The sequence below is a fragment of the Enterobacter sp. N5-15 genome (genome assembly GCF_057221635.1).
The window spans coordinates 688,616-1,611,361 of record NZ_CM170150.1 but is presented as its reverse complement, the minus strand read 5'-3'; the positions used below and the strand labels follow the sequence as shown (position 1 = coordinate 1,611,361).

Sequence of the window (922,746 nt, the reverse complement as noted above, 5' to 3'; positions counted from 1 at the left end):
GGATAGGTTTTGGCGTTTAATTCGCCAGGTTGGTCTGAAGTTTGAGGTGGTTCACAAAGTTCCCAAAAATACATATTTAGTTACACATAATTTCTTTTAGTTACTTAATCTCGAGAATTGTAGCACTTTCAGGCTAGCGAAACGCTTCGCCGAATGGAAAGATGCCTGTCAGATACATAAAGACACCAAACTCTCATCAATAGTTCCGGAAATATTTATTGACAGAATTTATTGACGGCAGTGGCGAGTGTCATAAAAAAACCAATGAGGGTAATAAATAATGATGAAGCGCAATATTCTGGCAGTGGTAATCCCTGCCCTGCTGGTAGCCGGTGCAGCTAACGCTGCAGAAATCTATAACAAGAACGGCAACAAACTGGACTTCTACGGTAAAGTTGTGGGTGAACACGGCTTCACCACTTCTGGCGAACATAAAAACGCTGACTCCTCTTACGGCCAGATCGGCTTTAAAGGCGAAACTCAGATCAATGATCAACTGATCGGTTACGGTCAGTGGGAATACCGTGCGAAAGCTGGTGCAGCCGAAGGCGACCAGACTAACGTAACTCGTCTGGCATTCGCGGGTATCAAAGTTTCTGAAGCAGGTTCTCTGGACTACGGTCGTAACTACGGTATCGTTTACGACGTAGAATCCTACACGGATATGGCTCCGTCCTTCTCTGGCGAAACCTGGGGTGGCGGCTATGTTGATAACTACATGACCAGCCGTTCTACTGGCCTGCTGACCTACCGTAACAACAACTTCTTCGGTCTGGTTGATGGTCTGAACTTTGGCGTTCAGTACCAGGGTAAAAACGAACGTAGCGATCTGCGTAAAGCGAACGGTGACGGCGTTGGTCTGTCCCTGGGCTACGAGTTCGGCGAAGGGTTCGGTCTGATCGGTGCATACAGCACTGCAAACCGTACTCTGGATCAAAAAGCAGATGGTAAAGGCGATAAAGCTGAGTCCTGGGCAGTTGGCGCGAAATATGACGCGAACAATATCTACCTGGCGACCGTTTACGCTGAAACCCGCAACATGAGCATCCTGGGCGATAGCACAGAGACTGTGTACGACGTTGCTAACAAGACCCAGAACTTCGAAGTTATCGCACAGTACCAGTTCGACTTCGGTCTGCGTCCTTCCGTTTCCTACGTTCAGTCCAAAGGTAAAGACCTGAACGGCATCGGCGACCGTGACCTGGCGAAATACATCACCACTGGTGCGACTTACTACTTCAACAAGAACTTCAACGTGTACGGTGACTACCGCTTCAACCTGCTGGACGACAAAGATGCGTCCACCAGCTGGGTTGGCTCTGACAACCAGGCTACCGTTGGCGTAACCTACCAGTTCTAATCAGTACACCACTTTGTTATATGATTAATGAACAGGGCTTCGGCCCTGTTTTTTTATGCGTGACAGAAAATAATGGCGACTTTTGAAAAGCCGCACGCTTTTCGTCGCAAACGGTTGGCATTTTGTAAATCTACCGTTAACCTGATAGCGGATTTCACTTCTGTAATCACAATGGAACTTCGTCATGTTTGAGAACATTACCGCCGCTCCTGCCGACCCTATTCTGGGCCTGGCCGATCTGTTTCGTGCCGACGACCGCCCTGGCAAAATCAACCTGGGTATTGGTGTATATAAAGATGAAACCGGCAAAACTCCGGTACTGACCAGCGTTAAGAAAGCTGAGCAGTATCTGCTGGAAAACGAAACCACCAAAAACTACCTCGGTATTGATGGTATCCCTGAATTTGGTCGCTGCACCCAGGAGCTGCTGTTCGGTAAAGGCAGCGCAATTGTGAGTGGCAAACGTGCCCGTACAGCACAGACCCCAGGCGGTACCGGTGCGCTGCGCGTGGCGGCGGATTTCCTGGCGAAAAACACCTCTGTTAAGCGCGTATGGGTAAGCAACCCAAGCTGGCCGAACCACAAGAGCGTGTTTAACTCTGCGGGTCTGGAAGTGCGAGAATATGCCTACTACGACGCGGCAAACCACTCTCTCGACTTTGACGGCCTGCTGGCGAGCCTGAGCGAAGCGCAGGCAGGTGACGTGGTGCTGTTCCACGGTTGCTGCCACAACCCAACCGGTATCGACCCGACGCTTGAGCAGTGGGAGCACCTGGCGAAGCTGTCCGTAGAAAAAGGCTGGCTGCCGCTGTTTGACTTTGCCTACCAGGGCTTCGCCCGTGGTCTGGAAGAAGATGCCGAAGGCCTGCGCGCGTTCGCAGCCGTGCATCAGGAGCTGATTGTCGCAAGCTCTTATTCCAAGAACTTCGGTCTGTACAATGAGCGCGTAGGTGCCTGTACGCTGGTTGCAGCTAACGAAGAGACCGTCGATCGTGCGTTCAGCCAGATGAAATCGGTTATCCGCGCTAACTACTCTAACCCACCGGCACACGGTGCGTCTGTTGTTGCCACCATCCTGAGCAACGATGCGCTGCGCGCTATCTGGGAACAAGAGCTGAACGATATGCGCCAGCGCATTCAGCGCATGCGCCTGCTGTTTGTGAACACCCTGGCTGAAAAAGGCGCGGACCGCGACTTCAGCTTTATCATCAAACAGAACGGCATGTTCTCGTTCAGCGGCCTGACCAAAGAGCAGGTTCTGCGTCTGCGTGAAGAGTTTGGCGTGTACGCCGTAGCGTCTGGCCGTGTGAACGTTGCAGGCATGACGCCTGACAACATGGCGCCACTGTGCGAAGCGATTGTCGCCGTACTGTAATTTGCGCCCATAAAAAAAGCCTGCGTTATGCAGGCTTTTTTTTATTGGTTACCAGACAGGCATTTCATCCTGAAGGAACGGGTTATGGAGCCGTTCATAGCCCAGCGTCGACATCGGACCGTGTCCAGGGATAAACGTAACGTCATCACCCAGCGGCAATAACTTTTGTTTAATCGACTGAATCAGCTGCCCGTGGTCGCCGCGCGGAAAATCGCTGCGTCCTACGCCACCTTTGAAGATCACATCGCCGGAAATCAGCAGACGGGACTGGCCATCAAAGAAGACGATATGGCCTGGCGTATGCCCAGGACAATGCAACACCTGTAAAGTCACATTCCCTACGTTAACGCGCTCTCCCTCATTTAGCCAGCGATCGGGCGTCAGGGGCTGACACTCATCAAGGCCAAACATGCGGCTTTGGGCGGGTAACCCCTGCAGCCAGAACTCATCTTCTTTTTCCGGGCCGATCACCGGCACACCGTAGTGTTCAGCCAGTTCAGCGGCAGCACCTACATGGTCAAGATGACCATGCGTGAGCAAAATCTGCATCAGCGTGACGCCGCTTGCTGCGACTTCCTGCTTGATTTTCTCAGCGTCACCGCCGGGATCGACAAGCGCGGCCAGTTTAGTCTGTTCGCACCAGATCAATGAACAATTCTGGGAGAACGCGGTAACCGGAATAATACGATAGTTCATACTGCTCCTGTGTTTCGTTATTACCAGTGCCGAACCGGACCGGTATCAATATGCACAAAGTTGCTGCTGGGGTAATATCCTACACCACCTGCGCGCATAGATAACGCGGCTTTGCGAATATTGGCTAACGAAACGCCTTCAATATGGAAATCCATTGCCTGTCCCTTCGTGTGATAGCTTTTTTTCGCTACCCCGCGGCTGTGGGCGCGCAGTTCATTGTTGGTATCAATCGAGCGATAGCCAGAGATGAGCTGAACCGGCTTGCTGGTGCCCAGCAGGCCCTGAAGGCGGAAAATCTGATCAAACAGTCCTGGATCGATGGCTTTTATTTTATTCGCGCGGAAATCACGGAAAAAATGGTTAAGTCTTGCTAATTCATCCTGAATATAGCCTCTGCCATCGAAAAACTCCGCTTTTAGCGACTCACCGGTATGAAGATTGTTGAGCGTTAAAACTCGCGGACGAGGTGTCGAGAGGGTGGCAAATGCTGGCGTCGGCAGGATGGCCGCTGCGCCGAGCGCAACGCCACCTAACGCCAGCAGTTTGCGGCGATTAGCGTCAAATTTGTCCATGATAATCAGGTCTACAGGTAAAAGAAATCGTAATATGCTTAGCGCACGAAGGGCACCATAACTGGCAAAACCAGGTACGTCAAGGCGCCCAACCCCAGTGAATATGCGGCTTGCAGCGATATAGCCCCCTATTCACCATAACTTACGACAATCATTTTTCCCGAACTACTTCATTTACCTGATTAATTGTTCCGCTTTTGGCAAAATTTGTGCGCCGGATCGCGCGGTGAGATCATAATTGTAAATATCTGTACGATACTGAGTACGCCCGTCTTCGCCCACAAACGCCGTCAGATAGTAAAGATTGACCGGAATATTGTGGCGAATATTAACATAACGCGTATCCCCCTGTTTCAGGGCATCCGAGATGCGCGTATCGTTCCAGCCCGCATCCTGCAGCAGCATATTGGCCAGCTCCGAGGCTTTGTTCACGCGCACGCAGCCAGAACTCAGCGCGCGAGTATCTTTCTGGAACAGGTTGTGGTTCGGCGTATCGTGCAGATAGATAGCTTCTGAACTCGGCATATTGAATTTGTAGCGCCCTAAAGAGTTGTGCGCCCCAGGAGCCTGCTGGAAACGGAACGGCAGATTCGACGCTGTGATCGTCGACCAGTCGACCATATAAGGATCGATGGCCTCTTTACTGTTCCATCCACGCATCACCGTATAGCCATGACGCTCCAGATAACCCGGATCGTTCCAGACCTTCGGCAGAATGTCTTTACGCGCCAGGGTCGGCGGTACGTTCCACGGCGGGTTAACCACCACGTTATTCAGCGCACTGCTCATCATCGGTGTTTTACGATCCGGACGCCCGACAATCACGCGCGACGCCAGCTTTTCGCTACCATCCTGATAATAGACCAGGGAATACGCCGGGATGTTAACCATAATCCCGGTAGAGAGCGTTCCCGGCAGCAAGCGCAAACGCTGGATATTGAGCGCCAGCACTCCTGCCCGCTGCGCAGGCGATACGTTCAGCCAGTCGCGCGTCGTCTGGCCAATGACGCCATCGGCCCCTAGCCCCTGAGCGGCCTGGAATTGCTTAACGGCCGCAACCAGCTCGCGATCGTAAGCCGCAGGTTTGCTGCTCAGGACATCGGCTTTCTTCTCTTTCACGGGAGCTGACGGGCTGACGGCGACGCTTTGTGGATCATCACCCGGAAGTGCAATCTTTGGCCCGCCTTCCAGAATACCGGATCGCACCAGGATCTCGCGCAGGGCGGGCACATCGCTGCTCCACTGCCCCGGACGCAGCGTCGCGGTACCGCGCATTTGCGGCCATGGACGCGAGTCCCCCACCAGCGCGAGGAGCGACTGGTGCAGAGTGGCATATTGTGGATGCGCCGGTGCGAGGCTGGCGATAAAGCGCGGCAGTTCGCCGTTATCCAGCGCTAACTGCCATTGGTTAATCACCGACAGCGCCGGCGTCGCCAGCTTGTACGGCTTATCGCTGTAGAGCCAACGGCTGCCATTGACCGGAATACCCGCCACGAACTGCAGGTAGCCCATCATGGCATCGGAAAGAACCACGTCCCGCGCCTGCCCGGTGACGGCAGGATCGGTTAACAGCTCAACCCACTTTGTAAACTGCGGCTGAAATCCTGCAATCGCGACCTCCGCCAGCTGCTGCTGGAAGGCGCGCACCGCATCGCGGTTTTCCCACATCGGTTTCATATCGCGGGCAGCATAGAGGAGCGTGAGCTGATTGATATAGACAGGCGTGTAGCCTGACGGCAGCTCCGACTGCAGCTGCTGACTGAGCGATTCGGCGTCGATGCCTTCCGGCAGCGGTTTAATACCGGCCATGATAGCCGTTGCCGGAGACTGGTCCAGCGGCTGGGACAACGACGTTGGCTGCGCGCCTGTCGTTGCCGAGCTGTCAGTCGGCACAATTTCAGGCTCGTCGGCCTGGGCGGTTAACAGCGGAGCAAACATCACTGCCAGGCATAAACTCAGCGCAGACAGCTGACGACCACATTCTTTCTTAAGCAACATCCCTTGCCCCCTGTTTTCACGACATGCCCATCACGTTGGGGCTTTCTTTCATTATAGGTAGACGGCTAAGCTGTTGCCTTACCTTATGTAAAGAAGTTTAAAGATAACGCAGCCCTAAGCACAAGTTAAGTTTAAAAAAAAAGCGGCGCCAGTGCGCCGCTTCGGGTCAGAAGACGCGTCAGGAAGCGTCCGCCGTGGTTTCCGGCAATGACTCCGGCGGCTGCGGCGCAAAGCCACGCAGCCCCACAACGTGAACGTGTTCGCTGTTCTGGAACACTTTACGCACCAGTTTGTAGGTAGTGCCCTTCTCGGGGCTGATGTTCTCCGGCGCCGCGATAATGAGCTGCATATCGAGACGTTCGCAAAGCTCGAAAAGCGTGGCAATTGAGCGGGCATCAAGACGCGCCGCCTCATCCAGGAACAGCAGTCGGCATGGCGAGATGTCTTTGCCGCGCAGGCGGCGCGCTTCATCTTCCCAGCTCTGTACGACCATCACCAGAATTGACATCCCGGTGCCGATCGCTTCACCGGTAGAGAGCGCCCCGGATTCCGCACGCAGCCAGCCGTCGGAGCCACGGTTTACCTCAACTTCCATTTCCAGGTAGTTACGGTAGTCCAGCAGCTCTTCACCGATGGTTTGCGGCGTACGTTGCCCCATATCAATCTGCGGGTTCAGGCGCTGATACAGCTTCGCCAGCGCTTCGGAGAAGGTCAGACGATTGCTGTTGAACAGATCCTGGTGCTGCTCGTGCTGCTCAGACAGCACTTCCAGCAGCGTCGCGTGGGCTTCACGCACGTTGACGTTGAGGCGCACGCTGTTCACCTGGCCAAACGACACGCTCTGCAGACCCTGGTTCAGCTGGCGAATACGGTTCTGTTCGCGCTGAATGGTTTTACGAATGATGTTCGCCACGCTGCGGGAGCTGATCGCCAGCTTCTGCTCGCGGGAGGTCAGCTCTTCCGTCAGGCGACCCAGCTCGATTTCCATCTGTTCGATGGCTTCAACCGGATCGTCGGTACGGATGATGTCCTGACGAATACGCTCGCGCAGGTGCTGGTAAACCGCCACGAAGAACTGGATTTTACGTTCCGGACGTTTGGGATCTTCCGACATACGCAGCACGTCGCGCAGGTGTTCGTTATCCGCTACCGCCAGACGCAGCGCACCCAACGCCTTATCCGACATGGAACGCAGCTCATCGGCAGAGAGGTACGCCAGCTCGCGACGGTGCAGACGACGCTCAACGTTATTGTCTTTCACCATGCGCATCACCGCGCACCAGCCCGCCTTGGCGGTCACGACCTGCTCGCGCATCTCAAAGTAGTCGCGCTCCAGCTTGCGCAGGCGACGGGTCAGGTTATCCATTTCCGCTTCGCAGAAGGTCAGCGCTTTTTCCAGCTGATTACGACGCGCGCGGTTATTGCTGAGCTGAGAATGCAGCTCGTCACGACGAATACGCGCGCGCTCTTCAGCCCCGCTGTCGGCACGCACGCCGATGTCCTGAAGCTCTTTCTGCAGATCGTTTAACAGCTCTTTCTTGGTATCAAAGGAGCTTTTCAGCGAGGCCAGCACCTGGTTGTACTGGTTCAGTTGAGCGGAGTGGCTGCGCATTGCTTCGCGGGCGCGAGTACGTTCCGCTTCCGCCTGCTCAAGGCGCTGACGCAGTTTTTCGTTCAGGTCGCTGTTACCGCTCAGCATTTCAGCCGAATCGGAGTAGCCAAAGTGGGCCCGACGCTGCACCACTTCCGTCAGGGCAAACGCCTGCTGACGCGCTTCGCGCTGCACCTGCTGCGACCAGGCATAATCTTCTTTTAACTGCTCGAACTGTTCCGGGTCGCTCTGCAGTACAGACACGACGGGCTCCAGCTTCGCCAGCTGATTGCCGTGCTGCTGAACGAAACGCGCGGCTTCCTGCGCTTCATCCAGACGCTCCTGGATTTCATCCACACGGTCAGCCAGCGTGTCGTCCGCCAGCAGGTTCAGGCGCGGCAGAATGCGGTTAAGGGCAGCGACGCCCTCTTTCGCCTGTTCAAACTGAACGCGACTCTGCTGGTTATCACTTTCATGGCTGGCAATGGCACGTTCCAGCTCGCCGCGACGGGTATTGAGCTTGCGGATTTCGGCTTCCGGATCCGCGTCAAACGCCACGGCGAGATGGCTGCCGATAAAGCGGCTGAACGCCTGGTGCAGACGCTGGGTTTTCTGCACGTCAAACGACAGGGTCGCAAAACGTTCAGACAGCGTCTCACGCTCGGCGTGCAGACTCTCGATGCGGCTTTCGCGCGCGGCGCGGCCAAACAGCGGTAGCTCAGGGAAGCGGGAATAACGCCACTGACGGTCGGCGATTTTCACCACGACCGCTTTTTCCAGCTCGTCGACGCTGAATACGCTGTCATCGAACGACTGCGGATCCCCTTCGATCAGGTAGAGATCTTCCGGACAATCTTCCAGTCCGGCAAGCTGTTCAGAAATCAGCGACAGATCCGGGACCACGATCGCGTTGCGGGATGGACCGTACAGCGCGGAGAAGTACGGGGCATCGTCAAGGCCAACGTCGTCATAAATCTCGGACAGCAGCACGCCGCCAAAACGCTCGGCTAGCGCATTCAGGCGCGGATCTTCTGACCCGCCCGGCTGGCTTAGGCGCTCAATTTCTTCATCGACGTCGCGCTTGCGGGCGCCCACTTCGTCACGCTCAACAATGGCTTCGCGCTCGCGCTCCAGCAGCTGCTGCAGGTATTCGGTCACTTCCTGGCCGGATTCGAACTGCTCGCCGCACTGCTCGCTGAGCTGATTCAGGCTGCTTTGCGCCGCCAGCCAGACCGGCGCTCGCTGCAGGAGCGTCTTCGAACGGGACTGAATCTGCTCCAGTTCCTGACGCAGCGTCATACGCTGTTCGCTGGCGTTTGATACGGTATCGGACAGGGCCGCAATACGCGCTTCCAGCTCCTGATGCAGGGCCTCAAGCTCGTCGAAATCGTAATTTTTTCCCTGACGCTTGCAGAATTCCGCCAGCAGACGCTCGGCTTCCTGCTGCTCGCGCAGGCGCTGCTCCAGCTCGTTCAGACGCATACGCAGCGGCTGTACCTGCTCGGCCAGATGGCGCTGGTTCACACCGTCGCGCAGCAGTTCACGGGCAACGTCCCAGGCTTCGCTACGCGCCAGCGGGCCGTTAATTGCGACCACCAGCTGATAAGCCTGCTCAAACTGGCTGTGCGCCGTTTGCGCGACGCTCATTTTCTGTTCGAGGGAGAGCAGTTTCTCGGTGGCTTCCTGCTCTTTGGCCTGGAAGGTATCCAGCCACTCGTCGGCGCTGTCCGGCGTCAGGTCAGGCAGATGGCACAGCTCTTTCGCACGCTGTAATGCCTGCAATGCCTGGGTGTACTGAATCGCTCGCGTTTGCTGCACGTCAAGTGCCTGCTGGTAATCAGCAAGCTGGCTTTTCAGCTCATCCACTTCCAGCTCGGCCGCTTCGGCGCGGGCTTCGTTCTCTTCCTGCATGTCGGCGGCTTCGGCCACCACTTCATTCTGCTCTTCGAGACGAATCTGCAGTTCATCGAGATCCGCTTCATAGCGCTCGATTTTTTCCTGCTGACGCAGCGCGGTCTGCACCAGGTTCAGGTGATCGCTGGCGGCCTGGTAATCGGCTTCCAGGTCGCCTTCAGCACCGTTGTGCTCGCCCAGCTCGCGCGCCATTTCGACGTGCTTGTACTGCTCGGCCACCAGCTGTTTACGGGAGGTAAACAGCTCGCGACGGTATTCTAATGCCTGATCGAGATGCACCCGGCGCTCGTTGGCGTGGCGCATGTAGTCCGCCGCCACGTAGTTGGTGGCTTCGCTGATCAGGTGTTTAAACAGGTCGCGGTCAGACTGGGTAACGCGAATCGCTTCCAGCGTCATGCGGTTTTCGCGCAGCGCCGCTTCCATATCCTGGAAGGCCTTACGCACGCCGCTGTTTTCCGGCAGCAGGTAGTCGCGCAGGGAGCGGGTAATCGCGCTGGAGATACCGCCGTACAGAGACGCTTCGATCAGGCGGTAGTATTTGCTACGGTCTGATGCCGTGCGCAGACGACGCGCCACCACGCCCAGATCGAACATCAGCGAGTGGTAGTCGGTAATGGAGTTGAACTGCTTGAACTGCACGCCTTCGATGGCTTCGAGCTTGTCCTTCAGCTCCTGCAGCGTCAGCACGCGCGCCTGACGTTCGTTCAGGGTTTCCGTCAGCAGCGACGTCGGCTGCACGGAGGTTGGCAGACCCTGGATCGCAAACGGTTTGATATCCACTTTACGGTCGCGGCCGGCGACCTGCTGCAGGCGCACGCCCACCACCACGCGCTGATGACGGGAGTTAATGACGTCCAGAACCGAATAACAGACGCCGGCCTTCAGCTTACCGTGCAGACCTTTATCGCGGGAGCCGCTTGTTGCCCCCGCTTCGGTGGTGTTACGGAAATGGAGCAGCGTCAGATCGGGGATCAGCGCCGTAACAAAGGCCGCCATGGTGGTGGATTTACCCGCACCGTTACCGCCGGAGAGCGTCGTGACCAGCTCATCCAGATCGAACGTTCGGGCAAAGAAGCCGTTCCAGTTAATCAGCGTCAGTGAGCGAAATTTACCGCGTTCAATCATTACTCTTCCTCCCCGCTATCCGGCAGATTCTCTTCATGCTCATCATTGAGCTGCAAATGGTTTTCCACCGGCATCGCTTCACCGTCGCGGATCATGCGAAGCTGCGCTTCACGCGCGTCATCGCCCGCACGCACGTCGGCGCCGAAGCGGAAGACAGATTCCGTGATGCGGAATTTGCTGCTGTCGTGGCCCATAAACCAGACCATCCCCAGACGACGCAGACGGTTCAGGGAAGAGCGAACCTTTTCCTGTAATTTCTGACGGTCAAGATCTGACCCCGTAGAGCGGTTGTTCACCAGCTTGAGCAGCTTGCTCTCATCAGCCAGCGTCAACAGCTCATCGTAAAGTTCCTGCTGGGTGAAGATCCCTTCATTCGCCAGACGTTCCGGGCTGAGGTAGAGGTAGCAAAGAATTTTGCCGACCATCATATCCAGCTCGGAGAGCACGGAACGCGGAATCAGCGTCGTGGAGCGCGGGCGAAGGTAGAAAAACCCTTCCGGCGCGCGGATAAGCTCCACGTTGTAGCGCGCGTAAAACTCTTCCAGGTACTCCTGAAAGTCCATCAAAAAGGCGTGATTATCCAGCTCGTCTAAGCCAATGTGACGACCGGCACGCAGCTGGCTGTCCAGCGCCGGAAATAACGGATTCGCCAGCGCCTGTGCCAGCTTAACCGGCATCACTTGTTCAATATTTGTCAATGACATGCGCCTGTACCTTGGCTCCGTAATCGTTAATTGGCTGCCACTTCGGCGGCAGTCCGGTGAAATCTGCTTGTGCGACGCCCAGGCGCACCGCCTGGTCTACCACAATGCGGGCAATGTCGAAGTGGCGCGCGCGTGGATATTGCGCCAGATAGTCGCGCACCACGAGACCAAGATCCAGCGGCACTTGTCTGGTTTTGTAGACAGCAAGCTGTTCTTCGATCATCGCCGCAAGCTGCTCGCGAATTTCGTTAAATTCTTCGTATTCCAGATCCGGCGGCAGTTCACCGGTCACCTCTTCATCGCGCAGCGCCATCTCTTCGTCGCGCATATCCAGCAGACGATCGGCACTGGCGTAGGTCAGCGCCCACGGCGCATCGAAATAGGTCTGCACCGACTGACGCAGACGCTGAGCAAAGACGCGGTTTTTATCCATATCAATCGCGGTACGGATAAATTTATGCACGTGTCGGTCGTAGCCGATCCACAGGTCGATCGACTGCTGGCCCCAGCTGATAATGCGGTCGAGTTTGCTCTGCAGATCGAATACCAGACGGTCGATAAAATGCAGATCGTCATGCGCCAGCGTCGCGTCCTGGATGCGCAGCAGGTTAGCCTGCAGCTTGTCCCCTGCGGCTTCCAGCGTATCCTGGAGCTCGCGCAGCGTGCCGGAGGTTTCTGACAGCAGAAGTTCACAGCTGGAGATGGCCGCTCGCCAGTCTTTATTCAGCAGCTGCGCGATATCGTCTTTCACCTGCTGCTGCTGTTCGTCCATCAGGCGCTGGGTGAGATCAATACTGTCGAAAATCTCGGCCACCGAATATTTCAGCGGCGCGTAGACGTTACGGTGCCAGTGGAATTCGTCACCGTTTTCATCCGCCGCGTCGGCGGCGCGCTTAAGCTCACCCGCCACGATCGAGAGCTGCATGGAAAGGCGCAGCGTGGAAAATTCACGCTGGCGGATGTAGTAATCGGTGATGCCGATGCCCAGCGGCGTCAGGCGATAGATGGCGTTTCCTTCCGCCTGCTCGCTGGTAAAGCGGTTCAGCAGACGTTGACGCACCATATCGTTGATCGCGTTGTTGGCACGCACGCTAATGGTTTCGCTGGTTTGCTCAAACGCATCACTGACATGGCGGAACGCATCCACCAGTTCACCCTCGCTCATTTCACCATCCAGCCGTTCGCCGTTAAGCGTGGCAACCGCCAGCAGGAAAGAGAGTCTGTCTACCGGCAGCGAGATGGAGAAATCGTTTTTCCTGGCCCAGGCAACCAGTTCGGGGACTGTCTGGGAAAATTCACTCATAGGTTATCCTTGCATCTGCGGCTTGTGCGCGGTGACGTGAATATAGCGGCCAAGGCTGATAAAAGGCTCCTGACGGCAATACCGCGTTTCTAATTCTGTTAAGGTGTCAAAACAGTCACGCTGTTTGTGTTTTTCACGCAGATAATCATGAAACACCCTGACGCCCGTCTTCCCGACGATCTGCCAGCCAATCGCTTCCAGCCAGCCATAAACCTGCTGTGGATCGCGCGGATAGTCCGGGGAAAGCGTGCGCTTTTTCTTTTTGGGCATCCCGACCTGAACATAGTCGAAGTTTCCTGCAACCATGTTGTGCATCAGGAAGCCGTTAGCATTGTAGAACATCAGCGACAGCGTGCCGCCCGGGCGTAACATCGACCACAGGGTTTGTAACACGCTTTGCGGATCGGCAACCCACTCCAGCACCGCATGAAACAATATCAGATCAACCTGGGTTTCCAAATGCTGCGCGATGTCCTGAGCGGCGCATTGTATAAAATGCATGTTGTCGCTCACACCTTTCTCTTCAGCAGCACGCGTCGCGCGGGCGACCATTTCAGCAGAAAGATCGCAAAGTGTGACGTGATGACCGCGCTCGGCCATTTTTATCGCCGTCTGCCCTTCACCGCCACCGGCGTCCAGCACGCGCAACGTTTGACCACCAAAGGTGGCCAGAATGGTGTCCAGATCCTGCCAGAGGATCGTCTGACGAAGCTGCCCTTTCGTGGTGCCATAAATGTTGCGCGAAAACTTTTCCGCGATGTCATCAAAATTGCGATCCCGCATTGGGAGAGTTCCACTCGCTAACTGCAAAACCGCTATTTTGTCACACCCGCGCGGAGAATGAACCTCTCTGGTGTAATATCACGGGTAATCACCTGCTATATGGTCAAAAAAGGAACCAAAAAGGATGCTTTTTACCCTTAAGAAATACATTGGAGGGATGATGCTTCCCCTTCCGCTGCTGCTCATCATCATCGCGCTGGGGCTGGCGCTGGTGTGGTTCAGTCGCTTTCAGAAGAGTGGTAAAACGCTTATCACGCTCGGCTGGTTTGTCCTGCTGCTGTTGAGCCTGCAGCCGGTCGCGGATGGTCTTTTACGCCCTATCGAAAACAAGTACCCAACGTGGCAGGGAAATCAGAAAGTGGCGTACATCGTGGTGCTGGGCGGCGGATATACCTGGGATCCTGACTGGGCCCCCAGTTCAAACCTGATCAACAACAGCCTGCCACGACTAAATGAAGGCATTCGCCTCTGGCTGGAGAATCCGGGATCAAAAATGATCTTCACCGGCGCGGCGGCCAAAACGAACCCGGTGAGTACGGCTGAGGCAGGTGCCAGAGTCGCGGAATCACTCGGCGTGCCGCGCTCCTCAATTATCACTCTGGACAGCCCAAAAGATACCGAAGAAGAGGCTGCCGCAGTGAAGCAGGCGATTGGCGATGTCCCGTTCTTACTGGTGACCTCCGCCTCACACCTGCCGCGCGCGATGATTTTCTTTGAGAAGCAAGGCCTGCATCCGCTTCCCGCACCGGCAAACCAGATGGCCATCGACGCGCCGCTCAACCCGTGGGAACGGGCGATCCCCTCCCCGGCGTGGCTGATGCATAGCGATCGCGTCGGTTATGAGACGCTCGGACGCCTCTGGCAGTGGCTGAAAGGATCGTCAGGCGAGCCAGGGCAAGAGTGATTTAGTTGCCAGATCGAAGTTTGCGCGATTAAAACGTCCGGTATTCACCAGCTGCGCGACTTCGTCCCAGAGCAGATAAAGCCAGCGCCGCCAGAGAAACGCCTCTGCAACGGGCGCGCGTTGAAGGTAGTGCCACAGCAAACCTTCCGCCGCCCCGCTGTCGCTGAGCCTGAACAGCTCGTATTCGCGCGGAGCCCAGAGCATGATCCCCGGCCCCAACATCGCCAGAAGCTGATCGCTGCGGGAGTCTTTGAGCATGCTGCGCAGGGTGAAATTACCGTGGATCAGCACGCAGTTGTCATTAAAACCGTCGAACAGCGCCGGCAGGCACTCGCGGGTGCGAAACAGAATACGCTTATCCTGCATGGTTAAACCGGTATTGTTGAACTGGTTGAGCGTCCCCCACAGGACCTCAACCCGCTGGCGATACCACAGCGGCCACAGGTTTTCCTGGGTGCTGTCGACCGGACCGACAAGTCCGCGGCTATCCTGACGGTGCCAGGCCAGCAGCGCCTCGACAATCTGGTCTTTTAACTGCTCCCAGCGTTCCGGCGTGCGCGCGGGCGCTTCAACGGGCACGCCGCGCAAGCGCTCAATCAGCAGCACATCCGGGCCGGGGTGTTCCTCGTGCGTCATCACGCCGTACACCGTCGGCATACGGACGGTTCCCTCCCGCGCCAGCATCGACATTTTCCATGCAAGCTGCCTGGCAACGCCCGGCGAGGTGAAACTTCTGGCCATCAGCGGCATAGGGTTGCCCTGACTGTCATACAACGACCAAAGCGCGGTATCGGCCTTTTCACTCACGCATTCGACCCGGCTTAATTTCTCACCCAGCAGATGGCTAAGTTCGGCACGCAGCTGTTCCATATGAGATTACCCCCATTAAGACTACTGCTTTTATAATGAGCGTCCTGAAGGAAGATGTCACCCGGAAGAGATCAATTAGGGAAAAGAAAGGGGAATTAACAGGGAGAGAACATCCCCCCGTCAGGAGGGATGCAGGCGGTATTAGCGCAGCTCGGCGCGGACGCGCTCAAGATCTTCCGGCGTATCAACGCCCGTTCCAGGCACTTCGCTGGCAACGGCAACGTGAATTTTTTCGCCGTACCAGAGCACGCGAAGCTGCTCCAGCATTTCGATATGCTCCAGCGGACTCGGCGCCCAGGTAACATATCGACGAATAAAACCGGCCCGATAGCCGTAGATCCCAATATGACGCAGGAAGGTATCACCGATGGTCTCTTTAGAGAGCGCAAAGCGATCGCGATCCCAGGGGATCGTGGCGCGGGAGAAATAGAGCGCATAGCCTTCGGCATCCATGACCACCTTCACCGCATTCGGATTGAATGCCTCTTCAGCGTGGTGAATGGGCACCGCGAGCGTCGCCATACCAACCTGACGCTGAGCCAGGTTTTCTGCCACCTGACGGATAATCACCGCCGGGATCATCGGCTCGTCACCCTGCACGTTAACGATGACCGTATCATCACTGAAACCACATTTCTCAACCACTTCCGCCAGACGCTCGGTGCCGGACTGGTGATCGGCGCGGGTCATGCATACCTCACCGCCTGCCGCCTCAACCGCACGGGCGACGTCAGGATGATCGGTAGCAACAATCACGCGATCGGCACCGGATTCACGCGCACGCTCAAGAACATGCACAATCATCGGCTTGCCGTTGATATCCACCAGCGGTTTACCCGGCAGACGCGTTGAGGCATAACGCGCAGGAATAATGACAACAAAACTCATGGTTTGCTCTCTTCTGCCACCAGGGAACGAGCTTCATTTTCCAGCAGTACCGGAATGCCGTCACGCAGCGGGAAAGCCAGGCTGTCCAGCTTGCAGATCAGCTCCTGTTTGTCCTGGCTGTAGTAGAGTTTGCCGTTGCATACCGGGCAGGCAATAATTTCAAGTAAACGGTGATCCATAGTTCCTCCGTATGGGTAATCGCTAAAGCTTAACACATTCCCTTTTCAGGGAGTGCCTGTTTCCCAGCCACTTCGACAGGTTGTAAACAGTCCGTCGGGTACCCGGCCCAGCGTCACGTCGCGGGCGCCCTGCCAGCGCGCGAATTCGCTAATGGCGAACGTTAACCCTTTTTCCAGGCTCACCGTTACCCTGACGCCCTCTTCCAGATAAAGCGCAATGATTTCAAGCGTGCCGGTCTTGCGGTGCATTTTGGCGTCCATGCGCCCGACCAGTTGCCCCTTATGCAGCAGCGGGAGAACAAAGTAACCATACTGGCGCTTTGGGGCCGGGGTATAACATTCCAGCCGGTAGCTAAAATCGAACAGCTGCTCGGCGCGTTTTCTGTCCCAGACGACCGGGTCGAAAGGCGACAACACCGCACTGTGGGTTGCCTGAAGTTTCCCCTCCAGGGCCTGAGGCAGTAGCGGGAGGAGATCCGCATGCAGCCACATTTCGCCCAGCGTTTCCACCGTGACGGGGATAACGCGCTGTTCGCGTTGCCATATGTCCAGCAGCGGTTTCAGCGCGGGCTGGCGAAGGCGATAATAATCTGCCAGCCATTGGGTGCGAAAAATCCCCAGGCTGCGGGCGCTGTTCTCCAGCATGATGGCCTCGGCCGCCTCCTGGGTAAGCAGATCACGCTCGTCGTCCCAGTGCGGCATCACGCGATGCGTCAGGTCGTAGACGCGTTGAAAATTACGCCGCTCAATCACCATGACTTTGCCAGAGGTAAACAGCCCTTCGAGATGACGCTTATGCGGCTTCCACTCCCACCAGCCGCTGGTGCCTTTGCGCGGGTGTTCAAAATCGGCGGAGCGTACGGGACCGTTATCCTGAATATGCGCGATTAGCTGCTCAATTTCGGCCGCATGTTCCAGCATCCACGCCTGTCGGTATTTCCAGCCCATCTTTTCCGGGGCAAGCATACGGTGGCGAACCAGGGCAAAATCGCTGCGGGGCAGGAAGCAGGCTTCGTGCGCCCAATACTCCATTAACGCCCCCTTGCTGAGCGCCTCATCCAGCCACTGCGAAGGATAATTTCCGAGGCGGCTAAACAGGACCAGGTAGGGGCTACGGGCCACAATGTTAATGGTGTCGATTTGAAGCAGCGACATGCGCTGGACGGTAGAGAGAATATCGGCAGGCTGCGCGCGGCGGCGGGGCTTTTTAAGCAGCCCCTGCGCGGCAAGGTGTAAATGACGTGCGGCTGAAAGCGAGAGTTGCGGTAAAGACATGCGTTTTCCTGTCAGTCAAAGCGCCACCAGAACCGCGTAAGCCTTTACTGCACCAACGCAATCAGTTCCTGGAGCAAGTGTTCCGGCTGCTCGCCGCTGAGTTCAGCGTCAACCGGCAGATACCACCAGTTATCTTTCGCAAAGGCACGGCATTTCACCGCATCTTTTTCGGTCATGATCAGAGACTGCCCGGGTACAGTCAGGGCGTCTACCTGCCCTTCCACCAGCGCCTGATGGTCGGCCAGCGGAACGCGTTTTTCCAGCCGGGCACCACACTGTTCCAGCGTCGCGAAGAAGCGCGGCGGATGGCCAATCCCCGCCATCGCCACCAGTGAAGGCAGCTCAGCAACCGACCGGCGTTCCCCCGTCACCAGGTTGACCGCAAGACCCGGCTGCAGGTGCATCGGGATTTCACCCGCGCTTGCTTTACCACCGTTAACAATCACCGCATCAACGGACTTAAGACGCGAAGCGCGTTCGCGCATGGGTCCGGCCGGCAGCCACCAGCCGTTACCGAAACGGCGAACGCCGTCGATGACCACAATCTCTTTATCACGCGCCAGGGCGTAATGCTGCAGGCCATCGTCAGTGATAATGATTTGTACCGCGTGTTCGGCAAGCAGTGCCTGAACGGCGTCGCTGCGCACCGGGGAGACCGCAACCGGTGCGCCGGTACGCTGGAAAATCAATACCGGTTCATCACCCGCTTCGGCGGTCGTGGTTTCCGCCGTCAGCAGCAGCGGATAACGCGCCGCTTTACCACCATATCCGCGCGATACCACCCCCGGGCGGATACCGCGTTTTTGCAATTGCTCCACCAGCCAGATCACCACCGGCGTTTTACCGTTGCCACCCGCCGTAAGATTACCGACAACCACAACCGGAACCGGCGCGCGCCAGGCACGCTTCAGCCCCAGGCGGTATAGCAGACGGATAGTGCCGCTCACCAGGCCATATAGCCAGGAGAGCGGCAAAAGCAGCAGCCACAGCAGAGATTCACCGGACCAGATGCGTGCAATCATTGTTGGCCAAACTGCATCTTATGAAGCTGGGCGTAAACGCCGCGGTGTTCCAGCAAATCGGCATGGCTTCCGCGTTCAACAATGACGCCATCCTCAACCACGACGATTTCATCAGCCTGCTCGATAGTCGACAGTCGGTGCGCAATCACCAGCGAGGTACGGTTCTTTTGCAGCTCATCCAGCGCGGACTGAATAGCGCGTTCAGATTCCGTATCCAGCGCAGAGGTCGCTTCGTCGAGAATCAGAATCGGGCTGTCGCGCAGCAGCGCACGCGCAATGGCGATACGCTGACGCTGACCACCGGAGAGCAGTACCCCGTTCTCACCGATTATGGTATCCAGACCGTTATCCATCTTGTTGATAAAGTCCATTGCGTAGGCCATACGCGCGGCGTTCTCAATCTGTTCGCGGCTGTACTCATCCGTGCGCGCATACGCAATGTTGTTAGCCACAGTATCGTTGAACAGGTGCACGTTCTGGGAAACCAGCGCCACCTGGTTACGCAGCGACTGCAGGGTATACGCCCGCAGGTCATGACCGTCTAACAGGATCTCACCTTCGTTAATATCGTAGAAACGGGTCATCAGGCTGGCAATAGTCGATTTACCCGAACCAGAACGGCCCACCAGCGCAACGGTTTTACCCGCCGGAATAGACAGGTTGATATTACGCAGCGCCGGTGTTTCACGTCCAGGATAGGCGAAAGTGACATTGCGGAACTCAACGTCGCCGCGGGCGCGCTCAATCTCGCGTGTACCTTCGTCTTTTTCCTGTTCGGAATCCAGAATGCTGAACAGCGTCTGACAGGCGGCCATCCCGCGCTGGAACTGGGCGTTGACGTTCGTCAGTGATTTCAGCGGACGCATCAGCGCAATCATAGAGGAGAAGACCACGGTAATAGTACCCGCCGTCAGCGTCTCCATGACGCTCGGGAAGCTTGCCGCATACAGGACGAATGCCAGTGCCAGGGAGGCAATCAGCTGAATAATCGGATCAGAGATGGAAGAGGCCGAGACCATTTTCATCCCCTGAAGACGCATTTTGTTGCTGACTTTATCAAAGCGTTTGGTTTCGACGTCCTGACCGCCAAAAATCAGAACTTCTTTATGCCCTTTCAGCATCTGTTCCGCGCTGGTGGTCACCTGCCCCATCGTATTCTGCATCGTCTTACTGATATTGCGGAAGCGTTTTGAGACGACGCGGATGGCAATAGAAACTATCGGCGCCAGAACGATAAGGATGATCGACAGCTGCCAGCTGTAATAGAACATCATCGCGAACAGGCCAATGATTGACGCACCCTCACGCACAACGGTGATCAGCGCGCTTGAGGACGAGGAGGCAACCTGCTCTGAGTCGTAGGTAATACGGGACAGCAGCGTCCCGGTAGACTGCTTGTCAAAGAACGAGACCGGCATGCCCATCATGTGGCTGAACAGGCGACGGCGCATGGTCATCACCACTTTCCCTGATACCCAGGAAATACAGTAGCTTGAGATATAGCTGGTGATGCCGCGTAAGATCATCAGTCCGATAACCACCAGAGGCATCCATAGCAACACTGAGCGATCCGTTTTACCAAAACCGTCGTCCAGTAACGGTTTGAGAAGCGATAGCATAAAAGTATCGCTGGCTGCGTTGAGGATTAACGCTACTCCCGCCACGATCAGGCCTGTTTTAAAGGGCGCAATCATCGGCCAGAGTCGGCGGAAGGTTTGCCACGTGGAGAGATCTTTGTCGTTATGCATTCAAAAAACCAGCATTCGTTGAAATAGCCGCATATTCTACCCGTTATCGACGGGCGCGCCAAACCACTGATGATACCAAACGGGTAAAAATTGCTCTCGCAAGCGGCGGATTTGCCAGTGATGTTGCGAGAATGTCACCGATATTTGTCCAGAATGAGGGGTATCGTGCCAGATATACCCCTCTTTTCGATAACGTCGGACAACTTTTGCCGACGGGAATCGCCAGGCGTTATACCGGGCCGCTGAATCCAGGGCGATCTGACCTTCTACCCGCTGCACCAGCGGCAATGAAGACGAAGTATTGCTGCCATGATGGGGCACCTGTATGAGCGTGGACGTCAGATAACGCCAGTAATGGCTAAGCATAGCCTGTTCCGCTTGCGCTTCAATGTCCCCTGTTAGCAGCACACTCTGCTCGCCGTCGTCCACCTTTACCACGCAGGAACGGTTGTTTCCCTGAGCCGGGTAATTTTCAGGAGGCCAGTGAACGGTGAAGGTGAGTCCCTGCCATCGCCATCTCAGCCCGCGAAAACAGGGACGATGTCCCGCCTGGCGCAAGGGGCTTCTGACCCACACGTCAGGCCACGCTTTCTGCAACGATACGAGGCCTCCCGCATGGTCGAGGTGTTCATGACTGAGAATCACGCCTTCAGGCCTCAGGTGATGCCAGCGAAGCCACGGGATAATTAACCGCTGCGCGCTATCCCCGCCCGGCCAGGCGAGACCGGTATCATAGAGAATAGCTTTCCCCTGCCGTTCAATGACCATCGCCAGGCCCTGCCCTACATCCAGCATATGCAGCGTCCAGCTCTCGCTTTTTGCCGTTCGCCAGAGAGGAAATGTCAGTAAGACACTTCCTGCCAGACACACGGCTGGAAGGGTTTTCCAGGCACGAAAGCGCCAGCCAATGATGATAAGCCAGGGCAGTAGCGTCATGTACTGCCAGCGTTGATCGACACTCTGCCAACCGTCAGGCAGGCGCATGAGGAGCCAGAACAACCCCGCAAGTGACCTATCGGCTGCGAACCAGACGACGCTTTCCAGAGCCGCCAGCGGTAACAGGTGAAGGAGCATGCCGAGCAGGATCAGCGGCACGGAGACAAACGTCACCAGGGGAACGGCAAAGAGATTCGCGACCAGGGAGGAGATGCTGAAGCCGTGGAAAATCAGAACCTGTAACGGCATGAGCTGCATCAGCATGCCGAGCTGCAGATAGAGCAGGTTCAGTAGCGGCCGAATACGTCGTGCCCGGTGCCAGTCAGGAAGAGGCAGCCACTGAAACCAGAAAATCAGGGCGGCGACGGCAAATGCGGACAGGGCCAGACTCTGCGAAAGTACGGCTAAGGGATCGCTTATCAGGATCGCCGCGATACAGCATACCCATACCTGCCATGGAGACCACTGGCGGGCAGCGATCCGCAACATGGCAAGCACAGCAAGCGCGATGACCGTTCGTAGCGCAGGAGGTTGCAGACCGGTAAGCCAGGCGTAGAAAGCGGCAAAGCATAACCCGGCCAGGAGAGGCATTTGCCAGTGGACCCGGTGGCTGGGTAATAAAAACTGGAGTCCACGTGCGAGTAACCAGACGAGGGATGCCGCCAGCGCGATATGCAGACCCGAAATCGCCATCAAATGCAGCGTCCCGGTTTCACGCATCAGGTCTTTTATTTCCCGGGGCACATCCAGACGTTCTCCCATTCCCAGTCCCAGGATAACCGTCCCCCAGCGGTAAGCCGAAAGTCGGTTTTGCAGTGACGTCAGGTATTGTGCCCGCAGGCTGCAGCGTCCATCGACGAGTTCAGCACGGGTGAAGCGCCCGCTTAGCGTTTGATGTCGGGCAAAAGCGCTGCGCTGAGAATCATATCCGCCATCGTTCAGTTCGCCGTGGGCAGGCCTGAGCCTGAGCGTCATGCTCCAGCGCTGACCAGCACACGCTTCCTGTGGCAGATAATTGCCATACAGCGTTACGCCGGTGGAGGCCCACCAGCGCCTGCCATCTACGCTGAGAATGTTTCCCTGATGCAGCGTTGCGCCATCTGTGGCGGTGAGCTCCACCTCAGCCTGCACAGCACCCGTGGTTAAATGCTGCATCGGCCAGACGCTCTCCTGCGCGGCAAGCATACCCCATGCACAAAATAACAACGCGATCCCGACATACTTCAGTCTTACGTTTCGCGTTGCGGCTAGCGCTATCCCGCCAACAATCATTAGCCAAACGGTATGACGTGATGGCAGTTCAGGTAACCAGAGTAACGGGGCTATTGCCAGAATGACGCAGACGCTAAGAGCGGGAATTCCCATTGCTACCTCCCTGTTTCAGGAGAGCAGTATGTAAGCAGGCAGAGCGAGCTGTCAGGCGAGAAGAATGTGTTTTACGGCACGCGCTGTGCTGTTTTTATCGGTTTGCAGAAAATGAAACGAAAAATGCGGGGCACATTCAGAATGAAAGCGACAGAGGCAAAAAAAGCACCCGCAGGTGCTTTCTTTCGAACCCAGTTTAACCGGCTGGCTAAACTCAGTTGCCGTAAATATTGGCGCGATCGCGCAGTTCTTTACCCGGCTTAAAGTGTGGAACGTACTTACCTTCCAGCTCGACTTTATCGCCAGTTTTCGGGTTACGCCCGGTACGTGGAGCACGATAGTGCAGAGAAAAACTACCGAAACCGCGGATTTCAATGCGCTCGCCCTGGGCAAGAGTGGTGGCCATATGCTCCAGCATCTCTTTTACGGCATCTTCCACTGCCTTGGCAGGGATATGCGGTTGCTGACTGGCAAGTCTTTCAATCAATTCTGACTTGGTCATGATTCCTCCGGTTCCTTTCAAACCAATTAGCTGAACAGCTCATTAAACAAGGGCAGCCGTAGCCGCCCTTTGTTATTGATTACAGGACGAATCCTGCAATCTGTCAAGTTTGCTCCTCATCCTTCGCGCTGTAAATGCGTTACAGCGCAAATGATGCTGAGAACCTGATATTACTCGCCTTTAGCTGCTTTGAAAGCTTCAGCCATTGCGTTGTTAGAGAAGTTTGCATCTTCCTGTTTGTTAACAGTTGCGATTGCATCTTTCTCATCAGCTTCGTCTTTAGCACGAACAGACAGGCTGATTGCACGGTTCTTACGGTCAACACCGGTGAACTTAGCTTCAACGTCGTCGCCTACGTTCAGAACCAGAGTGGCATCTTCAACGCGGTCACGTGAAGCTTCAGAAGCGCGCAGGTAACCTTCAACGCCGTCAGCCAGTTCTACGGTTGCGCCTTTAGCGTCAACTGCAGTCACTTTACCGTTTACGATTGCGCCTTTCTTGTTCAGTGCAACCCAGTTGTTGAACGGATCTTCTGCGAGCTGTTTAACGCCCAGGGAGATACGCTCACGCTCTGCGTCAACCTGCAGAACAACTGCAGCGATTTCGTCGCCTTTTTTGTATTCACGAACTGCTTCTTCGCCTGCAACGTTCCAGGAGATGTCAGACAGGTGAACCAGGCCATCGATGCCGCCGTCCAGGCCGATGAAGATACCGAAGTCAGTGATAGACTTGATTTTACCTTCAACACGGTCGCCCTTGTTGTGGGTTTCCGCGAACTGCTGCCATGGGTTGTTTTTGCACTGTTTCAGGCCCAGGGAGATACGACGACGTTCTTCGTCGATATCCAGAACCATCACTTCCACTACATCACCAACGTTAACAACTTTGGATGGGTGGATGTTTTTGTTGGTCCAGTCCATTTCGGAAACGTGCACCAGACCTTCAACGCCTTCTTCGATTTCAACGAAGCAGCCGTAGTCAGTCAGGTTGGTTACGCGACCAGTCAGTTTAGTACCTTCTGGGTAACGCTTAGCGATAGCTACCCATGGATCTTCGCCCAGCTGTTTCAGGCCGAGGGATACACGAGTACGCTCGCGGTCGAACTTCAGCACTTTAACAGTGATTTCGTCGCCCACGTTCACGATTTCGCTTGGGTGCTTAACGCGTTTCCACGCCATGTCGGTGATGTGCAGCAGGCCATCAACGCCGCCCAGGTCAACGAATGCGCCGTAGTCAGTGAGGTTCTTAACGATACCTTTGACTTCCATGCCTTCCTGCAGGTTTTCCAGCAGCTGATCGCGTTCTGCGCTGTTTTCGGATTCGATAACGGCACGACGGGATACAACAACGTTGTTACGCTTCTGGTCCAGCTTGATTACTTTGAACTCAAGCTCTTTGCCTTCCAGGTGCAGAGTGTCACGAACTGGACGAACGTCTACCAGAGAACCTGGCAGGAACGCACGAATACCATTCAGCTCAACAGTGAAGCCACCTTTAACTTTGCCGTTGATAACACCGACCACAGTTTCAGCTTCTTCGTAAGCTTTTTCCAGCGTGATCCATGCTTCGTGACGTTTAGCTTTCTCACGAGAAAGCAGGGTTTCACCGAAGCCGTCTTCTACTGCGTCCAGAGCAACGTCAACTTCGTCACCTACCTGGATTTCCAGCTCGCCCTGGGCGTTTTTGAACTGCTCTGCCGGAATGGCGGACTCAGATTTCAGACCGGCGTCAACCAGTACTACGTCTTTGTCGATAGCAACAACAACACCGCGAACGATGGAACCCGGGCGGGTTTCGATTGTTTTTAAGGATTCTTCAAACAGTTGAGCAAAAGATTCAGTCATGTTTAATCTTCAGGTTAATATTAACGTCCACCTGGCTCCGTGCCGGATGGGGTTGTTTCACATACCCGCCGTCAATCCATTGCAGCGGGGGTACTACTAAATCGGTCGCGATTACGCGAGTGCCAGTTTTTGGCGCGCATATTGTAGCGCTTTTTCAATCACTTGCTCAATAGTTAAACTGGTTGAATCCAGAACTAATGCATCTTCTGCAGGAACAAGTGGGGCGACGGCGCGGTTACGATCGCGGTCATCGCGCTCTTTTATCTCGGATAAAAGGCGATCAAAGTTAACACTAAACCCCTTTTCCTGCAACTGAAGCATGCGGCGTTGAGCACGTTCTTCCGAAGAGGCGTCAAGGAAAATTTTCACAGGCGCATCAGGGAAGACCACGGTTCCCATATCGCGTCCGTCAGCGATCAGACCTGGGGCTTCACGGAACGCGCGCTGACGACGCAGCAGCGCCTCACGAACGCGCGGGAAGGCCGCAACCTGGGAGGCCGCATTCGCCACTTCCTGCGTACGGATTTCGCCGCTCACGTCTTCCCCTTCAAGGATGACTTCCAGGTTGCCATCAGTCGACACGAAACGCACATCCAGATGCGCAGCCAGCGGAACCAGCGCCTCTTCAGACGCGACATCCACGTGATGATGCAGCGCGGCCAGCGCCAGCACGCGATAGATTGCTCCCGAATCTAAAAGATGCCATTGCAATGCTTCCGCCATCGCTTTGCACAGAGTACCTTTCCCTGCGCCACTCGGCCCATCAATGGTGATTACCGGGGCAACTGCCGTCATCTTTTTCTCCTTAAATAAGGCATACCGTTTACATGAACGCCGCGCATTATACGCGCCAACGTGCGCAACTGTTACCTTTGCGTGCAAATTACGGAATGATTGAAGCAGAGTGTAGAAGAAATGAGCGGAGGTGTTCGTAATGAAGCGTAAGCAAATGCCGCATCGGACGATGCGGCAAGGCGTTATCAGGCCAGCGTGCTAATGCGTGCCAGCTGTTCGAAGTAGTCCGGGAAGGTTTTCGCGGTACATTTCGGATCAAGAATGGTGACAGGCGTGTCTGACAGCGCCACCAGCGAGAAGCACATCGCCATACGGTGATCGTTGTAGGTTCCGATTTCCGCAAACTGCAGTTTTGCCGAAGGGGTCACGCGAATGTAGTCTTCGCCCTCTTCCACCTCGGCGCCGACTTTTCGCAGCTCTGTCGCCATTGCGAACAGGCGGTCCGTCTCTTTTACGCGCCAGTTGTAGATATTACGCAGCGTGGTCGTGCCTTTGGCAAACAGCGCCGCCGTGGCAATGGTCATCGCCGCATCCGGGATATGGTTCATGTCCATGTCGATGGCGTTCAGCTCGCCGTGGGTACAGGAGATGAAGTCATCGCCCCAGGTGACAGTAGCGCCCATTTTTTCCAGCACGTCCGCAAAACGGATGTCGCCCTGCACGCTGTTACGGCCAATACCGGTCACTTTTACCGTGCCGCCTTTAATCGCCCCCGCGGCCAGGAAGTAGGACGCGGATGACGCATCCCCTTCAACCAGGTAGTTGCCCGGAGACTGGTACTGCTGCGCCCCGCGCACCACGAAGCGCTGATAAGACTGGTTTTCCACCTCAACGCCGAAGGTTTTCATCAGGTGCAGGGTGATATCAATGTACGGTTTGGAGACCAGCTCACCTTTAATCGTGATAACCGTATCCTGCGGTGCCAGCGGCGCGGTCATCAGCAGTGCCGTCAGGAACTGGCTGGAAACGCTGCCGTCAACCTCGACGTGACCGCCGGTAAAACCGCCGCGCAGACGCAGTGGCGGATAGTTTTCCTGCTCCAGATACTCAATCTGCGCGCCGCCCTGACGCAGGGCATCCACCAGATGACCAATTGGACGCTCTTTCATGCGCGGCTCGCCGGTCAGCACGATGTTGTTGCTCCCCAGGCACAGGGCCGCCGCCAGCGGGCGCATCGCGGTACCCGCGTTGCCCAGAAACAGTTCAAGCTCTTCGCCCGAACGCAGCGCGCCGCCGTTGCCGGTCACTTCGCAGCGGGTACGATCGTCAGAGAGAGTGTAATGAACGCCCAACGCTTTCAGCGCATTGAGCATATGGCGCACGTCATCGCTGTCCAGCAGGTTTGTGAGGACGGTGGTGCCGTTTGCCAGAGCTGCCAGCAGCAGAGCGCGGTTCGAGACACTTTTTGAACCAGGCAGATTAATGGTGCCATCTACCCGCGCGATAGGTTGTAACGTCAGGGATTCCATGAAAACTAAACTCTCAACTCAACATAATAAAAACCCCGCAGGGACGCTGCGGGGGTGAAAAACAGCAAATTAACCGTGACGACGTTCGAAGTCGATCATGAAATCCGTCAGGGCTTTAACGCCTTCCAGCGGCATCGCGTTATAGATGGAGGCACGCATGCCGCCAACGACACGGTGACCTTTGAGCGCATGCAGACCTGCCGCGAAGGACTCTTCCAGGAACACTTTGTCCAGGCTGCTGTCCGCCAGCTGGAACGGTACGTTCATGCGGGAACGGTTAGCGTTCGCCACATCGTTGCGGTAGAAATCGCTCTTGTCGATCACGCCATACAGCAGTTCGGCTTTCTGCTGATTCACCTTGTCCATCTGCGCCACGCCGCCGTTTTGCTTCAGCCATTTGAAGACCAGGCCGGAGAGATACCAGGCAAACGTTGGTGGGGTGTTGAACATAGAGTCGTTATCGTTCAGCACGGTGTAATCGAGAATCGACGGGCAGGATTTATGCGCTTTACCCAGCAGGTCTTCACGCACGACGACGATAGTCAAACCGGCCGGACCGATATTTTTCTGCGCGCCCGCATAGATAACGCCGTAACGGCTGACATCAATTGGCGCAGACAGAATGGTGGAGGAAAAGTCGGCGGCAACCACGACATCGCTGCCGAAGTTTGGCGTCTCGTCGATGGCAATCCCGTCAATGGTTTCGTTCGGGCAGTAGTGCAGATACGCTGCGTTATCAGAAAGCTGCCACTCACTCATTGGCTTCACGGCGCGCAGACCGTCAACGGTCACTTTGGCGTCGATAACATTCGGCGTGCAGTATTTATGCGCTTCTTTAACGGCGCTTGCCGCCCAGTAACCCGCGTCAACGTAGTCAGCCGTCGTTTTGTCACCGAGGATATTCAGCGGAATGCCCGCAAACTGGCCGCGTCCACCGCCGTGACAGAACAATACTTTGTAGTTCGAGGGAATATTCAGCAGATCGCGAAAATCCTTTTCTGCCTCTTCCGCCACCTGAATAAACTCTTTACCACGGTGGCTGATTTCCATCACCGACGTACCGAGACCGTTCCAGTCACAAAGTTCCTGTTGAGCCTGTTTAAGCACGTCTGCCGGTAACATTGCCGGACCTGAACTGAAATTAAAGACTTGAGCCATTTCCCCTCACCACGCTAAAAGCCATAAGTTATAACTGTGGATATCGGTTTTATCATTCAGTGACACGCGCCGCAATGTCTAAAACTTATGACCCGTGAAATGTGCCCCGCGTCACACAAAACAATCTTCCGCCTCGCTAAGACAAAACCGACAAAATGGCTGTCAGGTGATGCGTTTGGCCCGGCTAACCTTCGTCCATTCCGGATTTGCACAGCGGGGGCATAATTGGCGATCCCCTGGCTGCATCGCGACTACATGGCTACATCTTACGCAAGCATACTCGCCCGATTCCGGTACCGTTCTGAAACGCTCAATGAGCATATCCGGCAGGATACACAGTCCCGGCTTCACCTCGTCGTCAGAATAGTAATAGACGCTGATCTGCCCGTTGGTTTCCATGATCGCCAGACGCACCTGCCCGAGCTGTTCAACGCTGTTCAGGCGTAGCTCCATAAAGAACTCAAACTCGGTCATATTGGCGCTTTGTACATTTTCCCAGGCCAGCTGTCCGTCCTCGACGATAACGACCGGCTTGCCTTCAAGCAGATCTTCCAGCTTTTCGCTTTTCGACATCAGCCACATGACAAGACGGTAAAGTAGCGCCAGTGAGACAAAAACGATAAACACCGGCGCCATCGGCACATCGTCATAAAAGGCGACGTCTCCCGCCGCTGACCCCAGCGTCAGGATGATCAACACCTCAAAGAGGGACATCTGCCGCACGCCGCGACGGCCGGTGATTTTAAGAAACAGGAAGACAAGTACGAAGGTATACAGGCTGCGCAGCGCCACTTCGCCCAGAAATTCAGGAGGAACTTTATCAAACGCCATCCGCTGGAGATCAAATGCTTTCATTTTTCTATGCCTTAACAGTCAGTTACTGCCACTAAGCATAGCCCAGCCTTTTATTTTCGCCGAAGATAGCACCCGTCACGCAAAACCCGTATCATTGCGCGCTTTACGTACGATAAAAGTGAACGCCATGACTCAAACGTTTATCCCCGGCAAAGACGCCGCTCTGGAAGATTCCATCGCTCGCTTCCAGCAGAAACTGACCGACCTGGGTTTTAACATCGAAGAAGCCTCCTGGCTCAATCCGGTGCCTCATGTCTGGTCCGTGCATATTCGCGATAAAGACTGTGCCCTGTGCTTTACCAACGGTAAAGGCGCGACAAAAAAAGCGGCACTGGCCTCTGCGCTGGGTGAGTATTTTGAGCGTCTGTCCACCAACTATTTCTTCGCTGACTTCTGGCTGGGCGAGACCATCGCTAACGGTCCGTTCGTTCACTATCCAAATGAAAAATGGTTCCCGCTGACCGAAGATGACGAACTGCCGGAAGGTATTCTCGACGCGCGCCTGCGTGCCTTCTACGATCCAGACAGCGAACTGACCGCCAGCATGCTGATCGATCTGCAGTCCGGTAACGAGGATCGCGGTATCTGCGCCCTGCCGTTTACCCGTCAGTCAGACGAGCAGACCGTTTATATCCCGATGAACATCGTCGGCAACCTGTATGTGTCCAACGGTATGTCCGCCGGTAACACCCGCAATGAAGCGCGCGTGCAGGGTCTGTCTGAAGTCTTTGAGCGTCACATCAAAAACCGCATCATCGCCGAATCCATCAGCCTGCCTGAAATTCCTGCCGACGTGCTGGCGCGCTACCCGGGCGTAGTGGAGTCCATCGCTAAGCTTGAAGCCGAAGGTTTCCCAATCTTTGCCTATGACGGCTCGCTGGGCGGTAAGTACCCGGTTATCTGCGTCGTGCTGTTTAACCCGGCCAACGGCACCTGCTTCGCCTCCTTCGGCGCGCACCCTGACTTCGGCGTGGCGCTGGAGCGTACCGTTACCGAGCTGCTGCAGGGCCGTAGCCTGAAAGATCTCGACGTCTTCACCCCGCCAACGTTTGACGATGAAGAAGTGGCCGAGCATACCAACCTTGAAACCCACTTCATCGACTCCAGCGGTTTAATTTCCTGGGATATGTTCAAGCAGGACGCCGACTATCCGTTCGTGGACTGGAGCTTTGCCGGTACCACGGAAGAAGAGTTCGCCACGCTGATGGCGATCTTCAACGCGGAAGATCAGGAAGTTTATATTGCCGACTACGAACACCTTGGCGTCTACGCGTGCCGCATTATTGTTCCAGGCATGTCCGACATCTACCCGGCTGAAGATCTGTGGCTGGCGAATAACAGCATGGGCGCGCACCTGCGCGAAACGCTGCTGGCTCTGCCGGGCAGCGAATGGGAGAAAGAAGATTATCTGAACCTGATCGCCCAGCTGGACGAAGAAGGCCACGATGACTTCACCCGCGTACGCGAACTGCTGGGTCTGGCGACCGGTAAAGACAACGGCTGGTATACCCTGCGTATCGGTGAGCTGAAAGCGATGCTGGCCCTGGCGGGTGGCGATTTGGATCAGGCTCTGGCCTGGACCGAGTGGACCATGGAATTCAACCAGTCGGTCTTCTCTGCCGAGCGCACCAATTATTACCGCTGCCTGCAAACCCTGTTGCTGCTGGCACAGGAAGACGATCGCGAGCCGCTGCAATACCTGAACGCTTTCGTGCGTATGTACGGTGCTGAGGCCGTAGAAGCAGCCAGTGCGGCCCTGAGCGGCGAAGCGCCGTTCTATGGCCTGCAGGCTGTTGATAGCGATCTGAAAGCCTTCCCGGCGCACCAGTCGCTGCTGAAGGCCTATGAAAAGCTGCAGAAAGCAAAAGCCGCTTACTGGTCAAAATAAGCGCACATAACATTACCAGCAGTAGGCGTATTCAATCGTCTGGGCTATATTACGGGGCAATTTCATTGCCCCGTTTTTTATTTTCTTCGGCAATGACTGTTGATTGTAATAATAAAGTTAAACCTGGGTAAATATAATAATATTTACCTGGGCTTTACTGTTACTTTTTATGGTAAATACTCCATACTAATTAACTGTCTCAGAGGTGGCTGAACGAAAAAATTCAACTCTTTTCATAACTTTTAAAATTTATTTTTATACGGATAATCAAATACTTACTCCGCATTTGTCGTAAAACCATACACACTGCGGGCCTATAAGCCAGGCGAGATATGATCTATATCAATTTCTCTTCTATAATGCTTTGTTAGTATCTCGTCGCCGACTTAATAAAGAGAGAGTTAGTGTGAAAGCTGACAACCCTTTTGATCTTTTACTCCCTGCTGCGATGGCCAAAGTTGCCGAAGAAGCAGGTGTCTATAAAGCAACGAAACACCCGATGAAGACGTTCTATCTGGCGATCACGGCTGGTGTGTTCATCTCTATCGCTTTCGTCTTCTACATCACCGCCACCACCGGTACTGCCGGAATGCCTTTCGGCATGGCCAAACTGATTGGCGGCATTTGCTTCTCACTGGGTCTGATTCTCTGCGTCATCTGCGGCGCCGACCTCTTCACCTCAACGGTGCTGATTGTCGTGGCAAAGGCCAGCGGAAGAATTACCTGGGGTCAGCTGGCACGTAACTGGCTTAACGTCTACGTGGGAAACCTGGTTGGCTGTCTGCTCTTTGTTTTGTTGATGTGGCTTTCTGGCGAGTACATGACCGCCAACGGTGGCTGGGGCCTTAACGTCCTGCAAACCGCCGACCACAAAATGCACCACACATTTATCGAAGCCGTTGCTCTCGGCATCCTCGCTAACCTGATGGTCTGCCTGGCTGTATGGATGAGCTACTCGGGTCGTAGCCTGATGGACAAAGCCTTAATTATGGTTCTGCCGGTTGCGATGTTTGTTGCCAGCGGCTTTGAGCACAGTATCGCGAATATGTTCATGATCCCAATGGGCATTGTCATCCGCGACTTTGCGAGCCCGGAGTTCTGGACCGCAGTTGGTTCATCCCCGGAAAGTTTCTCTCACCTGACTATTATGAATTTCATTACTGATAACCTGATCCCTGTCACTATCGGGAACATTATCGGTGGGGGTCTGTTAGTTGGGTTGACATACTGGGTCATTTACCTGCGTGGCGACGATCATCATTGATGGTTTTCTCAGGCAGTAAATAAAAAATCCACTTAAGAAGGTAGGTGTTACATGTCCGAGCTTAATGAAAAGTTAGCCACAGCCTGGGAAGGTTTTGCGAAAGGTGACTGGCAGAATGAAGTAAACGTACGTGACTTCATTCAGAAAAACTATACCCCGTATGAAGGTGACGAATCCTTCCTGGCTGGCGCAACTGACGCGACCACCAAGCTGTGGGACAGCGTAATGGAAGGCGTTAAACTGGAAAACCGCACTCACGCGCCAGTTGATTTTGACACCTCCGTTGCTTCCACCATCACTTCTCACGATGCTGGCTACATCAACAAAGCCCTTGAGAAAATCGTTGGTCTGCAGACTGAAGCACCACTGAAACGCGCAATCATCCCGTTCGGTGGTATTAAAATGGTTGAAGGTTCCTGCAAAGCGTATAACCGCGAGCTGGACCCAATGCTGAAAAAAATCTTCACCGAATACCGTAAAACCCACAACCAGGGCGTATTCGATGTTTACACCAAAGACATTCTGAACTGCCGTAAATCTGGCGTTCTGACCGGTCTGCCAGATGCGTATGGCCGTGGCCGTATCATCGGTGACTACCGTCGCGTTGCGCTGTACGGTATCGACTTCCTGCTGAAAGACAAATACGCACAGTTCGTTTCCCTGCAGTCTGACCTGGAAAACGGCGTAAACCTGGAAGCGACTATCCGTCTGCGTGAAGAAATCGCTGAACAGCACCGCGCGCTGGGTCAGATCAAAGAGATGGCTGCTAAATATGGCTGCGATATCTCTGGTCCTGCGACCAACGCTCAGGAAGCTATCCAGTGGACCTACTTCGGCTACCTGGCCGCGGTTAAGTCTCAGAACGGTGCAGCAATGTCCTTCGGTCGCGTATCCACCTTCCTGGATGCGTACATCGAACGCGACATCAAAGCAGGCAAAATCACCGAGCAAGACGCTCAGGAAATGATTGACCACCTGGTCATGAAACTGCGTATGGTTCGCTTCCTGCGTACCCCTGAATACGATGAGCTGTTCTCTGGTGACCCAATCTGGGCGACAGAATCCATCGGTGGTATGGGCGTTGACGGCCGTACTCTGGTAACCAAAAACAGCTTCCGCTTCCTGAATACCCTGTACACCATGGGTCCTTCTCCGGAGCCGAACATCACCGTTCTGTGGTCTGAAAAACTGCCTCTGAACTTCAAGAAATTCGCGGCTAAAGTGTCTATCGATACCTCTTCTCTGCAGTACGAGAACGATGACCTGATGCGTCCGGACTTCAACAACGACGATTACGCTATCGCTTGCTGCGTAAGCCCAATGGTTGTTGGTAAACAAATGCAGTTCTTCGGTGCGCGTGCAAACCTGGCGAAAACCATGCTGTACGCAATCAACGGCGGCGTTGATGAAAAACTGAAAATGCAGGTTGGTCCTAAGTCTGAGCCGATCAAAGGCGACGTTCTGAACTTCGACGAAGTGATGGAGCGTATGGATCACTTCATGGACTGGCTGGCTAAACAGTACGTCACTGCACTGAACGTTATCCACTACATGCACGACAAGTACAGCTACGAAGCCTCTCTGATGGCGCTGCACGACCGTGACGTTGTCCGCACCATGGCGTGTGGTATCGCTGGTCTGTCCGTTGCTGCTGACTCCCTGTCTGCAATCAAATATGCGAAAGTTAAACCAATTCGTGACGAAGACGGCCTGGCTGTAGACTTCGAAATCGAAGGCGAATACCCGCAGTTTGGTAACAACGACTCTCGCGTTGATGACATGGCGGTTGACCTGGTAGAACGTTTCATGAAGAAAATTCAGAAACTGACGACTTACCGTAACGCTATCCCGACTCAGTCTGTTCTGACCATCACCTCTAACGTTGTGTATGGTAAGAAAACCGGTAACACCCCAGACGGTCGTCGTGCTGGCGCGCCATTCGGCCCAGGTGCTAACCCAATGCATGGTCGTGACCAGAAAGGTGCAGTTGCCTCTCTGACCTCCGTTGCTAAACTGCCGTTTGCTTACGCGAAAGATGGTATCTCTTATACCTTCTCTATCGTGCCAAACGCGCTGGGTAAAGACGACGAAGTGCGTAAAACTAACCTCGCGGGTCTGATGGATGGTTACTTCCACCACGAAGCGTCCATCGAAGGTGGTCAGCACCTGAACGTGAACGTCATGAACCGTGAAATGCTGCTCGACGCGATGGAACACCCTGAGAAATATCCTCAGCTGACCATCCGCGTATCTGGCTACGCAGTACGTTTTAACTCCCTGACTAAAGAACAGCAGCAGGACGTTATCACCCGTACTTTCACTCAGTCCATTTAACTGGAATTGACTGAAATCACGCGTTAAAAAGCGTACAATAAAGGCTCCACGTCAGTGGGGCCTTTTTAGCACCCTCTCCACCTCAGTCTCTTTTGTCCGCTATCTATACTTAATGGATAACAGCCAAAACAGACTTAACACAGCCGGCTTTGAGCTGTGCATACACAGGCCCCGGACGGGCCGATGCTGGAGATATCACCGCAATGTCAATTATTGGTCGCATTCACTCCTTTGAATCCTGTGGCACCGTCGATGGCCCGGGCATCCGCTTTATCACCTTTTTCCAGGGCTGCCTGATGCGCTGCCTGTACTGCCATAACCGTGACACCTGGGATACGCACGGCGGTAAAGAAGTGACCGTTGAAGAATTGATGAAAGAGGTGGTGACCTACCGCCACTTTATGAACGCGTCCGGCGGCGGCGTCACCGCATCCGGCGGCGAGGCGATTCTTCAGGCGGAGTTTGTGCGCGACTGGTTCCGTGCCTGCCGCAAAGAAGGCATTCATACCTGTCTCGATACCAACGGCTTTGTACGCCGCTACGATCCGGTTATTGACGAGCTGCTCGAAGTGACCGATCTGGTGATGCTCGATCTCAAACAGATGAACGATGAGATCCACCAGAACCTCGTTGGCGTCTCAAACCACCGCACGCTGGAATTTGCTAAATACATTGCCGATAAAGGCATTAAAACCTGGATCCGCTACGTGGTTGTGCCCGGCTGGTCAGATGATGATGACTCCGCGCACCGCCTCGGGGAATTTACCCGCGACATGGGCAACGTCGAGAAAATCGAGCTTCTGCCCTATCACGAGCTGGGTAAACATAAGTGGGTGGCAATGGGCGAAGAGTACAAACTCGATGGCGTGAAGCCGCCGAAGAAAGAGACGATGGAACGCGTCAAAGGTATTCTTGAACAGTACGGCCACAAGGTGATGTATTAATGAAAGGCCCGGTGAAAACCGGGCTTTTTTATATTCTATTTAAAGACGCCGTTAATAACGGACGTCACAATAGCTGTACTCAGCGCAATTAAGACCAGGTCGTCACCCACTACCCGCCACTCATAGCCTGGATAGGAAGGAAGCTGACCCAGCATAGAGGCCGGCACGGTCTTCTTCGCAATGCCCGGAGGCAACGGCTTACCGCGCGCCAGGTTTTTCGCGATACCCGGAGGCAGAGACTTATAGCCCGTTAGGCCATAATTCAGCGCCAGATGGCGGGCATGATCGAAACTCACGCGAGCGTCGACATCGTTACCGACATCTTTACTGCTCTTAACGCTCTTATCCGATTTTCCAGGGTTATCCTGACCGTTATTTTGCTTATTGCCATGGTTACCAGAATTCCCGTTACCATGACTGCCGCTGTTACCCTGTCCGCCACCGTTTCCGTGACCATTACCATTCCCGTTTCCAGGATTAGCCATGACCGGAGCCGTTGCAAACGTTAAAGACAACACTACGGCAAGCGCGGTTGTGGAAAAACGACGAATAGACATGATTGATGCCTTATAGTGGTAGGACTCACATGAATTATCGTCTGACGCAATAAACAAACAATAAGTAAAACTCTTAGTTGTGACAGGGACAAAAAAGCCTGTCATCGACAGGCTTTTAATTAATCAGGCATGAGCCACAGGCGTTGGATGTTCACCCACTTTGCGCAGCAGCATTAAGAGATAAATAAACGATACGCTGGCGATCATGATAAACAATAAATTATCAGAGTAATTCTGCATCAGCATCGCGGTAAACGTCGGCCCTAATAAACTGCCGATGGTATAGCTCAGTAACAGCGCCTGGTTCATTGCCACCAGCTGGTGATGTTCCACTTTCTCACAGGCCCAGGCCATCGCAACCGGATAGAGCGTAAAGCCGGCGGCCCCGAGAATAAACAGCGCAGGCGCCATTGCGGCATTGCTGAGCATGGCAAGGCAGCCCATGATGACCACGAAGACCTGAACGCGCAGCACCAGCAGACGACCGAAACGGTCCGCCAGACGACCAATCGGCCACTGCCCGACGATGCCCGCACTCACCATGACCGCCATCCAGAAGCCAATTCCGGAATCGCTGACGCCCTGATGATTCAGATAGAGCGGCATCAGGCCGTAGAGCGAGCCCAGTACAATTCCCGAGATAATGCAGCCGTTAACGCCCAGACGCGCCTGACGGAGTCTGAGCATTGGCCAGACGTGGGTCGCTTCCTGATGCTCGCTGCTCTGGTTCACAATGCGCGTGAAGAGCAGCGGCAGGATCGCGGCCAGCACCATGCCCGTGACCCACGGCAGAACGCTCATCAGGTCGGTTGGCAGCTTGCTGACCATCAGTTGACCCAGCACGGTGCCCACGTAGTAAACCATCATATAGGCCGCCAGCAGGCGTCCGCGGTTGCGGGAGGTGCCGCTGCACATCAGCGCACTTTCAACCACCACCCAGATCATCGCGCAGCCTACGCCAGCGATAAAGCGCCATGCCATCCAGCTCCAGAAGCCGACCATCAGGCCCAGCCCGGCACACCCGGCGGCGAAAATCAGCGAAGCCAGATAATAGCTGCGATTAAAGCCAAAGCGCTTAATCAGGCTCCCGGTGACCAGCGTCCCCAGCAGGTTGCCGGTAAAAAAGGACGAGCTGACCATACCCACCTGCCAGGTCGGTAAGTTTTCATGGGCGAGCCACAGCGGGACGAGCGTATTTAACACTGCGATCGCCAGGGTCAACAGAAGCAGGCCACAGAGCAACAGAAGCACTGGGCGGGTATAGGTGGTCATGGATTAAAAACCGTGAGGAAGTTCAGATTTCGTGCGCATCATGCCACTGGCAAAAACAAAGTCAATCCACTGATTTAGCCGCCTCGCACAATATGTTCCCTGTCGATTTAAAAAACTTATCCTGCTAATGCCACGCCTGCTATAGATATTAATTATGTATCTGTTTTTATTTATTAATGGGCGAAATTAAAACAAAACGACAGTCGAAAAATTTCATGATCGAAAAAAGAAAAAGCCGGGCGCTCAGGCCCGGCTTGATATAACGAAATACAACGCTAGCTGGCGATAGCCATACCAACGGTCATATGCAACCCGTAGAACACGCCGCGGCCAATCAGTTCGCCCGCCAGTACCAGCACAAAGGCCAGTGACAGCAGCGGCAGCGCGGGCTGATAACCTTTAAGCTGAGGCGCGATCCAGAATACCAACGCCGCGACCAGCAGAACGATGCGCCAGGCCATCAGAGAACCGTAGTCCGGCACCAGGGCAGAAGCCTGCTGGATAGAGCTGTGAATGGTTGCCAGTTCGGCACCCTGCATAAGGGCGACCATCGCACTCACCACCAGCGCCAGCAGCGAAACAGCGGGCAGCAAACGCATTGCCCACCCGTCTACGCCCGCCACGCGCAGCAGCAGGTAGCCCAGCAGCGGCCCGCCGATAAACATCGTCAGGAAGAAGCTCATCGGCGTCCAGACGCTGTACCAGGTTGGAACGGTATCGATAGTGTTATAGACGCGCACCATCATCCACACGAACACCACGCCCAGCACCATGGTCACGATCAGCCACAGGCTGCGTAGACCCGCAGGCAATTTCTTCATCGCGGCCAGCAGCCAGCCCAGCCCACCGACGGCAAAGAAAATTGCCCCGCTGGCAATCTCGTTACTGAGGGATGAGGCCCCCACGCGGTTCAGAGAGTTAAACGCGCGCATCGGTGAACCCAGGTGCAGCGTGGAGGCGATAAAGCCAATTCCCATCAGCACCCACAGGCCAAACATGCTCAACACTAAACGCTGCTGCTGTTCGGCATTGAGGTTCCCTTTTAACAGCGCCAGCGCGAGCACAATGAAACCACCCGCCACGCACTGACCAAAGACCGTGAAGATCATCAGCGGCCATTCATGCCATCCACTTCCCATCTCACACCTCCTTCGGATTTGCCAGGTAGCCGGTGGTGTCACCTGTAGGACGGCTGTTGGCGTTAGGTTTAATCACAATGCTCGGCTTCGTGAAGTGCGCAGACGGCAGCGGTGCAACGGCGGCAAGCTGACCGTGTTTTTGACGAAGCTCTTCAATCGGGCCGAAGTCCAGCGCGCGCAGCGGACAGGACTCGACGCAAATCGGCTTTTTGCCATCCGCCACGCGGGTGTGGCAACCGTCGCATTTGGTCATATGACCTTTGGCGGCGTTGTACTGCGGCGCGCCGTACGGGCACGCCATATGACAGTACCGACAGCCGATGCAGACATCTTCGTCCACCACCACAAAACCGTCTTCACGCTTGTGCATCGCCCCGCTCGGGCAGACCTTGGTACAGGCCGGATCTTCACAGTGGTTACAGGCAATCGACAGGTAATACGCAAAGACGTTCTGATGCCAGACGCCGTTATCTTCCTGCCAGTCGCCACCGGCGTATTCGTAAATACGGCGGAAGCTGACGTCAGGAGTCAGGTCTTTGTAATCTTTACAGGCCAGCTCGCAGGTTTTGCACCCGGTGCAACGGCTGGAATCAATAAAAAATCCATACTGGGTTGTCATCGGCTACTCCTTAAACCTTTTCAACCTGGACAAGGTTTGTGTGGGATGGGTTGCCCTTCGCCAGCGGCGACGGACGCTGCGTGGTCAGCACGTTAATACTGCCCGCCTGGTCGATGCGGTTGGCATCGGGGCTGTACCAGGCCCCTTCCCCCAGCGCCACCACGCCTGGCATCATGCGCGGCGTCACTTTGGCCTCAATGTGCACCTCGCCGCGACCGTTGAAGATACGCACGCGATCGCCATTGCCGATGCCGCGCGCTTTGGCATCCATCGGGTTGATCCACATCTCCTGACGGCAGGCGGCTTTCAGTACGTCGACGTTGCCGTAGGTGGAGTGCACGCGCGCTTTGTAGTGGAAACCGGTCAGCTGCAGCGGGAATTTCGCCGTCAGCGGATCGTTGTAGTTTTCGAAACCTGGGGTGTAGATCGGCAGCGGATCGATAACGTCCCCTTCCGGCAGCTCCCAGGTCGACGCGATTTTTGCCAGATCTTCGGAGTAGATTTCGATTTTTCCCGACGGCGTGGTCAGCGGGTTCGCCTGCGGATCTTCACGGAACGCTTTGTACGCCACGTGGTGCCCTTCCGGATCGCGCTGTTTGTACATACCCTGCTTGCGGAAGGTATCGAAATCCGGCAGGTCAGGGATCGCCTTACGGGAAAGTTCATGCAGATGGCGCATCCACCCTTCCTGAGTACGTCCCTCGGTAAACTGTTGCTCAACGCCAAGACGTTTCGCCAGCTCAGAAGTCATCTCATAGATGGTTTTGCACTCGAAGCGCGGTTTGATGGCCTGGTCGGTGAAGATCACGTAGGACATGTTGCCGCAGGAGGCGTCCAGCGCGAAATCCATCTGCTCAGAAGCGGTGCAGTCCGGCAGCAGGATATCGGCATATTTCGCCGAGGAGGTCATGTGGCAGTCAATCACCACTATCATCTCGCACTTCTTGTCATCCTGCAGGATTTCATGGGTGCGGTTGATTTCAGAGTGCTGGTTGATGAGACAGTTACCGGCATAGTTCCAGATCATCTTGATCGGCACGTCCAGCTTGTCCTTGCCGCGCACGCCGTCGCGCAGGGCGGTCATTTCCGGGCCGCGTTCGATCGCATCGGTCCACATAAACATGGAGATGCTGGTCTGAACAGGGTTATCCAGCGTCGGCATACGTTCAAACGGCACTTCATACGAGCCTTCACGCGCGCCGGTGTTACCGCCGTGAATGCCCACGTTACCCGTCAGAATAGAAAGCATTGAGATCGCGCGGGTCGCGATTTCGCCGTTCGCATGACGCTGCGGGCCCCAGCCCTGGCTGATATAGGCCGGTTTGGCTGAGCCAATCTCACGCGCCAGCTGAACGATACGCTCCACCGGAATACCGGTGATGGTGGAAGCCCACTCGGGCGTTTTCGCCACGCCGTCGCTGCCCTGACCGAGAATATAGGCTTTGTAATGCCCGTTAGCCGGCGCGCTGGCTGGCAGGGTTTTCTCGTCATAGCCGACGCAGTATTTATCCAGGAAAGGCTGATCGACGAGGTTTTCGGTGATCATCACCCACGCCAGCGCTGAAACCAATGCCGCATCGGTACCCGGACGGATTGGGATCCACTCGTCTTCACGTCCGGCACCGGTGTCGGTGTAGCGCGGGTCGATGATGATCATGCGGGCATTGGATTTTGTGCGGGCCTGTTCCAGGTAGTAGGTTACCCCGCCGCCGCTCATGCGGGTTTCACCTGGATTGTTACCGAACAGGACGACCAGCTTACTGTTTTCGATATCAGACGGGCTGTTGCCGTCCGCCCAGCCGCCGTAGGTGTAGTTCAGGCCAGCAGCGATCTGCGCCGAGGAATAGTCGCCGTAGTGGTTGAGATAACCGCCGCAGCAGTTCATCAGGCGCGCCACCAGCGTTTTACCAGGCGGCCAGGAGCGGGTCAGCGTGCCGCCAAGCGTCCCGGTGCCGTAGTTCAGGTAGATGGATTCGTTGCCGTACTCTTTGATAAGACGCTGCATATTGGTGGCGATGATGTCGTAGGCTTCATCCCAGCTAATGCGCTCGAACTTCCCTTCCCCACGCTTACCAACGCGCTTCATCGGGTATTTCAGGCGGTCCGGGTTGTACACGCGACGACGCATGGAGCGACCGCGCAGACAGGCACGAACCTGATGTAACCCTTCGTAGTTATCGTCCCCGGTATTGTCGGTTTCGACATATTTAATTTCACCATCCACCACATGCATGCGCAGTGGACAACGGCTACCGCAGTTTACGGTACAGGCACTCCACACCACTTTTTCCGGCGTGGTGGCCGGGGACAGTGCATCTGCCGCCGACGCCAGTCGGGTAAAAGGGAGCGTGAAGGCACTACTGGCTACGGCCAGGCCGCCAATTGCCGTGGTTTTCATCAACCCACGGCGAGTGACCTCGGCAGCCATTAATGCTTCAGGCGCGTTGATTTTCATAGAGACTCACTTTGGTTGCTCACAAAAAAAAGAGAGGCGGCGCATACCGCTATGTAGTTTTATATATAACGAATTTCTTCGTTATCAGCTTTTTATGCTGACTTTCATTCGGAGGAGTATTACTACTTTAGAGGGAGAGGTTATTGCTTCGTATCAAATCAAAGGCATAAAAAAAGCGCCCTGAGGCGCTTTTTTGTTTTAAGACAAATTATTAGCCGATGTACTGCTGGCCTTTCATGTACGGACGCAGCACTTCAGGGATCTCAATACGACCGTCCGCCAGCTGGTAGTTTTCCAGCACGGCAACCAGCGTACGGCCCACGGCCAGACCAGAACCGTTCAGGGTATGCACCAGACGGGTTTTCTTGTCAGATTTGCTGCGGCAGCGAGCCTGCATGCGGCGCGCCTGGAAATCCCAGACGTTAGAGCAGGAAGAGATCTCACGGTAGGTATTCTGCGCAGGCACCCACACTTCCAGATCGAAAGTCTTGCAGGCGCCAAAGCCCATATCACCGGTACACAGGGCCATACGACGGTACGGCAGACCCAGCAGCTCCAGCACTTTCTCAGCGTGGCCGGTCATCTCTTCCAGCGCGTCCATGGACTCTTCAGGACGGACGATCTGCACCATCTCAACTTTGTCGAACTGGTGCATACGGATCAGACCGCGCGTGTCGCGACCGTAAGATCCTGCTTCAGAACGGAAGCACGGAGAGTGTGCAGTCAGCTTAATTGGCAGGTCGTCTTCATCGATGATCTCATCACGCACGAGGTTAGTCAGCGGCACTTCAGCGGTTGGGATCAGCGCGTAGTTGCTGCTGTCTGCTTCCTCGTCCAGCGGACGGGTATGGAACAGATCGCCGGCAAATTTCGGCAGCTGGCCCGTACCGTACAGCGTATCGTGGTTGACCAGATACGGCACGTAGGTTTCGCTGTAGCCGTGCTGCTCGGTGTGCAGATCCAGCATGAACTGCGCCAGCGCGCGGTGCAGATGGGCGATCTGGCCTTTCATCACTACGAAGCGAGAGCCGGTCAGCTTAACCGCCGCAGCAAAGTCCAGGCCCGCGTGCATTTCGCCCAGCGTTACGTGATCGCGTACTTCGAAGTCAAACTCACGAGGCGTACCCCAGCGTTTCACTTCAACGTTGTCGTTTTCATCTTTGCCGACAGGCACGCTGTCGTCAGGAATATTCGGGATAGCCAGGGCAATATCACGAATTTCGGCCTGAAGAACGTCCAGCTCAGCTTTCGCCTGATCCAGTTCTTCACCCAGTTTGTTCACTTCCAGGCGTAATGGCTCAATATCTTCCCCGCGCGCTTTCGCCTGGCCGATGGATTTCGATCGAGAGTTACGCTCTGCCTGCAGATTTTCAGTTTGTACCTGCAGTACTTTACGACGCTCTTCAAGAGCGCGCAGCTTATCTACATCCAGCTTAAAGCCCCGGCGTGCCAGTTTTTCAGCGACTGCGTCTGGCTCATTACGCAGCAGATTGGGATCGAGCATGCTTATCCTGTGCTTATCGAATTAAAATAGGAAAATGTGACCACAGCCTGCGGCCACAAGGTTATACCCTAAATAATTCGAGTTGCAGGAAGGCGGCAAGCGAGCGAATCCCCAGAAGCATAGAAAACTATGTGACTGGGGTGAGCGAGCGCAGCCAACGCACATGCAACTTGAAGTATAACGGGTATACATTGCCAACATTACCGCAACGATTGAACTAACGGTAGCGTTTTATAGGGCTATTTTGATCCTGTCCGGCGAGCCAGGTGAGCTTTTCACCAATCTTGCCTTCAAGACCTCTGTTTGTGGGGTGATAATAGCGCGTTTGTGCCATCTCCTGCGGGAAATATTCCTCCCCGGCAGCGTAGGCATTGGGTTCGTCGTGAGCGTAGCGATACTCCTGCCCGTAACCCATCTCTTTCATCAGCCTGGTCGGCGCGTTACGCAGATGAACCGGAACATCGTAGTCCGGGCGTTCGCGCGCGTCGGACATCGCCGCTTTGAAGGCGGTATAAACCGCATTGCTTTTCGGCGCGCAGGCCAGGTAGACAATCGCCTGCGCTATGGCACGTTCGCCTTCCGCGGGTCCAACGCGGGTGAAGCAGTCCCAGGCCGAAAGCGCGACCTGCATAGCGCGAGGATCGGCATTGCCGACATCTTCTGACGCAATCGCCAGGCAGCGACGCGCGACATATAGCGGATCGCCGCCCGCAGTGATAATGCGCGCGTACCAGTAAAGCGCCGCATCCGGCGCGCTGCCGCGCACGGACTTATGCAGCGCCGAGATCAGGTCGTAAAAACGGTCGCCTTTGTTATCGAAACGCGCGCTGCGCTCCCCGGCAATTTCGGTGAGCAGCTCCTGCTTCAGCACCCGCTTTCCGGCATCGTCGACTTCGGCCATATCGGCCATCATTTCCAGCGTATTCAGCGCCCGACGCGCATCGCCGTTGACCAGCTCGGCAATCGCACGACGCGTGTCGTCAGGCAGAACGATATCCTGCCCGCCGTAGCCCCGCGCTCTATCGTCCATCGCCTGGGTGAGAACCTTTTCGATATCCTCGGTGGTCAGCGATTTGAGCAGGTAAACGCGCGCGCGGGACAGCAGCGCCGAGTTCAATTCAAACGACGGGTTTTCGGTGGTCGCACCGATGAAGAAGATCGTGCCGTCTTCAATATGCGGCAGGAAGGCATCCTGCTGGCTCTTGTTGAAGCGGTGGACTTCGTCCACGAAGAGGATGGTGCGCCGCCCGGCGTTACGGTTCTGCCGCGCACGCTCGATCGCCTCACGGATCTCTTTCACGCCGGAGGTGACCGCCGAGATGCGTTCAACGTCCGCGTTGGCATAGCGGGCGATCACTTCTGCAAGCGTGGTCTTGCCGGTGCCAGGGGGGCCCCAGAGGATCATGGAGTGCAGATGCCCGGCCTCAATGGCGCGCGGCAATGGCTTACCGGCAGCCAGCAGGTGCTGCTGGCCGATGTACTGCGCTAAATTTTCTGGCCGCATGCGAGCGGCCAGAGGTTGAAACGCGTTATCTGAAAAATCGAGCGACAGATTGCCCACTCACGCCTCTTACTTATTGCGTTGGTCGTCCACCGTTACGCCCTGCGGCGGGGTAAAGGTGAATTTCGATGCATCAACGGCGCCGTTCTGCTGAGATTTAAGCTGGTAGCTGCTGCGCTGATCGTCCTGCTCAACCGCGCCGAACTGATTAATGGTACCGTTGGTGCTTACGTTAATGGTGAACTGCTTCAGGTTGCCGTTGCTGCCTTTCGGCGTCAGGACAAACTCGTCACCCGTCTGTTTAATATTATACTGCTGCCAGTCGCTGGACTGGTTACGGGCAATCAGCATAAACGGCGTATTGCTGGTGGCATCTTTCAGCCAGGTCGCCGTTGCCTGCTCAACGAACGGGTTGAAGAACCATAAGGTTTTGCCGTCAGACACCAGGATGCTCTCATCCGGCTGGGTCATGTGCCAGTTGAACAGATTGGGACGTTTTACCCACAAATCTCCCTGGCCTTCCTGCACCGCGTTGCCGCTGCCGTCAGTCACTTTTTGCGTGAAGCTGGCGTGGAAGCTGCTTACTTTATCCAGTCGGCTTTTAAGGTCGCTGGCCGCATCAGCCCAGACGCTGCTGGCGACAAAACTGGTGAGTAATGCACAGGCGATGGCGATTTTTTTCATTGTTATTCCTTAAAATACGTCTTCCCGATATGGGGTTTCCGTCTTCTATTCTGGACCTGCCCGAAGGCAGGCGACAGAAGAAAATGCTTAATTTTGGCTGATTTACCCTTCTTTGCAATCGCTGAAGGTTAATCAAACGGCGGCGGTGCCAGCACCTCGCGGTTACCGTTATGCCCCTGCTCGCTCACAATGCCCTGCGCTTCCATCTGCTCGATGATACGCGCTGCGCGGTTATAGCCGATGCGGAACTGGCGCTGCACGCCAGAGATGGACGCTTTGCGTTTTTCGGTAACGAAGTTAACCGCCTGATCGAATAACGGATCCAGCTCTTCGCCGCCGTCGAAGCCACCGCCGCCGCCTTCGCTTTCCGTATCGCTGGTGATGCCGTCAACATATTGTGGACGACCGCGCGCTTTCCAGTCCTGCACGACGGCGTGTACTTCCTCATCGCGGACGAACGCACCGTGGACACGCACCGGAGAGGTGGAGTTCGGGCCGGAATAGAGCATGTCACCCATACCCAGCAGCGACTCTGCGCCGCCCTGATCAAGAATGGTACGGGAGTCAATTTTACTGGATACGGTAAAGGCGATACGCGTCGGGATGTTCGCTTTGATAAGACCGGTGATAACGTCCACGGAAGGACGCTGGGTCGCCAGCACAAGGTGAATACCGGCCGCACGCGCTTTCTGCGCCAGACGGGCAATCAGCTCTTCCACTTTCTTACCGACGGTCATCATCAGGTCAGCGAACTCATCGACCAGCACGACGATATAAGGCAGCTTTTCCAGGACCGGATGCTGGGCATCCATGCTGTCACCCGGCTTCCAGTAAGGATCCGGGATCGGACGTCCCATACGCACCGCCTGGGCGATTTTCTCGTTATAACCGGCCAGGTTACGCACGCCCAGCGCAGACATCAGCTTGTAGCGACGTTCCATCTCATTGACGCTCCAGCGCAGGGCGTTGGCGGCGTCCTTCATGTCGGTGACCACTTCGGTCAGCAGATGCGGGATGCCTTCGTAGACCGACAGTTCGAGCATTTTCGGGTCGATCATGATGAAACGCACATCTTCCGGCTGCGCTTTATAAAGCATGCTGAGGATCATGGCGTTCACGCCGACAGACTTACCGGAGCCGGTAGTACCCGCGACCAGCAGGTGAGGCATTTTCGCGAGATCAGCCACCACCGGATCGCCCGCAATATCTTTACCCAGCACCACGGTCAGCGGGGATGGGTTATCGCGGAACTTGGTGTTATCCAGAACTTCACGCAGGTAGACGGTCTGACGTTTCTTGTTCGGCAGCTCAAGGCCAACGTAAGGCTTGCCCGGAATCACTTCCACCACACGTACCGCCACGGTCGACAGAGAACGCGCCAGGTCACGGGACAGGTTCGAAATACGCGCGGCTTTAACGCCTGGTGCCAGGTTCAGTTCAAAACGGGTGATAACAGGACCCGGCGAGTAGTTCACCACGTCCGCCTTAATGCGGAAGTCAGCCAGACGGGCTTCCACCAGACGCGCCATTTGTTCAAGCGCGAAGGTATCGACCGGCTCCACTTCTGACGGCGGCGGCGTTAACAGATCCAGAGATGGCAGCGGCGTGCTTGGACGCTGCAGCGGACGGCTGTCACCGTTACGCATCAACAGTGGGTGAATCAGGCTCTCCTGCGGCTGAGGCGCAGGCTGCTGGAACTGCGGCGGCTGTGGTGGCTGCTGCGGTTGCGCATACGCTTGCTGAACAGGCTGATGCGGCTGCGCGTAGGCCTGCGGCGCTGGCTGCTGGCGCACAGGCTCTGCTTCCGGCATCACGCTCGGGGTAAATAAAGGCTCGCTCGGGCCATCATCCACCAGATCCTTCATCGGAGAGAATTCAAAATCTGACAGCGAGAACGGATTTGCACCAGCCGGTTGTTCACCGGAATAGCGCTGCTGCTGGGTGGCGGCAAACTGGCGCGCCAGTTCTGCTTCAGCCGCGTCCTCTTCGTCTTCCAGCACCGGTTCATCGTGCTGGTATTCTTCACCGTAGCGCTGATTCTGCTGCGCAGCGAACTGGCGGGCCAGCTCGTCCTGCTGCATTTCATCGGCGTCATCTTCGTACTCAGGCTCGCGCGCTTTCTCTTCGGCCATACGCTGGGAAGGCAGCTTGATACCATAAGAGGCAAGCTCACGGCGGGTTGGAACGCGAACGCGGTTAGGGCGAGGCAGTTGCGGACCAATCCCCTCCTTCACCTGAGGACGTGGCGCGCCCCCTGTTGCCAGACTAAAGACTGGTGCCGCTACGGCAGCGGCCACGGTAGCCTGCTTCACGCTTTCCGCTACGGGTGCAGCTGCTGGCATCGGGTCGATCGGTGGAACCGAAACAGCAGGCGCTTTCGTCACCGGCTCCTGGACCGGTTCAGGCACAGGCTGGTACCAGGCCGCCAGCTGCTCGCGTTCACGCGCACGACGCTCTTCAACTTCTTCAAAATAGTACATAGGTGGACGAGAGGGTTTTACCTCTTCCACGATTTCCGGTTCAGGCTGCGGCTCAACATAAGGCTGCGCAGGTTCAACCGGTTCAGGCACATACTCCTGATAAGGTTGGGCCACAGGCTGTTCATAGTGCGGGTAATCTTGCGGTTCATACGCAGGCTGCGGCGGCTGATACGGCTGCTGCCACTGCTCCTGCTGTACAGGAATGTAGCTTTCAGGTTCAGGCGCGATAACGGGCTCCGGCGTGTGAACGCCAGGCGCTGTCTGCCAGTCAACCTGAGGCTGCTGAATAACGGATTCCGGCGGCGAAACCGGCGCGGATGGCATCACGGCGTCGACAGGTGCGGCATACGCCTGCGCAGCGGTCGTCGCGGCGGCGGCGGCTGCAACCGGCTCGGTAACCGAGTGGCCATTTAACAGCGGATCGTATTCGTCGAAGTCACCCGGCGTGGCCCGGCTGCCGGAGAAGAGCACATCGTCAGGATCGACGGCGACACCCGCCGCGCGATACGCCACCTGCTCGTCTTCATCCATGCGTTTACCGGAGAAGAGCGCCGCATCGGTTTTACGGCCCAGCGGGTTGGCAAATTTCTCAGCAACACGCTGGCGACGCGCCAGCGCGCCGCGCAGAATACGCGCTCGACGAGACTCGCGACGCTGCACAGGCGCGTCATCTTCCTCTTCATCTTCGTACTCGTCTTCATCAACCCACGTATCGTCGCGGCGGGTACGGTTGCTGGCGAAGGTCAGAATGGTGAGGATAAAACTGCCAATTTTCTCGGCAATGCTCACCCAGGACCAGCCGGTGAACAACGTCAGCCCGGCCGCCCAGATGCAGAGCAGCGCCAGCGTGCCGCCGCTGCTGTGCAGCATCGGCTGTAGCGCAGAACTGAGTAAGCTGCCAATCACCCCGCCCGAGGCGAAGTACCAGATATCATCCGCATTTATCGCTGCCAGCCCGCACGAGGTGAGGATCAGCGCCAGCGCGCCAATCAGGCGCAGCGACACGGCGAAATAGTCGATGTAATCATCGTTCTGACGATGACGCCACGCAAACCAGCATCCGCCAATGATAATGACGGGAAGGGTGTAGGCCATCACACCGAAAATGAAAAACAGCGTGTCCGCAAGCCAGGCACCGGGAACACCGCCTAAATTATGGATAGGCTCATGCCATGCAGTTTGTGACCAGCTGGGATCTGAGGGGTTGAAACTGAGTAAGGCTGCCATCAGCCAGACGGCAAAAAGGGCAATAACAATCAGCAAAGCCTCGAGGAGACGACGTCCGCTGCTTAGCTTCGATAGTGTGACTTCTTTGTCTTCAGTGTATTCCTGGCTCAAGAAAGGCTCTCCAGGTATCAGGCATATCCTGCCTGTTTGCTAAAACGGACAACAGCGCCGGGACTCCCCGGCACTGTTGCTGTATGGATTAACAGGAGTGTAATCAAACTACGCTGATTTTGCACCTGTTCCGTGTTAGCGCGTCTTAATAACCAGACGATTGCTCTGTTTGACCTCTTCCATCACCACATATGTACGGGTGTCGTTCACGCCCGGCAGACGCAGCAGGGTTTCCCCCAGCAGCTTACGGTAGGCGGACATATCAGGCACACGGGTTTTCAACAGGTAGTCGAAATCACCGGATACCAGGTGACACTCTTGAATTTCTTCAAGTTTTTGTACAGCGGAGTTAAATTGCTCAAACACATCCGGCGCACCACGATTCAGAGTAATCTCAACAAATACCAGAAGTGAGGCATCCAGATAATGCGGGTTCAGCAGAGCCGTATAGCCCTGAATAAAACCCTGTCTTTCCAGTCGGCGCACACGCTCAAGGCACGGCGTCGGGGAAAGTCCCACACGTTTTGAAAGCTCGACGTTGGAAATACGCCCATCCTTTTGCAATTCATTAAGAATGTTACGATCGATACGGTCGAGATCTTTGCCAGGGCGCTTCTTGCTATCTACCATTATTATTGTCTCTCTGTATTCCTTCCCTACTCCTGCCTGGACCCTGTGCACATCACTGTTCAGAGCCTGTACCCGTTAGTCATCACATCGCCTGATTATGTATTAGACGCGATGCGGATTCGGGTTCTGTTGGTAAGAAGACCGTTGCCCGAAGGCAGTCACCGACATCACGTATGGCGTCTGTCCACGCCATGCGTAGATTTCACTGACCCGGTAAAAATGGCATTTACGTGCATGCCTATGCGGCATACGGTTAACGCGGTTTTTTTTCTTCCTTGAATGTTTTCGCAAAAGCGCAGGGGATTGTCAAAGCAAAACATCGTTTTTTAGTACAACATGCCGGATATTCATTACGGCAGGGTATTAATCCTCATTTTATTGCCTTACAAACGAGCGATTTTCAGGAGAAAGCGTGATGTTATAGCGCCTCATTCATCGTCCGTGGCTATTACACAGATTGATATCAAAATTGCTGCGCTCTTTTTTTACGACAACAAATTCCCTACAATCCAGCCAAATGTCTGCCAACAACAATGGGGATCTCATGGGCACGGCCAAACACAGTAAGCTGCTAATCCTTGGTTCTGGACCTGCGGGATATACCGCAGCGGTCTATGCTGCACGCGCTAACCTGCACCCGGTACTCATTACCGGTATGGAAAAAGGCGGTCAGCTGACCACCACCACCGAAGTGGAAAACTGGCCAGGGGACCCGAACGACCTGACCGGGCCGCTGCTGATGGAACGTATGCACGAGCATGCCGCGAAATTCGAAACCGAAATTCTGTTCGACCACATCAATAAAGTCGATCTGCAGAACCGTCCGTTCCGCCTGACGGGCGACAGCGGCGAATACACCTGTGACGCGCTGATCGTCGCCACCGGTGCCTCTGCCCGTTACCTCGGTCTGCCATCCGAAGAAGCGTTCAAAGGCCGCGGCGTCTCTGCCTGCGCAACCTGTGACGGTTTCTTCTACCGCAACCAGAAAGTCGCGGTCATCGGCGGCGGCAACACCGCAGTGGAAGAAGCGCTCTACCTGGCGAACATTGCCTCTGAAGTGCACCTGATCCACCGTCGCGAAACATTCCGCGCGGAGAAAATCCTGATCAAACGTCTGATGGATAAAGTGGCAAGCGGCAACATCGTCCTGCACACCAACCGTACCCTCGAAGAGGTGACGGGCGACCAGATGGGCGTTGCCGGTCTGCGTATCCGCGATACCCAGAACACCGATAACGTCGAAACGCTTGAAGTGGCGGGTCTGTTTGTGGCGATCGGTCACAGCCCGAACACCGCGATCTTCGACGGTCAGCTGGAGCTGGAAAACGGCTACATCAAAGTGCAGTCCGGCATTCACGGTAACGCGACCCAGACCAGCATCCCGGGCGTGTTCGCGGCTGGTGACGTGATGGACCACATTTATCGTCAGGCGATTACCTCTGCGGGCACCGGCTGTATGGCCGCGCTGGACGCTGAACGCTACCTCGATGGACTGGCTGAACAAGGTAAATAATCTTTACAAGTCAGTAACAAACGTAAATAAAGGCGGCGATAAGTCGCCTTTATTGTCTCCCCGTTGTAACATTGCGCTGCCCAATTTCTAATAACGTCACCTGCAAAGTACGCAATGGAAAAAACCCGTCAACAAGAGTTAACACGCTGGCTGAAACAGCAAAGCGTTATTTCCCGCCGCTGGCTTACGATTTCCCGTCTCCTGGGGTTCGTTAGCGGTCTGTTGATTGTTGCCCAGGCATGGCTGCTGGCCCGCATTCTTAATCACATGATCATGGAGAACATCCCGCGCGAGGCACTCCTGCTGCCCTTTATTGTTCTGATCCTGATTTTTATCCTGCGCGCCTGGGTGGTGTGGCTGCGTGAGCGCGTCGGTTTTCACGCCGGACAGCACATCCGCTACGAGATCCGCCGTCAGGTGCTCGATCGCCTTCAGGAAGCCGGGCCCGCGTGGATCCAGGGTAAACCGGCCGGTAGCTGGGCGACGCTGATCCTTGAGCAGATTGACGATATGCACGACTACTATGCGCGCTATCTGCCGCAGATGGCCCTTGCCGTCTTCGTTCCGCTGCTGATCGTGATCGCCATCTTCCCGGTGAACTGGATGGCTGCGCTGATTCTGATGGGCACCGCCCCGCTGATCCCGCTGTTTATGGCGCTGGTCGGCATGGGGGCAGCGGATGCCAACCGCCGTAACTTCCTGGCATTGGGTCGCCTGAGCGGCCATTTCCTCGACCGTCTGCGCGGCATGGAGACGTTACGCATTTTTGGCCGCGGTGAAGCGGAAACCGAAAACATTCGCCAGGCATCGCAGGACTTCCGTCAGCGCACCATGGAAGTGTTACGCCTCGCCTTCTTGTCTTCCGGGGTACTGGAATTCTTTACCTCACTGTCGATTGCCCTCGTGGCGGTCTACTTTGGCTTCTCCTACCTTGGCGCGCTGGATTTCGGCCATTACGGCACGGCGGTGACCCTTTCTGCCGGGTTCCTGGCGCTGATCCTGGCCCCGGAGTTTTTCCAGCCGCTTCGCGATCTGGGGACCTTCTATCACGCCAAAGCGCAGGCGGTTGGCGCAGCCGATAGCCTGAAAACGTTCCTGGAAACGCCGCTGGCACACCCGGAGCGCGGTGACGTAACGCTGAATGCTAAAGACCCCGTGACCATTGAAGCGCAGGACTTTTCCATTCTGTCCCCGGAAGGCAAAGTGCTCGCGGGTCCGCTGAACTTTACCCTGCCTGCCGGACAACGCGTGGTGCTCGTCGGCACCAGCGGTTCCGGGAAAAGTTCTCTGCTGAATGCGCTATCCGGCTTTATGGCCTACACGGGTTCACTGCGGATCAACAAAACCGAACTGCGCAACCTCGATCCTGACGCCTGGCGCAAACAGCTCAGCTGGGTGGGCCAAAACCCGCAGCTTCCAGCCTCTACGCTGCGTGAAAACGTCCTGCTGGCGCGCCCGGATGCGCGTGAAGATGAACTGCAATCGGTTCTCGACCGCGCCTGGGTCAGCGAGTTTCTGCCCCTGCTCCCGAAAGGAGTAGATACCGTGGTCGGCGACCAGTCCGCCGGGCTGTCAGTCGGACAGGCGCAGCGTGTGGCGGTTGCCCGCGCGTTGTTGAATCCTTGTCAGCTGATGCTGCTGGATGAGCCTGCCGCCAGCCTGGATGCCCACAGCGAACAGCGCGTAATGGAGGCCCTGAACGCCGCCTCCCGGCAGCAAACCACCCTGATGGTCACCCATCAGCTGGAAGGCATTGCCGACTGGGACCAGATCTGGGTCATGGAGAACGGCCGTCTTGTTGAGCAAGGCGATTACGCCTCTCTCGTTGCCGCGCAGGGGCCGTTTGCCGCCCTGCTGGCGAACCGTCAGGAGGACATCTGATGCGTGCTCTGCTGCCTTATCTTGCGCTCTATAAACGCCACAAATGGATGCTGACGCTGGGGATTGTGCTGGCGATTGTCACGCTGCTCGCCAGCATCGGCCTGCTCACGCTTTCCGGCTGGTTCCTGTCGGCCTCGGCCGTCGCGGGCGTTGCCGGGTTATACAGCTTCAACTATATGCTCCCTGCTGCCGGCGTTCGCGGTACCGCCATCACCCGTACTGCCGGACGCTATTTCGAACGGCTGGTCAGCCACGACGCCACTTTCCGCGTGCTGCAGCACCTGCGCATCTACACCTTCAGCAAGCTGCTGCCCCTCTCCCCTGCCGGGCTGGCGCGTTTTCGTCAGGGTGAGCTACTCAACCGTGTCGTTGCGGATGTCGACACGCTGGATCACCTGTACCTGCGCGTGATCTCCCCAATCGTGGGCGCGTTTGTGGTGATTGTGGTGGTCACGCTGGGGTTGTCTGTTCTGGATGTTCCCGTTGCGCTGACGCTGGGCGGGATCATGCTGCTGACGCTGATCATTCTGCCGCCGCTGTTTTACCGTGCCGGAAAATCCACCGGGGAAAACCTGACGCGTCTGCGCGGGGACTACCGACAGCAGCTAACCTCCTGGCTTCAGGGGCAGGCAGAGCTGACCATTTTTGGCGCCAGCAAGCGCTACCGTGCCCGGATGGAAAGTACGGAGCTGAACTGGCATGAGGCCCAGCGCCGCCAGTCGGAGCTGACGGCCTTCTCTCAGGCGCTGATGATGTTAATCGGCGGCGTGGCGGTGATTGCCATGCTGTGGCTGGCCTCCGGCGATGTCGGGGGAAATTCACAGCCGGGTCCTCTTATTGCCCTTTTCGTCTTCTGCGCGCTGGCGGCGTTTGAAGCGCTGGCCCCGGTGACGGGCGCCTTCCAGCATCTGGGTCAGGTCATCGCCTCTGCCCTGCGCATCACCCAGATTGCCGAACAGGAGCCTGAAGTCACGTTCAGTGCCGGGCAAACTGCGGTACCAGAGCAGGTTGCGCTAACGCTTGAAGATGTCACCTTCGCCTACGACAAGCAGGCGCAGAACGCGCTGGACGGTATCAACCTTTCTGTTAAGGCAGGACAGCGGATTGCGATCCTCGGCCGTACCGGCTGCGGTAAATCGACGCTGCTGCAGTTGCTGACCCGCGCCTGGGATCCGCAGCGCGGTCAGATTCGTTTTAATAATACGTTGCTGACTGATTTCAGCGAGCAGGCCCTGCGCAAGACCGTGAGCGTGGTTCCACAGCGCGTGCATCTGTTTAGCGCCACGCTGCGCGATAACCTGCTGCTGGCCGCGCCAGAGGCCTCTGATGATGCGCTTCGCGCCGTACTGGAGCAGGTCGGACTGCAAAAGCTGCTTGAGGACGAGGGATTAAACAACTGGCTTGGCGAAGGTGGCCGTCAGCTCTCCGGCGGCGAGCTGCGCCGTCTGGCCATTGCGCGCGCGCTGCTGCACGATGCGCCGCTGATGCTGCTCGACGAGCCCACCGAAGGGCTGGACGCCACGACAGAGAGCCAAATCCTTGATTTACTGGCGAATGTTATGACCGGCAAAACCGTGCTGATGGTTACGCACCGCCTGCGCGGACTGGCGAGCTTTGATCGGATAATTGTGATGGACAACGGGCACATTATTGAGCAAGGTAATCACACAGAACTGTTGGCAAAACAGGGTCGCTACTACCAGTTTAAACAGCGTCTGTAGACTATATTTGTAGCGTCCTCACTCGCGTACTGGAGTTTTGCTGTCATGCGCCTGGTCCAGCTTTCTCGTCATAACATCGCGTTCCCTTCTCCGGAAGGGGCGCTGCGTGAGCCCAACGGGCTGCTGGCCCTTGGCGGTGACCTCAGTCCCGCTCGACTGTTAATGGCGTACCAGCGCGGTATCTTCCCCTGGTTTTCCCCAGGCGATCCGATTTTATGGTGGTCCCCCGATCCGCGTGCCGTGATGTGGCCAGCGCAGTTTCACGTGAGCCGCAGCATGAAGCGTTTCCATGCGAAATCACCGTACCGCGTCACCCTCAACCACGCCTTTGGTCAGGTCATTGAAGGCTGTGCCGAAGACCGCTATGAAGGGACATGGATAACCCGCGATATCATTACCGCCTACCACCAGCTCCATGAGCTTGGCTACGCCCACTCCATCGAGGTGTGGGAAGGCGGAGCGCTTGTCGGCGGCATGTACGGCGTGGCGCAGGGGACGCTGTTTTGCGGCGAGTCGATGTTCTCTCGTGCGGTTAACGCCTCGAAAACCGCGCTGCTGGTCTTCTGCGAGGCGTTTGCCCAGCGCGGCGGACGCCTGATCGATTGTCAGGTACTCAACGAGCATACCGCCTCCCTGGGTGCCGTTGAAATTCCGCGACGCCAGTACATCGAACAGCTGGACGCCAGCCGTCAGGAGAAGCTCCCGCGCGACTTCTGGATACCGAGAACGCTCTTTATGCCCAATGCCTAAATGTTTTCCGCATATTTTTTGTGAGGGTGTTATAATTATGCCGCAGAGTAGCTTCTGCCTGTTGCCCCGCCGCCGTTTGGGACCCTCGCTTCAGATAACGTCCTGACGTTTATCCTGTCGTCTCCCCTTTACGAATGCGCTTCCTGTTCGGTTGTACCGTGACGCTTGGGCAATGCGCCGAAACTGTTTTGCTGCGTTTTAATCGCGCAATTCTTTACTTAATTGATGAATTTCGGCATTATCTTGCCGGTTCAAAACTTGGTAGTGATACCCCAGAGGATTAGATGGCCAAAGAAGACAATATTGAAATGCAGGGTACCGTACTTGATACGTTGCCTAATACCATGTTTCGCGTAGAGCTGGAAAACGGTCACGTGGTAACTGCGCACATCTCCGGTAAAATGCGCAAAAACTACATCCGCATTTTAACGGGCGACAAAGTGACTGTTGAACTGACCCCGTACGACCTGAGCAAAGGCCGCATTGTCTTCCGTAGTCGCTAATTGTTTTCGCCTGTAATGGCAGATGAATATTTAAAAGGTCGGGATAATCCCGGCCTTTTTTATTTATGGCTTTAGTGTTGCTGCATCGGAAGATGTATTGTCATCCATGGTTGGACAGGAGCGATTAAATCCCCCGCCATAGAATGAGCCATGTCATGGAGTAATCCCGTAAGGTGCGGCAACATATCGCGGTCAAAATGCGACACCAGCAGCACATGGTTTAACGCCCGGCAGTAGTCGCATTTCGTTTCTGTATCTTCAAGCAACCACTCTTTTTGTCGCGGCTGTTCCGCTTCATCCTCAAATTCCACCACCTGAAAATCACGCATTGATTCTGTAAGGCCAGTTTTCACCTCTTCCAGGTAAGTTCCGAGACAGCGGCAAACGGGCTGCGTTTGCGGGAGTGATTTGCAGTCGAGGAGGATTTCGGTGAGCAGTTTGCAGCGCTCGGCCAGGGTTGGGAGATCGGGGTTGAGGGAGAGTTCGCTGTAAAGTTGGGCGAAATTATTAATATCAGTCATATGTGATCCTTTATGCACGTAAGATTGTTTGTGCACACTTTCAGGACGCCAATCCCGGCACCTGATTTTGCAGGTGCGCCGCCATTTTATTACTGTGGATTTATCCAGCAACTGACTTCGAAAGAAACTGGAAAGCGCCTCGCAAAATTCCTCTGCGGTCTGTTGCCCTCACCCCAATCCTCTCCCACAGGGAGAGGGAGAAAACAAAAAAAACGGCAACCGAAGTTGCCGTTTTGCTTTTACCTTACAACTCAGTGAGCCGCTTCCGGCTTGTGCTTCGCCGCACTCTGGAAATCGTACGTCAGTTCGTTCTTCGCCTGGTCCAGCGCCACGGTCACCTGGCCGCCGTCCACCAGCGAGCCAAACAGCAGCTCGTTCGCCAGCGGTTTCTTCAGGTTGTCCTGAATCACGCGCGCCATCGGACGGGCACCCATCGCACGGTCATAGCCTTTCTCGGCCAGCCAGTTGCGGGCCTCCTGGCTCACTTCCAGCGACACGCCTTTCTGATCCAGCTGAACCTGCAGTTCGACGATAAACTTGTCCACTACCTGATGGATCACGTCGGTAGAGAGGTGATCGAACCAGATAATGTTGTCCAGACGGTTACGGAACTCCGGCGTGAAGATCTTCTTGATCTCCTCCATCGCATCGGTGCTGTTATCCTGGTGGATCAGGCCGATGGATTTACGCTCGGTTTCACGCACACCGGCGTTGGTGGTCATCACCAGCACCACGTTGCGGAAGTCCGCCTTGCGCCCGTTGTTGTCGGTCAGCGTCCCGTTGTCCATCACCTGCAGCAGGATATTGAACACGTCCGGGTGCGCTTTCTCGATTTCATCGAGCAGCAGGACCGCGTGCGGATGCTTGATCACCGCGTCGGTGAGCAGGCCGCCCTGGTCAAAGCCCACGTAGCCCGGAGGCGCACCAATCAAACGGCTGACGGTATGACGCTCCATATACTCGGACATATCAAAGCGCAGCAGCTCAATGCCCAGCGCTTTGGAGAGCTGAACCGTCACCTCGGTTTTCCCCACGCCGGTCGGGCCAGCGAACAGGAAGGAACCGACAGGCTTGTGGTCATGCCCCAACCCGGCGCGGGCCATCTTGATCGCCTCGGTTAAGGCCTCAATGGCTTTATCCTGACCAAAGACCAGCATTTTCAGGCGATTGCCGAGGGTCCGCAGCGTGTCGCGGTCGCTCTGAGAAACGCTCTTCTCAGGGATACGCGCGATACGGGCCACCACGGACTCGATATCCGCCACGTTAACGGTTTTCTTACGCTTGCTGGCCGGCATCAGACGCGCACGCGCCCCTGCCTCGTCAATCACGTCAATCGCCTTATCCGGCAGGTGACGGTCGTTGATGTATTTCACCGCCAGCTCCACCGCCGCACGGACCGCTTTCGCGGTGTAACGCACGTCGTGGTGCGCTTCGTACTTCGGCTTCAGGCCGTTGATGATCTGCACCGTTTCCTCGACGGACGGCTCGGTCACGTCGATTTTCTGGAAGCGGCGCGCCAGCGCACGGTCTTTCTCAAAGATGTTACTGAACTCCTGGTAGGTCGTGGAGCCAATCACGCGGATCTTGCCGCTGGAGAGCAGCGGTTTGATCAGGTTCGCGGCATCCACCTGGCCACCGGAGGCCGCTCCTGCGCCGATGATGGTGTGGATCTCATCGATAAACAGGATGCTGTTGGTGTCCTGCTCCAGCTGTTTTAACAGCGCCTTGAAGCGTTTTTCAAAATCGCCGCGGTATTTGGTGCCCGCCAGCAATGAGCCGATATCCAGCGAGTAGATGGTGCAGTCGGCAATCACTTCCGGCACGTCGCCCTGCACAATGCGCCAGGCAAGACCTTCGGCAATCGCGGTTTTACCCACGCCTGACTCACCCACCAGCAGCGGGTTGTTCTTGCGGCGACGGCACAGCACCTGGATCGCGCGCTCCAGCTCTTTATCGCGACCAATCAGCGGGTCGATACCGCCAACGCGAGCAAGCTGGTTGAGATTGGTGGTGAAGTTTTCCATACGATCCTCCCCGCCTGCTTGCTCTTCATTGTTATTGACCTGATTGCTGGAATCCGATGCCTGGTTAGGCTCGTCTTTGCGCGTTCCGTGAGAAATAAAGTTAACCACGTCGAGGCGGCTGACTTCGTGTTTGCGCAGCAGGTAGGCAGCCTGTGACTCCTGCTCGCTGAAGATGGCGACTAAGACGTTTGCGCCAGTCACTTCGCTACGTCCGGAAGACTGGACGTGGAATACCGCGCGCTGCAGCACGCGCTGGAAGCTGAGCGTCGGCTGCGTGTCGCGCTCTTCTTCACTGGCTGGCAGCACCGGTGTGGTTTGTTCGATGAAGGCTTCGAGTTCCTGACGTAGCGCCACCAGATCCACGGAGCAGGCTTCCAGCGCTTCGCGGGCAGATGGGTTGCTAAGCAGTGCGAGCAGTAAATGCTCGACGGTCATAAACTCATGTCGGTGCTCACGCGCTCTGGCGAAAGCCATGTTTAAACTGAGTTCCAGTTCTTGATTGAGCATAGGCACCTCCCCCAATTTTATGCCTTATCAGGCCTTTTCCAGCGTACACAGCAACGGATGCTCGTTCTCCCTCGCATAGTCGTTCACCATCGCCACTTTGGTTTCCGCCACTTCGGCTGTGAAGATGCCGCAGATAGCTTTGCCTCGATAATGAACGGTAAGCATCAGTTGCGTTGCACGTTCTACATCATAAGAAAAGAACTTTTGTAGCACGTCAATAACAAATTCCATCGGCGTGTAATCATCGTTCATTAACATAACTTTATACATAGATGGCGGTTTTAGCGCGTCGCGCACTTTATCTTCCGCCAGCTGGTCAAAATCCAGCCAATCGTTGGTCTTACCCATTATGCATAACCACTTTGAATCTACCTCAGATGTTAGATAACAATCATCTATTACTGTCATCCGCGATGTCTGTCACAAACTGTTGCAATAGCGTTAACTGCTTCAAACTTTGGTTGATTATTGTCCCATCTCCAGCGCCAAACGCTTGACGACTTCTTTCGTTTCTCTAAATTGTACAAGCGTGAGTTGGCGAGGTTTTGAACAGCCCCCACTCCACCACCGGTTCATTCCATCTTAACTTATAAGATTTACGAAGGATGTCGAAGCATGGAAATGGGTACTGTTAAGTGGTTCAACAACGCCAAAGGGTTTGGCTTCATCTGCCCCGAAGGCGGCGGCGAGGATATCTTCGCTCACTATTCCACCATTCAGATGGATGGTTACAGAACGCTCAAAGCCGGGCAGTCCGTCCGGTTCGATGTACATCAGGGTCCAAAAGGCAATCATGCAAGCCTAATCGTACCCCTTGAAGCAGAGACGGTTGCATAGCTCTCTGTTTTATTGTGTACATCCCGCAGTCAAAATGCCAGCCCGATCGGCTGGCATTTTTATTTTCGGGTTATTCCCGAGCCAGCGCGTCCACCGGATCCAGCCGCGCCGCGTTGCGGGCGGGCAGCCAGCCAAACAAAATGCCGGTAAAGGTCGAACACAAAAATGCGGTAATAATGGCAACCGGCGAGAAGCCAATCTCCCACCCGGGTAAAAAGAGCTGGAGCGCAAAGGCGATCATCATCGAGAGCGCAATGCCCATCGCCCCGCCGACCAGACACACCAGTACCGCTTCAATCAAAAACTGCTGCAGCACGTCGCTGGCCCTGGCCCCGACCGCCATGCGGATGCCGATCTCCCGGGTGCGCTCGGTTACCGACACCAGCATGATATTCATCACCCCGATGCCGCCGACGACCAGCGAGATCACCGCCACCAGCGTGAGGAACAGCTGAAGAGTACGTGTGGTCTTTTCCGCCGTTTTCAAGAGGCCGTCCATATTCCAGGTGAAGAAATCTTTCTTCCCGTGGCGCAGGGTTAACAGCCGCTCAAGCTGCTGTTCGGCGAGCGCGCTGTCGTAGCCCTCCTTCACGCGCACGGTGATGGAGTTGAGCCAGGACTGCCCCATAATCCGCCCTGAGATGGTGGTATAGGGCAGCCAGACGCGCAGGATCTTGCTGCTGCCGAACATCGACTGCTTCTCTTCCGCCACGCCGATGACCGTGGCAGGCATGTTGCCGACCAGAATCACTTCGCCCACCACGCTGGCTTTATTGGGGAAAAGCTGCCTGCGCGAGTTCGCGTCCAGCACCACCACCTGCGCCCTGCCCGCCAGCTGCTCGGCGTTGAAGGTAGCGCCTTCGCTGAAGGTCATGCCGTAAACGTTGAAATAGTCTCCGCTCACGCCGTTAGCGCTGGCGGCCACGTCAACGTTGCCCACGCGCAGACGCAGGTTCTGCGAAACCGCAGGCGTGGCGGAGTTCACCCACGGCTGCTTCTGAATCGCCGCCAGATCGTCATACTTCAGCGCCTGCTGATACTGCGGCTCGTCGTCGCCAAAGTCTTTGCCGGGATAGACGTCAATGGTGTTGGTGCCAATGGCGCGAATATCTGCCAGCACCAGCTGCTTGGCCGCGTCGCCCACCACCACAATCGACACCACCGAGGCGATACCGATAATGATGCCAAGCATCGTCAACAGGGTACGCATTTTGTTGGCCGCCATCGCCAGCCAGGCCATGGTCAGCGCTTCACGAAAGCCGCTGGAGAACTGTCCCCAGCCGGTTGATGCCGGTAGTACTTCTTTCGGCGCCGCGGCCCTGGACTCACGCGGCGGCGGATTGCTGACCAGCTCGCCGTCGTGGATCTCAATAATGCGTTCCGCCTGCGCCGCCACCTGCGGATCGTGGGTAACGATAATCACCGTGTGCCCCTGATCGCGAAGCTGATGGAGGATCGCCATCACCTCTTCGCCGGAATGGCTGTCGAGCGCGCCGGTCGGTTCATCCGCGAGGATCACCTGCCCGCCGTTCATCAGGGCGCGGGCAATACTCACGCGCTGCTGCTGGCCGCCGGACAGCTGCGAGGGCTGGTACTCCACCCGCTCCGCCAGCCCCAGACGCGTCAGCAGCATCTTCGCGCGCTCAAGGCGCTTTTTACGCTCGACGCCCGCATACACCGCGGGCACTTCCACGTTCTGCGCCGCATTCAGGTGAGAAAGCAGATGGTAACGCTGGAAGATAAAGCCGAAATGTTCCCGGCGCAGCTTCGCCAGCGTGTCGCCGTCCAGCGTGGAGACATCCGTCCCGGCTACGCGATAGGTACCGCTGGTCGGTTTATCCAGGCAGCCGAGAATGTTCATCAGCGTCGATTTACCGGAACCCGATGCCCCAACAATGGCCACCATCTCGCCCGCCTCCACGCGCAGGGAGATGCCCTTCAGCACCTCCACCGGGCCGTCGCCGGACGGATAGCTACGACGAATGTTATTCAGCTCAAGCAGCGCCGTCATTTGGCGGCTCCGGGCAGGCTTTCGCTGACAACAACCTCCTCGCCCTCTTCCAGCCCTTTCACCACCACCACGTCGGTGTCGTTGCGCGCGCCGATCGCGACCTCGCGCTCGCGCGTTTCGCCGTTGCGCAGCACTTTCACTTTATAACGGCTCTCCCCGGCGGATTCGCCGAGCGCAGAGAGCGGAATGGTCAGCACGTTCTTCACGCCGGTCAGCTGGATATGCACCTGCGCGGTCATATCCAGACGCAGCACGCCCTGCGGGTTTGGCACCTCAAAGCGGGCATAGTAGAAAATAGCGTCGTTCACTTTTTCCGGCGTCGGCAGAATGTCTTTCAGCACGCCTTCGTAGCGCGTCTGCGGGTCGCCCAGCACCGTAAACCAGGCGTTCTGCCCCGGCTTAAGATGGATCACATCCGCCTCGGAGACCTGGGCTTTAACCAGCATGGTGCTCATGTCCGCCAGCGTCAGAATGTTTGGCGCCTGCTGCGCGGCAATCACCGTCTGGCCCTGCAGCGTGGTGATCTGGGTCACTTCGCCCGCCATCGGCGCGACGATTTTGGTGTAGTCGAGGTTGGTTTTTGCCGTATCCAGCGAGGCCTGATTGCGTTTGATCTGCGCGTCAATCGTGCCAATCTGCGCCTGTTTCACCGCCAGTTCAGTGGTGGCAGTATCGAGATCTTGTTTCGAAATAGCCTGGGTTTTGGCCAGCGCCTGCTGACGGGTCAGCGTTACCTGGGCCAGGTTACGTTCTGCCAGCGCCTGCGCACGCTGCGCGCGCAGCTCCATCAGCGTGGCTTCCACCTCGCGGATCTGGTTCTCAGCCTGCTCAGGATCGATAACGCCGAGCAGCTGGCCTTTTTTCACCTTGTCGCCAATCTCAACCGACAGCGTTTTCAGCTGGCCGCTGACCTGAGCGCCGACGTCAACCTTGCGCAGCGCGTCAAGCTTGCCCGTCGCGAGGACGTTTTGCTGCAGTTCGCCCGGGCGAACAATCAGCGTCTGATACTGTGGCACCGGCGCATTCAGCACCTGCCATAGCCAGTACCCACCGGCTAAAACCACGACCGCCAGCAGCAGAAACAGCGTTCTGCGTTTTCCCTTGAGGTTCATAAATATTCCAAATAAATGTTCTGGCAATGATAAGTGTTGATTCTAACTAAACGACTCTTCAACGAAAGCCCTGTTATCCGAAATCGTCCTAATTTGTTTACGAGATGTTGACATTTCTCCTGTTGAAATAGCGATATTCCAAAAGGATCAGGATCTACCATGTCTTCTATCGTCGATACATCACTTTCAAACCTGCCGCAGCCAAAATCCGGCTGGCAGCTCTTCAAAAACCTGGCTTTCGGTGAGATCGCACCCGGGCTGGCATGGGAAAAAACCGCCTACCGACGTAAGTTCATGCTGCGTTCACTGGCGACACCGCTCAGCACCGCGCGTCTGCTGTCCGAGCTTGCAAAAAATCCTCACCTGATGCAAATGCTCCAGGTTCAGCCGGGGCTGCCCTGCCGCCTTCATCGTCCGTGGTTGACGGTCAATATGGATCGACAGCGTGCGCTGGAATCGCTGTCCTGGCACTATCAGATCATGTGTCGTCAGCTGCCGGCGACGCTGGCTCATGGTTACCTTTCAGAGCAGGGCGTGACTCTGCTGACCTTAACCGGAAAAGATGAACAGCAATTTACCGTTCGCCTGTGTGCCGACGCGTTTATGGATAAAGAGGGAGAAGCTACCCTCGTTTTCTGTGACGGTCAAAATACGGCGCTGGCGGAGATGACCTTTACGCTATGCCCGTTTGAGGGAAAACAGACGCTGTTCATTGGCGGTTTGCAGGGCGCAAAAGCGCATGTTCCCCATGAGCTGATCCAGGGGGCGACGAAAGCCTGCCACGGTCTGTTCCCGAAACGCCTGCTGGTCGAGGCCGCAATGACGCTTGGCGCCGCGTTCCCGGTAGAGCAGATTGTCGCCGTCAGTAACGATACCCATATTTATCGCAGCTGGCGCTACCGCAAGAAAAAAGAGGGCAAACTGTTGGCCGATTACGACAGTTTCTGGCTCTCCATCGGCGGTGAAAAGCAGGATAACGGTAACTTTATGCTGCCGCTCGTCATGCCGCGTAAACCGATGGAAGAGATCGCCAGCAAAAAACGCTCCGAATATCGCCGCCGCTACGAGCTGCTGGATAGCCTGATTCAGCAGGTGAAACAGGCGACCCAACGCTAATCCGCTTTCCCGCGTGCCAGCCACAGCACGCGGGAGAACATCTTCCGCAGCAGGGTCGGTACCGCCTCCACGCCCCGCCTCCCCGCTTCCGTCGCCACTTCAATGGCTAAATCCGGTTTTGACGAACGATGAATGGCTTTGGCGATCACGCGCCGCATGTTCATCGGGACATCGACCGGCACCATGGCAATGCGGTGGAAGACGTCGTCGAACCCCTGACGATACATAAAGTGTTCCATGTCCATCGCAGGGAGCATGGTTAAATGGTCGCGCTCTTCCTCTCGCTCGTTATTCAGCAGGCTCCGCACGGTCGAGGCATATTTTTTACCCGCCTCATCACCGTCTACCAGCACGTGCCACTCGATCCCCATCCGGCGGGCAAATTTTATCAGCGGCTTTAATCCCGACTGGGCGAATTCAATCACCTTAATGCCTTCCGCATCAAAATGGTGGCCGCACTGGCGCGCCAGCTCGTTGATGACCCAGGTTTCCGTCTCCCCCTCCACCAGCAGCCAGCAGCGGGCAAAGAGCGACGACGCGCGGTTAAAGCGAATATGAAACGCGATGCGCCGTCCGTCTTCCGCGTTCAAACCGCCCGGCCCAAGGCGGAAAGCGGAGACGCGGGAGGATTCACGCACCAGGCGACAGACGTGTTCTACCGGCGTCAGCGATAATAGCTCCCCGGAATTGGTGGTCGTAATGCGCTGGAGCGGCAGCAGATTCAGCAGATGCCATGCAACTGAGAGCATGATGGGATGCAGGCGCGTTTCCGGGTCTTCCACCAGCAGCAGCGGCCGGGCGTCCCGATCAAGACGAACGGTGCCTTTGGCCTGCAGAAGCGTTGAAAACAGCCCCAGCAAAATCACCCGATGGGTACGACCGCCGGGCCGGTCGATCATCCGGTTAATGATGTCGAGGTATCGCCAGCTTCGCTGCTCATCATGAGAGCGGCGGCGCATCAGACGATGGCGCGACGCCGAGGTTCCCTGCTCGGAAAAATAGTGTTCCAGGAGTTGCACCATTGCGGACAACCCCTGACGGATTTGACCATCAGTCAGATTCTGCGGACGCGACACCAGCTCTCTTGCCAGAAAATCCAGCTCGCGGGCGGTGACCTCCACTTCCGGCATATTCGGTACGGTCCCGTTACGAATACGCCGCATAAAGCGCGCATCGCGCAGGCGTAACACCGGCGTCAGGCGGATCAGGTGACGGGCCAGATCGTCGATATTGTCCAGCGGGATCGGGTTGGCTTTCTCATCGAGAAAATCACGCAGGGTGAGTACCCCCTCGTTCTCCGCCATCTCCCCTTCCAGCCGATAGAAAATCCGGTGGAAACCGTCATCGCACGGCACCCAGCAGGGTGACAGCGGGCGGAAGCGACGCACGCGATGCCGTCCGGGCTCGGATTCGCGGAACGTCAGGATGATATGCAGGTGCTTCTCGCGCCCCGTCACGTCGCCGGGCGGGAACCAGAAATCGTCGCGGACGAAGTGATACAGATCGTCTTCGGGCGAAAGCAGTAGCGTCAATGCATCCAGCAGGCTGGACTTACCCCACGCGTTCTCGCCGATCAGGACGTTGTTCTGCTCCAGCTGCAGCGACAGACGGTTAATACCGCGAAACCCGACAATTTCCACACGTTCGAGAAGCATAAATCCCCCGACAAATGATCACTTTTTCCTTCAAGTTATCAGCAGTATAGCGGGAGGCGTTCTGTCACGACAGCACAACATTCACCCTTGCGAGAATTGGTCTATGCTCTATTTACCGCTGATTTGAACAAGGATTGACATCGCATTGCCCAAAATCAAACCAACAGAATTTATTTAAGTGGCGAAGGGGTGTTGTTATTTTTTAGAATAGAGGCTCTTTGAGTCGTCATCCCTTTATGACGATATATCCCGCGCGCGGGAAAGCGTGCGGATAATTATTTGAGGTGGTTATGTTTAGAAAATTAGCAGCAGAATGCTTTGGTACATTCTGGCTGGTATTTGGTGGCTGCGGTAGCGCCGTTCTGGCAGCAGCATTCCCGGAATTAGGCATTGGTTTTGTCGGCGTCGCGCTGGCGTTTGGTTTAACCGTATTAACCATGGCGTTTGCCGTGGGACATATTTCCGGTGGTCATTTTAACCCGGCAGTGACATTAGGTTTATGGGCGGGCGGTCGTTTCCCGGCTAAAGACGTGATTGGCTACATTGTGGCGCAGGTAGTTGGCGGTATTATTGCAGCGGGCGTTCTGTACGTCATTGCCAGCGGTAAAGCCGGGTTCGACGCGGCGGCAAGCGGCTTTGCCTCTAACGGCTTCGGCGAGCATTCTCCGGGCGGCTACTCCATGCTGTCTGCCATCGTGATTGAAATTGTGCTGACCGCGGGCTTCCTGCTGGTGATCCACGGCGCAACGGACAAACACGCGCCAGCCGGTTTTGCCCCGATTGCCATTGGTCTGGCGCTGACGCTGATTCACCTGATTTCGATTCCGGTCACCAACACCTCCGTTAACCCGGCACGCAGCACCGCCGTCGCCATCTTCCAGGGCGGCTGGGCGCTTGAACAGCTGTGGCTGTTCTGGGTGATGCCAATTATCGGCGGTATCCTGGGCGGCGTGCTGTACCGCACCCTGCTGGAAAAACGCGATTAATCTTCCCCTCCCTCTCCCCGTGGGAGAGGGCCGGGGTGAGGGCAACAGGCCGCACACCCCACATAGACACAAGCCGGGTAAGCGTTAGCGCCACCCGGCTTTCTTTTGCCGCTTTACTGAACAGCCTTTATTGGGTAGTGTCTCTGGCGCTCAACAGATACTAAAAAGGACCGGCTGTTCATGTTTTCAGGACTCCTCATTATTCTGCTGCCCCTGATTGCGGGCTACCTTATCCCGCTGCATCAGGAATCCGCATTACGGCTTATCAACCGTTTTCTCAGCTGGATTGTTTACGTCATTCTTTTCTTTATGGGGATCAGCCTGGCCTTCCTGGATAACCTGTCGGCGAATTTACTCTCCATCCTCCATTATTCTGTCGTCACCGTGGTGGTTATTTTGCTGTGCAATATTGCCGCGCTGCTGTGGCTGGAACGCACTATTCCATGGAAAAATCACCACCATCAGGAAAAACTCCCTTCACGAATTGCAATGGCGCTTGAATCATTAAAATTATGCGGCGTCGTGGTGCTCGGTTTTCTTCTTGGGCTGACCGGTTGGGCATTTTTACAGCACGCAACAGAGGCCAGCGAATATACGCTGATCTTCCTGCTGTTCCTGATTGGTATTCAGCTGCGAAATAATGGCATGACGCTGAAACAAATTGTCCTCAACCGTCGGGGAATGATGGTTGCGGTGATTGTTGTCGCCAGTTCAATGGTGGCGGGCGTCATTAATGCCCTTATTCTCGATCTGCCGCTGAAAACCGGCCTGGCGATGGCGTCAGGTTTTGGCTGGTACTCCCTCTCCGGTATTCTGCTGACCGAATCATTCGGCCCGGTGATCGGCAGCGCCGCTTTCTTTAACGATCTGGCACGCGAGCTGATTGCCATCATGCTGATCCCAAGCCTGGTTCGCCGCAGTCGTTCTACCGCGCTGGGCCTGTGCGGCGCGACGTCGATGGACTTTACCCTGCCGGTACTACAACGCTCCGGAGGGCTGGAGATGGTGCCCGCGGCTATCGTGCACGGCTTTATTTTAAGCCTGCTTGTTCCGGTCATGATGGCCTTCTTCTCTGCCTGATACTTCTTTGGCGGTAGGTTTCCTGCCGCCAAAATTGCGCTAAATCAATCTCCCTCTATTTTGTAGCAGAAAGCCCTTTTCTCCGTTCTGGCACAGGCATAACCTTAAACATGTATATCAAATATAACTTTAACAGGTGTGATTATGTTTTGTGTGCAATGTGAACAAACCATCCGTACCCCGGCAGGCAATGGCTGCTCTTACGCACAGGGTATGTGCGGCAAAACCGCAGAAACATCTGACCTGCAGGACCTGCTGATTGCCGCCCTGCAAGGCCTTTCCGCATGGGCGTTCAAAGCCCGCGAATACGGCATTGTCGACCACTACGTCGACAGCTTCGCCCCGCGCGCGTTTTTCTCCACGCTGACCAACGTTAACTTCGATTCCCCGCGCATTGTCGGCTATGCCCGCGAAGCGATTGCCCTGCGTGAAGCGCTGAAAGCACAGTGCCTGAAGGCAGACGCCAGCGCCCGCGTGGAAAACCCGATGTCAGAACTTCAGCTCGTCAGCGACGATCTGGGCGACCTCCAGCGTCAGGCGGCAGAATTCACCCCGAATAAAGATAAAGCGGCGATTGGCGAGAACATTCTCGGCCTGCGCCTGCTGTGCCTGTACGGCCTGAAAGGCGCTGCGGCCTATATGGAGCACGCGCACGTGCTCGGTCAGTACGACAACGAGATTTACGCCCAGTACCACAAAATCATGGCGTGGCTGGGCACCTGGCCTGCCGATATGAATGCCCTGCTTGAGTGCTCAATGGAAATCGGCCAGATGAACTTCCGCGTGATGAGCATTCTGGATGCCGGTGAAACCAGCACCTACGGCCACCCGACGCCGACTCAGGTCAACGTGAAAGCGACCGAAGGCAAGTGCATCCTGATTTCCGGTCACGACCTGAAAGATCTCTACAACCTGCTGAAGCAAACCGAAGGTACCGGCGTTAACGTCTATACCCACGGCGAAATGCTCCCGGCGCACGGCTACCCGGAGCTGCGTAAATTTAAGCATCTGATCGGCAACTACGGCAGCGGCTGGCAGAACCAGCAGGTGGAGTTCGCCCGCTTCCCTGGCCCTATCGTGATGACCTCTAACTGCATCATCGACCCTACCGTGGGCGCGTATGACGACCGCATCTGGACCCGCAGCATCGTCGGCTGGCCGGGCGTGAGCCATCTTGAAGGTGACGATTTCGGTCCGATTATCGCCCAGGCGCAGCAGATGGCGGGCTTCCCGTACAGCGAAATCCCGCACCTCATTACCGTCGGCTTTGGTCGTGAAACCCTGCTGGGTGCCGCTGATTCGCTGATCGATCTCGTCAGCCGTGAAAAGCTGCGCCACATCTTCCTCGTCGGCGGCTGCGACGGCGCGCGCGGCGAGCGTAACTACTTCACCGATTTCGCCACCAGCGTGCCGGAAGACTGCCTGATCCTGACCCTGGCGTGCGGCAAATACCGTTTCAACAAGCTGGACTTCGGCGACATCGAAGGTCTGCCGCGCCTGATCGATGCGGGCCAGTGTAACGATGCTTACTCGGCCATCATTCTGGCGGTCACGCTGGCGGAGAAACTGGGCTGCGGCGTGAACGACCTGCCGCTGTCTCTGGTGCTGTCCTGGTTTGAGCAGAAAGCGATCGTCATCCTGCTGACCCTGCTCTCATTGGGCGTGACCAACATCGTGACCGGCCCGACCGCGCCTGGCTTCCTGACGCCGGACCTGCTGGCGGTGCTGAACGAGAAATTCGGTCTGCGTTCCGTGACCAACGTTGAAGATGATATGAAGCAGCTGCTGAGCGCGTAAGGAGTTATTCATGACCATGCCAACCTCACAATGTCCGTGGCGGATGCAGGTTCATCACATCCATCAGGAGACGCCGGATGTGTGGACGCTGTCGCTGCTGTGCCATGACTACTATCCGTACCGTGCAGGTCAGTATGCGCTGGTCAGCGTTCGCAACTCGGCGGACACCCTGCGCGCCTACACGATCTCCTCAACGCCGGGGGTGAGCGAGTACATTACGCTCACCGTCCGCCGCATTGACGACGGCGCGGGCTCGCAGTGGCTGACGCGGGACGTGAAGCGCGGGGATTATATCTGGCTGTCTGACGCGCAGGGGGAATTCACCTGTGACGACAAGGCAGACGACAAATTCCTGCTGCTGGCGGCGGGCTGTGGCGTAACGCCGATCATGTCGATGCGCCGCTGGCTGGCGAAAAATCGCCCGCAGACCGACGTGCAGGTGATTTTCAGCGTACGCTCTCCGGAAGATGTGATTTTTGCCGGGGAATGGCGTGATTATCCGGTGACGCTGGTGGCGGAGCACAACGCAACCCACGGCTTTGTGCCCGGTCGCCTGAGCCGCGAGCTGCTACAAAGCGTGCCGGATATGGCGAACCGCACCGTGATGACCTGCGGCCCGGCGCCTTACATGGATATCGTCGAGAAAGAGGTGAAAGCGCTTGGCGTGACCCGCTTCTTCAAAGAGCAGTTCTTCACGCCGGTGGCGGAAGCGGCAACCAGCGGCGTTAAGTTCACCAAGCTGCAGCCTGCGCAGACCTTCTTTGGTCGCGTGGGTACCACGCTGCTGGAGGCGCTGGAAAGCAACAAGGTGCCGGTAGTGGCTGCCTGCCGCGCGGGCGTGTGCGGCTGCTGTAAGACGAAGGTCGTTTCCGGGGAGTATACCGTCACCAGCACCATGACGCTGTCCGACGCGGAAATTGCCGAGGGTTACGTGCTGGCGTGCTCATGTCATCCGCAGGGAGATCTCGTCCTCGCATAAGCGTTAAACGTTCGATCGTAGGCCCGGTAAGCGTCAGCGCCACCGGGCTTTTTGTCGGGTGGCACTACGTTTACCCGACCTACAACAACCCTACCGCCATGCGGGCGCTTTCCCTACCGCAAACCGCCCTGCGCCTAAAAACGCGATAGCCAGCGAGCCGATAAAGAAGTACACCAGGCTTTCAATCGCCCATGCGCCTACCTTATCGAGGGCGAGCGTTTCTCCCATTCCCACCATCAGCCACGCCACGATCATCGTAAACGCCAGCACCAGCGCGGCCGGGCGCGTAAAGAGCCCAACAATAATCAGGATCGGTGCCACCACTTCGCCAACCAACACGCCGTAGGCGATAAACCCCGGCAACCCTTTCTCCACCAGCATGCCGCTGATAAAGCCCACGCCGCCAAAAAGCTTGTGCAAACCGTGAAAGAGCATCAGCCCGCCGACGGCAAGTCGTAACAAGAGTTTGCCAAGATCGTCGCACGATAGCTTTTCATTTACAGCAATTAACAATGATTTAACCATTTGAAGTTATTCCTGTTTTCACCGAGGTATTGCCAGATTATGCCGAATAATTGCGCGTGAAAAGCACCTTTTAATTAGGGGGAGATGACGGGCAATACGGAGACTTTCTTCTAAGCTTGTAAGCGATATCACAAAAAGGAGACGGACAACCATGAAACAAACCGTGGCTGCATATATTGCGAAAACGCTCGAACAGGCTGGCGTGAAACGTATCTGGGGCGTAACCGGCGATTCCCTGAACGGACTCAGCGACAGCCTCAACAAGATGAAGACTATCGAATGGATGCCTACCCGCCATGAAGAGGTTGCCGCCTTCGCCGCAGGCGCGGAAGCACAGCTCACGGGAGAACTGGCCGTGTGTGCGGGCTCGTGCGGTCCCGGCAACCTGCATCTGATCAACGGGCTGTTCGACTGTCACCGTAACCACGTGCCGGTGCTGGCCATTGCCGCCCATATCCCCTCTTCCGAAATCGGCAGCGGCTATTTTCAGGAGACGCATCCGCAGGAGCTGTTCCGTGAATGCAGCCACTATTGCGAGCTGGTTTCATCCCCGGAGCAGATCCCGCAGGTGCTGGCGATCGCCATGCGCAAGGCCGTGCTGAACCGCGGCGTTTCTGTGGTCGTTATCCCGGGCGATGTGGCCCTCAAGGCAGCGCCGGAAGGGGCTAGCACCCACTGGTATCATGCCCCACAGCCCGTGGTAACGCCTGCGGAAGAAGAGCTGAAAAAGCTGGCGCAGCTGCTGCGGTACTCCAGCAATATCGCCCTGATGTGCGGCAGCGGCTGCGCGGGCGCGCATAAGGAGCTGCTTGAATTTGCCGGTAAGCTGAAATCGCCGATTGTCCACGCCCTGCGCGGCAAAGAGCACGTCGAGTACGACAATCCTTACGACGTGGGGATGACCGGGCTGATCGGTTTTTCTTCCGGCTTCCACACCATGATGAACGCCGACACGCTGATCCTGCTCGGCACCCAGTTCCCGTATCGTCCGTTCTACCCGGCGGATGCCAAAATCATTCAGATTGATATCAACCCGGCCAGCATCGGCGCGCACAGCAAGGTCGATATGGCGCTGGTGGGCGACATCAAATCTACCCTTGCCGCCCTGCTGCCGTTGCTGGAAGAAAAAACGGACCGCAAGTTCCTTGATAAGGCGTTGAGCGACTATCGCGATGCCCGCAAGGGGCTGGACGACCTCGCCAAACCGAGCGACAAAGCCATTCACCCGCAGTATCTGGCGCAGCAGATCAGCCATTTCGCCGACGACGATGCCATCTTTACCTGCGACGTGGGCACGCCAACCGTCTGGGCCGCGCGCTATCTGAAGATGAACGGCAAACGCCGCCTGCTCGGCTCGTTCAACCACGGCTCGATGGCCAACGCCATGCCGCAGGCGCTGGGCGCAAAAGCGACAGCCCCGGAGCGTCAGGTGGTGGCGATGTGCGGCGACGGCGGGTTCAGCATGCTGATGGGGGATTTCCTGTCGGTGGTGCAGATGAAGCTCCCGCTGAAAATCGTGGTCTTTAACAACAGCGTGCTGGGCTTCGTGGCGATGGAGATGAAGGCCGGAGGCTACCTGACGGACGGCACCGAGCTGCACGACACCAACTTCGCGCGCATCGCCGAGGCCTGCGGCATCACCGGCATTCGCGTGGAGAAAGCCTCAGAGGTGGATGAAGCCCTGCAGCGCGCCTTCTCCATCGACGGTCCGGTGCTGGTGGATGTCGTCGTCGCCAAAGAGGAACTGGCGATCCCGCCGCAGATCAAGCTGGAACAGGCCAAAGGCTTTAGCCTGTATATGCTGCGCGCCATCATCAGCGGGCGCGGCGATGAGGTGATCGAACTGGCAAAAACCAACTGGCTCAGGTAAAACATCTGGCATCGCCTTTTTAATAATAAGGACATGCCATGATCGATTTACGCAGTGATACCGTAACCCGCCCGAGCCGCGCCATGCTCGAAGAGATGATGGCCGCCCCGGTCGGGGACGACGTCTACGGCGATGACCCGACGGTCAACGAACTGCAGCGCTACGCGGCTGAACTGAGCGGCAAGGAGGCAGCCCTGTTCCTGCCCACCGGTACGCAGGCCAACCTGGTCGCGCTGCTCAGCCACTGCGAGCGCGGGGAAGAGTATATCGTCGGCCAGGGCGCGCATAACTATCTGTATGAAGCAGGCGGTGCCGCGGTGCTCGGCAGCATTCAGCCGCAGCCGATTGACGCCGCGCCGGACGGCTCCCTGCCGCTCGATAAGGTCGCGGCGAAAATCAAAGCCGACGATATTCACTTCGCCCGCACCAGGCTGCTCAGCCTCGAAAACACCCACAACGGCAAAGTGCTGCCGCGCGAGTACCTGAAAGCAGCGTGGGAATTCACCCGCGAGCGCGGGCTCGGCCTGCACGTGGACGGTGCGCGTATCTTCAACGCCGTGGTGGAGTACGGCTGCGAGCTGAAAGAAATTGCGCAATACTGCGACTCGTTCACCATCTGCCTCTCAAAAGGTCTGGGCACGCCGGTGGGCTCTCTGCTGGTCGGTAACGCAGACTACATCAAGCGCGCCAACCGCTGGCGCAAAATGACCGGCGGCGGCATGCGTCAGGCGGGTATTCTGGCGTCTGCCGGGCTGTTTGCCCTGAAAAACAACGTGGCGCGCCTGAAGGACGACCACGACAACGCCGCGTGGATGGCTACGCAGCTGCGCGAGATTGGCGCCGACGTGATGCGTCACGACACCAACATGCTGTTTGTTCGCGTAGGCGATGACCACGCCGCCGCGCTGGGTGAATTTATGAAATCACGTGGCGTGCTGATCAACGCCTCACCTGTCGTCCGACTGGTCATGCATCTTGACGTGAGCCGTGAACAGCTGGCGGACGTGGTGAAACACTGGCAGGCGTTTTTACAGCGATAAGGAGCATCACGTGCCGCAACGCATTCTGGTGCTCGGCGCCAGCGGGTATATCGGTCAGCATCTCACCGCGGCGTTAAGCCAGCAGGGGCACCGGGTGCTGGCAGCGGCACGCAACACCGAACGGCTGCAAAAACTCAGCTTGCCCGGCGTCACCTGCCACAGCGTTGACCTCAACTGGCCGAAGGAGCTTCCCGCGCTGCTCGAAGGGGTCGACACGCTTTACTACCTGGTGCACAGCATGGGCGAAGGCGGGGATTTTATCGCCCACGAGCGACAGGTGGCGATGAACGTCCGCGATGCCCTGCTGCAAACGCCGGTGAAGCAGGTGATTTTTTTAAGCTCGCTCCAGGCGCCTGAACACGAGCAGTCCGATCACCTGCGCGCCCGCCAGCTGACGGCTGACACCCTGCGCTGCGCCGCTATCCCTGTTACCGAACTGCGCGCCGGCATCATCGTCGGCGCAGGCTCCGCCGCCTTCGAAGTGATGCGCGATATGGTCTACAACCTGCCGGTACTCACGCCGCCGCGCTGGGTTCGTTCGCGCACCACGCCGATTGCGCTGGAGAATTTACTGCATTATCTGGTGGCCCTGCTGGATCATCCGGCCGAGCAACACCGCGTGCTGGAAGCCGCTGGCCCTGAAGTCCTGAGCTATCAGGAGCAGTTCGAACATTTCATGCGCGTCAGCGGCCGCCGCCGCTGGCTGATCCCCATCCCCTTTCCAACCCGCTGGATTTCGGTGTGGTTTTTGAATGTGATCACCTCGGTACCGCCGACGACTGCCAAAGCGCTGATCCAGGGGCTGAAGCACGATTTGCTGGCGGACGATCGCGCGCTGCGGGCACTCATTCCCCAGGACCTGATCCGCTTTGATGATGCCGTGCGCAATACGCTGAAAGAGGAAGAGCAGCTGGTGAACTCCAGCGACTGGGGCTACGACGCCCAGGCGTTTGCCCGCTGGCGGCCGGAGTACGGCTATTACCCAAAACAGGCGGGCTGCACGGTGAAGACTTCCGCCAGCCTCGCAGATCTGTGGGAGGTCGTGAACCAGATTGGCGGCAAAGACGGTTATTTCTTCGGCAATATCCTCTGGCAAACGCGCGGGGCAATGGATCTGCTGGTGGGGCACAGGCTGGCAAAAGGCCGCCCGGCACGCCCGTATCTTGAGGTGGGCGATGCGGTCGACAGCTGGAAGGTGATCATCGTCGAGCCGGAAAAGCAGCTGGCGATGCTGTTCGGCATGAAAGCGCCGGGGCTGGGGCGACTCTGCTTTACCCTCAAAGACAAAGGCGATCATCGTGAACTGGACGTCCGCGCCTGGTGGCATCCGCACGGAATGCCGGGTCTGTTCTACTGGCTGCTGATGATCCCCGCCCACCTGTTTATCTTCCGGGGGATGGCGAAACGCATTGCGCAACGGGCAGAACAAAAGATGAAAATTAGTTAATAAAACCCTTTTTCTTTCACCTTTCCCATTGCATAGCGTCGTAATTCACGAAAGAATGCGCACGAAATTCTTTTCAACACAGTGGATAGATATGAAGGTACTGGTTACCGGGGCGACCAGCGGCTTAGGCCGAAATGCGGTCGAATTTCTGCGCAAAAAAGGCATCAGCGTCAGGGCTACCGGTCGCAACGAAGCGATGGGTAAGCTGCTGCAAAAAATGGGCGCAGAGTTCGTCCATGCTGACCTGACGGAGCTGGTCTCCTCTCAGGCAAAAGTGATGCTCGCCGGTATCGACACGCTGTGGCACTGCTCCAGTTTCACCTCCCCGTGGGGTACCCAGGAAGCCTTCGATCTCGCCAACGTGCGGGCAACCCGCCGTCTGGGCGAATGGGCCGTCGCCTGGGGCGTGCGTAACTTTATTCATATCTCGTCACCGTCACTCTATTTTGACTATCACCACCATCGTGACGTGCAGGAAGATTTTCGCCCGGCTCGCTTTGCCTGTGAGTTTGCCCGCAGCAAGGCGGCCAGCGAAGAGGTGATTGACCTGCTGGCACAATCGAACCCGCATACCCGCTTTACCGTGCTGCGCCCCCAGAGCCTGTTCGGGCCGCACGACAAAGTCTTTATTCCGCGCCTGGCGCAGATGATGCACCACTACGGCAGCGTGCTGCTGCCGCGCGGCGGCGATGCGCTGGTGGATATGACCTATTACGAAAACGCCGTCCACGCCATGTGGCTGGCAAGCCAGACGGACTGCGATAACCTCATTTCCGGTCGCGCCTACAACATCACTAACGGCGAACCGTGCACGCTGCGCAGCATTGTGCAGCGGCTGATCGACGAGCTGCAGATCGACTGTCGTATCCGTTCCGTGCCCTACCCGATGCTGGATATGATTGCCCGCAGCATGGAGCGTTTTGGCAGTAAATCGGCCAAAGAGCCAGCGCTGACGCACTACGGCGTATCGAAGCTTAACTTTGATTTCACGCTGGATATTTCGCGGGCGGAGAACGAGCTGGGGTATAAACCGGTTGTGACGCTGGATGAAGGGATTATGCGCACGGCGGCGTGGTTACGGGATCACGGGAAGTTGCACCGGTAAGCGTCCAGCCTCATGTAGGCCGGGTAAGCGCAGCGCCACCCGGCAAAAGACAGAGTGTGCGGCCTGATGCCCTCACCCCGGCCCTCTCCCACCGGGAGAGGGTGCAAACACTAAAACGGCAACCTTTCGGTTGCCGTTTGCTGTTTATAATGCCGTCCAGGCGTCAGACCATGCCAGGCCTGCACCCGGTTCATAGTATGCCGGGGCGCTGTTACACCAGCCGCTGTACGGGAACGGTTTGCACTGGAACAGTTTACCGTGGTTATTCACGATATCACCTGCGTTGTACTTGCTGTTCGCGCTCCACGCCGCGTAAGACGCGTCGTCTTGAGATGGCGTAGCCGCTTTCGCCTTCACGTTCAGCAGGTAAGAGGTGGTGCTGCTCAGTTCACCATCGCTAACGGTCAGACTCACTTCAACCTGCTGAGCCGTCGCCGCTTCTGGCGCCTTGAAGGTCACAACCGCTTTATCCTGACCGGTGACGGTCTGACCATCCTGTGAACGCCAGGTGTAGGTCAGCTTGTTGCCATCCGCATCGGTAGACCCTTCCGCGCTCAGAGAAACCTGCGCACCGGCGTCAACCGCACCGATTGGACCCGCGATATGCGCAACCGGTGCGTGGTTCACCGCCGCTGGCTCAGCCGGGGTTTCATCCGGTGTTGGCGCTGGCGCAGGTGCCGGAGTCTGATCTTCCGCTGGCGTCGGCGCTGGCGTTACCGGCGTTTCGTCCGGGGTGGTGGCAGAGCCGTCGTCGTTCACGATGTTAACTTTGAAGAACTTCTGCACGCACTTGCTATAGTCACCGTCTTTAAAGGCGCTGAACGGCGTCTGGTAGCCCACCAGCTGGCAAGAGTAGGTTTCGCCGCTTGGCGTATCCGCGCTCCATCCCCAGTCCTGCTCCCAGTAAATCTTCAGCGCGCCTGCTCCGCCTTCGTCGAACTGCTTCATGTTGGCGCAGCCCAGCACTTCATTTGCCGGAACAGGCACTTTCAGGTAGTTCGCAAACTCTTTGTAGTACTTGATACGGTTCTGCGACTGGGCAATTTCAGTCGGACCGCCGCACTCTACGCCGCCGTTGATGATCTGGGTGGTCACGCCAAAGCCCGGTACCAGACCGTTGGCCTTATCATGATCGTTTGGCTGCCACGTGCCGTCGATAACCTGCAGCATGCTTGGTTTTGGCGGCTGCGGGTAGGCGAAGAAGAAGATCGCGCTCGCCAGGTTCAGCCAGGTGTCCGCCACCAGCTCAGGTTTGTCGAGCAGAGTACGCACGTCGCCGTACATCGCTTCAGAGAACGGACCGTAGTTGTAGTTGTAGGACAACTGCTTCGCACCGCGACCAAAGTAGCTCAGGAAGTCACCGTCTTTATCTTTACCGCACGGCCAGGTCTGCCCCTGCCAGACGTCCGGGTTACATTCGCCGTTATAGCCGCCCTTCTGACCTTCGGTCCAGCCCATTTCACGCACGTGAACCAGCGCCTGACGCCATTCGGCTTCCGGACGCCAGCTTTCGTGGCCGCCGGTTTCCTGGGCAAAGTGGGCAAACATGGTTGCCAGCTCTTTACGGCAGATGGCGTCGCTGTCGCGACCGTCGTTGTAGGTCTTACAAAGCGCCGGGAATTTACCCACCGCTTTCAGGAAGTTGCTGTAGGTGTAGGCCTGCGCGCGCATCGGGAACAGGTATTCCCAGTCGCTGGCCTTCACGATCCCTTCTACGCGCTTCACGTTGTCCGGGTTCGCCGCACGGCCTGGCTCAATCATTTCTACCTGAGCATTGTCCAGCGTCTGGATGGTCTCTTTTACGGAGGCCATCAGCGGGAAGCTGGTCAGCTCTTTTTCCTTCTTCGCCAGATCGCTGGCTTTCATGGTGTACGGCTCACTGGTGGTCGCTTGCAGCGACGCAGCCTGTGCCATAAAGGGGGCTACGCACGCGCCGGCAACCAGTACACTCAGTAACGTCCTTTTGTTCATTTCAGTATTCCTGTTAATTGAAGTTAAATTTAAAATCCCGGCTTATGTATTAATCCGTTAATAAATAAACCACAGATGGCTGTTTTCACTTTTCGAAGAACACCCTTGGGAATTCTTCAAAAATAAAAAACCTTAATAACGTGCCTCTAATTTCAACTGCTGATATTTTTTCCAGACCTTGTGGGCATACACCATTCGCTGCGGATAATTCTCTTTTTTTAATCCGGCGTTATAGGCGCCTACTGCCTCCCAGTTATAGCCATAGACTTTAATCATTCCGGACAGGATGGACGCACCGACCATAATGGAGGTACAGGGCTCGGTCATCAGCCGGTACTCATCAATCCCCCTGCTCTCCAGCTCCGTAAAATGAGAGCTGTTTATCTGCATCAGCCCGACATCGCGCGTGCCGTCGTGGTTTTGCCCAACCGCATACGGGTTCATCCCGGATTCAACGTTAGCAATGGCATACAGTAAATAGGGATCGACATGATAATAATGCGCCGCTTTATCCCAACAGTTGGCCAGCGCGCTTTGGCTTATTATCAATAACAACAACATTAATTTTTTCATTTTTACCTGCTGACAGTTTCGGTTATTTCTCCTTGCCCACATCCTGTAAAATGAATTTTTGAAACGCTCACCACCCTCGCAAGAGAGCGGTGAGCGTTTATCGGGTTAGATTATTTGCAGTCTGTTGCTGCGCCTTCTTTCACCCATACGTCGCTGTTAGCCGGGTTATCACCGCGGGTCCACCATTTGGCACGGTAAACGTTGCCCTGGTAAGTGGTGGTTTCGCCGCCGTTGTAAACCAGGTCAGAGCGCCAGTTCATCTTCACGTTGCTCACCATTTCCCATGCTTCGGCACCGAAGCCAGGCTGGTTACCCTGCGTCCAGTACTTCGCTTTCCACACCAGATGGTCGAAGCTTACGGTATCGCCACTGTTGTAGACTTTGCTGGAATCCCACGCAGCGTATTTGCTGGCGTTAGCATCGACAGGCGCGTCGCAGCTGCCGGTTGCCGTGCCTTCGTCAGATGGCGGCGTAACCTCGTCAGACGGAGGAGTCACTTCATCAGACGGTGGGGTCACCTCATCAGCAGGCGGTGTTACGTCTGCTGGTTTCGGATTTACCGTCACCTGCACGTTTGACTGCACGCTGGTTTTGCCGTCGGTCACGACAACGCTCAGGGTGTAGGATGAGGCGTTGTTGACCTCTGGTGCAGTGATGCGAACGTTAGCGGTATCGGTACCCGTTGCGTTCATATCCGCCGGTACGCTCCAGCTATAGGTCAGCGCGTCGCCGTCTGGATCGGTTGCCTGTGCATGCAGGGAAATCGCTTCACCGGATTCAACGGTGACGGCTTCCATGGCATTGATCACCGGAGCCTGGTTCGCTTTCGGCGCTTTGTTCACAACCTGAACATCAATCGCGTTGCTCAGACCCTTCGCGTCAGTCACGGTCAGACGGAAGACCAGATTCTGGTCGCTGGTGACGGCCGGTACGCTGAAGCTGGCTTTCGCCTTGGTGCTGTTTGCCAGCGTCACGGTCGCACCGGACACCTGCGTCCACTTGTAGGTCAGCGCGTCGCCGTCCTGGTCGCTGGAGGCAGAGCCGTCCAGGGTGACGGTTGCCGGGCCGGTTACCGTCATATCGGTAGCAGAAGCCACTGGCGCATGGTTGGTCACAACAGGCTCAACAGGCGTTGAACTGCCGCCCAGCAGGCTTTCGTTCATCGCGTTCAGGATATCGCCGTTGTCGGATTCGATAGACCATGCGAACAGACCACCGAGGTTTTTGTTCTGTACGTATTTGCCTTTCGCCATCACGGAACGGGCGTTGTCGTAGGTCACCAGTTCGCCGGTAGACTTGTTAAACACGTACGGCGCTTCTGCCGCTTCATCGTATTTGTATTCCCAGCCTGGTTTGCCCAGCATCTGGTTCACAATCTGACGATAGTCGACAATGCCGTTTTCCCATGTGCCTTTGATTGGGCCCGTTGCCGTACCGGTAAACGGATTATCGCCGGTATAGCCGTGAACGCCCGTCCAGCCGCGGCCGTACATGCCTGCACCCACCACGATCTTGCCAGGCTTAACGCCCTGCTCCAGCATCGCTTTCACGGCGTTATCGGTGGTGTAGTTGGTATCCGGTTTCCAGGACGCACCGTACAGCGCGGTCTGGTGGCCGAGATCGGTATTGCTCCACGCGCCGTAGAAGTCATAGCTCATCAGGAAGATATGGTCGATGTACTGCTGCGCGGTGTTGTAATCCACGTCTTCGATCTTATCTTTGCCCGCACCGATTGCGGTGGTCAGCTCGTAGGTACGGCCCGTTTCTGCAGAGAGTTCGTTCAGCATCTGACGCAGGTCGTGCATCAGCGCGGTGTAGGTCGCTTTATCGGTCTGAGGGTTACCCAGTTTGGCATTCTCACCGCCGCCGCCCGGGAATTCCCAGTCGATATCCACGCCGTCGAACACCTTCCAGGTCGTCAGGAAGTCTTTCACGGAGGCCACGAAGCGATCGCGCAGCACTTTGTTATCCATCTGATAGAACGGATCGGACAGCGTCCAGCCGCCTACGGATGGCAGAATTTTCAGGTCAGGATGGGCTTTTTTCATCGCCATCAGCTGGCCGTAGTTGCCTTTGTACGGGTCGTCCCAGCCGTTCACGCCCTGCTGCGGTTTCTGCAGCGCAGCCCACGGGTCGTGGATCGCCACGGTGTAGTCCGGACGGCCCTCGCAGGCGCGCTTCAGGGATTCCAGCGCGCCGGAAGATTTAGCGCTGTCGTTAATGCCGTCGCCGCCGCAGATTGGAATGAAGCCGTACAGCAGGTGGTTAATGTTCGCCACCGGGATTTTGTCCGCCGAGAAGTTACGGTCATACACGCCCCACTCAGGGAAATAAGCACCGACCACTTTGTCGGTGTGCTGCGCAAAGGCTTTGTTGTTTTCCAGCAGCGGGGTATTCAGCGGCAGCAGGTGGCTACCGTCGGTATCCGCAACGATGATCAGCTTGCTGGCGCTCTTGGTGCAGCCGCTGTCGTTACAAAGCTCAACCTGCTCCTGATAACGGCCACCTTTTTTCACTTTAAAGGTCGCAGAGCCTGCGGCGCTGCCCGCGCCGGTCCAGACGGTCTGGCCGTCCAGCAGCACTTTTGCAGAAGTCGGTGCGTCGCCGCTCCAGACGTTCCACTCAACCTTCACATCCACGCCATCTTTGTGCACTTTGATGAGGTTGTTATAGTCTTGTGCCGCCTGGTCTACTTCTACCAGCGCAAATTTATCATTGCCTGACGTAATAGAAGGCGTACCCGGTGCCGCTGCAAATACTGAGCTTGTTGCAGCTGCAACAAAAAGCGCCAGATATTTAGGCTTCATAAATTTCATTTTTATTTCCTGATAAATTTATTCGTAACGTTAATAATCCATGTCTTCCGTGAGAACATGGATGCGTTTCGCATAATGCGTATTTAACCAACCTGAAAACCGTGACAAAAAAACGTATTGCTGCGTTGTATTCCTCCATAAAAAGATACAAGCCCAAATTCCGTGTAGCTTATATCCTTTACGATACACTGAGCGCAAAGAGACGTCCTTCTCTTCCACCGTCGAAAAAATTGATAAAAAATCTTGACCTGAATATTTAAAACATGAAGGCAAACTGCTGCGCAATAAACACCACTATTCCAGCAAATGAGAGATACGGTCCGAAAGAAATAGTGAGGTTATTTTTATTTAAATTATTTAGCGTGAAATAGCCGATAATACCGCTCAACGCGGCGATTAATTCCAGCGAGGGCAACGCCTGCCAGCCGCACCAGGCACCTAAGGCCGCCAGCAGCTTAAAATCGCCATATCCCAACCCTTCCCTTCCGGTGGTCAGGCGAAACGCCCAGTAGAGCAGCCAGAGAGACAGATAGCCCGCCACGGCACCGAACAGCGCATCGCACAGCGGCAGCCGGTGGTCAACCGCGTGAAGCAGTAATCCCACCCACAGCAGGGGTTGCGTCAGGCAGTCCGGCAGCAGCTGGTGCCGCCAGTCGATCGTTGCAAGGGGCAACAAAAACGCCGCCAGCAGCCACAGTGAGAACAGTGCCTGCACGTCGGGCATGCACCAGGCGGTGATACCAAAAAACAGGGCGGAAAAAAGTTCGATTAAAAATATCCGCAGCGGAATAGCGGTGCCGCAGCGGCTGCAGCGTCCGCGTAAAATAAGCCAGCTAATGAGCGGGATATTCTCCCAGGCGGCCAGCGCGTGCTGGCACACCGGGCAGTGCGAGGCCGGGAACAGCAAATTGCCGCCGCCCTCTTCGTTCATCACCATGCCCGGTACGCGCTCGGCGACGACGCCCAGAAAGCTCCCCACAATGCCGCCTAAGATCGCACTCATTATCGGGAACCCGACCGGGTAAACCTCCCGCATCAGCGCGAAGGTGTTCATGCGGTTTTGCTCCAGGTAAGCTGCACCTCTGCCTTGACGTCGCTGAGGTGATCGACCGGCGTGAGGTTCATTTTTTGCAGCCTGACGCCGGAGGTCTGGTTAATTTCCCGCAGCCAGCTCTTTAATTCATATACGTTTACGCGATTCACGACGAACGATAGGGTTTGTCCATCCTGACGCACATCCGTCAGCGCAAGATTAATTTCCTGCGCGCTGCTCTCGACTACCGTGCGCGGGTTATTCGTTTTGATAATCTGGACCTGGAGATGGTTTTTATCTATTTCACTGCGCATCCAGTTCAGCGTCTCTTTTTGTCTGCTCAGCGTGGCTTTACTGTTTTGAATCATATTATCCAGCGGGATCACGCCTGCGTAATAGATGGCTGCCCCCGCCAGGGCCACGGCACATATTTTTATAATGACTTTTTCCCTGGCGCTGTAATTCTGATAACGAGACTTAAGCTGCGCGATTCGCTCTTTCATTTATATTTCCCTGCGATCATGGCGGTATAAGGTGCAGCGGTGGAAACAGGCTGCAGGGTGAAGTCAAAATTCTCCCCGGCCTGATTCACAAACGTCTGCAACGCGGTTGGGTTTTGCGCACTGACGCTCAGCGTCAGCGTGTTCTGTTGGGCGTCATATTCCAGCAGATCGATTTCCATTGCCGGCACGGCCTGTCTGGCTTTCTCCAGCTCTTCAAGCTGCAAAAAGACCCCTTTGGTCTGCTTCTTCATGTTTTGACCAAAGTGATATTTGATGTTGGTCTGCTGGCGCATGCTGGGGAAATGGTGCTGATAAACCTGAAGGATCTCCTGCTGAACCTGGTTTTCCTGCTGCACCAGCATCCAGGCCATGGCGACGCGCGGCCCCAGCAACAGGCCGAGAGAGAGCAGCCCCGCCGCGGCTATTGCCGCTTTGATGCCCTTAGACGCTTTACCCGAGCCCGCTTTCGCGCTGAATTCACCGTGCAGGAGCGTGACGCGGCAGGCGTGCCACTGCGGCTGGATCAGGACCAGCGGATGCTGCCAGGGGTGCCCGACGTCAACGTCGACGCCAGCGGGCGCGTCGCCGTAGCAGCACACGTCCCCCTCTCCGGCTTTTTGCATCAGCAGCGGCAGCAGGCTCGCCTCCATTTCGCCAGCGACATGCGGCGATAAACGCAGCCAGTAGCCGTCGTCCAGGGCGACAAGCGTGCTTCCGCCCGCCGTCACGGGCAGCAGCCACGCATCCGGCAGCGCCTGAATGACCTTTAATCCGGCCTCCTGACAGCGGGTTAACCACCCGCGCAGGCAATCGGCGTCGATGGCCACCGCGTCAACCTCGGCGCCCTTTTTGTTGAGCACCGTCCAGTGGAGATTATCCACCTCGCCAATCAGCGTCTCTTCCGCCATCCACGAGAACGCCGTCGCCTGCGAGGCAATTTTCTTCGGCAGCGTAAAGTGGCGGAAGATCATGCTGCTGGCGGGCAGCAGCAGGCAAACGCGGGCGGCCAGAGGATGGTCCGCCAGCGCGTCCAGGCTCTCCAGCACCTCAACCTGCTCGCTGCCGGAGACACACCACATTATTTTCCCGCCCTCGCGGCTGTCGGGACGAACAAAAAGGACCTGTTTCATAGCGTTCTACTTTTCTTATTCAATCATTCGGTAACGACGTTGCCACGTCACGATCTCACCGGCTTCGTTATTCACCTGAAGCTGGCTTACCACGCGAAGCGTTAATTCATCGGTATTGCCGGTATAGTTCACGCGGAAATACCGGCTATTAATGGAGAGATAGTCGGCCACCTGCGGGAGGTCGTCTTTTAACTGCGGGAAGGTCTGCTCCAGCGCTTTGCTGAAGGTTTCCATATTTTCCCAGCCGGTTTCAGGACGCGATTCAATCAGGCGAGCGGCATCATCTTCATTGAGTTTTCCGGGGAACAGGGCGGCCAGTAAGGCGGCCTGCTCCGGTTTCAGGGTGTTCACATCCACCCTGCTGGCGGAGTCCGGCAGCGCGCACAGCAGCTTGCTCACCTTCGGATAAGCGGCGGCCGGGAAGGCAGGCAGCAGCTTGATCTCGGCAATAGTGCGCATCATCTGGTTCGCCGGCTGGCGAGCGGGCACCGCGCCTGCCCAGGCATCGGTCTCTGCGCCCTCTTTGGCCGTTGTCGTGTCGCCATCGAGATAGTCCACCAGCTGCTGATACACCTCTTCCGCGTTGGTCTGGCTCACGCCGCTCTCCGTCAGAAGCTGTTCAACAATCTGCTCTCTGCGGGGCTTTTCCGGCACCGCCGGGGCGGTTTGCCCCTGGGCAATTTTTTCGACCGCCAGCAGGTTGTTGACGTTAAAGCAGTCCTGCGCGTCCTCCACCTGGCTGACCACCGTGTAGTTTTCGCCCCGGGTTTCCAGCGGCTGATGCCAGTCGCCGTCGAGGGAGAGCGCTTTGCTTTCCCCGCTGGCGTCGGTCTGGAGCCGGTCTTTCACCACCTTTTCCTGGGCCTGCATCGTCCAGCGCAGCTGCTGCTGGCTCACCTGGTAATGCGTTTTTTGCAGGTTGCGGCAGAACTGCTGGCTGATTTTGGCGGCCAGCGCCGACATCATCACCAGCAGGATCAGCACCACCAGCAGGGCAACGCCTTTCTGTTTCTGTAATCGGCTCATGGCTTCACTTCCGGTGCAGGCTGCGGCGCTGGCGCAGCGGCCTCAGGCAGATCGCCCGGGGTCGTAAAGACCCAGCGCCAGGTATCGCCGTTTTCCATGGTCAGCGTCAGCTCCACGCCGTCCGGCAGATGCGCCGGGTCGCTCCAGCTTTTCTGCCAGCCCTGACGGTAAAAACGCCACTGCAGCGATTTCACCTCGCTGACAATCGGCACCTCGTCGGGTTTGGCGTCCGCCGGGCCGTCAATCACCGGCCAGACGTCGCGATACAGACGCCCCTCTTCCAGCCGCCAGCGCACGCGCTCCAGCTGGACCGTTCCGCTCACGCCGTTCAGCGTGGTCAGCTCAAGCGCATCGTCTGTCTGGCGGAACAGATCCGGCTCGTTGCGCGGCGCGCGCGCCTGCAGCTGGTAGAAATCGCGCTCCATCAGGTTCCAGGCACGCTGGAGCTGATTGAGCTTCGCCGCGCTGGCGTCGGTGGCCGAACTGGTACGCATCGCGCCGTCCAGAATTTGCCAGGCCAGGGTGCTGATCACCGCAAAGATGGTCAGCGCAATCATGATCTCCAGCAGGGTAAAACCGCGCTGGCTTCGGGTGTTCTTCACTTGCTCTCTCCCGGCGGAGCGATCTGCAGCGAAATAACCGGCTGGCTGTCGTCGCCTTCCGCATACACGCGGATCGCGTTAGCCCAGCCGCTGTCGGCGGTTTTGACCCGCTGCTTGCGCCAGTTCCAGCTGCGCCCGCCCATGATTTCCGTTCCCTGCTGCTCAGCATCCGGGAAGTCGGTTTTCGCGAGCTGCGCTTCTGCCAGCTGATTCTCCGCCACCCAGCTCGCCTGCAGCGTGTCGGCCAGCCCGTGGGTGAAACGCACGTTCAGGGAGACCGAGTTCATCAGCGCCAGCGCGGCGGTGGAGAAGATCACCAGCGCGACCATCACCTCCAGCAGGGTCATACCCTTTTGCTTAACGTTGCCTTTAGTCATCGTTTTCTACCGATACCGGGGCCGCGCCTTGCGACACCACGCGGAAATGGTGCTGTTTGTCGTAGCTTTGCAGCGTAAGCGTGAAGCGGCTGATTTCGCCGTCCGGCAAAAAGAGCACCTGCGGTTCGGAGGCGACCGTTGCAGCCAGGCGCTGGGGAGAGAGCGAAACGTGCATCTCCTCCGGGAAATCGCCCTTGGTGGTAATACGCCCAGCGGATAACGGCACCCAGCGGCGCTCGCCGTTTTTATCTTCAAGCGTCACCAGCTGATAGCTATCCGTGGTCATCACCAGCCCCACAATATTTCCGTCCATTACCGCACGGTCAGAACCATAATCAACGAGGGCTTTTAATTGCTGGCCAAGTATATCCGCACCGCTGCGCGAGGGTATTGTTGACACCACCATCATGGCGCAGCTGGCAAATATCACCAGCGCCAGAATAATTTCCAGCAACGTAAAGCCGCGTTGACGTTTCATTATTTCTCTTTCTTATCCAGAGACCAGTTCGTAATATCATCGGCGGTATTGGCTTCGCCGTCCGGACCGGCCGAGAAGACGTCAACCGCGCCGTGTTCGCCCGGGCTCACCAGGATATAATCCCCGCCCCACGGATCCTGCGGCAGGCGGCGAATATAGCCGTCGGCGCGGTAGCCGTTCGGGATGGGCGCGATTTCAGGCTTGGTCACCAGCGCCTGCATGCCTTGTTCAGTGGTTGGGTAGCGGTGGTTATCCAGCTTGTACATATCCAGCGAACCTTCGAGCGCGACAATATCGCTGGTCGCTTTTTGCGTATCCGCTTTTTCTTTATTGCCCATTAAGTTTGGCACCACCATACTCGCTAAAACGCCGAGAATAACGATCACCACCATTAATTCGAGCAACGTGAAGCCCGCCTGGCGAGCCAGGTGTTTTCTTTTTATAGCCATGATTTAACCTACCATATTATTAAGTTGCAGAAGCGGTTGTAATATTGACAGCACGATGAATAAAACAATCGTCGCCATGGATACCACCAGCGCCGGTTCAAATACCGACAGCGTTAACGTAATGCGGTGCTGTAATGCCGATTCCTGGTTTTCCGCCGCGCGGTCCATTAAATTGCCCAATTCCCCGCTCTCTTCGCCGGAGGCAATCATGTACAGCATGGTTGGGGGGAATAATTTCGCCTGCTCCAGCGCGGCATATAACGAGGCCCCCTGGCGCACGGTATCCGCGGCCTGCTCCAGCACTTGCCGGGCGTAGAGGTTTTCGATACCGTCCATGGCGATATACATCCCCTCCAGCAGCGGCACGCTGCTGGCCTGCAGAATGCTCAGGGTGCGGATGTAGCGGGCGCTGTTGATGGCGCACACCAGCTTTTTAATCGGCGAGCCGTTCACCAGCCAGCGGTTCCAGCGAAAGCGGTTTTTGGCATTTCTGAGCCAGGTTTTAAAACCGACAAACCCACCGCCCAGGATCCCGACGATATAGATACCGTAGGCCTGCAGGAAATCGCTCACCGCAATCAGCGTGCGGGTGGTGATCGGCAGCTGCTGCTTCATGTGGGTGAACTGCTCGATCACCTGCGGCACCACCGCCACCAGCAGAATGCTGATGACCGCGATGGCCACCACCGTCAGGGTGATCGGGTAGACCATCGCCTGCGTCAGCTTGCTTTTCATCTTCTGGCGCTGCTCGTTGTACTCCGCCAGCTTCTCCAGCACGTCGCCCAGGTGGCCGGTCTTTTCACCGGCCATCACCAGCGTGCAGTAGAGCTTGTCGAAGGTGCGCCGAAACTGGCTGAAGGCGTCAAACAGCGTGTGCCCTTCCACCACCTTTTCACGAATTTCCACCACCATCGCCGCCAGCTTTTTGTCTTCCGTCTGCTTCGAGATGGCCTTCAGCGCGCTCTCCAGCGGCAGCGCGGCGTTGACCAGCGTGGAGAGCTGGCGGGTAAACATCGACAGCACCGGCGTGGAGAGCTTAGCCCCGGTTTTTGCTTTCCCGGACGCCGCCGCCTCGCGGGTTTCGGTGATGCTGACGGGCATCAGCTTTTGCTCGCGCAGCATCTGGCGAACCTGCTTTTGCCCCTCGGCCTGCAGGGTGCCGCGCCGGGTTTTGCCCGCCGCATCCGTCGCCGTCCAGGCGTAGAAGGCCATTACGCATCCCCCCCGCGCTCGGCGGTGACGCGCATCACCTCTTCCAGAGAGGTTACGCCGCTAATCACCTTCAGCAGCCCGTTTTCGCGCAGGCTGTAGGCCTGCTTAAAGAGCTGCGTTTCGATGGACATCTCGTCCTTATCTTCATGGATGGCGCGGCGCATGGTGCTGTCCACCACCAGGAACTCATGAATACCGGCACGCCCCTGGTAGCCGCTCTGGCGGCAGTGCTCGCAGCCCACCGCGCGGTAAATCGCTTTGGGCGGCGCGTCCATAAAGCTGAACAGCGCTTTTTCATTGGCGTCCAGCGGACTGGTGGTCCGGCAGTGGGTACACAGCCGACGCACCAGACGCTGGGCAATGACACCGAGCAACGATGAACCGATTAAAAACGACTCCAGCCCCATATCCCGCAGGCGGGTAATCGCCCCTGCGGCGCTGTTGGTGTGCAGCGTAGACATGACCAGGTGACCGGTGAGCGACGCCTGCACCGCAATTTGCGCGGTTTCGCCGTCGCGAATTTCCCCGATCATCACCACGTCCGGGTCCTGACGCAGAATGGCGCGCAGCCCGCGGGCAAAGGTCATGTCCACGCGCGGGTTAACCTGCGTCTGCCCCACCCCTTCCAGCTCGTATTCAATCGGGTCTTCAACGGTCAGGATGTTGCGTTCATGGCCGTTCAGCGCCGAGAGAATGGCATACAGGGTGGTACTTTTGCCGGAACCCGTTGGCCCGGTGACCAGGATAATGCCGTGCGGGCGGTCAATCAGCCCTTTTAACTTATCCAGCTCTTCATCAATCAGGCCCAGCTTGTTGATGTCGGGCTTCAGGTTGCTTTTGTCGAGCAGGCGCATGACTACGCGCTCGCCGTATTGGGATGGAATGGTCGACACGCGCACGTCGATCGCCTTGCGGCCAATGCGCAGGGAGATACGACCATCCTGCGGCAGGCGCTTCTCGGCAATGTCGAGTTTCGACATGACCTTGATGCGCGACACCAGCAGCGGCGCGAGCTTACGCGCTGGCTGCAGCACCGGGCGCAGCACGCCGTCGACGCGAAAGCGGATGCTCAGCGTGCGCTCGAAGGTTTCGATATGAATATCCGACGCGCCGTCTTTCACCGCCTCGCCGAGAATGGCGTTGATCAGGCGGATCACCGGGGAGTTTTCGTCGTTATCGAGCAGATCCTCGTTGTCCGGGATCTCCTCGGTTAACGCCATCAGGTCGATATCGGCGTCCATATCGTCCACCAGCTGCTGCGACACGCCGCTGCTCTGCTGCCAGATTTTGGCCAGCAGCTCGTCAAAGGCTTCCGGCGTCAGGGTCACCGGAACGAACGCGCGTCCCAGCACCCGGCGTACCTCCAGCAGTGCAAACGCCGGGGTGTCTTCACGGATATAGACGTCGTTGTTATAAAACAGAACGCCGTTATCTTTTGCGTAGCTGCTGCTACACAGGGTTTTAGTCAGTTCGTCCACGGTGCCCTCTCCGCCCTAGTGCTTAAACGGATTGCGCGGTGCGCTGGCGCTGGTTTTTACCGGTGCGGCGCTGGCGTCAACGGGAAACGCAGGCAGTACCGCGTTATCCGCTGGTTCGATAATGCCGAGCTTTTTCTCTTCCACGCGCTGCTGCTGGCGGGCGCGGATCTGGTCATATTTCTCTTTCGACGCCGCGCTGTAGTTGTCGTCGTCGCGCAGGACGGTGGTATGGATAAATACCATCAGGTTGCGCTTAGACGTATCCTGCGAGGTGTAGCGGAACAGCTGGCCGACCAGCGGGATATCGCCCAGCAGCGGCACTTTGGAGACCGACTGCTTGGTGACGTTTTCCATCAGGCCGCCGAGCACCACCGTCTGCCCGCTGTGCACCATCACTTCGTTGTTGATGGTACGGGTGTTAAAGGTTGGGCCGAGGCTGGCGTCTTCCGTCGCGCTGTTGTCGACGCTGGAGACTTCCTGCTCAATCTTCAGGTGGATCATGTCGCCGTCGTTGATTTGCGGCACAATTTTCAGCTTGGTACCGACCGTCTTACGCTCAACGGAGTTAAAGACGTTGTCGCCGCTGGTGGTCTGGGAGCCGGAGAGCACCGGCACGTCCTGACCGACGTTGAACGACGCTTCTTTGTTATCCAGCGTGACCACGCTTGGCGTGGAGAGAATGTCGTTTTTCGCCCCGGTGGAGAGCGCGGTCATCAGCGCGCCGAAATCACCGTTAAAGAAACCGGTGGCCATCCCCGTGAAGCTAGCACCTTTAATTACGCCATTCTTCACCTGGCTGATAGGCAGTCCGGTGGAACCGAACTGCACGCCGCCGTGTTTGCCGGTCCACTGCACGCCGAGATCCAGGCCGTTACCGTCCTGCACTTCAGCAATGATCGCTTCCACCAGCACCTGCGGACGGCGAATGTCGAGCTTGTCGATCACCTTCTCCAGAGAATTCATCACGTTAGGCTGCGCGGTGATCACCAGCGAGTTGGTTGACTCGTCGGCGCTGATGTTCAGATCGCTGGACGCGGTGGCGGTTTTCGCCTTCGGCGTGCCGGCCTTGTCTTTCAGCTGTTCGCCAATCCCGGTCAGTACCGGCACCACCTTCGTGGCGCTGGCATATTTGAGGTAGAAGACGCGGGTATTCCCCTCGTTGTTCTGCTCGCGATCCAGCTGATGGATCAGGGAGCGGGTGCGCATGCGCGCATCTTCCGAGCCGCTGATCACCAGGCTGTTGGTTTCGTCATCCGCCACCACTTTGGTCGCCAGCTGCGGCGCGTTCTGCCCCTTCTGCTCCTCGTTGTTGAGGTTGTTCAACATGTCCGAGAGATCTTTGGCGGAGGCAAAGCGCAGCGGCACGATCTCGCGGCGCTGAATACCGTCTTTATCGACGCGCTGCACCAGATCCACCAGGCGGTTCACCACCGAGGCTTTACCGGTTAACAGCAGCACGTTGGAGGGCTCGAAGTGCACAACGTTGCCGATGCCGGTGGCATCGTTGAGCTGGCGCAGCAGCGGGGCAAGTTCGCGTACCGGCACGTTTTCCATGCGCACCACGCGGGTGATGATCTCATCGCCTTTGCCCGGATTTTTGCTGTCCGCCAGCGGCGCGCCGGCGGTGCGGGCGACGCTTGAGCGCACCACTTTCACCATGCCGTTGTCCATCGGGATCACCGACAGGCCGTACAGGTCCAGCACGCTCAGGAAGAACTGGTAATACTCATCTTCCGTCAGCACGTTGTAGGTTCGCACCGACACCGAGCCCTGAACGGACGGGTCGACGAGAATGGTTTTGTTGAGATTGCGGCCTACCGTATCGATAAACTCGCGGATATCGGTATTTTTAAAGCTCGCGCTAAAGTTGGCTGCAAGCAGCGAACTCGAATATAACGACAATGCGGTCAGCGCCACGCACGCCCAAGGAAATTTCTTCATGTCTGTACACTTGTTAATTGTTTAGAACATTAACCCGAATATTTTCAAGGTGAGCGTGACGTCTGACGACGACCTCCGCTTCTTTCATTTTCGACCAGTTGGCAATAATACTTTTTGCCTTAGCTTCGTCGGTCATATCGACAGCATTCACTTTTACTGCCACGTCACCCTTTTTCAGCCCTGAATGGCTGTAGAAGGAGGAGGCATTCCTTGGATTAATGTTGTAACCTTCCAGCTGGCCCTTTTCGATTAACGGCTTTAACACCAGATAATCATTCAGATGCACGCTTTCCGCGCCTGCATCTTTCGTCGATTTGGTTACCGGGCTGCTGTCAGCGCCGCCCTTAAAATAATCAGGTTTATTTAACGCCAGTACCTGCGTAGCACCTTCGTAATTAACCACCACATTGTCTTTGTTTATTTCCTGAATAAAGGCATCGTTAAAACCGGTCAGCGCCTCGCCTTCACGGTAGCTCTTCTGGCCGCCCGGCGTTTTGATAACCGCGAAGGAAAGCCAGGCGTCATCGCTGCGCACGATCCCTTCGATCTCCGCTGCCAGCGGGGCTTTTACCGCTGTCGGAACGTTATCCTGACGAACTGCTGCGGTAAAAAGCGTGAATGTCTTTTCGTTACGAGGCGTTTTCAGCGGCTGCGCATCAGAATTAGCCAACTTATTCGTAACTTTTTTATAATCTTTAAACGTCAGATACCCTTGCTGGCCGCAAAAAATTAACAGCACGAACATAATGCAAGGCGTTATCCACCGTGACAGAAATGAGAACCTCATTTTTCATCTGGCCTTTAACAAAGCGAAAATAAGCAGCGTCGTGCTGCGCCAATATGTGAGCAAAGAGTAATTTCCCGCTGTAAAAACAACCACTGACTTTGCCGCTAACTTTCATACAGAAAAATATTGACCGTATAAAATCCAGATGTTAGGCCTCACCGGCAGGATATTTTTACCCTGTGCGCAAATTGACCACCCTATAGCGTTGCTTTACTTTCTCGTCCTGTTGCTATTCCTAATCAGAGACGGTAAGTCGTTATGTATCAGAGCCACTTTAATTTTAAAAATCCGCCCTTTCGGAAAATAACCCGGTTATCCGGGGATTTTCTGGTGCCTTATCATCAGGACGTGTTCAACCTGCTGAAAGAGAAAACCCAACGGGCGGGGATTACCGGGCTCTTTGCTGACGATGCTCCGCTGCTGGGCCAGTTCAGCGATGCCCTGAAATCTGCAAATCCTGGCGTGCTTGCCATCAACGCGTTTCCAAAACTGAGTGCCAGTAGCCTGCTGTACAAACTCAACCCGGGAACGAAAGAGAGCAAGAACCGGCTTCAGGCGGTGGATGCCGTTCTGCACCAGTGGCAAGGGGGGAAAACCAGGGCGAAAGTGCTGGTGATTAGCCATACCGAAGCCATGAAGGACACCTGTCGGGAGGTGCTGGCGATGCTGCTGACGCGCGCGCAGGAGCTGGAGTTTCGCCTGTCCATCGTGCTGATGGGGGCTGCTGCTCAGGACGCCGTCCTGATGCAGCAACCTGAGCTGCGCGAATATGCTCATACCCGTCACACCCTGCGTCCCCTTACCTGCCGGGAGTTTCTCAGCTACGTACAGGCGCAGTGTGAAGAGCACGGGTGCGAGAACGCGCCGCTCACCCCGGCGCGCGTGCGCAAGATGCATGCGCTGACCAAAGGGAATATCAGCAAGCTGAACGAGGTGGCGCACCTGTCGATGCTGGCCGCCTGGACCGAACGCGCAGCCCAGGTCAGCCCGCGTCATTTACGGCTGGCGGCGGGCGAGACGCTGCCCGCGAAAAAACACGGCAAGCGCCTGGCTACCGTCGGTTTATTCGCGTCCGTGCTGTTTGCCGCCTGCGGCTGGTATTTCACCTCCTCGATCGGTGCAAGACTTCCGGTTCAGCTCCCTGTACCGGTGAGCTGGAAACAGCAGACGCCACGCGTTCAGGCCCCGGTGGTGCCGGTTATCGACAACGAGGTAGTGAATCAGCCGGATGCGATGCATCAGCTCTATCTGATGTGGGGGTATGACGCCTCGGCGGACGATGCCCTGTGTCAAAACGCCGCGAAGGTGAACCTGATGTGTAAGCAGGGGAACGCCTCACCGGACGCGCTGGCGCAGGAAGGCTATCCGTGGGTGAGTGAGCTGAAAACCGGCAACCACCTCAACTATGCCGTTGTCGCCCGCGTCGGAGATAACTCTCTCGACCTGCTGATGAACAACCGCACCTGGCAGGTAAGCCGCAGCTGGTTTAACCAGCATGCCACCGGGAACTACACCCAGCTGCACCGCCTGACGCCGGATGGCAAAGACGCCATCAGCGCCGCCAGCGATGCGAAAGACATGGCCTGGCTTGACCAGCAGCTGAGCGTGGCCCTTAACCAGCCGGAAACCCATGCCCAGACCTGGACAGCGGAGATGATGAAACGCACCCGTGAGTTCCAGCAAAAAATGCGTCTGCACGTGGATGGCATTCCAGGGGAAGATACGCTGATGCAGTTAATGCGTGAAACCCATTCCACGCCGAGCGTATTAATACAGGCCTCGCGCTCCACACCGGACGCGAAAAAGCAGGAGAAGCATTCCTGATGTCTACCATCTGTCTTGCTGCCCAGCGCAGCTACACCACCGGGGAGGCGGTCTGGTTTTCGTACCGCCTTCCCAGCCTGAGAAAAGTCTTCGGCAACGCCTTTTTATGGACGTTGGGCCTGTGCGCCATGCTGATGGCCGGCGTGTACGCGCATACTTACTGGAGCCTGCGTCATCCTGCGCCGGAACCGGTAAAAAAAGCGAGCGTCGCGAAACCCGAAACGCAGCTTTCCGATATGCACTATGTGTATGTGAGCAAGCCGTTCCCGCATCCTCATCCGAAACCGGCCCCGGTGCAGGCCGAGGTCCCCGCCATGCAGGATCTGCCGATTAACAGCGACGATGCCGACTGGCAGCAGGCGCCCGACGGTGCCGAACCGCACGATACGTCGCGGGATACGTTACCCGGCACCGAAGCGCATGATGTCGCTCCCGCCAGCGCAGGCAGTGAGGATGCCTCGTTAACCGAGCTGTTTAAGCAGGCGTTAAAAGAACAGGAGCAAGATTATTCGCAAGGCAAAATTCCCGCGCCGCCGGTGGACGAAACGCAGGATAATTCACAGTCGAGGGTGCTACATAAGGTAGATAACCGATCGCCCTTGAGTCAGAAAGGCGACCGGCTGGAGTAATTAATATTTTTCTGGCAACGTTGTCAGGTTAAGGAGTCGTCCTTTTTCCACAACAATATATTGACCTTTTTTCAAATCGGAGAGGATTTTAATAATGGTACTGCGCGCCAGGTTGGTGTATTCCTGAATATAATCGTAAATATTAATATCGCGCTGATGATGAACAATCAGTTCATTAATCTCGTACAAGAATTCACGCACAACGGCGTAAGCGCTGCGGGCAACCAGCACATCGTCACGTTTGCTCAGCATGCAGATGTACCAGGAGAGCACTTTAGTCAGCTCAGGCCATAAGTTTTTATCGGTCATCAGCTGGGCGAAGACCTCTTTCTTAATCGAGCGCACCACGGTGTTGGCGCGAACGAGGCCGTACATATGGGTTGCGCTGTAGTACATAGACGAGAGACCAAAAATGCACTGGCCCGTGACCGTGAACATGCACAGTTCGTCGGATTCGCGTCGGAATTCAACTTCGCCGCTGACGATAATATGAATGTATTGTGAATCAGACGTGGATATTTTCTGCCATTTCTTTAAGGTTTTTTCTTCAAAGCCTGAGGTTGCCGAAATAATGGCTTCCATTTCATGTTGCGGACGTAATTTTTTTGCATAGATGCTTAACATTGTTATACCCGATTTAAGATGTGAATTTTAAAAAATGCAGGCGCAAGGCAAAAATAAGCCTCACCCCTCGAATATTTTCCTGATGGCGTTCTCAAGGAGAAAAATAAAGAGTAAATGCGATATATTTATTTGCTGCATTACTTAGCAAGCTATGTGTCTATCTTAAATCCGGATAATTTTAAGTCAATTAACTAAAAATGAATTGAGTTTGTACTTAAGATTAATCTGAAGAGGGTCAGGATGAACTAAGGCATTCGGGGGCGTCCGAAGGATCACCCCTGCCCGTACTTCTCTAGTAGCGCTTCGGCAATGGCCATCGTTTCGACGTCCGCGACGCCGTTCCACAGGTCAGGCCGGAAATGCATCTGGAACGCCGTGATAACGCGCTTTTGCTGCGCCGGGGTGCTGTCAGCCGGCACCTCATAGCCATACCGCGCGAGGAGATCGAGTAATGCTCCGGTATCCACCTGCTGATAGCGCGGACGACCGTTTATATAGAACGCGACGCGCGCCTGATCGGGCCACGCGCCAATGCCCTGCAGAGCAAGCTGGTGCCACGGGAACAGCGGGCCGGGGTCGTCTTTGCGCTGCGGAGCGATGTCCGAATGGGCCACCACGTTTTCAGGCCTGATGTTGTAGCGGGTAATAATGTCTCTGGCGAGCGGCACCAGCGCCGCAATTTGCGCAGGCTCAAACGGGGTAAAGTGCTTAACGCCGGAGGTTTTTTGCCAGCCGCGGTTCTCCAGCTCAATGCCGACAGACGTATCGTTGATGCGGTTGGTGCCGCGCCAGAAGCTGATGCCCGCATGCCAGGCCAGTTCGCTTTCAGGCACCAGCTGCCAGATGCGCGGCTTACCGTCCGGGGCCGGGGGTTTAGCCGGGATCAAATAGTGAGAGCTGACGTTCTTATCCGTCAGCGTGGCCAGCGAGCTGTCAAAATCATCCGCGGTGTAGTGGATAACCAGTACCTTGATGCGCGGGTAAGCCGCCTGCGCCTGATGACGCGTATCCAGCTCGTAGGCGCCTTTGTCGATGATCCCTTTTTCGGTGGCACACCCTGCCAGCAGCAGCGCCAGCAGGAGTGTCGCAAGCGAACGCCTCATCGGAGGGTTTTCACCGCCGTACCGCTTACGCTCACCATCAGCATGCTGGCGTCTTTCCCGACCGTTTCGTAGTCGATATCAATCCCCACGACCGCATCGGCGCCGAGGGCTTCCGCCTGCTCGCCAAGCTCTTTAAAGGCGATTTCGCGCGCTTTACGCAGCTCTTTTTCGTATGCGCCCGAGCGGCCGCCAACGATGTCGCGGATACCGGCAAAAAAGTCACGGAAGATATTGGCACCGAGGATCGCTTCGCCGGTAACCACACCGCAATACTCGGTTATTGTCTGCCCTTCCAGGGTTGGCGTTGTTGAAAACTGCATGGTTTCTCTCCTTCTTTAGCGTTCAATGCCTTAGGCACAGCATTATCGGTTCGTTACGCTATGATTGAAAGGATAGTTAATAAATAAGGAAATCAACATGCGCTATTCTGCTTTAACACTTTTCGTGCCCTGCGCGCTGGTGCTCAGCGCCTGTACCACCACGGTCACGCCAGCCTTTAAGGATATCGGTACCCGCAGCGGCCCCTGCATCGAGGGCGGCCCGGACGCCGTGGCGCAGCAGTTCTATAATTATCGCATTCAGCACCGCAGCAACGATCTCACCGGCCTGCGCCCGTATCTGAGCGACGGCCTGGCAAAACTGCTTAACGACGCCACCCGCGATGCGCAGCACAACGCCCTGCTGAAATCCGATCCGTTCTCCAGCCGCGCCACGCTGCCGGACAGCGCCGAAGTGGCCAGCGCGTCAACCATCCCGAATACCGATGCCCGCAATATTCCGCTGCGCGTGAAGCTGACGCAGGGAACCCAAACCTGGCAGGATGAAGTGCTGATGATCCGTGAAGGACAGTGCTGGGCGGTAGACGACGTGCGCTACGTGGGCGGCAGCGTTCATGCCCCGGCAGGCACGCTTCGCCAGTCGATTGAGAATCGCTAAACCCGCCGATACCACCTGGTTACCCCCGTAAAATGTGCGGCATTTCATGCGGAATGCCGACATTTATACTCGCCGACCTTACCGTTCGCTATTTTGTGCTATGTTTAAGAGGAAACGCGGGTTATATTTAACTTTTAACGCATAAATATTGCATAACTATTCTGTCAACGGTACTATCTGCGGCCTCAATTGCTATAGATTGCCTGGATGAGTAAAGACTGCCCCGATGAGTATTAAACTAAACGGCATTAACTGCTTCTACGGCGCACACCAGGCGCTGTTTGACATCACGCTGAACTGCCCAGAAGGCGAAACGCTGGTTTTGCTTGGCCCAAGCGGTGCAGGCAAAAGCTCCCTTCTGCGTGTCCTTAATCTGCTTGAAATGCCCCGTTCAGGTACGCTGGCGATTGCCGGTAACCATTTTGATTTCGCGAAAACGCCGTCTGATAAAGCGATTCGCGAACTGCGTCAAAACGTCGGCATGGTCTTCCAGCAATACAATCTCTGGCCGCATCTGACCGTCCTGCAAAACCTGATTGAAGCGCCGTGCCGCGTGCTGGGGTTAAGCAAGGATCAGGCGATCGCCCGTGCCGAAAAGCTGCTGGATCGTCTGCGTCTCAAGCCTTACAGCGACCGCTATCCGCTGCACCTTTCCGGCGGTCAGCAGCAGCGCGTGGCCATTGCCCGCGCGCTGATGATGGAGCCTGCGGTACTGCTGTTTGATGAACCCACCGCGGCGCTGGATCCGGAAATCACCGCCCAGATCGTCAGCATCATTCGCGAGCTGGCGGAAACCAATATTACGCAGGTTATCGTCACCCACGAAGTGGAAGTGGCGCGTAAAACCGCCAGCCGTGTGGTCTACATGGAAAACGGTTATATCGTTGAGCAAGGTGATGCGGGCTGCTTCGCGAACCCGCAAACCGATGCCTTCAAAAACTATTTATCTCATTGATTGTGTCAGGGGAAATATAATGAAAAAAGTATTACTTGCCGTGCTGCTTGCTGGCGTTACCCTTTCTGCTACCGCAGCCCAGACCATTCGTTTCGCCACGGAAGCCTCTTACCCTCCGTTTGAGTCGATTGATGCGAACAATAAAATTGTTGGCTTCGACGTGGACCTGGCTAACGCCCTGTGTAAAGAGATCGACGCGACCTGTACCTTCAGCAACCAGGCGTTCGACAGCCTGATCCCAAGCCTGAAGTTCCGCCGTATCGACGCCGTGATGGCCGGTATGGACATCACCCCGGAGCGTGAAAAGCAGGTGCTGTTCACCACCCCTTACTACGACAACTCCGCCCTGTTCATTGGTCAGAAAGGGAAATTCACCTCTGTCGATCAGCTGAAAGGCAAAAAAGTCGGCGTGCAGAACGGCACCACGCACCAGAAATTCATCATGGATAAACATCCGGAAATCACCACCGTTCCGTATGACAGCTACCAGAACGCGAAGCTGGATCTGCAAAATGGCCGTATCGACGGCGTATTTGGTGATACCGCGGTCGTGACCGAGTGGCTGAAAGCCAACGACAAGCTGGCGCCAGTGGGCGACAAAGTGACCGATAAGGATTACTTCGGTACCGGTCTGGGGATTGCCGTTCGTCAGGGCAACACTGAGCTGCAGCAGAAATTCAACGCTGCGCTGGAAAAAGTGAAGAAAGACGGCACCTACGAAACCATCTACAAAAAATGGTTCCAGAAGTAATTCCTGATGAATGAAATTTTTCCTTTAGCAAGCGCCGCCGGGATGACCGTCGGCCTTGCCGTTTGCGCACTGATTATCGGCCTCGTGCTGGCGATGTTCTTTGCGGTGTGGGAATCCGCGAAATGGTTCCCCGTCGCCTGGACAGGCTCCGCGCTGGTCACCGTGCTGCGTGGGCTACCGGAAATTCTGGTGGTCCTGTTTATCTATTTCGGCTCTTCGCAGCTGCTGCTCACGCTGTCTGACGGCTTCACCCTCAATCTTGGCTTTGCGCAGATCCCGGTGCAGATGCAGATTGAAAACTTCGACGTCAGCCCGTTCCTGTGCGGCGTGATTGCCCTCTCCCTGCTCTACTCCGCATACGCGTCGCAAACGCTGCGCGGTGCGCTGAAAGCCGTGCCGCAGGGTCAGTGGGAGTCGGGTCAGGCGTTAGGCCTGTCGAAGTCAGCCATCTTCTTCCGTCTGGTTATGCCGCAGATGTGGCGCCATGCCCTGCCGGGCCTCGGCAACCAGTGGCTGGTGCTGCTGAAAGATACCGCGCTGGTGAGCCTGATAAGCGTTAACGATCTGATGCTGCAAACCAAAAGCATCGCCACCCGTACCCAGGAGCCTTTTACCTGGTACATTGTGGCGGCGGCTATCTACCTGGTGATCACGTTGCTCAGTCAGTACATCCTCAAGCGTATTGACCTGCGTGCGACGCGCTTTGAACGGAGACCAGGCTGATGCTTGAATATTTCCCCGAGTTGATGAAAGGGCTGCACACCAGCCTGACGCTGACCGTGGCGTCCATTATCGTGGCGCTGATCCTGGCCCTTATCTTCACCATCATCCTGACGCTGAAAACGCCGGTGCTGGTGTGGATTGTGCGCGGTTACATCACCCTCTTTACCGGTACGCCGCTGCTGGTGCAGATCTTCCTGATTTACTACGGCCCGGGCCAGTTCCCGTCGCTGCAGGAGTATCCGGTTATCTGGCATCTGCTCTCTGAACCGTGGCTGTGTGCCCTGATTGCCCTTTCGCTCAACAGTGCGGCCTATACCACCCAGCTGTTCTACGGGGCGATCCGCGCCATTCCTGAAGGACAATGGCAGTCCTGCGGGGCGCTGGGCATGAGCAAGAAAGACACGCTGGCGATCCTGCTGCCGTACGCCTTTAAGCGCGCGCTCTCCTCTTACTCCAACGAAGTGGTGCTGGTGTTCAAGAGTACCTCTCTGGCCTACACCATCACCCTGATGGAGGTGATGGGTCACGGACAGCTGCTCTATGGACGCACCTATGACGTGATGGTGTTCGGTGCGGCAGGCGTGGTTTACCTGGTGGTTAACGGTCTGTTGACGCTGATGATGCGCCTGATCGAGCGTAGAGCGTTAGCGTTTGAGCGCAGAAATTAACTACGCGAGTGCATAAAACGGTATTTATGGAGCGGGTAACCTGATGGGTTATCCGCTTTTTTTTGCCACGCAACAATACTTAATCATTTTTATTGCATATAAATTCATTAACTGGCATTGTACATCCATGCCGCAGACACGGCGCATAAATAAGACAGACGGGAGCATTACAATGAAAAAGTTAGTTCTGGCCGCATTACTCGCCACCTTCGCCGCTGGCGCATCCGCAGCAGATAAAATCAATTTTGGCGTGTCCGCCACCTATCCGCCGTTTGAATCGCTGGATGCCAGCAACCAGATCGTGGGTTTCGATATCGATCTGGCGAAAGCGCTGTGCAAACAAATGCAGGCCGACTGCACCTTTACCAACCATGCCTTCGACAGCCTGATCCCGTCGCTGAAATTTAAAAAATACGATGCGGTGATCTCCGGGATGGACATCACGCCTGAGCGCAGCAAGCAGGTCGCGTTTACCGACCCGTACTACTCCAACTCTGCGGTCGTGATTGCGAAGAAAGGCGCTTATACCTCTTTCGATCAGCTGAAAGGCAAACGCATCGGAATGGAAAACGGCACCACGCACCAGAAGTATCTCCAGGACAAGCATCCTGAAGTGAAAACCGTAGCCTATGACAGCTATCAGAACGCGATTATCGACCTGAAAAATGGCCGCATCGACGGCGTGTTCGGCGATACCGCGGTGGTGAATGAATGGCTGAAGACCAACCCGCAGCTGGGCACCGCAACCGAGAAAGTGACCGATCCACAGTACTTTGGTACAGGCCTCGGCATCGCGGTACGCCCGGATAACAAAGCCCTGCTGGAAAAACTGAACGGCGCGCTGAAAGCGATTAAAGCAGACGGTACGTACCAGAAAATTAGCGAGCAGTGGTTCCCGCAGTAACGTTTTTTGCCGGGTGACTCGGCCTACGGGGGTGGTAGTCTGTAGGCCGGGTAAGGCGAAGCCGCCACCCGGCACTCTCTCACAGCGGCACAAAGAACCTGAACCGCGCCCCGCTCGCCGACTCCATCAGCCTGATCCCGCCGCCGTGCAGCTCCAGCATGCGTTTCACGATTAACAGCCCCAACCCGCCGCGATTCTCCCGCGATGCCTGGGTATTCAACGCCGATGGCCGCTGGAACAGATCGTCGCGCAGCGAGGCGTCCACGCCCGTTCCGCTGTCCGCCACTTCGACCTGAAGCCGTTCATTCTCCTGCCAGACAGCCAGACGAATTTCCCCGCCGCCTGGCGTATGGCGCATCGCGTTATCGAGCAGGTTGGTCACCACGCGTTCGATCATCGACACATCGGCGTTAATCAGCGGCAGCGGTCCCGGCACGTCAATATGCAGATTCACTTCCCGCGTGCGGGCGGTGAGCTCAAACTTCTGCGCCACGTCGGAAATCAGCTCCCCCATCGCGAAACGCTCGCGCTGCGGCTTAATGCCGCCGTGCTCAAGGCGCGCCAGCTCAAACAGCTGCTGCGAAAGATGGCGGACTTTTTGCCCCTGACGCAGCGCGGTGGCGAGATACTGCTGGTGCTCCTGCGGCGTCAGCGTGGCGGATTTTAGCGACAGGGTTTCCAGATAGCCCAGCAGCGAGGTTAGCGGCGTACGGAGATCGTGCGAAATATTCGCGATAAACTCCCGGCGCTGGCGATCGCTGTCGGCCAGCTGGTCCCACTGGCGGGTGATTTTGCGCGCCAGCTCGATAAAGCTGTTGCGCAGGATAGCCACTTCATCCTTTGCCGCCGCGTCCGACGGCTGAGCGGCCAACTGCCTGATAGCGCTTATGCTGTCCTGCTCCAGCCCGGCCACTTCGACCGTCAGCTGTTTTACCGGGCGCGTGACCCAGTACCAGACCAGTAAACCTGCCAGCAGGCCAAATAGCGCAACCCACAGCAATGACCACAGCACCGTGCTCCACAGCGCCTTATGCCAGGCCATCTCCGCCAGCGCGTTGGACTCCTCGCCCTGCAAAATAATGTACAGGTAGCCTTTTAGCTCGCCGTCCTGCCGCAGCGGCGTGGCGCTAAAGACCTTTTTATTTTGACTGCGCGGGTCGTCGCCCAGGACCGGTATGGCAGTACCGCTCAGGAAGGTCTGAACCGGCGCCAGGTCGATTTTTTGCCGCTGAATATGCCCCGGCGGTGCGGCATCGGCCAGGATATCGCCGTCCGGGGAGACGACGTACAGCTCAACGCTCGGATTAAAGGTCATCAGCCGGTCAAACAGCGGCTTGAGAGCCGTTCGATCGACCCTGCCCTGCGCGTCCAGAATCGCTTCACGCTGAACGATCTGCTGCGCCAGCCCGCCCGACAGCCGCTGCACCATCGCGTTACCGTACTGCGTACTGGTGTAGAGCTGTACCGCACAGGCGACGGTGGCGCAGAGCATCATCAGCAGGATGAACAGCAGCGTCAGGCGCTGGCTCAGGCTAAAGCGGCGCATCATGATTTGGCTCCGCAAATTTATAGCCCTTGCCCCAGACGGTGCGAATAATCTCCGGCTCGGCGGCGTCCTTCTCAATCTTGATGCGCAGGCGGTTAATATGGGTGTTAACGGTGTGCTCATAGCCTTCGTGCTGGTAGCCCCAGACCTGCTCCAGCAGCGCCAGACGCGAAAAGACCTCGCCGGGATGACGGGCAAAAAAGTAGAGCAGCTCGAACTCCCGCGGGGTGAGATCCACCACCTGGCCGTGAAGCAGCACGCTGCGCGCCAGCGGATCGATGGTCAGACCGTGGGCCTGAATTTGACCGTCGGTTTGCGCCTGCCCCATCGCCTGCTGGCGGCGGAACAGCGCCTTGATGCGCGCAATTAATTCCTGCACGGAGAACGGCTTAGCCAGATAATCATCGGCACCGGTTTCCAGCCCGGTAATGCGGTCGGTTTCGCTGCTGCGGGCGCTGATGATGATCACCGGCAGGTAGCGCGTCATCTGACGGATGCGGCGGCAAATCTCCAGACCGTCAACGTTGGGCAGCATCAGGTCGAGGATCACCGCATCCCACGGCTGTTTTTCAAGGCGCAGTAAGGCGTTGCCCCCGTCGGGCTCGTGGGTGATGGCGTAGCCTTCGTCTTCTAAATTGAGTCGCAGAAGCGCCGCGATATCGTGGTCGTCTTCCACCAGCAGGATCTGCTTCATGGGTAAGCCTTTATTCATGTCTTATGACGTAAGCTTACCTGATTTCGAGCGGGGGAAGAGTTCACATTTTGTTGAACATTGTGCGGGGTTCATGCCGGGTGGCGGCTACGCCTTACCCGGCCTACGGGTTAACAACGTCAACACTTCATAATGCGCGGTATGCGGGAACATATCGAAAAGCTGCACGCGTTCAATGCGGTAGCCCGGCAGGCTGGCGATATCTTTCGCCATGGTCTGTGCGTTACAGCTGGAATAGACGATGTACTCCGGTGCCATCTGGCTCAGGTAGTCGCACAGCGCGTTCCCGATGCCGCGGCGCGGCGGGTTGACCAGCACCAGTTCCGGCACGTTGCCCTGGCCGGTCGCAAACTGCGTGGAGTCCAGCGCCTGGAAGTGCAGATTCGTTAACCCCAGCTCGGCGGCGGACTGTTTCGCGCAGGCAATCGCTTCGGCAGAGATCTCAATTCCGGTGAGCTGCATTTCTGGCGTGGCGCAGTGCAGGCCAAAGCCGCCCACGCCGCAGAAGAGATCCCACATATGCTGGATGTTTAACGCACGGACCCAGTCGCGGGCGGTAGCGTACAGGCTGCTTGCCACGGTCGGGTTAGTCTGGAAGAAGCTTTGCGGACGGATCCACAGCGGCACGCCGTTGAAGCTTTCGGCCAGCGCATGCTGCTCGGAGAAGAAAATCTCTTTCTCCCCTTCCATGATCGCCATATGCACCGGCTGAATATTCGCCGTAATGACCTTAAGCTGCGGAAGCTGTTCCTGAAGCCACGGCAGCGCCGCGCGCAGCTGCTCGAGCTTGGCTTCCGAACGCAGCACGAAGCGCAGCATCATGCCGCCGTCTTTCTGGCTTTCGGTCAGCAGAAGGTATTTCAGCTCGCCGCGCCTGCGGGCGACGTTGTAAGGCGTTAACCCTGCACGCGCAATAAAGGGTTTCAGTGCGGCAAAGACGGGCTCAAACGAGGCGGGATACAGCGGGCAGTCGGTTAAGTCTTCCGGCGTGCCGTCGCGGTGCAGCATCCCCAGCAGCGGTTTTTCAACGCTGCCGCTGACCACCATTTTGGCTTTATTACGGAAACCCTGCTCCGGGCCGCTGACGGGTGCGCACCACTCGCCCACCGCGTGCGCTGCCAGCAGCTGTTGCAGGTCGGCCATTTTGGCGGTGAGTTGTTGAGAGACCGGCTGTTCTATCCACTGACAGGAGCGGCAGCGTCCGGCGTCATAGAGTGCGCACTGCATATGAAAACCTTAAGGATCACGAGGGCTGCGATTATACACATTATTGCAGGCGGAAGAACCGCCGACTGGAGGCGGGGATAAAAAGCAGAAACAGAACCAGCATGTCCGGGAGTTTTTGCATAAACAGCGCGCGCAGGATCTCGCGTTTGGATTCACCGGCAATGCTGAACAGCTCCGGGTAGCCGTATCCCAGCGAGGCGGCCCACAGATAGCTGGCGGCGGTAATTTGCGTCAGCAGATAGACCCAGCGCGCCCAGTTGCGCCCTTTGACCAGCGAAAACGCGCAGTAGATCTCGATAAACACCAGCACCAGGCTGCTCAAAAAGACCAGCGTCAGATTCCACGTCTGTACGCTGCGGTGAATGAATTCACCGATGCCGCGCACGCCCAGGGTGTTCAGAATCATCAGCACGTCCAGGCAGCGGATCATAATAATGGCGAGCGCCGCCACCTGAACCAGTGCAGGTACGTTAGGCCGCGCGTGCGTAGTACGTGATTTTTTTAATAATCCCAATGTTTTACTTCCCTGAAAAACAGTGCCGCGTCATGCGCGGCACATCACTGGAAATTTTAAATCCTTCAGCCGCGTCTTGCACGCTGGATATCGCGCACGCGCTGCTTTTCCGCGCGCGCCATCAAATACCAGGCGATAAATCCGACAATTCCGACCACGCCGAGGATGATAGAGGCCAGGGCGTTGATCTCCGGGTTGACCCCCATGCGCACGCTGGAAAAGACCAGCATCGGCAGCGTCGTCGCGCCCGGTCCGGAGACGAAGCTGGCGATAACCAGATCGTCCAGCGACAGCGTAAACGCCAGCAGCCAGCCGGAGATCACCGCCGGCATAATCATCGGCAGGGTGATGATGAAAAAGACCTTCAGCGGCGTCGCGCCAAGATCCATCGCCGCCTCTTCAATGGAGCGATCCAGCTCGCGCAGGCGCGAGGAGATCACCACCGCCACGTAGGCCGTACAGAAGGTGACGTGCGCCAGCCAGATGGTGAGCATGCCGCGATCCGCCGGCCAGCCGATGGCGTGCGCCAGGGCCACAAACAGCAGCAGCAGCGCGAGACCGGTGATCACGTCCGGCATGACCAGCGGCGCGGTGATCATAAAGGCGAACCCGTTCGAGCCGCGAAAACGGCCGAAGCGCACCATCACCAGCGCGGCGATCGTGCCCAGCACCGACGCCATTGTCGCCGCCAGGGCGGCAATGGTCAGGCTCAGCCCTACCGCGCTCATCATCGCATCATCGTGGAACAGCTCGCTGTACCAGCGCGTCGACCAGCCCGCCCAGACCGTCACCAGCTTGGAGCTGTTGAAGGAGTAGATCACCAGCATCAGCATCGGCGCATACAGGAAGGTAAAGCCGACAACGAGGATCGCAATTCGCCACGGGGAGCGCACTACCGGTAAGTTGTTCATCCGTGATCTCCCATCTGTTTCTGCTGATGCTTGTGGAACCACATGATCGGCACGATCAGCAGCAGTAACATCACAATCGCCACCGCCGAGGCCACCGGCCAGTCGCGGTTATTGAAGAACTCCTGCCACAGCACGCGGCCAATCATGATGCTGTCCGGGCCGCCGAGCAGTTCCGGGATCACAAACTCCCCGACCGCCGGGATAAAGACCAGCATTGACCCGGCGATAATGCCGCCTTTGGTCAGCGGGACAATGACGCTGAAGAAGGTTTTTAACGGGCGGGCACCGAGATCGAGCGACGCTTCCACCAGCGAGTAATCAATGCGCGTCAGCGCCGTGTAGATCGGCAGCACCATAAACGGCAGATAGGCGTACACAATGCCGATATAGACCGCGAGGTTGGTGTGCAGGATCGTCAGCGGCTGATCGATAACCCCGAGCCACATGAGAAAGTTATTCAGCACGCCGTTGTTTTTTAGGATCCCCATCCAGGCGTAAACGCGGATCAGGAACGAGGTCCACGACGGCAGGATAACCAGCAGCAGCAGGATGTTACGCGTCGACGGCTTGCTGTGCGCCACCGCCCACGCCAGCGGGTAGCCCATTACCAGGCAGCAGAGCGTCGAAATCGCCGCCACCTGCAGCGACTGCAGATACGCTTCGAAATAGAGCGGATCGTCGGTGAGCTGCAGGAAGTTGCCGAGATTGAGCGTCAGCGTCAGCTGCCCGTCGGCCCAGTCCAGCAGGTTGGTGTAGGGCGGGATCGCCCGCGCCATTTCCGCTAGGCTTATCTTGAAAACAATCAGGAACGGCAGCAGGAACAGCAGGATCAGCCACACGTACGGCATGGCGATCACCAGCTTGCGGCCGTGTTTCATCTGCATGCGCGTCAGTAAACCGGCAAAGCCGCCCGACTTTTCTACGCGAGCTGAAGGTTCAAGTGTGCTCATGATCGCTCCTTATACCGTCAGCACGACGCAGCTGTCAGCGTCCCAGCACAGGCGCACTTCGTCACCCCAGGTCGGCTGCCCCTTGCGATAGCGATGTTCGTTCTGTAGCTGCGCGCTGAGCATCTGCCCGCTTTTCAGGCGCACGTGATAGATGGACAGATCGCCCAGATAGGCAATGTGCACCACTTCGCCCACGGCAAAGTTATAGCCATCGGCAGGCGGATCCTCGCAGAGCATGATCTTTTCCGGACGCAGCGCGACGTAGACCGGCACGTTATCCACCACCGAGTTATCAGGATCGACCTTAAGCGGATGCTGCAGCCCCGGCGATTCGATGACCAGCCCATCCTCCTGACGATCTTTCAGCAGCCCTTCGAAAACGTTAACCGAGCCAATGAACTCCGCGCTGTAGCGGGTGGTCGGGTGCTCATAAATCTCTTCCGGCTCGCCAATCTGCACGAACTTCCCGCGGTTCATGATCGCAATACGCCCGGCCATGGTCATCGCTTCTTCCTGGTCGTGGGTCACCATCACGCAGGTCACCCCCACGCGCTCGAGGATATCCACCACTTCGAGCTGCATACGGTCGCGCAGTTTTTTATCCAGCGCACCCATCGGCTCATCGAGCAGCAATAATTTCGGCCGTTTTGCCAGACTGCGGGCCAGGGCCACGCGCTGGCGCTGGCCGCCGGAGAGCTGGTGCGGCTTACGCTTCGCGAACTCCTGCATGTGCACCAGGCTCAGCATTTCGGCCACGCGCGCGGTAATTTCGGCCTTCGGCAGCTTGTCCTGCTTCAGGCCAAAGGCGATGTTCTGCTCCACCGTCATGTGGGGAAACAGCGCGTAGGACTGGAACATCATGTTAATCGGGCGCTGATACGGCGGCACGCTGGAGAGATCCACACCATCGAGCATGATTTGCCCGGCGGTGGGCTGTTCAAAACCGGCCAGCATACGCAGCAGGGTCGATTTACCGCAGCCAGAAGCCCCCAGAAGGGCAAAAATTTCGCCTTTATAGATAGTCAGGCTGACGTCGTCCACGGCATGCTGGCCATCGAAAGATTTGGTGAGGTTACGAATTTCAAGAAGCGGGGTCAGCGCTTTACGGACTTTCGCCTGCGGGCGGGGGATCGCGTCATTCACGGGGTGTTCTCCGGCATAGATCAATACTGGTGCAAACGCACCGTCAGGGTGCGCATCGCCGGGCGGCGCTAACGCTTGCCCGGCCTACGGGTTGTAGAGGCCCGGTAAGCGTTAGCGCCACCGGGCAACAATACCCAACGCCGTTATTTACCGCTTTTCACCTTGGTCCACGCGCGGGTACGCACGCGGTCAATTTTTGGATCCTGAACTTTCAGGATGAAGAGCTTGGCGAACACATCCGCCGGCGGATAGATAGCCGGGTTGTTACGGATTTCTTCGCTTACCAGCGGCACGGAGGCCTTGTTACCGTTCGCGTAGTAAACGTGGTCGCTAATGTGGGCGATCACGTCAGGACGCATCAGGTAGTTGAGGAACTGATAGGCTTCGTCTTTGTTTTTCGCATCAGCTGGCATCGCGAAGACGTCGAAGAACGCCAGCGCCCCCTCTTTCGGAATGAAGTAAGAGACGTTCACGCCGTTCTTCGCCTCTTTCGCGCGGTTAGCCGCCTGCCACACGTCCCCTGCCCAGCCGATCGCGACGCAGATGTCGCCGTTCGCCAGGTCGTTGATGTACTGAGACGAGTGGAAGTAACGAATGTTTGGACGCAGCTTCAGCAGCAGATCGGTCGCCGGGCCGGTGTAATCATCGGCTTTACTGCTGTTTGGGTCTTTGCCCAGGTAGTTCAGCACGGTCGCGAAAATCTCTTCCGGCGCATCGAGGAAGGAGACGCCGCAGCTTTTCAGCTTCTCAAGGTTTTCCGGCTTCAGCACCACGTCCCAGCTGTCCAGCTTGACGTCCGGGCCCAGCACCGCTTTGACTTTATCAACGTTGTAGCCGATGCCGGTAGTCGCCCACAGGTAAGGCATGGCGTATTTGTTGTCCGGGTCATGCTTAGCCACCAGCTTCAGCACTTCCGGATCGAGGTTTTTCCAGTTCGGTAGCTTGCTCTTATCCAGCGGCTGGAAGACGCCTGCCGTCAGCTGACGCTCCAGGAAGCTTGCAGAAGGCACTACGAGATCAAACCCGGTGCTGCCCGCCATCAGTTTCCCTTCCAGCACTTCGTTGGAATCGAAAACGTCGTAGACCACTTTAATGCCGGTCTCTTTTTCAAAATTCGCCACCGTGTCCGGCGCGATATAGTCAGACCAGTTGTAAACGTGCAGCGTTTTTTGTTCCGCAGCGAGCGTGCCGGCAGAGACGGCCATCAGAGCACCCGCAACCAGACCCGATAACCATTTTTTATTCAAGGCGATCATATCTTTATTCCTTCTGAAAGCTCGTTAACAAACGAACTAAAACTGTGCAATCTGAAGATATGCAATAATCATGCATAGTTTGTCGCTCTGCCCAAAATAAAAAGAAACCTCTTTACCCGGCAGTTTCCGCTCGCTTTTTTAAGCACCGCAAGAATAACTGTAGCCCGTGTCTCCGGCTATAGCCCAGACGAAAAAACGCCTTTTATCAATTTTTTATGCAGGTTATGTCTACGTGATAAGCCGAAACGGCCTTCAGGGAGGTGAAAAATTCTTTAAAGAAAGGTTAAAAGCAGCAGAAAAAATGGCCTTCTGCAGCCGCTATGGCAGCGACTGCGCAAAAGTCAGACAGGCTTAGTGAAGAAAATTGGGAGATGCATCATTATTCTCTGCATCATCTTCCGCGCTATACAGCAGATGGTGTGCATTGGCTTCCATCATGACCATGGAAATTTGCTCTTCACTCAAGCGCATAAACGCGGAGAACTGCTTGAATGACAGCCCGGCACCGGAGAATAAAGACTGGCAAACGACCAGTTTTGGCAGATTATCATCCTGTATGTCGAGAAATGCTTTCACCGTCAAAGAACTGGCGTTGATCGCTGACAGGTCGGAGGCCAGCGCCAGCAGCGCAGACGGCTTCACTTCGGCCAGCGCGGAGAAAAGGATCACGTCGTTAATGAGATCGATTTTGGCATCGAAGATGCCGTCGAAATTCTGCATATGAGGCAGATGCAGCGCCTGGCAGGAATCGCATTCGAAGAACGTAATTCCGGCATCATCAAGCCATTGACGTAACGTATCCAGTGTAGGTACGACCTGTAAATCCATCGCTGTGCAGCCTCTTAAATAAAAACTTCGCATAGATTACGCAAAAAGTGCGTTCAATACCATTTAACCGCCCGTTTTCAGACAGTAACCCGGCGTGGCATGACGCTCGATCCATGAGATCATTTTACCCGCAATATCGACACCTGTGGTTTTTTCCACGCCTTCCAGCCCCGGCGAAGCATTTACCTCCATGACCAGCGGCCCGCGCGTCGCCCGCAGAAGGTCTACGCCCGCCACGTCCAGCCCCAGGGTTTGCGCCGCTTTGACGGCAATTTCCCGCTCCCGGTCGCTGATATCAGCAATTCTTGCAATGCCGCCGCGGTGAAGATTAGAGCGGAAGTCGCCCTCTTTCGCCTGCCGCTCAATGGCCGCCACCACTTCATTGCCGACCACGAAGCAGCGAATGTCGCGCCCTTTCGCCTCTTCGATGTACTCCTGCACCAGAATGTGGGCATTGAGGCCCCGAAAGGCGTCAATCACGCTCTCCGCCGCCTGGCGCGTCTCCGCCAGCACCACGCCAATGCCCTGCGTACCTTCCACCAGCTTGATGACCAGCGGCGCACCGCCCACCATGTCGATAAGATCGCTGGTGTCGTCCGGTGAATGGGCAATACCCGTGACGGGGAGATCGATCCCCTGACGGGCGAGCAGCTGCAGCGAGCGCAGCTTGTCGCGGGCGCGGGATATGGCGACGGATTCGTTGAGCGGATAGCTGCCCAGCATCTCGAACTGGCGCAGCGCGGCGGTGCCGTAATAGGTGATCTGGGAGCCGATGCGCGGGATCACCGCATCAAAGTGCGGCAGCTTGCGGCCTTTGTAGTGAATCGACGACGCTGCCGGGTCGATGTTCATATAGCAAGACATCGGGTCGAGGATCTCAACCTGATGCCCGCGTTTCGCCGCCGCCTCACGCAGGCGCTTACATGAATAGAGCGTTCCATCCCGGGACAATATGGCAATTTTCACCCTGCACCTCTCTGAAGACATGGAAAAAGCCTGCGTATCATATACGCAGGCAAGCGCAGGAGGAATGGACTATCGCGTCGCCCATCCCTGTTTGTGGAGGTAATCAAGAATAAACGGGCGATTTTCTTTAATGATGGTGCGACGAATATGGTCAGTCCAGGTATCACGGCGGTTATTGCTGCCGCGCGTCATGTAGTAGTTCGCCAGCTCTTCATCATATTGATTCAGGACGTCCTGATCGACCGGCTGGTAGTGGTTTTCGTGCACCAGCATCGCCGCAGGAATGCGCGGCTTGAGATCCGGGTTATCCGCAGGCCAGCCGAGGCACAGGCCGAACAGCGGCAGCACGTGTTTTGGCAGCTTCAGCAGCTCGGTCACGCTTTCGATGTTGTTACGCAGGCCGCCGATATAAACGCCGCCTAACCCAAGCGACTCCGCCGCCGTAAAGGCATTTTGCGCCATCAGCGCGGTATCTACCACGCCGAACAGCAGCTGCTCGGCCAGCCCCAGCTCGGCTTCAGGGCAGATTTGCAGGTGGCGGTTAAAGTCGGCGCAGAACACCCAGAACTCCGCCGCCTGAGCCACATGCTTCTGCCCGCCGGTCAGCGTGACCAGCTGTTCACGCATGGCCGGGTCAGTGATGCGGATGATGGAACTGCACTGCAGAAAGCTGGAGCTGGAGGTCGCCCTGGCGCTGTCGATAATCGCGGCACGCTGCGCCTCGGTAATCGGCTCATCGGTGAAGTGGCGAATGGAACGGTGGGAACGGAGCAGGTCAATCGTTGGTGTCATCTTGTCTCTCTTTGTCTTGCTTAAACCTTATGCCAGCCAGTATAGGCAATGATTTACGTGATGTAATTGGCGAAACATAGCCTGACTGTATCAAAGCGACAGGCGAAACCTTCTTTAATGGCGGCAGGTTATCGGGCACTATATGTCCTATTCGCCGTCAGGCTTGTTTTTTGAGGAGAGAGAAATGTTTGCAGTAATTTTTGGTCGTCCAGGGTGCCCTTACTGTGTGCGCGCGAAAGAGCTGGCTGAGAAACTGACCGAAGAGCGCGATGACTTCAACTTCCGCTACGTGGATATCCACGCGGAAGGCATCACCAAAGCGGATCTCGAAAAAACCGTCGGCAAGCCGGTTGAAACCGTACCGCAGATCTTCCTCGATCAGAAACACATCGGCGGCTGCACTGACTTTGAAGCTTACGCCAAAGAGCATCTGGGCCTGTTTGCCGCTCAGTAATGCTAAGACGCCCTCACCCTGAGGGCGTTTTTAATTGTGGTGCCGTCGATGCTTAATCAGACTGCACACAAACAAATAGCACAGCGCGCCAAGGGCGCACCAGAAGACGCCGCTCAGCAACCACGCCAGCTCCTGCCAGAAACTTCTCGTCGACACATACAGCAAGCGCATCAGCAGCAGACACAGCGGTGCGGCCAGCATGGCGCCCAGCAGCGGTTTCGCCACCTCCCCTTTACGGGAGAGAAAGCTGGCTGCGGCACCCGGCAGCGTAAAAAAGAGCAGCCCCAGCTCCGGATGGCCCGACGCCCTGAATGCCCCTTTCACATTAAAAGCGAGCGACATGCACACGACGGTGAACAGCAAAAAGCAGCTGATCACCCCCGCCCAGTTTCGTTTAATGTTCAAACTATCCTCCTGACTTATCTCTATCAAATATACCTTCGTCGGGTAGACGCCCAGTCAGATAAAGCAGTGCGGCAATCCTTGCCAAAGTACGCACAGGGTGATGCGATAATCAGTAGCTGTCAGTAGCTAATGCGATTAAACTACACGCCAGCTAATGTTTTAGGGAATAAAGCAGGAAACAGGGAGCGTTAACGCCTTTCCCTGACCCAGAAAACAGTAGCCCAAAAAGTCCTTTCATTCAACAACTTACTGGTAAACAAGAAGTTAGCCTCCGTGAATATAAACGTCGCAGACTTGTTAAATGGGAATTACATCCTGTTATTATTTGTGGTACTGGCGCTGGGTCTTTGCCTGGGTAAATTGCGCCTGGGTTCAGTTCAACTTGGTAATTCCATTGGCGTTTTAGTCGTCTCCTTATTATTAGGCCAGCAGCACTTCAGCATTAACACGGACGCGCTCAACTTAGGTTTTATGCTGTTTATTTTTTGTGTTGGCGTGGAAGCAGGACCGAACTTTTTTTCAATTTTCTTCCGCGACGGCAAAAATTATCTGATGCTGGCGCTGGTGATGGTCGGCAGCGCGCTGCTGATCGCGTTAGGGCTGGGTAAACTGTTTGGCTGGGATATCGGGTTAACGGCCGGTATGCTGGCAGGCTCCATGACCTCCACCCCCGTGCTGGTGGGTGCCGGTGATACCCTGCGCCATTCCGGCATGGCCGGCGCGCAGCTCTCTACCGCGCTCGACCACCTGAGCCTGGGCTATGCCCTGACCTATCTGATTGGTCTGGTGAGCCTGATCGTTGGCGCACGCTACCTGCCAAAACTGCAGCACCAGGATCTGCAGACCAGCGCCCAGCAAATCGCGCGCGAGCGCGGTCTCGATACCGACTCCAAACGTAAAGTCTATCTCCCGGTGATCCGCGCCTATCGCGTCGGGCCAGAGCTGGTGGCATGGGCTGACGGCAAAAACCTGCGCGAGCTGGGGATTTACCGCCAGACGGGCTGCTATATCGAACGTATCCGCCGCAACGGCATTCTGGCGAACCCGGACGGCGACGCGGTGCTGCAGATGGGCGACGACATCGCGCTGGTGGGTTACCCGGACGCCCACGCCCGTCTCGACCCGAGCTTCCGTAATGGCAAAGAGGTGTTCGACCGGGACCTGCTCGACATGCGTATCGTCACCGAAGAGATCGTGGTGAAAAACCATAACGCCGTTGGCCGCCGTCTGGCGCAGCTGAAGCTAACCGATCACGGCTGCTTCCTCAACCGCGTGATCCGCAGCCAGATTGAGATGCCTATCGACGACAACGTCGTGCTCAACAAAGGCGACGTTTTGCAGGTGAGCGGCGACGCGCGACGCGTGAAAACCGTTGCCGACCGCATCGGCTTTATCTCCATTCACAGCCAGGTCACCGACCTGCTGGCCTTCTGCGCGTTCTTTATCGTTGGCCTGATGATCGGGATGATCACCTTCCAGTTCAGCAACTTTAGCTTCGGCATCGGTAACGCCGCCGGGCTGCTGTTTGCCGGGATTATGCTGGGCTTCCTGCGAGCGAACCACCCGACCTTCGGCTACATTCCCCAGGGCGCGCTGAACATGGTGAAAGAGTTCGGTCTGATGGTCTTTATGGCGGGCGTCGGCTTGAGCGCGGGTAGCGGCATTGGCCACAGCCTGGGCGCCGTCGGCTGGCAGATGCTGGTTTCCGGCCTTATCGTCAGCCTGGTGCCGGTGGTTATCTGTTTCCTGTTCGGCGCCTACGTGCTGCGCATGAACCGCGCCCTGCTCTTCGGGGCAATGATGGGCGCGCGTACCTGTGCGCCTGCGATGGAAATCATCAGCGATACCGCGCGCAGCAACATCCCGGCGCTGGGGTATGCGGGCACCTATGCTATCGCTAACGTGCTGCTCACGCTGGCGGGTACGCTGATCATTATCATCTGGCCGGGACTCGGATAACTCCTAAGTTTGCGCGTGGTGAAAATTATTTTCGTTACGCGCAGAACTTTTTTATCAGGGGGCAGTCATAACTAGTGCCACTGCTTTTCTTTGATGTCCCCAATTTGTGGAGCCCATCAACCCCGCCGTTTTGGTTCAAGGTTGATGGGTTTTTTGTTGCCTGAAATTCCCTCACCTCTCATCTCCGCTTCTATCCTGCAATCAGAACATATATGATTAAACATATATAAATTATTCCACCTGCAGGAACACCCATGCTCCACCCACTCCAGCTCTTCAAAACCCTCTCCGACGAAACGCGGCTCGCCATCGTCATGCTGCTCCGTGAAGCCGGCGAACTGTGCGTCTGCGATCTCTGCGCCGCGACCACCGAGTCGCAGCCTAAGGTCTCACGCCACATGGCGCTGCTGCGCGAGTCCGGGCTGGTTATCGATCGTCGCGAGGGGAAATGGGTCCATTACCGTCTCTCTCCCAACATGCCTGCGTGGGCGGCAACCGTTATCGACACCAGCTGGAACTGCCTGCGGGAAGAGACGCGCATGAAGCTTAAAAACCGACTTTCAGGCTCGTGCTGATAACAACACATTCACAAAAACAGATATAACGGAGTAAGCGATGTTTCTGGCAGGGGCTATTTTTCTGTTTACGCTGGTGCTGGTTATCTGGCAGCCCAAAGGGCTCAGTATCGGCTGGAGCGCCAGCATTGGCGCCATGCTGGCGCTGGCCAGCGGCGTGATTCACATTAACGATATACCTGTCGTGTGGAATATCGTCTGGAACGCCACGGCAACGTTCATTGCCGTCATCATCATCAGCCTGCTGCTGGATGAGTCCGGCTTTTTCGAGTGGGCGGCGCTGCACGTTGCCCGCTGGGGGAACGGTCGTGGACGATTGCTGTTTACGTATATCGTGCTGCTGGGCGCAGCCGTGGCGGCGCTGTTTGCCAATGACGGTGCGGCGCTGATCCTGACGCCTATCGTTATCGCCATGCTGCTGGCGCTGGGGTTCAGCAAGCAGGCCACGCTGGCGTTTGTAATGGCGGCGGGTTTTATCGCCGATACCGCCAGCCTGCCGCTGATTGTGTCTAACCTGGTCAACATCGTGTCGGCAGACTTCTTTAAGCTGGGGTTCAGCGAATACGCCTCAGTGATGATCCCGGTAGATATCGCCGCGATTGGCGCAACGCTGGTGATGCTGCATCTGTTCTTCCGTAAGGAAATTCCCCCGGAATATGACCTGGCAAAACTCCGCGAGCCCGCGCGGGCCATTCACGACCTCCCGACGTTCAGAACGGGCTGGATCGTCCTGCTGCTTCTGCTCGTCGGTTTCTTTGTGCTTGAACCTCTCGGCATTCCGGTCAGTGCCATAGCAACCGTCGGCGCCCTGATTTTATTCGCTGTCGCAAAACGCGGGCATGCGATAAACACCGGGAAAGTGCTGCGCGGCGCGCCGTGGCAGATCGTTATCTTCTCGCTGGGGATGTATCTGGTGGTGTATGGCCTGCGCAATGCCGGGCTGACGGAATATCTCTCAGGCGTACTGGATAGCCTGGCCGGACACGGGCTGTGGGCCACCACGCTGGGTACCGGGTTCATCTCCGCGTTTCTGTCATCCATAATGAACAATATGCCCACGGTGCTGATTGGCGCGCTCTCCATTGATGGCAGCACGGCGACGGGCTTGATAAAGGAAGCGATGATTTACGCCAACGTGATTGGCTGCGATCTGGGGCCGAAAATCACGCCTATCGGCAGCCTCGCCACCCTGCTCTGGCTCCACGTGCTGGCGCAGAAAAACATGACGATTACCTGGGGCTACTATTTCCGGACGGGCATCGTTATGACGCTGCCGGTCCTGTTTGTGACGCTCGCCGCGCTGGCGCTACGTCTCTCCTTCACACTGTAATGAGCCAATGATATGAGCCACATCACCATTTACCACAACCCCGCCTGCGGAACCTCGCGCAACACGCTGGAGATGATCCGCAACAGCGGCACGGAGCCAGAGATTATCCTCTATCTGGAAACCCCGCCGTCGCGCGATAAGCTGACCACCCTGATTGCCGATATGGGCATTTCGGTGCGGGACCTGCTGCGTAAAAACGTGGAGCCCTATGAGCTGCTTGGCCTTGCTGAAGATAGCTTCACCGACGACCAGCTTATCGATTTTATGCTGCAACACCCTATCCTGATTAACCGTCCGATCGTGGTAACGCCGCTGGGTACCCGCCTGTGCCGCCCGTCTGAAGTCGTCCTCGACATCCTGCTCGATGCGCAGAAAGGGGCGTTTACGAAAGAGGATGGCGAAGCCGTGGTGGACGCCAGCGGGAAAAAAATCTCGCCAAAGTAACCCGTTGATAATGGCGCAGTAAGGCCTGCCAACCGCATACCGCGCCCACCTGCCGAGTTGCAACAGCCGAAACCCGGCACATACTTTTGAGGGTTAATCCTGGTGAGGGTATGCAGGTATGGGCTTGAAAAACAAAACCGCCGTCATCTTCGGCGGCAGCGGCGCCATCGGCAGTTCAGCGGCGCACGCTCTGGCGCGTGAAGGGGCGGATGTGTACCTCGCCGCGCGCGACCACGCCAGGCTGGAGCGGGTCGCCAGCCGAATTCGCGCCGCCGGAGGGTCTGCCAGCACGTTTATTTTCGATGTGCTCGATGACTCCTCGCAGCTCCCGGATCTTGCCCGCATTGATGTCGTCGTCAACGCCACGGGCTTTATGCACGATCAGGGTAAACGCCTTGAGGCGTTAACGCTCGGCGAGTTCAGGCAGGGTTTCGACCCCTTCCTGGCCGCGTACTTTAACATTGCAAAAGCCGCGTCGCCCCGCATGGGCGGCGAGCATGGCGGGACCATAATTACCGTCGTCGCCCCCGCAGCCACTATGACAATGGCGGGCCACCTCGGGCATATCGTCGGCTGCGCGGGAACGGAAGCCTTGACCCGAGCCCTTGCGGCTGAGCTGGGGACACACAATATTCGCGTGCTGTGCGTGCGTTCACACGCGATAGCCGACGCGGTGCAGGCGGGTTCGTATGTGGGGACCATTTTCGCCGCCAAGCCGCAGGCGATGGGGATTACGGTTGAGCAGTTTCTCGGCGGTGCCGCGCAAAGTACCCTGACACATAGCCTGCCTACGCTGGCACAGGTGGCAGACACGATTACGTTTCTGGCCTCAGATGCGGCAGGCGCCATCACGGGAACCACCGTCAATATGACCGCGGGCGCAACCTAGCGGCCGCTCTCGCCCGCAATCCTGCCCACCATCGCCCGGATCTCTTCGCGGGTTAACGGCGCCCGGTCGGTGACATAGTGTAGCGTCATCCCTTCGATAAACGCGTCCAGCGCGCGGGTGGTGACCGGGTCGAACCACTGCTCCAGCGTGGTCTGGCTCATCTTCATCCAGTCCTGCATCACCGTTTTGAGCGCCGCGCTGCGGTGCATAAAGGCGTAGAGCTGATACATCAGCGCCATGTTGTGCGGCGTGGTCACCTGCGAGCTGTGGATCAGCGTGGTGATAGATTCGCACGCCATTTCCGGCCCGGTGACGCCGGCAAAGAAATCCCGGTACTGCTGCGACATCTGCCGGGTAAACCACGTGAAGGCCTCCTCCAGCAGCGGCTCCATGCCGTCGAAATAGTAGGTCATCGACCCCAGCGGCACGCCCGCGCAGGTGGCGATTTTACGGTGCGTGACGGCGTGAATACCGTGCTCGGCGATGGTATCGAGCGTTGCCTGCAGGATCTTCTCCCGCCGATGCGGATCGTTCGGTGGTCTGCTCATAAATTCCTCACGTTGTTTGTGTACAAATGTACACAAACTTGCTAGTGTTGTCGCTATTGTTGTACTTCTGGTGCTACCCCAATGACGCTGACCTCTCCCCGTAAAGCCCTGCAGCTACGCATGTGGGCGCTGTTTATGTTCTTCTTTATTCCCGGTCTGCTGATGGCCTCCTGGGCCACGCGCACCCCCGCCATTCGCGATATTTTGTCCGTTTCTACCGCTGAGATGGGCATCGTGCTGTTCGGCCTGTCGATAGGCTCCATGAGCGGCATTCTCTGCTCCGCGTGGCTGGTAAAACGCTTCGGTACGCGGGCGGTGATCCGCACCACCATGTGTGTTGCCGTGTTCGGGATGGGGATACTGAGCGTGGCGCTGTGGTTTGCCTCGCCGCTGCTGTTCGCCCTGGGCCTGACGGTATTTGGCGGCAGCTTCGGTTCGGCTGAAGTTGCCATCAACGTTGAAGGGGCGGCGGTCGAACGTGAGATGAACAAAACCGTGCTGCCGATGATGCACGGTTTTTACAGCCTCGGCACGCTGGCCGGTGCGGGCGTGGGGATGGCGCTGACGGCCACCGGCGTGAGCGCGAATCTGCATATCCTGCTGGCGGCGCTGGTGTGCATCGTTCCGATTCTGACCGGCATCCGGGCGATCCCGGACGGCACCGGTAAGAACTCCGCTGACGAACAGCACTCAGCCGAAAAAGGGCTGCCCTTCTACCGCGACTTCCAGCTGATGCTGATCGGCGTGGTGGTGCTGGCGATGGCGTTCGCGGAAGGTTCCGCCAACGACTGGCTGCCGCTGCTGATGGTAGACGGTCACGGCTTTAGCCCAACCTCCGGCTCGCTGATTTACGCCGGGTTTACGCTGGGGATGACCGTGGGTCGCTTCACCGGCGGCTGGTTTATCGACCGCTACAGCCGCGTGGCGGTGGTGCGCGCCAGCGCCCTGCTGGGCGGCCTGGGTATTGCGATGATCATCTTTGTCGACGTGGACTGGATTGCCGGGGTCTCGGTGATCCTCTGGGGACTGGGCGCGTCGCTCGGCTTCCCGCTGACCATTTCAGCCGCCAGCGACACCGGCCCGGATGCCCCGACGCGCGTCAGCGTGGTGGCAACCACGGGCTATCTCGCCTTCCTGGTCGGGCCGCCGCTGCTCGGCTTCCTCGGCGAGCACTACGGGCTGCGCAGCGCCATGCTGGTGGTGTTAGGGTTAGTCATTATCGCGGCGCTGGTGGCGCGCGCGGTGGCAAAGCCGGAAACGAATCAAACGACACTGGAGAAGGGATATGAGCGTTAAACTGATCGCCGTCGACATGGATGGTACTTTTCTGAGCGATGCCAAGACCTATAATCGGCCGCGCTTTCTGGCGCAGTACGCCCGCATGAAGGCGCAAGGCATTCGCTTCGTGGTCGCCAGCGGCAACCAGTACTACCAGCTGATCTCCTTTTTCCCGGAGATTGCGCATGAAATTGCCTTCGTCGCCGAAAACGGCGGCTGGGTCGTGAGCGAAGGTGAGGATGTCTTTAATGGCGAACTGTCGAAAGCCCATTTCGAGACCGTCGCGAACGTCTTAAACGACGTTCCGGGCATTGAGATCATCGCCTGCGGCAAAAGCAGCGCGTACACGCTGAAATGCTATGACGAGGGCTTTAAGGATATCGCGGCGAAGTACTATCACCGTCTCGAAATGGTCAGCGATTTTGACAACCTGAACGATATTTTCTTCAAGTTCGGACTTAACGTGTCTGACGATGAAATTCCGCGGATTCAGGCGCTGCTGCATGAACGGCTAGGCGATATCATGGTGCCCGTCACGACCGGTCACGGCAGTATCGACCTGATCATCCCCGGCGTGCATAAAGCCAACGGTCTGCGGATCCTGCAAAAGCGCTGGGGCATTGACGACAGCGAAGTGGTGGCCTTCGGCGACAGCGGCAACGACGTGGAGATGCTGCGTCAGTCCGGGTTCAGCTTTGCGATGGCGAATGCCAGACCGCATATTAAAGCGGTGGCGCGTTTTGAAGCGCCTCACAATAACGATGAAGGCGTTTTAAACGTGATTGAGAAGGTGTTGAACGGGGAAGCGCCGTTTAACTGATACCGTGCGGTCTGGTGCCCTCACCCTGGCCCTCTCCCACAGGGAGAGGGGACCGTCCCGAGCTCACCCACAGGGAGAGGGAATAAACAGGTTAAGGTTGCAGGGCGTTTCCGACGCGCTTGTCTTTCAGGAACACCACCATCAGTCCAACCCACAGCGCGCCGTTGGCGAGGTTAAACAGGCTGAACAGCCCGTTGCCGCCCATCGCGTAGGCATGCTTGCTCACCTCGATACCGACGGTAAAAATCAGCATCTGCAGCATCCCCATCGCCGCGGACACCGTGCCTTTACTCATCTCGCTGGCAAACAGCGTCAGGCGCACCAGCCCGGCGTTGGCCACGCCAATTCCGAAGGCATAGAGGCTGAGCCCCGCCGTCATCCACAGATAAGCGTGGGATGACGCGACGGTCGCCACCGCAGCCAAAATCAGCCCTGCCGCAATCGGCCAGCCGCCCATGATAATCAGTGAACGCACGGTGCGGCGTGACGTCAAACGTGCCAGCACCAGGTTCCCGATAATCAGCGCGCCAAAGATCGGCACCTGCAGCAGGCCATACTCGTAGCTGCTGAGCTTTTCACCGCTGATGATAATGACCGGCGACTGCGCAATCCACGCCAGCAGCGGCAGGCTAACGAACCCGGTCGCCAGCGCGCCCGCCACAAAGCGGCCATTCTTCAGCACCTCTTTGTAATCCCGACCCAGCTCTTTCAGCGAGAGTTTCTCTCCGATGCGGGTGGCCGTTTCCGGCATCGCACGGTGCAGGCCAAAGAACGCGAAGGCGGCGAGAAGCGCAAAGAGCACAAACATCCCTTCCCACGGCGCAACGTGCACCCACGCGGCCCCCACCAGCGGCCCGAGTAAGGGGGCGATCAGCGCCACGTTCGCCATCAGCGCGGTAATCTTGATACACACCGCCTCTTCAAACGACTCCTGAATGGCGGCATACCCCACGGCGCCGATAAAGCACAGGCTCACCCCCTGCAGGAAGCGCAGCAGGGTAAATTGTTCAATGTTTTGCGCCAGCAGCGTGGCGAGACAGGTGACGATAAACCACACCACGCCCGTCAGCATCACCGGACGGCGGCCAATACGATCCGACAGCGGCCCTAACAGCCACTGTAAAAACATGCCGCCGGCCAGATAGGCGGTCATGGAGGTCGGTACCCACTCAATTCCCGCGTTGTACTGCGCCACAACGGTCAGCATACCGGGCTGGATCATATCGTTGCCGATATAGGTAGAAAATTCGTAGAGCACCAGACACAGGGGGAAAAGCAACGCCTGACGACCCAGACGTGAACCAGAAGAAGAACGGTTTAACATGCAATCTCTTAATAATGACAAAATCGCGACGAGTTTAATGAAATGCCGCAGCCCGAGATAGTGATTTATCGAGGGTAAACAGAAATAAAGCACATATCGTCTTCGTTTAAGGTTTCCTTAATTTGACAGATTTATGATACCCCCATTACTCGTCAACGACCCCAAATTATGGCACTCACCTCCAGCCGTTCAGAATTGTCTAACTTACAGACAAATAAGACAAAACGACTTTACCGCTTGCCGACCCGCTTTTATGGTTATCAGCTTTTCGTACTGATCGCCCTTGCCGTGCTTTTCACGTGGCTATCGCGCAATGAAGCGCTCGACAGGTGGATCACCGGCTTTTGGTATGACGCGGCAACGCAGAGCTTTCCGCTGCAGAAAGATCATCTGCTGGATCTACTGAACCACCGTCTGGCGAAATACATTGCCATCGCCTTAGGCGCCGTGGCGCTGTTTTACGGCGCCTACAAGCGTAACGCAAGGCTGGTCACGGCGGCGCTGCTGATGGGCGTTGGCGCGCTGGTGGTGGGCGTGCTGAAAAGCGTGAGCCATCACAGCTGCCCGTGGGATCTGGTGGAATATGGCGGTAAGGCTATGTCTTATCCCCTGTTCAGCGCCGTCCCTGCTGACAGTGGTCCGGGGCGCTGTTTCCCCGGCGGTCACGCCTCCAGCGGCTTTATGGTGATGGGGCTGTTTTTTGCCTTCTGGCGCGAGCGTCCGCGTCTTGCCTGGTGCTTCGTCGCGCTGGGCGTGGTGTTAGGTCTGGCGATGGGCTACGGCCAGGTCATGCGCGGGGCGCATTTTTTCTCTCACAACCTGTGGGCCGGGTGGTGGGTCTGGTTTTCCCAGGTGGTGGTCTACGGGCTTGTTTCCACCCGGTTTGCTAAAGAGTGATAACGCTATGTTAGAGAATCTGAATTATCAGCTGTTTTATCTGATCAACGCCACGCCGGCCTCGCCTGAGTGGACGATCGATTTTGCTACCTTCCTGGCAAAGGATCTGATTAGTATCGTGCCTGCACTGGCTGCGATTCTCTGGCTGTGGGGCCCCCGCAGCCAGGTGAAGGCACACCGCCAGCTGGTGATCAAAGTGGCGATGGCGCTGGGCGTGAGCATTCTGGTCAGTTTCGCACTGGGTCATGTGTTCCCACACCCCCGTCCTTTTGTGGCTCACGTGGGCTATACCTTCCTGCACCACGCGCCGGATGACTCGTTCCCGAGCGATCACGGTACGGTGATCTTCACCTTCGCGCTGGCGTTCCTGTTCTGGCATCGCCTGTGGTCCGGTGCGGTCCTGATGGTGGCGGCCCTGGCAATCGCCTGGTCTCGCATTTACCTCGGCGTTCACTGGCCGCTGGATATGGTGGGCGGTTTCCTGGTCGGGCTGATTGGCTGCGTGAGCGCGGCTATCCTGTGGAGCCTCTTCGGTGAAGCGCTCTACCGCACGCTGTCTTCACTCTATCGCGCCATTTTCGCTATCCCGATCCGCAAAGGCTGGATACGTGACTAACCCCAACCTGACAGGTTACACTTGAACCCCCGCCCTGCGGGGGTTCACTTTTTTATCCCGAGGAACTATGGAAACACGTCGCGATGACCGCATTGCTCAGCTGCTACAGGCGCTGAAGCGCAGCGATAAGCTGCATCTTAAGGAAGCCGCCAACCTCCTCGGCGTCTCAGAGATGACCATTCGTCGGGATCTAAACAGCGAAAGCGCGCCCGTCGTGCTGCTGGGCGGGTATATTGTGCTTGAGCCGCGTAGCGCCAGCCATTACCTGATCAGCGACCAGAAGACGCGCCTGGTGGAAGAGAAACGCAAAGCCGCACGGCTTGCGGCCTCACTGGTACAGCCGCACCAGACGCTGTTTTTTGACTGCGGAACGACCACGCCGTGGATTATCGAAGCCATCGACAGCAGCATCCCTTTCACCGCCGTGTGCTATTCCCTGAACACCTTTCTGGCGCTTCAGGAGAAACCCGAGTGCCGGGTGATCCTCTGCGGCGGTGAATTTCACGCCAGCAACGCCATCTTTAAGCCGCTTAACCTGCAGGACACGCTCAGCAATCTCTGCCCGGATATCGCGTTTTATTCCGCCGCAGGCGTCAACGTGCGTCAGGGCGCGACCTGCTTTAATCTGGAAGAGCTGCCGGTGAAGCACTGGGCGTTAAGCGCGGCGCAGTATCATGTGCTGGTGGTCGATCACAGCAAGTTTGGCAAGGTGCGTTCGGCGAGAATGGGCGAGCTGGCGCAGTTCGATGCCATCGTCAGCGACTGCCGCCCGGACGACGAGATCGTGGCCCATGCGAAGGCGCAGCAGGTGAAGTTGATGTATTAAGAGGGGTGCGGCCTGATGCCCTCACCCCGGCCCTCTCCCACAGGGAGAGGGAGAAAATCCATAAGGTTTAGCTAAACCAGCTGCCAAACCACCCGTGGAATTTCATCATAACGAAATCCCACATCCGGCTGAAGAAGCCGCCCTCTTCCACCGCTTCCATCACAATCAGCGGACGCTGTTCAATCGACTTACCGTTTAGCTGGAAATCAATCGTCCCGACCACCTGGCCTTTTTTCAGCGGAGCCGTGAGCTGCGGGTCGGTCAGGGTAAAGCTGGCCTTCAGGTTTTTCAGCTGACCGCGCGGAATGGTCACAGAGCCGCCTTCACCGGCGCCCAGATTCACTTCGCTCTTGTCACCGAACCAGACGCGCTGGCTGACGAACGTGGCATCCGGTTTAATCGGCGTCACGGTTTCATAGAAGCGGAAGCCCCAGGTCAGCAGTTTTTCTGACTCATTAAAGCGAATACGGTCGGTTTTGGTGCCCAGCACCACCGAAATCAGGCGCATGTCGCCCTGGGTCGCGGAGGCCACCAGGTTATAGCCTGCGCCCGCCGTGGTGCCGGTTTTCATTCCGTCCACGTTAACGTTGCTGCTCCACAGCAGGCGGTTGCGGTTCGGCTGGCGGATTTTATTGAAGGTAAACTCTTTCTCTTTATGGATGGCGTATTCATCCGGCACGTCGTGGATCAGCGCTTTCCCCAGCATCGCCATGTCGCGCGCGGTACTGAACTGTCCCGGCGAATCCAGACCGTGAACCGTTTTGAACGTGGTGTTGGTTAAGCCCAACTTCTGCGCATAGCCATTCATCAAGCCAATGAAAGAATCCTGACTGCCGGCAACGTAATCGGCCAGCGCGATGCACGCATCATTTCCCGACTGAATAATTACCCCTTTGTTCAGATCGGAAACGGAGACCTGATCCCCTGGCTTCAGGAACATCACGGAAGACCCGCGCAGCGCCGGGTTGCCGGTGGCCCAGGCATCCTTCCCGATGGTGACCATATCGTCCAGCTTGATCTTGCCCGCTTTCAGCGCCTGGCCTACCACGTAGCTGGTCATGATTTTGGTCAGGCTTGCCGGATCGAGTTTCTCATCCGCATTCCCTTCCGCCAGCACTTTACCGCTGGAATAGTCCATCAGGATCCAGGCGCGCGCATCCACAGGCGGCGCTTCGGGCGCAGCCTGTTCAGCTGCATAGAGAGTTGGTGCAAACAGGAAAAGGAGCGCAGAGCCTGTCGCAAGGCTGCGCAGAGAAGTCATTTTACGCGTCATAAATGCCACCCGAGTGTCCATTCAAAAATTACGTCACATCACCGTGTCGCAAGAAGCGATGAGTAATAGCGCACTAAAACGGTTAAAGAAACCCAACGAGGGTAAAGTTATTAAAGTTTATGCAATAACATTCAGATACGCTTTGATTCAGACGATTTTTTTGTCTTCTGTTGCGTAATTGTTAGGTTTATCTCACCATGGCGAAAGCTGACCCGGATTCACATCTCATCAGGAGTAAATATGATTACGCTTTGGGGCAGGAACAACTCGACCAACGTTAAGAAAGTGCTCTGGACGCTCGAGGAGCTGGATTTACCGTTCAATCAAATCATGGCTGGCATGTCGTTCGGCGTAAACAAAGAGGCCGACTATCTGGCCATGAACCCGAACGGCCTGGTGCCGCTGCTGCGCGATGATGAAACAGACGCGACGCTTTGGGAGTCCAACACCATTGTCCGTTACCTCGCCGCCCAGTACGGTCAGGGCCGCCTGTGGGTAGAGAGCCCGGCCCGGCGCGCTCAGGGCGAAAAGTGGATGGACTGGGCGAACCAGACGCTTTCGCCTACCCACCGCGTGATCCTGATGGGGCTTATCCGTACGCCGGAAGCCGAGCGCGACTATCCGGCCATTCATGCCGCTCAGGATGCGTGCGAAAACCTGTTTGCGATGATGGATGACGAACTGGCGAAGCACGCCTGGTTCTCCGGTGAGGCCTTCGGTACAGGCGATATCGCCGTGGCGCCGTTCGTCTGGAACCTGACCAATATGGGCCTGAAGTGGACGCCGCGCCCTCACCTTGAGCGCTGGCTAAAACAGCTGAGCGATCGACCGGCATACCGCAACGTGGTGATGATCCCGGTCACCTGATTACGCACCGGACGGGCTGACTTTTAACAGCTGCCCGTCCGTCTCGTCGGTCAGTACATATAAATAGCCGTCCGGCCCCACCCGCACATCACGAATACGTTGATTCCGGTCGCCCAGGATTCGCCCGTCTTCCGTCACCTTATTGCCCTCCACGCTCAGCACGATCACGTCCTTTTCCTTCAGCGCCCCGATAAACAGCTTGTTTTTCCACTGCGGGAAAGCGTCGCTGTTGTAGAACGCCATGCCGCTCACGGCAGGGGACACTTTCCAGACGAACAGCGGTTTTTCGGTTCCCTCAACGTGCTCGCCTTTAGCTTCAGGAATTTTCAGACCGCTGTAGTTAATGCCGTGCGTCGCCAGCGGCCAGCCGTAGTTCTTTCCTTTCTCCGGGATGTTGATCTCATCCCCGCCGCGCGGGCCGTGCTCGTTCAGCCACAGCGTGTCGCTCCAGGGGTTCATCGCCATCCCCTGCGGGTTGCGAATGCCGTAGGACCAGATTTCGGGTCGCGCGCCGGGGGTATTCACAAAGGGGTTATCCGGCGGCACTTTCCCGTCTTCGGTGAGGCGCACGACTTTACCCTGCAATTTATCCAGATCCTGCGCCGTCGGACGCTGGTTGTTCTCGCCGAGTCCGATAAAGAGCGCGCCTTTGCCGTCGAACACCAGTCGCCCGCCAAAATGGTTTCCGGTCGAGAGTTTCGGCATCTGGCGGAACACCACCTGGAAGGCTTCAATCCGCGTCAGATCGTCGCTCAATCGGCCATAGCCCACCGCCGTTCCGGCCTTGCCGTCGCTCCCTGCTTCGGCGAAGCTCAGCCAGATGCGGCGCGATTGTTCAAAATCCGGGGCGAGGACCACGTCCAGCAATCCTCCCTGACCGTTTGCCCAGACCTTCGGCACGCCGACAATCGGATCGGACAGCCCTTTTCCTGCCTGCCAGCGTTTGAGCTGACCGCCCTTCAGGGTCACCAGCAGGCCTTTATTGTCCGGCAGAAACGCCAGGGACCAGGGGTGATCGAGTTTATTTTGCAGCACCTCGACCTTAACCGCCTCTGGGGCAGCAAGAAGCGAAAACGGAATGAACAACGCAGGCAGGGAAATTAGCGAGGATCGAGGCATAACGCGCTCCTTTATCGGCATATGGCATAAAGGTTAGCCACTGCATCCGGGCGTGTTACCACTTTTACAAAAGCTTAATCAGAAGGGGGAGTTGCCTCCCCCTGGGCTCAGTGCTGTTCAAGCTTCTCGTGCTCGTTCAGGCACATGATGCATAGAGAGAGCGTGGTCAGGCAGTTTTCAAGCTTCTCCGCGTTAACAGCGATAAAATTCGGGCAGTCGTGGCGTCCATTCATCAAACATACCCCAGCGATGGAGAGCACCTCAGCGGCGCGGCGCAGGGCGATTAGCTCACTTTCGCCGTATTTCGCCTTCAGGGTCGGTGCTTTTTCACGCATGAAATTGCAAAGTTCAAACAGGTTATCACGCAGATGTTCGCTTTCGCTGACTGACATATACCCTTTTGCCTTCCTCAACTGCAGGTACGCGGCCAGGTCGATTCGGGCGTTGATCAGCTTGTTAAGCAGATCGCGTTTTAGTCTGTCAACGGTCATGCTCTTTCCTCCTCTGTCAGCCATTGTGCATATTCAGGATAAGTACATTTTTTGTACAGTTTAATGCCTGGGATCAATTTTTATTAACTGATTAACATTATTTACAATGTTACAACCTCTGACCGGCGCATCCGCCTTGCAAAGAGTGTATAAATCCCCCGCGATACGCTGTAAAATCCCGCCCTGATAACTCCATAATTGATGAATTTTTAACCTATGAGCAATGTTACGCACCAGCCGAAAATCGGCTTCGTCTCCCTGGGCTGCCCGAAAAACCTGGTGGATTCAGAACGCATCCTGACTGAACTGCGCACCGAGGGCTATGACGTGGTGCCAAGCTACGACAACGCCGATATGGTGATCGTTAACACCTGCGGGTTTATCGACAGCGCGGTTCAGGAGTCACTGGAAGCCATCGGTGAAGCCCTGACGGAAAACGGCAAAGTGATTGTTACCGGCTGTCTGGGCGCGAAAGAAGACCAGATCCGCGAAGTGCACCCGAAGGTGCTGGAGATCACCGGTCCGCACAGCTACGAGCAGGTGCTGGAACATGTTCATCACTACGTGCCAAAACCAAAGCACAACCCGTTCCTGAGCCTGGTGCCGGAACAGGGCGTGAAGCTGACGCCGCGCCACTACGCTTACTTAAAAATTTCCGAAGGCTGCAACCATCGCTGCACCTTCTGCATCATCCCGTCCATGCGTGGCGATCTGGTGAGCCGTCCGATTGGCGAAGTGCTGGCGGAAGCTAAACGTCTGGCCGACGCGGGCGTGAAGGAGCTGCTGGTCATCTCCCAGGACACTTCAGCTTACGGCGTGGACGTTAAGCACCGCTCCGGTTTCCACAACGGCGAGCCGGTGAAAACCAGCATGGTGGGCCTGTGCGAGCAGCTGTCCAAGCTCGGTATCTGGACGCGTCTGCACTACGTCTACCCGTACCCGCACGTTGACGATGTGATCCCGCTGATGGCGGAAGGCAAAATTCTGCCGTACCTGGATATCCCGCTGCAGCACGCCAGCCCGCGTATCCTGAAGCTGATGAAGCGTCCTGGCTCCGTTGATCGCCAGCTGGCGCGCATCAAGCAGTGGCGCGAGATCTGTCCGGATCTGACCCTGCGCTCCACCTTCATCGTCGGCTTCCCGGGTGAAACCGAAGAAGACTTCCAGATGCTGCTCGACTTCCTCAAAGAAGCCCGTCTGGACCGCGTAGGCTGCTTCAAGTACAGCCCGGTAGAAGGCGCTACCGCCAACGAGCTGGCGGACCAGTTGCCGGAAGAGGTGAAAGAAGAGCGCTGGAACCGCTTCATGCAGCTGCAGCAGCAGATCTCTGCCGAGCGTCTGCAGGAAAAAGTGGGCCGCGAGATCATGGTGATCGTTGACGAAGTGGACGAAGAAGGCGCGATTGGCCGCAGCATGGCGGACGCCCCTGAAATCGACGGCGCGGTGTACCTGAACGGCGAAACCAGCGTTAAGCCGGGTGATATTATTCGCGTGAAGGTTGAAAACGCGGATGAGTATGACCTGTGGGGTAGCCGGGTTTAATCCCCCCACTCCGCTTTTGTAGGCCGGGTAAGGCGTAGCCGCCGCCCGGCACATTTCACTGCACTACCCCTTAATCCTCGGATCCAGCGCGTCGCGCAGCCCGTCCCCCAGCAGGTTAAACGCCAGCACGGTCAGAAAAATCGCCAGACTCGGGAAGATCGCCACGTGCGGTGCAATTACCATATCCGCCCTCGCCTCGTTCAGCATCGCGCCCCACTCCGGCGTTGGCGGCTGTGCCCCTAACCCCAGAAACGACAGGCTGGCCGCCGAGATAATCGACACGCCGATGCGCATGGTGAAATAGACCACGATGGACGACACCGTACCCGGCAGAATATGGCTGAACAGGATCGTGGCGTCGCTGGCTCCCATACTGCGGGCGGATTCGATAAAGGTCTGCTGTTTCAGCACCAGCGTGTTGCCGCGCACCAGACGAGCAAACGCCGGTATCGAAAAGACCGCGACCGCAATGATGACGTTCGCCATGCCGCTCCCCATGATCGCCACCACGGCAATCGCCAGCAAAATGCCGGGGAAAGCAAACAGCACGTCGCAGATACGCATGATGATGCGGTCCCACCAGCCTTCGTAATACCCGGCAACGAGACCCAGCACGGTGCCGATGGCCGCGCCGATCAGCACCGCGAACACCCCGGCGGCAAGCGAGATCTGCGCCCCCACCAGCACGCGGCTAAAGATATCGCGCCCGAGGGAGTCCACGCCAAACCAGTGCAGCATCGACGGTCCGTCGTTCAGACGGTCGTAGTCAAAATAGTTTTCCGCATCAAACGGCGCCACCCACGGCGCAATCACCGCCACCGCAATCAGCAGCAGCACAAACAGCCCCGCGGTCATCGCGACCGGCTGGCGGCGAAAACGCCGCCAGAATTCAGACCACGGGGTGCGGACGTGGTCCGGTTTTAGCCCCGGCATCGCGTTTAAAACGGCCTGACGTCGCCAGTTCAACAATCGCATCTTACTTGTACCTGATGGCCGGGTTAATGGCGGCGTAGAGCACGTCCACCACTAAGTTGATAAGAATAAACTCCAGCGAGAAAAGCAGGACTTCCGCCTGAATCACCGGGTAGTCGCGCATCTCGACGGAATCGACCAGCAGGCGTCCCAGGCCCGGCCAGTTGAAGACCTTTTCCACGACGATAGAGCCGCCCAGCAGGAAGCCAAACTGCAGCCCCATCATCGTCACCACCGGAATCATCGCATTGCGAAAGCCGTGCTTGAGAATGACCCACTTCTCGCTGACCCCTTTCGCCCGCGCGGTGCGAATATAATCTTCGCTCAGCACGTCAACGAACGAGGCGCGGGTAAAGCGGGCCATCACCGCCGAAACGGCAGCCCCCAGCGTCATGGAAGGCAGGATGTAATGCTTCCAGGTATCGGCCCCGACGGTCGGCAGCCAGCCCAGCTCGACGGAGAAGATCTGCATCAGCAGCATCCCCAGCGCGAACGCCGGGAAGGAGATGCCGGTCACCGCCAGCGCCATGCCGAGCTTGTCCGGCCAGCGGTTGCGCCAGACGGCCGCGACAATTCCGGCGCCAAGCCCAAACACCACCGCCCAGCTCATGCTGGCGATCGTTAACCAGAACGTCGGCATAAAGCGGCTGGCAATCTCCTCCGACACCGGACGGCGCGACACCATCGAAATACCAAAATCGCCCTGCAGAACGTTGCAAATGTAATGGATGAACTGCATATACAGCGGCTGGTCGAGGCCAAGCTGCTTACGCACCAGGTCAATAACGGTGGCATCCGCTTCAGGCCCGGCAACCAGACGCGCCGGATCGCCCGGCAGCATATGGACAAACAGAAATACCAGGACCGCCACAATCAGCAGCGTCGGAATAAGCCCCAGCAGGCGTTTACAAACATAATTCAGCATGAGGTTTATTTTAAATCCGCATCGTCAAAGCTAAAGCCCGTGTCCGGCATGATGTAGAACCCGGTCAACGCTTTGTTATGGGCTGACACCAGTTTCTCCACCACCAGCGGCACCCACGGTGACTCTTTCCAGATAATATCCTGCGCGTCTTTGTAGAGGCGCGCTTTCTCTTCCGGTTTGGTGGTTTTCAGGGCATCGGCCAGGTCTTTGTCCACCTGCGGATTGCTGTAAAACGCGGTGTTGAACAGGGTTGGCGGCCAGTTCTGCGAGGCGAACAGCGGCGACAGCGCCCAGTCGGCTTCACCGGTCGAGGCCGTCCAGCCGGTATAGAACATCCGCACCCCGCTCTCTTTCTGCCCTTTCCCCTCCACTTCTGCCGCACGCTGTCCGGCATCCATCGCGGTCACCTGCGCCTTGATGCCGACCTGCGCCAGCTGCTGCTGGGTAAACTGCAGCACCTTCTGGGCGGTGCTGTGCTTATGCGACGACCACAGCGTGGTGCTGAAACCGTTCGGGAAGCCCGCCTCTTTCAGCAGCTCGCGCGCTTTGGCCGGATCGTACGGCCACGGCTGATAGCTTTGCGCATAGGCGATTGCCGGCGGCAGCACGCCGGTCGCCGGGGTGGCATAGCCCGCAAAGGCAACCTTCACCAATGCCTGACGGTTAATGGCGTAGTTGATGGCCTCACGCACCTTCGGGTTATCGAACGGCTTTTGCGTGACGTTCATGCTGATGTAGCGCTGCATGATCGACGGGCTGGCGACCAGCTCCAGCTTGCTGTTTTTCTGCAAAATGGCGGCCTGCTCATATGGGATCGGGAAGGCAAACTGCGCCTCGCCGGTTTGCAGCATCGCCGCGCGGGTGTTGTTGTCCACCACCGGACGCCAGGTAATGGTATCGAGCTTCGGCAAGCCCTGCTGCCAGTATCCGGCGAATTTCTTCACCTTCACAAAATCGGTCTGGTTCCAGGTGAGCAGTTCGTAAGGGCCGGTGCCAACAGGGTGGAAGCCGATCTCCTTGCCGTATTTCTTCAGCGCGGCAGGGGAAATCATCGCCGTTGCCGGATGCGCCAGAATATTGATAAACGCGGAGAACGGCTCTTTCAGGGTGATTTTTACCGTCGCCGGGTCGACCACCTCGGTGCTGGCGATATTTTTATACAGGTTATAGCGCTTGAGGCTATTTTCCGGATTGCTGGCGCGATCGAGGTTAACCTTCACCGCCTCCGCATTGAAATCTGTCCCATCCTGGAACTTCACGCCGGTTCTGAGCTTAATGGTATACACCAGCCCGTCGTCGGACACGGTGTACCCCTCCGCCAGCACGTTTTTGAGCTTCATCTCTTTATCCAGGCCGAAAAGGCCCTGATAGAACGATTTCGCCACCGCCTGAGAGAGCGTATCGTTGGCGTCATACGGATCGAGCGTGGTGAAATTCGAGCCGACGGCAACCACCACATCTTTGGCAGCGAACGCGGGGGCAGCGGCCAAGGCTGCCGTCACGCTCGCGGCTAACAACCATCTACGCGCTACAAATGTAACCATTCTGTTCTCCTGCCTGTTGTAAGTTATAACCGCGAAAACGCATTGTCCTGACGCGGGGGAGCGACGAAATGCCCCGGACCGACCTCGCGCAGCGTCACGCGCTCTACGGCCTCGCCGCGTTTACGAATATTGCTCGGCATTTCATCCTGCAGCAGCACGCGCTGGCCGTGACGATGCGCGGGATCGGCAACCGGGACCGCCGCGATAAGCTTGCGGGTATACGGGTGCTGCGGGTTCTCAAACACCGCCCTTCGCGGCCCAATCTCCACAATTTGCCCCATAAACATCACCGCCACGCGATGGCTGATGCGTTCAACCACGGCCATATCGTGCGAGATAAACAGGAAGGCAATGCCCATATCCCGCTGTAAATCCAGCAATAAGTTGATGATCTGCGCCCGGATAGAGACATCCAGTGCCGAGACGGACTCATCGGCAATCACCACTTTCGGGTTTAGTGCCAGCGCGCGGGCGATGCAGATACGCTGCCGCTGTCCGCCGGAAAACTCGTGCGGATAACGCCAGGCGTGTTCCGGCTTCAGGCCGACGCGCTCCAGCAGCCAGGCCACGCGACGCTGTGCCGCTTCGCCGTCGAGCAGGTTATGTACCCGCAGCGGCTCCATGATCGAATACCCCACCGTATGGCGCGGATCGAGGGAGGCATACGGATCCTGGAAAATAAACTGAATATCTCGCCGCACCGCCTGCAGCCTGCTGTCCGGAAGGGTATCAATGCGCTCACCGTTAAAGGTAATGCTGCCTTCCTGTGATTCCACCAGACGGAGCAACGCGCGCCCGGTGGTGGATTTACCGCAGCCGGACTCCCCCACCAGCGCCAGCGTTTCGCCCGGCCAGAGATCGAAGCTGACGTTTTCCACCGCGTGCACTTCGCGCTTTACGCGGTTCAACACGCCGCTGCGCAGCGGAAAACGGGTGACCAGATCGCGCACTTCCAGAATGGGCTTACCCGGCACCACGGTGTCCTGCTCGCGCTCATCCTCCTGCTGCTCGGACGCCTCGAGAGAAATCAGAGGGAAGCGGCGCGGCAAATCGCTGCCGTTCATCGCTCCCAGGCGCGGAACCGCCGCCAGCAGCGCTTTGGTGTAAGGATGCACGGGCGCGTGAAAAATCTGCTCGACCGGGCCGGTTTCCACCGCGCTGCCCTTGTGCATTACCAGCACCCGATCGGCGATATCGGCGACCACGCCCATATCGTGGGTGATGAAAATCACCCCCATCTCCATCTCCTGCTGCAGCACTTTGATGAGCTGCAGGATCTGCGCCTGAATCGTCACGTCCAGCGCCGTCGTCGGTTCGTCGGCAATCAGCACCGCCGGACGGCAGGAGAGCGCCATGGCAATCATCACCCGCTGGCGCATGCCGCCGGAAAGCTGATGCGGGTAGCGCCCCAGAATGGCCTGCGCCTCCGGAATACGGACCAGCTCCAGCATCCGTCGGGCCTCGTTGAGCGCTTCATCGCCGCTCAGCCCCTGATGCAGGCGGATGGACTCGGCGATTTGTTCCCCGACCGGGAAAACCGGGTTCAGGGAGGTCATCGGCTCCTGGAAGATCATCGCAATATCCGCCCCGCGCACGCCCTGCATCTGCGAACCGCTTAGCTCAGTTAAATCAATGACCTGACGGTTGCGGCGGCGCAGGAGCATTCTCTCGCTGCTGATTTGCCCGCCCGTCTGTTCCAGCAGGCGCATCAGTGCCAGCGCGGTGACCGATTTACCGGAGCCGGACTCGCCAACAATCGCCAGCGTCTCGCCGCGCCTGAGCGTGAACGATAAATTCTGTACTGCGGGGATGAACTGCCGCTCTTCCTGAAACGCAATATTGAGCTGATGGACAGCCAGCACTTCGCGGTTGTCCAGTTCTTCACTGTGCGGCACGCGCTGCCCCCTTATTCACGATAGATGCCCGTGCTCGGTTCATCACCGGCATAACCCCAGGCGCGATACATGCCTTCGCTGTTGAACGGCAAAGCCACGTTGCCCTCACGATCCACCGCAATGAGCCCGCCGACGCCGCCAAGCGCAGGCAGTTTCTCCATCACCACCCGCTCGCAGGCTTCGCTGAGGCTTAAACCGCCGTAATCCATCAGCGCGGTGATGTCGTAAGCCGCGAGGGTGCGGATAAACACTTCCCCGGTTCCGGTACACGACACCGCCGCCGTCGCGTTATTGGCATAGCAGCCAGCGCCCGGCAGCGGGCTATCGCCGACGCGCCCGGGCAGCTTGTTGGTCATCCCGCCCGTTGAGGTCGCCGCCGCGAGGTTTCCGGCCTTATCGAGCGCCACCGCGCCGACCGTGCCCATTTTGGTGGTTTCATCCAGCGGCGCACTATGGTCAAGCTGCATCATGCCCGCCGAACGGGCTTCCAGCAGCTGCTGGTAGCGCTCCTCGGTGGAAAACAGATCCGGCGATACCGGTTCCATTCCGTGCTCGAAGGCAAACGCCTCTGCCCCGGCCCCCGTCAGCAGCACGTGCGGACTCGCCTCCATCACCAGACGCGCGGCCAGCACCGGATTGCGCAGATGACTCACGCCCGCCACGGCGCCCGCTTTCAGGGTAATACCGTCCATCACGCAGGCATCCAGCTCGTGCGTTTCATCCCGGGTAAAGACCGAACCGATACCCGCATTAAATAACGGGCACTCTTCCAGCAGGCGCACCGCCTCGGTGACCACATCCAGCGCGCTTTCGCCCGCTTCCAGCATTCTCTGGCCCGTTTCCACAATGGCGTACAGCGCGTCGATATAGCGCTTTTCCTGCTCGGGACTGAGCTGTGCTCGGGTGATTGCCCCGGCGCCACCATGAATTGCGATTACCGCATTAACCATTCGCATCACCCGTTAGCCTGATTTGCGGCTTTTTCTATAAATATCATTATCGTCGATGAAACTTCAGATGATTTTTGAATATAGAAAGACGTAACTGTGATGTAAAGCGTACACCCATCGGGTCATACAGTTAGCCGCACTTTTCTGCCATAATGAGCGCTTTCGTTGTTACTCCGCAGGAGCCCACCATGGATTTTACCGCCGGACTGATGCCGCTTGAGACGGCACTCACGCAGATGCTTGACCGAATTTCCCCGCTGCATGACGTTGAGACGCTGCCCCTCGTGCGCTGTTTTGGCCGTATTGCCGCGCGCGATATCGTCTCTCCGCTTAACGTGCCGGGGTTTGATAATTCCGCGATGGACGGTTACGCGGTACGCCTGGCGGATCTCCAGACGGGTAACGCCCTGCCGGTGGCAGGTAAAGCCTTTGCGGGTCAGCCGTTTAGCGGTGAGTGGCCTGCGGGCACCTGCGTACGCATCATGACCGGCGCGCCGGTTCCTGCCGGCTGCGACGCAGTGGTGATGCAGGAAGAGACAGAACAGACCGACGACGGCGTGCGTTTTACCGCGAACGTTAAAGCGGGCCAGAACATCCGCCGCACGGGCGAAGATATCACGCTTGGCGCAACGGTCTTCGCCGCCGGACAGAAGCTGACGGTAGGTGAACTGCCGGTGCTGGCGTCGCTTGGCGTTGCTGAAATCGACGTTATCCGTAAAGTGCGCGTCGCCGTTTTCTCCACTGGCGACGAGCTGCAGCTTCCTGGCCAGCCGCTGCAGGAGGGCCAGATTTACGATACCAACCGCCTGGCGGTACACCTGATGCTGGAGCAGCTGGGCTGTGAGGTGATTAACCTCGGCATTATTCCTGACGATCCGGAAAAACTGCGCGCCGCGTTTATCGAAGCGGATAACGCTGCCGACGTGGTTATCAGCTCCGGCGGCGTCTCCGTGGGCGAAGCGGATTACACCAAAACCATCCTTGAAGAGCTGGGCGAAATCGCCTTCTGGAAGCTGGCTATCAAGCCGGGCAAACCGTTCGCGTTTGGCAAGCTGCAACACAGCTGGTTCTGTGGCCTGCCGGGTAACCCGGTCTCGGCGGCACTCACCTTCTACCAGCTGGCGATCCCGCTGCTGGCGAAGCTTTCCGGCAACAGCGCCAGCCCGCTGCCCGAACGCCAGCGCGTGCGCGCCGCCACGCGCCTGAAAAAATCACCGGGCCGTCTCGATTTCCAGCGCGGCATTCTGGCGCGCAACGCGGACGGTGAGCTCGAAGTGAGCACCACAGGGCACCAGGGCTCGCACATTTTCAGCTCCTTCAGCCAGGGCAACTGCTTTATCGTGCTGGAGCGCGAGCGCGGCAATGTGGAAGCAGGCGAGTGGGTTGAGGTAGAACGTTTTAACCACCTGTTCGGAGGCTGACATGACGGTGGAGCTGAGCGACCCGGAGATGATGCGCTACAACCGCCAGATTGTGCTGCGCGGGTTTGACTTCGAGGGCCAGGAAGCGCTTAAAGCAGCAAGCGTGCTGGTTGTTGGTCTGGGCGGTCTGGGCTGCGCCGCCGCGCAGTACCTTGCGGCGGCGGGCGTGGGCAGAATGACGCTGCTGGATTTCGATACCGTATCGGTGTCCAACCTGCAGCGCCAGACGTTGCACAGCGACGCGACGGTTGGCCAGCCGAAGGTGGACTCTGCCCGCACGGCGCTGGCGCGCATCAACCCCAACGTTCAGTTCACCCTGATTGACGCAATGCTGGATGACGACGCGTTGTCCGCGCAGATTGCGCAGCACGACCTGGTGCTGGACTGCACCGATAACGTCACCGTCCGTAACCAGCTGAACGCAGGCTGTTTTGCCCGCAAAATCCCGCTGGTCTCCGGCGCGGCGATCCGCATGGAGGGGCAAATCACTGTTTTTACCTACGCTGAGGGTGAACCCTGCTACCGCTGCCTGAGCCGCCTGTTCGGCGAGAACGCGCTGACCTGCGTTGAGGCGGGCGTGATGGCGCCGCTGGTCGGCGTGATTGGCTCACTGCAGGCGATGGAAGCGATCAAAGTCCTGGCGCACTACGGCACGCCTGCCGCGGGGAAAATCGTAATGTATGACGCGATGACCTGCCAGTTCCGCGAGATGAAGCTGATGCGTAACCCGGGGTGTGAGGTTTGTGGAGGTTAAAGCAAACGGCAACCTTCAGGTTGCCGTTTTAGTGTTTGCTCCCTCTCCCTGTGGGAGAGGGTTGGGGTGAGGGCATCAGGCCGCACCCGTCAGATAGACGTCCGTCCAAACGCGCCCTGCCAGTCCTGCTCAAACTTCACAATCGCCGCATCCACGGCCGGAGAGGTAATAAACTGCTGCGCCACGTCCAGCGGCAGCGTGATGGACTCGCATCCTGCCAGCAGGCAGTCCAGCGCCTGACGCGGCGTTTTAAAGCTCGCGGCCAGCACCTTTGACTGCGGGGCGTGCAGCGTCAGCAGCTGCTGCAGTTCAACCACGGTCTGGATCCCGTCCCCGCCCTGCGCGTCCACGCGGTTAACGTAAGGAGCCACATACTCTGCCCCCGCCAGCGCGGACAGCATCCCCTGCGCGGCGCCGTACACCGCCGTGCCCAGCGTCGGGATCCCTTCGGCTTTCAGCATCTTGATTGCCGCCAGCCCTTCTGCGGTCACCGGCACTTTCACCACCAGGTCGTTAATGATGGCGCGCAGCTTGCGCGCGTCATCCACCATCCCTTCGGCGGTGGTCGCCATCACCTGGGCGAACAGACGGCCTTTGCCGCCCAGCGCGTCGTGCAGCTCTGGCAGCAACACGTCCAGCGGCGTTTTACCTGCCGCCACAATGCTTGGGTTGGTGGTCACGCCCGCCAGCGGGAAGATACGCGCCAGCTTTTTAACTGCCGCAACGTCAGATGTGTCGAGATAAAGTTCCATGATGTCACCCTCAAAAATAGCCTGCACTTACCCTATCACGACAAAACCTGCTCAGTAGTTGACCTGCATCAAGATAACTTTCATTCGAAAGTACTTTAATCTTCATATGCAAGATGAGAGGCAAAATCATGATCTTCAATATTCAGCGTTACTCTACCCATGATGGCCCCGGTATTCGAACCGTGGTGTTCCTGAAAGGCTGCTCGCTGGGCTGTCGCTGGTGCCAGAACCCGGAAAGCCGCTCCCGCAGCCGGGACGTGCTCTTTGATGCGCGTCTGTGTCTGGACGGCTGCGACCTGTGCCAGCAGGCGGCGCCGGGCTGTATCGAACGCGCGCTGAACGGGCTGGTCATTCATCGTGAGAAGCTTGATGAAGCCACGCTCGCTGCCCTTACCGACTGCTGCCCGACGCAGGCGCTGACCGTCTGCGGTGAAGAGCAGCAGGTCGAGGAGATCATGGCGACCGTACTGCGCGATAAACCCTTCTACGACCGCAGCGGCGGCGGGATCACCCTCTCCGGCGGCGAGCCGTTTATGAACCCTGAGCTGGCGCACGCCCTGTTTAAAGCCAGCCACGCACAGGGGATCCACACCGCCGTCGAAACCTGCCTTCACGTGCCGTGGCACTATATCGAGCCGTCATTACCCTACGTCGATCTGTTCCTCGCCGACCTGAAGCACGTCGACGGTGAGGTGTTCAAACAGTGGACGGACGGTTCGGCTAAGCGGATCCTGGACAACCTGAAACGCCTTGACGCAGCCGGGAAAAAAATCACCATCCGCGTGCCGCTGATCCAGGGCTTTAACGCCGATGAAGCGTCCGTAACCGCCATCACCAACTTCGCCGCCGACGAGCTTGGCGTCGAGGATATTCATTTTCTGCCGTATCACACGCTGGGCATGAACAAATACACCCTGCTCGGCCAACCCTACTCTGCCCCTGACAAACCGCTGGATAACCCTGCCCTGCTGGACTTCGCGCAGCAGTACGCCTGCCAGAAAGGGTTAACCGCGACCTTACGAGGATAAACCTATGACAACCATGAATCTCAACACCCTCAGCGAGCGCATTAAAGCGCACAAAACGGCACTGGTGCATATCGTTAAGCCGCCGGTCTGTACCGAGCGCGCGCAGCATTACACCGAAATGTACCAGCAGCACATGGACAAGCCGATCCCGGTGCGTCGCGCCCTGGCGCTGGCGCATCACCTGGCTGAACGCACCATCTGGATCAAACACGACGAGCTGATTATCGGTAACCAGGCAAGCGAAGTGCGCGCCGCGCCGATTTTTCCGGAATACACCGTCTCCTGGATTGAGAAAGAGATCGACGATCTGGCGGACCGCCCGGGCGCGGGCTTTGCGGTGAGCGAAGAGAACAAGCGCGTGCTGCATGAGATCTGCCCGTGGTGGCGCGGCCAGACGGTGCAGGATCGCTGCTACGGCATGTTCACCGACGAGCAGAAAGGCCTGCTGGAAACCGGCATTATCAAAGCCGAGGGCAACATGACCTCCGGCGACGCGCACCTGGCCGTTAACTTCCCGCTGGTGCTGGAGAAAGGCCTCGACGGCCTGCGCGCCAAAGTGGCCGAGCGCCGCTCGCGCATCAACCTGACGGTGCTGGAAGACCTTCACGGCGACCAGTTCCTGAAGGCGATTGATATCGTGCTGGAAGCGGTGAGCCTGCACATCAAACGCTTTGCCGATCTGGCGCGTAAAATGGCCGCGGCCGAAACCCGCGCAAGCCGCCGCGACGAGCTGCTGGCGATGGCGGAAAACTGCGACATCATTGCCCACGAGCCGCCAAAAACCTTCTGGCAGGCGCTGCAGCTGTGCTACTTCATTCAGCTGATCCTGCAGATTGAGTCCAACGGCCACTCCGTCTCCTTCGCGCGTATGGACCAGTATCTCTATCCGTACTACCGCCGCGACGTGGAGCTGAACCAGAGCCTGGATCGCGAACACGCCATCGAGCTGCTGCACAGCTGCTGGCTGAAGCTGCTGGAAGTAAACAAGATCCGCTCCGGCTCGCACTCCAAGGCTTCCGCCGGTAGCCCGCTGTACCAGAACGTCACCATCGGCGGCCAGAAGCTGGTCAACGGTGAGCCGATGGACGCGGTGAACCCGCTTTCCTACGCGATTCTGGAATCCTGCGGTCGCCTGCGCTCCACCCAGCCGAACCTGAGCGTGCGTTACCACGCGGGCATGAGCAACGACTTCCTCGACGCCTGCGTGCAGGTGATCCGCTGCGGCTTCGGCATGCCCGCGTTCAACAACGATGAAATCGTCATTCCGGAATTCATCAAGCTCGGCGTTGAGCGCGACGATGCCTACGACTATGCGGCCATCGGCTGCATCGAAACCGCGGTGGGCGGCAAGTGGGGCTATCGCTGCACCGGCATGAGCTTTATCAACTTCGCCCGCGTGATGCTCGCCGCGCTGGAAGGCGGGCGTGACGCCACCAGCGGCAAGGTGTTCCTGCCGCAGGAGAAAGCGCTCTCAGCCGGTAACTTCGACAATTTCGACGAGGTGATGGCGGCCTGGGATAGCCAGATCCGCTACTACACCCGCAAATCCATCGAGATTGAGTACGTGGTAGACACCATGCTGGAAGAGAACGTCCACGATATTCTCTGCTCGGCGCTGGTGGACGACTGCATCGAGCGTGCGAAAAGCATCAAGCAGGGCGGCGCGAAGTATGACTGGGTCTCCGGCCTGCAGGTCGGCATCGCCAACCTCGGCAACAGCCTGGCGGCGGTGAAAAAGCTGGTGTTCGAACAGGGCACTATCGGTCAGCAGCAGCTGGCGGCCGCCCTGGCGGATGACTTCGACGGGCTGACCCACGAGCAGCTGCGCCAGCGTCTGATCAACGGCGCGCCGAAGTACGGCAACGATGACGACAGCGTGGATATGCTGCTGACGCGCGCCTACCAGACCTACATTGAAGAGCTGAAGCAGTACCACAACCCGCGCCACGGCCGCGGCCCGATTGGCGGTAACTACTACGCTGGCACCTCCTCGATTTCCGCAAACGTGCCGTTTGGCGCGGCGACAATGGCCACCCCGGACGGACGTAAGGCGCACACCCCGCTGGCGGAAGGGGCAAGCCCGGCTTCCGGTACGGACCACCTCGGCCCGACGGCGGTGATTGGCTCGGTGGGTAAACTGCCTACCGAGGCGATTCTCGGCGGCGTGCTGCTGAACCAGAAGCTGAACCCGTCAACGCTGGAAAACGACAGCGATCGCCAGAAGCTGATGGTGCTGCTGCGCACCTTCTTCGAGGTGCATAAAGGCTGGCATATTCAGTACAACATCGTTTCGCGCGACACGCTACTGGAAGCGAAGAAACATCCTGACCAGTATCGTGACCTGGTGGTGCGCGTGGCGGGCTACTCGGCGTTCTTCACCGCCCTGTCGCCGGATGCGCAGGACGATATTATCGCCCGTACTGAGCATACGCTGTAACGGTGTGTCCCTTAAGGGGAAATGCGCACGCTGATGCCCTCACCCCGACCCTCTCCCACGGGGAGAGGGAGAAAACACTAAAAACGGCAACCCAGGTTGCCGTTTTGCTTTTACTTTCGAATGAAATTAAATTTGTGCTCCCCGTCACCTTGTTATTAGAATGTTTCAAAACGAAGTGACCCAGGAGCACAGTATGACCGTTAAAGTTATCGTCACCGATATGGACGGAACTTTCCTTGATGATGCCAAGCAGTACGATCGTGACCGCTTCCAGGCACAGTTTGAACAGCTTAAAGCCCGCGACATTGAATTTGTGGTCGCCAGCGGCAACCAGTATTACCAGCTCATCTCCTTCTTTCCGGAGCTGAAAGACAGGATCTCCTTCGTGGCGGAAAACGGCGCGCTGGTGTTCGATCGCGGCGAACAGATTTTCCACGGCGAGCTGACGCGGCATGAATCGCAGATCGTGATTGGCGAACTGCTGAAAGACAAAGGGCTGAACTTCGTGGCCTGCGGGCTGGAGAGCGCCTACGTCAGCGACCAGGCCCCTGAAGAATTTGTGGCGCTGATGTCAAAGCACTACCACCGCTTAAAGCGCATCAGCGATTACCGCGACATTGACGACGTGCTGTTTAAGTTCTCCCTGAACCTGCCGGACAGCGATATCCCGACGCTGGTGGATAAGCTGCACGTCTCGCTGGACGGCATCATGAAGCCGGTCACCAGCGGCTTTGGCTTTGTGGATTTAATTATCCCCGGCCTGCACAAAGCCAACGGCATCAGCCGCCTGCTGAAACGCTGGAAAATCTCCCCGCAGGCGTGCGTGGCCATTGGCGACAGCGGCAACGATGCCGAGATGCTGAAGCTGGTGAAATATTCCTTTGCGATGGGCAACGCGGCGCAGAGCATCAAAGAAATCAGCCGCTACAGCACCGACGACAACAACCATCAGGGCGCGCTGAACGTCATTCAGGCCGTGCTCGACAACCATTCCCCGTTCGACGCCTGATCCTCTCCTCGCCGGAGCCTCGCTCCGGCCTCTCACTCTTTTTCCGTCCTGTGGCTTGCGTCAAGTTTTTAAACTTGCATTAACTTATTTTTAACTTAAAGTATCACTTGTAGACATTTTTACTTTCGAATGAAAGATGCGAGGCGGTTATGACCTTTACCAGTGAAACTTTGCCAGCGGATCACAAAGCGGCGATCCGTCAGTTGAAACGTGAGCTGCGCGCGCAGATCGGCGACGTGCAGGCGGTGTTTAATAAGCTCAGCGATAAAATTGCCACCCGCGTGGCGGAAATCAACGCCCTTAAGAACAAAGGCGAATCCGTCTGGCCGGAGATCCCGTTTGCGGACGTGAAAAACGGCACCATTACCGACGCACAGCGCGAAGCCGTTAAGCGCCGCGGCTGCGCGGTGATTAAAGGTCATTTCCCGCGCGAGCAGGCGCTGGCGTGGGATCGGTCGATGCTCGACTACCTCGATCTGAACAAATTTGACGACGTGTACAAAGGGCCAGGCGATAACTTCTTCGGCACCCTAACGGCCTCCCGCCCGGAGATTTACCCGATTTACTGGTCGCAGGCGCAGATGCAGGCGCGCCAGAGCGAAGAAATGGCGCAGGTGCAGTCGTTCCTGAACCGTTTATGGACATTCGAGAGCAACGGCAAGCAGTGGTTCGACCCGGACGTGAGCGTGATTTACCCGGACCGTATCCGCCGCCGTCCGCCGGGAACCACCTCGAAAGGGCTGGGCGCGCATACCGACTCCGGCGCGCTGGAGCGCTGGCTGCTTCCGGCCTATCAGCAGGTCTTTGCCCGTGTGTTTGACGGCAACGTCGACAAGTACGATCCGTGGAACGCCGCGCACCGTACCGAAGTGGAAGAGTACACCGTCGATAACACTACCAAATGCTCGGTGTTCCGGACCTTCCAGGGCTGGACGGCGCTGTCGGATATGATCCCCGGACAGGGGCTGCTGCACGTGGTGCCAATCCCGGAAGCGATGGCCTATATTCTGCTGCGTCCGCTGCTGGACGACGTGCCGGAAGACGAGCTGTGCGGCGTGGCGCCGGGGCGCGTGCTGCCGGTTTCCGAGAAGTGGCACCCGCTGCTGATCGAGGCGCTGACCAGCATTCCGGCACTCGAGGCGGGCGATTCCGTGTGGTGGCACTGCGATGTGATCCACTCCGTCGCGCCGGTGGAAAATCAGCAGGGCTGGGGCAACGTGATGTACATTCCTGCCGCGCCGATGTGCGAGAAAAACCTCGCCTACGCGAAAAAGGTCAAGGAAGCGCTGGAAACCGGCGCGTCGCCGGGAGACTTCCCGCGCGAGGATTATGAAAAGAGCTGGCAGGACCGCTTTACCGTGAACGATCTCAACATCCACGGCAAGCGCGCGCTGGGCATGGCTTAACTGTCGTACAGCCCTTCCCGCTCCACGGCGGTGCGTCGTTTCCCCTGACGTATCCGCCGTACCGATTCCCGCACGGCCAGCGTGCCGTTTAGCAGCAATGTTCCCACCGGCGCGTCCGGGCGCATGAGCCGCTGCTGGAGCATATAAACCGCTTCTGTTCCCAGCTCATCGCGGGGAACATGCACGGCCGTCAGAGGCACATCCTGGATTGCCGCCAGGTTAAAGCCGTCAATGCTCATCACCGACACGTCCTGCGGCACGCGCAGGCCGTGGTTTTGTAAGGCGCTAATGGTGCCCGCCGCCATAAAGTCGCCGCCGACCAGAAACGCCGTCGGCAGGTCTTTTCCCTTCTGCTGGTTAAGCCACTCGCTGACCATCTGTTCCGTTTCGCGCGCGCTGAAGCTGGGCACCACCAGCAGATCGCGTTTATCGTTGAATTTCAGGTTGTGAGACTGCCACGCGTCGCGGATCCCCGCCAGGCGCAGCTCCATGGTGTAGCGACGCAGGCACAGCACGTTCATCACCTCACGGTGTCCCATTTCGAACAGATATTCCGCCGCCCGCTCGCCGATGGCGCGATGATCCGGCGCGACGGCAGGCAGACGCATGTGCCGGTCGCGGCAGTTAATCAGCATGCAGGGTTTACCGACGTCCACTGCCAGATCGTGGATATGGGGATCGTCGATGCCAAGAAGGATTGCCGCCTGAGTGTCCGCTTCGTTCATGCGTGCCAGAAACAGCTGGGCGTCGCTGTCGTTCTCCTCCAGCGCGCAGTAGCGAAGGCGTACATCGTATGAGGCCAGGCCTTTACTCACGCTCTGGATCACGCGGTAGTAAAAGATGTCGGACCGCTCGTCAAACGCCCGCTGTGGGGCAAAAACCACCAGGCTATTGAGCAGCAGACGCCCTGCCGCCATGCCGTCCATCACCCCCAGCTCCCGCGCGCACGCCAGCACCTTCGCGCGCGCTTTTTCACTGGTATTCGCTTTCCCCGCCAGCACCCGCGACACGGTGCTGATAGATAGCTGCGTCCGGGCCGCGATTTCGGTGATTTTTAGCCTTTTGTCCATTTTGTGATCTGGCTCCATTTGCCAAATGAAAAAATTTTCATAGCGTATTGGTCAGGCAATAGCTGACATAAAGGCCATCATGCCAGAGGGTTTATGTCAGTTATGAGAAATTTTGCACAAAATCCACTTTTGCCCACTCATTTTCTTCCTTAAGGTGAACTTGTCACACAACTTCCATACTAGTTGTATACCAACTTAAGCATTTTAAACGGATAGAAATCAAAGGCATAAAAATCCGTGTGACACCTGAACCTCCGTCCCCTTACCGTCCGTCTTGTGGAGAGTAAAATGAGTCAGGACATCAATAACACCGTTGCGGCAAGCAAAACCCGTCGCGTCATTAAGAACCTGCGCTGGTACGTGCTGGTGCTGTTCTTACTTGGCGTCACCGTTAACTACATCACCCGAAACTCACTCGGGATCCTCGCCCCGGAACTGAAAGAGAGCCTCGGGATCACCACCGAGCAATACTCCTGGATCGTCGGCGCGTTCCAGATCGCCTACACCATTTTCCAGCCCCTGTGCGGCTGGCTGATTGACGTCATCGGCCTCAAAATTGGCTTTATGGTCTGCGCCGGGATCTGGGCGCTGATGTGTATCTTCCACGCGGGCGCCGGAAGCTGGCTGCACCTGGCTATTTTGCGCTTCTTTATGGGTGCCTCTGAGGCCGCCGCGACCCCGGCGAACGCCAAAACCATCGGCGAATGGTTCCCGAAATCAGAACGCCCCGTTGCCGCCGGCTGGGCGGGCGTGGGCTTCTCCATCGGCGCGATGCTGGCCCCGCCTATCATCTACTTTGCTCACGCGTCGTTCGGCTGGCAGGGCGCGTTTATGTTTACCGGCGTGCTGGCGCTGCTGTGGGTTCTCCTCTGGTGGGCGTTCTACCACAACCCGGAGCAGCACCCGAACCTGAGCAAGGACGAGCTGGCGTTTATCAAGCAGGATAATGAACCGCCAGCGGTGAGACTGCCCTTCCTGACCGCGCTGAAAACCGTCTCGAAAAACAAACGCTTCTACGGTATCGCCATCCCGGCCTTTATGGCGGAACCGGCCTGGGCGGTGCTGAGCTTCTGGGTGCCGCTGTACCTTGCCAAAGAGCACGGCATGGATCTGAAGCAGATTGCGATGTTTGCCTGGCTGCCGTTCCTCGCCGCCGACCTCGGCAGCGTGGCGAGCGGCTACCTGACGCGCCTGTACACCCGTCTGTTCGGCTGCTCGCGCGTGAACTCGGTCGTTGCCAGCTCCGTGACGGGCGCGTTCCTGATGATCTCGCTCGGCATCGTGGCCATTACCCGCGACCCATATATCACCATCGTGCTGATCTCCATCGGCGGCTTCGGGCACCAGATCATCTCCTGCATGCTGAGCGCCCTGGTCGTGGAGTCGTTCGACAAAGGCCAGATGGCGACCGTCAACGGCATGCGCGGCTCGGCGGCGTGGATCGCCAGCTTCCTGTTCTCGCTGTTAATCGGTGTGACCGCCGACAAAATCGGCTTTAACCCGCTTTTTATCGCCATGGGCTTTTTTGACCTGATTGGCGCCGTCTTCCTGGTAGCATTTATTGCTGAACGTCGCGCCAAGCGCGCCTGATAGTGGATGTATTGCATATGAAAACCCTGAAAAACTGGACCGTAGATAAGCAGTCGGCAAACCATCTGGAACTGCTGGTCGATAACCAGCACCGCCTGTGCCTGTACGTGCTGGAAGAGAACCTGTTCCGCGTGCTGATCAAACGCAAAGGCGAGCTGGCGCTGGACCGCACCTGGAGCATCGCGCCGGAAAAAGACGTGCCGTGGGAAGGCCGCCGTCGTGACGATATAAGCGGTTTCTCCTGCCCGGCCTGGACCCTGACGCAGCAGGATGAGACGCTCACCGTGGCAACCGAACGGCTGCGCGTGACGGTCCACCAGCCGCTGTGGCTGGAGTGGCACTACCGCAATGAGGCGGACGAGTGGCAGCCGCTGGTCAACGACCGTCCAACCAGCGCCTACCTGCTGAACGCCCACGGCGACGGCGTGGCGCACTACCTCAGCCGTCGTAAGGACGAGCGTTTCTACGGCCTGGGCGAGAAAGCGGGCGATCTGCAGCGCAACGGTAAGCGTTATGAGATGCGCAACCTCGACGCGATGGGGTACAACGCGGCCAGCACCGACCCGCTCTACAAGCACATTCCGTTCACCATCGCCCGCCGCGACGACGTCAGCTATGGCCTGTTCTACGACAACCTGAGCAGCTGCTGGCTGGATCTGGGCAACGAAATCGACAACTACCACACCGCCTATCGTCGCTGGCAGGCGGAAGCGGGCGATATCGATTACTACATCTTTACCGGCAAGCGCGTGCTGGACGTCACCAAAGCCTTCGTGCGCCTGACCGGGAAAACGCTGTTCGGACCGAAATGGAGCCTGGGCTACAGCGGCTCGACCATGCACTACACCGACGCGCCGGACGCACAGAACCAGCTGATGAACTTCATTCGCCTGTGCGAAGAACACGCCATTCCGTGCGACTCGTTCCAGCTCTCCTCCGGCTATACCTCCATCAACGGCAAGCGCTACGTCTTTAACTGGAACTATGACAAGGTGCCGCAGCCGAAGGTGATGAGCCAGGCGTTCCACGACGCGGGGCTGAAGCTGGCGGCCAATATCAAGCCGTGCCTGCTGCAGGATCATCCGCGCTATGACGAAGTGGCGGAAAGCGGCCTGTTCATTCGCGATTCAGAAACCGATGCGCCGGAACGTTCCAGCTTCTGGGATGACGAAGGCTCGCACCTCGACTTTACCAACCCGCAGACGGTGCAGTGGTGGCAGAACGGCGTCACCACGCAGCTGCTGGAGATGGGCATCGACTCTACCTGGAACGACAACAACGAATACGAAGTGTGGGACGGGGAAGCGCGCTGCTTTGGCTTCGGCAAAGAGATCGCTATCAAGCACATTCGACCGGTGATGCCGCTGCTGATGATGCGCGCCTCGCTGGAAGCGCAGCAGCGTTTCGCGCCGGAAAAACGTCCGTATCTCATCTCCCGCTCCGGCTGCGCCGGGATGCAGCGCTACGTTCAGACCTGGAGCGGTGATAACCGCACCAGCTGGGAGACCCTGCGCTATAACATCCGCATGGGGCTGGGCATGAGCCTGTCCGGGCTGTTCAACGTCGGTCACGACGTCGGCGGTTTCTCCGGCGACAAACCGGACGCCGAGCTGTTCGTGCGCTGGGTGCAGAACGGCGTGATGCACCCGCGCTTTACCATTCACTCATGGAATGACGATCGCACCGTGAACGAGCCGTGGATGTACCCGGGCGTCACCCCGGCCATTCGCGGCGCGGTTGAGCTGCGCTACCGCCTGCTGCCGTACCTCTACACCCTGCTCTGGCAGGCGCACGCCGACGACGAGCCAATGCTGCGTCCGACCTTCCTCGATCACGAGCACGATGCGCAGACGTTTGAGGAGTGCGATGACTTCCTGCTGGGCCGCGATCTGCTGGTGGCCAGCGTGGTCGAAGCCGGGCAGCGCGAGCGCCGCGTCTGGCTGCCGGATAACGCCACCGGCTGGTACGATTTTTACACCCACGCGTGGTTCGCTGGCGGCCAGTCAATCGTTCTCGACGCACCGCTGGAAAAACTGCCGCTGCTGGTGCGCGCCGGTGCCGCTCTTCCGCTGAGCGAACGCATTACCCACGTGTCCGCTGAAAAAGACAACACCCGCGAGCTGAAGTTGTTCCCGGTGAAGGGCGTCGGCACGACCACCGGCATGCTGTTTGAAGACGACGGCGAAAGCTGGGGCTACCAGAACGGCAATGCGCTGTGGGTGGAATGGGAAATGGTATGCGATGGCGCAACCATCAACCTGAAGGTCAACGCGCGCGGGGATTATCGTCCGGCGTGGAAAGCGCTGAAGGTGTCGCTGCCTGTAGGGGAAAAACGTACGCTGCTGGTGAACGGGGCTGAAGGGGGTGAGTGGGTGGTGTAGTGCGGCCTGATGCCCTCACCCTAACCCTCTCCCACGGGGAGAGGGAATAGAACGTAGGCCGGGTAAGGCGAAGCCGCCACCCGGTTTTTTTTAGTTCTCGATACCTTTACTGCGCAGGTAATCTTCGTAATTACCGGTAAAGTCTACTACGCGCTCTGGCGTAATTTCGATCACGCGGGTCGCCAGCGAGCTGACGAACTCGCGGTCGTGTGAGACGAAGATCAGGGTGCCCTGATACATCTCCAGCGCCATGTTCAGGGATTCGATAGATTCCATGTCCAGGTGGTTAGTCGGTTCGTCCATCACCAGGATGTTTGGTTTTTCCATCATCAGCTTGCCGAACAGCATGCGGCCCTTCTCGCCACCGGAGAGCACTTTAGCCGGCTTTTTGATGTCGTCCTGGCTGAACAGCAGACGACCCAGGATGCTGCGCACCGCCTGCTCGTCGTCGCCTTCCTGCTTCCACTGGCTCATCCAGTCGAAGACGGTCAGATCGTTTTCGAACTCGTATTCATGGTCCTGCGCGTAGTAGCCAATCTGCGCGTTTTCAGACCACTTCACGGTCCCGTTGTCCGGCTGCAGTTCGCCGACCAGAGTTTTCAGCATGGTGGATTTACCCACGCCGTTGGCACCGAGGATGGCAATCTTCTCGCCCACTTCCAGCAGCAGGTTGAATTTTTTAAACAGCGGGCCGTTCTCAAAGCCTTTTGCCAGGGCTTCCACTTCCAGCGCGTTACGGAACAGTTTCTTGTCCTGCTCGAAGCGGATGAACGGGTTCTGACGGCTGGAGGCTTTGACTTCGTCCAGCTTGATTTTGTCGATCTGACGCGCACGCGAGGTCGCCTGACGCGACTTAGAGGCGTTGGCGCTAAAGCGGCTGACGAAGGACTGCAGGTCAGCAATCTGTGCTTTCTTCTTGGCGTTATCCGCCAGCAGACGTTCACGCGCCTGGGTGGCCGCCGTCATGTATTCGTCGTAGTTGCCCGGATAAACGCGCAGCTCGCCGTAGTCCAGATCCGCCATGTGCGTACAGACCATGTTCAGGAAGTGACGGTCGTGCGAGATGATGATCATGGTGCTGTCGCGATCGTTCAGCGTCTGCTCCAGCCAGCGGATGGTGTCGATGTCCAGGTTGTTCGTCGGTTCGTCGAGCAGCAGGATGTCCGGGTTAGAGAACAGCGCCTGTGCCAGCAGCACACGCAGCTTCCAGCCTGGCGCAACTTCGCTCATCGGACCGTAATGCTGTTCAACCGGAATGCCTACGCCCAGCAGCAGCTCGCCCGCGCGCGCTTCTGCAGAGTAGCCGTCCATCTCGCCGTACTGCGTTTCCAGCTCGGCCACTTTATAGCCGTCTTCTTCACTCATTTCGGCCAGCGCGTAGATGCGATCGCGCTCCTGCTTCACTTCCCACAGTTCCCCATGCCCCATGATCACGGTGTCGAGCACGGTGAACTCTTCGAAGGCGAACTGATCCTGACGCAGCTTACCGATACGCTCGTTAGGGTCGAGCGATACGTTGCCGAGCGTCGGCTCCAGGTCACCGCCGAGGATCTTCATAAAGGTGGATTTTCCGCTACCGTTGGCACCAATCAGGCCGTAACGGTTGCCGCCGCCAAATTTGACGGAAATGTTTTCGAACAGCGGCTTACTGCCAAACTGCATAGTGACGTTGCTGGTAACTAACACGGGGAGATTCCTGCGAAAAGTGTGATAAACACGGCATTATGCCACAATTCCGAATTGAGATCCCGTGTTGCGGCAATCCACTAAACTTTAACAAAATCGAAAAAAATGTGATTTCGTACACATCTGAATTCCCTGTGAGCGGGAATGCACATATAATGCGCTCCCATCACAGATTCAGACTTATCAACTCATCGCCAGAATGGCTTAGATACCTCGCACAACATGAACATGAAATTAACAACGCTTTTTGCGGCGGCGTTAGCCGTAGTAGGTTTTTGTAAGACCGCGTCTGCGGTGACGTATCCCCTGCCAACAGACGGTAGCCGTCTGGTGGGCCAGAACCAGGTTGTGACGGTACCAGAAGGTAACGCTCAGCCACTGGAGTATTTCGCTGCGCAGTACCAGCTGGGCCTCTCTAACATGCTGGAAGCGAACCCGGGCGTTGACCCGTACCTGCCAAAAGCGGGTACCGTGCTGAATATTCCTCAGCAGCTGATCCTGCCGGATACCGTTCATGAAGGTATCGTGATTAACAGCGCCGAAATGCGTCTGTATTACTACCCGAAAGGCACCAACACCGTTATCGTGCTGCCAATCGGTATCGGCCAACTGGGTAAAGACACCCCGATGAACTGGACCACCAAAGTTGAGCGTAAGAAAGCGGGTCCAACCTGGACGCCGACTGCCAAAATGCACGCGGAATACATCGCTGCGGGCGAACCGCTGCCAGCCGTTGTGCCGGCAGGCCCGGATAACCCAATGGGTCTGTACGCGCTGTACATTGGCCGCCTGTACGCTATCCACGGTACCAACGCCAACTTCGGTATCGGCCTGCGCGTAAGCCACGGCTGCGTGCGCCTGCGTAACGACGACATCAAATTCCTGTTCGAAAACGTGCCGGTCGGCACGCGCGTGCAGTTCATCAACGAACCGGTGAAAGCGACCTCTGAGCCAGACGGCAGCCGCTACATCGAAGTGCACAACCCGCTGTCCACCAGCGAAGACCAGATCAACAATAACGAAATCGTCCCTGTTACGCTGAACAGCGCGGTGCAGGCGGTGACCTCTCAGCCAGACGTAGAAACGGCGATTGTTGACCAGGCCGTGCAGAACCGCTCCGGTATGCCGGTGCGTTTGAACTGATAAAGAAGCATTAAAAAAGCGGGCCTCGTTGCCCGCTTTTTTTTATCCGTTATTCACGATCACGATCCCGCCGTGATCGTACCGATAGTGGCAGTGGGCATACTCCAGCGGCGTGCCATCCTCCAGATAAATCACCTGCTCTACTTCCAGTACGGGATCGGTCTGCTCGCAGACCAGATGCTCCCTGTCCAGCGCGTTGGGCTTAAGCGCCCGCACCACCCGGTATGACCCCATAATTTTCAGCCCCAGCGTCTCCTGCACGTACTGGAACACCGAACCTTCAAGATGATTTTTTGTCAGGCCCGGCACCAGATTCATCGGCATCACCGTGGAATCCAGCGACATGGGTTCGCCGTTCAGCAAACGGAGTCGAATGAAGTCATAGATCGGCGCATCGGCGTTAATCATCAGCGACGCCTGCTCTTTTTCGTTCGGAAAGCGCAGCTCGAAATGCACCACCCGGCTGGTCACCGTGCCCAGATGTTCCCAGGTTTTGGTCGCGCCGAAGTAGTCGCTGCCGGAAAGATCCCACTGCGAGAGCTGGAGAAAATTTTTACGGATGAACGTGCCCTGCCCCTGGCGGGTATAGACCAGACCTTCGACGATCAGCTGGCGCATCGCCTGCTGAATGGTCATCCGGCTGGAGCTGAACTCCGCCGCCAGCGCAAACTGGTCCGGCAGGGGTTCGTTGGCGGCGTACTGCTGGCTGATAATGCGTTTCTTAATTTCCCGCGCTATGGTGATGTACTTCGCCGCCATCGTCCTTCCTTTCAGTTAGTTTTCTATCCCGCTGTTTTTCAACGCCACTCTCTCGGCAATCTTGAGGAAAGGCAGGTAGAAGAATACACCAAATACAATGATTGCCAACTGCACCACCACCGCCCGCCAGTCCCCCGCCGTCGCCAGCCAGGCGCTGAGAATTGGCGGCGTGGTCCAGGGGATCATCACCACGCAGCGCGACATTAACCCCAGCGTGGTACAGAGCCAGGCGAAGTAAATGCCGATGGCGGGCAGCAGCACAAACGGGATCATCAGCGGTAGGTTAAACACGATCGGCAGGCCGAAGATCACCGGCTCGTTGATGTTGAATAAACCGGGCGCCAGCGAAAGACGCGCCACCTGCTTCGCCGATTTTTGACGGGAGAAGATAAAGATGGCGATCAGCAGCGAGATCGTGCTGCCCGTGCCGCCGACCATGCCAAACGTCGGCACGAAGATGTTGTTGATGATGTGCGGGATGGGCTGTCCGTTGGCGAAGGCCAGCATGTTCTCGTTGGTGTTGATCAGCAGGAACGGCTCCAGCACCACGCTGTTCACCACCGACTGATGAATACCGAGCGTGAACAGGAAGTTACCGAAGCTGTAGATGAAGATCGTCCCCGGCAGGCTGGTGTTGATCAGCCGCAGCGGCTGCTGGATAAAGGTGGTAATAAGATGGATCAGGTCCGTGTGCAGCACGTTTGCCAGCACGGCCGCCAGCACCGCGAACAGGGAGAGCGTGAGGATGGTCGGGATCAGCGCGGTAAAAGATTTACTCACCGCCGGAGGCACGTTTTCCCCGAGGGAAATGTGCAGCGCCTTCAGGCGCGAAATAGCGATAAACAGTTCCGTTGAGAGCAGCCCGATCAGCACCCCGGCGAAAATCCCGGTTGAGCCAATATTGGCGAACGTCAGCACCTGAGTGACGTTCACCGCGGCGTCGCTGCCGACGGGCGTAAGCTGCAGGCGCATCGGCATCATGATGATGAAGCTGCTGACGGCGATAACCACTGCCGAGACCGGATTGTCGAAATCTTTGTTGCGCGCCAGCGACCAGGCAATCATCGGGGCCAGCAGCAGCGCGGCGATGTTCAGCGTGCCGTTGATTATCGCCTCACCCCACACCTTAAACTGCGCGAGCGTGTCGCCGTGAAAAACCCACGGAAATACCACGTTGTTCACCAGCACCGCCAGACCGGCGAGGATGAAAATGGGCATCACCGTGGCGAAGGCGTCGCGCAGGGAGCGCAGGTGCACCTGGTTTGCCAGGCGCGCCGAGAACTCAACAAACTTATCGACAAAGGACTGCATGTGCGGTGTTATTTTTGCTTCAGACATAGCGGATAGTTCCCATCAATCAGTCACAAAAACGGCCCGGCAGCGTACGGCTTACATCTCGCGCCCGTTGGTATGGATAACCTGTTTTAACCACGCGTAGCTTTTCTTCGGCACGCGCTTCAGGTCTTTCAGGTCGTGGTTTTCACGGTTGACATAGACCACGCCGTAGCGCTTACGCATGTCGCCCTGCGAGCTGAGAATGTCGATCAACCCCCAGCCGAGGTAGCCAATGACCTCCGCACCGTCCTCGAACATCGCCTCCTTCATGGCCTCGATATGCGCCCGGTGGTAGTCGATGCGGTAGGCGTCATCAATCGGGTTCACGCCGTCCCAGGACTCAATCACCCCGATGCCGTTCTCGATCGGGAATACCGGCAGGCGCCAGTCGTTGGCGTAGCGGGTGATGATGGTGCGAAAGCCCAGCGGATCGATCTGCCAGTTCCACTCGGTGGCCTTCAGGTACGGGTTGTTTTTCTCGCCGTGCAGCAGGTAATAGTTCACAGGCGTGCCTTCCGGAATCGCATCGCTGTCCAGCGTTTTGCTGGCGTAGTAGCTGAAGGCCATATAGTCGTTTCTGGTGCGCGCCAGCAGCGCTAAATCCTCGGCGCGATAGATATCACCAAAGCCCTCCTGCTCCACCACCGCCATCACCGCCGGGCTGTAGCCCTGGCCTGCAAAGACGCGCAGCAGGTTCTGGTTGAGGAACTCGTCGTACTGCTGGGCGCAGAAGATATCGCGCGGTTTGCAGGTGGCCGGGTAGATCAGCTGGTGCGCCAGCATCCCGCCCATCAGCTGGCCCGGCCTGGTCTGGTGCAGATACTCGGTCAGCGCCATGTGCGCCACCATCGTATGGTGCTGCAGCTCGTACAGCTCGCGCAGGGTTTTCTCGCCTTTCATATACCCGGAAATGCGGAACGCCTCCGGCATGTGGAAAATGTTCTGCTCGTTGAAGGTCAGCCAGTACTTCACGCGGTCGCCATAGCAGTCGATCATCTTTTTGCCGTAGCGGATAAAGGCGTCCATCACGCGGCGGTCGTTGAAGCCGTTGTATTCCTGCGCCAGCGCCAGCGGCATATCGAAATGGTAAAGACAAACCATCGGCTCGATGCCGCGGGCGATCAGATCGTCGATAAAACGGTCGTAAAACGCGATGCCTTCGTCGTTGAACGCGCCGTCGCCCTGCGGGCAGACGCGGCTCCATGAAATCTGGAAGCGGTAGCAGTTCATGCCCAGATCCTGCATCAGGTCGAAATCTTCCCGGTAGCGGTGGTAGGAGTCGGTCGCGACTTTCCAGTCGGAGATATTCTCCCCGGCTTCGCGAATGTCGTATACCGACATGCCTTTCCCGCCCTCGTTCCAGGCTCCTTCCGTCTGCATGCTGGACACCGAGTTGCCCCATAAAAAGTTGGTCGGCAGTGAATTGTTCATGGTCTCTTCCTATATGACTAGTCATTTAAAATTTCATGACTAGTCATATAGGCGAAGATTAAATTTGGATCAAAGAGGAGGATCGTTTTTTGTGAGATGGATTGAAATAATGACCAGGGAAAGTAGCCCCGGTAAGCGAAGCGCCACCGGGGAAAAGGAGGGTTACTGCTGCGCTAGCTGATTACGACGATACTCCCCCTGCCGCTCCAGCATCCAGCCCGGATACTCGCGCGGCAGCGCGCTCACCGCATCAAGCTGCTTAAGCTCGTCTTCGCTTAAGCGGATCCCGGTCGCTGCGATATTGTCGTCCAGCTGATCGACGCGTTTCGCACCAATAATCACGCTGGTCACGGCCTTTTGATGCAGCAGCCAGGCCAGCGCGATTTGCGCGACGGAGACGCCCTTGCTTTCGGCGATAGTGCGCATTACGTCCACGCAGTCGAAGGCGCGATCTTTATTCACCGGCGGGAAGTCGAACTCCAGGCGGCGACCACCGGCTTCACTCTGCCCGTCGCGGCCATATTTTCCGCTCAGCAGGCCGCCCGCCAGCGGGCTCCAGACCATCAGCCCGACGCCTTCGCTCTGCATCATCGGCACCAGCTCGCGCTCCAGATCGCGCCCGGCAATGGTGTAATACGCCTGCAACGACGCGAAACGCGCCAGCCCAAGACGTTCAGAAATACCGAGCGCTTTGGCAATCTGCCACGCCGCCCAGTTCGAGACGCCGATGTAGCGCACGTGGCCGTGCTGCACCAGGTTATCCAGCGCATAGAGCATCTCTTCAATCGGCGTTGCGGGGTCGAAGCCGTGAAGCTGGTAGAGATCGATATGATCGAGCTGCAGGCGGCGCAGGCTCTCCTTCACGCTGCTGATGATGTGATAGCGCGAGCTGCCGCGCGAGTTCACCCCTGCCGTTCCCGTTTCGCCGAACACTTTCGTGGCGACCACCACGTTCTCGCGCGGGATTTTCAGGTTTTTCAGCGCCTGACCGGTGATCTCCTCCGAGCGCCCTTCCGAGTAAACGTCCGCGGTGTCGATAAAGTTGATCCCGGCATCCAGCGCGCGGCCCACCAGCTGCTCGGCTTCACTTTGCTGGAGCTGGCCAATCTTGCCCCACATGCCGCCCTCACCGCCGAAGGTCATGGTGCCGAGGCACAGTTCAGAAACAAACAGACCGGTGTTGCCCAGTTTTTGATAACGCATAAGTTATTCCTCGCATGTCGATTGGGTACCCGATAGTTATACCCGCCCCTCAGCCATCGCGAATGTGGCGTTCCTGTCCGTTTCTTGCCCAATCCTCTGAATTTATCCGCGCGGGGCGTCGCCAAAGACGCTGTAGTCCGGTAACTGCACCTGCTGATACGGCTCCCAGCCGCCGCCGAGCGCCTTGTAGAGCGCCACCAGATCGAGCGCGCTCTGCACCTGCGCCTGTGCGCGCTGCTGCTGGGCCTGCGCCAGCTGACGCTGAGCGTCCAGCACGTCGATAAAGCTGGCAATCCCCTGCCGGTAGCTGTCGCTTGCCAGGTCAAAGGCGTTTTGCAGGGCGTCGATCGTTTTTGCGAGACCCGCTTCACGCTGCTGGTCGGTGCGATAGCTCACCAGCGCGTTTTCCACATCCCCGAGCGCGGTCAGCACCGTCTGGCGATAGTCCAGCACCGCCGCCCCCTGCTGCGCGCGCGCCACCTTCACGCTGGAGACCAGTCGACCGCCCTGGAAGATGGGAATAGAGACCTGCGGGCCGAAGCTGTAGAAGTGGCTGCTCCAGTCGGTCAGCCAGTTGGTTTCGCTATTGCGCAGGCCAAACTGCCCGGAGAGCGTAAAGCTCGGGAACAGCTCCGCCACCGAGACGCCGATTTGCGCCGTCGCGGCGTGGAGGTTAGCCTCCGCTTCGCGCACGTCCGGCCGACGGCGCGCCAGCGTGGACGGAATGCCCGTTTGCACAATATCCGGCAGGGCAGGCATCGGCTGCACGCTCTGCAATTCCGCATCCAGCGCCCCCGGCGGCTTGCCGAGCAGGATCGCCAGGCCGTTCATCGCCTGCCGCTCCTGCGCCTGATATTGCGGAAGCTGTGCTTCAAGGTTGCCTAACTGCGCCCGGGCGTTTTCCACATCCATCTGCGGCGACAGCCCGCCCCGCTGGCGGCTTTCGGTCAGATCCAGCGTCTGCTGCGCGCTTTTAATCTGGGTGTTCAGCGTGGCGATAATGCTCTGCGCCCCGCGCAGCTGGAGCCACGCGCGCGCCACTTCGGCTTCCAGCGACACCAGCGCGTCGTTACGCTGCTCGATAGCCGCTTTCTGCTGCGCTTCGGCGGCTTCCACCTGACGACGCACCTTGCCCCACAGGTCGATTTCCCACTGGGCGTCGAAGCTGCCCTGGTAGAGGTTAATCGGCTGCGTCAGCGGCCCCAGCGCGCCTTTCAGATTGGGATCGATGCTATCCACCTGGTCGTACACGCCGTGGGATTTCAGCTCCCCTTCCAGCCCGAGCTGCTGGCGCGTCGCCTGCAGATTGCCGTTCACCGACGGATAAAACGCCCCGCCCGCCTGATTAATCTGTTCACGCGCCCCGGCGATGCGCAGCACCGTCTGCTGCAGCGTCAGGTTTCCGGCGATGGCGCGTTCAACCAGGCTGTCGAGCTGCGGTGAGCCGAAGGTTTTCCACCAGCGCGGGTTGGTCGCGGCTGAGGTGGTTTGCGACTTCACCGCGCTGTCGCCCTTATCGTTCCAGTGCGTAACGGCGGGCGGTGCGGGCTGCTGGTAGTCCGGCCCGACGGCGCAGCCCGCCAGCAGCATCATTATCATCAGAGGGTGTAAACGTCTGTGTATCATCAATGTGCTCCTGCACTCCCCTCGCTCTTAACCGGCGAGAGCAACAAACAAAACGGAATCAGTAACAAGGCCACCGCGCTCAGAATGGTGAAGACGTCGATGTAGGCCAGGATGCGCGACTGCTCAATCATCGTCTGGTACATGCGTCCGGTGGCAATGCCGGTGGGATCGCCCACCTGGGTGGTGAAGTTCTGGATCGCCTGCGCGCCTTCGCGTATCGCCAGCTGGAACTGCTCGTTAAACGGCGAGGCGTGGTACGCCAGATGGGCGCTGTGCGCCTGCGAGCGCTCGGTGATGGCCGCCGTCGAGAGCGATATGCCAATCGATCCCGCGACGTTACGGAACATGGTGAACAGCGCTGCCGCATCGGCGTTGAGCCGCCTCGGAATCGAAATAAAGGCAATGGTAGTCAGCGGCACAAACAGGAACCCCAGCCCAATCGACTGGGCGCTGCGGAACAGCACCAGGGTTTCGAAGTCGATATCCGGCGTGAGCGTGCGCGACCAGAAGAACGACACCGCCAGACAGGTAAAGCCAAAGGCAATAATCCAGCGCGTCTGCACCACCGGCATCAGCTTCAGCACCAGCGGAATGGTTAACACAATCAGCACCGCCCCGGGCGACAGCACCAGCCCGGACCAGGTGGCGGTATAGCCCAGGTCCTGCTGCGCCAGCTGCGGGATCACCACCGAGCTGCCGTACAAAATCATCGCCATCCCCGCCATCAGCAGGCTGGAGATGGTAAAATTTCGATCCTTCATGCAATGAAGGTCAACCACCGGCTTTTTGGCATACATCAGCCAGTAAATCGCACCAATGATGCCGATCAGCGTTAATACCGCGAAAGTGCGGGTAAAGTTCGAGTTAAACCAGTCCTCATCTTCCCCCCGGTCGAGCATCACCTGCAGACAGCCCAGCCCCAGCGCGATCAGGCCGATCCCCGTCCAGTCGATGCTCAGCTTCTCTTTTGATTTGCTCTCCCACGGCGGATCTTCCAGCAGCTGGTAGATCGCCAGCACCGTCACAATCCCCACCGGAATGTTGATAAAGAACACCCAGCGCCACGAGTAGTTATCGGTGATCCAGCCCCCCAGCGTCGGGCCGAGGACCGGCGCAACGATAATCGCAATGGAGGACAGACCAAACGCTTTGCCCCTGTCTTCGGGTTTGAAGTAGTCGAGCAGCACCGACTGCTGCGTGGGCTGCAGCCCGCCGCCAAAGAAGCCCTGCATCACGCGGAACAGGATGATCTGCCACAGCTCCGTGGCGATGCCGCACAGGAACGAGCAGACGGTGAACATGACGATGCAAATCAGGAAGAACTGCTTGCGGCCAAACACCCGGCTCAGAAACGCCGAGATGGGCAGCACGATACCGTTCGCCACCAGATAGCTGGTTAACACCCACGTCGATTCGTCATAGCTGGACGAGAGCGAGCCGGCCACGTGGGGCAGCGCCACGTTGACGATGGTGGTGTCCAGAATTTCCATAAACACCGCCAGGGTGACGACAATCGCCACCGCCCACGGATTACTGGCGGGTTTCCAGCTGTCGTGGCTGCGATCCGTCATTCCACCGTCACCTTCGGTGCAACCGACAGCCCCAGCGGCAGCGGTTTGTTCGGATCGATGCCTTTATCAATCACGATTTTGACCGGCACGCGCTGCACAATTTTGACGAAGTTACCGGTGGCATTTTCTGCCGGGAAGGCGGAGAAGCGTGAGCCGCTGCCCTGCTGAATACTGTCTACGTGTCCCTCAAGCTCCATATCCGGCCACGCGTCGACGGACACGGTGACTTTATCGCCCGGCTTCATGCGCTCAAGCTGCGACTCTTTAAAGTTCGCGACCACCCACACGTTCGGGGAAACCAGCGAGAACAGCGCCGTTCCCGCCTGCACCAGCGTGCCGGGCTGCACGTTGCGTTTGGTGACAACGCCGTCGAACGGGGCGCGGACTTCGGTGTAAGAGAGGTTAAGGTTGGCGGTTTCCAGCTGCGCTTTAGCCTGATCGACCTGACGCTCGCGCGCTTCAACGTTGGTTTCCTGCTGGCGAATCTGCAGCTGTACCTGCTCCGCCACTTCCAGCTGCGCCTGGGCGCTGGCCAGTCCGGCCTGGGCGCTGCGCAGCTGAGCGTTCGCGGAATCAATGCTTTGCTGAGTGGTCGCACGCGGGTCAACGCCGCGCTGACGGCGGTACTCCGCCTGCGCGTTTGCCATATCGGCCTGCGCTTTCAGCACCTGCGCTTTGGCTTCGTCACGCTGGGCGGGATATTGCACCTTCGAGAGCGCCAGCTGCGCCTGCGCCTGATGCAGCTGAGCAAGCGCCAGCCCAAGCTGCGCCTGAGCCTGATCGCGCTGGGCCGTGGTATCACGCGGATCGATAACCACCAGCAGATCCCCTCTCTTCACGCGCTGGTTATCGCGCACGCGCAGCTCGGTGACGTAGCCCGCCGTCTTGGGGGCAATCGTCACCACGTCGCCGTCGGTAAAGGCGTCGTCGGTCGTCTCTTCGTTACGGGTTAAAAACCACCACACCAGCGCCACGACGACCATTACCACCACGACAATGCCGAGGATAATTATCGGTTTCTTGCCCGGGCGCTTACGCTCATTATTGTTTTTTTCCTGCTCGTCAGCAGGCGGGTTTTGATCTTCAGCCATAGGTCAGCAACGGTCCTGTCAGTGAGCGGCATCACACTATGCCGTTCACTAAAGCTAGGACGTTGCTATACGTTTGCCAGGAAAAACTGACAAATTGCGCACTATATGAGAAGGAATATTCCGAAACCGATCGCCGCGGCCCAAACCAGCATCGGAATCGACCAGACGTGGAAACGCCACCAGATACGACGGTCGTTTGCCATGCGCAGGGCAATCAGGTTTGCCAGCGAACCGGGCAGCAGCCCAAACCCGCCGATGTTCACCGCCCAGGCCAGGAGCCTATCGGGCGGAACATAGTTGAGCAGCAGAATGGTGGACGGCACGTTGCTGATAAACTGCGACAGGCCAATCGACGTCAGCCACAGTCCCGGCTGAGACAGCGTGCTGACGCTGTGCAGTACGTTTTGCAGCACCGGAAGCTGGATAAGGAGATGCACATCAATAAACATCGCCATAAAGACCAGCAGCAGCGTCCAGTCCACGCTCACCAGCACGCGACGCGCCAGGACGACAAAGCCCGCGGCAACGAGCAGGACGCCCGCCAGCTCATACTTCAGCTCCAGCGCGAACAGAAAGACGATGTATAACCCGAGACAGCTCCACACCAGACGAGGCTGCCACTGCGGGCCCGTTGTGCCGCTGTGGTACTGCAGCTTTTTATCCGGAAACGCAAACCAGCACACCGCCATCAGCGACAGCATCATCACCAGCGCCAGAGGGGTCATCTGCCAGGTAAAGGCGGCGAACGACAGACCGGACCGTCCCCAGAGAAGGATATTTTGCGGGTTGCCGATTGGCGTCAGAAGCGAGCCGGCATTGACGGCCAGCGCTTCAAAGATGATCAAGCGGCTAACCGGGATCTCGCACAGCTTACGCAGCGTGAGCGTGAGGGGCACGATGATAAACAGCGCCACATCGTTGGTCAGAAACGTCGACAGCACCGCGGCGGAGAACACCATAAACAGGGACAGCCTGCGTTCGGTGGCAAAGCGGCGCACCATTTTACGTCCCAGGACGTCAAAATAGCCGCTCAGCTCGACCCCTTTGGTGAGCATCATCAGGCCGCTCAGGGTAATGATGGTGCGCCAGTCAATCGCGGCGGGCCAGGCCCGTGGGGCAAACGGCACAAAGAGGCTTAACGCTGCGCCAATAATTAATAAGAGATGGAAGAAACGATCGCGTGCCAGGGCCTGCAGTCCAGGGATTTTCATTCAGCGGAGGGACCATATTTAAGCGTAAATTCACGAAACTTCACCAGCGTCTCTTCGCTAACGTGGTGTTCCATTCCTTCCGCATCCCGGCGGGCGATCTCCGGGCTGACGCCCAGCACCAGTAAAAAATTCTCGACGAGCTGATGACGCTCGCGGCTCTCCTGCGCGAGCTTCTCCCCTTCCGGCGTCAGAAAAACACCGCGCCATGGGATCATTTCAATTAAGCCCACGGAGGCCAGGCGTTTTAACATTTTAGCGACAGTTGGCTGTGAAACCCCCAGCCTGGCGGCCATATCGACCTGGCGCGCTTCACCAACCTCACGGATCAGATCGGAAATGAGTTCAACATAATCATCAATCAGTTCACGCCGGTGCGCTTCACGGACCTGGCGAAAACCTTCGACATGTTCTTCAACATTCACCAGTTGCGTCGTTTTCCTTATTGTCGGATGACCTGCGCGACGGTTCATTGTACTTCCTCAGTGGGGTGACGCTTCCAGCGCCCGGTTTGGAGAGCGCACATTGTAAACCATAGCTCCGCAAGCACAAAAAATTAACGAAATAGCCATAGCTATACAATATAGCCTGTGCTATATCTGTATGTAATGCAGTCACCCTTCACGGATCGAAGGGATCAAAACTCAGGAGGTCTTATGAACGAATTCAAGAGGTGCATGACCGTGTTTACCCACTCTCCTTTTAAAGTGCGCTTAATGCTGTTGAACATGCTGTGCGATATGTTTAACAACAAACCGCATCAGGACGACAAACCTTCCCACTAAGCGGCGTTGCGGTACGCCGCTTCATTTTCCCGTCACAATCTCGCTGTAAACTGGCTTCCAGCCGCCTTATTCCCGATCTTTTTTACGGATTTGCAATCCCCTTCGCAAAACATCTGCTTAGCAACTGTTGATATTATTTAGCGCTCGCACTATCTTCTTGCAGCCCTGCACAATTTGCGGCTCGCTGAAGCGGACCCTCATTCCCTCTCCACGCACTGTCAGGCAGGTTATGACCCTTGACGCCAGGGTGAGCACATGGCGTTTTCATCCATGATAGTGACCTATGAATGTAACCCTGATAGATACCGTTGTGACCCGCAGCCGGGCCTTAAGCCCGTGGACGGGTTTTTACTTTTTGCAGTCATTACTGATTAACTTTGCGCTGGGTTATCCCTTTAGTCTGCTCTACGCGGTGGCGTTCACCTGCGTTCTGCATGTGCTGTGGCGAGCCGCACCGCGCGTGCAAAAGGCGTTAATCGGGATCTGTTCGCTGGTTGCTGCACTCTATTTCCCGTTTGGTCAGGCTTACGGCGCGCCAAACTTTAATACCCTGCTGGCGCTGCACTCGACCAATATGGAAGAGTCGACGGAGATCCTGACGATCTTCCCGTGGTACAGCTACGTGGTCGGGATCTTTATTTTCGCGCTGGGCGTTATCGCCATCCGCCGTCAGTCGGGCGAGAAAAAATCCTGGGGTAAAATCGAAATACTCTGTCTGGTGTTCAGCATTGCCGTGGCGTTTGTCGCCCCCATCCAGAATATTCCCTGGGACGGTAAGCTAAGGCTCATCAATATCGGCTATCCGGTTTTCCGCTTCGTGAAAGACGTCGTTGTAAATAATAAAGAGGTTCTCGACGAACAGGCGCGCATGGCTGAGCTTTCCAATATGAAAGACACCTGGAACGTGCTGGCCGTTAAGCCGAAATATCACACCTATGTGGTGGTGATTGGCGAAAGTGCACGTCGCGATGCAATGGGAGCCTTCGGCGGACACTGGGATAACACACCGTTTGCCAATTCGGTCAAAGGCACGCTGTTTACCGATTATGTCGCGGCCAGCGGCTCGACGCAGAAATCGCTCGGCCTGACGCTTAACCGCGTCGTCGACGGCAAACCTCAGTATCAGGATAATTTTGTCACCCTGGCAAACCGCGCGGGTTATCAGACCTGGTGGTTCTCCAATCAGGGGCAAATTGGCGAATACGATACGGCCATCGCCAGTATCGCCAAACGTGCCGACGAAGTGCAGTTCCTGAAGAACGGCGACTTTGAAGCCGACAAAAACACCAAAGACGAAGCGCTGTTGAAAATGACGGCCCAGGTCTTCGCCACGCCGCGCACCCAGCCTCAGCTGATCGTCCTGCACCTCATGGGATCGCACCCGCAGGCCTGCGATCGGACCGGCGGGAAGTACGCGGAGTTTGTGCAGTCCAAAGAGACGTCTTGCTATCTCTATACCATGACGCAAACCGACGACCTGCTGAGCAAGCTGTACGATCAGCTACGCAATACGGGCGACAGCTTCTCCATGGTCTATTTCTCGGATCACGGGCTGGCGTTTAAAGAGCGTGGTAAAGAGGTGCAGTACCTGGCACACGATGACAAGTTCCAGCAGAACTTCCAGGTGCCGTTTATGGTGCTGTCGAGTGATGATAAAACGCATCGCGTGATTAAAGCGCGTCGTTCGGCAAATGATTTCCTGCAGTTCTTCTCGCAGTGGACGGGGATTAAGGCCGAGCAGATAAAAACGGCTTACCCGTTTGTCTCTAACAAGAAAGCTCCCCCAGTGTACGTTACCAACTTCAAGTTACAGAAAGTTGACTACAACCATCTGGGTACGGATATTTTTGATATTAAGAGTAAGTAATTGCCGTCTCGTGCGGACTGATGCCCTCACCCTAGCCCTCTCCCACGGGGAGAGGGAACAAACACTAAAAACGGCAACCTGGGGTTGCCGTTTTGCTTTTACCTTCAAAAAAAAATCCGCCACATTGGGCGGATTTTTTATTTAATCACCGGAGTGATTAGAAGCGGTAACCTACGCCCGCGATCCAGGTGCCAACGTCAACGTTGCGGATACGGCTCTGCTCATAGGAGAAGTCCAGAGCAACGTCCTGGATTGGGTTGAACTGCAGGCCTGCGCCATAGGAGAAACCGTAGTCGCTGTTGCTTGCAGTGCGGCTTTCGCTCTGGTTTTCAGTCTGCTGGAATTTACCGTAGCCAACACCTACAACACCGTAGATGCTCGCCCAGTCATTCAGACGGTAAGCTGGACCAGCGGTGATACCGTAGTACTGGCCTTTGTTGTATGCGCCGTTTTCAGAACGATCTTTCTCGGTGTAGGTGAAAGAACCGATCACGCCCAGTGGGTTGTTATCCTGCTCGTAGCGATACTTCAGGTTGAAACCGTTAGCTTTGTTCATCACGCCCTGATAGTCGCTCTGAGCGTAACCACCAGTAACAGTAGAAGTAGCAGCTACAGCGGTACCTGCGGAAACAGCCAGTACAGCGGCCAGTGCTGAAAGACATGCAATTTTTTTCATAACCACCTCAAATGTGCTTCAAGTAAGTCCGTAAGTTTTAAATATATCAAAAAAATTTGCGAAACTCTTTGTGATTCGTGATGTCTAATGAAACCTTTCCTGTAACAGAACGTTTCCAGCGTCAGCTATCTCTTTCAAATCACATGCAATTTTCACTACTAAATGCGCATAGTGCGCGTACGCGCCGTTACATTCATCCAGATTATTCCTAATCTATCAGGCGATAAATCCACCAACGCTTAACCATTTTACGGATTTCACATGGTTTTTTTTCAACAGCGCCTCAACCGTTGCCGCTTATTTCCTTTACACTGCAACCTTTACCTCATTTGACATAAGCTGACAGGAGAAAGGATGCCTGGGTTATCCCGCACGTCGTCGGTCTGGTTGCCGGTCGCAGTCATACTCATTGCCATGTTGTCCATTCAAAGCGGTGCTTCGCTTGCAAAATCGCTTTTCCCGCTGGTTGGCGCGCCTGGGGTCACCGCCCTGCGTATCGTGCTGGGCACGGCGATACTGGTGGTCATTTTCAAACCATGGCGTCTGCGCTTCAAAAAGGAGCAGCGTTTACCCCTGCTGTTTTATGGACTCTCCCTGGGGGCAATGAACTATCTGTTCTACCTCTCTATTCAGACGATACCGCTGGGGATCGCCGTCGCGCTGGAGTTTACCGGCCCGCTGGCGGTGGCGCTTTTCTCCTCGCGACGTGCGGTCGATTTTATCTGGGTCGTGTTAGCCGTGCTGGGGTTATGGTTCCTGCTTCCCCTGGGCCAGAGCGTCGCTGAGATTGATCTGACGGGCGCAGCCCTGGCGCTGGGTGCAGGCGCCTGCTGGGCCGTCTATATACTCACGGGCCAGCGTGCGGGAGAAGAGCACGGTCCGGCGACCGTCGCGTTGGGGTCACTGATCGCTGCCATCGTCTTTGTGCCTATCGGCATGGCGCAGGCTACCGAATCTATCTGGCAATGGTCCGTCATGCCCATCGGGCTGGCGGTCGCGATTCTCTCTACCGCACTCCCCTACTCTCTGGAGATGATTGCCCTTACGCGTCTGCCGACACGCATATTTGGCACCCTGATGAGCATGGAGCCTGCGCTAGCCGCCATTTCCGGGATGGTGTTTCTCGGCGAAACCCTCACATTGACCCAGACGCTGGCGCTCTGCTCGATTATCGCGGCATCAATGGGCTCGACGCTCACCATGCGCCCTGAACCTAAAGTTGAGAAAGTGGATATCAGCTAAGGCCATATATTCTGCATGGCTTCCACGCCATGCAGAATAAAGGCCAGAAAGACAAACGTTATAATTTTTTACATAATTTGCACTATTCTCGAAATATCCCTCTGCGTTTACGCCCCCCTCGAGCAATTAAGATTGATCTGTATCATTTTAAAAAATATTTATCAATTTCAATAACTTAAATTATCAACACCCTTCTCGCTATTAAACCGATAGGCACAGCCAAACCGCAGGCAAAAAATCCGGTGCTATACTTAGGTCCGTAATTACCTGGGACATAAACATCAAGAGGATATGAGATTATGAGTACCGCTAAACTGGTGAAAACGAAAGCGTCTAATCTGCTTTATACCCGTAACGATGTATCGGATAGCGACAAAAAAGCGACTATTGAGTTGCTGAATCGCCAGGTGATCCAGTTCATCGATCTTTCGCTGATCACCAAACAGGCCCACTGGAATATGCGCGGTGCAAACTTTATTGCCGTTCATGAAATGCTAGATGGCTTCCGCACAGCACTGGTTACCCACCTCGATACGATGGCTGAACGTGCCGTTCAGCTAGGCGGCGTGGCGCTGGGTACCACGCAGGTGATCAACAGCAAAACGCCGCTGAAGAGTTATCCGCTGGATATCCATACCGTTCAGGATCACCTGAAAGAGCTGGCGGACCGCTACGCGATTGTGGCCAATGACGTGCGCAAAGCGATTGGCGAAGCCAAAGACGAAGATACCGCAGACATTTTCACCGCCGCATCCCGCGACCTGGATCAGTTCCTGTGGTTTATCGAATCTAACATCGAGTAATTCATACGAATTTGCTATCAAACCCTCGCCCTCCGGTGAGGGTTTTGCACATCTATGGTGCACAGTTTTTGTCTGCACACCTGCAAAAGTGAACGAAATGTAATAATCACTTCACACAACCGTTAACGGAAGATTGTTTTTTCGTCAGAATTTACGCTAAATATCTCCCCGTCAGTTGAGCCAAACGAAGCGCACCAAAACAGTGCTCCACTTTGGTGCAATAAAACCTCATTGCCCCATTTATTGTGCAATGCATGACATCATCCCCTTTGCAAAACAACAGCTTGTAAAGTTGGCACGATTTTTTCATTGTGCCACCTGTTCTCGCAGGGGATCGCCCCGTGGATATAAAAGGAAATGCTATGAAGTCTGTATTAAAAGTTTCACTGGCTGCACTTACCCTGGCTTTTGCAGTGTCCTCTCAGGCTGCCGACAAACTGGTTGTGGCGACCGACACGGCGTTCGTTCCGTTTGAATTCAAACAGGGTGATAAATACGTTGGTTTTGATGTGGATCTGTGGGCCGCTGTCGCAAAAGAACTCAAGCTGGATTACACCCTGAAGCCGATGGACTTCAGCGGCATCATCCCGGCACTGCAAACCAAGAACGTTGATCTGGCGCTGGCAGGCATCACCATTACCGATGAACGTAAAAAAGCGATCGACTTCTCTGACGGCTACTACAAAAGCGGCCTGCTGGTCATGGTCAAAGCCGATAATAACGACGTAAAAAGCGTGAAAGATCTCGACGGCAAAGTGGTGGCAGTGAAGAGCGGCACCGGTTCTGTTGATTACGCGAAAGCAAATATCAAAACCAAAGACCTGCGTCAGTTCCCGAACATCGACAACGCGTACATGGAACTCGGCACCAACCGTGCTGACGCTGTTCTGCACGACACCCCTAACATCCTGTACTTCATCAAAACAGCCGGTAACGGCAAGTTCAAAGCCGTTGGCGAGTCTCTGGAAGCACAGCAGTACGGTATCGCGTTCCCGAAAGGCAGCGACGACCTGCGCACGAAAGTTAACGGCGCGCTGAAAACGCTGAAAGAGAACGGCACCTATAACGAAATCTACAAAAAATGGTTCGGTACCGAGCCTAAATAATAAGACGTAAAAATGACGTTCACTCGGGGGCGACCTTTCGCCCCTGCTATTTTTGAAACACGGTAACAGTAACAGGAAATTATCATGCAGTTTGACTGGAGCGCCATCTGGCCTGCCATTCCACTCTTGCTTGAAGGCGCTAAAATGACCCTGTGGATTTCGGTCCTGGGTCTGGTTGGTGGGTTGATTATCGGTCTTGTCGCCGGTTTCGCTCGCACCTACGGCGGCTGGATTGCAAACCACATCGCACTGGTTTTCATCGAAGTGATCCGCGGCACCCCTATTGTCGTGCAAGTCATGTTCATCTACTTCGCCCTGCCAATGGCATTCAATGACCTGCGCATCGACCCGTTCAGCGCAGCCGTCGTCACCATTATGATCAACTCAGGCGCCTATATTGCGGAAATCACCCGCGGTGCGGTGCTGTCGATTCATAAAGGTTTCAGTGAAGCCGGTCTGGCGTTAGGTCTTTCTCGTCGCGAAACGATCCGCCACGTTATTCTGCCGCTGGCGCTGCGCCGCATGCTGCCGCCGCTCGGTAACCAGTGGATCATCAGCATTAAAGATACGTCGCTGTTCATTGTTATCGGCGTGGCCGAGCTGACCCGTCAGGGTCAGGAGATCATTGCTGGCAACTTCCGCGCGCTGGAAATCTGGAGTGCGGTAGCCGTTGTCTACCTGATCATTACTCTGGTTCTGAGCTTCGTTCTGCGTCGTCTTGAAAGAAGGATGAAAATCCTGTGATTGAATTTAAAAACGTTTCCAAGCACTTTGGCCCAACCCAGGTGCTGCACAATATCGATCTGAACATTAAACAGGGTGAAGTAGTGGTCATTATTGGGCCATCCGGCTCCGGTAAATCCACCCTGCTGCGCTGCATCAACAAGCTGGAAGAGATCACCAGCGGCGATCTGATCGTCGACGGCCTGAAGGTGAACGACCCGAAAGTGGATGACCGTCTGATTCGCCAGGAAGCGGGCATGGTGTTCCAGCAGTTCTACCTGTTCCCGCACCTGACGGCGCTGGAAAACGTGATGTTTGGCCCACTGCGCGTGCGCGGTGCCAGCAAAGCGGCGGCGGAAGCGCTGGCAAAAGATCTGCTGGCAAAAGTCGGCCTGGCAGAACGTGCGCACCACTACCCTTCCGAGCTGTCCGGTGGTCAACAGCAGCGTGTGGCGATTGCCCGCGCCCTGGCGGTCAAGCCGAAAATGATGCTGTTTGATGAGCCTACGTCCGCACTCGACCCGGAGCTGCGTCACGAGGTGCTGAAAGTCATGCAGGATCTGGCAGAAGAAGGGATGACGATGGTGATCGTGACCCACGAAATCGGCTTTGCTGAGAAAGTGGCGTCCCGCCTGATTTTTATTGATAAAGGCCGCATCGCGGAAGACGGTAACCCACAGGAGCTGATCGCGAACCCGCCGAGCCAGCGTTTGCAGGAGTTCCTGCAGCACGTCTCCTGATCGTTAGCTTCACACGTAAGCCGGGCATGCCCGGCTTTTTTACGCCAGATTGTTCTCAAAAATCCCCCTCCTCGCCTCGACCTCTATACTTATCATTTTGTTCGACATTTTCACCGGAGGACGCCGTGCCGTGGATCCTGTTGCTGTTGATTAGCCTGTTTAGTGCGCCATCGTTCGCCGTCGCGATCCCCGGTGTGACCACCGGAACAACCGCCAGCCAGCAAAGTACGCCGCCTCCGGAGCCGGATGTTGAACAAAAAAAAGCGGCCTACAGCGCGCTTGCTGACGTCCTCGAGAACGACACCTCCCGACAGGAACTCATTGGTCAGCTGCGGAAAGTGGCCGCCACACCGCCGCAGGCGTCGGTGCCAACCCTCACACCTCCACAAGTGGAGGAGCAAAAAACGGTGCTGGAAAACGTCACCGACGTGAGCCGCCACTACGGGGAAGCCCTCTCCTCGCGTTTCGCTCAGCTTTACCGCAACCTGATTGGCTCACCGCATAAGGCATTTAATCCGCAAACGTTCACCGCCGCCGCCACGCAGTTCCTGATGCTGGCGGGTGCGGTATTCCTTTTTTACTGGCTGGTGCGCCTGTGCGCGTGGCCGCTGTACCGCAAAATGGGGCAATGGGGACGCAGGAAGAATCAGCAGAAAAGCAGCTGGCTGCACCTGCCGTTGATGATAGCCTCAGCGTTTATCATCGATTTACTGCTGCTGGCGTTGACGCTGTTTTTAGGCCAGATGCTGGCCGACAGGCTGAATGCAGGCAATAAAACCATCGCCTTCCAGCAATCGCTTTTCCTGAACGCCTTTGCCCTGATTGAGTTCTTCAAGGCGCTGCTGCGGTTACTCTTTTGTCCGCACGTGCCGGAGCTGCGTCCATTCTCCATTCGGGATGCGAGCGCAAAGTACTGGGCGCTGCGCCTGAGCGTGCTCAGCGGGCTGATTGGCTACGGTCTGCTGGTTGCCGTGCCGATCATCTCCAACCAGGTGAACGTCCAGTTTGGCGCGCTGGCAAACGTGCTGATCATGATCTGCATTACCGTCTGGTCGCTGTACCTTATCTTCCACAATAAAAAAATTATTACCCAAAGCCTGCTGAATCTGGCCGATCGCTCCCTCTCGTTCTTTAGCCTCTTTATTCGTGCGTTCGCACTGGTGTGGCACTGGCTGGCAAGCGCTTACTTCATCGTACTGTGCTTCTTCTCGCTGTTTGACCCGGGCAATAGCCTGAAATTTATGATGGGGGCGACGTTCAAAAGCCTGGCCATTATCGGCATCGCGGCCTTTGTGTCGGGGCTGCTGTCGCGCTGGATCTCGAAAACCATCACCCTGTCGCCGCAGGTCCAGCGTAGTTACCCGGAACTGCAAAAGCGGGTAAACGGCTGGATGTCGGTATCGCTCAAAGTGGCGCGCATTCTTACCGTCTGCGTGGCGATTATGCTGCTCCTGAATGCGTGGAGCCTGTTTGATTTCTGGAACTGGCTGCACAACGGTGCGGGTGAAAAAACGGTCGATATCCTGATTCGCATCGCGCTGATTTTGTTCTTCTCCGCCGTCGGCTGGACGCTGCTGGCGAGCCTTATTGAGAACCGTCTGGTCTCGGATATTCACGGCAGGCCCCTGCCCAGCGCGCGGGCAAGAACGCTGTTAACGCTGTTCCGCAACGCGCTGGCGGTGATTATCAGCACCATCACCATCATGATCGTGCTGTCGGAAATCGGCGTGAATATCGCCCCGCTGCTGGCGGGTGCCGGTGCCCTGGGGCTGGCCATCTCCTTTGGTTCGCAAACGCTGGTGAAGGATATTATTACCGGCATCTTTATCCAGTTTGAGAACGGGATGAACACGGGCGATCTGGTGACCATCGGGCCGTTAACCGGCACCGTGGAGAGGATGTCCATCCGTTCGGTTGGCGTGCGCCAGGACACCGGGGCGTACCACATCATTCCCTGGTCTTCGATCACCACCTTCGCCAACTTTGTGCGCGGCATTGGTTCCGTTGTGGCGAACTACGATGTGGATCGCCACGAGGATGCGGACAAAGCGAAGCAGGCGCTGCGCGATGCGGTAGAAGAACTGATGGAGATGGAGGATATTCGCGGGCTGGTGATCGGAGAGCCGTCATTTGCCGGCATCGTCGGGCTGACGAACACGGCGTTTACCCTGCGCGTGTCGTTCACCACCCAGCCGCTGAAGCAGTGGACGGTGCGCTTTGCGCTCGACAGCATGGTGAAGAAACACTTTGATCTGGCAAACGTGCGGATGCCCGTGCAGACCTATCAGGTATTGCCGCCGCCCGCATCGCCGCTCCCTCCGCAGGAGCCGACGCTGTAACCTGGTTGCCGGGTGACGGCTTCGCCTTACCCGGCCTACGACGGAGTGCTATTTACGACGTTTGTGATTGTCCATGAACGTCCAGGCGATAAAGCGGCTCTGTTTCTGGCCCTGCGCCATCTCTTTTTTCACCACTTTTACGGCGCCCGCTTCGGTCAGCGCGCGGTAGAGCGGTGGCAGGTTATCTCCACGGGAAACCAGCGTCGTAAACCACTTCACCTGACGGCCAAACTGTTTGCTTTCCGCAATCATTCGCAGGATAAACGCGACTTCGCCCCCTTCACACCAGAGCTCCTGCTGCTGACCGCCGAAGTTCAGCGCGGCATCCTCGGCCTGGCCCAGGTTACGGCGCTTGCGCTCGCTGCCCGCACGGGCCGATGCCGCCGAATCATGGAACGGCGGATTGCACATCGTGGCGTCATAGCTTTCGTTTTTGTGAATAATGCCGTTGAAGATCGACACCGCGTCTTTCTGACGGCGCAGGCGAATGGCGCGGCTTAATCCCGGGTTAGCGCTGATAATCGCCTGAGCACTCGCAAAGGCCTCGTCACCGATTTCGCTTCCGGTAAAACGCCACTGATATTCGTGCGCGCCGATCAGCGGGTAAATCAGGTTCGCCCCGGTGCCAATATCCAGAATGGTAGCCTGCTGTGGAACGACACCCTCATTGCCTTCGGCAAGAAGGTCGGCAAGGTGATGAACGTAGTCAGCGCGGCCCGGTACAGGTGGACAGAGAAAGCCTTCCGGAATATCCCAGTGAGCCACACCGTAAAAATGCGCCAGCAGGGCTTTGTTCAGCATTTTAACCGCCTGCGGGTCAGCAAAATTGACCGAGGGTTCACCCGCTGGGGTCTGAACAAGATAGTCCTGCAGCGGCGGGCAGCTCAGGCACAACGCGTTCATGTCGTAGCGGCTGCGGTGGCGATTTCGCGGGTGCAATCCCGGCTTTTGGGCAGTCATGGCATTCTCCTTTAAACAGCGGCGTAAGATACCCTTTGCAGGCCCAACGGTAAATCTTTCTCTGCGACGCTCAAAAACTCGCCATAAATCAAATACCTTTATATCTATGATCCGTCAGCGAATTGTCAATTTATATCGTTCAAAAAATAAGCAGATCATCATCAAATATTTGCGCTAAGTCACATTCGTCAGGCTTCTAAACTTAAAGGGAATCACCTGTTGTTTCCTCATGAGGATGTGATTATGAAAAAGTACCTGACCCTTGCTGTTATCGCAGCCGCCCTGGCGACCGCGTCCTTCTCTGCCATGGCCGTTCAGTCACTGACCCAGAGTACCGATACTAGCCAGCTACGTCCTGCGGGCACCGTTTCGGTAAGCCGTGCCAGTAACCTTGACGATCTGCAGGCTAAGCTCGCCGAAAAAGCCCGTCAGGAAGGTGCAAAAGGATTCGTGGTGAACTCCGCTGGCGGAGATAACCATATGTACGGCACTGCGACCATTTATAAATAACCTGTCTCTTCCACAAGACTGCATCTGCCCAACGGGTGCAGTTCTCTTCTCCCTTCGCCTTGTTTGTTCATTTTTTAACCCCATAGTAAACGTATGGCCTAAACCGATATCAGGAGGACGCTATGGCTTCCGGCTGGGCAAATGACGACGCTGTTAACGAACAGATCAACAGTACAATTGAAGATGCGGTTGCGCGTGCCCGCGGTGAAATTCCGCGCGGCGAAAGCTTAACGGAATGCGAAGAATGCGGAGAACCCATTCCGGAGGCGCGCCGAAAAGCCATTCCCGGCGTGCGGCTTTGCATTACGTGCCAGCAGCATAAAGATTCAAAAAATGCATCACACTCGGGATATAATCGCAGAGGTTCGAAAGACAGCCAGTTACGTTGACTTTGCTTTACCAAAGTTAACCGAGCCCGCGCGTTCCTTTACGCTCACGGTTTTTAGCCGGACGCGTAGCAAAACGTGCCCTTCATCTCGCTTCTGTAAAGCGCATCCGCAAGAAGTGTAAAGCGGTGCTTTGAATTTATTAATATTCAATAAGTTATTTGTCATTCAATTTTTTTGAGCAATCACGTCAATTCTCTTCGATTTTATCACTCGCGAAAAACCGTGATACTTATCACATCGACGGAACATCGTCCCCTTAACAGAAACACCTGCGAGAGATTAATTATGAAAACCATCAAATATGCTGTAGCTGCTGTTGCCCTGTCCGCTCTGTCTTTCGGCGCTTTCGCCGTAGAGCCAGTCTCTTCTACTCAGGCACAGAACATGAACAAAGTCGGTGTGGTCAGTGCTGATGGCGCCACCACCCTGGACGGTCTGGAAGCCAAACTGGCTGAGAAAGCCGCTGCTGCCGGTGCAAGCGGATACACCATTACCTCCGCTAACGGCAATAACAAGCTGAGCGGTACCGCGGTTATCTACAAATAATCGACTGAATGAATGCTGTACCCTCGCCATACCCTCTGGTGAGCTGCTCCACCCTCATTGACCCTGTTGTTGTTACCCTTGCTTGCCCGTCCGCCACTGGACGGGCTTTTTTTTGTCTAAAACGCCTGCGCCACGCGTTCAAGCCCGGCCTGGACGGATTCCACTTCTCCGGTTGCCAGCAAACAGCAGGCCATCTGCAGCTTGATCGAATGCGGAACAGGAACATTTCCGGCAAGGCACTGCTCAATCCAGTGGGCTGTAGTATGGGGATCTTTTGCCTCAGGCAATATCACACCGGTATTCTCTTCCCCGCGTTCCAGAACGGCGCGCGTACCGGCAGAATCGATCAGCATCACCTGCGGGCAGCGCTGCGGGTTCGCATAAACCTCGCCTTCCGTGCCGTGCATCAGCAACGCCCTGCCGCCAATGGCCTCAAAGAACTGCCCCACGCGCGCCACGTATTCCGGGTGCGAAACGCTGGAGAGACGCAGGGCGGCATCTTCGCCAAACGGCGTGGCCAGTTTCGCCAGCGTGTGCGCGCTGTTGCGCACGCCCATGCGCCAGCGCATATCGAGCTGCTTTTCCAGCGGCGGGCAAAGTGTGCCGACCGGGATATAAACAGGCTGATGACCATCCAGCTTCGCCTGCGCCTGACCTGCATGACGCGTTGGCTCGATGCCCAGCATACCGAAAATGGTCTCCGTCAGCACGCGGGTGGGATCTTCACTTACGCCGTGCACCACCACCGGGAACCCCAGCTTGTGTAATAAGATAGCGAGCAGCGGGGTTAAATTTGCCTGCTTGCGCGCGCCGTTGTAGCTCGGGATGACGATCGGCATCGGCTTTGCCACGGGCGGCGTTAAGCGCAGCGTTTGCGCCTGCATGGCTTCATAGAACCCGCGCATCTCCGCCTCACCTTCCCCTTTGATACGCAGCGCGATCAGAATGCCCCCCATCTCCAGGTCGGGGACGTCGCCCTCAAGCATGCGGGTATAAAGCGCACGCGCGGTTTCATGGTCCAGATCGCGGGCATGATTTTTCCCGCGCCCTACCTCTTTGATAATTTTGCGATAATCCACGACATCTCTCCTGACAGCATCATCTTGTTAACAATATAGCCCTGATGATTGCCTGGCCGTTAGTGTTTTATCCCCGAACCCAACACGCTGTTTTAATGAAAAAAAATAAACACAAGCAATTTTTCAATTATTTGTGATTTCTATAGAAGATTCTTAGTCATACATTTTTTGATTAAATAGCCACCGGAAAGTCATTAAAGGTCAACGGTGAAAACGTCCAGGCAACGTTCGCACCCGCAACATACCAGGATTCACTATGAACAAGGTTGCTTTAGGTTTATTCATCGCCGCAGCGGTGGGGTGTTCTGCATCCGCATTTGCGGCAACAAACGGCGAAGGTCAGATCAACTTCACCGGGGAAATTATTGATTCAGCGTGTCAGGTGGTTAATGGGTTAAGTAATCCGTTAAACGTTCAGTTAGGCAAAGTCTCTAAAACGGTATTTACCGGCGCAGGCTCCACCAGCACGTTAACGAAGTTCGATATTCAGTTAAAAGACTGTCCGGAAACCGTTACCTCCGCCGCGATTAACTTCGGCGGAACGCCGGATGCGAATAACAACGCTACGCTGGCATTAACGCCGGACGTGGATGCGGCAACGGGTGTAGCTATTCAGCTGGTTGACGCGTCCGAGCAGCCGGTGAGTCTGTACACCCCTTCTCAGCAATATCCGTTAGCCTCCGGTACGGCGGTTAACGACCTGATATTCGGTGCCCGCTATATTCAAACCGGGGCCGCGATTACCGCAGGTCCGGCTAACTCCGTTTCGACCTTCACCGTTATCTATAACTGATATTATCAATCCTGAGATATTAACGCGTTTATACGCGTTAATATCTCTTCTATTATTGAGAAATATTTATGCGCCACGCTTATTTACTGAGCACGCTTTTACTGGCGGCCGCCACTGCACACGCAGGTGTCATTATTAATGGCACACGTCTGGTCTACCAGGGAGATAAAAAGGAATCGTCTCTTGGTCTTTCAAACCCGGATACAACGGATTATCTGGTACAGTCCTGGGTCGACTCTGGCGGTAAAAACCTGGCCAAAGCCCCTTTCCTGATCACCCCCCCGCTTTTTCGCCTGGATGCGAAAGAGGATAACGTTCTGCGCGTGGTGCGCACCGGCGGTAATTTACCGGAAGACCGTGAATCCTTGTACTGGCTGAATATCAAAGCCATCCCTTCGTCTAAGCACGTTGACGGGATGAATACCCTGCAAATAGCCATTAATACGCGTATTAAATTGTTGTATCGCCCATCGGCGGTGAAAGACAAACCGGAAGATGTCGCCAATAAACTTGAGTGGCATCGCGAGGGTAACGATCTGGTCGTTAATAACCCGACGCCTTTCTATATGAATTTCCAGAAGGTGACGCTGAACGGCCAGAAAGTGGATAAAGCCACCTGGGCAATTCCGAAAACGGAAACGCATTTTGCCTTACCGCGCAACGCCAGCGGTTCAACCATCGCGTATTCCATTATTACGGATTACGGCAGCATCAGCCAGACCTGGTCGAAATCAGTCCACTAATATCACACGCAGATAATTACGATAATCATGTACAGCCATAAAAAGCCGTTCACCTGCCGAATTTCATCCCTGCTGGTCATTCTCTGTGGCCTGGCAATGATTTTTTTTGCGCAGCAGGCTATGGCTGATGATTATTTTAACCCGGCGCTGCTGGATATTGATAATCCGCAGCAGGGTAAGACCGATCTGTCGGTTTACGAAAAAGGGCCTGGGCAGGCACCGGGTAAATATCAGGTCGCTATCTTTATTAACAATAATAAAATTGATACCCGCGACGTCACGTTCACATTGCAAAAAGATTCACACGGCAGCAGTTCGCTCCAGCCCTGCTTTAGCCTGAGCGATTTAAAAAGCCTTGGGATCAAAACTCGAAAATATCCGGCGCTGATGGCAAAAGGCCAGTGCGCTGATTTAACCGCCATCCCGGCAGCCTCCGCGTCGTTTCACGTTCGCAATCAGCAGCTGCTGCTCAGTATTCCACAGCTGGCCCTGGGCCAGGTTCCACGCGGCTATATCGACCCGAAAGAATTCGACGAGGGGATCACCGCAGGCATTCTCAACTACAGCGCGACCGCCAGCCAGAGCCATGCGCGTCAGCCGGGCGAGGAGGATAACAGCAGCCAGTACGTTAACCTGCGTCCCGGTTTTAACGTCGGTGCCTGGCGCGTACGCAACTACTCCACGTGGAATCGCAGCACCCAGGGCAAGGAAGAGCAGCAAAAATTCTCCTCCGTTTATACCTACGCCCAGCGCGATATCGTGGCGATGAAGAGCGATCTCACCGTTGGGCAAAGCTCTTCGCCTTCTGATGTTTTTGACAGCGTACCCTACACCGGCGTGGAGCTTAAATCCGACAGCGACATGCTGCCGGACAGCGAGAAAGGCTATGCGCCGATCATTCGCGGCACCGCACACAGCAACGCGCTGGTGATGGTTCGCCAGAACGGCTACGTCATTTATCAGAACACGGTCGCCCCCGGCGCGTTTGAAATTAACGATCTCTACCCTACCGGCAGCAGCGGCGATCTGCAGGTCACCGTGAAAGAGACCGACGGCAGCGAAAGCCATTTCGTGGTGCCGTATGCCTCCGTGCCGGTACTGCAGCGTGAAAAAAACCTGCGCTACAGCGTGACCGCCGGGCGGTACCGTTCTTACGACAAAGACGTCGAGAAGACGCCGTTTGCCCAGGGCAGCGCGATCTACGGCCTGCCCTATGGTTTCACCGCCTACGGCGGCGTTCAGCAGAGCAGCCACTATCAGTCCCAGGCGCTCGGCGCCGGGAAAAACATGGGCGATCTCGGGGCGTTCTCCATCGACGTCACCCGCGCGAAAGCCCTGCTGAAAAAGCAGCAGTCCAGCAAGGGCCAGTCCTGGCGCGTGCGCTACAGCAAAGATTTTGCCGGTTCAGGCACCAACTTCTCGCTCGCGGGCTATCGCTACAACAGCAAAGGGTTTTACACCCTGGAAGACACCATGGAGTCATATACCCGCTCTGACGACTGGTCTGCCCCCCAGCAGCGCCGCGCCCGAGCCGAGGCCACCGTCGACCAGACGCTGCCTGAAGGCTGGGGATCCGTCACCCTGAGCATGGTGAAAGAGACTTACTGGAGCCAGAACCAGGACATGACCTCCATGAGCGTCAGCTACAACAACAGCTGGCACGGGGTGAGCTACAGCCTGAGCTACAGCATGAACAAAAACACCAACGACAGCGATGAAGACGGTAATCAAGTGACGAACGACAACCAGTTCTCGTTGAGCGTCTCCGTTCCGCTGGATCGCTGGATGCATAACACCTGGGCCACCTACAACCTGAACAATACCAAAGACGGCACCACGCAGAATATCGGCCTGAACGGCACGGCGCTGAAGGAAGACAACCTGAACTGGAATATCCAGGAGGGGCTGAGCAGCACCAGCAGCGGTAACTCGACCAGCATGAACGCCGACTACAAAGGCACCTACGGCGAAGTGAGCGGCGGCGTCAGCCAGGACAAATATCAGCAAACCCTGAATGTCGGGCTGCAGGGCGGCGTGGTTGCCCACGCGAACGGCATCACCCTGAGCCAGCCGCTGGGGGAAACCATCGCGCTGGTGAAAGCACCCGGCACGCACGGAACGCATATTGCTAACCAGACGGGCGTGGAGACCGATTTCCGCGGCTATACCGTCGTGCCGTTTGTTACCGCGTATCGCCACAACACGATTGCGCTGGATACCGAAACGCTGCCGGACAACGCCGACGTGACGCACGCGGCGCAGGTGGTGACCCCAACGCGCGGCGCCGTGGTGCGCGCCAGCTTTAGCACCCGCGTGGGCAGTCGCGTGCTGATGACGCTCACCCGCAACGGTAAACCGCTGCCCTTCGGCGCAACGGTGACCACGGACGATAAGGACAGCGAGTTTATTGTCGGTAACGACGGGCAGACCTACCTCTCAGGTTTGCCACAGCAAGGGCATCTTGCCGTCTCCTGGGGACAGGATGCGAGCGAGCACTGCGTCGCTGACTATGCGCTAACGGATGAGAAAGAGAAAACCAGCATCATTAACGCTGCCGCGCAGTGTCACTGATCCACCGTTCAGGCGAAACATTATGCAAATGATTAAACAGTGCTTTTTCTTACTGGTTCTCGGAACCGCCGCGTTATTTATGCCGCATGCCAAAGCGACCTGCACCTCGCCGGATATGCCGAAAATGATTAACGTGGCCTCGATCTCCGTCCCGACAACGCTTGCCGTTGGTGAGACCATCCCCGGGACGGAGCAAACCGTTCACGTTGCCGGTAATTGCGATCAAAGCGCCGACAAAGGTCTTGAGATTGTCTCTTGCTATTACGGTTCGGGAGCGGAAATTCCGGGGCTGAAGGGCGTATACGATTCTGGCGTGCCGGGTATTGGCGTGGCGTTGATGAATGAAGAAGGTCAACGTATTAGCGGCGCTGGCGGAGTGCAGTGCGATTCGCGCGGAACGCCGATTGGCTACGTCTCTTCCGACGGGTCACAGTCGTTTAGCTTTCAGGTCACGCTTGAGCTGGTCAAAACGAGCGATACCGTGTCATCCGGCACGCTGGTACAAGCCCAGACCCGGTTCGGTATTGGCGTTTTTGGCCATGAAGGGATTGGCAATCCAAACGATATTGCGTATTCCGGCAACGTCATTCTTCATCAGGTCACCTGCTCCGTCCTGCCAAGAAATCTGACGGTTGATCTGGGCGATTTCCCGGTCAGTACGTTTGTGAGCGTGGGAGCACTCTCTTCTCCGGCGCAAAATTTTGACGTCACGGTGAATTGTGACACCACCGTGCAGCCCGAGGTAAAAGTGACAAGCTCAAACGGATATGAAACGGCGTTCGAAGGCGTGCTGAAACTCACCCAGCAGACCGGCATGGCAACGGGCGTCGGCGTACAAATGGTTTTCGACAACAATATCGCCACGTTCGATACCTACGTAAACACCCAACGCGAAGCGGTGGCCAACGAAACGCTGGTCATTCCGTTCAGCGTTCGCTACGAGCAGATCAGCGATATGGTTACGCCCGGACCGGCCAACACCGTTGCCACCATCACCCTCGCCTATAAGTGACCAATATGAAAAAAATCATTGCTCTCCTGGCGCTTGGGCTCATTGCTCAGGCACGCGCCGACGATATTCAGATTCAGATGACGGGGAATATTTACGCCAACACCTGCGTCATCGACAGCGCCAGCCGCAACCTGACGGTGGATTTAGGCCAGGCGGTGTCGGGCAATTTTAAAGACGTGGGGGATACCGGGGAGTGGAAAGACTTTTCCCTGTCGGTGTCGCACTGCCCGGCCACGCTGGCGCTTGCCACCGCCTTTTTCTACGGCCAGGCAGACAGCGCGCACCCGACAAAATTCGCCAATACCGGCAGCGCGAAAGGGCTGGCGCTGGAGCTGGCTGACCGTCAGGACAAGATCCTCATTGCCCCACAGGCAGCCTTTAACGTCGCCATTAATCCGAGTGACCACACGGCGACGTTTCCCCTCTCCGCGCGCTATTACGCCACCTCTATGCCCGTCAGTGCCGGGACGTTCAGCAGCGTGATTCAGGTGACCTTCACTTACCAGTAGGACCGCGCCCCTTAGCACGGATGCTTTTCTTACGCCCGGCGGCCAGTTTTGCCGGGCGTTTTTTTACCTCCGGCACCTCCGGCTGTTCGATCGGGAAAATCGGCAGGGCGTTCAGGAGCCGCTGGCCGTAATTTTTGGTGAGCAGACGTTTGTCATAAATCACCACCTCTCCCCAGCAGCCGTGGCTACGAATCAGACGCCCGACCTGCTGAATCAGGTTAAACGACGCCGCGGGTAAACTCTGCACCTCAAACGGATAGCGGTTGAGGCTTTTCAGCCACTCCCCTTCGGTGATCACCACCGGGCTGTCGATGGGCGGGAAGGCGATTTTATGGATATGCACCTGCGTCAGGTAGTCCCCTTTTAAATCCAGACCTTCAGCAAACGACTGCAGCCCCACCAGCACGCTGCGCTCGCCGCTATCAATGCGCTTACGGTGGGTTTCCACCAGCCTGTAGCGCGGCTGATCGCCCTGCACCAGCAGGAGTAAACGCAGATCGGTGACGTGCTCCAGGAAACGCTGCATCGCCCGCCCGCTGGCAAACAGCACCAGCATGCCGGGGTACTTTTTACTCTCGACCTGTTCGCGGAAGTAGGCCGCCATCTCCGCAATGTGCTGCTCCTCGTTGTCGATGAGCGGCTCAAACGTCATGCGCGGAATAACCAGCTTGCCCTGCTCGCAGTGGTTAAACGGCGAGTCCAGCGCCACAAAACGGTCGCCCGCTTTCTCTTTGAGCCCGCTCATCTCCTGCAAACGAGAAAAACTGTTCAGGGAGCGCAGCGTGGCAGAGGTGACAACCACGTGCGGCACGCTGCGCCAGATCAGCTTTTCCAGCTGATCGGCCACGCGGATGCCCACGCAGTGGAAAAAGAGATGGACCTGCCCGTCGCGCACGTCGCGGGTCGCCCATTTGGTGACCGGCGCGCCGGACGCCTGCGCCATTGAGGCCAGCCGCCAGAGCTTGCTCTGCGCTTCGAACATCCCCAGCGCGCGGTTCATCTGCAGCAGAATGCGGTGCAGACGCACCACGTCATGCGAGCCGGTTTTCTCGCTCAGGTCGTTTAAGAACATCTCCGCCAGCCCGCGCAGCTTTTCCAGATGCTTCGCCAGCTGCTGGCAGATCTCCATCACCTCTTCCGGTAGCTCTCCCATCGCAAAGCGGTGTTCGGCTTCCTGGGTTTGTGGGAGATAAAGATTCAGGATGTTGTTCAGCGATGAGATCAGGCCGTAAACCTCTTCGCAGTGGTCGCTCAGCCTCTCGGGCACCGCCAGCGGCGGCGTGGTTTTCGGGCGGAACTGCTCCATGCAGGTCGCTACCAGCTTGCAGAAGAGATCCAGCTGCAGGCGGAACCACGGGGCGGTAATTTCGGCGCTCATCTCCAGCGCGTCCCGCGCCACGTCCGGTAGATGATGGCCTTCATCAAGCACCAGCAGCAGGTTTTTAGGCTCCGGCAGCACCGCTTCGCTCTCAAGCGCGGCCATCACCAGAGCGTGGTTTGCCACAACCACCTCCGCCTCCTGAATTTCGCGTCGGGCGACAAAGAACGGGCACTCGCGGTAGTAGTGACAGTTGCGGTTCAGGCAGCTGGCTTTGTCGGTGCTGAGCCTGCGCCATAGGTCGTCGCTGATGGCCTGGCTGGTGTGATCCCGCAGGCCGTCCCACTTATAGCCGTCGAGCTCGGCTTTGAGTTTTGCACACTGCTCCTGCTCGGCCTTATTGTTTGGCGTTAGCTCGTCATCCAGAAACGCGAGCAGATCCTGTTGATTCGGCTCGCTGCTGGCAAGCGCCGCCAGGTTACGCGGGCACACGTAACGCCCGCGCCCAAAGGCTGCCGTAAACCGCAGGTCGGGGATGATTTTGCGCAGCAGCGGTAAGTCTTTACTGAAGATCTGATCCTGTAGCGCCACGTTGGCGGTGCTGACCACCAGCGTTTTGTCCTCTTCCCGCGCAATCGCGATGCCGGGAATGAGATACGACAAGGTTTTCCCGACGCCGGTCGGCGCTTCAATCGCCAGATGTCGCCCGTCGTCCCCGGCGAGCGTTTTGGCCACGTCAGCAATCATCTGCCGCTGCGGCGCTCGGGGGATAAAGTCGGGGATCTGCTGTTGTAGCGCCTTGTACCATGCGCCAATTTGCGCCTTAAGCGCAGCGGTTAAAGCCATTGGAAAACCTGAAATACTGTATAAACAGCCACTATTGTGGCACTTTCTCTTCGCTCCCGCAAAAAGAAAAGCCCGGCTTTACGACCGGGCTTCCAGATTACTGCGGGTTAGCAGGTTTACGCGGGCGGCGTCGACGCTGCCCTTCCCCTGCCGGTTTCCCTTCGCCGCTGCGCCACGGGCTTTCACCCGCCGGTTTGCTGTCGTTGTTGCGACGCGGCGGTTTGCCGGATGATTTCGGCGCGCCGCCTTCGGCACGACGCGGCTGCTGACCGCGACCGCCGCCGCCCTGACCGCGTCCACCGCCGCCCTGACGACCGTTCTGAATCGGCTCGGCTTTGATTGACGGATCCACTTCGTAACCCGGGGTTTCGATGCGCGGGATCTCTTTCTTCAGCAGACGTTCGATGTCGCGCAGCAGCTTGTGTTCATCCACGCAGACCAGAGAAAGCGCTTCACCGGTTGCCGCCGCGCGGCCGGTACGACCGATACGGTGAACGTAATCTTCCGGCACGTTTGGCAGCTCGTAGTTCACCACGTGCGGCAGCTCTTCAATGTCGAGGCCACGGGCAGCGATGTCGGTCGCCACCAGCACGCGGATGTCGCCGGATTTGAAGTCCGCCAGCGCACGGGTACGCGCGCCCTGGCTCTTGTTACCGTGGATCGCCGCGCTGCGGATGCCGTCTTTATTCAGCTGTTCCGCCAGGTGGTTGGCACCGTGCTTGGTGCGGGTAAAGACCAGCACCTGCTGCCAGTTACCCTGGCCGATCATCTGGGAGAGCAGTTCCCGCTTGCGCTTTTTATCAACAAAGTGAACGTGCTGCGTCACCTGCTCAGAGGCGGTGTTGCGACGCGCCACCTCAACTTCCAGCGGGTTATGCAGCAGCTTTTCCGCCAGCGCCTTGATCTCGTCGGAGAAGGTCGCGGAGAAGAGCAGGTTCTGACGACGCGCAGGCAGCTTGGCCAGCACGCGACGAATATCGTGGATGAAGCCCATGTCGAGCATGCGGTCGGCTTCGTCCAGCACCAGAATTTCAACCTGGTCCAGCTTAACCGCGTTCTGATGCTCCAGGTCCAGCAGGCGACCTGGGGTAGCAACCAAAACGTCAACGCCGCTGCGCAGCTTCATCATCTGCGGGTTGATGCTGACCCCGCCGAAGACCACCAGCGAGCGAATGTTGAGATAGCGGCTGTACTCACGCACGTTCTCACCAATCTGCGCCGCCAGCTCGCGGGTTGGGGTCAGGATCAGGGCACGAACCGGACGACGGCCTTTCGCGTGCTGCTGGTTTTTTACCAGCAGCTCTAACAGCGGCAGCGTAAAGCCCGCGGTTTTACCGGTGCCGGTCTGGGCGCTGGCCATCAGGTCACGGCCCTGCAGGACGGCAGGAATAGCCTGCTGCTGGATTGGGGTTGGCTCAACGTAGCCCTGCTCTGCGATCGCGCGCAGAATTTCCGGGTTCAGGCCAAGGGAATCAAAAGACATAAAAACTCCGAACCGCCCCGACCATCACAGGTGTAGTTTTCAGGGAGATATAACGAATAGGGGAGGACAAAAACCACAATGTCGCGAAGGAGCGGAGTGTAGCAGCTTTTGTGACGTGGCGCATAAAATATCCCTCCGCATTCCCTCGACGTGAGCGTAAATCAGGCATAATCTTAATCAATCGATTGATTAATTCTTAATGCCGCCATGAATACAACACCCACAACAACCAAAGGTGAACAGGCCAAAAATCAGCTTATCGCCGCCGCGCTGGCGCAGTTTGGTGAGTACGGGCTGCATGCGACCACGCGCGATATTGCCGCGCTGGCCGGGCAGAACATTGCGGCGATTACCTACTATTTTGGCTCAAAAGAGGATTTATACCTCGCCTGCGCCGAGTGGATCGCCGATTTTATCGGCACGCAGTTTCACCCGCACGTTGAGGAAGCCACCGCGCTGCTCGGCCAGCCGTCGCCCGACCGCGCCGCCGTTCGCCAGCTTATTCTCAACGCCTGCCACGATATGATCCGCCTGCTGACGCACGACGATACGCTCAACCTGAGCAAGTTTATCTCCCGGGAGCAGCTCTCCCCGACGGTCGCCTACCAGCGGGTACACGATCGGGTAATTGAGCCAATGCACTCGCACCTGACCCGGCTGATCGCCGCCTATACCGGGCGGGACGCCAGTGATACCGAGACGGTTTTGCATACCCACGCCCTGCTGGGTGAAATCCTTGCCTTCCGTCTGGGCAGGGAAACCATCCTGTTACGCACCGGCTGGACACAATTTGATGAGGATAAAGCCGCGCAGATTAGCAAGGTGATCGCCTGTCACGTCGATCTGATCCTGCAAGGCTTAACGCAAAGGAGCCTGAAGTCATGAAAAAACCTGTCGCCATCATTCTGGTGGTTGTTGTTTTGCTTGCCGCTGGAGTCGGTGGATGGCTGTGGTATCAGAGCCATCAGGATAAAGGCCTGACGCTGTACGGTAACGTGGATATTCGCACGGTGAACATGAGCTTCCGCGTGGGCGGACGTCTCGCCTCGCTGAACGTTGACGAAGGCGATGCCATCAAAAGCGGGCAGACGCTGGGGATGCTGGACAAAGCGCCCTATGAGAATGCGCTGATGCAGGCCAAAGCGGGCGTGTCAGTCGCCCAGGCGCAGTATGACCTGATGCTGGCAGGCTATCGCGACGAAGAGATTGCCCAGGCCGCCGCCGCGGTCAAACAGGCGCAGGCCGCCTATGACTACGCGCAGAACTTCTACGCGCGCCAGCAGGGGCTGTGGAAAAGCCGCACCATTTCCGCCAACGACCTGGAAAATGCGCGCTCGTCCCGCGACCAGGCGCAGGCCACGCTGAAGTCCGCGCAGGATAAGTTAAGCCAGTACCGCACCGGTAACCGCGCGCAGGATATCGCCCAGGCGAAAGCCAGCCTTGAACAGGCGCAGGCGCAGCTGGCTCAGGCTGAGCTGGATCTGCACGACACCACCTTAATCGCGCCGTCTGACGGCACGCTGATGACCCGCGCCGTGGAGCCGGGCAGCATGCTCAGCGCGGGCAGCACCGTCTTGACGCTCTCCCTGACCCGCCCGGTGTGGGTGCGCGCCTACATTGACGAGCCAAATCTCGGCCAGATGCAGCCGGGCCGCGAGCTGCTGCTCTATACCGACGGCCGCCCGGACAAGCCGTATCACGGCAAGGTGGGCTTTGTCTCCCCTACCGCCGAATTCACGCCGAAAACCGTTGAAACACCGGACCTGCGTACCGACCTGGTGTATCGCCTGCGCATCATTGTGACCGATGCGGACGACGCGCTGCGTCAGGGCATGCCCGTCACCGTAAAAGTAGACAGCGGGGAACGACATGAATGACGCGGTTATTCAGCTCAACAATCTGGTCAAACGCTTCGCGGGAATGGACAAACCGGCCGTCGCGCCGCTGAACTGCACCATCCAGAAAGGCTACGTGACCGGGCTGGTCGGCCCGGACGGCGCGGGGAAAACTACGCTGATGCGGATGCTGGCGGGGCTGCTCAAGCCGGATGAAGGCACGGCCAGCGTGCTTGGTCTTGACCCGATCGAGGACGACGGCGCGCTCCACGCCATGCTCGGCTATATGCCGCAGAAGTTTGGCCTGTACGAAGATCTGACGGTGATGGAAAACCTGAACCTGTACGCCGACCTGCGCAGCGTCACCGGCGAAACGCGGCAGAAAACCTTCGCGCGCCTGCTGGAGTTTACCTCCCTCGGCCCGTTCACCGACCGGCTGGCGGGCAAGCTCTCCGGCGGGATGAAGCAGAAGCTGGGGCTGGCCTGCACGCTGGTCGGCGAGCCGAAAGTGCTGCTGCTGGACGAGCCCGGCGTCGGCGTAGACCCGATTTCGCGTCGTGAACTGTGGCAGATGGTGCACGAGCTGGCGGGCGACGGGATGCTGATCCTCTGGAGCACCTCCTACCTCGACGAAGCGGAACAGTGCCGGGACGTGCTGCTGATGAACGAAGGCGAACTGCTTTATCAGGGCGAGCCGACGACGCTGACGCAGAGCATGGCCGGACGCAGCTTCCTGCTGCACAGCCCGCAGGAGTCCAACCGCAGGCTGCTGCAGCGGGTGCTCAGGCTGCCGCAGGTCAGCGACGGGATGATCCAGGGCCGCTCGGTGCGTATTATCCTCAAAAAAGAGGCCACCGCCGACGACGTTCGCCAGGCGCAGGGGATGCCTGAGATCGAAATAGAAGAGACCGCACCGCGCTTTGAGGACGCGTTTATCGACCTGCTGGGCGGCGCGGGTACGTCAGAGTCGCCGCTTGCCGCCATTCTGCATACGGTGGAAGGCACGCCGGGCGAAACGGTCATTGAAGCGAAATCGCTCACCAAAAAGTTCGGGGATTTCGCCGCCACTGACAACGTCAATTTTGCGGTGAAGCGCGGCGAGATTTTTGGCCTGCTCGGGCCGAACGGCGCGGGAAAATCGACCACCTTCAAGATGATGTGCGGCCTGCTGGTACCGACGTCCGGCAAGGCGCTGGTGCTGGACATGGATCTGAAGGTCAGCTCCGGCAAGGCGCGCCAGCATCTGGGGTATATGGCGCAGAAGTTTTCCCTGTACGGCAACCTGACGGTCGAGCAGAATCTGCGCTTTTTCTCCGGCGTGTACGGCCTGCGCGGGCGCGCGCAGAACGAGAAAATCCGCCGCATGAGCGACGCCTTCGCGTTAACCAACATCGCCTCCCACGCCACCGACGAACTGCCGCTCGGCTTTAAGCAGCGGCTGGCCCTGGCCTGCTCGCTGATGCACGAGCCGGATATTCTGTTTCTGGATGAACCGACCTCGGGGGTTGATCCCATTACCCGCCGCGAGTTCTGGCTGCACATCAACAGCATGGTGGAAAAAGGGGTGACCGTGATGGTGACCACCCACTTCATGGACGAGGCGGAGTACTGCGACCGCATCGGGCTGGTCTATCGCGGCAAGCTGATTGCCCACGGCACGCCGGACGACCTGAAAAACCAGGCCGCCGACGATGAGGTCCCGGACCCGACCATGGAGCAGGCGTTTATCACCCTCATCCACGACTGGGATAAGGAGAATGCCCATGCGCAGTAATGCCCTTTCCTGGCGCCGGGTGCGCGCGCTGTGCGTTAAAGAGACGCGGCAGATCGTGCGTGACCCCAGCAGCTGGCTGATAGCGGTGGTGATCCCCCTGCTGCTGCTGTTTATCTTTGGCTACGGCATTAACCTGGACTCCAGCAAGCTCCGGGTCGGGATTTTGCTGGAGCAGCAGAGCGAAGAGGCGCTGGACTTCACTCACGCCATGACCGGCTCGCCCTACATTGACGCCACCATCAGCGACAGCCGGCAGGAGTTGATCCAGAAAATGCAGGCCGGTAAAATTCGCGGTCTGATCGTCATTCCGGTGGATTTCGCCGCCAATATGGCGCGGGCAAATACCGATGCGCCGATCCAGGTGATTACCGACGGCAGCGAGCCGAACACCGCCAACTTCGTGCAGGGCTACGCGGAGGGGATCTGGCAGCTCTGGCAGATGCAGCGCGCGGAAGACCGGGGCGAGACGTTTGAACCGCTCATCGACGTGCAGACGCGCTACTGGTTTAACCCCGCCGCCATCAGCCAGCACTTTATTATTCCGGGCGCGGTGACGATTATCATGACGGTAATCGGCGCGATACTGACCTCGCTGGTGATTGCCCGCGAGTGGGAGCGCGGCACGATGGAGGCACTGCTCTCTACCGAAGTGACGCGCGTCGAGCTGCTGCTGTGCAAGCTCATCCCCTACTATTTCCTCGGCATGCTGGCGATGCTGCTCTGCATGCTGGTGTCAGTCTTTATCCTCGGCGTGCCGTATCGCGGCTCGCTGGTCGTGCTGTTTTTTATCACCAGCCTGTTTTTACTCAGCACGCTGGGCATGGGTCTGCTCATCTCCACCATCACCCGCAACCAGTTTAACGCCGCGCAGGTGGCGCTGAACGCCGCTTTTCTGCCGTCGATTATGCTGTCCGGGTTTATCTTCCAGATAGACAGTATGCCTGCGGTGATCCGCGCCGTGACCTACATCATCCCGGCGCGCTACTTCGTGAGCACCCTGCAAAGCCTGTTCCTGGCGGGGAATATTCCGGTGGTGCTGATTATCAACACCCTGTTTTTGATGGCGTCGGCGGTGATGTTTATCGGGTTGACGTGGATGAAAACCAAACGGCGGTTAGATTAAGGAGCGCGCATGTTTCACCGTTTATGGACACTGATCCGCAAAGAGCTGCAATCCCTGCTGCGCGAGCCGCAAACCCGCGCCATTCTGGTCTTGCCGGTGCTGATCCAGGTTTTACTGTTCCCGTTTGCCGCCACCCTTGAGGTGACCAACGCCACCATCGCCATTTACAACGAAGACAACGGCAAACATTCCGTCGAGCTGACGCAGCGCTTTGCCCGTGCGAAAGCCTTTACCCACATCCTGCTGCTGAAAAGCCCACAGGAGATCCAGCCCACCATCGACACGCAAAAAGCGCTGCTGCTGGTGCGGTTCCCGGCGGATTTCTCCCGCAATCTGGATACCTTCCAGACCGCGCCGATGCAGCTGATCCTCGACGGACGCAACTCCAACAGCGCCCAGATAGCGGCCAACTACTTGCAGCAGGTGGTGAAGGATTACCAGCAGGAGCTGATGGAGGGCAAACCGAAGCCCAACAACAGCGAGCTGGTGGTACGCAACTGGTACAACCCGAACCTGGACTATAAGTGGTTCGTGGTGCCGTCGCTGATCGCCATGATCACCACCATCGGGGTGATGATCGTGACCTCCCTGTCCGTCGCCCGCGAGCGCGAACAGGGCACGCTGGATCAGCTGCTGGTCTCCCCGCTCGCCACCTGGCAGATTTTCGTCGGCAAAGCGGTGCCGGCGCTGATTGTCGCGACGTTCCAGGCCACCATCGTGCTGGGAGTCGGTATTTGGGCCTACCAGATCCCGTTCGCCGGTTCGCTGGCGCTGTTTTACTTCACGATGGTGATTTACGGGCTGTCGCTGGTGGGGTTTGGACTGCTGATCTCGGCGCTCTGCTCGACGCAGCAGCAGGCGTTTATCGGGGTATTCGTCTTTATGATGCCCGCGATTTTGCTCTCGGGTTATGTTTCTCCCGTCGAGAACATGCCGGTATGGCTACAGGATCTGACGTGGGTAAATCCGATTCGGCACTTTACGGACATCACCAAGCAAATCTATCTGAAGGATGCGAGTCTGGATATTGTCTGGGGAAGTTTGTGGCCGCTGCTGGTGATTGCGGCCACGACGGGCTCAGTGGCGTACGCGATGTTTAGACGCAACATTGCGTAGCTTTTTCTCTTTGGTCAGCAACGAGACGACCGCAGGCCCTGCGAGGATTGCCAGACCCGCCAGGGCCAGCAGCAGGTTGTTTTGCAGCACGCGCGACAGCAGCCAAAGCACAATCATCGCGGCACCAAAATACCAGGTGGTGGTGAGCTCTTCGAGCACATCACCCACCTCGCGCCAGCGCGCTTCGTGGTGGCGCTGTAAGAACAGCATCGACAGCACGGTGACGCCATAAAGGACGCATAGCCCCAGGCCAACACGCACCAGCGTGCCGCTCATCCAGCCCATCACCAGTACGGCCACGACCAGTAAATGCAACATTATCTGCCAGCAACTCAGGCCAGTTGCGACACGAACACGTTGTTGCCACTTCATGGCTTCTCTCCTGAAGGATTTTTCTCTGCTTAATCAGACTACCGCACTTTACGGAAAATTCCGTAACGCCGCATCTTTTTGTGACGCCGACTACACTTTATTTTCATTGGGATAGTCACTCAGGAAGGAGCTTATGACTCAAAAAATGCAGCATTTCTCGCTTAAGGTGCTGACGATAAACATTCATAAGGGCTTCACAGCATTTAATCGCCGCTTCATTTTACCGGAGCTGCGCGACGCGGTTCGCACCGTCAGCGCGGATATTGTCTGCCTCCAGGAGGTGATGGGCGCACACGAAGTGCACCCGCTCCACTTTGAGAACTGGCCCGACACGCCGCACTATGAATTTCTGGCCGACACCATGTGGAGTGATTACGCCTATGGCCGCAACGCGGTCTACCCGGAAGGGCATCACGGGAACGCGGTGCTGTCCCGCTACCCCATTGAACATTATGAAAACCGCGACGTTTCCGTCGGGGAAAGCGAAAAACGCGGCCTGCTTTACTGCCGCATTACCCCGCCCGACCTCGAGCGACCTGTGCATGTCGGCTGTGTTCATCTGGGCCTTCGCGAAGCCCATCGTCAGGCGCAGCTGAAAATGCTGGCCGAATGGGCCAACGCGCTTCCCGAAGGTGAACCGGTGGTCGTGGCCGGCGATTTCAACGACTGGCGACAGCGGGCAAACCATCCGTTAAAAGTGGATGCCGGACTGGAGGAGATTTTTACTCGCGCCAACGGCAGGCCTGCGCGCACCTTCCCGGTCCGTTTCCCGCTGCTTCGGCTTGACCGCATCTACGTGAAAAATGCCCACGCCAGCAGCCCGACCGCCCTGGCGCTCCTTAACTGGCGACATCTTTCCGACCATGCCCCGCTCAGCGCGGAGATCCACCTATGAAATGTTCCTGGCAGGAAGGCAACCGGATCACGCTGCTGGTCAACGGAGACGAGTACTACCCGGCCGTGTTTAAGGCGATTGATAACGCGCAGCAGAAGGTGATCCTCGAAACCTTTATCTGGTTCGAAGACAATGTGGGCAAGCAGTTGCACAGCGTGCTGCTGCGCGCCGCCCGGCGCGGCGTCAAAATTGAAGTGCTGCTTGATGGCTATGGCTCGCCGGATCTCAGCGATGCGTTTGTCAATGAGTTGACCTCCGCGGGCGTGGTGTTCCGCTACTACGATCCCGGCCCTCGCCTGTTCGGCATGCGTACCAATCTTTTCCGCCGGATGCACCGCAAAATTGTGGTGGTGGACGAGACGGTGGCGTTTGTCGGCGGCATTAACTACTCCGCTGAGCATATGTCCGACTACGGCCCGGAGGCGAAGCAGGACTACGCCATTCGCATTGAAGGCCCGGTGGTGCAGGACATTTTGCTCTTTGAGCTGGAGAACCTGCCGGGTAAAGAGGCCGTTCGCCGCTGGTGGAGACGCCGCCATCGCCCGGAAGAGAACCGGAAGCCCGGCGAAGCGCAGGCCCTTTTCGTCTGGCGGGATAACGGCGAGCACCGTGACGACATTGAACGTCATTATCTCAAGATGCTCGCCAACGCGAAGCGCGAAGTGATTATTGCTAACGCCTACTTTTTCCCGGGCTATCGTCTGCTGCACGCCATGCGCAATGCGGCCCGTCGCGGGGTACGCGTGAAGCTGATTGTGCAGGGCGAGCCGGATATGCCGATAGTCAAAGTCGGCGCGCGGCTGCTGTATAACTATCTGGTGAAGGGCGGCGTACAGATCTACGAATATCGCCGCCGACCGCTGCACGGCAAAGTGGCGCTGATGGACGATCACTGGGCAACCGTGGGCTCCAGTAACCTCGATCCGCTGAGTTTATCGCTCAACCTTGAAGCCAACCTGATCATTCACGATCGCCAGTTTAACCAGACCCTGCGGGATAACCTGCAGGCGTTGATCGTTAACGACAGCGTGCGCGTGGACGAATCCATGGTCCCCAAACGTACCTGGTGGAACCTGGGCATCAGCGTGGTGGTGTTCCACTTTCTGCGTCATTTCCCGGCGATGGTCGGCTGGCTGCCGGCGCATACGCCTAAGCTTGCGCAGGTGGACCCGCCGGTACAACCTGAAATGGAAACCCAGGACCGTATTGAAGCGGAAGATGGAGGCAAACCCTGATGTCGAAATCGCATCCGCGCTGGCGGCTGGCAAAAAAGATCCTGACCTGGCTGTTTTTTATTGCGGTCGCGGTTCTGCTGGTGGTCTACGCGCAGAAAGTTGACTGGGAAGAGGTGTGGAAGGTCATCCGCAACTATAACCGGATGGTGCTGCTGGGCGCTGTAGGGCTGGTTATCGTGAGCTACCTGATGTACGGCTGCTATGACCTGCTGGGCCGCGCCTACTGCGGCCACAAGCTGGCCAAACGTCAGGTTATGCTGGTGTCGTTTATCTGCTATGCCTTTAACCTGACGCTGAGCACCTGGGTCGGCGGCATTGGCATGCGCTATCGCCTTTATTCGCGGCTCGGCCTGCCGGGCGGGACCATCACGCGCATTTTCTCGTTAAGCATCACCACCAACTGGCTGGGCTATATTCTGCTCGGCGGGGTGATCTTCACCATCGGCGTGGTGCAGCTGCCCGCGCACTGGTATATCGACGAGGCCACGCTGCGCATACTGGGCATCGTACTGCTGCTGATCATCGCCGTTTATCTGTGGGCCTGCGCGTTTGCCAGACGCCGTCACATGACCATTAAAGGGCAAAAGCTGGTGCTGCCCTCATGGAAGTTTGCGGTGCTGCAGATGGCCGTCTCCAGCGCCAACTGGATGGCGATGGGGGCCATTATCTGGCTGCTGATTGGCGAGGACGTGAACTACTTCTTCGTGCTGGGCGTGCTGCTGGTGAGCAGTATTGCGGGCGTGATTGTGCATATTCCGGCGGGGATCGGCGTGCTGGAAGCGGTATTTATCGCCCTGCTGGCCGGGGAGCATGTCTCTCAGGGCACGATTATCGCGGCCCTGCTGGCATACCGCATGCTGTATTACTTCCTGCCGCTGGCGCTGGCAACGGTCTGTTATCTGGTGCTGGAGAGTCGGGCGAAGAAGCTGAGAGCGAAGAACGAAAAGGTAATGGCGAAATAAAAGAAAAACGGCAACCTTGTTGCCGTTTTTAGTGTTTGTTCCCTCTCCCGTGGGAGAGGGTCAGGGTGAGGGCACCAGACCGCACCCCACCCGGCAAAACAACCCTAGCGACGGTTGCCGAAAATCCGCAGCAGCATCAGGAACAGGTTGATGAAGTCCAGATACAGCGTCAGCGCGCCCAGGATCGCGTATTTGCGCAGGTTTGAGCTGTCGCGTACGTCAATCTGCTCGCCGATGTTTTTTAGCTTCTGGGTGTCATACGCCGTCAACCCAACGAAGATCACCACCCCGATGTAGGTCACGGCCCACATCAGCGCGTCGCTCTTCAGCCACAGGTTTACCAGCGACGCCAGCACAATCCCAATCAGCCCCATAAACAGCATGCTGCCTAAACCGCTCAGATCGCGCTTCGTGGTGTAACCGTAGAGACTCATCACGCCGAACATCCCGCCGGTCACCACAAAGGTGCTGGCGATGGAGGAGTAGGTGTAGACGATGAAAATACTGGAAAGCGTCAGCCCCGTTAGCGCCGAATAGAGCATAAACAGCGTGGTCGCCATTCCGGCACTCAGCTTTTGCACCAGACCCGAAAGCACAAACACCAGCGCCAGCTGCGCGATAATCAGCCCAAAGAAGGTGATTTTGCTGGAGAAGATAAACATCATCAGTTCAGGCGTGTTCGCCGCATACCACGCGATAAACGCGGTAAGCAGCAGGCCAACCGTCATCCAGCCGTACACCTGAGCCATATACGTCTGCAGGCCGCTACGGGTCTGCTGTACTATTGAATCGGAACGCGGAAATCGGTCCATGATTCACTCCTGATTAAGATTAAGTAGACACACACGTTAAGATTAACACATCCATGTAAACCGACTACCAACGGCTGGCGGCTTGTTTATCGCTGTCGCGCGATTCCACCCAGCGGTCACCTTCCGGCGTGGCTTCGCGCTTCCAGAACGGCGCTTTGGTTTTGAGGTAATCCATAATGAACTCCCCTGCCGCAAACGCGCTGCCGCGGTGTGCGCTGGTCACCCCGACGAAGACAATCTCCTCGCCGGGCCACATCTCGCCGATGCGGTGAATCACCGTGACGCGGCCAAGCGGCCAGCGACCCCGCGCCTCGTCGACAATCTCCGCCAGCGATTTCTCGGTCATCCCAGGATAGTGCTCCAGCGTCAGTGCCTTCACGCTGTCGCCGAGGTTGTGATTGCGCACCTTGCCGGTGAAGGTGACGACAGCGCCGTCTTCATCGCGTTCCGCCAGCCAGCTGTATTCGGTCCCCACGTTAAAACGCTCGGGGCTCACCAGAATTCGGGTTTCAGCCATCTTAGCCCCCCGTTACCGGCGGGAAGAAGGCCACTTCATCCCCTGCGTTCAGCGGATGGGTGAACTCCACCAGCGTCTGGTTAACGGCGGCCAGCAGCTTGCCTTCGTCCAGCGCCAGCGCCCAGCGGTCGCTTTGTGCCGCCAGATGCGCGCGCAGGGCAGCGACGTTTTCAAAGGACGCATCCAGCGTCAGGCTGTCGGTATTCACCAGCTCGCGCACCTGCGCAAAAAAGAGCACCTTAATCATGGCTGTCCACCTTAAAATCACCGGATTTGCCGCCGCTTTTTGCCAGCAGGCGAACCGGGCCAATCACCATATCTTTCTGCACCGCTTTGCACATGTCATAAATGGTCAGCGCGGCAACTGAGGCCGCCGTCAGCGCTTCCATCTCTACGCCGGTTTTGCCGGTTAAGCGACAGAGTGACTCAATGCGCACGCGGCTCTGCTCCGGCTGCGCCTGCAGGCTCACTTCCACCTTGCTCAGCATCAGCGGATGGCACAGCGGAATAAGATCCCAGGTGCGTTTGGCGGCCTGAATACCCGCGATGCGCGCGGTGGCAAAGACGTCGCCCTTATGGTGGCTGCCGTCGATAATCATCGCCAGGGTCTCCGGCAGCATAGTGACGAACGCTTCCGCGCGCGCCTCGCGCACCGTTTCGGCTTTGGCGGAAACATCCACCATATGCGCTTCACCGGCGGCGTTAATGTGGGTCAGTTGTGACATAGCTTATTTCTTTAAATGGGGATGAAAATTACACGGACGGGTACGGGCATCCAGCTGCGGGGCAATGATGTTTTCCCACGCGGTGCGGCAGGCTTTGGTCGAACCCGGCATGGCAAAAATCAGGGTTTTGTTAGCCACCCCGGCAACGGCGCGCGACTGAAGCGTGGAGGTACCAATCTCTTCAAAGGAGAGCATGCGGAACACTTCGCCGAAGCCTTCCACCTCGCGGTCAAACAGCGGGATAAGCGCTTCGGGGGCCTGATCGCCTGCGGTAAAGCCGGTGCCGCCAGTAATCAGCACCACCTGCACCTCATCGCTGGCAATCCACTGCGAAACCTGAGCGCGAATGGCGTAGCGGTTCTCCTTCACGATCGCTTTATCGACGATGCTATGCCCCGCGTCATGAGCCGCCTCGCGCAGCCAGTGGCCGGAGGTATCATCCTCTTCGCCGCGGCGGTCGGAAACGGTAAGGATAGCAATGCGTGTCGGGATAAATTCTGCGCTTACCTGACTCATATTCTGATTCCTTCTTAAGCCTGATTACCCGCCGATGTAGGACAGGTTCTGAGTAATGCCGGTATTGCCCTGATGCAGGAAGTGGGTCTGTTTTTTATGCGTCAGCGCTTCAGAAATACGTGCTTCAAGCGCGTCCTGCTGCGCATCGTCTTCAAGCAGATCGCGAAGGTCTACGCCGCCGTCGCCAAACAGGCAAAGATGGAGCTTGCCAACGGAGGAGACGCGCAGGCGGTTGCAGCTGGCGCAGAAGTCTTTCTCATAGGGCATGATAAGCCCAATCTCACCTTCGTAATCCGGGTGGCAGAAGACCTGCGCCGGACCGTCGCTGCGCTGGCGGATCTGGTGGATCCAGCCGCGTCTCAGCAGCGCGTCGCGCAGCACCATGCCGGAGATGTGATGGCGACGGAACAGCTCGCTGCCCTCGCCGGTTTCCATCAGCTCGATAAAACGCAGCTGTATAGGGCGGGATTTGATCCACGCCAGGAAGGTGTCCAGCTGATGATGATTCACATCACGCATCAGCACCGTGTTGACTTTTACCTTCTCGAACCCGGCCGCAAATGCCGCGTCGATACCGTCCATGACCTGCTGAAATTTATCCTGGCCGGTAATGGCGTGGAACTGACGGGCGTCCAGGCTATCGACGCTGACGTTGATCGCCGTCAGCCCCGCATCGCGCCAGTTCGCCACGTCACGCGCCATGCGGTAACCGTTGGTGGTCACGGCAATCTGGCGGATACGTTCGTTTTCACGCACGGCGGCGATGATGTCGGGAAAATCACGGCGCAGAGAGGGTTCACCGCCGGTCAGACGCACTTTTTCGGTGCCGAGCTCAGAGAAGGCGCGCGTGACGCGGCGCACTTCATCCACGGAGAGAAAGCCGTTATTGGTGACGCTGCCCGGTTTGTAGCCATCGGGCAGGCAGTAGGTGCAACGGAAGTTGCACACATCGGTAATCGACAGACGTAAGTAATAAAACTTACGCGCGAAAGCATCAGTAAGTTGTGAAGCCATGTACACCTTTCCAGATCGGGAGGCACAGTCATTTCTTTCTGTACCCTGGTGGCAAATTCGCCACGGCCAGAGCGCCATATCTTTCGACACAGGCACAAGGGCTAGAGTGTATGTTTTCAATTTTGAAAACGTGGTTAGGGCGATAGTAGCGCGGAAATTCTGACGACGCCATTATCGCTTTTCGCTATATAATTATCTATATAGCGATTCAATCCTGCATTTTCGCTACAGAATACCTAAAAACCGCATTTTCACATTGATATACGTCATTTTGCGTCGGGTGAGGCATCGTCTTTTAGGGGTAGTTAGGTTACTGTTACGCGATCGAACGTGATAAGGAATACGTATGCGCAATCGCACTTTTGCGGATCTTGACCGAGTGGTCGCTCTTGGCGGAGGACACGGCTTAGGCCGGGTTATGTCCTCTTTGTCGTCACTCGGCTCAAGACTGACCGGGATAGTGACCACCACCGATAACGGCGGCTCAACCGGGCGCATTCGTCGTGCCGAAGGCGGCATTGCCTGGGGAGACATGCGCAACTGCCTGAACCAGTTAATTACCGAGCCAAGCGTCGCGTCGGCGATGTTTGAGTACCGTTTTGGCGGAAATGGCGAACTTTCCGGGCATAACCTCGGAAATCTGATGTTAAAGGCGCTTGATCACCTGAGCGTAAGGCCTCTGGAAGCCATCAACTTAATCCGCAATCTGCTCAAAGTGGATGCATTCCTGATCCCTATGTCCGAACAACCGGTTGACTTGATGGCAATCGACGCCGAAGGGCATGAAGTTTACGGCGAGGTGAATATCGACCAGCTCATCCTGCCGCCAACGGAGTTAATGACCTATCCGAGCGTACCCGCCACGCGAGAAGCGGTGGAGGCCATCGGGGAAGCGGATCTTATCCTGATCGGTCCAGGCAGTTTTTACACCAGCCTGATGCCCATTCTGCTGGTGAAAGAGCTGGCGCAGGCGCTGCGCCGCACCCCTGCCCCGATGGTTTACATCGGTAACCTGGGACGTGAACTGAGCCCGGCGGCGGCGAGCCTGTCGCTGGCAGACAAGCTTGAAGTAATGGAGCATTACGTCGGCAAGAAAATCATTGACGGCGTAGTCGTGGGCCCAAAAGTGGATGTGTCATGGATTGGCGATCGTCTGGTGGTGCAGGAGCCGCTGGAGGCCAGCGATATCAAGTATCGCCATGACCGTCACCTGCTGCGCGAGGCGCTGGAGAAGGCGATTCAGGCGCTGGGTTAGTTTCGTTTTGTGCGGCCTGATGCCCTCACCCCGGCCCTCTCCCACGGGGAGAGGGAGAAAACAACGCTTTACTCACGATGCCGCGATGAAAAGATCCCGCAGCTGATGAAGCTGGTCGCGGATCTGCGCCGCCTCTTCGAACTCCAGATTCTGCGCGTGCTGCATCATCTGCCCTTCCAGCTCGTGGATTTTCTGCTGCAGCGCTTTCGGCGTCAGCACGACGGTATCTTCTTCCACCACTGAACGCGCCTTGCCGCGGCCTTTCGCTTTGGTTTTGGCGATGTTCTGACCCAGCGCCAGAATATCCACCACCTTCTTGTTCAGCCCCTGCGGCGTGATGCCGTGCTCTTCGTTGTAGCGCTGCTGCTTCTCGCGGCGGCGCTCCGTTTCGCCAATCGCTTTTGCCATCGACGGGGTGATTTTGTCACCGTACAGAATCGCTTTACCGTTGACGTTACGCGCCGCACGGCCGATGGTCTGGATCAGGGAGCGCTCAGAACGCAGGAAGCCCTCTTTGTCCGCATCCAGAATCGCCACCAGCGAGACTTCCGGCATATCCAGGCCTTCTCGCAGCAGGTTGATCCCCACCAGCACGTCAAACTCGCCCAGACGCAGATCGCGGATAATCTCCATGCGCTCCACGGTATCGATATCCGAGTGCAGATAGCGCACCTTCTCGCCGTGCTCTTCCAGATACTCGGTGAGGTCTTCCGCCATGCGCTTGGTGAGCGTGGTCACCAGCACGCGCTCGTTGATGGCGGAACGGGCACGGATCTCAGAGAGCAGATCGTCCACCTGAGTGGCCACCGGACGAACTTCAATAATCGGGTCAAGCAGACCCGTTGGACGCACAACCTGATCGACAACGTCTTCACCGGATTTCTCCAGCTCGTAGTTGCCCGGCGTGGCCGAGACGTAAATGGTTTGCGGCGCGAGCGCCTCAAACTCTTCAAACTTCATCGGGCGGTTATCCAGCGCCGACGGCAGGCGGAAGCCGTACTCCACCAGCGTCTCTTTACGCGCGCGGTCACCGCGGTACATCCCGCCGATCTGCGGGATCGTGACGTGGGACTCGTCGATCACCAGCAAACCGTCTGCCGGAAGATAGTCAAACAGCGTCGGCGGCGGCTCGCCCGGCCCGCGCCCGGAGAGGAAGCGCGAGTAGTTTTCAATGCCGGAGCAGTAGCCCAGCTCGTTCATCATCTCAAGGTCGAACTGGGTACGCTGGCTGAGGCGCTGCTCTTCCAGCAGCTTATTGTTCGCCAGCAGCACCTTACGGCGCTCGGCCAGCTCCACTTTGATCTCTTCCATCGCCTGCACGATACGCTCGCGCGGCGTCACGTAGTGCGTTTTCGGGTAGATGGTGAAGCGCTGGATCACCGACTCAATGTGTCCGGTCAAGGGGTCGAAGAGCGACAGCCGTTCAACCTCTTCGTCAAACAGCTCGACGCGCAGCGCCATATCGTCCGATTCCGCCGGGAAGATGTCGATCACCTCACCGCGTACGCGGAACGTCCCGCGCTGGAACGCCTGATCGTTACGGGCATACTGCAGCTCCGCCAGACGACGAACGATGGCGCGCTGGTCGATGATCATCCCCTGCGTCAGGTGCAGCATCATTTTGAGATAGAGATCCGGATCGCCCAGACCGTAGATCGCGGAAACCGACGCGACGACGACCACGTCGCGACGCTCCAGAAGCGCCTTAGTGGCCGACAGTCGCATCTGCTCGATGTGTTCGTTCACCGAGGCGTCCTTCTCGATGAAGGTGTCAGAGCTCGGCACATAGGCTTCAGGCTGGTAGTAATCGTAGTAGGAGACGAAATACTCCACCGCATTTTCCGGGAAGAACTCTTTCATCTCGCCGTAAAGCTGCGCGGCCAGGGTTTTATTGGGTGCCAGCACCATCGTTGGGCGCTGGAGATCCGCAATCACGTTGGCGATGGTGAAGGTTTTACCTGACCCCGTCACACCTAATAGCGTCTGGTGCGCCAGCCCATCTTCCAGCCCCTCTTCCAGACGACGGATCGCCTCAGGCTGATCGCCAGATGGACGGAAAGCAGAATTCAATTTGAACGGTTTACTCATGGGCGACAACCTGATGACGTTAAAAGCGGCAGGTGAGTAATTTTACTCGTTGTTGCCAGGAATGCCAGTAAAAAACACTGGATGAAAAACCAGTGGCATGTCAGGATATTTAGCATAGCGCCTGAAGGATTGGTGCGATAACGGCCAAAATTTGGGCTGTGACAATATAAAACACCAGTCAGGTCAGGTTATCCCCAGAACTTTTTCTTTTTTAACATTTGTCAAGCCAGGTAATGATAGTTTTGTGGCAACGGGTGACACTTTCATGACGGGAATTGCTTTTATCTAAGCAGTTAAATAATAAACGATATTTTCTAAAGCCGCGTTTCGCGTCAATTTGGGCGTAAGCCGCGTCTTCTCTCGCTTATCGCATGTTTTCTAACTCTAATGCACATGGTTATCCACAGGAATAGTGGATAACTGCTTCCAGCCCATACAGCGTGGCGCTCGGCAAATTCCCGGATTTTCCCACGAGACGGCAGTAAAAAATTTTTATAGCTCTTTTTTGATGATTAACAGTTGTGTCATTCATAACCAACTGATGAGATCTTGCTCACATTTTCATCATTTCGGGCACTGCACCACAACTCAACACCGCCAGCACCGTCGATGTGCAATCCCTTTTTTTCTCTGCCCCTCTCCGGTGACTTATTCCTAAAAAAGCCGTTTTTTTAAACACTTTTCGGGTTCTGGCAGGGGTTTTGCACACTCAATCACGAGCCTCACCTACACACATTTTTAAGGAGAGAAAGATGTTGAGTCTGCGTGCTGTGAATCAGTTTTACGGAAGCCAACATACGCTATGGAACGTGAATTTGGATTTTCCGCAAGGGATGTGTACAGGCGTCGTTGGCCTGCCGGGAATGGGGAAAACCACCCTCATGAATTGCATCGCCGGGAGAGTGCCCGTCGAAAGCGGCAGCATCATCTGGCATGAGGCGGGCGCGCCGCCGCGTGATTTGCTTAACCTACCGCCAGAACAGCGTTCAGGACCGGGGATAGGCTATGTCCCGCAGGACAGGCGGATCTTCTCCCAGCTAACGATTGAGGAGAATCTGCATATCGCCATGCGGGCGATGGGGAAACCCAACCCGGAAGCGAAAAGTGACGTTTACGACCTGTTTCCGGCGCTCTACGCATTGCGACAGACCCGCGCCAACACGCTCTCTCCGGACGACCAGTACCAGCTGGCGCTGGCTAATGCGCTGGTGAACCGCCCGCACCTGCTGATCCTCGATGAGCCCCTGCACGGCGCAGGACACAGCTTCGCCCAGAAGCTGGGGCAGCTGCTGGTGCGCTTAAACCGGGAGTTAGGTATGACGGTGCTGTTAGCGGAGCAGCAGCTGTCGTTTATCCGCCGGGTTGCGGACCGTTTCTGTATGCTCTATCGCGGGCGTAACGTGGCGCAGGGCCACGTTAACGAACTGGATGACGAGCTTATCGCGCACTGGATGTCGCGGGAAGCAAGACGCTGAGATCGAGATAACGCCCGGTTTCGGCATTTTCCGCGCCGTCAGCAAGCCAGGGAATTTCCCCGAGGCACGGGGCGGAAAGTACGCGCCTGAGCGTCGCCAGATACTCCAGGTGTCGTTTCCCCGGCGCAACCACGTCGTTGGCTATCCAGCCCGCCAGACGCAGCCCGGCCTGCTGCACGGCCTGCGCGGTCAACATGGCGTGATTGATGCAGCCCAGCTTGACGCCGACGACCAGAATGACCGGAAGCTGCTCGGCCTGCACCCAGTCGGCAAACGTCTGCGCGTCCGAAAGCGGCGTAAACCAGCCCCCTGCACCTTCCACCAGCACCCAGTCGGCCTGGCCTTCCAGCGTCCGTAACCCGGCAGACAGCACCGCGAAATCAATCGGACGACCTTCGTCAGCGCTGATGATGTGCGGCGAGGTCGGCTCGGCAAAGGTGTACGGATTGACCGCTGAATAGGCCAGTTCAATCGTGCTGTTACGCTGGAGCGCCAGCGCGTCGGTGTTGCGTAACCCTTCCGGCGTCATCTCGCTGCCGGAAGCAACCGGCTTATATCCGGCGGTGTTTTTCCCAAGCTTCCTTGCCGCCTGCAGCAGCGCCGAGCTGGCAACCGTTTTGCCCACTTCCGTGTCCGTGCCGGTAACAAAATAACGTTCAGTCACGTTCGATAATCCCATGAAAAAGTTGATAAGAGAGCGGGAAATGCCCCCGCTGCTGCGGCCAGGCCAGCTCCAGACGCTGCAGCTGTCCCCGGGTCAGCGGTTTTCTCTCCCGTCCGGCATGCAGGTGCGTGGCCCCGATGCCCTTCAGCGAGCGCATCGCGCTGAACGCATCGCTAAAATTGAGGGTGATGGTCTGCACCGTGCTGCGGTAGCGCCAGCCTGCCAGCGCCTGCGTCACCTGGTCATGCGATAAAAAGCGGTTAGCGTGCGGCTGCTCATCCACCGCTTTCCACGCCTGATTCAGCTCCGGCAGCGAACTTTCCAGCAGGGTGGTAAAGGCCACCTTTCCGCCCGGTCGCGCCACGCGATAAAGCTCGCGCAGGGCCTGCGGCAGGCTGCTGCACCACTGGACCGCCAGATGACTCCAGACCAGATCGAACTGCGCATCCGCCAGCGGGATCGCCTCGATATCGGCCAGCAGATAGCGATCCGCTGCCTGCCGCTGACGCGCCTCGTCGAGCATCTGGTCTGAGAGGTCGATAGCCGTGACCTGGCTTCCCGCTCCGCGCCAGTAGCGGCTGTTGCTGCCGGGACCACAGCCGGCATCCAGCACCTGCGGAAAGCGGTTCTCGCCAAGCGCGGCCAGAAGCTCCTGCGCGCTCTGACGCTGCAGTTCGTCGTGCTGCGAATAGCTGTGCGCGGCCCGGCCAAATGCCGCCGCAACGGCCTGTTTATTCACCGGCAATATGGAGCGCCTCCAGCAGCGTCTGGATATCCCGTGCTTCATGCGCCGCCGTCAGGGTTAAGCGCAGCCGCGCGGTACCCGGCGGGACCGTTGGCGGGCGGATGGCGGTCACCCACATCCCGCGCTCGCGCAGCGCCTGTGCCAGCGCCAGCGCGCGGCCGTTTTCGCCGACAATCACCGGCTGGATAGCGCTCTGCGAATCCGGACTGTGGAAGGGCAGCGCCGCTAGCCCCTGGCGGAAGCGTGAGATATGCTCTGCCAGCCGCTGACGACGCTCATCCCCTTCTGCGCTGCGGATCACCGACAGCGACGCAGACAGCGCCACGGCCTGCGCCGGGGGCATGCTGGTGCTGTAGATCAGGTGTCGGGCAAACTGCAGCAGATAGTCGGCGACGGACTCGCTGCACAGCACGGCGGCGCCGCTGACGCCAAAGCCTTTGCCGAAGGTGACAATCAGCAGTTCCGGCTTCACGTTTTGCTGATGCGCGCTGCCGCGACCTTCGTCGCCCATCACGCCAATGCCGTGGGCATCGTCCACCAGCAGCCAGGCGTTTTGCCGCTTTGCGGCCTCGTGCAGCGCGGCAAGCGGTGCGCTGTCGCCGTCCATGCTGAACACCCCTTCCGTGACCGCCAGCTGCTGTCCGTCGCAGGGTTTATCCAGCAGCACAGCAAGCTGCCCCGCATCGTTATGGGCGAAGCGGCGCAGCTGCGCCGGGCTTAAATTTGCCGCCTCCAGCAGCGAGGCGTGGCTCAGGCGGTCAGCAACAATGCGGTCCTCTTTTTCCATCAGGGCGGTAATGACCGCCTGATTGGCGGCAAAGCCGGAGATAAACAGCAGCGCGCGCGGGTAGCCCAGCCAGTCGGCAAGCGCCTCTTCCAGCGCCTGATGCGCCGTGGTGTATCCGCTGACGTGTCCCGAGCCGCCGCTGCCCACGCCAAACCGCTCCGCCCCCTGCTGCCAGGCCCGGACGATGGCCGGATGCTGGCTCAGCCCGAGATAGTCGTTGCTGGAGAAATTACAAAACTGCCGCCCGTCGCGGGTAAGAAGACGGCCCGCGCCGTTTTCCACCACCCTGCGAACGCGAAACGCCTCTGCCGCCCGGCGTTCGTCCAGCGCGGTATTGACTCGTGCCTGCCAGGTCATACGGCTGCCGCGTTGTAGAACTGGTCGGTGTCGGCGTTGAAAATCTGCTGCTCCAGCTGCTGCTGTTGCTCGTTATCGCCCGTCAGCACCTCGGTCTGATGCGGGTTAAGCCCCAGCTTGCGGAACAGCTGAACGTCTTTGTCCTCTTCCGGGTTCGGCGTGGTCAGCAGCTTGCAGCCGTAGAAGATGGAGTTGGCTCCAGCCATAAAGCACATGGCCTGAGTTTGCTCACTCATCTGCTCGCGACCGGCGGAGAGGCGCACGAAAGAGGTCGGCATCATGATGCGCGCCACCGCGATGGTGCGGATAAAATCAAACGCATCCACGTCGTCGTTGTCCGCCATCGGCGTGCCCTTGACCTTCACCAGCATGTTGATCGGCACGCTTTCCGGCGGAGTCGGCAGGTTCGCCAGCTGCAGCAGCAGGCCCGCGCGGTCTCTCACCGTTTCGCCTAAGCCCACGATACCGCCGGAGCAGACCTTGATCCCCGCGTCACGCACCTTATCCAGGGTATCCAGACGCTCCTGATAGGTACGGGTGGTGATGACGTTGCCGTAAAACTCCGGCGAGGTGTCGAGGTTGTGGTTGTAGTAGTCCAGCCCCGCCGCGGAGAGGCGCTGCGCCTGCTCGTCGTTCAGCGTGCCGAGCGTCATACAGGCTTCGAGGCCCATCTCCTTCACGCCCTTCACCATCTGCTCCAGATACGGCATGTCGCGGTCGTGCGGGTTCTTCCACGCCGCGCCCATGCAGAAGCGGGTCGAGCCGGCGTTTTTCGCCTTGCGCGCCGAGTCGAGCACCTGCTCCACTTCCATCAGCCGTTCGGGCTCCAGGCCGGTTTTGTAGCGCGCGCTCTGCGGGCAATATTTGCAGTCTTCAGGACAGGCACCGGTCTTGATCGACAGCAGCGTGCTGACCTGAACATGGCGGGGATCGAAGTGCTGACGATGCACCTGTTGGGCTTCAAACATCAGCTCAAGGAAAGGTTTATTAAATAATTCAGTAACTTGCGACATCGTCCAGCGTGCGTGGTGAGCCATTGGGCTTCTCCAAAGGGTTTTGTTAATTTTCGGTTCGGTTTATACTCGTAAACCTAAAACTTTTCAAAATGGTTTACAAGTCGATTATGACCCAGGACGATCTCGCCTTCGACAAGCAGCATATCTGGCACCCTTACACCTCCACCACCCGCCCCCTTCCCGTCTATCCGGTGGCCTCGGCCCACGGCTGCGAGCTGCACCTCGCCAGCGGCGAGCGGCTCGTTGACGGGATGTCCTCCTGGTGGGCGGCCATTCACGGGTACAACCACCCGCGCCTGAATGCGGCGATGAAGGCGCAGATTGACCGGATGTCGCACGTGATGTTTGGCGGAATCACCCACCAGCCCGCGGTGGATTTATGCCGTCGCCTGGTGGCGATGACGCCTGCATCGCTGGAGTGCGTGTTCCTGGCCGATTCCGGCTCCGTGGCGGTGGAAGTGGCGATGAAAATGGCGCTGCAGTACTGGCACGCGAAGGGCGAAACGCGCCAGCGGTTCCTCACCTTCCGCAACGGCTATCACGGGGATACCTTCGGGGCGATGTCGGTGTGCGATCCGGACAACTCCATGCACAGCCTGTGGAAGGGCTACCTGCCGGAAAACCTGTTTGCCCCGGCCCCCCAGAGCCGCTTCGACGGCGAGTGGAATGAAATGGACATGGTCGGCTTCGCGCGGAAGATGGCGGCGCACCGCCATGACATCGCCGCCGTGATCCTTGAGCCGATTGTACAGGGCGCAGGCGGAATGCGGATGTACCATCCGGAATGGCTGAGGCGTATTCGCAGGATGTGCGACCGCGAGGGCATTCTGCTGATTGCCGATGAGATCGCCACCGGCTTTGGCCGCACCGGCAAGCTGTTTGCCTGCGAGCATGCGGGTATCGCCCCGGATATTCTGTGTCTGGGCAAGGCGCTGACCGGCGGCACCATGACGCTCTCCGCCACGCTCACGACCCGTCACGTTGCCGACACCATCAGCGACGGCGAGGCGGGCTGCTTTATGCACGGCCCGACGTTTATGGGTAATCCTCTCGCCTGCGCCGTCGCAAGCGAAAGCCTGGCCATTCTGGAAGGCGGCGAGTGGCAGACGCAGGTGGCGGCGATTGAGGCGCAGCTGAAAGAGGCGCTGAGCGCCGCCTCGGGTGCGAATTTTGTGGCGGACGTTCGCGTGCTGGGCGCCATCGGGGTGATTGAAACCACCCATCCGGTGAATATGGCGGCGCTGCAGCGCTTCTTCGTTGAGCAGGGCGTCTGGGTGCGGCCTTTCGGCAAGCTTATCTACCTGATGCCGCCGTACAGCATTACGCCAGAGCAGCTGCGTAAATTAACCGACGCGGTTGTAACAGCCGTTAACATTCCCGCGCATTTCACGATGTAACCCTATGCATTACACTTGCTGAACGAGCGATCAACGAGGGTAAACCGTATGAAAATCATCAGTAAAGATCTGCGCGACGGTGAAAAACTGCCGGAACGCCACGTATTCAACGGCATGGGGTATCAGGGAGACAATATCTCCCCGCACCTGGCGTGGGACGAGGTTCCGGCCGGAACCAAAAGCTTTGTCGTGACCTGTTACGACCCGGATGCGCCTACCGGCTCCGGCTGGTGGCACTGGATTGTGGCGAACCTGCCTGCCGACACGCGCGTCCTGCCGCAGGGCTCCGGTTCAGACCTGGTTGCCCTGCCTGAAGGCGCCATTCAGACACGCACCGATTTTGGTAAAGCGGGCTACGGCGGCGCGGCTCCACCAAAAGGGGAAACCCACCGCTATATCTTCACGGTGCACGCGCTGGATGTGGAGAAAATTGAGGTCGATGAAGGGGCGAGCGGCGCGATGGTAGGGTTTAACGTGCATTTCCATTCGCTTGGGAGCGCGTCGATTACGGCGATGTATTCGTAATAGTGCGGGCTGATGCCCTCACCCCGGCCCTCTCCCACAGGGAGAGGGAGAAAATCTGACAGTTCCCTCTCCCTGTGGGAGAGGGTTAGGGTGAGGGTAAATATCACAGCACCGAAGGTAACAGCCCCACCAGCCGCCCTTCTTCCAGAAGCTGCATCGCCTTATCAATATCCGGCGCAAAGAAGCGATCGTCATCGTAGTGCGATACATGCTCGCGCAGCGCATGACGCGCCTGCTCCAGCAGCGGGCTGGATTTTAGCCCTTCTCGCAGATCGATACCCTGACTTGCCGCCAGCCATTCCACCGCCAGCACGCCGCGGGTGTTGGAGGCCATTTCCCAGAGACGACGTCCGGCAGCCGGTGCCATCGAAACGTGATCTTCCTGGTTCGCGGACGTTGGCAGGCTGTCCACGCTGTGCGGGTGCGACAGGGCTTTGTTCTCGCTCGCCAGCGCCGCCGCGGTGACCTGGGCAATCATAAAGCCCGAGTTGACCCCGCCGTTACGCACCAGGAACGGCGGCAGCTGGGACATATGTTTATCCATCATCAGCGCAATGCGGCGCTCGGACAACGCGCCAACTTCGGCAATCGCCAGGGCGATATTATCCGCCGCCATTGCCACCGGCTCGGCGTGGAAGTTGCCCCCGGAAACCACCTCGTTTTCCTCGGCGAACACCAGCGGGTTATCGGACACCGCGTTGGCTTCGACCAGCAGCACCTCGGCCGCCTGACGCAGCTGCGTCAGGCACGCGCCCATCACCTGCGGCTGGCAGCGCAGGGAATAGGGATCCTGCACCTTCTCGCAGTTATGGTGTGAATCGGCAATTTCGCTGGTATCGGTAAGCACGTGACGGTACATCGCGGCGGCATCAATTTGACCGCGCTGGCCGCGCACCTCGTGGATGCGGGCATCGAACGGGCGACGCGAGCCCAGCACGGCTTCGGTGGTCAGCGCACCGCACACTACCGCCGAGGCAAACAGATCTTCCGCTTCAAACAGGCCGCGCAGCGCGAAAGCGGTCGATGCCTGCGTGCCGTTCAGCAGCGCCAGCCCCTCTTTCGCCGCCAGCGTGATCGGATTTAACCCGGCTTTTTTCAGCGCCTCTTTCGCAGGAAGCCACTCGCCCTGCCAGCGCGCTTTGCCTTCGCCCAGCAGCAGCAGCGACATGTGCGCCAGCGGCGCAAGATCGCCGGAGGCACCGACGGAACCTTTTGCCGGGATCCACGGATAGACTTCCGCATTAACCAGCGCCATCAGCGCCTGAATCACGCTCAGGCGAATGCCGGAAAAGCCGCGCGCCAGGCTGTTGATTTTGAGGACCATCATCAGACGGACAATCTCATCGTCCAGCGGCTGACCCACGCCCGCGGCATGCGACAGCACCAGCGAGCGCTGTAAGTTTTCCAGATCGTGCGTCGCGATGCGGGTCTGCGCCAGCAGCCCAAAGCCGGTGTTAATCCCGTAGGCGGTGCGCCCTTCGGCAACGATGGCTTCGACGCAGGCGACGCTGTCGTTAATGGCGGCGTGGGCCGTTGCATCCAGCGAAAGAGTGACCGGTTTACGCCAGACGTTACGCAGCTGTTTGAGCGTCAGCGAGCCGGGAGTGAGTGTTAACGCGTTCATTAATGCTTTCCTTGTGTGGCAGGGATCATCGGCAGGTTAAGGCCCTGCTCTTTGGCACAGTCAATGGCAATCTCATAACCCGCATCCGCGTGACGCATCACGCCGGTTGCCGGGTCGTTGTGCAGGACGCGAGCGATACGCGCGGCGGCTTCATCGGTTCCGTCGCAGACGATGACCATCCCGGAATGCTGGGAGAAGCCCATCCCCACGCCGCCGCCGTGGTGCAGCGATACCCAGGTCGCGCCGCTGGCGGTATTGAGCAGAGCATTCAGCAGCGGCCAGTCGGAGACCGCATCCGAGCCGTCGCGCATGGCTTCGGTTTCGCGGTTCGGGCTGGCGACGGAGCCGGAGTCCAGGTGGTCTCGGCCAATGACGATCGGCGCGGAGACTTCACCGCTGCGCACCATTTCATTGAAGGCGAGGCCGAGTTTTTGACGCCACTCCAGCCCTACCCAGCAGATACGCGCCGGCAGGCCCTGGAAGTTAATGCGCTCGCGGGCCATGTCCAGCCAGCGATGCAGGTGTTCGTCATCGGCAACGATCTCCTTCACTTTGGCGTCGGTTTTGTAGATATCCTCCGGGTCACCGGACAGGGCAACCCAGCGGAACGGGCCGATGCCGCGGCAGAACAGCGGGCGAATATAGGCAGGAACGAATCCCGGGAAGTCGAATGCGTTATTCACGCCCATCTCTTTCGCCATCTGGCGGATGTTGTTGCCGTAGTCAAAGGTCGGAATGCCCATCTGGCTAAAGGCCAGCATGGCGGAGACGTGTTCTGCCATGGCGCGTTTCGCGGCGAGTACCGTACCTTCCGGGTCGGTTTCCGCTTTTTGCTGATATTCTTCCCACGTCCAGCCTTTTGGCAGGTAACCGTGCAGCGGGTCATGGGCGCTGGTCTGGTCGGTGACCAGATCCGGGCGCACGCCGCGGGCGACGAGCTGCGGGAGAATGTCCGCCGCGTTGCCGCACAGGGCAATCGACACCGCTTTGCCTTCGGATGTGTATTTTTTGATGCGCGCCAGCGCATCGTCCAGATCGGTTGCCTGTTCATCGACGTAGCGGGTGCGCAGACGGAAATCAATGCGGCTCTGCTGGCACTCAATATTGAGCGAGCAGGCACCGGCAAGCGTGGCGGCCAGGGGCTGCGCGCCGCCCATACCGCCAAGACCCGCGGTCAATACCCAGCGGCCTTTCAGCGAGCCGTTATAGTGCTGACGGCCGGCTTCGACGAAGGTTTCGTAGGTGCCCTGCACGATCCCCTGGCTGCCGATGTAGATCCAGCTACCCGCGGTCATCTGGCCATACATCGCCAGCCCTTTCGCGTCCAGCTCGTTGAAGTGTTCCCAGGTAGCCCAGTGCGGCACGAGGTTAGAGTTGGCGATCAGCACGCGGGGCGCGTTTTTGTGCGTTTTAAATACGCCCACCGGCTTGCCGGACTGCACCAGCAGGGTTTCGTCGTGTTCGAGTTCGGTCAGGGATTTTACAATTGCGTCATAGCATTCCCAGTTGCGCGCGGCGCGGCCTATGCCGCCGTAGACCACCAGCTCGTGGGGGTTCTCCGCTACCTCAGGATCAAGGTTGTTCATCAACATGCGCAGCGGGGCTTCGGTGAGCCAGCTTTTGGCGGTGAGAGTGGTGCCGCGCGCGGCGCGGACATCCTGCTGGCGGTATTTACCTGACGACATTGTGTGCTCCTCATACGGGACAGTGATGCATTTAGATATACTTGTATAGACAAGCACACACAAGGTCAGATTTAACAAAAAAGATACAATTTTGTTATATTGCGTTAGCTATCACGCTTTTTAAACTTATGACATAAAGTGGCCCTGCAGCCGGTAGCGGTTACCCGGGAAAAGCAGCCGGGCATGCGACACAATGTGCGATGAGGACCAGGTCCGACGGCGGATCAGCAGGCACGGATCGTGCTCTTTAATGCGCAGCCGCTCGCACTCCTGCGGCGTGGCGCGCACGGCTTCCACAATGTGCTCCCCTTCCGTCAGCGGTGCGACGAGCGAGAGATAGGCGTGCGGCGTGGTCTGGGTGTAATCCTGATTCAGATAGTCCGGTATCCGTTCAGCGTTCACGCAGCGATCTTCAATCTGCACCGGAATGTCGTTCTCAAAATGCACCATCACGGAATGGAAGATACGGCTGCCTTCTTTGACATTCAGCTCTACGGCCTGCTCGGCGCTGGCCTGGGTCTCTTCGAGCACCAGTACCTCACAGCGGTGCTGATGATTTCGCGAGGTTATCTCATCGGCAATGCTGCGGATTTCAAACAGGGCAGATTGCCCTTTCGGTTCCGCCACAAATGTCCCCACGCCCTGCAGGCGCACCAGAAGCCCTTCATCGGTCAGCTCGCGCAGCGCCCGGTTGACGGTCATCCGGCTAAAACCAAACTGCGCCACCAGCTCGGCCTCCGAGGGAATGCGGTCGTGCGGCCGCCAGACGCCGGTGGCGATTTTTTCGCTGATCGCCTGCTTCACCTTTTCGTAGAAAGGCGCGGGAGGGCTCGACTGCGGCAGAGGTGAGCGTGAAAACATCGTGACTCCTTGAATAGTGTTATGCCCACCAGTGAGCAATTTGCCAGGCCAGACGGGCGGCAAGCTTTGCGCCCTGTCCGTCCCGATCGTACTGCGGGTTAAACTCTACCAGATCGGCGGCCTGTAGCTTACCGCTGCGGCAGATTTGTTCGATAACCGGGAGAAGATCCAGCGCCGGTATGCCTAACGCGGCCGGTGCGGACACGGCAGGCATTTCGCTGGCGGGCAGGACGTCCAGATCGATCGTCAGATAGATACGATCGGCCTGCGCCAGCACCTTTTCCAGCGCGGATAGCGCATCGCACCTGAAATGGAGATCTTCCACCAGCGTGACGTTCAGGCGTTCGGCCTCATCCCACAGTGCCTGGGTGTTCGCCGCCCGGCTCACGCCAAAGCAGGCGTACTGAAATTCCCGCCCGCGCTCTTCGCAGTAATGCGCCAGCTGGCGAAACGGGGTGCCGGACGTCGCCCGGTCGGCCTTGCGCAGGTCAAGATGGGCATCAAGGTTGATCACCGCCACGCGCTCGTTAGGGAACGCATCCAGAACGCCCCGACCGTGCGCCCAGGCAGTTTCGTGCCCGCCGCCAAAGACCAGCGTGCGCATCCCGGACTGCTGGCAGGCCGTGACGGCATCGCTTAACGTCTGCTGCGCCGCTTCCAGCTCGTCGCCTTCAACGTAAACCGAGCCCATATCCGCCAGCCGTTCGTGCCCCTGATGGCTTGCCATATTCGCCAGCGCTTTTCGCAGCATATCCGGTGCCTGCACGGCGCCGGGCCTGCCCTGATTGCGTTTTACCCCTTCATCACATTCAAAGCCTATCAGCGCGATGCCGGATGCAAGCGGCGTGAACTGTCCCTGCTGCTTTATCGTCTGGAAAATGCGCGTTGCATTGCTGGCCTCGGCGCTGTCGTCGCGCCCCTGCCAGACCGTTTCGGCTACCGGCCGCCATAACCTCATACTGCCTCCCCACGGAAAATACGTTGATACAGCGGATTGCGTCCCGGCTCGTAGACCATCTCAACCGGATGGCGAGCATCCCAGACGATAAAATCGGCGACAAACCCTGCTCTAAGCTGTCCGTGGGTTGCGCCACGGCCCAGCGCCTGCGCGGCATGCCGCGTGACGCCAGCCCAGGCTTCTTCAGGGGTCAGACCAAACTGGACGCAGGCCATGTTCATCGCCAGGTGCAGGCTGGCAAACGGGCTGGTGCCGGGGTTATAGTCGGTGGCGACGGCCATCGGCACGCCCTGTTTTCTGAGCCGTTCCACCGGCGGGCGCTGGCGCTCCTGAAGAAAATAGAACGCGCCGGGGAGCAGGACGGCAACCGTGCCGCTTTCCGCCATCGCCTGAACGCCTGCGTCGTCGAGATACTCAATATGATCGGCGGAAAGCCCCTTGTATCGGCTGACCAGCGCCGCGCCGCCCTGATTCGACAGCTGCTCGACGTGCCCTTTCACCGGAATACCGAGCGCGGTGGCAGCCTGGAAGAGGCGCTCGGTTTGCGACGGGGTGAAGCCGACGTTTTCACAAAACACGTCTACTGCTTCATATAACTCTTTCTGCCACAGCGTGGGCAATATCTGCTCGCAGACCAGCGTGAGATACGCATCGGGATCCTGCCGGTATTCCGGCGGAACCGCGTGCGCGGCCAGCAGCGTTGGGCTGATATCGATCGGATTATTGAGGCTCAGCTGGCGCGCGACCTGCAGCATCTTCTCTTCGGCCTCGGGGTTTAGACCGTATCCCGACTTGATTTCAACCGTGGTGACGCCTTCATTCATCAGTCGCTGAAGCCGCTTCTGCGCCAGTTGAAGCAGGGTTTCGGGCGAGCTGCCGCGCGTCGCCGTCACGGTAGCGTTAATCCCGCCCCCCTGGGCGCTGATCGTTTGATAAGAGACGCCGTTCAGACGCTGCTCCCACTCCGCCGCGCGATCGCCGCCAAACACCAGGTGGGTATGGCAGTCAATCAGGCCAGGCGTGACCAGACGCCCCTGGAGATCGACACAGTGAGGGTGTCCGGCAGGAATGTCAGATTCAGGGATCACGGCCAGAAGGGTGTGGCCGCGCACGACCAGGGCATGTTGCTCTTTCAGTCCATAAGGCGCGGATACGTCCGGCACCATCGTTGCCAGTCGCGCATTTCGCCATATTACATCGTCGGGATGAATCTGCTGCATGGGCATTCCACTTGTCATAGGTTGTATAGACATTTATTTTCATCTGTTGTCTGCTGTCAACCGACTTTGCGGAAAATGTTATTTATTTGTGATCACTTACCTACCGCTCCGGGGCTAAAAATGCAACTTTTACCCTTTTTATCTTCCCGTTTCGCTCAACTTAGTATAAAAAAGCAGGCTATTTCGTCTATCCCGTAAAGACTTGCATACCCAGGAGCTTCACCTTGAACATTTCCAGGATTTCCCGTCTGGCGTTAGCACTCGCCTTTGGCGTGACCTTATCCGCATGCAGTTCAACTCCACCGGATCAGCGACCTTCTGAGCAGGCTGCGCCCGGTACCGCCTCCCGCCCGATTTTGTCCGCTGATGAAGCGAAGAACTTCGACCGCGCACACTACTTCTCAGCGATGGATCCTAACGCTGCGCCGTGGACACCGTCGTCTATTAACCTGCCTAAACAGCCTGACTTCGTGGTTGGCCCGGCGGGTGCGCAGGGCGTAACGCATACCTCTATTCAGGCTGCGGTTGATGCTGCCATCACTAAACACAGCGCGTCTCGCCAGTACATCGCGATCCTGCCGGGTGAATATGAAGGCACCGTGTATGTTCCGGCGGCCCCAGGCAGCATTACGCTTTACGGTCTGGGCGAAAAAGCGATCGACGTAAAAATTGGCCTGGCGATTGATTCCGAAATCGACAGCAACACCTGGCGTCACCTGGTGAACCCGGCCGGTAAATATATGCCGGGTAAACCGGCGTGGTACATGTTTGATAACTGCCAGAGCAAGCGTTCCGCCACCATTGGCGTGATGTGCTCGGCGGTGTTCTGGTCTCAGAATAACGGTCTGCAGCTGCAGAACCTGACCATTCAGAATACCCTGGGCGACAGCGTTGATGCCGGTAACCACCAGGCCGTTGCGCTGCGTAGCGATGGCGACCAGGTGCAGATTAACAACGTCAACATTTTGGGCCGTCAGAACACCTTCTTTGTGACCAACAGCGGCGTGCAGAACACCCTGCAGAATAACCGCCTGACCCGTACCCTGGTGACCAACAGCTACGTTGAAGGTGACGTGGATCTGGTGTCCGGGCGCGGCGCGGTGGTATTTGATAACACCGATTTCCGCGTGGTGAATTCACGTACTCAGCAGGAAGGCTACGTGTTTGCTCCGGCAACCCAGTCTAACCTCTTCTACGGCTTCCTGGCCGTGAACAGCCGCTTTAACGCTGCCGGTGACGGCGTGGCGCAGCTGGGACGCTCCCTGGACGTGGACTCTGCGACTAACGGCCAGGTCGTGATCCGCGACAGCGTGATCAACGAAGGCTTCAACATGGCGAAGCCGTGGGCTGATGCCGCGATCTCCAAACGTCCCTTCTCCGGCAATACCGGTGCGGTGGATGATAAAGGGAACGTGCAGCGCAACCTGAACGACGCTAACTTCAACCGCATGTGGGAATACAACAACCGCGGTCTGGGTAGCAAAGTGGTTGCAGAGCCGAAGCAGTAAGATGAGAGTAAAAGGGGGATGTTAATCCCCCTTTTTACTGCGACTGGATACGTCAGGCACCAAACTTAAGATACGCATCCAATAGTTGCATAATCGCAACCATGAGTTGCAGGAACAGAATTGCCCATTCCACACCGCTCATACGCCACTCCTTTGGTATAGAGCACTTCTCCTCTGATTTACCTTTCCGCTGCCTGTCACCAGAGGTGTGTTGGTTATGTTTTGATGTGCTCCGCAGTTTAGGCACCGTCGGCACCACCCGACAGCCAGGACTTAAAAAGGATCCTGAATTGCGGAACTGCAACACATCAAACCAACGGACGGAATGATATCAGACCATTACTGTACATAAAAACAGTTAAAGGGAGTTTAGGAATTTATAAAGAGAATACAAATAACTCACTGATTATATTAAATATTGATATCTACCATCGTCTCATAATCTCTTTTCTTCGTTGACGATGAATTTACATCATCTTAAGCCAATATTATGATGGACGTGTTGGTTACGTTTTGATGTGCACACCCGGCTACCACCGGGCATAAAAAACCTCGCATTCGCGAGGTTTTTTGTTTTTAGCCGCTTAGTGAGCGTTTACCACGACCCACATTGGCCCCTGGCCGACGGCGTAACGTCCTTTCTCTTCCAGCAGCCCCTGCTCACCTTTAATTTCATACAGCGCGATGTGGTGGGATTTCTGCCCCGCCGCAATCAGGTATTTACCGCTGTGATCGATATTAAAGCCGCGCGGCTGGGTTTCCGTTGGCTGGAACCCTTCAATCGCCAGCACGCTGCCGTCTTCAGAGACGCTAAACACGCTAATCAGGCTGGAGGTACGGTCACAGGCGTACAGATGGCGGCCATTTGGCGTAATGTGAATATCCGCCGCCCAGCGGGTATCGGAGAAGTCAGACGGCATCATATCCAGCGTCTGCACGCACTCAATCTGGCCGTTAGGATCTTTCAGCTCCCATACGTCCACAGAGCTGTTCAGTTCATTGACCACGTAGGCGTACTGCTGGTTCGGATGGAAGACCATATGACGCGGACCCGCGCCTTCAACGGTAGTCACTTCGGCAGGATGCTGCGCCACCAGGTGACCATCGTCGCTCAGGGTGAACAGGCAGATACGATCCTGCTTCAGCGCAGGCACCCACAGCGTGCGGTTATCCGGCGTGATATTCGCCGAGTGGCAGCCTTCAAGCCCTTCCACCACATCCACGGTTTCGACCGGAATGCCATTTTCCAGACGCGTTACGCTGACGCAGCCCGCGTTATAAGAGCCGCTGAAGACAAAGTTGCCTTTACGATCGGTAGAGATATGGGTTGGGCTGCCCGGCAGTGGTGCTTCGGCAGTGTACGTCAGCGCGCCATCGTCCGGAGAAATGCGATAGGCCAGCACGCGGAACTCCGGGCGCACACCCACGTACAAGAAACGTTTATCCGGGCTGATGACCATCGGCTGCACCTGGCCTGGCACGTCAACAACCTGAACCAGCGTGAGTGTCCCTTCGGTATTTAAACGCCAGACGTGGATCTGCTGGCTTTCAGGACTGGCGGTATAAACGGTTTGTTTCATGAATATTCACTCCTCACTGCGCATGAAAGTAGTTAACTTTTGACGGTGAATGCTGAATTGTCGACAGGAATTTTGAAGCGTTCGCCTCTCGGTGTACCATCCCATCAAAACGTAAATTCAATATTAACCCGGGAAAACAGATGACCTCGCGTGTGATTGCTCTGGATTTAGACGGTACCTTACTGACGCCGCAAAAAACCCTTCTCCCCTCCTCCCTTGAGGCGCTTAAACGCGCGCAGGAAGTGGGATATCAACTCCTTATCGTAACGGGTCGACATCACGTTGCCATTCACCCTTTTTATCAGGCACTGGCGTTAGATACACCTGCAATTTGTTGTAATGGCACTTATTTGTATGATTATCAGGCAAAAAAGGTTTTAGCATCCGACCCGCTGCCGGTTCCCCAGGCGCTGCAACTGATTGATCTGCTGGATGAGCATGCCGTTCACGGCCTGATGTACGTGGATAACGCGATGGTGTACGAGCGCCCTACAGGCCATGTGGTGCGCACCAGCAACTGGGCGTTGTCCCTGCCTGAAGCGCAGCGTCCGGTCTTTACACAGGTTTCCTCCCTGCGTCAGGCCGCCCAGGACGTTGAGGCTATCTGGAAATTCGCCCTGACGGATGAAGACACCGCTAAACTGAACACCTTCGCAAAACACGTGGAGCAGACGCTGGGTCTGGAGTGCGAATGGTCCTGGCATGACCAGGTGGATATTGCCCGTAAAGGCAACAGCAAAGGCAAGCGTCTGACGCAGTTTGTGGAATCAAAAGGCTGGTCGATGCAGGATGTTGTCGCCTTTGGTGATAACTACAACGACATCAGCATGCTGGAAGCCGCCGGTACCGGCGTGGCGATGGGCAATGCCGACGACGCGGTCAAAGCCCGCGCCAACGTGGTGATTGGCGACAATACCACCGACAGCATCGCGCAGTACATTTATACCCACCTGCTGTAATCAGGCGGTAATCGAGACGCTCTTAATTTGCGCGTAAAGCCACAGGCCGGGTTTGATCCCTAACTCATCCCTGGCCCACGGGCTGATGCGCGCCCAGAGCGTCCTGCTGCCGACTTCAAGCTTCACTTCCACCTGCCCGTTATCATCAAAACACTCCGCGACCTTGGCGCGCAGAATATTTCGAATACTGGTTTGCAGCGGCGGCTGCAGCACCAGCGAGACGTCCGACGCCTGGATGCGGATTCTCAGCGCGGACTGCAACGGTTTGTCGATCTTATTGACCCAAAGATGCTGGTCACCCAGCGCCAGGGCGGTCATCGCGTAGTGTGGATGGTGTTCCAGAACGCTCACTTTCAGGATGCTGCTCTGCTGCTCCCTGGGTAACCACGGGTGCATGACGCTGCTGCCCCACACCTCTTCCAGGTTGCCAAACGCCTTAACGCTGCCCTCTTCCAGCACCAGCACCTTGTCGGCCAGATGGAGGATCTCATCCAGCGAATGGCTGACGTAGAGCATCGGAATATTAATTTCTCGCGTCAGGCGCTGTAGATAAGGCAGAAGTTCGCGTTTACGCGGAATATCGAGCGAGGCCAGCGGTTCGTCGAGCAGCAGCAGTTCGGGTGCGGTCAGCAACGCGCGGCCAATGGCCACACGCTGTTTTTCTCCACCGGAGAGCGAGGAGGGCAGCCTGTCGAGCAGAGGTTCAATGCCCAAAAGCGTCACCAGCTTATCAAACTGCCCGGCCATGCTTTTCGCCATGCCGTAACGCAGGTTGCCGCGCACGCTGTAGTGCGGGAACAGGCGCGCGTCCTGGAAAACATAGCCGATGCGGCGTTTATCCGGCGAGAGGTAAATCTTATTCTCTACGTCATTCAGGACGCGGTCATTCAGGACAATACGGCCAGACTGCGGGCGGGTCAAGCCGCTGATGGCATTAATCAGCGACGTTTTTCCCGCTCCCGACACGCCAAAGATGGCGGTGATACCGCTTGCCGGCAGCGTTTCGTTAAGCGTCAGGGTATGGTTTCCCAGCGTCTGGGTAAAATGGAGTTCCAGCATGCTTATTTCCCCATCCGCTCGCGGCTGAGCCGCGCCAGCCATTCAGACACCATTAGCGATGCCAGCGCCAGCACAATTGAAATAATACACAGCCGCGTCGCCGCGCCTTCACCGCCCGGCGTTTGAATCAGGGTATACATTGCCGACGGGATGGTTCGCGTCTCGCCGGGGATGTTCGACACAAACGTGATCGTCGCGCCAAACTCGCCCAGCGAGCGAGCGAAGGCCAGCACCGTACCAACAATAATGCCGGGTAGCGTCAGGGGTAGCGTGATGGTGAAAAAGACGCGCCAGCGTCCTGCGCCCAGCGTGCGGGCCGCCTGTTCGAGCTTCATGTCCACGCCTTCCAGCGCGAGGCGTATCGCCCTTACCATCAGCGGGAATGACATCACCGCCGCCGCCAGTACCGCACCGCGCCAGCTAAACGCAAACGTCAGCCCAAACCAGTCGTAGAGCTTCTCGCCGATAAAACCGCGTCGCCCCATCGAAATCAGCAGCAGGTAACCGACCACCACGGGCGGCAAAACGAGCGGAAGATGAAGCACGCTGTCGAGCAGCGTTTTGCCGGGAAACTGGCAGCGAACCAGTAGCCAGGCAAAGAAGATCCCAAAGGGCAAACTCAGCGCAACCGCCAGGGAAGAGACTTTAAGGCTCAGCAGAACAGCCTGCCATTCAGGATCGGTCAATATCATCAGTGAGTCGTAAATCCATAACGTTTAAAGATCGCGGACGCCTCCGGGCCCTTCAGGTAATCGCGGAAGGCCGTCACGGTCGCATTTTTATGTCCATCAACAATCGCAACAGGATATTCCACTTTCTTGTGGGAGTCTTCCGGGAACGTTGCGACCACTTTTACACCTTTACTGGCAATGGCATCAGAGCCATACACAATGCCCAGCGGGGCTTCGTTGCGCTCAACCAGCGCCAGCGCGCCGCGTACATCTTCCGCCGGGGCCAGCTTCGGTGACAATGTCTCCCATGCGCCCAGCTTTTGCAGCGCTTCTTTGGCATAAATACCGGCCGGAACGTGTTCCGGGTCGCCCACCGCCAGACGGCCACCGTTCAGCAGGCTCGTCCAGTTGGTCTCTTTATTGATGGTGATGTCCGCCTGCGCGCTGGCTTTTGGCGCCACGACAACCAGGCTATTACCCAGCAGCGTTTCGCGGGTTGTCGCATCAATCGATTTCTTCTCCGCCGCGTAATCCATCCACTTCTGGTCAGCCGAGATAAACAGATCCGCCGGTGCGCCCGCTTCTATCTGGCGCGCCAGCGTCGAGGAAGAGGCAAAAGAGGAGACCACCTCGACGTTTTTCTCTTTTTTATACGCCGCCGCGATATCCTGCAGCGCGTTGGTCAGCGACGCCGCCGCAAAGACCGTGATTTTACCCTCGTCCGCCAGCGCGTGTCCGGTAAGTGAAAGCGTCAGCGTTGCCCCTGCGAAAAGGCGTACCCATGAACGTGCCATCTGTAACTCCTGTGAGTAGCGTTATATACATATTAATATAACGGTAACGTCAGGGAGATCCCAGCGTTTAATCGTACCGCTGAAGGGGTAAATCGGTGTGATGCGTTAAATATTATCGGCGAAAACGAGAAAATCTTGAGAGCAAAACGCCCGGGCTAGCCGGGCGTTTTGTGGGGAATCAATGCTGCTTTTTAGCCTGGTCTCTGTGACCAATGTTCGAAAAGACGTTGAACACTTCACCCAGGCCGTAGATGGCACCGAGGATGATGGCCATCACTACTGGTACCATGATCACGGCGAATACCAGACTTTTCAACAACTCTAACATGGTTTTCTCCAGATATTGTGAACAGCTTATTCTACCCTTTCAAGTGAGAAAAACATCCCCTTTTGTGCGGTACCCTTTGCGCCCTGCCCCATTTAGGCCACAATACTCTTTTTGCCAGGACACTGTTATGCAGGCCGAAATTCTTCTTACTCTACGACTTCAGCAAAAGCTTTTCGCCGATCCGCGACGTATCGCCCTGCTTAAACAAATAGAACAAACGGGCTCGATTAGCCAAGGGGCGAAAAACGCGGGCATCAGCTACAAAAGTGCCTGGGACGCCATTAACGAAATGAACACCCTGAGCGAACAGCCGCTGGTGGACAGAGCCACGGGTGGCAAAGGCGGCGGCGGTGCGATCGTGACGCGCTATGGCCAGCGTCTTATTCAGCTTTACGATCTGCTGGCCCAGATCCAGCAAAAGGCGTTTGACGTATTGAGCGACGACGATAACGTTCCGCTGGACAGCTTGCTGGCCGCCATTTCCCGCTTCTCGTTACAAACCAGCGCCCGCAACCAGTGGTTTGGAACGGTGACGGCGCGCGACAATCTCCAGGTACAGCAGCATATTGAGATCCTGCTTGCCGATGGCACCACCCGTCTGAAAGCCGCAATCACGGCGCAGAGCGCAGAGCGCCTTGAGCTGGACGAAGGGAAAGAGGTGCTGGTGCTGCTGAAAGCACCGTGGGTCAATATCACGCGCGATCCCGACACCGCAAAGGCAGCCGATAACCAGCTACTGGGCGCAATTAGCCATATCGAACGCGGCCAGGCGCAGTGCGAAGTGCTGATGACCCTGGCAGACGGGCAACAGCTTTGCGCGACGATACCGCTCAGCGAAGCGGAGGGTTTAGAAGAAGGTACGGTGGTCACCGCCTGGTTCAACGCAGACCGGGTGATTATCGCCACATTGTGCTGAGCGCATTGACAATCGCGCCGACAGTGCGTATCCCTGATATCTGTTGCTGCAAAAACAGGGATAAATCATGTCATCATTGCATATTTCGCAAGGCACGTTTCGTCTTAGCGATACCCGAACGCTGGCGATTGCTGATTTGACGATACGCGCGGGTGAAAGCTGGGCGTTTGTCGGCACTAACGGCAGCGGTAAATCCGCGCTGGCCCGCGCGCTGGCCGGCGAGCTTCCTCTCCTCAAGGGCGAATGCCAGGGCGACTTTACGCGCCTGACGCGCCTGTCATTTGAACAACTGCAAAAGCTGGTGAGCGACGAGTGGCAGCGCAACAACACCGATTTACTCAGCCCTGGTGAAGAAGATACCGGCCGTACGACGGCGGAAATTATTCAGGATGAGGTGAAAGATCCCGCCCGCTGTCAGCGCCTGGCAGAACGGTTCGGCATCACCGCCCTGCTGAACCGGCGCTTTAAATACCTTTCTACCGGCGAGACGCGGAAAACGCTGCTCTGCCAGGCGCTGATGAGCGAGCCCGAGCTGCTTATCCTCGACGAACCGTTTGACGGCCTTGACGTGCAGTCCCGTGCGCAGCTGGCGGCCCTGCTGGAGTCGCTTAATCAGCAGGGATATACCCTGGTGCTGGTGCTAAACCGCTTCGATGAAATTCCGGATTTTATCCAGCATGCAGGCGTACTGGCTGACTGTAACCTGACCGAGACCGGTGAAAAGACAGCGCTGCTTGAGCAGGCGCTCATCGCCCAGCTCGCGCACAGTGAACAACTCGACGGTGTAACCCTTCCGGAACCTGACGCTCCTGCGGCCCGCCACGCGCTTGATCCCCACCAGCCGCGCATCGTGCTGCGGGATGGGATGGTCTCTTATGACGATCGCCCGATCCTCAACCGTCTTAGCTGGACGGTCAATCCTGGCGAGCACTGGCAGATTGTCGGCCCTAACGGCGCGGGAAAATCCACGCTGCTGAGCCTGGTAACCGGCGATCACCCGCAGGGCTATAGCAACGATCTGACGCTGTTCGGTCGGCGTCGCGGCAGCGGCGAAACCATCTGGGATATTAAAAAACATATCGGCTACGTCAGCAGCAGCCTGCATCTGGATTACCGGGTCAGTACCACGGTACGCAACGCGATCCTTTCCGGTTATTTTGATTCCATCGGTATTTATCAGGCGGTGTCGGACAAACAGCACAAGCTGGCCCAGCAGTGGCTGGATATCCTGGGCATGGACACCCGGATCGCTGACGCGCCGTTTCATAGTCTGTCGTGGGGGCAGCAGCGTCTGGCCCTGATCGTTCGCGCGCTGGTGAAACACCCTACGCTTCTGATCCTCGACGAACCGCTGCAGGGACTCGATCCGCTGAATCGACAGCTTGTCCGCCGCTTTGTGGACGTGCTGATTAGCGAAGGTGAAACGCAGCTGCTGTTCGTTTCGCACCATGCCGAAGATGCCCCCTCCTGCATCACGCATCGCCTGGAGTTTGTTCCGGACGGTGAGCACTATCGTTATCTGCAAAGCAAAATCGATTAACCCCCGGAGGGCGCCGCCCTCCGTTTTTCAGATAACCTGCACTAAGACATCGCTATCCCTTTGATCTACAATGCCCCAGAGCGGCTGAAAATCGGATTTTAAAAACAGTGTAAACGATTCCACTATTTTATCCCATGTCACACTTTTCGCGTCTCTGTTATGCTATGGTTATTACATACCATAAGCCCAATGGAGCGAATTATGCGAGTTCTGGTAACAGGTGGTAGCGGTTACATAGGTAGTCATACCTGCGTGCAACTGCTGCAAAACGGTCACGACGTCATCATTCTCGACAACCTGTGCAACAGTAAGCGCAGCGTGCTGCCTGTGATTGAACGTCTTGGCGGTAAACAACCCACTTTCGTGGAAGGCGACATCCGCAACGAAGCGCTGATGACCGAGATCCTTCACGACCACGCTATCGAAGCGGTGATCCACTTCGCGGGCCTGAAAGCGGTTGGGGAATCCGTTGCGAAACCGCTCGAGTATTACGACAACAACGTCAACGGTACCCTGCGTCTCATCTCCGCCATGCGTGCGGCCAACGTCAAAAACTTCATCTTTAGCTCCTCCGCCACCGTCTACGGCGATCAGCCCAAAATCCCTTACGTTGAAAGCTTCCCGACCGGTACACCGCAAAGCCCGTACGGCAAAAGCAAGCTGATGGTGGAGCAGATCCTGACCGACCTGCAAAAAGCGCAGCCGGAGTGGAGCATCGCGCTGCTGCGCTACTTCAACCCGGTCGGCGCGCATCCTTCTGGAGACATGGGTGAAGATCCGCAGGGCATCCCGAACAACCTGATGCCGTATATCGCCCAGGTTGCCGTGGGCCGTCGCGACTCGCTGGCAATTTTTGGCAATGACTACCCTACCGAAGACGGCACCGGCGTGCGCGACTACATCCACGTCATGGATCTGGCCGACGGCCACGTTGCCGCGATGCAGCAGCTGGCCAACAAGCCGGGCGTGCATATTTACAACCTCGGCGCCGGAGTCGGCAGCAGCGTGCTGGACGTGGTTAACGCCTTCAGCAAAGCCTGCGGTAAGCCGGTGAGCTACCACTTCGCCCCGCGTCGTGATGGCGACCTGCCTGCTTACTGGGCCGATGCCACCAAAGCCGACAAAGAGCTTAACTGGCGTGTGACGCGCACGCTTGATGAAATGGCACAGGATACCTGGCACTGGCAGTCACGCCATCCGCAGGGCTATCCGGACTAAGGATCCGTCATGACGCAATTTAATCCCGTCGATCATCCGCATCGTCGTTTTAACCCGTTAAGCGGGCAATGGATTTTGGTTTCTCCGCATCGCGCCAAGCGCCCCTGGCAGGGGGCGCAGGAGACGCCTGCAAAACAGACGCTGCCACTGCACGACCCGGACTGCTTCCTTTGTCCGGGCAACACGCGCGTCACCGGGGATAAAAACCCGGACTATAAAGGCACCTTCGTCTTCACCAACGATTTTGCCGCCCTGATGACCGACACCCCGGACGCGCCGGAAAGCCACGATCCGCTGATGCGCTGCGAAAGCGCGCGCGGAACCAGCCGCGTGATCTGCTTCTCGCCCGATCACAGCAAAACGCTGCCGGAGCTGAGCGTGGACGCGCTGAAAGAGGTCGTCAGCACCTGGCAGGCGCAAACCGCAGAGCTGGGGCAGAGCTATCCGTGGGTGCAGGTGTTCGAAAACAAAGGCGCGGCGATGGGCTGCTCTAACCCGCACCCGCACGGCCAGGTCTGGGCGAACAGCTTCCTGCCTAACGAAGCCGAGCGTGAAGACCGTCTGCAGAAAGCGTATTACGCGGAAAACGATTCGCCGATGCTGGTGGATTACACCCAGCGCGAGCTGGCCGACGGCAGCCGCACCGTGGTGGAAACCGAACACTGGCTGGCCGTCGTCCCTTACTGGGCCGCCTGGCCGTTTGAAACGCTGCTGCTGCCGAAAGCGCACGTGCAGCGCATCACCGATCTCAGCGACGCGCAGCGCGACGACCTTGCCCTGGCGCTGAAAAAGCTGACCAGCCGTTACGACAACCTGTTCCAGTGTTCCTTCCCGTACTCCATGGGCTGGCACGGCGCCCCGTTTAACGGCGAAGAGAATCAACACTGGCAGCTGCACGCCCATTTCTATCCGCCGCTGCTGCGCTCTGCGACGGTGCGTAAATTCATGGTGGGCTATGAAATGCTGGCGGAAACCCAGCGTGACCTGACGGCGGAACAGGCGGCAGAACGTCTGCGTGCCGTTAGCGACGTCCACTATCGCGAATCAGGAGTCTAAAAAATGAGTCTGAAAGATAAAACACAATCCCTGTTTGCTGAGAAATTTGGCTACCCTGCCACCCACGTTATCCAGGCACCTGGCCGCGTTAACCTGATCGGTGAACACACCGACTATAACGACGGTTTCGTGCTGCCGTGCGCCATCGATTACCAGACCGTCATCAGCTGTGCGAAGCGCGACGACCGTAAGGTCCGCGTGATTGCGGCGGATTACGATAATGAGGCGGACGAGTTTTCCCTTGATGCCCCAATTGTGACGCACGACAGCCAGCAGTGGTCTAACTACGTGCGCGGCGTGGTGAAACACCTCCAGAAGCGTAACAAGAACTTTGGCGGCGCAGATTTAGTCATCAGCGGCAACGTGCCGCAGGGTGCGGGCTTAAGCTCCTCTGCGTCTCTGGAAGTCGCCGTGGGTACCGTGTTCCAGCAGCTTTATCATTTAGCGCTGGATGGGGCGCAAATCGCCCTGAACGGTCAGGAAGCTGAAAACCAGTTCGTGGGCTGTAACTGCGGCATTATGGACCAGCTGATCTCCGCGCTGGGCAAAAAAGAGCATGCCCTGTTAATTGATTGCCGCTCGCTGGGTACCAAAGCCGTTCCCCTGCCAAAAGGCGCGGCTGTGGTGATCGTCAACAGCAACTTTAAGCGCACGCTGGTGGGCAGCGAATACAACACCCGCCGCCAACAGTGCGAAACCGGCGCCCGCTTCTTCCAGCAGCCCGCCCTGCGCGACGTAACGCTCAATGAATTTAACAAAGTGGCGCACGAGCTTGATCCGGTCGTCGCCAAACGCGTTCGTCACGTGCTGACGGAAAATGCCCGTACCGTCGAAGCCGCGTCCGCGCTGGCGAAAGGCGATCTGAAACGCATGGGTGAGCTGATGGCGGAATCGCACGCCTCCATGCGCGATGATTTTGAAATCACCGTTCCGCAGATCGACACCCTGGTGGACATCGTCAAAGCCACCATCGGCGACAAAGGTGGCGTGCGCATGACGGGCGGCGGCTTTGGCGGCTGTATCGTTGCGCTGGTGCCTGAAGAGCTGGTGCCTGCCGTACAGGACGCCGTGGCGAAGCAGTACGAAGCAAAAACGGGTATCAAAGAAACCTTCTATGTTTGCAAAGCATCACAAGGAGCCGGACAGTGCTAAACGAAACACCTACCCTTGCACCGGATGGTCTGCCGTATCGCCTGTTAACCCTGCGCAACAGCGCGGGGATGGTCGTTACGGTGATGGACTGGGGGGCAACCCTTCTTTCTGCCCGCGTAGCGATGCCGGACGGCAGCGTGCGTGAAACTCTGCTCGGCTGCGCCTCGCCTGAGCAGTACGTCAATCAGTCCGCCTATCTGGGCGCGTCCGTTGGGCGCTATGCTAACCGCATCGCGAAGAGCCGTTTTGAGCTCGACGGCGTGCAGTACACCCTGCTTCCAAGCCAGGGGGAGAACCAGCTGCACGGCGGACCGGACGGGTTTGATAAACGCCGCTGGAAGATTGTTCGTCAAAACGACGGGGAAGTGCTGTTCTCGCTGGATTCGCTTGATGGCGATCAGGGCTTCCCGGGGAACCTTACCGCGTCCGCGCGCTTTACGCTTACCGACGACAGCCGTATCGCCATTGAATACCGTGCGACGGTCGACAAGCCGTGTCCAGTCAACCTGACCAACCACGCGTACTTTAATCTGGACGGTAACCAGTGCGACGTGCGTGAGCACAAGCTGCAGATCCTGGCGGATGCGTATCTGCCGGTTGACGAGATGGGCATTCCGCATCAGGGCCTCAAAGACGTGAGCGGCACCAGCTTTGACTTCCGCAGCGCAAAATCCATCGCCCAGGATTTCCTGAGCGATGAGGATCAGCGTAAGGTGAAAGGCTACGATCACGCTTTCCTGCTGCAGGCCAAAGGCGATGTGAAACAACCTGCTGCGCAGGTCTGGTCTGCGGATGAGAAGCTGCAGATGACGGTTTATACCACCGCCCCTGCCCTGCAGTTTTACTCAGGCAACTACCTCGGCGGCACGACGGCGCGCGAACACGATGAGTACAGCGACTGGCAAGGCCTGGCGCTGGAGAGCGAGTTCCTGCCAGACAGCCCGAACCATCCGGAATGGCCACAGCCGGACTGCGTGCTGCACCCGGGTGAAGAGTACGTGAGCGTCACCGAGTATCATTTCATTCCGCGCGCTTAATGCCCGGCGGCGCTACGCTTGCACGGGCCGTAGGCCGGATAAGCGAAGCGCCATCCGGCAAAAAACGCCAGCCCTCACAACGAGGGCTTTTTTCTGCGCGCCTTGCTGAAAATAGCGCCGATCGCAGACAAAATCATAACCCTGGATTCACAAGCATCTTACACTCAGAGACTATTTTCGCTATGGTTAGGGTTAAGCGTTGCTGGTGGCACCGCCACGGCAATATAATGAGAATTGTTATCATTCTAAAAATGCTTGAGGAGTAAGAGATGGCTATTACTAAGCTGGTTCTGGTGCGTCACGGCGAAAGCCAGTGGAACAACGAAAACCGCTTTACCGGTTGGTACGACGTTGATCTGTCTGAGAAAGGCGTAAGCGAAGCAAAAGCAGCAGGTAAACTGCTGAAGGAAGAAGGCTTCAGCTTTGATTTTGCTTACACCTCTGTGCTGAAACGTGCCATCCACACCCTGTGGAACGTGCTGGACGAACTGGATCAGGCCTGGCTGCCGGTTGAGAAGTCCTGGAAACTGAACGAACGTCACTACGGTGCGCTGCAGGGCCTGAACAAAGCGGAAACCGCTGAGAAATATGGCGACGAGCAGGTTAAACAGTGGCGTCGCGGCTTCGCAATCACCCCACCAGAGCTGACCAAAGATGACGAGCGCTACCCGGGCCACGACCCGCGTTACGCGAAGCTGACCGACGCTGAGCTGCCAACCACCGAGAGCCTGGCGCTGACCATCGACCGCGTTGTGCCTTACTGGAACGAAACCATTCTGCCACGCCTGAAAAGCGGCGAGCGCGTGATCATCGCTGCTCACGGTAACTCCCTGCGCGCGCTGGTGAAATACCTGGACAACATGGGTGAAGACGAAATTCTCGAACTGAACATCCCAACTGGCGTACCGCTGGTGTATGAGTTCGACGAAAACTTCAAGCCAATCAAACACTACTATCTGGGTAACGCAGAAGAGATCGCGGCGAAAGCAGCGGCTGTCGCGAACCAGGGTAAAGCGAAGTAATTTTCGCCAGACATAAAAAAAGCGCGGAGCCTTCCGCGCTTTTTTATTTCTGCATTTGAATTAACCGCGACGCGCTTTTACCGCATTCGCCAGCTGACGCAGGATGGTGTCGGTATCGTCCCAGCCAATGCAGGCATCGGTCACGCTTTTGCCATACACCAGCGGTTCGCTGCCTTCCAGGTTCTGGTTACCTTCAACCAGATGGCTTTCGATCATCACCCCAATCACCGCCTTCTCACCGCCGGCAATCTGCTGACAGACGTCGGCACCCACTTCCATCTGCTTTTTAAACTGCTTGCTGGAGTTGGCATGGCTGAAATCGATCATCACCTGTGCTGGCAGCCCGGCTTTTTCCAGCCCGACCTTTACTTCCGCCACGTGTTTCGCGCTGTAGTTTGGCTCTTTGCCGCCGCGCAGAATGATATGGCAGTCGCCGTTGCCGCTGGTGTTAACGATGGCGGAATGACCCCATTTGGTCACCGACAGAAAACAGTGCGGCGCGCCCGCTGCGTTGATGGCATCAATAGCTACCTTCATCGTGCCGTCAGTGCCGTTTTTGAAACCCACCGGGCAAGAGAGACCGGACGCCAGCTCGCGGTGCACCTGAGATTCTGTTGTGCGGGCACCAATTGCGCCCCAGCTCATCAGGTCTGCCAGGTATTGTGGCGTAATCATGTCCAGGAATTCACCGGCCGCTGGCAGGCCGCTGTCGTTGATCTCCAGCAGCAGCTTGCGCGCAATGCGCAGACCGTCGTTGATCTGGAAGCTGTTATCCATATGCGGATCGTTAATCAGCCCCTTCCAGCCCACGGTGGTGCGCGGTTTTTCAAAATAGACGCGCATCACGATTTCAAGCTCGTCCTTCAGCTCTTCACGGAGGGTGAGCAGACGGGCTGCGTACTCTTTCGCGGCTGCAGGATCGTGAATGGAGCACGGGCCAATCACCACCAGAAGACGATCGTCATTACCTTTCAGGATCTTATGGATCGCTTTACGAGCATGAGAAACCGTGTTTGCGGCATTTTCAGTGGCGGGGAATTTCTCAAGGAGCGCTACAGGAGGTAATAACTCATTGATCTCTTTAATGCGTAAATCGTCGTTCTGATAATTCATTTTCTTTCCAGCTCTGCCATATCTTTAGTAATGAAAGCAATCCTTTCAATCTATCTTGTCGACCAGGAAGTGTAAACACGGTTTTACACTTCACGCAGATAATTCCTGGAATTCGCCTAAAAATCGCCACAAAATAGCGAAAAATGAGATCTAACCTAAGCTTTTTAACTGTAACAACCAATTTTACATGCTTAAACGCGATTCCCTACTGACGTAAGTCCGTAAGGCGGAATCTTTCGCCTCTGAAAAAGATGCACTGTTGGAGAATGTTATCCAGCGTAACGACAAGAACAGGAGCACCATGATGAAAATGACAAAACTGGCAACCCTCTTCCTGACCGCCACACTCACTCTGGCCAGCGGCAGCGTCCTGGCCGCGGAAACGGGCACATCAGACAGCAACGGGGATGCGAATGCGGCTGCGGCAGCAGGCCAGCCCGCCCCTGATGCGAAACAGAATATCGCCCCGAATAATGTCGACAACAGCCAGATCAATACCGGCAACACCAACACCGGCGGCACGATGCTGCATCCTAACGGCAGCGGTTCCGGAACCATGAATCATGACAATATGAGTTCGGATGAGGTTCATAAGAACTCGATGTGTAAGGACGGCAAATGCCCCGATCCTAATGACAAAGTAGGAAACGACGCGAATACTAAAACCGACGGCACCACCCAATAACAGGTTGTGATCGGGAAGAAAAAGGAGAGCTCTGGCTCTCCTTTCTTTTTGGAGTAACCTATTAAAAACGCTACACTAAAAACAATAACACATCAGGAAAGCAGACATGGCGCACTCCCATTCCCACTCACACTCTCCCGGCAACGACAACGCTAAACGACTGATGCTGGCCTTTGGCGTCACGGCAACGTTTATGGTTATCGAGGTCATTGGCGGCCTGATATCCGGCTCTCTGGCGCTTCTGGCTGATGCCGGACACATGCTGACCGATGCCGCAGCGCTGCTCTTCGCCCTGCTGGCGGTGCAGTTTGCGCGTCGTCCTCCGAATGCGCGCCATACCTTCGGCTGGCTGAGGCTGACAACCCTGGCCGCGTTTGTTAACGCCATTGCGCTGGTGGTCATTACCGTTCTTATCGTCTGGGAGGCCGTACAGCGCTTCCGACACCCGCAGCCGATCGCCGGGGCGACAATGATGTTGATTGCCGTGGCGGGGCTGCTGGCAAATATCCTGGCCTTCTGGATTTTGCACCGCGGCAGCGGGGAGAAGAACCTCAACGTACGCGCCGCGGCTCTGCATGTTCTGGGGGATTTGCTCGGCTCAGTCGGGGCGATTGTCGCCGCGCTGGTGATCCTCTACACCGGCTGGACGCCTGTCGATCCGATTCTGTCCGTTCTGGTGTCGTGTCTGGTCCTGCGCAGCGCCTGGCGGCTGCTGAAGGAGAGCGTGAATGAACTGCTTGAAGGGGCACCGGCATCGATGGATATTGACGAGCTGAAGCGCAACCTGCGCCGTTCAGTCCCGGAAGTACGCAACGTTCATCATGTTCACGTCTGGCTGGTGGGGGAGAAACCGGTCATGACGCTGCACGTCCAGGTGATCCCGCCTCACGACCACGATGCGCTGCTTGAACGCATCCAGCATTTTCTTGAACATCACTACGAAATTGGCCACGCCACCATCCAGATGGAGTATCAGCCCTGTAACGGGCCGGACTGCCACCTTAACGAGGCGCAGTCCGGACATTCAGATCATCACCACCACTAGCTGGAAAGCGCGTGAGAGCCTCGCTCACGCGCGCTGTTAATCCACATCCGGCTGCCGTTCAGCGCGATGAAGGTCAGCAGCAGATATTCCAGCGACATCGCATAGACGCCCTGCAGGGCGAAGATCGCCACGCTAATCACGTTGATGATGACCCACAGCAGCCAGTTCTCAACGTATTTACGGGTCATCAGGATCATCGCCGCAATCGACAGCACCATCATGCAGGAATCCCAGAACGGGAAGGCATCCGGCTGGAGGACAGGCATCGTCACGTTCAGGCCGAAACCGGACATGACCGAAACGGCAACGCGGGTCAGGAACGCAAACACCGGGTTGATATAGACGGTCATTAAGCCAATGGCGACCACGCACGCGGCAAGCCAGGCGATGGCTTTCGGCAAGGGCAGCCAGCGGATCTGCAGCTCTGCCTCCTGCTGGCTGTTCTGACGCGACCACGCGTACCAGCCGTAGATATTGGCGGCGAAGAAGAACAGCTGCAAAAGCAGGCTGGCGTACAGCTGGATCTGGAAGAAGATAATCGCAAACAGCGTAACGTTAATCAGCCCGAACGCATAGTTGCTAATTTTCTCCAGGCTTGCCAGCCAGATACAGAGTAACCCCGCCAGCGTGCCAACTGCCTCAATCCATGACAGGTCATAGCCACCTGCACCAATCGGTATATGAACCAGAATGTTCTGCGTGCTAAAAAAATCCATCTTTTCCCCGGGGCGTTGTGAATTAAGTACGTAGTGTAGCCGCAAAATCCAGCATGCGGTTAAGCGGAATCAACGCACCGTCACGCAGAGCGGCATCCACATGGATTTCATGTGCTGCACCGCCTGTCTCGAGCCCTTCGGCAATGGCCTTCAGGCCGTTCATCGCCATCCACGGGCAATGCGCACAGCTGCGACACGTTGCGCCCTCACCCGCCGTTGGCGCTTCAAGGAGCTCTTTCTCCGGCACGGCCTGCTGCATCTTATAGAAGATACCGCGATCGGTCGCCACGATGAGCTGCTTGTGAGGCAACGTCCTGGCCGCGTTGATAAGCTGGCTGGTTGAGCCTACGGCATCCGCCATGTCGACTATCGACTGCGGTGATTCAGGGTGAACAAGGATCGCGGCGCCAGGATAAAGTGCCTTCATGCGCGCCAGCGCCTGGGTTTTGAATTCGTCGTGCACAATGCAGGCGCCCTGCCAGCAGAGAACGTCAGCCCCCGTCTGCTTCTGGACATAATTTCCAAGATGACGGTCAGGCGCCCAGATAATCTTCTCACCCAGGCTGTCCAGATGTTCAATCAGCTCAACGGCGATGCTGGAGGTGACAACCCAGTCTGCGCGCGCTTTTACCGCCGCAGAGGTGTTGGCGTAAACTACCACGGTCCGGTCAGGGTGGGCGTCACAGAAGGCCGTGAATTCGTCAATCGGGCAGCCGAGATCCAGCGAACACTCCGCGTTAAGCGTCGGCATCAGAATGGTTTTTTCTGGGCTCAGGATCTTTGCCGTTTCCCCCATAAAACGCACGCCAGCAACCAGCAGCGTGGAAGCGGGATGTCTTGCACCGAAGCGTGCCATCTCCAGTGAGTCAGAAATACAGCCCCCGGTCTCTTCCGCCAGCTGCTGAATTTCCGGGTCGGTGTAGTAATGGGCCACCATCACCGCATCTCGTTCTTTGAGAAGACGTTTGATCTTCTCGCGATAGAATTGCTTTTCATCCAGGCTCAGCGGGACAGGCTTGGGCGGAAACGGATAGATTGCAGCTTCAGGATCAAACATCACACTCATTATGGCTTCTCGTTTTACGGGCTTAACAATATTGCCTTTCTTTTGCATGACATAGCAAAACGCATGGCAATTGTGTTTTGTATACTAAACAAGATAGCGAATATGAGCGGAAAAGTCACCGGAAATAGGTGCGGATAGCATTTGTCGGGTGGCGGCTTCGCCTTACCCGACCTACAAAAACTGCAGATAGCAAAAAGGCGCCTTTAGGGCGCCTTTCTACACTGGTGGGTCGTGCAGGATTCGAACCTGCGACCAATTGATTAAAAGTCAACTGCTCTACCAACTGAGCTAACGACCCCTTGCGGGATTTTTTTCTTCGAAGTGGTGGGTCGTGCAGGATTCGAACCTGCGACCAATTGATTAAAAGTCAACTGCTCTACCAACTGAGCTAACGACCCATTCGGGTGCTGACTTCGAAGATTTTTACTCGGTACCACCGGAGAGTGGTGGGTCGTGCAGGATTCGAACCTGCGACCAATTGATTAAAAGTCAACTGCTCTACCAACTGAGCTAACGACCCGAGTGGTGGGTGATGACGGGCTCGAACCGCCGACCCCCTCCGTGTAAAGGAGATGCTCTACCAACTGAGCTAATCACCCACTCTGTACTGCCGGTATGCGTTAAGTGGTGGGTCGTGCAGGATTCGAACCTGCGACCAATTGATTAAAAGTCAACTGCTCTACCAACTGAGCTAACGACCCACTTTTACGCTGTTTTCACGTTGTTTGATATCCCGTGGCAACGGCGGCATATATTACTGATTTAAGAATTCAGCGCAACAAAAATTTCGATGAAGATCACTTAACTGCTTACGAATCATGCTGCACGACCAGAAATAACGCGATTTCTGGTCATGCGGTAATCATCCCATCGAATTCAGACGTTTTTGCGCCTGCTTAGCACCTTCGGTACCCGGGAATTTAGAGACCACCTGCTGATAAACCGCTTTGGCTTTCGCAGTGTCGCCTTTGTCCTGCATGATGACGCCCACTTTGTACATCGCATCAGGCGCTTTTGGCGATTTCGGGTAATTTTTTACCACGGAGGCAAAATAAAACGCCGCATCGTCCTTTTTACCCTTGTTGTAATTCAGCTGACCGAGCCAGTAATTCGCATTTGGCTGATAAGTGGAATCAGGGTATTTCTTAACAAAGTTCTGAAACGCAGCAAGCGCGTCATCCTGACGAGATTGATCCTGCACCAGGGCAATGGCCGCGTTGTAGTCCGTATTCGCGTCACCGCTCTGTACAGGTGCCCCTGTGGAAGCAGAAGCATCCGCTGCCGGAGCTGATGTCGCCGCACCGCTCTGATCGCCTGCAGTTGGCTGTGCTTGTGCTGCTGCACCACCGCTGCTCAGGCTATCCATCTGCAGCAAAATCTGCTTCTGACGTTCCACAACCTGGTTCAACTGATACTGGCTTTCCTGAATCTGGCCGCGGAGAGCGTCAATATCGCTTTGGTTATCGGAGAGCTGTTGCTGGAGTTGGGTTAAAAGCTGGCTGTGAGCGTTAGAAATACGCTCGAGTTGAGTGACCCGGTCTTCTACCGAGCCTGAGCCGACACTACTGATTGGTGCCTGAGCAAAAGCGGCCCAGGGGGCCGCTATTCCAACCAGTAACGACAGACTCAACAGATGATGTCTGAAGTTACTGCTCATGCAATTCTCTTAGTAAACCAGTACGGCACGACGGTTTTTGGAGTAAGCCGCTTCGTCGTGACCCAGTACTGCAGGTTTTTCTTTACCGTAAGAAACGATGGAGATCTGGTCAGCAGAAACGCCTTTACCCTGCAGGTACATTTTAACAGCGTTAGCACGACGTTCACCCAGGGAGATGTTGTACTCTGGAGTACCACGTTCGTCCGCGTGACCTTCTACGGTGACTTTGTAAGATGGGTTGCTACGCAGGAAGTTAGCGTGCGCATCCAGCATCGCAGCGAAGTCAGAACGGATGTCGTATTTATCCAGATCGAAGTAAACGATGTTGTTCTGCTGCAGCTGCTGCATCTGAAGACGCGCTTGCTCTTCAGAAGACATGTTGCCATTGCCGTTCGCGTCCATACCGGTGCCGGCACCCATCATGCCTTCGCCGCTCTGGTCATTGCTTGCGTTCTTGTTAGAAGAACACGCTGCGATTGCCATTACAGGCAGAGCGATCATCAGCCCCTTCAGCACTTTGTTCAGTTGCATTTCTATGATTCCTTTAGTAATCAATTAATTATTATTTACAGATACGGCGACCAGGCAGGTGATTTTACCTGTCCATCAGTTGCCGGAATACGCGCTTTGAAACGCCCATCTGTAGAAACCAGATTCAGCACAGATCCCATCCCCTGAGAAGAGCTGTAGATTACCATCGTGCCGTTAGGTGCCAGACTTGGCGTTTCATCCAGGAACGTTGACGACAGAACTTGAACGCCACCCGCTACCAGATCTTGTTTGGCAATGTGCTGCTGCCCACCGTTGGAGCTCACCATTACCATAAATTTACCGTCGGTGCTCACGTCTGAGTTCTGGTTCTGCGAACCTTCCCAGGTAATACGCTGCGGAGCACCGCCGTTGACGTTGACTTTATAGATTTGTGGACGGCCAGCCTGGTCAGAGGTAAACGCCAGGTTTTGACTGTCCGGGAACCATGAAGGTTCGGTGTTGTTGCTGCGACCGTCGGTCACCTGACGGATCTGGCCAGAGCCAATGTCCATCACGTACAGGTTCAGGCTACCGGTTTTTGACAGCGCAAAGGCCAGTTTAGACCCGTCCGGTGAGAACGAAGGCGCACCGTTGTGACGTGGGAAAGATGCAACCTGACGAACAGCACCGTTTGCCAGCGTCTGGATAACCAGCGCTGAACGGCCGCTTTCGAAGGTCACATAGGCCAGTTTAGAACCGTCCGGAGACCAGGCTGGAGACATCAGCGGCTGTGAAGAACGTTTCACCAGGAACTGGTTGTAGCCGTCGTAGTCAGATACGCGCAGCTCATACGGGAACTGACCACCGTTGGTCTGCACCACATAAGCAATACGGGTACGGAACGCCCCTTTAATACCGGTCAGTTTTTCAAATACCGCATCGCTGGCAGCGTGTGCCGCGTAGCGCAGGTACTGCTTAGTGACCTTGTAAGAGTTCTGTGCCAGAACGGTACCCGGTGCACCGCCGGTATCCACCAGCTGCCAAGCCACGTTGTAGGAGCCGTCCGGGTTAGGCGTAACCTGACCCACCACCACGGCATCAATACCCAGTGCAGACCATGCCGCAGGCTGTACTTCCTGCGCGCTACCCGGCTGCTGAGGCAGACGAGAACGATCTAACGGGTTGAATTTACCGCTGTTACGCAGGTCAGCCGCCACGATGCCACCGGCATCTTCAGGTGCAGCGCCAGGACCGGCCCACTGGAACGGAACAACACCGATTGGGCGTGCCGAGTCCACCCCCTGGGTGATCTCGATACGTACTTCTGCGTGCAGTACTGCTGCCCACAGCATTAAAAAACCAAATGCTACACGTAATGCCTGCTTCATCATATCTCCCTTATCTGAGTAACCTTACCCACGATAATTTAGCAGAATGTTAACAAACTCAATTAGACAAAACTACCAGAACCCTGTGACTAAACCTGGTCTATTTTTCCCCGTTTGCACGGGGAAAATGTAACTTAAGGTTTGAAGTCCAGCGGCGCATTTTTAAAGACTTCGTAAACGGCCTGAGACGGCGGTTTAGGCATCTTCGCCTGACGCGCTGCAGCCAGGGCCGCAGTACATAAAGCCGGGTCGCCACCTTCAGACTTAATATCCAGCAGCATGCCGTCCGGAGCCAGTTTTATACGCAACGTACACGTTTTACCGGTATAGGAAGACGCATCATAGAATCGGCTTTCAATAGCGGATTTAATCTGCGCGGCATAACCGTTGATTTCAGCCCCGCTCGCACCGTTACTCTTAGTGTTACCACTTCCGGTCGGCGCTGCGTTGTTTCCTTTCGCCCCACCGCCCGCTTTCGGTGCATTCTTACCGGAGCTCAAATCGCCCAGCAGATCGTCAACCCCTGCGGCGGCAGCAGCTTTTTCAGCGGCTGCAGCCTTCTTCGCAGCGGCTTTTTCTGCTGCTGCTTTCTTATCGGCAGCGGCCTTCTCAGCTGCAGCTTTTTTATCAGCAGCGGCTTTTTCTGCGGCGGCTGCTTTTTCTGCTGCCGCTTTCTCAGCAGCAGCCGCTTTCTTAGCGGCCTCGGCAGCAGCTTTCTTCTCTGCGTCCTGAGCGGCTTTCTTCGCGGCTTCGGCTTCCGCTTTCTTCTGAGCATCAGCAGCGGCTTTCTTCGCAGCTTCCGCTTCGGCTTTCTTCTGAGCATCGGCAGCGGCTTTCTTCGCCGCTTCCGCTTCAGCTTTCTTCTGGGCATCAGCCGCGGCTTTCTTCGCAGCTTCGGCTTCAGCTTTCTTCTGAGCATCTGCAGCGGCTTTCTTCGCCGCTTCTGCCGCTAATTTTGCCTGGGCATCAGCCTGTGCTTTCGCGTCCGCTGCGGCTTTTGCTGCCGCCTCTTCCGCCTGCTTTTGCTGTTCCTGGGCTTTCTTCGCGGCCTCTTCGGCTTGTTTCTGCTGCTCCGCCTGCTCTTTTGCGGCTTCCTGCGCCTGCAAACGTTCTTTCTCAAGCTGCTTCAGACGCTCCTGCTCTGCGGCCTGCTTTTCACGCAGTTCTTCCGCCTGCTGTTGCGACTGTTTTTCACGCTGCTCTTCAGCCCGTTTGGCACTCGCCTTCTGCTGCTGTTCGCGATTATAGTTCTGTACTACCGCACCGGGATCCACCATCACGGCGTCAATGGAAGACCCTCCACCGCCGCCGGCTGATGCATCAATATGCTCGTCGAACGAACTCCAGATCAGCGCTGCAAAGAGAATAACGTGCAGCACTGCGGAGACGATTATCGCTCGCTTAAGCTTGTCGTTCTGTTCGGTTGCCTTTGACACTATCGGTTCCCAAAAACTACGCGGATGATCAAATAGGTTGGGTCATTAAGCCAACTGACTTAACACCCGCACTATGTAGCAAGTTCAGCGCTTTAATAATTTCATCGTAGGGTACGTCTTTCGCGCCACCGATTAAGAAGACCGTTTTCGGATTTGACTCCAGGCGACGCTGCGCTTCAGCAATCACCTGCTCAGGCGGCAGCTGATCCATACGATCTTTCTCTACCACGACGCTGTATTGCCCTACGCCGGAAACCTCAATGATAACCGGAGGATCGTCATTGGTGCTCACCGCCTGTGATTCTGTCGCATCCGGCAGATCCACTTCCACGCTCTGGGTAATGATTGGCGCTGTCGCCATAAAGATCAGCAGCAGTACCAACAGGACGTCCAGCAGTGGAACGATATTGATTTCGGACTTGAGCTCGCGACGACCTCGTCCACGCGATCTGGCCATGGTTTACCCCTTGTTGCTCTCGGTGCTGGTAAACGCCTGACGGTGCAGAATCGCAGTGAACTCTTCCATAAAGTTGTCGTAGTTCAGTTCCAGTTTGTTCACGCGCTGGTTCAGACGGTTGTAAGCCATAACCGCCGGAATTGCCGCAAACAGACCGATAGCGGTCGCAATCAGTGCTTCAGCGATACCCGGTGCAACCATCTGCAACGTCGCCTGCTTCACCGCGCCCAGCGCGATAAAGGCGTGCATGATCCCCCACACGGTACCAAACAGGCCGATATACGGGCTGATGGAACCGACAGTGCCGAGGAATGGAATGTGCGTTTCGAGATTTTCCAGCTCGCGGTTCATAGAGATGCGCATCGCACGCGAGGCACCTTCCACTACCGCTTCCGGCGCATGATTGTTTGCACGATGCAGACGGGCAAACTCTTTGAAACCGCTATAAAAAATTTGCTCGGAGCCTGTAAGGTTTTCACGGCGCCCCTGGCTTTCCTGATACAGACGAGAAAGCTCAATACCCGACCAGAACTTATCTTCAAAGGCTTCGGCTTCACGGCCAGCGGCATTGAGGATACGCGTTCTCTGGATGATGATGGCCCAGGATGCGATTGAAAAACCAATCAAAATCAACATGATAAGTTTAACCAGAAGGCTTGCCTTCAGGAACAAATCAAGGATATTCATGTCAGTCACTGCTTAAACTCCGCGACAATAGACTTAGGAAGCGCACGAGGCTTCATTATGGTTGGATCAACACAAACAATCAGTACTTCAGCTGAGTTCAGTACGGTATTCTCTGCGTTGACTATCCGCTGCGTGAAAACCAGTGAGGTCCCGCGCATTGATGTAATTTCAGTTTGGACTTCGAGCATATCGTCGAGTCTGGCAGGCGCAAAATACTCAAGCGTCATCTTGCGAACCACGAAGGCAACTCGCTCAGCCAACAGTACCTGTTGACTAAAGTGATGATGGCGCAGCATCTCTGTGCGTGCCCGTTCATAAAAAGCAACGTAGCTGGCGTGGTAAACCACACCACCGGCATCGGTATCTTCGTAATAGACACGAACCGGCCATCGAAACAGCGTTGTATTCACTTTACATCCCGGTAATGCAACAAAAGTTAATGCTTTTAAACTTCGCTACTATACGCGCGGGAAAGAGGGTTGGGAATGGGAGAAAGTAAACGGAGAGTAAATTTTTATGGGCTAGGGTAAGCCCATAACGTTAACGGACATTTCTTATTCAGAAGAAGAAGAAAATCAAACCGGCGAGAAGCACCAGATCGGCAATCAGCGGGCAAAAAATTCCCTGCCAGTGAACGGCTTTCGGACGAAAGCCCACGCCGTGGATCACACCTGCACACACCGCCCACATAATGAGAAAGCCGTGCCAGATTTCAAGCTCGCTGGTTTTCGCTGCAAAGCGCGAAGGGTCCCAGAAGATACAACCTGCCAGCAGTAATGCCATCACTAAAGAAAGCGCCCGTAACGGGCGCTTATCCATTACCGCATATAACGTTGCGATAATATTCATTAGTGTTTTTCTTCACCCGCTTTGGTCGCTTCGACGTGCTCAAGCGCCAGGGCAGTGATGACACCAAATGCACAGGCAAGAAGCGTCCCTAAAATCCATGCGAAATACCACATATTCAGCTCCTTACTTAATACATAGAGTGGGTGTTGCTTTCGATATGTTCTTTCGTGATGCGACCGAACATTTTCCAGTAACACCAGGTGGTGTAGAGCAGGATAATCGGTACGAACACGCAAGCAACATACGTCATCAGGTTCAGCGTCAACTGGCTGGAGGTTGCATCCCACATGGTCAGGCTAGCATTCAGCATGGTGCTGGATGGCATGACGAATGGGAACATCGCAATACCCGCCGTCAGGATGATGCACGCCAGGGTCAGTGATGAGAACACGAACGCCAGAGCGCCTTTCTCCAGACGAGACGTCAACACGGTCAGCAGCGGCAGCAATACGCCCAGAGCCGGGATAGCCCACAGCGCAGGGGTATTGTTAAAGTTCACCAGCCATGCACCTGCCTGACGCGCCACTTCTTTGGTCAGCGGATTAGACGGCGCAGTATGGTTGATTGCAGACGTCACCACGTAGCCATCAATGCCGTACACCACCCACACACCGGCCAGCGCGAAGCAGACCAGCGTCACCAGTGCCGCAACCTGAGCAGTAGCACGGGAACGCAGGTGCAGTTCGCCAACCGTACGCATCTGTAGGTAGGTTGCACCCTGAGTGATGATCATCGCCACGCTCACCACGCCTGCCAGCAGACCAAACGGGTTCAGCAGCTGGAAGAAGTTACCGGTGTAGTAAAGACGCATGTATTCGTCCAGGTGGAACGGTACGCCCTGCAGCAGGTTACCGAACGCCACGCCGATCACCAGCGGTGGAACGAAGCTACCGATGAAGATGCCCCAGTCCCACATGTTGCGCCAGCGGGTGTCTTCAATCTTAGAACGGTAGTCGAAACCGACCGGACGGAAGAACAAAGAGGCCAGCACCAGAATCATCGCCACGTAGAAACCGGAGAACGCAGCCGCGTAGACCATCGGCCAGGCAGCGAACAGCGCGCCGCCTGCGGTGATCAGCCACACCTGGTTACCGTCCCAGTGCGGGGCGATGGAGTTGATCATGATTCGACGCTCGGTGTCATTACGACCGAGGAAACGGGTGAGCATCCCCACCCCCATGTCGAAACCATCCGTGACGGCGAAACCGATCAGCAGAACGCCGATCAACAGCCACCAGATAAAACGCAATACTTCATAATCGATCATTTGATGACTCCTGTCTTAGCGTGCCGGCTGAGTAGTCGCGGTGGACTGCTCGTAGTGATAGCGACCGGTTTTCAGGCTGCTTGGGCCAAGGCGCGCGAACTTGAACATCAGGAACAGTTCAGCCACCAGGAACAGGGTGTACAGACCACAAATCAGCAGCATGGAGAAGATCAGGTCGCCCGCTGTCAGGGAAGAGTTCGCTACCGCCGTTGGCAGTACCTCACCAATCGCCCATGGCTGACGGCCATACTCCGCAACAAACCAGCCGGATTCGATAGCGATCCACGGCAGTGGAATGCCGTACAGCGCGGTGCGCAGCAGCCATTTTTTCTCGCCGATGCGGTTGCGAATCACGGACCAGAAGGACGCCGCAATGATCAGCAGCATGATGATGCCGCAGCCCACCATGATACGGAATGCGAAGTACAGTGGCGCAACGCGTGGAATCGAGTCTTTGGTGGCCATCTGGATCTGCGCTTCTGTCGCATCAGAAACGTTCGGGGTATAGCGTTTCAAGAGCAGACCGTAACCCAGATCTTTCTTCACGTCGTTGAACTGGTCGCGAACGGTCTGGTCGGTAGAACCGGCACGCAGCTGTTCCAGCAGCGAGTAGGCTTTCATACCGTTACGGATACGCTCTTCGTGCTGAACCATCAGCTCTTTCAGACCGGTCACCTGCTTATCAACAGAACGGGTGGCGATGATACCCAGCGCGTAAGGGATCTGAATAGCGAAGCGGTTTTCCTGCGCGTCCTGATCGGGAATACCGAACAGCGTAAAGGCAGCAGGCGCCGGTTGGGTTTCCCATTCGGCTTCGATGGCGGCCAGTTTGGTTTTCTGCACGTCACCCATTTCGTAACCGGATTCATCACCCAGAACGATAACAGAGAGGATTGCAGCCATACCGAAGCTTGCAGCGATAGCAAAGGAGCGCTTAGCAAACGCGAAGTCACGACCGCGTAGCATGTAGTAAGAACTGATACCCAGGATAAACATCGCGCCGCACACATAGCCAGAAGCGACGGTGTGAACGAATTTAACCTGCGCAACCGGGTTCAGGACCAGCTCGGCAAAGCTGACCATCTCCATACGCATGGTTTCGAAGTTGAAATCAGACGCGATAGGGTTCTGCATCCAGCCGTTCGCCACCAGGATCCACAGCGCGGACAGGTTCGAACCTAATGCCACCAGCCAGGTCACCGCCATATGCTGGACTTTACCCAGACGGTCCCAACCGAAGAAGAACAGACCTACAAAGGTGGATTCGAGGAAGAATGCCATCAGACCTTCAATGGCCAGCGGCGCACCGAAGATATCCCCTACATAGTGGGAATAGTAAGACCAGTTAGTCCCGAACTGGAACTCCATGGTCAAACCGGTTGCCACGCCCAGTGCAAAGTTGATACCAAACAACTTGCCCCAGAACTTGGTCATATCTTTATAAATCTGTTTGCCGGAGAGAACGTATACCGTTTCCATAATGGCCAGCAGGAACGCCATACCGAGCGTCAGTGGCACAAACAGGAAGTGGTACATCGCGGTCAAGGCAAACTGTAAGCGCGACAGTTCGACTATATCTAACATCATGACTCCTTGCTCATCGCATGAAGACTCCGAGAGTGAACCCCGTCAGAGAGAGATCCACACGCATGCCCCAATACAAATTATTCGCATCCTTGTCGTCGTTATTACCCTAAAGGAGGATAAAAACGATGACGTGAGGTTACAAATACGTTAATAAAAAACTCAAATTGATCCCGCAAATATAATACGCTGCAAAACCCTTACAATAAACAGGTTTTTATTGAATCACATTTACGTTTTTCGACGGTGATCAATTTATAGCAAAATTACCACTTTTCGGCCATTTTGATCGGGGACAATTTAGCGCCTTTTGATGGGTTTTTCCAAGGATTAAACATTGATTTAAATCAAAAACAATCCGTTATGTTAATTGTGTTTTGATGCGGTGAACATAGTAAAGACCATGTTAAAGATATGTATATAAAATACAATTAAGGTTATCGAATCGACGGGTGAATATAAACAGAAGTGATTTTTATTAACCTAGCAGTCTGAATGCCTCATTTATTCAGGACATAAATTTTAGTGGGTTTTTCGTTTTTTTCCATCTTCTCTCTTTAAGGTAAATAAATAACAATTATTTTACTTTTACACCCTCTCTAATTAACACCTATTTGTGACTATAGCATGACGTCCGGCAGGCAATAAAAAAGGCCGCTTTACAGCGGCCAACCATGTCGAAACGGACATTTTTATACTTCAACGCCCCCCTTTCGGGGAGCAGAGAGGACTTACTTAATGATGGATTTCAGTGCTTCGCCGATATCCGCCAGGCTGCGAACGGTTTTCACGCCTGCGGCTTCCAGCGCTGCGAATTTCTCATCAGCCGTACCTTTACCACCAGCGATGATCGCGCCTGCGTGACCCATACGCTTGCCTTTCGGCGCGGTCACACCCGCGATGTAACCCACAACCGGCTTGGTCACGTGTTCTTTGATGTAAGCAGCCGCTTCTTCTTCCGCGCTACCACCGATCTCACCGATCATTACGATCGCTTCGGTCTGTGGATCTTCCTGGAACAGCTTCAGGATGTCGATGAAGTTAGAGCCCGGGATCGGGTCACCGCCGATGCCCACGCAGGTGGACTGGCCGAAGCCGTAGTCGGTAGTCTGCTTAACGGCTTCATAGGTCAGGGTACCGGAACGGGACACGATGCCCACTTTGCCCGGCTTGTGAATGTGGCCCGGCATGATGCCGATTTTGCATTCGCCCGGAGTGATAACGCCTGGGCAGTTCGGGCCGATCATGCGCACGCCTGCTTCATCCAGCTTCACCTTCACGGTCAGCATATCCAGCGTCGGAATGCCTTCAGTGATGGTGATGATCAGCTTGATGCCTGCATCGATCGCTTCCAGAATGGAGTCTTTGCAGAACGGAGCCGGAACGTAGATCACGGTCGCGGTTGCGCCCGTCGCTTCTACCGCTTCACGCACGGTGTTGAACACCGGCAGGCCCAGGTGCGTGGTGCCGCCTTTACCTGGCGTTACGCCGCCAACCATCTGCGTGCCGTAGGCAATCGCCTGTTCGGAGTGGAAAGTCCCCTGGCTACCGGTGAAGCCCTGGCAGATAACCTTGGTATCTTTATTAATTAAAACTGACATTATTTCCCCTCCACTGCGGCAACAACCTGCTGAGCTGCATCCGTCAGACTTTTCGCTGCAATAATATTCAGGCCGCTGTCAGCCAGTTTTTTCGCGCCGAGTTCAGCGTTGTTACCTTCCAGACGCACAACAACCGGAACGTTAACACCCACTTCTTCTACCGCACCGATGATACCGTCGGCGATCAGGTCGCAACGGACGATGCCGCCGAAGATGTTCACCAGAACGGCCTTCACGTTGTCGTCAGAGAGGATGATTTTGAACGCTTCGGTTACGCGCTCTTTGGTTGCGCCACCGCCTACGTCGAGGAAGTTTGCTGGCTCACCGCCGTGCAGCTTAACGATGTCCATGGTGCCCATTGCCAGGCCCGCACCGTTAACCATACAGCCGATGTTACCGTCCAGCGCCACGTAGTTCAGCTCCCACTGTGCAGCCTGCGCTTCACGCGGGTCTTCCTGAGACTGATCGCGCATTTCGCGCAGATCGGACTGGCGGAACAGCGCGTTGCCGTCAGCGCCCAGCTTGCCGTCGAGGCAGATCAGGTCGCCCTGGGTGGTGATCACCAGCGGGTTGATCTCGATCAGCGCCAGGTCGCGCTCCAGGAAGATGTTCGCCAGACCCATGAAGATCTTGGTGAACTGCTGGACCAGCTTGCCTTCCAGACCCAGTTTGAACGCCAGCTCGCGACCCTGGTAAGGCATTGGGCCCGCCAGCGGATCGATTGCCACTTTGTGGATCAGGTGCGGGGTCTCTTCCGCCACTTTTTCGATTTCCACGCCGCCTTCGGTAGACGCCATGAACACCACGCGACGGGAGCTACGGTCAACAACCGCGCCCAGGTACAGTTCTTTCGCGATGTCGGTCGCCGCTTCAACCAGGATCTGGTTAACCGGCTGGCCGTTCGCGTCTGTCTGGTACGTTACCAGACGCTTGCCGAGCCAATGTTCAGCAAACGCACGAATTTCTTCTTTGCTCTTAACAACCTTCACACCGCCCGCTTTACCACGGCCACCAGCGTGAACCTGACACTTAACTACCCACGGGCCGGCACCGATTTTAGATGCAGCTTCTTCTGCTTCACGCGGGGTAGTACAGGCATAACCCACCGGAGCCGGTAAGCCATACCGGGCAAACAGCTGTTTGGCCTGATATTCATGTAAATTCATGTGTTCTATCCATCCTTCAGGGTAATCGTTATCTTCAAACCTGTAGACCGGCGCAGTCTGTGTGCCGGATGGCGCTACGCTTATCCGGCCTACAGGGCAGGTGATGCTAAATAGTCACTAGACGTCCAGCAGCAGACGCGTTGGATCTTCCAGCAGCTCTTTAATCGCAACCAGGAAGCCCACGGACTCGCGGCCGTCGATCAGGCGGTGGTCGTAAGAGAGCGCCAGGTACATCATTGGCAGGATCTCAACTTTACCGTCTACCGCCATCGGGCGATCTTTAATGGCATGCATACCCAGGATCGCGCTCTGCGGCGGGTTAATGATCGGGGTAGACATCAGCGAGCCGAATACGCCGCCGTTGGTAATGGTGAAGTTACCGCCGGTCAGATCGTCTACGGTCAGCTTGCCGTCGCGGCCTTTAACAGCCAGTTCTTTAATATTTTTCTCGATGTCAGCCATACCCAGGGTATCCACATCACGCAGAACCGGGGTTACCAGGCCACGTGGGGTAGAAACCGCCATGCTGACGTCGAAATAGTTGTGGTAAACCACGTCATCGCCATCAATAGACGCGTTCACTTCCGGGTAGCGTTTCAGCGCTTCAACTACCGCTTTCACGTAGAAGGACATAAAGCCCAGACGGATACCGTGACGTTTTTCAAACGCGTCACCGTACTGCTTACGCAGGTCCATGATTGGCTTCATGTTCACTTCGTTGAAGGTGGTCAGCATCGCGGTGGAGTTTTTCGCTTCCAGCAGACGCTCGGCCACGCGCTTACGCAGGCGAGTCATCGGCACGCGTTTTTCGCTGCGGGCGCCCAGAGCAGGCTGTGCTGCCGGTGCCGCCGCAGGGGCTTTCGCTTCTGCCTGAGCAGGCGCTTTCGCCAGGTGCTTGTCGATGTCTTCGCGGGTCAGACGACCGCCCACACCGGTACCTTTGATGGCCGCCGGGTCAAGGCTGTGCTCAGCCAGCAGGCGACGGATCGCCGGGCTGAGAGCGTCGTTAGACTGTTCTTCCAGAGAAGCCTGCTGGCGCTGAGCTGGCGTAGAGGCTTTCTCTTCAGATTTCGCGCTGGACTCTTTGCCCGCGCTGTTGCCTTCACGCAGGCGACCCAGGATTTGACGAGAGGTAACGGTGGTACCTTCATCTTCCAGCACCGCGTCCAGAACGCCATCCGCCGAAGCCGGTACTTCCAGTACCACTTTGTCAGTTTCGATTTCTACCAGCACTTCATCGCGCTTAACGGCATCGCCTGGTTTTTTGTGCCAGGTAGCGACGGTCGCATCTGCTACGGATTCAGGCAGGTCGGGAACAAGAATATCTACGCTACTCATTTTGTATCCTTTAATTAATCGACGTTCAGCGCGTCATTGACCAGATCTTGTTGCTGCTTCTGGTGAACGGACATATACCCTACCGCCGGAGAGGCGGAGGCCGGGCGACCTGCATAGCGCAGGGCTGACCCAAATGGAATCACTTCACGGAAATGATGCTGGCTGCAGTACCATGCGCCCTGGTTGAGCGGCTCTTCCTGGCACCAGACAAAATCATGTACGTGAGCATATTGTTTCAGCACTTCCTGCATCGCCTGATGCGGGAACGGATAAAGCTGTTCGATACGCACGATGGCGACATCTTTCTGATCGTTCTTGCGGCGCTGTTCCAGCAGGTCGTAATAAACCTTACCAGAACACATCACCACACGCTTCACGGCCTGCGGATCCAGCTCGTCAATTTCGCCGATGGCCGGCTGGAAGGTACCGTTTGCCAGTTCTTCCAGGCTGGACACCGCCAGCGGATGACGCAGCAGGGATTTCGGCGACATCACCACCAGCGGACGGCGCATACCGCGCAGCGCCTGACGACGCAACATGTGGTATACCTGAGCCGGGGTGGACGGCACGCAAACCTGCATGTTCTGCTCGGCGCAGAGCTGCAGATAACGTTCCAGACGCGCGGAGGAGTGCTCCGGACCCTGACCTTCATAACCGTGCGGCAGCAGCATCACCAGGCCACACATACGGCCCCATTTCTGCTCGCCGGAGGAGATGAACTGGTCGATAACCACCTGAGCGCCGTTGGCGAAGTCACCGAACTGCGCTTCCCAGATGGTCAGGGTGCGTGGTTCAGCGGTGGCGTAACCGTATTCGAAAGCCAGCACCGCTTCTTCAGACAGCACGGAGTCCCAGACCTTGAACTGGCCCTGACCGTTGTGCACGTGCTGCAGCGGGGTGTAGGTTGAACCGTTGGACTGGTTGTGAACCACCGCGTGACGGTGGAAGAAGGTACCACGGCCCGCATCTTCACCGGAAAGACGAACAGGAATGCCTTCGTCAACCAGCGTTGCGTAGGCCAGCGTTTCCGCACCGCCCCAGTCAAACAGCTTCTCGCCTGCCGCCATGGACTGACGGTCAGCGTAGATTTTCTGCACGCGAGACTGCATCTCGATAGCGTCCGGTACGGTGCTGATGCGTTTCGCCAGCTCCTGCAGGCGCTTCATCTCAACCTTGTTCGGGTAGCTCTCATCCCACTCGTGGTTGAGGTACGGCGACCAGGTAAAGGAGTGCATGTTCATTGGACGCAGCTCTTTCACCACGCATTCACCCGCATCCAGCGCGTCGCGGTAGAGGTTGACCAGCTCGGTCGCATCTTCCAGCGTCGCCACTTTGTCCGCTTCCAGCTTGTCAGCATAGATTTTGCGCGGGGTCGGGTGTTTTTTGATTTTCTGATACATCAACGGCTGGGTTGCACTTGGCTCGTCCGCTTCGTTGTGGCCGTGACGGCGGTAGCAGAACAGGTCGATCAGCACGTCGCGTTTAAAGGTGTTACGGAAGTCGAGCGCCAGACGGGTAACGAAAGCAACCGCCTCCGGGTCATCCGCATTCACGTGGAAGATTGGTGCCTGCACCATCTTACCGATGTCGGTGCAGTACGGGGTAGAACGCGCGTCAAGCGGGTTAGAGGTGGTGAAGCCCACCTGGTTGTTGATCACGATGCGAACGGTACCGCCCACTTCGTAACCCCGCGCTTTCGACATGTTCAGGGTTTCCTGAACAACGCCCTGACCGGTAATCGCCGCATCGCCGTGAATGGTGATTGGCAGAACTTTGTTGCTGCTCGGCTCGTCCAGACGATCCAGACGCGCACGCACGGAACCAATAACCACCGGGCTAACGATTTCCAGGTGTGACGGGTTAAACGCCAGCGCCAGGTGAACCAGACCGCCTTCGGTTTCGATATCCGACGAGAAGCCCATGTGGTACTTCACGTCACCGGTGCCGAGGTGTTCTTTATGTTTGCCCGCGAATTCGTCGAACAGGTCCTGCGGTTTTTTACCCAGCACGTTGACCAGCACGTTCAGACGACCGCGGTGCGCCATACCCAGTACCACTTCACGGGTGCCGCTCTTGCCTGCGTGACGAATCAGCTCTTTCAGCATCGGCACCAGCGCGTCGCCGCCTTCCAGCGAGAAGCGTTTTGCGCCCGGGAATTTCGCGCCCAGATAGCGCTCAAGCCCTTCCGCTGCGGTCAGTTCGTTCAGGAAGCGTTTTTTCTCGTCAGCCGAGAAGGTCGCGTGGCCCGCTACGGATTCGATGCGCTGCTGGATCCAGCGTTTCTCTTCGGTAGAGGTAATGTGCATGTATTCCGCGCCGATGGAGCCGCAGTAGGTTTGCTTGAGCGCGTCAATCAGATCGCCCAGCTTCATCGTGTCTTTGCCGATGGCAAAGGAACCTACGTTAAAGCTTTCCTGGAAATCGGCCTCGGTCAGATCGTGATACGCCGGATCGAGATCGGCCACACGGTCTTGTTTCCACAGTCCCAGCGGATCGAGATTCGCATGCTGGTGACCGCGGAAGCGATAAGCGTTGATAAGCTGCAGGACTTTAACCTGCTTCGCATTGGTGTCAGGGTCGGAAATCGCAGAAGAGTAACGTGAGGCATCCTTCGCCAGACGACGGAAATAATCACGTGTTTTGGAATGGAATTGATCCGGTTTGACCCCTGTGCCAGGCAACTGCTGGAACATGGAACGCCAGTTTGCGTCCACTGAGTCAGGATCGGTTAAGAAGTCTTCATAGAGCTGTTCAATCCAGCTCTGGTTTGCACCAGAAAGGAAAGAAGAGTCCAGCCAGGCTTTCATTGCGCCGTTCTGCATCGTGATCCCTTAAGCATTTTTATGCTTACTTTCGCCGTAGAAACTACCACGCACACCACGTGTACGTGCCGGGGTTCACCTGCGAGCTCTTTTCATTTGGCCCGCGAAGGAACCTTTAGAAACTGTCTTAAGGGTTTCCCCTCACCCCGACCCTCTCCCGTGGGGAGAGGGGGAAGGTCGTCGGCAGTTTTTAAAGATTTCCTGCAATCTGTTCCCTCTCCCACAGGGAGAGGGTTAGGGTGAGGGGAACAGCGCTCCCCTCTCACTACTTACGCACTGCGCTGCAGCAGCATCGACTTAATATGGCCGATAGCGCGCGTCGGGTTCAGCCCCTTAGGACACACACTGACGCAGTTCATGATGCTATGGCAGCGGAATACGCTGAAAGCGTCACTTAGTCCTTCCAGACGGTTATCGGTTTCGGTGTCGCGGCTATCGATCAGGAAGCGATAGGCAGCCAGCAGACCGGCCGGGCCGATAAACTTGTCCGGGTTCCACCAGAACGACGGGCAGGACGTTGAACAGCATGCGCAGAGAATACACTCGTACAATCCATCGAGTTTTTCACGCTGCTCAGGAGACTGTAAGTGCTCGCGAGCGGGTGGATTTTGCCCATTATTCAATAAGTAAGGCTTAATCTTCTCATATTGTGCATAGAATTGCCCCATGTCTACCACCAAATCACGCACGACCGGCAGGCCTGGCAGAGGACGGATAACAATTTTCTGACCAGGACGCTGCAGCGCTGAAATTGGCGTGATGCAGGCCAGGCCATTTTTGCCGTTCATGTTCACCCCGTCAGAGCCACAAACCCCTTCACGGCAGGAGCGGCGGAACGACAGCGTTGGATCTTTTTCTTTCAGCTGGATTAAGGCATCCAGCAGCATCATGTCGCGACCTTCTTCCGCTTCCAGGGTGTAGTCCTGCATACGCGGAGCGTCATCAACATCGGGGTTATAACGATAAACTGAGAATTCGAGTTTCATTATCCTGTCTCCGCATTAGTAAGTACGAATCTTCGGCGGGAACGCCGGACGCAGTTTCGGTTCCATATTGACGCTACGACGCGTCATGGATTCCGACTCTGGCAGATACAGGGAATGGCACAGCCAGTTTTCGTCATCACGATCCGGGAAGTCGAAGCGACTGTGCGCGCCACGGCTTTCGGTACGGAAGTTTGCCGACATCGCGGTCGCGAACGCGGTTTCCATCAGGTTATCCAGCTCCAGGCACTCAACGCGCTGGGTGTTGAACTCGCTGGAGGTGTCGTCCAGACGGGCATTTTTGAGACGCTCGCGGATCGCTTTCAGCTGCTCAAGACCTTTCGCCATCGCGTCGCCTTCGCGGAATACCGAGAAGTTGTGCTGCATACATTCCTGCAGCGCTTTACGGATTTCCACCGGATCTTCGCCGTTACGGTTACCGTTCCAGCGGTTGAGGCGCTCAAGAGAGGCATCAATTTCGTCGTCGGTCGCATCACGCAGCGCGCCCTGCTCGGCAATGGATTCCTGCAGATGCAGACCCACTGCACGACCAAACACCACCAGGTCCAGCAGGGAGTTGCCGCCCAGACGGTTTGCACCGTGTACGGATACGCAGGCAATTTCGCCTACCGCAAACAGGCCCGGGATGACCACGTCTTCGCCCTGCTCGTTCACGGTCAGCGCCTGACCGGTCACTTTGGTCGGAATACCGCCCATCATGTAGTGGCAGGTTGGGATAACCGGAATCGGCTCTTTCACCGGGTCGACATGTGCGAAGGTGCGGGACAGTTCCAGGATGCCCGGCAGACGGGATTCCAGAACTTCTTTACCCAGATGGTCGAGCTTCAGCTTCGCGTGTGGACCCCATGGGCCGTCACAGCCGCGGCCTTCACGGATTTCGATCATGATGGAACGCGCCACCACGTCACGACCCGCCAGGTCTTTCGCATTCGGGGCATAACGCTCCATGAAGCGCTCGCCGTGCTTGTTCAGCAGGTAACCACCTTCACCACGGCAGCCTTCCGTCACCAGAACGCCCGCGCCGGCGATACCGGTTGGGTGGAATTGCCACATTTCCATATCCTGCACCGGCACGCCCGCGCGGATAGCCATACCGACACCGTCACCGGTGTTGATGTGGGCGTTGGTGGTGGACTGATAGATACGGCCTGCGCCGCCGGTCGCCAGCACGGTAGCGCGAGCTTTGAAGTAAACCACTTCACCGGTTTCGATGCACAGCGCGGTACAGCCGACAACTGCGCCATCGGCGTTTTTCACCAGATCCAGCGCATACCACTCGGAGAAGATAGTGGTGTGGTTTTTCAGGTTCTGCTGGTACAGGGTGTGCAGCAGCGCGTGACCGGTACGGTCAGCCGCCGCCGCGGTGCGTGCCGCCTGCTCGCCGCCGAAGTTTTTCGACTGGCCGCCAAACGGACGCTGATAGATAGTGCCATTTTCCAGACGGGAGAACGGCAGACCCATATGGTCCAGCTCCAGAATCGCTTCCGGGCCGGTTTTACACATATATTCGATGGCATCCTGGTCGCCGATGTAGTCGGAACCTTTTACCGTGTCATACATGTGCCATTCCCAGTTGTCTTCATGGGAGTTACCCAGCGCAACGGTGATACCGCCCTGCGCAGACACGGTGTGGGAACGGGTCGGGAAAACTTTAGAGAGCAGCGCACAGGTCTGGCCGCTCTGGGAAATTTGCAGTGCGGCACGCATACCTGCGCCACCGGCACCAATCACAACAGCATCAAATTCTCTGACTGGCAGTTTCATTACACACCCCACACCACAACGAATCCATAAATAACGTAAACCACCAGTGCAACGACAATGGCCAGCTGCAGCGGGAGGCGAATCGCCAGCGGTTTAACGTAATCGGTCAACACCTGCCACATGCCAATCCAGGCATGAATAAGGATGGAGAACAGAGCCAGCAGGGTGAACACTTTGGTGAAGGCGGAGCCGAAGAACCCACTCCAGATTTCCCACGTCAGCGTGCCGCTGGTCGCGAAGAAACCGATCATATAGATGATGTAAAGCGTGAGAACGATGGCGGTAGCACGGACCAGGATGAAGTCATGTACGCCGTTGCGTCCTAATGCGGAGGCGTTGCTTACCATACGAGAACTCCTGCGAGAAGTGAAAGCACGACTGTAATCACAAATGAAATGTTAGCGGAGCGTTTCCCGGCTTCGAAAGTCTCTTCCAGGTAGCCAAAGTCCATCAGCATATGGCGAACACCCACGACGACGTGGTACGCCAGCGCGGTCAGAATGCCCCACATGATGAATTTCACGAAGAAGCTGTTCATGATGGCAGAGGCCTGGAGGAATCCTTCAGGAGAAGAGAGGCTGGTCCCCAGCAACCACAGCAGAATACCGACCGCCACAAACGTAATCACACCGGATACACGGTGCAAAATGGACGCTATTGCTGTTACAGGGAACCGGATCGTTTTGAGATCCAGATTGACAGGTCTTTGTTTTTTCACATTTCTTATCATGAATAACGCCCACATGCTGTTCTTATTGTTTCCTTCCTCCGGACTGCGATGCGGGTCAAGCAGCGTTCCTTTTCTATAACTGCGCGTCATGCAAAACATTGCTTCCAGATGCTAAAACGACACGTTACAACGCTGGGTGGCTCGGGATTGCAGGGTGTTCCGGAGACCTGGCGGCAGTATAGGCCGTTCACAAAATCATTACAATTAACCTACATACAGTTTGTCGGGTTTTCTCTGGAACAGTGATCAGGGTCACGATAACAACATCTTTTTAATTTTTAATCATCTGATTTGACAAATGTTAAACAATATTGTTACAAACGTCATCAGAAAAGGCATATAATGCGCAAAAGTTATGAGGTCTCACTTTCACCTGACAAATAGTTATGTAACAGTGTGATGGTATTGACCGAAGTTATCAGGACAGTTATTAGTGATATACAGGTTTGAATAATTCGGACTGCAAAAACGCTGATTTGCTGTTGTTTCACTGATATTTCATTCGTTTACCTGCAAGGCGCCATAGCTCTGTACCCTGGTTTGTCCTCGTGAGCTGAGCGGTAAGCCAAATAACAATCTGGTAACGGTGATCTACAGCTGAAAGCAAATCCGGTGAAGCGCAGTCTTAAGCATAAGGCGCTAAGGAGACCGTAAATGGCTGATACAAAGGCAACGCTCACCCTAAATGGTGACACTGCTATTGAACTGGATGTGCTAAAAGGCACGCTCGGTCAGGATGTTATTGATATCCGTACGCTGGGTTCTAAAGGTATGTTCACCTTTGACCCTGGATTTACCTCTACCGCATCTTGCGAATCCAAAATCACCTACATTGACGGTGACGAAGGTATCCTGCTCCATCGCGGCTTCCCCATCGATCAGTTAGCCACCGAATCCAACTATCTGGAAGTGTGCTACATCCTGCTGAACGGCGAAAAACCGACGCAGGCACAGTACGATGAATTCAAAACCACCGTGACCCGTCACACCATGATCCATGAGCAGATCACCCGTCTGTTCCATGCGTTCCGCCGTGACTCTCACCCAATGGCGGTGATGTGCGGGATTACCGGTGCGCTGGCGGCGTTCTACCACGACTCCCTTGACGTGAATAACCCGCGTCACCGTGATATCGCGGCGTTCCGCCTGCTGTCCAAAATGCCGACCATGGCGGCGATGTGCTACAAATACTCTATCGGCCAGCCGTTTGTGTATCCGCGCAACGATCTCTCCTACGCGGGTAACTTCCTGCGCATGATGTTCTCCACGCCGTGCGAAGAGTACGAAGTGAACCCGGTGCTGGAACGCGCGATGGACCGTATTCTGATCCTGCACGCTGACCACGAACAGAACGCCTCTACCTCTACCGTCCGTACCGCGGGCTCTTCAGGCGCGAACCCGTTCGCCTGTATCGCTGCGGGCATCGCCTCCCTGTGGGGACCGGCGCACGGCGGCGCGAACGAAGCGGCACTGAAGATGCTGGAAGAGATCAGCACCGTTGAGCACATTCCTGAGTTCGTGCGTCGCGCGAAAGACAAGAATGACTCCTTCCGCCTGATGGGCTTCGGTCACCGTGTTTACAAAAACTACGACCCGCGCGCTACCGTCATGCGTGAGACCTGCCACGAAGTGCTGAAAGAGCTGGGTACCAAAGATGACCTGCTGGAAGTGGCGATGGAGCTGGAACACATCGCGCTGAACGACCCGTACTTCATCGAGAAGAAACTCTACCCGAACGTCGATTTCTACTCTGGCATTATTCTGAAAGCGATGGGTATTCCGTCTTCCATGTTCACCGTAATCTTCGCCATGGCCCGTACCGTAGGCTGGATTGCGCACTGGAACGAAATGCACAGCGAAGGCATGAAAATCGCCCGTCCTCGTCAGCTGTATACCGGCTACGAGCAGCGTGATTTTAAGTCTGATATTAAGCGCTAACAGGAGTTGGGTGCGGCCTGATGCCCTCACCCCGGCCCTCTCCCACAGGGAGAGGGGGAAAACCTTAAAAACGGTAACCCTTGGGTTACCGTTTTACTTTTATTTCTGGCAGTGCGGGCACCAGTAAAAAGGTCTGGAAGAGAGCATAATCCTGTCGATAATCCCGCCGCATCGCTCGCACTTTTTCCCCGCCCGATGAAACACCTTGAACCGGAACAGCGCCCCGTGATGCTTGTTCTCATCCACCACGCCGCGCGTGTTGTACGACAGCCGCGGAATATCCAGCAGCGCGTGGGATAGCGCCTCCAGCTGTTCATCATTCAGCTGAGACGCTTTATGCTGCGCCGCCATCCCGACTTCCCAGAGGATCTCTACCCGCAGGTAGTTACCCAGCCCGGCCAGAAAGGCCTGGTCGAGGAACAGACCGGAAAACTGTCGGTTACGGAATTTAGGTGATAACAGCCGGGCCTTTACGTCGCTCGCCGTCAGGCGCATGTCCAGCACGTCCGGCCCGACCCGCTGCAGAAACGGGTGCGTCAGCAGCTGCTCCGGCGTTAACATTTCGATATCCGACGCGCTATAGAGCAGGATCGCCTTATCCGCCGTTTGCAGCCTGACGCGCAGCACGCGGGTGGTTTGCGGCTGCTCGTCCGCCTCCACAACCCGCCAGACGCCGTAAAGCTGGTTATGGCTATATAACGTCAGGTTATGGGAAAAGTGCGTAAGCAAGGCTTTGCCGCGCGTTTCAATACTAGTCACCGTCTGCCCCACCAGCTGTGATTCAAACGGTTTTAGCTGAGGAAAAGCAAACCAGACATCCGTCAACGGTTTGCCCTTTATCGCCGCCTCCAGGCTATCCGCCGCGCGGCGGATTTCCGGACCTTCAGGCATGTTATTGTCCTTTCATGATTATTCTGCGCTGACCAGAATGCCCTCTTCAGAGAACGCCGCCCGCAAGCGGCGCGCGAACTGGAGCGCATGCTCGCCGTCGCCGTGTAAACACACCGTATCGGCCTGCACGTTTGCCGGTGTTCCGTCCACGGCGGTCACCCGCCCGGCGCGCACCATCTCCAGCGTCTGCGCCAGCGCTTTAGCTTCGTCGGTAATCAGCGCCCCGGCCTGCGTACGTGGAACCAGGCTGCCGTCCGGCAGGTATCCCCGATCGGCAAACACTTCCTGACGGGTGATCAGGCCCAGCCGCTGTCCGGCGCGAATAAGCTCGCTGCCCGCAAGGCCTACCAGAATCAGCTGCGGATTACAGTCCCGCACCGCGCGAGCAATGGCCTCCGCCAGCGCCGGATCTTTCGCCGCCTGGTTATAGAGCATGCCGTGCGGCTTCACGTGGCGCATCACACCGTTCTCGGCGCGCACCATCGCCTCCAGCGCGCCGATCTGGTAGAGCACCTGAGCGTAGACCGTCTCAGGCGGCAGATCCATCGCCGTGCGGCCAAAGTTTTCCCGATCGGGGAAGCTCGGATGAACGCCTATCGCGACGCCGTTTTTGATGGCATTACGCACGCTCTCCAGCATGGTTTGCGCATCGCCCGCGTGAAAGCCACAGGCAATATTGACCGAGGTGACCAGCGTCATCAGCGCCGCATCGGCGCTGCTGCCCTCCCCCAGATCGGCATTCAAATCAATCTTTACCATCAAGCCTCCACGCCAGCTGCTCCAGATAACGCTGCTGATCCTGCCGCGCCTTCAGCGCCTCCTCCAGCGAACACTGCACGAAGTGAATCGGCTGGCCGAGGGGAATTTGCGCCAGATGGTAGCGATCGGCTTCAATGATGCAGGCAATGCGCGGGTAACCGCCGGTAGTTTGCGCGTCGTTCATTAACACGATGGGCTGACCGTTGCCCGGCACCTGAATGACACCCGGCAATAACCCGTGGGAGAGCAGCTCCCGGTCCGTCGTGCGGGTCAGCGGCTGCCCCTGCAGACGGTAGCCCATACGGTTACTCTGCGGGCTGAGCTTCCACGGTGAGCGCCAGAAGGACTCTTTAGAAGCCTCGTCAAACTCATGATATTCCGGCCCCGGTAAGGCGCGGATCTGGTTTCCCCACAGCAGCTGTTTTACGCCCTGCGTGGTGGAGAAATGGCGCGCGGAGGGCTTGATTGCCAGCCGATCGCCGTCGCGCAGCAGGCGTCCTTCGTGCCCGCCGATCCCGGCTTTCTGATCGGTACTGGATGAGCCCAGCACTTCCGGCACGTCGATGCCCCCCGCCACCGCGAGATAGCTACGTACCCCGTGCAAAGGACGCTTTAAGGTCAGACGCTGTCCGGCTTTCGCCCGCAGCCGCCAGCCGGTCCACACCGCTTTGCCGTCCAGCGTCGCGTCACACCCTGCGCCGGTTAAGGCAAACCAGGTCTCCTGACTAAACTCAATGACGCACTGGCCGAGCGTAATTTCGAGTGCGGCCGTATTGCCGGGGTTGCCCACCAGCACGTTAGCAATCTCCAGCGCAGGCCTGTCCAGCGCGCCACAATAGCTCACGCCAGACTGGCGCATGCCAAAGCGGCCCGCATCCTGTACGGAGGTATAAAGCCCGGCGCGAATAAGCGTTAACATACCCCCTCCTTCTGCGGGATAAAGCGAAGGGTATCGCCGGGACGCAGGAGTATTGGCGTCTCCAGCCCCGGGTCAAATAGCGGTGTGGCGGTATGCCCAATAAGCTGCCAGCCGCCAGGCGATGTCAGCGGATAAACGCCGGTCTGCTCGCCGCCGATAGCCACCGTCCCCGCCGGTACGCTCAGGCGCGGTTCGGCACGGCGTGGCGTATGCAGCTGAGGGGATAATCCCCCCAGATACGGAAATCCGGGCTGAAACCCCAGGAACCAGACCACGTAGTCCACCGAGCTGTGCAGCTCAACAACCTGCTTTTCAGTTAATCCGCAGTGGTCTGCCACCACGCTAAGATCCGGCCCACCCGTACCGCCATAAACGACCGGGATCTCAATGGCACGCGATTCCGGCTCCAGGGCCTCACTCTCTTCCCACCAGCGCTGCAAACGTTCGATGGCATCCAGCGCCAGCGTATGCGGGCTACGCAGCACTACGGTAATGTTATTCATCCCCGGAATGGCTTCAACCACCTCCGGTAGTTCGACCAGACGCTGCGTTAGCCGCCAGATTCGCTTTTGCGTGGCAAGGGTCACCGGCGGCTCGAGCTCCAGAACCACTGCCGTTTCTCCCAGTAGATAACAACGCGCTCGCTGCACTCAGGCACCTCTCATCAGGCCGGGTTAGGGATATCAATAAAGGTCACATCCAGGTCGGTATTTTCCGTCAGCCACTCGCTGAGGGCGCGAATGCCGCCGCGCTCGGTGGCATGATGGCCCGCCGCGTAAAAATGCAGTCCCTGTTCACGCGCCGAATGAATGGTCTGCTCGGAAACTTCGCCGGTGATAAAAGCATCGACGCCAAAACGCGCGGCGCTGTCGATAAAGCCCTGACCGCCCCCGGTACACCAGGCAACACGCTTCACCGTATCCGGACCGGTATCGCCGCTCCACAGCGGGCGACGCCCCAGGCGCGCTTCAATCCAGGATGCCAGCTCCAGTCCTGGAACCGGCATCGCCAGTTCGCCCCACGGCACCAGCGGCTCAATTTCGCCCATCACGGTAATCCCCAGGAGCTGCGCCAGCTGGACGTTGTTGCCGAGCTCCGGGTGCGCATCCAGCGGCAGGTGATAACCGTACAGGTTGATGTCATTTGCCAGCAGCGTTTTCAGGCGGTTGCGCTTCATCCCGCGAATAATCGGCGATTCGTTTTTCCAGAAGTAACCGTGATGGACAATCACCGCGTCAGCGTCCTGACGAACAGCCTCGTCCAGCAGCGCCTGGCTTGCCGTCACGCCGGTAATAATTTTTTGCACCGTCTCGCGCCCCTCAACCTGGAGCCCGTTCGGGCCGTAATCGCTGAAGGACGTGCTGTTCAGTTTTTCGTTAATCAGGCTTTCCAGTTCGCTGTTTTTCATCATCACTCTCTTATGCTTTGCGAGCAGCTTCGTACGCCGCCAGCGTGGCGACACGCGCCTGTTTATGGTCGACAACCGGACGAGGGTAATCCAGCTTTACACGCTGTTTATCCGCCCATGCCCACGGTTCGTGGATCGCTTTAGCAGGTATACCGTTAAGCTCAGGCACCCAGCGGCGGATAAACTCGCCGTCCGCATCAAATTTTTGTCCCTGAGTGGTCGGATTAAAAATCCGGAAATAGGGCGCCGCATCGGTGCCGGTGGAGGCCGCCCACTGCCAGCCGCCGTTATTCGCCGCGAGATCGCCATCGATCAGCTGAGAGATAAAATAGCGCTCTCCGATACGCCAGTCGATAAGCAGATCCTTCACCAGAAAGCTGGCGGTAATCATCCGCAGGCGGTTGTGCATCCACCCCGTCTCGTTAAGCTGACGCATGGCGGCATCGACTATCGGATAACCCGTCTGCCCTGTTTGCCAGGCTTTCAGCAGCCGATCGTTCGTTTGCCACTCCACCTTCTCCGTCCAGTTGATGAAGGGTCGATGTTTACATAAATCAGGGTGATACGTCATCAGATGGCGGTAGAACTCGCGCCAGATCAGTTCATTCAACCAGACGGACCCTGCGCCCCCCTCCAGCGCCTGCGGCTGCTCCGCCAGCAGGCGATGTAAACACTGGCGAGGAGAGATCGCGCCCAGCGCCAGACAGGCCGACAGGCGGCTGGTGCCCTCGATGGCGGGAAAATCCCGACGCGCGTCGTAACAGGCCGCGTCCTGTTTGCAGAACTGGCGCAGTTGGGCGATAGCCGCTTTCTCGTCGGCGGGGAACAGCGTTTCATCAAACGGCTGCTGAGGGTAATCAAACGTCAGTTCAGACAGGTCCTTTATGGCTTCACCTCTCACGGCAGGCGCGGCAACGCACTCCGGCAGCGCCTCTTTGAGACGTTTGATAAAGGCATTTTTGAACGGCGTAAAAACTTTATACATCTCGTGGCTGCCGGTCATCACGCTGCCCGGTGCCAGCATCACGCTGTCATCAAAACCTTCGCAGACCACCCCTTCCAGCATCTTCTCCAGCTGACGATCGCGCTGCTGCTCGTTGAATTCGTACTGATAGTTGTAAAAAAGATGCGTGACGTTGTGCTGCTTACAGATCTCCTGCACCGTCTGCAGCTGTGCGGCAAAATCACTCACCTCTTTATAGAGAAGCGGTATGCCTTTTCCGGCAAGCGAGTGCTGCAGATCGTTCAGATACGCACGCAGCAAGGCCGCCTGGCGGGGAGCCATATCGTGCTGCCGCCACTGCTCGGGCGTGGCCATAAACAGAGCCAGTACGTTAGCGTCTTTGTCGCGACAGGCCGCCGCGAGTGCGATGTTGTCATGTACGCGCAGATCCGCGCGAAACCAAACCAGATGGGTGGGCATAAAACTCCAGGCTATTGTCCATTATGTCCATAAGGGCATGCCGTAAAAGGAAAAAGCATGCATTGAACTACTTTGCCATGAAGTGTAGACGGGATGAAATAAAAAAGGCCGCCCGAGGCGGCCTTAACGCTACTTGTCCTGCGCTATCGTGGTTAAAGCGACAAACACATTCGGTTCATCGCTCTTTACAACGAGCACGCTGGCGACAATGAACGCGATGCAAAAATAGCGTTTCATTATGCGGTCCCTGCAGCTAACCGCTCCACCGTTCACCACCGGTGATAAGTCGGTGGACACAAGCCCTGACGAGAGCCTGACTTACGGTTGTGGTGACGCCTTTCCCGGGACCGGTGCCCATGTGCGAGATGGCGGAAAGGGACGCTGCATAGTAGTTGGCCCTCGCGTAAAAGGTAATCCACTGAAATGATTTTTAAGAATCTATTTAGGGATTTGCCGTTTGATTACTTAAGGACCCGAGATATTCTTGTAAGCCTCTGACGAGGGCTTGAAGACCACCCAACGGACCGCGAATCCTGAGGGACAAAAAAACCGCCAACAGCAATGTGGCGGTTTTTTTATTGCTATGTGTAGTCTTCGTATCAGTAGAAATCGCAGGTCGCTTTCTCGGCCTGATCCATCCACACCGGCTTCTCGCTGGTTTTAGCCCAGACGCGGTGCAGATAGCTGTAAAAACGTGCACGATCTTTCCAGAACAGCATCACCGGCAGCGCCAGCACACCAGCCACTACGGCGAAAGTGCGACGCATGAACACGATATGAGCCGGATACTCTTTATAAAGATCCATATTTTCTCCCCTATAGTTGGCCGGAAACGTCATCCGGAAAATTCAAAATCTGTGACCTGGCTAAAATAATATCGCTTTGTTTGTAATTTTACTACTCATCCGACCACTTATTTTTATCCATTTAGTGAATATTTACATTCACGCCGTAATTAAGTTACAAAAAAGTTAACGATTTACTTATCAATAGTTAAATTGTGGTCTTTGCCATTTTTATACTTTTTTTACACCCGCCCTCCCCATTTTTGCGAAATCTTTGCGCCGGAAATCCTACCGTTAGTACAACAATGAAAGTCACCCGGAGGTGGATTGTGAGTGCAGGTCTTATTGCCGGCATCGTGCTGGTGTTCCTGTTATTGGGTTATCTGGTCTATGCCCTGATTAATGCGGAGGCCTTCTGATGGCTGCTCAGGCGTTTCTGCTTATTGCCAGCTTCTTAGTGGTACTGTTCGTTCTGGCAAGACCACTGGGAACAGGACTGGCACGATTGATCAACAACGTCCCCCTGCCCGGCACGGGAAGCGTTGAAAAAGGGATCTGGCGCGTACTGGGAATAGACGATCGGGAGATGAACTGGCGTGAATATCTGATCGCCATTCTGCTGCTGAATATCGTTGGGCTCGTTGCGCTTTTTGCCATGCTGATGTTACAGGGCATCCTGCCGCTGAATCCGCAACAGTTACCGGGCCTGTCCTGGCATCTTGCGCTGAACACGGCGGTCAGTTTTGTCTCCAACACTAACTGGCAGTCCTATTCCGGCGAAACCACGCTCAGCTACTTCAGCCAGATGGTCGGGTTAACCGTGCAGAACTTCCTCTCTGCCGCGAGCGGTATAGCGGTGCTCTTCGCGCTGACGCGTGCGTTCGCGCGCCAGAAAGTAAGCACGCTCGGTAACGCCTGGGTGGATCTGACGCGCATTACGCTGTGGATCCTGCTGCCGATTGCGCTGCTGATCGCGCTGTTCTTTATTCAGCAGGGCACCCTGCAAAACCTGATGCCTTACGCGCCTTATACCTCGCTGGAAGGCGCAAAACAGCTCCTGCCGATGGGGCCAGTAGCGTCACAGGAAGCCATCAAAATGCTCGGGACGAATGGCGGGGGCTTCTTCAACGCCAACTCGTCGCATCCGTTTGAAAACCCTACCGCGTTGACCAATTTTGTGCAGATGCTGGCCATTTTCCTGATCCCCGCCGCGCTCTGCTTTGCCTTTGGCGACGTGGTCAACGATCGCCGTCAGGGCCGCACCCTGCTCTGGACGATGTCGCTTATCTTCGTGGTCTGCGCTGCGCTGGTGATGTGGGCCGAGTGGCAGGGTAATCCGCACTTCCTCTCGCTGGGTGCCGATAGCGCAATCAACATGGAAGGTAAAGAGAACCGCTTTGGCATTCTCGCCAGCAGCCTCTATGCGGTGGTCACCACGGCAGCCTCGTGCGGGGCGGTCAACGCCATGCACGATTCCTTTACGGCGCTGGGTGGCATGATCCCGATGTGGCTGATGCAGATTGGCGAAGTGGTGTTTGGCGGCGTGGGCTCGGGTCTGTACGGCATGCTGCTGTTCGTACTGCTGGCGGTATTTATTGCCGGTTTGATGATTGGCCGCACCCCGGAATACCTCGGTAAAAAAATCGACGTGCGCGAGATGAAATTAACCGCGCTGGCGATTCTGGTCACCCCGGCGCTTGTGCTGCTCGGCACCGCGCTGGCCCTGATGACCGAGGCCGGACGCAGCGGCATCTTTAACCCCGGCATTCACGGTTTTAGTGAAGTGCTGTATGCCGTCTCCTCTGCCGCCAACAACAACGGCAGCGCCTTTGCAGGCTTAAGCGCCAACTCACCGTTCTGGAACTGCCTGCTGGCGTTCTGCATGTTTGTGGGCCGCTTCGGGATCATTGTGCCGGTTATGGCGATTGCCGGATCGCTGGTGAATAAAAAAATTCAACCGACCACCACCGGGACATTACCGACCCACGGCGCGCTGTTTATCGGCCTGCTGACGGGCACCGTGTTACTGGTCGGCGCCCTGACCTTTATCCCCGCCCTCGCATTAGGCCCGGTCGCGGAATACCTCTCTTTACGCTGATTTTGCGGAGAAATTGTCATGAGTCGTAAACAACTGGCCCTGTTCGAACCGTCATTAGTTCGCCAGGCGCTCATGGATGCGGTGAAAAAGCTGAGCCCGCGCGTGCAGTGGCACAACCCGGTGATGTTTATTGTCTGGGCGGGAAGCGTTCTGACCACCGCCCTGGCGATTGCCATGGGAACGGGCCACATGCCGGGGAATGCGATGTTTACCGGCGCCATCAGCCTGTGGCTGTGGTTTACCGTGCTGTTCGCCAACTTTGCGGAAGCGCTGGCGGAAGGCCGGAGTAAAGCCCAGGCCAACAGCCTGAAAGGGGTGAAAAAAACCGCCTTCGCGCGCAAGCTACGTGAGCCGAAATACGGCGCGCAGATGGACCACGTTCCGGCGGATGAACTGCGTAAAGGCGATGTGGTGCTGGTAGAGGCCGGTGACATTATCCCTTGCGATGGAGAAGTTATCGAAGGGGGCGCATCGGTGGATGAAAGCGCCATTACCGGGGAATCCGCGCCGGTTATCCGTGAATCCGGCGGCGATTTCGCCTCCGTGACGGGCGGGACGCGCATTCTCTCCGACTGGCTGGTGATCCAGTGTAGCGTTAACCCAGGGGAAACGTTCCTCGATCGGATGATCGCCATGGTGGAAGGCGCGCAGCGTCGTAAAACGCCGAACGAGATTGCCCTGACCATCCTGCTGGTGGCCCTGACCATCGTCTTCCTGCTGGCGACCGCGACGCTGTGGCCGTTCTCCGCCTACGGCGGCACCGCGGTCACCATCACGGTGCTGGTGGCGCTGCTGGTCTGCCTGATCCCAACCACCATTGGTGGCCTGCTGTCTGCCATCGGCGTGGCCGGCATGAGCCGTATGCTCGGTGCCAACGTCATCGCCACCAGCGGACGTGCGGTGGAAGCCGCCGGTGACGTGGATGTCTTACTGCTGGATAAAACCGGGACTATTACCCTCGGTAACCGCCAGGCGTCAGATTTCTTACCCGCGCCGGGCGTGGATGAAAAAACGCTGGCAGATGCCGCGCAGCTCTCTTCGCTTGCCGATGAAACCCCGGAAGGCCGCAGTATCGTGATCCTCGCCAAGCAGCGCTTTAACCTGCGCCAGCGCGACGTTCAGAGCCTGCACGCCACTTTCGTGCCCTTCACGGCGCAAACCCGCATGAGCGGCATTAACATTCAGGATCGCATGATCCGTAAAGGCTCTGTTGACGCCATCCGTCGCCACATTGAGGCTAACAACGGCCACTTCCCACCGGAAGTGGACAGCCTGGTCGAAAGCGTGGCCCGTCAGGGGGCGACGCCGCTGGTCGTAGCCGAGGGCGCGCGCGTGCTCGGGGTGATTGCCCTGAAGGATATCGTCAAAGGCGGCATCAAGGAGCGCTTTGCCCAGTTGCGTAAAATGGGGATCAAAACGGTGATGATCACCGGGGATAACCGTCTTACCGCCGCAGCGATTGCCGCCGAAGCGGGCGTGGATGATTTTCTTTCTGAAGCCACACCGGAAGCGAAACTGGCGCTGATTCGTCAGTATCAGGCGGAAGGCCGCCTGGTGGCGATGACGGGCGACGGTACCAACGATGCCCCTGCCCTGGCACAGGCCGACGTGGCGGTGGCAATGAACTCCGGTACCCAGGCGGCAAAAGAGGCGGGCAATATGGTCGACCTCGACTCTAACCCGACCAAGCTGATTGAAGTGGTGCACATTGGTAAGCAGATGCTGATGACGCGCGGGTCGTTGACCACGTTCAGTATCGCCAACGACGTGGCGAAGTATTTCGCCATCATTCCGGCCGCGTTTGCTGCGACCTATCCGCAATTAAACGCCCTGAACGTGATGCACCTGCACTCCCCGTCCTCGGCCATTCTGAGTGCGGTGATCTTTAACGCCCTGATTATTGTCTTCCTGATCCCGCTGGCGCTGAAAGGCGTGAGCTATAAGCCGCTCACGGCCGCCGCCATGCTGCGCCGCAACCTGTGGATTTACGGCCTGGGCGGGCTGGTGGTGCCCTTCATCGGTATCAAGGTTATCGACCTGCTGTTGACGCTGTTCGGCCTGGTTTAAAAGGTGATTCAAATGACGATGTTACGCCCCGCTATACTTCTGTTTATTCTGCTGTCTCTTATTACCGGCGGACTGTATCCGCTGGTGACCACCGCGCTGGGCCAGTGGTGGTTTAAGGATCGGGCCAACGGCTCGCTGATTATGCAAAGCGGTGAAAACCGCGGTTCTCGCCTGATTGGTCAGAACTTTACGGATGCCCGTTACTTCCAGGGACGCCCTTCCGCCACAGCCGAAAGCCCGTATAATCCGATGGCATCCGGCGGCAGCAACCTGGCGGGCAGCAACCCTGAGCTGGACAAAGCCCTTGCTGAGCGCGTGGCAGCCCTGCGCGCCGCCAATCCGCAGGCCAGCCGTGACGTTCCCGTAGAGCTGGTCACCGCCTCTGCCAGCGGGCTGGACTACAGCCTGACGCCGGCAGCAGCGGCATGGCAAATCCCGCGCGTCGCCGCGGCCCGTCAGCTGACCGTCGAACAGGTTAGCCAGCTGGTTGCAGAGCACACGCAAAAGCCGCTGGTCAGCTTTATCGGCATGCCCGTGGTGAATATTGTTGAGCTGAATCTGGCGCTGGACGCGCTAAGGAAAAACTAAATGACCGACGAGCCCATGCGCCCGGATCCGGACAGGCTGCTTGAACAGACGGCTGAAGCCCATCGCGGCAAACTGAAAATTTTCTTTGGCGCCTGCGCAGGCGTCGGGAAAACCTTCGCCATGCTGACGGAAGCCCAGCGGCTTCGGGCGCAGGGGCTCGATATTTTGATTGGCGTGGTTGAAACCCACGGACGTAAAGAGACGGCATCGCTGCTGAAGGGTCTGGCTACCCAGCCGCCCCGCCGCATCAGCCACCGCGGTCGGTTAGTTACCGAATTCGATCTTGATGCCGCCCTCGCCCGCCGTCCCGCCCTTATCCTGATGGACGAGCTGGCGCACAGCAATGCGCCAGGCTCACGCCACCCAAAGCGCTGGCAGGATGTTGAAGAGCTGCTTGAAGCCGGCATCGACGTTTTCACGACGGTTAACGTTCAGCATCTTGAAAGCCTGAACGACGTGGTGAGCGGCGTCACCGGCATTCAGGTGCGCGAGACGGTGCCCGATCCCTTCTTTGATTCCGCGGACGAGGTGGTGCTGGTCGACCTGCCCCCCGATGATTTACGCCAGCGCCTGCACGAAGGCAAAGTCTATATTGCCGGCCAGGCCGAGCGCGCCATCGAACATTTCTTCCGAAAAGGTAACCTGATTGCCCTGCGCGAGCTGGCCCTGCGTCGTACTGCCGATCGCGTCGACGATCAGATGCGCGCCTGGCGTGACCTGCAGGGCCAGGAACGCGTCTGGCATACGCGGGATGCCATCCTGCTGTGCGTCGGCCACGGCAGCGGCAATGAAAAGCTTGTTCGCACCGCCGCTCGCCTGGCGGCCAAATTTGGCAGCGTCTGGCATGCGGTATATGTCGAAACGCCGCAGCTGCACGCTCTGCCCGAAAACCAGCGTCGCGCTATCCTGAGCTCGCTTCGCCTGGCGCAGGAGCTGGGTGCCGAAACCTCCACCCTATCCGATCCTCAGGAAGATAAAGCCATTCTGCGCTACGCCCGTGAGCACAATCTGGGGAAAATCGTGATTGGCCGTCGCCAGCATCGCCGCTGGTTTAGCCGCGAATCGTTTGCTGACAAACTGGCCCGCCGCGCGCCGGATCTGGATCTGGTGATCGTGGCGCTGGACGACAAACCCACGCCCTTACCCAATCGCGCGCCGGACAGCCGCACCTTCAGCGATAAATGGCGCATTCAGCTCCGCGGCTGCCTTGTCGCCGTCGTGCTCTGCGCCCTGATTACCATGATTGCCAGCCAGTGGCTGTTCGCCTTCGACGCCGCCAACCTGGTGATGATCTACCTGCTCGGCGTGGTGGTGGTGGCGCTCTTCTACGGACGCTGGCCGTCCGTGCTGGCGACGGTCATCAACGTCATCAGCTTCGATCTGTTCTTTATTGCCCCGCGCGGAACCCTTGCCGTGTCCGACGTGCAGTACATTCTCACCTTTGGCGTGATGCTCACCGTCGGGCTGGTGATTGGGAACCTGACGGCGGGCGTTCGCTATCAGGCGCGTATCGCCCGCTATCGCGAACAGCGCACGCGCCATCTCTATGAGATGTCGAAATCGCTGGCGGTGGGCCGTACGCCGCTGGATATTGTGCAGACCAGCGAGCAGTTTATTCGCTCGACGTTTCATGCCAGCAACCTGATTTTACTCCCGGACGAACACGGCAAGCTGCGTCCGCTGACGTCCGCCTCAGGCATGACGCCCTGGGACGAAGCCATCGCGCGCTGGAGCTTTGATAAAGGGCTGCCTGCGGGCGCAGGGACCGACACCCTGCCCGGCGTGCCCTATCAAATTCTGCCGCTGCGCAGTGCCGATAAAAATCAGGGGCTGGTGATTGTTGAGCCCTCCAACCTGCGCCAGCTGATGATCCCCGAACAGCAGCGACTGCTGGAGACCTTTACGCTGCTGGTTGCCAGCGCGCTGGAGCGGCTGGCCCTCACCGCCAGCGAAGAGCAGGCCCGGCTGGCGAGCGAGCGTGAAAGCATTCGTAACTCGCTGCTGGCGGCGCTCTCTCACGATCTGCGGACCCCGCTCACCGTCCTGTTTGGTCAGTCAGAAATCCTGACGCTGGACCTGGCGGCGGAAGGCTCTAAACACGCCCTTCAGGCCAGCGAGATCCGCCAGCATGTGCTGAATACCACGCGCCTGGTGAATAACCTGCTCGATATGGCGCGTATCCAGTCAGGCGGTTTTAACCTCAAAAAAGAGTGGCTCACGCTTGAAGAGGTGGTGGGCAGCGCCCTGAAAATGCTCGAACCCGGTCTGGGTGGGCGACATATCGCGCTGAACATGCCCGAGCCCCTGACGTTAATTCATGTCGATGGTCCGCTGTTTGAGCGGGTGCTGATTAACCTGCTGGAAAATGCCGGCAAATATGCGGGCGCCAGCGCCCAAATTGGGGTGGATGCGACGGTGGACGATAGCACGCTTCGCCTTGACGTCTGGGATACCGGGCCGGGCATTCCTGCCGGGCAGGAGCTGGCTATTTTCGAAAAGTTCGCGCGCGGCAATAAGGAGTCGGCCATTCCGGGCGTCGGGCTGGGGCTGGCCATTTGTCAGGCGATCATTGACGTCCACGGTGGGTCCATTTCCGCAGAGAATCGTCCGGAAGGCGGCGCGCGGTTTTGTGTTACACTTCCTCTGGAAACCCCGCCAGAACTTAATGAATTACCAGAGGATTTGTGATCAACGTTCTGATTGTTGAAGATGAGATCGCCATTAGCCGTTTTCTGCGCGCTGCGCTGGAAGGAGACGGTCTGCGCGTTCATGATGCGGGTACGCTTCAGCGGGGTTTAATTGAAGCCGCTACCCGCAAGCCGGACCTGGTGATCCTCGATCTTGGTCTACCGGACGGTGACGGCATCGACTTTATCCGGGAAGTGCGTCAGTGGAGCCAGATGCCGATCCTCGTGCTCTCCGCCCGTACTGAAGAGACGGATAAAATCGCGGCGCTGGATGCCGGTGCGGATGACTATCTGATTAAACCTTTTGGTATCGGCGAACTGCAGGCTCGCCTTCGCGTGGCGCTGCGTCGCCACAGCGCAACCACGCCTGCTGACCCAACCTACACGTTTGGGGATATCCGGGTTGACCTGGCCGCGCGGCGCATTGTCCGCGGCGATGAGGAAATTCACCTCACGCCAATAGAATTTCGCCTGCTCGCCGTGCTGCTCAACAACCACGGCAAGGTACTCACCCAACGCCAGCTGTTAAGTCAGGTGTGGGGACCCAACGCTGTGGAACATAGTCATTATTTACGCATATATATGGGACATCTTCGTCAGAAACTCGAAGTCGACCCCGCTCGCCCTCGCCATTTATTAACTGAAACCGGTATCGGTTATCGGTTTATGCTTTGAATAACTATTCATTTTATTATTAAATAAAAAATAAATTCTTCAGAAAATATTTCACAAATAACCCGCGCGTTATTTTTTCGGGTTATTCCCGCTCATTTAAAACATTAACGGAACAACCCGTTAACGCATCATCAACAAATCAGAATTTTGATCTGCCATATTCATTTGAAACGAATATTTATTTCTGATTTGATCGGTTAACGGTGATCTATCTCACGGTTAATCGCCTTTTCCTGGATAAAATGACCATGCTTTCAATTACTGAAAGGAAAATGAAACATGGAAAACAACAATCGCTTAATGCCCCATATAAGGCGGACAACACATATCATGATGTTTGCCCACCGAAACTGCTTTGACTTTCATCTCTTTAATGCCCGGTAGTCCTTCGACTTCTGGCGCACTCGCTTACAGGTCATCCTGAAACACCTTATTTTACAGGCTATTGCCTGTGAACTCGTGCGCTCATTCATCTTGATTCAGACTCATCCGCACCGGGCGGACTGAATTTCAATCATCAAAAAAGCAATTCACTGATTTTAATCAGCGGCCACCCTTTGCTTTTTTTTCCGGAAAATTATCGATTTCTTTCTTGCAAGAAATCGAGGGACGCTTATTACCTAAAATAAAGAGAGAAAGATGAAAAGTTTAAAAATCGCAGCCAGCCGTGCATGTCCGGATTGCTTTACTACCCAGCGTGAACTGGTGGATGTCCGCGCTTCTGATTATATTGATGTTGCCGCCATTGTTCTGGCGGTCACGGATATTGCCAGCGGTATCCTGGATGAAATAGAAGCCACCGGTTTTGGCATTCCTGTATTTGTCGCGACGCACAAAGAAGAGTTCATCCCGGCAGACTATTTATCGCGCATTCATGGCGTATTTGAGTATTCAGACACCAGCAACGACTTTTATGGACGCCAGCTGGAAGCGGCAGCCCAGAAGTATGAAACCCAGCTGCGCCCGCCGTTTTTCCGCGCGCTTGTCGACTATGTTAAGCAGGGCAACAGCGCGTTTGACTGCCCGGGGCATCAGGGTGGCCAGTTCTTCCGCCGCCATCCTGCCGGTAATCAGTTTGTCGATTTCTTTGGTGAGACGCTTTTCCGCTCCGATCTGTGCAACGCCGACGTGGCGATGGGGGATCTGCTGATCCACGAAGGCGCGCCATGCATCGCCCAGCAGCATGCGGCAAAAGTCTTTAATGCCGATAAGACCTACTTCGTGCTGAATGGCACCTCGTCATCCAACAAAGTGGTGCTTAACGCCCTGCTCACCCCGGGCGACCTGGTACTGTTTGACCGTAACAACCACAAATCTAACCATCACGGTGCCCTCCTCCAGGCTGGCGCAACGCCGGTCTATCTGGAGACCGCGCGCAACCCGTACGGCTTTATTGGCGGCATTGACGCCCACTGCTTTGAAGAGAGCTACCTGCGCGAGCAGGTGACAGAGGTGGCGCCGGGCCGTGCACGCGATGCGCGTCCGTTCCGTCTGGCGGTGATCCAGCTCGGTACCTACGATGGCACCATCTATAACGCCCGTCAGGTGGTGGATAAGATTGGGCACCTGTGTGATTACATCCTGTTTGACTCGGCCTGGGTGGGTTACGAGCAGTTTATTCCGATGATGGCCGACTGCTCTCCGCTGCTGCTGGAGCTGAACGAAAACGATCCGGGGATCCTGGTCACCCAGTCCGTGCATAAACAGCAGGCCGGCTTCTCGCAGACCTCGCAAATCCATAAGAAAGACAGCCATATCAAAGGGCAACCGCGCTATGTCCCGCATAAGCGGCTGAATAATGCCTTTATGATGCACGCCTCCACCAGCCCGTTTTATCCGCTGTTCGCTGCGCTGGACATTAACGCCCGTATGCATGAGGGCCAGAGCGGCCGCAACATGTGGATGGACTGCGTGGTGAACGGTATCGAAGCGCGCAAGCTGATTCTGGAGAACTGCCGCTATCTGCGCCCCTTCGTGCCGGAAACGGTAGATGGCCGCCCGTGGGAAAGCTGGGACACGGCGGAGATTGCGACCGATCTGCGCTTCTTCCACTTCGTACCGGGTGAAAACTGGCACGCTTTTGAAGGCTACGCTGAGCATCAGTATTTTATCGACCCGTGCAAGCTCCTGCTGACCACGCCGGGCATCAACGCCCGCACCGGGGAGTATGAGGACTTCGGCGTGCCCGCCACTATCCTTGCCAACTTCCTGCGCGAAAACGGCATCGTGCCGGAAAAATGCGATCTCAACTCGATCCTGTTCCTGCTCACGCCTGCGGAAGATATGGGCAAACTGCAGCAGCTGGTGGCGCAGCTGGTGCGCTTCGAAAAACTGCTCGAGAGCGATGTTCCGCTAAAAGACGTCCTGCCTTCACTCTACAAACAGCATCCGGAACGTTACGCGGATTACACCCTGCGCCAGATCTGCCAGGAAATGCATGACCTGTACGCCCGCCACAACGTGAAGCAGCTGCAGAAAGAGATGTTCCGCAAGTCTCACTTCCCACGCGTGATGATGAACCCGCAGGACGCGAACTACGCCTATCTGCGCGGTGAAGTTGAACTGGTCTCCCTGCGCGACGCGGAAGGCCGCATCGCCGCCGAAGGCGCGCTCCCTTATCCGCCAGGGGTGCTGTGCGTTGTCCCAGGGGAAGTCTGGGGCGGTTCCGTGCTGCGCTACTTTGCCGCGCTGGAAGAAGGTATCAACCTTCTGCCGGGCTTCGCGCCGGAGCTGCAGGGTGTGTACGTCGAAGAGTGTGAGGGTCGCAAACAGGTTCGCTGCAACGTCATCAAAAAACCCGCCGCTCAGCCCGCGCTGCTGAAAGGAGAGAAATTATGAGTAAGTCCAATAAGATGGGCGTGGTGCAGCTGACCATCCTCACCATGGTAAACATGATGGGCTCCGGGATTATCATGCTGCCCACCAAACTGGCAGAGGTGGGTACCATCTCTATCATCTCCTGGCTGGTGACGGCAGTCGGCTCCATGGCGCTGGCGTGGGCATTCGCCAAGTGCGGGATGTTCAGCCGTAAGTCAGGCGGCATGGGTGGCTATGCCGAGTACGCCTTTGGCAAGTCGGGCAACTTTATGGCCAACTATACCTACGGCGTGTCGCTGCTGATTGCCAACGTGGCGATTGCCATCTCCGCGGTGGGTTACGGTACGGAGCTGTTTGGCGCGACGCTCAGCCCGGTACAAATTGGGCTGGCGACCATCGGGGTTCTGTGGATCTGCACCGTGGCTAACTTTGGCGGCGCGCGTATCACCGGGCAGCTCTCCAGCATCACCGTCTGGGGCGTGATTATTCCGGTTGTCGGCCTGTGCATCATCGGCTGGTTCTGGTTCTGCCCGACACTCTACGCCAACTCCTGGAACCCGCACCATGTGCCGTTCTTTACCGCTGTTGGGTCATCCATCGCCATGACGCTGTGGGCCTTCCTGGGTCTGGAATCCGCTTGCGCGAACGCGGAAGTGGTAGAGAATCCGGAAAAGAACGTGCCGATTGCGGTCCTCGGCGGCACGCTGGGCGCGGCGGTGATCTATATCGTCTCGACTAACGTGATTGCGGGCATCGTACCGAATATGGATCTGGCTAAGTCTACGGCGCCGTTCGGGCTGGCCTTCGCGCAGATGTTCACGCCTGAGGTCGGGAAAGTGATCATGGGTCTGATGGTCATGTCCTGCTGCGGCTCGCTGCTCGGCTGGCAGTTCACCATCGCACAGGTGTTTAAATCCTCGGCTGATGAAGGTTACTTCCCAAAAATCTTCTCCCGCGTGAGCAAAGCCGACGCGCCGGTGCAGGGGATGCTGGCGATTGTCATCTTCCAGAGCGGTTTGTCGCTGATGACCATTAGCCCGTCGCTGAACAGCCAGTTCAACGTCCTGGTCAACCTGGCGGTGGTGACGAATATCATTCCGTATATTCTGTCGATGGCGGCGCTGGTGATCATCCAGAAGGTGGCGAAGGTGGATCCACGCAAAGCGCGTGCGGCCAATATCGTGGCGCTGATTGGGGCAATCTACAGCTTCTATGCGCTCTACTCATCCGGCCAGGAAGCGATGCTGTATGGCGCGATGGTGACCTTTATGGGCTGGACGCTGTACGGTCTGGTGTCACCACGGTTTGAATTGAAGAACAAGCACAGTTAGGTAAAAGCAAAACGGCAACCCTGAGGTTGCCGTTTTTAATGTTTTCTCCCTCTCCCTGTGGGAGAGGGCCGGGGTGAGGGCACCAGCCCGCACCAAACACCACTTACGCGTTTTTCAGCACTTCGCTGACAATCTCTACCGCTTCTTTCTCAATCTGCTGACGGTGCTCAGCGCCGAGGAAGCTTTCGCAATAGATTTTATACGCGTCTTCCGTACCGGATGGACGCGCGGCGAACCAGCCGTTCTCGGTCATCACTTTCAGACCACCAATGGATGCGCCGTTGCCCGGTGCTGCCGTCAGACGGGCAGTGATCGGATCGCCCGCCAGGGTGCTTGCGCTGACCATCTCCGGAGAGAGTTTGGACAGGGCTGCTTTCTGAGCTGACGTCGCGCTAGCCTGAATACGGTTATAGCTTGGTGCACCAAAGCGTGCCGCCAGGTCATTGTAATGTTCCTGCGGGTTCTTACCGGTGACCGCGGTGATTTCCGCCGCCAGCAGGCACATGATGATGCCGTCTTTATCGGTTGACCATGGCGTGCCGTCGAAACGCAGGAAAGATGCCCCCGCGCTCTCTTCACCACCAAAACCGAAGCTGCCGTCGTGCAGACCATCAACGAACCATTTGAAGCCCACCGGCACTTCCACCAGCTTGCGGCCCAGCGCCTCGACCACGCGGTCGATCATCGCGGAGGACACCAGCGTTTTACCGACAGCCACCTCTTTGCCCCACTGCGGACGGTGCTGGAACAGGTAGTTAATCGCGACGGCCAGATAGTGGTTCGGGTTCATCAGCCCGGCAGGGGTGACGATACCGTGACGGTCATAATCCGGGTCGTTAGCAAACGCCAGATCGAATTTATCACGCAGCGCCAGAAGGCCCGCCATCGCGCACTCGGAGGAGCAGTCCATACGGATCGCGCCGTCTTTGTCCAGGTGCATAAAGCGGAAGGTCTGATCGACGTGATCGTTCACGATGGTCAGATCCAGCTTGTAATGCTCGGCGATACGTTTCCAGTATTCGATACCGGAGCCGCCCAGCGGATCCACGCCCAGCTTCAGGCCGGCTTTCTGGATGGCCGCCATATCAACGATATCCGCCAGCCCTTCCACGAACGGCTGAACCAGATCCTGCTCTTTCACGTGACCGGACGCCATGGCGGCATCCAGAGAAATGCGCTTCACGCCTTTCAGACCATCAGCCAGCAAGGCGTTCGCACGATCTTCCACCACTTTTGTGACGTTAGTGTCGGCCGGGCCACCGTTAGGCGGGTTGTATTTGATACCACCGTCTTCCGGCGGGTTGTGGGATGGCGTGATAACGATACCGTCAGCCAGCACGCCACCTTTTTTGTTGTGCACCAGGATGGCGTTAGAGACCGCAGGCGTTGGGGTGAAGCCGTTGTTCTCCTGAACAATCACATCAACGCCGTTTGCCGCCAGCACTTCCACCACAGAGATGAACGCCGGTTCAGACAGGGCATGGGTATCTTTCCCCACGTAGCACGGACCGGTAACGCCGTTTTTAGCGCGCTCTTCCGCGATGGCCTGAGCAATGGCCAGAATGTGCGGTTCGTTAAAGCTGTGGCGCGCCGCGCTGCCGCGGTGACCGGATGTACCAAACTTCACTGCGTGTTCTGCGTTGCCCACGACCGGTTTCAGCACGTAATACTGCGCGGTCAGCTGAGCGACGTTAATCAAATCGCTTTGTTGTGCAGGTTGGCCTGCACGGCTGTGATTTGCCATTACCGGGTCCTTCTGATGCAAGGGTTAAATTGTACCGCAAACCTTTTCAATCAATTCCGCCGGGAACTGCATGGACTGCATGATGTGTTCAATCATGCTGCACTTGCGGCCCGTATTGGTATTGGTGATCACCCAGTACGGGGTGCCAGGAACATGTTTGGGCTTGGTTTGATTGCCATTTTGCAGCAGCGTCTGCTCGTCGCCCGCGAAATAGACGCGAGTACGGCCGTGAAGCGACTCGGTCGCTTCAGCAAACGCTTTGTTATCCAGTGAATAAAGTGTAGACAGCACCAGCATAAAGCGGTTAACCGCCTTTTTCTGCTCCGCGTATTCATCGGAGAGCAGCAGCTCGCGCATCGCGCGCACTTTATCTTTTGCCGGTGTCACGGCAGGTTTTGCTTGCGCAACAACGCTTGGCTGAGACACGACATCTTTGGTGACTGGGGTAGCAGGCTGTGAAGCGGCGGAAATTTTAAGCATGCGCCGTAAAATGTCGGACGCGCTCTCCCCGATATGCCGCGTCTGGCTGGCAATATACTGATAGAGTTCGTCATCAACTTCGATTGTTTTCATCTTAATCCAGTGCGATATCTTATCTGAATACAAGTCATTGGGATTATAAGGTCAAATCCCAACAGCGGATAGCGTCAAACCAGGTTGGCGGCAAAAGTCAGATTAAACTGGAACCTTGCAGCCGGGCGGCAGAATGGTCAACATGATACCCTAACCTGACATACGTAAAAAAAGAACTTTGCCATGAAATTGAATACCCGAGCGCAAACTGCACAATCGCAGAACAATAATTCTCCCATCGTACTGGTTCACGGGCTTTTTGGCAGCCTGGATAACCTGGGCGTGCTGGCGCGCGATCTGGTTACCGACCACGATATTTTACAGGTCGATATGCGCAATCACGGTCTTTCCGGGCGTTCCGACGAGATGACCTACGCGGCGATGGCGCGGGATCTGCTGGATACGCTGGATGCACATAGCCTGCAAAAGGTAACGCTGATCGGGCATTCAATGGGTGGCAAAGCAGTGATGGCCCTGACGGCGCGGGCCCCGGAGCGTATTAGCGGCCTGGTGGTGATTGACGTCGCGCCCGTGGATTACGATGTCCGCCGTCATGACGAGATTTTTGCCGCCATTAATGCGGTCACAGAAGCGGGTGTCGCGACACGCCAACAGGCGGCTGCCGTCATGCGTGAGCATCTTGATGAAGAAGGCGTCGTGCAGTTCCTGCTGAAGTCGTTTGTTGACGGGCAATGGCGTTTTAACGTGCCGGTGCTCTGGGACCAGTACAACAACATCGTGGGCTGGGAAACCGTCCCCGCCTGGCCACACCCTACCCTCTTTATTCGCGGCGGAAACTCTCCTTACGTTACCGACGCGTACCGCGACACGCTGCTGGCCCAATTCCCGCAGGCTCGCGCCCACGTGATTGCCGGTGCCGGGCACTGGGTGCATGCGGAAAAACCGGATGCCGTACTGCGCGCCATTCGCCGCTATCTCGCTGATACTGCAAATTGATTAAAAAGAAAGCGACTGGAAGGCTGTGGGCTTCCAGTCGTTGGCGTGCCGTTTTTGGTGATGTATGATGGCGCGCTTATCGCCCGGGCATTAGCAGGGCGGCGTGTTTCCCCCGAAGTCTCTGAATCATGGCCAAAGAACAAACGGACCGTACGACACTAGATCTGTTCGCGAATGAGCGTCGCCCGGGACGACCCAAGACGAATCCGCTTTCGCGCGATGAACAGCTGCGTATCAATAAACGCAACCAGCTTAAACGCGATAAAAATCGTGGGCTTAAGCGTGTCGAACTGAAGCTTAACGCCGACGCCGTCGATGCGCTGAACGAGCTGGCTGACGCGCGAAATATCAGCCGCAGCGAGCTCATTGAAGAGATGTTGCTCGTCCAGCTTGAGACGTTACGCAGCCAGGCATAAGTCTGAAAATCCCCTTTATCGCCCTTTTCATGTAGCACAGAGTGCAGTCCTGCGCGATAGCTGTTTCCGCAGGGTTGCCAGTTCTGCTATTATTGCCCTTATCCGTGGCCGAATTGCGCCACCATACTATTAAGTTTCAAGAGGTTATTTTACTCATGGCAATCATCGGCATTTTCTTTGGCAGTGATACCGGCAATACCGAAAATATCGCAAAAAACATTCAAAAACAGCTCGGTAAAGACGTTGCTGATGTGCATGACATCGCTAAGAGCAGCAAAGAAGATCTGGAAGGCTATGACATTCTGCTGCTGGGTATCCCAACCTGGTACTACGGTGAAGCCCAGTGCGACTGGGATGATTTCTTCCCGACGCTGGAAGAAGTGGACTTCAACGGTAAGCTGGTGGCCCTGTTTGGCTGTGGCGATCAGGAAGACTACGCCGAATACTTCTGTGACGCGCTGGGTACCATCCGCGATATCATTGAGCCGAATGGCGCGGTTATCGTAGGCCACTGGCCGACCGCCGGTTACCACTTCGAAGCGTCTAAAGGCCTGGCCGATGACGATCACTTCGTGGGTCTGGCTATTGACGAAGACCGTCAGCCAGAGCTGACGGCAGAGCGCGTTGAGAAATGGGTGAAGCAGATCCGTGAGGAACTGCACCTGGACGATATTCTGAACGCCTGATTTTTATCGCGGCGCAGCGGCGGCTGCGCCCGTGCTCCAGGTCAAACCGATTAAATTAATCGCTACAATCTTTTAACTTTTTCGCCCAGACCTGTACAATGTCTCCCTGATAAAGTGTGGTTTTCCATTGAGCAAGTTTGTTGGTGATACCCCATTTTTATAAGCATATTTTGCCTGAGACTTGCAGTTTTCATTTAGCCATGGCAGTTCTATAATGAGACGCATTATCCCAGGTGCATTTTCTGTCACTTCCTACAGAAGTGAATCGTTTAGCAACAGGACAGATTCCGCATGACTGACAACAATACCGCATTAAAGAAGGCTGGCCTGAAAGTTACGCTTCCTCGGTTAAAAATCCTTGAAGTGCTTCAGGGTCCAGACAATCACCATGTCAGTGCGGAAGACCTCTATAAACGTCTTATCGACATGGGTGAAGAGATTGGGCTGGCTACCGTCTATCGCGTGCTGAACCAGTTTGATGACGCGGGCATTGTTACCCGTCATAATTTCGAAGGCGGTAAATCTGTTTTCGAACTGACCCAGCAGCAGCACCACGATCATCTGATCTGCCTCGATTGCGGCAAGGTCATTGAATTCAGCGATGATTCCATTGAATCACGCCAGCGTGAAATCGCGGCGCGTCATGGCATCCGCCTGACGAACCACAGCCTGTACCTTTACGGTCACTGCGCTGAAGGCGACTGCCGCGAAGACGACCACGCGCACGACGCGAAATAAGCGAGCGTTCATACTCTGAGCCAGCCGCAAGGTTGGCTTTTTTTTGCCTGAAAAAAGCCCGGTGGCGCTGCGCTTACCGGGCGTAAAGCAACTTATTTATTGTTATTGCGTATCTCGTTCCAGATCTTATCGCAACGCTTCGCCACTTCCTGATCGTTACCGGTTTTACGCGCCTGAATGCAGGCCTGGTAATCCATCACGCGGACGTTCTCCTGCGTAGCGAACTGCTCGTGCGCTTTCTCTTTCTTCAGCACGTTCAGCACGCTCTGACAGGCTTCAATCTTCTCCGGCGAACCTTCCGCAGTATTAATACAGGCGCTATACGCCTCCTTCAGACGGGTGTCCTCTTTCGGCGCCTGTGTCTGAGCACACGCCACCAGCCCTGATGCCAGCAACGCGACGATTACGATTTTTTTCATCATGTGCAGTCTCCATACCGGCGGGACTCAGCCCGCCGGTGCGTTCATCAGAAGATGGTGAATGGGGCGATAACCATGAATTTCACGTCACGTTCATCCTGGAAGATGTTGCCGTAACCGCCCGCATAGCTCGGGATATCGGAGTGGTTGTCATACTGGGTGAAGTGCAGTTTGAACATCGTGCCTTTCGCGCGGCCATCCTGCAGGGTATAGATAGCATCGAGGCTGTAGGAAGACTCTTTCAGGCGATAGTTGGGATCGTAGTATGCGTCCGGGGTTGCCATATCGGCAGGTTTTGCGTCCCAGGCGTAAGCGTAAGAAGCGCCCACCGCCCAGCCAGGCAGGTTCCAGTTTTTCAGATCATACATTGCGCCGAAGAAGACCGCTTTCTCGCCGTCGGCGTTGAAGTCGGAACGGTTATCCCACCAGATATCAAGACGACCGTTGGAGGAGGCGTAGGTCGGCGTCATACGCTGCAGGAAGTAGCCCTGCTGCCCTTCCGCCTTCACCCATGTGCCTTCCAGACGCAAATCAACCTGACCGACCTTGTAGCCGAAGGTTAACGCCTGCAGCCACGCGGTGCCGTCATAAATGTCATTGACGCCGCCGTTACTGACTTTATCGCGCGTACCGTAGAACTGATAGCTGGTGCTCAGCGGGCTACCCGCGACATCGAATTTATAGCTGGCCTTGGCAAAATACTGATCGATATAGCCCTGTGCCTGACCAAATGCCGCTTCAAGCACCAGATCGTTTTTGAAATCGTACTTCGCGCCCAGCGAGTGCAGGTAATCGACTTTGGTTTTTTTATCGTTCTGGTAGAACTTGTCCATCTCGATGTGCCACGGCGCTTTGTACTCGTTGGTCCACATATAGGAGAAGCTCAACGCACCCGCATCACCGTAGTCAAAGTTAGCCCCGGCTTCCGCACCCTGATAGGTACCCGGCATAAAGCTCCAGTGCGGCGCTAACAGGGTCTGGCCAGTTGGCTGAATATAACCACCGCGCGCCCATACCGGGCCGTATTTAAATTTCGCAGCGGCTTTGTAAAGGCTGATACCGCTCTTATCGCCGGACCAGTCTTCTTTATACGCTTTGTTACTGGAGGAGAAGGCGATTTCATTCGGGTGGCCGCTGTCGCCGTTTTCCGCCATTTCAATCGCGGTGAACGCAGCGATATCCAGACCGAACATATCCGCGGCATAGCCTGACTGGAAGTCCAGGTTGGCGTTCCAGGTGGAGTGCGAAAGGTTGGTTTTATATTTATCTTCAGTGACGTCTTTACGGTCACGTTCACGCTGCCAGTAATAAATACCGCCCGTGAGGGTAGAATCGTCGATGAAGCCTGCCGCTTTCGCCTCTGGTGTCACCACCAGGCCCGACATTGCTGTCACACCGGCAATAGCCAGCGCCAGCGCACTACGTTTGCCACTGAACGTACGCATAGATTATTCCTCTTTGACGAATTAAAACGCCTGAAACGGCGTAAATAAAAAAGACCAAATGGTCAGGGGTAGTTTTAAATACCCTCGAATTAACTACCGTCTTTAGGTTATTTTTCGCGACGCGAATTATCAATGCTTTTTAGCGGACAAAAGTCAGGATTATGACGAAGTGCACATAATTGGTAGTGATTTGTAACATTTGCAGAGAGGCGAGCAATGGCGGGGAATTATCAGGTATTTCAGTGGCTAGACGTGGGTTCTCTTTCTTTTTTTACCACCTTTTTGATTTTCGTAATGACACAAACTTTTTTAAAAAAAATAAGTAGCACCTCATTGACCTGATATTTTCATGGCACCTCTTTAAGCCCTGGCTTAATACCCTGATCGTTAAATAAAAAAACGCCGCATAGTGCGGCGTTTGTCTCTCATTGACCAGAGCAGCAATATTATTCGCCGATCTTCGTCCAGGTATCACGCAGGCCGACGGTACGGTTAAATACCGGTTTTTCCGCCGTACTGTAACGGCTGTCCAGGCAGAAGTAACCTTCACGTTCAAACTGGAACGCTTTGCCCGCTTCAGCGGCTTTCAGAGAAGGCTCCGCATAACCCTGCTTGATCACCAGAGATTCCGGGTTGATGGTCGCCAGGAAGTCTTCCGCCGCACCCGGGTTAGGCACGCTGAACAGACGATCGTACAGACGAATTTCTACCGGCAGCGCGTGGGAAGCGCTCACCCAGTGAATAACGCCCTTCACTTTACGGCCGTCAGCAGGATCTTTGCTCAGGGTGTCAGCATCATAAGAACAGAAGATGGTGGTGATATTCCCTTCTGCATCTTTCTCTACGCGCTCGGCTTTGATGACGTAGGCGTTACGCAGACGCACTTCTTTACCCAGCACCAGACGCTTGTACTGCTTGTTGGCTTCTTCGCGGAAGTCAGCACGATCGATCCAGATTTCGCCGCTGAACGGCACGTCGCGAGTTCCCATCTCCGGCTTGCTCGGATGGTTAGGCATTGCAACCAGCTCGCTCTCGCCCTGCGGATAGTTTTCGATAACCAGCTTAACCGGGTCGATAACGGCCATCGCGCGCGGGGCATTTTCGTTCAGGTCTTCACGAATGCAGGACTCCAGAGAAGCGATCTCAATGGTATTGTCCTGCTTGGTGACACCAATACGTTTACAGAACTCGCGGATAGACGCGGAGGTATAACCACGACGGCGCAGACCGGAGATGGTCGGCATACGCGGGTCATCCCAACCTTCAACGTGCTTGTCGGTCACCAGCAGGTTCAGCTTACGCTTGGACATCACGGTGTATTCCAGATTCAAACGAGAGAACTCGTACTGGCGCGGATGCACAGGAATGGTGATGTTATCCAGCACCCAGTCGTACAGACGACGGTTGTCCTGGAACTCCAGCGTACACAGAGAGTGCGTAATGCCTTCCAGCGCATCGCTGATGCAGTGGGTGAAGTCGTACATCGGGTAGATGCACCACTTGTTACCGGTCTGGTGGTGTTCTGCGAACTTGATGCGGTACAGCACCGGATCGCGCATCACGATGAACGGAGACGCCATGTCGATTTTGGCACGCAGGCACGCTTTGCCTTCTTCGAAGCCGCCGGCACGCATTTTTTCAAACAGCGCCAGGTTCTCTTCCACGCTGCGATCGCGGAACGGGCTGTTTTTGCCCGGCGCGGTCAGCGTACCGCGATATTCACGGATTTCATCAGCAGACAGTTCGTCAACATACGCCAGACCTTTATTGATCAGCTCAACCGCGTAGGCGTACAGCTGATCGAAATAGTCAGAGGAGTAGCAGATATCGCCAGACCAGTTGAAGCCCAGCCATTGCACGTCATTTTTGATGGACTCAACGTATTCGATGTCTTCTTTTACTGGGTTGGTGTCATCGAAACGCAGGTTGCACTGTCCCTGGTAGTCTTGCGCAATGCCAAAGTTCAGGCAAATGGACTTCGCATGCCCGATATGCAGGTAGCCGTTCGGCTCCGGCGGAAAGCGGGTATGAACTGTGGTGTGCTTACCACTGGCCAGATCTTCATCGATGATCTGACGAATAAAGTTACTCGGGCGGGCTTCTGCCTCACTCATCGTGGATTCCTCAAAGCGTAAACAACGTATAACGGCGTATGATCTTATAAGCCGGACGTAGTGACAACCCTTAGTTACGGAAAATACGTATCTGATGAAAATAATGGGGGCGTTTGCTGCAAAAAAAAGCGGCGGAGGATATCCCCCGCCGCTTAAGGCATGACTCTACTCAGGAGCGATTACTTGCCTTTAATCTCATACAGCGGCGTTTGACCCGCAACAACCTGACCTTTAGCCTGAATGACCAGGCCACTGAAGTCATCGATGTTGCTGCAAACGACCGGGCTTATCATGGAGCGCGCGTTGGCGTTCAGGAAGTCCAGATCCATTTCCAGAATCGGCTGCCCGGCTACCACTTCAGCGCCCTCTTCCACCAGGCGAGTAAAGCCCTGACCGTTCAGCGCAACGGTATCGATACCCATATGGACAACGATCTCCGCGCCATTTTCGGTTTCGAGGCAGAACGCGTGGTTGGTGTTGAAGATTTTCACGATGGTACCGGCCGCCGGAGACACAACGGTTTTTTCCGTTGGTTTCACCGCCACACCGTCACCGACCGCTTTGCTGGCGAACGCTTCATCAGGTACCTGCTCAATTGCAACGACTTCACCGGTTACCGGTGAAACCAGCGCGGCTACCGTTTTGGCGTTGGGTACCGCCTGCGGTTTTGCAGCCGCTGGCGCGGCGGCAGGTGCGGCAGAAGCTTCTGCTGCGGCTACCGGACCGGTGGTTTTCATGGCGTTAGCAATTTTCTCTGCCACGAAGCCAACGATAATCTGCACGCTGGTTTTGTTCAGGCGGATAACGCCGGAAGCACCCAGACGTTTGGCCAGCGCTTCGTTCACCAGGGAAGAGTCTTTAACGTTCAGACGCAGGCGAGTGATACAGGCGTCGATACCGGTCAGGTTGTCAGAACCGCCGACAGCGGCGATGTACTGACGCGCCAGACCTGATACGTCCTGATCCTGAGCACCGCTCACGTTCATATCCTGACCATCCGCTTCGCTACCGGCCACAGCCAGTTCGCGACCCGGCGTCATCAGGTTGAATTTGGTGATAGTGAAACGGAACACCATGTAGTAAATCGCGAAGAACACCAGACCTTGCGGGATCAGCATCCACCAGTGGGTCGCCAGCGGGTTACGGGACGACAGCACCATATCCACCAGACCGGCGCTGAAGCCGAAACCGGCAATCCAGTGCATGCTGGCAGCGATGAACACGGAGATACCGGTCAGCACGGCGTGGATCACATACAGAACCGGCGCCACGAACATGAAGGAGAACTCCAGCGGCTCGGTGATACCGGTGAAGAAGGCCGCGAACGCCCCCGCCATCATGATACCCAGCACTTTCGCTTTATTCTCTGGACGCGCGCAGTGGTAGATAGCCAGCGCAGCACCCGGCAGACCAAACATCATGATCGGGAAGAAGCCAGCCTGGTAACGACCGGTGATACCGACAACCGCTTTTCCTGCTTCGATGGACTGTGCGCCACCCAGGAAGTTAGGGATATCGTTAATACCGGCAACGTCGAACCAGAATACGGAGTTCAGCGCATGGTGCAGACCGACCGGGATCAGCAGACGGTTGAAGAACGCGTACACGCCCGCACCGACAGAACCCAGCTTCTGGATGTGCTCACCGAAGTTCACCAGACCGTCGAAGATCATCGGCCAGACGTACATCATGATGAACGCGACAACGATCATCACAAACGAGGTCAGGATGGGGACCAGGCGGCGACCGCTAAAGAAGGAGAGCGCTTTTGGCAGCTCCACGCTGCTGAAGCGGTTATACAGTTCAGCGGAGATGATACCCACAAGGATACCGACAAACTGGTTGCTGATCTTACCGAATGCCGCCGGAACCTGGTCCGCCGGAATTTTTTGGATCATGGCCACCGCTGCAGGCGAGCAGAGGGTGGTTAACACGAGGAAACCGACAAAACCGGTCAGCGCAGCGGCGCCGTCTTTGTCTTTGGACATACCGTAAGCCACACCAATCGCGAACAACACGGACATGTTGTCGATAATGGCGGAGCCTGACTTGATAAAGAACGCCGCCAGCGCGCTGGTATTACCCCAGCCGTTGGGGTCGATCCAGTAGCCGACACCCATCAGGATGGCTGCGGCAGGCAGCGTGGCGACCGGCACCATCAGTGCGCGACCAACCTTTTGTAAATAACCTAGAATACTCACTTTCTTCCCCCTATGAGACCCCGTTTAAGGCATGTTCTCAGCTCTGTTTTTTATTGTGTCACGAACGATAGATACCGTTGATGCTTCACTGGCATTGTGAGTGTGTGAAAAATTAATTCGTATCGCAAATTAAACGCGTACTTTTTGTGATTTTTGTCACCAAATATCGTTATTTACCCTCCCTCATACTGGCTAACAGCGAAAACTTATTTTATCATTCAAAAAATCAAGACGGATTGATCCGGCCTGAAAGTTTCCAGGTTACGCTTAAATATCAGGTTCCGATAGCCATCCGCCCACTCTTCTACTTTAACTCTTGAGGTGAACAATGAGACTGATTCCCCTGGCAACTGCTGAACAAGTCGGTAAATGGGCCGCTCGCCATATCGTTAATCGTATTAACGCGTTTAAACCGACCGCCGATCGTCCTTTCGTTCTTGGACTTCCGACAGGCGGCACGCCGCTGACCGCCTATAAGGCGCTGGTTGAGATGCATAAAGCAGGCCAGGTTAGCTTCAAACATGTTGTGACCTTCAATATGGATGAATACGTAGGCTTACCGAAAGACCACCCGGAAAGCTACCACAGCTTTATGCACCGCAATTTCTTTGATCACGTTGATATTCCATCTGAAAATATTAACCTGCTGAATGGAAACGCGCCTGATATTGACGCAGAATGCCGTCAGTATGAAGAAAAAATCCGTTCTTACGGTAAGATCCACCTGTTCATGGGTGGTGTAGGTAATGATGGTCATATCGCGTTCAACGAACCGGCGTCATCTCTGGCTTCTCGCACCCGTATTAAAACGCTGACCCATGACACGCGCGTGGCAAACTCCCGCTTCTTTGACGGCGATGTTAACCAGGTTCCAAAATACGCCCTGACCGTTGGCGTAGGCACCCTGCTGGATGCCGAAGAAGTAATGATTCTGGTGCTGGGCGGTGTGAAAGCGCAAGCGCTCCAGGCTGCCGTTGAAGGCAACGTTAACCATATGTGGACCATCAGCTGCCTGCAGCTGCATCCTAAATCAGTCATCGTCTGCGACGAACCGTCCACGATGGAGCTGAAGGTAAAAACGCTGAAATACTTCAACGAGTTAGAAGCTGAGAACATCAAAGGTCTGTAATTGAATAACCGCCTCTTCATCAAGAGGCGGCCGCTTTTTTTTAACCGGGGGTCGTTATGTACGCTTTAACCCACGGTCGGATTTATACCGGCCATGAAATTCTGGATGACCATGCGATTGTTATCGCTGATGGCCTGATTGAACGTGTTTGCCCGCTGGCAGAACTGCCGCCGGAGATTGAACAGCGCTCACTCAATGGAGCAGTAATCTCCCCCGGTTTCATCGACGTTCAGCTCAACGGCTGCGGCGGTGTGCAGTTCAATGATACCGCGGATGCGGTGACGGTCGAAACGCTGGAGATCATGCAGAAAGCCAACGAGAAATCGGGCTGCACCAGCTATCTGCCAACGCTCATCACCAGCAGTGATGACCTCATGAAGCAGGGTATCCGCGTGATGCGCGAATACCTGGCCAAACACCCTAATCAGGCGCTGGGTCTGCACCTTGAAGGGCCATGGCTGAATATGGTCAAGAAAGGAACGCATAACCCGAATTACGTGCGTAAACCTGATGCAGAGCTGGTTGACTACATGTGTGCGAACGCCGATGTGATCACCAAAGTGACGCTGGCACCTGAAATAGCGGGTACGGATGTCATCAGCAAACTGGCTGGTGCCGGGATTATCGTTTCAGCAGGCCACTCAAACGCGACGTTGAAAGAAGCGAAAGCCGGTTTCCGCGCGGGCATTACCTTCGCAACGCACCTTTACAACGCCATGCCTTATATCACAGGCCGTGAACCGGGTCTGGTCGGGGCGATTCTGGATGAGCCAGACGTCTACTGCGGCATTATTGCTGACGGTATGCATGTCGATTACACCAACATCCGCAACGCTAAGCGGCTGAAAGGTGACAAGCTTTGTCTGGTGACGGATGCCACCGCACCGGCAGGTGCAAATATTGAGCAGTTCATTTTTGCCGGTAAAACAATATACTACCGCAATGGACTGTGTGTGGATGAAAACGGTACGCTGAGCGGTTCCTCTTTGACCATGATTGAAGGGGTGCGTAACCTGGTTGAACATTGCGGGATTGCGCTTGATGAGGTCCTGCGTATGGCAACCCTTTATCCGGCTCGCGCAATGGGCGTGGATAAACAGCTCGGCGGAATTGCACCAGGTATGGTTGCAAACCTGACGGCATTCACACACGATTATAAAATTATTAAGACCATCGTTAATGGTAACGAGGTCGTCACTGAGTAAGTAAAAGTATGACACCTGGCGGACAAGCTCAAATCGGTAATGTCGATCTCGTTAAACAACTTAACAGTGCGGCGGTGTACCGCCTGATTGACCAGCACGGACCAATCTCGCGAATTCAGATAGCCGAACAAAGCCAGCTTGCTCCCGCCAGCGTGACAAAAATTACCCGTCAGCTCATTGAGCGCGGTCTGATCAAAGAAGTCGATCAGCAGGCCTCCACCGGGGGCCGCCGCGCGATCTCCATTATCACCGAAACCCGCAATTTTCAGGCAATTGGCGTCCGTCTGGGCCGCCATGACACTACGCTCACGCTGTACGATCTGAGCAGTAAAGCCATTGCGGAAGAACACTACCCTCTTCCGGAGCGCACCCAGGAGACTCTGGAGCATGCGCTGCTCAATACCATCGCGCAGTTTATTGAAAGCTGTCAGCGCAAGATCCGCGAACTCATCGCCATCTCCGTAATTCTGCCCGGTCTGGTTGACCCGGAAAGCGGCGTGATCCGCTATATGCCGCACATTCAGGTTGAAAACTGGGGGCTGGTCGACGCGCTGGAAAAGCGTTTTAAAGTGACCTGCTTTGTGGGTCACGACATTCGCTCGCTGGCGCTGGCAGAGCACTACTTTGGTGCGAGCCAGGACTGTGAAGACTCTATTCTGGTGCGCGTTCACCGCGGTACGGGCGCGGGTATTATCTCTAACGGCCGAATTTTTATTGGTCGCAACGGCAACGTCGGCGAGATTGGCCACATTCAGGTTGAGCCCCTCGGGGAGCGCTGCCACTGCGGCAACTTCGGTTGTCTTGAAACCATTGCCGCCAACACGGCCATCGAGCAGCGCGTTCGCCATCTCCTTGAACAGGGTTACCAAAGCCGCGTCACGCTGGACGATTGCAAGATAGGCACCATCTGCAAAGCCGCCAATAAGGGCGACGCGCTGGCCTGCGAAGTAATCGAGCAGGTAGGACGCCACCTGGGGAAAACCATCGCCATCGCCATCAACCTGTTTAACCCACAAAAAGTGGTGATCGCCGGTGAAATTGTGGAAGCGGAAAAGGTGCTGCTCCCCGCCATTGAAGGCTGTATTAACACCCAGGCGCTGAAAGCATTCCGCCAGAATCTCCCGGTGGTTCGTTCAAAGCTTGACCATCGCTCGGCGATTGGCGCGTTCGCGCTGGTCAAACGCGCCATGCTCAACGGAATTCTGCTGCAGCATTTGCTGGAAAGCTGATCGGACCTTATAGTAACGCCTTCTTTTTTTGATGTCGGACTGTCCATGACCATTAAGAATGTAATTTGTGATATCGACGGCGTGCTGATGCACGACAACGTTGCCGTGCCGGGTGCTGCGGAGTTTCTTCACCGCATCATCGACAAAGGAATGCCACTGGTTCTGCTCACGAACTACCCTTCCCAAACAGGTCAGGATCTGGCAAACCGCTTTGCCACGGCGGGCGTCGACGTCCCGGACAGCGTGTTTTATACCTCGGCGATGGCCACGGCGGATTTTCTGAAGCGTCAGGAAGGGAAAAAAGCCTACGTGGTGGGTGAAGGCGCGCTGATCCACGAGCTGTACAAAGCGGGTTTTACCATCACCGATGTTAATCCGGACTTTGTGATTGTCGGCGAAACGCGCTCCTTTAACTGGGAGATGATGCATAAAGCTGCATACTTTGTCGCCAGCGGCGCGCGCTTTATCGCCACCAACCCGGATACGCACGGCCGTGGTTTTTATCCGGCCTGCGGCGCGCTCTGCGCCGGTATCGAGAAAATCTCCGGTCGTAAGCCGTTTGTGGTCGGGAAACCTAGCCCGTGGATCATTCGTGCCGCGCTGAACAAAATGCAGGCCCACTCTGAAGAAACCGTTATTGTCGGCGACAACCTGCGCACCGATATTCTGGCCGGTTTCCAGGCGGGTCTGGAGACGATACTGGTCCTCTCCGGCGTCTCTCAACTTGATGACATTGATTCGATGCCGTTCCGGCCAAGCTGGATTTACCCCTCCGTCGATGAAATTGACATTATCTGATACCAAACCACGCCTCAGGGCGTGGTTTGTCATTTATGGCCTACACAAACAAAACCTCATCTAACAAAAGGCACGTTTTATTGCATAATCATCAATAAAAGACTTCATGACGTACTCTTTTTTCACTATTCCACAATCACCATTGCACTATTTCCGTTTTCACCCGTAAAACGCTTGCGCGCCCTGCCCCTTTGCGGCATTTTCATAAGCAAGCAACATTACAAAGCAACAGGGTTAACGGAGAAGGTTATGTGTTCAATTTTTGGCATACTGGATATTAAAACTGACGCGGGCGAACTGCGTAAAAAGGCACTCGAACTGTCCCGCCTGATGCGCCATCGCGGACCAGACTGGTCAGGCGTCTACGCCAGTGATAAAGCGATTCTGGCTCACGAACGTCTGTCTATTGTTGACGTCAACGCCGGTGCACAGCCGCTGTATAACGAGAAAAAAACGCACGCGCTGGCTGTCAACGGTGAGATCTACAACCACCAGGCGCTGCGCGCCGAATACGGCGACCGCTACGCGTTCCAGACCGGTTCTGACTGTGAAGTGATCCTGGCGCTGTATCAGGAGAAAGGGCCCGAGTTCCTGGACGACCTGCAGGGCATGTTCGCCTTCGCCCTGTACGACAGCGAAAAAGACGCTTACCTGATTGGCCGTGACCATATCGGCATTATCCCGCTGTACATGGGCCACGATGAGCACGGCAACTTCTATGTGGCCTCTGAAATGAAAGCCCTGGTACCGGTCTGCCGCACCATCAAAGAATTCCCGGCGGGCAGCTACCTGTGGAGCAAAGACGGCGAGATCCGTCAGTATTATCAGCGTGACTGGTTCGATTTCGACGCGGTAAAAGACAACGTCACGGATAAAGCCGAGCTGCGTCAGGCGCTGGAAGATTCTGTGAAAAGCCACCTGATGTCCGACGTACCGTACGGCGTGCTGCTCTCCGGCGGTCTGGACTCCTCCGTGATCTCCGCGATCACCAAGAAATTCGCGGCCCGTCGCGTGGAAGATCAGGAGCGCTCAGAAGCCTGGTGGCCACAGCTGCACTCTTTTGCCGTCGGCCTGGAAGGCGCACCGGATCTGAAAGCCGCGCAGGAAGTGGCGAACCACCTCGGCACCGTGCACCATGAGATTCATTTCACCGTGCAGGAAGGTCTGGATGCGATCCGCGATGTGATCTATCACATTGAAACCTATGACGTGACCACCATCCGCGCCTCGACCCCGATGTACCTGATGTCGCGTAAGATCAAAGCGATGGGCATCAAGATGGTGCTCTCCGGCGAAGGTTCTGACGAAGTGTTTGGCGGCTACCTGTACTTCCACAAGGCGCCGAACGCCAAAGAGCTGCACGAAGAGACCGTGCGTAAACTGCAGGCGCTGCATATGTTTGACTGTGCGCGTGCCAACAAAGCGATGTCCGCATGGGGCGTGGAAGCGCGCGTGCCGTTCCTGGATAAAAAATTCCTCGACGTCGCGATGCGCATCAACCCGCAGGACAAAATGTGCGGCAACGGCAAAATGGAAAAACATATCCTGCGCGAATGTTTTGAATCCTACCTGCCGGCGAGCGTGGCATGGCGTCAGAAAGAGCAGTTCTCTGATGGCGTAGGTTATAGCTGGATCGACACCCTGAAAGAGGTCGCGGCAAAACAGATTTCTGACCAACAGCTGGAAACCGCAAGCTTCCGCTTCCCGTACAACACGCCGGGCTCGAAAGAGGCCTATCTGTACCGTGAAATTTTTGAAGAGCTGTTCCCGGTACCGAGTGCTGCGGAGTGCGTACCGGGTGGCCCGTCCGTCGCCTGCTCTTCTGCCAAAGCGATTGAATGGGATGAATCTTTCAAATCCATGAACGATCCATCAGGACGCGCGGTAGGCGTTCACCAGTCAGCCTACAAATAATCACTCAGATCGCAATCGGGCCCCTCAGGGGCCTGATTTTTTTGCCTCGTATTTCACCGTCTAAATCTGATTAATAACCAATAATTGCCGAATATTCGGTCACGCTGTTCGCAACCTAACCAAACAGTCACATTCCGGCTATTTTCGTTGAAAAAGGTGTTGACGCTGCAAGGGTCTATACGCATAATGCGCCCCGCAACGCCGATAAGGTAACGCGAAAAAAGATGGCTACGTAGCTCAGTTGGTTAGAGCACATCACTCATAATGATGGGGTCACAGGTTCGAATCCCGTCGTAGCCACCATCTTTTTTGCGGGAGTGGCGAAATTGGTAGACGCACCAGATTTAGGTTCTGGCGCCGCAAGGTGTGCGAGTTCAAGTCTCGCCTCCCGCACCATTCCCAGGTAAGCGTTGCACGGATGGGGTATCGCCAAGCGGTAAGGCACCGGTTTTTGATACCGGCATTCCCTGGTTCGAATCCAGGTACCCCAGCCATATTTCTTCGATTTTGCGGTTCTCCGCGGTATTGGGGTATCGCCAAGCGGTAAGGCACCGGTTTTTGATACCGGCATTCCCTGGTTCGAATCCAGGTACCCCAGCCATCGAAGATTGCAGTACTGGCTACGTAGCTCAGTTGGTTAGAGCACATCACTCATAATGATGGGGTCACAGGTTCGAATCCCGTCGTAGCCACCAAATTAGTAATCTGTCGAATTATTCGATAGACTAGAAAAAATTGTTGGGGTATCGCCAAGCGGTAAGGCTCTGGTTTCTGATACCAGCATTCCGAGGTTCGAATCCTCGTACCCCAGCCAATTTAAAAAGTCGTTAAGCAGTTTGTTTAACGCAATTGGGGTGTCGCCAAGCGGTAAGGCTCTGGTTTCTGATACCAGCATTCCGGGGTTCGAATCCCTGCACCCCAGCCACTTAAGTAACAAAAAAGCCCGCTCTGCGGGCTTTTTTGTTTTTGTTGCTCAGAATTGTGCAGCCTGATGCCCTGACCCTCTCCCACGGGGAGAGGGAAAAAGGATTAGAGTCCGAGAGCGTATTTAAGCGCCTGGCGCTTCAGACCACCGGCACGCTCCGCTGCCATCAAGCCAATATTACGCAGAATGCGCACCGGGGCTAAGTCATTGCTGAACCCTGCATAGAACAGATCCATCCCCGACTGCATGATGAAATTGTCCGCCATGCGCCGCGTCTGGTAACGCTTCAGGACCTGATGGCTGGCCCAGTTTTCCGCGTGCCCGCGGGCGCTGCCCAGCACATCCAGTAACGCATCGACATCACGATACCCCAGGTTAACACCCTGCCCGGCCAGCGGATGAATGGTGTGTGCCGCATCGCCCACCAGCGCCAGCCCTTCACGGGCATACTGCAAAGCGTGACGGCGCGTGAGCGGAAACGCCCCGGCAGCGACCGGCGTAACGTTGCCCAGACGGCTCGGGAAGTGCAGGCGGATTTCCCGCTGCAATTGTTCCATTGAAAGCCCCTGCAGCTGGCGAATGCGCGCCGGTTTGTCATACCACACCAGCGACGCCCAGTTATCAAACAGCGGTAAAAATGCGTGCGGACCGTTCGGCGTAAAGTGCTGCCAGGTGCTTTCTCCCGGCGCATTCTCGCACTCGACGGTAATCAGCATGCAGGACTGCTCATACTGCCAGGCATGAACCCCGATACCCGCCATCTGTCTGACCTGCGAGTTAGCGCCGTCCGCCCCAACGACCAGCTTCACGGCCAGTTCATCGCCGCTGTCGAGCGTCAGTAAATAGCCGCTCTCGTGAGAATGCAGTGCCTTAAGCGACGCCGGAACACGCAGCGTCACCTTTGGATGCGTCTCCAGCGCCTGCCAGAGCGCCAGCTGGAGCACGTTGTTTTCCACCATATAACCCAGGCGCGGCAGCTTCAGCTCAGCGGCATCAAACGCGACGTGGGCATTTTCCCACTCCCAGGTTTCAAGACGACTGTAAGGATGGGCGCGCATCGCCAGCACCGCCTCCCAGACGCCCAGCCCGCGCAGCAGATCGACAGACGCCGCGCTGATCGCGGAAATGCGCACATCCGGTTTGCTGGCGGGATCGAAGGCCGGCGGAGCAGCCTGTTCAATTACCGTTACCTCAAATCCCTGCTGCGCCAGCCCCAGCGCCAGCGCGCCGCCGACCATACCGCCGCCGACAACGGCAAGTTCGGTGTGTAGGAGTGTCATGGTCAATTTTCCTTATTGGAGAATCCCTTAAGTTTACCGGATTTTTGCGGTCCTGAGACACATAACCTTCATACTGGTCACAACCCCACCAAAGCATTACAATACGCGGCTTGCAATCCTGAGCTGAGCAAGTCGATGACTAAAAAACTCCATATAAAAACCTGGGGCTGTCAGATGAACGAATACGATTCATCCAAGATGGCCGATCTGCTGGATTCAACCCACGGATACCAGCTGACAGAAAATGTGAAAGAAGCGGACGTGCTGCTGCTGAACACCTGTTCGATTCGTGAAAAAGCGCAGGAAAAAGTCTTTCACGTGTTAGGCCGCTGGAAGCTTCTCAAGCGAAAAAATCCGGACCTGATCATCGGCGTGGGTGGCTGCGTTGCGTCGCAGGAAGGCAAGCTGATCCGCCAGAGAGCCCCGTATGTGGATATTGTCTTTGGTCCTCAGACCCTGCACCGCCTGCCAGAGATGATCAATCAGGTTCGCGGCAACCGCAGCCCGGTCGTTGACGTCAGCTTCCCGGAGATCGAAAAGTTTGACCGTCTGCCGGAGCCGCGCGCCGATGGCCCAACCGCCTTCGTCTCCATCATGGAAGGCTGCAACAAATACTGCACTTACTGCGTAGTGCCTTATACCCGCGGCGAAGAAGTCAGCCGTCCTGCAGACGATATTCTGTTTGAAATCGCCCAGCTTGCCGCGCAGGGCGTTCGCGAAGTGAACCTGCTGGGCCAGAACGTTAACGCCTGGCGCGGGGAGAACTACGACGGCACCACCGGCAGCTTTGCCGAACTGCTGCGTCTGGTGGCCGCGATTGACGGTATCGACCGCATTCGCTTTACCACCAGCCATCCGATGGAGTTTACCGACGACATCATTGACGTGTATCGCGATACGCCAGAGCTGGTGAGCTTCCTGCACCTGCCGATTCAGTGTGGCTCTGACCGCGTGCTGAACCTGATGGGCCGCCCGCATACGGTGCTGGAGTACAAATCCACCATTCGTAAGCTGCGTGAAGCGCGTCCGGATATCCAGATCAGCTCCGATTTTATCGTCGGTTTCCCTGGCGAAACCGCTGATGACTTCGAGCGCACCATGAAGCTCATCGGTGAAGTGAATTTTGACGTCAGCTACAGCTTCATCTTCTCTGCGCGTCCTGGGACACCTGCGGCCGATATGGTTGACGATGTGCCGGAAGAAGAGAAAAAGCAGCGTCTGTATATTCTGCAGGAGCGTATTAACCAGCAGGCCAACGCGTGGAGCCGCCGTATGCTCGGCACCGTCCAGCGTATTCTGGTGGAAGGTACCTCGCGCAAGAGCATTATGGAACTCTCCGGCCGTACCGAAAACAACCGCGTGGTGAACTTTGAAGGCACCCCGGACATGATCGGTAAATTCGTGGACGTCGAGATCGTCGACGTGCTGACCAACTCGCTGCGCGCGAAGCTGGTACGCACCGAGGATGAAATGGGCCTGCGTATTGCCGAGTCACCGGAATCCGTGATCTCTCGCACCCGTAAAGAAAACGATTCTGGCGTTGGGATTTACCAGCCTTAATCCTCCTGGCCTGCCTTTCCGGCAGGCCTTGTATTTCCTCTCATTGTCCCCAATATCTTCCGCAACGCTTGCGCCTTTATTCTGTGGCGTGAATAATTTCGGTAATGACCGTTTTATTACGCCCTATCGCAATGGGTCAGTTAACCAATTAAAGAGGAACAGTTTGAATATAGATACGCGTGAAATTAGCCTTGAGCCAGCAGACAACGCTCGCCTGCTGAGCCTGTGCGGGCCGTTTGATGACAACATCAAACAACTGGAGCGACGTCTGGGTATCGAAATCAATCGTCGCGATAATCATTTCAAACTTACCGGACGCCCTATCTGCGTCAACGCCGCTGCGGATATTCTGCGTAGCCTGTATGTTGATACCGCCCCAATGCGCGGCGAAACGCAGGATATCGAGCCGGAACAGATCCACCTCGCCATTAAAGAGGCGCGCGTGCTTGAGCAGAGCGCGGAAAGCGTGCCGGACTACGGCAAGGCCATTAACATCAAGACCAAACGTGGCGTCATTAAGCCGCGTACGCCAAACCAGGCGCAGTACATCGCCAATATTCTCGACCACGACATCACCTTCGGCGTGGGCCCTGCGGGTACGGGTAAAACCTATCTGGCCGTTGCCGCTGCGGTAGATGCGCTGGAACGCCAGGATATCCGTCGAATTCTGCTGACCCGTCCGGCCGTTGAAGCGGGCGAAAAGCTGGGCTTCCTGCCGGGCGATCTGAGCCAGAAGGTCGATCCGTATCTGCGTCCTTTATACGATGCGCTGTTCGAAATGCTGGGCTTTGAGAAGGTCGAGAAGCTCATTGAGCGTAACGTTATCGAAGTTGCCCCGCTCGCCTACATGCGCGGTCGTACGCTGAACGATGCGTTTATCATTCTTGATGAGAGCCAGAACACCACCATCGAACAGATGAAGATGTTCCTGACGCGTATCGGCTTTAACTCGAAAGCGGTCATTACCGGTGACGTCACCCAGATCGACCTGCCGCGCAGCACCAAATCCGGCCTGCGCCACGCCATCGAAGTGCTGGCCGAAGTCGACGAAATCAGCTTTAACTTCTTCCACAGTGAAGACGTGGTACGCCACCCGGTGGTCGCGCGTATCGTTAACGCCTATGAAGCCTGGGAAGAGGCGGATCAGAAGCGTAAGGCCGAACTGGCCGCAGAACGTAAGCGCGAAGCGCAGGAGCAAGAACAGAAATGAGTCAGGTGATCCTCGATTTACAGCTGGCCTGTGAAGACAATTCCGGCATGCCAGATGAGGCACAGTTTCAGAAATGGCTGGATGCCGTTATTCCTCAGTTTCAGGAAGAATCAGAAGTGACGATTCGCCTGGTGGATGAAGCGGAAAGCCATGAGCTTAACCTGACCTATCGCGGGAAAGATAAGCCGACCAACGTGCTCTCTTTCCCGTTCGAAGCCCCCCCGGGCATTGAGATGCCGCTGCTGGGCGATCTGATCATCTGCCGTCAGGTGGTTGAGCAGGAAGCCAAAGAGCAGCAAAAGCCGCTTGAGGCCCACTGGGCGCATATGGTGGTACACGGCAGCCTGCACCTGCTCGGCTACGATCACATTGAAGATGACGAAGCGGAAGAGATGGAGTCCCTCGAGACAGAGATAATGCTTGCTCTGGGCTATGAGGATCCGTACATTGCCGAGAAAGAATAGTCCGTCACCTGACTGACTCACATGCCGCCACGAAAGGACATCGCGTGGCGGTAAACGTTGAACTAACAAGAGAACCCTTAACAAACGCCATGAGCGACGACAATTCACACAGTAGCGACACGACAACCAGTAAAAAGGGATTTTTCTCCCTCATTCTGAACCAGCTTTTCCACGGCGAACCCAAAAACCGTGATGAACTGCTGGAGCTGATTCGTGATTCCGGGCAAAACGACCTTATCGACGAAGATACGCGCGAAATGCTCGAAGGGGTTATGGACATCGCCGACCAGCGCGTTCGCGATATCATGATCCCCCGCTCGCAGATGATCACCCTGAAACGTAACCAGACGCTGGACGAGTGCCTCGATGTGATCATCGAATCCGCCCACTCGCGTTTCCCGGTCATCAGCGAAGACAAAGATCACATCGAAGGGATTTTGATGGCGAAAGATCTGCTGCCGTTTATGCGCAGCGATGCCGAAGCCTTCAGCATGGAAAAAGTGTTACGCCAGGCCGTGGTTGTGCCGGAGAGTAAACGTGTGGATCGGATGCTGAAAGAGTTTCGCTCTCAGCGTTACCACATGGCGATTGTTATTGATGAATTTGGTGGCGTTTCCGGTCTGGTCACGATCGAGGATATTCTTGAGCTGATCGTGGGCGAAATCGAAGACGAGTACGACGAAGAAGAAGATATCGACTTCCGTCAGCTTAGCCGCCACACCTGGACCGTGCGTGCGCTGGCCTCGATTGAGGACTTCAACGACGCCTTCGGTACCCACTTCAGCGATGAAGAGGTCGATACCATTGGCGGGCTGGTGATGCAGGCCTTTGGCCACCTCCCGGCGCGCGGTGAGACCGTTGACATTGACGGTTACCAGTTCAAAGTGGCAATGGCCGACAGCCGACGTATTATACAGGTTCACGTCAGAACGCCGGACGACTCACCGGTGCCAAAACTGGAAGATTAATGTAAATGGCATTTGCCCCACTGCTTGAACGCCAGCGCGTCCGTTTGCTGCTGGCGCTGTTACTTGGAGCCAGCGGTACGCTGGCTTTCTCTCCTTACGATATCTGGCCTGCGTCCATTCTCTCCCTGATGGGGCTTCAGGGCCTGACCCTGAATCGTCGTCCGGTACAGGCTGCTGCCATCGGTTACTTCTGGGGGCTGGGTCTGTTTGGCTCAGGCATCAACTGGGTTTATGTCAGCATAGCCCAGTTTGGCGGTATGCCTGGCCCGGTAAACGTCTTCCTGGTGGTATTGCTCGCCGCGTATCTCTCACTCTATACCGGTCTGTTCGCCGGCATACTTTCTCGCCTGTGGCCAAAAACCACCTGGCTGCGCGTCGCTATTGCCGCGCCGGTGGTCTGGCAGATAACCGAGTTCCTGCGCGGCTGGGTGCTGACGGGCTTCCCGTGGCTGCAGTTCGGCTACAGCCAGATTGACGGCCCGCTGAAAGGCCTGGCGCCGGTAATGGGTGTTGAAGCCATCAACTTCCTGTTGATGGTGGTGAGCGGCCTGCTGGTCCTGGCGCTGGTCCAGCGCTGCTGGAAACCGCTGGCCGTGGCGCTGGTGCTGTTCGCCCTGCCCTTCCCGCTGCGCTATATCCAGTGGTTCACGCCCGAGCCCGATCGCGCCATGCAGGTTTCCATGGTGCAGGGGAATATCCCGCAGTCCATGAAGTGGGATGAGAAAGAGCTGCTGAATACGCTGAAGATTTACGCCAACGCCACCGAAGAGGTGATGGGTAAATCCCAGCTGATTATCTGGCCGGAATCTGCCATTCCCGATCTGGAAATTAACCAGCAGCCGTTCCTCAACATGATGAACGACCTGCTGCTGGCGCGCGGCAGCACGCTGATCACCGGGATTGTCGATGCGCGTCTGAATCAGCAGAACCGCTATGACACCTACAACAGCATCATTACGCTCGGGAAAGACAGCGAGTACAGCTACCACTCCACTGACCGGTACAATAAGAACCACCTGGTGCCGTTTGGTGAATTTGTCCCGCTGGAGTCAATTCTGCGCCCGCTGGCCCCGTTCTTTGACCTGCCGATGTCCTCTTTCAGCCGCGGACCGTACGTTCAGCCTCAACTGCACGCGCACGGCTTTGCCCTGACGGCGGCCATCTGCTACGAAATCATTCTCGGGGAGCAGGTGCGTGATAACTTCCGCCCGGATACTGACTATCTACTGACCATCTCCAACGACGCCTGGTTTGGTAAGTCAATCGGCCCGTGGCAGCACTTCCAGATGGCACGTATGCGCTCCCTGGAGCTGGCGCGTCCGCTGCTGCGCAGCACCAACAACGGCATCACCGCTGTGATTGGTCCACAGGGTGAAATTCAGGCGATGATCCCGCAGTTTACCCGTGAGGTACTGACCACTAAAGTCACGCCAACCACGGGGCTGACGCCATACGCTCGTACCGGCAACTGGCCGCTGTGGATTTTGACCGTGCTGTTCGGCTTTGGCGCGGTGCTGATGAGCCTGCGTCAGCGTCGTCGATAATCTCACCTCTTCCTGCCGGGTGGCGGCTACGCCTTACCCGGCCTACATTTCCGTTCCCGTAGGTCGGGTAAGGCGTAGCCGCCACCCGACAATTCCCTCTAAATGCCCATTCTGGCACGCCTATTGCTTTGTTTATTCAGGTAAACGCAGTTTGGCTTAACGTGCAACTTTGTCGCACCAGCGTAGATCATCGGTAGCACCGAAATGGTGCAACGGGAGATATTTGCCTCTGAATGGTGCGGCGCGCTTCGCAAAAATAAACAATAACGCAGCAAAATCTTTACATTAAGCCAGACTAAATGTTAACAAGCTTGCATAACACTGCACTCGCATTGCGCGAGATATAACAACATCACAATGGGTATCAAAGCGTCTCTGGCGCTGATAAAAAAGGAGTTGGGTATGCAATTACGTAAACTGGCCACAGCAATGCTGGTTATGGGAATGTCTGCTGGCGTGGTTCACGCTGAAGATGCGCCGGCAGCAGGCAGCACTCTCGACAAGATTGCCAAAAACGGCGTCATCGTGGTCGGCCACCGTGAATCTTCTGTCCCGTTCTCTTACTACGACAACACGCAAAAAGTCGTGGGCTATTCACAGGATTACTCCAACGCCATCGTTGAAGCTGTGAAGAAAAAGCTGAACAAACCTGACCTGCAGGTGAAGCTGATCCCAATCACTTCACAGAACCGTATTCCACTGCTGCAAAACGGCACCTTTGACTTCGAGTGTGGCTCCACCACCAACAACCTCGAGCGTCAAAAACAGGCTGCCTTCTCTGACACCATCTTTGTCGTGGGCACCCGTCTGCTGACGAAGAAAGGCGGTGAGATCAAAGACTTCGCTGACCTGAAAGGCAAAGCGGTTGTTGTGACCTCCGGTACCACTTCAGAAGTGCTGCTGCACAAGCTGAACGACGAGAAGAAAATGGATATGCGCATCATCAGCGCGAAAGACCATGGCGACTCCTTCCGTACCCTGGAAAGCGGTCGTGCCGTCGCGTTTATGATGGATGACGCCCTGCTGGCGGGAGAACGTGCGAAAGCGAAAAAACCAGACAACTGGGATATCGTCGGTACCGCGCAGTCTAAAGAAGCCTACGGCTGTATGCTGCGTAAAGACGATCCGCAGTTCAAAAAGCTGATCGATGACACCATCGCTCAGGTGCAGACCTCCGGCGAAGCCGAAAAATGGTTCGATAAGTGGTTCAAGAACCCGATTCCACCAAAAAACCTGAACATGAATTTTGAACTGTCTGAAGACATGAAAGCGCTGTTCAAATCTCCAAATGACAAGGCTCTTAACTAATTAGAACAACAGGGGCGGGATCTCCTGCCCTCTCGATTGTCGGGAAGCATGGACAGACTATACGTTGAGTGGTCGTTCCCCACTCAGCGCGAAAAATGAGCTTCTCACCAATCTTCGAGGGTAGCGCTGCTACCCTTTTTTTTCTGGAGTTTATTATGTCAATAGACTGGAACTGGGGCATATTCCTGCAACAAGCCCCGTTCGGCAACACAACCTATCTTGGCTGGCTGTGGAGCGGCTTTCAGGTCACCGTGGCATTATCGATAACGGCGTGGATCATCGCGTTTCTTGTCGGTTCTTTGTTCGGTATTCTGCGCACCGTCCCAAACCGCTTTCTTTCAACACTTGGCACCCTGTATGTGGAACTGTTCCGTAACGTTCCGCTGATCGTGCAATTCTTTACCTGGTATCTGGTCATCCCGGAACTGCTGCCGGAAAATATTGGCATGTGGTTCAAGTCGGAACTGGATCCGAACGTACAGTTCTTTGTCTCCTCCATGATGTGTCTGGGGCTGTTTACCGCTGCGCGCGTTTGCGAGCAGGTGCGTGCCGCCATTCAGTCATTACCCCGTGGACAAAAAAATGCGGGCCTGGCGATGGGGTTGACCCTGCCGCAAACCTACCGCTATGTGCTGCTGCCTAACGCCTACCGCGTTATCGTTCCACCGATGACCTCTGAGATGATGAACCTGGTGAAAAACTCGGCCATCGCCTCGACTATCGGCCTGGTCGACATGGCCGCGCAGGCGGGCAAGCTGCTGGATTACTCCGCACACGCGTGGGAATCCTTCACCGCGATCACGCTCGCATATGTTCTGATTAACGCTTTCATCATGCTGGTGATGAACCTGGTTGAACGCAAAATCCGCCTGCCGGGTAATCTGGGGGGCAAATAATGTACGAATTTGACTGGAGTTCTATCGTTCCATCCATGCCTTACCTGCTTGATGGCCTGGTGATTACCTTAAAAATCACCGTTATCGCCATCATCATTGGTATCGTCTGGGGTACCCTGCTGGCCGTCATGCGCCTGTCGAGCTTTAAGCCGTTCGCCTGGTTTGCAACCGCCTACGTTAACGTGTTCCGCTCCATCCCGCTGGTGATGGTGCTGCTGTGGTTTTACCTGATTGTGCCCGGCTTCCTGCAGAACGTGCTGGGGCTATCGCCGAAAACCGATATCCGTCTGATCTCCGCCATGGTGGCGTTCTCGATGTTTGAGGCCGCTTACTACTCGGAGATTATCCGCGCGGGCATTCAGAGTATCTCCCGCGGGCAATCCAGCGCCGCGCTGGCGCTGGGAATGACGCACTGGCAGTCCATGCAGCTCATTATTCTGCCGCAGGCGTTTCGCGCCATGGTTCCGCTCCTGCTGACTCAGGGTATCGTGCTGTTCCAGGATACCTCACTGGTCTATGTGCTGAGTCTGGCAGACTTCTTCCGTACCGCGTCAACCATCGGTGAACGTGATGGTACGCAGGTCGAGATGGTGCTCTTTGCGGGTGCGGTCTATTTTGTGATTAGTTTAAGCGCGTCGCTGTTGGTCAGCTGGCTGAAGAAAAGGACGGTATAATGATTTCCCTGAAAAATGTTTCTAAATGGTATGGGCACTTTCAGGTGCTGACCGACTGCTCCACTGAAGTCAAAAAAGGCGACGTGGTGGTGGTGTGTGGGCCGTCCGGCTCCGGTAAATCGACGCTGATCAAAACCGTAAACGGACTGGAGCCGGTGCAGCAGGGTGAGATCGTCGTCAACGGCACCAAAGTCAACGACAAGAAAACCAACCTCGCCCAGCTTCGCTCTCACGTTGGCATGGTGTTCCAGCATTTTGAGCTGTTCCCTCACCTCTCCATTATTGAGAACCTGACGCTGGCACAGGTAAAAGTGCTTAAGCGTGATAAAAAAGCGTCGCGCGAGAAAGGTCTGAAACTCCTGGAACGCGTTGGGCTTTCGGCACATGCCGATAAGTTCCCGGCGCAGCTTTCTGGCGGCCAGCAGCAGCGCGTGGCGATCGCCCGCGCGCTGTGCATGGATCCGGTGGCAATGCTGTTTGATGAACCAACGTCGGCGCTCGATCCAGAGATGATCAACGAAGTGCTGGACGTGATGGTCGAGCTGGCGCACGAAGGGATGACCATGATGGTGGTGACCCACGAAATGGGCTTCGCCCGTAAAGTGGCCAACCGCGTGATCTTTATGGACGAAGGGAAAATTGTCGAAGATTCACCGAAAGAAGAGTTCTTCGCTAACCCGAAATCCGACCGCGCCAAAGACTTCCTTGCGAAAATCCTGCACTAATCTTCTCGGTGCGCAATCTGCGGATTGCGCACTGCTTCACGCTTTCACTCACTTCCTCTCGTCGGCGTCACATTGCAGCGTTAACCTTGTCACAAAATAACGCTACGTATGGAGAACGCTATGGCACAGCCTATTATTCTCGATTGCGATCCGGGTCATGATGACGCGATCGCACTCGTCCTTGCACTTGCCTCCCCTGAACTCGACGTGAAAGCCGTCACCTCGTCCGCCGGAAACCAGACCCCTGAAAAAACCCTGCGCAACGTGCTGCGCATGCTCACGCTGCTCAAACGCACCGATATTCCTGTCGCCGGCGGGGCCGTGAAGCCGCTGATGCGCGAGCTGATTATTGCCGACAACGTTCATGGCGAAAGCGGGCTGGACGGTCCGGCACTGCCGGAGCCGGGCTTCGCGCCGCAAAACTGTACCGCCGTCGAGCTGATGGCGAAGGTGCTGCGCGAAAGCGAAGAACCGGTAACGCTGGTGGCAACCGGACCGCAAACCAACGTTGCGCTGCTGCTGAACAGCCATCCTGAGCTGCATAATAAAATTGCCCGTATTGTGATTATGGGTGGCGCCATGGGGCTCGGTAACTGGACGCCAGCGGCGGAGTTCAACATCTTTGTCGACCCGGAAGCCGCTGAGATTGTCTTCCAGTCCGGCTTACCGATTGTGATGGCGGGACTGGACGTTACCCACCGCGCGCAGATTATGGCGGACGATATTGAGCGTTTTCGCTCGGTGGGCAACCCTGTTGCGACAACCGTGGCCGAACTGCTCGACTTCTTTATGGAGTATCACAAGGCCGAGAAGTGGGGCTTCCACGGCGCGCCCCTGCACGATCCGTGCACCATCGCCTGGCTACTGAAGCCTGAGATGTTTACCACGGTGGACAGATGGGTTGGCGTCGAGACGCAGGGAAAATACACCCAGGGAATGACGGTGGTGGATTATTACTCGCTGACGGGCAATAAACCGAATACCACGGTGATGGTGGACATCGACCGGGAGGCGTTTGTGGATTTGCTGGCGGAGAGGCTGGCTTACTATAGTGCGGCCTGATGCCCTCCCCCCCCCCCTCTCCCTGTACGGTCCGGGGACATAGTGAACACTTGTTCGGGGACATGGTAGACACTTACAACTAAGGCATAAGAACCCGTTTATGGAGTCGCTTATGCCCTGGGATGCGAGAGATACCATGTCATTACGTACCGAGTTTGTTTTGTTCGCCTCGCAGGACGGGGCGAACATTCGTTCCCTCTGCCGTCACTACGGTATTTCACCTGCCACAGGCTACAAGTGGCTTCGCCGCTGGGCTCAGGAAGGTGCCGCCGGCCTTCAGGACCGCCCGCGCATACCGCACCATTCCCCGAACCGCTCATCTGACGACATCACAGCCCTGCTGCGCATGGCGCATGACCGCCATGAGCGCTGGGGCGCACGCAAGATAAAGCGCTGGCTCGAGGACCAGGGGCACCGCATGCCCGCCTTCAGCACCGTCCATAGCCTGATGGCCCGCCATGGTCTGCTGCCGGGCGCTTCACCGGGCATTCCCCCCACGGGACGGTTCGAACATGACGCGCCGAACCGCCTCTGGCAGATGGATTTTAAGGGCCACTTTCCCTTTGGCGGCGGCCGCTGCCATCCGCTCACCCTGCTGGACGACCACTCCCGTTTTTCCCTGTGCCTGGCGCACTGTACCGATGAACGGCGCGAGACCGTGCAGCAGCAGCTGGTCAGCGTGTTTGAGCGTTACGGCCTGCCGGACCGGATGACGATGGACAACGGCTCACCGTGGGGAGACACCACCGGCACCTGGACGGCGCTGGAGCTGTGGCTGATGCGCCACGGTATCCGGGTGGGGCACTCCCGGCCTTATCATCCGCAGACGCAGGGCAAGCTGGAGCGTTTTCACCGCAGCCTGAAGGCGGAAGTACTGCAGGGAAAATGGTTCGCAGACAGCGGTGAGCTGCAGCGCGCCTTCGACCACTGGCGGACGGTCTATAACCTTGAACGCCCGCACGAGGCGCTGGATATGGCGGTACCGGGCTCGCGGTATCAGCCGTCAGCGCGGCAGTACAGCGGCACCACAACGCCCCCGGAATACGACGAGGGCGTGATGGTCAGGAAGGTGGATATCAGCGGAAAGCTGAGCGTGAAAGGGGTAAGTCTGAAGGCAGGCAAGGCGTTCAGGGGAGAACGGGTCGGGCTGAAGGAGATGCAGGAAGACGGCAGCTACGAGGTGTGGTGGTACAGCACGAAAGTGGGGGTGATCGACCTGAAGAAAAAGTCGATCACCATGGGTAAAGGATGATAAAAAGTGTTCACCATGTCCCCGAACACCTGTCTACCATGTCCCCGGACTGTACACTCCCACGGGGAGAGGGAGCAAACACTAAAAACGGCAACAGGTTTGCCGTTTTGCTTTTACCTTTTGCGGCCTGATGCCCTCACCCCATCCCTCTCCCACAGGGAGAGTGAGCAAACAGTTTTGCTTTTACCTAGGGCTCAAACGGCCGACGCTGGAACTGATCGTGGCCGCATTTCGGACACATCGGCAGGACATCCGGCGTATACACCGCAATATGGTGGTGGCAATTCTCGCACACCAGATTTCCCAACCCGACCACCTCACCACTGTGATACACACCGTGATGGTTCAAATCCTGAAAAACCTCGCGCCACTCCAGCTGCGTTTTATCCGTGATATCGGCCAGCTCTTGCCATAAGCTCTCTTTAATCACCCGCATAAAAACGCTGTCCGTGACCTCCTCCTGACTCTCCTGGTAGCTGCGCGCGAACTCTTCCAGATCGCGACGCACGGCGCGCGTCACCTCTTCCACTTCGGTTCGCGTTAACTCACCCGTTTGCGTCACGCGGGCACGCGCTTGCTCCACCAGCGCGTCGATATCTCGCTCGCCGTTACGCAGCCGTTCCGTCAGTGTCGCCACCAGTTCGCGGTAAAATTGAGCAACCTTGTTCATCATTTTGCCTCCCGGGTAAGTAACTATTTCTAATAATAGACCTTATTTCATCGCCGCTTTGTCAGGTGAAGCACAGACCCGGTAAATTCCTGCAAAGCGCATTTGTGCGAAAGGCTGTTTTGACGCGGGCGTTTGGGCTATGCTATGCGGATCTGAATTACCACATCCATTGGCTACATTTGTAGCTGTATTGAAAACAGGACCACTGGCTGCCATGCAAGAGCAATACCGCCCGGAAGAGATAGAATCAAAAGTCCAGCAACACTGGGACGAGAAGCGCACCTTTGAAGTAACCGAAGACGAGAGCAAAGAGAAGTATTACTGCCTGTCGATGCTTCCCTATCCTTCTGGTCGACTACACATGGGCCATGTGCGTAACTACACCATCGGCGATGTGATTGCACGCTACCAGCGCATGCTGGGCAAAAACGTTCTGCAGCCTATCGGCTGGGATGCGTTCGGTCTGCCTGCGGAAGGCGCGGCGGTCAAAAACAACACCGCACCGGCGCCGTGGACGTACGACAACATCGCGTACATGAAAAACCAGCTCAAAATGCTGGGCTTTGGCTATGACTGGAGCCGCGAGCTGGCAACCTGTACCCCGGAATACTATCGCTGGGAGCAGAAGTTCTTCACCGAGCTGTACAAAAAAGGCCTGGTGTATAAGAAGACCTCTGCCGTTAACTGGTGCCCGAATGACCAGACCGTTCTCGCGAACGAACAGGTTATCGACGGCTGCTGCTGGCGCTGCGACACCAAAGTTGAGCGTAAAGAGATCCCACAGTGGTTTATCAAAATCACCGCTTACGCTGATGAGCTGCTGAACGATCTGGATAACCTGGACCACTGGCCAGATACCGTTAAGACCATGCAGCGCAACTGGATCGGCCGTTCTGAAGGCGTAGAAATTACCTTCAACGTTGAGAACTACGACCAGACCCTGACCGTCTACACCACCCGTCCGGACACCTTCATGGGCGCGACCTACCTGGCCGTGGCCGCTGGTCACCCGCTGGCGCAGAAAGCGGCAGAGAACAATCCGGAACTGGCTAGCTTCATCGACGAGTGCCGCAACACCAAAGTGGCCGAAGCCGACATGGCGACGATGGAGAAAAAAGGCGTTGCAACGGGCTTCTATGCTAAGCATCCACTGACTGGCGAAGCGATCCCGGTCTGGGCCGCGAACTTCGTTCTGATGGAGTACGGTACAGGCGCGGTAATGGCCGTACCGGGCCACGATCAGCGCGACTATGAGTTTGCCACCAAATACAGCCTGCCGATTAAAGCCGTTATTCTGGCCGCCGATGGTTCTGAACCAGACCTGTCCGAACACGCGCTGACTGAAAAAGGTACCCTGTTCAACTCCGGTGAATTTAGCGGTCTGAGCTTCGAAGAGGGCTTCAACGCCATCGCCGACAAGCTGGCCTCTCTGGGCGTGGGTGAGCGTAAAGTTAACTTCCGTCTGCGCGACTGGGGCGTGTCCCGTCAGCGTTACTGGGGTGCGCCAATCCCGATGGTGACGCTGGAAGATGGCACCGTGATGCCAACGCCAGAAGATCAGCTCCCGGTGATCCTGCCGGAAGACGTGGTCATGGACGGCATCACCAGCCCGATCAAAGCCGATCCCGAGTGGGCAAAAACCACCGTTAACGGCCAGCCTGCGCTGCGTGAAACCGACACCTTTGACACCTTTATGGAGTCATCCTGGTACTATGCGCGCTACACCTGCCCGCAGTATCAGGACGGTATGCTCGATTCCGATGCGGCAAACTACTGGCTGCCGGTAGACATCTACATTGGCGGCATCGAACACGCCATCATGCACCTGCTCTACTTCCGCTTCTTCCATAAGCTGATGCGCGATGCGGGCATGGTGAACTCTGACGAACCAGCAAAACAGCTGCTGTGTCAGGGCATGGTGCTGGCGGATGCGTTCTATTACGTCGGTGCCAACGGCGAGCGTAACTGGGTTTCTCCGGTTGATGCGATCGTTGAGCGCGACGAGAAGGGCCGTATCGTTAAGGCGAAAGATGCCGAAGGTCATGAGCTGGTCTACACCGGCATGAGCAAGATGTCCAAGTCTAAAAACAACGGTATCGACCCGCAGGTGATGGTTGAGCGTTACGGTGCGGATACCGTACGTCTGTTCATGATGTTTGCCTCTCCGGCCGACATGACCCTGGAATGGCAGGAGTCCGGCGTGGAAGGCGCGAACCGCTTCCTGAAACGCGTCTGGAAACTGGTTTACGAACACACTGCACTGGGCGATGCTCCGGCGCTGAACGCCGCCGCACTGACTGAAGATCAGCAGGCGCTGCGTCGTGATGTTCATAAAACGATTGCGAAAGTGACCGATGATATTGGTCGTCGTCAGACCTTCAATACCGCAATTGCGGCTATTATGGAACTGATGAACAAATTGGCGAAGGCTCCGCAGGACGGCGAGCAGGATCGTGCCCTCATGCGTGAAGCTCTGCTAGCCGTCGTTCGTATGCTGAACCCGTTCACTCCGCACGTTAGCTTTACCCTGTGGCAGGAGCTGAAAGGCGAAGGCGATATCGACAACGCGCCGTGGCCGCAGGCTGACGAATCAGCAATGGTGGAAAACACGACGCTGGTTGTAGTCCAGGTAAACGGCAAAGTCCGCGGTAAAATTACCGTGGCGGTCGATGCAACCGAAGAACAGGTTCGCGAGCGCGCGGGCCAGGAAACTCTGGTCGCAAAATATCTTGAGGGCGTTACCGTGCGTAAAGTGATCTACGTACCGGGTAAACTGCTCAATCTGGTCGTTGGCTAAGCGCGGGAGGAAACGTGCGACAACTGGCAACAATATTCTTATCTCTGGCGGTGCTTGTCACCGCTGGCTGTGGCTGGCACCTGCGCAATACCACGGCGGTGCCCGCTGAGATGAAAACGATGATGTTCGACTCATCAGATCCGAATGGCCCACTCAGCCGGGCAATTCGTAATCAGCTGCGTCTGAACGGCGTTGAGCTTGTTGAGAAACAAACGCTGCGCAAGGATGTTCCGTCCCTACGTCTATTAGGAGGCGGTCTGTCTAAAGATACAGCCTCTATCTTCCAGGATGGGCGTACCGCAGAGTACCAGATGGTGCTGACGGTCAACGCGGCAGTTCTGATCCCGGGTAAAGACATCTACCCAATCAGCACTAAAGTGTACCGTTCGTTCTTCGATAACCCGCAGACGGCGCTGGCAAAAGATGCCGAGCAGCAGATTATCATCAACGAAATGTACGACAAGGCAGCGGAACAGCTGATCCGTAAACTGCCAAGTATTGCAGCGTCGACTAAACAAGGATCTGACATCGTTGAAAAACCGGTTGCCGGCACGCTTCCTGCTGCTAACTCTCTGGGTAAATGATGATCAGGCTGTATCCTGAACAACTCCGCGCGCAGCTCAATGAAGGGCTGCGCGCGGCGTATCTGCTCCTTGGAAACGATCCGCTATTACTTCAGGAAAGCCTGGATGCCGTGCGGCATGCCGCCGCCGCTCAGGGCTTCGATGAACACCACACCGTCCAGCTGGACAATAACACCGACTGGAACGCCCTCTTCTCGCTTTGTCAGGCAATGAGCCTTTTTGCATCGCGCCAGACCATTCAGATCCTGCTGCCGGAGAACGGTCCTAACGCGGCAATGAATGAGCAACTCGCCACGCTGGTCAGCCTGTTACACAGCGATCTGCTCATTATTGTGCGGGGCAACAAGCTCACCAAAGCGCAGGAAAACGCGGCGTGGTTTACCCAGCTCGCAGCCCACGCGGTGCAGGTCACCTGCCAGACGCCTGAGCAGGCGCATCTGCCCAAATGGGTGGCCGCGAGAGCGAAGCAGAACAACCTTCAGCTGGATGATGCGGCGAATCAACTGCTCTGCTACTGCTATGAAGGTAACCTGCTGGCCCTGGCGCAGGCGCTGGACAGACTCTCGCTGCTCTGGCCGGATGGCAAGCTGACCTTGCCGCGCGTCGAGCAGGCCGTTAATGACGCGGCACACTTCACGCCTTTCCACTGGGTGGACGCGCTGCTGTCGGCGAAGAGCAAACGCGCCCTGCATATTCTGCAACAGCTGCGTCTTGAAGGGAGCGAACCCGTTATTCTGCTGCGTACGCTGCAGCGCGAATTACTGCTGCTGATTACGCTCAAGCGTCAGTCCGCCCATACGCCGCTGCGTTCGCTGTTTGATAAACACCGCGTGTGGCAAAATCGCCGGGCTTTGACCACGGAGGCCGTCAACCGCCTGAGCCATGAACAGCTTCGTCAGGCTGTACAGCTTCTGATGCGCGCAGAGCTCACGTTAAAACAAGATTACGGCCAGTCGGTCTGGGCGGAGCTGGAAAGCCTTTCTCTGCTGCTCTGCCACAAGGCGCTGGCAGACGTTTTTATTGATGGATAGTATGCATTCATTACAGGCCTTGTATGGCGGCACCTTCGACCCGGTACATTACGGGCACCTGAAGCCGGTTGAAATTCTGGCGAATCTGATCGGCCTTCAGCGCGTCACCATCATGCCCAACAATGTCCCGCCCCATCGTCCTCAGCCCGAGGCGACCAGCGAGCAGCGAAAAGAGATGCTGGCTCTTGCCATCGCAGATAAACCGCTCTTCCGACTTGATGAGCGCGAACTGCGTCGCAACACGCCCTCCTGGACGTCGCAGACGCTTCAGGAGTGGCGCGCCGAACAAGGGCCAGACCAGCCGCTGGCGTTTATCATCGGCCAGGATTCTCTGCTGAATCTCCCCACGTGGCATCAGTATGAAACCATTCTGGAGAACAGCCATCTGCTCGTCTGCCGCCGTCCCGGCTATCCGCTGACCATGCGCGAAGAGCAGTACCAGCAGTGGCTGGAAGACCATCTCACCGATAATGTTGAAGATCTCCACAATCAGCCTGCCGGGAAGATTTATCTGGCGGAAACGCCGTGGTTCGATATCTCTGCGACCCTCATTCGTGAGCGTTTACAGCAGGGTTTAGCGTGTGACGATCTGCTGCCGACCCCGGTGCTGGCCTATATCCATACGCACGGTTTGTATCAGAAAAGCGCAGATGAATAGCCGGAGGGCATAAAAAGCGGCTTATTGTTTATCCTGCCTTGACAGGGTAAGCCATACTGTTATTCTCCGCTGCCAGACTTTCCCGCCGATCGTTGCTTTACAGAAATTGTTTTACAAAAATGGCGATGCAATCTCAGGCGGAGGGTGGGATGATACCCGCCTTCAAAAGCCCGGCCGGAGACATTTGTCCCGACACAGGCGTGAGTTCAGGTATACTGTCTGGCTACGAATTCAAAGTTATACAATCTTATTCACCCCAGGGGGAAAACTTGCAGGGTAAAGCACTCCAGGATTTTGTTATTGACAAAATTGATGACCTGAAAGGTCAGGACATCATCGCTATCGACGTTAAGGGTAAATCCAGTATTACCGATTGCATGATCATCTGCACCGGTACATCGACGCGTCATGTTGTTTCGATTGCCGATCACGTGGTTCAGGAATCGCGTGCAGCAGGGCTATTGCCGCTGGGCGTTGAAGGTGAAGCGACGGCTGACTGGGTGGTGGTCGACCTCGGCGATGTGATTGTCCACGTCATGCAGGACGAGAGCCGTCGCCTGTATGAGCTGGAAAAACTCTGGGGTTAATGCGTGAAGTTGCAGCTGGTCGCTGTCGGCACCAAAATGCCGGACTGGGTACAAACCGGTTTTACTGAATATCTGCGTCGCTTTCCAAAAGACATGCCGTTCGAACTGGTGGAAATTCCCGCCGGTAAGCGCGGCAAGAACGCGGATATCAAACGTATTCTCGATAAAGAGGGCGAACTGATGCTGGCAGCCGCAGGCAAAAACCGCATCGTCACCCTCGATATTCCAGGAAAACCCTGGGATACGCCGCAGCTGGCGCACGAACTGGAGCGCTGGAAGCAGGATGGCCGTGACGTCAGTCTGTTGATTGGCGGTCCAGAAGGGTTATCCCCCGCCTGCAAAGCAGCGGCTGAACAAAGTTGGTCCCTCTCCGCGCTGACGCTTCCCCACCCGCTCGTCCGGGTACTGGTGGCAGAAAGCCTGTATCGCGCGTGGAGCATTACTACCAACCACCCCTATCACCGCGAGTAATGACTGACCAGGGTAGATTAAGCAGCGGATGAAACTACAGAATTCTTTTCGCGACTATACGGCTGAGTCCGCGCTGTTTGTGCGCCGGGCGCTGGTCGCCTTTACCGGGATTTTGCTGCTTACCGGCGTGCTGATCGCCAACCTTTATAATCTGCAAATTGTCCGCTTTACCGACTACCAGACGCGTTCAAACGAAAACCGTATTAAGCTGGTGCCTATCGCCCCCAGCCGCGGCATTATTTACGATCGTAACGGCACCCCGCTGGCGCTAAACCGCACCATCTATCAAATCGAGATGATGCCGGAAAAAGTCGATAATGTTCAGGATACGCTTGAAGCGCTGAAAAGCGTTGTCGACCTTAACGATGACGATATCGCGGCCTTCAAAAAAGAGCGCTCCCGCTCTCATCGTTTCACCTCCATTCCGGTTAAAACCAATCTGACGGAAGTCCAGGTAGCCCGCTTTGCGGTGAATCAGTACCGCTTCCCCGGCGTGGAAGTGAAGGGATATAAGCGTCGCTACTATCCCTACGGCTCCGCGCTGACGCATGTGATTGGCTACGTCTCCAAGATTAACGACAAAGACGTCGACCGCCTTGATAAAGACGGCAAGCTGGCAAACTACGCTGCAACGCATGACATCGGTAAGCTGGGGATCGAACGTTACTACGAAGACGTCCTGCACGGGCAAACCGGCTATGAAGAGGTTGAGGTTAACAACCGCGGCCGCGTGATTCGCCAGCTGAAAGAAGTGCCTCCTCAGGCGGGGCATGACGTCTATCTGACGCTCGATCTTAAACTTCAGCAGTATATCGAAACCCTGCTGGCGGGCAGCCGTGCAGCCGTTGTGGTCACCGATCCTCGTACCGGCGGCATCCTGGCAATGGTCTCCATGCCTAGCTATGACCCGAACCTCTTCGTTGACGGCATTTCCAGTAAAGACTATTCCGGCCTGCTGAACGATCCGAACACGCCGCTGGTGAACCGCGCGACGCAAGGGGTTTACCCGCCGGCATCAACGGTTAAACCTTACGTGGCGGTCTCTGCGCTGAGTGCCGGCGTTATCAACCGTAATACCAGCCTGTTTGACCCGGGCTGGTGGCAGCTGCCGGGTTCAGACAAGCGCTATCGTGACTGGAAAAAATGGGGCCACGGTCATCTGAACGTCACCAAATCGCTGGAGGAATCTGCGGATACCTTCTTCTATCAGGTGGCGTATGACATGGGCATCGACCGCCTGTCAGAGTGGATGAGTAAATTCGGCTACGGGCATTACACCGGCGTTGACCTTTCAGAAGAACGTTCTGGCAACATGCCAACGCGTGAATGGAAGCTGAAGCGCTTTAAAAAACCGTGGTATCAGGGTGACACCATTCCGGTGGGTATCGGCCAGGGCTACTGGACGGCAACGCCGATTCAGATGAACAAAGCCATGATGATCCTCATCAATGACGGCGTGGTAAAAGTGCCTCATCTGCTGCAGAGCACGGTTGAAGACGGCAAAAAAGTGCCGTGGAACCAGCCGCACGAGGCCCCGGTGGGTGACATTCATTCCGGCTTCTGGGAAATTGCGAAAGACGGTATGTACGGCGTGGCAAACCGCCCGAACGGTACCGCGCACAAGTACTTCGCCGGTACGCCGTATAAAGTAGCCGCAAAATCCGGTACTGCACAGGTGTTTGGTCTGAAAGCCAACGAAACCTATAACGCGCACCGCATTGCTGAACGTCTGCGTGACCATAAGCTAATGACGGCGTTTGCCCCTTATGATAACCCGCAGGTCGCGGTGGCGATGATTCTGGAGAACGGCGGTGCCGGGCCAGCAGTAGGGACCATCATGCGCCAGATCCTTGACCACATTATGCTGGGTGATAACAACACCGAACTGCCGGCTGAAAACCCGGCCGCCGCTGCGGCGGAGGACCAATAATCATGACGGATAATCCAAATAAAAAATCGCTGTGGGACAAAATCCACATCGACCCAGCCATGCTGCTGATCCTGCTGGCTCTGCTGGTTTACAGCGCCCTGGTTATCTGGAGCGCCAGCGGCCAGGACATCGGCATGATGGAGCGTAAAATCGGCCAGATCGCCATGGGTCTGATCATTATGGTGGTGATGGCGCAAATCCCGCCGCGCGTCTACGAAGGCTGGGCGCCCTATCTCTACATATTCTGTATTATTTTGCTGGTTGCGGTAGATGCGTTTGGCGCCATTTCAAAAGGGGCGCAGCGCTGGCTGGATCTGGGCGTTGTCCGCTTCCAGCCTTCGGAAATTGCCAAAATCGCCGTTCCATTGATGGTGGCACGCTTTATTAACCGCGACGTCTGTCCGCCGTCTCTGAAAAATACCGCCATCGCGCTGGTGCTGATTTTCCTGCCGACGCTGCTGGTTGCGGCGCAGCCTGATCTCGGTACCTCAATCCTTATTGCCCTCTCCGGCCTGTTTGTCCTTTTCCTGTCGGGACTGAGCTGGCGTCTGATTGGTATCGCCGTGGTGCTGATTGCGGCGTTCATTCCTATCCTCTGGTTCTTCCTGATGCATGATTACCAGCGTCAGCGCGTCATGATGCTGCTCGATCCGGAAACCGATCCGCTGGGCGCGGGCTATCATATTATTCAGTCCAAGATTGCGATTGGCTCCGGCGGGCTGCGCGGTAAAGGCTGGCTGCACGGCACGCAGTCGCAGCTGGAATTCTTACCGGAACGCCACACCGACTTTATCTTCGCCGTACTGGCGGAAGAGCTGGGGCTAGTGGGCATCCTGATACTACTGGCGCTGTATGTCCTGCTGATCATGCGAGGATTGTGGATTGCAGCACGCGCACAAACCACCTTTGGTCGCGTCATGGCTGGCGGGTTGATGCTGATTTTATTCGTTTATGTCTTCGTAAATATTGGTATGGTGAGTGGTATTCTGCCGGTGGTAGGCGTACCGCTGCCGCTGGTGAGTTACGGAGGCTCGGCACTGATCGTGTTGATGGCCGGGTTTGGTATCGTGATGTCGATCCATACCCACAGAAAAATGTTGTCAAAAAGCGTATAAAAATAAGGGGATCGGAATGCGTAAGCAGTGGCTGGGGATCTGCATCGCGGCAAGTTTACTTGCGGCCTGCACAAGTGATGATGGTCAGCAACAGGCAACCGTCGCGCCGCCGCAGCCTGCGGTGTGTAATGGCCCGATCGTTGAAATCAGCGGTGCCGATCCCGTTTATGAACCGCTGAATGCCAGTGCCAATCAGGATTACCAGCGCGACGGCAAAAGCTATAAAATTGTTCAGGACCCTTCCCGTTTCAGTCAGGCGGGCTTTGCCGCCATTTATGATGCCGAGCCGGGCAGTAACCTGACGGCTTCCGGGGAAGCGTTCGACCCAATGCAGCTGACCGCGGCACACCCAACGCTGCCAATCCCGAGCTACGCCCGTATCACCAACCTGGCTAACGGCCGCATGATCGTCGTGCGTATCAACGACCGCGGCCCCTACGGGAATGACCGGGTGATTTCCCTGTCGCGCGCGTCTGCCGATCGCCTGAACACCTCGAACAATACCAAAGTCCGTATTGACCCGATTATCGTCGCGCAGGATGGTTCGCTCTCCGGGCCGGGTACCGCGTGTACGACGGTGGCAAAACAGACCTATGCCCTTCCTGATCGCCCAAATCTTGACGGCGGAATGGGAAGCGTCTCGTCTCCGGCAGAGCCTGCTCAGCCGGGAGGAGAAATACGCCCGATCAGCAATGATACGCTGCAAAGCGAGGATGCTACCGGCGCGCCGGTAAAGAGTAGCGGCTTTCTTGGCGCACCGACGACCTTAGCCTCGGGCGTGCTGGAAGGCAGTGAGCCCACTCCAGCGCCTGCTCCCGTAGCTGCGCCAGCCACCCAGCCGGCTCCCGTAACGGCGCCAGCGGCCACGCAAAGTGCGGCGGTGGCGGCTCCAGCAGCGGCCAGCGGCAGCTATGTGGTTCAGGTAGGCGCAGTGAGCGATCAGGCCCGGGCCAAACAGTATCAACAGCGTCTGAGCCAGCAGTTTGGCGTACCAGGACGCGTTGAGCAGAACGGCGCGGTCTGGCGCATTCAGATGGGGCCGTTTGCCAGCAAATCGCAGGCAGCATCCCTGCAGCAGCGTCTGCAGAATGAAGCTCAACTTCAGTCATTTATCGCTGTTGCGAAATAATGAACCGGCGGTATCCGAATTGTCAGTTAGTGTAAAATACATTCACAAACTCATGCTTAAAGTCGGATGCCTGCCTGAATAGCATTTGCTATAGTAAGGCACTTTTTTTAATTCCATCACGGATGTCGTAGTTCTGACCATGAAGACCACTTTTTCTGCTCGTTTTGTGCAGCGCATGGCGCTGACCACGGCCCTTTGCGCTGCTGCGCTCTCTGCAGCTCACGCCGATGACCTGAATATCAAGACCATGATCCCTGGCGTTCCGCAAATCGACGCGGAATCCTACATCCTGATCGATTACAACTCTGGCAAAGTGCTGGCAGAACAGAATGCCGATGCCCGCCGTGACCCGGCCAGCCTGACCAAAATGATGACCAGCTACGTTATCGGCCAGGCGATGAAGGCAGGTAAATTCAAAGAATCGGATCTGGTCACCATCGGTAACGATGCGTGGGCAACCGGGAACCCTGTCTTCAAAGGTTCCTCTCTGATGTTCCTGAAGCCGGGTATGCAGGTTCCTGTTTCCCAGCTGATTCGTGGTATCAACCTGCAGTCGGGTAACGATGCCTGCGTGGCGATGGCCGATTTCGCCGCCGGTAGCCAGGATGCCTTCGTAGGTCTGATGAACAGCTACGTTACCGCGCTGGGTCTTAAAAACAGCCATTTCCAGACCGTTCACGGCCTGGACGCAGACGGTCAGTACAGCTCCGCACGTGATATGGCCCTGATTGGTCAGGCGCTGATCCGCGATGTCCCTAATGAATACTCTATCTATAAAGAGAAAGAGTTCACCTTCAACGGTATTCGTCAGACCAACCGTAACGGCCTGCTGTGGGATAACAGCCTGAACGTTGACGGCATTAAAACTGGTCACACCGACAAAGCGGGCTACAACCTGGTGGCCTCTGCCACTGAAGGTCAGATGCGTCTGATCTCTGCCGTGATGGGCGGCCGCACCTTTAAAGGTCGTGAAACCGAAAGCAAGAAACTGCTGACCTGGGGCTTCCGTTTCTTCGAAACCGTCAATCCACTGAAAGCAGGCAAAGAGTTTGCGTCTGAACCCGTCTGGTTCGGCGACAACGACCGTGCTTCTCTCGGCGTTGATAAAGACCTCTACCTGACCATTCCGCGCGGTCGTATGAAGGATCTGAAAGCCAGCTACGTGCTGAACAGCACCGAGCTGCATGCCCCGCTGCAGAAAAACCAGGTTGTGGGCACCATCAACTTCCAGCTGGATGGAAAAACGATCGATCAGCGTCCGCTGGTTGTCCTGCAAGAAATTCCTGAAGGCAATTTCTTCGGCAAAATCATTGATTACATTAAATTGATGTTCCACCACTGGTTTGGTTAAAAATTGAACACTTGAAAGTGTGATTTTGATCCCCATATACTAAGTATCCTGATAACTCCCACCTGACGTGGGAGTTATTATTTTTTGACGTTACGCCGGAGCTGACATGAAAACCAAACTTAACGAACTGCTTGAATTCCCTACCTCATTTACCTACAAAGTAATGGGTCTGGCGAAACCTGAGCTGGTTGATCAGGTGGTTGAAGTGGTACAGCGCCATGCGCCGGGTGACTACTCTCCGTCAGTAAAACCAAGCAGCAAGGGCAACTACCACTCGGTTTCGATTACCATTACTGCGACACACATTGAGCAGGTGGAAACGCTGTACGAAGAGCTCGGCAATATCGAAATTGTTCGTATGGTGCTGTAGTCCCTTTGCGGTTACCCGGTTTGCCGGGTAACCCCTCTCCCCGCTGTGATATACTCCCCCACACCTTTTGTCCCTCGTCTTCGGAGACGCAGTTTTGTATCAGGATAAAATTCTGGTCCGTCACCTCGGGCTGCAACCCTATGAGCCTGTCTCCCAGGCCATGCATGACTTCACCGATTCACGCGATGACAGCACCCCAGATGAAATCTGGCTGGTCGAACACCTGCCGGTATTTACGCAGGGTCAGGCGGGTAAAGCAGAACATCTATTAATGACGGGAGATATCCCGGTTATCCAGAGCGATCGCGGCGGTCAGGTCACTTACCATGGGCCCGGGCAGCAGGTGATGTACGTCCTGCTAAATCTGAAACGCAGAAAGCTGGGCGTGCGTGAGCTGGTGACCCTGCTGGAACAAACTGTCGTCAACACGCTGGCGGAATATGGTATTGACGCGCATCCGCGCGCCGATGCGCCGGGCGTCTACGTTGGGGAAATGAAGATCTGCTCCCTGGGGCTGCGTATTCGTAAAGGCTGCTCATTCCATGGCCTGGCCTTGAATATTAATATGGACCTCGCGCCATTCCAGCGCATAAACCCCTGCGGCTACGCCGGCATGGAAATGACGCAAATGTGCCAGTGGGTCGAAACCGCTACGCCAGAAAATATTCGTCCCGTGCTTTTGAAGAACGTGTTAGCGCTACTTAACAATCCCCCGCACGAATATATCCCTGCTTAATATATCGTACAACAGGGCTCGATAATTTGACGGGCCGCTGTTTATTTACCGCTTTTGCACTTTACAATAATCCACAGATTCTATATTTTCGAAGCGCCCGAATATTACCGCTACATATTATTTAGCCTCCAGCAAGCACGGCAAACACGGCATAAGTAACGTGAGCAATTATCACACAACTGTTTGCTTTTGATAAACAAGTGAAACAGAACCAACACTTTACGAATCTCTACAAGCATAATAAATAAATTCAACTATCATTCATATTGTGAATGTATACGGAGTGAAAGCGTGGAGTATAATAATTTACCAGCCAAACGACTGAATGAACCTGGTGGCGAAGACAAGCCGCAAATTTTTCGGACTTTACGTAATATTGATCTCAATTTACTGACTATTTTTGAGGCAGTATATGTCCATAAGGGTATCGTTAACGCTGCGAAAATTCTTAATCTCACGCCATCAGCAATAAGCCAGTCAATCCAAAAGCTACGCGCTATATTTCCTGACCCGTTATTTATCCGCAAGGGCCAGGGGGTAACGCCGACGGCTTACGCCACGCATCTCCACGAGTACATCAGCCAGGGGCTGGAGTCGATTCTGGGCGCGCTGGATTTAACCGGGAGCTATGATAAGCAGAGAACCATCACCATCGGCTGCTCCCCTTCTGTGGGTGTGCTGGTGATGCCGGCAATCTTTCAGGCCGTGAAAGAACATGCACCGCAGCTCCTGCTTCGCAACGTGCCGCTCAATGAACCTGACATTCAGCTTGCGCAGTTTCAGACGGACCTGATTATTGAAAGCGGCAGCTTCAGTGCCAGAGCGCTGGGGCAGAACGTGCTCTATGCAGATAATCTGGTGCTGGTTTGCCGGCAGCAGCATCCGGTTCTCAGCGAACCGCTGACCATCGAAAACCTGCGCAACTACGACCACTCGTCTTTCATGACCGAAGGGCAGTCAAACCATGCGCTTCGTCAGCGTATTGATGAAATTTTCCCGGAACGTCAGATCAGCTTCAGCAGTTACAATATGTTCACCACCGCATCCCTGATCGGCAGCAGCGACATGCTGTGCGTTATGCCATCACGCCTGTATGGCCTGCTACGAAAATGCTGGCCGCTGGAGAGCATTCCGCTCAGTCAGCTTAATGCGGAATCTATCGAGATTTCACTGCATTACAACAAGCTGAGTTTGCGCGATCCGGTCCTGGAAAACGTCATCCGCATTATCCGTCAGGCCTTCTGACAGGTTTAGCCAGCACAAGCCCCTGCAACAGGCAGGGCAAAAGGCACAAAACAACAACTATTTTACAAATTGGCGATCTGGCAGGCTGCTTTAACGACCGTTTCAATGATATACTGCCTGTCGTTCGTTCAAAAATAGTTGATAAATACAACATTCCCTTGAATTGAAACGCTTTCCTTCGATATTCGCAACTGGAACACGCACGCTATGAGTAAACCCATTGTGATGGAACGCGGTGTTAAATACCGCGATGCCGATAAAATGGCCCTTATCCCGGTTAAAAACGTGGCTACAGAGCGCGAGGCGCTGTTAAGAAAACCGGAATGGATGAAAATCAAACTTCCGGCCGACTCTTCGCGTATCCAGGGGATCAAAGCGGCGATGCGCAAGAATGGCCTTCACTCCGTATGTGAAGAAGCCTCTTGTCCGAACCTTGCTGAATGTTTCAATCACGGTACCGCGACGTTTATGATTCTGGGTGCTATCTGCACCCGCCGCTGCCCGTTCTGCGATGTTGCTCATGGCCGTCCAGTCGCACCTGATGCTAACGAACCCCAGAAGCTGGCGCAGACCATCGCCGACATGGCGCTGCGTTATGTGGTGATCACCTCCGTTGACCGTGACGATCTGCGTGACGGTGGTGCTCAGCACTTCGCCGACTGCATTACGGCCATTCGCGAGAAGAGCCCTAACATCAAAATCGAGACGCTGGTACCTGACTTCCGTGGCCGTATGGACCGCGCGCTGGATATCCTGACCGCAACGCCGCCAGATGTGTTTAACCACAACCTGGAGAACGTGCCGCGTATCTACCGTCAGGTCCGCCCGGGTGCTGACTATAACTGGTCTCTGAAACTGCTGGAGCGTTTCAAAGAAGCGCATCCGCATATTCCGACCAAGTCTGGTCTGATGGTGGGTCTGGGTGAAACCAATGAGGAAATCATTGAGGTGATGCGCGATCTTCGCCGCCACGGTGTGACCATGTTGACCCTGGGACAGTATCTGCAGCCAAGCCGTCACCACCTGCCGGTACAGCGCTACGTGAGCCCGGACGAGTTCGATGAAATGAAAGCCGAAGCGATGGCGATGGGCTTCACCCATGCTGCCTGCGGCCCATTCGTTCGCTCCTCATACCATGCCGATATGCAGGCAAAAGGCGAAGAAGTTAAATAATGCTGTAATATTCTTTTACAGTAATACAAAAAAACCGGCCTCATGAGCCGGTTTTTTTTCGCAAGCCCTCAGGCGTTGCTGTTACTCTTTGTGAGAAAGCTTGTCTGCCGGGACGTCATCCTCGGCGCTTTTCTTCGCCGCTGCATCATCGTCGTTCATCGCTTTCTTAAAGCCTTTGATGGCAGCCCCCAGGTCACCACCCAGCGTGCGTAACTTCTTGGTACCAAACAGCAGGACGACCAGTGCGGCAACCACCAGCAGTTTGGTAATACTAATCTCACCCATAGATACCTTCTTTACTTAAAACAGGCTGCATTCAGCGCCAAAACCTGATTGTATTAACGGTCATTTAGCGCGTGCACACAATAGCAATCTGTAACAAGGTGAATCAAGCATTGTTGAAAAAAACATCACAATAATTGCGGTGGCGCAAACCGACGATTGCGAAGAACGGGTAATTGCTGACGCGCAAGCGCAATTCTCTCTAAGTTTATCTCCGCCACCAGCAAATGCGGGGCTTCAGCGGCGGCGGCGATCGTCACCCCCAGCGGATCAACCACCCTGCTTTGCCCGATGTTTTTCGTGCCACATTCCCCTGCGGCAACGACGTAGCAGGTTGTATCCAGCGCGCGCGCCGCAAGCAGCGTTGTCCAGTGGTGCTCTTTTAACGGCCCTCTGACCCACGCGGCAGGCAGTACCAGTACGTCCGCCCCCTGCAGCGCCAGATGGAGCGCCAGCTCGGGAAAACGCAGGTCATAGCACGTCATCAGCCCAATCTTAAATCCGTCAATCTCCAGCAGCGGGGGGATATCGTCTCCGGGATCAACGCGACGCGACTCCTGAATGCTGAACGCATCATAGAGATGAAGCTTGGCGTAGCGTGCGACAATAGCCCCGCCACGAAGAGCCACAAGCGTATTGACTGCTCGACCCGGCGCTGAGGGAACATGGATCGTTAAGATCGTCGTCATCGTATTGCCCGCGCTCTGGGCGAGCAGCTGCTGCAAAAATTCGCCGTCCAGCGGCTGCGCGGACTTCACGGATAAATCCGGGTCATTATCATCCCTGGCCAGCAGCGCCTCGGGGAGAACCAGCAGCGACGCGCCTTTCTGCCGGGCCTGCTTCATCAGGTCGACGCACGTGAGCGCATTTTCACGCCAGTCAGGCGTGACCACAAATTGCCCTACCGCAACATACATATTTGTCCCCTCATCATAAACGGCGTTAAACTCGCTTCTCTTACACATCAAATAGCAGGTATTTAGCGTGTTACAACTACTTTTAGCCGTTTTTATTGGTGGGGGAACGGGTAGCGTTGCGCGATGGTTTCTGAGTATGCGGTTTAACCCCCTGCATCAGGCGATTCCCATGGGGACGCTTGCCGCTAACCTGATCGGCGCCTTTATCATCGGCATGGGGCTGGCCTGGTTTAACCGAATGACGCACATCGACCCGATGTGGAAAGTCCTGATTACAACGGGTTTCTGCGGCGGGTTAACCACCTTTTCGACCTTTTCTGCGGAAACGGTTTTTCTCTTTCAGGAAGGCCGTATCGGCTGGGCGCTGATGAATATGGCGATCAATATGTTCGGCTCCTTTGCGATGACGGGGATCGCATTTTGGCTATTTTCTTCCGCAAGCGCGCATTAACAGCCGAACCGTTAATGTTGGCTTAATTTTTCTCTGTCACTCTGGATGCAGTACTGAACGAGGGTGACAGAATGAAACAGAGTCTGATGAGCGCAGGAATGGTGTTGTTGAGCGTGCTGATCGTTGCCAGCTTCCTGAAAATGTATCTGCTTGGCTGATTCAAAAACAAAAAAAACCCGCTCAGTGAGCGGGTTTTGAAATTCTTGCTGACGCGTCTGAATTACAGAGCGATTACGTTAGCAGCAGAAGGGCCTTTGGCACCGTTAGTGATTTCGAACTCTACACGCTGACCTTCAGCCAGAGTTTTGAAACCATTAGTCTGGATTGCAGAGAAGTGTACGAACACGTCTTTGCTGCCATCTTCAGGAGTAATGAAACCGAATCCTTTGGACTCATTAAACCACTTAACGTTACCTTTAATCTTAGACATCAAAATTACCTTTACATTAAAAAACGACACAAATGCTGTGTCGGTTATCAGTACATCAATTGTGGGACCTTTTGTCCAGCGGATCTTTGATAAAAAGTGACTAAAGTCGCGTTAATTTTCACTGACAGATTTTTATCGCTTATGAATCAACGCCTGCGCGTTTTTTCACCACCATTTCACGTTTTGTCAGTTAAAACTGAAAACGCATCCAGGCGAAGTAAACGTTTCCGTTGTTGTAAGTCCCCGGGATGTAGGTCATCTGGAACGTAGCGGGGCCATAGCCAATAGAGGCCAACGGCAGCAGCACCGGGATCGGGATGTAGTTCCAGTTGTCACGTGCAGTGACCCCGGCGGTATAGCCCAAACCGACGTGGAAGTTCTCGTCCGCCAGCGGACGCCAGGTTTTCTCCCAACCATACCCCCCAATCGGCTCCCATTTATTAAACGAGTCTTTGAAGGCCATCAGATAGATGCCATGCCAGTTTCCCTTTTCATCCCAGCGAGACTGGCCAAAACCCGCGCCCCACGGACGCTCGTTGTATTTATCGGTTTTCTCTTTGTCATAAGCAAAACGCGCATGCCACGTTATTGCCGGAACATAGAGATCGTAATGTTCAGGTGCCGTCCATGTCTGGGAAACATTATCCGTAAAGGTTGAAAACCAGCCTTTATCCGCCGCGTTGCCTTCTGCCTGTGCAACAGAAGAAAACGTTAACTGCCCAAAAATAAACAACAAAATAGAGAAAAATGTATTACGTACGATCACAATGCAATTACCATTCTTAGTATTCGAGGCAAAGTTTACCATAAAATAGTTGAATCAAGGCTTAACTGCATCGGCGTTATTCCTAATTATTCGGTCTCTTTCCGGGAATATTCTTAAAGAAAGCGAGAGATACATGCAAATAAGCCCACAAGGGGTGTGACTTTTCACATTAAGCCTTGTTAATCAACGGCATGCAAAACCACACAAAACATTAACAATTTGTTATCATTAATGGGACATGTTGCGCTATTTCTGACGGTCAAGGGCCGTATGACATAAATGTATGGGCCATGGCAAAAACACGGTTGTTCTGTTCTCTAGTCGTCTGTTTATTGATTTTAATCAGCAAGAACAGGCCAATTATTCGGCACATTTCATCCTTCTTTTTTTTATTGATTTTTTGTGCTCCATTGCAGCAGAGATACAGGGGAAATCATGCTTACGTTATTCGAGCTCCTTATTGGCGTCGTCGTCATTGTCGGCGTCGCGCGCTACATCATTAAAGGCTACTCGGCCACGGGCGTATTATTTGTTGGCGGTTTAACACTGCTGATTATCAGCGCAATAATGGGGCACCAGGTGTTACCAGCCAGCGCGACCAGCACCGGTTACACCGCTACAGATATTGTTGAATACATTAAAATATTGCTCATGAGCCGCGGCGGCGATCTGGGCATGATGATCATGATGCTGTGCGGTTTTGCAGCCTACATGACCCACATCGGCGCCAACGACATGGTCGTTAAGCTTGCCTCCAAACCCCTGCAGTACATCAACTCGCCGTATTTGCTGATGGTCGCGGCCTATTTCCTCGCCTGCCTGATGTCGCTGGCCGTTTCGTCGGCTACCGGACTTGGCGTACTGCTCATGGCGACGCTGTTCCCGGTCATGGTGAACGTCGGTATCAGCCGCGGTGCGGCAGCGGCAATTTGCGCGTCTCCGGCAGCCATTATTCTCTCCCCGACCTCTGGCGACGTTGTGCTGGCAGCAAAGGCGGCGGAGATGTCCCTCATTGACTTCGCCTTTAAAACCACGTTACCGATCTCGATTGTTGCCATCGTGGGCATGGGTATCGCGCATTTCTTCTGGCAGCGCTATCTCGACAAGAAAGAAAACATCAGCCATGAAATGATGGACGTGAGTGAAATCACCACCACCGCTCCCGCGTTCTATGCCATTCTGCCGTTCACCCCGATCATCGGGGTGCTGATTTTTGACGGCAAATGGGGTCCACAGCTGCACATCATCACCATTCTGGTCATCTGTATGCTGCTGGCCGCCGTGCTGGAGTTTGTGCGCGGTTTTAACACGCAAAAAGTCTTCTCGGGTCTGGAAGTAGCGTATCGCGGTATGGCTGATGCCTTCGCTGGCGTGGTGATGCTGCTGGTTGCGGCAGGCGTTTTTGCCCAGGGTCTGAGCACAATCGGCTTTATCCAGAGCCTGATTTCTATCGCCACCTCGTTCGGCTCGGCCAGTATTATCCTGATGCTGGTTCTGGTGGTGCTCACCATGCTGGCGGCCATGACCACCGGTTCCGGTAATGCGCCTTTCTACGCTTTCGTTGAGATGATCCCGAAACTGGCCCACTCATCCGGTATTAACCCGGCCTATCTCTCCATTCCCATGCTGCAGGCGTCAAACCTGGGCCGTACCATTTCTCCGGTGTCGGGCGTGGTCGTTGCCGTTGCCGGGATGGCGAAAATCTCGCCATTCGAAGTCGTCAAACGCACCTCAGTGCCCGTAATGGTTGGCCTGATTATCGTGATTATCGCCACGGAAGTGCTGGTACCCGGCGCGGCCTAAGCTAAATTAGGGATATCCAAAAAGCGCCTGCAGGCGCTTTTTGTGCTTTAATAACTTCCAGAAATTAATCGTGCTCATTCGATCAGGAAATCATATGTTCAGGAAGGATATCGTCATCCCGTCTGGCGCAATGGCGCTTGCACTCTGTCTCTTCTCCGCACAGGCGGAACCGCTGAAGGCAACACAGTATGGCGATTTCGATCGCTATGTGCTGGCGCTATCCTGGCAAACCGGGTTTTGCCAGAGCATGGTCGAGCGCAACCGTAATGAACCTGACGAATGTCGCCTGCAAAAAGAGCGCGAGAATAAAGCCGATTTTCTGACCGTTCACGGGCTATGGCCCGGCCTGCCGAAATCTATTGCCGCGCGCGGCGTGGATGAACGTCGATGGATGCGTTTCGGCTGTGCCACACGTCCGATTCCGAACATGCCGGAAGTGAAGGCCAGTCGCAAATGCGATGCCGCCGAAACCGGACTGTCGCTTTCCACTGCCGCCAAGCTCAACGACGTGATGCCGGGCGCGGGCGGAAACTCCTGCCTGGAACGCTACGAATATGCCAAACATGGCGTCTGCTTTGGTTTCGATCCGGATGCCTATTTCGGCACGATGGTGCGGATGAATCAGGAAGTTAAAAGCAGCGCGGTCGGTAAATTCCTCGCCGACAACTACGGGAAACCCGTCAATCGCAGCGACTTTGACAGTGCCGTTGCCAAAAGCTGGGGCAAGGAGAACATCAAAGCGATCAAGCTGACCTGCAACGGTAATCCGGCGTATCTGACCGAAATGCAGATTTCCCTGAAGGCAGACGCCATTAACAACCCGCTTTCAGCGGCGTCATTTGCACCGCAGCCACATCCGGGTAACTGCGGAAAACAGTTCGTGATTGATAAAGCCGGTTACTGATCTACCGTCGGGCGCACCATATCAAACCGGTTTTCGTCACTGATGCCATAGTACGCCGTCGGCCCACCCGCACGCAGGATGGGCTGCGCTTTTGCCGTCTGGTATATCCCCTCTTCCAGCAGCGTTTCGGCGATATGGATACCGACCACCTCCCCCAATACCAGCCAGGTATCGACCGGCGTGCCGTCGGCACCGGTAAGCTGAATGCACTGCGACAGGCGGCACTCAAAGTTCACCGGGCTTTCTGCGACGCGGGGCGCGTTAACCAACCGGCTTGCCGCTGGCGTTAGCCCGGCGAAGCTAAATTCATCCCGATCGTGGGGAAGCATTGCTGAGGTTTGGTTCATCGCCTGCGCGAGATCGCGCGTCGCCAGGTTCCAGACAAATTCCTTTGTTTCGGTAATATTACGCACGCTGTCCTTCCAGCCGTTGCTGGAAAAGCCGATGATCGGCGGACGATAGTTAAAGCAGTTAAAGAAGCTATACGGCGCGAGGTTCAGCTGACCGGCCTTATCGCATGAGGAGATCCAGCCGATCGGACGTGGACCAATAATGGCGTTCAGCGGATCGTGCGGCAGGCCGTGACCCTGAGACGGTTGGTAGAAGTACATAGTTCTCTCTCGTTGGTGGGCAACGCCCTGGTTCAGGATCTCAGCGTAACGTATTCCTCCCGGAATGAAGACTGAATAAATTTCAGCGAAAATTCATATGGACCATGAATGTGACCTTCATCACTTCAAACTTGGGCGCTCAGCCAGTATCATCGGGAGAGTTAAACCCTCGCTGCCAGACGGCGAGGGTTTTCTTTTGGATCGGTTTCTGCGTGACACGCAGCATTAACGACATGGAGTAAAAATGTCCAGACCTACAATTATCATCAATGAGCTCGACGCAGAACGTATCGACAGATTGCTGGAAAAAGCAGAGTTTGCCTCACTTCCCGTGGCCGACGCCCTGAATGAGGAGCTCGACCGGGCGCAGATGTGCACGGCTGAGTCGATGCCGCATGACGTGGTCACCATGAACAGCCAGGTAAAATTCCGCAACCTGACCACCGGCGAAGAGCTGACCCGCACGCTGGTTTACCCGGCTCAGATGACCGACAGCAGCGCCCAGCTTTCCGTGCTTGCGCCTGTGGGTGCCGCGCTGCTCGGTCTACGCACGGGCGATACCATCCACTGGGAATTGCCGGGCGGCGCCTCTGCCCATCTTGAAGTGCTGGCATTACTGTACCAGCCAGAAGCCGCGGGCGATTACCTGCGTTAACCTCTTCTGAACAAGCGCCTCCGCGTTGCACAGAGGATGCAGCCGCATCCTCTTTCCGCAAATTCACCCCATTTTCCTATATCGCGCAAAGCGGCCTTCATCCACGCTTAATCTGTTTTGGTGCCGCGGGGACGGTCATGAGTGAGATACTGGTTATCACACTTATTTTTCTGATATTTGTGGCGATTATCGTCACGGCCGTGCTCTACCTTGAACGCCACAGGTAAGCGAGCACTCATGCAACCCCACCCGGAAAAGCGTTCACCAGGCCCTTCACTTTCTGCTCTGCGGCCTCGGGCGTTTCTGCTCCGGGGACCAGAATCACCTTCCGGCACTCCTCCTCCCGTTTTTCGAATACCTGATAGGCGCGTTCCGCATCAGCAAGGGGAAGATAATGGGTCACGATCTCTTCCGGCGTAAGCAGCCCTTTTTCGATCAGCGGTAGCAGTTCACCCAGCCAGGCATGGACGTGCGTCTGGCCCATCTTAAACGTCAGTCCCTTATCAAAGGCATCGCCAAACAGGAAGCCATGAATAAACCCGGCGTACACGCCGGGTACGCTAACCACCCCACCGCGTCGAACGGCAGCAATGCACTGACGCAACGCTTTGCCGCTGCTGCCTTCAATTTTAAGATTGCTGAGGATCGTTTCGGTGGTGCTGCCTTTCGCTTCGAACCCTACCGCATCAATCACGGCGTCAACGCCGCGCTGGCCAGCGGTCTGCTCGATGATTTTTTCCGCTGCGTCGTTATCATCATCAAAGTTGATGGGGATTGCGCCGTAACGCGCCTCGGCAAAGCGCAAACGGTACGGGTGGTGATCGATAACAAAGATCTGCTCCGCTCCCAGCAGCCGCGCGCAGGCAATGGTCAGTAGCCCCACCGGCCCGGCGCCGAAAACCGCTACGCTTGAGCCTTTTTCAATCTGCGCATTTTTTGCGGCCTGCCAGGCCGTGGGTAAGATATCGGAAAGGAAAAGCGCCTTGTCATCGGAAAGGAGCTGTGGGACCTTAAACGGCCCGACGTTACCTTTTGGCACGCGGACATATTCTGCCTGTCCCCCCGGCACGCCGCCGTAGAGATGGCTATAGCCAAACAGCGCGGCCGGCGCGGGGATTTGCTTTTTGTTCAGCGCGGCGCCCTGCCCGGCATTGGTATTTTCACAGGCCGCGTATTGCTGCAGGCGGCAAAAGAAACAGTCCCCGCAGGCGATGACAAACGGGATCACCACCCGATCCCCTTTTTGCAAATTCTTCACCTCTGCGCCGCACTCGACGATTTCCCCCATAAATTCATGGCCAAAAATGTCGCCGTGCTGCACCTTCGGGATCTTTCCGCGATAGAGATGCAAATCGGAGCCGCAGATCGCCGTGGCCGTGACGCGCAGAATGATATCGTCGGGCTGTTCGATGATGGGATCGGGGACATTCTCGACGCGAACATGGTGCGGACCGTGATACGTAAGTGCTTTCATGCGACCTCCGAAAGGTTCCAGGTAAGTGTATAAGGGTAGCTACCCCTCAAGGTCTGCCCCGGAATACGGGGCTTTTGAGATTTATCCTGGCGAGATAAGAAAACTGACGGAGCGCTTACAGAAACCATTTATATTTTATGGTTAAATGAGTTCAGCGTTTATAAACAAGGAGAAACGGGTATGTATCAGAGAATCATTATGCCGGTTGATGTTTTTGAGATGGAGCTGAGCGACAAGGCCGTTCGCCATGCGGAGTTCCTGGCGCAGCAGGACGGAGTCATCCATCTGTTGCACGTACTGCCGGGCTCCGCCAGCCTGAGCCTTCACCGCTTTGCCGCCGACGTGCGTCGCTTCGAGGAGCATTTGCAGCATGAAGCGGAAACCCGTCTGCAAACCATGGTCAGCCACTTCAGCATCGACCCTTCACGGATTAAAACGCACGTCAGATTCGGCAGCGTACGCGATGCGGTAAACGAACTGGCGAACGAGCTGAAAGCAGACGTGGTGGTCATCGGTTCGCGCAACCCTTCCATTACCACGCATCTGCTGGGCTCTAACGCCTCCAGCGTGATCCGCCACACCCACATACCGGTGATGGTCGTAAGATAAAAAAAGAGGCCACCTTTCGGTGGCCTCTCGCTATTGCAGGTGTAGCCTTACTTTCTTCTATTATGCGGTTTTGGTGCGAATCAGATAGTCAAACGAACTCAGAGACGCCTTCGCACCTTCGCCCGTGGCGATGATGATCTGTTTGTACGGCACGGTGGTGCAGTCGCCTGCCGCAAACACGCCCTTCACGCTGGTTTCACATTTCGCATCGATGATGATTTCGCCCATGCGGTTGCGCTCAATCGCGCCTTCCAGCCAGGTTGTGTTTGGCAGCAGACCAATCTGCACGAAAATCCCTGACAGCTGAACGCTGTGCACGTCGCCGCTCACGCGGTCGCGGTATTCCAGGCCGGTCACTTTGCTGCCGTCGCCCTTCACTTCCGTGGTTTGCGCGTTCAGGACGATATCGACGTTTTTCAGGCTGCGAACTTTATCCTGCAGAACCTGGTCAGCCTTCATCTCTGGCGCGAACTCCAGAAGCGTAACGTGTTCAACAATCCCCGCCAGGTCGATAGCCGCTTCCACGCCGGAGTTGCCGCCGCCGATCACCGCCACGCGTTTGCCTTTAAACAGCGGGCCGTCGCAGTGCGGACAGTAGGTCACGCCTTTGGTACGGTACTGATCTTCACCCGGGACGTTCATGTTGCGCCATTTCGCGCCGGTGGCAATGATAATGCTGCGCGCTTTCAGCACCGCGCCGGACGCGGTTTCAATCTGGTGTAAACCACCCTCGACCGCTGCCGGAACCAGCTTGCTGGCGCTCTGGCTGTCGATCACGTCCACGTCGTAGTCGCTGACGTGCGCCTTCAGCGCCCCCGCCAGCTTCTGGCCTTCGGTCTTAGGCACGGAGATGTAGTTCTCGATGTCTACGGTATCCAGCACCTGACCGCCGAAGCGTTCGCCCATCAGGCCGGTACGAATACCTTTACGCGCGGAGTACACCGCTGCCGCCGCACCCGCAGGGCCGGAACCGACGATCAGCACGTCGTAGGCATCGCGTTTGTTCAGCTCTTCCGCCGCACGTTTTTCTGCGCCGGTATCCACTTTGGCAACGATTTCGGTCAGCGTCATGCGGCCCTGGCCGAACTCTTTACCGTTCATGTAGACCGCCGGAACGCCCATCACGTTGCGATCGGTGATTTCATTCTGGAAGGTACCGCCGTCAATCGCCGTGTGCTTAATGCGCGGGTTCAGGACTGACATCAGGTTCAGCGCCTGCACCACGTCCGGGCAGTTGTGGCAGGAGAGCGAGTAATAGGTTTCAAACTCGAAATCACCGTCGATATCGCGGATCTGCTCCAGCAGCGCCTGCGCCTCTTTTGACGGATGACCACCGGTCCACAGCAGCGCCAGCACCAGTGAGGTAAATTCGTGACCAAGCGGAGAGCCAGCAAAGCGCGGCCCCTGGTCGGAGCCTGGGTTGGTAATCAGGAAAGAGGGCTTACGGACCGGCAGCGCGTTGTCTTCTTTGAAGGTCACTTTCGGAGACAGTTCGGCGATCTCCGCCAGCAGTTCTTTGATTTCTGCCGATTTGGCGCTGTCGTCAAGCGTAGCAATCAGCTCAACGGGTTTGGTCAGTTTCTCAAGGTAGGCCTTGAGCTGGGTTTTCATATTTGTGTCGAGCATTGTTCTTCCCTCTCTTAAGACGTCATCATGCAAGCTGCCTTATACGGGCGGCCTGAATGCAACTTGCATCATGGTGCTGGAATGAAATGGGCGCGGGTGCGCCCATTGATTGCCGGGTGGCACTTCGTTTACCCGGCCTACGATACGGTAGGCCTGTGCAAGCGCAGCGCCGCCAGGCTTTACAGACTTAGATCTTGCCGACCAGATCCAGAGATGGAGCCAGCGTCGCTTCGCCTTCTTTCCATTTCGCCGGGCACACTTCGCCTGGGTGAGAAGCCACGTACTGAGCGGCTTTCACTTTACGCAGCAGGTCAGAAGCATCACGGCCGATACCTTCAGCGGTAACTTCGATAGCCTGGATAATGCCCTGCGGGTCAACAACGAAGGTGGCGCGGTCAGCCAGGCCTTCATCTTCACGCATATTTTCGAAGTTACGGGTCAGGGCGCCAGTCGGGTCACCGATCATCGCGTATTTGATTTTCGCGATGGTTTCAGAGCTGCCGTGCCATGCTTTGTGGGTGAAGTGGGTGTCGGTAGAGACAGAGTAAACGTCTACGCCCAGCTTCTGCAGTTCGTCGTAATGGTCTGCCACGTCGCCCAGTTCAGTCGGGCAAACGAAGGTAAAGTCAGCCGGATAGAAGAAGAAGACGCTCCAGCGGCCTTCGGTATCTTTCTCGGTAACTTCGATGAACTCACCGTTTTTGAACGCCTGGTTTTTGAAAGGTTTAATTTTGGTATTAATCAAAGACATCTGTACTTCCTCCGTGTTTTCGTTGAGATGTAAGGTAACCAACTTTATTCATCGGGGCTAATGCGTATGCTTTATCAAATCAATCAGCCAAACCTTACAACGTCGACAAGACAACAAGGTGAACCTTTTACAGGAAAGCCTGAAAGTAAAAAGGCCGCCTCAACGGGCGGCCCTGATACCTGAATTCCCCGCAGGTAGATTCAGTGCCAGCCGAAGCTGGCGTTGCGTTGCGCTCTACAACCCTTTATATCAAGGCGGTAACAGCCGTTTGATTACACCACCCGTGCAGGGATTGAGCAATCCATAAGAGCGGCATTCCTGCCTATAGCTGCGATAGGTTGTGTCAAACATCATTCCGGAGCGTTATAAATTTATTTTTATTATAAAACTATCGCAATATATAAATGACAATTGTCATTTAAAGCGTTCATTCCCTCTTCTAAGATAAAATTATCTTAATCACCTTTGAAGCGCTATTTCAATAATCTGACGTCGTGATATATTAAGAACAGTTTAATTTAAAATTAAGAGAGTTAACCGAAAGGATTGTAAATGGTTAACTTCAAACTATAGTTATCAGTGATGTGATAACCACAGCAAACACGGCATCCTCAGGACGAAACATGGCAAACCTCTACGACCTTAAAAAATTCGATCTTAATCTGTTAGTCATTTTCGAGTGCATTTACCAACATCTTAGTATCAGTAAAGCCGCCGAGACGCTGTATATCACCCCCTCTGCCGTGAGCCAGTCGCTGCAACGCCTGCGAGGACAACTCAACGATCCTCTGTTTATCCGTTCCGGTAAAGGGATCACGCCCACGACCGTCGGCGTCAATCTGCATCATCATCTGGAACAGAACCTGAACCAGCTTGAGCAGACCATCAATATGATGCACAGCAGCGGGTTGAAGAAGAATTTTGTCATTTACTGCCCGCAGTTTATGAGCACCAAAACGATGCTTGAGCCAATGAAATTGCTCATGAACAAGTATAATTATTCAGTTGAATTACATGATGTTTTTCTCGCCCCTGATTCCGCAGAAGATCTCCTGGCTTACCGAAAGGCCGACCTGATATTTTCTTTTGCCTCCTCCAACAGCCGCTCTATCGCCTGCAGTCTGTTTCATAAACTTCCGTTTGTTCTCGTTTGTCGGGAGGATCATCCCCGCATGAGCGGAAAACCGACGCGTGAAGAGATTCTGAATGAAAACTTCACCGCCTACCTGAGCGATGAGAACAGCGTCAAAGACTACCAGGAAAAAGCCGAGAGCCTGTTAACAGAAAGAAATATCGTTTATCGAAGCGACTCTTTTATCTCCCTTCTGTCGGTGATCAGTTCATCCGACCTCATAGGGTTAGCGCCCACACCGGCCTTTGAACAATATGGTCCAGCGCTTAACCTGCGCAAAGTGGAGACAGACATTCAATTTCCCAGTATTGATATTTACATGATGTATAATCGCTCCGCGCTAAATAGCTCAGCATTCGCGAGTTTTATTGAAGAAATAACTTTACCGTGAGATGTTAGCGTGGTTCTCGCACAGAGTGGGAGCCACCTTTTCCAGAAACATACACCATCGTTATAGAAACATTCAGCATAAACTTTATACACCTCATAAATTATTGACTGATATAATTCTCACTCTAGTATTGACACCAACGTCTGGTATTTATTCCTCAGGATGAGAATAAGCATGTCAATTTATAAATACCCCTTAAACCAGGATGTTCTTACTGCGGCGAGGGAACGTATTAAATGGACTCTCGAAAACTTACCCAGGACCTGTGTCTCTTTTTCAGGAGGTAAAGACTCCACCGTCATGCTGCATCTGGTTGCCAGGCAGGCGCGGCTGATGAAAACCAAAATAGATGTCCTCTTTATCGACTGGGAAGCGCAGTTTTCCCATACCATCACCCATGTTGAGCATATGCGCGAGTTGTACAGCGATGTTATCGGCCATTTCTGGTGGGTAGCGCTTCCCCTCACCACGCAAAATTCCCTGTCGCAATTCCAGCCGGAATGGCAATGCTGGGAACCCGGCACCCGATGGGTCCGCCAGCCTCCTGACGATGCGATAACCGATCCCGCTTTTTTTCCCTTCTACCAGCCCGGCATGACGTTTGAAACCTTTGTCCGCAGCTTCTCCGACTGGTTCTCTCACAATCGCCCGGCGGCGGTGATGATTGGCATCCGCGCCGATGAGTCTTACAACCGTTTTCTGGCTATCGCGTCGGCGCGTAAGCAGCGGTTTGCCGATGATAAGCCCTGGACAACCATCGCACCGGGGGGGCATGCCTGGTATGTTTATCCCCTCTACGACTGGAAAACTGCCGATATCTGGACCTGGTTCGCCAAATCGGGATGTTGCTATAACCCGCTCTATGACCTGATGTTCCAGGCCGGCGTGCCGCCCCGCTATATGCGTATTTGCGAGCCCTTTGGCCCGGAGCAACGCCAGGGGCTATGGCTCTACCACGTTGTTGAGCCCGATCGCTGGGCGGCCATGTGCGAGCGCGTGAGCGGCGTGCGCAGCGGGGGGATTTACGCCGGGCACGATAACCATTTTTACGGCCACCGGAAAATCCTGAAACCCGAACACCTCTGCTGGCGCGAATATGCCATGCTGCTCCTCGACAGCATGCCGCAAAATACCGCTGAGCATTACCGCAATAAAATCGCCATTTATCTGCACTGGTATCAGAAGAGAGGCATAGAGGATATTCCCGATACGCAGGACGGCGATATCGGCGCCAAAGACATTCCCTCCTGGCGCCGTATTTGTAAGGTTATCCTTAATAACGACTACTGGTGCAGAGCGCTATCGTTCAGCCCAAATAAACCCAAACATTATCAACGCTACAGCGACAGAGTGAAGGCGAAACGCAAGGAGTGGGGCATATTATGCGACAAAGACTAATTACCGAGATGGAAACGTACCTTCAGTCACTTCCCGAAGAGGATCGCATTAATGCCATAAATGCTTTTCGCGAAGCGATCCATAAAAACAGTCCTTTTCGTGAGCAACCGATCGACTGTGTCCTCTGGATCAGACAGGACGCTATTACCGCTAACGACTACAACCCCAATAACGTTGCCCCACCAGAAAAACGGCTGCTCAGTAAGTCGCTGGAACTCGATGGATTCACCCAACCTATCGTTGTGACAGAAAGTGAACCGCAGCACTACGAAATTGTGGATGGTTTTCACCGTCATGAAATCGGTAAAAATCGGGCGGCGCTGAAGCATCAGCTCAAGGGGTATCTCCCCATCACCTGCCTGCGTCAGGACCGGCAGGATAAACATGACCGTATGGCCGCAACCATTCGTCACAACCGGGCGCGGGGCCGGCACCAGATTAACGCCATGTCGGAGATCGTTCGCGAGCTGGTGCAGCTTGGCTGGAACGACGAGAGAATAAGCAAGGAGCTGGGAATGGACGGGGATGAAGTCTTGCGCCTCAAGCAAATCAACGGTCTGCTGGAGCTGTTTGCAGACCGCCGCTACTCAGAAGCCTGGACGGTAAAATAATCAGAGCGTGTTGAGACGCTCTGCCGCCGCCAGCAGCGTCGATTCCTGCTTCGCAAAACAAAGACGGATCAGCTTATGCGGGAAGGGATCGGCGCAGAATACCGACAGCGGAATGGCGGCCACGCCCACCTCTTTCGTGAGCCACTGGCAGAAGCTGACGTCGTCGAGATCGGAAATCGCGCTGTAGTCGGCCAGCAGGAAGTAGGTCCCTTCACAGGGTAAAATCTCCAGGCGGCTTTTGCTCAGCGCGTTCACAAACAGATCCCGGCGTTTTCGATAGAAGTCCGGCAGCTCGCGGTAGTGCTCCGGCTCGGCGCGCAGCATATCCGCCAGCGCCAGCTGGGCAGGCGTGTTCACCGCAAAGGTCAGGTACTGGTGCACTTTACGCAGCTCGGCGCTGATAGCGGCCGGGGCCACGCAGTAGCCCACTTTCCAGCCGGTCATATGGTAGGTCTTACCAAATGACGAGACGGCGATGGCGCGCTCGCGAAGCTGCGGATGGGCCAGCACGCTGGCGTGCCCCTCTTCTGCAAAGCAGATGTGCTCGTAGACTTCATCGCTCAGCACGTAGATCTCACGTTCGGCAATCGCCTGCCACAGCGCGGCGAAATCGGCTTTCTGCCACACCGTCGCCGACGGATTGTGCGGCGTATTCAGGATCACCAGGCGGGTTTTGTCGCTCAGCAGCGCAGCAAATGCCTGCCAGTCAGGACGGAAATGCGGCGGCTGTAACGCCACGCGTTTCACCACGCCGCCGGAGAGTTCAACCGCAGGCGCATAGCTGTCGTAGCTCGGGTCAAAGCAGATGACCTCATCGCCCGTGCGCACCAGCGCGGTGATGGCCGCATACAGCGCTTCGGTCGCTCCTGCCGTCACCGTGATCTCGCTGTTCGCATCTGGCTTATGGCCATACAGCTCCGCCGTTTTATCCGCAATGGCTTCACGCAGCGCCTGCACGCCCGTCATCGGCGCGTACTGATTCGCCCCCTGCGCCACGTGGTACGCCAGACGCTCCTGCAGATAGGTCGGGCCGTCGAAATCCGGGAACCCCTGGGAAAGGTTAATGGCGTTGTGCTGCTGCGCCAGGGCGCTCATCTGCGTAAAGATGGTGGTCCCGAGATTGGGAAGCTTACTCTGCGGAATCAATGCGTTATTGCTCATTGTGTCGTGCCTGCTTGTAATACTTATGTTGCTGCCACTATAACACGATGTTAGTCTTTGGCAATCAAGACGCTTAGACGTCTATACCATATAAATATTCCCGGCCGCGAGGGTAAAATGACAGACAACCTGCAACTCACACATCTGGTCGACGCCTGCCGCTGGATTGGCGCCAAAGGCTGGGCCCCCGCCACCGGCGGCAACATGTCGGTGCGTCAGGACGAACGCCTGTGCTGGCTCAGCGAGTCCGGCAAGGACAAAGGCAGCCTGACGACGGAGGATTTTCTGCAGGTGGAGATCGCCACCAACCGCGCGCCCTCTGGCCGCAGGCCGTCGGCGGAGACCGGATTGCACACCCTTATCTATCGTCTGTTCCCGGAGGCCAACGCCGTCCTGCACGTGCATACCGTCAACGCCACGGTGCTGTCGCGTCTGGTCAAAGAAGCCGAGCTCAACATCAGCGGCTTTGAAATGCAAAAATCCCTCACCGGGCAGACCACGCATCTGGATACGGTGGCTATCCCGGTTTTTGATAACGACCAGGACATCGACGCCCTCGCCTCCCGAATCGCCCATTACGCGCAGGAACGCCCGCTTAATTATGGTTTTCTTCTTCGCGGTCATGGCTTAACCTGCTGGGGACGCGATGTGGCCGAGGCCCGCCGTCATCTGGAAGGATTAGAATTCTTATTTGAATGCGAAATGCGTTTACGACAACTGGAGAGAGTATGATTCGCGCGATTGTGACGGATATTGAAGGCACCACCAGCGATATCCGTTTTGTCCATGATGTTTTGTTCCCCTACGCGCGTGAGCGGCTGGCGGCCTTCGTGACCGCGCAGCAGTACGCCGAGCCGGTCAAATCCATTCTGGACAACCTGCGTGATGAAATCGGCCACCCGCACGCCAGCGTCAGCGAGCTTATCGACGCCCTGTTTGCCTTTATGGATGAAGACCGCAAATCCACGGCGCTCAAAGCCCTGCAGGGGATCATCTGGCATGACGGCTACGTGAACGGCGACTTTACCGGACATCTCTACCCGGACGTACTGCCCGCGCTGGAAAAGTGGAAAGCGCAAGGGATTGATCTCTATGTTTATTCCTCTGGCTCCGTCGCCGCGCAGAAACTGTTATTTGGCTACAGCGACGAAGGTGATATTACTCATCTGTTCAGCGGCTATTTTGATACCCACATCGGCGCCAAGCGCGAGGTGCAGTCTTATCAAAACATTGCGGCGCAAACGGGCATCGCCCCGTCGCAGATCCTGTTCCTGTCCGATATTCATCAGGAGCTGGACGCGGCTGAACAGGCAGGTTGTCGCACCCTGCAGCTGATTCGCGGCGATGATGACGGCGCAAGCCATCACCACCAGGTTCACCAGTTTGACGAGATTAATCCGGAGCAGATCCCTTCATGAGCGCATTGACCATTTATTCCGATAAAGACGCCAGTCAACACCAGTGGCACAGCACCGACGCCGCCGAGATCGCCCAGCAGCTCAACGCTAAAGGCGTGCGGTTTGAACGCTGGGCTGCGGATCGCGATTTAGGACACGATCCCGCGCCCGAAGCCGTGATCGAGGCGTATCAACATGCGATTGACAAGCTGGTGGCGGAGAAAGGCTATCAGAGCTGGGACGTGATCAGCCTGCGCGCCGACAACCCGCAGAAAGAGGCGCTGCGCGCGAAGTTCCTGAACGAACACACCCACGGCGAAGACGAAGTGCGCTTTTTCGTGGAAGGCGCAGGGCTGTTCTGCCTGCACATTGGCGATGAGGTGTATCAGGTGCTGTGTGAGAAAAACGACCTGATTTCCGTTCCCGCGGGCACACCGCACTGGTTTGATATGGGCTCAGAGCCGAACTTTACCGCCATTCGTATTTTCGATAATCCGGAAGGCTGGGTGGCCCAGTTTACGGGCGATGCAATCGCGGATGCGTATCCAAGGCTGGCATGATCTTTTCTCCCTCTCCCTGTGGGAGAGGGCCGGGGTGAGGGCATCAGCGCGCACTACGCATTAAGCCCCTTCACATACCCCACCAGCTGATCCAGCACAATCCCCCACCCTTCGTGGAAGCCCATCTGCTCATGCTGCTCGCGGATTTCCTTCGTCGGATGGCGCGCTATCGCCGTGTAGCGGGTTTTGCCCTCGCCTACGTCTTCCAGCAGCAGGATCGCCGTCATAAACGGTTTCTCAGCAGGTTTCCAGTCTTCCCCGTAACCGTCGGTAAAGACCAGCTTTTTACCGGGATCGATTTCAAGAAATACGCCCCGGTTATCCATCCGCTGCCCGTCCACCTCAAATACGGTGTTGAACCGCCCGCCCACGCGCAGGTCGAGGTCGCATTCGGTCACCTTATGGGGAGCAGGAATGAAGAAGTTTTTGATGTGCTCCGGCGTAGTCCAGCAGAGCCACAGCAGGTCGCGCGGTGCGTCCACCACGCGCTCCAGTTTTAAGTCTGTTTCAGGATCGAGCGTCACGATGTTGTCCTCTCAGGGGAACCCCTTACAAGGATAGCCGGACTCAGGCGAATTTCCCGTTTGCCACCGCTTCCGGCGTGACCACGCCCGTATCCAGCACCCAGCCGCTAATTAGCGAGGCAGGCGTAACGTCAAACGCCGGGTTATAGACCTGCGCATTTTCCGGCGCCCACTGCACCGCGCCAAAGCTTCCGGCTACGCCCGTCACCTCGCTGGCGGCGCGCTGTTCAATCGGGATCGCGTCACCGTTCGGGCAGTCCGGATCGAGGGTCGTTTGCGGCGCGGCAACGTAGAACGGAATGCCGTGGAATTTCGCCAGCACCGCCAGAGAATAGGTGCCGATCTTATTCGCCACGTCGCCGTTGGCGGCAATACGATCTGCGCCCACCCACACGGCGTCCACTTCCCCTTTCGCCATCAGGCTGGCGGCCATGGAGTCGGTAATCAGCTTGTACGGCACGCCCAGCTCGCCAAGCTCCCACGCGGTCAGTCTACCGCCCTGCAGCAGCGGACGGGTTTCATCCACCCAGACGCAGCTGACGTTGCCGTCCTGATGCGCGCGGGCAATCACGCCCAATGCGGTGCCAACGCCCGCCGTTGCCAGCCCGCCGGTGTTGCAGTGGGTCAGCAGGCGGCTGCCGGGCTTAACCAGCGCGCTGCCGGCTTTCGCAATCGCGTCGCAAAGCCGTTTGTCTTCGTCAATCAGCCGCAGCGCTTCGGCAACCAGCGCCGGAACATAATCTTCCTGCCACAGCGCAATCTTCATGCGGTCGAGATTGTTCATCAGGTTCACCGCCGTCGGGCGTGACGCGCGCAGCATGTCCAGCGCCGCCGCCAGCTCGTCGCGGCTTTTACCGTTTTCCGCCAGCAGCGCCAGCAGCAGGCTTGCAGAGAGACCAATCAGCGGCGCGCCGCGCACCCGCAGGGCATGAATGTGCCCAACCAGCGCCTCTACGGTCGAGGCATCCAGCCAGCGTTTCTCCTGCGGAAGCGCCTGCTGGTCGAGAATAAAGAGCTGATTATTCGCCACCCGCAGGCTGGTCGTCTGTAATGTCTGCATGTCGTTAATTCCCTGTTGCGTTGTTGTAGCACATTGTGTCAGGATGAAATCCAGATGTATAGACGTCTACATGTCTTTATTAGCAAACCCGTGAGGAACAGGCCATGTCGCAATACCGTACCTTTACCGCTCAGGACGCCGTGGAATATGCCAGGCAGTTTGGCGGCCTTGATGACCCATCATCGCTGGTGGAGGCGCAGGAGGTAGGCGACGGCAACCTCAATCTGGTCTTTAAAATTTTCGACAGCGCGGGCGTGAGCCGCATCGTCGTCAAGCAGGCGCTGCCCTACGTGCGCTGCGTCGGGGAATCCTGGCCGCTGACGCTGGACCGCGCCCGTCTTGAGGCGCAAACGCTGGTCGAGCACTACCGGCACAGCCCGCAGCACACCGTGAAAATCCACCATTTCGACCCGGAGCTGGCGGTAATGGTGATGGAAGATCTCTCCAGCCATCGCATCTGGCGCGGCGAGCTGATCAGCAACATTTACTACCCGCAGGCGGCGCAGCAGCTGGGCGAATACCTCGCGCACGCGCTGTTCCACACCAGCGATTTCTACCTGCACCCGCACGAGAAAAAAGCGCAGGTGGCGAAATTCATCAACCCGGAGATGTGCGAGATCACCGAGGATCTGTTCTTCAACGATCCGTACCAGATCCACGAGCGCAACAGCTACCCGGCCGAGCTGGAAAATGACGTAGCGGCCCTGCGCGACGATGCCCAGCTAAAAATTGCCGTGGCCTCCCTGAAGCACCGTTTCTTTTCTCAGGCTGAAGCCCTGCTGCACGGCGATATTCACAGCGGGTCGATTTTTGTGGCCGACGGCAGCCTGAAGGCCATCGACGCCGAGTTCGGCTATTTCGGGCCGATAGGTTTTGATATTGGCACCGCCATCGGCAACCTGCTGCTGAACTTCTGCGGCCTGCCGGGGCACCTGGGCATTCGCGATGCCGCCGCCGCGCGCGAGCAGCGCCTGACCGATATTCAGGAGCTGTGGAACACCTTCGCGGAACGCTTCCAGGCGCTGGCAAACGAGAAAGCCCGCGACGCCGCGCTCGGCGCACCGGGCTATGCCTCCGCGTTCCTGAAAAAGGTCTGGCATGACGCCATCGGGTTCTGCGGCACCGAGCTTATTCGCCGCAGCGTTGGGCTTTCCCACGTCGCGGATATCGACACCATTCAGGACGAGGCGATGCGCCACGAATGCCTGCGCCACGCGATAACGCTCGGTAAAGCGCTGATTGTCATTGCCGACCGCATCGACAGCGCGGAAGAGCTGGTGGCACGAGTGCGGCAGTACAGCTGATTTTCTCCCTCTCCCTGTGGGAGAGGGCCGGGGTGAGGGCATCAAACTGCACTTACCCCAAATACTCAATCACCGATAACCCGCCGTTATAATCCGTGCTGTAAATAATCCCCTGCGCATCCACAAACACGTCGCACGACTGGATCACCTGCGGGCGATTTGGCCGCGTGTCCATCATTCTCTCCGGCGCGGCGGGCACCAGCGCCCCCGTTTCCACCGGGCGATACGGATTGGAAATGTCGTACGCGCGCACGCCCGCGTTCTGATACGTTGCAAAAATCAGCGTCGAGCTGACGAAGCTTCCCGGCCGGTTCTCATGCAGGTTGTGCGGGCCGAAATGCGCCCCTTTCGCCACGTAGTCGGTTTCATCCGGCTGCGGGAAGGTCGAGATGCTCACCGGGTTCGACGGCTCGCGGATATCAAACAGCCAGATGAGCTTCTCGCCGTCTTCCTGATTGTCCAGCACCGCTTCGTCCAGCACCACCAGCAGGTCGCGGTCCGGCAGCGGCAGCGCGGTGTGCGTCCCTCCGCCAAACGGCGGGCTCCAGTTGCGGTGGCTAATGAGCTTCGGCCGGGTGCGGTCCTTCACGTCCAGCAGCGTCAGGCCTCCGTCGCGCCAGCTGCCGTAGGCGGTGTCGCCCGCGATAATCGCGTGGTGCAGCGCGTAGCGTTTCCCTTCCGGCCAGTTCGGCTTCTCCCCTTCCGCCTGGTTCATCCCCGGCAGCCACCAGCGCCCCGCCACTTCAGGCTTACGCGGGTCCGCAAGATCGATGGTCAGGAAGATATAGTCGGTAAAGCCGTCAATAAGCGCCGACACGTAGGCCCAGCGGCCACCGACGTACCAGATGCGGTGAATGCCGATGCCGCTCAGCGACAGAAAGCCGATTTCGCGCGGCCTGTCCGGCGTGGAGATATCAAACACGCGCAGCCCGGCGCTCCAGCCTTTGTCCTTCACGTCGCTGACGGTCTCCCCCACCTGGCGGGTGTAGTAGACCTTCTCGTCGGCAAAGCGGGCATCGGCAAACAGATCCCGGGCGTTAATCACCAGCAGCAGGTCGTCATGCGCCTGCAGGTGCACGTTCCAGGTGCCGGGCGGCGCGGGCACGTAGCCTGCCGTTTTCGGGTTCTTCGGGTCGCGCACGTCGACAATCGAAAAGCCCTGCGACACCATATGGCCGATATAGGCGAAACCGCGATGCACCATCAGCTGCACGCCGTCCGGACGACCACCCTGGTCGCTATGGCCAATCAGCCGCATATTGCGGCTGTATTCTGGAGGGGGTAAAGAAGTCACCTTGAACTCCTGTTGGTTTTCTCCCTCTCCCTGTGGGAGAGGGCCGGGGTGAGGGCATCAGGCCGCACCTGACGCCACCCGGCTTGGTGTTATTTATTTTTCGCTTCCAGCGTCGCAAACCACGGCGCGATAAAATCTTCCGTCTGGCCCCAGCCCGGAATGATTTTCCCCAGAGACGCCACGTTCACCGCGCCCGGCTGGGCGGTCAGCAGCGCCTGCGGAATGGCGGCCGCTTTGAAATCGTAGGTTGCAGGCGTCGCTTCCCCGGCAATCTTATTCGCCACCAGGCGCACGTTAGTCGCGCCAATCAGCTTCGGATCCACCGCCACGCTCACCTTCCACGAACTGCCCGGTTCGCGCATCAGCTGCAGATCCTGGTTGGAGATGTCGATGCTGTAGAGCTTGATCTCGGTGCGACCGTTCTCCTTCAGCGCCTTATACGCGCCCTGGCTGAAGGCGTCCCACGTGCCCCAGATGGCGTCGATTTTGCCTTTCGGGTATTTCGCGAGGATCGCGCCTACCTTGTTGGCGGTATCACCCTGCACGTCAGAGGACACTGCGCCGATGGACTCCAGCTCTTTGATGTCCGGATACTGCTTTTGCAGCGCTTTATAGGCTGCCTGACGGCGCTCCATCGGCGGGAAGCCCGCCACCCACAGCTTGACGATATTGGCCTTGCCGTTGAAATCTTTCGCCAGCTGGCCGAAGGAGAGGTTCGTCAGCGAGGCATCATCCTGCTGGGTGACGGTCACGCCCGGGATCTCGCCGTTAACGGCGGTATCAAAGACGGCGACTTTAATCCCGGCATCCACCGCTTTCTTCACCAGCGCGGTGGAGTACGGATCGCGCCCCTGAGAGAGAATAATCCCGTCATATTTCTGGCTGATCGCCTGGTTAACGAAGTCCTGGAATTTGGCGTCATCCCCGTTGCTTAAAAAGGTGCTGACCTTAAAGCCGAGCTTTTTCCCTTCCTGAATTGCCCCGGCAATAAACTGCGTGGTGTTGTCGTCTGAGCCAAGGTTACGGATCACCGCGATGCGGATCGGGCCGTCATGGTTGGCAATGGCAGCCGGAAGCGGCGCGGGCGTAGCCGCGAAGCCTGGCAGAGCCGTAAGCAACCCAAGTGCTACCAAAGAGAGTGCAATCTTTTTCATTTTTTATCCCGTTGTGTTGTCAGCGTTTTTGTATGTAGGTAATCGCCAGTGCCACCGCGAGCACCAGCCCTTTTATAATGTCCATGGCGTAATACGGCACGGAGAGCATCACCAGCCCGTTCGACAGCACGCCGAGAATGACCGCTCCGACCAGGGTTCCCAGCGCGTTCGGCTTGCCGGACCCGGCCAGCGAGAAGCCAATCCACGCTGCCGCCACCGCATCCATCAGGTATCCGCCGCCCGCATTCACCTGCGACGAACCGATGCGCGACGCCAGCAAAATCCCGCCCAGGCCCGCCAGCAGCGAGGCGATCACGTAGGCCGCCACCTTGTAGCGCGTGGTGCGAATACCGGAGAGACGCGCCGCTTCGGGGTTGCCGCCAATGGCGTACATCCGGCGTCCGTGCGTGGTCAGCGAGAGGCCAAGCTGCGCCAGCACGGTCACCACCAGCATGACAATCACAATGGTCGGCACCTGCCCCAGCAGGCTAAACGCCGCCGGAATGGTCCCTTCCGCCATGTCGCCGCTCGGCAGCACCATGTTCTCGGTAATCGATCCGCCGTAGCTGTAGGTCATCGCCACGCCCTGAATGACAAACAGGCTGGCAAGCGTCGCGAGCATGTCCGGAATACGCAGGATGACGATCAGGAAGGCGTTAAACAGCCCCACCAGCGTGCAGAGCGCGAGGGTGATCAGAATCGACTCAGTGGTACCAAAGCCGTGCCAGACGAAAAGAGAAATCACCAGCGCGTTCGCCAGCGAGGCGGTGGATCCGACAGAGAGATCGAACCCGCCGATGGTCAATGAAATCGACACGCCAATGGCAATCACCGTCACGATGGCAATCGAGCGCAGAATGTTGATGATGTTGTTCGGATCGAGGAAGCTGTCCGACGCCAGGCCAAAGACGGCCACCAGCGCGACGACGGTTAACAGCATGCCCCACCTGTAGAGAAAATCGAAAATCTGCTGACGGCCAGATGCCGCCGCGTTCACTGAAAGGGCCTTGCTCACGACGCCGTTCCTCCGGTTGAATAATAAAGTAGTGTCTCTTCGCGGGCCTCGGCCCCGGCGATTTCCGCCACGATGCGACCGTCCCACAGCACGCAGATGCGGTCGCACAGCCCGACCAGCTCGGCAAACTCGCCCGAGGCGTAAATCACCCCTTTGCCCTCGCGCGCCAGCCCGTCAATCAGCTGGAACAGGTCGGTTTTGGCCTTCACGTCCACGCCTTTGGTCGGCTCGTCGAATATCAGCACGCTAGCGTCATTGCGCAGCCATTTACCGATGGCGACCTTCTGCTGGTTGCCGCCGGATAAGCGGCGCAGCACCTGCCCCGGCCCACGGGCGCGCACGCCGACGCGGGCAATCACCTCTTCCGCCCAGCGCCACGCCTGACGATGGCCAAACAGGCTCCAGCGCGAGAAGCTGTTATCCGCGCACACGGCAAGGTTCATGCTCACCGGCTCGTCGATAAAAATGCCCTCTTTGCGGCGCTCCTCCGGCACCAGCGCCAGACCGCGCAGCACGGAGTCGGCCGGATCGCGCGGCTGCCAGGACTGATGATTCAGCTCGCCGCGCGCCACGCGGCTTTTGGTGGCGCCAAACAGCGCCTTGCAGAGTTCGGTTTTCCCCGCCCCCGCCAGCCCGGCAATCCCGAGAATTTCGCCTTTGCGCAGGTGCAGGGAGATATCTTTTAGCAGCGCGTCGTCGTGAAGCCCCTCAACGCGCAGCAGCGTTTCGTCGCCGTGCGGCGGTCGCGCGGGCGGATAGATATCGCTCAGCACGTGGCCGAGCATCTTCTCGACGATCGCTTCGCCGCTAAGATCGGCCATCGGGCCGGACTCGATCAGCTTGCCGTCGCGCAGCACCGTTAAGGTGTCGCAGATGGCCTTCAGCTCGTGAATACGGTGGGAGATAAACACCACGCCGATACCCTGCTGCTTTAAACGTCTCACCACCGCAAACAGGCGCTCGCTCTCGTGCGCATCCAGCGGCGCGGTGGGTTCATCAAGAATCAAAAAACGGCAGTGATGGGACAAGGCGCGTGCCAGCAAAATCTGCTGCTTTTCGGCCAGCGAACAGCTGTCGATGGAACGGCGCACGTCCAGAGGGACATCCAGCTGCGTCAGCGCCTGTCTCGCCTGCTGGCGGATCGCGCGCCAGCTGAAGCGATGCCCCGGCTGCGCCAGCTGGTCGAGCATGATGTTTTCGGCAATGCTCAACCCCGGGATCAGCGCCACGTCCACCTCCTGCTGTACGAGGTGGATCCCCAGCCGTTTGGCGTCAAGCGGTTCGCGGATCGTTACCGGCTGGTTGTTAATGCTGATCTCACCCTCATAGTGGTCGTGCGTGCCGCACAGCACCGCCATCAGGGTCGATTTCCCCGCGCCGTTGGCACCGGTCAGCGCATGTACGGATCCGCCGGTTAAGGTGAAATTCACGCGCGACAGCGCCTGAAAGCCGGAAAAGGCCAGGCTGATACCGCGCATCTCAAGGCGACTGGAAACCATCCGCGTAAATCCTTCATTACTCTTCTGATTTATCGAATTTTTCACAGCTCCGGTTGACTGACAACGACGGAAAAGGCATAAGATAAAGCGAAATATTATTAGCCATCCGGATGTCCAGACATAACATCGGGTTAGCGCTTGCTAAAAAAAGGACAACACCATGAGCAACACCGATATCCGCGTCGTGCCTGGCCCGGCGAACTACTTCTCACATTCCGGAAGCCTGACGCAGCTGGATAACTTCTTTACTCCGGAACAGCTTTCCCGCGCGGTGTGGATCTACGGCGAGCGCGCTATCGAAGGCGCGCGCCCTTTCCTGCCGGAGAGCTTTAACGCGCCGGGGGCAAAACGCCTGCTGTTTAAAGGCCACTGCAGCGAGCGCGACGTCACCCATCTGGTGAATGAATCCGGCAGCGACGCCAGCGTGGTGATTGGCGTCGGCGGCGGTGCGGTGATGGATACCGTCAAGGCCGTGGCGCGCCGTTTAGGGGTGCCGTTCGTGGGCATCCCCACCATTGCCGCCACCTGCGCGGCGTGGACCCCGCTCTCCGTCTGGTACAACGATGCCGGTCAGGCGCTGCATTTTGAGATCTTCGACGACGCTAACTTCCTGGTGCTGGTGGAGCCGCAGATCGTCCTTAACGCCCCGGCGGAATATCTGCTCGCGGGCATCGGCGATACGCTGGCGAAGTGGTACGAAGCGGTGGTGTTGGCACCTGAGCCGGAGAACCTGCCGCTGACCGTGCGGCTGGGCATCAACGGCGCGCTGGCGATCCGCGACGTGCTGCTGGCACGCAGCGAAGAGGCGCTGGCCGACCAGCAGCGCGGTGACCAGACGCAGGCGTTCCGGGACGTGGTAGATGCGATTATCGCCGGTGGCGGTATGGTCGGCGGCCTGGGCGAACGCTATACGCGCGTGGCGGCGGCGCATGCGGTACACAACGGCTTAACCGTGCTGCCGCAGACGGAAAAATACCTGCACGGCACCAAGGTAGCCTACGGCATTCTGGTGCAGAGCGCCCTGCTCGGCCAGGACGACGTGCTGGCGCAGCTGGTGGCGGCATACCAGCGTTTTAACCTGCCGACCACGCTTCGCGAGCTGGACGTCGACATCAATAACCGGGAAGCGCTGGATAAGGTCATTGCCCACACCCTGCGCCCGGTGGAGTCGATTCACTATCTGCCGGTTGCGTTAACGCCTGACGTTCTGCGCGCCGCATTTGAGAAAGTGGAATCCTTCAGCCGTTAATCGCCCTGACCGTCTATACCTAATGATGATTCTTACCACTCTCGTAACGAGGTCATCATGCAGATCGATTTAACAGGTAAAAAGGCGCTGGTTACCGGTGCCAGCCGCGGGTTGGGTCGGGCAATTGCACTCTCGCTGGCGCGCGCCGGTGCGGATGTGATTATTACGTATGAAAAATCGGCCGATAAAGCCCAGGCGGTCGCCGATGAGATTAAGGCGCTGGGACGACACGGCGAAGCCGTGCAGGCGGACAGCGCCAGCGCGCAGGCGATTCAGGATGCCGTCACCCATGCGGCGCGTTCCCTTGGCGGGCTGGATATTCTGGTCAATAACGCCGGGATCGCGCGCGGCGGTCCGCTGGAATCCATGACGCTGGCGGATATTGACGCCCTTATCAACGTCAACATTCGCGGCGTGGTAATCGCCATTCAGGAAGCGCTGGTGTACATGTCCGACGGCGGGCGCATTATCAACATCGGCAGCTGTCTGGCGAACCGCGTGGCGCAGCCGGGGATCGCGGTTTACTCGATGACCAAATCGGCCCTTAACTCCCTCACCCGCGGACTGGCCCGTGATTTAGGGCCGCGCGGCATTACCGTTAACCTGGTCCACCCCGGCCCCACCAACAGCGATATGAACCCGGAAGACGGCGAACAGGCTGACTCTCAGCGTCAGCTTATTGCGCTGGGTCATTACGGCCAGCCGGAAGACGTCGCGGCGGCGGTCACGTTTCTCGCCAGCCCGCTTGCCGGGCAGATCTCCGGTACCGGTCTGGACGTGGACGGCGGTTTGAACGCCTGATCGCATATTCCCTGCAAGCCTCTGTCGCCCGGCAGAGGCGTTTCCGAGCACCCTCGAGGGTTCGCGTTTTGCCGCTTTCTCCCGTTTTTTCTCCGCTCTACAGTTCCCCATAAGAAATTCGGAATTTATCTAATAGTCTTATTATTTCCTTATATTTTGTGTGGGCGTACAGTGGAGGTACGGATGAAGATTGTCTGGTCCAATGGTGCAAAGAAGGCGTTTTCAAAGATTGACGAGCGGTATCAGCGTCGCATTGAGGTAAAGCTTGCTGAGCTGGATGACCGCTCGGCTCCCCGGCCCGATATCAAAAAAATATCGGCGACAGAAGATCGTTTCCGGCTACGCGTAGGCGATTACCGCATCATCTATACGCTTCGGGACGATCCCGATGACCATTGTTTTGTTTTGGCCGTCAAGCGCAGAACTTCAACGACTTACCTGCATGAGGAGAGTGCCAACTATGGCTGTACAGCTAATCAAGGACGATAACGGGAAAACGCAGTACGTCGTTATTCCCTATCACGAATATTTTCGTATGCTCTTACAGATGGCAGAAATTGACGACGAAACCGACGACGATCTGGAGGATATTGAGGTCGAACACGATAGCCTGGATGACGTGGAATTGCCTGGGGAAGTATGCAGCATCATGACCTGGCAGAACGTCAGCCTGCAGGCCGCGTGGCGTATTCTGCGCGGCATGTCCCAGCAGGAGGTGGCGGAAAAACTCGGCATCACCCAGTCCGCCGTGTCACAGCTTGAAGCGCTGGACTCCCGTCCGCAAAAGCGCACCCGCGAAAAGCTGGCGGCAATTTATGGCTGCAAGCAGGAGCAGATCAGCCTCTATTTACCGAAAGAGGGTTAACAGCACTTCGCCCCGCCCTTGCCGCCGTAGCGGGCGTCCTGACGGTCGCGGAAAAATTCTTCGTAGGTCATGGGCGTCTGGTCCGGATGGTTGACGCGCATATGCTCGACGTAATTGTCGTAGTCCGGCACGCCAATCATCATTTTGGCAGCCTGGCCCAGGTACTTACCTGCTTTGGAAAGGGTGTCGAACATAAGTCATTTCTCGTTTGTTTCCCTCACCCCGGCCCTCTCCCAAAGGGAGAGGGAGGATAAGAAAAGTAGGCCGGGTAAGCGCTAGCGCCACCCGGCACACAGGTTAATGCGCCCCTTTGGCCTGGGTTACAATCTCTTCCAGGTTTTCAGGCATCGGCTCGTACGGCGTCTCTTTCGCCGTTGGCTTATCGTTTTTCAACGCCGCCAGCGCGGTCTTGAGAGAATACAACGCCAGCACCACAACCACCACCATAAAGAAGATGGTCAGCCCGGCGTCCAGACGGTTGTTGAACACCAGCTGCGACAGCTGCGACTCGGTGTACTGCGCCGGGATCTTACCGCTGTCGATCATCGCCTGGAACTTGTTGGCGATCGCCAGGAAGCCCACCTTGTTGTCCGGGCTGAAGGCTTTCTGCCAGCCCGCCGTCAGGGTACAGATCAGCAGCCATGCGGTTGGCACTAATGCCACCCAGGCGTAACGCTGGCGCTTCATCTTGAACAGCACCACCGCGCAGAGCATCAGCGCCATGCCCGCCAGCATCTGGTTGGCGATACCGAACAGCGGCCACAGGGTGTTAATCCCGCCCAGCGGATCGACCACGCCCTGGTGCAGGAAGTATCCCCACGCCAGCACGCACAGCGCCGTTGCCAGCAGGTTCGCCGGGAGCGAATCGGTACGCTTCAGGTTCGGGGAGATCACGCCCAGCAGATCCTGGAGCATAAAGCGCGCCGCGCGGGTTCCCGCATCCACCGCCGTCAGGATAAACAGCGCCTCGAACAGGATGGCGAAGTGATACCAGAAGGAGACGTCCATCAGCCCGCCCAGCGCGCCGTGCAGGATGTAGGCCATCCCCACTGCCAGCGTCGGCGCCCCGCCCGCACGGGAGATAATCGACTGCTCGCCCACTTCACTGGCGATGCTCGTCAACGTATCAGGGGTAATCGCAAAGCCCCAGCCGCTTACCACCTGCGCGGCGGATGCCACCACGTCAACGGTTCCGGCAGGCGCCAGCACCGCCATCGGGCTGTTCATCGCGAAGTACACGCCCGGGTCGATGATACAGGCCGAGACCAGCGCCATGATGGCAACAAAGGACTCCATCAGCATGCCGCCGTAGCCAATCAGGCAGGCCTGATTTTCATTCGCCAGCATCTTCGGCGTGGTGCCGGAGGCAATCAGCGCGTGGAAGCCGGACACCGCACCGCAGGCAATGGTGATAAACAGGAACGGGAACAGGTTACCGGTCCAGACCGGGCCGGTACCGTCGATGAATTTGGTTAACGCGGGCATGGTCAGGGTCGGGCGCATAATCAGAATGCCGATCGCCAGCCCGATGATGGTGCCGATTTTCAGGAAGGTGGAGAGGTAGTCACGCGGGGCCAGCAGCAGCCACACCGGCAGCACCGCCGCCACAAAGCCGTAGCCCACCAGCATCCAGGTCAATTGTACGCCGGTAAAGTCGAAGAACGGTGCCCATGTCGGGCTTTCCGCCACCCAGCCGCCGGAGATAATGGCGAACACCAGGAATACCAGACCAATCACCGACACTTCACCAATGCGCCCCGGGCGCAGGTAGCGAATGTAGACCCCCATAAACAGCGCCAGCGGAATGGTGAAGGCAACGGTGTAGGTTCCCCACGGGCTGTGGGTCAGCGCTTTCACCACGATCATCGCCAGCACCGCGAGGATGATCACCATGATCATAAAGGTCGCCACCAGCGCAATCACCCCGGCGGTTGCCCCCATCTCCTCTTTCACCAGCTCACCCAGCGAACGTCCGTCGCGGCGGGTGGAGACGAACAGCACCATAAAGTCCTGCACCGCGCCCGCCAGCACCACGCCCGCGAGGATCCAGATCATCCCAGGCAGGTACCCCATCTGCGCCGCCAGCACCGGCCCCACCAGCGGGCCCGCTCCGGCAATTGCCGCAAAGTGGTGGCCAAACAGCACTTTTTTATCCGTCGGCACGTAGTCCAGCCCGTCGTTGTGGCGGACGGCAGGCGTCATGCGCGTCGCGTCAACGCCTAATACGTTCTTCGCGATATAGCGGCCATAAAAACGGTACGCGATCAGATAAATGCAGACGGAGGCGACGACGATCCAGAGCGCGTTGATCTGTTCCCCCCGATTGAGGGCGATATAGCCCAGGGCAAAGGCTCCCACAACGGAGAGCCCTGCCCATGTAAGGTATTTCCCTGAGTTGTTCATAGTGGTTATCCGTTGTTGTGAAACAGTGAGATGTTACATTTTGTTTCTAGAACAACCGAAAAAATTTAACAACTTTGAAACGCAATAATGCGTGGTCAAACCAGACATTTACACCACATTGTTAAGCCGATCACTTTCGCGATGTCCTCGGTCACACTTTTGCCTTTTTCAGCCAGACGCGGCCTTACGGAATGATTTGTATCATTTTTTTTGCTCATAACCTCGCCAGAATGATCCTGCGCAATCGCGCGCTTACAAGGAAAAGGATATGAACAGTTCTGTACCTCAGGATCATAAGGTCGGGCCGGGCGCGTACTTCGCCCTGGCGTTTGCAGCCGTTTTCTTCTCCGGCCTGTTAGGCGGAAAAGAGTGGTACGGCGTCTTTGATTTCACCACCCTCAACGGTGCGTTTGGCAAAGTGGTCAGTAAAGCCAGCCTGGATGACGGCACCCTGACGACAGCCAGCAGCGCCTTTCGCGGCACCGGCGGCAGCGGCGCGATGGACGGGTTTCTCTTCGCGCTCGGTTTAATTCCCGCGGTGATGTTCGCGCTGGGAATGATCAACGTGCTGGAGCACTACGGCGCGCTGCGTGCCGCCCGCAAGCTCTTAACCCCGCTGCTGCGCCCGCTGCTGGGCATTCCCGGCACCACCGGGCTCGCGCTGATTGGCAGCCTGCAAAGCACCGACGTGGGCGCGTCGCTGACCCGCAATCTGTCAGACGAAGGGCAAATCAGCGAAAAAGAGAAGGACGTTTTCGCCATGTTCCAGTTTTCCGCCGGGGCGATGATCACCAACTTTTTCTCTTCCGGGGCGATCCTCTTCACGCTGGTTGCCGTTGACGGCACGGCGGCGGTTCCCACGTCCATCGGAGCCTGTATCGCCGTCATGTTCATCATGAAAATCGTGGGCGCAAATCTGCTGCGCTTGATCCTGTCCTTCACCCGTAAAGGAGACGCCGCATGAGTGCCCCACAGTCTAACCCCGTGATTACCGATGTCTTCGTCGAAGGCGCTCGCAAGGGCTGGAGCATTGCCACCGGCAGCACCCTGCCCAACGTGGTGATGGCGTTTATCATCATCAAAGCGCTGGAAATTACCGGTGCCCTGAAAGGGCTGGGCATGATCTTCGCCCCATTGATGGGCCTGTTCGGCCTGCCGGGTGAGGCCGCCGCCGTGCTGATTGGCGGCTGGATGTCGATGGGCGGCGGGATCGGCGTCGCCATCGGCCTGTTTGATAAAGGCATTATCACCGGCGAGCACCTGGCGATCCTGGCACCCGCCATCTACCTGATGGGCTCGCAGGTGCAGTATCTGGGCCGCATTCTGGGCGTGATCGGCACCCGCGCCAAACGTATCCCGCTGATGATCGCCATCTCGGTAGTCAACGCGTTTTTAGCCATGCTGCTGATGCGCATTATTCTCTGAACAGGACGTGAATATGAATCTTGACCACTATATTGAAGAGCTGAAAACCCTGGTGAACGTGGACTGCGGCACCCAGACCATTACGGGCGTTGCCGCCGTGGCAGGCATTATGCAGCAGCTCTGGCAGCGCGAGGGGTGGCACACCGAGCGGGTGAATCTGGGCGATAAGGTAGGCCCCGGCGTGTTCGTCAGCAACAAACCGCAGGCGGAACGCTTTGACGTGCTGCTGGTCGGGCACCTGGATACCGTGTTTGCCCCCGGCACCGTCGCCGAACGTCCGATGAGCGAGGACGATACCCGCCTGTACGGTCCCGGCGTCTCGGATATGAAGAGCGGACTTCTGAATATTTTGTGGGCGATGCGCGGGCTCGACGCTGCGGACAAAGATCGTCTCGCGATTGCCGTGGCGATGAACCCGGACGAAGAGACCGGCTCGGTGCACTCCCACGAATGGATCGGCGAGCTGGCTAAGCGTTCCCGCTGCGTGCTGGTCTGCGAGGCCGCCCGCGCCGACGGTTCGCTGGTGAAAGCGCGTAAAGGGATGGCGGGCTATCACCTCACCTTCAGCGGCGTGGCGGCACACGCGGGCAACGACCCGGAGAAAGGCCGCTCGGCGATTACCGCCCTGGCCAACAGCGTTATCGCCATTAATGCGCTAACCGACTGGGATCGCGGCACTACGCTCAACGTCGGGGTGATTAACGGCGGCAGCGCGGCCAACGTGGTGGCGGATAACGCCGTAGCCGAACTCGACGTGCGCTTCTGGGAAAACGACGAGTACGACCGGGTGAATCAGGCGCTGGAGGCGTTATGTGAAAAAGGCTTTTTAGACGGCGTGACCACGACGCTTGCGCGGGTGAATCACAAACCGGCGATGGCAGCCAGCGTTGCGACTCAGGCCCTGATGCAGCAGGTTGAAGCGGCAGGAAAAGCGGAGGGTATCGACATCACCTGGCAGGCGGTCGGCGGCGGCAGCGACGCCAACCACACCGCCGCGCTGGGCATCCCGACGCTCGACGGCCTGGGGCCGATTGGCGCCGGGTTCCACAGCCCCGCGGAATGGCTGGATAAAGCGTCGATTGAACCGAGAATTCGATTACTCAGACGCGTAGTCTCCATGCTTTAATTTTGCACTAAACCGTCCCCTCTCCCTGTGGGAGTGTACAGTCCGGGGACATGGTAGACAGGTGTTCGGGGACATGGTGAACACTTTTTAACATCCTTTACCCATGGTGATCGACTTTTTCTTCAGGTCGATCACCCCCACTTTCGTGCTGTACCACCACACCTCGTAGCGGCCGTCCTCCTGCATCTCCTTCAGCCCGACCCGCTCTCCCCTGAACGCATTGCCTGCCTTCAGACTTACCCCTTTCACGCTCAGCTTTCCGCTGATATCCACCTTCCTGACCATCACGCCCTCGTCGTATTCCGGGGGCGTTGTGGTGCCGCTGTACTGCCGCGCTGACGGCTGATACCGCGAGCCCGGTACCGCCATATCCAGCGCCTCGTGCGGGCGTTCAAGGTTGTACACCGTGCGCCAGTGGTCGAAGGCGCGCTGCAGCTCACCGCTGTCTGCGAACCACTTCCCCTGGAGTACTTCCGCCTTCAGGCTGCGGTGAAAACGCTCCAGCTTGCCCTGCGTCTGCGGATGATAAGGCCGGGAGTGCCCCACCCGGATACCGTGGCGCATCAGCCACAGCTCCAGCGCCGTCCAGGTGCCGGTGGTGTCTCCCCACGGTGAGCCGTTGTCCATCGTCATCCGGTCCGGCAGGCCGTAACGCTCAAACACGCTGACCAGCTGCTGCTGCACGGTCTCGCGCCGTTCATCGGTACAGTGCGCCAGGCACAGGGAAAAACGGGAGTGGTCGTCCAGCAGGGTGAGCGGATGGCAGCGGCCGCCGCCAAAGGGAAAGTGGCCCTTAAAATCCATCTGCCAGAGGCGGTTCGGCGCGTCATGTTCGAACCGTCCCGTGGGGGGAATGCCCGGTGAAGCGCCCGGCAGCAGACCATGGCGGGCCATCAGGCTATGGACGGTGCTGAAGGCGGGCATGCGGTGCCCCTGGTCCTCGAGCCAGCGCTTTATCTTGCGTGCGCCCCAGCGCTCATGGCGGTCATGCGCCATGCGCAGCAGGGCTGTGATGTCGTCAGATGAGCGGTTCGGGGAATGGTGCGGTATGCGCGGGCGGTCCTGAAGGCCGGCGGCACCTTCCTGAGCCCAGCGGCGAAGCCACTTGTAGCCTGTGGCAGGTGAAATACCGTAGTGACGGCAGAGGGAACGAATGTTCGCCCCGTCCTGCGAGGCGAACAAAACAAACTCGGTACGTAATGACATGGTATCTCTCGCATCCCAGGGCATAAGCGACTCCATAAACGGGTTCTTATGCCTTAGTTGTAAGTGTCTACCATGTCCCCGAACAAGTGTTCACTATGTCCCCGGACCGTACAGGGAGAGGGTTAGGGTGAGGGCAACAGACCGCACAGAATCAACCCAACACCATCGTACTCAACCGGCAGGTGCAGCACCGCCGCCCCTGCTCGTCGAATACCACAATCTCCCAGCTCTGGGTGGAGCGGCCCAGATGCAGCGGCTGGCACACCCCGCGCACCTTACCGTGAGAGACCGCACGATGGTGCGTGGCGTTCAGCTCCGTTCCCACCACGCTCTGCCCGTCGCGGGTCATCAGAAAACCGGCCATTGAGCCCAGCGTTTCCGCCAGCGCCGCCGACGCGCCGCCGTGCAGCAGGCCAAACGGCTGATGGGTGCGCGCATCCACCGGCATCTCCGCTTCCAGCGTGTCGTCGCCGATACGGGTATAGACGATGCCGAGATGCGCCACCAGGGTGTTCAGGCTGGTTGCGTTCAGCTCCTCGAGCGGTAAATGACGTTTCCAGATCATTTTACGCTCCCAGCGTGGAGCCGCCGTCCACCACGATATCCTGCAGGGTGATATGGCTGGCGGCATCGGACGCCAGGAACAGTACCGTGCTGGCAATCTCCTGCGGACGGGCGATTTTGCCCAGCGGAATGCCGAGCTTAAACTGCTCGCCAAAGCCGCGAATACGCCGCTGCTCCGCGTCGTCGCTTTTCCACAGGGTGCGCTGCATATCGGTGTCCGTCGAGCCCGGCGACACCAGGTTACAGCGCACGCCGCTGCCCGCCAGCTCCAGCCCGACGGTCAGGGCCAGGCTTTTCAGCGCCGCCTTCGAGGCACCGTAGGCGCTCATGCCGATGCGCGGCGTGTGCGCCGCGTCGGACGCCACGGTGACTATCGCCCCGCCCTGCTGACGGCGGAACTGGCCCATCGTCTGCTGGAACAGGTTGAACGCGCCGCCGACGTTGACCGCAAAGGTCTGCTGCCAGTCCTCCTGCGAGAGCCGATCCGTCGCCCCCATGCGCAGAATGCCCGCCGCGTTGACCAGCACGTCCAGTCGCTCAAGGGTATTAAGCAAACGGCCACACGCATCGCTGACCTGAGCAAAATCCGCCACGTCCAGCGTTTCGGTGGCGAAAGGATAATCACCCAGCGGAAACGCCAGATCGAAGCCGGTCACCTGTGCGCCTGCCTCCACAAAGGCCAGCGCCGTCGCGTAGCCAATCCCCTTCCCCGCGCCCGTCACCCAGACGGTCTTGCCGGTAAAATCAAAACCCATCACTTCACCTCGCGGGAGAGCAGCGCCCACCAGGCGTCGATTGTTGGATTTTTTGCCAGCATCACGAAATCAATATCGCCGTGCACTTTGCGCCAGCGGGCGGCCAGCGCCATCATGCGCACCGAGTCCAGGCCGTAGTCGATCAGGTTTTCTTCATCCATTGGCTCGTCGGACTCATCCAGCAGCGGCAGGATCAGCTCGCGCAGCGCGGCTTTAGTCGCCGGAACGGACGGCAGCAGCTCGTCGGTCATCACCACGCGGCCCGAGCGTCCGGCCACGTAGTTCAGCGACATCAGGTGCTCGTCGCGGGTGAAATCCGCCAGCGCGTCGGCGATAAAGAACGGCTTGATGTCGCGCATAAAGGCATCGGTGGCGGTGGTCATGCAGCCGATATGGGCGTAGACGCCGGTAATCAGCAGCTGGTTGCGGCCCGTCTCTTTCAGCATCTGCTCCAGCGGCGAGCGGTGGAACGCGCTGTAGCGCCACTTCACCAGCACCGTGTCGGCTTCGTCCGGCGTCAGTTCAGCGACGATACGCTGCTGCTCAGGCGAGCGGGTCAGGCCCGGCCCCCACATGTCGTTCAGCAGGGCGCGGTCTTCATCACTCTGCTCTTTCGGCTGCGCGGTGTAGTAGACCGGAATATGGTGCGCTTTGCAGTAAGCGCGCAGTCTGGCGATATTCGCCACCACCTGCTGCATCATCGCGCTGTTTTCGCCCCAGAAGTTCAGGAAATACTCCTGCATATCGTGGATCAACAGCGCGGCGCGCTCCGGCTCAAAGCTCCAGTTCACCTTGTTGGTCGGCAGCTCTGCGGCGGTCGGCAGCGCGTAAGCGGTTAATTTTGGAATGGCCATACTCTGTTCCTCAGCCCCGGGCGCGTTCAGCGAGCCACAGGCGCAACTGTTTCTTATCGACTTTGCCGACAGGCGTCAGCGGGAGCGCATCCACGCTCTCCACGCGGTCCGGCAGCTTAAATTCGGCAACGCCCTGCTCGCGGAGGAAGCGACGCACCTCGACCGCGCGCAGCGGCTGTTTCACCACCAGATACGCGCAGCTTTTTTCGCCCAGCAGGCTGTCCTCCATGCTCACCAGCGCGGCGTGGATCACCGCCTCATGGCGCAGCAGCAGGTTTTCGATCTCTTCGGCGGCGATCTTCTCGCCGCCGCGGTTGATCTGATCCTTCTCGCGCCCCTGCACGGTGATGTAGCCCTGCTCGTCAATGGCAATCAGATCGCCGGAGCAGTAAAAGCCGTCGGCGTCAAAGGCGCTGGCGTTGTGTTCCGGGCTGTTGAAATAGCCGCGGAAGGTATACGGCCCGCGCGTCATCAGACGCCCAACCTCACCGCGCGGCAGCGGGTTGCCGTGCTCGTCCGCCACCCACACTTCGTCGTCCGGGCACATCGGGCGGCCCTGGGTGTTGATGATGCGTTCCGGCGCGTCGTCAAGCGCGGTGTAGTTCACCAGCCCTTCCGCCATGCCGAACACCTGCTGAAGCTGGCAGCCGATTTCCGCCGGAATGCGCGCCGCGAGCGTGGCGGAGAGGCGTGCGCCCCCCACCTGCAGCAGCTTGAGGGATGTGAGCTGCGCGTTCCCCGCGCCGTCGGCAATCGCCTGCAGCCACAGGCTCACCGCCGGAGGGACCAGCGAGGTGACGCTAATCTGATGCCGTTCAATCAGCTGGAAGCAGAGCGTCGCGCTCGGATCGTTCGCCAGCACCACGCAGCCGCCCGCGGTGAAGACGCCTAACGATCCCGGCGAGCTCATGGCGTAGTTATGCGCCGCGGGCAGCGCGTTCAGATAACGCGTTTCGGCGGTAATGCCGCAGATCTCGTTGCTGCGGCGAATGCTGTAGTCGTAATCGTTGTGCGTTCGCGGGATCAGCTTCGGCGTGCCGGTACTGCCGCCGGAAAGCTGGAAGAAGGCCACCTCGTCGGCGGGCGTCGGGTTCGGGATGAAGTTGTCCGCCGGACGCGCAATCGCCGCTTCCAGGGCGTGGTCAGCCTTATCGCCGCGCAGGAGTACGACGCGTGCCGAGCGGTGCGCATCCACAAAGGCGTTGAGGAAGTCATCGCCCGCGAACAGCGCGTGGTCGCGATCGGCAATCAGCACGGCGGGTTTGATCTGCTCCGCGTAGGCGTTCAGCTCGCTGCTCTGATGGCTGAAGAGCGCATTGACCGGCGCGACGCCGATTTGCAGCAGCGCGAAGAAGGTGATGTAGAACTCGGCCACGTTGCCGAGCTGCACCAGCGCTGTCTCGCCGCAGTGCAGCCCCTGCGCCTGAAGGGTGGACGCGAGGTTGTTCACCGCCTGATTAAACGCGCGGTAGGTGATGTGCCGCTCGCCGTCGATTATCGCCACGGCATCGCTGTCCGCGCGATCCGTCAGGATGTGGGTCAGCGGCAGATCCTGCCAGTAGCCTTTTTCGCGGTAGCGGCGGGCAAACGCCTCAGGCCAGCGGGTAAAAGGGATGGTCATGAGTCTTCCTTAGTGCAAACCAAACACGTTGAGCATGGTGGAGAGCTTCACGCCCGTTTCGCGCCATTCGCCCACCGGCGAGGAGGCGGGCACAATGCCCGCACCGGCAAACAGGCGAACGGTATTTTTATGCAGACGCGCGCAGCGGATGGTCACCACCCACTCGCCGTTGCCTTCGCTGTCGCACCAGCCGACGATACCGCCGAACAGCTCGCGGTCGAACGGCTCCAGCTCGGCGATCAGTTCTTTCGCCGCCTGGTGCGGGAAACCGCTCAGCGCCGGCGTCGGGTGCAGCAGGCAGGCCAGCGTCAGGGCGTTTTCATTTTCACGCGCCTCGCCTTCTACCGGCGTTGCCAGATGCCACAGCGTCGGCGTGGTAATCAGCTGAGGAGAATCCGGCATGCTGAGACGGTGGCTGCGCGGTGCCAGAATGGCCTTCATCGCCTGGGTCACCAGGTCGTGCTCGTGACGGTCTTTTTCGGAGGCCAGCAGCTTATTGCCCGCTTCGCGATCCAGCACGTCGTCGGGCTGACGACGCGCCGAGCCTGCCAGCGGCAGCGAGCTAAAGTGCGTGCCCTCTTTGCGAAGCAGCAGTTCCGGGCTTGCGCCCAACAGCACGCCGCCGTCTTCCAGCGGCACGTGGAAGTTAAAGCTCGCCGGGTTCTGGGCGATCAGGCGCTCCATCAGCGCACCGCTATCCATGTTTTTGTCGGTCGCGATATCAATCAGGCGCGACAGCACGACCTTGTTCACCTGCGGCGTGGCGGTCAGCGACGCGGCGCGCGCGACCATCTCTTCGAACACGGGCTGCGGGGGGATCTCGGTACGTTTTTCGATATTCAGTGACTGCGCACCGGAGAAATAGCGTGAAGACTGCTGACGCGCCGGGCGAGAAAACGTCTGCCAGCGTTCGGGAATAAACAGCGACGACGGCTTGCGGGTATCGAAGGGGATAGCCCCTACCATCACCGGATGAGCGATACCGCTGGCTTTCGCATTCCGGAAGGCCTGGGCTAATTTTTGCTGGAAGTGTCCCGTCGGATCGTCGCCGCCAACGGCGGATTCACTGAAGCGGGCAAAGCAGCCGGACGTGGTAAAGCTGCGGTAGGGCGACATAAAGAAAAAGCGGTCTGATTCCAGCGTGGTTGCGGTGTGCTGAACTTCCTCAGCCAGGGACGTATCCATATCATCCTCCTCAAAATGATAAAAGAAGCAATAATGATTATCATTTATATTTTCGTCGGCTAACCTAATCCCACATCGCTTCGCTGTCAACCGTCGGGCAAACAACTTGTGCGACAAAAGCTTGCATCCCTTCGCGGTAGCCATGAAAATGAGAAGCATTATCTTCAACAAAAACAGGATGTCGCGCTGTGAAATTCCCTGCCCTATTCCGTAATACCCTGCTTTTACCTGGACTTTTTGTTTTAGGACTTGCCTCAGCCGCTGCCGCCGACTGGCCGCGTCAGGTGACCGACAGCCGCGGCGTTCACACGCTTGAGAGCAAACCGACGCGCATTGTCTCCACCAGCGTGACCTTAACCGGCTCCCTGCTGGCGATTGACGCCCCGGTCATTGCCAGCGGCGCGACCACGCCGAACAACCGCGTGGCGGATGGGCAGGGTTTCCTGCGTCAGTGGGGAGATATCGCAAAACAGCGCAAGGTTGCGCGGCTGTACATCGGCGAGCCGAGCGCCGAAGCGGTAGCGGCCCAGATGCCGGATCTGATTTTGATCGGCGCCACCGGCGGGGATTCCGCGCTGGCGCTGTACGATCAGCTCTCCGCCATCGCCCCAACGCTTATCATCAACTACGACGACAAGAGCTGGCAGGCGCTGCTGACCCAGCTGGGCAGCATCACCGGACAGGAAAAACAGGCTGCAGAGCGCATTGCCGCGTTTGATAAACAGCTCGCGCAGGTAAAACAGCAGATGAAGCTGCCGCCGCAGCCGGTGAACGCCATCGTCTACACCGCCGCCGCGCACAGCGCCAACCTGTGGACCGCTGAATCCGCGCAGGGCAAGCTGCTGCACCAGCTGGGCTTTACGCTGGCGGAGCTGCCCGCCGGGCTGCAGACCTCCAAAAGCCAGGGCAAACGCCACGACATTATTCAGCTGGGAGGGGAAAACCTGGCGACGGGGCTGAACGGCGAAGGGCTGTTTGTGTTTGCCGGCGACCAGAAAGACGTGGATGCGATTTACGCCAACCCGCTGCTGGCGCATTTGCCGTCGGTGAAAAACAAACGGGTTTGGGCATTGGGAACGGAGACGTTCCGCCTCGATTATTACAGCGCGATGTTGGTATTAAACAGATTGAATGCGTTGTTTAAGTAGGCATTTTCCCTCCCTCTCCCCGTGGGAGAGGGCCGGGGTGAGGGCATCAGGCCGCACCGTCGTTCAACACACTCTCCTGCCTGAACCGCCGCAATTCCACCAACGCCACTAACAAAATCACGCCAACCATCGCTAACGCAAACCCGCTGCTGCTCGCCGAGGCCACCGGAGTCATCATCGCTCCCAGCCCGCCGAGGATCGCTGCGCCAATCGCATCCCCCGTGACGTTTTGCGCCGTCCACAGGCCGTTAATGCGCCCGAGCATGCCTTCCGGCGTCTGGGTCTGGATCAGGGTGTACTGCAGCAGCGAGCTGATGGCGCTCAGCCAGCCGAAGATCACCAGGCACAACACGCCCAGCGCCCACACCGGCATCAGGCTGAAGAAGCCGATGGCGATAAACGACGCCAGCGTGGCAAGCAGCATAATCAGCCCCGGACGCGCGCTCTGCGCCAGGTTCCCGCTGGTCAGCGCCCCGCACGCCGCGCCGAGCGGAATGGCGGCGTAGAGAATGCCAATCTCCGAGGCGCTCATCTGCCACTCTCCCGCCAGCGCCGGGTACAGCACGCGCACGGCGCTCGCCATCGTCAGCAGGCCGCCGAGCAGCGCAATGCCGCCAATCAGCGAGTTGTTGAACAGGAAACGAATCGCGGCCATCAGCGATTTCAGCGGATGCTCGCGCGGCTGCGGCGGAGGAGGCAGCAGCGGCAGGCGCAGCAGCGTCAGGGTGGTAATGAAGGTCCCCGCCGCCGCCAGGCCGTAGTTCCACGCCACGTTGCCGGTCGCCAGCAGCAGGCCGCCCACCATCGGCGAAATCACCGAGCCGAGGCGCACGGTGAGCATGGTGATCGCTCCCGCCTGCATCAGGTTCTCGCGCCCGACCAGCGCGGGCGTTGCCGCCAGCAGCGCCGTCACGCCCAGCGAGGCAAAAAAGCCGTCCCACAGCCCCAGGGCATAAATCGCGATCAGCGACGGCTCCGGCAGCATCGCGTTCAGACACAGCCCGATAAAGCCCACGCCGCATGTGCCGCGCGCCAGCAGGATCAGCTTCTTACGCTCGTAGCGGTCCGCCAGCACGCCGCCCACCATCAGGCCGATGAACATCGCCCCGCCGGTTAAGGTGACGGATAACCCCACCAGCCAGCTGGAGTGCGTCATGGTCTGGATCTGTACCGGCACGGCCACGCCGAGCAGGCCGAGGGACAAAATGGAGATAAAGCGAGCGATAAAAACAGCGCGATACGCCGGGTGCGTTTTCAGCAGGCTGAGGTTAAGCAGCCAGGATTTTTGATTCATGACAAAGCCTTGAGTCTATTTCTACCCTTTCCATGGGCGCACATGCTAACATAGCCAAATAAGATAGATAACGATAATCACTATCATTATCAAATCATGGATGTTGCTATGTCGTTTTCCTCTTCTGCGGTGCGCGCCGTTGCCGTGCCCGTTTTACTGCTGCTCCTGAGCCTTGCGGTAGCACTCAGCCTGCTGGTCGGCGCGAAGCCGCTGCCCGCGTCCGTTATCGTTGATGCGCTCTCCGGCACCTGCCAGAGCGCCGACTGTATTATCGTGCTCGACGCCCGACTGCCCCGCACGCTTGCCGGACTGCTGGCGGGTGGCGCGCTCGGCCTTGCCGGTGCCCTGATGCAAACCCTTACCCGTAACCCGCTGGCAGACCCCGGCATTCTCGGCGTTAACTCCGGCGCCAGCTTTGCCATCGTGCTCGGCGCGGCGCTTTTCGGGTTGACCTCGCCCTCCGAGCAGCTGGTCATGGCCTTCTGCGGCGCGCTGGCCGCCTCGCTGGTGGTCGCGTTTACCGGCAGCCAGGGCGGCGGGCAGCTGAGTCCGGTACGTTTAACGCTTGCGGGCGTGGCGCTCGCGGCGGTGCTGGAGGGCCTATCCAACGGCATCGCCCTGCTCAACCCGGACGTTTACGACCAGCTGCGCTTCTGGCAGGCCGGTTCGCTGGATATCCGCACCCTTGAAACCCTAAAAGTGGTGGCGATCCCGGTCATTATCGCCGCCGCCGTGGCGCTGTTTTTAAGCCGGGCGCTCAACAGCCTGAGCCTCGGCAGCGACACCGCGACCGCCCTCGGCAATAGGGTAGCGCGCACGCAGCTGATTGGTCTGCTCGCCATCACCGTACTGTGCGGTAGCGCGACCGCGGTGGTCGGCCCGATCGCCTTTATTGGCCTGATGATGCCGCACATGGCGCGCTGGCTGGTGGGGGCGGATCACCGCTGGTCGCTGCCGGTGACGCTGCTGGCCACCCCTGCTCTGCTGCTGTTTGCCGACGTGCTGGGCCGCCTGCTGGTGCCCGGCGAGCTGCGCGTCTCGGTGGTCAGCGCCTTTATCGGCGCGCCGGTGCTGATCTTCCTGGTTCGTCGTAAACATGGAGGTGGCGCATGATGGCCCCGTCCCGTCGTTTACTCACCAGCGTCTCGCTGCTGCTTATCGCCATTCTGCTGCTGGCGGTCTGGAGCCTGCGCAGCGGCGCGGTGACGCTCGATCTTGCGCAGGTGTTTAACGCCCTGCTCGGCAGCGCGCCGCGCAACATCACCATGGTGGTGACGGAGTGGCGACTGCCGCGCGTGGCGATGGCGATTCTGGTCGGCGCGGCGCTCGGCGTGAGCGGTGCGATATTCCAGTCGCTGATGCGTAACCCGCTCGGCAGCCCGGACGTGATGGGCCTCAACACCGGGGCCTGGAGCGGCGTGCTGGTGGCGATGGTACTGTTCGGCCAGCACCTGACGGCGATTACCTTTACGGCGATGGCGGGCGGCATTCTCACCTCCCTGCTTATCTGGGCGCTGGCCTGGCGCAACGGCATCGACACCTTCCGCCTTATCATCATCGGGATCGGCATCCGCGCCATGCTGATGGCCTTTAACACCTGGCTTTTACTGCAGGCCTCGCTGGAAACCGCGCTCTCTGCCGGGCTGTGGTACGCCGGTTCCCTCAACGGCCTGACGTGGGGCAAAACCTGGCCCGCCGCGCCGCTGATTTTGCTGATGTTTATCGGCGCGCTGCTGCTGGTGCGGCGTATGCGTCTGCTGGAGATGGGCGACGACAGCGCCTGCGCGCTGGGCGTGGGCGTCGAGCGCTCGCGCCTGATGCTGATGCTGGTCGCCGTACTGCTGACCGCCGCCTCTACCGCGATTGCCGGGCCGATCTCGTTTATCGCCCTCGTGGCACCGCACATCGCCCGCCGCCTTAGCGGGACGGCGCGCTGGGGCTTAACCCAGGCGGCGCTGTGCGGCGCGCTGCTGCTGCTGGCCGCCGATCTCTGCGCCCAGCGGCTGTTTATGCCTTATCAACTGCCGGTGGGCGTGGTGACCGTCAGCCTCGGCGGGATTTACCTCATCGTCTTGCTCGTTCAGGAGTCACGCAGGAAATGACAGATTCTACAACTCGCTTGCGCGGCGAAAACCTCACTCTCGGCTACGGCAAAAAAATCATTGCCCGTGACTTATCCGTCGCCATTCCGGACGGCCATTTTACGGCAATCATCGGGCCGAACGGCTGCGGCAAATCGACCCTGCTGCGCACCCTGAGCCGCCTGATGACGCCGGCTGAGGGCAGCGTGTTCCTCGACGAGGAGCAGATCCAGCGCTTTGCCAGCAAAGAGGTGGCGAGGCGCATTGGGCTACTGGCGCAAAACGCCACCACGCCTGGAGACATCACGGTGCAGGAGCTGGTCTCGCGCGGGCGCTATCCGCACCAGCCGCTGTTTACCCGCTGGCGCAAAGAGGACGACGAGGCGGTCAGCCGCGCGATGGTAGCAACGGGGATTACCGATCTGGCCCAGCAGAGCGTGGACACCCTCTCCGGCGGGCAGCGTCAGCGCGCGTGGATCGCGATGGTGCTGGCGCAGGAGACCTCCATCATGCTGCTGGACGAGCCGACGACCTGGCTCGACATCAGCCATCAGATTGATCTGCTGGAGCTGCTGAGCGAGCTGAACCGCACGCAGGGGTATACCCTGGCGGCGGTGCTGCACGATTTAAACCAGGCGTGCCGCTACGCTACGCACCTTATTGCCTTGCGAGACGGTGAGATTGTGGCGCAGGGCGCGCCGAAAGAGATTGTGACGCCGGAGCTGATCGAGCGGATCTACGGCATGCGCTGCATGATTATTGACGATCCGGTGGCGGGTACGCCGCTGGTTGTGCCGTTGGGCAAACGTGCGGTCTGATGCCCTCACCCCAGCCCTCTCCCACAGGGAGAGGGCGCAAACCCAACAAACATCAACCACGGATCCGTAGGCCGGGTAAGGCGTAGCCGCCGCCCGGCGCTTTTGACGTTACCCCAATATCTCATTCAACACCGGTCCGATCTTCTCAAACGCCTGCGGTGAAATGATATCCACGTGGGCGCAGTCCTGGCTGTACACCTCAAGCTCCGCCACCCACGGCGCCCACGCAACCTGAGGATCCATCGTTCGCGTACGCTCGGCGACAAACAGCGTCGCTTTTCCGCCAAAGCGCGCGCTGTGCGCCGTGGTGAGTAACCGCACCGCGTCGGCGTAGTTGCCCTCGATAGCGTTAAACAGCTCGCTGGAGCCCTGCCCCTGCTGAGCGGCGATAAACGCCTGACGCTCGCGCTCGATTTCCGCCAGCACTTCCGGGTCGAGGCCGTTGGCCTCTTTCTCCGCCCAGTTCTGGGTTTCCGGCGGCCAGGTATCCAGCAGGCCGAGGAAGGCCACCTCTTCATCCAGCTCGCGCAGACGGGCGGCAATTCCCTGCGCCAGCGTACCGCCGAGGGAATAGCCGAACAGATAATACGGCCCCTGCGGCTGCTGCTGACGCAGCGTAGCCAGGTGGTGCTCAATGACTCCATCCAGATCCGCACGCTGCTGCATCGGGCCGTCCGGGCGCGGCGACTGAATGCCGGTGATCGACCAGCGCGGGCTGAGATAGCGCGCCAGCACGCTAAACTGCCAGGCAAAGCCGGACGCCGGATGGAAGCAGAACAGCGTCGGGCCGTCGCCTTCCCTCAGCGGAAGAAGTGTTTCATACCCCAGCCGCTGCGCCTGCTCGTCGCTCATCTGCGAGTCCAGCAGCGCGCTGAGCTTGCTCACCGTCGAGGCGACCATAATCTGCCCCGGCGTAACCTTGCGCTCGAACGCGCGGCTAAGCTGTGCCGCCAGGCGCATCGCCAGCAGTGAATGTCCGCCGAGGGCAAAGAAGTCGGCCTCAACGTCGTTCACCTCGCAGCCCAGTAGGGCGGAAAACGCCTGCGCGACGGCGGCTTCGGTTTCCGTCTCCGGCGCGCGGCCGGATGTTTTGCTGGTCAGCTCCGGCAGCGGCAGCGCCTTGCGGTCGAGCTTGCCGTTCGCGCTGAGCGGCAGCGCGCTGATTTGCAGCAGCACCACCGGCACCATGTGCGGCGGCAGCTGCGCTTTGAGCGACTCCAGCAGCGCGTCGCGATCCAGCGGTAAGCCGGATTCAGAGACCATGTATCCCACCAGCTGGCGGGCATCGCCGCCGGTGGCCGCCGCCTGGTTGAACACGCAGGCGTGCGCCACGGCCTGAGCCACGTCCGGCAGCGACAGCATCGCCCGGTCGATTTCACCCAGCTCGATGCGCTGGCCGCGAATTTTTAGCTGATCGTCGCTGCGGCCGAGATATTCCACCGCCCCGTTGTCCAGCCAGCGGGCAACGTCGCCGGTGCGGTACATCCGCTCGCCGGGGGCAAACGGGTCGGCAATAAAGCGGCTGGCGGTGAGGTCCGGACGGCCCAGATACCCCTGCGCCAGCTGAATGCCGGTGAGATACAGATCCCCCGCCACGCCGAACGGCACCGGGCGCATCATCGCGTCCAGAATGCGCAGCCCCGTGTTCCACACCGGGAAGCCGATCGGCACGCTGTTGCCTTCCACGGCCGCCAGCTCGGGACCAAACGCCGGATACCAGCTCACGTCCACCGCCGCTTCGGTTGGGCCATAGAGGTTATGCAGCGGCGCACGGGTGAGCTGCTCCCACTCGCGGCACAGCTCGGTCGGCAGCGCTTCGCCGCTGCAGAACACCTGCTTAAGGGTTTTGCAGCACGCCGCATTTTCCGGCGTCAGCGAGGCGACAAACGCCGCCAGCATCGACGGCACGAAGTGGGTAGTGGTCACGCCGTACTGGGCAAAGAAGCTCTGCATCGCCTGCGGATCGCGGTGCGCGTCCGGCTCGGCCATCACCAGCTTCGCTCCGGCGATAAACGGCCACCAGAACTCCCACACCGACACGTCAAAGCTGCACGGCGTTTTCTGCGCCACCATGTCCGTCGCGTCCAGCGGGTAATGGTCCTGCATCCACTTCAGGCGGTTAACGATAGCGGTATGGCCGACCATGACCCCTTTCGGGCGGCCCGTCGAACCGGAGGTAAAGATGATGTACGCGGTCTTCTCCGGCGTCGCCAGCCGCAGCGGTTCAGCATCCGTGGTCTGTAACAGTGTGTTGTAACTAAACGAACTAATCGGCAGATCGCTAAAGCGCGAACGCTGTTCGTCGGTGGTAATGAGCAACGAAGGTTTGGCATCTTCCAGCATCATCCGCAGACGGTCGTCCGGGTAGCCGGTGTCGAGCGGCAGCCACGCGGCACCGGCCTCGACGATGCCGTGCAGCGCCAGCGTCAGGAACACCGAGCGCGGCAGGGCCACCGCCACGCTGTCGCCCGGCTTCACGCCGCGCGCGCGCAGCAGGTTTGCCAGCGCGATCACCTGCTCGCGCATCTGACGATAGCTAAGCTCAATATGCGCGTCCGCCAGCGCGGGGGCGTCCGGCGTTTTGCTCGCCTGCTCCGCCACCAGATCCGCCAGCGTTGTGGACGGCAGCGCCAGCCCGGTATCGTTGATGCGCGCCAGCTGCTGATATTCCTGCTCCGAAACGGTTTCCACTTCGCCGCAGCGCAGGTCAGGGTTGGCCGCAAACTGCATCAGCATCGCGTTCAGACGCGCGACGTGACGGGAAAGCGTCGCTTCATCGTAACGCTGTTTATTGGCGAGGATCTCAATGCTCAATCCGCCCTGCTCGTCCGGGAACAGCGCCAGCTCGAGATCGTTCACCGGGCCGGTTGCCAGCGTGTGGGTGATGGCCTCCACGCCGTCGATATCCAGCTGATAATCGAACACCTTGACGTTCAGCACCGGGCCAAACAGCGCTTCGTCGCCTGCGGCACGCCCGCCGTCGCGCACGATTTGCTCGGCGTCGTAGCGCTGGTGACGGCGCATTTTTTTCAGCTGATTCGCCAGGCGCAGCGCCAGCTCCGGCAGGCTCTCCTGCGGGTTGATATTCACCGCCAGCGGCAGGACGTTGAGCACCGGCCCGGTCGCGGTCAGCGCGGCCGAGCCCATGCGGCGCATAAAGATAAACCCGGCGGCATAGTCAAGCCGCCCGGTCAGGCGGCCCAGCCACAGCGCCACCAGCGCAAGCGCCAGATCGGTGCGCTGCGCCTGCCCTGCCGCCTGTGCAAGCTGGCTAAAGGCGCGACCGTCAGCGGCGATTTTCAGGCGCAGGATATCGGTAGTGGCGGCGCGTCCCGGCAGCGGTGCGGAAGAGAGCGAGACCGGAGAAGGAAGCTGCCTGCGCTGCTCCGCCCAGAAGGCACCGTCGCGCGCGTAAGCCTCGCTGTCGCGATAGTGCTGATACTCTTCAACCACTTCCGCAAACGGCGTGAACGGCGATTCCGGCGTGCTTTCGCCGTTTTTCCATGCTCGATAGATAGCGGCGATCTGGCGGGTAATCGCCGGGAAGCTGAAGCCATCCACCACCAGATGGTGATAGCGCTGATACCAGTACCAGCGGTTTTCACCTACCTGAATCAGCTTATGTAACGCCAGCGGCTGACCGCTGTCGACGCGCAGGTTTTGATTGAGATCGGCCTCCATCAGCGCCACGGCGTCGTCGTGAGAGGCAACGCGAACGATGGACGGCTCCGGCAGAATGAAGGTGTCATCCACCCACTGCCACACCTCGCCGTTCTCTTCGGCAAAACGCATCCGCAGGGTATCGGCCTGCATCATGCCTTCCGCAATCGCTTTTGCCAGCAGTGGCGCGTCGATATCGCCTTTCAGTTCGGTGTAGTGCGCCACGCTCCAGGCGTTTGGCAGGGAGGACAGCTGTTCCGCCATCCAGATACCCGGCTGGGCGGCGACGAGAGGAAGACGGTTCATGCGCTCCCCTCCGCATAATGGGACGGTTCAAGCGTGCGCCAGTGCCCGGCCAGCCACTGCTGGCACGCCTCCTGAGACTGCGCTTCGCACACCACGCGCCACCCCGCAGGCAGTTCGCACTGCTGCGGCCACAGGCTGTACTGCCCCTGGTCGTTTTGCAAAATGGCGAACTGTCCCTGCGGATTATCGAAAGGATTGCTGAATTCCATACAGACTCCGTTATTGAATGAGCGGCTGCCAGAGGGTCATCAGCCCCTGCGTCAGCCCACCGCGCCAGCAAAGCGCATCGTGTCCGCCGTCAACCTGACGCCAGGTAACCTGCTGCTGCGCGCGTAGTTCGGCGTAAATCGCCTGATTGGCATTGAAAATCAGCGGCTCGTTGCGCCCGGCCTCAAGGACGATACGTAGCCCGCTCGCGGCTAGCTCACCCGCTCTGAGCTGTTCAATGAGGCACCCGTCCTGCTGCCCGCCGCGGTGCGGCCACCAGTACGAGCCGGACTGGCTCAGCACGCAGCCAAAACGCTGCGGCCAGTTGAGGCCAGCATAAAGCGAAGAGAGTCCGCCAAAGCTCTGGCCCGCCACCACGGTACGGTCGGCGCGGTCGCTAAATGGCGCGAGATTTTGTACGAGAGGGAGAAGTTCTTCCTGCACCGCCAGCCAGAAATCGGGATTACAGGGCAGTTCCCGGCTGCGGTGTTCCGTGTCGATCGCATCAATTAAGACGTAGACCGCAGACGGCAGTTTGCGCTCGGAGGTGAGCGAGGCCAGCGTGGGCCAGACCGGCATGCTTTCGGCCCAGAACTGCCCGTCGAGCAGCACCGCCAGCGGGCGCTCGGGGCCGTCATCCCCGGTGGCAAAAATCCACACGCGGCGGCGGTTGTTCAAACGCGCGCTGTTCCACTCAATGCAGACAGGCGGCTGATACGGCGTATCGGGACGATCCCAGCCGGGCTGAACGGGCGCGTCCGGCATCTCAAGCGCCGAGACGGCATGACCGCGCCCGCCGCGCCAGCTCTGCGGATTCAGCGGGTCGGACACCGCGTGCGGCAGCAGCTTGCGCCAGCCTTCGCGCAGCGCCATGCGGTCCGGCCGTGCGCCTTCAAACACGGTATCGGCAAAATCATTTTCATTCACAGAAGGGATAAAACAGTAGCTCCCGCGCCACTCGGGGCTGAACTCGCCCTGCCACTGCCAGACGTCGGTATCCGGGATGCGTTCGAGGGACTGCGGGCGGGCAAGTTGATGGTGATCGGTCACGCCGGTGATGTAGAGCCAGACGCGTTTAACTGCTGACGTCTTCTGCGTTCCTGCCGGGTCTCGCCACCAGAAGGTGACGCGATAGCTCGCCCTCAGACGTTCCCATTCTGGCCCGTTTTTCGACTGCCACCAGGCTTCACTTCCGGTTGTTAACGCCGTCACCCTTATAACCTCATGTTTAACAGACTTTTTTGCTTCAGGACAAATTTTATTGATAATATTATTGATAACTATTTGCATTTGCAATAGCGTAATGCCCGCGCTGTGGGAAGCGCGCTCATTAAATAACCATAAAAGCGGGACGTACAATGAATAAGAAGATTCACTCTCTGGCCTTGCTGGTCAATTTAGGGATTTATGGTGTTGCGCTGCCCGCCATGGCAGACGACAAGACCGCCTCTGCGCAGCACGAAGATACGATGGTGATCACCGCCGCCGAACAGAATTTACAGGCGCCGGGCGTGTCAACCATCACCGCCGATGAGATCCGTAAAAACCCGCCCGCGCGGGACGTGGCTGAAATCATCCGCACCATGCCGGGCGTTAACCTGACCGGAAACTCCACCAGCGGCCAGCGCGGCAACAACCGTCAGATTGACATTCGCGGCATGGGCCCGGAAAACACGCTGATCCTGATCGACGGCAAGCCGGTGACCAGCCGTAACTCCATCCGTCTGGGCTGGCGCGGCGAGCGCGACACCCGCGGTGATACCGGCTGGGTGCCGCCAGAGATGATCGAACGCATCGAGGTTATCCGCGGCCCGGCCGCCGCGCGCTATGGCAACGGTGCGGCAGGCGGCGTGGTAAACATCATCACCAAAAAATTCGACGACCAGTGGCATGGCTCCTGGAACACCTACCTGAACGCGCCAGAACACAAGGACGAAGGTTCCACCAAACGCACCAACTTCAGCCTGAGCGGGCCGCTGGGCGGCGACTTCAGCTTCCGCATGTTCGGTAACCTGGACAAAACCCAGGCCGACGCGTGGGACATTAACCAGGGTCACCAGTCTGACCGTACCGGTGCCTACGCCGACACGCTGCCGGCGGGCCGTGAGGGTGTGGAGAATAAAGATATCAACGGCGTGGTGCGCTGGGACTTTGCGCCAATGCAGTCCCTGGAGTTCGAAGCAGGCTACAGCCGTCAGAACAACCTCTACGCGGGCGATACCCAGAACACCAACAACGATAACAGCTCCAGCGGGCTGGTGAAGAAAAACTACGGCAAAGAAACTAACCGTATTTATCGTCAGAACTTCGCGGTCACCTGGAACGGCGGCTGGGATAACGGCATCACCACCAGCAGCTGGGCGCAGTACGAACACACCCGCAACTCGCGCCTGGGCGAAGGGCTGGCGGGCGGGCTGGAAGGCCTGTTCAACAGCAACAAATTCACCGACACCGACCTGGCCGACGTGATGCTGCACAGCGAAATCAACCTGCCGATTGATTTCCTCGTCAACCAGAACCTGACCCTGGGAACCGAGTGGAACCAGCAGCGCATGAAGGACTCAACCTCCTTTACGCAAACCCAGCAGGGCGGCACCATTCCGGGCATGAGTAACGATCGCAGCCCGTACACCTCAGCGGAGATCTTCTCCCTGTTCGCGGAAAACAACATGGAGCTGACCGACAGCACCATGCTGACCCCGGCGCTGCGCTTCGACCACCACACCATCGTCGGCAACAACTGGAGCCCGTCCCTGAACCTGTCGCAAGGTCTGGGGGATGACTTCACGCTGAAGATGGGGATCGCGCGCGCCTATAAAGCGCCGAGCCTGTACCAGACCAACCCGAACTACCTGCTGTACAGCAAAGGCCAGGGCTGCTACGCCAGCGGTGACGGCGTGGGCTGCTACATGATGGGCAACGACGACCTGAAAGCGGAAACCAGCATCAACAAAGAGATTGGTCTGGAGTGGAAACGCGACGGCTGGCTGGCGGGCGTGACCTGGTTCCGCAACGACTATCGCGACAAGATTGAAGCGGGCTACGCGCCGATCGGTCACACCTCTTCCGGTAAAGTTCAGACGGATATCTACCAGTGGGAAAACGTGCCGAAAGCGGTGGTCGAAGGGCTGGAAGGCTCCCTGAACGTGCCGGTCAGCGACACGATTAACTGGACCAACAACATCACCTACATGCTGCAGAGCAAGAACAAGGAGACCGGCGACCGTCTGTCGATCATTCCGGAGTACACGCTGAACTCGACACTGAGCTGGCAGGTACATCAGGACGTGTCGCTCCAGTCGACCTTTACCTGGTACGGCAAGCAGCAGCCGAAGAAGTACAACTACAAAGGTCAGCCTGTGACCGGGTCTGAGAAAGATGAGGTTAGCCCGTACAGCATCGTTGGCCTGAGCGCGACCTGGGACATGACCAAAAACGTCAGCCTGACCGGCGGCGTGGATAACGTCTTCGACAAACGCCAGTGGCGCGCGGGTAATGCCCAGACAACCGGAAACACCACCACCGGTGCGTATATGTACGGTGCGGGTGCGTATACGTATAATGAACCGGGTCGCACCTGGTACATGAGCGTGAATACGCGTTTCTGATACAGGCAGTAACTCCCCCTCTCCCCGTGGGAGAGGGCCGGGGTGAGGGCATCAGGCCGCACTATTTGCTGATAGAGGAAAAACATGCACACCACCCACAGCACGTTCATTCTCGCCGGCCACACCGTCCATCGCGTCACCTTCGACCCAACCACCTTCACCGACACCGATCTCCTTTGGCTCCCCCACCACGCTGAGCTTTCAAACGCCGGGCGCAAACGCAAAGCCGAGCATCTTGCCGGACGCATCGCCGCCGCGCATGCGCTCGGTGCGATACATGAACGCGCGATTCCCGGCATCGGCCCCAGCGGCGAACCGCTCTGGCCGGAATGGGTTTCGGGAAGCATCACTCACAGCGGCACGCAGGCAATGGCGGTTGTCGTTCGTCTTCCAGATGCGCTGGTGGGTATTGATTGCGAAGCCATTCTTGCGGAGCGTGAAGCCCGTGAAATCCAGGACGGCATTATTGATGCGCAGGAGGCGATGTGCCTGATGCGTTCGGGCTACCCCTTTGCGCTAGCATTGACGCTCGCTTTTAGCGCCAAAGAGAGTTTGTTTAAAGCCCTCTTCCCACAGGTGAAGATTTTCATGGGTTTTGAGTGGGCGAGAGTCACAGAGGTAACGGAAAAAACAATCACACTGGCGCTTTCGCGCCCGGCTGGAGACTATCCTGAGGGTAAACGCTTCACCCTCGTCTGGCAGCATAATGATGGGAACGTGTGGACGCTGCTAAAAGCCTGATGGCTCTGCGCTTATTAGGCCTACGGTAAAGCGGTTTTGTAAGCCGGGTAAGCGCAGCGCCACCCGGCGCTCACTACCCCGCAAGCGCTCTGTAAAACGCGGGATTATCTCTAATCACATTCAGCACTTTCGCCGCTAATCCCGTTGGGTTTCGCCGTTTCGACTCCCAGCTTTTAATCGTGTCAACGCTTGTACCCAGAGCCTTCGCCATTTCGCTTTGAGTGACATTTAACTGCTCTCTTATCGCCCGAACGTCCGCGACCTCATAGCGAGTTACTCGTGATGGCGTTTTCTTACCACGTTGGATTTCGGCTGCCTCTTCAAGCGAAGCCTTCAGTTCATCGAAGATACTCATTGTCTGCCTCTTTTGCCTGATGGAGTACATAGTACACCTTTAATTAACGAAACTGGAAGCGGTATTTGTGAGAACAGACGTGAGCTTTTTGAGTTCGGCTTTCTCTAGATCGGTCAGGCTGTCCTTCATGCTTTTTGGGTAGGCCATGATGAAATAAATCACCTCCTCCGTGGCCAAAAAGTAGATCACTCTGGCACCGCCTCTCTTTCCCTTTGAGCCTGCGGCCATCCTGATTTTCCGTAACCCACCCGTGTGTTGGATCAGGTCGCCTTTATCAGGCCAGGCAATGAGTTCCTTTTGGAGATCCTTTAATTCATCATCCGTAGCAATGCTTTTAATCTGCCGGGTAAAGAGTGATGTTTCGATAAACTCTATTGCGTGACTCATCCATAGTTCCTTCCCTGGACGCAGCAAAAGCCTGAATGCTTCAGCACCAGGCTTTTGCTGCATGGTTACTCTTCCTTGAGTAATATTGCGCCGAATAACTGTGTTTATATACAGCAAAAGGGTATTTTAAGAATCCGTTTAGACATCCGGGAACATCACGCTATTCCCCGGCGCTTCCCTGTGCAGATGGATAAAGTTCAGGTGCCGTTCATACTGGTCCAGAATGTCCGTAATCACCTGCTCCTTGCTGTAGTCCATCAAATCATTCCCCTGGCTGCCTTCCAGCAGGAAGGTCTCAAGACGGTAGTAGGTCGACTTCCCGCTGCGCGCCCGGTAGGTAAAACCGGGCACCGAATACTGCTGCGGCCAGATCTGATAGACAAAGTTCTGCTCGTCGCCCATGTGTACCAGCAGGTCCAGGTGCCCCAGGTTCTCGCCCTCCTCCGGCGGCAGGTTTTTCAGCTCCACGTACGCGCCGCGCAGCCTCAGCTCCTGCGCGACCTCTTCCATCGCCGGGAAGCAGACCGTCTCCATCATCTGTTTGGTGTAGCGCGTGCCCGGGTAGTTCATCAGGCGCGAGAGGCGTTTTTTCCAGCTCAGCCTGTCCTGCGCGCCCATCGGACGCGGCGCGGTGTCGCGGCTGGCGCTGACGCGGCGGTAGTCTTCCACCTTGAGCGATTTATACAGCCCGGCCATCACAAAGAAGATAACGAAGCTGAACGGCAGTCCCATGATCACCGTGGTGTTCTGCAGCGCAGAGATACCGTTGGTCATCAGCATGCCGAGCGTCAGCAGGCCGATGGCGACAGACCAGAAGATGCGCAGCCAGTTCGGCGCGTCGCTGTTGATGTCTTTGAGCTTCGAGGTGAAGTTGCCCAGCACCAGCGCGCCGGAATCCGCCGAGGTGACGTAAAACAGCAGGCCGGTGATGGTCGCCACGGAGGCGCTAAAGGTGAACGCCGGGTACTGCGCCAGCAGGCTATAGAAGCCGCGCTCCGGGTGCGCCATCGCTTCCTGCGCGAAGGTTGCATTGCCGTGGATGATCTCATGGAGCGCGCTGTTGCCGAACACCGACAGCCACAGCAGGGTAAAGGTGAACGGGATAATCAGCGTGCCCATCACAAACTGGCGGATGGTGCGGCCACGTGAAATACGCGCCAGGAACAGGCCAACAAACGGCGACCACGCCACCCACCACGCCCAGAAGAACAGCGTCCAGTTGTTCATCCACTCTACCGGGCGGTCAAAGGCGAAGCTGTTCAGCGTCATGCCCATAAAGCGGTTTACGTAGTCGCCCACGTTCAGCACTAAGGCATTGAGCAGGAACGAGGTATCGCCCATAAACAGCACGAACAGGATCAGCCCCAGCGCCAGCGCCACGTTCAGCTCGGAGAGCACGCGGATGCCCTTATCGACGCCCGACGTCACCGAGATGGTGGCGATAATGACTGAGAGCGCAATCAGCGCCGCTTTGGCCGCCATCGAATCCGGGATATCAAACAGCACGCTCAGCCCGTAGTTGAGCTGCACCACGCCAATCCCGAGCGTCGTCGCAATACCGAAGATGGTGCCGATCACCGCAGCGATATCGACGCTGTGGCCAATCGGGCCGTTAATTTTTTTACCGAAAATCGGATACAGCGCGGAGCGGATGGTGAGGGGCAAATTATAACGATAGCTAAAGTATCCGAGCGCCATGCCCATCAGGGCGTACATCGACCAGCCCGTCAGTCCGTAGTGGAACAGCGTCCAGACCATCGCCTGGCGCGCGGCCTCCATCGTCTGCCCTGCCCCTTCCGGCGGCTGCATATACTGCGTGACCGGTTCCGCCACGGAGAAGAACATCAGGTCGATGCCGATGCCCGCGGCAAACAGCATCGCGGCCCAGCTCAGCAGGCTGAACTCGGGCTTGGACTGCTCCGGCCCGAGCTTCACCGAACCGAAGCGCGAGCAGGCGATGCAGACCACGAAGACGATATAGAGCGTCGCAGCCAGCAGATAGTACCAGCCGAAGGTCTTCGACACCCAATTGAGGGTGCGCCCAATCCACTCGGCAGAAAAATCACGAAAGAAGATGGTCGTCAGGGAAAACAACAAAATCAGCCCGGCGGAAGTATAAAAAACGACCGGGTTGATTTTGTCTTTTTCTCTGTCCTGTGAAAGGTCTGTCATCCAGTATCCCCACTATTTTTGTAACTATTAAAATCCAAATCCGCAACAATTAAGACACATTTTATATTGAACGTCCAATCAAAAACCGCTTTAATGTATTACTAACGCTGATGAATGGAGTGGCAAAAATGCCCAAAGTGGGGATGCAGCCGATCCGGCGCAGGCAGCTTATCGACGCCACGCTGGAAGCAATAAATGAAGTGGGAATGCACGACGCGACGATCGCGCAGATCGCCCGTCGGGCGGGCGTTTCCACGGGGATCATCAGTCACTACTTCAAAGACAAAAACGGCCTGCTGGAAGCGACCATGCGCGACATCACCGGCCAGCTGCGCGACGCGGTAGTAAGCCGCTTACGCGCCCTGCCGGACGGCAGCGCGGAGCAGCGCCTGCAGGCGATTGTCGGCGGCAATTTTGATGAAACCCAGACCAGCGGCGCGGCCATGAAGGCCTGGCTGGCCTTCTGGGCGAGCAGCATGCACCAGCCGATGCTCTACCGCCTGCAGCAGGTGAGCAGCCGCCGTCTGCTGTCGAACCTGGTGTACGAGTTCCGCCGCGAGCTGCCGCGCGAGCAGGCCCAGGAGGCGGGCTACGGGCTGGCGGCGCTGATCGACGGGCTGTGGCTACGCGCCGCGCTGAGCGGCAAGCCGCTGGATAAAACCCTGGCGCAATCGCTCACCAGCCACTTTATCAGCCAGCATTTACCGACCGAATAACCGAGGAGAATTTATGTCCCGAATGGCAGAACAGCAGCTTTATATCAATGGTGGTTATACATCCGCCACCAGCGGTCGCACCTTCGAGACCATCAACCCGGCCAACGGTGAAGTTCTGGCGAGCGTACAGGCCGCCGGGAGAGAAGACGTCGATCGCGCCGTGGAAAGCGCAACACGCGGGCAAAAAATCTGGGCGGCGATGACCGCCATGGAGCGCTCGCGCATCCTGCGTCGCGCCGTCGATATCCTGCGCGAGCGCAACGACGAACTGGCGAAGCTGGAAACCCTCGACACCGGTAAAGCGTTTTCTGAAACCTCCACCGTCGACATCGTCACCGGTGCGGACGTGCTGGAGTACTACGCGGGGCTGATCCCGGCGCTGGAAGGCAGCCAGATCCCGCTGCGCGACACCTCGTTCGTCTACACCCGCCGCGAGCCGCTGGGCGTGGTGGCGGGCATCGGCGCGTGGAACTACCCGATCCAGATCGCCCTGTGGAAATCGGCCCCGGCGCTGGCGGCGGGCAACGCGATGATCTTCAAGCCGAGCGAGGTCACCCCGCTCACCGCTCTGAAGCTTGCCGAGATCTACACCGAAGCGGGCGTGCCGGACGGCGTGTTTAACGTCCTGCCGGGCGTGGGCGCGGAGACCGGCCAGTACCTGACCGAGCATCCGGGCATCGCGAAAGTCTCCTTCACCGGCGGCGTCGCCAGCGGCAAAAAGGTGATGGCCAACTCGGCTGCCTCCTCCCTGAAAGAGGTGACGATGGAGCTGGGCGGCAAATCCCCGCTGATTATTTTCGACGACGCGGATCTGGATCTCGCGGCGGACATCGCGATGATGGCGAACTTCTTCAGCTCCGGCCAGGTGTGCACCAACGGCACCCGCGTGTTCGTGCCCGCGAAATCTAAGGCCGTGTTTGAGCAGAAAATCGTCGAGCGCGTGGGCCGCATCCGCGCGGGCGATCTGTTCGATGAACGCACCAACTTTGGCCCGATGGTCAGCTTCCCGCACCGCGACAGCGTGCTGCGCTACATCACCAAAGGCAAAGAGGAAGGCGCGCGCGTGCTGTGCGGCGGCGACGCGCTGAAGGGCGAAGGTTTTGACAACGGCGCGTGGGTCGCCCCGACCGTGTTCACCGACTGCACCGACGAGATGACCATCGTGCGCGAAGAGATCTTTGGCCCGGTGATGTCCATCCTCACCTATGAAAGCGAAGAAGAAGCCATTCGCCGCGCCAACGACACCGACTACGGTCTGGCGGCGGGCATCGTCACTGCCGACCTGAACCGCGCGCACGGCGCCATTCATCAGCTCGAAGCGGGCATCTGCTGGATCAACACCTGGGGTGAATCCGCCGCAGAGATGCCGGTCGGCGGCTACAAACACTCCGGCATTGGCCGCGAGAACGGCGTGATGACGCTGCAGAGCTACACCCAGGTGAAGTCCATCCAGGTTGAGATGGGTAAATTCCAGTCCATATTTTAACCGGGAGGTTTATTTGCAATTTGACTACATCATTATCGGGGCCGGCTCTGCCGGCAACGTGCTGGCAACGCGACTGACTGAAGATCCGAACACCACCGTCCTGCTGCTTGAGGCGGGCGGGCCGGATTACCGCTTTGACTTCCGCACCCAGATGCCCGCCGCGCTGGCATTCCCGCTGCAGGGCAAGCGCTACAACTGGGCGTACGAAACCGAGCCAGAGCCTTACATGAACAACCGCCGCATGGAGTGCGGACGCGGCAAAGGGCTGGGCGGCTCGTCGCTGATCAACGGCATGTGCTATATCCGCGGTAACGCGATGGACCTCGACAACTGGGCGAAAGAAACGGGCCTTGAGCACTGGAGCTACCTCAACTGCCTGCCCTACTACCGCAAGGCAGAGACGCGCGACGTGGGGCCGAACGACTACCACGGCGGCGACGGTCCGGTGAGCGTCACCACCTCGAAACCGGGCGTGAACCCGCTGTTTGAGGCGATGGTGGAAGCGGGCGTGCAGGCGGGCTATCCGCGCACCGAGGATCTCAACGGCTACCAGCAGGAAGGCTTCGGCCCGATGGACCGCACGGTCACGCCGCAGGGCCGACGCGCCAGCACCGCGCGCGGCTATCTTGACCAGGCGAAGCCGCGCCCGAACCTGACCATCCGCACCCACGCCACGACCGATCGCATTATTTTTGACGGCAAGCGTGCGGTGGCCGTCGAGTGGCTGGAGGGCGAAAGCACCATTCCGTCCAGAGCGACGGCGAACAAAGAGGTGCTGCTGTGCGCAGGGGCCATTGCCTCCCCGCAGATCCTCCAGCGCTCCGGCGTGGGCAGCGCAGACCTGCTCGCCGAGTTCGATATCCCGCTGGTGCACGACCTGCCCGGCGTGGGCGAGAACCTGCAGGATCACCTGGAGATGTATCTTCAGTACGAATGCAAAGAGCCGGTCTCTCTCTACCCTGCTCTGCAGTGGTGGAACCAGCCGAAGATTGGCGCCGAGTGGCTGTTTGGCGGCACCGGCGTGGGCGCGAGCAACCACTTCGAAGCGGGCGGGTTTATCCGCAGCCGCGAAGAGTTCGAATGGCCGAACATTCAGTACCACTTCCTGCCGGTGGCGATTAACTACAACGGTTCGAACGCGGTAAAAGAGCACGGCTTCCAGTGCCACGTCGGCTCCATGCGCTCCCCGAGCCGCGGCCACGTGCGGATTAAGTCCCGCGATCCGCACCAGCATCCGGCGATCCTGTTCAACTATATGTCCCACGAGCAGGACTGGCAGGAGTTCCGCGACGCGATTCGCATCACCCGCGAGATCATGCACCAGCCCGCGCTGGACAAATACCGCGGTCGTGAAATCAGCCCGGGCGTCGAGTGCCAGACCGACGAACAGCTGGACGAGTTCGTGCGCAACCACGCCGAAACCGCCTTCCACCCGTGCGGCACCTGCAAGATGGGCTATGACGAAATGGCGGTGGTCGACGGCGAAGGCCGTGTACACGGACTGGAAGGGCTGCGCGTGGTGGATGCGTCGATCATGCCGCAGATCATCACCGGCAACCTGAACGCCACCACCATCATGATTGGCGAGAAGATTGCCGATGCCATTCGCGGAAGCGAGCCGCTGGCGAAGAGCACGGCGGCGTATTATGTGGCGAACGGGGCGCCGGTAAGACGCTAAACCATTTCCCCTCTCCCCACCGGGGAGAGGGGTTTAACCTACCCCTTCAAAAATTTATTTTCATTTCACTGCATCCAGTTTCCCCCCTGCCCTCGTATGTGAGTATGTGAGCAACGCCTTTGCTCCCTAATCCGAGGATAAATGATGAAAAAGCTACTCAGTGTTGCATTCGTATCCAGCGCCTTGCTCTTCTGTGCAGGCGCATCAGCGGCCATGACGTCTGGCTCCGTAATGGTGGGCGGAGCGGAAATGTTCCCGAGCAAAAACATTGTTGAAAACGCCGTGAACTCAAAAGATCACACCACGCTGGTGGCGGCGGTCAAAGCGGCCGGGCTGGTGGAGACGCTGCAGAGCAAAGGGCCCTTCACCGTTTTTGCGCCAACCGATGCGGCGTTTGCAAAATTGCCTGCGGGTACGGTCGACAATCTGGTGAAGCCGGAAAATAAAGCGCTGCTCACCAGCATTCTGACCTATCACGTGGTTGCGGGTAATTACGATATGAAAGCGCTGGAGCAGAAAATTAAACAGGGCGGCGGCCACGCGGAGCTGAAAACCGTTAACGGGCAACCGCTGTGGATCATGAGTAACGGCCCGCACAATATTCAGCTCAAGGATGGTAAAGGCAACGTGGCGAACATCAGCACCTACGACGTCCATCAGAAAAACGGCGTGATCGATGTGATTGATACCGTCCTGATGCCTAAGTAGTTGTCTATACTTCGGAAGTGTGACGTTGCCTTCCGGGAAAAACATGGATAACGCGCTGGCTGAACAGCAGTTGAAATTAATGCAGGCGATCGCTAATGGCGATCGCCGCGCATTTGAACAACTTTACCGACTCACATCGCCTCACCTGTTTGCCGTCGCGCTGCGCATGCTGCGCCATCGCGCCTGGGCAGAAGAGATCCTTCACGACTGTTTTGTCACCGTCTGGAGTAAAGCCGAAACCTATAACGCTGCCCTGAGCTCCCCGATGACCTGGCTTACGCATATTGTTCGCAACCGCTGTATTGACTGGCTGCGCAGCGGGCAAACCCGCGCTGCCGCCCATGAGGAGTCGTATTCGGAAGATATTCTGCTGGGCGACAGCGATGAGCAGAATAACTGGCACGACGACGCGCAGGCAGCGCGGCTCAGGCATTGTCTGGAACATTTGAGTCATGAACAGCGCCAGAGTATTACGCTCGCCTACTATCAGGGCATGTCCCACAGCGACATTGCCGACTGGCTCCAGCAGCCCGTGGGCTCGGTAAAAAGCTGGATCCGCCGCGCGATGGATCATCTTCGGGAGTGCGTGGGCCTATGAATGACAGCGAAAAACGCGATGACATGCTGGCTGCGGAATATGCCCTCGGCACCCTGCGCGGAGGGGCGCGGCTTCAGTTCCAGAAAAGACTTGCCGCTGAGCCCGGTCTGGCCGCCCGCGTGGCGTACTGGCAGGAAACGTTCAGCACGCTCGACAGTCATCTCGCGCCCGTTACCCCGCCCGAGACGGTCTGGAAGAAGATCGCCCTCGATCTGCCGCCGAAAAAGCCTTTGCGCCAAAGCCGGCCTTATCTCGGCTGGATGGTCGCGGCCGGCATCGCCGCCGTTAGCGCGGTAGCCTGGTATACCACCCGCACGCCGGAACTCGCACCGCTGATGGTGCTCAACGACGCCCAACAGCACGGACAGTGGATCGTCAGCGCGGACAGCCGCCGCCAGTATCTGAGCATAACCCCTCTCAGACCGAACGCTGTCGCGGCGCAAAACAGCCTGCAGCTTTGGCTTATTCCTGCCGGGAAGGCCCCGATATCCCTTGGGCTGCTGCAAAGTGATATACCGACCCATGTTGCTCTCAGAAACAACACCCTTACCCCTGACGCGATGATAGCCATAAGCCTTGAACCTGAGGGGGGATCCCCCACCGGTCAACCCACCGGTCCCGTGCTCTACAGTGGAAAAATTTAATTCTCAGGCCTTGTCCGCAGGGCCGCGAGGATCGGCAAATTTCATTCTGTTCATATGATTGTTACATATAAGAATTAAATATTAGGACTGCAATTAATTTAATTATTGAAAAACGTTATTGACATTCTCTTCCGCACGCCATTAAGTTTTAAGCGAGTATTATTTCATTCCAGATACAGAATATATCAAAAACGAGCATTTAAGAATTTTTCATAATTCTTAAACCTCTCCCTTCTTTTTATTTATTTTGAATCATACAACAGTGAGATAAGATCATGAATAATAGTGCAAACAAAGTTGTGGTTATCACCGGTGCCAGCAGCGGTATCGGTCAGGCCATTGCCCTTCATTTAGCCGACAAACCGTTTTCGCTGGTCCTGGTCGCGCGCCGTCTGGATAGAATCAACGCCCTGGTGGATCAAATTATTCAGCAGGGCGGGCAGGCGATTGCCGTTAAGGCCGATGTCACACGCCAGGAAGAGGTACAGAAGGCGATAAACGCCGCCGTCGCCGCATACCAGCGCGTCGATGTACTGATCAACAACGCGGGCTATATGGCTATTGCCCCCATCAGCGAACTCAAAACCGACGAGTGGGACAGGATGATTGATACCAATATCAAAGGCGTGCTGTACGGTATCGCGGCGGCATTCCCGGTGTTCCAGCGTCAGGGAAGCGGACACTTTATTAACGTTGCCTCCGTGGCGGGCATCAAGGTCCTTGCCCCCGGTGGCGTAGTGTACAGCGCCACGAAATTCGCCGTCCGCGCCCTGAGTGAAGGGTTACGTCAGGAGGCGGGGAAAACCATTCGGACTACCCTTATTTCCCCCGGTGCCGTTGAAAGCGAACTACAGTTTGGTAGCTCTGATGTCCCGAGCAAACAGTTCCTGCATGAATTTTACAAGCAGGCTATTCCGGCAGAGTCGATTGCCCGTTCCGTTTTATTTGCCATCGAACAGCCAGGCGACGTTGATATTAATGAAATTGTTGTTCGCCCCACGCAGGAAGAATTTTAGCACGCCTTAAATAACACTGAATGAGGTGTCATTATGATTAAATCATTAACGTCCTTATCAGATTTAAATATGCGCTCTGGCGCCGATATTCTCCTTGAGGTTCTTGAGAGTGAAGGCGTGGAATATATATTTGGCAACCCCGGCACGACGGAACTTCCGCTGATTGACGCCCTGCTCCGGCATGAAAACATTCACTATATTCTGGCGCTCCAGGAGAGCAGCGTGGTCGCCATTGCCGACGGCTATGCGAAAGCCTCCGGCAAGACCGGTTTTATCAATTTGCACACGGCCAGCGGCCTCGGACACGGGATGGGAAACTTAATCAACTCGCGGATCATGAAAACGCCGCTGGTTGTCACCGTCGGGCAGCAGGACACGCGGCACTACGTGCGTGACCCGCTCCTGTACGATGACATTGTCTCCATTGGATCGCCGGTGGTGAAATGGGCGCAGGAGGTCACCAGCGCCGATCAGCTCCCGGTTCTTGTGCGCCGCGCCTTTCACGCCGCCAGCTACCCTCCCGCGGGTCCGGTGCTGCTCTCTCTGCCAATGAACGTGATGGAAGAGCTCAGCGACGCCGGGATACAAACGGCCTCTAAGGTGAACTATCACACCGTGGCGGGCTCGCTGGACGAGCTGGCGGAGAAGCTGAGCCAGGTTACGCCCGGCAGGATCATGATTGTGGCGGGGGATGAGGTTCACTCCAGCGGCTCGACGCAGGAGATTGTCCAGCTTGCAGAAGCGCTCGGTGCCCACGTTTACGGCTCCTCCTGGCCGTTGAACCTCCCCTTTCCCACGCAGCACGCGCTCTGGCGCGGCAACATGCCCACCACCGCCTGCGAAATTGCCAGCGTCGTTAACGCCTACGACGCGGTGTTTATTATCGGCGGCAGAAGCCTGATCACCATTCTGTACAGCGAAGGGGACGCGATCCCGGGGACGTGCGCGGTTTATCAGCTTTCAGCCGACATGAACGAGCTGGGCCGCACCTACGCCACCCGCCTCTCGGTGATGGGGGATATTAAACTCTCCCTGAAGGAACTGTTACCGAAGCTTGAGCAGCGCCGGGTGGCAAGCAAATTGACGCATCAGCGGCTGCTCAAAACGGCACACGCTGAACGTGAAAAAGAGTGGAAACAGCAGGAAGAGCGTCTGGCTGCCGAGCGGCTGCGCCCGGCGATTTCGCCGATGGTCGCGGCCTACGAGGTGATAAAGTCCGTTCCGCCGGGCACCACGATTGTCGACGAGGCGATTGCAACGGCCAGACACGTTCGCCGGTTTATTTCCGACCAGCAGCACCCGCGCTACTACTTTATGCGCGGTGGCGGTCTGGGCTGGGGTATGCCTGCGGCGGTGGGACACTCGCTGGGGCTGGGCCGCGAGCCGGTAGTGTGCCTGATGGGCGACGGCGCTTCACTGTATTCCCCGCAGGCGCTCTGGACGGCGGCACACGAAAATCTTCCCGTCACCTTTATCGTTATGAATAACCTGGAGTACAACGTCCTGAAAAACTTTATGAAGAGCCAGCCCGCCTACAGTTCGACGCAGATGGGACGCTTTATCGGAATGGATTTGGTTAACCCGCACATCGATTTTCAGTCGCTGGGCAGCGCCATGGGCATCCGCTGCTGCCGGGTTACCCAGGCGGCGGACATCGCCACGGCGGTGGCTCACGGGCTGCAATCCGGCAAAACCAACTTAATTGAAATCGTGATTTCGGCAGATTAATCACAGAATGTCGCTGTACCCTACATAACCGTTCCTATAACCGAAATGCCTCAAGCCTTTTAATCTGCCGCCCTTGTGCGTCAAAATTTTCCGCCGCCAGCCAGGCGCGCAGTTCGGCGTCTCTTTGCGGCCATTCGCCGTCAATAATAGAAAGCATATCGCTGTCGCGGTTGCGCCCTTTGCGCACCAGCTTCTGGCGCAGGCGTCCTTCCCAGACAAACCCCAGCCGCTCCGCCGCCCTGCGTGACGCAATGTTCATGGAATCGCACTTCCACTCGAGGCGCCGGTAGCCGTGCTCAAACGCATTTTTCAGCAGCAGCCACATCGTTTCGGTGCCCATCCGGGTCCCTTTCATCCTGCGCGACCAGGTCACGTGACCAATTTCCACCGACCCCAGCAGCCGCTCGTTTGCCATATAGCTCACCAGCCCCACCGCTCGTTCGGTGCGTAAATCAATGACGGCAAATGGTACCAGCTCATCGTCCATGACCTTCTCCATGATCCAGTGCGCGGTAGCTTCCACGCTCGTTGGCTGCGTGCTGGCAAGCCACGTCCAGTCGCTGTCGTCGCCCAGCGCGTAGGCCTCGTAGAGATCGGCCGCGTGGCGATCGGCATCCAGCGGCTCCAGGCGGCAATACTGGCCGAACAACGGCGTGCGGGTTAATACGCGCGCGCCTTTCCAGTCGGGAACGATATCGTTGACGGTTTGACCATGTTGATTGATTTCGGGCACGGCGGTGACTCCCTGAAAGGTAAGGAGTTTGTTATAGCAGGTTAAAAAGCGGGCGAAAAGCAGCGCATTTTAATAGCCCAAGCGCATGCGATATTCCCGGAAGGCATAAGCAAAGCTGAATTTCGACTTTGCGGAATGTAAGAGTCGACCTAACGTAGCGGAGCATAAAACAATCACAATATATTCTTCTCAGGGATCGCTATGACGAAAAAACTGTTGCCGTTACTGGTGCTGGCTGCGCTCTCAAGCGCTGCCCACGCCTCTACTCCGCCCAACACGCTGGTTGTTGCCCAGGGGCTTGATGACATCGTAAGCCTCGACCCGGCCGAAGCCAACGAGCTTTCCAGCATCCAGACCGTGCCGAGCCTCTATCAGCGCCTGGTACAGCCGGACCGCGATAACCCGGAAAAAATCACCCCGATTCTGGCGGAAAGCTGGGAAGCGGACGCGGCAGCAAAAACGCTCACGATTAAACTTAAGCCCGATGCCAAATTCGCGTCCGGCAATCCGCTTCGCCCGGAAGACGTGATCTTCTCCTACACCCGCGCCGTGACGCTGAACAAATCCCCGGCATTCATCCTGAACGTGCTGGGCTGGGACGCGAGCAACATCGCCAGCCTGCTGAAAAAGGTGGACGATCACACCCTCACGCTTCACTGGACGGCGGACGTGAGCCCGTCGGTGGCGCTGAATATTCTCTCCACGCCGATTGCCTCCATCGTCGATGAAAAGCAGGTCGCGGCGAACGTGAAGGATAACGACTTCGGTAACGCCTGGCTGAAAATGCACTCGGCGGGCAGCGGCGCGTTCAAAATGCGCGTCTATCAGCCGCATCAGGCCATCGTGCTGGAAGCCAACGAGTCAGCGCCCGGCGGCGCGCCGAAGCTCAAAAGCATCATCATTAAAAACGTCCCCGACCCGGCTTCACGCCGCCTGCTGATCCAGCAGGGTGATGCGGACGTGGCGCGCGATCTGGGTGCAGATCAGATAAGCGCCCTGAACGGCAAGCCGGGCGTGAAGGTGCTGAGCATTCCGTCCGCCGAGCAAAATTACCTGGTGTTTAACACCGGCAACAGCGCCAACCCGCTGCTGAACAACCCGGCGTTCTGGGAAGCCTCGCGCTGGCTGGTGGACTATGAAGGCATCACCAAAAATCTGCTGAAAGGCCAGTACTTTGTTCACCAGAGCTTCCTGCCGGTCGGGCTGCCGGGCGCGCTGGAAGACAATCCATTTACGTTTGACCCGGCAAAAGCGAAAGCGATCCTCGCCAAAGCGGGGATTAAAGACGCGCACTTCACGCTGGACGTGGAGAACAAGCCGCCGTTTATCACCATCGCCCAGTCGATGCAGGCGAGCTTTGCCCAGGGCGGCGTGAAGGTCGATCTGCTGCCTGCCGCCGGGAGCCAGGTCTATGCCCGCGTGCGCGCAAAGCAGCATCAGGCGGCGATTCGTCTGTGGATCCCGGACTACTTCGACGCGCACTCTAACGCCAGCGCCTTTGCGTGGAACGATGGCAAATCCAGCACCGTGGCCGGGCTGAACGGCTGGAAAATCCCGGAGCTGAACAAAGCCACGCTGGCGGCGGTAGCCGAACCGGATCCGGCGAAGCGTCTGGATCTCTACAAGAAGATGCAGGAGCAGCTGCAGCAGAATTCGCCGTACGTATTTGTCGATCAGGGTAAAACCCAGATCGTGGTGCGCGATAACGTGAAGGGGTATCAGCAGGGGCTGAACGCGGATATGGTCTGGTACGATCGCGTCACGAAGTAGCCCTTCTCCTTCTCCCTCTCCCGTGGGAGAGGGTTGGGGTGAGGGCAACATCGCGCAACAGAGCCGCCTGTTCCCCCTCACCCCCGCCCTCTCCCACAGGGAGAGGGGGTCGTCCGTGCATATTTTCAGGATAATGATTGTCGCATGCCACATCTTTCCACCCGCGTGCTCCAGGGCCTGCTGACCCTGCTGCTCACGCTCTTCGGGCTGCTGCTCGTCACGTTTGCGCTCTCGGCGTTTTCACCGGTCGATCGCGTGCTGCAGATCGTCGGCGATCACGCGAGCCAGTCAACCTACGATCAGGTTCGCCACCAGCTTGGGCTGGATCGCCCCCTGCCCGTGCAGTTCTGGCACTACCTGCAAAATCTTGCACACGGTGATTTAGGCACGGCCAGCGCCACCGGTCAGCCGGTGCTGCAGGACCTGCTCCACGCGTTCCCCGCCACGCTTGAGCTGGCGACGCTGGCGTTAATCATCGGCGCCGCGCTCGGCGTGATTGCCGGGGTGCTGTGCGCCCGCTACGCCGGTTCGCCGCTCGATCTCGCCATCAGAACCCTCACCCTGCTCGGCAACTCGGTGCCCATTTTCTGGCTCGGCCTGCTGATGCTGGCCCTGTTCTACGCGAAGCTGCAGTGGAGCGCGGGTCCCGGCAGGCTGGACGATATCTGGCAGTTCACCGTCGATCCGCGCACCGGCTTTGCGCTGGTGGATACCTGGCTTTCCGGCGACCGCGAGGCGTTCCGCAACGCCCTCAGCCACCTGGTGCTGCCGGTGCTGCTGCTGGCCTATTACTCGCTGGCGAGCATCACCCGCCTGACGCGCTCCGCCTGCCTGAGCGAGATGAACAAAGAATACATCCTGCTTGCCCGCGCCAAGGGAGCCGGGGAGATGGCCATTCTGCTGCGCCACGTGCTGCCGAACATTCGCGGCACCCTGCTGACGGTGATCGCCCTCGCCTACACCAGCATGCTGGAAGGCGCGGTACTGACCGAAACCGTCTTCTCCTGGCCGGGCATCGGGCGCTACCTCACCACCGCCCTGTTCGCCGGAGACACCACCGCCATCATGGGCGGCACGCTGCTGATTGGCGTGAGCTTTGTGCTGATCAATAACCTTACCGACCTGCTCGTGCGGGCGACCGATCCCAGGGTGCGCTGATGCCGTTTTATCTTTTCTTACGCCGCCTGCGCCGCTCCCCCGCCGCGTTTTGCGGGCTGGCTGCCATCGCGTTGCTGGTGGCTATCGCCCTGTTCGCGCCGTGGCTCGCGCCGCTTGACCCGAACTGGCAGGACGCCGCCGCGCGCCTGCAGGCACCCAATATCCAGCACTGGCTGGGCACCGACAGCTACGGGCGCGACCTGCTCTCGCGTCTGATTTACGGCACCCGTCCGGCGCTCGGGCTGGTGGCGTTAGTCACCGTTATCACCCTGCCCGCCGGGCTGCTGGTGGGGATTTTGTCCGGCTACTACGGCGGCTGGATGGAGCGCATCCTGATGCGCTTTACCGACGTGGTGATGTCGATGCCGCGCCTGATCCTCGCCTTCGCGTTTGTGGCGATGCTTGGCCCGGGGCTGGTCAACGGCGCGCTGGCGCTGGCCCTAACCACCTGGCCTGCCTACGCGCGTCAGGCGCGGAGTGAAATTCAGCGTCTGCGCCACAGCGACTACCTCGCCGCCGCCGAGATGATGGGCATTCGCGGGCTGCGCCTGCTGGTCGGGCATATTCTGCCCCTGTGTCTGCCGTCCGCGATTGTGCGGCTGGCGCTGGATCTGGCGGGGATTATTCTGGCGGCTGCCGGGCTGGGCTTCCTCGGCCTTGGCGCGCGTCCTCCAATGGCCGAATGGGGCGCGATGATCGCCGACGGCATGCAGGTCATTTTCGACCAGTGGTGGATTGCCGCCATTCCGGGCGGCGCGATTCTGTTTGCCAGCCTCGCCTTTAACCTGCTGGGCGATGGCCTGCGCGACGTACTGGAGCCACAGCATGACTGAACAACGCGTCATCGTCGATGCGCTGAATATCGACTACCCCGCCGCGCGCGTGGTCAACAGCCTGAGCTTCACGCTGGGCAACGAGCGGCTGGCGCTGGTGGGGGAATCCGGCTCGGGCAAATCGATGTCCGCCCGCGCCCTGATGGGGCTGGTGCGCAAGCCCGGCATCGTGAGCGCGAACCGGCTAAACGTGCTCGGCAACGACCTGCAGACCCTGAGCACCCGCCGCTGGCAGGCGCTGCGCGGTAACGGGATTGCGATGGTCCTGCAGGACCCGCGCTACGCGCTGAACCCGGCGAAAAACGTCGCCGCTCAGCTTGATGAAGCGCTGACCCTGCATCAGCGCCTGCCCCGCGCCGAGCGCCTGGCGCGCATTCACGGCATCATCCGCGCCGTCGGACTTAACGAACATGTCCTCACGCGCTACCCCGGCGAGCTCTCCGGGGGCATGGGCCAGCGGGTGATGATTGCGATTGCGCTCATCAACAACCCGCAGGTGCTGATTGCCGACGAACCCACCTCCGCGCTGGATGCCCGGCTGCGCAACCAGATCCTCGAGCTGCTGGTGCAGCAGAGCGAAGAACGCCGGATGGCGATGCTATTAATCAGCCACGATCTGCCGCTGGTGGCGGAACACTGCGACCGCGTGCTGGTGATGTATCAGGGCGAGAAGGTCGATGAGATGGCGGCGAGCCGGCTGCCGCAGGCGACGCATCCGTATACGCGCACCCTGTGGACCTGCCGTCCAAACGCCAACACCTTCGGCCAGATGCTGCCGACGCTGGACCGTTCGCAGCCGTGGAAGGAGACCGATAATGACGCTCGTTGACGTTAAGGATCTCCAGGTGAGCTTCGGGGAGAAAACGGCGGTGTCCGCCGCCAGCTTTGCCATCGAGAAAGGTGAAACCTTCAGCCTGATCGGCGAATCCGGCTGCGGGAAATCGACTATTCTGCGCGTGCTGGCGGGGCTGCAGCGCGAGTGGAACGGCCGCATTTCGATCCTGGGAGACGCGCTACGGCCTGGGCGGCGTTTTGAAGGCGAGCTTCGCCGCAACGTGCAGATGGTGTTTCAGGATCCGTGGGCGTCGCTGCACCCGAACCACACCGTTGCGCGCACCCTGTCGGAGCCGTTACACATCCACGGCGAAACGCAGATTGCGGACAAAGTGGCGGATGCGCTGCAGCAGGTGGGGCTTTCCGCCGACGCGGGCAAGCGTTATCCGCATCAGCTTTCCGGCGGCCAGCGCCAGCGCGTGGCGATTGCCCGCGCGCTGCTGCTGCGCCCGCAGCTTCTGCTGCTGGACGAGCCGACCTCGGCGCTGGATATGTCCGTACAGGCGGAGATCCTGAACCTGCTCAACCGCCTGAAAGCCGAGCACGGCATGACCTACCTGCTGGTGAGCCATGATGCGGACGTGATTGCGCATATGTCCGACCGGGCGGCGTTTATGGCGCACGGGGAGATCCAGAGGGTGTTTGACCGCGAGGCGATGTTAAGAGGCGAGCACAGGATGGGGTAAGTGCGCGCGGCGGTGCCCGGTGGCGCTGCGCTTACCGGGCCTACGTTTCGTGCCGCGTTGAGGTTTTTTTGTAGGCCGGGTAAGGCGTAACCGCCACCCGGCAAAAAATCACTTCAGCAGCTTCACCGTGGCATCAATGTCGATCTCATCTTCGGTGAAGATCAGCGTCGTATTCTGGAAGGTGGTGATCGCCAGCTTCTTCACCGTGCGCATTTCGCCCGGCTTTTTCTCGGATTTCGGCTTGATGCTGTTCATCAGCAGCCCCACCGACAGCACCGCGTTCTCTTTGTCGATTTTGGTATCAGCCGGCTCTTCTTCGTTAAACACCACGAAGGATTTGATGGAGGAGAGCTTCACGCGCTCGCCCGCAATAAAGAGATGTTTGCTTTCGGGGATCACCTTCACCGCATAGGCGGAAAGGCCTTTGTTGTTGGTGGTTGGCTCAAAGGTCACCGCGGCATCTTTCTTAATCAGATCGGGGTTCGCGACCTTAATCACATGAAAATAGCGGTTGTCGCCGTTTTCATCTTTGATAAATCCAAAGCCTTTATCTTTAAACCACGTTGTGATTGTACCGTTCATCGCTGTTACCGCCTGTCAGATCGTAATGACTAAAGTTTTGCAGCGCGCAGTGTAATGCACAATGACGGAGGAGACAAAAAAAAGCCCCTGCACGGGTGCAGGGGAAAACTCATGTCAGAGCTTATTAGAATTTAATTAAACACCATTCCACCATCAATTAAGAGCGACTGGCCGGTCATGTAGTCGGAATCCGGGCTTGCCAGGTATGAGACGCAGGCGGCGACATCTTCCGGCTCGGACAAACGGCCAAGCGTAATGCGTTTGGCAAAGGTTTCCGTCCCGTAGCCGAGCGGTTTACCCGCCGCCTCGGAGACCTGACGGTCGATTTCCGCCCACATCGGCGTTTTGACAATGCCCGGGCAGTAGGCGTTAACGGTGATCCCCAGCGGCGCGAGATCCCGCGCGGCGGTCTGGGTTAAGCCGCGCACCGCGAATTTACTGGAACTGTAGACCGCCAGTTCAGGGTTGCCGGTGTGGCCCGCCTGGGAGCAGGCGTTGATGATCTTGCCGCCGTGCCCCTCTTTGCGGAAGGCGTCAATCGCGGCCTGGATCCCCCAGATCACCCCTTTCACGTTGATGTTGTAGACCTTGTCGACAATGTCCGGCGTGATGGATTCGATGGGGGTAGACGGCGCAATCCCGGCGTTATTCACGATAACGTTAAAGCCGCCCAGCGCGGTGCGCGCTTTCTCCACCGCCGCAAATACCTGTTCGCGGTCAGAGACATCGACCTTCACGGCAACGGCGTTGCCGCCGTTACGGATGATTTCATCGGCGACGGCTCTTGCCGTCTCAACGTTATAGTCGGCGATGGCGACGGCAAAGCCGTCTTTCACCAGGCGAAGCGCGATCGCTTTACCAATCCCCTGGCCTGAGCCTGTTACGAGAGCAACTTTTTGCATTTCTCTGTCCTTATCGTGAGTCACAAAATCTGGCTGAGATGGAGCTGGCCCATCAGCAGCGGGTTATCGCTGTAGTCGACGGGAATGGCCACCACGGCAGGGCCATCCACATCCATCGCCGCACGCAGCGTGGGTTCCAGCGCCTCGGCGCTCTCAACGGCAAAGCCTTTCGCACCGAAGGCGTCGGCATACGCTTTGAAATCGACCGGGCCGAACTCGACGCCGGAAAGCCGCTGGTATTTTTTCTCTTCCTGAATCGCCACCATGTTGTAGGCGTTATCCACCCAGATGATGTGCAGCACGTTGGCGTTGAGGCGCACCGCGGTTTCCAGCTCCATGCTGGACTGCAGGAAGCCGCCGTCACCGGAGACCGACACCACCTTGCGGCCCGGGTTCACCAGCCACGCGCCAATCGCCCACGGCAGGGCAACGCCCATGGTCTGCTGACCGTTGGAGATCATCACCTGACGCGCCCGGAAGCTGTAGAGGTAGCGGGCGATCCAGATGTGGAAGCTGCCCATGTCGACGGTGAGCGTCACGTCGCTGTTCACAATGTCCTGCATGGCGCGCACGATGCGCAGCGGGTGCAGGGCAAACTGGTTAAGCGAGGCGCCACGGCGGTCGAGCAAATCCCGCTGATGCTGGCGATCGACCAGAATTTCTGACGCACGCTGGCTCAGCTCCAGCTTATGGTCGATGCGGTTAGCGAGCAGGTTCAGCGTCTCGGCGATATCCCCCACCAGCTCCAGATCCGGCACGTAGTTACGTTCTTCATAGGCAGGCAGCACGTCAATGTGCACCAGCGTCGCGTCGCCGCTGTTCCACATGGACGGCTCGTACTCCACCGGGCTGTAGCCGATGCAGATGATCAGGTCCGCCAGATGCAGCAGCCGGTCGCCCGCCTGGTTATTGAACAGGCCGACGCGTCCGGCGAAGCGGGTGAAGTGCTCCTGGTTTACCGCCCCGGCGGCCTGATAGGTGCTGGTCACCGGAATACGGCTTTTCTCCAGCAGCTTGCGCAGCGCGGCGCTGTTCGCGGGCTGGCTGGCCATCAGGCCGAGCAAGATGACCGGGTTTTTGGCGTTTTCGATAAGCTTCGCCACGTCGTTAATCGCCGACTCCGGTGCCGGGCCCATCAGCGCCGGGCCGCTGGCGGGTAAAATCGCGCCCGTCGCGGGCTGGTCGACAATATCCTGCGGCAGGCTGACGAACGCGCCCCCCGGCCTGCCGTGCTCGGCGGCGCGAAACGCGTTGGAAACCACCTCGGCAATCGCGTCCGGTGAGCTGACCTCCACGGCGTATTTGGTGACAGGGCTGAACATGGCGACGGTGTCCATGCTCTGGTGCACCAGCTTCGCTTTATCCGCCCGCTTCACCGCCCCGCCCAGCGCGACCACAGGGTCGCCTTCGCTGTTGGCGGTGGCAATGCCGGTGATCAGGTTGGAACAGCCCGGCCCGGAGGTGACCAGCGCCACCCCGGCCTTGCCGGTTAGCCGCCCTACCGCCGCCGCCATAAACGCCGCGTTGGCCTCATGGCGTACCGGAATGATCTCGATGGAGGAGTCCAGCAGGGAGTCAAAGACCTTGTCGATTTTCGCACCCGGGATCCCGAACACCTGCTTCACGCCCTGCGCTTCCAGCTGGCCGACAACCATATCGGCGCCGTGCGCCCACTGACGTGACTGTTTCTCACTGTTCACGGTAGTTCTCCTGTTAGTTTTCGACGGAACGGATCGCTGCATCAAGATTGCTGGGGTGAAGGTTGGCCTGTAAAAACGCGCTGTCGGCGGGCAGGTCAATCATCAGCTTGTGAATTTCACCGAAGGTGAGCACGCCGCTCTCCAGCTGGTAGTCGAGCAGATGACCCCCGCCCTGACGGTCGTCGGTGATGAAATGCTCGTGATAGCCGGCTACGTTAATGCCCTGCATGTGCTGCGGCGTGCGGAACCCGACCAGCACCCCTTCGCGCTGGTTAAAGCGGAACACCGGCTGGTCGTCCAGCACGTCGGTCATCGCGCGGTACGGCGGCTTCTGGCGCGGTACGGTGCGGGTGTGGGCGTGGCGGAAGTTGCCGTCAATGCGCAGCGCGCAGAACAGGTTATCGGAGGGGATCTGCTGGTCGATCGCGTCGTGGATCTGCTGGCGGCTGACCGGCGCATCGAAAGTGATACGATACTGCGGCTGGAACCAGGTCATCACCGCGAACGGCGTTTTCTGCTCCGGCTTCGCGGCCCGGGCGCTGCCGTCGGCGCGCAGCTGGTACACCTGGCTGCTGAAGGCAATCATTTCACCGTCCAGCTCGTTGAAGGTGCCCAAACCAAAATCACCGTGTGCCAGCAGATCGGCGATGGTGGTCTCCCCCTCGTACACGCCGCTTAGCAGGGCGCTCATTAGCGATGTCTGATAGATCACGCTGTCAGGATGCCGGGCGGAGAACCCCCGCAGGGTCTCGCACAGGCTGGCCTCACAGTCGCAGGCAGATGAATGCATCATCGTGCTCGTCCTCTTCAACTTTATTTAGAAAGGTTAAATAAATGTTGACCCGATTCAGCAGAGAGTTCCAATATAGAAACCATGCTGGTTTGAGACGTTTTAGATATGGAACTTCGTTATCTGCGGTATTTTGTCGCGGTTGCACGCGAGCGACACTTCACCAGGGCGGCCGAAGCGCTGGGTATTTCACAGCCTCCACTGAGTCAGCAGATCAAACGGCTCGAAGAGGAAGTGGGCACGCCGCTGTTCAGACGCCTGACGCGGGGCGTGGAGCTGACCGAGGCGGGAGAAGCCTTCTACGAGGACGCCTGCAAGATCCTGGCGCTGAGCGATGCCGCGCTGGAGAAAGCCCGGGGCATCGCGCGCGGGCTGAACGGCAACCTGTCGATTGGCATCACCAGCTCCGACGCTTTTCATCCCAAAATTTTCGCGCTGATTCGCCAGTTTCAGGTGCAGAACATGGCGGTGCAGGTTCACCAGGTGGAAGCCAATATGTCGTCGCTGACGACGATGCTGGCGGAGGGTGAACTGGATATTGCCTTCGTGCGCCTGCCGTGCGAGAGCAGCAAGGCGTTCGAGCTAAAAATTCTCGACCGGGAGCCGATGGTGGTGGCGCTGCATCGCGACCATCCGCTGGCGGCGTGCGATTCGCTGGCGTTAGAGCAGCTTCGGGATACGCCGGTGGTGCTGTTCCCGCAGGAGGTCGCGCCGGGACTGTACGAACGCGTTCACGGCTGCTGCGAGCGCGCCGGGATTGACGTGCAGCACGCGCTGCAGTCGTCGCAGCTCTCCTCCTCCCTGAGCATGGTCTCCGCGGGCGGCGGGTTCGCGCTGGTGCCGAAATCCATGGCGGCTATTTCACCGCCGAACGTGACCTATCACGCGCTGAGCTCACCGGAGCTCTATACCGATATCGCGCTGTGCTGGCGGCGCTTTGAACGCTCGCGGACGGTGAAGCGGTTTTTGACGATGATGAGCGAGGGGTCATAGCGGCCTATAGGGGTTTTGCAGGCCGGGTAAGGCGCAGCCGCCACCCGGCAACATAGCCTCCGTCGTCAAATCCAGACGTCGTTCTCTGCGGTACGCTCCCCGCCTTCGTGTCCGGTATTCAGGACCCCACAAGGTTCTATCATCATCATTTTTACCGTTGATTCAGCAGACGTTTTATGTTCAACGCCTTTCGGCACAACGTACATTTCCCCTGGATTGACGAGCACATGCCCGTCACGAAAATCAATACGTAGCACGCCCTCGACCACGATGAATGCCTCATCGGTTTCAGGGTGCGCGTGCCATATAAAATCACCCGATATTTTGACGATTTTAAACTGATAGTCGTTCATCTGGGCGATGACTTTCGGCTGCCAGTGCGCGTCGAAGAGAGAGAATTTATTGTCTAAATTAACAGGACTATACATTGCGACACTTCCTATGGTTGAGAAGCGTCCAGGATAGAATAAGGCCGGCGTGCCGGTCTTGAACGATCGTGCAAATCAGGCAGGATGACCTTTGATGAATTTTTGCCAACGCCCCGGCGACATACCCAACGTTTTGATGAACTGACGAGTCATGTGACTTTGATCTGAAAACCCCGCTGCAGCGGCAGCCTCAGCAAGCGACAGGCCTGCCTGAATCAGGCGTCGACAGTATTCAAGTCGACGCATGGTCACATAGCGATAAGGACTCGTGCCATAAAGCGCACGAAAATCCCGACTCAGGCTCCAGCGATCTCTGCCACTGACGGCGGATAAGGTATCCAGCGTAATATTGTGAATGAATTCAGCGTGTATATATTCGCGCGCGCGTTCTGCGGATAGATAATCCACCCGATTCCGGCAAAAACGTTGTCCTCCCACGACGGCCAGCGTGTGGGCGAGATCGTAGAGCGCATCGTCTTCTTCCAGCGTATCAAAAGATTCTTGTGGCGCTTTTAACAGCGGTTCGGTCGCTGCAAAAAGCCGGGGATCGGATGAAATTCCGCCGGGAATAAACGGCAAAGGCTTTCCGCCCAGGATTTTTTGAATTAACGCCGGATCGATATACAGCATCCGATACTGGAATCCGTCGTTCGTTCCCGCCTCTCCGTCATGTATTTCGTCAGGGTGCAGGATCATTGTCCCGCCCGGCAGGCTATGTTGTTTACTTCCCCGATAGTGAAAACTCTGCACCCCGGATAAGGTCCGGCCTATGGCATAAGTGTCGTGACGATGCGGCTCATAGCCATGCCCGCTGAAATACGCCTCTATGCGCTCTATTTTACCGGGTTGTTGCGCCAGTCTGACCCAGTCTTTGTTGGCTTTTGCCTTCGACATATATGACACCTGATGCCCTGTGAGGGTGAAACAACACCATAAACGCATCGGGTGCAGTTTGGAAAGTCGTTGCAGGCAACGCGGGGTCGGATCCAGGACTTTGCTGTTTTATTGATATACGCTCCGGAACTACGTTTTCCTGGTAATTGTTTGCCGCATGCCATCTGTTACTCTGACAGAGTGCAAAGGATGACAAGGACGTGAAATGCTGAACCCCGGATTCGTTACCCGCAAAGCGCTTGCTCAGTGGCGGGATGTTCCTGCTTTTTTACCCGAGTTTCAGTTCCATGAGAAACATCAAGCGGTCATTCACACTACCCATCCAGAAAATATTCTGCCGCTGATTGCCAACTTTGACGTCCGGCAAGATGCCGTGATTCGTCGGCTGATGTCTTTGCGGCAATTACCGCAAAAATTTCTGCGCAATCAGCAGGCTGGCTCAATCAACAACTTTGGCCTGCACAGTTTTACGCTTTTGAAAAACTCTGCATCTGAGCTCTGCTATGGCTTAAGAGGACAATTCTGGCGGACTGATTTCGGTCTGGAAAACGCACCAGATGCCATTGCTTTTCAGTCGCCAGCCGCGCCGGGCAGCGCAAAACTGTTGCTACGCTACCAGGTAACGGAACTGGCGCCAGGTCAACATGAACTTTGTACAGAAACGTTCGTCTTTTGTCCGGACAGAAGCACTCAGTTAAAAATGACGGCTTACTGGCTGGCAATACGCGCAGGGAGCGGCTGGATCCGTAAAAGGACGCTGGAGGCTGTCAGGTCGAGTGTTGAAAATCAGAAGTGAGGTGCTCCTGTGAAATGCCCTGAACAATGGAGGTTTTGATGACTATACGAGTTATTACATTTTTGCTCATACTCGGCGCATTTGCTGTAAATGCAGCTGGTGGCGGTAATGGCGGGGATGGAGGGGATGGAGGAAATGGTTCGGATGGAGGAAACGGTTCGGATGGCACCGTCTCAGCGCCGGGCCGCGCAGGTTGTCCGGGCGGAACAGATCCGGACTCGTCGGGAAAATTTTATCTTCCCGGAACAAAACAGCAATGCAATCCGGGGAAGCAGGATGCAGTGAAAAGTGCCAGGCAATCAGATGCAGAGTGACAGTATGCTAACGCATCCTGGTTCTACATCCTCACTCGCCTCCTGCTTCAGGCATTAATACATGCGCCGGAATACGCAGAGCTAGACTTTCGCCTCCGCACCTAATGCGGCCTGCACCGCTGGACGGGCACTGATTTTTTCCCTGTACGCCAGCAACGCAGGCCAGGGGCTCAGCTCAATGGAGAAGAACTTGCACCATCCCAGCACGGTGAAAAGATAGGCATCCGCCACGCTAAACGCAGAGCCTGTCAGATATGCGTTTACGGAAAGCGTCTCCTGAAGAAAATCGAACCGCCTGAACAGCTTCTCACGAAAAATGGATTTGACCTCTTCGGGCAGGACGCGGTTGAAAAGAGGTGCTGACCCTGCGTGTATTTCGCTGGTGATAAAGTTTAGCCATTCCTGAAGCCGCACTCGCTCCCAGCTGTCTGCACGCGGTGCCAGCCCACTTTCTGGCTTGAGGTCTGCCAGGTACTGCAAAATGGCTGGCCCCTCGGTCAGGATTTTCCCGTCATCCAGTTCAAGCGCAGCGACATAACCTTTAGGGTTAATGGTCAGGAAGTCGCGCCCGTCAGCGGTAAGCTTGCTCCTGTTGTCCACTTTTACCAGTTCAAACTCAATCGCCAGTTCGCGAAGCACGATATGGGGTGAGAGCGAGCAGGTGTCCGGGGCGTAATAGAGTTTCATAATCTCTCCGTTAAAGCGGCTGTGTGATGAAGATTCGGTTTGCATTCACTGTGCTTAAAACCAATCACCCTGTAAAATTAATGATTCATAAATTAGCTATTAGCTGAGCTACTGATACCCATGATGAATCTTTTACACTGGCGCCTGCTGGTTGCCGTGGCCGATGCCAGTAATATTTCGCGTGCCGCTGAAGAGGTTGGCATGACGCAGTCCGGCGCCAGCCAGGCGATCGCTCAGTTAGAGGCCTCATTAGGATTTGCGGTATTCACGCGAGAGCGGCGCCACATCGGCGTAACGTCGCTGGGTGAGCGGGTTGTCAAAGAAGCAAGAAGTATGCTCGCGCGGCTGGATGCCATCCGTGCACTGGCGGATGAGAGCCGGGGGTTAAGTGGCGGGCGCATTCGTCTTGCCAGTTTTCCTTCGGTGACATCCACATTTTTGCCTGGGCTGCTGCGCGACTTTAAGCGCCTGCATCCTGAAATCGAGGTGGTCGTACTCGAAGGGACGGACCAGGAGGTCGAAGAGTGGCTGGCGGTAGATACGGTTGATCTGGGCGTGGTCATGAACCCTGTTCCCGGGCGTGCTGAAGCGATCTTAGGGCAGGATGCGTGGGTCGCGGTGTTGCCAGCCAGCCACCGGCAGGCTCGTTATGTGAATTCGCGCGGCATCACCCTTGAGGAACTGGCAGACCAGCCCTTCGTGCTCGCAACGGGCGGTTGTGCCGTCAATGGAAAAAGCCTGATGGAACAGGCTGGCTTGCAGCTGTCTGACGTGCGGGTGACCGTCCGCGACTGGATCAGCGCCTGCCTGCTGGTGCGCGAAGGCATGGGCGTCGCGCTGATACCTGAATCCGCCCTGCCGGAAGAATTACGCGGCCTGTGCGTCGTGCCTGTGGCACCTTCGCTGTGCCGGGAATTTGGGGTGGTTTGTTCGCAGGCGGGCAAATCTTCCCGCGCGACGCAGGCGTTATTAGAAGGATTGCTCAAAATGAAAAGGTCTGCGTGAAGGAGTAACCATGGTGCAAACTGTGCCCGGCGGCGCTGCGCTTGCGCGGGCCTACGGTTCGGTTTTGTAGGCCGGGTAAGGCGTAGCCGCCACCCGGCAATGCCCTTCTGGAAGCCGCCTCGCAAACCTGCAAGCAACCTTATGTAATTCAGGGGGATCCCTTTTCATCCCTTCTTTGCGGTCGTAAAGTGCCTGCGTTGCGGCACATCCGTAACCGGGCGTAGGAACCCGTTAGCATAACATGACGTTTTTTTAGACAAAGAGGATGCTAAATGGCGACTACTCCTGGATTTTCTTACGCGCTCTCTGAAGAAAGCGCTGTTCATCAACTCATCAACAATTCAATTTCCGATTCTGCGGATCTCTTCGAACTGGCCGATGCCTGTACTGCGTATGTCAGCGTGCTGGTGGAAACTGACGACGCAGTGACGTTTACCACGCTTTGTAAGCGATTGCTGGCTGCGCTTAAGCGACTGCGGGAGTGCTGCGATGCTGAACTGCCTTCGTATCTGGTTGAACAATTGATCGCAGGGGAAAAGATTACCTCCTGCGTGCCGGACTGCTGGCAGGAGACGACGCTGCAAGTGGACTATGCCGTGGCGTTAACGCTGGCGGTGATGGGCGGGACGTTGCCTGTGAGCGTGGCGAAAGAACTCACCGGGCTGCTGCATGATATGGTCTGGCTGTTGGCGGAGTTTGTGAAGGAGCCGTATATCACGGCGCACTGAGGCGGGTGATGGGAGGCCGGAATATTGCTGGGTAGGTGCAGGGTTTCGGCCTCATGCAAAATACAAGGTTGTTTATTGAATGTCTGTTAAGAGCGAAGAGCGGAAGTTATTCATACAGCGGCGTTGCTGAACAACTCACTTTTGTTCAGATGTCCACCCAAAAAGCGATCTATAGCTTGGCGGAAATCAATCAGTTACAGGATATCTTAAGCCATCACATGACGCCTGACATGCTTAAACTCGATGTATTCAACAAAGTCAGTCACCCCAAGTTGGTGACGCGAAAAATCTTAGACTATCCTAATTTTAGGGAGTTGCCAATCTCACAGACTTAATGTATACCGTTTGCTATCAACTAATTATTTTTCTTTAATAAACTTGGTGGTTAGAAAAACTCGTTACAAGAACAGCTAGCAGTGACTATTGGCTAGAACAGTTCACAAAATAATTGAATTCAATATGTCTTTTGATCATCAATCAGCCCAATATGTTCTATAGTACATAGCTTTGTAAAATATAAATTGATATATATAAGTGAAAATTTTTATGAATAAATTATACTCGGCACACATCGCAGCATCTTTTTTACTTCGGCCCATTCTTGTTATGGACATCTGTACTATCGGTTTGATAAAAGAACGTGAGAAAATCCCGAGGAATGACGATGAGAATAAAAAAGAAAGACTGCGTCAACTTGTCTCACTAGCAAAGTCAGGTAGATACAAATTTTCGTTTATTCTTGCCATAATCGAAAAAGCAACTGATGTTAGACATCAATTAACTCCACGGCAAATGGTTGATAGATTTATGGATGACTACCGAATGATTGTTGGCCTTATTGGCAGCAATAACATGTTAGAAAAACCAGCAACTCTTAAATCTCTCATTAATATAATCATGGATGAGAATTACAGCATAGAAGAAAGAGCTGAGCTGAAACTTATCGATTATCTTGAGTTGCTTAACTTTTATAATTCACTAGGCATAAAGACAGACCCTGCAAGAGAGGAGTTACTTGTTCTGGCCAAGAAGGTAACCGATTACGCCGAAACGTTAGGAATAAGCCGAGGCCATCCTGTCATTGCAATTTGTGTTGCATCAATTTACGGATGCAGTGATGCACGAAGAATCTTAAAGGTAAATAAGAAAGGTGAATTCAACCCTAGTAATGCACTAGGTGATATTCAGTCATTCTATCGTCTAGCCAAAACGAAACATGTTGTTCAGACGAATTTTCCAGGTTCCCGAGTTGAATTCAGAACTGAGGATAAAGCTCTGGAGAGTATGCATACATATTACGCTGCAACCGTTTCACGTGAAGTGGATGGCGTACCTATTTACGCTATCCATAATATAAATGATGAAAAAATGTTCCCTTTGCTTTTCACTAAAGGGATGGGATTAAATATTGAAGAACGTAATGCCCTTTATGTTCTGCTTGATTTCCGCGTACCCGATGAGCAATCAGTTAGTTAAAGTCGGTCTAATTGTATAATGGCTGAAGCATACGTTGATAGATTCCTAGCAAGTTCATAGCATCCTAAACTGCCCCTGACACGGAGAGGACGAAACCAAGATCTCTCGGACCGTTATGAGCGAAGAGCGTAATTAAATATAATAACCCTTGCCCGCCCAGAAAGGCCCCTAACACGCTTTTGCGGCGAATGGGGCGTTTTCCCGGCCCAAACCCTGCCCCGCTCATGATGCCTGCATGGCTATGTAGTTAGCTCTGTTCTCCACGGATTAGTGCATATAGATGATGGAAACGTCCGCTTCTGGCACAAAACAGATCTTCATACTCGCATCTATCGCCCCACCGCCACGCTCGCCGACAGCCCCGCCACCAGCTCAACCCCCTCCGGCAACCTGTCGATATGAATGCGCACCGGCACGCGCTGTGCCAGCCGCACCCAGCTAAAGGTGGGCTCGACGTCGGGCAGGCCCAGCCCGCCCGTCTCATCGTTGCTGTCCCCGATCCCATGCCCGATGCTCTCCACGTGCCCCGCGATGACCGGCTCGTATCCCATCAGCACCACCTGCGCGGCATCCCCGACGCGAATATGGCGCAGCTTGGTCTCCTCAAAGTACCCCACCACCCAGAAGCTGTGGGCATCGACGATGGCGACCTTTGTCTCCCCCGCCGTCGCGTAGTCTCCGGGCCGCAGCCGCAGGTGCGTAACGTATCCCGAGACCGGCGCACGGACGGTGGCGTGCGCCAGATTAAGCTCTGCCAGATCCAGCGCGGCCAGCGCGCCGTGAAAATTGGCCGCCGCGACGTTCGCCGCGCTGCCGGTTTGCTGCAAATCCTCGCTCGAAATGGCGTTTTTAATCAGCGTGCGGCGGTGGGCCGCGTCCTGGCGCATCAGCATCTCATGGCGTTTCGACTCGACGTCCGCCTGCGCGCTGACCACCGCCAGCTTAAGCCAGCGCGGATCGATAGTGTAGAGCACATCGCCCCGGTTCACCCACTGATTGTCCCGCACGGCCACGCTGATAACCGGCCCGGAGACGTCCGGCGCTATCTGCACCACGTCCGCCCGCACTCGGCCGTCGCGGGTCCACGGCGTTTGTGCGTAGTGTTTCCACATCATAAACGCCAGAAGCGTGGCCGCCGCGACGACGCTCAGCGTCAGCGCATAGCGAGCCAGTAAAGAGAGCAGTGATTTCATGACAATAACCCCAACGCGATCAGGCCCTGCATCAGCAGGAAAAAGGTGACAATCCAGGTTGAAACATCCATCAGCGGGCGAAACGGCAAGCGCCGGTAGAGCCTGCTGAGAGAGAAAAGCGCGACGAGGCTCAGCGTGCAGACCAGCGCCGCGAGGGCGACCGTCAGCAGCCCCGGAATAAAAACGCCGCCGATATTGAGATCGTTAACCATGGTCAGGCCCCCGTAATGCACAGTGCAGATCCACCAGCCTGAAGACCAACTGGCGCGTATGTTCATCTGCCGCAGGCAGATGGCGTTCGATAAGGGTGACGATGCGTTCGCGTAAGGCGTGGCGGTCTGCGGCGTTTATCCGATGAAAAAGCGCGTCAACCTCACTGCCGGGCGGTGCGTCACTTCGGCGTAAATGCATGACCGAAAGCCCCAGACGCAGCGCGTGTAACAGCCGATCGAGCGCCTGCTCTGGCGCACGCTCGCTGCGCTGCAGGCGCGGCAGCACCAGGGCGGTTCGGTCCATCATCAGGTTGATCCAGTGCGTTTCATCAACCCGCAGCGTGCCCTTCAGGCTGCGGCGAATGTCGCGCTGGCAGAGGTTCAGAAGACGCGTAATGGCGCCATCCGCCTGCACGGTTTGCAGCAGGCTCATGCTGACGACGGCATAGCCGGTGGCGGCAAAGAGCGCGATGGCGGTGTTGGCCGCAACGGCGAAATCTCCGCTGTAGCGTGCCCCCAGCTCGCACAGAATGGGCAGCGTCAGGGTGATGCCCATCGCCATAAACGTGGTCGGCGGACGCGCCTGAAGCGACCCGCCCAGCAGATACGCCGGGGCAAGCACCGCCACCAGCACCGGGAAATCGCTCACCAGCGGCAGCAGCGCAAAGCTGTAGAACAGGCTAATGACCACGCCCCAGAACGAGCCAATGATGTATTTCACGATGTGCGGTGCCGGGGTGTCGAAGCTGCCAAACAGCGTGCAGCAGACCCCCAGGATAGACACCGCCGTGCCGCCATCCGGCCACGCTGAGAAGATCCAGACCAGACAGCCGCTCAGGATGATGGCGTAAGCCCCCAGCGCCGTGCGGGCTGCGGTAAGAGGATCGCGGTGGAAAACGTAGCCTTTCGCCGCGCGGGTTTGCATCTCCCCAAAGACGGGTTTGGCGTGGAGGATAGCCCCGGAAAGACGTTCGCACTGCTGCAGAAGCGCGATAGCCTCCGAGAGATAGCGAATAAAACTGACCTGCAGCGCGTCGTCAAACGTCTGCGCCTGCGCGGCATACCGATCGATGAGAAGCGCACAGCGGAGCCGCAGCGCCTCTGCCGTGCTGCTGGCCCCCGCGCCTTCAGCGGCAAGCCAGGCCTGAACGTCCTCCAGCAATGTCTGCGCATCGGCGGGCAGGGTTCCGATCGCTGGCAGGCGATCGTGCAGTTCACAGTTGACGATAACCAGCCGCGCCAGCCGATCGTGGATCGCTTTTCTGGCCTGCCGCACCGGGGCTGAGAGGGCAAAATCGTACGGAATATGGTGGCTCATGCCCTGCAAGAACTGCAGCGCCAGGGCCAGATGCAGCGGGCCGGAAGCCGCGTCGGGTTTACCGGCTAAAGTATCCGCCACCCGCCCGCGCGCGGCCTGTAGCGTCTGGGATAATTTCGCGTTGAACAGCCCTGATACGCGCGCGGGCAGCACGTAACGGTGAATCAGCGCCGCGCAGAAAATCCCAATCGAAATCTCCTGCACGCGGACAATGGCGACGTTAAAGATGCCGCCGGGATCGGACACTGCCGGAAAGCCAATCAGGCTCGCGGTGAAGCCCGCCAGCACGAAGGCATAGGCTCGGGGCGTGCGTTCCAGCAGGGAGAGCCACAGGCAGAATGCGATCCAGCCCGTCAGCACCGCGCTGCACAGGACTGGCGTATTCGCGAAGGTGGGCACAATCAAAACGGTCGCGCTGGCACCTACCGCGGTACCGGCCAGCCGGTAGAGGCTTCTGCTCAGCGATGCCCCGACCGACGTCTGCGACACGATGTAAACCGTAATAATGGCCCACGAGGGACGTTCGAGGCCGATCGACAGCGCGAGGTAATAAGCCAGCATCGCCGCGGCAAAACTCTTCGCGGAGTAGATCAGCGCGCCCGCATCGTTTCGCAGCGCGGCGGGGAGACGCACGGGATGAGAGAAGATATTTTTCATGCCGGGATTATTACCGGCTTGCAGACCCGCTTAAATACTCTATTCTGTCAAAAAATACCTAAATGTTGCCAAAATCGTGAAGCCTCAATCTGCTACTACGCTGTATGACCCTGACTCTACCGCCAGCCCGGCGGTGGCGCGTCATCTGGACTTCGTGGATTACGCCGCGGAAGTGCCGGTACATACCCACCGCAAGGGGCAGCTGATTATTGCCCGATACGGTGCGGTCAGCTGTTACGCGGAGAATGACATCTGGATCGTGCCGCCGGACTGCGCCGTCTGGATCCCCGGCGGGATCCCGCACAGCGCCAAAGCGACCTGGAACGCGCATCTCAACTATCTGTTCATTGAGCCCGGCGCGGCGGCGCTGCCGGAGAAGTGTTGCACGCTGGCGATCTCGCCGCTGATTAAGGAGCTGGTCGATCGTCTGACGCGCGAGGGCGTGGATTATCCCGCCGACGGCCACGTCGCGAGGCTGACCCGTGTCACGCTGGACGAGCTCGCCAGCATGCCGCAGCAGAAGCTGAGCCTGCCGGTCTCGACCGATCCGAAAATTCGCGCCATGGCCGACGCGCTGGTTACCCGCCCTGAGGACAGAAGCACCCTGAAGGACTGGGCGAAACGGCTCGCCCTCAGCGAGCGTTCGTTTGCCCGCCTGATGCAGCGCGAGACCGGGCTGAGCTTCGGGCGATGGCGCCAGCAGCTGCATTTGATTATTGCCCTGCGGGAGCTGGCAAGCGGCGTACCCGTCCAGAACGTGGCGACAACGCTCGGGTACGAATCCGTGAATGCGTTTATCACCATGTTCCGAAAAGCGATGGGCAGCACGCCCGCCCACTACTTTGCCGAACGGAAAAACAGCGGCCGTTAGCCCGGCCCCTCGCTCCCCGCCGCCAGCAGCGGCACCACCACGTCGCTGATGGGCACCGCAATACCGTGTTTTCGGCCGTAGCGCTGGATCACGCCGTTGCGGATATCCCACTCCATCGGACGATCGGCCTGACGGTCGGCAAGGATCGACGTGCCCAAATCCACTGGCGCACGCTGGAAGTTCGCCAGGATCTCCTGCGCCACCGCATCGTCCAGCTTCGCTCCTTCAGCGCGGGCGACGGCAAGCCCCTCGCGCAGGTAGGCCAGCGCAAGCTCGCTGATATCCTCGCGCCTGAACATCCCGGCGCGGCGGTTGGCCAGCACCATCAGCCCGGCGACCGCGTTTTGCAGCAGCTTGCGCCAGGCGACGGTAGGGAAATCTGTTGCGAGCTCAACTTGACAGCCCGTACCGCGAAGCGCCCCCACCACCCGCTGCGCCTGCGGCATGTCCGGCAGCGTCAGGCGCGGCTTCGCCCGTAGCCACACGGACGCATCCGGCTCGCGCTGGGCCGGGAACCAGACCACCGACGGCAGCACCGTCGCGCCGTTGACCCACGGCTCCAGCTGGGCTTTTTGCTCCACGCCGTTTTGCAGCGCGCAGACCACGGTGTTTTCATCGCACAGGGCCCGCAGCCATCCGGCGCTGTCGGCATTTTGCGTCGTTTTTACCGCCACGAAAACGAGATCGACGGGGCGCGTGATGACGGCCGGATCGGTTAAAACCGGACCGGGCACCACGGTTTCACCCTCGTCGTGGCGCAGGCGCAATTCCGGGTGCGCGGTGCGTCCGCACAATAGCGGCGTACGGCCCGCGTCATGCAGCACCGCGGCGATGGTGGTCCCAATTGCGCCAGGTCCTATCAGCGCAATGGTTGGATAGTCAGACATGAATCACTCCCCCTTTTGCTAAGCCTGCTATCAGTTATACCACCCTGAGACGAGCGCGCCACACCCGTTGTCTATACTCAACACACAACAGACAACGGAGTGCGCCATGCCTTTACCTGATTTCAAATCCTCTGAACCTTTCACCCTCGGCATCGAGCTCGAACTGCAGGTGGTTAACCCGCCGGGCTACGATCTGAGCCAGGACTCCTCCGCGCTCATCGCCGCCGTCAAAGACGACATCAAAGGCGGCGAGGTCAAACACGACATCACCGAAAGCATGCTCGAAATCGCCACCGGCGTGTGCCAGAACATCGACCAGGCGGCGGCACAGTTCTCGGTGATGCAGCAGAGCATCCTGCGCGCGGCGGCGGAGCAGCATATCCAGATCTGCGGCGGCGGGACGCACCCGTTCCAGAAGTGGCAGCGTCAGGAGGTGTGCGACGACGAGCGCTATAACGTCACGCTGGAGCGCTTTGGCTATCTGATTTTGCAGGCGACGGTGTTCGGCCAGCACGTACACGTCGGCTGCCGGACCGGGGACGACGCGATTTACCTGCTGCACGGCCTGTCGCGCTTCGTACCGCACTTTATCGCCCTGGCGGCCGCCTCGCCGTATATGCAGGGCACGGACACGAAGTTCTCCTCGTCGCGACTCAACATTTTTTCGGGGTTCCCGGATAACGGCCAGATGCCGTGGGTCAACAGCTGGCAGGAGTTCGAGGGGCTGTTCCGCCGCCTGAGTTCGACCAGCATGATCGACAGCATTAAGGATCTGCACTGGGACATCCGCCCCAGCCCGCACTTCGGCACCGTCGAGGTGCGGGTGATGGATACCCCGCTGACGCTCGGCCACGCCATTAACATCGCCGGGCTTATTCAGGCGACGTCCCACTGGCTGCTGACCGCGCGGCCCTATAAGCATCAGGAAAAAGATTTTCTGCTGTACCGCTTTAACCGTTTTCAGGCCTGTCGCTACGGGCTGGAGGGGATCCTGACGGACGTGCACACCGGCGAGCACAAAACCGTGGCGGAAGACATTTCGTGGCTGCTGGAGCAGGTTGCGCCGTCGGCCGAGAAGCTCGGCGCGACGAGCGCAATTAATGAAATTGCCCTGCTGTTAAAGCAGGGCAAGAGCGAGGCGCAGCGCATGCGGGAGTTTATCGCCGACGGCGGCTCGCTGATTTCTCTGGTGCAGAAGCACTGCGAGCTGTGGGCGACGAGTCCGTAAGGCCGTGGCCCCACTCGCGCAGCCGCTGGAACAGCACGAACAGCGCCGGGATAAACAGGATCCCCACCACGGTCGCCACCAGCATGCCGCTGAACACCGTGGTGCCGATGATGCGGCGGCTTTGGGCACCTGCCCCGGTCGCCAGCATCATGGGCAGGACGCCGATAATGAACGACACGGCGGTCATCATCACCGCGCGGAAGCGGCGCGAGGCCCCTTCCCGCGCGGCATCAACAATCGCCATCCCGTCCATGCGCCGCGCGCGGGCGAACTCCACGATAAGAATCGCGTTTTTAGCCGCTAGCGCGATCAGCAGTACCAGACCTATCTGCACGTACACGTCGTTGGCGTAGCCCGCCAGCCACAGCCAGACCAGCGCCCCGCCGATGGCGAACAGCACCGAGAGCATCACGCTCGCCGGGAGCGTCCAGCTCTCGTACTGGGCGACGAGGAACAGCCACGCCATCACCACCGCCGCCAGCACGATCCATATCGCCTGATTGCCGGTCTGCTGCTCCTGATACGACATGCCGCTCCAGGCATAGTCGTACCCGGCTGGCAGGTTTTCCGCCAGAATCTCGCCCATCGACGCCATCGCGGTGCTGCTGCTCACTCCTTCCGCCGCCGAGCCGCTCACCGACACGGACGGGAACTGGTTGTACTGCTGCAGGAACGGCGCGCCGACGCTCGGCGTAATGGTGACCAGATTGCTCAGGCGCACCCGCTCGCCGCTGTTGCTGCGCACGAACAGCTCGCTGATCTGCTCGGCGCGCTCGCGCCACTGCATCTCGTTTTGCATCACCACGTGGTAGACGCGGTTGTTGACGCTGAAATCCCCGGCGCGCGTGCCGCCAAAGGCGGTTTGCAGGCTGCTGAAGATGCGCGACACCGGCACGTCGAGGCGCGCGGCGCGCTCGCGGTCAACGGTCAGCGTCAGCTGCGGCACGTTGCTGCTCCAGGTGGTGAACACGCGGCTCAGCTGCGGATGCTGGTTAGCTTTCGCCAGCACCTCACGCGTGACGCGCTCCAGCTCCGCCGGGCTCTGCCCCGCCTGCGCCTGAATGCGCAGGTCGAAGCCGGAGGCGTTGCCCAGGCCCGGCAGCGTCGGCGGCGCGAAGGTCATGATGGTCGCCTCGGGCAGGGCAAGCAGCTGGCGCTGCAGGGTGCCCATCACCTCGTCCAGCGGCGGGCGCTCGCTCCAGTCTTTGAGCATGATGGAGATAAACCCGCCGTTGGAGGCGCTGGTGCCGTTGAGGATGTTAAACCCGGACACCTGAATGACGTCCTCAACCGCCGGATTTTTAGCGATCAGTTTGCGCGCCGTGGTCATCACCGCTTCGGTGCGCTCCAGCGAGGCCGCTTCCGGCAGCTGGACGCTGGCGAAGAAGTAGCCCTGATCTTCCTGCGGCAGGAAGCCCTTTGGCATCGACATAAAGCTAAACACGACCACCGCCGCCGCACCTGCGGTGGCCAGCAGCGCCAGCCACGGGCGCAGGTTTAATACGTTCACGATGCGGGTGTAGAAACCGCGCGTGGCGTCCAGCCCGCGGTTAAAGGCGCAATAGACTGCCGCAGGCTTCTCCGGGCGCGGACGCAGCAGCATCGCGCACAGGGCGGGCGTCAGGGTCAGCGCCACGAGGCTTGAGAGCGTGACGGCGGTGGAGAGCGTCACCGCGAACTGGCGGTACAGCTCGCCGACAATCCCCGGCAGGAGCGCCACCGGCACAAATACCGCCAGCAGCACCAGCGTCGTCGCGATGACCGGCCCGGCAATCTGGCGCAGCGCCAGCGCGGTCGCCGCCGTGCGGCTCTGCCCTTCCGCCATCAGGGTTTCGACGCTCTCCACCACCACGATGGCGTCATCCACCACCATGGTCAGCGCCAGAATGATGGCAAACAGGCTAAGGGTGTTGGCGGAGTAGCCGAGCGCGTAGAGCACCGCGAAGGTGCTCACCAGCGACACCGGGATGGCGAGCGCCACAATCAGCGTCGCGCGCCAGCTTTGCAGGAACAGGGAAACGACCACCACAACCGCCAGCATGGTGAGCGCCAGCGAGACGCCGATCTCCTTAATGGTGGCGGCAACAAAGGAGGTGGTGTCGAACTTCACCTCGTAGACCAGGTCGTCCGGGAAGCGCGTAGAGAGGCGCTCCAGCTCCGCGCGCACCGCGTCGGCAACGCGCAGGGCGTTGGCGGACGGCGTCGGGTAGATGCCGAGGTAGGCGGAGTCGTGCCCGTTCAGCTGCGCGCCGGAGCTGTAGCTGCGCGAGCCGAGCTCGATGGTGGCGACGTCCTTCAGGCGCACCAGCTGGCCCATCTCGCCCGCGCGGATAATGATGTCGGCAAAATCGTCGGCCTGATTTAAGCGCCCCAGCCCGTTGATGGTCAGGGTCTGCTGCTGGCCGTTAAACACCGGCGGCGTGCCGACCTGGCCTGCCGCCCCCTGCACATTCTGCTCGCGCAGCGCCTGCGCCACGTCGTCGGTGGTGACGTTCAGGGCGTTCATGCGGTCCGGACGCAGCCAGATGCGCATGCTGTAGTCGCGCGCGCCAAACATCTGCACCTGCCCGACGCCCGGCAGGCGGGACAGCGCCTCGCGCACCTGGGTGCTGGCGTAGTTGCTGACGAACAGCGGCGTATGGGTGTTATTCGGTGAGTAAAGACTTACCCCCATCATCAGGTTGGTGGCGCGCTTGCGCACCTGCACGCCGTTTTGCTGCGCCTCGGTCGGGAGCTGCGCCACGGCCTGCGCCACGCGGTTTTGCACGTCGATGGCGGCGAGGTCCGGATCGGTGCCCGCCGCAAAGGTAATGTTCAGGCTGTACGTGCCTTCGTCAGAGCTGGTGGACTCCATATAGAGCATGTGATCCACGCCGTTCAACTGGGTCTCCAGCGGCGTGGCGATGGCCTCCGCCACGTCAGCCGAGCTGGCGCCCGGCCAGCTGGCCGACACGTTGACCACCGGCGGCGTGATCTGCGGGTACTGCTCCACCGGGATAATCCTCAGCGCGATGGCCCCCAGCAGGGTAATGACCAGCGCAATCACCATCGCGAAGCGCGGGCGTTTAATGAAAAACGTCAGCATGATGGCTCCTTAATTCAGTATCTGGACGGCGGTGCCGGGCTGCACGCGCTGCGCGCCGTCAGTAATCGCTCGCTCACCGGGCTTCACGCCGGAGGCAATCTGGAACTGCTGGCCAATCTGCCCGGCAATTTTCAGCGGGCGCATTTCGGCTTTGCCGTCGGCGTTAACCACCCAGGCAAAGAACCCGTCGCCGTTCTGCTGTACCGCGGCGGCGGGCAGGGTCAGGACCGGCTGCTCGCTGGCCGGGCGCAGGATCACGTTCACGTTGCCGCCGGGCAGGAGCTGATGGCGCGGGTTGGCAAACTCGGCGCGCAGCATCACGCTGGCGGTGCGCGGGTCGATGCGATTGTCCACGGACGTCAGCTCACCGCTGACGCGCTGGCCGTTGCTGTCAATTAACGCCTGCCAGGCCTGCTTCATGGCGCTGATATCCGCATGCTGTCCGGCTTTGGTCGCAAACGCCCCCTCTTCCAGCGCAAAGGCGATGCGGATGGGGTCGAGCTGCACGACCTCCACCAGCACGCCGCTGGCAGGGTTGACCAGGCTGCCGACGTGGAACTGGCTGTGCCCCACGCGACCGTCAATCGGCGAGGCGATGCGGGTGTAGTTCAGGGTGACGCTGCGGGTGTCGAGACGGGCTTTGGCCTGCTCCAGCGCGGCGCTGGCGACATCCCGCTGCATGCGGGCGTTATCCACGTCGTGACGGCTGATAGCGTTGCTGCTGCCCAGGCTTTCAAAGCGGGAAAGCTGCTGCTGCGCCTGACGCAGCGTGGCTTCGGCGCTTCTCACCTCAGCCTGCGCCAGGCGCAGGGCGGCACGCGGCTCGGCGTCGTCCAGCTCGAATAGCACGTCGCCTTTTTTCACGTACTGCCCGTCGCGGAAGTGAATTTTGGTGATCACGCCTTCCGTACGCGCGCGCAGCTCAACGGTGTGGATGGCTTCGATGCGGCCCGGGATCTGACGCTCGGCGGCGTGGGCGGTCTGCTCCACGGCGGCGACGCGAACGGGAATGGCGGCGGCGAATACGGGTTGCAGGGTGCTGGCGAGGAGCGCGAACAGGAGTGGGAGTTTCATGGCAGTACCTCAGATATGTTCCCCTCACCCCGGCCCTCTCCCAAAGGGAGAGGGAGGTCAGAGTCCCCTCTCCCTTTGGGAGAGGGTTAGGGTGAGGGCAAAAGGTTATGCAGACTTACGGAACCTGCGGGTCAGTCGCTTCTCGATTTCGACGACGAAGAACATCACGCCGGCCACCGCCAGGGTCACAAACCAGTAGCGCAGCGGCAGCGCTTCAGTGCCGAACAGCATCTGCATAAACGGCAGGTAGATAATCGCCGCCTGGAGCAGGAACAGCACGCCCGTCACCAGCCAGATCCCTTTGTTCGCCAGCAGGCCGCGGTTCAGGGAGAACCCTTCGGTGTTGCGGCAGTTAATCATGTACACCCACTGGGCGCAGACCAGCATCTGCAGCAGCACGGTGCGGATGAACTCCGCGCTGTGGCCGCGCGGGGCCAGCCAGGCCTCCAGCGCAAAGGCGGCGATGGCAATCATGGTGCCGACGAAGGCCACGCGCCAGACGGCGTAGGCGTCCATCACGTGCTGCCCGGTCTGACGCGGCGGACGGCGCATGATGTTGCGCTCGGCGGCCTCAAAGGCCAGGCCGAAGGAGAGCGTGGCGGAGGTGGCCATGTTCATCCACAGAATCAGCACCGGCGTCAGCGGAATGATGTTCCCCGCCAGCAGCGCAATCACAATCAGCAGACCCTGCGCGAGGTTGGTCGGCATGATGAACAGAATAGTCTTCTTCAGGTTGTCGTAAACGCGACGCCCCTCTTTCACCGCGCTGGCGATGGTGGCGAAGTTATCGTCCGTCAGGACCATGTCCGCCGCCTCTTTGGTCACTTCCGTCCCTTTGATGCCCATCGCGATGCCCACGTCAGCCTGACGCAGCGCCGGGGCGTCGTTCACGCCGTCACCGGTCATGCCGACGATTTCACCTTTGTCCTGCAGCGCTTTCACCAGGCGCAGCTTATGCTCCGGGCTGGTACGGGCGAAGATGTCATATTTCACCGCGGCTTCCGCCAGCGCGGCGTCGTCCATCTTCTCCAGCTCGTAGCCGGTGACAGCCTGCTCGCTGTTGGTGATCCCCAGCATCTGGCCGATGCTCATCGCCGTCTGAGGGTGATCCCCGGTGATCATCTTCACGCGGATCCCCGCCTGCTGGCAGGCGTTAATCGCATCAATGGCTTCCGGACGCGGCGGATCCATCATCCCGGCGATGCCGAGGAAGATCAGGCCGTGGCTCAGGTCGTCGTGGGTCAGTTCCTGCTCGCCGCTCGCTGGCTTAAACGCCGCGGCAACCATGCGCAGCCCCTGACGCGCATAGCGCTCCATCTCGCTTTCCCAGTATGCGTGGTTGAACGCTTCCGCACCGTTACGGGTCTGCTGCTGGGCGCAGAGGGCGAAAATCACGTCCGGCGCGCCGGTGATCAGGATCTGCTCCTCACCGCCAATCTGGTAGTGGGTACTCATGTACTTGTACTGCGAGTCGAACGGGATCTTGTTAACCAGCGTGGTCATGACAGGCTCGAGGTTAGCCTTCGCCGCCAGCACCTTCAGCGCGCCCTCGGTCGGCCCACCGGTGATGCCCCACAGGCCGCGCTCGTCCTGAATCATCTGGCTGTCGTTACACAGGTCGATGGTGCGCAGGTACTGCTCCAGCACGGTGCCCGGCTGGATCTGCACCGGCTCGTCGCTGCCTTCCAGGTAGATGTTGCCCACCGGCTCGTAGCTGTTGCCGTCCACGCGGTAGCAGGCGTCGGCGGTGATGATGGCTTTGACCGTCATCTCGTTCATGGTCAGGGTGCCGGTTTTATCCGAGCAGACCACGGTCATCGCGCCCAGGGTTTCAACCGTCGGCAGCTTGCGGATAATCGCCCGCTTGCGCGCCATCGCCTGCACGCCCAGCGAGAGGATGATGGAGATAATCGCCGGCAGACCTTCCGGCACGGAGGCTACCGCCAGGCTAATCAGGGAGAGCAGCAGCTCGCCCATTGGGATTTCGCGGAACACCAGGCTGAAGACGAACAGCGCCGCCATCATTGCCAGGATAATGGCGAAGATCGCTTTACCCAGCTTGTCCATCTGCACCAGCAGCGGCGTGCGGTGCTTTTCGATGCCCGCCATCATCTGGTTGATGTGGCCGAGTTCCGTATCCTTACCGGTCGCGGTGACCAGGCCGACGCCGCCGCCCGCGCTTACGGTCGTCCCGGAGAAGACCATATTGGTGCGGTCGCCGAGCGGCAGTTCGCCGCTCAGCGGATTAATGTGCTTATCCACCACGGTAGATTCACCGGTCAGAATCGCCTCTTCCACGCGTAAATTATGCGCCTCGATTAAACGCATATCCGCCGGAATACGATCCCCCGCGCGCAATACGATAATATCGCCCGGGACTATTTCAGTGGTGGGTATCGTTTCGTGGTTGCCGTTACGAATAACGCGCGCCTCGCTGGAGAGCATATTGCGAATACTCTTCAGGGATTTTTCCGCGTTGCTTTCCTGAATATGGCCAATTAAGGCATTGATTACCGCAACGCCCAGAATAACCAGCGTATCCACCCAGTGGCCCATTACTGCCGTTAATACGGCGGCGGCCAGCAGAACATAAATCAGCACATCATTAAAATGGGCTAAAAAACGCAGCCAGGCGGGTTTACCTTTTTTCTCCGGCAGCGCGTTCGGACCTGATTTTTGCAGACGCGCCTGCGCCTCTGCACGATCCAGGCCGCTGGCCTGGCTCTGCGTGTGAGCAAGCACCTGCTCGACGGTCTGCTGGTATGCCAGCCCGCCGGAAGGCGGCATGTTTGGGGACAATTTTTTTTCGGTCATCGTATTTTTCCTTCAATATCCGGTGAACAGAAGCCTGAATTCCTTTCTGGCTTAAATAAATTCATTTTAAAGTCTTGCGGGTAAAATTGATCTACCGCAATATAATGACTTCTCGGTTATTCAAAACTGATTAAACTATTTCGATGAGCTGATTTTTACAAAATATTTCTAAACCAACATTAAACGAGGGGGGAACCATGTGGGGTATTTATCGCGGACGCCGACTGGTGTTATACGTTATCGCGGCCATTGTTATTGCCACGTTAATTGGATATAGCACCTATACATTTGTAAAATTATTTTCCTGATAAAGACGTTTATTTACATAACGCGGTATTAATATAAACGCCGGGTCGTATGTTGTTATTTATTCGCAGTAATAATGTCTTTGTTTTATTCAAAAAGGCCTGAGGGGCTGATATTGCTTTACGTTACAGAATGCCGGACAATGCCATTTTTAACTGACGATTAACATTACGATGAAACACCCGTTAGAATCGCTGCTCACGGCAGGCGGCATTTTATTGCTGGCCCTGCTTTCGTGCCTGCTGCTCCCTGCGCCTTCGCTGGGTCTGGTACTGGCGCAGAAGCTGGTTCAGACCTTCCACATGGTCGATCTAAACCAGCTCTACACCATTCTGTTCTGCGTGTGGTTTTTACTGCTGGGTGCCATCGAATTCTTCGTGCTGCGTTTCGTCTGGCGTCGGTGGTTTTCACTGGCGTCGTAGGCCGGTGAAATCGCGCATGCCGTGGATCAGCGCTTCACACCACGCCGCGTAGTCGTGACCGCTGGATGAGGGATGGAAGCTGACGCGATACCCTTTCTCCCTCAACGCCCGTTCGAAATCCTGCGTAGTGCGATAAATTCCCCCGCCCGGCCCCGAAGTTTCGAACTTTCCGGCCTGCAGCCAGAAGCGCACCGGATACGGCGGCGACTGCTGATACTGCCGCGTCAGCCAGCCGGGCGCTTCGTCTTTCGGTGCCCACCAGTACGAACCTGAAAGGCTCAGCACGTTACCAAACAGGCGCGGATAGCGCAGCGCCACCCACGATGAGGCAATGCCACCGTAGCTCGACCCCGCCAGCACCGTTTTCTGCCGCTGCATCGCGATGCCCTGCCCGCGCAGCCAAGGCAGCAGCTCGTGCGCCATAAAGTCGGCGAAGTCCGGGTTAGGCGGCAGCTCGTTGCCGCGTCGGGCGTGGTCGAGGCTGTCGATAAATACCACGTTAATCGGCGGAAGATGATGGCGGGCAATAAGACCGTCCAGCACGTTAGCGAAACGGTATTCGTCCTGATAAATCTGCCCGTCGAAGAGAATGAGCGTCCAGCGCGCGGGCTGCGCTCCGCGCGGTTTATAGATCATCACCTCGCGGGAATTACCGAGGATTTTGCTGGTGATGCTCTGGCGGCTTAACGATCCGTGGACCAGCGGCTGGGCCGTGGCCTGCGCGGAGCAATAGCGTGCCGGGCTGAGATCGAGCAGCGAATAGCGGTTCCAGCGATCCGCCTTTTGTTCACCAAAGGTGTTCGGGTTGAGCGGATCGGCCTGGGCGCTCACCAGGATCGCGCGACGTTGATCGCGTGCGGAACCCTCGACGATCGGCACGTCCGGCGCAAGCTTGTACTGCATCACCGTATCGGCGGGCACCATATAGCTGCGGAACCAGACGTCGCTGTTGCCCAGACGAAACAGCGGATCGTGATCCCCCGCCGGTGAGCCAAGAATAAAGACGTTATCCCGCGCGCCGCGCCACAGGAAGGTGACGCGCTTGTGTTCTGCGTCTACCGGCTCCACCATCGGCGTTCCCTGCCGAATCTGCGTCTCCCAGAACGCGTCGGTACTCTTTCCGGCAGCAATCTCTTTTGCCAGCGCCTGAAGCGTCGGGCTTTCAGGCGCCAGCATCTGTACGCGCGGTAACGCAGATATCTCTTTCATCCGCCACTGAAAACGCCAGGGTTTACCCGCTTCGCCGTGCAGGACCAGCGAGGTGCTCTGCTTTACCGGCAGGGCAAACAGCAGCGCGTGTTCGCCATCGGCGGGCCCATTTTCAATCAGCGTACGAATGCGGCGGTTTTGCCCGTCCAGCAGGCGGGCATCCGTCACGCCATGCAGCGTGGCCGAGACATAATTTTCAGCAAGCTCTGGCAGCATAAAACAGACCTCACCGCTGGCATCAAACTTCCCCTGGACGTCTCCCTGCCGGGAAGAGTGTTCGCAGGTTGCCGCCACCGCAGGCAGCACACCTATCCCGAGTAATAACCCGCTCCATACCCTCTTCATTACCGCTTGTTCCCTGACGAAATTTGTTATCAACGCTAATGCAAATGGTAATAATTTGCAATATCATTTACCGCGTTTTAACGGTGTTTTTATGGCGATAGCAAACAAGGATGAGTAGAAAAAATGTTTAAGAATAATAAGATAATGCAGCTGTGGCTGCTGAGTCTGGCGACGACCAGCGTGGCGGCTCAGGCTGAAAATAGAGAAGAAACCATAACGGTGACGCAGAGCATGGGTGAAGAACCTACCGCCCCGCTAAAAGGGATTGTGGCAACCCAAACGCTCTCCGCGACCAAGACCCGCGCGGAGAGCGTGAAAACGCCGCAGTCGGTATCGGTGATCACCCGCGATCAGATGAACATGCAGGACGTGACGTCCGTGTCGCAGGCGCTACGGTACTCGGCGGGCGTGTTTACCGAGTACCGCGGCTCGTCGAACCGTAACGACGAGGTGTTCGTGCGCGGCTTTAGCTATGTGCCGAAATTCCTCGACGGCCTGAGCTTCGGCGCTACGGCCTCGTCCCAGACGGGTACGATTGACCCGTGGCTGCTGGAGCGCGTGGAGCTGGTGCGTGGCCCGGCGTCGGTCCTGTTTGGTCAGGTCAATCCGGGCGGGTTAATCAGCATGACCAGCAAACGGCCGACCGCGGAATCCATCCATAACGTGCAGTTCCGCACCGGCAATAACGATCTGGCAGAAGGCGCGTTTGATTTCGGCGGCAGGCTGAGCGACGACGGCCGCGTGCTGTATCGCGTCAACGGTATCGCCCGTACCCAGCACAATCAGGTGGACGATTATAAAGAGACGCGGATGGCGATTGCGCCTGCCATCACCTGGTACCCGAACGACCTGACCCGCTTTACGCTGCTGACCAGCTACCAGAAGGATCCGGATGCGGGCTACCGCAACTTCCTGCCCGCCTACGGCACGGTCAAAAGCGTCGACGGAAAATACATCCCGCGCGACTTTAACGTCAGCGATCCGAATTACAATCAGTCCTGGCGCGAGCAGACGACGATCGGCTACGAGCTGGAACATCAGTTCGCCGACGACCTCACCTTCCGCCAGAACGCGCGTTACGCCGCCATCAAACAGAAATACCGTTACCTCGTCTACGCCAGCAGCGCGGCCAACAGCACGGTATTAACGCGACGCGCGCAGCATGAAGAGCGCACCACCAACGAATTTGGCCTGGATAACCAGCTTGAGTATCTGCTGGAGACCGGCAGCGTCAGCCACACCCTGCTCGGCGGGTTCGACTACAAGACCAGCAAAGATAAACAGCTGCTGGCACGCGTGAGCGGTTCACAGTATGACCTCGACTGGACGAACCCGGTGTACGGCGTGAACGTGGATGAAAGCACCTTCAAAACCGCCTCCGACGAGCAGCAAAATCTCGACCAGATGGGGCTGTATTTGCAGGATCAGATGAGCTGGAACAGCTGGGAATGGCTGGTCTCCGGGCGCTACGACTGGAGCGAAGTGCGAACCAACGACTTCACCGACGGCAGCGTTACCCAGCAGAACGACAGCAAGTTCACCTGGCGAACCGGACTGCTGTACGCGTTCGATTCTGGCCTGTCACCGTACGTCAGCTACAGCACCTCGTTTGAACCGAACCTGCAAACCAACCGCGCGCCGGGCGTTGCCCCCTTCAAGCCAACCACCGGGGAGCAGACCGAGATTGGCCTGAAGTATCAGCCGGTCGACAGCACGCTGATGACCCTCGCGCTGTACGATTTAACCCAGGACAACGTGGCGACCTATAACAGCGCCGAAGGCTGGTTCGAGAACGCGGGCAAGGTGCGTTCGAAAGGCGTTGAGGCGGAAATCCACTCCACGCTGATGGACAACATCAACCTGATTGGCTCGTATACCTACACCGATGCGAAAACCAAAAGCACGACGGTGGCGGGAACAGAAGGCAAAACGCCTGCGCGCATTCCGGCGCATATGGCATCGGCGTTTGCCAGCTATACCGTTCCGGGCGGCGCGCTGAAGAGTCTGACCGCGGGCGTGGGGATGCGCTACATCGGCACCAGCTACGGCGATGCGAAGAACACCTTCAAGGTGCCGTCGGTGGATCTGTATGACGCGATGCTGAGCTACGATCTGGGCGAGATGAACCGCAGCCTGAAAGGGGCGAGCGTGCAGTTCAACGTCAATAACGTGGCGGACACGAAGTATGTGGCGTCGTGCGCAAGCGATACGGCGTGCTTTTACGGGATTGGCCGGACGGTGACGGCGACGGTGAATTATCGCTGGTAAGTTATTTGTAGGCCCGGTAAGCGCAGCGCCACCGGGCAATTACGGGCACCGTGCCCCAAAAAAGCCGGGTGGCGGCTACGCCTTACCCGGCCTACACGCGACATGTTAATGTGTCTGGCTATGGTTCTCTTTACGGTACGCACCCGGCGGCTGGTTGAAGGTGCGGGTAAATATGCGGGTAAACGTCTGCTGCGAGTCAAACCCGTAGCGCAGGCAGATATCGTACACCCGAGCGTCGGATTCACGCAGGTCCCGCGCCGCCAGCAGCAGCTTGCGTTCACGGATATAGCGCCCCAGGCTCTCCCCTTTGTACTGCATAAACAACCGCTGCAGGTGCCACTTCGAGTAACCCGCGTGGCGGGCAATCTCTTCTATACGTAATGGCTGGTGCAGATTGTCGTCGATCCATTCGACGATAGTGTCGATGACTTGAGCGGAAATGGTCATACCGCTGTCCCCCTCTGCTTCTCGCTTAAACATTATTCCCACCACTCGCGAAATGCCTGAGTGGTATCACTCACCCGCACGGGCTCACCCAGTTCCGGCGTCAGCAGCCGATAATTTTTGTCCTTGCTGGCGCGCGCCAGCTGGATCAGCGGGTCGTTCCACGCGTGTTTCGCCAGCACGAAGCGTCCGTTATGCCCAGGCACCACGGCTTTGGCGTTGAGATCCGCCGAGGCCTGCGCCGTTTCCTCCGGCAGCATGTGGATGTACTTCCAGTCCTGGTCGTACTGGCCGTTTTCCATGATGGCTAAATCCACCTCGCCAAACTGTTCGCCGATGGCCTTAAAGTGCGGGCCGTAGCCGGAATCCCCGCTGTAATAAACCTTCTGCTCTGGCGTGACGAACATAAAGCTGCCCCACAAGGTCCGATCGCGTTTGATGCCGCGCCCGGAGAAGTGGCGCGCCGGCAGAACATGCACCGTCAATTCATCGCTGATGCGTACCGACTGGTTCCAGTCGCGCTCGTCAATAATCTCAGGCTTCATTCCCCAGTAGCGCAGGTGGGATCCCACGCCCAGCGGCGTCACCACGCGCTTCACCTTCGGCAGCAGCGCCCTGATGGTGGCGTAATCCAGATGATCGTAGTGATCGTGCGAAATAATCAGCAGGTCGATTTCCGGCATGCTTTCAGCGCGCCACGGATACTCGCCGGCAAAGGCTTTATTCAGGAACGAGAACGGTGCGGCGTAGTTGCCGAGCACCGGGTCAATCAGGATGCGTTTACCCGCGAGCTGCAGGTACCACGAAGAGTGACCGAGCCACACCAGGGTGTCCTGCTCCAGCGGCAGGCTTGCAAGATCGGTTTTCACCAGCGGCAGCGGCTGGGCCGGGCGCGCGTTTTCGGTTTTTTTGGTCAGAAAATCCCACGTCGCGACCAGCATATTTTTGTCGCCGTTATAACCCGGCGTCGGCAGCGTATTGTGGAATTTTCCCTCGCGATACTGTGGGGAGGCCTCCACTTCGGTGAGCTGCTCACCCTGCGGTGGTTGGCCGAATCCGGCATTGAGAACACACGGTAAACTCGCAGCTGAAGCAATAATCATGATTAACACCACGCAGATGAAGAGAGGTTTTTTCATATCCAGACCCGAAAACGCGCCCTATCCGGTAGTTTGCGCGGGGTAAACTTGATTATGAGTGAGTAAGCACTCATTATAGATATGATGATAAAGTCGTCAAGACGTTTTCGATCTTTGACATTCCGCGTTGCAGCGTGTCAAAGCACGTGTTTCAATCAGGGTTTTTACAATTGACAGGGGGAAATATTTAGTGGCACGTCCGAAGAGTGAAGATAAAAAGCAGGCCTTACTGGAAGCCGCAACGGCGGCATTTGCACAGTCAGGTATCGCCGCCTCAACGGCGTTAATCGCCCGTAACGCGGGCGTCGCCGAAGGTACCCTGTTTCGCTACTTTCCCACTAAAGACGATCTGCTGAATGCCCTCTATCTGCACCTCAAGCAGGATCTCTGCCAGGCCATGCTGGCAAACCTCGATCGCACCATCACGCTTCCCAAAGAGCATACCCGCAATATCTGGAACAGCTACGTCGACTGGGGGATTCGTAACCCCGTTTCTCATGCGGCTATCCGCCAGATTGGCGTCAGTGAAAAGCTGAACGCCGAAACGGAACAGGCGGTGAAGGAGATGTTCCCCGAACTCCATGAGCTGTGCCGCCGCTCGGTGCGCCCGGTGTTTATGTCAGATGAATTTAAAACGTTCGGCGATGCGCTTTTCTTATCGCTGGCCGAATCCACGATGGAATTTGCCACCCGCGATCCTTCCCGCGCCGTTGATTTTAAAGCGCTCGGTTTTGAAGTGATGTGGCGCGGGCTTGCGTATGAGGAAGCCAATGGAGAGTAAGGCCTTACAGGAGCACGCCATGCGCGTGGCACTGGAGCTGCCCTTCACCGAGCACTGCTGGCCGTTTGGGCCAGAGTTTGACGTGTTTAAAGTGGGCGGAAAGATTTTCATGATCGTCGCGGTCGCACACGGACGGCCGCACGTCAGCCTGAAGTCAGACCCGGAGAAATCACTGCTCAATCAGCAGATCTATCGCGGGATAGAGCCTGGCTACCACCTGAGTAAAAAGCACTGGATTTCCCTTTACGGCACCGACGACGTGACGCCGGAGCTGGTGACCGACCTCATTAATGATTCCTGGAATCTGGTGGTGGATAAGCTGCCGAAAAAAGACCAGAAGTGGATTAGGCCGGTCTGATTGTTCGTCTGAGACGAACAGATTAAGCGCTCGAATTGCACTTATCTTTTGCCGCTTCGCACGGTAATCTGCTTTCCTTTCGCGCCCGCGAGCGGGCGAATTTCATCACCAGGAGTTGTTATGGATATCATTTCTGTCGCCCTGAAACGCCACTCTACCAAGGCGTTCGACGCAAGCAAAAAACTGACCGCGGAAGAAGCGGAAAAAATCAAAACCCTGCTGCAGTACAGCCCGTCCAGCACCAACTCCCAGCCGTGGCACTTCATTGTGGCCAGCACCGAGGAAGGTAAAGCGCGCGTAGCGAAATCCGCTGCGGGCACCTATGTGTTCAACGAACGCAAAATGCTCGATGCTTCTCACGTGGTGGTGTTCTGCGCGAAAACCGCAATGGACGATGCCTGGCTTGAGCGCGTGGTGGATCAGGAAGAGGCCGATGGCCGTTTCAACACGCCGGAAGCCAAGGCCGCCAACAATAAAGGCCGCCACTACTTCGCCGACATGCACCGTGTGGATCTGAAAGATGACGACCAGTGGATGGCGAAGCAGGTTTACCTGAACGTCGGTAACTTCCTGCTGGGCGTAGGCGCAATGGGTCTGGACGCAGTGCCGATTGAAGGCTTTGACGCGGCGATCCTCGACGAAGAGTTTGGCCTGAAAGAGAAAGGCTTCACCAGCCTGGTGGTGGTACCGGTTGGGCACCACAGCGTGGAAGATTTCAACGCCACGCTGCCGAAATCTCGCCTGCCGCTGAGCACGATTGTGACTGAGTGCTAATTCTTAGTGGCACGCTGGGTTCCGGCGTGCCTGTTTTCAATAAAGCGTAATCTGCGGGTGTTTAACCCCGCATACCAGTGCATAACGCGTTAACGTATCAAGGCTCGCCCGGGTAATATTCGCTTCCATCCTTGATACGGTGGGTGCGCTGACGCCCATTCGCTCCGCCACCTGTGCGCGCGTCAGACCAGCATGGTCGCGCCATTGCGCTAGCATCTCTCGCAGGCGCTCCTTGCGCTCTTCTGCATCAAATGAAGCCTGTACCTCTGAATTGCTTAACAACTCCGCTCTGAGTTCATCCCAGTCAATAATCTTTTTGCTCATCCAACATCTCCTGTTGTCGTTTCAATGCCACACGGAGTTCAGCAGAGGGCGTTTTTTGCGTTTTCTTGATAAACACCCGCAGCAGAAAAATTGTCTTTTCCCGCTGATATACGTAGATTCCACGAGTGTGAATCAGCCCGACGGTTCTGATTTCAAACAAACCATAGGGTAAGGGTTTGCTGTCAGGTTCTCTTAGTGCTGTCGGGTTACTACGTAATTTATCAAGCTGTCGAATCAGCTTCGCCTGGACCCCAGCAGGCAGTGAGAGAATCTCTTCCCTGACCGCCTGATGAACGATAAGTCTGAACACGGTATTTCATCCCTGATGATATTAGCATATAAGGCAATTTGCATTAAAGGCTAATTTAGCTTTTCGTGTCCTACCCTAACCGTTTTAAAAAGGCAGAACCGGATCCGCTTTGATTCTCTGAAAGCGTCTCGCAAAAAACTTATTTCCCCTGCGCCGCCAGCCATTCCATCGCCCTCTCCCCTACCTCATCCACCGGCAGATACACCAGCAGCCGCGACCCGTTTCGCGGCGCGGAGTACCAGTACATCTGCTGCAGCGTAAAATCCCCCAGCTCGGGATGGGTAAACAGCTTGAGCTGGTTCTCCACGCCGCGCACGTCGTTGCGCTGGTGCCACAGGGTTTTGAACTCTTCGGACACCGCAAAGAAGCGCGCCAGCTTCGCTTCCCACAGCGGGTCGCCCCGGTGCTCGGCCATCGCCGCGCGGAAGTATGAGACAAATATCGGCAGCACGTCGTCGCGCCTGCCGAGCCGCGCGCGCCACGCGGGATGGGTGAGGAACAGGTAAATACAGTTGCGATCTTCCGGCGGGATTTCATTGAAATCGACGCCCATCAGGTGGCCAAAGCTGTCGTTCCACGCCACGATGTCGAAGTTGGGCTTCTGGATGCTGGCAGGTTTTGGCATCAGCGTATCCAGCAGGCGGCGCGTGCCTTCGCTGATCCCCTCGCAGCAGACCGCCTGCGGCGCTTCGCCCGGCGGCAGACCGGCGAGCACGAAAACGTGCCGGGCTTCGGTCGGCGTACACTGCAAGGCTTTCGCCACGGCCGCCATCACCGCGCTCGACGGATTGACGTCCCTGCCCTGCTCCAGCCAGGTGTACCAGGTCACGCCTACGTCAGCCAGCATCGCCACCTCTTCCCGGCGCAGGCCCGGCGTGCGGCGACGACCGCTGCGCGGCAGGCCGAGACGCTGCGGATCGAGGCTTTCGCGTCGCGCGCGTAAAAATGCCCCCAGCTGTTTTCGGGTGTCATCCTGAAGTGAGACGACGGGTTCAGACATCAAGGCCATAAATCCCCCTGCATGGTAGTGCCAGTACCAGTATAAGCAAGAACTGGTACCCGTTTATCAGATGGTTGATGCTACGACCATCTGATGAATGACGCAATGGAGTTACCATGAATACGTCAGTTGTTTCACCGGGCCGCGCTGGCCTGATACTGCTGCTAACCGGCCAGATGCTGCCGATGATTGATACCTCAATCACCAACGTGGCGCTGGACGCCATCACCCACTCGCTGCACGCCACCGCCACCGAGCTGGAGCTGATTGTCGCCCTCTACGGCGTGGCCTTCGCCGTCTGCCTGGCGCTCGGCAGCAAGCTGGGGGATAACCTTGGCCGTCGACGCCTGTTTATGTGGGGCGTCGCGAGCTTTGGCCTCGCCTCACTGCTGTGCGGGATGGCGGGGAACATTGAACAGCTGCTGGCCGCGCGCATCGTTCAGGGAGCAGGAGCGGCACTGATCATGCCGCAAATTCTTGCCACGCTGCACGTGACGCTGAAAGGTACCGCCCACGCAAAAGCCATCAGCCTGTTTGGCGGCATCGGTGGAATTGCGTTTATCGTCGGGCAAATGGGCGGCGGCTGGCTGGTATCGGCGGACATCGCCGGTCTGGGCTGGCGTAACGCCTTCTTTATCAACGTGCCGATCTGTCTGGTGGTACTGGCGCTAAGCCACCGCTACGTGCCGGAGACCCGCCGCGAGACGCCGTCACGCATCGACTGGCCGGGCACCGTGCTGCTGGCGATCGTGCTTTGCTGCCTGCTGTTCCCGATGGCGCTCGGCCCCCAGTGGCACTGGTCGTGGCCGCTGAAGGTTATGCTGCTCGCCATTATCCCGCTGGCCTGGCTGATGGCGCTGAATGCGCGCAAAAAGGAGCGTGAGAATGCCCACCCGCTGATCCCGCCGCGCCTGCTGCAGCTTCGCAGCGTTCGCTTTGGCATACTGATTGCGATGCTCTTTTTCAGCGTCTGGTCCGGGTTTATGTTCTGTATGGCGCTGACCATGCAAACCGGTCTGGGGATGGCACCGTGGCAGTCGGGGAACAGTTTCATCGCCCTTGGGGTGACTTATTTTATCTCCGCGTGGTTCGCGCCGCGTCTGATTGCTCGCTACAGCACCAGTACCATTCTGCTGACCGGTCTGGCGATCCAGATTGCCGGCCTGCTGGCGCTGATCGCCACGTTCCGCGTCTGGGGAATGGAAAATACCGCGCTGACGCTGGCGCCTGCGACCGGGCTGGTCGGCTACGGGCAGGCGCTGATCGTGAACAGCTTCTACCGCATCGGGATGCGCGATATTCAGCCTGACGACGCCGGGGCCGCGAGCGCCATTCTCAGCACGCTGCAGCAGGCCGCACTGGGGCTTGGCCCGGCCATTTTTGGCGCGATTTTGCTGCACGCGCTGCAGAACCACCACGGAGATTACACCCAGGCGGTGAACGTCTTCCTGATGGTGGAAACGGTCATGATGGTGGTGCTCGCCCTGGCGACGCTGCGCATCCGCCATAGCCTGTGCCTGCCGGTGGTGAAGGTCTGCCAGGCCACCAAATAAGCCCGTGAATTTGCATAATAGATCCGCAGCCGCCATTATGGGGCTGCATCAATAAAGGAGACATTATGCAGGAATTAATTGCTCAGGTTGAAGAGTTAGGCATTGAAATTAATCACACCACCTCTTTAGTGATTATCTTTGGTATTATTTTTCTTACCGCCATCATCGTTCATTTTATTCTGCACAAAGTGGTGCTTCGCGCGTTCGAAAAACGCGCGCAGGCCAGCAGCCATTTGTGGCTGCAGATCATTACCCAGAATAAATTATTTCACCGTCTGGCCTTCACCCTTCAGGGGATAATCGTCAACGTCCAGGCGGTACTGTGGCTGCAAAAGGGCAGCGAAGCGGCGGAAATTCTCACGACATGCGCAAAGCTGTGGGTCATGGTGTATGCCCTGCTCTCCTTCTTCTCGCTGCTGGACGTGATTTTTAATCTGTCGCAGAAAATGGCCACCGCATCACAGCTGCCGCTGAAAGGGATCTTCCAGGGCATCAAGCTGGTGAGTGCCATCCTGGTGGGGATATTGATTATCTCCCTGCTTATCGGCCAGTCCCCGGCGATTCTGATAAGCGGCCTGGGCGCCATGGCCGCCGTTCTGATGCTGGTGTTTAAAGACCCGATACTCGGACTGGTGGCGGGCATTCAGCTTTCCGCCAACGACATGCTCAAGCTCGGCGACTGGCTGGAGATGCCGAAATACGGTGCCAACGGTACGGTGACCGACATCGGTCTGACCACCGTTAAAGTACGCAACTTCGATAATACGATTACGACCATTCCGACGTGGGCTCTGGTCTCTGACGCCTTTATTAACTGGAGCGGCATGTCTGCCTCCGGCGGGCGACGCATTAAGCGCAGCCTGAATATCGATACCACCAGCATTCATTTCCTCGACGAGCAGGAGCAGCAGAAACTCATTCAGGCGAAACTGCTGAAGCCCTATCTGGCCGCGCGACATGAGGAAATTAACCTGTGGAATCAGAAGAACGGTGAAGGGGAGTCGGTATTAAACCTGCGTAAGATGACCAATATCGGCACCTTCCGCGCCTACCTGAATGAATATCTGCGCAACCATCCCCGTATTCGCAAAGATATGACGCTAATGGTGCGCCAGCTAGCGCCTGATACGAATGGTTTGCCGATTGAAATATATGCCTTCACCAACACGGTGGTCTGGGCAGAATATGAGGATATTCAGGCGGACATCTTCGACCATATTTTCGCGGTGGTGGATGAATTTGGGCTGCGTATTCACCAGTCGCCAACCGGGAACGATATTCGCTCCCTGGCGGGCGTCATCGCCAATTAATCCGTTTGTAGGCCCGGTAAGCGAAGCGCCACCGGGCGTGAAGGCAGGTGCGGTCTGGTGCCCTCACCCCGGCCCTCTCCCACAGGGAGAGGGTGCAAACACTAAAAACGGCAACCAGGTTGCCGTTTTGCTTTTACCTTCGCGAGAGCTTAAAGGCAATAAACAGGAACACCACCCACACCGGCAGCAGCATCGCCGAAAGGCGCATCTCATCCATGGTGCACATCAGCACCAGAATCAGCCCCAGGAACGCGATACAGATGTAGTTCCCCGCAGGATAAAGCAGCGCTTTGAACTGCGTCTCGCGTCCCTTGCGGCGCATCGCGGCGCGAAAGCGCAGGTGCGCCAGGCAAATCATGATCCAGTTCAGCAGCAGCGTGGCGACAACCAGCGCCATCAGCAGGCCAAAGGCCTCCTTCGGCAGCAGATAGTTAATCAGCACCACTAGCGAGGTGATAGCGCCGGAGAGGAACAAGGAATTCACCGGCACGCCGCGACGGCTGACGCGGGTGAGGAACTTCGGCGCGTTGCCCTGCACGGAGAGGCCAAACAGCATGCGGCTGTTGGAGTAAACGCCGCTGTTATACACCGACAGAGACGCCACCAGAATGACGAAGTTCAGCGCCGAGGCCACCAGGTTGCTGTTCATATCGTGGAAAATCATCACGAACGGACTGCTGTCGGATTTCACTTCCACCCACGGATAGAGCGCCAGCAGCACCACCAGCGAGCCGATGTAGAACAGCAGAATCCGGTACACCACCTGGTTGACCGCTTTTGGAATGCTTTTATGCGGGTCGCGCGCTTCCGCGGCGGTAATGCCAATCAGCTCTAGTCCACCGAAGGAGAACATGATCACCGCCAGGGAGAGAATCAGCCCTTTCCAGCCGGTGGCGAGGAAGCCGCCGTGCTGCCACAGGTTGTCGATAGTGGCGCGCTCGCCGCCGTGGCCGGAGAACAGCAGCCACAGGCCAAAGCCGATCATCCCGATAATCGCCAGCACCTTAATCAGCGCAAACCAGAACTCGGTTTCGCCATACAGGCGCACGTTGACGAGGTTAACGGCGTTGATAATGATGAAGAAGGCCGCCGCCCAGATCCACGTCGGGACATCCGGCAGCCAGTACTGCATGTAAATGCCCGCGGCGGTCAGCTCCGCCATCCCCACCAGCACGAACATGACCCAGTAGTTCCAGCCGGACAGGAAGCCTGCAAACGGGCCCCAGTATTTATAAGCAAAGTGCGCGAAGGAGCCTGAAACCGGCTCTTCCACGACCATCTCGCCAAGCTGGCGCATGATCAGGAAGGCTATAATCCCGGCGATACCGTAACCCAGCAGAACCGCCGGGCCAGCCATTTGAATAGCGGGGCCGATGCCGAGAAACAGCCCGGTACCGATCGCGCCGCCAAGGGCAATTAACTGAATATGTCGATTTTGCAAACCACGTTGCAGCGTCGGATTCTGATCCGACGAGGCTTCAGCGCTACCATGGCCTGAAGCGGATGACGCGTCTTTCACGTCCTACCCCTGTCTCTTTTTTAGAAGGGGCACGTTTTAACACTTCATGCTGGAGGTAGCAAGGGATTGGGGCATCCCTGCCCCGGATAACGAGATGGAACGCTTAAAACGCGTAGCCAACCGAGACCTTAAAGGTGCGCGGTTCGCCCTGCGTAATATAGGTACCGGAATCGTCCACGCTGGCCCAGTAGTTTTCATTGGTCACGTTGTCGATGCCCGCGCGAACCGTCATCTGGTTTTCATTGTGGTTCACCGCGAAGCGATAGCGCATTCCCAGATCCAGCGTGGTGTAGCTGTCCAGCTTTTTGGTGTTTGCCAGGTCAGCGTACTGCGCGCCGGAGTGGTTCACGCGGGCGGTGGCGGTCAGGCCGTCAATCGGCTTGATGTCATACTCTGCGCCCAGCACGGCGTAAAAGTTCGGAATACCGATCGCATCGTTGCCCTGATTCACACCATTTTTGGTTTTGGTCAGCTCGGCCTGCAGCCAGGTGGCGCTGGCGTTCAGACGCATGCCCAGCATTGGCTCGCCGAAGACGTTCAGCTCCACGCCACGGTTACGCTGTTCAGCGTCAAGGCCGTAGTGGCCGCTGTCGTCGAGGATCGCCGACGGCATTTTGATTTCGAACAGCGCAAGCGATCCGCCCACGCGGCCAAAGTCCGCCTTCACGCCCACTTCGTTCTGCCTGGAGTGAACGATTCCGGTGCTCTGGCCGTAGTTGGTGGCGGTGTTAGGCGCGGTTTTGCCCGGCTGCAGCGCTTCGGTGTGGTTAGCATAGAGGGAGATCGCCTCCCACGGCTTGTAGACCACGCCGTAGGTGGGCATCCAGCGGCTGCCGTCGAAGCCGTCCGCCGCGTTTTCCGCACCGGTGACTTTGTTATACCCGCGAATGACCACCTTCTGATGGCGCGCGCCCGCGGTGAACAGCAGTTTGTCGTCCAGCACGCCCAGCGTATCGCTCAGCAGCCAGCCCTGCGTACGGGTGCGCCCGCTGGTCAGCGGATCGCTGTACTTCCCGCCGGAGCCGTTGAAGTTGGTGCTGTCCGGCATATCGACGCCGGTATTGTGATAGATGTTGGTGGTCGGGTTATCCTTCGCCGCCGACATTTTCCACGCGATTTTTTCGTTTTTGGTCATCGCCGAATAGCCGACGTTGACCTTGTGCGAGACGAAGCCCGTAGTGAAGTTACCGCGAACGCCCGCCATGCCGCTGACGGAATCGCTGATGCGGTTGGTATCCAGACGGCTGACCGTTGCCTTGCCGCTTTTATCCACCAGCTTCGGCGCGCTGTAGATGCCTTCCTCATGCGCGTGCTGCGCGCCCAGACCGGTATAGGCGGTCCAGCCGTCGGCGATGTCGTACTCGCTGCGCCACATCCCAAATTCGTTTTCGATGTTGCTGTAAGCCCACTTCTGCGAGAAGTTACGATCGTTTTTCGGCGGCTCGGGCACGAAATCCACCGCGGAAATATTGACGCTGGTCGGGCTGCCGTGGAAGGTTTTCTTCTGATAGCCGAGATCCAGCGAGGTGCGGAAGCGGTCACCGGTGTAATCCAGGCCGGTAGAGAGCAGCGTGGTGCGGCGGCGATCGTTCGCAATGCCGGTTTCCCCTTCGCGATGGACCAGGTTCACCCGCGCGCCAAACTGGTCGCTGTCGCCGTAGCGACGGCCCGCGTCGAGCGTGGTGCCAAACTGGGAATCCGAGGTGTAGTCCACGCCGACCTTCGCCTGCGGGAGTTCGCCCGCGTGTTTTGGCTCAAGGTTGATCATCCCGCCCACGCCGGAGCTTGCCGCGCCGTTCATCAGCGAGTTGGCCCCTTTGAAGATCTCTATGCGGTCAACCATCTGGGTATCCACCACCTGGCGCGGCAGCACGCCGGACAGGCCACCGAAGGTCATGTCGTCGCCGTCAAACTTCAGGCCACGGATGCGGTAGGTCTCCGCGCTGTTGCCGTACCCCTGAACGAACTGCACGCCCGCGTCGTTCGCGACGACATCGGCAATGGTTTTCGCCTGCTGATCTTCCACCAGCTTCGAGGTGTAGCTGATGATGTTGAACGGCACGTCCATGGCGTTCTGCTGGCCCAGCATCCCCATGCGCCCACCGTTCGCGACCTGTCCGTCAAGGAAGGCCGGTACCAGCTGGTCGCCGCCGGGTTTGAAATCGCTGGCTGGTGCAGCCTGGACAACGAGGGTGTCCTCTTTTTGATCGTCCGCCGCGAAGGCGGAATGGGTCACCGCGCTAACGGCAAGCGCCAGCAGCGTCTTGTGCATGATGGTGTTGTTCATAGTTAACTCATTTTAAAGTGCGCGCAAAAATGACCCGTTGTCGGGCCTTAGAATGTATTGGGTGCAATGCAAATGAGAACTATACGCATTATCTATGTGTTAGCAAGTGTAACCGCGTTCATGAGGAGGTTTGGCGAAAAAAGAGGGGAACAACCACCCCGTTTCGGGGGTGGCTGCAAAGCTATTATTTTTTCTTGTAGATATTGGCCGTACCGTGAATTTTATTGTTGGTGTTACCTGACGTGAGCACCAGGACATCCGCGCCTTTCTTATCGGCTTTCTCAATCAGTTCTTTTTTTGCATCATCAACCGATACTTCATTCGAGGTGTTTACCGTACCGATTTTTTTATATTGAGATGCAACTTTTTTGAACTCGCTTTTAGTCAGCAGCTGAGCAGCAAAAGCATTGGTTGTAAACAGTAACGCCGTTCCCAACAAAATAGCAGTCGTCTTTTTCATAACCTTTTTCCTTGAGATTAATCAGCAACTACGAAAAACCTCACGCAGTGTGGTGAGGTTTTATGAGCATGGTAGAGAATCTCAGGAAATGCCATATGTTCAGGAAAATTCTTTTATAACAACCCGTTGCATGAAATTACTAACGAGTATTAAGAATATTCGAATACCCGCGCGGTGCCAGCAATATCAATGCGTACCGCCGTGCCCGGGTTCCATCCTGGCTGGCTTACGGTCTTCAGAATCACGGGCTGCTTCTGCCCGGCTAATCCCAGGGTGAGCGTCGACAGCTGTCCGGTGAAGTCCACATCAAGAATCGAGATCGGGCTTTCATGCGCTGCACACGCCGTCACGCGTAATTGTTCAGGGCGCATCATTACCCTGCCCTCTCCTGTCGCCTGCGCGTTGTCCGTCGGCACTTCACCCAGCGCGCACACCGCATACCCGGCAGCGAGCCGAGCAGGCAGGATCACGGCATCGCCCAGAAACAGCGCCGTCTCTTCGTCAACGGGACGGGTGTAGACGTCATAAGGCGTGCCGACCTGCATGAAGCGTCCGGAGCGCATCACGGCAACCTGCGTGGCAAAGGACAATGCTTCGTTCTGATCGTGGGTGACCAGAATCGAGGCCACGCCCGCTTCGGCCAGCAGATCGGCCGTTGCCTTACGCGTCATGGCGCGCAGGCCGGTGTCCAGCGCCGAGAACGGTTCATCCAGCAGCATCAGGGAAGGACGCTGGGCCAGCGCGCGGGCAAGCGCCACGCGCTGCTGCTGTCCGCCGGAAATCTCGTGGGGCCAGTGCGTTGCGAGCTGCCTGTCCAGAGAAACCATCTCCATCAGCGCCTCAACGCGCTGGCGCTTCTCGTGGCGGGTGCCGTCCAGCCCCCAGGCGATGTTGTCTGCCACGTTGAGGTGCGGGAACAGCGCGCCCTCCTGAGGCACGAAACCGATTCGGCGCAGGTGGGCGGGAACAAAACTGTTTTCATCAAACAGCGCTCTCCCCTGCATGACAATGCGCCCGGTGTCAGGCGTTTCGAACCCGGCAAGAATACGCAGCAGCGTGGTTTTCCCCGACCCGGACGGCCCGACAATCGCCGTCCTGCTGCCCGGCGCAACGCTCAGGTTTAAGCTGTCGAGCACCTGCACATCAGAAAACGATTTAGAAATGGCGGTTAATTCAAGCATGTCATAGCCCTGCAATTTTTTTCGACTGCATATAGAGAATGGCGGTCAGCGGGAGTGAAATCAGGATCATCAGCATCGCGTAAGGCGCGGCGGCCACATAGTCAATCTCGCTGGTCAGCGCCCAGAATCCGGTGGAAAGCGTGCGCGTGCCCAGCGGAGAGAGCAGCAGCGTGGCGGTCAACTCGTTGCTGACGCCGAGGAAAACCAGTGCGGCCCCCGCCGCCGCACCCGGCGCGGCCAGCCGCATCGTGACGCTCCAGAGCGCCTTCGCGGGCGTGCTGCCCAGGCTGCGCGCCACGTTTTCCAGCTCGACCGGCGCCTGCGCAATCCCCGCCCGCAGGTTGATGAGCGCGCGGGGCATAAACATCAGCAGGTAGGCCAGGAACAGGGTAATTTCCGTTTGATAAATGGGGCGGGCGTAATGAATGGTGACGGTGACCAGCGCCAGGGCAGTGACGATTCCCGGCAGTGAACTGGTGATATAGATGCACCCTTCCAGCATCCGGAAGATACGGTGCGGATAGCGGATACCGAGCCACGCGATGGGGATCACGCACGCCGTCGTCAGGAGCGCTCCGCCCACGCCGAGCATTAGCGTCTGGCGCAGAGAGTGCCAGAGATCGGCGCTCATCCAGTTTTGCACGCCGCCGAGCCAAATCCAGCGGCACAGGACAATTAGCGGCACGCCTAGCGCCAGCACGATCAGCACGATGAAAAACAGCTGGCCCAGCGCGGCAGCCGCAGGCTTCAGCGGCCAGCGTTTCTGTTCACGCGCGGCCCCGGCGCCAATGCGCGCGTAGCGTGCTTTGCCGCGCGTTACGCCTTCCAGCATCAGGATAGCCAGACAGCACAAGGCCAGCACGCCCGCCAGCATGTTCGCCGCCGGGCCGCTGAAGGTAGACTGGAACTGGTCATAAATTGCCGTGGTGAAGGTATCAAAGCGGATCATCACGTACAGGCCGTATTCCGCCAGCAGGTGCAGCGCCACCAGCAGCGCGCCGCCGCAGATAGCCAGCTTGAGCTGGGGCAGCACCACGCGGAAAAAGACCCGCCACGGCGGCGTTCCCAGCGAAGCGGCGACATCTTCAAGCGTCGGGTCAAGACGACGCAGTACCGCCGCAACCGGCATATAGATAAACGGATAGTAGGCAAGAACGGAGAGGAACACGCCCGCGGAGAGCCCGTGCATGGACGGGACAACGCTCACCCAGGCATAGCTTTGCACAAACGCGGGGATCGCCAGCGGGGCGACCGCCAGCGCAGACCAGATCCCCCGCCCGGCAAGCTGCGTGCGCTCTGTGAGCCAGGCGATTGCCACGCCCGTCACGATACACAGCGGAACCGCTAAAGCCGTCAGCCACAGCGTGTTGCTGAGCAGTTCAGCCACGCGCGGGCGAAACACCAGCGCCTTAATGGTTTCCCAGCCGGTCTCAATGCCAATGGCAATGATAAAACCCAAAGGCAGAAGCGCCATCAATGAAAACCATACAGCTAACGCAACCATCGGCAGCGCAGGACGCCTGCGGGCAGGCTCCTGCACTCTGTTTTTTCCGATGTCGAGACTCAGACCAGACATAAGGCGTTCACTTCACTCTCAGGATCACAGCAGACCGGCTTGCGTCATCAGCTCGATAACTTTTTTACTGTTGAGCGTTGAAGGTTCAACTTTCGGCGCATCAAGATCTTTCAGCGGAACCAGTTTCGGGTTTGAGGCCGCGTTCACGCCCACCGCATACTCAAAGGCATTGTTGGTACGCAGACTTTCCTGCCCTTCTTTACCGGTAATGTATTTGATGAAGGCCTGCGCCTGCGCTTTGTGTTTGCTGGACGCCAGCACGCCGCCGCCGGAGAGGCTTACGAACGCGCCAGGATCCTGGTGTTTGAAGTAGTAGAGCTGGGTGTTTTTGCTGTTTTCACCGGTTTTGGACTGATCGACAAAACGGTAGTAGTGATAAATCACGCCGCCATCAATCTGACCGGCATTAACCGCTTTCATCACGGTGCTGTTGCCTTTATAGGCAACGAAGTTGGCTTTCATCGCCTTGAGCCATTCCAGGGTGGCCTTCTCGCCTTTCAGAGCCAGCATCGCGCTCACGATGGCCTGGAAGTCCGCACCTGACGGGGATGCCGCCCAGCGGCCTTTCCACTCGGGTTTTGCCAGATCCATCAGCGATTTAGGCAGCTGCTGTTCGTTCAGCTTTTCCGGGTTATACACAAACACCGTGCTGCGGGCGGCAATGCCGATCCAACGGCCGTGCGCCGGACGATATTCTGCCGGTACCTGCTTCAGGGTGCCTGCATCCAGCGGCGCAAACAGGCTGGCATTATCCACCAGCACCATTGACGGTGAGTTTTCCGTCAGGAATACGTCGGCCGGTGACGCGCTGCCTTCCTGAACCAGCTGGTTACCCAGCTCGCTGTCATCGCCGTTACGCAGAGTGACTTTAATGCCGGTTTCTTTAGTAAAACCGTCAACCCACGACTTCACCAGGTTTTCGTGCTGCGCGTTATAAACAACGATACCTTCGTTGTTATCGGCGGCAACCGCTTGTGTGGAAAGGAAAAGGGATGAAGACAACAAGGCAAGCGAGAAGCAGGACAGCAGGCGAGAATTCATGAACATATCCTTTATAGACTAACGGGATTAACGACTCATAGCTTTGTGGGACAGGATTAAAGCATACAACAACGCTAATGATAATTAGTATCAATCCAGTTTACGCGTAAAAGTGTAAAATTTCATTTTCGTTGGGTTTGAAGTGATAAAAATCCAGATTTAAAAAACGGATTAATTAAAGATTAAGAAAACCTTAGGCTTCGTGATAACGGCTTTTAATTAGGCTTCTATTTATTACGCGGTTATTTATCTGTTCAGGGAAGAATAATGAAACGGATGACAAACTCTGCCATTAATAATATAGGCGCCTTTCTTGCCGGGTGGCGCTGCGCTTACCCGGCCTACATTTCTCACCGTTGCATGCCCATGCAAGCGTAGTCACGCCGTACGAAACGCATAAAATGCGCGTTGTCTGCAATAACGTTCGAAAAGAGTAAGGAGAGGGAGAGAAGTCAGTACCTGAGACTAAATGGCACGCCCTGTAGGATTCGAACCTACGACCTACGGCTTAGAAGGCCGTTGCTCTATCCAACTGAGCTAAGGGCGCACTGAGAAGCGTGAACTTCGCGGCGGTGAAACGCGAAGAATTATACGGTCAATGGCAGGTGAGTCAATGCCTTTTCCGTTTTCCGCGGCAATTACCGCTAGCCGATTGTAAATACGGCTATTTTCTCAACATTTACCCCTGTTTCACCGTAAAATTTAGCGCTGCGAAAAGGCTTAGTTGCATTTAAGTAACGCCTGCTGTTTTCCTGAACGTCAGCTCGTCACACTAGAGCCAGGTATCCCGGCCGCCTGGAGGCTGACAGACAACAGGACAATGGAGTGACAGCGCAAAACCCGATCGATACGCCCCCCCGGTTACAGTACATTTCTCAGGACATCGTCGGCATTAAGCTAGAGCCCATCGTCGCCCTTTCCTCCATGCGCCAGGTTGGCGTGGAGGTATTAAGCGTTCTGTCCGACACGCGGCACAGCGAGGACTTTTTTTGCGATCGGTCCGCAGACTGGTCGATAACGCTGCTTGAAGCACAGCTTGCCGCGTTAAAAAAACCGCCGCACGGTCATAACCTTTTTATTAATCTGCCGATAACCGTCCTGACAGAGCCTGCGTCTTTTCAGCGACTTATCCGGTTGACCGGCGTGCCGCTCAATATTGAGATTGTCGACCTCGCGTCCTTTTTGGCGCTGCCCGTCGCGCAAAAGCAGCACGTGGTTCAGAATCTGCAGCAGCTTAGCAGACAGGGACACGCTATCTGGCTGGATGACGTGGATGACGTCTTAGTGCAGTCGTTTTTATCCTGCCGACTCCCGTTAAGCGGCATCAAAATAGATAAGGAAGCATTCTGGCGTTTACGCGACACCCCTGCGCTGAGGCAACTGGTTTCCCGTTGCTTTCAGCTGGCCGGGAAAGTGCTTATCGAAGGTATTGAGACTGAACGCGATCGTACCTGGGCACTGCAGGCAGGCGCAGATCTCGGCCAGGGGTATTACTGGCCGTCCTGGACATGGCCGGAGGATTAAAAAGCCATTTCCAGGAGGGAGACCATGCGAATGACAGTGCGCCGTTACCGGCGGCGGCGTACAGGAAGTGATGCACTGGGATTTACGCGCTCACCTTTTGCTCCCCCCTTTTTCGACCGGCTCGAATTTTTGAGCCAGTCCATCAGCCAGCCCCGCAAAACAGACGCCCCGTTTATCCTTCTGGTGACGGAGGATCACTACCTGCGCACCGGTTTTCTCAACGGGCAGTTTCCCCTGAGCAGCTGCTGCGACTACGCCACGCTGGACGACGCTCTTATCGCTCAGACCCAGTGGCCCTCAGCCCGTCTGGTCGTGGATATAGAAAGCCGGTCCACGGGGCTGCTGGAGAGATTGGACCAGTTGAGACGGCATAGCCTGTTTCCTCCGTTCCTGACGCCCTGGCTGTTGGTTCGGGCCGATAATTACGACACCCGCCTCTTCTGCAAAGCGGCAGGCCCCTTTCATGTGCTCGAACGTCAGCTGAACGCCGCCGCGCTCCAGCACAGCCTGCTGGATACCGCCCCTCCGCAGGGTTCCGATAAAGACTGGTTCTCGCGCAATGAATGGCCCATCCTGCAGGAGCTCTCACGGGGCAAGACGCTGCGTCAGATTGCCCTGATGCAGAATCGCCCCTATAGCCGCATTATCTATCGTCTCAGCTGCATCCTGCTGAAGCTGGGGCTCAGCCATCGCCAGGAATTGCTGCACCTTCTTAATAACCTCTCAGACTGCACGTTTTCACTCACGTCCTAACCCCTTATTTCCTAAAGCTGTTTAGGAATTTACTTACCAATTGCGTTGCATAAATGTTAATTTTTAACAATAAAATCGAATTTATAACTATTCCTAATTTATGGGCGTAAACCTTGTGAAATGCCATAAATTGAATGAACGGCAGCACTTTCCTCCATCCGTTAAGTGAATGCAGAAGGCGTTAACAAGATGATAATGATGTAAAAACAAGCAGCTTAGCGACCCCTACCGGGAGTAAAAAGCGAAGCGGGTAGCATGTTCTCCTGTACACCAGATGCCGTTATCTGGTTTAACACAAGCACTTTCAGATGAAGGTCTGACGGGCTGCGAGGGCAATTTTTAACCTTACCGTCGCGGGTTAGCCCCCTGAAATGATGTCTATTTTTGTTAACAACTGATCAACATACAGAGATATCTGTTATTTTTTGTTATTACATAAAGATGAAAATATGCGGTAAATGAGATAATAGGATATTTCCGCTAATTTTAAAAAAATAGCGATTCAGATCCAGAAGATAATACAAACCCATACGCGGATATTAATTTACAGGGTTTTCGGAAAAAACTTACCCTGTATAATAAGATGCGTACCAAATTTGAATAAGAAAAACCTTTTTGCCAACACCAGCCAAATGAGATGACCGCGCTGAGGCATAGTTCTTTTCATTACGTAAACAAGGATGCTTTCGCTCTTTCCAGGGAAATACTACGGTATAGGGATCTGCACATTATATCCTTCCGGCATTTCGAGAGTTTTACCAAACTCTGCATAACGCTTTTAACAATCTGAGGCATTAAAAATGAAACCGGCATCCGTTATCATTATGGACGAACATCCTATCGTCAGAATGTCGATAGAAGTCCTGCTACAGAAAAATAAGAATATCACAGTCAAGCTCAAGTCTGGCGATAGCCATGAAGTCCTTGACTGTATCCGCAATCACCCTATCGATCTGGTGATCCTTGACATAGAACTCACGGGCACGGATGCTTTCGCTTTACTTAAGAGAATCAGAAACTTAAACAAAAACATTAAGGTTCTGTTCCTCTCGTCTAAATCAGAGTTATTTTACGCGGGTCGCGCTATTCGCGCCGGGGCAAATGGCTTCGTCAGTAAACGAAAAGATTTAGGGGAGATCTACAACGCCGTAGAAATGATCCTGATGGGCTATTCTTTTTTCCCATCGGAAACGCTGAACTTTATAAACCATTTGGGTTCAGGGAAAGGGATGGCAGTGGATATGCCATTATCGAATCGCGAGGTTACGGTATTACGGTATCTGGCGAATGGATTATCCAACAAGGAAATTGCTGAACAGCTGCTATTAAGCAACAAGACCATTAGCGCGCATAAATCCAATATTTATTCCAAGCTGGGCGTGCAAAGCATCGTGGAATTAATTGATTACGCCAAAGCCCACGAACTGCTATAACCTGAATTCACTCCCTGCAGCTTATCTGAGCTGCAGGGAGTGCGGTCAGTGCTAATTATAATTAATCATGAAGGTGGCATCCGCATCGGCCTGTCCGGGCTGAGGGTTATCGGCCGTGGCAATATAATTGGCATAAAACGACAGAATCGCATTCCCCTGCGCATCAACCGAGACCGGCTGGCTGGCCTGCTGGAGAGCCAGACGCGTTTTATCCGCATCCCTGATCTCAACGGCGACGTGACTTGCTGTACTGGCGTCATTCAGCGCCAGCAAGCCGCTATTGCTCCCGTCGGCTTTACCCGAAAACGTAATGGACGCCGCGCCCGGCGGACAGCCGGTCAGCTTCAGCGTAAACGGCATGGGCTGCGTGCGGCTCCCGGTGGTGCTGAGCTGCTTCGTGGGCCAGGTGCCCAGCGTGACGGTCTTGTCGCTGTCGCTGCCCTCGGCAACGCAGGTAAAATCGACGATATTGCCGTAGAGCCGAATGTTAATCTCGCCCAACGCGGTGTCCGCCTGAGCCTGTGTGCAAAGCGCAAAGAGCGCCACGGTGATAAAACGGATCCCGTTTCGCATATTGGCTCCTTAGTCGTAATCCACGCGCAGATACCCGCGCGAGGTGAAGCGCCCTTCCGCTGGCTTATTGCCCGTCACGCTCACCGGCCAGACCCGGATCCCCACCTGCGCCTGCGCGCTGTCGTCGAGGCGGAACGGAATTTTGCTCGTCAGGTTGTTGGGCGTGAGCGGCGCCCCGCTCTCGTTGGCAATGATGAACCCCACGTCCGGGTTATCCGACACCAGCACATTATCAGAGACTTTTTCCGCCTCGACGCGCATCGTCAGCATGGCGTTCGCCTCCACGTTGGTGCATTTGATTGCAATGGTTTTGCTTTGCGATGAGACCCCCTCCGGCTTGTTACCCACGCCCGCCTTGCTGAACAAGGAGGCGCCAATGTCACCGAAATCAAACTCCACCACGTTACCGGCATTAATGGCGCAGCTTTGCGGCACCTGAATGGTTCCGCTGTAGCTGATGGTATAGACCGGCGTGGTTAAAGGATCGGATGAAGTTGTGGTGACGTAGACGCGGAACATGGTGGCACGCGGGATCACCACCATGTTGATAAAACGACGGGTCACCTTAAGACGGAAGACAAGGCTGGAGTCCTGAACGCCAAACGGTTTGTTTTTGGAGACGTTAGGATGGCTCCCCATCTGGATATAGCTTTTTGGCGGATAAAACACGCCAGCATAGCTGTCCGTGATTTTCATGGCCCCGTCCAGATAATCGTTAAGCTTCAGATACTGGTAGCCATCGCTGGTCCCGGTGATCGTGTAATCCGTCACATAGCTGCGCTTGGTGGTATTCCCGACGGTGCCCTTCGGGCAGACGGCATTCACCCCTACCCACTGCGACTTCTCGCTGAGCGTCACGACCTGCCCGACCTGGTTATTCGAGCTATTGAATTTATCCGTCAGGTCGTAATGCACCTCCGTCGGCACGCCTTTTTCATTGACGCACACGGTCGCCAATGCGTTTGTCGCGGGCAGTAACGCCAGCAGCGACAGGGCAAAGATTTGGGTTTTAATCACAGCCGATCCCCTTAAGTGTGATTGCCTGTTGCAGGCTCTGTTCAGACAAGCTGTAAGGTGCGCGACACTGGGACTGCGCCCCGTCGCCCCACTGGATCAGCAGTTCGCCTTCCAGCGGCAGCCCACTCAGGTAAATTTGTCCGTCATCCCCCACCATGCTGGTGACGCCGCTTTTGGTCTCACGCACCACCGCGCCGAACGGCACCGGCTGGTTGCCGCGCATTACCGTCAGCAGGGCGCGCACGCCAATGCGGGTATCGAAGCTGGCGCGCACCAGCGCGCCTTTGGTCGGCACCACGCTGCTCACGTTGTTTTCGATATCGGTGTTGTTGCTCATGGTGTTGGTATCCAGCGCCACGCGGTTGTAGCGGTAGACGGTGGCATACGGCATCACCGCGTAGCCTCGCCAGTCGGTTTTCACCCCGGTCTGGTTTTCAATACTGACGCCTGATGCCCCCGGCGCTTTGATCAGCACGTTGGTGTCGCCCAGCGGCTGGCTGAAAGTCACGCCGTCGGCGTGGCCGACCACCCCGCCGGAGAGCTGCCAGTTGAGATCGTGCTGGTCGCGGGAATAGTTGTAGCCCACGCCCAGCGTGCCGTAGGTCGCCTGCCAGTTGGCGCTGGCGCTTCCGCTTGAGCCGTTGGTGCTGGCGTGCCCCTGGGTCACGCTATAGTTCAGGTTGCGGTCCTCCAGCAGCGTTCCGCTGACGCCGGTTTGCCAGCTTGTGTCGCCATCGCTGTTTCGACTGGCGGATGCCGTAGCGTAGGCGCGGTCAATCGCGCTGTCCCGGCGATAGCCCTGACGGGTAAAGAGACTGAACGGCACGGAGACGTTAAACGACGCGATCCGATCGGTACCGTCTATCCCAACGGATTTGTTCCACGACCACGAGACGGAGTAGTTGATCCCCTTCACGCCTCCCGCGTAGCCCAGCTGGTACCAGCGGTTCGTCTCGTCCGTTCCCCAGTAGGTCTGCTCGCTACCGGAGATATAGACCGAGCCATAGTCCCCCAGCGACTGAGACACGTTGAGCTGGAAGCGGCCTTTTTTATTCCACGTCAGGTTGTGATAGCTCTGCACGTCCGGCACATCGCTATCGTTCTGGCTATCGGCATACTGATAGCCCTCCATTGAACGCCAGGCGACATCGTCGAGGGTGTAAAACCCTTTTGTGGAGTAGCGATAGCCCAGCAGCTGGAAGTTGGTGCCGAAGCCGTTAAGGGATTTCGCGTAGAGGAAGCGCAGAGACTGCCCTTCATGCTTGCTGTCGTCCGCGAGCTGGCTGCGGGCGTGGGTGATATCGAGCGAGACCGCGCCCCAGTCACCCAGGTTTTTCCCGGCCCCGACGGCCACCGCGGTATAGCGTGACGCCAGCTGTGTCCCGCCGTAGAGCGTGTAGCCGTTGGCAAGACCGGTAATCAGGGTGCCCTGGGTGAAGAACGGCGTATCCTGATCGCTGTTCCCGCTGCGGTAATCCCCCGCGACGAGGTCGTACTTCCAGCGCCCTTCACGCTGCAGGAGCGGCACGGTGGAGTACGGCACGGTATAGCGCTGCTGGGTGCCGTCTTTCTCTTCGACCGTGACTTCCAGGTCACCGCTTGAGGAGGTCGGGTTAAGATCGGTAATGGCAAATGCGCCCGGCTGGACGTAGCTTTGATAGATAACGTAGCCATTCTGGCGAACCACCACTTTGGCGGGCGTACGGGCGATCCCGCGCACGGTCGGCGCGTAGCCCTGCAGGCTGTCCGGGTACATGCTGTCAGACGAGAAGAGCCGGCCGCCGCGAAAACCCATGCTGTCGAAAACGTCATTCCCGGTATTGCTGTCGCCCAGCACCAGTTCGCTTTTAAGCGGAATGACGGTGCGCTGCGCCCAGGTGCCAATATTCTGCCACTCGCTGTGCCGCTGCCCGTTATTCTGCGTGTACCGCCATGCGCCGTTGTTACGTAAACGCCAGGCGCCATAGTTCAACCCGCTCTGCAGGTTGAGGTAATAGCTGTCGTCTTCGCTTCCCCGGTTACCGGTGAAGCTGTAGTTCACCAGCGCGGCGGGAATGCCTTCATCCCACTGTTCGGGCGGAATGTAGCCCCGGGCGCTGTTTTGCAACGCCACCTGCGGCAGGCTGACGTCCAGACGCTGTGAGGCAAAGTTGAATGCCGTTTCGCTGCCGGGTATAGCCGTGGCCAGCGGAACGCAGGTCTCGCCCTGCACCTTAGCCAGCTCGGGAAACGCCGCGACGTTAACGCCAAAGCGATCGAGCATCGCGCGCGTAATGCAGGCCGATAAACCGCCCGCCACCGGCGGCGTGTTTTCGGCCTGCTCAAAACGCACGTCCTGGGTACCGATAAACTCATCGTTACGCCAGATATCCACGCGATAAACGCCGGGTGCCTGCTGGTGTCCTTGTTCAAAACGCGACAAATCCGCCACGCTGGCGGCGTCGTCGGACAAGAAGGCCGGGTTGAAATAACTTTCGCTCCAGCCAGCCTGCGGCCAGAGCGCAGCCATCAGCGCCAGTGCAACCGGGCAGTAACGTCTCTGGTGGTTTTTCATCGCCCTGACTCTGCTCACAGGTTGACGCTACGCGCCGGAGTGATGGCACCGTAGTCATTCACGCTCTGCCAGGAAAGCGTGCCGCTGGCACCGGCTGGCAGCACCTGCTGAGCCGAGCTTTTCGGCGCAACCATCAGGTTATCCAGCTGCTGCCCGTCCAGCTTCAGATTGACGAGGGTGATGTAATACGGAGAAGCGTTGCTGACTTTGAGATGGTTGCCCGCGCGCTCAAACCGCAGCTGGGAAAGCGCCTCTTCCGGCTGCATCGCCAGGTTGTTCGGGCGCACAAACAGCTTGATGCGCGAGAGGATCGCCAGCTGCAGCACGTTATTGTTTTCTGTTTTCGCTTTGTTCACCGACGGGATCGCCTTCACGTTCATGTAAAAGAGCGATTCGCGATCGGCAGGCAGCGCCGGCCCGGCGTAAATAATACGCAGCGTGTTTTCACTGTTCGGCTCGCTAACAAACAGGGGCGGGGTGACGGCAAAGGTTTTTTCTTTTTGCCCGCTCGCATTTTCGATCCACGCGTTAATTAAATAGCGTTCCTGTTTGTTGCTGTTGGTGATCGCCAGCGACGTTTGTTTCGCCTCTGCCGGATAAATAACGCGCGTGGCCCCCAGCGCAATACCGCCGGAAGCATTTGCGCAGGCAGAAACCATCATCAAAATAAACGATAAAAAAAGTCCTGGTTTAATTAGGGTATTCATCACAACCGTACCTTTAATAATGTGTTCGCAGGTGTTATGGATAAATCAACGTAAACCAGACATCCGACTGAATTTTGCCTGGCTCGAGGTGTTCGGAAATAGCCCGATAGCGGGCGCTAAAATGGAACGCGAGCTCGCGGGTCTCGATCGGCAGCCAGCTGACGGCCGTGGCGTTTGGGATAATCTGACGCTGCTGTTCGTCAAAGAGCGCCAGCCCCACGCCGCTGCTGACGGGCGTTTCACCCGGCCGCGATGTCGCCAGAAAGACCTGCGGATCCTCTGCGGGTGTGACGCCCTGAAACTGGATCCCCACGGTGCGCGAAACATCAACGCTGCAGTCCAGCAGCCGCACGGTGAAAGGCACATTCACCGTGGAAAAACTGCCCACACCGGAAAATGAATTGGTTCGGTACTGCCCCATGTCGATGCGCATATTCTGGCTGTCGGGGGCCACGGCGCAGCCGCCGTTCACCAGCTCACCCCGGAGATGAACCTTGCCACCTTCGATCACCACGGTATGCGCCGATGCCGGGCAAGCCATCGCAAGGGTTAACAGCAGTAGTGTTCCAGTCCTTGTCATCCTTCGTTCCTGGCATTTGCGTATGACGGGCCTCGTCCCTGAGGCCTGAACATCCCTGTGCGGAGGAATTACTCGTATTTCATTACGAAGGTGGCGTCAGCGTTCGCCTGGCCCGGCTCGGTGGTGGCAGCCGTTGATTTATAACGCGCGGTGAACTTCAGGGTGTTGGTCCCTTCGATCAGCGTCTGCGCAGCAGAGAAGGTCGCGCCGTCTGGGGTCAGAACGCTGGATTTGCTGTCGAGGATCTCGATACCCACGCCTTTCGCGGTGTTGTCGTTGTTACCGGAGGTCACAGCCAGCAGGGTTTTGTCGGTTGGGTCGATCTGACCGGTGAACGCAACAGCTGCAGTTTTGGCAACCAGCGGATCGCAATCATTCAGTTCAATGTTGAATGGAATATTAGAGGTGGTATCGCCCACTTTGGTAAATTTCGCGGTGCGATACTGACCCAGATTAACGGTCTGCTCGGAAGAATCAGTATTTACTGAACAAGCCGCATTAACCAGCTCACCTTTAAAATGTACGGTACCGCCATTTACGGAAACCGGCGCAGCAGGATCTGCTGCATTTGCGGCACCCGCAACCAGGGCCAAAGTTGCAATAACAGTAGAAGCAATGTTGCTGAGTTTCATGTCTATTCCTTTAAAATGTAAATAACCCTTCCCGCGAATAATCGGGAATAAGAAATACGTTCAATTGAGTAATTGAAAGCTTATTTCGGAGGAGACAAAGTAGCTCAGGAAGCGATTTTTAAATATGTCAAAACGCTGCCATTTCGCCAGGTCACATCCTAATCCCGCCTAAGAAATTGACCATCCACTAAGAAGGGTTTTTGCGTCTCACTGATAAAAACGCGTAAAGGGTGACTGACAGCGACGCTCGCTTCTGACAAAATACACGCCATCCCCCCTTTCAAACGTTACAGACGGAATCTTCTCTCTGATGGCAGCAAAGATTATTGACGGTAAAACGATTGCGCAGCAGGTGCGCTCTGAGGTCGCGGAAAAAGTGAAGGCGCGTAAAGCTGCCGGAAAACGCGCCCCCGGGCTGGCCGTTGTGCTGGTTGGTAGCAACCCTGCATCGCAGATTTATGTCGGCAGCAAACGCAAAGCGTGTGAAGAGGTGGGCTTCGTCTCCCGCTCTTACGATTTGCCGGAAACCACCAGCGAAGCAGAACTGCTGGAACTTATTGACACCCTGAATGCCGATAAAGAAATCGACGGTATTCTGGTTCAGCTGCCTCTGCCGGCGGGTATCGACAACGTGAAGGTGCTGGAGCGTATCGCGCCGGATAAAGACGTGGACGGTTTCCATCCGTACAACGTTGGCCGCCTGTGCCAGCGCGCGCCGCGTCTGCGACCGTGCACGCCGCGCGGGATTGTGACGCTGCTGGAGCGTTATAACATTGACACCTACGGACTCAACGCCGTGGTTATCGGCGCGTCCAACATCGTGGGCCGTCCGATGAGCATGGAGCTGCTGCTGGCCGGCTGCACCACCACCGTCACCCACCGCTTCACCAAAAACCTGCGTCACCACGTCGAGAACGCCGATCTGCTGATCGTCGCGGTCGGCAAGCCGGGCTTTATTCCGGGCGAGTGGATTAAAGAGGGTGCGATCGTTGTGGACGTCGGGATTAACCGTCTGGAAAACGGCAAAGTGGTCGGTGACGTGGTGTATGAAGATGCCGCGGCTCGCGCCTCTTACATTACTCCAGTACCGGGCGGCGTAGGCCCGATGACCGTAGCCACGCTGATTCAGAATACTTTGCAGGCGTGCGAAGAATATCACGACGTAGGGGACGCGTAAGATGGCGACTTTTTCATTAGGTAAACACCCGCACGTTGAGCTGTGCGATCTGCTGAAGCTGGAAGGCTGGAGCGAAAGCGGCGCGCAGGCGAAAATCGTTATCGCCGACGGGCTGGTGAAAGTCGACGGAGTAGTGGAAACCCGCAAGCGCTGCAAGATTGTCGCGGGGCAGACCGTGAGCTTTGAAGGACAGAGCGTAACCGTTACGGCCTGAGCCGTTTGATGCCCGGTGGCGCTGCGCTTACCGGGCCTACGTACTGTCTCCGTTTGTAGGCCGGGTAAGGCGAAGCCGCCACCCGGCAATTTCTCTCACAATCCCCTCACACCCATCGCGGTTATTTATCGATCGACTTCAAATAATCACTATTTCATCTGTTGAAACGTGAAAATTCAGTTGCGCGTTTTTCACTCTTTGCCCACGATAAGTAGAACGTTCTACTAAAACGTTCTACTTACAATAACAGCGCCAAAAAAAGCGCTACTCGGGGGAAATCAGCATGGGTCTGATATCAGGGTTTGTTAAATCGCTGTCAAAGTTATCGATGATTGGTCGCGCCTTAATGCTGCCAATTTCACTGCTTCCCGCTGCGGGCCTGCTGCTGGCCTTCGGCGATAAGTTTCATCTGCCGCTGATGATGAACGCGGGCGGGGTTATTTTTGATAACCTGCCGATGCTGTTTGCCATTGGCTCCGCCGTGGGTCTGGCGTCAGAATCCGGTATTGCGGCGCTGTCTGCGGCCGTTTCGGTGTTTGTTACGAATATCACCATCAGCACCGTGCTGAGCATCACGCCGGAGATGGCCTCCCAGGGCGGGAAATACGCCATGGTGGTCGGTATCCCGACGCTGCAGATGGGCGTCTTCGGCGGCCTGATCTGCGGTATTCTCGCGGCCTGGTGCTATAACCGCTTCCACACCATGCAGCTGCCGGAGTTCCTGGGCTTCTTCTCCGGTAAGCGCTTCGTGGCCATTGCAACGGCGTTCCTCTCGTTCCTGATGGGGCTGCTGCTGCCGTACGTCTGGCAGCATATTCAGGCCGGTATCGACGCGCTCTCCGTGGTGGTGAACGGCGATAATCAGGCGGCGTCGACCTTTATCTTCGGTCTGGTGGAGCGCGCGCTGATCCCGCTCGGTCTGCACCACATCTGGTACCCGTCCTTCTGGTATTCGTTCGGGGATTACACCACCCAGGCAGGCCAGGTGATCCACGGCGACCAGACTATCTGGTTCAAGATGCTGGAAGAAGGGGTGAAATCCTTCAGCAGCGACACCTACCAGAACGCCGGTAAGTTCATGCAGGGTGAATTCCCGCTGATGCTGTTCGCGCTGCCTGCAGCGTGCCTGGCGATGTATCACGAAGCCCATACGAAGAATAAGAAAATCGCGGCCGGTATTCTGTTCTCTGCGGCGCTGACCTGCTTCCTGACGGGGATCACCGAGCCGGTCGAGTTTACCTTTATCTTCGTGGCGCCAATCCTGTACGTCTTTAACGCCATCATGGCGGGTCTGGCCTACATGACCATGTATCTGCTGCATGCGCATATCGCCAAGTCATTCTCCGCGGGCTTTATCGACTATCTGTCATTCGGGATCCTGCCGTCCTTTAACGGTTACAAGACCAACTTCCTGAATGCCATTATCATCGGCATTCCTATGGGCCTGATCTATTACTTCACGTTCCGCTTTGTGATCCGTCGTTTCGACGTGAAAACGCCGGGCCGCACTGAAGTGACCGCCAACGCGGATGATAAGTCTGATTCAGAACTCGCAACCGAGATCATCTCCCTGCTGGGCGGGGCGCATAACATCGATTCCGTCGGCGCCTGTATCACCCGTCTGCGTCTGGAAGTGGCAAAAAGCGAGGTGGTGGATAAAGACGGCCTGAACGGACTCGGCGCGCGCGGCGTGGTCTTCGTCGGCGACAACGGTATTCAGGTGATTTTCGGTGCCAGAGCACAGTTTATCGCCCAGACCATGTCCACCATGATCGGCAAATAATAAGATGCCTGAGCGACACGTCTCCTGTACGCTGGGAGACGTGTTTTATCTGGCTGATAATCGGCAAATTTCAGGGAGCGGTTTTGAAGAAAGTCAGCATTATTGATGTCGCAAAGCGCGCGGGCGTTTCGGTCTCAACCGTATCGCTGGTTTTGCGCCAGAAAGGGAAAATCTCAGAGGCAACGATCGAGAAGGTCAACGCTGCCATCAATACGCTGGGCTATGTTCATAACGTCGCCGCTGCCAACCTCCGCGCCAATACGTCCAATCTGATTGGCCTGATCCTCCGTGACTTTAGCGACAGCTTCTCCATCAAGGTGATGGCGAGTATCGTCCAGGATCTTGAAAAACAGGGGTATATGGTTTTTCTCGGCCAGCCCCAGAACGATCATGACCATCTTGAGCGCTGCCTGCTGTCGTTTAAGCAGCAGGGCGTCGCCGGGGTTATCTATCTGGCCTCGGATACCCGCACGTCTACCCTGCCGGAACAGATTCGCCGCTGCCCGCTGCCGCTGGTGGTGGTCTCTCAGTCGCTGCTGGATGAAAAATGCAATCTGGTGATGCGCGACAACCGTCAGGCGGCAAACCTGGCGGTGCGTTATCTTATCGAGCGCGGCCATCGCAATATCGCCTACATTGGCGGACGTGAAGGCTGCCTTATCCGCGAGCAGCGCCTGCTCGGTTTTCGCAGCGCGATGACGCAAAACGGGCTGGTCTGGCGCGATGAATACTCTCCGGCCTGCAGCGATGACACCCTGGCCGCGGGTTTCGCCACCCGCCAGCTGCTGGAAAAGAACAACACCATCACAGCCCTGCTCTGCCACTCGCCGGATGCCATGATCGGCTCCATCTCCGGTATTCACCAGGTAGGACGAACGGTGGGTAAAGACGTGTTTTTGACACAGCAGGTTGCGCTGGTCGGTTTCGAAGATATGCTGCACGTTAACCTCACCTCGCCGTCTTTTACCTACGTGTCGTCCGCCAGCGAAGAGACGGGGCGTCAGGCTGCCGGGCTGATTATCCGCACACTGAAGGAGCCGACGCTGCAAACCCAGCGCATTACGCTTTCCGGGCAGCTTATCGCGCGCGAGTCGGCGTAAAATCAGAATGTAGAACAGGTCTGTTAGCGCGAGATTACTGCTATATTTCCATGATTTGCCATGGATAATGTCAATGCCTACCGTTATTACGCACGCTGCTGTTCCGCTTTGTCTGGGCTTAGGCCTGGGAACCAAAGTGATTCCTCCCCGCCTGCTGTTTGCCGGAATTGTCCTCGCCATGCTGCCGGATGCCGACGTGCTGGCGTTCAAGTTCGGCGTCGCGTACGGCAATGTTTTCGGCCATCGCGGCTTTACCCACTCCCTGCTGTTCGCCTTTGTGGTGCCGATACTTTGCGTGCTGATTGGCCGACGATGGTTCCGGGCCAGCCTGACGCGGTGCTGGCTGTTTTTAACGGTGTCACTGCTGTCGCACAGCCTGCTGGATTCGATTACCACGGGCGGGAAAGGCGTCGGCTGGCTGTGGCCATGGTCAGATGAACGCTTCTTTGCGCCGTGGCAGGTCATTAAGGTCGCGCCGTTTGCGCTCTCACGCTATACCACGCCGTACGGGCATCAGGTGATCGTTTCAGAACTGCTGTGGGTGTGGCTGCCGGGGGTAGTGCTGATGGGGTTGCTGTGGTGGAAACGGAGGTAAAAGCAAAACGGCAACTCAAGTTGCCGTTTTTAGTGTTTGCACCCTCTCCCTGTGGGAGAGGGCTGGGGTGAGGGCATCAGCGCGCACCAGACTTACTTACGGCGCCAGGTCGTTCCCTGTGGGCCATCTTCCAGAATGATGCCCATCTCGGTCAGACGGTTACGCGCCGCATCTGCCGCCGCCCAGTCTTTCGCCTGACGCGCTTCCAGACGCGCTTTGATCAACGCTTCAATTTCCGCCACTTCACCGTCGTCCGCCTGCGCACCGCTCTGCAGGAACACGTCCGGATCCTGCTCCAGCAGGCCGAGCACGGAGGAGATCTTACGCAGATGGGACGCCAGCGCATTCGCCGCGGCCAAATCTTCTGACTTCAGGCGGTTCACTTCGCGCGCCATGTCGAACAGCACGGAGTAGGCTTCCGGGGTGTTGAAGTCGTCGTTCATCACCTCAACAAAGCGAGCTTCGAACGCTTCGCCACCTGCCGCAGGAACAGACCTGTCGGTCCCGCGCAGCGCGGTGTACAGACGCTCCAGCGCCGAGCGCGCCTGCTTCAGGTTCTCTTCGCTGTAGTTCAGCTGGCTGCGATAGTGGCCGGACATCAGGAAGTAGCGCACGGTTTCCGCATCGTAATACTTCAGCACGTCGCGCACGGTGAAGAAGTTACCCAGCGATTTAGACATCTTCTCGCGGTCAACCATTACCATCCCGGAGTGCATCCAGTAGTTAACGTACTCGCCGCCGTGTGCGCAGGTAGACTGCGCGATTTCGTTTTCATGGTGCGGGAACATCAGGTCCGAACCGCCGCCGTGAATGTCGAAGTGCTTGCCCAGCTGTTTGCAGTTCATTGCGGAACATTCAATGTGCCAGCCCGGGCGGCCTTCGCCCCACGGGGATGGCCAGCTTGGTTCGCCCTCTTTGGACATTTTCCACAGCACGAAGTCCATCGGGTTACGCTTCACGTCAACCACGTCAACGCGCGCGCCGGCCTGGAGCTGATCCAGATCCTGACGGGAAAGCGAACCGTAGGTTGGGTCCGTCGGCACGGAGAACATCACGTCGCCGTTTTCGGCCACGTAGGCGTGACCGCGCGCGATCAGCTTCTCGGTGATGTCGATAATTTCATGAATATGGTGGGTTGCGCGCGGCTCGCTGTCCGGACGCAGAATATTCAGGGCGTCGAAATCTTTGTGCATCTCGACGATCATGCGATCGACCAGCGCAACGAAGCTTTCGCCGTTTTCATTAGCGCGCTTGATAATTTTATCGTCGATGTCGGTGATATTACGCACGTATTTCAGGGTATAGCCCAGAAAACGCAGGTAGCGTGACACCACGTCAAAAGCGACAAAGGTACGGCCATGGCCGATGTGACAGAGATCGTAAACCGTAATACCACACACGTACATGCCGACTTCCCCGGCATGGATAGGTTTAAATTCCTCTTTTTGGCGCGTCATTGTATTAAAGATTTTTAACATCGAAGATTCCATGTAAACACGTGTGTGGTTGAAAACCGGCTATTCTACCCGTAATTCAAACCCGAAGCAGCACACAATGCAAGGTGATCGCATCCTGTGGTTATGCTATAACAAGCCCCTATAGATGACCCGAACGCGGGTCGACGTACCACAATAACGGAACAGGATGCAAAAATGGTTACTTTCCACACTAATCATGGCGATATCGTAATCAAAACCTTTGATGACAAAGCGCCTGAAACAGTTAAAAACTTCCTGGACTACTGCCGCGAAGGTTTCTACAACAACACCATTTTCCACCGCGTGATCAACGGTTTTATGATCCAGGGCGGCGGTTTCGAACCTGGCATGAACCAGAAAGCCACCAAAGAAGCGATCAAAAACGAAGCGAACAACGGCCTGAAAAACACCCGCGGCACGCTGGCGATGGCGCGTACTCAGGCACCACACTCTGCAACCGCGCAGTTCTTCATCAACGTGGCTGACAACGACTTCCTGAACTTCTCCGGCGAAAGCCTGCAGGGTTGGGGCTACTGCGTATTCGCAGAAGTGGTTGAAGGTATGGACGTGGTTGACAAGATCAAAGCCGTCTCTACTGGCCGCAGCGGTATGCACCAGGACGTTCCTAAAGAAGACGTTGTGATTACAAGCGTGACCGTCAGCGAGTAATTGGTGGCGACACTCTTTATTGCGGATCTGCATCTGCAAACGGAAGAACCGGCGATAACCGCCGGTTTTCTGCGTTTTTTACGCGGTGAAGCGAAAAGCGCCGATGCGCTGTACATCCTGGGCGACCTCTTTGAGGCCTGGATTGGCGACGACGACCCTAACCCGCTGCACCGTGAAATGGCCGCCGCCATTCACGCGCTGGTAGATTCCGGCGTTCCCTGCTACTTCATTCACGGCAACCGTGATTTTCTGATCGGCAAGCGCTACGCCCGCGAAAGCGGCATGACGCTGCTGCCGGAAGAGCAGGTGCTCGACCTCTATGGCCGCAAGGTCCTGATCATGCACGGCGACACGCTCTGCACCGACGATACCGGCTACCTGGCGTTTCGCGCCAAAGTCCACACCCCGTGGATCCAAAAGGCGTTTCTTGCTCTGCCGCTGTTTATCCGCAACCGCATCGCCGCAAGAATGCGCGCGGGCAGTAAAGCCGCCAACAGCAGCAAATCCATGACCATCATGGACGTGAACCCGCAGGCCGTGGTGAGCGTGATGGAAAAGCATGGCGTCCAGTGGTTGATCCACGGTCATACCCATCGCCCTGACGTGCATTCCCTTATCGCCAACGGCGAACCGGCCCATCGCGTGGTATTAGGTGCCTGGCATGCCGAAGGTTCCATGGTCAAAGTCACGCCTGAGGGCGTGGAGCTGATCGCGTTTCCGTTTTAATCCCTTCTCAAGATTCATTCTATTTTTTTGAACAATATCGGCAAATTGTTTCGATTTTAATCAGCCCGTGGTCGGCCTATTATTTATCACATCAGGGCAACACGCCCTATCCCAGACAAAATACTTAAGGAATACGACCATGAAATCCATCAAAACTTTCGTTGCAGTTGCTGCTCTCTCCCTGGTTTCTTTCGGTTCTTTCGCGCAGAGCGTGAGCGCAACCGCCTCTACCCTTGACCGCGCAGAAGCGAAAATTGCCGCGCAGGCCGCCGAACAGGGTGCCTCTTATAAAATTACGAGCGCGAAGGTCGACAACCGCGTGTACATGACCGCAGAACTGACTAAATAATCATTGCCGATTGACGAAAACAGACCGCCAGAACGCGGTCTGTTTTGTTATGAATTGATGGCAACAACGGCTCAAGATTTAACCGCGCAACCGTTTTCCTTGCCCGTATAACATGCTATTCTCTGTGCCCTCGAAAGCAGTGTGTTTCGCACCACAGGAGTTTTAAGACGCATGTCTTCCCGCAATAATCCGGCGCGTGTCGCCATCGTGATGGGGTCCAAAAGCGACTGGGCTACCATGCAGTTCGCCGCCGAAATCTTTGAAATCCTGAATGTCCCGCACCACGTTGAAGTGGTCTCCGCGCACCGTACACCGGACAAACTGTTCAGCTTCGCCGAAAGCGCCGAGGAGAACGGTTATGAGGTGATCGTTGCCGGCGCGGGCGGCGCAGCACATCTGCCGGGCATGATTGCCGCCAAAACCCTGGTGCCGGTTCTGGGCGTCCCGGTACAAAGCGCCGCGTTAAGCGGTGTGGATAGCCTCTACTCCATCGTCCAGATGCCGCGCGGTATTCCTGTCGGCACGCTGGCGATTGGTAAAGCGGGCGCAGCGAACGCAGCCCTGCTGGCGGCGCAAATTCTTGCGACGCACGATAAAGCATTGCATCAGCGTCTGGCGGAGTGGCGTAAAGCCCAGACCGACGAAGTGCTGGACAATCCGGACCCGCGGGGTGCGGCATGAAGCAGGTTTGCGTCCTCGGTAACGGCCAGCTAGGCCGCATGCTGCGTCAGGCCGGTGAGCCGCTGGGTATTGCCGTCTGGCCCGTCGGGCTGGATGCTGAACCTGAAGCCGTACCGTTCCACCAGAGCGTGATTACCGCCGAGATCGAACGCTGGCCGGAAACCGCGCTGACCCGCGAGCTGGCGCGTCATAACGCCTTCGTTAACCGCGACGTGTTCCCGATCATTGCCGACCGTCTGACGCAAAAGCAGCTGTTCGACAAGCTCGGTCTGCCGACCGCGCCGTGGCAGCTCCTGTCCGATAAAAGCGAGTGGAATGATGTCTTCGCGATGCTGGGCGAGCTGGCAATCGTGAAGCGCCGCGTGGGCGGCTACGACGGCCGCGGCCAGTGGCGTCTGCGCGCAGACGACACCGCCGAGCTGCCGGACGACTGCTACGGTGAATGCATCGTTGAGCAGGGCATCAACTTTAGCGGCGAAGTGTCGCTGGTTGGCGCGCGCGGGCACGACGGGCACACCGTCTTTTATCCGCTGACGCATAACCTGCACCAGGACGGCATTCTGCGCACCAGCGTCGCCTTCCCGCACGCCAATGCTGACCAGCAGGCGCAGGCGGAAGATATGCTCTCAGCCATCATGCACGAGCTGGGCTATGTGGGCGTCATGGCGATGGAGTGCTTTATCACCCCGTCCGGCCTGCTGATCAACGAACTTGCGCCGCGCGTGCACAACAGCGGCCACTGGACGCAAAACGGCGCGTCCATCAGCCAGTTCGAGCTGCACCTGCGCGCAATTACCGACCTGCCGCTGCCGCAGCCGGTGGTGGACAGCCCGTCGGTGATGATCAACCTGATCGGCACCGATCTGAACTACGACTGGCTGAAGCTGCCGCTGGTGCATCTGCACTGGTATGACAAAGAGGTTCGCGCAGGTCGTAAGGTCGGTCACCTGAACCTGAACGACAGCGACACGGGCCGCCTGAGCGCCACCCTGGAAGCCATAATCCCGCTCCTGCCGCCGGAATACGCGAGCGGTATTGTCTGGGCACAGTCAAAGCTCAGGTAAGACATCTGCGCCGGGGAGTTGACCTTCCCCTTCCCCGGCGTACAATCCCCGCCCATTGCTGCTGAGTTTTCTTCTGGAATAACCATGAACGATGGAACGGACTATCGCGCGATCCTCGCGTCTGATACCCCTTTAATCGACGTTCGCGCGCCGATCGAATTTGCCCAGGGCGCGATGCCTGCGGCTGTTAACCTGCCCTTAATGAACGACGACGAACGTGCCGCCGTCGGCACCTGCTATAAGCGTCAGGGACCGGACGCCGCGCTGGCGCTCGGCCATAGTCTGGTGAGCGGCGAGACGCGTGAGGCACGCCTCAACGCCTGGCGCGAAGCGAGCCTTGCGCACCCGGAGGGCTTTCTCTGCTGTGCGCGCGGCGGCCAGCGCTCGCATATCTCGCAGGCCTGGCTGAAAGAGGCGGGCGTCGACTACCCGCTGATCCGCGGCGGCTATAAGGCCCTGCGTCAGACGGCGATTCAGGTGACGATTGAGCAGTCACAAAAGCCGATGGTGCTTATCGGCGGCTGTACCGGAAACGGTAAAACCCTGCTGGTGAAGCAGCACGCACAGGGCATCGATCTGGAAGGGCTGGCGCACCACCGCGGTTCGTCATTTGGCCGCACGCTCACGCCGCAGCTTTCCCAGGCGAGCTTTGAAAACCACCTTGCGGTTGAGCTATTGAAAAAAGACGCCGCGCGCTGGGTGCTGGAAGATGAAGGCCGGATGATTGGCTCCAACCACCTGCCGGAGTGCCTGCGCGACCGCATGGTTGAAGCCCCTATCGTTGTCGTCGAAGACCCGTTTGAAATTCGTCTTGAACGCCTGCGCGAAGAGTATTTCGACCATATGTGGGCCGATTTTTCTGCTGCCTACGGCGAGGAAGCGGGCTGGAAAGAGTACAGCGAGTACCTGCACCACGGCCTGTTCGCCATTCGCCGCCGTCTGGGGCTGCAGCGGTATGCAGAATTCACCGCGCTGTTAGATTCCGCGCTGCTGGAACAGCAGCGCTCTGGCAGCACGGACGCGCACTTTAGCTGGCTTGCACCGCTGCTGAAGGATTATTACGACCCGATGTACGGCTATCAGCTGGAGAAAAAGGCGGAGAAGATTGTCTATCGCGGGACGTATGTCGAGGTCGCTGACTGGCTTAATCGCTGAAAAATAAAGCCGGGTGGCGAGGTAAAAGCAAAACGGCAACCAGGGTTGCCGTTTTTAATGTTTGTTCCCTCTCCCCGTGGGAGAGGGTCAGGGTGAGGGCATCAGGCCGCACCCTACAAGACGACTTAGAAGTCGTAGCGCAGACGCACCAGGTTCATGTCGCCCAGGTTGTCGGTGCTGGAAGTGAACACGTGTTCGTAATCCACGCGGAAACCGTAATCCAGCTGGAAGCTGATACCCACGCCGTTGTCGATGCGCTGGTAGTTGCGGCCGTTCACGTACTGAATGCGGTCGCCCATGAAGTAAGGCTGGATGGATTTAACCGCGTACTGACCGATTGGGAACTTGTAGCCCGCAAAGTATTCAATACCCCATGCATCACCGGCGAAGTAGTCGTTAACCGACACTTTTTTGGTGGTCAGGAAGTTCTGGTACCAGCCACCACCCGCGGAGAAGGTCCAGTTGTCCGGCGTCCAGCTCAGCGCGGTACCGAGGATGTTCTGGTCGTAGGTTTTGCTGTCGCCGTTGTCCGGGTTACGCATGTCCGCGCGGGTGTAGTTCCACGCTGCGCCCCAGGTCAGATCGGTGGTCAGATGGTAATCCAGACCCAGCGAGCCGCCGCCTTTACGCTTGTAGCGCAGGCCGTTGCCCGGCAGGTATTCACTGTCTTCAAACAGGTAAGATGCGTAGATGTCGGCATCGCCCACGGTTTTCTTATATTTCAGCATCTGGCGTGAACGGTAAGAACCGTCGTAATCGCCGTTGATACCGTTACCCGGAGCCTGGCCGATCATGTCGTAGTCCCAGATATCGGTTTTCGCGCCCACCACATCATAGTAAACGCTGTTCTGTTGACCGAAGGTCAGCGTACCCCAGGTGTCGCTCTTCAGACCGGTATAAAGCATACGACGCGTGGTGTCGTGTGCGCCGTCGGCGTAGTGGTGATCCCAGTTAAACTGCGCGGGAATATTGACACCCAGCTCGTAGTAGCTGATCCAGCTGATGTCATCAAACAGGTAGTAATCAGCCGCGAAACGGAAACGGGTGCCGCCGTCAAAGCCGTTACGCTTATAGCTGTTTTTACCGTCGTCGCCGGTCATGTTCTGGAACTGAGGACGAATACTGCCGCCAACGGTGAAGTTCAGGCGGCTCAGCGGGTTACCCGCCTGAGGATCCTGCTTAAGAACGGTGATTTCCGCCTGAGAAGCGAAGGTAGTCAATGCCACTGCCGCGCCGATCGTTGCCGCCAGCGCTGATTTTTTTATAGTCATTATTTTTCCTTAATAGACACGCTGCTAAATATTTAGCGGGTGAATATTAACTGGAAATAATCGGGCTGTGTGGTCGGGTTTTTAATGTTTTGTGCTACTAAATGAGTGGGTATTATCACTTTGTGCTATTTAAACACTGCGCACCGGCATCAAAACCCGGTGCGCAACTATCACAATGCTAAATCAACTCGCGAACTGACGGAACAGGGCTTTCCCCTTTAACAGCCGCGTGCCGAGCCAGCCTCCGCAGAGAGAAAGCAGCACCGCGCCACAGAGAGGCAGGATCAACCAGAGGCGCCAGTCAGGCTCCCACGGGAAGTCGAAGACCTTTGTCTGAAGCACCGCCAGCGCCGTCTCTGCGCCAATGGCCGCCACCAGGCCTGCCACCAGCCCCAGCAGCGCAAACTCGCTCCAGAGCGTCATTCGCAGCAGCCGCTTTCCGGCCCCCAGCGTGCGGTAAACCACCAGCTCCTGATGGCGCTGGCGCATACCCACCTGCACCTGCGCCAGCAACAGCAGCACGCCGCAGATCGTCACCAGCACCACCATCACCTCCAGCGCGCGGCTCACCTGCTCCAGAACCTGCCCGACCTGCTTCAGGATCGCCCCAATATCCAGCAGGCTGACCGTCGGAAACTCCCGGTTAAGCTGGGTTAGCATGCCGTTGCCGTTTTCCCAGCGGAAGCTGGTCAGCCAGCTCTGCGGCTGGCCGTCCAGCGTGCCAGGCGGGAAGATAAAGAAGAAGTTTGGCCGCAGGCTTTCCCAGTCCACTTTACGCAGGCTGGTGACTTTGGCGCTGAAGTCCTGGGTATCGCCGGTAAAGGTCACGCTGTCCCCGAGCTTCACGTTCAGGCGCGTCGCCAGCCCCTCCTCCATCGACACTTCGCCCGCTTTTGGCGGCCAGGTGCCAGCGGTTATCGGGTTGTGGTCAGGGCGTTTCTCCTGCCAGGTCAGGTTCAGCTCGCGGTTCAGCGACTCGTCCTTGCTCCCCTCCGTTGGCTGACCGTTGATCTGCGTCAGACGCGCGCGAACGATAGGATAGAACGACTCAGGGATAATGTGATGCTCAGACAGGAAGCCCTTCAGCGGCGTGACCTGTTCTGGGGCAATGTTGATCAGGAAATAGTTCGGGCTTTCCGGCGGAAGCTGCTGCTGCCAGCGATCGAGCAGATCGCCGCGCAGCACTAAAAGCAGCGCCAGCAGCATAAACGACAGCGAAAAGGCCGACAGCTGGCTGAGCGTTGACCACGGCTGATGCAGCAGGCGGTTGACCGCCAGGCGCACGGGCAGAGATTTTACCGTCAGCCTCTTCAGGACGTTGAGCAGTATCCAGCCCAGCACACCGCACAGCAGCGCCAGCACAACCGCCCCGGCCAGTACCGCCCACAGCAGCGTGCTGCCCCCCATCAGCCACGCCAGCAGTCCCACCGCCACCGCAATAATCACCGGAAGGTAGAACTTCAGCGGCCAGACGTTCGCCACCACATCGTTGCGGAGCACGCGCAGCGGCTGCGTCGCGAGCAGCAGGCGGTACGGGCGTAGCCCTACCAGCAGCGAAATCACCGTCATCGCGCCGATTGCCCATAGCCACGGCCAGAGGCTGGCCGGCGGCAATGCGGCCGGGAGCACCGGTTTGAGCATCACCATCAGCAGTTTTTCAAACAGCAGCCCGATTATTCCGCCAGTAATCGCAGAGAGGGCCAGCAGCATCAGCCACTGGCCGACGATCAGCTTGCGCAGCTGCGCCCTGCCCGCCCCCAGAGTTTTGAGGATCGCCACCAGGTCGTAGCGGCTGCGGCAGTAGTGCCCCATCGCCACGGCAACCGCCGCCACCGCCAGCAGCAGGGTCAACAATGCCGACAGCAGCAGGAACTGCTGAGAACGCTCGAGAGATTTACCGAGTGCCCCTTCGTCCTGCTCCAGCCCGTACCAGCGGTGTTCCGGTTTTAACTGCGGCAGAAGCCATTTTTCATACGCGTCAAGCTGGGCAGGCGTACCGCCAAACTTGTAGCGCCAGGTGACGCGGCTGCCCGGCTGCACCGCATGGGTTGCCGCGACATCCGCGGTGTTCATCAGCAGGCGGGGCGCAAGCTGGAAGGGGTTAAAACCGCCGTCGGGCTCCTGCACCACGTCCCCGGCAATTTTGAGGGTGGCGTCGCCGACGTCGATACTGTCGCCGGGTTTCAGGTTCAGAAGCGCCATCAGTCGTGATGCCAGCAGCACCGTACCAGGCGTCGGCTTTAACCCCGGCGGGCTGGTTTGTAAGGCACCGTACATCGGGTAGATGTCATCCACGGCCTTCACGCTGGCAAGCTGCGGCGTGTCGCCCGCAAAGGTCATGGTCTGGAAGGTTATCTGCTCCCCCACCTTCAGCCCTTCTTTGCGCGCTTCTTCAATCCAGCCCGACGGTACCGGGCGGGAGCTTTGCAGCGTCCTGTCCCCCGCCATAAACTCCCGGCTCTGCTGGCTAAGCCCTTTTTCCATGCGGTCGCTGACGCTGCCGAGCGCCAGCACGCAGGCCACCGCCAGGCTGAGCGCCAGCCAGACAATCAGCAGCGAGGGGGAACGCCACTCGCGCCAGAACCAGCGGGTAATCATGCCTCCTCCTGAAGAATACCGTTGACCAGCCGCAGGCGACGGTCGCAGCGGGCGGCGAGCTGAGGATCGTGGGTCACGAGGATCAGGGTGGTGCCGTGCTCGCGGTTGAGCGAAAACAGCAGGTCGGCAATCCTGTCTCCGGTTTTACGGTCAAGGTTACCGGTGGGCTCATCGGCAAACAGGACTTCGGGACGGCCGTTGAACGCCCGCGCCAGCGCCACGCGCTGCTGCTCGCCGCCGGAAAGCTGCGCGGGAAGATGGTCGAGACGTTTCCCCAGACCGAGCTGTTCCAGCAGCGCCTTCGCATGCGTGCGGCTTTCACGGCTATTTTCACCGCGCAACAGCGCCGGGAGTTCGACGTTTTCCAGCGCGTTCAGGGTCGGGATCAGCATGAAGGACTGGAAGACAAAACCAACGTGACGCGCGCGCAGCGCGGCCCGCGCCTCTTCATCAAGCTGATGCAGCGGCTGTCCGACAAGGTGGACCTCGCCGCTGCTGCCGTCGTCCAGGCCGGCTAAAATCGCCAGCAGCGTGGACTTACCGGAACCGGATTCGCCAATCAGCGCGATGGTTTCAGCGCGTTTGACAACGAGTTCAACTCCAGTAAGGATGGAAAGCTCGTGTTCCCCCTGACCGACGGACTTCTTAAGATGATGAACTTCAACACTGTTTTCCGCTGGCATTTGCCCTTCCTGTTTTTGATTCTGATGACCTTCCGCTCGGCGGCAGCGGACACGTTACTGGTTTTCGGCGACAGCCTGAGCGCAGGCTATCGCATGGCGGCCAGCGCGGCCTGGCCCGCCCTGCTCAATGACAAATGGCAGAGCAAAACCGCTGTAATCAACGCCAGCATCAGCGGTGATACCTCGCAGCAGGGCCTGTCGCGCCTGCCTGCGCTGCTCAAACAGCACCAGCCGCGCTGGGTGCTGGTGGAGCTTGGCGGCAATGATGGACTGCGCGGTTTCCAGCCTCAGCAAACCGAGCAAACGCTGCGCACCATTTTGCAGGACATCAAGGCGGCAAACGCCCAGCCGCTGCTGATGCAAATTCGCCTGCCCGCCAACTACGGTCGTCGGTATAATGAGGCCTTTAGCGCGATCTACCCTAAGCTTGCCAAAGAGTTTGATATTCCGCTGCTGCCATTTTTCATGGAAGAGGTCTATCTCAAACCCCAGTGGATGCAAGACGACGGGATCCACCCCAATCGCGATGCGCAGCCGTTTATTGCCGACTGGATGGCAACGCGGCTGGCTCCTTTAGTTAAACATGACTCCTGATTAAGCGGAGATCCTGACAGGTAAAGTTATGCAAAAATCGGTCTTAATTACAGGATGTTCCAGTGGAATCGGCCTGGAAAGCGCGCTCGAACTGAAGCGCCAGGGGTTTCGGGTCCTGGCGGCCTGTCGCAAACCCGACGATGTCGAACGCATGAACGGGCTGGGCTTTACCGGCGTGCTGCTGGATATGGACTCGCCGGAGAGCGTTGAACGCGCCGCCGATGAAGTGATCGCGCTGACCGACAATCGTCTGTACGGGCTCTTTAACAATGCCGGCTACGGCGTGTATGGTCCGCTGGATACGCTCTCCCGCGAAACGCTGGAGAAACAGTTTTCGACCAATTTCTTCGGCGTGCATCAGCTCACCATGCGTCTGCTCCCCGCGATGCTGCCCCACGGTGAAGGGCGCATCGTGATGACATCGTCAGTGATGGGGCTGATTTCCACCCCGGGCCGCGGCGCCTACGCCGCCAGCAAATATGCGCTGGAGGCCTGGTCCGACGCCCTGCGCATGGAGCTACGCCACAGCGGCATTAAGGTCAGCCTGATTGAACCCGGCCCGATCCGCACCCGCTTTACCGAAAACGTGAACCAGACGCAGGCGGATAAACCGGTCGAGAACCCCGGCATTGCCGCACGTTTTACCCTCGGGCCAGAAGCGGTTGTGGCCAAAGTGCGCCATGCTTTTGAGAGCGAACATCCCAAAATGCGCTATCCGGTGACGCTGGTCACCCACGCCGTAGGCTGGTTAAAACGCCTGCTGCCGGGCCGAATGATGGACAAAATTTTACACGGCTGAGTTGAAGCGACGACGCGCATCCCCATGTAAAGAACAAACCGACAAAAGAGAAAGCCGCATGTCCGTACAGAATATCGTCAATATTACAGAAGCTAACCTGCAACAGACCCTTGAACAGTCGATGACCAAACCGGTCCTGTTCTACTTCTGGTCTGAACGCAGCCAACACTGCCTGCAGCTGACGCCGGTGCTGGAGAGCCTTGCCGCCCAGTACAACGGTCAGTTCATTCTCGCTAAGCTGGACTGTGACGCAGAGCCGATGGTCGCGTCCCAATTTGGTCTGCGCGCCATTCCTACGGTCTATCTGTTCCAGAACGGACAGCCTGTTGACGGCTTCCAGGGGCCGCAGCCGGAAGAGGCTATCCGCGCCCTGCTGGATAAAGTGCTGCCGCGCGAAGAAGAGCTGAAAGCGCAGGAAGGTATGGCGCTGATGCAGGAAGGCAAATACGACGAGGCGCTGCCGCTACTCAAAGACGCGTGGCAGCTGTCGAATCAGAACAGCCAGATTGGCCTGCTGCTGGCGGAAACGCAGATCGCCCTGCACCGTTCAGAAGACGCGGAAGCGGTGCTCAAAACGGTTCCGCTGCAGGATCAGGACACCCGCTATCAGGGGCTGGTCGCACAAATTGAGCTGCTGAAACAGGCCGCGGACACCCCGGAAATTCAGCAGCTGCAGCAGCAGGTCGCCGATAACCCGGCCGACGCCGCGCTGGCAAGCCAGCTGGCGCTGCAGCTGCATCAGGTGGGCCGTAACGAAGAGGCGCTGGAGTTGCTGTTCAGCCATCTGCAAAAAGACCTGGCCGCCGCAGACGGTCAGGCGCGTAAGATGTTCCAGGAGATCCTGGCCGCGCTGGGCACCGGAGACGCGCTGGCGTCGAAGTATCGTCGTCAGCTGTACGCCCTGCTGTACTGACAAAAAAGCCCGGTGGCGGCTTCGCCTTACCGGGCCTACAAAAGCACGAATCGTAGGCCGGGCAAACGCAGTGCCGCCCGGCACAATCAGCGCACGTTTTTCAACTGCGTCACCACCAGCTGGTGGCGCGCGTTGTAGAACTTCCGATAGGTCAGGTAGCAGGCAATGATGGTTGACAGGCTTGCCGTGGAGAGCAGCATAAACGTCACCATGATCTGATACTTAATCGCTTTTACCGGATCGATACCGGCAAAAATCAGCCCCGACATCATGCCCGGCAGGCTCACCAGCCCCACCGTTTTGGCTGAATCTACCGTTGGGATCAGCGATGAGCGAATGCTCTCACGAATCAGCCGCGCCGAGGCTACCTTAGGCGTCGCCCCCAGGCTTAATTTCTCCTGCAGCTGCTGCTGTTCACTGCTGAATCGCTGGCCGAGATTGTTATAACACAGCCCAACGGCCACCATGGCGTTCCCCGCAATCATCCCGGAGATAGGGATAACCTGCATCGGCGTAAACGTAATCGAGCCGGAGAGCACCAGCACCGCCAGGGTGAGCGCCGTCCCGGTGGTAATGGCGATAAACGACGAGATAAACGCCTTATCAATGTATTTACTGCGCTTTTTCGCATTCCACGCCGCGTTGAAACAGATAAAGAGCACCATCAGCAGCGTCAGCACCGCGTGGTTGACGTTGAATATATACTTCAGCACATAGCCAACGATGATGAGCTGAATTACCGCGCGGCAGATACTCCACACTATATCTTTTTCCAGCCCCAGCTTTTCCCGGTAGCTGACCACAATCGCAATCAATACCAGCACCATCGAAAACGCCAGCGATTCATTGGTAATGTTATGCTCACCCACGGTTTGCCTCCTGCATTTTCCCGCCGTGCGGCTGAAGCGTAATCACGTCATCCGCATGGGTAATTTCGTTAGCGTCGTGCGTCACCCACAGCACGGCAATATTCTGCTCCCGGGCGTAGCGATGAATAATCTCGTTGACGTTGCGTTTGTTGGCGTCATCGAGCGCGCTGGTAATTTCGTCCAGCAAAAGCACCTTCGGTAAAAACTGAAGATTACGGATCAGCGAGACGCGCTGCTTTTCTCCCCCCGACAGCGCAGTGACAGATTTGGTTAACGTCTCCTGCGCCAGGCCAAAGCGGGCCAGATCGCTGATAAATTTTTCCGGCTCCGGCGTTTTATTGCGGATTTGCCATGGGAAAATCAGGTTGTCGTAAACCGTATCGCCAAAAAGCGCGGGGGTTTGCACGCAGTAGGAGACCTGCTGGCGATAACTTTCCGGGGACAGCGTTGCGATATCCTCTCCTTCAAACAGAATGGTTCCCTCCGTCGGGCTGAGGAGGGAAGCCACAATCTTCAGCAGCGTGCTTTTACCGCAGCCTGAGGGGCCCGTGATGAGTTTAAACTCGCCCGGCGACAGGCTAAATCCGACGTGTTGAAGAATAATGTTTTCCCCGACACGAAATCCGATATCCCTGAGTTCTAATCGTTTTTTGTTGTCGTTCATTGCGCTTCCGTTAACCGCTTCGTGTAATAACCGTCTGTAGCATAATCCTTTCGTCCGCACAGAGCGAATAGCCTCACGCTTAAGCAAGTGCTAAACTTTTTGTTTGTTATTTGTCACCACCATCACTACAGGAAGTATGCGACATGGCACATATCTTTTATGAGTTTCCTTCCCTGAAGCCTGGTGTTCCTGATGTCGAAACATTAATGGAAGTCATCAAATCGTCGGAACTCACGCGTTTTGTCATTGGTGCAGAGGTGGTGGATTTTGTTAAGAAGGCGCTTATCGTGAACACCACGATCGGCAGTTTCAAAAACTGCTATTTCGCCTTCGACAACGGGACACACTTCCTGGAATTTGACGGCAAGGGAAAATCAAAACGCTTCAATGAGGTACCCGACTGGTTTATCTCTCCGGCTGAATTTTCCCGTACCCAGTGGCTTATCAACCACAGTCTTGCGGATGTAAAGGCTACCCGGTTCATTGACGTGCTGATGTCCTACCCGCTGAAAGAGCGCCGCGCGCACTGTAATTTGTTATTCGGGCTGGAGCTGGAAAAGCTGAATGCGGTTCCGGCCGCAGCGTCAGCCGCAGGGAAAATCGGCAATAAAAACGGTAAAACAACCAAACCGCGCGTGACCGATCTGGGATCGTTTGAATTGTTCAGCCAGTTCTTTGCACGCATGAAAACCGCAGTGCTGGCCGACGAGTTCCCCACCCTGCAGGTTCTGACGGGCATGGATAATCTGACAAAAGCGCCGCATAATTTAAAGCAAGGTATCAGAACGTGGTTCAAAGCCATCGCGGGCGACCTTCCCCCCAATAACAAGCGCGTAGAAGCGGGGAATGCCGTTCTGTTCTGCGCCCCTATCCGCGAACAGATCCAGCGTATTGAAGCGCTGGGGCTGGAGAAGTACTACCAGGGATTATCCAAAGCCATTGCCGAAGCGGGTGATGGCTTCATCTCTGACTTTACCTATACTTACGAGCAATAAACACACACATCTCTCGTCACAGCATGCAAAACAGGAGGTTTTTATGCTTATCGTTGTTCCTGTCCTTATTTTCGTTGCGCTGGTTATTGTGGGCGCAGGCGTCAAAATTGTCCCTCAGGGTTATCAGTGGACCGTTGAGCGTTTCGGTCGATACACCAACACGCTCCAGCCGGGCTTAAGCCTGATTGTTCCGTTCATGGACAGAATTGGTCGCAAGATCAACATGATGGAACAGGTGCTGGACATTCCTTCTCAGGAGATCATCTCCAAGGATAACGCCAACGTCACCATCGACGCCGTCTGCTTTATTCAGGTGATTGATGCGCCGAAAGCGGCGTATGAGGTCAGCAACCTGGAGCTGGCGATCGTCAACCTGACGATGACCAACATCCGTACCGTGCTCGGCTCGATGGAGCTGGACGAGATGCTTTCCCAGCGCGACAGCATCAATACCCGCCTGCTGCACATCGTCGATGAGGCAACGAACCCGTGGGGGATCAAAGTTACCCGTATTGAGATCCGCGACGTGCGCCCACCGGCGGAGCTGATCGCCTCCATGAACGCCCAGATGAAGGCCGAGCGAACCAAGCGCGCCTACATTCTGGAAGCCGAAGGGGTGCGTCAGGCGGAGATCCTCAAAGCGGAAGGTGAAAAACAGTCGCAGATCCTGAAAGCCGAGGGCGAACGTCAGTCCGCATTCTTACAGGCGGAAGCGCGTGAACGTTCGGCAGAAGCGGAAGCCCGTGCGACCCAGATGGTGTCTGAGGCGATTGCCGCCGGTGATATCCAGGCCGTGAACTACTTCGTCGCGCAAAAATATACCGACGCGCTGAAAGAGATCGGCTCCGCGAACAACAGCAAGGTGGTGATGATGCCGCTGGATGCCAGCAGCCTGATGGGCTCTATCGCCGGTATTGCCGAGCTGATTAAAGATAGCGGAAACGAGCGTAAAAAATGATTGAGCCGATCGTTGCACATCCTCACGCCTTCTGGCTAAGCCTCGGTGGCTTACTGCTGGCGGCGGAGATGCTGGGCGGCAACGGCTACCTGCTCTGGAGCGGTGTTGCCGCTGTCATTACTGGCCTTCTGGTCTGGATCCTTCCGCTGGACTGGGCGTGGCAGGGCGCGCTGTTTGCCGTGCTCACGCTGGTGGCCGCGTGGCTGTGGTGGCGCTGGCTAAACCGGCGGGTTAAGGAGCAGAAGCCGCTGGACGCGCACCTTAACCAGCGCGGACAGCAGATTGTCGGCAAGCGTTTTACGCTCGACACCGCGCTGGTGAACGGGCGCGGGCATATGCGCGTGGGCGACAGCTCGTGGCCGGTGGTCGCCGACGACGACCTCAGCGCCGGCACGCGGGTTGAGGTCATTGCGGTAGAAGGCATTACCCTGCGGGTGAAAGCCTGCTAAGCAGAAGCCTTACGATGACAGCAGCCGGCAAGATTGTCGATAATCGGGCAGTCGGCGCCGTCATCTCCCGGACAGGATTCCGCGAGCTGCAGCAGCTGTTCGCGCATCGCCTGCAGCTCGATGATGTGGCGTTCGATCTCGGCCACTTTTTCCAGCGTGCGTTTTTTCACGTCGGCGCTGTGACGCTTCGGATCGTTAAACAGGTTAACCAGCTCGCCGCACTCTTCCAGATTAAAACCGACCTGCCTTGCCTGGCGCAGCAGCGTCAGCTCATCAATATGCAGTTTCGTATAGCTGCGGTAGCCGTTTTCGCTGCGCAGCGGTGGCGTCACCAGCCCCTTCTCTTCATAAAAGCGGATTGCCTTGCTGGTTAAGCCGGTTTTTTTTGCCACGTCACTGATATTCACATTTCCCCCTTGACCTTCCCCTTGATGGCGGGATTCTGACAAGCGCCACGGTAATTTACTATATTAAGCCTATTTGTTAAATACTTAGCTTGACCTCAAATTCCCAGTATTTCCTACAGAGTGTGGACATAGTGTAGATGTTACTTAAAGCGGATTATAGCTTAAAGCGTTCCGCAAAAGTTTGGTTGAGAATACCTGTTGTATACTATCTGATAGGGAAAATGAAGCCCAGCTATTCAGACCACTCCGATAAAGTGTTTGACCTTAAGGATGCGTCTGCGACTTCATGAGCTAATGTCAAAACTACATTTAGACTAAAAACAACTTCATCATCCGAATCACAGTAATAGATATCAGTATATAATGTACGCGAAAGGTCGGAAAAATTTGAATTAGTAGGTTGAGCCATGAATAGCGTGGATATGAATGTTAGAAAGTTCATAACCACATACCGCAGCGGCAGAAATAGCCCGCTTAAGAGTTTGAGTTTCTGGGGACTAGCATCATCAGCAGCAACGGCGGCCTCGGAATATAATATCAAGAAGGTAAAAAGTTATCTATTTTTCATGCTTAGCAAGTGTCATTTACTTCCAGCAATAACTGATCTGGCGCTACCTGTTCAGTAATGGACGAAGAATAAGAAGAAACTCAGGAAAAAACGCAGACTTTTGAACGAGCTCTAAGTGTTTATTTTTCATGCATGACGTGATACTTCCCGCGCTTATTATTATAAAAAGATTCATGAAGATAATAGGTGGCATCAATTATTGTGCATTATTTCACATCATCTTGAATCTGTTTTATGTCCGAAAAAATCATAGATTTAAAGAAAAATTATTCATTAAAAAAAACTTAAAATTATAAATACTGTCTTCTTTTCTGTGCGAAATTAGCATGACCATCACGATGCAAGCGTGATGGTCATAATTATTTACTCAACTCATTCCAAGAAAAATTAAAAGGGAATACCCCCTAAGTTTCTTTTCAACAAAGCTTGAACTCGCGGTCTTCCACCACCGGCAGATGTAAAGTTTAGGCCCCACCTATATATTTCTGGCAAGAAATATCTATCATCTGAGTTTTGATCTTTATCTTCATAAATAATTCCGAGTTCTTTTAGTGAGTTTAAAAGCTCTAATGATAATCCAACATCTAATGGATTAAATGGCACTTTTTTCACTTCCTTAGGTATTTCTTCAAGCGTTGTACGCCAGTCATTCAACGATTTTATTTCGCTTGCCGTTTCTGATACCTTCTCTGCACTACATGCTGGCAAAGATTTTCGAATAGCTTCTGGTGCAAGAACACGATCAGACCAGAGTTCATTTTTGATTCCTATACTTTGTGTTTGCAGCATAGCTTCCGCAGAAAACTTAAGGAATCTAACAATATCTCTTGCTTGCAATTTTCCATTTAAATCACAAATTGCAGCGAAAACCCATCTGGCCGTATTAGCTTCTTTAGAGTTATCTCTGCCTAATTTTTTCCCCCACAGTTTTTCAAGCGCACTCAAGAGATTGTCACTATTTAATTTATCCGCTGCATGGGGATTGGCATCAATAATGGATGATTTTCCAGCAACCCAGTATGCTAAACGAAGAAATGATTCTGGCGTCCACTCAAGTCTGAATGGTTGATATCTTGAGACAAACTGTGAGAAGTTTTGTTTAATTACAGTTTGAACATAATCCGCTCGAATAAAACATATAAGCCCAAGTCTCCTATCGGTTATTTCTGCGAGCGCATTTGGCAATTGTAGCAGTGCCTTAATAGCATTTCTTTGCACTTCATTTTTATCAGGTGAGTCAAATAAATCTTCAACTCCATCCACTAATAAAAGTAATGATTTTTCTTTTAGAGAAAGTATATCATTTAGTTCTTGAAGAGATTTTGCCTCACCTCCAAGTTCTGACAACAGAAATTCAATCCAAAATTCATCCCAATTAGTATTTGGTACATCTAAGGCCGCTTTAACTTTTTTTGCTGCTGCATCAAGATTTGTTTCAGACCCAAACCCTAGAGTAAATAATGACTCTCTCCTGATTGAACGAACCTTTTCTCCTGCGGCATCGAGGTTTGTTGAGGCCAGCAGAGGAAAAACAACTGCATCAGCGGTAGAAGTAACACCTGTATTTATCTTTCTATGGAATTCACCCCAACTTCCAGAAAGACAAATCTGGATATAAGTAAATGTTTTGCCAGCACCTTTTGCACCTATAGATACAGCATTAGGAATGGTGTCTGTATAATGTTTTGCGAGATTTCGGAGAGGATCCGTAACAAGCATGTCATTTGCATCTATATTTTCTGCAAATTGAAACTTACTACATGTATCGTATAACTTTTGTGCCTCTGATGTGTTTTTAGTATTTTGACTACTAACAACTGGCGCAGCTAAATCCTTTTCAGATGATTGTAATGAACTCGCCCAATCTTTAGCTGAGTTATAAAGCGTAGATTGTGATAACGCTTCATATGCATCTCTTATTGAGGAAAGACTCATTAGCGACTGATTAAAATCAACTTCAAGCCATTCAATTCCTTGCCCCAAGACGTCTGAATCGTCAGCTGGGTAGGCGGAGTTTAACATTTCGGTAGCGGTCGTATATGCTGGTAATTTTCTGAGTTGATCTGTTAAAAGGCTAACAACCACCGACGGTTTTTCCTTCTCAGACATTAAAGGATTCTGAATAGCCTGTGAATTGTGTAAGCGCGATAATATTTCAGACATACCTTTAACAGACTGTGGAGCGACAGTGGTAACAAAATAATGTTCAATACGCGGGTCAAAAATAATCGGGCTTGCAAGTTCGCTGAGGCCAGCCCTCAAATCAATCAAAACAGCATCTACATCTAAAGCTTGTCCTAACCTCATTAGATACTCACTCAGTACCCATGGATTATCTAGATTTTTAGATAAATGCTCAGGTGTAACTGGCATGTCCATTACCGCAGTAAGGTCATGAGATGAAGGCAATACAAAGATCTCTTTACTTGGCCCATCAATATTAATAGACGTTTTTCTGAGTTCGTTTGCAAAGTAATTTATAATTTCTTCTTGCGAACTAGGCGAATAATGTATTGCTTCGACATAGTTTATAAATGATACCGTAGGTTTATTTTCGTCATCCAGCCAAAAACTTATGCCAGGTGCTTCTAAATCAGCATCGATTAGCAAAATCTTTGCTTGATCTTTTGAATTGAGCACAGCTGTTGCATATGTCATCAACGATGTAGTTCTACCAACACCTCCTTTGAATGAGTGAAACGCAGCCATATGAGGCCCTTCTCTCCACTCTTCGGGGGTATTCATACCTACTCCGGGATTGTAAACATGTTCTTTCCAAAGTGGATAAATAGGTTTTTTATTCTTTTGACCATTATCAGTTGATATAAATTCTATGGGATAGATTTCTTTATTCAAATCAAAGAGGATATGAGGTTCTTCGACAAATGCAATGTTTTTCCCAAAAGTATTCCCTAACCACTCTAATGTAGGTAAAAGCTCACCTGAGTATTCAATTTCCATTCCAGAGCTATAGCAATAAATTGCATGAATATAATCAGGATATTGTGTTTTATTATTGCTAACTCTCTTTAGTTGTCTTTCGACATCTAACCAGGTTATTAATTTTCCATTCATATCATAATTCCTTATTAATCCAAGCATTTATCTGCAAAAGCTTCTGTTCTAAAATGAGATCTGAAATAACTCCGGGGCCATTCAACTTTCCACCATAACGCCATACTTGATTTAACTGGCTGACGTGGCAGTTTCTGGGTGTTGATGTCCTATTGATGGTACAATTTTTCATCGAAACCCCCTCAGGAAGCAATTGAGCCTTTGGCAGAAGAACAAGATTAGCGATTTTATTTAAGTCATGTGAGAGTAAGCCAGCATTCTCTTCATCAATGATGTCTAAATTTCTTTGTGTGAGAAACACCGCTTTCAAACCACATTCAACAGCATAAAAAAGAAGCAGTCTGTGCGGGTTTTGTCGTGGCTCAACATCAGAAACAGCAGTTGCTTCTCTCCAGGCTCGCGTGAGCTCTTGTTTTGTAAAAGGTAGCTTAGCCATTCTCAGTCGTTATCCTTGGCAAAAATATTTGTGTATGTTTATACCAATACAGTTGGAGTAGAGTATGTGTAGACCATTCTTCACTATAGTAAATACCAATACAAAAATACGCAAAGTTTATCCCCACCAAAGACATGCAAAAATTAAAATGGCTTTGCGCTTCCTTCACGATATCGACCTCAGATGCATCACATACTGCTATACGCGTTGCGATTGACTAAAAAGTTGAGGATTATGTGCTGGAAAGGTGACGAAACGAATGAGCCTAAGTAACACAAACCATTATAATTTGTTGATTTTTTTTACGAAAAGTTAAGCGGCTCACGTACTAAAGTGTAATAATGATCAGTAGGGTAGCTCTGTTTAGTGGCTAAGAAAATGCCCGTAGCCCGTTACACCGTTCACTTAAGTTTTTTTGAGTTCATGAGGTAATGGTTTTTTAGATGCTAACAAGCCTTTCTTTGACCCACTTTCGCCTTTCCGTTAGGGTAAATAGCCTCACATTCCTCTACAGATTATTTAATTTCATTTGTTATGCTCATGTAACAACAGCTCATCATAAAGCTATCTCATCGCCATCACGAAGCTTATTAGAAACGAAGACAACACTGCTTACTCCGCTATCTGACACATCCCAATTCGGAGCAAGTCATCCATTGTAATACAATAACTTAGAAGACTTGTAGCTATAACTTTGTGCAAATACGTAAAACCAATTTCAGACGATGAACCTTCTTTTTCACTGGCAATGAAAAAAGCCTAACTCATTAAGCAACTTTTGAGCTTGACCTTCCCCTTGATGGAAGGTTTAACCTTCATAACAGTTAGCGAAAAGCGTTACTCCGGTCAACTACTGACCAGTTCATTATACGGGAGTTTTGTTATGTCTCACACTATCGACCTGACGCTGGACGGCCTCTCATGCGGCCACTGTGTCAAACGCGTTAAAGAAAGCCTGGAACAGCGCCCTGACGTTGAAAGCGCTGATGTGACTATCGATCGTGCCGCCGTGACCGGCAGCGCCAGCGCGGATGCGCTAATCGATACCATCAAGCAGGCCGGTTACGGGGCGGAGTTAAGCCACCCAAAGGCTAAACCGCTGGCAGAGTCATCATCCCCGTCGGAAGCGCTGACAGCGGCCACTCCTGAGCTTCCGGCAGCTGATGATATTGACGACAGCCAACAGCTGCTGATCAACGGCATGAGCTGCGCCAGCTGCGTCTCCCGGGTACAAAACGCCTTACAGGCGGTACCGGGCGTCGCGCAGGCACGGGTCAACCTCGCGGAGCGCACTGCGCTGGTGATGGGCAGCGCCTCCGCAGCAGATTTAGTGCAGGCCGTAGAGAAAGCGGGCTACGGGGCGGAGGCCATCGAAGATGACGCCGAGCGCCGCGAGCGCCAGCAGGAAACGGCTATTGCCACCATGAAACGCTTCCGCTGGCAGGCGATTGTCGCTCTGCTGGTCGGGGTGCCGGTCATGGTGTGGGGGATGATCGGCGACAACATGATGGTCACCGACGACAACCGCACGCTGTGGCTGGTGATTGGTGTCATTACCCTGGGCGTGATGATCTTCGCGGGGGGCCATTTCTATACCAGCGCCTGGAAGAGCCTGAAAAACCGCACCGCGACGATGGATACGCTGGTGGCGCTCGGTACCGGCGCGGCGTGGCTCTATTCGATGAGCGTGAACGCCTGGCCCCAGTGGTTCCCGATGGAGGCGCGCCATCTCTACTATGAAGCGAGCGCGATGATTATCGGCCTGATTAACCTGGGCCATATGCTGGAAGCCCGCGCCCGTCAGCGCTCCTCGAAAGCGCTGGAAAGATTGCTTGATTTAACCCCGCCGACGGCCCGCGTGGTCACGGACGAGGGGGAGAAAAGCGTCCCGCTGGCGGAAGTTCAGCCCGGCATGACGCTGCGCCTGACGACGGGCGATCGCGTTCCCGTTGACGGTAAGATAACCCAGGGCGAAGCCTGGCTGGATGAAGCGATGCTGACCGGCGAGCCTATCCCTCAGCAGAAATCAGACGGCGACGCCGTTCATGCCGGTACGGTGGTGCAGGACGGCAGCGTGCTGTTTACCGCCAACGCCGTCGGCAGCCACACGACGCTGTCGCGTATCATCCGCATGGTGCGCCAGGCCCAGAGCAGCAAGCCGGAAATTGGCCAGCTTGCTGACAGAATCTCGGCCATTTTTGTGCCGGTGGTGGTCGGTATTGCCCTGCTGAGCGCGGCTATCTGGTATTTCTTCGGCCCCGCACCGCAGATTGTTTACACCCTGGTGATCGCCACCACGGTGCTGATCATCGCCTGTCCTTGCGCCCTTGGCCTGGCGACCCCAATGTCGATTATCTCCGGCGTAGGCCGCGCGGCCGAATTTGGCGTACTGGTACGGGATGCAGACGCGCTGCAGCGGGCCAGCACCCTCGACACGCTGGTGTTTGATAAAACCGGCACGCTGACCGAAGGCAAACCGCAGGTGGTGGCCGTCACTACCGCAGGCATTGCGCAAGAGGACGCGCTGCGTCTCGCCGCTGCGCTGGAGCAAGGTTCCAGCCATCCGCTGGCGCGCGCTATCCTCGATAAAGCAAATGCTTCTGCCCTGCCTCAGGTCAGCAATTTCCGCACCCTGCGCGGGCTCGGCGTCAGCGGTGAAGCAGAAGGCCACGCGCTGCTGCTGGGCAACCAGGCATTGCTCAATGAAAACGGTATTGATACCGCCGCGCTGGAAAGCGAGCTGAAAGCGCAGGCGTCTCAGGGCGCCACACCGGTTCTGCTGGCGGTGGATGGCAAAGCCGCCGCGCTGCTGGCCGTGCGCGATCCGCTTCGTCAGGACAGCGTGGATGCCCTGCAGCGCCTGCACCGCGCCGGCTACCGTCTGGTGATGCTGACCGGGGATAACCCGACCACCGCCAACGCCATCGCGAAAGAAGCCGGAATTGATGAGGTGATTGCAGGCGTACTGCCGGACGGTAAAGCGGACGCCATCAAGAAACTGCAAAGTCAGGGTCGTCAGGTGGCGATGGTCGGCGACGGCATCAACGATGCCCCGGCGCTGGCCCAGGCGGACGTGGGGATTGCCATGGGCGGCGGGAGCGATGTCGCCATTGAAACCGCTGCTATTACGCTGATGCGCCATAGCCTGATGGGGGTTGCCGACGCGCTGGCCATTTCAAAAGCCACGCTGCGCAACATGAAGCAGAACCTGCTGGGGGCATTTATCTATAACTCGCTCGGTATCCCGATCGCGGCCGGTATTTTGTGGCCGCTGACCGGCACGCTGCTTAATCCGGTGGTCGCGGGCGCGGCGATGGCGCTCTCCTCCATTACCGTGGTAAGCAACGCCAACCGGCTGCTGCGCTTTAAACCGAAGGATTGAACCTTGTACCCGTACGCGCTAGCATGAACTTTTCCATTCATGGAGCGCGTATGGGTCTGTTTAATCGTATAAAAGCATCGTTTCGCGCCCTCTTTCCTCGCCGTTACGCCTGGCCCGGTCTGGATATCTCTCTTCCCGGCGGGCAACACCTGCACCTGGTCGGCAGCATCCATATGGGTACGCAGGATATGTCTCCCCTGCCACCCGGCCTGATAAAACTGCTGAAACGCGCCGACGCGCTGGTCGTTGAGGCGGACATTTCGGGTCAGGAGTCACCGTTTGCCGGGCTCGAGAGCGATCTCACCCTGGCGGAACGTCTGGATGATGCCCAGCTTGCGGAACTGACGCGCGTCGCGGATGAAACCGGCGTGTCGCTCTCCATGATTGACACCCTGCCGCTCTGGCAAATTGCGATGGTGCTGCAGGCCACGCAGGCCCAGCGTCTGGGACTGCGCGGTGACTACGGCATTGATTACCAGTTGCTGAACGTGGCAAGGGCGCGCAGCCTGCCCATCATCGAGCTGGAAGGGACGGACAGCCAGATTGCGCTTCTGCGCCAGCTTCCCGACGACGGTCTGATGCTGCTGGATGATACGTTGACCCACTGGCACACCAACGCGCGCCTGCTGCAGACCATGATTGGCTGGTGGCTGGATGCGCCGCCTGAGGACGGTAAGCTGGCCTTACCGTCGACGTTCAGCGAATCGCTGTATGATGTGCTGATGAACGCGCGCAACAAAGCCTGGCGGCAGACGCTGCATGCGTTACCTGCGGGGCATTACGTGGTGGCGGTTGGGGCGTTACATTTGTACGGAGAAGGGAATTTGCCGTCACTGTTAAAATAAAAAAATGGCCAATATTTCTATTGGCCCGTCAAAGAGGAATTTCATCGTTTTTATTATGCCGAAGGAGACCTTCGGTTGAGCCGATTGTCGCTCAAAGTGACCATCACTGCCAATACTATTGCGCAAGATGGTGCTATTTTTTAGACAAACGTCAGGCGTATGCTGTTGGCATGATTTGTCTGTCGTAAGAAGGATAGCTATGACTCCCGCCGTTAAATTACTCGAAAAAAACAACATTTCTTTCCGGATCCACACTTACGATCACGATCCGAATGAGACTAACTTTGGTGATGAAGTGGTGCGCAAGCTGGGGCTGAACGCGGACCAGGTTTACAAAACGCTGCTGGTTGCGGTAAACGGTGATATGAAACACCTCGCCGTCGCGGTTACCCCGGTGGCGGGACAGCTGGATCTGAAGAAAGTCGCCAAAGCGCTGGGGGCGAAGAAGGTGGATATGGCGGATCCGATGGTGGCGCAACGCACTACCGGATATCTGGTGGGCGGGATCAGTCCGCTCGGGCAGAAAAAACGCCTGCCGACGCTGATCGACGCGCCTTCACAGGAGTTTGACACCATCTTTATATCAGGCGGCAAACGCGGGCTGGATATCGAGCTGGCGGCGGGCGATCTGGCGAAAATGCTGGACGCGAAGTTTGCGGATATTGCGCGCCGGGAGTAAAAGAAAAAGCCGGGTGGCGGCTACGAGGTAAAAGCAAAACGGTAACAGGCGTTACCGTTTTTTGTGTTCGCACCCTCTCCCGGTGGGAGAGGGTTGGGGTGAGGGCATCAGGCCGCACACCACTACTGCCAGCTCACCTCACCCTTCGGCTCATACGCATTCACATCAATCGGTGAATTCTGCTCGATGAACTGCTTCAGCACTTCCGCATCGATAAAGCCGGTATTCACGTAACCCGGTTTATTATCAATATGCGGATAGCCGTCGCCGCCGGTGGCGTTAAAGCTTAACGTTGCCAGACGGTACGTTTTAGCCGGATCAACCGGTTCGCCTTTGATCTTCAGGTCGCTAAGCTTGCCGTCTTTCGCGACGAAGCTGACGTTCGCAAACTGCGGATAGGCCCCGGAATCCGGCTTCATCTGCGCCACGGCGGTCAGGTAGTCAATCACCTCTTTCCCGCTCATGTCCGCATAGACCACCACGTTGCCGAACGGCTGTACCTTCAGGACGTCTTTATAGGTAATGTTTCCACCTTCGATGGAATCACGAATACCGCCGCCGCTCATTACGCCAAAGTCCGCACCGGTACGCGCCATTTGCGCCGCCAGCACCAGGTGGCCCATGTTGGTCTGCACGAAGCGAACTTTACTGCGGTCCCCCTCCAGACGACCGTTCAGCGTGCCGATTTTCACGTCCAGCTGCGCCTTGCCTTTGTTCTGGAACGGCGTCAGCAGAGAGAGCATCTGCTGGTTTTCTGCGATCTCTGGCGTGTAAAGTACGCGCTCACTTTTCCCGTCCGGGTAGGTGACTTTCTTCTTCAGGTTGACCGGGATGAGCTGATAGTGAACCAGCTTCATCTCGCCGTTACGGAACTCGAAATCCGCCCGGCCCACGTATTTGCCCCACTCGTGCGCCTGCACTATCCAGATACCGTTCTGACGGTCCGGCGCGCACGGCGTGCCCGGAACGTAGTCCACCTGCTTTTTGTTCTCCGAGGCCATGCACACCGGATCCTGTGAGTGACCACCCACAATCATCGCCAGCGAGCCCGCGGGCAGGCTGCGCGCCATCTCCACGTCGCCGGGAGCATTGGAGCCGTGCTCGCCGTTGTCGTAGTGCCCCATGTGCGTGGTGGCGATAATCACGTCCGGCTTTTCGTTTTGCTGCAGCTCCTGAATCACCAGCTTCGCTTCGTCTGCCGGTTTGCGGAATTCGATATCGGTAAAGAACTCGGGGTTACCAATTTTCGCCGTATCGTCGGTGGTTAAGCCGATGACCGCGATCTTCAGATCCTGACGCTTAAACAGCGCCCACGGCTTAAACAGGCGTTCGCCGGTGCTTTTCTGGTAAATATTGGCGGAGAGGAAGGGGAATTTGGCCCATTTTTCCTGCTGACGCAGCACGGTCAGGGGATTATCAAACTCATGGTTACCCACGGCCATCGCGTCGTAGCCAATCAGGTTCATGCCGCGAAAATCAGGTTCCGCGTCCTGTAAATCGGATTCCGGCATGCCGGTATTGATATCGCCCCCCGACAGCAGCAGCACGCTGCCACCCTGGGCCGCCACCTCTTTGCGGATGCCGTCCACCAGCGTTTTTTGTGCCGACAGGCCATATTCGCCGTATTCACTGCGCCAGAAATGACCGTGGTGATCGTTGGTATGCAGAATGGTGATTCTATAGGTTTTATCTTTTTCATACGCCTGCGCGGGCAGGCTTACCAGGCCCCATGCGGCGATGAGCGCCAGCGCGACGCCCCGCTTCATTAACTTCATCTTCTCTCTCCCTGACCAATAGACAAAGGCAAAAATTACAGTGACTAACAAGAATAGACAAATAAGTTTTCAGAATTGCGACTTTCTTCAAATGTCCCGGGCGGGTATGTTAGTCGGATAATAATTACACCCTGCATCTCTAATAACTAAAGACGTGGTACTTCTCTCTATGGCAATCAGTGAATCAACCCAGCCCGTTCCGGGCGCGCCGGCGTCGCGCACCTCCTTTAAAGTCTTAGGCGCAATCAGTCTCTCGCACCTGCTCAACGATATGATCCAGTCGTTGATTCTGGCCATTTATCCGTTGCTGCAGTCCGAGTTCTCACTTACCTTCGTGCAGATCGGGATGATCACCCTGACCTTCCAGCTGGCTTCCTCACTGCTGCAGCCGGTGGTGGGCTACTGGACGGATAAATACCCGATGCCGTGGTCGCTGCCGATCGGCATGTGCTTTACCTTAAGCGGGCTGGTGCTGCTGGCCATGGCGGGGAGTTTTGAAGCGGTGTTGGTTGCCGCCGCGCTGGTGGGTACCGGGTCGTCCGTCTTCCATCCGGAGTCCTCGCGCGTGGCGCGTATGGCTTCAGGGGGGCGTCACGGGCTGGCGCAGTCCCTCTTCCAGGTGGGCGGCAACTTTGGTAGCTCTCTCGGCCCGCTGCTGGCCGCGGTGATTATTGCCCCTTACGGTAAAGGCAACGTGGCATGGTTTGTGCTGGCCGCGCTGCTGGCGATTATCGTGCTGGCGCAGATCAGCCGCTGGTATGCCGCTCAGCATCGCGTGAACAAAGGGAAACCTAAAGCGAAGGTTATCAATCCCCTGCCGCGAAATAAGGTTATCCTGGCCGTCTCTGTGCTGCTGGTGCTGATTTTCTCGAAATACTTCTATATGGCGAGCATCAGCAGCTATTACACCTTTTATCTGATGCAAAAATTCGGATTATCGGTACAGAATGCGCAGATCCACCTGTTTGCCTTCCTGTTCGCCGTTGCGGCCGGTACGGTCATTGGCGGGCCTGTGGGGGATAAGATTGGGCGTAAATATGTCATTTGGGGCTCTATCCTCGGCGTGGCACCGTTTACCCTTATTTTGCCCTACGCGAGCCTTGAATGGACGGGGATTTTAACCGTGATTATTGGTTTTATCCTCGCTTCCGCCTTTTCCGCCATTCTGGTTTATGCCCAGGAGCTGCTGCCTGGCCGTATCGGTATGGTTTCCGGACTCTTTTTCGGTTTCGCCTTCGGCATGGGAGGGCTTGGCGCAGCGGTGTTAGGGATGGTTGCGGATCACACCAGCATCTTCCTGGTTTATAAAATCTGCGCTTTCCTGCCGCTTCTTGGGATGTTAACCATATTCCTGCCTGATAACCGTCATAAAGCCTGAATTACGGGTAGCCAAAGTTTGACTTTGGCTACCTGATACCCTGATGCCATAAGGGTTTCTTCTTCATCCCCTCGCTGAATTTATCAAAATGCGCTTTTTTACGTGCATATTGCTGTTTTATTCAAACTTCAACAATTATTCATAAACATAAGGGTAAAAATTGTCATAAACTATTACTCGGTTTTTTGGTTTTCGCCAAAAAGGAACACCCACAACGAAAGGAGACGGAATGCACCACGCCACACCGCTTATCACCACCATTGTTGGTGGACTTGTGCTCGCTTTTATCCTCGGCATGATTGCCAATAAACTGCGTATTTCTCCTCTTGTCGGCTATCTGTTAGCGGGTGTACTGGCGGGGCCGTTTACGCCAGGCTTTGTGGCGGATACCAAACTGGCCCCTGAGCTAGCGGAATTGGGCGTGATTCTGCTGATGTTTGGCGTCGGCCTGCACTTCTCCCTGAAGGATTTGATGGCGGTAAAGTCGATTGCCATACCGGGAGCGATCGCCCAGATAGGGGTGGCGACGCTGCTGGGGATGGCGCTTTCGGCGGTGCTGGGCTGGTCGTTAATGACCGGTATCGTTTTTGGGCTGTGTCTCTCAACCGCCAGTACCGTGGTGCTGCTGCGCGCGCTTGAAGAGAGACAGCTAATAGACAGCCAGCGCGGGCAAATCGCGATCGGCTGGCTGATTGTGGAAGATCTGGTGATGGTACTGACGCTGGTGCTGCTGCCTGCCGTCGCCGGGATGATGGAAAAAGACAACGTCGGCTTTGCCTCGCTGGCGCTGGATATGGGCATCACCATCGGTAAGGTGGTGGCGTTTATCGCCATCATGATGCTGGTGGGCCGCCGTCTGGTACCGTGGATCATGTCCCGCAGCGCGGCAACCGGCTCGCGCGAGCTGTTTACCCTCTCCGTGCTGGCGCTGGCGCTGGGAATCGCGTTTGGTGCCGTTGAGCTGTTTGATGTTTCATTTGCCCTGGGCGCGTTCTTCGCCGGCATGGTGCTGAACGAGTCCGAGCTGAGCCACCGCGCGGCGCACGATACTCTGCCGCTGCGCGACGCCTTCGCCGTGCTGTTCTTCGTCTCCGTCGGGATGCTGTTTGATCCGATGGTTCTGATTCACCAGCCGCTGGCCGTGCTGGGCACGCTGGCGATCATCATCTTTGGTAAGTCGCTTGCCGCCTTCTTCCTGGTACGGATGTTTGGCCACTCCCCGCGCACGGCGCTGACCATCGCCGCCAGCCTGGCGCAGATTGGTGAGTTCGCCTTTATTCTGGCCGGTCTGGGCATGGCCCTGAACCTGCTGCCGCAGGCGGGGCAGAACCTGGTGCTGGCGGGGGCGATTCTGTCGATTATGCTGAACCCGGTGCTGTTTGCCCTGCTGGAAAAATACCTCGATAAAACCGAAACCCTGGAAGAACAGACGCTCGAAGAGGCCATCGAAGAAGAGAAGCAGATCCCGGTGGATATTTGCAATCACGCCCTGCTGGTCGGCTTTGGCCGCGTGGGCAGCCTGCTCGGTGAGAAGCTGATGGCGCAGGGCATTCCGCTGGTGGTGATTGAGACCTCACGCACCCGCGTCGACGAGCTGCGCGAGCGCGGTATTCGTGCGGTGCTGGGCAATGCGGCAAACGAAGAGATCATGAATCTGGCGCACCTGGACTGCGCGCGCTGGCTGCTGCTGACCATACCTAACGGCTATGAAGCGGGTGAGATTGTAGCTTCGGCGCGCGAGAAGTGCCCAACGATTGAGATTATCGCCCGGGCGCATTATGACGACGAGGTGGAGTACATTACCGAGCGCGGTGCGAATAAGGTGGTAATGGGCGAACGCGAGATTGCGAATACCATGCTGACGCTGCTGGAGAAACCGCCGGTTGAAGAGGCTGTGACGGGTTAATTTGGTGCGGCCTGATGCCCTCACCCTAACCCTCTCCCACAGGGAGAGGGAACAAACACTAAAAACGGCAACCACAGGTTGCCGTTTTGCTTTTACCTGTCCCAGTACGCCTCTTCGAGGCTGTCTTCCCGTTCCGGCAGCCCACGCGTTAAGCGCGGAGAGTGCTGGTTCAGCACCTGATAGCTCACGCGGTTGGCATATTTACACACCTGCGCCAGCGACGAATAGGTCAGCCAGCTGAACTTGTGCTTGCTGGAGTTCGGCACGTTGGTTTTGTGGTAGGCGTTAGCGGTGATGTCGTGCAGCAGCGCGGCCAGCGCGCCGTCGCCCGCACCGTTGGTGTTCATGATCTTCTCCGGCCCGCCCATATAAGGCGCGATGTGGGAGTAGATACGCAGCGGGTTGGTGCAGTCTTTATGGCGCATGCCGCGGCTGAACTCGTACTGGTTGAACTCGGCAATCGCACCGGGCAGCAGCGGGTGCTGGGTTTTGCGCTTGCTCTCTTCTTCCGTAAAGCCGGCCATATACAGCCCGACAGGTCCGGCAGTGCAGAGCACCAGATCCACCCAGTCCAGCGCTTTATCGGACGCCAGCAGCGGATCGCTTTCGCCGGTCAGCGCTTCGGCCTCTTCTTCGTTCATCGCCAGAATCGAAACGTGCTCTTTCAGGAAGGCCTGCCACCACTCCGGATTATCGGCGATAACGAATTTGGTCCCCAGCGTCAGGACGACCGGGACATCGTACTTCTTCGCGTACTCGATCGCCTTCATGGTCGCTTCCGGCATCGGCTCGCCCGGCTTGCAGCGCACCAGATACGACGTCAGCACTAGCGCCGAGGCGCCCGCGATCACCTCTTCAGGAATACTCTCGGCGCACAGCTTGTTCATGTGGCCAGGGCTGATGGCAAAGGTACGCTCGCCGGACTCACCAATGAGGGTAAAGCAGCGGCCAATCGGCCCGTCAACGCCCTGCAGGTAGTTCAGATCGGTACGGCTGGAAGTGTTGCAGAGATAGCGGTAGGCATAGCCACCGATTTCGATATTGCTGCACATCACGCCGAGCAGCACCGAGCGGTCGTCTGCCAGGACGGAGTAGTTGTGCATGGTATTGCCGATGGTGCCACCGGCAAACTGATGGGTAATCAGGTTTTCGCGCACCAGCTCCTGATACAGCGCTTCGGCAACGTCGTCTTCAATCACCAGCGAATGCCCGGCGCTCAGACCGTAACGCGCAACAAACGCATCATCCACTTTGGCTTCAATATCCACCAGCGTCTGATCGATACCCACCACCCATGCGGCACTGGTTTCATTTTCAGGCTGGATTTGCTGCAGGAGCGGATCGCGAGCGTTAACGGGGAAGTAGTGTTTTGATTTACGTTTACCGGGAAATTTCATGGTCTGAACTGTGCAAGGAATCGAAGCCGGGAATGGTAGCACAAACCCGGCCTCAAGCGCGATCAGTGGCTTTTCGTCACCAGCGAGACCATCATGTCGATATGCTCAGGGGAGTCGTTAAGCGCCGGAATGTACTCGTACTTTTCGCCGCCAGCTTCCAGGAAAAATTCCCGGTTTTGTACCGCGATCTCCTCCAGCGTTTCCAGACAGTCGGCCGAGAAGCCCGGCGACATCACCTGAATGTGCTTCACGCCCTTCTCGCCCAGCATTTTGAGGGTTTCATCGGTGTACGGCGTCAGCCACGGCTCGCGGCCGAAGCGCGACTGGAAGGTCATCATCACCTTCTCCGGCGGCAGGCCAAGAGCGGAGACCAGCTCGCGCGTGGTATCGCGGCAGCGCTGCGGGTAATCATCCCCTTCGTTGGCGAAACGCTGCGGGATCCCGTGATAGGAAAGCAGCAGCAGATCCGGCTCGCCGTGCTTTTCAAACGACGCGCGCGCGCTGTTGGCAAGCGCCTGGATGTAGAGATCGTTATCCGCGTAGTCGCGAATAAAGGTCACGCCCGGAATGCGGCGGCGGGTCGCCAGAATGCGGGCCAGCTCGTCCCAGACGGCGGCCACCGTCGAGCAGGAATACTGCGGGTAGAGCGCCAGCACGACGATGTGGTCCACGCCCTGCGCCAGCAGTGATTCCACCGCGCTTTTCAGGGACGGTTTTCCGTAGCTCATGCCGAGCGCGACGGGCATATCCGGCAGGCGGGCGGCCAGCGCTTTTTCCTGGCGACGGCTGTAAACCATCAGCGGCGAGCCCTCTTCCATCCAGACGGACTGATAGAGTTTGGCGACGCGCGGAGAACGAATCGGCAGAATGACGCCACGCAGCAGCGGCCACCACAGCAGTCTCGGGAAATCCACGACGCGCGTGTCGCTTAAAAATTGTCGCAGGTAGCGTTTTACCGCGTCTGATGTAGGTGCTTCTGGAGTGCCCAGATTGGCAAGCAGGATGCCGGTTTTCGCCTGACTCATTCACGCCTCTTAACCATTTGATAGGTTGTCAATTGTAGCGGAAATGCGTTTAAACGAAACCCATTGCTGTAATAGGTAAGATGAGAATATTTCTCACCCGGGAGCCCGGGTGAGAGGCGCGCGATTAGCCGAGGATTTTTTCCAGCTCTGCACGTACGTCAGCCACGGCTTTGGTGCCGTCAACTTTCGCGTATTTGGTGTTACCCGCCTGCGCTTCTTTGGTGTAGTAGCCGATCAGCGGCGCGGTCATCTGATGGTATTCCACCAGGCGTTTACGCACGGTCTCTTCCTGATCGTCTTTACGGGTGGTCAGCTCTTCGCCGGTCACGTCGTCTTTACCTTCAACCTTAGGTGGGTTGAATTTAATGTGGTAAACGCGGCCAGAAGCAGCGTGTACGCGACGACCAACGATACGGTCAACGATCAGCTCGTCCGGCACGTCGAACTCCAGAACGTAGTCCACGTTGATGCCCGCTTCTTTCATGGCGTCAGCCTGAGGAATGGTGCGTGGGAAGCCGTCCAGCAGGAAACCGTTACGGCAGTCTTCCTGAGCAATGCGCTCTTTGACCAGAGCAATAACCAGCTCGTCGGTCACCAGCTTGCCTGCGTCCATGATGTCTTTCGCTTGTTTACCCAGCTCGGAGCCAGATTTAACAGCGGCGCGCAGCATGTCACCGGTGGAGATTTGCGGAATACCGTATTTCTCCATGATGAACTGAGCCTGAGTTCCTTTACCCGCGCCCGGAGCGCCAAGCAGAATAATACGCATTGCGAAAATCCCCTCAAAAGTCGTTTCAATTTTTCAAAAGCGCTAAACAATACCACCAGAACGGGCATCGCTCAAGGAAGGCGGGAAGGCTGAAACGGTTAACGGGGGGAGATTATTTGGGAGGGTGCGGTCTGGTGCCCTCACCCCGGCCCTCTCCCACGGGAGAGGGAGAAGACCAGGGGAGGCGCGGTCAATTACGCCAGCAGCAGCGCATTCACACGTTTAATGAACAGGTTAGGATCTTCCAGCGTGCCGCGCTCGGCCAGCAGGGACTGATCCAGCAGCAGTTCAACCCACTCGGCAAAGCGAGCGTCGTCCTGGGTATCCGCCGCGCGTTTCACCAGCGGATGATCCGGATTAAGCTCAAAGATATATTTCACTTCCGGCATCGCCTGGCCCGCCGCCGCGAACAGTTTCGCCATCTGGGTGCCCATTTCGTCGGCATCGGTGGTGACAATAGCCGGAGTATCGGTCAGACGGTGCGTGAAGCGCACCTCTTTCACGCGCTCGCCCAGCAGGGTTTTCACGCGCTCAACGAACGGCTCCAGCGCCTTCTCGGCTTCTTTCGCGCTTTCGTCCACTTCATCCGCCAGCTTGTCGATGGATTCGTCCGCTTTGGCGACAGACTGGAAGGATTTACCGTCGAACTCGGTCAGGTAGTTCATCATCCACTCGTCGATGCGGTCAGAAAGCAGCAGCACTTCGATGCCTTTCTTACGCAGCAGCTCCAGGTGCGGGCTGCTCTTCGCCGCCGCGTAGCTGTCGGCGGTGATGTAGTAGATCTTCTCCTGCCCTTCTTTCATGCGGGAGACGTACTCTTCCAGCGACACGGTCTGCGCGGAGGAGTCGGTATGCGTAGAGGCGAAGCGCAGCAGCTTGGCGATGGTTTCGACGTTCGCGGTGTCTTCTGCCGGGCCTTCTTTCAGCACCAGGCCGAACTGTTTCCAGAAGGTCTGATATTTTTCCGCATCGTCTTTCGCCAGTTTTTCCAGCATCTGCAGCGCACGTTTGGTCAGGGCGTTGCGCAGGTTACGGGTGACGGTGCTGTCCTGCAGAATTTCACGCGAGACGTTGAGCGGCAGATCGTTGGAATCTATCAGACCGCGCACAAAGCGCAGGTAGTTCGGCATGAACTGCTCGGCGTCGTCCATGATGAACACGCGCTGCACGTACAGCTTCAGGCCGTGCTTGTGATCGCGGTTCCACATGTCCCACGGCGCCTGTGCCGGGATGTACAGCAGGCTGGTGTACTCCTGCTTCCCTTCCACACGGTTGTGGCTCCAGGTCAGCGGGTCGGTAAAGTCGTGGGCGATATGCTTGTAGAACTCGTTGTACTCGTCGTCTTTAATTTCAGACTTGTTGCGCGTCCACAGCGCCTGCGCCTTGTTGATCTTCTCCCAGGAAACCACGGTTTCGCCGTCTTTCTCTTCCTGTTTTTCAATCTCTACCGGCAGGGCGATGTGATCGGAATATTTACTGATGATGGAGCGCACGCGCCAGTCGTTCAGGAAATCGTCTTCGCCTTCGCGCAGGTGCAGGGTGATTTCGGTCCCGCGATCCGCCTTGGTGATGTCACCAACGGTGTATTCGCCTTCCCCTTTGGATTCCCACAGCACGCCGTTCTCGGCGCTGTCGCCTGCCGCACGGGTACGGACGGTAACTTTGTCGGCCACGATAAACGCCGAGTAGAAACCGACGCCGAACTGGCCGATGAGCTGGCTGTCTTTCGCCTGGTCAGAGCCCATGGACTCGAGGAACGCTTTGGTGCCGGATTTGGCGATGGTGCCGAGGTGGTCGATCACCTCGTCGCGGTTCATCCCAATGCCGTTATCGGCGATGGTCAGGGTGCGGTTCTCTTTATTGAACGAGACGCGCACGCGCAGCTCGCCGTCGCCTTCGTACAGATCCGGGTTGGACAGCGCGCGGAAGCGCAGCTTATCCGCCGCGTCCGAGGCGTTGGAAATCAGCTCACGCAGGAAAATTTCTTTGTTGGAATACAGGGAATGGATCATCAGGTGCAGAAGCTGTTTTACTTCTGACTGGAAACCACGGGTTTCTTGTCCTTTCATCTAAGTCGACCTCAACAATGCCATTTAATGGGGTTGTAAAACGTTGAGTGAGAGATGGGGATAAGGGGGGGAATTTTCAAGCGGAGGCCGCGCGCGCAGCCTCCGTTTGGTCAGAAAATAATCTTGTGGCGCCCGGCCAGAGAGTGTGACAGCGTGGTGCCGTCCACCATTTCCAGCTCGCCGCCCACCGGCACGCCGTGGGCGATGCGGCTGGCGTCAACGCCATACTGCGAGCACAGTTCGGCGATGTAGTTGGCGGTTGCCTCCCCTTCCACCGTCGGGTTGGTGGCGAGGATCACCTCTTTGATGGTTTCGGACTCAAGACGCTGTTCAAGGCGATCAAGACCGATATCATCCGGGCCAATGCCGTCGAGCGGGGAGAGATGCCCCATCAGCACGAAGTAGCGGCCGGAAAACTGCCCGGTTTGTTCGATGGCGTAAATGTCCGCAGGACTCTCCACCACGCAAATCTGACCGTTTTCCTGACGACGCGGGTTCGTACAGATGTTACACACGTCCTGCTCGGTAAAGGTGCGGCAATCCGCACAGTGACCAATTTCTGACATGGCGCGGGTTAAAGCCTGCGCCAGGCGCATCCCGCCGCTGCGGTCGCGCTGCAATAGCGTAAACGCCATGCGCTGCGCCGACTTCGGGCCAACGCCCGGCAGGCAGCGCAGTGCTTCCATTAACTGCGTGAGCAGCGGACTGGTTTGCATCAGAATGGCATCTTGAAGCCAGGCGGCAGCTGCATACCGCTGGAAACAGAGGCCATTTTCTCTTTCTGAGTTTCGTCGATACGGCGAGCGGCATCGTTAAACGCGGCTGCAACCAGATCTTCCAGCATCTCTTTGTCGTCTTCGAGCAGGCTCGGGTCGATTTCCACGCGACGGCAGTTGTGCGCACCGTTGATGGTCACTTTGACCAGACCGGCACCGGACTCACCCGTGACTTCCAGCTGAGCGATCTCTTCCTGCATCTTCTGCATTTTTTCCTGCATCTGCTGAGCCTGCTTCATCAGGCCACCCAGACCGCCTTTTCCACCAAACATAGGCTTCTCTCTTTTTCACGTTTAAGGATTACAACCGTAAGTCAGACTCACGATCAAATGGGGCGAATACTCTCTTCATCCAGATCGGCGTCGAAGAACCGGCGCAGGGTCTGAATGTTGTTATCCGCAATAATCGCCTCGCGCGCCTGCGCGAGCTTTTCTTCATAAATGGCCTGGCGCCACTCGAGCGGCGTTTTCACTGCCGGATTATCATCTTCAATGATAGTCAATTCAACCGGCGCGCCCTGTAATGCGGCGAGCGCCTCGGCCAGCGCCTTTTGCGCGCCAGGGGAATTGAGGTGCCGCTGACCCGGACGCAAGTGCAGACGCACCTGATTGCCGTCCTGCTCTTTCCAGGCATTCAGCGCGACCTGCTCGACCAGCTTCGGCAGCTGGAGTTTGCTGACCTCGGCGGCCCAGGCGTCGCGCGCAATGGACTCTTCGGCAAGCTTCGCGGAAAGCTCCGGCGTTTTCTCATGCTCCAGCGCCTTTTTCAGCGCTTTCGGTGTGGCGACCTCTTCCTTCACCGTTTCAGTGATGGTGGTTGCCTTCCAGCGGTAAGCCTCTTCTTTCACCGGGGCTTTCTGCTCGAGCGCGGACGGTGCCGGACGCGACTGTACGCGCTCCGTTACCGAGGCCAGTCGTTCAAGCGCGGCGTTGTTCACCGGCCGCGCTCTTCCTGGCGCTGCCGGTTCACTCTTTTTTGGTTTGGTTACTCCCTGCGCACGCTGCAGCTGGCTGCGCGCGGCAAGCACCGAACTGGTGGCATCCGACAGCGGCACGTTTTGCTGCGGCGGCGGTGTCGGCTGCGGTGGCACCTGCTGCGGCGACATCACCGCCGTAGGGGCGACCGGCGCGAAAGACTGCCGCGGCACTTCCGGCTCAGGCAATGGCATGCGCGGGTGGAACGCCAGCGCGCGCAGCAGCGTCATTTCAACGCCCATCCTGGGGTCCGGCGCGAACGGTAACTCTTTGCGGCCAATCAGCAGCGTCTGGTAATACAGCTGCACGTCGGCAGGCGGCACGGTGCGGGCAAGTTCACGCATCCGCTGTTCAATGGCGGCCATATCCGCACCGATGGCGGACGGAGAAAGCTGCAGCATCGCCACGCGGTGCAGCAGGCTGAGCATCTCAACCAGCAGCCCTTCCCATTCAATACCCCGGGCCGCGGCGGCATTCACCTGCGACATCACGCGTTCGCCGTTGGCGGCAATCATCGCTTCGATAAGCGACAGCGCCTGATCGTCATCCAGCGTGCCGAGCATGGTGCTGACCGCCTCGGTGGAGAGCTTGCCGTCACCGCTGGCAATCGCCTGGTCGGTCAGGCTTAGCGCATCACGCAGGCTGCCGTCCGCGGCGCGGGCCAGCAGCTGCAGGGCGCGCGGCTCGTGAACGATCTTCTCTTCATCAAGAATGTGCTCAAGCTGCGCGCGGATCTGCTCAACGTCGAGCGCCTTCAGATGGAACTGCAGGCAGCGCGACAGGATGGTGACCGGCAGCTTTTGCGGATCGGTGGTCGCCAGCAGGAACTTCACGTGCGCGGGCGGCTCTTCCAGCGTTTTCAGCAGGGCGTTGAAGCTGTGGCGCGACAGCATGTGCACTTCATCGATCAGGTAGACCTTGAAGCGGCCGCGCGCCGGGGCGTACTGCACGTTATCGAGCAGATCGCGGGTATCTTCCACTTTGGTGCGCGAGGCAGCGTCGATCTCGATCAGATCGACAAAACGCCCCTGCTCGATCTCCCGGCAGTTATCACACACGCCGCACGGCGTGGCGGTGATCCCGGTTTCGCAGTTAAGACCTTTTGCCAGCAAACGGGCAATAGAGGTCTTACCGACGCCGCGGGTGCCGGAGAAAAGATAGGCGTGATGGATGCGACCTAGCGACAAGCCGTTCGCCAGGGCCGTCAGCACATGTTCCTGACCGACAACGTCAGCAAAGGTTTGTGGTCGCCATTTACGGGCTAACACCTGATAACTCATGGGCAGGCTCTGCAACGCTGGAAGGTGAATTTATGGAGGGGAATGCTATCACAACCTCACCCATTGAGCGAGGTTGTGAAAACCGGGATTAATGACCCGGGAAAGGCACCAGGCTGTAGCTGGTAATACCCTGTTTTTCCAGGCGCTGTTCACCGCCGAGATCGAACAGGTTGATGATGAATGCCGCGTCGGTCACTTCACCACCCAGACGACGGATCAGCTTCACGGTCGCTTCAATGGTACCGCCGGTTGCCAGCAGGTCGTCGACCACCAGCACTTTGTCGCCAGGCTTGATCGCATCAACGTGGATCTCCAGCTGATCGGTGCCGTACTCCAGCTCGTAGCTCTCAGCTATGGTTTCACGCGGCAGTTTGCGCGGCTTACGCACCGGCACAAAACCCACGCCCATTGCCAGCGCAACCGGTGCGCCAAACAGGAAGCCACGGGCTTCGGTACCTACTACTTTGGTGATCCCGGCGTTTTTATAACGCTCGACCAGCAGTTCAATGCTGAGCGCGTACGCTTTCGGGTCTTCCAGCAAGCTGGTGACATCACGGAAAAGAATGCCAGGCTTTGGATAGTCCTGGATGCTTTTGATGCTGTTTTTCAGATATTCAAGCTGCTGTGCAGTTGCGGTCATCGGTTTTGCCTAAATGAAACAGTGTTACTCACAGCGCGCAACGAGTCGGTCAAGGCAACAATTGTTTAACCTTTGACCAGGCGCACCTGTGCTCGAAAACGGTCGAATTTACTGGCTGTACGCGATAATTGCAACAGCCATGATGAGGCTTCAGTGCTTTTGTTGCTTTTCATCAACCACGGGGATCCGCCACATAAAGAAAAGCAGGCAGGTCAGGATCGCCAGCAGCAGAATGCGTACCCACATCATTTTCACCAGCCATAATGAAATAGCGAAGGTGATGAGGATCACTGCGATCGCGCGCGGCTTCGCGCCGGGCGGCATGGCTCGGTGTTTTTGCCAGTGCCGCAGATAGCCGCCAAACCATGAGCGGTAGAGCAGCCAGTGGTGAAAACGCGGCGACGAGCGGGCGAAGCACCAGGCCGCCAGCAGGATAAACGGCGTGGTCGGCAGTAAGGGTAAAAACACACCCAGCGTGCCAAGCACTACCGCGAGCCAGCCAATGATGATTAAAATAGTACGCTTCATAATGCGAATCGTTATCAAACTGAACGGCTACTTTACCACTGGAGAGCGCCTTGAAAACAGCACTGCTTCTTGAGAGGCTGCAAAATCAGCTGATTGCTCTGCGGGAGCAGGCTACACCGCTAATGGGGCACGCCACGCTGAAGCCGCGCTTTGACCGACAGCTTTTTCGTACCCGCAGCACCGTCATTCAGGATTACCTGGCGGAAGCGCAGACGAACCTCGACGAGCTTCGCCATGCGGTTGAGAGTGAACAGCAGGAGCAGGTGGCGTGGCTTGCGGAGCATCTCACTGAGCAGATCACCGCTCTGCATCGCGAAATCGCCGCCTGGCCGCTGCGCGCCTGGGACAGCGCCTCGCCGGGGCTCGGTAAATGGCAGCGCAAGCGGCTGGAGAACCAGGAGTTTGAGCGCCGGCTGTTTGAGATGAAGCGCGAACGCGAAGTGCGGCTGAACAACAGCGAAACGCTGGAAGAGCAGCAGCTATTGATGCGCGAGATTAGCGCGCTGGAAGGACGCATCGTCCGCTGCCGTCAGGCGCGGGATGAGATTGAGCGCGTCATTGAACGTTTGACCCGTTAACAGGAGCCACACCCATGTCACTGGAAAATGCACCCGATGAGGTCAAGCTGGCCGTCGATTTGATTATGCTGCTGGAGAATCATGAGATCCCCGCCGAAACGGTGCTTAAGGCGCTGGAGATTGTACGGCGGGATTTTGAGGGAAAGGTGAAGGCCTGTTGCCCTCACCCTAACCCTCTCCCACAGGCAGAGGGAAAATAATAGATTAAGCCGGAGTCGGATCGTCACCCTTAATCTCGCGCTTCACTTCCGTATGCTCATCACCTTTCTCGTTACGCAGGTGAACCTCAAGCTGGTTGAAGGCGATATTAATATCGTTTTCACGACACAGACGATCGATAGACCGGTTAAGCTCATCCACCGTGTAGCTGCGGTCGCGCAGCTCGCGCACGTATAAACGCAGCTCGTGATCCAGCGTGCTCGGCCCAAAGGTGGTGAAGAAGACCGCCGGAGCCGGATCGTGCATCACTTTCGGATGTTCTGACGCCGCCTTGAGCAGCACCTCTTTCACCTTCTCCAGATCCGATCCATAGGCTACGCCCAGGCGGATCACCACGCGTGTCACCGTATCGGAAAGCGACCAGTTGATCAGACGCTCGGTCACGAACGCCTTGTTCGGGATGATCACCTCTTTGCGATCGAAGTCGGTAATGGTGGTGGCACGAATACGGATCTTGCTGACCGTCCCAGAGAAGGTGCCGATGGTGACGGTATCGCCGATTCGTACCGGGCGTTCGAACAGGATAATCAGGCCGGACACAAAGTTACCGAAGATCTCCTGCAGGCCAAAACCAAGACCGACCGAGAGAGCGGCCGCCAGCCACTGCAGTTTATCCCACGAGACGCCAAGCGAGCCAAAGACCGTCATCGCCCCAACAATAATGATTACGTAGTTGAGGATCGTGGTAATGGCGTAGGAAGCCCCCTGGCGAAGATTAAGACGTGACAGGAGCAGCACTTCCAGCAGGCCTGGCAGGTTGCGAATCAACGCCCAGGCCACCACCGACGACACCAGCGCAAACAGCAGGCTGCCCATGGTCACGCTTTTCATGACCGCAGCGCCCGCTTCGGTACCGTTGTATTGCCAGAGAGTAATACTGTCGAGATAGGCGAAAACGGTAATAAGATCGGACCAGATAGCCCAGAACATCACCGCAAACAGGGCGATCATTACCAGCATGGTAATACGCAGCGTCTGCTGGTTAACCTGCTCCAGGGCAATGGTCGGCTCTTCCTGCGGCTCCGCGCCTTCGGCCCCCTCTTTCACCTGATGCTGACGACGCGCAATGGCACGGCGATAGGCGATGCGGCGGGCCGCTACGCTCAGGCCGCGCAGCACGGTCTGATAGAGCAGGTTCCAGACGATCACCAGATAGACCGTTTCAATCCAGCGCCCGGACAGGCGCAGCGTGGTATAGAAGTAGCCCGTTGCCGTCAGCACCATCAGCGCCAGCGGAATGATCGCCAGCACCGTCACGGTGGCCAGGCGAATATTGTGGGACTCTTTATCACGCCAGCTGTCGCGGCACATCGGCCACATCAGGATCGCAATCAGCAGCAGGTTCAGCAGGATGACCAGCTGGCCCAGCACGTCATCCATCAGATGCAGCGGGGAAAGCTCAGAGACAACCGACCAGAAGTGCAGCGGCAGGAGCGCCAGGCTGATGCGCACAATCTGACGACGCCAGTGGCTGGTCAGCTGCGCAGGCATGTTGAAATGACGCACCGCCACGCCGTCTTTTTCCAGCACCTTCCAGCACACGCCAAACACCAGCCAGAACAGCGCCAGTTTTTTACTGAACGCCCACAGCAGATCGCTGACGTTGAGCTGCATGGTAAGCAGAATCAGGCCCACGGCCAGAATAATCAGGCACACCGGCAGGGCGCGGATGAGATCGATCAGAATCGCTTTTGGCGTATGGAGCTGGCTATCGTTGCGCAGCTGCCCCACTTCGGACGCCAGCTTCGCCTGGTATTTTTTCAGCCAGCCCAGACGCCAGCGGATCAGGCCTGCAATCAGCAGCAGCGGTAATCCCGCCAGCAAGGCAATCGTCACCGCAGGCCAGGCTTTCTCCCAGTTTACGGTGATCTTCATGCTCTTGATCTGCGTTTTCAGCGTCTCAGGGAAGGATTTAATCCAATCCCAGTCCATCGGCTTGTTGCTGTTCACCCAGAAAATCTGCTGGGTCAGGATCTCCTGCAGGCTTTTCGAGACGCTCACCAGCTGCTGCTGGTTGATTTGCAGGTTAATGGCCATCATCAGCTGGTTACCCAGCTGTTTGTTGAGCTGGTCCAGCAGCTCGCGACGCATATCGACGACCTGGAGCAGCGCGTCGTGCACTTCCGGGTTCACGTCGCTGGAATGCCCCTCTTCAATTTTGGCGACAAAGGTATCGCTCTGGAAAAGGGCATCGCGCTGCTGGTTGACGTCAAACTGTTCCAGACGTAAATCCGCAATGCGGTTGGTCATGTCCTCCAGCTCATCGGCGGACGGAAGCGTCTGCTGCTGCTGGTAGAGAATACGCGACAGCAGGAGGCTGCCCTTCAGGACCGCGATCTGCTCTTTGATGTTGCGCTCGGCCTGCAGCGCGCGATCCAGCCAGTTCTTCACTTTGATATTTTGCTGAACCAGCGAGTTACCGTTTTCCGTCGCCAGTATCAGGCGCTGGCTAAGCTGGTGGTTGGCCTCGAGCTCCTGTTTCACCAGCGGATTCGCCTGAATGCGGGCGGTCTCGTCTGGGGATACGGCCTCCTGGGCGGTTTTTTCCGTCAGGGTCAGGCGCTTGCTGTTTACCGCCTCCTGCAACAGCTGAAGCTGGTGTTCCAGGCGATTAATGTTCGCGGTGACGTAATCACGCTGTTTCTGAAGCGTGTCCTGCAGCACCGTATTCCCTTCCAGGCTTTTACGCTGCTGTTCAATCTGCGCGTTGAGCAAGGTCTGCTGAACCAGCAGCAGGGTTTGCTGCGTCGGGCGCAGCGTGCCCTCACCCACCGTTGTGCCGTTCAGGCGGTTGCGGATCTGCTGCAGCTGCTGAGACGCGGAGTACATCAAGTTTTGCACGCGTTCCGGCTGGGTTTGCAGGGAGACAAGCTGGCTGTTATAGGTCGCGAGGTCGGACTGCGCGGTTTGCAGGTCGTCGAGCAGTTGCGCGACGCGCGACTCCAGCTGGCGTAAAGAGAGCGTGGAGAGCGTCTTGCGCGTTTCGGTATCGTTATCGACGTCGCTCAGGGCGTTCAGCGACTCCGTCGCCTTGCGCATATTTTCAGGGGCCTGCGCCACCTTTTGCCGAAGCTGGGCGGTTTCTGCTTTGACGCGTTCAATTTTATCCAGCGTTTCCAGCGTTTCCGTCAGATCCTGCTGGATGAGCTTATCCTGAGGAGAGAGCTCTTTTTGTTTGTTCAGCGCGTCGAGCTGCGACTGAACATCGCCGCGCGAGGGAATATCGTTGCTGTTATCGGCGCGGGCCCAGGTCAGCGGCGCCGTGGCGAAGAAAAACAGCATCGCAAAGAGCAATGCAAAAACAGGATGTTGCGAGCGATTGATGGGCAGCATAGTTGTGAATGATGTCAGAAGATGACCGAAAATAGTCCGGCGTGAAGAATATCACGCTCGCCGGAAGCAGAATAGCGCGAACGTTATCCTCTGAGAGAAATCCTGGTAAGGGATCAGGCCGTTAGCGAAGGCGCGTCGCTGCGCAGCGTGGGGCAGAGCTGTAGCATTTCCAGTAAAATCGCCACGTAGCTGCGGGCTTCCTCTTTGAGGTCAAAGGATTGCGGCGCAAAAAGCCAGTTTTCCATCAGACCGGAGATGTAGCCGCGCATCAGGATAGCCGCCCGGCGGGTCAAGAGGTTGGCCGGTAACAGCTTTGCCTGCATGCACAGGTTCAGGTTCTGCTCAATACGGTCATAGCTCTCGAGGCTGAGGCTGCGCTGCGCCTGCTGCACCACCGCCATTTCGCCGACGAACTCGCATTTATGATAAATTATTTCCATCATTAATCTGCGACGTTCTTCAACTACCGTCGCTTCAAGGATATATACTAATATTTCTCTCAATACTGAGAGTGGATCGTCGGGGAATTTTGCCCGATACTCACTCTCAAGATCGCTAATGCTGGACTCTGAAAGCTCCCAGATTTCACCGAACAGATCTGACTTGTCTTTAAAATGCCAGTAAATCGCTCCTCGCGTCACACCGGCAGCCTGAGCAATTTGTGCCAGCGATGTGGATGAAACACCCCGCTGAGAGAACAAACGTATTGCCACATCCAGTATGTGTTGTCGGGTTTCCAGCGCTTGTTGTTTAGTTTTTCGTGCCATAGGTGGGTGAATTTACAGGAGTCAGATTTACATACATTTGTGAATGTATGTACCATAGCATGACGATAATATAAACGCAGCAACGGGTTTTAGACTCAGGACCCTTGATCAATTTGAAATCGGACACTCGAGGTTTACATATGAACAAAAACAGAGGGTTAACGCCTCTGGCGGTCGTTCTGATGCTCTCAGGCAGCTTAGCGCTTACAGGATGTGACGACAAACCAGCTCAACAAGGAGCTCAGCAGGCGCCAGAAGTAGGCGTCGTGACGCTCAAATCTGAACCTCTACAAATCACCACCGAATTACCAGGCCGTACAAATGCTTACCGCATTGCGGAAGTGCGTCCTCAGGTTAGCGGCATTATCCTGAAGCGTAACTTCACCGAAGGTGGTGATGTGAAAGCCGGTGAGTCTCTGTATCAGATTGATCCAGCAACCTATCAGGCATCGTATGAAAGCGCGAAAGGCGACCTGGCAAAAGCACAAGCCGCAGCCAAAATCGCCCAGCTGACGCTGAACCGCTACCAAAAACTGCTCGGCACTAAGTACATCAGCCAACAGGATTACGATACTGCCCTGGCAGATGCACAGCAGGCTAACGCGGCCGTGGTGGCAGCCAAAGCGGCTGTCGAAACCGCGCGCATTAACCTGGCCTATACCAAAGTGACCTCCCCTATCAGCGGTCGTATTGGTAAGTCTTCCGTCACGGAAGGGGCACTGGTGCAGAACGGTCAGACCACTGCGCTGGCGACCGTGCAGCAGCTCGATCCGATCTACGTTGACGTGACGCAGTCCAGCAATGATTTCCTGCGCCTGAAACAGGAGCTGGCTAACGGCACCCTGAAACAGGAAAACGGCAAAGCCAAAGTGGAGCTGATTACCAACGACGGTATCAAGTTCCCGCAGGAAGGTACGCTGGAATTCTCTGACGTGACGGTCGACCAGACCACCGGTTCCATCACCTTACGTGCGATTTTCCCGAACCCTGACAAAAATCTGCTGCCAGGTATGTTCGTTCGCGCACGTCTGGAAGAAGGAACGAATCCAACCGCACTTCTGGTTCCACAGCAGGGTGTGACCCGTACGCCACGCGGCGATGCGAGCGCGCTGGTTGTTGGGGCTGATGACAAAGTCGAAACGCGCAATATCACCGCCACCCAGGCGATTGGCGATAAATGGCTGGTGACGGAAGGTCTGAAAGATGGCGATCGCGTGATTGTTACTGGTTTGCAAAAAGTTCGTCCTGGCGCGCAGGTTAAAGCACAGGAAGTGAAATCTGACGATAAACAACAAGCTTCGGCCGCTGGCCAGTCAGAACAAACCAAGTCTTAACTTAAACAGGAGCCGTTAAGACATGCCTAATTTCTTTATCGATCGCCCCATATTTGCGTGGGTGATCGCCATTATCATCATGCTGGCCGGGGGACTTGCGATCCTGAAGCTGCCTGTCGCGCAATATCCAACGATTGCGCCACCGGCGGTGACAATTTCCGCAACCTACCCGGGGGCTGATGCGAAAACGGTGCAGGACACCGTTACCCAGGTTATCGAACAGAACATGAACGGTATCGATAACCTGATGTACATGTCCTCAAACAGTGACTCCACCGGTACAGTGCAGATCACCCTGACCTTCCAGTCAGGTACGGATGCTGACATTGCGCAGGTTCAGGTGCAGAACAAACTGCAGCTGGCAATGCCATTGCTGCCGCAGGAAGTACAACAGCAGGGTGTGAGCGTCGAGAAATCGTCCAGTAGCTTCCTGATGGTTGTCGGCGTTATCAACACCAACGGCACCATGACGCAGGAGGATATTTCCGACTACGTGGGCGCCAACATGAAGGACGCCATCAGCCGTACTTCCGGTGTGGGTGACGTGCAGCTGTTCGGTTCCCAGTACGCGATGCGTATCTGGATGGATCCGAACAAGCTGAACAACTTCCAGCTGACGCCGGTTGACGTGATCAGCGCGATTAAAGCGCAGAACGCCCAGGTAGCGGCCGGTCAGTTAGGCGGTACGCCGCCGGTGAAAGGCCAGCAGCTTAACGCCTCGATCATCGCGCAGACCCGTCTGACCTCTGCCGATGAGTTCAGCAAAATTCTGCTGAAAGTGAATCAGGACGGTTCGCAGGTTCGCCTGCGCGACGTGGCGAAAGTGGAGCTGGGCGGTGAGAACTACGACATCATCGCGAAGTTCAACGGTAAACCGGCTTCCGGTCTGGGTATCAAACTGGCGACAGGCGCTAACGCCCTGGACACCGCCACGGCGATCCGCGCAGAGCTGAAGAAGATGGAACCGTTCTTCCCGTCAGGTCTGAAAATCGTTTACCCATACGACACCACGCCGTTCGTCAAAATCTCGATTCACGAAGTGGTTAAGACGCTGGTTGAGGCGATCATCCTGGTCTTCCTGGTGATGTACCTGTTCCTGCAAAACTTCCGCGCGACGCTTATCCCAACGATTGCCGTGCCGGTTGTTCTGCTCGGGACCTTTGCGATCCTGTCGATATTTGGCTACTCGATAAACACCCTGACGATGTTCGGGATGGTGCTCGCCATCGGCCTGCTGGTGGATGACGCCATCGTGGTCGTGGAGAACGTCGAGCGCGTCATGGCGGAAGAAGGACTGCCGCCGAAGGAAGCGACCCGTAAATCAATGGGTCAGATCCAGGGCGCGCTGGTCGGTATCGCGATGGTGCTGTCTGCGGTATTTATCCCGATGGCCTTCTTCGGGGGCTCTACCGGTGCAATCTACCGTCAGTTCTCTATTACCATCGTTTCCGCGATGGCGCTGTCGGTGCTGGTGGCGTTGATCCTGACCCCTGCCCTGTGTGCCACCATGCTGAAGCCAATTCAGAAAGGCGGCCACGGCGAGCATAAAGGGTTCTTCGGCTGGTTTAACCGCATGTTCGATAAGAGCACGCACCACTACACCGACAGCGTGGGTAACATCCTGCGCAGCACCGGTCGTTACCTGCTGCTCTATATCATCATCGTGGTGGGCATGGCTTTCCTGTTCGTTCGTCTGCCAAGTTCGTTCCTGCCAGATGAAGACCAGGGCGTGTTCCTGACGATGGCGCAGCTTCCGGCGGGTGCCTCGCAAGAGCGTACCCAGAAAGTGCTGGATGAAGTGACGGATTACTACCTCACCAAAGAGAAAGACAACGTTGAATCCGTGTTCGCGGTTAACGGCTTTGGCTTTGCGGGTCGTGGTCAGAACACCGGTATTGCCTTCGTTTCTCTGAAAGACTGGTCTGAACGTCCGGGCGAAAAGAACAAGGTTGAAGCCATCACCGGCCGTGCAATGGGCACCTTCTCGCAGATTAAAGATGCGATGGTCTTCGCCTTTAACCTGCCAGCGATTGTTGAACTGGGTACCGCGACCGGCTTCGACTTCCAGCTGATTGACCAGGGCGGCCTGGGCCACGAAAAACTGACGCAGGCGCGTAACCAGCTGTTTGGTGAAGTCGCTAAACACCCTGACCTGCTGGTCGGCGTGCGTCCAAACGGCCTGGAAGATACGCCGCAGTACAAGATCGATATCGACCAGGAGAAAGCCCAGGCGCTGGGCGTATCCATCAGTGACATCAACACCACGCTGGGCGCAGCCTGGGGCGGTAGCTACGTTAACGACTTCATCGACCGCGGTCGCGTGAAGAAAGTGTACGTGATGTCAGAGGCGCAGTACCGTATGTTGCCTAACGATATCAACAACTGGTTCGTGCGCGGCAGCAATGGTCAGATGGTTCCGTTCTCGGCGTTCTCAACGTCACGCTGGGAATACGGTTCACCGCGTCTGGAACGCTATAACGGTCTGCCGTCTATGGAGATCCTGGGTCAGGCTGCGCCGGGCCGAAGCACCGGTGAAGCCATGAACCTGATGGAAGAGCTGGCGAGCAAACTGCCTGCGGGTATCGGCTATGACTGGACCGGTATGTCCTATCAGGAACGTCTGTCCGGTAACCAGGCTCCTGCTCTGTACGCCATTTCACTGATTGTGGTCTTCCTGTGCCTGGCGGCACTGTACGAGAGCTGGTCGATTCCGTTCTCCGTTATGCTGGTGGTTCCACTCGGGGTTATCGGTGCGCTGCTTGCGGCAACGTTCCGTGGACTGACCAACGACGTTTACTTCCAGGTAGGCCTGCTGACAACCATTGGCTTGTCGGCGAAGAACGCGATACTTATCGTTGAATTCGCCAAAGATCTGATGGAGAAAGAAGGCAAAGGCCTTATTGAGGCGACGCTTGAGGCGGTTCGTATGCGTCTGCGCCCAATCCTGATGACGTCACTGGCGTTTATCCTCGGCGTACTGCCGCTGGTTATCAGCTCCGGTGCGGGCTCCGGCGCGCAAAACGCAGTAGGTACAGGCGTGATGGGCGGTATGGTTACCGCGACCGTACTGGCTATCTTCTTCGTACCGGTGTTCTTCGTGGTGGTTCGCCGCCGCTTTAGCCGAAAGAATGAAGATGTTGAACACAGTCATTCGGTAGAACCTCACTGATACCGGTTTCACATGATAAAAAGGCCGCATTAGCGGCCTTTTTCATTTTCAGAAAAAATCATAAATTACGCTTATTGTGGTTCTATTTATTTTCTGCCATCTTAAATAGACATATCATAATTAACTGATAACTTAATCGGTGAATTCAGGATTTTTTTAATTTCATTTCTCCGCTTAAGTTATTAGGAATATTCCTAATAAGAAGTTCTTACAAAGATAAGTCTGAATCTGAACTTTTCTCATCATTTTTGCTAAACCAATGAAACGTAAGGAAGCGATAAAACACCTTTGTTAATTTGGATAAAAAAGTTGAGTCCAGGACGCCCCTTTGCGTAGATGCTCGCAGTCTGCGGTTTTATTTGTAATTTTTCGTAATAGCGCGATGAAATCCAGCAAGGAGTGGCTTATAGTTAGGTTATCAGGAACACAGCACTCATGTAGCTAAGTCAGTTGTATCCATCCCGACAATGATGTTCGGTGAGTAAGAAATCACTCAGAAGGGGATGCGCTATGGACGAGTACTCGCCAAAAAGGCATGATATCGCGCAGTTGAAATTTCTCTGCGAATCCTTGTACCATGACTGCCTTGCCAACCTTGATGAAAGCAACCATGGCTGGGTAAACGACCCAACGTCTGCCATCAATTTACAGTTGAATGAGCTGATAGAACATATCGCAACCTTCGCACTTAATTATAAAATTAAGTACAATGAAGATAATAAGCTCATTGAGCAAATTGATGAATACCTGGACGACACCTTTATGTTGTTCAGCAGTTACGGCATTAACGCCCAGGATTTGCAAAAATGGCGTAAATCGGGAAACCGGCTATTCCGCTGTTTCGTCAACGTGAGCAGAGCTAACCCGGTTAGTCTTTCCTGTTAAAATTATTACAATTACTAAGGTGAATTTATGTCTGATAAACCACTCACAAAGGTCGATTATTTGATGCGCTTACGTCGCTGTCAGTCAATTGACACCCTTGAGCGCGTCATTGAAAAGAATAAATACGAGCTTTCGGATAATGAACTGGCGGTATTTTATTCAGCCGCTGACCATCGTCTTGCCGAGCTGACGATGAATAAGCTGTATGACAAAATCCCTACTTCTGTGTGGAAATTTGTCCGTTAATCTTTGAAGGGTGTCTGTAGAGTTCTACGCCTCGTTCTCAGTATTTACCTATCCCGTTATGCTCCCTGTGCGTAAGCCAGGTCTCCGTGTAAAACGTGTTCAGCAGCAACAATGTTGTGACGACAGTCACATCGGCTTTTCGGGAACGTTCCCCTCCTGGCCTGTACCGATTACCCTGCGGTAATCACATCCAGCGAGGTTTCCAATGAGCTTAGAAAAACAGAAAATGATTGCCGGTGAACATTACCGCCCCGGCGATGAGACGTTACGGGCCGACCGACTGCGCGCCCGCCATCTGGTATATCGCTATAACCACACCACGCCTGATGATAAAACAGAACGCCAGAACATTCTGGCGGAACTTCTGGGACAAAGCGAAGGATCATATATAGAACCGAGCTTCCGCTGCGACTATGGATATAACATTTATCTGGGCAAAAACTTTTACGCTAACTTCGACTGCGTAATGCTGGATGTCTGCCCTGTTCATATTGGCGATAACTGCATGCTCGCGCCGGGTGTTCATATTTATACGGCCACCCACCCACTTGACGCAGAAGAACGGAATAGCGGCGTGGAGTTTGGAAAACCCGTCAGCATTGGCAATAACGTCTGGATTGGCGGCCGGGCGGTCATTAACCCTGGCGTCACCATTGGTGATAATGTCGTGGTGGCCTCCGGCGCCGTCGTGACGAAAGACGTCCCGGCTAACGTCGTCGTTGGCGGCAACCCGGCAAAGATCATCAAAACGCTGTGAGGTTCCGGGGAGCCAACTGTTATGGTCTTTTAGCGCCAGACTGTTACTTTTTTCAGCCTGATGGCTCCCCTAAAATTGGCAGACACCCTGTATTGTCAACTCTCATGAAGGCAAATAATGACCGAGATACAGCGCCTGCTTACCGCCACCATCGACGATCTTAACCTCCGCGAAAAGCGCGACAATCGCCCGCGCTTTAGCATTAGCTTTATTCGCAAACATCCTGGACTGTTTGTCGCCATGTATGCCGCCTGGCTGGCGACGCTTGTTGTGATGCTGACATCTGAAACGCTGGTGGACTCCGTCTGGCTGCTGGTTGTACTGTTTGTCGTCTTTAACGCCTTTTTCTTTTTCGACGTGAATCCGCGCTACCGTTACGAAGATATCGACGTGCTCGATTTCCGGGTCTGCTACAACGGCGAATGGTACAACACGCGTTACGTGCCAGAAGAGCTGATCGAAAACATCATGCACTCTCCGGCGGTTGAAGCCGGGCAAAAAGAGAAGCTGCAGAAAATGGTCTCCACCAAAGGTCAGCTCTCTTTCTATGATGTCTTTACCCTTTCCCGCCCTGCTGCTGCGTAATTAACGCCTGCAGGCGTCGGATCCCCGGCGTAAACTGAGAAGCAGAGGTATTGCCGTAGCCTAAAACCAGACCGGTTTGCCCCTGCTTCGCCTCCAGGTAGTACCCGCTCAGTGCAGCGGGTGCCAGCTGAAACGCCCTCGCCTGCTCCACCAGCCTCTGGTCGTCAATACCGTCTATCGCCAGCGTCAGATGCATCCCCCCTTCGCCTGCCAGAATGCGGTGCGGAGAATGAAGCTCTGCGCTCAGCACCTCCCGCAGCTGGCGGTAGCGTTTACGGTAGAGCCGACGCATGGCGGCAAGATGGCGGGCGTAATGACCTTCCTCAATGAACAGAGCCAGGGTGCGCTGCTCCGCACGATGCCCGCCGCGCAACAGCGAGCCGATGGCCGGGCGAGCCGCTGTCGCCAGCGCTGGCGGCAACACCATGAACCCCATTCTGAGCGACGGAAACAGCGTTTTACTGAACGTTCCCAGATACACAACGGGCGCATTGTTGACCATTCCCAGCATCGCCGGTACGGGCTCACCGGCATAGCGGAACTCGCTGTCGTAATCATCTTCAATGATCCACGCGTTGTGCTGCCGGGCCAGTTCCAGCAGCGCCAGCCGCCGCCGCGCGCTGAGCACGCTCCCGTAAGGGAACTGGTGCGAAGGTGAGGTAAAAATCAGCGAGGGTGCTGGCGCATCCAGCCCTTCCCAGCACATTCCCTCGTCATCAACCGGTATTCCCGTCATTGCCAGGCCGGTTTTAACAAACGCACTCTTTGCCCCGCTATAGCCGGGGTTTTCCACCCAGGCGACATCGCCAGGCTCGCTTAACAGCATCGTGCAGAGATTGACGCCCTCAAGCGCGCCTTCCGTGATCGCAATCTGGCTGGCGTCGCAGTCAATACCGCGGGACAGGGCGAGATGCCGGGCAATCGCGGCCCGCAGCGACGGCTCGCCGGCCGGGTCGCCATACCCTAACAGAGCATTTCCCTCCTCCCGCATCACCCGGTCGTACAATCGCCGCCACAGCGGCAGAGGAAAATAGTTGATGGCCGGGGTGCCTGGGGTAAATGCCAGAACCGGCGTGTCCCGGGGCACTGGCGCGGGCAGCAGCCCGACCCGTTTTGCGAGCGTGATGGCAGGGTCCGGCATTGTTCGGGTGACGGAACGGTGAGCTAGCTGTGCCACCCGCGTTCCCTGGCGATTACGCTGCAAATACCCTTCGAGGGTGAGCTGGTCCAGCGCCGCATTGACGGTATTCCGGGAAAGGGAGAGCTGCTGGGCCAGCGTTCGCGAACCGGAAAGCTGGCTGCCGGATCGTAGCCTTCCGCACAGTACGGCCTCCCGCAAAGCAAGGTAGAGCGCGCGCTGGAGCGTCTCTTCCCCGCGTGTTTTCAGGGCTGCATGGAGCAAGGTATAAAATTCATCACCCGGTATATTCATCTCGCCTCCTCGTGGCACCATCAAAACATAGCGCAGTGGTTCTTTTTAAGGAACCAGCAATTCACTAGTCTGAAGCTCTTTTCAACGTCACGGAAATTAAGATGAAGACATTCAATCAGTTCGGACAGCCGGTGGGCGAAGCGCTTACCGACTGGCAACCCCGTCAGCACCCGTCCCGGGTGGTCCTTCAGGGTCACTATTGTCGGCTTGAGCCGCTGCGCGTGGAGCATGCCCACGCGCTGTTCTCTGCGTATTCCCTGGCCGAAGATACCCGCAGCTGGACGTGGCTGCTGCGTGAACCCGATGCCACCGCAGAGGAGTTTGCCGAATGGGTGGCGAGCGTAAGTGAATTATCCGATCCCATTCACTTTACCGTTATGGATAACCGGACCCAGTCCCCCGTCGGGACGCTGTCCCTGATGCGGATCGATCCTAAAAACGGGGTCGTGGAAGTGGGGCACGTTCACTTCTCTCCTCTTTTAAGCCGCACGCCCATGTCGACAGAAGCGCAGTATCTGCTGATGCGGTACGTGTTCGATACCCTGGGCTATCGGCGTTATGAATGGAAGTGCAATAGCCTGAACGAACCTTCCCGCAAGGCGGCACTGCGTCTGGGCTTTCAGTTTGAGGGGCGCTTTCGCCAGGCGCTGGTCATAAAAGGCCACAACCGGGATACCGACTGGTTTTCGATACTCGACAAAGAGTGGCCTGCGCTGGCGAGCGCCTTTGAAAGCTGGCTTGCCACCGACAATTTTACTGCCGATGGCAAACAGAAAAGATCCCTGGAAAGCTGGCGAGAAACACGCGTCTAGCGCCTTTTTTTACGTCCCTGAACCGCCTTAAAGCGCGGATTGGATTTGCAAATCACGTATAAGCGTCCCTTGCGTTTGACTATCTGGCAATCCGGGTGACGCTGCTTTGCACTGCGTAATGAGTTAAGAACCTGCATGGTTAGCCCCGCTTCGCATTGAGAAAGCCGCCAAAACGCTTGCGGAAGCGCGCTGCGCTGCCGTCCGTGGAGAACGTTTTCTGCTTACCGGTATAAAACGGGTGCGATTTTGAGGAAACCTCGATGGTGATGTACGGATATGTTTCACCGTCGAGTTCAATTTCGCGGTCGGTCTTAATGGTTGAGCCGACCTTGAAGTATTCGTTCGCGCTGGTGTCGTGGAATACCACGGTGCGATAGGCTGGGTGGATATCGGGTTTCATCGTAAATCCTTTATGTTTTGTTATAACATAACAAAATAATATCCAGGCCAGGTGGAAAAAACAACCCCTCTCTTCTGACGTAATTTTCTGGTTTACCTTAGATAAAATGAAAAGCATGCCACCCACGTGCTATAACTATATCATTTCGCGGTAAAATCTTTCTCTTCAGGCAGGGAACTCAGCGCCCAGGAACGGGTATACGAGGAAGGACACGACAGCATGAAAACCCGACATCTGGTCAGTCTGGTGACTGGCGTACTTATCTTTTCTGTACTGGTCCCCATTTGCCTCAGCATCTGGCTGGCACATCGCCAGGCGGAAGATAAATTTGTCGATGCGCTGGAAAACTATGCCTCACGCGTGCTGGTACGAACCGACCGGGTTGTGGATCAGGCAAAGGAAGCGCTCGATCACCTGCAGGCCTTTGAGGGCGTGCCGTGTAGCCCTTTGCAATTAAGGGAGATGCGCCGGGTTGCTTTCTCGTGGCGATATGTCCAGGAAGTGATTTATATCGATAACCTTCGCCCGCTCTGCTCCTCCCTGGAGCAAACCAGTCATTCGGCCCCTTTCCCCCCTCCGATGCGTATTACCGAAGATGGTTACAGCGCCTGGCTGACCACGCAGAACGATCTTGGGTTTAACCGCTACATGGCGGTGCTGGGTAAAGGCCACTACCTTGTGATGGTCGATCCTGCCTCGCTGGTGGACGTGATCCCTTTCGGTGAGATAGCGATTGATGCAGCCCTGGTAGGAAGCACAACGCACCGCATATTCGCCAGCAGCAATAAGCTCGATTCCCACATCCGCGACATGATTCAGGAGCGGGGTGTGACCAGCGTTCAGTACAACGGGTCAATGTACGTCATGAAGTCTGTGCCTGAACTGGGGTTTACCGTCGTCGCATGGGCAACGCTTAAACCGCTGGCTGAAACCTGGCACCGGCAGCTTCTTTTCTGGTTACCGTTCGGCATGTTGATGAGCCTGCTTGCCGCGCTCTTTGTCCTGAGGATACTGCGCCGTATCCAGTCGCCGCGCAATCGCCTGCTTGACGCCATTAACAGCCGCGATTTTGTGGTTCACTATCAGCCCATCGTGGCGCTGTGCAGCGGAAAAATCGTGGGTGCAGAAGCGCTGACGCGCTGGCCCCAGCCGGACGGAAGCAGTCTGTCGCCAGATATTTTTGTTCCTCTTGCCGAGCAAACGGGGCTCATCTCGCAGCTCACGCAGCTCGTCATCGAAAAGGTGTTTGAAGATATGGGCCACTGGCTACAGCGCCATCCGGATCAGCATATCTCCATCAACCTCGCGCCTGCCGACTTAACCTCCGGCATCCTGCCGCCTCTGCTGAGTCAGCTACTGAATAAATGGCAAATCCATCCCCGACAGATCGCCCTTGAGCTCACCGAGCGCGGTTTTGCCGATCCCAAAATTAGCGCACCGGCTATCGCCGCTTTCCGTCGTTCGGGTCACCCTGTCTATATTGATGATTTTGGCACGGGCTATTCCAGCCTGAGCTATCTGCAGGATCTGGACGTCGACACGCTAAAAATCGATAAGTCGTTCGTGGATGCGCTGGAATATAAAAACGTGACGCCACACATCATTGAAATAGCGAAGTCGCTGAAGCTGGCGATGGTGGCGGAGGGTGTCGAAACCGCAGGGCAGCTCGCCTGGCTGCACCAACACGGCGTGCAGTACGGGCAGGGGTGGTACTACAGCAAAGCGCTGCCAAAAACGGAATTTATTCTCTGGGCAGAAAATAACCTCGGCACGCACGCTACTTGAGATAGGATTTCATCACCCGCAATACCACGCCAAGATCGGCTTCACGCTGCGCTTCTTCAGGCTCTTTCACCACATGATCGGTTAAATGCCCTTCGATCACCTGCATCATCATGCCATTGACCGCTCCACGGATCGCCGCCAGCTGCTGTAACACCTCGGCGCATTCGTGATCGCTGTTGAGCATTTTTTCCAGAGCATTACTCTGCCCCTGAATTTTCTTCAGGCGAGTCAGTAACATTTTCTTGTCGCGAACGGTATGTGACATCTCTGTATCCCTTGTTTTTAGCTTTTAAAGCATATCACGCTCTACTCCCCCTGAGTATTTTTCTACTGGGGGGTAGTATTAAACTACTGGGGGGGAGTAGTATCTTCGCACGCTTTCCACTCCGGAATTTCCCATGACCGATTTTGCTTCACTCCTTCAGCAGGGCAATGCCTGGCTGTTTGTTCCCAGCGCTATCCTGCTCGGTGCGCTACATGGCCTGGAGCCGGGCCACTCAAAAACAATGATGGCCGCCTTTATCGTGGCCATCCGAGGCACGCTGAAACAGGCAGTACTGCTCGGCCTGGCGGCCACGCTCTCCCATACGGCGGTGGTCTGGCTCGTTGCCATGGCGGGATTATGGTTTGGTCGGGGCTGGGATGCGCATACGTCCGAACCCTGGTTCCAGCTGATCTCCGGGGTGTTGATCGTTGCGATCGCCCTGTGGATGGCGTGGCGAACCTGGAAAGAGAGCCAGCCGCACGATCATCATCACGACCATGATCACCACCATGACCATGACCACCATCATGATCATCATCACCACGAGCACACGCTGATTGACGAAGAGTGGCAGGATGCCCACCAGCGCGCGCACGCGCAGGATATTAACCGCCGCTTCAGCGGTCAAAACGTCACCACCGGACAGATCGTGATGTTTGGCCTGACCGGCGGGCTTATCCCCTGCCCGGCGTCCATCACCGTTCTGCTGATCTGCCTTCAGCTAAAGCATTTTGCCCTCGGCGCGACGCTGGTATTTAGCTTCAGCATCGGTCTGGCGTTAACGCTGGTCGCTTCCGGCGCGATTGCCGCCTTAAGCCTCAAACATGCGACAAAACGCTGGCCCGGGTTTAGCGAATTCTCCCGTAAAGCGCCGTGGATCTCCGCAGCGCTGATTACCGTAGTAGGAATTTATATGAGCCTGCATGGCCTGAACGGCATTCTGGGGTAAGCGTGCGGCCACGCTCTGTGGCCGCATCTTCTGGTCAGTTAAGGGTTCTGCTGCCAGCTGAAGGTATAGCGAAGCTGACGTGTCTGCAGGATGAATTCCGGCGAGACGCTGGGGCTCCAGGAGTCGTCGCCGCCCACGCCCATATGGAATGCATCGAGGTTGAGCCAGCATCCCGGCTCTTCCCGCAGCAGGTGATGATGGGTTGTCTCTCGCAGCTGCTGCTGGCTATAGCGGCTCACCGAGAAATGGAAATGGCCGTTCAGCTGATGCGCACCCAGCATCAGTTTGCGGGTATTGCAGCGCAAACCATTTTCCGTCGGGAAGATATACGGCGTGTGCATGGCCTCGAGAGGTAACGTCCAGCGCCCCTGCTGCGCCGCCAGCTTTCTGTCCGGGTAGTTTTCATGCGGCCCCAGCCCCAGCCAGTGAACGTTTTCCGGCGTTTCGGCGAGATGAACGCTCAGGCCAATCCGCGCAGGCTCAGGGATATCAGACGCGATGTTGACCTGAATATCGCCATGCAGAGCGCCCCGATCGTCTACGCGCCAGACTTTACGACTCAGGAACAGCGCCTTGCCGCGATACTCAAGGACATGCTGGGTTGTGACCACCACTTCGCCTGCGTGCTGCTCAGCCTCACAGTGCAGCACGCGCGGGTTGAGATCGTACATGCCCGCCGCTTTCCAGCGTTCAACCCAGGCATTCGGATCGATCTGCGTCGCTTCGCTCACGCCAATGTCGTTGTCCAGCGGCGCGCGGCTGACGTTATCCGTCAGAGGTGAAAGCAGCGTTTCAACGCCATTTCGCCACCATTGGGTCAGGTTTCCGGATGCGCGATCGAACTGCCAGCGCTGTTGGCGATGGGTGACCTCCAGGATGCGGTCGCTTTGCGTTAACACCGGCGGCTCGCCCGCCGGAGCTGGCGGAGCAATAAAGAGCGGATCCGGAAGCGGCCACTGCTCCCACGCGCAGCGATGGCCTGCCGGTGACCACGGCGTTGCCCTCGGCTGGCGCACTTCAACATTCAGCCAGACTTCCCCCGGTTCGTTTTGCCATTCCGGCAGAGCGATCTCCAGACGCTGAGCGCCTTCAGGGGCTATTGCCAGCGTCACCTCGCCCGAAGCCAGCACCTCTCCGTCACGGGCAACCGTCCAGTTCAGCACTTCGTTATCGGTGTGGCGGAACAGGTAGCCGCTTTGCACCTCAATCACCAGCGGAGAGGTGCTGACCCGCGTAAAGGTAAAGAACTGCTGGGCGCGCTGCGCCTCGTATAGCGCCGGGTGCGGCGTGCGATCGGGGAATACCAGTCCGTTAAGACAGAACTGCCGATCGTTCGGCTTATCGCCAAAATCTCCGCCGTACGCCCAGAACGTATTACCCTCTTCATCCTGTTTCGTCAGGGCCTGATCGACCCAGTCCCAGACAAACCCACCCTGCAGGCGAGGATGGCTGCGAAACGCCTCCCAATATTTCGCGAACCCGCCGAAGCTATTTCCCATCGCGTGGGCGTATTCACAGAGGATCAGCGGACGCGTTTCGTCCGGCATGCCGATCCATTTCTTGATTGACCATTTAGGCACTGCCGGGAACGGCTGATCCCGATCGACCCGGGCGTACATAGGACAAACAATATCGGTCGCCGCCGTGTTCGCGCCGCCGCCTTCATACTGCACAGGCCGCGTCGGATCGGTGGTTTTCAGCCAGCGGTACAGCGCATCGTGATTCGCGCCGTGGCCCGACTCATTGCCCAGGGACCAGATGATAATTGAGGGGTGATTACGATCGCGCTGCACCATGCGGGTCACGCGCTCGCTCATGGCGGGCAGCCAGCGCGGATCGTCAGCAAGACGGCTCATCGGTACCATGCCGTGCGTTTCGATATTGGCTTCGTCAACGACGTACAGCCCGTAGCGATCGCAAAGCCGGTACCACAGCGGATGGTTCGGGTAGTGCGAACAGCGCACGGCGTTGAAGCTGTGCTGCTTCATGATTTCGATATCGCGACGCATGGTCGCTTCGTCCATCACCTGGCCGTTTTCCGGGTGATGCTCGTGCCGATTAACCCCGCGGATCAGCAGCGGTTTACCGTTGAGCTTCAGCAGGCCGTTGCTGATTTCAACGCGGCGGAAGCCCACGTCGCACGCCTCAATCTCCAGAATCTCCCCCTGCGGGCTAAGAAGCGCCATCGTCAGGCGATACAGCTCCGGCGTTTCCGCACTCCAGAGCGCAGGTGTCTCAACGGGGATCGTTACCGTTAAGCGCTCGGCCCAGCTGCCGCGCTCGTCAACAATGGCAGATCCCGGCTGTCGGGAGACGCTGGCGCATTTCTCCCCCTTGCACCACAGGGTAAAGACCACCTCGCCGTCCGCAAAGCCATCGCCTGCCAGCGTGACATCCACCTTCAGCACCGCGCGGTCCAGCTCCGCATTCAGATCCGTCACGACGTGATAATCGGCAATCTGCGTCTTGGGTTTATGCAGCAAGGTCACATCGCGGAAGATGCCGCTCATGCGCCACATGTCCTGATCTTCCAGATAGCTGCCGTCGCACCAGCGCAATACCATGACCGCCAGACGGTTCTGCCCGGGGCGTAATGCCGCCGAGAGGTCAAATTCGGCGGGCAACCGGCTGTCCTGGGAATAGCCTATCCACTGCCCGTTGCACCAGAGATGGAACGCCGAGTTCACGCCGTCAAAGATGATGCGGGTCTGCCCGCTCTGAAGCCAGGCGTCATTCACCTCAAATGTGAGCGAGTAACAGCCGGTCGGGTTTTCCTGCGGCACAAAAGGTGGGTTAACGGGGATGGGATAGGTGACATTGGTATAGATGGGCGTATCGAACCCCTGCATCTGCCAGTTAGACGGCACGGGCATCGCAACGGCATCCGCGCAATCTTCGGTTACCCATGACTGAGGAACCTGCTCCGGCGCGGTAAAATAGCTAAACCGCCATAGCCCGTTGAGAGTTTGCCTGCTGGCGGATCCGGCGTCATCTCTGGCCGAAGGCTCATTGCGCCAGCTGTGCAACGGCGCGTGTGCGGCCAGACGGTTCCACTGGGTAACTACGGGGTTTTCCCAGTCCCGACGGGCCAGGAGGGCGCTGAGGGTCAGCGAGGGAGTGTCAGACATGTTAACCTCTTTGCGAAGCGCTCACAATTTTGGTTAACATGCCCTGGCACCCTGCGACGGTAAAGCACGCGATCGCAGTGTAGCGAGTCAGATCACAAAAGTCTTATTTGCGGGCAAGCTGCTCGGCCAGGAGTGCCAGGCTTCTGAGCTGCTGCGCCAGATCCTCGCGTTCGGCCTGCTGCGGCGCGCGGCGGGCGCTGGAATGACGGGTAACCAGCGTCACCGGCAGCTGAACCTGCCAGCACGCCTCGTCCCCGGAGGGGGCCAGCAGCCACTCCACGCTGCGTTCGCCCGCCTCGCGAAACGCCTGCCGAATGGTCGTCAGCGGCGGAGAAAACCAGGCGCTGTCAGCCGTATCGTCGAACCCAACCACCGATATCTGGCCCGGAACCGCTACCCCTTTTTCCGCGCAGGCGCGCATCACTCCGAGCGCCATTTGATCGTTCGCCACCAGAATCGCGTCCGGCAATGTCGACGCAGATAACAGCAAATGCCCCTTCTCATATCCGCTGGCCGCGCTCCAGTCACCGCAGGCCACCGCAGCGGCTTCAAGCCCCGCGAATGCCAGAGCGGCTTTCCATCCCGCCAGGCGTGCCCGTGCAGAGACCGAGCTTTCCGGCCCGCTCAGCAGAGCAATGCGCTGATGTCCCAGCGACAGCAGATGCTCAACGCCCAGATGCGCCCCCTGCTCTGCGTTAAACACGAGGCTGTGTACCTGCGCTGAGGGTGATACATCGAGAAACAGCACCGGAACAGGCGACGCCAGCGCCCTGAGCTCTTCAGCGTGCGGATCGTCCAGCGGCACATTCACCAGCAGCGCCTCCACCCGCTGTGCCAGCAGCGCCTGAAGCGCGGCCTGACACTGCCGGGGTTGCTCCACCATGGAGATAAGGACGCTCGCCCCCTGTTCCGCCGCGCGCGTTTTTACCGCCGACACAATTTGTGAAGGCGCATGCAGGGCCAGGTCGGTAGTGATGAGGCCCAGCGTACGGGTGCGTTTACCCGCCAGCTGCTGTGCCCGAAGGTTTGGAACGTAGTGCAGCTCCGCCATCGCCAGCTGCACCTTTTCTCGCGTGCGGGCAGACACATGTTCCGCGTTGTTAATGACGCGGGAAACGGTCTGATAAGAAACCCCCGCAAGGAGGGCGACATCATAGAGAGTGATAGCTTTCATGCATTCTGGCATCGCGTTTAACGTGCCCCTATTCTGGCACAGCGACGCCGTTAAAACATGTGAGCGCTTCGCAAAATTAAACAACCCGCTCCGGCTGGGGTATTTCCTCAATGCGCGGCTTCTGGCGGAACCAGGGCAGACAGAGCTGAATAAGCGGGCCAATGGTCAGGGCATACAGTACGGTTCCCACCCCAAACGTGCCGCCAAGCACGCACCCAATCAGCAGGACGGACACCTCAATTGAGGTGCGCACGCTGCGAATGGACCACCCCAGACGAGCATGAATGCCGGTCATCAGACCGTCGCGCGGGCCGGGCCCGAAACCGGCACCGATGTACATGCTGGTCGCAATCGCGTTCATCACGATGCCCGACACCAGGAAAGCGATTCGAACGGGTAACGAATCCAGTTCCGGGATAAGCGCCATGCTGGCGTCCGCGGCCAGACCGATACAAATCACGTTACTGATCGTGCCAAGGCCCGGCATCTGGCGCAGCGGGATCCACAGCAGCAGCACCGCAGCGCCGGTCACAATGATCACCGTCCCGATAGTCATCCCCAGCTGCATCCCCACCCCAAGGTGAAAAACATCCCAGGGATCGACACCCAAATCGGAGCGAATAAACATTGCGGTGGAAAGGCCATACAGTCCTAAACCGACATAAAGTTGTAGCAGACGACGTATCATTTTTATCTTCTCCAGTGAACCAGGCTTTCATCCTGACCTAAAATGGCACTATGATTAATGTCCAGTTTTCAAATAGTGGACTGCATATGTCATCACGTCGCTTCGGAAGCCAGTCTCTGGTACGCCTTTTAGGCCACTGGCAGCAAGCCTCATCCCGCACCCCGCTCTGGCGACAGCTGGCCGACGCGCTGCGTCTGTTAATCCTTGATGGGCGTCTGGCTTTGAATACGCGTCTCCCGGGCGAGCGTGAGCTGGCCTCCGCGCTGGACGTGAGCAGGACCACCATCAGCAGCGCCCTCGCCCACCTGCGAGAAGAGGGTTATCTTGAAAGCCGCCACGGCAGCGGGTCACGCGTGCTCCTCCCGGATACGCGCGCCGTTCCCACCCTTTCAGCGGCAAGTGCCGCACTGGATCTCTCCACTGCCGCCCTCAATGCCGGGCCGGAGATCCATCAGGCTTATGCCCATGCGCTCACGGCCATTACGCAGCATCTCTCGCTGACGGGCTACGATCAGCTTGGGCTGCCGACGCTGCGGGAGGCCATCGCTGCGCGCTATACCGCGCGGGGTCTTCCCACCCGCGCAGACGAAGTGATGGTGGTCAATGGCGCCGTCAGCGGCTTTGCGCTGGTACTGCGGATGATGACCGGGCCGGGGGACCGCGTCGTGGTCGATCACCCCACCTATCCGCTGGCGATTGCCGCTATTCAAGGCGCGCAGTGTCGGCCCGTGGGGGTGTCGCTGCCGGAAACCGGCTGGGATACGGATGGCTTCGCGGCAACGCTTGCCCAGACGGCGCCGCGCCTGGCGTATCTGATGCCTGATTTTCATAACCCCACCGGGCGCTGTATGGATATCGCCACCCGTCGGGCCATCACGGATATCGCAGCCCAAACCCGCACGGCGCTGGTGGTGGATGAAACGATGGTGGATCTCTGGTTTGATGCGCCTCCCCCGCCACCGCTGGCCGCCTTTAACCCGCAGGCCACCGTCATCACCTTAGGCTCTGCCGGTAAAAGCTTCTGGGGAGGGCTGCGTCTCGGCTGGATCCGCGCCTCCTCACGCACTATCGCCACGCTTGCCCAGACGCGGGATACCCTGGATTTAGGCTCGCCGCTGCTGGAACAGCTGGCGATGGAGTGGCTTATTAACAACAGCGAGACGTTTCTGCCCGCGCGCCGGAAGATGCTGGCGGAACGACGCGATCGATGCGGTGAACTGTTGCGCGAACATTTCCCGGACTGGAAATTTCATGAAGCGGAAGGCGGGCTCTCTTACTGGATAGAACTCCCGGGCATGCTGGCGACACAGCTTGCCGCGCGGGCTGAGATTCTGGGAATCAACCTAGGGACCGGTACGCGGTTTGGTTTATCTGGCGCGTTTGACCGCTATTTACGGATGCCCTTCTCGCTCGAATCGACAGAGCTTGAGCAGGCGTTGCTGAGGATCAAACCGCTATGGCTCGCCCTGAATAAAAACGTGCCATCGTTAAAACGCAGCGTGATCTAATATTAAAATTTTTGAAGCAGATCATAAAAAATAAAAACTGCTGACTGTCACGAAGGCAGTCAGCAGTTTTCACCGGTCAGAAGTTAATGCTGAGCAGGAATAGGAAAACCTTTCAGTGAAATAACGAAGCTTTCACCGTCTTTCTTTATTTTTGCGCCGGTATCACACCAGTCAGACGCAATACGAAAGAACTCATCACTTCCGACATTCCAGCCAAGACGTACATGCTTCACGTAGCCTGAACGCAACAGATCGCAGGCCTCTTTGTAGTCACTGGCAGTTGACAGTTGTTGTTTCATTTTCTCTTCTTCAGAAGTTTGCGTAGAGCTTTGATTTCTTTAGGAGTAAAAGGAGAAACACTCTCTTCTTCCGTATGCTGATTATCAATATCCTCTTCCGATACTCCCGCCTCTTCTACTGCTTCGAACGCCAGCAGCAGCAGTTTCTCTGTCGTCACGCTTAAATTCTCGTTATTGACTTCCGCATAGTGGCGAAGCCTTTCTTTTAGCGCGTCATCAATCTTAACGTTTAATACCGCTGTAGCCATGTTTGTCACTTCCCTTCGGAACAAGTACTTTATTTAATACACGAAGTTAACAATGTTATCCAGATATATATTTTTTTGAGTTATGGAAGAAAATAACCGTCCAATTATAAAATGACAGTCTATTATTACAGGTTTATGACAATAATATTTCAGTACAATGAAATATATATTACACGATATAGGCACAATCTTATTGTGGAATAGCGATTCAAGTGGAGAGGTGAAGCTGGAAGATTCTATGAGGGCAGAAATGGGTGGGGGCCCTGCCAGCTACATCCCGGCACACACGTCGTCTGCCCTGGCTGCTTCCTTCCGGACCTGACCTGGTGAACAGAGTAGCGTTGCGGGAGAACCAACAGAGCCCCCATTGAGAGCGTTGATAACCAACGCGCTGGCGCATTATCCCTGTGCTAAGGCCCAATTGCAAGCGACAAGGAACCGGATGCTGGTTTCTTGCGCAAACAGGCGCAGCAATCATGAAGATCTTCGTTTACCATAGCTTTCCAGAAACTCCCCACAGGTGAAGGTATGGACGAACACGACTCCTTTCCACAGCGCGTATGGCAAATCGTGGCCTCAATCCCGGAAGGCTACGTCACCACCTATGGTGATATCGCACGTCTGGCGGGTTCCCCGCGCGCGGCGCGACAGGTTGGCGGCGTCCTGAAACGACTGCCGGAAGGAAGTACGTTGCCCTGGCATCGGGTGGTGAATCGTCATGGCGTCATTTCGCTCACCGGGCCGGATCTCCAGCGTCAGCGTCAGGCGTTACTTTCAGAAGGGGTGCAGGTGTCAGGGTCGGGTCAGATCGATTTGCAGAAATTTCGCTGGGTATATTGACCCCTCTCCCGGAGGAGAGGGGCAATGCAAACATTACATCTGAGTCGGTGGGGTTGGCAGGGACGGCTGATTGGTCTGCGGTGCGACCGGTACTTCGGTCTGCTGCACCGGCACCAGGTTCAGGTCGACTTTGGTCCCGCCGTTGTTAATCGCTTCCTGGACCGTATCGGTGATAAAGACCAGCTTACCGTTGATGGTTACCGCTGCGCTCAGCAGGATACGGGCGTTAGGCTGCACGTCCGACGGGTTATACGGCAACACGAAGCTAAACGGCGCCTGCTTGCCTTCAGTACGAACGGCGCGCTGAGCCACGACTTTCGACGGCGCGTCGGCCAGAGAAGCATCAGACAGCGTCACGGTTAATACCGCATCCGGCGGCAGCGCAACTTTCTGTTTAATCCAGATGGTACCGGAAACGTTAGGCTGCTGAATGGATTGCTGCGAAAGGGTATTAATCCCGTTCGGGTCTGCTGCTGGCACTGGCACCTGGGCGCTCTTACCGGCACAGGCGGACAACGCCACCGCAATAGCTACACCACTTAGCATGGGCACGAGTTTCATCGAAGTCTCCTTATCAATGCACCAGCGGGATCGATCCCATCCGATGTCGTTTCAATCACATAACGTATTTAAGTGTGGCACAGATCACCCATTTATGCCTGAAAACGTGCCGATATTCAGATTATTCTACCCATCGGACCACTTTCATTTCTGCGTTATACTCTGGCTATCTTTCGCTACGGCGTTTATTGAGGACAACTATGAGTCAGGCACTGAACAATCTGCTGACATTACTGAATCTGGAAAAAATTGAGGAAGGACTCTTTCGCGGACAGAGCGAAGATTTAGGCTTACGCCAGGTCTTCGGGGGGCAAGTCGTCGGACAGGCACTGTACGCAGCAAAGGAGACTGTCCCGGCAGACCGTCTGGTGCATTCGTTCCACAGCTATTTCTTACGCCCTGGCGATAGCGCGAAACCAATCGTGTATGACGTTGAGGTCCTGAGAGACGGCAACAGCTTCAGCGCTCGCCGCGTAGCGGCCATTCAGAACGGCAAGCCAATCTTTTACATGACCGCCTCTTTCCAGGCGCCGGAACCCGGCTACGAGCATCAAAAAGTGATGCCGCCGGCACCCGCGCCAGACGATCTCAAATCAGAGACCGATATCGCCCGTGCGCTGGCGCATCTGCTTCCGCCGCAGGTCAAAGAGAAGTTTCTCTGCGATAAACCGCTGGAGATCCGCCCGGTAGAGTTCCATAACCCGATGAAAGGCCACCCCGCCGAGCCGAAGCGCCAGGTCTGGATCCGAGCTAACGGCACCGTGGCTGAGGACTTCCGCGTTCATCAGTATCTGCTGGGCTATGCGTCAGATTTCAACTTCCTGCCGGTGGCGCTGCAGCCGCACGGCGTCGGGTTCCTTGAAAAAGGGATGCAGGTCGCGACGATCGATCACTCCATGTGGTTCCACCGTCCCTTCAACATGAATGAGTGGCTGCTCTACAGCGTGGAGAGTACGTCAGCGTCAAGCGCTCGCGGGTTTGTGCGCGGGGAGTTTTATACGCAGGACGGCGCGCTGGTGGCTTCTACGGTGCAGGAAGGGGTGATGCGTAACCGAGGTTGATGTTGTGCGGCCTGATGCCCTCACCCTGACCCTCTCCCACGGGGAGAGGGAATACACATTAAAAACGGCAACCATAGGTTGCCGTTTTGCTTTTACCTTGTGCGGCCTGATGCCCTCACCCTGACCCTCTCCCACGGGGAGAGGGAATACACACTAAAAACGGCAACCTAAGGTTGCCGTTTTGCTGTTTATTACGCGTTATACGCATTCTCGCCGTGGCTGTTGACGTCCAGACCTTCTCGTTCCTGCTCTTCAGGGACACGCAGACCGACCGTCATGTCCGCCAGTTTGTAGCCAATGAAAGCGACAACGGCAGACCACACAACGGTGAGAGCAATACTTTCCAGCTGTACCAGCAGCTGATGAACCATGGTGACGCCTTCAGCGTAGCCTACACCGCCCAGCGATTTGGCAGCGAAGATACCGGTCATGATACAGCCGACGATGCCGCACACGCCGTGCACGCCAAACACATCGCATGGGTCGTCAACGCGCAGCACGCGTTTCAGTGCGGTAACGCCCCACAGACCCGCCAGACCTGACACCAGGCCGACCAGCAGCGCGCCGCCTACGCCGACATAACCACACGCCGGGGTGATGCCAACCAGACCGGCAATGGCACCCGAACAGGCCCCCAGCAGAGAAGGTTTACCGCGTACCGCCCACTCGCCAAACACCCAGGAGAGGATTGCACCCGCCGTGGCCACAACGGTGTTCACGAAGGCCAGCGCGGCGATTTCGTTTGCTGCACTCGCTGAGCCGGCGTTGAAGCCAAACCAGCCAAAGTAGAGGATAGCCGTACCGGTAAAGACCATCGGCAGGTTGTGCGGTTTAAACGCTTCTTTACCAAAGCCCACGCGTTTTCCAATCAGGTATGCGCCAACCAGACCCGCTACCGCGGCGTTGATGTGTACAACGGTACCGCCCGCGAAGTCCAGCGCACCGTGCGTTGCCAGCAGACCGCCACCCCAGACCATGTGCGCAATCGGCACATAGGAGAGCGTCAGCCAGACCACCACGAAGATCAGGACGGCAGAGAAACGAATACGCTCGGCGAGCGCGCCCACAATCAGCCCGACGGTAATACAGGCGAAGGAGCCCTGGAACGCAACGTGGATATACTGATAGAAACTGCCCATCAGCGCGGTCAGCTCAATATTTTTCAGCATCACCCAGTCGAAGTTACCAAAGAACGCGTTGCCCGTGCCGAACGCCAGCGAGTAACCGTAAACCACCCACAGCACGCAGACCAGTGCGAACGTCACGGCAACCTGCGTCAGCATGGAGAGAACGTTTTTGCCACGGATCAGGCCGCCGTAGAACAGCGCAATGCCCGGAATGGACATGAACAGCACCAGCGCGGTGCTGATCATCATAAAGGCGTTATCGGCTTTGTCGACCACCGCAGGGGTAGCAGCCAGCGCCAGGCCCGGCAGCAGCGCCAGCGAACCCAGACCCGTTTTGAGTGTTGCTATCTTCATTTTCTCGATCCCTATCACTGTGTGCCAGGAGTTACTTACAGAGCCGCTTCGTCAGATTCGCCGGTACGAATGCGAATGACGCGCTGCAGTTCGGCAACGAAAATTTTGCCGTCGCCAATTTTGCCGGTATAGGCCGCTTTGCTAATGACATCAATAACTTCATCAAGCTGATCGTCAGCAATTGCGACATCAATTTTTACTTTTGGCAGGAAGTTAACGCTGTATTCCGCCCCGCGATAAAGCTCGGCATGACCCTTCTGACGACCAAAGCCTTTCACTTCGGTGACAGTCAGTCCCTGAATACCCATTGAAGACAACGCTTCACGCACGTCTTCGAGTTTGAATGGTTTGATTACAACCGTAACCAGCTTCATAGATCCCCTCCAGTCAGAATTCGGTAATGGCCGTAGCTTACGCAGAAGGTATTGCAAGGGGTGTGCCAGAAATGAAAACGAGGGGGAACAACGGTGCGATGAGCGTTACGCGGTTCTGCTAAACGCGCAGGTGAAAAAAAACGCACCATGCCGGTGCAGGGTGCGTTTCAGTTTTGCACCAACAGGAATGACTGTTAGCGCGTCGCCTCATTTTAGTGCATCAGGCGCTAAGCGACTCTTCATCGCGCACGCTGGCCGCCAGCTCTTCGCCCGCCAGCTGCAGCTGGTACATCTGCCAGTAGCGCCCTTTTGCTTCCAGCAGTTCACGGTGCGTACCGCGTTCAACGGCCTGTCCGCGATGTAGCACCAGAATGGTATCGGCATCGACGATGGTGGAAAGACGGTGGGCAATCACCACCAGCGTCGTATGGTCGCGTACCGCGTCCAGCGCCTGCTGGATGGCCTGCTCGGTGCCGGAGTCAATACTGGCCGTCGCTTCATCCAGAATCAGTATCTGCGGCGTTTCAATCAGCACCCGCGCCAGCGCCAGGAGCTGCTTTTGCCCGACGGAGAGATTATTCCCCTGCTCGCCCAGTTTGGTATTGATCCCCTCGCTAAACCCGCGCGCCAGCCCTGCCAGCTGCACTTTTTCCAGCACGTCCCAGACCTGCTCCTGGGAGTAGTCTCGCCCCAGGGTCACGTTGGCATAGAAGGTATCGGCCAGCACGACCGGATCCTGCTGCACCATCGCAACGCCTTTGCGTAACACAGTGTGGCTGAGAGACGCGAGCGGGCGCCCGTCGAGGCGGATTTCACCTTGCGTGACCGGGTAATAGCCCATCAACAGGCTGGCAAGCGTGCTCTTACCGCTGCCGGTATGCCCCACCAGCGCCACGAAACCGCGTGATGGAACGTCAAGCGTGATGTCCTGCAACACCAGCCGGTCTTCGCGATAGGCAAACGAGACGTTATCAAAGGCGATAGTCCCGCTTTGCAGAGGTCGCTCATCATTGCCGTAGGCCTGGCGCGGCCTGTCCATCAGCTCAAACACGCGTTCACCGGCAACTACCGCCTGTTGCAGCATCGATTGCTGGGTGGTGAGCTCGATCAGCGGCTCGTTAAGGCGTCCCAGATAGCTAATAAAGGCGTACAGCACGCCCACTTCAATCGTACCGTTTGAGCTCAGGCCAAAGAGCATCAGCAGCCCGCAAAGCACCAGTGCAGAGAAAAGGCTCAGCAGCGGACGCAGCAGGAAACCGTCGAGGCGCAGCGTCTGCATACGCGCCATATAGTGCGAACGGCTGGCTTCGCCCATACGCTCGCCAAAGCGCGCCTGCTGGCGGAACTGCTGAATGACGCTCATGCCGTTGATCACTTCGTTGAAGCCATCGTTGATGTCGGCCAGGTAAGCGCGCACCCGACGCACAATCGGCGTGCTGTATCGCTGGTAGATGATCATAACGATCAGCACCGCCGGGAAGATAGCGATCGCCACCAGCGCCATCCGCCAGTTGAGGCTGAACATCGCGACCAGCATCGCGCCAATCAGCGCTGCGCTGCGCAGTACGGTTGCCACCACGGTGACGTACAGATCGCGGATCACCTCGGTATCGTTGGTCACGCGAGAAATCACCTGCCCGACCGGCTGGATATCAAACTCGCTGAGCGGCTGGCGAAGCGCCGCGTCCATCACATCCGTACGCAGCTGCTGAACAACGCCCACGGCTGCACGGTTAAACAGCAGCGACTGAGCATAGTGCAAGCCTGCTGCCGTCAGCTGTAAGCCAACGTAGGCCACGCCTAAGCCCGCCACCAGCCCCAGCGGCAGATAGCTTTTGGCGACCATGTTGTCGATAAAATAGCTGATGAGGAGCGGACCGCTCACCTCAGCAATCGCCGCAATCCAGAGTAAAAGCACGGCCACGGAGAGCGGTTTACGCCACGGCGAGCCGTAGGCCAGCAGACGTTTGAGCGTCGGCCACATCGTTCCAAGCTTACGCATTGGCGGCCTCCTCATTCTGCTCCGGCGCATCGTCCAGCGCCGCCTCAAGCTGTTGATAGCGGTACATATCTCGATACCAGCCCGGCTGCTCGGCAAGCGTTTCATGCTGTCCGCGCTGGGCAATGTGCCCGTGCTGCAATACCAGAATTTCGCTGGCCTCAGTGAGCGCTGACAAACGGTGGGCGCTGATAATGACCGTGCGTCCGTCGCCCCACTGGCGCAGGTTATGCAGAATTTGATGCTCGGTACGGCCGTCCACGGCGGAAAGCGCATCATCCAGGATCAGGATTTCAGCATTCAGCAGCAGGGCGCGGGCAATGGAGATACGCTGCTTTTGCCCGCCGGACAGCATGACGCCGCGCTCCCCGACTTCCGTTTCGTAGCCCTGCGGCAGACGCAAAATGTCATCATGAACGCTGGCCAAACGCGCCACATGTTCAATTTCTTCCTGCGTTGCCGCAGGGCGTCCCAGGGCAATGTTGTTTGCCACGGTGTCCGAAAATAAGAACGGCGTCTGGCTGACGACCGCCAGGCGACCGCGCCACTCATCCAGCAGCAGTCTGGTCAGGGGAATATTGTGGAAGCGGATATCGCCCTCGGTGACGTCAAAGTGGCGCTGAAGCAGAGAGAGCACGGTACTTTTGCCGGATCCCGTCGGGCCGCAGATGCCCAGCATCTGCCCTGGCTGCAGGGTAAAGCTGACGTTTTCCAGTACCGGATGCTCCGTATGCGGATAGATAAACTGCCGGACGTCGACGGTCATGACGCCGCGCCCTTCCGGTACGGCTTCGCTACCGTCAATGACCACCGGCGCTTCGGCCAGCATGGCGCGAATGCGGCTATAGGCGGCGCTGCCGCGCTCAACGATGTTAAACATCCAGGCCAGCGCCAGCATCGGCCAGATCATGAGCCCCAGATACATCGCAAAGCTGGTCAATTGCCCCAGGGTCAACGAGCCCTGCACCACCATCCAGCTTCCGCCGCCAATCGCCAGCAGGTTTGCCATGCCAATCGCGATATAAATCGTCGGGTCAAACCGGGCGTCGATACGCGCGACGCGCATGTTCTTCGCCCCCGTGTCCGCCGCATCAGCGGCAAACAGCGCAGACTGTCGGTCTTCCAGGCCAAACGCTTTGATCATGCGGATGCTGGTCATGCTCTCCTGGGTGCGATCGTTCAGAGACGAAAACGCCGCCTGCGCCAGCTTAAAGCGCTCGTGCAGCTGTTCGCCGTAGCGATTGATCGCAAGCGCCATGATCGGCATCGGCAGCAGGGCAAGCAGGGTCAACTGCCAGCTGATCTGCGTGGACATCACGATCAGCACCGCACAGCCCATCACCAGCGAGTCCACCAGCGTCAGCACCCCTTCCCCGGCGGCAAAGACCACGCGATCGACGTCGTTAGTCGCACGGGCGATGAGATCCCCGGTGCGATGGCGCAGATAAAATTCGGGATGCTGTCGGCTCAGCTGGCGGTAAAAATCTTCACGCAGCTCAACGGCCAGCTGATAGGACGCACCGAACAGCAGCACGCGCCAGACGTAGCGCAGCAGATAAACAATGACGGCCGTCAGCACCAGCGTGCCGACCCACATCAACACCCGTGCGGTGGTGTAATGCTGTTCGGTGACGCCATCCACGACGTACCCCACCACTTTGGGTGGGATCAGCTGCAGGATGGCAATGATAATAAGCAGGAATACTGCGCCGAGGTAGCGTTGCCACTCCCGACGAAAGTACCAGCTTAGTTGGGCAAATAATCGCACGCGGTTTGTTCCTGAAGGTATTTTACGAAGTTATTCAATAGGTAATGCTGTGGTGTATTTAATCTGTTCCATGGCGAAGCTTGAGGTGACGTCCGACAAACCCGGTACGCTGTTCACCAGCCGCTTGTAGAAATCATCATAGCGCTTCATGTCGGCCACCTGGACGCGCATCAGGTAATCGTACTCTCCGGCCATTCGCCAGAAACCGAGCACCTCGGGCATCTCCGACACCTGGGTGACGAAGCGGCAATACCAGTCGCTGCTGTGATGCTGGGTTTTTATCAGCACAAACGCCGTCAGCCCAAGACCCAGCTTTTCGGGATCTAACAACGCGACGCGCCCCAGAAGAATGCCGTCATCTTCCAGCTTCTTAAGGCGCTTCCAGCACGGGGTGGTGGTCAGATTAACGGCATCCGCCAGCGCCTGCAAAGAGAGGGTACAGTCATTTTGCAGCAATGAAAGGAGCTTGCGGTCAATTTTATCTAGCATACCCACCTCGCAGAGAAAAATTTTCTCCCTTCATTCTATTTTAAAGGCCAGATAGCAACAATTTTTTCTGTGCTTTTCGCTATGCTAGGCACAAAATGACAAACGGATAACGACGATGAATAGCACCTGGGTTAAACATGCGATCAGCGAAATCAATGCCGACTATCAGCGCTCGGCGGATACGCACCTGATTCGCCTTTCCCTGCCGGGATTTGACGGCATTCAGCTCTATCTGAAAGACGAAAGCACCCATCCTACCGGTAGCCTGAAGCATCGCCTGGCGCGCTCGCTGTTTTTATACGGTTTATGTAACGGCTGGATCAAAGAAGGCACCACCATCATAGAATCCTCATCCGGTTCAACGGCGGTGTCCGAAGCCTATTTTGCCCGCCTGCTGGGCCTGCCGTTTATCGCGGTGATGCCGTCCTGCACCGCAAAACGCAAAATCGAGCAGATCGAATTTTACGGCGGTCGCTGCCACTTTGTGGAAAGCGCCTGCGAAATCTACGCCGCCTCCGAAATGCTGGCCCGCGAGCTGAACGGCCACTATATGGACCAGTTCACCTTCGCCGAGCGCGCGACGGACTGGCGCGGCAATAACAACATTGCCGACAGTATTTTCCGCCAGATGACCCACGAACCGCATCCGGTTCCATCGTACATCGTCATGAGCGCCGGTACCGGCGGCACGTCAGCCACGATTGGGCGCTACATCCGCTGTCAGGGCTACGATACCCAACTGATGGTGGTTGACCCGCAGAACTCCGTGTTTCTCGACTACTGGCAAAACCGCGATGCCGGTCTGCGCAGCCCGGTGGGCAGTAAAATTGAAGGGATTGGCCGCCCGCGCGTGGAGCCCTCTTTCATCCCCGACGTTGTGGATGAGATGATGCGCGTGCCGGATGCCGCCAGCGTGGCAACGGCGCACTGGCTGGAGACGCAACTGGGCCGCAAAGTGGGCGCATCGACGGGTACCAACATGTGGGGCGCACTGCAGCTTGCCGCACGTATGCGCGAAGAGGGCCGCACCGGCTCCATCGTCACGCTGCTGTGCGACAGCGGCGAGCGTTATCTTGATACCTACTACAACGCGGAGTGGGTACAGGCCAACATCGGCGATATCGCCCCGTGGAAAGCGCAGATTGCACAGCTTGTGAAATAAAAAAAAGCCAGACCGAAGTCTGGCTTGCTGGAAGGGTCTCACTATTCGGGGGAATACGGGAGGTTGTTGTTGTCCAGCCAATGCGTCAAAAAATGGGACACTGCTTCATTGCGGCAGTGGCCAATAACCGGCAGATGGGGAAGTTCTGCTTTCAGCTGCGCCATCGCATTCCCCATGATCAGACCGCGACCCACGCTACCCAGCATTTCGCGGTCGTTCATGGCGTCACCAAACGCCATGCACTCCTGCAGCGTTAAGCCCAGGTGGTCGCTCAGTACCGCCAGAGCGGAACCTTTGTTACAGCCCACCGGCAGCACTTCCAGACAATCCACCGCCGAGAAGGTCAGGTGCGCCCGGTCGCCCAGCGCCTCATTCAGTTGAATCCTTAAGCGGCACAGATCGTCATGATCGCCGCAGAAGCAGATCTTAGTTACCGCATGGGCGGGGATCCGACGCAGATCGATAAGCTGGTATTTAAAGCCGCTGTAAACATGCGCGTGCAATAATTCCGGGATTTCGCTTCCGGTAAACCAGCCCCGATCGTTAAAGACGTGGACGCTGGCCTGCGTGTCCCAGGTGCTGTGCAGCACGATATCCGCCACTTCCGGGTTAAGATCCTGTCGGTGTAGCACATCGCCTTCTACGGAGTGAATGCGCGTCCCGTTGCCGGTGATCAGAAAAGCGTCGAGGGAAAACGCCCCCAGCAAATGGCGCATTTCCAGCACATGACGCCCGGTGGCAAACGTCAGGGTGACATTACGCTCGTGCAGGCGCTTCAGCGTGTTCAGGGTTTTCTCCCCCAAACGGTGATCCGGCATTAACAGCGTACCGTCCATATCAAATGCAGCGAGCCGAGCCATGATTACTCCCGAAATGTGATGCGGTTAACTTGTGCATCAGTATCGTGTGAGATATACGGAAGTAATAGTGAATAGATGATAATTATTGTTCCGGGTTTCTTATGCGCCAGCTCAATCGACTCAACCAGTATCACCGCCTGTGGCAGCCTTCCCTGGGTGCAACGCAGCAGGTCACCATCGGCGAGCTTGCCGCCCGCTGTTTTTGCAGCGAGCGGCATGTCCGAACGCTGCTGCGTCAGGCCCAGGAGGCGGGCTGGCTGAGCTGGCGAGCGCAGTCTGGCCGCGGTAAGCGGGGTGAGCTGACGTTCCATGTCGCGCCGGAGTCACTGCGCAATGCGATGATGGAGGAGGCGCTGAAGAGCGGGCAGCAGCATAACGCGCTGGAACTGGCCCAGCTTGCCCCCGCAGAATTACGATCGTTGCTGCATCCGTTTTTGGGCGGGCAGTGGCAAAACGACACGCCGACGCTGCGCATCCCCTATTACCGCTCGCTGGATCCGCTTCAGCCGGGGTTTTTACCTGGCCGGGCGGAGCAGCATCTGGCGGGACAGGTTTTCTCAGGTTTAACGCGTTTTCACGGCAACAGCAGTGAACCCACGGGCGATCTCGCTCATCACTGGGAAGTGTCGAAGGACGGTTTGCGCTGGCATTTCTACATTCGCTCCACTCTGCACTGGCATAACGGCGATAAAATCGAAACCGGACAGCTTCAGCAAAGCCTGGATGCGCTTTTCGCCTTGCCTGCCCTGCGTAAACTGTTCCAGAGCGTTCTTCGCGTTGACGTTACCCATCCTCAGTGTCTGACCTTTACGCTGCACCAGCCGGATTACTGGCTGGCGCACCGCCTGGCCACCTACTGTAGTCGGCTCGCACATCCCGAACAGCCCATGACGGGCAGCGGCCCCTTCAGAGTCAGCGTGTATGAGCCGGATCTGGTTCGTCTGGAAAGCCACGAACAGTACCATCTCAGCCATCCGCTGCTTAAGGCTATTGAGTACTGGATCACACCGTCGCTGTTTGACTATGGGTTAGGGACCAGCTGTCGCCATCCGGTGCAGATCGCCATTGGCGAGCCGGATGAACTGGAGAGTCTGCGCCTGGTGACGAACAGCACCAGCCTGGGCTTTTGTTATCTCACCCTGAAGCAAAGCCCGCGCCTGAGCGAAATGCAGGCTCGGCGACTCATCAACATCATTCATCTCTCGACGCTTCTGCATACGCTTCCGCTCAATGAAGGGCTGATTACCCCGACAGAGGAGTTGCTCCCCGGCTGGGCGATCCCTCAGTGGTCGGATTTAACACATGTCCCTCTGCCGAAGAAATTAACCCTGATTTATCATTTACCGGTTGAGTTACACACGATGGCGCGCCAGCTAAAAGAGTACCTTGCAAAACACGACTGCGAGCTTACGGCGATCTTTTACGATGCGAAAACCTGGGACGGGTGCCACCAACTGGCGGAAGCGGACATCATGATGGGCGACAGGCTGATTGGCGAAGCGCCGGAATATACGCTTGAACAGTGGCTGCGCTGTGATGCCCTCTGGCCACACGTGCTTAGCGCACCGCAATATGCTCATCTGCAGGCCACCCTGGATGCGGTACAGACCCAGGCCGACGAACAGGCCAGACGTGCCGGGCTAAGGGCCATTTTCTCCCGGCTCATGGAAAAGGCGGTGATAACGCCGCTGTTCAATTATCAATACCAGGTCAGCGCCCCGCCGGGGGTCAACGGTATAAGTCTCAACACCCGCGGCTGGTTTGACTTTACCGAAGCCTGGCTGCCCGCCCCTAAATCGTGAAGAAGCTGGTCGCCGTCGTGGTCAAACGGTAACATAACGCTTTTACCGTAACAGTCGAGATGATTTATGAAACGTGCCGTCGTCGTGTTCAGCGGAGGACAAGACTCTACTACCTGCCTGGTCCAGGCCCTTCATCAGTACGATGAAGTTCACTGTGTTACTTTCGATTATGGTCAGCGTCACCGCGCTGAAATCGACGTTGCCCGTGAACTTGCCCTGAAACTGGGCGCACGCGCGCACAAGGTGCTGGACGTTACGCTGTTAAATGAACTGGCCGTGAGCAGCCTCACCCGGGACAGTATCCCGGTACCTGACTACGAACCCGATGCCAGCGGCATTCCGAATACCTTCGTGCCGGGCCGTAATATCCTCTTCCTGACCCTGACGGCGATCTACGCCTACCAGGTAAAGGCCGAAGCGGTGATCACGGGCGTGTGCGAGACCGACTTCTCCGGCTACCCGGACTGTCGTGATGAGTTCGTGAAAGCGTTAAACCACGCCGTCAATCTGGGGATGGCGAAAGAAACGCGCTTTGAAACCCCGCTCATGTGGCTGGATAAAGCCGAAACCTGGGCGCTGGCGGACTACTGGGGCAAGCTGGATCTTGTTCGCAGCGAAACGCTCACCTGCTATAACGGTATCAAAGGCGACGGTTGCGGCCAGTGCGCGGCCTGTAATCTTCGCACTAACGGGCTGAACCACTATCTTGCCGATAAAGTCAGCGTGATGGCCGCGATGCAGAAAAAGACCGGGCTTAAATAAGGCTACTTGACCGTGCTGTCGAACAGTTTCACACCGGCAGCACGGGTGACTTTCATCAGCGTTGTCAGCGTTGGGTTGCCGTTGTCTGATAAGGTTCGGTATAGCTGCTGACGGGACAGACCTGCTTTGGTAGAAATTTCTCCGATACCGCCTCGCGCTTCGATGACCTGACGGAGTGCAATGAGATAGGCAGGGATCCCCTGGTCTTCATAGATCTCTTCCAGGGCTGTCTGGAGATAACGCTGAGCGTAGGAAGGATTCTCTCGCAGCATTTTCACAACAGCATCATGGTGGCTAACAGAGCTCGAATATTTTCGTTCAGCGGCGCTCATTGGAATGTCCTTTTGTTTGATGATCTTTCCAGTAATCTATTGCCAGTTTGATATCTGCTTTTTGGCTCTTTTTGTCACCACCGATCAGTAACAATAAAACCTGCCGATTCTCTACTGAAAAATAGATTCTGTAGCCGGGGCCACTGTCGACTCGCATCTCCCAAACACCTTCCCTGAGATACCTGTAATCGCCAAAATTACGTTTTATCGCACGGTTAATCCGCATAAGGATCCGGAAAACCATATCCGGATCCTTTCGATTCATTCTGGCAACCCACTCCTCAAACGGTACTTTTCCGTCACGGGTCCGGTAACGTTCAACAACGTAGTCCCTGTCCATTATTCTATCCCTGAAAAATCCTTTTGTCTTTTATAAAAGACAAAATTTCTAAGCGATCATCAACTCCAGCTTTTCCCGCAGCTCCCCTTCCAGCGGCAGCGCTTTCTGCGTTTTCAGATCGATACAGACAAAGGTGATCAACGCATCAGCCACCACCTGCCCTTCTGGATCGAGCGTCACCACCTGGCTTAACACCCCGCTTTTGCCATTGATCTGTTGTACCTGGCTGGTCACCGTGAGCACATCGCCCAGCACGGCCGGACGGCGGTAGTTGATGTTGATATTGACGACTACGAACGCGATGTTGTGCGCGGTCAGCCACTGAAAGCTTTCGCTGTTTTCCAGCCCGTCCCAGCGCGCTTCTTCAAGAAACTCAAGATAGCGAGCGTTGTTCACATGCTGGTAAACGTCGAGATGAAAACCGCGTACTTTGATTTTTGTCTGCATAGCGCAATAGCCTTTACTGTTATTGTAGGATGAGAGGTCATAACTGGTATGACCTCTTTATCCTGGCAAAATTTTGCCGCAGTGCAAGAAATTGCGTAATTACAACGTCAGGTGTGAGAGGTTGCGCTCAACCAGCGCGCTGCCCATGCCCGGCACCTGTTTGAGATCGTCGACCGTCTTGAAAGGACCATACTCTTCGCGGTAGCTGACGATGGCCTGCGCTTTTTTCAGGCCGACACCATTCATCGCGCGAGCCAGATCTTCCGCAGAGGCCGAATTGATACTGACCCGCGTACCGTCATCATCCGCATTTTTACCGGCGTCAGTCGCTTTGGTTTGCCCTTGCACCGGCGCTGCCGCATCGGACTTGCTCTGCGTAGCCTGTGCTTTGGCGGCGGGCGTCGCCGACAGCGCGCCCGCGCTCATCCCGGTGGTGGCAATAGCCAGCGTAATTAACAGTGCTTTGATTCCACATTTCATGCTGTTATCTCCTTGTTTGTTGACAGCCACGTCACGATAGCCGCCAGATAAACTCGGTACAAACAGCAGATTGCAGATATGGAAAAGGCCGCGAAAGCGGCCTTTAGTTTTTGCAGAGCGTTACGAAAATCTGCGAGCAGACACGTAATTACTGCTGCTGAGTCATCACATCACCCAGCTTGATTTTGGCTTCTTTACGCAGGTTGCTCATCATGGCTTCGAAGGCAATCTGAGCATTGTTCTGGGTAATCCCCTGAACCATCGCTTTCTTCTGCGCTTCTGGCAGGGTACCGGCTTTCACTTCATCCAGCGCCAGCAGAACGACGTTGCCCTGCGTATCGGTGGTGGTACCGAAGCTTGGCTTGTCCTTCGCAGGCAGAGTCAGACCAAACGCGGCCTGGCTGATTGGGTCCTGCCCGGTACGGCTCAGCGTTTTCGCTTCACCGAAGCTCAGGCCAGCCGCTTTCAGCGCGTCTTCTTTACCCGCTTTCAGATCGGACAGAATCTTCTCAGCATCCAGTTTCGCCTGCTGTTCCGCTTTGTTGTGCTTAACCTGAGCGACAACCTGATCCTTCACTTCCGCCAGCGGTTTGACCGCTTCTGGCTTGTGCTCGCTGACGCGCAACACAAACGCACGATCGCCGTCGACGGTAATGATGTCAGAGTTACTGCCCGGCGTGCCGTTCTCGCCCACCAGACCGCCGTTGAAGATGGCATCAGATACCGGTTTGAAGTTCAGCTCTTCCGGCAGGTTGTCACGACCAAACCAGCCCGTCTCAACCGCCTTCACACCCGCCGCCTGCTCTGCACCAGCCAGAGATTCGTTATCGTTGCTGGCAGCATCGCTCACCTTCTGCTGCAGCGCGTAGTAGGCATCCAGCGCTTTTTCCTGTTTCACTTTCGCCGCGATATCTTCGCGAACGTCAGCCAGCGGCTTGGTTTTCGCCGCGGTGATGTCGTCCAGACGCACAACCAGGAAACCAACGGAAGACTTAATGACGCCTGAAAGCTGGCCTTTCTCTTTCAGACCGGCATTTTTCAGCTCGTCCGGCGTGGTCGCGTCTTCCAGCCAGCCCATATCACCGCCGTTTTTCGCAGAGATAATGTCGGTGGATTTCGCTTTCGCAACGGTCGCGAAATCAGCGCCTTTGTTCAGCTCATCCAGTACCGCTTTGGCATCAGCCTCGGTCTTCGTCTGAATCACGCTGTAGCGGTTACGCTGCGGCTGAGTGAACTGATCCTGATGCTGGTCGTAGTAAGACTGGATTTCTGCATCAGACGCAGTTTCCTGCAGCGCGGCTGCATCCAGCTTAATGTAGCTCACACGGAACTGCTCTGGAGAAACAAAGGAATTCTTGTTCTGCTCGTAGTAAGCGTTAACGTCAGCGTCGCTCACCTGCTGTTTCGCCGCCAGGGCGTTCACATCAATGGTCGCTTCGCGTACAACGCGCTGCTGCGCCACCAGCGCGGCCAGTTCGTCCGTTTCACCTTTGAGCATGAAATCGGTGCCCACAACGGCATTGATGAGCTGCTGGGTGGTCAGCTGGTTACGCAGCGCCTGAGCGTACTGATCGGCCGTCATCCCCATCTGGTTGACGATACTGTTGTAACGCGCGTTGTCAAATTTACCGTTAGACTGGAAGGCCTGGGTGGAGAAGATGGCTTTTTTCACCTGCTCATCACTGATGCCAAGGCCCAGTTTTTTGGCGTACTGATCGAGCAGCGCTTCGTCGATAAGACGGTTCAGTGTCTGTTGGCGCAGGGTCTTCATGTACCCTTCGTTCGCTGCCAGTTCAGAGAATTGGTCGCCCAGCTGTTGCTGCATACGGTTACGTTCACCGGCAAAAGCATTCTCGAACTGACCACGGCTGATTTCCTGGCCATTCACTTTTGCGGCATAGTTTGCGCCACCGCCAATAAGGTAACTGCTCACGCCGGTCAATATGAACGACACGATAATGATACCGAAAATAATCTTGAGCACGAGACTGTTAGCAGCCGTGCGTAAGCTGTCCATCATGGTGTAACAACACTCCGCTGTAGGTGACTGGTTACCTGACGCTGACGGAAAATCCTGCCCGTCGCGCGTGAAGGCGTATTGTGACAAGAAAACGGGGCGATTGTCAGCCCACAACTCGCATAAACTCGCACAAATCAGGTCTGGACAAACAAAAAAGGCACATCAAATGATGCGCCCTTGTACTTTCCGGCTTCCCTGAAACGGGAAAGCAATCAGTTTACTGCGTCTTTCAGCGCTTTACCTGCACGGAAACCCGGCACTTTAGCAGCAGCAATGGTGATCTCTTTACCGGTCTGAGGGTTGCGGCCAGTACGGGCAGCACGCTCTTTAACAGCAAAAGTACCGAAGCCTACCAGTGCAACGTCGTCCCCAGCCTGCAGAGATTCAGTAACAGAAGCAATTAATGCATCTAACGCACGTCCAGCTGCAGCTTTAGAAATATCAGCACCAGCAGCAATTTTGTCAATCAGTTGAGATTTATTCACTGTTCTCTTCCTCTCTTTATAATTTATATCGCGCCTGAATCCTTCACAACGCGACCGCGCAGCAGTTATATCAGGCCTGCCATGACCTTACAACACCCGTTGTTGATGGCTGACCTAATCAGCAATCTAAATTAGCTATACAAAAAAAGGCTGGCAAGTGCGAAATGACTTACCAGCCTTGTTTTTATTGACGCTCTTTGCGCGAGGTCACTATTTTGCGGTTACAACCTGCATTCCGGAGGGTTCATTCTGCAATGCGAGACTGAGAACTTCCTCAATTCGCTTCACAGGATGGATCTGCAGATCGGCAATCACGTTGTCCGGAATCTCTTCCAGATCGCGTTTATTTTCGTAAGGGATCAATACGGTTTTGATCCCCCCGCGGTGTGCCGCCAGCAGTTTTTCTTTTAAACCACCAATCGGCAGAACCTGGCCACGCAGCGTGATTTCACCGGTCATAGCCACATCGGCACGCACCGGGTTCCCTGTCAGGCAGGAAACCAGAGCGGTACACATGGCAATACCCGCGCTTGGGCCATCTTTCGGCGTCGCCCCTTCCGGAACGTGCACGTGGATGTCGCGTTTTTCGTAGAAATCAGTGTTGATACCCAGTTTCTCCGCGCGCGCGCGCACCACGGTCAGCGCCGCCTGGATGGATTCCTGCATTACTTCACCCAGCGAGCCGGTGTAGGTCAGCTTGCCTTTGCCCGGCACACAGGCGGTTTCGATGGTCAGCAGATCGCCGCCCACTTCCGTCCATGCCAGGCCAGTCACCTGACCAACGCGGTTTTCGTTGTCCGCGCGACCGTAGTCAAAGCGCTGAACGCCCAGGTACGCATGCAGATTGTCGCCGTTAATCACAATGTGTTTCAGGCTCTTATCCAGCAGCAGCTGTTTCACCGCTTTACGACACAGTTTGGAGATTTCACGCTCAAGGCTACGCACGCCCGCTTCACGGGTGTAGTAGCGAATGATGCCGATAATCGCGCTGTCCTCGACGGTCAGCTCGTTGGCTTTCAGCGCGTTACGCTCAATCTGTTTCGGCAGCAGGTGCTGCTTAGCGATGTTCAGCTTCTCATCTTCGGTATAACCGGAGAGACGGATCACTTCCATACGGTCCAGCAGCGGGGCCGGAATGTTCATGGAGTTGGAGGTCGCCACGAACATCACATCGCTCAGGTCGTAGTCCACTTCCAGGTAGTGATCGCTGAACGCCACGTTCTGTTCTGGATCAAGCACTTCCAGCAGTGCAGACGCAGGGTCGCCACGCATGTCCGACGACATCTTGTCGATCTCATCAAGCAGGAACAGCGGGTTTTTAACCCCCACCTTCGCCATCTTCTGGATCAGTTTACCCGGCATAGAACCGATGTAGGTACGGCGGTGACCGCGGATTTCCGCTTCATCGCGTACGCCACCCAGCGCCATACGGATATACTTGCGTCCGGTCGCTTTGGCGATGGACTGACCCAGAGAGGTTTTACCCACCCCCGGCGGTCCTACCAGGCACAGAATTGGGCCTTTGATTTTGTTTACACGGCTTTGTACCGCGAGGTACTCAAGAATGCGGTCTTTCACGCGTTCCAGGCCGTAGTGATCGGTATCCAGGATTTCCTGCGCCTGACGCAGGTCTTTTTTGACCTTGCTTCGGGCGTTCCACGGAACCTGCACCATCCACTCAATGTAGCCGCGTACAACGGTCGCTTCAGCCGACATTGGAGACATCATTTTCAGCTTCTGCAGTTCTGCTTCGGCTTTCTCTTTCGCCTCTTTCGGCATCTTCGCCGCGTCGATCTTACGCTTCAGCGCTTCGTTTTCGTCCGGCGCATCGTCCATCTCGCCCAGTTCTTTCTGAATGGCCTTCATTTGCTCATTCAGATAGTACTCACGCTGAGATTTCTCCATCTGCTTTTTCACGCGGTTGCGGATACGCTTCTCAACCTGCAGCAGATCGATTTCAGACTCCATCATCGCCATCAGGTATTCCAGACGTTCGTTAACGTCGGACATTTCCAGCACGGACTGTTTGTCAGCCAGCTTCAGCGGCATATGGGCAGCGATGGTGTCCGCCAGACGCGCAGGATCGTCGATGCTGTTCAGCGACGTCAGCACTTCTGGTGGGATTTTCTTGTTCAGCTTGATATAGCCTTCAAACTGGCTAATCGCGGTGCGCACCAGCACTTCCTGCTCGCGCTCATCAAGCTCAGGCGAATCAAGGTACTCTGCCTTCGCAGAGAAGTGCTCGCCATCGTCTGACAGAGTGGTAATACGCGCACGCTGCAGGCCTTCTACCAGCACCTTCACGGTGCCGTCAGGCAGCTTCAGCATCTGCAAAATAGAGGCCACGGTCCCGACGGTGAAAAGATCGTTTACACCCGGCTCATCCGTTGATGCTTCTTTCTGCGCCACCAGCATGATTTTTTTATCATGATCCATGGCGGCTTCGAGGCAACGGATAGATTTTTCCCGCCCTACAAATAAGGGTATGACCATGTGCGGATAAACCACCACATCGCGCAACGGCAATACGGGGATTTCAATGCGTTCAGAACGCTCAGGATTCATAGAGCTCTCTCTTAGTTAGTGTCCGCCAGGTAAGCTGGTCATGTCGCTGTGCTTCACATAACCATTAACATGTATCCAGTATATGGGGATGTTTGCCACACATTCAACGCTATGAATACGGAAAAAGTAAAGGGGAGATAAAATCCCCCCTTTTTGATTAACTGCTTGTATGATTTGGTGAATTATTCGCCAGATGCCTGCTGTGCTTCCGGTTTGCCGTAAATCAGCAGCGGCTTGGTTTGGCCGCTAATGACGGACTCGTCAATCACCACTTTTTCAACGTCTTCCATCGACGGCAGATCGTACATGGTGTCGAGCAGTGCCGCTTCAACAATTGAACGCAGACCACGGGCACCGGTTTTACGGATCATCGCTTTCTTGGCAATGGCATCCAGCGCTTCGTCGCGGAATTCCAGATCAACGCCTTCCAGATTGAACAGCGCCTGATACTGCTTGGTCAGCGCATTTTTCGGCTCTTTCAGGATCTGAATCAGCGCGTCTTCGCTCAGCTCGTTCAGCGTTGCCACAACCGGCAGACGGCCGATGAATTCAGGGATCAGACCGAATTTGATCAGATCTTCCGGTTCAACCTGAGACAGCAGTTCGCCTTCATTCGGTTTTTCAGACGTTGCTTTCACCGTTGCGCCAAAACCAATGCCGGAGCCGGTTTCAACACGGTGGGAGATCACTTTGTCCAGACCAGCAAACGCACCGCCACAGATGAACAGGATCTTGGAGGTATCAACCTGCAGGAACTCCTGCTGCGGATGTTTACGACCCCCCTGTGGCGGAACCGCGGCAACCGTACCTTCGATCAGCTTCAGCAGTGCCTGCTGTACGCCTTCACCCGATACGTCACGGGTAATGGACGGGTTGTCTGATTTACGGGAGATCTTGTCGATCTCATCGATGTAAACAATCCCGCGCTGGGCTTTCTGTACGTCGTAATCGCACTTCTGCAGCAGTTTCTGGATGATGTTTTCGACGTCCTCACCCACATAACCGGCCTCGGTCAGGGTGGTGGCATCCGCCATCGTGAACGGAACATCAAGCAGGCGCGCCAGGGTTTCAGCCAGCAGCGTTTTACCGGAACCGGTTGGGCCGATAAGCAGAATGTTACTTTTACCCAGTTCTACGCCATTGCTGGTGTCGCCGTTACGCAGACGTTTGTAGTGGTTATAGACCGCTACCGCCAGCACTTTCTTGGCCTGCTCCTGTCCGATGACGTAGTCGTCAAGGTGATGACGAATTTCATGCGGCGTTGGCAGCGCGCTGCGCTCACGGTGCGGTGCGACTTCTTTAATCTCTTCGCGAATGATGTCGTTACATAAATCGACACATTCGTCGCAGATATACACGGACGGCCCGGCAATCAGTTTACGCACTTCATGCTGGCTTTTGCCGCAAAAAGAGCAGTACAGCAGTTTGCCCGAACCATCTTTGCGTTTATCTGTCATGAGTCCAAACCTCTTTTTAAGTTCTTTGTGCCGCACATGACGACGCAAATGCCATTCTAAGACGCAAGCTGCAATAAGCAGCGTGCCGCCCTACCTTAGTATAGCGGCACACTCGCGTCGCGGGCATCAATTACGATGGGTCAACACGGAGTCGACTAAGCCGTACTCAACTGCCTCTGGAGCAGAGAGGAAGCGATCGCGCTCGGTATCGCGCTCGATCTGCTCGAGTGGTTGACCCGTATGCTGCGCCATAAGTTCATTCATGCGCGCTTTTACTTTCAGAATTTCGCGGGCGTGGATTTCGATATCCGTCGCCTGCCCCTGGTAACCGCCCAGCGGCTGGTGAATCATCACGCGGGAATTTGGCAAGCAGAAACGCTTACCTTTCGCCCCTGCTGTTAACAGGAACGCGCCCATCGATGCAGCCTGACCCATACAGATAGTGCTTACATCTGGCTTGATGAATTGCATGGTGTCATAAATGGACATCCCTGCTGTAATCACGCCACCCGGGGAGTTGATGTACAGGTAAATGTCTTTTTCCGGGTTTTCCGCTTCCAGAAACAGCATCTGCGCCACGATCAGGTTAGCCATGTGGTCTTCCACCTGGCCGGTCAGAAAGATAACGCGTTCCTTGAGCAGACGGGAATAGATATCAAAAGAACGCTCACCACGTGAGGTCTGTTCAATAACCATTGGCACCAGAGCCATATGGGGTGCAAAGTTATCTCGTTCGCCACTGTATGACATTTCCGTCTCCTGGATCAAAATTGAAAACACCTGCTGTACTGATTGTAACCTTACGGACGGATTATCAGCCAGTCTCATTCATCGTGATTACGTACTTATGGGGTTTACAGTGCCCTATTTCAAGCATAACAACCTTTTGTTGTTACGCTAACACCGAAAGGGCGTTTTAGCACTCTTCCTGGGCTATCGCTGTGATAAAAAAAACCCGCTGCCGCAAGGCAACGGGTTTTCTGTTCAAACTTTAAACCTTTGGGGCGAAATTACGCCTGCTGGTTCATCAGTTCGTTGAAAGAGGTCGCTTTTTCGGTCACTTTCGCTTTCGCCAGTACCGCTTCAACAGCCTGCTCTTCCAGGGCAACGTTGCGCATGTTGTCCATCAGCTCTTTGTTCTTACCGTAGAACTCAACAACTTCTGATGGATCTTCGTATGCAGAAGCCATCTCTTCGATCAGGCCTTTCACACGCTCTTCGTCAGCTTTCAGCTCGTGGGTACGAATCACTTCGCCCAGCAGCAGGCCAACAACAACGCGGCGTTTCGCTTGCTCTTCGAACAGCTCGCGTGGCAGTTCCATCGCTTGCTGCTGGTTGCCACCGAAACGCTGTGCAGCCTGACGGCGCAGAACGTCGATTTCGCTGTCGATCAGGGCAGCTGGAACGTCGATTTCGTTGGCTTTCACCAGACCTTCGATCGCCTGAGATTTCACACGGTTACGCACCGCGCCGTTCAGTTCGCGTTCCATGTTCTTACGCACTTCGGTACGCAGACCCGCTACGGAACCATCTTCCACGCCGAAACGCTTGATGAATTCTTCAGTCAGTTCTGGCAGTTCGCGCTCTTCAACTTTCTTCAGGTTGATAGCGAACTTCGCTGCTTTCCCTTTCAGGTTTTCAGCGTGGTACTCTTCCGGGAAGGTCACGTCGATGGTGAACTCTTCGCCAGCCTTGTGGCCTTTGATACCGTCTTCGAAGCCTGGGATCATACGACCCTGGCCCATAGCCAGTACGAAGTCAGACGCTTTGCCGCCTTCGAACTCTTCGCCGTCTACAGAACCGGTGAAGTCGATGGTGACACGGTCTTCAGCGTCAACAGCGCCTTCTTTCTCTTTCCAGTTCGCCTGCTGCTTGCGCAGGGTATCCAGCATGCCGTCAACGTCTTCGTCAGTCACGGAAACAACTGGTTTTTCAACTTCGATAGATTCCAGACCTTTCAGCTCAACTTCCGGGTACACTTCGAACTCTACGGAGTAGGTGAAGTCTTCGCCCAGTTTGTATTCGCCTGGAACGTAGTTCGGCGCGCCGGCCGGATTGATTTTTTCTTTGATGATCGCATCAATAAAGTTACGGCTCATCAGTTCACCCAGCACATCCTGACGCACGGAAGCGCCATAACGCTGAGCAACAACATTCATTGGTACTTTGCCCTTGCGGAAGCCGTCAATACGTACTTTTTTTGCTACGTTGACCAGCTCGCTTTTCACAGCAGTTTCGATGCTGTCAGCAGCGATAGTAATCGTTACACGGCGGCCAAGGCCTTGAGTGGTTTCAACTGAAACTTGCATCTTGTTACCTCAAAAAAATCACAGTGCTCGGTCAACTCTGAATCTGTCTGTTATACCGGGATGCTCTCTTAGTGCAGATTCACATTCCCTGTCGCCAGAATCATCCCGAAGACATTCAATAAGACGCGGCATTATAGCGGCATCACTTAGGTGAGTCGAGAACGGTTGGGGCATGTTGCTGCGGCTTTTTTCACACTTTAAGGCTATTTTTAGCCTTAAAATCGCACCATCCGCTCAAAACTCAGACAAAACAAAACGGCCCGGAGGCCGTTTTGAGGAAATCTGTAAGCAACATACTGGAAAAGCTCCAGCCGTTGCAAATCCGATTTATCAGGCGATAGTGCCTGCACCGCGACAGGGCGGCGATGCGAAAACCGTATCCTGCAAGCCTTCCCATTCCTTAATGGTATAGGTATGCAGTGCCAGCGCATGCACGGTCGTGGAGAGTTCTTCCGTCAAGGTGCTGTAGATCAAGCGGTGTCGATTCAGGAAACGTTCTCCCGTGAAGCGATCGCTAACCAGAACCACTTTAAAGTGGCTTTCAGAACCTGCCGGCACGTTATGACGATAGCTTTCGTCGACGACTTCGAGGAACACAGGGTTGAACGCTGCCCTTAATTTATCTTCTATATGCTCACGTATCATCATGAAATTACTCCTCCGACAACGCCAGGATGTCACCCATCCCTTTAAATGTTAGCCGCTTTTACCGTTTCCATTACACCTTGACAACAAATATTTAGCTTTCGTCTGATTTTCTCATTCAAACGAATGAAGTTCACTGTGGGACTCATACGTTTTGTCATACACGGATTGGGAAAAACGGTGAACTGGTCAGTTTTCGGACAAGGCGATGAATTTACATGCGTTGACCACTTCCCCTCGCCGTTGGCGATGTTATGATGGCGGCAATTTTTCTCTTTATATGCTTACGATTCGTTGAGAACCCGAAAATGTTAAAAAAACTCTTCTTTCCGTTGGTAGCCCTTTTTATGCTGGCAGGCTGCGCTACTCCGCCTACCACTATTGATGTCTCACCAAAAATCACCCTGCCTCAGCAGGACCCAAGCCTGATGGGCGTCACCGTGAGCATTAACGGTGCCGATCAGCGTCAGGACCAGGCGCTGGCAAAAGTGACCCGCGACAACCAGCAGGTTACCCTCACCGCATCCCGCGACCTGCGCTTCCTGCTCCAGGAAGTGCTGGAGAAACAGATGACCGCTCGCGGCTACATGATTGGCCCAAGCGGCGCGGTCGATCTGCAGATCATCGTGAACAACCTGTACGCTGACGTGTCTCAGGGCAACGTGCGCTACAACATCGCGACCAAAGCGGATATCGCCATCATTGCTACCGCGAAGAATGGCAACAAGATGACCAAAAACTACCGCGCCAGCTACTCTGTTGAAGGTGCGTTCCAGGCCTCTAACCAGAACATTGCTAACGCCGTTAATAGCGTGCTGACCGACACCATCGCCGATATGGCGCAGGACACCAGCATTCACGACTTCATCAAGCAGAACGCGCGTTAATCCCGCTCGCTGACCCGGTGTAACACCGGGTCAGTTTTATAAGAACATGTCCAGCCATTACTTACGCATTTTCCAGCAACCGAAATCAGCTATCCTGCTGATCCTCGGCTTCGCCTCGGGTTTACCCCTCGCACTCACTTCCGGCACGCTTCAGGCATGGATGACGGTTGAGAACATCGATCTTAAAACGATTGGTTTCTTCTCGCTTGTGGGCCAGGCCTATGTCTTTAAGTTCCTGTGGTCTCCGGTCATGGATCGCTATACGCCGCCTTTCCTCGGGCGTCGACGCGGCTGGTTAGTGATGACGCAGATCCTGCTGCTGCTGGCCATTGCGGCGATGGGTTTTCTTGAACCCACCACGCAGCTTCGCTGGATGGCGGCGCTTGCGGTAGTGATTGCCTTCTGCTCCGCCTCTCAGGATATCGTGTTCGATGCCTGGAAGACGGACGTGTTACCTGCGGAAGAGCGCGGCGCCGGTGCGGCAATCAGCGTGCTGGGCTATCGCCTCGGGATGCTGGTCTCCGGCGGGCTGGCGCTGTGGCTCGCCGACCGTTACCTCGGCTGGCAGGGCATGTACTGGCTGATGGCCGCCCTGCTGATCCCCTGCATTATCGCGACGCTGTTCGCGCCCGAACCGAGTGACGTCATCCCGGTTCCCCGCTCGCTGGAGCAGGCCGTCGCCGAACCGCTTCGCGACTTCTTTGGCCGCAACAACGCCTGGCTGATCCTGTTGCTTATCGTCCTTTATAAGCTGGGCGATGCCTTTGCCATGAGCCTGACCACCACCTTCCTGATCCGGGGCGTCGGTTTTGACGCCGGTGAAGTCGGCGTGGTGAATAAAACGCTGGGGCTGTTTGCGACCATCGTCGGCGCGCTTTATGGCGGCGTACTGATGCAGCGCCTGACGCTGTTTCGCGCGCTGCTGATTTTTGGCATCCTTCAGGGTGCCTCTAACGCAGGCTACTGGCTGCTGTCGATTACCGACAAACATACGATCAGCATGGCCGCGGCGGTGTTCTTCGAAAACCTCTGCGGCGGTATGGGCACAGCGGCGTTTGTCGCCCTGCTGATGACCCTGTGCAACAAGTCGTTTTCCGCTACCCAGTTCGCGCTGCTCTCGGCGCTCTCCGCCGTTGGCCGGGTGTACGTTGGCCCGATTGCCGGCTGGTTCGTGGAAGCCCACGGCTGGCCAACATTTTATCTCTTCTCGGTCGTGGCTGCCGTGCCGGGAATTTTATTGCTGCTGGTCTGCCGTCAGACGCTGGAATATACCCAGCGGACAGAACACTTTATGCCGCGCACCGAATATCACCGCGCCTACCGATTTGCGTTACGTCTGTTAATGGTGGGCTGCGCGGCTCTCGCACTCTGGCTGGTGGTGCTCATTATTAATGCCAGCACGTCACTGGCACTCCCCTTCGAAGCCCTTCTGCTGGACGCAGGCGCCCTGCTGGCTATCGCCGGGATCCTGACCGGGGGTCTGCTCGATTTCATGGCGTTGCGTAAAACGCAGATGACCTGAAGAAAAATGCGAAAGGTTATTTCCCGTTGTAATCACTAAGCGAAATTATAACGGCGAAATAGCCACCAGCCGCTAAAAAAAATATTTGTTGTTTTGTGCGGGATAGGATTTGGAAATTATTGACTCCCATTCCAAAACGCTATTTTTCATTAAACGATTCAGCATGCGAGAGTTTGATTTTTCGTTTTTTAGATGTCTTTTTATTGATAATTAATTGTTAATTTTTTGTTTATTTTCAACAATGGTTATACCAATTGTCCCTTTTAGGGTATGCTTGGGGGTCCTTTCGTTATAAAGCCCACGCCATGCGGCTTCGCTCATAAAAACCGACATAATTTGCAACACTTGTGACACGTGCGGCAGAACCCGGTAACACCTTCCTGACACAGGCCTAATGATGTTTACAGTAATGTAACCTTCCCGTAAAATGCCCGCACACTTTAAACGCCACCAGACTCCGTGGAATTGAGGTCGTTAAATGAGACTCGGGAAATACAATAAAAGTTTGGGATGGTTGTCATTATTCGCGGGCACTGTATTACTCAGTGGCTGCGATTCTGCACTACTAGACCCCAAAGGACAGATTGGACTGGAACAACGTTCACTGATATTGACGGCTTTTGGCCTGATGTTGATTGTGGTTATTCCTGCCATTTTGATGGCTGTTGGTTTCGCCTGGAAGTATCGTGCGAGCAATAAAGATGCGAAGTATAGCCCTAACTGGTCACACTCCAATAAAGTGGAAGCTGTGGTCTGGACGGTACCTATTCTGATCATCCTGTTCCTTGCCGTACTGACCTGGAAAACCACTCACGCACTTGAGCCAAGCAAACCGCTGGTTCACGATGAGAAACCTATTACCATTGAAGTGGTCTCCATGGACTGGAAATGGTTCTTCATCTATCCAGAGCAGGGTATTGCTACCGTGAATGAAATCGCCTTCCCGGCGAACACTCCGGTTCAGTTCAAAGTGACCTCCAACTCCGTAATGAACTCCTTCTTCATCCCACGTCTGGGTAGCCAGATTTACGCGATGGCCGGTATGCAGACTAACCTGCACCTGATCGCGAATGAAGCAGGCACCTATGATGGTATCTCCGCCAGCTATAGCGGCCCGGGCTTCTCAGGTATGAAGTTCAAAGCTATTGCGACGCCGGACCGTGCCGCTTTCGACCAATGGGTTGAAAAAGCGAAGCAGTCTCCAAACACCATGTCTGACATGGCGGCGTTCGATAAAGTGGCTGCACCTAGCGAATACAACAAGGTGGAGTACTTCTCTAACGTGAAACCCGATTTGTTCAAAGAGGTTGTTGGCAAATTTATGGATCACGGTAAGAGCATGGACATGACCCAGCCTGAAGGCGAGCACAGCGCGCATGAAGGTATGGAAGGCATGGACATGAGCCACGCGGAAACCGCTCACTAAGGGGCCGAGGAAGAAAATGTTCGGAAAATTGACACTGGATGCAGTGCCGTATCACGAACCGATTATCGTGATTACGGTGGCTGCAATTATCATTGGTGGCGCGGCCTTACTGGCCCTGATCACTTACTTCGGTAAGTGGAGCTACCTGTGGAACGAGTGGCTGACTTCGGTTGACCACAAAAAACTCGGTATCATGTACTGCATCGTCGGTATCGTCATGTTAATTCGTGGCTTTGCGGATGCGATCATGATGCGTAGCCAGCAGGCTCTCGCTTCTGCGGGTGAGGCTGGCTTCCTGCCGCCGCACCACTACGATCAGATCTTTACCGCCCACGGCGTTATCATGATCTTCTTCGTGGCGATGCCGCTGGTTATCGGTCTGATGAACGTTGTCGTTCCGCTGCAAATCGGCGCGCGCGACGTGGCGTTCCCGTTCCTGAACAACCTGAGCTTCTGGTTCACGGTTGTCGGCGTTATCCTGGTTAACCTGTCACTGGGTGTGGGCGAATTCGCGCAGACCGGCTGGCTGGCTTACCCGCCGCTGTCAGGAATTGAGTACAGTCCGGGCGTTGGCGTCGACTACTGGATTTGGGCGCTTCAGCTCTCCGGTGTCGGTACTACCCTGACCGGTATCAACTTCTTCGTGACCATTATCAAGATGCGTGCCCCTGGCATGACCATGTTCAAGATGCCGGTATTTACCTGGGCATCTCTGTGCGCCAACATCCTGATTATTGCCTCCTTCCCAATTCTGACCGTCACCGTCGCGCTGCTGACCCTGGACCGCTACCTGGGCACCCATTTCTTCACGAATGATATGGGTGGCAACATGATGATGTACATCAACCTGATTTGGGCCTGGGGTCACCCGGAAGTGTACATTCTGGTTCTGCCTGTGTTCGGTGTGTTCTCCGAAATCGCGGCAACCTTCTCGCGTAAACGTCTGTTTGGCTACACCTCTCTGGTGTGGGCAACCGTGTGTATTACCGTTCTGTCGTTCATCGTTTGGCTGCACCACTTCTTCACCATGGGTGCGGGCGCGAACGTAAACGCCTTCTTCGGTATCACCACCATGATTATCGCCATCCCTACCGGGGTGAAGATCTTCAACTGGCTGTTCACCATGTATCAGGGCCGTATCGTGTTCCACTCAGCGATGCTGTGGACCATCGGCTTCATCGTGACCTTCTCCGTAGGTGGGATGACCGGCGTACTGCTGGCGGTACCAGGTGCTGACTTCGTTCTGCACAACAGTCTGTTCCTGATTGCGCACTTCCATAACGTTATCATCGGTGGCGTGGTCTTCGGCTGCTTCGCTGGCGTAACCTACTGGTGGCCAAAAGCGTTCGGCTTCACGCTGAACGAAAAATGGGGTAAACGCGCGTTCTGGTTCTGGATCATCGGCTTCTTCGTCGCATTTATGCCGCTGTACGTGCTGGGCTTCATGGGTATGACCCGTCGTCTGAGCCAGCAGATCGATCCGCAGTTCCACCCAATGCTGATGGTTGCAGCGGGCGGCGCCGTGCTGATTGCCTGTGGTATCGCGTCCCAGCTGATTCAGTTCTACGTGTCTATTCGCGACCGCGACCAGAACCGTGACCTGACCGGTGACCCATGGGGTGGCCGTACGCTGGAGTGGGCAACCTCTTCTCCACCTCCTTTCTATAACTTTGCCATCGTGCCGCAGGTTCATGAACGCGACGCATTCTGGGAAATGAAAGAGAAAGGTGAAGCGTACAAGCAACCTGCTCATTACGAAGAGATCCACATGCCGAAAAACAGCGGTGCGGGCATTGTCATTGCCGCCTTCGCAACGGTATTTGGTTTCGCAATGATCTGGCACATCTGGTGGATGGCGATTGTTGGCTTCGCCGGCATCGTAATCAGCTGGATTGTGAAGAGCTTTGACGAGGACGTGGACTACTACGTACCAGTCCGTGAAGTTGAGAAGCTGGAAAATCAGCATTTCGACGAGATTTCTAAAGCGGGGCTGAAAAATGGCAACTGATACTCTGGCGCACTCAACTGCCCACGCGCATGAGCATGCGCACCACGATACAGGACCGACCAAAGTCTTCGGTTTCTGGATCTACCTGATGAGCGACTGCATTCTGTTCTGCTGTCTGTTCGCGACCTATGCCGTTCTGGTGAACGGCACGGCGGGCGGCCCGGCTGGCAAGGATATCTTTGAACTGCCGTTCGTTCTGGTTGAAACCGCACTGCTGTTATTCAGCTCTATCACCTACGGCATGGCGGCTATCGCCATGTACAAAAACAACAAGAGCCAGGTTGTTTCCTGGCTGGCGTTGACCTGGCTGTTTGGTGCTGGATTTATCGGGATGGAAATCTATGAATTCCATCACCTGATTCTGGAAGGTTTCGGTCCGGATCGCAGTGGCTTCCTGTCCGCGTTCTTCGCGCTGGTCGGTACCCACGGTCTGCACGTCACCTCTGGTCTGATCTGGATGGCGGTACTGATGTTCCAGGTATCCCGTCGCGGCCTGACCAGCACTAACCGTACCCGTATCATGTGCCTGAGTCTGTTCTGGCACTTCCTGGACGTGGTGTGGATCTGTGTGTTCTCTGTTGTATATCTGATGGGGGCGATGTAATGAGTCATTCAAACGATCATGGCGCTTCCCACGGTAGCGTAAAAACCTACATGACAGGTTTCATCCTGTCGATCATCCTGACGGTGATCCCGTTCTGGATGGTGATGAGCGGTTCTGCGTCTAAACCGGTTATTCTGGGTGCAATCCTGGTGACCGCGGTGATTCAGATTCTGGTGCATCTGGTTTGCTTCCTGCACATGAACACCAAGTCCGATGAAGGCTGGAATATGACCGCCTTTATCTTTACCGTGATTATCATCGCTATCCTGGTAGTCGGTTCCATCTGGATTATGTGGAACCTCAACTACAACATGATGGTTCACTAAGAGCGGCGAGTATGTTTAAGCAATACCTGCAAGTAACGAAACCAGGCATCATCTTTGGCAACCTGATCTCCGTGATCGGAGGGTTCCTGCTGGCCTCTAAGGGCAGCATCGATTACACCCTCTTTATCTACACGCTGGTCGGTGTGTCACTGGTTGTTGCGTCCGGTTGTGTATTTAACAACTACATCGACATGGATATCGACAAGAAGATGGAAAGGACCAAAAATCGGGTGCTGGTGAAAGGCCTGATCGCCCCTTCCGTCTCGCTGGTGTACGCCACCTTGCTGGGTATTGCTGGCTTTATGCTGCTGTGGTTTGGTGCTAACCCGCTGGCCTGCTGGCTGGGGGTGATGGGGTTCGTGGTGTATGTGGGCGTCTACAGCCTGTATATGAAACGCCACTCCGTCTACGGCACGCTGATTGGTTCTCTCTCCGGCGCTGCGCCGCCGGTGATTGGCTACTGCGCGGTCACGAACGAGTTCGACAGCGGTGCGCTGATCCTGCTGGCTATCTTTAGCCTGTGGCAGATGCCGCACTCCTATGCCATCGCGATTTTCCGCTTTAAGGATTATCAGGCAGCGAACATCCCGGTTCTGCCGGTCGTGAAAGGCATTTCGGTTGCCAAGAACCACATCACGCTGTACATCATCGCCTTTGCTGTAGCAACGCTGATGCTCTCTCTGGGTGGTTACGCCGGATACAAATATCTGGCGGTAGCCGCTGCGGTGAGCGTCTGGTGGCTCGGTATGGCGCTGCGCGGTTACAAAGTGGAAGATGACAAAGTCTGGGCGCGCAAACTGTTTGTGTTCTCGATTGTGGCCATCACCTCGCTGTCCGTGATGATGTCCGTGGACTTCATGGTGCCAGATTCACACAACCTGCTGACTTACGTCTGGTAAGCCAAAACAGGTGAATAAAGGGGTGCTTCGGCACCCTTTTTTATTCACTGAATTTATTAATAATGCATGTAATATTTGTTAAATAACCCTTTATTTACCCCGCCCCTTCCCCGCACTACACTATGGCCTGCTTTTGAACTGAGGTGGTAATGAACGATTATAAAATGACGCCAGGCGAGCTACGCGCGACCTGGGGCTTAGGGACTGTCTTCTCGCTACGGATGCTTGGCATGTTTATGGTCCTGCCTGTTCTGACCACGTACGGTATGGCGCTGCAGGGGGCCAGCGAGGCGCTGATTGGGCTCGCGATCGGCATCTACGGCCTGGCGCAGGCGGTATTCCAGATCCCGTTTGGCCTGCTCTCTGACCGGGTAGGTCGAAAGCCGCTGATCGTCGGCGGGCTGCTGGTCTTTGTGCTCGGAAGCATTATCGCCGCCCTCTCCCACTCCATCTGGGGGATTATTCTCGGCCGCGCCCTGCAGGGTTCCGGCGCGATTGCCGCCGCGGTGATGGCGCTGCTGTCAGACTTAACCCGCGAGCAGAACCGCACCAAAGCGATGGCGTTCATCGGCGTGAGCTTTGGCGTGACGTTTGCGATTGCGATGGTGCTGGGCCCCATCATTACCCACACGTTGGGTCTGCACGCCCTGTTCTGGATGATTGCCGTGCTGGCGACCATCGGTATTGCCTTAACCCTGTGGGTCGTGCCGGACAGCAAGAACCACGTCCTGAACCGTGAGTCGGGGATGGTAAAAGGCTGCTTCAGCAAAGTGATTGTCGAGCCGCGCCTGCTGAAGCTCAATTTTGGCATTATGTGCCTGCACATCCTGCTGATGTCGACCTTTGTCGCCCTGCCCGGCCAGCTTGCCGCGGCGGGTTTCCCGGCGGCTGAGCACTGGAAAATCTATCTGGTCACGATGCTGATTTCGTTTGTCTCCGTCGTGCCGTTCATCATCTACGCCGAAGTGAAGCGCAAAATGAAGCGCGTCTTCGTGGGCTGCGTGGCGTTGCTGCTGATTGCCGAAATTGTGCTCTGGGGTGCCGGTCCGCACTTCTGGGAGCTGATTGCCGGCGTACAGCTGTTCTTCCTGGCCTTTAACCTGATGGAAGCGCTGCTCCCGTCGCTGATCAGCAAAGAGTCCCCCGCCGGGTATAAAGGTACGGCGATGGGTATCTACTCCACCAGCCAGTTTCTCGGCGTGGCGATCGGCGGCTCGCTCGGCGGCTGGGTGGACGGCCTGTTTGATTCACAAACCGTGTTTCTCGCCGGTGCGCTATTGGCGACAGTCTGGCTGCTGGTCGCCAGCACCATGAAAGAGCCGCGCTACGTGAGCAGCCTGCGCGTAGAAATTCCGGATGATGTGGAGATTAGCGATGCGCTGAAACAGCGTCTGGAAGCCAAAGAGGGCGTGACGGATGTGCTCATCGTCCCGGAAGAGCGCAGCGCTTACGTCAAAATAGACAGTAAAGTGACCAACCGCTTCGAAGTCGAGCAGGCGCTCAAAGCGTAAAAAAAAGCCCGGTTATACCGGGCTTTTTTATATTAATCGCGGAAGTTTTTAAACTGGAACGGCTGTCCCAGATCGCCGCCGCGGATCAGCGCCATCACGCCCTGCAGGTCGTCACGGGATTTACCCGTCACGCGAATCTCTTCGCCCTGGATCTGCGCCTGCACCTTCAGCTTGCTGTCTTTAATGAGCTTAACGATCTTCTTCTGCACCGCGCTCTCAATGCCCTGCTTAAGCTTGGCTTCAACAAACCAGTTCTTACCGCTGTGCACAAACTCTTCCGGCACGTCCAGAGACGTCCCTTCAATGCCGCGCTTTAACAGCTTGGCGCGCAGAATGTCGAGCAGCTGATTCACCTGGAAATCAGACTCGCTCAGCACCTTAATGGTCTTATTTGCGTCGTTCAGCTCAAACGACGCCTCAACGCCACGAAAATCGAAACGTGACTCAACTTCGCGGGTTGCGTTCTCAACGCCGTTGCGAACTTCCTGGATATCAACTTCGGAAACAATATCGAAAGATGGCATCTTTTCTTCTCCCTTCACTTTTGTTGCGTTGCATAATACCCGCTACGAGGCATAACTCAACAGAAGCTTAGCTGTATAATTAAGCTGTAACACCTGGCGCAGTTGCAGGTGAGGAGGAACAATGAAAATTACGGTGCTCGGATGCGGAGCGCTTGGTCAGCTGTGGCTGACCGCGCTGTGCAAGCACGGACATGAGGTTCAGGGCTGGCTGCGCGTGCCCCAGCCCTATTGCAGTGTAAACCTGATTGGTGAAGACGGAAGCATCTTTAACGAATCCCTCACCGCGAACGATCCTGACTTCCTGGCGCAAAGCGACCTTTTACTGGTGACGCTCAAAGCGTGGCAGGTCTCAGACGCGGTAAAAACGCTGGCCGCGCAGCTCCCCCCCACTTCGCCCATACTGCTGCTGCATAACGGCATGGGGACCCTTGATGAGCTGAAAAGCGTCCCGCAGCCCCTGCTGATGGCGACAACCACGCACGCTGCACGTCGCGACGGCAACATCATCGTGCATGTCGCCAGCGGCGTAACGCATATCGGCCCGGCCAGAACGCAGGATGGCGACTATAGCTATCTGGCCGATGTGCTTCAAAAGGTGCTGCCGGACGTGGCCTGGCACAACAACATTCGCCCTCAACTGTGGCGTAAGCTTGCGGTGAACTGCGTGATCAATCCGCTGACGGCGCTGTGGGACTGCCCGAACGGGGAGCTGAAAAATCATCCGCAGGACGTTGCGATTTTGTGCGCGGAAGTCGCGGCGGTCGTTGAGCGGGAAGGCCTGCATACCTCGGCAGACGATTTGCACTGCTACGTCGAGCAGGTCATTGAGAGCACGGCAGAAAACATCTCCTCGATGCTGCAGGATGTTCGGGCATTACGCCACACGGAGATCGACTACATCACTGGCTATCTGCTAAAACGCGCCCGCGCGCACGGCATCGCCGTGCCGGAAAACGCCCGTCTGTATGACCTGGTTAAACGTAAGGAGAGTGAATATGAGCGCGTCAGCCCTGATCTGCCTCGCCCCTGGTAGCGAAGAGATGGAAGCGGTCACCACCATTGATTTGATGGTGCGCGGCGGCATTAAGGTTACCACCGCCAGCGTCGCCAGCGACGGCAGTCTGGCAATCACCTGCTCGCGCGGGGTGAAAATCCTCGCGGATGCCCCCCTTGTTCAGGTGGCTGATGGAGATTACGACATCATCGTGCTGCCCGGCGGCTTGAAAGGCGCGGAATGTTTTCGCGACAGCCCGCTGCTGGTCGAGACCGTGCGTCAGTTTCATTTATCCGGCCGCATCGTCGCGGCAATCTGTGCCGCCGCCGGAACGGTTCTGATTCCGCACGATATCTTCCCCATCGGCAACATGACCGGCTTCCCGGGGCTTAAGGATACGATCCCGGAAGAGCATTGGGTGGATAAACGCGTCGTCTGGGACCCGCGCGTCAACCTGCTGACCAGCCAGGGGCCCGGCACCGCGATCGATTTTGGCTTAAAGATTATTGACCTGCTGGTCGGGCGCGAGAAGGCGTACGAAGTGGCATCGTCGCTGGTGATGCCGGCGGGGATTTATAATTATTACGAATAGGTGTTCTCCCTCTCCCTGTGGGAGAGGGCCGGGGTGAGGGCATCAGGCCGCACTCCCCGGCTAGAAACTACGGGCGATACACCTTAACATTCGCAAAGCCCTGCTCGCGCAGATACAGCGCCTGCAGGCGGCTCATCACCCCGCGCTCGCACCACAGCAGATAGGTTTTGCTCTTGTCGAGATCGCCAAATTTCGTGCTCAGCTTGTAGAACGGCAGAGAAACCACCTCAACGCCTTCGACGTTCAGCGGGCTGGCATCCTGCTCATCAATCGAACGAATATCCACAATCACATCGCTGGCACCAAAACCGCTGACGGTTTCAACTTCAACGACTTTCTGCTCGGTCTGCTGGGCAATCTCACGGATATCAATGTTGGAGGCTTCCTCCACCACTTTGTCCAGAATGGCAAAATCGAAGTTCTCTTCTTCCGCTTCGATCTTCGCCTTCACCGCTTTCACCGTTGGGCTTTTTGAGATCACGCCGCAGTATTCCGGCATGGTGCGGGCAAAATCTTCGGTGCCGATTTCACGCGCCAGATCGATGATGTGCTCTTTGTCGTGGGAGATCAGCGGACGCAGGATCAGCGTATCAGACACGTTGTCGATCAGACGCAGGTTGGTCAGCGTCTGGCTGGAGACCTGGCCCAGCGCTTCGCCGGTGACCAGCGCCTGCACGCCGTAGCGTTCCGCCACTTTGGACGCCGCGCGCACCATCATGCGCTTCAGCACCACGCCCATCTGGCCGTCGTCTACTTTCTCAAGGATTTCGCCGACCACAGGTTCGAAGTTGATCGCCACAAAACGCACGCGGTGGGAGCTGCCGAAGCGGTTCCACAGGTAATGCGCGACCTGACGAACGCCGATTTCATGCGCCGCGCCGCCCAGGTTGAAGAAGCAGTAGTGCACACGGCAGCCGCGGCGCATCAGCATATAGCTGGAGACGCCGGAGTCGAAGCCTCCGGAGATCAGGGACAATACGTCTTCCTGGGTGCCAATAGGGAAGCCGCCGATACCTTCATAGCGACCTTTCACCAGCAGCAGGCGATCGTTTTCGATCTCCAGATTGACGGTCACGTCAGGGTTGGTCAGACGTACGCGCGCCGTTTCAACGTGCTGGTTCAAACCGCCTCCAACGTAACGTTCCACTTCAATGGAGCTGAACTCGTGCTTGCCGCGACGCTTCACGCGCACGCAGAAGGTTTTGCCTTCGATCTGATCGCGGTACTGGACCAGCGCTTTCTCGAAGATGTCGTGCATATCGCTGAACGGAACATCTTCCACTTCCAGGATATGGTGGATCCCCGGTATACGGGTCAGCGCGTCGCGAATATCCTGACGTTTGTTTTCGTCTTTCGCACGGACCTCAACGTGGTCCCAGTGGCGCACCACGGCGAGGGTTTCGTCGTAGTGCTTTAATACGTTACGAATGTTCCCGGTGAGAATTTTAATAAAGCGCAAACGCACAGATTGGCTTTTGATGGTGATTTCAGGGAACAATTTAATGATAAACTTCATGGCGGCAATGTTTCTTAGGCAAGCGTATTAAGGCTTGTAATGGAAAGAGTACAGCAGCCCACACCCGTGGCTGCATCCAGGCGCGCAAGTATACCACCATCGCGCCGCTCCTGTGCACATTGCGCGTTATTTGATAATTGCCCTGAGTCCGTTACCATGTCGGGGCTGAGAATATAAGAGTCAATTCACTATGCCGAAGAAGAACGACGCACCGGCCAGTTTCGAAACTGCGCTGAATGAACTGGAGCAAATCGTTACCCGTCTTGAGAGCGGCGATCTCCCGCTGGAAGAGGCGCTCAACGAATTCGAGCGTGGCGTGCAGCTGGCGCGCCAGGGGCAGGTCAAACTGCAGCAGGCCGAGCAGCGCGTGCAGATCCTGCTTTCCGACAGCGAAGACGCGAAAACCACGCCTTTTACACCGGACGCCGAGTAAATGGATTTTTCCAACGAGCTTCAGGCGCGTGTCGTACGCGCCAACGACGCCCTGCGCCGTTTTATTGCGCCACAACCTTTTCAGAACACTCCACTGGTTGAAGCCATGCACTATGGCGCACTCTTGGGTGGAAAGCGCCTGCGCCCGTTCCTGGTGTACGCCACGGGCAATATGTTTGGTATCAGCGATAACACGCTGGACGCCCCGGCAGCCGCCGTGGAGTGCATCCATGCCTACTCGCTGATCCACGACGATCTCCCTGCCATGGACGACGACGATTTGCGTCGGGGTCAACCCACCTGCCATATCAAGTTTGGCGAGGCGAATGCCATTCTGGCGGGTGATGCCCTGCAAACGCTGGCGTTCTCGATTCTGAGCGACGCGCCGATGGCGGAGGTGGCCGACCGCGACCGCCTGGCGATGATCTCCGAGCTGGCCATGGCCAGCGGCGTGGCCGGCATGTGCGGCGGACAGGCGCTGGATCTTGAAGCGGAAGGACGTCAGGTTAATCTGGAACAGCTGGAGCGTATTCACCGCCATAAAACCGGGGCGTTGATTCGTTCAGCGGTTCGCCTGGGCGCGCTGAGCGCGGGTGAACAAGGGCGCAAAGCCCTGCCGATTCTGGACAGATACGCAGAAAGTATCGGTCTTGCGTTCCAGGTTCAGGATGACATTCTGGATGTGGTGGGCGATACTGCAACATTGGGTAAACGTCAGGGTGCGGACCAGCAGCTTGGCAAAAGTACCTACCCCGCCCTGCTGGGCCTTGAGCAAGCCCAACGTAAAGCCCGGGATCTGATTGACGATGCCCGCCAGTCGCTAAATGAACTGGCCGCGCAATCGCTGGATACCTCGGCACTGGAAGCGCTAGCGGACTATATAATCCAGCGTGATAAATAAACTATATATCTCGATGAGCCTTTGATGAGTTTTGATATTGCCAAATACCCGACACTGGCGTTAGTTGACTCCACCCAGGAGTTACGTCTGCTGCCGAAAGAGAGCCTGCCGAAGCTGTGCGACGAGCTGCGTCGCTACCTGCTCGACAGCGTTAGCCGCTCCAGCGGCCATTTCGCCTCCGGGCTTGGCACGGTTGAGCTGACCGTGGCGCTGCATTACGTCTATAACACGCCGTTCGATCAGCTCATCTGGGACGTGGGCCACCAGGCTTATCCGCACAAAATTCTGACCGGACGTCGCGATAAAATTGGCACCATTCGCCAGAAAGGCGGCCTGCACCCGTTCCCGTGGCGCGGTGAGAGCGAGTACGACGTGCTGAGCGTCGGCCACTCCTCTACCTCCATTTCAGCGGGCATCGGTATTGCCGTTGCCGCCGAAAAAGAGAACAAGCAGCGCCGCACCGTCTGCGTGATTGGCGACGGTGCCATCACCGCAGGGATGGCCTTCGAAGCCATGAACCACGCGGGCGATATCAAGCCGGACATGCTGGTTATCCTTAACGATAACGAAATGTCGATCTCCGAGAACGTCGGCGCGCTGAACAACCATCTGGCCCAGCTGCTCTCCGGCAAGCTTTACTCCTCACTGCGTGAAGGCGGCAAGAAAGTCTTCTCCGGCGTACCGCCGATTAAAGAGCTGCTCAAGCGTACCGAAGAACACATCAAAGGCATGGTCGTGCCGGGCACCCTGTTTGAAGAGCTGGGCTTTAACTATATTGGCCCGGTTGACGGCCATGACGTGCTGGGTCTGGTGACCACGCTCAAGAACATGCGCGACCTGAAAGGCCCGCAGTTCCTGCACATCATGACCAAAAAAGGGCGTGGCTACGAACCGGCGGAAAAAGATCCGATCACCTTCCACGCGGTACCGAAATTTGACCCGTCCAGCGGCTGTCTGCCAAAAAGCAGCGGCGGCATGCCGAGCTATTCAAAAATCTTCGGCGACTGGCTGTGCGAAACCGCAGCGAAAGACAACAAGCTGATGGCGGTGACACCTGCCATGCGTGAAGGCTCCGGCATGGTGGATTTCTCCAGAAAATACCCTGACCAGTATTTTGACGTTGCCATTGCCGAGCAGCATGCGGTGACGTTTGCAGCGGGCCTGGCAATTGGCGGCTACAAGCCGGTTGTCGCTATCTATTCCACCTTCCTGCAGCGCGCCTACGATCAGGTGATCCACGACGTGGCGATTCAGAAGCTGCCTGTACTGTTTGCTATCGATCGTGCAGGCATCGTCGGTGCCGACGGCCAGACGCACCAGGGCGCGTTTGACCTGTCGTTCCTGCGCTGTATTCCGGATATGGTTGTCATGACGCCAAGCGACGAGAACGAATGTCGTCAGATGCTGTTTACCGGCTACCACTATCAGGATGGCCCAAGCGCCGTTCGCTACCCGCGCGGCAATGCGGTAGGCGTTGAGCTCCAGCCGCTGGAAAAACTGCCGATCGGTAAAGGTCTGGTGAAGCGTCGCGGTGAAAAAGTGGCGATCCTCAACTTCGGCACGCTGATGCCAGAGGCGGCGAAAGCGGCTGAAGCGCTGAATGCCACCCTGGTGGACATGCGCTTTGTGAAGCCGCTCGACGACGCTCTGATCCTGAGTATGGCTGAGACGCATGACGTGCTGGTCACGCTGGAAGAAAACGCCATCATGGGCGGCGCGGGCAGCGGCGTGAACGAGGTACTGATGGCAAATCGTAAAGCCGTGCCGGTGCTGAACCTCGGCCTGCCGGATCATTTCATTCCTCAGGGTACCCAGGATGAAGCCCGTGCGGCTATTGGCCTGGACGCCGCCGGTATCGAAGCCAAAATCCGCGCCTGGCTGGACTGACCCCTTCCCCCCTTTCCGCTCCTGCTATGCTTAAACCTGGTGTTTAAACAGCAGGAGCGGAACCGTGCAATACACAACATTAGGAAAAACGGACCTTAAGGTTTCCCGACTTTGTCTGGGATGCATGACCTTTGGCGAGCCCGACCGGGGTAATCACGCCTGGACGCTGCCGGAAGAGAGCAGTCGTCCAATCATCAAACGCGCCATCGAGGGCGGCATTAACTTCTTTGACACCGCCAACAGCTACTCCGACGGCAGCAGCGAAGAGATTGTCGGCCGCGCCCTGCGCGATTTTGCCCGTCGTGATGACATCGTCGTCGCCACCAAGGTCTACTATCCGGTGGGCGACCTGGCTGAGGGCCTTTCGCGCGCGCAGATCATGCGCTCCATTGATGACAGCCTCAGACGCCTGAACATGGATTACGTCGACCTGCTGCAGATTCACCGCTGGGATTACAACACGCCAGTCGAGGAGACGCTTGAAGCACTGAACGACGTGGTCAAAGCCGGTAAAGCACGCTACATCGGCGCGTCGTCTATGCACGCGTCGCAGTTTGCCCAGGCGCTGGATCTCCAGGCGCAGCACGGCTGGGCGCGCTTTGTCACCATGCAGGATCACTACAATCTGATCTATCGTGAAGAAGAGCGCGAGATGCTGCCGCTGTGCCATCAGGAGGGTGTGGCGGTGATCCCGTGGAGCCCGCTGGCGCGCGGCCGCCTGACCCGCCCGTGGGGGGAAACCACGGCTCGCCTGGTATCGGATGAAGTGGGAAAAAATCTTTATTCCGGTACAGAAGCCAGCGATGCGTTGATTGCCGAACGCTTAGCCGGAATTGCCGACGATACCGGTGCCACCCGCGCCCAGGTAGCGCTGGCGTGGCTGCTGGGCAAGCGCGGGGTCGCGTCGCCGATTATTGGAACGTCGCGGGAAGAACAGCTGGATGAGCTGCTGAATGCGGTAGATATCACGCTGACGCCGGAGCAGGTTGCCGAGCTGGAGACGCCGTATCAGCAGCATCCGGTAGTGGGGTTCAAGTAAGCCCTACCCACGTAGGCCGGGTAAGGCGAAGCCGCCACCCGGCAATACAGAGCGCACAAACTCACGCGAAGTGATCGTACCCTTTCCAGTCCAGCGTAACGGGCACACCGTCTTTCACAAACTTCAGCCCTTCGCTCTCCGGCATAATCTGACCGATGCAGGTAAATTTCGCGCCGAGATGCGCTAACGCCACGTCTAGCGTTCCACGGTTGAGCTCAGGCACCGTGAAGCACAGTTCGTAGTCTTCACCGCCGGAGAGCGCCCAACGCAGGGCCTGCTCAGGTTCAACATGGCGAAGCAGCTGCTCAGACAGCGGGAAGAGATCCAGGTCAACGCGCGCACCCACGCCGCTGGCCTTCAGGATATGGCCGAGATCGGAGATGAGACCGTCAGAGAGATCGATAGCCGAGCTTGCCCGCTCGCGCAGCGCCTGGCCGTGCAAAATACGCGGCGTTGGCCTCAGGTGGCGTTTCACCAGATACGCCGCATCGTCAGCATCTTCAACCGTTAAACGGTCCTGAAGGATCGCCAGCCCAGCCGCGCTGTCGCCCGGCGTACCGGTCACGTAGATCCAGTCGCCGGGTTTTGCGCCTGAGCGCTTCAGCGCGCGGCCAAGCGGCACGTAGCCGTGGATCGCCAGCGTCATCGACAGCGGCCCGGCAGTGGTATCACCGCCAATCAGCTGCATATCGTAATAATTCAGCTGTTCAAACAGCGCGTCGCTAAAAGCTTCCAGCCAGGCTTCATCCACCTCTGGCAGAGTCAGGGCCAGCGTCAGCCACGCGGGATCGGCGCCCATCGCCGCCAGATCGCTGACGTTAACCGCCAGCGCTTTATACGCCAGATCGGCAGGATCGATATCCGGTAAGAAATGACGTCCGCACACCAGGGTGTCGGTGCTGATTGCCAGCGTCTGTTTTTCGGGAATATTGAGAAGTGCACAGTCATCGCCAATGCCGGTTTCAACATCAAGACGAGAGGTTCTGACACGGTCGAAATAACGGGCAATCAGGGAGAATTCGCCGCATGCCATACGTTATGCCTCAGCAAATAAAAGAAAAAACCGGAGCCGCACTGCCCGTCAGGCAATGCAGGACTCCGGTTTGCGGATCACTTTTTGTGGGGACGGATCGCAGGTGCTGCTTTATCAAGTACGCCGTTTACAAACTTGTGGCTATCTTCAGCGCCGAAGGTTTTCGCCAGTTCGATCGCTTCGTTGATGGCCACTTTGTACGGCACATCATCACGTTTAGACAGCTCAAACAGCGCGATACGCAACACTGCTTTTTCTACCTGGCCCAGCTCTTCGAGCAGACGGGACAGGTAAGGCTTCATCAGACCATCGAGATACGCGCTATTAGTCGCCACTCCCGACAGCAGTTCACGGAAGTACAGAACGTCAACGTCTTTCACGTCCTGTTCTGACAGGAACTGGTATTCAACATCAGCGATGTCGTTCTGGGACAACTGCCAGGAGTAAAGTGCCTGGACGGCACATTCACGGGCGCGGCGACGAGCAGCAGGTTTCACGGAATTCCCCTTACAAAAAAATCAGGCCTTGATGGCTTTCAATACATTGATCATTTCAAGCGCGGTCAGTGCAGCTTCTGCACCTTTGTTACCGGCTTTGGTGCCAGCACGTTCGATGGCTTGTTCAATACTTTCGGTGGTCAGCACGCCGAACGCGACAGGAATTTCAGCATCCTGCGCAACGTGTGCCAGACCGTTGCTTGCACCGCCCGCAACGTATTCGAAGTGCGCAGTGCCGCCACGAATAACGGTACCCAGCGCAATCACCGCGTCGTATTTACCGGTTTTCGCCAGCGCGCCCGCCGCCAGTGGCAGTTCGTAAGCGCCTGGAACCCAAACAACGGTAATGTTGTCATCTTTAACCTGGCCGATGCGTTTCAGGGCGTCAATCGCACCTTCCAGCAGGCTGTCGTTGATGAAGTTGTTGAAACGCGCAATGGTGATGGCGACGCGAGCGTCCGGGGTAGCTACAGCAGCTTCAATAATGTTCATACTCTTCCTTTACGGGTTCATTTGGCCCCGCAGGGGGGCGGATTTTATCATAATACTTTGCGCACTGCTTCCCTATTTCAGGAGCAATTACGCTGTCGTTAAGTGGAGGCAGACATCCGGACCTACCGGACGAATCTCGCTAAATTTGAGTTGCGGTGCGTCGGCCAGTTTTTCAAGGCCGGGCAGCACAAACAGGCCGCGCGCGTCGTGACCTAACAGTTTAGGCGCAACGTAAACAATCAGTTCATCCACCAGTCCGGCCTGTAAGAGCGCACCGGCGAGCGTTGGCCCGGCTTCGACCCAGAGGCTGTTCACCTGCTGCTTGCCGAGCAGCATCATCAGCACAACCAGATCCAGATGACCGTTATGCTCCGGCACCATAATGCTGCGCACGCCTTCCGGCCATTCGCGCGTATCTTCTTTAGTGCGGGCAATCCAGGTTTCACCGGGCTGCTGGACGATGCGGTGCTCCGGCGTCACCCGGTTGTGGCTATCAATGACAATACGCAGCGGCTGACGCAGGTTCTCCTGCGGGTAAAGCGCCTGGGTATCGGCATTCAGTTCGTCCCAGCGCACGGTCATGGCCGGATCGTCAGCCAGAACGGTTTCACTGCTGGTGAGGATAGCATGGCTTTGCGCGCGCAGACGTTGCACATCGCGCCTTGCCTGCGGCGAGGTTACCCACTGGCTTTCGCCGTTTGCCATCGCCGTACGACCGTCCAGCGAGGCACCCAGCTTGAGCTGAATATACGGGAACCCCGTGCGCATGCGCTTCAGAAAGCCTTTGTTGATCGCTTCCGCGTCCTGCATCATCAGCCCATGGCTGACGTCAATGCCTTCCTGCTGCAGGCGATACAGGCCGCGTCCCGCCACCTGCGGATTCGGGTCCTGCATCGATGCGACCACGCGTGAAACGCCTGCCGCGATCAGCGCTTCGCAGCACGGCGGCGTGCGCCCGTGATGGCTGCAGGGCTCCAGCGTGACGTAGGCTGTGGCACCGCGCGCCTTCTCACCGGCCATGCGCAGCGCATGAACCTCGGCATGCGGCTCACCGGCACGATAGTGAAACCCCTCCCCCACGATCTCGCCATCTTTAACGATAACGCACCCGACGTTCGGGTTGGGATGGGTAGTAAAACGACCGCGCTGCGCCAGCTTCATGGCTCTCGCCATGTAAATCTCATCCTGCATGAGCTTAATCCTGTAAGCGGGCGATCTCTTCGCCAAACTCTTTGATGTCTTCGAAGCTGCGGTAGACCGAGGCGAAGCGGATATAGGCGACCTTATCGAGCTTTTTCAGCTGCTCCATCACCAGGTTGCCGATCATTTTGCTCGGCACTTCACGCTCGCCCAAACCACGAAGGTAAGATTTTATGTGGTTTAACGCCATCTCAACGTCGTCCGCGCTGACGGGACGTTTCTCGAGGGCCTTCAGCATCCCGCTGCGCAGTTTCTCTTCGTTAAACGGCTCGCGCACGTCGTTACTTTTTACCACGCGCGGCATTACCAGCTCTGCAACCTCAAAGGTCGTGAAACGCTCGTTGCACACCAGACACTGCCGACGACGGCGTACGGATGACCCTTCGCCCACAAGACGAGAGTCGATGACTTTGGTATCCACAGCGGAGCAGAATGGGCAATGCATACGGTATCCCTGTTATCCGGTTAACTGATTTTCATTTTACCCTGATCTGGCCTGACAACAAAGGAAGAGCTTTTTGAGACAAAGGATCTATGTCTGACACGATGATGATGGCTACCATTAGGACGATCCGTTATTTCAAGGAAATAAACGCAATGACAAGACGTTACCTGAAAATTTTGCTGGTGGGGAGCCTCTTCACCCTTAGCGCCTGTGCACAGCAAACCGAAGTCCGCCAGATGAAACAGAGCGTGAATACGCTCAATACGGCGCTGGACAAACTGAATAAAGAAACGGTGAAGATCACCCAGCAAAACGCGCTGAATGCCAAATCCAGCAGCGGGGTTTATCTCCTGCCGGGAGCGAATACGCCCGCGCGGCTCAATAGCCAGATTGGCACGCTGAAAATGTCACTGGTGAACGTGGCGGCGAATGCAAATGGTACTCGCGCAACATTACGCATTCAGGGCGAGTCCAACGATCCGTTGCCAGCTTTCAGCGGCACCGTCGAATGGGGGCAGATCCAGGGCACCACTGAGAGCTACCAGGAGGTGAATGTTAACAGTCAGCTGTTCACCGCACCGGCCAGCGTGCTGGCTCCAAGCGATGTTGACATTCCGCTGCAGCTTAACGGACTCACTCCGGATCAGTTAGGTTTCATCCGCATTCACGATATCCAGCCCGCCGCGCAGTAACCCCTCTTTTAGCGGAGTGCAATGTCACTCCGCTAACATTTACATTTCGTATGGATTGGCAACATAAATGATTGCCGCTACAATCCCGGCCGTTTAAAGTACGCAAACGTGAACGCAATCGATTACGCATGTGAGAGATATGTGAAACAACACATATTTTTGTGAGCAAGGATTCCTATAATAGGCTCCGCAGAAACACGAAATATTTTGATACGCAAATCGCGCATTTTTCACTCCCGGAAGGGAATTTCAATCAGTGGCATGATTATGAAAAAAACATTACTCGCAGCTGGCGCTGTACTGGCACTCTCCTCCTCTTTCACTGTTAACGCAGCGGAAAACGATAAACCACAATACCTCTCCGACTGGTGGCACCAGAGCGTTAACGTGGTTGGCAGCTACCACACCCGTTTCGGACCTCAGATCCGCAACGATACCTACCTGGAGTACGAAGCATTCGCCAAGAAAGACTGGTTTGATTTCTATGGCTATATGGATGCCCCGGTCTTCTTTGGTGGTAACTCTCAGGCAAAAGGTATCTGGAACCACGGTTCTCCTCTGTTCATGGAGATCGAGCCGCGCTTCTCCATCGACAAGCTGACCGGTACCGACCTGAGCTTCGGTCCGTTCAAAGAGTGGTACTTCGCGAACAACTATATCTACGACATGGGCCGCAACGAGTCCGGTCGTCAGAGCACCTGGTATATGGGTCTGGGTACGGACATCGACACTGGCCTGCCAATGAGCCTGTCCATGAACGTCTATGCTAAATACCAGTGGCAGAACTATGGTGCTGAAAACCAGAATGAGTGGGACGGCTATCGTTTCAAAGTGAAATACTTTGTGCCAATCACTCAGCTGTGGGGCGGTAACCTGAGCTACATCGGCTTCACCAACTTCGACTGGGGTTCAGATCTGGGCGATAAGAGCGGTTACGCTGAAAACGGCATCAAGCAGCGTACCAACAATTCCATCGCTTCCAGCCACATTCTGGCGCTGAACTACGATCACTGGCACTACTCTGTAGTGGCACGTTACTGGCACAACGGCGGCCAGTGGAACGACGACGCGAAACTGGTGTGGATGAACGAAAACGTCCGCTCTACCGGCTGGGGTGGTTACCTGGTTGTGGGTTATAACTTCTAATCAGTGCGGGACAGTGCGGGCTGATGCCCTCACCCTGACCCTCTCCCACTGTACGGTCCGGGGACATAGTGAACACTTGTTCGGGGACATGGTAGACACTTACAACTAAGGCATAAGAACCCGTTTATGGAGTCGCTTATGCCCTGGGATGCGAGAGATACCATGTCATTACGTACCGAGTTTGTTTTGTTCGCCTCGCAGGACGGGGCGAACATTCGTTCCCTCTGCCGTCACTACGGTATTTCACCTGCCACAGGCTACAAGTGGCTTCGCCGCTGGGCTCAGGAAGGTGCCGCCGGCCTTCAGGACCGCCCGCGCATACCGCACCATTCCCCGAACCGCTCATCTGACGACATCACAGCCCTGCTGCGCATGGCGCATGACCGCCATGAGCGCTGGGGCGCACGCAAGATAAAGCGCTGGCTCGAGGACCAGGGGCACCGCATGCCCGCCTTCAGCACCGTCCATAGCCTGATGGCCCGCCATGGTCTGCTGCCGGGCGCTTCACCGGGCATTCCCCCCACGGGACGGTTCGAACATGACGCGCCGAACCGCCTCTGGCAGATGGATTTTAAGGGCCACTTTCCCTTTGGCGGCGGCCGCTGCCATCCGCTCACCCTGCTGGACGACCACTCCCGTTTTTCCCTGTGCCTGGCGCACTGTACCGATGAACGGCGCGAGACCGTGCAGCAGCAGCTGGTCAGCGTGTTTGAGCGTTACGGCCTGCCGGACCGGATGACGATGGACAACGGCTCACCGTGGGGCGACACCACCGGCACCTGGACGGCGCTGGAGCTGTGGCTGATGCGCCACGGTATCCGGGTGGGGCACTCCCGGCCTTATCATCCGCAGACGCAGGGCAAGCTGGAGCGTTTTCACCGCAGCCTGAAGGCGGAAGTACTGCAGGGAAAATGGTTCGCAGACAGCGGTGAGCTGCAGCGCGCCTTCGACCACTGGCGGACGGTCTATAACCTTGAACGCCCGCACGAGGCGCTGGATATGGCGGTACCGGGCTCGCGGTATCAGCCGTCAGCGCGGCAGTACAGCTGCACCACAACGCCCCCGGAATACGACGAGGGCGTGATGGTCAGGAAGGTGGATATCAGCGGAAAGCTGAGCGTGAAAGGGGTAAGTCTGAAGGCAGGCAAGGCGTTCAGGGGAGAACGGGTCGGGCTGAAGGAGATGCAGGAAGACGGCAGCTACGAGGTGTGGTGGTACAGCACGAAAGTGGGGGTGATCGACCTGAAGAAAAAGTCGATCACCATGGGTAAAGGATGATAAAAAGTGTTCACCATGTCCCCGAACACCTGTCTACCATGTCCCCGGACTGTACACCCACAGGGAGAGGGAACAAACACTAAAAACGGCAACACACGTTGCCGTTTTGCTTTTACCTCGCCGCCCGGCTTTTTACTGCTTAACCTTCCGCAAAAAATCTGCCAGAGACCTGTCCGCACTCTCGCTAAACCGCCTCTCCGTCTGCACAATATTGAGGCATCGGTCGAGCCGGAAACAGCGATAGTCATCGCGCCGTTCGCACCAGGCCGCCAGCAGCCAGCGCTCCCCCCAGAAGAACAAGCCCAGCGGCTGAACCTCGCGCTTTGAGAGCTGCCCGGCTTCATCACGGTAATGCAGCGCCAGCACGCGCTGGGCGGAAATCGCCTGATGGATCCTGTCAAAATCGCTGCGGGAGTGGCTTTGCATGCAAAAATCCGGGGCGTAGATCCGCGTCTGCTCCGCCTTCCGACGACTCTCCTCGGGCAGGATAGCCAGCACCTTCTCCTGAGCCGACTCCAGCTCGCGCGACAGCGATTCCCCTCCCCAGGTTTTGAGCAGGCGAATCGCGACGATCAGCGCCTCTGACTCCTTATTTGTCAGCATCAGCGGCGGCAGGTCAAAACCCGACATTAGCCGATATCCGCTCCCCGCCTCACCTTCCACCGGCACGCCGGAAAGCGACAGGTCGCGGATATCGCGGTAGACCGTGCGCTCGGATACGCCAAGCCGGTCCGCCAGATGCGCTGCCGTTGTCAGACGCCTGCCCCGCAGGATCTGCACAATCTGAAACAAACGGTCAGCGCGTCGGGTCATATCGTATTCCGCTCTCAGGCAGGTTGATGGAGGCCGACGCGGTTACCCTCGCTGTCGGTAAACAATGCGATCGTGCCAATGCCATGCGGCAGTTCCAGCGGGCCAAACACGCACTCGCCGCCGGCAGAGGCGATGCGATCGAGCGTGGCCGCCAGATTGTCAGTATGCAGGTAAATAATAGCGCCCTGCAAAGACGGTGTAACGCCGTCAAATTTTGCCAGCGCCCCGCCGGTATACGGATCCTCATGCGGGAAAACGGCCAGCTCCGCGCAGTCCATTTTCTCGCGACGCAGCGCGAGCTGCATCACTGGCTCATAAAATTTGATGGCGCGATCCATATCCGCGACCGGAATTTCAAACCAGTTAATGACGCTTTTCATACATCCTCCTGACTGTTGTTTGGGTTCAGAAGGAGTCTACGACAGGGCTCCTGACAGCATACTGTCAGGAGTGTTTGTCAGGAGCAGATAAAAAAAATCCCGGTCAACCGACCGGGATTTCGATAACGCGCTAAACGTCGTCTTACGGCAGAATGGACGGCTGATCCGCCCCTTCTTTCTCGACTTTCTGCTGGAGCAGGTGCTCGCGCTTCATGCCGAGTTTCAGTGCCAGTGCGGACGCGACGTAGATAGAAGACGCCGTACCGATGGTGACACCAATCAGCATGGTCAGCGAGAAGCCTTCCAGTACCGGGCCACCGAAGAGATAGAGCATCAGGATAACCATTAAGGTCGTTCCGGATGTGATCAAGGTACGGTGCAGCGTCTGGGTCAACGACACGTTAAAGATTTCGTACGGCGTACCGCGACGGATCTTACGGAAGTTTTCACGAATACGGTCAGATACCACGATACTGTCGTTCAGAGAGTAACCGATAACGGACATCAGGGATGCCACAATCGTCAGGTCAATCTCAATGTGGAACAGCGACAGTACGCCCATGGTGATCACCACGTCGTGCGCAAGAGCGATAACCACACCTGCCGCCAGGCGCCACTCGAAGCGGAAACCGACGTACACCAGGATGGAGATCAGCGCCACCATCAGCGCCATCGCACCGGTTTGCGCCAGATCCGCGCCCACACTCGGGCCAACGAACTCAATACGCTTCACCGCCGCATTCTGGCTGGTCGATTCATTGATGACGTTCAGAACCTTGCTACCCAGCTCCTGGCTGCCGTTGGCATCGTGTACCGGCGGCATACGCACCATGATATCGCGACTGCTGCCGAAGTTTTGCAGCAGCGGCTCTTCAAAGCCCGCTTTCTGCAGCGATTCGCGCATCTGGTCCATATCGATCGGTTTTTCCAGGGAGATTTCAATTACCGTACCACCGGTAAAATCGAGACCCCAGTTAAAGCCTTTCACGCCCATAATGACGATGGACAGAATCAGCAGAAAACCTGAAATGCCAAAGGCCCAGTAGTCCCAGCGCATAAAGTCCCAGACTTTACGGCCGTGGTTTAATTGTTCAACAGTATATTCCTGTACCACAACGCACTCCTCAGATAGACAGCTTTTTGACGCGCTTGCCGCCGTACAGCAGGTTCACGATGGCACGGGTGCCGACAATAGCGGTAAACATCGACGTTGCAACACCGATACCGGTTGTAATCGCAAAGCCTTTGATCGCGCCAGTACCCACTGCATACAGGATAAGAACCTTAATCAGTGTTGTTACGTTCGCATCGAAGATGGAGCTGAACGCCCCTTTGTAGCCTTCTTCAATCGCCTGTTGCACAGAGCGACCGTTGCTCAACTCTTCTTTGATACGTTCGTTTATCAGTACGTTGGCGTCGACCGCCACCGCAAGGGTCAGAACGATACCCGCAATCCCCGGCATGGTCAGCGTCGCGCCCGGCAGCAGGGACATGATGCCGATGATCAGCACCAGGTTAGCCAGCAGAGCGGACGTCGCAATCAGACCAAACTTCTTATAGAAGAAGATCATGAAGAGGATGGAGACAACCAGACCTGCCAGACACGCTTCCAGACCCTGCTGGATGTTTTGCATACCCAGAGTAGGACCAATGGTACGTTCTTCAACAATCTGAATTGGCGCAATCAGCGCACCGGCACGCAGCAGCAGAGAGAGCTGACGCGCTTCATTCGGGTTGTTAATACCGGTAATACGGAAGCTGTTACCCAGACGAGACTGGATATTGGCGATGTTAATCACCTCTTCCTCTTTCACCAGTACCGCACGACCGTTTGCATCTTTCTTACCGCTGTCTTTGTACTCCACGAACAGGGTCGCCATCGGTTTGCCGATGTTGTCCTTGGTGAAGTTGGACATGATGTTACCACCCGCGCTATCGAGCGAGATGTTAACCTGCGGCTGGTTGTATTCGTCCTGGCTGGAAGTGGAGTCGGTGATATGGTCACCGGTCAGGATCACGCGTTTGTACAGCACAACCGGCTGACCTTCGCGGGTCTGTTTCACTTCGGAATCACCCGGAATACGGCCAGCGGCAGCAGCGGACTGATCGACATTAGAGTTAACCAGACGGAATTCCAGAGTCGCGGTTGCACCCAGAATCTCTTTCGCACGCGCAGTGTCCTGGATACCCGGCAGTTCTACCACGATACGGTCAGCACCCTGACGCTGTACCAGCGGCTCAGCCACGCCCAGCTGGTTTACACGGTTACGCAGAATGTTGATGTTCTGCTGAACGGCGTATTCGCGCGCTTCGCTCAGACGTGCATCCGTCATTACCGCACGCAGCTGGTTGCTGCCCTGAGAGGTAATCACCAGATCGCGATGACGCTGAGACAGGTAAGTTACAGCCTGATCGCGTGCCGCGCTGTCGCGGAACGTGATGCTCAAGCCGTAGTTATCTTCTTTACGCACGGTGGTATAGGCGATGCCTTTCTCACGCAGATCGCTGCGCAGGCTGTCGATATTCTGTTCCTGCAGCTTGCCAAGCGCGGTATCCATATCCACTTCCATCAGGAAGTGAACGCCGCCACGCAGGTCAAGACCCAGTTTCATTGGCTCTGCATTCAGAGCAGCCAGCCAACGCGGAGTTGCAGGAGCAAGGTTAAGCGCCACGACGTATTTATCACCCAGCACGCCCATCAGCGCTTCGCGAGCGCGGAGCTGCGTGTCGGTGGTGTCGAAGCGAGCAAGAATAGCGCCCTCTTCCAGTGCCACAGACTTAGCGGTAATTTTTTCTTCTTGTAACGTTTTCTGGACCTGGATCAGCGTTTGCTCACTGGCGGCGACACCGCGCGCGCCAGTGATTTGAACGGCCGGATCCTCACCATACAGGTTGGGAAGCGCGTACAGCAGGCCGACGATAATCACGACGACCAGCATGATGTACTTCCACAAAGGATAACGGTTTAACACGGCAGTTCCCTTTGGGAAAAGTTGGGATTACAGCGCCTTCATGGTGCCTTTCGGCAGAACGGCAGCTACGAAGTCACGTTTGATAACCACTTCAGTGGTGTCATTCAGGGCGATAGCAATGTAGCCGCTTTCCGCTACTTTGGTCACGCGACCCACCAGGCCACCGTTGGTCAGCACTTCATCGCCTTTCGCGATAGAGTTCATCAGGTTTTTGTGCTCTTTGGTGCGCTTCTGCTGTGGACGCAGGATCATGAAGTAGAAGATCAGACCGAACACAACCAGCATCAGAATCAGAGACATCGGGCTGCCCTGAGAAGGCGCGCCAGTTGCTGCTACCGCATCAGAAATAAAAAAGCTCATTCAAATTCCCTCATTTTTAAAATTAATCAACGTTCAAAGGTGGGACATCCCGGCCCTGACGTTGGTAGAAATCGGTCACGAAGCTCTCTAATTTACCCTCTTCGATAGCCTTACGTAAACCAGCCATTAAGCGCTGATAATAACGAAGATTATGAATGGTATTGAGACGCGCGCCCAAAATCTCGTTGCAACGATCGAGATGATGCAGATACGCGCGAGAATAATTGCGACAGGTATAGCAATCGCACTCGGAATCGAGCGGGCTGGTGTCACTCTTATGCTTCGCGTTACGGATTTTCACCACGCCATCGGTAACGAACAAATGGCCGTTACGCGCGTTGCGGGTTGGCATGACGCAGTCGAACATATCAATGCCGCGGCGTACGCCTTCAACCAGATCTTCTGGTTTACCCACGCCCATCAGGTATCGTGGTTTATCCGCCGGGATTTGCGGGCAGACATGCTCCAGAATGCGGTGCATGTCTTCCTTCGGCTCACCCACAGCCAAACCGCCGACAGCGTAGCCATCAAAACCTATCTCTACCAGACCTTTAACAGAGATATCGCGTAAATCTTCGTAAACGCTGCCCTGGATAATGCCGAACAGCGCATTTTTGTTCTGCAGGGAGTCAAAACGGTCACGGCTACGCTTCGCCCAGCGCAGGGACATCTCCATGGAGCGTTTTGCGTAGTCCCAGTCCGCCGGGTACGGCGTACATTCGTCGAAGATCATTACGATGTCAGAGCCAAGGTCGTACTGGATCTCCATCGATTTTTCGGGATCGAGGAAAATCGGATCGCCGTTGATCGGGTTACGGAAGTGTACGCCCTGCTCGGTGATCTTGCGGATATCGCCCAGGCTGAAGACCTGGAAGCCGCCGGAATCGGTCAGGATGGGGCCTTTCCACTGCATGAAATCGTGCAGGTCGCCGTGGAGCTTCATGATCTCCTGACCCGGACGCAGCCACAGGTGGAAGGTGTTGCCGAGGATAATCTGTGCGCCAGTGGCTTCTACTTCTTCCGGCGTCATCCCTTTTACGGTGCCGTACGTGCCCACAGGCATAAACGCGGGGGTTTCCACCACGCCGCGATCAAACACCAGGCGACCGCGACGCGCGCGGCCATCGGTGGTATCGAGTTCAAATTTCATTTTTTCTCCGACGTCAGAAAAACAGTCCAACGTTGTAAAACGGTGCCGCGGACTTATTCCCCGACACGCTCATTCAAAGCCAGCGGATTGTACGTGATAAACATCGCGTCCCCGTAGCTAAAAAAGCGATATTTTTGTTCTACCGCAGACTTGTAGGCGTTCATCGTATGCTGATAACCGGCAAACGCGGACACGAGCATAATCAGCGTGGATTCAGGCAGATGGAAGTTGGTCACCAGCGCGTCAATCACTTTGTACTGATAGCCCGGGTAGATAAAGATCTGCGTATCGCCAAAGAACGGCTCGATAAGATCGTTTTTCGCCGCCTGCGCGGCGCTCTCGAGTGAGCGTACGGACGTCGTACCGACCGCCACGACGCGGCTACCGCGCGCTTTCGCCGCCAGCACCGCGTCCACCACATCCTGAGGCACTTCGGCATACTCAGAGTGCATGATGTGATCTTCAATGCTGTCCACGCGCACCGGCTGGAAGGTCCCCGCGCCGACGTGCAGCGTCACGAAAGCCATCTCCACGCCCTTCGCACGCAGTTTCTCCAGCAGCGGCTCATCAAAATGCAGGCCCGCGGTCGGCGCAGCGACGGCACCCGGCTTCTGGCTGTAGACGGTCTGATACAGCTCGCGGTCGGCCTCTTCGTCCGGGCGCTCAATATACGGCGGCAGCGGCATGTGGCCGATGGCGTTCAGGATATCGAGCACCGTGCGCTCGTCGTCGAACGCCACCTCAAACAGCGCATCGTGGCGCGCGGTCATGGTCGCTTTGATGCTCTCGTCATCGCCCAGCAGCAGCTCAGCGCCCGGCTTCGGCGCCTTAGAAGCGCGAATATGTGCCAGAATACGTTTATCATCGAGCATACGTTCGACCAGCACTTCAATCTTGCCGCCGCTGGCTTTACGGCCAAACAGGCGCGCCGGGATCACGCGGGTATTGTTAAAGACCAGCAGATCGCCAGGGTTGAGCTTGTCGAGCAAATCGGTGAAAGTACCGTGCGTCAGCTCGCCCGTTGGCCCATCCAGTGACAGTAAGCGACAGCTGCTGCGCTCAGGCATGGGATAGTGAGCAATCAGGGATTCAGGTAGTTCAAAGGAGAAATCGGCGACGCGCATGACGTATACTCGTGACTTAAAAACAGGCGGCATAGTCTAGTGCTCACACCCTTTTGCTGCAACAACTAGCCGCCCCCGGACAAATAAAACGCATGAATTTTCTCGCTCACCTGCATCTCGCTCACCTCGCTAACAGCTCCCTGTCCGGCAATTTGCTGGCCGATTTCGTACGCGGCAACCCCGCTGAGGACTATTCCCCTGAGGTTGTCGACGGCATTTTCATGCACCGCCGCATCGACGTGCTGACTGATAAGCTGCCGGAAGTGACGGAAGCCAAAGCGTGGTTTCGCCCTGAAACGCGCCGCGTTGCGCCGATCACGCTCGACGTGATGTGGGACCACTTTCTGTCGCGCCACTGGGAACAGCTGTCGCCGGAGATGCCCTTGCCGGATTTTGTGCGCTATGCCCACCAGCAGGTGTCGATCATTCTGCCCGACTCGCCGCCGCGCTTTGTGAATCTGAATAACTACCTGTGGTCGGAACGCTGGCTGGAACGCTATCGCGAGATGGACTTCATCCAGAACGTGCTGAACGGGATGGCAAGCCGTCGCCCGCGGCTGGATGCGCTGCGCGACTCCTGGTATGACCTGGATGAACATTACGACGCGCTGGAAGCCCGATTCTGGCAGTTTTACCCGCGCATGATGACCCAAGCGAAAAGTAAACAACTCTGACAGATTTCTCATTGATAGGTAAAAGCTGGCGGAACGATTGTCACCACCTCTTTGTCTTATCCATGAACACTCTCTATACTGGCTCGCGTTGCGTTCCAAATAACCTTAGTATCTACAGGAGAATCATATGGTTCTGGTAACTCGTCCGGCTCCGGATTTTACAGCTGCAGCAGTTCTGGGCAACGGTGAAATCGTTGAAAACTTCAACTTCAAACAGCACACCAACGGTAAAGCGACCGTTCTGTTCTTCTGGCCAATGGACTTCACTTTCGTTTGCCCGTCTGAGCTGATCGCATTCGACAAACGTTATGAAGAATTCCAGAAGCGTGGCGTAGAAGTTGTTGGCGTCTCCTTCGACTCTGAATTTGTACACAACGCATGGCGTAACACCCCTGTCGACAAAGGCGGCATCGGTGCGGTGAAATACGCAATGGTTGCGGACATCAAACGCGAAATCCAGCAGGCTTACGGTATCGAACATCCGGACGCTGGCGTTGCGCTGCGTGGTTCCTTCCTGATCGACGCAAACGGCATCGTTCGTCACCAGGTTGTGAACGATCTGCCGCTGGGTCGTAACATCGACGAAATGCTGCGCATGGTTGACGCGCTGCAGTTCCACGAAGAGCACGGCGAAGTGTGCCCGGCTCAGTGGGAAAAAGGTAAAGAAGGCATGAACGCGTCTCCGGACGGCGTGGCTAAATACCTGTCTGAGAACGTATCCAGCCTGTAATCGGCACGGTTTACGAAAAAGGCCCGCTTATGCGGGCCTTTTTTTATGCCTTACGCTGCGTCTCTCGCCAGATGCGCCAGGCCATGCCCGCCAGCAGAATCACGCCCGCAATCAGCACGCCCCATACCAGCAGCGTGTTCATCCTGCTCTCCCGTTCGGCCGCAGAGGTAGCGGTCAGACGCCCCTCGCCGCCTAATGCGACATTATCCAGAATGTCGGCCTGCGGCAGGTTTGCCACATCATAGGTCTTGCGCAGGTCGGCTGGGATCAGCATGCCTGGCTCCACGCTGGCAGGCTTTGCGGCGCCGTTGCCCCAGGCGAGCACATACGGCGCTTTCCCCTGCGCGTTGAACACCAGATCGTAGCGGTCGCGATGTCCCGTGACGCTCGGCAGGTATTCTGGCAGACGCGCATTCAGCGTCGTGATTTTCACGGCCTGCACCAGGCCCCCGTTAAGCGAAACCGGTGGCGACGTTTTTCCCTCAAGACGGTAAAGGACCTCTTTCTTCAGGGGGTGCCATGCGTCTTTTACCGTACTCCGCCACGCTATCTCCACGGGAAGGACGCCGTCGCCATTTAGCGAGATGCTGACAGCACTCAGCGGCTGCGGGCGCGCCCAGTGCCACTGCGCTTCGCTTGCCGATAGCTGCTCCCCTTCCCCCTCAAGATCGACCGCTTCCGGGGCCGCCTGGGCAGGTGCGCTGATTGCGTTTACGCCGGTCAAGGTTATCCCCTGGCTCTGCGCGTTCAGCACCACCATGAGATAGCGATTCGCATCGGGAGATAAAACCGTATCGGTATCGATCCGATCGAGCTTAAGACGATCCTGGCCGCTGACGACGTCCAGCACGGGCATATCCTCGCGCAGGGTATACCAGCGCTTAAGATCCTCGCTGTAATAGACCGACGCCGTTCCCTGCCACGGCGTCTGAGGGGTATTCCAGAGCAGCTGCAGCTGGGATATGGCCATCTCCCCCGTCGCCTGCTCCGGCAGGGTCAGCAGATAATGTTGCCCGGCTGCGGCGGCTTTTTGCCCCTCCAGCACAATCTCAACGCCGTTTCGGGAACGAAGCAGGATCTTATCGCTGTCACCGGATCCTTGCGAAGCCGCAAGCGACGAGGCGTCCAGCGGGAAGAGGCGCAGCGCAGTGGATTGTACTGGCGCCTGCGGACGCGTCGCGCTGACCAGGCTGAAGGGAACCGGCTCGCCCGACTGGTTAAAGACGCGGACATCATGCAGATCCGGAGACGTGCTTTGCTCATAGACGGCGAGCGGCAGCATCACCCGATACCACTGGGAAGGAACAGACGTATCGAGTGAAAGACCAAAAGCATAGTCCCGGGGCGATTCCGCTTGTCCCTCGTCGCAAAACGCCGGGCCGGAAAGCGCCAGCAGCGCGGTACAGGCTACCGCTTTCATCCATTTCATTTTTCATCTCCTGTTTTGGGCGGTAGCGGTGAGAAATACCCCACGATCAGAACCAGTATCGCCACGCCGATAAACGCCACCGCGCGCGACAAACCGCCTCCGCCCGCGCTGTCCACCAGCATCAGTTTAACCATCACCACGCCCAGCAGCGCGGCGCCGCAGAGCCACTCCTGCCGGGAAGCCCGACGGGTGGCATGGATCATGACCACCAGCGCGCTCAGCATCCAGAACAGGGCAAAACTGGTCTGGATAAGCCGCGAATCCCACAGCGATGCCATATTCCAGGCCACGTCGCCGTACCAGGCCAGGGTGCGCATCAGCGCGCCGTTCAGCCACCAGAAGCCAAACGCCATAATCGCGACGGCAGGCCACGGTCGGGCCTGCGAGAGCCACGCCGGGTAGTAGCGATCCACAGCCCGATAAAAGACGACCAGCCCCAGCAGCGCGAACGCCGCGCCTTCCTCAAGCGGGTTTACCAGCGGCAGCCAGGTCTGACGATAGACCACGCCGTCCTGGAAATTGGTCACCACCAGCAATACCAGCAGCGCCACGACCGCGGGGATCGGTGCCAGGCAGGCGTAGAGCGCAGGCCACTCCCGGAACGGCCATCCGCGACGCCGTACGGCCGCAGATAGCCCCATAATTACCCCGCCGCCTGCTGCCATCGCTAAACCGCTGCCCCAGGCCGCCATGCCCCACGGCAACGACCGGGCAAACCAGTAGAGCTCAGCGGCCAGCGCCAGCAAAATCATCCAGAACAGCGACAAATGCAGCCCCATCGCGATGCGCGGCAGGAGTCTTTCACCATCGCGCCGCAACAGCATCAGCGCGGCAGGAAGCGCAACGCACCAGGCCAGATTTGACCAGCCGGCGGCAACGATCTGCTGGTGCCAGAGCTGATACCCCACCATCAGCAGCATAACCGGCCACAGCAGCCATTTGCTGGCATCCAGCTCCCGCCACGCCAGACGAGCAGCCACCTGCCGCCAGCCCCAGACTGATGCCGCCGTCAGCGCCAGCACGCCCGCCAGAATGGGTAATTCCTTCGTCAGCACCAGCCGCGACGCGCCCAATAGCGCCACGAGCCAGAACAGCAGCCCGCCTGCCAGCAGCGCCCAACTGACCGGCAGAAAGAGAGTCCGCCACAGCCGGGCCGCAGCCAGCCAGCAAAGGCTGAGGATGGTGAAGATCAGCAGCAGGCTCAGCGACGTAACGCCGTTCGTTTGCGCCCACAGCGCGCTGCCGAGCGCCAGCACCAGCAGCGCCGTCCCGCTATAGCTCATGCGACGCTGGTTCTGCTGCACGCCCAGCCAGAGGATACCCAGCCCTTCCAGCGCCCAGGCCATCGCCGTCCAGCGCGCCGACAGCGCCAGCGGAATGGCGAGGGTCGCGAACCCGCCGCCGATGGCCAGCGCGGCCAGGACCAGCGGTCTTCCGATGGAGGGATAGCGCCGCAGCGCAAGGAACGCGAGGGTAAGATAAAATGCGCCGTATCCCAGCGCGCTCAGGGCCGGGCCATATTCCCAGTGCCGGGTCATGCCGTACTGCATCCCGAAACCGATCAGCGGCGGAGCAAACAGCAGCACGCCGTCAATAATTTGCTTCCCTTTCTCCTGCGCCCGCAGCGACAGCGCCACGCTCAGGACGCCGAATATCAGCGTATTGGCAATCAGGAACAGCTGGCAGACCCCATAGTCTTCAGGCTGGTAGTCATTCAGCCCCCACAGGCCGCCCACGCCGAACGTAAACAGCAGCCCGAGCAGGTTCAGCTCGCGCCAGTGCTGCCAGATGCTGATAGCGAGAATGCCGATGGAAAGCAGGAGATAGAAAGAGAACAGCGCCACAAAGCTACCGCCCCCGGTAGACAAGAGCAGCGGCGCAAGATACCCACCGAGGCTCGCCAGCATGGCAAGGCTCAGCGCCTTCTGCAGCACCGCCAGCCCGACGCTTGCCGCGCATATCACCACCAGAAGCGCAAAAGCCAGCGTCATCGGCAGCATTTGCCAGAGCCGGAATGCGCCAAACACCGTCAGGTAGAGCACGCCGGTCGCCCCGCCCTGGAGGATTAGCGCATAGACACGCTGCCTGTGCCGCAGCCGCCACCCGACCGCCAGCAGAACGATGGCAAACAGCGCCGTTGCCACCAGGCGCAGCTCAAGCGGGAACAGGGAATGTTCAACGGTATAGCGCAGCAGGAATGAAAGACCGAGGAAGAGCAGCAGGATCCCAAGCTTCGCCAGCGGGTTACCCTGCATAAACCAGCGCACCAGCGACGTCAGTATGCCGCCAAAGGCAGAAGGCTGTTTTGCCGCAGGCACCGGGGCCGGGGCGGGCTCTGCCACGGCAGCGGGAGTATCGGGGCGCCAGGGGTCGACAGGCGCGGGAGCGTCCTCAACCGCAGGCGCGGTCGCAGCCACCGGCGCGGTTGCCTGCACCGGCCCCGGCGCGCTTTCAGGCACGCCGCGCTGCTCAAGCGCCTCAATGCGCTGGCGTAGCCGGGCGATTTCCTGTCGCGCCGCCGTACTTCGATTAAAGCCTATAACCGCAAGCACGGGTGCCACCACCAGCGCAAAAACCAGGAACAAACAGCCAAGGATGTAAAGCTCGTCCATGTTTCCACCTTCACCGTAAACGATCCGTTAAGATTGACACAAATAGTTGCATTTGCGCCATCTTAAAAGGTGGAAACATTAGCAGGTCTTAGCTGCCGGACCAGATCGTCGCGGATACCGCAGGCAGCGCCAGCACGCCGTCCTGTATCGTCGCCTTGCCCTCTTTATTCTTCCACATAGCCACCTTCAGCAGCGGTGAATCATCCAGCACCACTTCGCAGGCTTCGCCCCGGTTAATCGCCACCAGCACGCGCTGCTGGTTATAGACGCGAGCAAACACCACCACGTTATCGTGGGCGTACACCACCTGACAGCCGCCGTAGCGCAGGGCGAGACTCTGCTTGCGCAGCTTCGCCAGCCGCTGATACAGGCTGAACAGCACCTTGTCCTGTTTCGCTGGCTCCCACGGGAAGGTTTTGCGGCAGAACGGATCGTTGTTGCCGTCCAGCCCCACTTCGTCGCCGTAATAGATGCACGGCACGCCCGGCCAGGTGAAGAGCCAGGCCACCGCCAGCGGCAGACGCGCCACATCCTTGCCGAGCAGCGATTTAAAGCGGGCGGTATCGTGGCTATCGAGCTGGTTAAACATCCGCAGCTGCTGCTGATGAGACAGACCGGCGCGATAGTTCTCCATCCACGCCATGCAGGTTTCAGCGTCGATATGGTTCGGATCGTAGGAGATATCGGTGTTCGCGAGGAATCCCCACAGCGGGAAGGTAAAGCCGCGATAGTTCATCGCCGCATCTTCCGCATCGTTCTGCAGCCACTGGCGCGCGTCGCCAAAGTGCTCGCCAAAGACGAACGCCTCCGGCTGGGCCGCTTTTGCCGAGCGCGTAATCCCGGTGACGTGCTGAAGGTTATTCCGCGCCCCGCCCGCTTCACCGAGCATATGCACCACGTCCAGACGCCAGCCGTCCATATTCCACGGCGCTTTCAGCCAGTTTCGGACGATGCTGTCTTCGCCGCCGTAGATTTCATTCACGAGCGTTGGCGACTGGAAATCCAGCTTCGGCAGGCTCGCGTAGCCCAGCCAGTCCAGCGCGCGCCCCTCCTCGTTAAAGCTGTACCAGTCGCGCTGCGGCGAGTCCGGGTTATGACATGCCCCGCCCATCGACTGATTATGGCGATCAAACCAGGCGTGCGAATCGCCGCTGTGGTTGAACACGCCGTCCAGAATCAGGCGCATGCCTTCGTTTTGGGTGTTCTTGCGCAGGCGCAGCAGCGCCTCGTCACCGCCAAACTGCGCGTCAACGTGGCGATAATCTTCGGTATCGTATTTGTGCACGCTCGGGGCTTTAAACACCGGGTTGAGATACAGCGCCGTCACGCCGAGATTTTTCAGGTACGGCAGCTTTTCGCTGATGCCGTCGAGATCGCCGCCGTAAAAGGTCGATCCCCCAGCCTGCGCCGTCACCGGGTCATCCCACGCTTTCATAATGACGTCGTGACCCGCCGCGTGGTGGTAATAAACCTTATCCTGCTGCGCGGTGCGCTTTTCGCTGCGCGCAAAACGGTCCGGGAAAATCTGGTAAAAGACCTGATCGTTAACCCACTGCGGGCCGTTATCCGGGTAATCGACCGCAAACTGCTCCAGGCGTGCGGGCGGGAAACGGCTAAACCCCTGCGGGGTAAACCACAGCTGGCGGTTATTCCACAGCAGTTTGAAGCTATAACGGCGACGCGGCTGCCCGCTGCTCAGGTCGATATTCGCCCGCCACGCCGTGATCCCCGGCTGCGGCTGGCTGCGCAGCTTGTGCATTTTCAGCCCGGCCTCTTCGTTATCTATTTCGGCGCGGAGCGTCACGCGTTCAGGCTGATTTTCCCCCGCCAGCCAGAGCGTAATCACAAGGTTGTCTTTGTTTTGCTTAACAAATGGGGCAACCGGAAGGTGCCAGGCATTTAACATCACGAATCCCCTTTGATGAAATTGACGTCACCTTGCCACAGGGTGGTTAAGGATAGCTCATCACGTTCGGGATTATTGGGGGAGGAGAAAGGAGGAGGAGGCATCAGTGCGGCCTGATGCCCTCACCCCAACCCTCTCCCACGGGAGAGGGAGAAAGAAGATTACTGTGCTTCCGCCAGCTGACGGTCGCGGCGGCATTTAAACGCCCAGCCCACCAGCAGCAGGATAATCCACGCGAAGCCCACGTACAGGGAAATGCGGGTATCCGGATGGTAGCCAATCAGGCCAATGATAAACACCAGGAAGATCAGCCCGACGACGGTCGTCGCAACGCCGCCCGGTACTTTGAACTTCAGCGCTTTCGCCTCATCCGGCGACAGACGACGGCGGAAGGCAATCTGCGACAGCAGGATCATGATCCACACCCACACCGTCGCGAAGGTCGCCAGCGATGCAATCACCAGGAAGACGTTCTCCGGCATGATGTAGTTCAGGTAAACCGAAAACAGCAGCGCCACGGTCATGACCACTACCGTCACCCACGGCGTGCCGCGGCGTGAGGTTTTGGCGAACACCTTCGGCGCGCTGCCCTGCTCCGCCATGCCGTGGAGCATACGGCCCACGCCAAACACGTCACTGTTAATCGCGGAAAGCGACGCGGTCAGGACCACAAAGTTAAGAATGCTGGCCGCAAAGGCAATGCCCATATGCTGGAAGGTCAGAACAAACGGGCTACCGTTGGTACCCACCTGATTCCACGGGTAGATGGACATAATCACGAACAGCGTACCCACGTAGAACACCAGAATACGCATCGGCACCGAGTTGATGGCGCGCGGAATGGACTTCTCCGGATCTTTCGCTTCCCCGGCGGTGATACCGATAATCTCGATGCCGCCGTAGGCAAACATCACCATCTGCAGCGACATGACCATTCCGAGCCAGCCGTTGCTGAAGAAGCCCCCGTTGCTCCAGAGGTTATGGATGCCGGTCGGCTGACCGCCGTTGCCAATTCCCCAGATGATGATGCCGAAACCGGCGAGGATCATGATGATAATGGTCGCGACTTTAAAGAAGGAGAACCAGAACTCCAGCTCGCCAAACACCTTCACGCTCATCAGGTTGACGGCGCAGATGATCAGCACCACGCTCAGCACCCAAATCCAGTGCGGCACCGCCGGGAACCAGACGCCCATATAGATGCCAAACGCCGTCACGTCGGCAATCGCCACGATCAGGATTTCAAAGCAGTAGGTCCAGCCGGTGATAAACCCGGCCAGCGGGCCGAGGTTTTCCTGCGCGTAGCGGGAGAAGGAGCTGGCGGACGGGTTGTGAACCGACATTTCGCCGAGGGCGCGCATGATGATATACGCCGCCACGCCGCCGATGATGTACGCCAGCAGAACGCTGGGACCGGCCATTTTGATGGCATCTGCCGAGCCATAAAAAAGACCGGTGCCGATAGCAGAGCCCAGCGCCATAAAGCGGATGTGGCGCGTGCTCAATCCACGTTTAAGTTTGTTAGTGCTTTCCATTTAAATCTTGCCATTCAACACGAAAAAAACAAAAAACCACGGGGCCTTAAGCCCCGTGGTTAAACAGTTTGTTGCCGTTGATTAATGAGCGTTCGATGCGACCTGACGCCCTGCAGCACGGTCCCAGATAATGGCCAGAACCAGTGCAACAACGGTAGGCATCAGCCAGGCCAGACCCTGCTCGGACAGCGGCAGACGCTGTGTCCATGCCGGCAGTATGTGCGCGAAAGCTGATGCTTTAATCCCGTCAAGGATACCAAAAATCAGGCTGATAAACATGGCTGGCGCAATAATTCGTGAAGAGTTGTTCCACCACGGGCGAGTAAAGCTCAGCACCACCAGCACAATACACGGCGGGTAAATCGCCGTCAGCACCGGAATCGAGACCTGAATCAGGTGGCTCAGACCGAGGTTGGACACCGCCATAGAGAAGATGCCGAGGATAAACACCAGGGTGCGGTAAGAGAGCGGCAGATACTGCGCAAAGAACTCTGCGCAGGCGCAGGTCAGGCCAACCGCGGTGACCAGACAGGCCAGGAAGATGAGCGCCGCCAGCAGCATACTGCCCGCACCGCCGAAGGTGTGCTGAACGTAGGCGTGCAGGATAGCCGCACCGTTAGCGTTCTGATCGACCAGCATGGCGCTGTCAGATCCCAGACGGAACAGTGCCAGATACAGCAGCGTCAGACCCACGCCGGCCATCAGGCCAGCCCAGATGGTATAGCGGGTCAGCAGACGCGCTTCGGTCACACCGCGGGAACGCGCGGCGTTAACAATAACGATACCAAAGACCATGGCGCCCAGCGTATCCATCGTCAGGTAGCCGTTCACAAAGCCGTTAGAGAACGCGGCGTTTTTATAGGCGTCCATCGCGTCGCTAATCGGGCCTGCTGGCCAGACGATGGCCGCTACCGCCAGAACAATCAGCGCCACAATTTTCAGCGGAGCCAGGAAGTTACCCACGGTATCCAGCAGCTTGCCCGGATAGAGGGAAACCAGAATTACGATCGCGAAGTAGATCAGGCTGTAGATAAACAGCGGCATCGCACCGTCACCGGTCAGGGGAGCAATACCCACTTCGAAGGACACGGTTGCCGTACGCGGGGTCGCAAACAGCGGGCCAACGGCGAGATAGCAGACGGTTGCCAGCAGAACGCCCGCTACTTTGCCAATCGGGGTGCTGAGGCTATCCACGCCGCCGCCGACTTTCGCCAGCGCGACGACGGTCAGAACCGGCAGACCCACGGCAGTAATCAGGAAACCAAACGCGGCGGTCCAGACGTGTTCACCCGCCTGAAGGCCAACCATTGGAGGGAAAATGATGTTGCCTGCGCCAACGAACAGCGCAAATGTCATAAAGCCCAGCGCGATGATGTCACGCGATTTTAAGTGATGGGTCATAAAACCTTACTGCCTGTGGATGTGGTGTTGAAAACATTGAGATTTTCGATATCCCTGACGGGACGATACAGCCGAAAATTTGCTCAATTTCAGCGGGAAATGCTCCCGTCCTGGCGTGGAGAAGAATAGTTTTTCGATTTACCACGCAAATACAGTCGGTCTGACAGTATCTGGGGCGCAATTTAAACGCTTATAACGTTTAAAGGCAAGGAGGGATCGCAAAACCAGAACAATATGCCAGCATGAAAATACACGTTAGAATAATACGCTATTTATAAGAAAAACCCATGGCTAATCATGCGAACAAAAAACAGTCAGCCGTATATAATTCATCCGCGTTTCGCTTGACTGCAAAGCAAACGGGCCAGCAGAGGCTGACCCGTGGAAAGGTAAAATGACACACCTGCCGTCAGGCGATCTTTTTGGCAATTAATCGTTCCGGGATCACGAAGCTGAAGCGTGTTCCTTTACCCAGCGTACTCTGAATATCGAGACGGCTTTCATGGTGATTCACCGCGTGTTTCACAATTGCCAGCCCCAGGCCGCTTCCGCCTGTCTGCCGGGATCGCGCTTTATCCACACGGTAAAAACGCTCGGTCAGACGCGGAATATGCTCAGGCGCGATCCCCGGCCCGTTGTCTTCCACGCTAAACTCCGCCCCCGTTGGGGCATGGTGCCAGCGCACCACGATATCCGTCCCCTCCGGCGTATGATTCACCGCGTTATACACCAGGTTGGAAATGGCGCTACGCAGTTGATCTTCGCTGCCCAGCACCTTCAGCGTATTGTCGACCTCAAAGGTCAGGTGATGCTTTTTGTGGCTTAACGTCTGCGCTTCACGCTCAACGACCCGCAGCATCATCGGGACATCAATGGTCTCATTTAGCGCAAGCGTTGGCGCCGCTTCAATCTTCGATAGCGTCAGCAGCTGCTTCACCAGCCCTTCCATCCGGTGCGTTTGCTCCCGCATGGTGTGCAGCGCTTTTTCACGCGGCGCGCCTTCAAGCGTTTGCTCCTGCATCATCTCCAGGTAGCCCTGAAGCACGGTCAACGGGGTACGCAGTTCGTGACTGACGTTGGCGAAGAAGTTGCGACGCGCCCCTTCCAGCTGGTGCATCTGGGTGACATCGCGCGCCACCATCAGCCACTGCTTATCGCTGTAGGGCATCACGCGGATTTCCAGATGGCGACCATTATTGAGCTTCAGATTATGCGGGCGGGTAAAATCACGCGTTTTCAGATACTGCGTGAACTCGGGATAGCGCAGAAGGTTGAGGATATTCTGACCATTATCGTCGGGCCAGCGCAGGCCCAGCAGCTGTTGTGCAAGGCCGTTACACCAGAAGATTGTCCCTTCTTCGGTCGTCAGAATAACGGCATCGGGCAGCGACTCTGCACCGCTGCGAAAACGCTTAATCAGGCTTCCCAGTTCGCGGCGACGCTTTTTATTACGCATCTGCATCTGATGCAGACCGTACAGCAGCGGCTCCCAGCTGCCGCTTCCCGGCGGCGGCGTCATACTTCGGTCAACCCACAGCCACCAGGAGAGGCGCAGGAGGTTCCAGAAATGCCAGATCAGCAGCCCGGTGACCGACGCCAGCAGAAACCACGGCAGGTGTCCAAGAAAGGCCCCCAGAAGGAAGGCCGGAATACAGCATAAGATCAGTTCAAAGACGAGCCTTTTCCATGACAGACGTTCCAGCACGCGTCACACTCCTGTCATTGTTCAGAAACGGGTAGAAAAACGATAACCCGTGCCGCGGACCGTCTGCACCATGCGATCGTGGCCGCTCAGTTCCAGTGCTTTTCGCAGGCGGCGAATATGTACGTCAACCGTCCGGTCTTCGACATACACGTTAGTTCCCCAGACGTTATTCAGCAACTGCTCGCGGCTGTACACGCGTTCCGGGTGGGTCATAAAGAAGTGCAGGAGTTTAAATTCGGTAGGCCCCATGTCGAGGGGATTTTCACCGGTCATCACGCGGTGTGAGGTGGGGTCAAGGCTTAGCCCCTGCATCTCAATCACCTCTTCCACCGCCATCGGCGAAATACGGCGCATCACGGCTTTAATGCGGGCAACCAGCTCTTTTGGGGAGAACGGTTTAGTAATGTAATCGTCCGCGCCGGTTTCCAGACCGCGAACGCGATCCTCTTCTTCTCCGCGCGCCGTGAGCATCACAACCGGGATGTCGCGGGTCAGCGCCTCGCGCTTCAGGTGTTTGATAAACTGCAGTCCGGAGCCGCCGGGCAACATCCAGTCCAGCAGAATCAGATCGGGCCAGGGTTCATTCAGCTGGTTCACTGCGCTGTCATAATCTTCCGCTTCAACCGGCTGGAAGCCGTTTTGCTCGAGCACGAAGCACACCATTTCACGAATTGGAGCTTCATCTTCTACGACCAGAATACGTCTCGCCATACTTTGCCCTGTCTTATCTTATTTAAGTTACAAGTTTGTAATTCGGCGCCATTATGCGTCAGATTTATGACAGATTTATGAAAAACAGTACCACGATAACGGGCAAACCGTTGTTTTATTACAGCGGTTATTTTCCCGTCTCTGAACGTTTATAATCCTGCTTTCTCTTTTTTGCCACGGATCAGCTATGCGCATACTTCACACTTCGGACTGGCATCTGGGTCAAAATTTTTACAGCAAAAGCCGTGCGGCTGAACATGAAGCCTTCCTGAACTGGCTGCTGGAAACGGCCAGGACGCACGAGGTGGACGCGATTATTGTGGCGGGTGACATCTTTGATACCGGCTCGCCCCCCAGCTATGCGCGTGAACTGTACAACCGCTTCGTGGTGAATCTGCAGCAAACCGGCTGTCATCTGGTGATTGTCGCCGGTAACCACGATTCCGTCGCGACGCTGAATGAATCCCGCGACATCCTGGCATTTCTCAATACTACCGTCGTCGCCAGCGCCGGGCACGCCCCGCAGATCCTGAAAAAACGCGACGGCACGCCGGGGGCGGTGCTGTGCCCCATTCCGTTTTTGCGTCCGCGCGATATTGTGCAAAGCCAGGCGGGACTTTCCGGCGGCGAAAAGCAACAGCATCTGTTACAGGCCATCACCGACTATTATCACCAGCAGCACGCCGATGCCTGCGCCCTGCGCGGCGACCAGCCGATTCCGGTGATTGCGACCGGGCATCTCACCACCGTCGGGGCCAGTAAAAGTGACGCCGTACGTGACATCTATATCGGTACGCTGGACGCCTTTCCGGCGCAGAACTTCCCGCCAGCCGACTACATTGCGCTCGGACACATTCACCGGGCGCAGATCGTCGGCGGCAGCGAGCACATCCGCTACTGCGGCTCGCCTGTTTCGCTCAGCTTTGACGAGACGGGCAAGGCCAAATCCGTCCATCTGGTGAGCTTCTCCGGGGGCAAACTCCGCGCCGTTGAGACGCTGGAGGTGCCCGTCACCCAGCCGCTGGCGGTGCTTAAGGGCGATCTCGACGCCATTACCGCCCAGCTTGAGCAGTGGCGCGGAAAAGCGCTTAACCCGCCCGTCTGGCTGGATATCGAAATCACCACCGATGACTACCTGCACGATATGCAGCGTAAAATTCAGGCGCTGACGGAAGATTTGCCCGTCGAAGTCTTACTGGTACGCCGCAGCCGCGAGCAGCGCGAGAAAATTCTGTTAAGCGCTCAACGCGAAACGCTCAGTGAGCTTCGGGTTGAAGAGGTGTTTGAACGCAGGCTCTCGCAGGAGGAAATTGACGACGCGAAGCGCGCAAGACTCAGCGAACTGTTCAGCCATACCCTGCATGCGCTCAATGATGAGGAAGAAAACGCATGAAAATTTTGAGCCTGCGCCTGAAAAATCTCAACTCCCTCAAGGGCGAGTGGAAAATTGACTTTACCGCGGAGCCGTTTGCCAGCAACGGTCTGTTTGCCATCACCGGCGCGACCGGGGCTGGTAAAACCACCCTGCTCGACGCCATCTGCCTGGCGCTTTATCACGAAACGCCGCGACTGCAGAAGGTTTCTCAGGCACAAAACGACCTGATGACGCGCGACACCGCCGAGTGCCTGGCGGAAGTGGAGTTCGAGGTAAAAGGCACCGCCTACCGCGCCTTCTGGAGCCAGAACCGCGCGCGCAACCAGCCGGACGGAAACCTGCAGGCGCCGCGCGTGGAGCTGGCGCGCTGCGAAGATGGCAAAATCCTGGCGGACAAAGTAACGGATAAACTGGAGCAAACCGCTGCGCTCACCGGGCTGGACTATGGCCGCTTTACCCGCTCCATGCTGCTCTCACAGGGGCAGTTTGCCGCCTTTCTTAATGCCAGGCCGAGCGATCGCGCCGAGCTGCTGGAAGAGCTGACCGGCACCGAGATCTACGGCCAGATTTCCGCCATGGTGTTTGAAAAACACAAAGCCGCCCGCAGCGTGCTTGAAAAATGCGAGGCGCAGGCGGCGGGCGTCGTGCTGTTGAGCGAAGAGCAACAGCAGCAGTTACAGCAAAGTTTGCAGGCACTTACTGACGAAGAGAAAACCCTGCTGGTTCAGCAGCAAAGCCAGCAGAAAGATTTTCAGTGGCTTACGCGCCATGACGAGCTCGTGCTTGAGCAACAGCGCGTCACCGCGATGCAGCAGCAGGCGCAACAGGCGCTGACGAACGCTGCGCCGGAGCTGGCCAAGCTCCAGCTCGCTCTGCCCGCCGCCCAGCTTCGACCGCTTTGGGAGCATCAGCAGGATCAAACCGCGCGTCTGACGCAAACCCAACAGCGAATTATCGAAGTAAATATTCGCTTACAAGCCAAAACCGCACTGCGCGCGCGGATCCGTCATACCGCCCAGCGGAATCATGAGCAGCTTCAGACCGAGCTGACGGCGCTGGCGCAGTGGCTGGCGGAGCACGAGCGCTATCGCCTGCTGGGGCAGGAGATAGCCGGCTGGCGTGCTCAGCTCTCGCAGCTTAACCGCGATAAAACGCAGTTAGCCTCGCTTGCTGCGAAGATGAGCGAATTACGCAACAGGCTGGCTGAGATGCCGGAAAATGCGCTGACGCTGACGGCGGATGAGGTCAGCGCGGCCATGGAGCAGCAGTCCCGGTCACGCACGCTGCACCAGCGGCTAACGTCGCTGCATGCCCGCTATCAGCCGCTGCAAAAGCGCCTGCGCCAGAGCGGTGAAAGCGTGCAGAAGGCCCAGGCCGATCAAAATAAACTCAATGAAACGCTGACGCTGCGCCGCCAGCAGTACAAAGAGAAACATCAGCACTATCTGGACCTGAAGGCCCTGTGCGAACGTGAAGCGACGATTAAAGACCTGGAAAGCTATCGTTCCCGGCTTGAGGCAGGCAAACCCTGTCCGCTGTGCGGCTCCAGCGAGCATCCCGCCGTTGCGCAATACCAGTCGCTTGAGCTGACGGATAACCAGCGCCGCCGTGATGCTCTGGAAAAAGAGGTCGCCGCGCTTAAAGAGGAAGGCCTGCTGGTGCTGGGACAGGTTAATGCCCTGAGTCAGCAGATCCAGCGCGAGACGGACGAAGCGCAGACTCTCTCTCAGGAAGAGCAAGCACTCACTAAAGAGTGGATGGAAGCCTGTGCTTCCCTGAACATCGCGTTGAATATTCAGGAAGATATCACGCCATGGATGAACGAGCAGGAACAGTACGAGCACCAGCTCTATCAGCTCAGCCAGCGTCTGACCCTGCAAAACCAGTTGAACGAGCAGGAAGTGCAGGAGCGACAATATCAGCAGCAGTTGACGGCCGCGCGCCAGGCGCTGGAACACACCCTGCTCTCGCTATCGCTTAACGTACCTGAAGACGGTCATGAAGCCGCCTGGCTGCACGCCCGCGAAGCGGAATTCGCGCAGTGGCAGGAGAAACAAACGCAGCACGGCGTGCTTCTGGAACGCATAAACGCTCTCAAACCGCTGCTCGACACGCTTCCGGAAACGCACAGCGAAGAGGCCGAACCGGCCATTCCGGACGGCTGGCGCGACGTGCACGACGAATGCGTGTCGCTACAGAGCCAGCTCACCGCGCAGCAGCAGCAGGAAAAGCTGGAGCAAGAGCGCCTGCAGCAGACGCAGACGCAGTTCACCGCGGCGCTCTCAGCGAGCTGCTTTGCCGATCGGGACGCGTTCCTTGCCGCGCTGCTGGATGACGACACTATTCGCCACCTCGAACAGCTGAAACAGTCGCTGGAAAGCCAGATACAGCAGGCCGCGGCCCTCTCCGGCCAGGCTAACCAGCAGCTGCAGGCTCATCTGGCGCTGCGGCCGGAAGGGCTCGACGCCGATGCTCCTGCGCTGCAAAGCCAGCTGCAGCAGCTGGCGCAACGGCTTCGCGAGAATACGACGCATCAGGGCGAGATCCGCCAGCAGCTTAAGCAGGACAGCGATAACCGTCAGCACCAGCTGGCGTTGATGCAGCAAATTGATGAGGCCGCGCGCCAGGCGGACGACTGGGGTTATCTGAACGCGCTGATCGGCTCCAGCACCGGCGACAAGTTCCGTAAGTTCGCGCAGGGGCTGACGCTGGACAATCTTGTCTGGCTTGCTAACCAGCAGCTTAACCGTCTGCACGGGCGTTATCTGCTGCAGCGTAAGGCCAGCGACGCGCTGGAGCTGGAAGTGGTCGATACGTGGCAGGCGGACGCGGTGCGCGATACCCGCACGCTCTCCGGCGGCGAGAGCTTCCTGGTCAGCCTGGCGCTGGCGCTGGCCCTTTCCGACCTGGTGAGTCATAAGACGCGGATCGATTCCCTGTTCCTGGATGAAGGGTTCGGCACGCTCGACAGCGAAACGCTGGATACCGCGCTGGATGCGCTCGACGCGCTGAACGCCACCGGGAAAACCATCGGCGTGATCAGCCACGTAGAGGCGATGAAAGAGCGCATTCCGGTGCAGATCAAGGTGAAGAAGATTAACGGGCTGGGGTATAGCAGGCTGGATAAGGTGTTTGCGGTGGAATAAATGGGGGTGGGGGTGGGTGCGGTCTGATGCCCTCACCCTAGCCCTCTCCCACAGGGAGAGGGTACAAACACCAAAAACAGCAACTTGCGTTGCTGTTTTGCTTTTACCTTGCCTCACCCTGACCCTCTTCCACAGGGAGAGGGTACAAACATTAAAAACGGCAACGCAAGTTGCCGTTTTGCGTTTATTCCGGCCACAACCACGCCGCGCCGCGCACGCCGCTGGAGTCACCGTGGACAGCTTTGCGGATCGGGGTTTCACACTCGCCGCCAAACACCCACTGTTTCACCAGGTTCGGTACCGTGGCGTACAGCCGGTCGACGTTGCTCATGCCGCCGCCGAGAACAATCACGTCCGGATCGAGAATATTCACCACGTGCGCCAGGGATTTCGCCAGCCGCATTTCGTAGCGGCTAAGGGCCAGCTCGGCGACCGGATCCTGTTCTTCGACCAGACGCATGATTTCGTTGCCCTTGAGCGGCTGGCCGCTCAGACGGTGGTAGTCGGTCGAAAACCCGGTGCCGGAGATAAACGTCTCAATACAGCCTTGCTTTCCGCAGTAGCACGGCACCTCAGCGCGGTATTTAAGCTCATCTTCATCCATCCACGGCAGCGGGTTGTGTCCCCACTCGCCCGCGGTACCGTTGCCGCCGATATGGGCGCGCCCGCCGAACGCCACGCCCGCGCCGCAGCCGGTACCGATGATAACGGCAAACACGGTCTGGGCACCGGCCGCCGCGCCGTCGATGGCCTCAGAGACCGCCAGGCAGTTGGCGTCGTTGGCCAGACGCACTTCCCGTTTCAGACGCTGGCTCAAATCCTTATCAAACGGCTGACCGTTGAGCCAGGTGGAGTTAGCATTTTTAACCACTCCGGTATACGGCGAGATCGACCCCGGGATCCCCATCCCGACGCTGCCGGTTTGCCCTGTCGCCTGCTCGGCCATCTCAACCAGTCTGGCAATCGTCTCGATAGTCTGGTGATAATCATCGCGCGGCGTCGGCAGACGATGGCGAAACAGCTGCTCCCCCTGCTCGCTCAGTGCGATGACTTCTGTTTTGGTGCCGCCCAAATCGATCCCAATACGCACAAGACTCTCCTCATTATTTTGATTATCAACAGAGTAGAAGCACGCTTCCCGATTAGCAATGCAAGCGATGCGACAATTCGTTATCATGCCCGCTGATTTAACGACAAGGCCGTGGAAATTATCATGCTGTGGTTCAAAAATTTGATGGTTTACCGTCTCAGCCGCGACGTTTCGCTGCGTGCAGAAGAGATGGAAAAACAGTTAGCCGCTTATACCTTTTCCCCTTGCGGTAGCCAGGATATGGCGAAAACCGGTTGGGTTCCGCCAATGGGTTCACAAAGCGATGCACTGACCCACGCCAGCAGCACGGGTCAAATCATCGTCTGCGCCCGTAAAGAAGAGAAAATCCTGCCGACGCCGGTGGTTAAGCAGGCGCTCGAAGCGAAAATTTTCAAGCTGGAAGCCGAACAGGGCCGCAAGCTGAAAAAGACCGAAAAAGATTCGCTGAAAGACGAAGTGCTGCACTCCCTGCTGCCGCGCGCCTTCAGCCGCTTCAGCCAGACCATGATGTGGATCGACACCGTCAACGGGTTGATCATGGTGGACTGCGCAAGCGCCAAGAAAGCAGAAGATACGCTGGCCCTGCTGCGCAAAAGCATCGGCTCTTTACCGGTCGTTCCGCTGGCGCTTGAAACGCCGATCGAGCTGACGCTGACCGAATGGGTACGCAGCGGCGCAGCGGCGCAGGGTTTCCAGATCCTTGATGAAGCCGAGCTGAAAGCCCTGCTGGAAGATGGCGGCGTGATCCGCGCGAAGAAGCAGGATCTGGTGAGCGACGAGATCGCCGTACACATTGAAGCGGGTAAAGTGGTCACTAAACTGGCGCTCGACTGGCAGCAGCGTATTCAGTTCGTGATGTGCGACGACGGCTCCGTGAAGCGTCTGAAGTTCTGCGACGAGCTGCGCGATCAGAACGAAGATATCGACAGGGAAGATTACGCCCAGCGTTTTGACGCGGACTTCATCCTGATGACCGGCGAGCTGGCCGCGTTGATTCAGAATCTGGTGGAAGGTCTCGGCGGCGAAGCGCAGAGATAACAGGCAAAACGTAGGCCGGGTAAGCGTTAGCGCCACCCGGCTTATTTTTTATTTCAGGTAGCGGCACAGATAAGAGGTGGGTTCAGCCACCTGCAAATGAAATTCGCTGTGGCCAGGGACGTTGAAAACTTGCCCGGCAGCGTAAACTTTCCATTCCGTTTCACCCGGCAGTAAGACGTTCAGCGCCCCGCTGACGACCGTCATTTCTTCAGCTTCCGCCGTGCCAAAGGTGTATTCCCCTTCCGCCATTACGCCGACACTGGCGCGACCAGTGCTGCTGCTGGTAAAACCAATGGATTTCACTTTACCGGAAAAGTATTCGTTACTTTGAAGCATGAACTGGCCCTTATATTTATAGATAAAAATTCACTATAGGGGCCATGCTCATCACCTGTCACGCAAAATCATTACATGAGGAGTTCCGAGGCCAGACGAGCCATCAGAACGTTGGATAACAGCACGGGCACATCCAGCGCTTTTTGCAGCAGGTCACGATGATGCTGGTGGAAACCCAGGCAGTCCAGGATCAAGACGTCCGCCCCTCTCTCAAGCAGTTCCTTCCCGGCAGCAATGAGCTTGGCCTCACTGTCCCAGAACGGATTTGCCAGCGCGTACAAGGGCACTTTTTCCAGCACCTGCCATTTTGCCTCCTGGTTATCCATGAGCTCCTCAATGGGAACAATCACCCCCACCTGATGCCCGTCAACGATAGAGGCCACCAGCGGTGGAATGATCCGCATCGGCTCCAGCAAAATCGCATTACGCGCCGTAAGCCCCTTAATGGGTGCGGTACTCATCAGCAAAATAACGTCGTAACCTTGATTATCGAGCACTTCTATCACGCCCTGCAGCGAGCGCTCGATTTTCTGGCGTGAAACGTGCGCCAGTTTACCGTCACTTAATAACGTCGCCAGGGGTTCCTCCCCCGCCTCGACAGCGTAGTCTTCCATGACCTCTTCCCGACTCATCTTCCCCAGCAGGCTGAGATGCGTTATCTGTTGTTCAGATACATGCTCGGTTAAGAGCGGTAACACTTCGCTTACAGGGACCACACCAATGGTGAGGATCGCCAACGTTGCCTTCATTTTTATCGCCTTCCATTACTCCAACATCGTGTACACAGGTACAGGCTCACTACGCTGCACAGTTCATTTTTTCAACAAAACAGCACATAGCGTAGCAGGTGATCCCGACATCGAAATGTAAAGATCGCCTGCCGATACCGGAGTTACTTGTAATAACTAAATATTAACTCCTGCTTAACTTTCCCGATGAGTAAAAAGTGTGATTCAGGCACGATATTGGAGCGTTTAGGAAAACATTCAGGTTATATCGGGATCTTCGTAGCGCCGTTTCGCGTCCAGCGCTTCCTGTTCAGTCTCGTGTTCACTGATCAGCGAGTCCGGTTTGGGGTGATCGGCACGCAGTTGATACCAGGTCACGGTATGACCCGTATGGCCTTTTTCAACGGTAACAATGCGCGCTTCACGCGGATAGGGAGGTCTGGTTGGCATAGCTCATCCTTTTTTTATGTCTGAGCTATAAGTATAGACGCCGGTTAGCTGGCACAAGCCAAACGCAGGGCGGTAATAATCTGAATCACAACGTCTTCGGGAGACGCTGACGCATCCACCACGTGGTGAGCCGCTTCGCGGTATAGCGCATCGCGTTCGGCCAGCACTTCACTCACCTCTTCGTTGAGCGGCCTGGAGGTCAGCGCGGGGCGTTGCCCCTCTTCCGGAAAAGCTTCCAGACGCCCTACCAGAGCCGACACCGGCGCGCTGAGATAAATCACAATCCCCTTTTCGCGCATAAAGTGACGATTACACTCCGCCAGAACAATGCCACCCCCGGTCGCGATCACGGCAGATGGGGTAGTGACCGCTTTCAGCGCGGCGGTTTCGCGTGCGCGAAAGCTCTCCCATCCCTCTTGCTCAACGATCTCAGCGATGGTTTTTCCGGCCTCGGTTTGCAGCCAGTGGTCGGTATCAACAAACTGGCGATGACACACGCGTGCCAGCTCCAGGCCAACGGTGGTTTTCCCACAGCCGCGGGGGCCAACTAAAAAGATGGGTTGGGTCATGCCAGGTGTTCCCCTTGATGCCGAATGGCTGAAGAGTGTAAAGAAATAATTGCAGAAGATGTTGCGATTACTTTACTGCAAAGCGGTACGGGATGACAACCCTGTGGAGGCCACACTGTACCACAAATTGACAATAATTATCATTACGCTGTGCGGCGCTTCACTTCCAGCAGCCATTTATCCAGCTCGGCAGCAAACTGCTGGCGATCGCGCTGGGACAGGCTGTCCGGCCCACCGGTCTGCACGCCGCTGGCCCGCATCGTATCCATAAAATCGCGCATGGTGAGCTTTTCGCGAATGGTCGAAGGCGAATAACGCTCCCCGCGCGGATTGAGCGCCGCCGCCCCTTTCTCCAGCACTTCAGCGGCCAGCGGAATATCCGCCGTGATCACCAGATCCTCCGCGCTACACAGGCGAACAATTTCGTTATCCGCCACGTCGAACCCGGCCGGCACGCGCAAGGAGCGGATGAACCGCGAGGGCGGTACGCGAATATTCTGGTTTGCCACCAGCGTCAGCGACATCTGAACGCGCTCGGCGGCGCGAAATAAAATCTCTTTAATCACATTCGGACACGCGTCCGCATCAACCCAAATCGCCATATTGTCTCCCCATAATGACTCTGTCGACTATTGTCGCCTGCATTTCGTTGTTAAGCTATCAATCAGAGAAAACAACGCATAATGACGGAGAATCGTGATGGACAAGAAAATCGGGTTTATCGGCTGCGGTAACATGGGCAAAGCCATCCTGGGCGGTCTGATCGCCAGCGGGCAGGTGCTGCCGGGTCAGATTTGGGTCTATACCCCGTCACCGGACAAGGTCGCCGCGTTGCGCGATCAATACGGGATCAACGCTGCCGAAAGCGCGCAGGAAGTGGCCCAGGTCGCCGATATCGTCTTTGGCGCCGTCAAGCCGAACATCATGATCAAAGTGCTGAGCGATATCACCTCCAGCCTGAATAAAGAGACGCTGGTCGTGTCGATTGCAGCGGGCGTCACGCTCGATCAGCTGGCGCGCGCGCTGGGTCACGATCGTAAAATCGTCCGCGCGATGCCGAACACACCGTCGCTGGTCAACGCCGGCATGACCTCCGTCACGCCTAACGCGCTGGTGACCACGGAAGAAGTGGCCGATGTGCTGAACATTTTCCGCTGCTTCGGTGAGGCTGAAGTGATTGCCGAATCGATGATCCATCCGGTGGTCGGCGTGAGTGGCTCAGCCCCTGCCTATGTTTTCATGTTTTTAGAAGCGATGGCGGATGCCGCCGTGCTTGGCGGAATGCCGCGCGCGCAGGCGTATAAGTTCGCCGCGCAGGCCGTCATGGGTTCCGCCAAAATGGTGCTGGAAACCGGCAAACACCCGGGCGAGCTGAAGGATATGGTCTGCTCCCCGGGCGGTACCACCATCGAAGCGGTGCGGGTGCTGGAAGAGCGCGGGTTCCGCTCGGCGGTCATTGAAGCGATGGCAAAATGCATGGAAAAATCAGAGAAGCTGAGTAAATCCTGATAATCGCCGTCGGGCGTCAGGCCGCCACTTCGGTGCGGCCGCGCCCGGCATTTTTCGCCTTGTACAGCGCCACGTCAGCCGCCTTCAGCCATTCCCGATAGTGTCCAAACTGCGGTCCCCAGGGGGCAACGCCTACGCTGATGCGCAGCGCTTCTTTTGGCGCGCACGGTAACGTCAGCTTTTCCAGCCGCTCATGCAGCCGCGACATCACGGCGATGGCGCTTTCCGCCGCCGTCTGCGACATGATCACCGCAAACTCATCCCCGCCAAACCGGCCGATAGCATCGCCTGACCGCACTGACCGCTGGAGCTGACGCGTAATCGCCACGATCGCCTCGTCGCCCACGTCGTGCCCCCAGGTGTCGTTGATGTTTTTAAAGTGGTCGATATCAATCAGCAGTATCGTGGCGGTGCTGTGGTCGCGCCGACAGTGCTCAAATTCATTTCGCAGCAGCATTTCCCAGTGTCGGCGGTTAAAGACCCCGGTCATGCCGTCGCGGGTGCTCATCATTTCCAGCCGCCGCTTGTGCTCCGCAAGCCTGACGGCGGTGCGGTGGCTGAGCCAGGCAAACAGCATGGGATAAAGCATGAGTACGGGCAGCGTTAAGCCCCACTCCACGGGGTCGGGGTTGAAGACGGCCACCTTCCCGACGAGCGGCAGGGTCACCAGCGCCGAGAGCAGCGTCAACGCGATCCCCGGGATGAACAGACGACAGCCGCCGGAGCCCATCATATTCATCCCCACCATCATCACCAGCGCTGCCGTGGGTAACGCATTCATCCCCATCACGCCGATCCAGAGCCCGGCAATAATGGCATCGATTTTAAGATTAAAAATTTCCTGCTGATGAGGTGAAGCGGCACGACAGGATAGCTGCCAGGCGAAATGGGGCCAGACGAACGCCCACCCCACCAGTAAAAGCCACCAGCCACCGGGTAAAAAATGGGTGACCAGCATCCCTGCAATCGGAAAAAACATCGCCGCCAGCCCGACGGCGCGCGCCAGCCGAACTCGCCGGGAAAACTGAATGCCGGCACGGTAAGGGTCATCCTGAGAAAGGGTTAAATTCCACTCTTCCCGAATGCGCTTTTTGTTGTAATACGTTTCATCATTCATCATTTTTGGGAATATTCTGAAACAATTTCCCAAATTATAGAGAGGGGGTCTGCGGGGAAAGTATGAAATTTCGGGTGAGCCGCCGAAGCCGCTCACCCGTTAGAACTACACTTTTTTCTTCAGGCAGGCACTCATGAACTTGCTGCGGTCGTCCCCTTTCAGGGACTGCTCGGTTGCTTTCGCATTACACTCGCGCATTTTTTGCTGCTGCGGCGTCAGGCTTTTTTCAGCCGGCTTCGAGGCGCCATTTTTGAGGCAGTCGCTCATGTAGGTCTTGCGGGCATCTCCCTTCAGACTCTGAGACGTCGCCTGTTGATTACAGGTGGTCATACGCTGTTGTTGCGGCGTTAGCGTTTTCTCTTCCGCGTTCGCCGATGCGATCAGGAACAGGCCAGAGAGCAGAGTAACCAGTAATGTTGTTTTCATTGCACCATCCTTTTGTGAACATTCCCTGTAAGTCTGGTTCGTGACAGGAAAAAAACCACCCGGCAGATGTGATTTCTGCCGGGATTTTATCATTTAAGACCCAGCGCCGCCTTCATGGTGTAGAACAGATCCGTTTGATCGGTCAGGCCAACCACGTTTGCCGCGTGCGGACCGTAGGCTGCAATGCGCAGCTGGGTGCCAGTGTGCTCCATAGACTCTTCTTCCGAGTTGCCGTAGCTCAACACCATAACGGCGCCATCTTTGGTATTCAGCGCCTGCGTCAGGCCAGGGGCTTTGGTATCTGCCGGAATGATCTGGCTGGCGTGCGCATGGTCCGCGGTGACGATCACCAGGGTGTTGCCGTCTTTTTTCGCGAACTCAAGCGCCTTCTGCACCGCTTCGTCCAGATCGACGGTTTCGCCAATCTGACCGCACGGATTCGCCGCATGATCCTGCTTATCGATCGACGCGCCTTCTACCTGCAGGAAGAACCCTTTTTCGCTCTTGCTCAGCAGAGAGATCGCTTTATCGGTCATCGCCGCCAGCGTCGGTACGCTGTCAGTGCGTTTCGGGTTAGGCGTACAGGTTACGGCAGGTTTATCGATATTGCCGTGATATGAGGCTTTTGGTCCTTCCCAGCGCACGGGCATGTTGCCGTCAGAGAATAGCCCCAGCAGCGGTTTGTCCTGGTTCGCGTCGGTAATTGCTGCCAGAGAACTGGCGTCATTCACCAGCTGATAGCCGCGGGTCTGCGCCTGCTCGCGCAGCGTTTTGCCCTGCCACTCGCCCGCCGTCGCGGTTTCTGCGAAGGTTTTCGCGCCGCCGCCCAGGGTCACGTCAGGACGTGCATTCAGCAGCTGTTCCGTAATCGATCCTTTGCCGCCTTTTTCCAGCGCGTTCGTTGGGCATTTTTCGCTGGTCACTGACGGGCCGTAGCATTTACGCGAGGTCACGTGCGCCACCAGCGCCGCGGGCGTCGCATCCTGAAGTTCAGCAGTGGAGACGTTGCCGGTCGCCAGACCCGCCGCTTTTGCCATCTCCAGAAGGGTTTGATGATCTTGTTCGTGAATATCCACACCCAGCGCACCATTATAGGTTTTCACGCCGGTGGACCACGCCGTGGCAGAGGCCGCGGAGTCCGTTACGTAATCCGGTTTACCGGTTTTTTTATCCAGCGCGTAATGGGTATATTGTCCGGTCAGCGGCAATGCGTCGATACCTTTAAAAAAGCCGCCCGCACCCTCGGCGTAATTTCGCGCCGCCGTGATTTCGGAATCGCCCATTCCATCGCCAATCAGCAGAATAATATTTTTTGCCGGCTTGTCATTCAGCGAAGCGCGAATAGCGGCAGTTTGATCTTCTGATAAACGGCGCGCGCCGCCAGGCTGGGTGATATCCCCTTTTGCCGCACGATTATCCAGCACGCTGGTTTGGGCAGTATCGGCATAAACGGCAGGGGTAATTAACAGGGGAAGTAATGCGATGAAAAGTGCGCTCTGTTTCAATTTATTTTCTCCATGTACAAATACATAAAAATAAAAACAGAGCGACTATAGGCATCCTGCATGACAATTCTATGACACGTCGTTACGTCCGGTGACGGTTTAGCTGCGCGGATGCCTTAACAGCTTCTTTACGTACTGGTGGAGCATTTCGGCATCCTCAACCGGAACCTGCGATTCAGGCCTGACGCTGTCCAGCGCGCCTTCCACGCTCTCAATCAACGCCTGTTGATCGGTTTTCGCCATTTGTCGCAGCAGCGCGGTGACCACAATTTCCAGCGCTTCGACCTGGGCAACCAGCTCTTTTGACTCTTCTTCCTTTTGTGCCAGCTTGACCAGCAATTCAGCAATGAGATTTTTCATCGTGCCAGTTCCTTTTTCAGTTTTGTCTGAAGTTAGCATTCTGAATCCATAATGCAAAGAGAAGAAATTTATTAGAGTATGCAAAAGTGACGCAGGAATGAAAATAACGGACCGTCGCGGTGAGCGAAACGTTTTTCTATAAAAAAACGCCGCATTTCGTTATATAAAAATGCGGCTACTATAAGAATATATAATACATCAGCGAAACGATTATCTCGACGATTTCGCTTCCGCCATTTGTCTGCGGCGACGCAGCGCAATAGCCAGCTGGATAATATTGATTAAAACGACAATCGCCGTGGCCGCAAATACCCAACGAAAACCGGCCATCGCCGAAACGGATGCGCCAATAAGCGGACCGGCAACATTCCCCAGATACATAAATGACTGGTTATATCCAAAGATTCGCCCCGTCACCTGGTCGCTGGAATATTTAACCAGCAGGGTCTGTACCGCAGGCAACATTGCGCCATCAGCAAACCCGAGCAGAAATCGCAATACGCCAAGCTGAAGCGGAGAGGTGACAAACGACATCGCGAAGAAGAGCACGACCGCAAAGATCAGCGTCGCCATCAGGATGCGCGCCGTGCCGATCCTGTCACCCAGTTTTCCCAGACGCGGTGCGGAAATCAGGGCGGATACGCCCGGCACGGCGGCAATCATGCCGCTCAGAAAAGCGATATTTGTACTTTCCGGCTCCATCGACTTGATAAACAGCGCCAGAATCGGACCGACCGAACCGTTACAGAGCTGGATCACCATGGTGGTCACAAACAGGCTGATCATCAGTCCCGGATAGGGCAGCGAGGCGAAGACGGCTCTGCCGCTCAGGCGTTCAGATTTACTGATAACCGGGCGGCCCCCCTCTTTGATAAGAAAGAGCGTGACCAGAAAACTGACCACCAGCAGGATCGCGGTGATGATAAATACCGCACGCAGCCCGACGTGGTCCGCCAGAAAGCCGCCCAGCAGCGGACCGCCGATGACGCCGCTGATCTGCGCCGTGGAGAGCGTACTCAGCGCCCAGCCGCTACGCTCGCGCGGCACCTGAGAGGCGACCAGCGCCATGGCATTCGGAATGTACCCGGACGTCAGCCCCATCACCGCGCGCAGGAAAAACAGCTGCCAGACGTTGGTGGCGAAAGCCTGCAGCAGAATGGCAATCGCCATCCCGAGCGAGGCGCGCAGCAGCATCAGTTTTCGGCCTTTCCGATCCGCCAGGCTGCCCCACATCGGTGACACAATGGCGGAGACCAGAAACGTGACGCTGAACGTCAGGCCGGACCACATGGAGAGCGCTTCATGCGAAGTCACCCCCAGCTGCGAGACGTACAGCGGCAGGAACGGCAGGATCTGGCTGATGGCCAGCCCGGTGAAGAAACAGCCGAACCAGACCGAGATGAGATTAACTTTCCAGGATTCCATAAAGAAATAGTCTTCATTTTTAGGCGAATTCGCCTACAGATTAGCAAGTTACGCGTTTTGACGTCGCACCAGAGATGCGGCCTGACTGACTTTGGTGTTTTATCTCCCCAGTCATCATATTTGTGAAATAAGTCACAATTCATCCATTTTCTGGCGGAATATTATGCTTCATCGACAGAGTCCGAAACCGCGCATCCCCAGATGAAAGTGGTTGGCATGCGCCGCGTTATACTCCGGCCCCAGGCCGTTTCCGTAGTAGTCGCAGCTTGCCGCCAGCATGGCCTTCAGCCATGGCTGCGTTGTTGCCGCCTTCCAGCCTTTCAGCACCGTGACGCGTTCCCCGTTCGCCAGCCGAAAAGCGGCGATATCCAGCGCCTCAGCCGTGGCATGTTCACTGCGTCGCGCGTCAGGGCGGTGGTAAATATTGCGGCAGGCAAAGCTGCCGAGGTGATCGATACGCGCCAGGTCGCTGCCCGTATAGCGTTTTGTCAGCGGCCGGGCCTGCTGGCTGATAAACAGCGCAGAGCCGAGCGCCAGCGGACAGCTGGCAAGAAAGCTGCTGTTGAGGCCGACCGGGCCGAAGTCACGCACGCGCACGACGTTGTTAAGAGGACACGCGCCGCCGCTGTCAGCCACCGGCTGGGTGCGGATGAAGTCTCTTTGGTTAGCCTGCGAAAGCAGGCTCGCGCACGCCTCGGGGGTTAGGCGCCGAAGCTTATACTGGGTGATTAGGCCCGGCGGGTCGTCAAGGGTAAGCGGCATGAAAGGGTTGTAGTAAGACGGCAACCAGCGGTAACCCGCCGTTGCAACGGCCACAATAATCAAAACGGTCAGCAGCGTTTTTCCTTTCACTCTCCCCCCTCAACATTCCCCAAAACATTATGGCAGAAGGCCGCGAAACCCGCCGGGCATCGTGGTATGTTATTGGCTTTTCGTCAGACTGGAAGAGAGTGAGATGGCTAAGCAGCGCGTAGGTATTGTCTTTGGGGGAAAATCAGCTGAGCACGAAGTGTCATTGCAATCGGCCAAGAATATCGTTGATGCGATCGATAAAAGCCGCTTCGACGTGGTGCTGCTGGGCATTGATAAACAGGGCCAGTGGCACGTTAACGATGCCAGCCAGTATCTGCTGAATGCTCACGATCCGGCACACATCGCCCTTAATCCTTCAGAAGTGAGCGTCGCCACCGTACCCGGCGTCGTGAAGGGGCAGCTCATCGACGCCGGCAACGCGCAGGCACTCGCCCAGATCGACGTTGTCTTCCCCATCGTTCACGGCACTCTGGGGGAAGATGGTTCCCTGCAGGGAATGCTGCGCATGGCCAACCTGCCGTTCGTCGGCTCGGACGTCCTCGGCTCTGCCGCGTGCATGGACAAAGACGTCACCAAACGCCTGCTGCGCGATGCCGGGCTGAACATTGCGCCATTCGTGACCCTCACCCGCGCCAACCGCGACAAGCACAGCTTCGCGCAAATTAGCGGAGAGCTCGGTCTGCCGCTGTTTGTGAAGCCGGCAAATCAGGGCTCCTCCGTGGGCGTTAGCAAAGTCACCAGCGAAGCAGAGTTCACGCAGGCCGTCCGTCTGGCGTTCGAGTTCGACCATAAAGTGGTGGTTGAGCAGGGTATTAAAGGCCGTGAAATTGAGTGCGCCGTGCTGGGCAACGATTTTCCACAGGCAAGCACCTGCGGCGAAGTGGTGTTAAACAGCGATTTCTACTCGTACGACACCAAATACATTGATGACAAAGGCGCGCAGGTTGTCGTTCCTGCGGATATCGATCCGGCGATTAACGATAAGATCCGGGCGATCGCCATTCGCGCTTATCAGACGCTCGGCTGCTGCGGCATGGCGCGCGTGGATGTGTTCCTGACGCCGGAAAACGAGGTGGTGATCAATGAAATCAACACGCTGCCGGGGTTCACTAACATCAGCATGTATCCGAAACTGTGGCAGGCGAGCGGCCTGAGCTACCCGGAATTGATCACCCGCCTGATCGAACTGGCGCTGGAGCGCCACGCCGCCGACAGCGCGCTTAAAAGTTCCGTAAACGGTTAATCGGCGCGCTTCGCCGGTTCCGCCTCATCCGCTGTCGTCTCTTCAGGACGACGGCGGATAATCAGCCCCGCCAGCCAGAAACTTATCACCCAGGTCACCAGCCCGACGGCATACGTTTGCCACCCTTTTGCTTCAAACCCCAGCAGGCCCACGACACCGTTAAGAATAAAGATCAGCCCGATAGCAAAGGCGTAGTAGTGCCAGTCACGGCGTAGTTTGGACGTGAGCTTCATAACAACTCCGGCAGGAAAAAAAGACATCCTCTCACAGTTTTTCGGCCAGGTCTGTGGCAGATACGGAAATTCTGAAACGCGACGCAATTTCACTTAAGTGATGAAATTGTGATGTGCTGCAGAAATCGACAATCCAGGAGGATTCCGGCGCGTAAATTACCACGATTCTGATATTGACAAATGCGATGACCTGTCAAACTCACCCCGTAAGACGCGTATTAATACAGAGTGATACCACGGGAGGTCAACATGGCTGACTTTACATTGTCGAAACCGATTTTTGGCGGCAAACCAAAAACCTCCACGGCGGGTAATATTGCTTATGCCCTGTTTGTCCTCTTCTGCTTCTGGGCCGGCTCACAGCTGCTCAATATGCTGGTCCATGCGCCAGGCGTTTATGAACACCTGATGCAGGTACAGGATAACGGACGCCCGCGAGTTGAGATTGGCTTTGGTGTCAGCACCCTGTTCGGCCTGATCCCCTTCCTCGCGGGATGTATGATTCTGGGCGTTGTGGCGTTAGTGTTGCGCTTTCGCCGTCGCCGTTAAAGCCCCATACAGCGAGCCCGGCGATCGTCCACGCGTTTTGCGAACCATGCAGTGGTCAGGTTACGCGTGATCTTCGGGCTTTCCAGCTGGATCCCCGGCAGGATAGCCCTCGGTAATGCTTTCCCGCTTTTCTGCTCTGCAAGCGCAAACACCTTCTTGTACAGATCCGTTTTCTCAAATGCCAGGCTGTCGCCTTTCTCAAGCTGACGGCGAATGTCGCTGTTGCTTAAGCCAAGCGTGGTCGACAGTTTCCGTACTGCCAGCTCGGTGCTTCCCGCCTCGCTGCTGCCGTAAGCGATGAGATCGCCGTCCAGCGCCAGCTTGACGCCGCTTGCGCGGCTGACCGCACTCTGGAATGCCGCGTTACGGCTGGCATACCAGCCCGCGTTAAAGTCGGCAAAGCGGTACAGCGGCTCATCATAGTTCGCCGGATAGTTCAGCAGATGATACGTGCCGAACCACAGCCCACCGCGCAGGGAGAAGACCTCCTGGCGCACCGTACCGTCGATTTTCCACGGGTAGCCGTCGGTATGCTTCTCCGCGAACGCAATGCTCACCTGCATCGGGCCACCGGTGTGTACCGGATTCAGTGAGCCAAACAGCTTCTGCCCCATCGGGACCATACTGATGAAATCATCAAAGATGGCGCTAAGCTGTTTTTCGGTTTTCACCGCATCCAGCCGTTCGCTGTAGCTTTTGCCGTTCGGTGAGGTGATTTTAAGCGCGGTATGCACGAGAAACACCGGGATATGCATAGATTCCGCGCGGCGGTCGATCTCTTTCCAGGCAATTTTGTTCAGACCCGGCACCACCGGGTCTGACTGGTACATTGACTCCTGCTGCGCCACCGCGAGCACCGAGCAGATATTCTCCTCGGTCGGCGCGATCTTTTGGCTTTCAAAGGTTTTTGCCAGCGCATCTGCCCACGCGTTGCGATCCTTCACGCTGGCGGGCATTTTCTGCCGCACAACGCTCGCCACATCGACGGGCTTCTCCCCCTTTTTGAGCGGAGCGGCCCCTTTTTCGGCACAGCCTGCCAGCACAAGAGCGGCCAGCAAGGACAACGGTAACGCGCGCGGTACGGCAAAAGACATAGCAACTTCCTGTATTAGCTAAATGTGTTGGTGACTTCCTGCAGGTCACGATCGTCCAGCTCACGTTCAAAACTGCGTAAACGTTTATAGATGGACATCAGTTCTACCAGGGTGGTCCAGGAGCTGATCAGGTACTGGAACGACCCACGAACCTGACCGAAAACGTTGGTGATCTGCGTCATCAGACCGAGCGTAATCGTACCCGCAACAATCGACGGGAACAGCAGGAACAAACCGAAAACATTGTCCACCTGCAGGTACAAAATACGGGCAATGTTGAAATACATATAGTGGAAGTAGAGTCGGAAGTAGTTACGGCGCACGGCGCCAAACAGCTCGCGGACGGTCGGCGGTGAGGCGCGGTTGGCATCATCTTCACCGTAAACCAGCTCTTTACGGTAAGCGGCTTCCACGCGCTGATTTTTAAACTCCAGGCCCGGCAGTTTGATCCCCACCACCGCCAGCAGGCCCGTCCCCATCAGCGACCAGACGATCGCGGCAATCACCAGACCATATGGAAGATGGCCAACAATCGGCAGATCCGGCACGTGCGCCGAGAGCGTCACCAGCACGGGCAGGAAGGCAATCAGCGTCATGATGGCGTTGATAAAGCTTACGCCCATGTCTTCAAGGGTGGAGGCAAAACGCATGGTGTCTTCCTGCACACGCTGCGCGGCGCCTTCGATATGGCGCAGGTGCTGCCAGTGCGCCATGTAATGTTCGTTCATTGCGGTACGCCAGCGGAAAACGTAGTGGCTGACGAAGAAGTTGTTCATCACGCCGATGATTACCGCAATAAGGGCGATACCAAGGAAGACGCCAACCTCATGGTAGAACTGGTTGATGGTCACCTTATGCGGCGAGCTCAGCGCGGTCTGGATCAAATCGTAGAACGGCGCATACCAGGCGTTCACCGCCACGCCCACTTCCACGAGGAACCAGGTGACAAAGATAATTAGCGATGTACCGAGGATCGACCAGTACTGCCAGCGGTGCGGAGAATACATAAACCAGAACAGCGCAAACAGCCCTACGCACACCGCGTAGTAGGCGTAAAACAGCAGATAGCTCAGCGACCAGAAGCGCGCCGCGCTAATCGGCACCTCGCCCGTTGCTCCCGCGATGCGCGTCAGCCATGCGCCGCCGCCCGCCTGCCAGAAAATGACAGCGATGAGTGCCCAAATAAATGCCGACAGGAAAAAAGGCCCCGGCTTTGGGAAAAAAGACTTAAACATGATGCTTCCTTCTTGTTGTTATGGCTGTTGCTGTGCACAACACGTTACCACACGAAAAACCTGCCCGAGCCAGCCTCCCGGCCCGGGCAAAAAGGTCAGACCCGAGGGTTAATTATTAGTTCGCTTTCCAGTTTTCGAGAATTGTTTCGGTGCGTTTCACTGCAAGAGGATTCGCCGGCGCGATGAAGTTACGCCACACGTCGTTGTGGTGGTTAATCACGATCTGCGCATCTGCCGCCGGGCGATTGGCGGTAGTATGGGCATCTTCCGCCACGGTGATGTGATAACCCCGGCTGACGCCGTTCTTAACCGTCGCATCGACGCAGTAATCGGTGGCGCAGCCGCAGATGACAAACTCGCGAATGCCCTGCTCACGCAGCAGCGCCTCAAGCGCGGTGTTATAGAAGGCATCGCAGGCGGTTTTGGTCACGTAAAGCGCGTCAGCAGGCTGATGGAGTTCAGGCAGCAGCGTAAACCCTTCACTTCCCTCTTCCAGGCCCCCGGCCTCGGTGTGCTGAATAAAAATCACCTTGTCGGCTGCCTGCGTAAGCTGGTTGATCAGAGAGACACACTTTTCGCGCTGATGACGAGGGGTTTCAAATACCCCGTTCTGCATATCGACAACCATAACCACACGCTTCTCAGACATACCGTTCTCCGTAAGATTGAGTGACACTGGCGTCTATCATAAGCCCGATGTCACAAAATGGGAGATGGCTCGTAAGTAAATTGTTCATATTTACCCATGGTTACGTTTTTCTCGCTATCGTTATGCAATTCGGGGCATTGCGCGGTTCCGATTAGTAGTATAAATACCCATTACTTTCCTCATTCACTTCATGGATGCTTTTCGTTGAAACGTTGTCTGCTCTCTTTTGCCGCGCTGTGTGCGGTGAGCTTTTCTACCGCCCAGGCAGCCCAACCGCTGACGGCACCCGTTTTAGCTTCAGATATTGCCGATCGCTACGCGAACCTTATCTATTACGGCAGCGGCGCGACCGGGATGGCGATGGTCGTCATCGACGGCAACCAGCGTGTGTTCCGCAGCTTTGGCGAAACGCGCCCAGGAAATAACGTTCATCCGCAGCTGGATTCCGTAATCCGCATCGCGTCCTTAACCAAGCTGATGACCAGCGAAATGCTGGTGAAACTGCTCGACCAGAGCGTGGTGAAACTCGACGACCCGCTCAGCAAATACGCGCCTCCAGGCGCCCGGGTTCCAACCTGGCAGGGTACGCCGATCCGGCTTGTGAACCTCGCCACCCACACCAGCGCCCTGCCGCGTGAGCAGCCAGGCGGCGCGGCGCATCGTGACGTATTTGTCTGGCCAACGCGCGACCAGCGCTGGAACTACCTGAGTACCGCCACGCTGAAGGCGGCTCCGGGTACTCAGGCCTCTTATTCAAACCTGGCGTTTGACCTGCTGGCGGACGCCCTCTCAACGGCGGCGGGTAAACCCTACACGCAGCTGTTTGAAGAGCAGATAACCCGTCCGCTGGGTATGAAAGACACCACCTTTACCCCGTCCCCGGATCAGTGCCGTCGCCTGATGGTGGCGGAGAAAGGCGCCAGCCCCTGTAATAACACCCTCGCGGCCGTGGGCAGCGGCGGGGTCTACTCCACGCCTGGCGACATGATGCGCTGGATGCAGCAGTTCCTTTCCTCAGATTTCTACGCGCGCACCAGCCAGGCCGATCGCATGCAGACCCTGATTTATCAGCGTACTCAGCTGCATCGTGTCATCGGGATGGACGTGCCGGGTAAAGCCGATGCGCTCGGCATGGGGTGGGTCTATATGGCGCCAAAAAATGGCCGTCCGGGTATTATCCAGAAAACCGGCGGTGGGGGTGGATTCATCACCTATATGGCCATGATCCCGCAGTCAAACGTGGGTGCGTTTGTGGTGGTCACCCGCTCCCCGCATACGCGTTTCGTCAATATGAGTGACGGGATTAATAACCTGGTGGCAGAACTGAGCGCCAATAAAGCCCAGGTGCTCACCGCGTCTAACTGATATTAATATTCCGTGGGCAAGCGGTTGATGCTGACCAGCTTGCCCCGGCTCATATTGATGTAGTTACCTTGCCGCAGGGCAGCGAGAACCTCAGCAACCACTGAACGTGAAATACGCGTACTTTGTTGAATATGATTCATCACACCAATTTTTGAGCGCAGCGTTTCATCCCACTCCGCCATATTCAGCAGCATGGCGCGGATCTGATGATAGGAATTATTTCCCACCAGCTGCATGTCGCGTTTCTCAAGAATGTAGTTTATCCAGGATAACCAGCCGAAGGCCTCTTTCCATAGCGCGTTCTGTTGTATAAGTTGACGAGTGGTTTCAGTGGGCAAATAAAAGCCCGTGCAGGATGTTTTGGCTACCACTCTATATTCCAGACTATGATTAATCATCACAGTGGACAGCCCCAAAATAAAAGGCGCTGTTGCGATGCCCACAAGCAGCTCATCTGAACAACGATAGATTTCGATTATACCGGTCTGTAATACGGTCGTGCGGGGATCATGACACTCACCTGATGTAATCAACTGTTGTGGAGCACATTTAAAAGGAGTACTGGCTGATTTCAAACACTGTTCGAGCCGGCTTAATTCAGAAAGCGGTTTCGCATTAACGTTCATGCAGACCTCAAGGCATCCGTATTTGTCGGTTCAATATTATTTTTAGCTATGTATATAAAAAGCGGGGGATATGACTCCCCCCGCTTTATTCATTACCAGGTATATTTCACACCCAGATTTGCGCCCCAGTTCTGGTCAACGTCGCCGCCGCCCAGATAAGTGGCATCAGTATACGCACTGAAGTTCTTCGTGAAGCTGAACTGGGTGCCCAGCCCAACCCGCACAGCGGAGCCTTTCACGCCGTTATCAATGCTGTCACCATTAATGTCGGCATTGTTATCGGCATCGTCATAAACGTAGGCCAGTTTGAAGTAAGGCGTCAGAGCCTGATCGCCGCCGTAGTTGAAGGTGTAACCCGCATCAACACCGAGTTCATAGCGCAGGCTATCGTAAGATTGCCCGTCCATGCGCATGTCATTGCTGAGACGATAATCATCGCCAGACTGGAACAGGCCAGACACGGCTGCGTATGGTGTGACATAGCCTGACAGGTTTGGCTTCCAGTCATAGCCCAGTTTCAGCCCAAAACCAACTGCGTCATTGGTGGTGTTGCCGTCAACATACTGACCGTTGCTCATGTTCGCAGAGAGATCGCTGTTGAAGCGGGTGTAGCTCAGGGAGCTGTCGAGGAACAGATCGTTCATGAACTTCGCCGACGCGTAGATCATCGCCGTCTGGCTGTCCTGATCGACCTGGCCGGTACGATCGCTGATATCACCCTTCGCGAAACCTGCCGCACCACCGACGATCCACTTCGCATTGTTACCGTCAATCTGCGTATCCAGACCAACCATAATGCCGCTCACGTCCTGATCGTAGCTAATAACGCCATTGTCGCCGTCGAAGTTACCACCGAAGTAGCTTACCCACGCTCCGCCGTTATCCGCCAGGCCGTGACGGCTGTTGGTCAGACGCGTACCGACGGTATCCTGCTGCAGATTCCAGATATTGGTGTTGGCAGATGGGATGCTCAGCGCCATATTGGCGTAGTCGGTCAGCGCTTTCTGCTGGAGGACAACGGCGTCACCCTGCTGCTGCGCCTGGTAGGTGTAAGCACCTAAATCGGCTTTGTTTGCAGCAGTAAAGCTGGCTGTGGTATCCGCGTTATTGTCATAGATGCGGACGATCTCTTTATTTTTGTAATCGGCAACGGAACCGGCACCGGTCGCATCATCGATGCGCACCTTGTAGTTACCTGCAACGTCACCGTTCACTGACAGATGGCCATCAGAATTAATCGCCACAACGCCGTAGTCGTAATCGGCATTGTACTTATCGTTGGTGATATAGCGTGCGTTGTTGAGATCGCTGTTCAGCACGTAATCACGGCTGGCAACGTTCAGCACACCACCATCGGTCAGTACCATATTGTGCGTATCAACCTGACCCAGCCCCAGCGCCAGCTCAGCACCGTTATCCACGGTGATGGTGTTGGCATACAGATCGGCCGTTTCTTCCGTCAGTGCCGCACGGCTATAGCTGTCCAGATACAGATGGTCGGTTGCCACACCACCGCTGTCACCGATATTCAACGATGAGGCATTGGTCAGGGTGATGGTATCCGCCAGCAGGCCAGAGTTTTCAACATTGACCTGAGACTGGTTGTTTACCGTCAGCGCGTCGATGTTAGAAACCTTGCGGGTATCCCACTCGGAGCCGTTATCCAGCGCGATGTTAAACAGACCGCTCTGATACACCTCTTTACCCGCAACGTGGTCGTTGCTGTCATAGGTGGAATCCGGCCAAATGCTGTTAGGGGACAGAGTGCTCCAGTCTACGCTGCTGTAGCCCAGGCCATACATCTGCGCCGTGCCGATAGCCTCGACGCTCGACTGGGCTGCACCAACCCATTTGCTGCCATTGGTCAGAGTAACGTCCAGCTTATCAGTACCGTCCCAGCCGTTGGTGGTTGGGTTATAGACACCGTCTGCACTGGTATCCGTTGCCGGATCGCCGTTCGGGTAGAAGTTGTTGTCGAAGGTACTGGAGAAAAGAATGTCGCCAGTAACGGTGGAGTGATCGAACGTGGCAGACGTCTGCATCGCGTTATCCGACGCGCTGGCTGCTACAATCAGCGCCGCATCATCCGCCGCTGTCGCGTTAGTTTCGCCATAGTCGCTTGGCTTCGCGGTTTGACCGTAGAATCCACTGTTACCCAGATCGCTGTACGCACCCGAGGTCAGTACAGAATCTTTCACCAGCAGCGTGTCGGTAAAGACATTGCTGCTGTTGGCGACACCTTCAACACCGTCATACGGGGTGTTGTCGAGTTCCTGATAACCCTGCGTTAGCGTAATACCCGCTACGTGGGAGTTATTCTGAATAACGATATCAGACTCCACGTCCAGCGTAATTGCATTACCCAGCGCATACGTATTCAGATAATGGGCTTCGGTGTTGTCACCATCTACAACGTCGTAAGCATAATGCTCATAGGTGTCGTTGATGGTGGAGTGATCAACGGTCAGACTAAAACGATCGTACTGTGAATGGGTCGTGCCGTCGGTATCCAGGCCGTCAGCACACGAGGTGGTCATACATTCAGAGGTGATCATGCCATTAATGGTGCTATTGGAAATGCTCAACGCATTCGCCCGACCATTTACACCGTCTTCCAGAAAGTATGTTGAAATAACCCCATTCACGATCGATTTATTCATCACGGGATAAATATCACCGTCGTGGGTAGCGTCTGAGTAATCCCAGTCGGCATAGCCATAATACCAGGGGGTGGAAGCGGTATTATCGTATCCGAAGGTATTATACGTTGTACCGGAAATATCCTTCGCATTGGCCTGAGAAGCGATAGCCAGGGTGCAGGCTAATGCAAGTTGAGATACAACTAGTTTCTTTTTCCATGTTTGCATTGGGTCATCCCTCCTCAGGGACGTAAGCAAGTTTGTCCATCAAATCATTTGGCAATATTTTATTGCGGAGGGAATTATGCATTTTCATTTCGAAAAGGTTCAATGAATGTTTCTATTAAGTCCGTATCCAGACCAATAACACTTCAAAAACGACACGCATAAGGGTCACTTGAGATAAATATTATAAAAACAAAACGTTAAAATACAGGCACGGCAATACAAAACATATAACAACAAATAATAGATCATTTTAAATGATGTATTCCCCTTAATATAGAAACAACACGAATATCTTGTCCCCCTTTTAGCAATATACAGACCTGCATTATATATTGCTGATATGAAACTTGACCTGCCGCATTTCGCAAAAAACAAAATGCCCACTTTAGTAAAACACCTGACTTCACTTTGAGGTACACTAGCCCTCTTTGTTCCACAAACATCAGGCATACCATGACCGATTTAATTGCACGCCCCCGCCGCCTGCGCAAGTCACCTGCACTGCGCGCTATGTTTGAAGAGACAACCCTGACCTTAAACGATCTGGTGTTGCCGATTTTTGTCGAAGAAGAGATCGATGACTACAAAGCCATCGAAGCCATGCCGGGCGTCATGCGCATTCCGGAGAAGTACCTGGCGCGTGAGATTGAACGCATCGCCAACGCGGGGATCCGCTCGGTGATGACCTTCGGCATCTCACACCATACCGACGCCACCGGCAGCGACGCGTGGAAAGAAGATGGTCTCGTCGCCCGCATGTCCCGCATCTGCAAAGAGACCGTGCCGGAAATGATCGTCATGTCCGATACCTGTTTCTGCGAATACACCTCTCACGGCCACTGCGGCGTGCTGTGCGATCACGGCGTGGATAACGATGCCACCCTGCTGAACCTTGGCAAGCAGGCTGTGGTCGCTGCCGCTGCCGGTGCGGACTTCATCGCCCCATCTGCGGCAATGGACGGACAGGTTCAGGCGATTCGTCAGGCGCTGGACGCGGCGGGCTTTACCGACACCGCCATCATGTCTTACTCCACCAAATTCGCCTCCTCCTTCTACGGCCCGTTCCGTGAAGCGGCGGGCACGGCGCTGAAGGGCGATCGTAAAACCTATCAGATGAACCCGCTTAACCGTCGGGAAGCGATTCGTGAATCCCTGCTTGATGAAGCCCAGGGCGCAGACTGCCTGATGGTGAAACCGGCTGGCGCGTATCTCGATATCCTGCGCGACATCCGCGAGCGCACCGAGCTGCCGCTGGGCGCTTACCAGGTCAGCGGCGAGTACGCGATGATCAAATTCGCCGCGCTGGCGGGTGCGATTGACGAAGAGAAAGTGGTCCTCGAAAGCCTTGGCGCCATCAAACGCGCAGGCGCGGACCTGATCTTCAGCTACTTCGCGCTGGATCTGGCTGAGAAAAAAATCCTCCGCTAATCTTCACCAAACTGCAATACAACCGACATCTGCTCCTTCTACTGTCTTCGCAAGACGGCAGGAGGAGTAACCATGTTTAGCCTCGATAGCGTTCTCGACGATCTTTGGCCTCAGGCGAGGCCTGCACCCTGGCAAAAAAGTCTGTTAAAAAGACTGTTTTACGAAGACGAATTTCAGCAATTTGCCGCAGCACACCGCCACCTGAAAGGACTGGATATGGTGGAGCAAGTTCTGGAACACCTTGATATTCTCTGCACCGTTTCCGCCCGCGATCTCGAACAAATCCCCGAACATGGCCCGCTGGTCATTATTGCCAACCACCCGACGGGCACGCTGGACGGGCTGGCGCTGATGTACGCCGTCTCCCGCGTGAGACGCGACGTTAAAGTCGTGACCAACCGGATGCTGACGCACCTTGAGCCCCTCAGCTCGCTGTTTATTCCGGTGGACAATATGGGCGGCAGGACGGCGAAATCGTCGCTGGTGCAGATGGAACAGCATCTGCAAAACGCGGGCGTGCTGATCTTCTTCCCGGCCGGAGAAGTTTCCCGCCCCACGCGCAAAGGCATTCGCGACAAAAAGTGGCACTCTGGCTTTATCAAACTCGCCAGCAAGCTGCGCGCTCCGCTGCTGCCGGTGCATATTCAGGCGCATAACAGCCTGCTCTTCTATGCCAGCACGCTGGTCTCCCCAACGCTGTCGATGCTGCTGCTGATGCAGCAGATGTTTCGCCGCCGCCATAGCCAGCTGCCGATTAAAATCGGCCAGCAGATCGCCTGGCATCACTGGCATAGCGCTACCCTTTCGTCGCGAGAGATGGCCGAGCAGTGCCGTCAGCACGTGATGCGTCTTGGCAAGGGAGTGCCAGGCGTCTTTAAAACCCAGTGCGCCATTGCCCGCCCGGAAGACCGGGCCACCCTGAAACGCGCGCTGGCGCAGGCCGAATGTCTGGGCAATACCAGCGACGGTAAAACCATCTATCTTTGGCAGCGCAACGGTCAGGAAGACGCCCCGCTGCTACGCGAGCTGGGCCGCCTGCGCGAGATTGCCTTTCGCGCGGTGGAGGAAGGGAGCGGCAAGCGCCGGGACACCGACTGCTACGATGATGATTATCTGCACCTGATCCTGTGGGATGATGCGGATCTGGAGATCGTCGGCGCGTACCGCTTTATGCCGACCGCCAGCCAGGTTGAACGTCGCGGTCTGGAAGGGTTGTACAGCTATAGCCTGTTCCACTACGACGACAAAATGCAGGACGTGCTGGAACACGGCATTGAACTGGGGCGCAGCTTTATTCAGCCGCGCTACTGGGGACGCCGCGGCCTGGATTATTTATGGTCTGGGATTGGTGCCTATCTCGCCCGCTATCCGCACTACCGCTACCTGTTTGGCCCGGTCTCGATCTCCGGCGGCTTACCGCCTGCCGCGCGGGATCTGCTGGTGGCATTTTACCGCCTTTGGTTCCCGGCAACGCATCCGCTGGCCGCGTCACGTCAGCCGTATCCCGCATCGCTGCCGGACGTGCTCGCGCAGTTTGGCGGCGTGGATTACGTGGACGATCTGACAAAGCTGAAATCCCTGCTCGGCAATCTGGGCTGCGGCATTCCGCCGCTCTACAAGCAGTATTCCGAGCTTTGCGAGCCCGGCGGCGTGCAGTTTATTGATTTTGGCAGCGACCCGGCGTTTAACGACTGCGTCGACGGGCTGGTGCTGGTGGATTTGTGTTACCTGAAGGCGAACCGCTATCAGCGGTATATTGAGGCGCACCTTTAACCCCGTTGCCCGGTGGCGCTACGCTTACCGGGCCTACAATGGAACGTAGGCCGGGTAAGGCAACGCCGCCACCCGGCAATCAAGGCGCACGGTAAAACGGCTTATCCCCCAAAATCGTCGCCCGCTGCATAATCCTGCGCTGCGGAAGATAGTCCGCATTGGCATAGTGCTGCGTTACGCGGTTATCCCAGATCGCCAGGTCGTTCTCCTGCCAGCGCCAGCGCACCTGAAACTCCGGCTTGGTGATATGCGCGAACAGGAATCCCAGCAGCGCCTCACTCTCTTTTTCGGACACGTCCACAATGCGCGTCGTGAACCCTTCGTTTACGAACAGCGCCTGCTTGCCCGTGACCGGATGGGTGCGCACCACCGGGTGCAGCAGCGGAGGATGCTTCGCCACAGCTTCCTGCCAGCGCTGATGTTCCTCTTCCGTTTTACGGTACTTGTACTCCTGGAACGATTTTTTGAAGTCGTGCTCCGCCCGCAGCCCGCTCAGCAGCGTCCGGAACGGCGCGGAGAGCGCCTCATACGCCGCTATCCCGCTAGCCCACAGCGTATCGCCGCCGGTTTCCGGCAGCAGCTTCGCCGCCAGAATCGCCCCGGCGGGCGGCGTCTCGATAAAGGTCACGTCGGTGTGCCAGTTGTCGTTATCCGGCGGGTTATCGTTGTGGGTGTCCAGAACGATAATCTCCTCCACCCCTTCCGCATGCGGATAGACGGGGTGGATATGCAGATCGCCAAAGCGCAGGGCCAGCGCGCGCTGCTGCTGCGGGGTGATCGCCTGTTCGCGCAGGAAAACGACCTGATGGCGCAGCACCGCGTGGTACAGCTGCTCGAACTGGTTATCGCTCAACGGACGGGTCACATCCAGGCCCGACACCTGCGCGCCAATGTACGGCCCCAGCGGGGTAATGGTCAGACGTTCACTCATTGTATTTCTCCATGCCAGGGCGTCAGGCGGCGCTGTAACGCGCGCAGCCCCAGTTCTAATCCAAAGGCGATCGCGGCGATCACCGCGATCCCTGCCAGCACCACGTCAGTCGCCAGGAACTCTCCCGCCGACTGCACCATAAACCCAAGGCCACGCGTGGCTGCAATCAGCTCTGCCGCCACCAGCGTGGACCAGCCTACGCCGAGGCCGATGCGCAGCCCGGTTAAAATCTCCGGCAGCGCGCCCGGTAAAATCACGAACAGCAGCACCTGCGTGCGGCTGGCTCCCAGCGACTGCGCCGCGCGGATCCGCACCTGCTGGGCACTCTTCACGCCCGCCAGCGCCGACATGGCAACCGGGGCGAAAATCGCCAGATAAATCAGCAGGATTTTTGACGTTTCACCGATGCCGAACCAAATAACCATCAGCGGCAGATAGGCCAGCGGCGGCACCGGTCGGTAAAGCTCAATCAGCGGGTCGAGGATGCCGCGCACCGTCGGGCTCAGCCCCATCGCAATGCCCACGGGAATGCCGATGATGACGGCAGCCAGAAGCGCCACCAGAATACGCGCCAGACTTGCACCTAAGTGCTGCCAGAGCGTGGCATCCATAAAGCCCTGTGGCCCGGCGATGGTAATGAGTTTGGTCAGCACCTGTCCCGGCGGCGGCAGAAATAGCGGGCTGACCCACTGCTGGGCAGCAACCGCCCACCACACCGCCAGCAGCACCAGCAGCGTACCGACGCTCAACGTGATTTGGCGCGAGAAAGGCCAGCGCAGCGCCAGACGCGCGCGGCGCGTTTTTTCACTGAAGACGATGCTCATGAGAAGGCCTCCCGTTGTTCAAACACGCGGCTTAAGACGTATTCACGCTGTTCGATAAACAGCGGATCGGATTTGATGCTGCGCGCGGGTTCTCCCGCGACGTAGCGGCGGGCGAAATCCAGCGGCAACCGCTCAAGCACGCGACCCGGCCCCGGCGAGAGCAGCACCAGCTCCGTCGCCATAAACACCGCCTCTTCGATATCGTGGGTAATCAACAGCACCTGCTTGCCCGTCTCATGCCACAGGCGCAGCAGCAGAGTTTGCATCTGCTCGCGGGTAAAGGCATCCAGCGCCCCGAACGGCTCGTCCAGCAGCAACAGCTGCGGATTCGCGGCCAGCGCGCGGGCAATACCTACACGCTGCCGCTGGCCGCCGGAAAGCTGCCAGATAAAGCGTTTTTCCGCCCCTTCCAGCCCCACTTTTTTCAGCATCGTTCGTGCCGTTTCCAGCCGCTGTTCGCGGTTGATGCCCGCAAGCTGTAGCCCAAACGCCACGTTTTCCTGCACGTTGCGCCAGGGAAGCAATCCTTCGTTCTGGAAGACCACGCCGCGCTCGGCCCCCGGGCCTTCCACCTTTTTACCTTCCAGTTGAATGGTGCCATGCTGATAAGGGACAAACCCGGCGATCAGATTCAGCAGCGTGGTTTTTCCGCACCCGGACGGGCCCAGCACCACCAGCAGTTCACCGCTGTCCAGCGTCAGGTTGATGTCCTCCAGCGCGGGCTTACCACCGTAATCGGCGTACAGGTTCGTAATATTCAGCATGGCGGACTCCTTATTTCACAAAACGATCGGTCACGTACTGGCTGTAATCCGCTGCCACCGCGGGCACTTTGCCCTGCTCTTTGAGGAAGGTGGCGGTATCAACAATCGCTTTGTTCACCGGGCCGGTCAGCTGCTGCACCTGCTGCGCGGGCGTCAGATAGGTATTGCCTTTCACCAGCCCCGGCACGTCCGCTTCCGGCACGCCGCTCAGGCGGGAGAGTTTTTCCAGGTTGGTGGGCTGCTTCAGCCATTCATCCGGGTTAGAGATGTACGGCTGCTGGGCGTCAATCGCGCTTTTGGCGAAGGCTTTCACCACCTCAGGATGTTTCTCGGCGAAGTCTTTGCGCACGACCCACACGTCGAGGGTTGGCGCGCCCCACTGGCCCACTTTTTCAGAGTCGGTCAGCACGGTGCCGTCTTTTTCCAGTTCGTTCACTGCCGGTGCCCACACGTAGGCCCCGTCAATATCGCCGCGCTGCCAGGCGGCGATAATCGCCGGCGGCTGCAGGTTGATGATTTGTACCTGACCCGGCTTGATGCCCCAGTGTTTCAGCGCCGCCAGCAGGCTGTAGTGGGTGGTGGAGATAAACGGCACGGCGATGCGTTTGCCGATCAGATCTTCCGGTTTGGTGATGTTTTTCTTCACCACCAGCGCTTCTGAGTTACCGAGCTGCGAGGCGAGCAGGAAAACCTCAATCGGCACCTGCTGGCTGGCCGCAACCGCCAGCGGGCTGGATCCGATATTGCCGATCTGCACGTCGCCGGAGGCTAACGCACGCACGACGGACGCCCCGCTGTCGAACTTGCGCCAGTCGACTTTTGCGCCGCTCTCTTTGGCAAAGGTGTTGTCCGCCTGCGCGACTTTCGCCGGTTCCGCAGAGGTTTGATACGCGACGGTGACGTCCACCGCCTGCGCCTGAAATGCCCACAGCGCCAGTGCGCCGAGAAGTGTGATTCGCGATGAAATTGCCATAGTACCTGCTCCCCTTGTTGTTATGAGGGCAGTATTTCCGGCGCGGGAATTTTGATAAAGGAATAAAAATGAATCGCTCATAACGATTCGTTTTTAGATAAAAAGCGGGAAAGGATAGTGAATTTTGTGCGGTTCATTTTTTTCCCTCTCCCCGTGGGAGAGGGTCAGGGTGAGGGCATCAGGCCGCACGAAATCTCAGAGGTAGGCCGGGTAAGGCGTAGCCGCCACCCGGCAAAGCACTCAGCGCTGCGCGTTCAGCTCAGCAATGTCTTTCGGCGTGGTGCGACAGCATCCGCCAATCAGCTTAGCTCCGGCAGCCAGCCACTGCGGCAGATACCCCGCCAGCGTCTCGCACGCTTCCCCGTGGTGGTGCCAGGTTTTGGTTACCGCGTCATAATGCTCGCCCGAGTTCGGATAAACCACCAGCGGCAGCGACGTCAGGCTTTGCAGATGCTTCAGCGCCGCCGTGGTGCTTTCCAGGGCGATGCAGTTAATGCCCAGCGCAACGATGTGCGGCGAGTTTGCCAGCACGCTGACCGCCTCACGCAGCGGCGTACCGTCGCTCAGGTGCTCGCTGTCGCGTAGGGTAAACGAGAACCACGCCCGGGCGCGGGGATATTCAGACAGCAGCGTCGCCAGCGCCTTAATCTCTACAAACGAGGGCAGCGTTTCGCAGGCCAGCAGGTCAGCGCCCGCATCCAGCAGCGCTTCCACGCGCGGGCGGTGGAAAGTGGTGAATTCTTCCGCACTGCGCACGTAGTCGCCGCGATACTCTGAGCCATCCGCCAGATACGCGCCGAACGGCCCAACGGAGCCCGCCACCAGCAGCGTGCCCGCATGCGGGTTTTCAGCCAGATACGCTTCGCGCGCCTTACGCGCCAGCTCCACGCTTTTGCCGATCAGCGCGCGGGACTGTGCTTCGTCCAGACCGCGCGCCGCAAACCCCGCAGGCGTAGCCTGATAGCTGGCGGTGATCGCCACCTGCGCGCCCGCGCGATAGTAATCAAGATGCACTTCACGGATGAGTTCCGGGTTTTCCATCAGTACTTTGGCAGACCAGAGGCTGTCTGCCAGGTTACAGCCGCGCGCTTCCAGCTCCGTCGCCATCGCGCCATCCAGCACCACAAACGGCTGCTTTTCAAGGATGGCGGTAAGCGGGTTATTCTGCGACATGTTCAGGCTCCTGCGATGTCATATTTCGGGTCAGGTAGTACGCACCATAACACAGGGCGACAAACGGAAGCCCGCAATAAAGGGCAATGCGCTGGCTTGGGTCAAACCACAGGCCGACACAGGCCACCACGCAGAGGATAAACCCGAGCACCGGTACCAGCGGATACCACGGCGCACGATACTGCAGCGCAGAGAGCGGCTGGCCGGACTGCAGATGGCGGCGACGGAAAACGAAGTGCGACGCGCAGATGCTGATCCAGACCGCCACCACCGCAAAGCCAGAAATCGCCGAGAGCGCGACAAACACCGTGTCCGGCGCCACGACGCTAGAGAACAGCGCCAGCACGCCGCCGAGCATAGAGACCGAAAGCGCCGTCAGCGGCACGCCGTTTTTGTTCACGCGGGCAAAGCAGCGCGGCAGCGTTTTCTCATTCGAAAGCGACCACAGCATACGCCCGGAGGCATACAGACCCGAGTTCGCCGCCGAGAGGATCGCCGTCAGGATCACGAAGTTAACGATATCAGCCGCGTAAGGAATACCGACCTTTTCAAACACCAGCACGAACGGGCTCTTTTCCACGCCCGCCTGCTGCATCGGGATCAGCGCCGCCAGCACGAACACGGTGCCGATAAAGAAAATAATCAGGCGAGCGATGGTAGTGCGGATAGCAACCGGAATCACCTTGTGCGGATTTTCCGTTTCCCCCGCCGCGATGCCGATAAGCTCGGTACCGGAGAAGGCAAAGTTCACCGCCACCATGGTCATCAGGATCGGCAGGCCGCCGTGCGGGAACCAGCCTTCGGCGGTGATATTGCTTAAGCCCGGCGCGGGTGACCCGTCCTGCATCGGGATAAAGCCAAAGACCGCCGCGCCGCCAAGGATAATAAAGGCAATAATGGTGATGACTTTCACCAGGGAGAACCAGAACTCGCCTTCAGCAAAAAAGCGCGTCGAGATGACGTTCAGGCCAAAAATCACCGCGCAGAAGATCACGCACCAGGCCCAGACGGGCACCTGCGGGAACCAGTACTGCATACAGAACCCGGCGGCAGTAAAGCTCGAGCCGAGCGCCACCGTCCAGGTGAGCCAGTAGAGCCACGCCACGGTGTAGCCCGTCGCCGGGCCAAGGTAGCGGGCGGCATAGACGTGGAACGCGCCGGTTTCCGGCATCGCCACGGAAAGCTCGCCCAGACACTGCATCACCAGCCAGACCACCAGCGCGCCTATCAGGTACGCCAGCAGCGTGCCCGCCGCCCCGGTCGTGGAAATGATGTAGCCGGTATTGAAGAATAACCCTGTCCCAATCACGCCACCCAGCGAGAGCATAATCAGGTGGCGTGTTTTCATGGTGCGCTTAAGCTGCCCATTTTCTTGTTGTGTTTGCATATTACCTTCTATACGTATGGACATCTAAACATCCAAAGAAGGTGTGTTATACCGCGATTGTTAATAAAAAGCTAGATGACCAGACGCAGACGGGCGCGCCGCGCGCTGAGTCTGGGGTGGGTTGTGAGGATCACGTAGAGAATCGGACGCCAGGCCATAAGTACCTCCGCAAGCAGATACTTACAGCATGGTGCGGGAAGAGGCGATCTTCGGTCAGTCGAAAGTGGTATCCGTGAAGAGCGGATTCATACCGCAACACCGTCCACAGGACGGGTAAGGCGCAGCCGCCACCCGGCGGAAGGGTTGGTAATTCTCACAATCAGTTCTATAGTCGACACAGTTTCTTAGTAACCAGGACTGACTGATGCGATTTAACGGACTGACCAAAGGTTTCTTTATCTTTATTCTTGCCCTTGTGACCTGGGCCTTCTTCGACGTGCTGTCGCCCTACTTCTCCGCGATACTGTGGGCCGCTATTCTGACCGTCATCTTCAACCCGGTAAAAAACAGGCTGCGCGCCGCGCTGGGGGATCGCAACGGGCTTGCCTCGCTGTTGACCATTGGCATTATCTGCCTGATCGTCTTTATCCCGTTGATGGTGATCCTCTCCTCGCTCGCCATTGAGCTGAACATGGTGTACACGAAGCTCCAGGAGAACAACACCCAGTTTCCGGAAGTGGTGGCGAGCATCTTCAACCATCTTCCTGACTGGGCCAGCGGCTTCCTGGCGGATCACAACCTGACCAACGCGGCGCAGATCCAGAAAAAACTCTCCGACGTCGCTCTGCAGGGCGGACAGTATCTCGCCGGCAGCGCGTTTCTGATTGGCAAGGGAACGTTTGGCTTTGCGATTAGCTTCGGCATCATGCTTTATCTGCTGTTCTTCCTGCTAAAAGACGGCCCGTATCTGGTGCGCCAAATCCTCGACTCCCTGCCGCTGTCTGATTTCGCCAAGCAGCACCTGTTCGCCAAATTCGTCGGCGTGTCGCGTGCCACGGTAAAAGGTACGGCGGCGGTAGCGGTGGTTCAGGGCATCCTCGGCGGGATTGCGTTTGCGATTGCGGGTATTGACGGCAGCGTGCTCTGGGGCGCGCTGATGGCCTTCCTCTCGCTGGTGCCCGCCATCGGCTCGGCGATTGTCTGGGTGCCCGCCGCCATCTTCCTGTTCGCCACCCATCAGCTGTGGCAGGGGCTGTTTATTGTCGGCTTCTTCGTGATTATCGTCGGGCTGGTGGACAACATTCTGCGTCCGCTGCTGGTAGGCAAAGACACCAAAATGCCGGACTACCTGATTCTGATCTCCACCCTCGGCGGCATGGAGCTGTACGGCATTAACGGCTTTGTGATTGGGCCGCTCATTGCCGCGCTGTTTATCGCCTGCTGGAACCTCTTCTCAGGGCGCGATCACGAAGGTAACGCCGAAGAGCTGGACCCCGACTTCATCGAAGAAGGAAAAAATCCTCCAGAATTGTGAGGATGTGACGATAAAGACCACACCAGGCGGCGCTGTGCCGCCTTTTTTTTCGCCTTAAATCAAACGTTTTCTATAATTTGAAAGAACGCCATCCTACTCATGTCGTAAAAGGATCATCAGGTGCGAATCGCGACGATAACAAACTGGGCCTATGGTGCCACGGTCTGCCTGACCATCGCCTCCGGCATCATCATGCTGATGGCGTCCAGTGCTGACACTGCTGAACGTCAGGCCGTTGAACAACGCCAGCGTTTTGATGCGCTTACTGAAGATATAGAAACCGATGCCTGGGCTCAGTCCGATTTAGCGCGCCTCTACGTCATCAAAAAAGATCCGCAAACGTTAAAGGAATATAGCCAGTCAGAGAACAGCCTGAAGAGCGTTGAACTCCGGCTTGAAAAACTGCGGGATAACGGCGCGTCGGATGATGAGCTGTCCCTGCTGCGCGAAGGCATAAAAATCATTGATGAACTGCAGGACGAACAGCAGACCGCCCTCTCCAGCCTTGAACGAGGAGAAGACGCACAGGCCGTTGCCCTGCTCTACGGTGCGCCCTATGAGCAAGAGCTGGAGCGCGCGCAGAACCAGATCGATCATTTTCGCCAGATACTCGACAAGCGCGTCATCGCCTCCGTTCAGGAGGCGACAAAAAAATCGAAAGCGCTGCGTACGGCCTCTGAGCTAATGGTCGGCCTGACCGCCCTGCTGTTCCTGTTTGTTCTCGGTTTTATATTAAAGCGCCGCGTGCTGCGCCCCGTGGTGCGCCTGAGCGACGTGGTACACCGTCTGGCGTCCCAGGATTACGCGGTTGAAACGCCTAATTTCAACCAGATTGATGAGATTGGCGATATGGCGCAGGCCATCCGCATCTTCCGTGAAAACGGCCTTGCGCGACAGCGTCTGGAAAGAGAGCGCGATGCCGACTGGGCCATCCGCGAGCTGCTGGCACGCATGACCCAGCGGCTGCAGGGGTGTGAGAACTTTAACGATGTGATTAACGTGGCGGAGCTGTTTGCCCCCAATATCGCGCCGGGGATCGCGGGTCGGCTCTACATTCTTGACCGCGATCCGTGGCAGATGCGCAGCGTCGCGCAATGGCTTTCACCCATCGGTGAAGAGACGACGTTCCATCCGGACGAGTGCTGGGCCGTGCGCCGTGGGCAGAGTCACCCGCCGGTAAACGGTGAGCCGGATATCGCCTGCTACCATCTTCCGGCCTCCCAGGCGGAAAGTTCCCTGTGCGTGCCGCTTATCGCCCAGGGCGAGGCCATTGGCCTGCTCTCCTTCCAGAACATCACGGCGGACAACGCCCCTTCCCGCGCGTATCTGGAACTGATGGCCGAAGCGCTCGGGCTGGCGCTGGCTAACCAACGCCTGCGCGACGCGCTGCTGGAGAAAGCCTTGTTCGACCCGCTCACCGGCCTGCGTAATCGTCATCATCTGGAAGATACCCTGCAAACCCAAACGGCACAGGCGACGCGCACCGGCGTACCGTTAAGCTGCATGATGATCGATATCGACCACTTCAAGAGCATTAACGACCGGTTTGGTCATGAAGCGGGCGATCTGGTGATTAAAAGCGTGGCGTCGATTGTTCAGCGGGCCGCCCATGACAACGGACTGGCATTCCGCTACGGGGGCGAGGAGTTTCTGGTGCTGCTTTCCGGTGCCGATGAAGCAGGCGCGTACGCCTGCGCCCAGAAGATTTACAACGGCGTGCATGAGCTGTCGCTTCGCTACGGGCTGACCGAGATTGGGCCGGTGGACGTGTCGATTGGCATTGCCAGCTACCCGCAACATGCCCAGACTGACAACCTGCTGCGCGCCGCGGATGTGGCCCTGTACCGGGCGAAAGAGCTGGGCCGCGCGCGGATTGTGAGTTTTGGGATGCTGGAGGCGGGTTAGCGGATTATCGCTTTACTCGCGCGTTACCTCAGTAATCAACATCGACAATCCATTCATGTAGTGACTTTTTTTAGCCTGCTCGCGGTATTTGGTTGGGGAGAGTCCATATTGATTCGAGAACGCTCTGCTGAACGTTGACGGCTCCTCGTAGCCTAACATCGTGAATATATCTGAAACAGAGAGCTGCGTATGTCTGAGCATATGCGCGGCTTTTTCAAGCTTCCGGCTTCGAATATAGAGACCTATACTTATGCCACACTCCTGGCGAAAGTTCCGCTGAATGTAAGCCAATGAATAACCGGATTTCCGTGCCACATCTAAAACGGTAATGGGCCGGTATAAATTCGAGTCAATCCAGTGAGTAAGGGACTTAATTACAGCTTCACGATCTTTTAAGAGAGTAAACTTTATACACATAAGTATCCACGAAATTTTATTTACAAGAAGGCCGCTGGCAAAGTCATCCAATGACGATTGAAAATAAATATTTCCCAAAAGAAAATTCACCCTAATAATAGGGTGAAGGAACGCTTACTGTATTTTAGAAAGATGTCTTTGCAACATCCTCACTTTTTTCAGGACCATACAGTTTCATAAACGCATTAACGGAGGCCTGCGCTTTCATGACGATTTCACTTTCTTCAGGCTGATCCTTTCTTGCTTTTAAAAGCAAAGGCTCCAGTATGTCGGCCTGGAGAAGAGAACGAAAATACTCAGCCGCCAGCACAGGATCATCTTTTCTTAAGATGTTTTGATTCATTAAATCGGTAAAAAGCGCCGAAACATTTGAACGCAGTTTTTGCATTCGCGCATAATATAATTCTCCGATACCCGATCTTCCGGCCTCGGAAATCATTAATCTTTGCAAGTCCACAATATCCGGAGAGCAAATATAACGTAAAAAGGCAACGGCAAATTGCTCGATAACCAGCTGTGGTGATTTTCTGAAAAGGCGCACCTGCCCTGCAGTTTCAATAGTCATGCTTTTTATATACTGTTCAGTTTCTGAAGACATGCATTCTACAAATAGCTCTTCTTTCGAAGAAAAGTGACTGTAAATTGTCGATTTTGAGCCACCAACAATCGCGTTAATCTCCGAGATAGACGTGGCATCAAATCCCTTTTGTCGAAACAGCCCGGATGCGACCTCCAGGATCTGTTGCCGTTTAAGCGCTCTTTTATCCATATGTTTCCTCGTTAGTTTAGGTGTCTGGCCGGAGCCAACACTTATTGTTCTCTGATTTCGGAATCACGTCTGGTAGTAGGGTTCGTAATCGTACTGACGAGTACATTTTCATTTGACGGCGCTCAGAAGTCAAGATATAAAGTGTACCGTACCGTACGGTACTGTATTTGGACTTCTCTATGAACAGCATGACGAGCGTACTGATGAAAGGTTTTCAGGAGACACTCCCGAGGTGTCGTATTTCCGGTTTAACCCGGTCCAGCATAGTGATGGGCTGTGTTGTCATTTCCGCCATCAGTATGAGCGGATGCGCCATAATCCCCGATCTTGGCACCCCACCGTCTATGAAGACGGTCTCACAACTTAAAAGCGATCAAAGCTTCCCTCATCAGAACGGCCAGTGGCCGAAAGATTACTGGTGGAAGAAATACGGTGACGAGCAGCTCAACGGGCTGATTGATGACGCGCTTAAAAATTCCCCCACGCTTAACATCGCCGAAGCTCGCGTGAAACAAGCGCAGGCGATGACGCAAAGTGCGAGCGGTTCGCTTTTCCCGGAGGTCACCGCAAACGCCAGCTTTATGCGGGACAAAATGAGTTACAACTATGTGACGCCTGAAAGCGCAACGCCTCAAAACTGGAACAGCTACGGGCGCACCACGCTTGATATGAGCTGGGAAATTGATTTTTGGGGTAAAAACCGCGCCGCGCTCGCGGCTGCAACGTCAGGTGAAATGGCGGCTGTAGCGGAAGAAGCACAAACAAGACTGGTGCTCTCTTCTTCTATTGTTACCGTTTACGCGGAGCTGGCGCATTTATACACCGTACGCGAGACGCTTAACGATACCCTCACTATACGAACCAGTACGCTCGCGTTGTTCCAGCAACGACATGACGCAGGGCTTGAAGATTTATCCAGCCTTCAACAGGTTGAGACGCGTCAACTCAACGCAAAAGCAAATCTGGTGGCAATAGATGAAGCTATTGCGATCAAAAAACATGAGCTCGCTGCGCTGGTCGGTGATGGACCTGATAGATCGCTGGCGATAACCGCGCCTAAGGCAACGCTTTTAGCGCATGAGGAACTTCCTCCCAATATTGCGCTGGATCTGATTGGTCGACGTCCTGATATTGTCGCAGCACGTTTACGCGCAGAGGCTGCAGCAGAGCAAATCAAACAGAAAAAAGCCGGTTTTTACCCCAGCGTTAATCTGGTTGCCTTTGCCGGGTTCCAGTCACTGGGAATTAATAACCTTACCCGGAGTGGCTCAGCAATTGGTAGTTTTGGCCCGGCCATATCGCTGCCAATATTTAATACGCAAAAGCTACAGGGTGATTTGAAATACGCCAGCGGTGAATATGACATTGCGGTGCAGGTTTATAACGACACGTTAACGAATGCACTTCGGGAAGTGAGCGATGCGCTCACCAGCAGAACCTCACTGAAAGACGAGATGCTTTATTCTCAGGGTGCAGTCACGTCGGCAGAAAAAGCATATTCGCTCACCAAACAAAGATATGAAGGAAAGGTTGCTGACTATCTCGACGTCTTGTCTTCGGAAGATGAGCTGGTCGCGGCCCGCAGAAAATTAGCCGATGTAAATTCCCGTGCCTTTACGATTGACGTCGCATTAGCGCGTGCATTGGGCGGCGGATATACCTCGAGCAAACAGTGATTTTTTAACACCAGGTTAATAACTAAATAGTGGAAAGAAAGGAAATAAAATGAGTCATTCTGCAGCTATTGAAAATCAAAATATTGAATCATCCGATATCAAAAAGAAAAAAAGAAAACGTTTATTCTCTTATCTTGCATTAAGCATCGCGCTGGCTGGCGCAGGCTCGTTCGTCTATTGGGAATTAGTGGGTTCCCGATATGTTGAAACCGATAACGCCTATACCGATGTTGAGTCCGCTCAGCTCTCTTCCGCGATCACCGGTACGGTCAGTGCCATCCTGGTCACGGATTCTCAGGTGGTAAAAAAAGGCGATGTTCTGATCCAGCTGGATCCTACTGACGCAGAGTTGGCCCTTAATCAGGCGGAAGCAAACCTGAACCTGTCCATCCGGCGGGTAAATGGATATAAGGCCACCGACACAAAACTCGGCGCAGAAGTTGTCGCGAATGAAAAAGAGCAAAAACGCCTGCTGGCCCAGGTTGATGCCGCAAACGCTGACTTCCAGCGCGCGACGGTTGACCTCAAGCGACGCGAGGCGTTAATGCAGACGGGCGCGATTTCAGGCGACGAACTGACGCGTATTCAAAACGTTTATGCTTCCGCACTGGCAAACCTGAATGCCGCTAAAGCCGCCGTGGCGCAAGCTGATGCCGCGAGACAGGCGGCGGTGGGTGCAAGACAGGCGAATGCCGTGATGATTGAGGATGCAAATACCGAGACCAACCCTGAAGTTGCTCTCGCCAGAGCGAAGCGCGATCAGGCCAGACTGGATCTGGAAAGAACCGTGATCCGTTCGCCAGTCGATGGCGTGGTTGCTCGTCGCCAGGTCGAGCTTGGACAGCGTGTCCAGCCTTCCACGCCGTTATTGTCCGTGGTGCCGGTGCAGCAAATTCACGTCAATGCCAACTTCAAGGAAGTTCAGCTCCAGCATGTGAAAGTGGGACAGAAGGTGGAACTGGTGAGCGATCTGTATGGCGACAACGTCCCATTCCATGGAACCGTTGAAGGCTTTGATGGCGGCACCGGCGCAGCGTTTTCAATTATTCCTGCGCAGAACGCAACGGGTAACTGGATTAAGGTTGTTCAGCGTTTACCCGTACGCATCAAACTCAATGCTGATGAGCTTGCTGCACATCCGTTGCGGGTTGGTCTGTCCATGAAAGCGACAGTTAACTTAAAAAGTGAATAACGGAAGCCAGGCCATGTCTACATTAGTTATCGATAATGAGCCGCCTTCGCTGAAAGGCGGTATGTTATGGATTGGTGCCCTGGTACTTGCAATGGCTAACTTTTTAGCTGTGCTCAACATGACCATTGCAAACGTCACTCAACCCAACATGGCTGGCGCCCTGGGCGCAGGAACCAGCCAGGGAACCTGGATCATCACGGCCTATGCCGTGGCTGAAGCCATTACGGTGCCGCTATCAGGATGGTTAACCACACGGTTCGGCGGCGTGCGCGTTTTCTGCGTTTCCGTGTTCATGTTTGGCGTTTTCTCGTTGCTCTGTGGCCTTTCCACCTCGCTGGGAATGCTGCTGCTGATGAGGGTTTTTCAGGGCATGGCGGGAGGCCCCCTGATGGCCTTATCACAAACGCTACTGCTGCGTATTTTCCCGAAAGAAAAATCCATGCAGGCGACGGGATTATGGGCGATGACAACATTGCTGGCGCCCGTAATAGGCCCGGTTCTGGGCGGATGGATTTGCGATCATTACAGCTGGTCGTGGGTGTTTATCATCAACGTTCCGATGGCCATCGCTTTCGCATTGGTCGCGTGGTCAGTACTGAAAATCTTCGAAGATACGCTGGTTAATAACTCTATTGATATCGTTGGGTTTATTTTATTGGTTATCTGGGTGGGTGCCCTGCAGATCATGCTGGATGAAGGGAAAGACCTTGACTGGTTTGCCTCAGAAGAAATTTGGGTTCTGGCGATTGTGGCCTGTATCGGCTTTTTAAGTTTCTGCATCTGGGAGCTGACCGCTGAGCATCCGATTGTCGATATCAGAGTTTTTCGCCATCGCGGTTTTTCGGCCAGCATGTTTGTTCTCGCACTCGCGTTTGGATGTTTTTTTGGTCTGAATGTCCTCACGCCGTTGTGGCTACAATATAACTTAGGGTATACAACAACATGGGCAGGGATTGTGGTTGCCTGGGGCGGGCTTCTGCAGGTGGTATTTTCTCCGGTTGCCGCTAACCTCTCCAACAAAATCGATCCGCGCATTCTTATTTTCTTTGGCTGCGCCTGGCTAGGTCTCGATACCTTCTGGCGATCCTATGCGACGACCGATATGGACTACTGGTCCATCTGTGTTCCTTTGCTATTCATGGGCGTTGGCATGCCGTTGTACTACGTCCCGATTACGGGGCTTGCAATGGGCTCTGTAGATGAAACGGAAATGGCTTCAGCAGCGGGCTTAATGAACTTTGTTCGAACGTTATCGGGTGCGTTTGCTACATCGCTCGTGACGACGTCATGGCAGGACCAGCGCTATATAGCACATGACAAACTGGCGTCCGTCGTCGACCCAACTGGCGATCTTTCGCATTACATCAGTTCAGCGCCTCAGCAAGGTGGGCAATTTGTGCGCGAGCTTTTTGACAAGATGGTTAACAGCCAGAGCATGATGCTTTCGACCAATAATCTGATGATGTCGATTGGCGTGATATTTTTTATCGCTGCATTTGCGATTGCATTAGCACCGAAACCTTCGCGCGTAGTCGATGCCGCTTCTGTAGGACACTAATATTTATTCAGCACAAGGACGTGAGTATCATAAAAACAGAGAAAATCTGATGGACAGTAAATCATACACGCCGGGCAGCCGGGATATTCTGTATAAGAAAATATTCCTTTCAATTTCCGAAATGAAATACCTTGAAAGAGAAATTAAAAAGTTCAGCTGGTTAGAACGCACTTTGTTAAGGAAAAAAGAGTTCTCTACAATGCAATATCACAAAAATAAATGTGACAGCAACTTCTTTAGATTTGTCAACAGTGGACAGGACAACCAGAATACGTTAGTTCATATCCTTGAACAATTACCTGAGAATCACCCTGACCGAACATGGCTGACGGGCTTCCTGCTTTGAACATACCAGGTGAGTGATATAATTAGCGAGATACCGGAAAATAGCAGGTTGAAGGAAAGAAAAAAGTGGACGCTTCTCAGTGGAAGAAGCATCCAAAAACAGGCAATTATTCAGACACAGATTGAAACCGTAAACTGACGATCTCATCGATAATATCTCACAACCCCTTCTGTTCATTATTTACATTTTCTGCCATCGCATAAGAAAAAACTCAGCCCGCAGGCGGTCACCTTTTTAGCGCGTTTGGTGGCCTGGGCAAAACGGCAGAACAGTATTCGTCCATTCAGGCATAGCGTAGCCTATGCCTCCTCGCTCAAGATGAGCAAATTTTGCACAGACAGACAGTACCGGCAGCGTCACTTCCGCCAGGGTTAAACCCGCTAAGGGCTGACGCTGAGCGTTTGCACGCTGGCCGTTTTCATCATCGGTAAAATCAGTGGTATGAGATAATAACAATCAATAAAAGCGATCGTTTTTTAAACACAAGAGAGGTTATGCAAGCAGCTTTAGCTTTTCTCAAAAATTTGAGCGTCCTTAGACCGCCAAACACGCTGGCATCACAACGACCCAACATACTGATTTTATTGAATTTATATCAATAAAAACTATAAAAGGCCTTGCTGTTCAACAAAATATATAAACTAGTGTGATATCTAAATTATAATTCTTATACTTCTGTTAAAAAGTGGAGGCCAAAATGCGATTAACCCTACTGCTGTTATGCTGTCTGGTACAAAGTGTAACCTGGGCTGGCGATCTGCCAAAACCAGTTGGTAAACCCATTTTAACGATTTACGGTAATATAGAAAATACGAATGAAAATGGAAAAGCAGTGTTTGATCTCGCCAGCCTTGAAAAACTGGGCATGGTGAGTTTCGAGACTACATCCCCCTGGTATAATGGACGTACTAAGTTTGAGGGTGTTCCAATGAACAAACTCATGGATTATGTGGGTGCGAAGGGTACTAACATTAATGTTATTGCGCTCAATGATTACTCTACCGTGATCCCTCTCAGTGACTTCAAAAAATACAACGCCATACTTGCCTTAAAGGTCAATGGCGAATATATGCGCATCCGCGATAAAGGTCCATCATTCATTGTATACCCCTATGACAGTCTTCCTGAGTTGAATAATCAGATTTATTACTCGCGATCAGCATGGCAGGTTAGCAAAATGAAGATTGAGTAGCCGTTCAGGAGAACATAATGAACAGGATACTGGTTGGTATCATTTTTTCTCTTTTTATCACGACAGGATATATTGCATTTCTTGTTTACGATCGTCAGCAGGAATTGCAAAAACTGACTCAATACACTGAGTCCTGGTCCGTGGCACAACTGGTATCAGAGTATTACCGTTTTGAATCATGGCTTGGTCTATACGCAACCGATACCGATGACGTTACGATAGACCAGGTCCGCATGCGTCTCGAAATTATGCTCAGCCAGGGCGATTTAATGAAGGGGGGCGATTTAGGTCGCTATATTAACAGCGATAAAACGCATCAGGAGCTCGCTTTACGCTTAGAGCAAATACTGACCTATCTGGATAGCCATCTTGAAAACATGAGCCATCCTGAGTTACAGGCATACCTGACAAATATGCATGCTCTCGATGCACCGCTGAGCCAGCTCTCTGCAACAGCATTAACGAAAGATATTAACACGGTTAATGAATCCAACCATAAAATACAGATCCTTTACTATATTTATTCCGCACTTTCATTACTTTTGGTGATATTAAGCTTTATTCTTGGCTTCTTAATGATCTACCAGAATAAAAACATTCTCAAAGCACACATGCAGGTTAAAAGCCTTGCTGACGAGCTTCAGATATCAAAAGAAAAGCTGCAAATTCAGAACTCGAAGCTGGAGTATGATGTTTATCATGACTCCCTCACCGGCATGAAAAACCGTCTTTTCTTCTGGGACGATCTCAACAAAATTAATCTTCAGGCAGATAAAAACCACATCCCCGTCACGGTGATGTTATTTGATTTAGACCGGTTCAAAGAGGTCAACGATACCTATGGCCATGATGCCGGCGATTTGCTGTTGAATCAGGTATCCAGACGACTCACCTCAATGAGCAGCGCCACGGATACATTTTACCGTTTGGGCGGAGACGAGTTTGCCCTTCTGTCCAGTGGCCTCACCGAAACAGCAGCCGTTTCGCGCGCCAAAGAAATCAGCGAACACATCAGCCAGCCCTATACGATTAATAACCAGCTGATAAAAATCGCCACCTGTGTGGGTATCGTGTTATCTGATAATGAACGGCGCTCTGATTATCTTTATAAATTTGCCGATCTGGCGCTCTACGAAGCCAAAAAAGAGGGTTCACAGCAGATAAAAGTCTTCCGTCAGTGGATGCTGCAAAAGTTGCAGGAAAGCAGAACCCTTGAACATGATATGGCACTGGCGATCGATAACCATGAATTCGTTGTTTATTACCAGCCTATTGTCGATTCATTCAGCAATGAAATTTACGGCTATGAAGCGCTTATTCGCTGGATACACCCGGTGAAGGGGATACTGTCACCTGATTACTTTATTTCTGTCGCTGAAAAAACGGGGATGATTAATCAGATCGGCAAAAATGTGCTTGAGCTTGCCTGCCGGGAAGCGGTTTCCTGGGCCGTTCCGGCAAGGATCTCTGTGAACGTCTCACCCATTCAGCTGGGCACGAAATCATTTACGACGATGGTACAGTCCATCCTGAAGGAGACAGGACTTCCGGCCAGCCGACTTGAGTTAGAAGTTACGGAGTCTTCGCTCTTCAGTGACAGCAATACGCCGCTCACTATTCTCAAAAAGCTCAGAACGCTGGGTGTAAAAATTTCTATCGATGATTTCGGAACGGGTTATTCGTCGCTCTCACGACTGAGTGAACTGAATTTTGATAAAATTAAAATCGACAAATCCTTTGTGAACCCGATATCCACGCAGGATGATGCCCTCAATATCGTTAAATTGATAACCGGCATGGCGAAGAGCCTCAATATGAGGGTCATTGCGGAAGGTGTTGAAACCGAAGCGCAGCTTGAACGTCTTCAGGCGCTTGGCTGCGATCTCGTGCAGGGATACCTGTTCGGAAAACCACAGGCTGAGATTGACAGGAAGATTAGATACGGTTGAAATGGTTGCGCGGCTTTTGCTGGCCCAAAACCCTTTAGGCGATTGATAATCAAAGGTTATAAAATGAAAAAAACAGTCCCGGACTACACGCCTGTTGATTTATCTCGTTGGCCAAGGAAAGAGCATTTTGAGGTATTCCAGTCATTCGCTGAGTGTACAATTAACCAAACGGTTTTGATCGACATTACCGCGCTGCGAAAACATATCAAAGAGGTCGGCTGGAAGTTTTACCCGACGATTATTTTCCTCCTTTCTAAAATCATGAACCGGCATCCGGAATTCCGTATGGCCATGAAGGACAATGAGCTTGTCGTATGGAATGAAATCCATCCAAGCTATACCATTTTCCATCCTGAAACGGAGACGTTTTCGTCACTGTGGAGCCACTTCGACGGCAATATTCAGCACTTCCAGAATACGTATGCAGAAGATGTTGCACGCTATGGCAATAACCTTTCTTACTGGCCGAAGGAAGAGTCCCGAGAAAATATCTTTTTCGTCTCGTCTATTCCCTGGGTAACGTTTACGAACTTTACGATGAACATTGCGCACATGAAGAACTTCTTTTCACCTATGTTCACGTTTGGAAAATACTACGAGCAGGACGGGAAAGTGTTGTTGCCTGTGGCGGTGCAGGTCCATCACTCGGTGTGCGATGGTTTCCATGTGGCAAGGATGTTTAATGAGTTGCAGGAGATGTGTGATGGTTTGTCGGGGCTGTCAGAGGAACTTAATGGTTAATACGCCAGGAATGGTGAAAACTTCCTTTTATAGGGAGTGAGCATTGAATTACTCACTTTGATGTGGTGGACAGGTAAAAATATAAAAGACCGGCTGTTGCCGGTCTTTTATTAGGTATGTCGTTTGGAACAATTTCACGCTTCAGGTTTAACGGAGGGAGATACATCGCTATGACGTCCAACTGTTCGACACCACTTCCGCCTGCTTCAAAATGAGCTCCACAGCGCCCGCGGTTTTATCCGGCGGATATTTGTATTTACGCAGCGTCTGGCGCACCAGAATACGCAGCCGCGCACGCACGCTTTCACGTACCTGCCAGTCTACGGTGGTGGATTTACGCAGTTGCCGCGTCACCTCAATAGCCAGCTTTCTGAGCGTTTCATCGCCCAGTTCACGCACCGCACTTTCGTTTTCCGCCAACGCATCGTAGAAGGCGATTTCATCCGGGTTTAGGCCAAGCGCATCATCGCGTGCCATCGCTTCCTGGAACGCTTTCGCCATCTGGATCAGCTCTTCAATCACCTGTGCGGTTTCAATCGCCCGGTTATTGTATTTGAGCAGCACGGCTTTTAGGCGGTCGGAGTATTTCTTCTGCTGCACCACGTTATTACCTGAACGTGCATGAATGCCGTCATTCAGAAGTTTTTCCAGCAATTCCACTGCCAGGTTACGCTGCGGCATCTCCCGCACTTCCTCCAGGAATTCATCGGACAGCAAACCGATATTGGGTTTATCTAACCCGGCCAGGGCAAAAACATCCTCAACACCTGTAGCGACAACCGCGTTATCCAGGATCTTGCTCAAGAGTGAGTTTTTCTCTGACTGGCTAAATTTTGCCTTCGGATCAAGTTTGATAAGCCCCACTCTGACCGCCGAAAGGAACGCGAACTCCTCCTGTAAGGCTTCGGCTTCATCAAGGGTGTTACAGAGCGACCAGGCTTTACTCATCGCCAGTGAAACGTCGAGGTAGCGTTTTTTACCGTCATCCAGACCCAGAATGTAGTTCACTGCATCGCGTAAAAACGCTAATGGATCGCGCGAAAAGCCTTCATAGCAAAAGCCGGGTTTTCCTGCTGAGGGTGCGAACATCCCATGAATGACGTCGATTTTTTCCAATAGAATGGCAAAGGCTTCGCGGGCATCCACCGTAGTCTGCCCTTTCCCTTTCGAATCCGTGTAGGTTTTTAGCGCCTGCTTCAGTTCGTTGGCAATACCGATGTAATCCACCACCAGCCCGCCAGGCTTATCGCGGAACACGCGGTTAACGCGCGCAATGGCCTGCATCAGGTTGTGACCGCGCATCGGCTTGTCGATATACATGGTGTGGCAGCACGGTGCATCAAACCCGGTCAGCCACATATCACGAACAATCACCAGCTTCAGCGGATCGTTCAAATCCTTAAAGCGAGCTTCAAGACGCTTTTTGGTCTGCTTGTTATAGATGTGCGGCTGGAGATGATCTTTATCAGATGCCGAGCCGGTCATGATGACTTTGATCGCGCCTTGTTCAACATCCGTGCTGTGCCAGTCCGGACGGATCTCTGTGATGGCGTTGTAGAGCTTCACGCAGATATCACGGCTCATAGCGACAATCATCGCTTTACCGTTCATGGCCGCATTGCGCGTTTCAAAGTGCTGAACCAGATCGGCAGCAACCTGTTTGATGCGAGGCTCTGAACCTACCAGCTTTTCCAGACGGCTCCAGTCACCTTTAGTTTTCTCCTGCTGGCCCGTCTCTTCATCTTCCACCAGCTCATCCACCTGGTCGGAGAGCGTTTCCAGCTCCTCATGGTTCAGGTCGAGTTTTGCCAGACGGGATTCGTAATAAATCGGTACCGTCGCGCCGTCATCGACCGCATCCTGAATGTCGTAGATAGAGACGTAATCACCGAACACGGCACGGGTATCTTTATCTTCAGACGCAATCGGCGTGCCGGTAAAGCCCATAAACGAAGCGTTCGGCAGCGCGTCGCGCATGTGTTTGGCGTAACCGTATTTGTAGGCCCCGGTTTCGCGGTCCAGCGTGGCGCTCAGGCCATACTGGCTGCGGTGCGCTTCATCGGAAATCACCACGATATTGCTGCGCAGGTTGAGGGCCGGATGGCTCTGCTCGTTGTCCAGCGGCGCAAACTTTTGCACGGTGGTAAAGATTATACCGCCGGATTCACGGGCATTGAGGAGCTCGCGCAGCTCGTCGCGGTCGTTAGCCTGTAAAGGCGTTTGCTTCAGTAAATCCTGCGCCTGGCAGAAAGTCGCGTAAAGCTGCCCATCCAGATCGTTACGATCCGTCACCACCACGATGGTCGGGTTGTTCATTTCCGCCTGTTGAAGCAGCTTTCCAGCGTAGCAGCACATGGAGATACTTTTGCCGGAACCCTGGGTATGCCATACCACGCCTGCTTTTTTACTTCCGGGGGTAATGTTGCTGCGCAACGGCAGATGTTTGCCGGTAGACGCCACAATCGTGGCCGCAACCGCCTCACGCACCGCGTGGAACTGATGGTAGGCGGCAATCTTCTTGATCAGCCGTTTGCCGTCAGACTCAAACAGAACAAAGTAGCGAATGTAATCGAGCAGAAGCGCACGGTTAAAGAAGCCCTTCACGACGGTTTGCAACTGCCAGTCAAACTGTGGCTTATCGTCTTCGTTAGCGACGGTTTTCCATGGCAGGAAGCGCTCTTCATCAGCGGTCAGCGAGCCGATACGCGCATTCTGCCCATCGCTCACCACCAGCGCTTCGTTGCAGATAAACAGGTCGCTGAGTTCGTTTTTATAGGTTTGCAGCTGGTTAAACGCGGCCCAGATATCGGCATTGGCATCAATTGGGCTTTTAAGCTCAATCACCGCCACCGGCAGGCCGTTGATATAACCAATAATATCCGGACGACGAACCTGTTTTATCCCCTGAATAGCCACCTGATTCACAACCATAAAGCGGTTATTGCCGGGATGGTTGAAATCCATCAGCAGCGCTTTGTCATGAACCGTCTTATCTTCGCGCTTGTACTCGACGGGCACACCGTCGAGCAGCAGGTGATGGAATGCTTTATTGCTGACGACCAGATCCGGGCTTTCGGGGCGGGTAATACGCAGTATCACCTCTTCCAGCACGGAAACAGGGAGATGGGGATTGATGGTTTGCAGCTGCTCCAGCATCACCGGACGCAGAAACACATCATGAAATGAGGCACGCAGCGGGTTGTCGCCATCCGGCGCGATATCGGGCCCGTGCAGCACTTCCCAATCCTGTTCAGCAAACCATTTCAGGCATTGCTGTTCTAAATCGTCTTCGCTCAGCATTACTCTTCCTCTCCCTCGGTGATCATACCGGTCTGTTTCAGCTCAATCGCCAGTTCCAGCAGGCTCGGACGGATCGCTTTTTCCAGACGGTTCATGCTATCCATCATCCAGTCGATAATGGCAGGCCAGATCTCTTTATTGCCGCCGTCAAACGCCTTTGAACAGACGATCTGGCAGCTTTTTCGCTCTGGCAGTAAACGCCAGTCAAGCGGCTCGCCAAACAGCAATTCAATGTGCGTTTTGCGTTCCTGAAGTCGTTCAAATAACCAGGTATTTTCCAGCGCATCCCCGCGAGAAATATTGAGCTGCACACGAGCGTCTTTCTGGGAAAAGATCAGTTCAAACGGCACGCCGCTAACGCCCGACCCGGCAGCCAGCCAGTGATCGGTTGAGGGTGCGCGGTTGTTAAACAGTGAACAAGGGCTGATGCGGAATTTTTCCAGCGCCATCGTCCAGAACTCGCGGCGCAGATAATGGCGCTGCTGCAGTTCGCTACTGCTGGAAGTGGACTGTTCTTCCGCCTCTTTCTGCGCCATGCCGATCATGTACGACTCCGCTTCAGGGGTTGGGATAACCTGGCGGATATCGACAAACACATCTTCACCGAAACGATACGGCGTGACTTTGAAGCACTGAACCCGGATACCAAACTGCATCAGCCACAGCGCGGTATTGGTGACCTCTTTGCGGAAATTGGCCGCGACCATGATGACGCGCTGGGTGCCTTTACGGTTGAGAACCCCTTCTTTCAGGCTTTCCCAGCCCATAAATTCGGCGATGACCTCTGCCGCCTGACGGTTCTCGTTGGGCTCATATTGGTCAAGATAGAGCTGGAAGATCTCAACTACACTCTCCTGGCGTAGGTTAGCGCAGTAGCCGGCATATTTCAGGGCCTGCCAGACGACGTCACGCCCGGAATCATCGAGCTTGTTCTCGATGATCACCAGGTTGCCTTTTTTATCGAGTGCCAGGAGATCGAGGCGCTCTTTGGTGTCGTCAAAGCCGGCGAACTCTTTCTGGATAATCAGCAGTTCATCATGGCTTTCACGGGTTAACGCCTGCGGATTCTTTGCCAGCCACTCCTGCAAATGATCGCGCTCTCGAAAGCCGAGGCTGCTGAACGATACTTCTTGCAGGGAGTGCAGGCTGTTGGTCGGCGTATCGACTTTATACATTTTCCGCCTCGCTTACCGCCTGCTCGGCTTCCGGCAGGGTGATTTCACCGGAAAGGAGTTTGGGGAGAAGGGTGTCGCGGATTGTAGTCAACGTTGCTGTTGACAAATTATTTTTCTGAATCATATTCCTGATAGTCAAAATATGATTATTGAATTTATTCAAAATGGATTGAATCGGTTTCAGTACTTCTAGTCGATAGACATTATCTCGGTTTAATCCAGGCACTGCCGCATCAGTATTCATACTTGAAAGATTTAACGTTTTCATAAGATAATATAGGTAACTTAGTGGGACATCATCTTTATTAGAAACGTAATAAACAGTATCAATTGGATGGAACTTTCCATCCTCCCAATACAGAGTACCGATAGAGCCTTTTCTGCCAACTATAATGCTTGGACCTTCAACGAGATAACTGATGTGTGAGCCAGTGATGCCACCTGAACCATAAACTGAATAAGGTCCTTCTATACGTTCTGTTTTTTTAAGCGCTTTTCCGTAATGAAGTGTTGCGATATTAGACAATCGCTGTGAATTCCATCCCTCAGGAATCCCCCCCAACTCACTATCCTGCATAACATACGGAAACAGCTCTGCCGTGGCTTTTAACTCGGCATATTGCTCAGGGTGTTCACGCTCAAAAACCACCAGCGCATCAGCCTCTTTCCCGGAAATCGCCGTCATAGCGGCAAGCGTCGCGTCTTCCTGCGAACCTCCCGCTTCCAGTACTGACATTTTGGCTTTTACAGGTTCAAAATCAACAAACCAGCTTTTGAAAAGGGCTTGCGCCATTTGTTCCAGGGTTTGGTTAAGTTTACGATTTACGCTAATTTTAGCATCTAGTGAATTTAGAATATCAGAAATTCTTTTTTGTTCGTCTAATGGAGGTAAGTCAACAATGAACTCCCCAATATTTTTAACGGGAACTCGAGCCTGATTAGCACTTCCTTGAGCAACATTAACAACCCATTCGGAAAAGGATTTCGTCTTCAGTAAATAGTAAAGGTAATTTTGTTCTACCTTATCACCAGGTATAATGCAACATGTATTTTGGTTTTGAATCGCGCCATGAGCACTCATAGGTGCTCTGACAACTTTACCGACAACTGATGACCAATTCGGGGGCCAAGATCCAACTGTAGCTATTAAAATATCATGAACTTTTAATTGATGAGTTCGCCATTTAATAGCATGTTCAGCATCAACTTTTGTAACGCCAAAAACATCTATAGAATCATCAGTAAAATTTGAAACTTTTATTAAATCCACCCCAGATTTAGAATCCGTAAAAAACATTTGCTTTATTGCAGCACCATTACGAAGTTGTACAATTTCGTTTAGCTTGAATAATTCTCTTTTATTCTCCATAACCCAGTCCCCCCAGATTCGCCTTAATCTGCACTTCCAGCTTCGCGCTCTCTTCCAGTTGATCTTTCAGCTGTGCCGTCAGTCGCGCCATCTTCTCGGCAAAGGGTTCATCGTCTTCATCTTGCTCTGCGGCACCGACATAGCGCCCAGGGGTCAGCACAAAGTCGTTTTTCTGAATATCTTCCAGCGTTGCGGAGAAGCAGAATCCGGCTTCGTCTTCGTACTCTTTATCCGTCTGCCAGGCGTGGAAGGTATCGGAGATTCTGGCGATATCTTCGCGGCTGAAATCACGCAGCACGCGATCTTTCATAAAGCCAATCTGGCGGGCATCGATAAACAACACTTCGCCTTTGCGGTGCGCTTTGCCATTACCGCCGGTTTTGTCTTTGGTCAGGAACCAGATGCAGGCCGGAATTTGGGTGTTGGTAAAGAGTTGCCCAGGTAACGCCACCATACACTCCACCAGATCGGCTTCGATCAGGTTGCGGCGGATCTCACCTTCGTTGTTGGTGCTGGAACTCATCGAGCCGTTAGCCAGCAGCAGCGCCATCGAACCTTTCGGGGCCAGGTGGTGGATCATGTGCTGCATCCACGCAAAGTTGGCGTTACCCTGCGGCGGAGTGCCGTATTTCCAGCGCACGTCGTTTTCAAGCTTCGCGCTCCACCACTCCTTCATGTTGAACGGCGGGTTAGCCATCACGAAGTCGGCGCGCAGATCCGGGTGCTGGTCGTCCAGCAGGGTATCGGCGTTTTTGCTGCCGAAGTTAAAGTCGATGCCACGGATTGCCATGTTCATCGCCGCCAGTTTCCAGGTGGTCGGGTTGGATTCCTGGCCGTAGACGGAGATTTTCTGTTTCTGCTCGGCGGCGTTGTACTGTTTTTCGCCCGCGTGCTCTTCAATAAAGCGGTCGCTGGATACGAAAAATCCACCTGAGCCCATCGCCGGGTCATATACACGGCCGTTGTAAGGCTGGAGCATTTCGACAATCAGGGTAACGATGCTTTTTGGCGTGTAATACTGGCCGCCTTGTTTGCCTTCCGCCAGCGCGAACTGACCGAGGAAATATTCGTAGACGTGGCCGAGAATATCTTTGCTCTTTAAGTTGAGCTTCTCGCCGTTATATTCCGGATTGCTGAAGTTGGCATCAGAGAAGGTATTAATCAGCCCGGTTAACACCTCGTTGCCCAACTGATACTGGCTGATGCGGTTCAAAATGCCTTTCAGCTTCGGGTTGGTTTTTTCGATTTCATCGAGCGCGTTATCCACCAACCAAGACACGGAACGCAACGTCACATCCTTTCCGGTGGTTTCATCTACCCACAGCACGGTGCCGGTTGGCAGCATGGCTTTGTTTTTCAGTGTGTCCCAGCGCGCAGCTTTCGGTACCCAGAAGATGTTCTTTTCGGTGTAGTAATCTTCCACCTCCAGTTCATCGGCAATCGCCTGTGCGTACTCTTCGTCGGACTCATAATCCTCCCGCGACATGGCGTAGATGTTGTCCGGGTTACCGACATCGCGGAACAGGGTGATGAGCTCCTGCTGACGGGCCTCAAAGGCATCGGACACATACTTCAGGAAGATGAGCCCCAGTACCACATGCTTGTAGTTGGCGGCATCCATATTGGCGCGCAGCTTGTCGGCGGCCTTCCAGAATTTATTATCCAGCTCGTTCAGGAACTGTTGTTCGGCGTTGTTCATGAAAATCCTCGAGGTCGATCGCAGCGAAAGCGCAAAAATGCCTTATCGCAAATTCAGTTTTGGAATGCAGTTCGCAAAATGATACCCGGAACGTTAATGATTACAAACGAAACAACGTAAAGAAATTTGCTTTTGATCGCTAAATAATAGGAAACTAAACCGCCATTCCATTAAATCTCCCTGCGTGTACCGCTCATCCCATGAACGGGTGGGGTTGTTTGCGGATCGCGGCGCGGCGATGGCTATCACAACAAAGAAATTTTGATTAAAGGTAATCAAATTGTTGTCGATGGTAATTTAAATGCTGATTAATATATTCAACGGGTAAAAATATGTCCTGGCTTAATTCATTTTTAGTGACGCTTACATCTGTAGAGCCCCATAATGTGCCCTTCACCGTAATCAGCATCGTGAGCCTGGCCGTTGCCTGCTTTATTTTCTTTTATTTATTCCGGGCCATTAACATTGTTAACAGCCTGAAAAAATACACCCAATCAATTAATAGCATTGAAAGCAATTCCCCAGAGGAACAGCTTGCCCATCTTCAAAATCTCTTTAAGCGCCCTGAACTCAAACACGCGTGGAATGAGTTTGAAGAGTCGTTACACCCGCAGAGTGAGCTGGAAGGTGGGGAAGAAAAAATCGTCCGCATTCGTGCCACGGCGCCAAGCTCGAGCTACTTCTCTGAGCAACAGTTAGTCGATATTCCACTCAATACTGAATTCTTCAAACACCTGCCCGGTATTCTGACCGGCGTGGGGATTATCGGTACGTTTTACGGCCTGATGATTGGCCTTAACCACTTCGACCCCAGTACTCCCGAGCAGGTGACCAGCAGCGTCAATAATTTGCTGCACGATGTGTTGTACGCATTCCTTGGCTCTGCCGTGGCTATTGCCGCCTCTATTTTCGTCACCTGGCTGGAAAAACTGTCCATCGCCAAGTGCTATAAGTATCTCGAAAAATTTACCGCCGCTATCGACAAGCTCTACGTTAGCGGTGTGGGCGAGGAATACCTCGCCTCGCTGGTGAAATCCAGCAACGAAAGCGCTACCCAGGCGCGCCACCTGAAAGAAAGCCTGGTCACCGATCTTCGCGATATGCTGCTGCATCTTGCCGAAAGCCAGAAAGTTGAAAATGAACGCCTCGCGAATACATTAAGCAACACCTACCGAGAATCTGGCGCACAGTTTGCTGATCAGGTGAGTGGTGCGATCGAGAATAGCCTGAAGTCACCGCTGGATAAAATTGCGGGTGCGGTTCAGACCGCCAGCGGCGATCAAAGCGGCATGGTGCAGAACATGCTGCAGGATGTGCTGACCGCATTTATGGCGAAGCTCGATACCACCTTTGGCCAGCAGTTTACCAACCTTAACGAGATGATGGGACAAACCGTCGGGGCTATCCAGACGATGCAAAGCGGCTTCTCCGCTCTGCTGCAGGATATGCGTCAGGTCAGCGACGATTCCCGCCAGGGTAGCGCGCAGTTAATTGAACAACTCCTCTCTGAAATGAAATCGGGCCAGCAGGCCATGCAGGCTGGCATGAATGACATGCTGACCAGTTTACAAGCCTCTGTTGCGAAAATTGGCGCTGAGGGTGAAGGTGCCGGTGAGCGCATGGCACGACAGCTTGAGAAAATGTTTGCCGATAGCGAAGCGCGGGAAAAAGCCCAGGCAGAACATATGTCCGCCTTTATTGAAGCCATTCAGAATTCAGTGCAGCAGGGACAAAGCGCAACCATGGAAAAAATGGCGGCCTCAGTCGAAGCACTCGGGGAGCAGTTGGGCAGTCTGTTTGGCCAGATAGATAAGGGTCAGCAACAGATATCAGCGAACCAGCAGGCTAACCAGCAGTCTCTGCACGAACAGACGCAGCGTGTGATGAGTGAAGTAGACGATCAGATCAAACAGCTGATTGAAACCGTTGCTAGTCAGCATCAGGCAACCACCGAAACGCTGAACAAATTCGCAGAACAGACCAACCGACAGATTCAGGATATGCAAAGCGGCGCGGATAAAATGCGTGTTGCCGCCGAGCGTTTTGAACACGCAGGCGATAAGGTGTCGGAGGCGAATCACCTGACGGCTGATGTACTGAATAAAGCGCAATCGGCGGGTTCATCGCTCTCCCTTGCCACCAGTGAACTCACTTCAGTAGTGAGCGATTATCGTAACAATCGAGAAGCCGTCAGCAAATCCATTGCCATGCTCGAATTGCTCGCAGCAAATACCCAGTCAGAACAAACCACCCGTAGTCAGTTCATCACCGATCTTAAGCAGCACGCAGAGCGCTTACAGAGCTATAACCGTGAAGCGCAGACCTTTATGGAAAATGTCAGCGATGTGCTTGGGAAGGGCTTTGAAGACTTCTCAGAAGGTGTTTCACGCAGTCTCGACAAGACGCTGGGCAAACTGGACGTCGAAATGGCGAAAGCCTCTAATCTGCTTGCGGGCTCCGTCGAACAGATCGGTGAAAGCGTCAGCGAGCTTGATGATGTTCTATCTCGCGTGCGTGCCTGAGGGGGTGACAGCTGATGTTTGGGAATGCATTTGGCGTTAAAAAGCGCCGCAGTGATGAAGCTGAGAAGCCCTTCTGGATTTCTTACGCCGATCTGATGACCGCCATGATGGTGTTATTTCTGGTGGTGATGGTCGCGTCGCTAAGCTCCGTTACACAACGCATTCAACGCGCGGAGCAAGGGGAAAAAGTCAGGGGGCAGGACATCGCCAGATTATGTGAGCGCCTGGAACTGCATGCCCGCAGTGTTAACAAAACCATCGTGGTGGATTGCCACGATAACCGCATCAGCTTTGGTGAAGCTGGTCGTTTCGACCACAACCGTTTTTTCCTGAATGCTGAAGGGCAAAAAGCATTACAGGATGTCGTTCCACTTGTGCTGGAGGCATCAGACAGTGACGAAGGCAAAAAGTGGTTTAAGCAGATCGTCATTGAAGGGTTTACCGATACCGACGGCTCGTATCTTTACAACCTGCATCTCTCCCTGCAGCGCTCTGAGTGGGTGATGTGCAGTTTGCTCGATAGCCGCAGCCCTCTGCAAAAAAGCATCTCTGCAGAACAGCAGATCCAAATCCGTAAGCTTTTCCTTGCGGGGGGCGTCTCATTTAATAACGCGAAAGAGAGCAAAGAAGCCAGCCGCCGCGTCGAGTTGCGTATGCAGTTTTTCGGGCTGAAAGATAAGCATGCTGCCGCAGACGAGGTGGATTTCCCGCCTGTTGTGAATAAAGAAGTTTGCCAGTTGGTAATGCCGCAATGACGCCCGCGTTGAGTTCTCTATCGCAGCGCATCGCAGCGAAGCTCTCTTCCAGCCAGCAGGAGGAGCATTATCTGCGCAATGATTTCCACGCGCTGGCTTCTGCTGGCCGCGAGATGGAAAAGCGATTTGATAAAGCAGAGAAAATCCCCACCCCGCCACATGAAATGCGGCTGGCGGCGCTGCGTCGTTTTCGTCTTGCAGAAGAACTGACCGAACGTGAGTGGCGAATGGTGTTTTATGGCCTCGCCGATACCGATCCGCTCTACCCTGACAGGCCAGTATTACTGGAGGATGATACATTCTTTCCCCATGTCGATAGTGTTATCAAAAAACAGATTGAATCCAGGACACTAAAACGCAAGGACTGGGCTGCACTCTGTTCAAGTTATTTTGCCTACAAACACGAATCGCCAGAAATAAACCCGCACTGGTGTTTACTGCGTGGTCATATCGCCAGGGGGTACCCCGTAGTAAAAGCCGCTATCCGCAGAGAAAAGTCGTGGATGAAAACCATTGAGTTTTATCACGACATTTTTACGCCTCAGGCTGGCGGTGTGATATCCCAACAGTTGCTTTCCGGTGAAAGTAACTCTTTATCATCATTAGAAAAAATAGCGCAAATCCCCGATAGCAGCTGGTTGTGGAAACGTATTTTCACAGTGCTGTTAGCGCAGCTTGATACTCTGGACGATCCTCACTATCTGGACAAAATCAGTTGGCTATTGGGCCTGGCGGCGCAGTGGGTACGTTTTCGCGATGACATCATGACGGCAACATTAACCCGTTACTATCATTCAATCTATCGCGATCAAGCGCATTCCGCCCTGAAACAGGCCGCCCTGGAATACTGGGATAACCCTCAGCTCAAGAGTCAGCAGAATAAGTGGCATCAGTATGTTTCTGAACCTGTCGCTGCAATGGTGCGTGGCTGGTTAGCAAAACAGGACCTGATGCACTTCTTTGAACTGCTTCGCGGTAATGGCGATGTCGATCAGGCAAGGCTGCACTATTGGCTACGTTTCGCGAATCAGATGGGATTCACCCGTATCGTGATGGGGCCAGATGCCTGGCAAGATCGTGGAAGCGATTTTGTGAAATTCCGCGAGGAGAATCGTGGGAGGCTAAGCCATCTACGCGGTGGACGTAGTTTTGATAACGCGATGATCATGCAGATTAACGATTATATCTTCGTTGAATTTTCCGGGACGGGAAACGCGATGTATTACTACCGAGTGAATCAGGCTCCATTTAATCCAGAATCTGAGTCGCTTGATATAAAAATACAATTAAAGGACAGAGGATTATGTCCGGATCCTCTCAAGCATATGCCACGCGCTGAAGGCTATAATAAAATCCGCATCACTGGCTGGATGCTGAAATATGACGATGAATTACGTAAGCTAGGTATTCGCTGGATGGCTGAAGAGCCTGTCAAATTTGTAGATAAAAAAGCGCCCTCACCCGCCTCAGTATCTGACATCAAAATCATCAATCCATTGCGGGATACAGCAATACAGCGCCTGGTTGAAAATACCTCATGCATCGTCAGTGATAACCGACAAAAAGGTGGCGTGCTGTCCGTCCAGCTCAAAGCACCTGACGATATAACAGAAAGAGAGTTGCTTCGACTTGGGTTCACCCCTGTGACTAAAGAACCGCATCGCTATTGGATTAAATAATGCTGAAACGTCTGTTAAGTAAGCTGACGGGAAACCGTCAGCAGATAGAACGCCACCTGAAAAATCAGTATCAGGCTGAAGAAAACGGGCTCAGTTTTCCGCAATCGTTGGTTGATGACCCAGAGCTTTGGGCTCTGGCATCCTGGCTTGAGCAACTGGCTGAAGAAGACTATTTGATATCACTAACAGACCGATGGTTGTTGAGCTGGGAATCGCTGTATCGCCTGCTGGAAGATGAAGAACATGCCAGCAGCCTACCTTTGATTGGCGTGCCTGAGGTTTTGCCCCTACGTGCAAGTTTAAGTTCGCGAGGAGCCTTAAGCGATAATGATTTCCGCGTCTGGATTGCTGAATGGGCTACGTTTCCCATGCGTCAATCGATCCGTCTTCGCCGCACCGGGGCTATTTTTACTCATGAAAACCAGCAGCACCTGTTATCACGAGAAAACTGGACGCTTTTGCAGGCAACCGAGCAGCTAAGCATGCAGCAAACTCAGGCTCCCGGCGAGACCACCAACCAACTGGGATGGGCTGCAATTCGCAAATGCGCGAAACAGGCCGCTGCAAAATTTGATGATTATTTAGAAAAAACGCACGTCATCAAACCCACTTCATTGTCGTTACGCCTGCGTAAGGCGACAGTTGCTGATACTGCCGTTATCGAGATTGAACCCCACTTTGAGGACCAACCCGCTAACTGGCTCGGCAGCTTTGACAAGAACTCACAGGTCCACGATAGCTATCGTATCCCCGGAGAGAACGGCGAGCTCAGCCATGTCATCATCCCACCTGAAGTAAAAGAAGTCCTGAATTCAATACACTCAATTCCCGGTCGCCGGGTTGCCGGTAGTGAAGCGCTTTCCTTTGTTCGCAATCCCTATACTTTCCTGGGTGAAGATGCCGCCAGAGTTATTGCCCCCGAGGAACACGAACAGGCATTGGTTGATGCCCATATTTTCTTTCATCACTTCAGGCTTCAACCCCAGATCAATGATGAGAATAAGATAGAGAGTATTACGCTGGTGCTGGAGCCTGTCTCACCGTTGCCGCAACCGGAGGTGTTATTCCTGTTCTCGGCTCCATGGGAACTGGAAAAATTTGTTCAGGCCGTAGGGATAAGTGTTGCCGCGCAAATGCCAGCAGGTTCCTGGCAGGGTTACGAGCTGGAACTGAGCCAATTCACTGAACAGCAATGGCATGATTGCCAGTCGCTGTTGTCGCGCTGGCAACAGGAAGTCGAAGGTAAAGAATTTAATGATGTTCTGGATCTTGGTAAATATGGCGATCGCGTCATTGGCATCGGTGAGTTTGAAAAAATATCCTCTCCCTGGCTGACCAAGGCGCAAAGTGAAAACTGGCTTCCTGATGGCATCGACTTCTCCGAATTTTCGGTAGAAACACTGGATGGTTGGCAACCTGATAACCTTCAGCATTTCAACGAGCTGCAGGAGAGAATCACCCAGGCAGAAGAAACTGGCGAAACGCATATTATCGCCCCCTGGAATGAGACTGAACTGCCACTGGATGCAGCTAAAACTTTCAGTAAGAACTGGGAAAAACAGCAAAATGCAGCACAAGAATCAGAGGGCAATGTTGTTGAAAAAGCGGCCCGGGCAGTGCTCAAAATTGAACAGAATATTGAAGAAGCTGTTTACATTAAAAAGCGCCGAGACTCACTCCTCAATGCGCGCCATGCTGAACCTGAAATTCCACTGAGCCTGAAAGAGCATATCCAGCTCAAAGACCATCAGCGCGAAGGCGTGGCCTGGCTTCAGCAACTTTTCCTCCGTTCACCTCAGGAAACAGCAGGTTGCCTGCTAGCGGATGATATGGGGTTGGGGAAAACGCTGCAGATCCTGAGCTTCCTGGTCTGGTTTATTGAAAAATTCCCTGACGAGCCACCAAGCCTCATTGTTGCCCCCGTTTCGCTTTTGGATAACTGGGAGCGTGAACTCGACAATTTCTTCTACACCGCCGGAATTCCTGTGATGAAATTGTATGGTGACACCATTAAAGCGTTGAAATACCCGAAACAGGCTATTCCTGATCATCTGCAGTCTCAGGGGATCAAAAATCTGCTCAAACCCGGCTGGCAGGGGGAGGCGAAAATCATTCTAACAACCTACGAAACGCTTCGCGATCAGGAGTTTTCACTGGCGCGCCAGCCATGGTCCATCATGGTCTGCGACGAGGCACAAAAAATAAAAAACCCGGCAGCATTAATCACTCATGCAGCCAATGCGATTCAAGCAAGATTCAAAGTGGCATGTACCGGCACGCCTGTGGAAAACACGCTTGTAGACCTGTGGAGCCTCTTTGATTTCGCTCAGCCGGGTCTGTTAGGCGCACTCAATGAATTTGGCAAACACTATGTTCGCCCTATCGAGAACGAAGCGGGTCGTGATACAGGGCGGCTTGAAAGTTTACGAGCTCTAATTGAACCCCAGACATTACGCCGAACTAAAGAAGAAGTCGCGCGTGATTTGCCGCAAAAAATCGAAGTTACCAGCTGTAAGCAGCTGCCGCTTTCTAGCCCACAAAAGCAACTGTATCTTTCTTCAATCGCTAACTGGCAACAACAGCAAGCACTGAGTGAGGGCATGCAGCAGGCAGGTGCGGGGATGTTAGGGTTATTACATCGCCTTAAACTCATTTGCGCGCATCCGGCAGTTGTTAACCCAGAGCCTCGATATCGGGAAGGGTCGCCAAAACTTAACTGGATGTTGAAAACACTGGACGAAATTAAGCACACCCGTAAAGACAAGGTGATTATCTTTACGGAGCTGCGCGATCTCCAGCGCGAGATACAGCATGCTGTTCAGCAACGATTCGGTTTCCGTCCGGTCATCATCAATGGCGATACCAGCACTAAAAGTCAGAGTCAAAATAGCCGTCAGCGATTGATTGATGATTTCCAGGCTCAACCTGGCTTTGGCGTGATTATTCTCTCCACCGTCGCCGTTGGCTTTGGAGTTAACGTTCAGAAAGCCAACCACGTTATTCATTTCACCCGCTGCTGGAATCCGGCAAAAGAAGATCAGGCAACTGACCGTGCTTACCGTATCGGCCAGACAAAGGATGTTTATGTATATTATCCAACGGTAATGGACTCAGAAATCACCACGTTTGAAGAAACGTTAGACGAACTCCTTCAGCGTCGCCGGGCATTGGCCAGAGATATGCTGTGCTCTACACCGGATCTAAGCGGCGCTGATTTTGAGAACATTTTAAAAGGGACTTAACTGCTCAATTTTTTGCACTAAAAAGATTATTAGGTTTATTTCAAAGCCAAAACCTGTTGCTGAACATCTCCGCAAGATGTGTTGTAAATGCAGAGATAAAAAACGCCACAGCAGGTTGAATTAATTATTAACATTACGAAGATTGATTAATTGGTAACCGCAATAGACCATCAGGATCAGTGTTAAACACTATAGCGTGTGACCTATTATACGAGCCAATGTGGTAATGGTTTACCGTGGCGGTCAACGATACGCTCATTTATCAATTGACCATCTGACAGAACACACGAGCAAATTGACACGATTATTGGTCGCAATTTCTCAAATACGGCACAAGAAGAGAACGTCGTTAACTTGAATGTGAAGTAATTATCTGAAAAAGATGGTGCCGATAATAGGAGTCGAACCTACGACCTTCGCATTACGAATGCGCTGCTCTACCAACTGAGCTATATCGGCCCTGAGAGGCCGGTTACGAGGGTAACCACGGGGCAAAAGGTTAGATCTATCCGGGTGATGCGTCAATGCCCTTTTGAATCAAACGGCTACTTTTGCATCACCCGTGATTATTTACGCACGAATCGTATCGTCACCGAAGCCGATCCACTTGTACGTGGTCAGCGCTTCCAGCCCCATCGGACCGCGCGCGTGCAGTTTCTGCGTGCTAACCGCCACCTCAGCGCCGAGGCCAAACTGGCCGCCGTCGGTGAAGCGGGTGGAGGCATTCACATACACCGCAGAGGAATCCACTTCGTTCACAAAGCGATCGGCATTGCGCAGGGTGCGCGTCAGGATCGCGTCAGAATGCTGCGTGCCGTGTTCACGGATGTGCGCAATGGCGTCGTCGAGATCGGTAACGATTTTCACGTTCAGATCCAGTGACAGGAACTCATCGTCGTACTGCTCCGCTTTTACGGGAACAACGTTAGCCGGGCCTTCCTGAAGCAGTGCGAGCGCGTTGGCGTCAGCATGCAGCGTCACGCCGCTCTCTGCCATCTGTTTGCTCAGGGCCGGCAGGAAGATGTTCGCAATATCCTGATGCACCAGCAGCGTTTCTACGGTGTTACAGGTGCTTGGACGCTGGGTTTTCGCGTTAACGATAATCTTCAGCGCTGGTTCAATCTCAGCGCTGTCGTCGACAACGATATGACACACGCCGATACCGCCGGTGATCACCGGAATCGTCGACTGCTCGCGGCACAGCTTGTGCAGGCCCGCGCCGCCGCGTGGGATCAGCATGTCGATGTATTTGTCCATGCGCAGCATTTCGTTGACCAGCGCGCGGTCTGGGCTCTCAATCGCCTGTACGGCACCCGCCGGTAAGCCACACTCTTCCAGCGCCTGCTGAATGACTTTCACCGTCGCGGCGTTGGTTCGCCATGTCTCTTTCCCACCGCGCAGAATAGCGGCGTTACCGGTTTTCAGGCACAGGGAGGCGACATCCACCGTCACGTTTGGACGAGCTTCATAAATAACGCCGATAACGCCGAGAGGCACGCGGCGGCGCTCCAGGCGTAAACCGCTGTCGAGCAGCCCGCCGTCGATGACCTGTCCTACCGGGTCAGCCAGATTGCAGACCTGACGCACATCGTCGGCGATGCCTTTCAGGCGTGCCGGCGTCAGCGCCAGACGGTCGAGCATCGCTTCGCTCAAACCGTTACGACGCGCTTCCAGTAAATCCTGCTCGTTAGCGAGCAAAATCTCCTGGGACTGTGATTCCAGATAATCAGCGATTTTTTCCAGCACGCGGTTTTTCTCGCGGCTGGAAAGGAGCGCCAGTTTGTAAGAGGCGGCCTTCGCGGCTGCGCCCATTTGTTCCAGCATGTTCTGGCTCCTTAACGAATAATCATGTCATCGCGATGCACGGCAACCGGACCATATTCATAGCCCAGAATGGCGTCGATCTGCTGCGAGTGGTGACCCGCGATGCGGCGCAGGGCATCGCTGTTATAACGGCTTACGCCGTGGGCGATGTCGCGGCCTTCGAGGTTACGGATACGGATCACTTCACCACGGGAGAAGTTGCCTGTCACGCTTTTAATTCCTTTAGGAAGTAATGAACTTCCTCGTTCCAGAATCGCGGCGGTTGCCCCTTCATCGACGACGAGTTCGCCAGCAGGAGGCGCGCCAAATATCCAGCGCTTGCGGTTTTCCAGCGGGGATTCCTGGGCGTGGAAGCGGGTACCGACGGAGATGCCTTCCATCACGTCACCAATCACGCCTGGGCGGCTGCCCGCCGCAATGATGGTGTCGATACCGGCGCGGCATGCGACGTCAGCGGCCTGCAGCTTGGTCCCCATACCGCCCGTTCCGAGGCCTGAAACGCTGTCACCGGCGATGGCGCGCAGCGCATCGTCGATACCGTGAACGTCGGTAATCAGCTCGGCTTCCGGATTGGAGCGCGGATCGGCGGTGAACAGCCCCTGCTGATCGGTCAGAAGGAGTAATTTATCGGCACCGGCCAGAATCGCGGCCAGCGCCGAGAGGTTATCGTTATCACCCACTTTGATTTCAGCGGTAGCAACGGCGTCGTTCTCGTTAATGACCGGAACAATATTGTTGTCCAGCAGCGCGCGCAGGGTATCGCGGGCGTTCAGGAAGCGCTCTCTGTCTTCCATATCCGCACGCGTCAGCAGCATCTGCCCGACGTGGATGCCATAGATAGAGAACAGCTGTTCCCAGAGTTGAATGAGTCGGCTTTGCCCCACGGCGGCCAGCAGCTGCTTGGAAGCGATCGTCGCGGGGAGTTCGGGGTAACCCAGGTGTTCACGCCCGGCGGCAATCGCCCCGGAGGTCACAATCACAATACGATGCCCTGCGGCATGTAGCTGAGCGCACTGACGTACAAGCTCAACAATGTGGGCGCGATTTAGGCGGCGCGATCCGCCTGTTAAAACACTGGTACCGAGTTTTACCACCAGCGTCTGGCTGTCACTCATGATTCTCTGCCGTTCAACGATAAGGGAAAGTAATGTCGAACGAACGTTTTAACAGGAGTCAGCCCCGTTGCCAACTGCCTTAGCACATCGTGAAACACTTTGTTGCGCGGGATCAGGAAGCCTAGCGGGAAAGTTTGACAATTTTATTACCGAAATAATAAATCACAGTTTTTTAAAATTATTCTTAGTTTGTCATAAAAGTTTCATTCCAGAACGATAAAACCCTTTCTGTTTTTTCACGGGACTTAAGCATGAGCTTATCGTCCAGCGAATTTTTTTAGCGCGTTTATAAGACAGGATCGAAAATGAAAAAGAGCACTCTGGCATTAATGGTTATGGGCGTAGTAGCTTCTGCATCCGTTCACGCAGCTGAAGTTTATAATAAAGATGGTAATAAACTGGACGTGTACGGCAAAGTGAAAGCCATGCACTACATCAGTGATGATGCCACCAAAGATGGCGATCAGACTTACGTTCGTTTCGGTTTTAAAGGCGAAACTCAGATTAACGATCAGCTGACGGGCTATGGCCGTTGGGAATCTGAATTTGCAGGTAACAAAGCTGAGAGCGACTCCTCTCAGAAGACGCGTCTGGCGTTCGCTGGTCTGAAGCTGAAAAACTTTGGTTCACTGGATTACGGTCGTAACCTGGGTGCCCTGTATGACGTCGAAGCATGGACCGATATGTTCCCTGAGTTCGGCGGAGACTCTTCCGCGCAAACCGATAACTTCATGACCAAGCGTGCCACTGGCCTTGCGACCTACCGCAACACCGACTTCTTCGGCGCGGTTGACGGTCTGGACATGACGCTGCAGTACCAGGGGAAAAACGAAAACCGTGACGCCAAGAAGCAGAACGGTGACGGTTTTGGTACCTCTCTGACCTATGACTTCGGCGGCAGCGATTTCGCCGTCAGCGGCGCCTACACCAACTCTGACCGCACCAATGCTCAGAACCTGCTGGCGCGTGGCCAGGGTCAGAAAGCAGAAGCCTGGGCAACCGGTCTGAAATATGATGCAAACGATATTTATCTTGCCGCAATGTATTCTGAAACCCGCAATATGACGCCAATTTCCGGCGGGTTTGCTAATAAAGCGCAGAACTTTGAAGTTGTCGCACAATATCAGTTCGACTTTGGTCTGCGCCCGTCCCTGGGTTATGTCCAGTCTAAAGGCAAAGATATCGAAGGTATTGGTGACGAAGATCTGGTGAAATATATTGACGTTGGCGCGACCTATTACTTCAACAAAAATATGTCCACCTTTGTTGATTATAAAATCAACCAGATTGACGACAAAAATAAACTGGGCGTGAGCAGCGATGACATCGTTGCCGTGGGTATGACCTACCAGTTCTGATGATGCGGAATAAAAAAACCGGCTTGATGCCGGTTTTTTTTGTCGGGGATTAATGCGGTCTGGTGCCCTCATCCCGGCCCTCTCTCACGGGGAGAGGGAGAAAACCATCAGTTTTTGTAGGCCGGGTAAGGCGAAGCCGCCACCCGGCGCTGTGACACCATCAGGCAGTCAGCTTCACCGCTTCGCTGGAAAAGTCATCCGCGGGTTCGAACTTGAGATCCAGAGTAGCCAGCAGTGCGCGAGCCTTATCGTGGAACTCTTTTAGCGTATATTCCAGGCGGTCAATCACTTCCTGATCTTTAATAGAGGTGGCCTGCCAGTTGCCGTCTTTATTAAACAGGCCAAACTGGTAGCTATACGTAAAACGTTTTTCCTCTGCTTCCATTTCCATCCACCAGCCCCAGAATTCACGTTTTTCGGGTGCAGGCTTCACGTTGACGCATACAGCCAGGCAGTCGAAAAAAAAGCGATTCTCTTCACACTGCTCTTCTCGAATATACGGGCCGAGAGCCATAAACTTCTTAATCAGTCTACTTTTCGGGTGTCCACTCGGTAACGTCATTGCGATCTCCTTTTGTGAAGCCACTGTTTTACCAAACCAGCGAAATTTAGCAATCTATTAACACAATCTCTGAGCGATCCAGCGCGTAATCTCTTTCAGCGCTTTGTCGAAATTCTGATAGACCGGGCTGAACGGCACTTCAAGCAATTTGCCATCCGCAGATGACGACGTGATTAAGCGCGACTCTTCTTCCGGGCTGAACGGATCGTTTTTCCAGAACCCCGACAGCATCGGCGTTGGGCAGCGACGTCCCAGCAGCCCTTGCGTTTTTAACGAGTAGCGATTGAGCTCAATACGCAGCGCTTCGTCTGATGCATCATGCATGCCAAGACGGCTGGCCAGCACATCAAGGTACATTTCAGGTACGCTCCCCTGACGTGCAGGATCGCTGAGCAGGGCGTGAACGACCGGACCAAGGCAGGCGACGGCTTTCAGACGAGACGATTCAAGGTAGGCCAGACGCACCGCGACGTTCGCGCCAAAACGGAAGCCGAATGCCGCCACGCGGGTGTGGTCAATCCACGGAATGTTTTCCAGCGCTTTTAGCGCATGCTGGTGCAGCAGGCTGGAATCCTGCGTCAGTTTCCATTTGGATGAGAAACCGATTGAGGGCATATCAAGCGTCAGCATCGCGATCCCTTTTGGTGCGAAGTAGCGCTCAAAGAGGCTGTAGTAATCGATTTGCAGGGAATCCAGCCCACCGCACATCAGTACGGTCGGGAACGGGCCGTCACCTTCCGGCATATGCAGGAACCCGGTGACGGGTGCACCGCCTGGAATGCTGAACTCAAGCTCGCGCATTTGGCCCGGCAAACGCTGCGCCGCCTCTTCATAAGCACGGTTCGCCAGCGCCTGGGCCTGCTCCGCCAGCTCATCACCTTTCAGATGTGGATACGCGGCAATGGCGTAGAGATTGGCCGCATGCAGCCAGTGCTTGCCGCTGCGCGTGGCGTCCTCTTCCTGGCTGGCTTTTTGCTGCCAGAGCATCGCCTGTTTCGACCACTCATAGATCCAGTTGCCGCCACGGTAGCCCACCACCGTATCGTAAAGCTCGCTGTCGGTCCGTTCAGATTCGCTCATCACGATACGTGCCTGCACATCTAGGATTTCACGGGGATCAATACCGCGCCAGATCCACATCAGGCGGTTAATCATGCGATACCAGTGAGGCACGTTTTTGCCGTCTAACGCGGACTGGACGGCAGGCTGGGTACCCGGATTAAAGCGACGCACCAGCGTCGAGGTTTCAGGGTGTTTGAAACGGGGTTTGAAGAGAGTCTCGGTGAGATTCGCCTGCGTCATTGCGTTGCCTCCATGAATACGTCATATGAAGACTATTGTAACGCGTGGCAGGCCAAAAAGAACAACGCCCGACATAGCCGGGCGTGTAAAGTTACGTACTGGTATTAACGGCCTGAAATAGGCGGTACGAAGACCACGCCCATATCCCATGGCTGTTCAATCCAGGTATCCTGCGGGATATCAATCACGTAATCGTCAACCAGCGGGCGGCCAGCAGGTTTCGCGAAGATAGTGACGAAATGTGCTTTCGGATACATTTCGCGGATAGCAACCGCAGTACCGCCGGTATCTACCAGGTCATCAATAACGATGAAGCCTTCACCGTCGCCTTCCGCACGTTTCAGCACGGTCAGCTCGCGCTGGTTGTCATGGTCATAGCTGGAGATGCAAACGGTATCGACATGACGAATACCCAGCTCACGTGCCAGCAGCGCCCCCGGCACCAGACCGCCACGGCTGACGGCAATAATGCCTTTCCACTGTTCGGAAGGCATCAGACGCGCAGCCAGTTTGCGTGCGTGAATCTGCAACATGTCCCAGGTGACGACGTATTTTTCGCTCATGTGAAGTGTCCCAGCCTGTTTTTATACGGCTTAAAAAGTGTTCGAGGGGGAAATAGGTTGCGCGAGATTATAGAGATCTGACGCACTAAAAACCAGTGTTTAGCGCCCTCTGCCTGAGTTTTTACATGCTTTATGCTACCAGCCAGCAGAGAAAGTGGTATTCTCAGTTTCATCTCGCAAGCCTGACTTGTGGTAACTATTAACCTGCTAACCCTGTGACCTGCAACCCTGTTTGCAGCGCCTCGACAAGGAGACTTATCGTGTCTGAACTGTCTCAATTATCTCCGCAGCCGCTGTGGGATATTTTTGCAAAAATCTGCTCCATTCCACACCCTTCCTACCATGAAGAACAGCTTGCCGAACACATTATGGGCTGGGCGAAGGAAAAAGGTCTGCATGCTGAACGCGACCAGGTTGGCAACATTCTGATCCGCAAACCCGCCACCGCAGGCATGGAAAACCGCAAACCGGTTGTGCTGCAGGCGCACCTGGACATGGTGCCACAGAAGAATAACGACACCGTTCACGACTTCACCAAAGACCCAATTCAGCCGTACATCGACGGCGACTGGGTGAAAGCACGCGGCACTACCCTGGGCGCGGATAACGGCATCGGTATGGCCTCTGCGCTGGCGGTGCTGGCCGACGACAGCGTTGAGCACGGTCCACTGGAAGTGCTGCTGACCATGACCGAAGAAGCGGGCATGGACGGCGCGTTCGGTCTGCAGGCGAACTGGCTGCAGGCGGACATCCTGATCAACACCGACTCTGAAGAAGAAGGTGAGATCTACATGGGCTGCGCGGGCGGGATTGATTTCATCTCTACCCTGCCGCTGTCGCGCGAAGCGATCCCTGCAGGCTTCCAGACCTTCAAGCTGACGCTGAAAGGGCTGAAAGGTGGCCACTCCGGCGGCGATATTCACCTGGGTCTGGGTAACGCCAACAAGCTGCTGGCACGCTTCCTGGCAGGCCATGCGGCCGAGCTGGATCTGCGTCTGGTAGACTTCAACGGCGGTACCCTGCGCAACGCGATCCCGCGCGAAGCGTTCACTACCGTGGCAGTACCGGCGGCAAAAGCGGACGAGCTGAAAAAACTCTCCAGCGTATACCTGGATATTCTGAAAAACGAACTGTCGGCGAAAGAGAAAAACCTGACCGTGGTGCTGGAATCCGTATCTACGGATAAAGCCGCGCTGACCGCGCAGTCTCGTGACACCTTCGTTCAGCTGCTGAACGCGACGCCAAACGGCGTGATCCGCAACTCTGACGTGGCGAAAGGCGTGGTGGAAACCTCACTGAACGTGGGCGTGGTGACCATGAGCGACGACAGCGCGGAAATCATCTGCCTGATCCGTTCCCTGATCGACAGCGGTAAAGAGTACGTGGTGAGCATGCTGGAATCTCTGGGCACGCTGGCGGGCGCGAAAACGTCTGCAAAAGGCAGCTACCCGGGCTGGCAGCCGGATGCAAGTTCTCCGGTGATGGCGCTGGTGCGTGAAACCTATCAGCGTCTGTTCAACAGCACCCCGAACATCCAGGTGATCCACGCAGGTCTGGAATGTGGTCTGTTCAAGAAACCGTATCCGGATATGGATATGGTGTCCATCGGGCCAACCATTACCGGTCCGCACTCGCCGGATGAGCAGGTTCATATCGAAAGCGTCGGTCACTACTGGACGCTGCTGACTGAACTGCTGAAAGCGATCCCCGTTAAGTAATTAGCCGTTTGATGCCCGGTGGCGCTTCGGTATGAACCGGAAACATGGGTAACAGTTATAACTGGCATAGAAGAGGAGACTCGCTATGCCCTGGACTGAGACCCGACCTATGCAACGCCTTGATTTTATCCGTGCCTGCCATGCAGGTACGGACTCCTTCTCCGCTCTTTGCCGTCTTTTTGGCATCAGCCGTAAAACCGGCTATAAATGGCTTCAGCGTTTTGACCCCTCTGACCTGTCATCTCTCTCTGACCGGTCGCGCGCGCCACGCTCCCACTCCCGGACGGTTCCTGATGATATCGCCGGACAGCTTACGGCCCTGAGGCAAAAACACCCTGACTGGGGTCCCAAAAAACTGCGGATGTGGCTGCTCAATCATCACGTCGATTTTACCGTCCCTGCTGCCAGCACTATCGGCGATATCCTCAAGCGTGAAGGCCTGGTTCCGGATAAAAAGCGAAAACGCAGAACCCCGGGCAATCGCCAGCCCCTGACCACCATCAGTGAGAACAATCAGGTCTGGAGCGCGGATTTTAAAGGCAAGTTCAGGCTGCTGAGCAGAGAGTACTGCCATCCCTTCACCCTGACCGACAATCACAGCCGGTATCTTCTGAGCTGCCGGGGAACGGACCGGGAGAGCGAGCCCTTCGTCAGGCAGTGCCTGACGGATGCGTTCCTGGAGTACGGTCTGCCGGAAGTCCTGAGAACGGATAATGGTCAGCCGTTCGCGGGAACAGGTATCGCCGGATTAAGTCGCCTTGCCGTCTGGCTGATAAAGCTGGGCATCAGACCGGAACGTATCAGAAAGGGGCATCCGGAAGAAAACGGCCGTCATGAGCGAATGCACCGCTCGCTGAAAAGTGCAGTGAAACAGGGCAACACCTTCATGACGATGGAAGAACAACAGCGGTGGTTCAGTGACTACCGGGAAGAGTTTAACCACGAAAGGCCGCATGAAGCCCTGGCGGGTGCAACGCCCGGAACGGTGTGGAAGCCCTCAGGCCGGCACTGGGATGGCAGGGTTCCTGAATATGCTTATCCGGAAGGAGGGACGGTCTACAGGGTGAAATCGAGGGGGACACTCTATATGGGGAAAAAGGGGACGGTGTTCCTGAGTGAAGCGCTGACTGATGAGTACATCATGCTGGAAGAACAGGATGATGGCCTTGAGGCCATCATCTTTAACGGAATAACGCTTGCGTACTATGACCGAAAAACCCAGAGTGTGCTCCGGATAGACTAAAAAGTGTTACCTATGTTCCCGGTCTGATCTGTCACCTATGTATCCGGTCATACACTTCGCTTACCGGGCCTACGATTAAAGCACTCTACAGCCCTAATACCAGCTGTCGCTCTAACTGCGGATCCAGCAGCGTGACGTGCAATCCCACCAGCCTCACCCCTCGCCCGCCCCGGCGCTCTTCCCATGCCTTTTTCGCCGTCGCGATAAGATCGTCTTTATTCAGACGCGGCCAGACGTGTTCCTGCGTGGTCTGCTGGAAGTCGTTGAATTTTAATTTGATACCCTGACGGGCAATCAGCAGGTCCGGCTTCACCTTGATTAAGCGTCTTTCCAGCTCGGGGTAAAGCTGTTCCGTGATAATGGTTTCGCATTCGGACCAGTCATGAATATCTTCAATGAGGGTGCGCTCAACGCCGACGGATTTACGTAGCCGTTCGCTGTTCACATCGCGATCGTCAATCCCCTGACTGCGCTCCCACAGCACGCGGCCAAACTTCCCGAAGCGCTTAAGCAGCATGGCGAGATCGCTTCGCTGCACGTCTTCGCAGGTCCGTAACCCCATGCTTTCCAGCTTTGCGGCGGAAACTTTTCCTACTCCGGGGATTTTGCCGAGCGGCAGCGTTTTCAAAAACGCAGGCACCTCTTCCGGCGTGATGACGTACTGGCCGTTGGGCTTATTTAAATCGGAGGCAATTTTGGCGAGGAATTTAACGGGTGCCACGCCCGCAGACGCCGTCAGATTCAGCTCGTTGAAAATCGTCTGGCGGATCTCCTGAGCCATCAGCGTGGCGGAGCCGTGGCAGTGCACGCTGTCGGTGACATCCAGATAGGCTTCGTCCAGCGACAGCGGCTCTATCAGAGAGGTATAGCGGGAGAATATTTCCCGAATATGAAGGGAAGCCTCTTTATAGGCTTCAAACCGGCCGGGCAGAAGCGTGAGATGAGGGCAAAGCTTTAAGGCCATCGCCGTCGGCATCGCGCTGCGCACGCCAAATTTGCGTGCAGGATAGTTGGCGGTGCTGATGACACCACGCTGAACGCGGCTGCCGCCAATGGCGATGGGAATATCCCGCAGCGCCGGGTTGTCACGCATCTCCACTGCGGCAAAAAAGCAGTCCATATCGACATGGATTATTTTGCGCATAGTAAGCCCTCACTCATCACTGGATAAGTATACAGTAAACAAATGAGGATTGAGAAGCAGATGTGAGAACGCCGGGTAGAGGCTTTGCCTTACCCGGCCTGCAAAAACTTAAATAATGCGCTGCTGCTCGCGGGCCATTCTTTTTTTCCGCGCATCGCACGGCTCCGGGCAGTCGCAGACCTTTTCCATCCCAATGGAGGAAATCCCCCCGCAGCTGCCCTGAATGCTTTTCCGCTTAACGATCCAGCCTAACGACATGCCGAAAATAACAAGCATAAACACCACAAAGGTTGCCAGAAACGTCAGCATCATCAGCCTCCAAAATCATCGAGCATGATGTTCTCATCTTCAACGCCGAGATCTTTCAGCATCTTAATCACGGCGGCGTTCATCATCGGCGGACCACACATATAGAACTCGCAATCCTCGGGGGCCGGGTGCTGCTTGAGGTAGTTTTCATACAGCACGTTGTGGATGAACCCCGTGTAGCCCGTCCAGTGATCTTCCGGCTGCGGATCGGAAAGCGCAACGTGGAAGGTAAAATTCGGGTTTTCACGCGCCAGCTGTTCAAACTCATCATCATAGAACATCTCGCGCAGCGAGCGCGCCCCGTACCAGAAGCTGATCTTACGCTGGCTCCCCAACCGCTTGAGCTGGTCAAAGATGTGCGAGCGCATCGGGGCCATACCGGCACCGCCGCCGATAAAGACCATTTCCGCGTCGGTATCTTTCGCGAAAAACTCCCCAAACGGACCGGAGATGGTCACCTTATCTCCCGGCTTCAGAGACCAGATGTATGACGACATCACGCCCGGCGGCGCGTCCGGCACATTCGGTGGCGGCGTGGCGATACGCACGTTGAGCATGATAATGCCCTTCTCTTCCGGGTAGTTGGCCATCGAGTAGGCGCGCAGCGTCGGCTCTTTTACCTCAGAGACAAAGCGGAAGAGGTTGAATTTGTCCCAGTCGGCGCGGTATTCATCCGGCACGTCGAAGTCCGCATAGGCCACGGTATGCTCAGGACACTCAATCTGAATGTATCCCCCGGCGCGGAACGGAACATCTTCCCCTTCCGGCACCCGCAGCTTCAGCTCTTTAATAAAGGTGGCTTTGTTATCATTGGAGATAACCTCGCACTCCCATTTTTTGACGCCGAAGATCTCTTCCGGCAGCTCAATCTTCATATTCTGGCGCACGGCAACCTGACAGGCCAGACGGCAGCCCTCTTTTGCCTCGCGTTTCGTGATGTGCGCCAGCTCGGTGGGAAGGATATCGCCACCGCCCTCTTTTATCGTCACGCGGCACTGCCCGCAGGAGCCGCCGCCGCCGCAGGCCGAGGAGACAAAAATGCCGTTACCGGAGAGCGTGTTGAGCAGCTTGTCCCCCGCTGGCGTGCGGATCTGGTTCTGCGGGTCGTCGTTAATATCAATCACCACGTCGCCGGAATTCACCAGCTTCGCGCGCGCCGCCAGAATTAATCCTGACAGCACCAGTACAATCAGCGTGAACATCACCACGCCAAGGATAATTTCCATCTGTTAGCCCTTATAGCTGCACACCGGAGAAGGACATAAAGCCCAGCGCCATCAGCCCGGTGGTGATAAAGGTGATCCCTAAGCCACGCAGACCCGCAGGCACGTTGGCATATTTCATTTTCTCGCGGATCCCCGCCATGGTGACAATCGCCAGCATCCAGCCGATACCGGAACCAAAACCGTACACCACGGATTCACTGAAGTTGTAATCACGCTGAACCATAAACGAGACGCCGCCAAAAATGGCGCAGTTCACCGCGATCAGCGGCAGGAAGATCCCCAGCGCGTTGTACAGCGACGGGAAATACTTATCGAGGATCATCTCGAGGATTTGCACCAGCGCCGCGATCACCCCGATAAAGGTGATGAAGTTCAGGAAGCTGAGATCAACCCCTTCCACCAGCGCGCCGTCCCGCAGCACAAAGTTGTACACCAGATTGTTAATCGGTACAGACAAGCCGAGCACCACGGTAACCGCCACGCCCAGGCCAAATGCCGTGGAGACCTTTTTAGACACGGCAAGGAACGTACACATGCCGAGGAAAAACGCGAGCGCCATGTTTTCAACAAACACCGCGCGCACAAACAAACTCAGGTAATGAGCCATCGTCGGTTACTCCTTTTCCTGCTGTTCTGGTCTCAACGTACGAATCAGCCAGATCAACAAACCGATAATGAAAAATGCGCTAGGGGCCAGCAGGAACAGGCCGTTTGGCAGATACCAGCCGCCGTTCTGCACCGTGTCCAGCACCGTGATGCCAAACAGCTTGCCGCTGCCAATCAGCTCTCGCAGGAACCCCACGGTCAGCAGGATCGCGCCGTAGCCCAGGCCGTTGCCGATACCGTCCATAAAGCTCGCCAGCGGCGGCATTTTCATGGCGTAGGCTTCCGCACGCCCCATGACGATACAGTTGGTGATAATCAGACCGACAAACACCGAGAGCTGTTTGGAGGTTTCATAGGCGAAGGCGCGCAGCAGCTGATCGACCACGATCACCAGCGAAGCGATGATCGCCATCTGCACGATGATCCTCACGCTGTTGGGAATGTGGTGGCGGATCATCGAGATAAACATGCTGGAGAACGCCGTGACCAGCGTTACCGCCAGCGTCATTACCACCGCCGTTTCCAGCTTGGTCGTCACCGCCAGGGCCGAACAGACGCCCAGCACCTGCAGCGTGATCGGGTTATTGGCGAGCAGCGGGCCAATGAGTACCTTTTTAACTTCTTTCAGTTCACCGGTATCAGCCATTGTTCAGCGCTCCTTCACGTACGTTTTTCAGGAAGGGACCAAAGCCCAGCTCGCCCATCCAGAAATCAAAACTGTGCTGCACGCCTTTTGAGGTGAGCGTGGCGCCGGAGAGCCCGTCTACGGCATAGTCGTCACCGGGACGTGCCGCCCCTTTCATCACCTTCAGCGCAGGCAGACCGCTATCGTCGAGCACTTTCTTGCCGACAAACTGTGCCCGCCAGTTAGGGTTCTCAACTTCGCCACCCAGCCCCGGCGTTTCGCCCTGGTCGTAATACGTAATGCCTTTGACCGTGCGGCCATCGGTATCCAGTGCCACAAAGGCGTACATCATTGACCACAGCCCGTTACCGTAAACAGGCAGTACCATTTCCTGAATGCGTTTTTGGGGATCGCGAACCAGATAGATTTCAGCAAGGTTGCTACGACGCTTAATCCCGGCGGGATCTTGCGATGCCTCCAGCGTCACGCTCATCTGCGGATCTTTCAGCGCCAGCGCCTGGTTGAATGTTGCCGGGTCTTTATCCAGCAGTTCACCCGTTTTTAAATCCACCAGACGCGCCGAAATACGTTCAGCAAAGACGGCCGAAACGTCGTCTGCGCTCATTCCTTCCTGCATCAGCCCGGCCACGGCCAGGATGTTGCGCTGTTTATCCAGCGCGCGTTGCTCCTGCTGCCGGGGTTTTAACCCCACGGCAGAACCGGCGACGACGATGGAACAGACCAGACAGAGCACCAGCACCACCAGCAGCGTTTTGCCGATGCTGTCGTTATTTTTAACCTCAGCCACGCGCCTTCCTCCGTTTGATATTGGCCCGCACCACCAGGTAATCGAAGAGCGGCGCAAACAGGTTGGCAAACAGAATGGCCAACATCATCCCTTCCGGATACGCCGGGTTGACCACGCGGATCAGGACGCACATCGCGCCAATGAGCACGCCATAGCTCCATTTACCTTTGTCAGTAAACGAGGCCGAGACGGGGTCCGTCGCCATGAACATCATGCCGAACGCGAAGCCACCCAGCACCAGATGCCAGTACCAGGGCATGGAGAACATCGGATTGGTGCTCGAACCGATAACGTTGAACAGGGTGGCGGTCAGCACCATGCCGATCATCACGCCCGCAACAATCCGCCAGGAGGCCACGCGACCGAAAAGAATGATCGCCCCGCCAAGCAAAATCATCAGCGTAGAGACTTCCCCGATGGAGCCCGGTATGTTGCCAATAAACGCATCAAACCAAGTCACAGGCAGACCCGTCACGTTGTTAACCAGCGTTTCGCCGCCGTGTGCCGCCCACTGTGAAAGCGGCGTCGCGCCGGAAAAACCGTCTGCCGCCGTCCAGACCAGGTCGCCCGAGATTTGCGCCGGATACGCAAAGAACAGGAACGCACGTCCCGCCAGCGCCGGATTAAGGAAGTTCCGTCCGGTGCCGCCGAAGATCTCTTTGGCAATCACCACGCCAAAACTGATGCCCAGCGCCGCCTGCCAGAGCGGCAGCGTCGGGGGAACAATCAGGGCAAACAGAATAGAGGTCACGAAGAAGCCTTCGTTGATCTCATGTTTACGGATGATGGCAAACAGCACTTCCCAGAAGCCGCCCACGATAAAGACCGTGATGTAAATCGGCAGGAAGAAAACCGCGCCCAGCGTCATCATGCTCAGCCAGCCCGCGTCTGCTGCGAAGCTCACCCCTAACGACTGGGCCAGACGGTAGTGCCAGTCAGACTGGATGACCTGCGCCAGCTGCTGTGCATCGTACATATGGTGCAGCGCCGGAAGGGTCTGCTGGCCGACGTTGTACATTCCCCAGAACATCGCCGGGAAGACCGCAAACCACACCAGGATCATCATCCGCTTAAGGTCGATGGCGTCACGAACGTGCGCCGCCCCCTTCGTCACCAGCCCCGGCGTGTAAAAAATGGTCGCCGTTGCTTCATACAGCGGGTAGTACTTTTTGAGCTTCCCTTCGGTAAAGTGCGGCTCAATTTTTTCAAAGAGGTGTTTTAAGCCCATCGGTTATCCTTCCTGCTCAATGCGGGTTAACACCTCGCGCAATACCGGTCCATATTCGTATTTGCCCGGACAGACATAGGTACAGAGCGCCAGATCTTCTTCATCCAGCTCCAGACAGCCCAGCGCCTGCGCGCTGTCGGTGTCGCCTGCAAGGAGATCGCGCAGCAGCATGGTCGGCAGAATATCCAGGGGCATAACGCGCTCGTAGTTACCAATCGGGACCATGGCGCGCTCACCGCCGTGCGTACTGGTCGAGAAGCTAAACAGCTTATTACGCAGGAAATGGCCCAGCGTGGTCCGTGTGACGGAGTATTTTTCCGCACCGGGCAGAACCCAGCCGAACAGCTCTTTCTCACGCCCCTCCTGCACAATGCTCACCTGCAAATGGAAACGCCCCAGGTACGCGTGCGCATTGGCAGCACGGCGTCCGCTGAGGACCGAACCGGAAATCAGGCGGTTTTCACCCTCTTTCGTTTCCCCCACCAGCAGTTCAGTGATGTCTGCGCCCAGCAGCGTTTTTACCAGGCGCGGGTTTGCGGCCTGCGGCCCACCGACGGCGACGATCCGTTCAGCGCAGAGTTCACCCGTAGTAAAAAGCTTACCGATGGCGATAACGTCCTGATAATTCAGATGCCAGACCCGCTTCGTCAGGCTCACCGGCTCAAGGAAATGGATGTGCGTTCCGACCAGACCCGCCGGATGTGGGCCAGCAAACTCATTAAACGTGACCTGCCCCTGCGGATGCCCGCCAAGCTTGCCGCCGCTGGCCTGGCAAACGTGGACTTTCCCGGACGTGAGGCGGGTTAAAACGGTCAGTCCGGCATCGAAGGCTTTCCGCTGTGCCAGGATAACCGGCTGCGGGTCCACGCTAAGGGGGTTGGTGTCGATTGCAGTGACGAAAATCGCGGCCGGTTCCGTGCCCGGAACAGGGGATTTGCTGAAGGGACGTGTACGAAGCGCGGTCCATAAACCGGAGGCCAGCAGTTGAGCCTGAACGGCGTCGCGGTTCAGCGACGCGAGCTCTGCGGCGTCGTAATGGGCAAACTCTCGCTGTTCATCGCCTTCTATGCGGATAACCACCGACTGTAGAACGCGCCGTTCGCCGCGGTTGATCGCCACAACGGTGCCGCTCGCGGGTGCCGTGAACATCACGCCGGGATTTTTTTTGTCCTCGAAGAGCGCCTGTCCTTTGATAACGCGATCGCCCTCCTGTACCAGCATTGAAGGACGCATTCCCAGGTAGTCGTCGCCCAAAATGGCGACATGACGGACGATTGCGCCTGTCGAAACGTGCTGCGCTGGCACGCCTGCAATCGGCAGATTAAGTCCTTTTTTGATTTTAAACATGTGGTTAGCAGGTTTCCATGAACAACAATCCAGTGGGCGCGAAGTGTAGCATTTTCCCCTTCTCGCGGGCAGGGAATCCGCCGTTGCGCGCGCCAAATTGCGAGCTAATGCGCAAAGTTCCTGGAGCCATCGCAATTTTGATGGTTTATAAAGTAAAACTAATTTGTAAACTCACCGCCCGGCTCTTGCGAAAATCTATGGCGGTGCTAATGTGAGCGCTCCTAACAGAATAATCTGATTTCGGGTCTCTTTTGCCGTCCTGGCAAGTTGGTCATGGTTTTATCAAGGAACTAGTAGTATGCGTAAAATCGCATTGTTCATTGCGATGCTTCTGATTCCGTGCATGTCGTTTGCCGGACTGCTCAGCAGTAATAGCTCAACGACGCCGGTCAGCAAGGAATATAAACAGCAGTTAATGGGATCACCGGTTTATATTCAAATCTTCAAGGAAGAACGCACGCTCGATCTGTTTGTGAAAATGGGCGAGACATATCAGCTGCTTGATAGCTACAAAATTTGTAACTACTCCGGCGGGCTGGGGCCAAAACAGCGTCAGGGCGATTTCAAAAGTCCGGAAGGGTTCTACAACGTTCAGCGCAGCCAGCTCAAGCCTGACAGCCGCTTCTATAAAGCCATTAACATCGGTTTCCCGAATGCCTATGACCGTGCACACGGTTATGAAGGTAAATATCTGATGATCCACGGTGCCTGCGTGTCTATCGGCTGTTATGCGATGACCGACTCCGGCATTGATGAGATTTTCCAGTTCGTGACGGGCGCGCTGGTCTTTGGGCAGCCTAACGTACAGGTCAGCATCTATCCGTTCCGCATGACGGACGCCAACATGACGCGTCACAAGTACTCATTCTATGCGGATTTCTGGAAACAGCTGAAGCCAGGTTACGACTACTTTGAGCAGACCCACAAGCCACCTGTGGTTTCTATCGTAGATGGCCGTTACGTGGTCAGCAAACCGCTGAGCCACGAAGTCGTCCATCCACAGCTGGCGTCAAATTACACGGTCCCCGAGACAAAATAGCACCCACTCGCCTGGCATAATCTTTTGCCAGGTTTCGTTGCCCGTCAGCGGCTGCGTTGCGATCACAGTGACCACATCGTTCGGTGTGGTCTCCTTCTGAAAGTCTATTTCCACATCCTGATCCAGCAGCGTCGCAACGCCAAACGGTGCGCGGCGGGTGATCCAGAACAGATTCGTCGAGCAGAACGCCATCACATAGCGGCCGTCAGAGAGCAGCATGTTGAACACGCCTTTTTCACGCAGTTCAGACGCCAGCGTCGCGATGTATTTGAATACGGCGGCCATGTTGCCGGGCGTGCGGGGATAGCGCTCCGTCAGCTTGTGCAGCAGCCAGCAGAAGGCTTTTTCGCTGTCCGTTTCGCCGACCGGGCGGAAATTGCCCGTCTCCAGCGACTTATAGCCCGTAAGCTGCCCATTGTGCGCGTAGGTCCAGTTACGGCCCCACAGCTCGCGGGTAAACGGATGGGTATTTTCCAGCGCCACTTCGCCGCGGTTTGCCTGACGGATGTGGGCGATCACCGAGCGGGACTTGATGGGGTAGTCCTGCACCAGTTTGGCAATCGGTGAGTTAAAGCTGGGCTGTGGATCTTTGAACGTGCGACACCCTTTGCCTTCGTAGAAGGTGATGCCCCAGCCGTCTTTATGCGGCCCGGTTCCTCCACCGCGCTGAACCAGCCCGGTGAAACTAAAGCAGATATCGGTTGGCACATTGGCGCTCATCCCGAGCAGTTCGCACATACGTCACCTCCACAACAGCGGGGGCAAGAGTGCCCCCAGCGAAGTCTTACTTAACCATCTCTTTTTCGATCAGCTGGATCAGGATGTGGATCACTTTGATGTGAATTTCCTGAATACGGTCAGCATAACCGAAGTGCGGAACGCGAATTTCGACATCCGCTGTACCGTCCATCTTACCGCCATCTTTACCGGTCAGGGTGATGACTTTCATCCCTTTTTCACGCGCGGCGGCGATCGCTTTGATCACGTTGCCGGAGTTGCCGGAGGTAGAAATCCCTAGCAGCACGTCGCCTTCGCGGCCTACCGCTTCAACGTAGCGGGAGAAGATGTGGTCGTAACCGAAGTCGTTGCCTACGCAGGAGATGTGGCTCACGTCGGAAATCGCAATCGCCGGGTAGCCCGGGCGGTTTTCGCGATAGCGTCCGGTCAGCTCTTCTGCGAAGTGCATAGCGTCACAGTGGGAACCGCCGTTACCGCAGGAGAGCACTTTGCCACCGGCTTTAAAGCTGTCGGCCAGCAGGACCGCTGCGCGCTGAATAGCGTGAATATTGGCATCATCTTTCAGAAAGTTCGCCAGCGTTTCCGCCGCTTCGTTCAGTTCGTTACGAATAAGATCCTGGTACATGAGGATAATCCTTCAGTATTGATGAAATAACACAGTGGAGTGTACCGGATAGCGGGAAAAGCGAGAAGCTAAAGCCATGCGAATCGTCCGGCGTTTTGATTTTTTGTGCCGGCTAAAACACGAACAATGTGAACCAGGTTGTAATTATTTTGTAAACACATTGCTAAAGGAATTTACATCAACTACAACCATATCATCACAAGTGGTCAGACCTCCTACAAGCAAGGGAGCTTTTCTTTATGATGATTTTGAGCATTCTCGCAACCGTTGTTCTGCTCGGTGTGTTGTTCTATCACCGCGTAAGTTTATTCCTGAGCAGCCTGATTCTTCTGGCCTGGACGGCTGCACTTGGCGTCGCAGGTCTCTGGAATATCTGGCTTTTAGTCCCTCTTGCCATCATTCTTCTGCCGTTTAACCTGGCGCCGATGCGTAAATCCATGATCTCTGCGCCGGTGTTCAAAGGCTTCCGCAAAGTGATGCCGCCCATGTCGCGTACCGAGAAAGAAGCGATTGATGCGGGCACCACCTGGTGGGAAGGCGACCTGTTCCAGGGCAACCCGGACTGGAAAAAGCTGCACAACTATCCGCAGCCGCGACTGACCGCAGAAGAACAGGCATTTATTGACGGCCCGGTGGAAGAAGCGTGCCGCATGGCCAATGACTTTGCCATCACCCATGAAATGGCCGACCTGCCGCCAGAGCTGTGGGCGTATCTGAAAGAACATCGCTTCTTCGCGATGATCATCAAGAAAGAGTACGGCGGTCTGGAGTTCTCCGCTTACGCTCAGGCTCGCGTTCTGCAAAAGCTGGCAGGCGTCTCCGGGATCCTGGCGATTACCGTTGGCGTGCCTAACTCCTTAGGCCCGGGCGAACTGCTGCAGCATTACGGTACCGAAGAGCAGAAAGATCACTACCTGCCGCGTCTGGCACGCGGTCAGGAAATCCCTTGCTTCGCGCTGACCAGCCCGGAAGCGGGCTCCGATGCGGGTGCGATCCCGGATACCGGCGTGGTCTGCATGGGTGAATGGCAGGGCGAACAGGTACTGGGCATGCGCCTGACCTGGAACAAGCGTTATATCACCCTGGCGCCTATCGCCACCGTGCTGGGTCTGGCCTTTAAGCTCTCTGACCCGGAAAAACTGCTGGGCGGTGAAGAAGATCTGGGCATTACCTGTGCGCTGATCCCAACCTCTACCCCAGGCGTTGAAATTGGTCGCCGTCACTTCCCGCTGAACGTGCCGTTCCAGAACGGTCCGACCCGCGGTCAGGACATCTTTGTGCCGATTGACTACATCATCGGCGGCCCGAAAATGGCCGGTCAGGGCTGGCGTATGCTGGTGGAATGTCTGTCCGTGGGCCGCGGCATTACCCTGCCGTCGAACTCAACCGGCGGTCTGAAGTCGGTCGCGATGGGGATTGGTGCGTACGCCCACATCCGCCGTCAGTTCAAAATCTCCATCGGCAAGATGGAAGGTATCGAAGAGCCGCTGGCGCGTATCGCGGGCAACGCCTACGTGATGGATGCCGCTGCTTCTCTGATTACCTACGGCATCATGCTGGGCGAAAAACCGGCCGTGCTGTCCGCGATTGTGAAGTACCACTGTACCCACCGCGCCCAGCAGTCGATCATTGACGCAATGGATATCGCAGGCGGTAAAGGCATTATGCTCGGCGAAGGCAACTTCCTGGCGCGCGGCTATCAGGGCGCACCGATTGCCATCACCGTGGAAGGGGCAAACATTCTGACCCGCAGCATGATGATCTTCGGTCAGGGCGCAATTCGCTGCCATCCATACGTGCTGGAAGAGATGGCCGCCGCGCAGAACAACGACGTGGATGCCTTCGATAAGCTGCTGTTCAAACATATCGGTCACGTGGGCAGCAACAAGGTGCGCAGCTTCTGGCTGGGCCTGACGCGCGGTCTTACCAGCGCGACGCCGACCGGCGATGCGACCAAACGTTACTACCAGCATCTGAACCGACTGAGCGCCAACCTGGCTCTGCTGTCAGATGTTTCCATGGCGGTGCTGGGCGGCAGCCTGAAGCGTCGCGAGCGTATCTCTGCTCGTCTGGGCGATGTGCTGAGCCAGATCTTCCTGGCCTCTGCGGTCCTGAAGCGCTACGACGACGAAGGCCGTCAGGAAGCGGATCTGCCGCTGGTGCACTGGGGCGTTCAGGATGCGATGTATCAGGCTGAACAGGCGATTGACGACCTGCTGGCGAACTTCCCGAACCGCTTCGTGGCGGGCGCTCTGCGCGCGGTGATCTTCCCGACCGGTCGTCACCACCTGGCGCCGTCCGACAAGCTGGACCACAAGGTGGCGAAGATCCTGCAGGTACCGAGCGCAACCCGCTCCCGTATCGGTCGTGGTCAGTATCTGACGCCGACGCCGCATAACCCGGTGGGTCTGCTGGAAGAGGCGCTGCTTGACGTGATGGCCGCCGATCCGATTCACCAGAAGATCTGTAAACAGCTGGGCAAAAACCTGCCGTTTACCCGTCTGGACGAACTGGCAAAACAGGCGCTGGCCGGTGGCATCATCAATAAAGATGAAGCCGCGCTGCTGGTGAAAGCCGAAGAGAGCCGTCTGCGCAGTATTAACGTGGATGATTTCGAACCGGACGAGCTGGCGACGCAGCCGGTAAAGCTCCCGGAGAAGCACCGCAAGCCTGAAGCGGCGTAACGCGTTTCGCTTGTACAAACCCCGCCCTGAGCGGGGTTTTTTATTGCCACATTTTCTCGTAATGACGTGCTACAGTGTCAAAAAGCGGTCTTTTGAGGAGTCTGTATCGTGCCTGGTTTGAAGATTTCGATTTTGCAGCAACCTTTAGTGTGGATGGATGGCCCCGCCAACCTGCGCCACTTTGATCGTCAACTGGAAGAGATTACCGGGCGTGATGTGATTGTCCTGCCGGAGATGTTCACCACCGGCTTCGCCATGGAAGCGGCACAACAGTCAATGCCGCAGGATGAGGTGGTCGCCTGGATGCATGCCAAAGCGCAGCAGACCAACGCGCTGATTGCGGGTAGCGCTGCGCTGCAAACGGAGCGCGGGCCGGTGAACCGCTTCCTGCTGGTGGAGCCGGAAGGGAAAGTGCACTTTTACGATAAGCGCCACCTGTTCCGCATGGCGGATGAGCATCATCACTATGAAGCGGGTCACGAGCGCGTGGTGTTCGAGTGGCGCGGCTGGCGTATTCTGCCGCTGGTCTGCTACGACCTGCGCTTCCCGGTGTGGTCGCGCAACCGCAACGATTACGATCTGGCGCTGTATGTCGCCAACTGGCCTGCGCCGCGCTCCCTGCACTGGCAGTCGCTGCTGGTGGCGCGCGCGATTGAGAACCAGGCGTACGTGGTGGGCTGTAACCGCGTGGGAACGGACGGCAACGGACATCACTACCGCGGCGACAGCCGGGTGGTGAATCCGCAGGGCGAGATAATTGCCACCGCCGAGCCGCATCAGGCGACGCGCATTGATGCGGAGCTGTCGTTGACGGCGCTGAAGGAGTACCGGGAGAAGTTTCCGGCGTGGCAGGATGCGGATCCGTTTAGCATTGGGTGAAACTTTCCCCTCACCCCGCCCCTCTCCCTGTACAGTCCGGGGACATGGTAGACAGGTGTTCGGGGACATGGTGAACACTTTTTAACATCCTTTACCCATGGTGATCGACTTTTTCTTCAGGTCGATCACCCCCACTTTCGTGCTGTACCACCACACCTCGTAGCGGCCGTCCTCCTGCATCTCCTTCAGCCCGACCCGCTCTCCCCTGAACGCATTGCCTGCCTTCAGACTTACCCCTTTCACGCTCAGCTTTCCGCTGATATCCACCTTCCTGACCATCACGCCCTCGTCGTATTCCGGGGGCGTTGTGGTGCCGCTGTACTGCCGCGCTGACGGCTGATACCGCGAGCCCGGTACCGCCATATCCAGCGCCTCGTGCGGGCGTTCAAGGTTGTACACCGTGCGCCAGTGGTCGAAGGCGCGCTGCAGCTCACCGCTGTCTGCGAACCACTTCCCCTGGAGTACTTCCGCCTTCAGGCTGCGGTGAAAACGCTCCAGCTTGCCCTGCGTCTGCGGATGATAAGGCCGGGAGTGCCCCACCCGGATACCGTGGCGCATCAGCCACAGCTCCAGCGCCGTCCAGGTGCCGGTGGTGTCTCCCCACGGTGAGCCGTTGTCCATCGTCATCCGGTCCGGCAGGCCGTAACGCTCAAACACGCTGACCAGCTGCTGCTGCACGGTCTCGCGCCGTTCATCGGTACAGTGCGCCAGGCACAGGGAAAAACGGGAGTGGTCGTCCAGCAGGGTGAGCGGATGGCAGCGGCCGCCGCCAAAGGGAAAGTGGCCCTTAAAATCCATCTGCCAGAGGCGGTTCGGCGCGTCATGTTCGAACCGTCCCGTGGGGGGAATGCCCGGTGAAACGCCCGGCAGCATGCCATGGCGGGCCATCAGGTTATGGACGGTGCTGAAGGCGGGCATGCGGTGCCCCTGGTCCTCGAGCCAGCGCTTTATCTTGCGTGCGCCCCAGCGCTCATGGCGGTCATGTGCCATGCGCAGCAGGGCTGTGATGTCGTCAGATGAGCGGTTCGGGGAATGGTGCGGTATGCGGGGCCGGTCCTGAAGGCCGGCGGCACCTTCCTCCGCCCAGCGGCGAAGCCACTTGTAGGCGGTGGCAGGTGAAATGCCGAAGCGACGGCAGAGGGAACGGATGTTCGCCCCGTCCTGCGAGGCGAACAAAACAAACTCGGTACGTAATGACATGGTATCTCTCGCATCCCAGGGCATAAGCGACTCCATAAACGGGTTCTTATGCCTTAGTTGTAAGTGTCTACCATGTCCCCGAACAAGTGTTCACTATGTCCCCGGACCGTACACTCCCAAAGGGAGAGGGAGGATAAAACATTAACTCACCAGCGCCTGCCCGTCTTTGCGGCTCTCCGTCGCGGCCACGTAGTGCCCTTCCGGCAGGCGGTAAATCACCTGCGCCCCGCCGAAGTTGTAATCCTGCAGCGGATCTTCCACCACGATCTGATGCCCGCGCTCGCGCAGCGCGGCGATGGTATTGCGATCGAACGTCGATTCCACGATCACCTCCCTGCCCTGCACCACGCGCCAGCGCGGGGCGTCGATTGCCGCCTGCGGGTTTTGCCCGTGCAGCATAATGCGCAGCGCCATCTGCATGTGCCCCTGCGCCTGCATCGGGCCGCCCATCACGCCGAAGGACATCAGCGGCTGGCCGTTGCCGTCCATCGCAAAGCCCGGAATGATGGTGTGGAACGGACGCTTGCTGCCCGCCAGCGCGTTCGGATGATTGGGATCCAGCACGAACCCGCAGCCCCGGTTTTGCAGGCTGATCCCCGTATCCGGCACCACGATGCCTGAACCGAAACCCATATAGTTGGACTGAATAAACGAGACCATCATCCCGCTGGCGTCGGCGGTGCTGATGTAGACCGTGCCGCTCTGCGTCGGCGATCCGTAAACGAAGTCTGAGGCTTTATCATGGTCAATAAGCGCCGCGCGCGACTTCAGATAAGGGTCGCTCAGCAGCTCTTTCGCCGCGAACGCCATGTGTTCTTCATCCGCCACGTAGCGGTCGAGATCCGCCAGCGCCAGCTTCATCGCCTCGATGGACAGGTGCAGGGACTGCACGGAATCCGGGTGATGCTTCTCAATACCGCACTGCTCCAGAATGCCGAGCGCAATCAGCGTGGCGATCCCCTGGCCGTTTGGCGGCAGCTCCTGCACCGAACCGCCCGCGAAGTCTCGCGACAGCAGTTCTACCCAGTCCACGCGGTGGTTTGCCAGATCTTCAGCCGTCAGGTGCGCGCCGTGTTCTTTGGCAAAAGCAGCGATTTTCTGCGCCAGCTCGCCGCGGTAAAAGGCGTCGCCGTTAGTTTTAGCAATCAGCTCCAGCGAGTTTGCCTGCGCCGGGTTACGGAAGATTTCCCCCACGCGTGGGGCGCGGCCTTCCGGCGCGAAGCAGGCGCTAAAGCCCGGCTGATCTTTCAGCTTGCTGTAGCCGCGCTGCCAGAGATGGCCGATCAGCGGGGAGACCGGGAAACCGTTGCGCGCGTAGTCTATGGCAGGCTGCGCCAGCGTGGTCAGCGGCAGCGTGCCGAAGCGTTCCGCCAGCGCCACCCAGCCGGATACCGCACCCGGCACGGTCACCGCGTCCCAGCCGATTTCCGGCACCGCCGTTTTACCGGCAAACAGATCCGCATGCCAGCTCGCAGGCGAACGGCCGGACGCGTTCAGACCGTGAAGCTTTTCACCGTCCCAGACAATGGCAAAGGCGTCGCTGCCGATCCCGTTGCCGGTCGGCTCAACCACCGTTAGCGCCATCGCGGTGGCAATGGCCGCATCCACGGCATTCCCGCCCAGCTGCAGCATTTTCATGCCTGCCTGCGCCGCCAGCGGCTGTGAGGTCGCCACGGCGTTATGGCCCATCATCGGCGGGCGGCGTGAATCATAACCGGACGTAAAATCAAGCGCTTTGGTCATCATGACTCCTTAGTCGTGGCGCGGATCGAGCGCATCGCGCAGCCCGTCGCCGAGTAAATTAAAGCCCTGCACGGCGAGGAAAATCGCCACGCCGGGGAAAACGGACATCCACGGCGCCTGCTCCAGAAACCCTTTCGCGGTGTTGAGCATGGAGCCCCAGGACGGATTGGGCGGCTGCTGCCCCAGCCCTAAAAACGACAGGCTGGCTTCAGCGATAATCGCCGAGGCAATCGCCAGCGTGGCCTGCACCAGGATCGGCGACATCACGTTTGGCAGGACGTATTTAATGATGATCCAGCGATCCGGCAGGCCAATCGCCCGCGCGCCGTCGATATACTCTTCGTTGCGAATGGCGATCACCTGCCCGCGCGTCAGGCGGGCGAAGATCGGCATCGCCGAAAGACCGATGGCGATCATTGCGTTGGTCAGGCTTGGGCCCAAAAATGCCCCCAGCGCGATCGCCATGATCAGGAACGGACAGGCCAGCAGCGCCTCAATAAAGCGCGAGATCACCCCGTCCCACATCTTCTGGAAGTAGCCCGCCACCAGCCCCAGCGGCACGCCGATAACCACCGCGATAACGACCGACATACAGCCCGCCATCAGCGAGGTGCGAGCGCCCCAGATAATGCGGGATAATATGTCGCGCCCCAGCTCGTCGGTGCCGAACCAGTACATCGCCGACGGCGCTTTTCGCACCGCCAGGAAGTTGGCTTTCACCGGGTCGAACGGGGCGATCCACGGCGCCAGCAGCGCCACCAGCACAAAGAAGCCCACCACCACCGCGCCAATGACCGCGCTTTTATTGGCGAGGAATTTCTTCAGCACCCGGTTCTGCGCGCGCGGCAGCGCGGGCGTAACGGTTTGCGTCGTCAGTTCCGCCATGGTTAACCTCGCATTTTCGGGTTGATAAGGACGTAGAGCACGTCGGCCAGCAGGTTGAGCATCAGGAAGCCAATCGCCACGATCAGCACCACGCCCTGCACCACCGCGTAGTCACGGTTGAATACCGAGTCGACGATCATCTTGCCGAAGCCCGGAATGGTGAAGACCTGCTCGGTCAGCACCGCGCCGCCCAGAAGCTCGCCAAACAGCAGCGTGGTGAGAGTGATTACCGGCACCAACGCGTTGCGAAACGCGTGCTTCAGGATCACCGCTTTTGGCAGTAGCCCCTTAGCCCGCGCGGTACGGATGTAATCCGCCTTCAGGACCGCAATCATCGAGGCGCGGGTGTGGCGCATCAGCGTCGCCGCGAGGCCGGTTCCGAGCACGGACGCAGGCAGCAGCAGCGTGCGCAGGTTCTGGAGCGGATCTTCACTGAACGGCACGTACCCGGAGGCGGGCAGCCACTGCAGGTTCACCGAAAAGACCAGAATCAGCAGGATCCCCAGCCAGAAGTGCGGGATCGAGATCCCCGAGATCGCCACGAAGTTCGCCCCGTGATCGACCCAGCTGTTTTTGTTCACCGCCGCGAGGATCCCCATGCTGATACCAAACACCAGCGCGATAATCATCGCCAGCAGCGACAGCTCCAGCGTGACCGGCAGCTTGCTGGCAATCAGCTGCGTTACCGGTTCGTGCGTGCGTAAGGAGACGCCCAGATCGCCCTGCAGCGCCCGCGTCAGCCAGTGGAAATACTGTACGGGGATCGGCGCATCGAGGTTCAGCTCCGCGCGCAGCTGGGCGATGACCGCCGGATCGCGCTCCTCGCCTGCCATGGCGATCAGCGGGTCGCCGGGCAGCAGCTTTTGCAGCCCGAACACCATCATGCTCACCAGCAATAGCGTCGGGACGGCTAGCAGCAGACGTTTGCAAATCAGTTCCAGCATGGGTTCTCCTCAGGACGTTTATTTCGCCAGCGTCAAACCCGCCAGACGCACGATGCCGTCCGGGTACGGCTTAAAGCCCTGCACGCTTTTGTTCAGACCGAAAATACGCGGCTCGAAGTAGAGGTAGGCAATCGGCATGTCGGTTTGCAGCTGTTTCACCACCTTGTCGTACAGCGGCTGGCGTGCGGCCTGGTCGGTGCTCTGGCGCGCCTGGGTCAGCCATTCGTCAACCTGCGCGTTGCTGTAGCGGCCGTCGTTAAGCGTGCCTTTGCTGTTGATAAAGCCGTAGATGCTGCCGTCCGGATCCGGGCGTCCCGACCAGCCGGAGAAGCTCAGCTGATAGTCACCGCTCTGCTGGCGATCGAGCAGCGTAGCGAATTCGGTCATCTGCAGGTTCAGGTTAAATCCGGCCTCAGCGACCATCGCCTGCAATACCTGGCCCACCTGCTGCGAGGTTGGGTTGTTCGGCACCAGCAGGTTGACGGTCAGCGGCGCGGTGACGCCTGCCGCTTTCAGCAGCGCTTTGGCTTTGTCGACGTCACGCGGCGGGACCGGCAGGTTAACGTGATACGGGCTGACAGGTGAAAACGCCTGGTTGGCCGGGGTGTAGAGCCCTTCAAAGACCACCTGGTTTAACGCATCGCGGTCGATGGCCTGAGAAAATGCCTCGCGCACGCGGGTGTCCTTGAACGGATCGTTCGCCGGTACCTTGCCGTTGTTGATGTTGAAGGTGATGCCTTGATAGCCCAGGCCCGTCACCTTCGCCAGAGCCAGCTTGCTGTCGGCTTCGACGGTTTTAACGTCGCTGGCGGCGATACCTTCGGTCAGGTCAAGATCGCCCGCGCGCAGGTTCGCGAGGCGCACGGAGGCATCCGGGATCGGCAGATAGATGATCTTGTCGAAGTGGTAGGCGTCTTTGTTCCAGTAGTTGTCGAAGCGGGTCAGAACGATGCGGTCCTGGGACACGCGGCTGTCGAATTTATACGGGCCGGAGCAGACCGGGTGGGCGGCAAAGTCAGGCTTTTTCGCCGCCTCAGGGGCCATCATTGCGCCCGCGCGGTCGGTGAGCTGCATCAGCAGCGCGGCATCTGGCGTTTTCAGGTGCAGGGCAATCTGCATCGGGCCGGTGACCTCGACCGATTCAACGGAGGAGATCTCGCTCTTACGCAGGGAGCCTTTCAGGGTCAGGGCGCGGTCGAGGTTGTATTTTGCCGCGGCGGCATCGAATTTCTCACCGTCGTGGAAGGTGACGCCTTCGCGCAGATTGAGCGTCAGGGTTTTACCGTCCTCACTCCACGCCCAGTCTTTAGCCAGACCGGGGACAACCTTCAGATTTTCATCCACGTCCACCAGCCTGTCGCACAGGGAGGCAAACACGAAGCGGCCATAGTAGGTGCGCGCCAGATGCGGGTCGAGCATGTCCGGGTCAGCGCCGAGACCGATTCGCAGCACGCTTTCAGAATGGGCGGGCAGCGCCGCGCCAAGCAACATAACACTTCCCAGTACGGTCAAAAGAGAATTACGCATTGTCATTATCATGAGTTCCTTGAAGGAAGGGACGAGTGAGTGGCCGCGTGTTCAAACAGCGCGCGGCGGCGCAGAAAAGCGGCGGATGGCGGTGCGATCTGGATAACGCCGCGATCGCGGTTGATCTCCTGCCAGCGATGGCAGGCAACCTGACGCCCGCCGTCGAGCACCTGATTGATCGGCTCGACCTGGCGGCATTCATCGGTAACGTACGGGCAGCGGGTGTGGAAACGGCAGCCGGACGGCGGGCTGGCCGGGTTGGGCAGATCCCCCTGCAGCAGCGGCGCATCTCGCTCAACGCCCGGCTGCATCTGCGGCGCCGAGGCGATCAGCGCCTGGGTATAGGGGTGCAGCGGCGCGTCGAAGATCTCGTCGACGGTGGCAAGCTCGACGATTTGCCCGAGGTACATGACCGCCACGCGGTCGCTCATATGGCGGATCACCGCCAGACCGTGGGCGACAATCACCATCGTCAGCCCAAGCTGATGCTTCAGGCTTTCCAGCAGGTTGACCACCTGCGCCTGAACGGACACGTCCAGCGCGGATACCGGTTCATCCCCCAGCAGCAGCTTCGGTCCCGAGGCCAGCGCGCGCGCAATGCCGATACGCTGGCGCTGCCCGCCGGAAAACTCGTGCGGATAGCGTCCGGCCCAGGCGGCAGGCAGGCCAACGGTTTTAAGCAGCTCGGCAACGCGGTACTGGCGATCCGCCTTTTTCATGTTCTGATGCAGCCACAGCGGCTCACCGACGATCTGCTCCACCGTCATGCGCGGGTTGAGCGAGGCGAAGGGATCCTGAAAAATAATCTGCAGCTCCCGCCGGAGCTGGTTCAGACGGGCACCGGAGGCGTCGGTGATCTCCTCCCCCAGGTAAAACACGCGCCCTTCGCTGGCGGCCAGCAGGCGCAGCAGCAGTCGACCGAGGGTAGATTTCCCGGAGCCGGACTCGCCGACGATCGCCAGCGTTTCGCCCGGCATCACGGCAAGCGAAACGCGATCGACCGCCGTGACAAACCGTGCCGGAGTAAAGAGTTTTTTGGGGCCGGGGAAAAGCTTGCTGAGGTCACGGGCTTCAAGAATGGGCGTGGTCATGCGATTTCTCCCAGGGCAATGTGCTGTTCGAGCGGCACGCGGAAGCAGGCAACCTGATGGCCCGCGCCGAGCGTGGCGAGCTGCGGTTTTTCATCATGGCAGCGCGGCTGCGCAAACGGACAGCGGGTGGCAAAACGGCAGCCTTTCGGCATAGATTCCGGGAGCGGGACCGATCCGGGAATGGTGGAGAGCTGGCCCTTGCGTGCGCCAAGAGAAGGAATCGAGCCCATCAGGCCGATGGTGTACGGGTGCTGCGGGTCGGCGAATATCGCCTCCACGCCCCCCTGCTCCACCACCTGCCCGGCATACATCACGGCGACCTGCTGGGCGACTTCCGCCACCACGCCTAAATCGTGGGTGATCATCAGCACCGCCGTGCCGGTTTCCTCTTTTAAGGTGTTGAGCAAGGCGAGGATTTGCGCCTGGATGGTGACGTCGAGCGCGGTGGTAGGTTCATCAGCAATCAGCAGTTTGGGATGGTTAATCAGCGCCATCGCAATCATCACGCGCTGGCGCATACCGCCGGAAAGCTGGTGGGGATACGCTTTCAGGCGCATCTCTGCCGCCGGGATCTGTACCTTCTCGAGGATCTGCAGCGCGACCTTCATCGCCTCTGCGCGCGAGGCGTTCTGGTGTCGCATAACCGCTTCGCTAAGCTGATCGCCCAGCGTAAACGCCGGATTGAGCGAGGTCATCGGCTCCTGGAAAATCATCGCCAGCTCGCTGCCGCGCAGATCGGCATATTCGCGCGGTGAGAGCTTTCGCAGATCGTGGCGGCGAAACTGCATCTCACCGCTGACAATCTGCGCGCTGGCGGGCAGTAACCCCATCAGCGCCAGTGAAGTGATACTTTTCCCGCAGCCTGACTCCCCCACCAGCGCCAGCGTTTCGCCCGCCCTGACGGTCAGAGAAATACCATCCAGCACGCTAACCGGCGAGCCAGCAAACGTAACGTTGAGGTTTTGCACTCGCAATACGGGCGTGGCGTCCTTAAAGGGTATTGTCGTCATGGCGTGAAGTCGTCCTCGAGGTGGATCGCCTGAATCAGGGCGGTTTGCAGGCTGAGCAGGTGTTCGCGCATGGCGGCCGCGGCTTCATTAGGCTGGCGATGGATAATCGCAGACATGATCTTATGGTGATGGTCGTTATAGCTGTCGACACGTTCGGGGGTGCGCGCCAGCTCGCGCAGATGCTGCCAGCCCGGTTCACGCCGCACGGCATCAATGGCATCAAACAGGCCAAGCATCAGACGGTTGCCCGCCGCCTCGGCAATCGCCCGGTGAAAGGCGCTATCCCAGAGTTCGTTGAGATCGCGGTCATCCGGGCTGACCTTATCGATGCGTTCCAGCATGCGCTGCATGAGCGCGAGGTTTTCCCTGGTGGCACGCAGTGCCGCAAGCCGGGCTAAGCCGGGTTCGAGCTGTAGACGAGCTTCCATCACTTCCAGAAGGTTGGTCTGCTGAACCAATCCCTGAAGGGCCAGCGGTTCAACAGGTGCCGCCGGGCCAATAAAGGTCCCTTTGCCCTGCTTACGCCAGATGCGCCCCTCTTCTTCCAGCACGTCCAGCGCACGACGCACTTCACGTCGTCCTACGCCGAGAGTATCCGACAGCTCACGTTCCGTGGGCAGCGGTATGCCTGGTGTTGACTCATGCTGGTTGATAAGCCCGCGCAGCTGCTCAAGCGCGGTGCTGGAATTTGCCAGAAACCGTGACGGTTTTTCCATATTGGTTCGCTCGCTTTCATCATTGCTTTATTTTTATTAACGATAAGTTATTGATATGGAATGAAGCTTATCGTGCTAATGATTAAGCAATAACCAAACCAATACGCAATTGGTTCGGTGTTTTTTTGGAAAGCGGGAGATAACCAAATGATTCTGCGTGAATTATTTTTACAGAAAGAAACATTCTGACTGAGGTCTGAAGAGAGGTGTGGTGGTGAAATGCACAATATCAGTGCAAATAGCGCACTACAACCGTGCAATTGTTAATTAATTGCACCATGTATATTAACTTTTTGTTAACGGTAGGGGGGATTGAGATTACACAATGCTGAAACGACGAAGGCCTGAATCATTTCTGATTCAGGCCTTCTGAATAGTGGCGGAACGGACGGGACTCGAACCCGCGACCCCCTGCGTGACAGGCAGGTATTCTAACCGACTGAACTACCGCTCCACTGTTCCCGTTTGGGGAACGAGGCGCATATTACGGTGCGCCTCCGATCTCGTCAACGCTTTTTCTCACGTTTTGAATCGTTTGCTGCAAAAATCGCCCAAACGATGATTTTACAGGCATTCCGGCGTTTTTTCAGGCGCGCCACATACAGCTGCCGCCCTTCTTCTGGACCAGATCAAGCCGGGATTCGTGGTTAAGGAGCTCTTCATCACTGGCTAAAACAACCCGCAACCGGCTTGCCTGGCGGACAACACGCTGAATGCCCGCTTCGCCTTGCGTCTGCTGGGATTCATTTTCCATACTGAACTTCATTGACGTCTGCCCGCCGGTCATCGTCAGATAGACATCCGCCAGGATCTGGGCATCGAGCAACGCCCCGTGGAGCGTTCGCTTGGTATTGTCTATCTCGTAGCGCGAGCAGAGCGCATCAAGGCTGTTACGCTTGCCGGGAAACATCTTCCTTGCCAGCGCCAGGCTGTCCGTCACCTTACAGAAGGTGTTCGTCTTCGGGATATCACGATTTAGCTTGCTGAACTCATAATCCATAAAGCCGATATCGAACGATGCGTTATGGATGACAAGCTCGGCGCCCTTGATATATTCCAGGAACTCGTCAGCGACATCAGCAAAAGTCGGCTTATCCAGCAAGAACTCATCGGCGATCCCGTGAACGCCGAACGCTTCCGGATCCACCAGCCGATCGGGTTTGAGGTAGACGTGGAAGTTGTTCCCCGTAAGACGACGGTTCACCACTTCAACGGCGCCGATCTCGATGATCTTATGCCCTTCGTAGTGCGCGCCGATCTGGTTCATACCGGTGGTTTCGGTATCGAGGACAATCTGGCGAGTAATTGCAGTGCTCATAGCGGTCATTTATGTCAGACTTATCGTTTAACTGAACGTTTCGAATACAGGAAGTCTACCAGAGATGCGTAAACAGGTAGAAATTTTCACCGATGGATCTTGTCTCGGTAACCCAGGACCCGGCGGCTACGGCGCGATTATGCGCTATCGCCAGCACGAAAAAACTTTTAGCGAAGGCTATTTTCTGACCACCAACAACCGGATGGAGTTGATGGCGGCCATCGTGGCGCTGGAGGCGTTAAAAGAACATTGTGACGTGGTGTTAAGCACCGACAGCCAGTACGTGCGTCAGGGGATCACCCAGTGGATCCATAACTGGAAAAAACGCGGCTGGAAAACCGCCGATAAGAAGCCGGTCAAGAACGTCGATCTCTGGAAACGTCTTGATGCTGCGCTGGGCCAGCATCAGATTAAGTGGGAGTGGGTTAAAGGCCACGCAGGCCACCCGGAAAACGAACGCTGCGACGAACTGGCGCGTGCTGCGGCATCCAATCCCGCTCATGAAGATGCGGGCTATCAGCCCGACGCCTAATCGGTTTTTTTGTACTGCCGCGTGGCACCCACGGTCTGGCGAATGGGCGTTTTCGACTTGCTCTGCTTCATGGGGTTGAGCGTAAGGGGAATGGTTCGCTTACGCGCGACGATAAACTGCAAACAGCCCAACGCCGGGAGATGGGTGCTCAACACGACGCCCCCCTGCCGCGCCCAGGGCAGCACCTGAAAACCTCCGTAGCAGAGCACCTCAAAGTTCAGCAGCGAAAGCCAGTCGAGCTGGCGCATCATGGTGAACATCCGGCTGTTGTAAGGTGGAGTCCGGCGTAGCACCGGCACCAGCTTACGCAGGCCCATCAGGCTTAGCGGATTGAATCCGCTAAGTACCAGCCAGCCGTCATCAATCAGCACGCGATCGGCTTCGCGAAGCAGACGATGCGGATCGCTGCACCAGGGCAGCGTGTGTGCGAGCAAACACGCATCGACGGATTTTTCCGCAAACGGCAGATGCAACGGGTCTGCTTTTACCTGAACCGGCGATCCGCCGAGAGAGACGTTGACCTGATGCGAGATAGCGCAGCTTTCGGTATTGATTTCCGCGCTGAGATTGCCAATCTTAAGCAGGTGAAAGCCATACATTTTCGCGAGCCAGGGCTTCAGCTGTTGTTCTAACGCTTCGCGATAGTATTCACCCCAGGGCAATTCCGCCCAACGTTCCGGTGCTGCGACAGTCTGAGGTATCCTTGCCGGTTTCATCAAAACACCCGCCACGCTATAAGAGGTAATGTATGAATCTTATCAGTATTCCAGCCTTTGAGGACAATTACATCTGGGTTTTGGTTGACGACGATCGTCGATGCGTCATTGTCGATCCCGGCGAATCGGCCCCTGTTCTGCGCGCCATAAAAGAGAACGGCTGGCAGCCAGAAGCCATTCTGTTGACGCATCACCATCACGATCATACTGGCGGCGTGCCTGAACTGCGCGCTCATTTCCCGCATCTGGTGGTTTACGGACCGGCAGAGGCACAAGATAAGGGCATCACGCAAGTAGTCGAAGAAGGCGAAACTATCCTCATACGCGAGTGGGAGTTTTCCGTATTTGCTACACCAGGTCACACTTTGGGACATCTGTGTTTCTACAGTAAACCTTATCTTTTTTGCGGCGACACGCTGTTCTCCGGAGGCTGCGGAAGACTGTTTGAAGGCACGCCCGCTCAAATGCACCAGTCTTTACAGAAGATTAACGCTCTACCCGACGAAACAATCATTTGTTGCGCCCATGAGTATACATTAGGAAATTTGAAGTTTGCCGTGAGCCTCTTACCGGAGGATCGGGCGATTCAGGATTATTATCACAAAGTGAAGGAGTTACGTGCAAAAAACCAAAAAACACTACCCGTAATTCTGAAAAATGAGCGCCAAATTAATTTATTTTTACGAACAGATGATATTGATTTAATTAATAAAATTAACCAAGAAACAAATTTGCAACAACCAGAACAGCGATTTGCATGGTTAAGGTCAAAGAAAGATAACTTCAGATAATTGCGGGTTGCCTTTTCAAAATTTCGCCGTTATCATCGCTCGTCTTTTAAGCAACTATTGACACACACATGAAGGCAAAAGCGATATTACTCGCCTCTGTCCTGCTTGTAGGTTGCCAGTCGCAAAACGGCAGCAACGTACAACAGCACGCACAGAGCCTTTCTGCAGCTGGTCAAGGGGAAGCAGGGAAGTTTGCAAGTTCGGCGCGCTGGATGGACGATGGAACATCTTTCGCGCAGGATCAAGACTTGTGGACCTCTATTGGCGACGAGCTAAAGATGGGAATTCCGGAAAATACCCGGATTCGCGAACAGAAACAGAAGTATTTAAGTAATAAGAGCTATCTCCACGATGTAACGTTACGGGCAGAGCCGTATATGTACTGGATAGCCGGGCAAGTTAAGAAACGTAACATGCCTATGGAGCTGGTACTCCTACCCATAGTGGAGAGCGCTTTTGACCCACACGCGACGTCTGGCGCCAATGCCGCAGGCATTTGGCAGATCATTCCGAGCACCGGGCGAAACTATGGTCTGAAACAGACCCGTAACTATGATGCGCGTCGCGATGTTGTCGCTTCAACGACAGCCGCTCTCGACATGATGCAACGTCTGAACAAGATGTTTGACGGCGACTGGCTGTTAACGGTCGCAGCGTATAATAGTGGCGAAGGTCGTGTACTGAAGGCAATGAAAGCGAATAAAGCACGGGGTAAATCCACCGATTTTTGGTCGCTCTCACTGCCACAGGAAACAAAGATTTACGTACCGAAAATGCTGGCATTGAGCGATATTCTCAAGAACAGCAAGCGTTACGGTGTACAACTGCCAACACCAGACGAAAGTCGTGCACTGGCGCGTGTTCGCCTCAGCAACCCGGTTGATATTCAACGGGTCGCTGATATGACGGGTATGTCGGTAAGTAAATTGAAAACCTTTAATGCTGGCGTTAAAGGCTCAACCCTGGGGGCAAGTGGCCCGCAGTATGTAATGGTTCCGCAGAAACATGCTGAACAGTTACGTGAGTCTTTAGCTTCTGGTGAAATCGCCGCCGTTCAGTCAACGCTGATCGCGGATGCATCATCAGTTAACAGCCGCAGCTATAAGGTTCGTTCAGGTGATACGCTTTCGGGCATTGCTTCACGTCTTGGCGTGAATGCGAAAGATCTGCAGCAGTGGAATAATCTGCGCAGCTCCGGCTTGAAAGTGGGTCAGACTCTGACGGTAGGTGCAGGTAGCAGCGCACAGCGTCTCGCCAGCAACAGCGATAGCATTACCTATCGCGTGCGCAAGGGTGATTCACTGTCCAGTATCGCAAAACGACACGGCGTAAACATCAAGGATGTGATGCGCTGGAACAATGATACTGACAATCTGAAACCAGGCGACCAGCTGACGCTGTTTGTGAAGAACAGCGCTACGCCAGACTCCTGATAGCACGATCGAAAGATAAAAAGGCACCGATTCCCCTCGGTGCCTTTTTTGTTTATCCCGCTTTTTGGGCTTCAGCCATGATGGTATCGCTGGTAAACGAGCCATCGTCCTGCAGTTCAAAGTATGCCTTTACCTCCTCGGACGCACTCTCCTGATACAGCCTGATCGCCTGGCTTAATGCTTCCGGGGTGCGCATACGCGCGATCCACGAGCTGAACTCCAGCGGTAAGCGGTCTGTAATCAACGCGCGCGCGATCAGTCCCGCTTCAGTAATAAATGACAACCACTCTCCGCTGGCGTAGTTTTGCACGTGCGAGGTATCGCGCAGCGCTTCGACCGTCTGCAGCCAGATATTGCGCACCGGATGTCCAGGGGACATCACATCCATAATAATGAAGACGCCACCCGGCTTCAGAACACGTTTGACTTCGCGTAATGCCTGGCCGACATCATGCCAGTGGTGCGCGGAGTAACGGCTGATAACCACCTCAAACGACGCATCATCAAAAGGTAAGGATTCGGCATAGCCCTGGCGCGTATCAATGTTGTCCAGCCCCTTCGCTTTCGCCGCCTCGGCAACGACGTCCAGCATCTGGCTGGATAAGTCATACGCGGTAACGTGCGCGACCTGCTGCGCAGCCGCAAAGCTGGCATGCCCTGCCCCGCAGCCTAAATCCAGCACGTGCGCCTGCGGGAACGCTGCCAGACGCTCACCGAGACGCACCAGATCGCGGCCAGAGGCATGCACGGCGCTGCTCAGATAGGCACTTGCCTGAGAACCAAACTGTTTTTCTACGTTGTCATGATGGGAGTGTGTTGTTGTCATCGTACTGTCCTTTGTTGGTTAAAAATAAAAGGGCAGCACCCGCGCAGGTCTGCCCCACGGCAGACCTGACACACCATTATTTATCAGGTTTGCCGGGACTGAATTCAACTAGTAGAGGATTGTGATCGGAGGCGCGCGTCACCAGAACAGAGGCGTCATGCACGCTCAAACCACGATAGAAGACAAAATCGAGAGGACGACCAAAGGCTTTTTTGCGCTGGTCATCGCTAAAACGAACTTCACGCAGCGACATTTCGCGCGCAAATCGATACAGCGCATTCATGCGCGGACGACTCCAGGCATTGAAATCGCCTGCCATAATGATGGGGCCGCTGTGATGGGCAATCTGATCGCCAATCGGAAGTAACTGCTTACTGTAGACATCCACGCCCAGGCTGAAATTGACCGCATGGATGTTCACGACCATCAGCATTCGGGTATCCGGCAGCGGATAGACCGTCACCAGCGCCGATTTCGCCAGACGCAGGATAGGCTCACGTTCACGCAGAGGACAGCAATAGACCGGATGTGCTGCTGAAAGTGTCATCACACCTGAGGGGTGTTGTGGCAGGACAAATGCAGGCACCTGGTCGGCGGCAAGATAGTTCGTGGTGGCAAACCGTACCAGCTCAGGGGTAGTTTGCGCCTCCTGGAGCAGAACCAGGTGGGCATCTTTTCCAAAATTCTTGAGTACCGATAACCACTCGGCACGCTGCTGCTTAAAGATATTCCACACCAGTACACGGATTTTCTCATCGCTGCTTAACGGTGTGCCGGCGGGTAATGCCTGGCTTATGCTCGCAAATGACCCCGGAGGCAAGATCCTCTCCGCGGGCATTCCGGCAACATAACGCATAGCATAGGTATTTTTTCGCACTTTTGGAAACAGCCTCTGTAACATGAACCAGCCCGGAAAACGGACTGGTTCTAATGTTATAGGGACTTTAGGTCATACTTTCAACGCAATTTCTGAGAAACCGCTTTCCAGTTTTGTAAGCAAGCACTTACTGATGTTAACCCAGCGCGACGCGAGCAGGTTTATCAAGGCGCCCGCTCAGGCCAATCAGCAGGAAGGCCACCAGGACAATCACGGCGCCAATCCACGGGGTCTGGGTTAACCCAACATGCGCTACGGTTTGTCCGCCAATGATGGAGCCCAGCGCGATGCCAATATTAAATGCGGCAATGTTCAGACCCGATGCCACATCCACCGCATTTGGCGTATAGAGCTCGGCTTTCTGGACAACGTAAACCTGAAGCCCGGGCACATTACCAAAGGCAAAGATCCCCATGACCAGCACCGTGACCAGCGCGGCGTAGTGTACTGAAGCCGTGAACTGGAAAATCATCAGCAGAACAACCAGGGCGGCGAAGATGAATTTCAGCGCCGGTACCGCCCCATGCTTATCTGCAAGCTTGCCGCCCCAGATATTGCCAATGGCAACGGAAATACCGTATCCCAGCAAAATCCAGCTCACGGCATTGGGGGAAAAGCCCGCCAGGTCCTGCATCATCGGCGCCAGGAAGGTAAAAGCGGTGAATACGCCGCCATAGCCCAGTGCCGTAACCGCGTAGATGATCAGCAAACGCGGATGCGTGAGCACCTTCAGCTGATCGCGCAGGCTCGCGCTCGCCCGGCCCGGAATATTCGACGGTACCAGCAGCAGGCTGGTCACCAGGGCGATGACACCCAGCAAGGAGACGGCAAGGAACGTTTCGCGCCAGCCGAAGTGTTGTCCGATAAACGTTCCCAACGGTACGCCCGTAACGAGTGCGACGGTCAGCCCACCAAACATGATCGCAATGGCTGAAGCCGCTTTCTCTTTGGGTACCAGGCTGGTTGCAATAGTGGAACCAATCGAGAAGAAGACACCGTGTGCAAGGCCGGTCAACAGACGGGCAATTACCAGCGTGGTGTAGTCCGGTGCCTGCCAGGCCAGAATGTTGCCGGCGGTGAACAGCACCATCAGCGCGACTAACAGCTGCTTACGTGGGAAGCGTCCGGTCAGGGCCGTCAGGACTGGCGCACCGACGGCGACGCCCAAGGCGTAAATAGACACCAACAGCCCGGCTGAAGGCAACGAGATCGCAAGCTGGTTAGCAATGGTAGGAACCAGTCCCACGATAACAAATTCGGTCGTGCCAATTGCAAAGGCACTGATCGTCAGGGCAAGTAGCGCCAGTGGCATAAAATACTCCGTATCATCAGGATTAAGATGACAGGCAGTATGCGCCAGTGCTTAAATAACAAAAATGGTCAAAATATCAATAGAATTTTGCAGGTGGTGCAACAATGAAAGCAACATCAGAAGAGCTGACAATCTTCGTCGCCGTCGTAGAAAGCGGCAGCTTTAGCCGTGCGGCCGAACAGCTGGGTCAGGCTAATTCGGCCATCAGCCGTTCGGTAAAAAAACTGGAGATGAAGCTTGGGGTGAGTCTGCTCAACCGAACGACGCGACAGCTGAGCCTGACGGAAGAAGGAGAGCGTTACTTCCGCCGCGTGCAGTCGGTACTGCAGGAGATGGCTGCAGCGGAGACGGAGATTATGGAGACCCGAAGCACGCCGCGTGGATTGCTGCGCATTGATGCGGCCACGCCGGTGGTGCTTCACTTTCTGATGCCGCTGATCAAACCTTTCCGCGAGCGCTATCCGGAGATGACGCTCTCGCTGGTCTCCTCAGAGACGTTTATCAACCTCATCGAGCGTAAAGTGGATGTGGCCATCCGCGCGGGAACCCTGACAGATTCAAGCCTGCGTGCCCGACCTCTGTTTGCCAGCTACCGCAAAATTATCGCATCACCAGAGTATATTGCCGAGCATGGTAAACCGGAGACGGTTGAAGAATTGAAGCAGCATCTGTGCCTGGGCTTTACGGAGCCGGTGTCGCTAAACACCTGGCCTGTCGCCTGTCATGATGGTCAACTTCATGAAATTACCTGCGGATTATCCTCAAACAGCGGCGAAACGCTGAAGCAGCTGTGCCTTACCGGGAATGGCATCGCCTGTTTGTCGGATTACATGATTGATAAAGAAATTGCGCGCGGTGAGCTCGTGGAGTTAATGGCCGATAAGCGTCTGCCGGTAGAGATGCCTTTTAGCGCGGTGTATTACAGTGACAGAGCGGTGAGTACGCGCATTCGTGCCTTTATTGACTTCCTGAGTGAACATATAAAAACAGCTCCCGGAGGAGCTGTGTGAGGGTTCAGGTTACAGAGGGTGGGTCAAACTTAATCCCAGTCAGGCGCTAAACCTTCCGGGCTAACCAGACGATCGTTGCACTCCAGTGCTGCGATCGCTTTTTTATCGTCAGCATCCAGATGAAGATCCGTTGCCAACAGGTTGCTGGCCAGGTTTTCACGCTTAGTTGATGATGGGATCACGGCATAACCTTCACCCATTGCCCATGCCAGAATCACCTGCGCAGCAGTGGCGTTATGTTTCTCTGCGATACGCGTAATCACTTCATCTTTCAGTGCCTTACCGTAGGCCAGCGTCATGTATGAGGTGATGTGGATCCCGTGCTGTTTTGCCCAGTCCACGACTTTGCGGTTTTGCAGGTAGGGAGACAGCTCAATCTGGTTGGTCGCAATATTTTCTGCGCCAACAGCGGCAATGGCTTTTTCCATCAGCGGGATGGTGAAGTTGGAGATCCCAATTTCGCGGGTTAAGCCCTGCTTTTTCGCTTCCAGCAGCGCCTGCATGAATTCTTCTACTGAGACGGCATCATTCGGTGATGGCCAGTGGATCAGCGTCAGATCTACGTAGTCAGTACGCAGTTTTTTCAGGCTCTCTTTCAGGCTAGGGATCAGCTTATCTTTGCTGAGATTCTCAATCCAGATTTTCGTGGTGATAAACAGTTCATTACGCGGCACACCACTCTCTTCGAGAGCTTGTCCAACGGCAGCTTCGTTTTCATAGATCTGTGCCGTATCAACTGCACGATAGCCCAGTTCGAGTGCAGTTTTAACTGATGCGATAACAACGTCGTCTTTCAGGCGGAAGGTGCCCAGACCAAATGCAGGGAGAGTCATAATATTCCTCAATCGTTATGTTCGTAAACTGAGGAAGATTATCGCTGGCCTTGTTATAGAGAAAAAGATCGCAAAACGCAGAGGATTTTTGCTAATTTCGCAATAATTAAACGTCAGATAAGAAAAAAGCCCTGAGCGTTAGCTCAGGGCTTTTAATAAGTGGCGGAACGGACGGGACTCGAACCCGCGACCCCCTGCGTGACAGGCAGGTATTCTAACCGACTGAACTACCGCTCCACCGAAGACTGCTTGTAACCACCGGATTTATGCACCGGCTTACTACTTAATTTGATGCCTGGCAGTTCCCTACTCTCACATGGGGAGACCCCACACTACCATCGGCGCTACGGCGTTTCACTTCTGAGTTCGGCATGGGGTCAGGTGGGACCACCGCGCTAAAGCCGCCAGGCAAATTCTGTTAATCTGTATCAAGCTGAGTTGAATGTGTCGTCTCTTCGCCGAAACAGCTTCGGCGTTGTAAGGTTAAGCCTCACGGTTCATTAGTATCGGTTAGCTCAACGCATCGCTGCGCTTACACACCCGACCTATCAACGTCGTAGTCTTCAACGTTCCTTCAGGACCCTTAAAGGGTCAGGGAGAACTCATCTCGGGGCAAGTTTCGTGCTTAGATGCTTTCAGCACTTATCTTTTCCGCATTTAGCTACCGGGCAATGCCATTGGCATGACAACCCGAACACCAGTGATGCGTCCACTCCGGTCCTCTCGTACTAGGAGCAGCCCCCCTCAATTCTCCAGCGCCCACGGCAGATAGGGACCGAACTGTCTCACGACGTTCTAAACCCAGCTCGCGTACCACTTTAAATGGCGAACAGCCATACCCTTGGGACCTACTTCAGCCCCAGGATGTGATGAGCCGACATCGAGGTGCCAAACACCGCCGTCGATATGAACTCTTGGGCGGTATCAGCCTGTTATCCCCGGAGTACCTTTTATCCGTTGAGCGATGGCCCTTCCATTCAGAACCACCGGATCACTATGACCTGCTTTCGCACCTGCTCGAGCCGTCACTCTCGCAGTCAAGCTAGCTTATGCCATTGCACTAACCTCCTGATGTCCGACCAGGATTAGCTAACCTTCGTGCTCCTCCGTTACTCTTTGGGAGGAGACCGCCCCAGTCAAACTACCCACCAGACACTGTCCGCAACCCGGATTACGGGTCTACGTTAGAACACCAGCCATTAAAGGGTGGTATTTCAAGGTCGGCTCCACGCAGACTGGCGTCCACGCTTCAAAGCCTCCCACCTATCCTACACATCAAGGACCAGTGTTCAGTGTCAAGCTATAGTAAAGGTTCACGGGGTCTTTCCGTCTTGCCGCGGGTACACTGCATCTTCACAGCGAGTTCAATTTCACTGAGTCTCGGGTGGAGACAGCCTGGCCATCATTACGCCATTCGTGCAGGTCGGAACTTACCCGACAAGGAATTTCGCTACCTTAGGACCGTTATAGTTACGGCCGCCGTTTACCGGGGCTTCGATCAAGAGCTTCGCGTTGCCGCTAACCCCATCAATTAACCTTCCGGCACCGGGCAGGCGTCACACCGTATACGTCCACTTTCGTGTTTGCACAGTGCTGTGTTTTTAATAAACAGTTGCAGCCAGCTGGTATCTTCGACTGATTTCAGCTCCACCCGCAGGGGCTTCACCTACACATCAGCGTGCCTTCTCCCGAAGTTACGGCACCATTTTGCCTAGTTCCTTCACCCGAGTTCTCTCAAGCGCCTTGGTATTCTCTACCTGACCACCTGTGTCGGTTTGGGGTACGATTTGATGTTACCTGATGCTTAGAGGCTTTTCCTGGAAGCAGGGCATTTGTTACTTCAGCACCGTAGTGCCTCGTCATCACACCTCAGCGTTAATAAGGTACCGGATTTACCTGGAACCTCCGCCTACATGCTTAAACCGGGACAACCGTCGCCCGGCTAACATAGCCTTCTCCGTCCCCCCTTCGCAGTAACACCAAGTACAGGAATATTAACCTGTTTCCCATCGACTACGCCTTTCGGCCTCGCCTTAGGGGTCGACTCACCCTGCCCCGATTAACGTTGGACAGGAACCCTTGGTCTTCCGGCGTGCGGGCTTTTCACCCGCATTATCGTTACTTATGTCAGCATTCGCACTTCTGATACCTCCAGCACCCCTCACAGGACACCTTCAACGGCTTACAGAACGCTCCCCTACCCAACAACACCTAAGTGTCGCTGCCGCAGCTTCGGTGCATGGTTTAGCCCCGTTACATCTTCCGCGCAGGCCGACTCGACCAGTGAGCTATTACGCTTTCTTTAAATGATGGCTGCTTCTAAGCCAACATCCTGGCTGTCTGTGCCTTCCCACATCGTTTCCCACTTAACCATGACTTTGGGACCTTAGCTGGCGGTCTGGGTTGTTTCCCTCTTCACGACGGACGTTAGCACCCGCCGTGTGTTCCCGTGATAACATTCTTCGGTATTCGTAGTTTGCATCGGGTTGGTAAGCCGGGATGGCCCCCTAGCCGAAACAGTGCTCTACCCCCGAAGATGAGTTCACGAGGCGCTACCTAAATAGCTTTCGGGGAGAACCAGCTATCTCCCGGTTTGATTGGCCTTTCACCCCCAGCCACAAGTCATCCGCTAATTTTTCAACATTAGTCGGTTCGGTCCTCCAGTTAGTGTTACCCAACCTTCAACCTGCCCATGGCTAGATCACCGGGTTTCGGGTCTATACCCTGCAACTTAACGCCCAGTTAAGACTCGGTTTCCCTTCGGCTCCCCTATACGGTTAACCTTGCTACAGAATATAAGTCGCTGACCCATTATACAAAAGGTACGCAGTCACACCACGAAGGTGCTCCCACTGCTTGTACGTACACGGTTTCAGGTTCTTTTTCACTCCCCTCGCCGGGGTTCTTTTCGCCTTTCCCTCACGGTACTGGTTCACTATCGGTCAGTCAGGAGTATTTAGCCTTGGAGGATGGTCCCCCCATATTCAGACAGGATACCACGTGTCCCGCCCTACTCTTCGAGTTCACAACCTGTGTGCTTTCGTGTACGGGGCTATCACCCTGTATCGCCGGACTTTCCAGACCGTTCCACTAACACACAAGCTGATTCAGACTCTGGGCTGCTCCCCGTTCGCTCGCCGCTACTGGGGGAATCTCGGTTGATTTCTTTTCCTCGGGGTACTTAGATGTTTCAGTTCCCCCGGTTCGCCTCGTTAACCTATGTATTCAGTTAACGATAGTGTGACGAATCACACTGGGTTTCCCCATTCGGACATCGCCGGGTCAAAGGTTCATATCACCTCGCCGGCGCTTTTCGCAGATTAGCACGTCCTTCATCGCCTCTGACTGCCAGGGCATCCACCGTGTACGCTTAGTCGCTTAACCTCACAACCCGAAGATGTTTCTTTCGATTCATCACCGACTTGCGAAAATTTGAGAGACTCGAACACACATAACATGTGTGTCGTTTCAATTTTCAGCTTGATCCAGATTTTTAAAGAGCAAAACTTCGCAGTGCACCTTTTCAGGTTCACTCTGAAGTTTTCTTGTGTTCGCAGTAAAAGATGGTGGAGCTATGCGGGATCGAACCGCAGACCTCCTGCGTGCAAAGCAGGCGCTCTCCCAGCTGAGCTATAGCCCCATCGTTTTTAATCTCTGTACCGCTCATCCTTTAAAAGGAGTTTGGTAGGCCTGAGTGGACTTGAACCACCGACCTCACCCTTATCAGGGGTGCGCTCTAACCACCTGAGCTACAAGCCTGCAGAGATTTTTACTGCTGTTTTTCATCAGACAATCTGTGTGAGCACTACAAAGGCAGGTTCTTTAAGGTAAGGAGGTGATCCAACCGCAGGTTCCCCTACGGTTACCTTGTTACGACTTCACCCCAGTCATGAATCACAAAGTGGTAAGCGCCCTCCCGAAGGTTAAGCTACCTACTTCTTTTGCAACCCACTCCCATGGTGTGACGGGCGGTGTGTACAAGGCCCGGGAACGTATTCACCGTAGCATTCTGATCTACGATTACTAGCGATTCCGACTTCATGGAGTCGAGTTGCAGACTCCAATCCGGACTACGACGCACTTTATGAGGTCCGCTTGCTCTCGCGAGGTCGCTTCTCTTTGTATGCGCCATTGTAGCACGTGTGTAGCCCTACTCGTAAGGGCCATGATGACTTGACGTCATCCCCACCTTCCTCCAGTTTATCACTGGCAGTCTCCTTTGAGTTCCCGGCCGAACCGCTGGCAACAAAGGATAAGGGTTGCGCTCGTTGCGGGACTTAACCCAACATTTCACAACACGAGCTGACGACAGCCATGCAGCACCTGTCTCAGAGTTCCCGAAGGCACCAAAGCATCTCTGCTAAGTTCTCTGGATGTCAAGAGTAGGTAAGGTTCTTCGCGTTGCATCGAATTAAACCACATGCTCCACCGCTTGTGCGGGCCCCCGTCAATTCATTTGAGTTTTAACCTTGCGGCCGTACTCCCCAGGCGGTCGACTTAACGCGTTAGCTCCGGAAGCCACTCCTCAAGGGAACAACCTCCAAGTCGACATCGTTTACGGCGTGGACTACCAGGGTATCTAATCCTGTTTGCTCCCCACGCTTTCGCACCTGAGCGTCAGTCTTTGTCCAGGGGGCCGCCTTCGCCACCGGTATTCCTCCAGATCTCTACGCATTTCACCGCTACACCTGGAATTCTACCCCCCTCTACAAGACTCTAGCCTGCCAGTTTCGAATGCAGTTCCCAGGTTGAGCCCGGGGATTTCACATCCGACTTGACAGACCGCCTGCGTGCGCTTTACGCCCAGTAATTCCGATTAACGCTTGCACCCTCCGTATTACCGCGGCTGCTGGCACGGAGTTAGCCGGTGCTTCTTCTGCGGGTAACGTCAATCGACAAGGTTATTAACCTTATCGCCTTCCTCCCCGCTGAAAGTACTTTACAACCCGAAGGCCTTCTTCATACACGCGGCATGGCTGCATCAGGCTTGCGCCCATTGTGCAATATTCCCCACTGCTGCCTCCCGTAGGAGTCTGGACCGTGTCTCAGTTCCAGTGTGGCTGGTCATCCTCTCAGACCAGCTAGGGATCGTCGCCTAGGTGAGCCGTTACCCCACCTACTAGCTAATCCCATCTGGGCACATCTGATGGCAAGAGGCCCGAAGGTCCCCCTCTTTGGTCTTGCGACGTTATGCGGTATTAGCTACCGTTTCCAGTAGTTATCCCCCTCCATCAGGCAGTTTCCCAGACATTACTCACCCGTCCGCCGCTCGTCACCCAGGAGCAAGCTCCCTGTGCTACCGCTCGACTTGCATGTGTTAGGCCTGCCGCCAGCGTTCAATCTGAGCCATGATCAAACTCTTCAATTTAAGTTTGATGCTCGTGAATTAAACTTCGTAATGAATTACGTATGTTCACTCAGAGACTTGGTATTCATTTATTGTCCGAAGACATTAAGAATCCATGTCACTTTGAGTGCCCACACAGATTGTCTGATAAATTGTTAAAGAGCAGTGCAACGCGGCTTTCGCTCACCGTTGCGAGGTGGCGTATATTACGCTTTCCTCTTTCAGAGTCAACCCGTTATTTCAGGATTTTTTCTCTTCAACCGACCGGGTTGTTTGTGAAGTGATTCACATCCGCCGTGTCGATGGAGGCGCATTATAGGGGGCCGCCGAGGAATGACAAGCGGAAAAATGCATTTTTATTTCAACCGCTCATCTTTTCGCCAAAAAGGCTATTTTTGGTGCTTTTTAATCTCTTTTGGCAGATCGGCCAGACTATTAATCACCCAATCCGCTGCATTTTCTGCTTCTGGCGTCACCGGCTTACCGGTGCGAACTAATATTTTGGTCCCTACACCCGCTGCTGCTGCTGCCTGCATATCTTCCAGTTTATCGCCCACCATATAAGAAGCGGACATATCAATGTGCAGGAACTCCTGCGCAGAGATGAACATCCCCGGATGCGGCTTACGGCAGTCACAGGTCTGGCGATACGCTTCTACCGTTCCCTGCGGGTGGTGCGGACAATAGTAGATGCCGTCGAGATCCACGCCGCGATCGGCCAGCGACCAGTCCATCCATTCCGTTAGCGTTTCGAACTGCGCTTCGGTGAATTTACCGCGTGCAATACCGGACTGGTTCGTCACCACCACCAGCGCATAGCCCATCTCTTTCAGCTGGCGCATGGCATCTATTACGCCCTCGATAAACTCGAACTCATCAATCTCATGGACATAACCGTGATCCACATTAATAGTGCCGTCACGATCGAGAAAAATTGCGGGTACTGATTTTGCCACCGGTTTGCTCCTGAAAAAGGCATGTTCGACTAGTATCTCATGAATCGCAGCGCAATAAAGTGCTCATCGTACAGAGTTGGATTGATTTAGACGTCTGGATGCCTTAACATCCGTTTTGTTTACGGTCATCACCCGTATCTGGCAGAAGAAAATGCCACGGCTAACTTACATACGATAAAAATAATCTAATGATTAAACTTTCCAATATCACCAAAGTGTTCCAGCAGGGGAACCGAACCATTCAGGCGCTGAACAACGTCAGCCTGCATGTTCCTGCTGGTCAAATTTATGGCGTCATTGGCGCATCGGGTGCAGGTAAAAGCACGCTGATTCGTTGTGTTAACCTGCTTGAGCGCCCAACTGAGGGCAACGTAGAAGTTGGCGGCCAGGAACTTACCGCCCTCTCAGAGAAAGAACTCACCAAAGCGCGTCGTCAGATTGGCATGATCTTCCAGCACTTTAACCTGCTGGCCTCCCGCACCGTGTTCGGCAACGTTGCCTTACCGCTTGAGCTGGATAACACGCCAAAAGAAGAAGTGAAGCGTCGCGTCACCGAGCTGCTCGACCTCGTGGGTCTGGGCGACAAACATGATAGCTACCCGGCAAACCTGTCCGGTGGGCAAAAACAGCGTGTGGCCATTGCCCGCGCGCTGGCAAGCAATCCTAAGGTACTGCTGTGTGATGAAGCCACCAGCGCACTGGATCCGGCAACCACGCGTTCGATTCTGGAACTGCTGAAAGACATTAACCGTCGCCTGGGCCTGACGATCCTCCTTATTACGCACGAGATGGACGTGGTGAAACGCATCTGCGACTGCGTGGCGGTCATCAGCAACGGTGAGCTGATCGAGCAGGACACGGTAAGTGAAGTGTTCTCGCATCCGAAGACGCCGCTGGCGCAGCAGTTCATCCAGTCAACCCTGCATCTGGATATCCCGGAAGATTATCTGGAGCGTTTGAAAACCGAACCCGCAGCAGACAGCGTCCCGATGCTGCGCATGGAGTTCACCGGTCAGTCCGTTGACGCTCCCCTGCTTTCCGAAACCGCGCGTCGCTTTAACGTGAACAACAACATTATCAGCGCGCAGATGGATTACGCCGGTGGCGTGAAGTTCGGCATCATGCTGACAGAAATGCACGGCACCCAAGAAGAAACCCAGGCCGCGATTGCCTGGCTGCAAGAACACCACGTAAAAGTAGAGGTACTGGGTTATGTCTGAGCCGATGATGTGGCTGCTGGTTCGCGGCGTTTGGGAAACGCTGGCAATGACCTTTGTCTCTGGCTTCTTTGGATTTGTGATTGGCCTGCCGGTCGGCGTATTGCTGTACGTGACGCGTCCGGGTCAAATCATTGAGAACGCGAAGCTGTACCGTACGCTCTCTGCGCTGGTGAACATCTTCCGTTCTATTCCCTTCATTATCCTGCTGGTGTGGATGATTCCGTTTACCCGCGTGATCGTCGGAACGTCCATCGGTCTGCAGGCGGCCATCGTTCCGCTGACCGTAGGCGCAGCGCCGTTTATCGCCCGTATGGTGGAAAACGCCCTGCTAGAAATCCCGACAGGTCTGATTGAGGCTTCCCGCGCAATGGGAGCAACGCCAATGCAGATCGTGCGCAAAGTCCTGCTCCCGGAAGCACTGCCGGGCCTGGTGAACGCGGCAACCATCACGCTTATCACGCTGGTCGGGTATTCCGCAATGGGCGGTGCCGTTGGCGCTGGCGGTTTAGGTCAGATTGGTTACCAGTACGGCTATATTGGATATAACGCTACCGTGATGAATACCGTTCTGGTATTGCTGGTTGTTCTGGTTTATTTAATCCAGTTCTCTGGCGATCGCATCGTCCGGACCGTTACTCACAAATAACGTTACACACAACACAAACTCTACGAGTTAAGGATAAAACATGGCGTTTAAATTAAAGACCTTTGCAGCAGTAGGCGCGCTGATCGGCTCTCTGGCACTGGTGGGTTGCGGTCAGGACGAAAAAGATCCAAACCACATTAAAGTGGGCGTTATCGTGGGTGCAGAACAACAGGTTGCAGAAGTTGCTCAGAAAGTGGCAAAAGAGAAGTATGGCCTGGACGTTGAGCTGGTGACCTTCAACGATTACGTTCTGCCGAACGAAGCGCTGAGCAAAGGCGATATCGACGCTAACGCCTTCCAGCATAAACCATATCTGGATCAGCAGATCAAAGATCGTGGCTATAAACTGGTGGGTATCGGTAACACCTTCGTTTATCCAATTGCCGGTTACTCCAAGAAAATTAAATCGCTGGACGAACTGCAGCCGGGCTCTCAGGTGGCCGTGCCTAACGACCCAACCAACCTTGGTCGTTCCCTGCTGCTGCTGCAGAAAGTGGGCCTGATCAAACTGAAAGACGGTGTTGGCCTGCTGCCAACCGTTCTGGATGTCACCGAAAACCCGAAAAATCTGAAAATTGTTGAACTGGAAGCACCGCAGCTGCCACGTTCTCTGGACGATGCACAGATTGCCCTGGCCGTGATCAACACCACTTACGCCAGCCAGATTGGCCTGACGCCAGCCAAAGACGGTATCTTCGTTGAAGATAAAGACTCTCCGTACGTTAACCTGATCGTGACTCGCGAAGACAACAAAGACGCGGAAAACGTGAAGAAATTCGTTCAGGCTTATCAGTCTGATGAAGTTTACCAGGAAGCCAACAAAGTGTTTAACGGCGGCGCTGTTAAAGGCTGGTAATCTCACCTCAGTGTAATATCATCAGGACGGGCTTATGCCCGTCTTGTCATTTGTGCAGTCAACTGATTCAATATCTGACGTTTTGATTATCCATTGAGGAAATATTATGCGTGCTTTACCGATCTGTCTTTTAGCACTCATGCTGAGCGGCTGTTCTATGCTAAGCAGATCTCCCGTTGAACCTGTTCAAAGCACGGCAACCCCGCCAAAAACCGAGCCTGCGAAACCGAAAGTGGTTCGCCCTGCGCCGGTTCGCATTATCACGAAAGCAGACGAACTCGTCGGTAAACCGTTCCGTGAACTGGGCGAAGTGAGCGGCGAATCCTGTCAGGCGACCAATCAGGACTCACCACCGAATATTCCGACAGCGCGTAAACGTATGCAGATTAATGCCGCAAAAATGAAAGCCAACGCGGTCCTGCTGCACAGCTGTGAAGTCACCAGCGGCACGCCGGGCTGCTACCGTCAGGCGGTTTGCATCGGTTCTGCGCTGAACATCACGGCGAAATGAGTGCATTTCAGTTCGAGCAGATAGGCGTTATCCACTCTCCTTATAAAGAGAAGTTCGCCGTCCCCCGCCAGCCCGGTCTTGTGACCAGCGGAAGCGGTGAGCTTCACCTGATTGCGCCTTACAATCAGGCCGATGCGGTACGCGGGCTCGAGGCTTTCAGCCATTTATGGGTGGTGTTCGTGTTTCACCAGACGATGGAAGGCGGCTGGCGTCCGACCGTGCGCCCTCCTCGTCTTGGCGGAAATGCGAGAATGGGCGTGTTTGCGACTCGCTCGACCTTCCGCCCAAACCCGGTTGGCATGTCGCTGGTTGAACTGAAAGGCATACGCTGCCAGAAAGATCGGGTGATACTGGAGTTAGGTAGCCTGGACCTGGTAGACGGCACGCCGGTAATCGACATCAAACCCTATTTGCCCTTCGCCGAAGCCCTCCCGGACGCGCGTGCAAGCTATGCTCAGGACGCGCCGCAGGCGGACATGCCTGTTTATTTTACGCCCGAGATAACCGCGCAGCTCGGTCAACTGGAGAAACGCTATCCTCGCTTACGGGATTTCATCACTGAAGTTCTGGCACAGGACCCTCGTCCGGCCTACCGTAAAGAAGAGGAAGCAGGAAAAACGTACGCCGTCTGGCTGCTGGATTTTAACGTTCGCTGGCGCGTCACCGGGGCAGGTTTTGAAGTGTTTGCCCTTGAACCCAGGTAATTTTGTTCTCCTCTCTTTTGGCATCTTTGCCACACTGGTAAACTAAACCACTTTTTTTGTGTCAGGCTGGTGTTTCAGCCTGTTCCAATCGTCGAAATGGAACCGTAACAACATGCGTACTAGCCAATATCTGCTCTCCACTCTGAAGGAGACGCCTGCCGACGCCGAAGTGATCAGCCATCAGCTGATGCTGCGCGCCGGGATGATCCGCAAGCTGGCCTCCGGGTTATATACCTGGCTGCCGACCGGCGTGCGCGTCCTGAAAAAAGTCGAAAACATCGTGCGTGAAGAGATGAACAACGCCGGTGCTATCGAGGTGTCCATGCCTGTGGTTCAGCCCGCTGACCTGTGGCAGGAGAGTGGACGTTGGGAACAATATGGTCCTGAACTGCTGCGCTTCGTCGATCGCGGCGAGCGTCCGTTCGTTCTCGGCCCAACGCATGAAGAAGTTATTACCGACCTGATTCGTAATGAGCTGAGCTCTTACAAACAGCTGCCGCTGAACTTCTTCCAGATCCAGACCAAGTTCCGTGACGAAGTTCGCCCACGTTTCGGCGTCATGCGCTCTCGCGAATTCCTGATGAAAGATGCCTACTCTTTCCATACCTCTCAGGAATCACTGCAAGAGACTTACGACGCAATGTACGCGGCATACAGCAAAATCTTCTCCCGCATGGGTCTGGATTTCCGTGCTGTGCAGGCTGATACCGGCTCCATCGGCGGTAGCGCATCCCATGAGTTCCAGGTACTGGCGCAGAGCGGTGAAGACGACGTGATCTTCTCTGACTCTTCAGACTACGCGGCCAACATCGAATTTGCAGAAGCGCTGGCACCAAAAGAACCACGCGGCGCGGCAACGCAAGAGATGACGCTGGTTGATACGCCAAACGCGAAAACCATCGCCGAGCTGGTTGAGCAGTTCAATCTGCCAGTCGAAAAAACCGTGAAAACGCTGCTGGTGAAATCCACCGAAGGTAGCGCTTACCCGCTGGTTGCCCTGCTGGTGCGTGGCGATCACGAGCTGAACGAAGTGAAAGCCGAGAAGCTGCCGCAGGTAGCCAGCCCGCTGACGTTCGCAACGGAAGCGGAAATCCGCGCAGTTGTGAATGCGGGTCCAGGTTCACTGGGTCCAGTCAACCTGCCGGTGCCGGTTGTTATTGACCGCACGGTTGCTGCAATGAGCGACTTCTCTGCAGGTGCGAACATCGACGGTAAACACTACTTCGGCATCAACTGGGATCGCGACGTGGCGACGCCGGAAGTGGCTGACATCCGTAACGTGGTTGCAGGCGATCCAAGCCCGGACGGTCAGGGTACCCTGATGATTAAGCGCGGCATCGAAGTCGGTCACATCTTCCAGCTGGGCGATAAATACTCTCGCGCGCTGAACGCCGCTGTTCAGGGTGAAGATGGCCGTAACCAGATCCTGACCATGGGTTGTTACGGTATCGGGGTGACGCGCGTGGTGGCTGCGGCAATTGAGCAGAACTACGACGAGCGCGGCATCGTCTGGCCGGACAATATCGCGCCGTTCCAGGTGGCTATTTTGCCAATGAACATGCACAAGTCTTACCGCGTACAGGAGCTGGCCGAGAAGCTGTATGCCGAGCTGCGCGCTCAGGGTATCGAAGTGCTGATGGATGACCGTAAAGAGCGTCCGGGCGTGATGTTTGCCGATATGGAACTGATCGGTATCCCGCACACCGTCGTCATCGGTGACCGCAACCTCGACAGCGATGAGATTGAATACAAATACCGTCGCAGCGGCGAAAAACAGATGATCAAGACCGGCGACATTCTTGATTACCTGGTGAAAGCCATCAAAGGCTAAACAAAAAACCCCGCTCAGGCGGGGTTTTTTAATGGCTCAACGTCAGCTTATTTACTGTTACAGTCTTTACCCGCGACAAACTTCGCGTCTTTATCTGCCACCAGCGTTTTCACCATCTCTCCGCTATCCGGGTTTGGCTCCAGCGTAAAGTGGCCGTCAACCGTCAGCAGTACCGGCTTGCTGTCATTGCCGCGTGCCACAGCGTAATCACGTTCAAGCTGCGCATTGTTTGCCACGCTGACCTTCCTGCCGGTTGCGCAGTCGGTAAAGATCGCCGCATCCGCCATATAGAAGTACATCCCCCGCATTGCCATCGGCGTGGCAGGCAGAGCCGCTTTTACCGGCGCAAGCGTGTAGTTGAACTGAGATTCAATCGGGTTGCCTTCGCGGTCAAGCATCTCCATCCCCTCACCTTTGGCGCGGAAAAAGGTTTTCTCACCGGTGGTATCCGTCAGGACCAGCTTCTCAGCCGTGCGCGCCCATGTTCCATAAGTTGCAAAAGAAGAAGGCTCTTTTGCGCCCTGATAGCGCTGGTTCATCACCCAGGTGCCGTCTTTTTGCAGGAACAGAGACGTTTCAATACCTTCGCAGTCCGCGCAAGGCAATACGCCGCGCCAGCTTTGCTGCATTGGTTTTAATTCTTCCGTTTGCGTGGGTTGTAAAACCTGCGTTTCGGAGCGGTTGTTACACCCGAAAAGCGCAAACAGCGTACTCGCTGCCAGCGCTGACCATAATACTTTTTTCACAATGAATTCCTTATGAAAAGTGTGTTCCCTTTCGTCACTCTGTCGGGCGACGAACTTTACCGCGTAGTGCTTTCACTGTGGATTTTTGGGCCTTCGAGGACAACCGACGCTCTTTCGATGCGCGGGTTGGCCGCGTTGCCCGGCGGCTTTTTTGTACTGCCGTTAACTCTTTGATGACCGCCACCAGCCTGGCTATTGCCGCTTCCCGGTTGAGCTCCTGGCTACGGTACTCCTGGGCTTTGATCACAATCACGCCATCGCTGGTGATCAGGTGATGGCTGGCGGCAAGCAGGCTTTCTTTATAATACTCTGGCAGGCTTGAGGCCCGAATGTCAAAACGCAAATGGATAGCCGTCGACGCCTTGTTGACGTGCTGCCCACCAGCCCCCTGCGCACGAATGGCGGTGATCTCCAGCTCGTTGTCAGGAATGCAGACGTTTCGGGACAAGACGATCATGACGCGGGTTGCCACGCCGTTAAATGAATTTCCAGATTATTCTGAGAATCAGAGAGCCAGATGGCGCCGTCCTGAATCGTCGCCTGCAAAACCATGGTCCGGCTGGCAAACTCGCTCAACTGCGCCAGCTGCTCATCATCCAGATACCAGACCGTGAGATTTTTAAACTGTCCGCACTTGCTCTTGTTTTGCTGCCACCAGATCTCCGCAGCGCGCTGATTATACGCGAATAAGGCCACTTTAGCGGACTGGGTGCAGGCCTTCTTAATTCTGCGCTCGTCCGGCAGTCCGAGTTCGATCCACAAATCGATACCCAGATGATCGTTGCGCAGCCAGGCTTCAGGCTCGTCTTCTGCGCTTAATCCACGGGTAAACTGCAGACGCTCGTCGGCATACTTAATCCACGCCAGCAGGCGCAGCATCATGCGCTCCTGGGTTTCAGAGGGGTGGCGTGCCAGAGTAAGCGACGCGTCCAGGAACTGGTTGCGATCCAGATCGGCCACATTGACCACTGCTTTATAAATTGTCGCTTTCAGCGCCATGAGAGAACTCCATTCGAATCAGGCGCACATTGTAGCGAAAACCGCGGCAAAAGGCTGTTACAGGGTGTTAAATACACCACTATCAAGGCTCTGATATTGCTTAAATGAGTATGGTATAGTCACCTTGCTAAACCGAGTTTATCTTCGTAGGCTTAATGAGATCTCACAGTAAGTCAGTGCGCTGGCGGGAGGGGATGTGAATAATTATTGTGAGTTAATTCGCAAACGGTATGCGGAAATCGCCAGCGGAGATCTGGGGTATATCCCGGACGCGCTGGGCTGTGTATTGAAGGTGCTTAATGAAGTGGCCTCTGATGAGAGCCTTTCAGAGTCGGTCAGGGAAAAAGCAGCGTATGCTGCGGCGAATTTACTGGTGAGCGATTATGTCGATGAATGATACTTATCAACCCATCAATTGTGATGACTATGACAACCTCGAACTCGCCTGCCAGCATCATTTATTACTGACGCTGGAGCTAAAAGATGGCGAAGTGTTGAAGGCGAAAGCCAGCGATCTGGTTTCACGAAAGAATGTGGAATATCTGATAGTGGAAGACGCCGGTGCGACGCGTGAGCTGCGTCTGGACAAAATAGCCAGCTTCAGCCACCCGCAAATCGGCACCGTCGTGGTGAGCGAATCCTGATGACACTAACGGGCAGCCTGGCTGCCCGTTACGCTTTCTGCCACTCAAAACGGACACCCTCTTCTGACCACCCCTCTTCCGTGATGAAAACCCCTGCCGCAGCGATAAGCGTTTCACCGTAGAACAGTAGCGGCGTGGTGTCGCGCAGCCACGGCGGCACGTTACACTCTTGCCATATTTTCTTCAGCTTCCGCCCCCCGTTGCGCCCGACGATATGCAGCATGCCGCCAGCCTTAAAGCGCACGGTGACCGATTCACCGGGCTTCGGCAGCCGCACGTGACCAGACGGCAGGAGAGAGACGCGTCCTGCCTCACAGGGCAATATCAGCGGTGCGTCAGGAGAAAGCCAGTCGAGCACCACATCGGTCAGTGAGGGCGTGGATTTTATCCACCAGAGTTCGCCTTTATAGCGTCTCACCTCAAAACCGTTCAGATGGACGCACGGGGAAGCATCATCCCGCGCCAGGGCGACTTCGTCCCAGATACGGATCAGCATTGTCCGCGACGGCATCGCGGCGCGATGAAAGGCCAGCCAGCGTCGTAACAGCGCGGCGCGACGTACCGGGCTCATCGCTTTCATCGGTGCGATCGCCAACGCCCCGTCGGCAGAAATGAGTCCAGCCAGCTCGTCGCTCAGCAGCTCATCCAGCAACGACTCCTGTTCGGCGCACAGCATGGCGCTTCTTGCCGTCGCGTCGGCGAAATGCGGCCAGCGCTCGCCTAAAAGCGGGAGGACGCGCAGACGCAGGAAGTTACGGTCATAGCCGTCATCCTGGTTACTCTCATCTTCGATCCAGTTCAGCTGATGTTCTCGCGCCCAGGCTTCCAGTGAGGCACGCGTCTCGCCAAGCAGCGGACGCAGTAGCGTTGTGCCGGCAAATTCAGAACGCGCCGGCATGGCAGAAAGCCCCGCCGGCCCGCTGCCCCGCTTAAGCGCCAGCAGAAAGGTTTCACACTGATCGTCCAGATGCTGGGCCGTGACCAGCGCTTCTCCAGTACGTAATGCCGAGGCAAACGCGGCATAGCGGGCTTTACGCGCCTGCGCCTCGATGCCCAGCCCTTCCTCCGCAAGCGTGACGCGCTCAACAATGAGCGGGATCGCCCAGGACGCACATAAGGCTTCGCAGTGCGCCACCCACTCCTCTGCGTGAGGACTTAATCCGTGGTGAATATGCATCGCCCGAAGCTGGACGTCAGGTTCCCGATCGCGCCAGCACTTAAGGCGATGCAGCAACACGGTGGAATCCAGGCCACCGCTAAACCCCACCAGCAGCTGGCGGTACGGTGAAACGGCTTTTGCGATAGCGGGTAAGGTCATAGGAGATTACACATAAAAAATGCCCGAACTGAGCGGGCATTATCACACAGGACAACCATTACTGCTGATAAAGCTCCAGCGGCAGGCCGTCCGGGTCGTTGAAAAAGGTAAAGCGCTTGTCGGTGAAGGGATCGACGCGAATCGCTTCGCACGTCACGCCGTGTGCTTCCAGATGTTTGACGGCGCTATCCAGGTCATCGACGCTGAAGGCAAGATGACGCAGGCCACAGGCTTCCGGGCGGGACGGACGCGCAGGCGGAAAAGGAAAAGAGAACAGCTCAATCACATATTGCCCGTTTAACGCCAGGTCGCCCTTCCAGGAGTCACGCTCCTCGCGGTAGGCCTCGCTCATGAGCGTAAAGCCCAGGATGTCGCAGTAGAAGGCCTTACTTTTCGCGTAATCGGTCGCAATGATCGCAATATGATGAACAGCTTTTAAACCCAGCATAGCTTCTCCTTTTTATGATGCCTGAACGTTACAACCGAAAACCCGCGCCTGGCAAGCGGTCACCCTTATTTTAGGACTCGCACCCAGTAAACGCCGTTCTCGTCGCGCTTCGCACCGTGGATATCCGTCTCAAAGCCCGGATAATGGCGCCCGACAGAGCAGAGCATCAGCAGGAAATCGAGCACGGCCCGACTCTCTTCGGTGATCATCTCTCCCGGCATCAGGAGCGGTACGCCCGGCGGATAAGGCAGGATCATGTTGGCCGATACGCGTCCGACCAGGTTTTCCAGCTCGACGGTTTCGATCTCCCCTTTCACCTGGCGCTGCCACGCCTTGTGCGGGGTAAACTTCATCTCCGGTAATACATCGAACGCCTGAAGCATCAGACGCGGCAGATCGTGCTGACGGATCAGCCTGTGGATCCCCTGGGCCAGATCCTGAATGCGCATATTTCGATAGAAGTCAGGATCCTCCGCGTAGAGATCCGGGAGCATATTCTTCACCCGCAGGTTGAGATCGTAGGCGCGCTTAAACTCCATCAGGCCGCGCAACAACCCCATCGCCCGGGTTTTATCAATGCCAATGCTGAACAGGAACAGCAGGTTATAAGGACCGGTTTTCTCCACCACCACGCCACGTTCATCAAGGAATTTCGCCACCAGCGCGGCCGGAATACCTTCATCGCCCATCCTGCCCTGCTCATCCATGCCCGGCGTCAGGATCGTCACTTTGACCGGGTCGAGGAACATATGGTCGCTATCGGCATCCCGGAATCCATGCCAGTCTTCGCCGGGCGAGACGGGCCAGCATTCGGCTTCATCAATCTCTTCCGGCTGCCAGATATCAAAGAACCAGCCGTCGGCTTCATCTTTCAGCCGCTGAACCTCTTTGCGGAAATGCAGCGCGCGCTCCACCGAACGATTGATGAGGCGTTTGCCCGGATTGCCGCGCAGCATCGCCGCGGCCGTTTCAATGGAGGCCACCAGCGGATAGCTCGGTGAGGTGGTGGTATGCATCATAAAGGCTTCGTTGAACGTGTCTTCGTCATACTCGCCTTTGATGTGAATGAGCGAAGCCTGGGAAAACGCCGCCAGCATTTTATGCGTCGACTGCGTTTCGAAGAACACTTTACCCGGCACGCGTTCACCGCTCATGCCGCTTTTACCGGCGTAAATCGGATGGAAATTGGTGTATGGCACCCATGCGGAATCGAAGTGGATCGACGGCACGTCGAGCGTCTTTTTGATCCAGTTCGTGTTGTACAGCAGACCGTCGTAGGTCGAGTTGGTGATGACCGCATGAACAGGCCAGCTTGCGCCAGGAATTGCCGCGACCTTACTTTCAATCGCGTCATGGGTGAACTCCCGGCGCGGAATCCCCCCAAGAATACCGAGCGCGTTACGCGTGGGCGACAGCCAGATCGGTACGACGTCGCTCATCATCAGCAGGTGTGCCAGTGATTTATGGCAGTTACGGTCAATCAGCAAGGTGCTGCCAGCGGGCGCAGCGTACATCCCGACGATTTTGTTCGAGGTCGAGGTGCCGTTGGTCACCATATAGCTCTGCTCGGCGCCAAAGGTGCGAGCGATATACTCTTCGGCTTCCAGATGCGGGCCGGTGTGATCCAGCAGAGAGCCTAGTTCGGTGACTGAAATCGACACGTCCGCTTTCAGGGTGTTGCCACCAAAAAAATCATAGAACAGGCAGCCCACCGGGCTTTTTTGATAAGCCGTTCCCGCCATATGACCCGGCGTACAGAAGGTATATTTACCCTCCTTCACGTAGGTGAAGAGCGCGCGGGTAAACGGCGGCGTAATGTTGTCGAGGTACTCACCGGTATATTGCTGAATGCGGGTCGCAATATCATCCGCCACGCCGAGGGAATATTCAAAAAACCACAGCGCCATACGCATATCGTTGGCGCTGACGTCCATGGTGGAATGGGTATTAATAAACGCGTACAGCGGGAGGTATTCGTTCAGCTTGTTGATATCGCTGCACAGTTCGAGATCGTATTCGTCCCAGTCGAAGATCACGCCGCAGATACGCGGGTTATGCTCGATGAACTTCAGCAGGTCGGCGCTGTTGTGCGGCCAGATTAGCTGATACCCGCGCGACTGCAGGGATTGCTCCAGCTCCTTAATTGGCTCATCTTTATAAAAGACGCCGTGCGGCCCCATTATGGCAATGATATTCATGGGCTTCCTCCTTAAAAAACATTAGCTAAGCATAGTCCGGCTAAACCGCAGGTATAAAAAAAGCCGCAACAGTGTGCGGCTTTTCAGATAATTGTGAAGCTTACGCGTAACCGTAGGTCATCAGACGCTGGTAGCGGCGGTTGAGCAGATCGTCTTTGCTCAGCACGTCCAGATCCGCCAGGTCAGCCAGCAGCTGCGCTTTCAGGGAAGCCGCCATCACTTCCGGCTTACGATGCGCACCACCCAGCGGTTCCGGGATAATGGAATCGATCAGCTTAAGCTCTTTCAGGCGTGGCGCAATGATGCCCATTGCTTCTGCAGCCAGCGGCGCTTTGTCGGCGCTTTTCCACAGAATGGACGCGCAGCCTTCCGGGGAGATAACGGAATAGGTGCTGTACTGCAGCATATTCACTTTATCGCCCACGCCAATCGCCAGCGCACCGCCGGAACCACCCTCGCCGATAACGGTACAGATGACCGGCACCTTCAGACGAGACATCTCGCGCAGGTTGCGCGCGATGGCCTCAGACTGACCGCGCTCTTCCGCGCCCACGCCAGGGTATGCACCCGGGGTGTCGATGAAGGTGATGATTGGCATGTTGAAACGCTCAGCCATCTCCATCAGGCGCAGGGCTTTACGGTAGCCTTCTGGTGCTGGCATACCAAAGTTACGACGGATTTTCTCTTTGGTTTCACGACCTTTCTGATGACCAATGATCATCACCGGGCGTCCGTCCAGACGCGCGATACCGCCAACGATAGCTTTATCGTCAGCATATGCGCGATCGCCTGCCAGTTCGTCAAATTCGTCAAACGCCAGGCGGACATAATCCAGGGTGTACGGACGCTGTGGATGGCGAGCCAGCTGGGCCACCTGCCATGCGCCGAGATCGGCAAAGATTTTGCGCGTCAGCTCTACGCTTTTCTCGCGCAGACGATGCACTTCTTCGTCGATGTTAATATCCAGTTTTTCATCCTGACGGCTTACCGCTGTCAGAGAATCGATTTTCGCTTCCAGCTCAGCAATCGGCTGTTCGAAATCAAGGAAATTCAGACTCATAGTATTCCTGTATTAGTCAAACTCCAGTTCCACCTGCTCCGAACCAATGAGGCCACGGAGATCGTTCAGTAAACGATCGCTCGGAGAAACACGCCACGTTGCACCAAAGCGCAACCGCGCACGTGCATCCGCCCTCTGATAGTAGAGATGTACTGGAATTGTCCCCGAGCGGTGGGGTTCCAGAGACTGACGGAGTCGGTTTAAAAGCTGGTCATCAATTTGCCTGTCCGTCAGCGAGATAGCAAGCCCGCGAGCATATTTTTCCCGGGCTTCGTCAATGTCCATCACTTCGCGGGCGGTCATTTTAAGCCCCCCGCTGAAGTCATCAAAGCTGACCTGTCCGCTGACGATAAGTATGCGGTCTTTTTCCAGCAATTGCTGGTATTTATCCAGCGCGTCGGTGAACAACATCACCTCCAGACGCCCGGAACGGTCATCCAACGTACAGATGCCAATACGATTGCCGCGCTTGGTGACCATAACCCTTGCGGCAATCACGAGCCCCGCAGCCGTGGTGATTTTACCACGTTCTGTCGGATGCATGTCTTTAAGCCTGTGGCCGCCGACATAGCGCTCAATTTCTTTAATGTACTGGTTGATCGGGTGCCCCGTCAGGTACAAGCCTAACGTCTCACGCTCCCCATCCAGTACCACCTGTTCTGGCCACGGCTGGCAGTTGGAATAAGACTGCTCGATCTGCTCCGGCTCTTCCGCCAGCACCCCGAACATATCCGCCTGACCAATGGCTTCCGCTTTTGCATGCTGATCCGCCGCTTTCAGCGCGTCGCCCAGCGAGTTCATCAGCGCGGCGCGGTGCGGCCCCAGCCTGTCAAACGCGCCGGACATGATCAGTTTTTCCAGCACGCGACGGTTCAGTTTTTTGGTGTCGGTACGGGCGCAAAGATCGAACAGCTCGCGGAAATACCCGCCGTTGTTACGCGCTTCGATGATCGCCTCGATCGGACCTTCACCCACGCCTTTGATTGCGCCGATCCCGTAAACGATCTCTCCGTCGTCGTTAACGTGGAAATGGTAGAGCCCTGAGTTAATATCCGGCGGCAGGATCTTAAGCCCCATGCGCCAGCACTCGTCCACCAGGCCCACCACCTTCTCGGTGTTGTCCATATCGGCCGTCATTACCGCCGCCATAAATTCAGCAGGATAGTGCGCTTTCAGCCACAGCGTTTGATACGACACCAAAGCATAGGCGGCGGAGTGGGATTTGTTAAATCCGTACCCGGCGAATTTCTCCACCAGGTCGAAGATCTTAATCGCCAGCTCACCGTCAACGCCGTTTTTTCTCGCGCCTTCTTCGAAAGTGCCTCGCTGCTTGGCCATCTCTTCCGGCTTTTTCTTACCCATCGCACGACGCAGCATGTCCGCGCCGCCGAGGGTATAGCCGGAAAGCACCTGGGCAATCTGCATGACCTGTTCCTGATACAGGATGATGCCGTAGGTTGGCTCCAGTACCGGCTTCAGGCTTTCATGCTGCCACTGAACGTCCGGGTAAGAAATCTCTTCGCGCCCGTGCTTACGGTCGATAAAGTTATCTACCATCCCTGACTGCAGCGGGCCCGGACGGAACAGGGCAACCAGTGCGATCATATCTTCGAAGCAGTCGGGCTGCAGACGTTTAATCAGATCTTTCATGCCGCGCGATTCAAGCTGGAAGACCGCGGTGGTCTCCGAGCGCTGCAGCATGTCGAAACTTTTCTTGTCATCCAGCGGGATGGCGGCAATGTCTATCGGCTCAAGGCCCTGCTTCTCCCGGCGCGGGTTGATCATCTTCAGCGCCCAGTCGATGATCGTCAGCGTACGCAGGCCGAGGAAGTCAAACTTCACCAGCCCGGCGTATTCCACGTCGTTCTTATCAAACTGAGTAACCGGATGCTCACCCGCTTCATCGCAGTAGAGCGGCGCGAAGTCGGTAATTTTGGTCGGCGCGATAACCACGCCCCCCGCATGCTTACCGGCGTTACGCGTGACGCCTTCCAGCTTGCGCGCCATGTCGATCAGCGCTTTAACTTCTTCGTCGGCTTCGTAGATTTCCGGCAGCTGAGGCTCAGCTTCAAACGCTTTTGCCAGCGTCATGCCCGGATCGGGCGGCACCAGCTTAGAAATACGATCGACAAAGCCGTACGGGTGGCCCAGCACGCGGCCAACGTCACGGATTACCGCTTTTGCCGCCATCGTACCGAACGTAATAATCTGCGATACCGCATCACGGCCGTACATATCGGCGACGTGCTCGATCACCTGGTCGCGTTTCTCCATGCAGAAGTCGACGTCAAAGTCGGGCATGGAAACACGTTCCGGGTTGAGGAAACGTTCGAACAGCAGGTCGAATTCCAGCGGATCGAGGTCGGTAATTTTAAGCGCATAGGCCACAAGCGATCCTGCACCGGAGCCACGCCCCGGTCCGACAGGTACGCCGTTATCCTTCGACCACTGGATAAACTCCATGACGATCAGGAAGTAGCCGGGGAAACCCATCTGGTTGATGACCTGGAGTTCAATATCCAGACGTTCATCGTACGGCGGCCGCTTCTCTTTGCGAACGGCCTCATCCGGGAACAGGAATTCCAGACGCTCTTCAAGACCTTCTTTTGATTTCACGACCAGGAAATCTTCCGTGGTCATATCACCCGTCGGGAACTGCGGCAGGAAGTATTCGCCGAGGCGGACGGTGACGTTACAGCGCTTGGCGATCTCTACGCTGTTTTCCAGCGCTTCAGGGATATCGGAGAAGAGTTCACACATCTCCTCCTCGCTGCGCATGTACTGTTGAGCGGAGTAATTACGCGGCCGTTTGGGATCGTCCAGCGTGAAGCCATCGTGGATCGCCACGCGAATTTCGTGAGCGTCAAAATCCCCCGGCTCGAGGAACCGCACATCGTTTGTCGCGACGACGGGCAGCCCGCGTTCTTCCGCAAGTGCGACCGCCGCGTGCAGATAGCTCTCTTCGTCCTGGCGACCGGTGCGGATCAGCTCCAGATAATAACGATCCGGGAAATACTCTTCATAGAACGAGACGCACTGATCCACCAGCGCGCTATTGCCGCGCAGCAGGCATTTGCCGACATCCCCCATACGGCCGCCAGAGATCAGCAGCAGCCCTTCGTTCAGCTCAGCCAGCCAGTCCCTGTCGATCCACGGGCCCAGCGCACCGTATCCGCGCTGATAGGCTTTTGAGATAAGCAGAGTGAGGTTTTGATAGCCCGTGTTGTTCATCGCCAGCACGGAGATTTGCGTCATTTCATCGCCGACGAGATCGCTTTGCACATGAAAATCTGCGCCGACGATAGGCTTCATCCCCGCGCCGTGCGCCGTTCCGTAGAACTTCACCAGGCCACACAGGTTGGTAAAATCGGTGATCGCCAGCGCGGGCATGCCAAGGGAGGCCGCCTTTTTTACCAGCGGCCCGGTCTTCGCCAGCCCATCGATCATGGAGTAGTCGCTATGCACCCGCAGGTGTACGAAACGTGGTTCAGCCATCTTCAGATTCCGCGTTACTTAATTGCTTGCGTATTGATTCAGGACACCCGTCCCAGCGCGCGCTTCACCGGGCCAAAGCTGCGACGGTGGTGTTCGGTTGCGCCATGTTCAGCCAGCCTTTCCAGATGGAAAGGTGTGGGATACCCCTTATGCTGGGCGAAACCATACTGAGGGTAAGTGAGGTCCAGCGCGGCCATTTCAGCGTCGCGCGTCACTTTGGCAATAATAGAAGCTGCGCTAATTTCTGCGACCCGACTATCGCCTTTGACGACCGCCATTGAAGGCATGGGCAATGCAGGACAGCGGTTGCCGTCAATCAGGACATATTCCGGGGAAATTTTCAAACCCGCTACCGCACGCTGCATCGCCAGCATCGTGGCATGCAAAATATTCAGCTCGTCTATTTCATGCGGTTCAGCGCGCCCCAGGCTCCAGGCCAGCGCCTTCTCCTGAATCTCACCAAACAGCGCCAGCCGGCGCTTTTCAGACAATTTTTTCGAGTCGTTCAGCCCGATAATCGGGCGAGCCGGATCGAGGATCACCGCGGCGGTCACCACGGCCCCGACTAACGGGCCACGGCCCACTTCGTCCACGCCCGCCACAAGACGAGTGTGAGGATAAACAAATTCCATCATTTTGCTAGCTCCAGCACCGCATCCGCCGCTTGCTCATCGGCATTACAGCGGATCAGTTGATGCAGTTCGCGGAAGGTATCGTGCATCTGGTGGCTGGTCTTACCGTCGGCGAGCAGCGGCAGCAGTGCATCGGCAAGCGCCTGCGGCTGGCACTCATCCTGCAACAGCTCTTTCACCAGCTCGCGCCCGGCAAGCAGGTTTGGCAGGGAGACATAATCCGTTTTCACCAGACGTTTTGCCAGCCAGAAGGTGAACGGCTTCATGCGATAACCGACCACCATTGGGCATTTCGCCAGCATACATTCCAGCGCCGCCGTGCCGGAGGCCAGCAGCGCGGCATCGCTCGCATACATCGCTTCCCGCCCTTTCCCGTCCAGAAGACGGACGTGAAGATCCGGGGCGACTTCCGCTTTGATGCGCTCAAACTGCTCGCGGCGTTTGGCATTCACCAGCGGAACAACCACTTCAAGGTCGGGATAGGTCTGGCGAAGAATTTGCGCTGTTTTGAGAAAATCGGCGCTCAGCATCTCCACTTCGGCACCACGGCTGCCTGGCAGCAGTGCCAGACAGTGCACATCATGCGGGATGCCCAGCGCGTCGCGCGCCGCGTTTTTATCCGGATCCAATGGCATCGCATCCGCCATGGTATGACCGATAAAACGGCACGGCACATTAAATCTGTCGTAAAACGCTTTTTCGAAAGGCAGGAAAGCCAGCACCAGGTTGGTGGACCGTCCGATTTTGAAAACACGTTTCTGTCGCCACGCCCAGACGGACGGACTGACGTAGTGAATGGTTTTAATGCCCTGCTTTTTCAGATTCCCTTCGAGGGTAATGTTGAAATCAGGTGCATCAATACCGACAAACACATCGGGTTTGAGTTCGGTAAAGCGGCGGGTGAGATCGGCACGGATGTGCAGCAAACGGCGTAGCCGTCCCAGCACCTCAACGATGCCCATCACGGCGAGCTCTTCCATTTCATACCAGGCTTCACAGCCTTCGGCCTGCATCAGCGGGCCAGCAACACCGACAAAGCGAGCATTGGGTATACGCGCCTTAAGCGCGCGGATGAGACCGGCACCAAGAATATCGCCGGAGGTTTCTCCGGCGACCAGGGCTATCGTAAGCGGACGACTGTCGACCATTAACGAATCAGACCCCTTGTTGAACGGTCAAAGAATTCCATGAACGCGTTCACTTCCGGGTGCTTATTCGCCAGCTCGGCAATTTCCGGCTTCGCCTCTTCCAGCGTTTTACCGCTACGGTACAGCAGTTTGTACGCGTTGCGGATGGCAGTAATCGCTTCGCGACTAAAACCACGACGCTTGAGGCCTTCGATGTTCACGCCAAACGGCGTGGCATGGTTGCCCTGCGCAATCACATACGGTGGAACGTCCTGCGCCACACCGGAGCATCCGCCAACCATCACGTGCGCACCAATGATGCAGAACTGATGGACTGCGGTCATGCCGCCAATAATTGCGAAGTCATCAACCGATACGTGTCCTGCCAGCGTTGCGTTGTTGGCAAGAATACAGCGGTCACCCACGGTACAGTCGTGCGCGATATGCGCATTAACCATAAACAGGTTATCGCTGCCCACCTTCGTCAACCCACCACCTTGTACTGTTCCACGATGAATGGTGACGCTTTCGCGAATACGGTTACGATCGCCAATTTCCAGACGGGTCGACTCACCAGCATATTTCAGATCCTGGTTAACTTCGCCGATGGAGGCGAACTGATAGATCTCGTTATTGCAGCCAATGGTCGTGTGACCATTCACCACAACGTGAGATTTCAGTACTGTACCCTCACCAATTTCGACATGGGGTCCAACAATACAAAACGGGCCAATGTGGACGTTAGCGCCAATGATGGCACCGGTTTCCACAATAGCAGTAGGATGAATAAAGGCGGATTTATCAATCACGTATCAGGACTCCCGGCTACGAGCACACATCATCGTCGCTTCGCAAACAACTTTGCCGTCGACCAGCGCTACGCCTTTGAAGCGAGTCAGGCCACGACGCGTTTTTTCAAAAGTGACTTCCATGATCATCTGATCACCAGGCACGACAGGACGCTTAAAGCGCGCTTCATCAATACCTGCGAAGTAATACAGCTCACCTGGCTCCAGTTTGCCGACGCTTTTAAACGCCAGAATACCGGTAGCCTGAGCCATCGCTTCCAGAATCAACACACCCGGGAAGATAGGCTTACCAGGGAAGTGCCCCTGGAAGAACGGCTCGTTCACGGAAACATTTTTCACTGCGCGCAGAAAACGACCTTCTTCAAAATCCAGCACACGGTCTACCAGCAGAAACGGGGAGCGGTGCGGCAGAAGTTCTAAAATCTCTTCAATATGCAGAGTATGAGTGTCAGTAGTCAAAATACTCTTCCTGTCAAAATGTACTGATAACAATAATAACACGGCCTGCCGGTTTATTAGAAAGCCGACAGGCCGGGAAAAATAGCGTTAAACGGATGACGCTTAATCTTGTTGATCGATCTTACGCTCAAGAGACTTGAGGCGCTTGCTCATATCATCAATGTTCATCACCAGAGCTGCTGTTTTACGCCATACCTTGTTGGGTTGTAGCGGAATGCCTGAGGAATAGACGCCAGGTTCAGTGATAGGACGCATTACCATGCCCATTCCCGTCACGGTGACCTTGTCGCATATTTCCATATGGCCATTAATCACGCTCGCGCCGCCAATCATGCAATAACGGCCAATTTTCAGACTGCCTGCCATGATGACGCCACCCGCAACTGCGGTATTGTCGCCAATCACAACGTTATGCGCAATCTGGCACTGGTTATCGATGATAACACCATTACCAATGATCGTGTCGTCAAGCGCGCCACGGTCAATGGTGGTACAGGCACCGATCTCCACGCGATCGCCAATAATAACGCGACCAAGCTGCGGGATCTTCACCCAGTTACCGCGATCGTTAGCGTAACCAAAGCCATCAGAACCAATCACGGTGCTGGACTGGACGAGGCAATTTTCGCCAATTTCAACGTCATGATAAACGGACACGTTGGCCCATAAACGGGTCCCGGCGCCGATTTTCGTATTTTTCCCAACGAAGCAACTAGGGCCAATGACGACGTTATCGCCCAGCACAACGCCGGATTCGATAACCGCATTCGCGCCAACGGCGACGTTGTTACCAAGCCGGGCCGTCGCATCAATCGCTGCACTGGCAGCAATGTTCTGGGCCGGCTGCGGCGTGGTATCGAGAATTTGAGCCATGCGTGCATACGTCAGGTAGGGGTTTTTCACTACCAGCGCGCTTACAGTGGCAAATGGAAGATCGTCCTGCGTCAGTACAACAGCTGACGCCTGGCATTGAGCCAGTTGCTCACGGTACTTAGGGCTTACCATGAAGGTAATCGTGCCAGCTTTAGCAGATTGCATGGACGCAACAGCGGTGATGACGATATCGCCATCACCGTGTAATTCTGCATCCAACTGCTGAGCTAAATCAGCCAGTCGAATTGAAGGCATTACTTATTTAACCTGTTTCAGAACATCAGCAGTGATGTCTTTAACATCTTTGCTGTTAAAAGCAACGGCGTTCGCATCTACAACCAGATCGATGCTCTGATCGGCAGCCACTGCTTTAACAGCAGTCTGAATGCGAGTTACCAGCTTGCCGCGTTCTTCGTTAGAACGACGCTGACGATCCTGCTCGAAAGCCTGCGCTTTCTGGGAGAACGTCTGGCGCTGAGCCATTACGTCTTTTTCCAGCTTGCTACGGTCGCTTGCTTTCATGGTAGAACCATCACGCTGCAGACGCTGCATTTTGGACTGAAGATCGTTTTCCATACCCTGCAGTTCGCTTGCACGGCCTTTGAATTCGTTTTCCAGAGTCGCAGAAACACCTGTTTTCTGTGCAACCTGCTGGAACAAATTACCCATGTTGACGATTGCAATTTTGTCTGCTGCCTGAGCAGAAGTTGCCATCGCTAAACCGAGACCTGCAGCTAATAACCACTTTTTCACAATTAACTCCTTACCATCCCATTGGCACCAGAAGGTACCGTTCTTTGCGTGGCAAGGCGACCGTGTTACCGATCGCCAGTTGTCAGCGCTACACTGCCAACGCATTCCTTTGCAGCGGATTATTACCAGGTTTTACCAATGTTAAACTGGAATTGCTCCGCTTTGTCTCCATCGTATTTCTTAAACGGCTGGGCGTAAGAGAAGACCAACGGCCCCAGCGGTGACATCCATTGTAATGCGATACCGGCAGACATGCGAATATTGCTCGGATCGCTGTAGTCAGGAATGCCTTCAGCGCGCATCTGGGCAGTATTCTGCCAGTTGGTATCCCACACGGTACCCGCATCCCAGAAGAAGGACGTACGGACCGAGTTTGCGTATTTATCACTGATAAACGGCGTTGGCGTAATGAACTCCAGGCTGGCAACGGCCATGGCGTTACCGCCCACCGCGTCATTGGAGCTACAGACTTCGGAAGAGGAAGTCTTATTACAGTTATCTTTGTCGTTCCCGCCGTAGTAAACCGCTTTCGGACCAATGTTGTTGGACTGGAAACCACGAACGGTGCTGGAGCCACCCGCATAGAAGTTTTCATAGAACGGCAGTTCTTTGCCACCCAGACCATCGCCATAGCCCCAACGGGTACGACCCAGAACCACCCACTTATGATCGTCATCGATCGGGAAGTAGGATGCGGTATCCAGCGTGACCTTATAGAACTCGTTATCGGAACCCGGCACGGTCACTTTACCGTTCAGGTTGACGCGAGAACCTTCCGTTGGGAAGTAACCACGGTCGAGACGGTTATAGGTCCAGCCGTAGTTAAAGGTGAAGTCATCCGCCGCGAAGCCATTGTCATGACCACTTTTGCTGGTTGACTGGCCGATAGAGTCCAGATAACGCCACATCGCCACCTGCGGTTGCATGTTGGACAGGTCGTTATGCACGTACCCTAAGCCCGCACGCAGGGTGTTGTATTCGTTAACCGGGAAGCCAAGCGTACCGTCTACACCGTAACTCTTGTTGGTGTATGAAGACAGGTCCGCGTCGTCTGCTTTAAAGTCGTTATAGAAGATACGACCGCCCAGGCTCACACCGTCTACGGTGAAGTATGGGTTAGTCACAGAGAACTCAGAGTAGGTCTGGTAGTCGTTTTTGGTGCCGTTAATACCGACAGAGTAACCCGTACCCAGCCAGTTATCCTGCTGCACGCCGACCTGGAAGCTAACGCCGCTTTCAGTACCGTAGCCCACACCGAAGTTGAAGCTACCGGTGTTGCGCTCTTTCACTTTATAAACGACATCAACCTGATCCGGGCTGCCCGGTACGCGCTGGGTATCGGTATCCACCGTTTCAAAATAGCCCAGACGGTTCAGACGCTCTTTACCCTGATCAACGAGATCGCTACCCAACCATGCGCCTTCCATCTGACGCATTTCGCGGCGCAGAACGGAATCTTTGGAGGTGTCGTTACCGACGAAGCGGATCTTACGCACGTAGAAACGGTTGCCCGCATCAACATTCACGTGCAGCTTAACGGTTTTATCCGCATCGTTGATTTCCGGCTGAGTCTGTACGCGCGGATAGGCATAACCATAGCGGCCGAGCAGCTTCTTAATGCTGTCTTCCATTTTGGTTACCTTGGAACCGCTATACAGGTCGCCTGGCTGAATTTTGGTCAGCGACTCGATTTCAGCAGAATGCCCCGCAAGGTTACCACTCACCTCAACACCCGAAAGCTTGTACTGCTCGCCTTCAGTGATGTTGACCGTAATGTAGATCCCTTTCTTGTCCGGCGTCAGGCTTACCTGAGTCGAGTCGATGTTGAAACGCGCATAGCCACGGTCGAGATAGTAGCTGCGCAGGGTTTCAAGGTCGCCCGCCAGTTTCTGTTTCTGGTATTTACGATCGCCTACCACGTTCCACCATGGCACTTCATCGCGCAGCTGGAAGGTGGAGATCAGTTCGTCGGTGCTGAACGCGTGGTTGCCGACAATGTTGATCTGCTGGATCTTCGCAGAAACACCTTCCTGGAAGACCAGCTTCAGGTCAACACGGTTGCGCGGCAGCGGAGTGACAACCGCTTTGACGCTGGCACTGTATTTACCGACGCTGTAGTAGAAGTCTTCCAGACCTTTTTCAATGTCTGAAAGGGTTGTGCGGTCCAGGGATTCACCCACACGAACACCGGATGCTTCAAGGTTCTGCTTGAGCATGTCATCTTTCACCGATTTGTTACCGGAGAAAGTGATACTGGCAATCGTTGGACGTTCTTTTACCTGTACCAGCAGCGTATCACCATCGCGCAGGACGCGAACGTCCTCAAAGTTGCCGGTGGCAAACAGAGCACGGATGGTGTTACTGATATCATCATCATTAACCGTATCGCCGGGGCGTACAGGCATACTGAGGAGGGCCGCACCAACGGCGACACGCTGGAGGCCTTCGAAATGAATGTCTTTCACTACGAACCCGTCAGCACCGTATACGGTGGCGCTGCTAAACAGCAGCGACGCTATGAGCAACTTTTTCATCGCCATCGTTATTATGCGTTCTTCCTAACACTCTCTTACAACCGAGAGAAATCATTGAAAAGTGCAAGCCCCATTAACAGCACCAGCAAAATCGAGCCAATGCGATAACTAAAGTCTTGAACTCGCTCGGATACCGGTCCGCCTTTTAGCTTTTCAATCGCCAAAAACAGCAGATGACCCCCGTCTAAAACGGGAAGCGGGAACAGGTTGATTATCCCAAGGTTCACGCTAATGAGCGCGAGGAACATGAGATAGTAAATCCCCCCGAATTCCGCTGACATCCCAGCCCCCTGAGCAATCGAAATTGGCCCACTGAGGTTGTTCAGTTTCACATCACCGGTTATCAATTTCCCCAACATGTTGACCGTCAGCTTCATCAGTTGCCATGTTTTATCCGTGGCTTCAAGGATGGCGCTGAACGGCCCATACTGGCGTATTGTCTTGTACTCATCTGGCAGCGGGATCACTTTTGGCACAACGCCTGCGAACCCTTCTGCCTTTTTGCCGACCGACTTCGTATCCGGGATCAGCGTCAGCGAAAGCGGACTGCCTTGCCTTTCAACTTCCAGCGCGAGAGACGTTCCCGGATTATCGCGCACCAGAGTAACAAAGGTCATCCACTCTGTTAATGGTTGACCATCGACTTTAACGATCCTGTCGCCCGCTTGCAAACCCGCTTTGCTCGCCGCCGAATTTGCCTGTACTTCGGCCAATACCGGCTCGATCTGCGCGCCGCGTGGACGAATGCCCAGCGCAGCGACGGGATCTTCTTTGTCTGGCTCGAAACGCCAGTGACGTAAATCGAGTACTTTGTCCTGACGCGTATCTGAACCAAACGGCGATACGCTGATGGTGGTCTGCGGATCGCCGATTTTAGCTACCAGCTGCAGTCGCACGGCATCCCAATCAGGGGTTTCGATGCCATCAATCGCTTTAAGTTCCATCCCGGATGCAATTTGCGCACTCGCCGCGATGGAGTTGGGGGCAATTTCACCCACCACCGGACGCACGCCAGGGACGCCGATGATAAACACCAGCCAGTAAGCGAAAATCGCAAAGATGAAGTTGGCTACCGGTCCGGCAGCAATGATGGCAGCGCGTTGTCCAACGGTTTTATTGTTGAATGCGCTGTGTCGCAGCTCAGGAGCGACAGGCTCGACGCGTTCGTCGAGCATTTTGACGTAGCCGCCCAGCGGGATAAGGGCGATGACAAATTCCGTGCCGTGACGGTCGGTGCGCGTCCAGAGTGATTTACCAAAACCGATGGAAAACCGCTCTACGCGCACGCCACAGCGGCGAGCAACCCAGAAATGGCCAAATTCATGCACGGTAATCAGTACACCCAGTGCAACAATGAACGCCGCCAGATTCCAGAGAATGCTCAGCATAAAACCTTCCGTTAAATCGTCCCGAATACCAGTAAAAGCAAACACGCAAACACTGGAACAGCCGCTGTCAGGCTATCAATGCGATCCAGTATACCGCCATGCCCTGGAATCAGGTGTCCGCTGTCCTTAATCCCTGCTTCACGCTTAAACATACTTTCGGTTAAATCACCGAGCACGGAGGCAAGCGCAGCAAAAATCGAGCACACCAGCAGTATTGACGGTGCCACTTCAAGATTCGCCCAGACGCCGTAGCCCCAGGAGATGATCGCTGCCGTAAACAGGCCGCCGATGAATCCTTGCCAGGTTTTGCCCGGGGAAACCTTCGGTGCCAGCTTATGTTTGCCAAACAGTTTACCAAACATATAGGCCCCGGAGTCAGCCCCCCAGACCAGAATCATCACATAAAGCAGCCAGATCGCACCGCTGTAGTGGTTTTCGTCGTAGTGCCAGGCTCGCAGCGCAACCATACCCCAGAAAAAAGGAATAATTGTGAGCAAACCAAAAATCAGTCGCAGCACTTTTGAATTGCGCCACAGTGCCGCGGAGCCTGGATAAAAAAGAACCAGCAACAGCGCGGCAACCCACCAGGCCAACGATATCCACAAGGAACCGGCAACCAGAGGCTGATGAATATCATGGTGATATTCAGGCAACGTAAACAGCATTATGGCCAGGATAAAGCCACAAAGTACCGCAAGCCATACTCGCTGAGTGCGCGAGGTAAAGCCGCTAAACTGTCCCCATTCCCACGCGGCGAGCATGCACACCACCAGCGTGACAATAGCGAATCCCACCGGGGGCAGTAAAAACAGCGCCGCAATGACAATGGGTATTAATACAAAAGCGGAAATCAGGCGATACTTCAGCAAAAGCTACCCCCATCAGGCTTTGTCGCCACCAGGCTCGGTGCCGCCGAAACGACGCTCTCGATTGGCAAAGGCATGCAGCGCACCTTCAAAGTCTTGTTCATCAAAATCGGGCCAAAGAACATCCGTAAAGTAAAGTTCAGCATAGGCAATTTGCCATATCAAAAAGTTACTTATGCGATGTTCCCCCCCTGTCCTAATTACCAAATCCACAGGCGCCTGTTCATTCATGCAGATTTGCTTGCTCAGCGCCTCTTCATCAATTTGGTCGGGTCTCAACAGCCCTTCCTGAACCTGTTCGGCCAGATGCCGAACGCCCTGGATAATATCCCAGCGTCCGCCGTAATTCGCCGCAATATTCAGCGTCAGACCGGTGTTATTTTCCGTCAGCGCTTCTGCTTTGCGAATCCGTTCCTGCAAACGTGAGTTAAAACGACTGGTATCGCCAATGATACGCAGGCGGACGTTGTGGCGGTGCAGGCTTTTTACTTCGCTGTCTAGCGCCCACACAAACAATTCCATCAACGCAGTCACTTCCTGCAGAGGTCGATTCCAGTTTTCACTGCTAAAAGCATAGAGCGTTAACGCATCAATGCCGTTGTTGGCGGCAAAAGAAACGGCGCGACGAACGGATTTCGCCCCCGCTTTATGCCCAAAGGCTCGTATCTTCCCTTGTCTTTTCGCCCAGCGGCCATTGCCATCCATAATGATTGCTACATGACGGCAGCCATGAGCTGGCAAATTTTCGCTTATTGGTTGATTCGCAGACAACATAACGCGTTTTTTGTCCCTGAAAAGGATTTAACGGTACTCAGGAATACTGAAGCCTATACATAAAAAAGCCGTGTCAAACCACGGCTCACCTGACCACATTAAGTCAAATACCTGCGATCAGGTGGCGCAGACTATATCACTGAAGCCCAACGCTAACAAATAGCACGACGACTAGTGCTTGCTTTATCACCAGCTTGCGAGACGTGTCACCTGTTGGCGCGCAATATTACGCGCAGCTGCATCCACCGCCAGCACCTCTTCCACGCTTTGTGGTTCGCGCAAATCCATCATCTCCAGTACCGATAAATTTAACGACGCGATATCGGTAAAACGAATTTGCTGATTCAGAAATGCCTCTACGGTAATTTCATTGGCTGCATTAAGTGCCGTCGTCGCCGCCTGCCCCTGGTCAAAGGCATTCATCGCAAGCTTCAGACATGGATAGCGGTCGTAGTCTGGTTCACTGAACGTCAGGGAACTTAGCTTGCAGAAATCAAGCGGCTTCACGCCGGATTTCACTCGATTTGGCCACGCCATTGAATGGGCAATCGGCGTACGCATATCCGGCTCGCCCAGCTGTGCCAGCACGCTGCCATCCTGATAACGCACCATCGAGTGAATCACCGATTGCGGGTGAATCAGTACTTCCATCTGTTTCGCTGACGCATTAAACAGCCAGCGCGCTTCAATGTATTCCAGACCTTTGTTCATCATGGTGGCTGAGTCAACGGAGATTTTACGCCCCATCGACCAGTTCGGATGACGGCACGCCTGATCCGGCGTCATGGCGCGCAGTTCAGACAGTGGCGTTTCACGGAACGGGCCACCAGACCCGGTAAGCAGAATAGACACTACGCCATTCTGCTCCAGGTCAGCGTACCCCAGGTTCTGTTGAAAAGGTTGCGGTAAACTCTGAAAAATCGCGTTGTGCTCGCTGTCGACCGGCAAAAGACGCGCGCCGCGCTGCTTCACCGCGTCCATAAACAGACGTCCGCAGGTGACCAGCGACTCTTTGTTGGCCAGCAGAACATCCTTACCGGCATCAATCGCGGCAAGCGTGGGCAATAATCCTGCCGCCCCGACGATAGCCGCCATCACCTGATCCACCTCATCCAGCGCCGCCATCTGGCAGGCCGCCTGTTGGCCACTCAGCACCTCGGTTCGGCTGCCCTGTTCACGCAGCTGTGCTTTCAGCAGACGCGCGCTCTCTTCGTCATCCATTACCGCATAGCGGGGCGCAAACTCCAGGCACTGCTCGACCATTCGCTGCACATTCTTACCGGCCACCAGCGCTGTCACGGTGTAAAGTTCAGGATTATGGCGAACAACGTCGAGAGTGCTGCAACCGATAGAGCCGGTTGAGCCGAGGAGTGTTAAATGCTTCATGAGATGCCCGAAAAAAGTTAGACCAGATAAAAGCAAAACGCCGCCAGCAAGACCCGAAGTCCCTCTGAACGGCGTTTATCAGTGTACGACAGAAATCAGAACTGCATCAGTTCCGCTTCTTTATCTGCGAGCGCCGCATCAATTTTCTTGATGGCAGCGTCGGTCATTTTCTGAATGTCGTCCTGAGAACGACGATCGTCATCTTCACTGATCTCTTTTTCTTTCAGCAGCGCTTTTACTTTATCGTTCGCGTCGCGACGGACGTTACGCACGGATACACGACCCTGCTCAGCTTCGCCACGAACCACTTTGATCAGATCTTTACGACGCTCTTCCGTCAGTGGAGGCAGTGGAACGCGGATGTCAGCGCCCGCAGAGCTTGGGTTCAGTCCGAGGTCAGAGGCCATGATCGCTTTCTCAACGGCCGGGCTCATAGAACGATCGAACACGTTGATTTTCAGCGTACGGGTATCTTCTACCGTTACGCTCGCCAGCTGACGCAGAGGGGTTGGCGTACCGTAGTATTCTACGATGATGCCATCCAGCAGGCTTGGGGAAGCACGGCCAGTACGGATTTTGCTGATTTGGGTTTTGAACGCTTCTACGCATTTTTCCATGCGTACTTCAGCATCTTTTCTGATGTCGTTAATCACGTTACGAATCCTTGAAAACTTGTCTCAGGCAGACTATCCGCCAGCACAGCGCTACAGGTGTGCTAAGTATAGTCGCGTTTAATTCATGACAACGCCAAAGGCGCGCCCGGGTAAGATACCACTACAAAATAAAGCGGAATCTTACCTGTATTTGTCGTCAACGGAAATTATTCCGTGATCAAAGTGCCTTCTTTTTCGCCCATGACCACGCGACGCAGTGCGCCAGGCTTGTTCATGTTGAAGACACGGATCGGCAGTTTGTGGTCGCGAGCCAGCGTGAAGGCGGCAAGATCCATCACTTTCAGCTCTTTATCCAGCACTTCGTTGTAGCTCAGCTGATCGTACATGGTGGCAGAAGGATCTTTTGCCGGGTCGGCAGTAAACACACCGTCTACTTTGGTCGCTTTCAGTACCACATCGGCTTCGATCTCGATACCGCGCAGGCAGGCAGCGGAATCGGTTGTAAAGAACGGGTTACCCGTACCGGCGGAGAGGATCACCACGCGGTTGTTGCGCAGCAGGCTGATGGCTTCTGCCCAGCTGTAATTATCGCAAACGCCATTCAGCGGAATCGCGGACATCAGGCGGGCATTCACATAGGCGCGGTGCAGTGCATCACGCATTGCCAGGCCATTCATGACGGTTGCCAGCATACCCATGTGGTCGCCCACAACGCGGTTCATCCCCGCTTTCGCCAGACCAGCACCACGGAAAAGGTTGCCACCGCCAATGACCACGCCAACCTGGATACCCAGTTCGACCAGTTCTTTGATTTCCTGTGCCATGCGATCAAGGATGCTTGCGTCAATACCGAAGCCTTCCGATCCCTGCAGCGCTTCGCCACTCAGCTTAAGCAGAATGCGTTTGTACACGGGTTTTGCATTGGTAGCCATGTTTCTTTCCTGAGACTGTCAACGATTAAGATGGGGGTTAATTCTGGCGACATGATATGCCGCAAATCAGCACAGCGATACTGGAGCCTGTCTGATTTCCTGTGACGGGTGACAAAAAGAAGCCGCCCTCAGGCGGCTCCTTTTCAATCATTAAGACTGCTTGGACATTGCAGCAACTTCTGCTGCGAAGTCAGTCTCAACTTTCTCGATGCCTTCGCCCACTTCGAAGCGGATGAAGCCAGTTACGTCAGCGTTGTGCTCTTTCAGCAGCTGAGCAACAGACTTGCTTGGGTCCATTACGAATGGCTGGCCAGTCAGAGAAACTTCGCCGGTGAATTTCTTCATGCGGCCTTCAACCATTTTCTCTGCGATTTCTTTTGGCTTACCAGACTGCATCGCGATGTCCAGCTGAACCTGGTACTCTTTCTCTACCACTTCAGCAGACACGTCTTCTGGCTTAACGAATTCTGGTTTGCTTGCAGCGATGTGCATAGCCAGCTGTTTAACCAGCTCTTCGTCAGCGCCTTTAGCCGCAACCAGAACACCGATACGTGCACCGTGCTGGTAAGAGCCCAGAACGTCGCCTTCCAGAGAAGATACGCGACGGATGTTGATGTTCTCACCGATTTTAGCAACCAGCGCAACACGTTCTTCTTCGAACTGTGCTTTCAGAACTTCAACGTCAGTGATTTTACCAGCAACAGCTGCGTCCAGAACTTTGTTAGCAAATGCCTGGAAACCGCCATCTTTAGCAACGAAGTCAGTCTGGCAGTTAACTTCCAGAATGATGCCGTAGTTGCCGTCGATCTTAGTGATGATCACGCCGTCAGCAGCAACGTTGCCTGCTTTTTTAGCTGCTTTGATCGCACCGGATTTACGCATGTTTTCGATTGCCAGCTCGATGTCGCCGTTCGCTTCAGTCAGCGCTTTTTTGCAATCCATCATGCCTGCGCCAGTACGCTCGCGCAGCTCTTTTACCAGGGATGCGGTAATTTCAGCCATTCTTAAATCCTCGGGAGATGTGAACTGCCCGGCCGGGGGCCAAACAGTGTAAATTGAAAAAGGGGCCGGTAATGGGCCCCTATTCATACACGGTACTAATAAGGGGTAAAACCTTATTATTCAGCTTCTACGAAGCTTTCTTCCGCCTGAGAAGCCAGATCCTGGGAACGGCCTTCACGAACGGTAGCAGCTACAGCGCTCAGGTACAGGCTAACAGCACGGATTGCGTCGTCGTTACCCGGGATAACGAAGTCAACACCGTCCGGATCGGAGTTGGTATCAACGATAGCGAATACCGGGATACCCAGGTTGTTAGCTTCTTTGATTGCGATGTGCTCGTGGTCTGCATCGATTACGAACAGCGCGTCTGGCAGGCCGCCCATATCTTTGATACCGCCCAGGCTGTTTTCCAGCTTGTCCAGTTCACGAGTGCGCATCAGCGCTTCTTTCTTAGTCAGCTTGTCGAAAGTACCGTCCTGAGACTGGGTTTCCAGATCTTTCAGGCGTTTGATGGACTGACGAACAGTTTTCCAGTTGGTCAGCATGCCGCCCAACCAGCGATGGTTCACGAAGAACTGGTCGCAGCTGTTAGCAGCATCTTTCACAGCTTCGCTTGCAGCGCGCTTAGTACCAACGAACAGAATCTTACCTTTACGGGAAGAGATCTTGTTCAGCTCAGCCAGGGCTTCGTTGAACATTGGTACAGTTTTCTCAAGGTTGATGATGTGAACTTTGTTACGTGCGCCGAAGATGAAAGGCTTCATTTTCGGGTTCCAGTAACGGGTCTGGTGACCAAAGTGAACACCAGCCTTGAGCATGTCGCGCATGGAAACAGTTGCCATGTTTAAAACCTCTATATTGAAAGTTGGGGTTATGCCTCCACGTATCCCATATTACCGACCCCGAAGGGCACCCCGGAATATGTGCCGATACGTGTGTGTTGTTACACAAAGTGAGATTTGTCGCCTCCGTCCATTCTGTGTATATGAAATGGATCGGAAGTCCGGCGCGCTTTATACCACAAAACACGACCAGAAACCAACAGTTGTTGGCGGAGTGTGCTGTTAATGATTCTCAATTTGGCACGGGGTGTGCCTGACTGATACCATTGACGACACTTAGACTAGTATTGTCGAAAAAATCGACACCGATGGACAGATTACATGGCTATCTCTATTAAGACACCTGAAGAAATTGAAAAGATGCGCGTCGCCGGTCGTCTGGCCGCGGAAGTGCTGGAAATGATCGAACCGTTCGTGAAGCCGGGCGTCAGCACCGGTGAACTGGATCGTATCTGTAACGACTATATCGTGAACGAGCAGCACGCGGTTTCCGCCTGCCTCGGCTACCACGGTTTCCCGAAATCCGTCTGCATCTCTATTAATGAAGTGGTTTGCCACGGCATCCCGGACGATGAAAAACTGCTGAAAGATGGCGACATCGTCAACATCGACGTGACCGTCATTAAAGACGAGTACCACGGTGACACCTCAAAAATGTTCATCGTTGGCAAGCCGACTATTCTCGGCGAGCGTCTGTGCAAAGTGACGCAAGAGAGCCTCTACCTGGCGCTGAAAATGGTTAAACCGGGTATTCGCCTGCGAACCATCGGTGCGGCAATCCAGAAGTTTGTGGAAGCAGAAGGTTTCTCCGTGGTGCGCGAGTACTGCGGTCACGGCATTGGTCGCGTCTTCCATGAAGAACCGCAGGTCCTGCACTATGATGCAGATGACGGCGGCGTGGTGCTGCAAAAAGGCATGACCTTTACCATTGAGCCGATGGTCAACGCGGGTGATTACCGCATCCGTACCATGAAAGACGGCTGGACGGTGAAAACCAAAGACAGAAGCTTGTCTGCGCAGTACGAGCATACTATTGTGGTAACAGACAACGGCTGCGAAATTATGACGTTGCGCAAGGATGACACCATCCCGGCGATACTGACGCACGATGAATGATAAAAAAGCCGGCAAATGCCGGCTTTTTTAATGGCTATAGCTTTTTCTTATGGGTGGCGCACGATGAGTAATCTTTTACCCGAACAGTATGCTAACACAGCACTTCCCACCCTTCCCGACCAGCCCGATAACCCGGGCGTCTGGCCGTCGCACGAGCTGACCTGCGCGCATATTAAAGCCCATATGGATGTTTTCCATCGCTGGCTGGGCAGCGCGTTCGACGCGGGCGTGTCGGCCGAGCAGCTCATTGAAGCGCGCACCGAATTTATCGACCAGCTGCTGCAGCGCCTGTGGATCGATTACGGGTTTGGGCAAATCAGTGATGTTGCGCTGGTTGCCGTCGGGGGCTATGGCCGCGGCGAGCTGCATCCGCTTTCCGATATCGATCTGCTGATCTTAAGCCGCAAAAAGCTGCCGGACGAACAGGCGCAAAAAATTGGCGAACTGCTGACGCTGCTCTGGGACGTGAAGCTGGAGGTCGGCCACAGCGTGCGCACCCTGGAAGAGTGTCTGCTGGAAGGGTTATCGGACCTGACCGTCGCCACCAACCTGATTGAAACTCGCCTCCTGATTGGCGACGTCGCGCTGTTTCTGGAGCTGCAAAAGCACATCTTCAGCGACGGCTTCTGGCCGTCAGAAAAGTTCTTCGCCGCGAAGGTCGAGGAGCAAAACCAGCGCCACCAGCGCTATCACGGCACCAGCTATAATCTTGAGCCCGATATAAAAAGCAGCCCCGGCGGCCTGCGCGACATCCACACCCTGCAGTGGGTCGCCCGCCGCCATTTTGGCGCCACCTCGATGGACGAGATGGTCGGCTTCGGCTTCTTAACCGAGGCAGAGCGTAACGAGCTTAACGAGTGCCTGCATCTGCTGTGGCGCATCCGATTTGCCCTGCATCTGGAAGTCACCCGCTACGATAACCGTCTGCTGTTTGACCGCCAGCTCAGCGTGGCGCAGCGCCTGAATTATCAGGGCGAAGGCAACGAGCCGGTTGAACACATGATGAAGGATTTCTTCCGCGTCACCCGCCGGGTGACCGAGCTGAACCAGATGCTGTTGCAGCTGTTCGACGAGGCCATTCTGGCCCTGACGGCGGATGAGAAACCGCGCCCGATTGATGACGAATTCCAGCTGCGCGGCACGCTTATCGATCTGCGCGACGAAACGCTGTTTATCCGCGAGCCGGAAGCGATTCTGCGGATGTTCTATACCATGGTGCGCAACAGCACCATCACCGGGATCTACTCCACCACCCTGCGCCATCTGCGCCATGCGCGCCGTCATCTGACGCAGCCGCTGTGCTATATCCCGGAAGCGCGCTCGCTGTTCCTGAGCATGCTCCGCCATCCGGGCGCCGTCAGCCGCGGGCTGCTGCCGATGCACCGCCACAGCGTGCTGTGGGCCTATATGCCGCAGTGGTCGCACATTGTCGGGCAAATGCAGTTCGATCTGTTCCACGCCTACACGGTGGATGAACACACGATCCGGGTGATGCTCAAGCTGGAAAGCTTTGCGAAAGAAGAGACGCGCTCCCGCCACCCGCTGTGCGTAGAGCTGTGGCCACGCCTGACCCATCCGGAATTGATCCTGATTGCCGCCCTGTTCCACGATATCGCCAAAGGTCGCGGCGGTGACCATTCGGTGCTGGGCGCGCAGGACGTGCTGAAATTTGCCGAGCTGCACGGTCTGAACTCGCGTGAAACGCAGCTGGTGGCCTGGTTGGTACGCCATCACCTGCTGATGTCGGTCACCGCACAGCGTCGTGACATTCAGGATCCTGAGGTGATCAAGCAGTTCGCGGAAGTGGTTCAGACGGAAAACCGTCTGCGCTATCTGGTCTGCCTGACGGTGGCCGATATCTGCGCCACCAACGAAACGCTGTGGAACAGCTGGAAGCAGAGCCTGCTGCGCGAGCTGTACTTCGCTACCGAAAAACAGCTGCGTCGCGGGATGCAAAACACCCCGGACATGCGCGAGCGCGTGCGTCATCACCAGCTGCAGGCGCTGGCGCTGCTGCGGATGGACAACATTGATGAAGAGGCGCTGCATCAGATTTGGGCCCGCTGCCGCGCCAACTATTTTGTCCGCCACAGCCCAAACCAGCTTGCGTGGCACGCGCGGCACCTGCTGAAGCACGATCTGTCCCAGCCGATGATCCTCCTGAGCCCGCAGGCCACCCGCGGCGGGACGGAGATTTTCATCTGGAGCCCTGACCGGCCTTATCTGTTTGCTGCGGTCTGCGCCGAGCTGGACAGGCGTAACCTGAGCGTACACGACGCGCAGATTTTCACTACCCGCGACGGTATGGCGATGGATACCTTTATCGTGCTTGAGCCGGACGGCAGCCCGCTCTCGTCGGACAGGCATGAAGGGATACGTTTTGGTCTGGAACAGGCGATTACCCAGCGCAGCTGGCAGCCCCCGCAGCCGCGTCGCCAGCCGGCGAAACTGCGCCACTTCACCGTCGATACCGAGGTCAATTTCCTGCCGACCCACACCGACCGTAAATCGTTCCTGGAGCTGATCGCGCTCGACCAGCCGGGGCTGCTCGCCCGCGTCGGCCAGGTTTTTGCCGATCTGGGAATTTCGCTCCATGGGGCCCGAATTACAACGATTGGCGAGCGAGTAGAAGATTTATTTATAATCGCGACGGCGGACCGGCGTGCCCTTAATAATGCCCTGCAGCTTGAAGTGCAACAACGGTTGACAGCAGCCCTCAATCCAAACGATAAAGGGTGATATGTTTTTTAGTGAAATGGAAAGAGTAAACAATGCAGCAGTTACAGAACGTTATTGAGTCCGCTTTTGAGCGTCGCGCCGACATTACCCCGGCAAATGTGGATACCGTGACCCGTGAAGCGGTAAACCAGGTGATTTCCCTTCTGGATTCCGGCGCGCTGCGCGTGGCAGAAAAAATCGACGGTCAGTGGGTCACTCATCAATGGCTGAAGAAAGCCGTGCTGCTCTCTTTCCGTATCAACGATAACCAGGTTATCGACGGAGCTGAAAGCCGCTACTTCGATAAAGTCCCTATGAAATTCGCTGACTACGACGAAGCGCGTTTCCAGAAAGAAGGCTTCCGCGTGGTTCCGCCTGCGGCAGTGCGTCAGGGCGCATTCATCGCGCGCAACACCGTGCTGATGCCATCCTACGTGAACATCGGTGCCTACGTTGACGAAGGCACCATGGTTGACACCTGGGCGACGGTCGGTTCATGCGCGCAGATCGGTAAAAACGTTCACCTGTCCGGCGGCGTGGGCATCGGTGGTGTTCTGGAGCCACTGCAGGCCAACCCGACCATCATCGAAGACAACTGCTTCATCGGCGCGCGCTCTGAAGTGGTTGAAGGCGTGATCGTTGAAGAAGGCTCCGTGATCTCCATGGGCGTTTACATCGGTCAGAGCACCCGTATTTACGACCGTGAAACCGGCGAAGTTCACTACGGTCGCGTTCCGGCGGGCTCCGTGGTGGTTTCCGGCAACCTGCCGTCAAAAGATGGCAAATACAGCCTGTACTGTGCGGTTATCGTGAAGAAGGTGGATGCGAAAACGCGCGGTAAAGTGGGCATCAACGAATTGCTGCGCACCATCGATTAATCGGGTATAACAAAAAGCGGGGGCAACCCCGCTTTTTTTATATCTGAGGGTGGCGAAAATAGATTTTTTCGTTAATTATTCAAAGGTTATGTTGAGATCAAGGGTACCGCTATGTACGATAATCTGAAAAGTCTGGGCATTACCAATCCTGATGAAATTGATCGTTACAGCCTCCGTCAGGAAGCCAATAACGATATTCTGAAAATCTATTTTCACAAGGACAAAGGAGAGTTTTTCGCCAAAAGCGTGAAGTTTAAATATCCACGCCAGCGTAAGACCGTTGTCGCTGACGGTGTAGGACAGGGATACAAAGAAGTACAGGAAATCAGCCCTAACCTGCGCTATGTGATCGATGAACTCGATCAGATCTGCCAGCGCGACCGCACCGAAGTCGATCTCAAGCGTAAGATCCTTGACGATCTGCGTCACCTTGAAAGCGTTGTAACGAATAAGATCAGCGAGATTGAAGCGGATCTTGAGAAATTAACGCGGAAATAAAAGCAAAACGGCAATCCTTGATTGCCGTTTTTAGTGTTTGCGCCCTCTCCCCGTGGAAGTGTACAGTCCGGGGACATGGTAGACAGGTGTTCGGGGACATGGTGAACACTTTTTATCATCCTTTACCCATGGTGATCGACTTTTTCTTCAGGTCGATCACCCCCACTTTCGTGCTGTACCACCACACCTCGTAGCTGCCGTCTTCCTGCATCTCCTTCAGCCCGACCCGTTCTCCCCTGAACGCCTTGCCTGCCTTCAGACTTACCCCTTTCACGCTCAGCTTTCCGCTGATATCCACCTTCCTGACCATCACGCCCTCGTCGTATTCCGGGGGCGTTGTGGTGCAGCTGTACTGCCGCGCTGACGGCTGATACCGCGAGCCCGGTACCGCCATATCCAGCGCCTCGTGCGGGCGTTCAAGGTTATAGACCGTCCGCCAGTGGTCGAAGGCGCGCTGCAGCTCACCGCTGTCTGCGAACCATTTTCCCTGCAGTACTTCCGCCTTCAGGCTGCGGTGAAAACGCTCCAGCTTGCCCTGCGTCTGCGGATGATAAGGCCGGGAGTGCCCCACCCGGATACCGTGGCGCATCAGCCACAGCTCCAGCGCCGTCCAGGTGCCGGTGGTGTCGCCCCACGGTGAGCCGTTGTCCATCGTCATCCGGTCCGGCAGGCCGTAACGCTCAAACACGCTGACCAGCTGCTGCTGCACGGTCTCGCGCCGTTCATCGGTACAGTGCGCCAGGCACAGGGAAAAACGGGAGTGGTCGTCCAGCAGGGTGAGCGGATGGCAGCGGCCGCCGCCAAAGGGAAAGTGGCCCTTAAAATCCATCTGCCAGAGGCGGTTCGGCGCGTCATGTTCGAACCGTCCCGTGGGGGGAATGCCCGGTGAAGCGCCCGGCAGCAGACCATGGCGGGCCATCAGGCTATGGACGGTGCTGAAGGCGGGCATGCGGTGCCCCTGGTCCTCGAGCCAGCGCTTTATCTTGCGTGCGCCCCAGCGCTCATGGCGGTCATGCGCCATGCGCAGCAGGGCTGTGATGTCGTCAGATGAGCGGTTCGGGGAATGGTGCGGTATGCGCGGGCGGTCCTGAAGGCCGGCGGCACCTTCCTGAGCCCAGCGGCGAAGCCACTTGTAGCCTGTGGCAGGTGAAATACCGTAGTGACGGCAGAGGGAACGAATGTTCGCCCCGTCCTGCGAGGCGAACAAAACAAACTCGGTACGTAATGACATGGTATCTCTCGCATCCCAGGGCATAAGCGACTCCATAAACGGGTTCTTATGCCTTAGTTGTAAGTGTCTACCATGTCCCCGAACAAGTGTTCACTATGTCCCCGGACCGTACAGGAAGAGGGATGGGGTGAGGGCACCAGACCGCACTCAGTCATCTCTGCTCGTCCAGCTGCAGCGCCACATACAGCAGCAGCCTGTCGTCGAAATTCCCCAGGTCCAGCCCCGTCAGCTCCGAAATCCGGTTTAACCGATACTCCAGAGTATTGCGGTGAATAAACAGCGCCTTCGAGGTCGCCAGCGGCTGCACGTTATGGCGGAACCACGCCTGCAGCGTCCGGCGCAGCAGGCCGTTGTTGTCCATGGCTTTCAGACGCGCTAATGGCCGCGCCAGCTCATTGGCCTGCCAGCCTCCGCGCAGGCTGTCGAGCAGCACCGGCAGCATCAAATCCTGATAGAAATAACTGCGGCTCTCCGGCATCCGCTGCTTGCCCACCATCATGGTGGTGCGCGCGGTACGCCAGGAGCGGGCGATACTGCCCGGCCCGGTAAAGTAGTTGCCCAGCGCAACGCGAAAACGCAGCTGACCATTCTCCTTCATCCGGGAGATAAGCAGATCAACGCGACGACGATGATCTTCCGCATCCCAGCGGCCGAACGCGTTGAGCGCCGGTTTGAGCACCACCATTTCCGTCAGAGATACGATCGCCACCAGGTTATCGCGCTCCGGCGTCGCCAGCGCATTTTGCAGCTGCTGCAGTTCGGCCATCGCGCTGTCTACGCCAAGCTGGCCGCTATCGACCTCAATGACCGCCACCACGCGCGGCTGGTTCAGATCGATCCCCAGACGCTGCGCCCATTCGCTGAGCGCAGGCGTATGCTCTTCCGCCTGAATAAGGTTCATCACCAGCTCTTCACGCAGGCGGCTGTCCTGGGCGAGCAGGTGCATCAGGCGCGACTGCTCCAGCATCATCTCTGCCGTCATACAGACCAGCTCGCCGTATTTACGCAGTGACTCCGGCTCGCCGGTCAGGCCGATTACCCCCACAATCTCGCCTTCAAGGCGCAGCGGTAAATTGATGCCCTGACGGACGCCGTGCAGGTGTTTCGCTACCGCATCGTCGATATCCACCACCCGCCCCTGGGAAAGCACCAGCAGCGCACCTTCGTGCAATTCCCCAATACGCTCGCGATCGCCGCTGCCAATAATGCGCCCGCGTGCATCCATCACGTTGATATTGGTATCAATGATGCGCATGGTGCGCGCCACGATATCCTGTGCCATTTTGGTATCAAGATGCCAGCCAGCCATAGAACCCTCCCGTGAGCAGAGCTCAAGCATAGGGAAGTTCAGCGACGGCTGCATTGTGCGAATGCACAAAGAGAGAGGGAGAAGTATGGAGTTGTGGCAAGAATCACAGAAAAGAGAAAGCCCCTGCGAACAGGGGCTTTAGAGGATTACTGCATCAGCAGATAAAGCGAGGTGTCACCACGCTGGATATTCAGCGCCAGCACGGAAGGCTTGCTGTCGAGGATCTTGCGCAGTTCAGCGATATTTTTCACCGGCTGCTGGTTAGCGCCCATGATCACATCGCCTTTTTTCAGGCCGATACGGGCTGCCGGTGAATTCGCTTTCACGTTGTTCACCACCACGCCTTTATCTGCGCCTTTATTGCTCATCTCGGCACCTTCAATGCCGCTGAAGATCGTGCTGGAATCCACCTGATTCTGGCTGCTCTGCTGCAGCTCCAGGCTCACGTTAACCGGCTTACCGTCGCGCAGCAGGCCGAGGGTCACTTTGCTGCCAATCGGCATTGAGCCCACTTCGGCACGCAGGGCGGCAAAGCTGCTGATCGGCTTACCGTTCAGGGAGGTGATCACATCCCCCGCTTTAATGCCCGCTTTCGCCGCGGAGGAATTCGGCATCACCTGGCTGACGAATGCCCCGCGCTGGGCGTCAACTTTCATCGCCTTAGCCAGCTCGGAGTTCAGCTCAGTCCCGAGGATACCCAGCTCGCCGCGTTTCACCTGGCCATACTGCACCATCTGCGCGGTCAGGTTTTTCACCATGTTGCTTGGGATAGCAAAGCCGATCCCGATGTTGCCGCCGTCCGGTGCCAGGATCGCTGTGTTAATACCGATCAGCTCACCGTTCAGGTTCACCAGCGCACCGCCGGAGTTACCGCGGTTGATCGCCGCATCCGTCTGGATGAAGTTTTCGTAGTTTTCCGCGTTCAGGCCGCTACGACCCAGCGCAGAGACGATACCGGATGTCACGGTTTCACCCAGACCGAACGGGTTACCGATCGCCACGGTGTAGTCGCCCACGCGCAGCGCGTCGGAGTCGGCAATTTTAATCGCCGTCAGGTTTTTCGGATCCTGGATCTGGATCAGCGCGATGTCGGAGCGCGGGTCTTTACCCACCACTTTCGCATCGAACTTGCGGCCATCGCTCAGCTGAACCTTAATGCTGTTAGCGTTATCGACAACGTGGTTGTTGGTGACGACATAGCCTTTCGCCGCATCAATAATTACACCCGAGCCAAGCGCCATGAATTTCTGCTGCTGGCCGCCGCCCTGGCTGTCATCCCCTGCACCACCGCCCTGACAGAACGGTGAACTCTGGAATGGCGAACCGTCCTGGCAAAACGGCGAGTTGTCGCCGAAGAACTGCTGGAAGTTACGCGGCATACGCGGCGTATTGACGGTCGTACTGCCCTCAACGTTAATACTCACCACCGATGGCATCACTTTTTCGAGCATCGGTGCCAGGCTTGGCATCTGCTGCGCGGTTGCTGCCGACGACGCGGTCTCGGCTGCAGTAGCAGTCAGAGGAGACAGCGCTAAACCTAAACTCAGAGCCAGTGCACTCATTGCTAATGTGGTTTTTTTCATGTTTCTCAATCTCGATTTACAGGTAACGCAAAATTGCTGTGTAACTCAGATTCGTTTTATACCGCTTAGTTCCGGCGATAAGTTTATGGAAAAGGTAAAAATTTATTGGCCGTCTTTACAAAACTCCGGGATTATTCCACCGCCATCAGCTTGCGGTATTCATCCCAGGCATACAAATCCGTCATGCCGCTGATATAGTCCTGGATAAGACGGCAGCGATAATAATATTCCATCACCGGCCATTGGGAAGAGTGGCGATCAAGCTTGCCAATCGCTTCAACATACGCCAGACGATGCCGGGTCGAGAGTTTCTGATAAAGCCGCGATTCGATAGGTATTCTGCGCACGCGCTCGTGTTCCACCAGCTCGCTGAACTCGTCGACCGACAGCTGGAGCAACGGAGAATAAATTTCCAGTAACCCACTGATTACCCGGTAGCCCTGCAGTTCCAGCTGCTCGACATCCGGATGGCTAAATACATGCCGCATCGCCACATGTTTATAAAGCTCAAGGAGTTGACTGAAGCTGCTGTCATCTTCCAGCAGCGCGTGGTTGAATTCCCCGCTGAAGATTAGCGGCAAATTATCAATAAAGCGCGACGCCGCATACGGCACCAGTTTATTTAATGTATTGACCCGCAAATACATAAAGAACTGGTCTTCCGTACTGCGGCTTAATGTATTTGAGCGCGATTTTTCCCAGGCATTTTCGACAACCTGCGCAAACAGCGAGCCTTTTTCATGGGCACCCCAGGCCGCATGAAGATGCTGATAAAGCTCCTCGACGCTGAAGATTCTTTTCTCAACGGCATCTTCCAGATCGGCCACGCAATAGGAAATATCATCGGCGGCTTCCATAATCCAGGTCAATGGAAAGCGGCCGTTTGGCGTCAATGAAAGTTCTTTACGTAGCCGTTCAATATAGGCCTCTTCGGAAAGGTAATAGCCCGGTTTTTTCATTAAATAACTGTGGGACGCGGGCGTCTCCCCCATCCACCACGCGGGGCGGGTATATTTCAGAATGCAGCCGACCTGCGCCCAGGTCAGGTTCATGCGCATCAGGGAATGGACCAGCCGGATCCCCTGCGCGTTGCCCTCGAAGTGACACAAATCCTGGCGCACTTTGCGACGCAGATCGTTCAGCCCCTCTTCACCTTCACGCAGGCGTAAATCGCGTACGATGCAGCGGTCATCGCTGAGGGGCTGGCTTACCGCATCCGTAGGATAAAGCCGCTGCTTAAACCAGTCGTTGATCGCCGCCTCACCAAAATGGCCGAAAGGCGGGTTGCCGATGTCATGCATCAGGCAGGCCATCTCCACGATGCTCTCGAAGGGCCCCGTCAGCTCATCCAGACCATAGGTTTCCAGTAGACGCTGCTCTTTGAGACGGCTCAAAATCTCTTTGGCAATGTAGCGCCCGACCTGCTGCACTTCCATGGAGTGGGTTAAACGGGTGCGCACCGCGGCGTTACGCTCCAGCGGGAATACCTGGGTCTTTTGCTGCAAGCGCCGGATAGCGGGCGAGTTAATGATCCTCCCGCGATCGCTTTCGAAGATACGCAGGATCTCATGTTCGCTCTTGTCGCCCTGCGGCGAACGGAAACGTCGGTGCCAGTTAATTTTGGTGCGAAAATCGATTGGTGCCATGTGCTCCCCCGCGTGAGAATGCGTTTCCCCTTAACCGCATGATAGACTATGCATCTTAACAAGGCACATCGCGAGTAAATCTATGAAAATCGGCATTATTGGTGCAATGGAAGAAGAAGTTACGCTGCTGCGTGACAAAATTGAGAACCGTCAGACGCTCTCCCTGGGTGGTTGTGAGATCTACACCGGCCAGCTGAACGGCGTTGACGTGGCTCTGCTGAAATCAGGCATCGGTAAAGTGGCTGCTGCGCTGGGTGCAACCCTGCTGCTTGAGCGCTGCAAGCCCGACGTGATCGTGAATACCGGCTCTGCGGGCGGCCTGGCGCCGACGCTGAAAGTGGGTGATATCGTTGTCTCCGACGAAGCGCGTTACCACGACGCCGACGTCACCGCGTTCGGTTACGAGTACGGTCAGCTTCCGGGCTGCCCTGCTGGCTTTAAAGCTGACGACAAGCTGATTGCGGCAGCAGAGACCTGCATCGCAGAACTCAACCTCAACGCGGTACGCGGTCTGATTGTCAGCGGTGATGCCTTCATCAACGGCTCCGTTGGGCTGGCGAAAATCCGCCATAACTTCCCTCAGGCGGTGGCCGTTGAGATGGAAGCGACCGCTATCGCTCATGTTTGCCATAACTTCAGCGTTCCGTTCGTGGTGGTTCGCGCCATCTCTGACGTGGCAGACCAGCAGTCCCACATCAGCTTCGACGAGTTCCTGACCGTTGCGGCAAAACAGTCCACCGTGATGGTGGAACGCCTGGTGCAGAATCTGGCACGTGGCTAAACATACCGTCAGGGCGCTGGCCGCCCTGCTTCTTCTCGCACCGCTGTGGCTCTATGCTGTACCGCGTGTGATTACGCTCTCTCCCGCGAATACGGAACTGGCGTTTGCCGCCGGAATCACGCCCGTTGGCGTGAGTAGCTATTCGGATTACCCACCGCAAGCTGCGGATATTGAACAAGTGGCAACCTGGCAGGGGATGAACCTTGAGCGCATCGTGGCGCTTAAACCGGATCTCGTGCTGGCCTGGCGCGGCGGCAACGCCGAGCGGCAGGTCAACCAGCTCACCTCGCTTGGCATAAAAGTGATGTGGATTGATGCCGTCAGCATTGAGCAGGTCGCTCAGGCGCTACGCGCCCTGGCACCCTATAGCCCTACGCCCAAAAAAGCCGAGGCTGCGGCGAAACAGATGCTGAGCGACTATGCCGCGCTGAAATCCCGATACGATACCCCTGTGAAAAAGCGCATCTTCCTGCAGTTTGGCAGCCAGCCGCTGTTCACCACCGGAAAAGGGTCGATTCAGAACCAGGTGCTGGAAGTCTGTGGCGGTGAAAATATCTTTGCTGCCAGCCGGGTGCCGTGGCCTCAGGTCAGCCGTGAACAGGTTCTGGCGCGCCAGCCGCAGGCCATCGTCGTGGTCGGAAATGCGAGTGAAATTCCCAAAATTGAGCAATTCTGGCAAAAGCAGCTAAAAATACCGGTAATACCCCTCAACAGCGACTGGTTTGAACGCGCCAGCCCGCGTATTATCCTCGCCGCAAAACAGCTCTGTGCCGCGCTGGCAGAGAGTCATTAACATAAGACCCTTTTCGAGGATTTAACGATGCTCGTTTATTGGCTGGATATTCTTGGCACAGCCGTTTTTGCTATCTCCGGCGTCCTGCTCGCCGGAAAACTACGCATGGATCCGTTTGGCGTGCTGGTGCTTGGCGTCGTGACCGCCGTCGGCGGCGGGACTATCCGCGATATGGCGCTGGCAAATGGCCCGGTGTTTTGGGTGAAAGATCCTACCGATCTGGTGGTCGCGATGGTCACCTGCCTGTTAACCATTGTGCTGGTTCGCCAGCCCCGCAGATTACCAAAATGGATATTGCCGGTACTGGATGCCGTCGGTCTGGCCGTGTTTGTCGGTATTGGCGTCAATAAGGCGTTTAATGCGGGTACCGGTCCAATGGTGGCAATCTGTATGGGCGTACTAACCGGCGTGGGCGGTGGGATCATTCGCGACATTCTGGCGCGTGAAGTGCCGATGATCCTGCGTACTGAAATTTACGCAACGGCCTGCATTGTGGGCGGGATTGTTCACGCGACCGCGTACTACACCTTTGCCCTCCCGCTGGAAAATGCCGCGATGCTGGGGATGGTCGTGACGCTGGTGATACGTTTAGCGGCGATACGCTGGCACCTGAAGCTGCCGACGTTTGCGCTGGATGAGAATGGCAGGTAAATGCAAAACGGTAACCACCAGGTTACCGTTTTTAGCGTTTTGCCGGGGTGAGGGCATCAGCCCGCACCTTCTTAAATACTGAACGAAGAACCACACCCGCAGGTGCTTGTCGCATTCGGGTTAGTGACCACAAAGCGCGAACCTTCCAGACCTTCGGTGTAATCCACCGAACCACCCACCAGATATTGCAGGCTCATCGGGTCAACCACCAGCGCGACGCCCTGTTTCTCGATAGTCATATCGCCATCGTTAACCTGATCGTCAAAGGTAAAACCATACTGGAAGCCGCTGCAGCCGCCACCGGTAATATAGACACGCAGTTTCAGATCCGGATTGTCTTCGTCGGCAATCAGGACTTTCACTTTTTTGGCTGCTGCTTCGGTAAATTCGAGCGGTACAGCTACTACGTCATCACTCATCTTATGCTCCCATGAATACTGCTATTGGGTAAAATTCACCCAATTCTTTATCTCATTATCTAATACCCTGGTAATTCATTCAAGTATTCTGCGTGGCGGCCCGCTCAGCCTCTTGTTTTGCCAGGGTACGCGCAAGGATGGTGGAGTATAGCGGTTTTCCACCCAGGAACTGGGCCAATAGTGTCGCGCCGAGACAGGTAATGATCATTGGCAAAATGAGCTGGTAATTGTCCGTCATCTCCAGCACCAGCACGATCCCGGTCAACGGCGCACGCAGGGACGCGGCCAGCAGCGCCCCCATTCCGGCGATGGCAAAGGTCCCGGCGTCAAGATGATAGGCGGGAAACCCCGCTTCAGCCGCCATACCAAACGCGGTGCCGAGCAGCGTACCTAGCGCCAGCATCGGGGCAAAAATCCCGCCGGGCGCGCCGGAGGAGAAGCACAGCACCGTCGTGATGACTCTTGAAATAAACATAAACAGCAGCAGACCCACGCTGAAATTCCCCGCCGCCGCAATGGGAATCAGCCCGAACCCGCCGCCTGCGGCATTCGGCTCAATAAACCCGAGTACGCCACACATTCCGCCCAGCAGACCGCCCATCAGCACCCATTTCATGGTGTTCCCGCCGTGAATGCGCTGGAACATATCCTGAGCGCGCAGGATAAAGGTGTTAAACAGCGGTCCCACCACGCCAAAAATCATGCCGAGGATCAGATAAAGCCACAGGGTGTTGACCGGCGCGTTGGTCAGTTTACCCACCTCAATAACCGCGCCCTCGCCATTAAAGATGCGAAAGACAATGCTCGACATAATAACGCCGGTAAACACCGCTTTAATCGAGATCAGGTTGTAGCGAAACTGCGCGCGCATCTCTTCGATAATGAACAAAATGCCCGCCAGCGGCGCGTTAAACGCGGCGGAAAGCCCCGCCGCCGCGCCGGTTGCCAGCAGCGTATGGCGCGCTTCGGCGCTTCGCATCCGAAACAGATCGCCCACCATGCGGCCGACGTTCCCCCCCAGCTGTACCGTGGGCCCTTCCCGGCCAAGCACCATGCCTGCGCCCAGGGTCCCCATGCCGCCGATGAATTTAACCGGAATCACCCGCCACCAGCGCACCGGACGCAGCTCCTCCAGCGCACCTTCAATTTCCGGGATGCCCGATCCGCCCGCCTCCGGCGCGAATTTACGCACCAGAAAATACCCCACCATGGCAAACAGCGCAGACAGCCCGAATGCCCAAACCCAGACCAGCCATTCGCTGTCGGCGAAACCGGCCACGGTGCCCACTCGCCAGTTGAGTACGGCATTAACCGCTTTTTCAAACGCCACGCCAATCAGCCCCGCGAGAGTCCCCACCACGGCTGCGGCCAGCAGGATCGCCAGCGGCGTTTTATCGCGATTGAGCAGCCGCCGAATACTGACTCGGTGCTGGGCGCGCGTAAACTGTTGTTCTTCAAAAGACGGAGAATCTGATTTCATGTCCTGTTCTTATTCGTCATACAAAAAGCCGCGAGGATTTTACCAGAGACTGCCCTACCGTCTCCTGAAAATTACTTAACAAATCTTAAAGCATTACCCGGCTAAAAATTTCATAACCTTCCCCGAATCACTTAGAATAGTGGGCTTAATCATTTTATACGAACCAGGAACGACGCCATGAGCAAGTCTGAAAACCTCTACAGTGCAGCCCGCGAGCTTATTCCGGGTGGCGTGAACTCACCCGTGCGCGCCTTCACCGGCGTGGGCGGTACGCCGCTGTTTATCGAACGTGCTGACGGCGCGTATCTGTATGATGTCGATGGCAAAGCCTATATCGATTATGTGGGTTCCTGGGGGCCGATGGTGCTGGGGCACAACCACCCGGCGATTCGTAACGCGGTAATCGAAGCCGCCCAGCGCGGCCTGAGCTTCGGCGCGCCAACCGAAATGGAAGTGAAAATGGCGGAGCTGGTGACCGAACTGGTGCCCACCATGGACATGGTGCGCATGGTGAACTCCGGCACCGAAGCCACCATGAGCGCCATCCGCCTGGCACGCGGTTTTACCGGTCGCGATAAAATCATCAAATTCGAAGGCTGCTACCACGGCCACGCCGACTGCCTGCTGGTGAAAGCCGGTTCCGGCGCGCTGACGTTCGGCCAGCCAAACTCGCCTGGCGTACCGGCGGATTTCGCGAAGCACACCCTGACCTGCACCTACAACGATCTTGCTACCGTTCGCGCGGCGTTCGAGCAGTATCCGCAGGAGATCGCCTGCATCATCGTTGAGCCGGTTGCGGGCAACATGAACTGCATCCCACCGCAGCCTGAGTTCCTGCCGGGCCTGCGCGCCCTGTGCGACGAGTTCGGCGCGCTGCTGATCATTGATGAAGTCATGACCGGCTTCCGCGTAGCGCTGGCGGGTGCCCAGTCTTACTACGGCGTCGAGCCGGACCTGACCTGCCTCGGCAAAATCATCGGCGGCGGCATGCCGGTCGGTGCATTCGGTGGGCGTAAGGACGTGATGGAAGCCCTGGCACCAACCGGTCCGGTTTACCAGGCGGGCACGCTCTCCGGTAACCCTATCGCCATGGCGGCGGGCTTTGCCTGCCTGACCGAGGTGGCTCAGCCTGGCATTCACGAAACCCTGACCGACCTGACCACGCAGCTGGCAAACGGTCTGCTGGAAGCCGCAGAAGAGACCGGTATCCCTCTGGTGGTTAACCACGTGGGCGGCATGTTCGGGATTTTCTTCACCGATGCGAAAACCGTGACCAGCTATCAGGACGTGGTGAAGTGCGACGTTGAACGCTTCAAGCGCTTCTTCCACCTGATGCTGGAAGAAGGCGTGTACCTGGCACCGTCCGCATTCGAAGCGGGCTTTATGTCCGTGGCGCACAGCGAAGAAGATATTAATAACACCATCGACGCGGCGCGTAAGGTGTTTGCGAAGCTGTAAGGGCATTGCCGGGTGGCGCTAACGCTTACCCGGCCTACGATGTTCTCCCTCTCCCCGTGGGAGAGGGCCGGGGTGAGGGCATCAGGCCGCACCTGACTACCGGCTCTGCTTTCTCAACAGATAAATAAAGTACGGCGCACCGATAAAGGTCGACAGCAGACCCGCCGGGATCTGATAAGGGAACAGCACCATTCTTCCGCACCAGTCCGCGAACACCAGCATCACCCCGCCCGTCAGGGCCGACATCACGATATGCGGCATCGTCCGGCGGAATCCCATCATTCTGGCAATGTGCGGCGCCATTAATCCGACAAAACTCAGCGGTCCAATCGTCAGGGTTGCCACAGCCGTCAGGCACGCCGCCAGCAGCAGCAAGGCCACGCGCGCTGGCGTCAGCGCCATTCCCACCGCACGCGCGGTTTCGCCGCCGAGCGGCAGAATGGTCATCCAGCGGCGGCACAGCGGCACCATCGCCAGCAGCACGAGCATCACCATCCCGGACCAGATTACCTGGCTGCCGGTGGCGTTGTACGTCGAGCCGGAAATCCAGGTCAGGATCTTCGCCATACGCGGATCCCCGCTGGCTTGCAGCATCATCAGCAGCATCGTAAATGCGGTACTGAGCGCCATCCCGGCCAGCAGCATGCGGTGCGGTGAAAACCCGCCGCGACCGGCGGCAATCAGGATAATCATCAGCGTGGCTGCCGCGCCGATACTGCCGGCAGGCATCAGCCAGCCAAACGCATTGCCCGGCACAAAGAACAGCATCAGCACCACGCCAAAGGCGGCGCCAGAGCTGATCCCAAGCACTTCAGGGCTCGCCATCGGGTTGCCGGTCAGACGCTGAATTATGCACCCCGCCACCGCCAGCATTACCCCTGCTATCAGCGCAGCGAAGATACGCGGCCAGCGCCACTGCAGCAGTTCATTGAGTAAATCACCCGTTGCCCAGTGCCAGCCCGAGGCATCGCGTCCGAATGAGAGCGCCGCGAACGAGGCGATAATCAGCACCGCCAGACCGGCAAGGCTAAACCACAGCACCGACTGACGTTCAGCGTAGACTTTATCGCCCGCGTCCATCGCCGGCGCGCTCATGCTGCGCAGGCGCGGGAGCAGCCACAGCAGCAGCGGCGCCCCGATAAGCGCGGTCACAGAGCCGGTGGATACTTCCCTCCAGACCTGCGCCAGCCAGAGAATAAGCTGATCGGAAAGCCAGAGGATCAGCGCCCCAATCAGCGGCGCCAGCATCAGACGCGTCAGTAAACGACGCGCCCCGAGCATTTTCGCCAGCAGGGGCGCAAACAGGCCGATAAACCCGATGATGCCGACCGCGTTCACCAGCAGGGCACTTAATACAATCGCCAGCGTCAGCGCCGCCAGGCGAGCCAGCGACAGCGCCAGCCCCAGGTTACGCGCACGCCATCATCCAGCCCCATGAGCGTCAGAGGACGCAGGAGCAGCAGCGTCAGCACAACACCGCCAGCCAGCTGCGGCCACAGGCGCTGCACAATGCTCCAGTCGGTTTGGGTGAGCGTGCCGGTACTCCACAGGAACATGCTTTGCAGCTGATCGTGGTGGAACAGCACCAGCAGCTGGTTAATCGCGCCACAGTAGAGGCTCACCACCAGCCCGGCCAGAATAAGCGTTACCGGAGAAAGGCGCTTGCCCCAGGCCACGCCAAAGACCAGCGCGCCCACCACGCACGCCCCCGCGAGTGCCGCAAACTGCGAGGTTAACGCTCCCGGCAGCGCCCACAGCGTGGTGACGGTGATCCCAAGCTGCGCGCCGGTCGCGACGCCGAGCGTGGTTGGCTCTGCCAGCGGGTTACGCAAAACCTGCTGGAACAGCACGCCCACCAGCCCTAAACCGGCGCCGGCTAAAAGGGAGATCGCCAGACGCGGCAGCAGGCTGTAGTGGAACAGCATCTGCTGAATATTGTCGATATCCGGCGAGGCCAGAGCGGCCCCCCACTGCGCGCGGGGTAACGCCGTCGAGAGGTTGAACCCGGTTAATACCAGCGCAACCAGAAAAAGCAGGGATAGCAGCAGCGCCGGGAAGCGGGCGATACGCGTACTCATGCTTTACCTCCCAGGGAGTTATCCAGCACGCGGGCAAAATGCATGGCCGACAGCGTCGCGCCGTAGAACCAGACCGCCGGGGCGCGCTGGAAGCGTTGCTCGCGCACAAACGGCATCGCCTGCCAGAGCGGAGTCGCCATCAGGGTTTGCATGGCGCGTTCGTTGCCGTGGTCGAAGCACAGCACGTCGACATCGCGAAACGCCGCCAGACGATCGATCCCCACGGCGGTACTGCCCCAGAACGTCATCTCCCCTTCCCAGGCATTGCGAATGCCGAAGCTGTCGAGCACTTCCTGGAACAGGCAGTTTTTACCGAAGACCAGCATATGGCGGGCATCCAGCAGCGTCACCATCAGCAGCGGACGATCGCCCCGGTTGGCAAAGCGCGGCTTCAGGGAGTCGATCAGGGCATCAAAGTCGTCGAGATGTTGTTTGGCCTCGACCTCGCGGTTGAGGAAATGCGCCATCTCGTTAATCGAGTTTTTCGCCATGGCCAGCGGTTTTTTACCGTCGCTGAAGGCGAATCCACGTCCTGGCGCAATGCGCGCCATGATCTCCTCTGACGGACCGTAGCCCGCTGACCAGAACATGAACGAGGGCTTCATCTGGGTGAGCAGTTCAAGGTTTGGCTCCGTACGCAGGCCGATGTCGATCACCGAGTCCGGCAGCTTCGGCTCGTTCACCCAGAGGTTATAGTTAGGAATGTCCGCCACGCCATAGGGCGTGACGCCAAGCGCCATCATCAGCTCGACCGGCAGCCACTCCAGGGCCACAATACGGTGCGGATCGACGGCGGCGGCACGCGCCGTATTCATTTTTAACAGCAGCGGTGAGAGCGCCATCGCCGTCAGCAGACGACGGCGGCTAATGCGTGTGTTATCCAGCATCAGTAGACAAAGCTCACCGGTGCAGCCCCGGCAGGGTGAGGCAGAATACCCATCGGAATACCGTAAATATGTTCCAGCGTCTCGCTGCGCATCAGCTCTGCCGGCGTGCCCTGGGCAATCATCTCGCCCCCGCGCAGCGCGACGAGGTAGTCACAATAACGCGCGGCCATGTTGATATCGTGCAGGACCGCAATGACCGTCAGACCACGCTGCTGGCTCAGGCGATGCACCAGCGCCAGGACGTCGACCTGATGCGCAATATCCAGCGCAGAGGTTGGTTCATCCAGCAGCAGACAGCGGCTGTCCTGCGCCACCAGCATCGCAATCCACGCGCGCTGACGTTCGCCGCCGGACAGGCTATCCACCAGACGGTGCGCCAGCGGTTTTAGCCCGACCAGCGCAATCGCCTCTTCCACCTTCTCTCTGTCGGCGACGCCGAAGCGCCCAAGCGCCCCGTGCCACGGATAACGCCCAATCGCCACCAGCTCACGCACCGTCATCCCTTCCGCCTGCGGCAGCTGCTGCGGCAGATAGGCCACTTTGCGGGCAAAGGCTTTACTGCTCCAGCTCTCCAGCGGTTGGTCATCCAGCAGAATATCGCCCTCTGAAGGCGGCTGATGGCGCCCCAGCATCTTGAGCAGCGTGGATTTACCGGAGCCGTTGTGACCAATCAGGCCCGTCACTTTACCAGCAGGGAACGTCAGAGAGAGCGGATGCAGCAGCGTGCGCCCGGGTACGCGAAAGGAGAGATGGTTGAGCGTAAAGGTGGTGTCGGGTTGCGTTTGAATATCCTGCATATCAGCCAACTTAAATAAAAAGGGCACGGCGAACCGTGCCCGAAGAGAGATTAGAAGCGGAAGGTCGCGGTGGCAACAACCTGACGTTCAGCACCCCAGAAGCAGCCGTAGGTATTGAAGCAGCTGGCAACGTACTCGCGATCGAACAGGTTGTTCACGTGCAGCGCCACGTTTGAGCCCGCCATGCCAACGCGTGCCAGATCGTATCTGACCAGCGCATCGACAACGGTGTAGCTGCCCACCTTGAAGGAGTTCGCCGGATCGCCATAGCTTGAGCCGGTGTAACGCACGCCGGTACCCAGCGTCAGGCCAGACAGCGCACCGTCAAACAGGGTGTAATCGCCCCACAACGATGCCATGTGTTTTGGCACCTGAGCTGGCGTGTTGCCTTTGTAGGTGGTGTCCGTGGTGTATTCCGCATCGGTATAGGTATAAGAACCCACCAGGTTAACGCTCGCAGACAGGGCCGCTTTCGCTTCCACCTCTACGCCACGCGCGCGGATTTCACCGCCCTGAACCGAGAAGAAGGAGCCCGCCGGGTCCGCCATCAGGTTGTTGGTTTTGGTCAGCTGGTACAACGCGCCGGTAACGACGATCGGACGATCGTTCGGCACGTATTTCACGCCCGCTTCGTACTGTTTGCCTTTAGACGGCGCGAACAGCTTGCCCTGGGCATCGCTCTGCGAAGCCGGTTCAAACGATTCGCTGTAGCTAAAGTACGGAGTTACGCCGTTATCAAACAGATAGTTAACGCCACCGCGCCAGGTGAACTGGGTATCATCACGTTTGGAGGTGGTGTTCGTCACGCGGTTGTAGGATTCCTGATCGGCCCAGTCATAACGACCGCCCAGGGTTACCAGGACTTTGTCCCACTCAATTTGATCCTGAGCGTAAACGCCGGTCTGTTTTTGCTTGTTCAGCACCTGATAGGCACCTGACGGTCCAGGATGTGAACCGAAATCGAAATCGCTGCGATCGAGGTTATAGATATCAGATGGCGCAACGGAACCGGCATAGCCGAACCACGAGTCGATGTCATTACGCATGCGCATGAAATCCACACCCGTCAGCAGAGTATGATCGAGTGAGCCCGTCGCGAACTTGCTTTGCAGCTGCGTATCAACAGTGAAGTTTTCCAGCTTCTCGTTATCAATAACATACTGACGAGTCAGCGTATGGCCCCACTGCGACTGAGGAACGCTCGCGCAAGGGCTGGATGCCGGATTACTCGAATAGAGCGGATCGGAACACATACCGTAGCCGTAAACGCTGTTTTGCGAGGTCTTATTCTGCGCATAGCGCAGGTTCTGACGCACGGTAAAGGTGTCGTTGAATTCGTGATCGACGCTGTATCCCACCATTTTCTGGTTACGGGAATAGGTATTGTTCTTCGCACCTTCGTTGAAGTTCGTCGGCAGACGATCGCCGTTCGGCAGCGGATCAACCGTCCCCTCTTTTGGCAGCCAGCCGTAATAGCCCGTTTCAGGCTCGTTCTGGAAGTAGGAGAGGAACGTGAAGGTGGTTTTATCATCCGGACGCCAGGAGAAAGATGGCGCGATGGCGTAACGCTGCTCGCCTTTACCTTCCTGCTGGGAATTATTCGAACGCGCCACGCCCGTTAAGCGGTAAGAGTAAACGCCGTCATCGTCGATTGCATCGCTAAAGTCGAACCCGGTCTGGAACAGGCTATCCGTGCCGACTTTGAACTGGATCTCTTTCAGCGGCTCGGTTGTTGGGCGCTTGCTTACCATGTTCAGCAACCCGCCTGGGCTGCTTTTGCCGTACAGAACGGAAACCGGACCGCGCAAGATCTCGGCGCGCTCCAGCATATAAGGATCAATCACCGCGTCGTTATAGAAGTTCCCCTGCATTTTCATGCCGTCGAGGTAGTTATTCTGCGTCTGACCATCGGCCGCGAAGCCGCGAATAATCAAATAGTCATAGGTGTTAGACGCGCCGCGCGTGCCTACCGCAACGCCCGGCGTGTAGCTCAGGGCTTCTTTCACCGAGCGCGGCTGATGCAGCGCCATCTCTTCGGCCGTGACCACAGAAATAGACTGAGGAACCTTCTGAATCGGGGTATCCGTTTTGGTCCCGGTCGCGGATTGCCTTGCGGCGATGGTCGCAGCAGGCCCCCAGGCACTTTCCTGTGCCGCAGGTGCTGCTGTTACCGTAATGGTTTCTTCTTTTTTCGGGGCTTCGGCCGCATGCGCATAAGCAGACATGCCGGCAACCGCTGTGGCGACAACGACCGCGATTTTACGTCGCGACGTGTTAATAGGCTGAGCTGTATTGAAAAGCGCCATGTTGTTCTCTGATGGAAAAGTGAATGATAACGTAAACGAGAATTATTATTATGAGCGCCAGAATAATATGCGAAACGCTGGTTGCATAGCAAGCAGTAAGCGGCCCTACAAGATTTAAGGGTTTAAGAATTAACCAGATGAAAAGAGAGGGTTAATGAGGTTAGCGAAATGATCGCTAAAGCCCGCCGAAACGGGCAGAGAGGATTAACGGTAAAACACCTCGAACGTGGCGACGGAGTCGACTTTGCCCGCTTTTACCTCCCCCGTTTTGACGTAGCGCGCCTTGAGGGGGATTTCAACGGGGACCTTGTCCTGCGTACTGGTTATCGCCGTGTAGTTCTGGTCAAACTGCAGCACCGTATTGTTCTTGTCGAGAATTTGGATGCCGACACCCGCGGCGGCGGAATCTCCGGCTGCGATGCCAAGGATATTGCCGTTCGTCACGCCCGTCGATCCCGCGCTGGTGAACTGATAATCGACCTTTGTCCCCGCCGCGCAGTCGGTGATTTCAATCTTAAAACTGCCGTCGGTAAGAATGTCTGAGTATTGCCCGTCAAAATCCTGAACGTTAACCGTTTTAAGGGGCACATAAATGTTGCGGTCGACCAGATTACAGGTGTTGGTCGTAATGTGAACGCTGGCAGGAGAAAACCGCATTTCACCGATTACCGCGTTACCCAGCATATCCACAGCCGTTAATTGCGAAGTATCCAGATCCCCCTCCTGGATATCGCCTGTTACTACCAGCTGTGCAGCGGCGCGAAACGTAGATTTTTTATGCGAAGAGCCATGAATAGACCCCAGATAATGGATAGCCCGAAAGAGGTTCTCTTCGTTATAGCTGGGAAGACGTTCGTTCGAGGAAGCCGCTCGGATACCAATACCCGGCACGTTAGTTTGATAAACCCCAGGCAGAACACTTTCGCGTGCATCAGTATCCGCAAGATAAAGATATCCGCGTCTGATTTGCGCGTCACCATAACACTCCACCGTGACTTCCTTACTCTCGACGCTGACGTCATAAATCACGGTGCCGACGGGCGTATCGGGGGCAACAACAATCAGCGGCGGAAGTTGAAATGTGACCACCGCGTCCACGTCAGAGCTGCCGTTAAAAGTACAGTCAGCCCAGGCTGAATGGAAAAAGGTGCCCGCCAGCAAGAGCAGCAGTGGCGAAAGAAACGTTTTGACTGAACAACATTGACGCATGAAATACCTCTGTTAATGGCAGTTGACCGTAGCTTTCACGATCCCTGCTGAGCCCTGCGAGGGAAGATCCAGTACTCCCTGACACTGACGATCGCGTTCTTCCCCCCACTGCACGCTAAACGTTGTTTTGCCGGACAGCCCCGTGAGGTAAACCTCACCGTCATCCCCGACGATGGCGGAGGTGCTCTCCAGCGCCACCACAGCCCCAAACGGAACGGGCTTACCCGCATAGAGCAAGGTCACCAGCGCGCGTCGGCCAACGCGAGCATCGAACGTGGCGTGCAGCGCTGCCCCTTTCGTCGGCACGAGATCTAGCGTTGCCGCATCGATATCAATATCCTCCCGATCCTGGGTATTTACGGTAATGACGTTGTGCCGATAGGCCGTCAGGGAGGGCACAATGGCGTTACCAAAACGGTCTGTAGAGATGCCCCGCCCGTTTTGCACTTTGACGTTATCGCCATCCTTAATGTGCACAATGGCGAACGCGTCGCGTACGGGTTGCCCCAGCGTCACGCCATGCTCGTGGGCAACGATTGATCCCTGCGCGCTGTAGTTCCACTGCCGATTATCACCGCCGTAGCTGTACCCCATCCCGACCTCACCGGAAGCGCCACGGTAACGTCCGGACAGGCTGCCGCCGTAGCCGGTATTCTGATTGGCATAGCTCTGCTGCAGGTTGTAGCTCAGCTTATTGTCCTCCAGCGCGGTACCGCCGAGCCCGACCTGATGCGAAACATATCCACCGCTGGCGGTGTTAGCGCTGTAGGTTGCCCAGGAGTCAGGCAGCCACTTTGAGAATGGAATGTTGACCGTCAACGCCATCTGCCGGTCGGTATCGGCGTCCGGCGTGCGGGTCAGGTTGTAGCTTATCGACCAGGTAATATCGCGCCAGCTGGAGCTCAGCCCCGCGCTGACGCTACGCTCATGGCCGTCCATGTCCCAGTAATCCTGCTGATAGCCGTTGAGATAAGCCGAGCCCCAGTCTGAAATGCGCTGGGAAAGGTTTAGCTGCATGCGGCTACGGCGGTTGTTGGTTCTGCGGTAGGTATAGATACCGTCATCGATATTGCTGTCCCGCCGATCGATAGCCTCCTGAAAGGTATAAAACCCCGAGGTGGAGTAGCGGTAGCTGGCAAGCGTGACGGTCGTATCGGTGTCAGGGATATCTTTTGAGTACTGGGCCCGCCACGATAAACCGCTGGCATCGTCACTCCCGTCATCAAACGCGGTACGCGCAGCGGTCAGGTCGACAGATGCGGAGCCGAATTGCCCCAGGTCGGCACCAAGCCCCAGCAGCAGCGCATGATACAGTGACGCACCCAGCGCGCCGGTATAGGCCGTGACGCCGTAAGGCAGACCATAGATTGCCGTACCCTGCGCAAAGGTGGGTTCATCTTCCCCTTCGTTACCGCGATAGCGCCCTGCTGCCAGCGAGTACTTAAAACCGCCTTCTCGCTGTAGCACCGGCACCGACGCGCTGGCCTGAATGAAGCTGTGCTCGCTGCCATCCGCCTCTTCGACGGTCACTTCCAGATCGGCTCCGGAAGTCACCTGGCTCAAATCGCGGATCTCAAAAGGCCCTGGCGAGACGTTTGTCTGATAGATGGTGTAGCCGTTTTGCTTGATGGTGACCTTCGCGTCGCTATTCGCAATACCCCGCACAACGGGCGCAAAGCCTTGCTGGCTGACGGGCAGCATAGCGGTATCCGTTTCCAGCTTCACGCCGGTCATCTGGACGCTGTCAAAAAGCTCGCCATTGGTATACGTCTGCCCCATCTCAAGCTGGCTTTTCAACACTTTAATGTCACGCTGCAAAGTGCTGGCGATGGCCTCCCAGCCGGACGCATTGCTCCAGGTGCTGTTATTGCGCAGTCGCCACGCGCCAAGATTCATTCCAGACTCCAGACCCAGCCAGGTCGAAGAGGTGTTGCCCGAGCTGTAGTGTTGCTGAGAGCCGCTGAGCTGATAGCTTGTCCAGGCGGCAGGTGCGCCGTCATCCCAGAATTTCGGGTTTATCGCGCCAGCGACGGCCCGATCGCGGTAGATCTGCGGAATGACCAGCTTCAGGGTCTGATTATCCTGATCGTAATCGTAGCGTGCGTTTTCAATGAAATGAGAGATGTCCCGGACGTAAGCCCCGTCGTCCAGCGCCTTTAAATCCGGGATCGTGTCGACTTTCACGCCGTATTCGCGCAGGTCCGCTTTGGTCAGCTCCGGCAGCAGATGCTGTTTGTCGTCAGAAAGCACATAGGTGAGCGTACGTGTATCCAGCACGTCCCGATCCCACATAATCGTCGTGGGGTAGCTTCCTGCAAGTAAGCCATTATCATTGATGAAGTTTTTGAGCGTGGAGGTATTTTCGAGAGGGGTATCCAGTTCAAGGATCCGCAGGTTGAATTCGTCATCCGCACTTGCAGGCTGGATCGCGGCGAGCAGCGCCAGCGCGATCCCGGACAGTACCTGTTTGTGAAGTAAAGATGACGACATAACGTACCAACATGATCGATTTAAAGAGCCTGCTTGCGTTGAGGAGTCTGGGCGCCGAAATCATTAATAGCCGTCCAGGTCACCGGGCCATTTGCCGCTTTTGGTAGCGCGAAACTCTGCTTGCTAAACGGTGCAACCATCATTGAAATGGCACCCGGCGTGGTTTTGGTCTCTTTCACCGGTACGCTTTTCCCGCCAACGGCCAGTTCGCCAAAAGAGACGTAAAAAGGCGTAGGGTTGTTTGCAATTAGCGTCTCACCCTGACGATGGAACGTGATTTTTTCATAGGCCCCCAGCGCATCGGCTTCCTTCAGCTGAGCGGGACGCCAGAAAAGCTTCAGGCGCGTTTTCATTGCGAACTGCAGCGTGTTTTTCTCTTTCAGATCGGGAGACAGAGCAGAGACGGATTTCACGTTCGCCAGAAACAGTGATTCGCGGTCTGCCGGCAGGCTGTTTTTATCGCCGGTAAAAATAACGTGTAACAGCGTCTGACGATTTTCCTGCAACTTATAGACAGGCGGCGTAATAATAAAGGGAGCCTTTGCATCATTGGGATAACTGACCCAGCTTTGCACCAGATAACGCGTATGAGGATCTTTATTTTTAAGTGCGATTTGTACTTCAGATTTATTCGATGGATAAATAATTCGCGTACCACCGAGAACAACGCTTGCCTGCACTGAACAGCAAGAAATAATTAAACAACCACATAACAATTTAAATAACGTCTTCATACAGCGTTCCAGAAGGCAGCCTTTCAGGCTGCCAGTCATTGTTTAGCGATAGACAACCTCAAATGTGGCTGAGGAGGAGTAATGACCCGCGGTTGGCGCGGTATCACCGACCTGAATTACTTTCGCGGTGTAGTTAAAGACAGAAGCCGCTGCGCCGGTCGCATCGTTAGCCACGTCGGTGCCTGCATCCGGTACTGAACCGTCAAAGAGCACATCGCCTTTGCCGCCGTTTTCATTGCTGACAGTGATGCCAACGTTAGTGGCATTGCCTGCGCCGGAGAGATCGTTCTTCAAACGCTTGTACGCTGCATCTGTCGTTGTGCCGCTGAACTTGAGGTTCAGTTTGGCGACCAGCGGGTCACATTTTTTCACTTCAATCTTGAAGGCCTTGGATGTTCCCACGGTACCGTCAGCGCCAAAGTCCGAAGGATAGGTATCCGCGAATGTGACGGTTGATGCGTTGGTACCTGAGCCATCAACGTTAATTTCGCAGGTATCGGCAACAATTTTTCCGGCGAAGTTCACCGTACCGGAATCGTTCGATGCGAAGACAGGCAGAGACACCGCAGCCATAAGGCTTCCGGCCAGGAACGAAGAAACAACATATTTATTCATGATAATATCCTTATATATATCGATGTAGACATCCATTCCCGCAAAAAAACGAGCGTCAGAATGTTATGCAAGTTTTCACGCCAATCACGACCAAATATCTACCAATGAAATATTCTATGAGGCCGGTGGATTTGTTGAGGAGATTACATCAGATTATTCTTGCACGTGTCCAGAGTGCAAAATAACAGACCAAATAAAAACCACCCCAAGCTTATGTTTTAAATGATAAAACCAAGCACTTAATAATTCTTAATTCTGATTTTAATAATTTTAAAATATTAATAAATGTAAAAAACAAAAAAGCCGCTTTATATTAAAGCGGCTTTTTATTCAGGAAACTAATTAGTTCCCGCCAAACATGTCCTTAATCCAGCCGGCTACGCCATCGCTGTCTTTCTTCTCATTCTGCTGCTGCGGCTGTTGCTGCTGCGGCTGCTGTGGCTGAGAAGACTGGTCGAACGGGTTGCCCGTCGGCTGTTCAGGCTGGCTTTGCTGGCACAGCGAGTCCGGGTTGGCCGTCCAGACCGGCAGGGTACGCATCCCGCCGCCGCAGACAAAGTTACCGGAACTGTCCACGCCCATATCCACGATATCTTCCGGCGCAACCAGATTCAGCGGAACCGGAGACTGATTAGCCAGATAGCGCTGGTAAATCGACATCGCCCCGCTCGCCCCGTACAGTTTGGTCGGCTGGTTGTTGTCGCGGCCTACCCAGGTGATCACCACTTCACGACCATCGATACCGGCAAACCAGGTATCGACGTTGTTGTTGGTGGTCCCGGTTTTACCCGCCAGATGCAGACCCGGATACTTCGCACCCAGCTGACGTCCGGTACCGCGCTGCACAACCTGCTGCATCGTCCACAGCGTCATATAGGCGGCCTGAGCAGGAACGGCACGCTCCGCCTGCGGGAAGCTCTGATACAGCACGGAGCCATCTTCGGCAATCACCGAACGCAGGGCTGACAGCGGTGCGCGGTTGCCCCCGCTGGCAATGGTCTGGAATGCCTGCGCCACTTCGATCGGCGTCAGGTTAAGCGCACCGAGGATCATCGCCGGCACCGGGTGCAGCTGATCTTTCGGCACGCCCAGTTTTTGCCAGGTATCGACAATCGCTGGCAGTCCCAGCGACATGCCCAGGTTTACCGTTGGCACGTTCATGGAACGCGTTAACGCATCCACCAGCATGACCTGACCGCTGAACTGTTTATCATCGTTCTGCGGCGACCAGACCTGGCCGTTAGGCTGGCGCAGGGAGATCGGCGCATCCGCAATCCAGGTATTCAGGCGATACTGATTTGGCTGACTCAGGGCAGTGAGGTAGGTTGCCGGTTTTGCCAGAGAGCCGATTGAGCGACGCGCCTGCATGGCGCGGTTGTAGCCCGCATACTGCGGCTCGGCACCGCCCACCATGGCGCGAACTTCGCCGGAGTTACGGTCAACCACCACCATCGCGGTTTCAAGATCGGAGAGCTTACGCTGCTTCTTCAGCGCCGGAATGCCTTCCACCGCCGCTTTTTCTGCCGCATCCTGCGCCACGGAATCAAAGGTGGTGAAGATCTTCACGCCGGAGAGATCTTTGACCTTATCACCAAGCTTGCTTTGCAGCTCCTGACGCACCAGCTGCATAAACGCAGGCTGAGGCGAAATCACGCCGCCGCGCGGCTGAACGCCGAGCGGACGCGCGCTCAGCATGTCGTACAGCTCCTGGTCAATCACCTGCTGCTGTTGCAGCAGACGCAGAACGAGGTTACGACGCTCCAGCGCCAGTTTCGGGTTACGCCACGGGTTATAAATGGACGCCCCTTTCACCATGCCCACCAGCAGCGCCTGCTGGTCCAGGCTCAGCTCTTCCACCGGACGGCCAAAGTAGTACAGGCTCGCCAGCGGGAAGCCGCGGATTTCGTTATCGCCGCTCTGACCGAGGTACACCTCGTTCATGTACAGCTCAAGGATACGATCCTTGCTGTAGCGCGCATCCATCAGCACGGCCATGTAGGCTTCGTTCGCTTTACGCCAGTAAGAGCGTTCGCTGGAGAGGAACAGGTTCTTCACCAGTTGCTGAGTCAGCGTACTCGCCCCCTGCACGGTGCGACCGGCAGTCAGGTTAGCCAGCACCGCACGACCAATCGAGTAGAGGCTGATGCCATCGTGCTCGTAGAAGTGACGGTCTTCGGTTGCCAGCAGAGTATCGACCAGCAGATCCGGGAAGCCGTTACGCGCCACGAACAGGCGCTGCTCGCCGTTTGCCGACGAAAGCATGGTGATCAGGCGCGGATCGAGACGGAAGAAACCGAACTGACGGTTGTTATCCATGTTCTCGATGGTGTCCAGACGATCGCCGTCAAAGGTCAGACGCGCGCGCACCTGCCCCTCTTTGCTGTCCGGGAAATCAAACGGACGACGGATCATCTCAATGCTGTTGGACTGCACGGTAAATTCGCCAGGCCGCGTCATTTTTGACACCTGACGATACTGGGTGGCTTCCAGCAGTTTAACCATCTCGTTCTTAGTGATGGACATATCTGGCTCAAGGTTCACCATACGGCCATACACTGCCGCAGGTAGCTGCCAGACTTTACCGTCGATACGGCTGCGGATCTTCTGATCCAGATACACGCCGTAAATCGCCATCAGCACGACAAAAACAATAAACAGCTTCAGCAGCAGCCAGAACCAGCCGCGCTTGCCCCGAGGCTTACGCCCTTTGCCTTTTCCATTACGCGGCATCGGTTCTTCATCCTCATAATCGTCTTCATAGTCATCGTCATAGTCCTCATCTCTGAGGCGACGACGGCTTACCTTTTCTTTCGCCGGACGCGTTGGTTTTCCCTTACGTCCTATTGGCTCGCGGTCATTCCCCGCCATGCTTTTTCTCCGCAACTTTCAGGCGCAAAGGCCAGATTTTCTTTTCTTTCACAGGCCTGTGAAAGAAGAAATCTCTCAAAATTTGTTTTCTCCCTCTCCCCGTGGGAGAGGGCTGGGGTGAGGGCATCAGGCTGCACTTTTCAGGCCGCACTCCCCTCTTTCACCTAACTTACGAATATTTCTTCGTTCGCCGCGTCGGCGCCGTATTCGCCGGATCGTCCGGCCAGACATGTTTGGGGTATCGCCCCTTCATCTCTTTCTGCACTTCACGGTAGCTTCCCGCCCAGAACGCCCCCAAATCTCGGGTGATTTGTAATGGACGATGCGCAGGCGACAGCAGCTCAAGCACTAACGGCACGCGCCCTTCCGCAATGGACGGCGTGGTGGCCTCACCAAACATCTCCTGCATCCGAACCGCCAGCGCCGGCGGATTATCCTCATGATAACGGATGGAAATCCGGCTTCCGGTCGGCACAGTGTAATGCCCTGGCAGTTCACTATCCAGACGTTGACGTAATGACCAGTCCAGTAAATTCTGTAACGCTGTCTTAACATCAAGCGCCTTAAGGGCTCGCAGGGAGTGCACGCCGCTCATTTGCGGCAGTAGCCAGTGCTCAAGCGAAGCAAGCAGCGTCTCGTCATCCACCGCGGGCCAACCGTATTCCGGTAGCCACTTCGCGGCGCAGTGCAGGCGAATGCGGTACTGCCCGGCTTCCGGCGTCCAGTTCAGGGCGCTCAGCCCTTTTTCCCGAATGCCGTTCAGCATGGCCTGATGAAGCTCTTCTTCCGACGGCTTTGCCAGCGGCTTCGTCCCTAGCGTCAACTTACCAATCTGGCTGCGACGAAGCGCCTTCAGCGTGCCCTGGGCGTCATCCCATTCCACGGTATCAGATTGCTGAAGCAGCTGCGGGCAGGCGCGCGTCAGGGCGTCAATCTCTACGGCAATCGCCTGCAGGATACGCGCATCCGGAGAATGGCTACCCTGAAGCAACAGCGGGGCGATCAGCCATTCGTGACGCGTCAGCGCATCATCGCTGTCCAGCATCGCCCCCATGCCGTTTGCCAGCTGGTAGCGACCGTCCAGCCCGCGCCGACGCGCGATCCTGTCCGGGAAGGCCTGTGCCAGCAGGAAGCCAATCTTATCGCTGTCAGGCGATCCTCCCCGGCTATTCAGACGTTTGCTCAGCTGCTGCGCCCGCTGCTGCCAGTTCCCCTGACTGCGCGAAAACGCCTGCCCCAGATCGCTGCTGCCACCGCGAGGCGGCTCCTCAAGAATAGCCGCCAGTTTTGCCGCCGTGGCAATTTCATCATCCCCTTGCGCGGCCACCAGCATCGCGGCCAGACGCGGATCGTTGCCCAGCGCCGCCATTTTCTGGCCGCGCGCCGTCAGACGCTCGCCTTCCAGCGCGCCGAGCTGGGTCAGCAACGTGCGCGCAGCGGTGAGGTTTACGACAGGGGGAGGATTAAGCCAGGTAAGCTGCTCAGGGTTCGGGCAGCCCCACTGAAGCAGATCCATCACCAGGCCAGACAAATCGCTTTGTAAAATTTCCGGGGTGCTTTGCTGTGCAGCGCGTTCAGCCTGTTCCGCGCTGGTCAAATGCAGGCAGATACCCGGCTCAAGACGCCCCGCACGGCCCGCGCGCTGCACCATCGACGCCTGGCTAATGCGCTGCGTCAGGAGTTTAGTCAGCCCGGTACGCGGGTCAAAGCTTGCCACCCTCTCCTGCGCGCTATCCACCACCAGACGAATGCCTTCAATGGTCAAACTGGTTTCAGCAATGTTGGTTGCCAGCACCACCTTGCGCTGCCCCACCGGGGCCGGAAGGATGGCTTTACGCTGATCCTGTAGCGACAACGCGCCGTAGAGCGGGCAAAGCAGCACCTCGCCGCCTACGCGGGTAGAAAGCAGCTCCTGCACGCGCTGGATTTCACCGACGCCCGGCAAAAATAGCAGCAGGGAACCGGGCTCCTGGCGCAGCAGCTCAGCGGTGGCAATAGCGACGGCCTCGTCAAAACGCTGGTGTGAAGGAAGCGGTTGATAGCGGCGTTCAACCGGAAACGCCCGCCCTTCCGAGCTGATGACCGGCGCATCGGGTAATGCCTGTCGTAGCCGCTCGTTATCCAGCGTGGCCGACATAATAAGCAGCCGGAGATCGTCGCGCAGCCCCTGCTGCACATCCAGCAACAGCGCGAGGGCCAGATCCGCCTGCAGGCTGCGCTCGTGGAACTCATCCAGGATCACCAGCCCGACGCCGTTCAGCTCCGGATCGTTTTGCAGCATGCGGGTGAGAATACCCTCGGTGACCACTTCAAGACGCGTGGTCGGGCCAACGCAGGTCTCGGCACGCATCCTGTAACCTACCGTTTCGCCCGGTTTTTCATTCAGCAGTTCCGCCAAACGCTGCGCCACGTTGCGCGCGGCCAGCCTGCGCGGCTCCAGCAGGATAATTTTCCCGCTGATGTTTCCGTCTTTCAGAATCTGCAGCGGCAGCCAGGTGGACTTCCCCGCGCCCGTAGGGGCATTCAGCAAAACCTGCGGGGCATGGTGTAAGGCAGCGAGAAGCTCAGGAAGAATGACGGCGACCGGCAATGAGGACACTAACAGCTCCAGAGGGTTAACATTAGTCGGCGTACATTGTAGCATCGGCGCATATCATTACCGAGTCCTCCGTATGCCTGAGTCGAAACGGCTGTTTTTTGCCATTGAATTGCCCACCGCGATACAGCGTCAAATTGTCCGCTGGCGCGCCGATTGCTTCCCGCCGGAGGCAGGCCGCCCTGTCGCGGCGGCCAACCTGCACTTGACGCTGGCCTTTTTGGGCGACGTCAGTGCCGAAAAGCAGCGGGCGTTAGCCGCAATGGCCGGGCGTATTGCCCAGCCGGAATTTACGCTGCACCTCGACGACGCGGGACAGTGGCTGCGTTCGCGCGTGGTCTGGCTGGGCACGCGCCAGCCACCGCGCGGATTATTGCAGCTGGCGAATATGCTGCGCGCGCAGGCGGCTCGCAGCGGCTGTTATCAGAGCCCACAGCCGTTTCATCCCCATATCACGCTGCTGCGCGATGCCGGTCAGGCCGTTGCCATCCCGCCGCCGGGTTTTCACTGGGCCTTTCCGGTCAACGGATTCGCGCTTTACGAATCCGTCTTTGCACAGGGACGCACCCGCTATACGCCGCTACAGCGCTGGACGCTGGGCAACACCGAAAGGAATTCTGATGAAGTTTAGTCCTCCCCTGCAGCACGCTACGCTTATCCAACGCTACAAACGCTTCCTCGCCGACGTGATCACCCCCGAAGGGGTACAACTCACCCTGCACTGCCCCAATACCGGTGCTATGACGGGCTGTGCGACGCCGGGTGACAGGGTCTGGTATTCCACATCAGAAAATACTAAACGCAAATATGCCCATACCTGGGAAATGACCGAAACCCAAAATGGGGCATTTATTTGCGTTAACACCCTGCGCGCAAATCAGCTGGTTAAGGAAGCGCTGACCCACGGCACAATTCCTGAACTGGTAGGATACGGCACGCATAAAAGTGAAGTGAAATATGGCGATGAAGGCAGCAGAATTGACTTCATGTTACAGGCGGAAGACAGGCCGGAGTGCTATATTGAAGTGAAATCAGTGACGTTAGCGGAACAGGAAAATGGCTACTTCCCGGATGCGGTAACGCTACGTGGCCAGAAGCATCTGCGAGAGCTAATGAGTGTTGCGGCGGCGGGCAAACGCGCCGTATTGCTGTTTGCAGTGTTGCACTCAGCCATTGAACGTTTCTCCCCTGCCCGCCATATTGATCCTAAATACGCGCAATTGTTGAATGAGGCACAAAAGCAGGGGGTAGAGGTTTTCGCTTATAAAGCGGAACTTTCTGCCGATAATATGACTCTGATATCCTCTCTTCCCATTGTCTTATAAGGGATTAGACGATTGACGATTAAGTGTTCTGGCCGCGTGCGCAAATACGCTTTTCCTCACAGGCTTGTCAAGTGTTACGTTTAGATAATTGCCATCCGGAAAAGCATCTGCTATTTATAGCGACCTGATTTTTCCCCCAACACGGGGATCGATAGTGCGTGTTAAGGAGAAGCAACATGCAAGAAGGGCAAAACCGTAAAACATCGTCCCTGAGTATTCTCGCCATCGCTGGGGTGGAGCCGTATCAAGAGAAGCCGGGCGAAGAGTATATGAACGAAGCCCAGCTGTCGCACTTCAAGCGTATTCTTGAAGCATGGCGTAATCAACTCAGGGATGAAGTCGATCGCACCGTTACTCATATGCAGGATGAAGCTGCTAACTTCCCGGATCCGGTAGACCGTGCCGCTCAGGAAGAAGAGTTCAGCCTCGAACTGCGTAACCGTGACCGCGAACGCAAACTGATCAAAAAGATCGAGAAAACGCTGAAAAAAGTCGAAGACGAAGATTTTGGCTACTGCGAATCCTGCGGTGTTGAAATCGGTATTCGTCGCCTGGAAGCGCGTCCAACCGCCGATCTGTGCATCGACTGTAAAACGCTGGCCGAAATCCGCGAAAAACAGATGGCCGGTTAATACCAGCGCTGTTTACACACTTCAAAGGCGGGAGTCTCTCCCGCCTTGTTACTGTTGATATGTCTGAATCACACTATATTGGGCGCTTCGCGCCATCTCCTTCCGGTGAATTACACTTCGGCTCATTAATTGCCGCGCTCGGCAGCTACCTGCAGGCTCGCGCCCGCCTGGGAAAATGGCTCGTACGCATTGAAGATATTGACCCTCCACGTGAAGTTCCCGGTGCTGCAGAGACGATTCTGCGTCAGCTGGAACATTACGGTCTTCACTGGGATGACGAGGTGCTCTGGCAGTCAAAACGTCACGAGGCTTATCGGGAACGTCTGGCCTGGCTTCGCGATCGGGGGCTTTCCTATAACTGCACCTGCACCCGCGCGCGTATCCAGAGCGTGGGTGGCGTTTATGACGGCCACTGCCGCACGCTTAATCTTCCCCAGGAAAATGCCGCCGTACGTATAAAGCAGCGTGCCCCGGTAACGCACTTTACCGATCTCCTCTCCGGTGAGGTTCATGCCGATGAACGTCTGGCGCGTGAGGATTTTATTATTCACCGCCGTGACGGCCTGTTTGCCTATAACCTGGCGGTGGTCGTCGACGATCGTTTCCAGGGCGTGACGGAAATTGTGCGCGGAGCAGACCTGGTCGAACCGACCGTGCGACAAATATCGCTCTATCATCAGTTTGGCTGGACGGCACCGGACTACATTCATCTGCCGCTGGCGGTCAATGCGCAGGGCTTTAAATTGTCAAAGCAGAACCACGCTCCGGCCCTGCCAGACGGCGATCCGCGTCCTGTTTTGATCGACGCGCTGCGATTTCTCAACCAGAATGTAACCAACGAATGGCAGGATCTGCGTATTGACGAACTGCTGAAAATGGCCGTTGCCAATTGGACGCTCGCGGCAGTGCCAAAAATCCAGCATTCTCAAATGCGTTGCGCTGAGCTATGATTAGCCGCTTTTTTCATAACAAAACACACTACGAGGTGTACCATTTTTACCCGAGTCGCTAATTTTTGCCGTAAAGTGCTAAGCCGCGAAGAGAGCATGGCGAACGATGCTATTGCACAGCCACACATGTCGGTTATTCCGCGTGAGCAGCACACTATTTCCCGCAAAGATATCAGTGAAAATGCCCTCAAGGTGCTCTATCGTCTGAATAAAGCGGGCTACGAGGCCTACCTCGTGGGCGGTGGAGTGCGTGATTTACTGTTGGGCAAAAAACCAAAAGATTTCGACGTGACGACCAGCGCCACGCCTGAGCAGGTGCGCAAATTATTCCGTAACTGCCGTCTTGTTGGCCGCCGTTTCCGTCTGGCTCACGTGATGTTTGGGCCGGAAATTATCGAAGTGGCGACCTTCCGCGGCCATCACGAAGCGGGCGTATCGGATCGCACGACGTCACAGCAGGGCCAGAACGGCATGCTGCTGCGTGATAACATCTTCGGCTCTATCGAAGAAGATGCCCAGCGCCGCGATTTCACCATCAACAGCCTTTACTACAGCGTGGCGGATTTTACCGTACGCGATTACGTCGGCGGCATGCAGGACCTGAAAGAAGGTCTGATCCGTCTGATCGGCACGCCGGAAACGCGCTATCGTGAAGATCCCGTGCGTATGCTGCGCGCCGTGCGTTTCGCCGCCAAGCTGGATATGCGCATCAGCCCGGAAACGGCAGAGCCGATTCCGCGTCTGGCGACGCTGATTAACGACGTGCCGCCAGCCCGCCTGTTCGAAGAGGCGCTGAAGCTGCTGCAGGCTGGCCACGGCTTTGAAACCTATAAACTGCTGCGTGAATACAACCTGTTCCAGCCGCTGTTCCCGACCATTACCCGCTACTTCACCGAAAGCGGTGACAGCCCAATGGAGCGGATGATTGCGCAGGTGCTGAAAAATACCGATACCCGTATTCGCAACGACATGCGCGTCAATCCGGCGTTCCTGTTTGCGGCGATGTTCTGGTATCCGCTGCTGGAAACGGCCCAGCGCATTACCCAGGAGAGCGGGCTCGCCTACTATGATGCCTTCGCGCTGGCCGCAAACGACGTGCTGGACGAAGGGTGCCGTACGCTCGCTATTCCGAAACGTATTACCACGCTGGTGCGGGACATCTGGCAGCTTCAGCTGCGCATGTCCCGTCGTCAGGGCAAACGCGCCTGGAAGCTGATGGAGCATCCAAAATTCCGCGCCGCCTTCGATCTGCTGTCGCTGCGTGCTGAAATTGAACGCAATCAGGAGCTGCAGCGCCTGTCCCAGTGGTGGGCCGAATTCCAGGTTTCCGCCCCGCCGGAGCAGAAAGATATGCTCACCGGGCTGGATGAAGAGCCGGAACCGCGTCGCCGCCATCGTCGTCCGCGTAAGCGCGCGCCGCGTCGTGAAGGGACGGCATGACCCTCGCGTACATCGCCGTCGGCAGTAATTTAGCCTCTCCGCTGGAGCAGGTTAACGCTGCCGTACAGGCGCTGGGCGAGATCCCTCAGAGCCGGGTCGTGGCGGTCTCCTCTTTCTACCGTACCCCGCCGCTGGGTCCGCAGGATCAGCCTGATTACCTCAATGCCGCCGTGGTGCTTGAAACCGCTCTTAGTGCCGAAACGCTGCTGGACAATACCCAGCGCATCGAACTGCAGCAGGGCCGCGTACGCAAAGAAGAACGCTGGGGACCGCGCACGCTGGACCTCGACATTATGCTGTTTGGTCACGAGACCATTAACACTGAACGTCTCACCGTTCCGCATTACGACATGAAAAATCGCGGGTTTATGCTCTGGCCGCTGTTTGAAGTCGCCCCCGATCTCCTCTTCCCGGACGGCACCCCACTTAAGTCCATTCTGGACGGCCTCAACGCGGAAAGACCCGCCTGCTGGTGATCCGGTTCCCCTGCCGATTAGCCTCAAAATAATTGTGGCTAATCGGTTACCTAAAATCATTGTTCCCTCGAATGTTACTGTTAGAATGCGCAAAGATTCGCTTTTGGGCTATCAGGAAACAGTATGAAACCAACCACCATCTCCTTACTGCAGAAATGCAAACAGGAAAAAAAACGCTTCGCCACCATCACCGCGTATGACTACAGCTTCGCCAAACTCTTTGCCGAAGAGGGTATCAACGTCATGCTGGTCGGAGATTCGTTAGGGATGACGGTACAAGGACATGATTCCACCCTGCCGGTCACGGTTGAGGATATCGCTTACCATACCCGCGCCGTGCGCCGTGGTGCCCCAGCCTGCCTGCTGCTCTCCGATCTGCCGTTTATGGCCTACGCCACGCCGGAGCAGGCATTCGAAAACGCGGCAGCGGTGATGCGCGCCGGGGCCAATATGGTCAAAATTGAAGGCGGCGCCTGGCTGGTGGAGACGGTGAAGATGCTCACCGAACGCGCCGTGCCGGTGTGCGGCCATTTGGGTCTGACGCCGCAGTCCGTCAACATCTTTGGTGGCTATAAGGTGCAGGGCCGCGGTGACGCCGCCCAGACGCTGTTTGATGATGCCCTGGCGCTGGAAGCCGCAGGCGCGCAGCTGCTGGTGCTGGAGTGCGTGCCGGTTGAGCTGGCGAAGCGTATTACTGAAGCACTGTCGATTCCGGTGATCGGTATTGGCGCGGGCAACGTGACCGACGGTCAGATTCTGGTGATGCACGACGCCTTTGGCATCACCGGCGGGCATATTCCGAAGTTTGCCAAAAATTTCCTCACCGAAGCGGGCGACATGCGCGCTGCGGTCAGGCAGTATATTGCCGACGTTGAATCCGGTGTTTACCCGGGTGAAGAACACAGTTTCCATTAAGGAGTCTCGTTGTGCTAATCATTGAAACCCTGCCGCTGCTGCGCCAGCATATTCGTCGTGCGCGTCAGGAAGGTAAACGTATCGCACTGGTCCCGACCATGGGCAACCTGCATGACGGCCATATGAAGCTGGTCGATGAAGCAAGAGCCCGTGCAGATATCGTGGTGGTCAGTATCTTCGTTAACCCAATGCAGTTTGACCGCGCCGACGATCTGGCACGCTATCCGCGCACCCTGCAGGAAGATTGCGAGAAGCTCAAAAAACGCCATGCGGATATTGTCTTCTCTCCGGCGCCGGCGGACGTGTATCCGCAGGGTACGGAAGAGGCCACTTACGTTGATGTACCGGGCATTTCCACCATGCTGGAAGGTGCAAGCCGCCCGGGTCATTTCCGCGGCGTGTCGACCATCGTCAGCAAGCTGTTCAACCTGGTGCAGCCAGACGTTGCCTGCTTCGGTGAGAAAGATTTCCAGCAGCTGGCGCTGATCCGCAAAATGGTTGCGGATATGGGTTACGATATTGAGATTGTCGGCGTGCCGATTGTACGTGCCAAAGACGGTCTGGCGCTCAGCTCGCGAAATGGCTACCTGACCGCTGAACAGCGTAAAATCGCGCCGGGCTTAAGCAAGGTCATGAACGCCATGGCGGAGCAGGTTCTGGCAAAAGAGTTGACCGTCGAAGAGATCGTCGCCCTCGCCGAACAGGCGCTGAACGATAAAGGTCTCCGCGCTGACGACGTACAAATTCGCGATGCCGATACGCTGCTGGAATTTACTGAAACCAGCAAGCGTGCGGTGATCCTGGTAGCGGCATGGCTTGGCCAGGCTCGTCTGATTGATAATAAAGTGGTTGAGCTGGCGTAGTTCTCGCCCTTGATAATGAAAGGTAAACGTAATGATTCGCAAAATGCTGCAAGGTAAGCTTCACCGTGTAAAAGTCACCCAGGCCGACCTGCACTATGAAGGCTCCTGCGCCATTGACCAGGATTTCCTCGATGCTGCGGGGATCCTTGAAAACGAAGCGATTGATATCTGGAACGTGAATAACGGCAAACGTTTCTCAACCTACGCCATTGCCGCCGAGCGCGGGTCTAAAATCATCTCCGTTAACGGCGCGGCAGCGCACTGCGCGGACGTGGGTGATATTGTGATTATCGCCAGCTTCGTGATGATGTCTGACGAAGAAGCACGCCGCTGGCAGCCAAAAGTCGCCTACTTCGAAGGCGACAACGACATGAAACGTACCGCGAAGGCGATTCCGGTTCAGGTGGCTTAATCTTTCCCGGGGGGCTGATTGAACGCCCCCCTTCTCTGCTATTCCCTTATTTATTTATTCCTTTCTCCTTTAATAACTCCCCCCACAACGCCAAACTCACAATTACCCTTTACGTTCTCACACGTACGCCCGAGAGTATTTATTACCCTCTCACCATAGCTTTTAAAATAAATAATATTATTTATTAGCTTCTTCCGAAGTGTAATAAGTATATCTCGAAGAGATTATTTAGTCCAGTAACAGACTTTTCACTCCCAGCCACTAATGGCCATAACCCATTGTTTTACAATCATTTATTTAGGTAATTATTTCTTTTACAATATCAATTAAAGACAAGTCGTTATACAGAAAATAAAAAGGAAATATAGTTACCTCGTTTCATTGAAACACTATTTTCATTAATGACTTCTTTTATATACAAAATGGATTAACGATGTTTAAGAAAACAATTCTGGCTACGACTGTAGCCGTAATGGCAATGGGTTCTGTATCAGCAATGGCGGCGGATGTTGGCCTGATCACCTTTGATGGCGCGGTAACAGATACCACCTGCGTTATCACCACTAACAACGGCGTGGAAGCAAACAACGTTACCGTTACTCTGCCAGTAGTTAAAAAGTCAGATGTAGAAGGAACGACCGTTGATAAAGGCGTAGGTTCTAAAGAGTTCGAATTGCACCTGAGCAAGTGTCCAGCCGCCCTGACTAAAGCCTCTGCAAGCTTCTCTTCGCAGCAGTTCGCTGATCTGTCAAACGGCACCCTGAAAGCGGACCCAACCGTAACGGGCCATGCTGACAACGTGGGTCTGGCGCTGTACAACAACACCGCAGCAAGCTCCGATCGCGTTCTGATTGGTCAGCCAGATAACAATACTCAAGTCGCTGCGCTTACGTCAGGCGAAGGTACCCTGGCGTACCGTGTTGCTTACGTTCCAAGCGCCGACTGGGTGAAAGGCACCAATGACATTGCCTCTGGTAAAGTCAGCAGCAACGTCACCTTCACCATGAGCTACGAATAATCGGCTGATTAAATTCATGCGCTCACGGATGAGGTGGGCGCATTTTTGTTTAATGGATGAATAATATGCGCCTTTTTAAAATCAGTACCACCGCCATTTTAATGAGCGTTGGGTTTACTTTTACCCAATCCGCATTAGCCGATATCGTTATTTCTGGCACTCGCGTGATCTACCCGCAATCAGCAAAAGATGTCACCGTGAATATGGAAAACCGCGGTAATAAACCTTTGCTGGTGCAAACCTGGCTTGATGATGGCCGTGATACCACGAACCCACAAGAGCTGAAACTTCCGTTTATTGTCACGCCACCTGTTTCCCGCGTTGATCCCTCTAAAGGCCAAACGGTGCGTATTACCTGGCTAGGCCAGAACATGCCACAAGATAAAGAGACAATGTACTGGTTCAATGTGCTGGAGGTCCCGCCTAAAGGTAAAAACGCAGACGAGCAAAACGTTCTGCAGCTGGCATTCCGGACCCGAATCAAAATGTTTTTCCGCCCGGATGGATTAAAAGGTGACCCTGCCGTTGCCGCGGGTCAATTAAAGTGGTCACAGCAAAATAATAAGCTCACCGCCCGCAACGACTCTCCTTACTTTGTTTCTGTCGCAAAGATAGAAGCGAATGTAAATGGTAAAAAAGTGACTATTGATCCGCACTATGTTGAGCCTTTTGCCAGCCAGTCATTCGATATGAAAACGGCCGTTTCAGCACGCGTCGAAAAATTAACATACACCGCAATCAATGATTTTGGTGGCGCAGAGGCTCACGAATCCTCAGTTAATTGATCTCTCCAAACACAACTTTAATTATTAGACGCTAACGGATTAGTGATAGCAATGTTACTTCGCCACTCATTTCTATATCTTGCCCTTTGTGCCGTATTTCAGTCTGCAGCGTTTGCTGCGGAGAAAACGGCTGCGCCAACCTTCGGTAGTGAAGAGGTCGAATTCAACGATCAGTTTCTGTTTAATACGGGGACACCGGTCGACGTTAGCCGATTTTCTAAAGGGAACCCTGTCGTTCCTGGTACTTATAAAACTCAAATTCTGCTGAATGGTCAGAGAAAGATCCTGACAGAGTTTACGTTCAAAGATAACGGCACGTCTCGTGCCACGCCTTGCTTTACCTCCAAAATATTAATGCAGATCGGCATTAAAAAAGATGCCTTACAAATAAAGCCTGAAGACGTGGGCGACGAAAATAGCTGCATCGATATTAACCATTCACTAAACGGCGCATCCTGGGAATATGATTCTGGAACGCAGGAATTAAGCCTCGCGGTGCCGCAAATATACATTGAACGACGCCCGGGGGGTTACGTCGATCCTTCTCTCTGGGAAGAGGGTATTACTGCGGCGATGCTCTCTTATGACCTCAATGCCTGGCATTCAGACAGCGCTTCAGGTGGGCAGGACACCGCCTATGCCGGGTTAAAGTATGGTCTGAATATGGGGCCATGGCGTTTGCGGTCTCGCGGCACGCTGAACTGGGATAAAGACGACGGTTCGAGCTATTCCAGCCAGGATATTTATCTGCAGAGAGATATCACCGCCATACGTTCTCAATTGCTGTTAGGTGATTCGTACACGCGTGGCGATACCTTTAACTCAATTAACCTTCGCGGTGTTCGCCTCTATAACGATGACCGCATGCTGCCGGGCGGTATTTCAACTTATGCCCCCGTAATTCGGGGCGTGGCGAAGAGTAACGCAAAAGTCTCTATCACCCAGAGTGGGAATAAGATTTACGAAAGCACCGTCCCACCGGGCGCATTTGAGATCGACGACCTCAGCACCACTGGCTATGGCAGCGATTTGATCGTGACCGTCGAAGAGTCTGATGGCAGCACGCGTACCTTCTCCGTGCCCTACTCTTCCGTCAGCCAGATGCTGCGACCGGGCTATAGCCGTTGGGACGTGGGGGCAGGAGAGCTAAATGATAGTGGTCTGCGCGACAAACCGCGTCTGGGTTATGCGACCGGTTACTACGGTTTAAGCAATACCTTCACCGGGTATGCCGGGCTGCAGTATATGGATACAGGCTACGTATCCGGCTTGCTGGGTCTTGCCATGAACACCGGTATTGGCGCCTTTGCGCTTGATGTCACCCACTCTGATGCCGATATCGACGGTCTGGGTAATCTTACGGGGCAGAGTTACCGGCTTTCCTGGAGCAAGCTCCTTGAAGAGACGAATACCTCTTTCAACGTCGCCGCGTATCGATTCTCTACTGAAAACTACCTGACGCTGAGCGACGCAGCGTCGCTTTCAGAGGATGTAAAGTACCGGGATACCTCACGTAATCCAAACCATACGGATGAAGACGTCTATAACAGCTTCCAGCGTATGAAAAATCAGATTCAGCTGAACGTCAGCCAGCCCCTTTCAACTGACGGTAAAGATTACGGCTCACTTTACCTGACCGGCAGCTGGCAGGATTACTGGAATAACTCCAGCTCAACCTCTCAATATTCAATGGGCTACAACAATTCATTCTGGCTCGGTAGCTACAGCGTATCGTTACAACGCAGTTATGATGAATTTGGTGAGAAAGACGACAGCATCTACCTCAGCCTGAGCATCCCCCTGGAAAATCTCCTGGGTTATAAGAAACGCCCGGCCGGTTTCTCCACCATAAACATGAGCGTCAACTCCGATTTCAAACACAACACGGCATTCAACACCAGTGCCAACGGAAATACGGACGACTATCGCTTTAGCTACAGCGTGAACACCAGCACCACCCATGCAGACAGCAGCAACATCAACCAGATTGGCGGATATGGCAGCTATAACAGCGCTTACGGCCCTCTGAACCTGTCGGCATCGGCGTCTGACGACGACAGTCGTCAATACTCGATGAGCTACAGCGGCGGCATGCTGCTTCATTCCGGTGGTATTACGCTGGCACCTGGCAGTATCGGCGATACCGACACGCTGGCTCTCGTCAGTGCCCCCGGTGCCAAAGGCGCGCATTTGAGCGTGGGTGACGCCGTCATCGGCAGCTCAGGCTACGCCATCATGCCGTATCTGTCGGCTTACCGACAGAACACCGTCGGTATTGATATTGCCAACCTCGAATCCGACGTAGAAGTCAAAAACACCAGCACCATTGCCGTTCCTCGCAGCGGTGCAATTCTGCGCGTTGACTTCGAAACCGATCAGGGCCGCTCGCTGCTTCTGGATCTCCACCGCTCTGACAACAGCTTCATTCCGCTTGGCGCCGACGTTGTTAATGAGAAAGGCATTTCGGTCGGTTCCGTAGGACAGGCGGGCCAGGCTTACGTTCGTGGCGTAGAGGAGAGCGGAACGCTACGCGTGGTCTGGGGTAATGACGCCAACGGTTCGTGTTCCGTTACCTATCGTATTACTGCATTGGCAAAAAAAGTGGGCCTGACAACCCTGCTCACTAACCAGTTGTGCCAGATGAAATGACTTTTAACAGGGAGTTAATTTGCATGAGAAAAACATTATTACACACGCGCATCAGCGCGCTCTTTGCCCTCGTATTGAGTGCGCAGGCTATGGCGGAAACGAAAAACCTTGATGTCACCTTCACGGCAACGCTGCGTGAAACCACCTGCGACATGAAAATTCAGGGCGGGACCGGGGATGGTTCAAAAAACACGATACCGATTGGCACCAGTGGCAAAACCTCTCTGTCGGATATTGCTGCTGGTAACGATGCCGCCAGCACGACGTTTAAGCTGCTGATCACCGAATGCCCTTCCAGCCTGAGCGGGTTGAAAACAACGATTACCGGCACGCAGTCAACTGACGTGTTGACCGCTATCGCAAACGCAGCAACGGATTCACCTGCGTCCAATATGGGGGTCACGATTGCTCGCGTATCGGCGCCGGCGACACCTTTCACCATCAACGCAACAGAAGATGCCAAACGTTTGGTCTGGACTGCAGGTGAAATTAGCGGCAAAGAAGTGCCTTTAATCGCCCGCCTGGTTGAAACCAAAACGGGACAGGCAACAACAGGCAGCTTTAGCGCCATTGCCACCTTTAATTTTGTCTACGAGTAAGCGGAAGGATACGCATAATGAAAACAAACTTGAATTTACCCCTCATTGCGTTGGCCATCTCCGCCGGGCTTATGTCCGCTAATGCTAGCGCGATTACAGGGACAACCAGCGTACAGGCAACCTTTACCTCAACCATTGAGGCGGGCACCTGCACGGCGCAAATTCAAAACGCCAGCGGGCAGGCTATCGACACCCTCGCATTTGGCGATGTGTTTAAATCTGACCTCGTCAATCAGAGCCGCAGTGAGCCGTTCAAAGTGGCCTTCAGCGGATGCGCAGGGGTCAAATCTGCCACTCTGCAGGCAACGCCGGGAGTGGGCAACGGCTGTTCTGGCCCTTCATCAAACGGAGACTCTTTCTCCGCAGGGAGAGCAACAGGGTTTGAAGTGTGGAAAGGTGAAGCCAGCTCAGGAACATTGCTGAGCTGTATTACCAAACCCACTCAAACGGTCGCCATCAGCGGCGCAACGACCACCGTTGATATGGCTGCCCGTATTGTCATCGCAAAAGACAGAACGATTGCTGATGTCACCACTGGCGATGTCAGCGCGCCTGTAACCTTTATCGTTACTTACCAGTAATGTTAAGCGGGGGCAGAACAGATATGTCGCAACCATTATTACCAGGCACGAACGGTCAATTAGCGCTTCTGACCGGGTTGATAAGCTGGCTCTGGACTGCCCCATGCCTGTCAATAGAGACAGGTATGGATGTCACCCTGAATGCCAGGATTATTGAAAATACCTGCCAGATTTCCCTTTCTGATAACGGCAAAGTGCATCTGCCGACGGTCAGTAAGAGTTGGTTCTACAACAGTGACGGGAGCTCACGTCTTCAGCCAACGGACGCCGCCACAGGCACGGTTTTCAACGTCAAAGTGGACAGCTGTCCTGGCGCCAATATCAATCGCCTTAATTTCAGCTTCCAGCCACAGTCAAAACAGTGGCCGAGCGGTACGCATCAGGTCTTTATCAACGAAACAGCGGCGACGGCAGGTGGTGCAGCCAACACTGGCATCGTCATATTTTCATCGGCACTGAATACTAACGTACTGAATTCTGATGGCAGTTCCAGCGTCGCCGTTGAACCTCAAACGCAATTGGCCGGGGAATATGAATTCTATGCTCGCTTACAAAATACGGGTGCCGTCTCCGTTGGGAAAATAACCAGCCAGGTGCTGGTTAACGCGACGTATGAATAACAGTCACCTAATCAAGGATACTCTAATGATAAAATGGAATTATCTGAAGAATATGAAATATACGCTATTTAGCGCCTTTATACTCCTGGTGTTAACACCGTTCAGCTATGCAACCGAATGCCATATGGGCATCCGTGGTACGGAAGGCGGAACGTCGAATTTGGTCATGTCATCATATTCCAACAGCATCCGCTGGGCGCGTTCTGATGGACCTAAAAATAATACCACATCGCATTTGCTTGCAACCGCAGAGATGGATTTGGATCCCTGGCTGGAATCTGATTGCGACTCAGGGAATGACGGTGAACAGCTGATAGCAAAAATAAATTACGCTGGTGTTTACCGTAATATTGGCATCTCTGATTATACCGCGACATATAACACCAATATTCCCGGCATTGGATTTTCGGTAAAAATTTACTCTGATGCCGGGGGTGGGTATTTTGAGACAACCCAGTCAGAATGGACCACTATCGATGCGGGAGGTGGCGAACGGTGGGCAGGCAAGCGCTGGAAAGCCCATATCGAAATCTATCAATTCGACTTTGATTTCGCAGGCAATACCAGCGGTTTGACGTACCTTACGCCTTCAGGAAGTTTTACACTCGGTCAAATGGGTATCGGCGATCCAAGCGACAGTGACAATAAACCCTGGACATTTACCATTACGCCATCCAGCTTCAGAATTCCTATTATTACGACAACCTGCCAGACGGCTCAGTTGAGTTCGGGAGGAAGCAACGTTGATCTTGGCGAATATATGATATCTGATTTTAACGCCTCGCCGCGAAGCACGTCGTTTGCAGTGCAGCTGCTCGGGTGTGATAACGTGTTTGCCGTTAATTTTAAAATGAACGCGCAAAAAGTTACCGGCTCAGACAGCAGCCTGTTAGCCAATACGCTCACGGGCTCGGGAGCCGCGCAGGGCGTCGGCGTCAAGCTCATGGCAACACTGCGGGGTCAACAAATCAAACCTAACGCTTTAGCGTACACGATGTACGATATCGACACGAGTGCAGGCGCGGGTATCGGCGCGCTGTCGTTTGATGCCCAGCTCGTAAAAAATGGAGAAACGGTTAAAGCGGGCAATTTTAAGGGTCAGGCCACCTTTACGATGAACTACTACTAACTTACCCCTGCGGCTGATTGCTGATCAGCCGCGACATGGTCTCCAGCGAATCCGTTCTTAGAATATACAGGCGCTTCAATAAGAACGGATTATCCCCCGGCTTCACCTTCCCCTTCACCGTCGTCACCGCCAGATGGAAACCGGCGTCATTCGCCGCCTTTATCGCTTTATTGTCGTAGCCGCCAAACGGATAGGAAAGATAGAGCACGCGAGGATTAAACTGCGCCAGCGCGCGTCGCGAGCGTTCAAAATCAAACAGGATCACGTGATAGCTGCGGCTCAGTAAGATCGGGTGTTTGTATCCATCCACGCGATGCAGGAAATGGGTGTGGGACTGAATATCGAACACGTCCTGAATGCCCTTAATCTCCTGCACGCTCATAAACTGCAGTGATTTCGGGTCCCACTTCTGCGGATGGCCTTTTATGCGGGAAGAGATAATAAACGCCGTGGCCTTGAAGCCGTACTCTTTCAGCACAGGATAGGCATAGCGGCTGACCGATTTCAGGCCGTCGTCAAAGGTAATCACCACAGATTTTGCAGGCAGGTTCATTTTGTTTCGCACGTACCCTTCCAGCTGGTACATCGTCAGGGTGGTATAGCCCTGATCGCGTAACCAGGCCATCTGGTTGTTGAACGCGCGCACGCTGGTCGTCGTGGACGTATGTCGAAAGCGCGTGTTCTCTTCATCACGCAGAATATGATGGTAGGTCAGAATCGGAAGTCCGTTATCTTCCTGCGCATCCAGGCTGCTGATCCACGCCAGACGGTTGCCGATGCGGATCTGGAACCAGGTCTGATTCAGACGGTCTTTCAGTTTGCTCAGTATCGGATAGCGCAGATTGGCGCTTAACGTGCCGAACGGTGCGCTGCCGCTGGAAGGCGCGTTATACACCGGCGTGTCTTTCCAGGTAATCAGGTTCTGGTTGCTCAGGGGTTTATTGAGATCCCCGAGGCTGTCCTCGACGCGCTGTTTCCCCTGAACCGGCTCCAGGTGCCCCTTGTCGATAAACCCCGTACCAAAACCGAAGCGAAATTCGTAGTAGTCCGCCGCCGCGGGCACAACGGCCAGGATCTGCCCGGCGCGCACGTTACCCACGTTGATAACGCTGTTCCCCACCTGCGCCCAGATCGCCGCGTCTTCGGTGGTTTGCATATACTGGGCAGGCAGCGTTTGCTGGCTGAGTAAACTGGCTGAGCTGACGCCGGAAATGAGCATCAATAGCAGGAAAAGAATACGCGGTACCATGGTGTCTTAATCGGTGCGGGAAACTGCCGCTATTGTAACAAATGAGACATCAATACCAACGTTTAATTCTTATACAGGTCATGGAGCAGGACGAAGGGAGGATTTTTTTGCTGCTGATGCCACAAGCTGCTGACGCCCGGAACGCCCTGCGCCACGATGGCATGGCGAAACTCAGCGCTGCTTAATGATTCACGCTGTGGATACATTAACGCCAGCAGGGCGAAGTTGATCCCCGAGATGACTTCACAGCACGCATGCTTATGGCTCAGCAACGCGGCTGCGCGGTAAGGTGCCGCGCCCGATTTATCGGTCAAAAAAATCACGCCATCGCCGGTGTCCGTTTCATGCAGGGCATCGCACATCATGCGGCTCAGCATGTTGGTGCTCAGCCCGCGCCAGTAGTTTACCGCCCGGCACTGCGCCAGCGGGCCAAATTTGGCTTCAAGCTTATCCAGCATTTCCTGCGCCTGTTCATCGTGGCAGGTGATAACCCATCCCAGCATAACTCTCTCCTTAGCAGGCAAGTAGTTTAGCGGAGTGAAGGTTAGCTTTCGGTGATAACTGTCAAAGAAAGTGCCCGGCAAACAGAACGTCGCCGGGCAGAAGATTAGCTGCGCAGACCGCGTCCGCGCTGGATCAGATACCAGCACAGCAGGTAGAAGGCGATGATAAACACCACCAGCACCGCCACCGTGGTAAACAGCGGCACGTCAGTGATGCCGAGGAAGCCAAAGCGGAAGCCGCTGATCATGTAGACAATCGGGTTCAGGTGCGACAGCGCCTGCCAGAACGGTGGCAGCAGCGTCAGGGAGTAGAACACCCCGCCGAGATAGGTCAGCGGCGTCAGCACGAAGGTTGGGATCAGGCTGATGTCGTCAAACGTTTTGGCGAACACGGCGTTCAGCAGACCGGCCAGCGAGAACAGGATCGCCGTCAGAAGCAGCGTCAGCGCGACAAACAGCCACGAGTGGACCTGGAACGGCACGAAGAACAGCGAAATCGCCGTGACCAGGATCCCCACGCAGAGCCCGCGCGCCACGCCGCCGCCGACATATCCCGCGATAATGACGTGCGTCGGCACCGGGGCCACCAGCAGCTCTTCAATATTGCGCTGGAACTTGGCGCTGAAGAATGACGACGCCACGTTGGCATAGGCGTTGGTGATCACCGCCATCATAATCAGGCCCGGCACGATAAACTGCATATAGGTAAAGCCGTGCATCTCACCAATCCGGGAACCAATCAGGTTACCGAAGATAATGAAATAGAGCGTCATCGTGATGACCGGCGGCACCAGGGTTTGCACCCAGATACGCATAAAGCGGTTGATCTCTTTCGCCCAGATACTTTTCAGCGCGACCCAGTAAAGATGCGTCATGCCTTGTCTCCTTGTTTGTCATGTACCAGAGAGACAAACAGCTCTTCCAGTCGGTTCGCTTTGTTACGCATACTTAAGACCTGAATCCCCTGCGCGCTCAGCTGCGAGAACACGCTGTTAATACCCTGCTCGCGCAGTACTTCCACTTCCAGCGTCGAGGTATCCACCAGACGATAGTTGTAACCTTCAAGTTTTGGCAGCGCGCTTTTCGCCGCCAGATCGAGAATGAAGGTTTCGGATTTCAGCTTGGAGAGCAGATTCTTCATCGAGGTGTTTTCCACCAGCTCACCGTGCTGAATGATGCCGATGTTGCGGCACAGCATTTCAGCCTCTTCAAGGTAGTGGGTGGTCAGAATAATGGTGGTGCCTTTGTCGTTGAGATCCTTCAGGAAGCCCCACATGGAACGGCGAAGTTCGATATCGACACCCGCAGTCGGTTCATCGAGGATCAGCAGCTTTGGCTCGTGCATCAGCGCGCGGGCGATCATCAGGCGGCGCTTCATCCCGCCGGACAACATGCGCGCACGTTCGTTTCGCTTTTCCCACAGGTCGAGCTGCTTGAGGTATTTTTCGCTACGCTCCAGGGCTTCTTTGCGCTCAACGCCGTAATACCCCGCCTGGTTAACGACAATTTGCTGCACCGTCTCGAACGGGTTGAAGTTGAACTCCTGCGGAACCAGCCCCAGCTGGCGCTTGGCGTTCACCACATCTTTTTGCAGGTCGTACCCAAAGACGCTCACCCGGCCGGACGTTTTATTGACCAGCGAGCTGATAATCCCAATGGTGGTCGATTTCCCCGCCCCGTTCGGCCCCAGAAGCGCGTAAAAATCGCCGGCCTCTACTTTAAGATCTATTCCGCGTAGCGCCTGAACGCCACCCGAATAGGTTTTTTTTAGCTGCTCAAGCTCCAGTGCAATTGCCATGAAATTAACTTACCTTCAGTTCTTACACACGTTGTGTGGTTTCATTAAAAGTCGGGTTACCCTATAGTAGCGCAACGCAATAACTCGGTTACAGGTCGCTAACCTCCATGAACAACATAGATACACTCATCAGCAACAATGCACTATGGTCAAAAATGCTGGTGGAGGAAGACCCCGGATTTTTTGGAAAACTCGCGCAGGCTCAGAACCCACGCTTTCTCTGGATTGGATGTTCCGACAGCCGCGTACCGGCGGAGCGCCTGACCGGCCTTGAACCCGGCGAACTGTTTGTTCACCGTAACGTCGCCAATCTCGTGATTCACACCGATCTCAACTGTCTTTCTGTTGTTCAGTATGCCGTGGACGTTCTGCAAGTCGAGCACATCATCATTTGCGGCCATTATGGCTGCGGCGGCGTGCAGGCGGCGGTTGAAAACACGGAGCTGGGGCTCATTGATAACTGGCTGCTGCACATCCGCGATATCTGGTTCAAACATAGCTCACTGCTGGGCGAAATGCCGCAGGAGCGTCGCATGGATACCCTTTGCGAACTCAACGTGATGGAGCAGGTGTATAACCTGGGCCACTCAACAATCATGCAATCAGCGTGGAAACGCGGGCAGAAGGTCTCTATCCACGGCTGGGCTTACGGTATTCACGATGGTCTGCTGCGCAATCTTGAAGTGACCGCCACCAACCGCGAAACGCTGGAGCAGCGCTACCGTTCGGGGATTGCAAACCTTCAGCTTAAGCATGTGAACCATAAATAAAGCCGGGGTTTACTCCCTCTCCCTGTGGGAGAGGGCCGGGGTGAGGGCATCAGGCCGCAACTACTCGTCCAGCAATACCACTTTCCCAACATACGGCAGATGACGATAACGCTGCGCGTAGTCAATGCCGTAACCGACGACGAATTCGTCCGGAATCGAGAAGCCCACGAACTCTACCGGCACCTGCACTTCACGGCGGTCAGGTTTATCCAGCAGCGTACAAATCGCCAGAGATTTTGGCTCACGCAGGCTCAGGATCTCGCGTACTTTTGACAGCGTGTTGCCGGAGTCAATAATGTCCTCAACGATCAACACATCTTTGCCACGAATATCTTCATCCAGATCTTTCAGGATTTTCACATCACGGGTGGTGGACATGCCGCTGCCGTAGCTGGAGGCGGTCATAAAATCGACCTCATGGGGCACATGCACTTCACGGCACAGGTCTGCCATGAACATGAAAGAGCCGCGCAACAGACCGACCAGCACCATTTCGCTGCCGCTGTCCTTGTATTGTTCGGTGATTTGACGACCCAGTTCGGCGATACGCGCTTTGATCTCGGCTTCCGGGATCATCACTTCAACAGTATGTTTCATATTACTAACCAAATGATTTTAATGAAAATCTCTCAATGCAGGTGAATGTAAATCCGGCATCGATACGCAAGCCCGCCATTATATCAGCAAATGGATAACCCTGGCGTATGAGTTATAAAAAGCAAATATTGTGATTCCGATCACACTTGTTAATACCTATAATTAGTTGCTAGCAAATTATTAACAAAAACTGACGAGTACACTTTCTATGGCTGAAACAAACTCTAAACAGCCGCGTCTACTGGTGACATTAACAGCCGCGTTCGCAGCCTTCTGCGCGCTGTATCTGTTAATCGGTGGCGTCTGGCTGGTCGCTTTAGGCGGCTCCTGGTACTACCCGATTGCGGGTCTGGTTATGGTTGCCGTAACCGTCCTGCTGTTGCGTAGAAAACAATCTGCACTGTGGCTGTATGCCGCCCTCCTTCTTGCCACCATGATCTGGGGCGTCTGGGAAGTCGGGTTCGACTTCTGGGCGCTGACGCCGCGCAGCGACATCCTGGTCTTCTTCGGCATCTGGCTGATCCTGCCGTTCGTGTGGCGTCGCCTGATTGTGCCTTCTAGCGGTGCGGTGGCGGGCCTGGTTGTTGCCCTGCTGATTACCGGCGGCATCCTGACATGGGCAGGTTTTAACGACCCACAGGAGATCAACGGTACGCTGAACGCGGAATCCACGCCTGCTGCGGCTATCTCTCAGGTGGCGGACGGCGACTGGCCTGCGTATGGTCGTAACCAGGAAGGTCAACGCTACTCTCCGCTGAAGCAGATCAACGCGGACAACGTGAAGAACCTGAAAGAAGCCTGGGTATTCCGCACCGGCGATGTGAAGATGCCGAACGATCCGGGCGAGCTGACCAACGAAGTGACGCCAATTAAGGTTGGCAACATGCTTTATCTGTGTACGGCGCACCAGCGTCTGTTCGCGCTCGACGCGGCCACCGGTAAAGAGAAATGGCACTTCGATCCGCAGCTGAACTCCAACCCGTCCTTCCAGCACGTCACCTGTCGCGGCGTCTCTTACCACGAAGCGCGTGCCGATAATGCCAGCCCGGAGGTCATTGCTGACTGTCCTCGCCGCATTATGCTGCCGGTGAACGATGGCCGTCTGTTCGCCATCAATGCCGAAACGGGCAAGCTGTGCGAAACCTTTGCCAACAAAGGTATCCTGAACCTGCAGACCAACATGCCTGACACCACGCCGGGTCTGTATGAGCCCACCTCACCGCCAATCATTACCGATAAAACTATCGTGATTGCCGGTTCGGTAACGGACAACTTCTCCACGCGTGAAACCTCCGGCGTTATCCGTGGTTTCGACGTGAACACCGGTAAACTGCTGTGGGCGTTCGACCCGGGCGCGAAAGATCCAAACGCGATCCCGTCGGACGAGCACACCTTTACCTTTAACTCGCCAAACTCCTGGGCGCCGGCGGCGTATGACGCGAAGCTGGACCTGGTCTACCTGCCAATGGGTGTAACCACGCCAGATATCTGGGGCGGTAACCGCACGCCGGAGCAGGAGCGTTACGCGAGCGCTATCGTGGCGCTGAACGCGACCACCGGTAAGCTGGCGTGGAGCTACCAGACCGTTCACCACGATCTGTGGGATATGGATATGCCGTCCCAGCCGACGCTGGCGGACATTACCGTTGACGGCAAAACCGTGCCGGTGATTTACGCTCCGGCCAAGACGGGTAACATCTTCGTCCTGGATCGCAGCAACGGTAAGCTGGTTGTGCCTGCACCGGAAAAACCGGTTCCGCAGGGCGCGGCGAAAGGCGACTACGTCAGCAAAACCCAGCCGTTCTCTGACCTGAGCTTCCGTCCGAAGAAAGACCTCAGCGGTGCAGACATGTGGGGTGCCACCATGTTTGACCAGCTGGTGTGCCGCGTGATGTTCCACCAGCTGCGCTACGAAGGCATTTTCACGCCTCCGTCTGAGCAGGGCACGCTGGTCTTCCCGGGTAACCTGGGGATGTTCGAGTGGGGCGGGATCTCCGTCGACCCGAACCGTCAGGTGGCGATTGCCAACCCGATGGCGCTGCCGTTCGTTTCACGTCTGATCCCACGCGGTCCGGGCAACCCAATGGAGCAGCCGAAAGACGCGAAAGGCAGCGGGACCGAAGCCGGCATCCAGCCGCAGTACGGCGTACCGTTTGGCGTAACGCTGAACCCGTTCCTGTCTCCGTTTGGTCTGCCGTGTAAACAGCCTGCCTGGGGTTATATCTCCGGTCTGGATCTGAAAACTAACCAGATCGTGTGGAAAAAACGTATTGGTACACCACAGGACAGCATGCCGTTCCCGATGCCGGTTCCGGTGCCGTTCAATATGGGTATGCCGATGCTGGGTGGCCCAATTTCTACCGCCGGTAACGTACTGTTCATCGCGGCAACCGCAGATAACTACCTGCGCGCGTACAACATGACCAACGGTGAAAAACTGTGGCAAGGTCGTCTGCCGGCAGGTGGACAGGCTACGCCGATGACCTATGAAGTGAATGGCAAGCAGTACGTTGTCATCTCTGCCGGGGGTCACGGTTCGTTTGGCACGAAGATGGGCGACTATATCGTCGCGTATGCACTGCCGGACGAAAACAAGTAACTGAAAAGCCCGGTGGCGCTACGCTTACCGGGCCTACGGGTGCCCTATGTAGGCCGGGTAAGGCGAAGCCGCCACCCGGCTTTTTTATACGGTAAAGCCGAGCATCATCCCCGTATCCTCATGCTCCAGCAGGTGGCAGTGCGCCATATAGGCAAACTCCTTCGGCGCATCGTGGTCAAACTTCACCAGCACCTCGCTGACGCCGCCTTCCACTCTCACCGTATCTTTCCAGCCCGCGCGATGCGCATCCGGCGCTTTGCCGTTCTCTGAAAGAATGCGGAACTGGGTGCCGTGGATGTGGAACGGATGCAGCATCATGTCCCCTTCGCCTGAAATCACCCAGCGCTCAAACTGACCCTTTGTCGCAGCAAACATCGGCGTATTCATATCGAACGCTTTGCCGTTGATCATATTGGCGTTGTGGAAATCAAAGCCGTGGTCGCCGTGATTCATGTTCCCCATGCCGCCCATTTTGCCGTGGTCCATATTCATGTGGCCCATCATCTGCCCGTGGTGCATCCCCGCCATCGCCTTATCGCCATATTTCGCCATCAGCGCCTGCATGCCCATCATGTCGAGCATCGGGTTCATGGAGAGCTGCAGCTTGCGCTGCGTAAGCCCGTCAAGCGACGGGAGTGCTGGCAGCGTGGTTAACGTATCAGGCAGCGTGCCGGAAGCGGCCACCAGCAATGGCTGAATACGCAGCACCGGATGCGGCTTATCAAACGGTGCGACCGCCATCCCCATCTGACTAACCGGCAGGGTTACGAGGTCAAACGGCTTGCCGTCGCTGATGTCCACCAGCACCTCAAAGCGTTCACCCATGAGCATCGGCAGCTCGCTCACTTTCACCGGCTCCAGCAGCAGGCCGCCGTCACTCGCCACCACGTACAGCGGGCGTTTATCGCTAGCGGCGAAATTTAGCGAGCGAGCGTTACAGCCGTTGAGCAGGCGCAGGCGCAGCCAGCCTTTCGGCGCGGCATGCTGCGGGTAAATGGCGCCGTTGGTCAGCAGCGTGTCGCCAAACCAGCCTACCGCCGCGCTCATCACGTCCAGCTGGTAGTCAATTTGCCCGTCAGCGTTGAATTTCTTGTCCTGCACAATCACCGGTACGTCGTCGATGCCCCACTGTTTCGGCAGGCGCAGCAGGCGGCTTTCGTCGTCTTCAATCAGCACCAGCCCCGCCAGCCCCATCGCTACCTGACGACCCGTCTTGCCATGCTGATGCGGGTGGAACCAGCAGGTCGCCGCGCGCTGGTCAGGCGTAAAGGTGACGCTGCGCGTGCCGCCCGCTTTGATGACGCCCTGCGGCCCGCCGTCTACCTCGCCCGGCACTTCCAGCCCGTGCCAGTGCAGCGTCGTCTCTTCGGCGAGGGTGTTGTGAATATCCACCGTCACCGCTTTCCCTTTACGTAGCTGAAGCGCCGGACCGAGCAAATTGCCGTTATAGCCCCACGTCGTGGCGCTATGCTCGCCGAACGTCGTTTTACCGGCCTGAACCACAAGCTGGATACGGCTTCGCGCGTCAGCGGTCAGTAAGTCAGGGATGGGTAAGGCAGGCCTGTCAGCCGCGAAAACCGCGCGGCTCCAGAGAGGTAATGCGCTGGCAGCCCCCAGCACAGCGGAATATTTTAAAAAATCACGACGTTGCATGTTCATTTCCTTATTTCCAGCAGGCGATCTTTTGAGCATAAACCCTCCCCTTACCGGAAGGTCAAGTCAAGCGGCAATAATAAAGATCGTCGCACCGGCATCAAGTATGCTAACGTTAATTTTCCGTGAAGAAGTGGTAGAAGCAATGAAGATGTTTTTCAGGACAATTTTGTTCGGTAGCCTGATGGCAATGTGTGCGAACAGCTATGCGCTAAGTGAAAATGAAGCGGAAGATATGGCCGATTTAACGGCGGTTTTTGTATTCCTGAAAAATGATTGTGGCTACCAGAATTTACCCAACGGGCAAATTCGCCGCGCGCTGGTCTTTTTTGCCCAGCAAAACCAGTGGGATCTCAGTAACTACGACAGCTTCGACATGAAGGCGCTCGGCGAAGACAGCTACCGTGACCTAAGCGGTATTGGTATTCCCACTGCCAAAAAATGCAAAGCGCTGGCTCGTGATTCACTCAGCCTGCTCGCCTACGTGAAATAACCTTCCCGACGCCCCCTGTTGAACCTCTGGCCGTGCAACCACGGTTAGAGTTAGCTATCATGTTTCGCTCATTTTTGGTGAGCGTAATGGATGTTTACACAGGAGGAGTTCGCTATGGCCGACCACACGTTGTGGCATGAAACACTGCATGACCAGTTTGGTCAGTACTTTGCCGTTGATAACGTGCTCTATCATGAGAAAACCGATCACCAGGATCTGATCATCTTCGAGAATGCCGCCTTTGGCCGCGTCATGGCGCTGGACGGCGTCGTGCAAACGACCGAGCGAGATGAGTTTATCTATCATGAGATGATGACCCACGTCCCGCTGCTGGCGCACGGCCACGCGAAGCATGTCCTGATTATCGGCGGCGGCGACGGCGCAATGCTGCGTGAAGTATCCCGCCATCGTTCCATTGAAACCATCACCATGGTGGAAATCGATGCGGGCGTCGTCTCTTTCTGCCGTCAGTATCTGCCCAACCACAATGCCGGTAGCTATGACGATCCGCGCTTTAGCCTGGTGATTGACGACGGCGTTAACTTTGTTAACCAGACCTCGCAGACCTTTGACGTTATTATCTCCGACTGCACCGACCCTATCGGCCCCGGCGCGTCGCTGTTTACATCCTCCTTCTACGAAGGCTGCAAGCGCTGCCTGAACCCGGGCGGGATCTTCGTCGCACAAAATGGCGTCTGCTTCCTGCAGCAGGATGAAGCGCTCGACAGCCATCGTAAGCTCAGCACCTATTTCGATGATGTCAGCTTCTATCAGGCGGCCATTCCGACGTACTACGGCGGGATCATGACCTTTGCCTGGGCGACGGATAACGACGTATTACGCCATCTCTCCACCGAAATTATTCAGGCCCGCTTCCATCAGGCCGGTCTTCAGTGCCGATACTACAATCCGGCAATTCACACCGCAGCGTTTGCCCTGCCGCAGTACCTGCAGGACGCATTATCCACTAAGGGGGTGAGCTAATTGAAAAAGCTTAAACTGCATGGCTTTAACAACCTGACGAAAAGCCTGAGTTTTTGTATTTACGATATCTGCTATGCCAAAACAGCGGAAGAACGCGATGGTTACATCGCCTATATCGATGAACTCTACAACGCCAACCGTCTGACCGAGATCCTGTCAGAAACCTGTTCCATTATCGGCGCAAACATCCTGAACATCGCCCGACAGGATTATGAGCCCCAGGGCGCCAGCGTGACCATACTGGTCAGCGAAGAGCCGGTCGACCCTAAGCTTATCGACAAAACGGAACATCCGGGCCCGCTGCCGGAAGTGGTTGTAGCCCACCTTGATAAAAGCCATATCTGCGTACATACCTACCCGGAGAGTCACCCGGAAGGTGGGCTGTGTACGTTCCGCGCCGATATCGAAGTGTCGACCTGCGGCGTGATTTCCCCGCTGAACGCGCTGAACTATTTAATTCACCAGCTGGAATCGGACATCGTCACCATTGACTATCGCGTGCGCGGTTTTACCCGTGATATCAACGGAATGAAGCACTTCATCGACCACGAGATTAATTCTATTCAGAACTTTATGTCCGACGACATGAAATCGCTGTACGACATGATGGACGTGAACGTGTACCAGGAAAACATCTTCCATACCAAGATGTTACTGAAGGAATTCGACCTTAAGCACTATATGTTCCACACGAAGCCGGAAGATTTGAGCGAAGAAGAGCGTAAGGCGATTACTGACCTGCTCTGGAAAGAGATGCGCGAGATCTACTACGGCCGCAATATTCCGGCCGTGTAAAAGTAAACCGGAGCAGGGATGCTCCGGTCTGTTATTTCTGTTTCATGAAGTCGCGGTAGGCATTTACCACCTGAAGGAAATCCTCAACGCCGCACATCGACAGGCTCTCTTCGTCGTAGTAGCTCATCCCCTCTTCCATCTCATCGCCTGAAAACTCGAGCTGGTTGGCACGCACCATCACCTCTTCACCGTCCATCCACAGGGTGTATTCATGCCCGGCGCGCTGCCAGGAGCGTTCACTGCCTTTCACCGTATTTGCCGCCTGTTCAACCTCATCAAGAAGTGCGAGATTTTCTTTCACCTCTTCGTTAAACCAGTGTCCAACGGCTTCGTGGCCCATCGACATACGCACTTTCACCACTCCGGTGATGTCGCGCAGAAATTCGTAATCCATAGTGTTTTCCTCTGCAAAGCCATTAAGGTAATTATCGCAGCAGCGAGGAAGAAAAAAAGCGTGAGAGGTGGGAGGAATGAAAATAAAAAGGTGAGAGCAAGACCCTGCGGCCTGATGCCCTCACCCCGTCCCTCTCCCACGGGAGAGGGTGCAAACACTAAAAACCGTCTCGTAGAGACGGTTTTGCTGTTTATACTGCCGTCTGGAAGATAACCCCGTCGGCCTTCTCGGTGTACTGAGAGAGCTGGTCGAAGTTCAGATAGCGATAGGTATCCACCGCGGTCTTATCCACCTGAGCCACAAAGGTCTGGTACTCTTCCGGCGTTGGCAGTTTGCCAATCAGCGCCGCAACCGCCGCCAGCTCCGCAGAGGCCAGGAAGACGTTTGCACCGGTACCTAAACGGTTCGGGAAGTTACGGGTAGAGGTGGAGACCACCGTCGCACCGTCGGCAACGCGCGCCTGGTTGCCCATGCACAGGGAACAGCCAGGGATTTCGATACGCGCACCGCTCTTACCAAACACGCTGTAGTAGCCCTCTTCGGTCAGCTGAGCCGCGTCCATACGGGTTGGCGGCGCCACCCACAGACGGGTTGGCAGCTGGCCTTTGTGGGTATCCAGAAGCTTACCGGCTGCACGGAAGTGACCGATGTTGGTCATGCAGGAACCGATAAACACTTCGTCGATCTTCTCGCCCTGCACTTCAGACAGCGGACGCGCGTCGTCCGGATCGTTCGGTGCACACAGGATTGGCTCTTTGATATCCGCCAGATCGATGTCGATCACCGCCGCGTACTCTGCGTCAGCATCGGCTTCCAGCAGCTGCGGATCGGCCAGCCATTTTTCCATGCCCTGGATACGGCGCTCCAGCGTACGACGGTCACCGTAGCCTTCTGCAATCATCCACTTCAGCAGCACGATGTTAGAGTTAAGATACTCAATAATCGGCTCTTTGTTCAGCTTGATGGTACAGCCCGCCGCAGAACGCTCGGCGGAAGCATCGGTCAGCTCGAACGCCTGCTCAACTTTCAGATCCGGCAGACCTTCAATTTCCAGGATGCGGCCAGAGAAGATGTTTTTCTTCCCTTTCTTCTCAACGGTCAGCAGGCCCTGTTTAATCGCATACAGCGGGATCGCGTGAACCAGGTCGCGCAGGGTGATACCCGGCTGCATTTTACCTTTGAAGCGCACCAGCACCGATTCCGGCATATCCAGCGGCATCACGCCGGTCGCAGCAGCAAACGCCACCAGACCAGAGCCCGCCGGGAAGGAGATACCGATAGGGAAACGGGTATGGGAGTCACCGCCGGTACCCACGGTATCCGGCAGCAGCATGCGGTTCAGCCAGGAGTGGATGACGCCGTCACCCGGACGCAGAGAAACGCCGCCGCGGTTCATGATGAAGTCTGGCAGCGTATGGTGCGTGGTTACGTCGACCGGCTTCGGATAGGCCGCCGTGTGGCAGAAGGACTGCATTACCAGGTCAGAAGAGAAGCCCAGGCACGCCAGGTCTTTCAGTTCATCACGGGTCATTGGGCCAGTGGTATCCTGAGAGCCCACGGAGGTCATCTTAGGCTCGCAGTACGCGCCCGGACGAACACCCGCTACGCCGCACGCGCGACCGACCATTTTCTGCGCCAGCGAGTAGCCGCGGTCGCTTTCCGCCACATCTTTCGCCTGACGGAACACGTCTGAGTGCGGCAGACCGAGCGCTTCACGCGCTTTGGTGGTCAGGCCACGACCGATGATCAGCGGGATACGGCCACCGGCGCGCACTTCGTCGATCAGCACGTCGGTTTTCAGCTCAAAGCTTGCCAGCAGCTCGTTGGTCTCGTGGTTACGCACTTCGCCTTTGAACGGATAGACGTCAATCACGTCGCCCATGTTCAGGTTATTCACGTCAACTTCGATTGGCAGTGCGCCCGCATCTTCCATGGTGTTGAAGAAGATCGGTGCAATTTTACCGCCGAGGCACAGGCCACCGCCGCGCTTGTTTGGCACGTGAGGGATATCGTCGCCCATGAACCACAGCACGGAGTTGGTTGCGGATTTACGGGAAGAACCGGTACCCACAACGTCGCCCACGTAGGCCAGCGGGTAACCTTTCTCCTGCAGGGCTTCGATCTGTTTGATCGGGCCGACGCTGCCCGGCTGATCCGGCTCAATGCCTTCACGGGCGTTTTTCAGCATCGCCAGGGCGTGCAGAGGGATATCCGGGCGAGACCACGCGTCCGGTGCCGGAGAGAGGTCATCGGTGTTGGTTTCACCGGTCACTTTAAAGACGGTAACGGTGATTTTTTCAGCCAGAGCAGGACGGTTCAGGAACCATTCGGCATCAGCCCAGGACTGCATCACCTGCTTCGCATAGACGTTGCCTGCTTTGGCTTTTTCTTCTACGTCGTAGAAGTTATCGAACATCAGCAGCGTGGAAGAGAGCGCTTTAGCGGCAATCGGTGCCAGCTTGTCGTTATCCAGCGCGTCAATCAGCGGATGAATGTTGTAACCACCCTGCATGGTGCCGAGCAGTTCAATGGCTTTTTCAGGAGTAACCAGTGGGGAGGTGGCTTCGCCTTTGGCGATAGCAGCAAGGAATCCGGCTTTTACGTAGGCAGCTTCATCTACGCCAGGCGGTACGCGGTTGATCAGCAGATCTAACAGGAATTCTTCTTCGCCCTTGGGCGGGTTCTTCAGCAGCTCGACGAGCGCGGCCATTTGGGTTGCATCTAAAGGTTTGGGTACAATTCCCTCGGCGGCACGTTCTGCTACGTGCTTACGGTATTCTTCTAGCACGACGGTTCTCCTCGCTCTCATTGTCATATGCGGCGGGCGTTCTCTTCACGCTCCTGTGAGACAGCAGTTTGTAGGGTAAATGCCCGATACCGCGTCGGGCAGCATAGCAGGATTTCTACACAGTGTTAATCCGTTTACAAAAAAGCAACATTAAAAAATTTGCTGAATCGTTAAGCATGGTGTAGCGGGGAGACAAGACGAATTTTGGGTACAAAAAAACCGCCTGATAGCGGTTTATTTGTTGCCTTGCGGTGGTAGCACACCGTGTTGGCAGATTTGCGGCAATGCACTCGGCATAAATAATGCTCCTGAGTATGCGGATCCGCAAGCACATATTTTGTGTTTACGAGCCTCCATCCAGTTTCGAACGAAAAAGGATGAAACTGCATTTCACCTCTTTTCAGTCCATTTCGGCTGTAATACTGTTGCCCCCGGCCTGCTTCGCTGGTGTAGCAACCAGTCACCGGGCCCGGAAGCAGTTCCGTAACCTACGCGGCAATGTACTCATTTGCCTGGTTCTGCCTTTCCCGGTGAAGAATGAACCCGCGTAGTCTGTACAGGAACGCACGCAATGGAGATGCGAATCACTGCGCTGATCGTTGTGACCGGTTTACTGCTAACCGCGCTGCACGGTGGCTGGAACATATCCGACATCACGGTGCTGTTTGTCGTCAACCTCGGCAACTAGCTGCTGGCCGCTCGCAAGAGCGGCCTTCTGAATCCCCTGCGGTTTTTCCCGCATCGCATATAATTGTGTAATAAATGCACACACTCTTTATCCGGATGTACCGGACGCTTCCCAATAAAAGTCAAAACAGTAAAAGACGGGTGAATAATACTCACGCCAACCGTAACGCCTCACGGCACAGCGCTTGTCTCGTTGGAGTCATTTTATGAAGTTGCCCTTTAAGCCACATCTGCTCATCCTTCTGTGCAGTGCCGGGCTGTTTGCCGCCTCAGGCGTCATGTTTGTCAAAGGTCGCGCCACGGAGCCCGCTGCGCCGGCTCCCGTCGCACAACAGCCGGCCGCACCTGCGCCTGCCGCAGCCCAGCCCGCCCCTGTTGTCGCACCAACCTACACTGCCGCGCAAATCGATCAATGGGTTGCTCCCATCGCGCTCTACCCGGATGCCCTGCTGTCGCAAATTTTAATGGCGTCGACCTATCCGGCCAACGTGATCCAGGCGGCGCAGTGGTCCAAAGACAACCCTAAAATGGAAGGGGACGCCGCGATTCAGGCCGTTGCCAGCCAGCCCTGGGATCCCAGCGTAAAATCGCTGGTCGCGTTTCCTCAGCTTATGTCCTTGATGGGTGAAAACCCGCCGTGGGTACAAAATCTGGGTGATGCGTTTCTCGCGCAGCCGAAGGACGTGATGGATTCCGTTCAGCGCCTGCGCACGCTGGCGCAGAAAACCGGCGCTTTACAATCCACGCCTCAGCAGACGGTCACCACCGTGACAAAACCGACGCCAGCGAAAACCAGCGCCACTGAGACAACGACAGCCACGACGTCCGCGCCCGCCCCAACGGTAATCAAAATTGAATCTGCCGATCCGCAGGTTGTTTACGTCCCTACCTATAACCCCAATACGGTTTACGGGGCCTGGCCAAACACCGCCTATCCGCCCACCTATCTCCCGCCTACACCCGGGGAGCAGTTTGGCAACAGCTTTGTAAACGGTTTAGGCTTCAGCCTGGGCGTCGCCACAACCTATGCCATCTTCAGCAACATCGACTGGGATGATGACGATGACTGGGATCATCACCATGGCGACTGGGATAATCACGGCGGCTATAACCGCAACGGTGATAACAATATCAATATCAACGTTGAGAACTTCAATAAAATCAGCGGACAGCGTCTGACGGACGCCAACCGCACCTGGCAGCACAACCCCGCCTATCGGGAAGGGGTGCCCTATCCGACTAACCAGCTCAACACTCGCTTCCACTCCACCAGCACGGCGACAGGGCTCAGCTCAGCGCAGCAAAAACCGGTTAACCGCGATAGCCAGCGTCAGGCCGCGCTGAGCCAGATGGAGAAATCTACGGGCAAAACCTTCCCCCAAACGGCGCGAACCGGAACGAAAGATGTGCAGCGTCAGGCCTCAAGCGAACAGCTGAAGCAGATTTCGCAGCGCAATAACTACCGTGGCTACGACACCAAACCGCAGACGGCGAAGCGGAGCACCGCGCAGCAGCGAGAAAACCGCCAGACCACCGCGCAGAGACAAGAGAAGCGGGCTTCGCAGCCCGCGCAGCAACGCGCTCTCCAGCAGCGAAACAGCCAGCCGCGGGCCAATGCGCTGAGCGGTAACGACAGCCGCTCCGCGAACTGGCAGGCGCAGCAGCAGCGCGGTGCGCAAAGCAGGCAGCTTGCTGCTCGCCAGCAGCAGCCGCGTCAGGCGTCTGGTGGACGTGCTGAACGCCGTGAAATTCGACATCGCTAAGGGAACCGACATGAAAAGTAAACTACTCAGTGGAATGGTGTTGTTCATGCTTTCGGCCTCGGTGATGGCGCAGCAGTCTTTTAGCACACCCGCTCAGGCAACCGATGCGCTGACCAAAGCCATCAGTGAGCAAAATGAGAGCGCGATGACCGACCTGCTCGGAGAGAACTGGCGCGATTTTCTGCCCCCCGAAGGCGTTGATCCGGATGCTGTCGATCGCTTCCTGCGCGACTGGAACGTCCGTCACAACACGGTTGTCGAAGGGGATACGGCGCATCTGGTTGTCGGAGACAGCGGCTGGCAGCTCCCCATCCCGGTGATCAAAACCTCTGCCGGCTGGCAGTTCGATATCAAAGAAGGGGCTGAGGAGATCCTGACCCGCGAAATCGGGCGTAACGAGCTCGCCGCCATTGAAGCCTTACATGCCTATGTTGATGCGCAGCAAAGCTATTTTGCTATGAACCAGAAATACGCGCAGAAGATTGTCAGCTCGAAAGGGAAAAAAGACGGTTTGTACTGGCCAGCCTCGCCCGGCGAAGCGCCCAGCCCGCTCGGCCCGGCATTTAGTCCGAAAGAGCCGGGTACCGGCTATCACGGCTATCGTTTCCGCATTCTGCCGGATAATCACGGTTTCGCGATGGTTGCCTGGCCGGTCAGCTATGGTCAGACGGGCGTAATGAGCTTTGTGATAAATCAGGACGACAAGGTTTATCAGTCAGACCTCGGCAGCGATTCGGAGCAGAAAGCCCGGGCGTTAACCGCCTATGGCCCTGATAAAACCTGGCAGCCGGTGGCGCCCTAAACGCAGCGCATAAAAAAAGCGGCCATTGGCCGCTTTTTTTCATCTGAAGAAACTTATTTCTTCTTCGCTTTCGCGTTTGGCAGATCGGTGATGCTGCCTTCAAACACTTCTGCCGCCAGACCCACGGACTCGTGCAGAGTCGGGTGAGCGTGGATGGTCAGCGCGATGTCTTCAGCGTCACAGCCCATTTCGATAGCCAGACCGATTTCACCCAGCAGCTCGCCGCCGTTGGTACCGACAATCGCACCACCGATCACGCGGTGAGTCTCTTTGTCGAAGATCAGTTTGGTCATACCGTCAGCGCAGTCGGACGCGATAGCACGGCCAGAAGCAGCCCACGGGAAGGTGGCGGTTTCGTAGCTCATGCCTTTCTCTTTCGCTTCTTTCTCGGTCAGACCCACCCATGCCACTTCTGGCTCGGTGTACGCGATAGATGGGATGACTTTCGGATCGAAGTAGTGCTTCATGCCGGCGATAACTTCAGCGGCAACGTGACCTTCGTGAACACCTTTGTGCGCCAGCATTGGCTGACCGACGATATCGCCGATAGCAAAGATGTGCGGCACGTTAGTGCGCAGCTGTTTGTCAACGCGGATAAAGCCACGGTCGTCCACTTCCACGCCAGCTTTGCCCGCATCGAGGTTTTTACCGTTCGGCACACGGCCGATAGCCACCAGCACGGCGTCGTAACGCTGTGGTTCGGATGGGGCTTTTTTGCCTTCCATGGAAACGTAAATACCGTCTTCTTTCGCTTCAACGGCAGTCACTTTGGTTTCCAGCATCAGGTTGAATTTCTTGCTGATGCGTTTGGTGAAGACTTTAACGATGTCTTTGTCGGCAGCCGGGATAACCTGGTCGAACATTTCAACCACATCGATCTCTGAACCCAGCGCATGGTACACGGTACCCATTTCCAGACCGATGATACCGCCGCCCATGACCAGCAGACGCTTAGGAACGGTTTTCAGCTCCAGCGCATCGGTGGAATCCCACACGCGTGGATCTTCATGCGGAATGAATGGCAGTTCGATTGGGCGAGAGCCTGCCGCGATGATCGCGTTGTCGAAGTTGATCACGGTTTTGCCGTTTTCGCCTTCCACTTCCAGGGTGTTCGCACCGGTGAATTTACCCAGACCGTTTACCACTTTCACCTTACGGCCTTTGGCCATACCCGCCAGACCGCCGGTCAGCTGAGTGATAACTTTCTCTTTCCAGGTACGAATTTTGTCGATATCGGTTTTCGGCTCGCCGAAGACGATACCGTGTTCAGCCAGCGCTTTGGCTTCTTCGATAACTTTCGCTACGTGCAGCAGCGCTTTAGAAGGGATACAGCCGACGTTCAGACAAACACCGCCGAGGGTGCTGTAACGTTCTACGATGACGGTTTCCAGACCTAAATCCGCTGCACGGAATGCTGCGGAGTAACCTGCCGGGCCTGCCCCAAGTACTACGACCTGAGTTTTGATTTCTGTGCTCATCATGACCTCTTAATTTATACCCGTCGTCCACCGGGTCGTTCTATCCGCCCGCAGTTTACAAAATTGTTAACAATTTTGAAACAACAAACGGCTCACGAATTGTCGCTTTCGCCAATAACCTCACAAACACCATGAGATTATCAGAAAAAAGCCGGCCGACTGGCCGGCTTTTCGATTACATCACCAGGCGGCGAATGTCGCTCAGGGTGTTGTTGATGATGGTGATGAAGCGCGCACCATCAGCACCGTCGATCACGCGGTGGTCGAAGGACAGAGAGATTGGCATCATCAGACGCGGCACGAACTCTTTGCCATTCCACACCGGCTCCATCGCGGATTTAGACACACCGAGGATAGCCACTTCCGGCGCGTTCACGATCGGCGCGAAGTGGGTGGTACCCAGGCCGCCGATGCTGGAGATGGTGAAGCAGCCGCCCTGCATTTCGCCGGCAGTCAGCTTACCATCACGCGCTTTCTTGGAGATCACGGTCAGTTCACGGGACAGCTCAGTGATGCTCTTCTTGTTCACGTCTTTGAAGACCGGAACAACCAGACCATTTGGCGTATCAACCGCAACACCGATGTTGATGTATTTCTTCAGCGTCAGCTTCTGACCGTCTTCGGACAGGGAGCTGTTGAAGCGTGGCATCTGCTCAAGGGCAGCGGCAACGGCTTTCATGATGAAGACCACTGGGGTGAATTTCACGTCCAGTTTGCGCTTCTCAGCTTCGGCGTTCTGCTGTTTACGGAACGCTTCCAGATCGGTGATATCGGTCTTATCGAAGTGCGTAACGTGCGGGATCATCACCCAGTTACGGCTCAGGTTAGCACCAGAGATTTTCTGGATGCGGCCCAGCTCCACTTCTTCGATTTCGCCGAACTTGCTGAAGTCCACTTTCGGCCATGGCAGCATGCCCGGGATACCGCCGCCGGCGGCTGCAGCAGGTGCAGCTTCGGCGCGTTTCACCGCGTCTTTCACGTAGGTCTGAACGTCTTCGCGCAGGATACGACCCTTACGGCCGGTTCCTTTCACTTTCGCCAGGTTCACACCGAATTCGCGCGCCAGGCGACGAATCAGCGGGGTCGCGTGGACGTAAGCGTCGTTTTCAGCGAACTCAGATTTTTCTGCTTTAGCAGCAGGGGCAGCGGCTGGTTTAGCAGCCTGAGCCGGTGCAGCAGCAGGGGCTGGAGCAGCCGCGGCAGCCGGAGCTGCGGCAGGCGCAGCGCCTTCCACTTCGAAGACCATGATCAGAGAGCCGGTAGACACTTTGTCGCCGGTGCTGATTTTGATCTCTTTAACGGTACCCGCGAACGGCGCTGGCACTTCCATAGAAGCCTTGTCGCCTTCAACGGTGATCAGTGACTGTTCAGCGGCAACTTTGTCGCCCACTTTCACCATCACTTCGGTGACTTCAACTTCGTCACCGCCGATGTCCGGTACGTTAACGTCTTTCGCGCCGCCAGCAGCCGCTGGTGCAGCAGCCGGAGCCGGAGCAGCGGCCTGCGCAGGCGCTGCAGCAGGTGCAGCACCCGCCACTTCGAAGATCATGATAAGCGACCCGGTAGACACTTTGTCACCGGTGTTGATCTTGATCTCTTTAACGGTACCGGCAAACGGAGCTGGCACTTCCATAGAGGCTTTGTCGCCTTCTACGGTGATCAGTGACTGCTCGGCCGCAACGGTGTCGCCCACTTTCACCAGGATTTCAGTGACTTCAACTTCGTCACCGCCGATGTCAGGCACGTTGACTTCTTTCGCGCTCGCGGCAGCTGCTGGAGCAGCGGCGGCCGGAGCGGCTTTCTTCTCTTCCTGCGCAGGTGCAGCAGCAGCTGCACCGTCGGCGGAATCGAAAATCATGATCAGTTTGCCGGTCTCGGTTTTATCGCCAACAGAGACTTTGATCTCTTTAACGATGCCAGCCTGAGGAGACGGGACTTCCATAGAGGCTTTGTCGCCTTCTACGGTGATCAGCGACTGTTCAGCTTCAACTTTGTCGCCTACTTTGACCAGGATCTCGGTGATTTCAACTTCATCAGCCCCGATGTCCGGTACATTGATTTCGATAGCCATTATTCTTTTACCTCTTACGCCAGACGCGGGTTAACTTTTTCTGCATCGATATTGAATTTGGTGATTGCGTCCGCAACCACTTTCTTATCGATTTCGCCACGTTTAGCCAGTTCGCCCAGTGCTGCTACAACCACGTAAGAAGCATCAACTTCGAAGTGGTGACGCAGGTTTTCGCGGCTGTCAGAACGACCGAAGCCGTCAGTACCCAGAACGCGATAATCATCAGCTGGAACGTAAGTACGAACCTGCTCAGCGAACAGTTTCATATAGTCAGTAGACGCCACCGCTGGCGCGTCGTTCATCACCTGAGCGATGTACGGAACGCGTGGGGTTTCCATTGGGTGCAGCATGTTCCAACGCTCACAATCCTGGCCATCACGCGCCAGTTCAGTGAAGGAAGTCACAGAGTACACGTCGGAACCCACACCGTAGTCTTTCGCCAGGATCTGCGCTGCTTCACGTACGTGACGCAGGATAGAGCCGGAGCCCAGCAGCTGAACTTTACCTTTGCTACCTTCGAGGGTTTCGAGTTTGTAGATACCTTTACGGATACCTTCCTCGGCACCTGCTGGCATTGCTGGCATGTGGTAGTTTTCGTTCAGGGTGGTGATGTAGTAGTAAATGTTCTCTTGCGCTTCACCGTACATACGGGTCAGACCGTCATGCATGATGACTGCCACTTCATACGCGTAAGACGGGTCGTAAGAGATACAGTTAGGGATAGTCAGAGACTGAATGTGGCTGTGGCCATCTTCGTGCTGCAGACCTTCACCGTTCAGGGTCGTACGACCTGAGGTACCGCCTACCAGGAAGCCGCGAGCCTGCTGGTCGCCTGCCTGCCAGCACAGGTCACCGATACGCTGGAACCCGAACATGGAGTAGTAAATGTAGAACGGGATCATCGGCAGGTTGTTGGTGCTGTAAGAGGTCGCAGCAGCCAGCCAGGATGCGCCTGCGCCCAGCTCGTTGATACCTTCCTGCAGGATCTGACCTTTCTCGTCTTCTTTGTAGTATGCAACCTGCTCACGGTCCTGCGGGGTGTACTGCTGGCCGTTCGGGCTGTAGATACCGATCTGACGGAACAGACCTTCCATACCGAAAGTACGCGCTTCGTCGGCGATGATTGGAACCAGACGATCTTTGATCGACTTGTTCTTCAGCATCACGTTCAGGGCACGAACGAAAGCGATAGTGGTAGAGATCTCTTTGTTCTGCTCTTCCAGCAGCTGAGAGAAGTCTTCAAGCGCTGGCAGTTCCAGCTTCTCGGTGAAGTTTGGCTGACGAGCTGGCAGGTAGCCTTTCAGCGCCTGACGACGTTCGTGCAGGTACTTGTGCTCTTCAGAACCTTCCGGGAAGGTGATGTAAGACAGGTTTTCTACCTGCTCATCGGTCACTGGAACGTTGAAACGGTCGCGGATATAACGCACGCCGTCCATGTTCATTTTCTTAACCTGGTGAGCGATGTTTTTACCTTCTGCGGTATCACCCATGCCGTAACCTTTGATGGTATGGGCCAGGATTACAGTCGCTTTACCTTTGGTTTCCTGCGCTTTTTTCAGTGCAGCGTAGACTTTCTTCGGATCGTGACCACCGCGGTTCAGGGCCCAGATCTGCTCATCAGTCCAGTCTGCAACCAGTGCTGCGGTTTCAGGATATTTACCGAAGAAGTGCTCACGAACGTAGGCGCCGTCTTTGGATTTGAAGGTCTGGTAGTCACCGTCAACGGTTTCGTTCATCAGCTGGATCAGTTTACCGCTGGTATCTTTACGCAGCAGCTCATCCCAACGACCGCCCCACATGACCTTGATCACGTTCCAGCCAGCACCTGCGAAGATGCCTTCCAGTTCGTTGATGATCTTGCCGTTACCGGTTACCGGACCATCCAGACGCTGCAGGTTACAGTTGATGATGAAGCACAGGTTGTCCAGCTTCTCACGGGTTGCGATGGTGATCGCACCTTTGGATTCTGGCTCATCCATTTCGCCGTCGCCCAGGAAGGCGTAAACGGTCTGCTCAGAGGTGTCTTTCAGACCACGGTGTTCCAGGTATTTCAGGAATTTAGCCTGATAAATCGCACCGATTGGGCCCAGACCCATAGATACGGTCGGGAACTGCCAGAATTCAGGCATCAGTTTAGGGTGCGGGTAAGAAGACAGACCTTTACCGTGAACTTCCTGACGGAAGTTGTTCATCTGCTCTTCAGTCAGACGACCTTCCAGGAATGCACGTGCATAGATGCCCGGAGAGATGTGGCCCTGGAAGTACACCAGATCGCCGCCGTCTTTCTCGTTCGCTGCACGGAAGAAGTGGTTGAAGCACACTTCGTAAACGGTTGCAGAAGACTGGAAGGACGCCATGTGGCCACCCAGTTCCAGGTCTTTCTTGGATGCGCGCAGAACGGTCATGATGGCGTTCCAGCGGATTGCAGAACGGATACGACGTTCCAGATCCAGATTGCCCGGGTATTCCGGTTCGTCTTCGACGGCAATCGTGTTTACGTAGTTGCTAGCCCCTGCACCTGAAGCAACCTTCACACCGCCTTTGCGGGCTTCAGAAAGCAGCTGATCAATCAGATACTGAGCGCGCTCAACACCTTCTTCACGGATGACCGATTCGATCGCCTGTAGCCAGTCGCGAGTTTCGATCGGATCCACGTCATTTTGGAGACGTTCTGACATGGGGGTATTCCTTATCTATCTAATACGTTGATTTGTCTGGAACCTGTCCCATTGTGCTCTTGGGTAAGAACACAATAAGACAGGTTCTGCGTTTAGTTGCCGCGCTCTAAAAGTACCTGGCGCTTAATCCTTTCGTTGCTGTATGCGGCGTAATGAACGTTCGCGACGCGATTGTTCACGGCTGCGGTCCAGCAAGATTTCCTCAATGAAAGCCAGATGGCGGTGCGACGCTTCGCGCGCCTGCTCCGGTTCCCCGGCCATTATCGCCTCGAATACTCGGGTGCGATGGTTGCTTACCAGTGGGAGCATGTCCCGACGGGCATACAACAATTCAAAATTCTGACGAACGTTCTGGGCCAGCATGGGCTCCATGCAGCGTAGCAGATGGAGGAGCACCACGTTGTGGGCCGCTTCGGTGACGGCAATTTGATACTGGACAACGGCACTGGACTCGGCGTCTAAGTCGCCGGACTGCTGTGCCCGTTCAATGGCCTGATGCAGCTCGCGGATACGCACGCGATCTTCATCAGTGCTGCGAAGGGCGGCGTAATAGGCCGCAATACCTTCAAGCGCGTGACGGGTCTCAAGCAGATCAAACTGGGATTCTGGGTGGTCAGAGAGAAGTTCTACCAGCGGGTCGCTGAAGCTCTGCCACAGGCTGTTTTGCACAAAGGTTCCGCCGCCCTGGCGACGAAGCAGCAAGCCCTTTGCTTCGAGACGTTGAATCGCCTCACGCAGAGAGGGACGTGAAACGTCGAACTGTTTTGCCAGCTCGCGTTCTGGCGGAAGTTTCTCACCCGGGCGCAGAGTCCCTTCGAGGATTAAAAACTCCAGCTGCTGCTCAATCACATCAGATAGTTTTGGTTGGCGAATTTTGCTGTAGGCCATATTCCCTGTCTTACGCCTTTTTGCCCGGAGTCAATTGGTCTTACCAATTTCTATTTCGTATCGCTAAAGTAACAAAGTATTCACCTTCTGTCCATATTGGTTTTGATTGAAATCAGTAAACCCTGCACATTTTAACAACCTTACAGAAATAACGTTTCAGAAATGTAACTTTGCACAAATGAGTTGATTACTCCTTAAGTGGGGGTTTTAACCATAATGAAACGAGGGTTTTTGCAATCTGAAGCGATTCAACAACGCAAATAATGAAAATTCGCCCACTTATGGAGCATTTCTATTCTATAGGTTGGGTTAGTACGAATAAGCGGGCCGATTTACAAATGCTTTCTTTTTATTCAAGTCGTCATCACCCTTTCATAAAGCAGGTGCATTCGCAGGCGCTTACCACTATTCTTGCGCTTACGGAAGTCATCTCCGCTTTTTTCGGTCTCGTTAACCGTAAAGAAATAAATACAGAATATGGATTTTCATAATTACACACGCACAGCGTGAACATAACAACCACACACGAGGTTTCAAATGGAAGCTCAACAGCACGGCGATCAGCTAAAGCGCGGGCTTAAAAACCGCCATATACAGCTCATCGCACTGGGCGGTGCGATTGGTACCGGCCTGTTTCTGGGCAGCGCATCCGTTATCCAGTCAGCCGGTCCCGGCATTATTTTGGGTTACGCGATTGCAGGTTTCATTGCTTTTCTGATCATGCGCCAGTTAGGGGAAATGGTCGTTGAAGAGCCGGTCGCAGGCTCCTTCAGCCACTTTGCCTATAAATACTGGGGCAGCTTTGCCGGTTTTGCATCGGGCTGGAACTACTGGGTGCTGTACGTTCTGGTTGCCATGGCTGAGCTTACCGCCGTCGGGAAATACATTCAGTTCTGGTATCCCGAGATCCCAACCTGGGCCTCCGCAGCGGCTTTCTTCGTCATTATTAACGCCATTAACCTGACCAACGTAAAAGTGTTCGGTGAAATGGAGTTCTGGTTTGCCATCATCAAGGTCATTGCCGTAGTGGCGATGATTATCTTTGGCGGCTGGCTGCTGTTCAGCGGAAACGGTGGCCCGCAGGCAACCGTGCGCAACCTTTGGGAACAGGGCGGATTCCTGCCTCACGGCATGACCGGTCTGGTGATGATGATGGCTATCATTATGTTCTCCTTCGGCGGCCTCGAGCTGGTGGGCATCACCGCCGCAGAAGCCGACAACCCGGAGCAGAGCATTCCAAAAGCCACTAACCAGGTTATCTACCGCATCCTGATCTTCTATGTGGGCTCGCTGGCCGTGCTGCTCTCCCTGCTGCCGTGGACCCGCGTGACCGCTGACACCAGCCCGTTTGTGCTGATCTTCCACGAGCTGGGCGATACCTTTGTAGCAAACGCACTCAACGTGGTTGTTCTGACCGCTGCGCTCTCCGTTTACAACAGCTGCGTATACTGCAACAGCCGCATGCTGTTCGGCCTGGCCCAGCAGGGTAACGCGCCAAAAGCGCTGCTCAACGTCGATAAGCGCGGCGTGCCGGTAAACACGATTCTTGTTTCGGCGGTCGTGACCGCGCTGTGCGTGCTCATTAACTATCTGGCACCGGAATCGGCGTTTGGCCTGCTGATGGCGCTGGTGGTCTCTGCTCTGGTCATCAACTGGGCGATGATCAGCCTGGCGCACATCAAGTTCCGCCGCGCCAAGCAGCAGCAGGGCGTTACCACCCGCTTCCCTGCCCTGCTTTACCCGCTGGGCAACTGGGTGTGCCTGGTGTTCATGGCGGCCGTGCTGGTGATCATGCTGATCACGCCGGGCATGGCGATTTCCGTCTACCTGATCCCGGTCTGGATTGCGATCCTTGGCGTGGGCTATCTCTTCAGTCAGAAAAGCCGTAATGCCATGAAGGCCCACTAAGCCCTTCTCCGCGGCACCTGCTTTTGCGGGTGCCGCGCGTTGTTACCTTCCTCACACTTTCGCGCCCACAGCGCATTTATCCATATCACCGCCCTGATACTGCAACGCATATATTCCTTCGCCAGCGAATAATTCTCTCCATACCGTAAACCGGAGAGCTGTCGATGGATAACAACACACTGTCAGTAAAAGAAAAGATCGGCTATGGGATGGGCGACGCGGGATGCAACATCATCTTCGGCGCCATCATGCTGTTTGTTAACTATTTTTATACGGATATTTTTGGCCTGGCGCCTGCGCTGGTCGGCGTACTGCTGCTGTCCGTCCGCGTAATTGACGCCGTAACGGACCCGATCATGGGGGCGATTGCCGACCGTACCCGCAGTAAATATGGCCGGTTTCGTCCATGGCTGCTGTGGATCGCCTTCCCCTACGCGCTGTTCAGCATCCTGATGTTCACCACGCCGGAGTGGAGCTATAACAGCAAAGTTATCTATGCGTTTGTCACCTACTTCCTGCTCTCTTTGACCTATACGGCCATCAACATTCCCTACTGCTCGCTGGGCGGGGTGATCACCAACGATCCAAAAGAACGCGTGGCCTGCCAGTCGTATCGCTTCGTGCTGGTCGGGATCGCCACGCTGCTGCTCTCATTAACGCTGCTGCCGATGGCCGACTGGTTTGGCGGGGATAACAAAGCCAAAGGCTATCAGATGGCGATGACCGTGCTGGCGCTGATTGGAACCTGCATGTTCCTGTTCTGCTTCGCCACCGTGCGCGAGCGCGTGCGCCCGGCGGTACAGACCAACGACGAGTTGAAAAACGATCTGAAAGACGTGTGGAAGAACGACCAATGGGTACGCATTCTGCTCCTGACCCTTTGCAACGTCTGCCCGGGCTTTATCCGCATGGCCGCCACCATGTATTACGTCACCTGGGTGATGGGCCAGAGCACCCACTTCGCCACGCTGTTTATCAGCCTGGGCGTAGTCGGCATGATGCTCGGCAGCGTGCTGGCAAAAGTGCTGACCGACCGCTGGTGTAAGCTGAAGGTCTTCTTCTGGACCAATATCGTGCTGGCGATTTTCTCAACCGCCTTTTATTTCTTCGACCCGAAAGCCACCGTCACCATCGTGGTGCTCTACTTCCTGCTGAACATCCTGCACCAGATCCCGTCTCCGCTGCACTGGTCGCTCATGGCCGACGTGGATGACTACGGCGAGTGGAAGACCGGTAAGCGCATTACCGGGATCAGCTTCTCCGGCAACATCTTCTTCCTGAAGCTGGGGCTGGCGATTGCCGGGGCGATGGTCGGCTTCCTGCTATCCTGGTACGGCTATGACGCGGGCGCAAAAGCGCAAAGCGCGGACGCCATTAACGGGATCGTGCTGCTGTTTACCGTTATTCCCGGCGTTGGATACTTAATTACCGCTGGCGTGGTACGCCTGCTGAAAGTGGACCGCGAAACCATGAAGCAGATCCAGCTCGATCTGGAAAAACGCCGCAGCAACTATCGCGAGCTGAACGACTATCAGGAACTGAAAGCCGCAGAGACAAAATAAGGAAAGCCGAATGCAAACCTGGCCAAACCCGTTTATCGAACAACGTGCCGACCCGTACATTTTACGCCATGAGGGGAAGTACTATTTCATCGCCTCCGTGCCGCAGTACGACAGGCTGGCGATCCGCCGCGCAGAGTCGCTGGAAGGCTTACGTAATGCTGAAGAAGTGGTGGTCTGGCGCAAACCCGAGACCGGCCCGATGAGCCAGCTGATCTGGGCGCCGGAACTGCATCACATTGACGGGAAGTGGTACATCTATTTTGCCGCGACGCACACCCAGGCGCTCGACGCGCTCGGGATGTTCCAGCACCGTATGTTCGCCATTGAATGTGCTGATGGCGATCCGCTCACCGGCGCGTGGGTGGAAAAAGGGCAGATCAAAACGCCTTTCGATACCTTCGCCCTGGACGCCACCACCTTTGTTCATCAGGGTAAACGCTGGTATCTGTGGGCGCAAAAAGCGCCGGATATCAGCGGAAACTCCAATCTTTATCTGTGCGAAATGGAGAATCCCTGGACGCTGAAAGGCGAGCCGGTGATGCTCAGCAAGCCGGAGTATGACTGGGAGTGTCGCGGTTTTTGGGTCAACGAAGGCCCGGCGGTGCTGATTCACGGCGATAAGCTGTTTATCAGCTATTCCGCCAGCGCCACCGACGAGAACTACTGCATGGGGCTACTGTGGATAGACCTGAATGCCGATCCGCAAAACCCGGCAAACTGGCACAAATCCCCGCGTCCGGTGTTCGTTACCAGCTATGAGAACCGCCAGTTCGGCCCGGGACACAACAGCTTTACGCAAACGCCCGAAGGGGAAGATGTGCTGGTTTATCACGCGCGTAACTACACCGAAATTGAGGGCGACCCGCTGTACGATCCGAACCGCCATACCCGCCTGAAGCTCGTCCGCTGGAATGAAAACGGGATGCCTGATTTCGGCATCCCGCCCGCGGATACGCTTTAGTCTTTGCGGCGCGCTGGCCTACACCAGCGTGCCGTAAATCGTCAGCAGCGCCACGATCACCACCACCACAAACGAGGTTTTCTTCGCCATGGAGACAGCGGCTTTCGGCGTTACAATCTTGTCCGTATGCGGCTCACGCGCCAGCGAGAACTGCGCCAGACGCGTTAGCACCTGGTACTGCGACGTATGGCGATCGGCAAGAGACGCGAACCAAGCGGGCAGCGCTTTTTCACCGTGACCAATTAACGCGTACACCACGCCCACCAGACGCACCGGAAGCCAGTCGAGCACGTGCAGGATGGCATCAATGCCGGACTGCAGGCGTTCATGCGGCGTCAGATAACGGGCAAGCCAGGTCTGCCAGGCGCGCAGAAACGCATACCCCATCAGCAGTACCGGCCCCCACGGGCCGCCCACCACGAACCAGAACAGCGGTGCCAGGTAGTAGCGGAAGTTAATCCACAGCAGCGCGTTTTGCAGCTCGCGCAGAAATTCGCGCTCGTCGCAGTCCGGCGGCACGCCGTGGATCATGGTCAGTTCGCTCGCCATGGCACCGCGCGCATGGGCATCGTCACGGGAGGCGGCTTTCAGGTATGCGTGATAGTGCAAACGCACCTTTCCCGCACCAATGCACAGCACCCCAAGCAGGATCCACACCACCAGCAGCGGCACGTTGAAAAAGAGTCCGTACAGCGAGCGCAGGAGCAGGAACGTTATGACCATCACCCCTGCCATCATCAGCAGCGTGCGCAGCATAGAAAAGTGCTTAATCCGGCGGAATAACACCTCCAGCCGGTGATCCAGATGCCAGTGCTCACCGAGCTTGAACAGGCGTTCAGCGATGATAACCAGCAGCATGGTAAACAACGTCATGGTATCTCCTTATTCTGACGACGCGGCGAGCATGGCGCGAAACCGGGGCCAGTCAAAGGCCGGACCGGGATCGGTTTTTCTCTCCGGGGCTATATCACTGTGTCCCGTGATATTTTCGGCGATAGCCGGGTAGAGTCCAATTAGCGTGTGGGTCACAGCCGCTAGCTGTTGATACTGTGAATCGGTGTAGGGCGTCGTATCCGTGCCTTCCAGTTCAATCCCGATAGAAAAATCGTTGCACCGTTCGCGCCCGTGATACATCGACACCCCGGCATGCCAGGCGCGCTTATCAAAGGGAACATACTGAACCACTTCACCATCGCGACGAATCAGGCAGTGAGCCGATACGCGCAGATGTGCAATCTCAGCAAAGAAGGGATGAGCATCGGGATCAATCGTTCCCGTGAATAACGCATCGATCCACGGGCCGCCAAATTCACCCGGCGGGAGACTAATATTATGAACCACCAGCAATGTGGGTTTTTCATCCTCCGGGCGGCAATCGTGGTGCGGCGAGGGCACGTGCCGCGCATCCACCAGCCATCCGTTTTCTAACAACATGCTGGAACTCCTTCTGTATGGTGCAATGACTCGGTTCAGAGTAGCATGTTTCAATATTATGATTCGTTACCAATTTGGAGTTTTATCATGCCGCCTCGCCGCTACAACCCCGACCACCGACGTGAAGCGCTTCTGGAACGTATTAATATGGATATTCCGGCAAGCGTCTCCCATGCTTTGAAAGAAGATCTGGGCGGTGACGTTAACGCTGATAAGGATATTACCGCACAATTATTGCCAAAAGAGACACGCTCCCACGCGGTCATTATCACCCGTGAAGACGGCGTCTTTTGCGGCAAGCGTTGGGTTGAAGAGGTCTTTACCCAGCTGGCGGGCGATGATGTGCAGGTGACCTGGCATGTTGAAGACGGCGATGCAGTCACGGCCAACCAGCCGCTGTTCGAACTGGACGGTCCTTCCCGCGTCTTGCTGACCGGCGAACGTACCGCGCTCAATTTTGTACAAACGCTCTCAGGCGTGGCCAGTGAAGTGCGTCGCTACGTTGACCTGCTGGCCGGTACCCGAACCCAGCTGCTGGATACCCGCAAAACGCTGCCGGGCCTGCGCACCGCGCTGAAGTATGCCGTGCTCTGCGGCGGCGGCGCAAACCATCGTCTGGGCTTATCCGACGCCTTTCTGATTAAAGAGAACCACATTATTGCCTCTGGCTCCGTGCGTCAGGCGGTTGAGAAAGCCTTCTGGCTGCACCCGGACGTGCCTGTTGAGGTGGAAGTCGAAAGCCTGGAAGAGCTGGAGCAGGCGATTAAGGCCGGGGCCGATATCATCATGCTCGATAACTTCGAAACAGAGCAGATGCGCGAGGCGGTAAAACTGACAAACGGCCGGGCCCAGCTTGAAGTGTCCGGGAACGTCACTTTCGAAACGATCCGTGAATTCGCCGAAACCGGCGTGGATTACATCTCCGTCGGCGCGCTGACCAAACACGTTCGCGCTCTCGACCTCTCAATGCGCTTCAAATAACGCCTTCTCCCCTCTCCGGGTGGAGAGGGGAATTTCAGCCCCGCTCGCAGATCCGCTGTTCTTCCCTGCAACACTGAATAAATTCTCTGAAGACCCCTTCCCGTTCCCTTTCTTGCCTCTCGTTTCTGCTCTTTCCCGCTGACAAAGTAGCGCCACTTTGCATAAGGAGCAGATATGGACAGACAACAAGGCTTCACACTCATTGAGCTGATGGTGGTCATTGGCATCATTGCGATTCTGAGCGCCATCGGCGTTCCCGCCTATCAGAACTACCTGCGCAAGGCGGCGCTGACCGATATGCTGCAAACCTTCGTTCCCTACCGTACGGCCATCGAGCTTTGCGCGCTGGATCACGGTGGCGTGGAGAGCTGCGATGCCGGCAGTAACGGTATCCCTTCCCCCACCACGACACGCTACGTTTCAGGAATGAGCGTGGCGAAAGGGATCGTGACCTTAACAGGACAGGAGAGTCTTAACGGGCTGACGGTAACCATGACGCCACGGTGGAGCGACGGCAACGGTATGACGGGCTGGACGCGCGACTGCAGCATCGGTGCTGACAGCCCCCTGAAACAGGCCTGCGAAGACGTTTTCCGCTTCGACAACAACTGAGGAGCGGATAATGAATACCGAACAACTCGTGGCGCTTTGCCTGCGCCATCACGCTCTGCTGCTCACCAGCGACAGTGACATGGTCAGCATCGCCGTCGTGGGCAGCCCCGCGGCTGAACTGATGGAGGCGCTGCGCTTCGCGACCCAGAAACGGATTGATATTGAGTGCTGGAGCGCCGAGCGCATGGAAAAACACCGGCAGCTAACGTCACAATCGCCTCTGCCCGTTGTTTCACAAACGCACTCAACGGTGGATATTCTCAACCACACGCTGCAGCAGGCAATCAACCAGCGCGCCTCCGACATTCATATCGAACCGATGGAGCACGCGTGCCAGATCCGTTTACGCATCGACGGGGTTCTTTGCCCCCAGCCTCCGCTTTCCGCCTCGCTGGCAAGCCTGTTCAGCGCACGTTTAAAAGTGCTGGGTAACCTGGATATTGCAGAACGTCGTTTGCCTCAGGACGGCCAGTTTACGATTGAGCTGGCAAACGCGCCGGTCTCATTTCGAATCGCGACGCTTCCCTGCAGCGGTGGCGAGAAAATTGTGCTGCGTCTCCTGCATCAGGTTCAGCAGGCCCTCGAGCCAAGCGCGCTTGGCATGAGTGCTGAACAGCTGGCCTGTTTTAATGAGGTCCTCCACCAGCCGCAGGGGCTGATTCTGGTCACCGGCCCTACCGGCAGCGGCAAAACCGTGACGCTGTATAGCGCGCTGCAGGCGCGTAACACCCCTGACGTCAACATCTGTAGCGTGGAGGATCCCATTGAGATCCCCCTTGCGGGATTAAACCAGACGCAGATTAATCCCCGGGCGGGTTTAACATTCCAGAGCGTACTGCGGGCGCTGCTGCGTCAGGATCCAGACATCATTATGGTCGGCGAAATCCGTGACGGCGAAACGGCAGACATTGCTATTAATGCCGCCCAGACCGGGCATCTGGTGCTGTCGACGCTGCACACCAACTCGACGACGGAAACGCTCATTCGCCTGGAGCAGATGGGCGTCGCCCGCTGGATGATATCTTCCGCGCTGTCGATGGTGATTGCCCAGCGGCTGGTCCGGCGTTTATGCCCACACTGTCGTCGGGAAGCCAGCGAGCATGCTGAACTACCGCGCGCCATATGGTCCAGACCGCTTCCACGCTGGCAGCCCACCGGCTGCGATCGTTGCTATCACGGTTTTTATGGCCGCGTGGCCATTTTTGAGGTACTCGCGATCGACAATGCCCTGCGGCAGGCCATTGCCAGCGGGGCGGGAACAGAAGTAATAGAGGCAAGCGCCCGGCAGGCGGGAATGATTTCTCTTTTTGAGCACGGCTGCATGGCCGTCGAACAAGGCCTGACCACGCTCGAAGAGCTGGTGCGCGTCCTGGGCATGCCCGATGGCTGCTAATCAGCTCTGGCGCTGGCGAGCGCTCACCCAGGAAGGAGAACCCCGAAGCGGGACGCTCTGGGCCATAGACCGCAATGCCGCCTTCACCAGGCTGATGCGCAGCAACCTCCATCCTCTGACGCTGACCCGATGCGCTCAGCGACACCGCTGGCGGCCGCATCACTGCTACGAGATGTTTCGCCAGCTCGCAACGCTTCTGCAGGCCGGGCTGACATTGTCCCACAGCCTGCAGATGCTGGCAGAGCAACATCCGTTAAAACCCTGGCAGGCGCTGCTGCAAAGCATTGCCGATGAGCTCAGTGAGGGAGCTCCCTTTTCTGAGTCGCTAAAAAAGTGGCCAGCCGTTTTTAGCCCACTGCATGTCTCGATGGTGAAAACCGGTGAGCTCACAGGAAAGCTGGAGGAGTGCTGTCGCCAGCTTGCGCAGCAGCAAAAAGCGCAGCAGCAGCTCAGTGCGAAAGTGAGAAAGGCGCTGCGCTACCCGGCGATCGTCCTGACGCTGGCCGTACTGGTGGTGCTGGCGATGGTCACCCTGGTCTTGCCCGAGTTTGCCGCGATCTACAAAACGTTTAACACTCCGCTTCCGCTGCTGACGCAAATGGTCATGGGGATGGCCGCATTTATGCGGTCATATGCCCTTGCGTTGTTCGCCGCGTTATTAGCGCCCTTTGCCACCGCCTGGGCTCTGCGGCAGAACCCTCGCTGGCAGGGCATGCTGATGCACGCGCCCGTGTTGGGCGCACTGGCAAAAGGTCAAAAACTGGGGCACATCTTTACCGTGCTGTCACTCACGCAGCGGGCCGGTATCCCCTTTTTACAGGGCCTTGAAAGTGCGGAGGAGACCGTTGAAAGTCGCTACTGGCGAGAAATACTCCGCAGCGTTCGGGAGGAGATTGAAAAAGGCCTCCCCGTCTGGTCATCCTTTCAGAAAGCGGCCATCTTCACCCCGCTGTGTATTCAGCTTTTACGCACCGGCGAAATGTCAGGCGCGCTGGACGTCATGCTGGCAAACCTCGCCCGACACCACACGGAACAGACCTTTCAACGGGCAGATAATCTGGCGGCACTTCTTGAGCCGATGCTTCTGATTGTGACAGGGATCATCATCGGCACGCTGGTAGTGGCAATGTACCTGCCGATTTTCCATCTGGGAGATGCGATGAGCGCGGGCTAGTGCAGAGAACAGTGCTGGCGCACGGGCATGCGCCAGCCGAAGCCATTACAGGCTATTGAATACGCGGTTTTCCTGTTCCTGAACGCGAATAAACGTTGTACGTTTCGTCAGCTCTTTCAGGCGGGATGCCCCAACGTAGGTGCAGGCCGAGCGCAGGCCGCCGAGGATATCGCGCGCGGTGTATTCAACCGGGCCGCGCAGAGGCAGCTTCACGGTTTTGCCTTCTGCCGCACGGTATTTTGCCACGCCACCGACGTGACGGGTCATCGCGGATTCAGAGCTCATGCCGTAGAACAGCATAAATTTCTCGCCGTTCTCTTCAACAACGGTACCACCGCTCTCTTCGTGGCCTGCCAGCATACCGCCCAGCATCACGAAGTCCGCGCCGCCGCCGAAGGCTTTCGCAACATCGCCCGGCGTGGTACAGCCGCCATCGCTGATGATCTGGCCGCCCAGACCGTGCGCCGCGTCGGCACATTCAATGACTGCGGAGAGCTGAGGATAACCGACGCCGGTTTTGACGCGTGTCGTGCACACGGAGCCTGGGCCAATACCTACTTTCACGATATCTGCGCCGGAAAGGATCAGCTCTTCACACATTTCACCAGTCACCACGTTGCCCGCGATGATGGTTTTCGTCGGCCAGGCCTCGCGCGCCTTGCTGACGAACTGCACAAAGTGCTCGGAGTAACCGTTCGCCACGTCAATACAGACGAAGTTGAGCGCCGGGTTAGCGTTCAGGATCTGTTTGGTCTTCTCGAAATCCGCATCGGAGGTACCGGTGGAGACCATCACATGCTTCACCACGTCAGCAGACGCGGACGCAACAAACGCATTCCACTCTTCAGGGCTGTAATGTTTGTGCACGGCGGTGAGAATGTCGAACTGTGCCAGGGCGGTTGCCATCTCAAAGGTTCCCACAGTATCCATGTTGGCAGCGATGATCGGCACGCCAGACCAGGTCTGACCGGAATGCTTAAAGGTGAATTGACGTTCGAGTTCAACGTCTGAGCGACTTTTCAGTGTAGAGCGTTTAGGGCGGATAAGAACGTCTTTGAAACCTAACTTCAGATCTTCTTCGATACGCATGTGCGGATTCCTGGGGTTAGAGGCAAATATGTTAAAAGCACAACTCCAGTGACGTTATCATACGCACTAATACCTGCTCCGCAAGACTGCGAAATTCTCTTTTTTTACGCTACAATCCTATAAATTTACCTGGTAAAAAGCCGGTAAACGGGGCTAAACAGTTGCTGGCGCGCCTAAGAGTTTTAATCAACTGATTTTAATAATGAATAATTCCCAGGATTTGATTTAATGGGGTATATCGTCGCATTAACCGGCGGCATCGGTAGTGGCAAAAGTACCGTTGCGGACGCGTTCTCTCGTTTGGGTATCACGATTATTGATGCCGATATCATTGCCCGCCTGGTGGTAGAGCCCAATACACCCGCGCTAAAGGCCATCGCAGAACATTTTGGTCAGGCCATCATCAATGCCGATGGCACACTGAATCGCCGTCAGCTTCGCGAATGCATTTTTTCCGATTCTGCGGAAAAAGTCTGGCTTAATGCCCTGCTCCACCCCATCATCCACCAGGAAACTCAGCGTCAGATAGCCGCAGCCCGCTCGCCCTATGTCTTGTGGGTGGTTCCGCTACTGGTTGAAAATCAGCTGCATATGAAAGCCGATCGGGTGCTGGTGATTGATGTCTCTCCCGAAACGCAAATCCGGCGAACCATGACGCGCGATCGCGTCTCGCGGGAGCATGCTGAACAAATTCTTGCCGCTCAGGCTACGCGCGCTCAGCGCCTTGCCGTGGCGGATGATGTCATTGATAATAACGGCGCACCAGATGCCATTGCATCGGATGTTGCCCGTCTGCACGCGCAGTATCTGACGTTCGCCGCGCAGGCCGTTGCACAGGAAAAACCATAATGTCGACACACATCCTTTTTGAGCATCCGCTCAACGAAAAAATGCGCACCTGGCTGCGCATCGAATTTCTTATTCAACAGCTTTCACAACATCTGCCTGTTAACGATCATGCCACGGCGCTGCACTTCTTCCGCAACGTAGGCGATCTGCTGGATGTGATTGAACGCGGCGATGTCCGCACAGAATTACTCAAAGAGCTGGAGCGCCAGCAGCGTAAATTGCAGGCATGGACAGAGGTCCCCGGCGTAGATCAGAGCCGTATCGACGCGCTCCGCCAGCAGTTGAAAAGCAGTAGCGCCGTCCTGATGGCCGCGCCGCGCGTCGGGCAGTTTTTGCGCGAAGACCGCCTGATTGGCCTGGTGCGCCAGCGCCTGAGCATCCCTGGCGGCTGCTGTAGCTTCGACCTGCCGACGCTGCACATGTGGCTACATATGCCACAGGCGCAGCGTGACGCGCAGGTGAACAGCTGGCTGGCAAGCCTGGAGCCAATGCACCAGACGCTGTCGCTGATCCTCGATCTGATCCGTAACTCTGCGCCGTTCCGCAAGCAAACCAGCCTGAATGGTTTCTTCCAGGATAACGGTGATGATGCCGATCTTCTGCGTCTCAATCTGTCTCTTGGCGAACAGCTTTACCCGCAGATTTCCGGGCATAAGAGCCGCTTTGCGATTCGCTTTATGCCGCTGGACAGTGAAAATGGCACCGTGCCGGAACGTCTCGATTTTGAACTGGCCTGTTGTTAAGGAGTGCCGATGTCTGATGTCACCACCGTAAGCTGCCCAACCTGTGGCAAAACCGTTGTCTGGGGCGAAGTGAGTCCGTTCCGCCCATTCTGCTGCAAACGCTGTCAGCTTATTGACCTGGGCGAATGGGCGGCGGAAGAGAAACGCATTCCAAGCGAAGGCGATCTCTCGGACAGCGATGACTGGAGTGAAACCCAGCAGTAATCTGTAAAGCCTGCTGGCGCTTCGCTCAGCAGGCCTACGGTTGTGCGACTAACCGCAGGATCACGGGCTCATTGGCTGGCGGGAATTTTTCGGCATCACTTGCCTGAAGCTCTACCCAGTTACCCGGCTGTCCCTCTTTTCCCCAGGGTTCACCTTCCCAGTTTTCCACCAGCCAGAACCACAGCGTGATGTGCCTGTCCGGAAACTGGTACTCAAGCTTATCAAACAGCGTTGCGCCAAGCGGGGTGATCCCCACCTCTTCCTGAAGCTCCCGAACCAGCGCCTCTTCCGGCGTTTCACCTGACTCGATTTTACCGCCCGGAAACTCCCACTTGTTCGCCATATGGGCGTCGGCAGCGCGCTGGGTGATAAAGATTTGGTTTTGCGGGTTGCGAATAATCCCGACGGCAATTTGCAGTATTTTCATATTGTCACTTCCATAAAAAAGGCGCAGATATCTGCGCCTTTTTGTTTTTTTATGAACTTAGCTCAGACGGCCGTGGCACGCCTTGTACTTTTTACCGGAACCACACGGGCACGGATCGTTACGACCCACTTTACGATCGCCGGTCTGTGCGGCGATCGCCGCTGCGGCTTCGCTGTCGTCGGTCTGATGACTCAGCTGCTGCATTTGTGCCAGGCGCTCGGCTTCTTCACGACGCTGCTGCTCCATCGCTTCCACTTCTTCCGGCATACGCACCTGAACCTTGCTCAGGGTGCTGATCACTTCGTACTTCAGTGACTCCAGCATAGACGCAAACATGGAGAAGGATTCACGCTTGTATTCCTGCTTCGGATCTTTCTGCGCATAGCCACGCAGGTGGATACCCTGACGCAGGTAGTCCATCGCCGCCAGGTGCTCTTTCCACAGGGAGTCCAGCGTCTGCAGCATCACGCCTTTTTCGAAGTGACGCATCATCTCTGCGCCTACGACTTCTTCCTTACGCTTGTAAACGTCCAGCGCGGTTTCGAAGATACGTTCACGCAGGGTCTCTTCGTGCAGCTCAGGCTCTTTGTCCAGCCACTCTTTGATTGGCAGATCGAGGTCAAAGTCATTTTTCAGACGTTCCTGCAGGCCTTCGATATCCCACATCTCTTCCAGAGACTGCGGTGGAATATGCGCGTCGATGGTGGCTTTAAACACATCTTCACGAATGCTGTTGATGGTTTCGCTCACGTCGGACACGTCCAGCAGTTCGTTACGCTGGGTGTAGATCGCACGACGCTGATCGTTAGCCACATCATCATATTCCAGCAGCTGCTTACGAATATCAAAGTTGCGGCTTTCCACTTTACGCTGCGCGTTAGCAATCGCTTTAGTGACCCACGGGTGCTCAATCGCTTCGCCAGGCTTCATACCCAGCTTACGCATCATGCCGGACACGCGGTCGGAGGCGAAAATACGCATCAGCGCATCTTCCATAGACAGGTAGAAGCGGGATGAACCGGCATCACCCTGACGACCCGCACGGCCACGCAGCTGGTTATCGATACGACGGGATTCATGACGCTCTGTACCGATAATGTGCAGACCGCCGGAAGCCAGAACGGCGTCATGACGAACCTGCCAGTCGGCTTTGATCTGAGCAATCTGTTCTGGCGTTGGGTTTTCCAGCTCCGCCACTTCAGCCTGCCAGCTACCGCCCAGCATAATATCGGTACCACGACCCGCCATGTTGGTGGCGATGGTCACGGCAGCCGGATAACCCGCCTGCGCAACAATGTCCGCTTCTTTGGCGTGGAATTTGGCGTTAAGAACGTTGTGCTTGATACCCGCTTTGGTCAGCTCATGAGAAACCACTTCGGATTTCTCGATGGAGATGGTCCCCACCAGAACCGGCTGGCCATTGGCAGTACGATCGCGAATATCTTCGATGATCGCCTGAATTTTTTCCGCTTCGGTCATGTACACCAGGTCCGGCATATCCTTACGGATCATCGGACGGTTGGTTGGAACAACCACGGTATCCAGCTTGTAGATAGAGCTGAATTCAAACGCTTCGGTATCAGCAGTACCGGTCATCCCCGCCAGCTTCTCGTACAGACGGAAGTAGTTCTGGAAGGTGATAGACGCCAGCGTCTGGTTTTCATTCTGAATATCCACACCTTCTTTGGCTTCCACAGCCTGGTGCAGACCGTCAGACCAGCGACGTCCCTGCATGGTACGGCCGGTATGTTCATCGACGATGATCACTTCACCGTCTTTTACGATGTAATCGACGTCGCGGGTGAACAGCGCGTGGGCGCGCAGCGCAGCGGTCACGTGGTGCATCAGCATGATGTTGCTTGGGGAGTACAGGGACTCGCCCTCTTCCATGATGCCTTCAGCGACCAGCAGCTCTTCAATTTTCACCAGACCGCGTTCGGTCAGGTTCACCTGGCGCGCTTTTTCATCAACGGAGAAGTGGCCTTCACCCTGGAAGGTATCCGAGTCCTCTTTCTCCTGACGCAGCAGGTGTGGAATGATTTTGTCGACTTTACGGTACATCTCGGAGCTGTCTTCAGCCGGGCCGGAGATGATCAGCGGGGTACGCGCTTCATCGATCAGGATGGAGTCCACCTCATCCACCAGCGCATAGTGCAGTTTACGCTGTACGCGCTCTTCCGGGCTGAACGCCATGTTGTCACGCAGGTAGTCGAAGCCGTATTCGTTGTTGGTGCCGTAGGTGATGTCCGCGTTATACGCTTCGCGCTTGGCTGGCGCAGGCAGGCCGGACATGTTGATGCCGACGGTCATACCGAGGAATTCGAACAGTGGACGGTTGTTTTCGGCGTCACGCTGCGCCAGATAGTCGTTGACGGTAACGACGTGAACGCCTTTACCGGTCAGCGCGTTCAGGTAAGCCGGCAGCGTTGCGGTCAGGGTTTTACCTTCACCGGTACGCATTTCCGCGATGCAGCGCTCGTTAAGCACCATACCACCCAGCAGCTGAACGTCGAAGTGACGCATGCCGAATACGCGCTTACTTGCTTCACGCACGACAGCAAACGCTTCCGGGATCAGGCTTTCTAAGGTTTCGCCTTTTTCCAGACGCGCGCGGAATTCCGCCGTTTTCGCTTTCAGCTCGTCATCAGAGAGCTTCTCCATCGCCGGTTCCATACCGTTGATGACGGTAACAGCTTTACGCATACGGCGCAGGGTACGATCGTTACGACTACCAAAAACTTTAGTTAACAATTTGATTAGCATAATAAATTCTCAAACGCCCCAGTGTGGGCAGATAAATTAAGGTATTGAAAAAGTTAATTTAGCTGAGGCGTTGCGGCCCGGCGCGAATGCCGTGGGCCTGGCTAATCCAGGTTGAAACAGAGAATGAAACCGGTGAAACCAACGCACGTTGCGTCGTCTGGCGAACCATGACCGGCGGCTGGCTGTCCTGCGTGAGCAGCGCGTTGAGCGTGTCCAGCAGGGCAAGATGCTGAGCCTGCACCGGCAGCGTCTCTTCCGCAACAGGCATGGCCTGCGGCGCCATCGCGAAGGACAGATGGCGGATAACCGTGCGGATAGCGTGCTGGTGCCAGTAATCAACGGAGAAGTTTGGGCGGCGGTTGGCTTCAAGCCACGCGAGGTTAGTAAAGTTAACCCGCGTGTTGAGATCGTGTTTGGTGGTAGACGTTTTTGCGGGCGTCGCCGCTTCGGCAGTGTTGCAGAGCGCAGGCAAGCCGAAACTCGCCGCGACCATCCCTAATAAGAGATGCGGCCAGAAGTAACGTCTGCCAAATTGTCGCCAGCGCGTCAGTATTCCGCTCACCTGCTCCACCCAATAAGCCAGCCTTGCAGAGGCTGAGTTCAGTTATTCTTTTTAGCGCCCAGATAGTATCACTAAAGCCAATATACATCAGCAGGAATGAGGTGCCGCCGCGGGGAAAAACGGTCAAGAATGCAGCTAACGCACACATTTTCTGCGTAAGACAAACGAGAGATAACGCTGGGGCAAACGAAGAAGGGTAAAAATAAAAACGACTGGTCTTCCTGGTCGGAGAGAGTACCAGGTTAACCAGTCGATTTTTTTACGAAACGGTTTGAACCGTTACGCCAGAACCATGCTTGGTGCTTTGAAAGCCAGCGGCAGTTCAGCTTCGTCTTCGAAGGTCACATATTCCCAGGCTTCCTGTTTTGCCAGGACGGCCTGCAACAGTTTGTTGTTCAGCGCATGACCGGATTTGAACGCGGTAAATGCACCAATGATGTTGTGACCACACATGAACAGGTCGCCGATAGCATCCAGCATTTTGTGACGAACGAATTCATCTTCGAAACGCAGGCCGTCTTCATTCAGTACGCGATAATCGTCAACAACGATGGCACAATCGAAGCTGCCGCCCAGGCACAGGCCACGGGACTGCAGATATTCGATATCACGCATGAAGCCAAATGTACGGGCTCGGCTGATCTGGCGCATAAACGCATCGGCAGAGAAGTTCATCGCATAGCGTTGGGTGCTGGAGTCAATCGCCGGATGGTTAAAGTCGATGGTAAAGTCCAACGAGAAACCATTATACGGTTTGAATTCAGCCCACTTGTCGCCATCTTCGACGCGAACGGTCTCTTTGATGCGTACAAATTTCTTCGCGCAGTTCAGTTCTTCGATGCCGGCATCCAGCAACAGATAGACGAACGGTGCAGCACTGCCATCCATAATCGGGATTTCTGGCGCATCGACTTCAACAATAATGTTGTCGATACCCAGACCCGCCAGGGCGGCGTTCAGGTGCTCTACGGTAGAAATCCGCACGTCATGCTCGTTCACCAGACAAGTACAGAGCATAGTATCACGCACAGATTTGGCATCGGCCGGAAAATCTACCGGTGGATTCAAGTCGGTGCGACGATAGATGACCCCGGTATTGGCCGGCGCAGGGCGTAACGTCAGCGTGACTTTCTTGCCGGTATGTAAACCGACACCAGTCGCCTGAACGATACGTTTAAGTGTCCTTTGTTTGATCATCGTATAATCTCGCCAAATTAACTATCCAACCGAGAGTGTATATCACTAACGGTGGGCCAGTTTAGCACAAAGAGCGCAAATCCCCTAATTCCAGCCAATTCTTAGTCAGCTTGCTTACGCAGGAACGCCGGGATATCCAGATAATCTGGCTCTTTCGCCGTTTGCGGCGTTGGGTCGTTCACCACTTTTGCGGCCGGTTTCTGCTCCTGAGTCAGAGGAGACATACCGTGCTGCTGGTAACGATCCATTACCGGTTGCTGAGTCTGCTTGTTGGTCACTAAGGTGATCTCAGGACGTTTGTCCATACCGATACCGGTCGCAACAACCGTCACACGCAGCTCGTCATTCATTTCAGGGTCAAGGGAAGTACCGATTACCACGGTAGCGTTGTCAGAGGCGAACGCACGGATAGTGTTACCCACGGTTTCGAACTCATCCAGACGCAGGTCAAAGCCAGCGGTAATGTTGACCAGCACGCCGCGCGCACCAGACAGATCGATATCTTCCAGCAGTGGAGAAGAGATAGCCATTTCAGCCGCTTCTTCTGCACGGTCTTCACCGCTCGCCACGCCAGAGCCCATCATCGCGTAGCCCATTTCGGACATCACGGTGCGAACGTCTGCAAAGTCAACGTTCATCAGGCCAGGACGGGTAATCAGTTCAGCGATACCCTGAACAGCGCCTTTCAGCACGTCGTTTGCTGCACCGAATGCGTCCAGCAGAGAGATACCGCGACCCAGAACTTTCAACAGCTTGTCGTTCGGGATGGTGATCAGCGAGTCCACATGCTTGGACAGCTCGGTGATACCCTGCTCCGCGAACGCCATACGCTTCTTGCCTTCAAAGTTGAAAGGCTTGGTCACGACAGCAACGGTCAGGATACCTAAATCTTTTGCCACTTCAGCCACAACAGGTGCTGCGCCGGTACCGGTACCGCCACCCATGCCTGCTGCGATGAAGACCATGTCCGCACCTTCCAGTGCAGCGCGCAGCGCTTCACGATCTTCTTCAGCCGCATTGCGACCCACTTCCGGATTAGCCCCTGCTCCCAGCCCTTTGGTGATACCACCGCCGATCTGGATAGTCTGGCCTACAGCCGTTTTACGCAGTGCCTGTGCATCGGTGTTAACTGCGAAGAATTCAACACCTTCAATGCGTTCACGCACCATATGCTCTACGGCGTTACCGCCGCCGCCACCGACGCCGATGACTTTAATCACCGCGTCGTTGGTCAGTTCCATAGGTTCAAACATAATTTCTCTCTCCGTTGTGCCTGTCGCCCGAGACCGCTAATTCTCTCCGGTCTCTTAAAAAAATTAAAACTCTTTTCGCAACCAGTTGTTCAGTCGTTTGACCCACGACCCCACTGAGACGCGTTTTTCCACTTCTGCTTCACCACTGAGATGAGATTCCTTCCCGTAGTGGAGCAGGCCCACAGCCGTTGAATAATACGGCTCCTGAGCATAATCCGTTAAACCGGTGATATTCAGCGGAGCACCTATACGCACCTGCGTATGGAACACGCGCTGAGCACAGGCCGCAAGACCTTCAATTTGCGCTGCACCGCCGGTTAATACAATCCCCGCCGCAAGATGATGTTTAACGCCCTGCTGACGAAGCTGTTCCTGTAACTGTAAAATCTCTTCGTTGACCAGGTTGAGCAGCTCGGTATAGCGCGGCTCAATCACCTCTGCCAACGTCTGGCGCTGCAGGCTACGCGGTGGACGACCACCGACGCTCGGCACTTCAACGCTCTCATCTTTGCCAACGATAGACCCCAGCGCACAGCCGTGGCGCACTTTAATCGCTTCTGCATCGCTCGGCGGCGTACCAAAAGCGTAAGCAATATCGCTGGTCACAACGTTCCCGGCATAAGGGATCACTTTAGTGTGGCGCAACGCACCGCCGGTATACACGGCGATATCCATTGTACCACCACCAATATCGACCACACAGACACCCAGTTCACGTTCATCTTCGGTCAGCACGGAATAACTTGCCGCCAGACCCGCGAAAATAAGTTGGTCAACTTTCAGGCCACAACGTTCAACGGCTTTTACAATGTTCTTCGCCATATCGTTGTGACATGTGATCAGGTGCACTTTTGCCTGCATACGTACGCCAGAAAGGCCGACCGGGTTCTTGATCCCTTCCTGGTAGTCAATCGCATATTCCTGCGGAATGACATGCAGCACGCGATGTTCGTCGCGGACACGCACGGATTTCGCCGTGTGCACGACGTTTTCAACGTCTTCCTGCGTCACTTCTTCTTCGGAAATCGGCACCATACCAATTTCGTTCTGGCAGCTAATGTGCTTACCAGAAAGGGCCAGATAGACAGAAGAAATCTGGCAATCTGCCATCAATTCAGCCTGATCGATGGCGCGCTGAACGCATTTCACCACCGATTCAAGATCGTTAACCCCACCTTTATCCATACCACGGGACGGGCAACTGCCTACGCCAATGATATTGACCATACCGTCGGGCAGAACTTCCCCTACTAAAGCGGCAACCTTCGCGGTGCCAATCTCCAGTCCAACTACCAGTTTTCTGTCCGTCGCCTTGATCATTGTTGTTCTGCCTGTACCTGTGCCTGATTCTGTTGCTGATTAGGTTCCTCGACCGGAGCCGGTACCCAACCGACTGCTGCGCCTGAGTCATAGCGCAAATCAACGTAGCTTATCCGTTTGCCGTCAGTCTGTGCCTGCTGCTGTAAAACCGGGTAAAGTTCGACAAAACGCGCCAGACGCTTCATTGTGTCTCCGCGTCCCAGGTTGAGCTTAATGCCGTTCGTTAACGTCAGCTGCCAGGAACGGCGCGCCGTCATGGCTGCATCTTTTAACGTAAACCTGTCCTTCGCCAGCACCTGACCCATTTCGCGAAAACCTTGTAACACCTCGTTTTCGCTGCCTTCAGGGCCATACAACATCGGTAAATTTTGCTTGTTGACACGATCGGCCGGGACGCTGAAGGAATTTCCGTCTACGTCAACCATGTGCTGATCATTCCAACGCGCAATGGGCACATATTCAACCAGATGAATCTTCAATTCATCAGGCCATTGCTTTCTTACGCTCGCCTGTTTTATCCATGGCAGGCGTTCTATCTGGCTTTGGATAATATTGACGTCCTGCGTCATAAAGGTTCCAGGCGAGCCCAGCGCCAGTATTGACTGACGAATATCATCGTTACGCGTGTAGTGACGCTCACCGGTAACCACCAGCTTAGAAAGCGGCAACCGCTGCGCATCTTCCATCCAGCCCAGGACCATCCAGCCGCTGATAAACACGGTGCACAGCACCCCGAGCAGGAAAATGATGCCTGCAAGACGCGTTCCATTACTGCGGCGTGAAGAGGCGTATTCGTCCTCGTCATCGCGGTTGCGCGTGTTCAATGCAGCCTGAGACATATCAGCCCGCCTGGTCCAGAATGCGTACGACTAACTGCGAGAAACTCATCCCCGCCTGACGCGCGGCCATCGGCACAAGGCTGTGGCTGGTCATTCCCGGAGAGGTATTGGCTTCCAGCAAATAAAATTGTCCATCACTGTCCTGCATCACGTCGATGCGTCCCCAGCCGCGGCAACCCAGAACATGCCAGGCTTTAAGCACCAGGGACTGTAAATCTGCTTCACGCTCAGCTTCAAGACCACAAGGGCAGAAATATTGCGTCTCATCAGAGAGATACTTCGCCTCATAATCATAGAAGGTTCCGGCCGGTTGGATACGGATTGACGGTAAAATTTCTTCGCCAAGCATCGCGACGGTAAATTCCGGCCCGCTGAGCCATTTTTCAATCAGAACTTCTTCATCATGTTGAAATGCCAGTGCTAAAGCGGACGAAAGATCTTCAGCTTTGTCGACTTTGGACATTCCCACGCTGGAGCCTTCCCGGCTGGGCTTTACAATAACCGGTAAGCCCAGTTCAGCAATGCGTGCATTAACGCTATCCGGCAGGCCCAATTCAAATTCGCGACGCGTCAGCGCAACCCATGGCGCAACGGGTAACCCCGCGCCCTGCCACAGAAGTTTGCTGCGCAGTTTATCCATAGAGATAGCGGAGGCCATCACGCCGCTGCCGGTGTACGGCATGCCGATCAGATCCAGAAGCCCCTGCAGGGTGCCGTCTTCACCGCCACGACCATGCAAAGCGATAAAGACTTTATCGAAGCCCATGGCTTTTAATTGCGTCACGTCGACCTCTTTTGGGTCAACCAGGTGCGCATTGACGCCACCTTCACGCAGGCCCGCCAGCACAGCAGCGCCTGAATTCAGGGAAACCTCACGCTCGGCGGAGGTGCCGCCAGACAGGACAGCAATCTTATCAGCCATGATGCTCATCCTCCTGGGTTTGCGGCTTCAGTTTGATTTCAGCTAAGGTACGGGCGATTTTGCCGATATTTCCCGCACCCTGAATCAGAATCAGATCGTTACCTGTCAGGACCGGTGCCAGAATTTCCGCCACCTGTGCAGGATCAGAAACCAGAATAGGGTCAACTTTCCCGCGCCCACGAATGGTACGGCACAGAGAACGGCTGTCGGCCCCTGGAATCGGCGTCTCGCCTGCGGCGTACACATCCAGCATTAACAGGGTGTCTACCTGTGACAGGACGCTGGCGAAATCGTCGTACAGATCGCGCGTACGCGTGAAGCGGTGCGGCTGGAAGATCATCACCAGATTCTTGTCAGGCCATCCTGCACGCGCGGCTTTAATGGTGGCGTCCACTTCGGTCGGATGGTGGCCGTAGTCGTCTACCAGCATCGCTGAGCCGGCTTTACCGTTAACGGCGTCCAGCGGGAATTCACCGAGGAAGTCGAAACGGCGGCCGGTGCCCTGGAAGCTTTCCAGCGCGCGCAGAATCGCATCATCATCAATGCCTTCTTCCGTCGCAACGGCCACTGCCGCTGCGGCATTGAGGGCGTTATGGCGCCCTGGCGCATTCAGCGTGACGTGCAGCAGCTCTTTGTCCTGACGCGCCAGAGTGAAATGCCCCTGCGCACCAATCTGTTTGTACTCTTCCACGCGGACGTCAGCGTCTTCGCTGAAGCCGTAAGTGGTGATTTGACGACCCACGCGCGGCAGCAGCTCGCGGATCACCGGATCGTCTACGCACATCACCGCGCGTCCATAGAACGGCAGGTTGTGCAGGAAATTGATGAAGGTCTGCTTTAAGTTCTCGAAGTCACCCTGGTAGGTATCCATATGGTCAGCTTCGATGTTAGTGACAATCGCCACCATTGGCTGCAGGTGCAGGAACGACGCGTCGCTCTCATCCGCTTCTGCAATCAGATAACGGCTGTGGCCCAGACGCGCATGTACGCCTGCGGCTTTGACCAGACCGCCGTTGACGAACGTCGGATCGAGACCCGCTTCCGCATAAATACTGGAGACCATCGCCGTGGTCGTGGTTTTACCGTGGGTACCGGCAATGGCGATGCCATGACGGAAACGCATCAGTTCCGCCAGCATTTCTGCGCGGCGGATCACCGGAATGCGCGCTTCGTGCGCGGCAACGATTTCCGGGTTGTCAGAGGAGATGGCGCTCGAGACCACCACCACGCTCGCATCGCGCACGTTTTCCGGACGATGATTGAAATAGATAGTCGCCCCAAGCGACGCCAGCTGCTGCGTAACAGGGTTTGGCGCCAGGTCAGACCCGCTGATCTGATAGCCTTCGTTAGCTAACACTTCGGCAATACCGCCCATGCCAGCACCACCGATGCCAACAAAGTGAATGTGCCGGACGCGACGCATCTCGGGCACGATTGAACGCAGTTTTGCCAGTTGTTGTGTATTCATTCTCTAAACGCCATCGACTACTTAAAATTCGTGCAGCGCAACACGCGCTGCGAGGGTTAAGCCTGGGCTGCCAGGCTCACTTCTTTTGCCACCCGTTCCGTCGCATCAGGGATAGCGGCCGCGCGCGCGCGTTGCGCCATCTCCAGCAGTGCGTCTCTGTTCCAGCCCGCCAGGGTGGTGGCGACCGCGTCGGCGGTAAATTGTGGCTGCTCAAATATCTTCGCGGCACCGGCTTTCTCAAGCGGCAGCGCATTCCAGTACTGTTGTCTGTCTTTGTGCTGGAACGGCACAAACAGGGCCGGCAGACCGGCGGCGGCGATCTCGCTCACCGTCAGCGCGCCTGAACGACAGACCACGACATCGGCCCAGGCATACGCTGCCGCCATGTCGTCGATAAACTCTGTGACTTTATGCTGCGGCTGACCTTCGTCTGCGTAAGCCTGCTCAACGGTCTGCTGAGCACCTTTTCCGCTCTGGTGCCAGATCGTCACGGTATCCCCGAGCTTTGCGGCTACCTGCGGCATCGTCTGGTTTAAGATGCGCGCGCCCTGAGAGCCGCCGACGACCAGTACACGAACCGGCCCTTCACGACCCGTCAGGCGAGCGTCCGGCAGCGGCAGCGCCAGCACGTCTACACGCACCGGGTTACCCACCACGTCCGCTTTCGGGAACGCGCCGGGAAACGCCTGCATAACTTTGGTGGCAATTTTCGCCAGCCACTTGTTGGTCAGACCGGCAATACCGTTCTGCTCATGGAGCACGACGGGAATACCTAACGACCACGCCGCCAGCCCGCCAGGACCCGAGACATAGCCGCCCATGCCCAGCACCACATCTGGCTTAAAGCGCTTCATGATGGTGCGCGCCTGACGCCAGGCGTTAAAAATACGCACCGGTGCCAGCAGCATTGCCTTGAGGCCTTTGCCCCGAAGGCCGGAAATACGAATAAAGTCGATCTCGATACCGTGCTTCGGTACCAGATCGGCTTCCATGCGGTCTGCGGTTCCCAGCCAGCGTACCTGCCAGCCCTGATCCATTAAATGGTGCGCAACCGCCAGTCCCGGGAACACGTGTCCGCCGGTACCGCCTGCCATCACCATTAACCGCTTCGGTTGATTCATCGTGAACCTCGTGTAAACGCCTGGGCTTTTTCCAGACGCGTCTCATAATCTATGCGCAACAAAAACATGATGGCCGTCGACATAATCAACAGACTGGAACCACCATAACTGATCAACGGCAACGTCAGACCTTTGGTCGGCAGCATACCCGCTGCGGCCCCGACGTTAACCAATGCCTGGAAGCTAAACCAGATACCAATTGAGCAGGCTAAGAATCCTGAGAAGCGGTGATCGATCTCCAGCGCTTTCCGGCCGATGGACATGGCGCGGAAAGCGACGAAGAATACCATTAATAGCGCTAATACCACACCGATATAACCCAGTTCTTCCGCAATAATGGAGAAGATGAAGTCAGTGTGCGCTTCCGGTAAATACTCCAGTTTCTGTACCGAGTTCCCCAGACCCTGTCCCCAGACTTCACCGCGACCAAAGGCCATCAGCGACTGCGTCAGCTGGTAACCGCTGCCGAACGGATCTTCCCACGGGTTCCAGAACGAGGTTACACGGCGAATACGGTAAGGCTCGGCGAGGATCAGCAGCACAACCGCCGAAATCCCCATCCCGATAATAGCGATGAACTGCCACAGCTTCGCGCCCGCCAGGAACAGCATGGCCAGAGTGGTAACGAACAGCACGACAACGGTACCGAGGTCAGGCTGCGCCAGCAGTAATACCGCCAGCACCAGAATCACGCCCATCGGTTTTAAGAAGCCGCGCAGGTTGTTACGCACTTCGTCTACCTTACGCACCAGGTAGTTAGCCAGGTAGCAGAACAGGGAGAGCTTGGTAAATTCCGCAGGCTGAATACGCAGCGGGCCAAAGGCGATCCAGCGCGATGCCCCGTTAACAGAGCTCCCCACCACCAGTACGATCAGCAGCATAATAATCGAGGCGATCAGCATCGCCGTACTGTGCCGCTGCCAGAACTCCATCGGCAGACGCAAGGTCACCAGCGCCAGACAGAACGCCAGGATGATGTAAAGACCATCACGCTTGGCAAACAGGAAAGGATCGTTCGCCAGACGCTGGCCGACAGGCATTGAGGCTGACGTCACCATAATAAATCCGACCGCCGCCAGCCCCATCGTGAGCCAGAACAGCGTGCGATCGTACATGACCAGGCTGTCGTTATCTTTTTGACGAGAGCCCATCACCCAGCCTTTGAGCGCCGCAAACACCCATGCCAGGATCCCAAATCCTGGCAGGCGCGGCATTTTCAGGCGAGGGAGAGATAAACGCATTAGCCTAACTCCTTCGCCAGGCGGGTAAAGACATCACCACGCTGTTCGAAATTCTTGAATTGATCGAGACTGGCACAGGCCGGAGAGAGCAGCACCATATCGCCCGGCTTCACGCGAGGAGCAATCAGCCGCATCGCCTGTTCCATGGTTTCGGTTTGCTCGGCAACCTCAGGGCGCAGTTCAGCCAGCTCGCTGCCGTCACGGCCGAAGCAGTACAGACGGACGTTATCTCCAGAGAGATACGGCTTCAGTGAGGAGAAATCAGCTGATTTACCGTCGCCGCCCAGCAGCAAATGCAGCGTGCCGTCAACGTGCAGACCGTTCAGCGCGGCCTCCGTGCTTCCCACGTTGGTGGCTTTGGAGTCGTTGATCCAGCGTACGCCGTTGTGCTCCAGCGCCAGCTGGAAGCGGTGTGCCAGGCCAGAAAACGTGGTTAACGCTTTCAGGCTGGAGGAGCGCGGCAGCCCTACTGCATCCGCCAGCGCCAGCGCCGCCAGGGCATTGGTATAGTTGTGCTGACCAGTGAGCTTCATCTCTTTCACGTTCAGCACTTTCTCACCCTTCACGCGCAGCCAGGTTTCGCCCAGCTGGCGGTTCAGGTGGTAATCCCCCATCGTGATACCGAAGCTGATACAGCGATCGTCTGCACCGCGCACCGGCATGGTCAGCGCGTCATCGGCGTTTACAACGCAGACTTTGGCATTTTCATAAACGCGCAGCTTGGCGGCACGGTACTGCTGCAGGCCAAATGGATACCTGTCCATATGATCTTCAGTCACGTTGAGGATCGTCGCAGCCGCAGCGTGCAGGCTGGAGGTCGTTTCCAGCTGGAAGCTGGAAAGCTCGAGAACATACAGCTCACAGCCTTTGTCCAGCAGCATCAGAGCGGGTAAACCAATGTTACCGCCAACGCCGACGTTCATGCCCGCCGCTTTCGCCATTTCACCCACCAGGGTAGTGACGGTGCTTTTACCGTTAGAACCGGTAATGGCGATAACGGGCGCCTGCGCTTCGCGGCAGAACAGCTCGATATCGCCGACAATCTCAACGCCCGCATCCGCGGCAGCGCTCAGCGAAGGGTGCGCCAGCGCCATACCTGGGCTGGCGACAATCAGATCGGCTGCCAGCAGCCAGTCATCATTCAGACCACCAAGGTGGCGTTCAACCTGTTCCGGCAGTTTGTCCAGACCCGGCGGAGAGACACGCGTATCCATCACGCGTGGCGTCACGCCGCGCGCGAGGAAAAAGTCCACGCAGGAGAGCCCCGTGAGGCCCAACCCGATGATAACGACTTTTTTGCCCTGGTAATCTGCCATGATTAACGTACCTTCAGCGTTGCCAGGCCAATCAGCACCAGCATCAGCGAAATAATCCAGAAGCGCACAATCACGCGCGGCTCCGGCCAGCCTTTCAGTTCATAGTGGTGGTGAATCGGCGCCATACGGAAGATGCGCTGACCGCGCAGCTTGAAGGAACCGACCTGCAAAATCACCGACAGGGTTTCAACCACAAACACGCCGCCCATGATCACCAGCAGGAACTCCTGACGCAGCAGTACGGCGATAATGCCGAGCGCACCGCCCAAAGCCAGAGAACCGACGTCACCCATAAAGACCTGAGCCGGATAGGTGTTGAACCACAGGAAGCCCAGCCCCGCGCCGACTATCGCCGTACAGACGATCACCAGCTCACCCGCGTGGCGCAGATAAGGGATGTGCAGGTAGTTCGCAAAGTTCATGTTACCTGTCGCCCATGCCACCAGCGCAAAACCAGCGGCCACAAAGACGGTTGGCATAATGGCCAGGCCATCCAGACCGTCGGTCAGGTTAACGGCGTTGCCGGTACCGACAATCACAAAGTAGGCCAGCAGGATGTAGAACAGCCCCAGCTGTGGCATCACGTCCTTAAAGAACGGCACAACCAGCTCGGTGGCTGGCGTATCTTTCCCGGCCAGATACAGCGCGAAGGCCACGCCCAGCGCGATCACCGACATCCAGAAATATTTCCAGCGCGCGATCAGGCCCTTAGTATCTTTACGAACGACTTTGCGGTAATCATCAACAAAACCGATGATCCCGTACCCCACCAGTACCGTCAGAACGCACCAGACGTACGGGTTGGAGGGATACGCCCACAGCAGCACGGAAACGACGATGGCGGTCAGGATCATGATCCCGCCCATGGTCGGCGTGCCGCGCTTGCTGAAGTGCGATTCCGGACCGTCGTTACGTACAACCTGGCCGAAAGAGAGTTTTTGCAGACGGGCAATCATGCGCGGGCCCATCCACAGCGAGATGAACAGCGCAGTCAGCAGGCTGACGATGGCGCGAAACGTCAGATAGGAAAAGACGTTAAAGCCTGAATAATATTTGACCAAATGTTCGGCCAGCCAAACTAACATGTCCCGTTCTCCTGTAATGCGTGCACAACCTCTTCCATGGCGGCACTACGTGAACCTTTCACTAACACAGTCACAATTTGTTTTTCTGTCATCAGCGCCTTAAGGCGCTCTATCAACGCGGCTTTGTCAGCAAAATGCTCGCCAACGCCGCTGGCATGGCTAATCGCCTGGCTCAGTTTTCCCGCGCTCAGCACGCAGTCCAGCCCCGCCGCTTTCGCCGCTTCACCGACCTGGGTATGACAGGCTTCGCTTTCGTCGCCCAGCTCTGCCATATCGCCAACCACCATGATGCGATAGCCCGGCATTTCAGATAACACCTGCACCGCCGCCGTCATCGAGCCAACGTTCGCGTTGTAGGAGTCATCCAGCAGCAGCTTGTTTTCCGACAGCTGAATCGGGAACAGGCGTCCCGGTACGGCTTTCAGGTTCGCCAGCCCGGTTTTAATCGCTTCATGCGACGCACCCACCGCCGTCGACAGCGCCGCCGCCGCAAGCGCATTGGCGATGTTATGGCGACCCGGCAGCGGCAGCAGCACATCGACGCCACCCGTTGGGGTGGTGAGGGTGAACTCCGTGCCGTGCGACGTCACATGGATATTGGTCGCGGTAAAATCACTGTTGGCCGCATTCGGCGAGAAGCGCCAGGTTTTACGCGAACCAATAATGCTCTGCCAGTTCAGCCAGTCGTTGTTGTCGGCGTTCAGGATGGCGATACCGTCATCCGGCAGACCGGTGTAAATCTCGCCTTTGGCTTTCGCTACGCCTTCCAGCGAGCCAAAGCCTTCCAGATGCGCAGCCGCGAGGTTATTTACCAGCGCAGCTTCCGGGCGAGTCAGGCTCACGGTCCAGGCGATTTCGCCCTGGTGGTTTGCCCCTAACTCGATCACCGCAAATTCATGTTCTTTGGTCAGGCGGAGTAATGTCATCGGCACGCCGATGTCATTATTGAGGTTGCCCGCGGTATAAAGCGTATTGCCGCACTGGCTCAGGATCGCCGCCGTCATCTCTTTCACCGACGTTTTGCCTGATGATCCGGTCAAGGCGACAACGCGCGTAGGGACCTGCTGACGAACCCAGGCGGCCAGCTCACCGAACGCGAGACGCGTATCTTTCACCACAATTTGCGGCAGATCGATTTCGAGCCTGCGGCTGACCAGCAGCGCACCGGCGCCGTTCTCTTTGGCCTGTTCAGCAAAATCATGCGCGTCAAAACGCTCGCCTTTCAGCGCCACAAACAGACAGCCTGCGGTGATTTTGCGGGTGTCCGTCGTTACGGCATCAATCGTCAGGTCTTGCCCTTGCAGGTCGCCCTGCAGGATGGCAGCGGCCTGGCTTAAGGTGATGCTAATCATGCCACGACTCCCAGCAGACGAGCTGCCGTTACGCGGTCCGAGTAGTCCAGACGGCGATTGCCAACGATCTGATAATCTTCATGGCCTTTACCCGCCAGCAGGACAACATCATTCTCCCGCGCCTGCATGATGGTGTTCGTCACAGCTTCCGCACGGCCTTCCACCACACGAGCGCGGCCCGCGTCCAGCATGCCCGCCAGAATGTCATTGATGATGGCGCGCGGCTCTTCCGTACGCGGGTTGTCATCGGTGACTACCGGAATATCTGCGAACTGCTCAGCAATAGCCCCCATCAGCGGGCGTTTGCCTTTATCGCGATCGCCGCCGCAGCCAAACACGCACCAGAGCTTCCCTGTGCAGTGCAGGCGCGCCGCCTCCAGCGCTTTTTCCAGTGCATCCGGCGTGTGGGCATAATCAACCACAACGGTCGGCTTGCCCGGCGCGCTGAACACTTCCATACGGCCGCAAACCGGCTGCAGACGCGCTGAGGTTTTCAGCAGTTCAGCCATCGGATAACCCAGCGCCAGCAGCGTCGCCAGCGCCAGCAGCAGGTTGCTGACGTTAAAGGCGCCCATCAGGCGGCTTTCAATTTCGCCTTCACCCCAGGAAGAGGCAAAGCGGATTGTCGCCCCGCTGTCGTGGTAATTCACCGCAACCGCCTTCAGCCAGCGGCCGTGGCAGTTCGGATTGATATGGTCTTCCATCGACACCGCAACCGCATCCGGCAGCTTCGCCAGCCAGCGGCGGCCCACTTCGTCGTCGGCGTTGATGATGGCTTGTCCGTAATGGTGAGTAGAGAACAGCAGCCATTTAGCGGCTTCGTAATGCTCCATATCACCATGATAATCAAGATGATCGCGGCTCAGATTGGTAAACACTGAAGCGGCAAATTTCAGCGCCGCGACGCGGTGCTGCACCAGACCGTGCGAAGAAACTTCGATTGCAGCAAAGGTTGCCCCCTGCCCTGCCAGACCGGCAAGCACATGCTGTACGTCTACCGCCGAGCCGGTGGTGTTTTCCGTCGGGCTCACTTTGCCCAGCAGGCCGTTACCCACGGTCCCCATCACCGCACCGGTTTCGCCCAGCAGCTGGGCCCACTGCGCCATCAGCTGCGTGGTGGTGGTTTTACCGTTGGTACCCGTCACGCCAACCAGGCGCAGCTGGTCGGAAGGTTCGTGATAAAAACGTCCCGCCAGCGCGGAAAGACGCTCGTTTAACTGGCTGAGATAGATAACCGGCACCCCGTGCATTTCACGGTTCTCACCGTCGGTTGCCTCATCTTTGGCCTCAGCAATAATGGCAGCCACACCTTGCGCAATCGCCTGCGGGATATAACGACGCCCGTCCGCCTGATGACCGACCACCGCCACAAAAAGATCGCCAGAAGCAGCCACGCGGCTGTCCAGTACCATCTCTCGCAGTGCTCGCTCCGGTGCATTTGGCACCCACGGAGCGAGAAGGTCGCGCAAATTACGATCTGCCACCTGTACCCTCGCCTTGATTAATTACAAATTCACTTTTTTCGCCCGTCGCCAGCGCATCCGGTTCAATGTTCATGGTGCGTAACACGCCGCCCATGATAGCCCCGAACACAGGCGCGGAGACGGCGCCGCCGTAGTATTTACCCGCCTGTGGATCGTTTATCACGACCACCAGCGCAAAACGCGGATTGCTTGCAGGCGCAACGCCTGCGGTATAGGCAATGTATTTGTTGATATAGCGGCCGTCCGGCCCCACTTTTTTCGCCGTACCGGTCTTGATGGCGATGCGATAACCTTTGATTGCCGCCTTCACGCCGCCGCCGCCGGGCAGCGCCACGCTTTCCATCATATGAACAACAGTACGGACGGTAGATTCCGGGAAAATACGCTCGCCGGGAACCGGTGGATCAACTTTGGTAATCGACAGCGGACGATAAACGCCATAGCTGCCGATCGTTGCGTAGACTCGCGCTAACTGTAACGGTGTCACCATTAGCCCGTAGCCGAAAGAGAAGGTGGCCCTCTCTATGTCAGACCACCGTTGTTTTTGAGGATATAAGCCACTGCGTTCTCCGACCAACCCCAAATTGGTCGCCTTTCCAAGCCCAAAACGTGAGTAAGTCTCTACTAACGCTGAGGACGGCATCGCTAACGCCAGCTTTGAAACACCGACGTTACTCGACTTCTGTAACACCCCGGTCAGGGTCAATTCGCTGTAGCGCGCCACGTCTTTGATTTCGTGACCGTTAATTCGGTAAGGAATGGTATTCAGTACGGTGTTTTCATTGACGATACCGCGCTGAAGTGCAGTCATGACCACCATCGGCTTAACGGTCGAACCCGGTTCGAACACGTCGGTGATGGTGCGGTTACGCATAACATCCTTCTGCGTACCGGTAAGATTGTTAGGGTTGTAGGACGGGCTATTGGCCATCGCCAGCACTTCACCCGTGCTGACATCAACTAACACGGCACTGCCCGATTCCGCTTTGTTAAAGGCCACGGCGTTGTTCAGCTCGCGGTAAACCAGCGCCTGTAAGCGCTCATCGATACTCAGCGCAAGGTTGTGTGCGGCCTGGCTGTCCGTTGAGGAAATATCCTCGATCACGCGACCGTAGCGGTCTTTACGCACAATGCGCTCGCCGGGCTGGCCGGTCAGCCATTTATCAAAGCTTTTTTCAACGCCCTCAATCCCCTGGCTATCCACGTTGGTGAAACCAATGAGGTGAGCGGTCACTTCGCCGGATGGATAGTAACGGCGCGATTCTTCACGCAGGTGGATCCCCGGCAGCTTCAACTTCTTGATGTAGTCCGCCATGTCAGGGTTCACCTGACGCGCCAGATAGATAAAACGCCCTCTCGGGTTGGTATTCACGCGTGATGCTAACTGGTCCAGCGGCATCTTCAGCGCGTCCGCAAGCGCCTTCCAGCGGTTATCAAGCGTGATACCGCCAGCATCATGCAGTTCTTTCGGATCGGCCCAGATAGCCTTCACCGGCACGCTCACCGCCAGCGGACGACCCGAGCGGTCGGTGATCATCCCACGGGATGTCGACACTTCCTGGACGCGCAGAGAGCGCATATCGCCCTGGCGTACCAGCATGTCAGGGGCGACGATTTGTAGCCAGGCCACGCGTCCCAGCAGGAAACCCAGCGCCAGTAAAATGCAGCCGCAAAGCAACGCAAAACGCCAACTGATAAAGTTGGCCTGTTCTTCCTGACGTTTTGGTTTTAGCGTTTTTGCCGCTGCTTTCATGCGTCGCGTTTTCCCTTATTTTTGTACTACGATATTTTCCTGCGAAGGATCAACATGCTGCAGCTGCAGCTTTTCCGTTGCGATCCGTTCAACCCGGCTGTGATCGCCGAGCGCGTTTTCTTCAAGGATCAAATTTCGCCATTCAATATCCAGCGCATCGCGTTCCAGTACCATCTGCTCGCGTTGCGCAGTCAATAAACGCGTATGGTGGGCGGTGGTCACCACCGTAACTGCCGTGACAATGATGCAAATGAACAGACAGAGTGGCAGTTTCCCAAACCGCAAAAGATCGTCGCCGATCACGCCAGGCAAGGCATGGCGCTCGTTGCTTCCTAACGAATCCTTAACTTTGCTTAGGGTCTCTGTCACTCTGCCGATCATGCGTTCGTCCTCTCTGCAACACGCAGCACTGAACTACGGGCGCGTGGATTCTCTGCCACTTCTTCTTCGCCCGGCATCAACTTGCCTAATGCTCGCAACTGACGGCCACCCAGCTTCCTGAGTTGTTCTTCCGTCATCGGCAGCCCCGCAGGCACTTGTGGACCGCGGCTTTGTTCACGCATAAAGCGTTTCACAATACGGTCTTCCAGCGAATGGAAGCTGATGATGGATAACCGCCCACCCGGGGCCAGCACGTCGAGCGAGCTTTTTAGCGCCAGCTCTATTTCCTCCAGTTCACTGTTTACCCAGATGCGAACCGCCTGGAAGGTACGGGTCGCGGGATGTTTGTGCTTATCCTTCACCGGCGTCGCCGCCGCGATCACTTCGGCCAACTCTTTGGTGCGGGTCATTGGCTCAATGCGATTGCGCTCAACGATGGCGCGCGCAATACGTTTGCCAAAGCGCTCTTCGCCGAACGTTTTGATGACCCATGCAATATCGGCTTCGTCAGCGGTCTGTAACCACTCAGCGGCAGACTGACCGCGCGTCGGGTCCATCCGCATGTCCAGCGGACCGTCACGCATAAAGGAGAAACCACGTTCAGCATCATCAAGTTGGGGTGAAGAGACGCCAAGATCGAGAAGAATCCCGTCGATCTTGCCCGTCAGGCCGCGCTCAGCGACATAATCCGCGAGCGCAGAGAAAGGTCCATGCACGATGGAAAAGCGTGGGTCATTGATGGTCTGTGCAACGGCAATAGCCTGCGGATCGCGATCGATTGCCAGCAGGCGTCCTTCCTCTCCAAGCTGGGAGAGAATCAAACGCGAGTGACCACCGCGACCAAACGTGCCATCAATGTAGATGCCATCCGGACGAATATTCAGGCCGTTAACGGCCTCGTCCAGTAACACCGTTTTATGTTTATAATTTTCCATCATATTTATAGAGACAAGTCCTGCAGCCGTTCCGATAATGTCGCGGAATCAGACTGCTCAGCGTCGATATCTTCCTTGACCTGTTGATACCAGGTCGTTTCATCCCACAGTTCAAACTTGTTGAACTGCCCGACCAGCATCACTTCTTTGGTCAGACCGGCATGTTGCCGCAACACAGGGGCAATCAGTAATCGCCCTGCGTTATCCATCTGACATTCACTGGCATGTCCCAATAACAGCCGCTGCACGCGGCGTTCCTGCGGGTTCATGCTCGACAGTCGCGACAGCTTTTGCTCAATAATTTCCCATTCAGGCAAGGGGTAAAGCAGCAGGCAGGGGGAGTTAATGTCAATGGTGCAAACCATTTGACCCGCAGCGTTCTCAATCAGCTGGTCGCGGTATCGGGTTGGTACCGATAAACGCCCTTTGCTGTCGAGATTGACTAACGTAGCTCCACGGAACATGCCAGTCTCACCCCTCCTCACCACTTTAACCCACAAATTCCCACCTAAAGGAGTTTACGGAGCGAGGGAAAAGCTTGTCAAGCCAGGACTCTCCCTATAAGGACTCGAAAGCCCTCTATTTACAGAGATAAACAGTCCTGGTTAATAACTGCACAACTGGCGAGGCAAAATTAACGTTATGAATATTTGTAAGAAAAAAACCGAATATGCACACTAGCGTTAAAGCTCACTCAATATCATCGCAGATAAATATAAAGTGTCAGTTTGCGACGCGGGCAGCATTTTATGACAGATTCTCAGGGGATAACAGCGCCAGATTCACCCAGGCACACGGTAAGCGCGGCGGTTGCCACGTAAGCTGGCAAAGGAGGAGGAAAAACGTCTGAATATTCATCGACCGAAGAGGGTTTGTAACAAAATAATACAAAGAGTGCTGTTTAAAATCGCCCGGATGTTCTTTAAAAGGACAATTTAAAAGCCAGAATGAATTAAGAAAAATAGGTGATTATGATCCCTCAAGAATTATCCTAATTTCTCTCCGGGAATTATCTGCACGAATTATCGCAACAAAATGGGGCAGATTTCGCCGCCCCGGTCATTTCATTTTTGGCGGCTTAAAATTCCGCGATGGTAGAGATTACGTTTGATACGCGTCAGGCCCGGCTTCGGCTTGCGCGGCTCATCCAGGCTTGCCAGCACAATCTCAAGCACACGTTCAGCGACATCGCGGTGACGCTGTGCTACCGCCAGCACCGGGCACTGGAGGAAGTCGAGCAGCTCGTTATCCCCGAACGTGGCAATCGCCAGGTCGGAAGGCAGTTTACCTTCACGGCGTAAGGTCACATCCATGACGCCCTGCAACAGCGCGAACGACGTGGTGAACAGCGCCTGAGGCATAGGATTCGTTTCCAGCCATTTCTCGAACAGCTGCGCCGCGGCTTCACGCTCGTAGCTATTGGCATAGAGGTAGTGAACCTCGCGCGGATCGTCTTTCCAGGCGGTTCTGAACCCCTGCTCACGCAGGAAGCTCACGGAAAGCTCGGGCAGCGCGCCAAGATACAGCACCGTTTCTGCGGGGAATGTTCTCAGCTCTGCGGCCAGCATTTCTGCATCATCCTGATCCGCACCCACGACGCTGGTGAAATGCTCGCGATCGAGCGCGCGATCCAGCGCAACGATTGGGAACGGGTCGTTCGCCCAGCGCTGGTAGAACGGATGCTCTGGCGGCAAGGAGGTCGACACGATGATGGCATCCACCTGGCGCTGGAGAAGATGCTCAATGCAGCGCATCTCGTTGTCGGGCTGGTCTTCCGAGCAGGCAATCAGCAGTTGATAGCCGCGCTGGCGCGCCTGACGTTCAAGATAGTTGGCGATACGGGTATAGCTGGTGTTTTCCAGGTCAGGGATCACCAGACCAATAGAGCGGGTTCGCCCGGCACGCAGACCGGCTGCGACAGCATTCGGATGGTAGTTATGCTCACGAACGACCGCCATAACTTTTTCAACGGTCTTGTCGCTGACACGGTACTGCTTTGCTTTACCGTTAATCACATAGCTGGCCGTTGTTCGTGACACGCCGGCTAGCCGGGCGATTTCATCCAGTTTCACAATTGCCCCTTAAAAAAAGAAAAGAGTCCATGGCCCTGTCAAGGTTATGGTTAAATCTTTTAACATCTAAACGCAGAAAAGCCTTCGCGGCAACCGCTTTTATCTGCGTTGTCGGCTGATTACGCAAAAAAAAGCCCGGCTTTGGTGACCGGGCAGAAAGAGGCGAACCTTTTTGACAACTAACGCATGATTTTCTCGCCGCGTGACAGGCCTACTACACCCGATCTCGCCACCTCGACAATTTTTGCGACGTCCCGCACGGACGCCAGGAAAGCATCCAGCTTGTCGCTTGTCCCGACCAGCTGAACCGTATAAAGAGAAGGCGTGACGTCGATAATCTGTCCGCGGAAAATATCCGCATTGCGTTTGACTTCCTCACGCCCGTAGCCGCTGGCCTGAATTTTCACCAGCATGACCTCACGTTCAACGTAGGCACCCTGCCCCAGCTCGCTCACGCGCAGGACGTCGACCAGCTTATGCAGCTGTTTCTCAATCTGCTCAAGCACTTTGGCATCGCCGACGGTTTGGATCGTCATGCGCGACAGCGTAGGGTCTTCCGTCGGGGCAACGGTCAGGCTTTCAATGTTATAGCCGCGCTGCGCAAAAAGGCCAATGACGCGCGACAGTGCGCCAGACTCGTTTTCCAGTAAAACAGATAATATCCGGCGCATATCAGGTTCTCTCCGTTTTGCTTAACCACATTTCATCCATACCACCACCACGAATATGCATCGGATAAACGTGCTCGGTTCCATCAACAATCACATCCATAAAGACGAGGCGGTTGTTTTTAACGTGCTCAAGCGCCTGTGCGAGCTTCGTTTCCAGCTCGGCCGGATCGGTCACCCGCATGCCTACATGGCCGTAAGCTTCAGCAAGACGAACAAAGTCCGGAAGCGATTTCATGTAGGACTGAGAATGACGACCAGAGTAGATCATGTCCTGCCACTGCTTCACCATACCGAGATACCCGTTATTCAGGTTCAGCACCAGTACCGGCAGTTCATACTGCAGCGCGGTAGACAGCTCCTGAATGTTCATCTGAATACTGCCATCTCCCGTCACGCAGACGACGGTTTCATTCGGCAGCGCCAGCTTCACGCCCAGCGCGGCAGGCAGACCAAAGCCCATGGTTCCTAAACCACCGGAGTTGATCCAGTGTCGCGGTTTATCAAACGGATAATACAGGGCGGCAAACATCTGGTGCTGCCCCACGTCTGAGGTCACGTAAGCCTCACCTTTCGTCAGTCGCCACACCGCTTCAATGACCGCCTGCGGCTTAATGTTTTCACTTTGCGTGTCATATTTCAGGCACTGACGCGCGCGCCACTGTTCAATCTGCTGCCACCAGTCGCGGATCTCATCCAGCGGCTGGGTTGCACTCTCCTGGGCCAGCAGGTCCAGCATTTGCTCCAGAACCTGACGGGCATCGCCGACGATCGGCACATCAGCCGACACCGTTTTTGAAATTGACGTCGGATCGATATCAATGTGCAGCACGGTGGCGTTCGGGCAATACTTCGCCAGGTTGTTGGTGGTGCGATCGTCAAAGCGCACGCCGACGGCAAAGATGACATCGGAATGATGCATCGTCATGTTGGCTTCATAGGTACCGTGCATACCCAGCATCCCCAACGCCTGACGATGGGTGGCAGGAAACGCCCCCAGCCCCATCAGTGACGACGCAACGGGAAGGTTAAGCTTTTCAATCAGTTCACGAAGCTGGACTTCGCAGGCGGAGTTGATCGCCCCGCCACCGACATAGACCACCGGTTTTTTGGCTGCCAGCAGCGTTTGCAACGCTCGCTTGATCTGGCCTTTATGCCCCTGCGTTGTTGGGTTATAAGAGCGCATGCTGACCGATTCCGGCCAGACATAGGGCAGCTTGTTTGCCGGGTTCAGGATATCTTTTGGCAGATCGACCACCACCGGTCCGGGACGTCCGCTCGCCGCCAGCCAGAAGGCTTTTTTCAGTACGCCGGGAATGTCTTCTGTTTGCTTGACCAGGAAGCTGTGCTTCACAACGGGACGCGAAATCCCGACCATGTCGCACTCCTGAAACGCATCGTAGCCAATCAGTGAGGTTGCCACCTGCCCGGAGAGGATCACCAGCGGGATAGAGTCCATGTAGGCCGTCGCAATGCCGGTAATGGCGTTTGTCGCGCCGGGGCCGGACGTGACTAACACCACGCCCACTTCCCCCGTCGCACGCGCCAGGCCATCAGCCATGTGCACCGCCGCCTGCTCGTGACGTACCAGAACATGGTCAATGCCCCCTACCGTATGCAGCGCATCATAAATATCGAGGACCGCACCGCCAGGGTAGCCGAACACTTGCTTTACGCCCTGATCGATCAGCGACCGAACGACCATTTCCGCGCCAGACAACATCTCCATGCTTTGCCTCCAGGCATTTTGTTATAGACGGACTGCCGAATTCATTTCCGCACCGTCTTACGATTGGGATAAACCAATCTTATATATTGCAGAGTGTTCTTTACCTTAACCGCTCGTTATGAGGCAGGCAATTAGCAAACCCAGGGAGATAAACGGCGCGTAAAGCAGAAAAAGCAGCCGTTAACAGAAGATATGGTTAATTCCTCTGGGAATAGAGGATGGGGTGATAAATCATCGCTGAAAAGCGCGACAATGCAGGAAATCATCTATTTTTGCGTGCCGCAGAGCAGCCCGAAAAAAAGTACCACAGAACAAAATAGCAATTATCTAAAAAAATTCAGGATAAATCACATGAACCGATGCGATTTACCCTGATGCGTTTACCGGCGACAGATGCCAACCAGCAGCTCTTCCATCCACTGATGTCCTTTATCCCGACCCGCCGCTTCATGCCAGGAAAGATAACAGGTACGGCTATTTAGCTTGAGCGGCAGAGGCAAAATTTGCAGATTTAAAGGGTCAGAAAACTCTTCTGCCAGCCAGCGCGGCGCAATCGCCACCAGCTGCGTCTGGGAGACCACGTTTAATACGCTAACCATGGCCATGCCCTGATAAGCCACGCTCGCCTGTTTATCCGCAGTGTCATACCACGGCAGGCTAAAGGACGCATATCTGTCGAGTGCTACAACGGCGTGCTGCTCGTTATAAACATCGCTCTCTCGCAGCGGAGAGTTCAGGCGCGGATGCTTTTTACTGGCGACCAGAACCATTTCATCTTTAAACAGCGGCACGCAGGAAAATTCTGGACGACGAAACTCTTCATATCCCAGAACGAATTCGATTTCCTGATAGCGTAACTGATGTTCCGTGTTTTGATTTAGGGATGATTTAAAAACAAGATTGATATTGGGTGCGATCTCTTCAACTTTATTATAAATAATCGACGTTAAATAATTATCCAGTGGGCTACAGACGCAAAGATGGAATACGCGCTCGCTGCTTAAGGGTTCAAAGCCCGAGCCCGGCAGCTCGTTTTGGACCAGTTGCAACGCCTGGCGGATGGAGCCAAACAGCTGGAATGCACGGGCTGTAGGCTGGATCCCCCTCCCGTAGCGAACAAATAATTCGTCGTTAAACATGACCTTAAGTCTGGCAACGGCATTACTCACGGCAGGTTGTGACATCCCCAGCGATTGGGCCGCGCGGGTGATATTCTGTTCCTGCATGACAGCATCAAACACCGTCAGAAGATTAAGATCCACCGTGCGTAACTGCGGTTTAATCCCATCAGTAGCTTGAGGTTGTTTAATATTATTTTCTGGCACTTCTGACTCCACTGTCACGCTACACTCCCTTTGCCATCGTACGGTAATAATCTCGAAAAATATGATTTATCATGCAAATACGATCAGCGAAAGAGAATTATTTAAAATTCGGAATATATAAAGACTCTATATAAACGAAAATTAATGAGCGCAAATGATATGTTTGACTTTAGGATTTGAATGAAACCATAAACCAAACAAATATACAATTGGCATCAGGTTAATGATGACTTAAGTATTATTAAACTGTTAATGCTATCGCCCTACAGTTAGTTAACAACCTGTTATCTCTGTTCGCTTTTCAACATTATGAAATAGATTCACAGCATTTATAACTTAATGATATCAAAACCTTTTAATCAGAAGGCATCCTCTTCAGGACATTTCACTCATTTTAAACAATTATATTTATTTATTTCTGCAACTCTTTTCTTAAGTCCAAAATTAGACAATTAGTCGGGTAGAGAAAGCTCAAACCAGCACAATTAGCTAAAGTGAATACCCGGTAGATTCCGTCTGCCGGGCCCGTTTTCATCGTCAGGGGTTGACATGAACGGCCGTATCCAGTACCACTAAAAGCATATTGAATTTAACGGAGCACGATTCATGATTCGCACCATTCGTTTCACCGGTCTACTACTACTAAACGCATTCACTGTGCGCGGTAGACTGGCGGGCGAAATTCAGCGTTGAATCGTCACCAGTAAGACTAAAAACCCGCGCCACTGCGCGGGTTTTTTTATGCTCGTAGCAAGGCGCCCTAAGACTGACAAGGACCTAACCCATGAGCCAGCAAGTCATTATTTTCGATACTACTTTACGTGACGGTGAACAGGCATTACAGGCAAGCCTGAGTGTAAAAGAGAAACTGCAGATCGCGCTGGCTCTCGAACGTATGGGTGTCGACGTGATGGAGGTCGGTTTCCCGGTCTCGTCTCCGGGTGATTTCGAATCCGTCCAGACTATCGCTCGCACCATTAAAAACAGCCGCGTGTGTGCCCTGGCGCGCTGCGTAGAGAAAGACATCGACGTTGCTGCCGAGTCATTGAAAGTCGCCGAAGCGTTCCGTATCCACACCTTTATTGCGACCTCGCCTATGCACATCGCAACCAAGCTGCGCAGCACGCTGGATGAGGTGATTGAGCGCGCGGTTTACATGGTTAAACGCGCACGCAACTATACCGATGACGTTGAATTCTCCTGTGAAGATGCGGGCCGTACGCCAATCGAAGACCTGGCGCGCGTTGTGGAAGCCGCCATCAACGCGGGCGCGAAAACCATCAACATCCCGGACACCGTCGGCTACACCATGCCGTTTGAGTTCTCCAACATCATCACCGGCCTGTATGACCGCGTACCGAATATTGATAAGGCAATTATCTCCGTCCACACCCACGATGATTTGGGTCTGGCCGTGGGCAACGCCATCGCCGCCGTCCACGCCGGGGCGCGCCAGGTAGAAGGCGCGATGAACGGTATCGGCGAACGCGCGGGCAACTGTTCGCTGGAAGAAGTGATCATGGCGATCAAAGTGCGCAAAGACATCATGGACGTGCACACCCGCATCAATCACAACGAAATCTGGCGCACCAGCCAGACCGTCAGCCAGATTTGCAACATGCCCATTCCCGCTAACAAAGCGATTGTCGGCACCGGTGCCTTCGCACACTCCTCCGGTATTCACCAGGATGGCGTCCTGAAGAACCGCGAAAACTACGAAATCATGACCCCGGAATCCATCGGCCTGAATCAGGTGCAGCTGAACCTGACCTCCCGTTCCGGCCGCGCGGCGGTTAAGCACCGTATGGAAGAGATGGGTTATCAGGACAGCGATTACAACATGGATCAGCTGTACGACGCGTTCCTGAAGCTGGCCGACAAAAAAGGTCAGGTATTCGACTATGACCTGGAAGCGCTGGCCTTTATTAACAAGCAGCAGGAAGAGCCCGAGCACTTCCGTCTGGATTACTTCAACGTGCAGTCCGGCTCCAGCAACATCGCCACCGCCTCGGTCAAACTGGCCTGCGGTGATGAAATTAAAGCAGAGGCCGCGAACGGTAACGGCCCTGTCGATGCCATCTACCAGGCGATTAACCGCGTCACCGAGTACGACGTTGAGCTGGTGAAGTATGACCTGACGGCCAAGGGCCACGGCAAAGATGCACTGGGTCAGGTCGACATTGTTGTTACCCACAACGGCCGCCGCTTCCACGGCGTGGGCCTGGCGACCGATATCGTTGAATCCTCCGCGAAAGCGATGGTGCACGTTCTGAACAACATCTGGCGCGCCGCCGAAGTCGAAAAAGAGTTGCAACGCAAAGCTCAGAATAAAGAGAACAACAAGGAAACCGTGTAATGTCGAAGAATTACCATATTGCTGTGTTACCGGGCGACGGTATTGGTCCGGAAGTGATGGCACAGGCGCTGAAAGTACTGGAAGCCGTTCGCGCGCGTTTTGCGATGAAAATCACCACCAGCCACTACGACGTGGGCGGTATTGCGATTGATAACCACGGTACGCCGCTGCCAAAAGCGACCGTTGAAGGCTGCGAAAATGCCGATGCCGTGCTGTTTGGTTCCGTCGGTGGCCCGAAATGGGAACACCTGCCGCCGGCAGAGCAGCCAGAGCGCGGCGCGCTGCTGCCGCTGCGTAAACATTTCAAGCTGTTCAGCAACCTGCGTCCGGCGAAGCTGTATCAGGGTCTGGAAGAGTTCTGCCCGCTGCGCGCGGATATCGCCGCCAACGGTTTCGACATTCTGTGCGTGCGTGAACTGACCGGCGGGATCTATTTCGGTCAGCCAAAAGGGCGCGAAGGCAGCGGACAACACGAGAAAGCGTTCGACACCGAGGTGTATCACCGTTTCGAAATCGAACGTATCGCCCACATCGCGTTCGAGTCGGCGCGCAAACGCCGCCATAAAGTGACCTCTATAGATAAAGCGAACGTGCTGCAGTCCTCCATTTTGTGGCGTGAGATAGTCAGTGAAGTGGCTAAGCAGTACCCGGACGTCGCGCTGTCGCACATGTACATCGACAACGCGACCATGCAGTTGATTAAGGATCCGTCCCAGTTTGACGTGCTGCTGTGCTCCAACCTGTTCGGCGATATCCTCTCTGACGAGTGCGCGATGATCACCGGCTCCATGGGCATGCTGCCCTCCGCAAGTCTGAATGAAGAAGGCTTTGGCCTGTACGAGCCTGCGGGCGGCTCCGCGCCGGATATCGCAGGCAAGAACATTGCCAACCCGATTGCGCAGATCCTCTCCCTGGCCCTGCTGCTGCGCTACAGCCTGGATGCAGGCGATGCGGCAACCGCAATTGAGAACGCCATTAACCGGGCGTTAGAAGAAGGCGTCCGTACCGGCGATTTATCACGCGGCACGGCGGCAGTCAGTACCGATGAAATGGGCGACATCATTGCCCGCTATGTCGCTGAAGGGGTGTAATCATGGCTAAGACGTTATATGAAAAGTTGTTTGATGCGCACGTTGTTTACGAGGCGCCAAACGAAACCCCGCTGCTGTACATTGATCGTCATCTGGTACACGAAGTGACCTCACCTCAGGCATTTGACGGCCTGCGCGCGCACAAGCGCCCGGTACGTCAGCCGGGTAAAACCTTCGCGACGATGGATCACAACGTTTCCACCCAGACCAAAGACATTAATGCCTCGGGTGAGATGGCGCGTATCCAGATGCAGGAGCTGATTAAGAACTGCAACGAGTTTGGCGTTGAGCTGTACGACCTGAACCATCCGTATCAGGGCATCGTCCACGTGATGGGGCCTGAGCAAGGGATCACCCTGCCGGGCATGACCATCGTCTGCGGTGACTCCCATACCGCGACCCACGGCGCGTTTGGCGCGCTGGCGTTCGGTATCGGCACGTCCGAAGTGGAACATGTGCTGGCAACGCAGACCCTGAAACAGGGCCGCGCCAAAACCATGAAGATTGAAGTGAAGGGTAAAGCCGCACCGGGTATTACCGCAAAAGACATCGTGCTGGCCATCATCGGTAAAACCGGCAGCGCGGGCGGCACCGGTCATGTTGTTGAATTCTGTGGTGAAGCCATCCAGGCGCTGAGCATGGAGGGACGCATGACCCTGTGCAATATGGCCATTGAGATGGGCGCAAAAGCCGGTCTGGTCGCCCCGGACGACACCACCTTTAACTATGTGAAGGGTCGTCTGCACGCGCCGAAAGGTCAGAATTTTGACGACGCGGTCGCGTACTGGAAAACCCTGAAAACCGACGATGGCGCAACGTTTGATACCGTTGTCACGCTGCAGGCAGAAGAGATTGCGCCTCAGGTGACCTGGGGCACCAACCCGGGTCAGGTGATTTCCGTCAATGACGCCATTCCCGATCCGGCCTCCTTCGCCGATCCGGTCGAGCGCGCCAGTGCGGAAAAAGCGCTGGCCTATATGGGGCTGAAGCCCGGCGTGCCGTTGACCGACGTAACCATTGATAAGGTCTTTATCGGTTCCTGCACCAACTCCCGTATCGAAGATTTACGTGCCGCCGCCGAGATTGCCAAAGGCCGCAAAGTGGCACCGGGCGTGCAGGCGCTGGTGGTACCTGGCTCCGGTCCGGTGAAGGCCCAGGCGGAAGCCGAAGGTCTGGATAAGATCTTTATCGAAGCGGGCTTCGAGTGGCGTCTGCCTGGCTGCTCCATGTGTCTGGCCATGAACAACGATCGCCTGAATCCGGGTGAGCGCTGCGCCTCTACCAGCAACCGTAACTTTGAAGGCCGTCAGGGCCGCGGTGGGCGCACCCATCTGGTCAGCCCGGCAATGGCCGCCGCTGCGGCAGTCACCGGCCATTTCGCCGATATTCGCAGCCTGAAATAAGGAGACAATCATGGCAGAGAAATTTACCCAACATACGGGCCGTGTTGTCCCGCTGGACGCCGCCAACGTCGATACTGACGCTATTATTCCGAAACAGTTTCTGCAGAAGGTGACGCGTACCGGTTTCGGCGCACATCTGTTTAACGACTGGCGATTCCTCGACGATAAGGGCGAAGTGCCTAATCCGGAATTCGTTCTGAACTTCCCGGAATACAAAGGCGCCTCCATTTTGCTGGCGCGGGAAAACTTTGGCTGCGGCTCATCCCGTGAACACGCGCCGTGGGCGCTCACCGACTACGGCTTTAAAGTGGTCATTGCCCCAAGCTTCGCGGATATCTTCTACGGTAACAGCTTCAACAACCAGCTGCTGCCGGTGACGCTGAGCGATGAACAGGTCGATGAATTGTTCGCGCTGGTTAAGGCGAATCCGGGCATTTCGTTTGAAGTGGATCTGGAAGCCGAAGTGGTGAAAGCCGGGGATAAGACCTACAGCTTCAGCATTGATGCCTTCCGCCGTCACTGCATGCTGAACGGTCTGGACAGCATTGGTTTAACACTCCAGCACGAAGCGGCAATTGCCACTTACGAACAAAAACAACCCGCATTTATGAAATAATCCTCCGGCCTGCAGCGCACTCTGCAGGCCGCGTTTTATCCCGATCCCCAATCCTCCTTCTGTAAATACTTCGCAAACCCAGCCAATAATGACGTTACATTTAATGTCAATTTAATGTTCCCTGCGCAGAATAATCTCTCAATTAGCTGGCAGCGGAAATTATCATGGAAAAGAAAAATGGCAATGAGTCTCACCTCCGTTCTCAAGAAATACAAAAATGCACAATAGTGAGCGTGATAACAAATAGTTTACTCACCGGCTTTCAGATAGTTGCAGGTATATTCTCCGGCTCACAGGGATTAATTGCTGATGGGATTCATTCTCTTTCCGATTTATCCTCTGATTTTGTCGTTTTGATTGCGAATAAAAAGAGTCAGAAAGCCTCTGATATCGATCATCATTACGGTCATCTGCGTTTCGAAAACGGTGCAAAGCTCATTATTGGCGCTATTCTGCTGCTTGTTGGCGTCGGGATGCTCTGGTCCGCAGGGAATAAACTGCTTCACCCCGAGACGCATCAGCTGGTGAAAGGGGCCGCTTTGTGGGTGGCGATACTGGCGCTGGTCGTGAAGGAAAGCCTGTTCAGATACATGTTTGCCACGGGAAAACGTATTCAGTCCTCGCTGCTGATAGCCAATGCCTGGCATGCCCGTTCTGACGCCGCCTCGTCAGTGGTTGTCGCCATCGGGATTGCCGGGAATTTAGTGGGTTTTCACGCGATGGACCTGATTGCGGCCCTGATTGTTGGGATATTTATCGCCCATATGGGCTACAAATTCTCAGCCGATGCCCTGCACGACCTGATGGACCGTTCGCTTGAGCCCGAGCTGGAGCACGACATCAAAACCTGTCTTCTCTCAACCGAGGGCGTTACCGGACTCCATGATTTAAAAACCCGCAAGATGGGCGATTTAGCCCTTGTCGATGTCCATCTGGAAGTGAACGGCGAATTAAGCGTAAAAGAAGGGCATCAGATTGCCGTCAATGCCAGAAACAACGTGATGCAAAAATTCAACGTGCTGAACGTGATGACGCATATTGATCCTGCCCGCTAATCAGAACGCATAAATACAGTGTGACGCAATCCATCGTTAAGGTTTCGTTAATTAATCTGCGTCACACTGCATCGCATCAGCTCTCTCATTATTGAGGTAAAAAGCGATGAACCCAACGCTACGCAATGCGCTTCCCCATAAAGAAACGCCTTTTCTTCGCGTACTGCACATTCTTGTGGCCGTTCTGGTGCTGGTCCAGATTATCAATTCTAATTTCACCGAAAGTGAAGCCCTTCACGAATCCGGACTGAACGGAATTGTCACCTGGATGCATATTATCTCCGGATTTGGTTTAATTTTTTGTGGCATTGCCATGATGGCATGGATGTTAACCCAGCGCGGATTTAAATATTACTTCGCCTGGCTGGTGCTGGATTTTCGTGGAATCATTGACGATATTCGCACCCTCACGCAGCGTCAGCTTCCTGACGCGCATGCCGGCGGCATGGCGGCAACGGTGCAAGGTCTGGGCGTGCTGGCGCTGCTGGGCGTTGCACTCTGCGGCGCGGCCTGGTTCGTGCTGAACGCCACGCTCGGGCCCGTGTCGTCCATCACGGAATCCGCCTTAAATTTGCATAAATTCCTGACGGTCTTTATTGAGACATATTTCTGGGCACACGGTTTCATGGGCCTCGTCCATATGTACCTGACGCTACGCGCGCAGCGTAAATATCAGTATTCAGAGTAAACGGTTCGCAGAGCCCGGCATTTCCGGGCTCCGTTTCATTGATCCAATCACACGTCTTTCACGCGGCAGGTCAGCAGAAGCGTCACGACAGAGATCGCCGCAATCATCCAGTAAACAGACGCATGCCCATAGCTTTGCGCCAGCGCCCCCTGAATCACGCCTGCCAGAATCACCCCGGTTGAAATACTGTTGGTAAAAAGCGTGGTCGCCGAGCCTGCACGACCGGGCATGAGATCCTGAAACCAGAGCATGCCGATCCCGGCAACAATCCCGATAAACACGGCGTTAAACAGCTGCAGCGCCAGCAACGCTTCACGCGAATGGAAAAGGATCAGCCCCGCGTAGAACAGCACCCCGGCCGCCACGGCGACGATCATCATCCGACGCTTTCCAAAGCGCTTAACGTAGTAACCCGCCAGAATCATCGCCGGAATTTCCAGCCCGGCGGCGGTCCCCATTAAGATCCCCGCGAGTTTATCCGGTAAACCCAGATCGCTGCTGATCCACAGCGGCATATCGATGATGTACATGGTGTTGCAGGTCCACATCAGCGTGGAGGCAATAAACAGCATGCGGACGTTTTTGTCCTGCCAGCCGCTCACCTGGGTGACAGGTTTATCCGTCGCCTGTTCGACGCGCGCCACGGACGGCAGCGCGAAGGCAATCAATACCAGGCTGATGACAAAAATCCCGGCGGCGATGGAGAACATGGCGGTAAAGCCGTAGTTCAACGCCAGCATGAAGGCCAGCGGCGGCCCAATGACCCACGCCAGCGAGAGCTGGGCACGCATCACCGAGCTGAACATCACCACTTCCCGCGCCGAATTATCCGCATATTCACGGGCCAGCGCGAACAGCTGCGGCATGGCGGTGTTCGCCAGCGACGCCAGCAGCACGCCGCAGGTAATCAGCGTCAGATAATGACGGTTGAAGGCAAAGAGCAGCGCGTTGCCCACGGCCATGGCGCAGCAAAAGAGGATCAGCCTGCGGCGATCGCCCTGGCTGTCCGATCGTTTCGCCAGCGCGAGGCTGACCAGGATCCCGGCAATGGCGTTGACGGTATAAAACAGGCCGACCCAAAACGGCTGTGCCCCCACCTCGCGGCTGAGAAACAGGCTCAGCGTCGGCGCCTGCAGCGCACCCGCCACGCCCATCATAAAGGCCACCAGCATAAAAGCGGCATACACGCCGTTCAGGCGCCGCCCCATCGTCATCAACCACAGCATGCGCAAGTCCTTGTGAAAGCAAATCGAAACCGGGTGAAAGAATAAACGAAAAAAGCCAGCAAAAACATTTTGCTGGCGGGTGATTAGCACCAATACTCAGTCACACATGATCGAGGCGAGTTAGCGGGAAGAGGTCGGTGTTGTAACGTCCCACTGCATCAATTCTTCTAACGTTTTCAGCCGTTGCTCTGCACACCGGCGGGCCAGCCAGGACGATCCCTTTGTCGCTGAAAAGTACTGCTGATAAAACTGACGTGCGGTAGACCTCTTCATAATTTACCTCCTCGCTTCATCGAGGAGAATTATTGGCCTAATATAGGGATAAATAAATTGCTGGTTTTTTGTCAGGAGTTCCCCTTTTATGCCTTCCGGTCGTCTGCAACAACAGTTTATCCGCCTCTGGCAGTGCTGCGAGGGGCAATCGCAGGAGACCACGCTCAACGAGCTGGCTGACCTGCTTAGCTGTTCCCGCCGCCATATGCGCACGCTGCTCAACACCATGCAGCAGCAGGGATGGTTAAGCTGGGAAGCGGAGGCGGGACGCGGCAAACGCTCGCGACTGACCTTTCTCTATACCGGGCTGGCGTTGCAGCAGCAGCGCGCGGAAGACCTGCTGGAGCAGGACCGCATCGATCAGCTGGTACAGCTGGTGGGCGACAAAGCCGCCGTGCGCCAGATGCTGGTTTCCCATCTCGGACGCAGCTTTCGTCAGGGCCGACACATCCTGCGGGTGCTCTACTATCGCCCAATGAAAAATCTGTTGCCCGGCACGGCCTTACGCCGCTCTGAAACCCACATGGCCCGGCAAATCTTCAGCGGCCTGACGCGCATAAATGAGGAAAACGGGGAACTGGAAGCGGATATCGCGCACCACTGGCAGCAGGTTTCCCCGCTTCACTGGCGCTTCTTCTTACGCCCCGGCATCCACTTTCACCACGGCCGCGAGCTGGAAATGCACGACGTCATCGCCTCTCTGGAACGCGTCCGCAAGCTCCCGCTCTACTCCCATATCTCCCGCGTCCACTCCCCCACGGCCTGGACGCTGGATATCGAGCTGTCGCAGCTGGATAAGTGGCTTCCCTGGCTGCTGGGCTATGTGCCGTCGATGATTTTGCCCGGTGAGTGGGAATCGTTGAACAACTTTGCCAGCCAGCCGATTGGCACCGGCCCCTACTCCGTGTCCCGCAATAACAGCAACCAGCTGAAAATCCGCGCGTTCGATGACTACTTTGGCTATCGGGCGCTGATCGACGAAGTGAACGTGTGGGTATTACCGGATCTCAATGAAGAGCTGAGCGCCGGACTAACGCTTGAAGGCCCCACCACGGGAGAAAAGGCCGTGGAGAGTCGCCTGGAAGAGGGATGTTACTATCTCCTCTTTGACCGCCGCACCCACCGTGGGGCAAATCAGGCCGTGCGCAAGTGGATCAGCCACGTTTTGTCTCCTTCCAATCTGATCTACCATGCGGAAGAGCAGTACCAGACATACTGGTTCCCGGCGTACGGCCTGCTTCCGCGCTGGCACCACGCCCGCCCGGTGCACTGCGACAAACCCGCCGGGCTGGAGTCCATCACCCTGACCTACTACCGCGAGCACGTGGAGCATCGTTTTATCGCCAGAATCATGACCCGACTGCTGGCAGCCGAGGGGGTCACGTTAGACGTCAGGGAAGTGGACTATGACGAATGGCATCAGGGTGAGATCGCCAGTGATATCTGGCTCAACAGCGCCAACTTTACCCTGCCGCTCGATTTTTCCCTTTTCTCGCATCTGTATGAAGTTCCTCTCATCCAGCACTGCATCGACCGTGACTGGCAGCAGGATGCCGCCCAGTGGCGTGCGGGAGAAATGAATCTTGCTGCGTGGTGCCAGCAGCTTCTGGCCGAGCAGGCGATCGTACCGTTGATCCACCACTGGCTGATGATCCAGGGCCAGCGCAGCATGCGCGGCCTGCGGATGAATACCCTGGGCTGGTTTGATTTTAAATCCGCCTGGTTTGCACCGCCGGAGCCATAACGCTTTCGTAATATTCACCAAATCATTACAATAGCGCCGTTCTCAACGGGGTGCTGCATCACAGATGTGCGCTGAGATAATACCCGTCGAACCTGATCCGGATAACGCCGGCGAAGGGATTTGAGGCTGTCGCTCAAAATCCTTTGCCACTCAACTTTGAGGTGCAAAGTGTTAAAAAAAGTTCTCCCCCTGCTGGCGCTGCTGGCGTTGCCTGCTTTTGCCAAGCCCGTCCTGACGGTCTATACCTATGACTCCTTCTCTGCCGACTGGGGCCCTGGCCCGGTAGTCAAAAAAGCCTTCGAAGCGGACTGTAACTGCGAGCTGAAGTTCGTGGCACTGGAAGATGGCGTGTCGCTGCTCAACCGTCTGCGCATGGAAGGCAAAAACAGCAAGGCCGACGTGGTGCTCGGTCTGGATAACAACCTGCTGGAAGCCGCCTCGCAAACCAAACTGTTTGCCAAAAGCGGCGTTGCGGCAGATGCCGTTAACGTGCCGGGCGGCTGGAAAAACGACACCTTTGTGCCGTTCGACTACGGCTACTTTGCGTTCGTGTATGACAAAAACAAGCTGAAAAACCCGCCGAAGAGCCTGAAAGAGCTGGTTGAAAGTGACCAGAAGTGGCGCGTGATTTATGAAGATCCGCGTACCAGCACGCCGGGTCTGGGCCTGCTGCTGTGGATGCAGAAGGTCTACGGGGATAAAGCGCCGGAAGCGTGGCAGAAACTGGCCGCCAAAACCGTCACCGTGACCAAGGGCTGGAGCGAAGCCTATGGCCTGTTCCTGAAAGGCGAAAGCGACCTGGTGCTGAGCTATACCACCTCTCCGGCCTACCACATCATCGCCGAGAAGAAAGATAACTACGCTGCCGCTAATTTTGCTGAAGGGCACTATCTGCAGGTGGAAGTCGCCGCGCGTACCGCCGCCAGCAAACAGCCGGAGCTGGCCGAGAAGTTCCTGAAGTTCATGGTTTCACCGGCGTTCCAGAATGCGATTCCCGCAGGCAACTGGATGTATCCGGTCACTAACGTTGCCCTGCCCGCAGGTTTCGAGCAGTTGACCAAACCAACAGCCTCGCTGGAGTTTACGCCGCAGCAGGTCGCCGCGCAGCGTGCAGCATGGGTAAGTGAATGGCAACGCGCCGTCAGCCGTTGATTCCCGGCTGGTTACTTCCCGGGCTGCTCGCCGCCATAGTGATGGTAGTGGTCAGCCTGGGAGCTTTTCTTGCACTGTGGTTCAACGCGCCAGAGAGCGACCTGCTCGCCCTCTGGCACGACAGCTACCTCTGGCACGTTATCCGGTTCTCCTTCTGGCAGGCGTCTCTCTCTGCTCTGCTGTCGGCGATCCCGGCCATTTTTCTGGCGCGTGCCCTGTATCGGCGGCGTTTTCCCGGCAGGCTGGCACTGCTGCGCCTGTGCGCCATGACGCTGATCCTGCCCGTGCTGGTGGCGGTATTTGGTATTCTGAGCGTTTACGGACGCCAGGGCTGGCTGGCTTCGCTGTTCGGCCAGCTTGGTCTGGAATGGTCATTCTCGCCTTACGGACTGCGGGGCATTCTGCTGGCGCACGTCTTTTTCAATATGCCGATGGCAACGCGCCTCTTCTTGCAGGCGCTGGAAAACATTCCCGGCGAACAGCGTCAGGTTGCCGCCCAGCTCGGCATGCGCGGCTGGTCATTCTTTCGCTTTGTCGAATGGCCGTGGCTGCGCCGCCAGATCCCGCCCGTCGCGGCGTTAATCTTCATGCTCTGTTTTGCCAGCTTTGCCACCGTGCTGTCGCTCGGCGGCGGGCCGCAGGCCACCACCATTGAGCTGGCGATTTACCAGGCGCTGAGTTACGACTACGATCCCGGTCGCGCCGCGCTGCTGGCGATGGTGCAGATGGCGTGCTGCCTTGCGCTGGTGCTGCTGAGCCAGCGGCTGAGTAAAGCCATTCCCGCTGGCAGCAATCAAATAACCGGCTGGCGCGATCCGCAGGACAGCCTGCACAGCCGCGTCACCGATTTTATCCTGATTGCGCTGGCGCTCCTGCTTCTGCTGCCGCCGCTGATGGCCGTTATCGTTGACGGACTGAACCGCAATCTCATATCCGTCCTGCAACAGCCCGTCCTCTGGCAGGCCACCTGGACCTCGCTGCGTATCGCCCTGGCGGCTGGGTTACTGTGCGTCATGCTGACCATGATGCTGCTGTGGAGCAGCCGTGAACTCTATGCCCGGCAGGCCCAAAAGGCCGGACAGGCGTTAGAGCTGACGGGCATGCTGATTCTGGCGATGCCGGGCATCGTGCTGGCGACGGGCTTCTTTTTACTGTTCAACAGCACCATCGGCCTGCCGGAAAGAGCCGATGGCATTGTGATTTTCACCAACGCCCTGATGGCCATTCCCTACGCGCTCAAAGTGCTGGAAAACCCGATGCGCGACGTCAACAGCCGCTACGGTTTGCTGTGCCAGTCGCTGGGCATGCAGGGCTGGCAGCGGCTGAAGGTGGTTGAACTGCGCGCGCTAAAACGCCCGCTGGCGCAGGCGCTGGCGTTTGCCTGCGTGCTGTCGATTGGGGATTTTGGCGTGGTGGCTCTCTTTGGCAATGACGATTTCCGCACGCTGCCATACTGGCTCTATCAGCAAATCGGCTCTTATCGCAGTCAGGACGGCGCGGTCACCGCGCTGTTACTGCTGCTGCTGTGCTTTGCCTTATTTACCGCTATCGAAAAACTTCCGGGGCGTGATGTTAAAACTGACTGATGTAACCTGGCTTTACCAGCATCTGCCGATGCGCTTCACGCTCTCCGTGCGTCAAGGGGAGATGATCGCCGTACTTGGCCCAAGCGGCGCGGGAAAAAGCACGCTGCTTAATTTGATTGCGGGTTTTCTGCAGCCGGCAAGCGGCGCGATCGTCATTGAAAATCACGATCATACCTACACGCCGCCCGCAAAACGTCCGGTCTCAATGCTGTTTCAGGAAAACAACCTGTTTACCCACCTGACGGTGCGGCAAAACATCGCGCTGGGAATGCATCCGGGACTCAGGCTGAACGATGCCCAGCGCCAGAAGCTGGAGATTATCGCCGCACAGATGGGGATCGCTGAGTTCATCGACAGGCTGCCGGGCGAGCTTTCCGGCGGCCAGCGTCAGCGCGTGGCGCTGGCGCGTTGTCTGGTGCGCGAGCAGCCGATCCTGCTGCTGGATGAGCCGTTCTCGGCGCTCGATCCCGCGCTGCGTCAGGAGATGCTGGCGCTGGTGCAGGACGTCTGTCAGCGCCAGCAGCTGACGATGCTGATGGTGTCGCACAGTATCGAAGATGCCGCTCGCATTGCGCCGCGATCGGTGGTGATTGCCGAAGGGCGTATTTTGTGGGATGGAAAAACAGAAGAACTGCTGAGTGGTAAAGCGGGGGCGTCTTCGCTGTTGGGCATTCGTGCGGTCTGATGCCCTCACCCTGGCCCTCTCCCACGGGGAGAGGGTACAAACATCAAAAACGGCAACTCTGGTTGCCGTTTTGCTTTTACCTTGTGCGGTCTGATGCCCTCGCCCTGACCCTCTCCCACGGGGAGAGGGAAAAAGTCCTTAACGGCTGACCACTTTTAATAAAATCTCGCCGTACACCGGCATCAGCGGGTGACGAATCAGCGCGACCAGGGTTACCACGGCCACACCCAGCGTCAGCGGGGCCAGCCAGAGCAGACGAGTACGCGGGAGGTAGCGCGTCAGGCGATCGATATTCGCTTTCCCGCTGCGCCACAACCGCCAGCAGAGCCATGCCGCCAGCCACAGCAGCACAGCCGTGCCCAGCAGCAGCCACCTAAACTCGCCGCTTTGCATACCGTCAGGAATATCAATCGCAGCACCCGCGAGGATCCCCGGCAGGAAGTAGAACGGCGGCCAGAAGACGCAGCCGATGATGTTCGGCACCACGAATTTCGCGACGGGCAGATCCAGCATTCCCGCCACCATCGGCACCAGCGGACGCGTTGGCCCGACAAAGCGGCCGACGAGGATAGTAAACATGCTGTGCTGATGCAGCGCATGCTCGGTTTTATCCAGCAGGGCTTTGTTCTTTTTCATGAACGACCAGCGGTGCAGCGGCTTCTTAAAGCGCCAGCCCAGCCAGAAGGAGATCCAGTCGCCCAGCAGGCAGCCGATAATCCCGGCCAGCCACGCCTGCCAGAAATTAACCTCGCCGCTGCCAATCAGCGCCCCAAGCCCTGCCATCATCACGGTGCCGGGCAGGATCAGCCCAACCAGGGCCAGCGATTCCAGAAACGCCACCAGCGCCACGGCGATGAGCGAGTACATAACGGACTGGGTAATAAAGTGTTCCAGCAATGCCTGCATAACTATTCCGGTCAGAAAACGAATCAGCGATTCTGCTTAGCGCCCCGCACCGCGTCAAGGCAACAATTGTCTGAATAGTTTACAGGTTGCTTTCCGCATTCACCTGTTTGTTTATCTTTTTTTACCGTTTATTCACATCCCGCGCGGAATTCACTCGGGCTGGCACCGGTACATTTTTTAAACACGCGGGAGAAATAGAGCTGATCCTCAAAGCCCACGTTGCGCCCCACGGTGGCGATCGGCATCCGGGTGGTGCTGAGCAGCAGCTTCGCCTGGCTGATGCGCTGATCCTCGCGCCAGCTCAATACGCTGACGCCCAGCTGCTGGCGAAACAGATGCGACAGCCGCGACGGCGACAGGCAGACGTGCTGGGCAACGCTGGCGATATCAAACTGGCTATCGGCCAGGTGGTCGCTGATGTACTGGCAGGCGTCGCGCACGCGGTTATCCAGCGGCGGGTTAAGCGACTCGTTTATCGCCTCCATCCGTCGCAGCAGCAGCTGTTCGAGCAGGTTAATCGCCAGCAGTTCAGCGTAGCGCCCACCGGCCTGTCCTGCCTCAATAATCTGCGCAAAAAGCTCGCGAAACTGCGCCAGATGAACCTCATCCGGGCGATAAAAACCGGTGTGCGCAAAAATAGCCGGCCAGGAAAGCCACTCCTGCCAGTAGGCGCGCGGACGGAAGTAGACCCACTGGTGATACCACTCTTTGGCATCCGGATGACGGCCATAGTGGTGGATCTCCCCCGGCGGGAACAGCAGGATATCGCCGGGGCGGCAGACAAACTGCTGGTCGCCGTTCTTGATGATCCCTTCCCCTCGCACGGTCAGGTTGAGGATATACCCTTTCATCCCGAGCGGTCGGTCGACGTAAAAGTCGAGATATCCCTCAGCCTCGATAGGGGTCAGTCCCGCCACAAGGTGCGCGTTAAACGAGTATCCCGGCAGCAGGGGATCGTTTTGCGTTTCGGCCATAGATTCAGTTCTCCCAAGGGTCCTGAAGGAAACCAATTGTCCATATCACTAAAAGCAGGTTAAAAATGGCCCGCGAAAAGATCCAAAAAGCATCACGCCGCTTTTACGTCCGCCATGTTTCAGCCTTTCCCCCTGATTTCTCCGCCAGGGCAGGCAGATAACCAGTAACAAAAGTGTCTATAAGTGCGGCAGAAATGTCCACATTGAATATTTGCACGGCGTCACACTTTCCGTTGTAACAGCAATTTAGTCCATAAGATTAGCGGATCCTGCCTGACGACTTTTGTCCCCAGTCTCTAATGTTCTTCCATACCTGTTTTTTCGATGGAGCAACACCATGGCAATTGCGATTGGCCTCGATTTTGGCAGCGATTCAGTTCGCGCGCTGGCAGTGGACTGTACGTCCGGCCAGGAGATAGCAACCAGCGTTGAGTGGTACCCGCGCTGGCAAGAGGGGCGCTACTGTGATGCGCCAAACAACCAGTTCCGCCACCACCCGCGTGACTATATCGAGTCGATGGAAGCGGCGATCAAAACCGTCCTGGCTGAACTGACTGACGCCCAGCGGGCTGAGATTGTCGGCATTGGCGTCGACAGCACCGGCTCCACGCCAGCCCCCGTGGATGCCGAAGGCCGCGTGCTGGCGCTGCGCCCGGAGTTCGCAGACAACCCGAACGCCATGTTCGTGCTGTGGAAAGACCATACCGCTGTGGAAGAGGCTGAAGCCATTACGCACCTGTGCCATCAGCCGGGCAAAACAGACTACTCGCGCTACATCGGCGGGATTTATTCCAGCGAATGGTTCTGGGCCAAGATCCTCCACGTCACCCGTGCCGACGCCGCCGTCGCACAGGCTGCGGCGTCATGGGTTGAGCTGTGCGACTGGGTGCCTGCCCTGCTCTCCGGCACCACGCGCCCGCAGGATATCCGCCGCGGTCGCTGCAGCGCCGGGCATAAATCCCTGTGGCATGAAAGCTGGGGCGGCCTGCCTCCGGCCGCGTTCTTCGATGAGCTCGACCCGATCCTCAACAAGAGCCTGACGTATCCGCTGTTTACCGACACCTTCACTGCCGATATTCCGGTCGGCACCCTCTGCGAAGAGTGGGCAAAACGCCTGGGGCTTCCGCAAAACGTGGCCATCTCAGGCGGCGCCTTTGACTGCCATATGGGCGCCGTGGGCGCGGGCGCGCAGCCAAACACGCTGGTCAAAGTTATCGGCACCTCCACCTGCGACATCCTGACGGCGGATAAAGCCACCGTCGGCGACCGCGCGGTGAAAGGCATCTGCGGCCAGGTTGACGGCAGCGTGGTGCCTGACTTCATCGGTCTGGAAGCCGGTCAGTCCGCGTTTGGCGATATCTACGCCTGGTTTGGTCGCGTGCTCGGCTGGCCGCTGGATCGGCTCGCGGCGGCGCATCCTGAACTGAAAACCCAGATCGCCGAGAGCAAAAAGCAGCTTCTGCCACAGCTCACCGAAGCCTGGGCAAAAAATCCGTCTCTCGAACACCTGCCGGTGGTGCTGGACTGGTTTAACGGGCGCCGCACGCCGTTTGCCAACCAGCGTCTGAAAGGGGTGATAACCGATCTCAACCTGGCGACCGACGCGCCTGCGCTGTTCGGCGGTCTGATTGCCGCAACGGCCTTCGGTGCCCGCGCCATTATGGAGTGCTTCACCGAGCAGGGCATCGACGTGAACAACGTGATGGCGCTGGGCGGCATCGCCCGTAAAAACCCGGTGATCATGCAGGCCTGCTGCGACGTGCTGAACCGTCCGCTGCAGATTGTGGCCTCCGATCAGTGCTGCGCGCTGGGCGCGGCGATTTTCGCCGCCGTGGCGGCAGGCGTTCACGCCGACATTCCGACCGCGCAGCAGCATATGGCGAGCGCCGTCGAAAACACGCTTCAGCCGCGCGCCCAGCAGGCACAACGCTTTGAACAGCTTTATCAGCGCTACCAGCAATGGGCAAAAAGCGCCGAACTTCACTATCTCCCTGTCGCCGCCCCAGCCAAAAGCACCGCGGACACTACGGCAACCCTGACCCATTAAGGACACGATGATGACCATTTTTAATAATTATGAAGTGTGGTTTGTGATTGGCAGCCAGCATCTGTACGGACCGGAAGCGCTGCAGCAGGTGACGAAACACGCGGAGCACGTCGTTAACGCGCTGAACGCGGAAGCTAAACTGCCGTGCAAACTGGTGCTAAAACCGCTGGGCACCACGCCTGACGAAATTACCCACATCTGCCGCGACGCCAACTACGACGATAAATGCGCCGGTCTGGTGGTGTGGCTGCACACCTTCTCGCCAGCAAAAATGTGGATCAACGGTCTGTCTATCCTCAACAAACCGCTGCTGCAGTTCCATACCCAGTTCAACGCCTCCCTGCCGTGGGACAGCATCGACATGGACTTTATGAACCTGAACCAGACCGCGCACGGCGGCCGCGAGTTCGGCTTTATCGGCGCGCGTATGCGTCAGCAGCACGCGGTGGTCACCGGCCACTGGCAGGATGGCAAGGCGCAACAACGTATCGGCTCATGGATGCGCCAGGCGGTCTCTAAGCAGGACACCCGTCACCTGAAAGTGGTGCGTTTCGGCGACAACATGCGTGAAGTGGCGGTCACCGACGGCGACAAAGTGGCCGCGCAGATCAAGTTCGGCTTCTCCGTGAATACCTGGGCCGTGGGCGACCTGGTGCAGGTGGTGAATGAAATCAGCGACGGCGACGTGAGCGCGCTGGTGGACGAATACGAAAGCAGCTATCGCCTGACGCCTGCGGCACAAATCAACGGCGACAAGCGCCAGAACGTGCTGGACGCGGCGCGCATCGAGCTGGGCATGAAGCGCTTCCTGGAACAGGGCGGCTTCCACGCTTTTACCACCACCTTTGAAGACCTCCACGGCCTGAAACAGCTGCCGGGCCTGGCGGTACAGCGTCTGATGCAGCAGGGCTATGGCTTTGCGGGCGAGGGCGACTGGAAAACTGCCGCTCTGCTTCGCATCATGAAGGTGATGTCGACCGGTCTGCAGGGCGGCACCTCCTTTATGGAGGACTACACCTACCACTTCGAAAACGGCAATGACCTGGTGCTCGGCTCCCACATGCTGGAAGTGTGTCCGACAATCGCCGTCGAAGAGAAACCGATCCTCGACGTGCAGTATCTCGGCATCGGCGGTAAAGCCGATCCGGCGCGGCTGATCTTCAACACCCGTACGGGCCCGGCCATCAACGCCAGCCTGATCGACCTGGGCGATCGTTTCCGCCTGCTGGTGAACTGCGTCGATGCGGTTGAAACGCCGCACTCCCTGCCGAAACTGCCGGTCGCCAACGCCCTGTGGAAAGCGCAGCCTGACCTGCCAACCGCCTCAGAGGCCTGGATCCTGGCCGGCGGCGCGCACCATACGGTGTTCAGCCACGCGCTGGATCTCAACGACATGCGTCAGTTCGCCGAGCTGCACGACATCGAACTGACCGTGATTGATAACGACACGCGCCTGCCCGCCTTCAAAGACGCGCTGCGCTGGAACGAAGTCTATTACGGTTCAAAACGCTAAGTACGGAATGCCCGGTGACGCTACGCTCACCGGGCAGGGAGATAACGATGTTAGAAGATCTCAAACGTCAGGTGCTCGAAGCCAACCTGGCGCTGCCGAAACATAATCTGGTGACCCTGACCTGGGGCAACGTCAGCGCCGTTGACCGGGAAAAAGGCGTGTTCGTGATTAAGCCCTCCGGCGTGGACTACACGGTAATGACCGCAGACGATATGGTCGTTGTCAGCCTCGAGACCGGCGAAGTGGTGGAAGGCAACAAAAAACCCTCCTCCGATACCCCGACTCACCGACTGCTATACCGCTCATTCCCGACCATCGGCGGCATTGTGCATACCCATTCGCGCCACGCCACCATCTGGGCGCAGGCGGGCCAGTCCATCCCGGCGACCGGCACCACCCACGCGGACTACTTTTACGGCACCATTCCCTGCACGCGTCTGATGACCGATGCGGAGATTAACGGTGAGTACGAGTGGGAAACGGGTAACGTGATTGTTGAAACCTTTGAAAAACACGGGATCGACGCGGCGCAAATGCCCGGCGTGCTGGTCCATTCCCACGGCCCGTTCGCCTGGGGGAAAAACGCAGAAGACGCGGTGCATAACGCCATCGTGCTGGAAGAGGTCGCCTATATGGGGATCTTCTGTCGCCAGCTGGCGCCGCAGCTGCCGGATATGCAGCAAACCCTGCTGGATAAGCATTACCTGCGCAAGCACGGCGCGAAGGCGTATTACGGGCAGTAGCCTGTAGGCCGGATAAGCGCAGCGCCATCCGGCAAAAAGGCACTGTATAAAACCCCAGCAAACCCACCTTAACCAGGCTATAATCAGGCCTGGTTTTGTTTTATGGGATAACGGCGTGGCGCAGGCGCAAGAAGGCTTTTTACTGACCCGACACTGGCGGGATACCCCTCAGGGCACCGAGGTTGCGTTCTGGCTGGCAACCGATAACGGCCCGCTACACGTTACGCTACCCCCGCAGGAATCCGTGGCCTTTATTCCTGAATCCCACGTCGAGAAGGTGAAGCAGCTGCTGCGCGGCGAAAACGGCTGGCGTATTACTTCACTTGGACTGAAAGATTTCCACCGCCAGCCGGTTTACGGCCTCTACTGTCGCGCCCATCGCCAGCTGATGCGCTATGAAAAACTGCTCCGCGAGGCGGGCGTGACGCTCTACGAAGCGGATATCCGCCCACCGGAACGCTTTCTGATGGAGCGGTTCATCACCGCCCCCGTCTGGGTGGATGGCATCGAACAAAACGGCGGCGTCGTTAACGCGCGCCTGAAGCCTAACCCACACTATCGCCCACCGCTGAAGTGGGTATCGCTGGATATCGAAACCACCCGCCACGGCGAGCTGTACTGCATTGGCCTGGAAGGCTGCGGCGATCGGGTCGTCTACATGCTTGGGCCGCCGAATGGTGATGCTACCGCGCTGGATTTCCGGCTTGAGTACGTCAACAGCCGCCCACAGCTGCTGGAGAAGCTTAACCAGTGGTTTGCCGACTACAATCCCGATGTTCTGATCGGCTGGAACGTGGTGCAGTTCGACCTGCGCGTGCTGCAAAAGCACGCCGAGCTCTACCGCATCCCGCTGATGCTGGGGCGCGGAAACAGCGAGCTGGAATGGCGCGAACACGGTTTTAAGAACGGCGTTTTCTTTGCGCAGGCTAACGGTCGCCTGATTATCGACGGCATAGAGGCGCTAAAATCCGCCTTCTGGAACTTCTCTTCATTCTCCCTCGAAGCCGTCGCGCAGGAGCTGCTTGGCGAAGGCAAATCCATCGACAATCCATGGGACAGAATGGACGAGATCGACCGGCGCTTTAACGAAGATAAACCCGCGCTCGCCACCTATAACCTGAAAGACTGCGAGCTGGTCACGCAGATATTCCACAAAACCGAGATCATGCCGTTCTTGCTGGAGCGCGCGACGGTGAACGGACTGGCTGTCGACAGGCACGGCGGTTCGGTAGCCGCGTTCGGCCATCTTTATATTCCCCGCATGCACCGCGTGGGATATGTCGCCCCCAACCTTGGGGACGTGCCGCCGCAGGCCAGCCCCGGCGGCTACGTCATGGACTCCCGACCAGGATTGTATGACTCCGTTCTGGTCCTGGATTACAAAAGCCTGTACCCGTCGATTATCCGCACCTTCCTGATCGATCCCGTCGGGCTGGTTGAGGGCATGGCCCAGCCGGATGATGAGCACAGCACCGAAGGCTTCCTCGGCGCACGCTTCTCGCGGGAAAAACACTGTCTGCCTGAAATCGTGGGAAACATCTGGAACGGCCGCGACGAGGCCAAGCGCCACGGTAACAAACCCCTTTCTCAGGCGCTGAAAATCATCATGAACGCCTTTTACGGCGTGCTGGGCACCAGCGCGTGCCGCTTCTTTGACCCGCGCCTCGCCTCCTCGATCACCATGCGCGGGCACGAGATTATGCGCCAGACTAAAGCGCTGATTGAATCCCGGGGCTATGACGTCATCTACGGCGACACGGACTCCACCTTTGTGTGGCTTAAGGGCACGCATTCAGAAGACGACGCCGCGCAAATCGGCAAAGCGCTGGTCGCCTTCGTGAACGACTGGTGGCAGGAACATTTGCAGAAAGAGCGGTTAACCAGCTCGCTGGAGCTGGAATTTGAAACCCATTTCGCCCGCTTTTTAATGCCCACCATTCGCGGTACCGATCAGGGCAGCAAGAAGCGCTATGCCGGGCTGATCCAGGAAGGCGATGCGCAGAGGATGGTTTTTAAAGGGCTGGAAACGGTGCGTACCGACTGGACCCCGTTGGCGCAGCAGTTCCAGCAGACGCTCTATCTGCGGGTGTTCCGCAATGAGCCATATCAGGACTACGTGCGCGAGACGATAGCCAGCCTGATGGCGGGCGAACTTGACGCGCAGCTGGTGTACCGCAAGCGCCTGCGCCGCCCGCTGGCGGAGTACCAGCGTAACGTTCCTCCGCACGTACGCGCCGCGCGCCTGGCGGATGAAGAAAACGTACGCCGTGGCCGCGCGCCGCAGTATCAAAACCGGGGAACCATCAAATACGTCTGGACCACTAGCGGCCCGGAACCCGTGGATTATCAGCATTCTCCTCTGGATTACGAACACTATCTGACGCGCCAGCTTCAGCCGGTTGCCGACGGAATTTTGCCCTTCATCGACGATGATTTTGCTACACTAGTGACAGGGCAACTTGGCCTATTTTGACGCGTGACGAAATGGCTGCCATCCAGTACCATAGCGCCCTTTCCATTCCCGGACCCATTTTTCGATGACCGTCTTTTTTGACGGGGGTCGAACTATTGCCTGCAATTAAAGATTAGAGCCGAACAACTATGCCTTTTACACTTGGTCAACGCTGGATCAGCGATACAGAAAGCGAACTTGGATTAGGAACCGTCGTAGCAATCGATACGCGTATGGTTACCCTCCTCTTCCCAGCCACCGGTGAAAACCGTCTGTACGCTCGCAATGACTCCCCTGTAACCCGCGTGATGTTTAATCCGGGTGACACCGTGACCAGCCATGACGGCTGGCAGCTCAAGATTGAAGACGTAAAAGAAGAGAATGGACTGCTCGCCTACATCGGGACTCGCCTGGACACCGACGAGGCCAATGTCATCCTGCGTGAAGTGCTGCTCGACAGCAAGCTGGTGTTCAGTAAGCCGCAGGACCGCCTGTTTGCCGGGCAAATCGACCGTATGGATCGCTTCTCCCTGCGCTATCGCGCGCGTAAGTTCCAGAGTGAACAGTACCGCATGCCGTGGAGCGGCCTGCGCGGCCAGCGTACCAGCCTGATCCCCCACCAGCTGAACATCGCCCATGACGTGGGCCGTCGCCACGCGCCGCGCGTGCTGCTGGCAGATGAAGTGGGTCTGGGTAAAACCATCGAAGCGGGCATGATCCTGCACCAGCAGCTGCTTTCCGGCGCTGCCGAACGCGTGCTGATTGTGGTGCCAGAAACCCTGCAGCACCAGTGGCTGGTTGAGATGCTGCGCCGCTTTAACCTGCGTTTCTCCCTGTTCGACGACGAACGCTATGCCGAAGCGCAACACGACGCCGACAACCCGTTTGAAACCGAACAGCTGGTCATTTGCTCCCTGGACTTTGTGCGCCGCAGCAAGCAGCGCCTTGAGCACCTGTGCGATGCCGAGTGGGACATTATGGTCGTTGACGAAGCGCACCATCTGGTCTGGAGCGAAGACGCGCCGAGCCGCGAATACCTGGCTATCGAGCAGCTTGCCGAGCGCGTGCCTGGCGTTCTGCTGCTGACCGCAACGCCGGAGCAGCTGGGTCTGGAAAGCCATTTCGCCCGCTTGCGCCTGCTCGATCCAAACCGTTTCCACGACTTTGAGCAGTTCGTGGAGGAACAGAATAACTACCGTCCGGTCGCGGATGCCGTCGCTATGCTGCTGGCGGGCAAGCGTCTTTCAAATGACGAACTCAACACCCTGAGCGATCTGATTGGCGAGCAGGACATCGAGCCGCTTTTGCAGGCTGCGAACAGCGAGAGCGACAACGCGGAATCCGCGCGTAAAGAGCTGATCGACATGCTGATGGACCGCCACGGCACCAGCCGCGTGCTGTTCCGAAATACCCGTAACGGCGTCAAAGGCTTCCCGAAACGCGAGCTGCACACCATCAAGCTGCCGCTGCCGACGCAGTATCAAACGGCGATTAAAGTCTCCGGCATTATGGGTGCGCGCAAAACTCAGGAAGAGCGCGCCCGCGACATGCTTTATCCGGAACAAATCTACCAGGAGTTTGAAGGCGATACCGGCACCTGGTGGAACTTCGATCCGCGCGTGGAGTGGCTGATGGGCTACCTGACCGCGCACCGCTCCCAGAAAGTGCTGGTGATCTGCGCCAAAGCGGCCACCGCGCTGCAGCTGGAGCAGGTCCTGCGCGAGCGCGAAGGTATTCGTGCCGCCGTGTTCCACGAAGGCATGTCCATCGTCGAGCGCGACCGCGCCGCGGCGTGGTTCGGGGAAGAGGACAGCGGCGCACAGGTTCTGCTGTGCTCGGAAATTGGCTCTGAAGGCCGTAACTTCCAGTTCGCCAGCAACCTGGTGATGTTCGATCTGCCGTTTAACCCGGATCTGCTGGAGCAGCGTATCGGCCGTCTGGATCGTATCGGTCAGGCGCATGATATTCAGATCCACGTGCCATATTTGGAAAAAACCGCGCAGTCCGTGCTGGTGCGCTGGTTCCACGAAGGTCTGGACGCGTTTGAACATACCTGCCCGACGGGCCGAACCATTTATGATCAAGTGCATGGCGATCTGATCGGCTACCTGGCCGCGCCGGAAAACGTGGAAGGGTTTGATGAGCTGATCAAGTCCTGCCGTGAGAAGCACGATGCGCTGAAGGCGCAGCTGGAGCAGGGCCGCGACCGCCTGCTGGAGATCCACTCCAACGGCGGTGAAAAAGCGCAGGCGCTTGCCGAAAGCATTGAAGAACAAGATGATGACACCAGTCTGATCGGCTTCTCCATGAACCTGTTCGACATCGTCGGCATCAACCAGGACGACCGTGGCGAGAACCTGATTGTCCTGACCCCGTCCGATCACATGCTGGTTCCGGATTTCCCGGGGCTGCCGGAAGATGGCTGTACCATCACCTTTGAGCGTGATGTGGCGCTGTCCCGCGAAGATGCCCAGTTTATTACCTGGGAACACCCGCTGATCCGCAACGGTCTGGATCTGATCCTGTCCGGCGATACCGGCAGCAGCACCATCTCCCTGTTGAAAAACAAGGCGCTGCCGGTGGGCACCCTGCTGGTGGAGCTGATCTACGTTGTGGAAGCGCAGGCGCCGAAACAGCTGCAGCTCACCCGCTTCCTGCCGCCAACGCCCGTCCGCCTGCTGCTGGACAAAAACGGCACGAACCTTGCGGGACAGGTGGAATTCGAGAGTTTCAACCGACAGCTGAGCGCGGTAAACCGCCATACGGGCAGCAAGCTGGTGAACGCGGTACAGCAGGACGTGCACGCCATTCTGCAACTGGGTGAAACCCAGATTGAAAAAGCGGCCAGAGCGCTGATTGACGCCGCGCGCAGCGAAGCCGACGACAAACTGTCTGCGGAGCTATCCCGTCTGGAAGCGTTAAAAGCCGTTAACCCGAACATCCGTGACGACGAGCTGGCGGCGATTGAAAGCAACCGTCAGCAGGTGCTGGAAAGCCTGAATCAGGCGAGCTGGCGTCTGGATGCCCTGCGTCTTATCGTTGTGACACATCAGTAAACGGAGCGCAAGATGGTGATGGAGCCTTACAATCCGCCGCAGGATCCCTGGCTGGTCATTCTGTATCAGGATGAACACATTATGGTGGTCAACAAGCCCAGCGGCCTGTTGTCCGTGCCGGGGCGTCTGGACGAACACAAAGACAGCGTGATGACGCGCATTCAGCGCGATTACCCGCAGGCGGAGTCCGTCCATCGCCTTGATATGGCCACCAGCGGCGTGATTGTGGTGGCGCTGAATAAAGCCGCGGAACGCGAATTAAAGCGCCAGTTCCGCGAGCGCGAGCCGAAAAAGCAGTATGTCGCCCGCGTCTGGGGCCACCCCGCGCAGGCGGAAGGGCTGGTGGATTTACCGCTGATCTGCGACTGGCCGAACCGGCCAAAGCAGAAGGTGTGTTATGAAACCGGCAAGGCCGCGCAGACCGAGTATGAAGTGCTGGAGTACGCGCCGGATAATACCGCGCGCGTCCTGCTTAAGCCGATTACCGGACGTTCACACCAGCTGCGCGTGCATATGCTCGCCCTGGGTCATCCGATTCTGGGCGACCGCTTCTACGCGCCGCCTGAAGCGCTGGCCTTAGCGCCACGTCTGCAGCTGCACGCGCAGACGCTCACCATCACCCATCCGGCCTTCGGTAACGCGATGACGTTTAAAGCCCCGGTGGACTTCTAAAAAAAAAGCCCGACACCGTCGGGCTTTTTCTTATTTGAAACCTTTCTTCTCTTTAATGAGCTCGTACGCCTTCTGGATTTCCTGCGCTTTTTGCTTCGCCATCTCCATCATTTCTGACGGTAGGCCTTTCGCGACCAGTTTGTCCGGATGATGCTCGCTCATGAGCTTACGATAGGCACGTTTAATCGTGGTCTGATCGTCAGAGGGCTTTACGCCAAGCACGTTGCAGGCATCTTCCAGCGTCGGACCACGCTGCGCCTGCTGCCAGGCTCCGCCGGACGACTGCTGGTGATAGCCGCCGCCAAACTGCGCCCCGCCCTGCATCATGCGCAGGAACTGGTCGAACTGCATGCGGGAGATGCCCAGCTCTTCCGCAATGACGTACAGCACATCACGTTCATTAGGGTGAAGCGAACCGTCGGCGAAGGCCGCCTGGATTTGAATTTCCAGAAACATCCGAATTAAATCAAAACGTCCAAAACAGATGCTGCGGAACTGACGCATTTTCTCGCGAAGCGGATAATTATCCGATTTACCGATGCGAAACGCATTTTGCGCTGCCAGACGGGAGTCGCCGTGCAGGTTCATGCGATCCATAAAGACGCTGGCAATCTGAATGTCGGCTTCTGTGACACGCCCTTTGGATTTGGTTAAGTGCCCCATCACCTCAAAGGTGGTGGAGAAAAAGAGTGACTGACGCTCGCGCTGATTGGCAAACCAGGCCATTTTGCGGCTGCGCGCCTTATCAAACATATGGCCGATAATAAGCCCAAGCACAATCCCCCAGAACCCGGCACCCATGATGATGGCGAACGCAACGCCGATTATTTTACCCCAATACTGCATATACTCCCCGGATAGTCATATTCCTGGCCGACGCAACGTCATCATCACTGTGTTCAAGTCACGGTCAATTGAAGGACATCGCCTATAATTTGCTTTATCATACTCGTCATTCGATAGCGAGCCTAACACTCTGGCACGCAAACGGGCAGGATTAACGCTGGTACTGCGCAGATGAGTAAGATAGTCTCTGAGCGTTTGTAAGCCGTAGCCACTGATGACGGAACAATAAAATACAACGTATGAAAAAACGTATCCCCACCCTCCTGGCCACAATGATTGGCACCGCCCTGTACAGTCAACAGGGGCTGGCGGCCGATCTCGCCTCGCAGTGTATGCTTGGCGTCCCAAGTTATAATCGCCCACTGGTGAGTGGCGATACAAATAGCTTGCCGGTAACCATTACTGCCGACAGTTCGAAAGGGACTTACCCTGACAATGCCACGTTTACGGGCAATGTTGATATTAACCAGGGTAATAGCCGCCTGCAGGCAGATGAAGTGCAGTTGCACCAGAAGCAGCCGGAAGGTGCGGCCGAGCCGGTACGAACGGTGGATGCGCTGGGTAATGTGCACTACGACGACAATCAGGTCATCCTGAAAGGTCCGAAAGCCTGGTCAAACCTGAATACGAAAGATACTAACGTCTGGGAAGGTGATTACCAGATGGTGGGTCGCCAGGGGCGCGGTGACGCGGACCTGATGAAACAGCGCGGTGAAAACCGCTATACGATCCTGGAAAACGGTACGTTCACGTCATGTCTGCCGGGTTCGAATACCTGGAGCGTGGTCGGGAGCGAGGTTATCCATGACCGCGAAGAACAGGTCGCAGAGATCTGGAACGCCCGCTTCAAGCTGGGTCCGGTGCCGATATTTTACAGCCCTTATCTGCAGCTTCCCGTGGGTGACAAACGTCGCTCCGGTTTCCTGATCCCGAATGCCAAATACAGCACCACGAACTACTTTGAGTTCCAACTGCCGTATTACTGGAACATCGCGCCAAACATGGATGCGACGATCACGCCGCACTATATCCACAAGCGCGGCAACATCATGTGGGAGAACGAGTTCCGCTATCTGACCCACGCCGGTGCGGGTCTGATGGAGCTGGATTATCTGCCGTCGGATAAAGTCTTCCAGGACGAGCATCCGACTGAAGGCGACAAGCACCGCTGGATGTATTTCTGGCAGCATTCTGGGGTGATGGATCAGGTCTGGCGTTTCAACGTCAACTACACCAAGGTCAGTGACCCGAACTACTTCAACGATTTCTCGTCAAAATACGGTTCAAGCACCGACGGTTACGCCACACAGATCTTCAGCGTTGGCTATGCGGTGCAGAACTTCGATGCGACGGTAACCAACAAGCAGTTCCAGGTGTTCTCCAGCCAGACCGCGAGTACCTATGGTGCCGAGCCGCAGCTGGACGTTAACTGGTACCAGAATGACGTGGGTCCGTTCGACACCCGTATTTATGGTCAGGCGGTGCATTTTGTAAACACCAATTCCAGTATGCCGGAAGCCACCCGAGTTCACCTGGAGCCCGTCATCAACTTGCCATGGTCGAATGACTGGGCAAGCCTGAACACGGAAGCCAAGCTGATGGCGACACACTATCAGCAAAAAAATATTGATGATTACAATACCAGCAATAACGCCCATCTTGAGGAATCCGTAAACCGTACGCTTCCGCAGTTCAAAATGGACGGTAAGCTGATCTTCGAACGCAATATGGAACTTCTGGCGGATGGCTATACCCAGACGCTTGAGCCACGTATGCAGTACCTGTACGTGCCTTATCGCGACCAGAGCAACATCAATAACTACGACTCCTCGTTACTGCAATCTGACTACAGCGGCCTGTTCCGCGACCGTACCTACGGTGGTCTTGACCGCATCGCCTCAGCGAACCAGTTAACGACCGGGGTCACATCGCGCGTTTATGATGACGCTGCCGTTGAACGTTTTAACGTTTCTGTTGGTCAAATCTACTATTTCACCGAGTCTCGCACGGGCGATGACAATATTAAGTGGGAGAAAGATAACAAGACAGGTTCGCTGATTTGGGCTGGTGATACCTACTGGCGCATGACCGATCGTTGGGGTCTGCGCGGTGGCGTGCAATATGACACCCGTCTCGACAATATCGCCAACAGTACGGCGTCCATTGAGTATCGTCGGGATGAAGATCGTATGTTGCAGTTGACCTATCGTTATGCCAGCCCGGAATATATTCAGGCGACGTTACCAAACTATGGTACTGCAGAGCAGTATAAAGACGGTATTTCGCAGGTGGGTGGCGCAGCGAGTTGGCCAATCGCCGACCGCTGGTCAATCGTAGGCGCGTACTACTTCGACACTAACGCCAATAAAGCTGCTGACCAGATGGTAGGTCTGCAATATAACTCCTGCTGTTACGCGCTGCGTGTCGGTTACGAACGTAAGCTTAACGGCTGGGAAAACAATCAGAGCAAATACGATAACGTGATTGGCTTTAACTTCGAGTTACGTGGCCTGAGTTCCAACTACGGTCTGGGTACGCAGAAAATGCTGCGCTCGAATATTCTGCCGTACAGTAGCGCCTTGTAATGTGCTTGATTTGCAACGTAATCCGCTTTGCGGTTAATTGAAATGGAAAAAGTATGAAGAACTGGAAAACGCTGCTGCTCGGTGTCGCTATGGTTGCGAATACCAGCTTCGCGGCCCCCCAGGTTGTTGATAAAGTCGCTGCTGTGGTTAACAACGGCGTCGTGCTTGAAAGTGACGTTGACGGTCTGATGAAATCGGTGAAGCTCAATTCGGGCGAAGCCGGTCAACAGCTTCCGGATGATGCCACGCTGCGCCACCAGATCCTGGAGCGTCTGATCATGGATCAGATCGTTCTGCAGATGGGGCAGAAAATGGGTGTGAAGGTCACTGACGAGCAGCTCGATCAGGCGATCGCTAACATCGCGAAGCAGAACAATATGTCTTTAGACCAGATGCGCAGCCGTCTGGCCTATGACGGCATCAGCTACGCCACCTACCGTAACCAGATCCGTAAAGAGATGCTGATTTCGGAAGTGCGTAACAACGAAGTGCGTCGCCGCGTCACGATCCTGCCTCAGGAAGTGGACGCGCTGGCAAAACAGGTGGGTAACCAGAACGATGCGAGCACAGAGCTGAACCTGAGCCACATTCTGATCCCACTGCCAGAGAACCCAACGTCCGATCAGGCTGCGGAAGCAGAAAGCCAGGCGCGTTCTATCGTTGAACAGGCGCGTAACGGCGGCGACTTTGGCAAGCTGGCAATCACCTACTCCGCTGACCAACAGGCGCTGAAAGGCGGCCAGATGGGCTGGGGACGTATTCAGGAGCTGCCATCCATCTTTGCCCAGGCGCTGAGCACGGCGAAGAAAGGGGATATCGTTGGTCCTATCCGTTCAGGCGTGGGCTTCCACATTCTGAAGGTGAACGATCTGCGCGGCCAGAGCCAAAATATCTCCGTCACCGAAGTTCACGCTCGCCACATTCTTCTGAAACCGTCACCTATCATGACTGACGATCAGGCGCGTGCGAAGCTGGAACAGATCGCAGCAGACATTAAGAGCGGCAAAACCTCGTTTGCGAAGGCTGCAAAAGAGTTCTCTCAGGATCCAGGCTCTGCTAACCAGGGCGGCGATCTGGGCTGGGCGGCTGCGGATATTTACGATCCTGCCTTCCGCGACGCGTTGATGAAGCTGAACAAAGGCCAGATCAGCACGCCCGTCCACTCTTCGTTTGGCTGGCATCTGATCGAGCTGATGGACACCCGTAACGTTGATAAAACGGATGCGGCACAGAAAGACAGAGCCTATCGTATGCTGTTTAACCGTAAGTTCTCTGAAGAAGCAGCAACCTGGATGCAGGAACAACGCGCCAGTGCTTACGTGAAAGTTCTGAGTAACTAATGAAACAGCATCGTGTTGTTATCACGCCCGGCGAACCCGCCGGGATTGGGCCTGACCTCGTTGTCCAGCTCGCCCAGCGCAGCTGGCCGGTAGAACTGGTTGTCTGCGCCGATGCAACACTGTTACAAGACCGGGCAACGCTGCTCGGTCTGCCTTTAACGCTCATCCCCTACGTTGAAGGCCAACAGCCTGCACCGCAGCAAGCCGGTACGCTCACCCTTCTTTCAGTTCCCCTTCGTACGCCGGTCATCCCGGGCCAGCTCAGCACGGAAAACGGCCACTATGTCGTTGAAACCCTTGCGCGCGCCTGCGACGGTTGCCTGAAGGGCGAATTCGCCGCCCTGATTACCGGCCCCGTCCACAAAGGCGTCATCAACGAAGCGGGCATACCGTTTACCGGGCATACGGAGTTCTTCGAAGAGCGCTCGCACAGCCCGAAAGTGGTGATGATGCTGGCGACGGAGGAGATGCGCGTTGCGCTGGTGACAACCCATCTGCCGATCAAAGCCATTCCTGATGCGATCACCCCTGAACTCCTGCGCGAGATCATCGGGATTTTGCACCACGATCTGCAGACAAAATTCGGGATCCCGCAGCCGCACGTGCTGGTCTGCGGCCTGAATCCGCACGCCGGAGAAGGCGGGCACATGGGCACCGAAGAGATCGACACCATTATTCCGGTGCTCAATGAAATGCGGGCGAAAGGGATGAATCTCAGCGGGCCGCTGCCTGCGGATACCCTTTTCCAGCCGAAATACCTGGATAATGCCGACGCCGTGCTCGCGATGTACCACGATCAGGGCCTGCCCGTGCTAAAATACCAGGGCTTTGGCCGCGGGGTGAATATCACCCTCGGTTTACCCTTTATTCGAACGTCCGTTGACCACGGTACTGCGCTGGATCTGGCAGGCCAGGGGAAAGCGGATGTCGGCAGTTTTATTACGGCGCTTAATCTCGCCATCAAAATGATTGTTAATACTCAATGACTAATCGAGTCCATCAGGGCCACTTAGCCCGTAAACGTTTCGGGCAAAACTTCCTTAACGATCAGTTCGTGATCGAAAGCATTGTCTCGGCTATTAATCCGCAAAAAGGTCAGGCGATGGTCGAAATCGGCCCGGGCCTTGCCGCGCTGACCGAGCCGGTAGGCGAACGCCTCGACGAGCTGACCGTCATCGAACTGGACCGCGATCTGGCCGCACGCCTGCAAACGCACCCGTTCCTCGGGCCGAAGCTGACCATCTATCAGCAGGACGCCATGACCATGAACTTTGGCGAGCTGTCGGAAAAAATGGGCCAGCCGCTGCGCGTCTTCGGCAACCTGCCGTACAACATCTCCACGCCGCTCATGTTCCACCTCTTTAGCTATACTGATGCCATTGCCGACATGCACTTCATGTTGCAAAAAGAGGTTGTTAACCGTCTGGTTGCAGGTCCGAACAGTAAAGCGTATGGTCGTTTAAGCGTGATGGCACAGTATTACTGCAACGTGATCCCGGTACTCGAAGTACCGCCGTCAGCGTTCACACCACCACCGAAAGTGGATTCAGCGGTTGTGCGCCTTGTGCCGCACAAAACGAAACCGTATCCGGTTAAAGATCTGCGCGTACTGAGCCGCATTACCACAGAAGCCTTTAACCAGCGCCGTAAAACGATCCGTAACAGCCTGAGCAATTCGTTTACCGTTGAGGTATTAGCCGAGCTGGGGATCGACCCGGCAATGCGTGCGGAGAACGTTTCCGTAGAGCAGTACTGCAAGCTGGCTAATTACATCAGCGATAATGCGCCGCCGAAGGAGAGTTAAGCCATGATTGATTCGCCCCGCGTATGTGTCCATGTACAAAGCGTCTATGTTGAATCACAGTCCTCCCCGGACGAAGAACGTTTTGTTTTCGCTTACACCGTGACCATTCGCAATCTGGGGCGGATGCCCGTGCAGCTGCGCGGGCGCTACTGGCTTATCACTAACGGCAATGGCCGCGAAATCGAAGTTCAGGGCGAAGGTGTGGTCGGTGAACAGCCCCACATCGCCCCTGGCGAAGAGTACCAGTACACCAGCGGCGCGGTGATTGAAACGCCGATGGGTACCATGCAAGGCCATTATGAAATGGTCGACGTCGATGGCAATGGATTCCGCGTTGCCATTCCTGTGTTCCGTCTCGCCGTAACCACATTCATTCATTAATCTAATGTCTACATATCTGATTGGCGACGTTCACGGTTGCTACGATGAACTGATCGCATTATTAAAACAGGTCGACTTTACGCCAGGTCAGGACACGCTCTGGCTGACGGGCGATTTAGTCGCGCGTGGCCCCGGCTCCCTTGAAGTATTACGTTTCGTCAAATCGCTGGGCGACAGCGTGCGCATGGTGCTGGGTAATCACGATCTGCATCTGCTGGCGGTTTTCGCCGGGATCAGCCGCAACAAACCTAAAGATCGCCTCACCCCACTGCTGGAAGCGCCGGACGCGGACGATCTGATTAACTGGCTACGCCGTCAGCCCCTGCTGCAGATCGACGAAGAGAAAAAGCTGGTCATGGCGCATGCCGGGATCACGCCACAATGGGATCTTGAGACGGCGAAAACCTGCGCGCGTGACGTTGAGGCGGTGCTGGCGAGCGACTCCTATCCTTTCTTCCTCGATGCCATGTACGGCGATATGCCGAACCACTGGAGCGAAGAACTCAGCGGTCTGGCACGCCTGCGCTTTATCACCAACGCGTTCACCCGCATGCGTTTCTGCTTCCCGAACGGGCAGCTGGACATGTATTCCAAAGAGACGCCGGAAAGCGCGCCCGCCCCGCTGAAACCGTGGTTTGCCATTCCGGGACCGGTGACCAGCGAGTACAGCGTGGTCTTTGGTCACTGGGCTGCGCTGGAAGGAAAAGGAACACCGGAAGGGATTTACGGTCTGGATACCGGATGCTGCTGGGGCGGAGAGTTGACCTGCTTACGCTGGGAAGATAAAGCTTACTTTGTGCAGCCGTCCAACCGACAGCTGGACTTAGGTGAAAGTGAGGCCGTTGCCTCCTGATACGCTATTCCCTCTCCCGGCCGGGAGAGGGACAATCACTTAACGACGTTCCAGAATCTCGAAGCAGTAGCTGTGGGAGTTCTGTGCATCCGCGTCGTGGAATTCGCTGAATACCGATTCCCACTCGTCCGGATCGTAGTCCGGGAAATGGGTATCCCCTTCCACTTCTGCATCAATGTGAGTCAGATACAGCTTCTGCGCTTTTGGCAGGAACTGCTCGTACACGCGCCCACCGCCAATCACCATGATCTCTTCGGCATTGCCGCATGCAGCAATCGCCTCGTCTACTGATTTTACCCATTCGACGCGATCGTCAGTGCCCGGCTGGCTGCTGATAACGATATTCTTACGGCCCGGCAATGGACGACCAATCGACTCCCAGGTCAGGCGGCCCATCACTACCGGCTTGTTTAACGTAGTACGTTTAAACCATGCGAGATCGGCAGGCAGGTTCCACGGCATGGCATTTTCCATACCGATAACGCGGTCCACCGCCAGCGCTGCAATCAGACTGATCATTGAAAATTTCCCGGATGCAAAAAATTGCCGCCACTATACGGAAAGCTTAATCTTTCGTCGACTGGCGGCAGGGTAAAGATAAAGAAATTTTTTAATATTGCTGGCAACTCCACTTCACGCGGAAGGTTTACTCTCGGGCTCGTCAGCCGGATCGCCGGTATGCTTGCCCTCTTCCGTGCCCTGCCAGCCATGGCGCTGGGTAAGCGACAGGTGGTTACGGTCCTCGTTAATGATTTCCGTCAGCATCGTGCTGGTGCGTTTAAACACCGCCGCGCGCTCGGTGGCCGTACTGCCGGCCATCGCCGCCATCTCTTCAACCATCTCGGTATTAAAGCGGCGGAACAGGTCCGCCCGCTCGCGCGCTTCATACGCGCCGAGCCCGAGGTTTTCCAACGCCATACGGCCAGACTTCAGCGCACCTTCAAACGTTTCACGCTCCGGCGCGTCTACGCCCGCCTGCCGCAGCCGGATGTAGTGATCCACATCGCGCGCGCGGGAAATAATAGTCAGCGCCGGGAAATGTTCTTTTACCATCTCCACCATCTGCATGCTGGTTTCCGGATCGTCAATGGCGTTAATCAATACCTCGGCTTTTGCCGCCCCGGCGGATTCCAGCAGATCGACACGAGTCGCATCCCCGTAGAACACCTTCATATCAAATTTACGCAGGGTATCGACATGGTCGGGATCGTGATCGAGGATGACCATTTTCACCCCGCTGGAGAGCAATAAACGCCCCACGATCTGCCCGTAGCGACCAAATCCGGCGATGATGACGCGCGGCTGCTCCTCGTCAATCTCATCGGCTTCGCGCTCCTGCTCGCTGTCCGATTTTTCCAGGCGCGTCAGCATCACCAGCAGCACAGGCGTCGCCGCCATCGACAGTGCGACCGCCAGCGTCAGCGCTTTCGCCCACTCGGGATCGAGCACGTTAGCCATCTGCGCGGCGCCAAAGACCACGAACGCAAATTCACTCCCCTGCCCCAGCAGCACGGCAAACCAGCGGCGCTGCCTGCCCGGCACGTTCAATGGACGCGCAATCAGCCACAGCATCACCATTTTAATGACCAGGAAGCCGACGAGCAGGATGACGATCCGCAGCGGGTGCGTCACCAGCGTGCCGAAGTCGACGGACATCCCGACGCCGATGAAAAACAGCCCCAGCAGCAACCCTTTGAACGGCTCGATATCGCTTTCCAGCGCGTGACGGTATTCAGAGCTCGCCAGCAGAACGCCTGCGAGGAACGCCCCCATCGCCATCGACAGCCCAGCCTCTTCCAGCAGCAGACCGAAGCCAAACACCAGGAACAGCGCCACGGCGCTGAACACTTCGCGCAGGCCAGAACGGGCAACAAACCTCAACAGCGGGCGGGTCACGTAGCGGCCAAGCAGCACCACCAGCGCCAGTGCGCCCGCCACCTTCAGCGCCGACAGCGCGAAAGCACCCAGCGTGGTAGAGGAACCGCTGGCCGCCAGCAGCGGGATCATCGCCACCAGCGGGATAGCGGCAATGTCCTGGAACAGAAGCACCGAGAACGCGCTGCGTCCCATCTGGGATACCGTCAGATTTCGCTCGTTCATCGCCTGCATGGCAATGGCCGTTGAGGAGAGCGCCAGCGTCATGCCGATGAGCTCTGCCACTTTCCAGTCCATACCCAACAGGATGCAGAACCCGCCCAACAGCAGGCCGCAGGCCACCATCTGCAGTGCCCCACCGCCAAATACCGAGGCGCGAAGCTTCCACAGCCGCTGCGGGTCAAGCTCCAGGCCAATCACAAACAGCATCAGCACCACGCCAATTTCAGCGAAATGCAGTATCGCTTCGGCATCGGTAACTAAACGAAAGCCCCACGGCCCAATGACGCAGCCCGCAATCAGGTAGCCGAGAACAGAGCCCAGCCCCAGGCGTACCGCCACGGGCACAATCAGCGCCGCCGCGCCGAGGTAAATCAGCGCCTGTATCAGCGTATGGCTATCCAAGGTGCGCCTCCTGCCACTCAAGTAAGCGTTGTTTATAATGGCGAGCCTGCGCCTGCAGCGTTTCATCGTCGCAAACGAACGTGCAGTGCATCGCAAACGGCGGGAGCCAGTTCAGGCCGCAATAGAGCGCAGTCGCCTGCAGCGGCTGCGCCAGGACGTCAAACCCCGGGAAGGAACCGATATCAAAGTGGCTTTCCCCTCCGCCGGTAGTGACCGCCCACATCAGGCTTTTTCCTTTTAGCGCATTGCCGTTGTGGCCGTACGCCCAGCCGTGGGAGAAGACTTTATCAATCCACAGCTTCAGGAGCGGGGGCGTGCTGTACCACTGCATGGGATGCTGCCAGACAATCAGATCGGCACGGGAAAGCGCCTCCTGCTCGGCGGCGATATCGATATTAAAATCGGGATAGAGTTGATAGAGGGAACGTATCTCTACGTTATCAAGCGTCCTTACCTGCTCAAGCATCCGCTTATTCGCATGCGAGTGCTGCGGATATGGATGGGCATAAATTATCAGAATCATTGATTAGCCTGTTGTTACTGCTTTCTTTTAACAAAAGAGTGTAGTCAGTAATTCAACAGGCTAATAGTGAATATTATTGACGGGCTTACGTCAGAATTCTGAATTAGTTATCCAGCTCGCCCATGGATTTCACCTGGTCACGGTTGATCTGCTCGGTTTGACCGGTTTCGGCGTTTTTGTACGACACCAGACCGGTATCGTCATCCACCTGCGGTTTGCCGTCGGTGACAATGGTTTTGCCATCGGTGGTTTTTACGGCCTGATTAGACGAACAGCCCGCAACGGTAAACATTGTCGTGGCAGCCAGAACGGAAGCGATCAGTAATTTATTTTGCATGGTGTTTTCCCCTGCTCTCAGTTGAATTTCGTTATCGACCTAACCATTTTAGGCTAACTGACTGAAAGCGGATGAAAAACCAGAAGGTTCTGAAGATGGGGAGAATGCCCGGCAACCGAACGGCACCGGGCATTTTGACTTACTTGCTAATCTGCGCGTGCATTTCCTGCACTGAAATCACCTTCTCGGTGGCATCCGCGTTCAGCGCCATGGCCGTTGCGAAACCGCCGTTCAGGGTGGTGTCGTAGTGCACTTTGTACTGCAGCGCGCTGCGGCGAATCAGCTTGGAGTCTTCAATCGCCTGGCGGCCTGCGGTGGTGTTGATGATGTAGGTGTATTCGCCATTCTTGATACGATCCTGAATGTGCGGACGACCTTCATGCACCTTGTTCACCAGACGCGGGTTGATGCCGGCTTCGCCCAGCACAATCGCCGTACCGTGGGTTGCATCCAGCTCGAAGCCCTGTTTCAGGAGCTTAGCGGCCAGGTCAACCACGCGCTCTTTGTCGCCTTCACGAACGGAGAGCAGCGCACGGCCTGATTTTCTCATGGTGGAGCTACTGCCCAGCTGCGCCTTCGCAAACGCTTCTGCGAAGGTGCGGCCCACGCCCATCACTTCCCCGGTAGAGCGCATTTCTGGCCCTAACAGCGGGTCAACGCCCGGGAATTTGTTGAACGGCAGCACCACTTCTTTCACAGAGTAGTACGGTGGAATGATCTCTTTGGTCACGCCCTGCTGCGCCAGCGTCTGACCCGCCATCACGCGCGCCGCCACTTTCGCCAGCGGTACACCGGTGGCTTTGGAGACGAACGGTACGGTACGCGCCGCACGCGGGTTCACTTCAATCAGGTAGACTTCGTTGTCTTTCACCGCGAACTGGACGTTCATCAGGCCGCGAACCTGCAGCTCGAAGGCCAGCTTCTGCACCTGCTGGCGCATCACGTCCTGGATCTCCTGGCTCAGGGTGTACGCTGGCAGAGAACAGGCTGAGTCACCGGAGTGCACGCCCGCCTGCTCGATGTGCTCCATGATGCCGCCAATCAGCACCATTTCGCCGTCGCAGATGGCGTCAACGTCCACTTCCACCGCGTCGTCGAGGAAGCGGTCGAGCAGCACTGGCGCATCGTTGGAGACGCTTACCGCGGTCTGGAAGTAGCGGCGCAGGTCGGCTTCGTCATACACGATTTCCATCGCGCGGCCGCCCAGCACGTACGAAGGACGCACCACCAGCGGGTAGCCAATCTCTTTCGCCTTCTCAACGGCCATTTCGATGGCGGTGACGGTGGCGTTCGCCGGCTGTTTTAGCTTCAGACGGTCAACCGCCTGCTGGAAACGCTCGCGGTCTTCCGCACGGTCAATCGCGTCCGGGCTGGTGCCGATAACCGGCACGCCTGCTGCTTCCAGCGCGCGCGCCAGCTTCAGCGGGGTCTGGCCGCCGTACTGCACGATAACGCCTTTTGGCTTCTCGATGCGCACGATTTCCAGCACGTCTTCCAGCGTCACCGGCTCGAAGTAGAGGCGGTCAGAGGTGTCGTAGTCGGTCGATACGGTTTCCGGGTTACAGTTGACCATGATGGTCTCGTAACCGTCTTCACGCAGCGCCAGGGAGGCGTGTACGCAGCAGTAGTCGAACTCGATGCCCTGCCCGATACGGTTTGGACCGCCGCCCAGCACCATAATCTTGTCGCGGTCGACGGACGGGTTCGCTTCGCACTCGTCTTCATAGGTGGAGTACATGTAGGCGGTGTCGGTCGAGAATTCAGCCGCACAGGTGTCCACGCGCTTGTAGACCGGGTGCAGGTCGTACTGGTCGCGCAGCTTGCGGATTTCCGCTTCGCGCACGCCCGCCAGCTTAGCCAGACGCGCATCGGCGAAGCCTTTACGCTTCAGCACGCGCAGGAAGTCAGCGTCCAGGCCGGTGATGCCCAGCTCAGCCACCTGCTCTTCCAGACGCACCAGCTCTTCAATCTGCACCAGGAACCAGCGGTCGATGTTGGTCAGGTTGAACACGCCGTCGACGGACAGGCCCGCACGGAAGGCATCGGCGATGTACCAGATACGTTCTGCGCCCGCGTCTTTCAGCTCGCGACGAATTTTCGTCAGCGCTTCCGGGTCGTCCAGGCTCACTTTCGGATCGAAGCCGGTCGCGCCCACTTCGAGGCCGCGCAGCGCTTTCTGCAGGGATTCCTGCTGCGTGCGGCCAATCGCCATCACTTCACCGACAGATTTCATCTGGGTAGTCAGACGGTCGTTCGCGCCTGCGAATTTCTCGAAGTTGAAGCGTGGAATTTTGGTGACAACATAGTCGATGGACGGCTCGAAGGACGCAGGCGTGCGGCCACCGGTGATGTCGTTCATCAGCTCGTCGAGGGTGTAACCCACCGCCAGCTTCGCCGCCACTTTCGCAATCGGGAAGCCGGTCGCTTTAGAGGCCAGCGCGGAGGAACGGGACACGCGCGGGTTCATTTCGATAACAATCAGACGGCCGGTTTTCGGGTTAACGGAGAACTGCACGTTAGAACCGCCGGTTTCCACGCCGATTTCACGCAGTACCGCCATCGAGGCGTTACGCATGATTTGATACTCTTTGTCGGTCAGGGTCTGGGCTGGCGCAACGGTGATGGAGTCGCCGGTGTGGATACCCATCGCATCGAAGTTTTCGATAGAGCAGACGATGATGCAGTTGTCGTTTTTATCACGCACCACTTCCATCTCGTACTCTTTCCAGCCAATCAGCGATTCATCAATCAGCAGCTCTTTGGTTGGGGAGAGATCCAGACCGCGTTCGCAAATCTCTTCGAACTCTTCGCGGTTGTAGGCGATGCCGCCGCCGGTGCCGCCCATGGTGAACGATGGACGGATGATGCACGGATAGCCCACGTCAGCCGCGACGGCCAGCGCTTCTTCCATGTTGTGTGCGATACCGGAACGCGCGGTGTCGAGGCCGATTTTCTTCATCGCCACGTCGAAGCGTCGACGGTCTTCTGCTTTATCAATCGCGTCGGCGGTCGCACCAATCATGGTCACGCCGAACTCGGCCAGCACGCCCTGACGCTCCAGCTCCAGCGCACAGTTCAGCGCCGTCTGGCCGCCCATGGTTGGCAGCACCGCGTCCGGACGCTCTTTCTCGATGATTTTACGCACCACTTCCCAGTGAATCGGCTCGATGTAGGTTGCATCGGCCATTTCCGGGTCGGTCATGATGGTTGCCGGGTTAGAGTTCACCAGGATAACGCGGTAACCCTCTTCACGCAGGGCTTTACACGCCTGCGCGCCGGAGTAGTCGAATTCGCAGGCCTGGCCGATGACGATCGGGCCAGCGCCAAGGATCAGGATGCTTTTTATATCTGTACGTTTTGGCATTGTCTTCTCGGCTCCTGATTATTTAGCGGTCTTACGGTATTGCTCGATAAGTTCGATGAAGTGATCGAACAGCGGCGCGGCGTCGTGTGGGCCCGGGCTGGCTTCCGGGTGCCCCTGGAAGCTGAATGCTGGCTTATCGGTGCGATGAATCCCCTGCAGGGTGCCATCGAACAGCGACTTATGGGTCACGCGCAGGTTAGCCGGCATCGAGGCTTCATCGACGGCAAAGCCGTGGTTCTGCGCGGTGATCATCACCGTGTTGTTATCGATGTCTTTCACCGGGTGGTTGCCACCGTGGTGGCCGAACTTCATCTTAACGGTGTTCGCACCGCTCGCCAGCGCCAGCAGCTGATGGCCGAGGCAGATGCCGAATACCGGGATGTCGGTTTCCAGGAAGGACTTGATGGCGGCGATAGCGTAATCGCACGGCGCCGGGTCGCCAGGGCCGTTGGACAGGAAAATACCGTCCGGATTCATCTTCAGCACGTCTTCGGCAGACGTTTGTGCCGGAACCACCGTCAGGCGGCAGCCGCGGTCAACCAGCATGCGCAGGATGTTGCGCTTGGCGCCGAAATCGTAGGCCACCACGTGGAACGGCAGCTCGCTCTCTTTTTTCGCTTCCGGCAGGTCGCCTTCCAGCGTCCAGCTACCCTGGGTCCAGCTGTAGGCTTCAGCGGTCGTCACTTCTTTCGCCAGGTCCATGCCGTTCAGGCCCGGGAAGGCTTTCGCTTTTTCCAGCGCCAGCGTCGCATCGAGGTTATCACCCGCGATGATGCAGCCGTTCTGTGCACCCTTCTCGCGCAGCAGACGCGTTAACTTACGGGTATCGATATCGGCAATCGCCACGATGTTATGGCGCTTCAGGTAAGAAGAGAGGTCTTCGGTATTGCGGAAGTTGCTGGCAATCAGCGGCAGGTCGCGGATGACCAGGCCTTGCGCATGTACCTGAGAAGATTCTTCGTCAGCCGCATTGGTGCCGACATTGCCGATATGAGGATAAGTAAGAGTAACGATTTGGCGAGAATAGGAAGGATCAGTGAGGATTTCTTGATAACCGGTCATTGAAGTATTGAAAACGACTTCCCCAACCGCCGAACCCGTTGCCCCTATGGCCCGACCGATAAACTGGGTTCCGTCTTCCAGAACCAATAGCGCTGACTTAATCAAAACACCCTCCAGAGAATATTCACTCACTTTATTTGCATATTAATTCATAGCATGTCATGGATCAATGCAAATGTGTTGCCAGCGGATTTTTGGCAAACGGCGGCATTCTGGGGATTTGGTGGGTAAAAGTCAACTTAAAACGGATATTTTGTTTAGTCTTTTGCAGGCCTGGCGAGAGGAATGCGGCTTAAGCGACAAAAAGATCAGGTAAATCACAGCAGAAAACGCTTGCGCGCCTGGTTTAATAAAAAATAACGCGATAGAGCATAATAAAGTGGACCAAATGGTCAAAATTTACATTTCAGTAACGTTAAAATGCAAGAATAGATAGACATTTATGTCTTTAAATAAAAAGATAACATGAAACAGGCAAAATAAAAGGGCAATAAAATATTGCCCTATGCAATCAAACAATTACGACTGCAATAACCACATCACGATGGGTAATAATGCTTATAAATTGTTGAGATCGAGCACGTCTCGCATATCAAAAAGACCATCTTTCTTGTTTTTAAGCCACAAAGCGGAACGTACCGCACCGTTGGCGAACGTCATTCGGCTGGAGGCTTTATGCGTAATTTCGACGCGTTCACCAATATCGGCGAACATCGCCGTGTGTTCGCCGACGATATCACCCGCCCGCACGGTTGCAAAACCAATGGTGCCCGGCACGCGTTCGCCGGTGTAACCTTCGCGGGTGTAGACCGCGCAGTCTTTTAAATCTTTATCGAGTGCATGAGCAATCGCTTCGCCCATCGCCAGCGCCGTACCTGATGGCGCATCAACTTTGTAACGGTGGTGAGCTTCTACGATCTCAATATCCGTGTAGTTGCCCATCACCTTCGCGGCCTTCTCCAGCAGCTTCAGCATGACGTTAACGCCCACGCTGAAGTTTGCGGCGAAGACGATCGCAATCTCTTTTGATGCATCCTGGATAGCCTGCTTACCCGCATCGTCAAAACCGGTGGTGCCGATCACCATCCCCTTGCCGTGCTGGCGACAAAACGCCAGATGCGCGAGCGTCCCTTCCGGGCGGGTAAAATCGATGAACACATCGAAGTCCTCTTTTACCGCCTCCAGGCTGCTTTGCACGGTAACGCCCGTGTGGCCTGCGCCCGCCAGCTCGCCGGCATCGGTCCCCAGAAGCGAAGAACCTTCACGCTCCAGAGCCGCGCCAAGCGCGACGCCATCCATCTGAAGTGCCGCCTGAATAAGCTGCCGGCCCATACGTCCACCCGCGCCCGCAATGGCGACACGGATCTGTGCATCATGCATAGTTATTCTCTTACGTTAAAATGATGTAAACCGTTTTCAGATTAACCAGCCTTGAGAAGCACTGCCAACTGAAAACACCAATAATTAGAATTTAACGTGAAACCGACTTAAATATCAGTAAAAGACATGATTTTGTCGTCACGATAAAGTAACGGGTAAAAAAAAGGCCAGCACAGGAGGTGCTGGCCTTTCATCAGAAAAAGGACTATTCGACTTCGCGGGCGTCGATGCGCAGTTCTTTCGGGACTTCGAAAACGATGTTCTCTTCACGTCCTTCCAGCGGCACCGCTTCGCCTCCGCCCAGCTCCTGCAGACGGGAAATGACGTTCTGTACCAGAATATCTGGCGCAGACGCCCCGGCCGTCACGCCGACACAGGCCGCGTGCTTAACCCACGCTTCCTGAATATCCGACGCGTCATCAATCAGGAAAGCCATTTTCCCCATGCGCTGTGCCAGTTCGGCCAGACGGTTGGAGTTAGACGAGTTTTTGGAGCCGACCACCAGCACCACATCCGCCTGTTCAGCCAGTGCGCGCACCGCTTCCTGACGGTTAGTGGTCGCGTAGCAGATATCATCCTTACGCGGACCGACGATTTTCGGGAAGCGCTGGCGCAGGGCGTCAATCACGTCTGAGGTATCGTCTACGGAGAGCGTCGTCTGGGTCATAAACGACAGACGGTCTTCATTTTTCACGTTTAGCGTAAAGACATCTTCCGGCGACTCGACCAGATACATCCCCCCTTCCGGGTTGCTGTACTGGCCCATGGTGCCTTCGACTTCCGGATGCCCGGCATGGCCAATCAGAATCGACTCTTCACCACGACGGCTGGCGCGCGCCACTTCCATATGCACTTTTGTCACCAGCGGACAGGTGGCATCGAATACGGTCAGGTCGCGGCTTTTCGCCTCGTTGCGTACCGCCTGCGAGACGCCGTGCGCGGAGAAGATCAGGATCGCACCGTCCGGTACTTCGCTGATCTGCTCAATAAAGATTGCGCCGCGCTCGCGCAGGCTGTCGACCACGTAGCGGTTATGCACCACTTCGTGACGCACATAAATCGGCGCGCCGTAAATCTCCAGCGCGTTTTCAACAATGCTGATAGCGCGGTCTACACCGGCGCAGAAGCCGCGCGGGTTAGCCAACAGGATCTGCATTTCAGGCCTCCAGTGCAGGATCGATTTCCAGCACTTCAACATCAAAATGAACGGTACGCCCGGCAAGCGGATGGTTGAAATCAACGGTAATAGAGTCGCCGTTGATTTCGCGGATCACGCCAGGCATTTCGCTGCCGTCCATAGCGGTAAAGAGCATAATCGCCCCGATTTCCGGTTCACCCGCGTCCATGAACTCACGGCGCGAGAAATACTGGATCAGGTCCGGACTCGGTACGCCAAACGCGGCATCCGGCTCCAGCGAAAAGGCTTTTTTCTCACCCTCTTTCAGACCGAGAAGCTGCTGCTCAAGACCTTCAGAAAGTGAGGTATCGCCAAGACGAAACAGGGCCGGTTTGCCGTTGTTGCGGGTGGATTCAGCCGTGGAGCCGTCATCCAGCTTCAGCGTGAAGTGAACGAGAACCGCGCTGTTGCTCTGTACGGATTTAGACATGCAAATTGCTCGCTTGTTTTGGGTCACCTGTTGCCCGGTGGCGCTGCGCTTACCGGGCCTACGGGAGGCCACAAATTCTGTAGGCCGGGTAAGCGCAGCGCCACCCGGCATTGACAATTAAGCCTGCTCTTTCGCGGCCGGTTTTGGCAAGAAGCCTTCCAGCACGATTAACGCCGCACCGATGCAAATTGCGCTATCGGCGAGGTTAAAGGTCGCGAAGTGCCAGTCGCCGACGTAGAAGTCGATCATATCGACCACAAAGCCGTGCCACAGGCGGTCAAACAGGTTACCCAGGGCGCCGCCAATGATCAGCGCGTAGGCGATGTTATTCAGCTTTTGCGTGGCCTTCGAGCGGTACATCAGCACCGCCAGGATCACGCAGATACCGAGAGCGATACCCGCAAAGAACCAGCGCTGCCAGCCACCGCTGTCGGCAAGGAAACTAAACGCTGCGCCGTAGTTACGCGCGTAGTGCAGGTTAAGCGACGGGAACAGCGGGACCGTCTCCCCCAGAGCGAAATTCTGGAGGATCAGGAACTTGCTGCCCAGATCGATAATCAGCACCACCACAACCAGCCACAGCCAGCGCAGCCCTGTTGAACAGAGAGTTTTACTCATCAGGCAAACTTACGTTTTTCGCCGTCACCGGCGACGTTGCTTACACAGCGTCCGCAGATATCTGCGTGTTCCGCCACCTGGCCAACATCGGTGGTGTAATGCCAGCAGCGCGGGCATTTCTCACCGTCGGCTTTGCTCAGCGCGACTTTCAGTCCTTTGAGCAGTTCGCTCTGCTGAGCATCAGCAGTAGCTTCGGCATAATCCGCAACTTTCGCACCGGAGGTCAACAGGACAAATCGTAATTCATCGCCCAGCGCCGTCAGCTTCGCCGCCAGCTCCGGTTCGGCGTAAAGGGTCACTGCCGCTTCCAGAGAGCCGCCGACTTTCTTGTCTGCACGCGCCTGCTCGATAACCTTGTTCACTTCGCCACGCACTTTCAGCAGCTCGTCCCAGAAGGCATCGTTCATTGCTTCGGTGCTGGAGAGATCGAACAGGCCTTCGTACCACTCGCCGGTGAAGACATACTTCTCACGGTCGCCCGGCAGATAGCCCCAGATTTCATCCGCGGTGAAGGACATGATCGGCGCCATCCAGCGTACCAGCGCTTCTGCGATGTGGAACAGCGCGGTCTGGCAGCTACGACGCGCCACGCTGTCCGCTTTCGCGGTGTACTGGCGGTCTTTGATGATGTCGAGGTAGAACGAGCCCATCTCGATGGAACAGAAGCGCATCAGGCGCTGCACCACTTCGTGGAAGTCGTAAGACTCATAGGCTTTCAGGATATCGTCCTGCGCCGCTTTCGCGCAGCCTACCGCCCAGCGGTCCAGCACCACCATCTCTTCCGGTTTCACCATGTCTTTTGCCGGATCGAACCCGTTCAGGTTCGCCAGCAGGAAGCGCGCGGTGTTACGGATACGACGATAGCTGTCGGCGGCGCGCTTCAGGATCTCGTCGGACACCGCCATTTCGCCGGTGTAGTCGGTAGAGGCCACCCACAGACGCAGAATGTCTGCGCCCAGCTTGTTCATCACATCCTGCGGAGAAACGGTGTTACCGATAGATTTGGACATCTTACGGCCCTGACCATCCACGGTGAAGCCGTGAGTCAGAACCTGACGGTAAGGTGCTTTACCCTTCATGGCGGTGGAGATCATCAGCGATGACATGAACCAGCCGCGGTGTTGGTCAGACCCTTCCAGATACATATCGGCAGCGTGACCGGCAAACTCCGGACGCACGTCAACCACGGAGGAGTGGGTAGACCCGGAATCGAACCACACGTCCAGGGTATCCGGCACTTTCTCGTAGCTGTCTGCGTCAGCGCCCAGGATGTCGCGGGAGTCGAGATCCCACCACGCCTGAATGCCGTCAACTTCGACGCGCTTCGCCACTTCTTCCATCAGTTCCAGGGTGTTCGGGTGCAGCTCCTGCGTCTCTTTATGTACGAACAGAGACATCGGCACGCCCCAGGTACGCTGACGGGAGATACACCAGTCAGGACGGTTAGCCACCATGGATTCGATACGCGCCTGGCCCCAGTCAGGGATCCACTGCACGCCTTTGATCTCTTTCAGAGACTGCTCGCGCAGACCTTTCTGATCCATGCTGACGAACCACTGCGGGGTCGCACGGAAGATGATCGGAGTCTTGTGACGCCAGCAGCACGGATAGCTGTGCTGCATTTTTTCAACGTGCAGCAGCGCGCCGCTGGTGCGCAGCATGTCGACGATGATGTCGTTCGCTTTGAAGACGTTGATACCGTCCAGCGCCGGGTAGGTGCCAGGCAGGTAAGAGCCGTCCGGGCCAACCGGGTTAGCGATTTCCAGACCGTACTTCAGGCTGATGTTGTAGTCGTCAGGACCGTGGCCACCGGCGGTATGCACCGCACCGGTACCCGCATCCAGCGTCACGTGGTCGCCCAGGATCGCCGGAACGTCGAAGTCCAGGAACGGGTGTTTGAAGCGCATCAGCTCCAGCGCGTCACCTTTCACGGTGCCCAGCACGGTGTAGTCGATGATATGCGCGCGCTTCAGCACGCTCTCAACCAGATCTTTCGCCAGGATAACCGCCTGACCTTCAACCTGAACCAGCGCGTATTCGAACTCACCGGACAGGGAGATCGCGCGGTTGGCTGGCAGGGTCCACGGGGTGGTGGTCCAGATAACCAAAGAGATTGGGCCGTTAACGGACGACACGCCAAATTTGGCTTTCACCGCATCCTGATCGACGGCATGGAATGCCACGTCAATAGAAGGAGAGGTTTTGTCGTAATACTCCACTTCCGCTTCTGCCAGCGCAGAGCGGCAGTCCACGCACCAGTGCACTGGCTTAGCGCCTTTGTGCAGGTGGCCGTTACCGATGATTTTACCCAGCGCACGGATGATGTTGGCTTCAGTTTTGAAGTCCATGGTCAGGTACGGGTGCGACCAGTCGCCCAGCACGCCCAGACGGATGAAGTCAGCGCGCTGACCGTCAACCTGCGTAGCGGCGTATTCGCGGCACTTCGCACGGAACTCGGCGGCGGTGAACTTCTCACCCGGCTTGCCAAACTCTTGCTCTACTTTCAGCTCGATCGGCAGACCGTGGCAGTCCCAGCCCGGAACGTAAGGCGAGTCATATCCCGTGAGGCCTTTGGACTTCACGATAATGTCTTTCAGAATCTTGTTAACCGAGTGACCAATATGAATGCTGCCATTCGCATATGGAGGGCCATCATGCAGAATGAAGGATTTTTTGCCTTTTTTGGCTGCACGAATGATGCCGTACAGGTCATCATCGGTCCAACGCGCCAGCATTCCCGGTTCGCGCTTGGCGAGATCGCCGCGCATCGGGAACCCTGTTTCCGGCAAATTCAGGGTTGATTTATAGTCACTCATCAGATTCTCGGTTCCGTATTTATCACGTAGGCAGTTAAGCCGGGTTCAAAGCCCAAAAAACTCGCGGGCCGTCAATTCATCTCGCGCAATTTGCGCTTTTAGTTCATCCAGCGAACCAAATCGCTGCTCGTTGCGTATTTTTTTACGCAGTATCACATCTATATGGCGACCATAGAGGTCCATTACAACGTCCAGCAGGTGCACTTCTAACTGTTGACGCACACCGGCGACGGTCGGACGCGTGCCAATGTTGGCGACGCCGTAAAACGGCTTATCGCCCAGTCCTGCCACTTCCACCGCATACACCCCTTTAACCGGGGAAACCTGACGACGCAGCGGTATATTCGCCGTCGGGAAGCCTATCGTGCGGCCCAGCGCATCGCCATGGACCACGCGGCCAGAGATAGTGAACGGATGCCCCAGCAGGGTTTCCGCCGTATCCAGTTCGTCATCGGCCAGTGCCCGGCGAACCGCCGTGCTGCTGACGCGCACGCCGCCTTCGCAGAAGGTCATCGCGCTGGTGACGTCAAATCCGTACTCCAGACCAGCCTTCTGTAATAGCAAGAAATCGCCCTGACGACCAGCGCCAAAGCGGAAATCATCGCCCACGGCGAGAAACTGCACGCCAAGACGTTTAACCAGCAGGTCGCTGACGAAATTTTGTGCTGTCAGTGCGGCAAAGCGGCGATCGAAACGCACACACAATACATAGTCCACGCCGGACTCCGCCAGATAGCGCAGCTTCTCGCGCAGGCGAGTGAGGCGGGCGGGAGATTTATCGCCCGCGAACAGCTCCAGCGGCTGCGGCTCGAAAATCATCACTACAACGGGCAGGCCACGGGCCTCCCCTTCTTTACGCAATCCCTGCAACAGCGCCTGATGACCACGATGCACGCCGTCGAAATTACCAATGGTCAGCACGCACCCGTGTGGCGCGCTGCTGAGATTATGTATGCCGCGTATCAGCTTCATGTCTGGCTCAAAACAGTGAAAATCGCCAAAGTATACCTTGTACAGCGGTTAAGGTTAACCGGCGATTGTTCGCGCAAAACAGAAAGCCGTAATGATTTCATCAGGCTGACCTTTCGCAGCGAAAAAATCTGCTCGTGAACTGCGATTTTTATGCCGAAAGGCTGTATTCAGGGAAGACAAGCTGGTAGAATCCTGCGCCATCACTACGTAACGTAGCGTCGCTAATTAACGGCGCTTATTTGCACAAATCCATTGACAAAAGAAGGCAAAGAGGGCATATTCCTCGGCCTTTGAATTGTCCACATAGAACATATTTGGGAGTTGGACTTGGCTAATATCAAATCAGCTAAGAAACGTGCCGTTCAGTCTGAAAAGGCTCGTAAGCACAACGCAAGCCGTCGCTCTATGATGCGTACTTTCATCAAGAAAGTATACGCAGCAATCGAAGCAGGCGACAAAGCTGCAGCGCAGAACGCATTTAACGAAATGCAACCAATCGTGGATCGTCAGGCTGCTAAAGGTCTGATCCACAAAAACAAAGCAGCGCGTCATAAAGCAAACCTGACCGCGCAGATCAACAAACTGGCTTAATCGCTACTTGTTGTTGCTTGTTTAAAGAACCCGCTTAACGCGGGTTTTTTTATGCCTTCAGATTGCCGGTGGTGTAAACAGCGCCGCGTAGTCACGGTTACAGATTCGCTGTACCGCCGGGTGCTGAATCATCCGTTCGGCAAATATGGCGTGATACTCCTCCATCACGTTATCCACTCTGCCTATCTCCGTAATCTTATCGTCCGAATAGAGATCGTGCGCATACAGCGTCGGCGCAACGAAGATCGCGTTATGCGCTTCGCCAAAGGCTTTCATCAGCGCCGCATCGTCGAACTCACCGAGGATTTCTACCTTTAGCCCCTGCGAGTTAAACCAGTTCAGCAGCTTGCGTCCGAGCATGGAACGTCTTCCCGGCACCAGCAGGCGGCGCTCTTCAAGGCACGCGGGGAACGGTTTTTCCGGCGGCGGGTTAATGCACCAGAAGCTGACGCCGCATTCGCCAATCTTCACCGAGAACAGCCCTTCCTGCTGGGTGGAGTCGATCGGGCAGTCCGAGATAATCATGTCCAGCTTGTGCTGGCTCAGCTGTTCCAGCAGCATCTCGTGGGTGGATTCAAAGCAGCGCAGATGGATTTGCTCATCTTCCACCACCGCCGCATCCAGCACGCCGCTCACCAGCCGCTTGGACAGCGCATCCGCCACGCCCACGTCAAAGAGCAGGTTCGACTCTTTGCGGTAGTTGACGATATCCAGCATCTCCTGGCTCAGGGTGAACATTTTGTCCGCATAGCGGAAAACCAGTTCGCCCAGTTCGCTGGGTTCAATCCCACGCCCTTTACGCTTGAACAGCTTGCCCTGCAGGCGCTCTTCCAGGGCCTTGATTTGCCCGGTGATGGTTTGCGGCGTCAGGTAGAGCGCCTCTGCCGCCCCCACCACCGAGCCCTGTTTATAGACGTGCCAGAAGTAGTACAGATGGTTGTAATTTAAATGAGACATCGCGTCTTCTCTCCCTGAGTGTGTATCGGGAGAAGGATCGCCTCCTCCCGGTGTTCCGTTATGCCTGGACGGCCTGTCCGGACAATTTCACCTTCAACAAGGTATAACCGATTACCGCGGCCAGTAATGACCCGATGAGAATGCCGAGTTTAGCCCAGACGATAAGCTCAGGCGCATGCGCACCAAACGCCAGCGTCGAGATAAAGATCGACATCGTAAACCCGATGCCACACAGCACGCCGACGGCCATAATCTGCTTAAACGTGGTGCCGTGCGGCAAAGACGCCAGCTTCAGCTTCGTCGCCAGCCAGCAGAAGAGGCTAATGCCCAGCGGCTTACCGATAAACAGCCCGGCAATGATGCCCAGCGGCAGCACGGACGTCAGCCCGTCCAGCGTCACGCCGCCGAGGGAAACGCCCGCGTTGGCAAACGCAAACAGCGGCAGGATCATAAAGGCGACCCACGGGTGCAGCACGTGCTCCAGCTGTTTGGCAGGCGACTTACCGTCCTGCGGCTTAAGCGGCACGAGGAAGCCGACAATTACACCTGCCAGCGTCGCGTGCACGCCCGATTTCAGCACCGCCGTCCACAGCACCATTCCCACCAGGATATAGATACCGATGCGGCGAACATTGAAGAGGTTCAGCAGCGCCAGCACCGCAATCGCCCCGGCGGCGACGCTCAGGGACAGGATAGACAGATCGCTGGTGTAGAACAGCGCGATAATCACAATGGCGCCCAGGTCATCGATGATCGCCAGCGCCATCAGGAAGATTTTCAGGGCCACCGGCACGCGGCTTCCCAGCAGTGCCAGCACCCCGAGCGCAAAGGCGATATCCGTCGCAGCCGGGATCGCCCAGCCGTGACGTGCAATCGGATCCTGCCAGGTGAACGCCAGGAAGAGCAGCGCCGGCACCACCATCCCGCCGAGCGCGGCAATCACCGGAAACGCCGCGCGCTGGCGGCTGGCAAGCGAGCCCAGAACCAGCTCACGCTTAACCTCAAGCCCGACGAGCAGGAAGAACACCGCCATTAGCGCATCGTTGATCCACAGCAGCATGTTCTTTTTAATTTCGAGCGCCCCGACCTTCAGCTCAACGGGCGTTTCCAGAAATGCATGGTAGAGTCCCTGCGTGATGCCAAGGTTAGCCAGCACCATCGCGGCCGCAGCGGCAATAATCAGGATCACGCCGCCGGACGCCTCACTGCTAAAAAAACGGTGTAGTAATTTCACTTTAATTCTCTCTGTTACAACAATACCTCGATAAAACCATAATACCAAGCCGGATAGCTCGGCAAAAACAGATTAATATTGAGTATAGATTCAGTTTTACCGAGCAATACCCATAAATAGAAAAAGCCCGGAATCGCTTCCGGGCCTTTACGGATGAAAACCTGAGAACAGATTAACGGGTCAAATCATCGAAGAATTTTTTGACGCCATCGAAGAAGCTTTTGGAACGCGGGCTGTTTTTCTCACCCGTCGGGCCGCCAAAGCTCTCCTGCAACTCTTTCAGCAGCTGTTTCTGCTTGTCGTTCAGGCCAACCGGCGTTTCCACAACGACGCGGCACAGCAGGTCGCCCTGCGCACCACCGCGAACGGATTTAACGCCTTTCCCGCGCATGCGGAACAGCTTGCCGGTCTGGGTTTCGCCTGGCACTTTCAGGTTCACGCGACCATCCAGCGTCGGTACTTCGATTTCACCGCCCAGTGCCGCCATCGCGAAGTTGATCGGCACTTCGCAGTACAGGTTATTACCTTCACGCTCGAAGATGGCGTGCTGTTTCACCTGCACCTGAACGTACAGATCGCCTGCCGGTGCGCCGTGCTCGCCTGCTTCGCCCTCACCTGCCAGACGGATGCGGTCGCCCGTATCGACGCCAGCCGGGATTTTAACGGACAGGGTCTTGGTTTTCTCAACGCGACCGTGGCCGTGGCATTTGGTGCACGGATCTTTAATCAGCGTACCGCGACCGTGACAGTGCGGACAGGCCTGCTGTACCGCGAAGAAGCCCTGACGCATCTGTACCTGACCAGAGCCGTGACAGGTTGGACAGGTCTGAGGCTGCGTACCCGCTTTCGCGCCGCTGCCGTGGCAAACGTCACACTCTTCCAGCGTCGGGATACGGATCTCTTTGGTGACACCGCGAACGGCCTCTTCCAGCGTCAGCTCCATGTTGTAGCGCAGGTCCGCGCCGCGCGCCGCGCGCTGACGACCACGACCGCCGCCGAAGATGTCGCCAAATACATCGCCAAAGATATCGCTGAAGTCAGCGCCGCCGCCAAAGCCGCCGCCACCGAATCCACCGCCGCCCATGCCGCCCTGTTCAAAGGCTGCGTGACCGTACTGGTCATAGGCCGCACGTTTTTGTGCATCGGTCAGGACTTCGTAGGCTTCTTTGATCTCTTTAAATTTGGCTTCAGCCTCTTTGTCACCCTGGTTACGGTCCGGGTGGAATTTCATGGCCAGGCGCTTATACGCCTTTTTGATTTCACGCTCTTCCGCAGTTTTCGGAACGCCTAAAATCTCGTAATAGTCTTGCTTTGCCATTGGTTTTTTTAAGCCCCTTAACATGCGAGCACGGGCGTGGAGAGTTCTCCTACGCCCGTGCCGATTAATTACCCTGCATCAGGGCGATTATTTTTTATCTTTAACTTCTTCGAACTCAGCGTCGACAACGTCGTCGTCTTTCGCGTTGTTCGCTGAAGCGTCAGCGCCCGCCTGCTGTTGAGCGTGCTGCTGCTGAGCGATTTCCATCAGCTTCTGAGAAGCCTGCGCCAGTTCCTGCATCTTCGCTTCGATGTCCGCTTTGTCTTCACCTTTCAGTGAGGATTCCAGCGCACTCAGTGCAGCTTCGATAGCAGTCTTGTCTTCCGCTGGCAGTTTATCGCCTGCTTCTTCAACCTGCTTACGGGTGCTGTGCAGCAGATGGTCGCCCTGGTTGCGGGTCTGAACCAGCTCTTCGAACTTACGGTCTGATTCCGCGTTAGCTTCGGCATCGCGAACCATTTTTTCGATTTCCGCTTCGTTCAGGCCAGAAGATGCCTTGATGGTGATCTTCTGCTCTTTACCGCTGTTTTTGTCTTTCGCAGACACGTGCAGGATACCGTCAGCATCGATGTCGAAGGTCACTTCGATCTGCGGCATGCCGCGCGGTGCCGGGTTAATACCGTCCAGGTTGAACTGACCCAGAGATTTGTTATCCGCCGCACGCTTACGCTCACCCTGAATCACATGGATGGTTACCGCAGACTGGTTGTCTTCAGCGGTAGAGAACACCTGGCTGTGTTTCGTTGGGATGGTGGTGTTTTTGTTGATGAGCGCAGTCATCACACCGCCCATGGTTTCGATCCCCAGAGACAGCGGGGTAACGTCCAGCAGCAGTACGTCTTTAACTTCACCGGTCAGTACGCCACCCTGAACCGCAGCACCGATTGCAACCGCTTCGTCCGGGTTAACGTCTTTACGTGGCTCTTTACCAAAGAACTCAGCCACTTTCTTCTGAACCATTGGCATGCGGGTCTGACCACCGACCAGGATAACGTCCTGGATATCGGATACGGACAGGCCAGCGTCCTGCAGAGCAACTTTCAGCGGCTCGATTGAACGGTTCACCAGGTCTTCTACCAGGCTTTCCAGTTTCGCACGGGTCACTTTGATGTTCATGTGTTTAGGACCGGTCGCGTCTGCAGTGATGTACGGCAGGTTCACGTCGGTCTGCTGAGCGGAAGACAGCTCGATCTTCGCTTTCTCAGCGGCTTCTTTCAGGCGCTGCATCGCCAGCGGGTCGTTACGCAGGTCAATGCCCTGATCTTTCTTGAACTCGTCAACGAGGTAGTTGATCAGACGGGTATCGAAGTCTTCACCACCCAGGTGGGTATCACCGTTGGTTGCCAGAACTTCGAAGGTTTTTTCGCCGTCAACTTCGTCGATTTCGATAATAGAGATATCGAAGGTACCACCACCCAGGTCGTAAACCGCGATAGTACGGTTGCCAACTTCTTTATCCAGACCATAAGCCAGTGCAGCAGCGGTTGGTTCGTTGATGATACGTTTTACTTCCAGACCTGCGATACGGCCAGCATCTTTGGTTGCCTGACGCTGAGCATCGTTGAAGTAGGCAGGTACGGTGATAACAGCTTCAGTTACCGGCTCACCCAGGTAATCTTCGGCGGTTTTCTTCATTTTTTTCAGCACTTCAGCAGAAATCTGCGGTGGTGCAGTTTTAGCGCCTTTCACATCAAGCCACGCATCGCCGTTATCTGCAGCGATGATTTTGTAAGGCATGATGGAAACGTCACGCTGAACTTCTTCGTCCTGGAAGCGGCGACCGATCAGGCGTTTAATCGCAAACAGGGTGTTTTGCGGGTTTGTCACTGCCTGACGTTTAGCCGGCTGACCAACCAGAGTTTCACCATCCTGGGTATAAGCAATGATAGAAGGCGTGGTGCGATCGCCCTCGGCGTTCTCCAGCACGCGTGCAGTAGTGCCATCCATAATCGCTACACAAGAGTTGGTAGTACCCAGGTCGATACCAATAATTTTACCCATCTAAACGTCTCCACTAAAAATTCAGTCAACATGTGGTTGTGTACCTGTAATAAGGGCAGAACGTGCTTTTTCAACTGCCCAGATTTGATTTTTTTCAGGTCCACACACTGCGGTTGACTACAAGATGGGGTCGCGACGGCATCCATCAAGGGGCAAGCATAAAAAAAATTTTAATTTCACCCTGATGAGATCATAGACGCCATCGATTGCGCCCATTATGATGCCGCGCCCAGTCAGGGAGAACTGACGCGGGTTTAACCATTTCACCATATTAATGATGATTTTTTTGAGGACTTATGGGCAACACTAAGTTGGCTAATCCGGCTCCGCTGGGCCTGATGGGTTTTGGCATGACCACTATCCTGCTGAACCTGCACAATATCGGGATGTTCCCGATGGATGGCATCATCCTGGCGATGGGCATTTTTTACGGCGGTATCGCGCAAATCTTCGCAGGCCTGCTGGAATATAAGAAAGGCAATACCTTCGGCTTAACCGCCTTCACCTCTTACGGTTCTTTCTGGCTGACCCTTGTTGCCATTCTGCTGCTGCCTAAAATGGGCATGGCGGACGCGGCAAACGCCCATTTCCTGGGCGTTTACCTGGGCCTGTGGGGCGTCTTCACCCTGTTCATGTTCTTCGGTACCCTGAAAGGTAACCGCATGCTGCAGTTCGTTTTCCTGAGCCTGACCGTGCTGTTCGCCCTGCTGGCGATTGGTCACCTGGTGGATAACGAAGGCATCGTTCATGTTGCAGGCTGGATTGGTCTGGTTTGCGGCGCAAGCGCTATCTACCTCGCAATGGGTGAAGTGCTGAACGAGCAGTTTGACCGCACCATTCTACCGATTGGTGAAAAACACTGATCCCTCTGTCGTGCCCGCCTCGCGGGCACGACATCCCCCCGCCTGACGCAGCCAAAATCCTAATACCAGCCCCATCAGCGAGAGCGCGAGTACATACCAGGCTGGCGCCATCGGCGACACGCCCATCAGCACGGTGACGGCAATAGGCGTCAGCCCGCCGAAAATGGCATACGACACGTTGTAGGAAAATGAGATCCCGGTAAATCGTACTTCCGGCGGGAAAGCTCGCACCAGGACGTAAGGCACAGCACCCACTACGCCCACGCACAGCCCTACCACGCCGTACAGCAAAAACAGCTGTTCAGGATGGCTGCCCGCCAGATGGTAAAACGCCCAGCTTGATGCGGCCAGTAACAGGCTGCCGACGATAAAGGTAACGCTGGCACCGAAACGATCTGCCGCCAGCCCGGCGGCCAGACAGCCAAAGCAGAGCATGATTGTCGCGATACTGTTCGCCTGTAGCGTCACGGCAGGGGCGAAGCCGTACTGCTTTTGCAGCCACACCGGGGACATCAATATCACCACAACAATGCCCGCCGAAAGCAGCCAGGTGAGCAGCATCGACACCACCACCGCTTTTTTATGGCGTACCACGACCGCCTTCACCGGCAGCTCCTGCGCCAGCGCTTTGCGCTGCTGCATCTCGAGGAAAATCGGCGTCTCCTGCAGCCAGCGGCGCAGGTACATCGCGACCAGACCAAACGCCCCGCCCAGCAGGAACGGAATACGCCAGCCCCAGTCGTGCACGGCCTGCTGCGTCATGCTGGTGTTAACAATCGTTGCAACCACCGAACCGAGCAGGATTCCGACGGTCAGCCCCGCCGTTAAGGTTCCGCAGGCGATACCAATGCGGCGCGCCGGAACATGCTCCGCGACAAACACCCACGCGCCCGGCACTTCACCGCCAATCGCCGCGCCCTGAAGGACGCGCATCAGCAACAGCAGCAACGGAGCAAGGATGCCCATCGAGGCATAGGTGGGCAGCAGACCAATGGCCAGCGTGGGTACGGCCATCAGCAGGATGCTAAGGGTAAACATCTTCTTGCGCCCGACCAGATCGCCAAAGTGGGCCATGATAATGCCGCCCAGCGGACGCGCCAGATACCCGGCGGCAAAAATGCCGAAGGTTTGCACCTGACGCAGCCATTCAGGAATATCCGCCGGGAAGAAGAGTTCTCCCACCACGGCGGCGAAGAAGACGAAGATGATAAAGTCGTAAAACTCCAGCGCGCCGCCTAAGGCCGCGAGCGTGAGGGTTTTGTAGTCCTGTCGATTCAGAGGTCGGGTGTTATGTGACATAGCGAACCATTATGCGTTTATTGTGGATTTATTTTTACAGCAATCGTAAAGAAAAAATTACTATACCGTAAAAGCTTTACCACGCTATCGCCGCTTCAGCTAATGTCACATATTGATTAATTTCAGGAGATTGTTTCGCGACGTGCGTTTTTCGGACGAAAAGCTGCTACCACTTTCTCATCGGTTTCCACATAGGGACCGTCAAGCAGCTGTATACAATACGGTACACTTGCAAAGATGCCGTGAACGAGGACACTGCCATCTTCTGATTTCAGCCCTTCCAGCGTCTCTTTAATCGACTTCGGCTGGCCCGGCAGGTTAAGGATCAACGCCTGCTTGCGGATTACCCCCACCTGGCGGGAAAGAATGGCCGTCGGGACAAAGTGTAGACTTATCTGGCGCATCTGCTCGCCGAAGCCCGGCATTTCACGATCGGCAATCGCCAGCGTTGCGTCCGGCGTCACGTCGCGGCGCGCGGGGCCGGTTCCGCCCGTCGTCAGAACAAGGTGGCAACTCATCTCATCCACCAGCTCGCAGAGCGTCTGCTCGATGATCGGCTGTTCGTCAGGGATCAGGCGGGTCTGAATGTCAAAGGGGGTGGTCAGCGCGCTGCCAAGCCACTCTTCCAGAGCGGGGATGCCTTTATCCTGGTAAACGCCGCTGGAGGCGCGGTCAGAAATCGACACTAAGCCGATGCGTAAGGTATTCATATCCATTCCATTCAAAGAGTACTGATTAAAGGGAATGATACACGCAGAGAGGAAATTCAGACAGAGGCGGGGGTAAGACGCGTGACCGGAAGCCCGGTCACGCAGAATGATTACAGCAGGTCGCCGATCATTTTTTCCAGTTTGCCCTGGTCAACAGCAAACTTACGGATACCGTCCGCCAGTTTGTCTACAGCCATTGGATCCTGGTTGTGCTGCCACAGGAACTCGGATTCAGTGATGCGCTCTGGGCGTGCTTTCACTTCACCGGTGTAGGACAGTTTACGCTCCAGAGTACCTTCGCTTTCAGCCAGCTCTTTCAGCAGGGCAGGCGCGATGGTCAGGCGGTCACAGCCAGCCAGCTCGATGATTTCACCGACGTTACGGAAGCTTGCGCCCATAACCACAGTCTCATAGCCGTGCTGTTTGTAGTATTCGTAGATTTCAGTAACAGAAACCACGCCTGGATCTTCAGCCGGTGCGTACTCTTTCTTATCGGTGTTGGCTTTGTACCAGTCCAGAATACGGCCCACGAACGGAGAAATCAGGTATACGCCCGCTTCCGCACATGCACGCGCCTGCGCGAAGGAGAACAGCAGGGTCAGGTTACAGTTGATACCGTCTTTTTCCAGCTGCTCTGCCGCGCGAATACCCTGCCAGGTGGAAGCCAGTTTGATCAGGATACGGTCGTTGCTGATGCCAGCGTCGTTGTACATTTTGATCAGGCGTTTCGCTTTGGCGATAGACGCTTCGGTGTCGTAGGAGAGACGCGCATCCACTTCGGTAGAGATACGGCCAGGAACCAGCTTCAGGATTTCCAGACCGATGTTCACTGCCAGCTTGTCGGTGGCATCCACAACCTGCTGCGCGCGGTCGTTGCTCTGTGCTTTCGCCCAGGTCACTGCGTCGTCAATCAGTTTGCGATACTCAGGGATCTGTGCGGCGTTAAGGATCAGAGAAGGGTTAGTTGTGGCATCCTGCGGCTGGTACAGCTTCATTGCCGCGATATCTCCGGTGTCAGCTACGACAGTGGTGAACTGACGAAGGGAGGTCAATTTATCCGTCATGATAGTGTTTCTCTTTTAACGTGCCCTGGATAATTCACGCTACCGACAGCATGCCTGCAGCGGAAAAATGACAGGTTTACTTGTTAGGGGGATGTAACCGGTCTGCCCTGATGATAACACGACGGAGGGGTAGCGCAACCGCAGACAGTGCGCTTAGGCAGAGTATGGTAAACTGGGAAGATTAACAGGCTGCTAAGTAACAGCATGCCCAATCAGTGGTAGCGCTTACATATTCACATTGGCATCAACAAGAGGGACGTTAATGCCTGATTTCTTTTTCTTTATTAACGAAGTCCTCTGGGGTTCGATAATGATTTACCTGCTTCTGGGAGCAGGTATTTGGTTTACGCTACGCAGTGGGTTCATCCAGTTTCGTTATATTCGCAAGTTTGGCAGAAGTCTGAAAAACAGCGTTACGCCCCAGCCGGGCGGACTAACGTCGTTCCAGGCACTCTGTACCAGCCTGGCGGCACGGCTCGGCAGCGGTAATCTGGCGGGCGTTGCGCTGGCCATCAGCGCGGGCGGGCCAGGCGCGGTCTTCTGGATGTGGGTGACGGCGCTACTCGGAATGGCCACCTCCTTTGCCGAAAGTTCGCTCGCCCAGCTTTATAAAGAGAAAGATAAAAACGGCCAGTTTCGCGGTGGTCCTGCCTGGTACATGGCGCGTGGCCTGGGGATGCGCTGGATGGGCGTCCTGTTCTCGCTTTTTTTACTGCTCGCGTACGGTCTTATTTTTAATACCGTCCAGGCAAATTCTGTCGCCAATGCCCTGAGCTACGCCTTCTCCTGCCCGGAGTGGGTCGCCGGTATCGCTTTAGCCCTCGTCGTTCTGCTCACCATTTCTGCCGGTCTTAAGGGCATCGCCCGCCTGATGCAGTGGCTGGTTCCCATTATGGCGCTGCTCTGGGTTGTGGCGAGTCTGTTCGTCGCCGCACTGCATATCGACCTGGTTCCGGGCGTGATTGCGACCATCTTCAAAAGCGCCTTTGGCTGGCGCGAGGTGGCCTCCGGGGCGCTGGGCTACACCTTCAGCCAGGCGCTGATGGCGGGTTTTCAGCGGGGAATGTTCTCCAACGAAGCCGGTATGGGATCAACCCCCAACGCGGCAGCCGCCGCCTCTTCCTGGCCGCCGCACCCGGCCGCACAGGGCATTGTGCAGATGATTGGCGTCTTTACCGATACCATTATCATCTGTTCCGCCAGCGCCATGATTTTGCTGCTGGCAGGCCCCGTACCGCATTCGTCGGGAACCGCCGGGATACAGCTTCTCCAGCAGGCGCTGGTGAACCTGACCGGCGGCTGGGGTGCAGGGTTTGTCTCGCTCATCCTGATCCTGTTTGCCTTCAGCTCGATTGTGGTGAATTACCTCTACGCCGAAAATAACCTTATTTTCCTGAAACTCGACTCCCGCGCCGCAATCGGAACCCTGCGCCTGGGGGTCATACTGATGGTGATAGCAGGCTCCCTGCTCAGTATGCCGCTGGTCTGGCAGCTGGCCGATATTATTATGGCGCTGATGGCGATCACTAACCTCACGGCGATCCTGCTGCTCTCGCCCGTTGTGACCCTGATTGCCAGAGACTATCTGCGCCAGCGCAAACTCGGCGTGCCACCGGTATTTGATCCCGCCCGCTATCCCGACATTAAGGCGCAGCTTGCCCCCGGCACGTGGGATGATTTGCCGCGGCAATAACAGCTATCGATCAATTCAGGGCGATTTTTTGCTAAAGTCGCTCTAAATTTCCTGCAAGGACTGGATATGCTGATTCTGATTTCACCTGCAAAAACGCTCGACTACCAGAGCCCGCTCGCCACCGAGCGCTATACCCAGCCTGAACTGCTGGACTACTCGCAACAGCTGATCCGCGAAGCGCGTAAGCTCTCTGCGCCGCAAATCGCCTCGCTGATGAGCATCAGCGACAAGCTGGCCGATCTTAACGCGACCCGCTTTCACGAGTGGCACCCGGATTTCACCCCGGCGAACGCTCGCCAGGCGATTCTGGCCTTTAAAGGCGATGTCTATACCGGCCTGCAGGCGGAAGATTTTAGCGAAGCCGATTTCGATTTTGCCCAGCAGCATCTGCGCATGCTGTCGGGTCTGTACGGCGTACTGCGCCCGCTGGACCTGATGCAGCCGTATCGTCTGGAGATGGGGATTCGCCTGGAAAATGCCAAAGGCAAAGACCTGTACCATTTCTGGGGCGATATCATTACCGACAAGCTGAACGCGGCGCTGCGCGCTCAGGGCGATAACGTGGTGATTAACCTGGCATCCGATGAGTACTACAAGTCGGTGAAACCGAAAAAGCTGGATGCAGAGATTATCAAACCGGTGTTCCTCGACGAGAAGAACGGCAAGTTCAAGGTGATCAGCTTCTACGCTAAGAAAGCGCGCGGTCTGATGAGCCGCTACATCATCCAGAACCGCCTGACGAAGCCGGAGCAGCTGACCGCCTTTAACAGCGAAGGCTATTTCTTTGACGAGGCGTCGTCGGGGAGAGGCGAGCTGGTGTTTAAGCGCCACGAGCAGTAAAAACAACCCCCGCCAGATGGCGGGGTTTTGCATTAATGGTGTTTCCAGTCCGGGCCGCGATCGTCACGGTGGTCATCGTGGTGATGGTCATCATGGCGATCGTCATGTTTATGATGCTCATCATGTGGACGCCAGTGGTTATCACGCCAGTCATAGTGCGCTTTCCACCAGTCGTGGTCTCGCCAGCGGCCGCCGTCCCAGTAGTGCCCGTTGTTATCCTGGTCGCCAATCTGCAGTTTTACCGCTGGTACGAGGGTAATTTCAGATGCCTGAACCGCCATGGGGGCGGCCAGCACCAGTGAAAGCGCGATGAGTGCAGGTTTCAGTGTAGACACAGGTGACTCCTTATTCTTCTTGCCCAACGTGGGCCGATGTAAGGAGATTACGCGAGGGGAACGGGGGATGTTATTCTCTGCAATCCTAAACGCTAAGTGACCGCATTTATTGGGAATTTCTGCTTTTTTCCTGCTTTATTTCTCCTTAATTTCTTCACAAAAAAGCCGGGTGGCGGCTTCGCCTTACCCGGCCTACGTTCTGAGCCGTTGTAGGTCGGGTAAGGCGTAGCCGCCACCCGACACAAATCACGCGCGGACCATCATCAGCTTACGCAGCGCGGCAAAATCTGCCGGCAGTTCATGAGACAGCAGCGGCAGGTCGGCACGCTCGGCCAGCTCTTTCGGCAGCGACAGCGTTTCGCCCAAGATCGCTTCCACGCTCTCTTTGAACTTCGCCGGATGCGCGGTGCCCAGGAACAGGCCGTATTCACCCGGGTTAAGCTGGTCGCGCAGCGCGCGGTAGGCAATCGCCGCATGCGGTTCAGAGGTATACCCCACCGCCTTCAGCTCGCGCATGGTCGCTTTGGTGGTTTCATCCGTCACCGCGGCGTAGCCCAGGTCACCCAGACGCCAGATCTTACGACGGAACAGCTCTTCCACGCGCGGCCAGTTGTTCGGCTGCGACACATCCATCGCATTAGAGAGCGTTGCCTGCGTGGCGTTCGGCGCCCACTTCCCGTCTTTCAGAAAGCGCGGCACGGTGTCGTTGGCGTTGGTGGCGGCGATAAAGCGTTTCACCGGCAGACCCAGGGATTTCGCCAGCAGGCCAGCAGTCAGGTCACCGAAGTTACCGCTAGGCACGGAGATCACCAGCTGGTTGCGCGCTTCCTGCGGCAGCTGCGCCACCGCTTCGAAGTAGTAGCAGATCTGTGCCAGAAGACGGCTGATGTTGATAGAGTTGGCGGAGTTCAGACCCAGGGCCACCTTCAACTCTTCGTCGTCGAAGGCCTGCTTGACCAGCGCCTGGCAGGCATCGAAATCGCCGTCAATTGCCACGGTTTCAATGTTGCCGCCGAGCGTACAGAACAGTTTTTCCTGCAGCGGGCTGATTTTGCCTTTCGGATAGAGGATCACCACGCGGACGTTTTTCAGGCCGTAGAACGCGTGCGCCACCGCCGCACCGGTATCGCCGGAGGTTGCGGTCAGGATGGTCACCGGTTTGTCGCCGCTGATGTGGGTCAGCATCTGCGCCATAAAGCGGCCGCCGAAGTCTTTAAACGCCAGGGTCGGGCCGTGGAACAGCTCCAGGCAGCCAACGTCAGGCTCAACCTGCTTCACCGGCGCCGGGAAAGCGAACGCCGCACGCACGCGCTCTTCCAGCAGTTCCTGCGGGATTTCATCGCCGATAAACGCCGAGAGAATTTTGGTGCTGCGGGTAACAAAGTCCTGCTTCAGCAGCTCGTCGATGTCGGTCAGCTGAAATTCCGGCAGGTCATGCGGGAAAAACAGCCCCTGGTTTTTGCCCAGCCCCTGAGTTACCGCCTGCGCGAAGCTGACCTGCTCGTTATGATCTTTAAGGTTGTAGAGTTTCATTGATTATCCCAGTACTCGTGCGCCAGCCGTGTCCAGACGGCAAATATGAACAAAGCCTTCCTGATTTTGCAGGTAGTGTTTAGAGAGCCAGTCCGCCACGCGCTGCGCGGTGTCAGGCTTGTCGCAAAGGGCGAACAGCGTCGGGCCGGAGCCGGAAATGCCGCACGCCTGCGCGCCGATATCCATCGATGCCTGTCGCGCTTCGTTAAAGCCGGGCAGCAGCTTCGTGCGGTACGGCTCGGCAATGACGTCTTTCATCAGCTTCGCCGCCAGCTGCGGCTGACGGGTGTAGCAGGCGTGAATAAAGCCCGCCAGATGACGCCCGTGGGCGATACAGTCCTGACGACGATACTGCGCGGGCAGGATCGCACGCGCTTCCGCGGTAGAAACCTTAATGCCCGGATAGGCCAGCACCCACAGCCACTCATCAAACCCTGGCACCTGCTGGCTGATGATGCCATTTTCTTCGATCATCAGCTGCATGCCGCCGAGGAAGCACGGCGCCACGTTGTCATAGTGAATGCTGCCGGAGATGCGCCCTTCCAGCTCGCCCATTAACCCCAGCAGACGGTTGTTGTTCAGCGGCTTGCCGCAGTGCTCGTTCATCGCCACCAGCGCGGCGACCACCGAGCAGGCGCTGGAACCCAGTCCCGAGCCAATCGGCATGCTTTTTTCCAGCGTCATGGCGACCGGCACGTTTTTGCCGATCTCCTGACAGAAGCGTTCCCAGCACTGATAGACGATATTTTCGCGCGGCTCAGACGGCAGTTTGCTGGCGAAGCGGCCCACGTTATTCAGGCTGAAGCTATCCGCCGCTTCCACCGTGACCGTATCGCCCAGCAGCGAACCATCCACCGGCGTCACCGCCGCACCCAGCACGTCAAATCCGACGCTCATATTCGCGCTGGAAGCCGGGGCATAAACTTTGACCATGTTAAACTCCTAACTTCCATGACAGGGTACGCAGCAGATCGGCAAACACACCCGCCGCCGTAACATCGTTCCCTGCGCCATAGCCGCGAAGCACCAGCGGCAATGGCTGATAATAGTGGCTGTAAAACGCGAGGGCGTTTTCGCCGTTTTTGACTTTGTACAGCGGGTCGTTGCCATCCACTTCGGCAATCTTCACCCGGCACACGCCATCTTCTTCAATGTTGCCAACATAGCGCAATACCTTACCTTCATCACGGGCTTTCGCAACGCGCGCGGCAAAAGCGTCGTCAAGCTGTGGCAAATTCGCCATAAAGGCGCTGACGTCACCGCCGTCATCAAATTCTGCCGGCAGGACAGGTTCAATCACGATATCCGAAAGCTCAAGCTCGCGGCCCGTTTCACGCGCGAGGATCAGCAGCTTGCGCGCCACGTCCATCCCGGAAAGGTCGTCGCGCGGATCCGGCTCGGTATAGCCCAGCTCGCGCGCGGCGCGGGTGGCTTCCGACAGGCTCATCCCTTCATCCAGCTTGCCGAAGATAAACGACAGCGAGCCGGAGAGAATGCCGGAGAAACGCTGCAGTTCGTCGCCCGCGTTCAGCAGGTTTTGCAGGTTCTCGATAACCGGCAGCCCCGCGCCCACGTTGGTGTCGTACAGGAACTTGCGGCGCGACTTGCTCGCCGCCAGACGCAGCTGGTGATAGTAATCCATCGACGAGGTGTTGGCCTTTTTGTTCGGCGTCACCACGTGGAAACCTTCGCGCAGGAAGTCGGCGTACTGATCGGCCACCGCCTGGTTGGAGGTACAGTCGACGATCACCGGGTTAAGCAGGTGGTACTCTTTCACCAGACGGATCAGGCGGCCCAGGTTGAACGGCTCTTTCGCCTCGTTCATCTCGGCCTGCCAGTTCTCCAGGTTCAGACCGTGAACGTTGGTGAGTAGCGCTCTGGAGTTGGCAATTCCGCAGACGCGCAGATCGATATGTTTCTTCTTCAGCCACTCCTGCTGACGCTTCACCTGCTCCAGCAGCGCGCCGCCCACGCCGCCCACGCCAATCAGGAACAGCTCGATGACCTGATCGGTGTTGAACAGCATCTGGTGAACCACGCGTACGCCGGTGGTCGCGTCATCGTTGTCCACGACAACAGAAATTGAACGCTCAGACGAGCCCTGGGCAATCGCCACGATATTGATATTGGCGCGCGCCAGCGCGGCAAAGAACTTGGCGGAGATACCTCGCAGCGTGCGCATGCCGTCGCCGACCACAGAGATGATCGCCAGACGCTCCTGAATGGAGAGCGGCTCCAGCAGCTCTTCTTTCAGCTCCAGATAGAACTCTTCCTCCAGCGCGCGGCGGGCGCGTAGGCAGTCTCCCTGCGGCACGCAGAAGCTGATGCTGTACTCGGAAGAGGACTGGGTGATCAGCACCACCGAGATACCGTTGCGGGACATGGCCGCAAACACGCGCGCCGCCATGCCGACCATCCCCTTCATCCCCGGGCCGGAGACGCTGAACATCGCCATGTTGTTGAGGTTGGAGATGCCTTTCACCGGCAGACCGTCCTCATCGGTGCTCGCGCCAATCAGCGTACCCGGCGCCTGCGGGTTACCGGTATTTTTAATCAGGCAAGGGATCTGGAACTGGGCAATCGGGGAGATGGTACGCGGGTGAAGCACTTTGGCGCCGAAGTAGGAAAGCTCCATCGCTTCCTGGTACGACATCGACTTCAGCAGCCTGGCGTCCGGAACCTGGCGCGGGTCGCAGGTATAGACGCCGTCGACGTCAGTCCAAATCTCACAACAGTCCGCGCGTAAACAGGCGGCCAGCACGGCGGCGGAGTAATCGGAGCCGTTACGGCCCAGCACCACCAGCTCGCCCTTCTCGTTGCCGGCGGTGAAGCCTGCCATCAGGATCATGTGGTCAGCGGGAATTTTGCTTGCGGCGATACGGCGGGTTGATTCGGCAATATCAACGGTGGATTCGAGGTAGTGGCCCACCGCCAGCAGTTTTTCAACCGGGTCAATTACGGTCACGCTATGGCCGCGCGCTTCCAGCACGCCCGCCATGATGGCGATTGAGAGTTTTTCGCCCCGGCAGATCAGCGCCGCGTTGATGCTGTCCGGGCACTGGCCGAGGAGGCTGATGCCGTGCAGGACGTGTTTGATTTGCGCGAATTCCTGCTCAACGAAGGACTTCAGCTGAGCGTGCGGGAAGCCAGGCAGCGCCTCTGCCAGCCCTTGCAGTAAGTCAGCAAAGATACGCTCTGCGTCGCTGATGTTCGGGAGTGCATCCTGGCCACCGATGGTTTTTTCAATCATCGCCACCAGATGGTTCGTGATTTTTGCCGGGGCAGAGAGCACGGTCGCAACCTGCCCCTGCCTGGCGTTGCTTTCCAGGATATCGGCAACACGCAGAAAACGTTCTGCATTTGCCACTGATGTACCGCCGAACTTCAACACTCGCATGGTTCTACCTCGTTTCCTTTAGCCGAAAAAAAAGCCCGCACTGTCTAGGTGCGGGCTTTTTTTTGTTTTTCCTGTACGCGTCAGCCCGCATCGTTACCTGTGGTAATGATGATGGTTGTAGTAATGGTGGTGATGCTGATGCGTTTCATGGATGTTGTGTACTCTGTCATTATTATCTGTCTGTGCTGTATTCTTTTAGGGTTAAAGGATCGGGCACCTTAAGTCAACGAATTTTTAATTTGGTCACAATTCGGGAGACTCTCACGTCCCGCTGCTTGCAGATTTATTTTCATCTCATTCGCCCAAGTGCAACCCTTCTGGACAGACTTATTCGCCATAGTAAAAACTTATGGCAGTATTTTATTCGGTCAATTTTTTTTCAATATCGTGCAGCAAACGGTGCAGCATTGCGGTGTCCCGCTGCTCAAGACGCCCCAACCGCTGCTGCAGCCAGTCAGCCATTTTTTGATCGTCCGTCACCCCCAGCTGAGATAACAGCTGCTCAACGCGCGCCCGCAGCGCAGCCAGCTGATTTTCATTTGCCCCTTCTGCCGGAGGCTGGGGGATTTGTATTAAGGAGGCTAATTGATAGCAGTAGACCATAACCGCCTGGCCTAAATTCAGGGAGGGGTAATCGGCTACCATCGGCGCACCGGTAAGAACGTCCGCCAGCTCCAGCTCTTCGTTGGTTAATCCGGAATCCTCGCGACCAAACACCAGTGCGGCTTTATCCAGCCACTGGCTTTTCTCGCTCAGCATCGGCACCAGTTCAGCCGGGGTGGCGTAGTAGTGGAACTTCGCCCGGCTGCGCGCGGTGGTTGCAACGGTAAATGAAATGTCGTGCAGCGCATCAGCCAGCGTCGCGTAAGTGGTTATATTATCGAGAATATCGCCTGAACCATGTGCCACCCAACGTGCCGCAGGCTCCAGGTGGGCCGTGCTGTCCACAATACGTAAATCGGTAAAACCCATGGTCTTCATGGCACGCGCGGCAGCGCCTATATTTTCTGCTCTGGCTGGGGCAACCAGTACAATCGACAGATGCATTTATGCTCTCTTTTTAATCAGTTAGCGGGTAAAAATGTGATGCGCCTCAACATATTACGCAGCGCGAATTTACAAAATTGCAACACAAATCACCGAAATAGCGTTTCATAACAAATTAAAAACGCTAAACTATTCCTTGTCTGAACAATCAGTTAGAATGTTAACAGAACACTATTATCCCTATGTTTTATAATGATAATAGCGACATGAATACCCTATTCTGATTGGATTCGCTTCGTTTATAAATCAATGTCCGCAACTAGTTGGTTTATTGAAAAATTGTGACAAAGGCTAGCATTCGGCTACGATGATTTCATCAAACTGTTAACGTGCTACAATTGAACTTGATATATGTCAACGAAGCGTAGTTTTATTGGGTGTCTGGTGTCACTTAGCCTGTTATGTTGCTGTTAAAATGGTTAGGATGACAGCCGTTTTTGACACTGTCGGGTCCAAAGGGAAAGTACCCAAGACCAAGCTAATGATGTTGTTGACGTTGATGGAAAGTGCATCAAGAACGCAATTACGTACTTTAGTCACGTTAAGCCGATCATGTTAATTTGCGACATGCATCAGGCAGGTCAGGGACTTTTGTACTTCCTGTTTCGATTTAGTTGGCAATTTAGGTAGCAAACATGCAGACCCCGCACATTCTTATCGTTGAAGACGAGTTGGTAACACGCAACACGTTAAAGAGCATTTTCGAAGCAGAAGGCTACGATGTCTTTGAAGCGACCGATGGCGCAGAGATGCATCAGATCCTTTCTGAAAATGATATCAACCTGGTGATCATGGATATTAACCTGCCGGGCAAAAACGGTCTTCTTCTGGCGCGCGAACTGCGCGAGCAGGCGAACGTCGCGTTAATGTTCCTGACGGGCCGTGATAACGAAGTTGATAAAATTCTTGGCCTGGAAATCGGTGCGGATGACTACATCACCAAACCGTTTAATCCACGCGAGTTAACCATTCGTGCGCGCAACCTGCTGTCCCGCACCATGAACCTGGGTACGGTCAGCGAAGAGCGTCGTAGCGTAGACAGCTACAAATTCAACGGCTGGGAACTTGATATCAATAGCCGTTCGCTGATTAGCCCGAACGGTGAGCAGTATAAACTGCCGCGCAGTGAATTCCGCGCGATGCTGCACTTCTGCGAAAACCCGGGCAAAATTCAGTCCCGTGCAGAGCTGCTGAAGAAAATGACCGGCCGTGAGCTGAAACCGCACGACCGTACCGTAGACGTGACCATCCGTCGTATTCGTAAGCATTTCGAATCTACACCGGATACGCCGGAAATCATCGCCACGATCCACGGCGAAGGGTACCGTTTCTGCGGCGATCTGCAGGAGTAATCCCGCAGTCTACGCATTAAAAAACGGCGCATTTGCGCCGTTTTTTTTATTTCCAGATCCGCATCGTATCGTCATCCGGTGCGGCGGGTGGCTCAGGTCGCTTCGGCTGAGAGAGCGAGTACCAGTCGAAATGCCGGGTCAGGTACATCACGGCGAACAGCGCCAGCGCGAGAACCGCTGAACCCAACAGCAGCGCGCTGTCCTCCGAGCGCAGCAGGAACCACATCACCACGTCCAGCCCGAGCAGCGCCAGCACAAACAGCCCGCTGCGCTTCCAGCTTTTCAGCACGGCCTGCAGATACATTCCGTTCATCGCTGCGCCAACCAGGCTTGCAACAACCCAGGCTGGCGTAAACCCGACGTGTTCTGACAGCGCCAGCAGCACCAGATAGAACAGGACCAGCGACAGCCCCACCAGCAGATACTGCATCGGGTGAAGGCGCAATCCGGTTAAGGTTTCGAAGACAAAGAAGGCCATAAACGTCAGCGCAATCAGCAAAATGGCGTACTTGATCGCACGGTCGGTCAGCTGATACTGGTCGGCGGGCGTGGCTACCGTGACGCTAAAGGCCGGAAGCGCCTCCCACTCCGGCGACTCCTTGTCGTAGAACCAGCTTTCAAGGTTATTTGCAAACCAGCTGCTCTGCCAGTTCGCCTGGAAACCAGACTCGCCTATCTGATGCTTAACAGGGAGATAATCGCCCATAAAACCCGGATGCGGCCAGTTGCTGTTGAGCGTCATTTCGCTATTACGCCCTACCGGCACCACCGCAAAACTGCCGGTTCCCGCCAGGCTGAGGGACATCTCAAGCGCAAACGTTTTGGCTTCCAGCGCTTTGTCGGTCAGCGGGATGTGGATCCCTGCAAGCGCCCCGTAGACGCCTGAGCCGGGCTCCACGCTTAGCGTCTCACCGTTGATTTTAGAGATACTGACCGTGCCAATGCCCCGCGCGTCGCCAACGCCCGTCACGATAAACGGCTGCCCTGTCGCGATCGTTTCCCCTTTCAGCTGCTTCAGCTCTTCGGTATTAAACTGCGCTTTTATCTTCAGGTCAGTGTTCCAGATTTGCCCGTCGTAGATGCCAATATTGCGGGACTCCACGCGCTGGTTCCCTTCCACAACCAGAGATTCCGGCAGAATGAAATGCATATAGCTTTTCTTGTATTCGACCTTCTTCTCGTCCTCTATCTTGTAAAAGATCTCCGTCATCGGAATCGCAATCATCGGACCGACCAGCTTTTGCGGTCCGCTGGTGCTCTGACGAAGCGTATTTTCAACATCGTTGCGGTAGCTCTCCCGCTCTGATATCAGGTTACTGACCATAAAAAGCGGGACTAACAGCAGCAGGATGCACCCCAGCAGGGTGCTTACTTTCCAGAACAGGGGGGATTTCATCATTACGTCTCCTTTGTGATGAGGAGAGCGTAACCAGGCCGTGTGGGGTCAGTTTGAAGTTATGTGAAGGGACGGTGAAGCGTCAGCGTGGCCCTCACGCCGCCTTCATCACGATTACGCAACGTAATCTCTCCCTGGTGCAGACGCGCCACCTCCTGGACAAAGGCCAGCCCGAGTCCGCTGCTCTTCAAGCCGTTCTCGCGCGGCAGGGAATAGAAGCGTTCAAAAATACGCGCCAGCGCGTAATCCGGGATCCCACTTCCGCTGTCGGTGACGAGAAGCTGTATCTGCCCCTGCTCTTCCCGGGCCGCCAGTTCAATGGCGCCACCCTGCGGCGTAAAATCGATAGCGTTATCCAGCAAATTACCGAGCGCCTGCTCGAGCAGGTCGGGATCGCCTTCAACATGAAGCGAAGCGGGCTGGAGTGTCAGCCCAATCTCTTTTGCCGCCAGCCCCGCCGAGCGGGCGTCGGCAAGACGCGTAAACAGCAGGTCGACGCGGACGGTCTGAGGCGTAATCTCGACCCGATTTTCAAGCCGCGCCTGGGTGAGCAGTTTTTCAACCAGCGACTGCATGCGCGCGTTTTGCACCAGAATATTATCGATAAACCGCGCGGCCACCTGCGGCGGCGGCTGCTCGGCGAGAATTTCCGCCGCGCCGCGTATAGCGGCGATGGGGCTTTTCAGCTCGTGGGTCAGCGCATGGACATAGTGTTCAATGTAGTTTTTCCCTTCCAGGCGAATGCGCATATTCTCCAGCGCCAGGGCCAGCTTGTGCAGTTCGTTGCTGCCAGGATTAGGCAGCGGGAGAGGCGTATCCGTGGTTACCGAGTCGGCATAGCGCGATAACGTACTGATAGAACGATTGATCCACCAGGCGACGAGAAGACCGATCAGCAGGGCAATGCCGAGCAGCGCCCCGCCTGCCCACAGGATCCGCCGCTCGCTGCGATGGATAACCGGGGCCATCGCGCTGTTAGGTTTCCCGACCGACAGCACGCCGATAATCTTGCCCTGATCCACAACCGGCGCGGCAACATACATCACCGTGCTCTCCGGATCGTCAGGATGGCTCTGGGTACTCCGCGCGCCGTATTCACCGCGAAGCGTCAGCCAGACATCGTTCCAGCGCGAGTAATCTTGCCCCACGGCCAGACCGGCGGAATCAAACACGACGCGGCCCTGCGCATCGGTCATGTAGACGTGGTACTCGTTACGCACTTTATGAATCCCGCCGATATTGGCGCGGAAAGGGCGCTGATGAAGCTGAGAAAAGGCCTGCGCCAGTTTACCCTGCTGCGCATGACCCGAAAGCAAATCGTCACGTCCAATTTCCGCCAACAGGGTCGCGGTGTCGATCAACGTGCCCTCGGTTGCCCTGCGCACGCCGGGCTTTACTTCCTGAACAAAGATCGACAGCACAAACCACGCGGCGATGGCCACGATCAGAAAATACCCCAGCAATAGCCGCATCCCAATGCGCATCAGTAAAGGCCCAGACTGTAGCCCATACCGCGATGGGTGCTGATGGGTGACAGTTCCTCGTTCACCGCCCGCAGCTTGGCGCGCAGGGTTTTGATGTGGGTGTCCACGGTACGATCGAAGCTGTCGCCGTCTTCACCCCACACCTTGTCCATGAGCTGCTGACGAGAAAAGACCCGCCCGGGAGCCTGCAACAAGGTTTTGAGCAGCAAAAACTCGTAGCGGGTTAGGGGCAATGCTTCCCCGCACCAGCTAATTCGCGCGGCAGGCTCGTTCAGTTCAAACTGCCCGATGCGCAACGTTTCTGCTGGCGCGGCGGATTTTTGCATGCGCCGTAAAATCGTCCGCACCCGGGCGCAGACTTCACGAGGTGAAAAAGGTTTCGCAACGTAGTCATCAGCGCCCATTTCCAGGCCAAGCAGCTTGTCTACCTCATCACTTCGCGCCGTCAGAAACAGCACGGGCAGCGAGGGATGCTGCGCCAGCAGCTGGCGGCAAAGCTCAAATCCACTGATGTCCGGCAGCCCGACGTCCAGAATGGCGAGCGCCGGAGCCTGCCGCCGCGCCGCCTCCAGCACGGGTAAACCGCGTTCAAACGCCTTTACCGCGAATCCTTCCTGCTGAAGCATGTAGATCAGCGTATCGGCGATACTGGTTTCGTCTTCAACCAGCCAGACCACAGGTTGTTGCATGGTTCATCCCTGAATTAATGCCACGGCATAATCGGCACCGCGCTGATCGCGTTTTTCGGCGAGCCTTCCACCACTTTGTCAGAATAGGCAAGGTAAGCCAGGGTGTTGCGTTTGGCATCATAGAAACGCACCACCTGCAGCTTTTTAAACACCAGCGAGGTCCGTTTCTGGAATACCACGTCGCCCTGCGCTTTACCGTTTTTAATTTTATCGCTCAACTCAACCGGCCCCACCTGCTGACAGGAAATCGCCGCATCGGAGGTATCTTCCGCCAGCCCCAGCCCGCCTTTGATACCGCCCGTTTTCGCACGGCTGACGTAGCAGGTGACGTTTTTCACGTCCGGATCGTCAAACGCCTCCACCACGATTTTGTGGTCCGGGCCAAACATTTTGAACACGGTATCAACGGAGCCAATCTGTTCTGCCTGCGCCGCGCGCCCAACCATCAGCATCAACGCGGTGAAGATCAAAGTCTTGTATTTCATATTGTTACCATTCTTTAAAATTACACTGAGCGATTATTCAACACTTTAGACAAAAATGTAGCAAGATCACAGGATTAGAATATATCTGCCTGTAATGTGCTCTAAAAAGCATGAATGCGCAAAAAAAACACTGAATGCTAAAACATCAAAAAATGCTATTATCCGCTAACCTGTTATCAGGCACCTGCTGTTTTAAGGATGAGGATAGTATATGGATCAGGCTGGAATTATTCGCGACCTGCTCACCTGGCTGGAAGGTCATCTCGACCAGCCTTTGTCACTGGATAATGTGGCGGCTAAAGCAGGCTATTCCAAGTGGCATCTGCAAAGGATGTTCAAGGATGTCACCGGTCATGCTATCGGGGCCTATATTCGCGCACGTCGTTTATCAAAATCTGCTGTGGCACTGCGCCTGACCGCGCGGCCGATTCTGGATATTGCCCTGCAATATCGTTTCGATTCGCAGCAGACCTTCACCCGCGCCTTTAAAAAACAGTTCTCGTTGACGCCAGCGCTTTATCGTCGCTCGCCTGACTGGAGCTCGTTTGGCATGCGTCCGCCGCTGCGTCTGGGCGAGTTCGCAATGCCGAAATATGAAATTGTCGCGCTGCCGGAAACCCATCTGATCGGCACAACCCAGAGCTACTCCTGTTCACTGGAGCAGATTTCTGAGTTCCGTCATCAGATGCGCGTCCAGTTCTGGCGCGACTTCCTGAGCCACGCACCGGCGATCCCGCCAATTCTGTATGGCCTCAACGAAACGCACCCAAGCCAGGAAAAAGACGACGAGCAGGAGGTGTTCTACACCACCGCGCTGACGCCAGAGATGGCCAATGGGTATATTCAGGGTTCGAAGCCTGTCGTGCTGGAAGGCGGCGAATACGTGATGTTCGCCTATGAAGGGCTGGGAACGGGGGTTCAGGAGTTTATCCTGACCGTTTACGGAACCTGCATGCCGATGCTGAATCTGAATCGCCGTAAGGGTCAGGACATTGAGCGCTACTACCCGGCGCAGGATGCCAAACCGGAAGAAGGCCCAATCAATCTGCGTATGGAATTCTTGATTCCGATACGTCGTTAACGCTGCAGTTCGTCAAGCGCAGGGGCATCAAGATGCGAAATGTCCCCTGCCATCTCCACTACCCAGCCCGAGGCCAGCCACGCGCTTTCCTGATAGTCAATTCGGGAAATGGAGCAGTTGCGCAGACGCAAACGGCGCTCAGCGTAAGCCGGTAACCCCAGAATGGTGCTCACCAGGCAACCCAACGCAATCCCGTGACTCACCAGCAGCGGACGGCTTCCCGCCGGAAGCTTCAGGCATTCCGCCAGTGCGGCATGCATGCGTACGCTGAGCTCCTGCATGGATTCGCCTTCAGGAATACGGCCATCTTCGGTACCGTTCACCAGCGTGCGGCGCCAGCCCTCTTCCGCTTCCGTCAGCGTATCGATATGGCGTTTTTCCAGCACGCCCATATCCAGCTCGCGCAGGCGCGGCTCCAGCATGACGTCACAGCCGCAGGCATCTGCGATGATGCGCGCCGTCTGCTGTGTGCGACCTAAATCGCTGGTAATCACGTGGGTAATCCCCAGCGTTCTGGCGCGTTCCGCCACCTGCCACGCTTGCTGCACACCCTTCTCAGTGAGAGGACTGTCTGACTGGCCTTGAATACGTCGCTCGGCGTTCCACTGCGTTTCACCGTGGCGAACAAGGTATACCTGTAACATGCTTTTTTTCCGTTATACTGCGATGAGTTTTTTTTGAATCGAGCTTAATTATGCACCATGTTGTCTCTGCTACCACTAATCCTGCCAAAATTCAGGCAATTCTAAGGGCATTTGACGAGATCTTCGGCGCAGGATCCTGCCATATTGAGGCCATCGGCGTCGAGAGCGGCGTACCTGAACAGCCCTTTGGCAGCGAGGAAACGCGCGCTGGCGCACGAAATCGCGTGGCAAACGCTAAGGCCGCGGCACCGAATGCTGACTTTTGGGTAGCGATTGAAGCAGGTATCGACGAAGGCGCAACCTTTAGCTGGGTGGTCATCGAAAGCCGCGAGCAGCGCGGTGAAGCGCGTTCGGCCACCCTGCCGCTGCCGGAGATCATTCTGGAAAAAGTCCGTGCGGGTGAAGCGCTCGGGCCGGTGATGTCGCAGTACACCGGCATTGATGAGATTGGTCGTAAAGAAGGAGCGATTGGCGTCTTTACCGCAGGCGCGCTGACGCGTTCAGGCGTTTACCACCAGGCGGTGATTCTGGCGTTAAGCCCGTTCCATAACGCGATTTATCGGTAAGTTTGTAGGCCGGATAAGGCGTAGCCGTCATCCGGCGTTTTTCAGCAATACCGCTTCCAGCCACTGGCGCAGCTCAACCGGTGCCGACTTCAGGCTGTTCGAGCCGCGGGTGATCGTTGCGATACCCGCGCCGAGCTCGTTTTTCAGCTCGCGCTGGCTCATCTCGCCGCGCAGCAGCTCCTCAATGATCCGCACGCGCGTGCCCAGCGCCTCACGCTCGTCCGGCGTGAGCATCAGCTGCATGAGGGGCAAGTGCAGATCCTGCTCGTAAGACTGGCGAAGCAGCTCCACAAAACGAAGCCACTCCTGATGACGTTGTTCGGCCATTGCCGAGGAATACGGGGAATGCTGGGTCATGTTATGCTGCCTCTTGTACTCATTAGCGAGTACAGCATAACACAACCCACGCCGATCAGTAACGTCTCTGCCACTCGGCATCGCTCATCAGGGTATCTTTCTGCCCCATGAAGTAGCGATAGTAGGCGTCATAGGCCAGCACGTTCTTCACGTAGCCGCGCGTTTCCGAGAACGGGATGCTCTCGACAAACGCTACGGCGTCGATGCGTCCGGCGCTGTTGCCAAGCCAGGTACGCACGCGTCCAGGCCCCGCGTTATACGCCGCCGAAGAGAAGATGCGGTTATTGCCGAACTGCTGATACACGTACTGGAGATAGCTGGTACCGATGTTGATATTGGTATCCGGATCCAGGAGCTGTGACGGGCTGCTGTACCCCGGAATATTAAACATCTTCACCGTGTGCGTCGCCGTGCCCGGCATAATCTGCATCAGACCGCTGGCACCCACCGGGGAACGGACTTTCGGGTTCCAGGCGCTCTCCTGACGAGCGATCGCCATCGCGTAGCTTTGCGGGATATCTTTGCCGCTGGTATAGCGATCGAAAAGATCTTTATACGCCAGCGGGAAACGCTCTTCGAGATGATCCCAGAGCTTGCCGGCGATCGTCGCCTGCACGCTGAGATCCCACCAGTGATTATCAAACGCATAGCGGGCAAGCTGGGCTTTCTCGTCGGTGGTACGGCTGGTCACCAGATTCGCCCACTCGCTGCGCGCGGTGTTATCCATATTCCAGTACATCAGCTCGCGAACGCGCGCCATTTCTGGCCCCTGCGTCAGCGCCGGGTTCGCGTTAGCGGGCGCTTTATCAATGCGGAAGGTATACTCCTCGCCCAGACGCTGCGCGGCGGCCATCGGGTAAAACCCGCGCTGCTGCATCAGCGTATGGAGGATCTCTTTAGCTTCATCATCACGACCGCGCTCCATCAGCAGATCGGCCTGCCAGTAGCGCCATTCGTCTTTCTCTTTGGCCTCCATCGGCAACCGTGCGAGCCAGGTATTCAGCCCACGGCGATCGCCCGTGCCCAGCGCCATGCGCACGCGGCGTTCCACCAGCGACGTGGAGTTCGAACGCATAATGGCATCGTCACGCCAGCGCGCCTGTTCATCGGTCACATCGGTGCCCATCAGTCGCCACGCCACGATGTCGCGCAGCTCCTGGGTTTGCTCCTCATTGAGCTGCTGCGCCTGCACCAGCTGCGGGATCATCAGCCGCGCGTTTTCCACGTCGTCACGCGCCACGCTGGCAAAGGCCACCGCAGCCATCTGGCGGGTAAAATCGGTCGCGCCCGTACTGCGGGCAAAGGTCAGCACGCTGTTCGGATCGTTTGCCAGCGAGATAACCGCGGTAGAGATCGTCTGGTAATCGGACGGCATCTGCCCCGCCAGCGTGGTCACCAGACGCGTGTTACCGGCTTTCATCGCCAGACGGATGCGCTCAAGGTAGGACAGCGGATCCTGCTTGCCGGAAGCGCGCCATGCGCCGAACAGGGAATCACAGGCGTTCGGCTGGTTTTTACCGGTCAGCCAGAGCTCTTTCGCCCCGGCCCAGGCCTCTTCCTGCTGGCCGGTCGCCCATTTCGCGTAGTAATAGTTACACTGGGCTTCGGTGGCGTTCGGCTTTTCAGGGCTAAACGCCAGCAGTCCGCGCCAGTCTTCGCGGCGCGCCAGCTCATTCACAAAACGAGACTGGAGATTTCGGGCAGGCGGCAGGGTCGGGTTCGCCTGAATGAAGTTATTCACGGTGACGGTAGGCTGGTTCATCAGATCGTCGGTTATCTGGCGATACTCCAGATACGGATACAGCGGATAATCCTTTAGCGTCGGCATCAGCGCCTGCACGGTATCCATCTGCTTGTTGTCCCACGCCTGTTTAATCTGGGCGTAGCGGTTACGTTGTTCATCCAGTGAATCGGCATGCACCGCCTGGCTTACCGCCATTACGCATACGCTGGCAGCCAGCAGACGCCAGACCACCCGTTTGGCTTTTTCCACAAGCTCTTCCTCATTGTTTTTTCGTCAATTGCAGCGTCTTGCCACGTCAAAGTCTAATTAACTTATGCTAACCAGGCATCCTTCAACGCGCCACGTCATGGACACTTTTTTACCTTTCTTGCGCGTTTTAACACTCCCGACGTTCCTGGCTGGGATTAGGACGTGAAAAAGGCTACACTTCGAGGCTGAAATTCCTTCTCATTACGATAAAAGAGGCGAAGTCCAACGTGGCTCAATTCGTTTATACCATGCATCGTGTCGGCAAAGTTGTCCCGCCGAAACGTCATATTCTTAAAAA

At 56.3% G+C, this 922,746-nt stretch carries 819 protein-coding genes, 18 tRNA genes, 3 rRNA genes, 1 other RNA gene, 5 pseudogenes, 2 riboswitches and 2 other annotated features (1 of these 850 running past the window's edge); of the genes and pseudogenes, 369 read left to right on the top strand and 477 right to left on the bottom strand.

Annotated features, from left to right (window positions below):
* Positions 1–280: 280 nt before the first annotated feature.
* Positions 281–1,360: a porin gene (locus tag AC2TE5_RS07490; protein ID WP_159513782.1), complete on the top strand. Its 1,080-nt coding sequence runs from the start codon at positions 281–283 to the stop codon at positions 1,358–1,360.
* Positions 1,361–1,544: 184 nt separating this feature from the next.
* Positions 1,545–2,735: an amino acid aminotransferase gene (locus tag AC2TE5_RS07485; RefSeq protein WP_484612942.1), complete on the top strand. Its 1,191-nt coding sequence runs from the start codon at positions 1,545–1,547 to the stop codon at positions 2,733–2,735.
* Positions 2,736–2,783: 48 nt separating this feature from the next.
* Here AC2TE5_RS07485 and AC2TE5_RS07480 read toward each other — a convergent pair whose 3' ends face one another.
* From AC2TE5_RS07480 to cmoM, 7 genes are all read right to left on the bottom strand, one after another.
* Complete coding sequence (locus tag AC2TE5_RS07480) at positions 2,784–3,431, bottom strand: MBL fold metallo-hydrolase (RefSeq protein WP_484612941.1); 648 nt, start codon at positions 3,429–3,431, stop codon at positions 2,784–2,786.
* Between the two features lie 20 nt (positions 3,432–3,451).
* A complete protein-coding gene (gene mepK, locus AC2TE5_RS07475; protein ID WP_023335137.1) occupies positions 3,452–4,003 on the bottom strand; it encodes a peptidoglycan L,D-endopeptidase MepK in 552 nt (183 codons plus the stop codon).
* Between the two features lie 174 nt (positions 4,004–4,177).
* On the bottom strand, positions 4,178–6,001 hold the full coding sequence (gene ldtD, locus AC2TE5_RS07470) for a L,D-transpeptidase (RefSeq protein WP_484612940.1): 1,824 nt from the start codon (positions 5,999–6,001) through the stop codon (positions 4,178–4,180).
* A gap of 178 nt (positions 6,002–6,179) precedes the next feature.
* Positions 6,180–10,631: a chromosome partition protein MukB gene (mukB, locus tag AC2TE5_RS07465; protein ID WP_484612939.1), complete on the bottom strand. Its 4,452-nt coding sequence runs from the start codon at positions 10,629–10,631 to the stop codon at positions 6,180–6,182.
* Positions 10,631–11,335, bottom strand: coding sequence for a chromosome partition protein MukE (gene mukE / locus AC2TE5_RS07460; protein WP_008499954.1), 705 nt, complete (start codon positions 11,333–11,335; stop codon positions 10,631–10,633). The genes mukB and mukE overlap by 1 nt, the downstream gene beginning before the upstream one ends.
* Positions 11,316–12,638, bottom strand: a complete 1,323-nt coding sequence (mukF, locus tag AC2TE5_RS07455; protein WP_023335133.1) for a chromosome partition protein MukF — start codon at positions 12,636–12,638, stop codon at positions 11,316–11,318. Before mukF ends, mukE begins: the two co-directional genes overlap by 20 nt.
* Positions 12,639–12,641: 3 nt before the next feature.
* Positions 12,642–13,421, bottom strand: coding sequence for a tRNA uridine 5-oxyacetic acid(34) methyltransferase CmoM (gene cmoM / locus AC2TE5_RS07450; RefSeq protein ID WP_023311004.1), 780 nt, complete (start codon positions 13,419–13,421; stop codon positions 12,642–12,644).
* Between the two features lie 124 nt (positions 13,422–13,545).
* Between cmoM and elyC the strand changes: the two genes are divergently transcribed.
* The gene (gene elyC, locus AC2TE5_RS07445) at positions 13,546–14,325 is read left to right on the top strand and encodes an envelope biogenesis factor ElyC (RefSeq protein ID WP_484612938.1); all 780 of its coding nucleotides are present in this window, start codon (positions 13,546–13,548) and stop codon (positions 14,323–14,325) included.
* On the opposite strand, the gene AC2TE5_RS07440 is transcribed toward elyC, so the two are convergent.
* The 13 genes from AC2TE5_RS07440 to AC2TE5_RS07380 all read right to left on the bottom strand — a co-directional run bounded on the left by AC2TE5_RS07440 (position 14,302) and on the right by AC2TE5_RS07380 (position 29,231).
* Positions 14,302–15,195 carry a YcbJ family phosphotransferase gene (locus tag AC2TE5_RS07440; RefSeq protein WP_023311002.1) on the bottom strand — a complete coding sequence of 298 codons (894 nt, stop codon included), beginning with the start codon at positions 15,193–15,195 and terminating at the stop codon, positions 14,302–14,304. The two genes, elyC and AC2TE5_RS07440, sit on opposite strands and share 24 nt — an antisense overlap.
* Positions 15,196–15,336: 141 nt before the next feature.
* Complete coding sequence (gene kdsB / locus AC2TE5_RS07435; RefSeq protein WP_023311001.1) at positions 15,337–16,083, bottom strand: 3-deoxy-manno-octulosonate cytidylyltransferase; 747 nt, start codon at positions 16,081–16,083, stop codon at positions 15,337–15,339.
* A complete protein-coding gene (gene ycaR / locus AC2TE5_RS07430) occupies positions 16,080–16,262 on the bottom strand; it encodes a protein YcaR (RefSeq protein ID WP_006174474.1) in 183 nt (60 codons plus the stop codon). Before ycaR ends, kdsB begins: the two co-directional genes overlap by 4 nt.
* A gap of 45 nt (positions 16,263–16,307) precedes the next feature.
* Positions 16,308–17,537 carry a winged helix-turn-helix domain-containing protein gene (locus AC2TE5_RS07425; RefSeq protein ID WP_484612937.1) on the bottom strand — a complete coding sequence of 410 codons (1,230 nt, stop codon included), beginning with the start codon at positions 17,535–17,537 and terminating at the stop codon, positions 16,308–16,310.
* Between the two features lie 44 nt (positions 17,538–17,581).
* Complete coding sequence (gene lpxK, locus AC2TE5_RS07420; protein ID WP_213328372.1) at positions 17,582–18,559, bottom strand: tetraacyldisaccharide 4'-kinase; 978 nt, start codon at positions 18,557–18,559, stop codon at positions 17,582–17,584.
* Positions 18,556–20,307 carry a lipid A ABC transporter ATP-binding protein/permease MsbA gene (gene msbA / locus AC2TE5_RS07415; protein ID WP_484612936.1) on the bottom strand — a complete coding sequence of 584 codons (1,752 nt, stop codon included), beginning with the start codon at positions 20,305–20,307 and terminating at the stop codon, positions 18,556–18,558. The genes lpxK and msbA overlap by 4 nt, the downstream gene beginning before the upstream one ends.
* 36 nt (positions 20,308–20,343) lie before the next feature.
* On the bottom strand, positions 20,344–22,608 hold the full coding sequence (locus tag AC2TE5_RS07410; protein ID WP_484612935.1) for a ComEC family protein: 2,265 nt from the start codon (positions 22,606–22,608) through the stop codon (positions 20,344–20,346).
* A 214-nt stretch (positions 22,609–22,822) separates the two neighbouring features.
* Complete coding sequence (ihfB, locus tag AC2TE5_RS07405) at positions 22,823–23,110, bottom strand: integration host factor subunit beta (RefSeq protein WP_003858233.1); 288 nt, start codon at positions 23,108–23,110, stop codon at positions 22,823–22,825.
* A gap of 170 nt (positions 23,111–23,280) precedes the next feature.
* Positions 23,281–24,954: a 30S ribosomal protein S1 gene (gene rpsA, locus AC2TE5_RS07400; RefSeq protein WP_014169387.1), complete on the bottom strand. Its 1,674-nt coding sequence runs from the start codon at positions 24,952–24,954 to the stop codon at positions 23,281–23,283.
* 111 nt (positions 24,955–25,065) lie between these two features.
* Positions 25,066–25,749 (bottom strand): (d)CMP kinase, encoded by a 684-nt coding sequence (gene cmk, locus AC2TE5_RS07395; protein WP_013097305.1) that lies wholly within the window; start codon positions 25,747–25,749, stop codon positions 25,066–25,068.
* A gap of 185 nt (positions 25,750–25,934) precedes the next feature.
* Positions 25,935–27,218 carry a 3-phosphoshikimate 1-carboxyvinyltransferase gene (gene aroA / locus AC2TE5_RS07390; protein ID WP_484612934.1) on the bottom strand — a complete coding sequence of 428 codons (1,284 nt, stop codon included), beginning with the start codon at positions 27,216–27,218 and terminating at the stop codon, positions 25,935–25,937.
* Between the two features lie 69 nt (positions 27,219–27,287).
* Entirely contained in the window at positions 27,288–28,376 is a 1,089-nt protein-coding gene (gene serC / locus AC2TE5_RS07385; protein ID WP_121425741.1) for a 3-phosphoserine/phosphohydroxythreonine transaminase, read from the bottom strand.
* A gap of 162 nt (positions 28,377–28,538) precedes the next feature.
* The gene (locus AC2TE5_RS07380; RefSeq protein ID WP_484612933.1) at positions 28,539–29,231 is read right to left on the bottom strand and encodes a DUF421 domain-containing protein; all 693 of its coding nucleotides are present in this window, start codon (positions 29,229–29,231) and stop codon (positions 28,539–28,541) included.
* A 127-nt stretch (positions 29,232–29,358) separates the two neighbouring features.
* Between AC2TE5_RS07380 and ycaO the strand changes: the two genes are divergently transcribed.
* The 4 genes from ycaO to pflA all read left to right on the top strand — a co-directional run bounded on the left by ycaO (position 29,359) and on the right by pflA (position 35,661).
* Positions 29,359–31,119 (top strand): 30S ribosomal protein S12 methylthiotransferase accessory factor YcaO, encoded by a 1,761-nt coding sequence (gene ycaO / locus AC2TE5_RS07375; protein ID WP_032658203.1) that lies wholly within the window; start codon positions 29,359–29,361, stop codon positions 31,117–31,119.
* Between the two features lie 406 nt (positions 31,120–31,525).
* Positions 31,526–32,383, top strand: coding sequence for a formate transporter FocA (gene focA, locus AC2TE5_RS07370; RefSeq protein WP_008499974.1), 858 nt, complete (start codon positions 31,526–31,528; stop codon positions 32,381–32,383).
* Between the two features lie 51 nt (positions 32,384–32,434).
* Positions 32,435–34,717 (top strand): formate C-acetyltransferase, encoded by a 2,283-nt coding sequence (gene pflB, locus AC2TE5_RS07365; RefSeq protein WP_211446639.1) that lies wholly within the window; start codon positions 32,435–32,437, stop codon positions 34,715–34,717.
* Positions 34,718–34,920: 203 nt separating this feature from the next.
* A complete protein-coding gene (gene pflA, locus AC2TE5_RS07360; protein ID WP_063144423.1) occupies positions 34,921–35,661 on the top strand; it encodes a pyruvate formate lyase 1-activating protein in 741 nt (246 codons plus the stop codon).
* Between the two features lie 35 nt (positions 35,662–35,696).
* On the opposite strand, the gene AC2TE5_RS07355 is transcribed toward pflA, so the two are convergent.
* The 10 genes from AC2TE5_RS07355 to lrp all read right to left on the bottom strand — a co-directional run bounded on the left by AC2TE5_RS07355 (position 35,697) and on the right by lrp (position 49,840).
* Positions 35,697–36,218 carry an anti-virulence regulator CigR family protein gene (locus tag AC2TE5_RS07355; protein ID WP_148769487.1) on the bottom strand — a complete coding sequence of 174 codons (522 nt, stop codon included), beginning with the start codon at positions 36,216–36,218 and terminating at the stop codon, positions 35,697–35,699.
* 123 nt (positions 36,219–36,341) lie between these two features.
* Positions 36,342–37,490, bottom strand: a complete 1,149-nt coding sequence (locus AC2TE5_RS07350) for an MFS transporter (protein WP_368741299.1) — start codon at positions 37,488–37,490, stop codon at positions 36,342–36,344.
* Between the two features lie 275 nt (positions 37,491–37,765).
* Entirely contained in the window at positions 37,766–38,629 is an 864-nt protein-coding gene (locus AC2TE5_RS07345; RefSeq protein WP_033145086.1) for a dimethyl sulfoxide reductase anchor subunit family protein, read from the bottom strand.
* Between the two features lies 1 nt (position 38,630).
* Complete coding sequence (locus AC2TE5_RS07340) at positions 38,631–39,248, bottom strand: DMSO/selenate family reductase complex B subunit (RefSeq protein WP_021240882.1); 618 nt, start codon at positions 39,246–39,248, stop codon at positions 38,631–38,633.
* A gap of 10 nt (positions 39,249–39,258) precedes the next feature.
* On the bottom strand, positions 39,259–41,703 hold the full coding sequence (gene dmsA / locus AC2TE5_RS07335; protein WP_484612932.1) for a dimethylsulfoxide reductase subunit A: 2,445 nt from the start codon (positions 41,701–41,703) through the stop codon (positions 39,259–39,261).
* Between the two features lie 211 nt (positions 41,704–41,914).
* Complete coding sequence (serS, locus tag AC2TE5_RS07330) at positions 41,915–43,207, bottom strand: serine--tRNA ligase (protein WP_484612931.1); 1,293 nt, start codon at positions 43,205–43,207, stop codon at positions 41,915–41,917.
* Positions 43,208–43,424: 217 nt separating this feature from the next.
* The gene (rarA, locus tag AC2TE5_RS07325; protein ID WP_484612930.1) at positions 43,425–44,768 is read right to left on the bottom strand and encodes a replication-associated recombination protein RarA; all 1,344 of its coding nucleotides are present in this window, start codon (positions 44,766–44,768) and stop codon (positions 43,425–43,427) included.
* A gap of 9 nt (positions 44,769–44,777) precedes the next feature.
* Positions 44,778–45,392 carry an outer membrane lipoprotein periplasmic chaperone LolA gene (gene lolA, locus AC2TE5_RS07320; protein ID WP_023310983.1) on the bottom strand — a complete coding sequence of 205 codons (615 nt, stop codon included), beginning with the start codon at positions 45,390–45,392 and terminating at the stop codon, positions 44,778–44,780.
* A 128-nt stretch (positions 45,393–45,520) separates the two neighbouring features.
* A complete protein-coding gene (locus AC2TE5_RS07315; protein ID WP_484612929.1) occupies positions 45,521–49,210 on the bottom strand; it encodes a DNA translocase FtsK 4TM domain-containing protein in 3,690 nt (1,229 codons plus the stop codon).
* A 135-nt stretch (positions 49,211–49,345) separates the two neighbouring features.
* On the bottom strand, positions 49,346–49,840 hold the full coding sequence (gene lrp, locus AC2TE5_RS07310) for a leucine-responsive transcriptional regulator Lrp (RefSeq protein ID WP_002439523.1): 495 nt from the start codon (positions 49,838–49,840) through the stop codon (positions 49,346–49,348).
* 544 nt (positions 49,841–50,384) lie between these two features.
* On the opposite strand from lrp, the gene trxB reads away from it, so the two are divergent.
* The 5 genes from trxB to infA all read left to right on the top strand — a co-directional run bounded on the left by trxB (position 50,385) and on the right by infA (position 56,208).
* Positions 50,385–51,353, top strand: coding sequence for a thioredoxin-disulfide reductase (gene trxB, locus AC2TE5_RS07305; protein WP_023616696.1), 969 nt, complete (start codon positions 50,385–50,387; stop codon positions 51,351–51,353).
* A gap of 114 nt (positions 51,354–51,467) precedes the next feature.
* Positions 51,468–53,234, top strand: coding sequence for a heme ABC transporter permease/ATP-binding protein CydD (cydD, locus tag AC2TE5_RS07300; protein WP_484612928.1), 1,767 nt, complete (start codon positions 51,468–51,470; stop codon positions 53,232–53,234).
* Positions 53,234–54,955 carry a heme ABC transporter ATP-binding protein/permease CydC gene (gene cydC / locus AC2TE5_RS07295; protein WP_484612927.1) on the top strand — a complete coding sequence of 574 codons (1,722 nt, stop codon included), beginning with the start codon at positions 53,234–53,236 and terminating at the stop codon, positions 54,953–54,955. The genes cydD and cydC overlap by 1 nt, the downstream gene beginning before the upstream one ends.
* Before the next feature lie 45 nt (positions 54,956–55,000).
* Positions 55,001–55,705 carry a leucyl/phenylalanyl-tRNA--protein transferase gene (gene aat / locus AC2TE5_RS07290; protein WP_213328385.1) on the top strand — a complete coding sequence of 235 codons (705 nt, stop codon included), beginning with the start codon at positions 55,001–55,003 and terminating at the stop codon, positions 55,703–55,705.
* A gap of 284 nt (positions 55,706–55,989) precedes the next feature.
* Positions 55,990–56,208, top strand: a complete 219-nt coding sequence (infA, locus tag AC2TE5_RS07285) for a translation initiation factor IF-1 (RefSeq protein WP_002211347.1) — start codon at positions 55,990–55,992, stop codon at positions 56,206–56,208.
* A 71-nt stretch (positions 56,209–56,279) separates the two neighbouring features.
* Here infA and AC2TE5_RS07280 read toward each other — a convergent pair whose 3' ends face one another.
* The 3 genes from AC2TE5_RS07280 to clpS all read right to left on the bottom strand — a co-directional run bounded on the left by AC2TE5_RS07280 (position 56,280) and on the right by clpS (position 59,608).
* Entirely contained in the window at positions 56,280–56,729 is a 450-nt protein-coding gene (locus AC2TE5_RS07280) for a hypothetical protein (RefSeq protein ID WP_213328386.1), read from the bottom strand.
* A gap of 251 nt (positions 56,730–56,980) precedes the next feature.
* Positions 56,981–59,260, bottom strand: coding sequence for an ATP-dependent Clp protease ATP-binding subunit ClpA (gene clpA, locus AC2TE5_RS07275; RefSeq protein WP_023335109.1), 2,280 nt, complete (start codon positions 59,258–59,260; stop codon positions 56,981–56,983).
* Positions 59,261–59,287: 27 nt separating this feature from the next.
* Entirely contained in the window at positions 59,288–59,608 is a 321-nt protein-coding gene (gene clpS, locus AC2TE5_RS07270; protein WP_006174393.1) for an ATP-dependent Clp protease adapter ClpS, read from the bottom strand.
* A gap of 267 nt (positions 59,609–59,875) precedes the next feature.
* On the opposite strand from clpS, the gene cspD reads away from it, so the two are divergent.
* Positions 59,876–60,097: a cold shock-like protein CspD gene (gene cspD, locus AC2TE5_RS07265; RefSeq protein ID WP_063144440.1), complete on the top strand. Its 222-nt coding sequence runs from the start codon at positions 59,876–59,878 to the stop codon at positions 60,095–60,097.
* Between the two features lie 70 nt (positions 60,098–60,167).
* Here cspD and macB read toward each other — a convergent pair whose 3' ends face one another.
* Both macB and macA read right to left on the bottom strand, forming a co-directional pair.
* Positions 60,168–62,108: a macrolide ABC transporter ATP-binding protein/permease MacB gene (gene macB / locus AC2TE5_RS07260; RefSeq protein ID WP_484612926.1), complete on the bottom strand. Its 1,941-nt coding sequence runs from the start codon at positions 62,106–62,108 to the stop codon at positions 60,168–60,170.
* Entirely contained in the window at positions 62,105–63,220 is a 1,116-nt protein-coding gene (macA, locus tag AC2TE5_RS07255; RefSeq protein ID WP_213328387.1) for a macrolide transporter subunit MacA, read from the bottom strand. Before macA ends, macB begins: the two co-directional genes overlap by 4 nt.
* Positions 63,221–63,379: 159 nt before the next feature.
* Here macA and AC2TE5_RS07250 point away from each other — a divergent pair, with 159 nt between their 5' ends.
* Positions 63,380–64,336, top strand: a complete 957-nt coding sequence (locus tag AC2TE5_RS07250) for a VirK/YbjX family protein (RefSeq protein ID WP_213328388.1) — start codon at positions 63,380–63,382, stop codon at positions 64,334–64,336.
* On the opposite strand, the gene AC2TE5_RS07245 is transcribed toward AC2TE5_RS07250, so the two are convergent.
* The gene (locus AC2TE5_RS07245) at positions 64,333–65,991 is read right to left on the bottom strand and encodes an ATP-dependent endonuclease (protein ID WP_121425730.1); all 1,659 of its coding nucleotides are present in this window, start codon (positions 65,989–65,991) and stop codon (positions 64,333–64,335) included. The two genes, AC2TE5_RS07250 and AC2TE5_RS07245, sit on opposite strands and share 4 nt — an antisense overlap.
* 290 nt (positions 65,992–66,281) lie before the next feature.
* On the opposite strand from AC2TE5_RS07245, the gene aqpZ reads away from it, so the two are divergent.
* From aqpZ to hcr, 4 genes are all read left to right on the top strand, one after another.
* Positions 66,282–66,977 carry an aquaporin Z gene (aqpZ, locus tag AC2TE5_RS07240; RefSeq protein WP_014883193.1) on the top strand — a complete coding sequence of 232 codons (696 nt, stop codon included), beginning with the start codon at positions 66,282–66,284 and terminating at the stop codon, positions 66,975–66,977.
* 180 nt (positions 66,978–67,157) lie between these two features.
* A complete protein-coding gene (locus AC2TE5_RS07235) occupies positions 67,158–68,057 on the top strand; it encodes a LysO family transporter (protein WP_331412852.1) in 900 nt (299 codons plus the stop codon).
* 144 nt (positions 68,058–68,201) lie between these two features.
* Positions 68,202–69,854 carry a hydroxylamine reductase gene (hcp, locus tag AC2TE5_RS07230; RefSeq protein WP_213328390.1) on the top strand — a complete coding sequence of 551 codons (1,653 nt, stop codon included), beginning with the start codon at positions 68,202–68,204 and terminating at the stop codon, positions 69,852–69,854.
* Positions 69,855–69,864: 10 nt separating this feature from the next.
* Positions 69,865–70,833, top strand: coding sequence for an NADH oxidoreductase (hcr, locus tag AC2TE5_RS07225; protein ID WP_484612925.1), 969 nt, complete (start codon positions 69,865–69,867; stop codon positions 70,831–70,833).
* Between the two features lie 90 nt (positions 70,834–70,923).
* Here hcr and AC2TE5_RS07220 read toward each other — a convergent pair whose 3' ends face one another.
* A complete protein-coding gene (locus AC2TE5_RS07220) occupies positions 70,924–71,358 on the bottom strand; it encodes a DoxX family protein (RefSeq protein WP_484612924.1) in 435 nt (144 codons plus the stop codon).
* A gap of 151 nt (positions 71,359–71,509) precedes the next feature.
* Here AC2TE5_RS07220 and poxB point away from each other — a divergent pair, with 151 nt between their 5' ends.
* The 4 genes from poxB to AC2TE5_RS07200 all read left to right on the top strand — a co-directional run bounded on the left by poxB (position 71,510) and on the right by AC2TE5_RS07200 (position 76,820).
* Positions 71,510–73,228, top strand: coding sequence for a ubiquinone-dependent pyruvate dehydrogenase (gene poxB / locus AC2TE5_RS07215; protein ID WP_047346936.1), 1,719 nt, complete (start codon positions 71,510–71,512; stop codon positions 73,226–73,228).
* Positions 73,229–73,266: 38 nt separating this feature from the next.
* Complete coding sequence (gene ltaE / locus AC2TE5_RS07210) at positions 73,267–74,268, top strand: low-specificity L-threonine aldolase (protein WP_484612923.1); 1,002 nt, start codon at positions 73,267–73,269, stop codon at positions 74,266–74,268.
* A 10-nt stretch (positions 74,269–74,278) separates the two neighbouring features.
* Entirely contained in the window at positions 74,279–75,715 is a 1,437-nt protein-coding gene (locus AC2TE5_RS07205) for an SDR family oxidoreductase (RefSeq protein ID WP_484612922.1), read from the top strand.
* Positions 75,716–75,806: 91 nt separating this feature from the next.
* Complete coding sequence (locus AC2TE5_RS07200; protein ID WP_484612921.1) at positions 75,807–76,820, top strand: NAD-dependent epimerase/dehydratase family protein; 1,014 nt, start codon at positions 75,807–75,809, stop codon at positions 76,818–76,820.
* A gap of 144 nt (positions 76,821–76,964) precedes the next feature.
* Here the strand turns inward: AC2TE5_RS07200 and AC2TE5_RS07195 are convergent, their stop codons facing one another.
* The 15 genes from AC2TE5_RS07195 to gspC form a co-directional block, all read right to left on the bottom strand.
* Complete coding sequence (locus tag AC2TE5_RS07195; RefSeq protein ID WP_484612920.1) at positions 76,965–78,791, bottom strand: glycoside hydrolase family 19 protein; 1,827 nt, start codon at positions 78,789–78,791, stop codon at positions 76,965–76,967.
* Positions 78,792–78,923: 132 nt separating this feature from the next.
* Positions 78,924–79,364: a type III secretion system invasion protein IagB gene (gene iagB, locus AC2TE5_RS07190; RefSeq protein ID WP_193940135.1), complete on the bottom strand. Its 441-nt coding sequence runs from the start codon at positions 79,362–79,364 to the stop codon at positions 78,924–78,926.
* 110 nt (positions 79,365–79,474) lie between these two features.
* Entirely contained in the window at positions 79,475–82,180 is a 2,706-nt protein-coding gene (locus AC2TE5_RS07185; protein ID WP_484612919.1) for a glycosyl hydrolase family 18 protein, read from the bottom strand.
* Positions 82,181–82,436: 256 nt separating this feature from the next.
* Positions 82,437–83,234: a prepilin peptidase gene (locus AC2TE5_RS07180; protein WP_484612918.1), complete on the bottom strand. Its 798-nt coding sequence runs from the start codon at positions 83,232–83,234 to the stop codon at positions 82,437–82,439.
* Positions 83,231–83,716, bottom strand: a complete 486-nt coding sequence (gene gspM, locus AC2TE5_RS07175) for a type II secretion system protein GspM (RefSeq protein ID WP_213328398.1) — start codon at positions 83,714–83,716, stop codon at positions 83,231–83,233. The genes AC2TE5_RS07180 and gspM overlap by 4 nt, the downstream gene beginning before the upstream one ends.
* Positions 83,713–84,846, bottom strand: coding sequence for a type II secretion system protein GspL (gspL, locus tag AC2TE5_RS07170; protein ID WP_213328399.1), 1,134 nt, complete (start codon positions 84,844–84,846; stop codon positions 83,713–83,715). The genes gspM and gspL overlap by 4 nt, the downstream gene beginning before the upstream one ends.
* 15 nt (positions 84,847–84,861) lie before the next feature.
* Positions 84,862–85,872, bottom strand: coding sequence for a type II secretion system minor pseudopilin GspK (gspK, locus tag AC2TE5_RS07165; protein ID WP_213328400.1), 1,011 nt, complete (start codon positions 85,870–85,872; stop codon positions 84,862–84,864).
* Positions 85,869–86,474, bottom strand: a complete 606-nt coding sequence (gspJ, locus tag AC2TE5_RS07160) for a type II secretion system minor pseudopilin GspJ (protein WP_213328401.1) — start codon at positions 86,472–86,474, stop codon at positions 85,869–85,871. The genes gspK and gspJ overlap by 4 nt, the downstream gene beginning before the upstream one ends.
* Positions 86,471–86,851: a type II secretion system minor pseudopilin GspI gene (gspI, locus tag AC2TE5_RS07155; RefSeq protein ID WP_484612917.1), complete on the bottom strand. Its 381-nt coding sequence runs from the start codon at positions 86,849–86,851 to the stop codon at positions 86,471–86,473. The genes gspJ and gspI overlap by 4 nt, the downstream gene beginning before the upstream one ends.
* Positions 86,844–87,329: a type II secretion system minor pseudopilin GspH gene (gene gspH, locus AC2TE5_RS07150; RefSeq protein WP_484612916.1), complete on the bottom strand. Its 486-nt coding sequence runs from the start codon at positions 87,327–87,329 to the stop codon at positions 86,844–86,846. The genes gspI and gspH overlap by 8 nt, the downstream gene beginning before the upstream one ends.
* A complete protein-coding gene (gene gspG / locus AC2TE5_RS07145) occupies positions 87,329–87,778 on the bottom strand; it encodes a type II secretion system major pseudopilin GspG (protein WP_213328404.1) in 450 nt (149 codons plus the stop codon). Before gspG ends, gspH begins: the two co-directional genes overlap by 1 nt.
* A 3-nt stretch (positions 87,779–87,781) precedes the next feature.
* Positions 87,782–88,990: a type II secretion system inner membrane protein GspF gene (gene gspF / locus AC2TE5_RS07140; RefSeq protein ID WP_484612915.1), complete on the bottom strand. Its 1,209-nt coding sequence runs from the start codon at positions 88,988–88,990 to the stop codon at positions 87,782–87,784.
* Positions 88,990–90,468 (bottom strand): type II secretion system ATPase GspE, encoded by a 1,479-nt coding sequence (gene gspE / locus AC2TE5_RS07135; protein ID WP_213328406.1) that lies wholly within the window; start codon positions 90,466–90,468, stop codon positions 88,990–88,992. The genes gspF and gspE (AC2TE5_RS07135) overlap by 1 nt, the downstream gene beginning before the upstream one ends.
* 15 nt (positions 90,469–90,483) lie before the next feature.
* Positions 90,484–92,409: a type II secretion system secretin GspD gene (gene gspD, locus AC2TE5_RS07130; protein ID WP_484612914.1), complete on the bottom strand. Its 1,926-nt coding sequence runs from the start codon at positions 92,407–92,409 to the stop codon at positions 90,484–90,486.
* A 13-nt stretch (positions 92,410–92,422) separates the two neighbouring features.
* The gene (gene gspC, locus AC2TE5_RS07125) at positions 92,423–93,154 is read right to left on the bottom strand and encodes a type II secretion system protein GspC (protein WP_484612913.1); all 732 of its coding nucleotides are present in this window, start codon (positions 93,152–93,154) and stop codon (positions 92,423–92,425) included.
* Between the two features lie 300 nt (positions 93,155–93,454).
* On the opposite strand from gspC, the gene AC2TE5_RS07120 reads away from it, so the two are divergent.
* Together AC2TE5_RS07120 and AC2TE5_RS07115 are read left to right on the top strand one after the other, a co-directional pair.
* A complete protein-coding gene (locus AC2TE5_RS07120) occupies positions 93,455–95,020 on the top strand; it encodes an ExeA family protein (RefSeq protein ID WP_484612912.1) in 1,566 nt (521 codons plus the stop codon).
* Positions 95,020–95,649 (top strand): hypothetical protein, encoded by a 630-nt coding sequence (locus AC2TE5_RS07115; RefSeq protein ID WP_484612911.1) that lies wholly within the window; start codon positions 95,020–95,022, stop codon positions 95,647–95,649. The genes AC2TE5_RS07120 and AC2TE5_RS07115 overlap by 1 nt, the downstream gene beginning before the upstream one ends.
* Here AC2TE5_RS07115 and AC2TE5_RS07110 read toward each other — a convergent pair whose 3' ends face one another.
* The 3 genes from AC2TE5_RS07110 to AC2TE5_RS07100 all read right to left on the bottom strand — a co-directional run bounded on the left by AC2TE5_RS07110 (position 95,650) and on the right by AC2TE5_RS07100 (position 97,696).
* The gene (locus AC2TE5_RS07110) at positions 95,650–96,273 is read right to left on the bottom strand and encodes a helix-turn-helix domain-containing protein (RefSeq protein ID WP_213328411.1); all 624 of its coding nucleotides are present in this window, start codon (positions 96,271–96,273) and stop codon (positions 95,650–95,652) included. It lies immediately after the preceding gene.
* 272 nt (positions 96,274–96,545) lie between these two features.
* Positions 96,546–97,376: an N-acetylmuramoyl-L-alanine amidase gene (locus AC2TE5_RS07105; protein WP_213328412.1), complete on the bottom strand. Its 831-nt coding sequence runs from the start codon at positions 97,374–97,376 to the stop codon at positions 96,546–96,548.
* Positions 97,373–97,696 (bottom strand): heavy metal-binding domain-containing protein, encoded by a 324-nt coding sequence (locus AC2TE5_RS07100; RefSeq protein WP_023310944.1) that lies wholly within the window; start codon positions 97,694–97,696, stop codon positions 97,373–97,375. Before AC2TE5_RS07100 ends, AC2TE5_RS07105 begins: the two co-directional genes overlap by 4 nt.
* A gap of 97 nt (positions 97,697–97,793) precedes the next feature.
* Here AC2TE5_RS07100 and AC2TE5_RS07095 point away from each other — a divergent pair, with 97 nt between their 5' ends.
* The 6 genes from AC2TE5_RS07095 (at position 97,794) to artJ (ending at position 102,313) form a co-directional block, all read left to right on the top strand.
* Complete coding sequence (locus tag AC2TE5_RS07095) at positions 97,794–98,312, top strand: lipoprotein (protein ID WP_213328413.1); 519 nt, start codon at positions 97,794–97,796, stop codon at positions 98,310–98,312.
* Positions 98,313–98,538: 226 nt separating this feature from the next.
* Positions 98,539–99,267 carry an arginine ABC transporter ATP-binding protein ArtP gene (artP, locus tag AC2TE5_RS07090; RefSeq protein WP_023335075.1) on the top strand — a complete coding sequence of 243 codons (729 nt, stop codon included), beginning with the start codon at positions 98,539–98,541 and terminating at the stop codon, positions 99,265–99,267.
* A 19-nt stretch (positions 99,268–99,286) separates the two neighbouring features.
* A complete protein-coding gene (artI, locus tag AC2TE5_RS07085) occupies positions 99,287–100,018 on the top strand; it encodes an arginine ABC transporter substrate-binding protein ArtI (RefSeq protein ID WP_008500032.1) in 732 nt (243 codons plus the stop codon).
* Between the two features lie 6 nt (positions 100,019–100,024).
* The gene (artQ, locus tag AC2TE5_RS07080; RefSeq protein WP_025756069.1) at positions 100,025–100,741 is read left to right on the top strand and encodes an arginine ABC transporter permease ArtQ; all 717 of its coding nucleotides are present in this window, start codon (positions 100,025–100,027) and stop codon (positions 100,739–100,741) included.
* Positions 100,741–101,409, top strand: coding sequence for an arginine ABC transporter permease ArtM (gene artM / locus AC2TE5_RS07075; protein WP_029739452.1), 669 nt, complete (start codon positions 100,741–100,743; stop codon positions 101,407–101,409). The genes artQ and artM overlap by 1 nt, the downstream gene beginning before the upstream one ends.
* Before the next feature lie 172 nt (positions 101,410–101,581).
* Positions 101,582–102,313, top strand: coding sequence for an arginine ABC transporter substrate-binding protein ArtJ (gene artJ, locus AC2TE5_RS07070; RefSeq protein WP_484612910.1), 732 nt, complete (start codon positions 101,582–101,584; stop codon positions 102,311–102,313).
* Positions 102,314–102,392: 79 nt separating this feature from the next.
* Here artJ and AC2TE5_RS07065 read toward each other — a convergent pair whose 3' ends face one another.
* The 11 genes from AC2TE5_RS07065 to nfsA all read right to left on the bottom strand — a co-directional run bounded on the left by AC2TE5_RS07065 (position 102,393) and on the right by nfsA (position 113,158).
* Positions 102,393–103,862, bottom strand: coding sequence for a sensor histidine kinase (locus AC2TE5_RS07065; RefSeq protein WP_213328415.1), 1,470 nt, complete (start codon positions 103,860–103,862; stop codon positions 102,393–102,395).
* Positions 103,846–104,553, bottom strand: a complete 708-nt coding sequence (locus AC2TE5_RS07060) for a response regulator transcription factor (protein ID WP_063144471.1) — start codon at positions 104,551–104,553, stop codon at positions 103,846–103,848. Before AC2TE5_RS07060 ends, AC2TE5_RS07065 begins: the two co-directional genes overlap by 17 nt.
* A gap of 105 nt (positions 104,554–104,658) precedes the next feature.
* Complete coding sequence (gene rlmC, locus AC2TE5_RS07055; protein WP_484612909.1) at positions 104,659–105,798, bottom strand: 23S rRNA (uracil(747)-C(5))-methyltransferase RlmC; 1,140 nt, start codon at positions 105,796–105,798, stop codon at positions 104,659–104,661.
* Positions 105,799–105,838: 40 nt separating this feature from the next.
* On the bottom strand, positions 105,839–106,312 hold the full coding sequence (locus AC2TE5_RS07050; RefSeq protein ID WP_029739448.1) for a YbjO family protein: 474 nt from the start codon (positions 106,310–106,312) through the stop codon (positions 105,839–105,841).
* A 65-nt stretch (positions 106,313–106,377) separates the two neighbouring features.
* Positions 106,378–107,223 (bottom strand): putrescine ABC transporter permease PotI, encoded by an 846-nt coding sequence (potI, locus tag AC2TE5_RS07045; protein WP_047648224.1) that lies wholly within the window; start codon positions 107,221–107,223, stop codon positions 106,378–106,380.
* Positions 107,220–108,173, bottom strand: a complete 954-nt coding sequence (gene potH / locus AC2TE5_RS07040) for a putrescine ABC transporter permease PotH (protein WP_213328417.1) — start codon at positions 108,171–108,173, stop codon at positions 107,220–107,222. Before potH ends, potI begins: the two co-directional genes overlap by 4 nt.
* A gap of 9 nt (positions 108,174–108,182) precedes the next feature.
* Entirely contained in the window at positions 108,183–109,316 is a 1,134-nt protein-coding gene (gene potG / locus AC2TE5_RS07035; protein WP_024907855.1) for a putrescine ABC transporter ATP-binding subunit PotG, read from the bottom strand.
* Between the two features lie 143 nt (positions 109,317–109,459).
* On the bottom strand, positions 109,460–110,572 hold the full coding sequence (potF, locus tag AC2TE5_RS07030) for a spermidine/putrescine ABC transporter substrate-binding protein PotF (RefSeq protein WP_484612908.1): 1,113 nt from the start codon (positions 110,570–110,572) through the stop codon (positions 109,460–109,462).
* A 351-nt stretch (positions 110,573–110,923) separates the two neighbouring features.
* Positions 110,924–111,400, bottom strand: a complete 477-nt coding sequence (locus AC2TE5_RS07025; RefSeq protein WP_032658273.1) for a YbjN domain-containing protein — start codon at positions 111,398–111,400, stop codon at positions 110,924–110,926.
* 63 nt (positions 111,401–111,463) lie between these two features.
* Positions 111,464–112,366, bottom strand: coding sequence for a 30S ribosomal protein S6--L-glutamate ligase (gene rimK, locus AC2TE5_RS07020; protein WP_024907857.1), 903 nt, complete (start codon positions 112,364–112,366; stop codon positions 111,464–111,466).
* A 69-nt stretch (positions 112,367–112,435) separates the two neighbouring features.
* Entirely contained in the window at positions 112,436–113,158 is a 723-nt protein-coding gene (gene nfsA / locus AC2TE5_RS07015; protein WP_484612907.1) for a nitroreductase NfsA, read from the bottom strand.
* 184 nt (positions 113,159–113,342) lie between these two features.
* Here nfsA and AC2TE5_RS07010 point away from each other — a divergent pair, with 184 nt between their 5' ends.
* Entirely contained in the window at positions 113,343–113,612 is a 270-nt protein-coding gene (locus AC2TE5_RS07010; protein WP_006809455.1) for a GrxA family glutaredoxin, read from the top strand.
* 30 nt (positions 113,613–113,642) lie between these two features.
* Here AC2TE5_RS07010 and AC2TE5_RS07005 read toward each other — a convergent pair whose 3' ends face one another.
* Positions 113,643–114,017 carry an inner membrane protein YbjM gene (locus AC2TE5_RS07005; protein ID WP_213328420.1) on the bottom strand — a complete coding sequence of 125 codons (375 nt, stop codon included), beginning with the start codon at positions 114,015–114,017 and terminating at the stop codon, positions 113,643–113,645.
* Positions 114,018–114,290: 273 nt separating this feature from the next.
* Between AC2TE5_RS07005 and AC2TE5_RS07000 the strand changes: the two genes are divergently transcribed.
* From AC2TE5_RS07000 to AC2TE5_RS06980, 5 genes are all read left to right on the top strand, one after another.
* Entirely contained in the window at positions 114,291–115,976 is a 1,686-nt protein-coding gene (locus AC2TE5_RS07000; protein WP_014169303.1) for an aspartate:alanine antiporter, read from the top strand.
* 254 nt (positions 115,977–116,230) lie between these two features.
* Positions 116,231–116,551 carry a metalloregulator ArsR/SmtB family transcription factor gene (locus AC2TE5_RS06995; protein ID WP_484612906.1) on the top strand — a complete coding sequence of 107 codons (321 nt, stop codon included), beginning with the start codon at positions 116,231–116,233 and terminating at the stop codon, positions 116,549–116,551.
* 40 nt (positions 116,552–116,591) lie between these two features.
* A complete protein-coding gene (locus AC2TE5_RS06990) occupies positions 116,592–117,881 on the top strand; it encodes an arsenic transporter (protein ID WP_484612905.1) in 1,290 nt (429 codons plus the stop codon).
* A 12-nt stretch (positions 117,882–117,893) separates the two neighbouring features.
* Complete coding sequence (gene arsC / locus AC2TE5_RS06985) at positions 117,894–118,325, top strand: glutaredoxin-dependent arsenate reductase (protein WP_484612904.1); 432 nt, start codon at positions 117,894–117,896, stop codon at positions 118,323–118,325.
* Positions 118,326–118,443: 118 nt separating this feature from the next.
* Entirely contained in the window at positions 118,444–119,214 is a 771-nt protein-coding gene (locus tag AC2TE5_RS06980; protein ID WP_484612903.1) for an SDR family NAD(P)-dependent oxidoreductase, read from the top strand.
* On the opposite strand, the gene AC2TE5_RS06975 is transcribed toward AC2TE5_RS06980, so the two are convergent.
* Positions 119,211–119,762: a TetR/AcrR family transcriptional regulator gene (locus tag AC2TE5_RS06975; RefSeq protein WP_047061468.1), complete on the bottom strand. Its 552-nt coding sequence runs from the start codon at positions 119,760–119,762 to the stop codon at positions 119,211–119,213. The two genes, AC2TE5_RS06980 and AC2TE5_RS06975, sit on opposite strands and share 4 nt — an antisense overlap.
* 81 nt (positions 119,763–119,843) lie before the next feature.
* Here AC2TE5_RS06975 and AC2TE5_RS06970 point away from each other — a divergent pair, with 81 nt between their 5' ends.
* Together AC2TE5_RS06970 and AC2TE5_RS06965 are read left to right on the top strand one after the other, a co-directional pair.
* Positions 119,844–121,058, top strand: a complete 1,215-nt coding sequence (locus AC2TE5_RS06970) for an MFS transporter (protein ID WP_484612902.1) — start codon at positions 119,844–119,846, stop codon at positions 121,056–121,058.
* On the top strand, positions 121,048–121,860 hold the full coding sequence (locus AC2TE5_RS06965) for a Cof-type HAD-IIB family hydrolase (RefSeq protein WP_407597885.1): 813 nt from the start codon (positions 121,048–121,050) through the stop codon (positions 121,858–121,860). The genes AC2TE5_RS06970 and AC2TE5_RS06965 overlap by 11 nt, the downstream gene beginning before the upstream one ends.
* Positions 121,861–121,951: 91 nt before the next feature.
* Here AC2TE5_RS06965 and AC2TE5_RS06960 read toward each other — a convergent pair whose 3' ends face one another.
* Positions 121,952–123,184: an MFS transporter gene (locus AC2TE5_RS06960; RefSeq protein ID WP_257258240.1), complete on the bottom strand. Its 1,233-nt coding sequence runs from the start codon at positions 123,182–123,184 to the stop codon at positions 121,952–121,954.
* A gap of 168 nt (positions 123,185–123,352) precedes the next feature.
* On the opposite strand from AC2TE5_RS06960, the gene AC2TE5_RS06955 reads away from it, so the two are divergent.
* From AC2TE5_RS06955 to deoR, 3 genes are all read left to right on the top strand, one after another.
* On the top strand, positions 123,353–124,081 hold the full coding sequence (locus tag AC2TE5_RS06955; protein WP_339276906.1) for a phosphatase PAP2 family protein: 729 nt from the start codon (positions 123,353–123,355) through the stop codon (positions 124,079–124,081).
* 7 nt (positions 124,082–124,088) lie between these two features.
* On the top strand, positions 124,089–124,697 hold the full coding sequence (ybjG, locus tag AC2TE5_RS06950; protein ID WP_484612901.1) for an undecaprenyl-diphosphate phosphatase: 609 nt from the start codon (positions 124,089–124,091) through the stop codon (positions 124,695–124,697).
* 67 nt (positions 124,698–124,764) lie between these two features.
* Positions 124,765–125,523 (top strand): DNA-binding transcriptional repressor DeoR, encoded by a 759-nt coding sequence (deoR, locus tag AC2TE5_RS06945; RefSeq protein WP_008503427.1) that lies wholly within the window; start codon positions 124,765–124,767, stop codon positions 125,521–125,523.
* Positions 125,524–125,590: 67 nt separating this feature from the next.
* Here deoR and dacC read toward each other — a convergent pair whose 3' ends face one another.
* A complete protein-coding gene (dacC, locus tag AC2TE5_RS06940) occupies positions 125,591–126,796 on the bottom strand; it encodes a serine-type D-Ala-D-Ala carboxypeptidase (protein WP_484612900.1) in 1,206 nt (401 codons plus the stop codon).
* 240 nt (positions 126,797–127,036) lie between these two features.
* Between dacC and AC2TE5_RS06935 the strand changes: the two genes are divergently transcribed.
* On the top strand, positions 127,037–127,663 hold the full coding sequence (locus AC2TE5_RS06935; protein WP_121425685.1) for a glutathione S-transferase family protein: 627 nt from the start codon (positions 127,037–127,039) through the stop codon (positions 127,661–127,663).
* Here the strand turns inward: AC2TE5_RS06935 and AC2TE5_RS06930 are convergent, their stop codons facing one another.
* Positions 127,664–128,782 carry a PQQ-dependent sugar dehydrogenase gene (locus tag AC2TE5_RS06930; protein ID WP_484612899.1) on the bottom strand — a complete coding sequence of 373 codons (1,119 nt, stop codon included), beginning with the start codon at positions 128,780–128,782 and terminating at the stop codon, positions 127,664–127,666.
* Positions 128,783–128,889: 107 nt separating this feature from the next.
* Entirely contained in the window at positions 128,890–129,273 is a 384-nt protein-coding gene (gene bssR / locus AC2TE5_RS06925) for a biofilm formation regulator BssR (protein ID WP_023310914.1), read from the bottom strand.
* A 216-nt stretch (positions 129,274–129,489) separates the two neighbouring features.
* Here bssR and rimO point away from each other — a divergent pair, with 216 nt between their 5' ends.
* The gene (rimO, locus tag AC2TE5_RS06920; protein WP_484612898.1) at positions 129,490–130,815 is read left to right on the top strand and encodes a 30S ribosomal protein S12 methylthiotransferase RimO; all 1,326 of its coding nucleotides are present in this window, start codon (positions 129,490–129,492) and stop codon (positions 130,813–130,815) included.
* A gap of 63 nt (positions 130,816–130,878) precedes the next feature.
* On the opposite strand, the gene gsiD is transcribed toward rimO, so the two are convergent.
* Genes gsiD through iaaA form a run of 5 tightly spaced genes read right to left on the bottom strand, consistent with a single transcriptional unit; the run spans position 130,879 to position 137,101 of the window.
* A complete protein-coding gene (gene gsiD, locus AC2TE5_RS06915; protein ID WP_024908682.1) occupies positions 130,879–131,790 on the bottom strand; it encodes a glutathione ABC transporter permease GsiD in 912 nt (303 codons plus the stop codon).
* Between the two features lies 1 nt (position 131,791).
* Positions 131,792–132,712: a glutathione ABC transporter permease GsiC gene (gene gsiC, locus AC2TE5_RS06910; RefSeq protein ID WP_116343413.1), complete on the bottom strand. Its 921-nt coding sequence runs from the start codon at positions 132,710–132,712 to the stop codon at positions 131,792–131,794.
* Positions 132,713–132,717: 5 nt separating this feature from the next.
* Complete coding sequence (gsiB, locus tag AC2TE5_RS06905) at positions 132,718–134,256, bottom strand: glutathione ABC transporter substrate-binding protein GsiB (RefSeq protein WP_484612897.1); 1,539 nt, start codon at positions 134,254–134,256, stop codon at positions 132,718–132,720.
* Between the two features lie 23 nt (positions 134,257–134,279).
* Positions 134,280–136,151 carry a glutathione ABC transporter ATP-binding protein GsiA gene (gsiA, locus tag AC2TE5_RS06900; RefSeq protein WP_484612896.1) on the bottom strand — a complete coding sequence of 624 codons (1,872 nt, stop codon included), beginning with the start codon at positions 136,149–136,151 and terminating at the stop codon, positions 134,280–134,282.
* 11 nt (positions 136,152–136,162) lie between these two features.
* The gene (iaaA, locus tag AC2TE5_RS06895) at positions 136,163–137,101 is read right to left on the bottom strand and encodes a beta-aspartyl-peptidase (protein WP_484612895.1); all 939 of its coding nucleotides are present in this window, start codon (positions 137,099–137,101) and stop codon (positions 136,163–136,165) included.
* Positions 137,102–137,289: 188 nt separating this feature from the next.
* Between iaaA and moeA the strand changes: the two genes are divergently transcribed.
* Both moeA and moeB read left to right on the top strand, forming a co-directional pair.
* The gene (moeA, locus tag AC2TE5_RS06890) at positions 137,290–138,522 is read left to right on the top strand and encodes a molybdopterin molybdotransferase MoeA (protein WP_484612894.1); all 1,233 of its coding nucleotides are present in this window, start codon (positions 137,290–137,292) and stop codon (positions 138,520–138,522) included.
* 1 nt (position 138,523) lies between these two features.
* A complete protein-coding gene (gene moeB, locus AC2TE5_RS06885) occupies positions 138,524–139,276 on the top strand; it encodes a molybdopterin-synthase adenylyltransferase MoeB (protein WP_484612893.1) in 753 nt (250 codons plus the stop codon).
* 89 nt (positions 139,277–139,365) lie between these two features.
* On the opposite strand, the gene fsa is transcribed toward moeB, so the two are convergent.
* On the bottom strand, positions 139,366–140,028 hold the full coding sequence (gene fsa, locus AC2TE5_RS06880; protein WP_213330743.1) for a fructose-6-phosphate aldolase: 663 nt from the start codon (positions 140,026–140,028) through the stop codon (positions 139,366–139,368).
* Positions 140,029–140,156: 128 nt separating this feature from the next.
* On the opposite strand from fsa, the gene AC2TE5_RS06875 reads away from it, so the two are divergent.
* From AC2TE5_RS06875 to AC2TE5_RS06860, 4 genes are all read left to right on the top strand, one after another.
* Entirely contained in the window at positions 140,157–141,056 is a 900-nt protein-coding gene (locus tag AC2TE5_RS06875) for a glycyl-radical enzyme activating protein (protein ID WP_484612892.1), read from the top strand.
* A gap of 4 nt (positions 141,057–141,060) precedes the next feature.
* Positions 141,061–143,493, top strand: coding sequence for a formate C-acetyltransferase/glycerol dehydratase family glycyl radical enzyme (locus AC2TE5_RS06870; protein ID WP_484612891.1), 2,433 nt, complete (start codon positions 141,061–141,063; stop codon positions 143,491–143,493).
* Between the two features lie 193 nt (positions 143,494–143,686).
* Positions 143,687–144,502 carry a Cof-type HAD-IIB family hydrolase gene (locus AC2TE5_RS06865; RefSeq protein WP_339276884.1) on the top strand — a complete coding sequence of 272 codons (816 nt, stop codon included), beginning with the start codon at positions 143,687–143,689 and terminating at the stop codon, positions 144,500–144,502.
* Between the two features lie 149 nt (positions 144,503–144,651).
* The gene (locus AC2TE5_RS06860; RefSeq protein ID WP_484612890.1) at positions 144,652–145,908 is read left to right on the top strand and encodes a DUF1479 domain-containing protein; all 1,257 of its coding nucleotides are present in this window, start codon (positions 144,652–144,654) and stop codon (positions 145,906–145,908) included.
* Here AC2TE5_RS06860 and AC2TE5_RS06855 read toward each other — a convergent pair.
* Positions 145,905–146,978 (bottom strand): LacI family DNA-binding transcriptional regulator, encoded by a 1,074-nt coding sequence (locus AC2TE5_RS06855; protein WP_484612889.1) that lies wholly within the window; start codon positions 146,976–146,978, stop codon positions 145,905–145,907. The genes AC2TE5_RS06860 and AC2TE5_RS06855 overlap by 4 nt on opposite strands.
* Positions 146,979–147,266: 288 nt before the next feature.
* On the opposite strand from AC2TE5_RS06855, the gene AC2TE5_RS06850 reads away from it, so the two are divergent.
* Both AC2TE5_RS06850 and AC2TE5_RS06845 read left to right on the top strand, forming a co-directional pair.
* Positions 147,267–148,568 (top strand): MFS transporter, encoded by a 1,302-nt coding sequence (locus AC2TE5_RS06850; RefSeq protein ID WP_032661301.1) that lies wholly within the window; start codon positions 147,267–147,269, stop codon positions 148,566–148,568.
* A 17-nt stretch (positions 148,569–148,585) separates the two neighbouring features.
* Positions 148,586–150,949, top strand: a complete 2,364-nt coding sequence (locus tag AC2TE5_RS06845; protein ID WP_484612888.1) for a glycoside hydrolase family 31 protein — start codon at positions 148,586–148,588, stop codon at positions 150,947–150,949.
* Positions 150,950–151,039: 90 nt separating this feature from the next.
* On the opposite strand, the gene AC2TE5_RS06840 is transcribed toward AC2TE5_RS06845, so the two are convergent.
* Positions 151,040–152,635 (bottom strand): ABC-F family ATPase, encoded by a 1,596-nt coding sequence (locus AC2TE5_RS06840; protein WP_311390891.1) that lies wholly within the window; start codon positions 152,633–152,635, stop codon positions 151,040–151,042.
* Between the two features lie 222 nt (positions 152,636–152,857).
* On the opposite strand from AC2TE5_RS06840, the gene ldtB reads away from it, so the two are divergent.
* Positions 152,858–153,778: a L,D-transpeptidase gene (ldtB, locus tag AC2TE5_RS06835; RefSeq protein WP_193941931.1), complete on the top strand. Its 921-nt coding sequence runs from the start codon at positions 152,858–152,860 to the stop codon at positions 153,776–153,778.
* A gap of 42 nt (positions 153,779–153,820) precedes the next feature.
* Here ldtB and AC2TE5_RS06830 read toward each other — a convergent pair whose 3' ends face one another.
* The 9 genes from AC2TE5_RS06830 to mntR form a co-directional block, all read right to left on the bottom strand.
* The gene (locus AC2TE5_RS06830; protein WP_063143085.1) at positions 153,821–154,537 is read right to left on the bottom strand and encodes a GntR family transcriptional regulator; all 717 of its coding nucleotides are present in this window, start codon (positions 154,535–154,537) and stop codon (positions 153,821–153,823) included.
* A gap of 15 nt (positions 154,538–154,552) precedes the next feature.
* Positions 154,553–155,875 carry a PTS sugar transporter subunit IIC gene (locus tag AC2TE5_RS06825; protein WP_484612887.1) on the bottom strand — a complete coding sequence of 441 codons (1,323 nt, stop codon included), beginning with the start codon at positions 155,873–155,875 and terminating at the stop codon, positions 154,553–154,555.
* A gap of 51 nt (positions 155,876–155,926) precedes the next feature.
* On the bottom strand, positions 155,927–157,303 hold the full coding sequence (locus AC2TE5_RS06820; protein ID WP_484612886.1) for a glycoside hydrolase family 1 protein: 1,377 nt from the start codon (positions 157,301–157,303) through the stop codon (positions 155,927–155,929).
* A gap of 162 nt (positions 157,304–157,465) precedes the next feature.
* The gene (locus tag AC2TE5_RS06815) at positions 157,466–158,506 is read right to left on the bottom strand and encodes an aldo/keto reductase (RefSeq protein ID WP_248182396.1); all 1,041 of its coding nucleotides are present in this window, start codon (positions 158,504–158,506) and stop codon (positions 157,466–157,468) included.
* A 102-nt stretch (positions 158,507–158,608) separates the two neighbouring features.
* Positions 158,609–160,132, bottom strand: coding sequence for an efflux transporter outer membrane subunit (locus AC2TE5_RS06810; protein ID WP_048979640.1), 1,524 nt, complete (start codon positions 160,130–160,132; stop codon positions 158,609–158,611).
* Entirely contained in the window at positions 160,132–161,703 is a 1,572-nt protein-coding gene (locus tag AC2TE5_RS06805; protein WP_484612885.1) for a DHA2 family efflux MFS transporter permease subunit, read from the bottom strand. Before AC2TE5_RS06805 ends, AC2TE5_RS06810 begins: the two co-directional genes overlap by 1 nt.
* Positions 161,700–162,794 carry an HlyD family secretion protein gene (locus tag AC2TE5_RS06800; RefSeq protein WP_484612884.1) on the bottom strand — a complete coding sequence of 365 codons (1,095 nt, stop codon included), beginning with the start codon at positions 162,792–162,794 and terminating at the stop codon, positions 161,700–161,702. The genes AC2TE5_RS06805 and AC2TE5_RS06800 overlap by 4 nt, the downstream gene beginning before the upstream one ends.
* 101 nt (positions 162,795–162,895) lie before the next feature.
* Entirely contained in the window at positions 162,896–164,005 is a 1,110-nt protein-coding gene (locus tag AC2TE5_RS06795) for an anion transporter (protein WP_484612883.1), read from the bottom strand.
* Positions 164,002–164,475, bottom strand: coding sequence for a manganese-binding transcriptional regulator MntR (gene mntR / locus AC2TE5_RS06790; protein WP_045355726.1), 474 nt, complete (start codon positions 164,473–164,475; stop codon positions 164,002–164,004). Before mntR ends, AC2TE5_RS06795 begins: the two co-directional genes overlap by 4 nt.
* Before the next feature lie 183 nt (positions 164,476–164,658).
* On the opposite strand from mntR, the gene mntS reads away from it, so the two are divergent.
* Together mntS and AC2TE5_RS06780 are read left to right on the top strand one after the other, a co-directional pair.
* Positions 164,659–164,787, top strand: coding sequence for a manganase accumulation protein MntS (mntS, locus tag AC2TE5_RS06785; RefSeq protein WP_014831181.1), 129 nt, complete (start codon positions 164,659–164,661; stop codon positions 164,785–164,787).
* A 283-nt stretch (positions 164,788–165,070) separates the two neighbouring features.
* Positions 165,071–166,654, top strand: coding sequence for a phosphoethanolamine transferase (locus AC2TE5_RS06780; RefSeq protein ID WP_484612882.1), 1,584 nt, complete (start codon positions 165,071–165,073; stop codon positions 166,652–166,654).
* Between the two features lie 157 nt (positions 166,655–166,811).
* On the opposite strand, the gene ompX is transcribed toward AC2TE5_RS06780, so the two are convergent.
* The gene (ompX, locus tag AC2TE5_RS06775) at positions 166,812–167,330 is read right to left on the bottom strand and encodes an outer membrane protein OmpX (protein WP_023310884.1); all 519 of its coding nucleotides are present in this window, start codon (positions 167,328–167,330) and stop codon (positions 166,812–166,814) included.
* Between the two features lie 354 nt (positions 167,331–167,684).
* On the opposite strand from ompX, the gene rhtA reads away from it, so the two are divergent.
* The 6 genes from rhtA to ybiO all read left to right on the top strand — a co-directional run bounded on the left by rhtA (position 167,685) and on the right by ybiO (position 174,283).
* On the top strand, positions 167,685–168,572 hold the full coding sequence (gene rhtA / locus AC2TE5_RS06770; protein ID WP_121425387.1) for a threonine/homoserine exporter RhtA: 888 nt from the start codon (positions 167,685–167,687) through the stop codon (positions 168,570–168,572).
* Between the two features lie 299 nt (positions 168,573–168,871).
* On the top strand, positions 168,872–169,375 hold the full coding sequence (gene dps / locus AC2TE5_RS06765) for a DNA starvation/stationary phase protection protein Dps (RefSeq protein ID WP_010428924.1): 504 nt from the start codon (positions 168,872–168,874) through the stop codon (positions 169,373–169,375).
* A 362-nt stretch (positions 169,376–169,737) separates the two neighbouring features.
* Positions 169,738–170,481 (top strand): glutamine ABC transporter substrate-binding protein GlnH, encoded by a 744-nt coding sequence (glnH, locus tag AC2TE5_RS06760; RefSeq protein ID WP_023310880.1) that lies wholly within the window; start codon positions 169,738–169,740, stop codon positions 170,479–170,481.
* An 84-nt stretch (positions 170,482–170,565) separates the two neighbouring features.
* Positions 170,566–171,225 carry a glutamine ABC transporter permease GlnP gene (gene glnP, locus AC2TE5_RS06755; RefSeq protein WP_010428919.1) on the top strand — a complete coding sequence of 220 codons (660 nt, stop codon included), beginning with the start codon at positions 170,566–170,568 and terminating at the stop codon, positions 171,223–171,225.
* Positions 171,222–171,944 (top strand): glutamine ABC transporter ATP-binding protein GlnQ, encoded by a 723-nt coding sequence (glnQ, locus tag AC2TE5_RS06750; protein ID WP_023310879.1) that lies wholly within the window; start codon positions 171,222–171,224, stop codon positions 171,942–171,944. The genes glnP and glnQ overlap by 4 nt, the downstream gene beginning before the upstream one ends.
* A 125-nt stretch (positions 171,945–172,069) precedes the next feature.
* Complete coding sequence (ybiO, locus tag AC2TE5_RS06745) at positions 172,070–174,283, top strand: mechanosensitive channel protein (RefSeq protein WP_484612881.1); 2,214 nt, start codon at positions 172,070–172,072, stop codon at positions 174,281–174,283.
* Positions 174,284–174,331: 48 nt separating this feature from the next.
* Here the strand turns inward: ybiO and rlmF are convergent, their stop codons facing one another.
* On the bottom strand, positions 174,332–175,243 hold the full coding sequence (rlmF, locus tag AC2TE5_RS06740; RefSeq protein ID WP_484612880.1) for a 23S rRNA (adenine(1618)-N(6))-methyltransferase RlmF: 912 nt from the start codon (positions 175,241–175,243) through the stop codon (positions 174,332–174,334).
* Positions 175,244–175,486: 243 nt separating this feature from the next.
* Between rlmF and mcbA the strand changes: the two genes are divergently transcribed.
* The 3 genes from mcbA to ybiJ all read left to right on the top strand — a co-directional run bounded on the left by mcbA (position 175,487) and on the right by ybiJ (position 176,688).
* Positions 175,487–175,753 (top strand): DUF1471 family periplasmic protein McbA, encoded by a 267-nt coding sequence (gene mcbA / locus AC2TE5_RS06735; RefSeq protein ID WP_032661263.1) that lies wholly within the window; start codon positions 175,487–175,489, stop codon positions 175,751–175,753.
* A 122-nt stretch (positions 175,754–175,875) separates the two neighbouring features.
* The gene (locus AC2TE5_RS06730; RefSeq protein WP_029739810.1) at positions 175,876–176,142 is read left to right on the top strand and encodes a DksA/TraR family C4-type zinc finger protein; all 267 of its coding nucleotides are present in this window, start codon (positions 175,876–175,878) and stop codon (positions 176,140–176,142) included.
* A gap of 285 nt (positions 176,143–176,427) precedes the next feature.
* Complete coding sequence (gene ybiJ / locus AC2TE5_RS06725) at positions 176,428–176,688, top strand: DUF1471 family protein YbiJ (protein ID WP_023310874.1); 261 nt, start codon at positions 176,428–176,430, stop codon at positions 176,686–176,688.
* A 116-nt stretch (positions 176,689–176,804) separates the two neighbouring features.
* Here the strand turns inward: ybiJ and ybiB are convergent, their stop codons facing one another.
* Positions 176,805–177,767 carry a DNA-binding protein YbiB gene (gene ybiB, locus AC2TE5_RS06720; protein WP_196366762.1) on the bottom strand — a complete coding sequence of 321 codons (963 nt, stop codon included), beginning with the start codon at positions 177,765–177,767 and terminating at the stop codon, positions 176,805–176,807.
* Between the two features lie 256 nt (positions 177,768–178,023).
* Between ybiB and AC2TE5_RS06715 the strand changes: the two genes are divergently transcribed.
* The 5 genes from AC2TE5_RS06715 (at position 178,024) to AC2TE5_RS06695 (ending at position 183,395) form a co-directional block, all read left to right on the top strand.
* Positions 178,024–178,560: a fimbrial protein gene (locus tag AC2TE5_RS06715; protein WP_024908718.1), complete on the top strand. Its 537-nt coding sequence runs from the start codon at positions 178,024–178,026 to the stop codon at positions 178,558–178,560.
* Between the two features lie 68 nt (positions 178,561–178,628).
* On the top strand, positions 178,629–179,303 hold the full coding sequence (locus AC2TE5_RS06710; protein WP_484612879.1) for a fimbrial biogenesis chaperone: 675 nt from the start codon (positions 178,629–178,631) through the stop codon (positions 179,301–179,303).
* A 27-nt stretch (positions 179,304–179,330) separates the two neighbouring features.
* Positions 179,331–181,874: a fimbria/pilus outer membrane usher protein gene (locus tag AC2TE5_RS06705; RefSeq protein ID WP_484612878.1), complete on the top strand. Its 2,544-nt coding sequence runs from the start codon at positions 179,331–179,333 to the stop codon at positions 181,872–181,874.
* A 22-nt stretch (positions 181,875–181,896) separates the two neighbouring features.
* On the top strand, positions 181,897–182,886 hold the full coding sequence (locus tag AC2TE5_RS06700; RefSeq protein ID WP_484612877.1) for a fimbrial protein: 990 nt from the start codon (positions 181,897–181,899) through the stop codon (positions 182,884–182,886).
* A gap of 5 nt (positions 182,887–182,891) precedes the next feature.
* Positions 182,892–183,395: a fimbrial protein gene (locus AC2TE5_RS06695; RefSeq protein WP_213330697.1), complete on the top strand. Its 504-nt coding sequence runs from the start codon at positions 182,892–182,894 to the stop codon at positions 183,393–183,395.
* On the opposite strand, the gene dinG is transcribed toward AC2TE5_RS06695, so the two are convergent.
* Positions 183,382–185,559, bottom strand: coding sequence for an ATP-dependent DNA helicase DinG (gene dinG / locus AC2TE5_RS06690; protein ID WP_484612876.1), 2,178 nt, complete (start codon positions 185,557–185,559; stop codon positions 183,382–183,384). The two genes, AC2TE5_RS06695 and dinG, sit on opposite strands and share 14 nt — an antisense overlap.
* 97 nt (positions 185,560–185,656) lie before the next feature.
* Positions 185,657–187,042, bottom strand: coding sequence for an ATP-dependent RNA helicase RhlE (rhlE, locus tag AC2TE5_RS06685; RefSeq protein ID WP_407602454.1), 1,386 nt, complete (start codon positions 187,040–187,042; stop codon positions 185,657–185,659).
* A 207-nt stretch (positions 187,043–187,249) separates the two neighbouring features.
* Here rhlE and cecR point away from each other — a divergent pair, with 207 nt between their 5' ends.
* The 5 genes from cecR to AC2TE5_RS06660 are packed head-to-tail and all read left to right on the top strand — an operon-like array spanning position 187,250 to position 192,890.
* On the top strand, positions 187,250–187,927 hold the full coding sequence (cecR, locus tag AC2TE5_RS06680) for a transcriptional regulator CecR (protein WP_039261402.1): 678 nt from the start codon (positions 187,250–187,252) through the stop codon (positions 187,925–187,927).
* Complete coding sequence (hlyD, locus tag AC2TE5_RS06675) at positions 187,924–188,919, top strand: secretion protein HlyD (protein WP_484612875.1); 996 nt, start codon at positions 187,924–187,926, stop codon at positions 188,917–188,919. The genes cecR and hlyD overlap by 4 nt, the downstream gene beginning before the upstream one ends.
* Positions 188,912–190,651: an ATP-binding cassette domain-containing protein gene (locus AC2TE5_RS06670; RefSeq protein WP_484612874.1), complete on the top strand. Its 1,740-nt coding sequence runs from the start codon at positions 188,912–188,914 to the stop codon at positions 190,649–190,651. Before hlyD ends, AC2TE5_RS06670 begins: the two co-directional genes overlap by 8 nt.
* Positions 190,641–191,774 (top strand): ABC transporter permease, encoded by a 1,134-nt coding sequence (locus tag AC2TE5_RS06665; RefSeq protein WP_193940191.1) that lies wholly within the window; start codon positions 190,641–190,643, stop codon positions 191,772–191,774. Before AC2TE5_RS06670 ends, AC2TE5_RS06665 begins: the two co-directional genes overlap by 11 nt.
* A 9-nt stretch (positions 191,775–191,783) precedes the next feature.
* Positions 191,784–192,890 (top strand): ABC transporter permease, encoded by a 1,107-nt coding sequence (locus AC2TE5_RS06660; RefSeq protein WP_023310860.1) that lies wholly within the window; start codon positions 191,784–191,786, stop codon positions 192,888–192,890.
* Here AC2TE5_RS06660 and AC2TE5_RS06655 read toward each other — a convergent pair.
* Entirely contained in the window at positions 192,852–193,262 is a 411-nt protein-coding gene (locus tag AC2TE5_RS06655; RefSeq protein ID WP_014883088.1) for a YbhQ family protein, read from the bottom strand. The two genes, AC2TE5_RS06660 and AC2TE5_RS06655, sit on opposite strands and share 39 nt — an antisense overlap.
* 133 nt (positions 193,263–193,395) lie before the next feature.
* Between AC2TE5_RS06655 and AC2TE5_RS06650 the strand changes: the two genes are divergently transcribed.
* From AC2TE5_RS06650 to AC2TE5_RS06640, 3 genes are read left to right on the top strand one after another with little or no spacing between them, the layout of a single operon-like run.
* Positions 193,396–194,157 carry an endonuclease/exonuclease/phosphatase family protein gene (locus AC2TE5_RS06650; protein ID WP_023334979.1) on the top strand — a complete coding sequence of 254 codons (762 nt, stop codon included), beginning with the start codon at positions 193,396–193,398 and terminating at the stop codon, positions 194,155–194,157.
* A complete protein-coding gene (gene clsB, locus AC2TE5_RS06645; RefSeq protein ID WP_047648324.1) occupies positions 194,154–195,392 on the top strand; it encodes a cardiolipin synthase ClsB in 1,239 nt (412 codons plus the stop codon). Before AC2TE5_RS06650 ends, clsB begins: the two co-directional genes overlap by 4 nt.
* Positions 195,392–196,354: a lysylphosphatidylglycerol synthase domain-containing protein gene (locus AC2TE5_RS06640; protein WP_063442025.1), complete on the top strand. Its 963-nt coding sequence runs from the start codon at positions 195,392–195,394 to the stop codon at positions 196,352–196,354. The genes clsB and AC2TE5_RS06640 overlap by 1 nt, the downstream gene beginning before the upstream one ends.
* A 104-nt stretch (positions 196,355–196,458) precedes the next feature.
* Here AC2TE5_RS06640 and AC2TE5_RS06635 read toward each other — a convergent pair whose 3' ends face one another.
* The 6 genes from AC2TE5_RS06635 to moaA all read right to left on the bottom strand — a co-directional run bounded on the left by AC2TE5_RS06635 (position 196,459) and on the right by moaA (position 199,938).
* Positions 196,459–197,166 carry a Bax inhibitor-1/YccA family protein gene (locus AC2TE5_RS06635; RefSeq protein ID WP_029742164.1) on the bottom strand — a complete coding sequence of 236 codons (708 nt, stop codon included), beginning with the start codon at positions 197,164–197,166 and terminating at the stop codon, positions 196,459–196,461.
* A gap of 64 nt (positions 197,167–197,230) precedes the next feature.
* Complete coding sequence (gene moaE / locus AC2TE5_RS06630; RefSeq protein ID WP_229225526.1) at positions 197,231–197,683, bottom strand: molybdopterin synthase catalytic subunit MoaE; 453 nt, start codon at positions 197,681–197,683, stop codon at positions 197,231–197,233.
* Between the two features lies 1 nt (position 197,684).
* On the bottom strand, positions 197,685–197,930 hold the full coding sequence (gene moaD, locus AC2TE5_RS06625; RefSeq protein ID WP_023310854.1) for a molybdopterin synthase sulfur carrier subunit: 246 nt from the start codon (positions 197,928–197,930) through the stop codon (positions 197,685–197,687).
* Complete coding sequence (gene moaC, locus AC2TE5_RS06620) at positions 197,923–198,408, bottom strand: cyclic pyranopterin monophosphate synthase MoaC (RefSeq protein ID WP_484612873.1); 486 nt, start codon at positions 198,406–198,408, stop codon at positions 197,923–197,925. Before moaC ends, moaD begins: the two co-directional genes overlap by 8 nt.
* 3 nt (positions 198,409–198,411) lie before the next feature.
* Positions 198,412–198,924 (bottom strand): molybdenum cofactor biosynthesis protein B, encoded by a 513-nt coding sequence (gene moaB / locus AC2TE5_RS06615; protein WP_023334973.1) that lies wholly within the window; start codon positions 198,922–198,924, stop codon positions 198,412–198,414.
* A gap of 24 nt (positions 198,925–198,948) precedes the next feature.
* The gene (gene moaA / locus AC2TE5_RS06610) at positions 198,949–199,938 is read right to left on the bottom strand and encodes a GTP 3',8-cyclase MoaA (protein ID WP_059346371.1); all 990 of its coding nucleotides are present in this window, start codon (positions 199,936–199,938) and stop codon (positions 198,949–198,951) included.
* A riboswitch (molybdenum cofactor riboswitch) is annotated at positions 199,926–200,059 on the bottom strand. It overlaps the preceding gene by 13 nt.
* A gap of 225 nt (positions 200,060–200,284) precedes the next feature.
* On the opposite strand from moaA, the gene yvcK reads away from it, so the two are divergent.
* On the top strand, positions 200,285–201,193 hold the full coding sequence (yvcK, locus tag AC2TE5_RS06605; RefSeq protein ID WP_484612872.1) for a uridine diphosphate-N-acetylglucosamine-binding protein YvcK: 909 nt from the start codon (positions 200,285–200,287) through the stop codon (positions 201,191–201,193).
* Positions 201,194–201,265: 72 nt separating this feature from the next.
* Here the strand turns inward: yvcK and uvrB are convergent, their stop codons facing one another.
* The gene (gene uvrB / locus AC2TE5_RS06600; protein WP_109846300.1) at positions 201,266–203,281 is read right to left on the bottom strand and encodes an excinuclease ABC subunit UvrB; all 2,016 of its coding nucleotides are present in this window, start codon (positions 203,279–203,281) and stop codon (positions 201,266–201,268) included.
* Positions 203,282–204,033: 752 nt separating this feature from the next.
* Here uvrB and AC2TE5_RS06595 point away from each other — a divergent pair.
* Positions 204,034–204,756 carry an ABC transporter ATP-binding protein gene (locus AC2TE5_RS06595; RefSeq protein ID WP_121425407.1) on the top strand — a complete coding sequence of 241 codons (723 nt, stop codon included), beginning with the start codon at positions 204,034–204,036 and terminating at the stop codon, positions 204,754–204,756.
* Here the strand turns inward: AC2TE5_RS06595 and bioD are convergent.
* From bioD to bioB, 4 genes are read right to left on the bottom strand one after another with little or no spacing between them, the layout of a single operon-like run.
* A complete protein-coding gene (bioD, locus tag AC2TE5_RS06590) occupies positions 204,719–205,420 on the bottom strand; it encodes a dethiobiotin synthase (protein ID WP_484612871.1) in 702 nt (233 codons plus the stop codon). The genes AC2TE5_RS06595 and bioD overlap by 38 nt on opposite strands.
* A complete protein-coding gene (gene bioC, locus AC2TE5_RS06585; RefSeq protein ID WP_484613317.1) occupies positions 205,413–206,168 on the bottom strand; it encodes a malonyl-ACP O-methyltransferase BioC in 756 nt (251 codons plus the stop codon). The genes bioD and bioC overlap by 8 nt, the downstream gene beginning before the upstream one ends.
* On the bottom strand, positions 206,152–207,309 hold the full coding sequence (gene bioF, locus AC2TE5_RS06580; RefSeq protein WP_484612870.1) for an 8-amino-7-oxononanoate synthase: 1,158 nt from the start codon (positions 207,307–207,309) through the stop codon (positions 206,152–206,154). The genes bioC and bioF overlap by 17 nt, the downstream gene beginning before the upstream one ends.
* Positions 207,306–208,346: a biotin synthase BioB gene (bioB, locus tag AC2TE5_RS06575; RefSeq protein ID WP_484612869.1), complete on the bottom strand. Its 1,041-nt coding sequence runs from the start codon at positions 208,344–208,346 to the stop codon at positions 207,306–207,308. Before bioB ends, bioF begins: the two co-directional genes overlap by 4 nt.
* Positions 208,347–208,432: 86 nt before the next feature.
* Here bioB and bioA point away from each other — a divergent pair, with 86 nt between their 5' ends.
* Both bioA and AC2TE5_RS06565 read left to right on the top strand, forming a co-directional pair.
* On the top strand, positions 208,433–209,722 hold the full coding sequence (bioA, locus tag AC2TE5_RS06570) for an adenosylmethionine--8-amino-7-oxononanoate transaminase (RefSeq protein WP_484612868.1): 1,290 nt from the start codon (positions 208,433–208,435) through the stop codon (positions 209,720–209,722).
* 48 nt (positions 209,723–209,770) lie between these two features.
* A complete protein-coding gene (locus AC2TE5_RS06565; RefSeq protein WP_008501131.1) occupies positions 209,771–210,247 on the top strand; it encodes a kinase inhibitor in 477 nt (158 codons plus the stop codon).
* 103 nt (positions 210,248–210,350) lie between these two features.
* On the opposite strand, the gene hutH is transcribed toward AC2TE5_RS06565, so the two are convergent.
* The 5 genes from hutH to hutI form a co-directional block, all read right to left on the bottom strand.
* Positions 210,351–211,871, bottom strand: coding sequence for a histidine ammonia-lyase (gene hutH / locus AC2TE5_RS06560; protein ID WP_484612867.1), 1,521 nt, complete (start codon positions 211,869–211,871; stop codon positions 210,351–210,353).
* Positions 211,871–213,556 (bottom strand): urocanate hydratase, encoded by a 1,686-nt coding sequence (gene hutU / locus AC2TE5_RS06555; protein WP_182071401.1) that lies wholly within the window; start codon positions 213,554–213,556, stop codon positions 211,871–211,873. The genes hutH and hutU overlap by 1 nt, the downstream gene beginning before the upstream one ends.
* Positions 213,557–213,682: 126 nt before the next feature.
* A complete protein-coding gene (locus AC2TE5_RS06550) occupies positions 213,683–214,417 on the bottom strand; it encodes a histidine utilization repressor (RefSeq protein ID WP_024908773.1) in 735 nt (244 codons plus the stop codon).
* A gap of 19 nt (positions 214,418–214,436) precedes the next feature.
* Positions 214,437–215,375 carry a formimidoylglutamase gene (gene hutG / locus AC2TE5_RS06545; protein WP_484612866.1) on the bottom strand — a complete coding sequence of 313 codons (939 nt, stop codon included), beginning with the start codon at positions 215,373–215,375 and terminating at the stop codon, positions 214,437–214,439.
* On the bottom strand, positions 215,372–216,595 hold the full coding sequence (gene hutI, locus AC2TE5_RS06540) for an imidazolonepropionase (RefSeq protein WP_484612865.1): 1,224 nt from the start codon (positions 216,593–216,595) through the stop codon (positions 215,372–215,374). Before hutI ends, hutG begins: the two co-directional genes overlap by 4 nt.
* Before the next feature lie 224 nt (positions 216,596–216,819).
* Here hutI and AC2TE5_RS06535 point away from each other — a divergent pair, with 224 nt between their 5' ends.
* A complete protein-coding gene (locus AC2TE5_RS06535; RefSeq protein ID WP_484612864.1) occupies positions 216,820–218,103 on the top strand; it encodes a putative acyl-CoA thioester hydrolase in 1,284 nt (427 codons plus the stop codon).
* Positions 218,104–218,155: 52 nt separating this feature from the next.
* Here AC2TE5_RS06535 and tisB read toward each other — a convergent pair whose 3' ends face one another.
* Both tisB and pgl read right to left on the bottom strand, forming a co-directional pair.
* The gene (gene tisB / locus AC2TE5_RS06530) at positions 218,156–218,245 is read right to left on the bottom strand and encodes a type I toxin-antitoxin system toxin TisB (protein WP_023332440.1); all 90 of its coding nucleotides are present in this window, start codon (positions 218,243–218,245) and stop codon (positions 218,156–218,158) included.
* A gap of 442 nt (positions 218,246–218,687) precedes the next feature.
* The gene (gene pgl / locus AC2TE5_RS06525; protein WP_484612863.1) at positions 218,688–219,683 is read right to left on the bottom strand and encodes a 6-phosphogluconolactonase; all 996 of its coding nucleotides are present in this window, start codon (positions 219,681–219,683) and stop codon (positions 218,688–218,690) included.
* Between the two features lie 140 nt (positions 219,684–219,823).
* On the opposite strand from pgl, the gene AC2TE5_RS06520 reads away from it, so the two are divergent.
* The gene (locus tag AC2TE5_RS06520) at positions 219,824–220,642 is read left to right on the top strand and encodes a pyridoxal phosphatase (protein ID WP_159513679.1); all 819 of its coding nucleotides are present in this window, start codon (positions 219,824–219,826) and stop codon (positions 220,640–220,642) included.
* Here the strand turns inward: AC2TE5_RS06520 and modC are convergent, their stop codons facing one another.
* From modC to AC2TE5_RS06500, 4 genes are all read right to left on the bottom strand, one after another.
* Entirely contained in the window at positions 220,643–221,701 is a 1,059-nt protein-coding gene (modC, locus tag AC2TE5_RS06515) for a molybdenum ABC transporter ATP-binding protein ModC (RefSeq protein ID WP_029742082.1), read from the bottom strand.
* Positions 221,702–221,703: 2 nt separating this feature from the next.
* On the bottom strand, positions 221,704–222,393 hold the full coding sequence (gene modB, locus AC2TE5_RS06510; protein ID WP_484612862.1) for a molybdate ABC transporter permease subunit: 690 nt from the start codon (positions 222,391–222,393) through the stop codon (positions 221,704–221,706).
* A complete protein-coding gene (gene modA / locus AC2TE5_RS06505; protein WP_484612861.1) occupies positions 222,393–223,166 on the bottom strand; it encodes a molybdate ABC transporter substrate-binding protein in 774 nt (257 codons plus the stop codon). The genes modB and modA overlap by 1 nt, the downstream gene beginning before the upstream one ends.
* Positions 223,167–223,344: 178 nt before the next feature.
* The gene (locus AC2TE5_RS06500; protein WP_008501118.1) at positions 223,345–223,494 is read right to left on the bottom strand and encodes an AcrZ family multidrug efflux pump-associated protein; all 150 of its coding nucleotides are present in this window, start codon (positions 223,492–223,494) and stop codon (positions 223,345–223,347) included.
* Between the two features lie 127 nt (positions 223,495–223,621).
* On the opposite strand from AC2TE5_RS06500, the gene modE reads away from it, so the two are divergent.
* The 7 genes from modE to gpmA all read left to right on the top strand — a co-directional run bounded on the left by modE (position 223,622) and on the right by gpmA (position 231,435).
* Positions 223,622–224,410, top strand: coding sequence for a molybdenum-dependent transcriptional regulator (gene modE, locus AC2TE5_RS06495; RefSeq protein ID WP_484612860.1), 789 nt, complete (start codon positions 223,622–223,624; stop codon positions 224,408–224,410).
* A 67-nt stretch (positions 224,411–224,477) separates the two neighbouring features.
* The gene (modF, locus tag AC2TE5_RS06490; RefSeq protein WP_484612859.1) at positions 224,478–225,950 is read left to right on the top strand and encodes a molybdate ABC transporter ATP-binding protein ModF; all 1,473 of its coding nucleotides are present in this window, start codon (positions 224,478–224,480) and stop codon (positions 225,948–225,950) included.
* Between the two features lie 201 nt (positions 225,951–226,151).
* The gene (gene galE / locus AC2TE5_RS06485; RefSeq protein ID WP_024908784.1) at positions 226,152–227,168 is read left to right on the top strand and encodes a UDP-glucose 4-epimerase GalE; all 1,017 of its coding nucleotides are present in this window, start codon (positions 226,152–226,154) and stop codon (positions 227,166–227,168) included.
* A gap of 9 nt (positions 227,169–227,177) precedes the next feature.
* Positions 227,178–228,224: a galactose-1-phosphate uridylyltransferase gene (galT, locus tag AC2TE5_RS06480; RefSeq protein ID WP_484612858.1), complete on the top strand. Its 1,047-nt coding sequence runs from the start codon at positions 227,178–227,180 to the stop codon at positions 228,222–228,224.
* A gap of 3 nt (positions 228,225–228,227) precedes the next feature.
* Positions 228,228–229,376 (top strand): galactokinase, encoded by a 1,149-nt coding sequence (gene galK / locus AC2TE5_RS06475; RefSeq protein WP_213330556.1) that lies wholly within the window; start codon positions 228,228–228,230, stop codon positions 229,374–229,376.
* Positions 229,370–230,413, top strand: a complete 1,044-nt coding sequence (gene galM, locus AC2TE5_RS06470; RefSeq protein ID WP_484612857.1) for a galactose-1-epimerase — start codon at positions 229,370–229,372, stop codon at positions 230,411–230,413. The genes galK and galM overlap by 7 nt, the downstream gene beginning before the upstream one ends.
* Before the next feature lie 269 nt (positions 230,414–230,682).
* Positions 230,683–231,435, top strand: a complete 753-nt coding sequence (gene gpmA, locus AC2TE5_RS06465; protein ID WP_023310804.1) for a 2,3-diphosphoglycerate-dependent phosphoglycerate mutase — start codon at positions 230,683–230,685, stop codon at positions 231,433–231,435.
* A gap of 60 nt (positions 231,436–231,495) precedes the next feature.
* On the opposite strand, the gene aroG is transcribed toward gpmA, so the two are convergent.
* Positions 231,496–232,548: a 3-deoxy-7-phosphoheptulonate synthase AroG gene (gene aroG, locus AC2TE5_RS06460; protein WP_213330559.1), complete on the bottom strand. Its 1,053-nt coding sequence runs from the start codon at positions 232,546–232,548 to the stop codon at positions 231,496–231,498.
* A 304-nt stretch (positions 232,549–232,852) separates the two neighbouring features.
* On the opposite strand from aroG, the gene AC2TE5_RS06455 reads away from it, so the two are divergent.
* A complete protein-coding gene (locus tag AC2TE5_RS06455) occupies positions 232,853–233,233 on the top strand; it encodes a protein YbgS (protein ID WP_032661161.1) in 381 nt (126 codons plus the stop codon).
* Positions 233,234–233,339: 106 nt separating this feature from the next.
* Positions 233,340–234,278 (top strand): CDF family zinc transporter ZitB, encoded by a 939-nt coding sequence (zitB, locus tag AC2TE5_RS06450; protein WP_484612856.1) that lies wholly within the window; start codon positions 233,340–233,342, stop codon positions 234,276–234,278.
* Here zitB and pnuC read toward each other — a convergent pair.
* The 26 genes from pnuC to sdhC all read right to left on the bottom strand — a co-directional run bounded on the left by pnuC (position 234,275) and on the right by sdhC (position 256,296).
* A complete protein-coding gene (pnuC, locus tag AC2TE5_RS06445) occupies positions 234,275–234,994 on the bottom strand; it encodes a nicotinamide riboside transporter PnuC (RefSeq protein ID WP_484612855.1) in 720 nt (239 codons plus the stop codon). The genes zitB and pnuC overlap by 4 nt on opposite strands.
* A 22-nt stretch (positions 234,995–235,016) precedes the next feature.
* Positions 235,017–236,060: a quinolinate synthase NadA gene (nadA, locus tag AC2TE5_RS06440; protein WP_484612854.1), complete on the bottom strand. Its 1,044-nt coding sequence runs from the start codon at positions 236,058–236,060 to the stop codon at positions 235,017–235,019.
* A 222-nt stretch (positions 236,061–236,282) separates the two neighbouring features.
* Positions 236,283–236,358 (bottom strand) — tRNA-Lys (locus AC2TE5_RS06435).
* 24 nt (positions 236,359–236,382) lie between these two features.
* Positions 236,383–236,458 (bottom strand) — tRNA-Lys (locus AC2TE5_RS06430).
* Positions 236,459–236,504: 46 nt separating this feature from the next.
* A tRNA-Lys gene (locus tag AC2TE5_RS06425) sits at positions 236,505–236,580 on the bottom strand.
* A 3-nt stretch (positions 236,581–236,583) separates the two neighbouring features.
* Positions 236,584–236,659 (bottom strand) — tRNA-Val (locus tag AC2TE5_RS06420).
* A 26-nt stretch (positions 236,660–236,685) separates the two neighbouring features.
* Positions 236,686–236,761, bottom strand: a tRNA-Lys gene (locus AC2TE5_RS06415).
* A 161-nt stretch (positions 236,762–236,922) separates the two neighbouring features.
* Positions 236,923–237,717 (bottom strand): cell division protein CpoB, encoded by a 795-nt coding sequence (cpoB, locus tag AC2TE5_RS06410; RefSeq protein ID WP_484612853.1) that lies wholly within the window; start codon positions 237,715–237,717, stop codon positions 236,923–236,925.
* Between the two features lie 9 nt (positions 237,718–237,726).
* Entirely contained in the window at positions 237,727–238,248 is a 522-nt protein-coding gene (pal, locus tag AC2TE5_RS06405) for a peptidoglycan-associated lipoprotein Pal (protein ID WP_003858578.1), read from the bottom strand.
* A 35-nt stretch (positions 238,249–238,283) separates the two neighbouring features.
* Positions 238,284–239,576 (bottom strand): Tol-Pal system beta propeller repeat protein TolB, encoded by a 1,293-nt coding sequence (gene tolB, locus AC2TE5_RS06400; RefSeq protein ID WP_484613316.1) that lies wholly within the window; start codon positions 239,574–239,576, stop codon positions 238,284–238,286.
* A gap of 134 nt (positions 239,577–239,710) precedes the next feature.
* Entirely contained in the window at positions 239,711–241,012 is a 1,302-nt protein-coding gene (gene tolA, locus AC2TE5_RS06395; RefSeq protein WP_159513669.1) for a cell envelope integrity protein TolA, read from the bottom strand.
* Between the two features lie 28 nt (positions 241,013–241,040).
* Positions 241,041–241,469: a colicin uptake protein TolR gene (tolR, locus tag AC2TE5_RS06390; protein ID WP_003858589.1), complete on the bottom strand. Its 429-nt coding sequence runs from the start codon at positions 241,467–241,469 to the stop codon at positions 241,041–241,043.
* Positions 241,470–241,472: 3 nt separating this feature from the next.
* Positions 241,473–242,165 (bottom strand): Tol-Pal system protein TolQ, encoded by a 693-nt coding sequence (gene tolQ / locus AC2TE5_RS06385; RefSeq protein WP_008501101.1) that lies wholly within the window; start codon positions 242,163–242,165, stop codon positions 241,473–241,475.
* Positions 242,162–242,566, bottom strand: a complete 405-nt coding sequence (gene ybgC / locus AC2TE5_RS06380) for a tol-pal system-associated acyl-CoA thioesterase (protein ID WP_003858593.1) — start codon at positions 242,564–242,566, stop codon at positions 242,162–242,164. Before ybgC ends, tolQ begins: the two co-directional genes overlap by 4 nt.
* A gap of 148 nt (positions 242,567–242,714) precedes the next feature.
* Positions 242,715–243,005: a cyd operon protein YbgE gene (gene ybgE, locus AC2TE5_RS06375; protein ID WP_010428735.1), complete on the bottom strand. Its 291-nt coding sequence runs from the start codon at positions 243,003–243,005 to the stop codon at positions 242,715–242,717.
* Complete coding sequence (cydX, locus tag AC2TE5_RS06370; protein WP_003858598.1) at positions 243,005–243,118, bottom strand: cytochrome bd-I oxidase subunit CydX; 114 nt, start codon at positions 243,116–243,118, stop codon at positions 243,005–243,007. The genes ybgE and cydX overlap by 1 nt, the downstream gene beginning before the upstream one ends.
* A gap of 14 nt (positions 243,119–243,132) precedes the next feature.
* Positions 243,133–244,272: a cytochrome d ubiquinol oxidase subunit II gene (gene cydB, locus AC2TE5_RS06365; protein WP_213330567.1), complete on the bottom strand. Its 1,140-nt coding sequence runs from the start codon at positions 244,270–244,272 to the stop codon at positions 243,133–243,135.
* A 15-nt stretch (positions 244,273–244,287) separates the two neighbouring features.
* The gene (gene cydA, locus AC2TE5_RS06360) at positions 244,288–245,856 is read right to left on the bottom strand and encodes a cytochrome ubiquinol oxidase subunit I (RefSeq protein WP_213330573.1); all 1,569 of its coding nucleotides are present in this window, start codon (positions 245,854–245,856) and stop codon (positions 244,288–244,290) included.
* Between the two features lie 731 nt (positions 245,857–246,587).
* Positions 246,588–247,457, bottom strand: a complete 870-nt coding sequence (gene sucD, locus AC2TE5_RS06355) for a succinate--CoA ligase subunit alpha (RefSeq protein WP_008501094.1) — start codon at positions 247,455–247,457, stop codon at positions 246,588–246,590.
* Positions 247,457–248,623 (bottom strand): ADP-forming succinate--CoA ligase subunit beta, encoded by a 1,167-nt coding sequence (gene sucC / locus AC2TE5_RS06350; RefSeq protein WP_047347067.1) that lies wholly within the window; start codon positions 248,621–248,623, stop codon positions 247,457–247,459. The genes sucD and sucC overlap by 1 nt, the downstream gene beginning before the upstream one ends.
* Before the next feature lie 117 nt (positions 248,624–248,740).
* Entirely contained in the window at positions 248,741–249,961 is a 1,221-nt protein-coding gene (gene odhB, locus AC2TE5_RS06345; RefSeq protein WP_008501093.1) for a 2-oxoglutarate dehydrogenase complex dihydrolipoyllysine-residue succinyltransferase, read from the bottom strand.
* A 14-nt stretch (positions 249,962–249,975) separates the two neighbouring features.
* A complete protein-coding gene (gene sucA, locus AC2TE5_RS06340; protein ID WP_213330569.1) occupies positions 249,976–252,783 on the bottom strand; it encodes a 2-oxoglutarate dehydrogenase E1 component in 2,808 nt (935 codons plus the stop codon).
* Between the two features lie 269 nt (positions 252,784–253,052).
* Positions 253,053–253,769: a succinate dehydrogenase iron-sulfur subunit SdhB gene (gene sdhB / locus AC2TE5_RS06335; RefSeq protein WP_407220315.1), complete on the bottom strand. Its 717-nt coding sequence runs from the start codon at positions 253,767–253,769 to the stop codon at positions 253,053–253,055.
* 15 nt (positions 253,770–253,784) lie between these two features.
* On the bottom strand, positions 253,785–255,551 hold the full coding sequence (sdhA, locus tag AC2TE5_RS06330; RefSeq protein ID WP_014883036.1) for a succinate dehydrogenase flavoprotein subunit: 1,767 nt from the start codon (positions 255,549–255,551) through the stop codon (positions 253,785–253,787).
* Positions 255,551–255,898 (bottom strand): succinate dehydrogenase membrane anchor subunit, encoded by a 348-nt coding sequence (sdhD, locus tag AC2TE5_RS06325; RefSeq protein WP_008501088.1) that lies wholly within the window; start codon positions 255,896–255,898, stop codon positions 255,551–255,553. Before sdhD ends, sdhA begins: the two co-directional genes overlap by 1 nt.
* Positions 255,892–256,296 (bottom strand): succinate dehydrogenase cytochrome b556 subunit, encoded by a 405-nt coding sequence (sdhC, locus tag AC2TE5_RS06320; RefSeq protein WP_020684965.1) that lies wholly within the window; start codon positions 256,294–256,296, stop codon positions 255,892–255,894. Before sdhC ends, sdhD begins: the two co-directional genes overlap by 7 nt.
* 639 nt (positions 256,297–256,935) lie before the next feature.
* Between sdhC and AC2TE5_RS06315 the strand changes: the two genes are divergently transcribed.
* Complete coding sequence (locus tag AC2TE5_RS06315; RefSeq protein WP_213330571.1) at positions 256,936–258,219, top strand: citrate synthase; 1,284 nt, start codon at positions 256,936–256,938, stop codon at positions 258,217–258,219.
* A 99-nt stretch (positions 258,220–258,318) separates the two neighbouring features.
* On the opposite strand, the gene nei is transcribed toward AC2TE5_RS06315, so the two are convergent.
* The 7 genes from nei to AC2TE5_RS06280 form a co-directional block, all read right to left on the bottom strand.
* Positions 258,319–259,110, bottom strand: coding sequence for an endonuclease VIII (nei, locus tag AC2TE5_RS06310; RefSeq protein WP_213330658.1), 792 nt, complete (start codon positions 259,108–259,110; stop codon positions 258,319–258,321).
* An 18-nt stretch (positions 259,111–259,128) separates the two neighbouring features.
* Positions 259,129–259,869 (bottom strand): 5-oxoprolinase subunit PxpA, encoded by a 741-nt coding sequence (gene pxpA / locus AC2TE5_RS06305; protein WP_484612852.1) that lies wholly within the window; start codon positions 259,867–259,869, stop codon positions 259,129–259,131.
* Positions 259,856–260,788, bottom strand: coding sequence for a 5-oxoprolinase subunit PxpC (gene pxpC, locus AC2TE5_RS06300; RefSeq protein ID WP_134349100.1), 933 nt, complete (start codon positions 260,786–260,788; stop codon positions 259,856–259,858). The genes pxpA and pxpC overlap by 14 nt, the downstream gene beginning before the upstream one ends.
* Positions 260,782–261,438, bottom strand: coding sequence for a 5-oxoprolinase subunit PxpB (gene pxpB / locus AC2TE5_RS06295; protein ID WP_121425441.1), 657 nt, complete (start codon positions 261,436–261,438; stop codon positions 260,782–260,784). The genes pxpC and pxpB overlap by 7 nt, the downstream gene beginning before the upstream one ends.
* Before the next feature lie 14 nt (positions 261,439–261,452).
* Positions 261,453–262,196: a type 2 GTP cyclohydrolase I gene (locus AC2TE5_RS06290; RefSeq protein WP_063143159.1), complete on the bottom strand. Its 744-nt coding sequence runs from the start codon at positions 262,194–262,196 to the stop codon at positions 261,453–261,455.
* A gap of 10 nt (positions 262,197–262,206) precedes the next feature.
* Positions 262,207–263,619, bottom strand: coding sequence for a deoxyribodipyrimidine photo-lyase (gene phrB, locus AC2TE5_RS06285; protein WP_213330652.1), 1,413 nt, complete (start codon positions 263,617–263,619; stop codon positions 262,207–262,209).
* 599 nt (positions 263,620–264,218) lie between these two features.
* On the bottom strand, positions 264,219–264,425 hold the full coding sequence (locus AC2TE5_RS06280; protein WP_014069366.1) for a YbfA family protein: 207 nt from the start codon (positions 264,423–264,425) through the stop codon (positions 264,219–264,221).
* Between the two features lie 308 nt (positions 264,426–264,733).
* Between AC2TE5_RS06280 and kdpF the strand changes: the two genes are divergently transcribed.
* From kdpF to potE, 9 genes are all read left to right on the top strand, one after another.
* Entirely contained in the window at positions 264,734–264,823 is a 90-nt protein-coding gene (kdpF, locus tag AC2TE5_RS06275) for a K(+)-transporting ATPase subunit F (RefSeq protein WP_014069365.1), read from the top strand.
* Positions 264,823–266,502 carry a potassium-transporting ATPase subunit KdpA gene (gene kdpA, locus AC2TE5_RS06270; protein ID WP_484612851.1) on the top strand — a complete coding sequence of 560 codons (1,680 nt, stop codon included), beginning with the start codon at positions 264,823–264,825 and terminating at the stop codon, positions 266,500–266,502. The genes kdpF and kdpA overlap by 1 nt, the downstream gene beginning before the upstream one ends.
* Before the next feature lie 18 nt (positions 266,503–266,520).
* Positions 266,521–268,569, top strand: coding sequence for a potassium-transporting ATPase subunit KdpB (gene kdpB, locus AC2TE5_RS06265; RefSeq protein WP_023334922.1), 2,049 nt, complete (start codon positions 266,521–266,523; stop codon positions 268,567–268,569).
* A gap of 12 nt (positions 268,570–268,581) precedes the next feature.
* Positions 268,582–269,157, top strand: a complete 576-nt coding sequence (gene kdpC / locus AC2TE5_RS06260) for a potassium-transporting ATPase subunit KdpC (protein WP_484612850.1) — start codon at positions 268,582–268,584, stop codon at positions 269,155–269,157.
* The gene (kdpD, locus tag AC2TE5_RS06255) at positions 269,158–271,845 is read left to right on the top strand and encodes a two-component system sensor histidine kinase KdpD (protein WP_484612849.1); all 2,688 of its coding nucleotides are present in this window, start codon (positions 269,158–269,160) and stop codon (positions 271,843–271,845) included. It abuts the gene before it with no gap.
* Positions 271,842–272,519, top strand: a complete 678-nt coding sequence (kdpE, locus tag AC2TE5_RS06250; RefSeq protein ID WP_024908812.1) for a two-component system response regulator KdpE — start codon at positions 271,842–271,844, stop codon at positions 272,517–272,519. Before kdpD ends, kdpE begins: the two co-directional genes overlap by 4 nt.
* Before the next feature lie 279 nt (positions 272,520–272,798).
* The gene (gene speFL / locus AC2TE5_RS06245) at positions 272,799–272,903 is read left to right on the top strand and encodes a leader peptide SpeFL (RefSeq protein ID WP_003858645.1); all 105 of its coding nucleotides are present in this window, start codon (positions 272,799–272,801) and stop codon (positions 272,901–272,903) included.
* 255 nt (positions 272,904–273,158) lie between these two features.
* Entirely contained in the window at positions 273,159–275,357 is a 2,199-nt protein-coding gene (speF, locus tag AC2TE5_RS06240) for an ornithine decarboxylase SpeF (RefSeq protein WP_484612848.1), read from the top strand.
* On the top strand, positions 275,354–276,667 hold the full coding sequence (gene potE / locus AC2TE5_RS06235) for a putrescine-ornithine antiporter (RefSeq protein ID WP_484612847.1): 1,314 nt from the start codon (positions 275,354–275,356) through the stop codon (positions 276,665–276,667). The genes speF and potE overlap by 4 nt, the downstream gene beginning before the upstream one ends.
* Before the next feature lie 103 nt (positions 276,668–276,770).
* Here the strand turns inward: potE and pgm are convergent, their stop codons facing one another.
* Both pgm and seqA read right to left on the bottom strand, forming a co-directional pair.
* A complete protein-coding gene (gene pgm, locus AC2TE5_RS06230) occupies positions 276,771–278,411 on the bottom strand; it encodes a phosphoglucomutase (alpha-D-glucose-1,6-bisphosphate-dependent) (RefSeq protein ID WP_484612846.1) in 1,641 nt (546 codons plus the stop codon).
* A 24-nt stretch (positions 278,412–278,435) separates the two neighbouring features.
* Positions 278,436–278,984: a replication initiation negative regulator SeqA gene (gene seqA / locus AC2TE5_RS06225; RefSeq protein ID WP_008501070.1), complete on the bottom strand. Its 549-nt coding sequence runs from the start codon at positions 278,982–278,984 to the stop codon at positions 278,436–278,438.
* Positions 278,985–279,167: 183 nt separating this feature from the next.
* Between seqA and ybfF the strand changes: the two genes are divergently transcribed.
* The 4 genes from ybfF (at position 279,168) to fur (ending at position 281,781) form a co-directional block, all read left to right on the top strand.
* Positions 279,168–279,941, top strand: a complete 774-nt coding sequence (gene ybfF, locus AC2TE5_RS06220) for an esterase (protein ID WP_484612845.1) — start codon at positions 279,168–279,170, stop codon at positions 279,939–279,941.
* A gap of 128 nt (positions 279,942–280,069) precedes the next feature.
* Complete coding sequence (gene ybfE, locus AC2TE5_RS06215; RefSeq protein WP_028019455.1) at positions 280,070–280,357, top strand: LexA regulated protein; 288 nt, start codon at positions 280,070–280,072, stop codon at positions 280,355–280,357.
* 155 nt (positions 280,358–280,512) lie between these two features.
* Positions 280,513–281,043 carry a flavodoxin FldA gene (gene fldA / locus AC2TE5_RS06210; RefSeq protein WP_008501067.1) on the top strand — a complete coding sequence of 177 codons (531 nt, stop codon included), beginning with the start codon at positions 280,513–280,515 and terminating at the stop codon, positions 281,041–281,043.
* A gap of 291 nt (positions 281,044–281,334) precedes the next feature.
* Positions 281,335–281,781, top strand: a complete 447-nt coding sequence (fur, locus tag AC2TE5_RS06205; RefSeq protein WP_023310771.1) for a ferric iron uptake transcriptional regulator — start codon at positions 281,335–281,337, stop codon at positions 281,779–281,781.
* Positions 281,782–281,873: 92 nt separating this feature from the next.
* Here the strand turns inward: fur and chiQ are convergent, their stop codons facing one another.
* The 4 genes from chiQ to nagE all read right to left on the bottom strand — a co-directional run bounded on the left by chiQ (position 281,874) and on the right by nagE (position 287,960).
* Complete coding sequence (chiQ, locus tag AC2TE5_RS06200) at positions 281,874–282,200, bottom strand: ChiQ/YbfN family lipoprotein (RefSeq protein WP_032661388.1); 327 nt, start codon at positions 282,198–282,200, stop codon at positions 281,874–281,876.
* Between the two features lie 47 nt (positions 282,201–282,247).
* Positions 282,248–283,645 (bottom strand): chitoporin ChiP, encoded by a 1,398-nt coding sequence (gene chiP / locus AC2TE5_RS06195; protein WP_023334910.1) that lies wholly within the window; start codon positions 283,643–283,645, stop codon positions 282,248–282,250.
* 446 nt (positions 283,646–284,091) lie between these two features.
* Positions 284,092–285,759, bottom strand: a complete 1,668-nt coding sequence (gene glnS, locus AC2TE5_RS06190; RefSeq protein WP_213330642.1) for a glutamine--tRNA ligase — start codon at positions 285,757–285,759, stop codon at positions 284,092–284,094.
* A gap of 179 nt (positions 285,760–285,938) precedes the next feature.
* On the bottom strand, positions 285,939–287,960 hold the full coding sequence (gene nagE, locus AC2TE5_RS06185; protein WP_311390946.1) for an N-acetylglucosamine-specific PTS transporter subunit IIBC: 2,022 nt from the start codon (positions 287,958–287,960) through the stop codon (positions 285,939–285,941).
* Positions 287,961–288,288: 328 nt separating this feature from the next.
* On the opposite strand from nagE, the gene nagB reads away from it, so the two are divergent.
* The 12 genes from nagB to AC2TE5_RS06125 all read left to right on the top strand — a co-directional run bounded on the left by nagB (position 288,289) and on the right by AC2TE5_RS06125 (position 295,160).
* Positions 288,289–289,089, top strand: coding sequence for a glucosamine-6-phosphate deaminase (gene nagB, locus AC2TE5_RS06180; protein ID WP_023310765.1), 801 nt, complete (start codon positions 288,289–288,291; stop codon positions 289,087–289,089).
* A 56-nt stretch (positions 289,090–289,145) separates the two neighbouring features.
* On the top strand, positions 289,146–290,294 hold the full coding sequence (nagA, locus tag AC2TE5_RS06175) for an N-acetylglucosamine-6-phosphate deacetylase (protein WP_484612844.1): 1,149 nt from the start codon (positions 289,146–289,148) through the stop codon (positions 290,292–290,294).
* Positions 290,295–290,302: 8 nt separating this feature from the next.
* The gene (gene nagC / locus AC2TE5_RS06170; protein ID WP_021242995.1) at positions 290,303–291,523 is read left to right on the top strand and encodes a DNA-binding transcriptional regulator NagC; all 1,221 of its coding nucleotides are present in this window, start codon (positions 290,303–290,305) and stop codon (positions 291,521–291,523) included.
* Positions 291,524–291,568: 45 nt separating this feature from the next.
* The gene (gene nagD, locus AC2TE5_RS06165; protein ID WP_063143173.1) at positions 291,569–292,321 is read left to right on the top strand and encodes a ribonucleotide monophosphatase NagD; all 753 of its coding nucleotides are present in this window, start codon (positions 291,569–291,571) and stop codon (positions 292,319–292,321) included.
* Positions 292,322–292,570: 249 nt separating this feature from the next.
* Positions 292,571–294,235: an asparagine synthase B gene (gene asnB / locus AC2TE5_RS06160; protein ID WP_484612843.1), complete on the top strand. Its 1,665-nt coding sequence runs from the start codon at positions 292,571–292,573 to the stop codon at positions 294,233–294,235.
* Positions 294,236–294,461: 226 nt separating this feature from the next.
* Positions 294,462–294,538: transfer RNA gene (locus AC2TE5_RS06155), tRNA-Met, on the top strand.
* An 8-nt stretch (positions 294,539–294,546) separates the two neighbouring features.
* Positions 294,547–294,631, top strand: a tRNA-Leu gene (locus tag AC2TE5_RS06150).
* A 23-nt stretch (positions 294,632–294,654) separates the two neighbouring features.
* A tRNA-Gln gene (locus AC2TE5_RS06145) sits at positions 294,655–294,729 on the top strand.
* A 32-nt stretch (positions 294,730–294,761) separates the two neighbouring features.
* Positions 294,762–294,836: transfer RNA gene (locus AC2TE5_RS06140), tRNA-Gln, on the top strand.
* Positions 294,837–294,853: 17 nt separating this feature from the next.
* A tRNA-Met gene (locus AC2TE5_RS06135) sits at positions 294,854–294,930 on the top strand.
* Between the two features lie 44 nt (positions 294,931–294,974).
* A tRNA-Gln gene (locus AC2TE5_RS06130) sits at positions 294,975–295,049 on the top strand.
* A 36-nt stretch (positions 295,050–295,085) separates the two neighbouring features.
* Positions 295,086–295,160, top strand: a tRNA-Gln gene (locus AC2TE5_RS06125).
* A gap of 104 nt (positions 295,161–295,264) precedes the next feature.
* On the opposite strand, the gene ubiF is transcribed toward AC2TE5_RS06125, so the two are convergent.
* Positions 295,265–296,440: a 3-demethoxyubiquinol 3-hydroxylase gene (ubiF, locus tag AC2TE5_RS06120; RefSeq protein WP_484612842.1), complete on the bottom strand. Its 1,176-nt coding sequence runs from the start codon at positions 296,438–296,440 to the stop codon at positions 295,265–295,267.
* A gap of 135 nt (positions 296,441–296,575) precedes the next feature.
* Between ubiF and miaB the strand changes: the two genes are divergently transcribed.
* From miaB to AC2TE5_RS06065, 11 genes and pseudogenes are all read left to right on the top strand, one after another.
* A complete protein-coding gene (gene miaB, locus AC2TE5_RS06115; RefSeq protein ID WP_148242850.1) occupies positions 296,576–298,000 on the top strand; it encodes a tRNA (N6-isopentenyl adenosine(37)-C2)-methylthiotransferase MiaB in 1,425 nt (474 codons plus the stop codon).
* Positions 298,001–298,163: 163 nt separating this feature from the next.
* Positions 298,164–299,210, top strand: a complete 1,047-nt coding sequence (locus AC2TE5_RS06110) for a PhoH family protein (RefSeq protein WP_029740142.1) — start codon at positions 298,164–298,166, stop codon at positions 299,208–299,210.
* Complete coding sequence (gene ybeY, locus AC2TE5_RS06105) at positions 299,207–299,674, top strand: rRNA maturation RNase YbeY (RefSeq protein ID WP_008501052.1); 468 nt, start codon at positions 299,207–299,209, stop codon at positions 299,672–299,674. The genes AC2TE5_RS06110 and ybeY overlap by 4 nt, the downstream gene beginning before the upstream one ends.
* Positions 299,675–299,763: 89 nt before the next feature.
* Positions 299,764–300,642, top strand: a complete 879-nt coding sequence (gene corC, locus AC2TE5_RS06100; protein ID WP_021242574.1) for a CNNM family magnesium/cobalt transport protein CorC — start codon at positions 299,764–299,766, stop codon at positions 300,640–300,642.
* A 5-nt stretch (positions 300,643–300,647) separates the two neighbouring features.
* Positions 300,648–302,186 carry an apolipoprotein N-acyltransferase gene (gene lnt / locus AC2TE5_RS06095; RefSeq protein ID WP_484612841.1) on the top strand — a complete coding sequence of 513 codons (1,539 nt, stop codon included), beginning with the start codon at positions 300,648–300,650 and terminating at the stop codon, positions 302,184–302,186.
* A 402-nt stretch (positions 302,187–302,588) separates the two neighbouring features.
* Positions 302,589–303,494, top strand: a complete 906-nt coding sequence (locus tag AC2TE5_RS06090; protein WP_023334902.1) for an amino acid ABC transporter substrate-binding protein — start codon at positions 302,589–302,591, stop codon at positions 303,492–303,494.
* A 155-nt stretch (positions 303,495–303,649) separates the two neighbouring features.
* Positions 303,650–304,390 carry an amino acid ABC transporter permease gene (locus AC2TE5_RS06085; protein ID WP_023310756.1) on the top strand — a complete coding sequence of 247 codons (741 nt, stop codon included), beginning with the start codon at positions 303,650–303,652 and terminating at the stop codon, positions 304,388–304,390.
* The gene (gltK, locus tag AC2TE5_RS06080) at positions 304,390–305,064 is read left to right on the top strand and encodes a glutamate/aspartate ABC transporter permease GltK (RefSeq protein ID WP_023334900.1); all 675 of its coding nucleotides are present in this window, start codon (positions 304,390–304,392) and stop codon (positions 305,062–305,064) included. Before AC2TE5_RS06085 ends, gltK begins: the two co-directional genes overlap by 1 nt.
* Positions 305,064–305,789, top strand: a complete 726-nt coding sequence (locus tag AC2TE5_RS06075; protein WP_010428605.1) for an amino acid ABC transporter ATP-binding protein — start codon at positions 305,064–305,066, stop codon at positions 305,787–305,789. The genes gltK and AC2TE5_RS06075 overlap by 1 nt, the downstream gene beginning before the upstream one ends.
* Before the next feature lie 120 nt (positions 305,790–305,909).
* Positions 305,910–306,851, top strand: coding sequence for a pyrimidine-specific ribonucleoside hydrolase RihA (gene rihA, locus AC2TE5_RS06070; protein ID WP_484612840.1), 942 nt, complete (start codon positions 305,910–305,912; stop codon positions 306,849–306,851).
* A 112-nt stretch (positions 306,852–306,963) separates the two neighbouring features.
* Positions 306,964–308,100 (top strand): annotated as a pseudogene (locus tag AC2TE5_RS06065) (IS481 family transposase); the annotation flags it as partial.
* A 190-nt stretch (positions 308,101–308,290) separates the two neighbouring features.
* Here AC2TE5_RS06065 and AC2TE5_RS06060 read toward each other — a convergent pair.
* Positions 308,291–308,773 (bottom strand): zinc ribbon-containing protein, encoded by a 483-nt coding sequence (locus tag AC2TE5_RS06060; RefSeq protein WP_029740138.1) that lies wholly within the window; start codon positions 308,771–308,773, stop codon positions 308,291–308,293.
* A 214-nt stretch (positions 308,774–308,987) separates the two neighbouring features.
* Between AC2TE5_RS06060 and leuS the strand changes: the two genes are divergently transcribed.
* From leuS to lipA, 14 genes are all read left to right on the top strand, one after another.
* Positions 308,988–311,570 carry a leucine--tRNA ligase gene (leuS, locus tag AC2TE5_RS06055; RefSeq protein WP_213821286.1) on the top strand — a complete coding sequence of 861 codons (2,583 nt, stop codon included), beginning with the start codon at positions 308,988–308,990 and terminating at the stop codon, positions 311,568–311,570.
* A gap of 14 nt (positions 311,571–311,584) precedes the next feature.
* Positions 311,585–312,154 carry an LPS assembly lipoprotein LptE gene (gene lptE / locus AC2TE5_RS06050; RefSeq protein WP_213328701.1) on the top strand — a complete coding sequence of 190 codons (570 nt, stop codon included), beginning with the start codon at positions 311,585–311,587 and terminating at the stop codon, positions 312,152–312,154.
* Complete coding sequence (gene holA / locus AC2TE5_RS06045; RefSeq protein WP_213328829.1) at positions 312,154–313,185, top strand: DNA polymerase III subunit delta; 1,032 nt, start codon at positions 312,154–312,156, stop codon at positions 313,183–313,185. The genes lptE and holA overlap by 1 nt, the downstream gene beginning before the upstream one ends.
* Positions 313,178–313,843, top strand: coding sequence for a nicotinate-nucleotide adenylyltransferase (nadD, locus tag AC2TE5_RS06040; protein WP_147430023.1), 666 nt, complete (start codon positions 313,178–313,180; stop codon positions 313,841–313,843). The genes holA and nadD overlap by 8 nt, the downstream gene beginning before the upstream one ends.
* Positions 313,844–314,112: 269 nt before the next feature.
* Positions 314,113–314,430, top strand: coding sequence for a ribosome silencing factor (gene rsfS, locus AC2TE5_RS06035; protein ID WP_023334893.1), 318 nt, complete (start codon positions 314,113–314,115; stop codon positions 314,428–314,430).
* A gap of 3 nt (positions 314,431–314,433) precedes the next feature.
* Complete coding sequence (rlmH, locus tag AC2TE5_RS06030) at positions 314,434–314,901, top strand: 23S rRNA (pseudouridine(1915)-N(3))-methyltransferase RlmH (RefSeq protein ID WP_003858701.1); 468 nt, start codon at positions 314,434–314,436, stop codon at positions 314,899–314,901.
* A 28-nt stretch (positions 314,902–314,929) separates the two neighbouring features.
* Positions 314,930–316,831, top strand: a complete 1,902-nt coding sequence (gene mrdA / locus AC2TE5_RS06025) for a peptidoglycan DD-transpeptidase MrdA (RefSeq protein ID WP_063143184.1) — start codon at positions 314,930–314,932, stop codon at positions 316,829–316,831.
* A 2-nt stretch (positions 316,832–316,833) separates the two neighbouring features.
* The gene (gene mrdB, locus AC2TE5_RS06020) at positions 316,834–317,946 is read left to right on the top strand and encodes a peptidoglycan glycosyltransferase MrdB (RefSeq protein WP_023310746.1); all 1,113 of its coding nucleotides are present in this window, start codon (positions 316,834–316,836) and stop codon (positions 317,944–317,946) included.
* A 16-nt stretch (positions 317,947–317,962) separates the two neighbouring features.
* Complete coding sequence (rlpA, locus tag AC2TE5_RS06015; RefSeq protein WP_484612839.1) at positions 317,963–319,075, top strand: endolytic peptidoglycan transglycosylase RlpA; 1,113 nt, start codon at positions 317,963–317,965, stop codon at positions 319,073–319,075.
* Between the two features lie 139 nt (positions 319,076–319,214).
* Positions 319,215–320,426, top strand: coding sequence for a D-alanyl-D-alanine carboxypeptidase DacA (gene dacA / locus AC2TE5_RS06010; RefSeq protein ID WP_014069323.1), 1,212 nt, complete (start codon positions 319,215–319,217; stop codon positions 320,424–320,426).
* A 106-nt stretch (positions 320,427–320,532) separates the two neighbouring features.
* The gene (gene ybeD / locus AC2TE5_RS06005) at positions 320,533–320,796 is read left to right on the top strand and encodes a DUF493 family protein YbeD (RefSeq protein ID WP_006177135.1); all 264 of its coding nucleotides are present in this window, start codon (positions 320,533–320,535) and stop codon (positions 320,794–320,796) included.
* 94 nt (positions 320,797–320,890) lie between these two features.
* Positions 320,891–321,532, top strand: a complete 642-nt coding sequence (gene lipB / locus AC2TE5_RS06000) for a lipoyl(octanoyl) transferase LipB (RefSeq protein ID WP_213328704.1) — start codon at positions 320,891–320,893, stop codon at positions 321,530–321,532.
* A gap of 291 nt (positions 321,533–321,823) precedes the next feature.
* A complete protein-coding gene (locus tag AC2TE5_RS05995; protein WP_121425462.1) occupies positions 321,824–322,777 on the top strand; it encodes a YbeF family transcriptional regulator in 954 nt (317 codons plus the stop codon).
* Between the two features lie 207 nt (positions 322,778–322,984).
* A complete protein-coding gene (gene lipA, locus AC2TE5_RS05990) occupies positions 322,985–323,950 on the top strand; it encodes a lipoyl synthase (RefSeq protein WP_023334887.1) in 966 nt (321 codons plus the stop codon).
* 81 nt (positions 323,951–324,031) lie between these two features.
* Here lipA and tatE read toward each other — a convergent pair whose 3' ends face one another.
* Both tatE and AC2TE5_RS05980 read right to left on the bottom strand, forming a co-directional pair.
* Positions 324,032–324,235, bottom strand: a complete 204-nt coding sequence (gene tatE / locus AC2TE5_RS05985; protein ID WP_023310742.1) for a twin-arginine translocase subunit TatE — start codon at positions 324,233–324,235, stop codon at positions 324,032–324,034.
* Between the two features lie 125 nt (positions 324,236–324,360).
* Positions 324,361–325,149 (bottom strand): deaminated glutathione amidase, encoded by a 789-nt coding sequence (locus tag AC2TE5_RS05980; RefSeq protein ID WP_484612838.1) that lies wholly within the window; start codon positions 325,147–325,149, stop codon positions 324,361–324,363.
* Between the two features lie 67 nt (positions 325,150–325,216).
* Between AC2TE5_RS05980 and crcB the strand changes: the two genes are divergently transcribed.
* The gene (crcB, locus tag AC2TE5_RS05975) at positions 325,217–325,600 is read left to right on the top strand and encodes a fluoride efflux transporter CrcB (RefSeq protein ID WP_023310740.1); all 384 of its coding nucleotides are present in this window, start codon (positions 325,217–325,219) and stop codon (positions 325,598–325,600) included.
* A 220-nt stretch (positions 325,601–325,820) separates the two neighbouring features.
* Here the strand turns inward: crcB and cspE are convergent, their stop codons facing one another.
* Positions 325,821–326,030, bottom strand: coding sequence for a transcription antiterminator/RNA stability regulator CspE (gene cspE, locus AC2TE5_RS05970; protein WP_000034825.1), 210 nt, complete (start codon positions 326,028–326,030; stop codon positions 325,821–325,823).
* Positions 326,031–326,220: 190 nt separating this feature from the next.
* The gene (gene pagP / locus AC2TE5_RS05965) at positions 326,221–326,838 is read right to left on the bottom strand and encodes a lipid IV(A) palmitoyltransferase PagP (protein ID WP_168979849.1); all 618 of its coding nucleotides are present in this window, start codon (positions 326,836–326,838) and stop codon (positions 326,221–326,223) included.
* 393 nt (positions 326,839–327,231) lie between these two features.
* On the opposite strand from pagP, the gene dcuC reads away from it, so the two are divergent.
* A complete protein-coding gene (gene dcuC / locus AC2TE5_RS05960; protein ID WP_021242585.1) occupies positions 327,232–328,599 on the top strand; it encodes an anaerobic C4-dicarboxylate transporter DcuC in 1,368 nt (455 codons plus the stop codon).
* Positions 328,600–328,729: 130 nt separating this feature from the next.
* Positions 328,730–329,503, top strand: coding sequence for a ribonuclease I (rna, locus tag AC2TE5_RS05955; RefSeq protein WP_484613315.1), 774 nt, complete (start codon positions 328,730–328,732; stop codon positions 329,501–329,503).
* Here rna and AC2TE5_RS05950 read toward each other — a convergent pair.
* Positions 329,497–330,114: a flavin reductase family protein gene (locus AC2TE5_RS05950; protein ID WP_193940236.1), complete on the bottom strand. Its 618-nt coding sequence runs from the start codon at positions 330,112–330,114 to the stop codon at positions 329,497–329,499. The two genes, rna and AC2TE5_RS05950, sit on opposite strands and share 7 nt — an antisense overlap.
* Before the next feature lie 244 nt (positions 330,115–330,358).
* On the opposite strand from AC2TE5_RS05950, the gene rnk reads away from it, so the two are divergent.
* Together rnk and yldA are read left to right on the top strand one after the other, a co-directional pair.
* A complete protein-coding gene (gene rnk, locus AC2TE5_RS05945; RefSeq protein ID WP_063143194.1) occupies positions 330,359–330,769 on the top strand; it encodes a nucleoside diphosphate kinase regulator in 411 nt (136 codons plus the stop codon).
* A gap of 137 nt (positions 330,770–330,906) precedes the next feature.
* Positions 330,907–330,996, top strand: coding sequence for a small membrane protein YldA (yldA, locus tag AC2TE5_RS05940; protein WP_283771125.1), 90 nt, complete (start codon positions 330,907–330,909; stop codon positions 330,994–330,996).
* An 8-nt stretch (positions 330,997–331,004) separates the two neighbouring features.
* Here the strand turns inward: yldA and AC2TE5_RS05935 are convergent, their stop codons facing one another.
* Complete coding sequence (locus AC2TE5_RS05935) at positions 331,005–332,243, bottom strand: zinc-dependent alcohol dehydrogenase (RefSeq protein WP_213328710.1); 1,239 nt, start codon at positions 332,241–332,243, stop codon at positions 331,005–331,007.
* 180 nt (positions 332,244–332,423) lie between these two features.
* Here AC2TE5_RS05935 and uspG point away from each other — a divergent pair, with 180 nt between their 5' ends.
* Positions 332,424–332,852, top strand: coding sequence for a universal stress protein UspG (uspG, locus tag AC2TE5_RS05930; protein WP_023310731.1), 429 nt, complete (start codon positions 332,424–332,426; stop codon positions 332,850–332,852).
* A 60-nt stretch (positions 332,853–332,912) separates the two neighbouring features.
* Here the strand turns inward: uspG and ahpF are convergent, their stop codons facing one another.
* Positions 332,913–334,478, bottom strand: coding sequence for an alkyl hydroperoxide reductase subunit F (gene ahpF / locus AC2TE5_RS05925; RefSeq protein ID WP_058841803.1), 1,566 nt, complete (start codon positions 334,476–334,478; stop codon positions 332,913–332,915).
* Between the two features lie 187 nt (positions 334,479–334,665).
* A complete protein-coding gene (gene ahpC / locus AC2TE5_RS05920) occupies positions 334,666–335,229 on the bottom strand; it encodes an alkyl hydroperoxide reductase subunit C (protein WP_010428492.1) in 564 nt (187 codons plus the stop codon).
* 623 nt (positions 335,230–335,852) lie between these two features.
* Between ahpC and citR the strand changes: the two genes are divergently transcribed.
* From citR to AC2TE5_RS05905, 3 genes are all read left to right on the top strand, one after another.
* Positions 335,853–336,752 carry a DNA-binding transcriptional repressor CitR gene (citR, locus tag AC2TE5_RS05915; RefSeq protein ID WP_213328711.1) on the top strand — a complete coding sequence of 300 codons (900 nt, stop codon included), beginning with the start codon at positions 335,853–335,855 and terminating at the stop codon, positions 336,750–336,752.
* A gap of 174 nt (positions 336,753–336,926) precedes the next feature.
* Positions 336,927–338,150, top strand: coding sequence for a phosphoadenosine phosphosulfate reductase (locus tag AC2TE5_RS05910; RefSeq protein ID WP_213328712.1), 1,224 nt, complete (start codon positions 336,927–336,929; stop codon positions 338,148–338,150).
* Positions 338,135–338,761 (top strand): IbrB-like domain-containing protein, encoded by a 627-nt coding sequence (locus tag AC2TE5_RS05905; RefSeq protein ID WP_213328713.1) that lies wholly within the window; start codon positions 338,135–338,137, stop codon positions 338,759–338,761. The genes AC2TE5_RS05910 and AC2TE5_RS05905 overlap by 16 nt, the downstream gene beginning before the upstream one ends.
* Here AC2TE5_RS05905 and AC2TE5_RS05900 read toward each other — a convergent pair whose 3' ends face one another.
* Positions 338,762–339,922, bottom strand: a complete 1,161-nt coding sequence (locus AC2TE5_RS05900; RefSeq protein ID WP_213328714.1) for a pyridoxal phosphate-dependent aminotransferase — start codon at positions 339,920–339,922, stop codon at positions 338,762–338,764. It abuts the gene before it with no gap.
* Between the two features lie 117 nt (positions 339,923–340,039).
* Here AC2TE5_RS05900 and AC2TE5_RS05895 point away from each other — a divergent pair, with 117 nt between their 5' ends.
* From AC2TE5_RS05895 to AC2TE5_RS05885, 3 genes are read left to right on the top strand one after another with little or no spacing between them, the layout of a single operon-like run.
* A complete protein-coding gene (locus tag AC2TE5_RS05895; protein ID WP_061715768.1) occupies positions 340,040–340,654 on the top strand; it encodes a methylthioribulose 1-phosphate dehydratase in 615 nt (204 codons plus the stop codon).
* Positions 340,651–341,340 (top strand): acireductone synthase, encoded by a 690-nt coding sequence (gene mtnC, locus AC2TE5_RS05890; RefSeq protein ID WP_484612837.1) that lies wholly within the window; start codon positions 340,651–340,653, stop codon positions 341,338–341,340. The genes AC2TE5_RS05895 and mtnC overlap by 4 nt, the downstream gene beginning before the upstream one ends.
* Positions 341,337–341,879 carry a 1,2-dihydroxy-3-keto-5-methylthiopentene dioxygenase gene (locus AC2TE5_RS05885; RefSeq protein WP_015571163.1) on the top strand — a complete coding sequence of 181 codons (543 nt, stop codon included), beginning with the start codon at positions 341,337–341,339 and terminating at the stop codon, positions 341,877–341,879. The genes mtnC and AC2TE5_RS05885 overlap by 4 nt, the downstream gene beginning before the upstream one ends.
* A gap of 53 nt (positions 341,880–341,932) precedes the next feature.
* Here AC2TE5_RS05885 and AC2TE5_RS05880 read toward each other — a convergent pair whose 3' ends face one another.
* Together AC2TE5_RS05880 and mtnA are read right to left on the bottom strand one after the other, a co-directional pair.
* On the bottom strand, positions 341,933–342,403 hold the full coding sequence (locus AC2TE5_RS05880) for an SRPBCC family protein (protein ID WP_063143203.1): 471 nt from the start codon (positions 342,401–342,403) through the stop codon (positions 341,933–341,935).
* A 43-nt stretch (positions 342,404–342,446) separates the two neighbouring features.
* Positions 342,447–343,463 (bottom strand): S-methyl-5-thioribose-1-phosphate isomerase, encoded by a 1,017-nt coding sequence (gene mtnA, locus AC2TE5_RS05875; RefSeq protein ID WP_484612836.1) that lies wholly within the window; start codon positions 343,461–343,463, stop codon positions 342,447–342,449.
* A gap of 104 nt (positions 343,464–343,567) precedes the next feature.
* Here mtnA and mtnK point away from each other — a divergent pair, with 104 nt between their 5' ends.
* Entirely contained in the window at positions 343,568–344,767 is a 1,200-nt protein-coding gene (gene mtnK, locus AC2TE5_RS05870) for an S-methyl-5-thioribose kinase (RefSeq protein WP_484612835.1), read from the top strand.
* Between the two features lie 52 nt (positions 344,768–344,819).
* Here the strand turns inward: mtnK and AC2TE5_RS05865 are convergent, their stop codons facing one another.
* The 4 genes from AC2TE5_RS05865 to AC2TE5_RS05850 form a co-directional block, all read right to left on the bottom strand.
* Complete coding sequence (locus AC2TE5_RS05865; RefSeq protein ID WP_484612834.1) at positions 344,820–346,061, bottom strand: LVIVD repeat-containing protein; 1,242 nt, start codon at positions 346,059–346,061, stop codon at positions 344,820–344,822.
* An 89-nt stretch (positions 346,062–346,150) separates the two neighbouring features.
* A complete protein-coding gene (locus AC2TE5_RS05860) occupies positions 346,151–347,215 on the bottom strand; it encodes a sugar ABC transporter substrate-binding protein (RefSeq protein ID WP_458670013.1) in 1,065 nt (354 codons plus the stop codon).
* 19 nt (positions 347,216–347,234) lie between these two features.
* Positions 347,235–348,230, bottom strand: a complete 996-nt coding sequence (locus AC2TE5_RS05855) for an ABC transporter permease (protein WP_023334863.1) — start codon at positions 348,228–348,230, stop codon at positions 347,235–347,237.
* On the bottom strand, positions 348,227–349,729 hold the full coding sequence (locus AC2TE5_RS05850; RefSeq protein ID WP_484612833.1) for a sugar ABC transporter ATP-binding protein: 1,503 nt from the start codon (positions 349,727–349,729) through the stop codon (positions 348,227–348,229). Before AC2TE5_RS05850 ends, AC2TE5_RS05855 begins: the two co-directional genes overlap by 4 nt.
* A gap of 160 nt (positions 349,730–349,889) precedes the next feature.
* Between AC2TE5_RS05850 and AC2TE5_RS05845 the strand changes: the two genes are divergently transcribed.
* The 4 genes from AC2TE5_RS05845 (at position 349,890) to AC2TE5_RS05830 (ending at position 352,644) form a co-directional block, all read left to right on the top strand.
* The gene (locus AC2TE5_RS05845; protein ID WP_484612832.1) at positions 349,890–350,978 is read left to right on the top strand and encodes an oxidoreductase; all 1,089 of its coding nucleotides are present in this window, start codon (positions 349,890–349,892) and stop codon (positions 350,976–350,978) included.
* A gap of 57 nt (positions 350,979–351,035) precedes the next feature.
* Positions 351,036–351,779, top strand: coding sequence for an SDR family NAD(P)-dependent oxidoreductase (locus AC2TE5_RS05840; protein WP_484612831.1), 744 nt, complete (start codon positions 351,036–351,038; stop codon positions 351,777–351,779).
* Positions 351,780–351,962: 183 nt separating this feature from the next.
* A complete protein-coding gene (locus AC2TE5_RS05835; protein WP_484612830.1) occupies positions 351,963–352,268 on the top strand; it encodes a type II toxin-antitoxin system RelE family toxin in 306 nt (101 codons plus the stop codon).
* A complete protein-coding gene (locus tag AC2TE5_RS05830; protein WP_029740113.1) occupies positions 352,240–352,644 on the top strand; it encodes a helix-turn-helix domain-containing protein in 405 nt (134 codons plus the stop codon). Before AC2TE5_RS05835 ends, AC2TE5_RS05830 begins: the two co-directional genes overlap by 29 nt.
* Here AC2TE5_RS05830 and AC2TE5_RS05825 read toward each other — a convergent pair.
* Together AC2TE5_RS05825 and cstA are read right to left on the bottom strand one after the other, a co-directional pair.
* Complete coding sequence (locus AC2TE5_RS05825) at positions 352,641–352,838, bottom strand: YbdD/YjiX family protein (RefSeq protein ID WP_006809671.1); 198 nt, start codon at positions 352,836–352,838, stop codon at positions 352,641–352,643. The two genes, AC2TE5_RS05830 and AC2TE5_RS05825, sit on opposite strands and share 4 nt — an antisense overlap.
* A gap of 103 nt (positions 352,839–352,941) precedes the next feature.
* Complete coding sequence (cstA, locus tag AC2TE5_RS05820) at positions 352,942–355,047, bottom strand: pyruvate/proton symporter CstA (RefSeq protein ID WP_213328723.1); 2,106 nt, start codon at positions 355,045–355,047, stop codon at positions 352,942–352,944.
* 268 nt (positions 355,048–355,315) lie between these two features.
* Here cstA and AC2TE5_RS05815 point away from each other — a divergent pair, with 268 nt between their 5' ends.
* The 3 genes from AC2TE5_RS05815 to AC2TE5_RS05805 are packed head-to-tail and all read left to right on the top strand — an operon-like array spanning position 355,316 to position 357,598.
* Positions 355,316–356,011: a nucleoside recognition domain-containing protein gene (locus AC2TE5_RS05815; RefSeq protein ID WP_010428444.1), complete on the top strand. Its 696-nt coding sequence runs from the start codon at positions 355,316–355,318 to the stop codon at positions 356,009–356,011.
* A complete protein-coding gene (locus tag AC2TE5_RS05810; protein ID WP_121425485.1) occupies positions 356,008–356,472 on the top strand; it encodes a YjiG family protein in 465 nt (154 codons plus the stop codon). Before AC2TE5_RS05815 ends, AC2TE5_RS05810 begins: the two co-directional genes overlap by 4 nt.
* Before the next feature lie 13 nt (positions 356,473–356,485).
* The gene (locus AC2TE5_RS05805) at positions 356,486–357,598 is read left to right on the top strand and encodes a M20 family metallopeptidase (protein ID WP_484612829.1); all 1,113 of its coding nucleotides are present in this window, start codon (positions 356,486–356,488) and stop codon (positions 357,596–357,598) included.
* An 87-nt stretch (positions 357,599–357,685) separates the two neighbouring features.
* On the opposite strand, the gene AC2TE5_RS05800 is transcribed toward AC2TE5_RS05805, so the two are convergent.
* From AC2TE5_RS05800 to entC, 6 genes are all read right to left on the bottom strand, one after another.
* Entirely contained in the window at positions 357,686–358,828 is a 1,143-nt protein-coding gene (locus AC2TE5_RS05800) for an IS481 family transposase (RefSeq protein ID WP_484612276.1), read from the bottom strand.
* A 127-nt stretch (positions 358,829–358,955) separates the two neighbouring features.
* Positions 358,956–359,369, bottom strand: a complete 414-nt coding sequence (gene entH / locus AC2TE5_RS05795) for a proofreading thioesterase EntH (protein WP_063143215.1) — start codon at positions 359,367–359,369, stop codon at positions 358,956–358,958.
* A 1-nt stretch (position 359,370) separates the two neighbouring features.
* Complete coding sequence (gene entA, locus AC2TE5_RS05790) at positions 359,371–360,123, bottom strand: 2,3-dihydro-2,3-dihydroxybenzoate dehydrogenase EntA (RefSeq protein WP_484612828.1); 753 nt, start codon at positions 360,121–360,123, stop codon at positions 359,371–359,373.
* Entirely contained in the window at positions 360,123–360,977 is an 855-nt protein-coding gene (locus AC2TE5_RS05785; protein ID WP_213328726.1) for an isochorismatase, read from the bottom strand. Before AC2TE5_RS05785 ends, entA begins: the two co-directional genes overlap by 1 nt.
* Before the next feature lie 10 nt (positions 360,978–360,987).
* Complete coding sequence (gene entE, locus AC2TE5_RS05780) at positions 360,988–362,598, bottom strand: (2,3-dihydroxybenzoyl)adenylate synthase EntE (RefSeq protein ID WP_484612827.1); 1,611 nt, start codon at positions 362,596–362,598, stop codon at positions 360,988–360,990.
* Between the two features lie 9 nt (positions 362,599–362,607).
* Positions 362,608–363,783, bottom strand: a complete 1,176-nt coding sequence (entC, locus tag AC2TE5_RS05775; RefSeq protein ID WP_484612826.1) for an isochorismate synthase EntC — start codon at positions 363,781–363,783, stop codon at positions 362,608–362,610.
* Between the two features lie 188 nt (positions 363,784–363,971).
* On the opposite strand from entC, the gene fepB reads away from it, so the two are divergent.
* On the top strand, positions 363,972–364,931 hold the full coding sequence (gene fepB / locus AC2TE5_RS05770) for a Fe2+-enterobactin ABC transporter substrate-binding protein (RefSeq protein WP_213328729.1): 960 nt from the start codon (positions 363,972–363,974) through the stop codon (positions 364,929–364,931).
* Between the two features lie 46 nt (positions 364,932–364,977).
* Here fepB and entS read toward each other — a convergent pair whose 3' ends face one another.
* Complete coding sequence (gene entS, locus AC2TE5_RS05765; RefSeq protein ID WP_213328730.1) at positions 364,978–366,225, bottom strand: enterobactin transporter EntS; 1,248 nt, start codon at positions 366,223–366,225, stop codon at positions 364,978–364,980.
* 108 nt (positions 366,226–366,333) lie between these two features.
* Here entS and fepD point away from each other — a divergent pair, with 108 nt between their 5' ends.
* From fepD to fepC, 3 genes are read left to right on the top strand one after another with little or no spacing between them, the layout of a single operon-like run.
* Positions 366,334–367,338 carry a Fe(3+)-siderophore ABC transporter permease gene (gene fepD, locus AC2TE5_RS05760; RefSeq protein ID WP_484612825.1) on the top strand — a complete coding sequence of 335 codons (1,005 nt, stop codon included), beginning with the start codon at positions 366,334–366,336 and terminating at the stop codon, positions 367,336–367,338.
* On the top strand, positions 367,338–368,327 hold the full coding sequence (gene fepG / locus AC2TE5_RS05755) for an iron-enterobactin ABC transporter permease (RefSeq protein WP_484613314.1): 990 nt from the start codon (positions 367,338–367,340) through the stop codon (positions 368,325–368,327). The genes fepD and fepG overlap by 1 nt, the downstream gene beginning before the upstream one ends.
* A complete protein-coding gene (gene fepC / locus AC2TE5_RS05750) occupies positions 368,324–369,124 on the top strand; it encodes an iron-enterobactin ABC transporter ATP-binding protein (protein WP_484612824.1) in 801 nt (266 codons plus the stop codon). The genes fepG and fepC overlap by 4 nt, the downstream gene beginning before the upstream one ends.
* Before the next feature lie 108 nt (positions 369,125–369,232).
* Here the strand turns inward: fepC and entF are convergent, their stop codons facing one another.
* Genes entF through fes form a run of 3 tightly spaced genes read right to left on the bottom strand, consistent with a single transcriptional unit; the run spans position 369,233 to position 374,509 of the window.
* Positions 369,233–373,090, bottom strand: a complete 3,858-nt coding sequence (entF, locus tag AC2TE5_RS05745; RefSeq protein ID WP_484612823.1) for an enterobactin non-ribosomal peptide synthetase EntF — start codon at positions 373,088–373,090, stop codon at positions 369,233–369,235.
* Positions 373,087–373,299, bottom strand: coding sequence for an MbtH family protein (locus AC2TE5_RS05740; RefSeq protein WP_484612822.1), 213 nt, complete (start codon positions 373,297–373,299; stop codon positions 373,087–373,089). The genes entF and AC2TE5_RS05740 overlap by 4 nt, the downstream gene beginning before the upstream one ends.
* Positions 373,300–373,309: 10 nt before the next feature.
* Positions 373,310–374,509, bottom strand: a complete 1,200-nt coding sequence (gene fes, locus AC2TE5_RS05735) for an enterochelin esterase (RefSeq protein ID WP_484612821.1) — start codon at positions 374,507–374,509, stop codon at positions 373,310–373,312.
* Positions 374,510–374,655: 146 nt separating this feature from the next.
* On the opposite strand from fes, the gene AC2TE5_RS05730 reads away from it, so the two are divergent.
* Both AC2TE5_RS05730 and entD read left to right on the top strand, forming a co-directional pair.
* Positions 374,656–376,905, top strand: a complete 2,250-nt coding sequence (locus AC2TE5_RS05730; protein WP_484612820.1) for a TonB-dependent siderophore receptor — start codon at positions 374,656–374,658, stop codon at positions 376,903–376,905.
* An 84-nt stretch (positions 376,906–376,989) separates the two neighbouring features.
* The gene (gene entD, locus AC2TE5_RS05725) at positions 376,990–377,646 is read left to right on the top strand and encodes an enterobactin synthase subunit EntD (protein WP_484612819.1); all 657 of its coding nucleotides are present in this window, start codon (positions 376,990–376,992) and stop codon (positions 377,644–377,646) included.
* Positions 377,647–377,719: 73 nt separating this feature from the next.
* On the opposite strand, the gene nadS is transcribed toward entD, so the two are convergent.
* The 3 genes from nadS to betT form a co-directional block, all read right to left on the bottom strand.
* On the bottom strand, positions 377,720–378,001 hold the full coding sequence (gene nadS, locus AC2TE5_RS05720; RefSeq protein ID WP_484612818.1) for a NadS family protein: 282 nt from the start codon (positions 377,999–378,001) through the stop codon (positions 377,720–377,722).
* A 39-nt stretch (positions 378,002–378,040) separates the two neighbouring features.
* A complete protein-coding gene (locus AC2TE5_RS05715; RefSeq protein ID WP_484613313.1) occupies positions 378,041–378,388 on the bottom strand; it encodes a type II toxin-antitoxin system RelE/ParE family toxin in 348 nt (115 codons plus the stop codon).
* Positions 378,389–378,526: 138 nt separating this feature from the next.
* Positions 378,527–380,560 (bottom strand): choline BCCT transporter BetT, encoded by a 2,034-nt coding sequence (gene betT / locus AC2TE5_RS05710; protein ID WP_484612817.1) that lies wholly within the window; start codon positions 380,558–380,560, stop codon positions 378,527–378,529.
* Positions 380,561–380,688: 128 nt separating this feature from the next.
* On the opposite strand from betT, the gene betI reads away from it, so the two are divergent.
* The 8 genes from betI (at position 380,689) to AC2TE5_RS05670 (ending at position 389,134) form a co-directional block, all read left to right on the top strand.
* Positions 380,689–381,276, top strand: a complete 588-nt coding sequence (gene betI / locus AC2TE5_RS05705) for a transcriptional regulator BetI (protein WP_063145249.1) — start codon at positions 380,689–380,691, stop codon at positions 381,274–381,276.
* 13 nt (positions 381,277–381,289) lie between these two features.
* Positions 381,290–382,762, top strand: a complete 1,473-nt coding sequence (gene betB, locus AC2TE5_RS05700) for a betaine-aldehyde dehydrogenase (protein WP_213328742.1) — start codon at positions 381,290–381,292, stop codon at positions 382,760–382,762.
* Positions 382,763–382,775: 13 nt separating this feature from the next.
* Positions 382,776–384,440 (top strand): choline dehydrogenase, encoded by a 1,665-nt coding sequence (gene betA, locus AC2TE5_RS05695; protein WP_484612816.1) that lies wholly within the window; start codon positions 382,776–382,778, stop codon positions 384,438–384,440.
* Between the two features lie 144 nt (positions 384,441–384,584).
* Complete coding sequence (locus tag AC2TE5_RS05690; RefSeq protein ID WP_484613312.1) at positions 384,585–385,148, top strand: fasciclin domain-containing protein; 564 nt, start codon at positions 384,585–384,587, stop codon at positions 385,146–385,148.
* Between the two features lie 43 nt (positions 385,149–385,191).
* Complete coding sequence (locus AC2TE5_RS05685; protein ID WP_484612815.1) at positions 385,192–385,746, top strand: RNA polymerase sigma factor; 555 nt, start codon at positions 385,192–385,194, stop codon at positions 385,744–385,746.
* Entirely contained in the window at positions 385,743–386,390 is a 648-nt protein-coding gene (locus AC2TE5_RS05680; protein ID WP_213328831.1) for an anti-sigma factor, read from the top strand. The genes AC2TE5_RS05685 and AC2TE5_RS05680 overlap by 4 nt, the downstream gene beginning before the upstream one ends.
* A 275-nt stretch (positions 386,391–386,665) precedes the next feature.
* On the top strand, positions 386,666–387,406 hold the full coding sequence (locus AC2TE5_RS05675; RefSeq protein ID WP_213328746.1) for an SDR family oxidoreductase: 741 nt from the start codon (positions 386,666–386,668) through the stop codon (positions 387,404–387,406).
* 33 nt (positions 387,407–387,439) lie between these two features.
* Entirely contained in the window at positions 387,440–389,134 is a 1,695-nt protein-coding gene (locus tag AC2TE5_RS05670) for a thiamine pyrophosphate-binding protein (protein WP_484612814.1), read from the top strand.
* 34 nt (positions 389,135–389,168) lie between these two features.
* Here the strand turns inward: AC2TE5_RS05670 and AC2TE5_RS05665 are convergent, their stop codons facing one another.
* The gene (locus tag AC2TE5_RS05665) at positions 389,169–389,867 is read right to left on the bottom strand and encodes a GNAT family N-acetyltransferase (protein ID WP_484612813.1); all 699 of its coding nucleotides are present in this window, start codon (positions 389,865–389,867) and stop codon (positions 389,169–389,171) included.
* A 201-nt stretch (positions 389,868–390,068) separates the two neighbouring features.
* Between AC2TE5_RS05665 and AC2TE5_RS05660 the strand changes: the two genes are divergently transcribed.
* The 5 genes from AC2TE5_RS05660 (at position 390,069) to AC2TE5_RS05640 (ending at position 395,148) form a co-directional block, all read left to right on the top strand.
* Complete coding sequence (locus tag AC2TE5_RS05660) at positions 390,069–391,637, top strand: ABC transporter substrate-binding protein (RefSeq protein ID WP_484612812.1); 1,569 nt, start codon at positions 390,069–390,071, stop codon at positions 391,635–391,637.
* A gap of 144 nt (positions 391,638–391,781) precedes the next feature.
* On the top strand, positions 391,782–392,795 hold the full coding sequence (locus AC2TE5_RS05655; RefSeq protein WP_484612811.1) for an ABC transporter permease: 1,014 nt from the start codon (positions 391,782–391,784) through the stop codon (positions 392,793–392,795).
* Positions 392,795–393,628, top strand: coding sequence for an ABC transporter permease (locus tag AC2TE5_RS05650; RefSeq protein WP_108090641.1), 834 nt, complete (start codon positions 392,795–392,797; stop codon positions 393,626–393,628). The genes AC2TE5_RS05655 and AC2TE5_RS05650 overlap by 1 nt, the downstream gene beginning before the upstream one ends.
* The gene (locus AC2TE5_RS05645) at positions 393,621–394,457 is read left to right on the top strand and encodes an ABC transporter ATP-binding protein (protein WP_484612810.1); all 837 of its coding nucleotides are present in this window, start codon (positions 393,621–393,623) and stop codon (positions 394,455–394,457) included. Before AC2TE5_RS05650 ends, AC2TE5_RS05645 begins: the two co-directional genes overlap by 8 nt.
* Positions 394,444–395,148, top strand: a complete 705-nt coding sequence (locus tag AC2TE5_RS05640) for an ABC transporter ATP-binding protein (protein WP_213328752.1) — start codon at positions 394,444–394,446, stop codon at positions 395,146–395,148. The genes AC2TE5_RS05645 and AC2TE5_RS05640 overlap by 14 nt, the downstream gene beginning before the upstream one ends.
* Positions 395,149–395,256: 108 nt before the next feature.
* Here the strand turns inward: AC2TE5_RS05640 and AC2TE5_RS05635 are convergent, their stop codons facing one another.
* The 4 genes from AC2TE5_RS05635 to budA form a co-directional block, all read right to left on the bottom strand.
* The gene (locus tag AC2TE5_RS05635) at positions 395,257–395,730 is read right to left on the bottom strand and encodes a cold-shock protein (protein ID WP_023310683.1); all 474 of its coding nucleotides are present in this window, start codon (positions 395,728–395,730) and stop codon (positions 395,257–395,259) included.
* A 131-nt stretch (positions 395,731–395,861) separates the two neighbouring features.
* Entirely contained in the window at positions 395,862–396,632 is a 771-nt protein-coding gene (locus AC2TE5_RS05630; protein WP_213787594.1) for a (S)-acetoin forming diacetyl reductase, read from the bottom strand.
* 20 nt (positions 396,633–396,652) lie between these two features.
* Complete coding sequence (gene alsS / locus AC2TE5_RS05625) at positions 396,653–398,374, bottom strand: acetolactate synthase AlsS (RefSeq protein ID WP_484612809.1); 1,722 nt, start codon at positions 398,372–398,374, stop codon at positions 396,653–396,655.
* A complete protein-coding gene (budA, locus tag AC2TE5_RS05620; protein WP_063145233.1) occupies positions 398,346–399,125 on the bottom strand; it encodes an acetolactate decarboxylase in 780 nt (259 codons plus the stop codon). The genes alsS and budA overlap by 29 nt, the downstream gene beginning before the upstream one ends.
* A gap of 105 nt (positions 399,126–399,230) precedes the next feature.
* Between budA and AC2TE5_RS05615 the strand changes: the two genes are divergently transcribed.
* Positions 399,231–400,115 (top strand): LysR family transcriptional regulator, encoded by an 885-nt coding sequence (locus tag AC2TE5_RS05615; RefSeq protein ID WP_484612808.1) that lies wholly within the window; start codon positions 399,231–399,233, stop codon positions 400,113–400,115.
* A gap of 65 nt (positions 400,116–400,180) precedes the next feature.
* Here the strand turns inward: AC2TE5_RS05615 and AC2TE5_RS05610 are convergent, their stop codons facing one another.
* Together AC2TE5_RS05610 and AC2TE5_RS05605 are read right to left on the bottom strand one after the other, a co-directional pair.
* The gene (locus AC2TE5_RS05610; RefSeq protein WP_047648474.1) at positions 400,181–400,543 is read right to left on the bottom strand and encodes a cupin domain-containing protein; all 363 of its coding nucleotides are present in this window, start codon (positions 400,541–400,543) and stop codon (positions 400,181–400,183) included.
* Positions 400,544–400,618: 75 nt separating this feature from the next.
* Positions 400,619–401,437, bottom strand: coding sequence for an AraC family transcriptional regulator (locus AC2TE5_RS05605; RefSeq protein ID WP_484612807.1), 819 nt, complete (start codon positions 401,435–401,437; stop codon positions 400,619–400,621).
* A 205-nt stretch (positions 401,438–401,642) separates the two neighbouring features.
* Here AC2TE5_RS05605 and AC2TE5_RS05600 point away from each other — a divergent pair, with 205 nt between their 5' ends.
* Both AC2TE5_RS05600 and AC2TE5_RS05595 read left to right on the top strand, forming a co-directional pair.
* Positions 401,643–402,233: a hypothetical protein gene (locus AC2TE5_RS05600; RefSeq protein WP_213328758.1), complete on the top strand. Its 591-nt coding sequence runs from the start codon at positions 401,643–401,645 to the stop codon at positions 402,231–402,233.
* Between the two features lie 38 nt (positions 402,234–402,271).
* Positions 402,272–402,547 (top strand): hypothetical protein, encoded by a 276-nt coding sequence (locus AC2TE5_RS05595; protein WP_213328759.1) that lies wholly within the window; start codon positions 402,272–402,274, stop codon positions 402,545–402,547.
* An 81-nt stretch (positions 402,548–402,628) separates the two neighbouring features.
* Here the strand turns inward: AC2TE5_RS05595 and gstA are convergent, their stop codons facing one another.
* Positions 402,629–403,234, bottom strand: a complete 606-nt coding sequence (gene gstA / locus AC2TE5_RS05590; RefSeq protein WP_484612806.1) for a glutathione transferase GstA — start codon at positions 403,232–403,234, stop codon at positions 402,629–402,631.
* 120 nt (positions 403,235–403,354) lie between these two features.
* On the opposite strand from gstA, the gene AC2TE5_RS05585 reads away from it, so the two are divergent.
* The 3 genes from AC2TE5_RS05585 (at position 403,355) to AC2TE5_RS05575 (ending at position 406,443) form a co-directional block, all read left to right on the top strand.
* Entirely contained in the window at positions 403,355–404,239 is an 885-nt protein-coding gene (locus tag AC2TE5_RS05585) for a LysR family transcriptional regulator (protein WP_484612805.1), read from the top strand.
* A gap of 272 nt (positions 404,240–404,511) precedes the next feature.
* The gene (locus tag AC2TE5_RS05580) at positions 404,512–404,967 is read left to right on the top strand and encodes a hypothetical protein (protein ID WP_213328762.1); all 456 of its coding nucleotides are present in this window, start codon (positions 404,512–404,514) and stop codon (positions 404,965–404,967) included.
* 546 nt (positions 404,968–405,513) lie between these two features.
* Positions 405,514–406,443, top strand: coding sequence for a hypothetical protein (locus AC2TE5_RS05575; RefSeq protein ID WP_484612804.1), 930 nt, complete (start codon positions 405,514–405,516; stop codon positions 406,441–406,443).
* A gap of 329 nt (positions 406,444–406,772) precedes the next feature.
* Here the strand turns inward: AC2TE5_RS05575 and AC2TE5_RS05570 are convergent, their stop codons facing one another.
* The 3 genes from AC2TE5_RS05570 to AC2TE5_RS05560 are packed head-to-tail and all read right to left on the bottom strand — an operon-like array spanning position 406,773 to position 409,823.
* Positions 406,773–407,636: an efflux RND transporter periplasmic adaptor subunit gene (locus AC2TE5_RS05570; RefSeq protein WP_484612803.1), complete on the bottom strand. Its 864-nt coding sequence runs from the start codon at positions 407,634–407,636 to the stop codon at positions 406,773–406,775.
* A complete protein-coding gene (locus AC2TE5_RS05565; protein WP_063440677.1) occupies positions 407,633–407,848 on the bottom strand; it encodes a DUF1656 domain-containing protein in 216 nt (71 codons plus the stop codon). The genes AC2TE5_RS05570 and AC2TE5_RS05565 overlap by 4 nt, the downstream gene beginning before the upstream one ends.
* Entirely contained in the window at positions 407,841–409,823 is a 1,983-nt protein-coding gene (locus tag AC2TE5_RS05560; RefSeq protein ID WP_484612802.1) for an FUSC family protein, read from the bottom strand. The genes AC2TE5_RS05565 and AC2TE5_RS05560 overlap by 8 nt, the downstream gene beginning before the upstream one ends.
* Before the next feature lie 76 nt (positions 409,824–409,899).
* Between AC2TE5_RS05560 and AC2TE5_RS05555 the strand changes: the two genes are divergently transcribed.
* Positions 409,900–410,694, top strand: coding sequence for an AraC family transcriptional regulator (locus tag AC2TE5_RS05555; protein WP_484612801.1), 795 nt, complete (start codon positions 409,900–409,902; stop codon positions 410,692–410,694).
* Here the strand turns inward: AC2TE5_RS05555 and AC2TE5_RS05550 are convergent.
* On the bottom strand, positions 410,691–411,581 hold the full coding sequence (locus tag AC2TE5_RS05550) for an oxidoreductase (protein ID WP_484612800.1): 891 nt from the start codon (positions 411,579–411,581) through the stop codon (positions 410,691–410,693). The genes AC2TE5_RS05555 and AC2TE5_RS05550 overlap by 4 nt on opposite strands.
* Positions 411,582–411,687: 106 nt before the next feature.
* Here AC2TE5_RS05550 and AC2TE5_RS05545 point away from each other — a divergent pair, with 106 nt between their 5' ends.
* Positions 411,688–412,809: a YbdK family carboxylate-amine ligase gene (locus AC2TE5_RS05545; protein WP_023334807.1), complete on the top strand. Its 1,122-nt coding sequence runs from the start codon at positions 411,688–411,690 to the stop codon at positions 412,807–412,809.
* Here AC2TE5_RS05545 and AC2TE5_RS05540 read toward each other — a convergent pair.
* From AC2TE5_RS05540 to AC2TE5_RS05530, 3 genes are all read right to left on the bottom strand, one after another.
* Positions 412,739–415,894 (bottom strand): efflux RND transporter permease subunit, encoded by a 3,156-nt coding sequence (locus AC2TE5_RS05540; RefSeq protein WP_484612799.1) that lies wholly within the window; start codon positions 415,892–415,894, stop codon positions 412,739–412,741. The genes AC2TE5_RS05545 and AC2TE5_RS05540 overlap by 71 nt on opposite strands.
* Positions 415,895–415,903: 9 nt before the next feature.
* Complete coding sequence (locus AC2TE5_RS05535) at positions 415,904–416,968, bottom strand: efflux RND transporter periplasmic adaptor subunit (protein ID WP_484612798.1); 1,065 nt, start codon at positions 416,966–416,968, stop codon at positions 415,904–415,906.
* A gap of 105 nt (positions 416,969–417,073) precedes the next feature.
* On the bottom strand, positions 417,074–419,782 hold the full coding sequence (locus tag AC2TE5_RS05530; protein ID WP_484612797.1) for a cation-transporting P-type ATPase: 2,709 nt from the start codon (positions 419,780–419,782) through the stop codon (positions 417,074–417,076).
* 479 nt (positions 419,783–420,261) lie between these two features.
* Between AC2TE5_RS05530 and AC2TE5_RS05525 the strand changes: the two genes are divergently transcribed.
* A complete protein-coding gene (locus AC2TE5_RS05525; protein WP_013097677.1) occupies positions 420,262–420,510 on the top strand; it encodes a DUF1158 domain-containing protein in 249 nt (82 codons plus the stop codon).
* On the opposite strand, the gene AC2TE5_RS05520 is transcribed toward AC2TE5_RS05525, so the two are convergent.
* Complete coding sequence (locus AC2TE5_RS05520) at positions 420,496–422,064, bottom strand: alpha/beta hydrolase-fold protein (protein WP_484612796.1); 1,569 nt, start codon at positions 422,062–422,064, stop codon at positions 420,496–420,498. The two genes, AC2TE5_RS05525 and AC2TE5_RS05520, sit on opposite strands and share 15 nt — an antisense overlap.
* 123 nt (positions 422,065–422,187) lie before the next feature.
* On the opposite strand from AC2TE5_RS05520, the gene AC2TE5_RS05515 reads away from it, so the two are divergent.
* Positions 422,188–424,332, top strand: a complete 2,145-nt coding sequence (locus tag AC2TE5_RS05515; protein ID WP_484612795.1) for a TonB-dependent siderophore receptor — start codon at positions 422,188–422,190, stop codon at positions 424,330–424,332.
* Between the two features lie 105 nt (positions 424,333–424,437).
* On the opposite strand, the gene AC2TE5_RS05510 is transcribed toward AC2TE5_RS05515, so the two are convergent.
* Together AC2TE5_RS05510 and AC2TE5_RS05505 are read right to left on the bottom strand one after the other, a co-directional pair.
* The gene (locus tag AC2TE5_RS05510) at positions 424,438–424,779 is read right to left on the bottom strand and encodes a RamA family antibiotic efflux transcriptional regulator (protein ID WP_010428317.1); all 342 of its coding nucleotides are present in this window, start codon (positions 424,777–424,779) and stop codon (positions 424,438–424,440) included.
* A gap of 32 nt (positions 424,780–424,811) precedes the next feature.
* A complete protein-coding gene (locus AC2TE5_RS05505; RefSeq protein WP_213328774.1) occupies positions 424,812–425,915 on the bottom strand; it encodes an MBL fold metallo-hydrolase in 1,104 nt (367 codons plus the stop codon).
* A 190-nt stretch (positions 425,916–426,105) separates the two neighbouring features.
* Between AC2TE5_RS05505 and AC2TE5_RS05500 the strand changes: the two genes are divergently transcribed.
* From AC2TE5_RS05500 to nfsB, 3 genes are all read left to right on the top strand, one after another.
* Positions 426,106–426,696, top strand: coding sequence for a TetR/AcrR family transcriptional regulator (locus AC2TE5_RS05500; protein WP_213328775.1), 591 nt, complete (start codon positions 426,106–426,108; stop codon positions 426,694–426,696).
* On the top strand, positions 426,686–427,054 hold the full coding sequence (locus AC2TE5_RS05495; protein WP_213328776.1) for an MmcQ/YjbR family DNA-binding protein: 369 nt from the start codon (positions 426,686–426,688) through the stop codon (positions 427,052–427,054). The genes AC2TE5_RS05500 and AC2TE5_RS05495 overlap by 11 nt, the downstream gene beginning before the upstream one ends.
* Positions 427,055–427,174: 120 nt before the next feature.
* Positions 427,175–427,828, top strand: coding sequence for an oxygen-insensitive NAD(P)H nitroreductase (nfsB, locus tag AC2TE5_RS05490; RefSeq protein WP_121425534.1), 654 nt, complete (start codon positions 427,175–427,177; stop codon positions 427,826–427,828).
* A 36-nt stretch (positions 427,829–427,864) separates the two neighbouring features.
* Here the strand turns inward: nfsB and AC2TE5_RS05485 are convergent, their stop codons facing one another.
* From AC2TE5_RS05485 to AC2TE5_RS05475, 3 genes are all read right to left on the bottom strand, one after another.
* Positions 427,865–428,152 (bottom strand): helix-turn-helix domain-containing protein, encoded by a 288-nt coding sequence (locus AC2TE5_RS05485; protein WP_121425535.1) that lies wholly within the window; start codon positions 428,150–428,152, stop codon positions 427,865–427,867.
* Positions 428,133–428,462: a type II toxin-antitoxin system RelE/ParE family toxin gene (locus tag AC2TE5_RS05480; protein WP_484612794.1), complete on the bottom strand. Its 330-nt coding sequence runs from the start codon at positions 428,460–428,462 to the stop codon at positions 428,133–428,135. The genes AC2TE5_RS05485 and AC2TE5_RS05480 overlap by 20 nt, the downstream gene beginning before the upstream one ends.
* 139 nt (positions 428,463–428,601) lie before the next feature.
* A complete protein-coding gene (locus tag AC2TE5_RS05475; RefSeq protein ID WP_484612793.1) occupies positions 428,602–429,471 on the bottom strand; it encodes a helix-turn-helix transcriptional regulator in 870 nt (289 codons plus the stop codon).
* 107 nt (positions 429,472–429,578) lie between these two features.
* On the opposite strand from AC2TE5_RS05475, the gene AC2TE5_RS05470 reads away from it, so the two are divergent.
* Complete coding sequence (locus tag AC2TE5_RS05470; RefSeq protein WP_484612792.1) at positions 429,579–431,015, top strand: MFS transporter; 1,437 nt, start codon at positions 429,579–429,581, stop codon at positions 431,013–431,015.
* Positions 431,016–431,080: 65 nt separating this feature from the next.
* The gene (locus AC2TE5_RS05465) at positions 431,081–432,325 is read left to right on the top strand and encodes a mechanosensitive ion channel family protein (RefSeq protein WP_484612791.1); all 1,245 of its coding nucleotides are present in this window, start codon (positions 431,081–431,083) and stop codon (positions 432,323–432,325) included.
* A 133-nt stretch (positions 432,326–432,458) separates the two neighbouring features.
* Here AC2TE5_RS05465 and pheP read toward each other — a convergent pair whose 3' ends face one another.
* The 7 genes from pheP to AC2TE5_RS05430 all read right to left on the bottom strand — a co-directional run bounded on the left by pheP (position 432,459) and on the right by AC2TE5_RS05430 (position 440,936).
* Entirely contained in the window at positions 432,459–433,844 is a 1,386-nt protein-coding gene (pheP, locus tag AC2TE5_RS05460; RefSeq protein WP_063145211.1) for a phenylalanine transporter, read from the bottom strand.
* 103 nt (positions 433,845–433,947) lie between these two features.
* Positions 433,948–436,131 carry a TonB-dependent receptor gene (locus AC2TE5_RS05455; RefSeq protein ID WP_484612790.1) on the bottom strand — a complete coding sequence of 728 codons (2,184 nt, stop codon included), beginning with the start codon at positions 436,129–436,131 and terminating at the stop codon, positions 433,948–433,950.
* Between the two features lie 184 nt (positions 436,132–436,315).
* Positions 436,316–436,591 (bottom strand): DUF1471 family periplasmic protein YahO, encoded by a 276-nt coding sequence (gene yahO, locus AC2TE5_RS05450; protein ID WP_023310654.1) that lies wholly within the window; start codon positions 436,589–436,591, stop codon positions 436,316–436,318.
* Positions 436,592–436,740: 149 nt separating this feature from the next.
* On the bottom strand, positions 436,741–437,772 hold the full coding sequence (locus tag AC2TE5_RS05445; protein ID WP_213328781.1) for an ABC transporter ATP-binding protein: 1,032 nt from the start codon (positions 437,770–437,772) through the stop codon (positions 436,741–436,743).
* Position 437,773: 1 nt separating this feature from the next.
* Entirely contained in the window at positions 437,774–439,348 is a 1,575-nt protein-coding gene (locus tag AC2TE5_RS05440; protein ID WP_484612789.1) for an ABC transporter permease, read from the bottom strand.
* A gap of 24 nt (positions 439,349–439,372) precedes the next feature.
* Entirely contained in the window at positions 439,373–440,389 is a 1,017-nt protein-coding gene (locus AC2TE5_RS05435; protein WP_213328783.1) for an iron ABC transporter substrate-binding protein, read from the bottom strand.
* A 470-nt stretch (positions 440,390–440,859) separates the two neighbouring features.
* A tRNA-Arg gene (locus tag AC2TE5_RS05430) sits at positions 440,860–440,936 on the bottom strand.
* Between the two features lie 278 nt (positions 440,937–441,214).
* Between AC2TE5_RS05430 and AC2TE5_RS05425 the strand changes: the two genes are divergently transcribed.
* The 3 genes from AC2TE5_RS05425 to fimZ all read left to right on the top strand — a co-directional run bounded on the left by AC2TE5_RS05425 (position 441,215) and on the right by fimZ (position 444,099).
* A complete protein-coding gene (locus AC2TE5_RS05425; protein WP_484612788.1) occupies positions 441,215–441,913 on the top strand; it encodes an EAL domain-containing protein in 699 nt (232 codons plus the stop codon).
* A gap of 24 nt (positions 441,914–441,937) precedes the next feature.
* A complete protein-coding gene (locus AC2TE5_RS05420; protein WP_193940306.1) occupies positions 441,938–442,666 on the top strand; it encodes a helix-turn-helix transcriptional regulator in 729 nt (242 codons plus the stop codon).
* 800 nt (positions 442,667–443,466) lie between these two features.
* A complete protein-coding gene (gene fimZ / locus AC2TE5_RS05415) occupies positions 443,467–444,099 on the top strand; it encodes a fimbria biosynthesis transcriptional regulator FimZ (RefSeq protein WP_033144828.1) in 633 nt (210 codons plus the stop codon).
* Positions 444,100–444,150: 51 nt separating this feature from the next.
* On the opposite strand, the gene sfmF is transcribed toward fimZ, so the two are convergent.
* The 6 genes from sfmF to fimA all read right to left on the bottom strand — a co-directional run bounded on the left by sfmF (position 444,151) and on the right by fimA (position 450,162).
* A complete protein-coding gene (gene sfmF / locus AC2TE5_RS05410) occupies positions 444,151–444,672 on the bottom strand; it encodes a fimbria assembly protein (RefSeq protein ID WP_249665870.1) in 522 nt (173 codons plus the stop codon).
* A 9-nt stretch (positions 444,673–444,681) separates the two neighbouring features.
* A complete protein-coding gene (fimH, locus tag AC2TE5_RS05405; protein ID WP_349628221.1) occupies positions 444,682–445,689 on the bottom strand; it encodes a type 1 fimbria D-mannose specific adhesin FimH in 1,008 nt (335 codons plus the stop codon).
* A complete protein-coding gene (locus tag AC2TE5_RS05400; RefSeq protein ID WP_484612787.1) occupies positions 445,682–448,243 on the bottom strand; it encodes a fimbrial biogenesis usher protein in 2,562 nt (853 codons plus the stop codon). The genes fimH and AC2TE5_RS05400 overlap by 8 nt, the downstream gene beginning before the upstream one ends.
* 14 nt (positions 448,244–448,257) lie before the next feature.
* Positions 448,258–448,950, bottom strand: a complete 693-nt coding sequence (fimC, locus tag AC2TE5_RS05395) for a type 1 fimbria chaperone FimC (protein WP_484612786.1) — start codon at positions 448,948–448,950, stop codon at positions 448,258–448,260.
* A gap of 34 nt (positions 448,951–448,984) precedes the next feature.
* Complete coding sequence (gene fimI / locus AC2TE5_RS05390) at positions 448,985–449,530, bottom strand: type 1 fimbrial protein subunit FimI (protein WP_024906881.1); 546 nt, start codon at positions 449,528–449,530, stop codon at positions 448,985–448,987.
* Positions 449,531–449,598: 68 nt separating this feature from the next.
* A complete protein-coding gene (fimA, locus tag AC2TE5_RS05385) occupies positions 449,599–450,162 on the bottom strand; it encodes a type 1 fimbrial major subunit FimA (protein WP_023310641.1) in 564 nt (187 codons plus the stop codon).
* A 310-nt stretch (positions 450,163–450,472) separates the two neighbouring features.
* On the opposite strand from fimA, the gene folD reads away from it, so the two are divergent.
* The 5 genes from folD (at position 450,473) to AC2TE5_RS05360 (ending at position 455,031) form a co-directional block, all read left to right on the top strand.
* A complete protein-coding gene (gene folD, locus AC2TE5_RS05380; RefSeq protein WP_484612785.1) occupies positions 450,473–451,339 on the top strand; it encodes a bifunctional methylenetetrahydrofolate dehydrogenase/methenyltetrahydrofolate cyclohydrolase FolD in 867 nt (288 codons plus the stop codon).
* Between the two features lies 1 nt (position 451,340).
* Positions 451,341–451,553, top strand: a complete 213-nt coding sequence (gene ybcJ, locus AC2TE5_RS05375) for a ribosome-associated protein YbcJ (protein ID WP_023334767.1) — start codon at positions 451,341–451,343, stop codon at positions 451,551–451,553.
* A 283-nt stretch (positions 451,554–451,836) separates the two neighbouring features.
* A complete protein-coding gene (locus AC2TE5_RS05370) occupies positions 451,837–453,336 on the top strand; it encodes a PTS transporter subunit EIIC (RefSeq protein ID WP_213328786.1) in 1,500 nt (499 codons plus the stop codon).
* An 83-nt stretch (positions 453,337–453,419) separates the two neighbouring features.
* Entirely contained in the window at positions 453,420–454,436 is a 1,017-nt protein-coding gene (malI, locus tag AC2TE5_RS05365) for a Mal regulon transcriptional regulator MalI (protein ID WP_213328787.1), read from the top strand.
* Between the two features lie 73 nt (positions 454,437–454,509).
* Entirely contained in the window at positions 454,510–455,031 is a 522-nt protein-coding gene (locus AC2TE5_RS05360) for a metal-dependent hydrolase (RefSeq protein ID WP_464282927.1), read from the top strand.
* A gap of 92 nt (positions 455,032–455,123) precedes the next feature.
* Here the strand turns inward: AC2TE5_RS05360 and cysS are convergent, their stop codons facing one another.
* Complete coding sequence (gene cysS, locus AC2TE5_RS05355) at positions 455,124–456,509, bottom strand: cysteine--tRNA ligase (protein WP_484612784.1); 1,386 nt, start codon at positions 456,507–456,509, stop codon at positions 455,124–455,126.
* Between the two features lie 174 nt (positions 456,510–456,683).
* Between cysS and ppiB the strand changes: the two genes are divergently transcribed.
* The 6 genes from ppiB (at position 456,684) to mnmH (ending at position 461,153) form a co-directional block, all read left to right on the top strand.
* Positions 456,684–457,178, top strand: a complete 495-nt coding sequence (ppiB, locus tag AC2TE5_RS05350; protein WP_023334762.1) for a peptidylprolyl isomerase B — start codon at positions 456,684–456,686, stop codon at positions 457,176–457,178.
* 3 nt (positions 457,179–457,181) lie between these two features.
* On the top strand, positions 457,182–457,904 hold the full coding sequence (gene lpxH / locus AC2TE5_RS05345) for a UDP-2,3-diacylglucosamine diphosphatase (protein ID WP_213328789.1): 723 nt from the start codon (positions 457,182–457,184) through the stop codon (positions 457,902–457,904).
* Between the two features lie 139 nt (positions 457,905–458,043).
* A complete protein-coding gene (locus tag AC2TE5_RS05340; RefSeq protein ID WP_008499325.1) occupies positions 458,044–458,253 on the top strand; it encodes a YdgH/BhsA/McbA-like domain containing protein in 210 nt (69 codons plus the stop codon).
* A gap of 171 nt (positions 458,254–458,424) precedes the next feature.
* Complete coding sequence (gene purE, locus AC2TE5_RS05335; RefSeq protein ID WP_023310631.1) at positions 458,425–458,934, top strand: 5-(carboxyamino)imidazole ribonucleotide mutase; 510 nt, start codon at positions 458,425–458,427, stop codon at positions 458,932–458,934.
* Entirely contained in the window at positions 458,931–459,998 is a 1,068-nt protein-coding gene (purK, locus tag AC2TE5_RS05330) for a 5-(carboxyamino)imidazole ribonucleotide synthase (protein ID WP_484612783.1), read from the top strand. Before purE ends, purK begins: the two co-directional genes overlap by 4 nt.
* Positions 459,999–460,082: 84 nt before the next feature.
* Entirely contained in the window at positions 460,083–461,153 is a 1,071-nt protein-coding gene (gene mnmH / locus AC2TE5_RS05325; protein WP_484612782.1) for a tRNA 2-selenouridine(34) synthase MnmH, read from the top strand.
* A 125-nt stretch (positions 461,154–461,278) separates the two neighbouring features.
* Here the strand turns inward: mnmH and AC2TE5_RS05320 are convergent, their stop codons facing one another.
* The 3 genes from AC2TE5_RS05320 to ybbA form a co-directional block, all read right to left on the bottom strand.
* Positions 461,279–462,424 (bottom strand): porin, encoded by a 1,146-nt coding sequence (locus AC2TE5_RS05320; RefSeq protein ID WP_023334757.1) that lies wholly within the window; start codon positions 462,422–462,424, stop codon positions 461,279–461,281.
* Positions 462,425–462,607: 183 nt separating this feature from the next.
* Complete coding sequence (ybbP, locus tag AC2TE5_RS05315; RefSeq protein WP_484612781.1) at positions 462,608–465,022, bottom strand: putative ABC transporter permease subunit YbbP; 2,415 nt, start codon at positions 465,020–465,022, stop codon at positions 462,608–462,610.
* Positions 465,019–465,705, bottom strand: a complete 687-nt coding sequence (gene ybbA, locus AC2TE5_RS05310; RefSeq protein WP_032642011.1) for a putative ABC transporter ATP-binding protein YbbA — start codon at positions 465,703–465,705, stop codon at positions 465,019–465,021. The genes ybbP and ybbA overlap by 4 nt, the downstream gene beginning before the upstream one ends.
* On the opposite strand from ybbA, the gene tesA reads away from it, so the two are divergent.
* The 3 genes from tesA to AC2TE5_RS05295 are packed head-to-tail and all read left to right on the top strand — an operon-like array spanning position 465,676 to position 468,011.
* Positions 465,676–466,299 (top strand): multifunctional acyl-CoA thioesterase I/protease I/lysophospholipase L1, encoded by a 624-nt coding sequence (tesA, locus tag AC2TE5_RS05305; protein ID WP_484613311.1) that lies wholly within the window; start codon positions 465,676–465,678, stop codon positions 466,297–466,299. The genes ybbA and tesA overlap by 30 nt on opposite strands.
* Before the next feature lie 28 nt (positions 466,300–466,327).
* The gene (locus AC2TE5_RS05300; RefSeq protein WP_014882827.1) at positions 466,328–467,098 is read left to right on the top strand and encodes an SDR family oxidoreductase; all 771 of its coding nucleotides are present in this window, start codon (positions 466,328–466,330) and stop codon (positions 467,096–467,098) included.
* A gap of 58 nt (positions 467,099–467,156) precedes the next feature.
* On the top strand, positions 467,157–468,011 hold the full coding sequence (locus AC2TE5_RS05295; RefSeq protein ID WP_024906867.1) for a co-chaperone YbbN: 855 nt from the start codon (positions 467,157–467,159) through the stop codon (positions 468,009–468,011).
* 86 nt (positions 468,012–468,097) lie between these two features.
* On the opposite strand, the gene fetB is transcribed toward AC2TE5_RS05295, so the two are convergent.
* Both fetB and fetA read right to left on the bottom strand, forming a co-directional pair.
* Positions 468,098–468,880, bottom strand: a complete 783-nt coding sequence (fetB, locus tag AC2TE5_RS05290; protein ID WP_213328795.1) for an iron efflux ABC transporter permease subunit FetB — start codon at positions 468,878–468,880, stop codon at positions 468,098–468,100.
* Positions 468,873–469,544, bottom strand: a complete 672-nt coding sequence (gene fetA / locus AC2TE5_RS05285; protein WP_484612780.1) for an iron efflux ABC transporter ATP-binding subunit FetA — start codon at positions 469,542–469,544, stop codon at positions 468,873–468,875. Before fetA ends, fetB begins: the two co-directional genes overlap by 8 nt.
* A gap of 143 nt (positions 469,545–469,687) precedes the next feature.
* On the opposite strand from fetA, the gene AC2TE5_RS05280 reads away from it, so the two are divergent.
* Genes AC2TE5_RS05280 through AC2TE5_RS05270 form a run of 3 tightly spaced genes read left to right on the top strand, consistent with a single transcriptional unit; the run spans position 469,688 to position 471,946 of the window.
* Positions 469,688–470,539, top strand: a complete 852-nt coding sequence (locus tag AC2TE5_RS05280) for a hypothetical protein (RefSeq protein WP_484612779.1) — start codon at positions 469,688–469,690, stop codon at positions 470,537–470,539.
* A 43-nt stretch (positions 470,540–470,582) separates the two neighbouring features.
* On the top strand, positions 470,583–471,497 hold the full coding sequence (locus tag AC2TE5_RS05275; protein ID WP_148243994.1) for an SPFH domain-containing protein: 915 nt from the start codon (positions 470,583–470,585) through the stop codon (positions 471,495–471,497).
* Complete coding sequence (locus tag AC2TE5_RS05270; protein ID WP_484612778.1) at positions 471,494–471,946, top strand: NfeD family protein; 453 nt, start codon at positions 471,494–471,496, stop codon at positions 471,944–471,946. Before AC2TE5_RS05275 ends, AC2TE5_RS05270 begins: the two co-directional genes overlap by 4 nt.
* Here the strand turns inward: AC2TE5_RS05270 and cueR are convergent.
* The 3 genes from cueR to AC2TE5_RS05255 form a co-directional block, all read right to left on the bottom strand.
* A complete protein-coding gene (cueR, locus tag AC2TE5_RS05265; protein WP_029741038.1) occupies positions 471,943–472,353 on the bottom strand; it encodes a Cu(I)-responsive transcriptional regulator in 411 nt (136 codons plus the stop codon). The genes AC2TE5_RS05270 and cueR overlap by 4 nt on opposite strands.
* 955 nt (positions 472,354–473,308) lie before the next feature.
* Positions 473,309–475,996, bottom strand: coding sequence for a ParA family protein (locus AC2TE5_RS05260; RefSeq protein WP_484612777.1), 2,688 nt, complete (start codon positions 475,994–475,996; stop codon positions 473,309–473,311).
* Position 475,997: 1 nt separating this feature from the next.
* Complete coding sequence (locus tag AC2TE5_RS05255) at positions 475,998–476,432, bottom strand: hypothetical protein (RefSeq protein WP_048225936.1); 435 nt, start codon at positions 476,430–476,432, stop codon at positions 475,998–476,000.
* Positions 476,433–477,315: 883 nt separating this feature from the next.
* On the opposite strand from AC2TE5_RS05255, the gene copA reads away from it, so the two are divergent.
* The 3 genes from copA (at position 477,316) to ybaK (ending at position 481,338) form a co-directional block, all read left to right on the top strand.
* Positions 477,316–479,814 (top strand): copper-exporting P-type ATPase CopA, encoded by a 2,499-nt coding sequence (gene copA, locus AC2TE5_RS05250; RefSeq protein WP_484612776.1) that lies wholly within the window; start codon positions 477,316–477,318, stop codon positions 479,812–479,814.
* A 50-nt stretch (positions 479,815–479,864) separates the two neighbouring features.
* Positions 479,865–480,659, top strand: a complete 795-nt coding sequence (locus AC2TE5_RS05245) for a TraB/GumN family protein (protein ID WP_121425563.1) — start codon at positions 479,865–479,867, stop codon at positions 480,657–480,659.
* A 199-nt stretch (positions 480,660–480,858) separates the two neighbouring features.
* Positions 480,859–481,338 carry a Cys-tRNA(Pro)/Cys-tRNA(Cys) deacylase YbaK gene (ybaK, locus tag AC2TE5_RS05240; RefSeq protein WP_045909742.1) on the top strand — a complete coding sequence of 160 codons (480 nt, stop codon included), beginning with the start codon at positions 480,859–480,861 and terminating at the stop codon, positions 481,336–481,338.
* A 122-nt stretch (positions 481,339–481,460) separates the two neighbouring features.
* On the opposite strand, the gene ushA is transcribed toward ybaK, so the two are convergent.
* Positions 481,461–483,113: a bifunctional UDP-sugar hydrolase/5'-nucleotidase UshA gene (gene ushA, locus AC2TE5_RS05235; protein WP_484612775.1), complete on the bottom strand. Its 1,653-nt coding sequence runs from the start codon at positions 483,111–483,113 to the stop codon at positions 481,461–481,463.
* A 169-nt stretch (positions 483,114–483,282) separates the two neighbouring features.
* On the opposite strand from ushA, the gene AC2TE5_RS05230 reads away from it, so the two are divergent.
* Positions 483,283–484,491 carry an MFS transporter gene (locus AC2TE5_RS05230; RefSeq protein WP_064673428.1) on the top strand — a complete coding sequence of 403 codons (1,209 nt, stop codon included), beginning with the start codon at positions 483,283–483,285 and terminating at the stop codon, positions 484,489–484,491.
* Positions 484,492–484,720: 229 nt separating this feature from the next.
* On the top strand, positions 484,721–486,397 hold the full coding sequence (ybaL, locus tag AC2TE5_RS05225) for a YbaL family putative K(+) efflux transporter (protein WP_121425566.1): 1,677 nt from the start codon (positions 484,721–484,723) through the stop codon (positions 486,395–486,397).
* A 92-nt stretch (positions 486,398–486,489) separates the two neighbouring features.
* On the opposite strand, the gene AC2TE5_RS05220 is transcribed toward ybaL, so the two are convergent.
* From AC2TE5_RS05220 to AC2TE5_RS05180, 9 genes are all read right to left on the bottom strand, one after another.
* The gene (locus tag AC2TE5_RS05220) at positions 486,490–487,794 is read right to left on the bottom strand and encodes an inosine/guanosine kinase (RefSeq protein ID WP_484612774.1); all 1,305 of its coding nucleotides are present in this window, start codon (positions 487,792–487,794) and stop codon (positions 486,490–486,492) included.
* Between the two features lie 62 nt (positions 487,795–487,856).
* Positions 487,857–488,819, bottom strand: a complete 963-nt coding sequence (hemH, locus tag AC2TE5_RS05215; protein ID WP_484612773.1) for a ferrochelatase — start codon at positions 488,817–488,819, stop codon at positions 487,857–487,859.
* Positions 488,820–488,943: 124 nt separating this feature from the next.
* Positions 488,944–489,588 (bottom strand): adenylate kinase, encoded by a 645-nt coding sequence (adk, locus tag AC2TE5_RS05210; protein ID WP_006809841.1) that lies wholly within the window; start codon positions 489,586–489,588, stop codon positions 488,944–488,946.
* 194 nt (positions 489,589–489,782) lie between these two features.
* Positions 489,783–491,657 carry a molecular chaperone HtpG gene (htpG, locus tag AC2TE5_RS05205; protein ID WP_213328803.1) on the bottom strand — a complete coding sequence of 625 codons (1,875 nt, stop codon included), beginning with the start codon at positions 491,655–491,657 and terminating at the stop codon, positions 489,783–489,785.
* A 110-nt stretch (positions 491,658–491,767) separates the two neighbouring features.
* Positions 491,768–492,373, bottom strand: coding sequence for a recombination mediator RecR (recR, locus tag AC2TE5_RS05200; protein ID WP_008499298.1), 606 nt, complete (start codon positions 492,371–492,373; stop codon positions 491,768–491,770).
* Entirely contained in the window at positions 492,373–492,705 is a 333-nt protein-coding gene (locus AC2TE5_RS05195; RefSeq protein ID WP_003858972.1) for a YbaB/EbfC family nucleoid-associated protein, read from the bottom strand. Before AC2TE5_RS05195 ends, recR begins: the two co-directional genes overlap by 1 nt.
* A 53-nt stretch (positions 492,706–492,758) precedes the next feature.
* On the bottom strand, positions 492,759–494,687 hold the full coding sequence (gene dnaX, locus AC2TE5_RS05190; protein ID WP_048030118.1) for a DNA polymerase III subunit gamma/tau: 1,929 nt from the start codon (positions 494,685–494,687) through the stop codon (positions 492,759–492,761).
* Positions 493,365–493,429 (bottom strand) — a sequence feature (DnaX frameshifting element). (Overlaps the previous gene by 65 nt.)
* Before the next feature lie 88 nt (positions 494,688–494,775).
* The gene (gene apt, locus AC2TE5_RS05185) at positions 494,776–495,327 is read right to left on the bottom strand and encodes an adenine phosphoribosyltransferase (RefSeq protein ID WP_000127359.1); all 552 of its coding nucleotides are present in this window, start codon (positions 495,325–495,327) and stop codon (positions 494,776–494,778) included.
* A gap of 150 nt (positions 495,328–495,477) precedes the next feature.
* A complete protein-coding gene (locus tag AC2TE5_RS05180) occupies positions 495,478–495,855 on the bottom strand; it encodes a DUF454 family protein (RefSeq protein ID WP_024906851.1) in 378 nt (125 codons plus the stop codon).
* Positions 495,856–495,905: 50 nt separating this feature from the next.
* On the opposite strand from AC2TE5_RS05180, the gene priC reads away from it, so the two are divergent.
* Together priC and rsmS are read left to right on the top strand one after the other, a co-directional pair.
* Entirely contained in the window at positions 495,906–496,433 is a 528-nt protein-coding gene (gene priC / locus AC2TE5_RS05175) for a primosomal replication protein N'' (protein WP_047648533.1), read from the top strand.
* A 14-nt stretch (positions 496,434–496,447) separates the two neighbouring features.
* Positions 496,448–496,633, top strand: a complete 186-nt coding sequence (rsmS, locus tag AC2TE5_RS05170; protein ID WP_484612772.1) for a pleiotropic regulatory protein RsmS — start codon at positions 496,448–496,450, stop codon at positions 496,631–496,633.
* 4 nt (positions 496,634–496,637) lie between these two features.
* Here the strand turns inward: rsmS and mscK are convergent, their stop codons facing one another.
* Positions 496,638–499,985 carry a mechanosensitive channel MscK gene (gene mscK, locus AC2TE5_RS05165; protein WP_484612771.1) on the bottom strand — a complete coding sequence of 1,116 codons (3,348 nt, stop codon included), beginning with the start codon at positions 499,983–499,985 and terminating at the stop codon, positions 496,638–496,640.
* Positions 499,986–500,098: 113 nt separating this feature from the next.
* Entirely contained in the window at positions 500,099–500,752 is a 654-nt protein-coding gene (gene acrR / locus AC2TE5_RS05160; protein WP_121425574.1) for a multidrug efflux transporter transcriptional repressor AcrR, read from the bottom strand.
* A gap of 140 nt (positions 500,753–500,892) precedes the next feature.
* Here acrR and acrA point away from each other — a divergent pair, with 140 nt between their 5' ends.
* The 6 genes from acrA (at position 500,893) to AC2TE5_RS05130 (ending at position 507,728) form a co-directional block, all read left to right on the top strand.
* Entirely contained in the window at positions 500,893–502,086 is a 1,194-nt protein-coding gene (acrA, locus tag AC2TE5_RS05155; protein ID WP_023310601.1) for a multidrug efflux RND transporter periplasmic adaptor subunit AcrA, read from the top strand.
* Between the two features lie 22 nt (positions 502,087–502,108).
* Positions 502,109–505,255 carry a multidrug efflux RND transporter permease subunit AcrB gene (gene acrB / locus AC2TE5_RS05150; protein WP_063145542.1) on the top strand — a complete coding sequence of 1,049 codons (3,147 nt, stop codon included), beginning with the start codon at positions 502,109–502,111 and terminating at the stop codon, positions 505,253–505,255.
* A 510-nt stretch (positions 505,256–505,765) separates the two neighbouring features.
* Complete coding sequence (gene tomB, locus AC2TE5_RS05145; RefSeq protein WP_008499288.1) at positions 505,766–506,140, top strand: Hha toxicity modulator TomB; 375 nt, start codon at positions 505,766–505,768, stop codon at positions 506,138–506,140.
* A gap of 27 nt (positions 506,141–506,167) precedes the next feature.
* The gene (locus AC2TE5_RS05140; protein ID WP_010428174.1) at positions 506,168–506,386 is read left to right on the top strand and encodes an HHA domain-containing protein; all 219 of its coding nucleotides are present in this window, start codon (positions 506,168–506,170) and stop codon (positions 506,384–506,386) included.
* A gap of 205 nt (positions 506,387–506,591) precedes the next feature.
* Positions 506,592–507,143 carry a maltose O-acetyltransferase gene (gene maa / locus AC2TE5_RS05135; protein WP_213328806.1) on the top strand — a complete coding sequence of 184 codons (552 nt, stop codon included), beginning with the start codon at positions 506,592–506,594 and terminating at the stop codon, positions 507,141–507,143.
* A 117-nt stretch (positions 507,144–507,260) separates the two neighbouring features.
* Positions 507,261–507,728, top strand: coding sequence for a YlaC family protein (locus AC2TE5_RS05130; protein ID WP_029741965.1), 468 nt, complete (start codon positions 507,261–507,263; stop codon positions 507,726–507,728).
* On the opposite strand, the gene pdxR is transcribed toward AC2TE5_RS05130, so the two are convergent.
* Positions 507,700–509,160, bottom strand: a complete 1,461-nt coding sequence (pdxR, locus tag AC2TE5_RS05125) for a MocR-like pyridoxine biosynthesis transcription factor PdxR (protein ID WP_484612770.1) — start codon at positions 509,158–509,160, stop codon at positions 507,700–507,702. The genes AC2TE5_RS05130 and pdxR overlap by 29 nt on opposite strands.
* 101 nt (positions 509,161–509,261) lie before the next feature.
* Here pdxR and AC2TE5_RS05120 point away from each other — a divergent pair, with 101 nt between their 5' ends.
* Positions 509,262–509,972, top strand: a complete 711-nt coding sequence (locus AC2TE5_RS05120) for a GNAT family N-acetyltransferase (protein WP_484612769.1) — start codon at positions 509,262–509,264, stop codon at positions 509,970–509,972.
* Here the strand turns inward: AC2TE5_RS05120 and ykgO are convergent.
* Positions 509,969–510,109, bottom strand: a complete 141-nt coding sequence (gene ykgO / locus AC2TE5_RS05115; protein WP_003859006.1) for a type B 50S ribosomal protein L36 — start codon at positions 510,107–510,109, stop codon at positions 509,969–509,971. The genes AC2TE5_RS05120 and ykgO overlap by 4 nt on opposite strands.
* Positions 510,110–510,111: 2 nt before the next feature.
* A complete protein-coding gene (locus AC2TE5_RS05110; protein ID WP_010428154.1) occupies positions 510,112–510,372 on the bottom strand; it encodes a type B 50S ribosomal protein L31 in 261 nt (86 codons plus the stop codon).
* Positions 510,373–510,591: 219 nt separating this feature from the next.
* Here AC2TE5_RS05110 and AC2TE5_RS05105 point away from each other — a divergent pair, with 219 nt between their 5' ends.
* Positions 510,592–512,157, top strand: a complete 1,566-nt coding sequence (locus AC2TE5_RS05105; RefSeq protein ID WP_213328809.1) for an EAL domain-containing protein — start codon at positions 510,592–510,594, stop codon at positions 512,155–512,157.
* Here the strand turns inward: AC2TE5_RS05105 and AC2TE5_RS05100 are convergent.
* Positions 512,150–512,422 (bottom strand): metal-sensing transcriptional repressor, encoded by a 273-nt coding sequence (locus AC2TE5_RS05100; protein WP_063144750.1) that lies wholly within the window; start codon positions 512,420–512,422, stop codon positions 512,150–512,152. The two genes, AC2TE5_RS05105 and AC2TE5_RS05100, sit on opposite strands and share 8 nt — an antisense overlap.
* Positions 512,423–512,555: 133 nt before the next feature.
* Between AC2TE5_RS05100 and AC2TE5_RS05095 the strand changes: the two genes are divergently transcribed.
* A complete protein-coding gene (locus AC2TE5_RS05095) occupies positions 512,556–513,371 on the top strand; it encodes a nickel/cobalt efflux protein RcnA (protein WP_484612768.1) in 816 nt (271 codons plus the stop codon).
* Between the two features lie 38 nt (positions 513,372–513,409).
* On the opposite strand, the gene AC2TE5_RS05090 is transcribed toward AC2TE5_RS05095, so the two are convergent.
* The 3 genes from AC2TE5_RS05090 to yczE form a co-directional block, all read right to left on the bottom strand.
* Positions 513,410–516,499, bottom strand: a complete 3,090-nt coding sequence (locus AC2TE5_RS05090; protein ID WP_484612767.1) for a beta-galactosidase — start codon at positions 516,497–516,499, stop codon at positions 513,410–513,412.
* A gap of 103 nt (positions 516,500–516,602) precedes the next feature.
* Positions 516,603–517,673 (bottom strand): LacI family DNA-binding transcriptional regulator, encoded by a 1,071-nt coding sequence (locus tag AC2TE5_RS05085; protein ID WP_484612766.1) that lies wholly within the window; start codon positions 517,671–517,673, stop codon positions 516,603–516,605.
* A 76-nt stretch (positions 517,674–517,749) separates the two neighbouring features.
* The gene (gene yczE, locus AC2TE5_RS05080) at positions 517,750–518,361 is read right to left on the bottom strand and encodes a membrane protein YczE (protein ID WP_484612765.1); all 612 of its coding nucleotides are present in this window, start codon (positions 518,359–518,361) and stop codon (positions 517,750–517,752) included.
* 86 nt (positions 518,362–518,447) lie between these two features.
* Here yczE and yczR point away from each other — a divergent pair, with 86 nt between their 5' ends.
* Positions 518,448–519,869: a MocR-like transcription factor YczR gene (yczR, locus tag AC2TE5_RS05075; protein ID WP_252034561.1), complete on the top strand. Its 1,422-nt coding sequence runs from the start codon at positions 518,448–518,450 to the stop codon at positions 519,867–519,869.
* Between the two features lie 83 nt (positions 519,870–519,952).
* On the opposite strand, the gene AC2TE5_RS05070 is transcribed toward yczR, so the two are convergent.
* From AC2TE5_RS05070 to ffs, 3 genes are all read right to left on the bottom strand, one after another.
* Complete coding sequence (locus tag AC2TE5_RS05070; RefSeq protein WP_023334722.1) at positions 519,953–520,168, bottom strand: hypothetical protein; 216 nt, start codon at positions 520,166–520,168, stop codon at positions 519,953–519,955.
* Positions 520,165–520,416, bottom strand: a complete 252-nt coding sequence (locus tag AC2TE5_RS05065) for a hypothetical protein (RefSeq protein WP_023310587.1) — start codon at positions 520,414–520,416, stop codon at positions 520,165–520,167. Before AC2TE5_RS05065 ends, AC2TE5_RS05070 begins: the two co-directional genes overlap by 4 nt.
* A gap of 261 nt (positions 520,417–520,677) precedes the next feature.
* Positions 520,678–520,774, bottom strand: an RNA gene (ffs, locus tag AC2TE5_RS05060) — signal recognition particle sRNA small type.
* 170 nt (positions 520,775–520,944) lie between these two features.
* Here ffs and AC2TE5_RS05055 point away from each other — a divergent pair.
* Positions 520,945–521,256, top strand: a complete 312-nt coding sequence (locus tag AC2TE5_RS05055) for an MGMT family protein (RefSeq protein ID WP_213328815.1) — start codon at positions 520,945–520,947, stop codon at positions 521,254–521,256.
* Positions 521,257–521,289: 33 nt separating this feature from the next.
* Here AC2TE5_RS05055 and AC2TE5_RS05050 read toward each other — a convergent pair whose 3' ends face one another.
* Positions 521,290–521,817, bottom strand: a complete 528-nt coding sequence (locus tag AC2TE5_RS05050; RefSeq protein WP_029741632.1) for a YbaY family lipoprotein — start codon at positions 521,815–521,817, stop codon at positions 521,290–521,292.
* A gap of 200 nt (positions 521,818–522,017) precedes the next feature.
* Here AC2TE5_RS05050 and tesB point away from each other — a divergent pair, with 200 nt between their 5' ends.
* Positions 522,018–522,878: an acyl-CoA thioesterase II gene (gene tesB, locus AC2TE5_RS05045; protein WP_484612764.1), complete on the top strand. Its 861-nt coding sequence runs from the start codon at positions 522,018–522,020 to the stop codon at positions 522,876–522,878.
* Between the two features lie 191 nt (positions 522,879–523,069).
* Here the strand turns inward: tesB and amtB are convergent, their stop codons facing one another.
* The 5 genes from amtB to AC2TE5_RS05020 form a co-directional block, all read right to left on the bottom strand.
* Complete coding sequence (gene amtB, locus AC2TE5_RS05040; protein WP_063144758.1) at positions 523,070–524,359, bottom strand: ammonium transporter AmtB; 1,290 nt, start codon at positions 524,357–524,359, stop codon at positions 523,070–523,072.
* A 35-nt stretch (positions 524,360–524,394) separates the two neighbouring features.
* Positions 524,395–524,733 carry a P-II family nitrogen regulator gene (glnK, locus tag AC2TE5_RS05035; protein WP_008503304.1) on the bottom strand — a complete coding sequence of 113 codons (339 nt, stop codon included), beginning with the start codon at positions 524,731–524,733 and terminating at the stop codon, positions 524,395–524,397.
* A gap of 220 nt (positions 524,734–524,953) precedes the next feature.
* Positions 524,954–526,735, bottom strand: a complete 1,782-nt coding sequence (locus AC2TE5_RS05030) for a SmdB family multidrug efflux ABC transporter permease/ATP-binding protein (protein WP_484612763.1) — start codon at positions 526,733–526,735, stop codon at positions 524,954–524,956.
* Positions 526,728–528,500 carry a SmdA family multidrug ABC transporter permease/ATP-binding protein gene (locus tag AC2TE5_RS05025; RefSeq protein WP_213328817.1) on the bottom strand — a complete coding sequence of 591 codons (1,773 nt, stop codon included), beginning with the start codon at positions 528,498–528,500 and terminating at the stop codon, positions 526,728–526,730. Before AC2TE5_RS05025 ends, AC2TE5_RS05030 begins: the two co-directional genes overlap by 8 nt.
* 30 nt (positions 528,501–528,530) lie before the next feature.
* Positions 528,531–528,989 (bottom strand): Lrp/AsnC family transcriptional regulator, encoded by a 459-nt coding sequence (locus tag AC2TE5_RS05020; RefSeq protein WP_029739897.1) that lies wholly within the window; start codon positions 528,987–528,989, stop codon positions 528,531–528,533.
* 115 nt (positions 528,990–529,104) lie between these two features.
* On the opposite strand from AC2TE5_RS05020, the gene AC2TE5_RS05015 reads away from it, so the two are divergent.
* Positions 529,105–530,151, top strand: coding sequence for a PLP-dependent cysteine synthase family protein (locus tag AC2TE5_RS05015; protein WP_029739898.1), 1,047 nt, complete (start codon positions 529,105–529,107; stop codon positions 530,149–530,151).
* A 41-nt stretch (positions 530,152–530,192) separates the two neighbouring features.
* Here the strand turns inward: AC2TE5_RS05015 and cof are convergent, their stop codons facing one another.
* Positions 530,193–531,011 (bottom strand): HMP-PP phosphatase, encoded by an 819-nt coding sequence (gene cof / locus AC2TE5_RS05010; RefSeq protein ID WP_063144762.1) that lies wholly within the window; start codon positions 531,009–531,011, stop codon positions 530,193–530,195.
* Positions 531,012–531,112: 101 nt separating this feature from the next.
* On the opposite strand from cof, the gene AC2TE5_RS05005 reads away from it, so the two are divergent.
* Positions 531,113–532,813, top strand: coding sequence for an SgrR family transcriptional regulator (locus AC2TE5_RS05005; RefSeq protein ID WP_213328819.1), 1,701 nt, complete (start codon positions 531,113–531,115; stop codon positions 532,811–532,813).
* A 66-nt stretch (positions 532,814–532,879) separates the two neighbouring features.
* A complete protein-coding gene (gene queC, locus AC2TE5_RS05000) occupies positions 532,880–533,575 on the top strand; it encodes a 7-cyano-7-deazaguanine synthase QueC (protein WP_484612762.1) in 696 nt (231 codons plus the stop codon).
* 2 nt (positions 533,576–533,577) lie between these two features.
* On the opposite strand, the gene AC2TE5_RS04995 is transcribed toward queC, so the two are convergent.
* From AC2TE5_RS04995 to bolA, 11 genes are all read right to left on the bottom strand, one after another.
* Positions 533,578–533,907, bottom strand: a complete 330-nt coding sequence (locus AC2TE5_RS04995) for an addiction module antidote protein (protein WP_050511259.1) — start codon at positions 533,905–533,907, stop codon at positions 533,578–533,580.
* Positions 533,894–534,247 carry a type II toxin-antitoxin system RelE/ParE family toxin gene (locus AC2TE5_RS04990; protein ID WP_063429258.1) on the bottom strand — a complete coding sequence of 118 codons (354 nt, stop codon included), beginning with the start codon at positions 534,245–534,247 and terminating at the stop codon, positions 533,894–533,896. Before AC2TE5_RS04990 ends, AC2TE5_RS04995 begins: the two co-directional genes overlap by 14 nt.
* Before the next feature lie 48 nt (positions 534,248–534,295).
* Positions 534,296–534,694 (bottom strand): YbgC/FadM family acyl-CoA thioesterase, encoded by a 399-nt coding sequence (locus AC2TE5_RS04985; protein ID WP_024906822.1) that lies wholly within the window; start codon positions 534,692–534,694, stop codon positions 534,296–534,298.
* A 99-nt stretch (positions 534,695–534,793) separates the two neighbouring features.
* Positions 534,794–535,174: a helix-hairpin-helix domain-containing protein gene (locus tag AC2TE5_RS04980; RefSeq protein WP_484612761.1), complete on the bottom strand. Its 381-nt coding sequence runs from the start codon at positions 535,172–535,174 to the stop codon at positions 534,794–534,796.
* A 148-nt stretch (positions 535,175–535,322) separates the two neighbouring features.
* Complete coding sequence (ppiD, locus tag AC2TE5_RS04975) at positions 535,323–537,194, bottom strand: peptidylprolyl isomerase (RefSeq protein WP_484612760.1); 1,872 nt, start codon at positions 537,192–537,194, stop codon at positions 535,323–535,325.
* Between the two features lie 212 nt (positions 537,195–537,406).
* Complete coding sequence (gene hupB / locus AC2TE5_RS04970) at positions 537,407–537,679, bottom strand: nucleoid-associated protein HU-beta (RefSeq protein ID WP_002444653.1); 273 nt, start codon at positions 537,677–537,679, stop codon at positions 537,407–537,409.
* Between the two features lie 210 nt (positions 537,680–537,889).
* On the bottom strand, positions 537,890–540,244 hold the full coding sequence (gene lon / locus AC2TE5_RS04965) for an endopeptidase La (RefSeq protein WP_063144769.1): 2,355 nt from the start codon (positions 540,242–540,244) through the stop codon (positions 537,890–537,892).
* 182 nt (positions 540,245–540,426) lie between these two features.
* Positions 540,427–541,701 carry an ATP-dependent protease ATP-binding subunit ClpX gene (gene clpX / locus AC2TE5_RS04960; protein WP_023334705.1) on the bottom strand — a complete coding sequence of 425 codons (1,275 nt, stop codon included), beginning with the start codon at positions 541,699–541,701 and terminating at the stop codon, positions 540,427–540,429.
* Between the two features lie 126 nt (positions 541,702–541,827).
* The gene (gene clpP, locus AC2TE5_RS04955) at positions 541,828–542,451 is read right to left on the bottom strand and encodes an ATP-dependent Clp endopeptidase proteolytic subunit ClpP (protein WP_010428105.1); all 624 of its coding nucleotides are present in this window, start codon (positions 542,449–542,451) and stop codon (positions 541,828–541,830) included.
* Between the two features lie 260 nt (positions 542,452–542,711).
* Complete coding sequence (gene tig, locus AC2TE5_RS04950) at positions 542,712–544,010, bottom strand: trigger factor (RefSeq protein WP_063144770.1); 1,299 nt, start codon at positions 544,008–544,010, stop codon at positions 542,712–542,714.
* A gap of 330 nt (positions 544,011–544,340) precedes the next feature.
* Positions 544,341–544,658 carry a transcriptional regulator BolA gene (gene bolA, locus AC2TE5_RS04945; RefSeq protein WP_021241655.1) on the bottom strand — a complete coding sequence of 106 codons (318 nt, stop codon included), beginning with the start codon at positions 544,656–544,658 and terminating at the stop codon, positions 544,341–544,343.
* 305 nt (positions 544,659–544,963) lie between these two features.
* Here bolA and AC2TE5_RS04940 point away from each other — a divergent pair, with 305 nt between their 5' ends.
* The 8 genes from AC2TE5_RS04940 to AC2TE5_RS04905 all read left to right on the top strand — a co-directional run bounded on the left by AC2TE5_RS04940 (position 544,964) and on the right by AC2TE5_RS04905 (position 553,838).
* Complete coding sequence (locus tag AC2TE5_RS04940; RefSeq protein WP_023310568.1) at positions 544,964–545,542, top strand: lipoprotein; 579 nt, start codon at positions 544,964–544,966, stop codon at positions 545,540–545,542.
* Between the two features lie 46 nt (positions 545,543–545,588).
* Entirely contained in the window at positions 545,589–547,064 is a 1,476-nt protein-coding gene (gene ampG, locus AC2TE5_RS04935; RefSeq protein ID WP_159513561.1) for a muropeptide MFS transporter AmpG, read from the top strand.
* A gap of 478 nt (positions 547,065–547,542) precedes the next feature.
* A complete protein-coding gene (gene cyoA, locus AC2TE5_RS04930) occupies positions 547,543–548,490 on the top strand; it encodes a cytochrome o ubiquinol oxidase subunit II (protein ID WP_063144773.1) in 948 nt (315 codons plus the stop codon).
* Positions 548,491–548,506: 16 nt separating this feature from the next.
* A complete protein-coding gene (gene cyoB / locus AC2TE5_RS04925; RefSeq protein ID WP_063144774.1) occupies positions 548,507–550,498 on the top strand; it encodes a cytochrome o ubiquinol oxidase subunit I in 1,992 nt (663 codons plus the stop codon).
* Positions 550,488–551,102 (top strand): cytochrome o ubiquinol oxidase subunit III, encoded by a 615-nt coding sequence (locus tag AC2TE5_RS04920; protein WP_023334703.1) that lies wholly within the window; start codon positions 550,488–550,490, stop codon positions 551,100–551,102. The genes cyoB and AC2TE5_RS04920 overlap by 11 nt, the downstream gene beginning before the upstream one ends.
* Positions 551,102–551,428 carry a cytochrome o ubiquinol oxidase subunit IV gene (locus tag AC2TE5_RS04915; protein WP_006176899.1) on the top strand — a complete coding sequence of 109 codons (327 nt, stop codon included), beginning with the start codon at positions 551,102–551,104 and terminating at the stop codon, positions 551,426–551,428. Before AC2TE5_RS04920 ends, AC2TE5_RS04915 begins: the two co-directional genes overlap by 1 nt.
* Before the next feature lie 11 nt (positions 551,429–551,439).
* Positions 551,440–552,327, top strand: coding sequence for a heme o synthase (gene cyoE, locus AC2TE5_RS04910; protein WP_013095848.1), 888 nt, complete (start codon positions 551,440–551,442; stop codon positions 552,325–552,327).
* A gap of 149 nt (positions 552,328–552,476) precedes the next feature.
* Positions 552,477–553,838, top strand: coding sequence for an MFS transporter (locus tag AC2TE5_RS04905; RefSeq protein ID WP_484612759.1), 1,362 nt, complete (start codon positions 552,477–552,479; stop codon positions 553,836–553,838).
* Positions 553,839–553,870: 32 nt separating this feature from the next.
* Here the strand turns inward: AC2TE5_RS04905 and AC2TE5_RS04900 are convergent, their stop codons facing one another.
* Positions 553,871–554,362, bottom strand: coding sequence for a YajQ family cyclic di-GMP-binding protein (locus tag AC2TE5_RS04900; protein WP_063144776.1), 492 nt, complete (start codon positions 554,360–554,362; stop codon positions 553,871–553,873).
* Between the two features lie 121 nt (positions 554,363–554,483).
* Here AC2TE5_RS04900 and panE point away from each other — a divergent pair, with 121 nt between their 5' ends.
* Positions 554,484–555,395 (top strand): 2-dehydropantoate 2-reductase, encoded by a 912-nt coding sequence (panE, locus tag AC2TE5_RS04895; RefSeq protein ID WP_213328823.1) that lies wholly within the window; start codon positions 554,484–554,486, stop codon positions 555,393–555,395.
* The gene (gene yajL / locus AC2TE5_RS04890) at positions 555,358–555,948 is read left to right on the top strand and encodes a protein deglycase YajL (protein ID WP_116341621.1); all 591 of its coding nucleotides are present in this window, start codon (positions 555,358–555,360) and stop codon (positions 555,946–555,948) included. The genes panE and yajL overlap by 38 nt, the downstream gene beginning before the upstream one ends.
* A gap of 67 nt (positions 555,949–556,015) precedes the next feature.
* Here yajL and thiI read toward each other — a convergent pair whose 3' ends face one another.
* On the bottom strand, positions 556,016–557,464 hold the full coding sequence (gene thiI / locus AC2TE5_RS04885; protein ID WP_484612758.1) for a tRNA uracil 4-sulfurtransferase ThiI: 1,449 nt from the start codon (positions 557,462–557,464) through the stop codon (positions 556,016–556,018).
* A 190-nt stretch (positions 557,465–557,654) separates the two neighbouring features.
* Here thiI and xseB point away from each other — a divergent pair, with 190 nt between their 5' ends.
* The 4 genes from xseB to AC2TE5_RS04865 all read left to right on the top strand — a co-directional run bounded on the left by xseB (position 557,655) and on the right by AC2TE5_RS04865 (position 561,723).
* Positions 557,655–557,897, top strand: a complete 243-nt coding sequence (gene xseB / locus AC2TE5_RS04880; protein ID WP_045328337.1) for an exodeoxyribonuclease VII small subunit — start codon at positions 557,655–557,657, stop codon at positions 557,895–557,897.
* Positions 557,898–558,797 carry a (2E,6E)-farnesyl diphosphate synthase gene (ispA, locus tag AC2TE5_RS04875; protein ID WP_048978946.1) on the top strand — a complete coding sequence of 300 codons (900 nt, stop codon included), beginning with the start codon at positions 557,898–557,900 and terminating at the stop codon, positions 558,795–558,797.
* 24 nt (positions 558,798–558,821) lie between these two features.
* On the top strand, positions 558,822–560,684 hold the full coding sequence (gene dxs, locus AC2TE5_RS04870; RefSeq protein WP_213328824.1) for a 1-deoxy-D-xylulose-5-phosphate synthase: 1,863 nt from the start codon (positions 558,822–558,824) through the stop codon (positions 560,682–560,684).
* A 64-nt stretch (positions 560,685–560,748) separates the two neighbouring features.
* A complete protein-coding gene (locus AC2TE5_RS04865; protein WP_213328825.1) occupies positions 560,749–561,723 on the top strand; it encodes an aldo/keto reductase in 975 nt (324 codons plus the stop codon).
* Between the two features lie 61 nt (positions 561,724–561,784).
* On the opposite strand, the gene thiL is transcribed toward AC2TE5_RS04865, so the two are convergent.
* The 5 genes from thiL to nrdR form a co-directional block, all read right to left on the bottom strand.
* On the bottom strand, positions 561,785–562,756 hold the full coding sequence (gene thiL / locus AC2TE5_RS04860) for a thiamine-phosphate kinase (RefSeq protein WP_213328826.1): 972 nt from the start codon (positions 562,754–562,756) through the stop codon (positions 561,785–561,787).
* Positions 562,757–562,833: 77 nt separating this feature from the next.
* Complete coding sequence (gene nusB / locus AC2TE5_RS04855) at positions 562,834–563,253, bottom strand: transcription antitermination factor NusB (protein WP_006809908.1); 420 nt, start codon at positions 563,251–563,253, stop codon at positions 562,834–562,836.
* Between the two features lie 21 nt (positions 563,254–563,274).
* A complete protein-coding gene (gene ribH / locus AC2TE5_RS04850) occupies positions 563,275–563,745 on the bottom strand; it encodes a 6,7-dimethyl-8-ribityllumazine synthase (RefSeq protein ID WP_006176874.1) in 471 nt (156 codons plus the stop codon).
* A gap of 87 nt (positions 563,746–563,832) precedes the next feature.
* Positions 563,833–564,936, bottom strand: a complete 1,104-nt coding sequence (ribD, locus tag AC2TE5_RS04845) for a bifunctional diaminohydroxyphosphoribosylaminopyrimidine deaminase/5-amino-6-(5-phosphoribosylamino)uracil reductase RibD (protein ID WP_484612757.1) — start codon at positions 564,934–564,936, stop codon at positions 563,833–563,835.
* A 4-nt stretch (positions 564,937–564,940) separates the two neighbouring features.
* Positions 564,941–565,390: a transcriptional regulator NrdR gene (gene nrdR / locus AC2TE5_RS04840; RefSeq protein ID WP_008503337.1), complete on the bottom strand. Its 450-nt coding sequence runs from the start codon at positions 565,388–565,390 to the stop codon at positions 564,941–564,943.
* A gap of 152 nt (positions 565,391–565,542) precedes the next feature.
* Between nrdR and AC2TE5_RS04835 the strand changes: the two genes are divergently transcribed.
* The 3 genes and pseudogenes from AC2TE5_RS04835 (at position 565,543) to AC2TE5_RS04825 (ending at position 568,589) form a co-directional block, all read left to right on the top strand.
* Positions 565,543–566,082 (top strand): SadB/YajI family lipoprotein, encoded by a 540-nt coding sequence (locus tag AC2TE5_RS04835; RefSeq protein WP_484612756.1) that lies wholly within the window; start codon positions 565,543–565,545, stop codon positions 566,080–566,082.
* A 267-nt stretch (positions 566,083–566,349) separates the two neighbouring features.
* Positions 566,350–567,228: a nucleoside-specific channel-forming protein Tsx gene (locus tag AC2TE5_RS04830; protein ID WP_121425666.1), complete on the top strand. Its 879-nt coding sequence runs from the start codon at positions 566,350–566,352 to the stop codon at positions 567,226–567,228.
* A 138-nt stretch (positions 567,229–567,366) separates the two neighbouring features.
* Positions 567,367–568,589, top strand: a pseudogene (locus tag AC2TE5_RS04825) (IS481 family transposase).
* Between the two features lie 49 nt (positions 568,590–568,638).
* Here AC2TE5_RS04825 and AC2TE5_RS04820 read toward each other — a convergent pair.
* The 7 genes from AC2TE5_RS04820 to queA form a co-directional block, all read right to left on the bottom strand.
* Positions 568,639–569,319, bottom strand: coding sequence for a helix-turn-helix transcriptional regulator (locus AC2TE5_RS04820; RefSeq protein ID WP_039263922.1), 681 nt, complete (start codon positions 569,317–569,319; stop codon positions 568,639–568,641).
* Between the two features lie 14 nt (positions 569,320–569,333).
* Positions 569,334–569,699, bottom strand: a complete 366-nt coding sequence (locus AC2TE5_RS04815; protein WP_033144761.1) for a VOC family protein — start codon at positions 569,697–569,699, stop codon at positions 569,334–569,336.
* A 142-nt stretch (positions 569,700–569,841) separates the two neighbouring features.
* Positions 569,842–570,813, bottom strand: coding sequence for a protein translocase subunit SecF (secF, locus tag AC2TE5_RS04810; RefSeq protein ID WP_484612755.1), 972 nt, complete (start codon positions 570,811–570,813; stop codon positions 569,842–569,844).
* Between the two features lie 10 nt (positions 570,814–570,823).
* Entirely contained in the window at positions 570,824–572,671 is a 1,848-nt protein-coding gene (secD, locus tag AC2TE5_RS04805; protein ID WP_072250572.1) for a protein translocase subunit SecD, read from the bottom strand.
* A 27-nt stretch (positions 572,672–572,698) separates the two neighbouring features.
* On the bottom strand, positions 572,699–573,031 hold the full coding sequence (gene yajC, locus AC2TE5_RS04800; protein ID WP_042320789.1) for a preprotein translocase subunit YajC: 333 nt from the start codon (positions 573,029–573,031) through the stop codon (positions 572,699–572,701).
* A gap of 22 nt (positions 573,032–573,053) precedes the next feature.
* The gene (tgt, locus tag AC2TE5_RS04795) at positions 573,054–574,181 is read right to left on the bottom strand and encodes a tRNA guanosine(34) transglycosylase Tgt (RefSeq protein WP_003859110.1); all 1,128 of its coding nucleotides are present in this window, start codon (positions 574,179–574,181) and stop codon (positions 573,054–573,056) included.
* A gap of 53 nt (positions 574,182–574,234) precedes the next feature.
* Positions 574,235–575,305, bottom strand: a complete 1,071-nt coding sequence (gene queA / locus AC2TE5_RS04790) for a tRNA preQ1(34) S-adenosylmethionine ribosyltransferase-isomerase QueA (RefSeq protein WP_032646148.1) — start codon at positions 575,303–575,305, stop codon at positions 574,235–574,237.
* Positions 575,306–575,397: 92 nt separating this feature from the next.
* Between queA and acpH the strand changes: the two genes are divergently transcribed.
* Together acpH and AC2TE5_RS04780 are read left to right on the top strand one after the other, a co-directional pair.
* Positions 575,398–575,979, top strand: coding sequence for an ACP phosphodiesterase (acpH, locus tag AC2TE5_RS04785; RefSeq protein WP_484612754.1), 582 nt, complete (start codon positions 575,398–575,400; stop codon positions 575,977–575,979).
* Between the two features lie 127 nt (positions 575,980–576,106).
* On the top strand, positions 576,107–576,709 hold the full coding sequence (locus tag AC2TE5_RS04780) for a peroxiredoxin (RefSeq protein ID WP_014168840.1): 603 nt from the start codon (positions 576,107–576,109) through the stop codon (positions 576,707–576,709).
* 43 nt (positions 576,710–576,752) lie between these two features.
* On the opposite strand, the gene AC2TE5_RS04775 is transcribed toward AC2TE5_RS04780, so the two are convergent.
* From AC2TE5_RS04775 to phoB, 7 genes are all read right to left on the bottom strand, one after another.
* On the bottom strand, positions 576,753–578,138 hold the full coding sequence (locus AC2TE5_RS04775) for a DUF3999 domain-containing protein (protein ID WP_484612753.1): 1,386 nt from the start codon (positions 578,136–578,138) through the stop codon (positions 576,753–576,755).
* Positions 578,135–580,750, bottom strand: coding sequence for a DUF2339 domain-containing protein (locus tag AC2TE5_RS04770; RefSeq protein ID WP_484612752.1), 2,616 nt, complete (start codon positions 580,748–580,750; stop codon positions 578,135–578,137). The genes AC2TE5_RS04775 and AC2TE5_RS04770 overlap by 4 nt, the downstream gene beginning before the upstream one ends.
* A gap of 88 nt (positions 580,751–580,838) precedes the next feature.
* A complete protein-coding gene (gene malZ / locus AC2TE5_RS04765) occupies positions 580,839–582,656 on the bottom strand; it encodes a maltodextrin glucosidase (RefSeq protein WP_484612751.1) in 1,818 nt (605 codons plus the stop codon).
* A gap of 161 nt (positions 582,657–582,817) precedes the next feature.
* The gene (gene proY / locus AC2TE5_RS04760; protein ID WP_484612750.1) at positions 582,818–584,191 is read right to left on the bottom strand and encodes a proline-specific permease ProY; all 1,374 of its coding nucleotides are present in this window, start codon (positions 584,189–584,191) and stop codon (positions 582,818–582,820) included.
* Between the two features lie 81 nt (positions 584,192–584,272).
* Complete coding sequence (gene brnQ, locus AC2TE5_RS04755) at positions 584,273–585,592, bottom strand: branched-chain amino acid transporter carrier protein BrnQ (protein WP_024906795.1); 1,320 nt, start codon at positions 585,590–585,592, stop codon at positions 584,273–584,275.
* 409 nt (positions 585,593–586,001) lie between these two features.
* The gene (gene phoR, locus AC2TE5_RS04750; RefSeq protein WP_193941821.1) at positions 586,002–587,297 is read right to left on the bottom strand and encodes a phosphate regulon sensor histidine kinase PhoR; all 1,296 of its coding nucleotides are present in this window, start codon (positions 587,295–587,297) and stop codon (positions 586,002–586,004) included.
* Positions 587,298–587,318: 21 nt separating this feature from the next.
* Positions 587,319–588,008: a phosphate response regulator transcription factor PhoB gene (gene phoB / locus AC2TE5_RS04745; protein ID WP_008503265.1), complete on the bottom strand. Its 690-nt coding sequence runs from the start codon at positions 588,006–588,008 to the stop codon at positions 587,319–587,321.
* Positions 588,009–588,195: 187 nt separating this feature from the next.
* Between phoB and sbcD the strand changes: the two genes are divergently transcribed.
* Entirely contained in the window at positions 588,196–589,401 is a 1,206-nt protein-coding gene (gene sbcD / locus AC2TE5_RS04740; protein ID WP_484612749.1) for an exonuclease subunit SbcD, read from the top strand.
* Entirely contained in the window at positions 589,398–592,529 is a 3,132-nt protein-coding gene (sbcC, locus tag AC2TE5_RS04735; RefSeq protein WP_484612748.1) for an exonuclease subunit SbcC, read from the top strand. The genes sbcD and sbcC overlap by 4 nt, the downstream gene beginning before the upstream one ends.
* A 184-nt stretch (positions 592,530–592,713) precedes the next feature.
* On the opposite strand, the gene mak is transcribed toward sbcC, so the two are convergent.
* Positions 592,714–593,619: a fructokinase gene (mak, locus tag AC2TE5_RS04730; protein WP_484612747.1), complete on the bottom strand. Its 906-nt coding sequence runs from the start codon at positions 593,617–593,619 to the stop codon at positions 592,714–592,716.
* Between the two features lie 123 nt (positions 593,620–593,742).
* Here mak and rdgC point away from each other — a divergent pair, with 123 nt between their 5' ends.
* On the top strand, positions 593,743–594,657 hold the full coding sequence (gene rdgC, locus AC2TE5_RS04725) for a recombination-associated protein RdgC (RefSeq protein WP_023310540.1): 915 nt from the start codon (positions 593,743–593,745) through the stop codon (positions 594,655–594,657).
* 48 nt (positions 594,658–594,705) lie between these two features.
* Here rdgC and ppnP read toward each other — a convergent pair whose 3' ends face one another.
* The 5 genes from ppnP to AC2TE5_RS04700 form a co-directional block, all read right to left on the bottom strand.
* Complete coding sequence (gene ppnP / locus AC2TE5_RS04720; protein ID WP_008503270.1) at positions 594,706–594,993, bottom strand: pyrimidine/purine nucleoside phosphorylase; 288 nt, start codon at positions 594,991–594,993, stop codon at positions 594,706–594,708.
* Between the two features lie 71 nt (positions 594,994–595,064).
* Positions 595,065–595,742, bottom strand: a complete 678-nt coding sequence (locus tag AC2TE5_RS04715; RefSeq protein WP_484612746.1) for an AroM family protein — start codon at positions 595,740–595,742, stop codon at positions 595,065–595,067.
* Positions 595,743–595,979: 237 nt separating this feature from the next.
* A complete protein-coding gene (gene yaiA / locus AC2TE5_RS04710) occupies positions 595,980–596,171 on the bottom strand; it encodes a protein YaiA (protein ID WP_023334675.1) in 192 nt (63 codons plus the stop codon).
* Between the two features lie 44 nt (positions 596,172–596,215).
* Positions 596,216–596,740 (bottom strand): shikimate kinase AroL, encoded by a 525-nt coding sequence (aroL, locus tag AC2TE5_RS04705; RefSeq protein ID WP_032639634.1) that lies wholly within the window; start codon positions 596,738–596,740, stop codon positions 596,216–596,218.
* 143 nt (positions 596,741–596,883) lie between these two features.
* On the bottom strand, positions 596,884–597,342 hold the full coding sequence (locus tag AC2TE5_RS04700) for a YaiI/YqxD family protein (RefSeq protein WP_213330043.1): 459 nt from the start codon (positions 597,340–597,342) through the stop codon (positions 596,884–596,886).
* Between the two features lie 97 nt (positions 597,343–597,439).
* On the opposite strand from AC2TE5_RS04700, the gene proC reads away from it, so the two are divergent.
* A complete protein-coding gene (gene proC / locus AC2TE5_RS04695) occupies positions 597,440–598,249 on the top strand; it encodes a pyrroline-5-carboxylate reductase (RefSeq protein WP_024906789.1) in 810 nt (269 codons plus the stop codon).
* Positions 598,250–598,265: 16 nt separating this feature from the next.
* On the opposite strand, the gene adrA is transcribed toward proC, so the two are convergent.
* The 6 genes from adrA to AC2TE5_RS04665 form a co-directional block, all read right to left on the bottom strand.
* Positions 598,266–599,369, bottom strand: a complete 1,104-nt coding sequence (gene adrA, locus AC2TE5_RS04690) for a diguanylate cyclase AdrA (RefSeq protein ID WP_484612745.1) — start codon at positions 599,367–599,369, stop codon at positions 598,266–598,268.
* Between the two features lie 102 nt (positions 599,370–599,471).
* Positions 599,472–599,792, bottom strand: a complete 321-nt coding sequence (gene psiF, locus AC2TE5_RS04685) for a phosphate starvation-inducible protein PsiF (RefSeq protein WP_134349079.1) — start codon at positions 599,790–599,792, stop codon at positions 599,472–599,474.
* 89 nt (positions 599,793–599,881) lie between these two features.
* Positions 599,882–601,297: an alkaline phosphatase gene (gene phoA / locus AC2TE5_RS04680; protein WP_484612744.1), complete on the bottom strand. Its 1,416-nt coding sequence runs from the start codon at positions 601,295–601,297 to the stop codon at positions 599,882–599,884.
* 99 nt (positions 601,298–601,396) lie between these two features.
* On the bottom strand, positions 601,397–601,657 hold the full coding sequence (gene iraP / locus AC2TE5_RS04675) for an anti-adapter protein IraP (protein ID WP_024906786.1): 261 nt from the start codon (positions 601,655–601,657) through the stop codon (positions 601,397–601,399).
* Between the two features lie 210 nt (positions 601,658–601,867).
* The gene (locus AC2TE5_RS04670) at positions 601,868–603,082 is read right to left on the bottom strand and encodes a multidrug efflux MFS transporter (RefSeq protein ID WP_213330037.1); all 1,215 of its coding nucleotides are present in this window, start codon (positions 603,080–603,082) and stop codon (positions 601,868–601,870) included.
* A 168-nt stretch (positions 603,083–603,250) separates the two neighbouring features.
* Positions 603,251–603,934 (bottom strand): extensin-like domain-containing protein, encoded by a 684-nt coding sequence (locus tag AC2TE5_RS04665; RefSeq protein WP_484612743.1) that lies wholly within the window; start codon positions 603,932–603,934, stop codon positions 603,251–603,253.
* Between the two features lie 103 nt (positions 603,935–604,037).
* Between AC2TE5_RS04665 and ddlA the strand changes: the two genes are divergently transcribed.
* Positions 604,038–605,138: a D-alanine--D-alanine ligase gene (gene ddlA, locus AC2TE5_RS04660; protein ID WP_029739746.1), complete on the top strand. Its 1,101-nt coding sequence runs from the start codon at positions 604,038–604,040 to the stop codon at positions 605,136–605,138.
* On the opposite strand, the gene AC2TE5_RS04655 is transcribed toward ddlA, so the two are convergent.
* The gene (locus AC2TE5_RS04655; protein WP_252034384.1) at positions 605,135–605,371 is read right to left on the bottom strand and encodes a DUF2754 domain-containing protein; all 237 of its coding nucleotides are present in this window, start codon (positions 605,369–605,371) and stop codon (positions 605,135–605,137) included. The two genes, ddlA and AC2TE5_RS04655, sit on opposite strands and share 4 nt — an antisense overlap.
* Before the next feature lie 249 nt (positions 605,372–605,620).
* Between AC2TE5_RS04655 and AC2TE5_RS04650 the strand changes: the two genes are divergently transcribed.
* Positions 605,621–605,920, top strand: a complete 300-nt coding sequence (locus AC2TE5_RS04650) for a DUF2755 family protein (RefSeq protein WP_008503287.1) — start codon at positions 605,621–605,623, stop codon at positions 605,918–605,920.
* Here the strand turns inward: AC2TE5_RS04650 and AC2TE5_RS04645 are convergent.
* The 3 genes from AC2TE5_RS04645 to AC2TE5_RS04635 form a co-directional block, all read right to left on the bottom strand.
* Positions 605,917–607,014: a DUF1615 domain-containing protein gene (locus AC2TE5_RS04645; RefSeq protein WP_484612742.1), complete on the bottom strand. Its 1,098-nt coding sequence runs from the start codon at positions 607,012–607,014 to the stop codon at positions 605,917–605,919. The genes AC2TE5_RS04650 and AC2TE5_RS04645 overlap by 4 nt on opposite strands.
* Before the next feature lie 14 nt (positions 607,015–607,028).
* On the bottom strand, positions 607,029–608,249 hold the full coding sequence (gene sbmA / locus AC2TE5_RS04640) for a peptide antibiotic transporter SbmA (RefSeq protein ID WP_484612741.1): 1,221 nt from the start codon (positions 608,247–608,249) through the stop codon (positions 607,029–607,031).
* Positions 608,250–608,364: 115 nt separating this feature from the next.
* Complete coding sequence (locus AC2TE5_RS04635; protein WP_484612740.1) at positions 608,365–608,898, bottom strand: isochorismatase family protein; 534 nt, start codon at positions 608,896–608,898, stop codon at positions 608,365–608,367.
* 204 nt (positions 608,899–609,102) lie between these two features.
* Between AC2TE5_RS04635 and ampH the strand changes: the two genes are divergently transcribed.
* The gene (gene ampH, locus AC2TE5_RS04630) at positions 609,103–610,263 is read left to right on the top strand and encodes a D-alanyl-D-alanine-carboxypeptidase/endopeptidase AmpH (protein ID WP_484612739.1); all 1,161 of its coding nucleotides are present in this window, start codon (positions 609,103–609,105) and stop codon (positions 610,261–610,263) included.
* Between the two features lie 2 nt (positions 610,264–610,265).
* On the opposite strand, the gene AC2TE5_RS04625 is transcribed toward ampH, so the two are convergent.
* Positions 610,266–610,889 (bottom strand): helix-turn-helix domain-containing protein, encoded by a 624-nt coding sequence (locus AC2TE5_RS04625; protein WP_332982309.1) that lies wholly within the window; start codon positions 610,887–610,889, stop codon positions 610,266–610,268.
* Positions 610,890–610,981: 92 nt separating this feature from the next.
* The gene (locus AC2TE5_RS04620) at positions 610,982–613,756 is read right to left on the bottom strand and encodes an autotransporter outer membrane beta-barrel domain-containing protein (RefSeq protein ID WP_484612738.1); all 2,775 of its coding nucleotides are present in this window, start codon (positions 613,754–613,756) and stop codon (positions 610,982–610,984) included.
* Between the two features lie 453 nt (positions 613,757–614,209).
* Between AC2TE5_RS04620 and hemB the strand changes: the two genes are divergently transcribed.
* Both hemB and olsF read left to right on the top strand, forming a co-directional pair.
* Positions 614,210–615,184 (top strand): porphobilinogen synthase, encoded by a 975-nt coding sequence (hemB, locus tag AC2TE5_RS04615; RefSeq protein ID WP_024906774.1) that lies wholly within the window; start codon positions 614,210–614,212, stop codon positions 615,182–615,184.
* A gap of 72 nt (positions 615,185–615,256) precedes the next feature.
* On the top strand, positions 615,257–616,957 hold the full coding sequence (gene olsF / locus AC2TE5_RS04610; protein WP_407602398.1) for a bifunctional ornithine lipid synthase OlsF: 1,701 nt from the start codon (positions 615,257–615,259) through the stop codon (positions 616,955–616,957).
* A 79-nt stretch (positions 616,958–617,036) separates the two neighbouring features.
* Here olsF and tauD read toward each other — a convergent pair whose 3' ends face one another.
* The 6 genes from tauD to mmuP all read right to left on the bottom strand — a co-directional run bounded on the left by tauD (position 617,037) and on the right by mmuP (position 623,009).
* The gene (gene tauD / locus AC2TE5_RS04605) at positions 617,037–617,888 is read right to left on the bottom strand and encodes a taurine dioxygenase (protein WP_174340698.1); all 852 of its coding nucleotides are present in this window, start codon (positions 617,886–617,888) and stop codon (positions 617,037–617,039) included.
* Positions 617,885–618,712 (bottom strand): taurine ABC transporter permease TauC, encoded by an 828-nt coding sequence (tauC, locus tag AC2TE5_RS04600; protein ID WP_202774199.1) that lies wholly within the window; start codon positions 618,710–618,712, stop codon positions 617,885–617,887. The genes tauD and tauC overlap by 4 nt, the downstream gene beginning before the upstream one ends.
* Positions 618,709–619,476: a taurine ABC transporter ATP-binding subunit gene (tauB, locus tag AC2TE5_RS04595; RefSeq protein WP_484612737.1), complete on the bottom strand. Its 768-nt coding sequence runs from the start codon at positions 619,474–619,476 to the stop codon at positions 618,709–618,711. The genes tauC and tauB overlap by 4 nt, the downstream gene beginning before the upstream one ends.
* Positions 619,477–619,486: 10 nt before the next feature.
* On the bottom strand, positions 619,487–620,449 hold the full coding sequence (gene tauA, locus AC2TE5_RS04590) for a taurine ABC transporter substrate-binding protein (RefSeq protein WP_213330020.1): 963 nt from the start codon (positions 620,447–620,449) through the stop codon (positions 619,487–619,489).
* A 240-nt stretch (positions 620,450–620,689) separates the two neighbouring features.
* On the bottom strand, positions 620,690–621,622 hold the full coding sequence (mmuM, locus tag AC2TE5_RS04585) for a homocysteine S-methyltransferase (RefSeq protein WP_484612736.1): 933 nt from the start codon (positions 621,620–621,622) through the stop codon (positions 620,690–620,692).
* A complete protein-coding gene (gene mmuP / locus AC2TE5_RS04580; protein ID WP_484612735.1) occupies positions 621,609–623,009 on the bottom strand; it encodes an S-methylmethionine permease in 1,401 nt (466 codons plus the stop codon). Before mmuP ends, mmuM begins: the two co-directional genes overlap by 14 nt.
* A 364-nt stretch (positions 623,010–623,373) precedes the next feature.
* On the opposite strand from mmuP, the gene AC2TE5_RS04575 reads away from it, so the two are divergent.
* Together AC2TE5_RS04575 and AC2TE5_RS04570 are read left to right on the top strand one after the other, a co-directional pair.
* Positions 623,374–624,483: an AI-2E family transporter gene (locus tag AC2TE5_RS04575; RefSeq protein ID WP_029739734.1), complete on the top strand. Its 1,110-nt coding sequence runs from the start codon at positions 623,374–623,376 to the stop codon at positions 624,481–624,483.
* Positions 624,484–624,603: 120 nt separating this feature from the next.
* Positions 624,604–626,388 (top strand): diguanylate cyclase, encoded by a 1,785-nt coding sequence (locus AC2TE5_RS04570; RefSeq protein ID WP_484612734.1) that lies wholly within the window; start codon positions 624,604–624,606, stop codon positions 626,386–626,388.
* 12 nt (positions 626,389–626,400) lie between these two features.
* On the opposite strand, the gene AC2TE5_RS04565 is transcribed toward AC2TE5_RS04570, so the two are convergent.
* Entirely contained in the window at positions 626,401–626,805 is a 405-nt protein-coding gene (locus tag AC2TE5_RS04565; RefSeq protein ID WP_029739732.1) for a helix-turn-helix domain-containing protein, read from the bottom strand.
* Positions 626,806–626,929: 124 nt separating this feature from the next.
* Positions 626,930–627,574 (bottom strand): TetR/AcrR family transcriptional regulator, encoded by a 645-nt coding sequence (locus AC2TE5_RS04560; RefSeq protein ID WP_370732141.1) that lies wholly within the window; start codon positions 627,572–627,574, stop codon positions 626,930–626,932.
* Between the two features lie 179 nt (positions 627,575–627,753).
* Here AC2TE5_RS04560 and AC2TE5_RS04555 point away from each other — a divergent pair, with 179 nt between their 5' ends.
* From AC2TE5_RS04555 to catA, 7 genes are all read left to right on the top strand, one after another.
* On the top strand, positions 627,754–629,250 hold the full coding sequence (locus tag AC2TE5_RS04555; protein ID WP_484612733.1) for an efflux transporter outer membrane subunit: 1,497 nt from the start codon (positions 627,754–627,756) through the stop codon (positions 629,248–629,250).
* Positions 629,251–629,299: 49 nt separating this feature from the next.
* Entirely contained in the window at positions 629,300–630,442 is a 1,143-nt protein-coding gene (locus AC2TE5_RS04550) for an HlyD/EmrA/EmrK family protein (protein WP_063145266.1), read from the top strand.
* 13 nt (positions 630,443–630,455) lie between these two features.
* A complete protein-coding gene (locus AC2TE5_RS04545) occupies positions 630,456–632,000 on the top strand; it encodes a DHA2 family efflux MFS transporter permease subunit (protein ID WP_484612732.1) in 1,545 nt (514 codons plus the stop codon).
* Between the two features lie 49 nt (positions 632,001–632,049).
* Positions 632,050–632,346 (top strand): hypothetical protein, encoded by a 297-nt coding sequence (locus tag AC2TE5_RS04540; RefSeq protein WP_484612731.1) that lies wholly within the window; start codon positions 632,050–632,052, stop codon positions 632,344–632,346.
* Positions 632,347–633,043: 697 nt separating this feature from the next.
* Complete coding sequence (locus AC2TE5_RS04535) at positions 633,044–633,538, top strand: putative pterin-binding protein (RefSeq protein ID WP_213330003.1); 495 nt, start codon at positions 633,044–633,046, stop codon at positions 633,536–633,538.
* Positions 633,539–633,555: 17 nt separating this feature from the next.
* Entirely contained in the window at positions 633,556–635,487 is a 1,932-nt protein-coding gene (locus AC2TE5_RS04530; protein WP_484612730.1) for a putative bifunctional diguanylate cyclase/phosphodiesterase, read from the top strand.
* A gap of 63 nt (positions 635,488–635,550) precedes the next feature.
* The gene (catA, locus tag AC2TE5_RS04525; RefSeq protein WP_484612729.1) at positions 635,551–636,228 is read left to right on the top strand and encodes a type A chloramphenicol O-acetyltransferase; all 678 of its coding nucleotides are present in this window, start codon (positions 635,551–635,553) and stop codon (positions 636,226–636,228) included.
* A gap of 168 nt (positions 636,229–636,396) precedes the next feature.
* On the opposite strand, the gene AC2TE5_RS04520 is transcribed toward catA, so the two are convergent.
* Genes AC2TE5_RS04520 through AC2TE5_RS04505 form a run of 4 tightly spaced genes read right to left on the bottom strand, consistent with a single transcriptional unit; the run spans position 636,397 to position 643,771 of the window.
* Positions 636,397–639,528: a type I restriction endonuclease subunit R gene (locus AC2TE5_RS04520; RefSeq protein ID WP_484612728.1), complete on the bottom strand. Its 3,132-nt coding sequence runs from the start codon at positions 639,526–639,528 to the stop codon at positions 636,397–636,399.
* Positions 639,528–640,703 carry a DUF4268 domain-containing protein gene (locus AC2TE5_RS04515; protein ID WP_484612727.1) on the bottom strand — a complete coding sequence of 392 codons (1,176 nt, stop codon included), beginning with the start codon at positions 640,701–640,703 and terminating at the stop codon, positions 639,528–639,530. The genes AC2TE5_RS04520 and AC2TE5_RS04515 overlap by 1 nt, the downstream gene beginning before the upstream one ends.
* Entirely contained in the window at positions 640,696–642,072 is a 1,377-nt protein-coding gene (locus AC2TE5_RS04510; RefSeq protein ID WP_484612726.1) for a restriction endonuclease subunit S, read from the bottom strand. The genes AC2TE5_RS04515 and AC2TE5_RS04510 overlap by 8 nt, the downstream gene beginning before the upstream one ends.
* Positions 642,062–643,771, bottom strand: a complete 1,710-nt coding sequence (locus tag AC2TE5_RS04505; RefSeq protein ID WP_484612725.1) for a class I SAM-dependent DNA methyltransferase — start codon at positions 643,769–643,771, stop codon at positions 642,062–642,064. The genes AC2TE5_RS04510 and AC2TE5_RS04505 overlap by 11 nt, the downstream gene beginning before the upstream one ends.
* A gap of 332 nt (positions 643,772–644,103) precedes the next feature.
* On the opposite strand from AC2TE5_RS04505, the gene zorA1 reads away from it, so the two are divergent.
* From zorA1 to zorD, 4 genes are read left to right on the top strand one after another with little or no spacing between them, the layout of a single operon-like run.
* A complete protein-coding gene (gene zorA1, locus AC2TE5_RS04500; protein ID WP_484612724.1) occupies positions 644,104–646,293 on the top strand; it encodes a type I Zorya anti-phage system protein ZorA1 in 2,190 nt (729 codons plus the stop codon).
* 14 nt (positions 646,294–646,307) lie between these two features.
* A complete protein-coding gene (gene zorB1 / locus AC2TE5_RS04495) occupies positions 646,308–647,048 on the top strand; it encodes a type I Zorya anti-phage system protein ZorB1 (protein WP_063145277.1) in 741 nt (246 codons plus the stop codon).
* Positions 647,045–648,727: a type I Zorya anti-phage system protein ZorC gene (zorC, locus tag AC2TE5_RS04490; RefSeq protein ID WP_484612723.1), complete on the top strand. Its 1,683-nt coding sequence runs from the start codon at positions 647,045–647,047 to the stop codon at positions 648,725–648,727. Before zorB1 ends, zorC begins: the two co-directional genes overlap by 4 nt.
* Positions 648,727–651,969: a type I Zorya anti-phage system protein ZorD gene (gene zorD, locus AC2TE5_RS04485; RefSeq protein ID WP_484612722.1), complete on the top strand. Its 3,243-nt coding sequence runs from the start codon at positions 648,727–648,729 to the stop codon at positions 651,967–651,969. Before zorC ends, zorD begins: the two co-directional genes overlap by 1 nt.
* A gap of 383 nt (positions 651,970–652,352) precedes the next feature.
* Here the strand turns inward: zorD and AC2TE5_RS04480 are convergent.
* The 3 genes from AC2TE5_RS04480 to proB form a co-directional block, all read right to left on the bottom strand.
* Positions 652,353–652,428 (bottom strand) — tRNA-Thr (locus AC2TE5_RS04480).
* A gap of 111 nt (positions 652,429–652,539) precedes the next feature.
* Entirely contained in the window at positions 652,540–653,793 is a 1,254-nt protein-coding gene (gene proA, locus AC2TE5_RS04475; protein ID WP_484612721.1) for a glutamate-5-semialdehyde dehydrogenase, read from the bottom strand.
* A gap of 11 nt (positions 653,794–653,804) precedes the next feature.
* Entirely contained in the window at positions 653,805–654,908 is a 1,104-nt protein-coding gene (gene proB, locus AC2TE5_RS04470) for a glutamate 5-kinase (RefSeq protein ID WP_008501877.1), read from the bottom strand.
* 305 nt (positions 654,909–655,213) lie between these two features.
* Here proB and phoE point away from each other — a divergent pair, with 305 nt between their 5' ends.
* The gene (gene phoE / locus AC2TE5_RS04465; protein ID WP_032646978.1) at positions 655,214–656,266 is read left to right on the top strand and encodes a phosphoporin PhoE; all 1,053 of its coding nucleotides are present in this window, start codon (positions 655,214–655,216) and stop codon (positions 656,264–656,266) included.
* 160 nt (positions 656,267–656,426) lie between these two features.
* Here phoE and crl read toward each other — a convergent pair whose 3' ends face one another.
* The 3 genes from crl to gpt form a co-directional block, all read right to left on the bottom strand.
* Positions 656,427–656,828, bottom strand: a complete 402-nt coding sequence (gene crl / locus AC2TE5_RS04460; RefSeq protein ID WP_023334619.1) for a sigma factor-binding protein Crl — start codon at positions 656,826–656,828, stop codon at positions 656,427–656,429.
* Positions 656,829–656,885: 57 nt separating this feature from the next.
* The gene (frsA, locus tag AC2TE5_RS04455) at positions 656,886–658,130 is read right to left on the bottom strand and encodes an esterase FrsA (protein WP_484612720.1); all 1,245 of its coding nucleotides are present in this window, start codon (positions 658,128–658,130) and stop codon (positions 656,886–656,888) included.
* Positions 658,131–658,234: 104 nt separating this feature from the next.
* Positions 658,235–658,693 carry a xanthine phosphoribosyltransferase gene (gene gpt / locus AC2TE5_RS04450; protein WP_010427903.1) on the bottom strand — a complete coding sequence of 153 codons (459 nt, stop codon included), beginning with the start codon at positions 658,691–658,693 and terminating at the stop codon, positions 658,235–658,237.
* A 260-nt stretch (positions 658,694–658,953) separates the two neighbouring features.
* Here gpt and pepD point away from each other — a divergent pair, with 260 nt between their 5' ends.
* On the top strand, positions 658,954–660,411 hold the full coding sequence (pepD, locus tag AC2TE5_RS04445) for a cytosol nonspecific dipeptidase (protein WP_121425635.1): 1,458 nt from the start codon (positions 658,954–658,956) through the stop codon (positions 660,409–660,411).
* Positions 660,412–660,496: 85 nt separating this feature from the next.
* Complete coding sequence (locus AC2TE5_RS04440) at positions 660,497–661,654, top strand: DDE-type integrase/transposase/recombinase (RefSeq protein WP_213330840.1); 1,158 nt, start codon at positions 660,497–660,499, stop codon at positions 661,652–661,654.
* Positions 661,655–661,739: 85 nt separating this feature from the next.
* Here the strand turns inward: AC2TE5_RS04440 and dinB are convergent, their stop codons facing one another.
* The 8 genes from dinB to AC2TE5_RS04400 all read right to left on the bottom strand — a co-directional run bounded on the left by dinB (position 661,740) and on the right by AC2TE5_RS04400 (position 668,947).
* Complete coding sequence (dinB, locus tag AC2TE5_RS04435; RefSeq protein ID WP_121425636.1) at positions 661,740–662,798, bottom strand: DNA polymerase IV; 1,059 nt, start codon at positions 662,796–662,798, stop codon at positions 661,740–661,742.
* A gap of 108 nt (positions 662,799–662,906) precedes the next feature.
* Positions 662,907–663,110 (bottom strand): (Na+)-NQR maturation NqrM, encoded by a 204-nt coding sequence (nqrM, locus tag AC2TE5_RS04430; protein WP_213329969.1) that lies wholly within the window; start codon positions 663,108–663,110, stop codon positions 662,907–662,909.
* Positions 663,110–664,333 (bottom strand): NADH:ubiquinone reductase (Na(+)-transporting) subunit F, encoded by a 1,224-nt coding sequence (gene nqrF / locus AC2TE5_RS04425; RefSeq protein WP_484612719.1) that lies wholly within the window; start codon positions 664,331–664,333, stop codon positions 663,110–663,112. Before nqrF ends, nqrM begins: the two co-directional genes overlap by 1 nt.
* Positions 664,334–664,343: 10 nt before the next feature.
* Positions 664,344–664,940, bottom strand: a complete 597-nt coding sequence (gene nqrE / locus AC2TE5_RS04420; protein WP_023334613.1) for an NADH:ubiquinone reductase (Na(+)-transporting) subunit E — start codon at positions 664,938–664,940, stop codon at positions 664,344–664,346.
* Positions 664,941–664,946: 6 nt separating this feature from the next.
* On the bottom strand, positions 664,947–665,585 hold the full coding sequence (locus AC2TE5_RS04415; RefSeq protein WP_045330387.1) for an NADH:ubiquinone reductase (Na(+)-transporting) subunit D: 639 nt from the start codon (positions 665,583–665,585) through the stop codon (positions 664,947–664,949).
* Positions 665,578–666,372, bottom strand: a complete 795-nt coding sequence (locus tag AC2TE5_RS04410) for a Na(+)-translocating NADH-quinone reductase subunit C (protein ID WP_484612718.1) — start codon at positions 666,370–666,372, stop codon at positions 665,578–665,580. The genes AC2TE5_RS04415 and AC2TE5_RS04410 overlap by 8 nt, the downstream gene beginning before the upstream one ends.
* Complete coding sequence (locus AC2TE5_RS04405; RefSeq protein WP_484612717.1) at positions 666,365–667,600, bottom strand: NADH:ubiquinone reductase (Na(+)-transporting) subunit B; 1,236 nt, start codon at positions 667,598–667,600, stop codon at positions 666,365–666,367. The genes AC2TE5_RS04410 and AC2TE5_RS04405 overlap by 8 nt, the downstream gene beginning before the upstream one ends.
* Positions 667,601–667,603: 3 nt before the next feature.
* Positions 667,604–668,947 (bottom strand): Na(+)-translocating NADH-quinone reductase subunit A, encoded by a 1,344-nt coding sequence (locus AC2TE5_RS04400; protein WP_484612716.1) that lies wholly within the window; start codon positions 668,945–668,947, stop codon positions 667,604–667,606.
* Positions 668,948–669,245: 298 nt separating this feature from the next.
* On the opposite strand from AC2TE5_RS04400, the gene dpaA reads away from it, so the two are divergent.
* The gene (dpaA, locus tag AC2TE5_RS04395; RefSeq protein ID WP_213329957.1) at positions 669,246–669,986 is read left to right on the top strand and encodes a peptidoglycan meso-diaminopimelic acid protein amidase; all 741 of its coding nucleotides are present in this window, start codon (positions 669,246–669,248) and stop codon (positions 669,984–669,986) included.
* Here dpaA and AC2TE5_RS04390 read toward each other — a convergent pair.
* Both AC2TE5_RS04390 and lpcA read right to left on the bottom strand, forming a co-directional pair.
* Positions 669,957–670,724, bottom strand: a complete 768-nt coding sequence (locus AC2TE5_RS04390) for a class II glutamine amidotransferase (RefSeq protein WP_010427885.1) — start codon at positions 670,722–670,724, stop codon at positions 669,957–669,959. The genes dpaA and AC2TE5_RS04390 overlap by 30 nt on opposite strands.
* Before the next feature lie 46 nt (positions 670,725–670,770).
* Complete coding sequence (gene lpcA, locus AC2TE5_RS04385) at positions 670,771–671,349, bottom strand: D-sedoheptulose 7-phosphate isomerase (protein WP_010427884.1); 579 nt, start codon at positions 671,347–671,349, stop codon at positions 670,771–670,773.
* Positions 671,350–671,588: 239 nt separating this feature from the next.
* Between lpcA and fadE the strand changes: the two genes are divergently transcribed.
* Positions 671,589–674,033 carry an acyl-CoA dehydrogenase FadE gene (gene fadE / locus AC2TE5_RS04380; protein ID WP_029739697.1) on the top strand — a complete coding sequence of 815 codons (2,445 nt, stop codon included), beginning with the start codon at positions 671,589–671,591 and terminating at the stop codon, positions 674,031–674,033.
* Between the two features lie 108 nt (positions 674,034–674,141).
* Entirely contained in the window at positions 674,142–674,912 is a 771-nt protein-coding gene (locus tag AC2TE5_RS04375) for an amidohydrolase (RefSeq protein WP_032661711.1), read from the top strand.
* 81 nt (positions 674,913–674,993) lie between these two features.
* On the opposite strand, the gene AC2TE5_RS04370 is transcribed toward AC2TE5_RS04375, so the two are convergent.
* From AC2TE5_RS04370 to dnaQ, 10 genes are all read right to left on the bottom strand, one after another.
* On the bottom strand, positions 674,994–676,136 hold the full coding sequence (locus AC2TE5_RS04370) for an IS481 family transposase (RefSeq protein ID WP_484611823.1): 1,143 nt from the start codon (positions 676,134–676,136) through the stop codon (positions 674,994–674,996).
* A gap of 117 nt (positions 676,137–676,253) precedes the next feature.
* A complete protein-coding gene (locus AC2TE5_RS04365; protein WP_484613310.1) occupies positions 676,254–677,855 on the bottom strand; it encodes a gamma-glutamyltransferase family protein in 1,602 nt (533 codons plus the stop codon).
* A gap of 9 nt (positions 677,856–677,864) precedes the next feature.
* On the bottom strand, positions 677,865–678,740 hold the full coding sequence (locus tag AC2TE5_RS04360; RefSeq protein WP_029739694.1) for an ABC transporter permease: 876 nt from the start codon (positions 678,738–678,740) through the stop codon (positions 677,865–677,867).
* 2 nt (positions 678,741–678,742) lie between these two features.
* Entirely contained in the window at positions 678,743–679,684 is a 942-nt protein-coding gene (locus AC2TE5_RS04355) for an ABC transporter permease (RefSeq protein WP_008500268.1), read from the bottom strand.
* 18 nt (positions 679,685–679,702) lie between these two features.
* The gene (locus tag AC2TE5_RS04350) at positions 679,703–681,217 is read right to left on the bottom strand and encodes an ABC transporter substrate-binding protein (RefSeq protein WP_484612715.1); all 1,515 of its coding nucleotides are present in this window, start codon (positions 681,215–681,217) and stop codon (positions 679,703–679,705) included.
* A 2-nt stretch (positions 681,218–681,219) separates the two neighbouring features.
* Positions 681,220–682,302: an ABC transporter ATP-binding protein gene (locus tag AC2TE5_RS04345; RefSeq protein WP_213330820.1), complete on the bottom strand. Its 1,083-nt coding sequence runs from the start codon at positions 682,300–682,302 to the stop codon at positions 681,220–681,222.
* Positions 682,299–683,312 carry an ABC transporter ATP-binding protein gene (locus AC2TE5_RS04340; RefSeq protein ID WP_484612714.1) on the bottom strand — a complete coding sequence of 338 codons (1,014 nt, stop codon included), beginning with the start codon at positions 683,310–683,312 and terminating at the stop codon, positions 682,299–682,301. Before AC2TE5_RS04340 ends, AC2TE5_RS04345 begins: the two co-directional genes overlap by 4 nt.
* A complete protein-coding gene (locus AC2TE5_RS04335; RefSeq protein ID WP_023334601.1) occupies positions 683,309–684,028 on the bottom strand; it encodes a FadR/GntR family transcriptional regulator in 720 nt (239 codons plus the stop codon). Before AC2TE5_RS04335 ends, AC2TE5_RS04340 begins: the two co-directional genes overlap by 4 nt.
* Before the next feature lie 377 nt (positions 684,029–684,405).
* A tRNA-Asp gene (locus AC2TE5_RS04330) sits at positions 684,406–684,482 on the bottom strand.
* A gap of 132 nt (positions 684,483–684,614) precedes the next feature.
* On the bottom strand, positions 684,615–685,346 hold the full coding sequence (gene dnaQ / locus AC2TE5_RS04325) for a DNA polymerase III subunit epsilon (RefSeq protein ID WP_029739690.1): 732 nt from the start codon (positions 685,344–685,346) through the stop codon (positions 684,615–684,617).
* A 64-nt stretch (positions 685,347–685,410) separates the two neighbouring features.
* Between dnaQ and rnhA the strand changes: the two genes are divergently transcribed.
* A complete protein-coding gene (gene rnhA, locus AC2TE5_RS04320; RefSeq protein ID WP_023310485.1) occupies positions 685,411–685,878 on the top strand; it encodes a ribonuclease HI in 468 nt (155 codons plus the stop codon).
* Here rnhA and AC2TE5_RS04315 read toward each other — a convergent pair.
* Entirely contained in the window at positions 685,875–686,594 is a 720-nt protein-coding gene (locus tag AC2TE5_RS04315) for a class I SAM-dependent methyltransferase (protein ID WP_023310484.1), read from the bottom strand. The genes rnhA and AC2TE5_RS04315 overlap by 4 nt on opposite strands.
* Positions 686,595–686,626: 32 nt before the next feature.
* Here AC2TE5_RS04315 and gloB point away from each other — a divergent pair, with 32 nt between their 5' ends.
* Positions 686,627–687,385, top strand: a complete 759-nt coding sequence (gene gloB, locus AC2TE5_RS04310) for a hydroxyacylglutathione hydrolase (protein WP_484612713.1) — start codon at positions 686,627–686,629, stop codon at positions 687,383–687,385.
* A 68-nt stretch (positions 687,386–687,453) separates the two neighbouring features.
* On the top strand, positions 687,454–688,818 hold the full coding sequence (gene mltD, locus AC2TE5_RS04305) for a murein transglycosylase D (protein WP_448636933.1): 1,365 nt from the start codon (positions 687,454–687,456) through the stop codon (positions 688,816–688,818).
* A gap of 52 nt (positions 688,819–688,870) precedes the next feature.
* On the opposite strand, the gene AC2TE5_RS04300 is transcribed toward mltD, so the two are convergent.
* From AC2TE5_RS04300 to AC2TE5_RS04290, 3 genes are all read right to left on the bottom strand, one after another.
* Entirely contained in the window at positions 688,871–689,644 is a 774-nt protein-coding gene (locus AC2TE5_RS04300; protein WP_484612712.1) for a class I SAM-dependent methyltransferase, read from the bottom strand.
* A 76-nt stretch (positions 689,645–689,720) separates the two neighbouring features.
* Positions 689,721–690,521, bottom strand: coding sequence for an endonuclease/exonuclease/phosphatase family protein (locus AC2TE5_RS04295; protein ID WP_024909448.1), 801 nt, complete (start codon positions 690,519–690,521; stop codon positions 689,721–689,723).
* Between the two features lie 136 nt (positions 690,522–690,657).
* Positions 690,658–691,833: an MFS transporter gene (locus AC2TE5_RS04290; RefSeq protein ID WP_148244842.1), complete on the bottom strand. Its 1,176-nt coding sequence runs from the start codon at positions 691,831–691,833 to the stop codon at positions 690,658–690,660.
* Positions 691,834–691,937: 104 nt separating this feature from the next.
* Here AC2TE5_RS04290 and yafC point away from each other — a divergent pair, with 104 nt between their 5' ends.
* The gene (gene yafC, locus AC2TE5_RS04285) at positions 691,938–692,843 is read left to right on the top strand and encodes a DNA-binding transcriptional regulator YafC (protein WP_032646938.1); all 906 of its coding nucleotides are present in this window, start codon (positions 691,938–691,940) and stop codon (positions 692,841–692,843) included.
* Positions 692,844–692,872: 29 nt separating this feature from the next.
* Here yafC and dkgB read toward each other — a convergent pair whose 3' ends face one another.
* From dkgB to gmhB, 8 genes are all read right to left on the bottom strand, one after another.
* Positions 692,873–693,676: a 2,5-didehydrogluconate reductase DkgB gene (gene dkgB, locus AC2TE5_RS04280; RefSeq protein WP_271366801.1), complete on the bottom strand. Its 804-nt coding sequence runs from the start codon at positions 693,674–693,676 to the stop codon at positions 692,873–692,875.
* 160 nt (positions 693,677–693,836) lie between these two features.
* Positions 693,837–693,913 (bottom strand) — tRNA-Asp (locus AC2TE5_RS04275).
* 56 nt (positions 693,914–693,969) lie between these two features.
* Positions 693,970–694,085: ribosomal RNA gene (gene rrf, locus AC2TE5_RS04270) — 5S ribosomal RNA — on the bottom strand.
* Between the two features lie 70 nt (positions 694,086–694,155).
* Positions 694,156–697,060, bottom strand: a 23S ribosomal RNA gene (locus tag AC2TE5_RS04265).
* 180 nt (positions 697,061–697,240) lie between these two features.
* Positions 697,241–697,316 (bottom strand) — tRNA-Ala (locus AC2TE5_RS04260).
* A gap of 42 nt (positions 697,317–697,358) precedes the next feature.
* Positions 697,359–697,435: transfer RNA gene (locus tag AC2TE5_RS04255), tRNA-Ile, on the bottom strand.
* 69 nt (positions 697,436–697,504) lie between these two features.
* Positions 697,505–699,044 (bottom strand): 16S ribosomal RNA (locus AC2TE5_RS04250).
* Together the 16S, 23S and 5S rRNA genes with 3 tRNA genes alongside form the textbook arrangement of a ribosomal RNA operon.
* 368 nt (positions 699,045–699,412) lie before the next feature.
* The gene (gmhB, locus tag AC2TE5_RS04245; RefSeq protein ID WP_029741186.1) at positions 699,413–699,979 is read right to left on the bottom strand and encodes a D-glycero-beta-D-manno-heptose 1,7-bisphosphate 7-phosphatase; all 567 of its coding nucleotides are present in this window, start codon (positions 699,977–699,979) and stop codon (positions 699,413–699,415) included.
* A 188-nt stretch (positions 699,980–700,167) separates the two neighbouring features.
* Here gmhB and metN point away from each other — a divergent pair, with 188 nt between their 5' ends.
* The 6 genes from metN (at position 700,168) to proS (ending at position 705,747) form a co-directional block, all read left to right on the top strand.
* Entirely contained in the window at positions 700,168–701,199 is a 1,032-nt protein-coding gene (gene metN / locus AC2TE5_RS04240) for a methionine ABC transporter ATP-binding protein MetN (RefSeq protein WP_484612711.1), read from the top strand.
* On the top strand, positions 701,192–701,845 hold the full coding sequence (locus AC2TE5_RS04235; protein WP_014168730.1) for a methionine ABC transporter permease MetI: 654 nt from the start codon (positions 701,192–701,194) through the stop codon (positions 701,843–701,845). The genes metN and AC2TE5_RS04235 overlap by 8 nt, the downstream gene beginning before the upstream one ends.
* Before the next feature lie 40 nt (positions 701,846–701,885).
* Positions 701,886–702,701 carry a methionine ABC transporter substrate-binding lipoprotein MetQ gene (gene metQ / locus AC2TE5_RS04230; RefSeq protein WP_193941881.1) on the top strand — a complete coding sequence of 272 codons (816 nt, stop codon included), beginning with the start codon at positions 701,886–701,888 and terminating at the stop codon, positions 702,699–702,701.
* A 106-nt stretch (positions 702,702–702,807) separates the two neighbouring features.
* Complete coding sequence (rcsF, locus tag AC2TE5_RS04225; RefSeq protein ID WP_008501883.1) at positions 702,808–703,212, top strand: Rcs stress response system protein RcsF; 405 nt, start codon at positions 702,808–702,810, stop codon at positions 703,210–703,212.
* A complete protein-coding gene (gene tsaA, locus AC2TE5_RS04220; RefSeq protein WP_484612710.1) occupies positions 703,209–703,916 on the top strand; it encodes a tRNA (N6-threonylcarbamoyladenosine(37)-N6)-methyltransferase TrmO in 708 nt (235 codons plus the stop codon). The genes rcsF and tsaA overlap by 4 nt, the downstream gene beginning before the upstream one ends.
* Positions 703,917–704,028: 112 nt before the next feature.
* On the top strand, positions 704,029–705,747 hold the full coding sequence (proS, locus tag AC2TE5_RS04215; RefSeq protein WP_033144681.1) for a proline--tRNA ligase: 1,719 nt from the start codon (positions 704,029–704,031) through the stop codon (positions 705,745–705,747).
* A 47-nt stretch (positions 705,748–705,794) separates the two neighbouring features.
* Here proS and nlpE read toward each other — a convergent pair whose 3' ends face one another.
* Genes nlpE through AC2TE5_RS04200 form a run of 3 tightly spaced genes read right to left on the bottom strand, consistent with a single transcriptional unit; the run spans position 705,795 to position 707,492 of the window.
* Positions 705,795–706,493, bottom strand: coding sequence for an envelope stress response activation lipoprotein NlpE (gene nlpE / locus AC2TE5_RS04210; RefSeq protein ID WP_032660574.1), 699 nt, complete (start codon positions 706,491–706,493; stop codon positions 705,795–705,797).
* Positions 706,494–706,527: 34 nt separating this feature from the next.
* The gene (gene arfB / locus AC2TE5_RS04205) at positions 706,528–706,950 is read right to left on the bottom strand and encodes an alternative ribosome rescue aminoacyl-tRNA hydrolase ArfB (protein WP_213329273.1); all 423 of its coding nucleotides are present in this window, start codon (positions 706,948–706,950) and stop codon (positions 706,528–706,530) included.
* Positions 706,947–707,492, bottom strand: a complete 546-nt coding sequence (locus AC2TE5_RS04200; protein WP_063145198.1) for a YaeQ family protein — start codon at positions 707,490–707,492, stop codon at positions 706,947–706,949. Before AC2TE5_RS04200 ends, arfB begins: the two co-directional genes overlap by 4 nt.
* 196 nt (positions 707,493–707,688) lie before the next feature.
* Here AC2TE5_RS04200 and AC2TE5_RS04195 point away from each other — a divergent pair, with 196 nt between their 5' ends.
* Positions 707,689–707,889 carry a YaeP family protein gene (locus AC2TE5_RS04195; protein WP_006173580.1) on the top strand — a complete coding sequence of 67 codons (201 nt, stop codon included), beginning with the start codon at positions 707,689–707,691 and terminating at the stop codon, positions 707,887–707,889.
* Positions 707,876–708,136 carry a Rho-binding antiterminator gene (gene rof, locus AC2TE5_RS04190; RefSeq protein WP_008501890.1) on the top strand — a complete coding sequence of 87 codons (261 nt, stop codon included), beginning with the start codon at positions 707,876–707,878 and terminating at the stop codon, positions 708,134–708,136. The genes AC2TE5_RS04195 and rof overlap by 14 nt, the downstream gene beginning before the upstream one ends.
* A 28-nt stretch (positions 708,137–708,164) precedes the next feature.
* On the opposite strand, the gene tilS is transcribed toward rof, so the two are convergent.
* The 20 genes from tilS to rpsB all read right to left on the bottom strand — a co-directional run bounded on the left by tilS (position 708,165) and on the right by rpsB (position 731,646).
* Positions 708,165–709,454 (bottom strand): tRNA lysidine(34) synthetase TilS, encoded by a 1,290-nt coding sequence (gene tilS, locus AC2TE5_RS04185; RefSeq protein WP_484612709.1) that lies wholly within the window; start codon positions 709,452–709,454, stop codon positions 708,165–708,167.
* A gap of 58 nt (positions 709,455–709,512) precedes the next feature.
* Complete coding sequence (locus AC2TE5_RS04180; RefSeq protein ID WP_023334583.1) at positions 709,513–709,902, bottom strand: VOC family protein; 390 nt, start codon at positions 709,900–709,902, stop codon at positions 709,513–709,515.
* 65 nt (positions 709,903–709,967) lie between these two features.
* Positions 709,968–712,100 (bottom strand): lysine decarboxylase LdcC, encoded by a 2,133-nt coding sequence (locus tag AC2TE5_RS04175; protein WP_484612708.1) that lies wholly within the window; start codon positions 712,098–712,100, stop codon positions 709,968–709,970.
* 100 nt (positions 712,101–712,200) lie between these two features.
* A complete protein-coding gene (gene accA / locus AC2TE5_RS04170; RefSeq protein WP_023310466.1) occupies positions 712,201–713,160 on the bottom strand; it encodes an acetyl-CoA carboxylase carboxyl transferase subunit alpha in 960 nt (319 codons plus the stop codon).
* A 12-nt stretch (positions 713,161–713,172) separates the two neighbouring features.
* On the bottom strand, positions 713,173–716,655 hold the full coding sequence (dnaE, locus tag AC2TE5_RS04165; RefSeq protein WP_484612707.1) for a DNA polymerase III subunit alpha: 3,483 nt from the start codon (positions 716,653–716,655) through the stop codon (positions 713,173–713,175).
* 38 nt (positions 716,656–716,693) lie between these two features.
* Positions 716,694–717,290 carry a ribonuclease HII gene (rnhB, locus tag AC2TE5_RS04160; RefSeq protein ID WP_063145194.1) on the bottom strand — a complete coding sequence of 199 codons (597 nt, stop codon included), beginning with the start codon at positions 717,288–717,290 and terminating at the stop codon, positions 716,694–716,696.
* Positions 717,287–718,435 (bottom strand): lipid-A-disaccharide synthase, encoded by a 1,149-nt coding sequence (gene lpxB / locus AC2TE5_RS04155; RefSeq protein WP_213329156.1) that lies wholly within the window; start codon positions 718,433–718,435, stop codon positions 717,287–717,289. The genes rnhB and lpxB overlap by 4 nt, the downstream gene beginning before the upstream one ends.
* A complete protein-coding gene (gene lpxA / locus AC2TE5_RS04150; RefSeq protein WP_023310462.1) occupies positions 718,435–719,223 on the bottom strand; it encodes an acyl-ACP--UDP-N-acetylglucosamine O-acyltransferase in 789 nt (262 codons plus the stop codon). Before lpxA ends, lpxB begins: the two co-directional genes overlap by 1 nt.
* 3 nt (positions 719,224–719,226) lie before the next feature.
* On the bottom strand, positions 719,227–719,682 hold the full coding sequence (fabZ, locus tag AC2TE5_RS04145) for a 3-hydroxyacyl-ACP dehydratase FabZ (RefSeq protein ID WP_484612706.1): 456 nt from the start codon (positions 719,680–719,682) through the stop codon (positions 719,227–719,229).
* 102 nt (positions 719,683–719,784) lie between these two features.
* Positions 719,785–720,810 carry a UDP-3-O-(3-hydroxymyristoyl)glucosamine N-acyltransferase gene (gene lpxD / locus AC2TE5_RS04140; RefSeq protein WP_484612705.1) on the bottom strand — a complete coding sequence of 342 codons (1,026 nt, stop codon included), beginning with the start codon at positions 720,808–720,810 and terminating at the stop codon, positions 719,785–719,787.
* Positions 720,811–720,813: 3 nt separating this feature from the next.
* On the bottom strand, positions 720,814–721,308 hold the full coding sequence (gene skp / locus AC2TE5_RS04135) for a molecular chaperone Skp (protein WP_045907838.1): 495 nt from the start codon (positions 721,306–721,308) through the stop codon (positions 720,814–720,816).
* A gap of 122 nt (positions 721,309–721,430) precedes the next feature.
* Positions 721,431–723,848: an outer membrane protein assembly factor BamA gene (bamA, locus tag AC2TE5_RS04130; protein WP_484612704.1), complete on the bottom strand. Its 2,418-nt coding sequence runs from the start codon at positions 723,846–723,848 to the stop codon at positions 721,431–721,433.
* 29 nt (positions 723,849–723,877) lie between these two features.
* Entirely contained in the window at positions 723,878–725,230 is a 1,353-nt protein-coding gene (gene rseP, locus AC2TE5_RS04125; protein WP_213329159.1) for a sigma E protease regulator RseP, read from the bottom strand.
* 11 nt (positions 725,231–725,241) lie between these two features.
* Positions 725,242–726,099 carry a phosphatidate cytidylyltransferase gene (gene cdsA / locus AC2TE5_RS04120; protein ID WP_023310457.1) on the bottom strand — a complete coding sequence of 286 codons (858 nt, stop codon included), beginning with the start codon at positions 726,097–726,099 and terminating at the stop codon, positions 725,242–725,244.
* 12 nt (positions 726,100–726,111) lie between these two features.
* A complete protein-coding gene (gene ispU, locus AC2TE5_RS04115) occupies positions 726,112–726,870 on the bottom strand; it encodes a (2E,6E)-farnesyl-diphosphate-specific ditrans,polycis-undecaprenyl-diphosphate synthase (protein ID WP_024907522.1) in 759 nt (252 codons plus the stop codon).
* Positions 726,871–727,056: 186 nt separating this feature from the next.
* Positions 727,057–728,256, bottom strand: coding sequence for a 1-deoxy-D-xylulose-5-phosphate reductoisomerase (gene ispC / locus AC2TE5_RS04110; protein WP_121425062.1), 1,200 nt, complete (start codon positions 728,254–728,256; stop codon positions 727,057–727,059).
* 95 nt (positions 728,257–728,351) lie between these two features.
* Positions 728,352–728,909, bottom strand: coding sequence for a ribosome recycling factor (frr, locus tag AC2TE5_RS04105; RefSeq protein ID WP_023334573.1), 558 nt, complete (start codon positions 728,907–728,909; stop codon positions 728,352–728,354).
* Positions 728,910–729,076: 167 nt separating this feature from the next.
* Entirely contained in the window at positions 729,077–729,802 is a 726-nt protein-coding gene (gene pyrH / locus AC2TE5_RS04100; protein WP_047346409.1) for a UMP kinase, read from the bottom strand.
* 150 nt (positions 729,803–729,952) lie between these two features.
* Positions 729,953–730,804 (bottom strand): translation elongation factor Ts, encoded by an 852-nt coding sequence (gene tsf, locus AC2TE5_RS04095; protein WP_014882627.1) that lies wholly within the window; start codon positions 730,802–730,804, stop codon positions 729,953–729,955.
* A 116-nt stretch (positions 730,805–730,920) separates the two neighbouring features.
* Positions 730,921–731,646, bottom strand: coding sequence for a 30S ribosomal protein S2 (rpsB, locus tag AC2TE5_RS04090; protein ID WP_003856207.1), 726 nt, complete (start codon positions 731,644–731,646; stop codon positions 730,921–730,923).
* A 321-nt stretch (positions 731,647–731,967) separates the two neighbouring features.
* On the opposite strand from rpsB, the gene map reads away from it, so the two are divergent.
* The 4 genes from map to AC2TE5_RS04070 all read left to right on the top strand — a co-directional run bounded on the left by map (position 731,968) and on the right by AC2TE5_RS04070 (position 736,856).
* Complete coding sequence (gene map / locus AC2TE5_RS04085; protein WP_023310454.1) at positions 731,968–732,762, top strand: type I methionyl aminopeptidase; 795 nt, start codon at positions 731,968–731,970, stop codon at positions 732,760–732,762.
* 63 nt (positions 732,763–732,825) lie between these two features.
* Entirely contained in the window at positions 732,826–735,501 is a 2,676-nt protein-coding gene (glnD, locus tag AC2TE5_RS04080) for a bifunctional uridylyltransferase/uridylyl-removing protein GlnD (protein WP_484612703.1), read from the top strand.
* Between the two features lie 32 nt (positions 735,502–735,533).
* A complete protein-coding gene (gene dapD, locus AC2TE5_RS04075; protein ID WP_039030312.1) occupies positions 735,534–736,358 on the top strand; it encodes a 2,3,4,5-tetrahydropyridine-2,6-dicarboxylate N-succinyltransferase in 825 nt (274 codons plus the stop codon).
* Between the two features lie 111 nt (positions 736,359–736,469).
* Positions 736,470–736,856 (top strand): DUF3461 family protein, encoded by a 387-nt coding sequence (locus AC2TE5_RS04070; protein WP_014168696.1) that lies wholly within the window; start codon positions 736,470–736,472, stop codon positions 736,854–736,856.
* Between the two features lie 118 nt (positions 736,857–736,974).
* Here AC2TE5_RS04070 and AC2TE5_RS04065 read toward each other — a convergent pair.
* From AC2TE5_RS04065 to dgt, 4 genes and pseudogenes are all read right to left on the bottom strand, one after another.
* Positions 736,975–738,111 (bottom strand): annotated as a pseudogene (locus AC2TE5_RS04065) (IS481 family transposase); the annotation flags it as partial.
* Positions 738,112–738,238: 127 nt separating this feature from the next.
* Positions 738,239–739,396: a DNA-binding transcriptional regulator CdaR gene (cdaR, locus tag AC2TE5_RS04060; RefSeq protein WP_484612702.1), complete on the bottom strand. Its 1,158-nt coding sequence runs from the start codon at positions 739,394–739,396 to the stop codon at positions 738,239–738,241.
* A 146-nt stretch (positions 739,397–739,542) separates the two neighbouring features.
* On the bottom strand, positions 739,543–740,979 hold the full coding sequence (gene degP / locus AC2TE5_RS04055) for a serine endoprotease DegP (protein ID WP_024907518.1): 1,437 nt from the start codon (positions 740,977–740,979) through the stop codon (positions 739,543–739,545).
* Between the two features lie 131 nt (positions 740,980–741,110).
* Positions 741,111–742,625 (bottom strand): dGTPase, encoded by a 1,515-nt coding sequence (gene dgt / locus AC2TE5_RS04050; RefSeq protein ID WP_484612701.1) that lies wholly within the window; start codon positions 742,623–742,625, stop codon positions 741,111–741,113.
* A gap of 82 nt (positions 742,626–742,707) precedes the next feature.
* On the opposite strand from dgt, the gene mtnN reads away from it, so the two are divergent.
* From mtnN to AC2TE5_RS04035, 3 genes are read left to right on the top strand one after another with little or no spacing between them, the layout of a single operon-like run.
* Positions 742,708–743,406 (top strand): 5'-methylthioadenosine/S-adenosylhomocysteine nucleosidase, encoded by a 699-nt coding sequence (mtnN, locus tag AC2TE5_RS04045; protein WP_014882620.1) that lies wholly within the window; start codon positions 742,708–742,710, stop codon positions 743,404–743,406.
* Positions 743,399–744,199 carry a vitamin B12 ABC transporter substrate-binding protein BtuF gene (btuF, locus tag AC2TE5_RS04040; RefSeq protein WP_252032904.1) on the top strand — a complete coding sequence of 267 codons (801 nt, stop codon included), beginning with the start codon at positions 743,399–743,401 and terminating at the stop codon, positions 744,197–744,199. Before mtnN ends, btuF begins: the two co-directional genes overlap by 8 nt.
* 27 nt (positions 744,200–744,226) lie before the next feature.
* Positions 744,227–744,850, top strand: a complete 624-nt coding sequence (locus AC2TE5_RS04035; RefSeq protein ID WP_023334566.1) for a TRIC cation channel family protein — start codon at positions 744,227–744,229, stop codon at positions 744,848–744,850.
* Positions 744,851–744,921: 71 nt separating this feature from the next.
* Here AC2TE5_RS04035 and erpA read toward each other — a convergent pair whose 3' ends face one another.
* Positions 744,922–745,269: an iron-sulfur cluster insertion protein ErpA gene (gene erpA, locus AC2TE5_RS04030; RefSeq protein ID WP_063145182.1), complete on the bottom strand. Its 348-nt coding sequence runs from the start codon at positions 745,267–745,269 to the stop codon at positions 744,922–744,924.
* A gap of 79 nt (positions 745,270–745,348) precedes the next feature.
* On the bottom strand, positions 745,349–746,749 hold the full coding sequence (clcA, locus tag AC2TE5_RS04025) for a H(+)/Cl(-) exchange transporter ClcA (protein ID WP_484612700.1): 1,401 nt from the start codon (positions 746,747–746,749) through the stop codon (positions 745,349–745,351).
* A 177-nt stretch (positions 746,750–746,926) separates the two neighbouring features.
* On the opposite strand from clcA, the gene hemL reads away from it, so the two are divergent.
* Complete coding sequence (hemL, locus tag AC2TE5_RS04020; protein ID WP_484612699.1) at positions 746,927–748,207, top strand: glutamate-1-semialdehyde 2,1-aminomutase; 1,281 nt, start codon at positions 746,927–746,929, stop codon at positions 748,205–748,207.
* A 96-nt stretch (positions 748,208–748,303) separates the two neighbouring features.
* Here hemL and fhuB read toward each other — a convergent pair.
* The 10 genes and pseudogenes from fhuB to hrpB all read right to left on the bottom strand — a co-directional run bounded on the left by fhuB (position 748,304) and on the right by hrpB (position 764,790).
* Positions 748,304–750,285 (bottom strand): annotated as a pseudogene (gene fhuB, locus AC2TE5_RS04015) (Fe(3+)-hydroxamate ABC transporter permease FhuB).
* Positions 750,282–751,172: a Fe(3+)-hydroxamate ABC transporter substrate-binding protein FhuD gene (gene fhuD / locus AC2TE5_RS04010; RefSeq protein WP_484612698.1), complete on the bottom strand. Its 891-nt coding sequence runs from the start codon at positions 751,170–751,172 to the stop codon at positions 750,282–750,284. The pseudogene fhuB and the gene fhuD overlap by 4 nt, the downstream one beginning before the upstream one ends.
* Positions 751,172–751,969 (bottom strand): Fe3+-hydroxamate ABC transporter ATP-binding protein FhuC, encoded by a 798-nt coding sequence (gene fhuC, locus AC2TE5_RS04005; protein WP_033144663.1) that lies wholly within the window; start codon positions 751,967–751,969, stop codon positions 751,172–751,174. The genes fhuD and fhuC overlap by 1 nt, the downstream gene beginning before the upstream one ends.
* 50 nt (positions 751,970–752,019) lie before the next feature.
* A complete protein-coding gene (fhuA, locus tag AC2TE5_RS04000) occupies positions 752,020–754,275 on the bottom strand; it encodes a ferrichrome porin FhuA (RefSeq protein ID WP_159515548.1) in 2,256 nt (751 codons plus the stop codon).
* 204 nt (positions 754,276–754,479) lie between these two features.
* Positions 754,480–755,484, bottom strand: coding sequence for a fimbrial protein (locus tag AC2TE5_RS03995; RefSeq protein ID WP_484612697.1), 1,005 nt, complete (start codon positions 755,482–755,484; stop codon positions 754,480–754,482).
* 12 nt (positions 755,485–755,496) lie between these two features.
* Complete coding sequence (locus AC2TE5_RS03990; protein WP_484612696.1) at positions 755,497–757,974, bottom strand: fimbria/pilus outer membrane usher protein; 2,478 nt, start codon at positions 757,972–757,974, stop codon at positions 755,497–755,499.
* A 20-nt stretch (positions 757,975–757,994) separates the two neighbouring features.
* Entirely contained in the window at positions 757,995–758,708 is a 714-nt protein-coding gene (locus tag AC2TE5_RS03985; RefSeq protein ID WP_484612695.1) for a fimbrial biogenesis chaperone, read from the bottom strand.
* Between the two features lie 42 nt (positions 758,709–758,750).
* Positions 758,751–759,323, bottom strand: coding sequence for a fimbrial protein (locus AC2TE5_RS03980; RefSeq protein ID WP_484612694.1), 573 nt, complete (start codon positions 759,321–759,323; stop codon positions 758,751–758,753).
* Between the two features lie 342 nt (positions 759,324–759,665).
* Positions 759,666–762,191, bottom strand: a complete 2,526-nt coding sequence (gene mrcB / locus AC2TE5_RS03975; protein WP_484612693.1) for a bifunctional glycosyl transferase/transpeptidase — start codon at positions 762,189–762,191, stop codon at positions 759,666–759,668.
* 169 nt (positions 762,192–762,360) lie between these two features.
* On the bottom strand, positions 762,361–764,790 hold the full coding sequence (gene hrpB / locus AC2TE5_RS03970) for an ATP-dependent helicase HrpB (RefSeq protein WP_484612692.1): 2,430 nt from the start codon (positions 764,788–764,790) through the stop codon (positions 762,361–762,363).
* Between the two features lie 73 nt (positions 764,791–764,863).
* Here hrpB and thpR point away from each other — a divergent pair, with 73 nt between their 5' ends.
* The 16 genes from thpR to AC2TE5_RS03890 all read left to right on the top strand — a co-directional run bounded on the left by thpR (position 764,864) and on the right by AC2TE5_RS03890 (position 779,181).
* The gene (gene thpR, locus AC2TE5_RS03965; protein ID WP_213329183.1) at positions 764,864–765,418 is read left to right on the top strand and encodes an RNA 2',3'-cyclic phosphodiesterase; all 555 of its coding nucleotides are present in this window, start codon (positions 764,864–764,866) and stop codon (positions 765,416–765,418) included.
* Positions 765,408–766,112, top strand: coding sequence for a DNA/RNA nuclease SfsA (gene sfsA / locus AC2TE5_RS03960; protein ID WP_121425046.1), 705 nt, complete (start codon positions 765,408–765,410; stop codon positions 766,110–766,112). Before thpR ends, sfsA begins: the two co-directional genes overlap by 11 nt.
* Before the next feature lie 176 nt (positions 766,113–766,288).
* Positions 766,289–766,744: an RNA polymerase-binding protein DksA gene (gene dksA, locus AC2TE5_RS03955; RefSeq protein ID WP_001155232.1), complete on the top strand. Its 456-nt coding sequence runs from the start codon at positions 766,289–766,291 to the stop codon at positions 766,742–766,744.
* Positions 766,745–766,803: 59 nt separating this feature from the next.
* Positions 766,804–767,694 (top strand): tRNA glutamyl-Q(34) synthetase GluQRS, encoded by an 891-nt coding sequence (gene gluQRS / locus AC2TE5_RS03950; protein WP_213329185.1) that lies wholly within the window; start codon positions 766,804–766,806, stop codon positions 767,692–767,694.
* A 42-nt stretch (positions 767,695–767,736) separates the two neighbouring features.
* Positions 767,737–769,134, top strand: a complete 1,398-nt coding sequence (pcnB, locus tag AC2TE5_RS03945; RefSeq protein WP_213329277.1) for a polynucleotide adenylyltransferase PcnB — start codon at positions 767,737–767,739, stop codon at positions 769,132–769,134.
* Positions 769,131–769,610, top strand: a complete 480-nt coding sequence (folK, locus tag AC2TE5_RS03940; RefSeq protein ID WP_484612691.1) for a 2-amino-4-hydroxy-6-hydroxymethyldihydropteridine diphosphokinase — start codon at positions 769,131–769,133, stop codon at positions 769,608–769,610. The genes pcnB and folK overlap by 4 nt, the downstream gene beginning before the upstream one ends.
* A gap of 123 nt (positions 769,611–769,733) precedes the next feature.
* Positions 769,734–770,525, top strand: coding sequence for a 3-methyl-2-oxobutanoate hydroxymethyltransferase (gene panB / locus AC2TE5_RS03935; RefSeq protein WP_023334548.1), 792 nt, complete (start codon positions 769,734–769,736; stop codon positions 770,523–770,525).
* Between the two features lie 11 nt (positions 770,526–770,536).
* Positions 770,537–771,388 carry a pantoate--beta-alanine ligase gene (gene panC / locus AC2TE5_RS03930; protein ID WP_213329190.1) on the top strand — a complete coding sequence of 284 codons (852 nt, stop codon included), beginning with the start codon at positions 770,537–770,539 and terminating at the stop codon, positions 771,386–771,388.
* A 31-nt stretch (positions 771,389–771,419) separates the two neighbouring features.
* Positions 771,420–771,800 carry an aspartate 1-decarboxylase gene (panD, locus tag AC2TE5_RS03925; protein WP_006810068.1) on the top strand — a complete coding sequence of 127 codons (381 nt, stop codon included), beginning with the start codon at positions 771,420–771,422 and terminating at the stop codon, positions 771,798–771,800.
* A gap of 433 nt (positions 771,801–772,233) precedes the next feature.
* Complete coding sequence (locus AC2TE5_RS03920) at positions 772,234–772,818, top strand: fimbrial protein (protein WP_484612690.1); 585 nt, start codon at positions 772,234–772,236, stop codon at positions 772,816–772,818.
* A gap of 101 nt (positions 772,819–772,919) precedes the next feature.
* Entirely contained in the window at positions 772,920–773,603 is a 684-nt protein-coding gene (locus AC2TE5_RS03915; RefSeq protein ID WP_484613309.1) for a fimbrial chaperone, read from the top strand.
* 51 nt (positions 773,604–773,654) lie between these two features.
* Complete coding sequence (locus tag AC2TE5_RS03910; RefSeq protein ID WP_484612689.1) at positions 773,655–776,252, top strand: outer membrane usher protein; 2,598 nt, start codon at positions 773,655–773,657, stop codon at positions 776,250–776,252.
* 23 nt (positions 776,253–776,275) lie between these two features.
* A complete protein-coding gene (locus AC2TE5_RS03905; protein WP_213329197.1) occupies positions 776,276–776,851 on the top strand; it encodes a fimbrial protein in 576 nt (191 codons plus the stop codon).
* Positions 776,852–776,868: 17 nt separating this feature from the next.
* Positions 776,869–777,432 (top strand): fimbrial protein, encoded by a 564-nt coding sequence (locus tag AC2TE5_RS03900; protein WP_484612688.1) that lies wholly within the window; start codon positions 776,869–776,871, stop codon positions 777,430–777,432.
* A 23-nt stretch (positions 777,433–777,455) separates the two neighbouring features.
* Positions 777,456–778,052, top strand: a complete 597-nt coding sequence (locus AC2TE5_RS03895) for a fimbrial-like protein (protein ID WP_484612687.1) — start codon at positions 777,456–777,458, stop codon at positions 778,050–778,052.
* Between the two features lie 25 nt (positions 778,053–778,077).
* Positions 778,078–779,181 (top strand): fimbrial protein, encoded by a 1,104-nt coding sequence (locus AC2TE5_RS03890; RefSeq protein WP_484612686.1) that lies wholly within the window; start codon positions 778,078–778,080, stop codon positions 779,179–779,181.
* Position 779,182: 1 nt separating this feature from the next.
* Here the strand turns inward: AC2TE5_RS03890 and AC2TE5_RS03885 are convergent, their stop codons facing one another.
* The 4 genes from AC2TE5_RS03885 to AC2TE5_RS03870 form a co-directional block, all read right to left on the bottom strand.
* Entirely contained in the window at positions 779,183–780,430 is a 1,248-nt protein-coding gene (locus tag AC2TE5_RS03885; protein ID WP_484612685.1) for a polysaccharide deacetylase family protein, read from the bottom strand.
* Positions 780,431–780,492: 62 nt separating this feature from the next.
* Entirely contained in the window at positions 780,493–780,933 is a 441-nt protein-coding gene (locus AC2TE5_RS03880) for a PTS sugar transporter subunit IIA (RefSeq protein WP_080328659.1), read from the bottom strand.
* 104 nt (positions 780,934–781,037) lie between these two features.
* Positions 781,038–781,808, bottom strand: a complete 771-nt coding sequence (locus AC2TE5_RS03875; protein ID WP_023334536.1) for an ABC transporter permease — start codon at positions 781,806–781,808, stop codon at positions 781,038–781,040.
* Positions 781,805–782,731 (bottom strand): ABC transporter ATP-binding protein, encoded by a 927-nt coding sequence (locus AC2TE5_RS03870; protein ID WP_048974999.1) that lies wholly within the window; start codon positions 782,729–782,731, stop codon positions 781,805–781,807. Before AC2TE5_RS03870 ends, AC2TE5_RS03875 begins: the two co-directional genes overlap by 4 nt.
* A 107-nt stretch (positions 782,732–782,838) precedes the next feature.
* Here AC2TE5_RS03870 and can point away from each other — a divergent pair, with 107 nt between their 5' ends.
* On the top strand, positions 782,839–783,501 hold the full coding sequence (gene can / locus AC2TE5_RS03865; protein ID WP_008501947.1) for a carbonate dehydratase: 663 nt from the start codon (positions 782,839–782,841) through the stop codon (positions 783,499–783,501).
* A gap of 60 nt (positions 783,502–783,561) precedes the next feature.
* Here the strand turns inward: can and hpt are convergent, their stop codons facing one another.
* Positions 783,562–784,098 carry a hypoxanthine phosphoribosyltransferase gene (hpt, locus tag AC2TE5_RS03860; RefSeq protein ID WP_032660636.1) on the bottom strand — a complete coding sequence of 179 codons (537 nt, stop codon included), beginning with the start codon at positions 784,096–784,098 and terminating at the stop codon, positions 783,562–783,564.
* A gap of 208 nt (positions 784,099–784,306) precedes the next feature.
* Here hpt and AC2TE5_RS03855 point away from each other — a divergent pair, with 208 nt between their 5' ends.
* The gene (locus AC2TE5_RS03855) at positions 784,307–786,697 is read left to right on the top strand and encodes a glucose/quinate/shikimate family membrane-bound PQQ-dependent dehydrogenase (RefSeq protein WP_196367366.1); all 2,391 of its coding nucleotides are present in this window, start codon (positions 784,307–784,309) and stop codon (positions 786,695–786,697) included.
* An 84-nt stretch (positions 786,698–786,781) separates the two neighbouring features.
* On the opposite strand, the gene cueO is transcribed toward AC2TE5_RS03855, so the two are convergent.
* On the bottom strand, positions 786,782–788,350 hold the full coding sequence (gene cueO, locus AC2TE5_RS03850; RefSeq protein WP_484612684.1) for a multicopper oxidase CueO: 1,569 nt from the start codon (positions 788,348–788,350) through the stop codon (positions 786,782–786,784).
* A gap of 145 nt (positions 788,351–788,495) precedes the next feature.
* Between cueO and AC2TE5_RS03845 the strand changes: the two genes are divergently transcribed.
* From AC2TE5_RS03845 to speD, 3 genes are all read left to right on the top strand, one after another.
* Positions 788,496–788,843 carry a YacC family pilotin-like protein gene (locus AC2TE5_RS03845; protein WP_121425082.1) on the top strand — a complete coding sequence of 116 codons (348 nt, stop codon included), beginning with the start codon at positions 788,496–788,498 and terminating at the stop codon, positions 788,841–788,843.
* A 114-nt stretch (positions 788,844–788,957) separates the two neighbouring features.
* A complete protein-coding gene (gene speE, locus AC2TE5_RS03840) occupies positions 788,958–789,827 on the top strand; it encodes a polyamine aminopropyltransferase (RefSeq protein ID WP_023310424.1) in 870 nt (289 codons plus the stop codon).
* Entirely contained in the window at positions 789,828–790,622 is a 795-nt protein-coding gene (speD, locus tag AC2TE5_RS03835) for an adenosylmethionine decarboxylase (RefSeq protein WP_023334531.1), read from the top strand. It abuts the gene before it with no gap.
* A 31-nt stretch (positions 790,623–790,653) separates the two neighbouring features.
* Here the strand turns inward: speD and yacL are convergent, their stop codons facing one another.
* Positions 790,654–791,016 (bottom strand): protein YacL, encoded by a 363-nt coding sequence (gene yacL, locus AC2TE5_RS03830; protein WP_023310423.1) that lies wholly within the window; start codon positions 791,014–791,016, stop codon positions 790,654–790,656.
* A 190-nt stretch (positions 791,017–791,206) separates the two neighbouring features.
* Positions 791,207–793,804: a bifunctional aconitate hydratase 2/2-methylisocitrate dehydratase gene (acnB, locus tag AC2TE5_RS03825; RefSeq protein WP_484612683.1), complete on the bottom strand. Its 2,598-nt coding sequence runs from the start codon at positions 793,802–793,804 to the stop codon at positions 791,207–791,209.
* Positions 793,805–794,697: 893 nt separating this feature from the next.
* Here acnB and AC2TE5_RS03820 point away from each other — a divergent pair.
* Positions 794,698–796,254: a DUF3300 domain-containing protein gene (locus AC2TE5_RS03820; RefSeq protein ID WP_484612682.1), complete on the top strand. Its 1,557-nt coding sequence runs from the start codon at positions 794,698–794,700 to the stop codon at positions 796,252–796,254.
* 10 nt (positions 796,255–796,264) lie between these two features.
* The gene (locus AC2TE5_RS03815; protein ID WP_484612681.1) at positions 796,265–797,056 is read left to right on the top strand and encodes a DUF2950 family protein; all 792 of its coding nucleotides are present in this window, start codon (positions 796,265–796,267) and stop codon (positions 797,054–797,056) included.
* 53 nt (positions 797,057–797,109) lie between these two features.
* On the opposite strand, the gene lpdA is transcribed toward AC2TE5_RS03815, so the two are convergent.
* From lpdA to pdhR, 4 genes are all read right to left on the bottom strand, one after another.
* Complete coding sequence (gene lpdA, locus AC2TE5_RS03810) at positions 797,110–798,534, bottom strand: dihydrolipoyl dehydrogenase (protein WP_484613308.1); 1,425 nt, start codon at positions 798,532–798,534, stop codon at positions 797,110–797,112.
* 175 nt (positions 798,535–798,709) lie between these two features.
* Complete coding sequence (aceF, locus tag AC2TE5_RS03805; RefSeq protein WP_032660647.1) at positions 798,710–800,605, bottom strand: pyruvate dehydrogenase complex dihydrolipoyllysine-residue acetyltransferase; 1,896 nt, start codon at positions 800,603–800,605, stop codon at positions 798,710–798,712.
* Positions 800,606–800,619: 14 nt separating this feature from the next.
* The gene (aceE, locus tag AC2TE5_RS03800; RefSeq protein ID WP_089599170.1) at positions 800,620–803,283 is read right to left on the bottom strand and encodes a pyruvate dehydrogenase (acetyl-transferring), homodimeric type; all 2,664 of its coding nucleotides are present in this window, start codon (positions 803,281–803,283) and stop codon (positions 800,620–800,622) included.
* A 123-nt stretch (positions 803,284–803,406) separates the two neighbouring features.
* Positions 803,407–804,171, bottom strand: coding sequence for a pyruvate dehydrogenase complex transcriptional repressor PdhR (gene pdhR / locus AC2TE5_RS03795; protein ID WP_008501960.1), 765 nt, complete (start codon positions 804,169–804,171; stop codon positions 803,407–803,409).
* Between the two features lie 537 nt (positions 804,172–804,708).
* Here pdhR and aroP point away from each other — a divergent pair.
* The 3 genes from aroP (at position 804,709) to AC2TE5_RS03780 (ending at position 808,602) form a co-directional block, all read left to right on the top strand.
* Positions 804,709–806,079 carry an aromatic amino acid transporter AroP gene (gene aroP / locus AC2TE5_RS03790; RefSeq protein ID WP_063143363.1) on the top strand — a complete coding sequence of 457 codons (1,371 nt, stop codon included), beginning with the start codon at positions 804,709–804,711 and terminating at the stop codon, positions 806,077–806,079.
* 164 nt (positions 806,080–806,243) lie between these two features.
* The gene (locus AC2TE5_RS03785; RefSeq protein ID WP_196367357.1) at positions 806,244–807,641 is read left to right on the top strand and encodes a glycoside-pentoside-hexuronide (GPH):cation symporter; all 1,398 of its coding nucleotides are present in this window, start codon (positions 806,244–806,246) and stop codon (positions 807,639–807,641) included.
* Positions 807,642–807,651: 10 nt separating this feature from the next.
* The gene (locus AC2TE5_RS03780; RefSeq protein WP_484612680.1) at positions 807,652–808,602 is read left to right on the top strand and encodes a glycoside hydrolase family 43 protein; all 951 of its coding nucleotides are present in this window, start codon (positions 807,652–807,654) and stop codon (positions 808,600–808,602) included.
* A gap of 18 nt (positions 808,603–808,620) precedes the next feature.
* On the opposite strand, the gene ampE is transcribed toward AC2TE5_RS03780, so the two are convergent.
* Together ampE and ampD are read right to left on the bottom strand one after the other, a co-directional pair.
* On the bottom strand, positions 808,621–809,475 hold the full coding sequence (gene ampE, locus AC2TE5_RS03775) for a beta-lactamase regulator AmpE (protein WP_213329226.1): 855 nt from the start codon (positions 809,473–809,475) through the stop codon (positions 808,621–808,623).
* Positions 809,476–809,484: 9 nt separating this feature from the next.
* Positions 809,485–810,036 (bottom strand): 1,6-anhydro-N-acetylmuramyl-L-alanine amidase AmpD, encoded by a 552-nt coding sequence (gene ampD / locus AC2TE5_RS03770; RefSeq protein ID WP_213329228.1) that lies wholly within the window; start codon positions 810,034–810,036, stop codon positions 809,485–809,487.
* Between the two features lie 87 nt (positions 810,037–810,123).
* Between ampD and nadC the strand changes: the two genes are divergently transcribed.
* From nadC to hofC, 4 genes are all read left to right on the top strand, one after another.
* A complete protein-coding gene (gene nadC / locus AC2TE5_RS03765) occupies positions 810,124–811,017 on the top strand; it encodes a carboxylating nicotinate-nucleotide diphosphorylase (RefSeq protein ID WP_032660661.1) in 894 nt (297 codons plus the stop codon).
* 174 nt (positions 811,018–811,191) lie between these two features.
* Entirely contained in the window at positions 811,192–811,629 is a 438-nt protein-coding gene (gene ppdD / locus AC2TE5_RS03760) for a prepilin peptidase-dependent pilin (protein WP_484612679.1), read from the top strand.
* Positions 811,630–811,639: 10 nt separating this feature from the next.
* Positions 811,640–813,022, top strand: a complete 1,383-nt coding sequence (gene gspE / locus AC2TE5_RS03755) for a type II secretion system protein GspE (RefSeq protein ID WP_484612678.1) — start codon at positions 811,640–811,642, stop codon at positions 813,020–813,022.
* The gene (gene hofC, locus AC2TE5_RS03750; RefSeq protein ID WP_484612677.1) at positions 813,012–814,196 is read left to right on the top strand and encodes a protein transport protein HofC; all 1,185 of its coding nucleotides are present in this window, start codon (positions 813,012–813,014) and stop codon (positions 814,194–814,196) included. Before gspE (AC2TE5_RS03755) ends, hofC begins: the two co-directional genes overlap by 11 nt.
* 45 nt (positions 814,197–814,241) lie before the next feature.
* Here the strand turns inward: hofC and AC2TE5_RS03745 are convergent, their stop codons facing one another.
* Positions 814,242–815,285 (bottom strand): GMP reductase, encoded by a 1,044-nt coding sequence (locus AC2TE5_RS03745; RefSeq protein WP_148243618.1) that lies wholly within the window; start codon positions 815,283–815,285, stop codon positions 814,242–814,244.
* A gap of 228 nt (positions 815,286–815,513) precedes the next feature.
* Between AC2TE5_RS03745 and coaE the strand changes: the two genes are divergently transcribed.
* From coaE to yacG, 3 genes are read left to right on the top strand one after another with little or no spacing between them, the layout of a single operon-like run.
* Positions 815,514–816,134, top strand: coding sequence for a dephospho-CoA kinase (gene coaE / locus AC2TE5_RS03740; RefSeq protein ID WP_484612676.1), 621 nt, complete (start codon positions 815,514–815,516; stop codon positions 816,132–816,134).
* The gene (zapD, locus tag AC2TE5_RS03735) at positions 816,134–816,877 is read left to right on the top strand and encodes a cell division protein ZapD (protein ID WP_023310405.1); all 744 of its coding nucleotides are present in this window, start codon (positions 816,134–816,136) and stop codon (positions 816,875–816,877) included. Before coaE ends, zapD begins: the two co-directional genes overlap by 1 nt.
* A 9-nt stretch (positions 816,878–816,886) precedes the next feature.
* Entirely contained in the window at positions 816,887–817,081 is a 195-nt protein-coding gene (yacG, locus tag AC2TE5_RS03730) for a DNA gyrase inhibitor YacG (RefSeq protein WP_023310404.1), read from the top strand.
* 34 nt (positions 817,082–817,115) lie between these two features.
* Here yacG and mutT read toward each other — a convergent pair whose 3' ends face one another.
* The 23 genes from mutT to leuO form a co-directional block, all read right to left on the bottom strand.
* Positions 817,116–817,508 (bottom strand): 8-oxo-dGTP diphosphatase MutT, encoded by a 393-nt coding sequence (mutT, locus tag AC2TE5_RS03725; protein WP_023310403.1) that lies wholly within the window; start codon positions 817,506–817,508, stop codon positions 817,116–817,118.
* 57 nt (positions 817,509–817,565) lie between these two features.
* Positions 817,566–820,271: a preprotein translocase subunit SecA gene (gene secA, locus AC2TE5_RS03720; protein ID WP_213329241.1), complete on the bottom strand. Its 2,706-nt coding sequence runs from the start codon at positions 820,269–820,271 to the stop codon at positions 817,566–817,568.
* A gap of 58 nt (positions 820,272–820,329) precedes the next feature.
* Positions 820,330–820,833 carry a secA translation cis-regulator SecM gene (gene secM, locus AC2TE5_RS03715; RefSeq protein ID WP_484612675.1) on the bottom strand — a complete coding sequence of 168 codons (504 nt, stop codon included), beginning with the start codon at positions 820,831–820,833 and terminating at the stop codon, positions 820,330–820,332.
* 279 nt (positions 820,834–821,112) lie between these two features.
* On the bottom strand, positions 821,113–822,030 hold the full coding sequence (lpxC, locus tag AC2TE5_RS03710) for a UDP-3-O-acyl-N-acetylglucosamine deacetylase (RefSeq protein ID WP_008501977.1): 918 nt from the start codon (positions 822,028–822,030) through the stop codon (positions 821,113–821,115).
* 101 nt (positions 822,031–822,131) lie between these two features.
* The gene (ftsZ, locus tag AC2TE5_RS03705) at positions 822,132–823,283 is read right to left on the bottom strand and encodes a cell division protein FtsZ (RefSeq protein WP_008501978.1); all 1,152 of its coding nucleotides are present in this window, start codon (positions 823,281–823,283) and stop codon (positions 822,132–822,134) included.
* A 63-nt stretch (positions 823,284–823,346) separates the two neighbouring features.
* Positions 823,347–824,603: a cell division protein FtsA gene (gene ftsA / locus AC2TE5_RS03700; protein ID WP_023334508.1), complete on the bottom strand. Its 1,257-nt coding sequence runs from the start codon at positions 824,601–824,603 to the stop codon at positions 823,347–823,349.
* Positions 824,600–825,442 (bottom strand): cell division protein FtsQ, encoded by an 843-nt coding sequence (gene ftsQ, locus AC2TE5_RS03695; protein ID WP_213329246.1) that lies wholly within the window; start codon positions 825,440–825,442, stop codon positions 824,600–824,602. Before ftsQ ends, ftsA begins: the two co-directional genes overlap by 4 nt.
* A gap of 1 nt (position 825,443) precedes the next feature.
* The gene (locus tag AC2TE5_RS03690) at positions 825,444–826,364 is read right to left on the bottom strand and encodes a D-alanine--D-alanine ligase (RefSeq protein WP_331413395.1); all 921 of its coding nucleotides are present in this window, start codon (positions 826,362–826,364) and stop codon (positions 825,444–825,446) included.
* Positions 826,357–827,832 (bottom strand): UDP-N-acetylmuramate--L-alanine ligase, encoded by a 1,476-nt coding sequence (gene murC, locus AC2TE5_RS03685; protein WP_115876437.1) that lies wholly within the window; start codon positions 827,830–827,832, stop codon positions 826,357–826,359. Before murC ends, AC2TE5_RS03690 begins: the two co-directional genes overlap by 8 nt.
* Before the next feature lie 56 nt (positions 827,833–827,888).
* Positions 827,889–828,953 (bottom strand): undecaprenyldiphospho-muramoylpentapeptide beta-N-acetylglucosaminyltransferase, encoded by a 1,065-nt coding sequence (gene murG / locus AC2TE5_RS03680; protein WP_039260813.1) that lies wholly within the window; start codon positions 828,951–828,953, stop codon positions 827,889–827,891.
* On the bottom strand, positions 828,950–830,194 hold the full coding sequence (ftsW, locus tag AC2TE5_RS03675) for a cell division protein FtsW (RefSeq protein WP_023310395.1): 1,245 nt from the start codon (positions 830,192–830,194) through the stop codon (positions 828,950–828,952). The genes murG and ftsW overlap by 4 nt, the downstream gene beginning before the upstream one ends.
* Entirely contained in the window at positions 830,194–831,510 is a 1,317-nt protein-coding gene (murD, locus tag AC2TE5_RS03670) for a UDP-N-acetylmuramoyl-L-alanine--D-glutamate ligase (protein ID WP_032660687.1), read from the bottom strand. The genes ftsW and murD overlap by 1 nt, the downstream gene beginning before the upstream one ends.
* 2 nt (positions 831,511–831,512) lie before the next feature.
* The gene (gene mraY / locus AC2TE5_RS03665) at positions 831,513–832,595 is read right to left on the bottom strand and encodes a phospho-N-acetylmuramoyl-pentapeptide-transferase (RefSeq protein WP_008501985.1); all 1,083 of its coding nucleotides are present in this window, start codon (positions 832,593–832,595) and stop codon (positions 831,513–831,515) included.
* Positions 832,589–833,947: a UDP-N-acetylmuramoyl-tripeptide--D-alanyl-D-alanine ligase gene (gene murF / locus AC2TE5_RS03660; protein ID WP_484612674.1), complete on the bottom strand. Its 1,359-nt coding sequence runs from the start codon at positions 833,945–833,947 to the stop codon at positions 832,589–832,591. The genes mraY and murF overlap by 7 nt, the downstream gene beginning before the upstream one ends.
* Positions 833,944–835,431, bottom strand: coding sequence for a UDP-N-acetylmuramoyl-L-alanyl-D-glutamate--2,6-diaminopimelate ligase (gene murE / locus AC2TE5_RS03655; protein WP_484612673.1), 1,488 nt, complete (start codon positions 835,429–835,431; stop codon positions 833,944–833,946). The genes murF and murE overlap by 4 nt, the downstream gene beginning before the upstream one ends.
* On the bottom strand, positions 835,418–837,184 hold the full coding sequence (locus AC2TE5_RS03650; protein WP_063143344.1) for a peptidoglycan glycosyltransferase FtsI: 1,767 nt from the start codon (positions 837,182–837,184) through the stop codon (positions 835,418–835,420). The genes murE and AC2TE5_RS03650 overlap by 14 nt, the downstream gene beginning before the upstream one ends.
* Positions 837,185–837,199: 15 nt before the next feature.
* Positions 837,200–837,565 carry a cell division protein FtsL gene (gene ftsL / locus AC2TE5_RS03645; protein ID WP_008501989.1) on the bottom strand — a complete coding sequence of 122 codons (366 nt, stop codon included), beginning with the start codon at positions 837,563–837,565 and terminating at the stop codon, positions 837,200–837,202.
* Entirely contained in the window at positions 837,562–838,503 is a 942-nt protein-coding gene (rsmH, locus tag AC2TE5_RS03640; RefSeq protein ID WP_021240527.1) for a 16S rRNA (cytosine(1402)-N(4))-methyltransferase RsmH, read from the bottom strand. The genes ftsL and rsmH overlap by 4 nt, the downstream gene beginning before the upstream one ends.
* 2 nt (positions 838,504–838,505) lie before the next feature.
* Positions 838,506–838,964, bottom strand: a complete 459-nt coding sequence (gene mraZ / locus AC2TE5_RS03635) for a division/cell wall cluster transcriptional repressor MraZ (RefSeq protein ID WP_021240528.1) — start codon at positions 838,962–838,964, stop codon at positions 838,506–838,508.
* A 600-nt stretch (positions 838,965–839,564) separates the two neighbouring features.
* On the bottom strand, positions 839,565–840,572 hold the full coding sequence (gene cra / locus AC2TE5_RS03630) for a catabolite repressor/activator (protein WP_484612672.1): 1,008 nt from the start codon (positions 840,570–840,572) through the stop codon (positions 839,565–839,567).
* A 179-nt stretch (positions 840,573–840,751) separates the two neighbouring features.
* Positions 840,752–841,243, bottom strand: a complete 492-nt coding sequence (ilvN, locus tag AC2TE5_RS03625) for an acetolactate synthase small subunit (RefSeq protein WP_008501994.1) — start codon at positions 841,241–841,243, stop codon at positions 840,752–840,754.
* Position 841,244: 1 nt separating this feature from the next.
* Entirely contained in the window at positions 841,245–842,969 is a 1,725-nt protein-coding gene (ilvI, locus tag AC2TE5_RS03620) for an acetolactate synthase 3 large subunit (protein WP_159515510.1), read from the bottom strand.
* A gap of 380 nt (positions 842,970–843,349) precedes the next feature.
* Positions 843,350–844,312: a transcriptional regulator LeuO gene (gene leuO, locus AC2TE5_RS03615; RefSeq protein ID WP_311391175.1), complete on the bottom strand. Its 963-nt coding sequence runs from the start codon at positions 844,310–844,312 to the stop codon at positions 843,350–843,352.
* Between the two features lie 588 nt (positions 844,313–844,900).
* On the opposite strand from leuO, the gene leuL reads away from it, so the two are divergent.
* The 7 genes from leuL (at position 844,901) to AC2TE5_RS03580 (ending at position 851,503) form a co-directional block, all read left to right on the top strand.
* Entirely contained in the window at positions 844,901–844,987 is an 87-nt protein-coding gene (gene leuL / locus AC2TE5_RS03610) for a leu operon leader peptide (protein ID WP_071787438.1), read from the top strand.
* 91 nt (positions 844,988–845,078) lie between these two features.
* On the top strand, positions 845,079–846,650 hold the full coding sequence (gene leuA / locus AC2TE5_RS03605; RefSeq protein ID WP_213329254.1) for a 2-isopropylmalate synthase: 1,572 nt from the start codon (positions 845,079–845,081) through the stop codon (positions 846,648–846,650).
* Entirely contained in the window at positions 846,650–847,741 is a 1,092-nt protein-coding gene (gene leuB, locus AC2TE5_RS03600) for a 3-isopropylmalate dehydrogenase (protein WP_484612671.1), read from the top strand. The genes leuA and leuB overlap by 1 nt, the downstream gene beginning before the upstream one ends.
* Before the next feature lie 2 nt (positions 847,742–847,743).
* Positions 847,744–849,144 carry a 3-isopropylmalate dehydratase large subunit gene (gene leuC / locus AC2TE5_RS03595; RefSeq protein ID WP_121425012.1) on the top strand — a complete coding sequence of 467 codons (1,401 nt, stop codon included), beginning with the start codon at positions 847,744–847,746 and terminating at the stop codon, positions 849,142–849,144.
* A 10-nt stretch (positions 849,145–849,154) separates the two neighbouring features.
* Complete coding sequence (leuD, locus tag AC2TE5_RS03590; protein ID WP_048989656.1) at positions 849,155–849,760, top strand: 3-isopropylmalate dehydratase small subunit; 606 nt, start codon at positions 849,155–849,157, stop codon at positions 849,758–849,760.
* 164 nt (positions 849,761–849,924) lie between these two features.
* Positions 849,925–850,815 (top strand): cation diffusion facilitator family transporter, encoded by an 891-nt coding sequence (locus AC2TE5_RS03585; RefSeq protein WP_213329256.1) that lies wholly within the window; start codon positions 849,925–849,927, stop codon positions 850,813–850,815.
* A gap of 106 nt (positions 850,816–850,921) precedes the next feature.
* Positions 850,922–851,503, top strand: coding sequence for a cytochrome b/b6 domain-containing protein (locus tag AC2TE5_RS03580; protein WP_213329258.1), 582 nt, complete (start codon positions 850,922–850,924; stop codon positions 851,501–851,503).
* Between the two features lie 47 nt (positions 851,504–851,550).
* Here the strand turns inward: AC2TE5_RS03580 and AC2TE5_RS03575 are convergent, their stop codons facing one another.
* Both AC2TE5_RS03575 and sgrT read right to left on the bottom strand, forming a co-directional pair.
* Positions 851,551–852,729 carry a sugar efflux transporter gene (locus AC2TE5_RS03575; RefSeq protein WP_311391180.1) on the bottom strand — a complete coding sequence of 393 codons (1,179 nt, stop codon included), beginning with the start codon at positions 852,727–852,729 and terminating at the stop codon, positions 851,551–851,553.
* A gap of 120 nt (positions 852,730–852,849) precedes the next feature.
* A complete protein-coding gene (gene sgrT / locus AC2TE5_RS03570; RefSeq protein ID WP_023334488.1) occupies positions 852,850–853,002 on the bottom strand; it encodes a glucose uptake inhibitor SgrT in 153 nt (50 codons plus the stop codon).
* Positions 853,003–853,090: 88 nt separating this feature from the next.
* Here sgrT and sgrR point away from each other — a divergent pair, with 88 nt between their 5' ends.
* The 4 genes from sgrR to thiQ all read left to right on the top strand — a co-directional run bounded on the left by sgrR (position 853,091) and on the right by thiQ (position 858,169).
* The gene (gene sgrR / locus AC2TE5_RS03565) at positions 853,091–854,746 is read left to right on the top strand and encodes an HTH-type transcriptional regulator SgrR (protein WP_213329263.1); all 1,656 of its coding nucleotides are present in this window, start codon (positions 853,091–853,093) and stop codon (positions 854,744–854,746) included.
* A 36-nt stretch (positions 854,747–854,782) separates the two neighbouring features.
* A riboswitch (TPP riboswitch) is annotated at positions 854,783–854,883 on the top strand.
* A 31-nt stretch (positions 854,884–854,914) separates the two neighbouring features.
* Positions 854,915–855,898 carry a thiamine ABC transporter substrate binding subunit gene (thiB, locus tag AC2TE5_RS03560; RefSeq protein WP_213329266.1) on the top strand — a complete coding sequence of 328 codons (984 nt, stop codon included), beginning with the start codon at positions 854,915–854,917 and terminating at the stop codon, positions 855,896–855,898.
* Positions 855,874–857,484 carry a thiamine/thiamine pyrophosphate ABC transporter permease ThiP gene (gene thiP / locus AC2TE5_RS03555; RefSeq protein ID WP_484612670.1) on the top strand — a complete coding sequence of 537 codons (1,611 nt, stop codon included), beginning with the start codon at positions 855,874–855,876 and terminating at the stop codon, positions 857,482–857,484. Before thiB ends, thiP begins: the two co-directional genes overlap by 25 nt.
* Complete coding sequence (gene thiQ, locus AC2TE5_RS03550; RefSeq protein WP_213329271.1) at positions 857,468–858,169, top strand: thiamine ABC transporter ATP-binding protein ThiQ; 702 nt, start codon at positions 857,468–857,470, stop codon at positions 858,167–858,169. Before thiP ends, thiQ begins: the two co-directional genes overlap by 17 nt.
* Before the next feature lie 138 nt (positions 858,170–858,307).
* On the opposite strand, the gene AC2TE5_RS03545 is transcribed toward thiQ, so the two are convergent.
* The gene (locus AC2TE5_RS03545) at positions 858,308–859,075 is read right to left on the bottom strand and encodes a DedA family protein (RefSeq protein WP_484612669.1); all 768 of its coding nucleotides are present in this window, start codon (positions 859,073–859,075) and stop codon (positions 858,308–858,310) included.
* Positions 859,076–859,203: 128 nt separating this feature from the next.
* Complete coding sequence (araC, locus tag AC2TE5_RS03540) at positions 859,204–860,049, bottom strand: arabinose operon transcriptional regulator AraC (protein WP_023310373.1); 846 nt, start codon at positions 860,047–860,049, stop codon at positions 859,204–859,206.
* Between the two features lie 337 nt (positions 860,050–860,386).
* Between araC and araB the strand changes: the two genes are divergently transcribed.
* The 6 genes from araB to rluA all read left to right on the top strand — a co-directional run bounded on the left by araB (position 860,387) and on the right by rluA (position 870,532).
* Positions 860,387–862,096: a ribulokinase gene (gene araB, locus AC2TE5_RS03535; protein WP_484612668.1), complete on the top strand. Its 1,710-nt coding sequence runs from the start codon at positions 860,387–860,389 to the stop codon at positions 862,094–862,096.
* Between the two features lie 10 nt (positions 862,097–862,106).
* Positions 862,107–863,609, top strand: a complete 1,503-nt coding sequence (gene araA / locus AC2TE5_RS03530) for an L-arabinose isomerase (RefSeq protein ID WP_023310371.1) — start codon at positions 862,107–862,109, stop codon at positions 863,607–863,609.
* A 47-nt stretch (positions 863,610–863,656) separates the two neighbouring features.
* Positions 863,657–864,352 carry an L-ribulose-5-phosphate 4-epimerase gene (araD, locus tag AC2TE5_RS03525; protein ID WP_484612667.1) on the top strand — a complete coding sequence of 232 codons (696 nt, stop codon included), beginning with the start codon at positions 863,657–863,659 and terminating at the stop codon, positions 864,350–864,352.
* A gap of 115 nt (positions 864,353–864,467) precedes the next feature.
* Positions 864,468–866,825, top strand: coding sequence for a DNA polymerase II (gene polB / locus AC2TE5_RS03520; RefSeq protein ID WP_484612666.1), 2,358 nt, complete (start codon positions 864,468–864,470; stop codon positions 866,823–866,825).
* 128 nt (positions 866,826–866,953) lie between these two features.
* Positions 866,954–869,860, top strand: a complete 2,907-nt coding sequence (rapA, locus tag AC2TE5_RS03515; RefSeq protein WP_484612665.1) for an RNA polymerase-associated protein RapA — start codon at positions 866,954–866,956, stop codon at positions 869,858–869,860.
* 12 nt (positions 869,861–869,872) lie between these two features.
* Positions 869,873–870,532, top strand: a complete 660-nt coding sequence (gene rluA, locus AC2TE5_RS03510; RefSeq protein WP_008502014.1) for a bifunctional tRNA pseudouridine(32) synthase/23S rRNA pseudouridine(746) synthase RluA — start codon at positions 869,873–869,875, stop codon at positions 870,530–870,532.
* 30 nt (positions 870,533–870,562) lie between these two features.
* Here the strand turns inward: rluA and djlA are convergent, their stop codons facing one another.
* Positions 870,563–871,378, bottom strand: a complete 816-nt coding sequence (gene djlA, locus AC2TE5_RS03505) for a co-chaperone DjlA (RefSeq protein ID WP_484612664.1) — start codon at positions 871,376–871,378, stop codon at positions 870,563–870,565.
* Positions 871,379–871,617: 239 nt separating this feature from the next.
* Between djlA and lptD the strand changes: the two genes are divergently transcribed.
* Genes lptD through apaH form a run of 6 tightly spaced genes read left to right on the top strand, consistent with a single transcriptional unit; the run spans position 871,618 to position 878,341 of the window.
* Entirely contained in the window at positions 871,618–873,963 is a 2,346-nt protein-coding gene (lptD, locus tag AC2TE5_RS03500; protein WP_213329865.1) for an LPS assembly protein LptD, read from the top strand.
* A gap of 53 nt (positions 873,964–874,016) precedes the next feature.
* Positions 874,017–875,303, top strand: coding sequence for a peptidylprolyl isomerase SurA (gene surA / locus AC2TE5_RS03495; protein ID WP_063143323.1), 1,287 nt, complete (start codon positions 874,017–874,019; stop codon positions 875,301–875,303).
* Positions 875,303–876,289, top strand: coding sequence for a 4-hydroxythreonine-4-phosphate dehydrogenase PdxA (pdxA, locus tag AC2TE5_RS03490; RefSeq protein WP_029740873.1), 987 nt, complete (start codon positions 875,303–875,305; stop codon positions 876,287–876,289). The genes surA and pdxA overlap by 1 nt, the downstream gene beginning before the upstream one ends.
* Positions 876,286–877,107 carry a 16S rRNA (adenine(1518)-N(6)/adenine(1519)-N(6))-dimethyltransferase RsmA gene (gene rsmA / locus AC2TE5_RS03485; RefSeq protein ID WP_484612663.1) on the top strand — a complete coding sequence of 274 codons (822 nt, stop codon included), beginning with the start codon at positions 876,286–876,288 and terminating at the stop codon, positions 877,105–877,107. Before pdxA ends, rsmA begins: the two co-directional genes overlap by 4 nt.
* A 3-nt stretch (positions 877,108–877,110) precedes the next feature.
* A complete protein-coding gene (gene apaG, locus AC2TE5_RS03480) occupies positions 877,111–877,488 on the top strand; it encodes a Co2+/Mg2+ efflux protein ApaG (protein WP_089599206.1) in 378 nt (125 codons plus the stop codon).
* A 4-nt stretch (positions 877,489–877,492) separates the two neighbouring features.
* Positions 877,493–878,341 (top strand): bis(5'-nucleosyl)-tetraphosphatase (symmetrical) ApaH, encoded by an 849-nt coding sequence (apaH, locus tag AC2TE5_RS03475; protein WP_023334473.1) that lies wholly within the window; start codon positions 877,493–877,495, stop codon positions 878,339–878,341.
* 39 nt (positions 878,342–878,380) lie between these two features.
* Here the strand turns inward: apaH and folA are convergent, their stop codons facing one another.
* The 13 genes and pseudogenes from folA to AC2TE5_RS03410 all read right to left on the bottom strand — a co-directional run bounded on the left by folA (position 878,381) and on the right by AC2TE5_RS03410 (position 893,745).
* Positions 878,381–878,860, bottom strand: a complete 480-nt coding sequence (gene folA / locus AC2TE5_RS03470) for a type 3 dihydrofolate reductase (protein ID WP_008502023.1) — start codon at positions 878,858–878,860, stop codon at positions 878,381–878,383.
* A gap of 114 nt (positions 878,861–878,974) precedes the next feature.
* Positions 878,975–880,840: a glutathione-regulated potassium-efflux system protein KefC gene (gene kefC / locus AC2TE5_RS03465; protein ID WP_484612662.1), complete on the bottom strand. Its 1,866-nt coding sequence runs from the start codon at positions 880,838–880,840 to the stop codon at positions 878,975–878,977.
* On the bottom strand, positions 880,833–881,363 hold the full coding sequence (gene kefF / locus AC2TE5_RS03460; RefSeq protein WP_159515496.1) for a glutathione-regulated potassium-efflux system oxidoreductase KefF: 531 nt from the start codon (positions 881,361–881,363) through the stop codon (positions 880,833–880,835). The genes kefC and kefF overlap by 8 nt, the downstream gene beginning before the upstream one ends.
* 103 nt (positions 881,364–881,466) lie before the next feature.
* On the bottom strand, positions 881,467–881,700 hold the full coding sequence (locus AC2TE5_RS03455; RefSeq protein ID WP_023310357.1) for a YgdI/YgdR family lipoprotein: 234 nt from the start codon (positions 881,698–881,700) through the stop codon (positions 881,467–881,469).
* 139 nt (positions 881,701–881,839) lie between these two features.
* Entirely contained in the window at positions 881,840–885,064 is a 3,225-nt protein-coding gene (carB, locus tag AC2TE5_RS03450) for a carbamoyl-phosphate synthase large subunit (RefSeq protein ID WP_024907428.1), read from the bottom strand.
* 18 nt (positions 885,065–885,082) lie between these two features.
* Positions 885,083–886,231 (bottom strand): glutamine-hydrolyzing carbamoyl-phosphate synthase small subunit, encoded by a 1,149-nt coding sequence (carA, locus tag AC2TE5_RS03445; protein ID WP_010427050.1) that lies wholly within the window; start codon positions 886,229–886,231, stop codon positions 885,083–885,085.
* Between the two features lie 453 nt (positions 886,232–886,684).
* Entirely contained in the window at positions 886,685–887,506 is an 822-nt protein-coding gene (dapB, locus tag AC2TE5_RS03440) for a 4-hydroxy-tetrahydrodipicolinate reductase (protein ID WP_029740868.1), read from the bottom strand.
* 205 nt (positions 887,507–887,711) lie between these two features.
* A complete protein-coding gene (ispH, locus tag AC2TE5_RS03435; RefSeq protein ID WP_484612661.1) occupies positions 887,712–888,662 on the bottom strand; it encodes a 4-hydroxy-3-methylbut-2-enyl diphosphate reductase in 951 nt (316 codons plus the stop codon).
* Position 888,663: 1 nt separating this feature from the next.
* A complete protein-coding gene (gene fkpB, locus AC2TE5_RS03430; RefSeq protein ID WP_003856450.1) occupies positions 888,664–889,113 on the bottom strand; it encodes an FKBP-type peptidyl-prolyl cis-trans isomerase in 450 nt (149 codons plus the stop codon).
* 117 nt (positions 889,114–889,230) lie between these two features.
* Complete coding sequence (gene lspA / locus AC2TE5_RS03425; protein ID WP_008502034.1) at positions 889,231–889,731, bottom strand: signal peptidase II; 501 nt, start codon at positions 889,729–889,731, stop codon at positions 889,231–889,233.
* Positions 889,731–892,547 (bottom strand): isoleucine--tRNA ligase, encoded by a 2,817-nt coding sequence (ileS, locus tag AC2TE5_RS03420; protein WP_484612660.1) that lies wholly within the window; start codon positions 892,545–892,547, stop codon positions 889,731–889,733. Before ileS ends, lspA begins: the two co-directional genes overlap by 1 nt.
* A gap of 45 nt (positions 892,548–892,592) precedes the next feature.
* On the bottom strand, positions 892,593–893,519 hold the full coding sequence (ribF, locus tag AC2TE5_RS03415) for a bifunctional riboflavin kinase/FAD synthetase (RefSeq protein WP_032644021.1): 927 nt from the start codon (positions 893,517–893,519) through the stop codon (positions 892,593–892,595).
* A gap of 7 nt (positions 893,520–893,526) precedes the next feature.
* Positions 893,527–893,745: pseudogene (locus AC2TE5_RS03410) on the bottom strand (DUF2575 domain-containing protein).
* A gap of 101 nt (positions 893,746–893,846) precedes the next feature.
* On the opposite strand from AC2TE5_RS03410, the gene rpsT reads away from it, so the two are divergent.
* Positions 893,847–894,110, top strand: coding sequence for a 30S ribosomal protein S20 (gene rpsT, locus AC2TE5_RS03405; RefSeq protein ID WP_003856458.1), 264 nt, complete (start codon positions 893,847–893,849; stop codon positions 894,108–894,110).
* A 57-nt stretch (positions 894,111–894,167) separates the two neighbouring features.
* Here the strand turns inward: rpsT and nhaR are convergent, their stop codons facing one another.
* The 4 genes from nhaR to dnaK form a co-directional block, all read right to left on the bottom strand.
* Positions 894,168–895,067 carry a transcriptional activator NhaR gene (gene nhaR, locus AC2TE5_RS03400; RefSeq protein ID WP_029740864.1) on the bottom strand — a complete coding sequence of 300 codons (900 nt, stop codon included), beginning with the start codon at positions 895,065–895,067 and terminating at the stop codon, positions 894,168–894,170.
* A 58-nt stretch (positions 895,068–895,125) separates the two neighbouring features.
* Positions 895,126–896,301: a Na+/H+ antiporter NhaA gene (nhaA, locus tag AC2TE5_RS03395; RefSeq protein WP_484612659.1), complete on the bottom strand. Its 1,176-nt coding sequence runs from the start codon at positions 896,299–896,301 to the stop codon at positions 895,126–895,128.
* A gap of 172 nt (positions 896,302–896,473) precedes the next feature.
* Positions 896,474–897,619 (bottom strand): molecular chaperone DnaJ, encoded by a 1,146-nt coding sequence (gene dnaJ / locus AC2TE5_RS03390; RefSeq protein WP_023310347.1) that lies wholly within the window; start codon positions 897,617–897,619, stop codon positions 896,474–896,476.
* Positions 897,620–897,706: 87 nt separating this feature from the next.
* Positions 897,707–899,620: a molecular chaperone DnaK gene (gene dnaK / locus AC2TE5_RS03385; protein WP_024907421.1), complete on the bottom strand. Its 1,914-nt coding sequence runs from the start codon at positions 899,618–899,620 to the stop codon at positions 897,707–897,709.
* A gap of 296 nt (positions 899,621–899,916) precedes the next feature.
* Between dnaK and satP the strand changes: the two genes are divergently transcribed.
* The gene (satP, locus tag AC2TE5_RS03380; RefSeq protein ID WP_023334461.1) at positions 899,917–900,483 is read left to right on the top strand and encodes an acetate uptake transporter; all 567 of its coding nucleotides are present in this window, start codon (positions 899,917–899,919) and stop codon (positions 900,481–900,483) included.
* Here satP and AC2TE5_RS03375 read toward each other — a convergent pair.
* The 3 genes from AC2TE5_RS03375 to tal all read right to left on the bottom strand — a co-directional run bounded on the left by AC2TE5_RS03375 (position 900,460) and on the right by tal (position 903,556).
* A complete protein-coding gene (locus AC2TE5_RS03375) occupies positions 900,460–901,782 on the bottom strand; it encodes an MFS transporter (protein ID WP_484612658.1) in 1,323 nt (440 codons plus the stop codon). The genes satP and AC2TE5_RS03375 overlap by 24 nt on opposite strands.
* Positions 901,783–901,904: 122 nt before the next feature.
* Complete coding sequence (gene mog / locus AC2TE5_RS03370) at positions 901,905–902,492, bottom strand: molybdopterin adenylyltransferase (RefSeq protein WP_213329876.1); 588 nt, start codon at positions 902,490–902,492, stop codon at positions 901,905–901,907.
* 110 nt (positions 902,493–902,602) lie between these two features.
* Positions 902,603–903,556 (bottom strand): transaldolase, encoded by a 954-nt coding sequence (gene tal / locus AC2TE5_RS03365; protein ID WP_023334458.1) that lies wholly within the window; start codon positions 903,554–903,556, stop codon positions 902,603–902,605.
* A 262-nt stretch (positions 903,557–903,818) separates the two neighbouring features.
* Between tal and AC2TE5_RS03360 the strand changes: the two genes are divergently transcribed.
* Together AC2TE5_RS03360 and yaaA are read left to right on the top strand one after the other, a co-directional pair.
* Positions 903,819–905,249, top strand: coding sequence for an alanine/glycine:cation symporter family protein (locus AC2TE5_RS03360; RefSeq protein ID WP_213329878.1), 1,431 nt, complete (start codon positions 903,819–903,821; stop codon positions 905,247–905,249).
* A gap of 66 nt (positions 905,250–905,315) precedes the next feature.
* Positions 905,316–906,089: a peroxide stress protein YaaA gene (gene yaaA / locus AC2TE5_RS03355; RefSeq protein WP_159515487.1), complete on the top strand. Its 774-nt coding sequence runs from the start codon at positions 905,316–905,318 to the stop codon at positions 906,087–906,089.
* Between the two features lie 32 nt (positions 906,090–906,121).
* Here yaaA and AC2TE5_RS03350 read toward each other — a convergent pair whose 3' ends face one another.
* The 7 genes from AC2TE5_RS03350 to yjjY form a co-directional block, all read right to left on the bottom strand.
* On the bottom strand, positions 906,122–906,424 hold the full coding sequence (locus tag AC2TE5_RS03350; RefSeq protein ID WP_484612657.1) for a DUF2502 domain-containing protein: 303 nt from the start codon (positions 906,422–906,424) through the stop codon (positions 906,122–906,124).
* A 246-nt stretch (positions 906,425–906,670) separates the two neighbouring features.
* On the bottom strand, positions 906,671–907,957 hold the full coding sequence (gene thrC, locus AC2TE5_RS03345) for a threonine synthase (RefSeq protein ID WP_484612656.1): 1,287 nt from the start codon (positions 907,955–907,957) through the stop codon (positions 906,671–906,673).
* Between the two features lie 3 nt (positions 907,958–907,960).
* Complete coding sequence (gene thrB / locus AC2TE5_RS03340; RefSeq protein WP_032660770.1) at positions 907,961–908,890, bottom strand: homoserine kinase; 930 nt, start codon at positions 908,888–908,890, stop codon at positions 907,961–907,963.
* A gap of 1 nt (position 908,891) precedes the next feature.
* Entirely contained in the window at positions 908,892–911,354 is a 2,463-nt protein-coding gene (gene thrA, locus AC2TE5_RS03335) for a bifunctional aspartate kinase/homoserine dehydrogenase I (RefSeq protein ID WP_484612655.1), read from the bottom strand.
* 24 nt (positions 911,355–911,378) lie between these two features.
* Positions 911,379–911,496 (bottom strand) — a sequence feature (Thr leader region).
* Entirely contained in the window at positions 911,435–911,503 is a 69-nt protein-coding gene (thrL, locus tag AC2TE5_RS03330; protein ID WP_015572623.1) for a thr operon leader peptide, read from the bottom strand. (Overlaps the previous feature by 62 nt.)
* A 211-nt stretch (positions 911,504–911,714) precedes the next feature.
* On the bottom strand, positions 911,715–912,401 hold the full coding sequence (locus AC2TE5_RS03325; RefSeq protein WP_484612654.1) for a tRNA/rRNA methyltransferase: 687 nt from the start codon (positions 912,399–912,401) through the stop codon (positions 911,715–911,717).
* Between the two features lie 399 nt (positions 912,402–912,800).
* Entirely contained in the window at positions 912,801–912,941 is a 141-nt protein-coding gene (gene yjjY, locus AC2TE5_RS03320; RefSeq protein ID WP_085928893.1) for a YjjY family protein, read from the bottom strand.
* Positions 912,942–913,036: 95 nt separating this feature from the next.
* Between yjjY and arcA the strand changes: the two genes are divergently transcribed.
* On the top strand, positions 913,037–913,753 hold the full coding sequence (gene arcA / locus AC2TE5_RS03315; RefSeq protein WP_003856501.1) for a two-component system response regulator ArcA: 717 nt from the start codon (positions 913,037–913,039) through the stop codon (positions 913,751–913,753).
* Between the two features lie 46 nt (positions 913,754–913,799).
* On the opposite strand, the gene creD is transcribed toward arcA, so the two are convergent.
* The 4 genes from creD to creA are packed head-to-tail and all read right to left on the bottom strand — an operon-like array spanning position 913,800 to position 917,807.
* A complete protein-coding gene (gene creD / locus AC2TE5_RS03310) occupies positions 913,800–915,152 on the bottom strand; it encodes a cell envelope integrity protein CreD (RefSeq protein WP_059347196.1) in 1,353 nt (450 codons plus the stop codon).
* 56 nt (positions 915,153–915,208) lie between these two features.
* Positions 915,209–916,633 carry a two-component system sensor histidine kinase CreC gene (gene creC, locus AC2TE5_RS03305; protein WP_484612653.1) on the bottom strand — a complete coding sequence of 475 codons (1,425 nt, stop codon included), beginning with the start codon at positions 916,631–916,633 and terminating at the stop codon, positions 915,209–915,211.
* Positions 916,633–917,322, bottom strand: a complete 690-nt coding sequence (gene creB / locus AC2TE5_RS03300) for a two-component system response regulator CreB (RefSeq protein WP_029740852.1) — start codon at positions 917,320–917,322, stop codon at positions 916,633–916,635. The genes creC and creB overlap by 1 nt, the downstream gene beginning before the upstream one ends.
* A 14-nt stretch (positions 917,323–917,336) precedes the next feature.
* Complete coding sequence (gene creA / locus AC2TE5_RS03295; protein WP_032642647.1) at positions 917,337–917,807, bottom strand: protein CreA; 471 nt, start codon at positions 917,805–917,807, stop codon at positions 917,337–917,339.
* Positions 917,808–918,018: 211 nt separating this feature from the next.
* Between creA and robA the strand changes: the two genes are divergently transcribed.
* Positions 918,019–918,888, top strand: a complete 870-nt coding sequence (robA, locus tag AC2TE5_RS03290; RefSeq protein WP_029740850.1) for an MDR efflux pump AcrAB transcriptional activator RobA — start codon at positions 918,019–918,021, stop codon at positions 918,886–918,888.
* Here the strand turns inward: robA and gpmB are convergent.
* Positions 918,885–919,532 (bottom strand): 2,3-diphosphoglycerate-dependent phosphoglycerate mutase GpmB, encoded by a 648-nt coding sequence (gpmB, locus tag AC2TE5_RS03285; protein WP_023310332.1) that lies wholly within the window; start codon positions 919,530–919,532, stop codon positions 918,885–918,887. The genes robA and gpmB overlap by 4 nt on opposite strands.
* A gap of 50 nt (positions 919,533–919,582) precedes the next feature.
* Between gpmB and yjjX the strand changes: the two genes are divergently transcribed.
* Positions 919,583–920,098 carry an inosine/xanthosine triphosphatase gene (gene yjjX / locus AC2TE5_RS03280; protein WP_023334447.1) on the top strand — a complete coding sequence of 172 codons (516 nt, stop codon included), beginning with the start codon at positions 919,583–919,585 and terminating at the stop codon, positions 920,096–920,098.
* Between the two features lie 27 nt (positions 920,099–920,125).
* Here the strand turns inward: yjjX and trpR are convergent, their stop codons facing one another.
* The gene (gene trpR, locus AC2TE5_RS03275) at positions 920,126–920,455 is read right to left on the bottom strand and encodes a trp operon repressor (RefSeq protein WP_010427104.1); all 330 of its coding nucleotides are present in this window, start codon (positions 920,453–920,455) and stop codon (positions 920,126–920,128) included.
* Positions 920,456–920,510: 55 nt separating this feature from the next.
* Positions 920,511–922,448 (bottom strand): murein transglycosylase, encoded by a 1,938-nt coding sequence (sltY, locus tag AC2TE5_RS03270; protein ID WP_121424984.1) that lies wholly within the window; start codon positions 922,446–922,448, stop codon positions 920,511–920,513.
* A 227-nt stretch (positions 922,449–922,675) separates the two neighbouring features.
* On the opposite strand from sltY, the gene ettA reads away from it, so the two are divergent.
* On the top strand, positions 922,676–922,746 hold the 5' end (the start) of the coding sequence (ettA, locus tag AC2TE5_RS03265; RefSeq protein WP_148243690.1) for an energy-dependent translational throttle protein EttA. The gene runs 1,597 nt beyond the window's last position; the window shows 71 of its 1,668 coding nt (coding positions 1–71); it begins with the start codon at positions 922,676–922,678; its stop codon lies beyond the right edge, outside the window.

What these genes read in the sequence shown, in the direction of transcription:
- AC2TE5_RS07490 (WP_159513782.1), top strand. Translation starts at nt 281, where the DNA reads ATGATGAAGCGCAATATTCTGGCAGTGGTAATCCCTGCCCTGCTGGTA.
- AC2TE5_RS07485 (WP_484612942.1), top strand. Translation starts at nt 1,545, where the DNA reads ATGTTTGAGAACATTACCGCCGCTCCTGCCGACCCTATTCTGGGCCTG.
- AC2TE5_RS07480 (WP_484612941.1), bottom strand. Translation starts at nt 3,431, where the DNA reads ATGAACTATCGTATTATTCCGGTTACCGCGTTCTCCCAGAATTGTTCA.
- mepK (WP_023335137.1), bottom strand. Translation starts at nt 4,003, where the DNA reads ATGGACAAATTTGACGCTAATCGCCGCAAACTGCTGGCGTTAGGTGGC.
- ldtD (WP_484612940.1), bottom strand. Translation starts at nt 6,001, where the DNA reads ATGTTGCTTAAGAAAGAATGTGGTCGTCAGCTGTCTGCGCTGAGTTTA.
- mukB (WP_484612939.1), bottom strand. Translation starts at nt 10,631, where the DNA reads ATGATTGAACGCGGTAAATTTCGCTCACTGACGCTGATTAACTGGAAC.
- mukE (WP_008499954.1), bottom strand. Translation starts at nt 11,335, where the DNA reads ATGTCATTGACAAATATTGAACAAGTGATGCCGGTTAAGCTGGCACAG.
- mukF (WP_023335133.1), bottom strand. Translation starts at nt 12,638, where the DNA reads ATGAGTGAATTTTCCCAGACAGTCCCCGAACTGGTTGCCTGGGCCAGG.
- cmoM (WP_023311004.1), bottom strand. Translation starts at nt 13,421, where the DNA reads ATGCGGGATCGCAATTTTGATGACATCGCGGAAAAGTTTTCGCGCAAC.
- elyC (WP_484612938.1), top strand. Translation starts at nt 13,546, where the DNA reads ATGCTTTTTACCCTTAAGAAATACATTGGAGGGATGATGCTTCCCCTT.
- AC2TE5_RS07440 (WP_023311002.1), bottom strand. Translation starts at nt 15,195, where the DNA reads ATGGAACAGCTGCGTGCCGAACTTAGCCATCTGCTGGGTGAGAAATTA.
- kdsB (WP_023311001.1), bottom strand. Translation starts at nt 16,083, where the DNA reads ATGAGTTTTGTTGTCATTATTCCTGCGCGTTATGCCTCAACGCGTCTG.
- ycaR (WP_006174474.1), bottom strand. Translation starts at nt 16,262, where the DNA reads ATGGATCACCGTTTACTTGAAATTATTGCCTGCCCGGTATGCAACGGC.
- AC2TE5_RS07425 (WP_484612937.1), bottom strand. Translation starts at nt 17,537, where the DNA reads ATGTCTTTACCGCAACTCTCGCTTTCAGCCGCACGTCATTTACACCTT.
- lpxK (WP_213328372.1), bottom strand. Translation starts at nt 18,559, where the DNA reads ATGATTGCACGCATCTGGTCCGGTGAATCTCTGCTGTGGCTGCTGCTT.
- msbA (WP_484612936.1), bottom strand. Translation starts at nt 20,307, where the DNA reads ATGCATAACGACAAAGATCTCTCCACGTGGCAAACCTTCCGCCGACTC.
- AC2TE5_RS07410 (WP_484612935.1), bottom strand. Translation starts at nt 22,608, where the DNA reads ATGGGAATTCCCGCTCTTAGCGTCTGCGTCATTCTGGCAATAGCCCCG.
- ihfB (WP_003858233.1), bottom strand. Translation starts at nt 23,110, where the DNA reads ATGACCAAGTCAGAATTGATTGAAAGACTTGCCAGTCAGCAACCGCAT.
- rpsA (WP_014169387.1), bottom strand. Translation starts at nt 24,954, where the DNA reads ATGACTGAATCTTTTGCTCAACTGTTTGAAGAATCCTTAAAAACAATC.
- cmk (WP_013097305.1), bottom strand. Translation starts at nt 25,749, where the DNA reads ATGACGGCAGTTGCCCCGGTAATCACCATTGATGGGCCGAGTGGCGCA.
- aroA (WP_484612934.1), bottom strand. Translation starts at nt 27,218, where the DNA reads ATGGAATCCCTGACGTTACAACCTATCGCGCGGGTAGATGGCACCATT.
- serC (WP_121425741.1), bottom strand. Translation starts at nt 28,376, where the DNA reads ATGGCTCAAGTCTTTAATTTCAGTTCAGGTCCGGCAATGTTACCGGCA.
- AC2TE5_RS07380 (WP_484612933.1), bottom strand. Translation starts at nt 29,231, where the DNA reads ATGAAAGCATTTGATCTCCAGCGGATGGCGTTTGATAAAGTTCCTCCT.
- ycaO (WP_032658203.1), top strand. Translation starts at nt 29,359, where the DNA reads ATGACTCAAACGTTTATCCCCGGCAAAGACGCCGCTCTGGAAGATTCC.
- pflB (WP_211446639.1), top strand. Translation starts at nt 32,435, where the DNA reads ATGTCCGAGCTTAATGAAAAGTTAGCCACAGCCTGGGAAGGTTTTGCG.
- pflA (WP_063144423.1), top strand. Translation starts at nt 34,921, where the DNA reads ATGTCAATTATTGGTCGCATTCACTCCTTTGAATCCTGTGGCACCGTC.
- AC2TE5_RS07355 (WP_148769487.1), bottom strand. Translation starts at nt 36,218, where the DNA reads ATGTCTATTCGTCGTTTTTCCACAACCGCGCTTGCCGTAGTGTTGTCT.
- AC2TE5_RS07350 (WP_368741299.1), bottom strand. Translation starts at nt 37,490, where the DNA reads ATGACCACCTATACCCGCCCAGTGCTTCTGTTGCTCTGTGGCCTGCTT.
- AC2TE5_RS07345 (WP_033145086.1), bottom strand. Translation starts at nt 38,629, where the DNA reads ATGGGAAGTGGATGGCATGAATGGCCGCTGATGATCTTCACGGTCTTT.
- AC2TE5_RS07340 (WP_021240882.1), bottom strand. Translation starts at nt 39,248, where the DNA reads ATGACAACCCAGTATGGATTTTTTATTGATTCCAGCCGTTGCACCGGG.
- dmsA (WP_484612932.1), bottom strand. Translation starts at nt 41,703, where the DNA reads ATGAAAATCAACGCGCCTGAAGCATTAATGGCTGCCGAGGTCACTCGC.
- serS (WP_484612931.1), bottom strand. Translation starts at nt 43,207, where the DNA reads ATGCTCGATCCCAATCTGCTGCGTAATGAGCCAGACGCAGTCGCTGAA.
- lolA (WP_023310983.1), bottom strand. Translation starts at nt 45,392, where the DNA reads ATGAAAAAAATCGCCATCGCCTGTGCATTACTCACCAGTTTTGTCGCC.
- lrp (WP_002439523.1), bottom strand. Translation starts at nt 49,840, where the DNA reads ATGGTAGATAGCAAGAAGCGCCCTGGCAAAGATCTCGACCGTATCGAT.
- trxB (WP_023616696.1), top strand. Translation starts at nt 50,385, where the DNA reads ATGGGCACGGCCAAACACAGTAAGCTGCTAATCCTTGGTTCTGGACCT.
- cydD (WP_484612928.1), top strand. Translation starts at nt 51,468, where the DNA reads ATGGAAAAAACCCGTCAACAAGAGTTAACACGCTGGCTGAAACAGCAA.
- cydC (WP_484612927.1), top strand. Translation starts at nt 53,234, where the DNA reads ATGCGTGCTCTGCTGCCTTATCTTGCGCTCTATAAACGCCACAAATGG.
- aat (WP_213328385.1), top strand. Translation starts at nt 55,001, where the DNA reads ATGCGCCTGGTCCAGCTTTCTCGTCATAACATCGCGTTCCCTTCTCCG.
- infA (WP_002211347.1), top strand. Translation starts at nt 55,990, where the DNA reads ATGGCCAAAGAAGACAATATTGAAATGCAGGGTACCGTACTTGATACG.
- AC2TE5_RS07280 (WP_213328386.1), bottom strand. Translation starts at nt 56,729, where the DNA reads ATGACTGATATTAATAATTTCGCCCAACTTTACAGCGAACTCTCCCTC.
- clpA (WP_023335109.1), bottom strand. Translation starts at nt 59,260, where the DNA reads ATGCTCAATCAAGAACTGGAACTCAGTTTAAACATGGCTTTCGCCAGA.
- clpS (WP_006174393.1), bottom strand. Translation starts at nt 59,608, where the DNA reads ATGGGTAAGACCAACGATTGGCTGGATTTTGACCAGCTGGCGGAAGAT.
- cspD (WP_063144440.1), top strand. Translation starts at nt 59,876, where the DNA reads ATGGAAATGGGTACTGTTAAGTGGTTCAACAACGCCAAAGGGTTTGGC.
- macB (WP_484612926.1), bottom strand. Translation starts at nt 62,108, where the DNA reads ATGACGGCGCTGCTTGAGCTGAATAACATTCGTCGTAGCTATCCGTCC.
- macA (WP_213328387.1), bottom strand. Translation starts at nt 63,220, where the DNA reads ATGAACCTCAAGGGAAAACGCAGAACGCTGTTTCTGCTGCTGGCGGTC.
- AC2TE5_RS07250 (WP_213328388.1), top strand. Translation starts at nt 63,380, where the DNA reads ATGTCTTCTATCGTCGATACATCACTTTCAAACCTGCCGCAGCCAAAA.
- AC2TE5_RS07245 (WP_121425730.1), bottom strand. Translation starts at nt 65,991, where the DNA reads ATGCTTCTCGAACGTGTGGAAATTGTCGGGTTTCGCGGTATTAACCGT.
- aqpZ (WP_014883193.1), top strand. Translation starts at nt 66,282, where the DNA reads ATGTTTAGAAAATTAGCAGCAGAATGCTTTGGTACATTCTGGCTGGTA.
- AC2TE5_RS07235 (WP_331412852.1), top strand. Translation starts at nt 67,158, where the DNA reads ATGTTTTCAGGACTCCTCATTATTCTGCTGCCCCTGATTGCGGGCTAC.
- hcp (WP_213328390.1), top strand. Translation starts at nt 68,202, where the DNA reads ATGTTTTGTGTGCAATGTGAACAAACCATCCGTACCCCGGCAGGCAAT.
- hcr (WP_484612925.1), top strand. Translation starts at nt 69,865, where the DNA reads ATGACCATGCCAACCTCACAATGTCCGTGGCGGATGCAGGTTCATCAC.
- AC2TE5_RS07220 (WP_484612924.1), bottom strand. Translation starts at nt 71,358, where the DNA reads ATGGTTAAATCATTGTTAATTGCTGTAAATGAAAAGCTATCGTGCGAC.
- poxB (WP_047346936.1), top strand. Translation starts at nt 71,510, where the DNA reads ATGAAACAAACCGTGGCTGCATATATTGCGAAAACGCTCGAACAGGCT.
- ltaE (WP_484612923.1), top strand. Translation starts at nt 73,267, where the DNA reads ATGATCGATTTACGCAGTGATACCGTAACCCGCCCGAGCCGCGCCATG.
- AC2TE5_RS07200 (WP_484612921.1), top strand. Translation starts at nt 75,807, where the DNA reads ATGAAGGTACTGGTTACCGGGGCGACCAGCGGCTTAGGCCGAAATGCG.
- AC2TE5_RS07195 (WP_484612920.1), bottom strand. Translation starts at nt 78,791, where the DNA reads ATGAACAAAAGGACGTTACTGAGTGTACTGGTTGCCGGCGCGTGCGTA.
- iagB (WP_193940135.1), bottom strand. Translation starts at nt 79,364, where the DNA reads ATGAAAAAATTAATGTTGTTGTTATTGATAATAAGCCAAAGCGCGCTG.
- AC2TE5_RS07185 (WP_484612919.1), bottom strand. Translation starts at nt 82,180, where the DNA reads ATGAAATTTATGAAGCCTAAATATCTGGCGCTTTTTGTTGCAGCTGCA.
- AC2TE5_RS07180 (WP_484612918.1), bottom strand. Translation starts at nt 83,234, where the DNA reads ATGAACACCTTCGCGCTGATGCGGGAGGTTTACCCGGTCGGGTTCCCG.
- gspM (WP_213328398.1), bottom strand. Translation starts at nt 83,716, where the DNA reads ATGAAAGAGCGAATCGCGCAGCTTAAGTCTCGTTATCAGAATTACAGC.
- gspL (WP_213328399.1), bottom strand. Translation starts at nt 84,846, where the DNA reads ATGAAACAGGTCCTTTTTGTTCGTCCCGACAGCCGCGAGGGCGGGAAA.
- gspK (WP_213328400.1), bottom strand. Translation starts at nt 85,872, where the DNA reads ATGAGCCGATTACAGAAACAGAAAGGCGTTGCCCTGCTGGTGGTGCTG.
- gspI (WP_484612917.1), bottom strand. Translation starts at nt 86,851, where the DNA reads ATGACTAAAGGCAACGTTAAGCAAAAGGGTATGACCCTGCTGGAGGTG.
- gspH (WP_484612916.1), bottom strand. Translation starts at nt 87,329, where the DNA reads ATGAAACGTCAACGCGGCTTTACGTTGCTGGAAATTATTCTGGCGCTG.
- gspG (WP_213328404.1), bottom strand. Translation starts at nt 87,778, where the DNA reads ATGGCTATAAAAAGAAAACACCTGGCTCGCCAGGCGGGCTTCACGTTG.
- gspF (WP_484612915.1), bottom strand. Translation starts at nt 88,990, where the DNA reads ATGGCCTTCTACGCCTGGACGGCGACGGATGCGGCGGGCAAAACCCGG.
- gspD (WP_484612914.1), bottom strand. Translation starts at nt 92,409, where the DNA reads ATGAAGAAATTTCCTTGGGCGTGCGTGGCGCTGACCGCATTGTCGTTA.
- gspC (WP_484612913.1), bottom strand. Translation starts at nt 93,154, where the DNA reads ATGTTCGTGCTGTTAATTTTTTGCGGCCAGCAAGGGTATCTGACGTTT.
- AC2TE5_RS07120 (WP_484612912.1), top strand. Translation starts at nt 93,455, where the DNA reads ATGTATCAGAGCCACTTTAATTTTAAAAATCCGCCCTTTCGGAAAATA.
- AC2TE5_RS07115 (WP_484612911.1), top strand. Translation starts at nt 95,020, where the DNA reads ATGTCTACCATCTGTCTTGCTGCCCAGCGCAGCTACACCACCGGGGAG.
- AC2TE5_RS07110 (WP_213328411.1), bottom strand. Translation starts at nt 96,273, where the DNA reads ATGTTAAGCATCTATGCAAAAAAATTACGTCCGCAACATGAAATGGAA.
- AC2TE5_RS07105 (WP_213328412.1), bottom strand. Translation starts at nt 97,376, where the DNA reads ATGAGGCGTTCGCTTGCGACACTCCTGCTGGCGCTGCTGCTGGCAGGG.
- AC2TE5_RS07100 (WP_023310944.1), bottom strand. Translation starts at nt 97,696, where the DNA reads ATGCAGTTTTCAACAACGCCAACCCTGGAAGGGCAGACAATAACCGAG.
- AC2TE5_RS07095 (WP_213328413.1), top strand. Translation starts at nt 97,794, where the DNA reads ATGCGCTATTCTGCTTTAACACTTTTCGTGCCCTGCGCGCTGGTGCTC.
- artP (WP_023335075.1), top strand. Translation starts at nt 98,539, where the DNA reads ATGAGTATTAAACTAAACGGCATTAACTGCTTCTACGGCGCACACCAG.
- artI (WP_008500032.1), top strand. Translation starts at nt 99,287, where the DNA reads ATGAAAAAAGTATTACTTGCCGTGCTGCTTGCTGGCGTTACCCTTTCT.
- artQ (WP_025756069.1), top strand. Translation starts at nt 100,025, where the DNA reads ATGAATGAAATTTTTCCTTTAGCAAGCGCCGCCGGGATGACCGTCGGC.
- artM (WP_029739452.1), top strand. Translation starts at nt 100,741, where the DNA reads ATGCTTGAATATTTCCCCGAGTTGATGAAAGGGCTGCACACCAGCCTG.
- artJ (WP_484612910.1), top strand. Translation starts at nt 101,582, where the DNA reads ATGAAAAAGTTAGTTCTGGCCGCATTACTCGCCACCTTCGCCGCTGGC.
- AC2TE5_RS07065 (WP_213328415.1), bottom strand. Translation starts at nt 103,862, where the DNA reads ATGATGCGCCGCTTTAGCCTGAGCCAGCGCCTGACGCTGCTGTTCATC.
- AC2TE5_RS07060 (WP_063144471.1), bottom strand. Translation starts at nt 104,553, where the DNA reads ATGAAGCAGATCCTGCTGGTGGAAGACGACCACGATATCGCGGCGCTT.
- rlmC (WP_484612909.1), bottom strand. Translation starts at nt 105,798, where the DNA reads ATGCAGTGCGCACTCTATGACGCCGGACGCTGCCGCTCCTGTCAGTGG.
- potI (WP_047648224.1), bottom strand. Translation starts at nt 107,223, where the DNA reads ATGAACAACTTACCGGTAGTGCGCTCCCCGTGGCGAATTGCGATCCTC.
- potH (WP_213328417.1), bottom strand. Translation starts at nt 108,173, where the DNA reads ATGAGCACACTTGAACCTTCAGCTCGCGTAGAAAAGTCGGGCGGCTTT.
- potF (WP_484612908.1), bottom strand. Translation starts at nt 110,572, where the DNA reads ATGATCGCCTTGAATAAAAAATGGTTATCGGGTCTGGTTGCGGGTGCT.
- AC2TE5_RS07025 (WP_032658273.1), bottom strand. Translation starts at nt 111,400, where the DNA reads ATGGATTTACAGGTCGTACCTACACTGGATACGTTACGTCAATGGCTT.
- nfsA (WP_484612907.1), bottom strand. Translation starts at nt 113,158, where the DNA reads ATGACACCAACGATTGACCTGCTCCGTTCCCACCGTTCCATTCGCCAC.
- AC2TE5_RS07010 (WP_006809455.1), top strand. Translation starts at nt 113,343, where the DNA reads ATGTTTGCAGTAATTTTTGGTCGTCCAGGGTGCCCTTACTGTGTGCGC.
- AC2TE5_RS06995 (WP_484612906.1), top strand. Translation starts at nt 116,231, where the DNA reads ATGCTCCACCCACTCCAGCTCTTCAAAACCCTCTCCGACGAAACGCGG.
- AC2TE5_RS06990 (WP_484612905.1), top strand. Translation starts at nt 116,592, where the DNA reads ATGTTTCTGGCAGGGGCTATTTTTCTGTTTACGCTGGTGCTGGTTATC.
- arsC (WP_484612904.1), top strand. Translation starts at nt 117,894, where the DNA reads ATGAGCCACATCACCATTTACCACAACCCCGCCTGCGGAACCTCGCGC.
- AC2TE5_RS06980 (WP_484612903.1), top strand. Translation starts at nt 118,444, where the DNA reads ATGGGCTTGAAAAACAAAACCGCCGTCATCTTCGGCGGCAGCGGCGCC.
- AC2TE5_RS06975 (WP_047061468.1), bottom strand. Translation starts at nt 119,762, where the DNA reads ATGAGCAGACCACCGAACGATCCGCATCGGCGGGAGAAGATCCTGCAG.
- AC2TE5_RS06970 (WP_484612902.1), top strand. Translation starts at nt 119,844, where the DNA reads ATGACGCTGACCTCTCCCCGTAAAGCCCTGCAGCTACGCATGTGGGCG.
- AC2TE5_RS06965 (WP_407597885.1), top strand. Translation starts at nt 121,048, where the DNA reads ATGAGCGTTAAACTGATCGCCGTCGACATGGATGGTACTTTTCTGAGC.
- AC2TE5_RS06960 (WP_257258240.1), bottom strand. Translation starts at nt 123,184, where the DNA reads ATGTTAAACCGTTCTTCTTCTGGTTCACGTCTGGGTCGTCAGGCGTTG.
- AC2TE5_RS06955 (WP_339276906.1), top strand. Translation starts at nt 123,353, where the DNA reads ATGGCACTCACCTCCAGCCGTTCAGAATTGTCTAACTTACAGACAAAT.
- ybjG (WP_484612901.1), top strand. Translation starts at nt 124,089, where the DNA reads ATGTTAGAGAATCTGAATTATCAGCTGTTTTATCTGATCAACGCCACG.
- deoR (WP_008503427.1), top strand. Translation starts at nt 124,765, where the DNA reads ATGGAAACACGTCGCGATGACCGCATTGCTCAGCTGCTACAGGCGCTG.
- dacC (WP_484612900.1), bottom strand. Translation starts at nt 126,796, where the DNA reads ATGACGCGTAAAATGACTTCTCTGCGCAGCCTTGCGACAGGCTCTGCG.
- AC2TE5_RS06935 (WP_121425685.1), top strand. Translation starts at nt 127,037, where the DNA reads ATGATTACGCTTTGGGGCAGGAACAACTCGACCAACGTTAAGAAAGTG.
- AC2TE5_RS06930 (WP_484612899.1), bottom strand. Translation starts at nt 128,782, where the DNA reads ATGCCTCGATCCTCGCTAATTTCCCTGCCTGCGTTGTTCATTCCGTTT.
- bssR (WP_023310914.1), bottom strand. Translation starts at nt 129,273, where the DNA reads ATGACCGTTGACAGACTAAAACGCGATCTGCTTAACAAGCTGATCAAC.
- rimO (WP_484612898.1), top strand. Translation starts at nt 129,490, where the DNA reads ATGAGCAATGTTACGCACCAGCCGAAAATCGGCTTCGTCTCCCTGGGC.
- gsiD (WP_024908682.1), bottom strand. Translation starts at nt 131,790, where the DNA reads ATGCGATTGTTGAACTGGCGACGTCAGGCCGTTTTAAACGCGATGCCG.
- gsiC (WP_116343413.1), bottom strand. Translation starts at nt 132,712, where the DNA reads ATGCTGAATTATGTTTGTAAACGCCTGCTGGGGCTTATTCCGACGCTG.
- gsiB (WP_484612897.1), bottom strand. Translation starts at nt 134,256, where the DNA reads ATGGTTACATTTGTAGCGCGTAGATGGTTGTTAGCCGCGAGCGTGACG.
- iaaA (WP_484612895.1), bottom strand. Translation starts at nt 137,101, where the DNA reads ATGGTTAATGCGGTAATCGCAATTCATGGTGGCGCCGGGGCAATCACC.
- moeA (WP_484612894.1), top strand. Translation starts at nt 137,290, where the DNA reads ATGGATTTTACCGCCGGACTGATGCCGCTTGAGACGGCACTCACGCAG.
- moeB (WP_484612893.1), top strand. Translation starts at nt 138,524, where the DNA reads ATGACGGTGGAGCTGAGCGACCCGGAGATGATGCGCTACAACCGCCAG.
- fsa (WP_213330743.1), bottom strand. Translation starts at nt 140,028, where the DNA reads ATGGAACTTTATCTCGACACATCTGACGTTGCGGCAGTTAAAAAGCTG.
- AC2TE5_RS06875 (WP_484612892.1), top strand. Translation starts at nt 140,157, where the DNA reads ATGATCTTCAATATTCAGCGTTACTCTACCCATGATGGCCCCGGTATT.
- AC2TE5_RS06870 (WP_484612891.1), top strand. Translation starts at nt 141,061, where the DNA reads ATGACAACCATGAATCTCAACACCCTCAGCGAGCGCATTAAAGCGCAC.
- AC2TE5_RS06865 (WP_339276884.1), top strand. Translation starts at nt 143,687, where the DNA reads ATGACCGTTAAAGTTATCGTCACCGATATGGACGGAACTTTCCTTGAT.
- AC2TE5_RS06860 (WP_484612890.1), top strand. Translation starts at nt 144,652, where the DNA reads ATGACCTTTACCAGTGAAACTTTGCCAGCGGATCACAAAGCGGCGATC.
- AC2TE5_RS06855 (WP_484612889.1), bottom strand. Translation starts at nt 146,978, where the DNA reads ATGGACAAAAGGCTAAAAATCACCGAAATCGCGGCCCGGACGCAGCTA.
- AC2TE5_RS06850 (WP_032661301.1), top strand. Translation starts at nt 147,267, where the DNA reads ATGAGTCAGGACATCAATAACACCGTTGCGGCAAGCAAAACCCGTCGC.
- AC2TE5_RS06845 (WP_484612888.1), top strand. Translation starts at nt 148,586, where the DNA reads ATGAAAACCCTGAAAAACTGGACCGTAGATAAGCAGTCGGCAAACCAT.
- ldtB (WP_193941931.1), top strand. Translation starts at nt 152,858, where the DNA reads ATGAACATGAAATTAACAACGCTTTTTGCGGCGGCGTTAGCCGTAGTA.
- AC2TE5_RS06830 (WP_063143085.1), bottom strand. Translation starts at nt 154,537, where the DNA reads ATGGCGGCGAAGTACATCACCATAGCGCGGGAAATTAAGAAACGCATT.
- AC2TE5_RS06825 (WP_484612887.1), bottom strand. Translation starts at nt 155,875, where the DNA reads ATGTCTGAAGCAAAAATAACACCGCACATGCAGTCCTTTGTCGATAAG.
- AC2TE5_RS06820 (WP_484612886.1), bottom strand. Translation starts at nt 157,303, where the DNA reads ATGAACAATTCACTGCCGACCAACTTTTTATGGGGCAACTCGGTGTCC.
- AC2TE5_RS06815 (WP_248182396.1), bottom strand. Translation starts at nt 158,506, where the DNA reads ATGCGTTATCAAAAACTGGGCAACACCGGTCTGTTTGTTTCTGAACTG.
- AC2TE5_RS06810 (WP_048979640.1), bottom strand. Translation starts at nt 160,132, where the DNA reads ATGATACACAGACGTTTACACCCTCTGATGATAATGATGCTGCTGGCG.
- AC2TE5_RS06805 (WP_484612885.1), bottom strand. Translation starts at nt 161,703, where the DNA reads ATGACGGATCGCAGCCACGACAGCTGGAAACCCGCCAGTAATCCGTGG.
- AC2TE5_RS06800 (WP_484612884.1), bottom strand. Translation starts at nt 162,794, where the DNA reads ATGGCTGAAGATCAAAACCCGCCTGCTGACGAGCAGGAAAAAAACAAT.
- AC2TE5_RS06795 (WP_484612883.1), bottom strand. Translation starts at nt 164,005, where the DNA reads ATGAAAATCCCTGGACTGCAGGCCCTGGCACGCGATCGTTTCTTCCAT.
- mntR (WP_045355726.1), bottom strand. Translation starts at nt 164,475, where the DNA reads ATGAACCGTCGCGCAGGTCATCCGACAATAAGGAAAACGACGCAACTG.
- mntS (WP_014831181.1), top strand. Translation starts at nt 164,659, where the DNA reads ATGAACGAATTCAAGAGGTGCATGACCGTGTTTACCCACTCTCCTTTT.
- AC2TE5_RS06780 (WP_484612882.1), top strand. Translation starts at nt 165,071, where the DNA reads ATGAATGTAACCCTGATAGATACCGTTGTGACCCGCAGCCGGGCCTTA.
- ompX (WP_023310884.1), bottom strand. Translation starts at nt 167,330, where the DNA reads ATGAAAAAAATTGCATGTCTTTCAGCACTGGCCGCTGTACTGGCTGTT.
- rhtA (WP_121425387.1), top strand. Translation starts at nt 167,685, where the DNA reads ATGCCTGGGTTATCCCGCACGTCGTCGGTCTGGTTGCCGGTCGCAGTC.
- dps (WP_010428924.1), top strand. Translation starts at nt 168,872, where the DNA reads ATGAGTACCGCTAAACTGGTGAAAACGAAAGCGTCTAATCTGCTTTAT.
- glnH (WP_023310880.1), top strand. Translation starts at nt 169,738, where the DNA reads ATGAAGTCTGTATTAAAAGTTTCACTGGCTGCACTTACCCTGGCTTTT.
- glnP (WP_010428919.1), top strand. Translation starts at nt 170,566, where the DNA reads ATGCAGTTTGACTGGAGCGCCATCTGGCCTGCCATTCCACTCTTGCTT.
- rlmF (WP_484612880.1), bottom strand. Translation starts at nt 175,243, where the DNA reads ATGACTGCCCAAAAGCCGGGATTGCACCCGCGAAATCGCCACCGCAGC.
- mcbA (WP_032661263.1), top strand. Translation starts at nt 175,487, where the DNA reads ATGAAAAAGTACCTGACCCTTGCTGTTATCGCAGCCGCCCTGGCGACC.
- AC2TE5_RS06730 (WP_029739810.1), top strand. Translation starts at nt 175,876, where the DNA reads ATGGCTTCCGGCTGGGCAAATGACGACGCTGTTAACGAACAGATCAAC.
- ybiJ (WP_023310874.1), top strand. Translation starts at nt 176,428, where the DNA reads ATGAAAACCATCAAATATGCTGTAGCTGCTGTTGCCCTGTCCGCTCTG.
- AC2TE5_RS06715 (WP_024908718.1), top strand. Translation starts at nt 178,024, where the DNA reads ATGAACAAGGTTGCTTTAGGTTTATTCATCGCCGCAGCGGTGGGGTGT.
- AC2TE5_RS06710 (WP_484612879.1), top strand. Translation starts at nt 178,629, where the DNA reads ATGCGCCACGCTTATTTACTGAGCACGCTTTTACTGGCGGCCGCCACT.
- AC2TE5_RS06705 (WP_484612878.1), top strand. Translation starts at nt 179,331, where the DNA reads ATGTACAGCCATAAAAAGCCGTTCACCTGCCGAATTTCATCCCTGCTG.
- AC2TE5_RS06700 (WP_484612877.1), top strand. Translation starts at nt 181,897, where the DNA reads ATGCAAATGATTAAACAGTGCTTTTTCTTACTGGTTCTCGGAACCGCC.
- AC2TE5_RS06695 (WP_213330697.1), top strand. Translation starts at nt 182,892, where the DNA reads ATGAAAAAAATCATTGCTCTCCTGGCGCTTGGGCTCATTGCTCAGGCA.
- dinG (WP_484612876.1), bottom strand. Translation starts at nt 185,559, where the DNA reads ATGGCTTTAACCGCTGCGCTTAAGGCGCAAATTGGCGCATGGTACAAG.
- rhlE (WP_407602454.1), bottom strand. Translation starts at nt 187,042, where the DNA reads ATGTCTTTTGATTCCCTTGGCCTGAACCCGGAAATTCTGCGCGCGATC.
- cecR (WP_039261402.1), top strand. Translation starts at nt 187,250, where the DNA reads ATGAATACAACACCCACAACAACCAAAGGTGAACAGGCCAAAAATCAG.
- hlyD (WP_484612875.1), top strand. Translation starts at nt 187,924, where the DNA reads ATGAAAAAACCTGTCGCCATCATTCTGGTGGTTGTTGTTTTGCTTGCC.
- AC2TE5_RS06670 (WP_484612874.1), top strand. Translation starts at nt 188,912, where the DNA reads ATGAATGACGCGGTTATTCAGCTCAACAATCTGGTCAAACGCTTCGCG.
- AC2TE5_RS06665 (WP_193940191.1), top strand. Translation starts at nt 190,641, where the DNA reads ATGCGCAGTAATGCCCTTTCCTGGCGCCGGGTGCGCGCGCTGTGCGTT.
- AC2TE5_RS06660 (WP_023310860.1), top strand. Translation starts at nt 191,784, where the DNA reads ATGTTTCACCGTTTATGGACACTGATCCGCAAAGAGCTGCAATCCCTG.
- AC2TE5_RS06655 (WP_014883088.1), bottom strand. Translation starts at nt 193,262, where the DNA reads ATGAAGTGGCAACAACGTGTTCGTGTCGCAACTGGCCTGAGTTGCTGG.
- AC2TE5_RS06650 (WP_023334979.1), top strand. Translation starts at nt 193,396, where the DNA reads ATGACTCAAAAAATGCAGCATTTCTCGCTTAAGGTGCTGACGATAAAC.
- clsB (WP_047648324.1), top strand. Translation starts at nt 194,154, where the DNA reads ATGAAATGTTCCTGGCAGGAAGGCAACCGGATCACGCTGCTGGTCAAC.
- AC2TE5_RS06640 (WP_063442025.1), top strand. Translation starts at nt 195,392, where the DNA reads ATGTCGAAATCGCATCCGCGCTGGCGGCTGGCAAAAAAGATCCTGACC.
- AC2TE5_RS06635 (WP_029742164.1), bottom strand. Translation starts at nt 197,166, where the DNA reads ATGGACCGATTTCCGCGTTCCGATTCAATAGTACAGCAGACCCGTAGC.
- moaE (WP_229225526.1), bottom strand. Translation starts at nt 197,683, where the DNA reads ATGGCTGAAACCCGAATTCTGGTGAGCCCCGAGCGTTTTAACGTGGGG.
- moaD (WP_023310854.1), bottom strand. Translation starts at nt 197,930, where the DNA reads ATGATTAAGGTGCTCTTTTTTGCGCAGGTGCGCGAGCTGGTGAATACC.
- moaC (WP_484612873.1), bottom strand. Translation starts at nt 198,408, where the DNA reads ATGTCACAACTGACCCACATTAACGCCGCCGGTGAAGCGCATATGGTG.
- moaB (WP_023334973.1), bottom strand. Translation starts at nt 198,924, where the DNA reads ATGAGTCAGGTAAGCGCAGAATTTATCCCGACACGCATTGCTATCCTT.
- moaA (WP_059346371.1), bottom strand. Translation starts at nt 199,938, where the DNA reads ATGGCTTCACAACTTACTGATGCTTTCGCGCGTAAGTTTTATTACTTA.
- yvcK (WP_484612872.1), top strand. Translation starts at nt 200,285, where the DNA reads ATGCGCAATCGCACTTTTGCGGATCTTGACCGAGTGGTCGCTCTTGGC.
- uvrB (WP_109846300.1), bottom strand. Translation starts at nt 203,281, where the DNA reads ATGAGTAAACCGTTCAAATTGAATTCTGCTTTCCGTCCATCTGGCGAT.
- AC2TE5_RS06595 (WP_121425407.1), top strand. Translation starts at nt 204,034, where the DNA reads ATGTTGAGTCTGCGTGCTGTGAATCAGTTTTACGGAAGCCAACATACG.
- bioF (WP_484612870.1), bottom strand. Translation starts at nt 207,309, where the DNA reads ATGACCTGGCAGGCACGAGTCAATACCGCGCTGGACGAACGCCGGGCG.
- bioB (WP_484612869.1), bottom strand. Translation starts at nt 208,346, where the DNA reads ATGGCTCACCACGCACGCTGGACGATGTCGCAAGTTACTGAATTATTT.
- bioA (WP_484612868.1), top strand. Translation starts at nt 208,433, where the DNA reads ATGACCCAGGACGATCTCGCCTTCGACAAGCAGCATATCTGGCACCCT.
- AC2TE5_RS06565 (WP_008501131.1), top strand. Translation starts at nt 209,771, where the DNA reads ATGAAAATCATCAGTAAAGATCTGCGCGACGGTGAAAAACTGCCGGAA.
- hutH (WP_484612867.1), bottom strand. Translation starts at nt 211,871, where the DNA reads ATGAACGCGTTAACACTCACTCCCGGCTCGCTGACGCTCAAACAGCTG.
- hutU (WP_182071401.1), bottom strand. Translation starts at nt 213,556, where the DNA reads ATGTCGTCAGGTAAATACCGCCAGCAGGATGTCCGCGCCGCGCGCGGC.
- AC2TE5_RS06550 (WP_024908773.1), bottom strand. Translation starts at nt 214,417, where the DNA reads ATGTTTTCACGCTCACCTCTGCCGCAGTCGAGCCCTCCCGCGCCTTTC.
- hutG (WP_484612866.1), bottom strand. Translation starts at nt 215,375, where the DNA reads ATGAGGTTATGGCGGCCGGTAGCCGAAACGGTCTGGCAGGGGCGCGAC.
- hutI (WP_484612865.1), bottom strand. Translation starts at nt 216,595, where the DNA reads ATGCAGCAGATTCATCCCGACGATGTAATATGGCGAAATGCGCGACTG.
- tisB (WP_023332440.1), bottom strand. Translation starts at nt 218,245, where the DNA reads ATGAGCGGTGTGGAATGGGCAATTCTGTTCCTGCAACTCATGGTTGCG.
- pgl (WP_484612863.1), bottom strand. Translation starts at nt 219,683, where the DNA reads ATGAAACAAACCGTTTATACCGCCAGTCCTGAAAGCCAGCAGATCCAC.
- AC2TE5_RS06520 (WP_159513679.1), top strand. Translation starts at nt 219,824, where the DNA reads ATGACCTCGCGTGTGATTGCTCTGGATTTAGACGGTACCTTACTGACG.
- modC (WP_029742082.1), bottom strand. Translation starts at nt 221,701, where the DNA reads ATGCTGGAACTCCATTTTACCCAGACGCTGGGAAACCATACCCTGACG.
- modB (WP_484612862.1), bottom strand. Translation starts at nt 222,393, where the DNA reads ATGATATTGACCGATCCTGAATGGCAGGCTGTTCTGCTGAGCCTTAAA.
- modA (WP_484612861.1), bottom strand. Translation starts at nt 223,166, where the DNA reads ATGGCACGTTCATGGGTACGCCTTTTCGCAGGGGCAACGCTGACGCTT.
- AC2TE5_RS06500 (WP_008501118.1), bottom strand. Translation starts at nt 223,494, where the DNA reads ATGTTAGAGTTGTTGAAAAGTCTGGTATTCGCCGTGATCATGGTACCA.
- modE (WP_484612860.1), top strand. Translation starts at nt 223,622, where the DNA reads ATGCAGGCCGAAATTCTTCTTACTCTACGACTTCAGCAAAAGCTTTTC.
- modF (WP_484612859.1), top strand. Translation starts at nt 224,478, where the DNA reads ATGTCATCATTGCATATTTCGCAAGGCACGTTTCGTCTTAGCGATACC.
- galE (WP_024908784.1), top strand. Translation starts at nt 226,152, where the DNA reads ATGCGAGTTCTGGTAACAGGTGGTAGCGGTTACATAGGTAGTCATACC.
- galT (WP_484612858.1), top strand. Translation starts at nt 227,178, where the DNA reads ATGACGCAATTTAATCCCGTCGATCATCCGCATCGTCGTTTTAACCCG.
- galK (WP_213330556.1), top strand. Translation starts at nt 228,228, where the DNA reads ATGAGTCTGAAAGATAAAACACAATCCCTGTTTGCTGAGAAATTTGGC.
- gpmA (WP_023310804.1), top strand. Translation starts at nt 230,683, where the DNA reads ATGGCTATTACTAAGCTGGTTCTGGTGCGTCACGGCGAAAGCCAGTGG.
- aroG (WP_213330559.1), bottom strand. Translation starts at nt 232,548, where the DNA reads ATGAATTATCAGAACGACGATTTACGCATTAAAGAGATCAATGAGTTA.
- AC2TE5_RS06455 (WP_032661161.1), top strand. Translation starts at nt 232,853, where the DNA reads ATGAAAATGACAAAACTGGCAACCCTCTTCCTGACCGCCACACTCACT.
- zitB (WP_484612856.1), top strand. Translation starts at nt 233,340, where the DNA reads ATGGCGCACTCCCATTCCCACTCACACTCTCCCGGCAACGACAACGCT.
- pnuC (WP_484612855.1), bottom strand. Translation starts at nt 234,994, where the DNA reads ATGGATTTTTTTAGCACGCAGAACATTCTGGTTCATATACCGATTGGT.
- nadA (WP_484612854.1), bottom strand. Translation starts at nt 236,060, where the DNA reads ATGAGTGTGATGTTTGATCCTGAAGCTGCAATCTATCCGTTTCCGCCC.
- cpoB (WP_484612853.1), bottom strand. Translation starts at nt 237,717, where the DNA reads ATGAGCAGTAACTTCAGACATCATCTGTTGAGTCTGTCGTTACTGGTT.
- pal (WP_003858578.1), bottom strand. Translation starts at nt 238,248, where the DNA reads ATGCAACTGAACAAAGTGCTGAAGGGGCTGATGATCGCTCTGCCTGTA.
- tolB (WP_484613316.1), bottom strand. Translation starts at nt 239,576, where the DNA reads ATGAAGCAGGCATTACGTGTAGCATTTGGTTTTTTAATGCTGTGGGCA.
- tolR (WP_003858589.1), bottom strand. Translation starts at nt 241,469, where the DNA reads ATGGCCAGATCGCGTGGACGAGGTCGTCGCGAGCTCAAGTCCGAAATC.
- ybgE (WP_010428735.1), bottom strand. Translation starts at nt 243,005, where the DNA reads ATGAATATTATCGCAACGTTATATGCGGTAATGGATAAGCGCCCGTTA.
- cydX (WP_003858598.1), bottom strand. Translation starts at nt 243,118, where the DNA reads ATGTGGTATTTCGCATGGATTTTAGGGACGCTTCTTGCCTGTGCATTT.
- cydB (WP_213330567.1), bottom strand. Translation starts at nt 244,272, where the DNA reads ATGATCGATTATGAAGTATTGCGTTTTATCTGGTGGCTGTTGATCGGC.
- cydA (WP_213330573.1), bottom strand. Translation starts at nt 245,856, where the DNA reads ATGTTAGATATAGTCGAACTGTCGCGCTTACAGTTTGCCTTGACCGCG.
- sucD (WP_008501094.1), bottom strand. Translation starts at nt 247,457, where the DNA reads ATGTCAGTTTTAATTAATAAAGATACCAAGGTTATCTGCCAGGGCTTC.
- sucC (WP_047347067.1), bottom strand. Translation starts at nt 248,623, where the DNA reads ATGAATTTACATGAATATCAGGCCAAACAGCTGTTTGCCCGGTATGGC.
- odhB (WP_008501093.1), bottom strand. Translation starts at nt 249,961, where the DNA reads ATGAGTAGCGTAGATATTCTTGTTCCCGACCTGCCTGAATCCGTAGCA.
- sucA (WP_213330569.1), bottom strand. Translation starts at nt 252,783, where the DNA reads ATGCAGAACGGCGCAATGAAAGCCTGGCTGGACTCTTCTTTCCTTTCT.
- sdhB (WP_407220315.1), bottom strand. Translation starts at nt 253,769, where the DNA reads ATGAAACTCGAATTCTCAGTTTATCGTTATAACCCCGATGTTGATGAC.
- sdhA (WP_014883036.1), bottom strand. Translation starts at nt 255,551, where the DNA reads ATGAAACTGCCAGTCAGAGAATTTGATGCTGTTGTGATTGGTGCCGGT.
- sdhD (WP_008501088.1), bottom strand. Translation starts at nt 255,898, where the DNA reads ATGGTAAGCAACGCCTCCGCATTAGGACGCAACGGCGTACATGACTTC.
- sdhC (WP_020684965.1), bottom strand. Translation starts at nt 256,296, where the DNA reads ATGTGGGCGTTATTCATGATAAGAAATGTGAAAAAACAAAGACCTGTC.
- AC2TE5_RS06315 (WP_213330571.1), top strand. Translation starts at nt 256,936, where the DNA reads ATGGCTGATACAAAGGCAACGCTCACCCTAAATGGTGACACTGCTATT.
- nei (WP_213330658.1), bottom strand. Translation starts at nt 259,110, where the DNA reads ATGCCTGAAGGTCCGGAAATCCGCCGCGCGGCGGATAGCCTGGAGGCG.
- pxpA (WP_484612852.1), bottom strand. Translation starts at nt 259,869, where the DNA reads ATGGTAAAGATTGATTTGAATGCCGATCTGGGGGAGGGCAGCAGCGCC.
- pxpC (WP_134349100.1), bottom strand. Translation starts at nt 260,788, where the DNA reads ATGTTAACGCTTATTCGCGCCGGGCTTTATACCTCCGTACAGGATGCG.
- AC2TE5_RS06290 (WP_063143159.1), bottom strand. Translation starts at nt 262,196, where the DNA reads ATGAAAAACAGCGAACTGGAAAGCCTGATTAACGAAAAACTGAACAGC.
- phrB (WP_213330652.1), bottom strand. Translation starts at nt 263,619, where the DNA reads ATGCCCACCCATCTGGTTTGGTTTCGCGCGGATCTGCGCGTACATGAC.
- AC2TE5_RS06280 (WP_014069366.1), bottom strand. Translation starts at nt 264,425, where the DNA reads ATGGATCTTTATAAAGAGTATCCGGCTCATATCGTGTTCATGCGTCGC.
- kdpA (WP_484612851.1), top strand. Translation starts at nt 264,823, where the DNA reads ATGGCTGCTCAGGCGTTTCTGCTTATTGCCAGCTTCTTAGTGGTACTG.
- kdpB (WP_023334922.1), top strand. Translation starts at nt 266,521, where the DNA reads ATGAGTCGTAAACAACTGGCCCTGTTCGAACCGTCATTAGTTCGCCAG.
- kdpC (WP_484612850.1), top strand. Translation starts at nt 268,582, where the DNA reads ATGACGATGTTACGCCCCGCTATACTTCTGTTTATTCTGCTGTCTCTT.
- kdpD (WP_484612849.1), top strand. Translation starts at nt 269,158, where the DNA reads ATGACCGACGAGCCCATGCGCCCGGATCCGGACAGGCTGCTTGAACAG.
- speFL (WP_003858645.1), top strand. Translation starts at nt 272,799, where the DNA reads ATGGAAAACAACAATCGCTTAATGCCCCATATAAGGCGGACAACACAT.
- speF (WP_484612848.1), top strand. Translation starts at nt 273,159, where the DNA reads ATGAAAAGTTTAAAAATCGCAGCCAGCCGTGCATGTCCGGATTGCTTT.
- potE (WP_484612847.1), top strand. Translation starts at nt 275,354, where the DNA reads ATGAGTAAGTCCAATAAGATGGGCGTGGTGCAGCTGACCATCCTCACC.
- pgm (WP_484612846.1), bottom strand. Translation starts at nt 278,411, where the DNA reads ATGGCAAATCACAGCCGTGCAGGCCAACCTGCACAACAAAGCGATTTG.
- seqA (WP_008501070.1), bottom strand. Translation starts at nt 278,984, where the DNA reads ATGAAAACAATCGAAGTTGATGACGAACTCTATCAGTATATTGCCAGC.
- ybfF (WP_484612845.1), top strand. Translation starts at nt 279,168, where the DNA reads ATGAAATTGAATACCCGAGCGCAAACTGCACAATCGCAGAACAATAAT.
- ybfE (WP_028019455.1), top strand. Translation starts at nt 280,070, where the DNA reads ATGGCCAAAGAACAAACGGACCGTACGACACTAGATCTGTTCGCGAAT.
- fldA (WP_008501067.1), top strand. Translation starts at nt 280,513, where the DNA reads ATGGCAATCATCGGCATTTTCTTTGGCAGTGATACCGGCAATACCGAA.
- fur (WP_023310771.1), top strand. Translation starts at nt 281,335, where the DNA reads ATGACTGACAACAATACCGCATTAAAGAAGGCTGGCCTGAAAGTTACG.
- chiQ (WP_032661388.1), bottom strand. Translation starts at nt 282,200, where the DNA reads ATGAAAAAAATCGTAATCGTCGCGTTGCTGGCATCAGGGCTGGTGGCG.
- chiP (WP_023334910.1), bottom strand. Translation starts at nt 283,645, where the DNA reads ATGCGTACGTTCAGTGGCAAACGTAGTGCGCTGGCGCTGGCTATTGCC.
- glnS (WP_213330642.1), bottom strand. Translation starts at nt 285,759, where the DNA reads ATGAGTGAGGCAGAAGCCCGCCCGAGTAACTTTATTCGTCAGATCATC.
- nagB (WP_023310765.1), top strand. Translation starts at nt 288,289, where the DNA reads ATGAGACTGATTCCCCTGGCAACTGCTGAACAAGTCGGTAAATGGGCC.
- nagA (WP_484612844.1), top strand. Translation starts at nt 289,146, where the DNA reads ATGTACGCTTTAACCCACGGTCGGATTTATACCGGCCATGAAATTCTG.
- nagC (WP_021242995.1), top strand. Translation starts at nt 290,303, where the DNA reads ATGACACCTGGCGGACAAGCTCAAATCGGTAATGTCGATCTCGTTAAA.
- nagD (WP_063143173.1), top strand. Translation starts at nt 291,569, where the DNA reads ATGACCATTAAGAATGTAATTTGTGATATCGACGGCGTGCTGATGCAC.
- asnB (WP_484612843.1), top strand. Translation starts at nt 292,571, where the DNA reads ATGTGTTCAATTTTTGGCATACTGGATATTAAAACTGACGCGGGCGAA.
- ubiF (WP_484612842.1), bottom strand. Translation starts at nt 296,440, where the DNA reads ATGACACTCCTACACACCGAACTTGCCGTTGTCGGCGGCGGTATGGTC.
- miaB (WP_148242850.1), top strand. Translation starts at nt 296,576, where the DNA reads ATGACTAAAAAACTCCATATAAAAACCTGGGGCTGTCAGATGAACGAA.
- ybeY (WP_008501052.1), top strand. Translation starts at nt 299,207, where the DNA reads ATGAGTCAGGTGATCCTCGATTTACAGCTGGCCTGTGAAGACAATTCC.
- corC (WP_021242574.1), top strand. Translation starts at nt 299,764, where the DNA reads ATGAGCGACGACAATTCACACAGTAGCGACACGACAACCAGTAAAAAG.
- lnt (WP_484612841.1), top strand. Translation starts at nt 300,648, where the DNA reads ATGGCATTTGCCCCACTGCTTGAACGCCAGCGCGTCCGTTTGCTGCTG.
- AC2TE5_RS06090 (WP_023334902.1), top strand. Translation starts at nt 302,589, where the DNA reads ATGCAATTACGTAAACTGGCCACAGCAATGCTGGTTATGGGAATGTCT.
- AC2TE5_RS06085 (WP_023310756.1), top strand. Translation starts at nt 303,650, where the DNA reads ATGTCAATAGACTGGAACTGGGGCATATTCCTGCAACAAGCCCCGTTC.
- gltK (WP_023334900.1), top strand. Translation starts at nt 304,390, where the DNA reads ATGTACGAATTTGACTGGAGTTCTATCGTTCCATCCATGCCTTACCTG.
- AC2TE5_RS06075 (WP_010428605.1), top strand. Translation starts at nt 305,064, where the DNA reads ATGATTTCCCTGAAAAATGTTTCTAAATGGTATGGGCACTTTCAGGTG.
- rihA (WP_484612840.1), top strand. Translation starts at nt 305,910, where the DNA reads ATGGCACAGCCTATTATTCTCGATTGCGATCCGGGTCATGATGACGCG.
- AC2TE5_RS06060 (WP_029740138.1), bottom strand. Translation starts at nt 308,773, where the DNA reads ATGAACAAGGTTGCTCAATTTTACCGCGAACTGGTGGCGACACTGACG.
- leuS (WP_213821286.1), top strand. Translation starts at nt 308,988, where the DNA reads ATGCAAGAGCAATACCGCCCGGAAGAGATAGAATCAAAAGTCCAGCAA.
- holA (WP_213328829.1), top strand. Translation starts at nt 312,154, where the DNA reads ATGATCAGGCTGTATCCTGAACAACTCCGCGCGCAGCTCAATGAAGGG.
- nadD (WP_147430023.1), top strand. Translation starts at nt 313,178, where the DNA reads ATGGATAGTATGCATTCATTACAGGCCTTGTATGGCGGCACCTTCGAC.
- mrdA (WP_063143184.1), top strand. Translation starts at nt 314,930, where the DNA reads ATGAAACTACAGAATTCTTTTCGCGACTATACGGCTGAGTCCGCGCTG.
- mrdB (WP_023310746.1), top strand. Translation starts at nt 316,834, where the DNA reads ATGACGGATAATCCAAATAAAAAATCGCTGTGGGACAAAATCCACATC.
- rlpA (WP_484612839.1), top strand. Translation starts at nt 317,963, where the DNA reads ATGCGTAAGCAGTGGCTGGGGATCTGCATCGCGGCAAGTTTACTTGCG.
- dacA (WP_014069323.1), top strand. Translation starts at nt 319,215, where the DNA reads ATGAAGACCACTTTTTCTGCTCGTTTTGTGCAGCGCATGGCGCTGACC.
- ybeD (WP_006177135.1), top strand. Translation starts at nt 320,533, where the DNA reads ATGAAAACCAAACTTAACGAACTGCTTGAATTCCCTACCTCATTTACC.
- lipA (WP_023334887.1), top strand. Translation starts at nt 322,985, where the DNA reads ATGAGTAAACCCATTGTGATGGAACGCGGTGTTAAATACCGCGATGCC.
- tatE (WP_023310742.1), bottom strand. Translation starts at nt 324,235, where the DNA reads ATGGGTGAGATTAGTATTACCAAACTGCTGGTGGTTGCCGCACTGGTC.
- AC2TE5_RS05980 (WP_484612838.1), bottom strand. Translation starts at nt 325,149, where the DNA reads ATGTATGTTGCGGTAGGGCAATTTGTGGTCACGCCTGACTGGCGTGAA.
- cspE (WP_000034825.1), bottom strand. Translation starts at nt 326,030, where the DNA reads ATGTCTAAGATTAAAGGTAACGTTAAGTGGTTTAATGAGTCCAAAGGA.
- pagP (WP_168979849.1), bottom strand. Translation starts at nt 326,838, where the DNA reads ATGGTAAACTTTGCCTCGAATACTAAGAATGGTAATTGCATTGTGATC.
- dcuC (WP_021242585.1), top strand. Translation starts at nt 327,232, where the DNA reads ATGCTTACGTTATTCGAGCTCCTTATTGGCGTCGTCGTCATTGTCGGC.
- rna (WP_484613315.1), top strand. Translation starts at nt 328,730, where the DNA reads ATGGCGCTTGCACTCTGTCTCTTCTCCGCACAGGCGGAACCGCTGAAG.
- AC2TE5_RS05950 (WP_193940236.1), bottom strand. Translation starts at nt 330,114, where the DNA reads ATGTACTTCTACCAACCGTCTCAGGGTCACGGCCTGCCGCACGATCCG.
- rnk (WP_063143194.1), top strand. Translation starts at nt 330,359, where the DNA reads ATGTCCAGACCTACAATTATCATCAATGAGCTCGACGCAGAACGTATC.
- yldA (WP_283771125.1), top strand. Translation starts at nt 330,907, where the DNA reads ATGAGTGAGATACTGGTTATCACACTTATTTTTCTGATATTTGTGGCG.
- AC2TE5_RS05935 (WP_213328710.1), bottom strand. Translation starts at nt 332,243, where the DNA reads ATGAAAGCACTTACGTATCACGGTCCGCACCATGTTCGCGTCGAGAAT.
- uspG (WP_023310731.1), top strand. Translation starts at nt 332,424, where the DNA reads ATGTATCAGAGAATCATTATGCCGGTTGATGTTTTTGAGATGGAGCTG.
- ahpF (WP_058841803.1), bottom strand. Translation starts at nt 334,478, where the DNA reads ATGCTCGACACAAATATGAAAACCCAGCTCAAGGCCTACCTTGAGAAA.
- ahpC (WP_010428492.1), bottom strand. Translation starts at nt 335,229, where the DNA reads ATGTCTTTGATTAATACCAAAATTAAACCTTTCAAAAACCAGGCGTTC.
- citR (WP_213328711.1), top strand. Translation starts at nt 335,853, where the DNA reads ATGGCAAACCTCTACGACCTTAAAAAATTCGATCTTAATCTGTTAGTC.
- AC2TE5_RS05910 (WP_213328712.1), top strand. Translation starts at nt 336,927, where the DNA reads ATGTCAATTTATAAATACCCCTTAAACCAGGATGTTCTTACTGCGGCG.
- AC2TE5_RS05905 (WP_213328713.1), top strand. Translation starts at nt 338,135, where the DNA reads ATGCGACAAAGACTAATTACCGAGATGGAAACGTACCTTCAGTCACTT.
- AC2TE5_RS05900 (WP_213328714.1), bottom strand. Translation starts at nt 339,922, where the DNA reads ATGAGCAATAACGCATTGATTCCGCAGAGTAAGCTTCCCAATCTCGGG.
- AC2TE5_RS05895 (WP_061715768.1), top strand. Translation starts at nt 340,040, where the DNA reads ATGACAGACAACCTGCAACTCACACATCTGGTCGACGCCTGCCGCTGG.
- mtnC (WP_484612837.1), top strand. Translation starts at nt 340,651, where the DNA reads ATGATTCGCGCGATTGTGACGGATATTGAAGGCACCACCAGCGATATC.
- AC2TE5_RS05885 (WP_015571163.1), top strand. Translation starts at nt 341,337, where the DNA reads ATGAGCGCATTGACCATTTATTCCGATAAAGACGCCAGTCAACACCAG.
- mtnA (WP_484612836.1), bottom strand. Translation starts at nt 343,463, where the DNA reads ATGCAGACATTACAGACGACCAGCCTGCGGGTGGCGAATAATCAGCTC.
- mtnK (WP_484612835.1), top strand. Translation starts at nt 343,568, where the DNA reads ATGTCGCAATACCGTACCTTTACCGCTCAGGACGCCGTGGAATATGCC.
- AC2TE5_RS05860 (WP_458670013.1), bottom strand. Translation starts at nt 347,215, where the DNA reads ATGAAAAAGATTGCACTCTCTTTGGTAGCACTTGGGTTGCTTACGGCT.
- AC2TE5_RS05850 (WP_484612833.1), bottom strand. Translation starts at nt 349,729, where the DNA reads ATGGTTTCCAGTCGCCTTGAGATGCGCGGTATCAGCCTGGCCTTTTCC.
- AC2TE5_RS05845 (WP_484612832.1), top strand. Translation starts at nt 349,890, where the DNA reads ATGAGCAACACCGATATCCGCGTCGTGCCTGGCCCGGCGAACTACTTC.
- AC2TE5_RS05840 (WP_484612831.1), top strand. Translation starts at nt 351,036, where the DNA reads ATGCAGATCGATTTAACAGGTAAAAAGGCGCTGGTTACCGGTGCCAGC.
- AC2TE5_RS05835 (WP_484612830.1), top strand. Translation starts at nt 351,963, where the DNA reads ATGAAGATTGTCTGGTCCAATGGTGCAAAGAAGGCGTTTTCAAAGATT.
- AC2TE5_RS05830 (WP_029740113.1), top strand. Translation starts at nt 352,240, where the DNA reads ATGGCTGTACAGCTAATCAAGGACGATAACGGGAAAACGCAGTACGTC.
- AC2TE5_RS05825 (WP_006809671.1), bottom strand. Translation starts at nt 352,838, where the DNA reads ATGTTCGACACCCTTTCCAAAGCAGGTAAGTACCTGGGCCAGGCTGCC.
- cstA (WP_213328723.1), bottom strand. Translation starts at nt 355,047, where the DNA reads ATGAACAACTCAGGGAAATACCTTACATGGGCAGGGCTCTCCGTTGTG.
- AC2TE5_RS05815 (WP_010428444.1), top strand. Translation starts at nt 355,316, where the DNA reads ATGAACAGTTCTGTACCTCAGGATCATAAGGTCGGGCCGGGCGCGTAC.
- AC2TE5_RS05810 (WP_121425485.1), top strand. Translation starts at nt 356,008, where the DNA reads ATGAGTGCCCCACAGTCTAACCCCGTGATTACCGATGTCTTCGTCGAA.
- AC2TE5_RS05805 (WP_484612829.1), top strand. Translation starts at nt 356,486, where the DNA reads ATGAATCTTGACCACTATATTGAAGAGCTGAAAACCCTGGTGAACGTG.
- AC2TE5_RS05800 (WP_484612276.1), bottom strand. Translation starts at nt 358,828, where the DNA reads ATGCCCTGGGATGCGAGAGATACCATGTCATTACGTACCGAGTTTGTT.
- entH (WP_063143215.1), bottom strand. Translation starts at nt 359,369, where the DNA reads ATGATCTGGAAACGTCATTTACCGCTCGAGGAGCTGAACGCAACCAGC.
- entA (WP_484612828.1), bottom strand. Translation starts at nt 360,123, where the DNA reads ATGGGTTTTGATTTTACCGGCAAGACCGTCTGGGTGACGGGCGCGGGG.
- AC2TE5_RS05785 (WP_213328726.1), bottom strand. Translation starts at nt 360,977, where the DNA reads ATGGCCATTCCAAAATTAACCGCTTACGCGCTGCCGACCGCCGCAGAG.
- entE (WP_484612827.1), bottom strand. Translation starts at nt 362,598, where the DNA reads ATGACCATCCCTTTTACCCGCTGGCCTGAGGCGTTTGCCCGCCGCTAC.
- entC (WP_484612826.1), bottom strand. Translation starts at nt 363,783, where the DNA reads ATGGATACGTCCCTGGCTGAGGAAGTTCAGCACACCGCAACCACGCTG.
- entS (WP_213328730.1), bottom strand. Translation starts at nt 366,225, where the DNA reads ATGAATCAAAAATCCTGGCTGCTTAACCTCAGCCTGCTGAAAACGCAC.
- fepD (WP_484612825.1), top strand. Translation starts at nt 366,334, where the DNA reads ATGTCGTTTTCCTCTTCTGCGGTGCGCGCCGTTGCCGTGCCCGTTTTA.
- fepG (WP_484613314.1), top strand. Translation starts at nt 367,338, where the DNA reads ATGGCCCCGTCCCGTCGTTTACTCACCAGCGTCTCGCTGCTGCTTATC.
- fepC (WP_484612824.1), top strand. Translation starts at nt 368,324, where the DNA reads ATGACAGATTCTACAACTCGCTTGCGCGGCGAAAACCTCACTCTCGGC.
- entF (WP_484612823.1), bottom strand. Translation starts at nt 373,090, where the DNA reads ATGAACCGTCTTCCTCTCGTCGCCGCCCAGCCGGGTATCTGGATGGCG.
- AC2TE5_RS05740 (WP_484612822.1), bottom strand. Translation starts at nt 373,299, where the DNA reads ATGGAATTCAGCAATCCTTTCGATAATCCGCAGGGACAGTTCGCCATT.
- AC2TE5_RS05730 (WP_484612820.1), top strand. Translation starts at nt 374,656, where the DNA reads ATGAATAAGAAGATTCACTCTCTGGCCTTGCTGGTCAATTTAGGGATT.
- entD (WP_484612819.1), top strand. Translation starts at nt 376,990, where the DNA reads ATGCACACCACCCACAGCACGTTCATTCTCGCCGGCCACACCGTCCAT.
- nadS (WP_484612818.1), bottom strand. Translation starts at nt 378,001, where the DNA reads ATGAGTATCTTCGATGAACTGAAGGCTTCGCTTGAAGAGGCAGCCGAA.
- AC2TE5_RS05715 (WP_484613313.1), bottom strand. Translation starts at nt 378,388, where the DNA reads ATGAGTCACGCAATAGAGTTTATCGAAACATCACTCTTTACCCGGCAG.
- betT (WP_484612817.1), bottom strand. Translation starts at nt 380,560, where the DNA reads ATGACAGACCTTTCACAGGACAGAGAAAAAGACAAAATCAACCCGGTC.
- betI (WP_063145249.1), top strand. Translation starts at nt 380,689, where the DNA reads ATGCCCAAAGTGGGGATGCAGCCGATCCGGCGCAGGCAGCTTATCGAC.
- betB (WP_213328742.1), top strand. Translation starts at nt 381,290, where the DNA reads ATGTCCCGAATGGCAGAACAGCAGCTTTATATCAATGGTGGTTATACA.
- AC2TE5_RS05690 (WP_484613312.1), top strand. Translation starts at nt 384,585, where the DNA reads ATGAAAAAGCTACTCAGTGTTGCATTCGTATCCAGCGCCTTGCTCTTC.
- AC2TE5_RS05685 (WP_484612815.1), top strand. Translation starts at nt 385,192, where the DNA reads ATGGATAACGCGCTGGCTGAACAGCAGTTGAAATTAATGCAGGCGATC.
- AC2TE5_RS05680 (WP_213328831.1), top strand. Translation starts at nt 385,743, where the DNA reads ATGAATGACAGCGAAAAACGCGATGACATGCTGGCTGCGGAATATGCC.
- AC2TE5_RS05675 (WP_213328746.1), top strand. Translation starts at nt 386,666, where the DNA reads ATGAATAATAGTGCAAACAAAGTTGTGGTTATCACCGGTGCCAGCAGC.
- AC2TE5_RS05670 (WP_484612814.1), top strand. Translation starts at nt 387,440, where the DNA reads ATGATTAAATCATTAACGTCCTTATCAGATTTAAATATGCGCTCTGGC.
- AC2TE5_RS05660 (WP_484612812.1), top strand. Translation starts at nt 390,069, where the DNA reads ATGACGAAAAAACTGTTGCCGTTACTGGTGCTGGCTGCGCTCTCAAGC.
- AC2TE5_RS05655 (WP_484612811.1), top strand. Translation starts at nt 391,782, where the DNA reads ATGCCACATCTTTCCACCCGCGTGCTCCAGGGCCTGCTGACCCTGCTG.
- AC2TE5_RS05650 (WP_108090641.1), top strand. Translation starts at nt 392,795, where the DNA reads ATGCCGTTTTATCTTTTCTTACGCCGCCTGCGCCGCTCCCCCGCCGCG.
- AC2TE5_RS05645 (WP_484612810.1), top strand. Translation starts at nt 393,621, where the DNA reads ATGACTGAACAACGCGTCATCGTCGATGCGCTGAATATCGACTACCCC.
- AC2TE5_RS05640 (WP_213328752.1), top strand. Translation starts at nt 394,444, where the DNA reads ATGACGCTCGTTGACGTTAAGGATCTCCAGGTGAGCTTCGGGGAGAAA.
- AC2TE5_RS05635 (WP_023310683.1), bottom strand. Translation starts at nt 395,730, where the DNA reads ATGAACGGTACAATCACAACGTGGTTTAAAGATAAAGGCTTTGGATTT.
- AC2TE5_RS05630 (WP_213787594.1), bottom strand. Translation starts at nt 396,632, where the DNA reads ATGCAAAAAGTTGCTCTCGTAACAGGCTCAGGCCAGGGGATTGGTAAA.
- alsS (WP_484612809.1), bottom strand. Translation starts at nt 398,374, where the DNA reads ATGCAGCGATCCGTTCCGTCGAAAACTAACAGGAGAACTACCGTGAAC.
- budA (WP_063145233.1), bottom strand. Translation starts at nt 399,125, where the DNA reads ATGATGCATTCATCTGCCTGCGACTGTGAGGCCAGCCTGTGCGAGACC.
- AC2TE5_RS05615 (WP_484612808.1), top strand. Translation starts at nt 399,231, where the DNA reads ATGGAACTTCGTTATCTGCGGTATTTTGTCGCGGTTGCACGCGAGCGA.
- AC2TE5_RS05610 (WP_047648474.1), bottom strand. Translation starts at nt 400,543, where the DNA reads ATGTATAGTCCTGTTAATTTAGACAATAAATTCTCTCTCTTCGACGCG.
- AC2TE5_RS05605 (WP_484612807.1), bottom strand. Translation starts at nt 401,437, where the DNA reads ATGTCGAAGGCAAAAGCCAACAAAGACTGGGTCAGACTGGCGCAACAA.
- AC2TE5_RS05600 (WP_213328758.1), top strand. Translation starts at nt 401,643, where the DNA reads ATGCTGAACCCCGGATTCGTTACCCGCAAAGCGCTTGCTCAGTGGCGG.
- AC2TE5_RS05595 (WP_213328759.1), top strand. Translation starts at nt 402,272, where the DNA reads ATGACTATACGAGTTATTACATTTTTGCTCATACTCGGCGCATTTGCT.
- gstA (WP_484612806.1), bottom strand. Translation starts at nt 403,234, where the DNA reads ATGAAACTCTATTACGCCCCGGACACCTGCTCGCTCTCACCCCATATC.
- AC2TE5_RS05585 (WP_484612805.1), top strand. Translation starts at nt 403,355, where the DNA reads ATGATGAATCTTTTACACTGGCGCCTGCTGGTTGCCGTGGCCGATGCC.
- AC2TE5_RS05580 (WP_213328762.1), top strand. Translation starts at nt 404,512, where the DNA reads ATGGCGACTACTCCTGGATTTTCTTACGCGCTCTCTGAAGAAAGCGCT.
- AC2TE5_RS05575 (WP_484612804.1), top strand. Translation starts at nt 405,514, where the DNA reads ATGAATAAATTATACTCGGCACACATCGCAGCATCTTTTTTACTTCGG.
- AC2TE5_RS05570 (WP_484612803.1), bottom strand. Translation starts at nt 407,636, where the DNA reads ATGAAATCACTGCTCTCTTTACTGGCTCGCTATGCGCTGACGCTGAGC.
- AC2TE5_RS05565 (WP_063440677.1), bottom strand. Translation starts at nt 407,848, where the DNA reads ATGGTTAACGATCTCAATATCGGCGGCGTTTTTATTCCGGGGCTGCTG.
- AC2TE5_RS05560 (WP_484612802.1), bottom strand. Translation starts at nt 409,823, where the DNA reads ATGAAAAATATCTTCTCTCATCCCGTGCGTCTCCCCGCCGCGCTGCGA.
- AC2TE5_RS05550 (WP_484612800.1), bottom strand. Translation starts at nt 411,581, where the DNA reads ATGTCTGACTATCCAACCATTGCGCTGATAGGACCTGGCGCAATTGGG.
- AC2TE5_RS05545 (WP_023334807.1), top strand. Translation starts at nt 411,688, where the DNA reads ATGCCTTTACCTGATTTCAAATCCTCTGAACCTTTCACCCTCGGCATC.
- AC2TE5_RS05540 (WP_484612799.1), bottom strand. Translation starts at nt 415,894, where the DNA reads ATGCTGACGTTTTTCATTAAACGCCCGCGCTTCGCGATGGTGATTGCG.
- AC2TE5_RS05535 (WP_484612798.1), bottom strand. Translation starts at nt 416,968, where the DNA reads ATGAAACTCCCACTCCTGTTCGCGCTCCTCGCCAGCACCCTGCAACCC.
- AC2TE5_RS05530 (WP_484612797.1), bottom strand. Translation starts at nt 419,782, where the DNA reads ATGACCGAAAAAAAATTGTCCCCAAACATGCCGCCTTCCGGCGGGCTG.
- AC2TE5_RS05525 (WP_013097677.1), top strand. Translation starts at nt 420,262, where the DNA reads ATGAAACACCCGTTAGAATCGCTGCTCACGGCAGGCGGCATTTTATTG.
- AC2TE5_RS05520 (WP_484612796.1), bottom strand. Translation starts at nt 422,064, where the DNA reads ATGAAGAGGGTATGGAGCGGGTTATTACTCGGGATAGGTGTGCTGCCT.
- AC2TE5_RS05515 (WP_484612795.1), top strand. Translation starts at nt 422,188, where the DNA reads ATGTTTAAGAATAATAAGATAATGCAGCTGTGGCTGCTGAGTCTGGCG.
- AC2TE5_RS05510 (WP_010428317.1), bottom strand. Translation starts at nt 424,779, where the DNA reads ATGACCATTTCCGCTCAAGTCATCGACACTATCGTCGAATGGATCGAC.
- AC2TE5_RS05505 (WP_213328774.1), bottom strand. Translation starts at nt 425,915, where the DNA reads ATGAAAAAACCTCTCTTCATCTGCGTGGTGTTAATCATGATTATTGCT.
- AC2TE5_RS05495 (WP_213328776.1), top strand. Translation starts at nt 426,686, where the DNA reads ATGGAGAGTAAGGCCTTACAGGAGCACGCCATGCGCGTGGCACTGGAG.
- nfsB (WP_121425534.1), top strand. Translation starts at nt 427,175, where the DNA reads ATGGATATCATTTCTGTCGCCCTGAAACGCCACTCTACCAAGGCGTTC.
- AC2TE5_RS05485 (WP_121425535.1), bottom strand. Translation starts at nt 428,152, where the DNA reads ATGAGCAAAAAGATTATTGACTGGGATGAACTCAGAGCGGAGTTGTTA.
- AC2TE5_RS05475 (WP_484612793.1), bottom strand. Translation starts at nt 429,471, where the DNA reads ATGGCCTTGATGTCTGAACCCGTCGTCTCACTTCAGGATGACACCCGA.
- AC2TE5_RS05470 (WP_484612792.1), top strand. Translation starts at nt 429,579, where the DNA reads ATGAATACGTCAGTTGTTTCACCGGGCCGCGCTGGCCTGATACTGCTG.
- AC2TE5_RS05465 (WP_484612791.1), top strand. Translation starts at nt 431,081, where the DNA reads ATGCAGGAATTAATTGCTCAGGTTGAAGAGTTAGGCATTGAAATTAAT.
- AC2TE5_RS05455 (WP_484612790.1), bottom strand. Translation starts at nt 436,131, where the DNA reads ATGAACAACACCATCATGCACAAGACGCTGCTGGCGCTTGCCGTTAGC.
- yahO (WP_023310654.1), bottom strand. Translation starts at nt 436,591, where the DNA reads ATGAAAAAGACGACTGCTATTTTGTTGGGAACGGCGTTACTGTTTACA.
- AC2TE5_RS05445 (WP_213328781.1), bottom strand. Translation starts at nt 437,772, where the DNA reads ATGCTTGAATTAACCGCCATTTCTAAATCGTTTTCTGATGTGCAGGTG.
- AC2TE5_RS05440 (WP_484612789.1), bottom strand. Translation starts at nt 439,348, where the DNA reads ATGTCTGGTCTGAGTCTCGACATCGGAAAAAACAGAGTGCAGGAGCCT.
- AC2TE5_RS05435 (WP_213328783.1), bottom strand. Translation starts at nt 440,389, where the DNA reads ATGAATTCTCGCCTGCTGTCCTGCTTCTCGCTTGCCTTGTTGTCTTCA.
- AC2TE5_RS05420 (WP_193940306.1), top strand. Translation starts at nt 441,938, where the DNA reads ATGCGAATGACAGTGCGCCGTTACCGGCGGCGGCGTACAGGAAGTGAT.
- fimZ (WP_033144828.1), top strand. Translation starts at nt 443,467, where the DNA reads ATGAAACCGGCATCCGTTATCATTATGGACGAACATCCTATCGTCAGA.
- sfmF (WP_249665870.1), bottom strand. Translation starts at nt 444,672, where the DNA reads ATGCGAAACGGGATCCGTTTTATCACCGTGGCGCTCTTTGCGCTTTGC.
- AC2TE5_RS05400 (WP_484612787.1), bottom strand. Translation starts at nt 448,243, where the DNA reads ATGAAAAACCACCAGAGACGTTACTGCCCGGTTGCACTGGCGCTGATG.
- fimC (WP_484612786.1), bottom strand. Translation starts at nt 448,950, where the DNA reads ATGAATACCCTAATTAAACCAGGACTTTTTTTATCGTTTATTTTGATG.
- fimI (WP_024906881.1), bottom strand. Translation starts at nt 449,530, where the DNA reads ATGACAAGGACTGGAACACTACTGCTGTTAACCCTTGCGATGGCTTGC.
- fimA (WP_023310641.1), bottom strand. Translation starts at nt 450,162, where the DNA reads ATGAAACTCAGCAACATTGCTTCTACTGTTATTGCAACTTTGGCCCTG.
- folD (WP_484612785.1), top strand. Translation starts at nt 450,473, where the DNA reads ATGGCAGCAAAGATTATTGACGGTAAAACGATTGCGCAGCAGGTGCGC.
- ybcJ (WP_023334767.1), top strand. Translation starts at nt 451,341, where the DNA reads ATGGCGACTTTTTCATTAGGTAAACACCCGCACGTTGAGCTGTGCGAT.
- AC2TE5_RS05370 (WP_213328786.1), top strand. Translation starts at nt 451,837, where the DNA reads ATGGGTCTGATATCAGGGTTTGTTAAATCGCTGTCAAAGTTATCGATG.
- AC2TE5_RS05360 (WP_464282927.1), top strand. Translation starts at nt 454,510, where the DNA reads ATGCCTACCGTTATTACGCACGCTGCTGTTCCGCTTTGTCTGGGCTTA.
- cysS (WP_484612784.1), bottom strand. Translation starts at nt 456,509, where the DNA reads ATGTTAAAAATCTTTAATACAATGACGCGCCAAAAAGAGGAATTTAAA.
- ppiB (WP_023334762.1), top strand. Translation starts at nt 456,684, where the DNA reads ATGGTTACTTTCCACACTAATCATGGCGATATCGTAATCAAAACCTTT.
- AC2TE5_RS05340 (WP_008499325.1), top strand. Translation starts at nt 458,044, where the DNA reads ATGAAATCCATCAAAACTTTCGTTGCAGTTGCTGCTCTCTCCCTGGTT.
- purE (WP_023310631.1), top strand. Translation starts at nt 458,425, where the DNA reads ATGTCTTCCCGCAATAATCCGGCGCGTGTCGCCATCGTGATGGGGTCC.
- purK (WP_484612783.1), top strand. Translation starts at nt 458,931, where the DNA reads ATGAAGCAGGTTTGCGTCCTCGGTAACGGCCAGCTAGGCCGCATGCTG.
- mnmH (WP_484612782.1), top strand. Translation starts at nt 460,083, where the DNA reads ATGAACGATGGAACGGACTATCGCGCGATCCTCGCGTCTGATACCCCT.
- AC2TE5_RS05320 (WP_023334757.1), bottom strand. Translation starts at nt 462,424, where the DNA reads ATGACTATAAAAAAATCAGCGCTGGCGGCAACGATCGGCGCGGCAGTG.
- ybbP (WP_484612781.1), bottom strand. Translation starts at nt 465,022, where the DNA reads ATGATTACCCGCTGGTTCTGGCGCGAGTGGCGTTCCCCCTCGCTGCTG.
- tesA (WP_484613311.1), top strand. Translation starts at nt 465,676, where the DNA reads ATGAACTTCAACACTGTTTTCCGCTGGCATTTGCCCTTCCTGTTTTTG.
- ybbA (WP_032642011.1), bottom strand. Translation starts at nt 465,705, where the DNA reads ATGCCAGCGGAAAACAGTGTTGAAGTTCATCATCTTAAGAAGTCCGTC.
- AC2TE5_RS05300 (WP_014882827.1), top strand. Translation starts at nt 466,328, where the DNA reads ATGCAAAAATCGGTCTTAATTACAGGATGTTCCAGTGGAATCGGCCTG.
- AC2TE5_RS05295 (WP_024906867.1), top strand. Translation starts at nt 467,157, where the DNA reads ATGTCCGTACAGAATATCGTCAATATTACAGAAGCTAACCTGCAACAG.
- fetA (WP_484612780.1), bottom strand. Translation starts at nt 469,544, where the DNA reads ATGAACGACAACAAAAAACGATTAGAACTCAGGGATATCGGATTTCGT.
- AC2TE5_RS05280 (WP_484612779.1), top strand. Translation starts at nt 469,688, where the DNA reads ATGGCACATATCTTTTATGAGTTTCCTTCCCTGAAGCCTGGTGTTCCT.
- AC2TE5_RS05275 (WP_148243994.1), top strand. Translation starts at nt 470,583, where the DNA reads ATGCTTATCGTTGTTCCTGTCCTTATTTTCGTTGCGCTGGTTATTGTG.
- AC2TE5_RS05270 (WP_484612778.1), top strand. Translation starts at nt 471,494, where the DNA reads ATGATTGAGCCGATCGTTGCACATCCTCACGCCTTCTGGCTAAGCCTC.
- AC2TE5_RS05260 (WP_484612777.1), bottom strand. Translation starts at nt 475,996, where the DNA reads ATGAATGGAAAATTAATAACCTGGTTAGATGTCGAAAGACAACTAAAG.
- AC2TE5_RS05255 (WP_048225936.1), bottom strand. Translation starts at nt 476,432, where the DNA reads ATGGCTAAGCTACCTTTTACAAAACAAGAGCTCACGCGAGCCTGGAGA.
- copA (WP_484612776.1), top strand. Translation starts at nt 477,316, where the DNA reads ATGTCTCACACTATCGACCTGACGCTGGACGGCCTCTCATGCGGCCAC.
- AC2TE5_RS05245 (WP_121425563.1), top strand. Translation starts at nt 479,865, where the DNA reads ATGGGTCTGTTTAATCGTATAAAAGCATCGTTTCGCGCCCTCTTTCCT.
- ybaK (WP_045909742.1), top strand. Translation starts at nt 480,859, where the DNA reads ATGACTCCCGCCGTTAAATTACTCGAAAAAAACAACATTTCTTTCCGG.
- ushA (WP_484612775.1), bottom strand. Translation starts at nt 483,113, where the DNA reads ATGAAGTTAATGAAGCGGGGCGTCGCGCTGGCGCTCATCGCCGCATGG.
- AC2TE5_RS05230 (WP_064673428.1), top strand. Translation starts at nt 483,283, where the DNA reads ATGGCAATCAGTGAATCAACCCAGCCCGTTCCGGGCGCGCCGGCGTCG.
- ybaL (WP_121425566.1), top strand. Translation starts at nt 484,721, where the DNA reads ATGCACCACGCCACACCGCTTATCACCACCATTGTTGGTGGACTTGTG.
- AC2TE5_RS05220 (WP_484612774.1), bottom strand. Translation starts at nt 487,794, where the DNA reads ATGAAATTTCCCGGTAAACGTAAATCAAAACACTACTTCCCCGTTAAC.
- hemH (WP_484612773.1), bottom strand. Translation starts at nt 488,819, where the DNA reads ATGAGTCAGGCGAAAACCGGCATCCTGCTTGCCAATCTGGGCACTCCA.
- adk (WP_006809841.1), bottom strand. Translation starts at nt 489,588, where the DNA reads ATGCGTATTATTCTGCTTGGCGCTCCGGGCGCGGGTAAAGGAACTCAG.
- htpG (WP_213328803.1), bottom strand. Translation starts at nt 491,657, where the DNA reads ATGAAAGGACAAGAAACCCGTGGTTTCCAGTCAGAAGTAAAACAGCTT.
- recR (WP_008499298.1), bottom strand. Translation starts at nt 492,373, where the DNA reads ATGCAAACCAGTCCGCTGCTCACGCAGTTAATGGAAGCACTGCGCTGC.
- AC2TE5_RS05195 (WP_003858972.1), bottom strand. Translation starts at nt 492,705, where the DNA reads ATGTTTGGTGGAAAAGGCGGTCTGGGTGGCCTGATGAAGCAGGCTCAG.
- dnaX (WP_048030118.1), bottom strand. Translation starts at nt 494,687, where the DNA reads ATGAGTTATCAGGTGTTAGCCCGTAAATGGCGACCACAAACCTTTGCT.
- apt (WP_000127359.1), bottom strand. Translation starts at nt 495,327, where the DNA reads ATGACCGCAACTGCACAGCAGCTTGAATATCTGAAAAACAGCATCAAA.
- AC2TE5_RS05180 (WP_024906851.1), bottom strand. Translation starts at nt 495,855, where the DNA reads ATGAAGCGTACTATTTTAATCATCATTGGCTGGCTCGCGGTAGTGCTT.
- rsmS (WP_484612772.1), top strand. Translation starts at nt 496,448, where the DNA reads ATGTCACTGGAAAATGCACCCGATGAGGTCAAGCTGGCCGTCGATTTG.
- mscK (WP_484612771.1), bottom strand. Translation starts at nt 499,985, where the DNA reads ATGCTGCCCATCAATCGCTCGCAACATCCTGTTTTTGCATTGCTCTTT.
- acrR (WP_121425574.1), bottom strand. Translation starts at nt 500,752, where the DNA reads ATGGCACGAAAAACTAAACAACAAGCGCTGGAAACCCGACAACACATA.
- acrA (WP_023310601.1), top strand. Translation starts at nt 500,893, where the DNA reads ATGAACAAAAACAGAGGGTTAACGCCTCTGGCGGTCGTTCTGATGCTC.
- acrB (WP_063145542.1), top strand. Translation starts at nt 502,109, where the DNA reads ATGCCTAATTTCTTTATCGATCGCCCCATATTTGCGTGGGTGATCGCC.
- tomB (WP_008499288.1), top strand. Translation starts at nt 505,766, where the DNA reads ATGGACGAGTACTCGCCAAAAAGGCATGATATCGCGCAGTTGAAATTT.
- AC2TE5_RS05140 (WP_010428174.1), top strand. Translation starts at nt 506,168, where the DNA reads ATGTCTGATAAACCACTCACAAAGGTCGATTATTTGATGCGCTTACGT.
- maa (WP_213328806.1), top strand. Translation starts at nt 506,592, where the DNA reads ATGAGCTTAGAAAAACAGAAAATGATTGCCGGTGAACATTACCGCCCC.
- AC2TE5_RS05130 (WP_029741965.1), top strand. Translation starts at nt 507,261, where the DNA reads ATGACCGAGATACAGCGCCTGCTTACCGCCACCATCGACGATCTTAAC.
- pdxR (WP_484612770.1), bottom strand. Translation starts at nt 509,160, where the DNA reads ATGAATATACCGGGTGATGAATTTTATACCTTGCTCCATGCAGCCCTG.
- AC2TE5_RS05120 (WP_484612769.1), top strand. Translation starts at nt 509,262, where the DNA reads ATGAAGACATTCAATCAGTTCGGACAGCCGGTGGGCGAAGCGCTTACC.
- ykgO (WP_003859006.1), bottom strand. Translation starts at nt 510,109, where the DNA reads ATGCAGGTTCTTAACTCATTACGCAGTGCAAAGCAGCGTCACCCGGAT.
- AC2TE5_RS05110 (WP_010428154.1), bottom strand. Translation starts at nt 510,372, where the DNA reads ATGAAACCCGATATCCACCCAGCCTATCGCACCGTGGTATTCCACGAC.
- AC2TE5_RS05105 (WP_213328809.1), top strand. Translation starts at nt 510,592, where the DNA reads ATGAAAACCCGACATCTGGTCAGTCTGGTGACTGGCGTACTTATCTTT.
- AC2TE5_RS05100 (WP_063144750.1), bottom strand. Translation starts at nt 512,422, where the DNA reads ATGTCACATACCGTTCGCGACAAGAAAATGTTACTGACTCGCCTGAAG.
- AC2TE5_RS05095 (WP_484612768.1), top strand. Translation starts at nt 512,556, where the DNA reads ATGACCGATTTTGCTTCACTCCTTCAGCAGGGCAATGCCTGGCTGTTT.
- AC2TE5_RS05090 (WP_484612767.1), bottom strand. Translation starts at nt 516,499, where the DNA reads ATGTCTGACACTCCCTCGCTGACCCTCAGCGCCCTCCTGGCCCGTCGG.
- AC2TE5_RS05085 (WP_484612766.1), bottom strand. Translation starts at nt 517,673, where the DNA reads ATGAAAGCTATCACTCTCTATGATGTCGCCCTCCTTGCGGGGGTTTCT.
- yczE (WP_484612765.1), bottom strand. Translation starts at nt 518,361, where the DNA reads ATGATACGTCGTCTGCTACAACTTTATGTCGGTTTAGGACTGTATGGC.
- yczR (WP_252034561.1), top strand. Translation starts at nt 518,448, where the DNA reads ATGTCATCACGTCGCTTCGGAAGCCAGTCTCTGGTACGCCTTTTAGGC.
- AC2TE5_RS05070 (WP_023334722.1), bottom strand. Translation starts at nt 520,168, where the DNA reads ATGAAACAACAACTGTCAACTGCCAGTGACTACAAAGAGGCCTGCGAT.
- AC2TE5_RS05065 (WP_023310587.1), bottom strand. Translation starts at nt 520,416, where the DNA reads ATGGCTACAGCGGTATTAAACGTTAAGATTGATGACGCGCTAAAAGAA.
- AC2TE5_RS05055 (WP_213328815.1), top strand. Translation starts at nt 520,945, where the DNA reads ATGGACGAACACGACTCCTTTCCACAGCGCGTATGGCAAATCGTGGCC.
- AC2TE5_RS05050 (WP_029741632.1), bottom strand. Translation starts at nt 521,817, where the DNA reads ATGAAACTCGTGCCCATGCTAAGTGGTGTAGCTATTGCGGTGGCGTTG.
- tesB (WP_484612764.1), top strand. Translation starts at nt 522,018, where the DNA reads ATGAGTCAGGCACTGAACAATCTGCTGACATTACTGAATCTGGAAAAA.
- amtB (WP_063144758.1), bottom strand. Translation starts at nt 524,359, where the DNA reads ATGAAGATAGCAACACTCAAAACGGGTCTGGGTTCGCTGGCGCTGCTG.
- glnK (WP_008503304.1), bottom strand. Translation starts at nt 524,733, where the DNA reads ATGAAGCTGGTTACGGTTGTAATCAAACCATTCAAACTCGAAGACGTG.
- AC2TE5_RS05030 (WP_484612763.1), bottom strand. Translation starts at nt 526,735, where the DNA reads ATGCGTAAGCTTGGAACGATGTGGCCGACGCTCAAACGTCTGCTGGCC.
- AC2TE5_RS05020 (WP_029739897.1), bottom strand. Translation starts at nt 528,989, where the DNA reads ATGCTAGATAAAATTGACCGCAAGCTCCTTTCATTGCTGCAAAATGAC.
- AC2TE5_RS05015 (WP_029739898.1), top strand. Translation starts at nt 529,105, where the DNA reads ATGAATAGCACCTGGGTTAAACATGCGATCAGCGAAATCAATGCCGAC.
- cof (WP_063144762.1), bottom strand. Translation starts at nt 531,011, where the DNA reads ATGGCTCGGCTCGCTGCATTTGATATGGACGGTACGCTGTTAATGCCG.
- AC2TE5_RS05005 (WP_213328819.1), top strand. Translation starts at nt 531,113, where the DNA reads ATGCGCCAGCTCAATCGACTCAACCAGTATCACCGCCTGTGGCAGCCT.
- queC (WP_484612762.1), top strand. Translation starts at nt 532,880, where the DNA reads ATGAAACGTGCCGTCGTCGTGTTCAGCGGAGGACAAGACTCTACTACC.
- AC2TE5_RS04995 (WP_050511259.1), bottom strand. Translation starts at nt 533,907, where the DNA reads ATGAGCGCCGCTGAACGAAAATATTCGAGCTCTGTTAGCCACCATGAT.
- AC2TE5_RS04990 (WP_063429258.1), bottom strand. Translation starts at nt 534,247, where the DNA reads ATGGACAGGGACTACGTTGTTGAACGTTACCGGACCCGTGACGGAAAA.
- AC2TE5_RS04985 (WP_024906822.1), bottom strand. Translation starts at nt 534,694, where the DNA reads ATGCAGACAAAAATCAAAGTACGCGGTTTTCATCTCGACGTTTACCAG.
- AC2TE5_RS04980 (WP_484612761.1), bottom strand. Translation starts at nt 535,174, where the DNA reads ATGAAATGTGGAATCAAAGCACTGTTAATTACGCTGGCTATTGCCACC.
- ppiD (WP_484612760.1), bottom strand. Translation starts at nt 537,194, where the DNA reads ATGATGGACAGCTTACGCACGGCTGCTAACAGTCTCGTGCTCAAGATT.
- lon (WP_063144769.1), bottom strand. Translation starts at nt 540,244, where the DNA reads ATGAATCCTGAGCGTTCTGAACGCATTGAAATCCCCGTATTGCCGTTG.
- clpX (WP_023334705.1), bottom strand. Translation starts at nt 541,701, where the DNA reads ATGACAGATAAACGCAAAGATGGTTCGGGCAAACTGCTGTACTGCTCT.
- clpP (WP_010428105.1), bottom strand. Translation starts at nt 542,451, where the DNA reads ATGTCATACAGTGGCGAACGAGATAACTTTGCACCCCATATGGCTCTG.
- tig (WP_063144770.1), bottom strand. Translation starts at nt 544,010, where the DNA reads ATGCAAGTTTCAGTTGAAACCACTCAAGGCCTTGGCCGCCGTGTAACG.
- bolA (WP_021241655.1), bottom strand. Translation starts at nt 544,658, where the DNA reads ATGATGATACGTGAGCATATAGAAGATAAATTAAGGGCAGCGTTCAAC.
- AC2TE5_RS04940 (WP_023310568.1), top strand. Translation starts at nt 544,964, where the DNA reads ATGTTAAAAAAACTCTTCTTTCCGTTGGTAGCCCTTTTTATGCTGGCA.
- ampG (WP_159513561.1), top strand. Translation starts at nt 545,589, where the DNA reads ATGTCCAGCCATTACTTACGCATTTTCCAGCAACCGAAATCAGCTATC.
- cyoA (WP_063144773.1), top strand. Translation starts at nt 547,543, where the DNA reads ATGAGACTCGGGAAATACAATAAAAGTTTGGGATGGTTGTCATTATTC.
- cyoB (WP_063144774.1), top strand. Translation starts at nt 548,507, where the DNA reads ATGTTCGGAAAATTGACACTGGATGCAGTGCCGTATCACGAACCGATT.
- AC2TE5_RS04920 (WP_023334703.1), top strand. Translation starts at nt 550,488, where the DNA reads ATGGCAACTGATACTCTGGCGCACTCAACTGCCCACGCGCATGAGCAT.
- AC2TE5_RS04915 (WP_006176899.1), top strand. Translation starts at nt 551,102, where the DNA reads ATGAGTCATTCAAACGATCATGGCGCTTCCCACGGTAGCGTAAAAACC.
- cyoE (WP_013095848.1), top strand. Translation starts at nt 551,440, where the DNA reads ATGTTTAAGCAATACCTGCAAGTAACGAAACCAGGCATCATCTTTGGC.
- AC2TE5_RS04905 (WP_484612759.1), top strand. Translation starts at nt 552,477, where the DNA reads ATGAACGATTATAAAATGACGCCAGGCGAGCTACGCGCGACCTGGGGC.
- AC2TE5_RS04900 (WP_063144776.1), bottom strand. Translation starts at nt 554,362, where the DNA reads ATGCCATCTTTCGATATTGTTTCCGAAGTTGATATCCAGGAAGTTCGC.
- panE (WP_213328823.1), top strand. Translation starts at nt 554,484, where the DNA reads ATGAAAATTACGGTGCTCGGATGCGGAGCGCTTGGTCAGCTGTGGCTG.
- yajL (WP_116341621.1), top strand. Translation starts at nt 555,358, where the DNA reads ATGAGCGCGTCAGCCCTGATCTGCCTCGCCCCTGGTAGCGAAGAGATG.
- thiI (WP_484612758.1), bottom strand. Translation starts at nt 557,464, where the DNA reads ATGAAGTTTATCATTAAATTGTTCCCTGAAATCACCATCAAAAGCCAA.
- xseB (WP_045328337.1), top strand. Translation starts at nt 557,655, where the DNA reads ATGCCGAAGAAGAACGACGCACCGGCCAGTTTCGAAACTGCGCTGAAT.
- ispA (WP_048978946.1), top strand. Translation starts at nt 557,898, where the DNA reads ATGGATTTTTCCAACGAGCTTCAGGCGCGTGTCGTACGCGCCAACGAC.
- dxs (WP_213328824.1), top strand. Translation starts at nt 558,822, where the DNA reads ATGAGTTTTGATATTGCCAAATACCCGACACTGGCGTTAGTTGACTCC.
- thiL (WP_213328826.1), bottom strand. Translation starts at nt 562,756, where the DNA reads ATGGCATGCGGCGAATTCTCCCTGATTGCCCGTTATTTCGACCGTGTC.
- ribH (WP_006176874.1), bottom strand. Translation starts at nt 563,745, where the DNA reads ATGAACATTATTGAAGCTGCTGTAGCTACCCCGGACGCTCGCGTCGCC.
- ribD (WP_484612757.1), bottom strand. Translation starts at nt 564,936, where the DNA reads ATGCAGGATGAGATTTACATGGCGAGAGCCATGAAGCTGGCGCAGCGC.
- nrdR (WP_008503337.1), bottom strand. Translation starts at nt 565,390, where the DNA reads ATGCATTGCCCATTCTGCTCCGCTGTGGATACCAAAGTCATCGACTCT.
- AC2TE5_RS04835 (WP_484612756.1), top strand. Translation starts at nt 565,543, where the DNA reads ATGACAAGACGTTACCTGAAAATTTTGCTGGTGGGGAGCCTCTTCACC.
- AC2TE5_RS04830 (WP_121425666.1), top strand. Translation starts at nt 566,350, where the DNA reads ATGAAAAAAACATTACTCGCAGCTGGCGCTGTACTGGCACTCTCCTCC.
- AC2TE5_RS04820 (WP_039263922.1), bottom strand. Translation starts at nt 569,319, where the DNA reads ATGACCCGACGCGCTGACCGTTTGTTTCAGATTGTGCAGATCCTGCGG.
- AC2TE5_RS04815 (WP_033144761.1), bottom strand. Translation starts at nt 569,699, where the DNA reads ATGAAAAGCGTCATTAACTGGTTTGAAATTCCGGTCGCGGATATGGAT.
- yajC (WP_042320789.1), bottom strand. Translation starts at nt 573,031, where the DNA reads ATGAGCTTTTTTATTTCTGATGCGGTAGCAGCAACTGGCGCGCCTTCT.
- tgt (WP_003859110.1), bottom strand. Translation starts at nt 574,181, where the DNA reads ATGAAATTTGAACTCGATACCACCGATGGCCGCGCGCGTCGCGGTCGC.
- queA (WP_032646148.1), bottom strand. Translation starts at nt 575,305, where the DNA reads ATGCGCGTCGCCGATTTCTCCTTTGAACTACCTGAATCCCTGATTGCT.
- acpH (WP_484612754.1), top strand. Translation starts at nt 575,398, where the DNA reads ATGAATTTTCTCGCTCACCTGCATCTCGCTCACCTCGCTAACAGCTCC.
- AC2TE5_RS04780 (WP_014168840.1), top strand. Translation starts at nt 576,107, where the DNA reads ATGGTTCTGGTAACTCGTCCGGCTCCGGATTTTACAGCTGCAGCAGTT.
- AC2TE5_RS04775 (WP_484612753.1), bottom strand. Translation starts at nt 578,138, where the DNA reads ATGAAATGGATGAAAGCGGTAGCCTGTACCGCGCTGCTGGCGCTTTCC.
- AC2TE5_RS04770 (WP_484612752.1), bottom strand. Translation starts at nt 580,750, where the DNA reads ATGGACGAGCTTTACATCCTTGGCTGTTTGTTCCTGGTTTTTGCGCTG.
- malZ (WP_484612751.1), bottom strand. Translation starts at nt 582,656, where the DNA reads ATGTTAAATGCCTGGCACCTTCCGGTTGCCCCATTTGTTAAGCAAAAC.
- proY (WP_484612750.1), bottom strand. Translation starts at nt 584,191, where the DNA reads ATGGAAAGCACTAACAAACTTAAACGTGGATTGAGCACGCGCCACATC.
- brnQ (WP_024906795.1), bottom strand. Translation starts at nt 585,592, where the DNA reads ATGACCCATCACTTAAAATCGCGTGACATCATCGCGCTGGGCTTTATG.
- phoB (WP_008503265.1), bottom strand. Translation starts at nt 588,008, where the DNA reads ATGGCGAGACGTATTCTGGTCGTAGAAGATGAAGCTCCAATTCGTGAA.
- sbcD (WP_484612749.1), top strand. Translation starts at nt 588,196, where the DNA reads ATGCGCATACTTCACACTTCGGACTGGCATCTGGGTCAAAATTTTTAC.
- sbcC (WP_484612748.1), top strand. Translation starts at nt 589,398, where the DNA reads ATGAAAATTTTGAGCCTGCGCCTGAAAAATCTCAACTCCCTCAAGGGC.
- rdgC (WP_023310540.1), top strand. Translation starts at nt 593,743, where the DNA reads ATGCTGTGGTTCAAAAATTTGATGGTTTACCGTCTCAGCCGCGACGTT.
- ppnP (WP_008503270.1), bottom strand. Translation starts at nt 594,993, where the DNA reads ATGCTTCAAAGTAACGAATACTTTTCCGGTAAAGTGAAATCCATTGGT.
- AC2TE5_RS04715 (WP_484612746.1), bottom strand. Translation starts at nt 595,742, where the DNA reads ATGAAGGCAACGTTGGCGATCCTCACCATTGGTGTGGTCCCTGTAAGC.
- yaiA (WP_023334675.1), bottom strand. Translation starts at nt 596,171, where the DNA reads ATGCCAACCAGACCTCCCTATCCGCGTGAAGCGCGCATTGTTACCGTT.
- aroL (WP_032639634.1), bottom strand. Translation starts at nt 596,740, where the DNA reads ATGACCCAACCCATCTTTTTAGTTGGCCCCCGCGGCTGTGGGAAAACC.
- AC2TE5_RS04700 (WP_213330043.1), bottom strand. Translation starts at nt 597,342, where the DNA reads ATGGCGATTTGGGTTGATGCGGACGCGTGTCCGAATGTGATTAAAGAG.
- proC (WP_024906789.1), top strand. Translation starts at nt 597,440, where the DNA reads ATGGACAAGAAAATCGGGTTTATCGGCTGCGGTAACATGGGCAAAGCC.
- adrA (WP_484612745.1), bottom strand. Translation starts at nt 599,369, where the DNA reads ATGATGAATGATGAAACGTATTACAACAAAAAGCGCATTCGGGAAGAG.
- psiF (WP_134349079.1), bottom strand. Translation starts at nt 599,792, where the DNA reads ATGAAAACAACATTACTGGTTACTCTGCTCTCTGGCCTGTTCCTGATC.
- iraP (WP_024906786.1), bottom strand. Translation starts at nt 601,657, where the DNA reads ATGAAAAATCTCATTGCTGAATTGCTGGTCAAGCTGGCACAAAAGGAA.
- AC2TE5_RS04670 (WP_213330037.1), bottom strand. Translation starts at nt 603,082, where the DNA reads ATGGAATCCTGGAAAGTTAATCTCATCTCGGTCTGGTTCGGCTGTTTC.
- ddlA (WP_029739746.1), top strand. Translation starts at nt 604,038, where the DNA reads ATGGCTAAGCAGCGCGTAGGTATTGTCTTTGGGGGAAAATCAGCTGAG.
- AC2TE5_RS04655 (WP_252034384.1), bottom strand. Translation starts at nt 605,371, where the DNA reads ATGAAGCTCACGTCCAAACTACGCCGTGACTGGCACTACTACGCCTTT.
- AC2TE5_RS04650 (WP_008503287.1), top strand. Translation starts at nt 605,621, where the DNA reads ATGGCTGACTTTACATTGTCGAAACCGATTTTTGGCGGCAAACCAAAA.
- AC2TE5_RS04645 (WP_484612742.1), bottom strand. Translation starts at nt 607,014, where the DNA reads ATGTCTTTTGCCGTACCGCGCGCGTTACCGTTGTCCTTGCTGGCCGCT.
- sbmA (WP_484612741.1), bottom strand. Translation starts at nt 608,249, where the DNA reads ATGTTTAAGTCTTTTTTCCCAAAGCCGGGGCCTTTTTTCCTGTCGGCA.
- AC2TE5_RS04635 (WP_484612740.1), bottom strand. Translation starts at nt 608,898, where the DNA reads ATGTCTGAGAAGCGTGTGGTTATGGTTGTCGATATGCAGAACGGGGTA.
- AC2TE5_RS04625 (WP_332982309.1), bottom strand. Translation starts at nt 610,889, where the DNA reads ATGAACGTTAATGCGAAACCGCTTTCTGAATTAAGCCGGCTCGAACAG.
- AC2TE5_RS04620 (WP_484612738.1), bottom strand. Translation starts at nt 613,756, where the DNA reads ATGCAAACATGGAAAAAGAAACTAGTTGTATCTCAACTTGCATTAGCC.
- hemB (WP_024906774.1), top strand. Translation starts at nt 614,210, where the DNA reads ATGACCGATTTAATTGCACGCCCCCGCCGCCTGCGCAAGTCACCTGCA.
- olsF (WP_407602398.1), top strand. Translation starts at nt 615,257, where the DNA reads ATGTTTAGCCTCGATAGCGTTCTCGACGATCTTTGGCCTCAGGCGAGG.
- tauD (WP_174340698.1), bottom strand. Translation starts at nt 617,888, where the DNA reads ATGAGTGAACGTCTGACCATTACCCCGCTGGGGCCGTACATTGGCGCG.
- tauC (WP_202774199.1), bottom strand. Translation starts at nt 618,712, where the DNA reads ATGAGCATCGTCTTCAGTGAAAAAACGCGCCGCGCGCGTCTGGCGCTG.
- tauB (WP_484612737.1), bottom strand. Translation starts at nt 619,476, where the DNA reads ATGCTGAATATTACGAACCTGTACGCCGATTACGGTGGTAAGCCCGCG.
- tauA (WP_213330020.1), bottom strand. Translation starts at nt 620,449, where the DNA reads ATGGCAATTTCATCGCGAATCACACTTCTCGGCGCACTGGCGCTGTGG.
- mmuM (WP_484612736.1), bottom strand. Translation starts at nt 621,622, where the DNA reads ATGTCGCAGAATAACCCGCTTACCGCCATCCTTGAAAAGCAGCCGTTT.
- mmuP (WP_484612735.1), bottom strand. Translation starts at nt 623,009, where the DNA reads ATGCAAACACAACAAGAAAATGGGCAGCTTAAGCGCACCATGAAAACA.
- AC2TE5_RS04575 (WP_029739734.1), top strand. Translation starts at nt 623,374, where the DNA reads ATGCGATTTAACGGACTGACCAAAGGTTTCTTTATCTTTATTCTTGCC.
- AC2TE5_RS04565 (WP_029739732.1), bottom strand. Translation starts at nt 626,805, where the DNA reads ATGTGTATAAAGTTTACTCTCTTAAAAGATCGTGAAGCTGTAATTAAG.
- AC2TE5_RS04560 (WP_370732141.1), bottom strand. Translation starts at nt 627,574, where the DNA reads ATGGATAAAAGAGCGCTTAAACGGCAACAGATCCTGGAGGTCGCATCC.
- AC2TE5_RS04555 (WP_484612733.1), top strand. Translation starts at nt 627,754, where the DNA reads ATGAACAGCATGACGAGCGTACTGATGAAAGGTTTTCAGGAGACACTC.
- AC2TE5_RS04550 (WP_063145266.1), top strand. Translation starts at nt 629,300, where the DNA reads ATGAGTCATTCTGCAGCTATTGAAAATCAAAATATTGAATCATCCGAT.
- AC2TE5_RS04545 (WP_484612732.1), top strand. Translation starts at nt 630,456, where the DNA reads ATGTCTACATTAGTTATCGATAATGAGCCGCCTTCGCTGAAAGGCGGT.
- AC2TE5_RS04540 (WP_484612731.1), top strand. Translation starts at nt 632,050, where the DNA reads ATGGACAGTAAATCATACACGCCGGGCAGCCGGGATATTCTGTATAAG.
- AC2TE5_RS04535 (WP_213330003.1), top strand. Translation starts at nt 633,044, where the DNA reads ATGCGATTAACCCTACTGCTGTTATGCTGTCTGGTACAAAGTGTAACC.
- AC2TE5_RS04530 (WP_484612730.1), top strand. Translation starts at nt 633,556, where the DNA reads ATGAACAGGATACTGGTTGGTATCATTTTTTCTCTTTTTATCACGACA.
- catA (WP_484612729.1), top strand. Translation starts at nt 635,551, where the DNA reads ATGAAAAAAACAGTCCCGGACTACACGCCTGTTGATTTATCTCGTTGG.
- AC2TE5_RS04520 (WP_484612728.1), bottom strand. Translation starts at nt 639,528, where the DNA reads ATGCTGAGCGAAGACGATTTAGAACAGCAATGCCTGAAATGGTTTGCT.
- AC2TE5_RS04515 (WP_484612727.1), bottom strand. Translation starts at nt 640,703, where the DNA reads ATGTATAAAGTCGATACGCCGACCAACAGCCTGCACTCCCTGCAAGAA.
- AC2TE5_RS04510 (WP_484612726.1), bottom strand. Translation starts at nt 642,072, where the DNA reads ATGGAGAATAAAAGAGAATTATTCAAGCTAAACGAAATTGTACAACTT.
- AC2TE5_RS04505 (WP_484612725.1), bottom strand. Translation starts at nt 643,771, where the DNA reads ATGAACAACGCCGAACAACAGTTCCTGAACGAGCTGGATAATAAATTC.
- zorA1 (WP_484612724.1), top strand. Translation starts at nt 644,104, where the DNA reads ATGTCCTGGCTTAATTCATTTTTAGTGACGCTTACATCTGTAGAGCCC.
- zorB1 (WP_063145277.1), top strand. Translation starts at nt 646,308, where the DNA reads ATGTTTGGGAATGCATTTGGCGTTAAAAAGCGCCGCAGTGATGAAGCT.
- zorC (WP_484612723.1), top strand. Translation starts at nt 647,045, where the DNA reads ATGACGCCCGCGTTGAGTTCTCTATCGCAGCGCATCGCAGCGAAGCTC.
- zorD (WP_484612722.1), top strand. Translation starts at nt 648,727, where the DNA reads ATGCTGAAACGTCTGTTAAGTAAGCTGACGGGAAACCGTCAGCAGATA.
- proA (WP_484612721.1), bottom strand. Translation starts at nt 653,793, where the DNA reads ATGCTGGAACAAATGGGCGCAGCCGCGAAGGCCGCCTCTTACAAACTG.
- proB (WP_008501877.1), bottom strand. Translation starts at nt 654,908, where the DNA reads ATGAGTGACAGCCAGACGCTGGTGGTAAAACTCGGTACCAGTGTTTTA.
- phoE (WP_032646978.1), top strand. Translation starts at nt 655,214, where the DNA reads ATGAAAAAGAGCACTCTGGCATTAATGGTTATGGGCGTAGTAGCTTCT.
- crl (WP_023334619.1), bottom strand. Translation starts at nt 656,828, where the DNA reads ATGACGTTACCGAGTGGACACCCGAAAAGTAGACTGATTAAGAAGTTT.
- frsA (WP_484612720.1), bottom strand. Translation starts at nt 658,130, where the DNA reads ATGACGCAGGCGAATCTCACCGAGACTCTCTTCAAACCCCGTTTCAAA.
- gpt (WP_010427903.1), bottom strand. Translation starts at nt 658,693, where the DNA reads ATGAGCGAAAAATACGTCGTCACCTGGGACATGTTGCAGATTCACGCA.
- AC2TE5_RS04440 (WP_213330840.1), top strand. Translation starts at nt 660,497, where the DNA reads ATGCCCTGGACTGAGACCCGACCTATGCAACGCCTTGATTTTATCCGT.
- dinB (WP_121425636.1), bottom strand. Translation starts at nt 662,798, where the DNA reads ATGCGCAAAATAATCCATGTCGATATGGACTGCTTTTTTGCCGCAGTG.
- nqrM (WP_213329969.1), bottom strand. Translation starts at nt 663,110, where the DNA reads ATGATGCTGACGTTTCTGGCAACCTTTGTGGTGTTTATGCTTGTTATT.
- nqrF (WP_484612719.1), bottom strand. Translation starts at nt 664,333, where the DNA reads ATGGAAATTATCCTTGGCGTGGTGATGTTCACGCTGATTGTACTGGTG.
- nqrE (WP_023334613.1), bottom strand. Translation starts at nt 664,940, where the DNA reads ATGGCTCATTACCTGAGTTTGTTTGTGCGCGCGGTGTTTGTTGAAAAC.
- AC2TE5_RS04415 (WP_045330387.1), bottom strand. Translation starts at nt 665,585, where the DNA reads ATGGCTGATACCGGTGAACTGAAAGAAGTTAAAAAGGTACTCATTGGC.
- AC2TE5_RS04405 (WP_484612717.1), bottom strand. Translation starts at nt 667,600, where the DNA reads ATGGGCTTAAAACACCTCTTTGAAAAAATTGAGCCGCACTTTACCGAA.
- AC2TE5_RS04400 (WP_484612716.1), bottom strand. Translation starts at nt 668,947, where the DNA reads ATGTTTAAAATCAAAAAAGGACTTAATCTGCCGATTGCAGGCGTGCCA.
- dpaA (WP_213329957.1), top strand. Translation starts at nt 669,246, where the DNA reads ATGCGTAAAATCGCATTGTTCATTGCGATGCTTCTGATTCCGTGCATG.
- AC2TE5_RS04390 (WP_010427885.1), bottom strand. Translation starts at nt 670,724, where the DNA reads ATGTGCGAACTGCTCGGGATGAGCGCCAATGTGCCAACCGATATCTGC.
- lpcA (WP_010427884.1), bottom strand. Translation starts at nt 671,349, where the DNA reads ATGTACCAGGATCTTATTCGTAACGAACTGAACGAAGCGGCGGAAACG.
- fadE (WP_029739697.1), top strand. Translation starts at nt 671,589, where the DNA reads ATGATGATTTTGAGCATTCTCGCAACCGTTGTTCTGCTCGGTGTGTTG.
- AC2TE5_RS04370 (WP_484611823.1), bottom strand. Translation starts at nt 676,136, where the DNA reads ATGCCCTGGGATGCGAGAGATACCATGTCATTACGTACCGAGTTTGTT.
- AC2TE5_RS04365 (WP_484613310.1), bottom strand. Translation starts at nt 677,855, where the DNA reads ATGACCAAAGCGCTTGATTTTACGTCCGGTTATGATTCACGCCGCCCG.
- AC2TE5_RS04360 (WP_029739694.1), bottom strand. Translation starts at nt 678,740, where the DNA reads ATGGCGGAACTGACGACGCAAACCGTTACGCCCGCGCTGCCGCGCGCG.
- AC2TE5_RS04355 (WP_008500268.1), bottom strand. Translation starts at nt 679,684, where the DNA reads ATGCTGGAACTGATTTGCAAACGTCTGCTGCTAGCCGTCCCGACGCTA.
- AC2TE5_RS04350 (WP_484612715.1), bottom strand. Translation starts at nt 681,217, where the DNA reads ATGACAATGCGTAATTCTCTTTTGACCGTACTGGGAAGTGTTATGTTG.
- AC2TE5_RS04345 (WP_213330820.1), bottom strand. Translation starts at nt 682,302, where the DNA reads ATGACCACGCCCATTCTTGAAGCCCGTGACCTCAGCAAGCTTTTCCCC.
- AC2TE5_RS04340 (WP_484612714.1), bottom strand. Translation starts at nt 683,312, where the DNA reads ATGACGACAATACCCTTTAAGGACGCCACGCCCGTATTGCGAGTGCAA.
- AC2TE5_RS04335 (WP_023334601.1), bottom strand. Translation starts at nt 684,028, where the DNA reads ATGGAAAAACCGTCACGGTTTCTGGCAAATTCCAGCACCGCGCTTGAG.
- dnaQ (WP_029739690.1), bottom strand. Translation starts at nt 685,346, where the DNA reads ATGAGCACTGCAATTACTCGCCAGATTGTCCTCGATACCGAAACCACC.
- rnhA (WP_023310485.1), top strand. Translation starts at nt 685,411, where the DNA reads ATGCGTAAACAGGTAGAAATTTTCACCGATGGATCTTGTCTCGGTAAC.
- AC2TE5_RS04315 (WP_023310484.1), bottom strand. Translation starts at nt 686,594, where the DNA reads ATGAAACCGGCAAGGATACCTCAGACTGTCGCAGCACCGGAACGTTGG.
- gloB (WP_484612713.1), top strand. Translation starts at nt 686,627, where the DNA reads ATGAATCTTATCAGTATTCCAGCCTTTGAGGACAATTACATCTGGGTT.
- mltD (WP_448636933.1), top strand. Translation starts at nt 687,454, where the DNA reads ATGAAGGCAAAAGCGATATTACTCGCCTCTGTCCTGCTTGTAGGTTGC.
- AC2TE5_RS04300 (WP_484612712.1), bottom strand. Translation starts at nt 689,644, where the DNA reads ATGACAACAACACACTCCCATCATGACAACGTAGAAAAACAGTTTGGT.
- AC2TE5_RS04290 (WP_148244842.1), bottom strand. Translation starts at nt 691,833, where the DNA reads ATGCCACTGGCGCTACTTGCCCTGACGATCAGTGCCTTTGCAATTGGC.
- yafC (WP_032646938.1), top strand. Translation starts at nt 691,938, where the DNA reads ATGAAAGCAACATCAGAAGAGCTGACAATCTTCGTCGCCGTCGTAGAA.
- dkgB (WP_271366801.1), bottom strand. Translation starts at nt 693,676, where the DNA reads ATGACTCTCCCTGCATTTGGTCTGGGCACCTTCCGCCTGAAAGACGAC.
- metN (WP_484612711.1), top strand. Translation starts at nt 700,168, where the DNA reads ATGATTAAACTTTCCAATATCACCAAAGTGTTCCAGCAGGGGAACCGA.
- AC2TE5_RS04235 (WP_014168730.1), top strand. Translation starts at nt 701,192, where the DNA reads ATGTCTGAGCCGATGATGTGGCTGCTGGTTCGCGGCGTTTGGGAAACG.
- metQ (WP_193941881.1), top strand. Translation starts at nt 701,886, where the DNA reads ATGGCGTTTAAATTAAAGACCTTTGCAGCAGTAGGCGCGCTGATCGGC.
- rcsF (WP_008501883.1), top strand. Translation starts at nt 702,808, where the DNA reads ATGCGTGCTTTACCGATCTGTCTTTTAGCACTCATGCTGAGCGGCTGT.
- tsaA (WP_484612710.1), top strand. Translation starts at nt 703,209, where the DNA reads ATGAGTGCATTTCAGTTCGAGCAGATAGGCGTTATCCACTCTCCTTAT.
- proS (WP_033144681.1), top strand. Translation starts at nt 704,029, where the DNA reads ATGCGTACTAGCCAATATCTGCTCTCCACTCTGAAGGAGACGCCTGCC.
- arfB (WP_213329273.1), bottom strand. Translation starts at nt 706,950, where the DNA reads ATGATCGTCTTGTCCCGAAACGTCTGCATTCCTGACAACGAGCTGGAG.
- AC2TE5_RS04200 (WP_063145198.1), bottom strand. Translation starts at nt 707,492, where the DNA reads ATGGCGCTGAAAGCGACAATTTATAAAGCAGTGGTCAATGTGGCCGAT.
- rof (WP_008501890.1), top strand. Translation starts at nt 707,876, where the DNA reads ATGTCGATGAATGATACTTATCAACCCATCAATTGTGATGACTATGAC.
- tilS (WP_484612709.1), bottom strand. Translation starts at nt 709,454, where the DNA reads ATGACCTTACCCGCTATCGCAAAAGCCGTTTCACCGTACCGCCAGCTG.
- AC2TE5_RS04180 (WP_023334583.1), bottom strand. Translation starts at nt 709,902, where the DNA reads ATGCTGGGTTTAAAAGCTGTTCATCATATTGCGATCATTGCGACCGAT.
- AC2TE5_RS04175 (WP_484612708.1), bottom strand. Translation starts at nt 712,100, where the DNA reads ATGAATATCATTGCCATAATGGGGCCGCACGGCGTCTTTTATAAAGAT.
- accA (WP_023310466.1), bottom strand. Translation starts at nt 713,160, where the DNA reads ATGAGTCTGAATTTCCTTGATTTCGAACAGCCGATTGCTGAGCTGGAA.
- dnaE (WP_484612707.1), bottom strand. Translation starts at nt 716,655, where the DNA reads ATGGCTGAACCACGTTTCGTACACCTGCGGGTGCATAGCGACTACTCC.
- rnhB (WP_063145194.1), bottom strand. Translation starts at nt 717,290, where the DNA reads ATGATGGAATTTGTTTATCCTCACACTCGTCTTGTGGCGGGCGTGGAC.
- lpxB (WP_213329156.1), bottom strand. Translation starts at nt 718,435, where the DNA reads ATGGTCGACAGTCGTCCGCTTACGATAGCCCTGGTCGCCGGAGAAACC.
- lpxD (WP_484612705.1), bottom strand. Translation starts at nt 720,810, where the DNA reads ATGCCTTCAATTCGACTGGCTGATTTAGCTCAGCAGTTGGATGCAGAA.
- bamA (WP_484612704.1), bottom strand. Translation starts at nt 723,848, where the DNA reads ATGGCGATGAAAAAGTTGCTCATAGCGTCGCTGCTGTTTAGCAGCGCC.
- rseP (WP_213329159.1), bottom strand. Translation starts at nt 725,230, where the DNA reads ATGCTGAGCATTCTCTGGAATCTGGCGGCGTTCATTGTTGCACTGGGT.
- ispU (WP_024907522.1), bottom strand. Translation starts at nt 726,870, where the DNA reads ATGTTGTCTGCGAATCAACCAATAAGCGAAAATTTGCCAGCTCATGGC.
- ispC (WP_121425062.1), bottom strand. Translation starts at nt 728,256, where the DNA reads ATGAAGCATTTAACACTCCTCGGCTCAACCGGCTCTATCGGTTGCAGC.
- pyrH (WP_047346409.1), bottom strand. Translation starts at nt 729,802, where the DNA reads ATGGCTACCAATGCAAAACCCGTGTACAAACGCATTCTGCTTAAGCTG.
- tsf (WP_014882627.1), bottom strand. Translation starts at nt 730,804, where the DNA reads ATGGCTGAAATTACCGCATCCCTGGTAAAAGAGCTGCGCGAGCGTACT.
- rpsB (WP_003856207.1), bottom strand. Translation starts at nt 731,646, where the DNA reads ATGGCAACTGTTTCCATGCGCGACATGCTCAAGGCTGGTGTTCACTTT.
- map (WP_023310454.1), top strand. Translation starts at nt 731,968, where the DNA reads ATGGCTATCTCTATTAAGACACCTGAAGAAATTGAAAAGATGCGCGTC.
- glnD (WP_484612703.1), top strand. Translation starts at nt 732,826, where the DNA reads ATGAGTAATCTTTTACCCGAACAGTATGCTAACACAGCACTTCCCACC.
- dapD (WP_039030312.1), top strand. Translation starts at nt 735,534, where the DNA reads ATGCAGCAGTTACAGAACGTTATTGAGTCCGCTTTTGAGCGTCGCGCC.
- AC2TE5_RS04070 (WP_014168696.1), top strand. Translation starts at nt 736,470, where the DNA reads ATGTACGATAATCTGAAAAGTCTGGGCATTACCAATCCTGATGAAATT.
- cdaR (WP_484612702.1), bottom strand. Translation starts at nt 739,396, where the DNA reads ATGGCTGGCTGGCATCTTGATACCAAAATGGCACAGGATATCGTGGCG.
- degP (WP_024907518.1), bottom strand. Translation starts at nt 740,979, where the DNA reads ATGAAAAAAACCACATTAGCAATGAGTGCACTGGCTCTGAGTTTAGGT.
- dgt (WP_484612701.1), bottom strand. Translation starts at nt 742,625, where the DNA reads ATGGCACCAATCGATTTTCGCACCAAAATTAACTGGCACCGACGTTTC.
- mtnN (WP_014882620.1), top strand. Translation starts at nt 742,708, where the DNA reads ATGAAAATCGGCATTATTGGTGCAATGGAAGAAGAAGTTACGCTGCTG.
- AC2TE5_RS04035 (WP_023334566.1), top strand. Translation starts at nt 744,227, where the DNA reads ATGCTCGTTTATTGGCTGGATATTCTTGGCACAGCCGTTTTTGCTATC.
- erpA (WP_063145182.1), bottom strand. Translation starts at nt 745,269, where the DNA reads ATGAGTGATGACGTAGTAGCTGTACCGCTCGAATTTACCGAAGCAGCA.
- clcA (WP_484612700.1), bottom strand. Translation starts at nt 746,749, where the DNA reads ATGAAATCAGATTCTCCGTCTTTTGAAGAACAACAGTTTACGCGCGCC.
- hemL (WP_484612699.1), top strand. Translation starts at nt 746,927, where the DNA reads ATGAGCAAGTCTGAAAACCTCTACAGTGCAGCCCGCGAGCTTATTCCG.
- fhuD (WP_484612698.1), bottom strand. Translation starts at nt 751,172, where the DNA reads ATGCTGGATAACACACGCATTAGCCGCCGTCGTCTGCTGACGGCGATG.
- fhuC (WP_033144663.1), bottom strand. Translation starts at nt 751,969, where the DNA reads ATGCAGGATATTCAAACGCAACCCGACACCACCTTTACGCTCAACCAT.
- fhuA (WP_159515548.1), bottom strand. Translation starts at nt 754,275, where the DNA reads ATGGCGCTTTTCAATACAGCTCAGCCTATTAACACGTCGCGACGTAAA.
- AC2TE5_RS03995 (WP_484612697.1), bottom strand. Translation starts at nt 755,484, where the DNA reads ATGCGTCAATGTTGTTCAGTCAAAACGTTTCTTTCGCCACTGCTGCTC.
- AC2TE5_RS03990 (WP_484612696.1), bottom strand. Translation starts at nt 757,974, where the DNA reads ATGTCGTCATCTTTACTTCACAAACAGGTACTGTCCGGGATCGCGCTG.
- AC2TE5_RS03985 (WP_484612695.1), bottom strand. Translation starts at nt 758,708, where the DNA reads ATGAAGACGTTATTTAAATTGTTATGTGGTTGTTTAATTATTTCTTGC.
- AC2TE5_RS03980 (WP_484612694.1), bottom strand. Translation starts at nt 759,323, where the DNA reads ATGAATAAATATGTTGTTTCTTCGTTCCTGGCCGGAAGCCTTATGGCT.
- mrcB (WP_484612693.1), bottom strand. Translation starts at nt 762,191, where the DNA reads ATGGCGGGGAATGACCGCGAGCCAATAGGACGTAAGGGAAAACCAACG.
- thpR (WP_213329183.1), top strand. Translation starts at nt 764,864, where the DNA reads ATGCCTGAGTCGAAACGGCTGTTTTTTGCCATTGAATTGCCCACCGCG.
- sfsA (WP_121425046.1), top strand. Translation starts at nt 765,408, where the DNA reads ATGAAGTTTAGTCCTCCCCTGCAGCACGCTACGCTTATCCAACGCTAC.
- dksA (WP_001155232.1), top strand. Translation starts at nt 766,289, where the DNA reads ATGCAAGAAGGGCAAAACCGTAAAACATCGTCCCTGAGTATTCTCGCC.
- gluQRS (WP_213329185.1), top strand. Translation starts at nt 766,804, where the DNA reads ATGTCTGAATCACACTATATTGGGCGCTTCGCGCCATCTCCTTCCGGT.
- folK (WP_484612691.1), top strand. Translation starts at nt 769,131, where the DNA reads ATGACCCTCGCGTACATCGCCGTCGGCAGTAATTTAGCCTCTCCGCTG.
- panB (WP_023334548.1), top strand. Translation starts at nt 769,734, where the DNA reads ATGAAACCAACCACCATCTCCTTACTGCAGAAATGCAAACAGGAAAAA.
- panD (WP_006810068.1), top strand. Translation starts at nt 771,420, where the DNA reads ATGATTCGCAAAATGCTGCAAGGTAAGCTTCACCGTGTAAAAGTCACC.
- AC2TE5_RS03920 (WP_484612690.1), top strand. Translation starts at nt 772,234, where the DNA reads ATGTTTAAGAAAACAATTCTGGCTACGACTGTAGCCGTAATGGCAATG.
- AC2TE5_RS03915 (WP_484613309.1), top strand. Translation starts at nt 772,920, where the DNA reads ATGAGCGTTGGGTTTACTTTTACCCAATCCGCATTAGCCGATATCGTT.
- AC2TE5_RS03910 (WP_484612689.1), top strand. Translation starts at nt 773,655, where the DNA reads ATGTTACTTCGCCACTCATTTCTATATCTTGCCCTTTGTGCCGTATTT.
- AC2TE5_RS03905 (WP_213329197.1), top strand. Translation starts at nt 776,276, where the DNA reads ATGAGAAAAACATTATTACACACGCGCATCAGCGCGCTCTTTGCCCTC.
- AC2TE5_RS03900 (WP_484612688.1), top strand. Translation starts at nt 776,869, where the DNA reads ATGAAAACAAACTTGAATTTACCCCTCATTGCGTTGGCCATCTCCGCC.
- AC2TE5_RS03895 (WP_484612687.1), top strand. Translation starts at nt 777,456, where the DNA reads ATGTCGCAACCATTATTACCAGGCACGAACGGTCAATTAGCGCTTCTG.
- AC2TE5_RS03890 (WP_484612686.1), top strand. Translation starts at nt 778,078, where the DNA reads ATGATAAAATGGAATTATCTGAAGAATATGAAATATACGCTATTTAGC.
- AC2TE5_RS03885 (WP_484612685.1), bottom strand. Translation starts at nt 780,430, where the DNA reads ATGGTACCGCGTATTCTTTTCCTGCTATTGATGCTCATTTCCGGCGTC.
- AC2TE5_RS03880 (WP_080328659.1), bottom strand. Translation starts at nt 780,933, where the DNA reads ATGCTGGGATGGGTTATCACCTGCCACGATGAACAGGCGCAGGAAATG.
- AC2TE5_RS03875 (WP_023334536.1), bottom strand. Translation starts at nt 781,808, where the DNA reads ATGACGCATCTTTACTGGGTCGCGCTGAAAAGTATCTGGGCGAAAGAG.
- AC2TE5_RS03870 (WP_048974999.1), bottom strand. Translation starts at nt 782,731, where the DNA reads ATGGCAATTGCACTGGAGCTTGAGCAGCTAAAAAAAACCTATTCGGGT.
- can (WP_008501947.1), top strand. Translation starts at nt 782,839, where the DNA reads ATGAACAACATAGATACACTCATCAGCAACAATGCACTATGGTCAAAA.
- hpt (WP_032660636.1), bottom strand. Translation starts at nt 784,098, where the DNA reads ATGAAACATACTGTTGAAGTGATGATCCCGGAAGCCGAGATCAAAGCG.
- AC2TE5_RS03855 (WP_196367366.1), top strand. Translation starts at nt 784,307, where the DNA reads ATGGCTGAAACAAACTCTAAACAGCCGCGTCTACTGGTGACATTAACA.
- cueO (WP_484612684.1), bottom strand. Translation starts at nt 788,350, where the DNA reads ATGCAACGTCGTGATTTTTTAAAATATTCCGCTGTGCTGGGGGCTGCC.
- AC2TE5_RS03845 (WP_121425082.1), top strand. Translation starts at nt 788,496, where the DNA reads ATGAAGATGTTTTTCAGGACAATTTTGTTCGGTAGCCTGATGGCAATG.
- speE (WP_023310424.1), top strand. Translation starts at nt 788,958, where the DNA reads ATGGCCGACCACACGTTGTGGCATGAAACACTGCATGACCAGTTTGGT.
- yacL (WP_023310423.1), bottom strand. Translation starts at nt 791,016, where the DNA reads ATGGATTACGAATTTCTGCGCGACATCACCGGAGTGGTGAAAGTGCGT.
- AC2TE5_RS03820 (WP_484612682.1), top strand. Translation starts at nt 794,698, where the DNA reads ATGAAGTTGCCCTTTAAGCCACATCTGCTCATCCTTCTGTGCAGTGCC.
- AC2TE5_RS03815 (WP_484612681.1), top strand. Translation starts at nt 796,265, where the DNA reads ATGAAAAGTAAACTACTCAGTGGAATGGTGTTGTTCATGCTTTCGGCC.
- lpdA (WP_484613308.1), bottom strand. Translation starts at nt 798,534, where the DNA reads ATGAGCACAGAAATCAAAACTCAGGTCGTAGTACTTGGGGCAGGCCCG.
- aceF (WP_032660647.1), bottom strand. Translation starts at nt 800,605, where the DNA reads ATGGCTATCGAAATCAATGTACCGGACATCGGGGCTGATGAAGTTGAA.
- aceE (WP_089599170.1), bottom strand. Translation starts at nt 803,283, where the DNA reads ATGTCAGAACGTCTCCAAAATGACGTGGATCCGATCGAAACTCGCGAC.
- pdhR (WP_008501960.1), bottom strand. Translation starts at nt 804,171, where the DNA reads ATGGCCTACAGCAAAATTCGCCAACCAAAACTATCTGATGTGATTGAG.
- aroP (WP_063143363.1), top strand. Translation starts at nt 804,709, where the DNA reads ATGGAAGCTCAACAGCACGGCGATCAGCTAAAGCGCGGGCTTAAAAAC.
- AC2TE5_RS03785 (WP_196367357.1), top strand. Translation starts at nt 806,244, where the DNA reads ATGGATAACAACACACTGTCAGTAAAAGAAAAGATCGGCTATGGGATG.
- AC2TE5_RS03780 (WP_484612680.1), top strand. Translation starts at nt 807,652, where the DNA reads ATGCAAACCTGGCCAAACCCGTTTATCGAACAACGTGCCGACCCGTAC.
- ampE (WP_213329226.1), bottom strand. Translation starts at nt 809,475, where the DNA reads ATGACGTTGTTTACCATGCTGCTGGTTATCATCGCTGAACGCCTGTTC.
- ampD (WP_213329228.1), bottom strand. Translation starts at nt 810,036, where the DNA reads ATGTTGTTAGAAAACGGATGGCTGGTGGATGCGCGGCACGTGCCCTCG.
- nadC (WP_032660661.1), top strand. Translation starts at nt 810,124, where the DNA reads ATGCCGCCTCGCCGCTACAACCCCGACCACCGACGTGAAGCGCTTCTG.
- ppdD (WP_484612679.1), top strand. Translation starts at nt 811,192, where the DNA reads ATGGACAGACAACAAGGCTTCACACTCATTGAGCTGATGGTGGTCATT.
- gspE (WP_484612678.1), top strand. Translation starts at nt 811,640, where the DNA reads ATGAATACCGAACAACTCGTGGCGCTTTGCCTGCGCCATCACGCTCTG.
- hofC (WP_484612677.1), top strand. Translation starts at nt 813,012, where the DNA reads ATGGCTGCTAATCAGCTCTGGCGCTGGCGAGCGCTCACCCAGGAAGGA.
- AC2TE5_RS03745 (WP_148243618.1), bottom strand. Translation starts at nt 815,285, where the DNA reads ATGCGTATCGAAGAAGATCTGAAGTTAGGTTTCAAAGACGTTCTTATC.
- coaE (WP_484612676.1), top strand. Translation starts at nt 815,514, where the DNA reads ATGGGGTATATCGTCGCATTAACCGGCGGCATCGGTAGTGGCAAAAGT.
- zapD (WP_023310405.1), top strand. Translation starts at nt 816,134, where the DNA reads ATGTCGACACACATCCTTTTTGAGCATCCGCTCAACGAAAAAATGCGC.
- yacG (WP_023310404.1), top strand. Translation starts at nt 816,887, where the DNA reads ATGTCTGATGTCACCACCGTAAGCTGCCCAACCTGTGGCAAAACCGTT.
- mutT (WP_023310403.1), bottom strand. Translation starts at nt 817,508, where the DNA reads ATGAAAATACTGCAAATTGCCGTCGGGATTATTCGCAACCCGCAAAAC.
- secA (WP_213329241.1), bottom strand. Translation starts at nt 820,271, where the DNA reads ATGCTAATCAAATTGTTAACTAAAGTTTTTGGTAGTCGTAACGATCGT.
- lpxC (WP_008501977.1), bottom strand. Translation starts at nt 822,030, where the DNA reads ATGATCAAACAAAGGACACTTAAACGTATCGTTCAGGCGACTGGTGTC.
- ftsZ (WP_008501978.1), bottom strand. Translation starts at nt 823,283, where the DNA reads ATGTTTGAACCTATGGAACTGACCAACGACGCGGTGATTAAAGTCATC.
- ftsA (WP_023334508.1), bottom strand. Translation starts at nt 824,603, where the DNA reads ATGATCAAGGCGACGGACAGAAAACTGGTAGTTGGACTGGAGATTGGC.
- ftsQ (WP_213329246.1), bottom strand. Translation starts at nt 825,442, where the DNA reads ATGTCTCAGGCTGCATTGAACACGCGCAACCGCGATGACGAGGACGAA.
- AC2TE5_RS03690 (WP_331413395.1), bottom strand. Translation starts at nt 826,364, where the DNA reads ATGGCTGATAAGATTGCTGTCCTGTCTGGCGGCACCTCCGCCGAGCGT.
- murC (WP_115876437.1), bottom strand. Translation starts at nt 827,832, where the DNA reads ATGAATACACAACAACTGGCAAAACTGCGTTCAATCGTGCCCGAGATG.
- murG (WP_039260813.1), bottom strand. Translation starts at nt 828,953, where the DNA reads ATGAATCAACCGAAGCGGTTAATGGTGATGGCAGGCGGTACCGGCGGA.
- ftsW (WP_023310395.1), bottom strand. Translation starts at nt 830,194, where the DNA reads ATGCGTTTATCTCTCCCTCGCCTGAAAATGCCGCGCCTGCCAGGATTT.
- murD (WP_032660687.1), bottom strand. Translation starts at nt 831,510, where the DNA reads ATGGCAGATTACCAGGGCAAAAAAGTCGTTATCATCGGGTTGGGCCTC.
- mraY (WP_008501985.1), bottom strand. Translation starts at nt 832,595, where the DNA reads ATGTTAGTTTGGCTGGCCGAACATTTGGTCAAATATTATTCAGGCTTT.
- murF (WP_484612674.1), bottom strand. Translation starts at nt 833,947, where the DNA reads ATGATTAGCATCACCTTAAGCCAGGCCGCTGCCATCCTGCAGGGCGAC.
- AC2TE5_RS03650 (WP_063143344.1), bottom strand. Translation starts at nt 837,184, where the DNA reads ATGAAAGCAGCGGCAAAAACGCTAAAACCAAAACGTCAGGAAGAACAG.
- ftsL (WP_008501989.1), bottom strand. Translation starts at nt 837,565, where the DNA reads ATGATCGGCAGAGTGACAGAGACCCTAAGCAAAGTTAAGGATTCGTTA.
- rsmH (WP_021240527.1), bottom strand. Translation starts at nt 838,503, where the DNA reads ATGATGGAAAATTATAAACATAAAACGGTGTTACTGGACGAGGCCGTT.
- mraZ (WP_021240528.1), bottom strand. Translation starts at nt 838,964, where the DNA reads ATGTTCCGTGGAGCTACGTTAGTCAATCTCGACAGCAAAGGGCGTTTA.
- ilvN (WP_008501994.1), bottom strand. Translation starts at nt 841,243, where the DNA reads ATGCGCCGGATATTATCTGTTTTACTGGAAAACGAGTCTGGCGCACTG.
- ilvI (WP_159515510.1), bottom strand. Translation starts at nt 842,969, where the DNA reads ATGGAGATGTTGTCTGGCGCGGAAATGGTCGTTCGGTCGCTGATCGAT.
- leuL (WP_071787438.1), top strand. Translation starts at nt 844,901, where the DNA reads ATGATTCGCACCATTCGTTTCACCGGTCTACTACTACTAAACGCATTC.
- leuA (WP_213329254.1), top strand. Translation starts at nt 845,079, where the DNA reads ATGAGCCAGCAAGTCATTATTTTCGATACTACTTTACGTGACGGTGAA.
- leuB (WP_484612671.1), top strand. Translation starts at nt 846,650, where the DNA reads ATGTCGAAGAATTACCATATTGCTGTGTTACCGGGCGACGGTATTGGT.
- leuC (WP_121425012.1), top strand. Translation starts at nt 847,744, where the DNA reads ATGGCTAAGACGTTATATGAAAAGTTGTTTGATGCGCACGTTGTTTAC.
- leuD (WP_048989656.1), top strand. Translation starts at nt 849,155, where the DNA reads ATGGCAGAGAAATTTACCCAACATACGGGCCGTGTTGTCCCGCTGGAC.
- AC2TE5_RS03585 (WP_213329256.1), top strand. Translation starts at nt 849,925, where the DNA reads ATGGAAAAGAAAAATGGCAATGAGTCTCACCTCCGTTCTCAAGAAATA.
- AC2TE5_RS03580 (WP_213329258.1), top strand. Translation starts at nt 850,922, where the DNA reads ATGAACCCAACGCTACGCAATGCGCTTCCCCATAAAGAAACGCCTTTT.
- AC2TE5_RS03575 (WP_311391180.1), bottom strand. Translation starts at nt 852,729, where the DNA reads ATGCTGTGGTTGATGACGATGGGGCGGCGCCTGAACGGCGTGTATGCC.
- sgrT (WP_023334488.1), bottom strand. Translation starts at nt 853,002, where the DNA reads ATGAAGAGGTCTACCGCACGTCAGTTTTATCAGCAGTACTTTTCAGCG.
- sgrR (WP_213329263.1), top strand. Translation starts at nt 853,091, where the DNA reads ATGCCTTCCGGTCGTCTGCAACAACAGTTTATCCGCCTCTGGCAGTGC.
- thiP (WP_484612670.1), top strand. Translation starts at nt 855,874, where the DNA reads ATGGCAACGCGCCGTCAGCCGTTGATTCCCGGCTGGTTACTTCCCGGG.
- thiQ (WP_213329271.1), top strand. Translation starts at nt 857,468, where the DNA reads ATGTTAAAACTGACTGATGTAACCTGGCTTTACCAGCATCTGCCGATG.
- AC2TE5_RS03545 (WP_484612669.1), bottom strand. Translation starts at nt 859,075, where the DNA reads ATGCAGGCATTGCTGGAACACTTTATTACCCAGTCCGTTATGTACTCG.
- araC (WP_023310373.1), bottom strand. Translation starts at nt 860,049, where the DNA reads ATGGCCGAAACGCAAAACGATCCCCTGCTGCCGGGATACTCGTTTAAC.
- araB (WP_484612668.1), top strand. Translation starts at nt 860,387, where the DNA reads ATGGCAATTGCGATTGGCCTCGATTTTGGCAGCGATTCAGTTCGCGCG.
- araA (WP_023310371.1), top strand. Translation starts at nt 862,107, where the DNA reads ATGACCATTTTTAATAATTATGAAGTGTGGTTTGTGATTGGCAGCCAG.
- araD (WP_484612667.1), top strand. Translation starts at nt 863,657, where the DNA reads ATGTTAGAAGATCTCAAACGTCAGGTGCTCGAAGCCAACCTGGCGCTG.
- rapA (WP_484612665.1), top strand. Translation starts at nt 866,954, where the DNA reads ATGCCTTTTACACTTGGTCAACGCTGGATCAGCGATACAGAAAGCGAA.
- rluA (WP_008502014.1), top strand. Translation starts at nt 869,873, where the DNA reads ATGGTGATGGAGCCTTACAATCCGCCGCAGGATCCCTGGCTGGTCATT.
- djlA (WP_484612664.1), bottom strand. Translation starts at nt 871,378, where the DNA reads ATGCAGTATTGGGGTAAAATAATCGGCGTTGCGTTCGCCATCATCATG.
- lptD (WP_213329865.1), top strand. Translation starts at nt 871,618, where the DNA reads ATGAAAAAACGTATCCCCACCCTCCTGGCCACAATGATTGGCACCGCC.
- surA (WP_063143323.1), top strand. Translation starts at nt 874,017, where the DNA reads ATGAAGAACTGGAAAACGCTGCTGCTCGGTGTCGCTATGGTTGCGAAT.
- pdxA (WP_029740873.1), top strand. Translation starts at nt 875,303, where the DNA reads ATGAAACAGCATCGTGTTGTTATCACGCCCGGCGAACCCGCCGGGATT.
- rsmA (WP_484612663.1), top strand. Translation starts at nt 876,286, where the DNA reads ATGACTAATCGAGTCCATCAGGGCCACTTAGCCCGTAAACGTTTCGGG.
- apaG (WP_089599206.1), top strand. Translation starts at nt 877,111, where the DNA reads ATGATTGATTCGCCCCGCGTATGTGTCCATGTACAAAGCGTCTATGTT.
- apaH (WP_023334473.1), top strand. Translation starts at nt 877,493, where the DNA reads ATGTCTACATATCTGATTGGCGACGTTCACGGTTGCTACGATGAACTG.
- folA (WP_008502023.1), bottom strand. Translation starts at nt 878,860, where the DNA reads ATGATCAGTCTGATTGCAGCGCTGGCGGTGGACCGCGTTATCGGTATG.
- kefF (WP_159515496.1), bottom strand. Translation starts at nt 881,363, where the DNA reads ATGATTCTGATAATTTATGCCCATCCATATCCGCAGCACTCGCATGCG.
- AC2TE5_RS03455 (WP_023310357.1), bottom strand. Translation starts at nt 881,700, where the DNA reads ATGCAAAATAAATTACTGATCGCTTCCGTTCTGGCTGCCACGACAATG.
- carB (WP_024907428.1), bottom strand. Translation starts at nt 885,064, where the DNA reads ATGCCAAAACGTACAGATATAAAAAGCATCCTGATCCTTGGCGCTGGC.
- dapB (WP_029740868.1), bottom strand. Translation starts at nt 887,506, where the DNA reads ATGCATGATGCACAGATCCGTGTCGCCATTGCGGGCGCGGGTGGACGT.
- ispH (WP_484612661.1), bottom strand. Translation starts at nt 888,662, where the DNA reads ATGCAGATCCTGTTGGCTAACCCGCGCGGCTTCTGCGCCGGTGTAGAC.
- fkpB (WP_003856450.1), bottom strand. Translation starts at nt 889,113, where the DNA reads ATGTCTAAATCCGTACAGAGCAACAGCGCGGTTCTCGTTCACTTCACG.
- lspA (WP_008502034.1), bottom strand. Translation starts at nt 889,731, where the DNA reads ATGAGTAAAACTCTCTGTTCAACAGGGCTGCGCTGGCTGTGGCTGGTT.
- ileS (WP_484612660.1), bottom strand. Translation starts at nt 892,547, where the DNA reads ATGAGTGACTATAAATCAACCCTGAATTTGCCGGAAACAGGGTTCCCG.
- ribF (WP_032644021.1), bottom strand. Translation starts at nt 893,519, where the DNA reads ATGAAGCTGATACGCGGCATACATAATCTCAGCAGCGCGCCACACGGG.
- nhaR (WP_029740864.1), bottom strand. Translation starts at nt 895,067, where the DNA reads ATGTCTCATTTAAATTACAACCATCTGTACTACTTCTGGCACGTCTAT.
- dnaJ (WP_023310347.1), bottom strand. Translation starts at nt 897,619, where the DNA reads ATGGCAAAGCAAGACTATTACGAGATTTTAGGCGTTCCGAAAACTGCG.
- dnaK (WP_024907421.1), bottom strand. Translation starts at nt 899,620, where the DNA reads ATGGGTAAAATTATTGGTATCGACCTGGGTACTACCAACTCTTGTGTA.
- satP (WP_023334461.1), top strand. Translation starts at nt 899,917, where the DNA reads ATGGGCAACACTAAGTTGGCTAATCCGGCTCCGCTGGGCCTGATGGGT.
- AC2TE5_RS03375 (WP_484612658.1), bottom strand. Translation starts at nt 901,782, where the DNA reads ATGTCACATAACACCCGACCTCTGAATCGACAGGACTACAAAACCCTC.
- mog (WP_213329876.1), bottom strand. Translation starts at nt 902,492, where the DNA reads ATGAATACCTTACGCATCGGCTTAGTGTCGATTTCTGACCGCGCCTCC.
- tal (WP_023334458.1), bottom strand. Translation starts at nt 903,556, where the DNA reads ATGACGGATAAATTGACCTCCCTTCGTCAGTTCACCACTGTCGTAGCT.
- AC2TE5_RS03360 (WP_213329878.1), top strand. Translation starts at nt 903,819, where the DNA reads ATGCCTGATTTCTTTTTCTTTATTAACGAAGTCCTCTGGGGTTCGATA.
- yaaA (WP_159515487.1), top strand. Translation starts at nt 905,316, where the DNA reads ATGCTGATTCTGATTTCACCTGCAAAAACGCTCGACTACCAGAGCCCG.
- thrC (WP_484612656.1), bottom strand. Translation starts at nt 907,957, where the DNA reads ATGAAACTCTACAACCTTAAAGATCATAACGAGCAGGTCAGCTTCGCG.
- thrB (WP_032660770.1), bottom strand. Translation starts at nt 908,890, where the DNA reads ATGGTCAAAGTTTATGCCCCGGCTTCCAGCGCGAATATGAGCGTCGGA.
- thrA (WP_484612655.1), bottom strand. Translation starts at nt 911,354, where the DNA reads ATGCGAGTGTTGAAGTTCGGCGGTACATCAGTGGCAAATGCAGAACGT.
- AC2TE5_RS03325 (WP_484612654.1), bottom strand. Translation starts at nt 912,401, where the DNA reads ATGCATCTGTCGATTGTACTGGTTGCCCCAGCCAGAGCAGAAAATATA.
- arcA (WP_003856501.1), top strand. Translation starts at nt 913,037, where the DNA reads ATGCAGACCCCGCACATTCTTATCGTTGAAGACGAGTTGGTAACACGC.
- creD (WP_059347196.1), bottom strand. Translation starts at nt 915,152, where the DNA reads ATGATGAAATCCCCCCTGTTCTGGAAAGTAAGCACCCTGCTGGGGTGC.
- creC (WP_484612653.1), bottom strand. Translation starts at nt 916,633, where the DNA reads ATGCGCATTGGGATGCGGCTATTGCTGGGGTATTTTCTGATCGTGGCC.
- creB (WP_029740852.1), bottom strand. Translation starts at nt 917,322, where the DNA reads ATGCAACAACCTGTGGTCTGGCTGGTTGAAGACGAAACCAGTATCGCC.
- creA (WP_032642647.1), bottom strand. Translation starts at nt 917,807, where the DNA reads ATGAAATACAAGACTTTGATCTTCACCGCGTTGATGCTGATGGTTGGG.
- robA (WP_029740850.1), top strand. Translation starts at nt 918,019, where the DNA reads ATGGATCAGGCTGGAATTATTCGCGACCTGCTCACCTGGCTGGAAGGT.
- gpmB (WP_023310332.1), bottom strand. Translation starts at nt 919,532, where the DNA reads ATGTTACAGGTATACCTTGTTCGCCACGGTGAAACGCAGTGGAACGCC.
- yjjX (WP_023334447.1), top strand. Translation starts at nt 919,583, where the DNA reads ATGCACCATGTTGTCTCTGCTACCACTAATCCTGCCAAAATTCAGGCA.
- trpR (WP_010427104.1), bottom strand. Translation starts at nt 920,455, where the DNA reads ATGACCCAGCATTCCCCGTATTCCTCGGCAATGGCCGAACAACGTCAT.